The organism is Paenibacillus sp. FSL R7-0297 (assembly GCF_038009025.1).
Taxonomy (GTDB): domain Bacteria; phylum Bacillota; class Bacilli; order Paenibacillales; family Paenibacillaceae; genus Paenibacillus_AQ.
Genome location: NZ_JBBPAQ010000001.1, coordinates 1,897,572 through 2,820,317, shown reverse-complemented (window position 1 = coordinate 2,820,317; position 922,746 = coordinate 1,897,572). Strand labels below are relative to the sequence as shown.

The 922,746-nt window shown below is 50.7% G+C and carries 748 protein-coding genes, 25 tRNA genes, 8 rRNA genes, 13 pseudogenes, 5 riboswitches and 4 other annotated features (2 of these 803 running past the window's edge); of the genes and pseudogenes, 194 read left to right on the top strand and 600 right to left on the bottom strand.

The genetic code is table 11. The features are described from left to right. The 4 genes from MKZ24_RS12390 to MKZ24_RS12375 form a co-directional block, all read right to left on the bottom strand. A protein-coding gene (locus MKZ24_RS12390; RefSeq protein WP_340790152.1) for a glycoside hydrolase family 48 protein crosses the window boundary here: on the bottom strand, positions 1 to 2,329 show its 5' portion. The gene continues 557 nt to the left of window position 1, outside the view; 2,329 of the gene's 2,886 nt are visible here — the first part of the coding sequence; its start codon is at positions 2,327 to 2,329; its stop codon lies off the left edge, out of view. A gap of 30 nt (positions 2,330 to 2,359) precedes the next feature. Further along, complete coding sequence (locus tag MKZ24_RS12385) at positions 2,360 to 5,050, bottom strand: glycoside hydrolase family 9 protein (protein ID WP_340790150.1); 2,691 nt, start codon at positions 5,048 to 5,050, stop codon at positions 2,360 to 2,362. Between the two features lie 454 nt (positions 5,051 to 5,504). Beyond that, positions 5,505 to 6,815 (bottom strand): replication-associated recombination protein A, encoded by a 1,311-nt coding sequence (locus MKZ24_RS12380; RefSeq protein WP_042238687.1) that lies wholly within the window; start codon positions 6,813 to 6,815, stop codon positions 5,505 to 5,507. Positions 6,816 to 7,002: 187 nt separating this feature from the next. Next, the gene (locus tag MKZ24_RS12375) at positions 7,003 to 7,284 is read right to left on the bottom strand and encodes a CD3324 family protein (RefSeq protein ID WP_039294537.1); all 282 of its coding nucleotides are present in this window, start codon (positions 7,282 to 7,284) and stop codon (positions 7,003 to 7,005) included. 601 nt (positions 7,285 to 7,885) lie between these two features. Here MKZ24_RS12375 and MKZ24_RS12370 point away from each other — a divergent pair. Both MKZ24_RS12370 and MKZ24_RS12365 read left to right on the top strand, forming a co-directional pair. Beyond that, on the top strand, positions 7,886 to 9,901 hold the full coding sequence (locus tag MKZ24_RS12370; protein ID WP_340783343.1) for a methyl-accepting chemotaxis protein: 2,016 nt from the start codon (positions 7,886 to 7,888) through the stop codon (positions 9,899 to 9,901). A gap of 852 nt (positions 9,902 to 10,753) precedes the next feature. Then, positions 10,754 to 11,898 (top strand): IS3 family transposase gene (locus MKZ24_RS12365; protein ID WP_156123389.1). Its coding sequence is split into 2 segments (ribosomal slippage): positions 10,754 to 11,027 and positions 11,027 to 11,898, totalling 1,146 coding nucleotides; the frame shifts between segments, so codons are not numbered across the junction. Positions 11,899 to 12,209: 311 nt separating this feature from the next. Here MKZ24_RS12365 and MKZ24_RS12360 read toward each other — a convergent pair. The 10 genes from MKZ24_RS12360 to MKZ24_RS12315 form a co-directional block, all read right to left on the bottom strand. Continuing rightward, complete coding sequence (locus MKZ24_RS12360; protein WP_340783341.1) at positions 12,210 to 14,411, bottom strand: HelD family protein; 2,202 nt, start codon at positions 14,409 to 14,411, stop codon at positions 12,210 to 12,212. A 116-nt stretch (positions 14,412 to 14,527) separates the two neighbouring features. Next, positions 14,528 to 15,829 carry an NCS2 family permease gene (locus MKZ24_RS12355; RefSeq protein WP_340783339.1) on the bottom strand — a complete coding sequence of 434 codons (1,302 nt, stop codon included), beginning with the start codon at positions 15,827 to 15,829 and terminating at the stop codon, positions 14,528 to 14,530. A gap of 253 nt (positions 15,830 to 16,082) precedes the next feature. Beyond that, positions 16,083 to 16,841, bottom strand: a complete 759-nt coding sequence (locus tag MKZ24_RS12350; RefSeq protein WP_042238698.1) for a tRNA threonylcarbamoyladenosine dehydratase — start codon at positions 16,839 to 16,841, stop codon at positions 16,083 to 16,085. 76 nt (positions 16,842 to 16,917) lie between these two features. After that, positions 16,918 to 18,696, bottom strand: coding sequence for an aspartate--tRNA ligase (aspS, locus tag MKZ24_RS12345; protein WP_042238700.1), 1,779 nt, complete (start codon positions 18,694 to 18,696; stop codon positions 16,918 to 16,920). 78 nt (positions 18,697 to 18,774) lie between these two features. Further along, positions 18,775 to 20,028: a histidine--tRNA ligase gene (hisS, locus tag MKZ24_RS12340; protein ID WP_340783334.1), complete on the bottom strand. Its 1,254-nt coding sequence runs from the start codon at positions 20,026 to 20,028 to the stop codon at positions 18,775 to 18,777. A gap of 1,040 nt (positions 20,029 to 21,068) precedes the next feature. After that, complete coding sequence (locus MKZ24_RS12335) at positions 21,069 to 21,515, bottom strand: hypothetical protein (protein WP_042238703.1); 447 nt, start codon at positions 21,513 to 21,515, stop codon at positions 21,069 to 21,071. Positions 21,516 to 21,548: 33 nt separating this feature from the next. Then, positions 21,549 to 22,055, bottom strand: a complete 507-nt coding sequence (locus MKZ24_RS12330) for a type 1 glutamine amidotransferase domain-containing protein (RefSeq protein ID WP_042238705.1) — start codon at positions 22,053 to 22,055, stop codon at positions 21,549 to 21,551. A 162-nt stretch (positions 22,056 to 22,217) separates the two neighbouring features. Next, entirely contained in the window at positions 22,218 to 22,373 is a 156-nt protein-coding gene (locus MKZ24_RS12325) for a hypothetical protein (RefSeq protein ID WP_156123324.1), read from the bottom strand. A 169-nt stretch (positions 22,374 to 22,542) separates the two neighbouring features. Further along, the gene (gene dtd, locus MKZ24_RS12320) at positions 22,543 to 22,986 is read right to left on the bottom strand and encodes a D-aminoacyl-tRNA deacylase (protein ID WP_042238708.1); all 444 of its coding nucleotides are present in this window, start codon (positions 22,984 to 22,986) and stop codon (positions 22,543 to 22,545) included. 43 nt (positions 22,987 to 23,029) lie between these two features. Continuing rightward, complete coding sequence (locus MKZ24_RS12315; RefSeq protein WP_039294505.1) at positions 23,030 to 25,210, bottom strand: RelA/SpoT family protein; 2,181 nt, start codon at positions 25,208 to 25,210, stop codon at positions 23,030 to 23,032. Between the two features lie 308 nt (positions 25,211 to 25,518). Here MKZ24_RS12315 and uraA point away from each other — a divergent pair, with 308 nt between their 5' ends. Then, positions 25,519 to 26,829, top strand: coding sequence for a uracil permease (gene uraA, locus MKZ24_RS12310; RefSeq protein WP_042238712.1), 1,311 nt, complete (start codon positions 25,519 to 25,521; stop codon positions 26,827 to 26,829). A 163-nt stretch (positions 26,830 to 26,992) separates the two neighbouring features. Here uraA and MKZ24_RS12305 read toward each other — a convergent pair whose 3' ends face one another. The 6 genes from MKZ24_RS12305 to MKZ24_RS12280 all read right to left on the bottom strand — a co-directional run bounded on the left by MKZ24_RS12305 (position 26,993) and on the right by MKZ24_RS12280 (position 33,744). Beyond that, positions 26,993 to 27,511 carry an adenine phosphoribosyltransferase gene (locus MKZ24_RS12305; RefSeq protein ID WP_039294499.1) on the bottom strand — a complete coding sequence of 173 codons (519 nt, stop codon included), beginning with the start codon at positions 27,509 to 27,511 and terminating at the stop codon, positions 26,993 to 26,995. A gap of 88 nt (positions 27,512 to 27,599) precedes the next feature. After that, positions 27,600 to 30,002 carry a single-stranded-DNA-specific exonuclease RecJ gene (gene recJ, locus MKZ24_RS12300; RefSeq protein WP_340783323.1) on the bottom strand — a complete coding sequence of 801 codons (2,403 nt, stop codon included), beginning with the start codon at positions 30,000 to 30,002 and terminating at the stop codon, positions 27,600 to 27,602. A 29-nt stretch (positions 30,003 to 30,031) separates the two neighbouring features. Beyond that, positions 30,032 to 30,994: a cation diffusion facilitator family transporter gene (locus MKZ24_RS12295; RefSeq protein ID WP_340783321.1), complete on the bottom strand. Its 963-nt coding sequence runs from the start codon at positions 30,992 to 30,994 to the stop codon at positions 30,032 to 30,034. Positions 30,995 to 31,114: 120 nt separating this feature from the next. Beyond that, positions 31,115 to 32,017, bottom strand: coding sequence for a protein translocase subunit SecF (gene secF, locus MKZ24_RS12290; protein ID WP_340783319.1), 903 nt, complete (start codon positions 32,015 to 32,017; stop codon positions 31,115 to 31,117). After that, complete coding sequence (secD, locus tag MKZ24_RS12285) at positions 32,007 to 33,260, bottom strand: protein translocase subunit SecD (protein ID WP_340783317.1); 1,254 nt, start codon at positions 33,258 to 33,260, stop codon at positions 32,007 to 32,009. Before secD ends, secF begins: the two co-directional genes overlap by 11 nt. 232 nt (positions 33,261 to 33,492) lie before the next feature. Beyond that, positions 33,493 to 33,744 (bottom strand): post-transcriptional regulator, encoded by a 252-nt coding sequence (locus MKZ24_RS12280; protein WP_042238721.1) that lies wholly within the window; start codon positions 33,742 to 33,744, stop codon positions 33,493 to 33,495. A 211-nt stretch (positions 33,745 to 33,955) separates the two neighbouring features. Between MKZ24_RS12280 and spoVB the strand changes: the two genes are divergently transcribed. Continuing rightward, entirely contained in the window at positions 33,956 to 35,557 is a 1,602-nt protein-coding gene (spoVB, locus tag MKZ24_RS12275; RefSeq protein ID WP_340783314.1) for a stage V sporulation protein B, read from the top strand. A gap of 11 nt (positions 35,558 to 35,568) precedes the next feature. Here the strand turns inward: spoVB and MKZ24_RS12270 are convergent, their stop codons facing one another. Beyond that, positions 35,569 to 36,360: a DUF421 domain-containing protein gene (locus MKZ24_RS12270; protein ID WP_042238725.1), complete on the bottom strand. Its 792-nt coding sequence runs from the start codon at positions 36,358 to 36,360 to the stop codon at positions 35,569 to 35,571. A 317-nt stretch (positions 36,361 to 36,677) separates the two neighbouring features. Here MKZ24_RS12270 and MKZ24_RS12265 point away from each other — a divergent pair, with 317 nt between their 5' ends. Next, positions 36,678 to 37,070 carry a TIGR04086 family membrane protein gene (locus MKZ24_RS12265; RefSeq protein ID WP_042238727.1) on the top strand — a complete coding sequence of 131 codons (393 nt, stop codon included), beginning with the start codon at positions 36,678 to 36,680 and terminating at the stop codon, positions 37,068 to 37,070. 90 nt (positions 37,071 to 37,160) lie between these two features. Next, on the top strand, positions 37,161 to 38,009 hold the full coding sequence (locus tag MKZ24_RS12260; RefSeq protein WP_340783306.1) for a phosphatase PAP2 family protein: 849 nt from the start codon (positions 37,161 to 37,163) through the stop codon (positions 38,007 to 38,009). An 86-nt stretch (positions 38,010 to 38,095) separates the two neighbouring features. On the opposite strand, the gene yajC is transcribed toward MKZ24_RS12260, so the two are convergent. The 12 genes from yajC to MKZ24_RS12200 form a co-directional block, all read right to left on the bottom strand. Continuing rightward, on the bottom strand, positions 38,096 to 38,410 hold the full coding sequence (gene yajC, locus MKZ24_RS12255; RefSeq protein WP_042238731.1) for a preprotein translocase subunit YajC: 315 nt from the start codon (positions 38,408 to 38,410) through the stop codon (positions 38,096 to 38,098). Positions 38,411 to 38,455: 45 nt separating this feature from the next. Next, entirely contained in the window at positions 38,456 to 39,592 is a 1,137-nt protein-coding gene (tgt, locus tag MKZ24_RS12250) for a tRNA guanosine(34) transglycosylase Tgt (RefSeq protein WP_042139546.1), read from the bottom strand. A 21-nt stretch (positions 39,593 to 39,613) separates the two neighbouring features. Then, positions 39,614 to 40,642: a tRNA preQ1(34) S-adenosylmethionine ribosyltransferase-isomerase QueA gene (gene queA, locus MKZ24_RS12245; RefSeq protein ID WP_042238733.1), complete on the bottom strand. Its 1,029-nt coding sequence runs from the start codon at positions 40,640 to 40,642 to the stop codon at positions 39,614 to 39,616. Positions 40,643 to 40,652: 10 nt separating this feature from the next. Continuing rightward, complete coding sequence (locus MKZ24_RS12240) at positions 40,653 to 42,755, bottom strand: SpoIID/LytB domain-containing protein (protein ID WP_042238735.1); 2,103 nt, start codon at positions 42,753 to 42,755, stop codon at positions 40,653 to 40,655. 378 nt (positions 42,756 to 43,133) lie between these two features. Then, a complete protein-coding gene (gene ruvB, locus MKZ24_RS12235; protein WP_039294462.1) occupies positions 43,134 to 44,141 on the bottom strand; it encodes a Holliday junction branch migration DNA helicase RuvB in 1,008 nt (335 codons plus the stop codon). 26 nt (positions 44,142 to 44,167) lie between these two features. Next, entirely contained in the window at positions 44,168 to 44,791 is a 624-nt protein-coding gene (gene ruvA, locus MKZ24_RS12230) for a Holliday junction branch migration protein RuvA (protein ID WP_042238736.1), read from the bottom strand. After that, positions 44,788 to 45,291: a crossover junction endodeoxyribonuclease RuvC gene (gene ruvC, locus MKZ24_RS12225; protein WP_039294456.1), complete on the bottom strand. Its 504-nt coding sequence runs from the start codon at positions 45,289 to 45,291 to the stop codon at positions 44,788 to 44,790. The genes ruvA and ruvC overlap by 4 nt, the downstream gene beginning before the upstream one ends. A gap of 224 nt (positions 45,292 to 45,515) precedes the next feature. Continuing rightward, complete coding sequence (locus tag MKZ24_RS12220) at positions 45,516 to 46,211, bottom strand: BofC C-terminal domain-containing protein (protein ID WP_052416682.1); 696 nt, start codon at positions 46,209 to 46,211, stop codon at positions 45,516 to 45,518. Positions 46,212 to 46,364: 153 nt separating this feature from the next. Further along, complete coding sequence (locus MKZ24_RS12215; protein ID WP_340783289.1) at positions 46,365 to 46,508, bottom strand: serpin family protein; 144 nt, start codon at positions 46,506 to 46,508, stop codon at positions 46,365 to 46,367. Positions 46,509 to 46,531: 23 nt separating this feature from the next. Next, a complete protein-coding gene (locus MKZ24_RS12210) occupies positions 46,532 to 48,661 on the bottom strand; it encodes a CocE/NonD family hydrolase (RefSeq protein ID WP_340783286.1) in 2,130 nt (709 codons plus the stop codon). A gap of 13 nt (positions 48,662 to 48,674) precedes the next feature. Beyond that, the gene (locus MKZ24_RS12205) at positions 48,675 to 49,841 is read right to left on the bottom strand and encodes a dipeptidase (RefSeq protein WP_340783284.1); all 1,167 of its coding nucleotides are present in this window, start codon (positions 49,839 to 49,841) and stop codon (positions 48,675 to 48,677) included. Between the two features lie 647 nt (positions 49,842 to 50,488). Continuing rightward, the gene (locus tag MKZ24_RS12200) at positions 50,489 to 51,457 is read right to left on the bottom strand and encodes an ornithine cyclodeaminase family protein (protein ID WP_340790148.1); all 969 of its coding nucleotides are present in this window, start codon (positions 51,455 to 51,457) and stop codon (positions 50,489 to 50,491) included. A 150-nt stretch (positions 51,458 to 51,607) separates the two neighbouring features. Here MKZ24_RS12200 and fabV point away from each other — a divergent pair, with 150 nt between their 5' ends. The 4 genes from fabV to MKZ24_RS12180 all read left to right on the top strand — a co-directional run bounded on the left by fabV (position 51,608) and on the right by MKZ24_RS12180 (position 54,829). Next, positions 51,608 to 52,798, top strand: coding sequence for an enoyl-ACP reductase FabV (fabV, locus tag MKZ24_RS12195; protein ID WP_042238745.1), 1,191 nt, complete (start codon positions 51,608 to 51,610; stop codon positions 52,796 to 52,798). Positions 52,799 to 52,996: 198 nt separating this feature from the next. After that, complete coding sequence (locus MKZ24_RS12190) at positions 52,997 to 53,587, top strand: PadR family transcriptional regulator (RefSeq protein ID WP_042238746.1); 591 nt, start codon at positions 52,997 to 52,999, stop codon at positions 53,585 to 53,587. Next, entirely contained in the window at positions 53,580 to 54,356 is a 777-nt protein-coding gene (locus MKZ24_RS12185; RefSeq protein WP_340783279.1) for an EFR1 family ferrodoxin, read from the top strand. Before MKZ24_RS12190 ends, MKZ24_RS12185 begins: the two co-directional genes overlap by 8 nt. Positions 54,357 to 54,370: 14 nt before the next feature. After that, positions 54,371 to 54,829 carry a hypothetical protein gene (locus MKZ24_RS12180; protein WP_340783276.1) on the top strand — a complete coding sequence of 153 codons (459 nt, stop codon included), beginning with the start codon at positions 54,371 to 54,373 and terminating at the stop codon, positions 54,827 to 54,829. Between the two features lie 120 nt (positions 54,830 to 54,949). Here MKZ24_RS12180 and MKZ24_RS12175 read toward each other — a convergent pair whose 3' ends face one another. Beyond that, positions 54,950 to 55,708 (bottom strand): SDR family oxidoreductase, encoded by a 759-nt coding sequence (locus MKZ24_RS12175; RefSeq protein WP_340783274.1) that lies wholly within the window; start codon positions 55,706 to 55,708, stop codon positions 54,950 to 54,952. A gap of 296 nt (positions 55,709 to 56,004) precedes the next feature. On the opposite strand from MKZ24_RS12175, the gene MKZ24_RS12170 reads away from it, so the two are divergent. The 3 genes from MKZ24_RS12170 to yidC all read left to right on the top strand — a co-directional run bounded on the left by MKZ24_RS12170 (position 56,005) and on the right by yidC (position 59,777). Next, on the top strand, positions 56,005 to 57,138 hold the full coding sequence (locus MKZ24_RS12170) for a glycoside hydrolase family 88 protein (protein WP_042238752.1): 1,134 nt from the start codon (positions 56,005 to 56,007) through the stop codon (positions 57,136 to 57,138). A 514-nt stretch (positions 57,139 to 57,652) separates the two neighbouring features. Further along, positions 57,653 to 58,519 (top strand): AraC family transcriptional regulator, encoded by an 867-nt coding sequence (locus tag MKZ24_RS12165; RefSeq protein ID WP_197072980.1) that lies wholly within the window; start codon positions 57,653 to 57,655, stop codon positions 58,517 to 58,519. Positions 58,520 to 58,931: 412 nt separating this feature from the next. Next, on the top strand, positions 58,932 to 59,777 hold the full coding sequence (gene yidC, locus MKZ24_RS12160; protein WP_340783269.1) for a membrane protein insertase YidC: 846 nt from the start codon (positions 58,932 to 58,934) through the stop codon (positions 59,775 to 59,777). 147 nt (positions 59,778 to 59,924) lie between these two features. Here the strand turns inward: yidC and MKZ24_RS12155 are convergent, their stop codons facing one another. The 7 genes from MKZ24_RS12155 to MKZ24_RS12125 form a co-directional block, all read right to left on the bottom strand. Then, positions 59,925 to 63,698: an Ig-like domain-containing protein gene (locus MKZ24_RS12155; protein WP_340783267.1), complete on the bottom strand. Its 3,774-nt coding sequence runs from the start codon at positions 63,696 to 63,698 to the stop codon at positions 59,925 to 59,927. Between the two features lie 126 nt (positions 63,699 to 63,824). Further along, positions 63,825 to 65,375 carry an ABC transporter substrate-binding protein gene (locus MKZ24_RS12150; protein WP_340783264.1) on the bottom strand — a complete coding sequence of 517 codons (1,551 nt, stop codon included), beginning with the start codon at positions 65,373 to 65,375 and terminating at the stop codon, positions 63,825 to 63,827. 38 nt (positions 65,376 to 65,413) lie between these two features. Beyond that, positions 65,414 to 66,298, bottom strand: a complete 885-nt coding sequence (locus MKZ24_RS12145; RefSeq protein WP_042238760.1) for a carbohydrate ABC transporter permease — start codon at positions 66,296 to 66,298, stop codon at positions 65,414 to 65,416. Positions 66,299 to 66,314: 16 nt separating this feature from the next. Then, entirely contained in the window at positions 66,315 to 67,301 is a 987-nt protein-coding gene (locus MKZ24_RS12140) for an ABC transporter permease (protein WP_340783262.1), read from the bottom strand. A gap of 258 nt (positions 67,302 to 67,559) precedes the next feature. Next, positions 67,560 to 69,869, bottom strand: coding sequence for an AraC family transcriptional regulator (locus MKZ24_RS12135; RefSeq protein ID WP_340783260.1), 2,310 nt, complete (start codon positions 69,867 to 69,869; stop codon positions 67,560 to 67,562). Between the two features lie 58 nt (positions 69,870 to 69,927). Next, on the bottom strand, positions 69,928 to 70,704 hold the full coding sequence (locus MKZ24_RS12130; protein ID WP_340783258.1) for an SGNH/GDSL hydrolase family protein: 777 nt from the start codon (positions 70,702 to 70,704) through the stop codon (positions 69,928 to 69,930). Positions 70,705 to 70,938: 234 nt separating this feature from the next. Continuing rightward, on the bottom strand, positions 70,939 to 71,847 hold the full coding sequence (locus tag MKZ24_RS12125; protein ID WP_340783255.1) for an AraC family transcriptional regulator: 909 nt from the start codon (positions 71,845 to 71,847) through the stop codon (positions 70,939 to 70,941). Between the two features lie 132 nt (positions 71,848 to 71,979). Between MKZ24_RS12125 and MKZ24_RS12120 the strand changes: the two genes are divergently transcribed. The 3 genes from MKZ24_RS12120 (at position 71,980) to MKZ24_RS12110 (ending at position 75,396) form a co-directional block, all read left to right on the top strand. After that, entirely contained in the window at positions 71,980 to 73,968 is a 1,989-nt protein-coding gene (locus tag MKZ24_RS12120) for an alpha-amylase family protein (RefSeq protein ID WP_340783253.1), read from the top strand. A gap of 232 nt (positions 73,969 to 74,200) precedes the next feature. Further along, positions 74,201 to 74,518, top strand: a complete 318-nt coding sequence (locus tag MKZ24_RS12115) for a transposase (RefSeq protein ID WP_042238769.1) — start codon at positions 74,201 to 74,203, stop codon at positions 74,516 to 74,518. 11 nt (positions 74,519 to 74,529) lie between these two features. Beyond that, the gene (locus tag MKZ24_RS12110) at positions 74,530 to 75,396 is read left to right on the top strand and encodes an IS3 family transposase (RefSeq protein WP_081956649.1); all 867 of its coding nucleotides are present in this window, start codon (positions 74,530 to 74,532) and stop codon (positions 75,394 to 75,396) included. 419 nt (positions 75,397 to 75,815) lie between these two features. On the opposite strand, the gene MKZ24_RS12105 is transcribed toward MKZ24_RS12110, so the two are convergent. From MKZ24_RS12105 to MKZ24_RS12070, 8 genes are all read right to left on the bottom strand, one after another. Continuing rightward, a tRNA-Leu gene (locus tag MKZ24_RS12105) sits at positions 75,816 to 75,894 on the bottom strand. 53 nt (positions 75,895 to 75,947) lie between these two features. Continuing rightward, positions 75,948 to 76,024: transfer RNA gene (locus MKZ24_RS12100), tRNA-Arg, on the bottom strand. 6 nt (positions 76,025 to 76,030) lie between these two features. After that, positions 76,031 to 76,105 (bottom strand) — tRNA-Gly (locus MKZ24_RS12095). 36 nt (positions 76,106 to 76,141) lie between these two features. Continuing rightward, positions 76,142 to 76,219: transfer RNA gene (locus MKZ24_RS12090), tRNA-Asp, on the bottom strand. Between the two features lie 7 nt (positions 76,220 to 76,226). After that, positions 76,227 to 76,300: transfer RNA gene (locus MKZ24_RS12085), tRNA-Met, on the bottom strand. Between the two features lie 40 nt (positions 76,301 to 76,340). Then, positions 76,341 to 76,416: transfer RNA gene (locus tag MKZ24_RS12080), tRNA-Val, on the bottom strand. 87 nt (positions 76,417 to 76,503) lie between these two features. Further along, positions 76,504 to 76,578, bottom strand: a tRNA-Glu gene (locus MKZ24_RS12075). 142 nt (positions 76,579 to 76,720) lie between these two features. Next, positions 76,721 to 77,101, bottom strand: a complete 381-nt coding sequence (locus MKZ24_RS12070) for a hypothetical protein (RefSeq protein ID WP_052416695.1) — start codon at positions 77,099 to 77,101, stop codon at positions 76,721 to 76,723. Between the two features lie 393 nt (positions 77,102 to 77,494). Here MKZ24_RS12070 and MKZ24_RS12065 point away from each other — a divergent pair, with 393 nt between their 5' ends. Beyond that, positions 77,495 to 78,625: an IS4 family transposase gene (locus tag MKZ24_RS12065; RefSeq protein ID WP_340782749.1), complete on the top strand. Its 1,131-nt coding sequence runs from the start codon at positions 77,495 to 77,497 to the stop codon at positions 78,623 to 78,625. Between the two features lie 318 nt (positions 78,626 to 78,943). On the opposite strand, the gene rrf (MKZ24_RS12060) is transcribed toward MKZ24_RS12065, so the two are convergent. From rrf (MKZ24_RS12060) to MKZ24_RS11875, 38 genes are all read right to left on the bottom strand, one after another. Next, positions 78,944 to 79,060 (bottom strand): 5S ribosomal RNA (rrf, locus tag MKZ24_RS12060). Positions 79,061 to 79,208: 148 nt separating this feature from the next. Continuing rightward, positions 79,209 to 82,137 (bottom strand): 23S ribosomal RNA (locus tag MKZ24_RS12055). A 386-nt stretch (positions 82,138 to 82,523) separates the two neighbouring features. Beyond that, positions 82,524 to 84,081 (bottom strand): 16S ribosomal RNA (locus MKZ24_RS12050). Together the 16S, 23S and 5S rRNA genes form the textbook arrangement of a ribosomal RNA operon. Before the next feature lie 453 nt (positions 84,082 to 84,534). Continuing rightward, positions 84,535 to 86,067 carry a LysM peptidoglycan-binding domain-containing protein gene (locus tag MKZ24_RS12045; protein WP_340783244.1) on the bottom strand — a complete coding sequence of 511 codons (1,533 nt, stop codon included), beginning with the start codon at positions 86,065 to 86,067 and terminating at the stop codon, positions 84,535 to 84,537. Positions 86,068 to 86,290: 223 nt separating this feature from the next. Further along, on the bottom strand, positions 86,291 to 87,172 hold the full coding sequence (gene ilvE / locus MKZ24_RS12040) for a branched-chain-amino-acid transaminase (RefSeq protein ID WP_340783242.1): 882 nt from the start codon (positions 87,170 to 87,172) through the stop codon (positions 86,291 to 86,293). A 4-nt stretch (positions 87,173 to 87,176) separates the two neighbouring features. Next, positions 87,177 to 88,064 carry a prephenate dehydratase gene (gene pheA, locus MKZ24_RS12035; RefSeq protein WP_340783241.1) on the bottom strand — a complete coding sequence of 296 codons (888 nt, stop codon included), beginning with the start codon at positions 88,062 to 88,064 and terminating at the stop codon, positions 87,177 to 87,179. Next, positions 88,061 to 89,041 (bottom strand): homoserine kinase, encoded by a 981-nt coding sequence (thrB, locus tag MKZ24_RS12030; protein WP_042238832.1) that lies wholly within the window; start codon positions 89,039 to 89,041, stop codon positions 88,061 to 88,063. Before thrB ends, pheA begins: the two co-directional genes overlap by 4 nt. A 60-nt stretch (positions 89,042 to 89,101) precedes the next feature. Further along, on the bottom strand, positions 89,102 to 90,388 hold the full coding sequence (locus MKZ24_RS12025; RefSeq protein WP_042238834.1) for a homoserine dehydrogenase: 1,287 nt from the start codon (positions 90,386 to 90,388) through the stop codon (positions 89,102 to 89,104). Between the two features lie 97 nt (positions 90,389 to 90,485). Beyond that, on the bottom strand, positions 90,486 to 90,923 hold the full coding sequence (locus MKZ24_RS12020; protein WP_039300484.1) for an ACT domain-containing protein: 438 nt from the start codon (positions 90,921 to 90,923) through the stop codon (positions 90,486 to 90,488). A 153-nt stretch (positions 90,924 to 91,076) separates the two neighbouring features. Then, complete coding sequence (locus MKZ24_RS12015) at positions 91,077 to 91,832, bottom strand: hypothetical protein (RefSeq protein WP_042238837.1); 756 nt, start codon at positions 91,830 to 91,832, stop codon at positions 91,077 to 91,079. Between the two features lie 15 nt (positions 91,833 to 91,847). Further along, on the bottom strand, positions 91,848 to 92,594 hold the full coding sequence (locus MKZ24_RS12010) for a hypothetical protein (protein ID WP_340783233.1): 747 nt from the start codon (positions 92,592 to 92,594) through the stop codon (positions 91,848 to 91,850). Between the two features lie 5 nt (positions 92,595 to 92,599). Beyond that, the gene (locus MKZ24_RS12005; protein WP_340783230.1) at positions 92,600 to 93,772 is read right to left on the bottom strand and encodes an SPFH domain-containing protein; all 1,173 of its coding nucleotides are present in this window, start codon (positions 93,770 to 93,772) and stop codon (positions 92,600 to 92,602) included. Positions 93,773 to 94,004: 232 nt separating this feature from the next. After that, positions 94,005 to 95,315, bottom strand: a complete 1,311-nt coding sequence (gene obgE, locus MKZ24_RS12000) for a GTPase ObgE (RefSeq protein WP_042139579.1) — start codon at positions 95,313 to 95,315, stop codon at positions 94,005 to 94,007. 15 nt (positions 95,316 to 95,330) lie between these two features. After that, positions 95,331 to 96,071 (bottom strand): Spo0B domain-containing protein, encoded by a 741-nt coding sequence (locus MKZ24_RS11995; RefSeq protein ID WP_340783227.1) that lies wholly within the window; start codon positions 96,069 to 96,071, stop codon positions 95,331 to 95,333. A 216-nt stretch (positions 96,072 to 96,287) separates the two neighbouring features. Continuing rightward, positions 96,288 to 96,599 (bottom strand): 50S ribosomal protein L27, encoded by a 312-nt coding sequence (gene rpmA, locus MKZ24_RS11990; protein ID WP_020429282.1) that lies wholly within the window; start codon positions 96,597 to 96,599, stop codon positions 96,288 to 96,290. 17 nt (positions 96,600 to 96,616) lie between these two features. Next, entirely contained in the window at positions 96,617 to 96,952 is a 336-nt protein-coding gene (locus MKZ24_RS11985) for a ribosomal-processing cysteine protease Prp (protein ID WP_042139581.1), read from the bottom strand. Between the two features lie 12 nt (positions 96,953 to 96,964). After that, positions 96,965 to 97,276, bottom strand: a complete 312-nt coding sequence (gene rplU, locus MKZ24_RS11980) for a 50S ribosomal protein L21 (RefSeq protein ID WP_036698983.1) — start codon at positions 97,274 to 97,276, stop codon at positions 96,965 to 96,967. Positions 97,277 to 97,290: 14 nt separating this feature from the next. Beyond that, positions 97,291 to 97,376, bottom strand: a sequence feature (ribosomal protein L21 leader region). A gap of 121 nt (positions 97,377 to 97,497) precedes the next feature. Continuing rightward, positions 97,498 to 98,739, bottom strand: coding sequence for an Rne/Rng family ribonuclease (locus MKZ24_RS11975; RefSeq protein ID WP_340783224.1), 1,242 nt, complete (start codon positions 98,737 to 98,739; stop codon positions 97,498 to 97,500). Positions 98,740 to 98,770: 31 nt separating this feature from the next. Further along, a complete protein-coding gene (locus tag MKZ24_RS11970) occupies positions 98,771 to 99,613 on the bottom strand; it encodes a M50 family metallopeptidase (RefSeq protein ID WP_042238848.1) in 843 nt (280 codons plus the stop codon). Next, positions 99,606 to 100,460, bottom strand: coding sequence for a M23 family metallopeptidase (locus MKZ24_RS11965; RefSeq protein WP_340783222.1), 855 nt, complete (start codon positions 100,458 to 100,460; stop codon positions 99,606 to 99,608). The genes MKZ24_RS11970 and MKZ24_RS11965 overlap by 8 nt, the downstream gene beginning before the upstream one ends. Before the next feature lie 204 nt (positions 100,461 to 100,664). After that, positions 100,665 to 101,459, bottom strand: coding sequence for a septum site-determining protein MinD (gene minD / locus MKZ24_RS11960; RefSeq protein WP_042139584.1), 795 nt, complete (start codon positions 101,457 to 101,459; stop codon positions 100,665 to 100,667). Between the two features lie 5 nt (positions 101,460 to 101,464). Further along, a complete protein-coding gene (gene minC, locus MKZ24_RS11955; protein WP_039300519.1) occupies positions 101,465 to 102,124 on the bottom strand; it encodes a septum site-determining protein MinC in 660 nt (219 codons plus the stop codon). Between the two features lie 81 nt (positions 102,125 to 102,205). Continuing rightward, complete coding sequence (mreD, locus tag MKZ24_RS11950) at positions 102,206 to 102,736, bottom strand: rod shape-determining protein MreD (RefSeq protein WP_081956655.1); 531 nt, start codon at positions 102,734 to 102,736, stop codon at positions 102,206 to 102,208. Further along, positions 102,736 to 103,614, bottom strand: coding sequence for a rod shape-determining protein MreC (gene mreC / locus MKZ24_RS11945; protein WP_042238852.1), 879 nt, complete (start codon positions 103,612 to 103,614; stop codon positions 102,736 to 102,738). The genes mreD and mreC overlap by 1 nt, the downstream gene beginning before the upstream one ends. Positions 103,615 to 103,672: 58 nt before the next feature. Beyond that, on the bottom strand, positions 103,673 to 104,707 hold the full coding sequence (locus tag MKZ24_RS11940; protein WP_039300524.1) for a rod shape-determining protein: 1,035 nt from the start codon (positions 104,705 to 104,707) through the stop codon (positions 103,673 to 103,675). A gap of 39 nt (positions 104,708 to 104,746) precedes the next feature. Beyond that, positions 104,747 to 105,436: a RadC family protein gene (radC, locus tag MKZ24_RS11935; protein ID WP_042238855.1), complete on the bottom strand. Its 690-nt coding sequence runs from the start codon at positions 105,434 to 105,436 to the stop codon at positions 104,747 to 104,749. A gap of 20 nt (positions 105,437 to 105,456) precedes the next feature. Continuing rightward, entirely contained in the window at positions 105,457 to 106,065 is a 609-nt protein-coding gene (locus MKZ24_RS11930; RefSeq protein WP_340783210.1) for a Maf family protein, read from the bottom strand. 37 nt (positions 106,066 to 106,102) lie between these two features. Next, positions 106,103 to 106,348, bottom strand: coding sequence for a DUF4321 domain-containing protein (locus MKZ24_RS11925; RefSeq protein ID WP_042238860.1), 246 nt, complete (start codon positions 106,346 to 106,348; stop codon positions 106,103 to 106,105). Positions 106,349 to 106,632: 284 nt separating this feature from the next. Next, complete coding sequence (locus MKZ24_RS11920; protein ID WP_197072983.1) at positions 106,633 to 107,955, bottom strand: hypothetical protein; 1,323 nt, start codon at positions 107,953 to 107,955, stop codon at positions 106,633 to 106,635. Between the two features lie 76 nt (positions 107,956 to 108,031). Continuing rightward, complete coding sequence (locus MKZ24_RS11915) at positions 108,032 to 109,219, bottom strand: glycosyltransferase (protein ID WP_340783207.1); 1,188 nt, start codon at positions 109,217 to 109,219, stop codon at positions 108,032 to 108,034. A 177-nt stretch (positions 109,220 to 109,396) separates the two neighbouring features. Continuing rightward, complete coding sequence (locus MKZ24_RS11910) at positions 109,397 to 110,569, bottom strand: glycosyltransferase family 4 protein (protein ID WP_340783205.1); 1,173 nt, start codon at positions 110,567 to 110,569, stop codon at positions 109,397 to 109,399. A 283-nt stretch (positions 110,570 to 110,852) separates the two neighbouring features. Beyond that, complete coding sequence (locus MKZ24_RS11905) at positions 110,853 to 112,040, bottom strand: GGDEF domain-containing protein (RefSeq protein WP_052416698.1); 1,188 nt, start codon at positions 112,038 to 112,040, stop codon at positions 110,853 to 110,855. Between the two features lie 58 nt (positions 112,041 to 112,098). Beyond that, a complete protein-coding gene (locus tag MKZ24_RS11900; protein ID WP_042238867.1) occupies positions 112,099 to 113,256 on the bottom strand; it encodes a GGDEF domain-containing protein in 1,158 nt (385 codons plus the stop codon). A gap of 204 nt (positions 113,257 to 113,460) precedes the next feature. Beyond that, positions 113,461 to 114,837: a UDP-N-acetylmuramate--L-alanine ligase gene (gene murC / locus MKZ24_RS11895; protein WP_042238869.1), complete on the bottom strand. Its 1,377-nt coding sequence runs from the start codon at positions 114,835 to 114,837 to the stop codon at positions 113,461 to 113,463. 7 nt (positions 114,838 to 114,844) lie between these two features. Next, positions 114,845 to 116,221: a bifunctional folylpolyglutamate synthase/dihydrofolate synthase gene (locus MKZ24_RS11890; RefSeq protein ID WP_340783200.1), complete on the bottom strand. Its 1,377-nt coding sequence runs from the start codon at positions 116,219 to 116,221 to the stop codon at positions 114,845 to 114,847. Positions 116,222 to 116,226: 5 nt separating this feature from the next. Beyond that, the gene (locus MKZ24_RS11885) at positions 116,227 to 118,863 is read right to left on the bottom strand and encodes a valine--tRNA ligase (RefSeq protein WP_340790146.1); all 2,637 of its coding nucleotides are present in this window, start codon (positions 118,861 to 118,863) and stop codon (positions 116,227 to 116,229) included. 906 nt (positions 118,864 to 119,769) lie between these two features. Next, positions 119,770 to 121,170 (bottom strand): LysM peptidoglycan-binding domain-containing protein, encoded by a 1,401-nt coding sequence (locus MKZ24_RS11880; RefSeq protein WP_042238871.1) that lies wholly within the window; start codon positions 121,168 to 121,170, stop codon positions 119,770 to 119,772. Between the two features lie 138 nt (positions 121,171 to 121,308). Continuing rightward, a complete protein-coding gene (locus MKZ24_RS11875; protein ID WP_340783196.1) occupies positions 121,309 to 122,730 on the bottom strand; it encodes a glycosyltransferase family 4 protein in 1,422 nt (473 codons plus the stop codon). A 197-nt stretch (positions 122,731 to 122,927) separates the two neighbouring features. Here MKZ24_RS11875 and MKZ24_RS11870 point away from each other — a divergent pair, with 197 nt between their 5' ends. Further along, positions 122,928 to 124,169 carry a GGDEF domain-containing protein gene (locus MKZ24_RS11870; protein WP_340783194.1) on the top strand — a complete coding sequence of 414 codons (1,242 nt, stop codon included), beginning with the start codon at positions 122,928 to 122,930 and terminating at the stop codon, positions 124,167 to 124,169. A gap of 187 nt (positions 124,170 to 124,356) precedes the next feature. Here the strand turns inward: MKZ24_RS11870 and ypfJ are convergent, their stop codons facing one another. The 13 genes and pseudogenes from ypfJ to hemA all read right to left on the bottom strand — a co-directional run bounded on the left by ypfJ (position 124,357) and on the right by hemA (position 137,735). Further along, positions 124,357 to 125,214: a KPN_02809 family neutral zinc metallopeptidase gene (ypfJ, locus tag MKZ24_RS11865; protein ID WP_042238879.1), complete on the bottom strand. Its 858-nt coding sequence runs from the start codon at positions 125,212 to 125,214 to the stop codon at positions 124,357 to 124,359. Between the two features lie 172 nt (positions 125,215 to 125,386). Beyond that, positions 125,387 to 125,941, bottom strand: coding sequence for a hypothetical protein (locus MKZ24_RS11860; protein WP_042238882.1), 555 nt, complete (start codon positions 125,939 to 125,941; stop codon positions 125,387 to 125,389). A gap of 195 nt (positions 125,942 to 126,136) precedes the next feature. Then, positions 126,137 to 126,574, bottom strand: coding sequence for a hypothetical protein (locus MKZ24_RS11855; protein WP_340783189.1), 438 nt, complete (start codon positions 126,572 to 126,574; stop codon positions 126,137 to 126,139). Between the two features lie 769 nt (positions 126,575 to 127,343). Continuing rightward, a pseudogene (locus MKZ24_RS11850) lies at positions 127,344 to 128,105 on the bottom strand (RluA family pseudouridine synthase); the annotation flags it as partial. Between the two features lie 86 nt (positions 128,106 to 128,191). Then, a complete protein-coding gene (hemL, locus tag MKZ24_RS11845) occupies positions 128,192 to 129,493 on the bottom strand; it encodes a glutamate-1-semialdehyde 2,1-aminomutase (protein ID WP_042238888.1) in 1,302 nt (433 codons plus the stop codon). 45 nt (positions 129,494 to 129,538) lie between these two features. Beyond that, positions 129,539 to 130,537 (bottom strand): porphobilinogen synthase, encoded by a 999-nt coding sequence (hemB, locus tag MKZ24_RS11840; protein WP_340783186.1) that lies wholly within the window; start codon positions 130,535 to 130,537, stop codon positions 129,539 to 129,541. A gap of 151 nt (positions 130,538 to 130,688) precedes the next feature. Then, positions 130,689 to 132,236, bottom strand: coding sequence for a uroporphyrinogen-III C-methyltransferase (gene cobA / locus MKZ24_RS11835; protein WP_340790144.1), 1,548 nt, complete (start codon positions 132,234 to 132,236; stop codon positions 130,689 to 130,691). A 29-nt stretch (positions 132,237 to 132,265) separates the two neighbouring features. Beyond that, a complete protein-coding gene (gene hemC / locus MKZ24_RS11830) occupies positions 132,266 to 133,273 on the bottom strand; it encodes a hydroxymethylbilane synthase (protein ID WP_042238893.1) in 1,008 nt (335 codons plus the stop codon). Then, the gene (locus MKZ24_RS11825; protein ID WP_340783182.1) at positions 133,228 to 133,599 is read right to left on the bottom strand and encodes a hypothetical protein; all 372 of its coding nucleotides are present in this window, start codon (positions 133,597 to 133,599) and stop codon (positions 133,228 to 133,230) included. Before MKZ24_RS11825 ends, hemC begins: the two co-directional genes overlap by 46 nt. Before the next feature lie 578 nt (positions 133,600 to 134,177). After that, entirely contained in the window at positions 134,178 to 134,825 is a 648-nt protein-coding gene (locus MKZ24_RS11820) for a precorrin-2 dehydrogenase/sirohydrochlorin ferrochelatase family protein (protein WP_042238897.1), read from the bottom strand. Positions 134,826 to 135,171: 346 nt separating this feature from the next. Beyond that, positions 135,172 to 135,321 carry a hypothetical protein gene (locus MKZ24_RS11815; protein WP_340783177.1) on the bottom strand — a complete coding sequence of 50 codons (150 nt, stop codon included), beginning with the start codon at positions 135,319 to 135,321 and terminating at the stop codon, positions 135,172 to 135,174. A gap of 192 nt (positions 135,322 to 135,513) precedes the next feature. Further along, the gene (gene ccsA / locus MKZ24_RS11810) at positions 135,514 to 136,338 is read right to left on the bottom strand and encodes a cytochrome c biogenesis protein CcsA (RefSeq protein ID WP_340783174.1); all 825 of its coding nucleotides are present in this window, start codon (positions 136,336 to 136,338) and stop codon (positions 135,514 to 135,516) included. Between the two features lie 5 nt (positions 136,339 to 136,343). Continuing rightward, positions 136,344 to 137,735, bottom strand: a complete 1,392-nt coding sequence (gene hemA / locus MKZ24_RS11805) for a glutamyl-tRNA reductase (RefSeq protein ID WP_340783172.1) — start codon at positions 137,733 to 137,735, stop codon at positions 136,344 to 136,346. A gap of 411 nt (positions 137,736 to 138,146) precedes the next feature. Further along, a riboswitch (purine riboswitch) is annotated at positions 138,147 to 138,249 on the top strand. 131 nt (positions 138,250 to 138,380) lie between these two features. Between hemA and MKZ24_RS11800 the strand changes: the two genes are divergently transcribed. Genes MKZ24_RS11800 through hpt form a run of 3 tightly spaced genes read left to right on the top strand, consistent with a single transcriptional unit; the run spans position 138,381 to position 141,071 of the window. Then, positions 138,381 to 138,941 (top strand): phosphoribosyltransferase, encoded by a 561-nt coding sequence (locus MKZ24_RS11800; RefSeq protein WP_340783169.1) that lies wholly within the window; start codon positions 138,381 to 138,383, stop codon positions 138,939 to 138,941. A 57-nt stretch (positions 138,942 to 138,998) separates the two neighbouring features. Next, a complete protein-coding gene (locus MKZ24_RS11795; RefSeq protein ID WP_340783166.1) occupies positions 138,999 to 140,513 on the top strand; it encodes an IMP dehydrogenase in 1,515 nt (504 codons plus the stop codon). Positions 140,514 to 140,543: 30 nt separating this feature from the next. Then, positions 140,544 to 141,071 carry a hypoxanthine phosphoribosyltransferase gene (gene hpt, locus MKZ24_RS11790; RefSeq protein WP_042238903.1) on the top strand — a complete coding sequence of 176 codons (528 nt, stop codon included), beginning with the start codon at positions 140,544 to 140,546 and terminating at the stop codon, positions 141,069 to 141,071. A gap of 57 nt (positions 141,072 to 141,128) precedes the next feature. Here the strand turns inward: hpt and MKZ24_RS11785 are convergent, their stop codons facing one another. Further along, on the bottom strand, positions 141,129 to 142,163 hold the full coding sequence (locus MKZ24_RS11785; RefSeq protein ID WP_340783164.1) for a LacI family DNA-binding transcriptional regulator: 1,035 nt from the start codon (positions 142,161 to 142,163) through the stop codon (positions 141,129 to 141,131). Positions 142,164 to 142,313: 150 nt separating this feature from the next. On the opposite strand from MKZ24_RS11785, the gene MKZ24_RS11780 reads away from it, so the two are divergent. Beyond that, complete coding sequence (locus MKZ24_RS11780) at positions 142,314 to 143,639, top strand: FAD-dependent oxidoreductase (protein WP_340783161.1); 1,326 nt, start codon at positions 142,314 to 142,316, stop codon at positions 143,637 to 143,639. A gap of 4 nt (positions 143,640 to 143,643) precedes the next feature. On the opposite strand, the gene MKZ24_RS11775 is transcribed toward MKZ24_RS11780, so the two are convergent. Then, positions 143,644 to 144,582: a helix-turn-helix transcriptional regulator gene (locus MKZ24_RS11775; protein WP_340783159.1), complete on the bottom strand. Its 939-nt coding sequence runs from the start codon at positions 144,580 to 144,582 to the stop codon at positions 143,644 to 143,646. Between the two features lie 139 nt (positions 144,583 to 144,721). Between MKZ24_RS11775 and MKZ24_RS11770 the strand changes: the two genes are divergently transcribed. Next, positions 144,722 to 145,768 (top strand): glycoside hydrolase family 88/105 protein, encoded by a 1,047-nt coding sequence (locus MKZ24_RS11770; protein ID WP_042238912.1) that lies wholly within the window; start codon positions 144,722 to 144,724, stop codon positions 145,766 to 145,768. Between the two features lie 159 nt (positions 145,769 to 145,927). Here MKZ24_RS11770 and MKZ24_RS11765 read toward each other — a convergent pair whose 3' ends face one another. The 16 genes from MKZ24_RS11765 to MKZ24_RS11690 form a co-directional block, all read right to left on the bottom strand. Beyond that, positions 145,928 to 147,664, bottom strand: coding sequence for a hypothetical protein (locus MKZ24_RS11765; RefSeq protein ID WP_197072986.1), 1,737 nt, complete (start codon positions 147,662 to 147,664; stop codon positions 145,928 to 145,930). A gap of 62 nt (positions 147,665 to 147,726) precedes the next feature. Next, complete coding sequence (locus MKZ24_RS11760) at positions 147,727 to 150,033, bottom strand: helix-turn-helix domain-containing protein (protein ID WP_340783156.1); 2,307 nt, start codon at positions 150,031 to 150,033, stop codon at positions 147,727 to 147,729. Between the two features lie 37 nt (positions 150,034 to 150,070). Beyond that, a complete protein-coding gene (locus MKZ24_RS11755) occupies positions 150,071 to 151,672 on the bottom strand; it encodes an extracellular solute-binding protein (protein ID WP_156123340.1) in 1,602 nt (533 codons plus the stop codon). 60 nt (positions 151,673 to 151,732) lie between these two features. Next, the gene (locus MKZ24_RS11750; RefSeq protein WP_042238915.1) at positions 151,733 to 152,611 is read right to left on the bottom strand and encodes a carbohydrate ABC transporter permease; all 879 of its coding nucleotides are present in this window, start codon (positions 152,609 to 152,611) and stop codon (positions 151,733 to 151,735) included. A 37-nt stretch (positions 152,612 to 152,648) separates the two neighbouring features. Next, positions 152,649 to 153,620, bottom strand: coding sequence for an ABC transporter permease (locus tag MKZ24_RS11745; protein ID WP_340783153.1), 972 nt, complete (start codon positions 153,618 to 153,620; stop codon positions 152,649 to 152,651). A gap of 260 nt (positions 153,621 to 153,880) precedes the next feature. Then, on the bottom strand, positions 153,881 to 158,314 hold the full coding sequence (locus MKZ24_RS11740) for a beta-galactosidase (RefSeq protein WP_340783151.1): 4,434 nt from the start codon (positions 158,312 to 158,314) through the stop codon (positions 153,881 to 153,883). A gap of 322 nt (positions 158,315 to 158,636) precedes the next feature. Continuing rightward, positions 158,637 to 158,903: a hypothetical protein gene (locus tag MKZ24_RS11735; protein ID WP_042238919.1), complete on the bottom strand. Its 267-nt coding sequence runs from the start codon at positions 158,901 to 158,903 to the stop codon at positions 158,637 to 158,639. Positions 158,904 to 159,042: 139 nt separating this feature from the next. Further along, positions 159,043 to 159,426 carry a DUF3139 domain-containing protein gene (locus tag MKZ24_RS11730; RefSeq protein ID WP_081956659.1) on the bottom strand — a complete coding sequence of 128 codons (384 nt, stop codon included), beginning with the start codon at positions 159,424 to 159,426 and terminating at the stop codon, positions 159,043 to 159,045. Positions 159,427 to 159,521: 95 nt separating this feature from the next. Then, the gene (locus tag MKZ24_RS11725) at positions 159,522 to 160,301 is read right to left on the bottom strand and encodes an SDR family NAD(P)-dependent oxidoreductase (protein ID WP_340783148.1); all 780 of its coding nucleotides are present in this window, start codon (positions 160,299 to 160,301) and stop codon (positions 159,522 to 159,524) included. Positions 160,302 to 160,489: 188 nt separating this feature from the next. Continuing rightward, positions 160,490 to 161,269, bottom strand: coding sequence for a tetratricopeptide repeat protein (locus MKZ24_RS11720; RefSeq protein ID WP_340783146.1), 780 nt, complete (start codon positions 161,267 to 161,269; stop codon positions 160,490 to 160,492). Positions 161,270 to 161,464: 195 nt separating this feature from the next. Then, positions 161,465 to 162,655: a hypothetical protein gene (locus MKZ24_RS11715; protein ID WP_340783145.1), complete on the bottom strand. Its 1,191-nt coding sequence runs from the start codon at positions 162,653 to 162,655 to the stop codon at positions 161,465 to 161,467. An 821-nt stretch (positions 162,656 to 163,476) separates the two neighbouring features. After that, positions 163,477 to 164,355 carry a sugar phosphate isomerase/epimerase family protein gene (locus tag MKZ24_RS11710; protein WP_340783142.1) on the bottom strand — a complete coding sequence of 293 codons (879 nt, stop codon included), beginning with the start codon at positions 164,353 to 164,355 and terminating at the stop codon, positions 163,477 to 163,479. A gap of 55 nt (positions 164,356 to 164,410) precedes the next feature. After that, positions 164,411 to 165,433: a LacI family DNA-binding transcriptional regulator gene (locus MKZ24_RS11705; RefSeq protein ID WP_042238927.1), complete on the bottom strand. Its 1,023-nt coding sequence runs from the start codon at positions 165,431 to 165,433 to the stop codon at positions 164,411 to 164,413. Between the two features lie 64 nt (positions 165,434 to 165,497). Further along, complete coding sequence (locus MKZ24_RS11700) at positions 165,498 to 167,072, bottom strand: DUF3502 domain-containing protein (RefSeq protein ID WP_340783139.1); 1,575 nt, start codon at positions 167,070 to 167,072, stop codon at positions 165,498 to 165,500. Between the two features lie 79 nt (positions 167,073 to 167,151). Beyond that, entirely contained in the window at positions 167,152 to 168,039 is an 888-nt protein-coding gene (locus MKZ24_RS11695) for a carbohydrate ABC transporter permease (RefSeq protein WP_042243324.1), read from the bottom strand. A gap of 43 nt (positions 168,040 to 168,082) precedes the next feature. Then, the gene (locus tag MKZ24_RS11690; RefSeq protein ID WP_231637716.1) at positions 168,083 to 169,018 is read right to left on the bottom strand and encodes an ABC transporter permease; all 936 of its coding nucleotides are present in this window, start codon (positions 169,016 to 169,018) and stop codon (positions 168,083 to 168,085) included. A gap of 429 nt (positions 169,019 to 169,447) precedes the next feature. On the opposite strand from MKZ24_RS11690, the gene MKZ24_RS11685 reads away from it, so the two are divergent. Together MKZ24_RS11685 and bglX are read left to right on the top strand one after the other, a co-directional pair. After that, on the top strand, positions 169,448 to 172,798 hold the full coding sequence (locus MKZ24_RS11685) for a GH36-type glycosyl hydrolase domain-containing protein (protein ID WP_340783135.1): 3,351 nt from the start codon (positions 169,448 to 169,450) through the stop codon (positions 172,796 to 172,798). 46 nt (positions 172,799 to 172,844) lie between these two features. Then, complete coding sequence (gene bglX / locus MKZ24_RS11680) at positions 172,845 to 175,010, top strand: beta-glucosidase BglX (protein WP_340783133.1); 2,166 nt, start codon at positions 172,845 to 172,847, stop codon at positions 175,008 to 175,010. A gap of 251 nt (positions 175,011 to 175,261) precedes the next feature. On the opposite strand, the gene MKZ24_RS11675 is transcribed toward bglX, so the two are convergent. After that, the gene (locus tag MKZ24_RS11675; protein ID WP_042238934.1) at positions 175,262 to 176,032 is read right to left on the bottom strand and encodes a DeoR/GlpR family DNA-binding transcription regulator; all 771 of its coding nucleotides are present in this window, start codon (positions 176,030 to 176,032) and stop codon (positions 175,262 to 175,264) included. Between the two features lie 923 nt (positions 176,033 to 176,955). Here MKZ24_RS11675 and MKZ24_RS11670 point away from each other — a divergent pair. From MKZ24_RS11670 to MKZ24_RS11660, 3 genes are read left to right on the top strand one after another with little or no spacing between them, the layout of a single operon-like run. Next, complete coding sequence (locus MKZ24_RS11670) at positions 176,956 to 177,924, top strand: metallophosphoesterase family protein (protein ID WP_340783129.1); 969 nt, start codon at positions 176,956 to 176,958, stop codon at positions 177,922 to 177,924. 26 nt (positions 177,925 to 177,950) lie between these two features. Further along, positions 177,951 to 178,832, top strand: a complete 882-nt coding sequence (locus MKZ24_RS11665) for a DMT family transporter (protein ID WP_340783127.1) — start codon at positions 177,951 to 177,953, stop codon at positions 178,830 to 178,832. Between the two features lie 40 nt (positions 178,833 to 178,872). Further along, positions 178,873 to 182,097 carry an ATP-binding protein gene (locus MKZ24_RS11660; protein WP_340783125.1) on the top strand — a complete coding sequence of 1,075 codons (3,225 nt, stop codon included), beginning with the start codon at positions 178,873 to 178,875 and terminating at the stop codon, positions 182,095 to 182,097. A gap of 64 nt (positions 182,098 to 182,161) precedes the next feature. On the opposite strand, the gene MKZ24_RS11655 is transcribed toward MKZ24_RS11660, so the two are convergent. After that, positions 182,162 to 183,442, bottom strand: coding sequence for a J domain-containing protein (locus MKZ24_RS11655; protein WP_340783123.1), 1,281 nt, complete (start codon positions 183,440 to 183,442; stop codon positions 182,162 to 182,164). 299 nt (positions 183,443 to 183,741) lie between these two features. Between MKZ24_RS11655 and MKZ24_RS11650 the strand changes: the two genes are divergently transcribed. Continuing rightward, positions 183,742 to 184,860 (top strand): acyltransferase family protein, encoded by a 1,119-nt coding sequence (locus MKZ24_RS11650; RefSeq protein ID WP_340783121.1) that lies wholly within the window; start codon positions 183,742 to 183,744, stop codon positions 184,858 to 184,860. An 86-nt stretch (positions 184,861 to 184,946) separates the two neighbouring features. On the opposite strand, the gene MKZ24_RS11645 is transcribed toward MKZ24_RS11650, so the two are convergent. The 29 genes from MKZ24_RS11645 to lonB all read right to left on the bottom strand — a co-directional run bounded on the left by MKZ24_RS11645 (position 184,947) and on the right by lonB (position 220,560). After that, on the bottom strand, positions 184,947 to 185,678 hold the full coding sequence (locus MKZ24_RS11645; protein ID WP_340783119.1) for a transposase: 732 nt from the start codon (positions 185,676 to 185,678) through the stop codon (positions 184,947 to 184,949). Between the two features lie 133 nt (positions 185,679 to 185,811). Then, complete coding sequence (locus MKZ24_RS11640; protein ID WP_340783117.1) at positions 185,812 to 191,094, bottom strand: S-layer homology domain-containing protein; 5,283 nt, start codon at positions 191,092 to 191,094, stop codon at positions 185,812 to 185,814. A 296-nt stretch (positions 191,095 to 191,390) separates the two neighbouring features. Next, positions 191,391 to 191,951, bottom strand: coding sequence for a hypothetical protein (locus MKZ24_RS11635; RefSeq protein WP_340783115.1), 561 nt, complete (start codon positions 191,949 to 191,951; stop codon positions 191,391 to 191,393). 8 nt (positions 191,952 to 191,959) lie between these two features. After that, positions 191,960 to 192,319 carry a hypothetical protein gene (locus MKZ24_RS11630; RefSeq protein WP_340783113.1) on the bottom strand — a complete coding sequence of 120 codons (360 nt, stop codon included), beginning with the start codon at positions 192,317 to 192,319 and terminating at the stop codon, positions 191,960 to 191,962. Between the two features lie 537 nt (positions 192,320 to 192,856). Further along, a complete protein-coding gene (locus MKZ24_RS11625; protein WP_340783111.1) occupies positions 192,857 to 194,254 on the bottom strand; it encodes a helix-turn-helix domain-containing protein in 1,398 nt (465 codons plus the stop codon). Positions 194,255 to 194,453: 199 nt separating this feature from the next. Then, on the bottom strand, positions 194,454 to 194,618 hold the full coding sequence (locus tag MKZ24_RS11620) for a hypothetical protein (protein ID WP_340783109.1): 165 nt from the start codon (positions 194,616 to 194,618) through the stop codon (positions 194,454 to 194,456). Between the two features lie 152 nt (positions 194,619 to 194,770). After that, complete coding sequence (gene galE, locus MKZ24_RS11615) at positions 194,771 to 195,775, bottom strand: UDP-glucose 4-epimerase GalE (protein ID WP_340783106.1); 1,005 nt, start codon at positions 195,773 to 195,775, stop codon at positions 194,771 to 194,773. A 15-nt stretch (positions 195,776 to 195,790) separates the two neighbouring features. Continuing rightward, on the bottom strand, positions 195,791 to 197,305 hold the full coding sequence (gene murJ, locus MKZ24_RS11610; RefSeq protein ID WP_340783104.1) for a murein biosynthesis integral membrane protein MurJ: 1,515 nt from the start codon (positions 197,303 to 197,305) through the stop codon (positions 195,791 to 195,793). Between the two features lie 51 nt (positions 197,306 to 197,356). Continuing rightward, positions 197,357 to 198,007, bottom strand: coding sequence for a xenobiotic acyltransferase family protein (locus MKZ24_RS11605; RefSeq protein ID WP_340783102.1), 651 nt, complete (start codon positions 198,005 to 198,007; stop codon positions 197,357 to 197,359). A gap of 34 nt (positions 198,008 to 198,041) precedes the next feature. Further along, on the bottom strand, positions 198,042 to 198,761 hold the full coding sequence (locus tag MKZ24_RS11600) for a glycosyltransferase family 32 protein (protein ID WP_340783101.1): 720 nt from the start codon (positions 198,759 to 198,761) through the stop codon (positions 198,042 to 198,044). A gap of 61 nt (positions 198,762 to 198,822) precedes the next feature. Next, on the bottom strand, positions 198,823 to 199,665 hold the full coding sequence (locus MKZ24_RS11595; RefSeq protein WP_340783098.1) for a glycosyltransferase family 2 protein: 843 nt from the start codon (positions 199,663 to 199,665) through the stop codon (positions 198,823 to 198,825). Between the two features lie 4 nt (positions 199,666 to 199,669). After that, on the bottom strand, positions 199,670 to 200,719 hold the full coding sequence (locus MKZ24_RS11590; protein WP_445324163.1) for a hypothetical protein: 1,050 nt from the start codon (positions 200,717 to 200,719) through the stop codon (positions 199,670 to 199,672). 397 nt (positions 200,720 to 201,116) lie between these two features. Next, entirely contained in the window at positions 201,117 to 202,247 is a 1,131-nt protein-coding gene (locus MKZ24_RS11585; protein ID WP_340783096.1) for a glycosyltransferase family 4 protein, read from the bottom strand. A 52-nt stretch (positions 202,248 to 202,299) separates the two neighbouring features. Beyond that, positions 202,300 to 203,442, bottom strand: coding sequence for a DegT/DnrJ/EryC1/StrS family aminotransferase (locus tag MKZ24_RS11580; protein ID WP_340783094.1), 1,143 nt, complete (start codon positions 203,440 to 203,442; stop codon positions 202,300 to 202,302). Further along, entirely contained in the window at positions 203,442 to 204,080 is a 639-nt protein-coding gene (locus MKZ24_RS11575; RefSeq protein WP_340783092.1) for an acetyltransferase, read from the bottom strand. The genes MKZ24_RS11580 and MKZ24_RS11575 overlap by 1 nt, the downstream gene beginning before the upstream one ends. Before the next feature lie 23 nt (positions 204,081 to 204,103). After that, positions 204,104 to 204,724, bottom strand: a complete 621-nt coding sequence (locus MKZ24_RS11570) for a sugar transferase (RefSeq protein ID WP_340783090.1) — start codon at positions 204,722 to 204,724, stop codon at positions 204,104 to 204,106. A 41-nt stretch (positions 204,725 to 204,765) separates the two neighbouring features. After that, positions 204,766 to 205,764, bottom strand: coding sequence for a copper amine oxidase N-terminal domain-containing protein (locus MKZ24_RS11565; protein ID WP_340783088.1), 999 nt, complete (start codon positions 205,762 to 205,764; stop codon positions 204,766 to 204,768). A gap of 2 nt (positions 205,765 to 205,766) precedes the next feature. Next, positions 205,767 to 206,474, bottom strand: coding sequence for a hypothetical protein (locus MKZ24_RS11560; RefSeq protein WP_340783086.1), 708 nt, complete (start codon positions 206,472 to 206,474; stop codon positions 205,767 to 205,769). 22 nt (positions 206,475 to 206,496) lie between these two features. Then, positions 206,497 to 208,329: a polysaccharide biosynthesis protein gene (locus MKZ24_RS11555; RefSeq protein ID WP_340783084.1), complete on the bottom strand. Its 1,833-nt coding sequence runs from the start codon at positions 208,327 to 208,329 to the stop codon at positions 206,497 to 206,499. 41 nt (positions 208,330 to 208,370) lie between these two features. Continuing rightward, positions 208,371 to 209,057: a CpsD/CapB family tyrosine-protein kinase gene (locus tag MKZ24_RS11550; protein ID WP_042139654.1), complete on the bottom strand. Its 687-nt coding sequence runs from the start codon at positions 209,055 to 209,057 to the stop codon at positions 208,371 to 208,373. Continuing rightward, positions 209,038 to 209,814, bottom strand: coding sequence for a YveK family protein (locus MKZ24_RS11545; protein ID WP_081956666.1), 777 nt, complete (start codon positions 209,812 to 209,814; stop codon positions 209,038 to 209,040). The genes MKZ24_RS11550 and MKZ24_RS11545 overlap by 20 nt, the downstream gene beginning before the upstream one ends. 100 nt (positions 209,815 to 209,914) lie before the next feature. Further along, entirely contained in the window at positions 209,915 to 211,915 is a 2,001-nt protein-coding gene (locus tag MKZ24_RS11540; protein WP_340783079.1) for an S-layer homology domain-containing protein, read from the bottom strand. An 86-nt stretch (positions 211,916 to 212,001) separates the two neighbouring features. Then, positions 212,002 to 212,784, bottom strand: coding sequence for a tyrosine-protein phosphatase (locus MKZ24_RS11535; RefSeq protein WP_340783076.1), 783 nt, complete (start codon positions 212,782 to 212,784; stop codon positions 212,002 to 212,004). A 100-nt stretch (positions 212,785 to 212,884) separates the two neighbouring features. Next, complete coding sequence (locus tag MKZ24_RS11530; protein WP_042238991.1) at positions 212,885 to 213,472, bottom strand: hypothetical protein; 588 nt, start codon at positions 213,470 to 213,472, stop codon at positions 212,885 to 212,887. Between the two features lie 28 nt (positions 213,473 to 213,500). Further along, positions 213,501 to 214,166: a ribosome biogenesis GTP-binding protein YihA/YsxC gene (gene yihA / locus MKZ24_RS11525; RefSeq protein ID WP_340783072.1), complete on the bottom strand. Its 666-nt coding sequence runs from the start codon at positions 214,164 to 214,166 to the stop codon at positions 213,501 to 213,503. 12 nt (positions 214,167 to 214,178) lie between these two features. Next, positions 214,179 to 216,572 carry an endopeptidase La gene (gene lon / locus MKZ24_RS11520; protein ID WP_042238996.1) on the bottom strand — a complete coding sequence of 798 codons (2,394 nt, stop codon included), beginning with the start codon at positions 216,570 to 216,572 and terminating at the stop codon, positions 214,179 to 214,181. A gap of 251 nt (positions 216,573 to 216,823) precedes the next feature. After that, on the bottom strand, positions 216,824 to 216,964 hold the full coding sequence (locus tag MKZ24_RS11515) for a hypothetical protein (RefSeq protein ID WP_340783068.1): 141 nt from the start codon (positions 216,962 to 216,964) through the stop codon (positions 216,824 to 216,826). Between the two features lie 169 nt (positions 216,965 to 217,133). Continuing rightward, positions 217,134 to 218,255, bottom strand: a complete 1,122-nt coding sequence (tnpB, locus tag MKZ24_RS11510) for an IS200/IS605 family element RNA-guided endonuclease TnpB (RefSeq protein WP_340783065.1) — start codon at positions 218,253 to 218,255, stop codon at positions 217,134 to 217,136. A 595-nt stretch (positions 218,256 to 218,850) separates the two neighbouring features. Beyond that, entirely contained in the window at positions 218,851 to 220,560 is a 1,710-nt protein-coding gene (gene lonB / locus MKZ24_RS11505) for an ATP-dependent protease LonB (RefSeq protein ID WP_340783062.1), read from the bottom strand. A 174-nt stretch (positions 220,561 to 220,734) separates the two neighbouring features. Here lonB and MKZ24_RS11500 point away from each other — a divergent pair, with 174 nt between their 5' ends. From MKZ24_RS11500 to MKZ24_RS11485, 4 genes are read left to right on the top strand one after another with little or no spacing between them, the layout of a single operon-like run. Further along, the gene (locus MKZ24_RS11500; protein WP_340783060.1) at positions 220,735 to 222,198 is read left to right on the top strand and encodes a spore germination protein; all 1,464 of its coding nucleotides are present in this window, start codon (positions 220,735 to 220,737) and stop codon (positions 222,196 to 222,198) included. Between the two features lie 42 nt (positions 222,199 to 222,240). Next, positions 222,241 to 223,449: a Ger(x)C family spore germination protein gene (locus tag MKZ24_RS11495; RefSeq protein WP_340783058.1), complete on the top strand. Its 1,209-nt coding sequence runs from the start codon at positions 222,241 to 222,243 to the stop codon at positions 223,447 to 223,449. Beyond that, positions 223,446 to 223,655 (top strand): hypothetical protein, encoded by a 210-nt coding sequence (locus MKZ24_RS11490; RefSeq protein ID WP_340783055.1) that lies wholly within the window; start codon positions 223,446 to 223,448, stop codon positions 223,653 to 223,655. Before MKZ24_RS11495 ends, MKZ24_RS11490 begins: the two co-directional genes overlap by 4 nt. Before the next feature lie 32 nt (positions 223,656 to 223,687). After that, on the top strand, positions 223,688 to 224,785 hold the full coding sequence (locus tag MKZ24_RS11485) for a GerAB/ArcD/ProY family transporter (protein ID WP_340783053.1): 1,098 nt from the start codon (positions 223,688 to 223,690) through the stop codon (positions 224,783 to 224,785). 107 nt (positions 224,786 to 224,892) lie between these two features. Here the strand turns inward: MKZ24_RS11485 and ispG are convergent, their stop codons facing one another. The 5 genes from ispG to MKZ24_RS11460 all read right to left on the bottom strand — a co-directional run bounded on the left by ispG (position 224,893) and on the right by MKZ24_RS11460 (position 230,711). After that, positions 224,893 to 226,038 (bottom strand): flavodoxin-dependent (E)-4-hydroxy-3-methylbut-2-enyl-diphosphate synthase, encoded by a 1,146-nt coding sequence (gene ispG / locus MKZ24_RS11480; protein ID WP_042243347.1) that lies wholly within the window; start codon positions 226,036 to 226,038, stop codon positions 224,893 to 224,895. 128 nt (positions 226,039 to 226,166) lie between these two features. After that, a complete protein-coding gene (gene clpX, locus MKZ24_RS11475) occupies positions 226,167 to 227,423 on the bottom strand; it encodes an ATP-dependent protease ATP-binding subunit ClpX (protein ID WP_042217131.1) in 1,257 nt (418 codons plus the stop codon). A gap of 12 nt (positions 227,424 to 227,435) precedes the next feature. Beyond that, entirely contained in the window at positions 227,436 to 228,026 is a 591-nt protein-coding gene (gene clpP / locus MKZ24_RS11470; protein ID WP_042139667.1) for an ATP-dependent Clp endopeptidase proteolytic subunit ClpP, read from the bottom strand. 303 nt (positions 228,027 to 228,329) lie between these two features. Next, a complete protein-coding gene (tig, locus tag MKZ24_RS11465; protein WP_042239007.1) occupies positions 228,330 to 229,685 on the bottom strand; it encodes a trigger factor in 1,356 nt (451 codons plus the stop codon). Positions 229,686 to 229,781: 96 nt separating this feature from the next. After that, positions 229,782 to 230,711: a hypothetical protein gene (locus MKZ24_RS11460; protein ID WP_042239009.1), complete on the bottom strand. Its 930-nt coding sequence runs from the start codon at positions 230,709 to 230,711 to the stop codon at positions 229,782 to 229,784. A 150-nt stretch (positions 230,712 to 230,861) separates the two neighbouring features. Here MKZ24_RS11460 and MKZ24_RS11455 point away from each other — a divergent pair. After that, a tRNA-Arg gene (locus MKZ24_RS11455) sits at positions 230,862 to 230,935 on the top strand. Between the two features lie 644 nt (positions 230,936 to 231,579). Here MKZ24_RS11455 and MKZ24_RS11450 read toward each other — a convergent pair. The 9 genes and pseudogenes from MKZ24_RS11450 to MKZ24_RS11410 form a co-directional block, all read right to left on the bottom strand. Beyond that, entirely contained in the window at positions 231,580 to 232,806 is a 1,227-nt protein-coding gene (locus tag MKZ24_RS11450) for a HEAT repeat domain-containing protein (RefSeq protein WP_340783041.1), read from the bottom strand. A gap of 67 nt (positions 232,807 to 232,873) precedes the next feature. Beyond that, positions 232,874 to 232,996 (bottom strand): hypothetical protein, encoded by a 123-nt coding sequence (locus tag MKZ24_RS11445; protein WP_340783039.1) that lies wholly within the window; start codon positions 232,994 to 232,996, stop codon positions 232,874 to 232,876. Beyond that, positions 232,989 to 233,381 (bottom strand): annotated as a pseudogene (locus tag MKZ24_RS11440) (RQC-minor-1 family DNA-binding protein); the annotation flags it as partial. The gene MKZ24_RS11445 and the pseudogene MKZ24_RS11440, both read right to left, overlap by 8 nt. A gap of 541 nt (positions 233,382 to 233,922) precedes the next feature. Continuing rightward, a complete protein-coding gene (locus tag MKZ24_RS11435) occupies positions 233,923 to 235,806 on the bottom strand; it encodes a FapA family protein (RefSeq protein ID WP_340783036.1) in 1,884 nt (627 codons plus the stop codon). 206 nt (positions 235,807 to 236,012) lie between these two features. Continuing rightward, positions 236,013 to 236,894, bottom strand: coding sequence for a phosphate ABC transporter permease PstA (gene pstA / locus MKZ24_RS11430; protein WP_340783034.1), 882 nt, complete (start codon positions 236,892 to 236,894; stop codon positions 236,013 to 236,015). Continuing rightward, positions 236,894 to 237,838: a phosphate ABC transporter permease subunit PstC gene (gene pstC, locus MKZ24_RS11425; RefSeq protein ID WP_340783031.1), complete on the bottom strand. Its 945-nt coding sequence runs from the start codon at positions 237,836 to 237,838 to the stop codon at positions 236,894 to 236,896. Before pstC ends, pstA begins: the two co-directional genes overlap by 1 nt. Positions 237,839 to 237,929: 91 nt before the next feature. Then, a complete protein-coding gene (locus tag MKZ24_RS11420) occupies positions 237,930 to 238,793 on the bottom strand; it encodes a phosphate ABC transporter substrate-binding protein (RefSeq protein ID WP_340783027.1) in 864 nt (287 codons plus the stop codon). Between the two features lie 71 nt (positions 238,794 to 238,864). After that, on the bottom strand, positions 238,865 to 240,283 hold the full coding sequence (locus MKZ24_RS11415; protein ID WP_156123348.1) for a stalk domain-containing protein: 1,419 nt from the start codon (positions 240,281 to 240,283) through the stop codon (positions 238,865 to 238,867). Between the two features lie 418 nt (positions 240,284 to 240,701). Beyond that, the gene (locus MKZ24_RS11410) at positions 240,702 to 241,148 is read right to left on the bottom strand and encodes a hypothetical protein (protein ID WP_042239022.1); all 447 of its coding nucleotides are present in this window, start codon (positions 241,146 to 241,148) and stop codon (positions 240,702 to 240,704) included. A gap of 422 nt (positions 241,149 to 241,570) precedes the next feature. Between MKZ24_RS11410 and MKZ24_RS11405 the strand changes: the two genes are divergently transcribed. The 4 genes from MKZ24_RS11405 to MKZ24_RS11390 all read left to right on the top strand — a co-directional run bounded on the left by MKZ24_RS11405 (position 241,571) and on the right by MKZ24_RS11390 (position 247,620). Further along, positions 241,571 to 242,302, top strand: coding sequence for an ABC transporter ATP-binding protein (locus MKZ24_RS11405; protein WP_042239025.1), 732 nt, complete (start codon positions 241,571 to 241,573; stop codon positions 242,300 to 242,302). Beyond that, complete coding sequence (locus MKZ24_RS11400; RefSeq protein WP_042239027.1) at positions 242,299 to 243,336, top strand: ABC transporter permease; 1,038 nt, start codon at positions 242,299 to 242,301, stop codon at positions 243,334 to 243,336. Before MKZ24_RS11405 ends, MKZ24_RS11400 begins: the two co-directional genes overlap by 4 nt. Positions 243,337 to 243,402: 66 nt before the next feature. After that, positions 243,403 to 244,083, top strand: coding sequence for a TetR/AcrR family transcriptional regulator (locus MKZ24_RS11395; protein WP_340783021.1), 681 nt, complete (start codon positions 243,403 to 243,405; stop codon positions 244,081 to 244,083). Positions 244,084 to 244,269: 186 nt separating this feature from the next. Continuing rightward, complete coding sequence (locus tag MKZ24_RS11390; protein ID WP_340783018.1) at positions 244,270 to 247,620, top strand: DEAD/DEAH box helicase; 3,351 nt, start codon at positions 244,270 to 244,272, stop codon at positions 247,618 to 247,620. Between the two features lie 316 nt (positions 247,621 to 247,936). Here the strand turns inward: MKZ24_RS11390 and MKZ24_RS11385 are convergent, their stop codons facing one another. Further along, positions 247,937 to 248,071: a hypothetical protein gene (locus MKZ24_RS11385; protein ID WP_269322081.1), complete on the bottom strand. Its 135-nt coding sequence runs from the start codon at positions 248,069 to 248,071 to the stop codon at positions 247,937 to 247,939. Between the two features lie 220 nt (positions 248,072 to 248,291). Here MKZ24_RS11385 and MKZ24_RS11380 point away from each other — a divergent pair, with 220 nt between their 5' ends. Next, positions 248,292 to 248,597, top strand: coding sequence for a hypothetical protein (locus MKZ24_RS11380; RefSeq protein WP_042239034.1), 306 nt, complete (start codon positions 248,292 to 248,294; stop codon positions 248,595 to 248,597). Between the two features lie 408 nt (positions 248,598 to 249,005). Here MKZ24_RS11380 and MKZ24_RS11375 read toward each other — a convergent pair whose 3' ends face one another. Then, positions 249,006 to 249,833, bottom strand: a complete 828-nt coding sequence (locus tag MKZ24_RS11375; RefSeq protein WP_340783012.1) for a hypothetical protein — start codon at positions 249,831 to 249,833, stop codon at positions 249,006 to 249,008. Between the two features lie 194 nt (positions 249,834 to 250,027). Next, positions 250,028 to 250,248, top strand: a binding site (T-box leader). A gap of 115 nt (positions 250,249 to 250,363) precedes the next feature. On the opposite strand from MKZ24_RS11375, the gene MKZ24_RS11370 reads away from it, so the two are divergent. Beyond that, a complete protein-coding gene (locus MKZ24_RS11370) occupies positions 250,364 to 252,478 on the top strand; it encodes an arginine--tRNA ligase (protein WP_340790139.1) in 2,115 nt (704 codons plus the stop codon). A gap of 939 nt (positions 252,479 to 253,417) precedes the next feature. Here the strand turns inward: MKZ24_RS11370 and MKZ24_RS11365 are convergent. After that, positions 253,418 to 253,491: transfer RNA gene (locus tag MKZ24_RS11365), tRNA-Arg, on the bottom strand. A gap of 292 nt (positions 253,492 to 253,783) precedes the next feature. Beyond that, entirely contained in the window at positions 253,784 to 254,140 is a 357-nt protein-coding gene (locus tag MKZ24_RS11360; RefSeq protein ID WP_042239036.1) for a hypothetical protein, read from the bottom strand. A gap of 149 nt (positions 254,141 to 254,289) precedes the next feature. On the opposite strand from MKZ24_RS11360, the gene asnB reads away from it, so the two are divergent. Beyond that, the gene (gene asnB / locus MKZ24_RS11355; RefSeq protein WP_340783009.1) at positions 254,290 to 256,134 is read left to right on the top strand and encodes an asparagine synthase (glutamine-hydrolyzing); all 1,845 of its coding nucleotides are present in this window, start codon (positions 254,290 to 254,292) and stop codon (positions 256,132 to 256,134) included. 130 nt (positions 256,135 to 256,264) lie between these two features. Continuing rightward, a complete protein-coding gene (locus MKZ24_RS11350) occupies positions 256,265 to 257,077 on the top strand; it encodes a CPBP family intramembrane glutamic endopeptidase (protein ID WP_340783006.1) in 813 nt (270 codons plus the stop codon). A gap of 212 nt (positions 257,078 to 257,289) precedes the next feature. On the opposite strand, the gene MKZ24_RS11345 is transcribed toward MKZ24_RS11350, so the two are convergent. The 11 genes from MKZ24_RS11345 to MKZ24_RS11295 form a co-directional block, all read right to left on the bottom strand. Continuing rightward, the gene (locus MKZ24_RS11345) at positions 257,290 to 258,288 is read right to left on the bottom strand and encodes a glycosyltransferase (protein WP_340783004.1); all 999 of its coding nucleotides are present in this window, start codon (positions 258,286 to 258,288) and stop codon (positions 257,290 to 257,292) included. Positions 258,289 to 258,618: 330 nt separating this feature from the next. Then, the gene (locus MKZ24_RS11340; RefSeq protein WP_340783002.1) at positions 258,619 to 259,812 is read right to left on the bottom strand and encodes a glycosyltransferase family 4 protein; all 1,194 of its coding nucleotides are present in this window, start codon (positions 259,810 to 259,812) and stop codon (positions 258,619 to 258,621) included. Positions 259,813 to 259,915: 103 nt separating this feature from the next. Then, positions 259,916 to 261,388 carry a serine hydrolase domain-containing protein gene (locus tag MKZ24_RS11335; protein WP_340783000.1) on the bottom strand — a complete coding sequence of 491 codons (1,473 nt, stop codon included), beginning with the start codon at positions 261,386 to 261,388 and terminating at the stop codon, positions 259,916 to 259,918. 424 nt (positions 261,389 to 261,812) lie between these two features. Next, entirely contained in the window at positions 261,813 to 262,649 is an 837-nt protein-coding gene (locus MKZ24_RS11330) for an aldo/keto reductase (RefSeq protein WP_042239048.1), read from the bottom strand. A gap of 207 nt (positions 262,650 to 262,856) precedes the next feature. Then, the gene (locus MKZ24_RS11325) at positions 262,857 to 263,315 is read right to left on the bottom strand and encodes a cupin domain-containing protein (RefSeq protein WP_042239052.1); all 459 of its coding nucleotides are present in this window, start codon (positions 263,313 to 263,315) and stop codon (positions 262,857 to 262,859) included. A gap of 143 nt (positions 263,316 to 263,458) precedes the next feature. Further along, the gene (locus MKZ24_RS11320; protein ID WP_152679743.1) at positions 263,459 to 264,394 is read right to left on the bottom strand and encodes an SPFH domain-containing protein; all 936 of its coding nucleotides are present in this window, start codon (positions 264,392 to 264,394) and stop codon (positions 263,459 to 263,461) included. Further along, complete coding sequence (locus MKZ24_RS11315; protein ID WP_042239055.1) at positions 264,394 to 264,828, bottom strand: NfeD family protein; 435 nt, start codon at positions 264,826 to 264,828, stop codon at positions 264,394 to 264,396. The genes MKZ24_RS11320 and MKZ24_RS11315 overlap by 1 nt, the downstream gene beginning before the upstream one ends. 302 nt (positions 264,829 to 265,130) lie before the next feature. Beyond that, complete coding sequence (locus MKZ24_RS11310) at positions 265,131 to 267,056, bottom strand: glycosyl hydrolase family 18 protein (RefSeq protein WP_340782992.1); 1,926 nt, start codon at positions 267,054 to 267,056, stop codon at positions 265,131 to 265,133. A gap of 462 nt (positions 267,057 to 267,518) precedes the next feature. After that, a complete protein-coding gene (locus tag MKZ24_RS11305) occupies positions 267,519 to 268,160 on the bottom strand; it encodes an XTP/dITP diphosphatase (protein ID WP_076248390.1) in 642 nt (213 codons plus the stop codon). A 1-nt stretch (position 268,161) separates the two neighbouring features. Beyond that, the gene (gene rph / locus MKZ24_RS11300; RefSeq protein ID WP_042239062.1) at positions 268,162 to 268,920 is read right to left on the bottom strand and encodes a ribonuclease PH; all 759 of its coding nucleotides are present in this window, start codon (positions 268,918 to 268,920) and stop codon (positions 268,162 to 268,164) included. Positions 268,921 to 269,112: 192 nt separating this feature from the next. Further along, positions 269,113 to 270,225: a GerMN domain-containing protein gene (locus tag MKZ24_RS11295; protein ID WP_340790137.1), complete on the bottom strand. Its 1,113-nt coding sequence runs from the start codon at positions 270,223 to 270,225 to the stop codon at positions 269,113 to 269,115. A gap of 261 nt (positions 270,226 to 270,486) precedes the next feature. Here MKZ24_RS11295 and MKZ24_RS11290 point away from each other — a divergent pair, with 261 nt between their 5' ends. Further along, positions 270,487 to 271,086: a phosphatidylglycerophosphatase A family protein gene (locus MKZ24_RS11290; RefSeq protein WP_042239065.1), complete on the top strand. Its 600-nt coding sequence runs from the start codon at positions 270,487 to 270,489 to the stop codon at positions 271,084 to 271,086. A gap of 43 nt (positions 271,087 to 271,129) precedes the next feature. After that, on the top strand, positions 271,130 to 271,954 hold the full coding sequence (locus MKZ24_RS11285; protein WP_340782989.1) for a hypothetical protein: 825 nt from the start codon (positions 271,130 to 271,132) through the stop codon (positions 271,952 to 271,954). A gap of 138 nt (positions 271,955 to 272,092) precedes the next feature. Here MKZ24_RS11285 and MKZ24_RS11280 read toward each other — a convergent pair whose 3' ends face one another. The 17 genes from MKZ24_RS11280 to nifB all read right to left on the bottom strand — a co-directional run bounded on the left by MKZ24_RS11280 (position 272,093) and on the right by nifB (position 291,269). Beyond that, positions 272,093 to 272,665, bottom strand: coding sequence for a TetR/AcrR family transcriptional regulator (locus MKZ24_RS11280; protein ID WP_340782988.1), 573 nt, complete (start codon positions 272,663 to 272,665; stop codon positions 272,093 to 272,095). Between the two features lie 573 nt (positions 272,666 to 273,238). Continuing rightward, on the bottom strand, positions 273,239 to 274,240 hold the full coding sequence (locus tag MKZ24_RS11275) for an MBL fold metallo-hydrolase (RefSeq protein WP_340782987.1): 1,002 nt from the start codon (positions 274,238 to 274,240) through the stop codon (positions 273,239 to 273,241). A 39-nt stretch (positions 274,241 to 274,279) separates the two neighbouring features. After that, on the bottom strand, positions 274,280 to 275,014 hold the full coding sequence (locus MKZ24_RS11270; RefSeq protein WP_042239074.1) for a class I SAM-dependent methyltransferase: 735 nt from the start codon (positions 275,012 to 275,014) through the stop codon (positions 274,280 to 274,282). A 231-nt stretch (positions 275,015 to 275,245) separates the two neighbouring features. Further along, positions 275,246 to 276,949: a glycoside hydrolase family 13 protein gene (locus MKZ24_RS11265; RefSeq protein ID WP_042239076.1), complete on the bottom strand. Its 1,704-nt coding sequence runs from the start codon at positions 276,947 to 276,949 to the stop codon at positions 275,246 to 275,248. Positions 276,950 to 276,995: 46 nt separating this feature from the next. Then, positions 276,996 to 277,145, bottom strand: coding sequence for a hypothetical protein (locus MKZ24_RS11260; RefSeq protein ID WP_340782985.1), 150 nt, complete (start codon positions 277,143 to 277,145; stop codon positions 276,996 to 276,998). A gap of 242 nt (positions 277,146 to 277,387) precedes the next feature. Next, complete coding sequence (locus tag MKZ24_RS11255; protein WP_340782983.1) at positions 277,388 to 278,632, bottom strand: BclA C-terminal domain-containing protein; 1,245 nt, start codon at positions 278,630 to 278,632, stop codon at positions 277,388 to 277,390. 333 nt (positions 278,633 to 278,965) lie between these two features. Continuing rightward, positions 278,966 to 279,742, bottom strand: coding sequence for a Cof-type HAD-IIB family hydrolase (locus tag MKZ24_RS11250; RefSeq protein ID WP_340782981.1), 777 nt, complete (start codon positions 279,740 to 279,742; stop codon positions 278,966 to 278,968). Between the two features lie 307 nt (positions 279,743 to 280,049). Further along, positions 280,050 to 281,192: a homocitrate synthase/isopropylmalate synthase family protein gene (locus MKZ24_RS11245; RefSeq protein ID WP_042239085.1), complete on the bottom strand. Its 1,143-nt coding sequence runs from the start codon at positions 281,190 to 281,192 to the stop codon at positions 280,050 to 280,052. Next, complete coding sequence (locus MKZ24_RS11240; protein ID WP_042239088.1) at positions 281,189 to 281,941, bottom strand: HesA/MoeB/ThiF family protein; 753 nt, start codon at positions 281,939 to 281,941, stop codon at positions 281,189 to 281,191. The genes MKZ24_RS11245 and MKZ24_RS11240 overlap by 4 nt, the downstream gene beginning before the upstream one ends. 36 nt (positions 281,942 to 281,977) lie before the next feature. Beyond that, positions 281,978 to 282,544 (bottom strand): DUF269 domain-containing protein, encoded by a 567-nt coding sequence (locus tag MKZ24_RS11235; RefSeq protein WP_340782974.1) that lies wholly within the window; start codon positions 282,542 to 282,544, stop codon positions 281,978 to 281,980. Beyond that, positions 282,528 to 282,938: a nitrogen fixation protein NifX gene (gene nifX, locus MKZ24_RS11230; RefSeq protein WP_042239092.1), complete on the bottom strand. Its 411-nt coding sequence runs from the start codon at positions 282,936 to 282,938 to the stop codon at positions 282,528 to 282,530. Before nifX ends, MKZ24_RS11235 begins: the two co-directional genes overlap by 17 nt. Further along, positions 282,913 to 284,241: a nitrogenase iron-molybdenum cofactor biosynthesis protein NifN gene (gene nifN / locus MKZ24_RS11225; protein WP_340782969.1), complete on the bottom strand. Its 1,329-nt coding sequence runs from the start codon at positions 284,239 to 284,241 to the stop codon at positions 282,913 to 282,915. Before nifN ends, nifX begins: the two co-directional genes overlap by 26 nt. Continuing rightward, positions 284,231 to 285,634 carry a nitrogenase iron-molybdenum cofactor biosynthesis protein NifE gene (gene nifE, locus MKZ24_RS11220; RefSeq protein ID WP_231637719.1) on the bottom strand — a complete coding sequence of 468 codons (1,404 nt, stop codon included), beginning with the start codon at positions 285,632 to 285,634 and terminating at the stop codon, positions 284,231 to 284,233. The genes nifN and nifE overlap by 11 nt, the downstream gene beginning before the upstream one ends. 247 nt (positions 285,635 to 285,881) lie before the next feature. Next, positions 285,882 to 287,441: a nitrogenase molybdenum-iron protein subunit beta gene (gene nifK, locus MKZ24_RS11215; RefSeq protein WP_340782965.1), complete on the bottom strand. Its 1,560-nt coding sequence runs from the start codon at positions 287,439 to 287,441 to the stop codon at positions 285,882 to 285,884. Beyond that, positions 287,438 to 288,895, bottom strand: coding sequence for a nitrogenase molybdenum-iron protein alpha chain (nifD, locus tag MKZ24_RS11210; protein WP_340782963.1), 1,458 nt, complete (start codon positions 288,893 to 288,895; stop codon positions 287,438 to 287,440). Before nifD ends, nifK begins: the two co-directional genes overlap by 4 nt. A 133-nt stretch (positions 288,896 to 289,028) precedes the next feature. Then, positions 289,029 to 289,895, bottom strand: coding sequence for a nitrogenase iron protein (gene nifH, locus MKZ24_RS11205; protein ID WP_039297719.1), 867 nt, complete (start codon positions 289,893 to 289,895; stop codon positions 289,029 to 289,031). 6 nt (positions 289,896 to 289,901) lie between these two features. Then, positions 289,902 to 291,269, bottom strand: coding sequence for a nitrogenase cofactor biosynthesis protein NifB (gene nifB / locus MKZ24_RS11200; protein ID WP_340782959.1), 1,368 nt, complete (start codon positions 291,267 to 291,269; stop codon positions 289,902 to 289,904). A 728-nt stretch (positions 291,270 to 291,997) separates the two neighbouring features. On the opposite strand from nifB, the gene MKZ24_RS11195 reads away from it, so the two are divergent. Next, positions 291,998 to 292,825: a TerC family protein gene (locus tag MKZ24_RS11195; RefSeq protein ID WP_340782958.1), complete on the top strand. Its 828-nt coding sequence runs from the start codon at positions 291,998 to 292,000 to the stop codon at positions 292,823 to 292,825. Between the two features lie 79 nt (positions 292,826 to 292,904). On the opposite strand, the gene MKZ24_RS11190 is transcribed toward MKZ24_RS11195, so the two are convergent. The 7 genes from MKZ24_RS11190 to MKZ24_RS11160 all read right to left on the bottom strand — a co-directional run bounded on the left by MKZ24_RS11190 (position 292,905) and on the right by MKZ24_RS11160 (position 301,935). Next, positions 292,905 to 295,244, bottom strand: coding sequence for an S-layer homology domain-containing protein (locus MKZ24_RS11190; protein ID WP_340782955.1), 2,340 nt, complete (start codon positions 295,242 to 295,244; stop codon positions 292,905 to 292,907). Between the two features lie 252 nt (positions 295,245 to 295,496). After that, a complete protein-coding gene (locus MKZ24_RS11185) occupies positions 295,497 to 296,249 on the bottom strand; it encodes an ABC transporter permease (protein WP_042239117.1) in 753 nt (250 codons plus the stop codon). Then, positions 296,243 to 297,025: an ABC transporter ATP-binding protein gene (locus MKZ24_RS11180; protein ID WP_340782951.1), complete on the bottom strand. Its 783-nt coding sequence runs from the start codon at positions 297,023 to 297,025 to the stop codon at positions 296,243 to 296,245. The genes MKZ24_RS11185 and MKZ24_RS11180 overlap by 7 nt, the downstream gene beginning before the upstream one ends. Beyond that, the gene (locus MKZ24_RS11175; protein WP_340782948.1) at positions 297,006 to 297,977 is read right to left on the bottom strand and encodes an ABC transporter substrate-binding protein; all 972 of its coding nucleotides are present in this window, start codon (positions 297,975 to 297,977) and stop codon (positions 297,006 to 297,008) included. Before MKZ24_RS11175 ends, MKZ24_RS11180 begins: the two co-directional genes overlap by 20 nt. 325 nt (positions 297,978 to 298,302) lie before the next feature. Further along, entirely contained in the window at positions 298,303 to 299,427 is a 1,125-nt protein-coding gene (locus tag MKZ24_RS11170; protein WP_340782945.1) for a Ger(x)C family spore germination protein, read from the bottom strand. After that, positions 299,420 to 300,502 (bottom strand): GerAB/ArcD/ProY family transporter, encoded by a 1,083-nt coding sequence (locus MKZ24_RS11165; protein WP_340782943.1) that lies wholly within the window; start codon positions 300,500 to 300,502, stop codon positions 299,420 to 299,422. Before MKZ24_RS11165 ends, MKZ24_RS11170 begins: the two co-directional genes overlap by 8 nt. A gap of 11 nt (positions 300,503 to 300,513) precedes the next feature. Further along, positions 300,514 to 301,935 (bottom strand): spore germination protein, encoded by a 1,422-nt coding sequence (locus MKZ24_RS11160; protein WP_042239128.1) that lies wholly within the window; start codon positions 301,933 to 301,935, stop codon positions 300,514 to 300,516. Positions 301,936 to 302,226: 291 nt separating this feature from the next. Between MKZ24_RS11160 and MKZ24_RS11155 the strand changes: the two genes are divergently transcribed. Continuing rightward, on the top strand, positions 302,227 to 302,442 hold the full coding sequence (locus tag MKZ24_RS11155) for a hypothetical protein (RefSeq protein ID WP_042239132.1): 216 nt from the start codon (positions 302,227 to 302,229) through the stop codon (positions 302,440 to 302,442). 351 nt (positions 302,443 to 302,793) lie between these two features. Beyond that, complete coding sequence (locus MKZ24_RS11150) at positions 302,794 to 302,979, top strand: hypothetical protein (RefSeq protein WP_039297739.1); 186 nt, start codon at positions 302,794 to 302,796, stop codon at positions 302,977 to 302,979. A 181-nt stretch (positions 302,980 to 303,160) separates the two neighbouring features. Here MKZ24_RS11150 and MKZ24_RS11145 read toward each other — a convergent pair whose 3' ends face one another. The 3 genes from MKZ24_RS11145 to MKZ24_RS11135 all read right to left on the bottom strand — a co-directional run bounded on the left by MKZ24_RS11145 (position 303,161) and on the right by MKZ24_RS11135 (position 304,894). After that, positions 303,161 to 303,985: an alpha/beta fold hydrolase gene (locus MKZ24_RS11145; protein WP_042239135.1), complete on the bottom strand. Its 825-nt coding sequence runs from the start codon at positions 303,983 to 303,985 to the stop codon at positions 303,161 to 303,163. Between the two features lie 54 nt (positions 303,986 to 304,039). After that, positions 304,040 to 304,447: a MarR family winged helix-turn-helix transcriptional regulator gene (locus MKZ24_RS11140; RefSeq protein WP_340782931.1), complete on the bottom strand. Its 408-nt coding sequence runs from the start codon at positions 304,445 to 304,447 to the stop codon at positions 304,040 to 304,042. A gap of 87 nt (positions 304,448 to 304,534) precedes the next feature. Continuing rightward, positions 304,535 to 304,894, bottom strand: a complete 360-nt coding sequence (locus tag MKZ24_RS11135) for a winged helix-turn-helix transcriptional regulator (RefSeq protein WP_042239142.1) — start codon at positions 304,892 to 304,894, stop codon at positions 304,535 to 304,537. Positions 304,895 to 305,092: 198 nt separating this feature from the next. On the opposite strand from MKZ24_RS11135, the gene MKZ24_RS11130 reads away from it, so the two are divergent. After that, the gene (locus tag MKZ24_RS11130; RefSeq protein ID WP_340782926.1) at positions 305,093 to 305,623 is read left to right on the top strand and encodes an NAD(P)H-dependent oxidoreductase; all 531 of its coding nucleotides are present in this window, start codon (positions 305,093 to 305,095) and stop codon (positions 305,621 to 305,623) included. Between the two features lie 194 nt (positions 305,624 to 305,817). Here MKZ24_RS11130 and MKZ24_RS11125 read toward each other — a convergent pair whose 3' ends face one another. The 14 genes and pseudogenes from MKZ24_RS11125 to MKZ24_RS11060 form a co-directional block, all read right to left on the bottom strand. Continuing rightward, positions 305,818 to 306,225 carry a hypothetical protein gene (locus MKZ24_RS11125; protein WP_340782923.1) on the bottom strand — a complete coding sequence of 136 codons (408 nt, stop codon included), beginning with the start codon at positions 306,223 to 306,225 and terminating at the stop codon, positions 305,818 to 305,820. A 138-nt stretch (positions 306,226 to 306,363) separates the two neighbouring features. Further along, positions 306,364 to 307,125, bottom strand: coding sequence for a SagB/ThcOx family dehydrogenase (locus tag MKZ24_RS11120; RefSeq protein WP_340782921.1), 762 nt, complete (start codon positions 307,123 to 307,125; stop codon positions 306,364 to 306,366). 253 nt (positions 307,126 to 307,378) lie between these two features. Further along, the gene (locus MKZ24_RS11115) at positions 307,379 to 309,097 is read right to left on the bottom strand and encodes a beta-N-acetylhexosaminidase family protein (RefSeq protein WP_340782918.1); all 1,719 of its coding nucleotides are present in this window, start codon (positions 309,095 to 309,097) and stop codon (positions 307,379 to 307,381) included. Positions 309,098 to 309,160: 63 nt separating this feature from the next. Beyond that, complete coding sequence (locus tag MKZ24_RS11110; RefSeq protein ID WP_340782915.1) at positions 309,161 to 310,900, bottom strand: glycoside hydrolase family 10 protein; 1,740 nt, start codon at positions 310,898 to 310,900, stop codon at positions 309,161 to 309,163. A gap of 44 nt (positions 310,901 to 310,944) precedes the next feature. Next, positions 310,945 to 312,579, bottom strand: coding sequence for an extracellular solute-binding protein (locus MKZ24_RS11105; protein ID WP_042239159.1), 1,635 nt, complete (start codon positions 312,577 to 312,579; stop codon positions 310,945 to 310,947). Positions 312,580 to 312,613: 34 nt separating this feature from the next. After that, positions 312,614 to 313,477, bottom strand: a complete 864-nt coding sequence (locus tag MKZ24_RS11100) for a carbohydrate ABC transporter permease (protein ID WP_340790135.1) — start codon at positions 313,475 to 313,477, stop codon at positions 312,614 to 312,616. Positions 313,478 to 313,596: 119 nt separating this feature from the next. Continuing rightward, on the bottom strand, positions 313,597 to 314,523 hold the full coding sequence (locus MKZ24_RS11095; protein ID WP_042239162.1) for an ABC transporter permease: 927 nt from the start codon (positions 314,521 to 314,523) through the stop codon (positions 313,597 to 313,599). A 24-nt stretch (positions 314,524 to 314,547) separates the two neighbouring features. Continuing rightward, positions 314,548 to 315,846 (bottom strand): 6-phospho-beta-glucosidase, encoded by a 1,299-nt coding sequence (locus MKZ24_RS11090; RefSeq protein ID WP_340782911.1) that lies wholly within the window; start codon positions 315,844 to 315,846, stop codon positions 314,548 to 314,550. Then, complete coding sequence (locus tag MKZ24_RS11085) at positions 315,831 to 316,820, bottom strand: N-acetylglucosamine kinase (RefSeq protein ID WP_042239167.1); 990 nt, start codon at positions 316,818 to 316,820, stop codon at positions 315,831 to 315,833. Before MKZ24_RS11085 ends, MKZ24_RS11090 begins: the two co-directional genes overlap by 16 nt. A gap of 20 nt (positions 316,821 to 316,840) precedes the next feature. After that, complete coding sequence (locus MKZ24_RS11080; protein ID WP_042239170.1) at positions 316,841 to 317,830, bottom strand: LacI family DNA-binding transcriptional regulator; 990 nt, start codon at positions 317,828 to 317,830, stop codon at positions 316,841 to 316,843. A 337-nt stretch (positions 317,831 to 318,167) separates the two neighbouring features. Then, positions 318,168 to 318,261: pseudogene (locus tag MKZ24_RS11075) on the bottom strand (LuxR C-terminal-related transcriptional regulator); the annotation flags it as partial. Positions 318,262 to 318,276: 15 nt separating this feature from the next. Further along, positions 318,277 to 321,231, bottom strand: a complete 2,955-nt coding sequence (locus MKZ24_RS11070) for an SMC family ATPase (RefSeq protein WP_340782908.1) — start codon at positions 321,229 to 321,231, stop codon at positions 318,277 to 318,279. Continuing rightward, positions 321,221 to 321,844, bottom strand: coding sequence for an ABC-three component system middle component 1 (locus MKZ24_RS11065; RefSeq protein WP_340782906.1), 624 nt, complete (start codon positions 321,842 to 321,844; stop codon positions 321,221 to 321,223). The genes MKZ24_RS11070 and MKZ24_RS11065 overlap by 11 nt, the downstream gene beginning before the upstream one ends. An 11-nt stretch (positions 321,845 to 321,855) precedes the next feature. Next, positions 321,856 to 323,562 (bottom strand): dsDNA nuclease domain-containing protein, encoded by a 1,707-nt coding sequence (locus MKZ24_RS11060; protein ID WP_340782904.1) that lies wholly within the window; start codon positions 323,560 to 323,562, stop codon positions 321,856 to 321,858. A 300-nt stretch (positions 323,563 to 323,862) separates the two neighbouring features. On the opposite strand from MKZ24_RS11060, the gene MKZ24_RS11055 reads away from it, so the two are divergent. Further along, positions 323,863 to 324,144, top strand: a complete 282-nt coding sequence (locus tag MKZ24_RS11055) for a hypothetical protein (protein WP_340782902.1) — start codon at positions 323,863 to 323,865, stop codon at positions 324,142 to 324,144. A gap of 54 nt (positions 324,145 to 324,198) precedes the next feature. Beyond that, complete coding sequence (locus tag MKZ24_RS11050) at positions 324,199 to 325,281, top strand: hypothetical protein (RefSeq protein WP_340782901.1); 1,083 nt, start codon at positions 324,199 to 324,201, stop codon at positions 325,279 to 325,281. A gap of 54 nt (positions 325,282 to 325,335) precedes the next feature. Here MKZ24_RS11050 and MKZ24_RS11045 read toward each other — a convergent pair whose 3' ends face one another. The 5 genes from MKZ24_RS11045 to MKZ24_RS11025 all read right to left on the bottom strand — a co-directional run bounded on the left by MKZ24_RS11045 (position 325,336) and on the right by MKZ24_RS11025 (position 329,222). After that, complete coding sequence (locus MKZ24_RS11045; RefSeq protein ID WP_340782899.1) at positions 325,336 to 325,512, bottom strand: helix-turn-helix transcriptional regulator; 177 nt, start codon at positions 325,510 to 325,512, stop codon at positions 325,336 to 325,338. Between the two features lie 152 nt (positions 325,513 to 325,664). After that, entirely contained in the window at positions 325,665 to 326,996 is a 1,332-nt protein-coding gene (locus MKZ24_RS11040) for a hypothetical protein (RefSeq protein WP_340782896.1), read from the bottom strand. Positions 326,997 to 327,520: 524 nt separating this feature from the next. After that, the gene (locus tag MKZ24_RS11035; protein ID WP_340782894.1) at positions 327,521 to 327,697 is read right to left on the bottom strand and encodes a DUF4275 family protein; all 177 of its coding nucleotides are present in this window, start codon (positions 327,695 to 327,697) and stop codon (positions 327,521 to 327,523) included. Then, positions 327,657 to 328,571 (bottom strand): phosphotransferase, encoded by a 915-nt coding sequence (locus MKZ24_RS11030; protein WP_340782892.1) that lies wholly within the window; start codon positions 328,569 to 328,571, stop codon positions 327,657 to 327,659. The genes MKZ24_RS11035 and MKZ24_RS11030 overlap by 41 nt, the downstream gene beginning before the upstream one ends. Positions 328,572 to 328,997: 426 nt before the next feature. Beyond that, complete coding sequence (locus MKZ24_RS11025; RefSeq protein ID WP_019908812.1) at positions 328,998 to 329,222, bottom strand: helix-turn-helix domain-containing protein; 225 nt, start codon at positions 329,220 to 329,222, stop codon at positions 328,998 to 329,000. A 478-nt stretch (positions 329,223 to 329,700) separates the two neighbouring features. Between MKZ24_RS11025 and MKZ24_RS11020 the strand changes: the two genes are divergently transcribed. From MKZ24_RS11020 to MKZ24_RS11005, 4 genes are all read left to right on the top strand, one after another. Beyond that, the gene (locus MKZ24_RS11020; RefSeq protein WP_340782890.1) at positions 329,701 to 330,678 is read left to right on the top strand and encodes a LacI family DNA-binding transcriptional regulator; all 978 of its coding nucleotides are present in this window, start codon (positions 329,701 to 329,703) and stop codon (positions 330,676 to 330,678) included. A 750-nt stretch (positions 330,679 to 331,428) separates the two neighbouring features. Further along, the gene (gene efeO, locus MKZ24_RS11015) at positions 331,429 to 332,352 is read left to right on the top strand and encodes an iron uptake system protein EfeO (protein WP_340782888.1); all 924 of its coding nucleotides are present in this window, start codon (positions 331,429 to 331,431) and stop codon (positions 332,350 to 332,352) included. Positions 332,353 to 332,357: 5 nt separating this feature from the next. Then, positions 332,358 to 333,707 carry an iron uptake transporter deferrochelatase/peroxidase subunit gene (gene efeB, locus MKZ24_RS11010; RefSeq protein ID WP_340782886.1) on the top strand — a complete coding sequence of 450 codons (1,350 nt, stop codon included), beginning with the start codon at positions 332,358 to 332,360 and terminating at the stop codon, positions 333,705 to 333,707. A 451-nt stretch (positions 333,708 to 334,158) separates the two neighbouring features. Then, positions 334,159 to 335,289 (top strand): IS4 family transposase, encoded by a 1,131-nt coding sequence (locus tag MKZ24_RS11005; protein WP_042237049.1) that lies wholly within the window; start codon positions 334,159 to 334,161, stop codon positions 335,287 to 335,289. On the opposite strand, the gene MKZ24_RS11000 is transcribed toward MKZ24_RS11005, so the two are convergent. Then, complete coding sequence (locus tag MKZ24_RS11000) at positions 335,273 to 335,512, bottom strand: hypothetical protein (RefSeq protein WP_340782879.1); 240 nt, start codon at positions 335,510 to 335,512, stop codon at positions 335,273 to 335,275. The genes MKZ24_RS11005 and MKZ24_RS11000 overlap by 17 nt on opposite strands. Positions 335,513 to 335,528: 16 nt before the next feature. Next, positions 335,529 to 335,810 carry a hypothetical protein gene (locus MKZ24_RS10995; protein ID WP_340782877.1) on the bottom strand — a complete coding sequence of 94 codons (282 nt, stop codon included), beginning with the start codon at positions 335,808 to 335,810 and terminating at the stop codon, positions 335,529 to 335,531. A 123-nt stretch (positions 335,811 to 335,933) separates the two neighbouring features. On the opposite strand from MKZ24_RS10995, the gene MKZ24_RS10990 reads away from it, so the two are divergent. From MKZ24_RS10990 to nagA, 4 genes are all read left to right on the top strand, one after another. Next, positions 335,934 to 337,394, top strand: a complete 1,461-nt coding sequence (locus MKZ24_RS10990; RefSeq protein WP_340782875.1) for an FTR1 family iron permease — start codon at positions 335,934 to 335,936, stop codon at positions 337,392 to 337,394. 1,046 nt (positions 337,395 to 338,440) lie between these two features. Next, entirely contained in the window at positions 338,441 to 339,319 is an 879-nt protein-coding gene (locus MKZ24_RS10985) for a MurR/RpiR family transcriptional regulator (RefSeq protein WP_042217199.1), read from the top strand. Next, a complete protein-coding gene (gene nagB / locus MKZ24_RS10980; RefSeq protein WP_042239218.1) occupies positions 339,319 to 340,047 on the top strand; it encodes a glucosamine-6-phosphate deaminase in 729 nt (242 codons plus the stop codon). Before MKZ24_RS10985 ends, nagB begins: the two co-directional genes overlap by 1 nt. Continuing rightward, positions 340,035 to 341,246, top strand: coding sequence for an N-acetylglucosamine-6-phosphate deacetylase (gene nagA / locus MKZ24_RS10975; RefSeq protein ID WP_340782871.1), 1,212 nt, complete (start codon positions 340,035 to 340,037; stop codon positions 341,244 to 341,246). The genes nagB and nagA overlap by 13 nt, the downstream gene beginning before the upstream one ends. Positions 341,247 to 341,471: 225 nt before the next feature. Here nagA and MKZ24_RS10970 read toward each other — a convergent pair whose 3' ends face one another. Beyond that, complete coding sequence (locus tag MKZ24_RS10970; RefSeq protein WP_042239224.1) at positions 341,472 to 342,428, bottom strand: YhcN/YlaJ family sporulation lipoprotein; 957 nt, start codon at positions 342,426 to 342,428, stop codon at positions 341,472 to 341,474. Between the two features lie 187 nt (positions 342,429 to 342,615). On the opposite strand from MKZ24_RS10970, the gene MKZ24_RS10965 reads away from it, so the two are divergent. After that, a complete protein-coding gene (locus tag MKZ24_RS10965; protein WP_231637722.1) occupies positions 342,616 to 343,686 on the top strand; it encodes a glycosyltransferase family 4 protein in 1,071 nt (356 codons plus the stop codon). Positions 343,687 to 343,748: 62 nt separating this feature from the next. Here the strand turns inward: MKZ24_RS10965 and MKZ24_RS10960 are convergent, their stop codons facing one another. From MKZ24_RS10960 to MKZ24_RS10910, 11 genes are all read right to left on the bottom strand, one after another. Beyond that, the gene (locus tag MKZ24_RS10960) at positions 343,749 to 344,792 is read right to left on the bottom strand and encodes a glycosyltransferase family 4 protein (RefSeq protein ID WP_340782867.1); all 1,044 of its coding nucleotides are present in this window, start codon (positions 344,790 to 344,792) and stop codon (positions 343,749 to 343,751) included. Then, positions 344,789 to 345,511: a glycosyltransferase family 2 protein gene (locus MKZ24_RS10955; RefSeq protein ID WP_340782864.1), complete on the bottom strand. Its 723-nt coding sequence runs from the start codon at positions 345,509 to 345,511 to the stop codon at positions 344,789 to 344,791. The genes MKZ24_RS10960 and MKZ24_RS10955 overlap by 4 nt, the downstream gene beginning before the upstream one ends. Positions 345,512 to 345,536: 25 nt before the next feature. Further along, the gene (locus MKZ24_RS10950) at positions 345,537 to 346,112 is read right to left on the bottom strand and encodes a class I SAM-dependent methyltransferase (RefSeq protein WP_039309731.1); all 576 of its coding nucleotides are present in this window, start codon (positions 346,110 to 346,112) and stop codon (positions 345,537 to 345,539) included. 159 nt (positions 346,113 to 346,271) lie between these two features. After that, complete coding sequence (locus MKZ24_RS10945; protein WP_340790133.1) at positions 346,272 to 346,988, bottom strand: glycosyltransferase; 717 nt, start codon at positions 346,986 to 346,988, stop codon at positions 346,272 to 346,274. Continuing rightward, the gene (locus tag MKZ24_RS10940; protein ID WP_340782861.1) at positions 346,988 to 347,989 is read right to left on the bottom strand and encodes an NAD-dependent epimerase/dehydratase family protein; all 1,002 of its coding nucleotides are present in this window, start codon (positions 347,987 to 347,989) and stop codon (positions 346,988 to 346,990) included. The genes MKZ24_RS10945 and MKZ24_RS10940 overlap by 1 nt, the downstream gene beginning before the upstream one ends. Then, positions 347,986 to 348,825, bottom strand: coding sequence for a dTDP-4-dehydrorhamnose reductase family protein (locus MKZ24_RS10935; RefSeq protein WP_042239242.1), 840 nt, complete (start codon positions 348,823 to 348,825; stop codon positions 347,986 to 347,988). The genes MKZ24_RS10940 and MKZ24_RS10935 overlap by 4 nt, the downstream gene beginning before the upstream one ends. Continuing rightward, on the bottom strand, positions 348,822 to 349,808 hold the full coding sequence (locus MKZ24_RS10930) for a polysaccharide biosynthesis protein (protein ID WP_042239245.1): 987 nt from the start codon (positions 349,806 to 349,808) through the stop codon (positions 348,822 to 348,824). Before MKZ24_RS10930 ends, MKZ24_RS10935 begins: the two co-directional genes overlap by 4 nt. Continuing rightward, on the bottom strand, positions 349,798 to 350,892 hold the full coding sequence (gene wecB, locus MKZ24_RS10925) for a non-hydrolyzing UDP-N-acetylglucosamine 2-epimerase (RefSeq protein WP_340782856.1): 1,095 nt from the start codon (positions 350,890 to 350,892) through the stop codon (positions 349,798 to 349,800). Before wecB ends, MKZ24_RS10930 begins: the two co-directional genes overlap by 11 nt. Positions 350,893 to 351,759: 867 nt before the next feature. Then, complete coding sequence (locus MKZ24_RS10920) at positions 351,760 to 353,253, bottom strand: glycosyltransferase (RefSeq protein ID WP_052416715.1); 1,494 nt, start codon at positions 353,251 to 353,253, stop codon at positions 351,760 to 351,762. Positions 353,254 to 353,677: 424 nt separating this feature from the next. Next, positions 353,678 to 354,811 (bottom strand): CgeB family protein, encoded by a 1,134-nt coding sequence (locus MKZ24_RS10915; RefSeq protein WP_052416716.1) that lies wholly within the window; start codon positions 354,809 to 354,811, stop codon positions 353,678 to 353,680. 32 nt (positions 354,812 to 354,843) lie between these two features. Further along, positions 354,844 to 355,941, bottom strand: coding sequence for a CgeB family protein (locus MKZ24_RS10910; protein ID WP_442950494.1), 1,098 nt, complete (start codon positions 355,939 to 355,941; stop codon positions 354,844 to 354,846). Positions 355,942 to 356,213: 272 nt separating this feature from the next. Between MKZ24_RS10910 and MKZ24_RS10905 the strand changes: the two genes are divergently transcribed. Beyond that, positions 356,214 to 357,008 (top strand): AAA family ATPase, encoded by a 795-nt coding sequence (locus MKZ24_RS10905; RefSeq protein WP_042239257.1) that lies wholly within the window; start codon positions 356,214 to 356,216, stop codon positions 357,006 to 357,008. Positions 357,009 to 357,134: 126 nt separating this feature from the next. Here the strand turns inward: MKZ24_RS10905 and MKZ24_RS10900 are convergent, their stop codons facing one another. The 11 genes from MKZ24_RS10900 to MKZ24_RS10850 all read right to left on the bottom strand — a co-directional run bounded on the left by MKZ24_RS10900 (position 357,135) and on the right by MKZ24_RS10850 (position 366,835). Then, entirely contained in the window at positions 357,135 to 357,308 is a 174-nt protein-coding gene (locus MKZ24_RS10900) for an aspartyl-phosphate phosphatase Spo0E family protein (protein ID WP_081956676.1), read from the bottom strand. Between the two features lie 96 nt (positions 357,309 to 357,404). Further along, a complete protein-coding gene (gene wsfD / locus MKZ24_RS10895) occupies positions 357,405 to 358,838 on the bottom strand; it encodes a glycan biosynthesis hexose transferase WsfD (protein ID WP_042239260.1) in 1,434 nt (477 codons plus the stop codon). 8 nt (positions 358,839 to 358,846) lie between these two features. After that, positions 358,847 to 360,745: an LTA synthase family protein gene (locus MKZ24_RS10890; protein ID WP_340782837.1), complete on the bottom strand. Its 1,899-nt coding sequence runs from the start codon at positions 360,743 to 360,745 to the stop codon at positions 358,847 to 358,849. Positions 360,746 to 360,973: 228 nt separating this feature from the next. Next, a complete protein-coding gene (locus tag MKZ24_RS10885; RefSeq protein WP_340782836.1) occupies positions 360,974 to 362,206 on the bottom strand; it encodes a hypothetical protein in 1,233 nt (410 codons plus the stop codon). After that, positions 362,206 to 362,844 carry an RNA polymerase sigma factor gene (locus MKZ24_RS10880; protein ID WP_340782833.1) on the bottom strand — a complete coding sequence of 213 codons (639 nt, stop codon included), beginning with the start codon at positions 362,842 to 362,844 and terminating at the stop codon, positions 362,206 to 362,208. Before MKZ24_RS10880 ends, MKZ24_RS10885 begins: the two co-directional genes overlap by 1 nt. Positions 362,845 to 363,108: 264 nt before the next feature. Next, positions 363,109 to 364,446: a 5'-deoxyadenosine deaminase gene (locus tag MKZ24_RS10875; RefSeq protein WP_042239267.1), complete on the bottom strand. Its 1,338-nt coding sequence runs from the start codon at positions 364,444 to 364,446 to the stop codon at positions 363,109 to 363,111. Between the two features lie 62 nt (positions 364,447 to 364,508). Further along, positions 364,509 to 364,607: riboswitch (purine riboswitch) on the bottom strand. A gap of 139 nt (positions 364,608 to 364,746) precedes the next feature. After that, positions 364,747 to 365,271, bottom strand: a complete 525-nt coding sequence (locus MKZ24_RS10870; RefSeq protein WP_042239269.1) for a GNAT family N-acetyltransferase — start codon at positions 365,269 to 365,271, stop codon at positions 364,747 to 364,749. Positions 365,272 to 365,460: 189 nt separating this feature from the next. Beyond that, entirely contained in the window at positions 365,461 to 365,865 is a 405-nt protein-coding gene (locus MKZ24_RS10865) for a hypothetical protein (RefSeq protein ID WP_216626658.1), read from the bottom strand. 20 nt (positions 365,866 to 365,885) lie between these two features. Then, complete coding sequence (locus tag MKZ24_RS10860; protein WP_042139766.1) at positions 365,886 to 366,176, bottom strand: hypothetical protein; 291 nt, start codon at positions 366,174 to 366,176, stop codon at positions 365,886 to 365,888. Next, a complete protein-coding gene (locus MKZ24_RS10855; RefSeq protein ID WP_042239271.1) occupies positions 366,173 to 366,514 on the bottom strand; it encodes a hypothetical protein in 342 nt (113 codons plus the stop codon). The genes MKZ24_RS10860 and MKZ24_RS10855 overlap by 4 nt, the downstream gene beginning before the upstream one ends. Positions 366,515 to 366,541: 27 nt before the next feature. Next, complete coding sequence (locus MKZ24_RS10850) at positions 366,542 to 366,835, bottom strand: nucleoside-diphosphate sugar epimerase (protein WP_081751236.1); 294 nt, start codon at positions 366,833 to 366,835, stop codon at positions 366,542 to 366,544. Between the two features lie 536 nt (positions 366,836 to 367,371). On the opposite strand from MKZ24_RS10850, the gene MKZ24_RS10845 reads away from it, so the two are divergent. After that, the gene (locus MKZ24_RS10845) at positions 367,372 to 367,944 is read left to right on the top strand and encodes a GNAT family N-acetyltransferase (RefSeq protein WP_042239278.1); all 573 of its coding nucleotides are present in this window, start codon (positions 367,372 to 367,374) and stop codon (positions 367,942 to 367,944) included. Between the two features lie 29 nt (positions 367,945 to 367,973). On the opposite strand, the gene MKZ24_RS10840 is transcribed toward MKZ24_RS10845, so the two are convergent. The 5 genes from MKZ24_RS10840 to MKZ24_RS10820 all read right to left on the bottom strand — a co-directional run bounded on the left by MKZ24_RS10840 (position 367,974) and on the right by MKZ24_RS10820 (position 376,668). Continuing rightward, positions 367,974 to 368,705: a sugar phosphate nucleotidyltransferase gene (locus MKZ24_RS10840; protein ID WP_042239281.1), complete on the bottom strand. Its 732-nt coding sequence runs from the start codon at positions 368,703 to 368,705 to the stop codon at positions 367,974 to 367,976. A 47-nt stretch (positions 368,706 to 368,752) separates the two neighbouring features. Continuing rightward, on the bottom strand, positions 368,753 to 369,490 hold the full coding sequence (locus tag MKZ24_RS10835) for a glycosyltransferase family 2 protein (protein ID WP_042239283.1): 738 nt from the start codon (positions 369,488 to 369,490) through the stop codon (positions 368,753 to 368,755). Then, entirely contained in the window at positions 369,487 to 370,542 is a 1,056-nt protein-coding gene (locus MKZ24_RS10830; protein WP_081956678.1) for a glycosyltransferase family 2 protein, read from the bottom strand. The genes MKZ24_RS10835 and MKZ24_RS10830 overlap by 4 nt, the downstream gene beginning before the upstream one ends. Beyond that, the gene (locus tag MKZ24_RS10825) at positions 370,539 to 371,384 is read right to left on the bottom strand and encodes a glycosyltransferase family 2 protein (protein WP_042239285.1); all 846 of its coding nucleotides are present in this window, start codon (positions 371,382 to 371,384) and stop codon (positions 370,539 to 370,541) included. Before MKZ24_RS10825 ends, MKZ24_RS10830 begins: the two co-directional genes overlap by 4 nt. Positions 371,385 to 371,598: 214 nt before the next feature. Next, positions 371,599 to 376,668, bottom strand: coding sequence for a WIAG-tail domain (locus MKZ24_RS10820; protein ID WP_340782816.1), 5,070 nt, complete (start codon positions 376,666 to 376,668; stop codon positions 371,599 to 371,601). A 252-nt stretch (positions 376,669 to 376,920) separates the two neighbouring features. Between MKZ24_RS10820 and MKZ24_RS10815 the strand changes: the two genes are divergently transcribed. From MKZ24_RS10815 to MKZ24_RS10805, 3 genes are all read left to right on the top strand, one after another. Next, positions 376,921 to 378,018, top strand: coding sequence for a YheC/YheD family endospore coat-associated protein (locus MKZ24_RS10815; RefSeq protein WP_042239291.1), 1,098 nt, complete (start codon positions 376,921 to 376,923; stop codon positions 378,016 to 378,018). A 91-nt stretch (positions 378,019 to 378,109) separates the two neighbouring features. Further along, on the top strand, positions 378,110 to 378,901 hold the full coding sequence (gene asd, locus MKZ24_RS10810) for an archaetidylserine decarboxylase (RefSeq protein WP_042141610.1): 792 nt from the start codon (positions 378,110 to 378,112) through the stop codon (positions 378,899 to 378,901). 338 nt (positions 378,902 to 379,239) lie between these two features. Further along, the gene (locus tag MKZ24_RS10805) at positions 379,240 to 379,629 is read left to right on the top strand and encodes a hypothetical protein (protein WP_340782814.1); all 390 of its coding nucleotides are present in this window, start codon (positions 379,240 to 379,242) and stop codon (positions 379,627 to 379,629) included. 201 nt (positions 379,630 to 379,830) lie between these two features. Here MKZ24_RS10805 and gpmA read toward each other — a convergent pair whose 3' ends face one another. After that, on the bottom strand, positions 379,831 to 380,580 hold the full coding sequence (gene gpmA, locus MKZ24_RS10800; RefSeq protein WP_340782809.1) for a 2,3-diphosphoglycerate-dependent phosphoglycerate mutase: 750 nt from the start codon (positions 380,578 to 380,580) through the stop codon (positions 379,831 to 379,833). Between the two features lie 332 nt (positions 380,581 to 380,912). Further along, on the bottom strand, positions 380,913 to 381,698 hold the full coding sequence (locus MKZ24_RS10795; RefSeq protein WP_039306903.1) for a helix-turn-helix domain-containing protein: 786 nt from the start codon (positions 381,696 to 381,698) through the stop codon (positions 380,913 to 380,915). Between the two features lie 200 nt (positions 381,699 to 381,898). Between MKZ24_RS10795 and MKZ24_RS10790 the strand changes: the two genes are divergently transcribed. The 3 genes from MKZ24_RS10790 to MKZ24_RS10780 all read left to right on the top strand — a co-directional run bounded on the left by MKZ24_RS10790 (position 381,899) and on the right by MKZ24_RS10780 (position 384,113). Continuing rightward, positions 381,899 to 382,441, top strand: a complete 543-nt coding sequence (locus tag MKZ24_RS10790) for a hypothetical protein (RefSeq protein ID WP_340782806.1) — start codon at positions 381,899 to 381,901, stop codon at positions 382,439 to 382,441. Between the two features lie 99 nt (positions 382,442 to 382,540). Next, entirely contained in the window at positions 382,541 to 383,842 is a 1,302-nt protein-coding gene (locus MKZ24_RS10785; RefSeq protein ID WP_042239300.1) for an aminotransferase class I/II-fold pyridoxal phosphate-dependent enzyme, read from the top strand. A gap of 154 nt (positions 383,843 to 383,996) precedes the next feature. Beyond that, positions 383,997 to 384,113: a YjcZ family sporulation protein gene (locus MKZ24_RS10780; RefSeq protein ID WP_209994562.1), complete on the top strand. Its 117-nt coding sequence runs from the start codon at positions 383,997 to 383,999 to the stop codon at positions 384,111 to 384,113. Positions 384,114 to 384,392: 279 nt separating this feature from the next. Here MKZ24_RS10780 and MKZ24_RS10775 read toward each other — a convergent pair whose 3' ends face one another. The 5 genes from MKZ24_RS10775 to MKZ24_RS10755 all read right to left on the bottom strand — a co-directional run bounded on the left by MKZ24_RS10775 (position 384,393) and on the right by MKZ24_RS10755 (position 389,270). After that, the gene (locus tag MKZ24_RS10775) at positions 384,393 to 385,613 is read right to left on the bottom strand and encodes an ABC transporter permease (RefSeq protein WP_042239302.1); all 1,221 of its coding nucleotides are present in this window, start codon (positions 385,611 to 385,613) and stop codon (positions 384,393 to 384,395) included. A gap of 1 nt (position 385,614) precedes the next feature. After that, on the bottom strand, positions 385,615 to 386,361 hold the full coding sequence (locus MKZ24_RS10770) for an ABC transporter ATP-binding protein (RefSeq protein ID WP_042139777.1): 747 nt from the start codon (positions 386,359 to 386,361) through the stop codon (positions 385,615 to 385,617). Beyond that, the gene (locus MKZ24_RS10765) at positions 386,358 to 387,845 is read right to left on the bottom strand and encodes a DEAD/DEAH box helicase (RefSeq protein WP_340782797.1); all 1,488 of its coding nucleotides are present in this window, start codon (positions 387,843 to 387,845) and stop codon (positions 386,358 to 386,360) included. The genes MKZ24_RS10770 and MKZ24_RS10765 overlap by 4 nt, the downstream gene beginning before the upstream one ends. A 164-nt stretch (positions 387,846 to 388,009) precedes the next feature. After that, on the bottom strand, positions 388,010 to 388,786 hold the full coding sequence (locus MKZ24_RS10760; RefSeq protein WP_340782796.1) for an SDR family NAD(P)-dependent oxidoreductase: 777 nt from the start codon (positions 388,784 to 388,786) through the stop codon (positions 388,010 to 388,012). Between the two features lie 28 nt (positions 388,787 to 388,814). Continuing rightward, a complete protein-coding gene (locus tag MKZ24_RS10755; protein WP_042239310.1) occupies positions 388,815 to 389,270 on the bottom strand; it encodes a chemotaxis protein CheX in 456 nt (151 codons plus the stop codon). A 399-nt stretch (positions 389,271 to 389,669) separates the two neighbouring features. Between MKZ24_RS10755 and MKZ24_RS10750 the strand changes: the two genes are divergently transcribed. Both MKZ24_RS10750 and MKZ24_RS10745 read left to right on the top strand, forming a co-directional pair. Then, complete coding sequence (locus MKZ24_RS10750) at positions 389,670 to 390,572, top strand: LysR family transcriptional regulator (RefSeq protein ID WP_042239313.1); 903 nt, start codon at positions 389,670 to 389,672, stop codon at positions 390,570 to 390,572. Positions 390,573 to 390,631: 59 nt separating this feature from the next. Beyond that, the gene (locus tag MKZ24_RS10745; protein WP_042239316.1) at positions 390,632 to 391,441 is read left to right on the top strand and encodes a histidinol-phosphatase; all 810 of its coding nucleotides are present in this window, start codon (positions 390,632 to 390,634) and stop codon (positions 391,439 to 391,441) included. A 116-nt stretch (positions 391,442 to 391,557) separates the two neighbouring features. Here MKZ24_RS10745 and MKZ24_RS10740 read toward each other — a convergent pair whose 3' ends face one another. From MKZ24_RS10740 to MKZ24_RS10700, 9 genes are all read right to left on the bottom strand, one after another. After that, complete coding sequence (locus tag MKZ24_RS10740; RefSeq protein WP_445324162.1) at positions 391,558 to 392,313, bottom strand: NADPH-dependent oxidoreductase; 756 nt, start codon at positions 392,311 to 392,313, stop codon at positions 391,558 to 391,560. Between the two features lie 297 nt (positions 392,314 to 392,610). Further along, a complete protein-coding gene (locus MKZ24_RS10735; protein WP_340790126.1) occupies positions 392,611 to 393,693 on the bottom strand; it encodes an RNA-guided endonuclease InsQ/TnpB family protein in 1,083 nt (360 codons plus the stop codon). A gap of 9 nt (positions 393,694 to 393,702) precedes the next feature. Beyond that, complete coding sequence (locus tag MKZ24_RS10730) at positions 393,703 to 394,263, bottom strand: GNAT family N-acetyltransferase (RefSeq protein WP_052416717.1); 561 nt, start codon at positions 394,261 to 394,263, stop codon at positions 393,703 to 393,705. A 55-nt stretch (positions 394,264 to 394,318) separates the two neighbouring features. Then, positions 394,319 to 395,251 (bottom strand): metallophosphoesterase, encoded by a 933-nt coding sequence (locus MKZ24_RS10725; protein ID WP_340782789.1) that lies wholly within the window; start codon positions 395,249 to 395,251, stop codon positions 394,319 to 394,321. Between the two features lie 143 nt (positions 395,252 to 395,394). After that, the gene (locus MKZ24_RS10720; RefSeq protein ID WP_340782787.1) at positions 395,395 to 396,180 is read right to left on the bottom strand and encodes a potassium channel family protein; all 786 of its coding nucleotides are present in this window, start codon (positions 396,178 to 396,180) and stop codon (positions 395,395 to 395,397) included. 110 nt (positions 396,181 to 396,290) lie between these two features. Continuing rightward, positions 396,291 to 397,124 (bottom strand): DUF3891 family protein, encoded by an 834-nt coding sequence (locus MKZ24_RS10715; protein WP_340782785.1) that lies wholly within the window; start codon positions 397,122 to 397,124, stop codon positions 396,291 to 396,293. Between the two features lie 334 nt (positions 397,125 to 397,458). Beyond that, positions 397,459 to 398,223, bottom strand: coding sequence for a succinate dehydrogenase iron-sulfur subunit (sdhB, locus tag MKZ24_RS10710; RefSeq protein WP_042139785.1), 765 nt, complete (start codon positions 398,221 to 398,223; stop codon positions 397,459 to 397,461). Positions 398,224 to 398,586: 363 nt separating this feature from the next. Then, positions 398,587 to 400,329: a succinate dehydrogenase flavoprotein subunit gene (sdhA, locus tag MKZ24_RS10705; protein ID WP_042239322.1), complete on the bottom strand. Its 1,743-nt coding sequence runs from the start codon at positions 400,327 to 400,329 to the stop codon at positions 398,587 to 398,589. 42 nt (positions 400,330 to 400,371) lie between these two features. Next, on the bottom strand, positions 400,372 to 401,037 hold the full coding sequence (locus MKZ24_RS10700) for a succinate dehydrogenase cytochrome b558 subunit (protein WP_042239323.1): 666 nt from the start codon (positions 401,035 to 401,037) through the stop codon (positions 400,372 to 400,374). 454 nt (positions 401,038 to 401,491) lie between these two features. Here MKZ24_RS10700 and MKZ24_RS10695 point away from each other — a divergent pair, with 454 nt between their 5' ends. Beyond that, positions 401,492 to 402,391, top strand: coding sequence for a LysR family transcriptional regulator (locus MKZ24_RS10695; protein WP_039306940.1), 900 nt, complete (start codon positions 401,492 to 401,494; stop codon positions 402,389 to 402,391). Between the two features lie 81 nt (positions 402,392 to 402,472). Here the strand turns inward: MKZ24_RS10695 and MKZ24_RS10690 are convergent, their stop codons facing one another. The 4 genes from MKZ24_RS10690 to MKZ24_RS10675 form a co-directional block, all read right to left on the bottom strand. After that, positions 402,473 to 404,128 carry an ABC transporter substrate-binding protein gene (locus tag MKZ24_RS10690; protein ID WP_042239325.1) on the bottom strand — a complete coding sequence of 552 codons (1,656 nt, stop codon included), beginning with the start codon at positions 404,126 to 404,128 and terminating at the stop codon, positions 402,473 to 402,475. 61 nt (positions 404,129 to 404,189) lie between these two features. Then, on the bottom strand, positions 404,190 to 405,089 hold the full coding sequence (locus MKZ24_RS10685) for a carbohydrate ABC transporter permease (RefSeq protein WP_340782775.1): 900 nt from the start codon (positions 405,087 to 405,089) through the stop codon (positions 404,190 to 404,192). Positions 405,090 to 405,103: 14 nt separating this feature from the next. Further along, entirely contained in the window at positions 405,104 to 406,060 is a 957-nt protein-coding gene (locus MKZ24_RS10680; RefSeq protein ID WP_042239326.1) for an ABC transporter permease, read from the bottom strand. Between the two features lie 241 nt (positions 406,061 to 406,301). After that, entirely contained in the window at positions 406,302 to 408,569 is a 2,268-nt protein-coding gene (locus tag MKZ24_RS10675; protein WP_042239330.1) for a helix-turn-helix domain-containing protein, read from the bottom strand. Positions 408,570 to 408,943: 374 nt separating this feature from the next. Between MKZ24_RS10675 and MKZ24_RS10670 the strand changes: the two genes are divergently transcribed. Genes MKZ24_RS10670 through MKZ24_RS10660 form a run of 3 tightly spaced genes read left to right on the top strand, consistent with a single transcriptional unit; the run spans position 408,944 to position 410,942 of the window. Continuing rightward, positions 408,944 to 409,315: a GntR family transcriptional regulator gene (locus MKZ24_RS10670; RefSeq protein WP_156123362.1), complete on the top strand. Its 372-nt coding sequence runs from the start codon at positions 408,944 to 408,946 to the stop codon at positions 409,313 to 409,315. Beyond that, the gene (locus tag MKZ24_RS10665; protein WP_340782768.1) at positions 409,312 to 410,253 is read left to right on the top strand and encodes an ABC transporter ATP-binding protein; all 942 of its coding nucleotides are present in this window, start codon (positions 409,312 to 409,314) and stop codon (positions 410,251 to 410,253) included. The genes MKZ24_RS10670 and MKZ24_RS10665 overlap by 4 nt, the downstream gene beginning before the upstream one ends. Next, positions 410,250 to 410,942, top strand: a complete 693-nt coding sequence (locus tag MKZ24_RS10660; RefSeq protein ID WP_042239338.1) for a hypothetical protein — start codon at positions 410,250 to 410,252, stop codon at positions 410,940 to 410,942. Before MKZ24_RS10665 ends, MKZ24_RS10660 begins: the two co-directional genes overlap by 4 nt. A gap of 94 nt (positions 410,943 to 411,036) precedes the next feature. Here MKZ24_RS10660 and MKZ24_RS10655 read toward each other — a convergent pair whose 3' ends face one another. Continuing rightward, positions 411,037 to 411,705, bottom strand: a complete 669-nt coding sequence (locus MKZ24_RS10655) for a potassium channel family protein (RefSeq protein ID WP_042239349.1) — start codon at positions 411,703 to 411,705, stop codon at positions 411,037 to 411,039. Between the two features lie 14 nt (positions 411,706 to 411,719). Next, the gene (locus MKZ24_RS10650) at positions 411,720 to 413,087 is read right to left on the bottom strand and encodes a TrkH family potassium uptake protein (protein WP_042239351.1); all 1,368 of its coding nucleotides are present in this window, start codon (positions 413,085 to 413,087) and stop codon (positions 411,720 to 411,722) included. Positions 413,088 to 413,373: 286 nt separating this feature from the next. On the opposite strand from MKZ24_RS10650, the gene MKZ24_RS10645 reads away from it, so the two are divergent. After that, positions 413,374 to 415,080 (top strand): CPBP family intramembrane glutamic endopeptidase, encoded by a 1,707-nt coding sequence (locus MKZ24_RS10645; RefSeq protein ID WP_042239353.1) that lies wholly within the window; start codon positions 413,374 to 413,376, stop codon positions 415,078 to 415,080. 114 nt (positions 415,081 to 415,194) lie between these two features. On the opposite strand, the gene MKZ24_RS10640 is transcribed toward MKZ24_RS10645, so the two are convergent. The 10 genes from MKZ24_RS10640 to MKZ24_RS10595 all read right to left on the bottom strand — a co-directional run bounded on the left by MKZ24_RS10640 (position 415,195) and on the right by MKZ24_RS10595 (position 430,465). Next, positions 415,195 to 416,955 (bottom strand): sensor histidine kinase, encoded by a 1,761-nt coding sequence (locus MKZ24_RS10640; protein WP_042239355.1) that lies wholly within the window; start codon positions 416,953 to 416,955, stop codon positions 415,195 to 415,197. A 6-nt stretch (positions 416,956 to 416,961) separates the two neighbouring features. Continuing rightward, positions 416,962 to 418,518: a response regulator gene (locus tag MKZ24_RS10635; RefSeq protein WP_042239356.1), complete on the bottom strand. Its 1,557-nt coding sequence runs from the start codon at positions 418,516 to 418,518 to the stop codon at positions 416,962 to 416,964. Positions 418,519 to 418,582: 64 nt separating this feature from the next. Next, positions 418,583 to 420,313: an extracellular solute-binding protein gene (locus MKZ24_RS10630; RefSeq protein ID WP_340782759.1), complete on the bottom strand. Its 1,731-nt coding sequence runs from the start codon at positions 420,311 to 420,313 to the stop codon at positions 418,583 to 418,585. Positions 420,314 to 420,456: 143 nt separating this feature from the next. Further along, positions 420,457 to 425,025 (bottom strand): galactose-binding domain-containing protein, encoded by a 4,569-nt coding sequence (locus MKZ24_RS10625; RefSeq protein ID WP_042239358.1) that lies wholly within the window; start codon positions 425,023 to 425,025, stop codon positions 420,457 to 420,459. 452 nt (positions 425,026 to 425,477) lie between these two features. Then, positions 425,478 to 426,263 carry an IS3 family transposase gene (locus tag MKZ24_RS10620; protein WP_339841004.1) on the bottom strand — a complete coding sequence of 262 codons (786 nt, stop codon included), beginning with the start codon at positions 426,261 to 426,263 and terminating at the stop codon, positions 425,478 to 425,480. Further along, positions 426,260 to 426,409, bottom strand: coding sequence for a hypothetical protein (locus tag MKZ24_RS10615; protein ID WP_340782756.1), 150 nt, complete (start codon positions 426,407 to 426,409; stop codon positions 426,260 to 426,262). The genes MKZ24_RS10620 and MKZ24_RS10615 overlap by 4 nt, the downstream gene beginning before the upstream one ends. A 5-nt stretch (positions 426,410 to 426,414) precedes the next feature. Continuing rightward, the gene (locus MKZ24_RS10610; RefSeq protein ID WP_052416721.1) at positions 426,415 to 426,729 is read right to left on the bottom strand and encodes a helix-turn-helix domain-containing protein; all 315 of its coding nucleotides are present in this window, start codon (positions 426,727 to 426,729) and stop codon (positions 426,415 to 426,417) included. Positions 426,730 to 427,219: 490 nt separating this feature from the next. Then, the gene (uvrC, locus tag MKZ24_RS10605; RefSeq protein WP_042239361.1) at positions 427,220 to 429,211 is read right to left on the bottom strand and encodes an excinuclease ABC subunit UvrC; all 1,992 of its coding nucleotides are present in this window, start codon (positions 429,209 to 429,211) and stop codon (positions 427,220 to 427,222) included. Positions 429,212 to 429,391: 180 nt separating this feature from the next. After that, positions 429,392 to 429,709 (bottom strand): thioredoxin, encoded by a 318-nt coding sequence (gene trxA / locus MKZ24_RS10600; RefSeq protein WP_042239365.1) that lies wholly within the window; start codon positions 429,707 to 429,709, stop codon positions 429,392 to 429,394. Positions 429,710 to 429,976: 267 nt separating this feature from the next. Then, positions 429,977 to 430,465: a GNAT family N-acetyltransferase gene (locus MKZ24_RS10595; protein ID WP_042239368.1), complete on the bottom strand. Its 489-nt coding sequence runs from the start codon at positions 430,463 to 430,465 to the stop codon at positions 429,977 to 429,979. 168 nt (positions 430,466 to 430,633) lie between these two features. Between MKZ24_RS10595 and MKZ24_RS10590 the strand changes: the two genes are divergently transcribed. Beyond that, entirely contained in the window at positions 430,634 to 430,792 is a 159-nt protein-coding gene (locus MKZ24_RS10590; RefSeq protein ID WP_144026185.1) for a YqzM family protein, read from the top strand. 350 nt (positions 430,793 to 431,142) lie between these two features. On the opposite strand, the gene MKZ24_RS10585 is transcribed toward MKZ24_RS10590, so the two are convergent. The 4 genes from MKZ24_RS10585 to MKZ24_RS10570 form a co-directional block, all read right to left on the bottom strand. Next, entirely contained in the window at positions 431,143 to 432,273 is a 1,131-nt protein-coding gene (locus tag MKZ24_RS10585) for an IS4 family transposase (RefSeq protein ID WP_340782749.1), read from the bottom strand. Between the two features lie 214 nt (positions 432,274 to 432,487). Further along, a complete protein-coding gene (gene dnaI, locus MKZ24_RS10580) occupies positions 432,488 to 433,444 on the bottom strand; it encodes a primosomal protein DnaI (protein WP_340782747.1) in 957 nt (318 codons plus the stop codon). Positions 433,445 to 433,462: 18 nt separating this feature from the next. Next, positions 433,463 to 435,013 (bottom strand): helicase DnaB, encoded by a 1,551-nt coding sequence (locus MKZ24_RS10575; RefSeq protein ID WP_042239373.1) that lies wholly within the window; start codon positions 435,011 to 435,013, stop codon positions 433,463 to 433,465. A 226-nt stretch (positions 435,014 to 435,239) separates the two neighbouring features. After that, positions 435,240 to 435,536, bottom strand: a complete 297-nt coding sequence (locus MKZ24_RS10570) for a YuiB family protein (RefSeq protein ID WP_042239374.1) — start codon at positions 435,534 to 435,536, stop codon at positions 435,240 to 435,242. 279 nt (positions 435,537 to 435,815) lie between these two features. On the opposite strand from MKZ24_RS10570, the gene hemQ reads away from it, so the two are divergent. Continuing rightward, positions 435,816 to 436,574, top strand: a complete 759-nt coding sequence (gene hemQ / locus MKZ24_RS10565) for a hydrogen peroxide-dependent heme synthase (protein ID WP_042239377.1) — start codon at positions 435,816 to 435,818, stop codon at positions 436,572 to 436,574. A gap of 197 nt (positions 436,575 to 436,771) precedes the next feature. Here hemQ and MKZ24_RS10560 read toward each other — a convergent pair whose 3' ends face one another. Both MKZ24_RS10560 and MKZ24_RS10555 read right to left on the bottom strand, forming a co-directional pair. Next, complete coding sequence (locus MKZ24_RS10560; protein WP_042239380.1) at positions 436,772 to 437,047, bottom strand: hypothetical protein; 276 nt, start codon at positions 437,045 to 437,047, stop codon at positions 436,772 to 436,774. Between the two features lies 1 nt (position 437,048). Continuing rightward, the gene (locus MKZ24_RS10555) at positions 437,049 to 438,242 is read right to left on the bottom strand and encodes an NAD(P)/FAD-dependent oxidoreductase (RefSeq protein ID WP_042239383.1); all 1,194 of its coding nucleotides are present in this window, start codon (positions 438,240 to 438,242) and stop codon (positions 437,049 to 437,051) included. 324 nt (positions 438,243 to 438,566) lie between these two features. Between MKZ24_RS10555 and MKZ24_RS10550 the strand changes: the two genes are divergently transcribed. Beyond that, on the top strand, positions 438,567 to 439,541 hold the full coding sequence (locus MKZ24_RS10550; RefSeq protein WP_340790124.1) for an NAD(P)/FAD-dependent oxidoreductase: 975 nt from the start codon (positions 438,567 to 438,569) through the stop codon (positions 439,539 to 439,541). A 135-nt stretch (positions 439,542 to 439,676) separates the two neighbouring features. Here MKZ24_RS10550 and MKZ24_RS10545 read toward each other — a convergent pair whose 3' ends face one another. Both MKZ24_RS10545 and MKZ24_RS10540 read right to left on the bottom strand, forming a co-directional pair. After that, the gene (locus tag MKZ24_RS10545; RefSeq protein ID WP_042217282.1) at positions 439,677 to 439,820 is read right to left on the bottom strand and encodes a sporulation histidine kinase inhibitor Sda; all 144 of its coding nucleotides are present in this window, start codon (positions 439,818 to 439,820) and stop codon (positions 439,677 to 439,679) included. A gap of 338 nt (positions 439,821 to 440,158) precedes the next feature. Beyond that, positions 440,159 to 440,821: a YheC/YheD family protein gene (locus MKZ24_RS10540; RefSeq protein ID WP_042239388.1), complete on the bottom strand. Its 663-nt coding sequence runs from the start codon at positions 440,819 to 440,821 to the stop codon at positions 440,159 to 440,161. Positions 440,822 to 441,031: 210 nt separating this feature from the next. Between MKZ24_RS10540 and MKZ24_RS10535 the strand changes: the two genes are divergently transcribed. The 7 genes from MKZ24_RS10535 (at position 441,032) to MKZ24_RS10505 (ending at position 449,475) form a co-directional block, all read left to right on the top strand. Next, positions 441,032 to 441,241 (top strand): hypothetical protein, encoded by a 210-nt coding sequence (locus MKZ24_RS10535; protein ID WP_042239391.1) that lies wholly within the window; start codon positions 441,032 to 441,034, stop codon positions 441,239 to 441,241. A gap of 390 nt (positions 441,242 to 441,631) precedes the next feature. Continuing rightward, on the top strand, positions 441,632 to 444,454 hold the full coding sequence (locus tag MKZ24_RS10530; RefSeq protein ID WP_340782735.1) for an O-antigen ligase family protein: 2,823 nt from the start codon (positions 441,632 to 441,634) through the stop codon (positions 444,452 to 444,454). A gap of 201 nt (positions 444,455 to 444,655) precedes the next feature. After that, positions 444,656 to 445,351 carry a response regulator transcription factor gene (locus MKZ24_RS10525; RefSeq protein WP_042239397.1) on the top strand — a complete coding sequence of 232 codons (696 nt, stop codon included), beginning with the start codon at positions 444,656 to 444,658 and terminating at the stop codon, positions 445,349 to 445,351. A 1-nt stretch (position 445,352) separates the two neighbouring features. Then, complete coding sequence (locus tag MKZ24_RS10520; RefSeq protein ID WP_042239400.1) at positions 445,353 to 446,408, top strand: HAMP domain-containing sensor histidine kinase; 1,056 nt, start codon at positions 445,353 to 445,355, stop codon at positions 446,406 to 446,408. Positions 446,409 to 446,621: 213 nt separating this feature from the next. After that, positions 446,622 to 447,803, top strand: a complete 1,182-nt coding sequence (locus MKZ24_RS10515; protein ID WP_340782731.1) for an alpha/beta fold hydrolase — start codon at positions 446,622 to 446,624, stop codon at positions 447,801 to 447,803. A gap of 5 nt (positions 447,804 to 447,808) precedes the next feature. Next, positions 447,809 to 448,759 carry an ABC transporter ATP-binding protein gene (locus MKZ24_RS10510; RefSeq protein WP_042239404.1) on the top strand — a complete coding sequence of 317 codons (951 nt, stop codon included), beginning with the start codon at positions 447,809 to 447,811 and terminating at the stop codon, positions 448,757 to 448,759. Beyond that, positions 448,759 to 449,475, top strand: coding sequence for an ABC transporter permease (locus MKZ24_RS10505; protein WP_042239408.1), 717 nt, complete (start codon positions 448,759 to 448,761; stop codon positions 449,473 to 449,475). The genes MKZ24_RS10510 and MKZ24_RS10505 overlap by 1 nt, the downstream gene beginning before the upstream one ends. Positions 449,476 to 449,612: 137 nt before the next feature. Here the strand turns inward: MKZ24_RS10505 and MKZ24_RS10500 are convergent, their stop codons facing one another. From MKZ24_RS10500 to MKZ24_RS10480, 5 genes are all read right to left on the bottom strand, one after another. Next, positions 449,613 to 450,152, bottom strand: coding sequence for a GNAT family N-acetyltransferase (locus MKZ24_RS10500; protein WP_340782726.1), 540 nt, complete (start codon positions 450,150 to 450,152; stop codon positions 449,613 to 449,615). 44 nt (positions 450,153 to 450,196) lie between these two features. Beyond that, positions 450,197 to 450,943, bottom strand: coding sequence for a hypothetical protein (locus MKZ24_RS10495; protein ID WP_340782722.1), 747 nt, complete (start codon positions 450,941 to 450,943; stop codon positions 450,197 to 450,199). Further along, positions 450,944 to 451,420 carry a DinB family protein gene (locus tag MKZ24_RS10490; RefSeq protein ID WP_042239417.1) on the bottom strand — a complete coding sequence of 159 codons (477 nt, stop codon included), beginning with the start codon at positions 451,418 to 451,420 and terminating at the stop codon, positions 450,944 to 450,946. 279 nt (positions 451,421 to 451,699) lie between these two features. Beyond that, positions 451,700 to 452,089, bottom strand: coding sequence for a rhodanese-like domain-containing protein (locus MKZ24_RS10485; RefSeq protein ID WP_042239419.1), 390 nt, complete (start codon positions 452,087 to 452,089; stop codon positions 451,700 to 451,702). Positions 452,090 to 452,196: 107 nt separating this feature from the next. Then, entirely contained in the window at positions 452,197 to 452,514 is a 318-nt protein-coding gene (locus tag MKZ24_RS10480) for a rhodanese-like domain-containing protein (RefSeq protein WP_042239422.1), read from the bottom strand. Between the two features lie 236 nt (positions 452,515 to 452,750). On the opposite strand from MKZ24_RS10480, the gene MKZ24_RS10475 reads away from it, so the two are divergent. Together MKZ24_RS10475 and MKZ24_RS10470 are read left to right on the top strand one after the other, a co-directional pair. Beyond that, the gene (locus tag MKZ24_RS10475; RefSeq protein WP_042239425.1) at positions 452,751 to 453,032 is read left to right on the top strand and encodes an ArsR/SmtB family transcription factor; all 282 of its coding nucleotides are present in this window, start codon (positions 452,751 to 452,753) and stop codon (positions 453,030 to 453,032) included. 2 nt (positions 453,033 to 453,034) lie between these two features. Beyond that, positions 453,035 to 454,687 (top strand): annotated as a pseudogene (locus MKZ24_RS10470) (FAD-dependent oxidoreductase); the annotation flags it as partial. Positions 454,688 to 454,863: 176 nt separating this feature from the next. Here MKZ24_RS10470 and MKZ24_RS10465 read toward each other — a convergent pair. From MKZ24_RS10465 to MKZ24_RS10425, 9 genes are all read right to left on the bottom strand, one after another. Then, positions 454,864 to 455,628 carry a VOC family protein gene (locus tag MKZ24_RS10465; protein WP_340782717.1) on the bottom strand — a complete coding sequence of 255 codons (765 nt, stop codon included), beginning with the start codon at positions 455,626 to 455,628 and terminating at the stop codon, positions 454,864 to 454,866. After that, complete coding sequence (proC, locus tag MKZ24_RS10460; protein WP_340782714.1) at positions 455,628 to 456,437, bottom strand: pyrroline-5-carboxylate reductase; 810 nt, start codon at positions 456,435 to 456,437, stop codon at positions 455,628 to 455,630. The genes MKZ24_RS10465 and proC overlap by 1 nt, the downstream gene beginning before the upstream one ends. A 17-nt stretch (positions 456,438 to 456,454) precedes the next feature. Continuing rightward, entirely contained in the window at positions 456,455 to 457,288 is an 834-nt protein-coding gene (locus MKZ24_RS10455; RefSeq protein WP_340782712.1) for a MetQ/NlpA family ABC transporter substrate-binding protein, read from the bottom strand. A gap of 12 nt (positions 457,289 to 457,300) precedes the next feature. Further along, positions 457,301 to 458,320 (bottom strand): uroporphyrinogen decarboxylase family protein, encoded by a 1,020-nt coding sequence (locus tag MKZ24_RS10450; protein WP_340782710.1) that lies wholly within the window; start codon positions 458,318 to 458,320, stop codon positions 457,301 to 457,303. A gap of 29 nt (positions 458,321 to 458,349) precedes the next feature. Continuing rightward, complete coding sequence (locus MKZ24_RS10445) at positions 458,350 to 459,009, bottom strand: methionine ABC transporter permease (RefSeq protein ID WP_340782708.1); 660 nt, start codon at positions 459,007 to 459,009, stop codon at positions 458,350 to 458,352. Next, positions 458,984 to 460,027, bottom strand: coding sequence for a methionine ABC transporter ATP-binding protein (locus MKZ24_RS10440; protein ID WP_340782705.1), 1,044 nt, complete (start codon positions 460,025 to 460,027; stop codon positions 458,984 to 458,986). The genes MKZ24_RS10445 and MKZ24_RS10440 overlap by 26 nt, the downstream gene beginning before the upstream one ends. Before the next feature lie 11 nt (positions 460,028 to 460,038). After that, a complete protein-coding gene (locus tag MKZ24_RS10435; protein ID WP_042239444.1) occupies positions 460,039 to 461,229 on the bottom strand; it encodes an amidohydrolase in 1,191 nt (396 codons plus the stop codon). Positions 461,230 to 461,250: 21 nt separating this feature from the next. Next, entirely contained in the window at positions 461,251 to 461,913 is a 663-nt protein-coding gene (locus MKZ24_RS10430) for a GntR family transcriptional regulator (protein WP_340782703.1), read from the bottom strand. Positions 461,914 to 462,816: 903 nt separating this feature from the next. After that, on the bottom strand, positions 462,817 to 463,176 hold the full coding sequence (locus tag MKZ24_RS10425; RefSeq protein ID WP_042239447.1) for a HesB/IscA family protein: 360 nt from the start codon (positions 463,174 to 463,176) through the stop codon (positions 462,817 to 462,819). A 407-nt stretch (positions 463,177 to 463,583) separates the two neighbouring features. Between MKZ24_RS10425 and mqnE the strand changes: the two genes are divergently transcribed. Beyond that, positions 463,584 to 464,690, top strand: a complete 1,107-nt coding sequence (mqnE, locus tag MKZ24_RS10420; protein WP_042239448.1) for an aminofutalosine synthase MqnE — start codon at positions 463,584 to 463,586, stop codon at positions 464,688 to 464,690. A 79-nt stretch (positions 464,691 to 464,769) separates the two neighbouring features. Next, complete coding sequence (locus tag MKZ24_RS10415; protein WP_042239450.1) at positions 464,770 to 465,831, top strand: NAD(P)/FAD-dependent oxidoreductase; 1,062 nt, start codon at positions 464,770 to 464,772, stop codon at positions 465,829 to 465,831. 16 nt (positions 465,832 to 465,847) lie between these two features. On the opposite strand, the gene MKZ24_RS10410 is transcribed toward MKZ24_RS10415, so the two are convergent. After that, entirely contained in the window at positions 465,848 to 466,102 is a 255-nt protein-coding gene (locus tag MKZ24_RS10410) for a YuzB family protein (RefSeq protein ID WP_039307242.1), read from the bottom strand. An 82-nt stretch (positions 466,103 to 466,184) separates the two neighbouring features. Here MKZ24_RS10410 and MKZ24_RS10405 point away from each other — a divergent pair, with 82 nt between their 5' ends. Then, entirely contained in the window at positions 466,185 to 466,433 is a 249-nt protein-coding gene (locus tag MKZ24_RS10405; RefSeq protein ID WP_039307240.1) for a NifU family protein, read from the top strand. A gap of 218 nt (positions 466,434 to 466,651) precedes the next feature. On the opposite strand, the gene MKZ24_RS10400 is transcribed toward MKZ24_RS10405, so the two are convergent. The 14 genes from MKZ24_RS10400 to MKZ24_RS10335 form a co-directional block, all read right to left on the bottom strand. Further along, entirely contained in the window at positions 466,652 to 467,527 is an 876-nt protein-coding gene (locus MKZ24_RS10400) for a MetQ/NlpA family ABC transporter substrate-binding protein (protein WP_340782691.1), read from the bottom strand. A gap of 57 nt (positions 467,528 to 467,584) precedes the next feature. Next, complete coding sequence (locus MKZ24_RS10395) at positions 467,585 to 468,253, bottom strand: methionine ABC transporter permease (protein ID WP_340782689.1); 669 nt, start codon at positions 468,251 to 468,253, stop codon at positions 467,585 to 467,587. Beyond that, on the bottom strand, positions 468,253 to 469,269 hold the full coding sequence (locus MKZ24_RS10390) for a methionine ABC transporter ATP-binding protein (protein ID WP_042239458.1): 1,017 nt from the start codon (positions 469,267 to 469,269) through the stop codon (positions 468,253 to 468,255). The genes MKZ24_RS10395 and MKZ24_RS10390 overlap by 1 nt, the downstream gene beginning before the upstream one ends. Before the next feature lie 97 nt (positions 469,270 to 469,366). Then, positions 469,367 to 469,502: riboswitch (SAM riboswitch) on the bottom strand. 91 nt (positions 469,503 to 469,593) lie between these two features. Then, positions 469,594 to 470,340, bottom strand: a complete 747-nt coding sequence (locus MKZ24_RS10385) for a Cthe_2314 family HEPN domain-containing protein (RefSeq protein WP_340782686.1) — start codon at positions 470,338 to 470,340, stop codon at positions 469,594 to 469,596. 27 nt (positions 470,341 to 470,367) lie between these two features. Further along, positions 470,368 to 472,140 carry a UbiD family decarboxylase gene (locus tag MKZ24_RS10380; protein ID WP_042239461.1) on the bottom strand — a complete coding sequence of 591 codons (1,773 nt, stop codon included), beginning with the start codon at positions 472,138 to 472,140 and terminating at the stop codon, positions 470,368 to 470,370. Positions 472,141 to 472,195: 55 nt separating this feature from the next. Next, positions 472,196 to 473,128, bottom strand: a complete 933-nt coding sequence (locus MKZ24_RS10375; RefSeq protein ID WP_340782681.1) for a COX15/CtaA family protein — start codon at positions 473,126 to 473,128, stop codon at positions 472,196 to 472,198. A 112-nt stretch (positions 473,129 to 473,240) separates the two neighbouring features. Continuing rightward, complete coding sequence (locus tag MKZ24_RS10370; protein ID WP_042239463.1) at positions 473,241 to 473,585, bottom strand: thioredoxin family protein; 345 nt, start codon at positions 473,583 to 473,585, stop codon at positions 473,241 to 473,243. 111 nt (positions 473,586 to 473,696) lie between these two features. Next, the gene (locus MKZ24_RS10365) at positions 473,697 to 475,325 is read right to left on the bottom strand and encodes a putative polysaccharide biosynthesis protein (RefSeq protein ID WP_042239464.1); all 1,629 of its coding nucleotides are present in this window, start codon (positions 475,323 to 475,325) and stop codon (positions 473,697 to 473,699) included. Positions 475,326 to 475,351: 26 nt separating this feature from the next. After that, entirely contained in the window at positions 475,352 to 475,837 is a 486-nt protein-coding gene (locus MKZ24_RS10360; protein ID WP_042239465.1) for a DUF456 domain-containing protein, read from the bottom strand. A gap of 262 nt (positions 475,838 to 476,099) precedes the next feature. After that, complete coding sequence (locus MKZ24_RS10355; protein WP_042239467.1) at positions 476,100 to 476,879, bottom strand: Cof-type HAD-IIB family hydrolase; 780 nt, start codon at positions 476,877 to 476,879, stop codon at positions 476,100 to 476,102. Positions 476,880 to 476,951: 72 nt separating this feature from the next. Then, positions 476,952 to 479,042 carry a peptidoglycan D,D-transpeptidase FtsI family protein gene (locus MKZ24_RS10350; protein ID WP_340782673.1) on the bottom strand — a complete coding sequence of 697 codons (2,091 nt, stop codon included), beginning with the start codon at positions 479,040 to 479,042 and terminating at the stop codon, positions 476,952 to 476,954. Positions 479,043 to 479,134: 92 nt separating this feature from the next. Continuing rightward, positions 479,135 to 481,216, bottom strand: a complete 2,082-nt coding sequence (locus MKZ24_RS10345) for a peptidoglycan D,D-transpeptidase FtsI family protein (RefSeq protein ID WP_340782670.1) — start codon at positions 481,214 to 481,216, stop codon at positions 479,135 to 479,137. A gap of 111 nt (positions 481,217 to 481,327) precedes the next feature. Continuing rightward, a complete protein-coding gene (locus tag MKZ24_RS10340; protein ID WP_340782666.1) occupies positions 481,328 to 482,470 on the bottom strand; it encodes a transglutaminase domain-containing protein in 1,143 nt (380 codons plus the stop codon). 51 nt (positions 482,471 to 482,521) lie between these two features. Continuing rightward, positions 482,522 to 482,965: a hypothetical protein gene (locus tag MKZ24_RS10335; protein ID WP_042239475.1), complete on the bottom strand. Its 444-nt coding sequence runs from the start codon at positions 482,963 to 482,965 to the stop codon at positions 482,522 to 482,524. Between the two features lie 256 nt (positions 482,966 to 483,221). Between MKZ24_RS10335 and MKZ24_RS10330 the strand changes: the two genes are divergently transcribed. Continuing rightward, positions 483,222 to 484,397 carry an MFS transporter gene (locus MKZ24_RS10330; RefSeq protein WP_340782663.1) on the top strand — a complete coding sequence of 392 codons (1,176 nt, stop codon included), beginning with the start codon at positions 483,222 to 483,224 and terminating at the stop codon, positions 484,395 to 484,397. Positions 484,398 to 484,578: 181 nt separating this feature from the next. Beyond that, the gene (locus MKZ24_RS10325; protein ID WP_042239479.1) at positions 484,579 to 484,929 is read left to right on the top strand and encodes a DNA primase; all 351 of its coding nucleotides are present in this window, start codon (positions 484,579 to 484,581) and stop codon (positions 484,927 to 484,929) included. Positions 484,930 to 485,027: 98 nt separating this feature from the next. Here MKZ24_RS10325 and MKZ24_RS10320 read toward each other — a convergent pair whose 3' ends face one another. Next, positions 485,028 to 485,645 (bottom strand): SCO family protein, encoded by a 618-nt coding sequence (locus MKZ24_RS10320; protein ID WP_340782658.1) that lies wholly within the window; start codon positions 485,643 to 485,645, stop codon positions 485,028 to 485,030. A gap of 56 nt (positions 485,646 to 485,701) precedes the next feature. Next, positions 485,702 to 486,634 carry a heme o synthase gene (gene cyoE, locus MKZ24_RS10315; RefSeq protein ID WP_042239481.1) on the bottom strand — a complete coding sequence of 311 codons (933 nt, stop codon included), beginning with the start codon at positions 486,632 to 486,634 and terminating at the stop codon, positions 485,702 to 485,704. Positions 486,635 to 486,893: 259 nt separating this feature from the next. Here cyoE and MKZ24_RS10310 point away from each other — a divergent pair, with 259 nt between their 5' ends. Continuing rightward, positions 486,894 to 487,898, top strand: a complete 1,005-nt coding sequence (locus MKZ24_RS10310) for a metal-dependent hydrolase (RefSeq protein ID WP_042239483.1) — start codon at positions 486,894 to 486,896, stop codon at positions 487,896 to 487,898. 211 nt (positions 487,899 to 488,109) lie between these two features. Here the strand turns inward: MKZ24_RS10310 and MKZ24_RS10305 are convergent, their stop codons facing one another. Further along, positions 488,110 to 489,240: an IS4 family transposase gene (locus MKZ24_RS10305; protein ID WP_340782655.1), complete on the bottom strand. Its 1,131-nt coding sequence runs from the start codon at positions 489,238 to 489,240 to the stop codon at positions 488,110 to 488,112. Positions 489,241 to 489,688: 448 nt separating this feature from the next. Here MKZ24_RS10305 and MKZ24_RS10300 point away from each other — a divergent pair, with 448 nt between their 5' ends. Beyond that, on the top strand, positions 489,689 to 489,880 hold the full coding sequence (locus MKZ24_RS10300) for a hypothetical protein (protein WP_042239485.1): 192 nt from the start codon (positions 489,689 to 489,691) through the stop codon (positions 489,878 to 489,880). Here the strand turns inward: MKZ24_RS10300 and trpS are convergent. Continuing rightward, the gene (gene trpS / locus MKZ24_RS10295) at positions 489,877 to 490,866 is read right to left on the bottom strand and encodes a tryptophan--tRNA ligase (protein ID WP_340782647.1); all 990 of its coding nucleotides are present in this window, start codon (positions 490,864 to 490,866) and stop codon (positions 489,877 to 489,879) included. The genes MKZ24_RS10300 and trpS overlap by 4 nt on opposite strands. 63 nt (positions 490,867 to 490,929) lie before the next feature. Then, positions 490,930 to 491,174, bottom strand: a binding site (T-box leader). A gap of 134 nt (positions 491,175 to 491,308) precedes the next feature. Between trpS and MKZ24_RS10290 the strand changes: the two genes are divergently transcribed. Further along, positions 491,309 to 492,274 carry an aldose 1-epimerase gene (locus MKZ24_RS10290; protein ID WP_340782644.1) on the top strand — a complete coding sequence of 322 codons (966 nt, stop codon included), beginning with the start codon at positions 491,309 to 491,311 and terminating at the stop codon, positions 492,272 to 492,274. A gap of 107 nt (positions 492,275 to 492,381) precedes the next feature. Next, positions 492,382 to 492,615, top strand: a complete 234-nt coding sequence (locus tag MKZ24_RS10285) for an alpha/beta-type small acid-soluble spore protein (protein ID WP_039307200.1) — start codon at positions 492,382 to 492,384, stop codon at positions 492,613 to 492,615. A 132-nt stretch (positions 492,616 to 492,747) separates the two neighbouring features. On the opposite strand, the gene MKZ24_RS10280 is transcribed toward MKZ24_RS10285, so the two are convergent. After that, positions 492,748 to 493,158 (bottom strand): hypothetical protein, encoded by a 411-nt coding sequence (locus MKZ24_RS10280; RefSeq protein WP_042239489.1) that lies wholly within the window; start codon positions 493,156 to 493,158, stop codon positions 492,748 to 492,750. A gap of 385 nt (positions 493,159 to 493,543) precedes the next feature. Then, positions 493,544 to 495,343 carry a M3 family oligoendopeptidase gene (locus tag MKZ24_RS10275; RefSeq protein ID WP_042239492.1) on the bottom strand — a complete coding sequence of 600 codons (1,800 nt, stop codon included), beginning with the start codon at positions 495,341 to 495,343 and terminating at the stop codon, positions 493,544 to 493,546. Between the two features lie 104 nt (positions 495,344 to 495,447). Here MKZ24_RS10275 and MKZ24_RS10270 point away from each other — a divergent pair, with 104 nt between their 5' ends. Beyond that, positions 495,448 to 495,603 (top strand): YycC family protein, encoded by a 156-nt coding sequence (locus MKZ24_RS10270; protein ID WP_081956685.1) that lies wholly within the window; start codon positions 495,448 to 495,450, stop codon positions 495,601 to 495,603. Then, positions 495,600 to 495,830, top strand: a complete 231-nt coding sequence (locus MKZ24_RS10265; protein WP_039307194.1) for a hypothetical protein — start codon at positions 495,600 to 495,602, stop codon at positions 495,828 to 495,830. Before MKZ24_RS10270 ends, MKZ24_RS10265 begins: the two co-directional genes overlap by 4 nt. A 129-nt stretch (positions 495,831 to 495,959) precedes the next feature. Here MKZ24_RS10265 and MKZ24_RS10260 read toward each other — a convergent pair whose 3' ends face one another. Both MKZ24_RS10260 and MKZ24_RS10255 read right to left on the bottom strand, forming a co-directional pair. Beyond that, complete coding sequence (locus tag MKZ24_RS10260; RefSeq protein ID WP_042239494.1) at positions 495,960 to 496,664, bottom strand: DUF2225 domain-containing protein; 705 nt, start codon at positions 496,662 to 496,664, stop codon at positions 495,960 to 495,962. Positions 496,665 to 496,691: 27 nt separating this feature from the next. Next, the gene (locus MKZ24_RS10255) at positions 496,692 to 497,075 is read right to left on the bottom strand and encodes a globin domain-containing protein (RefSeq protein WP_042139845.1); all 384 of its coding nucleotides are present in this window, start codon (positions 497,073 to 497,075) and stop codon (positions 496,692 to 496,694) included. A 430-nt stretch (positions 497,076 to 497,505) separates the two neighbouring features. Between MKZ24_RS10255 and ylbJ the strand changes: the two genes are divergently transcribed. From ylbJ to MKZ24_RS10235, 4 genes are all read left to right on the top strand, one after another. After that, positions 497,506 to 498,756 carry a sporulation integral membrane protein YlbJ gene (ylbJ, locus tag MKZ24_RS10250; protein ID WP_042239495.1) on the top strand — a complete coding sequence of 417 codons (1,251 nt, stop codon included), beginning with the start codon at positions 497,506 to 497,508 and terminating at the stop codon, positions 498,754 to 498,756. An 80-nt stretch (positions 498,757 to 498,836) separates the two neighbouring features. Beyond that, on the top strand, positions 498,837 to 499,634 hold the full coding sequence (locus tag MKZ24_RS10245) for an NAD kinase (protein WP_042239496.1): 798 nt from the start codon (positions 498,837 to 498,839) through the stop codon (positions 499,632 to 499,634). Positions 499,635 to 499,851: 217 nt separating this feature from the next. Further along, positions 499,852 to 501,033, top strand: a complete 1,182-nt coding sequence (locus MKZ24_RS10240; protein WP_081956686.1) for a copper amine oxidase N-terminal domain-containing protein — start codon at positions 499,852 to 499,854, stop codon at positions 501,031 to 501,033. A gap of 35 nt (positions 501,034 to 501,068) precedes the next feature. Then, complete coding sequence (locus MKZ24_RS10235) at positions 501,069 to 502,520, top strand: S41 family peptidase (protein ID WP_052416724.1); 1,452 nt, start codon at positions 501,069 to 501,071, stop codon at positions 502,518 to 502,520. A gap of 166 nt (positions 502,521 to 502,686) precedes the next feature. Here MKZ24_RS10235 and MKZ24_RS10230 read toward each other — a convergent pair whose 3' ends face one another. Further along, positions 502,687 to 503,415 carry a YutD family protein gene (locus tag MKZ24_RS10230; RefSeq protein WP_340782627.1) on the bottom strand — a complete coding sequence of 243 codons (729 nt, stop codon included), beginning with the start codon at positions 503,413 to 503,415 and terminating at the stop codon, positions 502,687 to 502,689. Positions 503,416 to 503,841: 426 nt separating this feature from the next. Then, positions 503,842 to 504,747, bottom strand: coding sequence for a lipoyl synthase (lipA, locus tag MKZ24_RS10225; RefSeq protein ID WP_340782624.1), 906 nt, complete (start codon positions 504,745 to 504,747; stop codon positions 503,842 to 503,844). 225 nt (positions 504,748 to 504,972) lie between these two features. Here lipA and MKZ24_RS10220 point away from each other — a divergent pair, with 225 nt between their 5' ends. Beyond that, complete coding sequence (locus tag MKZ24_RS10220) at positions 504,973 to 506,088, top strand: M23 family metallopeptidase (protein WP_340782622.1); 1,116 nt, start codon at positions 504,973 to 504,975, stop codon at positions 506,086 to 506,088. A 25-nt stretch (positions 506,089 to 506,113) separates the two neighbouring features. Here the strand turns inward: MKZ24_RS10220 and MKZ24_RS10215 are convergent, their stop codons facing one another. Beyond that, positions 506,114 to 507,814, bottom strand: a complete 1,701-nt coding sequence (locus tag MKZ24_RS10215; RefSeq protein WP_042239503.1) for an alpha amylase N-terminal ig-like domain-containing protein — start codon at positions 507,812 to 507,814, stop codon at positions 506,114 to 506,116. A 118-nt stretch (positions 507,815 to 507,932) separates the two neighbouring features. Here MKZ24_RS10215 and MKZ24_RS10210 point away from each other — a divergent pair, with 118 nt between their 5' ends. Then, complete coding sequence (locus tag MKZ24_RS10210; protein ID WP_042239505.1) at positions 507,933 to 508,949, top strand: LacI family DNA-binding transcriptional regulator; 1,017 nt, start codon at positions 507,933 to 507,935, stop codon at positions 508,947 to 508,949. Positions 508,950 to 509,180: 231 nt separating this feature from the next. Here the strand turns inward: MKZ24_RS10210 and MKZ24_RS10205 are convergent, their stop codons facing one another. From MKZ24_RS10205 to MKZ24_RS10150, 12 genes are all read right to left on the bottom strand, one after another. After that, on the bottom strand, positions 509,181 to 509,849 hold the full coding sequence (locus MKZ24_RS10205; protein WP_340782618.1) for an alpha/beta hydrolase: 669 nt from the start codon (positions 509,847 to 509,849) through the stop codon (positions 509,181 to 509,183). A 21-nt stretch (positions 509,850 to 509,870) separates the two neighbouring features. Next, positions 509,871 to 510,173, bottom strand: coding sequence for a hypothetical protein (locus MKZ24_RS10200; RefSeq protein WP_197072994.1), 303 nt, complete (start codon positions 510,171 to 510,173; stop codon positions 509,871 to 509,873). A 105-nt stretch (positions 510,174 to 510,278) separates the two neighbouring features. After that, positions 510,279 to 510,956, bottom strand: coding sequence for a hypothetical protein (locus tag MKZ24_RS10195; RefSeq protein ID WP_340782615.1), 678 nt, complete (start codon positions 510,954 to 510,956; stop codon positions 510,279 to 510,281). Next, positions 510,953 to 511,288 (bottom strand): hypothetical protein, encoded by a 336-nt coding sequence (locus MKZ24_RS10190; protein ID WP_340782613.1) that lies wholly within the window; start codon positions 511,286 to 511,288, stop codon positions 510,953 to 510,955. The genes MKZ24_RS10195 and MKZ24_RS10190 overlap by 4 nt, the downstream gene beginning before the upstream one ends. 135 nt (positions 511,289 to 511,423) lie before the next feature. Continuing rightward, positions 511,424 to 512,314 carry a glycoside hydrolase family 43 protein gene (locus MKZ24_RS10185; RefSeq protein ID WP_340782609.1) on the bottom strand — a complete coding sequence of 297 codons (891 nt, stop codon included), beginning with the start codon at positions 512,312 to 512,314 and terminating at the stop codon, positions 511,424 to 511,426. Between the two features lie 33 nt (positions 512,315 to 512,347). Further along, positions 512,348 to 514,189 carry a glycoside hydrolase family 127 protein gene (locus MKZ24_RS10180; RefSeq protein ID WP_340782607.1) on the bottom strand — a complete coding sequence of 614 codons (1,842 nt, stop codon included), beginning with the start codon at positions 514,187 to 514,189 and terminating at the stop codon, positions 512,348 to 512,350. Positions 514,190 to 514,597: 408 nt separating this feature from the next. After that, a complete protein-coding gene (locus tag MKZ24_RS10175) occupies positions 514,598 to 515,893 on the bottom strand; it encodes an IS110 family transposase (protein WP_042234001.1) in 1,296 nt (431 codons plus the stop codon). A 109-nt stretch (positions 515,894 to 516,002) separates the two neighbouring features. Further along, the gene (locus tag MKZ24_RS10170; RefSeq protein WP_442950495.1) at positions 516,003 to 516,833 is read right to left on the bottom strand and encodes a carbohydrate ABC transporter permease; all 831 of its coding nucleotides are present in this window, start codon (positions 516,831 to 516,833) and stop codon (positions 516,003 to 516,005) included. After that, positions 516,830 to 517,717, bottom strand: coding sequence for a carbohydrate ABC transporter permease (locus tag MKZ24_RS10165; protein WP_042239518.1), 888 nt, complete (start codon positions 517,715 to 517,717; stop codon positions 516,830 to 516,832). Before MKZ24_RS10165 ends, MKZ24_RS10170 begins: the two co-directional genes overlap by 4 nt. A 182-nt stretch (positions 517,718 to 517,899) precedes the next feature. After that, the gene (locus MKZ24_RS10160) at positions 517,900 to 519,303 is read right to left on the bottom strand and encodes an ABC transporter substrate-binding protein (RefSeq protein ID WP_052416725.1); all 1,404 of its coding nucleotides are present in this window, start codon (positions 519,301 to 519,303) and stop codon (positions 517,900 to 517,902) included. Positions 519,304 to 519,431: 128 nt separating this feature from the next. Beyond that, positions 519,432 to 521,198 (bottom strand): sensor histidine kinase, encoded by a 1,767-nt coding sequence (locus MKZ24_RS10155; RefSeq protein ID WP_042239520.1) that lies wholly within the window; start codon positions 521,196 to 521,198, stop codon positions 519,432 to 519,434. Next, positions 521,195 to 522,826 carry a response regulator gene (locus MKZ24_RS10150; RefSeq protein ID WP_340782601.1) on the bottom strand — a complete coding sequence of 544 codons (1,632 nt, stop codon included), beginning with the start codon at positions 522,824 to 522,826 and terminating at the stop codon, positions 521,195 to 521,197. The genes MKZ24_RS10155 and MKZ24_RS10150 overlap by 4 nt, the downstream gene beginning before the upstream one ends. Before the next feature lie 522 nt (positions 522,827 to 523,348). Here MKZ24_RS10150 and MKZ24_RS10145 point away from each other — a divergent pair. Together MKZ24_RS10145 and MKZ24_RS10140 are read left to right on the top strand one after the other, a co-directional pair. Next, positions 523,349 to 523,672, top strand: a complete 324-nt coding sequence (locus MKZ24_RS10145) for a transposase (protein WP_042236251.1) — start codon at positions 523,349 to 523,351, stop codon at positions 523,670 to 523,672. Between the two features lie 35 nt (positions 523,673 to 523,707). After that, on the top strand, positions 523,708 to 524,607 hold the full coding sequence (locus MKZ24_RS10140) for an IS3 family transposase (protein ID WP_052416376.1): 900 nt from the start codon (positions 523,708 to 523,710) through the stop codon (positions 524,605 to 524,607). Between the two features lie 263 nt (positions 524,608 to 524,870). Here the strand turns inward: MKZ24_RS10140 and yunB are convergent, their stop codons facing one another. The 5 genes from yunB to MKZ24_RS10115 all read right to left on the bottom strand — a co-directional run bounded on the left by yunB (position 524,871) and on the right by MKZ24_RS10115 (position 530,668). Then, positions 524,871 to 526,130 (bottom strand): sporulation protein YunB, encoded by a 1,260-nt coding sequence (yunB, locus tag MKZ24_RS10135; protein ID WP_081956692.1) that lies wholly within the window; start codon positions 526,128 to 526,130, stop codon positions 524,871 to 524,873. A 626-nt stretch (positions 526,131 to 526,756) separates the two neighbouring features. Next, entirely contained in the window at positions 526,757 to 527,371 is a 615-nt protein-coding gene (locus MKZ24_RS10130; RefSeq protein WP_042220053.1) for a TVP38/TMEM64 family protein, read from the bottom strand. A gap of 360 nt (positions 527,372 to 527,731) precedes the next feature. Continuing rightward, positions 527,732 to 528,616 (bottom strand): glycine betaine ABC transporter substrate-binding protein, encoded by an 885-nt coding sequence (locus MKZ24_RS10125; RefSeq protein WP_231637725.1) that lies wholly within the window; start codon positions 528,614 to 528,616, stop codon positions 527,732 to 527,734. Between the two features lie 19 nt (positions 528,617 to 528,635). Continuing rightward, on the bottom strand, positions 528,636 to 529,472 hold the full coding sequence (locus MKZ24_RS10120) for an ABC transporter permease (protein ID WP_039305343.1): 837 nt from the start codon (positions 529,470 to 529,472) through the stop codon (positions 528,636 to 528,638). Beyond that, a complete protein-coding gene (locus tag MKZ24_RS10115) occupies positions 529,469 to 530,668 on the bottom strand; it encodes a quaternary amine ABC transporter ATP-binding protein (protein WP_042239526.1) in 1,200 nt (399 codons plus the stop codon). The genes MKZ24_RS10120 and MKZ24_RS10115 overlap by 4 nt, the downstream gene beginning before the upstream one ends. Before the next feature lie 256 nt (positions 530,669 to 530,924). On the opposite strand from MKZ24_RS10115, the gene MKZ24_RS10110 reads away from it, so the two are divergent. Further along, positions 530,925 to 531,479, top strand: a complete 555-nt coding sequence (locus MKZ24_RS10110; RefSeq protein ID WP_042239527.1) for a GbsR/MarR family transcriptional regulator — start codon at positions 530,925 to 530,927, stop codon at positions 531,477 to 531,479. A 100-nt stretch (positions 531,480 to 531,579) separates the two neighbouring features. Here MKZ24_RS10110 and MKZ24_RS10105 read toward each other — a convergent pair whose 3' ends face one another. After that, positions 531,580 to 536,550 carry a carbohydrate binding domain-containing protein gene (locus tag MKZ24_RS10105; protein WP_340782578.1) on the bottom strand — a complete coding sequence of 1,657 codons (4,971 nt, stop codon included), beginning with the start codon at positions 536,548 to 536,550 and terminating at the stop codon, positions 531,580 to 531,582. Positions 536,551 to 536,829: 279 nt separating this feature from the next. Between MKZ24_RS10105 and MKZ24_RS10100 the strand changes: the two genes are divergently transcribed. The 3 genes from MKZ24_RS10100 to MKZ24_RS10090 all read left to right on the top strand — a co-directional run bounded on the left by MKZ24_RS10100 (position 536,830) and on the right by MKZ24_RS10090 (position 539,224). Continuing rightward, the gene (locus MKZ24_RS10100; RefSeq protein WP_042243464.1) at positions 536,830 to 537,846 is read left to right on the top strand and encodes a LacI family DNA-binding transcriptional regulator; all 1,017 of its coding nucleotides are present in this window, start codon (positions 536,830 to 536,832) and stop codon (positions 537,844 to 537,846) included. A gap of 232 nt (positions 537,847 to 538,078) precedes the next feature. After that, on the top strand, positions 538,079 to 538,513 hold the full coding sequence (locus MKZ24_RS10095) for a hypothetical protein (RefSeq protein ID WP_340782577.1): 435 nt from the start codon (positions 538,079 to 538,081) through the stop codon (positions 538,511 to 538,513). 120 nt (positions 538,514 to 538,633) lie between these two features. Next, a complete protein-coding gene (locus tag MKZ24_RS10090) occupies positions 538,634 to 539,224 on the top strand; it encodes a chloramphenicol phosphotransferase CPT family protein (protein WP_340782576.1) in 591 nt (196 codons plus the stop codon). A gap of 328 nt (positions 539,225 to 539,552) precedes the next feature. On the opposite strand, the gene MKZ24_RS10085 is transcribed toward MKZ24_RS10090, so the two are convergent. Then, positions 539,553 to 540,563 carry a ketoacyl-ACP synthase III gene (locus tag MKZ24_RS10085; protein WP_042239529.1) on the bottom strand — a complete coding sequence of 337 codons (1,011 nt, stop codon included), beginning with the start codon at positions 540,561 to 540,563 and terminating at the stop codon, positions 539,553 to 539,555. Positions 540,564 to 540,762: 199 nt separating this feature from the next. Here MKZ24_RS10085 and MKZ24_RS10080 point away from each other — a divergent pair, with 199 nt between their 5' ends. Then, positions 540,763 to 541,341, top strand: a complete 579-nt coding sequence (locus tag MKZ24_RS10080) for a TetR/AcrR family transcriptional regulator (protein WP_340782573.1) — start codon at positions 540,763 to 540,765, stop codon at positions 541,339 to 541,341. Positions 541,342 to 541,344: 3 nt separating this feature from the next. Continuing rightward, on the top strand, positions 541,345 to 541,584 hold the full coding sequence (locus MKZ24_RS10075; protein ID WP_052416726.1) for a hypothetical protein: 240 nt from the start codon (positions 541,345 to 541,347) through the stop codon (positions 541,582 to 541,584). Between the two features lie 229 nt (positions 541,585 to 541,813). Here MKZ24_RS10075 and MKZ24_RS10070 read toward each other — a convergent pair whose 3' ends face one another. The 14 genes from MKZ24_RS10070 to MKZ24_RS10005 all read right to left on the bottom strand — a co-directional run bounded on the left by MKZ24_RS10070 (position 541,814) and on the right by MKZ24_RS10005 (position 556,218). Beyond that, a complete protein-coding gene (locus tag MKZ24_RS10070) occupies positions 541,814 to 542,593 on the bottom strand; it encodes a hypothetical protein (protein ID WP_340782570.1) in 780 nt (259 codons plus the stop codon). Between the two features lie 8 nt (positions 542,594 to 542,601). Beyond that, a complete protein-coding gene (locus MKZ24_RS10065; protein ID WP_340782566.1) occupies positions 542,602 to 543,069 on the bottom strand; it encodes a hypothetical protein in 468 nt (155 codons plus the stop codon). Then, positions 543,066 to 543,710 (bottom strand): ATP-binding cassette domain-containing protein, encoded by a 645-nt coding sequence (locus MKZ24_RS10060; RefSeq protein WP_340782564.1) that lies wholly within the window; start codon positions 543,708 to 543,710, stop codon positions 543,066 to 543,068. The genes MKZ24_RS10065 and MKZ24_RS10060 overlap by 4 nt, the downstream gene beginning before the upstream one ends. Continuing rightward, positions 543,653 to 543,865, bottom strand: coding sequence for an ATP-binding cassette domain-containing protein (locus MKZ24_RS10055; RefSeq protein WP_340782562.1), 213 nt, complete (start codon positions 543,863 to 543,865; stop codon positions 543,653 to 543,655). Before MKZ24_RS10055 ends, MKZ24_RS10060 begins: the two co-directional genes overlap by 58 nt. Positions 543,866 to 544,120: 255 nt before the next feature. Next, positions 544,121 to 544,666, bottom strand: coding sequence for a VanZ family protein (locus MKZ24_RS10050; RefSeq protein ID WP_340782559.1), 546 nt, complete (start codon positions 544,664 to 544,666; stop codon positions 544,121 to 544,123). Next, on the bottom strand, positions 544,659 to 545,759 hold the full coding sequence (locus MKZ24_RS10045) for a sensor histidine kinase (protein WP_052416860.1): 1,101 nt from the start codon (positions 545,757 to 545,759) through the stop codon (positions 544,659 to 544,661). The genes MKZ24_RS10050 and MKZ24_RS10045 overlap by 8 nt, the downstream gene beginning before the upstream one ends. A 34-nt stretch (positions 545,760 to 545,793) precedes the next feature. Beyond that, positions 545,794 to 546,489, bottom strand: coding sequence for a VanR-ABDEGLN family response regulator transcription factor (gene vanR / locus MKZ24_RS10040; protein WP_340782556.1), 696 nt, complete (start codon positions 546,487 to 546,489; stop codon positions 545,794 to 545,796). Between the two features lie 459 nt (positions 546,490 to 546,948). After that, on the bottom strand, positions 546,949 to 548,289 hold the full coding sequence (locus tag MKZ24_RS10035; protein WP_340782553.1) for a glycoside hydrolase family 28 protein: 1,341 nt from the start codon (positions 548,287 to 548,289) through the stop codon (positions 546,949 to 546,951). Between the two features lie 125 nt (positions 548,290 to 548,414). Continuing rightward, positions 548,415 to 549,530 carry a glycoside hydrolase family 88/105 protein gene (locus MKZ24_RS10030; RefSeq protein ID WP_042139870.1) on the bottom strand — a complete coding sequence of 372 codons (1,116 nt, stop codon included), beginning with the start codon at positions 549,528 to 549,530 and terminating at the stop codon, positions 548,415 to 548,417. A gap of 46 nt (positions 549,531 to 549,576) precedes the next feature. Then, on the bottom strand, positions 549,577 to 550,452 hold the full coding sequence (locus tag MKZ24_RS10025; protein WP_039305372.1) for a carbohydrate ABC transporter permease: 876 nt from the start codon (positions 550,450 to 550,452) through the stop codon (positions 549,577 to 549,579). 21 nt (positions 550,453 to 550,473) lie between these two features. Next, complete coding sequence (locus MKZ24_RS10020; RefSeq protein ID WP_042139871.1) at positions 550,474 to 551,442, bottom strand: ABC transporter permease; 969 nt, start codon at positions 551,440 to 551,442, stop codon at positions 550,474 to 550,476. 117 nt (positions 551,443 to 551,559) lie between these two features. Next, on the bottom strand, positions 551,560 to 553,119 hold the full coding sequence (locus tag MKZ24_RS10015) for an extracellular solute-binding protein (protein WP_340782545.1): 1,560 nt from the start codon (positions 553,117 to 553,119) through the stop codon (positions 551,560 to 551,562). 680 nt (positions 553,120 to 553,799) lie between these two features. Beyond that, positions 553,800 to 554,198: a hypothetical protein gene (locus MKZ24_RS10010; RefSeq protein WP_052416729.1), complete on the bottom strand. Its 399-nt coding sequence runs from the start codon at positions 554,196 to 554,198 to the stop codon at positions 553,800 to 553,802. A gap of 490 nt (positions 554,199 to 554,688) precedes the next feature. Then, the gene (locus MKZ24_RS10005) at positions 554,689 to 556,218 is read right to left on the bottom strand and encodes an extracellular solute-binding protein (protein ID WP_340782541.1); all 1,530 of its coding nucleotides are present in this window, start codon (positions 556,216 to 556,218) and stop codon (positions 554,689 to 554,691) included. 186 nt (positions 556,219 to 556,404) lie between these two features. On the opposite strand from MKZ24_RS10005, the gene MKZ24_RS10000 reads away from it, so the two are divergent. Then, positions 556,405 to 558,744, top strand: coding sequence for an AraC family transcriptional regulator (locus MKZ24_RS10000; RefSeq protein ID WP_340782539.1), 2,340 nt, complete (start codon positions 556,405 to 556,407; stop codon positions 558,742 to 558,744). Here MKZ24_RS10000 and MKZ24_RS09995 read toward each other — a convergent pair. The 7 genes from MKZ24_RS09995 to MKZ24_RS09965 all read right to left on the bottom strand — a co-directional run bounded on the left by MKZ24_RS09995 (position 558,719) and on the right by MKZ24_RS09965 (position 567,574). Further along, entirely contained in the window at positions 558,719 to 559,483 is a 765-nt protein-coding gene (locus tag MKZ24_RS09995; RefSeq protein ID WP_340782537.1) for a hypothetical protein, read from the bottom strand. The two genes, MKZ24_RS10000 and MKZ24_RS09995, sit on opposite strands and share 26 nt — an antisense overlap. A gap of 196 nt (positions 559,484 to 559,679) precedes the next feature. Further along, on the bottom strand, positions 559,680 to 561,509 hold the full coding sequence (locus MKZ24_RS09990; protein ID WP_042239546.1) for an APC family permease: 1,830 nt from the start codon (positions 561,507 to 561,509) through the stop codon (positions 559,680 to 559,682). Positions 561,510 to 561,664: 155 nt separating this feature from the next. After that, positions 561,665 to 561,937: a hypothetical protein gene (locus MKZ24_RS09985; RefSeq protein ID WP_340782534.1), complete on the bottom strand. Its 273-nt coding sequence runs from the start codon at positions 561,935 to 561,937 to the stop codon at positions 561,665 to 561,667. A 180-nt stretch (positions 561,938 to 562,117) separates the two neighbouring features. Further along, a complete protein-coding gene (locus MKZ24_RS09980) occupies positions 562,118 to 562,471 on the bottom strand; it encodes a hypothetical protein (RefSeq protein WP_042239547.1) in 354 nt (117 codons plus the stop codon). A 3-nt stretch (positions 562,472 to 562,474) separates the two neighbouring features. Beyond that, entirely contained in the window at positions 562,475 to 565,486 is a 3,012-nt protein-coding gene (locus tag MKZ24_RS09975) for an efflux RND transporter permease subunit (RefSeq protein WP_340782532.1), read from the bottom strand. A 41-nt stretch (positions 565,487 to 565,527) separates the two neighbouring features. Beyond that, the gene (locus tag MKZ24_RS09970) at positions 565,528 to 566,901 is read right to left on the bottom strand and encodes a sensor histidine kinase (RefSeq protein WP_340782530.1); all 1,374 of its coding nucleotides are present in this window, start codon (positions 566,899 to 566,901) and stop codon (positions 565,528 to 565,530) included. Then, positions 566,894 to 567,574, bottom strand: a complete 681-nt coding sequence (locus MKZ24_RS09965) for a response regulator transcription factor (protein ID WP_340782528.1) — start codon at positions 567,572 to 567,574, stop codon at positions 566,894 to 566,896. Before MKZ24_RS09965 ends, MKZ24_RS09970 begins: the two co-directional genes overlap by 8 nt. Positions 567,575 to 567,778: 204 nt before the next feature. Between MKZ24_RS09965 and MKZ24_RS09960 the strand changes: the two genes are divergently transcribed. Then, positions 567,779 to 568,477 (top strand): DUF6710 family protein, encoded by a 699-nt coding sequence (locus MKZ24_RS09960; protein WP_340782525.1) that lies wholly within the window; start codon positions 567,779 to 567,781, stop codon positions 568,475 to 568,477. A 930-nt stretch (positions 568,478 to 569,407) separates the two neighbouring features. Here the strand turns inward: MKZ24_RS09960 and MKZ24_RS09955 are convergent. Beyond that, complete coding sequence (locus tag MKZ24_RS09955) at positions 569,408 to 570,379, bottom strand: LacI family DNA-binding transcriptional regulator (protein WP_340782522.1); 972 nt, start codon at positions 570,377 to 570,379, stop codon at positions 569,408 to 569,410. A 140-nt stretch (positions 570,380 to 570,519) separates the two neighbouring features. Here MKZ24_RS09955 and MKZ24_RS09950 point away from each other — a divergent pair, with 140 nt between their 5' ends. From MKZ24_RS09950 to MKZ24_RS09935, 4 genes are all read left to right on the top strand, one after another. Beyond that, positions 570,520 to 571,935, top strand: coding sequence for a glycoside hydrolase family 1 protein (locus tag MKZ24_RS09950; protein WP_340782520.1), 1,416 nt, complete (start codon positions 570,520 to 570,522; stop codon positions 571,933 to 571,935). A gap of 545 nt (positions 571,936 to 572,480) precedes the next feature. Further along, positions 572,481 to 573,956 carry an FG-GAP repeat domain-containing protein gene (locus tag MKZ24_RS09945; RefSeq protein WP_340782517.1) on the top strand — a complete coding sequence of 492 codons (1,476 nt, stop codon included), beginning with the start codon at positions 572,481 to 572,483 and terminating at the stop codon, positions 573,954 to 573,956. Between the two features lie 14 nt (positions 573,957 to 573,970). After that, the gene (locus tag MKZ24_RS09940) at positions 573,971 to 574,657 is read left to right on the top strand and encodes a response regulator transcription factor (RefSeq protein ID WP_340782515.1); all 687 of its coding nucleotides are present in this window, start codon (positions 573,971 to 573,973) and stop codon (positions 574,655 to 574,657) included. A 2-nt stretch (positions 574,658 to 574,659) separates the two neighbouring features. Next, entirely contained in the window at positions 574,660 to 576,084 is a 1,425-nt protein-coding gene (locus tag MKZ24_RS09935) for a sensor histidine kinase (RefSeq protein ID WP_339840941.1), read from the top strand. A gap of 49 nt (positions 576,085 to 576,133) precedes the next feature. On the opposite strand, the gene MKZ24_RS09930 is transcribed toward MKZ24_RS09935, so the two are convergent. The 14 genes from MKZ24_RS09930 to MKZ24_RS09865 form a co-directional block, all read right to left on the bottom strand. Next, positions 576,134 to 576,589, bottom strand: coding sequence for an OsmC family protein (locus MKZ24_RS09930; RefSeq protein WP_340782511.1), 456 nt, complete (start codon positions 576,587 to 576,589; stop codon positions 576,134 to 576,136). A 132-nt stretch (positions 576,590 to 576,721) separates the two neighbouring features. Next, positions 576,722 to 577,519, bottom strand: coding sequence for a dihydrodipicolinate synthase family protein (locus MKZ24_RS09925; RefSeq protein WP_042239564.1), 798 nt, complete (start codon positions 577,517 to 577,519; stop codon positions 576,722 to 576,724). Positions 577,520 to 577,549: 30 nt separating this feature from the next. Continuing rightward, positions 577,550 to 578,257, bottom strand: a complete 708-nt coding sequence (locus MKZ24_RS09920) for a type 1 glutamine amidotransferase (protein ID WP_042239566.1) — start codon at positions 578,255 to 578,257, stop codon at positions 577,550 to 577,552. 211 nt (positions 578,258 to 578,468) lie between these two features. Continuing rightward, a complete protein-coding gene (locus MKZ24_RS09915) occupies positions 578,469 to 579,551 on the bottom strand; it encodes a hypothetical protein (protein ID WP_340782505.1) in 1,083 nt (360 codons plus the stop codon). Positions 579,552 to 579,624: 73 nt separating this feature from the next. Next, positions 579,625 to 580,902 (bottom strand): sensor histidine kinase, encoded by a 1,278-nt coding sequence (locus tag MKZ24_RS09910; RefSeq protein ID WP_231637726.1) that lies wholly within the window; start codon positions 580,900 to 580,902, stop codon positions 579,625 to 579,627. Positions 580,903 to 580,982: 80 nt separating this feature from the next. Further along, a complete protein-coding gene (locus tag MKZ24_RS09905; RefSeq protein WP_042239571.1) occupies positions 580,983 to 581,642 on the bottom strand; it encodes a response regulator transcription factor in 660 nt (219 codons plus the stop codon). Positions 581,643 to 581,823: 181 nt separating this feature from the next. Beyond that, positions 581,824 to 581,940, bottom strand: a 5S ribosomal RNA gene (gene rrf / locus MKZ24_RS09900). Positions 581,941 to 582,017: 77 nt separating this feature from the next. Further along, positions 582,018 to 584,946: ribosomal RNA gene (locus MKZ24_RS09895) — 23S ribosomal RNA — on the bottom strand. Between the two features lie 384 nt (positions 584,947 to 585,330). After that, positions 585,331 to 586,888: ribosomal RNA gene (locus MKZ24_RS09890) — 16S ribosomal RNA — on the bottom strand. Between the two features lie 550 nt (positions 586,889 to 587,438). Beyond that, positions 587,439 to 588,323, bottom strand: a complete 885-nt coding sequence (locus MKZ24_RS09885) for a hypothetical protein (RefSeq protein ID WP_042239572.1) — start codon at positions 588,321 to 588,323, stop codon at positions 587,439 to 587,441. Positions 588,324 to 588,744: 421 nt separating this feature from the next. Further along, positions 588,745 to 589,107: a hypothetical protein gene (locus tag MKZ24_RS09880; RefSeq protein ID WP_063840084.1), complete on the bottom strand. Its 363-nt coding sequence runs from the start codon at positions 589,105 to 589,107 to the stop codon at positions 588,745 to 588,747. After that, complete coding sequence (locus MKZ24_RS09875) at positions 589,086 to 589,373, bottom strand: hypothetical protein (protein WP_063840085.1); 288 nt, start codon at positions 589,371 to 589,373, stop codon at positions 589,086 to 589,088. Before MKZ24_RS09875 ends, MKZ24_RS09880 begins: the two co-directional genes overlap by 22 nt. A 246-nt stretch (positions 589,374 to 589,619) precedes the next feature. Beyond that, a complete protein-coding gene (locus tag MKZ24_RS09870) occupies positions 589,620 to 590,417 on the bottom strand; it encodes a TrmH family RNA methyltransferase (protein ID WP_042239574.1) in 798 nt (265 codons plus the stop codon). 224 nt (positions 590,418 to 590,641) lie between these two features. Next, positions 590,642 to 591,331: a potassium channel family protein gene (locus MKZ24_RS09865; protein ID WP_156123503.1), complete on the bottom strand. Its 690-nt coding sequence runs from the start codon at positions 591,329 to 591,331 to the stop codon at positions 590,642 to 590,644. Between the two features lie 159 nt (positions 591,332 to 591,490). Between MKZ24_RS09865 and MKZ24_RS09860 the strand changes: the two genes are divergently transcribed. Further along, positions 591,491 to 591,727: a small acid-soluble spore protein SspI gene (locus MKZ24_RS09860; RefSeq protein ID WP_042139923.1), complete on the top strand. Its 237-nt coding sequence runs from the start codon at positions 591,491 to 591,493 to the stop codon at positions 591,725 to 591,727. Positions 591,728 to 591,846: 119 nt separating this feature from the next. On the opposite strand, the gene MKZ24_RS09855 is transcribed toward MKZ24_RS09860, so the two are convergent. The 3 genes from MKZ24_RS09855 to MKZ24_RS09845 all read right to left on the bottom strand — a co-directional run bounded on the left by MKZ24_RS09855 (position 591,847) and on the right by MKZ24_RS09845 (position 596,513). Continuing rightward, positions 591,847 to 593,433 carry a peptide chain release factor 3 gene (locus MKZ24_RS09855; RefSeq protein ID WP_042243479.1) on the bottom strand — a complete coding sequence of 529 codons (1,587 nt, stop codon included), beginning with the start codon at positions 593,431 to 593,433 and terminating at the stop codon, positions 591,847 to 591,849. Between the two features lie 380 nt (positions 593,434 to 593,813). Continuing rightward, positions 593,814 to 595,364, bottom strand: coding sequence for a glucose-6-phosphate dehydrogenase (gene zwf / locus MKZ24_RS09850; RefSeq protein WP_039307355.1), 1,551 nt, complete (start codon positions 595,362 to 595,364; stop codon positions 593,814 to 593,816). A 270-nt stretch (positions 595,365 to 595,634) separates the two neighbouring features. Further along, positions 595,635 to 596,513, bottom strand: coding sequence for a YwmB family TATA-box binding protein (locus MKZ24_RS09845; protein WP_042239579.1), 879 nt, complete (start codon positions 596,511 to 596,513; stop codon positions 595,635 to 595,637). A gap of 226 nt (positions 596,514 to 596,739) precedes the next feature. Here MKZ24_RS09845 and MKZ24_RS09840 point away from each other — a divergent pair, with 226 nt between their 5' ends. Further along, the gene (locus tag MKZ24_RS09840; RefSeq protein WP_042239580.1) at positions 596,740 to 598,074 is read left to right on the top strand and encodes an MATE family efflux transporter; all 1,335 of its coding nucleotides are present in this window, start codon (positions 596,740 to 596,742) and stop codon (positions 598,072 to 598,074) included. Positions 598,075 to 598,143: 69 nt separating this feature from the next. Here MKZ24_RS09840 and MKZ24_RS09835 read toward each other — a convergent pair whose 3' ends face one another. From MKZ24_RS09835 to MKZ24_RS09805, 7 genes are all read right to left on the bottom strand, one after another. Further along, complete coding sequence (locus MKZ24_RS09835; protein WP_042243482.1) at positions 598,144 to 598,797, bottom strand: response regulator; 654 nt, start codon at positions 598,795 to 598,797, stop codon at positions 598,144 to 598,146. Positions 598,798 to 598,818: 21 nt separating this feature from the next. Further along, positions 598,819 to 599,853 carry a sensor histidine kinase gene (locus tag MKZ24_RS09830; protein WP_340782474.1) on the bottom strand — a complete coding sequence of 345 codons (1,035 nt, stop codon included), beginning with the start codon at positions 599,851 to 599,853 and terminating at the stop codon, positions 598,819 to 598,821. A 46-nt stretch (positions 599,854 to 599,899) separates the two neighbouring features. Then, a complete protein-coding gene (gene liaF / locus MKZ24_RS09825) occupies positions 599,900 to 600,547 on the bottom strand; it encodes a cell wall-active antibiotics response protein LiaF (protein WP_042239586.1) in 648 nt (215 codons plus the stop codon). A gap of 121 nt (positions 600,548 to 600,668) precedes the next feature. Then, positions 600,669 to 601,376, bottom strand: coding sequence for a PspA/IM30 family protein (locus tag MKZ24_RS09820; RefSeq protein WP_039307345.1), 708 nt, complete (start codon positions 601,374 to 601,376; stop codon positions 600,669 to 600,671). A 3-nt stretch (positions 601,377 to 601,379) separates the two neighbouring features. Further along, the gene (locus MKZ24_RS09815; protein ID WP_042239587.1) at positions 601,380 to 601,847 is read right to left on the bottom strand and encodes a PspC domain-containing protein; all 468 of its coding nucleotides are present in this window, start codon (positions 601,845 to 601,847) and stop codon (positions 601,380 to 601,382) included. Positions 601,848 to 601,851: 4 nt separating this feature from the next. Further along, positions 601,852 to 602,529, bottom strand: a complete 678-nt coding sequence (locus MKZ24_RS09810) for a PspA/IM30 family protein (protein WP_042239590.1) — start codon at positions 602,527 to 602,529, stop codon at positions 601,852 to 601,854. 47 nt (positions 602,530 to 602,576) lie between these two features. Continuing rightward, on the bottom strand, positions 602,577 to 602,876 hold the full coding sequence (locus MKZ24_RS09805; protein ID WP_042239592.1) for a LiaF transmembrane domain-containing protein: 300 nt from the start codon (positions 602,874 to 602,876) through the stop codon (positions 602,577 to 602,579). 274 nt (positions 602,877 to 603,150) lie between these two features. Between MKZ24_RS09805 and MKZ24_RS09800 the strand changes: the two genes are divergently transcribed. The 5 genes and pseudogenes from MKZ24_RS09800 to MKZ24_RS09775 form a co-directional block, all read left to right on the top strand. Then, a complete protein-coding gene (locus tag MKZ24_RS09800) occupies positions 603,151 to 603,837 on the top strand; it encodes a response regulator transcription factor (protein ID WP_340782464.1) in 687 nt (228 codons plus the stop codon). After that, positions 603,834 to 604,868, top strand: a complete 1,035-nt coding sequence (locus tag MKZ24_RS09795) for a sensor histidine kinase (RefSeq protein ID WP_340782463.1) — start codon at positions 603,834 to 603,836, stop codon at positions 604,866 to 604,868. Before MKZ24_RS09800 ends, MKZ24_RS09795 begins: the two co-directional genes overlap by 4 nt. Before the next feature lie 96 nt (positions 604,869 to 604,964). Beyond that, positions 604,965 to 605,663 carry an ABC transporter ATP-binding protein gene (locus MKZ24_RS09790; RefSeq protein ID WP_340782461.1) on the top strand — a complete coding sequence of 233 codons (699 nt, stop codon included), beginning with the start codon at positions 604,965 to 604,967 and terminating at the stop codon, positions 605,661 to 605,663. Continuing rightward, positions 605,660 to 608,164 (top strand): ABC transporter permease, encoded by a 2,505-nt coding sequence (locus MKZ24_RS09785; protein ID WP_340782459.1) that lies wholly within the window; start codon positions 605,660 to 605,662, stop codon positions 608,162 to 608,164. The genes MKZ24_RS09790 and MKZ24_RS09785 overlap by 4 nt, the downstream gene beginning before the upstream one ends. A gap of 386 nt (positions 608,165 to 608,550) precedes the next feature. Next, positions 608,551 to 609,111, top strand: a pseudogene (locus MKZ24_RS09775) (transposase); the annotation flags it as partial. A gap of 195 nt (positions 609,112 to 609,306) precedes the next feature. Here MKZ24_RS09775 and MKZ24_RS09770 read toward each other — a convergent pair. The 4 genes from MKZ24_RS09770 to MKZ24_RS09755 all read right to left on the bottom strand — a co-directional run bounded on the left by MKZ24_RS09770 (position 609,307) and on the right by MKZ24_RS09755 (position 612,984). Continuing rightward, positions 609,307 to 610,176 (bottom strand): helix-turn-helix domain-containing protein, encoded by an 870-nt coding sequence (locus MKZ24_RS09770; RefSeq protein ID WP_052416734.1) that lies wholly within the window; start codon positions 610,174 to 610,176, stop codon positions 609,307 to 609,309. A gap of 27 nt (positions 610,177 to 610,203) precedes the next feature. Continuing rightward, positions 610,204 to 611,175 carry a drug/metabolite exporter YedA gene (gene yedA / locus MKZ24_RS09765; protein ID WP_340782456.1) on the bottom strand — a complete coding sequence of 324 codons (972 nt, stop codon included), beginning with the start codon at positions 611,173 to 611,175 and terminating at the stop codon, positions 610,204 to 610,206. Positions 611,176 to 611,179: 4 nt separating this feature from the next. Continuing rightward, positions 611,180 to 611,632, bottom strand: coding sequence for an Lrp/AsnC family transcriptional regulator (locus MKZ24_RS09760; RefSeq protein ID WP_042239606.1), 453 nt, complete (start codon positions 611,630 to 611,632; stop codon positions 611,180 to 611,182). A 788-nt stretch (positions 611,633 to 612,420) separates the two neighbouring features. Then, on the bottom strand, positions 612,421 to 612,984 hold the full coding sequence (locus MKZ24_RS09755) for a GbsR/MarR family transcriptional regulator (RefSeq protein WP_042239608.1): 564 nt from the start codon (positions 612,982 to 612,984) through the stop codon (positions 612,421 to 612,423). Between the two features lie 223 nt (positions 612,985 to 613,207). Here MKZ24_RS09755 and MKZ24_RS09750 point away from each other — a divergent pair, with 223 nt between their 5' ends. The 8 genes from MKZ24_RS09750 (at position 613,208) to MKZ24_RS09715 (ending at position 620,094) form a co-directional block, all read left to right on the top strand. Further along, positions 613,208 to 614,089, top strand: coding sequence for a carbohydrate ABC transporter permease (locus MKZ24_RS09750; RefSeq protein ID WP_042243491.1), 882 nt, complete (start codon positions 613,208 to 613,210; stop codon positions 614,087 to 614,089). Positions 614,090 to 614,137: 48 nt separating this feature from the next. After that, the gene (locus tag MKZ24_RS09745) at positions 614,138 to 614,974 is read left to right on the top strand and encodes a carbohydrate ABC transporter permease (RefSeq protein ID WP_039307391.1); all 837 of its coding nucleotides are present in this window, start codon (positions 614,138 to 614,140) and stop codon (positions 614,972 to 614,974) included. 34 nt (positions 614,975 to 615,008) lie between these two features. Further along, positions 615,009 to 616,373, top strand: a complete 1,365-nt coding sequence (locus tag MKZ24_RS09740; protein WP_340790117.1) for an ABC transporter substrate-binding protein — start codon at positions 615,009 to 615,011, stop codon at positions 616,371 to 616,373. Between the two features lie 61 nt (positions 616,374 to 616,434). After that, on the top strand, positions 616,435 to 617,334 hold the full coding sequence (locus MKZ24_RS09735; protein WP_340782452.1) for an HAD family hydrolase: 900 nt from the start codon (positions 616,435 to 616,437) through the stop codon (positions 617,332 to 617,334). Further along, complete coding sequence (locus tag MKZ24_RS09730; protein ID WP_039307319.1) at positions 617,331 to 617,672, top strand: DMT family transporter; 342 nt, start codon at positions 617,331 to 617,333, stop codon at positions 617,670 to 617,672. The genes MKZ24_RS09735 and MKZ24_RS09730 overlap by 4 nt, the downstream gene beginning before the upstream one ends. Positions 617,673 to 617,712: 40 nt before the next feature. Beyond that, the gene (locus MKZ24_RS09725; protein ID WP_340782449.1) at positions 617,713 to 618,639 is read left to right on the top strand and encodes a metallophosphoesterase family protein; all 927 of its coding nucleotides are present in this window, start codon (positions 617,713 to 617,715) and stop codon (positions 618,637 to 618,639) included. A gap of 613 nt (positions 618,640 to 619,252) precedes the next feature. Then, complete coding sequence (locus tag MKZ24_RS09720) at positions 619,253 to 619,681, top strand: hypothetical protein (protein ID WP_340782446.1); 429 nt, start codon at positions 619,253 to 619,255, stop codon at positions 619,679 to 619,681. A gap of 11 nt (positions 619,682 to 619,692) precedes the next feature. Continuing rightward, on the top strand, positions 619,693 to 620,094 hold the full coding sequence (locus MKZ24_RS09715) for a hypothetical protein (protein WP_340782444.1): 402 nt from the start codon (positions 619,693 to 619,695) through the stop codon (positions 620,092 to 620,094). Between the two features lie 441 nt (positions 620,095 to 620,535). On the opposite strand, the gene MKZ24_RS09710 is transcribed toward MKZ24_RS09715, so the two are convergent. The 9 genes from MKZ24_RS09710 to MKZ24_RS09670 all read right to left on the bottom strand — a co-directional run bounded on the left by MKZ24_RS09710 (position 620,536) and on the right by MKZ24_RS09670 (position 632,088). Next, complete coding sequence (locus MKZ24_RS09710; RefSeq protein WP_340790115.1) at positions 620,536 to 621,360, bottom strand: MetQ/NlpA family ABC transporter substrate-binding protein; 825 nt, start codon at positions 621,358 to 621,360, stop codon at positions 620,536 to 620,538. Between the two features lie 87 nt (positions 621,361 to 621,447). After that, positions 621,448 to 622,110: a methionine ABC transporter permease gene (locus MKZ24_RS09705; RefSeq protein ID WP_042239616.1), complete on the bottom strand. Its 663-nt coding sequence runs from the start codon at positions 622,108 to 622,110 to the stop codon at positions 621,448 to 621,450. Further along, positions 622,103 to 622,864 (bottom strand): methionine ABC transporter ATP-binding protein, encoded by a 762-nt coding sequence (locus tag MKZ24_RS09700; RefSeq protein WP_340790112.1) that lies wholly within the window; start codon positions 622,862 to 622,864, stop codon positions 622,103 to 622,105. The genes MKZ24_RS09705 and MKZ24_RS09700 overlap by 8 nt, the downstream gene beginning before the upstream one ends. 376 nt (positions 622,865 to 623,240) lie before the next feature. Next, positions 623,241 to 624,200, bottom strand: a complete 960-nt coding sequence (locus MKZ24_RS09695; protein WP_081956826.1) for a carbohydrate ABC transporter permease — start codon at positions 624,198 to 624,200, stop codon at positions 623,241 to 623,243. A 2-nt stretch (positions 624,201 to 624,202) separates the two neighbouring features. Further along, on the bottom strand, positions 624,203 to 625,177 hold the full coding sequence (locus MKZ24_RS09690; RefSeq protein WP_042239620.1) for an ABC transporter permease: 975 nt from the start codon (positions 625,175 to 625,177) through the stop codon (positions 624,203 to 624,205). Positions 625,178 to 625,266: 89 nt separating this feature from the next. Next, the gene (locus MKZ24_RS09685) at positions 625,267 to 626,958 is read right to left on the bottom strand and encodes a sugar ABC transporter substrate-binding protein (protein ID WP_042239621.1); all 1,692 of its coding nucleotides are present in this window, start codon (positions 626,956 to 626,958) and stop codon (positions 625,267 to 625,269) included. A gap of 114 nt (positions 626,959 to 627,072) precedes the next feature. Next, positions 627,073 to 628,617 carry a response regulator gene (locus MKZ24_RS09680; protein ID WP_340782442.1) on the bottom strand — a complete coding sequence of 515 codons (1,545 nt, stop codon included), beginning with the start codon at positions 628,615 to 628,617 and terminating at the stop codon, positions 627,073 to 627,075. Between the two features lie 3 nt (positions 628,618 to 628,620). Then, on the bottom strand, positions 628,621 to 630,438 hold the full coding sequence (locus MKZ24_RS09675; RefSeq protein ID WP_042239624.1) for a sensor histidine kinase: 1,818 nt from the start codon (positions 630,436 to 630,438) through the stop codon (positions 628,621 to 628,623). A gap of 108 nt (positions 630,439 to 630,546) precedes the next feature. Beyond that, positions 630,547 to 632,088: a response regulator gene (locus tag MKZ24_RS09670; RefSeq protein WP_340782437.1), complete on the bottom strand. Its 1,542-nt coding sequence runs from the start codon at positions 632,086 to 632,088 to the stop codon at positions 630,547 to 630,549. A 211-nt stretch (positions 632,089 to 632,299) separates the two neighbouring features. On the opposite strand from MKZ24_RS09670, the gene MKZ24_RS09665 reads away from it, so the two are divergent. Together MKZ24_RS09665 and MKZ24_RS09660 are read left to right on the top strand one after the other, a co-directional pair. Further along, on the top strand, positions 632,300 to 632,650 hold the full coding sequence (locus MKZ24_RS09665; protein WP_042239628.1) for a hypothetical protein: 351 nt from the start codon (positions 632,300 to 632,302) through the stop codon (positions 632,648 to 632,650). 207 nt (positions 632,651 to 632,857) lie between these two features. Next, a complete protein-coding gene (locus MKZ24_RS09660) occupies positions 632,858 to 633,412 on the top strand; it encodes a UbiX family flavin prenyltransferase (protein WP_042239629.1) in 555 nt (184 codons plus the stop codon). Between the two features lie 104 nt (positions 633,413 to 633,516). On the opposite strand, the gene MKZ24_RS09655 is transcribed toward MKZ24_RS09660, so the two are convergent. From MKZ24_RS09655 to MKZ24_RS09630, 6 genes are all read right to left on the bottom strand, one after another. Then, on the bottom strand, positions 633,517 to 634,908 hold the full coding sequence (locus MKZ24_RS09655; RefSeq protein WP_340782434.1) for an ADP-ribosylglycohydrolase family protein: 1,392 nt from the start codon (positions 634,906 to 634,908) through the stop codon (positions 633,517 to 633,519). 3 nt (positions 634,909 to 634,911) lie between these two features. Then, positions 634,912 to 635,868, bottom strand: a complete 957-nt coding sequence (locus MKZ24_RS09650; protein WP_042239632.1) for a nucleoside hydrolase — start codon at positions 635,866 to 635,868, stop codon at positions 634,912 to 634,914. 97 nt (positions 635,869 to 635,965) lie between these two features. Continuing rightward, a complete protein-coding gene (locus tag MKZ24_RS09645) occupies positions 635,966 to 636,904 on the bottom strand; it encodes an ABC transporter permease (RefSeq protein WP_042239634.1) in 939 nt (312 codons plus the stop codon). After that, positions 636,901 to 637,947, bottom strand: coding sequence for an ABC transporter permease (locus MKZ24_RS09640; protein ID WP_042239635.1), 1,047 nt, complete (start codon positions 637,945 to 637,947; stop codon positions 636,901 to 636,903). Before MKZ24_RS09640 ends, MKZ24_RS09645 begins: the two co-directional genes overlap by 4 nt. After that, positions 637,940 to 639,502, bottom strand: coding sequence for an ABC transporter ATP-binding protein (locus MKZ24_RS09635; protein ID WP_042239637.1), 1,563 nt, complete (start codon positions 639,500 to 639,502; stop codon positions 637,940 to 637,942). The genes MKZ24_RS09640 and MKZ24_RS09635 overlap by 8 nt, the downstream gene beginning before the upstream one ends. A gap of 132 nt (positions 639,503 to 639,634) precedes the next feature. Beyond that, on the bottom strand, positions 639,635 to 640,771 hold the full coding sequence (locus MKZ24_RS09630) for a BMP family ABC transporter substrate-binding protein (protein WP_042239639.1): 1,137 nt from the start codon (positions 640,769 to 640,771) through the stop codon (positions 639,635 to 639,637). 326 nt (positions 640,772 to 641,097) lie between these two features. On the opposite strand from MKZ24_RS09630, the gene MKZ24_RS09625 reads away from it, so the two are divergent. From MKZ24_RS09625 to MKZ24_RS09570, 12 genes are all read left to right on the top strand, one after another. Next, positions 641,098 to 641,853, top strand: a complete 756-nt coding sequence (locus MKZ24_RS09625) for a helix-turn-helix domain-containing protein (RefSeq protein WP_042239640.1) — start codon at positions 641,098 to 641,100, stop codon at positions 641,851 to 641,853. 294 nt (positions 641,854 to 642,147) lie between these two features. Further along, entirely contained in the window at positions 642,148 to 643,491 is a 1,344-nt protein-coding gene (locus MKZ24_RS09620; protein WP_340782426.1) for a UbiD family decarboxylase, read from the top strand. 52 nt (positions 643,492 to 643,543) lie between these two features. After that, positions 643,544 to 643,810, top strand: a complete 267-nt coding sequence (locus MKZ24_RS09615) for a BMC domain-containing protein (RefSeq protein WP_042139963.1) — start codon at positions 643,544 to 643,546, stop codon at positions 643,808 to 643,810. Positions 643,811 to 644,479: 669 nt separating this feature from the next. After that, positions 644,480 to 645,835 carry a hypothetical protein gene (locus MKZ24_RS09610; RefSeq protein WP_340782422.1) on the top strand — a complete coding sequence of 452 codons (1,356 nt, stop codon included), beginning with the start codon at positions 644,480 to 644,482 and terminating at the stop codon, positions 645,833 to 645,835. A gap of 84 nt (positions 645,836 to 645,919) precedes the next feature. Next, positions 645,920 to 646,366 (top strand): BMC domain-containing protein, encoded by a 447-nt coding sequence (locus tag MKZ24_RS09605; protein WP_340782419.1) that lies wholly within the window; start codon positions 645,920 to 645,922, stop codon positions 646,364 to 646,366. A 167-nt stretch (positions 646,367 to 646,533) separates the two neighbouring features. Beyond that, positions 646,534 to 646,815: a BMC domain-containing protein gene (locus MKZ24_RS09600; RefSeq protein WP_019908484.1), complete on the top strand. Its 282-nt coding sequence runs from the start codon at positions 646,534 to 646,536 to the stop codon at positions 646,813 to 646,815. 8 nt (positions 646,816 to 646,823) lie between these two features. Beyond that, positions 646,824 to 647,576, top strand: coding sequence for a hypothetical protein (locus MKZ24_RS09595; protein ID WP_042239646.1), 753 nt, complete (start codon positions 646,824 to 646,826; stop codon positions 647,574 to 647,576). A gap of 16 nt (positions 647,577 to 647,592) precedes the next feature. Further along, on the top strand, positions 647,593 to 647,874 hold the full coding sequence (locus MKZ24_RS09590) for a EutN/CcmL family microcompartment protein (RefSeq protein ID WP_042239647.1): 282 nt from the start codon (positions 647,593 to 647,595) through the stop codon (positions 647,872 to 647,874). Then, positions 647,875 to 649,692, top strand: a complete 1,818-nt coding sequence (gene ade / locus MKZ24_RS09585; protein WP_340782397.1) for an adenine deaminase — start codon at positions 647,875 to 647,877, stop codon at positions 649,690 to 649,692. A 139-nt stretch (positions 649,693 to 649,831) separates the two neighbouring features. Continuing rightward, positions 649,832 to 650,515 carry a cyclase family protein gene (locus MKZ24_RS09580; RefSeq protein ID WP_340782393.1) on the top strand — a complete coding sequence of 228 codons (684 nt, stop codon included), beginning with the start codon at positions 649,832 to 649,834 and terminating at the stop codon, positions 650,513 to 650,515. 24 nt (positions 650,516 to 650,539) lie between these two features. Next, the gene (locus MKZ24_RS09575) at positions 650,540 to 651,190 is read left to right on the top strand and encodes an urea carboxylase-associated family protein (RefSeq protein WP_340782390.1); all 651 of its coding nucleotides are present in this window, start codon (positions 650,540 to 650,542) and stop codon (positions 651,188 to 651,190) included. Between the two features lie 186 nt (positions 651,191 to 651,376). Then, positions 651,377 to 653,608: an AraC family transcriptional regulator gene (locus tag MKZ24_RS09570; RefSeq protein WP_042239653.1), complete on the top strand. Its 2,232-nt coding sequence runs from the start codon at positions 651,377 to 651,379 to the stop codon at positions 653,606 to 653,608. A gap of 765 nt (positions 653,609 to 654,373) precedes the next feature. On the opposite strand, the gene MKZ24_RS09565 is transcribed toward MKZ24_RS09570, so the two are convergent. The 4 genes from MKZ24_RS09565 to MKZ24_RS09550 form a co-directional block, all read right to left on the bottom strand. After that, positions 654,374 to 655,978 (bottom strand): extracellular solute-binding protein, encoded by a 1,605-nt coding sequence (locus MKZ24_RS09565; RefSeq protein WP_042239655.1) that lies wholly within the window; start codon positions 655,976 to 655,978, stop codon positions 654,374 to 654,376. A gap of 227 nt (positions 655,979 to 656,205) precedes the next feature. Then, positions 656,206 to 657,099: a carbohydrate ABC transporter permease gene (locus MKZ24_RS09560; protein WP_042239657.1), complete on the bottom strand. Its 894-nt coding sequence runs from the start codon at positions 657,097 to 657,099 to the stop codon at positions 656,206 to 656,208. Positions 657,100 to 657,135: 36 nt separating this feature from the next. Continuing rightward, complete coding sequence (locus tag MKZ24_RS09555; protein ID WP_231637928.1) at positions 657,136 to 658,002, bottom strand: ABC transporter permease; 867 nt, start codon at positions 658,000 to 658,002, stop codon at positions 657,136 to 657,138. A 460-nt stretch (positions 658,003 to 658,462) separates the two neighbouring features. Then, on the bottom strand, positions 658,463 to 659,860 hold the full coding sequence (locus tag MKZ24_RS09550; RefSeq protein WP_340782386.1) for an MATE family efflux transporter: 1,398 nt from the start codon (positions 659,858 to 659,860) through the stop codon (positions 658,463 to 658,465). 164 nt (positions 659,861 to 660,024) lie between these two features. Here MKZ24_RS09550 and MKZ24_RS09545 point away from each other — a divergent pair, with 164 nt between their 5' ends. Then, positions 660,025 to 660,906: a helix-turn-helix transcriptional regulator gene (locus tag MKZ24_RS09545; protein WP_042239660.1), complete on the top strand. Its 882-nt coding sequence runs from the start codon at positions 660,025 to 660,027 to the stop codon at positions 660,904 to 660,906. 136 nt (positions 660,907 to 661,042) lie between these two features. On the opposite strand, the gene MKZ24_RS09540 is transcribed toward MKZ24_RS09545, so the two are convergent. From MKZ24_RS09540 to MKZ24_RS09525, 4 genes are all read right to left on the bottom strand, one after another. Next, on the bottom strand, positions 661,043 to 664,111 hold the full coding sequence (locus MKZ24_RS09540) for a glycoside hydrolase family 2 TIM barrel-domain containing protein (protein ID WP_340782383.1): 3,069 nt from the start codon (positions 664,109 to 664,111) through the stop codon (positions 661,043 to 661,045). Between the two features lie 379 nt (positions 664,112 to 664,490). Beyond that, a complete protein-coding gene (locus MKZ24_RS09535) occupies positions 664,491 to 665,051 on the bottom strand; it encodes a cysteine hydrolase family protein (RefSeq protein WP_042239665.1) in 561 nt (186 codons plus the stop codon). Positions 665,052 to 665,133: 82 nt separating this feature from the next. Continuing rightward, positions 665,134 to 666,546: an allantoinase AllB gene (allB, locus tag MKZ24_RS09530; protein ID WP_340782377.1), complete on the bottom strand. Its 1,413-nt coding sequence runs from the start codon at positions 666,544 to 666,546 to the stop codon at positions 665,134 to 665,136. Between the two features lie 160 nt (positions 666,547 to 666,706). Next, positions 666,707 to 666,810, bottom strand: a riboswitch (purine riboswitch). Positions 666,811 to 667,227: 417 nt separating this feature from the next. After that, positions 667,228 to 667,608, bottom strand: coding sequence for a MerR family transcriptional regulator (locus tag MKZ24_RS09525; protein WP_042239667.1), 381 nt, complete (start codon positions 667,606 to 667,608; stop codon positions 667,228 to 667,230). A gap of 155 nt (positions 667,609 to 667,763) precedes the next feature. Here MKZ24_RS09525 and MKZ24_RS09520 point away from each other — a divergent pair, with 155 nt between their 5' ends. After that, positions 667,764 to 668,684, top strand: a complete 921-nt coding sequence (locus MKZ24_RS09520) for an aldo/keto reductase (protein WP_042239669.1) — start codon at positions 667,764 to 667,766, stop codon at positions 668,682 to 668,684. 72 nt (positions 668,685 to 668,756) lie between these two features. On the opposite strand, the gene MKZ24_RS09515 is transcribed toward MKZ24_RS09520, so the two are convergent. After that, on the bottom strand, positions 668,757 to 669,716 hold the full coding sequence (locus MKZ24_RS09515; RefSeq protein WP_042239674.1) for a carotenoid biosynthesis protein: 960 nt from the start codon (positions 669,714 to 669,716) through the stop codon (positions 668,757 to 668,759). A gap of 156 nt (positions 669,717 to 669,872) precedes the next feature. On the opposite strand from MKZ24_RS09515, the gene MKZ24_RS09510 reads away from it, so the two are divergent. The 3 genes and pseudogenes from MKZ24_RS09510 to MKZ24_RS09505 all read left to right on the top strand — a co-directional run. Continuing rightward, complete coding sequence (locus MKZ24_RS09510; protein ID WP_197072998.1) at positions 669,873 to 670,451, top strand: TetR/AcrR family transcriptional regulator; 579 nt, start codon at positions 669,873 to 669,875, stop codon at positions 670,449 to 670,451. A 168-nt stretch (positions 670,452 to 670,619) separates the two neighbouring features. Next, the gene (locus tag MKZ24_RS33080) at positions 670,620 to 670,847 is read left to right on the top strand and encodes a hypothetical protein (protein ID WP_042239677.1); all 228 of its coding nucleotides are present in this window, start codon (positions 670,620 to 670,622) and stop codon (positions 670,845 to 670,847) included. Beyond that, positions 670,768 to 671,058, top strand: a pseudogene (locus MKZ24_RS09505) (MFS transporter); the annotation flags it as partial. The gene MKZ24_RS33080 and the pseudogene MKZ24_RS09505, both read left to right, overlap by 80 nt. A 154-nt stretch (positions 671,059 to 671,212) precedes the next feature. Here MKZ24_RS09505 and MKZ24_RS09500 read toward each other — a convergent pair. The 19 genes from MKZ24_RS09500 to MKZ24_RS09410 all read right to left on the bottom strand — a co-directional run bounded on the left by MKZ24_RS09500 (position 671,213) and on the right by MKZ24_RS09410 (position 679,074). Next, a tRNA-Leu gene (locus MKZ24_RS09500) sits at positions 671,213 to 671,291 on the bottom strand. Between the two features lie 36 nt (positions 671,292 to 671,327). Continuing rightward, a tRNA-Cys gene (locus tag MKZ24_RS09495) sits at positions 671,328 to 671,401 on the bottom strand. Between the two features lie 6 nt (positions 671,402 to 671,407). Then, positions 671,408 to 671,482, bottom strand: a tRNA-Gly gene (locus MKZ24_RS09490). A gap of 6 nt (positions 671,483 to 671,488) precedes the next feature. Continuing rightward, positions 671,489 to 671,563 (bottom strand) — tRNA-Gln (locus tag MKZ24_RS09485). A gap of 18 nt (positions 671,564 to 671,581) precedes the next feature. Beyond that, positions 671,582 to 671,657, bottom strand: a tRNA-His gene (locus MKZ24_RS09480). A gap of 49 nt (positions 671,658 to 671,706) precedes the next feature. Beyond that, positions 671,707 to 671,782 (bottom strand) — tRNA-His (locus MKZ24_RS09475). Positions 671,783 to 671,808: 26 nt separating this feature from the next. Then, positions 671,809 to 671,882, bottom strand: a tRNA-Trp gene (locus MKZ24_RS09470). A 5-nt stretch (positions 671,883 to 671,887) separates the two neighbouring features. Then, positions 671,888 to 671,973 (bottom strand) — tRNA-Tyr (locus tag MKZ24_RS09465). 5 nt (positions 671,974 to 671,978) lie between these two features. Beyond that, positions 671,979 to 672,054: transfer RNA gene (locus MKZ24_RS09460), tRNA-Thr, on the bottom strand. 20 nt (positions 672,055 to 672,074) lie between these two features. Then, positions 672,075 to 672,150: transfer RNA gene (locus MKZ24_RS09455), tRNA-Phe, on the bottom strand. Between the two features lie 19 nt (positions 672,151 to 672,169). After that, positions 672,170 to 672,247 (bottom strand) — tRNA-Asp (locus MKZ24_RS09450). 4 nt (positions 672,248 to 672,251) lie between these two features. Next, positions 672,252 to 672,328 (bottom strand) — tRNA-Met (locus MKZ24_RS09445). A gap of 34 nt (positions 672,329 to 672,362) precedes the next feature. After that, a tRNA-Val gene (locus MKZ24_RS09440) sits at positions 672,363 to 672,438 on the bottom strand. Between the two features lie 116 nt (positions 672,439 to 672,554). After that, positions 672,555 to 672,629, bottom strand: a tRNA-Glu gene (locus tag MKZ24_RS09435). A 30-nt stretch (positions 672,630 to 672,659) separates the two neighbouring features. Then, positions 672,660 to 672,749, bottom strand: a tRNA-Ser gene (locus tag MKZ24_RS09430). 3 nt (positions 672,750 to 672,752) lie between these two features. Continuing rightward, positions 672,753 to 672,828, bottom strand: a tRNA-Asn gene (locus MKZ24_RS09425). 63 nt (positions 672,829 to 672,891) lie between these two features. Continuing rightward, a 23S ribosomal RNA gene (locus MKZ24_RS09420) occupies positions 672,892 to 675,820 on the bottom strand. A gap of 388 nt (positions 675,821 to 676,208) precedes the next feature. Further along, positions 676,209 to 677,766: ribosomal RNA gene (locus MKZ24_RS09415) — 16S ribosomal RNA — on the bottom strand. Between the two features lie 432 nt (positions 677,767 to 678,198). Continuing rightward, on the bottom strand, positions 678,199 to 679,074 hold the full coding sequence (locus MKZ24_RS09410; RefSeq protein ID WP_042239683.1) for a nucleotidyltransferase-like protein: 876 nt from the start codon (positions 679,072 to 679,074) through the stop codon (positions 678,199 to 678,201). A 131-nt stretch (positions 679,075 to 679,205) separates the two neighbouring features. Between MKZ24_RS09410 and MKZ24_RS09405 the strand changes: the two genes are divergently transcribed. After that, complete coding sequence (locus MKZ24_RS09405; RefSeq protein WP_039310396.1) at positions 679,206 to 679,571, top strand: DUF2614 family zinc ribbon-containing protein; 366 nt, start codon at positions 679,206 to 679,208, stop codon at positions 679,569 to 679,571. Positions 679,572 to 679,677: 106 nt separating this feature from the next. On the opposite strand, the gene MKZ24_RS09400 is transcribed toward MKZ24_RS09405, so the two are convergent. From MKZ24_RS09400 to MKZ24_RS09315, 18 genes are all read right to left on the bottom strand, one after another. Next, a complete protein-coding gene (locus tag MKZ24_RS09400) occupies positions 679,678 to 681,399 on the bottom strand; it encodes a glycosyl hydrolase family 18 protein (protein WP_042239685.1) in 1,722 nt (573 codons plus the stop codon). Between the two features lie 179 nt (positions 681,400 to 681,578). Beyond that, on the bottom strand, positions 681,579 to 682,010 hold the full coding sequence (locus MKZ24_RS09395) for a Fur family transcriptional regulator (RefSeq protein ID WP_039310392.1): 432 nt from the start codon (positions 682,008 to 682,010) through the stop codon (positions 681,579 to 681,581). Positions 682,011 to 682,135: 125 nt separating this feature from the next. Beyond that, positions 682,136 to 684,061: a DUF4097 family beta strand repeat-containing protein gene (locus tag MKZ24_RS09390; protein ID WP_340782364.1), complete on the bottom strand. Its 1,926-nt coding sequence runs from the start codon at positions 684,059 to 684,061 to the stop codon at positions 682,136 to 682,138. 37 nt (positions 684,062 to 684,098) lie between these two features. Next, the gene (locus MKZ24_RS09385; RefSeq protein WP_042239687.1) at positions 684,099 to 684,572 is read right to left on the bottom strand and encodes a GNAT family N-acetyltransferase; all 474 of its coding nucleotides are present in this window, start codon (positions 684,570 to 684,572) and stop codon (positions 684,099 to 684,101) included. Between the two features lie 103 nt (positions 684,573 to 684,675). Further along, positions 684,676 to 686,121 carry an Asp-tRNA(Asn)/Glu-tRNA(Gln) amidotransferase subunit GatB gene (gatB, locus tag MKZ24_RS09380; RefSeq protein ID WP_042239689.1) on the bottom strand — a complete coding sequence of 482 codons (1,446 nt, stop codon included), beginning with the start codon at positions 686,119 to 686,121 and terminating at the stop codon, positions 684,676 to 684,678. A 39-nt stretch (positions 686,122 to 686,160) separates the two neighbouring features. Beyond that, positions 686,161 to 687,618, bottom strand: coding sequence for an Asp-tRNA(Asn)/Glu-tRNA(Gln) amidotransferase subunit GatA (gene gatA / locus MKZ24_RS09375; protein WP_042239691.1), 1,458 nt, complete (start codon positions 687,616 to 687,618; stop codon positions 686,161 to 686,163). A 25-nt stretch (positions 687,619 to 687,643) separates the two neighbouring features. Beyond that, a complete protein-coding gene (gene gatC, locus MKZ24_RS09370; RefSeq protein ID WP_042239693.1) occupies positions 687,644 to 687,931 on the bottom strand; it encodes an Asp-tRNA(Asn)/Glu-tRNA(Gln) amidotransferase subunit GatC in 288 nt (95 codons plus the stop codon). Positions 687,932 to 688,342: 411 nt separating this feature from the next. Further along, a complete protein-coding gene (locus MKZ24_RS09365; RefSeq protein WP_039303101.1) occupies positions 688,343 to 688,726 on the bottom strand; it encodes a hypothetical protein in 384 nt (127 codons plus the stop codon). Positions 688,727 to 688,883: 157 nt separating this feature from the next. Further along, a complete protein-coding gene (locus tag MKZ24_RS09360; RefSeq protein ID WP_042239695.1) occupies positions 688,884 to 689,651 on the bottom strand; it encodes an ABC transporter permease subunit in 768 nt (255 codons plus the stop codon). Beyond that, a complete protein-coding gene (locus MKZ24_RS09355; protein WP_340782353.1) occupies positions 689,648 to 690,562 on the bottom strand; it encodes an ABC transporter ATP-binding protein in 915 nt (304 codons plus the stop codon). Before MKZ24_RS09355 ends, MKZ24_RS09360 begins: the two co-directional genes overlap by 4 nt. Next, positions 690,562 to 690,753 carry a PLD nuclease N-terminal domain-containing protein gene (locus MKZ24_RS09350; protein WP_340782351.1) on the bottom strand — a complete coding sequence of 64 codons (192 nt, stop codon included), beginning with the start codon at positions 690,751 to 690,753 and terminating at the stop codon, positions 690,562 to 690,564. Before MKZ24_RS09350 ends, MKZ24_RS09355 begins: the two co-directional genes overlap by 1 nt. A 56-nt stretch (positions 690,754 to 690,809) precedes the next feature. Continuing rightward, positions 690,810 to 691,031, bottom strand: coding sequence for a hypothetical protein (locus MKZ24_RS09345; RefSeq protein ID WP_039303111.1), 222 nt, complete (start codon positions 691,029 to 691,031; stop codon positions 690,810 to 690,812). After that, entirely contained in the window at positions 691,028 to 691,354 is a 327-nt protein-coding gene (locus MKZ24_RS09340) for a YxlC family protein (RefSeq protein ID WP_042239699.1), read from the bottom strand. Before MKZ24_RS09340 ends, MKZ24_RS09345 begins: the two co-directional genes overlap by 4 nt. Beyond that, positions 691,344 to 691,886 carry an RNA polymerase sigma factor SigY gene (gene sigY / locus MKZ24_RS09335; RefSeq protein ID WP_042239700.1) on the bottom strand — a complete coding sequence of 181 codons (543 nt, stop codon included), beginning with the start codon at positions 691,884 to 691,886 and terminating at the stop codon, positions 691,344 to 691,346. The genes MKZ24_RS09340 and sigY overlap by 11 nt, the downstream gene beginning before the upstream one ends. A 56-nt stretch (positions 691,887 to 691,942) precedes the next feature. Continuing rightward, entirely contained in the window at positions 691,943 to 692,149 is a 207-nt protein-coding gene (locus MKZ24_RS09330) for a hypothetical protein (protein WP_042239701.1), read from the bottom strand. A 183-nt stretch (positions 692,150 to 692,332) separates the two neighbouring features. After that, the gene (locus MKZ24_RS09325; RefSeq protein WP_042243516.1) at positions 692,333 to 692,962 is read right to left on the bottom strand and encodes an MBL fold metallo-hydrolase; all 630 of its coding nucleotides are present in this window, start codon (positions 692,960 to 692,962) and stop codon (positions 692,333 to 692,335) included. Positions 692,963 to 692,967: 5 nt separating this feature from the next. Next, positions 692,968 to 693,534 carry a thioredoxin family protein gene (locus MKZ24_RS09320; protein WP_039303121.1) on the bottom strand — a complete coding sequence of 189 codons (567 nt, stop codon included), beginning with the start codon at positions 693,532 to 693,534 and terminating at the stop codon, positions 692,968 to 692,970. Next, on the bottom strand, positions 693,531 to 694,145 hold the full coding sequence (locus tag MKZ24_RS09315) for a DedA family protein (RefSeq protein WP_042239702.1): 615 nt from the start codon (positions 694,143 to 694,145) through the stop codon (positions 693,531 to 693,533). The genes MKZ24_RS09320 and MKZ24_RS09315 overlap by 4 nt, the downstream gene beginning before the upstream one ends. A gap of 253 nt (positions 694,146 to 694,398) precedes the next feature. Here MKZ24_RS09315 and MKZ24_RS09310 point away from each other — a divergent pair. Together MKZ24_RS09310 and MKZ24_RS09305 are read left to right on the top strand one after the other, a co-directional pair. Beyond that, positions 694,399 to 694,665: pseudogene (locus tag MKZ24_RS09310) on the top strand (autorepressor SdpR family transcription factor); the annotation flags it as partial. 116 nt (positions 694,666 to 694,781) lie between these two features. Beyond that, a complete protein-coding gene (locus tag MKZ24_RS09305; RefSeq protein ID WP_042239703.1) occupies positions 694,782 to 695,435 on the top strand; it encodes an SdpI family protein in 654 nt (217 codons plus the stop codon). Positions 695,436 to 695,533: 98 nt separating this feature from the next. Here MKZ24_RS09305 and MKZ24_RS09300 read toward each other — a convergent pair whose 3' ends face one another. The 3 genes from MKZ24_RS09300 to MKZ24_RS09290 form a co-directional block, all read right to left on the bottom strand. Continuing rightward, positions 695,534 to 697,615, bottom strand: a complete 2,082-nt coding sequence (locus MKZ24_RS09300) for an O-antigen ligase family protein (RefSeq protein ID WP_340782337.1) — start codon at positions 697,613 to 697,615, stop codon at positions 695,534 to 695,536. 1,166 nt (positions 697,616 to 698,781) lie between these two features. Next, entirely contained in the window at positions 698,782 to 699,975 is a 1,194-nt protein-coding gene (locus MKZ24_RS09295) for a class I SAM-dependent methyltransferase (protein WP_340782334.1), read from the bottom strand. Positions 699,976 to 700,021: 46 nt separating this feature from the next. Further along, on the bottom strand, positions 700,022 to 700,684 hold the full coding sequence (locus MKZ24_RS09290; RefSeq protein WP_042239709.1) for a DUF6483 family protein: 663 nt from the start codon (positions 700,682 to 700,684) through the stop codon (positions 700,022 to 700,024). Between the two features lie 205 nt (positions 700,685 to 700,889). On the opposite strand from MKZ24_RS09290, the gene MKZ24_RS09285 reads away from it, so the two are divergent. Together MKZ24_RS09285 and MKZ24_RS09280 are read left to right on the top strand one after the other, a co-directional pair. Then, positions 700,890 to 701,456 (top strand): ArsR/SmtB family transcription factor, encoded by a 567-nt coding sequence (locus MKZ24_RS09285; RefSeq protein WP_340782331.1) that lies wholly within the window; start codon positions 700,890 to 700,892, stop codon positions 701,454 to 701,456. After that, positions 701,457 to 702,764: an MFS transporter gene (locus MKZ24_RS09280; RefSeq protein ID WP_052416743.1), complete on the top strand. Its 1,308-nt coding sequence runs from the start codon at positions 701,457 to 701,459 to the stop codon at positions 702,762 to 702,764. A 76-nt stretch (positions 702,765 to 702,840) separates the two neighbouring features. Here MKZ24_RS09280 and MKZ24_RS09275 read toward each other — a convergent pair whose 3' ends face one another. Together MKZ24_RS09275 and yyaC are read right to left on the bottom strand one after the other, a co-directional pair. Next, complete coding sequence (locus MKZ24_RS09275) at positions 702,841 to 703,626, bottom strand: alpha/beta fold hydrolase (protein ID WP_042239710.1); 786 nt, start codon at positions 703,624 to 703,626, stop codon at positions 702,841 to 702,843. An 88-nt stretch (positions 703,627 to 703,714) separates the two neighbouring features. Next, a complete protein-coding gene (gene yyaC, locus MKZ24_RS09270; protein ID WP_039309245.1) occupies positions 703,715 to 704,242 on the bottom strand; it encodes a spore protease YyaC in 528 nt (175 codons plus the stop codon). Positions 704,243 to 704,439: 197 nt separating this feature from the next. On the opposite strand from yyaC, the gene MKZ24_RS09265 reads away from it, so the two are divergent. Next, the gene (locus MKZ24_RS09265) at positions 704,440 to 704,664 is read left to right on the top strand and encodes a DUF1128 domain-containing protein (RefSeq protein WP_042239711.1); all 225 of its coding nucleotides are present in this window, start codon (positions 704,440 to 704,442) and stop codon (positions 704,662 to 704,664) included. A 116-nt stretch (positions 704,665 to 704,780) separates the two neighbouring features. On the opposite strand, the gene MKZ24_RS09260 is transcribed toward MKZ24_RS09265, so the two are convergent. After that, positions 704,781 to 705,500: a pirin family protein gene (locus MKZ24_RS09260; protein WP_340782323.1), complete on the bottom strand. Its 720-nt coding sequence runs from the start codon at positions 705,498 to 705,500 to the stop codon at positions 704,781 to 704,783. Between the two features lie 359 nt (positions 705,501 to 705,859). Here MKZ24_RS09260 and MKZ24_RS09255 point away from each other — a divergent pair, with 359 nt between their 5' ends. Both MKZ24_RS09255 and MKZ24_RS09250 read left to right on the top strand, forming a co-directional pair. Continuing rightward, complete coding sequence (locus MKZ24_RS09255) at positions 705,860 to 706,363, top strand: YtxH domain-containing protein (protein WP_340782321.1); 504 nt, start codon at positions 705,860 to 705,862, stop codon at positions 706,361 to 706,363. Between the two features lie 181 nt (positions 706,364 to 706,544). Then, positions 706,545 to 706,877, top strand: a complete 333-nt coding sequence (locus MKZ24_RS09250) for a DUF5665 domain-containing protein (protein WP_042239714.1) — start codon at positions 706,545 to 706,547, stop codon at positions 706,875 to 706,877. A gap of 169 nt (positions 706,878 to 707,046) precedes the next feature. Here the strand turns inward: MKZ24_RS09250 and MKZ24_RS09245 are convergent, their stop codons facing one another. The 10 genes from MKZ24_RS09245 to MKZ24_RS09200 all read right to left on the bottom strand — a co-directional run bounded on the left by MKZ24_RS09245 (position 707,047) and on the right by MKZ24_RS09200 (position 717,959). Then, positions 707,047 to 707,817 (bottom strand): sigma-70 family RNA polymerase sigma factor, encoded by a 771-nt coding sequence (locus tag MKZ24_RS09245; protein WP_039309251.1) that lies wholly within the window; start codon positions 707,815 to 707,817, stop codon positions 707,047 to 707,049. Next, complete coding sequence (rsbW, locus tag MKZ24_RS09240) at positions 707,814 to 708,266, bottom strand: anti-sigma B factor RsbW (RefSeq protein ID WP_042239715.1); 453 nt, start codon at positions 708,264 to 708,266, stop codon at positions 707,814 to 707,816. The genes MKZ24_RS09245 and rsbW overlap by 4 nt, the downstream gene beginning before the upstream one ends. A gap of 18 nt (positions 708,267 to 708,284) precedes the next feature. Further along, entirely contained in the window at positions 708,285 to 708,623 is a 339-nt protein-coding gene (locus MKZ24_RS09235) for an STAS domain-containing protein (RefSeq protein WP_039309255.1), read from the bottom strand. A 72-nt stretch (positions 708,624 to 708,695) separates the two neighbouring features. Beyond that, entirely contained in the window at positions 708,696 to 710,390 is a 1,695-nt protein-coding gene (locus tag MKZ24_RS09230; RefSeq protein WP_340782314.1) for a response regulator, read from the bottom strand. Positions 710,391 to 710,406: 16 nt separating this feature from the next. Then, positions 710,407 to 711,276, bottom strand: coding sequence for a CheR family methyltransferase (locus MKZ24_RS09225; RefSeq protein ID WP_039309260.1), 870 nt, complete (start codon positions 711,274 to 711,276; stop codon positions 710,407 to 710,409). A gap of 82 nt (positions 711,277 to 711,358) precedes the next feature. Further along, positions 711,359 to 715,027 (bottom strand): response regulator, encoded by a 3,669-nt coding sequence (locus MKZ24_RS09220; protein WP_042239717.1) that lies wholly within the window; start codon positions 715,025 to 715,027, stop codon positions 711,359 to 711,361. Then, the gene (locus tag MKZ24_RS09215) at positions 715,024 to 716,196 is read right to left on the bottom strand and encodes a SpoIIE family protein phosphatase (protein WP_042239718.1); all 1,173 of its coding nucleotides are present in this window, start codon (positions 716,194 to 716,196) and stop codon (positions 715,024 to 715,026) included. The genes MKZ24_RS09220 and MKZ24_RS09215 overlap by 4 nt, the downstream gene beginning before the upstream one ends. 214 nt (positions 716,197 to 716,410) lie before the next feature. Further along, positions 716,411 to 716,758 (bottom strand): general stress protein, encoded by a 348-nt coding sequence (locus MKZ24_RS09210; RefSeq protein WP_042239719.1) that lies wholly within the window; start codon positions 716,756 to 716,758, stop codon positions 716,411 to 716,413. A gap of 91 nt (positions 716,759 to 716,849) precedes the next feature. Continuing rightward, a complete protein-coding gene (locus tag MKZ24_RS09205) occupies positions 716,850 to 717,389 on the bottom strand; it encodes a hypothetical protein (RefSeq protein WP_052416744.1) in 540 nt (179 codons plus the stop codon). Positions 717,390 to 717,452: 63 nt separating this feature from the next. Further along, positions 717,453 to 717,959 (bottom strand): DUF948 domain-containing protein, encoded by a 507-nt coding sequence (locus MKZ24_RS09200; protein WP_039309267.1) that lies wholly within the window; start codon positions 717,957 to 717,959, stop codon positions 717,453 to 717,455. Positions 717,960 to 718,146: 187 nt separating this feature from the next. Between MKZ24_RS09200 and MKZ24_RS09195 the strand changes: the two genes are divergently transcribed. Then, positions 718,147 to 718,314 (top strand): DUF1328 domain-containing protein, encoded by a 168-nt coding sequence (locus MKZ24_RS09195; RefSeq protein ID WP_039309270.1) that lies wholly within the window; start codon positions 718,147 to 718,149, stop codon positions 718,312 to 718,314. A 311-nt stretch (positions 718,315 to 718,625) separates the two neighbouring features. Then, on the top strand, positions 718,626 to 719,021 hold the full coding sequence (locus MKZ24_RS09190) for a hypothetical protein (RefSeq protein ID WP_042239720.1): 396 nt from the start codon (positions 718,626 to 718,628) through the stop codon (positions 719,019 to 719,021). A 251-nt stretch (positions 719,022 to 719,272) separates the two neighbouring features. Here the strand turns inward: MKZ24_RS09190 and MKZ24_RS09185 are convergent, their stop codons facing one another. After that, positions 719,273 to 720,340, bottom strand: coding sequence for a C40 family peptidase (locus tag MKZ24_RS09185; RefSeq protein WP_042239721.1), 1,068 nt, complete (start codon positions 720,338 to 720,340; stop codon positions 719,273 to 719,275). Between the two features lie 211 nt (positions 720,341 to 720,551). Next, on the bottom strand, positions 720,552 to 721,421 hold the full coding sequence (locus MKZ24_RS09180) for a cation diffusion facilitator family transporter (RefSeq protein WP_042239722.1): 870 nt from the start codon (positions 721,419 to 721,421) through the stop codon (positions 720,552 to 720,554). A 138-nt stretch (positions 721,422 to 721,559) separates the two neighbouring features. Here MKZ24_RS09180 and MKZ24_RS09175 point away from each other — a divergent pair, with 138 nt between their 5' ends. Next, positions 721,560 to 721,745, top strand: coding sequence for a hypothetical protein (locus MKZ24_RS09175; RefSeq protein ID WP_039309279.1), 186 nt, complete (start codon positions 721,560 to 721,562; stop codon positions 721,743 to 721,745). 109 nt (positions 721,746 to 721,854) lie between these two features. Here MKZ24_RS09175 and MKZ24_RS09170 read toward each other — a convergent pair whose 3' ends face one another. Both MKZ24_RS09170 and MKZ24_RS09165 read right to left on the bottom strand, forming a co-directional pair. After that, the gene (locus tag MKZ24_RS09170; RefSeq protein ID WP_039309280.1) at positions 721,855 to 723,480 is read right to left on the bottom strand and encodes an ABC-F family ATP-binding cassette domain-containing protein; all 1,626 of its coding nucleotides are present in this window, start codon (positions 723,478 to 723,480) and stop codon (positions 721,855 to 721,857) included. 266 nt (positions 723,481 to 723,746) lie between these two features. Next, positions 723,747 to 724,745, bottom strand: coding sequence for an MBL fold metallo-hydrolase (locus tag MKZ24_RS09165; protein ID WP_042239725.1), 999 nt, complete (start codon positions 724,743 to 724,745; stop codon positions 723,747 to 723,749). Between the two features lie 452 nt (positions 724,746 to 725,197). On the opposite strand from MKZ24_RS09165, the gene MKZ24_RS09160 reads away from it, so the two are divergent. Together MKZ24_RS09160 and MKZ24_RS09155 are read left to right on the top strand one after the other, a co-directional pair. Beyond that, positions 725,198 to 726,331 carry a conserved virulence factor C family protein gene (locus tag MKZ24_RS09160; protein WP_042239726.1) on the top strand — a complete coding sequence of 378 codons (1,134 nt, stop codon included), beginning with the start codon at positions 725,198 to 725,200 and terminating at the stop codon, positions 726,329 to 726,331. Positions 726,332 to 726,428: 97 nt separating this feature from the next. Next, a riboswitch (Lysine riboswitch) is annotated at positions 726,429 to 726,645 on the top strand. A 154-nt stretch (positions 726,646 to 726,799) separates the two neighbouring features. Continuing rightward, positions 726,800 to 728,287 carry an amino acid permease gene (locus tag MKZ24_RS09155; RefSeq protein ID WP_340782302.1) on the top strand — a complete coding sequence of 496 codons (1,488 nt, stop codon included), beginning with the start codon at positions 726,800 to 726,802 and terminating at the stop codon, positions 728,285 to 728,287. A gap of 483 nt (positions 728,288 to 728,770) precedes the next feature. Here the strand turns inward: MKZ24_RS09155 and MKZ24_RS09150 are convergent, their stop codons facing one another. Beyond that, the gene (locus MKZ24_RS09150) at positions 728,771 to 729,421 is read right to left on the bottom strand and encodes a nitroreductase family protein (RefSeq protein ID WP_340782297.1); all 651 of its coding nucleotides are present in this window, start codon (positions 729,419 to 729,421) and stop codon (positions 728,771 to 728,773) included. Between the two features lie 99 nt (positions 729,422 to 729,520). On the opposite strand from MKZ24_RS09150, the gene MKZ24_RS09145 reads away from it, so the two are divergent. Beyond that, positions 729,521 to 729,889, top strand: coding sequence for a helix-turn-helix domain-containing protein (locus MKZ24_RS09145; RefSeq protein WP_042239735.1), 369 nt, complete (start codon positions 729,521 to 729,523; stop codon positions 729,887 to 729,889). Between the two features lie 154 nt (positions 729,890 to 730,043). Beyond that, positions 730,044 to 730,361, top strand: a complete 318-nt coding sequence (locus tag MKZ24_RS09140) for a DUF3889 domain-containing protein (protein WP_042239737.1) — start codon at positions 730,044 to 730,046, stop codon at positions 730,359 to 730,361. Between the two features lie 27 nt (positions 730,362 to 730,388). Here the strand turns inward: MKZ24_RS09140 and MKZ24_RS09135 are convergent, their stop codons facing one another. The 9 genes from MKZ24_RS09135 to xylA form a co-directional block, all read right to left on the bottom strand. Continuing rightward, positions 730,389 to 731,528: a transglutaminase domain-containing protein gene (locus MKZ24_RS09135; RefSeq protein ID WP_340782293.1), complete on the bottom strand. Its 1,140-nt coding sequence runs from the start codon at positions 731,526 to 731,528 to the stop codon at positions 730,389 to 730,391. Positions 731,529 to 731,956: 428 nt separating this feature from the next. After that, the gene (locus tag MKZ24_RS09130) at positions 731,957 to 734,335 is read right to left on the bottom strand and encodes a glycoside hydrolase family 95 protein (protein WP_340782290.1); all 2,379 of its coding nucleotides are present in this window, start codon (positions 734,333 to 734,335) and stop codon (positions 731,957 to 731,959) included. A 97-nt stretch (positions 734,336 to 734,432) separates the two neighbouring features. Beyond that, complete coding sequence (locus tag MKZ24_RS09125; RefSeq protein ID WP_042239741.1) at positions 734,433 to 736,178, bottom strand: ABC transporter substrate-binding protein; 1,746 nt, start codon at positions 736,176 to 736,178, stop codon at positions 734,433 to 734,435. A 185-nt stretch (positions 736,179 to 736,363) separates the two neighbouring features. Continuing rightward, a complete protein-coding gene (locus MKZ24_RS09120; protein WP_042239743.1) occupies positions 736,364 to 737,263 on the bottom strand; it encodes a carbohydrate ABC transporter permease in 900 nt (299 codons plus the stop codon). Positions 737,264 to 737,277: 14 nt separating this feature from the next. Further along, positions 737,278 to 738,264: an ABC transporter permease gene (locus tag MKZ24_RS09115; protein ID WP_081956700.1), complete on the bottom strand. Its 987-nt coding sequence runs from the start codon at positions 738,262 to 738,264 to the stop codon at positions 737,278 to 737,280. Positions 738,265 to 738,377: 113 nt separating this feature from the next. After that, complete coding sequence (locus MKZ24_RS09110) at positions 738,378 to 740,168, bottom strand: sensor histidine kinase (protein ID WP_042239745.1); 1,791 nt, start codon at positions 740,166 to 740,168, stop codon at positions 738,378 to 738,380. A gap of 174 nt (positions 740,169 to 740,342) precedes the next feature. Further along, complete coding sequence (locus MKZ24_RS09105) at positions 740,343 to 741,899, bottom strand: response regulator transcription factor (RefSeq protein WP_042239747.1); 1,557 nt, start codon at positions 741,897 to 741,899, stop codon at positions 740,343 to 740,345. A 220-nt stretch (positions 741,900 to 742,119) separates the two neighbouring features. Beyond that, positions 742,120 to 743,616: a xylulokinase gene (gene xylB / locus MKZ24_RS09100; protein WP_042239748.1), complete on the bottom strand. Its 1,497-nt coding sequence runs from the start codon at positions 743,614 to 743,616 to the stop codon at positions 742,120 to 742,122. Between the two features lie 339 nt (positions 743,617 to 743,955). Next, positions 743,956 to 745,275, bottom strand: coding sequence for a xylose isomerase (xylA, locus tag MKZ24_RS09095; protein WP_042239750.1), 1,320 nt, complete (start codon positions 745,273 to 745,275; stop codon positions 743,956 to 743,958). Between the two features lie 455 nt (positions 745,276 to 745,730). Between xylA and MKZ24_RS09090 the strand changes: the two genes are divergently transcribed. Next, the gene (locus MKZ24_RS09090) at positions 745,731 to 746,891 is read left to right on the top strand and encodes an ROK family transcriptional regulator (protein ID WP_042239752.1); all 1,161 of its coding nucleotides are present in this window, start codon (positions 745,731 to 745,733) and stop codon (positions 746,889 to 746,891) included. 163 nt (positions 746,892 to 747,054) lie between these two features. Further along, positions 747,055 to 747,255, top strand: a complete 201-nt coding sequence (locus tag MKZ24_RS09085; protein ID WP_042239753.1) for a hypothetical protein — start codon at positions 747,055 to 747,057, stop codon at positions 747,253 to 747,255. A gap of 100 nt (positions 747,256 to 747,355) precedes the next feature. Here MKZ24_RS09085 and MKZ24_RS09080 read toward each other — a convergent pair whose 3' ends face one another. From MKZ24_RS09080 to MKZ24_RS09050, 7 genes are all read right to left on the bottom strand, one after another. Further along, positions 747,356 to 747,745 carry a GNAT family N-acetyltransferase gene (locus MKZ24_RS09080; RefSeq protein ID WP_340782268.1) on the bottom strand — a complete coding sequence of 130 codons (390 nt, stop codon included), beginning with the start codon at positions 747,743 to 747,745 and terminating at the stop codon, positions 747,356 to 747,358. A gap of 90 nt (positions 747,746 to 747,835) precedes the next feature. Then, the gene (locus tag MKZ24_RS09075) at positions 747,836 to 748,069 is read right to left on the bottom strand and encodes a glutaredoxin family protein (RefSeq protein ID WP_039308604.1); all 234 of its coding nucleotides are present in this window, start codon (positions 748,067 to 748,069) and stop codon (positions 747,836 to 747,838) included. Positions 748,070 to 748,151: 82 nt separating this feature from the next. Further along, on the bottom strand, positions 748,152 to 749,093 hold the full coding sequence (gene trxB, locus MKZ24_RS09070) for a thioredoxin-disulfide reductase (protein ID WP_042217706.1): 942 nt from the start codon (positions 749,091 to 749,093) through the stop codon (positions 748,152 to 748,154). A 198-nt stretch (positions 749,094 to 749,291) separates the two neighbouring features. Then, positions 749,292 to 751,259, bottom strand: a complete 1,968-nt coding sequence (locus tag MKZ24_RS09065) for a heavy metal translocating P-type ATPase (protein ID WP_042239758.1) — start codon at positions 751,257 to 751,259, stop codon at positions 749,292 to 749,294. Positions 751,260 to 752,270: 1,011 nt separating this feature from the next. Continuing rightward, positions 752,271 to 754,745 carry a GH36-type glycosyl hydrolase domain-containing protein gene (locus MKZ24_RS09060; protein ID WP_340782258.1) on the bottom strand — a complete coding sequence of 825 codons (2,475 nt, stop codon included), beginning with the start codon at positions 754,743 to 754,745 and terminating at the stop codon, positions 752,271 to 752,273. Between the two features lie 49 nt (positions 754,746 to 754,794). Further along, complete coding sequence (locus tag MKZ24_RS09055; protein WP_340782255.1) at positions 754,795 to 758,970, bottom strand: glycoside hydrolase family 2 TIM barrel-domain containing protein; 4,176 nt, start codon at positions 758,968 to 758,970, stop codon at positions 754,795 to 754,797. After that, entirely contained in the window at positions 758,967 to 759,632 is a 666-nt protein-coding gene (locus MKZ24_RS09050; protein ID WP_042239761.1) for a hypothetical protein, read from the bottom strand. The genes MKZ24_RS09055 and MKZ24_RS09050 overlap by 4 nt, the downstream gene beginning before the upstream one ends. Positions 759,633 to 759,729: 97 nt before the next feature. Here MKZ24_RS09050 and MKZ24_RS09045 point away from each other — a divergent pair, with 97 nt between their 5' ends. Further along, positions 759,730 to 760,596 (top strand): helix-turn-helix domain-containing protein, encoded by an 867-nt coding sequence (locus tag MKZ24_RS09045; protein ID WP_052416748.1) that lies wholly within the window; start codon positions 759,730 to 759,732, stop codon positions 760,594 to 760,596. Positions 760,597 to 761,008: 412 nt separating this feature from the next. Here the strand turns inward: MKZ24_RS09045 and MKZ24_RS09040 are convergent, their stop codons facing one another. The 8 genes from MKZ24_RS09040 to bglB form a co-directional block, all read right to left on the bottom strand. Further along, a complete protein-coding gene (locus tag MKZ24_RS09040; protein ID WP_340782249.1) occupies positions 761,009 to 763,279 on the bottom strand; it encodes a helix-turn-helix domain-containing protein in 2,271 nt (756 codons plus the stop codon). Positions 763,280 to 763,361: 82 nt separating this feature from the next. Beyond that, positions 763,362 to 767,438, bottom strand: a complete 4,077-nt coding sequence (locus MKZ24_RS09035) for an Ig-like domain-containing protein (RefSeq protein WP_340782247.1) — start codon at positions 767,436 to 767,438, stop codon at positions 763,362 to 763,364. 365 nt (positions 767,439 to 767,803) lie between these two features. Further along, positions 767,804 to 769,579, bottom strand: coding sequence for a hypothetical protein (locus MKZ24_RS09030; RefSeq protein ID WP_340782244.1), 1,776 nt, complete (start codon positions 769,577 to 769,579; stop codon positions 767,804 to 767,806). Positions 769,580 to 769,610: 31 nt separating this feature from the next. Next, positions 769,611 to 771,275 carry an extracellular solute-binding protein gene (locus MKZ24_RS09025; protein WP_340782242.1) on the bottom strand — a complete coding sequence of 555 codons (1,665 nt, stop codon included), beginning with the start codon at positions 771,273 to 771,275 and terminating at the stop codon, positions 769,611 to 769,613. A gap of 57 nt (positions 771,276 to 771,332) precedes the next feature. Further along, entirely contained in the window at positions 771,333 to 772,208 is an 876-nt protein-coding gene (locus MKZ24_RS09020) for a carbohydrate ABC transporter permease (RefSeq protein WP_042239768.1), read from the bottom strand. Between the two features lie 12 nt (positions 772,209 to 772,220). Further along, on the bottom strand, positions 772,221 to 773,150 hold the full coding sequence (locus MKZ24_RS09015) for an ABC transporter permease (protein WP_042243556.1): 930 nt from the start codon (positions 773,148 to 773,150) through the stop codon (positions 772,221 to 772,223). Positions 773,151 to 773,341: 191 nt separating this feature from the next. After that, a complete protein-coding gene (locus MKZ24_RS09010; protein ID WP_042239770.1) occupies positions 773,342 to 774,373 on the bottom strand; it encodes an SGNH/GDSL hydrolase family protein in 1,032 nt (343 codons plus the stop codon). Beyond that, complete coding sequence (gene bglB / locus MKZ24_RS09005; protein ID WP_042239771.1) at positions 774,366 to 775,430, bottom strand: beta-galactosidase BglB; 1,065 nt, start codon at positions 775,428 to 775,430, stop codon at positions 774,366 to 774,368. The genes MKZ24_RS09010 and bglB overlap by 8 nt, the downstream gene beginning before the upstream one ends. Positions 775,431 to 775,891: 461 nt before the next feature. On the opposite strand from bglB, the gene MKZ24_RS09000 reads away from it, so the two are divergent. After that, positions 775,892 to 776,692 (top strand): polysaccharide deacetylase family protein, encoded by an 801-nt coding sequence (locus MKZ24_RS09000; protein WP_042239773.1) that lies wholly within the window; start codon positions 775,892 to 775,894, stop codon positions 776,690 to 776,692. A gap of 272 nt (positions 776,693 to 776,964) precedes the next feature. Here MKZ24_RS09000 and MKZ24_RS33075 read toward each other — a convergent pair. The 8 genes and pseudogenes from MKZ24_RS33075 to MKZ24_RS08965 form a co-directional block, all read right to left on the bottom strand. Further along, positions 776,965 to 777,216: pseudogene (locus tag MKZ24_RS33075) on the bottom strand (transposase); the annotation flags it as partial. A gap of 475 nt (positions 777,217 to 777,691) precedes the next feature. Continuing rightward, positions 777,692 to 778,753 (bottom strand): hypothetical protein, encoded by a 1,062-nt coding sequence (locus tag MKZ24_RS08995; protein ID WP_156123395.1) that lies wholly within the window; start codon positions 778,751 to 778,753, stop codon positions 777,692 to 777,694. Between the two features lie 639 nt (positions 778,754 to 779,392). Further along, complete coding sequence (locus MKZ24_RS08990; RefSeq protein WP_340782234.1) at positions 779,393 to 780,688, bottom strand: homocysteine synthase; 1,296 nt, start codon at positions 780,686 to 780,688, stop codon at positions 779,393 to 779,395. A gap of 227 nt (positions 780,689 to 780,915) precedes the next feature. Then, on the bottom strand, positions 780,916 to 781,650 hold the full coding sequence (locus tag MKZ24_RS08985) for a GntR family transcriptional regulator (protein ID WP_197072999.1): 735 nt from the start codon (positions 781,648 to 781,650) through the stop codon (positions 780,916 to 780,918). Then, positions 781,650 to 782,663, bottom strand: coding sequence for a sugar kinase (locus MKZ24_RS08980; protein WP_042239782.1), 1,014 nt, complete (start codon positions 782,661 to 782,663; stop codon positions 781,650 to 781,652). The genes MKZ24_RS08985 and MKZ24_RS08980 overlap by 1 nt, the downstream gene beginning before the upstream one ends. Continuing rightward, positions 782,656 to 783,411, bottom strand: coding sequence for a 2-dehydro-3-deoxy-phosphogluconate aldolase (gene dagF / locus MKZ24_RS08975; RefSeq protein WP_340782230.1), 756 nt, complete (start codon positions 783,409 to 783,411; stop codon positions 782,656 to 782,658). The genes MKZ24_RS08980 and dagF overlap by 8 nt, the downstream gene beginning before the upstream one ends. Further along, complete coding sequence (locus tag MKZ24_RS08970; RefSeq protein WP_340782228.1) at positions 783,411 to 784,517, bottom strand: DgaE family pyridoxal phosphate-dependent ammonia lyase; 1,107 nt, start codon at positions 784,515 to 784,517, stop codon at positions 783,411 to 783,413. Before MKZ24_RS08970 ends, dagF begins: the two co-directional genes overlap by 1 nt. Further along, positions 784,495 to 785,547, bottom strand: a complete 1,053-nt coding sequence (locus tag MKZ24_RS08965; protein WP_042243558.1) for an amidohydrolase/deacetylase family metallohydrolase — start codon at positions 785,545 to 785,547, stop codon at positions 784,495 to 784,497. Before MKZ24_RS08965 ends, MKZ24_RS08970 begins: the two co-directional genes overlap by 23 nt. 497 nt (positions 785,548 to 786,044) lie before the next feature. Here MKZ24_RS08965 and MKZ24_RS08960 point away from each other — a divergent pair, with 497 nt between their 5' ends. Beyond that, positions 786,045 to 788,378 (top strand): helix-turn-helix domain-containing protein, encoded by a 2,334-nt coding sequence (locus MKZ24_RS08960; protein WP_340782226.1) that lies wholly within the window; start codon positions 786,045 to 786,047, stop codon positions 788,376 to 788,378. A gap of 556 nt (positions 788,379 to 788,934) precedes the next feature. After that, a complete protein-coding gene (locus tag MKZ24_RS08955) occupies positions 788,935 to 789,462 on the top strand; it encodes a hypothetical protein (protein ID WP_340782223.1) in 528 nt (175 codons plus the stop codon). Between the two features lie 71 nt (positions 789,463 to 789,533). Here the strand turns inward: MKZ24_RS08955 and MKZ24_RS08950 are convergent, their stop codons facing one another. From MKZ24_RS08950 to MKZ24_RS08925, 6 genes are all read right to left on the bottom strand, one after another. Then, positions 789,534 to 790,550, bottom strand: a complete 1,017-nt coding sequence (locus MKZ24_RS08950) for a glycoside hydrolase family 130 protein (protein ID WP_042239790.1) — start codon at positions 790,548 to 790,550, stop codon at positions 789,534 to 789,536. A 2-nt stretch (positions 790,551 to 790,552) separates the two neighbouring features. Further along, a complete protein-coding gene (locus MKZ24_RS08945) occupies positions 790,553 to 793,768 on the bottom strand; it encodes an alpha-mannosidase (protein WP_340782218.1) in 3,216 nt (1,071 codons plus the stop codon). Positions 793,769 to 793,771: 3 nt separating this feature from the next. Then, on the bottom strand, positions 793,772 to 796,075 hold the full coding sequence (locus tag MKZ24_RS08940; RefSeq protein WP_340782215.1) for a glycoside hydrolase family 3 N-terminal domain-containing protein: 2,304 nt from the start codon (positions 796,073 to 796,075) through the stop codon (positions 793,772 to 793,774). Positions 796,076 to 796,141: 66 nt separating this feature from the next. Beyond that, entirely contained in the window at positions 796,142 to 797,752 is a 1,611-nt protein-coding gene (locus MKZ24_RS08935; protein WP_340782213.1) for an extracellular solute-binding protein, read from the bottom strand. Positions 797,753 to 797,790: 38 nt separating this feature from the next. Then, positions 797,791 to 798,702 carry a carbohydrate ABC transporter permease gene (locus MKZ24_RS08930; protein WP_042239795.1) on the bottom strand — a complete coding sequence of 304 codons (912 nt, stop codon included), beginning with the start codon at positions 798,700 to 798,702 and terminating at the stop codon, positions 797,791 to 797,793. 16 nt (positions 798,703 to 798,718) lie between these two features. Further along, a complete protein-coding gene (locus MKZ24_RS08925; RefSeq protein ID WP_042239798.1) occupies positions 798,719 to 799,669 on the bottom strand; it encodes an ABC transporter permease in 951 nt (316 codons plus the stop codon). Between the two features lie 358 nt (positions 799,670 to 800,027). On the opposite strand from MKZ24_RS08925, the gene MKZ24_RS08920 reads away from it, so the two are divergent. Together MKZ24_RS08920 and MKZ24_RS08915 are read left to right on the top strand one after the other, a co-directional pair. Then, positions 800,028 to 802,793, top strand: coding sequence for an alpha-mannosidase (locus MKZ24_RS08920; protein ID WP_340782208.1), 2,766 nt, complete (start codon positions 800,028 to 800,030; stop codon positions 802,791 to 802,793). 28 nt (positions 802,794 to 802,821) lie between these two features. Further along, positions 802,822 to 804,102 (top strand): glycoside hydrolase family 125 protein, encoded by a 1,281-nt coding sequence (locus tag MKZ24_RS08915; protein ID WP_340782206.1) that lies wholly within the window; start codon positions 802,822 to 802,824, stop codon positions 804,100 to 804,102. A gap of 830 nt (positions 804,103 to 804,932) precedes the next feature. Here MKZ24_RS08915 and deoC read toward each other — a convergent pair. The 8 genes and pseudogenes from deoC to MKZ24_RS08875 all read right to left on the bottom strand — a co-directional run. Further along, on the bottom strand, positions 804,933 to 805,610 hold the full coding sequence (gene deoC / locus MKZ24_RS08910; protein WP_340782204.1) for a deoxyribose-phosphate aldolase: 678 nt from the start codon (positions 805,608 to 805,610) through the stop codon (positions 804,933 to 804,935). 127 nt (positions 805,611 to 805,737) lie between these two features. Next, a complete protein-coding gene (locus MKZ24_RS08905) occupies positions 805,738 to 807,495 on the bottom strand; it encodes a methyl-accepting chemotaxis protein (RefSeq protein ID WP_340782202.1) in 1,758 nt (585 codons plus the stop codon). A 201-nt stretch (positions 807,496 to 807,696) separates the two neighbouring features. After that, positions 807,697 to 809,151: a SulP family inorganic anion transporter gene (locus tag MKZ24_RS08900; RefSeq protein ID WP_042239808.1), complete on the bottom strand. Its 1,455-nt coding sequence runs from the start codon at positions 809,149 to 809,151 to the stop codon at positions 807,697 to 807,699. A 198-nt stretch (positions 809,152 to 809,349) separates the two neighbouring features. Further along, positions 809,350 to 810,426 (bottom strand): bifunctional 3-deoxy-7-phosphoheptulonate synthase/chorismate mutase, encoded by a 1,077-nt coding sequence (locus MKZ24_RS08895; RefSeq protein WP_042239809.1) that lies wholly within the window; start codon positions 810,424 to 810,426, stop codon positions 809,350 to 809,352. A gap of 496 nt (positions 810,427 to 810,922) precedes the next feature. Next, entirely contained in the window at positions 810,923 to 813,199 is a 2,277-nt protein-coding gene (locus MKZ24_RS08890) for a PAS domain S-box protein (protein WP_340782197.1), read from the bottom strand. 188 nt (positions 813,200 to 813,387) lie between these two features. Further along, positions 813,388 to 813,777, bottom strand: coding sequence for a response regulator (locus MKZ24_RS08885; RefSeq protein WP_042239810.1), 390 nt, complete (start codon positions 813,775 to 813,777; stop codon positions 813,388 to 813,390). Positions 813,778 to 813,926: 149 nt separating this feature from the next. Next, on the bottom strand, positions 813,927 to 814,445 hold the full coding sequence (locus MKZ24_RS08880) for a Na-translocating system protein MpsC family protein (protein ID WP_339843000.1): 519 nt from the start codon (positions 814,443 to 814,445) through the stop codon (positions 813,927 to 813,929). 66 nt (positions 814,446 to 814,511) lie between these two features. Next, positions 814,512 to 814,601 (bottom strand): annotated as a pseudogene (locus MKZ24_RS08875) (Na-translocating system protein MpsC family protein); the annotation flags it as partial. A gap of 346 nt (positions 814,602 to 814,947) precedes the next feature. Here MKZ24_RS08875 and MKZ24_RS08870 point away from each other — a divergent pair. Next, positions 814,948 to 816,060 carry an LLM class flavin-dependent oxidoreductase gene (locus MKZ24_RS08870; RefSeq protein WP_042239814.1) on the top strand — a complete coding sequence of 371 codons (1,113 nt, stop codon included), beginning with the start codon at positions 814,948 to 814,950 and terminating at the stop codon, positions 816,058 to 816,060. Between the two features lie 75 nt (positions 816,061 to 816,135). Here MKZ24_RS08870 and MKZ24_RS08865 read toward each other — a convergent pair whose 3' ends face one another. Continuing rightward, the gene (locus MKZ24_RS08865) at positions 816,136 to 817,002 is read right to left on the bottom strand and encodes a helix-turn-helix domain-containing protein (RefSeq protein ID WP_340782194.1); all 867 of its coding nucleotides are present in this window, start codon (positions 817,000 to 817,002) and stop codon (positions 816,136 to 816,138) included. A gap of 113 nt (positions 817,003 to 817,115) precedes the next feature. Here MKZ24_RS08865 and MKZ24_RS08860 point away from each other — a divergent pair, with 113 nt between their 5' ends. Continuing rightward, positions 817,116 to 818,366 (top strand): MFS transporter, encoded by a 1,251-nt coding sequence (locus tag MKZ24_RS08860; RefSeq protein WP_340782190.1) that lies wholly within the window; start codon positions 817,116 to 817,118, stop codon positions 818,364 to 818,366. A gap of 15 nt (positions 818,367 to 818,381) precedes the next feature. On the opposite strand, the gene MKZ24_RS08855 is transcribed toward MKZ24_RS08860, so the two are convergent. The 4 genes from MKZ24_RS08855 to MKZ24_RS08840 are packed head-to-tail and all read right to left on the bottom strand — an operon-like array spanning position 818,382 to position 823,626. Then, a complete protein-coding gene (locus tag MKZ24_RS08855; RefSeq protein ID WP_340782187.1) occupies positions 818,382 to 819,479 on the bottom strand; it encodes a protein-glutamate methylesterase/protein-glutamine glutaminase in 1,098 nt (365 codons plus the stop codon). A gap of 38 nt (positions 819,480 to 819,517) precedes the next feature. Then, complete coding sequence (locus MKZ24_RS08850; RefSeq protein ID WP_042239823.1) at positions 819,518 to 819,952, bottom strand: chemotaxis protein CheW; 435 nt, start codon at positions 819,950 to 819,952, stop codon at positions 819,518 to 819,520. Positions 819,953 to 819,976: 24 nt separating this feature from the next. Continuing rightward, positions 819,977 to 821,584: a methyl-accepting chemotaxis protein gene (locus MKZ24_RS08845; RefSeq protein WP_052416750.1), complete on the bottom strand. Its 1,608-nt coding sequence runs from the start codon at positions 821,582 to 821,584 to the stop codon at positions 819,977 to 819,979. Positions 821,585 to 821,604: 20 nt separating this feature from the next. Further along, the gene (locus MKZ24_RS08840; protein WP_340790105.1) at positions 821,605 to 823,626 is read right to left on the bottom strand and encodes a chemotaxis protein CheA; all 2,022 of its coding nucleotides are present in this window, start codon (positions 823,624 to 823,626) and stop codon (positions 821,605 to 821,607) included. A gap of 164 nt (positions 823,627 to 823,790) precedes the next feature. Here MKZ24_RS08840 and MKZ24_RS08835 point away from each other — a divergent pair, with 164 nt between their 5' ends. Then, the gene (locus MKZ24_RS08835) at positions 823,791 to 824,477 is read left to right on the top strand and encodes a response regulator transcription factor (RefSeq protein WP_042239825.1); all 687 of its coding nucleotides are present in this window, start codon (positions 823,791 to 823,793) and stop codon (positions 824,475 to 824,477) included. Positions 824,478 to 824,542: 65 nt separating this feature from the next. Here the strand turns inward: MKZ24_RS08835 and MKZ24_RS08830 are convergent, their stop codons facing one another. The 8 genes from MKZ24_RS08830 to MKZ24_RS08795 form a co-directional block, all read right to left on the bottom strand. Next, positions 824,543 to 825,616, bottom strand: coding sequence for an HD domain-containing phosphohydrolase (locus MKZ24_RS08830; protein WP_042239827.1), 1,074 nt, complete (start codon positions 825,614 to 825,616; stop codon positions 824,543 to 824,545). 32 nt (positions 825,617 to 825,648) lie between these two features. Continuing rightward, positions 825,649 to 828,159 carry a sensor histidine kinase gene (locus MKZ24_RS08825; protein WP_340782180.1) on the bottom strand — a complete coding sequence of 837 codons (2,511 nt, stop codon included), beginning with the start codon at positions 828,157 to 828,159 and terminating at the stop codon, positions 825,649 to 825,651. 15 nt (positions 828,160 to 828,174) lie between these two features. Beyond that, positions 828,175 to 828,492, bottom strand: coding sequence for an Hpt domain-containing protein (locus tag MKZ24_RS08820; RefSeq protein WP_042239830.1), 318 nt, complete (start codon positions 828,490 to 828,492; stop codon positions 828,175 to 828,177). Beyond that, positions 828,473 to 830,887 (bottom strand): ATP-binding protein, encoded by a 2,415-nt coding sequence (locus MKZ24_RS08815; RefSeq protein WP_340782176.1) that lies wholly within the window; start codon positions 830,885 to 830,887, stop codon positions 828,473 to 828,475. The genes MKZ24_RS08820 and MKZ24_RS08815 overlap by 20 nt, the downstream gene beginning before the upstream one ends. Before the next feature lie 41 nt (positions 830,888 to 830,928). Then, positions 830,929 to 831,387 (bottom strand): chemotaxis protein CheX, encoded by a 459-nt coding sequence (locus MKZ24_RS08810; RefSeq protein WP_052416751.1) that lies wholly within the window; start codon positions 831,385 to 831,387, stop codon positions 830,929 to 830,931. Between the two features lie 24 nt (positions 831,388 to 831,411). Continuing rightward, positions 831,412 to 831,768 carry a response regulator gene (locus tag MKZ24_RS08805; RefSeq protein ID WP_042239834.1) on the bottom strand — a complete coding sequence of 119 codons (357 nt, stop codon included), beginning with the start codon at positions 831,766 to 831,768 and terminating at the stop codon, positions 831,412 to 831,414. 128 nt (positions 831,769 to 831,896) lie between these two features. Further along, positions 831,897 to 832,124 (bottom strand): hypothetical protein, encoded by a 228-nt coding sequence (locus tag MKZ24_RS08800; RefSeq protein ID WP_052416752.1) that lies wholly within the window; start codon positions 832,122 to 832,124, stop codon positions 831,897 to 831,899. A 4-nt stretch (positions 832,125 to 832,128) separates the two neighbouring features. Then, on the bottom strand, positions 832,129 to 833,130 hold the full coding sequence (locus MKZ24_RS08795; protein WP_042239835.1) for a TIR domain-containing protein: 1,002 nt from the start codon (positions 833,128 to 833,130) through the stop codon (positions 832,129 to 832,131). A gap of 224 nt (positions 833,131 to 833,354) precedes the next feature. Here MKZ24_RS08795 and MKZ24_RS08790 point away from each other — a divergent pair, with 224 nt between their 5' ends. After that, a complete protein-coding gene (locus tag MKZ24_RS08790) occupies positions 833,355 to 834,500 on the top strand; it encodes an N-acetylmuramoyl-L-alanine amidase (protein ID WP_042239837.1) in 1,146 nt (381 codons plus the stop codon). 17 nt (positions 834,501 to 834,517) lie between these two features. On the opposite strand, the gene MKZ24_RS08785 is transcribed toward MKZ24_RS08790, so the two are convergent. The 3 genes from MKZ24_RS08785 to MKZ24_RS08775 form a co-directional block, all read right to left on the bottom strand. Further along, positions 834,518 to 835,522, bottom strand: a complete 1,005-nt coding sequence (locus tag MKZ24_RS08785; RefSeq protein ID WP_340782166.1) for an HD-GYP domain-containing protein — start codon at positions 835,520 to 835,522, stop codon at positions 834,518 to 834,520. Between the two features lie 101 nt (positions 835,523 to 835,623). Then, the gene (locus MKZ24_RS08780) at positions 835,624 to 837,204 is read right to left on the bottom strand and encodes a response regulator (protein WP_340782163.1); all 1,581 of its coding nucleotides are present in this window, start codon (positions 837,202 to 837,204) and stop codon (positions 835,624 to 835,626) included. A 112-nt stretch (positions 837,205 to 837,316) separates the two neighbouring features. Further along, positions 837,317 to 839,140 carry a sensor histidine kinase gene (locus tag MKZ24_RS08775; RefSeq protein WP_340782160.1) on the bottom strand — a complete coding sequence of 608 codons (1,824 nt, stop codon included), beginning with the start codon at positions 839,138 to 839,140 and terminating at the stop codon, positions 837,317 to 837,319. A gap of 191 nt (positions 839,141 to 839,331) precedes the next feature. On the opposite strand from MKZ24_RS08775, the gene MKZ24_RS08770 reads away from it, so the two are divergent. The 3 genes from MKZ24_RS08770 (at position 839,332) to MKZ24_RS08760 (ending at position 842,490) form a co-directional block, all read left to right on the top strand. Beyond that, positions 839,332 to 840,222, top strand: a complete 891-nt coding sequence (locus tag MKZ24_RS08770) for a carbohydrate ABC transporter permease (RefSeq protein ID WP_039300685.1) — start codon at positions 839,332 to 839,334, stop codon at positions 840,220 to 840,222. Then, a complete protein-coding gene (locus tag MKZ24_RS08765) occupies positions 840,222 to 841,058 on the top strand; it encodes a carbohydrate ABC transporter permease (RefSeq protein ID WP_042239845.1) in 837 nt (278 codons plus the stop codon). The genes MKZ24_RS08770 and MKZ24_RS08765 overlap by 1 nt, the downstream gene beginning before the upstream one ends. Positions 841,059 to 841,173: 115 nt before the next feature. Next, positions 841,174 to 842,490, top strand: coding sequence for an ABC transporter substrate-binding protein (locus tag MKZ24_RS08760; protein WP_042239846.1), 1,317 nt, complete (start codon positions 841,174 to 841,176; stop codon positions 842,488 to 842,490). A gap of 253 nt (positions 842,491 to 842,743) precedes the next feature. On the opposite strand, the gene MKZ24_RS08755 is transcribed toward MKZ24_RS08760, so the two are convergent. The 5 genes from MKZ24_RS08755 to MKZ24_RS08735 form a co-directional block, all read right to left on the bottom strand. Further along, positions 842,744 to 842,947 (bottom strand): hypothetical protein, encoded by a 204-nt coding sequence (locus MKZ24_RS08755; protein ID WP_042239847.1) that lies wholly within the window; start codon positions 842,945 to 842,947, stop codon positions 842,744 to 842,746. Positions 842,948 to 843,035: 88 nt separating this feature from the next. Next, complete coding sequence (locus MKZ24_RS08750; protein WP_042243574.1) at positions 843,036 to 844,331, bottom strand: Nramp family divalent metal transporter; 1,296 nt, start codon at positions 844,329 to 844,331, stop codon at positions 843,036 to 843,038. A gap of 356 nt (positions 844,332 to 844,687) precedes the next feature. Beyond that, complete coding sequence (locus MKZ24_RS08745) at positions 844,688 to 844,891, bottom strand: hypothetical protein (RefSeq protein ID WP_340782153.1); 204 nt, start codon at positions 844,889 to 844,891, stop codon at positions 844,688 to 844,690. 73 nt (positions 844,892 to 844,964) lie between these two features. Continuing rightward, a complete protein-coding gene (locus MKZ24_RS08740; RefSeq protein WP_340782150.1) occupies positions 844,965 to 846,668 on the bottom strand; it encodes a glutamine--tRNA ligase/YqeY domain fusion protein in 1,704 nt (567 codons plus the stop codon). 77 nt (positions 846,669 to 846,745) lie between these two features. Continuing rightward, positions 846,746 to 847,007 (bottom strand) — a binding site (T-box leader). An 82-nt stretch (positions 847,008 to 847,089) separates the two neighbouring features. Further along, on the bottom strand, positions 847,090 to 848,646 hold the full coding sequence (locus MKZ24_RS08735; RefSeq protein WP_340782148.1) for a tetratricopeptide repeat protein: 1,557 nt from the start codon (positions 848,644 to 848,646) through the stop codon (positions 847,090 to 847,092). 150 nt (positions 848,647 to 848,796) lie between these two features. Here MKZ24_RS08735 and MKZ24_RS08730 point away from each other — a divergent pair, with 150 nt between their 5' ends. Beyond that, positions 848,797 to 850,038, top strand: a complete 1,242-nt coding sequence (locus MKZ24_RS08730; protein ID WP_340782145.1) for an oxalate decarboxylase family bicupin — start codon at positions 848,797 to 848,799, stop codon at positions 850,036 to 850,038. Positions 850,039 to 850,369: 331 nt separating this feature from the next. Here the strand turns inward: MKZ24_RS08730 and MKZ24_RS08725 are convergent, their stop codons facing one another. Beyond that, positions 850,370 to 851,659: an arsenic transporter gene (locus MKZ24_RS08725; protein WP_340782142.1), complete on the bottom strand. Its 1,290-nt coding sequence runs from the start codon at positions 851,657 to 851,659 to the stop codon at positions 850,370 to 850,372. Positions 851,660 to 851,779: 120 nt separating this feature from the next. Then, positions 851,780 to 852,106, bottom strand: coding sequence for an ArsR/SmtB family transcription factor (locus tag MKZ24_RS08720; protein ID WP_042239857.1), 327 nt, complete (start codon positions 852,104 to 852,106; stop codon positions 851,780 to 851,782). Positions 852,107 to 852,355: 249 nt separating this feature from the next. Between MKZ24_RS08720 and tnpA the strand changes: the two genes are divergently transcribed. From tnpA to MKZ24_RS08705, 3 genes are all read left to right on the top strand, one after another. After that, a complete protein-coding gene (gene tnpA, locus MKZ24_RS08715) occupies positions 852,356 to 852,754 on the top strand; it encodes an IS200/IS605 family transposase (protein ID WP_156123401.1) in 399 nt (132 codons plus the stop codon). A gap of 9 nt (positions 852,755 to 852,763) precedes the next feature. Then, a complete protein-coding gene (gene tnpB / locus MKZ24_RS08710; RefSeq protein WP_042239860.1) occupies positions 852,764 to 853,837 on the top strand; it encodes an IS200/IS605 family element RNA-guided endonuclease TnpB in 1,074 nt (357 codons plus the stop codon). Between the two features lie 591 nt (positions 853,838 to 854,428). Then, positions 854,429 to 855,475 carry an LLM class flavin-dependent oxidoreductase gene (locus MKZ24_RS08705; RefSeq protein ID WP_042243579.1) on the top strand — a complete coding sequence of 349 codons (1,047 nt, stop codon included), beginning with the start codon at positions 854,429 to 854,431 and terminating at the stop codon, positions 855,473 to 855,475. Positions 855,476 to 855,582: 107 nt separating this feature from the next. Here MKZ24_RS08705 and MKZ24_RS08700 read toward each other — a convergent pair whose 3' ends face one another. The 6 genes from MKZ24_RS08700 to MKZ24_RS08675 all read right to left on the bottom strand — a co-directional run bounded on the left by MKZ24_RS08700 (position 855,583) and on the right by MKZ24_RS08675 (position 861,185). Continuing rightward, positions 855,583 to 856,368 carry an alpha/beta fold hydrolase gene (locus MKZ24_RS08700; protein ID WP_340782135.1) on the bottom strand — a complete coding sequence of 262 codons (786 nt, stop codon included), beginning with the start codon at positions 856,366 to 856,368 and terminating at the stop codon, positions 855,583 to 855,585. Positions 856,369 to 856,397: 29 nt separating this feature from the next. Further along, positions 856,398 to 856,883, bottom strand: a complete 486-nt coding sequence (locus tag MKZ24_RS08695) for a cysteine hydrolase family protein (protein ID WP_340782134.1) — start codon at positions 856,881 to 856,883, stop codon at positions 856,398 to 856,400. A 444-nt stretch (positions 856,884 to 857,327) separates the two neighbouring features. Further along, complete coding sequence (locus MKZ24_RS08690; protein ID WP_340782132.1) at positions 857,328 to 858,182, bottom strand: carbohydrate ABC transporter permease; 855 nt, start codon at positions 858,180 to 858,182, stop codon at positions 857,328 to 857,330. Next, the gene (locus MKZ24_RS08685; RefSeq protein WP_042239867.1) at positions 858,172 to 859,155 is read right to left on the bottom strand and encodes a carbohydrate ABC transporter permease; all 984 of its coding nucleotides are present in this window, start codon (positions 859,153 to 859,155) and stop codon (positions 858,172 to 858,174) included. Before MKZ24_RS08685 ends, MKZ24_RS08690 begins: the two co-directional genes overlap by 11 nt. Positions 859,156 to 859,217: 62 nt before the next feature. Beyond that, positions 859,218 to 860,636, bottom strand: coding sequence for an ABC transporter substrate-binding protein (locus MKZ24_RS08680; RefSeq protein WP_081956711.1), 1,419 nt, complete (start codon positions 860,634 to 860,636; stop codon positions 859,218 to 859,220). A 198-nt stretch (positions 860,637 to 860,834) separates the two neighbouring features. Then, a complete protein-coding gene (locus MKZ24_RS08675) occupies positions 860,835 to 861,185 on the bottom strand; it encodes a hypothetical protein (RefSeq protein ID WP_340782129.1) in 351 nt (116 codons plus the stop codon). Positions 861,186 to 861,407: 222 nt separating this feature from the next. On the opposite strand from MKZ24_RS08675, the gene MKZ24_RS08670 reads away from it, so the two are divergent. After that, the gene (locus tag MKZ24_RS08670) at positions 861,408 to 862,229 is read left to right on the top strand and encodes a DUF2785 domain-containing protein (RefSeq protein WP_340782127.1); all 822 of its coding nucleotides are present in this window, start codon (positions 861,408 to 861,410) and stop codon (positions 862,227 to 862,229) included. A gap of 231 nt (positions 862,230 to 862,460) precedes the next feature. Here the strand turns inward: MKZ24_RS08670 and MKZ24_RS08665 are convergent, their stop codons facing one another. The 3 genes and pseudogenes from MKZ24_RS08665 to MKZ24_RS08655 form a co-directional block, all read right to left on the bottom strand. After that, positions 862,461 to 862,925, bottom strand: a complete 465-nt coding sequence (locus tag MKZ24_RS08665) for a DUF5071 domain-containing protein (RefSeq protein WP_340782124.1) — start codon at positions 862,923 to 862,925, stop codon at positions 862,461 to 862,463. 31 nt (positions 862,926 to 862,956) lie between these two features. Continuing rightward, positions 862,957 to 863,091, bottom strand: a complete 135-nt coding sequence (locus MKZ24_RS08660; RefSeq protein WP_340782122.1) for a macro domain-containing protein — start codon at positions 863,089 to 863,091, stop codon at positions 862,957 to 862,959. 47 nt (positions 863,092 to 863,138) lie between these two features. Next, positions 863,139 to 863,402: pseudogene (locus MKZ24_RS08655) on the bottom strand (MerR family transcriptional regulator); the annotation flags it as partial. Positions 863,403 to 863,465: 63 nt separating this feature from the next. Here MKZ24_RS08655 and MKZ24_RS08650 point away from each other — a divergent pair. Continuing rightward, positions 863,466 to 864,316, top strand: a pseudogene (locus MKZ24_RS08650) (aldo/keto reductase). A gap of 241 nt (positions 864,317 to 864,557) precedes the next feature. Here the strand turns inward: MKZ24_RS08650 and MKZ24_RS08645 are convergent. Beyond that, a pseudogene (locus tag MKZ24_RS08645) lies at positions 864,558 to 865,133 on the bottom strand (dihydrofolate reductase family protein). 203 nt (positions 865,134 to 865,336) lie between these two features. Between MKZ24_RS08645 and MKZ24_RS08640 the strand changes: the two are divergent. From MKZ24_RS08640 to MKZ24_RS08630, 3 genes are all read left to right on the top strand, one after another. Beyond that, the gene (locus MKZ24_RS08640) at positions 865,337 to 865,957 is read left to right on the top strand and encodes a hypothetical protein (protein WP_340782120.1); all 621 of its coding nucleotides are present in this window, start codon (positions 865,337 to 865,339) and stop codon (positions 865,955 to 865,957) included. Further along, positions 865,938 to 866,561: a hypothetical protein gene (locus tag MKZ24_RS08635; RefSeq protein WP_340782118.1), complete on the top strand. Its 624-nt coding sequence runs from the start codon at positions 865,938 to 865,940 to the stop codon at positions 866,559 to 866,561. Before MKZ24_RS08640 ends, MKZ24_RS08635 begins: the two co-directional genes overlap by 20 nt. A 166-nt stretch (positions 866,562 to 866,727) precedes the next feature. Next, the gene (locus tag MKZ24_RS08630) at positions 866,728 to 867,195 is read left to right on the top strand and encodes a GyrI-like domain-containing protein (RefSeq protein ID WP_340782116.1); all 468 of its coding nucleotides are present in this window, start codon (positions 866,728 to 866,730) and stop codon (positions 867,193 to 867,195) included. Positions 867,196 to 867,554: 359 nt separating this feature from the next. On the opposite strand, the gene MKZ24_RS08625 is transcribed toward MKZ24_RS08630, so the two are convergent. The 17 genes from MKZ24_RS08625 to MKZ24_RS08545 all read right to left on the bottom strand — a co-directional run bounded on the left by MKZ24_RS08625 (position 867,555) and on the right by MKZ24_RS08545 (position 896,882). Beyond that, positions 867,555 to 868,445 (bottom strand): alpha/beta hydrolase family protein, encoded by an 891-nt coding sequence (locus MKZ24_RS08625; RefSeq protein ID WP_340782114.1) that lies wholly within the window; start codon positions 868,443 to 868,445, stop codon positions 867,555 to 867,557. Between the two features lie 33 nt (positions 868,446 to 868,478). Beyond that, positions 868,479 to 869,354, bottom strand: a complete 876-nt coding sequence (locus MKZ24_RS08620) for a GyrI-like domain-containing protein (RefSeq protein ID WP_042239881.1) — start codon at positions 869,352 to 869,354, stop codon at positions 868,479 to 868,481. 750 nt (positions 869,355 to 870,104) lie between these two features. After that, on the bottom strand, positions 870,105 to 871,412 hold the full coding sequence (locus MKZ24_RS08615) for a hypothetical protein (protein WP_235218419.1): 1,308 nt from the start codon (positions 871,410 to 871,412) through the stop codon (positions 870,105 to 870,107). Between the two features lie 93 nt (positions 871,413 to 871,505). After that, positions 871,506 to 872,093: a hypothetical protein gene (locus MKZ24_RS08610; RefSeq protein ID WP_036694846.1), complete on the bottom strand. Its 588-nt coding sequence runs from the start codon at positions 872,091 to 872,093 to the stop codon at positions 871,506 to 871,508. Between the two features lie 359 nt (positions 872,094 to 872,452). Then, entirely contained in the window at positions 872,453 to 872,749 is a 297-nt protein-coding gene (locus MKZ24_RS08605) for a hypothetical protein (RefSeq protein ID WP_340782111.1), read from the bottom strand. Positions 872,750 to 873,092: 343 nt separating this feature from the next. Next, the gene (gene ltrA / locus MKZ24_RS08600; protein WP_340782110.1) at positions 873,093 to 874,259 is read right to left on the bottom strand and encodes a group II intron reverse transcriptase/maturase; all 1,167 of its coding nucleotides are present in this window, start codon (positions 874,257 to 874,259) and stop codon (positions 873,093 to 873,095) included. 1,085 nt (positions 874,260 to 875,344) lie between these two features. Then, positions 875,345 to 876,040, bottom strand: a complete 696-nt coding sequence (locus MKZ24_RS08595) for an RNA ligase family protein (RefSeq protein WP_036694845.1) — start codon at positions 876,038 to 876,040, stop codon at positions 875,345 to 875,347. Continuing rightward, on the bottom strand, positions 876,037 to 876,546 hold the full coding sequence (locus MKZ24_RS08590) for a hypothetical protein (protein WP_340782105.1): 510 nt from the start codon (positions 876,544 to 876,546) through the stop codon (positions 876,037 to 876,039). Before MKZ24_RS08590 ends, MKZ24_RS08595 begins: the two co-directional genes overlap by 4 nt. 3 nt (positions 876,547 to 876,549) lie before the next feature. Continuing rightward, positions 876,550 to 877,920 carry an AAA family ATPase gene (locus MKZ24_RS08585; RefSeq protein WP_051493436.1) on the bottom strand — a complete coding sequence of 457 codons (1,371 nt, stop codon included), beginning with the start codon at positions 877,918 to 877,920 and terminating at the stop codon, positions 876,550 to 876,552. 224 nt (positions 877,921 to 878,144) lie between these two features. Beyond that, positions 878,145 to 878,873 (bottom strand): hypothetical protein, encoded by a 729-nt coding sequence (locus MKZ24_RS08580; RefSeq protein WP_156949622.1) that lies wholly within the window; start codon positions 878,871 to 878,873, stop codon positions 878,145 to 878,147. Next, positions 878,770 to 885,075: an ATP-binding protein gene (locus MKZ24_RS08575; protein ID WP_340782102.1), complete on the bottom strand. Its 6,306-nt coding sequence runs from the start codon at positions 885,073 to 885,075 to the stop codon at positions 878,770 to 878,772. The genes MKZ24_RS08580 and MKZ24_RS08575 overlap by 104 nt, the downstream gene beginning before the upstream one ends. Before the next feature lie 362 nt (positions 885,076 to 885,437). Beyond that, positions 885,438 to 887,099: a hypothetical protein gene (locus MKZ24_RS08570; protein ID WP_036694839.1), complete on the bottom strand. Its 1,662-nt coding sequence runs from the start codon at positions 887,097 to 887,099 to the stop codon at positions 885,438 to 885,440. 546 nt (positions 887,100 to 887,645) lie between these two features. Beyond that, entirely contained in the window at positions 887,646 to 892,136 is a 4,491-nt protein-coding gene (locus MKZ24_RS08565; RefSeq protein WP_340782099.1) for a hypothetical protein, read from the bottom strand. Beyond that, the gene (locus tag MKZ24_RS08560) at positions 892,123 to 892,866 is read right to left on the bottom strand and encodes a DUF6063 family protein (RefSeq protein ID WP_036694834.1); all 744 of its coding nucleotides are present in this window, start codon (positions 892,864 to 892,866) and stop codon (positions 892,123 to 892,125) included. The genes MKZ24_RS08565 and MKZ24_RS08560 overlap by 14 nt, the downstream gene beginning before the upstream one ends. A gap of 2 nt (positions 892,867 to 892,868) precedes the next feature. Continuing rightward, on the bottom strand, positions 892,869 to 894,335 hold the full coding sequence (locus MKZ24_RS08555) for a hypothetical protein (protein ID WP_340782093.1): 1,467 nt from the start codon (positions 894,333 to 894,335) through the stop codon (positions 892,869 to 892,871). Then, positions 894,325 to 895,386, bottom strand: a complete 1,062-nt coding sequence (locus MKZ24_RS08550) for a Wadjet anti-phage system protein JetD domain-containing protein (protein ID WP_340782090.1) — start codon at positions 895,384 to 895,386, stop codon at positions 894,325 to 894,327. The genes MKZ24_RS08555 and MKZ24_RS08550 overlap by 11 nt, the downstream gene beginning before the upstream one ends. 206 nt (positions 895,387 to 895,592) lie before the next feature. Further along, complete coding sequence (locus MKZ24_RS08545) at positions 895,593 to 896,882, bottom strand: TnsD family Tn7-like transposition protein (RefSeq protein WP_084648913.1); 1,290 nt, start codon at positions 896,880 to 896,882, stop codon at positions 895,593 to 895,595. Positions 896,883 to 897,040: 158 nt separating this feature from the next. Between MKZ24_RS08545 and MKZ24_RS08540 the strand changes: the two genes are divergently transcribed. Then, entirely contained in the window at positions 897,041 to 898,114 is a 1,074-nt protein-coding gene (locus MKZ24_RS08540; protein ID WP_340782085.1) for a transposase, read from the top strand. Next, the gene (locus tag MKZ24_RS08535; protein ID WP_235218417.1) at positions 898,102 to 898,467 is read left to right on the top strand and encodes a hypothetical protein; all 366 of its coding nucleotides are present in this window, start codon (positions 898,102 to 898,104) and stop codon (positions 898,465 to 898,467) included. Before MKZ24_RS08540 ends, MKZ24_RS08535 begins: the two co-directional genes overlap by 13 nt. A gap of 294 nt (positions 898,468 to 898,761) precedes the next feature. Here MKZ24_RS08535 and MKZ24_RS08530 read toward each other — a convergent pair whose 3' ends face one another. From MKZ24_RS08530 to MKZ24_RS08490, 11 genes are all read right to left on the bottom strand, one after another. Further along, on the bottom strand, positions 898,762 to 900,336 hold the full coding sequence (locus MKZ24_RS08530) for an HNH endonuclease (RefSeq protein WP_340782083.1): 1,575 nt from the start codon (positions 900,334 to 900,336) through the stop codon (positions 898,762 to 898,764). A gap of 791 nt (positions 900,337 to 901,127) precedes the next feature. Next, complete coding sequence (locus MKZ24_RS08525; RefSeq protein WP_340782081.1) at positions 901,128 to 902,927, bottom strand: J domain-containing protein; 1,800 nt, start codon at positions 902,925 to 902,927, stop codon at positions 901,128 to 901,130. Next, positions 902,924 to 903,796 carry a restriction endonuclease gene (locus MKZ24_RS08520; RefSeq protein ID WP_340782079.1) on the bottom strand — a complete coding sequence of 291 codons (873 nt, stop codon included), beginning with the start codon at positions 903,794 to 903,796 and terminating at the stop codon, positions 902,924 to 902,926. Before MKZ24_RS08520 ends, MKZ24_RS08525 begins: the two co-directional genes overlap by 4 nt. A 933-nt stretch (positions 903,797 to 904,729) precedes the next feature. Then, positions 904,730 to 904,885 carry an AbrB/MazE/SpoVT family DNA-binding domain-containing protein gene (locus MKZ24_RS33070; RefSeq protein ID WP_156949655.1) on the bottom strand — a complete coding sequence of 52 codons (156 nt, stop codon included), beginning with the start codon at positions 904,883 to 904,885 and terminating at the stop codon, positions 904,730 to 904,732. 33 nt (positions 904,886 to 904,918) lie between these two features. Continuing rightward, on the bottom strand, positions 904,919 to 906,268 hold the full coding sequence (locus MKZ24_RS08515; RefSeq protein ID WP_036696267.1) for a TnsD family Tn7-like transposition protein: 1,350 nt from the start codon (positions 906,266 to 906,268) through the stop codon (positions 904,919 to 904,921). Next, positions 906,259 to 906,825 (bottom strand): TniQ family protein, encoded by a 567-nt coding sequence (locus MKZ24_RS33065; RefSeq protein WP_445324156.1) that lies wholly within the window; start codon positions 906,823 to 906,825, stop codon positions 906,259 to 906,261. Before MKZ24_RS33065 ends, MKZ24_RS08515 begins: the two co-directional genes overlap by 10 nt. Before the next feature lie 26 nt (positions 906,826 to 906,851). Beyond that, on the bottom strand, positions 906,852 to 908,582 hold the full coding sequence (locus tag MKZ24_RS08510; protein WP_340782076.1) for a TnsD family Tn7-like transposition protein: 1,731 nt from the start codon (positions 908,580 to 908,582) through the stop codon (positions 906,852 to 906,854). 62 nt (positions 908,583 to 908,644) lie between these two features. Then, complete coding sequence (locus MKZ24_RS08505; RefSeq protein ID WP_340782074.1) at positions 908,645 to 910,393, bottom strand: ATP-binding protein; 1,749 nt, start codon at positions 910,391 to 910,393, stop codon at positions 908,645 to 908,647. Continuing rightward, complete coding sequence (locus MKZ24_RS08500; protein WP_340782070.1) at positions 910,386 to 912,566, bottom strand: Mu transposase C-terminal domain-containing protein; 2,181 nt, start codon at positions 912,564 to 912,566, stop codon at positions 910,386 to 910,388. Before MKZ24_RS08500 ends, MKZ24_RS08505 begins: the two co-directional genes overlap by 8 nt. Beyond that, positions 912,563 to 912,763 (bottom strand): hypothetical protein, encoded by a 201-nt coding sequence (locus MKZ24_RS08495; protein WP_340782068.1) that lies wholly within the window; start codon positions 912,761 to 912,763, stop codon positions 912,563 to 912,565. The genes MKZ24_RS08500 and MKZ24_RS08495 overlap by 4 nt, the downstream gene beginning before the upstream one ends. Beyond that, positions 912,747 to 913,595, bottom strand: a complete 849-nt coding sequence (locus tag MKZ24_RS08490) for a TnsA endonuclease N-terminal domain-containing protein (RefSeq protein ID WP_340782066.1) — start codon at positions 913,593 to 913,595, stop codon at positions 912,747 to 912,749. The genes MKZ24_RS08495 and MKZ24_RS08490 overlap by 17 nt, the downstream gene beginning before the upstream one ends. A gap of 181 nt (positions 913,596 to 913,776) precedes the next feature. On the opposite strand from MKZ24_RS08490, the gene MKZ24_RS08485 reads away from it, so the two are divergent. Beyond that, a complete protein-coding gene (locus tag MKZ24_RS08485) occupies positions 913,777 to 914,256 on the top strand; it encodes a helix-turn-helix domain-containing protein (RefSeq protein WP_340782063.1) in 480 nt (159 codons plus the stop codon). Between the two features lie 10 nt (positions 914,257 to 914,266). Here the strand turns inward: MKZ24_RS08485 and MKZ24_RS08480 are convergent, their stop codons facing one another. After that, positions 914,267 to 914,452, bottom strand: coding sequence for a hypothetical protein (locus MKZ24_RS08480; protein ID WP_340782060.1), 186 nt, complete (start codon positions 914,450 to 914,452; stop codon positions 914,267 to 914,269). 287 nt (positions 914,453 to 914,739) lie between these two features. On the opposite strand from MKZ24_RS08480, the gene MKZ24_RS08475 reads away from it, so the two are divergent. After that, a protein-coding gene (locus tag MKZ24_RS08475) for an IS3 family transposase (protein WP_156123389.1) occupies positions 914,740 to 915,884 on the top strand; the annotation gives its coding sequence in 2 pieces (ribosomal slippage) (positions 914,740 to 915,013 and positions 915,013 to 915,884; 1,146 coding nt in all). A 774-nt stretch (positions 915,885 to 916,658) separates the two neighbouring features. On the opposite strand, the pseudogene MKZ24_RS08470 reads toward MKZ24_RS08475, so the two are convergent. The 7 genes and pseudogenes from MKZ24_RS08470 to MKZ24_RS08440 form a co-directional block, all read right to left on the bottom strand. Continuing rightward, positions 916,659 to 916,952, bottom strand: a pseudogene (locus MKZ24_RS08470) (L-rhamnose isomerase). Between the two features lie 394 nt (positions 916,953 to 917,346). Then, a complete protein-coding gene (locus MKZ24_RS08465; RefSeq protein ID WP_036696257.1) occupies positions 917,347 to 918,189 on the bottom strand; it encodes a hypothetical protein in 843 nt (280 codons plus the stop codon). Positions 918,190 to 918,292: 103 nt separating this feature from the next. Then, positions 918,293 to 919,063: a hypothetical protein gene (locus tag MKZ24_RS08460; protein WP_340782056.1), complete on the bottom strand. Its 771-nt coding sequence runs from the start codon at positions 919,061 to 919,063 to the stop codon at positions 918,293 to 918,295. A gap of 370 nt (positions 919,064 to 919,433) precedes the next feature. Then, the gene (locus MKZ24_RS08455) at positions 919,434 to 919,601 is read right to left on the bottom strand and encodes a tyrosine-type recombinase/integrase (RefSeq protein ID WP_327196387.1); all 168 of its coding nucleotides are present in this window, start codon (positions 919,599 to 919,601) and stop codon (positions 919,434 to 919,436) included. 35 nt (positions 919,602 to 919,636) lie between these two features. Continuing rightward, complete coding sequence (locus MKZ24_RS08450) at positions 919,637 to 920,113, bottom strand: tyrosine-type recombinase/integrase (protein ID WP_327196386.1); 477 nt, start codon at positions 920,111 to 920,113, stop codon at positions 919,637 to 919,639. Between the two features lie 601 nt (positions 920,114 to 920,714). Next, positions 920,715 to 921,143 (bottom strand): hypothetical protein, encoded by a 429-nt coding sequence (locus tag MKZ24_RS08445; protein ID WP_036696254.1) that lies wholly within the window; start codon positions 921,141 to 921,143, stop codon positions 920,715 to 920,717. Between the two features lie 423 nt (positions 921,144 to 921,566). Next, positions 921,567 to 922,746: the 3' portion of an IS110 family transposase gene (locus MKZ24_RS08440; protein WP_340782051.1), read on the bottom strand. The gene runs 92 nt beyond the window's last position; the window shows 1,180 of its 1,272 coding nt (coding positions 93–1,272); its start codon lies beyond the right edge, outside the window; its stop codon occupies positions 921,567 to 921,569.

Below are 922,746 nucleotides of genomic sequence, written 5' to 3'. Positions count from 1 at the left end.
TAGCTGTCGGTGTAGCCGTTGGCGTTGCTGCCGGTGTGGCCGTTGGCGTTGCTGTTGGCGTGGCCGTTGGCGTTGTAGTCGGTGTAGCTGTCGGTATTGGACCGCTGCCGTTATTGATTAGCCGGTCGTATTCCGCATAGGCTGTAGCGATGTCCACCTGTGACCAGAAGCGGTGGTAGGTGAACTCAGGTGCGCCATTATCCCATGTTTTGGTTGTTTTGTTGTACGAGCTATTGTACTTGCCTTCCAGGTAACTCCACTTGGGATCATTTGTAATATCGGGAAGCACATCGGTATAGCTCGCATAAACTCCGTTTCCGCCTTTGGCCGGATCAGAAGGTACTGTCGCACTGCCCGGTATAGTGTTTCCTTGGCCGAAGGTCCCCGTCCAACCCGCAGGGAAATAGACCTCTTTGGTGAAGAACCGGAAATAATCTGCACGCTTCTCCAGTGTGGTAATGCCCACTCCGTCATTATAGCCCCAGGCCGTATCCAGCAAGGACTTGGCTAATTGTGAAGCGGTTCCGCCGAGCGCAGTATTGCTGCCATGCTCCGCTTTATTCCCTGCGGCAAAGAAAGTGAGCGCTTTAATGTAACTGCCCAGCACGCCGCTATCCTGTCCCGGATCTTTGGTCACTGCCTTCAGGCCGCTGTTGCCGTTAAACGAGCTGAATCCGCTCCAGGTATCGGGTTGTCCGTGCCACTCCACATTGCCCGGAATCCAGAACTCGCCGGGTGCGGATACGGTGGCAACCTGCGGATCATCTCCGCCCAGAATCCGGTTTCCCTGCTGATCCAGATAATAACCGGCGGCATCGGATACCGGACGGCTGCCCACGAAGGCATAATCTGTAGACCAGTCAATCCAGTTCTCAATGGCCCGTTTGGCCATTGAGAAATTAGCCGAGGTGGTATCCCCGCTGGAAGCCAGGATATAATACAGCTCTGCTACCCGTTCCATGCTCCAGGACTGCATCCCGAACCAGTTGTTGGATGGCGGGTCATGATAGACAGGAGCCTCGTCGTAGGCCATGCCGTAGAAGGTGCTTGTGCCGGCTGGATAAGCGCTGTAGGAGCCGCCATAGCTATTGGTCGCTCCGCCCGCAATGGCCCCTTCAGAGGATTGCAGCCAGTTGTAGAATTCCAGCTGGCGGGTCAGCGATTTGCCCCAGTCCGTTCCGGCTGTTGCCGAAGACGGAATCAGCCCTCCGGCTGCGGTCGACAGCGCATAGGCTGCAACTACATTCTGATACCCCTGGTGCGCATGGCTGGCGCCGATTCTCCAGGCCCAGTCTCCTCCGGTTCCCAGGCCGCCGCCCCAAGCCGTATACCAGGCCAGCAAATACTGGCTGGAATCCTTGCCCGTTCCCGCTTCAGGTGTGCCGTCAGCAGCACTGCCGACCTTCTGGAAGTACTTATCGTACATGCCGTAACGCAGGAAGTCGCCCATTTTCTTAGCTTTGTTCAGATAGACCGTATTGGTGTATCCAAGGTCCTTGGCCCAGTACATCGCTTGAACAGCGCGTGCATCCGCGTCTGTAGCATTCGTATAACGCCACTGGGCGGAAGGTGTACTATTTTCCTTGGTGAACAGGCTCATGAAGCCTTCATTCGTCTTGCCGAACGATTTGTCATCCTGTGAAGGATGCGCCACCGCTTCCCAGACGGATTCCTGCACTCCGCGCTGGAAGGTATTCACATAGGCAGCGGTATGCGCAGGATTCAGCAGATTACCGAAGCCATACCAGTTGTCCACATCCACCAGCCAGTGCATCAGATAGGTCTGGTTATTGCCGTAGGTGGACTTCAGCTCCGCATCCAGCGGGTCCTTGCCCGGGGTGTACTTGCCGTTCAGCGCACTTGGATACAGATCCGGCTGGGCATGCTCCGAGGCGTAGGTTGCCGGACTGTTCGGGTTGTAGCTGCTCATTGTCGGCTGCTCCTGCACACCGTCGCCTTCATTAACCGGGATGATGTATTTCTCCATATTATCCCAGGCGGCTTCAAGCTTGCTCCAGTCTCCGGTATTATAGCCATACAGCACTTCAAGCCACATCCAGTAGCTGTAGGCCTCGGAGGTGGTCATATGCCCATAGTTGGGCGCCTCGCTAAGCAGGGTCTCCACCGCGTGATACGGGATACCTTCAGCCGAGAAATAGCCGCTTGCCGGGTTTTTCAGCTGGTCATATAATTGCAGAAATCTTGTCTTCTCCACCGATGCCGCCTTGGCTGTCCCCGGGTTGAAATTGAAGATCCCGCTGGTGAGGGAAAGGGTCAGAATGGCCGTCATAACTATGGAGGCCGGTTTCTTGAATGAACTTAACTTCATCATTTCCGCATACTTCCTCTCTGGAATGATTTAGGGTTCCAAGCCCCATACGAGCGTTCCTGCACGGTAAAGTGTAACTTTCTCCCAATCCGCGAAGGTCTGCTGGGTTCCTCCATAGGAATAGTCGTTGCTCTCATTGTAGGCCGTCCAGTCTGCCTTGTTGAACCGCACCTGGATCTCCCCGCTATCCGCCCCCGGAGCCAGGCTTCCTGCTCCTGCGGCAAAGGAAATCTCAACATAAGAATCAGCCAGGGACACCGGCGCGTCCAGCTTCACAAAGCTTCCGCTCAGGTTCCCGCTGCCGATGGCAGCATAGTCACAGTGGAATTCCTGCGGCTTGTCCCCGTCCACGGTGTAATAATAGCGCAGCTTCAGACCGCTGAGCGCAATGCTCTCGGTTCCTGTATTGACAATCCGGAACTGGCTGCGGACCTGCGAATCGCCAGGACTTGTGTCATTGGTGCGATACTGCACACGCAAGGCTCCTGTCGTCGGCGTGGTGGCCTCGCGCGGCCGGGCCGTGGCCTGTGCAGACGCCGTACTCTCCCCCACACTGTTCGATGCGGTCACCACGTAATAGTAGTCCACTCCGTTCGTCAGCCCGCTGTCGCTGTAGACTGCTCCGTTTGCCGTGCCAATCACCGTGTACGGTCCGCCGCTCACCAGAGAGCGCTTAATCGTATATTGTGAGGCGCCGCTGACCGCATTCCAGCTCAAGGCCACGCTGGCATTGCCGGGTACCGCCTGCAAGCCGGACGGACGGCCCGGAACCTGGGGTTCGCCGGGTGTTCCGCCGCCAGTGGGCAGCTCCCCGTATACTTTGACACCCGCATCAAATACAGGTATATACGGATTCTTTGTCGCCGAGGAAGCACCTGGTGCCACTCCCTTGAACGAGAAGTCGTTGCTGTTATCCCAGAAGGTGGTGTTCAGCGGCCCGGCAATCCGGAACTGGACCTCCTTGCGGTAAGCGGATTGTCCGCCTGGATAAATCGGTGTGCCGGAGAAATCTACTTTGGTGTAATAGATATGATTGGCTTCATCGTAAGGCAGCAGCTGCGAGACGGTTGCACCCTGGTTGTAGCCTCCCGCCTTGACGGTGATATCTGCTGGCCCATACCCTGCAGCCACAGCCTCACTTATGTCCATATAGTAGTTGAAGGACATTTGACTGCTGGAGCGGGCAGGCCATCCCGAGCGGTTATTAAGTATGGCCCGGATTTCCACAAAATTGCTGCCGCTGGCGTTCACAGAAGTCTCAGTGAACATTTCATCCTCACGCGTTTCGGCGGGAGGGAAGCTCGCAAGCGGCTGCTGGCCCTGTCCGTGGAGCAGCATCATTTTGGCCAACGCGCCGGTAAAGGCTGAATTGTAATCAGTCGCAACCTCATTGGAGACATAATCGCTGATCGTATCGGTGTAGCTGTCTGTCTTGGAAGGTCCTCCGACCAGTGCGCCGTACAGCACATGCCGGTGGTTCGCAGGAGTGGTCTGGCTGTCACTCCAGGAGCCGTGCGAGGTGCGGTGATGAGGATGCTCAGGCGAATTTGCGCCGAAGCCGATCACATAGCTGCTATTGCGCGGATTATCACCCAGCATATAGGTAATCTGCCGCTCCGCAAAGGTCTGGGCTGTGCTCTTCTTCACCGGGTCAGTAACCCAGTCCGCATAGACAAAAGCCATAAATGCCTGGTTGGCCGCATACCGCAGCGCCCCCCATTGGTCCAGATGGGCCAGCCCCCCGGGAGTGTAAGCTACCCGGTCAGAGGTACCGTTCACCCCGGTAGTCCAAAACTGCATATTCCGTTCAGTGGATTGAATGAATTTGGGATCACCCGTAATGCGGGACAGCAGGAGCTGCGCACCGTAATGCTTGTCATCCCAGGATTGGGTCCATTGGTAACCCCAGTCTCCGGCTTGGTTGGTGCCCCACAGATCACTTGCGGCAATCGCCTTGTCCAGATAGGTCTGCTCGTCGGTCGCTAAGTATAGCCAGATACCGCCCCAGCTTAATTCATCGGCGTAGCTGCTCCACGAATTGTAATACTGCTTGGCGTCAGTGATTGTATCGGAGTAAGCTCCGCGGTACGTATCGGCAAAATTGTATAATTGCTTGGCATGGAGCAGCAGCTTGTCCGCATATGCGGCATCCGAATCCCTAAAAATAATGGAAGCTGAGGCAAGTGCGGCAGCGGTCTCCGCAGCCAGATCAGAGCCTGGATGCGCGGCATCAATCTTATAGGAAGGACGTGCCATCTGCATGACCTCCGCCGGTCCCCACCAGTTATGATCCGCCGTGCCGTTGCCGACCTGTCCCCATAGCTCATTAGGAGCGGTATGCGCTTTCACAAAATAGTCTGTTGCCCAGCGGATATTGTCCAGAATCTCATCCAGCTGCCCCGATTGCACGTAGCCATCCTTGTATTCATAGACCGACCATGCCAGCATAGTGGAGGTGTACGCCATAGGAAAACCGAATTTAACATGATCCCCTGCGTCATACCAGCCTCCCGTCAGATCGTGGCCGACATCCGCACCGTCCTGCAGCCCCGAATCTCCCCGCCATTCCACACGATTGTTCGCCGGCAGATCACCCGACCGCTGGGTCTCATAGAAATAAATAGATTTCTGCAGTGCCTCTGCATAATTAATCCCGGCGGTTGCGGCTTTGCTGACTTGCGGATGAATAACAGTCCCTGAAGCAACAGTGCAGGTTAGCATTAAGCTCAGTGCTGCGATACAGCCTGTCTTCCGTCTCGTTTGCTTCACCTTAACTCATCTCCCTTCGATTTTTACATTTCAGCCCGATCGGGTGACTCACGCGCAGATACCTCCCCAGCGTCCATTGAAGACATTTCATAAGACATTCTATTCAGTACGTTCCATCCCCACCCCCACTTACAAATTAAGGAAATAATCTTCCTATCTACACATATACCACATATAGTAATTTAATTCTATATATTTACAATTAATTTCACCGAAAACAAACTCATTTTGTCAAATAATTTCCATTTTTATCATATTTACCGTGCCCTCATCCGAAAAATACGCTAATGTATTTCAGATGCACAAGCGGATACGCAAATAAAAGACCACCGCCATGGAGTGCAATGCAGTGGTCTCCCTTTACTTCTCTTCATTTATTGGTCTTCCCATGCATCTGAGTGAGGCACTATTGCCCGCGCCGCAGCTGCTGGTTATGGCGGATCTTCGCCTCGTTGCCCTGCTCGGTCGCCTGATAGAACACCCTCCGGGAGATCGCCTTCGGAAGATAGTCCTGCTTCACATAGTGACCAGGGAAATTATGGGGATACTGGTATCCCTCATGCCCCAGCTGGGCTGCGCCTTTATAATGTGTATCCCGCAAATGCAGCGGCACCTCAGCCGACTTCAGATCCTCCAGGCTATCCATGACGTTCGCGATTGCCATCACCACGCCGTTTGATTTCGGGCTCTCCACCGCAAACAGGATCGCCTGCGCAATATTCAGCTTCGCCTCCGGCCAGCCGTTGTTGCGGTAGGCATCCAGCGCACTGACAGCCTGGACCATCGCCTGCGGGTTAGCCAGGCCAATATCCTCGCTGCTCGCGGCGATCAGACGGCGGATGAAGGTCATCGGGTCCATGCCGAGCTTCTCCACGGCGTAGAGGAACCAGAACAGGGCAGCGTCGCTGGAGCCGCGGATGCTTTTGTGAAAAGCGGACACCACATCATACTGCGTAGACTCGTCCGCTTTGACAATCGGCCGGCGGATGGACTCCTCCGCCACCTCCAGTGTGATATGCACGCTGCCGTTGCTCTCCGGGGCAGTGGTCATCGCCGCCAGCTCCAGCGCGTTCAAGGCGCGCCGGATATCGCCGTTAGCCATCGTGGCAATATGCTGCAGCGCGTCCTCATCCGCCTTCAGATCCATGAACCCCAGGCCCCGCTGCTCATCGGCGAGCGCCCGCTTCATGGCAATCAGGCTGTGCTCGCTGGTCAGAGACTCCAGCTGGAACAGCGTGGAGCGGCTCATAAGCGCCCCGTTCACATAATGGAACGGATTCTCCGTCGTTGCGCCTATGAAGGTAATCGTTCCCTTCTCCACCGCCGGCAGCAGCGCATCCTGCCGGGAGCTGTTGAAACGGTGTACCTCGTCCAGAAACAGAATCGTCTTCGATCCATACAGCGCCTTGTTGCTCTGGGCGCGTTCAATAACCTCGCGGACATCCTTCACCGAGGCTTCCACCGCGTTCAGCCGGACAAATTCACCTTGGGTATGATGCGATATGATATGAGCCAAGGTTGTTTTGCCGCAGCCCGGAGGCCCATACAGCAAGATGGAAGACACCTGGTCAGCCTCTATGGCTCTGCGCAGCAGCTTGCCGCGGCCTACAATATGCTCCTGTCCAATATATTCATCGAGATTCACGGGCCGCATCCGGTCTGCAAGCAGCCTTCCGCTCCCATTCCCGTTATCTTCACCCAGCGAGAATAAATCCATAACTCCACTTCCTTGCTAGTAATCTGGTATTTTGCTATTTCTTCGATAGAAATAACTGGCTGCCTTCTATCATACCATACCCGCAGCTTTCATTAAAAAGAGCATGACCTCGCCATCACCGGCGGGAGCATGCTCTTTGTTCTATTCTTAGAACTTATATGTTGTGGGGTTGTTTCAAATATTCAGGCTAGCTGTTCAGCGCCAGCCGCATTTTTGAAATGATTTTGCGGATGCTTTCTTCGGATAAATGATATCTCTTCTGCAGCTCGTTCACCGAGCAGCCACTGCTGTGACTACAGAAGATCTCTTCATTGCGGTTCGCAATTTCTTGCCGGGAGCCGCTGTTCTCGCCCCATCGTACCCGCTCTTCCGTCTTCTTCGGGATGTATAGCAATTCACCCTGGATGTAGCCCTGTAGCTCTTCGAGCAATCCCGGGGGGAGCACATCCTTTCCATTTACGTAACTCACGTTCTGGTTCCTCCTTCAACAGGTGTGTTCCGTTAAGTCCGATCACTGCGCTGTTCTTGATAATCATGCCACCTGCCTCCTTTCTTCTCCTCAAATTTGGTAAATAACCTAAATTCATTATATTAAACCCTGCGGTTAGCGTCTACATTCATTGTTTATCAGTACCCTATCAGTGGTTTGTCAGTGTACTTCTATATATTTTAGCTAAGCCTGAAATATATAGCCGCTATCTATACATAAGGAGGCCTCGCGGCCTCCCCTTAAACAGGCTTCCGTCTTAGACGGAAACCACCTCGTATTCTGAAAACATTGCCATCAGCCTCCTTCCAGAAGTAATCTTGCCCGGCCGGACACTTATTATTAAGCCACAGGTATCCGCAGGTTACAAGTTCAAGAATAGTTATAATCGTTCTCCACCTTGAGCTCACGTTAATCATAACTTTCAGGAGGAAGGCATAGCGTTAATTTCAGTCAAAAAAATTTTGACGAAAAACTAATTTTTAGTCGATTAATGTCGAAATATATATTAAATTATCTATTTACTTCGAGATATGGAACTTAATTTAACCCCATCCATTCAGAAATTCAGGAGGAACCTTCTATGACAACCCCACGGAATCCCTTAAAGCGTGTATTTCACATCACCAAGCTGAGAACTGAATTGATGCTGCTAATCATCATAGCTATTGTGCTGCCCTCACTTGCCCTGGTTGTCATATCCACGGAAACCTCAGAGTCGGCATTGCGCTCCAAAATGGAAGAAACCACAAACTCAAGCATCCATATTCTCGATAAAACCCTCACGCAATTAATTCAGCTGGAGAGCGCAGGCGTCAACGAGCTCGCCTACCAGATTAGCAGCACTGATCTCACGGGCAACCCTGCAAAAGCACGCAGTCTGCTCGACAAATTCAAGCTGGAGCATCCGGAAGTGGATATCATAGCTCTGGGCAACGACCAGGGTAAATACATGTTCGCTCCGGATTCACAACCGGAGGATTATGATCCCCGTACGCGCGACTGGTACATAGATGCACTAAAGACACCGGAGAGCACATCGGTTATTGACCCTATTTTCTCCAAAGTGACAAACAGCTATATCCTGCCGGTTTCCCGGGCTTTGCCGGACGGTAAGGGGGCCGTTACAATCAGCATCAGCATGAACGAGCTCATGGAGCTGACCAAGAACGTCAGTCTGGGTGACAGCGGCTATGTATATATTCTAGACGGCAATAACAAGGTAATCTATCACCCCACCATGGAGGTGGCCTCTGAAGCAACAAGCCAGATGCTGGCTGAAATGGGCAAAGGCCCAGCAGGCAAAATCTCCTACAAGGACGATACAGCCAATACACAAATGGACGGCTTCTACATTACGAACGAGCTGACCGGATTCAAAATGGCCGGCGTGCTGCCGGAGAATGAATACACCAAGGCTGTATATCCGATTCTGTACAAATCAGGTATCGTCCTTGTCGTCTCTCTGCTGCTTGCTTCGATCGTAACGTTCCTTATCATCCGCCGCATTACCGGCGCTGTGGAACGCTTGAACCGTTCAGCCAAACGGGTAAGCGAAGGTTATCTGGATGAGTCTGTGGAGACAAACCGCAAAGATGAGATCGGTCAGCTGGCCGGCAATTATAATGAAATGGTGTCTTCGCTCCGCAAAATGGTTCAGGAGGTCGCTGAAACGTCTGGCCACCTGGCGGCAGCCAGTGAACAGCTGACAGCCAGCACCGGCGAGAACAGCAAAGCGGTCGAATACGTGACCGAGCTGGTCGAGGAATCCACCCGTGGTGTGGAAACCCAGGCTTATGCTTCCGCCGAGGTGGCCATAACGATGGATGAAATGTCAACCGGCATTCAAAAAATCGCCTCCGCCTCAGAGATGATTGTCAGCGCCGCAGTACAGACGGAACAGGATGTCTCCACCGGCAGTGCCAAGATGCAGCATGTCGGAGAACAGATGAAGACGATCCGCGAATCCGTACACCAGTCCGGTACGCTGATTGCTGAGCTTAACGGATTAAGTGCCAAGGTGGCGGAGACCAGCACGGCCATCTCTGCCATTGCCAAGCAGACCAATCTCTTGTCGCTGAATGCGGGCATTGAAGCTGCACGGGCCGGAGAACACGGCAGAGGCTTCGCTGTAGTCGCCGGTGAAGTGCGCAAGCTGTCCGAAGCTTCCAATGTCAGTGCAGGACAAATCCAGGAGACGATCTCTGAGATGGTGGACCTGATTGCCAGTGCCTATGATGTGATGCGGTATAAAGTGGTTGGGGATGTGGAGCAAGGAATGGAGCTTACACAGGAAGCCAGCGAGGCCTTCCGCCAGATCGAGCAGTCCACCCGGCATGTAGGCGAGCAAATTCATGAAGTATCCGCGATCACCGAGCAAATGTCAGCCAGCAGCGCAGAAGTAGCAGCGTCTGTTCAGGAGATGGCCAAGATCGCCCAGGCGGCGCTCGAATCCTTCCAAAGTGTCACAGCAGCGACGGAAGAGCAGCTTGCTTCCATGGAGGAGATCACTTCATCTTCCGCTGCGCTCTCCGCCATGGCATCGGATATGCAGGGACAGGTGGAACGGTTTCACTTCGAGCCGAAGGGCAAGGCTTAAGGGCATACGGCGTAATGAGGGGCACTTATGCCCCTCATTTGCTCATTCGGCACCCGTCCAGTGAATTCAGGGGCACTAATGCCCCTCGTTTGCTCATTTGGCCTGCTTCCAATGAATTCAGGGGCACTTATGCCCCTCATTTGCTCATTTTGCCCGCATCCAGTGATTTCTGGGGCACTTATGCCCCTCATTTGCTCATTTTGCCCGCATCCAGTGATTTCTGGGGCACTTATGCCCCCCATTTGCTCATTTGGCCTGCTTCCAATGAATTCAGGGGCACTAATGCTCCTCATTTGCTCATTTGGCACCAGTCCAGTGAATTCAGGGGCACTTATGCCCCTCATTTGCTCATTTTGCCCGCATCCAGTGATTTCAGGGGCACTTATGCCCCCCATTTGCTCATTTGGCCCGCTTCCAGTGAATTCAGGGGCACTTATGCTCCTCATTTGCTCATTTGGCACCCGTCCAGTGAATTCAGGGGCACTTATGCTCCTCATTTGCTCATTTGGCACCCGTCCAGTGAATTCAGGGGCACTTATGCCCCTCGTTTGCTCATTCGGCACCCGTCCAGTAAATTCAGGGGCATTAATGCTCTTCATTACTCTCCTTCAGCCACACTCGGCAAAATCAGAAGGATTGATCCCTTTGATCTTACCGTGTGCCGACTCCCGGCGGCTTCCGAATAATTGATGGAGTGAAACAAATAAATCCTTATATATGTACAAAAAAACCTCTCCTTTGAAATGGTTGATCTTAAGGGACTGACCCCATAACGTGAGACAAATCAAAACACCTACAAGAAAATGAAACCCTGTCGTAAGATAGGGAGATAATCTTGGAGGTGTTTTTGCGTTGGCAACGAGAGTGAGTTACCCGGTAGAAATCAAAATGAAAGCCATTGAGATGAGGTTGGCAGGAGTTCCGGTCAGAGAGGTTATGGAGGAGCTAGGGATACGGAATAACACACAGTTAAAGACATGGATGAGGTGGTATCGAAAAGGCGAAGTGCATCGTCTGGAGCAGCCCGTGGGCAAACAGTACAGCTACGGAAAAGGTCCAGAACACTCTACGGAGCTGGAAAGAGTAAAGGCGGAGAATCGTTTCTTAAAGCAGCAACTAGACGTGCTAAAAAAGTACAGGGAACTGGAAAGGAGGTGGAACCGCAAGTCGTTATTACCTGGATCGAGTCCATTCGAGAAGAAGTAACGGTGAAAGAGGCTTGCGCATGGCTTGGGATTGCAAGAGCCACATACTACCGCTGGAAAGCCGCAGTAGAAACCGAGCCTTCAGAGTCTATAGCGGAGAAGATAAGGCAGCTTTGCGTACAGCATAAATTCCGATATGGGTACCGGAAAATCACCGCACTCCTTCGGGCAGAAGAACCCATAAACCACAAACGAGTTCAACAGATTATGCAGCGTGAAGGGCTACAATGCCGTGTAAGGAGGAAGAAACGTAAGGCCCCGGGGCAGCCAGCACATCCAGCAGAAAATCTGCTGAAGCGGCAATTTCATGCAGAGGGGCATCTGCAAAAGCTCGTCACGGACATTACCTATTTACCGTTTGGAGGGAAGATGTTGTATCTCTCGAGCATTCTGGACCTATACAATGGGGAGATTGTAGCTTACAGTATAGCGGACAAGCAAGACACATCTTTAGTGTTGCATACACTGAATCAACTTCCAAAACGGGCAAATATGCTGCTTCATAGCGACCAGGGCAGTGTATATACGTCTCAGATGTACCAGACTGCAGTCAAAGGAAAAGGCATTACCATGAGCATGTCCCGCAAGGGAACGCCCGCCGATAATGCCCCCATCGAATCGTTTCATTCCACCCTAAAGTCTGAAACGTTCTACCTCGAAGATCTCATGTGTACAACGACGGCAATCGTTGAACAGACCGTTCGAGACTACATCACTTACTATAACTCAATTCGGATTCAGGCGAAACTAAATAACCAGTCACCGGTGGATTTCCGGCGACTGGCTGCTTGAACTTGCAGGGTGTTTTGATCCCTGTCTCACGAACGGGGGGCAGTCCCTAACACATTTCACCAAAGAGAGGTTTCTTTTTTGCGTTTATTAAGATTGCACACGTTTCCCGCTTAAACAGTGGATCGGACAGGACGACCCGCGGAAAAGCGTTAGCGGTCGCCTTGTGTATGGATTTTCACCGCTAAGGGAATTTAAAAATCTGGACCAGGGATCGACTGGAATAACGTTCCGTTTGCCGAGTGTTCTCACCAAGCGCAACCCTCTATCCCATTCCAAAACAGGGGCTGCCCTTACCCAAGATAATGTAAACCTTAATTCCCTTCGGGTACCGGCCAGCCGGAGACCGTCTCGTCTCCAAGCAGCTGCACGTAAGCCGGAAGCCCGCCATTATGCAGCAGCCACAGCTCATGCAGGGCACGTGTACAGCCTACATACATCAGCTTGGCGTCCCAGGCCGCCCCTCCATAATGCGCGCTATCCGCGTCCGCCAGGATGACGGCATCGAACTCCAGTCCCTTGGACAAATATACAGGCAGTATGGACAAGCCGCCGCGGTATTCGGTGATGCTGCCGTCAATGAGATGAATATCCTCGAACTGTCCGGCAAGCTCAGCGTACAGCTCAGCGGCTTCCCGTAGGCTACGGGTCAATACAGCCACAGTGCGGTATTCGCGCCCGGAGAGCGATGACAGGGCGCTTCTGACAGCGCTGAGCCGCTGGCTGCCGCCTGCAGCCGGTTCCGGCTGCGCATCCTCATAGGAAATCAGCCGCACAGGATTACCGCTGCGGAAGACCGGCACGGCCAGCAGGGCGCTGCCGACGCCGGCGGACAGAATCCCGTTGGCGAATTCAATAATCTCCATCGTTGAACGGTAGCTGCGGGTAAGCGCATGATACGCTGTATACTCCCCGGCAAACAGCGACTGCATCTCATTCCACTCATGTACCCCTTTGTAGGCATGAATCCCCTGGGATAAGTCACCCAGAATGGTGAAGGAATGGCCCTTCACATACAGATCCAGTACGGCAATCTGGAACGGGGAGAAATCCTGCGCTTCGTCAATAACAATATGATCGAAGCGTTCGGTTCCCTCATTGCCGTTCAAAAGATAATGGATATAGAGCAGCGGCGGAAGATCCTCTTCGCGCAAAATGCCTTTCTTCAGCTCTTTCACCGTTTCCTTCAGTACAGCCTGCGGAATTTCTTCCGGCGCCTCAGCCGGCCAGTCCTCCGGAGTCTTCGCCGCGCGGAATATCTGCTTGTAGATAGCCAGCGGATCATATTTCGGCCACTTGGCGCTGTACGCCTTCTCGCGGGCCGCGCCTTTTTTCTTGCGGTCCTTCAGCGCAGCGGCCGACGGGCTCTTCTTCAGCTCCATCTCGATCCAGCGGTGAATCCGCGCCATCACACGTTCCTTGCGTTTGGCTGGCGGATACGGAGCGTATTCTTCATTATGCCAGCGCAGAATCATCGAGCGGCGCAGCACAGCCCCGTCCCACGGGCTGAAATCCCCTTCAGGCACGGCGCTGGTCTCCAGCAGCTTAATGCTGGATTCAATGACACTCATCAGCACCGTGGAGCCTTTGAAGCGCCCCGGAGTCTCTTCCGTAATAACAGGCATCGCCCCCGCTGTTTCGAACCAGCGGCTCACCGCTTCCGAAGCATCCTGCTCCGGCAAGGTCACACCCAGAACATCCGCAGCCCAGTCCGGGAAGGTGCTCTGGGCAATATTGCCGACACCGAGCTCCGGCAGCACATCTGAAATATAATCCAGGAACATCCGGTTCGGAGCGAAAATAATCATTTTCTCCGCCGAGACCTGATCCTTGTATTGGTACAATAAAAAAGCCAGCCGGTGCAGCGCGACGGTAGTTTTACCGCTTCCCGCTACCCCTTGAATAATCAGCGCCGTGTTCTTCGCTGCCCGGATAATCTTGTCCTGCTCCTCCTGGATCGTCGAGACGATATCACGCAGCCGGTTGTCCTTGTTCTCACCGAGCCGGTACACCAGGAATTCATCCGACACCGCCGGTGCATCACTGTCGCGGTTATACGTATCCGCAACCCGCTCCAGAATCTGCTTGCGGATGACCACGTTGCGTTTGAGGTAGACGAGCCCTTCAATCAGCCCTTCCGGTGCTTCATAGGAGGCCGCTTCTGTCCCTCCTGTAAACGAATAGAACAGGCTTGCCACCGGTGCCCGCCAGTCAATGACCAGCGGACGGTCGCTTACCTGCTCACGGTCTACGCCGATTTTACCAATATAAAGTGCCTTGCGTTCTTCCTCGTCATTGCCCTGAAAATCAAGCCGTCCGAAATAAGGCTCCTGCCTAAGCTTGGCAAGATCTTTGCGCTTCTGTTCCCTGGAGTCCTCCAGCACTTGCTCCGTATACTCATGTCCCGTGTACACCGGAGTGCTGCGCAACCGCTCAAGGGTAGAGTCAATCTCTATAAGCGCGTGGTTCAGCCTGTCTTCTTCCTCTTGATAGGCACTTTGAAAGTTGTCTTCCAATTTCAGTTACCTCCTAAAAGTGATGTGAGCAGTACATCATATCACAAGAGGACAGGGAAAGCCATATATTTCAAACTGCCGTATAGAACGGCTCACCTGCCCTTTATGATGCGTATTTAGCCCATTAGCGCATGGAGCACAAAGTTCGCTACGAACAGCCCGGCAATCCCGTACAGCGCCGGCGGGACGTCCTTGCCTTTGCCTGTAGCCAGCTTCACAACCGGGTAAGTGATGAACCCAAACGCCATCCCGTCCACGATGCTGTAGGTGAATGGAATCATCACCATAATCAGAAATGCGGGGAACAGCTCCGTCATGTCGCTGAGATCCATCTCGCGCACACTCTGGACCATAAGTCCGCCGATCACGATCAGAATCGGCGCAATTGCGCTGTCCGGCACATAAGCCAGCAGCGGAATGAACAGGAATGTCGCCCCGAACAAGAGACCGGTGACGAGCGAGGTTAAGCCGGTGCGTCCGCCGGCAGCGATGCCGGCTGTAGATTCGGCAGCGGCTACTACGGGACTGCTGCCGAACAGGCCTGCCGCGATGTTAGCGATGGATAGCGCCCGCAGACTGCTTTTGAAGCGTTCCGGACGGCCTATCATCAGCGTCTGCGAGGAGATCAGGCCGATGTTCTCGAAGACAACGATCAGCAGCAGCAGGAATACGGCGATCCAGAAGACCAGGCTGATGAATCCGCTCCATTGCATACTGGCGAACACATCGCCATATCCGCTGAACACATGTCCGGATTCGGTATTCTCAGGCGCATGAGCCGCTCCCAGCAGGTAGGCCAGGCCTGTCCCCGCCAGCATGCTGATCAGCAGGCCGCCGCGCGTGCCGCGGATGAACAGGACCAGGGCGAGCAACAGCGTCACCACCGAGGTAATGACCGCAGGATCGCTGAAATGCCCGATGGCGACAAATGTCGTGGCATGGGCAATGACAATCCCGCTTTTTTGCAGGCCGATAAACGTCAGAAACAGACCGATTCCGACAGTTATCGCATGCTGCAGATTATGGGGTATGGCATCACTCAGTATGCGGTAGAGCGAAGTGAACGCTACAATAGCGAACAGCACACCCGTCACTACAACAACGGCAAGCGCCTCACGCCAATCCAGCTTCATGGAATGCACCAATGTATAGGTGAAAAAGGCATTGATGCCCATGCCCGGGACGACGATAATCGGCGTTTTCCCGCCAAAAGCCATCAGCAGACAGCCTGTAATCGCTGTCAGCAGTGTGGCCACCATCCCCGCCCGCAGCGGCATGCCTGCATCATGCAGAATCGCCGCATTGACCATAACAATATATACCGAAGCGAAATACGATAGGATGCCTGCCGCCCACTCCCGTTTCCAGTTGTCGCCCGGCGTAAGTCCCACGCTATTCCGCCAAAAATTCGATTTCATCTAAAAACCTCCACTATAGAACCTGAACTTAAGAATGTTATACAGATGCTTCAATAATGCCTTAAGATCAGGTATTAATTGCAGCCCCACTGCTCCATTCTTAAGTTTTCTTATTATGATGTTAAGTTCCGCTGGCTATTACCCCCGTTTGTCTGATCTGTAATCAGCCATCTCACGAGTATGCTGCTCCAGGCAGCAATAAAAGGGCATGCAGCGGGGAATCAGCTGCACGCCCTTGAATCCTGTCAAACCCTTATTCAAACGTGATACCGCCGGTTTCCAGCAAATCACGTACCGTAACACTAACCATAATCAGACCGACTACCGGAGGCACGAAGGACGTACTGGCCGGAGGCTGCTTCGCTTTGCGCCGGTCCGGCGCATTGGCAGGAACAATCTGCTCGGTGACATCCTCGCGCGGCTTCACAGGCTTTTCGGTCGAGAATACAACCTTAACGCCTTTCTTGATCCCTTCCTTGCGCAGCTTTGTGCGGATCACCCGCGCAATCGGGTCCATACTCGTCTTGGAAATATCGGCTACCTGGAAACGGGTAGGGTCCATCTTATTCGCCGCTCCCATGCTGGAGATCAACGGGATCTTCCGGGTCAGACATTCCTTGATCAGATGAATTTTGTAGATAATCGTATCCGAAGCATCAATGACATAATCCAGCTTGTATTTGAACAGCTCCTCATAGGTCTCTTCGGTATAGAACATGTTTAGGGCAATCGCTTCGCAGTCCGGGTTAATCAGCTTGACGCGGTCCACCATCAGATCGGTTTTGTTCTGGCCGATGGTCGTCGTCAGCGCATGGATCTGGCGGTTGATATTGGTGATATCGACCGAATCCTTATCAATCAGGATGATACGTCCGATACCAGTACGGGCGAGGGCCTCTACTGCCATCGCTCCCACTCCGCCAATCCCCAGCACAGCCACTGTGCTGTTCTTCATGATCTCGAGACCTTCCGGTCCGATCGCCAGTTCCGTACGCGAGAACTGATTCAGCATGATGTCAGCCTCCTTTAACAAGCCTGCGGGGCATAGCCGCTTAAGTCCGCTCTATGCCCCGTCAGCCATTTATGTTTTATTTCTTTTCTTTTTCCGGTTTTGGCGCCAATTTGATATGCAGCTGCTCGAGCTGTATAGCATCTACCGGGGACGGAGCGTCCATCAGCAGGTCGGTTGCACTTGCGGTCTTAGGGAAGGCAATGGTTTCACGCAGGTTCGTGCGTCCGGCCAGCAGCATGATCAGACGGTCGAAGCCGAAGGCAATCCCGCCGTGCGGAGGCGTGCCGTATTCGAAGGCATCCATCAGGTAGCCGAATTTCTCATACGCGAGTTCCTGTGTGAAGCCGAGAGCTTCGAACATTTTCTCCTGAACCTCACGTTTGTAGATACGCTGGGAGCCGCCGCCCACCTCGTAGCCGTTAAGCACGATGTCATAAGCCTGTGCGCGGATCGCGCCCGGATCCGTATCGAAGAGATGGAGGTCTTCATCCATCGGGCGTGTGAACGGATGATGCTCCGCCATGTAGCGCTTCTGGTCTTCGTCATAGCTGAGCAGCGGGAACTCTGTAACCCAGGCGAATTTGAACACACTGTCGTCGATCAGGCCAAGCTGACGGCCGATCTTCAGGCGGAGTGCGCCGAGTACATCGGCAACGACCTTCTTAGTGTCGGCGGAGAAGAGCAGCAGGTCGCCTTCTTCAGCACCCGTGCGTTCCTTCACGGCGGCAATTTCTTCTTCGGAGAAGAACTTCACAATCGGTCCTTTGAACTCGCCGTCTTTCACTTGAATCCAGGCCAGGCCTTTGGCGCCGTAACGTGCAGCGTAAGGTCCGAGATCATCAATTTCCTTACGGGTCCAAGTGCCGCAGCCCTTGGCGTTAAGGCATTTCACTTCTCCGCCTTTTTCGATCACGGAAGCGAACACCTTCACACCGCTGGCAGCAACGATATCGTTCATCTCTACCAGTTCCAGGCCAAACCGCAGGTCAGGCTTGTCCGAGCCGTATTTGCCGATAGCTTCAGCATAGGTCAGCCGCTGGAACGGAGTAGCAACCTCGACACCAATGGTTTCCTTCAGCAGTCGCTGCATCAGGGTTTCCATCATGGACAGCAATTCATCCTGCGGCATGAAGGAGGTCTCGATGTCGAACTGGGTGAATTCAGGCTGGCGGTCTGCGCGCAGATCCTCATCGCGGAAACAGCGGGCCATCTGGTAATAACGCTCGATGCCGCCGACCATCAGCAGCTGCTTATAGATCTGCGGAGACTGCGGAAGCGCGAAGAATTCCCCTTCATGCACACGGCTTGGCACGAGATAATCACGTGCGCCTTCCGGTGAGCTTTTGGTCAGAATCGGCGTTTCCACATCGATGAAGCCTTCGCTGTCCAGGAAGTCGCGGAAGATCTTGGCCGCTTTTGAACGGAGCAGCAGCGTCTTGTGCATTTCCGGACGGCGCAGATCCAGGTAACGGTATTTCATTCGCAGCGATTCATCCACTTCCACACCGTCTTCGATGAAGAACGGAGGCGTCTTGGCAGCATTCAATACTTCAATATCTGTAATCTGCACTTCAATCTCGCCGGTCGGCAGGTTGCGGTTGATGGTTTCATCATCCCGTTTAACCACTTTACCCGTTACGGCAAGCACGTATTCACTGCGCACCTTATCGGCAATCTGCAGCGCTTCTCCGGAATAGTCGGGGTTGAATACAATCTGTACAATCCCTGTGCGGTCGCGCAGGTCAATAAACAGCACGCCCCCAAGGTCACGGCGGGTCTGCACCCAACCGTTCAGTGTTACTGTCTCGCCGATGCTCGCCGTTGTTAATTGTCCACAGTTATGGCTTCTGGTCATCTTTTATCCTACCCCTTCATGGTTAAAATTACATGTAACTGACTGCCGCTTGCTCGCGGATATATCCATACTTAAATTCTATTTCAGCGCCTGCGCCAGCTCTTCCAGCTTGACGGTCCGCTGCTCGCCGGTTTCCATCGACTTCAGGGCGATCACGCCGCTGTTCAGCTCGTCTTCGCCAAGAATCGCCGTATACCGGGCCGACATGCGGTCCGCCGACTTCATCTGTGCCTTCATCTTCCGCCCCAGATAATCGCGTTCTGCGGAGAAGCCCAGGCTGCGCAGATGGAACAGCTGCTTCGTGATCTCCAGATCTGCGGCTTCACCAAGTGCGACAAAGTACACATCCAGCGGCTTCACTGCTTCCAGCTCAACCCCCTGATTCTCCAGAATCAGCAGAATACGCTCAAGGCCGATCCCGAAACCGATACCCGGCTGATCCGGTCCGCCGATCTCTTCCACCAGGCCGTTATACCGGCCGCCGCCGCCCACCGTGTCGATGGAGCCGATGCCTGCCGCTTTATACTCAAACGCTGTATGCGTGTAATAATCCAGGCCGCGTACCAGACGGGGGTTAATGCTGTACTCCACGCCCATCACGTCCAAATGGCCTTTCACCTTGGCAAAATGCTCTGTGCACTCCTCATCCAGACTGTCCAGAATTGACGGGGCACCGCCGAATTTATCCTGATCGACCTTGCAGTCCAGCACGCGCAGCGGATTACGCTCCATCCGGCGCTGGCAGTCGCTGCACAGGCTCTCTCTCATCGGTCTCAGGAAATCCAGCAGCTTCTCCCGGTACGCCGCGCGGCTAGGCGCGTTGCCCACGGAATTCAGCTCCACTCTCACATCCTTCAGCCCCAGATCAAGATAGAACTGGTACCCGAGCGAAATCACTTCCGCATCGATTGCCGGGTCCACTGCACCGAAGGCTTCGATGCCGAATTGGTGGAACTGGCGGTATCTGCCTGCCTGCGGACGTTCGTAGCGGAACATCGGGCCGATATAATACAGCTTGCTGACATCCGGCTCACCATAGAGCTTGTTCTGCACGTACGCCCGTACGACACCTGCTGTCCCTTCGGGACGCAGTGCCAGATCGCGGTCGCCTTTGTCCTTGAAGGTATACATTTCCCCTTCTACAATATCCGTTGTCTCGCCTACACCACGCTCAAACAGCCCGGTGTGCTCGAACAGCGGTGTGCGGATCTCCCGGTAGTTGAAGCGGCGGCAGAGATCTCTTGCTTTGCCCTCAGCGTACTGCCATTTCTCTACTGCACCCGGAAGCACATCCTGCGTACCGGTTGGTTTCTCGAATCTTTCTTTAGCCACAGCCTATCCCTCCTGAAAATAACCCCTCTTGTTCCTCATGGAACCCATTGTCTCTGCTTCTAAAAACAACAAAAAATCCCCCGCCCTGTTTAATTACAAACAGGGACGAGGGATTATCATAACCAATAATTCACCCGTGGTACCACCCACATTCCGGACTTAAGCAGCTATGCTGTTCCAAATCCGCTCTAAGCGGTTAACGCCCGCCTACGCGCAATCGGCTACTGACTCTAGGCAACCTGCTGCTGCCTGCTTTCGCCGTGCGTTCTCGGGGAGGTCATTCATCCGTTCATCAACAGAATCCTTACAGCCGTGCGGATCAGGTGTTGCCGTCCATCACTTGGACAGCCGCCGGATCAGCGGGATTCCTCTCTGGGGTTGTGGGTTACGGATTACTTGGTCCCGTCATCAAAACAATATAACATACCGTATATTGTTAGATTCTACTGAACCACTGCGCTAAAGTCAAGGAATGAATTGAATTCAGTTTGTATCCCGGCTCGCAGCCAGGGTGAGTCAGCTGGAGCAGCGCAAGCGCACATGGCCTGCGCAAGTACTGGGCGCAGCTCCTCAGGTTACTGCCCGACAGGAGGAATGAGATTCCGCTATTTGAACAAATCCGGCGAATTCGCGGGGCAAGCGGACTCAGATTCCGTTATGCGTCCAGAGATGCCTCATTTCGAGCTATTTATAGCGCGAAGCATGTAAATTCTTAGATTTCAAAAAAAATGACCTGCAGCCGATTGCTGCAGGTCCATCACCATATATTATAAAAAAGGGGGTCATGCTTCTATTATAAACACGCTATATTAAGGAATCATGAATGTAATATTACAGTTGCATTACAGAAAAGAAAGCGTTTTATTGAGTCGTACATGCCTGTGCCTGAACTCTACAAATTAGGTTACACTACAACCCTATTCCCTGTCTAGAGAATTCATGCCCTTCCCGCTTCCCTGCGGGCAAATAAATAGCTCCAGCCCCTCCTTAGGGGAGGACTGGAGCTGAATTGGTTACCCGGATTAAGCAGAGCCTTCTGCTTAATCAAAAATCTCCACATAGGCCTGCTTGCCGCGCAGAACCTCCACAACCTCATTGTAATGATTCTCAGCCACTTTGAGATCCATGACGTAATGCAGGTTCTCCAGATCACTGTTTGTCAAATCAGAGTCCCTGTGAACCTCACCCGCCGTTCGTTCATCATCTGTCCGGCCCAGATCATCATCAACAGTAACTCCAGGCACAATGGCTGCTCCTGTAAGCGGCCCTGTCGCGCCCCCTGCTGCGTAGACCCCTCCGGCAGCTGTAGCCGAAGTATTATAGGGAGCCAGCGGCATCAGAATATTGCGGCGGTTGTTTCCGCCGGTATCCAGAGGATCCGTCAGTGCCGACACTTCAATTCCTTCCACACCGTATGGAATCAGTGCAGTCTTGGCACCTTCCGCTGCATCTTCCGTGCTGAAATAGGCTTGGATTCTTTTAGTCATTGTAAATCCCTCCCAGTGGTTTGTTTAAATGTATTACAACACCTTAAGCAGCTCACGCACAAATGCGGGCTCATCCTTGGGTGTGCGTGAAGTAATATAATTGCCGTCCACGACGACCTCTTCATCCTTGAATTCCGCACCAGCATTGATGAGATCATCCTTCAGCGGAGGGTAGGAGGTAAGCGTACGGCCTTGTACCAGACCGGCACTGATCAGAATCTGCGGCCCGTGACAGATAGCAGCTATAGGCTTGCCGGCATTGTCCGCATCTTTTACAAATTGCAGGATATCCTGGTCAAGACGAAGGTTCTCCGGCGAAGATCCGCCCGGGATGACTACAGCATCATAATCTCCGGCTTTCACCTCGCTGACCGCTTTATCGGCGGCATAAGACACGCTGCCTTTTTTACCGAGCAGAGTCTCATTTTTCTTCAGACCAATAATCTCTGCCTGATGTCCTGCCTGCAGCACTTCTTCATAAGGCACCTTCATTTCGGAATCTTCAAAACCATTAGCGAGCAGAAATGCTACTTTACTCATTGAGATTAATTTCTCCTCTCTACGCTATTCTGTTCTCGTCATTCTATTACCCGCATTCCCCGGCTTTCTAACGAGCCCTCACAGGTTTCGCAAATTCCCGCCGGCTAAACACCATTTGTACGCTCCAAAAAACAGATAAATAAGCCGCCTTCCCTGCACTCATTACGTTCGCGGCAGAAGATTGCGGCTTGTTCCCTTAAGCACCGGCAGATCCCTCTGATCCCCGGCTCCTCTTGCCGTTACAGAAGCTTCCGTCATCGACCCCGCCGTATGGCCCTGTATACTGTTCCATATCCATGCTTTCTGTGATTGTCTCATGCTACTGACTCCCCGCAACTTGTGAATATTATTGGTTCATCACTAGTTTATCCAGCAGGGGAGACCGTTATCCTATATCAAAAAAGACCCCACAACGTGGAGTCCTCACATCTAGCTGTAAAATTAGACCGGCATATCATGTCCGTTCTGCTGCCGCCTCTTTCAATGCCTAGCCCCGGCTGTCCAGCAGCAGGGTAACCGGTCCCCAGTTCGTCAGGGAGACGTCCATCATCGCTCCAAAAATACCGGTCTCCACCTGAAGCCCGCCTCTGCGCAGCTCCTGGTTGAAGTAGTCATAGAGCCGCTCTGCCTCCGCCGGAGCCGCCGCAGCCATGAAGTTGGGCCGCCGGCCTTTGCGGCAGTCCCCGTACAGGGTGAACTGGGACACGGACAGGACACTGCCTCCGGCATCCGTTACGCTGAAGTTCATTTTACCGGCGTCATCCTCAAAAATCCGCAGTCCGGCTACCTTGTCAGCCAAATACTTGGCATCCTTCTCCGTATCTCCATGGGTTACGCCGACCAGCAGCATCAGGCCCTCTCCAATCGCTCCGGTCACTGTTCCGTCTACCGTCACACTGGAATTCTTGCAGCGCTGCACAACCACTCTCATAACATCCTTCAGCTCCTTGCCTGGTTACCTTCATGCCTTAGCCTTATTGCATAATGCGGTTAACCGTATATACATCCTTCACGCGCTTGACCTTATCCACCACAGACTGCAGATGATCGGTGTTGCGGATCAGAATCGTCATATGAATCATTGCCATCTTGTTCTTGTCGGAGCGTCCGGTAACCGCCGAGATATTGGTCTTGCTCTCCGATACGGCCTGCAGCACTTCATTCAGCAGTCCGTTGCGGTCATGACCCGTAATCTCAATATCGACGCTATAGTTAGCCTCCATGCTGCCTTCCCACTCCACTTCGATGACGCGGGCTGATTCCTCGCCGTCCCCTTCACCCGGAATGTTCGGACAATCCTCACGGTGTACGGATACACCGCGTCCGCGGGTTACATAACCGATAATATCGTCGCCCGGCACGGGATTACAACATCGCGCGAAGCGTACAAGCAGATTATCTATCCCCTTAACGCGCACGCCGTTGGTCGGCTGATTGCGCTTCTCTCCGCTGGATTTGATCTCCTTCATCTCAGAAGTAAGCTCCAGATGACCGGCAGCTTCTTCCTGGTCCTTACGCAGCTTCTCGGTCAGCTTGGAGGCAATCTGCGCGGCTGTAATCCCGCCAAAACCTACTGCGGACAGCATATCCTCTACATCATTAAAGGCAAATTTCTTCGCCGCTTCTGACAATTTATCTTCCGTCAGCCAGTCAGAGATCTCCACGTTGAGGCGCTTCAGCTCGCGTTCGATCGCTTCGCGGCCTTTTTCAACGTTCTCTTCCCGCTTCTCCTTCTTGAACCATTGCTTGATCTTGCTGCGTGCATGTGAAGACTGGGCAATCTTCAGCCAGTCCCGGCTCGGCCCGTACGAGTTCTTCGAGGTCAGAATCTCCACGATATCCCCGGTCTTCAGCTTATGGTCAAGCGGTACGATGCGCCCGTTGACCTTGGAGCCGATCGTCCGGTTGCCGACCTCTGTATGGATACGGAACGCGAAATCAAGCGGCACAGAGCCTGCAGGCAGCTCTACAACCTCACCCTTAGGCGTGAACACGAAGACGAGGTCGGAGAAAAAGTCCATTTTGAGCGATTCCACGAATTCTTCGGCATCCTTGGCTTCATGCTGCAGCTCCAGAATCTCGCGGAAGAATGGCATCCGGTTCTCCGGATTCACATTGTTGCTGCTGCCTTCCTTATACGCCCAATGCGCGGCAATCCCGAATTCAGCAGTACGGTGCATCTCCCAGGTGCGGATCTGCACTTCTGTAGGCTCCCCGCCCGGACCCACTACCGTTGTATGCAAAGACTGATACATATTCGCCTTGGGCATGGCAATATAATCCTTGAACCGGCCAGGCATCGGCTTCCAAAGAGTATGGATAATTCCTAACGTAGCATAACAATCCTTAATATTGTCGACGATAATGCGGATGGCCAGCAGATCATAGATTTCGTTGAACTGCTTGTTCTTGGTGCTCATCTTGTTATAGACACTGTAAATATGCTTCGGGCGTCCCGAAAGATCGCCTTCGATGCCCATTTCATCCAGCTTGGCGCGGATTCGCCCGATAACGCTGTCGATAAACTGCTCACGTTCTGCCCGTTTCTTGTGTACAAGATTGGCAATCCGGTAGTATTGCTGCGGATTCAGATAACGGAGGGCAATATCCTCCATCTCCCATTTAATCGCAGAGATCCCCAAGCGGTCTGCAATGGGACAAAAAATCTCCAGAGTCTCATAGGAAATACGGCGCTGGCTCTCTTCCGACTGGTACTTGAGCGTGCGCATATTATGCAGACGGTCCGCCAGCTTGATCACAATGACCCGGATATCCTGAGCCATAGCGATGAACATTTTGCGGTAATTCTCGTTCTGCTGCTCTTCCTTGGAGCGGAACCGGATGCGTTCCAGCTTGGTCAGACCATCCACCAGCATTGCGCAGGTATCGCCAAATTTCGCGCGGATCTGGTCCAGTGACACCGTCGTATCTTCTACAACATCATGTAACAGCGCTGCAATAATAGATATAACATCCATTTGCATATTGACGACAATATCTGCGACCGCCAGCGGATGCAGAATGTATGGCTCCCCCGATTTCCGAACCTGCCCGTGATGAGCCTGATCGGCAAACTCATAAGCTTCCCGGATGCGGAGAAGATCTTTTTCTTTTATATAGGCGCCGGCCTTTTCGGTTAATTGCTCTATGCCCATTCTCGTCGTATCCGTTTCCCTTCTATAATAAAATGAACCCGCAAGCCGTGCAGAATTTGCAGGTTCCATATGTTCCAAACTGCACTACGCACAGATTAAAGTTGTCTATAATTATGACGCTTACGGAGGATTACGTCAACACTTGCCATAGCGTGGTATTCCTGTAAGGGAAAGGGACAAGAAAAGACAATTTTGTGGCGCGCGCAAAAATGTTGTTGTAAAAAGGCGCCGATCTATTTAATCTAGTAAAGGCGGTTTTTTAGCGCCAGGCTTACATCAAATTAGATCAGAAAGAGAAGTGAACTCCATTGCAACGCGAAATTCAAGTTAACGAAAGACTCCCTTGGGGCCCGGGTTTCCTCCTGAGTCTTCAGCATTTGTTCGCCATGTTCGGCAGCACAGTGCTTGTTCCCAACCTGTTCGGGGTAGATCCCGGCATGATCCTGCTGATGAATGGTATCGGCACATTGCTTTACATTTGGATCTGCCGCGGCAAAATCCCCGCATATCTTGGCTCAAGCTTTGCTTTTATTTCGCCGGTACTTATGGTCCTGGCTAAACACACAGACGATCATGAGCATGGATATTCGCTTGCACTTGGCGCATTTATTGTTACCGGTGTTATTTTTATTCTAGTCGCTTTGATCGTGCGTTATGCGGGCACCGGCTGGATTAATGTCGTATTTCCTCCGGCAGTTATGGGCGCTATCGTAGCCACCATCGGACTGGAGCTCGTTCCTGTTGCAGCACGCATGGCCGGACTGATTGCTCCTGAAGGTGTGGCCGTCACAGACTGGATTCCGGATGGCAAAGCTATTACCTTGTCAATGGTCACGCTTGGCGTTACCGTACTCGGCTCCGTGTTATTCCGCGGCTTCCCCAAAATCATTCACATCCTCATCGGTATCGTTACCGGTTATGTACTCGCTTATATCCTGGGTCAGGTAAATACTGGTGCTATCTCTGAAGCCCATTTCCTGTCCCACCCAACGATTATCACCCCATCCTTCGACTGGCAGGTTATCTTGACGATCATCCCTGTATCGCTTGTTGTTATCGTTGAGCATATCGGCCACCTGCTGGTTACCAGCAACATTGTCGGTAAAGACCTGACCAAAGATCCCGGACTGGACCGCTCACTGATGGGTAACGGGATTTCCACGGTACTCTCCGGATTCCTGGGGTCCACCCCGAATACCACTTATGGTGAAAATATCGGCGTTATGGCGCTGACCAAGGTGTACTCGGTATATGTAATCGGCGGCGCTGCAGTGATTGCCATCCTGCTCTCGTTCTCCGGTACGTTCTCGTCCGTCATTGCCAATATCCCGCAGCCGGTCATGGGCGGTGTATCCCTACTGCTGTTCGGTGTAATTGCCGCATCGGGTCTGCGTATTTTCGTAGAGCAGAAGGTCGATTTCTCCAAAGCCACCAACATGATTCTGGCTACTCTGGTACTGGTGGTGGGTATCAGCGGCATCACATTAACGGTTGGCGGTGTACAGCTGAAAGGTATGGCATTGGCAACTATCGTCGGTATGCTCCTCTCCCTGCTCTTCAAGCTGTTTGAAGTTCTCGGCTTGTCCAATGAACAGGAAGCAGATAAATCCGCTCATTAAGCCCTGAATACTTATATATAGAAGAAACTTGATTATACAGTACTTTTGCAGCTCTGCAAATGCAATATAAATGGCTTCTCATATTTAATCTAAAAAGCGGACTGCTGTCCTTAAATCGACAGCAGTCCGCTTTTTATTTCCCGGGAAAAGTTATCCGGGTGAATTAATCCTCGTAAGTCAACAGGGTAACCACTTCAATATCCGACAGCTTATTGCGTCCGGCCAGAGCGGTTAGTTCAATCAGGAAGGCAGCGCCGACAACTTGTCCGCCAAGCTGTTCCACGAGGCTTACTGAAGTAGCGATAGTACCGCCGGTAGCGAGCAGATCATCGGCAATCAGAACCTTCTGCCCCGGCTGGATAGCATCCGTGTGTACAGCAAGGGTATCTTTGCCGTATTCCAAATCGTATCCCACTTCAATCGTCTCGTAAGGAAGCTTGCCGCTTTTGCGGATAGGCACGAAGCCAACACCCAGTGCATACGCCAGCGGTGCGCCTACTACAAAGCCGCGCGCTTCCGGTCCTGCAATGACATCAATCTCCAGATGGGCAACGAGAGCCTTAAGCTCATCAATAGCCGCACGGTACTTGGCGCCGTCTTTAAGCAGGGTAGTAATATCCTTAAAGCTGATTCCCGGCTGCGGGAAATCCGGAATCACACGAATACTGTCTTTGAAATCCAAAAGTATCATCTCCTAAAAGTTATGAGGATAGGATATCCTCACCTGAATTCTCTGTAAAAGCTCTTACTCCGAAAGCACGCTACACCCTTTACGAGGCGCCTAGCCGGCGTGACAGCATGAATTCCTGAAGTTCGCCGCGGCTGCCTTCCATGAAATACTGCTCCATTTCAGCAGTCTTGCCCAGCCTGACGAAGTGCTCTGACGCCGTCAGGCTCTTGGCGGCAGGCTTCTTGACAAAGGTAATGCTTCCTCCGCTGCGTTCAATGAAATCAAGCTCAGCGAACACATCAAGCATCCTGCCCAGCATACGCACACCCAGTGCAGACTGGCGGCTGAGCCGCAGCAGCACTTCATGCTCGGGGGTTGCGGTTATTGCGATCGAGGCGATCAATTTATATAACGACTTGAAATGATCCCGCGTAGGAACCTGCAGCCGGTCACGGCCGTCGCGGATCGAATGCAGCAGGGCAATATTCTCTGTGCGGGGAAACGCAGTGAACAGTGCTTCCAGCTGCTCCGGCGTTTCCGGCATATCCAGCAGACAGAGCAGTGTTATCTCTGCTTCGTCATTCCCCGGCTCACCCTGATGCACCTGTGAAATTCCGGCATCCTCATCGTAGACCCACAGCGACATGCCCTTCAGCTCGCGCAGTGGAGACCTGCGGCTGTTCTGAAAGACCGCTGCTGTCTTAACCGGGCTGCTGCCGCTGTACGAACGGAGCAGCTCCTGAATATGCGCCGCCTGCTTAACCGCGTCAGCAGCACCGCGCAGGTCGAACAGCTGCGTGGCAGGCACTGCAAGATCCTGCAGCATCAGCTGAGGCTTGCGTGAGCCGTTCCATTCATTGACCGACAGCTCAGCCAGTACATCAATGACTGTACCATCAGGCAGCAGATCAGCCAGGGAACCCTTACCGAAGGCAACCGCTTCGATCGTCACCTTATCCTGCTGCAGGACAAGCTTCAGATGTTTGCCGTCCTGGCCCATCTTGCGGGTCTCCTTCACTGCAGCTCCGCGCAGAATGAATCTCGGCAGCGGGTTAGCCATCCCGAAGGGGGCAAGCCGCTCCAGTTCAAGCGCAGCCTGCAGTGACAAATCAGCAATCGAGACCTCACCGTCTGCAGCCGTCACGGCTACAAAGTCCTCTGGTGTCAGGATAGATGCAGCATATGCATTAAGCGCTGCATCAAAGTCTTCCAGCTTGTCCTGCGGCAGGCTCATTCCGGCCGCAGCCGGATGCCCGCCGAAATGGTCCATTAATCCGGCACATGAGGATAACGCCGCATAGATATCCAGTCCGGGGATCGAGCGGGCAGAGCCTTTGCACATCCCTGTATCCGGGTAAATGTCCAGAATAATAACCGGACGATAATATTTTTCCAGCAGCTTAGAAGCCACAATCCCAACAACGCCGACATTCCAGCCCTGCTCAGCCAACACAATAATATCTGGAAGCCCGGTTTGACTGATTCTCTGCTCCAGCTTCTCCGTAGCTTCCCCTACAATTCTCTCGACGACCAGTTGACGTTCCTTATTCAGGAGGTCAAGCTCTCCGGCAAATTGTTCTGCCTCTTCAGCATCTGCGGTAGTGAGCAGTGTAACCGCCCGCCCGGCATGGTCCAGCCTTCCGCTGGCATTAATGCGCGGAGCCATGCCGAAGGCAATATTAACAGCACTCACCGTACTCATCGTAATTCCGCAGACGGAGAGCAGCGCCCGAATTCCCGGAAACGGCGAATTCCGCATGCTGGTTAGCCCCCGGCGTACTAGACTCCGGTTCTCCCCAAGCAGCGGCATCAGATCCGCAACGGTACCGATAGCGGCAATCTCACACCATTCTTCAGGAACTCCGCTGCCCAGAAGGGCCTCCGCCAGCTTGTAAGCTACACCCACTCCGGCCAGCCCCTTGAAAGGATACGGGCAGTCCGGCAGTTTCGGATTAATGAGTGCATAAGCCTCAGGCAACAGCTCCGGCGGCTCATGATGATCCGTGACTATGACATCAATGCCCAGCTCTGAAGCGTAAGCAATCTGATGGTAGGCACTAATACCAGTATCCACAGTAATAACGAGAGATACTCCCTGCTGCAGCGCCCAATCGAGCGCATGATTATGCAGACCGTAGCCTTCATTGGAACGATGCGGGATATAAATGTCAAAAGAAGCACCCAGATGACGCAGAAGAAAGATCATCAGCGCAGTACTGGACACCCCGTCTGCATCATAATCGCCATACACCAGAATATGTTCTTCATCTTGCAATGCCTTTCGAATCCGCGGCACAGCCTCGGCCATTCCTTTGAGCAGGAATGGATCATGACTATCCTCCACTCCGCCATCCATGAATACCAGCGCCTTATCGGCAGTATCCATGCCTCTTTGCACGAGCAGTGAGGACAGAAGCGGAGAAATAGAAAGGCTCCGGGCCAGTTCCCGGTTTTTCTCGGGATCGGCTGCCGGAGATTGCCATCTTGTTTTTGAATGAAGCAATACAGCTCACCTTTCTCTCACCTTGCAGACTACTGAAGCAGCGTGGGAATATCATTATCCACGAGCTCATGGTTGCTTTTATAGGGATAACCCGGGTCATACGGCACAACATCCATTTGAACCTCGCCAACATGAACGAACCGGTGCTGCAGCAGCTTCCGGGCGCATTCCGAGATATCCTGAGCTTCCAGCACGCTAATCCGCGGATTTACGCTGATCGTGACATGAAGATTCACATAACTGCCTTCCTCCATTGCCTTAAGCTGCTCCACCCGGATGACTCCATGCACACGCTGGACGGTCTCAATGAAGCTGGCGGCTTCCTCGGAAGGAAGCTCCTGAATCTTTTTGCTGTAGACAGAGGAAGTAATTAGAGAATAGCCTTTGCGGATAACCAGACATCCGGTCAGCAGTGCGGCAATCGGGTCCATATAAAGCATTGGATGCCAATTGAAATACCCGCCCGTCATGGCCAGAGCAATACCAATAAATACGGTTATGGAAGTATATAGACTGAAACGGTGGGTATCCGCATACGCGGCATGACTGCCATCGTTCTTTTTTTTATAATAACGGTATTGATATTGAAAGATAGCCTCTTTGAACACAATGCAAATCAAGACGGTTACAAGTGCCGACTGCCCAGGTGCCGATAAATGTCCTCGGGTTAAATCACGAATGGCCGAGAAAGCAATCTGCAGCCCGCCCATAAGAATAAGCACAGAAAAAAGAATGGCCGCCATCGGCTCTTTATTTCGTTGACCGGCCCGGCTGCCCGATGATCCTGCATACTTGTGACTCTGCTTCGAATTCCACGGAATAACCCCTGCCAGTTTGGCGGCGGCATCTGCTCCGGAATAGATGGCGTCCCCCATCAATGCTTTGCTGCCTGAAAGATAGCCGAAGGCGCCTTTGGCCAGAGCCAGCATAATATCACTGAGTATTCCGGTCCAGGCAACGGTGTCTCTTGCAGCTAATTGTTTGTCATTCATAACGAGGCCCTCCTTACCACTAGCAAGTAATCTCATGATGATGAAACCGGCTTAAGATGCTGATCCAAAGATTCCGAAAAGCCGCGTCGCTTGTGACGCGGCTTTCCTGAAACTTAAGTTTTAGGCTTTGGCCGGATTGCTCTTTACCGGCGTCTTCTGGCGTTTTTTGAGCAGCAGCCAGAGCGGACTTGCAATAAAGATCGAGGAATAGGCTCCGAAGAGCAAGCCGATTACCATGGCAAGCGAGAACATTTTGATCGACTCTCCGCCCATAATCAGCAGGAAGAATGCGGCAATAAATACCGTAAAGGCTGTATACAGGGAGCGCATAAGGGTCTGGGTCACACTCTTATTGACCAGGGACTTAAGATCCTCATACGACTTCTGTTTACCGAACCGCAAGTTCTCGCGGATCCGGTCGAAGATAACGATCGTATCATTAATGGAATAACCGATTATGGTCAGCACCGCGACAATGAAGGTTATGTCTACCTCCAGACGGAAGATGGAGAAGATCGCTACAACCATAAATGCATCATGGAGCAGCGCCACGATGGATGCCATTGCGAACCGCCATTCAAAACGGATACTCACATAAATAATAATCCCGATACTGGCCAGAAGCACTGAATAGATTGCATTGCGGGCCAGTTCCTTAGCCATTTCTGTATCTACTGTGTTGATCTCAAAGGATGCCTTATCATCAATCTTGTTGATTGACTTCTTAAGGGTTTCACTTTGTACATCATCCAGTTCTTCATCGTAGCGGATGTTGACACGCTGATCCCCGATGGTAATTGTCGGATCATGCCCAATCCCAGCTTCATCCAATACAGGCTGTAGCTGAGCCAGGGTGATGCTCTTGGAGAGGGCAACGTCCACGTTGGACCCGGCCTTGAAATCAACGCTGTAATTCAGGCCGAAGGTTGCCAGAAAGACCAGACCCGCCACTGTAATGGCGATTGAGAAGATATAGAAAAACTTGCTTAAATGTACGAAATCAAGCTCTTTCTTAAAGCGCACTGATGTCACTCTCCTTTACCCCAAATTGCTTCGGCTTTTTGAGTGCGCCGGCTTTAACCAGCACTGTCAGCAGCCAGTGGGCAAAATAAAGGTTTGTTACAATACTAAGTACAATTTCCACGATCAGAATCAGCGCGAAGCCTTTAACGGCACCTGTACCGAAGGCGAACATGACAGCCGCTACAATGATCGTAGTGACATTCGCGTCCATAACGGTACGGAATGAAGTCTTGTTACCTGCTTTGACGGAAGATAAAATACTCTTACCGCTGCGCATTTCTTCTCTAATCCGTTCATTGGTAATGATATTGGCATCGACTGCCATCCCTATACCGAGAATGAACGCGGCAATACCGGGAAGGGTCAAGGTGAAATCAGCTATAACGAACACCAGAATCAGCAGCCAGGTATGAAGAATCAGCGCGAAGCTGGCCAGTACACCCGGAAGACGATACATGAACATCATGAAGACCAGAATGATCAGGGAACCTACAATACCTGCTTTAACCGTTTGGTCAAGAGACTGTTTACCAAGTGTTGCCCCTACGCTCTGGGAATATTTCTCCGTTAGCTTCAGCGGCAATGCACCGAGATTGATCGTATCTGCAATCTCTCGGGCTTCATCTAGTGTATATCCTCCGGAAATAGAAGCTTTACCATCGGTCAGGACTGCCCTAACATAAGGAGGATCGGACAACAATGTCTCATCCAGATAAATGGCGAGCTGCTTACCCAGCAGACGCTCGGTAATTTCCGCAAATTTATCCTTGTCCTTAATAGAGATGCTGATCTCCGGACGGTTGAGGTTATCGCGTTGCACGTCTGCCGCGCCTTCAACAAAATCACTGCCTACCAGTTCAATCTTGCTGAAGACTCCGGGTGCATCACCATCAGCGGCACTGCGGAAGGTTAGAACTGCAGGTTCTTTCATTTTTTTGCGGACCTCGGCTTCGTCAGTAACGCCCGCAATCTTCAGACGGATGCGGTCCGTACCTTCGGTTGTAACCTCAGGCTCGCTTGTTCCGAGTGCATTCGCCCGTTTCTCCAGGCTCTCCGCTGTTTTTTGCAGCGAAGCACGGGTCAGGGTTCCTCCCGTATCCATGGGCTCGGCGTGGTACAGAATCTCAAATCCGCCCTTCAGGTCAAGACCTAGACGGACCTTGTCCAGCAGCCCGGGAGTTGTAAATCCCATGACGCCGGTTAGAACGACCACGGTGATGATAAAGCTCAACATTCTCTTCATGCTCTAGCTAGTTCCCCTTTCATTACTCAATATTCCTATTATAGCTACGTGCGAAATCACCGTCAATTCAAGAGGAATGACGGTGCCGGATCCACACAAAGAAACGGCCGGTTCTGCTTCTGGGCGCAAACCATCCGTTTGAATAGGAACTGTTGAATTACTCTTCTCTTACTTTACTGCTTCCTGTAGCCGTTTGCAAAAGAAAATCGTTCCTTTTGGGCAAATTAGGCCGTCAGTTCAACCCCCGGTAGGCTGCAATGGTCAGATAATTCATGTAACTGCCCGATTTCAGCGAATAAATATCATTGACCAGTTTATGCAGAGGAGGTCTTCCTTCCTTAACATAATTACGGCTGACGCAATCCCAAATATCCTTACCGGTTACATATTCATAGCCGAGGAGCCGGAATTCCTCCGCTTTGCTGATGCACATGGCTTCGATTTCTTCACTAAGCTCGTCATATCTCCATTGTTCCGATTCCACGTGTTGACACCTCCAAAGATTCCCCGTTACGTATGCTCAGAGATTAATATTCGCCCCCTCTGCCACTCTTTCCTTCTTTCGGCCAAAAACTTGTCATATGGAAAGCTTGTCATGGAGTTGACCTGTAGCAGCATATCCTTATACAAGCCTGCTTGGGAGAGGAACAAATTCACCGGAAGTTTTCATCTAATTTGGGAAGAAGGAGTGCCCTTTGAGGAAACAGACCTTTATACAAGGAACATTAATCCTGTTATTTGCAGGCATCATTAACCGGATGCTTGGTTTTATTCCCCGGATTGCTTTGCCGCGAATCATCGGCGCCGAAGGAGTAGGACTATATCAGCTTGGATATCCGTTCTTTATCGTATTGGTAACCGTCATTACCGGCGGGCTGCCGCTGGCAATTGCCAAAATGGTTGCTGAAGCAGAAGGAGAGAACCGGCCGGAGCAGTCCCGCAAAATCCTGCATACGGGCCTGGCAATCAGTCTGACACTAGGAATTTTTTTCACCATTGTAGCTCTGCTCAGCGCCTCTTGGGTATCAAGCGTTATTCTGACCGACCAGCGGGTATATTACACCTTTGTCAGCATGACTCCAATGATTGCAATCGTGGCCGTTTCGTCCATCTACCGCGGATATTTCCAGGGCAGGCAGAATATGCTTCCCTCGGCGTTCTCCTCTGTGCTGGAATCAGTCATCCGGATCTTCTTCATGCTTTGGTTTTCCTGGTTGCTGCTCCCAAAAGGAATTGCTTTTGCGGCGGCAGGTGCGATGCTGGGCGTTACTGTAGGTGAAATAGGCGGAATGCTGGCCCTGCTGCTGCAATATTATTATATCGTCAAAAAGGACAAGAATGAGGCTCCGCCTCCTGCCGGCACGGCTGTTCCGGGTAGTTCTGCAGAGTCCGGAGATGAACCGCAGAGACCACCCGGGGGTGTGTTTAAGCGGCTGGTCGCCATCTCTGTACCTGTAACCGCCGGACGCCTGATCGGCTCCTTCTCGTATCTGCTGGAATCCATTATTACCGTGCGCAGCCTGGCGCTTGCCGGAATAGCCGCCGCAGCCGCAACTGCACAATACGGTTCTCTGCAGGGAATGGTTATCCCGCTGCTGCTGCTGCCGGGTGTGCTCAGCTCCTCGCTGGCCGTTTCCCTCGTCCCTTCCTTATCCGAGGCAGCTGCCCGAAATGACCTGCCCACGATTCATAAAAGAATGCATCAGGCTCTGCGGCTGGCTATGGTAACAGGCGCTCCGTTTGCTGCTGTTATGTACGTTCTTGCCGTACCTTTATGTACACTGATGTACGGCAATGCAGCGGATACGGCACCTATGCTGAGGATGATGGCACCGTTCGCATTATTCCTCTATGTCCAGGCCCCGCTGCAGGCTGCACTTCAGGCAATGGACCGCCCCGGCAAGGCACTGATTAATACACTGATTGGTGCGGTCGTCAAAATTTTGCTGATTCTGCTGCTCGCCTCCAGGCCGGAATACGGGATTCAAGGAGCCATCATCGCCATTATTGTCAATAGCCTCCTCGTGACAATACTGCATGGATACAGTGTTATCCGGCTGACAGCCATGTCCTTAAGATGGTCGGATCCGGTCAAAATTATAGCGGCTACGATCATCATGGCTGCCGGAATGTCTTACGTCTATACCTCAGTTCAAATCTCCTACTCACAGTGGATACAGTTTCTGGCTGCCGCTGCCTGCGGGATGGGCGTATACTTTAGCATTTGCCTGTTATCGGGCCTGATTTCCGGGCGTGATCTGGAGCGTGTGCCCTTCTTCAGACGCTGGCGGAACTAGACCTCACTTCCTTATCGGGGGCTGATCGGGTCAATATAAATCTGCCCTTTATGATCAATCGAGCATAGAAAGACATCACGGAAATCGGAGACACCCTTCTGGCGGATCTGGGTTCTAAGCCAGAAGCGGTTCTTGCCGATCATCTCCAAATTGTCGTCCTGCACCTTTCCGTCCATAATCAGCGGAATCGGGAGACCTTCGTAGCGGATTTTATGCTTAGGAAGCTTAACCGTACTGGAGCTGTCAGATTTATCTGAACTGCGGGAGCTTTGCGGGTCTCCGCTGTTCTGTTCTTTCTGCTCAGCGCTTGAGCTGCTGTTGCCTGTTTGGTTGGACGAGGATACTCCTTTGTTCTTCTCAATTACAGTAAGCTGCCCGCTGGTTTCAAGAATGGCGAACTCCACATCTGCCGGACTGTCGATGTTCTGCCCCCGGAGCTGCAGCAGAAGATCATCTATATTATATCTCTGTTTACGCATCTCGCCCCGGTGCAGCTTACCATCCGAGATTAGAATACTCGGCTTGCCGTCCACCAGCAGGCGCAGCTTCCGGCTCTTCAGACTGAGCTGTGCAACCAATACCTGAATCAGCACCAGGGTCGCCATGGGCACGAACCCGTCATAGATGGGACGCTCGATATCTTCAATCACAAAAACAGCGATCTCGGCAATCATAATGGAAATTGTGAGATCAAAAACCGACAGCTTACCGATTTCCCGTTTGCCCATGATCCGCATACTTAGGAAAATGAAGATATACATCAGCACGGTCAGAAAGATGTGGGTAGTAATATGCTGGAACATATTCTCTTCGCTCCCCTTCCGCTTCTCACCCGGCAGCTGAGAGCCGTAACGGGTGGATTAATGTACCCCTATTCTGACCTGCCTGCCAAGGGAACATTCGGAGGCCTGCTGATTAATTACTGGTAAAAGTCCAGTCTGCCATTCTTGTACTATTGGGGCAAGCCTTCCCATACAATGATTAGTACCAGCTCAGGCAGGACACTTTTTCAAAGCCCAGCCCGAAAGTATCGCAAACAAACTTAGCGTATGCTTTCCAAGCCCGTTTGTAAGGAGTCCGTCCAGGAAGTAACGCAAACAAACTTTTAGGAGGTTTTACCATGTCGTTAATTAGGCGTCTATTCTCATGGAAAATATCTAGTCCTGTATTGTCGGGTTTATGCCGGTCGTTCCTGTGGATGCTGCTGGGCGCATTCGTTCTCTCCCTGCTGCTCTGGGGCAGCGGACTGCAGGAACAGGATCTTACCATGTATACCTATATTGTACACGGCATAGCTGCCGCTTTCGGAGGCTTGACCGCAGGCGGCAGAGCTACAAGCAAAGGCTGGTATCAAGGAGCACTGACCGGCGCATTCTATGGATTGATTGTTCTGCTGATCGGATTCCTGGCTCTGGACAGCGCACCGGCAGGGATTGATTTCCTTTGGGTACTGGCTGCAGCAGGCATTGGTGCACTCGGGGGAATATTTGGGGTTAATTTACAAAAATCCTAATTAATATAATTTCGAAATTTGAAACCTATCCTTGAAAATATGTTACACTAAATGCATCTGACTTCATATGAGGGATTTATCAAGGAGGCTTTGAATGCTTTGCTTTACCAGTCCATAAATCTTGTAGTTGTATACACCGTTGCCATTGTAGTGGTTTTGATTTGGATCGGCGCCCGGCGCAATCCGCTAATGGCCCTAGTTGAAATCGGTAGAGAGCTCCTGCGGTCCTATAAATTCACTCTGATTATTATAGGAATGTTCAGCGTGCTTGCTGTGAATAAATATGAGCTGCAGATCGAGCAGAAGATGCACCTGACTTCGGATTACACTGCCTTTGTCTTTGGTCTTGAAGGCCACTTTGTCAGACATGTGCAAGAGCTGTTCTATACGCCTTGGCTGACCCCAATTATCGTCTTCTTCTATATCTTCATGCTGCAAGCAGTGCTTGCCGCCTCGCTCGGTATCTATCTGCTGGCTAAGAACCGCGTGATGCTCTATGCGACCTGCTACACGATCATGATAACCTATGCCGTTGCTATTCCATTCTATCTGTATTTCCCGGTAAATGAAGTGTGGTCCTATCTGCCCGCAGGGGTGCGATTTACCATGCTGGATGTTTTTCCGAAGTTTGAAGAGGAGTACCGGCCGCTATCGGGCCTTAACAACTGCTTCCCTAGCCTGCATACTGCCATTTCCGTATCCATGGCGCTGCTGGCCTACCGTTCCGGCAACCGCCGCTGGATGGTGATTAGTACAATCTCGGCCGTTGCTATCGTCTTCGGAATATTCTATCTCGGTATCCACTGGCTGACCGATATGCTCGGCGGCACTTTGCTAGCCGTTCTGTCCACAACTGTCGCAGTGCAGCTTGCCAAATTTACCCTTCGTAGCGGGGAAGAACGGCTGAGAGTACGAAGCCGGGCAACGGATGTGCGATAATATCAACCTTTGAACTGTATAATGTAAAAAAACCGGCGTTTCTCTCACGAGAGACGCCGGTTTTTATGTAATTTAATGCAGACAAATCAATCTTTGTCTTCTACTTCCACGACAGAGTGACTGATCGAACCCCGGTCAAAGGTCAATCGGGTCACGTCATTAACCCGCAATACAACGATGTCATCAGAAATCTCCATAATTGTTCCGTGAAGACCGCCGATAGTAACTACCTTATCGCCTTTTTTCAAAGACTTGAGCATTCCGTTACGTGCTTTGGTTTTCTTCTGCTGCGGACGAATCAGCAGGAAGTAGAAGACAACAAACATAAGTACAAATGGACCTACCAGGCCAAGAATATTGCCTCCGCCGCCTGAAGCTGCTGCCAGTTGAAAATGTGACATATCATTCCCCCCTTTCCAAAAAATTTAACATATCACTCAGTACTTTTAGAAGCCTTTTAGATTATCATATAATCCGTATTGTGCAAAAAACTCATCGCGAAAATCAAGCAGCCGATCTTCCATGATGGCTTCACGCACTTTACGCATCAATTCCAGCAGGAAGTGTAAATTATGGTATGTCGTTAACCGCAAGCCGAAGGTTTCGTCGGCTTTGATCAGATGGCGCAAATAAGCGCGGGAATAATTCCGGCAGGTGTAGCAATCACACTCCGGATCAAGCGGCCCGAAATCACGGGCATACTGCGCGTTGCGTACAACGAGTCTTCCCTGACTGGTCATCGTCGTTCCATTGCGGGCAATACGGGTAGGCAGAACACAATCGAACATGTCTATTCCGCGGATTGACCCTTCCAGCAGCGCATCCGGTGAACCTACGCCCATTAAATAGCGCGGTTTCCCTTGCGGCAGCAGTGGAACTGTATAATCCAGCACTTCATACATTAGCTGCTTGGACTCTCCGACGCTGAGCCCTCCAATAGCATACCCCGGGAAATCCATGGAAGTCAAATCTGCCGCGCTCTGACGGCGCAGATCCTCATGCATGCCCCCCTGTACGATTGCGAACAGCCCCTGATCATTAGGACGTGCATGGCTCTTGAGGCATCTTTCTGCCCAGCGGGTGGTGCGTTCAAGTGACTTTTTGACGTATTCATATTCTGCCGGATAAGGCGGGCATTCATCGAAGGCCATCATAATATCGGAACCGAGTGCATTCTGAACTTCCATCGCTACTTCCGGCGAGAGAAACTTCTTGTCCCCGTTTAAATGGGAGCGGAAATGAACGCCTTCTTCGGTAATCTTACGCATGTCGCTCAGAGAGAATACCTGGAAGCCGCCGCTGTCAGTCAGGATGGGCCGGTCCCAGTTCATGAATTTGTGCAGACCGCCGGCTTCGCCGATGATCTCATGGCCCGGGCGAAGGAACAAATGGTAGGTATTACTCAGAATAATCTGCGCATTCATTTGCTTAAGCTCTTCGGGGCTCATTGTTTTGACGGTGGCTTGTGTGCCTACCGGCATGAAGGTCGGTGTTTCAATAATTCCGTGTGGAGTATGCACTCTTCCAAGCCGTGCTCCGGACTGCTTGCAGGTCTTAATGTGTTCATAAGTGATTGCTGCCATAGGTTTAACCCTTCCTCTTGCTTAATAAATGAACATTGCATCGCCAAAGCTGAAGAACCGGTACTGCTGCTTAATCGCTTCTTCGTAGGCGGCGAGAATATGCTCCCGACCGGCCAAAGCGCTCACCAGCATGACCAAAGTTGACTTTGGCAGATGGAAATTGGTAATCAATGCATTGACGACAGTGAATTCGTAGCCGGGATAGATGAAAATATCCGTCCAGCCGCTTGATGCCTTCAGCGGTCCGCCCGCCGCTTGTCTCCCGGCCGTCTCAAGGGTCCGGCAGGAGGTTGTGCCGACAGCTATAATTCTTCCGCCTCTGGCTCTCGCGGAGTTCAGCATCTCTGCCGTCTCTTGGGATAATTCGTAATATTCGGCATGCATCACATGTTCTTCCACGGTTTCTACCGACATCGGACGGAATGTGCCAAGACCTACATGCAGGGTAATATAAGCGATATTCACGCCGGCCGCTGCAATCTGCTCCAGCAGCTCTTGGGTGAAGTGCAGCCCCGCCGTCGGCGCAGCCGCCGACCCTTCGTGCCGCGCGTAGACGGTCTGATAACGTTCGCGGTCATCCAGAGTTTCCTTAATGTACGGAGGAAGCGGCATCGATCCGAGCCTGTCCAGTATTTCCTGGAAGATTCCCTGATAGATAAAGCGCAGCGTCCGGCCGCCCATATCCGCTTGGTCCTCTATTACGGCGCTAAGCTCTTCGCTGAAGATAATCACCGCTCCGGTCTTCAGCTTTTTGCCGGGCTTAACCAGCGCTTCCCAGCGGTCTTCACCGAGATTCTTCAGCAGCAGAACCTCTGCCTTCGCCCCGGTATCTTCCTTGACACCGAACAGTCTGGCCGGAATAACTCTCGTATCATTCAACACCAATGTATCTCCCGGACGGAATTGCTGCAGTATATCTGTGAAATGCCCGTGTTCCAGTTGACCATTCTCCTTGTTTACGAGCAGCAGTCTGGAAGAGCTGCGGTCAGCAAGCGGAGTCTGGGCAATCAGTTCCTCCGGCAAATTAAAATCATAATTATCTACATTCATGATGGGATCTTCATTCCTTAACTATAGTAACGTTATTAAAATAGTGTTGCAATATTTGACGATAATCATACCCGCTATCCGCCATGCCTTTTACGCCCCATTGGGACATGCCCAGGCCGTGCCCGTTGCCCCAGCCGATGAAATAGAATCCTGGACTGCTGGTGACCACTCTGGAAGATTGATCAGCACCCATGACTACGGTTCCGCTGCCATTTGCAGTTACTTTGCCGGTTGCAGAGAGCACTCCGGCGCTTGCCACACTGCCTATAGTGGCTGTAGTGCCGTCAGCGCCTAGTACAGTATAACTGCCTGCCGGGACAATATCAAACAAAGTACTGGGCAATCCGCCAAAGGAAGAACGGAACAGATCCGGGTATTTCACCTGCAGAATTTGGCCGTTAGCCTTGACTTCCACCGCTCTCCCCGAAGGGCCGCGCTTAGTCACCTGGAGACTGGTTATGGAAGACGGAAGAGCGTTGCTTGTTTTGCCGGACAGGCTTTTGAGCAGCTCTGCCGAGGTATACGGCCCTTTGATCCAGCTGTAGCTGCCGGATTCGTAGACCTGGCCCAGCACTACTGCGGTATCGCCGGGATTCAGCTTGCCTGCCGGATTGGCACTGTTATCAATAATAGGCAAAGGCCGGATATTCACATCCTTGGTGGTTGCCGTAGCCAGCGGAAGTCCGGCTGCCGTTGTGTTCCCGGTTAATTTGATATTGTCTTCACGGGCATATCCGGAAATACCGCTGTTCAGCAGCACATAATACCACTTTTTAGATGAAGCAACTGCCGCAGCATCCTCGCTGCTGACTACACTGACGAAGGTATCGCCGCCGTTGTTCCACACCTCAGACGGGTCTGCGGTAACGCCGCCGCCGTTGGAGGAGAACACGGCTTCTACTATTTTGCCGCCGCTCATCAGCACTTCGCCTGCGGTAGCATCCACTGCCTTGGTAATGACTGGAGCCTCAGCGCCTATGCCGTTATACACCTGGCTCAGCGTGGTATCGACAACATTGGCTACATCGAAGCGGTTGCCCTGGGCCAGCGCATAGCTGCGCGCCGCAACGGCCTGGGCTTTGAGCGCCTCTTGCGGCCAGCCGGATGAAACTTCTCCGCCGACAACCGCATACAGATATTGCTCCAGCGGCACTACGTTGATTACAGACAATGAACCGTTCAGATTGCCCAGCTCCAGATTGCCGCGGTAAGTACGCTTGGATCTCTCCGTAAGCAGAATCCCCTTCTCATTGCCGGCGGCTGTGAACTTCGCGTCGCTTCCGGATAACAGATAATGAAAGGCCTGCACTTCACTGCTGAAATCAAGTCCTGCGTCCATCCGGATAATTAGTCCCGCTGTACCTGCCGCCACCGGCGACAGAACAAGCTGCGGGAGCAATCCAGCTGCCGCAGCAGAGACTGTTGCAAGATCGCTGTCGTTCGCCGCTTCGCCTACCCAAACTTCAGTCCGTGCACTGCCGCCTTCTCCGGACACGAATACCGGCCAGGCATCGAACCCGGCAGCAGTAAGGCTGCCGACAACCGCCTGCGCTTCCTCCAGCGTCGCGTAGGAACCTGCGGACAGATGTTTGGTCCCGGCAACCGCCGGTGTCTGTCCTTCCGGAAGGCTTACTCCGGCTTTCATCACGGAGGTCAGCCCCGATTGGGCGGCAGCTACACTGGCATAGCTTCCAGTGTAGAGCTGATACACCTTGGCTCCGCCCCGTGATGCCATAAACAGCTGGGGTTTATCGGAGGTAGCCTGCAGCTTCTTGGCTGCATCCGCTGCCACCTGCCAGGTTGGCGTTTCCAGCACCTTCACCCGGTAGCCGTCCAGACTGACACGTACTTTGTTCTGGGGAGGAACCGACAGCAGAGGTGTTCCGGCCTGCGAGAGCAGGCTGAAGCCCAAATCGGACTGCAGTGTGACCAGCGGTACGGTAGATTTATATTTGCTGCCAATATCGGCATACAGTGCAACCCGGATCGCCCCGCCGGTATCGGCGTGAGTGGTACCCGCAAAGGTCAGAAGGCTGCCTGCTACCAGTGATGCGGCCAATACTCCGCGGCCCAGCAGCCCTAACCCTGTTTCTTTCCACCTGGCAAGATTCATTGTAGGCCTCCTAAAAATTTTGAGAGTATCTGCTGCCTGACTAGGCTTCGTTCCAAACCCGCTTGGGAAGCATACTCTTAATTGTGTTATATAAAACGAACTTTAGAATGCACTTATGTGACGAGTGGTTTATTCAACTTCTCGCATCTAATCCATTGCAAAGAGCATTCAAATTCTTAAGTTTCTCACCTGTATAGGCTTAATTGTTGTACGTATTGCAACTTGATCCCCTAGATATCTGGCGGTTGGGACAGATTGTTGTATGAAATACAAGATTTGTCCCGCCAAACCGCTTGGAGGAGAAGGAATGCTGCCTTTTATACAACAATTCGGGAATATAGCCGGGAACATACGAAAAATGTTGTATTATGGGCAGCATCAGTTCTGCTGCGGAGGGAGCGGGAGTCCCAGATGATGATAGGCGGCCGGGGTCACTATGCGCCCGCGCGGCGTGCGCTGCAGGAAACCGATCTGCAGCAGATAGGGTTCGTATACGTCCTCAATAGTCTGGCTCTCTTCTCCTATCGTAGCAGCGATGGTATCGAGCCCGACCGGTCCGCCGCGGAAGGAGCTGATCATCGACTGCAGCATCTTGTGGTCGATGCTGTCCAGTCCGCGCGGATCTACCTGAAGCATCTTCAGCGATTCAGCGGCAATCTCCGGCGTAATAATACCGTCGCCGCGGACCTGCGCATAATCGCGCACCCGCTTCAGGAGACGGTTGGCAATCCGCGGAGTCCCACGGGCCCGCAGGGCAATCTCTTCCGCAGCATCGCCCAGAATCTCGATGCTGAGCAGCTCGGCGTTACGGGCTACTATGAAGCTCAGCTCATCGATCGTGTAGTACTCCAGCCGGCTGACTACGCCGAAGCGGTCGCGCAGCGGAGCGGATAGCAGCCCCGCGCGTGTCGTCGCTCCAATGAGCGTGAAGGGCGGCAGGTCGAGCCGCACCGAGCGGGCGCTTGGACCTTTGCCGATCATAATATCCAGCGCGAAATCCTCCATCGCCGGATACATGACCTCTTCCACCGTGCGGTGCAGGCGGTGGATCTCGTCAATGAACAGCACATCGCCTTCCTGCAGGTTGGTCAGCAGCGCCGCCAGATCGCCGGGCCGCTCAATCGCCGGACCGGAAGTGGTCCGCAGATTCACACCCAGCTCATTGGCGATAATATTCGCCAGCGTTGTTTTGCCGAGACCCGGAGGCCCGTACAGCAAGACATGATCCAACGCTTCGCTGCGCATCTTGGCTGCTTCAATATATATTTTCAGGTTTTCTTTCACCTGGTTCTGGCCGATATATTCACCCAGATAACGAGGCCGCAGACTTAATTCAACCGCCTGCTCGTCCATCATCAGATTTGCTGATATAATCCGGTCATCCATTATTCCTCACTCCGTTCTTCAGGGACCTATTTGGCAATATACAACAGCCCCAACGCCTTCTTCATCAGCACGTCAACCGGTCCGGTATCCGTACCTTCCTGCTTCATCTTCAGCCACACGCGGTCCAGCTCTGCATCGGTATAACCCAGTGCCTTCAGGCCGTCACGAGCCTCTTCCCATGGAAGGGCCTCCACCTTAGCCTGGGCCTCAGCCGCCACTGCGAACAGCCCGGTCTGCAGGGCAGCTCCGCCGAAGCCGTCCAGCTTGTCCTTCAGATCCAGAATCATCCGCTGCGCCGTCTTCTTGCCGATGCCCGGCAGCTTCGTCAGGAAGGTGATGTTCTCCTGATAGATCGCCGAGATCAGCTGATCCGGCGTTCCGCCGGTCAGAATGCCCAGCGCCACACGCGGGCCGATGCCTGACACCTCGATCAGCTTGCGGAACAGCTTCTGCTCCTCACGGGTCGGGAATCCGAACAGCAGCGTCGCATCCTCACGGGTCTGATAATGAATGAAGATGGTCACCGGACCCTCCACCTTGGCAAAAGCATACGGATTCGGGCAGAAGACCCGGTATCCTACGCCTTGAACATCCAGTACTACATATTCTGACTCCAAATGTACAACCGGTCCTCTTAGGAAATCTATCATTTTCGCAATACCTCATTTAATTTGGAATTAAGACTCACGGAATGGGCGTGGCATACCGCCACCGCCAGTGCATCCGCCACATCATCGGGCTTCGGTACAGCCGACAGCTTAAGAAGCAGCTTGACCATCTCCTGAACCTGTTTCTTCTCCGCCTTGCCGTACCCTACTACTGCCTGCTTCACCATCATAGGGGTGTACTCCGCCACCGGCAGCCCGCGCTGCACGGCCGCCAGAATCAGCACTCCGCGCGCCTGCGCCACCGGCAGGGCCGTTGTCACATTGCGGCTGAAGAATAGCTTCTCTACCGCAACCGCATCCGGTTTATATTTGTCAATCAGCTGCACCATGCCTTCATAGACATGCAGCAGACGTTCTTCTTCCGGAGTATGTGCCTCAGTCTGGATGCAGCCGTACTGGACCGGAGTCAATTTGTTTCCAACCTTATCTACAAAACCAAAGCCGACAATCGCCAGACCCGGATCAATCCCTAAGATGCGCAAGATCCTTCTCTCTCCTCTATGCCAGGGTAGAATACCCCCTGCTGGTTCATCCATGAATCCGCCCTAAAGCGAACATATGTATTCCTTCTACCCATTATAGCAAAAAAAAATCCCCGGGGAGACAAAATCTTTGTCCAGGGGAAATTAAAATCAAGCGGCTATTTCAAACAAAAAAACCCGTGAGCCTCCTGCCCACGAGTCTTCAAACAGTTATGTCCTTCACTTCATTCCGCATGCATCACCTGTTCCGCCGAGTCCCGCGCATAGTCGCTGAAGGTAGACAGTACACTGTTGTACTCCTCCATGTCTTGTACCCGGATGCCCTGATGAAGCTGCTCCCAGATCCCCTCCGGTAAAGAGGATTTCATTGAGCCCATATCCAGCTGAAAGAAGGTCTTCATCACCTTTTCCGACGTCGGCGGTCCTTTGAACAGCGTCAGATTCCCCTGCTCATCCACTCCGAAGTAGGCCTCTTTTTTGGTGAGCGGCGACAGATCATTGACTCTCTGCTCCAGCCACAAGTCGCCTTCCCTGCTGAGCCAGCCGTTCCAATCGGAATGCTGTCCGATCATCATCTTCAGCTGGGCCGGTGTCTGCTTGCCGGGCAATGTCTGAACCTCTTCACCGGCTACATAAATTATCTTCAGGTGCACCGTTCTGCTGACCGCATCCCGGCTGACTGCTTCAAGCAGCTCTTTGCTGTCCATCACAGCAGCTTCATCTTCTGCTTCAATCCCTGTATGGTTATAAACGGCTGCCACAGCCGGAATACTGCTGCCGGGTTCCCGGTTCTGCTCCTCTGTTCCGCTTAATGTTCCAGGCAATGTCCAGGCCGTATGCTCCAACAGCAGACTGATCTCTTCCGGAACCTTCATGCCACGCCAGGCCAACAGCGTAAGCGCAATGCATGCAGCCCCCACCCAGGGAGCCTTTTTCCAACGTCTCCACCGCCGCCACAGTTGTTTTTTCAAGCGAAAAGCATTCACGTTAATCCCTTCATTCTGGTTTTTCCCTATTGTGACCTGTGAAGGGAGCATTTATGCGTATTTGCTTGAAATTCATTCCAAGCGGAATTAATCTGTGTCCAGCGGATTCTCAATGGCTCCGAGGAACAGGACCACCTGAGTCTGCACCTCCTTGATCATGAACAAAAACGCCCGGTTGACCGTCATTTGAAAAGGCGTATCAGCAGGAGCCCCAATTGGGAAAAGTTGCAAATTACCAGCTGATTAAGTCCCCTCTAATAGAAATTAGGAATCACCGGCAGCTTAATATGGCTCGGATACTCCTGGTTATGGTAGATCGTCTGCTGCACAATGACCGCTTCCGTATCTTCATACGGATTGTTTCCGGTGTTTGTGTTAGGAAAGGCCACGAATTTGCTGGAAGAAGTGACTGTGAAGCGGACCCGGTGTCCTGCGGCAAACGAGTGGGCAATGTTCTGCAGGAAAATATCATACCGCTCCACCTGGCCTGGCACCAGCAGCTGAGGCTGCTCCAGCCCATGCCGGTATTTCGCCCGCACGATGTAATTGGACAGGCGGATGGAATCGCCTTGTTCATTCACATCACTCAGCGTCACGACCCAGTCCGTATCCAGCCCCGAGCTTGCCGCATAGATGACCGCAGACAGCTCTCCGGCAATGGTCAGCCGCTCTGCCAGCGGCTCACTGGTATAGACGACAATGTCGCTGCGCAGCTCATGCTTCCGCATGTTCTCCGGCTCCCGCTCTCCGCTGTCGGCAACCGGGTCAGCCGGATTATAGATGTAAGTGTCTGCTGCTGAATGTTCCTCCGGCTCCATAACCAGCCGTCCATCGCCCAGGGATGAATTCGCCCGGCCGTCTCCACCCAGATAGAACGGAGTTACCTTTGCTTCTGCCGGTGTCCAGTCCTCCGAGGTTCTCCAGCGGTTCTCGCCCACCACATAATAGGAAGCCCGCGGCTCCTGGTCGATGCCGTTCGGAATATCCTTCAGGAACCGGTCGAACCAGCGCAGCACAGATATATCATAATCGTACACCACTGCATCATTGCCGAAGGATACGCCAAGCAGATCCCGCGCCCGGTTCGGTCCGTGCTCCCAGGCGCCGAGACGGATTTTGCGGCTCTTTACATCATGCTCCGTCAGCATCCGCCAGGTCTCCGATACCCCTGGACTGTCACCGTCATACCAGCCGGAGATCACATACATTGGAACCTTGACCTGATCCCCGCGCTCAGTGAAGGTGCAGTTTCTCCAGAAATCATCATACTCAGGATGCTGGCTCCACAGCTCCCACGGCCCGGAAGTGCAGCCGATCATCTGCTGCGGAATATCCCTGATCGGTCTGGCATCGACCGCCGCTTCAGGGTCCACTGTAATGCCGCCAAAAATATCAAAGTCCGTCCGCGTCCCCACCGACTGCGCAAGCGTCCAGGACAGCAGCGGCCAGGAGCAGAGCGTCCCGCCTTTGCGCGCGGTGTCCACGAACGGCGATCCTACATTAACCTCATCCACAACCGCCAGCAGGTTCGGGTGGCCGCTGGTAGCTGCTGCTACAACGACATAGCCGAGATAGGAGGCGCCCCACATCCCAACTTTGCCGTCAGACCATTCCTGGGCGATAATCCAGTCAATGGTATCGTAGCCGTCATCGCGTTCATTATAGAAGGGAATCAGCTCCCCTTCCGAGTCCGCACGGCCGCGTACATCCTGGGAGACCACGGCGTAGCCTTTGTTCGCCCAGCGCATGAAGATTTCTTTTTTACCATTCCGGTCGTAACAGGTTCGTACCAGAATAGTCGGCACCTTCGTTCCCGGCTCAAGCCCTTCAGGAAGAAACACATCCGTAGCCAGCTTCACGCCCTCCCGCATCGGCACTAGGTACGTACCCAGATCATTCACCCCGTATTCCGGCTGCGACAGCAGCGGTTCAGCATAGAGGGCGAGCGGGGTCAGCTCCTCATATCCTGCCTTAACGATCAGCTCAATGCCATAGCGGTTAGGGGTCAGAAAAGCGACTACCTCCCCGTCCAGCGTTACAATATCCAGCGCCGTGCCCCCGCGGTAAGCCCATACCTGTGAGGTCCGCATGATACCGGCAATCTCCGCCTGATAGGTAATATGCTTCTGATATTTGTCCCCGTTCCTCAGGATAACCTCGTCCCCGGCCCATTCCGCATCGGTGTACACATGAAGCTGCCCCGCGATCCGCGCCAGAGGAAGAACATATTTCGCGCCAGCATCCAGCACATTCTCCTGCATCTGTGTGCGTCTGCGGGTGTCAACCTTGGCATGCATAACCTCCTTGTCCGTGAAACGGATTGTTCCGCTATATATTCCCGAGCAATAGAAGTTGAAGCTTGTCTGCTGTAAGTACGTATTCATCAATATGAGTCCCCTATCCACAAATTTGTTCGAACACACGCAGCCAGTTGCCGCCCATAATCTTAGCGATCTCTTCATCGCTGTACCCGCGCGCCACCAGTCCCCGCGTGAAATTGCTGAAATAACTGTATTTCTCAAGCCCTGCTACGGTTTCCGTGGAGGGACCATCCCCTTTGACGAACCCCAGCTTAGGTGCAATCTGCTCCTTAAAAAAGACCAGTGACCACTCCAGGTCACTCATAGGCCAGTCCGTTCCGATGCCCACATGCTCTACGCCTACCAGCCTGATCACATATTCAATATGATCCAATACATGCTCAATCGTGGTATGGTCCGGATCTTCATGCACAAACCACGGCATCGCAAAAATACCAATCACCCCGCCGGTGGCAGCAATTGCACGGATCTCCTCGTCACTTTTGCAGCGCATATGCGGGTAGAGGGCTTCCACACCGGTATGCGAGGCGATAACCGGTGCTTTCGAGGCTGCACAGGCATCCAGGGTGGTCTGTCTGCCGCAATGTCCGGTATCGACGATAATTCCCAGCGCATTCAACCGCTCCACAAACCGCAGACCGTATTTGGACAGCCCGCCATTGCCCGGCTCCGCACAGCCGGAACCTATCAGATTCTGGTTGTTGTACGTTAACTGCAGAATCCTTAGACCAAAGCCATGCAGCGCGTCAAGCAGCTCCAGATTCTTCCCAAGCGCATCCGTTTCCTGTGCCGTTACAATACCGGCCTTCCTGCCCTCACGCTTAGCCCTGCGGATATCCTCTGCCGTCAGTGCCTTCACCAGCCAGTCCGCGGAATCGAACTGCAGCTGAACCTCGCCCATGCTGGTAATCATACTCTCTATATCATTCAGGTGCAGTTCGCGGTTGCCCGCCGTAATGCCTGACTTGTACCATTCCTCTTTGTACTCCGCAATCTCACCGCCGGCCGACAGCCGGGTAATGATCTGCGCCGGCAAGGCGCTGTAGACCATCGGTTCATCCTTGTACGGCTCGCACAACTCCTTCACCTTAAGCGAGACGCTCTCCGGGATAGCGCTTGGGGACAGCGGCCCCTGGAACAGCAGATCAATATTGATATTCTCCTCATGCAGGCGTTTCGCCCGCTCCTCCTGTTCAGCACTCAGTCCGAACTCATACCAGCCTTCCCGTTCCTGTAAGCTCACTTGATCCAGCCCCTCCTCTATTAACAATAGATATCAACTTGATATCTGTCCGTTATCGTTTTTGCAATGTTCATATATTCCATAGTTAATATATTGTCAGATTTAAACTAGATAGATTGAACTTGTATTTTTTCTATTCTGGGATTGCCGTAACTCCAAAGAATGTTTGGCCCTCCGGCCGCTGTTGTCTACAGATTTCTTGATTTGTACCGTTATTCGCGGTGGAAATCCGCAGACAAAGTCGGACGCTGTCGCTTGCTGAAAGTTCGCAGTGACCCGATTACTGTAAGCTTAACTGCACTTTGTACAACTAAACCGTATGATTTTCAACCGATTATTTGTTTAGTTGTATTCCGTGCAATTAAACTGACTTATTGTAGAAGGTTCCTCACCCATTCGGGCAGATTTAGTTGTACAGACTACAGTTATAAGCGGCAAGCAGCCCTTTTCGCTGTTTTTAATTGTACATTCTACAACTATCACTGAAGTTTCACTTGGAGCTGAATACATCCATTGCCACTTGCTGCATTATTGAATCAACTCACTTCTTTATTTCTGATGCTGGACTAGTTACTCTTAACGTTACTCCTAATATGACTTGTACACGCCGTGCTCTGCGGAGCCGGTCAGCGTCAGGTTCGGTCTGGTTACAATACAACTTCCACACCCTTATGCAGAGCAACCGCCTGTTTATAAATATAGAAGGCTGCGGCAAGATCCTGAACGGCAAGCCCTAGTCCCTTAAAAAGCGTAATTTCACTGCTGCTTCCCCTGCCCGGAACATGCCCCTTCAGCAGACCGCCAATTTCGCCAATGATATGGTCCGCAGTGATCGCCCCTTCGCTGAGCGGGATCAGATAATCCCCCGCTTCATGGACCGCCGACTCCAGCCGGTCCACATAGAGCCTCGCCCCGGCTACAAGCGCCGTGTCCAGCTCCCGTTCATGCGCCCTGCATGCGCCGATCGCATTGATATGCGCGCCTGGCTTCACCCAGGCGCCTTGCAGCACCGGCTCCCCCGCAGCCGTTGCCGTACAGATAATGTCCGCGTCCACCACCGCGTCCGCTACAGACAGCGCTGCCGTGATCTCTGCGTTCCACCGGCTGCTCATGGCATCGGCGAACGCCTGGGCCTTGCCCGGCGTTCGGCTCCAGACTTTGGCGCGCTTGATCCCGCGCACCTGCAGCATGGCCTCCAGATGGCTCCGGGCCTGCTCCCCGGTGCCAAGAACCGCCAGGGACTCCGCCTCTTCCCTGGCGAGCAGCTTCGTCGCTGCCGCACTGACCGCCGCCGTGCGGATGGCTGTAATCGACTGGCCGTCTACCATGGCCAGCGGCACGCCGTTGGCGGCGTCGAACAAAGACACCATCCCCTGATGCGACGGCAGGCCGCTCCCGTGATTGCCAGGGAATACACTGATGATCTTAGCACCAGCGACCCCTTCACGCCGCAGATACCCGGGCATCAGCCCCAGCACATTCCGCTCCTCCAGCGGCAGGACCTGGCGGAGACTCTGCACGGCCTCCCCCTCCGACAGGTCAGCGAGGACGGTCTCCATCACAGCGATGCAGGACTCCATGGTTAGAATCTCCGCAACTTCCTTCCCGTTTATCATCAGCACATTTAGAACCTCCCAGATTCTTGATAACGCATGTACATTCTTATCTTTTCAAAAAAAGATTCTAGCTTATCTTTCTATGCCATCATTTGCTATACTCTATATTAGCGAAAAAAGTTAAAAACTAAAACAAAGGGGATATCCTTGATGATTATTCAGCCAAAAACACGCGGCTTTATCTGCACGACTGCTCACCCGGAGGGATGTGCCGGACAAATACAGGAACAGATTGACTATGTACGGGCACAAAAGAAACTTACCGGCCCGGCCAACGTGCTGGTTATCGGCGCTTCTACCGGCTACGGACTGGCTTCCCGAATTGCGGCTGCATTTGGCGCAGGTGCCAATACCATCGGTGTATTCTTCGACAAAGCTGCTGAAGGTGCCCGCACAGCATCCGCAGGCTGGTACAATTCCGCTGCTTTTGAGCAGGAAGCGGCCAAGCAGGGGCTGAAATCGTTCAGCATCGTTGGCGATGCCTTCTCGGATGCCATTAAGACTAAGACCATCGACTTGATCAAGGCTGAACTCGGCACCGTTGACCTGGTTGTGTACAGCGTAGCTTCCCCGCGCCGCACCCATCCCGTTACAGGAGAAGTCTTCTCCTCGGTTATTAAGCCAGTGGGGGATGCTTATACGAACAAGACGATGAACTTCCACACCGGGGAAGTATCCACGGTTACTATTGAGCCGGCAACGGATGACGAAGTCCGCCAGACAATCGCTGTTATGGGTGGAGAAGATTGGGGCATGTGGATCAATCAGCTGCTGGAAGCAGGCGTGCTTGCAGTTGGTGCAACAACCGTGGCCTATTCCTATATCGGACCTAAGATCACCCACCCCATCTACCGGGACGGAACCATCGGCCAGGCGAAGAACCATCTGGAACAGACGGCGATCGCGCTGAACGAGCAGCTCTCTGCTACAGGCGGACGGGCCTACGTATCCGTGAACAAGGCTCTGGTTACCCAGTCCAGCTCCGCCATCCCTGTGGTGCCGCTGTATATTTCCGCACTCTATAGAGTAATGAAGGAAAAAGAACTGCACGAGAACTGCATTCAGCAGATGTACCGCCTGTTCGCAGACCACCTGTATAACGGCGGCGAAGCGGCAGCAGATGGCAGCCACCTGATCCGGATTGATGATTGGGAGATGCGCGAGGATGTGCAGATCGAGGTCATGAGACGCTGGAACGAGCTTGAAACGGATAATGTTCCTGAACTTGCAGACCTTAAGGGCTACCAGGATGACTTCTTCCATCTGTTCGGCTTCCGTACCGAAGGCGTGGATTACGAAGCAGAGACTGATCCTGCTGTCGCTATTCCCAATATGGTATAAGCGTTCCGTCTAATACATGAAGCCGTTCCCTCACCGGGAGCGGCTTTTTGGCGTGCAGATTCCAGGTTATCGCTCCAATTCGGGCATAAGCGCATAAGCTCCCCCAACAGTTCATTTCATTAAATAAGCTTTGACTTTATGTGATCCTTGCAGTATTTTATATCTAAAAGATATATCTTACAGATTGGATGCGTGCATATGGCTGCTAACAGGAGCAAGACAGGATATGTGTTACTGGGACTATTAAACGAAGAGAACTTAACGGGGTATGAGATCAAAAAGATTGTAGATACCCGGCTTTCCTTTTTTTGGAGTGAGAGCTTTGGCCAGATCTATCCGGAACTGAAGCGGCTGGCTGTGGGGGGCTTGATCGCTGTGTGTGAAGAACCTGTTTCTGCAGAGGGCAAGAACAGCAAACCAAGCATCAAGTATCAGATAACCGCATCCGGTAGGTACGAATTACAGGAATGGCTCAAGACACCGGTGGAAAAAGAAACCGTACGCTACGAGCTGCTGCTCAAGCTGTACTTCTCCAATTCCTCCTCTTCCGCCACCATGCTGGAGCATGTCCGGGAGTTTGAAATCAACCACCGGCGGCAGCAGCAGCTGTTCGACAAATTCGAGGCGCAGCTGAAGCAGAATCTGGATGTCCATAGTAATCACAGCCGCATTCTGATGGTCCTGTCCTTTGGCCAGAAGCTGTGGGAGTCTTATGCAGACTGGTGCGGGCAGACCATAGCTTTGCTGGAACAGGAAGTTTCAGAACAGGGGACTCCGCAGAATGAATAAGACCGTGGATTTGTATTACTTTTCAGGCACGGGCAATACGAAAGCTATCGTAGACTTCGTGGTCAGAACCCTTAAGACCTATAACATCCGCACCTCCCTGAATCTGATCGGCAGCGGATCTATGCCAAGCAGTCCGGTTAATGACCTGTGGCTGGCCTTCCCGGTCAATTCGCAGTCCGTATCCCCGTTCATCTGGAGATTCCTACGGCGGCTCCCGAAGAGCCAGGGAACCAATGTATATGTGATCGCTACGCTCAATAACTCAGCCCATATTCTGGAGCCGCTCTATACCCTGCTGAAGAATAAGGGCTATATCCCTGTCTCCGCCTGCGAGATCAGTATGCCTAACAATATGCTGGATGCCGTAGCCCATCCGGAGGATGATCAGGCCCGGCTGAGCGCGGCCTATCAGAAAGCTGAGACTTTTGTCCATCAGGCACTTGCCGGTGAATCCGCCTGGAAGTCAGAGTACCCGGGGTCGAAGGCCGTCTCCGTTCTTTCCAGAAAAACTGTGCTGCCCTGGATGTCAATGCGGCTGATGCTCAGATTGCGGACGGTCCCCTCCAAATGCATCAGTTGTGAATTATGCGTTCTGCAATGTCCCACCGGTAATATAGTAGTGGTCGATGATCTGCCTTACCACGGGTACAAATGTGATTTCTGTATGAAATGTGCGGCGAACTGTCCGCGGAACGCAATCGTAGTATCGGGCAAAGACAAACTTCATTTCCGCAATGCCAGAATGCATCAATCTACTTTGGAACTATAGGATGGAGAGTTCACATGGGTCTGCACATTAAAGGATTCATCATACCCTTATTAGTATTGCTGCCGAATCTGATCTTCATTTTCTTCCCGCCCCGGAATGCTCCTGATTCTTTGGCCTCTCCCCCCCTGATCTTCACGATCTTGGAGCGGGCAGGCCAGATCACTTGCTTCATGATGCCTATTGTCCTGGGCCGCAAGCTTGCAGAACAGCCCCTTGGCCTGTCTGCCGGACTGATGGCTGTCTGCCTGCTGATTTATTATATATGCTGGGCCCGCTTTTACTGGAATGAGAGAGAATTCACCGTGTTATTCACGCCTTGGCTTGGAATTCCTATTCCTATGGCCGTCTTTCCGGCAATCTACTTCATGCTGCTTGGATTCTGGCTTGAGTCCTGGCTGCTCCTGATCCCCGCTTTTCTGTTTGCCGTGGGTCATTTGGTGAACAGCTGGAAGGTTTATGCTCAGATCCGCTAGAAGCCCGCTGGTACCCGCTTCACAACATATCGATCCTGTCTTTCATAAAAAAACCGCCATTCCCATCAGGCTGAAGTTTTTGCAAACTTGCCCGGAGGATGGCGGTTTCTTGCAGATCTATTATGCTTCTGATACGGAAGCTGCAAGCCAGTCCGTTAACCGTGTCGGCGCAATTCGCGGATGGTTCCCGGCCGGAACAAGCGAGTGATCCTGCAGCTCTGTTCCGAAATAACGCGCCTCCGTATCGCCGACCACCTGACGCACATCCCCCTTAGCCTTCAGCGCTTGCCGGACGAATTCATCCAGAGGCAGCTTATCCGGTCCGGCCAGCTCGGCTATCCCTTTCACTGGGGCTTCAAGGGTATAATCAACCAGCGCAGCTGCTACATCCTCAGAGGCTATGGGCTGTACCCAGGCTGAAGGCAGGCGGACGACATCCCCTTCTGTAGCGGTATAGGCAATGCCCTCGGCGAAGTCGAAGAACTGAGTCGCACGCACGATGGTGTAAGGAATGGGGGAAGCCTGGATCAGCTCCTCCTGAGCCATTTTTCCGCGGAAATAACCGCTCTGCAGCAAGCCGTCAGTACCCACTACAGATAATGCCACATGATGCTTCACTCCTGCCTCAATTTCAGCTGCTAACAGATTGCGGGTCGTTGTCGCGAAGAATTCCAGCACAGCATCGTCTGCGAACGAAGGTGAATTTGCTACATCAACAACGGCATCAGCGCCTTTAAGCGCTTCTGCCAGACCCTCACCAGTCCTAGCATTGATGCCCAGAGAAGGGGATGCAGCCACAGTCTCATGACCCAGCCCCTGCAGCCGGCTCACCAATTGCTTTCCAATAAGTCCGCTCCCGCCAACCACTACAATTTTCATGTCTATTTCCTCCTGGTTTATAGCCTATATCCATAGGCCGGTATTTGGTAAACGCTTTGCAACAGACACAAACCGCCCTGCCACGGGCGCTCTGCCTCCGTCCTATTTTCTTTGCTGTACATCCTGTAGACAAACTGGGACGAAGTTCTGTGACAAACTCCACTCTCCCCGCGTAACAGGCTCCGGACCCCATTCTTTCTAAACCGCAATTCACCTATGAATTTGCGCAACAAACCAACATATCAGTAGGATTATAATGAACATAAGAACAATATAGCGATATTATGGAGGTTATTATGAACTGGAAAAATGCGATTGAGCACACGCTCTCAACCACCCGCCTTAACATCAAGCGCTTTGGTGACAGTTCTCCAATTGTCAGCCTGGGCGACGGCAAATATCATCTGACGGACCATACCAGCTGGACGGAAGGCTTCTGGTCCGGTATCCTGTGGCTGAGCTATGAATACAGCCAAGATCCTGAGATTCACGCCGCAGCCATCCGGACGGTTGAGTCCTTCAACAATCGCATGATTGCCGGGAAAGAGCTCGATCATCATGATATCGGCTTCCTATATTCACTGTCTGCCAAGGCACGCTGGATCACCGATAAGGATGAGGCTTCGCGTCTGCTGGCCTTGCAGGCAGCCGATGTACTGATGAAGCGCTGGCGCTCTGCCCCACAGCTCTTTCAGGCCTGGGGACCGGAAGGTGATGCAGACAACGGGGGCCGGATTATTATCGACTGCCTGATGAATCTTCCGCTGCTCTGCTGGGCCACCGAACAGACCGGAGATCCCAGCTACGCCGAGCATGCCCGGATTCACGCCGAGAAAAGCCGCCGCTTCCTGGTGAGGGGAGATGACTCCTCCTACCATACTTTTTATTTTGACCAGCAGACGGGAAATGCCCTGCGCGGAGGAACCGCACAAGGTTATCAGGACGGCTCCACCTGGACGCGGGGACAGGCTTGGGGGGTCTACGGTTTTGCCTTAGCATACCGCTATTTTAAAGAGCCTCATTATCTGGAAGTCTCCCGAAGAATGGCCCGCTATTTCCTGGAGCATCTTCCCGCCGACCATGTCGCGTATTGGGATTTCGATGCCCCGCAGGAGGAGTCCACTCCACGCGACAGTTCAGCTTCCGCCATCGTTGTATGCGGTCTTCTTGAGCTGCTGGAGCACCTGCCTGAGGAAGATCCGGACCGGGCATGGTTTGAAGAATCCATCAACAAGTCGATGGATTCCCTGCTGAACCGCTACTTTACCGCCGGCAGCCCGTCGGAAGAAGGCTTTCTGCGCCATGGCTCCTATTCAGTCAGAGGGAATTCATCTCCGGATGATTTCATGATCTGGGGGGATTACTTCTTCCTGGAGGCGCTGCTGCGTCTGCAGCAGGGTGTTCCGGGGTATTGGTACGAACGAGGATAGCAGGTACTGCATCTTCATTGACTAGATTCTGATCTACTGGTGCACAGCATCAACTGTGGCACCCGGTTGATACCCTTTATACCGGCAGGCTCTATTACAGAGTCCTGCCGGTTTTTGCTGCACGAAATACAACATTTTCCTCATCAAATCGTCCCATCATACAACAATTCTCCCGAACACCCAGGTATCTGGGAACCAAAGCTGTATTACTTACAACATTTTGGAATAGAGGATGGGATTTTCACAATTGCCCTGGTGTCAGAGCCATTGATCGGATCGGCTGGATGTTTGCTTTGTTGGTTCGTTCGTTGTTTAGTTAGTTGCATACTTGCTTGGTTCGTTTGTTGCTTGGTTGGTTCGTTGGTATTCGTTCGTTGCTTGGTTGGCGATTGTAGTCTTATAATTGTGGCCGAAGTCGCAGTTTTATTTTTAGCAGCCTTCTATTTATACTGAAGTTAGCAGTAATGGAATTAATAGCAGTGAACTATGGTTGATAAGGGAGCGTCGCATGAGCATGGACAGAAATAGGAACAATCATCCGACCCAGCGAATGGAACCCGGATTGTTTATGTACAAATATAAATATATTGACGGCGAATCCCTCTATTTTCATGCGCATAGGGGAATTGAAATCCTGTACATTTACAGCGGCTGTGGTGAGATTATGGTGGAGAATCAGACCTACCCTATTGAGGATCATACACTGGTCTTGTTTCAGCCTTATCAGCTGCACCGTGTAATGGTTCCTCCGGCAGAAGGCCGTTCCTATATCCGGACCAATCTGACCTTTGATCCTGGTTTCATGGACCATTATCTTTCCGCGTTTCCTATCCTGGGGCAATTCTTCCGGAACCTGTGGAGGGGCAGTCTGCGGCAGCCGGTATTCTATGGCATGAATGACACCCGGATTCCCGAGGTGCTGAAAGAGCTGCATCAGTGTACCGAGCACGCTGCTGCCGGACAGGAAGAGAACACAGGACTGCTCATCCTCCAGCTTATCCGGCTGTTTCATACCCGGCTGCCTGATGTCCTGTCCGAAGACAATCTCCTTCATTCACGCGGCAGCTCACATGTCCAGCGGATTACCGAATGGCTGGATGAACATTACAAGGAGCCCTTCAGCCTTGAGGCGCTGGCTGCCAGCCTGCATCTGTCTCCCTACCATATTTCGCATGTATTCAAACAATATGCCGGCATCACGCTGTCCGAATATCTGATGCAGCGGCGTGTCAGAGAAGCCTGTATCCTGCTCGCCAACACCAGCCAATCCATCGGAGAAATTGCGGTAGAAGTAGGCAATCTGTCCCCGTCTTATTTCAGCCAGATGTTCAAGAAGAATAAAGGAATCTCCCCGGAGAAATACAGGAACAGCATCCATTGAATCTATAACGCGGTGAACCGCTTTAAGGGGTTTTAAGCTAACAGGCAGGTTAATGAAACCTCACCGTTCTTCGAATCGTATAACCATTATTCAAATTTTCCCAATACGGCTCATACGGAGGTGAACTTGACTGGAGCATTTTTATGACTTGGTTCAATTGGCTTTCTCAATTGCTCTCATCTCTTCCTTAGTGTTAATTCCATTCGCCCATTTTTCTTTACAAGAGGTACACTGGGGTCATGAAACACTTGCTGCAGCCGGTTCAACCTGGTATGTGGCTGTCAGACTGTCTCAACCGAACAGCATTCAGAAGTGGATAGTTCGTACCGTCAGACGAAGAGAAGCACCTGATGATGAAGACCATAGTCCTTCCCCACATTGAATTCCATACTTTCAATTAGGGAGGACAACGATGAAAAAGATTATGTTGCTACAAAAATGGGCCAAGCCCATTCTCGTCATCTTGATTGGAGTTATTCCGGTCATTATGCTCAGCGGGTGTTCGGCAGCATCCCAATCCAACCCGATTAATGCCGGTTCACCAGGGATATTTAACCATTTTTTTATTTATCCATTTTCGCTCTTAATCAAATTCTTTGCGGATACCTTTCATGGAGACTACGGGTTAGCGATCGTGCTCATGACCTTCATCATCAGACTTGCGATCCTGCCGCTCATGATGAATCAAACCAAGAAACAAATAGTTATGAAAGAAAAGATGGCCGTCCTCCAGCCGGAATTAACTGCGCTTAAGGAGAAGTATAAGAACGACGTCGGTGCGGATGCCAAAAAACAAGAGCAAACCGAGATGATGCAGCTCTACCAGAAGCATCAATTCAATCCCTTAAACATGGGTTGTTTACCGATGCTTCTCCAATGGCCGATCACCCTCGCATTTTACTATGCCATTCGCCGTACCCCGGAGATTGCCGCTCATGATTTTCTGTGGTTTAACTTGGGGACAACAGATCTGATTTTGCCGCTGATTGCCGCTGCGGTGTATTACGTTCAGTTCCGCGTATCTCAATCCGTTTCAGCGCAGGTTCAGCAAAAGCAAAATAACCAAATGGCTTTTATCGGGTTGTTATCACCGGTCATGATAGGTGTATTTTCATTTCAGATGCCCGCCGCATTGCCGTTATATTGGGTGGTGGGCGGTATATTCATTATCGTGCAAACGATCATACTCAATAAAATGTACACAAAGCCAAATGTAGCGGGTAAAAACATACCCTCCGGTGTAGAAGACCAGTCATAGAACAATACTAAATACAAGGCATCTGAGGCGCAGCCTCGGATGCTCTTTTTTTACCTTGGTGGCTCGTTAACATAAACGCTCCTCTTAGATTCCCAGCCTGCTCAACTGTAAAAGCGCCCTTCCCGCAGGAAGAGCGCCTTTTACCATTTACGGCAATACCGAGAAGATAATATCGTCGAACAGCATATAAGCGAAGCCGCTGGTATAGAAGCCGACCTTGCCGGACGGGCGGTGACCCGGATCACTGCCGGAGAGCCTTGGCGAGCCGTCCACAGATACGGCAATATCTCCGTCCCGGGCCGTCACCTTCACGTCATACTCCGTATCCGGCAGCAGGTCATGTCCAGGCAGGACCGTCTCGGTCAGCTTCTGCCAGGCTGTGTCGTACAGTATCCAGCCGGAAGATCCGTCTGCCCGGGTACGGTAGCCGATCCGGGTGGAGCCAGTGCTGTCCTGGCGGTCGAAGATGTACAGGATGCCGTTATCGGGCATCACGGATGGCGTCTTCAGCTTGAACTCCAGCTGATAAGAAGTGAAGCTGCGGTCGAGCAGGCCGGTAGCACCGTTCAGCAGCTTATAGCGGCGGTTGCCGTCCGGATCAGCGGCGATGCTGCGGTTAGGGTCCACCGGCCAGCCGTTGCCCCCGTTCTCGAAGTCCGTCTCATGCATGATACTTGAGACGGTTACTGTAATGTCCGCCTTAATGAGCGGATTTACCGTAGACACGGCAGAGATGAGGGTCTCGCCTTCGTATACGGCGTGGACCACTCCCGCGCTATCCACCGTAGCCACCGCCGGGTTGGCCGACTGCCAGGATACGCCTGTATCCGGCGTTTCCGCAGGGTCGAAGGCCACCTGCAATTGCCGCTGTTCCCCGGCGGCTAGACGCACCTTGCTCTCCGCCGGAATGATTCCGGCCAGTGTAGTCGTAAGTGCCTTGAACTGAATGTCATCGAAATGCATCTGGCTGACATTGCTGACATAGAAGCCGACCTTGCCCTCTGTGTTATGCCCCGGATCATTGCCCTTCAGGCGGAAGGCTCCATCCAGGTAGACGCTGATGTCGCCGCCTTTAACAAGCATTTTGACTGCATACTCCGTATTCGGCTGCAGGTCATGTCCCGGCAGCTTCACCTCCTTCAGCACCGTCCAGGCTGAATTGTACAGCAGCCAGGCGGAGCTTCCATCCGCCCGGGTTTTGTAGCCAATCCGGCTGGAGCCGCTGCCGGCCTGGCGGTCGAAGATATACAGGGTCGCATTATCCCCTATAACCTCCGGTGTCTTCAGCTTGAAGCTCAGCTCGTAATCGGAGAAGGTCTTGGGACTGAGCGCTGAGGCTCCGTTCAGAATCTTGTACCAGCGGTTTGGCCCAATCTTCTCAATGCTGCGGTTCGCATCCTGCAGCCAGCCGTTCGCGCCGGATTCGAAATCCGTGAAGTCCATCACGCCGTCCCCTGCCTCCACGTTCACCGTAACCGTGGCAGTCAGCAGCGGATTCTCCGCCGAAGCCACCGTGATGACTGTGCTGCCGACCGCCTGACCGGTAACTACGCCAGCAACATCCACAGACGCGATGCCGGGATCGGCCGAAGTAAAGGTCAGGACGGGATGATCCGCATTCCACGGAAGCACCGCCGTGCGCAGCTTCAGCGTTTTCCAGCGGTCCACGGTAACTTCGCTGTCATAGACGGCTACCCCCTGCACAGGATAGCTGTCTGTTCCTGCCGTTGTACCGGCTTTCCCTGCTATACCGATCTCTGCAAACGGGATGTCAGGAAACCCGGGAATGATATCGAAGACATCCGCATCCGGCCGCAGCGACAGATCGCCTCCCGCTAGGTCGGTGAAGCCGGGATCTGCTGCGCTCACCCAGTTATTGGCGTACTGCACAAGCCCAAATTTGTCGTATGCCCCGTACACATTGGTCGTTACGCTGCGCGGAACCGACGGATTGTAGACCACATTCCCCTGGAACGTATTCGTGTCGGGATAATACCGGTTCTCCGTGAAGAAATCCGCCAGCTCGGGGTACTTCGTCAGATAAGGGGTTCCGGTGAAATTATTGTTCGCCGTGAACAGCGCCTGCCACTTCGGCATGTAGTTCAGCGGTACCTGATCATCTGGCTCATCGCCCAGGAACATATCCGCATAATCATAAGGAATTTTGCTGTCGATAAAAATATTGTTGCGGGTCAGGATATGTGCACCGCCATTGTTTTTAATGGCCGAATTGCCCATCTTGTAAAAAATATTCTCGTCGATAGTCAATCCCATCGTGAAATTGTCGGGATATATGCCCTCCACTCCGGCTTTGCTCTCGCCGATGTTATGAAAGTAATTGCGCCTGATGAACGTTCCGCGCTCATGGGGCTGCTCGCCGGCATTCATGTAGATCGCCCCGAGATCCGAGAAGGTGGTGCATACATCATAGATCTCGTTATACTCCACGGTATGATCATTCCCGAAGATCAGCACGCCCGGATGGGGCGCATCATGCAGCTCATTGTGCGACATGCGGTTGCCGACGCCGGACAGCAGCACCCCGGGATTGTAGGCTTTGTGATAGTAGGCAAAATCGTGAATATGCGAATTCGCCACCACATTGTTCCCTGGCGCAAGCGTCGTTTTGTTGCCGCCTGTCAGCGTGACGGCGGTGCCGCCGATATGGTGAATATGGGTGCTGATGATGGCGTGGTCCGTTCCCGGTGCCCCTTCAAAGTTGTTGTAATAGAACCGGCTCTGTGTGTTAACCAGTACCCCGCTGTTGGTGAAATTGCGGATCTCGCTGTTCAGAATACGCATATGGCTGCCGCCCATGAACACTGCAGCAGAATCGCGGCCATTCTCAAGCACAAGCTCGGAGAAGTCAATGTACGAAGCATTGAGCGCGTTAATCATCGGACTCTTCAGCATCGTCACTTCAATATCCGGGTTATCCGCTGCAAACTCAGCGTTCGGCAGGAAATACAGCTTGCCCGCCTGGCGGTCGATGTAATATTCGCCCGGCATATCGATTTCCTCCAGCAGATTTTGCGCAAAATGGAAATCAGGGTACCAGTTTTTGAAGATGCCGCTCATTTCCCCGTAACGGAGGGTGATGCTTCGGGCAGCCGTGTCAATGGAAGCAATCTTGTTATACGACCATTCCCAGCTGTAGCCGAAGATCCCGTCCAGCCAGATATCGTCTGCCTGCGTCCAGTACTGGGGCCGGTCATACGTATAGGTGAAGGTGCCGCCGCGCGTATGCACCTCCCCGTTCGGGTCCTTCCTTGTCGGACCGGGATCAAGGATTTCATCCATCTGGACAGTGCTTTCATTGGGCCAGCGGGCCAGCGTCATGCCCTGTCCGGCCACATACAACTCCATTGGCGGCACCCCGCTCAGATCATTGGCCAGATAATAGCCATGACGGCTGAGCTGGCCGTAATCGGTGATCCCGAGCGCTGCCAGATCCGCCTCCAGCACTTTGGTTCTAGCCTCTGTACTTATAATACGGCTGAGCACCGATGTGTCCGTAACCGGAACGAACGCTGACTTGGCCAGCTGCTCCGAACCTGACAAAGTCACGGACTCACCCGGATAAGCCGTGTAAGTGACTGGCTTGCCGGCTTCGCCTGAATCCTGCTGCCGAAGCTCGAAGCTGGACGTCCGTTCATACCTTCCTTCGCGCAAATACACAGTGACGCCGCCCTCCGGCAAGCCATCCTCCGCTTTCAGCGTCCGGATGGTATCACGGGCTTTTTCCAAAGTCAGAAACGGGGCATTCTGCGTCCCACTATTGGAATCGCTTCCATTTATGGCGACATAAATAACCGCCCCTGGAGACCCTCCCTCCGCCGATATAGTACCCGCAATCGGCGGGGCAGGATTGATCGTGAACAACATACTGGCGGCAAGGGCTGCAAGCAAACGTTTTTTCACCAAGGCTCCTCTTCCTTTCCGGTTGGAATGATAACGGCTCCGCCGGTATTATATCTTGGCGAAGCCGTCCATGAGCAGCAGGTTCCTGTGATCTCCTCCAAAGGTGCAGTATATTCTCTATGAGGCTTATTTCTTCAGGCCTTTATCCTTAAGGAATTGCTCGAATTGTTTGGTTACCTCTGCTACATACTTCTCTTCGCCCGCTTCCTTCAGCTTGCCGTATAATGCAGGCCAGGTCTCTTCGAAGTCGAGTGTTCCGGTAACCAGTCCCCGTTTATATTCACCCCAGACCGCATTCAGGTTGGCGATCTCCGTATTCACCGGTTCGGAATTGAACTTGAAGGCACCTACAGGATTGACCTCTGAATTGGAATTGATCTTTTTGGTCTCTTCCCAGACATTCTCCGGCTGACCTTCTTTCAGATAGGAGTTGAATACGCTGCCAAAAACCCAGTCCATATTCGGCAGATAACGGGAATCCGCCTTTGCCTTGATGTAATCCCCATTGGTTGTGTCATAGTGTTCACCGACAACACCATTGCAGAGCAGATTGTACAGCTCTTTGTCGGTATTCACCAGATTAAGGAACATCATCGCACGTTCCGGATTAGGGGCCGTACGGCTGATCGACTGGTTAGTCGTAGCCGAATAGCCGTTGGAGAACCAGTCGCTAAGCGGTACAGTAATAACATCGTTGCCGCCGTTTTTGGCCTTCACCTCAGCCTCCACACCCGGCTTGAGAGTAACGTTGAAATCGACTGCAATTTGGCCTTTGGCCAGGTAATCATTCGCTTTTTCGGTAGCGGCATCCTTGTAAATATAGCCTTCCTTATACCATTTGCTGGCCAGCCGGAAATTGTCCAGCTCTTCTTCCGGATAACGCTGCAGCGTATACGTAGGATCATCCGTTTTGATATAGAAATGGTCATCCAGCCCCGGAACTACCCAATATTTGTCGTCATGGGACTGCGGATTGATGAAGGAAGTGCCGAATACGCCAAACGGAATGATGTCCGGTTCATTTTGCTTGATTTGAGCCAGGAACGGTTCGATATCCGCTATCTTCTTGATGGAAGCGGTATCAAGATTGTACTTGTCAGCGAAACGTTTCTGGATAATAAATCCGTAACGGGAGCCGTTAATCTGCTGGTTCGGGATACCGTAAATTTCCCCGTCGACCGACAGACCGTCCCACATCACCTGCGGCACATCCGCCTTCAGCTCCGGTGCGTATTCATCCAGCAGGGCATCCATCGGCTGGATGGCTCCTTTGCGCACCAGCTCTTCGGGCTTCAGCATGTAGCCGGTCCAGAGAATGTCGAACTTCTCGCCCGCTGCAAGCACCGTGTTCATCTTCTGCACATAGTCCCCAATCGCAACAGGCATCAGCTTCACTGTGGCATTAATCTTCGCCTTCACAAGCTTGTTGACTTCCTCCTGCACCTTCTCCTGATCGGCCTGCAGCTGCGACAGCGGATAATACCAGGTCAGTTCGACCGGCTTCAGCTCGCCTGCGTTTCCTGATTCCGGAGCCGCGCTTTGCGTGCTTTCCGCTCCGCTTCCTTCCGCGCCCTTCCCGGCATTGCTATTGCCGCCGTTATTGTTGCCTCCGCAGCCGGATAGCACCGATCCAACAAGCAATACAGATGCCAGAACTCCAAACAGCTTCTTTTTCATGTAAGTGACCTCCTGTACTTTGTACATGTAATTGTATGTTAACCCTTTAGGGAGCCAACCGTAAGCCCTTTGACGAAAAACCGCTGAAAAAACGGGAAGATCACCAGCATCGGTCCGCCTGCCAGTACGGCAATCGCCATCCGCGCCGAGCTGTTGGGGAAACTCGATAGATCGATGCCCAGCTGTCCGGTAAATTCAGAGTTCGTAGTTAGAAATTCGATGCTGTTAAGCGTACGCACCAGCAGCAGCTGCAGCGGCACTTTGTTCGGATCGTCGATGTAGAGCATCGCATTGAACCATTCGTTCCAATACGTAAAGGAAATCAGAAGACCCAGAGTAGCCAGCGCAGGCGTCGACAGCGGCAGGATAATCTTGAAGAAAATGCGGAATTCCCGCGCCCCGTCAATTTTCGCCGATTCAATGATCTCCAGCGGAATTTTGGACATGAAGCCTTTCATGACCATGATGTTGAACGGCGACAGCAGAATGGGCAGAATCAGCGCCAACAGGCTGTCTTTCAGATGCAGATATTGCGTAATGAGAATGTAGGAAGGAACGAGTCCCCCGCTGAACAGCATGGTGAAAAATACATAGAACGTCGTCGCCCGGTTATACCGGTAATCCTGCCGAGAGATCACGTATGCAGTCATCGCGGTCAGCAGCAAGCCGGCCAGCGCACCAATAATGGTCACCGTGAAGGTCACTCCATAGGCGCGGAGCAGAATGTCAGGAGCATCCAGCAGATAGCGGTAGGCATCCAGACTGAAATTTTTGGGGATAAACTGATACCCGTTTTCGGTCAGCGACTTCTCATCTGTCAGCGACACGGCGATGACCAGCAGAAACGGCAGGACGACCACAATCGACAGCACCGTAAACAGCAGATTAATGAACAGCTTGGAAAATTCGAATTTCTTGCCCACGCTTAAGGGCACCTCCTTACCACAGGGAATTATCAGAATCAATTTTGCGTACGATTCCGTTTGCCGTCAGCACCAGCACCAGACCCACAACCGACTGGTAAAAGCCTGTAGCCGCAGACATGCTTACATTGCCGACTTCACGCAGCGCACGGTACACATAGGTATCGATGATATCCGTAGAGCCGTAGAGAAAACCTGAGTTGTTCGGAATAAAATAATGCAGGCCGAAGTCGCCGCGGAACATGTTGCCGATAGACAGGATCAGCATAATGATGATGATCGGGGCCATCAGGGGGATTGTGATTTTGAACGCCATCTGCCGTTTGGTCGCCCCGTCGATCCGCGCTGCCTCGTAATATTCACTGTTAATGCCAATAATGCCGGCAAAATAAATCAGCGTGTTGAACCCCACCACTTTCCATAATTGAACCAGAATGAGAATCACCGGCCATGGCCCCGCATTCTGGTACCAGCTCACCGGATTCAGCCCGAAGGATTCCAGGGTGCGGTTGATAAAACCATCTGAATGGTTCAAGAAGGCATAGGCCACATAACCCACAAGTACCCAGGAAAGGAAGTGTGGCAGAAACAAGGCTGTCTGGTAGAACTTGCTCCACTTGGCCTTGATTTCGTTCATCAGAATCGCCAACAGCAGCGCTGCCGAGGTACCTACCACAATGTAGGCGGTATTATATAGAACCGTATTACGGGTTATCCGCCACGCCGTATCCGTAGTGAATAAATAACGGAAATTATCCAGTCCCACCCACTTACTGCCGAAGATGCCGAGATCGTACCGGTAATTTTTGAAGGCGATAATCAGGCCGATCATTGGAATATAGGCAAAAATCAATTTGTACAAGAGTCCCGGCAGTGAGAGCAGAAACAGCTCCCGGTTGTTCCGGAAATGGTGAAGCTCTCTTCCAATCCACGTTCTTCTGCGCGTTCCTGGCGGCGCACCTGAACTTCCTCTTTGTTCCGCTAGTGGAACCTTATTCAACATAACCAAAGCCCCTTCCTTTCCTTCCTTAGCTGCAGCTGCTTGCCTGTGTATCAGGCTTTGCATGACTAACAATAGCGTGAATCAGGCTTCGTCGTTACTGTACAATTGCAAGATTGCTGTAAAGAGGGGCTGTATTGTTGCCAGTTTCCTGTTCCGGCCGGGCGGAGCCATATGTGGCGCAGCAAAAAGCCCGCTATAGGAACAATGTCCATTAGCGGGCCCGGCTTAAGGCTGAAAAAACTTGTTTATTTTCTTTTTTTATTTGCTGCGCTCAATGGCAGACTTCAGGCGGTATTCCTTCGGTGTCGTTCCGTAGCGGCGTTTGAACAGGCGGTAGAAATAGCTTTCGTTGCCGAAGCCGACCTTTTCCATAATCTCTGTAACGGTCAGGTCCTTCTGCTCCAGGTACTCTTTGGCATAGGCCAGGCGGGCTGAGTTGATCTGATCCACCACTGTCGTGCCTTCCTGCGCTTTGAACACCTGGCCCAGATAGACCGGGTTCATCTTGAGCATATCAGCAATCCGCTGTACATTCAGATCCGGATCGGCGTAATGCTTATCAATAATTTCCTTCACTGTTTCTGCCAGCAGCCGGTTCTTATCCTCCCGTCCGCTGCGCCGCTGCTCTGCCACCTCGCGCACAACCTCCAGAAGTACGGCCTCAATCTCATCCAGCGTCTCTTTTTCCAGAATACGCCGGTTAATGGCCTGCAGGTTGACCGATACCGGGTTGACGTTGCGGTTATTCATCTCGCCAAGCGTATTGCTTAAGGTAACCGCAAGATGAAGAACCGCCGAGAACATATTCTCGTAGCTGAAGCTGCCGAGCAATTCCCTCCATTTGCGGATCGTCTGCTCCGTTTCTGCCAGATCCCCGCCCTTCAGTCCTTCTGTCAGCTGCCGTTCCAGCTCCTGCGGGATACGCAGCGATTCATTCCGCTCATTCTCCCGCAGCATTTCAGGCTCAATCACGGCTCCCTTGCCGAAGACCATCCGGTAGTTCGAGTGACGCATGGCCAGATTGTAATGCCGGGAGATACAGCGGTAATCCGTGAACACTTCGCTCAGTGTAACCGTAAAGGTAATATGGTAGTAGTCAAAAATCGTCTGCTGAAGCTCCCGGAAGCGCTCTTCCAGCTTCGCAAGTGTCCCGGCTCCGCTGCCGGTGATGAAGACCAGATGGCCGCTTTTCATATCTGCCGCTTCACAAGTGCCTTCCAGCCGCAGCTGCTCCTGGCCGATATTGGCAATGGCAAAGTACAGCAGGGATTCCATCGGCAGCCCCGGATCTGCCGCAAGCCCCTGCAGATTGTCGATCTGCACCAGCGCCAGCCGCAGCGGCGACGGATAAGCGATGTCTATTCCGTGCTGCTCCCTGATCTGCAGGAATGCCTGTTCATCGAGGCTCTGGCTTGACCCGATCAGGCTGCGCAGCTGGTAGAGCTTCGCAATATTGGACTGCGAGGCCCGTTCCAGCTCCAGCCCCTTCAGCTTGCTGATCATCTCGGTTACATTCGCCGCAATCAGCGACAGCTCATCCTTCGCCTGCGGAGCACCGCGTACATCCTGCGGCACCAGCGTCAGCAGCTGGCCCACCGGCTTATACAGCCGCAAGGCAAAGAACACGGATAGCAGGATAGCGAGCAAAGCAACAGACAGCGTGACCGCTATCTCCGTCCATTTCATCTGCCGGACGCTGCCCAGCACAACATCATAATCCTGCATGCTGACAATCTGCCAGTTATTCAGCGCTTTGCTCAGATAAGTGACCTTGTATTTCCTGTCTCCAAACGTTTCGTTAAAAGAATTAAGCGGCGCAGACGAAGAAGCAATCCGCGGCAGCAGGTCCGCCTTGATATTAAGACCCGCAGGAAGCAGCCCGTCGGTTGAAATAAGCACCTCACCGTCACTGTCCGTAATGAAGAGTACATCCTCTTCCCGCTCCGCCACATGATTAAGCGCTTTCATGTTGTCCAGCATCCATCCCGGCTTCACTGTCAGAATCAGCACATTGCCATTAATAGAACCGAGGGTGTCCCCGTCATATATAAAGATCGCAAATACATCTATCCCCTCATCCTTTCCGTCAAGGTCCAGCGGAATCAGCTGCAGCTTCGGCAGATCCGCCCGGGAGGCCATGTAGTCCTTAAGGGAATCGTAAAGCAGACTATTATTAATTTCATGATTGAGCGACGAGAAGAACCGGTGCTGGGCCCCGTTGTAAAAAACGGCAGCATGCAGATACGGGGAAGCTGCCACCGTATGGTTGAGGCGCTCAATCTTGAGAATGCTCTGCCTGTAATCCGCACCGGACTTCAGCGCGAGCAGCTCTTCGTCATTGTACAGGGAAACGGCCAAATCCTTCACGATACCATTCATGTTCTCTATATTGTAATTGATTTGGGTCAGCAGCTTGCGGTCGGCTTCGTTCTGCAGGCTGAGCACCTTGCCGCGCGCATTCGAATTCACAAATAGCGAAGCCACAGCCAGCGTGGCGACAACAAGCATAAAGCTGAGTATAATCCGCTGTAAATATTTCCGCGAGCGGATCGTCTGCAATACATTCATAGGTGATCTCTCCCGGCTCATAGGGTGACCTTAATATAATCCCGCGCCATTTTGATTGTCAATCCGCTTGTCTGGGGGCCGCCTCCCCGAGTTCCTCCGCACCCAGCAGCGTATCCAGCTCTGCTGCGAATACATTCCGAAGAAGTGTCTGTGCGATTACCCCGTGTCCCGCTGCGTCCGGATGGATTCCGTCGCCATATCTATACGAGGCATGGAGTGACCGCTCCTGCCGGATATGCTCCAGCAGCGGTGTGCGCACATCGATGATGCCCTCCGCAGGACATTCACCGGACAGAAGCCAGCCCGCATAACGTTCCAGTACTTCATCGTAATTCTGGTAAGGAGCCAGATAGCTGAAATCAGCCGCATCCGCCGACTGCAGCTGGCCGTTCATTGACGGGGCATCGAATGGCGGCGGTGTCATCAGCACAACTGCGGCGCCGGCTTCACGGATTTGTGTGCTCAGCTGCTGCATCCCCGCCTGATAGGCTGCGAAACGCTCTTCCGACAAGGGATGATAAATCCCGTCATTCATCCCGTAGCAGGCTACGACCACACCCGGTGACGCTGCCGCAAGCTCTCTTGCCAGCCGTTCATGGATGCAGGGACGCGGAAACGGATGCGCCGCTTCACTCAGGCCCGAGGCCGTCTCGCTGGGGACACCGCATGGGATGAGCTCCACCGCCAGATCCGGACGGTGCTGCTTCAGCCATTCCCGGATTAAGCGGATATACAGGCCATCCGCCGTAATGCTGTCCCCGAGGAACAGAATCTTGAGATTCGCAGATTTTTTTGTCACGCTATCGATAATCGTATTAATATTTAAAGGCAGCATATCTTCCCTCCTGATCATTGCGCTATTTCCCCGGCTTAGCCTATGCCAAGCGGTTCTCCTGCAATCTAATGGTAGCGCCCCCTGCCCTTTCCCGCCTTAACGATCCCGACTTTCTTTAGCATGATATCGACATGACCGTGTTAATAATAACGCAGCGCATTCGACTTGAGCCTATTTGCTCCAATCTAGTACTGCTATCAAATGCAGCGCTCTTGGCAGCACCCGAAGCGGCCCTTAGATTTCCTCCGTTTCGGTAGAGACAGCCGTATCTTGCCTCTGACGCAGCCGCCGGCGGTACGCTCCGGGAGTCAGCCCAAACCTCGAACTGAACAGGCGTGTCAGATAGTTCGGATCTTGAATGCCTACCCGTTCGGCAATTTCCGAAATACCCAGCACCGTACCTCCCAGCAGCTTTTTGGCTTCTTCCAGGCGCAGATGGAGTACATACTGCAGCGGCGTGGTGCCGATATGCTGTTTCATGCACCTCGTAATATAATCCGCCTGGAAATGCAGCTCCTCTTCAAGTCCTGCAAGATTGAACGGCTGTCTCCAGTGGACATCCAGGTAGCCTGCCGCCGCCCGGGCCAGCCGGACCGCCGGCTCCGGCTGTGCAGTCCGTATGCATTCCGTCTGAAGTGCCTCCAGCAGCCCGGCCAGCAGCAGGTGGAGACGCAGCGCATTTTCTGCACTCAGCCGGTTGTGTATCTCGTTCATCTCATGTAGAATCGGCTCCAACGCCCCTACATCGACAGTGGCGTATTTCGGCATGTACAGGCGCTGCTGTGCAGAGGGCTCCTCATCCTCCACCGTTCCCTTGGCCAGCAGGGATGACCAGGGAATATCCTCCCGCCGGATATACGCCGGCTTAGATTCATGGATGAAGTGCACCCAGTATATTTCTGTATCCTCCTCACACGCCCGGTAACCTTCATGTGACAGTCCCGCCTCCAGCACCAGTAGCTTACCCGGACCCACCGCATACTCCTTGTCCTCTTCTCTCATATAGAGCGTTCCGCGCTTCACCAGCAGCAGATCATACACACCGAAGGTGCGGGCGAAATGCCGGTCCCCCGGAGGCCAGACGGCATGTCCCACCGTTACAAATTGCGGCAGCGGCGGAATCGCTAATTCCAGACACAGCACTGGCTATCTCTCCTGTCCAAGTCGATTTTGTGCTATTCAAAGTCTATAATATCACTGGCTGCCCCGGCATAAAAGAGGTACATTGACTGGGAATCCGCTTTTCATCCAAATCGTATAAGGGGTTGTGTATCCATGCGTTTTCGTCAGGTTCACCTGGACTTCCATACTTCTGAATTCATTCCCGGCATCGGCAAAGATTTCTCCAAATCCCAATTTCAGTCCATGCTGCGCGCCGGTCATGTTGACTCTGTTACGGTATTCTCCAAATGCCATCACGGCTGGGCCTATCATCCCAGTGAAGCCAATGAAATCCATCCGCAGCTCTCCTTCGACCTTTTGGGGGACATGATCAGTGCAGCTCACGAAATCGGAGTCAAGACGCCGGTATATCTGTCCGCTGGCCTTGATGAGAAGCTGGCCCGCCGCCATCCCGAGTGGCTGATCCGTGATGCAGAGGACCGCACACGCTGGGTGAAGGACTTCATGACGCCGGGTTATCATGAGTTTTGCATGAATACACCTTATCTGGACGTTTTGCTGGCGCAAATCCATGAAGTAGTCTCCCGTTATGATGCTGACGGTATCTTCCTCGATATCGTCGGCGGCCGTAAATGCCGTTGCCAGTACTGCGTCTCGGCAATGCAGGCAGCCGGCCAGGATCCCCGCGATGAAGCAGCCGTCACGGCCCTCGGTGAACAGACTTATCTGAATTATGCACGCCGTGTCCGGGAGACGATTGACGCGGTAAAGCCAGGCCTTCCGGTCTATCATAACAATGGTCATCAGCAGCGGGGCCGCCGTGATCTTGTCCAGGTTAACAGCCACCTCGAGCTGGAGTCACTTCCGACCGGAGGCTGGGGCTATGATCACTTCCCGCTGTCAGCACGGTACGCCCAGACCCTGGGCATGGAATTTCTCGGCATGACCGGCAAATTCCATACCTCCTGGGGCGAATTCGGCGGCTACAAGCACCCGAACGCGCTGCGGTATGAGGCCGCGCTCAGCCTTGCCCACGGTGCAAAATGCTCCATCGGTGATCAGCTTCACCCTTCGGGCTTCATGGATGAAGCGACCTATGCCCTAATCGGCGCTGCCTATGCCGAGGTAGAGGCGAAGGAGCAGTGGTGCAGCGGAGTGAAGTCCGTTGCGGACATCGCTGTCCTGTCCCTGGAGGCGGCACGTGAAGCCTGCCCAGACGGACAGGCGCTGAAGGGACAGCGGAATCTGGCTGATGCAGGAGCAGTGCGTATACTGAGTGAAGGACATTACCTGTATGATATCGTGGATACGCTCAGTGATTTCGCCGCGTACAAAGTGCTGATTCTGCCGGATGAAGTGCCCGTATGGCCGGAACTGGCTTCCGCTATCGAAGCCTTTACCGCTGAAGGCGGCAAAGTGTTGGCCACTGGCCGTTCAGGACTCAATACGGCAGGTGATGCTTTTGCGCTGAATCTGGGAATAAGCTGGCTGGGAGCCAATGCCTACCGGCCTTCTTACTTTAAGCCGTATTTCACTCCCGGCGCCCTCCTGCCTGCTTCCTATGTAATGTATGGTGAAGGTCAGCTGGTAGAATTGCGGGAAGGACAATTGCTGGGTCACCTGGAGAACCCGTATTTCAACCGCGATGTCTTTACTTTCTGTTCGCACCAGCATACACCAGGTACCAGAGAAGATAATGGACCGGCCATGGTTGAGAGCAGTAGCGGAATCTACATCGCCTGGGATGTGTTCAGTGACTATGCGGAAGGCGGCCACCTTATCCTCAAAGAAATGGTGCTGCATGCACTGTCCCGGCTGCTGCCGCGTCCCACCCTGCGCACTTGTCTGCCGGCCCGGGGAATAACGACCCTGCAGTACCAGCCGGCGGAGAAGCGCTATGTGCACCATCTGCTCTATACCGCCCCTGCACTGAAAGGCCGTATCGAAGTCATCGAGGACATCGTGCCGCTGCGGGACATTTCTGTCAGCCTGAATCTTCCGTCTTCCGCCTTGGTCCAGCGGGTCTATCTGGCCCCTTCTATGTCTGAATTGCCGTTTACGGTAAGTCCGGAGGGTGAAATCTCATACACAATTCCTTACTTGGAGAATCACCAGATGGCAGTGATAGAGCTGGCCCGTTAAAAAACAAAATTCACCCTACAGGTGAATCCAGATCATACTTATTGAGTGTGTATCGCCTCCCCTGAATTTTACCGGGCTCTAGATGAATTATCCGCTCATCATGCGGACTGAGATTCCGTTACTTGAACAGATCTGGCGAAATCGCGGAGTATCCGGACTGAGTGCAGTTAGAATAAAAGGTGGACGCCCGTTAACAGACTGGCCGATAATGAGACTAACGGAGGTGTGTTCAATGGGAGAACATCGGCAACGCTATAACGAAGAGTTCAAAAAGCAGACCGTGCAGTTCATTCAAGAGCAAACGAAAACGGTGGCGGATTTGGCGGAAGAACTGAATATCCCCAAAAGCACGCTGCATCAGTGGATGAGCCAATACCGGGAACTGAAGCATGAACCGGCAGCCAGCATGGATCGGGTCCGGGAACTCGAAGCCCAGTTGAAAGAAGTGAACCGGTTACTGCAAGAGAAAGAGAGCAAGCTATCCGATGTAGAGGAAGAACTCGCAATCGTAAAAAAAGCAGTGCACATCTTCAGCAAACCAAGGAACTGAAATTCCAGTTCATGGAGAACCATCGCTCCGAGTTCCGCTTGGAGAAGATGTGCAAAATCCTACAGGTGTCCAGGAGCGGATACTATAAGTGGCGGACAGGATCCCCTTCAACGGCGTATAAGCTTCGAAAAGCGGCGATCCTGAAGCGAATAAACTATCACTTCAAGGATCAGAAGGGGCGATATGGGAGTCCCAAGATCACCCGGCTGCTGCACCAAGAGGGCTTTACCATTACGGAACGTACCGTAAGTGTGTATATGCGGCAAATGAAGCTCCGCTCCATTGTATCCAAGACGTATCGTGTCCAGACTACCAGCTCCAACCCTAACCATCCGATTGCCCCGAATACCTTGAACCAGCAGTTTAAAGTCCTTACACCCAATACAGTATGGGTGACAGACATTACGTATATTCCATGCCGTGGGGGCCGGCTGTACCTGGCGAGCGTCATGGATCTGTGTACGCGTGAAATTGTAGGATGGCGTTTATACGACCATATGGAAACCCGTCTGGTCCTGGATGCCTTACAGGATGCCTACACTGCTAAACGGCCGGGAAAAGGACTCTTGCACCACTCGGACCGGGGTTCCCAGTACACCTCTCACGAGTACCGTGACCAATTGAAGGCTTACCACATGGAAGCAAGCATGAGCCGCAAAGGGAACTGCTACGATAACGCCTGTATGGAGTCCTGGCATAGCCTTTTAAAGAAAGAACTCATCTACTGCAATCCGCGTTTCAAAAACAAGGAGCAGGCGTACACGGCTCTTTTTCAATATATTGAGTTTTACTACAACCGCAAGCGAATCCACAGTGCACTAGGGTATCTTTCGCCTGCCCGTTTTGCCGAGCAATTTAACAGAAAATCGGTCGCGTGAACGTCCACTTTGTTGACAGAGGTCCAGAGATTCCGTTAAGTGTTCTGATATGCCACATTTTAAGCCCAAATGAACAACATAGCGGATTCTCAGTCCTCTTTCACCTTAGGAGGCAAGTTTTCGGCAAAATAACGACTTCCAAGTCCGCTTCAGCAAGGAATTCCGTGGGTTGCATAAGTAGTCACAGTCACCGGGCTCTTATTAGTTACTGAGGGTCGTCATAACCGAGTAGTCATAACAATGAAGAAAACCGGCGGCGGATGCCGGAAGAATCTGAGGATTGTACCGCTTGGAATAACTGGCTTATTTGGAGCCAAGTTAAAGGTAATCGACAATAGCTCAACCTGTATAATTACCTTAAAGAAAAAACAGGCTTACAAATTTGCCCGAAAGCAAATCTGTAAGCCTATTTATGATGATACCGGCGAGAGGACTCGAACCTCCACGGTTTCCCTCTCGATTTTGAGTCGAGCGCGTCTGCCATTCCGCCACGCCGGCAAATTATAAGTATAAATCCATTACGGACACTTTGATTATTCAATAAGTAAATATGGCGCGCCCTGAGAGATTCGAACTCCCGACCTTTTGATTCGTAGTCAAACGCTCTATCCAGCTGAGCTAAGGGCGCAAAATATGGAGCGGACGACGGGAATCGAACCCGCGACCCTCGCCTTGGCAAGGCGATGCTCTACCGCTGAGCCACGTCCGCACACGGTATGTATTCAATATGTTAATTAAGTAATAATGGCGGAACCGACGGGATTCGAACCCGCGATCTCCTGCGTGACAGGCAGGCATGTTAGGCCAACTACACCACGGTTCCAAATTAATTGCGGGGGCAGGATTTGAACCTGCGGCCTTCGGGTTATGAGCCCGACGAGCTACCGGGCTGCTCCACCCCGCGTCAGTAATAAATGTATTCTCTTCTATCTTGCAAGTCTCCATGGTGGAGGCTGAGGGGTTCGAACCCCCGACCCTCTGCTTGTAAGGCAGATGCTCTCCCAGCTGAGCTAAGCCTCCATCGAAGAAGCAACTTAATGATCATAACACATTCTCATGAGATATACAATCATTATTTATTTCAACCTTAGAGATTGAAGAAGAATATGGTGACTCGTATGGGATTCGAACCCATGTTACCTCCGTGAAAGGGAGGTGTCTTAACCCCTTGACCAACGAGCCATATCAACAAACAATGTTTCGACAACAAAAAATATTATATCAAATATATTAGTATAGTGCAATAGAAAACACAATAATTATTAAAATCTATTATCCTTCCACTTCAACACTAATCTGAACCGCCATTGCAGATCCCCCTTTTCTATTCCCCGGTCTCCAACAGAGACATAATAATTCCAGCTACCCCTGGAATGGATATCTGCTCAGTGTCCACATAACACTCAAAGACCTTGTTCTCCAGCCCTGTAAGACATCTCTCCATCTGTACAGCAGCCCAGGATCCCCTGCCTTCACCACGGCCCTTCAGTCTGCTATGCAGGGCCTCAGGGGAAGCAGTCAACGTAAAATGACGAACTACTATCCCCTCGTTTCTTAGTCTGCCCACAATCTGCATAAAGTAGTCTGGATCTACTAGGGTCATAGGTACAATAATCGTTCCATTATACTCTGAATCTATGTATCTAAGCATTGAATACGTGAGCTCACGCCAGAGCGGATGGCTCTGAAAATCGTTTTTTGACATGCCTGCTGGAAGGTTCTCACGGATATAAAAGCCTGCATTCTCCGGATCGAAAATATACGAATGTGGAATACTCTGGTGGAGCTCAATTGCCGTTTGCGTTTATCCTGAACCAAAGGCTCCATTCAGCCAGATAATCACATAGATACCTCCCTGTTATATATCCCAACTATAGTCTATACACAAAAAACTATATAACCCTGAGCTCATAAGTTTCGTTTTTGTTTAGGCTAAACTGTTGTACATATTACAACTTCACTTCTTGGATTCATAGGAGATCGTACAGATTGTTGTATGAAATATAGGCGTGTTGATTTCCCAAAAAAAGGGACGAAAAAGGCCGCCATTTCGGGTAATGGTAAGTACGACCAAACCAAACCGAAATGAGGCGACCTCATGAATAAATATACCCCATTTTTAGCCGTTTTCAAACAAGTGTTAACACCGGAAGAAGTCCAAATGGTGACCGGACAAACCGAGGACTACGTGGATAGAGGAACCAAAATGACCGTCGGGTTGCTGCTCGATTACTTTGTCCAAGCCTGCTACCACAAATGGGACGGATTCCGGCAGAGTGCCCGCTTAGGCCCAAGCTTTGACTTGCCAGAAATTCATTACTCCACCCTTTCCGGCAAGGCCGGTGAAGTCCCTTACGAAATCTTCAAACGTATCTTTCAACTGCTCGTCACGAAATGTAACCGCCAAACCCGGCGGCATTTGAACCTTCCTAAAGATCTTTTGCTGATTGACTCGACTACGGTCACGGCAGCGAACTCTCGAATGCCTTGGGCCTCGTACAAAAAATTCAGAGGGGGTATTAAGCTGCATGTTGCTCTTTCGCATGGCCAGCGTTCACCCCTGAACGTGAAGGAATCGATCGCGAAGCGCAATGACGCTCCGTTTGGAGAAGTCTTGGCCGATACGGACTACATTTTGGTACAGGATCGGGCGTATGGAAAAATCAGCAGATTGGATCAATATGTGCTCCAGGGCCAGTCGTTTGTGATTCGGCTCAAAGACAATCTCCATTTGGTGAAGCCAAGAGAACTCCAGCGACCCGCAGAGGGAGAAACGAAAATTGTTCGTGATATTACTTGTTATATCGGTCAAGGGAAGTGCCAATCTGCTCAGCGCCACCGGGTCGTAGAATTTGAAAATGACCGGGGTGAAGTCGTACGGGTCGTGACCGATTTGAGAAAAGAGTCCGCTCATGTGATCGCTGAAATCTACAAGGCACGCTGGGAAATTGAAGTCTTTTTCCGCTGGATTAAACAGCATCTGAACGTGCCATGTCTATTTGGAACCACCGAAAATGCGGTATACAGCCAATTGTTTGTGGCCCTTGCTGTCTATGTGCTTCTGAAACGCGTTTATGATGAAATCCACCCCAACGTGCCTGCCTTTGCTCAACTGACCCTTTGGGAATTTATGCAGCATTGGCGTATATTTAGTCTTCCGCTGGAGTGGCAGGTTCAACTTAGTCTGCTCAGGAACAAAGGGGTTTTGGGAATTATATCCATCCCATAATATGGGGAATCAACAGGCCTGTATGAAATACAACAATTGTTACGTTGAAGGTGCTTAGAGGAGGGAATATGCTGTTTTTCATACAACAATTTTGGATTATAGCTGAAATCATGAGGAGAATGTTGTATTATGTGCAGGATTATTGAAAGGCAATCAGATTTTCACCTTAAGACGCAAGCTAAAATCGTGAGCTTCTTGCATTCTCAACAGAAAAAAGTCCACTATTTACCGTGATGAACGTTAAGTTTTATGTGAATCTTTTTGTTCGGCATATCTAAAACAAAAAACCACCGTTGCTAATCAACAGTGGTCTTAAGTGCTTGGCGGCGTCCTACTCTCCCAGGACCCTTCGGTCCAAGTACCATCGGCGCTGGAGGGCTTAACGGTCGTGTTCGGGATGGGTACGTGTGGAACCCCTCCGCTATCGCCACCAAACGGGCATTTGATATACAAATGCTATGATTCAGGTGTCAGCATCGCCAAATGCTGAAAACAAATTTTCTCTATAGAACTGCTTGAGCTCTATAAATTACAATTTGATTCCTGAAAACTGAATCCGAAACGAATCTGCGCTCTAAGAAATTTGGATAAGCCCTCGACCGATTAGTATTGGTCAGCTCCATGCATTGCTGCACTTCCACCTCCAACCTATCTACCTCGTCGTCTTCAAGGGGTCTTACTAGTTGGGAAATCTCATCTTGAGGGGGGCTTCACGCTTAGATGCTTTCAGCGCTTATCCCGTCCGTACGTAGCTACTCAGCCATGCTCCTGGCGGAACAACTGATGCACCAGCGGTACGTCCATCCCGGTCCTCTCGTACTAAGGACAGCTCCTCTCAAATTTCCTGCGCCCACGACAGATAGGGACCGAACTGTCTCACGACGTTCTGAACCCAGCTCGCGTACCGCTTTAATGGGCGAACAGCCCAACCCTTGGGACCTACTTCAGCCCCAGGATGCGATGAGCCGACATCGAGGTGCCAAACCTCCCCGTCGATGTGGACTCTTGGGGGAGATAAGCCTGTTATCCCCAGGGTAGCTTTTATCCGTTGAGCGATGGCCCTTCCATGCGGTACCACCGGATCACTAAGTCCGACTTTCGTCCCTGCTCGACTTGTAGGTCTCGCAGTCAAGCTCCCTTATGCCTTTGCACTCTGCGAATGATTTCCAACCATTCTGAGGGAACCTTTGAACGCCTCCGTTACTCTTTAGGAGGCGACCGCCCCAGTCAAACTGCCCGCCTGACACGGTCCCCGTACCCGCTTAGGGTACTAGGTTAGAACCTAGATACGATCAGGGTGGTATCCCAACGGCGCCTCCGCAGAAGCTTGCGCTCCTGCCTCAACGGCTCCCACCTATCCTGTACAGATCGTACCCAAATTCAATATCAAGCTGCAGTAAAGCTCCATGGGGTCTTTCCGTCTTGTCGCGGGTAACCTGCATCTTCACAGGTATTAAAATTTCACCGGATCTCTCGTTGAGACAGCGCCCAAGTCGTTACGCCATTCGTGCGGGTCAGAATTTACCTGACAAGGAATTTCGCTACCTTAGGACCGTTATAGTTACGGCCGCCGTTTACTGGGGCTTCGGTTCACAGCTTCGGGTTGCCCCTAACCACTCCCCTTAACCTTCCAGCACCGGGCAGGCGTCAGCCCGTATACTTCGCCTTGCGGCTTCGCACAGACCTGTGTTTTTGCTAAACAGTCGCTTGGGCCTTTTCACTGCGGCCCCCTCGGGCTATTCACCCTACCGAGGCACCTCTTCTCCCGAAGTTACGAGGTCATTTTGCCGAGTTCCTTAACGAGAGTTCTTCCGCGCGCCTTAGAATTCTCTTCTCGCCTACCTGTGTCGGTTTGCGGTACGGGCACCTTCTCCTGGCTAGAGGCTTTTCTTGGCAGTGTGAGATCATGACCTTCGCTACTACAATTTTCGCTCCCCATCACAGCCCAGCCTTATTGATGTGCGGATTTGCCTACACATCAGCCTCACTGCTTAGACGGACATATCCATCAGTCCGCGTCACTACCCTCCTGCGTCACCCCATCGCTCATAGCGGATTACGGTGGTACAGTAATTTCAAACTGTTGTCCTTCGACTACGCCTTTCGGCCTCGCCTTAGGTCCCGACTTACCCTGAGCGGACGAGCCTTCCTCAGGAAACCTTGGGCTTTCGGCGGATCAGATTCTCACTGATCTTTTCGTTACTCATACCGGCATTCTCACTTGTATGCTGTCCAGCGCTCCTTACGGTACACCTTCAACCCACATACAACGCTCCCCTACCCCAGATACAAAGTATCTAGCCATAGCTTCGGTGGTGTGTTTAGCCCCGTTACATTTTCGGCGCAGAGTCACTCGACCAGTGAGCTATTACGCACTCTTTCAATGGTGGCTGCTTCTAAGCCAACATCCTGGTTGTCTGTGCAACTCCACATCCTTTCCCACTTAACACACACTTGGGGACCTTAGCTGATGGTCTGGGCTGTTTCCCTTTTGACAATGGATCTTAGCACTCACTGTCTGACTCCCGGCAAGAAGTTAATGGCATTCGGAGTTTGACTGAGCTTGGTAACCCTTGCGGGCCCCGCACCCAATCAGTGCTCTACCTCCACCACTCCATTCACCGAGGCTAGCCCTAAAGCTATTTCGGGGAGAACCAGCTATCTCCGAGTTCGATTGGAATTTCTCCGCTACCCCCACCTCATCCCCGCATTTTTCAACATGCGTGGGTTCGGGCCTCCAGTGCGTGTTACCGCACCTTCACCCTGGACAGGGGTAGATCACACGGTTTCGGGTCTACGTCCACATACTCATTCGCCCTATTCAGACTCGCTTTCGCTGCGGCTCCGTCTTCTCGACTTAACCTTGCATGTTAAACGTAACTCGCCGGTTCATTCTACAAAAGGCACGCCATCACCCAGTAATAGGGCTCTGACTTTTTGTAAGCACACGGTTTCAGGTTCTATTTCACTCCCCTTCCGGGGTGCTTTTCACCTTTCCCTCACGGTACTGTTTCACTATCGGTCGCCAGGTAGTATTTAGCCTTAGCAGATGGTCCTGCTGGATTCATACGGGGTTTCACGTGCCCCGCACTACTCGGGATCCGTCTCGGAGAGAACACAGTTTAGGCTACAGGGCTTTTACCTCTATCGCGGGCCTTTCCAGACCTCTTCACCTACCATATTCCTTTGTAACTCCATGTGAGACGTCCCACAACCCCAAGGGGCAAGCCCCTTGGTTTAGGCTGTTCCGCGTTCGCTCGCCGCTACTGACGGAATCACTATTGTTTTCTCTTCCTCAGGGTACTTAGATGTTTCAGTTCCCCTGGTCTGCCTCTGCGTATCCTATGTATTCAGATACGAGTAACTGCGAATTACCACAGCTGGGTTTCCCCATTCGGACACCCCCGGATCAAAGCTTGCTTACAGCTCCCCGAGGCAGTTTCGTTGTTCGCCACGTCCTTCGTCGGCTCCTGGCGCCTAGGCATCCTCCGTGTGCTCTTATTAGCTTAACCGTCACTCCGGTGTTTCGCTTGCTTGCTCATCTTGTTTTGAATACTGCTCATGGATTGCTCCATTCACCAACACATTCAAAGCCAAAGGTCGCTGCACAATCGAAAACCTTCGTTCTGCACTAATAACTATTTCAACTTGCTTACACAAGTTTCAGCTAAAAGATGTTCTAAAACGCAAATTCGTTTCGGTATCCAGTTTTCAAGGATCAAGGTGCTGAAATTTCGGGACAATCACGACTGTGATGTTCGAAAATTCAGACAGTTTAAAGATGAGAGCTTAAACTCTCAAAACTGACCAACGAGTGAGTGTTTGAACCCTAAGGTTCGTTGTGGAAGCTTTAGCTTCCGATTTGAATGTTTCCGTTGCAGGAAACGATTCTCCATAGAAAGGAGGTGATCCAGCCGCACCTTCCGATACGGCTACCTTGTTACGACTTCACCCCAATCATCTACCCCACCTTCGGCGGCTGGCTCCCTTGCGGGTTACCCCACCGACTTCGGGTGTTGTAAACTCTCGTGGTGTGACGGGCGGTGTGTACAAGACCCGGGAACGTATTCACCGCGGCATGCTGATCCGCGATTACTAGCAATTCCGACTTCATGCAGGCGAGTTGCAGCCTGCAATCCGAACTGAGACCGGCTTTGCTGGGATTGGCTCCACCTCGCGGTTTCGCTTCCCGTTGTACCGGCCATTGTAGTACGTGTGTAGCCCAGGTCATAAGGGGCATGATGATTTGACGTCATCCCCACCTTCCTCCGGTTTGTCACCGGCAGTCACTCTAGAGTGCCCAGCCTTACCTGCTGGCAACTAAAGTCAAGGGTTGCGCTCGTTGCGGGACTTAACCCAACATCTCACGACACGAGCTGACGACAACCATGCACCACCTGTCTCCGATGCTCCGAAGAGGGGCACTATCTCTAATGCTTTCATCGGGATGTCAAGACCTGGTAAGGTTCTTCGCGTTGCTTCGAATTAAACCACATACTCCACTGCTTGTGCGGGTCCCCGTCAATTCCTTTGAGTTTCAGTCTTGCGACCGTACTCCCCAGGCGGAGTGCTTACTGTGTTAACTTCGGCACCAAGGGTATCGAAACCCCTAACACCTAGCACTCATCGTTTACGGCGTGGACTACCAGGGTATCTAATCCTGTTTGCTCCCCACGCTTTCGCGCCTCAGCGTCAGTTACAGCCCAGAAAGTCGCCTTCGCCACTGGTGTTCCTCCACATATCTACGCATTTCACCGCTACACGTGGAATTCCACTTTCCTCTTCTGTACTCAAGTCACCCAGTTTCCAGTGCGACCCCAGGTTGAGCCCAAGGTTTAAACACCAGACTTAAATGACCGCCTGCGCGCGCTTTACGCCCAATAATTCCGGACAACGCTTGCCCCCTACGTATTACCGCGGCTGCTGGCACGTAGTTAGCCGGGGCTTTCTTCTCAGGTACCGTCACTCCGGTAGCAGTTACTCTACCGGACGTTCTTCCCTGGCAACAGAGCTTTACGATCCGAAAACCTTCATCACTCACGCGGCATTGCTCCGTCAGGCTTTCGCCCATTGCGGAAGATTCCCTACTGCTGCCTCCCGTAGGAGTCTGGGCCGTGTCTCAGTCCCAGTGTGGCCGTTCACCCTCTCAGGTCGGCTACGCATCGTCGCCTTGGTGAGCCGTTACCCCACCAACTAGCTAATGCGCCGCAGGCCCATCCCCAAGTGGCAGATTGCTCCGCCTTTCATTCTCTCTTCAGGAGAGGAAAGAAATTATCCGGTATTAGCTACCGTTTCCGGTAGTTATCCCAGTCTTGAGGGCAGGTTGCCTACGTGTTACTCACCCGTCCGCCGCTAAATTCATTTGAAAGCAAGCTTTCAAATGAACTCCGCTCGACTTGCATGTATTAGGCATGCCGCCAGCGTTCGTCCTGAGCCAGGATCAAACTCTCCAAATTGGTTTTAGAAAGAGCGATTGCTCATTTTGAAACATCTGACGAGAATTTTCATTCTCTATTTCGGATCTCGCCGAAGCGATCTCCCACTCACTCGTTGTTCAGTTTTCAAAGATCAAGCTCGTTGTCAGCGACGACTACCGCGTCACCAGCAACTCTTATAATATATCATATTCATCATCTGGATGCAACACTTATTTTTCAGAAGCTGTTTGCATACTCTTGAGAGAAATATGTCCAATCTTGTGAAAGGGCTTTCGCCCTGTGACTGGATTTATAATATACCACGCATTCATTACTAAAGACAACCCTCAATATTTACCATTTTGATGATGGTTCTATAGAACTCCATAGTTATACTATACGAGTCTTTGTACCTGCAAAACTCTAAAAAAGTGCAGCAAGCCCGCATCCTATGCGTGACCTGCATGCACTCCATAATCGATCGTTTCAGACTTAGTTAGATATCCATGGATTCTTTTTCTTTTTGGCTGTACTTGAACGTTCATTTGAGCTTGAACCTGTTTTGGAAGAAGTCTTAGCTTTGGCTGTGGTTGTCTGGCTGGAAGTTTTCACTTTTCCCCCTGCCGCTTTGGAAGCTCCGCCCTTGGAATTCTTAACCGACTGTGCTTCGGCGCGTCCTGCTTCAGGAGCCTCTGCCGCTTCCTGTCCTGCAAGCTCCGGCACCTGGATTTCCGGCACACGATTATGGGCATAGTTCTCCATACCAGGGTAGGACGGATAAGGTGGGATATTCGATACCATCGGCTGATCGTACATCGGCGACACTGCATTAGGCATTGAATTCATTCCCGCTGAATACGGTGAACCCATCATTCCCGGCTGCGGCATGCCATACATCGGATACATATTGTACATTGGCTGCATCGCCTGTTCATACGAATATGGCTGAATGGACATTCCGCCGCAGCCGCAGGAAGGCCAAGGAAGATTGACCGGCTGGCCGCTATACTGCGGAGATACAAATGAGTTATCGCTCATAGGGCTCACTGCGGACATTGCCGCATTATTATAGTCTGGCGCAGCATTAGGGTACCAGCCTCCGGGATATTCATTCGCAGGATAGATACTGGCAGGATAAGCATAGGACGGCGGGCAATCCGGCATAAAAGCCGCAGGCTGAATGTAGTTAGGTGCAGCGTTTATATCCATCATCCCCATTGGCTCATACACAGGATACACTGGCGGACAATTCATGAAATACGGGTTCTCATTCAGACCGGGATAACCTTCGGTCTGGTCGCAGGGAGAGACTTTACCATCGTTCCATGCCGCTGGCTGAACCTCAGTTTTATGTGCTTCTTTGGGCATCTCATATGTGATGGCTTCTTGTGCAGGAACTGAGATCTGTACATATAAGCTTTGTTTCTCATGAACGATTTCCTGAATCGGCATCACTTCGGGGGCTTTATTGGGTGCAGGATTAGGTGCCGGTACATGAGCAGCAATGGGAACCGGGACTGCTTCTGCGGCAGGGGACACGACAGGAGCCGGCTTTTCTATGGGCCCAGTATAGGTTTTTCCGCCAATAGCTGTTTTGTCTACGACTGCAGGTGCTGTAGATTGTGCCTGAATGGGAGTAGTATTAGCTTTTGCCGGAGAGACAGACTGAGCCTGAATAGGAGAAGCAGCATTAGCTTTCTTAGGGATATTTACAACTTCCCCAGTCATCAGAACATTGGGATTCTTAAGCTGGGGGTTGGCATCAATCATGTCCTTCAGCGTAATTCCCCATGCTTTGGAGAGCTTCCACAAGGTGTCGCCTTGCTTGACGGTATGCTTGTAGTAGACCTCACTGTTATCTGGTACAGGTATCGGGGCTGCCGGTATTTTGACTTTATCTCCGACAGCAAGCACATCTGGATTCGTGATTTGCGGATTGGCCTCGATTATTTTTTGCAGCGGCACTCCATACTTCTGCGATAACGCAAACAGCGAATCGCCTTGCTTAACAATGTGTATTTTCACGCAGCATTTACCTCCTAATAATTATCTGTTATCGACGTTGCCCCTAGTTCAGGGATTACTGCACTCCAGCATGGTATATGCGGTACAGCCGCCTCCTTCGTTACTACATCTTATGCAGCCCATGGGCGAATGACATCCCTAATACAAAAAAAATCCTCCCATGACTCCATGGGAGGATTGCTGCTTTATTTATTCATTGGTTTGCGTAATAACTATTAAGGAACTATTCCCACACCTTATAACCGTCTTTATCCACAACATTGCGGAATTCTTCAAGCAGCTGCAGGGTAATCGGACCGGCATGACCAGAACCGATAATCCGTCCGTCGATTTCACGGGCTGCAATAACTTCGGCTGCAGTACCGGTGAAGAAAACTTCATCGGCAATATATACATCATGCATTGTGAACGGCTCTTCCTTCAGCGGCAAGCCCAATTTCTCACATAGCTCAATAATCGCCAGACGGGTAATTCCTTCAAGCGCGCCCAAATAGCAGGGAGGTGTGTAGACTACTCCTCTTTTGATAATGAAGATGTTGTCGCCTGATCCTTCGGTTACATATCCTTGCGCATTCATCATAATCGCTTCATCGGCTTCCGCCAGATTAGACTGGATCTTCACCAGAATGTTGTTGAGATAGTTCAGCGATTTGATCTTCGGATTCAGCGCATCCGGGATGTTACGGCGCTGGGATACCGATACGGCACGGAGTCCGTTCAGATAAGCCTGTTCCGGGTAGATCGCCAGCTGCTCTACAATAATAATGACACTCGCTTTGGGACAGCGGCGCGGATCAAGCCCCAGGTTACCAGGACCGCGCGAAACGATCAGACGGATATACCCGTTGCGCATTTCATTAAGACGGATTGTCTCAGCCATAGCCGCCAGCATCTCATCATAGGTCAGCGGAATCTCCAGCATAATCGATTTGGCCGAATCATACAGCCTGTCCAGATGCTCTTTGCATTTGAAAATGTTGCCGTTATATATACGGATTCCTTCGAAAATACCGTCTCCATATAAAAAGCCGTGATCAAATACCGATACCTTAGCATTGTCCTTCGTTACATGTTGTCCATCCAGATAGATCCATTGTTCAGCCATGAACTTACTGCACCTCCGCTTTCTCTTCCTCATAGGTGTATGTGGGATAGGACCCCAGAATCCGTACCTGACAGCCCAAGGCCTTGATCTCTTCAATTGCCCCCGGGAGCAGTACCGACTCTATCGGTTCCAGCACATCAATATAGAAATAATAAGTACCCAGTTTCTTCTTGGTCGGCCGTGATTCAATCCGCGACAGATTCAGCTTCCGCCAGGAAAATGCAGCCAGCACCTGATGCAGCGCACCAGGGAAATCCTCAGGCAGCGTCACAAGAATACTCGTCTTGTCTCCACTGCTCTCTAGCGGGAGCTCCAGCTTCTCCTGGCCAACAAGTACAAAACGCGTGTAATTGTTGTTATGGTCTGTAACCTGCCGCTCCACAATCTCCAGCCCGTGCGTTGCTGCCCCCAGTGACGTACCGATGGCGGCCCAGCCCTTGCCGGGATTATTCTTTACAATTTCAACAGCTTCGGAAGTGCTGCCCACCGATTCCAGCTCCGCCCACGGTGCGGCTTTGCGGATGAACTGCAGACATTGTGCCATAGCAACCGGATGGGACAGGATTTTGACAATCTTCGCATAATCCTTATGCCCGCTCCCATCCGTGAATTCCTGCGGATTACCGATCAGGTTCTGCACCGACGGAAAAATCCACTCCGCCTGCATCGGCAGATTCACCTCATTAATGAGCCAGTCAATATGCAGGCTGACGGAGCCTTCAATCGTATTCTCAATCGGAATCACACTGTAATCCGTAACTCCGTTCGCCGTAGACAGAAAGACATCGGATATCAGCTTATGATGCTCAATATTTACCGGGTTACCCCCAAATAAATGCAGCAGCGCTTCATGTGACACCGAGCCCTGCGGCAATACCGCTATTGATTTCATGACTGTAATTCTCCTTTTATCATATCCAAAAATGATCCGTTTTGCATCCCGTTTCTTTCAAGCAGCTCCGTAGTAACACCTGAAGTACATGGCGACAGCCATACAGTCCGGGAAGGAATCCCATTCTCCTGCATCGTCTCTGTCAGGAAATGCTCCAGCTCCTGCTTCTTATCGCTGCTGCGGTCCACCATACATAACAATGTAGGGCCTGCGCCGCTTAGCGCAATCCCCAGAGCACCACGCCCGGGCGCCTCAGCAAGCAGCTTCTCCATCCCAGGCACCATGGGTGCACGGTACGGCTGATGCAGGCGGTCCTGCATCGCTCTGCCAATCATATCGAGCCGGCCGGCGGATAGTGCTGCAGTTAACAGCGAGGTACGGCTGATATTATGGACTGCATCGCCCATTGTAACTTCGGCAGGCAGTAGTCCCCTTGCTTTGACTGTCTCCAGCTCAAATTCAGGAATAACCACCAGCACTTCCAGCGCCTGTGGAGGCTCTATCCGGATATAATCGGCATGTTGCCCATCCCATGCTGCTGTGATAATCCCCCCGAAGATGGAGGCTCCAACATTATCTGGATGCTTCTCAAGCGCTGTAGCCATATCAAACAGCTTCGCAGACCCGAGCGGTGAACCAATCATAGCATTCGCTGCGGCCAATGCGCCAACAATCGCGGAAGCACTGCTGCCGAGACCCCGGGTAAGCGGAATTTCTGAATACATCGAGATGGATAGTTCGGGGACCGAAACCCCGGCTTCTGCAAACACCATCTGGGCTACCTTGTACAGCAGATTGCTTTTGTCACAGGCGATACCCTTCATCTCATCACCATAAAGGTGAAAAACCGTTTCTGCCGCCTCTTCCATCTCAATCCAGGCATACAGTGACAGTGCCATGCCCAGTGTATCGAATCCCGGACCGAGATTGGCGGTGCTGGCAGGGACTTTTACTCTAGACCTTCCGTAAATACTCATGGCGTGGGAAATCTCCTTCGTTATATTTGCGCGCAGCCGATGAATCTCGGAATGCGGTACTCAGCCTTCTACACGATAATGGCTTTTGATGCGGTGAATGACATTCAATTGCTCTAAATGCCGCAATACTTTATTCATACTCGCCTTGCTGGCATTGTGCGTTACAATAATGATTTCTGCATCCGGGTTATTGGCATTAGCCTGCTGTACAACGGAATCCAGACTGACATCATATTCGGCAAACACTTGAGTAATCTTCGCCAGCACACCCGCTTTGTCATCTACGTGCAGGAGGAGGAAGTTCTTGTAGAAGATATCTTCATCGCTCTTCAGCTTCTTCTGCTTATAGGGGACAATCTGCTTGAGTCCGTTCACACCCAGCTTCAGATTCTTGATCACAGCTACAAGATCTGCCACAATCGAGGTTGCGGTAGGCATCGCGCCTGCTCCGGCACCATAAAACATCGTTTCCCCTACGGCTTGACCATACACATATACCGCATTATACACTCCGTTCACGGATGCAATCGGATGGCTCGCACGGATCATCGTAGGCTGCACACTGATGCTGAATTCTTCATCCTGCCGTTCAGCAATGCCGAGCAGCTTCATCTCGTATCCCAGCCGTTTGGCAAAAGCAATATCTTCTTTGCTCACGCCGGAAATGCCACTCACACTGACATCGCTCAGTTCAACGTTGGTCCGGAAGCCAAGGGTACCCAGGATAGCCATCTTACGTGCTGCATCCAGCCCCTCCACGTCTGAAGTAGGATCCGATTCAGCATACCCGAGTTCCTGCGCTTCCTTCAGCACATCCAGATAAGACGCGCCTTCCTGGCTCATTTTGCTAAGTATGTAGTTAGTTGTCCCGTTAACGATACCCATAATCTTCATAATCTTGTCGGAGGAGAATCCTTCAATCAGTGTACGGATAATCGGAATGCCTCCCGCCACGCTGGCCTCATAGAACACATCGCACTGCTTCTCCTGAGCTTTGGCGAGAATCTCCGAGCCATGCAGGGCCATCAGGTCCTTGTTGGCTGTAACAATATGTTTGCCGCGCTCCAGTGCCTCTAGAATGTACTCTTTCGTTCCCGCAATACCGCCCATGACCTCGACAATGACATCAATTTCCGGGTCGCGGATAACCTCCCAAGGGTCATCGGTGATCTTGGATGGATCGACTTCAATTTCCCGCGGCTTCTCCGTATTCTTCACGGCTATACGTTCAATCAGGATCGGCGAGCCTACCTGGCTGCTCAAATCCTCCTGATTCCCTTCAACGATACGGACTACACCCGTACCTACTGTACCTAAACCCAGTAATCCCACTTTAACCGGCTTCATTTGCATCCTCCTAAAAGTTTTGCGAGCGTCTGCTCCTTATATTCACTTCAAGCAAAACTCACTTCGTAAGCATAGGCTTAAGTTTTATGAAGCAATACTAGCCCTGTCCGATAATTAACGCCCGTTTCACACCCGAGATTGCCTTTAGACTATCCAGTAAATCGCCTAATTCTTCATTTAAATGAGAAATTTCGACAGAGATGACCACGTTGGCCCGCCCCTGCAGCGGAATACTCTGGTGAATCGTCAGCACGTTGGCCCCGTGGACAGCTACAGAACCCAACACTTTAGAGAGCATACCTGATTCGTGCTCCAGATCTATCGAGATGGTTACTATACGCTCACGTTCCAGCTGATGAATTAAATGAATTCCATCTTTGTATTTATAAAAAGCGCTGCGGCTAAGTCCAACCTGCTCCACGCCCTCGTGTACCGTTTTGGCATCTCCTGCTTCCAGCAGCTGCTTGACCTGCATGGTCTTCAGTACAGCATCGGGCAATATGTCCTCCCGGACCAAATAATAGCGTTCTTTCACGAACGTCCTCACCCCAAAGACTTTTGTATGTACATAGTGGACATTATACGGGATTGAAGACTTAAATTGCAACACTTTTTCCTCTGAAGGCAAGTGACCTTCAATTTTCAAAAAAGGCTATTCCGCCCGTTAATCAGGAGGAACAGCCTTATCTTAACTGTAAGAGACGGTCGTACCGCAGTAGTCACAGCTCTTGGACTGGAGAGGGGAGACGGTATTCTGCGCACCACAGCCAGGGCAGCGTATGGCCTTCGGCTGCTGCTGCGGTCTTGGCGGCTGATACACCGTTTGTCCGCCCGGGGAAGAAAAGGGCGATGAGTCCGCTTGATTAACCGGAGCATCAGGCTCAGTATCCGCGCCCTCACTGAAGAGCAGCCCGGAGTCCAGCACCCCATACTTCTTGAGGTAGATCAGATCCCTAGTCACATCCCCCTCACTTTGCCCGGTACGGTCAGCCAGATTTCCAATATAACGCACTCTGCCGGCAGTGATTAGCTGCACATATTGATTGGCGAGCTGGGAGAAACGGAATCTGGCTTTGGCCGCCCTTTTGGCAAAAGCTGACGCGGGCAGGAGCAGAACAACAGCAAAGAGGATTAACAGTATAATTAGCGTCATGACATCGATCCCGTCGTCACTATATATCGAATAAAGGATAAAGCCCATCATCTGCACAAATCCCCCTACAAAAACATGATACAGCAGGCTGTAGTTGACGGGTTTGCGGTAATTTTTGTAATGTGTTCCAAAGAAGCGGATCAAAGCCAGCACAAGCCCGAGCGGCATCACAAGGTAGCCCACTCCGATAGTTACATAGTCAAATGTTGTCCGCTCATATTTGGGCAGACCGTCAGACGGCTGGCCTTCCCGGCCCGGCAGCAGTCCCTCTAGCTCATTCACGATACCCATTCCGTAATTTTCCTCCTATTTAAGTGCCGCCAGCTCCCGGTTACGCCGCTGGAGCGTGCCGGCAATACTATCCGCCAATTCCTGTGTTTCCGCTTCCCAGCCGGCTGGCAGCTCCTTCAGTACAAGCAATAAGGCAACATGATCATGAAGCAGAGAAATCTGCTGGCTTATCATATCCTCGGTTGCGGCCAATTCCGGATTCGAAACCGGATCACTGTACTGGAACTTATCCTCCAGGGAACCCACCAGTTCAGTCAAACGAATGGATTCCGGATGCTTCCAGCTCCCCGCAAGCGCTCTAATCTCACGCAGCTCCTGCCGGTAACTCCGCAGATTCCTTGAGGCATCGGCATCCCTCTGTTCCTGCGACGCTGCATTCCGGCCATATAACCTTATCGCTTCAAGAACAGACACAGCAGTAACTAACATGATTAGCTGCACTCCCGCATACCAGAGCGGGCTCAGTTCCAGAATCCAGTCAAGCAGCACAGCTAACGCAATTACCACAGATACATATAGGGCAATAATCCAAGCCCCGCTCAGGAGTAGCGGTGAAGTCCTGCTGACATCAGGAGCGGAACGCAGCCAAAATACGCAATAGCCATATACGGCAGTCTCAGCAATGCATACGGCAAGCAGGGTCACTATGAAACGCACCAGCGACTCAGAGAATCCAAGCATGAAGAAGGAGAAAACAGTGACCGCCAGAACAGCAACATAAATGACAGTGATAAGCCCTGTGTAAGACCTCTGTTTATTCATCCGGCTCACCCATTAGCCGCCCTTGTTCCGCATTCCGCGCAGAATTTCTGGCCGGGCTGCAGTTCATGCCCGCAACCCGTGCATTTGATGATCAGACTCTCCCCGCAATGCGGACAGAATTTGGCGCCGGGAATTACCGGCTTCCCGCAGCTGTGGCAAGTACTGCTAGCTGCTGCCGGCACCGGCTGCAGGCTCTGACCACAGCCGATACAGAACCGCGCATCTGCCGGGTTAAGCGTTCCACAGCCTGCACAGGATTTGGAACTTGCTCCCGGTGCTGCCGCCGTACCGCCGTCCAGTGACATGCCGCGTGTCATCCTGTTCATCATATCAGTCGCAGGTCCGGCAAGGCCAAAGCCCATACCGAGCCCCAGGCCGGTGTTCATCATCCCGGCGCCTAAATTACCCGGATTTCCTGCGGCTTCCTCCATGGTATTGAAGCTGCGTTCCTGCTGATAAGTGAAGCCGATGATGTCCATCTCTGCTTTTTTGGCTAAAGCCTCTTTCAAGCGGAGTATGGCCGGATCATTATCAGGTATGTTAATGGAATCAATAAAGAAGTTATTCAGCTCGATCCCGCTATCCAGGAAGGACGACGCCAGACGGCCTTGGATATGCTTCGAAATTTCTACGACATAGGCATTGATCTCCAGAATGCTGATTTTTTTGTGCACCAGATAAGAAGAGATCAGTTCATTAATATTGGACATCAGCAGCCCGCGGAAATAACTCACCATAGTGTCCTGATCAAATAGCGGCAGCGTCCCTACCAGCTTCAGCAGGAATTTGCGGGGATCCTCAATCTTGACTCCGAATTGGCCGAAGGCGCGGACAGAGATCATGATTTGGTATTTGGGATCCTGTAGCTGCAGCGGCGAACTTGTCCCCCACTTGACGTTCATAGAGTTCATCTTGTTCACGAACCATACTTCCGCTGTAAACGGTGATTTGCCGCCGAACGGCAGATTCACTACATTCGACAGAATCGGGATGTTCGCCGTGCTGAGCGTGTGACGTCCTGCTGCGAAGGAATCGAGTGCCTCACCGCCTTTGAACAGAATCGCCTCCTGGGATTCATTCACAATCAGCTGTGTCCATGTCCCCAGCTCCTGATTAGGATATTTCCAGGCGAAGACGCCTGCAGGCCCGTCATATTTGACTACTTCAATAATTGCCATCTGCCTATTCCCTCTTTCATGACAGGTATGTATTTATATTATCGGTTGGTTCAGCTGGAAATTAGTGCACACATATGATTGTAGTAAATTTAGCCAAATATTTAAAGCAGACTTTATACAAAGCCGTTCTTTTATGCCCTGTCTATTAAAAAAGCCGGCTGTGTCCCCTCACGGGAAACACAGCCGGCATATTCGAAGCTGCTTGACAACGCTCAGCAGCAAGCGCAGATATTTAATAGTAGCTGCTGTTCTCAACAAACTCGAATTCAAAATCAGCAATGCGCACAATGGTGCCTTCTACAGCACCGCGCTTGCGCAGTTCGGCATCCACACCCATGTGACGCAAGGTACGGGCCAGCTTGAGGATAGCATCATGTGTACTGAGCTGCATCCGCTTCAGCATCCGCTCAATACGCGGACTGGTGACCACAAATGCTTCATTGTCGCGGGTAATGGTGAAGGAATTATCTTCTTCCGCTTCCAGCTTATACACCTTGCGCTCAGTAGTTTCAGCCACTTCTTCAACGACCGGTGCGACAGGAATACTATCCAGTACGTCCGTTGCCCGGTAGAGCAGTTCCTGCACTCCCTGACGGGTAAGCGAGGAGATCGGCATGATTTCAAGATCCGGACGAAGCTCCGCCACACGCTCACGGAAGGCCGCAAGATTCTCTTCGGAATCAGGCATGTCCATCTTGTTCGCCGCAACAATCTGCGGACGGTCAATCAGGGCAGCGTTGTATTGCCTCAGCTCGTCATTAATCATCACCCAATCCTCGAAGGGATCACGGCCTTCAGAACCGGACATATCCACGACATGAATGATGATACGTGTACGTTCAACGTGGCGCAGGAACTCATGTCCAAGCCCCACACCTTCACTCGCACCTTCAATCAGGCCCGGCAGATCCGCCATAACAAAGCTGCGGCCATCCCCAACGTCAACTACACCAAGGTTTGGTGTAATTGTTGTGAAGTGATAGGCACCAATCTTCGGCTGGGCAGCAGATACTACCGACAGCAATGTAGATTTACCCACACTCGGGAATCCTACCAGACCTACGTCTGCCATTACCTTCAGTTCCATTACGATATAACGCTCCTGGCCTTCTTCGCCGTTCTCGGCTAGCTCTGGCGCAGTATTGTTTGCCGTCGCAAACCGGGTATTCCCCCGGCCGCCACGACCGCCGCGTGCCACAACGACCTGTTGTCCATGACGGGTCATATCGGCAATGATCTCCTGGGTATCATCATCGATCAGCACAGTTCCCGGAGGAATGCGCACGATCATGTGATCGGCGTTAGCCCCGTGCTGGCTCTTATTGCGTCCCTTAATTCCCTTATCGGCCTTGAAATGTCGCTGATAACGGAAATCCATCAGTGTACGCAAGCCTTCATCTACCCGGAAAATCACATCTCCGCCGCGGCCGCCATCTCCGCCGGCAGGACCGCCCTCCGGCACATACTTCTCACGGCGAAACGCCACGAGACCATCTCCGCCGTCGCCGCCCTTAACATAAATCTTAGCTTTATCTACGAACATTAATGTTCACCTTCCTTACATCTCCAGCGGTAAACGCAGTTCTACAGAGCTTGTGCTCGGCTGAAACTGCTCCGCCTTCATGATTTTTCCTTGTACTATATTATAAATTTGCCCCTGCAGCAGTTCAGGATTGCCATGATCTCCTTCACCTTCGAAAGAGATAAGAATGTCTCTTCCCTCCTGTGAAAATCCGAGCCGAAGCTTCCGCGCTTCTCCTTGCGGAACAAGTCCGCTGTACTGATACGCCCTTATGATCTGCATAATCACAGATGTCAGCTCATCACCTGTTTCGGGAGTCAGCTTGTCCTCCAGCTGCAGCCCTTCCTCCACTTCGATCTCCAGCTCCAGGCTGCTTCTGTAGGTACGGAAGGATTGCAGGTAGAATACCAGTGAAGGAACCCCCAGCTTGGCGATACGGCTGTCCAGCGCGATACGCTCCTTTATTCTTTCCACACATAACACGGATTTATCAGGCTTGCCCAGCTGGATATATCCGTAAAGTACTTGCAGATCGTTCATCCAATCATGACGATGGTGATTCAGTGTCCGGTTTGCCGCCTGCTGCAGAGTCTTCTCCTGTATACGCAGTTCCTCTTCATAATGACGCCGGTTGTAAAGAAAGCTGAATGCAAGCACTGCCGCTACCCATACACCGAGCAGCAGGCATGTGAAAAGGGAGGGTTGCCAATACACGAGACCTAAAGGAAGCACTGCGGATAACATGACAGCCCAGACGATACTTTTCCAGGATTTCATTCTTTCTCCCCGTCCCTCGGTTCGCAAAATTGATTCCAATGTCGCTATTGCTCATCTTGCTCGATATTTTCCATTTTACAGTATAACACAGGCTTTCTCTGCAATCACCAGCATTCCTGCCGGGCGTTTGACTTGAATTCTATAGGTGCGAATATTTTCAAAAAAAGCCCCCGGCACTCATGCCGGAGGCTTCTCATCTAAATAGGTTCCGAAAGCTTACGCTTCCAGTGCCGCTGCTACCGGAGCGACATCAACCGGGTACACGCTCACTTTTTTGCGATCGCGGCCCCAACGTTCGAACTTCACTACGCCGTCCACAAGTGCGAACAGTGTATCATCCTTACCGATGCCCACGTTAGTGCCCGGGTGGATTTTTGTTCCGCGTTGACGAACCAAGATGTTGCCGCCGGTTACTGCTTGACCGTCAGCACGTTTCACGCCAAGACGTTTAGAGTGGGAATCACGTCCGTTCTTTGTGGAACCTACACCTTTTTTCGATGCGAATAATTGAAGATCCAATTTCAACATGTTGTCAACCTCCTTCTTCAAATAATGACTTCCTGTATCTGAACAAATTTTCTGTAAGATTTAGCGATATCTTTGAGCATCAGCACCATGGATTCCAGCAGAAGCTGCACCTTGGCGGAGACTTCAGGATCATTCACGGGAACCAGGGTTCCACTCAGAAATCCATCCTTCATCGAAGTATCCAGGACTACACCGGTCAGGCTTTCAATCGCATTCACTGTTCCAACCGTAACGGTCGAAACGCCCGCGCAGACGATGTCTTTACCATTCCTTGCGTATTCCGCATGCCCTTTGACGGCAAAACCGACAATGACACCTTGAGCAGAAGCCCGTGTAATCCGCACGTTAATCATTAACGCACCTTCTTACGCCTGAATCTTCTCGATAGTTACTTTGGTGTACGGTTGACGATGGCCTTGTTTCTTGTGGTAGTTCTTCTTAGGTTTGTATTTGTAAACTACAACCTTATGACCTTTACCATGTTTCTCGACTTTGGCTGTTACAGACGCGCCGCTTACCAGCGGAGTTCCTGCAGTCAAACCACCTTCGTTAGAAACAGCCAAGACACGGTCAAACGTTACGCTTGCGCCGTCTTCAGCTTCCAGCTTCTCAATGAACAACACGTCGCCCTCTTGGACTTTGTATTGTTTACCGCCAGTTTCGATAATTGCATACATTGTACTTGCACCTCCTCATGTCTCAGACTCGCCTAGTCTAGGTGGCAACCCCCGGAGGAATTACACTTGATATACCCGATCGGAGCGGTTACAGCATGTGCAGGAATATAATAACCAAACACATACTTGAAGATATTATCATACTTATTAGTCCAAGTCAAGTAGAAAGCGGCTTTATCATCCTTTTAACAGACGGTACCCTCTTAGCGTGAAAAACTGGCCTACTCCAGCCATGTCCCTACTTTGCCAGTCCCGCCGCAGCATTGACAGATCACCGGAGCAAATCCGGCCGAATCATGCCTTGCCTTCTTGCGGGTCATTTCCAGCAGGCCCAGATGGGTCCAGCCGAGAATATGCGTCTTGGTGCGGTCACGGCTGATGATGCTCTCCAGCTTCGCGATGACCTGCTTCCGGTGTTCCTCCCGCTCCATGTCAATGAAATCAACGATAATAATGCCGCCCGTATCCCGCAGACGGACAAGCCGCCCGATCTCTTCCGCCGCCAGCAGATTGGTCCGTGTTACCGTATCCTCGAGGTTTGTCCCGCCGGTGTACTGAGCCGTATTCACATCAATAACGGTGAGCGCCTCTGTCTCATCCCAAATGAGCGTAGCCCCGCCTTCAAGGATGATTTTGCGGCTGAAGCTCTTATGGAGCTGATCCCCTACACCATATGCCGAGAAGATGGACTCTTGTCCACGGTAGAATCCTACAGGCTTGTACCCTTCGGGAGCCATATCTGTAAGGAATGCTTCCGCCTCTTTAACCGCCTTGCCCGAATCAATCATCAGCTCATCACGCTGCGGGTTGAAGGCATCCCGGATAAACCGCTGAACGATGCTCAGATCACAATGCAGCAACGCCGGCGCTTCCAGTTCCTTGGCCCGCCGGGTAATTACTTCCCACTGGGCCCGCAAAAAGGCCAGATCCCCTTCAACAGCCTCCACAGGCTCGTCCTCGGAGACTGTACGCATAATGATTCCTTCTTCACCCTGACGCAACCGTTCGCCGATTCCTTTAAGCCGGCTGCGCTCGGATTCGCGGCTGATTTTTTTGGAAACCCCGACATACTCGGCAAAAGGCATATACACCATCCAGCGTCCGGGCAAGGTATAATGAGTAGTCACCCGCGCTCCCTTGCCGCCACGCGGCTCTTTTCTCACCTGGACAACGATCTCCTGGCCGGGCTGCAGCAGCGTCTCAATAGAGGGCTTCACCTCCGGCTGCTTCTCCAGATGGGGATGCAGTACATCGTCTACATATAGAAAGGCATTCTTTTTCTGTCCGATATCTACAAAAGCCGCCTGCATACCCGGCAGCACATTCATAACCCGACCTTTATAATAACTCCCGACCAGACCTTGCTGCTGATCGCGTTCAGCCGCATATTCCACCAGCCTCCCGTTCTCCAGAAGTGCCATACGAGTAATATGTTGTGTGCAGTGAACGATCATTTGTTTCATGGCTTCACCTCTGGTTTGAATCATTCTAGCTTTATATTCCGAAATAAGAAGAAATCAGACGCTGCTCAGGGAGAACAGCCACTATATCCCTGTCATCGTTCATTACATAGATAAAATGATAATGGTTACGTTTAAATAGACGCAATATATCATCCAAAGGTTTCGCAGAGAACGCAACTATTGGCCGGGCAGCGCCCTCTGAATGCAGATACCGCTCATAGATCTGTTCCCTGTTCATCAAAAAAGCAACAAACCGGTAAGGCAGGTTGCGCTGGTCCGTTATATTGGAATAGAGCAGAAAGGCACCAATCATCAGCAGGTTAAGACGGAGTCCGCCGCCGGTTCCCAGCGGAAGCAGGGCGAACACCACAACAAGCAGACTGGCTGCAATACTGACTCTGCCGATCCACAGCAGGGTGTAATAATACGGAAGCAGCAGGCTTAGAGCGGCCTGCAGGATTTTGCCTCCGTCGAGCGGAAGCACCGGCAGCAGATTGAACAGCGCGATCATGGCATTGGCCCCGATGAAATAATCCAGATAAGCGCTGCTGCCATACTCCGCTTGCTTGAGGGCCAGCGCCATCAGGATCATAATTCCGTTCTGAAGCGGTCCGGCCAGGGCAATCCCCATTTCACGTCCGGCTGTCAGCCGCCCATGATCCTCAATGACCGCAACTCCCCCGAACGGCAGCAGTTGCACGGACTTGACGGTAACCCCGGTCAATAGTGCCGCACATACATGTCCGAGTTCATGGATAAATACAATCGAAAACAGAGTAATAATTTCAAGGAACTGTCCGGTAAGCACGGAGAGAAAAAGAATCAGCACGAAGAGCGGATGCAGTGACAGTTCAACACCGAAGATCCTAATCAAACGATACCACTTCAGCAGGATCAATATAAGACTTGTCTTTCATAATCGCAAAAAAAAGCATCGGAATCTGTGCATCCTCTGTCCCCTGAATCCAGCCCACCGTATCTCCGCTCTGTACCCAGTCATCCACCGCGAGCCGCGTCCCGCTCAAATGACCGTATTCCGCCGTTATATTTCCGGTATGGCGGACGGTGATCCGGATGCCTCCCTGGGCTTCTTTGGACACGGACAATACCCGGCCCGTATCTACACTATCCACCGTGACACTTGAGCCTGAATCATCTGCCGGTATTATTTCTACCCCCTTAAGGGATTCGGCAAAGGGACGCGCAATGCTTCCCTCCAAGGGGGCGCTCAGTTCATGAACGGCTGTCACTTTCTCTGCCGGCACCTCTTTATCTCCGAAGATCGGAATGAACGAAGGGGCTCCATTGAAATGCTCCTCATACCATACCTGCACTGCGGCGAAATCCATATCATTACTAAGGGCGCCAGTAATGAAATACTGCGACTTCACTGCCCATGGCTCACTCACTGCGAAGATTCCCCACACCGCTCCAAAGACAAGCAGGCTGGCTACGGTCCGCCGCATGAAGCCTGCGCCAAAGCGCGGCCCATCCCCGCCTTCGTCCTCCCAGCTGCTGCGCTGCTTCTTCCACATTACCTCAGGGTCAGGTTCCGTTGAAGCAGTGAATTCATTTCGGGAACTAGCCCCCCATTCCCTGAATGGAATATTGTTGTCAGGCAGCGTGAAAAGCGCTGGCGCTGATCCAGCTTCGGTCTGATCCTCTAATAAGCTCTGTATACGTTTCTTACGGCGATTTTTGATATCTCTCTCGTATTCCATATTGATCCCTCCGGGCGGGCTTGTTTTACTTCCATTTTATGAGTAGCGGAAGGTGCTTTAGAACAAGCCCTGTGGGGAGATAGCTATCAAGCAGAAGTGGTGTACCGGCCTTATTTCGTATATTCGCACAAAAAAACCCGCCAAGCATTTCTCAGCAGGCGGGTCAAAACGAAAGATCGCTATAAATAAGTGCCTGGCCACGGTTCAGCCCATTCCAAAAAATTTCTTGAACTTCTTAAAAGCACCCGGTTTCTGGTCCAGCTGCATGAGCGGCACCGCATCGCCAAGAATACGCCGGGCAATATTGCGGTAAGCAATTGCTGCTGAAGAATTCGGATTCATCACGGTAGGTTCACCGCTGTTCGCCGCCTTGATGACCAGCTCATCATCAGGTACAATCCCGATCAGATCAATATTGAGCACCTGCAGAATATCCTCGATATCCAGCATATCGCCGGATCTCACCATTCCCGGACGGATACGGTTGACCACCAGCTTCGGTGATTCCACATGTGACTGCTCCAGCAGACCGATGATCCGGTCCGCATCCCGCACCGCAGCATGCTCCGGAGTAGTGACCACAATAGCTTTGTCGGCCCCTGCAATGGCATTGCGGAAGCCGTGTTCAATCCCGGCCGGACAATCGATCAGAATATATTCGTATTCCTTCTTGAGTTCAAGAATAATATCCTTGACCTGCTCCGGTGTGACTGAGGTTTTGTCTTTGGTCTGGGCTGCAGGCAGCATATACAGCTCTTCAAAACGCTTGTCTTTGACCAGCGCCTGATTTAGACGGCAGCGGCCTTCCGCCACATCCACAAGATCGTAAATGATCCGGTTCTCCAGCCCCATGACTACATCCAAATTCCGCAGTCCAATGTCAGTATCTACTAGACATACTTTTTTGCCCTGCAATGCAAGTGCGGTCCCAATGTTGGCTGTTGTGGTTGTTTTGCCAACTCCGCCTTTGCCCGAGGTTACGACAATCGCTTCTCCCATGGAGGCTACACCCCTTTAAACACATTTAAATCCTGACGTAATTTGACTATATTATGAATTTTGTCGATTTGCATAGCACCACCTGATAAATAGGCAAATTCCATGCTGCTCTCCCGCGTTCCCCATTCATCCGGCGGCCTGCTGATAATATCAGCAATCCGGAGCTGGGTAGGAGCCAGCAGCGAAGCCGCAATAATCGCTTCCTGATTGCCGTTGATTCCGGCGTGTGCCATCCCTTTAAGCGCTCCAAGAATATAGATATCCCCCGAGCAGGTAATGGTTCCTCCCGGATTCACATCGCCGAGAAACAGCAGATTGCCCTCATGATGCAGCACCTGGCCGGAACGGAGCATTCCGCTCATCATAAATAATGCTTCCGTATCCTTCTCTTCAGGGTCCTCCAAGGCTTCAACGGAACGGATTAATAAGTTTCCCTGGCTTTTGAGAATCTCCAGAACTGCCTCTTTATCTTCTTCGGTAACAGGACGGTTGCCCAGCTTGATGTCCACATGCACAATCGGTCCGGTCAGGATATTTTGATGGCTGTGCTCCAGCTTATAGCGAAGCTCGCTTAAGAGATCTTCAAAGGGACACTTGTCGTCTAGCAGGAATACCAGGCCATCCTTGATGCCCTTAATCCTTACATGCTTGGATTTAACTGTCATATGCCTGTCCCCCCATCCTCATTCATTCGTGCCGGGCCGGGCAAATTCCTTCTTTATAGGATAAGAAAATGCAGCAGCGGCTTAAGCAGCTTCTTCTTTGCGGGTCTCTTTCTTCAGCAGCTCCAGCTGGCGCCGGAGCGGGATGTAGAGAAGCAAGCCGATAGCAAAATGAAACAGCATAGTAGGCAGCATATGGTGCAGAAGCGCCCAGTTATAGGGTTCTTTACTCAGATTAAAGACGCTGTAGATGGCAAAAAGCATGCTGTCCTCCAGCAGACTGCCCAGCAGTACCACCGTCATCATCAGCGGCAGCGGTGCACGCGGAATCTGGAATATCAGACCAATCAGATATGCGGATAATCCCATTGCAAAAGAATGTGCCCCAAGAATGCGGCCATAGAACACCACATCATGCAGCATTCCGAAGGATAAACCAAGAATAAGTGCCGTATGCCGGTGATGGTATACCGTCACAAACAGGATTACGATGAACACGAGATCAGGGATAATCCGCATCTCCCAGGCATTCGGAATCAGCCAGGGGAGAATAGTGTCTTCAAGGATAAATAAGAGTAACAGCAATAAAACAAGCACGGATCTGCGCATATTCACTATTCTCCACGCTCCTCCGTAAAGACAACGAAGAGTTCCTTCCAGTCCTGGAATCCTGCCGCCGGCTTGATGATCGCTGTAGAAGTCAACCCAAACTCCCCGGTCTTCACTTCTTCAACCGTACCGATAGTCATTCCACGCGGATACAGTCCTCCAATGCCGGACGAGATGATGAGATCTTCCTTGGCAATCGGATTACCCGCGGGAATTTTATTCATCATGAGCATTCCGGTCTGCTGGTCGTAACTCTCTATCATCCCAAAGGTCTCACCTTCCTTATTGAAAGCAGTAGCCGAAATCGGCGGCTGGGAGTTGGGATCATTGATATCCATCATCGTCATCAGCTTAACGGTAGAGGTGAAATTACTCACATTACTAATTACCCCGACGAGCCCTTCGACAGAAGTTACAGACATGTTCAGCTTAATTCCATCCTTCGCTCCGAGATCAATAACAAGCGTGTTGTTACCCGGCTCTGTCGTCAGACTGACTACATTAGCGATATGATATTCATAGTTATATAGATTCGTTTGTGCCTTAGTAAATTCAAGATCTTTTTTATAGCCTTCATTCTCGGACTTGATAAAATTATACTGCGCCTTATCCCGGGCGTATTGCGCTGCCAGGATTTTGAGCTGCTTATTCTCTTCAGCCAAATCATGCAGGTTCCCGATATCTTGGAACAAGCCCGCTACGTATCCAGCGGGCTTGTAGAACAAATTCTGCACGAAACCGGTCGTATCTCTGAGGAAGTTCTCCGGCCAGGACAAGTTTTTCCTTTGTCCCAGGCTGAAGCCCATCACCACGATAAACATAACCAGTGTAATCAGCAATATAAATAAACGTTTATTATTAAACAGCTTAAACAGTTTCAACACCCTCTAACAACCGAATTTCTCCCACATCAGGGGTTGACGTTCACAGGTCAGAATTGTCTTAGCGTTTGGAACGGAGACTCGAACTGCTGCGGCTCTTGAACAAATGAATATTCTCGAGTGCCTTACCTGTACCAATAGCTACACAGTCCAGCGGATTCTCGGCAACGATAACCGGCATTCCGGTCTCACGCGCCAGCAGCTTGTCCAGGTTACGCAAAAGCGCACCGCCGCCTGTAAGCACAATACCGCGGTCCATAATGTCGGCAGCAAGCTCAGGCGGACATTTCTCCAGCGTTACTTTTACAGCTTCAACAATAGCATTCACTGTATCCGACAAAGCTTCACAGATCTCATCAGAGGTGATAGTCAGCGTCTTCGGAAGTCCCGTTACCAGATCGCGGCCGCGGATTTCCATCGTTTCGGCTTTCTCGAGCGGCAGAGCAGAACCCACATCCATCTTCAGCTGCTCCGAAGTGCGTTCCCCGATCATGAGATTATACTGGCGTTTGATATATTGGATGATGGACTCATCCGCTTCATCGCCGGCTACACGGACAGAACGGCTTGTTACGATACCGCCGAGTGAGATGACCGCCACTTCGGTAGTTCCGCCGCCGATATCCACAACCATGCTTCCTGTAGGTTCCCATACCGGGAGATCCGCTCCGATGGCAGCGGCAAAAGGCTCTTCAATGATATAGGCCTCACGCGCTCCCGCCTGCTTCGTTGCATCTTCAACGGCGCGTTGTTCAACAGCCGTAATTCCGGATGGTACACAGACCATGACATTCGGGTGGCGCTGGAACATCGAGCGCTGCTTCTGTGCCTGGCGGATAAAATATTTAATCATTGTTGCCGTAGTATCAAAATCGGCAATGACCCCGTCCTTCATCGGACGAATGGCACGAATGTTGCCCGGTGTGCGTCCGATCATTTTTTTGGCGGACTCCCCTACAGCTTCAATCGTCTTAGTATCAGTGTTAATGGCTACCACGGAAGGCTCTCTTACAACAATCCCTTTACCGCGCACGTAGACAAGCGTATTCGCTGTCCCCAAGTCAATTCCTAAATCTTTCGTAAAACCACCTAACATCTTGTATGCTCCTTTTCCTTGTGGATCTAGACAATTGTATTACATATAACCTTTTTCTTTCAAACTTACAAAGCTGCTGTCACCAATAACCAGGTGATCCAGCACGTCGATGCCGACGATTTCACCTGCCTGCATCAGCCTTGAGGTCAAGGAGATGTCTTCAGGACTCGGTGTCGGATCACCGCTCGGATGATTATGTGCGCATATAATAGCTGCGCTGCTGCATTTCATGGCTGCCCGGAACACCTCGCGGGGATGCACAATGGAGGCGTTAAGGCTGCCCATGGACAATGTTTCCTGCGCAATAACATGATTCTTCGTATTCAGAAACAAGCAGATAAAATGCTCCTTCTGCAAATAACGCAGCTGCTCGGTCAGAATCTCCGCCGCGTCCTGGGGACTGCGGATGATAACCGGTTCTGTAAGCCGGGAGTTCGCCATGCGTCTTCCCAGCTCTATGCCTGCTTTCAGTTGCACGGCCTTGGCAGGGCCAATGCCTTTGATTGTTGTCAGTTCTTCAATGCTCAGGTCCGCCAGCCCGCGGAGGCCGCCTGTAATCCCCAGCAACCGCTGGGCGATATGAATAGCCGATTCATTCTGCGCACCTGTGCGCAGCAGAATAGCCAGCAGCTCCGCCTGACTTAATGATTCCGCCCCATAATGCATCATGCGCTCTCGTGGTCGTTCTTCATGGGGGAGGTCACGCAGCATAAATGATTGCGACTCCATCCCTAACCCTCTTTCTTCCGCTATCCTTGCCGGTTCAGTACAGAAATGCCGAACCCGGACAACATGCCGCTTAGCAGCGACAACGGCAGACCAACCACGTTAAAATAACAGCCTTCAATTTCGTCCACCAGGGTGGCACCAAGCCCTTGTATTGCATAAGAGCCGGCTTTGTCGGCAGGCTCCCCGGTCGCGATGTAGGCGCAGATTTCATCTTCGCTCATTGCTCTCATAGTTACAGAGGTTACCCTGTGATCTACCAGGGTCCGACCCTCTGCAAGACCGATACAGGCCACCCCGGTATATACCTGATGTGTTCTTCCTTGCAGCATGGCCAGCATCTTAGCGCTGTCCTGCTCGTCCACCGGCTTGCCGAGCACCTTATCATCAAGCACGACAATCGTGTCGCTGCCGACAATAACAGCATCCCGGTCTCCGGCTGCAGGGATTACTGCCTCCGCTTTGCGCACGGCCAGATTACGCACGATGGTCTCAGGCGTCCATTCCGGCGGCGTAGTCTCATCAGCTTCACTGACCAGAACCTCGAAAGGCAGGCCAAGCGAGGCTAACAGTTCACGCCGCCGCGGCGAACCCGAAGCAAGAATAATGTATCGCGTGTTGTCATGCTCCACTGTAATAAACGTCCCTTCTAGATGCCGGCAGCGAACGCTACAGTCTGCGGTACAGCCATACAGCTGTTATCATTCCGGCAAGACTGAGCAGGCACAATTTCAAATGGATAGTGATGTCATAGGTTATGATGTCCAAATCAGCTTGCGGCGACCACTTGAGTACAGTCGAGGTTGTAAGAAAAGACAGAGCTTGCACAGGTTCCAGCAGCTTGGCAATCCAGGCTCCGGCCAGCCAGCCCAGAATTAGAAATAACAGCAGTGTTCCTACATTTTTCTTCTTCATTTTGGTCTTCCCTCGCCATTTTTTGACACCCTAATTATTATACGGTGAAACGGAGTTCAATACAAACGCAAAATCCGTTCAGGGAATGTTTACCACAGCCTTGCCGCATAAAGCCCGATTTCACCGTCTCCGCCGGGTGTGGTCCACTAACATTATCCGACTCCGGCACAATAGGCAACTGATTTATCATGAAGCAGCTATACTGGCGAGCCACACAGCAATCCCCCGTCCGGCAAACAGCCGGTACGGGGGATGGGCAACACCTTATACAATTGGGTGGATGTTCAGCTTATCGCAGACAGCAGACTTTTCTGGCCGGTCAAAAAGCTCATCATAGCCTCCTGCACTTCCCAGAGCAAGCCCTCTGCCTTATTCTTGCCGTACTCGTTCAGTGCGGATATTCCCCGGCTCATGGATTTCTCCAGCCCGGCGGCAAAATTCTTCCCTTCCGTCGACAGCCCCGACTCCAGCTGCTTGACGGCTTGGGTCCACTGCATATGAAGATCACTTACCGCTGAGCTGTCGGTACTGCTGGCCGCACCGCTCAGCAGCGAAGCAGACAGGCCGCTCAGCTCACTCAACAACTGGCTGCTGACCGCAAAATAGCTGTCCACCACTTCCGCCGTTCCGTTAAAGCTGACCTGATCTACAGCGGGTAAGGCCACTTCCCTTACATACAGCTCGATCCCCTGATTCTTCAGACCGCTGCTGAGCAGCTTGGCCTGCTCACGCTCAGGCGACATCCCGGCGTACACCCGGTTGCCGTCCGCCGGGTCCAGACCTGCGGCAAGCCCTGCGGCCAGCAGCTCCTGCTGAGCCTGCGCAGCACCAGCCGGTGTGCTGAATACGCCGTATTGGAGCAGATAATAGCTTTGCGCCGCAATCTGTACCGGAACATGCGCTGCGACCGCCTCACTGGTTCCTTCAACCGGCACGCCGGTGATATCTGCTTCCACTCCACCGCCAGTATCATTCTGGCTCTGAACGGCCCCCGTCTGAACAGCAGAACTGCCGCTTCCATTCCCGGTGCCCGTCCCTCCGCCACTGATGAAGGACAGCGCTGCATAGCCGAGCAGGATTCCCGTGCCTAATGCTCCCGCTACTGACAAAGCAAACTTCCACCAATAAGATGGGCGGCGGGTATGGTAGGAGCCTCCATACAGATTCCCGTGCGTGCTGAACTGCCCAAACCGCTCCTGCTCAGCGCCCCGCTCATCCTCAAACAGCGGGTAGTTCTCACCTGGCGGTGCATTATCATCGTCCCTGTAAACCTCCGCATAAACTGGAATTGTGCGTGTTCTTGAGTCTGGAAGATATGGATACTGTCCAGTATCATACTCTCCATCTGAATCATCCCAGTTCCGGCGGCGCGGACCAGAGGATTTCATATAAGATACTTCAGCTGCACGGGGGATTTCCACCCGCTCCAGATCAACGATGTATTCAGCTGCACGGAGATCGAGGGCCGCTCTGATCTCCTCACGCTGTTCCCTGTCCTCAACTTCCAGAGTTCTAACAGGTTCTCTTACTATACGGCGGTCTGCCATTTCTGCCTTACGTTCTGCCGTCTCCTCATCAAACCGGAATGTCATTCTTCCGCTATTCAATGCTCACACCTCGCTATCTTCAGTTCTATACTGAAACATATGATAGAGGTGAGATAGATATGCTATATTAATATATTTATACCAGACTAAGTACTTTCTCCCTAACCCCTTCCGCCGCGTAGTGCTTGAGCAGTGTCCGGTAAGCCTGATCCGCAATAATGTAGCCGAGCTCCGGCGTTGTCAGCAGCTTCACCAGCTGGCCCGCAAAGACTGCACTCGTGCCTGCGAGCAGAATATCCCGTCCCGTCTCACAGATTAATTCCTCCGAACCGCTCAGGCTGCAGACGACCGGCGTCCGCAGCGCCCAGGCTTCCAGGATCTTAATCTGCCCCCCGCAGCCTTCGCGCAAAAAAGCTGCCACAGCGCTGGCCCGCCGGATGTAATCGGCTGTATGTTCATATTCCCTGACAATTTCCATAGAAGCATCATTAAGGGCTAAGGCGGCAACCTCCGGATGGACTTCCTCACTGATCAGATAACACCGGAAATCCGGCACCTCGGCTTTGACCAGAGGGTATATCTTCTTTAAGAACAATAAGGCCACATTCTTGCCCTGGCTGGTATTCATATTCCAATGAAGGACAATGGATTTCTCTTTGTTTACTGTCTCACCGGAGGCATAAGCAGGCTCCTTCAGGTCAATATAAGGCGGAATTACATGAACCTTGCCTGCATCCGCAAAGGATAACGCCTTAAAGGAAAGGGCATCCCATTCTGTAGCGGTCAGCAGCAGACTGGTCTTGTTCATTAATCTCCGCTCTTCCCGGCGGATCAGTGCAGCATTCAGCTTATGATAGCTTTTGCTAATTCCGCGTTTGCCGGCCGCCCTATTCTCCAGCATTCCGCTCCCGAAACGGTGGGCATCTGTAATAATGACTGCCTCCGGAAGCAATGAGGATACAATATCCAGGCAATTACTCAGCATATAATAGGAAATAAACACATGACTGTATGTATTCAAGCGGCACATCTCCGTGATTTCAGACCGCAAAGACTTATCATTACCGATCAGCGGAGAGTGTGAGCGCAGCTTGCTCAGCGGGTGCAGCAGTGACCTCTGTGAAGCAGAAGACCTCTTCACCTGGTGCACCGTAAGTGCAGGCCCAGGCTCTACCGCCAGCTCACGGCGGCAATGACAATATTCGAGCAGATCAATATCAAACCGCTCCAGCAGAATATCAAGAAAATTCTCTGTTCTTATTTCTCCTTCTAAATCTTCGGGATAACGACTCTGGGCTGATAGGAACAGCATTTTCTCTCTCATGGCTATAGCTCCTTGGTTCTATGTAAATGGTTATTGTTGTATACAAAGAAAAATAGGCCGGATTACATCCAGCCTTCATTTATGAATCTTTAGATGTAGATCAATAGTAACGCAGTTCCCGGAAAAAGATTGTCGATTTATGGGATGAAATAATTTTTTTTTGTATTCCCCTTACAATTAGACAAGACTTAGCAGCTTTTCCCGGACACTTTCCGCCTCATAGTTAGCCAGCAGGGTCTGGTAGGCACGGTCCGCAAGCACTACTCCCTTTTCGTGATCCTGAAGTAATTGAGTCACGCTTTCGGCAAACGTAACCGGATCATCGGCAATCATAATATTCGCGGAATGCTCATACAGCAGCCCTTCTGCTCCTTTGGTGGTTGAAACGACAGGAGTCTTGAGCGCCCAGGCCTCCAGTATCTTCAGGCGTGTTCCGCTGCCCTCCTGCAGAGGGGCGATCACAACCTGCGCCTTCCGTATATAGTCCGCCACACTGTCGACATATCCGGTGATGATGATGGAAGGGTCCTGGTCCGCCAGAGCAGCAACTTCCGGATGCACATCCCGGCCGACGATATACCATTTGATGCCCGGAATCTTGGCTTTGATGAGCGGATAGATCTGACGGTAGAAATAGGTAGCTGCATTAATGTTCGGGAAGTAGTTCATATTGCCCGGGAGGATAATCCACGGCTCTTTCGGAAAAAGCGTATTTGTCCGATAATCGCCCATCCGGATGAAGTTAGGGATTACGTGGACCTTGATAGAATTTGTAAAAGAAAGTGCCTTAAAGCTCAGCCCATCCTGTTCGGATGTTGTAAGCAGCAGATTGGTCTTGTCCATCAGCTTAAGCTCATCTCTGCGCGTCCATACCGCATTAAGGGAATAAAAGAGTTTGGCGATCCCCCTCTTCCTGCGGGCAAGCTGTGCAGATAATCCGCTCTCAAAGTTATGCGCGTCTGTAATAATAACTGTGCCAGGCAGGGAACGGCGCACAATGTCAATGCAGCAGCCGAGCAGACTATGGGAAATAAAGACATGGCTGTATGCATGCTGTCCGCAGAGCTCTGTAATCTTCTCTTTCATATCCACATCTACATGGCTCATATAAGAGCAATTGCGCCATTTGTACAAGGAGCGAAGCATCGCCTTGCGGTAATTCATTGTGCGCTTCACCTCATGCACGGTAAGGGACGGTATGGCCTCCGTATCTTTGGAACCTGAATACGTTAAGAGATCCACATCGTATTTGGCGAGTAAAATATTCAGAATATTGCCCGTTCTCAGCTTGCCACCGCTATCCTGCGGAAATGGATTCTCTGCAGATATGAACAGCAATTTTTCCCTCATGGCTTCTTCTCCTACTCTCCATTTATCTATCTGTCTCTGGCAATGCCAGGTATCTAGCATATATTACCCCAAAGTTCTAAGAAGTTTTGTCGTTTCTTGGCTAATGCAAAAATAATTTCAAAAAACTGTAATTTTACGAAGCCCGGACGCAAAACAGCGCTGCTCCAATAACAGGAGAAGCGCTGCGCTGCTTAGATATGTTGTTCTATATAAAACGCATTTTAGATGACAACTAATCAAAAATGTTGTAACAGCGGGTTGAACCCGTGAAACCCTTGCACATTCAGGAATGTGCTTCAAACTCCCTCGCTGCATAGCCATGGCTACGGACCACACAATTGCGTCCGCGCTGCTTCGCCTGGTACAGGGCGGTATCGCTCAGCTTGTACAAAGTATTGAGCGGGACGCGCTCGCCCGAGACAATCGTAATCAGACCGATGCTCACGGTATAAGAGAGTGTTATGCCATCAATGGTGGCGTCCAGCACGGACCGGCGCAGCCGCTCAGCCACCTCCTCACTGGCTTCCTCATCCGACCGGTGCAGCAGCACAGCGAATTCTTCGCCGCCGAACCGTCCGAACAGGTCCCCGTTGCCGAGCTGACGCTCAATTCTGCGGGCAAAGTCGCGCAGCACCTTGTCGCCTGTATCATGGCCATAAGTATCATTCACCTGTTTGAAATGGTCCACATCCAGCAGCAGGAAAGAGAAGGGCGCCATCTCCTTGGCAGCCGCAGCAATCAGAGGCCGGACACGCAGCACGAATGCTCTGCGGTTAAGGATGCCGGTGAGTTCATCGTATGTGGCTGCACGCTCCAGTTCCGCATAGGACTGCTCCCTGGAGAGCAGCATGAAGCCGGCAGTTCCGAGAAACATCAGCAGGTATATTCCAATATAGAAAAAGACTTGAATCCACTCACCAACGGGTGAGCCCTCAGGCGGAAGATATACCAGTCTGCTTGCATAGCAGAGCATCGAGAGAATAACAATTCCGTATAGCAGGCCCATAATTTCCTGAAGCGGTGTTTTTTTCATTTTCCAGCATAGTATATACGCAGGATAACTCAGCAGCAGTGCCCCAGCAAGCGAGGCAGACGCAATTAGCCGCGGCTCGTCCGGAGACAGCAGATACTGTAGAAGCAGACCAAGCGCGGCACATCCGGTTAGTGTATAATAAATCCGTTTTATCCGTTCGGAATAGTCCTCCAGCATCTTGAGCAGCGCGAAGATTTCTGCGGTTCCTCCGGCCAGATTCAAGAGAAGAATGCAGGGGAGCACAGTCATAAATACACGATATTCCCTTAACAACAGAAGGATCATAATCACCAGCTGCAGAATTTTGGCGGTCAGGAACAGCAGGGATGTACCATCTTTCGGAGAATGCGACCGGTAAGCCAGAGTAAGCATAACCGTAAAGAAATTACCAAAAAAGAGACACGCCAGCAGTGTCTTGAAATCCAAACTGGCAACCATAGCGTCGCACCCCCATGCTCATCGATGTCATATGTATGATGTGTATAATCCCATTCTTTTACCCGGCTCTGACCACACGGTCCCGTCCGTCCTGCTTCGCCTGATACAGGGCTCTGTCACTAAGCTTGTACAGAGTATTCAAGGCGGTCTGCTGTTCAGGAAGTATTGTAATCATTCCGATGCTTACGGTATACCCGCCGGCAAGACTGTCTCCCGAAGCTGCCTTGACGGCTTGGCGCAGTTCTTCCGCCTTGCGGCTGCTGTTCTCCACATCCTGCCCATAGAGCATAATGGCAAATTCTTCGCCGCCAACCCGGCCGAACAAGTCACCGATTCCCAGCTGGCTCTCAATGGTAAGCGCGAAATCCTGGAGTACTACATCGCCCTTGTCATGTCCATATGTATCATTCACTATTTTGAAATGGTCCAGATCCAGCAGCAGCATTGAGCAGTATTCACGCTTTCTTGCTGCCATTGCCAGCTTCAGCTCAGCTTCTATCAGGAAAGCCCTGCGGCCAAGGATTCCGGTAAGGCTGTCATAAGCGGCTATGCGCTTCAGCTTCTCATAAGAATGCTCATTGGAGAGCAGGATGAACGCTGCAATTCCCACGATCAGCATCAAAAACATCCCCAGGTAATACAAGTACTGTGCCGGATTACCTGTCAGCGGTCCCATCTCCGGCTCCAGAATCAGCGCGACAAAGGACCGCAACAGCATCACGGCAGCAATGGTATAAAATACGCTTCCCATTATTCGCTGGAGCGGAGAACGTTCTTTACCCGCTGTCAAACGGTAACCAGGGTAGATCACAAACAGCATTACCCATAGCGAGGTCGTGGCCACCCTCAGGTTCGCATGGTTGAAGAATAGCGCGACGATAGAAAAGCTCAGAACACTGCCCACAACCAGCCCCCAATAATAGAGCTTCGCCTTACGGTCCATCATCCCCATCATCATCAGCAGGGCCGAAATTTCCAGACCTCCTCCAGCCAGAATGAGTGCATTGCTCACAGGTATGACGATCCAATGGGGAATATAATCCCATAGCAGAATAGAGCCCCAGAACACGACCTGAAGCCACTTTGCAGTAATAAACAGGACCGAGGCGGTATCCTTGGCGAAATGGTAGCGGTAAAAGGTAATCAGCAGACCGGAAAACAAGTTTCCCAAGATGAACAAGTACAACAGTGTATTAATATCAAGCTGAAAGCTCATGAGTACACCACCAAATATACGGGAATACCTTCTCTTTTATGGAGGAACATATCATTCACAAGCTATATCGGCAAAATGGCGGTTAATTTTCACTTCTAATTTTCCAGACGGGCCAGATGCCTCCAGACATAAAAAGAAGAAACGGCTTCGCTGTCCTTATTCAAGGAACGGAAACCGTTTCTGTTAAAATACCTACCTATCCTATTAACGATTCTTCAGATCATCCGCCAGAGCATACCCGACCTTCCAGATATCACCCGCACCCATTGTAATCACCAGATCACCGGGAGCAATGCGGTTCTGCAGGTCAGCCAGCACAGCTTCCTTCGTCGGCAGATGCCGTGCACCGGCGTTGCTGTTCTGCACAATCAGCTCTACCAGCTTCGCAGAGGTGACTCCCTCGATCTGTTTCTCTCCGGCAGGCGAGTAGATATCGGTAATAATCACTTCATCCGCTTCGCTGAACGCACGGCTGAACGCATCCAGCAGGAAGAAGGTACGCGTGTAGCGCTGCGGCTGGAACACGGCGATAATCCGTTTGCCTGTAGCCTTGGCAGCACTAATGGTAGCCTGAATCTCCGTTGGATGATGCGCATAATCATCAATGACGAGAATCTCGTTGATCTCTCCCAGCACCTGGAAGCGCCGCTTGGCACCGTGGAATTTCACGATTGCTGCAGCGATCGCTTCAAAGGCAATGCCGGATTTCAGACAGGAAATTACCGCCGCCATTGAATTATACAGATTGTACTGCCCCGGAATAGAAAGCTCAATACGGCCCAGAACCTCTGTACCGCGATTCATCGTGTACGACACCTGGCGGTCGCCCAGAACGATGTCGGTCGCCGTGTAATCTGCAGTCTCCGAATGAATTCCGTAGGTGATAACCGTACCTTTTACTTGAGGCAGCAGAGATTTCACATTCTCATCATCCGCACACACAATAGCCGTTCCGTCCTCACGCAGCTGGTTCATAAACTGCACATAAGCTTTCTTCAGTTGGCCGAAATCACCGCCGTAGTTCTCCAAATGGTCGGCTTCAATATTCGTTACAATCCCCAGCCAAGGATGATACTGCAGGAATGAGCCATCACTCTCATCCGCTTCGGCTACAACGAATTCCCCTTGTCCTGCCTTGGCATTCGTACCGACGTTCATGATCTCCCCGCCAATAATATACGTAGGGTCCACTCCACAGTCTTCCATAACCAGAGCAATCATCGACGAGGTAGTCGTCTTGCCGTGCGCACCCGCAACAGCTACACCCTTGCGCTCATTCAGCAGGCGGGCAAGCATCTGCGAACGGTGAAGAATCGGTATTTTGAGACGCTCCGCTTCTACCCATTCTACGTTATCCGACGCAAGCGCCGTAGAATATACGACCAGATCCGCGCCTTTGACCTGTTCGGCCGTATGTCCGATGTAGACCTTGGCACCCTTAGCAATCAATTTCTCCGTTAACTCTTGGGCAGCTACGTCAGAACCCGTAACTGTATATCCCATCTCCAGCATCACCCGGGCAATCGCGCTCATACCGTAGCCGCCGATCCCTATAAAATGCACACGTTCAGTAGTATCCAACAGTTCGTCACCAGCCTTTTTCAGAATCGGGTTGCCGTAAAAGCGTACTGCGTACATCAGAAATCAAATACAGCGTTCCGGACACGACCGCAAGGTCATCGTCCGCTGTGATCGTCTGCAGCAGATGCAGCGCTTGGCCCCAATTACGTTCTACTATGATTTCCAAGTTTTCCTTGGCATATTTATTCCGCAGACTTTCTGCGATGGCCTGCAGATCTTCCGCGTCCATTTTCTTCCGGAAATCCGGTTCGGTCAGGATGAGCGTATCCACTATAGGCAGTATATGCTTGAGATACGACTCGTGATGCTTATTTGCCAGCATCCCCATGAGCAAATTTAATTTACCGTATGGCCCAAACTGCGGAAGACTCTTGGCCAGGCTCTCTGCACCTTCCGGATTATGCGCTCCGTCCAGAATAATTCTGGGCGAAGTGCCTACTTCCTCCAGCCTGCCGGCCCAGAATGTACCGCGGAATCCCTCCAGCACATCCTCGTCCTCCAGCATGAAGGCCATATACTGCCGCAGCACCTCAAGGACCATCATAGCTCCCGCTGCATTCTCCAGCTGATGTTCGCCTTTCATAGCGATTTCCAGTTCAAGCGAGCGGAATGGACCCACGAAGGTGAAATGCTGGTGGCCGTCCCTGAGCTCTACGCCACTATAGCTGAAATCTTCTCCAGCCAAATATAGAGTAGAACGGGTAGACGCCGCTTTAGCCTTCAATACAGCAATGGCTTCCGGCTGGCTCACGCAGCTGACTGCAGGAACGCCCGGCTTAATGATTCCGGCCTTCTCACCGGCGATCAGCTCCAGTGTATCCCCGAGTACATCGGTATGATCATGTCCGACATTCGTGATTACAGACACTACCGGAGTAACAATATTCGTTACATCCAGCCTTCCCCCAAGACCTGTCTCCCATACGACTACATCCGGATAACAGACTTCGCCATAATAGAGAATGGCCAGTGCCGTCGACACCTCGAACATGGTCGGCGAACCCAGTTCGCCGCCTGCGATCTCCTGAACCAGCGGACGCAGTTTATTAACGAGTTCCAGCAAAGTCTCTTCAGGTATATCGATCCCGTTGTACTGGAAACGGTTGGTGAATTTCGTGATATAAGGAGACGTAAAGGTCCCCACCGTGTACCCGCTCTGAATCAGTACATGGGTCAGAAATGCACAGGTAGAGCCTTTGCCGTTCGTCCCCGCCACGTGAATGAACTTGAGCTTGCGGTGCGGATGACCCAGCTTCTCCATCAGAAGCTCTATCCGCTCCAGCCCTGGCCGGATACCGAAAGGAATCAGGCTGTTGATCCAGTCTACCGCTTCTGTATAAGAACTTAAGGGAGCGGTACTTCCGCTCCGGGTGATCTCTTCCATATCCCTTATCCTCTCAGCTCTGCGATACGGGCGAGCACTTTCTCGCGTCTATCCGAATAGTCCGCCTGCTTCGCCCGCTCCTCTTCGATGACTTTCGCTGGCGCCTTGGCTACAAAGCCCTGATTGCCGAGCTTTTTCTCCACGCGTTCAACTTCGCTGTTCAGTGTCTGGACTTCTTTTTCCAGACGGGCAATTTCCTGTTCAATGTCGATCAGTCCTGACAACGGCAGAAGTAGCTCGGCTCCTGTAACCACAGCGGACATCACTTTATCCGGTGTCTGCGGCGCAAGGCCTGCTTCGAAGGAAGAGGTGTTGCAGAAGCGCCCGATGTAATTGTCGTTGCGGGAAATAATGTCCAGGGTTTCTTGACCCCCGGCTTTGATAATCAGTTCTACCTTCTTGCTCATTGGCACGTTCACTTCCGCACGGATATTACGAACGGCACGGATAACATCCATCAGGAGATTCATCTCTGCCACTGCCTGCGGATTCTCAAGCGCAGGTTCATACTTCGGCCATTCGGCCAGCGTGATTGTGTCGCCCTGATGCGGCAGATGCTGCCAGATCTCTTCCGTAATGAACGGCATGAACGGATGAATCAGGCGCAGCGTGCGGTCCAGTACATAGGCCAGAACCGATTGTGTCTTGGCCTTGGCAGCCGCATCCGCTCCGTACAGCGAGAGCTTGGCGAATTCGATATACCAGTCGCACAGATCATCCCAGATGAAGTTGTACAGCAGCCGGCCGGTCTCGCCGAACTCGTACGAGTCAATTAGACGCGTAATATCGCGGGAAGTTTCGTTCAGGCGGTGTAGAATCCAGTGATCTGCCGTGCTGAGCTCACCGGTAATGTCGATATCCTCAAAAGAAACACCTTCGAGATTCATCAGTGCAAACCGTGAAGCATTCCAGATCTTGTTGGCAAAATTGCGCGCCTGCTCTACCTTTTCCATCCGGAACCGCAGATCCTGGCCGGCCGTGCTGCCTGTAGAAATCATGTAGCGCATGGCGTCCGCACCATACTGTTCAATAACATCCAGCGGGTCGATCCCGTTGCCGAGCGATTTGGACATTTTGCGTCCTTCCGCATCGCGTACGAGACCATGCATCAGCACATCAGAGAATGGCTTCTCCCCGGTGAATTCCAGCGCCGAGAAGATCATGCGGGCTACCCAGAAGTAGATGATATCGTAGCCGGTAACCAGCACATTGTTCGGATAGTAACGCTGATAGTCGCTGCTGCTCTCATCAGGCCAGCCCAGCGTGGCGAACGGCCAGAGGTTCGAGCTGAACCAGGTATCCAGAACATCCTCATCCTGCTTCAGGTCCGTTAGACCGCTGATTCTGCGCGCTTCTTCTTCATCATTCGCAACAACGATCTCACCGGTAGATTCGGAGTACCAGGCCGGGATGCGGTGGCCCCACCACAATTGGCGGGAAATACACCAGTCGCGTACGTTCTCGATCCAGTTCAGGTAAGTCTTCTCAAAGCGGTCCGGTACGAAGTTAACACCGCTGCCATCCTTCTGCGCTGCGATGGCCGCTTCTGCCAGCGGCTGCATCTTTACGAACCACTGGGTGGACAGGTAAGGCTCAACTACGGCTCCCGAACGCTCGCTGTGTCCAACCTGATGTACGTGGTCCTCAATGGATACAAGTACGCCCTGCTCTTTCAGGTCAGCAATGATCGCCTTGCGGCAGTCGCTGCGGTCCAGTCCCTGGTATTTGCCTGCTTCCGCATTCATAATTCCGCCTTCATCCATCACATTAATCTGCGGAAGATTATGGCGCACGCCCATCTCAAAGTCGTTCGGATCATGTGCCGGGGTAATCTTCACCGCGCCGCTGCCGAAGTCCTTATCTACATAGTCATCAGCGATAACCGGAATTTCCCGCAAGGTAATCGGCAGGATCAGCGTTTTGCCGATAAGATCCTTGTAACGGTCATCCTCCGGATGTACTGCAACCGCTGTATCGCCCAGCATCGTTTCCGGGCGGGTTGTAGCTACCGTAAGGTAACCGCTGCCGTCCTTAAGCGGATAGCGCAGATGATACAGATGACCGTTCACTTCTTTATATTCAACCTCGATGTCCGACAGAGCCGTGCGTGCAGCCGGATCCCAGTTAATGATGCGTTTGCCGCGGTAGATCAAACCTTTCTTATACAGCTGAATGAATACCTGGCGGACGCCGCTGGACATTCCCTCATCCAGGGTGAACCGTTCACGCGAGTAGTCCAGCGACAAGCCCATCTTGGCCCATTGCCCGTGAATCGTCTCCGCATATTGCTCCTTCCAGGCCCATACCTGCTCCAGGAACTTCTCGCGTCCCAGATCATGGCGGGAGATGCCCTGCTGGCGCAGCTTCTGCTCTACCTTGGTCTGCGTGGCGATACCCGCATGGTCCGTTCCCGGCAGCCACAGCGTGTCAAAGCCCTGCATCCGTTTGGTACGGATCAGAACATCCTGCAGTGTGAAATCCAGCGCATGACCGATATGCAGCATTCCTGTTACATTCGGCGGAGGAATAACAATGCTGTAAGGCTGCGCATCCGGACGTTTGCCTGCTTCGAAGAAGCCGTTCTCCATCCAGTAAGCATACCATTTCTTCTCCGCTGACCCCGGATCATAGGTAGTCGGCATATCGCTTTGCTTGTGATGCGCAGTAGCGGTGTCTTCTGCCGCTTCCAGCTGGTTCGTCAGCTCTGCTGCTGTATTGTTGTTATCAGCCATTGTGAACCCTCCATTAGAGAAAATGATGAGAAGCTTTTTGTATTCTGTAACGATCTGACAAGAGGAAACGGCTTTGCCGTCCTTACTACAGACGGTACCGTTTCAGCGAGAAATATAAGGATGATTGATCGAGTGAAACATACAAATCCTTATATTTAAATACAAAAAGACCCTTCGTCTCAAAGGACGAAAGGCCATTCTTTCGCGGTACCACCTTTGTTTCGCGCTAATCAGGTGTAAACGGCTGCGCCGTCCTTCATGGGACGGTATCCGTTTCAGAGGAAATACAAGGATAATGTATAATGTAAAACCTATACTTTCTTGTATTTCAAAAATAACCCCCTGCCTCAGGGCCCTTTTACAGGTCCGGAAGCTTAGCGCGACACTCATGCAGATAACGGCTGCGTCCGGCCACATCCTAACCTGGTCTCCATAAATGTGGAGGCAAGCTCAGAAGGGCGACTCCGGGGCGACTTCGGGGGCTGCATCCTGCGGAAATTCACAGCAACTACAATTCCGCTCTCTGAAGGGCTGACCGCCTACTCTTCCCGTTCCCAGTCTTTATGCTAGTTATTACTTATTTCAATAATACATTCAGTCCTAATCCTAGTCAACCAGCATACACACAAAGGGCAGAGTTTATACCACCCGGTTCAAAAAACTGTCTAAAGGAGTTGTAGGCTTCCAGCTTAACGGAGAATGTGCTTTCTTGGCATCGATAATACCCTATGTAAAAATAAGGCTGCCCCAAACAGCCATGTACATGGCTTGTGGGACAGCCCCCCGCAACTTCCTGCTAGCATCCCCCGGTCCATCTTAGGGAATATACAAAACCTGGCCTTCTTCTACATTCTGTCCGGAGAGCCGGTTGTACATGGACAGCTCTCTGGTACTAAGCTGATATTTCTCGGCAATCGTATCCAGTGTTTCTTCCCGCTGAACGATACAGAGCCGAACTTTGCGGAACAGCTCTGTACCGCCAAGGCCGCCGATGAACCGGCTTTTCCATTCGGTATCATTCCCTGCCTCAGGAATAACCGCCGCTTTGGAGGCCACCTCCTCGGAATGGAGAATCTCCTGCTCTTTGCGCGCGCGGCTGGAGCTGAGCAGCGAAGAGAAGGTCAATGGCTCCTGTTCGGCAATTGCCGGATCTTTTTTGCTGCCCAGCGCAATCTTGAGATCCTGCTTCTCCTCCTGTGGAGGTAAGAATTCCTCGGACACGAAGCTCTCATTGTCTATAGCCTGAACCTCTTCAGGCACTTCTTCATTCTCGGCCAGCACCGCAGCATCGTCACTGGCTGCGGATGTGAATACCGGCTCTGCCTGATTGGCTGCATGAAGATTGGCAGTACCCCAATGATCAACGGTATTCAAGGCGGTTGTCCCTGCCGGGAGCCCTGCCTCCTCCGTACCTGCCTTGAACGAATCATTCACCGCAGCAGGCTCTTCTGTCTTCTCGCGGGTAGGAAGAAAGTGACTGGAGACCGGTTCAGCCGCAGATTTGCTGTGATTCTCCCCGGAATCCGCTATTCCGGATAGAGCGGTTGCGGGCGAGGAATCCAGGCTATGCGTCCTTACCTTGGCTTCCTTGTCCTTCAACTGGGCGGATACTGAGGCCGAAGGCTGAGTGTACAAAGAGCCTTCCAGGAATAGCGGATTACCTGCAGCTTCCACGGATTCCGCATATTCCTGATCCTCCACAGAAACCTCCGCTACACCTTCCCCGTAGGTCCAGAGCGAATTTTCATATAGCGCATCATTCTCCGGCCCGCGGTTACCCTCTTCCGCCTTGTGGTCTTCAGCCTCAGGGGAATAGGCTACTGTATACTCCTCCTGCTGCCAGGCCGGCTGGGTATCCGCGTTTCCGATTCCGCGCAGCGAGAGCACCCCTGTTATGTTGACGGTTCGCATCGTAAGCAGGTCAATATCGAAATTCTCGATCTCAACCCCTATGTCTTCAAGTGAGCTGACCCGGGTCAGCGGGACTGTAATTTCAACAGGAATCGCGTGCTCCAGACGCTGTGTACGATCATCTTCCCCCCGGTAGAGTCCGGTGAGCAGCAGTTGCCCGTGCAATTCCGCCCGGTCCTCCCGCTGGATTACCTGGATGTCGGGAATCAGCTCGACTTCCTCCAGTTCAGCTATTCCCGGAAGCTCTTCCGAAAGGTGAATGCGTTCATAAATATCAAACCGCAAGCCGTGTGACTGGTCAAACACGGGAAATGTCCTCCTTCTTGGCATAATCTATCCCTGAGACAAGCCCAGAGCATAAGCCCAAAATGTTACTCCACTCATGTATATGCTTCAATCAGGAAGGCATGACAAACTTTGCCGCCTACTTCGGCGGACAGGAGATTATTTCGGATCGGTGAGTACTGTAAGAGGGTCCGGAATGGAATAATCGTGCGGGAGCCTAGCCCGCATGCTCGCTGCCAGCGGAATGCCGGGATACATCGCATTCAGCACATCGGCTGGATGGAAGGCTCCGGGAACCGGTCCGGCCGCCGGCTCTGCTCCCAAGATTGAACGGACAGCCGGGCTTTGTACGCTCTCACGCATACTTATGGCTTTACGGTATACATTCAGCGTTCCGGCCGCCATGACATCCAGTGAACGGCTACGCTGCGCCCACTCCCTTGCCTGGAAGCCGGTACGTACTCTCAGCTCCTCATTATCCAGCAGCTGCTCCAGCAGCCGGGCCAGCAGGGTGGCATCACCGGGAGGAACGATCCAGCCGGTCTCCCCGTGGCGGACCATTTCCGGCATACCTGAAGTGCCGGCAACAATTGGGGCAATGCCGGCAAGCTGAGCCTCGGTGACCGAGAACGGCTGTGTATCCTGCAGCGAAGGCTGCACATAAATATCAGCCTCGCTTAAGGTTGTCGGAATATTATCCAGCTTACCGGCAAAGCGGATATGCTCCAGAATCCCAAGCTGGCGCGCCTGTTCCCTGAGTTCTTCCAGCAGGCTGCCTATGCCGGCCACTACACAGGTCCAGTCTGTACGGTGCTTCTGCAGCATTCCTAGAGCCTCGATCAGCACATGCACGCCTTTGATATATTCGAGGCGTCCGGCATACATGATTACTTTGGTTCCCCCTCCGATCTTAAGCGGTGAAGGCTTCGCCGCCCTGGCCGCATACTGCTCCAGATTCACTCCATACGGCAAAGTATGAATCCGTTCCCTGCTTACACCGAGCTCCTGGGTCAGCTGACCCATCCAATTCGAAGAGACCATAATCAAGTCGGCCGACCGGGCCGCGAGCGCCTCCATCCGCCGGAAATACCGCCAGATCGGCCGCTGCTCATATTCCTCGCGGGTAAGTCCAGGCACAAGCCCTTTGTATTCATAATAAGCCTCCCGGGACAGTGCCCCGTGCACACTGGAGACGAGCGGAACCGGACGGCGCATAATCCGCCGCAGCGCATAGGAGGCAATGGGGTCCTGGGCATGAATGACATCGTAATTCTCCAGCCCCAGAACCGCCGCTCCACCCTCAAATACATAACGCCCCAGCTCAAAGCTGAATATGCCATGCTCCAGATGCAGATGCGGGAATAAAGTAATATCGAGGTGCGGGAGCAGCAGGGTATAGAAGGCTTTTTTATCAAAAGAAGCATTCTGCCCCAGCAAGTACAAGGTGTTGTTCTCCACATGGCTTCCCATGAGTGTAACGGAGTGTCCCTGTTCGCTCAGCTTATCGGCAAGCTGTCTCATATACGTCCAGATCCCGCCCATATTGGTAAGGCCCCAGTAGGTAACCAGCAATATTCTCATAACTTCCTCTCCCCGACTAATAGATTCACTTCTGCACGAGAGCAGACGGCTCCACTTTAACAAAGTATTATATGAGCGCTGCCGGATATAGGACATGGGTGTATGGTTCAATCTATAATAATTTCAAAATAACTTTATAATCAAAAAACGTCTTTTCGGTTATAATCGGTATACATCCTGAAAGGAAAACTTCTGTCATGTCTAAAGCACGGGTATTTGACCTTTCCCTGTTTGCCGCTTCCGTTGCTATAGCTTTCATTCCCAAACATGCTATAGTTCTGGACGATACATATATCAAGGCGCTGGTGCTCTATACGATCTTCTCCAGCTTCTACTTTCAACTGCGCATCGTGACCCGGAGCGGGAATTCTACGATAGATTATGCTATAAGCTATACCTCTTCGTTCGGAATTTTTGCCGGACCGCTAGGCACCCTTCTGTTCGAAACCGTATACCGCTTCATTGTATTTTTCTATAAAAAGTTGACAAAAACCGCCGATCCGGGCGAATTTCTGGATACGTTCTACAACATTGGGTCCTTTACACTGGGCGGTTCGGCCGCGTATTATCTGTACACTGTGCTTCACCCTTTTGCGGAGAGATTTCCGCTCGGATACTGGCTCCTGTTTCTCCTGGTCGTCTGTGTCACCACATTGCTGTCCTCCACTTTCCTGATCATAACCTTCGCGCTCTCAGGAGACATCAAGACACGTAAGGAAGCCCGTCACCTGCTGTTCCGGAGCCGTAACCTGCTTGATTTCAGCAAGGTAGCTCTGACCAATGCACTGCTCCTGCGCCTGCTGCAAATGGAGAAATGGGAAATGCTGATTGCCCTCTTCCTGCTCAATTACATCGTCAGCCTCTCCTTCTATTCCAAATCGCAGAGCGCCCAGCACAAATATGAACGCGACAAGTTCGAGCAGATGGCTTACCGTGACTTCCTGACAGGAACTTATAACCGGGCTCACATGGATAAGATGATGAAGGAGCTGAACCAGAGCGGGGAATATATCGGAATTGTAGTGGCGGATATCGACCGTTTCAAAAAAATCAATGACTCCTTCAACCACGCCGTCGGTGACCGCGTCATTATTGATTTTGCCGATACACTGAAGCAATTTCTGCAGGAGGAAGACATCCTGTTCCGCAGCGGCGGGGAAGAATTCACTGTGTTTCTCAGGAACCGAACCTTTGAGGATTGCCAGTTACAGATTCAGGCAATCCTGGACAGCCTTCACGGACACTGCGTAACCGCAGAATTCGAGGAACAGATGATCCGCGTGCCATATTCCGCCTCGTTCGGACTATATTATTACAAGGCAGACCCCGGCCAGAAGACTTCTATGGAAAAAGGGTATGTCTACGCCGATCAGCTTCTGCTTGAATCCAAAAAACTCGGCCGGAACCGGCTCTCGTACCGCAATGACCTTCGTCCGTAGCCGGACTTTAGAACGGTGAAGATCAGGTACGGGAGCGCTGTGCATTGCAACAAAAGAACAAAAACGCAAAGCAGCGATCCTCCAATAATAAGAGAATCGCTGCTTTATTGACATTTAAAGCTTTTGAGAGGATAAAGGGCCTGTCTTCGCCAGTATAAACCAACATCGGGACGGATACCGCTTGCCTCTACAGCTCAGTGGCATTAAAGGTATCTCCGCCTTCAATAGTGCCGGAGTTGAACCCTTTGTAGAACCAGCGTTTGCGCTGCTCGGAGGTACCGTGAGTGAAGCTGTCGGGCACCACATAGCCTTGTGCCCGTTTCTGGATCGTGTCGTCACCCACCGCGCTCGCCGCGGTTAAGGCTTCCTCCAGATCCCCTTCCTCCAGCAGGTTCATTCCTTGGGCATGCTTCGCCCATACCCCGGCATAATAATCGGCCTGCAGCTCAAATCGGACCTGATATTTGTTAAATTCGGTCTCGCTCAGGCTCTGGCGCAGCGAATTTAGCTGCTCGGAAGCCCCCAGCAGTGTCTGCACATGATGACCCACCTCATGGGCAATTACATAAGCCATGGCGAAATCGCCCGGCGCATTGAATTGCTGCTGCAGCTCGTCGTAGAAGCTGAGATCGATATACAGCTTGGCGTCCCCGGGGCAATAGAACGGCCCGACTGCCGAACTGGCGGTTCCGCAGGCAGAGTCCACACTGCCGCTATAGAGTACCAGCGTAGGATCCTGGTACGTTTTTCCCTGCTCCTGGAAGACCTCAGACCAGACATCCTCGGTATCGGCCAATACTACGGAGACAAATTCCGACAACTCCTTCTCCTGTGCGGTCTGCTCGTAAGGAACATTAGAGCTGGTACTGGAGCCTGTGGAAGTCAGATTGCCCATAATGTCACCGATATTCCCGCCGCTCAGCAGCGTAACAATCACCACAATAATAATCCCGCTAATTCCGCCGCCAATCAGCTTGCCGCCTCCGCCTCTGCTTCCTCTGCGGTCTTCTACATTCGAGCTGCCTCTTCTGCCCTGCCATTTCATGGCCCAACCCCCAGTTATGAATTCCGGTTTACAGGATGTATTTCATCTTAATACTGTTATACCCATAAACGCAGGGGTCCCACTCGCCGGGGTATAAATTGCTTGAAAAAAAAGACCCCTCCGCAGCCGCAGCCGTGAAGAAGTCTTCTAATCGGATTATTAAAAAGGCAGCCTATTTCGCAGCTTTAGCAGCTTCCAAAATGGCTTTCAGGTAACCTTGGGTATCCACCAGAGTAGCACCGCTTACAGCATCAACTACTTGCTCAGCGGTCTTGTGTGTAAGAGTCATTTCAAGAGACTTGATAGTTTTGCCTGTAGCGAATTTCTCAACGGCAGCCAGGTTCTTGTCATAAGAAACTGTGGAGCCTGCGGCTTCAGCCATATGCTCGCTGTAGTATTTAGTGTTAGCTTTCTTGGAAGCCAGAACCACGTTAGGGTCTTTGTAGCCGTTCAGACCAAATTCTTTATCCGAGTTAGGAACGCCAGTTGCTACATCTGTACCCAGGAATTGATAATCATCCAGCGAAGCTGCAACGATTACGCCGTTCTGTACTACAGCAACAGCTACTGTGAAGCATTTGGTACCATGGGCAGCCGCTTCCACCCGGCCTACCTTAAGTGGTGCGCTCGCTGCAGATGTTACACTGTTCAGGGCGCCGCTGTTGCCTACCCCTACAAGTGCCAAAGAGATGCCAGCTACGAGCATTAGTTTTGTTACTTTTTTCACAAATATTCCCCCAGTTAATGTTATGAGATACGCTTACATACTATATTTATCAATATATTGGATACACGTCTATTACAAATGTTACTAGTTAACTGCAAATAATTGGGATATGTATTTTTAACAGGGAAATGAAGGGATAAATGGAGGTGAAACGCAATAAAAGACAAATTCCCCTCCATCAAATCAGCAACAATGTCAGCTGCAATTCTCTTTCACAGTCACTTTATTATTTGTTATCGTAACTTTGGAATATCCGGATAAAGATTCGGTGTAGGAGCATACCCCTATGGTCTGAAGGACATCCGGCGCTCTGGGATCTGTATATTTCAGATAAATGCCCCCTTCACCGCTTAAGCTAAGCCGGGGTCTAATTTTGATTGTTTTTCCGCTGCTGAGCGTTTTCCCGAGTTCATCTGTGGAAGCGCCGGCAGCTGCGCCCGTAACCACACCAGTCTCAAGGATGCTCAGATCAAAATCGGACTCATTGTTTACTGTCACCCTGAAGCTCTGGAACTGGGCAGCCATACTCAAAATGCCGTATTTGCTGTTCACCTGTGCGGCCAGTATAAATACGGCGGCAATAACCGCTGTACCCAGTGCTGTTGCCAGGACTACTCTGCGATTGCTTCTCATAAACTCATCTCCTTTACAGTAAGACGAACTGCATCGCGGAAATGTATCAGCCGCCCTGCGCTCCGCAAGAATATTTACAGCCGGATAGGCCTGGGTAACAGAACAGCAAGAGCTTGAAAAGAAATAGCAGCGTTGGCCTTATTCAGCCAATCTCTGTCGCTTCTATCAAACTGTTCTGCAGAAAGCAAAAAAAGCAGCGCCCCTCCTATGAGAGAATCGCTGCTTTGCTTAATTTACATAGCTTAGCGGATGGAGATTAGCTGCTATATGAAATTCCATTTCAAATGGAAACTCGGAAACCTTCTATAACCGGCAGTTTAATTGCACGAAATACAACTAAAAGGGTAACCAGTTGCTAATTAGACGATTTAGTTGTACAAAGTACAATTAAGCCATACTGCGTACCTTAGGCATTATACTAGTTCAGCGGCTCCCCGCCTAATTGCACGCGAAGCTTCCGCATATCCTCCGGCCACGGATCAGATACTTCGACCCTGCTCCGGGTCCAGGGGTGAGCAAAAATAAGCTTCTCGCCATGCAGCGCCTGCCGGTCTGCACCTTCCGGCTTCGCCTTAGCCTTAAGCTTAACCTCCGGCCTGCCCGGACCAGCCAGCTTACCTGGCTCCAACAGTCCCGGTGTAATGCCCGCCTTCTCCTGCTCTTCGAACCAGGCTGTAATGGCCGACTTCACCTTACCCGGCTCTGTACGCAGCGGCAGCTTATCGTTCTTGCTGCCACCCGCACGGACACTGGCCGTATGCCAGCCGGGTCCGCCGTAGAGGTCATCCCCGTACAGCGGATGGCCCGCATGACTGAGGTGGACACGGATCTGGTGCGTGCGCCCCGTCTCCAGTTGCACCTTCAGCACAGTTCCGCCAGGCAGCGCTTCCCGCCCTATGATTCGCGTGACCGCCGCCTGTCCTCCCGGCGAGACCCGCCGGCGCGCCGCATGATGGCGGTCACGGCCGATCGGGGCATCAATCACGGTAAGCTCAGGCGGCACACTGCCTTCCACAATCGCCGCGTAAAGGCGGGATACGGTTTTGTCGCGCATATCCTCGTCCAGTACAAGCTGGGCGTATTCGTTCTTCGCATAGAGCACAGGTCCTGTTGTATCCTTATCCAGCCGGTGAATATGGCGGACGGCTACCCCTCCACCGGAAGCGGCATAATGTGCTGCGACGATATGATCCAGCGTTACGCCTGCTCCGCTGCCATCCGGATGAACCGCCATGCCCGCCGGTTTATGGACCACGAGGCAGAAGTCATCTTCGTACAGTACTACAAGCTCCTGCCATACCGGCTCAATACCCGCTTCCCGGTAAGGGAACAGGGATAGCATCAGCCGGTCGCCCTTCCACTGGATGCCGCCTTCGCGGCGCAGCCGCGCATGCAGCTTCTCCGGCATCCCGGCCGTGCCGAGCAGCCAGGCGTCAATGGCTGCCTGCCTGTCGGCCGCAGCCGTAATCACCCGGCCGGGCATGACTTGAAGCCACTCTCCGCGCCGGATCCATTTGCCGCCGCCGGTGATGTTCCTGATGACCGCGCCAGTATTCCCTGTATCTGCAGCCGCTCCACCAGGGATATTTGTGCCGGACAACTCCTCCGGCCCGCCTGTCATAGCGACTTCAGGGCATTATAATGGCCCTCAATCGTATCATCAATATCCTGCTCGCTGTGCACAGCGGATACGAACATGCCTTCAAACTGGGATGGCGGAACGCTGATGCCCTGATCAAGCATTTTGCCGAAATAACGTTTGAACAGATCCAGGTTGCTGGTCTTGGCCGTCTCGAAGTTGACCACCGGTCCTTCAGTGAAGAACGGGCAGACCATAGAGCCCACACGGTTAATGGTGAGGGGGATGCCAGTTTCCTGCGCGTTACGCTTAAGGCCGGCTTCCAGACGTGCACCCAGCACCTCCAGACGGGTATACACTTCAGGTGTCAGCAGCTTCAGCGTGCTGTAACCCGCCGCCATGGCCAGCGGATTCCCGCTGAGTGTGCCTGCCTGGTAGATCGGACCAGAGGGGGCGATTTGCTCCATAATCTCTCTTTTACCGCCATAAGCACCCACCGGGAGACCGCCGCCGATAACCTTGCCGAAGCAGGTCAGATCAGGGTCCAGCCCGAAGAGCCCTTGCGCACAGCCGCGGTCCACCCGGAAACCGGTCATCACTTCATCAAAAATCAGCAGCGCGCCGTACCCCGTCGTCACCTTGCGCAGACCCTCCAGAAAGCCCGGAAGCGGAGGCACTACACCCATATTCCCGGCAATCGGCTCAACAATCACAGCGGCAATCTCATTGCCGTAACGTTCGAACGCGATTTTGACCCCTTCCAGATCATTGTATGGCACCGTAATGGTGTTAATGGCTACGCCCTCCGGCACACCGGGGCTATCCGGCAGACCCAAAGTAGCTACCCCGGAACCGGCTTTGATCAGCAGGCTGTCGGCGTGGCCGTGGTAGGAGCCCTCGAACTTGAGGATTTTGCTGCGTCCTGTATATCCGCGGGCCAGCCTGATGGCGCTCATCGTAGCTTCCGTTCCCGAGTTCACCATGCGCACAATGTCCACCGATGCTACACGTTCCACCACGGTTTTGGCCATTTCCGTCTCCAGCAGTGTGGGTGCGCCGAAGCTTGTCCCTTTAACCGCAGTCTCCTGCAGCGCCTTCACCACTTCCGGATGGGCATGGCCCATAATCAGCGGTCCCCACGAGCAGACGTAGTCGATGAAGCTGTTGCCGTCGATATCGTAGATGCGTGAGCCTTCGCCTCTGTCTACATAAACCGGGGTCAATCCTACGGATTTGAATGCCCGGACCGGGCTGTTCACTCCTCCCGGGATATACTGTTTTGCTTCTTCAAAAGCTATGCGGGAAGCCTCTTCCCTGCGTGTAAGCGGCACATTGCCCATACTTCTTCACTCCTGCTCTGCTGAATTTATACAGCTGAATATAGTCTAGCCGCGCAGCCAGCGCGCTGCATCCTTGGCGAAATACGTAATAATAATATCTGCTCCGGCGCGCTTCATGCCGGTCAGCATTTCCAGGACAACTGCCTGCTCATCGATCCAGCCCTGCTGTGCGGCCGCTTTTACCATTGAATATTCACCACTCACGTTGTACGCCACCAGCGGCAGATCGAACTGGTCGCGGATCGTCCGGATGACATCCAGATAAGCCAGCGCCGGCTTAACCATCAGCATATCAGCGCCTTCCAGCACATCTGAATCGGCCTCACGGATCGCTTCACGCAGATTGGCCGGGTCCATCTGGTATGTCTTGCGGTTACCGAACTGCGGCGCAGAATCCGCTGCTTCCCGGAAGGGGCCGTAGAAGGCGGATGCGTATTTTACCGAATAGGACATAATCGGCACATGCTCAAATCCATTCTCGTCAAGGCCGCTGCGGATCGCCTGCACGAACCCGTCCATCATATTGGAAGGCGCGATAATATCCGCACCGGCCCGGGCCTGGGATACCGCCGTGCGGGTCAGCAGCTCCAGCGAAGCATCGTTGATCACATCGCCATGTACTACGCCGTCAACTGTATGGGTATGTACCATACCGCAGTGGCCGTGGTCGGTGAATTCACACAGACAGGTGTCGGCGACAACCAGCAGCTCGGGGTACCACTGCTTAATCAGCCGGGTAGCCTCCTGCACAATGCCATCCTCAGCGAAACCGGAGGAGCCGATGGCGTCCTTCGTTTCGGGAATGCCGAACAGCAATACGGCCGGAATTCCCAGGGAGACAATCTCATCCACTTCCGACTTCAGAGTATCCAGCGAGAAGTGGTACACGCCGGGCATGGAGCCAATCTCATTCTTCACACCCGTACCGTAGGTCACAAATATCGGCTGGATAAAGTCCAGCACGTTCAGGACGGTCTCCCGCACCATTCCGCGGATTCCGGCTGTACCGCGCAAGCGGCGGTGTCTAGTCATTGGAAAGCTCATTGCTGTTTCCTCCTGTACAGTAAGTATTTAAACACATCTATCTGTCTCAAGCATTATTCGAATATGAAGTCACAAAATGCAGCGTTAAAATGATGCGCTCAATTGCAGTGCTCAGATTGCATTAACGGAATAGCGGAAACCAGGCTGCAGGTTATCTGAGCCTCGTTGTTTCATTCCAGCGGCAGAGCTCCTGCACCAGCCCTTCGATCGTTGCTTCATCCGGGAGCAATCCCGGAGTCAACCCGGCCTCCACAGCAGTCTGTTCGGTTACCGGACCTATGCAGGCGATTTTGACCCCCGCCAGCAGCGTCAGCGGATCTCCCAGGCCCATCCGTTTCAGGATAGAGATGAAGTTGCGCACCGTGGAAGAGCTGGTGAAGGTGACCGCATGAATCCGTTTCTCTTCGAGCAGCTTCACCAGTTCCATATCATCTTCACCAGTAACCACAGTCTCATACGTATCCACTTCAGTCACTTCCAGCTCCAGCTCCCTCAGCTTGCCGGGCAGCCACTCGCGCGCCAGATCGCCGCGCGGCAGCAGCACCTTCTGCCCCGGCTGCAGCTGATCGCCGAAGGCTTCAATCAGCCCTTCTGCCTGGAACCGTCCAGGCAGCTCTTCGGCGAGCAGCCCGCGCGCGGCAAGCGCCTCAGCCGTAGCCGGTCCCACCGCGCAGATCCGCGCGCGGTGCAGACCGCGCAGATCCGTCTTCAGCTGCGTCAGATGCCGCATGAAGTAGTCCACGCCGTTCGGACTGGTGAAGAACACCCAGTCGTACTCTGGAAGCCGGCCAAGCGCTGAAGCAATCTCTGCCTGCTTGTCCGCATCACGCTGCATAACCGTCTCAATGACAGGGAACTCATACGGTTCGCCGCCAAGCTCCTCGATCCGGTCTACCAGTTCGCTGGCCTGGCTGCGGGCCCGCGTCACAACAATCCGCTTGCCGAACAGCGGCATCGCTTCAACCCACATGAGATGCTCCCGCTGGAGCACTACATCGCCGACAACGATAACGGCCGGCGGCTGGAAATCGGCCGCCTTGACCTTCGCTTCAATGTCGGCAAGCGTGCCGGTCAGTGTCTCCTGATCGGCACGTGTCCCCCAGCGCACCAGCGCCACCGGCGTTTCCGGCGGACGCCCGTGCTTCATCAGCTGGGCGCTGATATATCCGATTTTGGCGACGCCCATCAGGAACACCAGGGTTCCTGTGGCGTTCGTCACCTTATCCCAATGAATGGAATGATCCAGCTTATCCGGGCTCTCATGTCCGGTAATGATCGACAGGGAAGACGCAGCCTCCCGGTGGGTTACCGGAATACCGGCGTACGCCGGGACGCTGATAGCCGAGGTAATACCCGGCACAATCTCGTAGTAGACGCCATGCCGGCGCAGCAGCTCCGCTTCTTCACCTACCCGGCCAAAAATCACCGGGTCCCCGCCCTTCAGACGCACTACCGTTTTGCCCTCCAGAGCGAGATCAACCAGCAGCTGATTAATGTCCTCCTGCTTCATCGTATGGCGGTCCGGCAGCTTGCCTACGTATATTTTCTCCCCGCCCGGCTTCATCCACTTCAACAGCCTTGGACTCGCCAGCCGGTCATAGACCACCACATCTGCCTTCTGGATACACTCCAGACCTTTGACCGTAATCAGCTTGGCATCCCCCGGACCTGCACCTACAAGATAAACCTTCCCCGCCATCTCCGTCATCCCCTTATCCCCTTATCCCCTTATCCCTGAACATCCTGTCCCTTTACATCCGCCAAAATCTTCTCTGCGCCCCTGGCAATCAGCTTGCGTGCAACCTCCGCACCGAGCTGCACCGGATCCTTCCCGGTACAGGTTTCTTTAAGGATTACCGACCCGTCCGGTGTTCCCACCATTCCGGTTAAAGTGATTAACAGGCCGCGGTCTTCAGAAGTCCCGCCGGAATGAATAGTCCCGATTGTTCCCGTTGTCCCGGCCTTCTCCGTCTCCAGCACAGCGTAGGCGCCGATCGGCACCTGACAGCCGCCGTTCAGGGCGCCGAGGAATGTGCGCTCCGCCGTCACCGTAAGAGCGGTGCGCTCATCATTGTAGAGCGCGAGCAGCTTGCGCAGCTCCTCATCGTCCTCACGGCATTCGATGCCGAGAGCTCCCTGGCCCACAGCGGGCAGACAGATTTCCGGCGGCAGATACGCCGTTGCCCTGTCCTGCCAGCCCATCCGCGACAAGCCAGCCGCTGCCAGCAGAATCGCGTCGTATTCGCCGCTCTCCAGCTTCTTCAGCCGCGAGTCAATATTGCCGCGTACCGGCTCAATAACCAGATCCGGCCGGAGCGCCGCCAGCTGGCTGGAGCGCCGCAGGCTGCTTGTGCCTACTCGTGCGCCCTGCGGCAGATCCTCAAGGCCGGCTCCGCTGCTTGAGATCAGGCAGTCACGTGGATCGACACGCTTCGGCACTGCACCGTTAATCAAGCCTTCCGGCAATTCGGAAGGCATATCCTTCATACTATGTACTGCCATATCGATTTCTTTGACCAGCATGGCCTGCTCAATTTCCTTCACAAAAAGACCCTTACCGCCCACCTTGGACAGGGTGACATCAAGAATCCGGTCGCCTTTGGTAACAATCTTATGCACCTCAAAAGTAAAATCAAAGCCATGCTCCCCGCTAAGCCGCTCCAGATCGGCAATTACATGCCCTGTCTGCGTCAGCGCCAGCGCACTCTGTCTGCTGCCCACAATAATCTTCCGCATGAACCATTCCCCCTGTTCAAGTTACCTGCACCTGCACCTGCCCGCCCTGTTTCCTGCACCATACCTCTCATTCGCTCATCCACGCCAATTTTGCCGAAATCAAGGGCACTTTTGCCCTTCATTTGCTCATCTGAGCCAATTTTTCTGGAATCAAGGGCACTTTTGCCCTTCATTTGCTCATCTGAGCCAATTTTGCTGAAATCAAGGGCACTTTTGCCCTTCATTTGCTCATCTGAGCCACTATTGCTGGAATCAAGGGCACTTTTGCCCTTCATTTGCTCATCTGAGCCACTATTGCTGGAATCAAGGGCACTTTTGCCCTTCATTTGCTCATTCGCGCCAATTTTGCTGAAATCAAGGGGATTTATACCACTAATTTGCTCATTTCGGCGGATTTGACCGACTCAAAGGGATATATACCTTTAATTCACTGCACAACAGTAGGCTTTTGCCATTCCAGTCACATTCCAGCGAATCCGTCCTGTTCAACGTTATAAACACATTCAATTAGTCCACTTATTCGTCCATAAGTTTTATCATTCGGCCGTTCGTCCATTCAATCGTCGATTCGATATGTGGGCTGTCAGCATCGACATTTCGTTAGGGAACACTTCAGTAGCACGATTCAATCGACAACTTGAGTCAATTTCTGCCGCTGCTTATGTCTTTGCAGACTTAGTTTGAAGCAGTCTTAATGATTGCCGAATTCGTTTTAAAGCAGCCAGAGCAGATGCAAACTAATCCGAAATCGCAGCAGTTATACTTGTTGCCTGCTCCATCTGCTGGTTTGATCTACGCCGTTTACTACTCCATCCGCTCGTTCCATCTACGCCTCCCGATGAACTGCTCCACCCACTCACTCCATCTACACTTCCCAATGGCCGACTCCACCTGATCATTCCGCCTACTTCTCCCGGTTACACTCAATCCAGGCTTCGACCTCTCCAGCTGTCCATGGTATAAAGGTGCCCTGCCGCATCTCATCCAACACATCAAGCTTCCCCAGCCTCCGCAGCAGCCGGGCGCGAATCTCAGCTACAGGCTCCAGCCGCTTGATTTCGGTGCGCAGCTCGTGCAGGAAATCCAGATAAGGCTCGTATTCCTCGCCCAGCAGTCCAGCGATCTGCGCCGTGATCTGCGCAGTAGCGGACGGTCCCGCCCCGGAGGTCGAGACCGCAACCGTCAACCGCCCCCGCCGAAGGATACCGGGCGTGATGAAGCTGCCCGCCTCGGCGTGGCTGGCCACATTGACCGGCAAGCCCAGCACCCGGGCCTCCCCGGCCACCGCTTCATTCACCGCCCTGTCGCTGCTGGCGGCATAGACCAAGACAGCTCCCGAGAGATCTCCGGGAGCATAGGGGCGGCTGACCCATTGCAGCCGCCCCTCCGCAGCCGCTGCGGACAACGTCCCGCTAAGCGCAGGACTGACAATCACGAGCTCCGCTCCTGCCTCCAGCAGCGGAGCCGCTTTACGTTCAGCCACAGCTCCGCCGCCGATCATTACCACCATTCTGCCCTGAACATCCAGCATAATGGGCAAATATCTGCTCATCCCGCCTCACTCCAGCATCTGAATATCAACTATACTCCACACCACAATAATCCAGCTTGCTCAACTAAGAAATCCGTCCCAGGTTGCCACTAATGCAGGACAGCAGTCCGGCGCGCATTAGATTAACTTACTCATTAACCGCCCATTATCACTTCAGCACAGTTGCTCGCTTCGTTATCCACCATAACACTTTAGTTCAATCACTGGCTCCATAGCCACTATAGTACTCCATGCAATCGCCTGCGCTCCTTAGCTGCCACAACATGCCCGCATAACTTCCCGTTTCTTGCCTGTACATTCCAGCATAACCTCTTGCTTCTCATCCACCTGTGCTCTCGAGCACAATTCAGCCGCCTCTACACTTCAGCACACCAACGCCTCTGCACGTCAGCACACCAGCCGCCTCTACACTCCAGCATACCAGCCGCCTCCAGCACTCCAGCACACCAGCCGCCTCCAGCACTCCAGCACACCAGCCGCCTCTACACTTCAGCACACCAACCGCCTCTGCACGTCAGTACACCAGCCGCCTCTGCACGTCAGTACACCAGCCGCCTCTACACTCCAGCACACCAGCCGCCTCTACACTCCAGCACACCAGCCGCCTCTACACTTCAGCACACCAGCCGTCTCCGCACTTCAGCACACCGGGCGCCTCCGCACTCCAGCACCCGGCTCGCCAACTTTACTACCCGCCCCAGCCATGGAACTCAGACCATGAATTCAGCAGGAAATTAAGAATAATAAAACCATAGCCGGTGATGGCCCAGCGTGCCATCGCAGTGCCGCTTCTGCGGCCGGAAACCTTCAGTACTATATAGAGTATGTAGACTCCGAGGCCGGTAAGCGTAGTCAGCACTTTCAGATCCTGAAACAGCGGCGTCCGCCCTTCTGCAATAATCGATAAGCCAGCCAGAATAAGCGAGGCCAGCAGCAGCGGCACACCGGCAAGGATAGCGGTATACGAATATTTGTCCATTGTCTCCAGACTTGGGAACCTGCGGACACGGTCATCCCACTTCTTATTCTTAAGCTTGGTATGCAGAAACAAATACATTATCGCAAATACGGTCCCCAGTGTCAGTGCGGCAAAGCTCAAATTGGCCAAAATCACATGCATCGCCAGCCAGCCGTGCACCGCACTCCAGCTCTGCAAGGCATGATCCTCTGCGGTCAGCCATACCCGGTTCAGCAGAAACACGCTGAACCCTGCCATGCTGAGCAGCAGAATCGTAAACTCGCCGCCCCGCGTGTACGCAACGGCAAGCGAGATCACCACCATACTGAAGGAGAACCAGAACAGAAAGTCATACGGTGTGAAGATCGGCAGACCGCCCTCCTGGGAGAAGCGGATCGCCAGCCCCGTGAGCTGCAGCAGGCCCACAACAGCAAGAAGCCCTGTGCCCAGCCGCTTTCCGCCCGGATTGCGCCGAAGGCAATCCGAGAAAACAAACAGCAGGCTCAGGGCATATAGCAGCAGAGCGGCATCATATATTCCGTTCAGCAGTTGCATGTCGCTCACCCGCCCAGCAGGCCGGCCGGAGCAAACACGTTCCCCGGCACCGCGAACTTTCCGCCGGAGGATACTTCAGCAGGCGCCTCCTCAACCGGTACAGCACTGCGGTCATCCGGACTCGGGTCCAGCTGCTCCTGCAGTGCAAAAATCTGGGTGAAGTACTCCAGAGCTTCATTCCCCTGCTTCCCGCCGGACAACTCCTTAATGACATTAATCGGATCATGCATCATCTGGTTCACAATACTTTTGGTCAAGCGGCGGATAACCTTGCGCTGATGCTCATCCAGTTCAGGCAGCTTGTTGAACAGGCTGTCCATCGTTTCTTCATATATCCCGTTCGACTTGTCCTGCAGCGCACGGATCACCGGTCTGACACCGAGCGTCTTCAGCCACAGCTGGAATTCATCCATTGCCTCACTAATCATCACTTCAATCTTGGCCGCTTCACTGCGGCGCATTTCCAGATTACTCTCCACAATGCCTTCCAGATCATCTATATCATAGAGGAAGACATCTGGCACACTTGCCGCAGCCGGATCAATATCGCGGGGCACGGCAATGTCGATCATGAACAGCGGCCGGGACGGGCGGCGCTTCATCCCCTCAGCTACTTGGGCAGCCGTCAGCACATAACCGTCCGCTCCCGTGGAGCTGATGACTATATCCACTTCATCCAGACGCTTCAGTGCCTCTTCAATCGTGGTTGGCTTGCCGAGGAACTTCTCGGCCAGCTCTACGGCCCGTGACAACGTACGGTTGGCGACAATCACTTCCGCCGCGCCGCTGCTGTACAGATGCTTGACCGTCAGCTCGCTCATTTTGCCGGCGCCGAGAATAAGCACTCTTTTGCCGGTAAACATGCCAAAAATCCGCTTGCCAAGCTCCACCGCCGCGTAGCTGACCGAAACCGCGCTTTCACCGATAGAAGTCTCGCTATGCGCACGTTTGCCGAGCGTCACCGCCTGTTTGAACAGCCGGTTGAACCACGTTCCGGTTACGCCCTCCGCCTGGGCAGTCAAAAAAGCACTGCGTACCTGTCCCAGGATCTGCGTCTCGCCGATCACCATGGAATCCAGGCCGCAGGTTACACGCAGCAGGTGGGCAATCGCCTGCTCGTCTTCATATATATACATATGCTGTGCAAATACATCACTTTTTACACCGAACCACTGCTCCATGTAGCTGCGGATGAAATATCCGCACATATGAAGGCGGTCCACGACCACATAAATTTCCGTCCGGTTACAGGTGGCGACTACGACCCCTTCCAGAACGCTCTTCGTCTGCATCAGCTGATGAAGCGCAGCAGGCAGATCCTTCTCGGCAAAAGCGAACTGTTCTCTCACCTCTACGGGAGCCGTACGGTAATTCAGGCCAACGACGACAATATGCATCGCTTGTTCACCATCCTAATCTCTATTCATTGGTGTAGGCACTGTTACTGCTTATTAGCATGTATTAGTATCAATTTCACAAGATCTCAAATCGCTGTGTTAAGTATATCACATCAAAATACGGCTTTTTGCAAAACCTTTGAACTATTTATGAATTACAGATAATAATTATTATAAATAAAAATCCGCCAAAGCACCATGCTTTAGAATGGGTTATTTAGAGTTTTTTTATGAATCCGCTGGTTATCTGTATAACTCAAATACTTTAATGTCACCGTATATAACATAGAAACAAAATATTGACACACATTATTGCGAATGATAGCATATAACAAATCACATGCGTAATATTATATAACACGAACATTGAAAAAAATCATTCAGAAACCATCCGAGTCACTAATATGTAAGATTCACTAATTAAACCTCTCTTGTATAAGCTCGTTAATTTGGAATGAGCGTATCTACAGGCAACCGTAAATTGCCCCAGGCTACAAGAGGCCAGATAAGACACTGGAGCAACCAGTGAAGGGAACACGGCTAAGCCGGTCTTCTCCTCCTGACGTACCTGTCTTGTCCTGCGCCTCTTGGTCCTGGGGTTTTTGGCATTTATATTTGGCATTTATAATAGAAGGAGTGAGGGCAATGAGTGCATCCTACGCACGGTTAAGTGAATCGATCAGTCAAGCCAAGAATGTGAGGATCTACAAGAATAAAGATACCGCCTATGACTTTAAGCTGTACCCTTTCGGAGAACGAGGAACCTACATTGCCCCTGAGCTGATCAGTGAGATTACCGATAGTCTGGCAGAGGCCGTTACGGAACAATTCCCGGATTTCGATTACATCGTATCGCCTGAACCGGGCGGGCATACCTGGGGCATGCTTGCGGCCTACAAGCTGATGAAGCCGATGAACATTCTGCGCCTCAGTACAGAGCTGTATGAGAATTACGAGGTCAGCATCAAACGCGAGACGGCGTATAACGAGAATTATATTTATTTTGACGGCTTCTCTTCCGGTGACCGGGTGCTGCTGCTGGATGATGTGATTAGTTCAGGCGCTACCATCTGCTGCATCGCTGAGCAAATGTCCGTTATGGGCGTTGAGCTTGTAGGTGTGCAGGCGATTCTGGCTAAAGGTGAACACTACAAGCAGCTGGAAACGGACATTGGAGTGCCGGTAAGGTTTCTATCCCAGGTATGAAGTCTATAGAACTGCAATCGCAGAATTGATGAAATTATAACAGGGGAGTGACAAGCCATGGCTTATTATTATGAGCAGCCTTCAAGAACCTTCAGTGAGTTCCTGCTGGTGCCCAGCCTGACCACCAAAGAATGCATCCCGGGGAATGTCGATCTCCGGACGCCAGTAACCAAATTCCGCAAGGGTGAGACTCCGGCGCTGACGATGAATCTGCCTGTTACCTCTGCGGTAATGCAGGCGGTATCCGACCATAACATGGCGATTGCCCTGGCCAAAAGCGGCGGCATCTCCTTCATCTATGGCTCGCAGTCTATCGAGCAGCAGGTTGAGATGGTCCGCCGGGTCAAAAAGTTCAAAGCCGGCTTCGTCCTCAGCGACTCCAATCTGAAGCCGGAGGATACACTGCAGGATGTACTGGCGCTGAAAGCGCGCAGCGGCCACTCCACCATTGCCATTACGGACAACGGGGAACCGACAGGCAAGCTGATGGGCATTGTCACAAGCCGCGATTACCGCGAGAACCGTCTGCCGCCGGAGTGCCTAATTACTGAATTTATGACGCCGTTATCTTCACTAATCTATGCCGAAGAAGGCATCACCTTAACTGAAGCCAACGATATGATCTGGGATCATAAGCTGAACTGCCTGCCGATTGTTAATGCCAGCGGTCATCTCGTTCACCTTGTGTTCCGCAAGGATTATGACAGCCATCAGGAGTACCCGCTGGAGCTGCATGATGACAACAAACAGCTCATTGTCGGCGCAGGTATCAACTCCCGGGATTACAAAGAGCGCGTACCGGCGCTGGTGGAAGCCGGCGCAGATGTCCTGTGCATTGATTCCTCTGACGGTTATTCCGAATGGCAGGCCGAAACCATCCATTATATTAAGGATACTTTCGGGGAGAAAGTGAAGGTCGGGGCGGGCAATGTCGTCGATAAGGAAGGTTTCCTGTACCTCGTGGAAGCCGGGGCGGATTTCGTCAAAGTCGGCATCGGCGGTGGTTCCATCTGTATTACCCGGGAGCAAAAAGGGATCGGACGCGGCCAGGCCTCCTCCGTCATTGAAGTCGCAGCCGCCCGCCAGGAATATTACGAGCAGACCGGCATCTATGTCCCGATCTGTTCCGATGGCGGGATTGTCCATGATTACCATATTGTGCTGGCGCTGGCGATGGGAGCTGACTTCGTGATGCTGGGCCGCTATTTTGCCAGATTCGATGAAAGCCCCGGACGCAAGCTGCTGGTCGGCGGGAACTTCGTCAAGGAATATTGGGGTGAGGGGTCGAGCCGCGCCCGCAACTGGCAGCGTTATGACTTCGGCAATGCTGACAAAGAGAGCAAGCTGGAGTTCGAGGAAGGCGTGGATTCCTTCATTCCTTACGCCGGACGGCTCAAGGATAATCTGGATCTCAGTATCAGCAAAATCAAATCAACCATGTGCAACTGCGGCTCGCTGACCATCCCGGCACTGCAGAAGCATGCGAAGATAACACTGGTTTCCTCCACAACCATCTTTGAAGGAGGCGCACATGATGTTATGCTGAAGGAAAAGGACAGATCATCCTCCTGATCACATCCTAATCCATAAGGAGCGTCAACCATGACACAAATTACCAAAGTTCTGGTCAGCAAGAACCAGCTGCAGCAAAGAGTTCAAGAACTGGGCGCTGAAATATCGCGCGACTATGAAGGCAAAGAGCTTGTACTTATCGGCATTCTCAAGGGCGGCGCTGTATTCATGTCCGACCTGATGCGCGAAATCACTTTCCCGGTCGGCATCGACTATATGTCAGTGTCCAGCTACGGTGCAAGCTCCACCTCCTCCGGTGTCATCACGATCAAGAAGGATATCGACATGGATATCCGCGGCAAGCATGTCCTGCTCGTCGAGGATCTGATCGACACCGGCCTGACTCTGCAGCATCTGAGGCAGCTGTTCGCCCTGCGCGAAGCTGCAAGCGTCCGTATCTGTACTATTCTAAGCAAACCTTCCCGCCGCCTGGTCGAAGTTCCGGTCGAATACTGCGGCATTGACATTCCCGATGAATTCGTTGTCGGCTATGGTCTGGATTACGCCGAGCAGTTCCGCAATCTTCCTGAGGTATGGATTGTGGAGACGGGCGATTAGACTAGGATTAAGAAACCGTCAATTCTCCTATAGCTGGAGAATTGACGGTTTCTTTGTTCAGCAGAGAGATGGTTCCGCAACTGTCTCCCCTGTCAGAAACGGTCCCAGCAGCCGGATTTGCTCATAAGGTGCCAGCGGATTGGCAATCCGCCGCAGCATCAGCTCTGCCGCCCGCTCCCCTGCCTCCTGGACCAGCAGCGCCGGGCGCGACAAGCCGGGACAAGCCTCCAGTTCCCCATGCTCCATCGCAACAATTGATATCTGCTCCGGAATATTAAGTCCCCATTCCTGCACCTTCCGCAGAATGGGCCAGGCTTGTCCATGATTCGCCGAGAGAATAGCCGTAGGGCTTCCTGTCTGAAGAATGGCCGATAAGTCAGCAAGCCATTGAGGATCAGCGGGGTTCACATGATACATCTGTTCAGCAGCGGAAATTCCCCGGCTTGCGCAGGCGGCCCTGAAGCTCTGATAGCGCAAGCGGAATCCCCTCTGTCCGTCCGGCTCACCCACGTACAGAATTCGGCGATGACCGCTGCGGCAGAGCGCATTTACCGCAAGAATGATCGCATGCTGGACATCCCAGATTACACTGTCCACCTCGGCCCCTTCGGGCGGGAAATTGATCATTACCTTCGGAAGACCAAGCTGCAGCAGAATGGTCTCCGCCCAGACGGGCAGCAGCGGCGATAGAAACAGTCCGTCGCAGTATAGAATGCCGCTCTCCTCCAGCCAGTCCGCCAGCTTGTCCGGCTGGTGTCCCTCAAACGGCAGCAATACGGATTGTACCTGATGGCCCAGCTCATCCATGCGCTGATGCAGACCATGGAACTGCAGATTCAGAAGAGAGTGGTCTGCAGGCATCAGCATGACGAACCGGCGGGGCTTGCCCGCCGCATAGGCAATGGATTCAGCGGCAAGCCCCGCTTCCTGCGCTTTGGTCGCATAATTCATTGCCCGGGCAGTAGCGAATACCAGCCTGCGGGTCGGTTCCGACATGCCCGGCAGCCCGCGCAGCGCTTTGGATACTGTGTACACGCTCAGCCCCAGGCGGTCCGCCAGATCCCGCAGCGTGACCGTTTTTCTCTTTGACACACGACTTCCCCCTTTTACTTGGCCATTCCATTCTTCCATAGCTCTCCTGCAATGCAACCCCACAATCCCCTAAGTACAACTAAAATCAAGCTATAATCCCTTGTTCCATATATCTATTATAAAGGTAAGCTCTATATAGAAAGGATGAATATGGTGAAAAAAGAACAGATAAATCTGCAGGTGGCCGCAGAGATATATGAGGAGGCCGATGTCATAGTGATCGGGGGCGGTCCGGCCGGGACAGCGGCGGCGATCTCCGCCGCCCGCTGCGGACAGAAGGTAATACTGCTGGAGCAATCAGGGCAGCTTGGAGGGATGGGAACACTGGCTAATGTCAGCATCTATATGAGTGTCGGCAACGTGACCGGCATCTACCGTGAAATGCTTGAAGAGACAACTCCCGAAGCCGTTCCCGGCTCCCACCTGATATCGCTGCACTCCCGGAAGGACCAGTATTCCCCCTTTGCAGTGCGCCATTATCTGAACGGAAAACTGCACCGGGAGAAGGTTAAGGTCTTCTACCACACCGTCTATGTCCAGCCCGTCATGGAGGGGCAGCGGGTACGCGGAGTACTAGCCCGGACCCGCGAAGGGCTGAAGGCCTTCATGGGCGGGATTGTGCTGGACTGCTCAGGGGACGCCGCTGTGGCCAGGGATGCCGGAGTGCCTATGCGCTACGGCCGGGAAAAGGACGGATTAACACAGCCTATGACCCTTATGTTCACCATGCAGAATACCGGCAAGCCAGTTGTCCCTTATCTTCCTGAGGACTGTGAGATATATGAGTCCGTAGACGATCTGCCGCAGGGACGCCACCTGTACTGGGAAAAAAATGATGACGGCAGGCTTCTGGTCAATATGACCCGCGTTAAGGGCAACGGTGCCCGTATTGAAGACGTCAACTTCGCGGAGCGCGAGGCTCTGCGCCAGGTTTTCTCAACGGCCCATTATTTACAGCGCAACGGCTTTGAGAATTACATTATTGCCCATATTCCCGGCCAGACCGGTGTGAGGGAAACCGGGCAAATCGTTGGCCTGTACACCTTGACCGAACAGGATTTGCTTGAAGCCCGCAGGTTCGGGGATGTCGTGGCGCAGACCAATTATGAAATCGATATTCACAGCCCTGACGGGCAAAGAACGACGGAGGAGCGCCAGCTGGGAAGCTACGATATTCCGTACCGCTGTATGGTACCTGCCGGTGTACAGGGGCTATTGGTAGCGGGACGAAGCATTTCGGCAACTCATGTAGCCATGTCCTCCATGCGCGTGCAGGCCACCTGCTATGCGCTGGGTCAGGCGGCCGGAGTTGCAGCAGCTGTCGCCAAGGAAGAGGGCACCGTCCATATGGCGGATATTTCAATACTGCGGCTGCATCAGCTGCTGGCTGAGCATGGCGTACAGTTTCATGGAACTGTGCTGTCTGCCGGGAACAACGGCCAGCGGGTGGCCCCTGAATGTTCCGGGAAATTATAAGCCTTTAACCACCGCCCTGCCGGAGCAGCTTACGGTAACGGCCCGGCGGTACACCTGTCAGGCGTTTGAAGCTGCGGCAAAAATAAGACAGATCTTGAAATCCGGCTGTCACCGCAACCTCGATCAGCGGTATACTCTCAGCTTCCAGCAGCTCCTTGGCACGGTTGATCCGGTAATGTGTTAAATATTCCAGAATCGTAATGCCGGTCTCCTGCTTAAAGATCCGGTGCAAATAGGAGCGGGAGAAATGAAAATAACGGACCATCTCTTCTATCCGGAAGGGGAGCTCGTAGTGGTCGGCAATGTAGCCGGTCATCTGCACCGTGAGCAGCTTCCTGCGCTCCTCCGCTTGCCGGGAAGGCGGACCAGCCTTCTCCCGTGTCAACACAGCGAACAGCCGGAGCAGAAGGCTTTGCACTTCTAGGGTATACGCTTCCCTCTTGCCTGTAAGCTCGCTCTCCAGCTCGAACAAAATAGCCCGGACGCTCTCCAGCTGTCCGGTGTTTAGCTGCCAGAGCACAGAAGCAGACGCTCCATCGGGCAGCCATTCGCAGACCTGCTCCGCCGTGAAACGGTCTACGCCGCAAAGCCTGTCCAGATATCTCTCGTCTACTGAAAGAATCTGCCGGTGCAGCAGCTGGCCATTGGCCGGTCTGGGCATATGCAGCACGGACGGCCTCACAATAATCAGGCTGCCCGCGAAGATCCTGTAGGCTTGATCGCCTGCAATGAATTCCCCGCTTCCTGCCAGGCAGAAGTACCATTCATAACCGTGATGCGAGTGCAGTTCCGCCTGCTGAATGCCATTAATGCGCTGTACACATTGAACCGGGTAATCTACAAGCGCCCTGTTCGTCATATCATCGATCATATAGGAATTCTGCTTCTTCAATCCCGCTGAAGAAGCAGAATTCAACTCATTTACAGATCTCATTCCAGACATGCCAAGCTTCCTTTCCTCATCAGTATAAGTGTACAATCCTCCAATACATTGGGCAGGATCACCCAAGAATTCATACAGGCAAGCCACTTATACTGCTTAATATAAGTTCAACTCTAGATCACAGGAGGACTAGTAGATTATGACAACCTTACCTTCATCACAAACACTTGAGCATGCAGCAAGCAAGGTATATTCATATATGCTCCTGGAACATTCCGGCAATTGGGGAATGGACATGGCGCATTGGGATTGGGTTCCCGGCGTAGGTGCTGCCTCTATCCTGGAATATTATCAGCAGGACGGCGGCGATGAGATTATAAGCCGGCTGTCAGAATGGGCCCTTGTGCATTTGCACCAATCCGGGCATGCAAAGGTTATTAACTCCATGGCTCCGTTTGCCATCTTTCCCGCACTGTACAGCGTCACAGGGAATCCTGTCTTCAAGGAGAGCGCGGTCCGTACCGGTCAATACATGCTGCATGAAGCGCCAAGAACCCGGGAAGGCGCTTTCGAGCATACGGTGACCGAACAGGCAAGCTTTCCGGAGCAGGTCTGGGCGGATACCGTGTTTATGGCTGTGCTGTTCCTGGCCCGTCTGGCCCGGCTGACCGGAGAAACCGGGTATGCCCGGGAAGCCCTCAGCCAGCTGGAGCTTCACCTGAGACTGCTTGAGGATAAACAGAGCGGCGTGCTGTTTCACGGCTGGAACTGTATCACCGGTGACCATATGTCTGCAGCCAGATGGACAAGAGCCAACGCCTGGATTGCCCTTGCAGCGCCCATGATTCTGCAGGAGGTGGATGGCCTGCTGCCTGTGCCTGCCTCCATTCCGGAGAGATACCGCCGCTTGATGGCGGCCTTAATCGGTTATCAGAGTCCATCCGGACTCTGGCATACAGTCATGGACCGGACAGACTTCTATCTTGAAACCTCCGGGAGCGCCGGCATCGCAGCCGGGATATTCAAGGCTGTACGGATGGGCCTGCTCGGCGAAGCAGCTCTGGGACCTGCCAGAGCTGCACTTGAAGCGGTGCTGGGCACGATCAAGGCCGATGGGGAGGTCAGCGGCGTCTCCGGCGGCACTCCGGTTATGCCCACTGTGGAGGACTATAATGAAATCTCCTGCATACCCACTCTCTACGGTCAAGGACTGGTGCTCATTCTTCTGGCCGAAGCCATGAAGTGAAGGCTGACTCCGTTCACAAGACCCTGCCTATGCGGGGGGGAAGCCAGACCAAAGGCACCGCAATCCTGCGGTGCCTTTGGTCTGTGCCGGGCTTGTATACCGCAGCACTAAATGTTCAGATACCGAAGATCAGTCTCCGGGCCTCCTTGAGCCTACCCCTTAGTCCTGTCCTCTGAGTGCTTCCACCATGTCCGGCTTCAGCCGCAGGTTAAGCACCAGTTCCCCATCCTCCGTACTCCAGCTTGCAGCAACTTCTTCCCCGTTGCCTGCGGCCGACATGGTTACGCAGAAGGAGTCCGGGCTGCTGTCCCGTCCCTCATCCTCGCGTACCGACAAGGTAAAGACGACCATTGCCTCGTCCAGAGCCGTAAAATCAATTCTCCGGCGTTCACCGCTGTACAGCACCAGATCAAGGCAGAGGGTATCGCCGCTGTGGACAACTTCCCATTCCGGATTCTGGACCAGCGAAGTTGCCCCTCCGGCAAACCGGGTATACAAACCGCGAAGGGAAAGCTTCACCCCGCCTATGGATACCACCGCCCCTCCGTCCACGGCATTGGCGGTTACACCGTCAAGACTGCCGCCGATTTCCAGTCGCAGGCGCAGATCCTCTGCCTGGATGCCGCCGTCGATCCGGTCCAGACCGATATGCGTATCCCCGCCGTTCAGCGAGAGCTGAAGACCGCACAGCACGTTCCCCTTGCGCTGCTCGGCGGAAAAGACGGGTGCGGAAAAATCATAGCCGTCATGCAGCATCCGCAGCGCCGCATAGACCGTTCCGCCAGGACCGTCTACATAGGCCAGCAGATTGCGCCGCTGATTCCACATGACTTCCTTGCTGGCCGAACCAAGCGCATAGCGCGTAGTCATGTAAGTAACAGCGGTTTTTTCATAGCCGTCTTTACTGCGGTAATACACCTCGCGTACTTCCCTTTCAGCGGCTTCCCTGAACAAGGCGCGGTAGGGTTCGGGACAGGAAATACCAAGGTTGTACCATTCCAGATCGTAGAACATATCCGCTGGAGCACAAAAATCCAGTTCTCCCTCCAGCGCCAGCTGCAGGAACGCCCTGGCTGCATCCGGCAGCAAGGTGGAATAACAGCGGCTATGCGGTCCCGCCCATTGCCCTGTGGATGCGTGAAAATGCCGTGCCACCCCCTCCCAGGCCAAATTCAGCATATCCTCGCATATTTCCAGCGCCCGGCTAACCTTGGTCGCGGAGCGGATGCGTGATAATTCAATAATCGCCACCTTGGTGTACGTCGGACTGTTGTATTCCTGAAACGTCCGGGTTCGGCTGGCATATTGATGGAAGGCCTCGAATTTCTGCAAGCCATAATCCAGATAGCGCGGATTCTGAAAGACTTCTCCCGCGAGCAGCGTCACAAACGATCCCATAATGGCAATATTCGTATAATGCGGACCCATGTTGCGCCGGATGATGGATTCGCAGGCGTGAAATACCGATTCCCGCACCTTCTCCAGCAGCTCCGCAGGCATCCGGTGTTTATGCCGGATTACTGTTGTTAGAAGTACTTTTCCGATAAAATCCGCCCAGTTCCAATCCGGGGGCCTCATGCTGGACAAGGGCTCTTCCAGATAATACGACCAGATGCCATAAGTCACGCTGGCCGGATCATGGTCCTGAAGTGAAACGATTTGCCGGATCACGGCAAAAGCCCTATCCTCAGCATCCGTAAGCCCGGTATCCAAAAGCCCTTGGGCATATTCAATGGAAGAACGTATGGAATGCACCTGTTCCACATTCTGAAGTGCGGTGTGATAGCCGTTGGTTGTATATTTCTCTTTGATCATCGAATGCAACGGGCTGAATTGATTCTCCAATTGTTCAAGCCTCCACCGCAGGAGAGCCTGTTCTTCAAGCATATTGTTCATTGTGATCCTACCCTTCATATAGGAAGGAGAAGCCGTCAATGCCCAGCTCCTCCCGCTCCCTGTTACTTGCGCCGCTGCTCCCGGTATTCGGAAGGCGTCAGCGCGGTGAACTTTTTGAAAATGCGGACGAAGCTGTTGACATTGCCGTAGCCGACCGCTTCGGCAATACCCATAATTTTGCCGTCCGTCTCCTCCAGCAGCCGTTTGGCCTCAGCCATGCGCAGCGCCATCAGATAGTCGATGAAGTTGCCCTCGGTCTGCTCCTTGAACAGCTTGCTCAGATGGGACACGCTGACCCGGAATTCCTCAGCCAGCAAGTTCAGCGACAGTTCGGTTCGGCTGTAATTGTCATGAATATAATCCAGCACCTTAAGAATCAGGCCGTTTTTCTCCCTGCTGCTCCGTTTCTCTTTGATGGCTTCCATATGCCCCTGCAGGGTCTTCATTAGAAATTCCTTGATCTCTTCCAGGCTTTTGTGCAGATTCAGCGACTCCTGCAGCTCCTGGGGCATTTGGATATTCTTGTGGCCGATGCCAACATCCTCGGCGATCTCCGCCGCCTTCATCAGGCATTGAAGGCTGAGCTGCCGGATGATCTGGGGCGGCACGCCATATTCGGCGAAGGCTTCGAACCATCGTTCCACCTGCTCGCGCAGCTTCGTGCCGTCCAGCAGCTTCAGCGAATCCATCATATCCTCCGTCATCGCCACCAAACGGTAGAAGCGGGGAGAAAGATCGCTGTGAATATCCTCACGGGTAATGATCGAGTTCGCGCCGAAGACAAGGCGGTAGGACAAGGCCTCTTTGGACTGCTTAAAGGACTTGTGAAGCTCTGTCATGGACTCCACCAGCCCCCCCACCCCAATGGAGATGGTGCGCCGGAAATTCTCTTCCACATACGATTTGATCAGTTCCGCCACAGCCACCGCCCGCAGCTCGGCATCGGCATCATCGTCGGCAAAGCTGATGATGATCGCACAGGTGCCATTCTCCAGCTCAATGGCAGCGCCCTTTCCCTCAGCCAGAATCAGCTCCTCGGCCAAATTGCAGAGCGCATAATTGTACAGGTGCACATCCCGGATCGCGGCAATCTCCTCCCGCCGGTCCAGCTCCGCATTTAGCACGACAAAACGGTTCGGATGAAACTGGATTCCGAGCATTTCCATATACTGCACAACGTTGGAGATATTGATCTTATAGTTGGAGAGCAGCTCCATCAGCAGCTGCCACTTCAGCATGGGGCGGGTCTCCTGCATCTGCTTGTGCAGCTGGTCGCTCTGGACCAGAATCCCTTCAAAAGCGGACTCCAGAAATTGCAGATCATCTGCCCGGTCTGTCTCCTTCACCTGCGGAGAATATTCGTTCAATTTGACGGAGAGTGTGTGCAAAAACCGGTTCAGCGGTCTAAAGGTCCACTTGCCGAGCGCCAGGCCCATGGCGGCAGCGGCAATGAGGATCATCGCCGAAATCACGGCCAACGTATTGCGGAGTGCAATAAGCGGCTGGTTGAGCTTAAGATCGGAAACGGTGCGGATCAGCGTCCATCCGGTGTAGGGAGAGTCCGTATAGAAGACCATCGACGGCTTCTGATCCACCTGTGAGTGAAAATTCCCCGTTCTGCTCTTGCGGCTCAGCGCCTCATGAATGTATGAGGACTGGCCGATGTTCTGCCCCAGCTTGTTCTCGGCGGGATGAAGCACGATCTGCCCTGTCGCATCCACAATAAAGGTCTCCCCAAGATCCTCATCCTCATTGTGAATCAGCGAAAGCAGCATTTCCGTCTTCAGATTCAGTGCCATCGCCCCTTTGCGGGCACCCACGGAATGAAGCAGCGGATAGGTGCGGACCAGCGTGACCACATTTCTGTAGATCGGCGAGGTGGACCGGTTAATGACCAGCTGGCGGCTCGGCAGCCACTCAAAATAGCCATCGAACGTCTCGAACGTATTGATCCAGCCGTAATCGTCCAGCTTGCGCTCCTCAGTCAGCACATCTCCGGAAACCAGCCTGCTCTGGCTGTAAGAATACATATCGATGGAGAAGATGTAATCGTCGCTGCGAATGAGCCTGTCGATCTGTCCGCCCAGCCGGAAATCATTGCCCGCCGCTTCCTCACTGGGAAGCTTTTCATCAAAAAACTTCCGGACCTCATCATACTGAACGAGCTGCACGGACTCATTGTCCACACTTTTCAGCACCAGCTCCAGCTTCTGGTTCATATGCTCAAGCAGCTCCATATTCGTCCGCGTCAGGCGGTCCTTAAGATCGCCGGTGAAGATGAAATAAAACAACAGCCCCGATATGCACACAATCAGGAACAAAAGAATCAGCAAGCCCGCCATCAGTTTTTTTGCCCATTTATTCTGCAAAGCTCCCCATCCTTTAGTTCCCGACTGATCTCAGCCGTTACTTAAAACTGGCCTTGTTCTGCTCGTACCATTCCTGCGCCTGGATCTCTACCTGCTCTCCGCCGAGCCGTTTCCATTCCTTGCGGATTTCCTCAAGCGCCCAGACACCGGTATACTTGCTTCCCTGTGTGGTAACCTTGGCGCGGATCTCATTGATATAAGGCGTCATAGATGTCTGGATTTCATTGAATTCCACAAAGCTTGGCTGATATGGAATATCCCGTCTGAATTCATTCTTCATCGCCAGCTCAAGCCCCTGCTGGCTGAGCGCGGCGAGGCGCTGGGAAACTTCGTCCGAAGCGGCCTTTACCAGCAAATCTTCCGGTTTGAACGTATTGTTGCGCAGGATGGCGTATTCTGCGGCGTATCCTACTTCTTTCTTGAATTTGTCAGCGTCGATCACCTTGGCGACTCCGTTCACATCGGTGTAGTGCTCGCCCTCAATGCCGTTGTTAAGTGCCTTCCAGCCTTCATCCACCATCCAGTCCAGATAATTCACAGCCGCTTCGGGATCGGCCATATCCTTGTTGAAGGCAACATAAATGAACGGGGAAGTCTCCTGATACAGGCCGAATTTCCCGTATTTCGTGGATACCGGCTCCAGCGGCACAGGCTGCGCATCCGGCACATTGGCCAGCATATCCTTCAGTTGAGATTCCATTGTTCCGCCGCCCCAGTTGGCGATATAGATGCCTGCCTTGCCGGTGGTCCAGAGCTGGATGGCCCGCTGATTGTTCTTGTCGGTCAAATATTCCTTATCGACCAGCCCCTGCTCGTATACCTGCTTCTCTAGGGACATGACATCGCCGAACCGGTCAAGCAGGGCACCATACGCCATCTTGCCGTCTTCCAGATACCACTGGTTGTTCATATCCGCATAAATGGCCGAATAGAAGTCAAAGGTGGTTGAGCCTACGATCGGCGTCGTATCCGCGGCGCCGTTGCCGTCCGGGTCTCCATCCTTGAAGGCCTGGGCGACCTGAAGCAATTCGTCAATGGTGGTCGGCATGGCCAGTCCAAGCTTATCCAGCCAGTCCTGGCGAATCCAGGCGCCGTGATTGGCAACAGAATTCATGGTCCGCTCCGTGGCGACTGCATACATTTTTCCGTCGAACGTCAGGTACGGCTTAAGTTCTGGATGCGCTTCCAGATAGGCTTTGTAAGAGGTGCTGTACTTCTCGATATATTCATCAATCGGCTGGATCGCCCCTTGAGTAACCAGCTTTCCGATATAACTGCGGTCATATTCCCAAATCAGGTCCGGCGCCTGGTTGGAAGCGATCAGCACATTTAATTTATCCTGGGCCTGTGCCCGGGGAACCGGAATAATCTTCACGTCTATCCCGCTCTGCTCCTTGATCCATTTCACCCAGCGGTTGTCCTCATACGTACCCTCATCACTGGAAACGCCGCCGCGGTCGAACATTGAAACGCTTACAGCCTTGGGCTTGCTGTTTGTCGCCTCGGGGCTGGTGGTTGCCGACGAATCTGTCTTGGTATTCGCCGTGTCCGTGTTGTTCGCGCACCCGCTCAGCAGCGTGGCCGCCGCTATCCCCAGCGTCAACGCTGAGGACAGCCATTTGGTTTTGTGCATTTTCATTTTTAAATAACCTCCCTTATTAATCTAGCATATCTTCAAGCTTGTGGTAAGCTCGTGATATCAGCCTTTGACCGAACCCAGCATAACGCCTTTGACAAAATGCTTTTGCAGGAACGGGTAGACACAGAGAATCGGCGTGATTGAGAAAACAATAGATGCCGCGCGTATTCCCTCCGGTGTAATGGAAATCTGCCCTACGCCTTCCCCGCTCTTCAGCAGTTCGGGACTGACCATTTCGATCATCTGATACAATCTGACCATCAGGGACATTTTGTCGGTGCTCTGGATATAAATCAGCACATTCATATAAGAGTTCCACCAGCCCACTGCATAGAACAGGGTCAGAGCCGCAATGACCGGCATGGACAAGGGAAGGATAATTCTCCAGAGTATGGTCAACTCATTGGCTCCATCGATAGCGGCGGATTCTTCCACCTCTTCCGGGAGTCCCTCGAAAAAGGATTTCATGACAAACATGTTATAGACGCTGATTAATGCAGGCAGCCAGAGCGCCCAATACGTGTTGACCAGCCCCAGAGCGTTAATTAACAGAAAATGGGGAATCATCCCGCCGCCAAACAGCATGGTGAACAATACAGCCATCAGAATAGCGTTTCTTCCCCGCAGCCTGCTTTTGGACAAGGGATAGGCGCACAGCACGGTGAACAGCATGTTAAAAGCAGTCCCCGCAACGGTGATGAACACCGTATTTTTCATGGCTACTACCAGTTGCCCGTCGTCAAACAGATTGCGGTAGGCGTCCAGATTAAAATCAACCGGCCAGAGGAAAACCTCCCCGCCGCTGATCGCCCGGCTGCCGCTGAAGGATGTGGCGATAATATTGATAAAGGGAAACACTGTCGCCGCGGCAAACAAGGCAAGCGCGATATAATTCAGCCACCGGAAAAATACGGATGAGAACTCGGCTTTGGCTTTCATAAATGTAATCGACCTCTTTCTGTAAGCATGATTCCTCCTACCACAGGCCCCGCTCTCCCATAGTCTTGATTAACCGGTTGACCGAAATGACCAAGATAAAGGCGATAAGTGACTGGAACAGCCCCAGGGCCGTTGTATAGCTGTATTGAAGATTTTCGATCCCGCGGGTATAGACATAAGTGCTGATAACCTCGGCAACCTGGCTGACGGCGCTGTTCTTCATGGCGTAGACCTGCTCAAAGCCGACGTCCATCATTTGGCCTACCCGGAGAATCAGCAGAATTGCGGCGGTACCGCGGATACCCGGCAAGGTGACATGCCAGATTTGTCTGAATTTACTGGCTCCGTCGATTTTGGCCGCCTCGTACAGGGTAGGGTCAATGCCGCTTATAGCCGCCAGATACAGAATCGTTCCGAATCCCGCCTCTTTCCATATGCTTGAAGCAATGAAGGATACCGGCCACCAGAAGGTGTCTGCCATGAAATAAATCGGCTCCAGACCAACCATTTGCAGCAGCTGATTCACGATCCCGGTGGATGGGGACAGGATGGCGATGACGATGCTCCCCAGAACCACCCAGGAGATGAAATGCGGGATGTACAGCAGATTTTGCAACACACGCTTGTAGCTGCTCCGGGTCACCTCGTTGAGCAGTATAGCCAGAATAATCGGCACCGGGAAAGCAAACACGAGACTGTACAAATTAAGCAGCAGCGTATTGCGCAATACTGTATAAAATTCCGGGCTGACAAACAGTTTCCTGAACTGCTCCAGACCTACCCATTCGCTCCCCCATATTCCATCCGCCAGCCTGTAATTTTTAAATGCAATAATTTCTCCGAATAATGGGGCGTATTTGAACAGCACAAAAAATACAGCAACCGGAATAAGCATGAAATACAAATATTTATCCCGCTTCAGCTGTTTCCGGAATCGGCTTTTGGATACTGCGGCTCCGGAGCCTTTCTGCATCGCCGGTGGAATATAGGGCTCTGCGGATTGTGACAAGTTAATCTCTCCTTTCTTGTTTCTTGCTAAAGGCTCGTTCAGTAAGCGCATCCCCTATCTGAACGGCTGCCCTCAAATTAGCATGAAAGGAGGAGCTTTCGAAACCTTCACTTTCCCGTTTTCTACACCATTTCCCGATCCGGCACCCTTCATCATTTGTTCCAACCTTCATTTTTTAAGCCGGCAGTACATTTGGTTCCTTTTTTGGAAGTTTATATAGCACAAATAGCGGCATTCCCGAAGGAATGCCGCCCATGCAATCATTGTAAAGATTCCCCGCCCTCTACGGTTCCCAAGTCAAGCAGCAGCGGTGAGAAGGCATCAAGTGTTACGGCCGATGCTCCAAGACTCTTGCCCTGGATCAATTCCTGTATGCTTTCCGGCGCCTGTCCATTGAGAAGTATATTTACCTGTTTGGCCTGCCAGCTGTAATTGGCGATATTCAGCAGCAGTCTGCCTTCGTATACACTGGTTCTCCACTCCACATTGGAGACTGTTTCTCCGGTTTGAGCATCCGTCAATTCCACCTGAAGCAAATTTTGCTGTCTGAGCAACGGAATAAGCTGCGCTTGCAATGCCGGGAGAGTCGGCGAAGTTAACGCGGTTGCAGTTCCTGTTACAGGAATAACTGCAGCATGCGCCATAATGTAGCTTCTGGCCGCTTCCGGATGCGTCTGGTTATGAACATCCCGGATAAAGGAATCCTGGCCCAGCACAACCGCCTGGCCCCCTTGCTCAATATAGGCTTTGACGGCTTCTATAGTCTCTGCGTCCACATTCCGGGCATCCGGAATAATCAGCAGCTTGACGGAAGACAGCTTGCCTTCCCCGATCTGCTTCTCACTGACAAAGCCGACCTTCTGCCCGGAGAGGGACAGAGCGGAATAGGCCCGGTCCACCGCCTCCAGATAAGCCGGACGGTACAGGTTGGACGCCTTAGAATACAGAACGGCCGTTTCTGCGGGAGCGTTCTGGAAGGAGGTCACCTCACGGGCCAGACGGTTCAGGTCCATGCCTGTTGTGCCGATAGCCGAAACGACATCCGGACGGTACAATACACTGCCCTCGAAATCGCTGGCGGGATCAGTGGTTCTTTCCCATACCCAAATGGTGGAAGCGCTTCGTCCATGGATAGCTCCCTGCCATATATCGTTGCGCACATGGGACGCCTGTTCAGGCACATAGCGGCTGTCGCGGTCGGGAATGATGTGGTCTTCCGAATTGAACACAGGTGCCGTTTTAAAGGAGGACAGCAGATCATAATATTTAAGCTTCTCTATAATCGTCGCTCCCTCGTCATGCAGATAATTCCAGGCATCCAGACCATTCAGATCACTGAGGCCGGATATCTGCTCCGGATCTATCCCCCAAGATAACGGGGACTTGGCCAACTGGGACTTGGCCAGCACTCCACCCATGATTTTTACACTTACAGGAATATCCGGCGCCATTTCATGGATAATATCTGCCATCCATTCATGCCACTCAGCAAACAGCTGGTCATTAAAGCTGATCCAGTCATAATAAAGTGCTGTCCGTTCCTCCGCCTGCGGCATCGCAACCTGCTCAAAGGATTCATAGGCGGTATTGTACACGGCATTTAGCTGTCCAATATCCGAATACATCTGCTTCAGATAAAACTGCCATGCGGGCTTTTGCGCAGGATCTTTATAAGAGATGAACACCGGCTCATTGGACAATACGATATTCTGGAGAGCAGGATAATCCTTGACCATGGGAATCAGGGTGCGCAGATAATCCTCAATCGCCTCCCTTGCTTTCGGATGATTAAAGTTGAATTTGATGAAGCCGCTGTTAGTAGAACGGATTTCAGGGTACTTTTGCAGCAGGAATTCCGGGAAATAATGCGGTGACAGCAGCAGGCTCACCGCCTGATTATGTTCACCGGCACTTTGCAGCGCCTGCTGGATATCATTGCGGATGGTGGCCGTAGAGATGAGATAATCCTCTTTCACTACAGTACCGTCATCCTCAAATCCGGGATACGCCGCCAGATTGGCGGTGGTCCCGCTTTCCACAATGCCAATACTGTCGATCAGCAGAGAATCGGTTATATTCTCGGACACGATGCGGAAATCGAGTGAGGTCTCGGCACTGCCCGTGCGATAGGTTTTGGTAATTTTCTGCCAATCATAGGTTCCTGCCGGGATACCCAGCCGGGTTGCGAAGGTCCCGAACCAGACGTTGTTTACATTGGCTCCTTTGACCCACATGCTGAATTCATAATTGGTGTTTGGCTTGACGGCTATTTTCTGCCATACCGTTCCGTACACATTTGCAGCCTTGGGCGTAAGGTTGACTATCTTCAAGGCCCGGCTTCCTTCGTGAACCACTTCTGTCCCGTAAGAAAAGCTCGCCTTGGCTCCCCCCCTGATTTCCGTGCTCCACCCAAGTATCGTATTGGGCGATTTGAGGATACGGTTAGGTCCGGTCTCCATCTGGATCATGTTCGACCCAAGCTGGGACAGAACAGGAATATCCTTTTTCACCTGGGCAAAATGCCCGTAACCGGTAAAGAAGATCGGTCTTGACTCCTCTGCCCCTGTCTGCGAATTGATCGTGTTGCCAATGAAAGATTGCCGGTCGATAGTCACATCGCCGGTAACATAATGCGGAACCGGGAAACTGGTCTGTGTCCCAGCCAAATAAGCCTCAAGGCGTTCCTCGGTCTGCTGGTACAACAGCAACAGCTGGTCCCTGACATATTGCGCCCGTTCCAGTTTATATTGGGCAATATCTTCCTTGCCGTAAGGAATAAATTTATCGATGACCGCGATATCCAGCTTTTCATAATCCACTGCGATCCCCTGCGCCTCCACCTGCTCCAGCAGCGCTTTCAATTCACCCATATCTTCTTCAAGCTGCTCTATATCCTGTTCAATCTGAGTGCCGGAAGGAAGAATGTCGAGCTCCCAATGCAGTGTCCTCTCCTCGCCCGTTCCCGTTTCCCTGACCTCTGCCGTGAGCGATTGCTCTCCGGTTCCGGCAAAGGAGGCCGTAATCGGATACTGCAATACGGAATGCGCAGGTACTGTAATATTCCTCCATGCCGGGTCCACTTGAGCTATCTTTGTCTGGAATTGCTTCGCCTGATCTGTGGAATTCACCAGCTTCAGCTGAAAGTCCAGCGGCTCATTCTGCTCCGCTGTGTAGCGGTTCTCTTCCGGCTGCATATAATCACGGTCCAGCCATGCCGCCCACGTACTGTTTTGCGGGATGAAGAACAGATTCCCGAAGCTGTACTGGTCCTTCAGTTTCCCTATGCCCGGCGTCCATTCCACCCAATTCTTCCGTCCGGCTCCGTCATTGTCATTCAGCACAAAATTGAAAGGCATGGATGCCCCCGGTTCATCCGCATGGAGCGCACTCCAGGGAATTTCAGCCTCATAGATGGTTTCGGAGCCAACCCGTTTGGTCTGCAACCGGATAGGCTGCTTATCGGCGGGCGTATCTCCCTGATTCCATGTCCATACCTCAGGCGCTCCGTTCACCTGGGCGAATCCATACTCTGGACCATACAACACACTTGTTCCCGAAGCGAACTGGATACTGTCCCCTGACCACATCGCTGCTCCGGCCACACCGGATTGCACATCATCACGCACCTTCGCGGCAAAATAGAGGTGATCCTGATTATAAGCAAAATATACTCTTCCTAATAAATCGTCAGGTCCCTGCCAGCTGGCCAAATTGGCCTGGCCGCTTCCGGGCAGCGGCAATTCGATGTAGGAGGCTTCGTCCCATTCACTTAAATCACCGTCCAGGATGATCCCGTCCGCATAATAGACAGGCACCGCCTTTCCTTCCGCCAGACTTCCAAGGAAAGTCTGTTCATCCATCACCGTGCCTGCCCCGGCTCCGTTTACGCTATAGCTGAAGGTTGAGACAGGACTGTCTGCATATCCTAGGCTTTTTGCATACGCTTTCAAAACTAATGAACGATCGATGGCGACCGGCCCGGTGTACCATTGCTTTGTCGGAGACAAAACAGGGTCCGTGCTATCTGTTGTGTAATAAACGGCAGCAGAGACGGTTGCTGTAGCCAAGCTGACAGTTGTGCCTGATTCCACGGGTCCAGAAGGAGGATCGGCGCTGACGGCCGCAGCTTGCGGCACAGTCTCAAAGTCCCCGTTCTGCAGCAGATTGGTATCCGTTCCTGCCTCCACCATCGTCAAATCATCAAGCCAAAGCGCCCCTGTTACGCCCTCGGAGAGAACGGTGAACGGGTAAGAGGTGGCGGAGGCATCTGTTGTAATATTAAACACCATAGACTGCCAATCGAAGGTTCCCGTCGGCAGAGCCTTTTTTAGCGACCAGCCGGCATTTAGTGCGATACTTGAGTACGAGGCTTGAGTCCCCTTGACCTTCAGGCTCACCTGATAGGTGGTATTGGGCTTCACCGGAACATGCTGCCGGATCGCCAGAAACACATTGCTGGCCTTGGGCGTCCGGTTGACTATTTTTAACGAGGCCTGACCCGCACTGAATACGGTTTGGTCGATGTAGACTTCCCCGTCCACCCCATTGTTATTGTAGCTTGTTGGCCAGTCTGGAATATTGGCGATCGGCGCAGATGCGGCATATGCAGGAGGGATGTTAATCCCGCTGCCCACGATCAGCAGCACACTGAGCAGTACGGCAGCAACTCTTGCGGAGTACCTTTGGGTTCTCAAAATCGAATGCCTCCTTTGTAGCTATTATTGGCTTCGCTTATTCTCGCTCTCCGTCCGGAGCTCCGGATGCTCCTCCTTTCTTTCAGGGTCTAAAGCACCTATAACCTACCATCTGGCATCGTTTTGTGTTATCTGCACCTTTTGTGACGGTCTGCTTTATTTGTGATTTTGAGGTTTCTATTTTTGTGCTTCTCTCTATCTAATGCTAAAGATGCGGGATGACTATTCAACTGAGCCCCATTAATCCATAGAAAATAACACCCGCAGCAGGAGATCTATCGCATCTCCATTCTGCGGGTGTTATCGTATATCTTGCTTATAGCTAGTAGCTGCGGCTGTCCTGAACATGAATATAATTAACGCCTTGCGCAGTCAGTTTAGAGCCGCTTATATTTGCGACTCGGACCGCCTTCTTGCCTTTACCGCTGAGGGAGAAACTGATATTACTCGCCAGCTTGTTCTCTGCGATCTGCTCCAATGCGCTGTGAAAGCCCCCGATTGTCACTCCCTCCAGGTTCTCCAGCACCGGTTCTTTGCCCTCTTCAATCGTCTTGAGAATCTGATAGATCAACGACTTGCTTCCGTCCATCTTCCATTCGCCTCCCGGGTCTATTGTGAGCGTTTACATTTCTTTCAGCCGCGTACACAAAGTGAATACTTTTGTATATGTATGTCTTATTCGACAATGTATACCCATTCCCTCTTATTGGAAAAGCGAAAAAGGTTGTTCAATAGAATGTTTCGTCCATATGTTTGCCGTACAGGCTGGAGGTTCCGACAAGTCTGAATTCCCCATTTACTTTGGCATACGTATAGTTCACATCTGGCTCATCTTTGAACAGTACGTCCGCATCATAGTCGCCCGATTTGAAGCTGTAACCTCCCCGGATTTCCTGAATATTGGCAACCGGGTACAATCTTGTATGAACCAGATATTTTTTCACTTCACTAGCCATCTGACTTTTTTTATGAGGAAATCCGGTAAGCGATATATATATCCCTCCGGCCAATATAGTCATTACCACTAACACAATAATTGAAGTCCTGTTTTTAAACCCCAAAGGAGAGCCTCCGTTCCACACTGGAATTTCAAATATGCGATAGAATAACATATTTTTACATCCACTTTCATTTTAGCATAATGGCTCTTGTGAGGCTAACATCAAAAAAAAGCACCGGTTAAGGTGCTTCTCACATTACAACGCGCTTATGCGTTCTGCTGGTAAACCGGTGCACCCAGGGGAGAGCTGCCCGCTCCGCCGTCTACAGCGATATCGGCACCTTGGATATACGAGGAATCATCCGAGGCCAGGAACAGCGCCACCTTGGCAATCTCTTCCGGATCACCCGCACGGCCCAGCGGAATCGAACGCGACATGCCTGCCTCCACCTGGCTCCAGTTATCCATCGCGGATTGTCCCCAGATAGGTGTGCGCGTCACGCCAGGGGCAATGTTGTTAACCCGGATGCCCAGCGGGGAGAGCTCCGAAGCCAGCACTTTGGTCATGCTGCTGACCGCCCCTTTACTGGCGGCATATGCAGAGTTGCCGGGTCTGCCAGCCTTAGCCAGCACGGAGCCGGTCAGAATGACTGATGCACCGGCCTTCAGATGAGGCAGTGCGGCCTGAACAGTGAAGAAGACACCGGTCACATTAATCTTGAGCACTTCCTCGAAAGTCGCCAAGTCTGTGCTGCCGAGCGGTGTTGAAGCCGCTATGCCTGCATTGGCATAGACAACATCCAATCTGCCGAAGGCCTCAATCGCTGCGTTCACAGCCGACACAGCGCTCTGCGGATCTGTCGCATCCGCCTGAACCGCAATGGCATGCTCCGCACCCAGTTCTTCTACCGCCGCCTGCAAAGATCCCGGATTGCGGCCGGTAATAACGACTTTGGCACCTTCAGCAACAAACAGTTTGGCGGCAGACAACCCGATTCCGCTATTCCCTCCTGTAATCAAAGCAACCTTACCCTCAAGCTTTCCCATTCTGAACACTCCTTAAGTTATAAGTTTATTTGTTGTTACTGTGTAATCAAGCTTCTGGCTGATGTTTTGAGACCGAACGTTCTATTATTATCAAAAAAATTTATCCGTCTCACATTTGCAATCTTAGCATATTGAGAACGAACGGTAAAGTATTATTTTTACCGGTCGTTCTCAATAATTCCCCTTGGTTAACTCTCTCTATGAATTTGCCTGGCCACTGAGACTTCCAGCTTCTCAATAAAGCGCAAAGCCTGATTGTTGCCGGGTTCAAGCTCCCGCAGTTTACGGGCTATCCTTAATGCCGTCTCGTAGTCTTTCAGTTTAGCATGGCAATAGATGATGCTGGTCATGCACTCCGTTTCATCCGGCTGAATTTTGGCCGCCAGCCCGAATGCATCCAGCGCCGCCTTAAATTCACGCATTTCAAGAAGAACAAGACCTTTATTACGCACAGCATCATAACAGGACGGATCCAGTTCATAGGCTCTCTCAAACTCCTTGAGGGCTGACTTAGAATCAGACACCCTTGCGTAACACATTCCCAGGTTCAGATGGGCTTCAGACTGCGCTTCATTGAGCTTCAAGGATTGCTCATAACATTGCCGCGCCTGTGCATAGTCCTCCATCTCATAATAATAGGTACCCATATAATAAAGAGCATCCTCACTGGCCGGATTCATTCTCAGAGCTGTCTCATAGTAACGGAAGGCTTTGTCCAGCTCCCCCAGTCTGAAATACACCCGGCCGAGATTAAACACAGGTCTTTCCCACTCCGGACTCTTCTGCTGAAGACGTTCAAAACAGGAAACCGCCGCCCGATACTCTCCCAGTGACAAGTGGCAGCAACCCATATAATTCAGACAGTCACCGGAATGCCCTAACTCCCACTCCTCCGTGAACAGCGCAAGCGCGCGAACGAAATCCCCGCTGGCATACGCTTCTTCACCCTGATCGTAAAGACTATCCACTTCCATACCCCCTCCCCTGTATCCAGCCCCTCTATATAGCCAGCCGTGCAATAAAGAACAGATAGCCCGCGATCCACAGCAACGCAGCAATAATAATTAAGGCCCTATGTACCCCACCCAGCTGGCCGGTTTCCAGTTAAAAAACGGGTCCGCCCCTCGCCAGGACGACACCCGTTCCTTCATTTATTAGAAACCTTACCGCCCCGTAGTCTCAAAGGAAAACTTGGACGTCCAGGTGGCACCTGCATCCTTCGTCACATAAAGTGCCGAGCTGTTCAGGTCTCTCACCGCTAGCCAGCCTTGATTATGATCGGTGAAGGAGATCGTCCCTTCGAAACCGTGAACCGTCATCCGGTTACTCCAGGCCTGCCCGTTATTCTTGGTGACCCCGATCCCCACTTGTTCCGCTGCAGGCTGGAATCCCACCAGGAAAGCGGTTGTTGTACCGATCACCACCAGATTGCCGGGGCTGCCCGAAGCCGGCCCCTTCTTCACCTTGGCCGCACCGCTTCCCGGAGCCGGACCGCCTCCGGCCGTCTCTTGAGCAATCACCCGGGTCCAGCTGCCGCCGGAGTTAGCGCTGCCGTAGAGCGAATACGAAGTCTGCGACATTCCGTAACCGCCGTACAGTACGGCATACACCTGACTGCCGTTCGCATAGACTTGTCCGTATGAGGGTTCTGCGTAGGAAGATTTCAGCATCAGCTTCCAGTTCGTTCCGCCGTCTGCCGTCCGCATCACCCGGTACCCGCTGCCCGGTACAACGACCACGGCCCATCCGCTGCTCAGGCTGGTGAAATAAGCTCCGCGTGTATTCGCTGGTGTCTTAATCAGGCTCCAGCTCTCTCCGCCGTCATTCGTATAATAGGTGGACGCACGGTTGTAGCCGAATCCCTTGCTGCTGTCCAGGAACTCTACCCTTTCAAAGGTCACGGCTTTATTCGACAGCCTTGTCCAGGTAGAGCCTCCATCCGTGGTCCGGATCAGATATTTAGCCTGACCGTCATTGACCGCGGCAAGCGCCCAGCCATGAACATTATCAGGGAAGTCGATCTGCTGAAAGCTCCACTGCCCTTCATAAATCTTCTGGAAATGGCATCCGCTGTCCGAGGTTCCAATCAGGAATCCGTTCCCGGCTGCCCGCCCTGTATCAGCACTCAGAAACTCTACATCAGAGAAGCTAAGCGGGATCGCATCTGCTCCGCTGTGTGCTGCCTGCAATTCCTGAAGCAGTCCATGATCTCCCGTGCCGCAGGACGAAGCCGGGGTTGGTGCCGGTGCCGCTGCCTGCACCGGAGAAGCCGAGGTCCCCCAGCCCAGTAGAGTAATTAGACTAGCGGTAAGGAGAGTTAATGTGATCTTCTGCAATCTGGTTGTCCCATTCATTGGTGACACCTCCTAGAATATATATACCCTGTATGCGGACTGCTACTTCGCGCTATGTAATTGCTTGTCCGCCACTTTTATGAGTATATTAAGCGTAGAACTCCTGACAATTCAATGTAATATAATAAATGGTACAAAACTGTAACCAATTGAACTGTTACGTTATTCCTCTATGGTTTAAATAATAAGTACAGAAGCTTTCTAACATACAGCAACTAGTAGCAACTAAGGGAAGTGAACGAGTATGATAAAAAAGGACATTCAACATGCGCTCCTCTCCAATCTGTGCCAACGCGTTCACTTGATCAGCGGAGAAACTTACACCGGAGTATGTAAAATAGATCACTCATCAGACGCACTGCACATCGCAACGAACAAAGGCACCTTCACTGTTCCTTACTGGACAATCAAGCGTTTCGTTTAAGGACCAGCTTCCGGGAACTGTCATCATAATAAAGGATCTGCCTCTGTTTCCTTCGCCGGACACACTTTTGGTTTTGGCGGATGAATCAGGGGTATTTACGCTTCTGATTGCCGCGCCGGACTCATTATGAGCCGAATCCGATGTCCATGTTCCCTCCGTACGCCGAAATTTCTGACGGTTGGGCAGCTTGAAGTCCTGTATTGTTGTATTTTCTGCAAGATTCCTGGCGGTGACCTATACTCCCCTCCTTCCCTCGTCATTCCCGCCTCACTCCCGCGCTGGCGTGTCCTGCTCCCGGCCAGCCCGCTTTCACTCCCCTACAGGGGGAGTAGTTCCAAATACAACAAAGACCCCATCCTCCACATGCGTGGATAACGAGGTCTTGTTGTCGTCAAAGTCAAATCACCGGATTCGGCACAAAGCTGCCTCCGCGGCAATTCTTCAAATAATTCAGGGCATGCACCTGGCCGGTCATCTCCAGCTCATCACGGTAGACCGGATCATGCCAGCCTTCGATGTCGATCGTGCCCTTGTAGCCGCCCTGGCGGAGAATAGTGATAATATCCGTCCAGTTGGTATCGCCGAAGCCTGGCGTGCGGTCCCATACATAAGGCTTCGGACCATGAATCCCGTATTCCTTAACGATATCCCAGGCAATTGTGGCATCCTTGCCGTGCACATGGAATACCTTATCCACCCATTTGCGCAGCTGCGGAACCGGATCAATCAGCGCGGTCAACTGGTGGGCAGGCTCCCATTCCAGTCCCAGATTGTCCGCATTTACTGCATTGAACATCTTCTCCCAAGCTGTAGGGTTATGCGCGATATTCCAGTCGCCCTTCTGCCAGCTGCCGCCCATCGCACAGTTCTCAAAAGCAATCCGCAGACCCTTGTCCGCGGCCCGCTTCGACAATCCTCCGAATACCTCTGCGAATCTAGGAAGAGACTCGTCAATCGAGGAGCCCGGCAGCCGCCCGGTAAATCCGCCTATAATGTCCGTGCCGAACAAGTGGGCATGTTCAATCAACTGCTCCCAGCCGGCAAGGGTATCCCCACTCTCGGGGTTGCCGCCAAGCGGATTACCATAGATCCCGACAGCAGAGATCACGAAGTGATGCTTAAGCGCCAGCTCCTGAATCCGGGCCGCTGTCTCCGCCAGATCGGTATCACCAATCGTCTGCCAGAAATTCAGTTGGAAGGATTCGAAGCCATGCTTCACCATCTGCGGAATGACCTGGACGGCTTCACCGCCCCGGACCAAAGTGCCTATTCTCAAAGATTCTTGCATCCTGGATATCAACTCCAATACGTTTATAGTCAGCGCCCTGCTGTTATCGGCTCTTGATCATTTTGCAAGAGCCCCGTTTGAGCAATACCGCATCATAGACAATATGCTGATGGTTCGTGCGATTCGAAATAAGGTCAAATAATACCCCTACACTGGATAGAGCCATTTCCGTACCCGGCTGGCTGATCGTATCCAGCGCAGGATGATAATATTCTGCCATCTCAATGCCGTCAAAGCCGATAATCGAAATATCATCAGGGATGGACAAGCCGGCGGTAAGCACAGCCTTGGCCGCACCGATGGCAATGGTATCGGAAGCAGCAAATATTGCGGTCACCGCTCTGTCCCGGTTAAGCAGTCTGCGTGCAGCGTTGAAGCCCGAGCTCGGACTGTATTCACAATCCTCTACAAGTCCGGCATTGTAAGGCAGATTATTTTCTTCTAATGCCAGCTTATATCCCAGAAGCCGCCGGCTGCCCGTAGTTTCATCCAATAAAGGTGATTTGGCCAGGAAGCCAATGTTCTTGTGTCCAAGTGAGATTAAATAACTGGTCGCCTTATAGGCCTCTTTCGATTCATTGATGGTTACGCTGGAGAATATGGCCGGGTCCACTTCCTGGGATGTAGTAATCGTCGTCAGTACAAACGGAACCGTCAGCTGCTTAAACTTCTCTTCGGAATGATTATACGTACCGCCCATGAAAATAATCCCGCTTAAGTTCTTCTCCTTCACCAATTGAATCGCCGCATTGATCTCATCGGTTCCATCCTCTACCTGATGGATGAGAAACGGATAGCCGCGCAGATTGACCTGCCGTTCAATTTCCTTGATCATGATGGCGAAGAACGGATTGGTAATTCCCTTGACCATGAGTGCAATGTTCTTGGATTGCGTGGTTTTTAAATTCCGTGCGTTGGAATTCGGAATATAATTGTATTCCTTCACGACACTCAGAACCTTCTCGCGGGTCGCATCACTCACCAGTCCCTTATTATTAATAACCCTGGATACAGTCGAGATGCCGACTCCGGATATCCGCGCGATATCCTTAATATTAACGTCCACACTACTCCCCCATTTATAGGTAAGGGAGCTATAGACTATAGCTCCCAGGTACCTCTACATTCCTTTAGTTGACGGGTACAAATTCTGCCAATTGTTTCTCTACTTCGGCAATGACCTTGTCAATTCCTGCTTTTGTCAGCTGGTCACGGTATTCTGCAACGGCTGCTTTTGGATCTTTGCTTGTTTTACCCAGCATCAGCTGAATACCGAGCTGTGCATTGACGTTCGAGATCGAAGCAATTTCAGTTGTTACATTCGAAGGATCGAAGCTGAAGCCGTTGTAAGGATCATCGATTGCTTCTTTATCCCATTCAGCAAACAGGTCTTTACGGATCGGGTTCTCAGTATCACTCGGAATCACGAACTTGTCGTTTCTGAGGGACCAGGCCGAGAAGCCTCCGCCATCTGTTTTTTCATTGAAGCCTTCCGGCTGCTTCTTCACGCCATCTTCAATGACGTAGTGCTTGCCTTCGATACCGTATTGCATCAGGTTGTAGTAGCTTTCATCGGTCATGAATTTCTCAATTACCATCAGAGAGCGCTCCGGATTAGAGGAATTCGCGCTGATTACTGTCGAGTTGTCTACACCCATTTTACGCTTGATTTTCTTATTCGCTTCAGCAAAAGTATAGAAGCTTGTAGGAGAGTCAGGCAGTGCCTTGATATCTCCGCCGTACTGCCCGATCCAGTCCTGGGCATGAGTCAGATAACCCGCAGAGTTCGCTGCTCTGAAGTTGTCCTTGCTGCCGAGGGAAGCGGACAGAACGTCTTTGCCCCAATAGCCCTTGTCGCCCCACTCACGCATTTTCACAGCCCAATCCTCGAATTCCTGGGTGAAGGCTGGATGCAATACGGTCTTGTAATCCTCCGGGCTCTTGGTGACCAGATTCAATTCATTCAACGAGATACCAGGTGCGTTCAGCCACATGTCTGTAGTATCTACGAGCATTCTGTACATGTTCTGTGCATCCTCAGCCTTACCGTTAATTGGCGGGAAGGATTCGTTGGCAACCACATTATCCATGTATTTAACCATATCATCGATTGTCTTAATTTCGGTCATGCCGTATTTCTTCAGCAGATCCGTACGGTATGCATAACCGGCAGGCGTGTATTCACTGAACAGACTCGGTACGCCGTAGATTTTGCCATTGACCTTGGTGTTCTGCCAGGAGGCTTCAGGAATCTCCGCCTTCAGCTTAGGCGCCACCTTGTCCAGCATGTCGGTAATGTCAGTCAGCGCCCCTTCAGTAGCCAGGGTGTAGTAAGACACAGCGGCACCCGGAGAAGCATGCGACAGATCGAACGATTCGCCGGAAGCGAACAGCAGAGGATACTTGGTAGCTACGTCCGGCCAGTCAATATACTTGATTTCAAGTGTAGTATTCAGATCAGCCTTAAGCTTCTTATTGATCTCAGCCAGAATTTCTTTATTGGTAACTCCTTCACTGCCCCACAGGTAGTACACCAGCTTTGCTTCCTTAGAGGTGTCTACTCCTCCAGCATTGGTGGAAGTGGATGGAGTGTTCGACGAACCTGAATTATTTCCATTTGCATTATTGCTTGACGAACAAGCGGATAGCACTCCAGTAAGCATGAGGACAGCAGCTAGAGAAGAAGCAATCTTTTTACCTTTCATTCGGTAAGCCTCCCTTTTCTTTTCTATATTATGGATATTGCATCTATAACAAACACCCTTCTATTGAAGCAGGCGTCCATTAACCTTTAACAGCACCGACGGTAAGACCGGTTACGAAGTAACGCTGAATGAATGGATACAGGAGAATGATCGGGCCTGTGGCCAGTACGGCTGTAGCCATTTTAATGGATTGGGTAGGCAGATCGGCTGTATTAATGACCGCTCCCGAGTTGATGAGACTGCCCATATTCGCCTGGTTGATCATGCGCTGCAGGAAGTACTGGAGCGGGAACTTGGTCGGAGAGTCCATGTACAGCATCCCGTTGTACCACTCATTCCAGAAGCCCAGCGCCGAGAACAGCCCGATAGTCGCCAGTGAAGGAACCGCCAGCGGCATGAAGATCCGCCAGTAGATGCGGAAATCGCCCGCGCCGTCAATCGTGGCTGATTCATACAGGGAATCCGGGATCGCCTTCATGAAGTTACGCATCAGGAAGATCGACCACGCCCCTACCACAGCCGGCAGAATCATGGCGAACAGGTTGTCCTTCATATGCAGATGCTTGACCATCAGAATATAAGTCGGAATCAATCCTCCGCTGAACAAGGTTGTGAAATAGATCAGGAAGGAGAAGAAGTTACGGTATTTGAAATCCTTGCGGTTCAGGACAAATCCGGCCATGGACATCATGAACAGCCCGAGCACCGTACCTACGACTGTGATAAAAATCGTAACCTGATAAGCATCCACCAGCTTGGAGGAGTTACTGAGCAACAATTCGTAGGCCTTGAAGGAAACTTCATTCGGAATCAGCTTATATCCCTCGCGGACAATCTCCTGCTCATTCATGAAGGAGGAGGAGATCATCAGCGCAAAAGGAAACACACAGAACAGTGCAAAGATCGAGATGCAGATGTAACTGATCACTTTTATGAAAACACTGCCGGAATCCTGTTTGATTTTAATAGATGTACTTGCCATTTTCATCACCCCTGTTTCGTGTCATGTCTTAGAACAACGCGCTGTCCGGTTCAACCTTGCGTACAATAAAGTTAACCACAAGCACCAGGACCAGGCCGAATAAGGATTGGTAGAATCCTACTGCAGCACCCATCGAGAAGTTAAATTGTCCCACCAGGGAGCGGAAGACATACGTATCTATGATATCCGTCTGCGGATACAGCACGGAGTTTGTGCCAATGAGATTGTAGAACAGGTCGAAGGAGCCTTTGAGAATCCCGCCCATACCGAACAGCAGGAGCAGTATAAAGGTCGGCTTCAGAATAGGTAGGGTCATGTAGCGGATCCGCTGCCAGGTAGTAGCACCATCCATGTAGGCAGCCTCGTACAGATCATGGTTGATCCCTGTGATCGCAGCCAGATAGACAATCATACCGTAGCCGGTACCAGCCCAGATCTTGAAGGCCACAATAATGTATTTCCAGATGCCCGGATCATTATAGAACTCATAACGGTCCAGCCCTGCCCCCGAGATCATCGTATTGATGAATCCGGAGTTGAAGTTGAAGAGATTGTAAGCAAACACACCAACGATAACCATCGAAATGAAGTTTGGCAGGAGAATAACGGACTGGGAGATCTTCTTGAACCATTTTCCGGTAATCTCCGACAACATGATGGCAAACACAATCTGAATAATATTGCCTAAAGCAAGGAATACCAGATTGTAGAGCAGCGTATTCTTGGTGATATTCCAGAGTTCTCCGGTCTGCACCAGGAATTCAAAGTTCTTCAGACCGATGAAATCACTTCCAAAGATGCCTTTGTTGAGCTTGTAATCCACGAATGCAACATAAGCGCCGGGCATTACCGCATAGTGAAAGACCGCGAAATACACAATGACAGGCAGCAGCATGAGATACAGCACTTTGTTCTTAAATAGTTCCCGGACGATATTTCCGCCCGCATGTACAAATCTTGCCAATGAGCCCACCTCCAAATTGAACGATGCATTCTTACCGCATGCATATCTTTGTTTCACTTCTTGTCCCTGCAGCTGAATGACAACTGCGTGCATACCTTTAATATTTAACCGTATTGGACAGTATAGAAACGTTTCCATTATTTCTTTGTGTTTCCCCTTGCTCAGAGCATACTCCCAAGTTGTATACGCTGTCAAACATTTTTTATTTTCGAATTACAAGTAAAAAAATTACATTCTGCATCGCAAAGATGATAATTAGGTCGTTTTTTCGTAGATAATTGACTTTTTTTCGTCTTCAGACTAATATCGAGATGTATCACTTATGGAAACGTTTCTATTTATTCTTTACACGGACATGTCACCATCTAATGATGAATTCCCCCTAACCTAATTCATGTCCCAATCACGTACTGGAAAGAGAGGGTTATTATGATTTTCAAACAACAATCAAACATGATTACCTTAACCCGGGATGACCTTAGTTATACGTTCCTGCCAACAGGAGACATCTTCGAGTTCACCCATGAGTCTACTCTCATTAATCAGTTCCAAGGCAATCCTGTAGATGGTTCAGCTAATAATATCTATCTGCGCGTGCATACGGAGCAAGGAATCAGCAGCTATCCTTTACTCGGAATCCGCTCGGGCTCCAAGCTGTCCCATAGTCAAGACCAACTGATTTTTGAAGGTTCTATAGAAGCAATTAGCTACCGTGTCACCTTCGCGCCGGCCCGGGACGGAATCTGGTTCTGGCATATTCAGCTCTCCGGCAGCGGTGAGACCGTGGATGTGGTCTACGGACAGGATATCGGTGTCGCAGGCAAAGGCGGCGTGCTGGCCAATGAGCTGTACATGAGCCAATATCTAGATCACAGCATCTGGGAAGGCACGAACGGCTACGCCGTGTGCTCCCGCCAGAACCAGCCGCAGGGAATGGCCTTCCCTTATCTGCAGCAGGGTGTAGTGGGTACCCGTGCAGTAGGCTATTCTACTGACGGTATGCAGTTCTTCGGCGTGTCCTACAAAGGCAGCTATGTGCCCGAGGTGCTTAGCGGCAATCTGCAGAATAGCAATTATCAATACGAGCTGGCCTATACCGCGCTGCAGACAGAGCTTATGACGCTGTCCGCTCCAGCTGAATTCGCCTTCTACGGGCTCTTCCGCCCTACTCATCCGGCTGCTGTTACAGAGCTTGAGTTCCAAGCCGAGCTGCAGGCAGCTTACGATGAAATCGACTGGAGCGCGGGTGAGGCTGTGCCGAGCAGAGATGTGCCTGTGCTAAGTACTGATATTGGCGCACCTTATGTCTCTGCACAGTGGACCCAGGCTGAGATTGATGCGGCTTACCCTAACCGGAAGCTTGAAGAAATCGAGAACGGGGAACTGCTCTCCTTCTTCACGGATGAGCATGTCCATGTTGTACTGCAGCCCAAAGAGCTGTTGGTCGAGCGTCCGCACGGCCATATCATCACTACGCTGCTTGATAAAAGCCAAGTCGATAACAACCTAATTTCTTCCACTAACTATATGTACGGAATCTTCAACGGCCAGACGGTTGTCGGCAATACCTCTTTCCATAAACTGCTCTCCACACCACGCGGCCTGCTGAATATTCAGCGGAACAGCGGACAGCGGATCTATATCCGCCTGGATGGGGTCTACCGGATTCTTACGCTGCCGGCAGCTTACGAAATGGGCGTTAACTTTGCCAGATGGCATTACCAGGTTGAGGATGATCTGCTCACGATTACCGTCTTTGCCGCAGCAGCTCAGCCGGATGTTGCCCTGCAGGTTCAGTCGAAGCTCGGCAAATCCTATGATTATCTGATCACGAACCAGCTTGTTATGGGTGAGCATGAATTCCAGCATCCGGTAAGAGTTGAAGCCAGGGACGGTATTCTGCAGGTTCTTCCTGACGAAGCGTCCGTGCAGCAGCTTCCTTATCCGGGTCTGCATTTCGATATCCAGCTTCCGGGAACTGCCTATACGTACAGCGATGACCGGATGTTCTATACGGACAGACAGCCGCGCAACGGAACGCTGCTGACGATTTCCGTCACGCAGTCGGCAAGCTTCCAGCTTGTAATCCAAGGCCGGCTCACACAGGCCGACAGTCTTCCCCTGGTCTCTCCTTACACTCCGGAAACCGAGGAAGCGCTGTTTAAAGGCTTCTATGAAACATTTACTTCGGGCTTCCACCTCCAGCTTGATGGAGAAGAGCAGTCACGGATTGATATTCTGAACGAAACGGTATGGTGGTACACCCATAATGCGATGACCCATTTCATTATGCCGCATGGCCTTGAACAGCCGGGCGGAGCCGCATGGGGCACACGCGATGTATGCCAGGGACCGATGGAGTATTTCCTGATGACCCAGCATTATGAGCTGGCCAGAAATGTAATGCTGAAGATCTACTCCCATCAGCTGTGGGAGAGCAAGGAATGGCCGCAATGGTTCATGTTCGACCAGCATCCGGTACAAGCCCATGAATGGCATGGCGATGTCGTACTCTGGCCGCTGAAATGCATCAGCGATTATATTACGGCTACCGGAGACTATTCGATTCTTGAGGAACAGGTTGGCTATCATCACCTGGCAGATGCTCTGCCAAGCCAGCGGACTGAAACCGTGCTTGAGCATGTCAAAGCTGCTGTAGAGACGATCCGTGAACGCTTCGTACCGGGCACGTCCCTGATCAATTATGCCGGGGGCGACTGGGATGATACCCTGCAGCCTGCTGATGAAGCCTTGAAGACCAAGCTCGTGAGTGCCTGGACCGTCGCTTTGGCCTTCCAGGTCATCCGCAACCTGTCGCAGGTCACTACAGCCGATGCCGAATTCTCCGCCAGCCTTGCTGTAATGGCCGAAGAGATGAAGGAATCCTTCCAGACGCTGCTGATCAAGGATGGCGTCATCGCCGGCTTCGCCTACTTCCAGGAGGACGGCAGCATTGATTATATGCTTCACCCGCTGGATCAGCAGACCGGCATCCATTACCGCCTGCTGCCAATGACACGCAGCATTATTGCTGAGCTGGTGACCCCGGAACAGGCGGTTGCCAATTTCCGCCTGATTGACGAGCATCTGAATCACCCGGATGGCGTCCGTCTGATGGATCGTCCCGCCCGCTATGAAGGCGGCGTAAGTACGATCTTCCGCCGTGCCGAGCAAGCCGCCAGTGTCGGCCGCGAGATCAGCCTGCAGTATGTGCATGCCCATATCCGCTATCTCGAAGCTTCCGCCAAGCTTGGCGAAGCTGACCGCGCCTGGGAAGGCCTGTTCCAGATCAATCCGATCAACATCCGGCAGAGCGTCCCGAATGCCCAGCTGCGCCAGAGCAATATGTACTTCAGCAGCTCGGACGGGAATTTCCCTGACCGTTACAGCTATCAGCAGAACTTCGATCAGCTGCGCGATGGCAGCGTAGAGGTTAAAGGCGGCTGGCGCCTGTATTCCAGCGGCCCCGGAATCTATCTCAATCAGCTCATCTCAGCTATTCTGGGTATCCGCTTCAGCGATGAAGAGCTGATCATTGATCCGGTGCTGCCGGCCAGCCTTGACGGACTGCGCTTCACTTATGAGTGCTTCGGCCGTCCGTTAACCTTTGTCTATCACATCGGCTCAGGCCCGGCCCGTACTCCGGAGCTGCATGCAGCAGGAGTTGCGGTTACCGGCCAGGTCCTGTCCAATCCGTACCGCCCGGGTGCCGTAAGCATTGCCAAGAACAACCTGCTTACGCTGCCCGGCAATGAACTGCATATCTATTTGGCACAATAATATATACAGACGATAACTTTCAGTACGCTTAACGAAGGAGTTAGCTATGACTAAACCGTTTATCCAAGATCTCGTGAACGATATGACACTAGACGAAAAGATGGCCCAGCTAACCCAGCTCGGTCCTTACTATTGGGGTCTGGATGATACCGTGGATTTAACGGGTCCATTCAAAGAATTGAATATCAAGCCGCAGGTAATGGAGAACATCGGAAGCGTTCTGAACGGCATTGGCGCACGGAATGTTATTGAGCTGCAGACCCGGCATCTGGAATCCAGCCGCCAGAAGATTCCCCTGCTCTTCATGGCGGATGTCATTCACGGCTACCGGACTATCCTGCCGATTCCGCTGGCGATGGGCAGCAGCTTCGACCTTGAAGCCATCGAACGCTTCGCTGAAATTGCAGCCAGAGAGAGCGCCGCTGCCGGTATTCATGTCACCTTCTCCCCCATGACTGACCTCGTGCGCGATCCGCGCTGGGGCCGGGTGATGGAGACCTCCGGTGAGGACCCTTACCTGAACGCCCGCGTGACCGAGAGCATGGTCCGGGGCTATCAGGGGACAGACCTGAAGGAGCCGGGGCGGATCGCAGCCTGCGTGAAGCATTTCGCCGGCTACGGCGCGCCTGAAGGCGGCCGTGAATACAACACGGTGGATATGTCCACCGGTGTACTCCGCGAATTCTATCTGCCAGCTTATAAAGCTGCAGTAGATGCCGGTGTCGCAATGGTCATGGCCGCGTTCAATACCATTGACCGTATTCCGGCCAGCGGCAACAGCAAGCTGCTCCGCGGTATTCTGCGGGAGGAATGGGGCTTCGGCGGCGTCACCATCGCCGACTTCAACTCTGTCAATGAGCTGGTGCCCCATGGCGCTGCGCAGGATGGCCGCGAAGCTGCCCACAAAAGCCTGGCCGCAGGCCTGGATATCGAGATGATGTCCACCCACTATCTGAACCACGGGGCCGCACTGGTTGAAGAAGGGCTGCTCGATATCAGTCTGATCGACGAAGCGGTCACCCGGGTACTGGAGCTGAAGGATGCCCTCGGGTTGTTCGACAACCCGTTCAAGGATGCCGATCCGGTGGCAGACGAAGCGGATAAGCCCAGCGCTGAGCATCTGCAGGCTGCACGGGAACTCGGTGCAAGCTCGGTAGTACTGCTGAAGAACGAGAATGAAGTGCTGCCGCTGAAGCGGGGAATGAAGCTCGGTCTGGCCGGTCCTTTCGCCACCTCCATACATGTACTGGGCGGCTGGGCCGGAACTGAGAAAGATCCGGCAGTCTCCCTCTACACCGGCATCACCGGCAAAATCCCGGCAGCAGATATTATTACTGCAATGACCGGCGAGCTGGGAAGCATGCTGGAGGGTGTCTTCGATGTGGAAGACCACGCTGAGGAAGCCTTCGAACAGCTGAAGGATTGCGATGTCATTCTTGCCGCTGTCGGCGAGAATCAGCAGGATACCGGGGAAGGCGGCAGCAAAGCCAGCCTGCGGCTGTCCGCGAACCAGGAGAAGCTGATCCGGCGTCTGAAGGATACCGGCAAGCCTGTTATCACTATCATATTCAGCGGCCGTCCGCTGGAGCTTGCCCCTGTACTTGATGCCAGCGACGCGCTTGTACAAGCCTGGTTCCTGGGCAGCGAGTCGGGGAATTCCATTGCAGATGTACTGTTCGGCGATTATAATCCGTCCGGACGCCTGTCCATGAGCTTCCCCTACTCTGTAGGACAGATTCCTGTGTATTATAATGCTTATCAGACGGGACGCCCTTATGATCCCCAGTATCCGAATGTACGTTACGTAACCCGGTATCTGGATATCCCGAATGATCCGCTGTTCTGCTTCGGCTATGGGCTAAGCTACTCCAGCTTTGCTTACAGCAGCTTCAACGTTGAAGCTGCTGCTGATGCCCCGGTGCTCGCCTCCATTGAGGTAGAGAACACTTCGGAGGTTACAGGCAAGGAGACCGTCCAGCTCTATATCCGCGATGTTACAGCAAGTGTGGTCCGTCCGGTGAAGGAACTGAAGGGCTTCAAGCAGGTTACCCTCGCCGCGCATGAGAAGCAGGTTGTAACCTTCGAGATCACCCGCGAGATGCTGATGTTCTACGGCCAGAACGATGAGCTTGTGTTCGAGCCTGGAGAGTTCGATATAATGATCGGCCGTAACTCCGGCGATCACGCTACGCAGCGGATCTGGATCGGCTGAGGTGCTGATTTGGGCTGTGTATAGCTGCATTTAGCTGCATTTAGCTGCGTCTAGATGCGTCTAGATGTGTATGCTTCAGACAGGTGAGCACTGCTTCAGGCAGCTGCCTATAGCCAGCTAGCTGTACACCAGAAAGCCGCATATAGCTGGCGGCACACCAGAAAGCGCCAATCTTCCTCACCTTAGGGTGTAAGAGGATTGGCGCTTTTTTGATTTTTCTATGCGGCTTCTGTAAGTTATGCTCCTGTATGTTATGACCCTGTCAGCAGCTCTATATCCAGCCGGGCAAAGGTATCCTTCCATTCACTTGAGCAGCCGCTGTCGGTCAGGACCATGGAGATATGTTCCAGCGGAGCAATCTGGGCAAAGGTAGTCACTCCGAATTTGGAATGGTCCGCAACCAGAATCGATTCCTCGGCCCGTTCCATCATTTTACGGGAGATTAGCGCTTCTTCAAGATGATAATCGGTAATTCCTTCCGAGAGTGACAGACCCCCGGCAGAGATAAAAGCCTTGTTCACCTTGAACTGGTCCAGCAGCTCATGAGCGGTGATGCCCACAGCCGCCTGATAAACGGCATTCACCTCGCCCCCGGCAAAAATAATCTTCCCCTGAAACTGTTCCAGCGCGCAGTTCAGGACCGGGACTGCGTTGGTAATGACCGTCACATGGGCGCGGTCTTTGAGCTGCCGCATAATCTCAAGCGTGGTCGTCCCGTTGTCGAGGATTACCGTCTCGCCATCCTGAATAAGCGAAGCCGCTAGCCTGCCAATGGCCTGCTTGTCCAACAGATTCATCTGGGAACGCTTCATGAAGGTGGGTTCATTATTCCCGGAACGAATCCGCACGGCCCCGCCGTACACCTTACGCAGACGCCCTTCCTTCTCCAGACGGTCGAGATCACGCCGGATTGTCTCTGTGGTTACAGCGAACCGCTCAGCCAAAAAATGCACCTGCACTTTCCCCTCCAGATCCAGCTGGGAGAGGATGGTATGCCTGCGTTCTTCATAGGTCAGGGACATGTATGATTCCTCCAGTTATAGTCTGCTCGTCAATGCTAATTGCATCATTTAATACAGGTGTCTATGTATATGTAATGTTGTTTTGAGTGTATTGATGTTGATTTCCTCAGTATATGGAGCCGAATTCCACTTGTCAATGCAGCTGTTTCTATCAAAAGATTGCTCTAGTGGACAAGTGTATCTCCTTACGCTTACGTACCACAACCTTAATTCCTTAATTCCTTAATTGTCTTGCTCCACCACCGCTCCCTTGTACTTAGCATCATTATCTTCTGTTCACACATATGCCTGCGGTTTGCGTGCGTATCGAAGCTGGCGAATAATTGAATAGTTGTATTTCGTACAATTAAAAGTTAGCTAAAGCGTGAATTTATTGCGATAACTGTATTCTGTACAACTAACCATAGCGTATAGCGACCCATTCAGGGAATGGCGGCGGTCTATTTAATTGTATAGAGTGCAGTTAAAATGATCTGGCGCACCGTATCCGGCAACTTTAGTGGTACAAAATACAGTTAAAGCCTGCGAAGCGAGAAAATACTCTGCTTCAAGCAGGAGTAAGGTTTCGCACCGGTTGCAGTTCCAATTATAGTTCAATTGCACTTTCCTGCAGCAGATAACCCCTAAATCCGCCGAAAAATAGAATCTATTGCACTCTGTACACTAGAATTTTGTAAAAGGAGTCTTTTAGGGTGAAATTGGAGGAATCAGTTGTATGAAATACAGCAGAATGAGATTTCATGCCGGTTTGAGCGAATTCTATTGCAGAAAGTGCAATCCATCCAATTATAGATTGACAGAAACGGATTATGATCCTAAAATCAACATGAAACAACATAAAGAAATATAAAACAACATGAATGCACTTGAATACCCAATGAACTACATTCATAACTTTATTCAGGCAGAGAGGGGATTTTCACATGAAGCACAATTTATCATTCCGCCAGGATGGAACCTTTACCATCGTACAGTTCACCGATCTTCACTGGATGGATGGAAGAGCTGAGGATCAGCGGACGCGGGAGCTTATGGAACGCGTGATGGAAGCGGAGCAGCCGGACCTCGTTATTTTCACAGGAGATCTGATCTATACCGGACCTGTCCCGGAAGGAGAACAGGCATGCGAGCAGCCCAAGCAGGCGTTCCGGGAGGCCGTGGCCGCTGTAGAGAAGAGCGGTACTCCCTGGGCCTTCGTCTTCGGCAATCATGATACCGAGCAAGGTGTCTCCTACAGTGAGCTGATGGACATTGCACTAGAGCATCCCCACTGCCTGGCTGAAGCAGGTCCGGCAGAGCTGGCCGGTTCTGGTAATTATACGCTTGAGATTGCGGGCACCGGCACCAGGGCGGGCGCCGTTCTCTATATGCTGGACACTGGTGCCTATTCCGGGCTTGCGCAGATTCCCGGCTATAACTGGGTCCGGCAGAGCCAAATCCGCTGGTTGACAGAGCAATCGGCCCGGCTGAATCCCCTGACAGGTGAAACCAAGCTGCCTGCGCTGGCATTCTTCCATATCCCGTTGCCGGAATATGCCGAGATGTGGTCCACGCAGACCTGCTACGGCCATAAATTCGAGCAGGTCTGTGCTCCGGTGCTTAATTCGGGACTCTTCACAGCTATGGTGGAAATGGGCGATGTGGCAGGTACTTTTTGCGGACATGATCATGTGAACGACTTCACCGGCAGCCTGCATGGCATCCGGCTCAGCTATGGCCGGGCCACCGGCTACAATACATACGGGCGGGAAGGCTTCATGCGGGGAGCGCGTGTCATCCGGCTGACTGAGGGCGATAAGCAGTTCGAGACTTGGCTCCGGCTTGAGGATGGCTCGGCTCTGCTGGAACAACCCTCCCATCCCCCTGTACCTGCCGCTGATTCAGAATACTAATGATTTCCTTGAGGGGTTGAAATTTAATGCTGCTGCCAATTCTTTTGGTTCTGGCTTCCGGGATGTGTCACGCGGTGTGGAGCATGTTCACCAAAAGAAGCCGGGACAAAAGCATCTTCCTGTGGTCGATCATGATGATCTCTACTATTCTGCTGCTCCCTATCCTAATAACCGAGCTGTGGACTCACCCGCTTGCAGCCGGAGCTTATGCCCTGCTGCTGCTGTCTGTGGCGCTGCAGGCCTTATATTCCTGGCTTTTATCCAGAACCTATGAGATGGGTGACTTATCACAGATATATCCGGTGATGCGGGGGACGAGCACGCTGCTTATCCCGCTGATCGGTGTTCTTTTTCTGGGCGAATCGCTGTCTGTCTATGGATGGGCCGGTATTGCCCTCATGCTCGGCGGATTCGCAGTGCTCAGCGGACTGGGCTCCAGAAGCTCAACCACATCCCTATCTGCTTCCGCATCCACCGCCTCCCGGAAGTCCGGGTATACACCGATTCTTATGGCACTCTGCGTGGGACTCTGCACAACCTGCTATGTATTCGTCGATAAGCTGAATCTCCAGCACATGTCTCCGCTGGCGCTGCTTGAGGTCACCAATATCGGTTTTGTCGCCGGTCTGACTCCGGCGGTTCTGAAATCGCGCAAGCTGCTGGAGGAGTGGAAGAGCAACAAGTTCACCATCCTGCTGGGAAGTGTGCTGAATCCGGGCTCGTATCTGCTGTTCCTCTTCGCACTGCAGCAGGCGCCGCTCGCCCATATCAGCCCGTTGCGGGAGATTGGGACCATATTCGCTACGTTCCTGGGTATCCTCCTGCTCAAAGAACAGCAGGGCTTGCGGCGCATTCTGTGCTCTGTAGTCATCTTTGGAGGCATTCTGCTTGTCGGGGTATGGGGGTAGAGCAGGAACCCGCCATTTCCCGGCAGGATAACATCGAAACATGTCGAATAGAGAACGTATGATGAAGACTAACTTACCGAAGCAAACCATGATCAATACCACAAGCATATTGAATCTCAAGCACGCTCTGTTGCTGCTGTTATATCTGACCCTCCTGATTAGCATACGTTATCTGTGGTTCAACGCGTATGAGGCGCCTGAGCATCAGGAAGCGAAGCAGGGCGTCCTCGATATGAGGGGCTGGGACTTCGAGAACTCCCGGTCTGTGCGGCTGGATGGTGAATGGGAATTCTATCCCGGCCAGTTCCTCACCTATGAGAGCTTCGCGGGGCAGCCCCCGGCTGCGCAGCAGGTTGTGCAGGTTCCCGGCGACTGGAGCAGCGGTTTCCCTGAGGAGGGGCACTCCTCCTTCGGCTACGGTACTTACAGGCTACGTATACTGGTAGACCCGGGGCTGCAGGAGCCTTACGGCTTCTGGATTCAGCGTATCCAGGCGGCCTCCAGCATTGAGGTTAACGGGCAGACCGAAGGCAGCTTCGGGCAGCTGGCCGCAAACCGTCAGGACTATACACCTAAGGCAGTCTCCTACACAGCAGCCTATAATGCGGCAGGGCAGCAGGAGATCACGCTGCTGGTCCGTGCGGCCAATTACGACCACCCGATTGAAGGCGGGATTGTCCGATCCATCCGTTTCGGCTCCCAGGCAGCGGTAGATACGGAAAGGATGTATTCTATCGGCTTCCAGCTGGTCACTTTTGTGATCATGCTGCTGCATGCGATGTATGCGGGAATTCTATTCTTTTTCAATCGGCAAAAAGCGTTTCTGGTGTTCTGCCTGCTGCTGCTGGCGGTAGCCGCTTCTATAGTGACCGATAACGATACCCTGCTGCTGCTCTGGCTGCCGATCAATTATACCTGGGCGCTGAAGCTCAAAATGCTGGCTTATCTTGCGGTCTCCCTGTTCATGCTGCTGCTGACCCGAAGCTTCTCCGCGCAGAAGCGGCCTGTCCGCTTACTCAGAGGGTACCTGCTTCTCCTGTCCCTCTATACCGTCTATATCCTGGTGATGCCTGCGCAGTACGCCCTGTATGCAAGGCCCTTCTTCACAGTGCTCTACCTGCTTCCGATCGCAGGCGTCGTATACTCCATTGGCCGCATGGTTGTCCGGCAGGAGCAGGACTCCGTATTTCTGCTGTTTGCTGCCTCAGCTATCGGCTCCAGTGTCATTGGCGGATCCTTCGAATCGAGAAGCCAAGCAAGTATTCTGTATTATCCGGTAGATGTCATCGCAGCCATCATCTGTTTCTCCGCATACTGGTTCAAGCGGTATTTCCGCAATGCAGAGGAGAACCGGCTGCTTAACCAGCAGCTGAAGGAAAGCGATCATCTGAAGGATCAGTTCCTGGCGAATACGGCACATGAACTCAGAACGCCGCTGCATGGCATCATCAGCATCGCCCAAACTGTAACAGCGAAGGAGAATTCCCTCCAGGATCATCAAAGCTACCAGGATCTGGAGCTGCTCATTACCATCAGCCGCCGGATGTCCCATATGCTGAATGATCTGCTCGATGTGACCCGTCTGCAGGAGAAGCGGATTGTATTACAGCGTGAACCGCTGGCCATCGGGCCGCTGGTAACCGGAATTCTGAATATGTTTGAATTCATGACAGACAGCAAACAGCTGCAGCTGCGTAACGAATTACCCGCTTCCCTGCCGCCCGTCTGGGGCGATGAGAAGCGGATTGTGCAGATTCTCTATAACCTGCTGCGCAATGCCATCAAATACACGCAGGCCGGAACAGTCACCGTCTCTGCCGGGATTACCGGCAAGACTGCAAGGATTAGCGTGTCCGATACCGGTATAGGGATCGACACGGAGACACAAGCGAGGATCTTCTCGCCTTATGAGCGAGGCAGTAAGGGCATCAATGATGGAGGCGGAATCGGGCTGGGCTTAAGCATCAGCAAGCAGCTGGCAAAGCTTCACGGCGGAGACCTTACTGTGGAATCCGAACCCGGGAAGGGGTCCGTGTTCACCTTCACCCTTCCCCTCGCATCAGCTTCTGAGGTCCGGTATGTGCCGGAAGAGGCCGCTGCTGCAAGGATGAATAGCAGCCTGAACATGGAAGACCTGCTGCTTGAACAGGGGGGACTGTTATTCCCGCAGCCTGATACCAGCGGTATCTCTGCAGCTGCATCACAGAAGATCCCTTCTCTCCCTCAGATGCAGCTGCAGGAGACCTCCATGACGGCCAAGACTCTAATTCTCGCCGTGGATGATGATCCGGTCAATCTCAAGGTACTCGCCAGCATACTCTCGGATGAACAGCATCAGCTGGTCACTGTCACCAGCGCCCAGGAAGCTCTGGATCTGCTGGGCACCGAACCCTGGGACCTGCTGATCGCCGATGTCATGATGCCCCACATGTCCGGCTACGAGCTAACGCGGATCGCCCGGCAGCGCTTCTCTGTCTCAGAGCTGCCGATCCTGCTGCTCACTGCCCGCAATCAGCCGGTGGATATCTATACGGGATTCTTATCCGGAGCCAATGATTATGTCGCGAAGCCTGTGGACGCCCTGGAGCTGAAATACCGGGTCCGCTCCCTGACCGGACTGAAGCAGTCCATTAATCAGAGCCTGCGGCTGGAGGCCGCTTACCTGCAGGCGCAAATTCAGCCGCACTTTCTATTCAACACGCTGAACGCACTGCTGGCCTTAAGTGAATTCGACCTCCCGAAGATGCGTGATCTCGGAGAGGCGTTCTCCTCCTATCTGCGAATCAGCTTCGACTATATGAACTCACAGCAGCGGGTCGGACTGTCCCATGAGCTGGAGCTGGTAGAGTCCTATCTGTTTATTGAGAAGGCCAGGTTTGACGAACGCCTGCAGATCGAATGGGAGGTCGAACCAGGGATTGAGCTGCTCCTCCCGCCGCTTACCCTCCAGCCGCTGGTCGAGAATGCGGTCAGACACGGCCTGCTGAGCCGGAAGGCCGGTGGGAGGCTGCATATCCGCATTCACCGCCGGCAGGGGTACACATCGTTTGAAGTAGAGGATAACGGCAAAGGGATGCCTGATGAGCAGGTTCGTCATCTGCTGGACGACAGCGGACTCGGCTTGCCTTCCCGCGGCATCGGACTGCTGAATACCAACCGGCGGCTGACACAGCTGTATGGCCAGGGACTGGTCATTCGCAGCCAGCTTGGAGCCGGCACCACCGTTTCTTTTGTAATTCCGGAGCGGGTGAATCTGAATTCTTAGAATTCAATTCACCAGAACGTATAAGGGCCGTGGATCAGCATTGATCCGCGGCCCTTTTATGCTTTTAGGACATCAGCTTGTCCCATAGCTGCTGATGAGACTTATACACGTGCGGGTACTTACGCTTCATGATCCGGATGCCTTCAGTCATGAAATAGTCACCGTGTTCTGCCCCGCCGGACGGCCACATCCCATCTGGAGGAGCCTGATCCAGCCTCTCTGCCGGATGCCTATACCCTTCCGAGGTGAAGAAATCATTGGCTTTGGCCTGTACGCCCGGATACATGCTTTTGTCTTTGATGAGCCGGTCGGTTTCCAGGAGCAGCTTATTTCCCCCTTGAGCCAGCGTGCGTTGCTGCTGCACAGCCGGATTGCCGGGATCTATATAGTGGGCAAGCTCGGCGAAGAGCAGCGCTTCTTTGTAGGCTCTGTTCTCTGCCAGCTCACGGCTCTCTTCCAGCAGACGTTCCACCGCTGATTCTCTCTCTGCCCCCTCAGGCAAGGAGCGCAGATAAGCCCTTATTTCCTGCTTAACCTTATGCCAGAACTGCATTTTATTCGTGTAGACCATGATTTTGATCCAATAAAAATAGAACTGTAAAGTATCTCCCTTCAGTTCAACATCATTATTCTCATTCAGGTCCTCATCCAGGCCCTCCTTCAGTTCTCCAGCCATCTCTTCATATATTCCCCAGGCTTCATCTCCCAGCTGATTCATCATCAGCACATCGGTATAGTCCGTCAGATAGACTCTCCGCCAGGCACGGTGCTTCTTATCCAGCGCACGCGCAACACTTAGAGCCTTCTCATATCGCTCGTACTGCAGCAGAACACGGATTTGCAGCATCGTACCAATAACACTTGACCGCGTGCTGGGACTGAGCGCCTCTACCTTCTTCCATACTTCATCGAACATGCTCAGCTTATCCTCGGCAAGATACACTCCGGATAATGCAATGCTTGCCCCGGAGTGATCCGGCTTGAGTTCCAGTACCTTGCGGTACAGCTCCTCCGCCAGCCGGAAGTCCCCTGCAGCGAAGGCATCCGTGCCTTTATCAATGAGGGTATCCAGTTTCTGTGTGCTGCCGTTCTTGCGGGTGAAATCATATTCGTCACGCCGGATTGGATCACTCAAGTTATCATAAGCCTCGCGGATCTTACGGAACTCCTCCGGATACTGCTCTTGAGGAAATTCCTTAATCTTGGCCTCATAACCCGCTTCAATCGATTTCGGCGTAGCATTCACCCGTACACCCAGCTGCTTGTAGTAATTCACTGTCTCAACCACAACCGGCTTGCTGCTCGTCCGGGTACCGGATGGTTGCTGATTTGCTGTTGCTTTCATCTTCCAGCCTCCCTATAGTTCAGCATTAATCCATAATAGAATTCTTATAATCAGAACCTCACCAACACTATGTTAACTTTATTATATACAAAATTGGCTGGGGGCTCGAGCTATTTAGGGGGGACAACGGCTGCAAATCCTGTTCCTCACTGCCCCGAGCAGGACGGATATCCATCAATAAAGAATATACAACCAGCTGAGGTAGTATATTGAAATAACTATTTTGTACCATTGTCCCTGCCACTCATATCCGATATCGTAGGCTATAACACACCTATGGAAGGGGCAGATGTCACCCCATGCAAGCATCACAACCATCATTATCCGCAGGAAATAGCAGTACGCCGAAGGCCACACGGTTGAAGGTTATCGATATGGTCCGCGGCATCACCATCCTGCTGGTCGTCGTTGGACATGCCGGCCTGACTCCAGCTGTACTGAACGATATGTTCAGAGACTTCCGTCTTCCGCTATTCTTCATCGTCTCCGGTTACTTATTCAGCGCCTCCAGGTATTTTGACAATCTTAAGCTATTACTGCGGACCAAGCTCCTGACTCTCGTCCTCCCCTACTTCACAGCCGGGCTGCTGACTTACTGCCTCTGGGCACTCCTGCGGATGCTCGCCAGCGACCATAGTCCGGATATTGGATGGGTCCAGCCGCTGGTCGCCCTCCTCTACGGCAACTATTCCAACGGATTGCTGCTGAACATCCCCATCTGGTTCCTGACCTGCCTGTTCGTCACACAGATCGTCTTCTGCATCACCATGCGCTACATACACACACGCTCCTGGCAGCTCCAGCTCGGGATCATGCTTACCTTAAGCCTGACCGGCTATGGCCTGGGACGGGTCATCTTCCTGCCCTGGAACATCGATGTGGCCCTAGTGGCCCAGCTCTATGTGTTCATTGGCTATAAGCTGAAGCAGCATCAGGTACTGAGCAATATCCGCATTTTCAACCTCAATACCCTAATCCTGCTGTTCATCTTCCTGGCTGCCGCTTACTTCAACTCCTATGTCGACATGAACAACCGGGTGTACGGCAACCTGCTCCTCTTCTACCTCGCCGGCATCGCCGGAAGCCTGCTGGCCATCAAAGGCACCCAATTGCTGTCCAAGTCCAAATTATTCGCGGCCCTCCTGACCTACATCGGCCAAGAGTCCCTGGTCATCCTGATCTTCCATTACGGCGTCTTCATCCTGCTGCTGAACTTCCTCGAACATTATGTGCTGGGGACCTATCTGGGCTGGTTGCCGACCACTATAATTGCGGTAGCCGGGTCGCTCGCCTTGAACCTGGTGATTCAGAAGGTCCCGGTGCTTAGCTTGCTGATTAGCGGGAGGAGGGGGAAGGGTAGTAGACCATCGTCCTCTGAGCCTGATGGCAGAAATGCTATTACACTAACGGGTGGATAAAAGTAATGATTTTCCTATACAACGAAAAGAAGACCTTGAGTACCAAGGTCTTCTTTAGATTATTGTAGGTATATAACTATCCAGAATTACATCAGCTTCTTAATCTCATCCAGTGGTAACTCAACGGCTTTGGATACAGCTTCCGGAGTAAATCCATGAAGCAACAATTTACGGATAATCTCCGCTTGGGCTTCTTCTTTTCCTTCAGCTTTTCCTTCTTCGTATCCCCAACGTTTCCAGTGTGGCATCAACTCCATTATTGCTTCACCCTCCTCCGGGTATTGTTTCATTAATTCTCTTAGAATCTCTTCATCCTGTGCACGATCCTGCTTGAAATACAAATCTGCCACGGACATAATGAGCGCCAGCCGTCCCTGATCCAATCGTGCTTTTAGCTGCATGAACATTCGCAGGAACTCCCCGCGTACTTCTCTCGCTTCTCTTGTAGTATAACCCATTTTGGCTAGCAACGCAGCAGCCACTGCATTATCCGAATTAATAAATTGGCGCCAGTTCTGCTTACGGAGCTCCACCTTTAGAAACTGGAAGCGCAGGATTTGGTGCTCCGGAATACTCATTTCCAAAATGTCCTGCTCCTCCCTGATCTCGTCTGAAGTAAAAATCGCAATTGGAATAATCAACTTATGCTCTTTCCGGTAGCGCTCGAATAGACGGCTGAAGTAAATAAACATCCGTTCGTGAAACTGTGTGTCTCTATACGATTGCGGCTCCAGCAGCTTCTTAAAAGCTTCATCATGCGGTATGGATATTTCTGTCGCCTCCCGTTTCGAGAAATCCAGCTTATTCCATGCGATCATATTCCATTTTACTGGATTCGTATATTATAAAAAGAACAAACGTTCGATTTGACAATAAGCCCAAAGAAACCGACTTCACCTCAACGGCGGGTCAGTTTCTTCGGGCTCTACTTATAATTCGACTTGCAAGTTACTATTTCAGCTGATACAAACGATAGATTAAGGCCGCGGCTTCTGCTTTGCTGGCGGTTTGAGCAGGACGGAAGCTCTGATCCTCGAAGCCTTCGAATAAATGAATGCTCTTAGTCAACGCCACGCTTGAAGCAGCCCATTTCGATATCTTGGCTGCATCCTTAAAGGCTGCATTCACTGCTGCCGGCTGGGCAACAGCCGATTTACCGTTATACGTTGTAATTGCCCGTGCAAGCATCGTTGCAATCTCTTCACGCGTGATGGTTGCCTCAGGGTCAAAAGCAACCGCCGATTTGCCGTTAATGATCCCCGCTGCATAAGCAGCCGCAATCTCATCCGCATATGGATTCGTTGGCTTAATATCCTTGAAAGGCAAGGCTACGCCTTCCCCATTCAATCCATAGGCTCTGGATATCATTGCCGCAAACTGCTGGCGGGTAATCTTGTCGGATGGAGCAAACACTCCGCCCTCATCCAGGACGCCCTTGGTCAACAAATAATTGATCTCTTTAACTGCCCAGTGAGTAGCAGGAACATCCGAGAAGGCAGCGGATCCGAGCATCACTGTGTACTTACTGAAATGTCCTCTCGGAGCAGTTACAGTTTGAGTAACAGGATCATATTTACCTCCAACGGCTTCCCAAGTAAGACTCTCCTCATTAAGGACATACACGGTCAGATTCTCAAGATTAGCCTCTGAGTATTTCGAAGTATCAATAGAGGATACATCAAAAGTCACGTCTATCGGCTTGGCGAAACTTTTAACCGGTTGACCTCCAACAGATGCACTGAATTCCATCACAGGGATGTTTGCCAGCGGTTCTGCCTGACGAGGTTTGTTAATAACAGCATTCTCTACAACTTCTGCTGCCAGATTAATCTTCTGGCCTGCCTCAATTTTACCGAAGGTATCAGGCTCGATGGTGAATGCCGTTTGGTCCATTTGGATCTTCAATCCGGCAATATCATTCTCCTTCACCAGTGTAAGAATCTCTGATGGAAGTGTGGTATTCAGCTTATGAATCCCTTCACTCACCGGAGGTACTTTAACCGTTAGGCTCAGCTTCAGATCAGCAGCGGTCCCGGCTCCAAGCTTGCTTGTCAAATCTCCAGAGACAGAGACCAACGCCAGCTTCGCCGTTTCAATCTGTGCACTGATTAATCCCGAATCCAGCTGTGAAGAGACGGCGTTCCCTTCCACGGTTACATTTTCTTTGGCGATCGTGACCTCACCAGCTTTGTTAAGTGCAGCCTGACTGGAAGAAATGACAGCGTCTTTTAACTTCTGAACTTCTTCCGCCGTGATGCCCTGTGCATGATTCAGCACTGCAGCCGCATTCTCAATAAGTGCATGGGCGACTTCAACTGCCTTGTCAGAGCTGTCCAGTTTGTTCAGTAAATACGGAGCACTGCCTACCAACTCTGTAATAGAACTTACAATCTTCTGTTTCTCTGCAGGATCCTGAATGGTTTCCAGGAGTTGTGCTGCCGTATCCATAGCCAGAGACAGACTCTTACTGTTCTGTTCAGCTTGTGCAGGAGTGTTAACCGATTTGAGTGACTCCGCAATGCTCGACAGCGCATTCTGTGCTGCCGAAGCCTTCTCGGCTGCTGAACCTGAAGTATTCTTCAACAGGTCTTGCAGCTTGTCATTCTGCTGCTGTACATTCCCATTACCCCCTGCTGTTGCTGCAGGAGAGGAAGCAGCCGGAGTGGCAGCAGAACCGGAAGTTCCTGACCCGGATCCCCCTGGAGCTGGTGTCGGCGTTGGCGTTGGCGTTGGAGTAGTACCGGCGTTTCCACCACCTCCAATATCTGTTCCCGGCGGATTCTGACCTGGATCAACCACAGTGCCTGTAGCCGTCTCCAGAGTTACTTTTTTGTCCAGTGTATAGATTTGTCCGTCAATGGTCAGGGAAGCTTTGATCAAGTACGTACCGTCAGTCAAATATCTGCCATCTGCATAATTATAAGTAATTGCCGTTAGCGGGTAGCTTAGTGAGATCTGTGAGGACAGCACTTCCCCCGCTTCGTTCTGGAGTTCATAAGAAGCATGTTCAGGATACAGACTCTTGCTTCCACTGCTCCAGCCCCCATTGGCAACCAGAATTTGCGGCTTCTTAATTTGTGCAATCTGATTGCCTGCCGCATCGACCAGTCCAATCTCCAGCGAGGTCGCACCGGCCGGGCGTATCAATTTGCCGTTCTGCAGTCCTACAATATCTATTCCTTGCAAGGCTTGTGGTGCAAGCTGAGTGAGCGTACCTGCCTGCAAAGTTCCAGGTGCGAAATGAATATTATACTGGTATTCTATAGCACCCATGATTTGGTCTACATACACCGTTACATCTCCTGGTGTCACTTGTACCTGATTGGCATTGTACGCATAGCCTTGAAGTTTCGATTTGTTGGCTGTGGTATATTCAACAGCATAGATGGTTCCGGATTCTGGTGACACCAAGGAAGCCAGCCCGGAAGCAGAATCATCCATGGTTAAGCTATTGTCTCCTGCATTGATTACAACGTTATCACGGTATACAAAAGTGCCCGATTGGGTCTGTGCCATCATACTGTAAGTTCCTTGCGTAGCGTAGAAATAATTCTCATCTACAGCGTTGCTGTCGATAACATGGGGAACATAACTAGCCCCGGCTAAATCCCTCCGCACCACATACAGTTCTTCTGTCGGCTTATCCAGAATAACCTTGCTGACTTCCTGAAGTTCTTGTCTTGCGTCCAGCACCAGCGAATAATCCTTGCCGGGTTCTGTGCTAATGGAACCATACATGTAGTAACCATATTTGGCCTCTACTCCGGTATAGCTTCTGTCGTAGCGCATGAAGTCAACGCCTACCACTGAAGGAGAATCCACCACCAGAAACCCCTGTGATTCAGAAGTGCTAAGGTAATCAGATGTAACTGAATAAGATCCGTCACTTCTTCTAACTGTAGCCTGGATGTTGGCATAATCCAGTGGAACCCCGCCCTCATAGCCAGTACCTTCAGCTTTATCCAAGCCCCGCACACGGATTACAGCTTGAGATTCCGGATTAATGATCGCTACATATACCTTTTTAGTTAAATAATCAGTCTTGTTGAAGTACAGTTCACCAATATAATAAGCCTTGTCATCAGGAATCGTGAACGTTCCCTGCTCATCGGTGGTACCGAGCACTTCATCATAACGGCTGATCTTTACTCCAGCCACCGGTTGTCCCTGTGCACCAGTATCATGCTGGCGTACTGTAATCGTTACCTTCTGCGCCTGGTCAACGGTCAGGTATGGCTTGTCTACCAGGTCAACCAGTTTGCCGTCTGCGCCTCTAATTTCGATATCAAGCTCGTTCTTCGGCAGAACCTTCAGTTCAGCCTCGCCCAACAGCGCCCCAAATACATATCCGCCATCTTTGTATACATACGGGAATAATTGAACCTTATAAGTTCCCGATTTAGCAGGCTTCCAATCCCGCTTGTTTATGCGCTGCAGATTACCTTCCTGTTCTTCACTAGTCCAGCTCAGGTATTCGTTCGAAATGACAGTGCCACTCTCATCCGTAATTACCAGCCTATAATTACTGCTCACATCAAGACTATTGCCATGCTCATCTGTCACTTTAACCAAAGCTTCTACACTCTCGCCCAGGACAATCTGACTCCGCATTTCGGCTTCGCTGTAATAATAACTAGTATCCTGCACCCTGAAGCTAATCTGAGTCTTATAAGTGCTGCCGCCATGGAAGGCATAAGCATCAGCAGTCGGAGTGAAATACGAATCCAGTGCAACGGCATTCGTATTAGTGTCGCTGGCATAAGAACTTCCCGAAGCAACGTTTGTGGTCAGGCGGTGAATTTGTTCACCTTTAGGTACGTATACATCGCTGCCAGCCGCAGGAGCATACATACTGATCTGGTTGTAGTTGAATCTTCCATTCAGATAAGATACTTGAACTTTTGCCTGAGTTCCATCCATAACAGGTGCTTGAATATTCAGCTTACTGAAATCACTGGATTTCGCAGCAAGCGCTACCTCATGGCTGGCTTCCACCGGCTTGAATTTGTTCCGGAACACAATCTTACCTTCCACACCGGCGACTCTTCCAAGCGTTGTAAATTCATATTCTTTGTTCTTCTTCAGGTAGACTGTGTTTCCATAGAAAGTTGGAGCACCACTTGTACTATTAATCTGTTTGTACAGACTGTTATCAATTAAGGAGTAATAGTCCACAATCACAGGTTTATCATCCCAGGTGTACTGGAGATTCACACGGCTGAACTCGCTCGCATCCTCAATAACTTCTTTATGAACCCCGTCTACTGACGAGTACAATGAAGAAACAGGTGTCTGGAACAAATACGTTTCATTATTATTAAGTACATAAGAGCTGTAATTCCCTGATACCTCTCCAGTTCTGAGTACCAGCATAGCATACCCCGGGACAGCACTCTGATCGTCGAGTCCGCTTAACCCGTAGATATTTCTGCTCTGATCGCGGAACAATCTTCCCTTGGCATCAAGATAACGAATAGCTACAGTATAAGTACCTGCTTTTTGAAGATCGGTTATATAGATAGGCTTAGCTTCGTACTGCTCGCTTCCCTGCTTCAGTAATACAAACATAACCGATTTATTGAGCACCAGTTTCGTATTATCCTTAAGCTGGATCTGCCCGCTCGCATCCGTAGTATAATAGTACGAACTATAATTACTCCACACTGCAACAGATTCACCCGCAAGCGGAACACCATTATTCAGGATGGTAAGTCTTACATTCTTATCATCACTGCGGATTTCCGAAGTAGAGGAACTTTCATATGTATTAGAATCTTTGGTCATTCGTTCCAGCGAAATATCAATTCCTGTAGCAGAAGGTACACGGATGCTCTGGGATGGTGTCACAATCGTCCCTTTCTCGCCTGCATATTCTGCATGCAGGAAGTATTCCTCACCGGCTGCCAGACCTTCAAAAGAAAGATTGTTGTACGTCATAGATGTATAAACTGAATCCAGCACAGTAAGCTGGGCTACATTCCTCGCCTTCGCCAGACTGGCTATCTCGATGTCGTCCTTCTTAAGTACGAACTTAACCCCCGTTAGAACCTTAAGATCGCTATAAGTCACGTCTACCACACTGTTGACCGTAATCTTTTGTTTGCCGTCCGGCAACCGTTCATTTGAGACTACCCCCGCTTTAAACGAGGCTGCAGATACCTCAAGTACACTCATAAATGATAACAATAGTACTAACATCAGCGAAACCGTAGTTCTTAATTTTTTCGAGATCATACGTTGTCTCCTTCTCCCTAGTTCATTCATCATAACCTTTAATCAGAACTACAATATCCCTCCATTCCCAAGTAATTCTATTAAAAAGTTTCATAACAAAGATGTTACATTTTTCTAACGAATATGTCTATTAATTCCTTAATAAGGTGTCGAAAAACATCCTTACTACTACGGTTTTGTCACATTTTGTCTGCAATTCACACCATGAGTACGCAAAAAAACGACGAAGACCTCTCAAGTCCCCATCGTTTCTATACTATAACAGAGCAATTCCGCTTAAACTTAGCAAAAAGCAATCAAGCCCGCTCCCGCACAACCTCCTTCAGTGCTGCCTCCCGCCGCGCCGATGTACTTGCCGACATCAGGCTGGAGAGCTGCTTATAATTCATAGCGAACAGCATACCCAGCGCCGCCTCCATCAGGATGATGAGGTCTCTGTTCGGGATCACGAGCGGAATGGCAATCACACTAATGACGATGATCCCCCAAGGCAGGAGGTGTTCCAAATACGGCGCTATGAAGCGGTTAAGCCACAGCAGGATATGCATGCCAACATAGGTGCAGATCAGCACCAGCCCCCATATCAGCACAATGTGCAGACGACCCAGACCCAGCCGGTCAAACGCGAGGATCAGGAACAGATGGGTAAACAGAAACAGCAGCGAATGCCTGCCGACATACAGCAGCGGACTTGCGGGAGCATAGCTGTTGATACTTCGGAAGAGAGAGAACGCCCCGAACAGCACAGTCATAGACAACAGCAGATAGGGCATGGACATATTATATTTCACGTAATCTGCCTCACTCACGCCACCGTAACTTACAATCCCCAGCAGTGCGGCGGCAACCAAAGTCATGATGAGGTTCACCCGGTTACTGGCCCGGTACGCAAAGACTCCCGCCAAGAAAGCAAACAGCCAAGGAAAATACGTAAAGCAAACACAGCCAGCGACAGCAGCAGATACAGATAGAGCGGGGGCTTAAGATATTTTTCCAGCAAATAGACACTGAGGACGCCAAGCGCGATGATCTGGGGAACATCCATGATGCGAAAAGCCTGTACATCCGGTCTCCACATCAGATTGTAGGCGAACCCGATGACCGCGAACAGCACATAGAAGCCGAGCAGGGAACTGAAGCTGCGCCGCTTCACCTGCAACGTAGTAGTCACACCTGAGACCGCGAAGAACAGGACAGGGGCCACACCCGCAACAATCTGGAACACCCGTTCAAGCCTTCCATAATATTTTTGCGTATATGTGTAAGGTACAGGGAATGATATTGCACTTGAAACCAAAAAAATAGAGACCCCTCAGGTCTCGTTAGGTCTCCGTCGTTTCGATATCCCGTTTGCGAAGCAGCTGCCTCCGCTGTTTCCCCCGTTTAATCCACATCCGATTCGCATCATCGCGGTAAAACCGGATCTGTATCCATCGCAAAGGTGTCCATATTTCCCTAAAATGATAATTAGGCATGGTCCATCTCTCCCAGACTATAAATAGATTTGCTACTAATTATAGACCGGGATACCTAGTTTGTTTGTCGGTTTGTGGATGGTGAGGCTAGAATATTAATTTCTGTATAAAAGAACAACGTTCCCAGTATTCCGGGAACGTTGCTTAGTCTGCGGATTAAATTATTGCTGCCCGGTAAGCATCAACCGCCACCATAACCATGATTCATAATTTGAATAAGACTTTGAGTACTGATGTTTGCTACAGGCTCAGCAGTACCAACAGTTATAATAATTGCAATAGCCAGACTACAGGAAGCAAGTAGCTTGAACAATTTTCTTTTCATGTGAATCCTGCACCTCCCTAATTAGATGTTTGTATTGCTCTTTCTCTTCTTCATCTGCCAGATGCCGATGCTGCTCGAACAGATCAACACATTTGAGAATATTGCTCTCATTATTGATTCTAGCAGATGATTCCAAACTTTGCAGGATGAATCTAATACCTTCTTTACGCTCATTATGTAAACAATATGCTGCCATTTCAGCAAGGAATTGAGTGTGTTGTTCCAACATAACCTGCCTATTATAATCGCCAAATTCTGTAGAATACGTCCGGTAAGGAATATAGGCAGCAAACCGCTCCAGAATAGAATCAACATTCCAGTCATAACGGTTAGCCGACAAGATAATATTGTATAACCCTATGAATATCTCATCTGGTCGGTGGGAGATATATTCGACATATGCTGAGAGTACTTCGAATTGTCCTCCCAGCACCCGATAGAGCAGTCTGTTCGCGGTACCCCACTCCTGGAACTGAGCCATAGTCCGCTTCACTTCTTCATTGTCCTCTTGTATCCAGCTCCCATCCATATAGAGGGACACCCAATCTAATGCCGAATTGAAATCTCCTAATTCCTTACACACAGCTGAACGAATAAGCTGCGCGTACAGGATATAGAAGTACAGAGGTTTCTCAGTTTTTTTCTCGTTACTCTCACTACGGTTCGACTGCTGCTGGAGATTATAACGAAGAGTTGCTAATTGCAGCATCTTCTTCGCCAGTTCATCCACCTTATGCCACCGATTCATTGAACCGTAGACATGACCCAAATGATTCAACCCGTCCAATTGATCCGCTTCATCCAGACGTTCCAGGTAACCTTCGAAGAGATGCGCCGCCTGCAAATTCCGCATCTGGTCGTCACCAATGGCGATTCGGAATAGACGATATTGGCATACCGCGAGTCTCTCGGAATTCTGATACTTCTCACTGGCACTCACATTCTTATACAACAATTCGGCAGCTTGCCACAGCCCCTCTTGAAACAGTCCTTCAGCTACTTCGAACAGCATGGGAGCATAGACCAGATTCTCTAGCAGATTCTGAACCACCTGTTCAATACAATCCAGACGGCCTAGTGCAGCCGACCGCACAAGAAAGGGCCTTAGACGCCGCCAGGTTGGTGACGAGTAATAGAAACATTCATCCACGTATAAGCTGTAGAAATAGTCCTCCGGCAGATCCATCGCCTTAGTGATTCGCTCCAGATGGTCCATAGCAATCGGCTGCTGACCGCTAAGTATCCGGCTGAGCGTTCCTGAATTAATTCCGGATTGTCCGGAGAATTGATTAATGGACATTCCCTTCTGCGACAGATACATCGCCAGTGCATCGCGAATCATAGTTGTAGTAGGGACCACGCAAACACCACCTAACTGGAATCCAAATATTATACATTTGTTTATAGATGTAATAATATGTCACATTATTCCAATGGTCAATAGTCTAGAATATTGCAGATTAGTCGAATCCGTGAACTGCTGGCAACCTAATTGCCATTCTCACTGGATTTACTGTGAATAGATTGCCATTCCCGGCTATAGCAAAAAAATAGAGACCCTAATGGTCTCGTAAGGTCTCTGTCGTGTCGATATCCCGTTTGCGAAGCAGCTGCCTCCGCTGCTTACCCCGCTTCACCCACAGCCGATCCGCATCATCCCGGTAGAACCGGATCTGTATCCATCGCAAAGGTGTCCATATTTCCCTAAAATGATAATTAGGCATGGTCCATCTCTCCTTGACTATAAATAGATTTGCTTCTAAGTATAGACCGGGATGCACTATTTGTTTGTCATTTTGTGGATATGTGGACTGGAATAATTTTGCTATCTAACAACTGTAAACCATAAAATATACTTATCAAATACTTATTATTGTTAATAACCAAATGGATTTAACACTTGCCATTTCCATGAATCCCTGCACATATCGTCCAAATTACGTTCGGATTTCCAGCCTAATTTTTCATAAGCACTTGTTGAATCTGCATAACAAATAGCTACATCTCCTGGTCTCCTGTTGCAGACTGTATATGGTATATCAATACCTGTAGATTCAGTGAATTGATATATTATATCCAAAACACTATAACCCTTACCTGTGCCTAAGTTATAAACTTCACATTGGTTTTTGTTTAAAATTTCATCGAGAGCCTTTAGATGCCCTTTAGCAATATCTACAACATGAACGTAATCCCTAATCCCAGTACCATCATATGTATTATAATCATCACCAAAAATATTTAACTGCTTTCTTTTACCTATTGCAACTTGTGTTATATAAGGCATCAAATTATTTGGAGTATCTACCGAATCTTCACCAATTAAGCCACTCTCATGAGCTCCTACAGGATTAAAGTATCTTAAAAGGGTTATGCCCCATGAGTTATTTGACATATATATATCTCTTAATATTTGCTCAATCATTAGTTTTGTATTACCATACGGATTAGTAGCCCCAAGTTCTGAATCTTCAGTTAGGGGAGAATCACTTCCTTTATAAACAGTTGCTGATGAACTGAAAACCATTTTTTTCACGTTATATCTATTCATTACTTCACAAAGAACCAATGTCCCAACAATGTTATTATTATAATACATAAGCGGCTTAGCAACTGATTCCCCTACAGATTTAAGACTAGCAAAATGAATAACAGCTTCAATAGAATTCTTTTTAAAAATTTCTTCTAAAGCTTCTCTACAAAGGATATCAACTTCGTAAAACTTAAAATCTTTTTTCGTTATCTGTTTAATCTTATGCAATACTTCTATTTTACTATTGCTTAAATTATCAACAATTACAACATCATATCCTTCATTGAGCAATTCGACAATTGTATGACTACCAATATAACCAGTTCCTCCCGTTACCAATATTGCCATATACTTTCACACCTTTCAAATATTGAATTTAGATTTCCAATCTTTAACTAAATTCGTTACAATATCAATTTTCAATATATATATTAAAAATGAATAGATTAAAACTCCAGAAAGAATTGATATAACCAAGGATATGTTTGAACTAAACCTAGACGAAAAATATAAAAATAGTTGTTGCGATCCTAGTGCCATTATTACAGATGAAATAAGCACTTTCGTAAAATCACCCATTATTTTCTTAAAACTAAAATCACCAACTTTTATAGTCAGACTTATAAATAACAAAATTGTAGTAAAAATTGCTGAGATGCTGGTTGCTAATGCCAATCCACCAATGCCTAAAAATTTTGAAAGTATAATATTTAAAATAATATTTAAAACTAATCCAATAGCTGCGTTTAACATAGGTGTCTTAGTATCTTGCATTGAATAGAAGACCCTAGATAAAACTTCTCTCAATCCAAATCCAATCATACCAATAGAAAAATATATTAATACTTCTGAAGTCATTTCAATTGCTAAGCTATTAAAAGCTCCCCTGCCGAATAATAAGGTGATTATTTGTTTAGAAAAAATTAAAATCCCCATTGTTATTGGCAATATTATTATTATTATTATATTTATTGTCTCTATGGCTGATTTTTTCAATTCCTCAAAATTTTTCTCAGCCGCTAATTTTGAAATTTTAGGATATAGCATTGTAACTACTGACATTACAAAAATAGTGTTAACTGATAAATTGATTTTGTTTGCATAATTAAGAGCAGAGATCCCGCCTGCAACTAAATTCGATGCTATCATTTGATCTACTAGGGAATTTATCTGATTTACCGAAACCCCTAGTATGACAGGTAAAGATAAATTCAACATTTTTTTAAAATATTCATCATCTTTATTTAGTATGAGTTCATATCTGAACCCTTGCTTCTTTGCAAAGTAAAGTAAAAATAAGAATTGAACTGCAACTGAAGCAATACTACCCAATGAAAGAAGCATAATATTGAACTTATGCCCTAAAAATATAAAAAGTATTCCAATTATATTAAAAGGCAATCCCATTGCAACCGTAATAATAAACTTATTTTTCATTTGTAAATAGCCATTTAAAATATATATTAACCCAGAGAAATAAATTCCAAATACACTAATCCTAGTAAAAGAAACAGCTAACCTCAGCGTCTCCCCTTTAAAACCAGAGGCAAATAGCTTTACACTTTCTTCAGCAAACACCAGACCTATTATAGCGATAAAACTACATGCTATTAACAAAAAGTTTATAGTATTATTCATAAATTTATCTGCTGAAATTTGATTTTTTTCACTCAATGCACTACTATATACAGGTATAAATATAGTACTCAGCCCTACACCTATAAAAGTAAAAATGATACCTGGAATAGTTAAAGATATTAAATAGGCATCACTTACACCTGTAGTTCCATAAAAATATGAAAGAACAATATCTCGTAAAAAACCAAGTGCATTTGAAACTACTGTTATTAATATAATAAATATTGCAGTTTTTCTCATATTATACCTACCTACCATTAAATCATCAGTATTCACACTAAATAAAAGCTTTTAATTTATATTAGAGTACCAATTATCTCTATTGAGAAAAGAATGCTTATATTCTTTTAGTTTCTCCTTATCCATATCCCACCATTTAAGATTCATTAAAGTATCAACTTTTTCTTGATTAAATCTCATTTTTATATATTTACTAGGAACACCAGCAACTACACTAAAAGGTATAACATCTTTAGTAACTACTGAACCTGCTCCTACGATAGACCCATCCCCTATTTTTACACCCTGCATAATGACAACATTGCTTCCTATCCAACAATCATTTCCGATCATTGTTTTTGACTGAAATTCTTCATAAAAACGCGGCACATTAAAAATATTATTATTTCCGTATGTAAACGGAGAAGTGCTAATGTAATCACTAGGGTGAATCGGAACTCCTATTTGACAATTACACCCGATAGAACTAAATTTCCCAATTTCAACGTATCCTAAAACGGTATTCGCATTAATATAGCTGTAATCAGATATTTTACAATTATCATGAATAACAGTGTTATTCATAATAATAACCGATTCTCCTAAGTATACATTTTTTGCTATCCTAAAAGAATGAATCTCACAATTGCGAAATTTTATTTTCAGTTTAGTTAAATGAATATATTCTTTCAAAAAATCTGGAATTAAAATATTATAAAGCATACTTTATATCACCTTCTTACTAAGAATCTTTCACTCATTTGTTTAATAATACTTTTTTGAATTTCTCATACATTCTTGCTCCAATAATTCCTCTTATTTTCAATTTTACTTTTTCTTTTGTCGGTAACCATGATCCTGCGAAATGATGAATTGCATATGTGTTTTCAGTTACACATAATCTATTAGTTACATAATCTTTAGCACAAAAATATTCTATTGGATAAACTGCCAATCCACTTGTTAAAATTTGAAAATCATTCCCTCTTTTAAATCCCATTTTTTTAGATATATTCGTTATTGCTAATACGTTAGCGGTCATATCAAAAGTTCCATCACTCTTGATGAATTTTTTATCTTTGTACACATCAAAATTTTCTTTTACCCAGTTATCCCCTGGTTTCGCTGCAATTAGACCTGTAAGGAGCTCATCAACAGTTTGAAAACCTGTAAATGCTTCATGTTCTAAGAATCTATCTAATGGTTTTATAATTTCAACATCCGTATCCATATATATACCGCCTTCATTTAACAAAGCATAAAGTCTTACGTAATCTGCAACAAAGGCGTATTTTTTTGCAGTGTACGCTTCTTTTACATATATATTGGATTGAATATCAAAATTGTCCTCACTCCACATTTTTATTTCGTAATCTGGTAAATTTTCTTTCCAACTCTTAATGCATTTTTCAGTTAACTCAGGCATCTCTCCTCTCCCAAACCAACAATAATGCACCACTTTTGGTATATTGTCCATCCTAATCAATACCCCTTTTCAATTCACATGATAGTTTAATATTTAGTTATTAACAAAGTAATTAAATATCGTTATTTTTAGAAATGTTGTTAAGGATTCTCAAATTCTCACTTGATTTATTAATATGATGTTTTCTTAATATTCCTTTAGGTAAGAACATAATTAGTAACGGCTTAAAAGCACCAACTCTTTTTAAATATGGAATATTTAATCTCTTACATGCTTCAAGCCTAGCTTTAGTCTCAGTAAGTCTGAATATTCTTTTTTTTCGATTATATGAATTCCTATCTTCCCTAAAGTAAATTAGTGGTTCTTGTATATTACGAAGAATATACTCTTTTTCAAATAATTTTATCCAAAGATCATAATCTTCCAATCGTTTTCTTGTTAATTCATTATCTGAATATCCCCCTACATCATTCAACACACTTCTTTTGACTATAACTGTAGGATGAATAAAAGGAGCTTTTTGTATCATACAGTATTTATTCTGCAACTCTGTAGGCTGTCTTAATCCCCATACTCCAGATTCATCAAAAATAAATGCTCCCGATCCACAAGCATCACATTTATATCGATTCATATAAGAAACTTGTTTTTCAATTCTATCCCTTACCATTAAATCATCTGAATCATGTCTCATTATGAAATCACCTGTTGCCCACTTAAGGCAATCATTAAGAGACTTAGCTAATCCATAATTATTTTCATGAACAATTAATTTAATTTTATTCTCTTTATCAGAGTATTTTTTAGCTATTTTAATAGTTTTATCAATCGAACCATCATCACACATAATTAGTTCCCAATTGTCATATGATTGATTAATAATTGAATCTATGGTATCTGTCAACGTTTTCTCACAATTATATATCCCCATAATTATTGAAACTTTTTTCAGCACTAGGTTAACTCCCTTTTATAATATCTCTTTTATTCAAGACTATTAATGTTAGTACAACCGGTAGATAAATAACAATTATATTATAAAATGTATAACCAGACAGCAACAATGAAATTAACGGAATGCAAGAACTAAGATATTTATATTTCACAACCATAAGATCCAGTTTTCGTAATATATATCCAGTAATTACACTAAAAATAATTCCTCCTAAATACCCTGCATTTATAAAGCCTTCGCTAAGTCCACTTAAAGTGATGCCCCAATTAATATCTGAGAGGGAAGCTACGCCCCATTCATAAAACACGTTATTTCCCATAAAATAAACGAACCATGTTTCTGTGGAATAACCTTTCGAATCTATTAAACTTCTAGGTATAAAAGTAAGTAGGGTATATAAATATCCTGAGAAGGATTCATTCATTATATTATTTGAAACGAATTGAGAATGCTGCACACTCATCCAATAAGTCCAGTTCCTATCCAGGTCTCCAGTAAATACTCCTTTTATAGCATCCCCAATGTTCAATCCCAAACTATTTGTAGTTACTTTAAAAAAAATCGCATAAACAGAAGACAACACTATAAGTCCAATAAAACTAAATATGAGAATAGATATTTTTCTCTTTTTATAAAAATAATAAAGCAGAGGCAACAATATAATTAATATAATATCAGTTCTTTGTCCTCTAAAAAATGCTACAACAAATGCCATCAGGGAAAATGTTACTGAACTGCATTTGGTACTAATCGCTCTATCACCATTGATTAATCTTATCCAATAATAAGTGGAAACTCCTAATGGGAACATAAGAATAATAGCAAATGGTCCAAGTGTAGATAATTGAATTCTTAAAATCATATTATTAGTAATATTCGACAATCCGACTTTTAAAATATTTGTAATTGCAAAATAAAATGAAAAAAAAGAAAATATATATACAATAAAAATAATACTTTTATTCATAATATTGTTATAACGAATTACGTAGTTTTTTTCTTTTCGTAAATCAAATTTATAAACAAGAAATATAATAAGATCTGACAAAATCATTATTACAAATCCAAGAAGTTCTACGTTCTTAGCTTGATTGTTTAATCTAAACTCTAAGTCCAGTAATTTTATCATTGTATATGGAAATAAAATAAACAATGCCTGGCCCAATAAATACCAATGAAAATTATTCAGCATTTTTTTTGATTGAATAACTTTATAAAAGTAAATAATACACAAAACAATACAGCATATATATAAATATAGGATAATCCATACCCCCAGTAATACAATTCAAATTTTAATCTATATAGATTGTAATCAAGAATCTAGCTTGCCGCATGAACGAAATCTTTACCCCTCACTGTGATTCCCTATTGGTTAGCCATCCTTCTTAAGTTCTGCTTATATGGTATTTCGCTAATTTATACTAAAATAAATTACCTTATTACTTGACCTAATTTTTCAATAAAGACTGATAAATTAAATTCATCTCTAATATTACGTTGTTTAAAGAATATTTTTGTATATCAATTAGATTATTTCGGGAAAATTCTTTTCTTATCTTATTAGATTCCATCAATTCAATTACTGCCTCTGCAAATCTATTAGCATCATCTACACCTATAATAAATCCATTTATGTTATTTTTCACAAGATCACGTTGTCCTCTACAATCGGTAACAATAAGTGGGAGTCCAGTTGCCATAGCCTCCATAATATTTACTGGTAAACCTTCTCTTTTAGATGAAGCTACTACTACATCGGAAATTTTTAACAACTGGGAAATATCATTTCTATATCCTAAAAGTTCGATATTTTCACATAATCCCAATTTACTGATTTTTTCTTCATATTTCCCTTTCAATGGCCCTTCACCAGCAAGCATTAATCTTATATTGGGATATTTATCCTTTAATAAATACATTGTATTAATTAGAAGCTCTTGATTTTTATTATCATTTAATTCGGCTGCATAAAATAAAATAAAATCATTGTTCCCATACTTAAATTCCTCACGCAATTTGCGCTTTTCCTCAGAATTAGCAATGGAATATTTATTTAAATCTAGGCCTACACCAGATGTTTTATATACAGCATTCGTTCTTCTTAATTTTAATTTCTGCACAATAGAATAATCTTCTTCATTAATTGTAATAATTCCATCAGTCCATTTACTAGCCAAAAATTCAATAGTATAGTATATTATCCAATTCTTAATTGGAGCTCCTTTATAAAAATGAAACCCATGTGCAGTATATAATACCTTCACCTCTTTGTTATTTCTACATGCAAATCTAGTTAAAAAAGAAGCAACTGGAGTATGCAAGTGAATCATTTCATATTTACCTTTTAAAACTATATTTTTAATCATACACAATGCAGTATAATTATCCCTTTTAATTGGAGATCGATGAAAAGGAATATTATGAACTTTACAACCAAGATCTATTAAATTAGAGTCGACATTTTTCTTTATATTACAAGCTATATCCACTTCATGACCTTGTGCAATCAACATCTTAATGTGTGGCACTAAAAAAGCATTAATCGTATTAGATATTGTTGTTACATACAATATTTTCATATATTTTCCCCTTACATTTTACATAAACAAGTTAAAATTATGGTGTATTATATTAGTTTAAGGGAGAGAGCATCTCTTGAATTGTTTTAACAATTAAGTTTTGTTGTGATTCATTCATTGAAGATCCTGAAGGTAAACACAAGCCATATCTAAATAAGCGATCTCCAACTGCCTCCATATCGAAATGACTAAAAAATGGATACTCACTAAATAGTTCTTGCATATGCATTGGTTTCCACAAAGGCCGCGACTCAATATTTTCCGTTTCTAAATCTTCAATAATATCTTCAGGGGTGTATTTTACCCCTTCATCAATAATAAATACTGATAACCAAAAATTAGGGGTACCACATGCATTAATAGGCATTGAAACTAACGGCAATGTACTTAATTGAATTTTATATTGTTCAAAAATATATTTTCTATTATCAATAAATTTATTTAAATTTTGTAGCTGAGCCCTTCCGATTCCAGCACAAATATTTGACATCCGATAATTGTAGCCCACTTCTTTATGTTCATAATGCTTAGCTATTTCTCTAGATTGTGTAGCCCAAAAACGCATTTTCTTAATTGCAGCCTCATCATTTGAGACAACCATCCCTCCACCAGAGGTAGTAATGATCTTGTTTCCATTAAATGAAAAAATACTAATATCACCAAATGTGCCACACTTTTTCCCTTTATAGGATGCACCTAAAGCTTCTGCAGCATCCTCAATGACTGGAACACCGTATTTTTTGCAAATAGGGAGAAGTTGATCATAGTCGGCACTTTGTCCATAAAGATCAACAATAATAACAGCTTTAGGTAGCTTATGCTCTTTTAAAGCCCACTCAAATGCTTTTTCAAGAGCAACCGGAGACATATTCCAAGTTTCTGGTTCCGAGTCAATAAATACTGGATTCGCATACTGATATAAGATGGGGTTACAGCTACCAGCAAAAGTTAAATCAGAACAAAACACGTAGTCTCCTGGACCAACGCCGTAGTACTTCAAAGCCAAATGTATCCCAGCTGTACCTGAAGATATTGCTAATGCATGATCTACTCCAACATACTCACAAATTTCCTCTTCGAACTTGTCTACATTTGGTCCTAATGGTGCTATCCAATTCGTATCAAATGCTTCTTGTATATATTTCATTTCATTCCCACTCATATGAGGAGGGGATAAATAAATCCGTTCTTGCATTATTGTTCATCTCCAAAGTACTTTTTTATTTTCGAGGGAACCCCCGCAACCATTACATTATCTGGTATATCCTTTATTATTACGGCACCTGCAGCGACTATGACATTCCTACCAATGGAAATATTATTGATAACCTTCGAACCTACGCCTAGCCAAGTGTAATCCTTTATTATCACAGAACCACTAATATTAACTCCTGGAGAAATATGAATTCCGTCTCCTAATACACAATCATGGTCAATTGTGCTGGATGTATTAAGTATGTTTCCTTTACCAATAGATGAATTAGCATTTACTATTACACCAGCTTGAGCTACACTACCTTTGCCTAAGCTACTGAAACTACTAATAACACTATATGGATGAATAATTGTCGCTACACTACAGCCTTCTTCTTCCAACCTCTCTAACCAGTACATCCGCAATTTATTATTACCTATAGCAACGAACACAGCTGAATATTCTTTAAGATGACTTTTATAGCTTTCAAAATCACCTAAAACCCGGAAGCCTTGTACATTAAGCAGGTTAATATTATTATCTAAAAATGCTACATCGCTCCATTTCCCAGTAGCGATTGCTGTATCTGCCACTACTTTTCCATGACCACCAGCACCAAATATCAATAGTCTTGACAATATAGCACCTTCTATTTATAGATTCATTTACTTTCCATTTGATTACCATTAAAAACAGGCATTGTAGCATTTTGCGAATTGTTTATACCATCTCTAATGAGAACATTTTTAATTGTTTTGAAAATTATCTTCAGATCCATACTTAAACATATATTATCTACATACCAAACATCATATTCAAACTTCTCCTCCCAGCTAATCGTATTCCTACCATTAACTTGAGCCCATCCAGAAATGCCAGGTGTAACCTCATGCCTGCGGGCCTGTTCAGGAGTATAAACTGTGAGATATTGAACTAATAAAGGACGCGGACCAATAAAACTCATTTCTCCTCTTAGCACATTTACTAACTGAGGTAACTCGTCAATACTACTTTTTCTTAAAAAAGATCCTATCCGTGTCATTCTCTCTATGTCAGGTAATAAATCACCATGCAAATCTCTTTCTAATGACATCGTTCTAAACTTTAGCACCGTAAAAATATTGGCATGTTTTCCGGGACGCTTTTGACTAAAGAGAATAGGACCATTAGAACTGACTTTAATAGCTATTGCCGCTATTAGCATAATAGGAGAAGTAATGATGAGTAGTATGCAAGCAAACAAACAATCGAGTATTCTTTTTACAATTAAATACGGCTTCATTTTACCCTCAACCTCTTCTATGTAAGAATAAGAGGCGGAGATTAGTCCGCCATACCTGCAACTGCCTGTAAGCCATTCTGAAGCTCTGACTCAAAAACACTTCTATATTGAGCAATTATATCTGTACTGTATCCATTTGCTTTGAGTTGTACTTCGGCATCTGCAACGATACTATTAAAACTTGCTGTGAAGGATGCCAATTGCTGCTTCCCTTTTGCAATAATGTTCTGCTTACTAGCATCGTCCTGAGCAGCAAGATATTCCATAGCGGTACCAAATAACGTTGACTCACTTTGCGATTTCAGGGTATTAAGTCTGGCTTCTGTTGCACTGGTTATAGATTCATAAGAAACTTTCTCAGGTTTTTCTTTTGAAGTATCCGTCTGTGATGGCGTGGAAGTAGCTGAAGGTACTGTTTCTTTATTACCTTCTCCAATTTGTGCTTGATATGCCTTAGAGGTAGCCGTAATGACTTTTGCCTTCTGATCCCACTTAATCGAATTCCCTGCCGACTCTGAAAGGAATCGAAGTGGCACATATAGAGTTCCATTTATTATATAACTGGACTGGCTGTTAGGAATTGTTTTGGCAGCTCCATTAAAAACATAGCTAGCCTTCACCTCAGATAATGTAACACTCTTGGATGTATCCAAAGTTCTTTGGATATTCGCTGCATTCATTAAATACTCTTTAATTATGACTAACTCCGTACTGTTTGGTTCGTTTACTGAGACCTTAAGATTATTAGCATCCCATGTTACGCTCTTTTGAAGAGCGTAAGACATGAATCTTACGGGTACATAGGTTGTATTCTTATGGATAAATACTAATTGTCCTGACGGCGGAACCATACCTACACCATCAAATATCATCTTAACATCCATATTTCGAACTTTAATTAAGTCAGTTTTCACAGATGGAGTTGTTACTGCCGCTACTGATGCAGCTGAGGCAGATAAAGGCGCTGATGCTGTTAATGGAGCGGCCCCTATTAATAAAAGCAACAGCAAAACTGTTGCCGGGATTTTAATTTTGTTCATTGCTATTCACTTCCTTCTTCCACAGCTTTTTCTTCTGCTATAACCTGTTCTTGTGTCTTTCCTTCACTCACTCCGTACTTCTTTGCAATTGACGAAAGTTCATTATATTGATCCGCCGAGACATTATCAAGAATGATCTTGCGTGCTTCGCGTTTCTCTTCAATGGTTAATCCACCAGAGGCCAATTCCTGTAATCGTTTGATATCCGATACACTTAATTGACCCATTACAATCGAAGCAACATCCGCTTTTTCTTTCACAGTAACATTTTCTTGAATCTGCTTAGCTTTATCAGTTGAGACCTGCGCAGAGTATCCTCCGGTTTCTGTCACTTTCTCAGAAGATGGAGTACTAGCAGGTTGAGTAGTTGAAGCGGGAGTAGCCGTTTTCACACTCCCCCCTGAAGTATTAGGAGAACTTATAGGCATATTCTCCTCATTTGTAACCGATGATGCTGAGGGTACAATCTTTTCAATATCATTCTTCCCAATAGTAGCTGTATTTGCCGGTTCAGTAGTAGGTTCCACAATAGGTTCAATAACTACACTCTCGCTATCGGAAGTGTTATCCTGTTCTAAATCCAATCCACCAGCCATTGAGGTCATTAATTTATCAACCGCATAGTTTGCAGCGAACAATCCACCAATCACTATTACTAAAACTACGGACAGAGACCACACTAGCACTTTCTTCCATCTCTTGTTGAACATCGTTATCCTCCGTTAATGTTAGTTAACTAATGGCGGCTTGGGCAACCGGCTGCATTGGAACAATCTGATTAATTACCTCACGAATTGCACTTGGCTCTTCAGTAAGAACTCGTTCCAATCGCTTGAATTCCAGTTCTAATTGATTCTGACTTATAACGTTAGGTCTGCCAATGAATATACGATCATGCTGAGTGGAGCCAAGATTCTCTTCGTCCGTCAGTAGCTCCTCGTACAGTTTCTCACCTTCACGAATACCTGAGAAAGTAATATCGATATCTGTATAAGGCTCATAACCGGATAAAGTAATCAAATCTTCTGCTAGATTCAATATTTTTACCGGTTCACCCATATCCAGTACAAATACTTCGCCACCCTTGGCAAAAGAACCCGATTGAATCACCAGTTGAACTGCTTCCGGTATCGTCATGAAATAACGGACCATCTCGGGATGTGTAACGGTTACTGGACCTCCGGCTGCGATCTGCTTCTTAAAAGCTGGAATTACACTGCCGCGACTACCGAGCACGTTACCGAATCGCACTGCTGAGAACTTCGTATGGCTTGATGCATTTAAACTCTGCACGTACATCTCAGCAATTCGTTTCGTTGCTCCCATAACACTGGTTGGGTTAACCGCCTTATCCGAAGATATCATTACAAAGCGTTCTGTTCCATACTTATCAGCACAGTCCGCTACATTACGTGTACCGAAGACATTATTCTTGATCGCCTCAGAAGGATTGCGCTCCATCAGAGGAACGTGCTTATGTGCTGCCGCATGAAAGACAACCTGCGGTTTGTAACTCTGAAAAACATCCATCAATCTAGTACGATCCTGAACATCAGCAATAATTGTAACAATGTTCAGATAAGGAAAGCTCTTGCGTAGTTCCATCTCTATGGTATAGATGCTATTCTCTCCATGTCCAAGGATTAACAGCTTATCAGGTGCAAAGGGAGAAATCTGACGGCATAGCTCTGAACCGATTGAACCGCCTGCTCCAGTAACTAACACAGTCTTATTATGAACATATCCAAGGATACTGTTCATATCAGCTACTATCGGCTCACGGCCTAGTAAATCTTCCACACTAACATCACGAAGCTTCTTAACAGAAATCTTCCCAGCGATTAGATCATTCAAGGCAGGAATAATCTTCAGCTTAGCGCCGGTTGTCTTAGCTAAGTTGATTATCTCCGATATTTCAGTTCTGGAGACTGAAGGCATCGCAATAATAATCTCATGAATATTCTTCTCTTTCACCAGACGAGGCAAATCATATCTGTTCCCTAACACAGGCAGTCCCAAGATAGACATATGATGTTTATTCGGGCTGTCATCGATGAAGCCTACTAACTTCGTATGCGCAAATGAAGGTCCCATCATTTCCTTGGCAATCAACATTCCGCAATCCCCAGCTCCAACAATTAATGCATGTGTCTCTGTATCTTTATCATTCATTCGTTCCTTCCGAAGAAATCTCCAGAGAAAACGAATACCGCCAACAAGAACCAGAGTTGTCTCCATAACCCGGACTTCAACTCCAAACGGTACCCGTGCCGGTAGAATTATCAAAGATATACCATAAGCAATGATAGCCCCGAAGACAATAGCTTTAAGTATGGATACTATTTCTCCAATACTGGCATATTGCCACATCCGGCGATACAGCCCAAAATAGATCAAGGTCCCCCCGATAGCAACCGTCGAAATTGATCCAAATTGCAGCATTTGAACAACATACTCATGAGGAATACCATCGAAGAAGCGAAACATGTAGGAAGTGACTACACTGAACCAAATAATCGCAATATCGATCATAAATAACATTAACACTCTAGTTTTCGCTGTCATTTTTAGTGCCTCCAAAAATAACAATTTTCTCTATGAACAAGTCAATTACCATAATAGTAATAGTAGTAGCCTTCACTGGCTTTACGCTTAACATTGTTCAGAACTACGCCTAGCATTCTTGCCCCTACCCGGTCCAGACCTGCCTTTGCCTTAGCGGCAATATCCCGTTTAACCTTGCCATAACTAACGACCATAATAACTCCATCGCTCTTAGAGGCCACAATCTGTGCATCTGTAACTGCTAGTAGTGGCGGTGTATCAATCAGAATAACATCGAACAGCTGGCGCAGCTCCTGCAGAACAGCACTCATGCGGTTGGAAGCCATCATCTCGGCCGGATTTGGAGGTATTGGCCCAGACGTCATTAGGGAAAGATTATTTACACCGGATTCTTGAATGACTTCAGACAAATCCGCCTGCTGGGATAGTAATGAAGATAAGCCATAACGGTTACTAAGAGAAAAGGTCTTGTGTGCGGTAGGCTTACGCAAGTCACCGTCAATGAGCAGCACCTTCTTATCCGCTTGAGCATAGGCAGCGGCAAGGTTAGCTGTCACTGTAGACTTTCCTTCCTCTGGTCCGGAGGAAGTGACCATAATAATCTGTATCCGTTCATCTACCGAAGAGAAATCAATATTCGTGCGCAGTGCCCGAAAGGCTTCAGATACAGGTGAGCGCGGGTTCGTCACTGTAATCAGATGGCGTTGTTTATTTGGCTGCTGTGACATGTTCGAGTTCCCCCGCCTTTCTGGTCTGCGTCTGTACTTGCTGTTCTGTGGTCTTCGTTTCTTCTTGTCCAAGCCGTGTAATCATTGCGATCGTTGGCAGTCCAAGGTATTTCTTAATGTCATCTTCGGTCTTCAGCGTATCATCTAAGTATTCCAGCAAGAAGGCAATTCCCAGACCGATCATCAAGGATACAATGAAGGCAATCGCGAGGTTCATCACCACGTTCGGTTCTACCGGTCCTGGAGCAACCGGGGGATTAAGCTTAGCTTCATTGAGGATGGACACATTCTGCACATTGAACAGGGAAGGAATCTCCTGCTTGAACACAAGTGATATGGCATTCACGATTTCTGCGGCTCTCTGGTATGAATTATCTCGAACGACAAGTGTCATCACCTGCGTATTATTTACGGAACTCACGTTAACTTTCTTCAGCATCTCCTCTGCAGTAATAGCGAATTGCGGATAGTCCTTGGCCACAACATCGAGGATTGCCGGTGTCTTAATAATTTCCTTGTACGTATTAATAAGCTGAATATTCGTATTAATCTGGTTAAGATCCAGCTGCCCTACTGTAGATTGAGTAGGTGTCTGATTAACAATAATCTTCGTTGAAGCCTCATACACCGGATTCTTGATGTATAAGCTGTAGACCCCTGCAAGAACACATGCCACGATAACAATACTAACAATCATCCACAGTCTCTTCCTGACAATCTGGAAATAATCGCGCAGATCCAATTCTTGTGCTGACAAGTGAATTTCCCTCCAAGCTGTTTCTGTAATATTTCGTCCCACTTAAAAAAGCGCCCCCTCTCTAATAGACGAGAGGAGGCTCTCCACACTTACTATTTACTTACTTGAAGTTGATTGTACGGTAGATAATAACTGCTGCTTCTGCACGTGTAGCAGTGTTGTTAGGATTGAACTTACCGGCGTTACCGATAACTAGGTTGTTGCTGGCAGCGAAGGCAACTCCGTCTCTCAGCGATGCACTGATCTTAGCAGCATCAGAGAATTTGCTAAGTGCACTTGCGCTTGTAGTTGCAGCAGGGTTAACCGACTTAATCGCACGGGAGATCATAGTCGCCATTTCTGCACGGGTAATCGTTGCATTAGGATCGAACTTAGCCGCGCTGCGTCCGGTAATGATCCCCTTCTCAGCAGCTACAGCTACGTATGGAGCATACCAGGAAGTGGAGCTCACATCGCCGAAGCTCTGCTTAGCGGAGTTGTTCTCCAGGTTCAGTGCACGAATCAGCATCTTGGCGAATTCAGCACGGGTCACATTGCTCTTCGGAGCAAAGTTTCCGTTACCGACACCTTCGATTGCGCCCTTGGCAGCTACAACGGCAATTTGTCTTCCAGCCCAAGCCTGTACACTTGCAATGTCTTTGAAGCTTACTTTGTTCTCAACTACTGCGTAGGAAGAGAAAGTGTCGCGTGGTTCTACGATATAGTCACCGTCTACAACACCGCCCTGGAACTGCAGCGCGCCGTATACAACCTTAGCCACGGAGAGCAATTCTTTGTCAAGGCCAGTTGCATTCTTCAGTGGCAGCTTAATAGTGATTGGCTGCTGGAAGGTTGTTGTTGCAACGCCGCCTACCGTCAGATCAAATTCATATACGCTGGATGCCAGCTTCAGGCTGGAAATCGAAGTCACTGTAGAATCAGCAATTGTGGATGCTGTAAGTGTAATAGCTTCACTGAATTGACCTACTGGAATCGTTACGGTCAAGCCGTTGAAAGTAATTGCGATATTAGCAATACCTTTAGCCTTGGCAGCTTCGATGATTGCTTTGGACAATGGAACTTCCACTGTTGCAGCATTCACTGTACCCAGGTTCAGGGTGAGTGTAAGACCTGTCTTACCGGCATTAGCAGCAACTAAGGCATCAAATGCCTTCAATACATCTGCATCAGCCAGCTTCAAAGTAGCTTTATCTCCAACAATAGTGACCAGCTTGGATACATCATACAGGCCTGGTGTCGCTGTAGGGTTGGTAACCGGAGTTGTTACTACAGTTCCACCGCCACCACTCCCGCCGCTTCCACCATCACTGCCACTGAAGCCGTAAGCTTTGATATAAGCAGTAGCAAGGGCTTTCACTGCAGGCTTCGCTGTTGGGAGTGTAGCATTCAGGTTCTTCAGACTGAGCTTCACATCAGCAGGAGTAATATTAAGATTGTATACTACTTGGCTAACTGTAAGGGCTCCTGCACCTGTTCTGTGGTTAAGCACAGTTGTAATAGCATCGTCCAGCAAAGCGTCCTGGCTTGTAGAATTAGCGATAATCTCCAGCAATTGGGCACTTGTCTTGCTGCTGACCAGTTTGCGGAGTTCTGCTTCCACACCATTGTCACCCAGCAGGAATTCAATCAGATCGTCAAATGTAAGCTCAGCCACGCCAGCTTTGGCTGCGATTCTGTTGAGCAGGTCCACATTGTCTACATCATAGCGGATAGCCTTGATCTCAGCAAAATCGTTAGCATATACATCATAAACTACACTGGATACGCTCTTGAATGCTTTATGGGCAGTTGCAACATCAGCTTCATTCAAAGCAAGCTTGTCCAGTACTGGCTTAAAGATATCTCCGAAAGTCGAAAGACTAATATTTCCTGCTTCTAATTCATAAGCCAGAAGCTTTTGCTTGTCTGCTGGAGTGAGTTGAGCATAAATCTTCTCCACTTTTGTCTTCGCGTCTGCGTGGGTAACCGCTGCCGCAGAAGCCGTTCCTACGATCCCCAGATGCTGGGCCAGGCCTTTACTGCTGAACGGGAATCCGGCAACGGATGCCGCCGCCATGCTTACTGCTAATGTAGATACTGCTAATTTTTTCTTCAAAGTCACTTGTCATCCACCTCTTTGTATGTAGTTTTATAAAATTTATAGCTTTAATCCAGTAATACCCATTCTACCATTAAAAACTAGGAAGGTCATCCCTTACGAGAAAAAAATCCGAACAATCTATGAAGTTTGCTGTTGGATTGAACAGGATTAACTCGAATGATCTCCTCATTAGCAACAATTCTACGCGCATTTTGTAGAAAAAAGTCGAATGTCTCATTTCCCAAATGTTTCTTCACGACTTCGTAAGCCTCGCTTAAACCAAACGGACGATTACTAGAATCATGCGCATCTGATGCAATCACATGTATAGTCCCCCGCCGGCACAAGTCTAGTGACAGCTTCTGCAGCTTACTTCCGAACGTTCCGGCAAGACTCTGCGCCGTCAGCTGTCCGAGTGCCCCCAATTCGGTTAGCCGCTCCAGCTTGGACGGATTCTCGGCGACCTCGGCATTACGCTCCGGATGGGCAATCACCGGTACATAACCTTGGATAATCAGCTCATGGCAGGTCTCTTCCATATTACGCGGCACCCGCGAAGAGGGCATCTCCAGCAGAATGTATCTGGAACCGGCAAGCGTCAGCAGTTGTCCCTTCTCGAGATCATCCAGCAGATCCCCGTAGATACGAATCTCCTGTCCGGGCAGTACCTGAAGCGGATTGCCAGTCTCCTGGAGCTTCATGTTCAGCAGCCGCACGGCTGCTTCAATATCCGGAGCCGGATTCATATAGACTCCGTTCGCATGATGTGGCGTAGCAACTACAGTTGTAATACCATCGTTATGGGCGTCTTGCGCCATGGCGAGAGCGGCGTCAACATCAGCGGCTCCGTCATCTATGAAGGGTAGAATGTGGCTATGGATATCTATCATATGTAGTTTATCGGTCCTTTCGTAAAGGATATGTATAGTTTTCGCAAAAAAATACAACCATTTCACTAGGAAATGATTGCTAATTTAATACTAGTTATCACTAAGCTTCTAACTGAAACAGCCGATAAGTTGCCCTCTTAAGCTGTTCATCTACTTCACGGATGTCCGCTACCTGCTGATAAGTATTGCGGAGATCCAGCAACCTATTAATCTTCCGGCGCTCCTGCTCTATCTCCTGCTCTACCGTCTGCAGCTTGTAAATAGACATCATCTCTACCAATGAATATTTATGCTGATAGATCAGCTTGGTGCCGCCGGGTCTCACTTCCGAGATCCGGCGCACCGAGCCACCCTCATAGTAATACATCATGGTTAATTCCTTATAAATCCGGTTCACGGTTCCCGTGCCCTTATACATGAAGAAGAGCTTACGGACCGCATTGATCAGATGAGGATTCACTACCCTGCAGGACAAGGAACCAATATAGATGCCGCCTTTGCGTTCAAAAGACAGATGTACCTCCTCGCCCCCGGCCTCTTCCAGTACAATCTCCTGTTCACCTGCGCCAAGGATCTTCACGCGGTGACTGATATAGCTGGTATCGGCGGTAAGCAAAAACTGGTTCAGCTGAAATTCGGTCATTTGCATTGTTGCATTCACATATTCCATAGCCAGACGCTGAGCCATAACCATCCCTCAATTCTATGACAAACCCTTAAGTCTCAGAAGAGTCTTCGTGCTGTGGTTCATCCCCGGAATCCTGATCGTCCGGTTCTGCCGGAGGTTCTTCTTCGGTAGGAAGAGTATGTCTATCGATAAGTTCCCATAGTTCGTCTTTGCCAAGTCCAATCTCTGAAGAATAGGCAATGAAGTTATCACCCGGCAGCACACCAAGCTCCTGCTTCATCACTTTGATATGCTTCGGCCAGCGGGTCTTCGGAATCTTATCCGCCTTGGTTGCCACTACACAGAGCGGCAGATCATAATGCTTCAGCCAGTCGAACATCATCTTGTCATTACCGGTTGGCGGATGACGAAGGTCTACAACGAGCAGGACCATCTTCAGCGTTTCACGCTCGGACATATATTTCTCAACCATTTTGCCCCAGGAGGCGCGCTGTGTCTTGGAGACCTTGGCGTAGCCGTAACCCGGAAAGTCGACGAAATACATACTTTCATTAATACGATAATAGTTCATATGCTGCGTCTTACCCGGTGTAGAACTGGTGCGGGCGAGATTCTTGCGGTTAATCATTCGGTTAATCAGAGAGGACTTCCCTACATTGGAGCGCCCTGCCAGAGCAATCTCCGGCAAGGTATCCTCAGGGTACTGATCAGGGCCCACGGCACTGATCACAAATTCGGCATTGTTAACTTTCATAGGACTTCCTTTCTAATGCACACTACTAGGCGCTTCAATACTTATTTCTGTATCCTTATCTGTGTCTCTGCCGCTGACGGCGCCGTGATCCACAAGTGCATGCTTCAGCACCTGATCCATATGGGATACCGGCACAAACTCCACATCGTTCAGGACACTCTCGGGAATATCCTTAAGGTCACGCTCGTTGTCCTTAGGGATGAGGATCTTCTTATAGCCTGCACGGTGGGCAGCCAGCGACTTCTCCTTGAGGCCCCCGATCGGCAGCACACGCCCGCGCAGCGTAATCTCGCCGGTCATCGCCACAGTTTTCGAGACATAACGTTTCGTCAGGGCGGAGATCAGGGCTGTTGCAATCGTAATCCCTGCGGACGGACCGTCTTTGGGGATCGCACCTTCGGGAATATGGATATGAATATCGTTCTTCTCATGGAAATCCGGTGCCAGTCCCAGCTCCTCCGCCTTAGAGCGGGTATAGCTGAAGGCGGCCTGCGCCGACTCCTTCATGACATCGCCCAGCTGTCCGGTCAGCGTCAGCTTGCCCGTACCTTGCACAACCGTTACTTCGATCAGCAGCGTATCGCCGCCAACCTCGGTCCAGGCCAGCCCGGTCACGGTACCAATCTGATCCTCCAGCTCCGCCATTCCATAGCGATACTTGGAGGCGCCCAGATAATCCTTGATCTCTTCCGGAAGAATGCTTACGCGTTCCTTCTCTTCCGAGACAATCTGCTTAGCGGCTTTGCGGCATAGGGCAGCAATCTGCTGTTCCAGGTTCCGCACCCCAGATTCCCGGGTGTACTCGCGCACAATCTTCAGCAGCGTATCGTCCTCAATGGACAGCTGTTCCTCTTCCAGCCCATGATTCTTGCGCTGCTTCGGCAGCAGATAGCGGCTGGCAATCTGCAGCTTCTCCAGCTCCGTATAGCCCGGAATGAACAGCATCTCCATCCGGTCCAGTAATGGACGCGGAATATTATGCACGGCATTCGCTGTCGTTACGAACATGACATTCGAGAGATCGAACGGCAGCTCTACGAAGTGATCGCTGAACGTATTGTTCTGTTCAGGGTCAAGCACCTCCAGCAGAGCCGCCGACGGATCGCCGCGGAAGTCCGCTGCCATCTTGTCGATCTCATCCAGCAGGAAGACCGGGTTGATGCTGCCCGCAGTCTTCATCCCCTGGATAATGCGCCCCGGCATCGCCCCGACATAGGTACGGCGGTGACCCCGGATCTCCGCTTCATCCCGAACGCCGCCCAGCGAGATACGGACGAACTTACGGTTCAGCGAGCGGGCGATGGAGCGGGCGAGCGATGTTTTACCAACGCCCGGAGGACCTACCAGACACAGAATCGGCCCCTTCAGACTCTTGACCAGCTTCTGTACAGCCAGGTATTCCAGTACGCGTTCCTTCGGCTTCTCCAGACCGTAGTGGTCTGCATCCAGCACCTGCTCCGCCTTCTTGATATCCAGATCGTCTTCGGTCGATTCGCTCCACGGCAGACCCAGCAGCCAATCCACATAGTTGCGGATGACGCTGCCTTCAGCCGAGCTTGCCGGCATCTTCTCCAGGCGGTCGATTTCTTTCTCGATCTTCTCCTGCACACGCTCCGGCAGCTTCTTCTCTTCCATCTGGGCGCGCAGCTCATCTGCTTCGCCTGCCCGGCCTTCCTTCTCGCCAAGCTCCTTCTGGATCGCTTTCATCTGTTCGCGGAGGTAATACTCCTTCTGGGTCTTCTCCATCTGCTTCTTCACGCGCTGGCTGATCTTGCGTTCCAGCTCCAGTACTTCACGCTCATTATTGAGGATATCGAGCAGCTTCTCCAGACGTTTGCTGACGTCAATGGTCTCCAGAATCTCCTGCTTCTCCTTAATCTTAAGCGCCAAATGACTGGTGATCACATCGGCCAGCCGGCCCGGCTCCTCAATATCGGAGACAGCGGCCAGCGTCTCGGGGGTCACCTTTTTGGACAAGGTGATATAATGCTCGAACTGGCTCAGCACGGAACGCATCAGAGCATCGCTCTCTTGATCGACATCCTCCTGCTCCGGCAGCTCACGCGCCATCACCTCGTAGTACTCCTCGTTGTCTGTATAATGAATAATCTCTGCCCGCTCCACGCCTTCGACCAGCACACGGATCGTGCCGTTGGGAAGCTTCAGCATCTGCCGTACATTCGCAACTGTACCCACCCGGTAAATATCTTCCCGACCCGGCTCCTCTATATTCACTTCCGACTGGGAGCAGAGAAGAATCAGGTTATCTTCAACCATAGCTTTTTCCAGTGCCCGGACGGACTTCTCGCGGCCTACATCTAAATGCAGAACCATGCTGGGATATACAAGAAGACCTCGGAGCGGTAATAAAGGAAAACGACGACCTTTGGATTTGCTTTGTATCATCGCTTTCGCACCTCCCATGGTTCATAAGTAGTGTCATATGCATTCATTCTAACAAAAGCGGCATGAAAACACCAACAAGCCTTGTGCCGCGGCAAATGCTGTGGCGCAGTCGTCTTTTAGTATTCGCTAAACTTAAGTGTACTATGCCGTTGCCCTTACTTAAAGGGTGCCTGGTTAATTAAAAGAAAAGAAAAGAACGCCCGGCATGGACGTTCCCCGAATGTATTGTTATTTTGCACGATTAGCCCTAATTACGCATTTACACTTTGTGCCTTACGGTCCTGCCTTGCATGCAATGTCTTCAATGTCTTCATTGCCAATCTTGCGATCGGCTGCGCAATCAGCTGTTCAATCCAGAAGGCTATCCAATAACCGACAGTGAAACCGATCATACGGTAGCATTCATTGAATTCTCCCCCACTTAGCTAACGCTTGAAGTGGCGGATTCTTGCGAACAGAAGAGTACCCTCTTCTTATGGAGCAAGCGATCCCTGCGTTCCCGCAGTTTTACATTTTTGACGCTAGGGAAATCTTGAATTCTATTGTTTGGTTAGGTGGGGGTTAAACCGCTACTTGTTTAATATTATGAGCGGCGTTTTCGTCACGGTCATGGATCGTCCCGCAGGCCGTACACGTCCATTCCCGAATGGACAGGTTCTTCACCTCGGGGTGGATTGTGCCGCACACATGGCAACGCTGACTGGTCGGCTCAAACGTGTCGGCGATCCGAAGATTTCGTCCATACCATTTCGCTTTATACGTCAGCTGTCGCACCCACTCGCCCCAAGACGCATCAGCAATGGATTTTGAAAGCTTGGGGTTCTGAATCATATTCGCCACACGCAGATGTTCGATACTAATCGTTTGGTTTTCACGAATCAGTCTCGTGGTCAGCTTGTGGAGGAAGTCATTTCGTTTATTGGCAATGCGTTCGTGAATACGAGCGATATGCTGCCTTGCTTTCTTCCAGTTGGAGCCGCCCGGAGTACGCCGAGCCATCCGCCGCTGCCAAAGCGCCAGCTTGTTCTCGTATTGACGGTAAAAGCGAGGATTGGCGATATGTTCGCCGTTTGAGCATACTGCATATTCTTTCAAGCCTAAGTCGATGCCAATAGGTGTATCCACTTGGGGCAGAGGGTTCTTTTGAACTTCGCAAACGAGCGAGACGAAAAATTTCCCGCTGGCGTTTTTACGAACGGTAGCGGACAATATCCGGCCTTCCAGCTTCCGGGAGTTTGCAAAACGTATCCAGCCGAGTTTGGGGAGCTTCAAGCGACTGCCCTCCATGGCGATATTCCCGTTGGTGAATTTGGTCGTGTAACTTTGAATCGGATGCTTTCGGCTCTTGAAGCGTGGCGCTTGATTTTGCTTCTTGAAAAAACGATCAAAGCTATCCGCCACATGACGAGCAGCCGACTGCAAAGCGATGCTATCGACTTCTTTCAGCCAGTCGTATTGTGCTTTTAAACCGGGGAGTTGTGTTGCACAAGCGTGATAAGACAAGCCTTTTCCCGTTTCCGCATAGCTTTGATTCCAAGCTCCCAAGAAGTAATTGAACACAAAACGGCAGCAGCCAAACATTCGACGAATGAGTTGCTGTTGCTCTGTATTGGGGTAGATCCGATATTTATAGGCTTGATGAACCAGGTGTTTCGAAGAAACCTCCTGCGCAGACACGAGCATGTGCAACACCTCCTTTTAGTGATCTCATCCATATTATAGCACATACGTTCGTCTTGAAATCGAAAACTACTGATTCATCCCCACCCTATCGAGGGTGGAGTATTCTCAGCTTTTTTAGATAAAATATTCAGGAGAACCCTGGCATTAAATCCGTCGGCCACATGAATGGAAGGATCTTTGCTTGGACGGTGAATCAAGTACTTTACGGGGGGGCCCCCAAGAGCTACATTCTGCGGACAAAAGGGGAGATGCCGCAGGGATACCAGCTGATGCCACAAGCAAGTGGATAAAGGTATCTTAATTTGTTGATTTCGGCGGATCGGGAGCAAGCAAGTGGAAAAACAACATTTAATTCGGATGATTTCTGCTACTTGGGTGAAATGCGATGATTTAAGTGCTGTTTATCCAACTGCTGTTCTCGCCGGGTTCATTCGTTCCTTAGCAAGTGTAGAAAATCCATCTATTTCCGTAATACATAACGAACAAGCTGAAACAGCTCCGCCATTCTCCAAAGGACGGCACCGTTCCAGCAAGTTTCGCAAAAAAAGGTCCCCCAGTATATGATCTGAGGGACCTCCTTCATAATAGAATGCTGCTATCCCGGCATACTCTCCCCCGAAGCATCCGCCTTCAGCAGCGAAGGCGCCGAAGAGAAGGTCTCGCCCGACACGGCAGGCATTCGCACGTCTGCCGTCTCCGCACCGAACAGGTGGCGGAAGACTTCTTCGACGGTGTCCATCGGGATGACCCGCAGGGGGCCGAGGTCGGCGAACAGCGACTGCCAGTTCTCCTTAGGAATCAGCACGGTGGTTGCCCCGGCCTGGAACGCGGCCTCGACCTTGGCGACCACGCCGCCAACCGGCTTCACACGGCCATGGATGCCGATCTCCCCGGTAATCGCTACCGTGTTATCCACCGGCAGCTGCCGGATGGCGGAGACGATAGCGACCGCCATGGCCACTCCGGCGGACGGGCCGTCAATCGGCGTGCCGCCGGGGAAGTTAATGTGCAGGTCGTAGTGGTCCGGCTCCAGCTTCATCGTACGCAGTACGGTCAGCACATTCTCGATGGAGCCTCTGGCCATACTCTTGCGCCGGGTTGTCCGTGAGCCGCCGCGCAGCTCCTCTTCATCAACCACACCGGTTATATTCAGTCTGCCTTGTCCATGGGCAGCAGGGGCAGCGGAGACCTCGATCTCCAGCAGCGTACCCATGCCCGGCCCGTAGACGGCAAGGCCGTTAACCAGCCCGATCTGCGGAGACGTCGGAATCTTCCGCTCCGTCCGCAGCGGCAGCTGGCTGCTGCTGGCTACCCATTCGACCTCTGCTGCGCTGAGGGTATCCCGCCCTTCCGTCAAGGCCAGTCCGGCGGCCAGCTGGATCATATTCACGGCCTCACGGCCGTTCGTGGCGTATTGCTGCACTACTTCTACAGCTTCGGGACTCGGCTTCAGCCCGATCTTCTGGACGGCATCCCTTCCGATCACCGCTATCTCCTCCGGCAGCAGGGGCCGGAAATAGATCTCCATACAGCGCGAACGCAGCGCAGGCGAGATTTCGTCCGGCGAACGTGTCGTTGCGCCCACCAGCCGGAAATCGGCGGGCAGGCCATTCTGGAAGATATCATGGATATACGCAGGCGTGTTGCTGTCCTCTGAATTATAGTAGGCACTCTCCAGCAGCACCTTGCGGTCCTCCAGCACCTTCAGCAGCTTGTTCATCTGAATCGGATGCAGCTCTCCGATCTCATCCAGGAACAGAATCCCGCCATGCGCCTTGGTTACCGCTCCGGGCTTAGGCTGCGGAACTCCGGCCACCCCCATGGCCCCCGCACCCTGATAGATTGGATCATGCACCGAGCCGATGAGCGGATCGGCAATTCCGCGCTCATCGAAGCGTGCGGTAGTGGCATCGATCTCCGTGAATTTGGCCTCACGCTTGAACGGGGACAGCGCGTTCTTCTTCGCTTCCTCCATAACCACACGCGCAGCGGCTGTCTTGCCCACACCGGGCGGGCCGTAGATAATGACATGCTGCGGATTGGCACTGCAGAGCGCGGCCTTGAGCGCGCGCAGCCCGTCCTTCTGTCCGACGATATCATCGATGGAGGCCGGACGTGTTTTTTCTGAGAGCGGCTTGGTCAGTGAGATCATCCGCATCTTGCGCAGCTTATCCAGCTCCTTGCGTGATTCCCGGTCTACCGCCGTCTTGTTGGTCTTCTGTCCCCGCAGCAGATTCCAAAAATAAACGCCGATGACCAGCGCGAAAAAGAGCTGCACGATCATCAGCAATATACTTAGTTGCATAGCACACCCTCCTATTTCCTTCCGTCTGCCTGTCCAGTATTTAACTACTACTAGGTAGTATAGCCGTTTCAATCATTCGTAAACGCTTGTGCCAAAAAAACAGAAGAGGTCCGCAGATTGCATACGATTTCCATTAAGGGAAACACTATACCGGATGAAAGGAGGCTGGCCCATATGACACAGCTGGAGCATGCAGGAGCACCACAGGAGAAGCTGCCGGAATCGTTGTCTCTTTTCCAGGAAGGGTTACAAGTCCGCCTGGGCAAAAGTACAGATATCATCTACCGGTTCATCAAGCTTGGCCCTTTGTCCGCTGTACTTGTATACATTGAGGGAATGGCTGATCCGCAGTGTCTCATCCAAGGGATTCACGAGGATGCCAGCCTATTCCTTGAGTTGGAGGAGTTTACGCCGTTGACATGCCTCAAGCTGCTACAGGAACGGACGCTTACCTTGAGCAAGGTTGGAGAGATCAGCAACTATACAGAGGTTGAAACGGAAATTCTGGCGGGCAACACGATTCTCTTCATTGAAGGCAGCGTTACGGCGCTGTCTGCCGGTACAGAGGCTCTCAAGCAGCGTGCGGTGGAGGATGCGGTCTCCCAGTCGGTAGTCCGCGGGCCCCGAGAAGGCTTCACCGAATCCTTACGGGACAATACCGCTCTGATCCGCAGGCGTATTCAGAACCCGAAGCTTCGAATCGAATCACGTAAGCTGGGGGAGCAGACCCAGACGAATATCGCGGTAATGTACATTGAAGGCAATGCTGATCCCGCAGTGCTTCAGGAGCTGCGCAGACGGCTGGATGATGCCAGGCTTGACAGCGTACTGGAGAGCAATTACATCGAGGAGATAATTCAAGACAAGCGGTATAGTCCTTTCCCTACCGTCTATAATACAGAGCGTCCGGATGTCACCGCATCGGCACTGCTGGAAGGGCGGATCGCCATTCTGGTGGAAGGGACCCCGTTCGTGCTCGTGGTTCCCGCGCTGCTGGTGCAATTCTTCCAGTCCAGCGAAGATTATTATCAGCGGAGCGACTTCGCCAGTCTGGTGCGGCTGCTCCGGTTCTGTTGTTTCGCTATTGCTCTGCTGACCCCTTCCTTCTACATCGCCATCACTACTTTTCATCAGGAGATGATCCCTACTACACTTCTGATCAGTCTGATCGGCCAGCGTGAGGGGATTCCTTTTCCGGCATTCCTTGAAGCGTTCATTATGGAGATTACCTTCGAGATTCTGCGCGAGGCCGGCATCCGGCTGCCCAAATCCATCGGCCAGTCCGTATCCATCGTCGGAACCCTGGTTATCGGTCAAGCTGCGGTTGATGCCGGACTGGTCTCGGCTGCCATGGTTATTGTAGTGTCCATAACAGCGATTGCCAATTTCGCACTGCCTGCCTTCAATGTCGGAATCTCTGTACGGATGCTGCGGTTTGTGCTGATGGCAATCGCCGCTTCCTTCGGCTTATACGGGATGATTATTGCGTTGATTATCCTGGGGCTGCATTTATGCAGCCTGGAATCTATGGGCGTTCCTTACATGACCTCGTTTGCGCCTTTCCGCTGGCAGAGCCAGAAGGATACCTTCATCCGCTTCTCGCGGCGCAGCATGAAGAAGTATTTCGGACGAAACTAGGATTTGCCGCCCGTGAATCTATAACGAAAGGAATGCTGCCTGATGCGGGGAAGACGCGCCTTAACCCTCCTCCTAATTCTATGTCTTACCTCTCTTACCGGATGCTGGAGCCGCAAAGAGTTAAATGATCTGGCGCTCGTCATGGCGCTCGGCGTTGATCTGCACCCGGAAGGGTATGAGGTATCTGTCCAGATTATGAATCCCAGCGAGACTGGCACCCAGAAGGGTGCCTCCTCCGGAAGTCTTCCCGTCGTCACCTACAAATCGGTGGGCCGAACGATCCCCGACGCGCTGCAGCGGATGCTTAGCATGACTCCCCGTATGCCGTATCTGGCCCATATTCGCATACTTGTGTTCGGGGAAGCGCTGGCCCGTGAAGGGGTCAGCGATGCACTGGACTTCATCTCACGGGATCATCAGCTGCGCAACGATTTCTATCTGCTGGTAGCCAAGAATATGAAAGCTTCGGATATCCTGGAGATCATCACACCCTTCGAGCATATTCCGGCGAATTCCTTGTATTCTTCAATTCTGGTCTCCCATAAGAACTGGGCAGCTACCGGAAAAGTCACACTCCAGCAATTCATTACCGAGCTTGAGCGCGGCGGATCGAATCCCATAATGTCAGGGGTCCAGCTGCTAGGAGATGTGAAGGATGGGGGTACGCCAGGGAATGTGCAGGGCATCCGTCCGAAGACCTTGATTCAGCATGCCGGGATCGCCATGTTCAAAAAGGACAAGCTTGTCGGGTGGCTGGATGAAGCGCTTAGCAAGAGTGTAAATTATGTGCTGGCTGACGTGAATACAACCGCCGGAAGTGTAACCATCCCCGGCGGAGGTACCGTAGGCTTCACCGTGTCACGGGCAGATAGCTCAGTGGACATCAGGCTTGATGATCAGGGCAGACCTGAATTCCTCATTAAGCTCAAAATCGAAGCCGATCTGACAACGGTGGAGGGTTCGCTTGATCTCAATAAGCCGTCCAGTATCCAGGCTATCGAGGAGGCTCTGGTGAACAAATATAACATAAAGATGTCCAGTGATATCCGGACAATCCAGCAGCAATATAATACGGATATCTTCGGCTTCGGGGAAGCGCTGCACCGGCAGTATCCCCATCTCTGGAACGAATACCGCAGGCATTGGGAAGACAGCTTCAAAACCGTCAAAATCGATGTTCACTCCAAGGTTACAGTCCGGCGTATCGGCTCTATCATACAGCCACTCAAAGGGGAGCTTGATGAGAAATGAACTGGAATCTGCTGTTACTCTTCTTCCTGCTGTTTGTACTATTCCTGAAGACACCCGGCATTCTTAAGCTGCACTCTGTGCGCGATGCCGCTGCATTCTATGGAACCTGGACGCTATCCGTCATAGTTACTCTCGCGGATTGGGCAGATTGGCCTCAGCTTAGGCCGCTAGACTGGGTGCGCAGCGTTATGGAGCTGATGTCCTGAACATTTTACCCGGGAAAGGAAGTGAGACAGAGGTGAAGAGCCGCACTGGCATTGCTCCAAGGCAGTTCTATATTATGACATTTGGTTTAACCATCGGAACCTCGATTCTGGTCATCCCGAGCGGACTTGCGAGTACAGCCAGGGAGGATGCCTGGATTGCCTCGTTATTCAGCCTGGCGGTCAATCTGGTTATGGCGTTGCTGTATATCTTCATCGCCCGGCTTCATCCCGGAAAGAATATCTTCGAGATTCATGAAGCTGCCTGCGGCAAATGGCCGGGTAAAATAATCTCGCTGCTGTATCTGTTCTACTTCATGATTCTCACTGGTACTTTGCTGGGTGACCTTGGTTTCTTCATGTCCAGTGAGATCATGCCGGAAACGCCGATTGAGGCGATCCAGATTATATTCCTGATTGCCGCCGTCATGAGTGCCAGTATGGGGATTATCGCACTCGCGAGAGTGGGGGAACTGATGTTTCCCTGGGTGCTGTTCCTGTTTCTGCTTCTGGTTCTGACGCTGAGCCCGCAAATTGAATGGAATCATATCAAGCCTATACTGGAGGACGGCTTCGGTCCTGTCCTTCGAGCCGGCCTTCATTCCGCCATGTACCAGGAGCTCATTGTACTCATGACCTTCCTGCCCTTGGTGGGCAAGCGAAAAGGCGGGGAAAAAGCATTACTGTGGGGAGCGGTCACAGGCGGTATCGTGCTTTCTCTTATCGTGCTGCTCAGCATCCTTGTCCTGGGCATTGAACAGACGGAGAACAATACCTTCCCGGCATACGCACTGGCCAAAACGATTAATATCGGGAACACTCTGCAGCGCGTCGAGGGAATACTGATCACCCTCTGGATATTAACCTTTTTCATCAAAATCTCACTGCTCTACCTTTCCATCCTGAGAGGTATCCAAATCGTCTTCAAGCTCAAAGCACCGAATTACCTGATCTATCCGCTGGCCGTATTGTTCATTCTCATCGCCTGGAATACATATATCAACACCGTCTATGTCAACGAGATTATTGCCAAGGTATGGGGGAAATTCTCCTTTATCTTCCAGGTATTGATTCCGTTCCTGATCTTTTCGATAACCCTGCTGAAAAGGGCTCTCCGCCAGGGACGCACTTAAAAAGCGCCCCGCTGCAGAATGTCTGATTGAACAGACCGCTGCAGCGGGGCGCTTCATGTATATAAACATTGTTGCTAATTGAATAGGATACGATAGAATCAGTTCAGTTACTTGCTACCCTCAGGATTACCAACAACTACCGCAGGAGCCAGTCCCGCATGCTTGCGGCCGGGAATCTCGCCGGTTTCTTCAAAATGGGCTACAATGATGTCAATTTCCTTCTTCAGCTCGGAGACCAGCTCCGCCTCAGGAACCTTACGGATCATCTTGCCGTAACGGAACAGCAGACCTTCCCCGCGTGCGCCGGCGATGCCGATATCGGCTTCCCTGGCTTCACCCGGTCCGTTCACTGCGCAGCCCAGTACAGATACCTTAATCGGCACCTTCAGCTTGGAGATGTACTCTTCTACTTCATTGGCAATAGAGAAGAGATCAATGTCCAGGCGTCCGCAGGTCGGGCAGGAGATCAGCGTAGGGGCGTTCGAGATCAGACCGAAGGTCTTGAGCAGCTCACGTGCCACCTTCACCTCTTCTACCGGATCAGCACTCAGGGAGATACGTACCGTGCTGCCAATCCCCATAGAGAGCAGCGCGCCGATCCCGGCCGAGCTCTTCACTGTTCCGGCGAACAGCGTGCCGGATTCTGTGATGCCCAGATGCAGCGGGTAAGGAATAACCTCCGCCGCCTTACGGTAAGCCTCAATAGCCATCGGCACATCCGAAGCCTTCAGCGACACGATGATATCGTGGAAGTCCAGCTCCTCCAGAATGCCGATATGGTACAGTGCACTCTCGACCATAGCTTCCGGTGTAGGATAGCCGTATTTCTCCAGCAAATGCGTCTCCAGAGAACCGGCGTTGACTCCGATACGGATTGGAATCCCTTTGTCCTTGCAGGCCTTAACTACTGCTTCCACCTTATCGCGGCGTCCAATATTGCCGGGATTGATCCGCACCTTGTCGATGCCGTTCTCAATCGCCAGCAGGGCCAGCTTATAGTTGAAATGAATATCCGCTACCAGCGGGATATGAATCCGCGCCTTGATCTCCTTAATTGCCGCCGCCGCTTCTTCATTATTGACCGTCACGCGCACGAGCTGGCATCCCGCTTCCTCCAGCCGCAGAATTTCGGCTACGGTCGCTTCCACATCGGCGGTTTTGGTCGTGCACATGCTTTGGATAGCAACCTCGTTGTTTCCCCCAATAATAACCCCGCCGACATTGACGGGACGGGTCTGGTGTCTCAAGAACATGGTTTTCTCCCCCATAACGATCAAAGCTCCACCCTCTCCGCTCCCGCAGGTACTGCGGGGTGTGCGGGAGAAAGTGGAGACCCTGAATTGTATTGTTAAGCTGCACTGAGCAGATGATTACTCATTGCTTAGGCACTTTCTTCTTTTTTCTTGTCTTTCTTGAGACTAAGCTCCGGCAGGGACTTCTCCTGGACTACCTTCTCGGTAATGACACAATCCTTGATGTCATCACGCGAAGGCACCTCATACATCACGTCGAGCATAATGCTCTCGATGATTGCACGCAGTCCGCGGGCACCGGTGTTCCGTTTGATCGCTTCCTTGGCAATAGCTTCCAGGGCAAGCGGTTCAAACTTCAGCGCCACATTATCCATCTCGAGCAGCTTAACGTACTGCTTCACGAGCGCGTTCTTCGGCTCGGAGAGGATACGTACCAGGGTGTTCTCATCAAGCGGCTCCAAGGTCGAGATGACCGGCAGACGGCCGACAAACTCAGGAATGAGGCCGAACTTGAGCAGATCCTCAGGCAATACCATGGAGAGGTATTCGCCGGCTTTGAGATCCTTCTGGCCTTCAACCGCTGCGTTGAAGCCGATGACTTTTTTGCCGATACGGCGTTTGATCATTTGCTCCAGGCCGTCAAAAGCACCGCCTACGATGAACAGAATGTTCGTAGTATCGATCTGGATGAATTCCTGATGAGGATGCTTACGTCCGCCTTGCGGTGGAACAGAAGCCACTGTACCTTCCAGGATCTTCAGCAGAGCCTGCTGTACACCTTCACCGGAAACGTCGCGTGTAATGGACGGGTTCTCGGATTTACGTGCTACCTTGTCAATTTCGTCTATATAGATAATGCCGCGTTCGGCCTTCTCCACATCATAATCCGCCGCTTGAATCAGCTTCAGGAGGATGTTCTCAACGTCTTCACCGACATAACCTGCTTCCGTAAGGGAAGTGGCATCTGCAATGGCAAAAGGCACGTTGATGATCTTCGCCATCGTCTGCGCCAAGAGGGTCTTACCGGAGCCTGTAGGTCCGAGCAGCAGAATGTTGCTCTTCGTCAGCTCCACATCTTCAATCTTGCTCTGGCTGTTCACACGCTTGTAGTGATTGTATACGGCAACGGAGAGCGATTTCTTCGCTTGCTCCTGGCCGATTACGTATTGATCCAGAATATCGCGGATTTCCTTCGGTTTCGGAATATCCTTCATATCCAATTCTTCTTCGTGACCGAGCTCCTCTTCCACGATTTCCGTGCACAGCTCGATGCATTCGTCACATATATAAACGCCAGGTCCCGCTACCAGCTTACGAACCTGCTCTTGCGATTTGCCGCAAAAAGAACATTTCAATTGCCCTTTTTCATCATTAAATTTAAACATCTTACCACCCCTTTAAGATATGATCGGTGAAGAGAGTACCTGGTCAATGAGCCCGTATTCCTTCGCTTCTTCCGCGCTCATGAAGTTATCGCGGTCCGTATCCCGTTCGATTTTGTCAAGGGGCTGACCTGTGCGCTCTACATAAATCTGATTCAGCTTCGCCTTCGTCTTCAGAATCCAGTCGGTATGGATCCAGATATCGGATGCCTGCCCCTGAACGCCGCCAAGCGGTTGATGAATCATAACTTCGCTGTTGGTCAGCGCAAATCTCTTGCCAGGCGCTCCAGCTGTAAGGAGCAATGATCCCATACTGGCAGCCATCCCTACACAAATCGTTGAAACATCCGGTTTGATATATTGCATCGTATCATATATACCCATGCCGGCTGTGACAGAACCACCGGGCGAGTTGAGGTACAAGTGAATGTCTTTTTCGGGGTCATCTGCTGCCAGGAACAACAACTGTGCAATAACCAGATTGGCGACATCATCGTCAATCGCACTGCTTAGGAAGATGATGCGATCCTTGAGCAATCTGGAATAGATATCGTATGAGCGTTCTCCCCGACTTGTCGTTTCCACAACCATTGGTACCAGACTCATGCCACCAACCTCTTTTCTCTATACAGATTAGTCTTTCCGTTTCAGAAATATTTTAACACGTTCAAAGCGGGATGTCATTTATTCACTGCTGCTCTCACAGCCGCACTGCTCATGTGCATGCCATTATATCGCAATTCCGCGGGCAATGCCAATTCCTGATTCGTGGTATGTACTCACATAACGTCCGCCCCGATAAAAATAAGGCACGTAACAAAAACTTACGTGCCTTATCTGCTCTTATGGAGGCCTAATGGAAATGGCCGTACTAGGTAAAATTTCTAAAGAAGACTACTCAGCAGAAAACTACTCAGCGCTTGCTTCTTCTGCAGCCGCTTCTTCAACAGGTGCTTCCACAGCAGGAGCCGGAGCATCAACTTCTACGCTATTGCTAACGAGGAAATCAATAGTCTTGCGCAGCGAAATTTCGTCATTCAGGCTGCTCAGGGAACCATTGGCCGCCAGAATGCTGCGGATTTCATCAGGAGTACGTTTGTAAGCTTCTGCCATAGTAGCAAGCTCTTGCGTAACTTCCTCTTCGGAAACTTCGATCTTCTCTTCCTTAGCGATGACTTCCAGAACAAGGTTGTTGCGAACGCGCTTCTCGGCATCGCCCTTCATTTGTTCCTGCAGGTCTTCACGTGTCTGGCCGGAGAAGCTGAGGAACATATCCATGTTCATGCCCTGCTGGCGAAGACGGGTGTCGAAATCACGAACCATGTTCTCTACTTCACTGGCGATCATAGCTTGAGGAATTTCAACTTCAGCATTAGCAGCAGCTGCATCAACTACTGCAGTTTCGCGAACGCCTTTGAGTTCTTCCTGCTTGCGGGACTCCAGCTGTGCCTTCAGATCTGCCTTGTATTCTTCCAGAGTGTCGAATTCACTTACATCCTTAGCGAATTCATCATCCAGTGCAGGAAGCTGTTTGCGTTTGATTTCGTGCAGCTTCACTTTGAATACAGCTACTTTGCCGGCAAGCTCAGCAGCATGGTAAGCCTCAGGGAAAGTAACTTCAACATCTTTGAAGTCTCCGGTGGACATGCCAACTACTTGCTCTTCGAAGCCTGGAATGAAGGAGTTGCTTCCCAGTTCAAGGGAATGACGCTCAGCCTGTCCGCCTTCAAAAGGAACGCCGTCAACGGAACCGTCGAAATCAATTACAGTGATGTCGCCGTTAACTGCTGCTTCATCTTCAACAACAACAAGCTCAGCATGACGCTCTTGCAGACGTGTCAGTTCAGCGTCCAGCTCTTCATCAGTTACTTCAGCCTTCTGTACAGGAACTTCCAGACCTTTGTACTCGCCCAGCTTCACTTCTGGCTTAACGGTGATCTTCGCTTTGAAGATGAACGGCTGGCCTTTGGCGAATTGCTCGATGTCTACTTCAGGACGGTCTACAGGGAAGATGTCGGTTTGTTCAACGGCTTCGCCATAAGCTTCAGGAAGAAGAATGTCGATGGCATCCTGGTACAGGCTTTCCACGCCAAAACGGGATTCGAAAATCGGCCGCGGCACTTTACCTTTACGGAATCCAGGTACGTTTGCTTTCTTAACCACTTTATTAAAAGCTTTGTCGAGTGCTGCAGCTACACGGTCTGCTTCTACTTCGACTTCAAGAACTCCAAGGTTCTTCTCTATTTTTTCCCAGGTTGCTTTCATAATATACTTTTCCCTCCAAAATTGATTACATGTTTACTTAAAAAAAGTCATACAATTCACGCACAGAATAACCATTATATTATATACAACATTACTTTATTTATCAAGTAGAGAACTCTTTACAAATCCTTTGAGCGAACGGTAGGCCCCTTCGAATTGAAAGCGCATGCTGTCCGTGATCCCGTACATACTCCGTGTTTCCTCTTCATTCCGGTTTCCGTTCAGGCTCTCCGACACCATCTGGTGCAAGGCTCCGGCCCAAATATCCAGCAGCGAATACTCTCCGTCCAGCAGCTCGCGGTATTCCTTCGTTCCATAAATCGACATGATGAACTGCCCCCATAGCTCCTGGGCAAAATAGTACAGCGTCGGCTCATGCACCTCGGCCTGCTCCGCCACCCGCTCCAGCACCTGGCTTACCTGCGGCGGGAACTCGTCATTGTGCAGCGGCACTGCCTCGATCTCCACCTCTGCAGCTTCGTAGCCGCGGCTCAGCCTGACCGCCCCCTGGGCCCCACGGCGGCGGAGCGTCTGCAGCGTGCGAAACTGCAGCAGCGGATGCACCTCAGCCTGCTGCAGCCAGCCGGTCAGCGCTTCATCTACATGGCTTCCCTCCAGGTAGGAGAGCTGCTCCAGCGCTAGCACGGTCGCTTCGGACAGCGGCTCATTCATGATCCGCTTCAGCAGCTTATCGGGATAATCCGCATCCTCCTCCAGCTTGGATTTGGCCAGAATCCGGGCCATATCCTCTTCCTTCAGATCCTTCTCTTCTGCAGAGGGGGCACCATCCGCATCCCCGCCCTGTGCGGCGTAGGGAAAAGCCGCTTCCAGCCAATCCAGCAGCGACTGCCACTCCTCGTAGTGCCGCTCTTCCTGTCCTTGGCACTGCAGCAGAAAACGCAGCAGTTCCATCGCTTCCCCGTAACGTTCACTTTCCAGCATTACCGTAAGCTGGATCTGGTAATAATCCAGCGTCTTCGGGAACAGCACGATATTCTCTTTGGCAGGGGAATTGAATTGATTCATGAGGGCACCTCCTTTTCTCCGTTCCTCTTCATCCGAACCCTAATCAATTGTAGATTATAGCATATCCCCGTACGGTTTCAAAAAAACAAGTTGAAAAAATAATCTATGTATGATAACATAATTTTTGCTTGCTTTTCAGTCAGGCACCATGTCCCGGTAGCTCAGCCGGATAGAGCATGCGCCTTCTAAGCGCACGGTCGGGGGTTCGAATCCCTTCCGGGACGTCATAGAACAGCCTCCCTTCGGGGAGGCTGTTTGTGCGTCCGGGGGATGAGAATCCTTGGCGCCAGCCGGGGTCGTTGGAGCATAATCTTCGTTAGCATTTACTTCGCAATCAGCCGAATTTTGGCTGCATCCCTTCCGGGACGTCATAGAACAGCCTCCCTTCGGGGAGGCTGTTTGTGCGTCCGGGGGATGAGAATCCTTGGCGACAGCCGGGGTCGTTGGAGCATAATCTTCGTTAGCATTTACTTCGCAATCAGCCGAATTTTGGCTGCATCCCTTCCGGGACGTCTGTGCCAGCACATAGCGTAACCCTTGCGGACTGGAGAGCCCTTATTTGGGCGGATCACGCCATTCCGCAGGCCATGCGGACTCAGATTCCGTTAAGTAACCAATTCCACCTCATTATGAGCTCCAAAATACAATTTAAGCGCTCCTGAGTCCGCATCGGACAGATAAGCAGCCTTTTTCGCCAAATAAGGTCATCTGTGTCCGCATAGTTCTGCCGCCTCCCCCCACTTCTCCCACCCTGCTTCTATATCACTCACAGCAATACTCCGCGCAGATCCTAACAAACTCTCACTACTCGTATCCCACCGTGGAACTCACAATAATATTTCCCGCTCCCGGCACGATTATGTTCCCACTAAGCACCGCAGCATTTCTTATGCTTCTTCCCGCTTCCGCAAGGACAAGGATCGTTGCGGCCTACTTTTTCCGGGCTTATATATGTTTTTTCAGTTCCGTTTAATCTGTTATAAGTTCCTATGGGGGCTTTAGTTCTAAACATCCGGTCCGCTTCTGCCTTACGCTTGGCCAGCCTAGCCTCCTCCTGATCAAGCTGCTTCTTCCAATCCTGTAATGAAGGATGTAGTGTGTCCGAGATTACGCAGTAAGCATATATCGACTCCGTGAGATTCAATAATCCGCGGTCGTAGTCTCCTTCCAGCATAGCCTGGACTATAGGAAGCCCCTTATTTGAACCAAGTTCACAAAGACCTTCAGCCAATATAGTCGCGTTGGTGAGATCTCGTTCTCCCGGCAACAATCTGAGCACTGCCTCCTCTGAATCGGGCAGCTTGATTTTACCGAACACACCAGAGGCATACAGCCGGTAGCTCTCCCCTTCAGCAATAGAATATTGCTCAGTGAGCGTCGTAACCACACCGGCTGTCCCGATACGAACGAGCGCCTCTTTGGCATTCTCCAGAAGCAAGTCATCCTGAGAACCGAAAAAACCGCACAGCACAGGAATAGCCGCCTCCAGCTTCATTAGGCCTGCCAGCTGGATAAGATAAGGCACTTCATAGCTTGGGTCGTGAGGATCATTGTCGCGCAGCCTCTGCAGCACAGCCTCGGTATCCATACATCTGCGGCGGGACAGCTCATTTATGATTTCGTCCCCGTAAGCCGTATCAAACTCACCCCAACTTTTCCCTGTGCTTTGTTCAATAAACACTTTGAAGACATCCAACAGTTCCTGGTCATCCATGTTCGCAAGATTACTCTTTTGAACCAGCAGCTTTTGCCAGCTCGGATCTTGCTCGACTAACTCCATAAAGGGGATGGACTGCTCAGGACTGCAATGACGCAAGATGATCTGCAAATGAAATTTCGTATTCTTATCGATAGTAGGCGACTGGTATAAAGCCAGCAGCTCGCGGATCGCTTCTTCAGTTAGCGGGAATTTATAGGTATGGGGCAGGTGAACCGTCCCGGCATCCCCGGATTGCTTCATCCTTTCTAGCACAAGCGGCATTAGAGTAGTATCGTTCTCATATAAAAAGCTGTCAGCAAAGTATTGCAGGGCAGTATTACTTACAATTGGCTCCGGATGGAGGATGAAACCTTTTACTTGTTCAGTTGTAAACATCAGCATGTCCCTCTCTTATTATGATTCTTCCGGCTTCTTCAGCACATAATGGGTAGCGTAGCTTGTTTCAATATTGTAATCCCCGGAACCCGAGCCTTAAGAATACATCCAGCGGACTGACAACGCCCTTCTCCGAAATGAGGTCATTGACTATTCCGTGTACTTTCTTGCGCAGCTCTAGCCTATTCACACCGATTCCCTCTCCTCCTGCCTGCAATAAGAACATTTCTCCGGAAAATGAAGCCCATCCTCCTTGTAACAGCGTTGAAGTCAATGGGTTCCCACTGCTGCAAATACGGTATGTACTTCTTATCACCTGAACATAAAATTTTAAACAAGAGTATGAAGATCATGCCACGGTTTCGTTCCTTCAAATATTCCATGCTGACCGGCGTAATCCCGTTATCTAGCCATTGATCCCATTCCCGCAGAAATTCTTCCGCCCGCCGTTCCCGCTCAACCGCCCACCCGCGCGGAGTGAACACGATCATCGGGAACTTGCCGGAGTACTCGGTTCGCAGATAATCGGCAGCAATCAGTTCATCTACTTTCTCCACAATCTGCTCATGCGTGCTATCACGGTAAAATCAATTTTCACATAAGATTATAGCATATCCAGACAAGTGAATCGTCACGATCCGGATGCCTCCTTGCGAACTGGAAGGCCCTTATGTGGGGCGGATCACGCCATTTCGCAGGTCATGCGGACTCAGATTCCGTTAAGTAACCCGTTCCCCCGCATATTGAGCTCCAAAAGACAATATAAGCGCTCCTGAGTCCGCATAGGTCCGCGGAACCCTCTGTTTCCTCGCATACTATCACAGAGCACTTCTCATTGCTATCAGTCCCCTCCTCATTCCTCTCAGCTCACTCCTCACTGCTTCCACCTCAACCCCTCACCGCTTCTTCTATCTTGCCTGTTACTCCCTGCAACCTATATCTATCATCCTGCCGCTTACCCTCACTTCCCGCCACTTCCCCTCACTTACCTTCATCCCTGCCACCCGCACCCGCATCCCCGCACTCTGACGTTCTCCTTCACGTGGCACCTTGCGCACACTGCTCCACAACAAAGAGCGCCCACGCAGCCACAAGGCATACGGGACGCTCCCTTTATTATACTAACCCTCTCCCGGACTCCGCTGACAGCTTCATGCTACGCAGGCTCTCGGCGTCGAAGACCAGGTTCTCCACCGGCTCGGTGATGTCTGCGGTATAGCGGTCAATGGTGACTTTACCCAGGTACATTTTGCGCACAGAGATACTTTGTTTGGCCTTGAGGTAGGATTGTGCGCCGCTCTCCCCGCCGACATAAAAGGCAGCAATGCTGCCCCCGGCCTCCAGCTTGGAGCCGCGGCAGACGGAGAATGTTTGGAGAAACGTAATATTGCCCGAAGAGAACAGCTCACTCTGCACGATCCCGTCCCGGTGGATGATGATGTCGCCGTTGGATTTCAGCGTGCTGTTCTGGCATTTGCCAATGTTAACCTCGACCTTGGTCTCCTGCATCCGGGCCACCCCCCTATGCAGCTCTTCCAGCATACTGATCACTCCGCTTAGCGAAGCTTCACTCATATAATCCACCAACTGGGCCGGCTTCAGGAACAGATTCAGGAAATGCAGCGTCTGTTCCAGATCCTGATGGTAAGAGGCCTGAACGGTTGCCAGCACCGAGAGCAGCTCCTTGATCAGCTGCGGGATCTTCTGGAACTTGCTCTCCAGCAGCAGCAGCACAGCCTGTCCGTACTTCACGCTCTGCTTCCGGCCTTGAACGGCCTGGACCAGCATCCGGACCGCTGTCTGTAGGATCTTTGTCTCTTCAATCAGCAGCTTGGAGCAGTTGTAGATCCGGTTATACATCACGCCGAAATACCCCGAGTACAGATTGCTGTTGACCACATTGCCTTTGACTAGAATGCCGCCGGTGGCTGTGATGGTGGAGTTATAGATGCTGCCGGCAATATAGACATTGCCCAGCGATTCAATGATCATATTGTCCTCGACATCGCCCCGTATAATGACATCGCCCGAGAATACAATATTGCCGGATTTAATGTTCACATTGCCGGGAACAATGTAGGACGTGCAGATGTCGAAATATTTGATCCGGTCACCGGTCACCCGGGGCCGGCCTTCACGCAGGGCGCGGATTTCATTGCCGATCAGCAGGACTGTATTATTTTTGGCGAGAATCGAAAGGTCTGCAGGTGGCGGCGGATATAGAATCTCTCCATACACGTCATAGCCGGGAATCCCCTCGATAACCGGAATTTTGCGCGCCAGCACTTCACCGCGGATCGCGGAAGGAATACGCAGATGGCTGCGGTAATCCACCTGGCCTTCAATCTCGCTGAATTCATTCTCAATCGTCTCGGAGAAAAACAGTTCCAGATGCGCATTCTCCCCCGGCACAGCCGCTCTGCCCCGGGCAGCGGGAATTGGCTGATAAGTCGGATTCTGCAGTTCAGCATGAATTCCGGAGATATTCAGGTTCTGAATGATTCCCCGACGCTCAAAGTCGGAAATAATCTGGTTCAGGCCCAGAATTCCGACAACATTCTCCGTATTCATCACGGCGTCTACTTCCACCATGCCGGCGGAGTAATGATCATTCAGCTTCCAGGAGAATTTCTTCGTGGAATGAAGGGTGAAAAAAGCCAGCAGACGATCCTCCGACACGGTAATCGAGTACAGCGGCGGCTCCGAGATTTCCCACTCTATAGTATCCTCCGAAGTCACCTCGGCCGGGCCGGAAAGCGGCTCGCCGTTGATATATAGTTTAACCGGAAGAACTCCCATAATCACTGCGGGCGAACCGCCGGGCAGCGGGTCCTGTACGAAGATTTTGTCAGCCCGGACCAGCAACCGCCCCCCGTGGTCATGATCCGGGTCATCGGATACCATAAATGAAATATCAAACTCTATATCACCGTCACCTTGTGACAGCTCCAGCATATTAATCAGCTTATTCAGTTCCTGCTCGGACATACGGTCAGGCATTCGGCATACCCCCTGTTCCTATAACCGCTTTCATTCTAGTATTATTATAATTTTAAGCAATGGAAATAGATAGGCTCCGCCGTGAAAAAAGCCCCCGGCGGCTGCGATTCTCTCCGCTGCTTGTCACGTCAAACAAACTGCCCTGCCGTGGACCCTCCACAGCAAGGCAGCCTGTTATTCAGATATTCAGGCTTCAAGTCTAAGTCTCAGCGCCCCCGGCGGCGGTTCCCCAGCCACAGCGGAAAGCGGAAAATAAAGTTAATTAGCAGGACTATGAACACCAGCACCGCAGCGGATTTGTCCGCGATCTGCTGCGCATCCTCGACAATCGCCTCGGACTGCACGTACCACAGATGTACCGCCAGCGTCTCACCCGGCGAGAACAGATTGAAATCCCACATCTCACCGGAGGTGCTGAGTCCGGCGGTCAGGATAATAACCGCCGATTCCCCGAAGGCGCGTCCGGCCACAAGGCAGACGCCGGTAACAATTGCCGGAAGGGCTACCGGCAGGACGACCTTGCGGATGACATGGAACTTCGTCATGCCGAGGGCATAGCCGGCTTCACGGATCTCGCCGGGTACCGCACGGATGGACTCTTCGGTAACGCGGGCCAGTGTCGGAAGATTCAGCAGCGCCAGGCTGACGCCTCCGCCGAGAATCGTCAGGCCGACACCGAAGTACTCGGCGAAGATCGCCAGGCCCAGGAGGCCGAACACGATGGACGGAACGGAGGCCAGGGATTCTACACAGATGCGCAATGCGCCTGTGAAGGCATTATCCGGCGCATATTCCGCCATATAGATGCCTGCCCCGATCCCGATCGGAACGGAGATCAGCAGCGAGATGATCAGAATATAGAAGGAGTTGAAGAGCACGGGGCCAATCCCCCCGCCGGCATCCATCTCTTCCGGCTGCTTGATCAGGAACTCCGGCCGCAGCGCGGGCAGTCCCTTGCCAAGAATGGTGAACAGCAGCCAGAAAATCAGCAGCATCACCAGAACTCCCAGCGTATAGAAAGCGATAGTAGCTATCTTGTTATTGCGTTGCGACCTTGCCGAATGGCGGGTACGGGTAAATCCGTTCATCAGGCATCCCTCCGTTTGCGGCCCAGCACGCGGATAATTAGTATCAGCACAAAGGAAATCAGCAGCAGCAGGAAGGCCATCATATGCAGGGAGTAGTTCCAGGTAGACTCAAACTCAACATTGGAGATCTGCATTACGATGTTGCTGGTCAGCACAGAGGTCGGCGTGAACAGGGTCTTCGCCAGCTGCGGCGTATTGCCGATCACCATAACCACCGCCATGGTCTCGCCGATCGCACGGGTCATACCGAGAATAACAGCCGAGATAATCCCCCGGCTCGCTGCCGGCAGCACAACACGCATAATGACCTGAAGACGGGTCGAGCCCAGCGCATACGCGGCGTCACGGTATTTGCGCGGAACGGACACAATCGCATCATCGCTGATCCGGCAAATGGTCGGCAGGACCATCAGCGCCAGCACGAGGGCTGAAGCGAGCAGTCCGTCCCCCAGCCCTTCTCCGCTCACTCTACGCAGGAAGGGAAGCAGTACGGTCAAGCCCAGATAGCCGTATACAATAGAAGGTATGCCGACCAGCAGATCCAGTACCGGACGGATGAAGCTTGTCATCCATTTGGGGGCGATCTCCGCACAAAGCACGGCCATGCCTACCGAGATCGGTACAGCAATGACCAGGGTCAGTGCCGTCAGCGATAATGTATTTACAATAAAGGCAGCGGCGCCGAAGGCCTCCTCTTCCGGTGTCCAGTTGAACGAGAAGAAGAAATCGAGCGGCGAGATGCTCCCGAAGAGCAGCAGTGCCGTTTTGCCGATGAATACAATAACTAGTCCAAGCACCAGACACAGCGCAAGGATACTGAATAAGAAATAATAACGGGATATCGTATTGCCTAGCAGATGTCTCTTATGTCTTCTGGTATTTACTTTAACTTCCTCAAGGCTCTTCTGTGTCTGTGCTGTCAGTCTATGAACCGGTGCCCCCATACTTTCCCTCCTGTAAGAGGCCAACCCCGCATGAAGCTCCGGAGCTGGCCGCTGTTACCTATCAGTCTGTTACCTTGTACTAGGATTGATCCTAGGATTGCATGGCGGCAATCGGAATGAATTTAAGCTTTTTAAGTGAACCCTGCTGGAACTTCTTGCTCTGCACGTACTCGATGAATTCTTTAGTAGCGCCGGTAGGCTGGCCTTTGGTCATGTAGTAGCCGTAAGCCCAAATCTTGTACGAACCGTTGATAACATTGTCCGTAGTCGCTTCCACTCCGTTGAACTTCACGGCTTTGATGTCACTGCCGGTCACGTAGACAAGGTCGATGTATCCGATAGCGTTCGGAGTAGTGCCCACAGCTGTTTTCATATCGCCACTGGAGCCGGCTTCCTTGTAATTCTTCTCTTTCTTCACAATATCTCCGCCGGCAAGTGCCTTCGCCTGATAGTTGACCCGGGTACCGGAACCGAAGGCACGGGTGATAACCACGATATTGGCATCTTCACCGCCGACTTCCTTCCAGTTCGTGATTTTGCCGGAGTAGATTCCTTTAAGCTGTTCTGTAGTCAAGTTGTCTACACCTACGTTTTTGTTCACGATGGTTGCAAAAGGAATGACCGCCACCTTGTTCGCTACCTGTCCTTCAAAGGCTTTGAAGCCCGGAACATCCATACTGGCATCCCAGTCGCAGGCGCCGATGTCCGCAATGCCTTTCTTCACGGCTTGGGGGCCGGTTACGGAGCCTTTGCCTGAAGCTGCGATTTTCACTTTAGGGTGAAGCTTCTGGAATTCTTTGGCGGCTTGCAGCGTCAATGGAAGCAGTGCGGTCGAACCGTTAACGGTGATTTTACCCTTGAGACTGTCCGCAGCAGCGGCAACCCCTGCAAAAGCTGCGGTAACCGCGATAACCGCGGTGAGCGCTGTTACTGTTAATTTTCTGAAAACCTTCATGTCTAAAATCTCCTCCCGGCGGCCAGCGCCGATAAATGTTGTTATGAATCATTGTTACTCAGTATTAGTTATTAGTTGGACAGCTGTACTGCTTTGCCGTTCTGAATGACAAGGATTTTGCCGTCGCTCACAATTGCCACTTTGCTGCCGTCATTCGATACAGACACCTCGGACACATCCTCTGCCGTACGGAATACTTCAACCGGAGCCGCTCCGCCCGCAATAGAGTAGATTACTGTGCTGCCGTCCGCTGCCAAGCCTGCAACCACCAAGCCTGTACTCACTCCAGCAGCCCAGTTGGCTTCAGCACTCAAGGTGATATCTGTGCTGGTACCGTCTGCTGTAATCGACTTCAGGGTATTGGCGGCAGTGCCCTCCGGATCTGCACTCAGGTACACTACGCTGCCGCCCGCAAGAATCTCCGGATACAGCTTGTTGTCGAGCGCTGTAGTCAGGGCTGCCGGCTTCGCGCCTTTGGTGGCCAGATCCAGCTTGTACAGCTGTTCTCCGGCTTTGCTGAAGTCTACAGTCAGTGAATCTTCAGTACTGTCGGCATCATTCTTGGCTGTGCCTGTTACATTGACAATGTACACAGCAGTTTTGCCGTCCGCCGATACGCGAAGCTCCGATTTATTCTCCACTTTATCCTCAAGCAGCGCTTTGACCTCTCCGGTCTCTACAGAAATCTGCGCCAGCTTCTCCTGCTTGTCGCCTTGAATGAAGTAGATCGTCTTGCCGTCGCTGGACCATACGAGGTCCGTCTTCACGCTGGTGTCTTTGCCAAGGGTAGTGATCACTCCGCTGGACAGGTTGATCAGTTGCATAATGCCTGTCTCATTGCTGAACGCGCCCCACTTCTGATCAGGAGATACTGCATAATCCATTACACTGCTGTTGGAAGAGAACAAGTCATAATTGCCTGGCACCAGGCTAAATTTGTAGATCATTGTCGATTCAGCATCGCCTTGGTTCGCGATCAGTGCGCCGTCGGCATTCCAATGAAGGGTGTCAAATTGACCTGTCGGCCGGGCGAAGCTCAGGATGCTGCTGGTATCCGCCTGCAGCTCACCGCCAAGTGCGGTAACCAGCTTCGTGAGTTCTACATAGGTTTTGTTGTTATGAACGACAGGTGCTACTGTAAATTCCTGTGCTTCACCATCAACCTGATAGCTTTTTACACCCGCCTGAATCTGTACATTATGTAGGCCCTTGCTGTCATTTAATAGAAATCCGCTGCTGCCGAGCACAAGTCCTGCTCCAAGCTCCCCTGCCACCTGGCTTAACGAATAGAGTTTATATCCACCGCTGTTGATTGTGCTGAGCGCAACCGGCGTACCATTGATACTCCATGTAGTACTTCCCTCTTGAACTGCGGCTGTCTTGACGGCGGCGGCGCTCACACTGCTGCTTGTAGCCAAAACACTTACTGATCCCCCTGTTACGAGAAGTGCTGAAGCCAATGCTGCACCGATCCATTTACTGTTTGTCAATTAGATTCACCCTTTTCCTATAGGTAACTGCTAATGTTATTTTCATCTACGAATGTCAATTCTGTTGCAGAGGAATGTTATGGAAATATTAATTGTAAAAGTAATCACATTTTCGCTCTCCTAAATGGATTGAACTTTAACCTTTTCGAGAAAAAACCAGTCGCCACTGCGGTGAATATTTGGACTTCCAGCCGCTGTTGTTCCCTGATTTCTTGATTGTTACCGCTATACGCGGTGGAAATCCGGGGACAAAGGCGGTCGCTCCCGCTCCTACAGTTCCAAAATTCCCCTCCGTCACTCCTTTTCTTTCTCAACTTGTCCATCCAATCTATTAAAAAAAGCAAAAATGTTTATGGGGAGGAAAATACAACGGCGGACCCCGGAATAACTCCAGGACCCGCCGTTTGTAAAAGTTATGTTAATTCAGTATCCACGTCACGATAATCTCATTACCGCCGGACTTAGAGTCCGAGCTGCTGCCAATAATAGAATATGAATAAGAACCGCTTACCTTGCCATTAATTAGAATGTTGTTGCTGTCGACAATCTCTGTTCCGCGTTCCAGATCCTTGTCCCTTACATATTTCTGATATGTACTTCCAAGAGCGGTCATACTTTCCTCTGTCTCGTAGATCAGCATAGAGGATTTCTTCCCTTCTGCCACCTCACCTTGAGTAAAAGTGATGCCCGCGCCTTCCGGTATTGGCAGATCGTCAGGCAAATACTGCTGCGCGTCCGCATTCTCTTCCGCCAGGGTATGAAAAGCTCCGCTGTCCGCTTCTGCACCGTCTGAACTGCTGCAGCCGCTAAGTCCGGCCGCTGCGAGAAGCACTCCCAGAGTAAGGAGCAGCTTATGTCCTGCCATGATTCGCACCACCTTCTAATGGAATGGGTTCAAGTAGCCGGTAATCTCCAGTATTCTCCTTATTACCCTGATAACCGGCAGGTGGAAACGGGGAATACCTAAAATTTAATATGATTTATGCGGCGGCAGGCGGAGACGGGTCCGCGTCCTTAAGACATTGTGCATGTGGTGCATGTGCCCTGCGGGAGCCTGACACAGCTTTTTCATAATCTGTCCGCCGGTCAGGCGGACTGACAATCAGCTATTGCGGGCAAAACATCAGATTCCCAAGCTAACCGCAGTCTTGTCCGCAATAGAGGATATCATTCGCACGTCAGATTTATATTTTTGTGTACTTGGAAAAGAGATTTACTTTTACCAAGAGAATCATTATGATAATGAGTGAGTACTCACTCATAATGCTAAGAATTGAGGAGATCACAATGAAGCAAGCCCCCCCAGTGATTACAGTAACCCATGTTGACCGGGCTTTCGGCAGCAAGAAGGTATTGAAGGATATTACGCTGCAGGTGGAGCAGGCGGAAACCTTCGGAATTCTGGGCCCGTCCGGCTCCGGCAAAACCACGCTGGTCAAGCTGCTCACGGGCATAGACGAAGTTACCTCCGGCGAGATTAACGTCCTTGGGGTACGGATGCCGAAGCTTGCCATGCTGCAGCAGATCGGCTATATGGCCCAGTCCGATGCACTATACACTGAACTGAGCGCCAAGGAGAATCTGGAGTTCTTCGCTTCCCTCTACGGTCTGAAGGGCGGCAACCGGACACGGCGGATCAGAGATGTAATGGAGCTGGTGAACCTGCAGGAGCATTTGCGCAAAAGAGTAGACCAATACTCCGGAGGCATGAAACGCCGGCTGTCCCTGGCTATCGCGCTGCTGCATGAGCCGCCGCTGCTGCTGCTGGATGAACCCACAGTCGGGATTGATCCAGTGCTGCGCCAGTCGATCTGGAAGGAACTTAAGGCGTTGAACCGTAAAGGCACCACGATTGTACTCACCACACATGTTATGGATGAAGCGGAGAAATGCGGCCGGCTGGCTATGATCCGGGATGGCGTTCTGCTCGCTGTAGACACGCCCGCCGGACTGCTGCAGGCAACCGGCTCCGCTACCATTGAAGAAGCCTTCCTGTACTATGGAGGTGTGCGCTCATGAGAATCCGTGCGATTACCCTGAGAATTCTGCAGCAATTCATCCATGATAAAAGAACCATGGCGCTGATGTTCATCGCCCCCCTGCTGGTGCTCAGCTTGATGAGCCTGGTCTTTAACAGCGACGCTTATAAGCCGAAGATTGGCGTAGCCTCCGGTGCTGCAGTGTTCAGTACCGCGCTGGAAGCCCAGAAGGCTGAAGTTACCAGCTATGATAATGATGAATCCGGCAACGCCGCCCTTCAGTCCGGGGACATTGATGCTTATATTACAATGAAGGGAACCACTCCTGAGATCATGCTGGAAGGCAGCAACCCGACCGCTAACCGTGCCGTGATGATGGCCATGCAGGAAGCTATGCAGAGCCTGCAGCCGTCAGCGGCTGGCAGCGTACAGCATCAGCCGCAGATCAGCTATCTGTACGGCGCCGAGGATATGAAGACGATCGACCGTTTCGGCCCGATTATGATCGGGGTATTTGTATTCTTTTTCGTCTTCCTGATCGCGGGCGTCTCCTTCCTGCGCGAGCGGACCACAGGAACACTGGAACGCCTGCTCTCCACTCCGCTGAAACGCTGGGAAATCGTGCTAGGATATGTCTGCGGCTTCGGTATCTTCACCGTCTTTCAGGCGTTGCTGATCTCCTGGTTCTCGATCCAGGTGCTTGGCATTATGATGGCCGGAAGCTTCGGCTACGTTCTGCTGATAACCTTGCTGCTCTCGATGTCGGCACTGACACTCGGCACCCTGCTCTCGGCATTTGCCGCTAATGAGCTCCAGATGATCCAGTTCATTCCCCTGGTCATTGTGCCGCAGATTTTCCTGAGCGGATTATTTCCGATGGATACCCTTCCGCTCTGGCTGCAGCGCGTAGGATTGGCAACCCCCATCTACTACGGCGCCCAGGCACTGATGGATATCATGATCCGCGGCAAGGGATGGAATGATATCGCTCTTGATGTATTCGTGCTGATCGGCTTCTCCCTGCTGTTCATGCTGCTGAATGTGCTGGCCTTGCGCAAGCACCGCAGAATGTAACTTCGAATTCGCAGTATGGGCTGTGGTACACTTGAAGGTAAGAGCAAGAGAGTTGGAGGGTCCATTATGGAGAAAGACAAGGCTGCAGAGCAGCAGGGGCAGGAGCAGTGGATTCAAGAGCTGCTGGCCCTCAGTGAAAAGGAAAAAATGACCCCCAAGCAGAGGTCCATTCTGCAGGCGGCCATTGATACATTCTCGGAGAAGGGGTTCTCAGCAGCCGCCACCAGTGAGATCGCCCAGAAGGCGGGCGTGGCTGAGGGAACGATCTTCCGCTACTACAAAACCAAAAAAGATCTGCTGCTGGCCATCGTAGTCCCCACCATGAGCCGGATGATCGCTCCGTTTGTGATGCGTAATTTCAGCGGTGTGCTGGATGTACCCTTTGAGAGCTATGATGCCTTCCTTAAGGCATTCATGGTGAACCGGCTCGATTTCGCCCGTAAGAATCTCAAAATTATCAGAATCCTTATCCAGGAGATCCCCTTCCAGCCCGCGCTCAGAGAACAGCTGGTCGAGAATATTCTGAGCCAGGTGCTGGAGCGTGTCACTGTAATCACGGATCATTTCAAGGAGCAGGGCCAGCTTACGGATGCTCCCACTCCTGCGATCATCCGCTTCACCATTTCCTCGGTCATCGGCTATCTGCTGGCCCGCCTGCTGCTGATGCCGGACCATGACTGGAATGACGAGGAAGAGATTGAGCAGACCGTCAGCTTCATCATGCACGGAATTGGCGGGGCAAGGTAAAAGCGCAGGCCATATGTAACCCGGCGGGGCAATATACAATCCCCGCCGGGTTTTTGCTTTGTTTTTTACCCATTCCCCTTTTGAAGGCGTACGCCTGTTCTGTTATTATGGGTACTATAACGATTGTCCAACGGGACAAAACAGGTCTTAGCTTGAGAGCAAGTTAGCCATCAGGAATAGAAGGAAGTGAGGATTACATTGGGTTTCCAGGTACCGGAACGGGTAATCAAGCTGCTGTGCGGCAGAGCCGCTTTTGATCAGGGGGTAGCTTATTATCACGCTCATAAGGTTGATCTTATCTATTCTGAGCACAACGATGACGGGGAATATTCGAAATACCGCGCTGCGGTTCATGGACTGGAGAGCCATGAAGTAGTGCTAACCATAGATAGTGACGGTGATGTTAACGGGGAGTGTACCTGCCCGGCTTACTACCGTGGCGGACCTTTTTGCAAACATATTGCAGCTGCACTGGTTAGTGTCCTTTATCTCGGCAAAGATAGGGACATGGACCAGACTCCCGATTCGGATGGGCAAGTGCCGGAGGCGTTCACGGGAGAGACCGGTATACTTACGCCCCGCCATTCCGGCTCTGCCGGAGACGGATACACCGGACGCAGCGGTGACCGGCAGTTGGTGAGCAGCATGCTCGGGATGTTCACCGGAGTGCGGCAGCGGCCGAGTGGAGCCGGAACTTATATGGATCTGCGGACACCGCTTCAGGTAGAGTTCATCTGCAAACCTTTCTCTTACAGCTTCGGCAGCACAATGCTGGGCATAGAACTGAAGGTTGGTCCTAAGCGCCTCTATATCGTGCCCAAAATCCGGGGGTTTCTGGAACGTGTTCACCGGGGTGAACCTTTTGAATTCTCCAGACATTTCAGTTATGATCCCGCCCTGCACAGCTTCTCGAAGGAAGATAATGAGGTGCTCATGAAGCTGATTGAAATCATGCTGAATGAAAAAATATACCGCAGCAGCATCAGCACTTACACTCCGCATACCGGCACCTCGGGAAATGAGCGGCTGCTGGCTATTCCCCCCTTCTTCTGGGAGGGCCTGCTGCCAGCACTCACGGCCGCCCCTGCAGCCCGTCTGCAGCACGGCCAGATCCTGCACGAACGCTTGTCTCTCTCCGCCGAGGCTCTTCCGCTGAGCTTCCAGTTCGATCAGGCGCAAGGAGAGGGGTACCGGCTGGATGTCCAGGGGCTTCAGCAGCTTACGATTCTGGAAGATTACGGGCTGGTATTGTCAGAAGGCAAGCTACTGAAGCTGCCGGTGCAGGAATGCGGGCGTCTCGCTGAGCTGAAAAAGCTGCTGAACCCCTCGCGGCAGGATGGAATTGCCATTGCCCCGGAGCAGATGGAGCCATTCATGGAGGGCGTCATTCCCGGACTCAAAAAATTGGGCCAGGTGTTTATTGCCGATGCCATCGCGGACAGAATCGTTCAGGCCCAGCTTCACGCCAGACTCTATCTCGACCGGGTCAGAGACCGGCTGCTCGCCGGACTTGAATTCCAATATGGCGGGATTGTCATCAATCCGCTGGAGGAGAAGGCGCATGAGCGGAGCAATGAGGTGATTCTGATGCGGGACGGGGAGGCCGAACGGCGGATTCTCGACCTGATGGCCCATGAGTCGTTCGCGCGGACGGAGAGCGGATATATCATGCGGGATGAGGACGGGGAATTCGATTTCCTCCACCATACCATTCCGCTGCTGGAGCCGCTGCTTCAGGTCTATGCCACTACTGCCGTCAAGGAAAGAGTGCTTACGGAGCATGCCATGCCCAAGGTCAGCCTGAGCTGGAATGAGAAGACCGACTGGCTGGACTTCAAGTTCAGCATGGATGGTATTCCGGAGAAGGATATTGTGCTGGTGCTGAAATCCCTGCAGGAAAAGCGTAAATATTACCGGCTGCCGGATGGTGCGCTGCTGCCGCTGGAAACTGCAGAATTCCTGGAAATTATCGCCCTGATGAATGAGCTTGGCGTTCAGAACGGAGAGTTCAATCACGCAGAGTTCTCCCTGCCGCTGGTCCGGGGTCTTCGCCTGCATGCGGATACCGGCAAAGGCGATTCCGTCCAGATCGGCCGGTCGTTCCGGCGGCTGCTGGCCAATCTGGCAAGTCCCGAGAACCTGGACTTCCCTGTGCCGGAGAGTCTGGCTCCTGTACTCCGCGACTATCAGCAGTACGGCTTCCAATGGATGAAGACGCTGGCCCACTACCGCTTCGGCGGCATTCTGGCCGATGACATGGGTCTCGGCAAAACGCTGCAGAGTATCACCTTCCTGCTCTCCGAGCTTGCGGATATCCGTCAGGGCGGAGTCCCTGCGCTCATTGTCAGCCCGGCTTCGCTGCTCTACAACTGGCATAATGAGCTGAAGCGTTTCGCGCCGGATATCAAGGCAGCCATTGCCGACGGCAGTGCGGACGAACGCAACCGGACGCTGCGGAATTCAGCCGGCCATGATGTCATCATTACCTCTTATCCGCTGCTGCGCAGAGATGCCGTGGAATACGCAAAGCGGTCTTTCCATACCCTCATCCTGGATGAAGCGCAGATGATTAAGAACCATGAGACGCAGACTGCCCAGGCCGTTAAGCTCCTGCAAGCCCGGTACCGCTTCGCGCTTACGGGAACGCCGGTGGAGAACGCGCTGGAGGACCTGTGGTCAATCTTCGGCGTGGTATTTCCCGGGCTGTTCCCCGGCAAGAAGGCCTTCCATGACCTTCCCCGGGAGACTGTGGCCAAGCGTACCCGCCCCTTCCTGCTGCGCCGCCTCAAAAGCGATGTCCTGAAGGAACTGCCGGACAAAATCGAATCACTGCAGGCCTCTGAGCTGCTGCCGGAGCAGAAAAGGCTCTACGTCGCTTATTTGGCCAGACTGCGCAAGGAAGCGCTCAAGCATCTGGACAGCGACAGCTTCGGCAACGGCCGGATCAAAGTCCTCGCCGGTCTCACCCGGCTGCGCCAGCTGTGCTGCCACCCTTCCCTGTTCGTGGAAGGATACACTGGTGGATCGGGCAAATTCGAGCAGCTGCTGGAGATTATCGATGAATGCCGCAGCTCCGGCAAACGGATGCTGATCTTCTCACAGTTCACGCAAATGCTGGGGATGATCGGGCGCGAATTGGCCCTGCTGGGTATCCCGCACTTCTATCTGGACGGACAAACACCGGCTTCCCAGCGTACCCAGCTATGCACCCGTTTCAATGAAGGGGAACGCGATCTTTTTCTGATCTCGCTGAAGGCGGGCGGCACCGGTCTTAATCTGACCGGTGCCGACACGGTCATTCTCTATGATCTGTGGTGGAATCCGGCTGTCGAGCAGCAGGCTGCCGACCGTGCCCACCGGATCGGACAGAAGAAGGTCGTGCAGGTCATCCGCCTGGTTGCGCAGGGAACCGTAGAAGACAAGATGTACGCGCTGCAGCAGAAGAAGAAGAATCTGATTGATGAAGTGATACAGCCGGGACAGGAAGCCCTGTCCAGCCTGAGCGAGCAGGATATCCGCGAGATACTTGCGATATGACCGGAGGCGAAGCGTGAGTTGTGGGCGAATGGAGCGGAGGCTGACTGCGGGGTAGGACGTTTTGCCGCGGGCAGGTACGGGTTAGGCGTTTTAAACTGCGGGCAAGCTGCGAGCAAGGTATGCCAAGCGTCTACGTTCTTAGAGCCTCCGTTCTAATTGCACTTGATACAGCAGAATTCAGTGAAACTGGTGGTTTTCAGTGAAAATATGCTGAAGATCCTATCCTCTACGCCAAAAATAAAACAGGTATGCTCCTGAGCCTATAGGCTTGGGAGGTCCCTGTTTTATTTATTTCTATTGGCTTGCAGTGCTGGGTTTAGACAATTGTAATTCCGCCGCTGGCATAACGGTCAACCGTTGTCGCTACATCAATTCCGGCTGATACCGTTGCCGAGAAGACCAGCAGCAGACCTCGATAGGTCCTGTTGATAAAATCGGCATCCCGTCTCATTCCTCCTTCCATATCTAGCATTTACGGCGTGAAACTCAGTTACTAGCGACGGTTGATCATTAATCGCACAATATAATAATATTCGTGCGTCCTCTAGTCAGTGTGTACATAAGACAGGTTCCATTCACCAATATCTGTTGGGACGCATATCTTTTTATTAAGGAGAGACCGCACTTGCTGCCGCTTTCCCGAAGAATGCCCAACGGAAGAAGGGAGTCCTATGCCCCCTCCTGGAAGAGGAAAAAGACCTGCCGCCAAAAAACCACCGGCCAGCTCCAAAACACAAACTCCAAAAGGGCTTGAGTTCGCGGTAGCTGCTCTTCTTTTGACCGGCAAGCTGAAAGTAGACTCCATCCAGATGTACACGGACGCATCGATGTTCGTCAGTCTGGTAGGCAAATATAAAACCTTAAGTGATCTTAGCAACGACAACGTCGATAAGCTGGTCAGCTTCCTTGATGACAACAGCAGTCTCACCCTGAACGAGATTATGACCGCTTTGAAAAAGAAAGCTGAAAACTCCTGACCACCTAATTAGAAAGTGAAAGTGAGGCGCGGGGATATGGACAGTTTTGACGGAGAGGGTTTCGCTGGCGGTCTGCTGCTGGTAATTGTAATTGCCCTGCTGATTTATGGTTCTACGGACATCAAGAATCTGACCGGTGCGCCTACTGCGGACTAGGCATTTCCTCTGTCAGAGATTCTGAAGAGGTCTGCTTGCCGAGCTGGCTTTGTAGTCCATTGCCAGGCGGCATCTATGTGATTACTTATGATAAATAAAGCTGCCCTAACTATACTGGGGACAGCACCCTGTTTGTGAGGCAGGGATCAAAATGCCTGGCAAGTTTAAGCAGCCCGTCACCGAAAATCCATCGGTGACGGGCTATTTAGCTTCACTGGAATCCGAATTTATCTGAATTCTACTCTGCCAAGCTTAGTTTATTTTTTGAATCAGGATTGAGGCATTGGCATTGACTTGTGTTCCGCCTGACAGCGTCTGCAGCGAAATTGCCGCTGAACTGGAATGATTGCGCAGAGTCAGGGAATCTCCCGCTGCCGCTACAACAATCACCATTCCGGGATTGGCCTGAGTTCCGGCGCAAGAACCATATATGCCGCCTGCAACAGAAGTACCATTTTGAAAAAGTGAAAATTGATTGGGCTCAACTCCCGTTGCGTTGAACCAAACTGCATAATCTCCAGCAGTACCTATAGGAATCACAGAACTTCCTGCCGTGTATGTAATTGCCCCAATTATAGGAGCATTATTACTAAAAGTAACATCGGCCTCCAAAGGAACCGTTTGGGCAGCCGAATTATAAATATACGCATACTCGGAAAGACCAGCCGGACTGGTCCCTGTCGCTCCCGTCGCTCCCGTAACCCCAGTCGCGCCTCCTTCGCCTGTGGTAGTTCCCAGAAGTTCAGCAGAAACCAGTCGGTGTGGCGTTACTAAGCCGCCTGAGCTATTTTTTCCCCAGACTGAGACTTGCACCTGTTCATCAATGGTTCCCGAAGTGACAAAAATAAACTCAAATGCATCCAAATCCGCATAATACGTGGTTGTCACTACCTGATTGGGCAGTACATTCAACGTTTCACTGACATATAGCGTGCGGGTTCCATCCAGATAGTAACCCTCTACCGTCACCAAGGAAGACATGGTATCACTTCGGTTATCGATTTTGACCGTGACCTGCTGGGTAGGTCTAAGCCCGCCTACCGCATTATTTTCAATCGGTCCTGTAGATAAAAAGCTCATCTTGAGTTCTCCTCTCCGAATATTTTAATTGTGACAACAACTTACTATATTCGAGCCATCACTGGAGGTGTGGACAAAGCCGGATATCTATTGCAAATACCGGATGTTATGGGTAGCATTTTACGGAAACAAGGTTCAGCTTGACATTCCGCTATTGCTTTCTTCCAGAAATTCGCTATACTGATAAAAATCATATTGAATCAATGACCGGGAGAGTAATGGCCCTGAACCCTAGTCCCCAGCGAGCCGGGAGAGTGTAAGCCGGTACAGATCAGGATTATGAAGCGCACCCGTGAGATGGACTTCTGAACTAAGAGTAGGAAGCCCCGGCCAAGGACCGTTAACCTGTAAGGTGGCTGAACTGCAGGTTCGGCAACGAGAGTGGTACCGCGAGCGCATAAGCCTCGTCTCTTTTGAGACGAAGGCTTTTTTTGTCGTCTATTCTTTGTTCATTAGAATTCTGCACTAACCTACGGGCTTTAGCCGCCGCTTACACTTTTCACAACTATAGGAGGTATTTACTCATGTTAATGCTAAGCCAGCTTATCAAGAATAGTCTGGAACAATGTATTCACAAAGTATCTGAAGACCTGGGAGTTCCCGGCAGCACTCCGGTAAAGGCGGCTCTGGAGCAGCCGGCCAATGCGGAGCATGGTGATTATTCCAGCAATATTGCCATGCAGTTGGCCCGTACTCTGCGCAAAGCCCCGATTGCTATCGCTGAACTAATTATCGCTGAGCTTAAACAGTCTGGTTCTGTAAACGGCCTGCTGCAGAGAATCGAGGTTGCCGCACCGGGGTTCATTAATATGTACATCGATTGGCAGGTATGGGCCACGACTGAGTTCAAGCTGCCACTGGCAGCTGGCGAGAAGGTTATTGTGGAGCATACTTCGGTGAACCCGAACAAATCCATGCATATCGGGCACCTGAGAAACTCCTGTATCGGGGATGCGCTGGTTAGAATTCTGAGAAAAACCGGCTACACGGTCGAGGTACATAACTACGTGGATGATCTGGGCAATCAGCTTGCAGATACTGTAGTCGGCCTCTTGAATGTCCCGCTGGCCGGAGAGCATGTCCGTTTCGGAGATTACTGCTGGGATATTTACGCTGAGATCAACAAGGAGTACGCGGAGCATCCGGAGTCTGTACATAAGCGGACTGAAATACTTCACGCGCTGGAACAAGGTGACGGCAACACCGCATGGATCGGCAACCTTGTCGCCGGTCAAATTGTGAAAGAGCATGTGGAGGAAATGCGCAACTTCGGGATTAACTATGACCTGCTGGTCTGGGAGAGCAGTATTCTGAAAGGAGGCTTTTGGTCTTCCGCCTTCGGTCTTTTGTCGCAGACAGATGTGTTCGTTCAGGAGAGTGAAGGCAAGCTGGCCGGCTGCTGGATTCTGAAGCAATCCGCTGGCACTGGCGCACAGGATGCACTGGAGACACCGGAGACAGAAGAGGAGCATCAGAAGGATAAGGTGCTGGTGCGCTCGAACGGGATTTTGACCTATACGGCCAAGGATATCGCTTATCATCTGTGGAAATTCGGCCTCTTAGATAAGGACTTCGCCTACCTCGAATTTAGCAGTGGGCTGTGGACGACTGGCTTGAGCGGTGAGGTGCTGCCTTTTGGACATGCAGATAAGGTCGTTAACGTGATCGATTACAGACAAGAATATCCGCAGGCGATGGTGAAGCAGGCGTTTCAGGCACTGGGATACCACGAGCAGGCGGAGCGGCTGCATCATGTAAGTTATGGTGTGGTTTCGCTAAGTCCGGCTTCCGCTGCCGGGCTCGGTCTGGATACATCCTCCGGTAAAAGCTCCTATGCCATGTCCGGACGCCAGGGCATCGGCATCAAGGTCACTGAGCTAGTCCGGCTTATGGAGGATTCCATCGAGGCTACCCGTTCCGACAAAAACGGCCTGTCCAGCCGGCTCATCGCCACCGCTGCCATCCGCTACTATCTGCTGCGCTTCAATCTGGGTACTGAGATTGTGTTTGACTTCAAACAAGCCATGGAGATTTCCGGCAACACTGGCGTTTATCTGATGTATGCCTTTGCCCGGGCAAGCCGTGTGCTCAGTAAAGGCAGCGCCCTGGCGGAGAGCGGTACCGGGAATAGCGAAGGTAACGAGCTTGACGGGAGCCGGGAGTATGGGGGGCACGGGAATATCGGGGATAGCGGGAGCAGCGCGCATGGCTCGAGCAGCGGGCTTGACGGGAGCAGCGCGTATGCCTCGAGCAGCGGGCTTGGCGGGAGCAGCGCACATGGCTCGAGCAGCGGGCTTGACGAGAGCAGCGCGTATGCCTCGAGCAGCGGGCTTGGCGGGAGCAGCGCACATGGTGGGCTTCCGCTCTTTCCGCCGCACCTTGAAGCAGCCGAGCTCGCCCTGCTGAGACAGCTCAGCCTCTGGCAAGACACCCTATATACGGCAAGCCGGGAGCTTACGCCGAATACGATCTGTAACTACGCGTACAGTCTGGCGTCGCTGTTCAGCAACTTCTACTCCGCCTGCCCGATCCTCAAAGGAGAGGCCTCCAGCATCGCCTTCCGTCTCTGGCTGACCCAGAGCTTCACCGATACTTTAGGAGAGGCGCTGGATGTACTCGGGCTGCCTAAGCCGGAGCGGATGTAAGCTGGGGCGAAGAAGCTGTACAGAGTCCCGCATAGTTCAAGTAGGGCTTATAGTAGATAACTGTACTCATTGGGTGAAAATGATGTTGGTTACTTGGGGATCGCTGTAGGCGAGCGGGGGTTTGGGTTTGAGTAACAATAGTCTAGCGGATCGCTCTACAAAGAGTGACTTGAATGCTCAGACAGCAGGGATTTCCAGGATAATTGTCTGCATTGTACAGACGAAATATTCTGCTAAGCTATGCGGACTCAGATGACGCTATTTGGTGAAAAATCCTGTTTTTTTGACCGATACGGACTCAGGGGCCCTTATATTGTACTTTGGAGCTCAAAATGAGGGGAAACGGGTTAGTTAACGGCATCTGAGTCCGCATGGATTGCGAAATGATGTGATCCGCCGAAATAAGAGCACCTCAGTCCGCAACGCTGCTTCTATACGTGATGTTCTCGCTTCAAAGTAATCCTCCGGACGACAAAACAGCCTTCCCGAAGGAAGGCTGTTACTTGACGTCCCGGAAGGGATGCAGCCATACTTCGGCTGATTGCGAAGCGTATGCTCACGAAGCTTAACCTCCAACGTCCCCGGCTGGCGCCTAGGCTTCTCATCCTCCGGACGACAAAACAGCCTTCCCGAAGGAAGGCTGTTACTTGACGTCCCGGAAGGGATGCAGCCATACTTCGGCTGATTGCGAAACGAATGCTCACGAAGCGTATGCTCCAACGTCCCCGGCTGGCGCCTAGGGTTCTCATCCTCCGGACGACAAAACAGCCTTCCCGAAGGAAGGCTGTTACTTGACGTCCCGGAAGGGATGCAGCCAAACTTCGGCTGATTGCGAAGCGTATGCTCACGAAGCTTAACCTCCAACGTCCCCGGCTGGCGCCTAGGCTTCTCATCCTCCGGACGACAAAACAGCCTTCCCGAAGGAAGGCTGTTACTTGACGTCCCGGAAGGGATTCGAACCCCCGACCGTGCGCTTAGAAGGCGCATGCTCTATCCAACTGAGCTACCGGGACAAATGAAGAAACATGCTATAAAGATCATATGTATTAATGCAACGTTACTTATTATACCTGATTCACAGAATTTATCAAGACTAAACTCTCCCAGCCGGCAAATGAGCTCCCCTACACCCCACCGTTGAGGCCACTTCTGAGCGATCCAGTGGATGTCCTGATATACGAACCCCAATAAAAAAGAAGCCTCCCGCATCCTGAATGCGGCAAGCTTCCTGCTCTATGGTCCATCCTATAGGTTATTGGTTGGTGATCGTGCAGTGAATCTTCGTTGCAAGAGGTCCCGCCGGAATCAAGAGTACTGCCTGAAATGTTCGCCCAGCTGCTTCTTCAGCTCTCCGAAGATCAGCAGCTCGCGCTGAAATTTGGACCGTTCATCTTCCGGACTCATTACGGTGCTGCCGGTGAAGCCGCTGACCGTCACGTCCTTAAAAGCATCATGCAGATTGTTATCGAACCAATCGGTGGCGGTGTCCGCGTCGTTCGTCAATATCCGGACAATTTCGTATCCCTCCTCGCGCTGGTCCTCAACAATATACACCAAAAGTGCGGAATCGCCCACAGCTCCAGGCAATACGCCAACCTCTGCACAAGGTGCTCCGTCATACTCGGTCATTCTGCGGATTTTGGCGTCTTTAATGTAATACACTTGTCATCCATCCCTCCTGGCAAATTTCCCTCTCCCCTAGTGTTCGGATAAGGACATACATTTTATCCCTTCAATCGGCATATATCTGTATTACTTGGCAAAAAAGAAAGGACAGACAACAATCGCACAAAAGAGAGGATGAACCAGACATGTGCGGAATAACCGGATTTGTCCAGTGGCGCGGTGATCTTACAGGGCACTCGCAACTGCTTGTCAGAATGACTGAAACTTTAGCGAACCGCGGACCGGATGCAGCCGGAACCTGGATTTCAGGACCCATTGCCTTCGGACACCGCAGACTCAGCGTCATTGATCCTGAGAACGGCGCACAGCCGATGATTGCCCGCCATGACGATAAGGTGTATGCAATTGTGTATAACGGCGAGCTATATAATGCCCCTGAGCTCAAAAAAGAGCTGAAGCAGCGCGGCCATCATTTCCTCACAGAATGCGATACTGAGGTACTCCTGCATGCCTATATCGAATGGGGACCGGACTGCACGGAGAAGCTGAATGGTATCTTCGCTTTTGCCGTCTGGGACAGCTTGCGCGATCAGGTATTCCTCGCCCGTGACCGCCTGGGCGTGAAGCCTTTGTTTTACAGCCAAGTGGACGATGTCTTCGTATTCGGATCTGAACCCAAGGCGCTGCTCCAGCATCCCAAAGTCCAGCCGAAGGTTGGACCGGAAGGCCTTGCGGAGGTTTTCATCATCGGTCCGGCCCGTACACCGGGACATGGTGTATACAAAGATATATTCGAGCTTCGTCCAGGTCATGCCATGATTTACAGCCGCAGCGGCATCCGCACTTATGCGTATTGGAAGCTGGAGAGCGACCAGCACACGGATAACGTGGATGAAACTGCAGCCCGGGTGCGGGAATTGCTCCAGGATACGCTGGAGCGCCAGCTGGTATCCGATGTTCCAGTCTGCTCCCTGCTCTCCGGCGGACTCGATTCCAGTGCCTTGACTGCGCTCGCCGTAGATTATTACAACCGGACCGGCCAGGGCCGGATCGATACCTTCTCTGTAGATTACGTAGACAACGATAAGCATTTCAAGAGCCATGCCTTCCAGCCCGGAGCAGACGGCCCCTGGATTCAGCGGATGATTGATGAGCTGAACACGAACCATCACTTTGTTGCTTTTGACACTCCAGAATTGGTAACAGCACTCGACAACGCCCTCTACTCCCGCGATTTGCCGGGGATGACCGATGTGGATTCCTCACTTTATTTATTCTGCCAGGAGATTAAAAAGAAGGCGACTGTCGCTATCTCCGGCGAAGCTGCGGATGAAATTTTCGGCGGCTACCCCTGGTTCCACCGTGAGGAGATGCTGTCTTCCGGCACCTTCCCCTGGTCGGTAGCACCCAAGATGCGTGCAGGTCTATTGTCACCGGAAATGAATGAGTGGATACGTCCGCTGGAGTATTTGGGCGACAGATACAGCGATGCTGTGGCCGAGGTGCCGAAGCTTGACGGCGAGACCGGCAAACAGGCGCAGATGCGCGTGATGTCCTATCTCAACATTACCCGCTTCATGCCTACGCTGCTGGACCGCAAGGACCGGATGAGTATGGGCGTGGGCCTGGAGGTCCGTGTTCCTTATTGTGATCACCGCCTGGTGCAGTATGTATTCAATATTCCCTGGGAGATCAAGACCGTAGGCAACCGTGAAAAAGGCATTCTGCGCAAAGCGCTCGAAGGCGTGCTGCCGGATGATGTCCTCTACCGCAAAAAAAGCCCGTATCCCAAAACGCATAATCCCGCTTACCTGAATCAGGTGCGTTCGCAGATGCTGGGCATCCTGGATGATCCTTCTTCTCCAATCCTGCCGCTGATTGATCCGGCCAAAATCCGGGAAATCGCCGCCTCGCCGGAGTCCTCCAGCAACCTGCCGTGGTTCGGCCAGCTGATGTCCGGCCCGCAATTATTTGCTTATCTGGCCCAGGTGAATCTGTGGCTGCGGACCTATAATGTCTCCATCAGCTGATACAGTTTCAGGACAACGTCAAATTATGGGGATTCCGTCTGGAATATTGTGATCCTTGCCACAGACCAAATGGAGCATAACCTCTACAACTATAGGTGAAGTATATCCTACAACTTAGGGGTTTTATCCAATGCATTCCTTAGTCAAATCCGATTCTTCCTCTACAAGAAAACTGATTGTTTTTATCCTCGTGACCTTCGGCTTCACCTGGCTCTGCTGGCTGCCGCTCCTGCTTAATAAGCAGTTCGAAGCCGGCTTGCCGGTATTGCCCGGACAATTCTATCTGGGATCCTTCGGACCGCTGCTTGGTACATTGGCCAGCTTAAAGCAGCCTGGAGAAGAGGGTTTTCCCTCCTGGTGCAGAACTGCATTTTCGCTGTCTTTCCCAAAGAAATGGCTGATATTGGCTGCAGGACTGCCGCTTGCATATGGAGCGGTAGCCATTCTGGTGCATACCTTAATTACCGGCCATCCGCCGGATATGCGACAGTTCGGGCTCACCTCCGATCTTCCTCCGCAGTTTGGCATCTGGATGACCTCGCTCGTGTGGATGCTCACCTTCGGGATCGGGGAAGAGAGCGGCTGGCGCGGCTACCTGCTTCCGCAGCTGCACCAGCGCTACTCGCTATTCACCTCCGCCCTGCTGGTTGCTGTGATCTGGATGGCTTGGCATCTTCCGGCCTTCTGGTTCAATGAGAGCTACCTGGGTATGGGCTTCGGTGTGCTGGGCTGGGCGATCAGCCTCACCTACGGCTCGGTCGTTCTGGCCTGGATCTGCGCCGGAAGCCGCTGGAGCATTGTTCCGGTGATTGTGTGGCATGGCATCTTTGATCTGCTGACAGCCAGCGACCAGGCAGCCGAGATTATGGCTATGGTCTGCAGCATGCTGGTCATTATCCACGGTATTCTGCTGATGAAGATACTGGGCAAACGCAGAGCATAGCAAACTGCCGTGGTTCGGCGAGCTGATGTCCGGCCCGCAAAGATTTGCTTATCCGGTCCAGGCGGATCTCTGGCTGCGGAAGCAAATGTCACCACCACCTGATCATGCTTATTCTGTATCCCGCCCGGGCCGAGTGCTTCACTGCTTATAAACAAAGCCGCCCAGACCCGGATCTATTAGGGTCTGAGCGGCTTTTCGAGCATGACATAATATTAGAGCAATTCCTGTTCATATATAGCCTGCAGCCTGCTGCCGATCACCTTTAGATCGTTATCCAGCACCACTTGATGGCCGTTCTCTGTCAGACTGGGTAATCTCCGTTCTGCGATTGCCGCAATTTTATTCCGGAATTCTTCGTTCGTCCTGCCCTTATAGACCGTTTCATCCGCTGTCAGCCACTCTGAATAGATGGGAATATCCCGGATCAGGATGGGAATTCGGCTGGCCAGAGCCTCAAGCAGCACAATCCCCTCTGTCTCCTCATGACTTAAGAACAGAAACAGATCGCTTCCGTTATAAGCATCCTTTAATTCCTGCCTGTCCACATATCCGGGAAAATGGAGGTTCGGCAGTTTGCGGAAAATCGCCTTCTTTACCTCCCTCGGTATAATGTTCAGGTTGGTATAGCCGAACCAGTAGAACTGGTATTCCGGCATCTGCTCCGCAAGTGCCACGAAATCCAGAATTCCTTTGCGCTTAATATAATGCCCTACGGAGATAACGGCTTTCTCGTCAGGCCTCAGCTTGTATTTACTGCGGAATCTGGAGCGCGACGCCTCATCCGGCTTGAAGAACTCCGTATCTATACCGTTGGACAGGCTGTAGATAGGACGCTTCAAGGCATAGCCCTCCAGCAGTTTTTCCGAATAACCCGTCGGTGTAATGATGATGTCACCGCTGTTGTAACAGAGCTTAATCCACAGTTTAAACAACGGTGCTACCAGGTTGGAGCCGCGGAAAGAGTTGCGGAAATCCTCCATCGTGGAATGTGCATAATACACTACCTTTTTGCCTTTCCGCTTCGCCCGTCTGCTCATGAGCAAGGAGTCCGGGAAAATCGTGTTCAAGTGAACCACATCATAGCTTTCCTTGGCATTCATTGTGCTGGGGATATTCATCATTTCCAGAGTTTTTTGCTGATGGCGTATGGCTTGTCCGATACCGCTTGCTGCTACCAGCTTCAGCAGCCCCGAATAGATTAGAACCTTCATGATCGTATCCCTCACCCGTGCAGCAGTGCCATGATATTGTGGGATAGCAGACTTAGCCCAAAGCTGTAGAGTGCAATGGCTATAGGTTTCCCGAATATGATAACTGCCGTGGATTTTTGTAAAGTCATCTTGGTTGTTCCTGCCATGTAGCATAAGAAATCATCCGGTGCGACGGGCAGAAAAATAGCGATCGTGACATTTTATCAAAGTTCTTATTGTTCTCCGTCCAACTCATATATTTACGGTACAGTTGGCGCCGAAACGGGCGAAGAAGCCCTGCAGCGCAGTTTCTCAGTAAAAAATTCTGGCCTGCACCTCGGGAGACTGGATTTAGCGGACTGGGGTCATGACAAAACAGGGTTCAAGCTCCTGTGGTGCTTCGGTTACAAGCTTCGTGTAGGTTTCCTCTATCTTGGCCGCAAAGGCTGCGGAGGAATAGTTGTTTACAGCATGAGTTCTGGCATTTGCAGATAATTCCCTGTACCTTTCCTCACTCTCAAAAATAGCATCCAGCTTCTCGCAAAACTGTTCGAAGGACGTATATTGCCAGCCGTTCACACCATCGAGTATGACTTTGTCCAGACAAGCGTCCTTCCTGCACAGCGCCGGCACACCGCTGGCCAGGGCTTCGACATAAGTAAGCCCCTGGGTCTCGCTCTGGGAGGCACTTACAAAGATATCGCCCATGCGGTAGTAGGCAGCCACTTCCCCCGGTGGAACCATTCCGGTAAAAATAACCTTGTGTGCCACGTTCCTTGCCTGGGCAAGGCTCTCCAGATTCGCGCGGTCGGGTCCGTCCCCAACAACGAGGAGCGTAATCCTGCTGTTATTCATTCTAGCCACAAAATCTATGATTTCTCCCAAATTCTTCTCTTGTGCCAATCTTCCTACAAACAGAAGTACCTTATCTGTAACGGGAATGCCAAGTCTTCGTCTGGCCGCTTCTGTCTCAGCCTGCTGCACAGGCAAGTCAAAACACCCTAGATCTATGCCTGTAGGTACGACCCTGATATCTTGGGTTACCCCATACTCCTTGAGCAAGGTGAATACCTTCCCGGTCGGTGCAATCACACACTGTGTCCGCTTCAGGATGTTCCTGGAGAATGCTGCGACCAGTGCCTTGCCCCACTTCTCATTCAGCAGGAAATAATGAGTGTAGTCTGCATACACCGTATGATACGTATGGACAATGGGAATATTCAGCTTTTTGGCGATTCTGCGTGCCATGACAAACGTACTAAATTCACATTGGGAGTGAATGATCTCCGGCTTCCACCCCGTCAATTCCTCCAAATATTTACTTGCCAGGGCTGTTCTGAACCGTGCTCCAGGATAGATCATTCCAGCCCCGAGCGAGCCGATATAGGTGATGCCATTCTTGCAGTAGGATAATCCATTCTCAGAAAGTGTTAATACCCGTACCTCATGACCCAATTTCATAAGCTCTCTGCGCAGGTTTACTACTGAGGTTACAACTCCATTTACAACAGGCTCATACCAATCAGTCGTTATAAGAATTCTCACAGGTAGCTCTCCTCTGCCTTCACTGCATGTGAAACCTAATTACAGGGACAACTTTTCCTTTTTTTGGCTATTTATATTGTATAATAGTTTTATTAATTTTCTCTTAACAGTTTATAAACGGGGTATTAACATCTCTGTTTCCCGCTGCACTATATTCTGAAATGTTAAGCGAGACGTTGATATTGAATCTGACAAGGAGCTGGTCGTCTGTAAATCCTATTATGTATGTGACCATGTACGGGGTTTCGATGTAGAACAGCGTAAGCTTAAGGGTCTCCTCTGCCAGCCAGCTAGCGTAAGTGATTACCTGTTGCCGGTGCAAAGCGAGGTCTTTATAGAACACATCCTCAGCGCATACCGGCTTGGTGAGATCGAAGGGCAGCACATTGTCCCGTTCATCCCCGTATACCATTTGAAGCGTGATCTTCAGCTTGTTCTTTACAGTAAAAGTAATCCTCTTCAGCCCATGGGGGTTATCGCTGATCAGATATATGCCGCCGAAACCGGTAACCGGCCATTTCCCGGGAAACGCCGGCTGCAGCACAGGTAAGGCTGAAGTGCTCCAATCGGACAGCAGCTTCTGCAGGCTGGCTTGATGCCCGGAATCCGGCAGCAGGGCCGGGCCAAGCGCATCGAAAATATACTCAAAGACCAGATCCAACAATACCTGCAGGCGGCTCATATTCCCGAAGCCGGCGGTTGCTGCAATGACAATATTCTGCTCCGGAGCCACCAGGCATAACTGGCCAAAAGAGCCGTCCCCCCGGTAGCAGCCTCTCCGGCACAGATGGAACTGGTAACCATAGCCCTGCGCAGAGTCGATCCTTTCCACTCCTGCACGGTTATCGCTCTGCTCACTGGCCGCCCGTTCTATGTACTGCGCTGATACGATTCTACGCCCGTTATATATTCCTTTGTCCAATAGCATCTGGCCGAATTTGGCTATACTCTCTGTGGACAGACTGAGTCCCATCCCGCCTGCCGTAATGCCCAGTGGACAAGTCTCCCACGAAGGCCGCGGGATATCCAAGGGTTCAAACAGGCGCGGCATCAGATAATCGGTCATCTTCTGCCCGGTGACCCGTTCGATAATGGCCGCCAGCATATAGCTGGAGGGGGTGCTGTAGCGGTAATAGCTGCCGGGCTCATGCTCTACCTGCTGTGCGAGAAAGGCGGTGATCCAGTCCTGCTCCTTCACCACAGCCGGATAAATATCGCAATGGTGGCCCGCATTCATCGAGAGCAGATGGTGCACAGTCATGTGCACCAGATTAGGCGTCACAACCTCCGGCAGCTTGTCCGGGAAAAAGGAAATCACCGAATCCTCCAGCTTCAGCAGCCCTTCGTCCCAGGCAATGCCAGCCGCTATGGAGGTAAAGCTCTTGCTTAGCGAATACAGCAGCTGCGGGGTTCCCAGGCGGTAAGGCATCCGGGTAAATTCAGCGGTGACCTTGCCGCCCTGCAGCAGCATGAAGCTGTTAACCTCAAGCCCCTGTTCCCTGACCTCCATGAAAAAACGACTTAATGCCTGCGAAGATAATCCGTGATTCTCCGGTAGATCTCTTGTCAATTCCAACAGTTGTGCCCTCCCATTGCTTCCTTCTATTCTCATCATAAAAGCCGGGGCTGCGGATGTCGATGCGCTTTAAGCGCCTAGTAACTTGGCGGATTATCGCCAAACGCAAAGAGCAGATCACCCGAAAGGATCTGCTCTTTGCGTTTATGGCTTTACGCCTCCACCTATATAGATTGCACTGAGAATAAGACAATACAAGATGAAAGTACGGAGGGGAATTTTGGAACTGTAGGAGCGTCAGCGACCGCCTGAAAGCTTTCCGAAGGAAAGCTCGCAACGGAAGCATAAGCTGTCCCCGGATTTCCACCGCTTATAGCGGTAACAATCAAGAAATCCGGGAACAACAGCGGCCGGAAGTCCAAATATTCTCCGCAGTTACGACTACCATCTAAATTGGAAACTGCTCTTGTTCAATCTATCATCCTCAGAAATTGAAATTATCCGGGTCCGGGCCAAAACGGTGATTCTGATTCAGGTCCTCAATAGCCTTGACATCGTCATCGCTGAGGGTGAAATCGAAGAAGCCGGCATTCTCGATGATCCGCTCAGCATGCACCGATTTCGGAATCGTGATGACACCCTGCTGCAGATCCCAGCGCAGGACAATCTGCGCCACGGTTTTGCCATACCGCTCCGCCAGCTCCTTCAGCAGCGGCACATCCAGGTTCCCCTGCATCAGCGGGCTCCAGGCTTCCAGCTGAATGTCATGCTCCCGTGAATATTTAAGCAATTCACGCTGGGTCAGCAGCGGGTGGAACTCGATCTGGTCTACGACAGGCACAACTCCGGTATCATCGATGATATCCTGCAGATGATGGGTCTGGAAGTTACTGACGCCGATCGATTTGACCAGGCCTTCCTTTTGCAGATGAATCAGCGCTTTCCAGGTCTCTTTATATTTGCCGGCCACCGGCCAGTGAATCAGATACAAATCGATCTGCTCCAGACCCAGCTTCTTCCGGCTGACTTCAAAAGCCTTCAGCGTAGATTCATAGCCCTGATCAGGATTGCGCACTTTAGTGGTAATAAACAGCTCTTCACGGGGTACCCCGCATTCACGAATGGCTTGTCCAACGCCTTCTTCATTGTTGTACCCGGCTGCCGTATCAATGCTGCGGTAACCGGTCTCCACGGCAGCTTTCACTGCCTGGATAACTTCATCGCCATCCTGGGTCTGCCATACGCCAAGACCCAGCCAGGGCATGGTCACTCCGTCGTTCAAGGTAGGCCCGCCTGTAAATGGTGCGTTCAATTGACTCATATGTTTACCCTCCAAGCCTAATTTGAGTTCATCAAGCATCCTTAACCTTAAAAGCGCCTTCATAATCATCCAAAATCAGAATCAGTATAGAAGATCGGTGAGAAGCCGCCAAAAGTGACAGAAGAATGTCTGATCATCGTTGGCTGCTTCGGATACAAAAATGGAGTACAGCCTATCCTACGGCTGTACTCCATTTCATTCCTGCCCTTATTTCTTGTCAATCAGCTTGAAATCATCAAAGTGGAACTCCGGTGACACGATGCAGGAGACCAGCACCGGCTCTTCACCGAGCGGACGGGCTGCCTGCCATACTCCTGCAGGGATGACTACCTGCGGCTGCTGGCCTGCGGCGATGTCCAGCCCCAGAATCACTTCCGTCACGTTCTCCGGCTGTTCACCGCTGCCCCCCAGGCTAAGCACAATCGGACTGCCGGAATGATACAGCCAGATTTCGGAGGACAGCACAGTGTGCCAATCCGAAGTCTCGTCAGCATGAAGCAGGAAATAAATCGAGGAAGCTGAAGCACGCGGCCCCGAATAGCTTCCGCCCAGAGTCTCCTTAGGAATCTCGAAGGATGAATTCCAAAGTCTCTTGTACCATCCGCCCTCAACATGCGGCTGCAGCCCCAGCGTTTCTACGAGCGGTGAAATCTCTTTTTGCGTCACAGTATCTTCTCCTTAAAGTTTTGCGTAGCAAAACTGTCTTCGTAAGCATAGGCTTAGTTTTGCGTAGCATGCTTCGTAAGCATAGGCTTAGTTTTGCTTTTAACTTTAACGGAATGTGCCGCAATTGTAAAATAGCCCTGCGCTTATTTGCCGTCCTTGCTTGCCTTGAATACTTCTGCAATAGCTCCGAGACTGCCAAGCGTTTCAACTGCACTGGTCGGCAGGAACACTTTGTTTGCAGGTCCCTTGGAGATTTCAGTCAATGCTTCGAAGGACTGATAAGCCAGGACTCTTTCATCCAGTCCTGCACTGGCGATCAGGGCAATCCGCATCTTCTCGGCTTGCGCGACTGCCTCGATCGCCTTGGCCTGGCCGAGGGCTTCCAGCTCCTGCGCCTGCCCGAGACCTTCCGCCTGACGGATACGCGCTTCCTTATCCCCCTCAGCCTTCAGGATCTTACTCTGCTTATCCCCTTCAGCGCGGAGGATCATATCCTGTTTGGCGGCTTCCGCCTCCAGTACAATCGCACGCTTGCTGCGCTCAGCCTTCATTTGTTTGTCCATCGCTTCCTGGATATCCAGCGGCGGCTTGATGTCGATAACTTCTACACGCTCAATCCGCACGCCCCATTTCTCAGTAGCTTCATCCAGCGCGAGACGGATATCCGAGGAGATTTTTTCACGGCCGGACAAGGTTTCATCCAGCTCCAGCTTACCGATAATCTGCCGCATGGTTGCTGTAGAGATATTACGTACACCATAGACATAATCGGAAATTCCGTAAGTTGCTTCTTCCGGTCCTACCACTTGATAGAAAATAATCGTGTCGATCTGTACCTGCACGTTATCCTTCGTGATTACCGTCTGCGGCGGTACATTCGCCTGTTGAATCCGCAGGTCATGATAGACCCGCACCTGATCAATTACCGGAATCAGAATATTCAGACCCGGTGTAAGCAGGCGGTTAAATTTACCGAGACGCTCCACGACCCCCACTCGTTGCTGCGGAACAATCTTGATAGTCAGTGCGATAAATACTACGACAACAACAACAATAATTCCGATAATAGCTAACTCCATCAGTACATATCCCCCCATCGTTCTACTTCGATAATTGTGGTGCCTCTTCTAACGACTATCACCTGTTGATCCTTGCCCAGCGCTACTGTAGATGTTGCACTCCATGTATCGCCGCCAACCTTGACCTGCCCGTAACGGCCCGGCTCAATCGGTTCGACAACCAGACCCTTTCTGCCGACAATATCGGTACCGGTATCCTTGAAGCCCCTGGAATTGCGTAATCTTTCTGCCAAGGGTTTGGTGAAAATTGTCAATATCAAGGCCACCAGTGAACCGGCCACCACTTGCAAGAGCAATGCATCCGGGAGCAGAAGCGCGACCCCGCCGGCAACCAAAGCTCCAAGACTAAGCCATAATAAGTAGAATGTGAACGTAAACATTTCTACAACAAACAAGACGCCAGCGGCAATCAACCATAATACCCAAACAACCATCGGTGAATCCACCACCTTCCGCTATATACTACTATAACGAAATAAACGGCATCACGTTTCATAAATAAAATGAAACAGGGACAGCAGCCTGCCTCTTCATTATATTTCAGCTTATGGAAGCTTATGAACGCTGGCAGTACTTCTATGTATTACAACGCATAATATCCGCCTAAGTATATGTAAACATTTAATTATTCAAACGAAGCAGCGTTGCCGGATCTTGCATGAAGGGGCAGTGCCAGCCTTAAGCCGGCACCGCCCCTTCACGTGAGTTTGCTATTGCTGCCAATACCTGTTCAGGTTCAGTTCAGCTTCCAAAGAGCCGGTGTAGTAGAGGGCTCCCAGCTTACCAGCGAGGTGTGTGCCTGCAGACAGGTGTACGATTTCCCGCTGTAGGTTACAACATCACCCGCTTTATAAGCAATTCCGGCAGCCCAGGCTGAGGCACCCGGGGTTGCCGTCACCACAGGTGTGGCGGTTGGTGCCGCTGTCGGCGTAGCCGAAGGACTTACAGTAGGAGTGGCTGTAGCAGAAGGCTGCGGCGTAGTGTTGCCGCAAGTGCCGATAACCCTCCAGACTCCGAAGGCACCGCTGAGATCCGGCCGGTCGCCCTGCGTCCACCACTGGGCTTGATAGAGCAGTCCGCCGTAGGAGGCCTGCTGTCCTTGAGTGTAGACAGCGGTTGAATTCCAAGCCGCTGCCGTACATTGGCCTGGCGTTGCAGTAGGTGCAACTGTTGCAGTCGGTGTGGCACTCGGCTTGACCGTTGCCGTAGGTGTAGGCGATGGGGTTGCACTCGGTGTTGCCGATGGTTTCACTGTAGCTGTTGGCGTAGGGCTTGGCGTTGCCGATGGCGTTGGTGAAGGAGTCACCACTCCGCCGCCAAGATCAGCGCTTAGCTTCGTCTGCAGTGTCCGGTTACGATCGCCGCTGGTCTCCCAGAACATGGCTCCGGCAAGGCCTTTGGATTTCAGATAAGTTGTTTTGTAGCCGATGGATTCTACATCATCATAGCTTATAAATGTCTGGTTTGAAGGATTATAAAGATAAGGAACCTTGGAAGTATTGTTCCAGTAGCGGGTATAGCCGTTCTTATTGATATAGTTGGCTTCCAGATCACTGAAATCATAATTTCCCTTCTCCCAGGTGCCTGTGGAGGAGATTCCCGCCGAGACCTGGTACTGGCCATTCCCCGCAGCCGGAGCACCGCCCCAGCCTCTGCCGTAGAACGGCATGCCAAGCACCAGTTTGTTTGCCGGCACGCCGGCACTCAGATAGCTGGTAACCGCTTTGTCGATATTGTAATTCGCCGGTTCGGTCAGCCCCGAGGAGGCTGCAGCCGGATCATAGTAGAGCGGCGCGTTATGGCCGGTAGTCGTGTTCCAGCTTCCGTTGAAGTCATAGGTCATGATATTAATCCAGTCCACCACTGCTGCGATTCCGCTAAGGTTATTGTTCTGGATATAAGCTGGTCCTGCGCCGGAAGCGATGGTGAGAAGATACGTTTTGCCATCGGCAGTTCCTGCAGCATTCAGCTTCTCGCGGATCTTCTGCAGCAGCAGAACATAGTTCTGTTTATCCTCTGCACGGTAGCTGTTGCCCGCCAATCCTCCGCTAACCGGGTATTCCCAGTCCAGATCGACGCCGTCCATCTTGTATTTGCGGATGAAATCTACGGCGGAATTGGCGAATACCTCACGGGTCGCTGCAGTCGCAGCTACATCCGAGAAGCGGTTCGACCATGTCCAGCCGCCGACGGAGATGACTGTCTTCAGGTTCGGATTCTTCTCCTTCAGCTTCCAGAGCTGCTTCAGGTTACCCTTGATCGGGTCATCCCATTTATCATCGCCGAAGCTTTTCTGGGCATCGATCCAGGGATCACCCAGCACAATGGTGCCGTTCGGGACGCTAATTGTCTGGCCTTGCTCGTTCTGACAGGACCAGGTTACCGGATTCGGACCGGTTGGGTCTGGATTGCCATGTATCCCGTTCCAGCAAATATCCGCAAACGCATAGTTGATTACATTCATTTTATTAGGATCAATATCCGTTACATTATACGCCCGCCCGTAAGCGGCCCAGGAAGCATAGTACCCGACAAGCTTGTAATCCGAAGCTGCATTAGCCGTTCTGGTATTTGTACCGAAAGCCGAAAAAAGAGCAAGGAAAAGAACTGCCGCCAAGCCAAGTACAAAGGGTTTACGAGATTTACTTTTGATAAAGACCATTTCGTTATTACCTCCCCGGTTCAATGCGTTACCCAACACAAAGCTTCAGCACTCACCTCCCGGACCCTATTGACCCACACCCTGTTAATCTATTAAATACATAACTAGCAGGCTGAAAGCTATACTCCAGCCCAAAAAAAACGCAGCTAAGCTGCATACCTGCGGATCTCGTGCTCTCTTGAAGGGTGCGTACCTGTAACTATGGCTTATGCTTGTGTAGTAAGTTTTGCGTCATTCAGCTAGGCTGCCTCTGTTTGCAAAACTTGTGAAAGGAATGGGGTAGCGGAAGAATGCAGAATGTTCGAAAGGGGTGAAGTCAACTCTTATTCTCATACAAAGCACGCCGCTGCGCCAGGGGGAAATTTCCATACTGAGGGGGATTATCATCTAATTTCCATAAAAAAATCCGGAAGCCCCGTGCATGTTACGCATGCATGGAGGCTTCCGGATAAGTTGCAGCTTCTATTTCACGTCCCGCTGCGCGGCAGCAAGCTTCTCCGTCAGCAGGCGCAGTGCCGCGCCCCGGTGGCTGACCGCCTGCTTGTCTTCCAGGGTCAGCTCCGCCATCGTCTTCTCAAACTGCGGAAGATAGAAGAGCGGATCATAGCCGAAACCGCCGCCGCCCGCAGGCTCCGAGGTAATCCAGCCTTCCACTGTTCCTTCCGCCGTCAGCTCGCGCCCGTCCGCCGGATCATACAGTGACAGCGCACAGACGAAACGGGCCGGACTGAGCAGCGGCTGGCCGGTATCCTCACCCTGCTTCAGCCTCTCCAGCTCGCTCAGCAGCTTCAGGTTGTTCGCTTCATCATCTGCAGGCTCCCCGGCGTAGCGGGCCGAGTATACTCCCGGACTGCCGTCCAGCGCTTCCACGCATAGACCGGAATCATCCGCGAGCACCGGAAATCCGAGTGCATCCCCTACCGCCCGGGATTTTTTGAAGGCATTCTCGGCAAAAGTCACCCCGTCCTCCACCACATCCGGCAGATCCGGGTAATCGAACATGCTTTTGACGGTGAGTCCAAGGGGAGCAAAAGCGTGCTGGAACTCCCGCACCTTGCCTTTATTCTTCGTCGCGACAATCAGAATCCCGCTGCCGGACTTCATATTACACCTCTTGGCCAGACTGGCCGGAAGGAATTTTGAGCGCAATCGGGCCCAGCACTTCTTGTTGAACGGCGATCAGCTCGTAGATCCCCTTCTCGCCCAGACCCAGCAGCTGGTCAAGCTCCTGGCGTGTAAACGGCCGCTCTTCGCCGGTACCCTGCACTTCAACAAACGCACCGCCGCCGGTCATAACCACATTCATATCAACCTTCGCCTTGGAATCCTCTTCATAGTTCAGATCGAGCAGCGTTCTGTCGCCGACGACACCGACGCTGATCGCCGCCAAGTAATCCGTAATCGGAAATACCGCCAGCTTGTGCTGCAGCGCAAGCTTATTAATGGCAAAGGCCATCGCTACAAAAGCGCCCGTAATCGAAGCTGTCCGTGTCCCCCCGTCTGCCTGAATCACATCGCAATCCAGCGTAATACTGCGTTCGCCCAGCGCCTGCAGATTCACTACGGAACGCAGTGCCCGTCCGATCAGACGCTGAATTTCCATCGTCCGCCCGGTAAGCTTGCCGCGTGCTGCTTCGCGCTGGTTACGGGTCTGGGTGGCCCGGGGAAGCATGGAATATTCGGCAGTGACCCAGCCTTTGCCTTGTCCTTTCAGAAACGGCGGAACTTTCTCATCCACGGTTGCCGTGCAGATGACTTTGGTATCTCCCATCTCAATAATGACAGAGCCCTCTGCATATTTATTGGTCCCAGTGGTTATCGTCAGCGGCCGGAGCTGGTCTTCTTGGCGCCCGTTTGATCTCATCTTTTCTGCCTCCTACATCGTATAGCCCTAAGTTTGTGTACACGAATCCATCCCTTATCTTTTACGCAGAAACGGGTGCCGTCCTCTGCTTCAGAGAACGGCACCGCTATTCCTGTCAAGATATCCGGATCAATGAACCTTTATTCTATCAAAGAGTAGGCACAAAAGCATCTTTTAAGCATGCATATCCTTCTACAGCGGCAGCTCGTTCACATATTCCGGTGCCGAGACCGGCTGGCCGTAATCGACATTATTGGTTCCCGTAACTGTTTCTTTACCGTTCAGGCGGATCTGCACCAGGGCATCGTCCGTATTCTGTGCAACCGTCAGCACGACCGATTCGAGCATTTCCTCAGGTACGCTTGTGCTGCCTTCGAACATCTCATCCTTCAGGGAAACGGTAACTACCCCATTCTGGCCTGCTTCCACGGAATCAACCACCGTGCCCTGCGTCATGACCATCTCCAGGCCATTCTCGGACTGTGGACCGGCAATCAGCTCGTTCAGAGCTGCCTTCACCGAATCTCCCCCTGCGGGTACAAAGCGCGTAACCGGAACATAATACTGGTGAATGCCATCCGGCGAAGCAGCAGAGAAGTAGACGGTCACTGCGCTGGAGTTCATCATGAGCGCACTCTGCTTCGGCAGATTAATGCCCATGGCGCGGGACAGCGGCCGATCCAACGGAGTACCCTGCAGCGGCATTTCGGTAAGCTTTTTGCCATCGACCCAGAGCTGTACGCCCTGGATGTCTTCCTGACCCGTCAGGGTCCAAGTGACTGCCTCCAGAATTTTGCGTTCATCCGCCGGATCATAGTCATTGAATGCCGAGTTGAATTCAACGATGGCCACCTTATCCTGGCCGATAGATACATTGTTCACTTCCGTCCCTGCGGGCAGTACACCCTGGAAGCCTTCAGGCAGTACAGATTTGTATGCCCCCTTGCTGACTAGCGCAGTAAGAGAATCCTCCAGCATTGCTGTGCCCCCCCCTTGCGGAAGGGCCAGAGACACCGGTGCCAGCAGGCCGTGCTGATCCTCCAGGAATACGGTTGTCCGTTCTCCAGCCGCAGCGGAGGCTGCCGCATCTTTAACCCCTGCTGCGAGATCACTCTCATCCAGCGAGACCGGTCCCAGCACCCCGGTGTCGAGTGTGCCCTCTCCGCTGACCTGCAGCATTTGTGCTTCAACTTCACCCGGAGGCGGGTCTACCGCTGCCGATTCCGAACCGAACAGACTGCAGCCGGAGAGTATAATCGGAACGGCCAGCAGGCAAGCCGCGGAAACCCCGCGGATGTGTTTCATAGGCTTATTCAATCTTCATTACCCCTTTCAACGCTAAGATCAGTTTGTACTGCTATGTATACGAGCCCTTAGTCCAAAAAATAACAACAGCTTATCCTAAATTGCAGAAGTTCTGTCCGGGTGGACAGATGCAGCCAAAGTCCGGACCGATACGGCCAGACACAGCTCACGAATCCGCTCGGTTCTGGACATCAGCCTGCCGCTTGCGTACAATTTAGTACAAACAGCTATCCTAATTGACTTACGAATGGAGGATTTCTCATGACTGATGCCAAAATCCCTTACAGCCTCAACAGCAAAGCTGTCGCCGAAGCCACCCGGTACTGGCTGCAGAAACGCGGGGTAACCATACTTGAGATTGCCGAGCTTGTCATGCTGCTGCAAAAGAAGTATTATCCGAACCTGACCATGGAGGAATGCGTTCATAATGTGGAGATGGTACTGAGCAAAAGGGAGGTGCAGAATGCGGTCCTGACCGGTATCCAGCTTGATGTACTGGCTGAGGAAGGCAAGCTGTTCGCTCCCCTGCAGGATATGATTGAGAATGATGAAGGGCTGTACGGGGTAGATGAGATTCTGGCGTTCTCCATCGTGAATGTATATGGCAGCATCGGCTTCACCAACTACGGCTATGTGGACAAGCTTAAGCCCGGAGTGCTGGAGCGGCTGAATGACAAGACGACCGGCCAAATCCACACGTATCTGGATGACATCGTAGGTGCCGTGGCCGCAGCTGCCAGCAGCCGCATTGCCCACCGGAAGCAGGCAGAACGTGAACAGGAGCTTGGGCTGCCCCATGCGCCGGAGGATGTTGAAGAAGCCGCGCGGAGAAAGGTTCAGGAGAGTGAGGAGCCGGAGTAAGACGATATTATATTGATTTTATTTTGAAAGGTGCGAAGTATGAATGACCTATTCGTTTGTAGTTGAGCCTGTGTCTGTTCTTGACTTTGACAGTGAAGATGAACTGATTGACCGGTGTAAGGAATGGAATCTCCTGCCCGCTACAGCCACCCGGGTCAAAACTTATCAGTATAAAAGAAACGGCCTGACATTGCCCGTAGAAATTGTAGGGTACGTGGACAGTCAGACCGTGGTGATACAGTTTGAGAATAAACAGCAGCACTGCATTCATCCAGCCTACTTGAAAGAAATGCAGACCGCTGCCTTCGGACAACGCGCTGCGGCGGCTGAAGCAGCCAAGGCGGATGATTCCGCAGAGGTAACGGAAGAGACTCTTCCAGCCGTGAACGTTCTGGAGGAGCAGGAAAGTCAGGAAGTACCAGAGGCAGAAACAGCAAGCGGGGAGATTCTGTCTGCTCCGGAAAGCGCAGATTCAGATTCACCAAAGCAAGCGATACCGGAAATTCCGCAGAAAAAAGCAGCCTCCTCCAAAAAGAAAGCCGCTGTCCAGCTGCCTGAAGACAAGCTCGCGATTACCGCTAGGGTCAAAGAGTTCACGACCGTCCCCAACCATTTCTCAGACAACGATGATGAAGTTATTATATATGAAGCCGTTTCGGTAGAAGGCCATGATCTGGCGATTGAGGAGGTCTGGTCCAGCCACAGCGCTACGCTGAAGAAGCTGGAGCTTAATCCCGGTGATAAAGTATCCTTCGAAGCCAAAATCGTTGCCAAGAAGCTCACGCAGCATCCGGTTAAATACAAGGTCAACAATCCGTCCAAAATAAAAAAAATCGATCCGGATTCGCTTACTGAGGATTTGCAGTGACCCGATATCCGAATTAGTCGGTATGCTTAATTGCAACTATCACTGAATTCCACTCGGAGCTACTATATCAATTGCTGCATATAAACAGCGTGAGTATTTTTTTCGGAATAATATTGCAACCTACCAGCTTCTACAGATCTATTGCACAGTATCCAGCGGCCGTGGTGCCATTTGATTGCGCTCCATCAGAGCCAGAATGTCTTCGATCATTTCTTTGGCCGGGTATGGCATCGAATGAGTGATCCACCACTCCATAACACCTACTACAGCCGATGCCAGGAATTGGATCAGCATCTCTTTGTTCATCCCTCGGTTCAGTCCGTTCATGTCGATCTGCTCACTCAGACCCTGCAGCAGAATTGCATGCAGACGGGTCCGGAAGGCCGGAACGCCTTTATTGTTAAGCAGTGTAGTGAAGACCCTTGCGTGCCGTTCCAGATATTCGGCGGTGCGCAGCAGCGCACCGCCGGAGGCGATATGGGCGTTCTCCCCGCCGGCCAGGCAGCTCTCGCACAGCTGCTCCATTTGTGTCTCGATACACTGATCCAGCAGATCGTACTTGTCTACGTAATGGAGATAGATTGTACCTCTGCTTACATTGGCACGCGCTGCGATCTCATTTACCGTAATCTGCTCAAAGTTCTTCTCGGCCATCAGGCTGATAAAAGCCTCAAAAATAGCTTCCCGCGTTTTGCCTATACGTCTGTCCATATGCTTCTCCTTTTCATCTGTCGTCCAGTTGCTTAGTTGCACTTATTATATTTAACAGATGTCAATAAATCAACAAGTGTGCATGTGACACCGTGCTATGCCCTACCACCATACTGCGCTATTGGCGCACAGCGGTTCAGCACAACGGGATACATTGGGCCTGGATACCTTCGCGGTAGCCTAATGTATTCGATTTTTCGCATACATTTGGCCCAAATGCCCACTTCCGGCGGATTTAGAGGGATTTATACCTTTCACTTTCTCCTATCACCCGCTTCCGGTGGATTCAGAGGTACTTCTTGTTCCCACCACTCAGAGTAACTTGGTACTTTTCTAACTAACACCTAAAAACGGGTACCCTCCTTGGCGGATGGTGCCCGTTTCTCTTAAGTATGCTGTATTCTGGTCGTTCTTTGGTATTGGAAGTAGTCGTAATAGTAATAGTAATTGTAGTGGTAGAAGTAGTGGTAACAGGAAAGGGTAAGGTTCCCGCGACTGTTGTAAGAACCGCTTCAAGAGAGTCGGCAACGTACACAGATGGACTTATGTCTGCAACAAGCATCCTATTGCAGCTTATCCGGACACCGCCGCCGTGAACAATATACTCCCGCCGGGGCCGTCCTCCGTCTCGGCCGCCCGCTCCCGGCGCACCAGCTCGGCCAGATGGGCCAGCGCCTCGCTCATCGCGAACCGCATCTGATGCGCGGTCGCGATCCGGCTGCGGAACAGCCCCTCACAGACGGCGAATCCGCTCAGCGGTCCGCCGGCAAGCAATGCGGCTGTTGTATCCAGCCGCTCCTCATGATGCCGGAGCAGGCTGTCCGCCCGCGCCGTGAACCCGCTGAACGGTTCCCGGTGGCCCGGGAACGCCAGCTCCACCTCAAGGCTGCGCAGCTCCCGCAGCCCCTGCAGATACGTCCGCAGCGGCTGCGGATCGCTGCCCGGCTGCAGCCCGACATTGGGCGAAATCTGCGGCAGCACTGCATCGCCGCAGAAGAGTTGCCCGCTGCCGCCGTGGTAGAGCGACACATGACCCGGCGCATGCCCGCCGGTCATTAGTACCTGCCATTTGCGGCTGCCCATCACAAACGGCTCCGCCTCATTGATATAGGTGACCTCCGGCTGCGGGGTCACCTCCGGCCGGAAGCTCTCCAGATGCTCCCGGACGCCCTGAATCCAGACCTCCGGCATGCCGTGCCGCAGGAAAAACAGCGGCAAAGCCTCATCCAGAATCGCCCCGCTGCCCCAGGCCAGGCCGGCTTCAGCATGAGCCCGCTCCGACATCCAGACCCGCGCCCCGCTGCGCGACTGCATCCAGCCGGCAAGACCATAATGGTCGGGATGATGGTGGGTAACGACGATATCCCTCACCTTGGACCAGTACAAATTCAGTTCCTCCAGCACACCCTGCCAGGCAAGCTCTGCATCCGGGGTGTGAGGGCCCGGGTCAATCACCGTAACCCTGCCATCCCGGTCAGGCAGAATGTAGCTGTTCACCTGACGGAGCGGCAGCCCCATCGGTACAGATACCTGCAGAACTCCGCCATCCCAAGATTGAATATCCGCCTTGTGCAAAATCCTCTCTCCTCCTCCGGCTCTTCTTCCCGCCGCCATCTAAGGTCTAGCTCCTGTGAAGATCATCCGTGTTGAGGACTCAGCATCATATTTTTCTTCATCGTAGCTGCCATGCACAGCTTCAAGCCGCAGCCCGGCAGCAGCAATCATCTCGCGGAAATTGTCTACCGAATAGAGCTTCACCCGTTCATGATATTTCCGGGGCGGCCCCCCGGCCTTCGAGATCAGAAGGATATCCTTCTTCACGTAACCCTCCTCAATCCGGCGTGATTCATCGATCAGAGTATCCCCATCCTCACGGACAGAGTGGGGCACCAGATGGCGGATGACATAAGCCGGATTCAGAAAATCAATAATAAATTTGCCCTCCGGCTTCAGCATCCGGCAGATTTCCTTCAGCACCTTGATCTGCTCCTCGTCTTCTTCGAAATATCCGAAGGAAGTAAACAAATTGACCACTGCATCGAATCCGCCCTCCAGGGAAAGCTCACGCATATCAGACCGCAGCCAGGTTACGGCTTCCGCACCCACCTGCGAACGTGCTTCACGCAGCAGCGCCTCGGATAGATCAACCCCGGTCACCTCATAACCGGCCTCCGACAAAGCCAGTGAATGGCGGCCCATACCGCAGCAGAGATCAAGCACCCTGGCACCTCTGGGCAAGTCCAGCCAGCCGATCATCGTCTCCACCTCATGGCGTGCACCGCCGAAGTCCCTGTGTCTATAAACGATTAAATAGTCCTCGCCAAAGCTAGTTTCGTACCACTCACTCATCTCTCTATTACTCCCTCCACAGCCTTTTTCCCAGTACAGTCTTATGCCTCTCTTTAATAACGCTTATTGTACCGTCTTTTACTGTGGAAACAAAGCGTCAGGATCACAATTCAGCCGGAACATAGATTGAATAATTATTTATTTTCGTTAAAAAAAACAGCAGTCCCTGGAGAGCGCTCCCGGACTGCTGTTTGTGTTCTTCAGCCTGCCGACTGCGGAATCCAGTCCAGCCTACGGTTTGCCGCTTAAGCGCTGCAGATATACACGCGCTTCAAACGGACGCAGCTTCAGATTGCGCAGATCATCCTCTTTGGCTGCAGGATAATTAGAGATCAGCAGCTCCTCCTTCTCCGCCGCCTGAAATTCCTCCGGAAGCTCAAATACCGGCTCGCGTTCATAGAAATTCAGAATGACCAGCAGACGCTGGTCCGCAAGCGTCCGGGTATAGGCATAGATCTCCGGATGCTCCTCCAGCAGCAGACCATATTCGCCATAGACGATCACCTGATGTTGTTTTCTAAGATGAATCAGCTTCTTGTAGTAATTGTAGATGGAGTCCGGGTCTTTGACTGCATTAGCCACATTAATCTCCCGGGAGTTCGAGTTCACCCTGATCCAGGGAACGCCCGTCGTAAATCCGCCATCCTCACTATCATCCCATTGCATCGGTGTGCGGGCATTGTCACGGCTTTTCGTATGAATAGCGGCCATAATGTCGGCTTCGGGAACGCCGGCGGTCCGCTTTTCCTCGTAGAAGTTCAACGTCTCTACATCCCGGTAATCATCAATCGACTCGAAGGCAACATTAGTCATCCCAATTTCTTCACCCTGATAAATGTAGGGGGTGCCTTCCAGCATGTGGATGAAGGTTGCCAGCATTTTGGCTGACGGGATGCGGTAGAACAGATCATTGCCGAACCGCGACACCGAGCGTGGCTGATCATGGTTGCACAGATAGTTGGCGTTCCAGCCCCGGTTATGCAGAACGGTCTGCCAGTTGCTGATGATCTTCTTCAGCTCGCTCAGCTTCCACGGCACGACATCCCATTTCCCGCTGCCCGGTGAGGCGGCATCCAGATTCATATGCTCAAACTGGAAGGTCATGTTCAGTTCACGGCGGCCGTCGCCGACATAATCCAGCGCCTGCTCCGGCCCGAGGCCCGAGGTTTCTCCCACCGTCATAATGTCGTAGTAATAGAGCACCTGATCATGCAGATTCTGCAGCAGCGTATGCACATGCTCCAGGTTCGAGAACATATCATACGCGCGCACGGTCGGCGTGCCGCCGGGATTCAGGGCATCCGGATAACCCTCGGCCTTCACAATATGGGCAATCGCATCAAACCTGAAGCCGTCAACCCCCTTCTTCAGCCACCACTCCACCATCTCATGCAGCTTGTCGATCACTGCGGGATTCTCCCAGTTGAGATCGGGCTGAAAACGGGAGTACAAATGCAGATAATATTCATCCGTACGGGGATCGAGCTCCCACACCGAACCGCTGAAATAGGATTCCCAGTTATTCGGCGGACCGCCGTTTTTCCCTTTTCTCCATATATAATAGTCTCGTTTGGGATTATCCTTCGAGCTTCTGGATTCGACGAACCACGGATGCTCATGCGAAGTATGATTCAGCACCAGGTCCATCATCAGCTTCATCCCGCGGGTATGCATCTCGCGCAGCAGCAGGTCAAAATCATCCATCGTGCCGAATTCCTTCATAATGTCGCAATAGTCGCTGATATCATAGCCGTTGTCATGGTTCGGTGATTTATAAATCGGGCAGATCCAGATCACATCTACGCCGAGGTCCTGCAAATAATCGAGCTTCGATAACACTCCGCGCAGATCGCCCTTCCCGTCACCACTAGCGTCCATGAAGCTGATCGGATAAATCTGGTAGGCCACGCTCTCTTTCCACCATTTGGGGTTCAATTTAGCTTCCCTCCGCTTCTATTGGTTCCTGCCTCTGTAAGACATATTAATATATCTTAACCAGACCGAAGGAAGAGGATAACAATTTAATCAAAAAGCATGTGCCTACTCCGCCGCATTCATTCCCCGTATGGCTGTCTTCAGCCCGCTCTTCTGCTGAAGCGAAGAAATATAGCGACAGCTCCACTTCGTCCATGGAATATACCTGCGGTTGACGCCCGTTCAATTGCAGCTGAAAATTGCTCTATTGCACTATTCCTGCATCATGCCTTTACGGAACCTCTCTAACTAACGGAGCCTTAGGGTTATAGCTTGCGGCGATACCCTATATTTTGTAATTCCCTGCACAACAAAAAGACAGGATACCCTAGAACCGGTACCCCGCCTCCCTCCAAACCTGTTCTGTAACCCTTCAATTCACTCTGCTTCCTGTTACTGCTAGGCCAGCTGCTTAATTACAATCGACGCATTGACATTCGCTTGTGTTCCGCCGGCCAGTGTCTGCAGTGTGACTGCAGCAGCCGAGCTGTGATTTCTCAGCGTCAGCACATCTCCTGAGGATAGGGCAAAAATGGCCTGCCCGGTATTTTGCTGAGTGCCTGCACCCGAACCGTATACCGTCCCTGGAACCTCTGCGCCGTTCACGAATAAAGCAAACTGGCTTGGCTCCACGCCGGATACCGAGAAATTAACCTCGTATATACCCGCATTGGTTACCGAAATGGTTGTTGTCCCCGGAGCATGCGTAATCCCCGGCGTAAGAAAACCATTCGTATCAAACGACACATCCGCCTCAATCGGCACAACCTGCGCGCCGAGGTTATATACATAACCGAACTCTGCGATTCCGCCAGCCGCCCCCGTGGCTCCGGTTGCACCTGTTGCACCAGCCGGACCGACGGCGCCCGTCGCTCCGGTTGGACCAGCTGCCCCTGTGGCACCTGTGGCTCCAGCTGCGCCTGCTGCTCCCGCTGGTCCTACTGCTCCGGCTGCTCCTGCCGGTCCTACAGGTCCCACTGCTCCGGCTGCGCCTGCTGGTCCCGCTGGTCCCACTGCTCCGGCTGCGCCTGCCGGTCCTACAGGTCCCGCAGGTCCTGCCGGCCCTGCTGGGCCGACCAGTCCGGCAATTCCCGCCGGACCGATCCCGCCCAGCGCTCCCGCTGCACCGGCGGCACCCAAGGCGCCAGCGACTCCCGCAGCGCCGAGTGCGCCTGTGGCTCCAACTGCGCCTAGCGCTCCAGCGGCTCCGGCCGCTCCCAGCAGCCCGGCGGCTCCTACGGCGCCCAATGTGCCGGTTGCTCCACGGGCACCCAAGGCACCCGCTGCGCCTACAGCGCCCAGCGCTCCGGCCGCGCCGACTGCGCCGAGTGTTCCGGCGGCGCCCGGTGCACCGAGCGCTCCGCCTGCACCTGCTGCGCCAAGCGCACCTGCCGCACCTGCAGCGCCAGCCGCTCCCAGCGCTTCTACAGCTCCGGCAGCACCCAGGGCACCTGCTGCCCCGGCTGCTCCCAGTGCCCCTAATGGAATATTAACGCGTACGATCTGCTTTTTAACAATAATCTTCTTGCAGCTGCATTTGTTGTTATGCAGTTTTCTTTTCGGACGTTTAATTTTTGGCAGCGGGCACTCCAATACATCGTCTTTGCAAATACGTTTTTTTCTCTTAAGTTCCGGACGACCCATAATTAGCACCTCCAATAGACTTTATGTATCCTACTCCGTTTACCCAGATAGGGCATGGACATTCATCCCGTAGGCAAATATTTATTTTAGGAAAAACGGGTTGTTTGTACCGGCCGGACAACCTGATTTCAACCCGGGAGGGCCAAAATTGTTCACCCGCCTTATCACACCCCGTCCACCAAAAACATATACTAATGGCGGACAACCTGCCCTTTGGAAGTCGGGCGCACACAAAAAAGAGCATCCTACTGCACTGTCTGCATTAGAATACTCCTCAGGTACCGCTCTCAGGCCAGGTAACGCCCGGCTTCCGCTTACATCATCATCCCTGCCTTACAGCAGTCCAACCATCTTCAAGCCTTCGTAAATCCCGTCCTCGCTGACATGCTTCGTTACGTAAGCGGCAGCAGCCTTTGCCTCAGCCTCCCCGTTGCCCATGGCAATGCCATAACCGACAAAACCCAGCATCTCCACATCATTCAGACCATCGCCAAAAGCATACACATCTTCCTTCTCCACGCCGATTACCTTCAGCATTTCCGCGATCCCGTTAGCCTTAGAGCCATTGCCCGGCAGCACATCCATACACAGCGGATGCCAGCGGATGAAATTCAGCTCCGGATACCGCTCGGTATATGTAACCTGACTCTCCTGCGGACAGAATATCATCGCCTGGTAAGTCTCATTCTTCAGGAAGTATTCGGCATCATGCGTCGGAAACACCAGCTTCAGCGAACCGATGCTCGTCTTGATATACTCATGATCCGCTACGTTCACTTTCATCCCTACAGTATCTGTGTAAGCTACCGGATGATCCAGCTTCTCTGCGAACAAGGTAATATCCTTCAGAGTAGACTTGTCAATCGGATTGCTGTATACCAGCTTTCCTTCATAGACTACATATTGCCCGTTGAGCGAAACATACGAGTTAATTCCCAGCTCCTCGCGCAGCTCCTCGAACATATAGTCCGCTCTGCCGGTAGCAATCGCCACATTATGGCCGCGTCTTTTCAGTTCGGCTATCGCTTCTCTGGTGGAGGCGGGGATGTTCTTGTCATCATCATAGATCGTGCCGTCAATATCAAAAAAAATCGTTTTCTTCAAAGTCATAGCTGCCCATTCTCCTTGCTTTCTTCCGAAGTAACATCCTGCTCAGATTGTAGATGCTTCCTGCAAACGATGCAAGCTTCTTTTCAGAAAATTCCATTTGCACTGTAAAAATTCACACAAGCAGAAACGGCTTTGCTGTCCTTTTAAGGACGGTACCGTTTCAGCGAGAAATAGAAGGATAAGTTATCGTGTGAAACATATAAATTCTTATATTTTCAAAAAAGCGGCGCCAGCCTTCCGCAAGGAAAACCGCCGCCGCTTCTATAATCATCAGCCTTATCAGCATCTGCAGCCCCGTAATGCTCTCTTAGACAGCATTCTGAGCCCGCTGCTGCTCTTCCATCAGCCACTGCACCAGCATATATTCCGGCACAGTGCCTTTGCGGGCTTCCGCGTATTCACGGACCTTCTCCAGCAGCCGCCCGGCCGTGTCCGCGCTGACCTCAAGTCCCCGCTGCTCCAGCACATGCGTGACACCGCCGCTGCCGGAATGCTTGCCGAGCACGAAGCGGTGGGCCCGGCCCACCTCCGCAGGATCGAAGGACTGATACGTGGACTTCTCCTTCATCAGCCCGTCCACATGAATTCCCGATTCATGGGTGAAGGCAAGCTGCCCCACAATCGGCTTCGCGTCACCGACACTGCGGCCGGAAGCGGCAATCACCTTGTCAGCCAAGCCTTTGAGCAAATCCAGCCGGACCGCACATTCCCCGCCGTACAAATAGCGCCAGGCCATGGCAACTTCCTCCATGGCCGCATTGCCGGTCCGTTCGCCGATGCCTGCCACTGTCGTGCTGGCCCATAACGCCCCTGCAGCTATGCCGCTGAGCGTGTTGGCACAGGCCAGCCCGAAATCATTATGGCAGTGCACCTCCAGCTCCACATCACCAGGCACTGCACCCAGCAGCCGGCTCACCCGGTCTGCCATCTGCCCCGGATGATGTGCGGAGACGGTATCCGCATAACGGAACCTGCGGATGCCTTCCCGGTACAAGGTATTCACTACTTCGACCAGATAATCCATATTCGCCCTGGAGGAATCCTCCATGCCTACCGACACCGTCATTCCCTGCCGCAGCCCATATTCTACTGTACGAAGCAGCTTGTTCAGACCTTCCCGTTGCGACAGCCCCAGCTTGCCCTGCAGCTGAATCTCCGAGACCGGAATGGAGATATGGCTCCAGCCCACTCCGGTAGCCCTTGCCTTGTCAATGTCACCGGGGACCGAGCGGTTCCACGTCATCAGCTTCATGGGCAGACCCAATTCAGCGATGGCCGCAATATCCTCCTGCTCCCGTTTGCCCATGGCAGGAATCCCAACCTCTGCTTGCTCTACTCCGCACTCCGACAGCAACTTTGCGATTTCCAGCTTTTCCGCCCTCGTGAATGAAACTCCAGCCGCTTGTTCACCATCCCTCAGTGTCGTGTCACATAGCTTGAGACTTTTCACGGTGTACCTCCTTCTCCGCAGCAAGCGCAATTCGGATTACGGGTAATATGGACGCTGTAACAGGCGAAGTCGAGTGAGCTGAAGCGATGCATTACGCCCGCATAAGTTGTCCCTACCCCTGTAATCCATTTTACGGCTTCCAGCGCTGCCAGACAACCCGCAATCCCGGAAGTCGCACCCAGAACAGGAAACCCAAACGGCTCCCACTGCGGCTGCACATCCGGATACAGGCATTCGAGGCAAGGCGTTAATCCTGGAATCACAGTAGTCAGTGATATTTCAAAGCCATACATTGCAGCTTCTACCATAGGTGTATTCGTATCCACACACAGACGGTTCAGCGCATACCGTTCAGGGAAATCATACCGGGCATCAATTACAATATCGGCATCCTCCACCCAAGGTCTGGCCGCGTGATATTCAATTTTGGAATTATAGCCTTCAAGCTCCACATGCGGATTCAGCCGCTTCAGCTGAGCGATTGCCGTACTCATCCGCTCCTGCCCCAGATGATCGCTGTCCATCAGAATTTGCCGGTTAAGATCCGGTGCAAGAATGATTCCCTCATGGGCCAAAATAAGCTTACCCACGCCTGCCGCTGCCAGATAGAGCGCAGCTGTTCCTCCAAGGCCGCCGATTCCGGCCACCATGACCGTCGCATCCTTCAGCGCCTTCTGCCCGTCTTCCCCGAGCAGCTTCAGCTGCCGGGCATACCGTTCCAGCTCCAAACCTCCGGCAAGCTGCTCCATCCCTGAATCCCCCTGTGACTGTGAATTGATTCTGCTTCAGCCCTCCAGGCTGAGCAGGCCGTGCTCTGAAGTCATTTCATTATATTTCTCAAGAAAAGCCAGCCCCTCTTCTATGCACTCCACCCCGTAACGGATCGTCTTCTCCGTGGAAGTGAACGGGAAGGGAAAGCCGGCCCGCAGGCTTTTGAGCACCAGAATAACCCTGCCGCTGTAGAGCAGTCCCCTTCCGAAGCCCTCGCCGTTAATCTCGGCGGTGCTCTGGATCATGAGGCCGGTTCTTTCTTCCATCACTCCCGCCATTGCCTGAAACAGCAGCGGCACCTGCTGGCGTACCTTAGGCGACACCGCACAATTGAATTCAGATTGATCCTTATCCTCGGCGGAAGCCAGGAACAGCTTCCCGATCTTCTCCTGCGGCGGAAGCAGGGCGCTACGCCCGAAGAAATCTCCGGCGTCCAGCAGATGGCATAACCGGCGGACCAGAGCATCCGCTGTCTCCTGATTCAGCTCCTTACGCGCTTTCCGGCCGCGCAGTCTCGTTGCCGCAGCCTCCGGAATTCCTGTATCCTGCAGCTCAGCATTCTCATTAGCCATGGGTTCCATCTGCTTCTCCCCCTTCGCTCTCGCCGGTTTCCTCCGCCCGCAGAACCTTAGCCAGCCACATAGGCGGCTTGCCCTGAAGCATCTCCACCAGCCGTTTCAGCTGTTCCTCTATAGGACTACCGAAAGGGACCTTGACCGGCATAATCTTGCGGCGCGTCACCCGCGCAGCCGCTGATGCGCCGATCTGCATAATGAAGATCAATGTACAATCGCTTACCGCATCCAGACGGCTGTCGATTCTGCCTGCTTCATCCTGGTTCAGCACCGCCGTTAGCTTACGCAGCTCAACCAGTGATGCCCCGGATTTCGTTACATTATATACAGCAAACATCGGACTTTGTCCGAAATGGGCATTCACACGGTTTCCATCATCTGTGGCGAACGCTACTTTCACGGTGTCCTGCCTCCCTTTGCATTAACAAATTCCCTGCTTTATTACTCCATTCCATAGCGCCCCGGTACCCGACCGAGACAGACATATAAGCACCCAGCTCATTCCAGACCGGGAATCCGGCCGGCATAAATGCTGCCTCGATCCGCTGCGCACCTGCGAGCCCGTGGGAATTGCTGATCCACAAATCCGCTCCCTGGCCCAATATCTCGGCATCATCCAGATCCCCCACCCATACCTCGCGTTCCATTCCGGCAACGAGCGGAGTTTCGTATGAGGTTATCAGCGCCTTCTGCTCTACCCCCAGCTCCTCCAGCCATCCCGAGACGGAATACAGATGATCCGGTTCCAGTGCAGTCAGAGCCGACATGCCGGCGAACTGAAAATGGGCATCCAGCATACTATCGAGCAGATTCTCCCTCTGCCAGCAATAACGCAGCGGCACCGGCTCTCCGCTGATCTGATGCAGGAAATGCAGCAGTTCATCCGAGGCTTTGAGTCCCATTGCGCCTTCGAATACCTTATACGGTGTGCCCAGCGCATTATGCAGCCGTCTGGCCGGACGCTCCATGCTGCCGCCGACCGCAATCGTCAGCCCGGACTGCAGGCTCTGCAGCATGGAATCCAGCGGCACTCCGCCCCGCGTCAGCGGCGAGAAGCCGGTGAGCAGATGGCCGGACAAGGAGGTCGAGATATCCGGCAGTGCAATCACTTCGAACCCGAACGAGGAGATAATCTCCTTCAGTTCCATTACATCGGCCGGGGTTAAGAAAGATCCGGGCAGCAGGGTGATCTGCCGGGTATTCACGCTTCTTGAGCCCCGGTGTCCAACCTGCTGGATCATTTCGTCAATCATCGCTTCTACCGTAGAGCTGAAGCCCGACTCCAGTGATCCGCGAAAATCGGGCAGCACGACGGAGAACGCAAGACCCCCGCGCATATTCCGCTCTCTTTTATACGTCTTCAGCATGTTCTGATAATCCACTCCGGCCACATCGGTCAATTCGGTTCCAATAATGCCGATGATATCCGGACGATGCTTACTGAGCACCAGATTCAGCGCCTCTTCGAGATTGCGGTTGGCATCGAAGATGACATCCATCTCCTGGAGCGCCGAGGTCTGTACGGCAATCGGTTCCCGGAAATGCCGGGTCAGCAGCGCCTTCGGAAAAGCGGAGCAGCCCTGGGAGCCGTGAATCAGCGGCATGGCCCGGTAACAGCCCTGCAGTGCCAGCACGGCACCCAGCGACTGCCCGATCTTCATCGGGTTGACCGATGCCGGCTTTTTTCTCCGGTTAACGGTCATACGGCGGAGCCTCCTTATCCCATGGGGCCGGGCTTGCGGCCAGCTTCCAGATTGGATTGGCCAGGGAATAAGTCAGTTCTTTGGCCAGCCTCAGCAGTCCCTCATACCCCGCATAAGCCTTGTGCCGCTCCTGGTTAATATCTATAAAAGGAATCTGCTCTTTCATCGCCACGTACATATTTCGTCCGCCGGCAATCATAATATCCGCCTTACGTTCCCTTACGGTCTTAATAATCCGGCTTGCTCCGCCTTCGGGAATGTATTCCGTATCATCGCCCACCCGGTCGGCAATCCGCCGCACATCATCCTCAGTGCTTTTGTTCGTACCTACCCCGACTACCTGGACGCCAAGCTCCTTCAGCGCCGAGATCACCGACCAGCTTTTGACGCCGCCGGTATAGAGCACTGCCCGTTTCCCTTTCAGCAGCTTGCGGTACGGCCGCAGATCCTGGCTTAACCTGGCTTCTTCCCGTTCGGTGAGCCGGTCCACCCGCCGCTCCATCTCACGGTCATTCATCAGAAATGCCATTTGCCGCAGCGAGTAGGTCGTTTCCTTAGCACCATAGAACGAACCTTCGAAATAAGGAATGCTGTATCTGGATTCCATTTCCTTGGCAAGGCCCAGCAGCGCCCGGCTGCAGACCACCATATTCACTTTGGCGCGGTGCGCATAGGTAATCTCCTTGTAACGGGCGTCGCCCGTTATCCGCGAGGTTACCGTGATCCCGGCGCTGTTCATCAGCTTCTCGATATCCCACATCTCACCGGCGATATTATACTCACCGATCAGATTCACACCCAGAGGCGACATCGGCTCCGGTTCTCCTGTACCGATAACGTACTGCAGCAGGGCATCTCCGGCCAGACGGTTGCCGAGATTCTTGCTGCCGACGAAGCCGGGACTGTTCACGGGGATCACAGGGATCCCGATCCGCTCAGCCGCCGCCCGGCAGACAGCATCCATATCCTCGCCAATCAGCGCTGTCACACAGGTTGAATATACAAATATTGCCGGAGGCGCAAAGCGCTCGGCAATATAGTCGATACTGTCCTTCAGTTTCTTCTCGCCGCCAAAAATAATATCGGAATCCGTAAGATCCGTAGCGAAGCCGTATTGGGACAGGGAGGGGCCGCTTGACAGCGTTCCTCTGCTCTCCCAGCTATTTCCGGCACAGGCAATCGGTCCATGGACAAGATGTGCAGCGTCCATAATCGGCAGAAGCGTAATTTGGGCTCCGTCGAAGGAGCAGCCTCCAGCTGCTTCACCCGGTTTGGGCCGTGGACAGGGCTTTGCTTTTGGGGCTATGCTCCCGCAAGCCTCGGAATCAAATTCGTTTTTTCGAACAGGGTCCATCGGCTCTTCATCTCCTTCGCTTAAGATGCTGTATTTCACGCAAATCTTGCGCTGCTCCTGAGGCGGCATTTGCACCTGATGGCAAGAATCCCGGCCCTCCGCCGTCCCCGGATGCCGGTTACAATAACCGTTGCCGAATATTCCGGGGACTTGAGAGACCAGGCGAGGTATTTTTTACATTTATTCAAATGGTTGTATTTATATAATAAATTTCATTTCAGAAAGTTTCAGTAATTCTCATCACTTCGCGTGATCAAATTACCTTAGATAGCTGATAAATATGCGTTTAGCGCACCAGTTCGAAATTAAATCCGGAATTATTATCATCGAGCTGCTGGAGAATCGTGTTCACAATTAAGCTAAGCAGATTCAACGTTCCCTGGTACCCGATAATCGGATAACGATGCATATGATGACGGTCAAAGATCGGGAATCCGACCCGGATCAGCGGCACATCGGCATCCTTGGCGGCGAATTTCAGATGCGAGCTGCCAATTGCCAGATCAACCGTATCATTCAGCAGCAGCGAGCGCATATGCCACAGGTCTTTACCCACATGCACAGTTGCTTCGGAACCGTACGGACTTGCCGCCAGAAGCGCCTCGGCTTCATCCTTGAACTTCACTTCATTGTAATCAACATCACCGTTCGAGCAGACGATATGCACCGGCTCCATCCCGGTTTCCAGACAGAACCCGATCAGGCCGATCAGCAGATCCGGATCACCTACAAGCGCAACACGCTTGCCGTGGAGGTAAGGATGACTGTCCATGAGCGCGTCTACTACGCGGCCGCGTTCTTCGGTAAGTGAGGCGGGAATGGGCAGACCCGTCAGTTCACTGATTGCTTCAAGCAATTTATCGGTACCTTTAATGCCAAGCGGCGTCGATAATGCGGAGATTTGCTGGTTCCAGGTTCCGCTGATATATTCCTGAGTCTTCTTCAGCGTATACTTTTGCAGGGACAGAGTCCCCAGCGCATTGGCTGCCTGCGGAACATCCTCAAGCTTCGTGCCGCCATAATAATATTCGTATTCTCCCGTGGCCGGTGAGTCATAGTTCCCGCTGTGATCCCCCAGGATCGTGTACTTGGTATCAAACGCAGCAAGAATCTTGCGCAGTTCCGCGAAGTTACCGGTGTAAGGCTCGAAACCAAGCATTACATTCAGCTTCTCCCCGCTTTCTGCACCGCTTCCCGGCTTACTCTCGATTCCTGAACGGGTGTAGAGGTAGCTCAGAATGCCTTTGATCATGGCATCATAGCCTGTAATATGCGAACCGACGAAGCTCGGTGTATTGCAGTAAGCTACTGGATATTCTTCACTGATAACCCCTTTAATCCGGGCGTTGCCGATAAAAGAGTTCAGGTCATCCCCGATAACCTCAGCCATGCAGGTGGTACAGATCGCAACCATCTCCGGTTTGTAGAGCGCGACACTGTTCTCCAGACCATCAATCAGGTTGTTCATCCCGCCGAATACGGCAGCATCCTCAGTCATTGAAGTGGAAACAGAAGGTGTAGGCTCTTTAAAGTGACGGCTGAGATGGCTGCGGAAGTAGGCATTGCAGCCCTGCGAGCCGTGAACAAACGGCAATGTTTTCTCAAATCCGAGTGCGGCCATCACTGAGCCGAGCGGCTGACAGGCTTTATGCGGATTAATGACAACATTCTGGCGGTTAAAATTCTTTTCCATATATTCAGCAGATTTGGAGTATGCGAGCGCTTCGGCAGTCTCCTGCTCGCTGCAAGGCGCTTCGAACTGCTTCTTGTTCTCCCGCTGCTGAACATAGCGTTCTTCCTTAAACAAGCTGGTATTATCTTTAATGTTCAGTTCATCCTTGCTCATATGCTCGCCTCCTCTGGCTCCATTTTCTCTTTTCGGGTCACCAGATCCCACACCGGACTGTTCACCGTCATATCCATGTCCTTGGCAAATACCTTGAAGCCGTCGAAGCCATGATACGGACCGCTGTAATCCCATGAGTGCATCTGACGGAACGGAACACCCATTTTGTGATACACATACTTCTCTTTCACACCGGAACCTACCAGATCAATGTTCATTTTCCGGGTGAGCTCTTCCAGCTCGTAGGCGGTAGGATCATCCATCACGATCGTTCCTTCTTCCAGCATCGGAAGCATCTTCTCATAGTCATCCTTATGGGCGAATTCGTAACCGGAAGCCACGATATCCATACCCAGATCTTCATATGCTCCGATAGTATGGCGTGAACGCAGGCCACCGATCATCAGCATGACGGTTTTGTTCTCCAGGCGGGGTCTGTATTTATTGATAATGGCATCCATTACCGGCTTATATTTGGCGATCATCTTCTCGCAGTTCTCCTGAATCGTAGTGTCGAAGAGGGCTGCAATCGCCCGCAGGCTCTCATAAGTCTTGGTGGGTCCGAAGAAATTGTATTCGAGCCATGGAATGCCGTATGCCTTCTCCATATGATCCACCATGTAGTTCATCGAACGATGACAGTGAATCAGGTTCAGCTTCGCCTTGTGAGCCACTTCCAGCTCATTGAGGGAACCGTCGCCGGACCACTGGGCAATTACGCGCAGGCCCATTTCTTCCAGCAGAATACGGGAGGCCCAGGCGTCACCGCCAATATTATAGTCGCCGATAATGTTGACATCGTACGGACCGGTCTCCGCCAGTTCCGCACGGCCCATGACGAAATCGCGGATCGCATCGTTTGCGATATGGTGACCCAGCGATTGGCTGACCCCCCGGAACCCTTCGCAGCGTACCGGAACAATCGGCATATCCAGCTCTTTGGACATCTTCTTGGATACCGCTTCAATATCATCACCGATCAGACCGACCGGACACTCGGATTGAACCGAGATCCCTTTGGCAAGCGGGAACATTTCGGTAATTTCACGCATGATTACGGCCAGCTTCTTATCTCCGCCGAAGACAATATCCGTTTCCTGAAAATCACTGGTGATCTGCATAGCCGTAAAGTTGTCGATCCCCAGCGTACCGTTGGCAAAGTTACGGCGCGAACCCCAGCTGTATTGTCCGCAGCCTACAGGGCCGTGACTAATATGGACCATATCCTTGATCGGGCCCCATACCACCCCTTTGGACCCTGCATAAGCGCATCCGCGCGGCGTCATCACACCCGGACGGGATTTGATGTTAGACTTCACTGCACAAGTTCCGCAATCTATGGCATTATCTGTAGCCACCTGAAAATGCTTCTCGCGGTCTTTCTTCGCTTTTTTCGGGTAGGCTTCAAGAACTTCTTCTATCAGTTTTTTATTGTCTTCGATATTCAGTCCCATGTATTGACCCTCCTTATTCTTGATGCAGGACGCCCAGGCCGCCTGCGTGGCTAATGCCACTGGAGATGAACCGGTGAAGGCCGTCTCTCCACTCCCGTTCACCGGTTCACTCTATAGATTACGGCATAGAGCCTTATTGACCGGAAGCCTGCAGTTTCTTGATCGCAGCTTCTTCATCTTCAATGATCCCGAATTCCATCAGCAGCTCTTCCAGCTCTTCCATGGAAATCGGAGTAGGGATGGTCAGCATTTTGTTATTGAGGATTTTCTCAGCCAGTGTTTCATATTCTTTCGCCTGCTGATGGGTAGGGTTATATTGGGCAACAGTCATTCTGCGCAGCTCGGCATGCTGAACGATATTATCGCGTGGTACAAAGTGAATCATCTGTGTGTTCAGGCGGCGGGCCAATTCCATGATCAGCTCATCTTCACGGTCTGTGTTACGGCTGTTGCAGATCAGGCCGCCCAGTCTTACACCGCCGCTGGTGGCATATTTCAGGATACCGCGGGCGATATTGTTCGCCGCATACATCGCCATCATCTCACCGGAACAGACGATGTAGATCTCTTGGGCCTTGCCTTCACGGATTGGCATTGCGAAACCGCCGCATACAACGTCACCAAGGACGTCATAGGATACGAAGTCCAGATCCTGATAGGCGCCTTCCTGTTCCAGGAAGTTGATGGCGGTGATGATCCCGCGTCCCGCGCAGCCTACACCTGGTTCTGGTCCGCCGCATTCTACATTGATAATGTCGCCGAACCCTGTCTGCAGTACATCTTCAAGCTCCAGATCCTCTACCGAACCCAGTTCAGCTGCCAGTTCAAGCACCGAGTTCTGGGCTTTCGTGTTCAGGATAAGACGGGTAGAGTCTGCCTTAGGGTCACAACCTACGATCATTATTCTTTGTCCGAATTTTGTAGCCAGCTGAGCCAGGGTGTTTTGTGAAGTTGTCGATTTACCGATACCGCCTTTACCGTAGAAAGCTATTTGTCTCATTGTTCATCATCCCTTCGAAATGTTTATATTTTCAAAATAAGAGCTGTACTTGACGCTTTCGAGAATGGCTTCCTGAATTCCGCCTTTGCGGACTAGTGGCAGGACTCCGATTTTGTTCAGGCTGGCCCTCGGGGCATCGCCGATACCGGAGCAGAGAAGAATACGGCAATCACTTAAAATAGATATGATTTCTTGCAGCGTGGCGGCTTTATCGCCGTTGCAGTCTGCTTTGCCATGACAATAAGCTTGTATCTTGCGGACACCGAGCAGCTGTACATCAACTCCGTCGGTATCATAAACAAGGAACTCTGTGGCATGCCCGAAATGCTGGTTGACCTTATCGCCGCCTCTTGTAGCAACCGCAACCCGTGTCTTCGGTCCGCCCTCCACTATACGTCTCGCCTGTTTGGCTTTGACGCGCTCGCGGATTTTGGTATCCAGTTCACTCTGGAACATTGCCCTGGCTTCTTCATTAATGACCGGTTCAGCTTCCATCGCTTCAAGCGGGAAATCCTGATTACGGTCCTGGCCCAGCAGCCCGATGGCATCAGCCCGGCATTGCCGGCAATGGCGCATGACCTTCATGCCGTCACGGCCAAGAAGCTCCTGCAGATTAAGCAATTCCTTCGGACGGGGCGCCTTGCGTCCATCCGCTTCGTACTGGCTGCCCGGTGCGATAATCAGCGGTGTTACATTATGCAGCGTGGCCCCGAGTTCTTTTACTCGTTTGGACACTGCGGGCAGATGATGATCGTTGACCCCCGGAATCATAATGGAATTCACTTTAACCAGAATCCCCAGCTTTGCCAGCTTTTCAAGTCCCTGCAACTGACGGCTGATCAGCAGCTCGGCTGCTTCTCTTCCTTCGTACCGGACACCTTCATCGAATACCCAGGGATAAATTGCCTGGCCGACATCAGGATCGATGGCATTGATGGTGATGGTGACATGACGGATGCCAAGCTCGATGATCTCATCCACATGCCGGTAAAGTGTAAGTCCGTTGGTGCTGAGGCAAAGGGAAACGTCTGGCACATACTTCTTGACCCGGGCAAAGGTATCAAACGTCTGCTCCGGATTCGCCAGAGGATCTCCGGGTCCGGCCACACCCACTACCGAGAGCTGCATCAGCTGAGCGGCAACGCCTCTCACCTTGCGTTCCGCCTGCTCCGGAGTAAGCACTTCACTGACCACGCCCGGCCTGCTCTCATTCACACAGTCGAACTTGCGGTTGCAGTAATTGCACTGGATGTTACAGGCGGGAGCAACCGGGATGTGCATCCGGGCATAAAACCGGTGGGCCTCCTCGCTGTAGCAAGGGTGGCGGCTAATCTCCTCCTCCGCTTCACTTGATATACATGACGGCTGCATCATTTCCCACCTCCTAAAAGTTTTGTGAGCTTAGCTTCCTGTACAATCTGCGTACAAAACTCGCTTCGGAAGCATCCGCTTTGTTTTACGGAGCATTACTACTCCTTCGAAACCACTTCGCAGTAAAACTCGCTTCGGAAGCATCTGCTTAAGTTTTGTGAGCTAAGCTTCCCTGACATTCCATCAGCGACAGTCAATTGGATATTCGCTTAGTTGTGTTATGTTTAATAACGTCAACCTCGCTTGGCTGCTTTAATTAGTCTCATCATATTTTCATAACAGGGTATCGTCAATTAGGTTAAAGCTTAATTCGCCCTTTATTTCCTTAAGTTTGCAGATTCGCCATATCAGATGTTAAGTAATATAACCCATACATTCCATGGTTCCGTTTTCAAAACAATCATTTCCTGATGATATTTATTCTCATAAACATTGACAACGCCTCTCAACTCATATATGATACTTTTAGTTAGATACGTAAATCCTAAAATTTCATATATCCCGTAAAGGGGAGTAGCTGTTAGATAAAATCGTCAATACGAGAATATGAGGATATTCTCCGGTTTTATCGGCAATTCATTTTGTTAGCGAGACCTTTACCAATCAGGTTACCTTTATTCCAAAGGCTAATCTGTTTGGTAAAGGTCTTTTTTATATAGTTTTGGTTACAATAATGGTAATAAGGGTATTTTTATGAAAAGTACCCAGAGCCACATGAGGAGGAAACAGCAATGGATTGGGGATTATTATTAGAATACGGATGGGTATTGCTCGTTCTTGTCGCACTGGAAGGGCTGCTTGCCGCAGACAACGCACTTGTATTGGCAATCATGGTTAAACATCTTCCTGATGAGGAACGTAAGAAGGCGCTCTTTTACGGATTGGCAGGAGCGTTTGTGTTCCGGTTTGGATCACTTTTCGTCATCTCTTATCTGGTCGACATCTGGCAGGTACAAGCCATCGGCGCAATTTATCTATTATTTATCGCGGGGAATCACATCTTCCGAAAATTGCTGTTCAAGAAACCAGTCACGGATGAAGCAGCTGAAAGCGGCACTTCCGGGGCTGTCAACAAGAAGAAATCCAGCTTCTGGTTCACCGTATTTAAGGTTGAGATTGCAGATATTGCCTTTGCAGTAGACTCCATCCTCGCAGCTGTTGCCCTCGCCGTTGCTCTTCCGCCAAGCGGAATCGGCCACATTGGCGGACTTGACGGCGGACAGTTCCTGGTAATCTTTGCGGGCGGATTCATCGGCCTGGTCATTATGCGGTTTGCCGCTTCTTTCTTCGTCAAATTGCTCCACACACGTCCAGGTCTCGAAATTGCCGCCTTCTTCATTGTCGGCTGGGTAGGGATTAAGCTTGCCGTCATCACTCTTGCACATCCTTCGCTGGGTGTATTGTCTGAAGACTTCGCGCATAGCACCTGGTGGAAACTGACCTTCTACGTGGTTCTGATTATTATTGCGGCTACAGGCTGGTTCATGAGCAGCATCAAGACCGAAGAAAATGTCGGCGAGAATCCCGTCAAGGAAGTCGACAAACAGCTCGGCAAATAAGCTTCTTCACTCCATATGAGACGTCAAAAAGCCCGTTTCTGCCATAGTGGCGGAAACGGGCTTTGCTGTGCTTCATTCTCTATTGGCCGATCACCTGATCGGTTCTGCCCTGCAGCTCTACAAGCTTCATGATTACATTAGCTGCCTGCGCCTTGGTTACAATCTGCTGTGGATTGAACTTTCCGCTCTCTCCCTGCAGCAATCCCAGCTTCACAGCCAGCGCCACTGCCCCTTTATCCTGAATGGCCGCATTGTCACTGAAGCTGGTTATGACAGAATCATTACCCAGAAAAGCTGAAAGCTTATCGTACTTCAGGAAGGAGGCAAGCAGAACAGCAAGCTGTTCGCGGCTTAACTTACTCTCAGGCTGCAGCGCAGCCTCTCTGCTGATCCATTCACGCTCTGCCGCATAGCTGACAGCTTCATAATAAGGACTGTCCGGACTCACTCCAGCCACGGCTTTAGGTTCAGAACCATTCGAATATCCTGCATAATACGGTGTTGAGGATCTGGCAATCAGGGTAAACCAGTCTCCGGCCGTTATCTCCTGGTCCGGATTCACCTTCTTGTCCGCATCTGTGCTCAGCACGCCGTATTTCAGCAGCTCGGTCAACGCCTGCTCTGCTGCATGCCCCTTAAGATCAACTGCCTCCGCTCCACTCCGTGACTGCAACGGGCTCTCGTAGGTCGTGACCCATTCCTTAGTTTGCGCATCCAGTACCTTATAGGTATCCTGAGAATCTGCCGGAGTCGGAGCATATACCAGCTTAACTACCTGTTCAACATACTTATTATTTATGTTATATCCGCCTATACTGCTGTACTGCAGTTTAAGATCGTATCTAGCGAGATAGCTCTGAAGTGCTTCCGCCCCGGAAACTGCCGGAACAGGCTTATCTTTGAGCGCTTCATAACCGGTGTTGCCTGTATTCGTGTAGCTTTGCAGTCTGCCGTAAACATCCATAGTCATGACTATATTACTGTCACTAACCGGAATACCCTGATAATAGCGCAAGAACTGGTAACGGTACCCCTTCCCATCTTCAAGGATACTCCACTTCCCTCCATGCTCAACCAGCTTAAGACTTCCGCTAGCCTTAGGATACAGACGGTTGATAAGCTCTATCGCCCTCTCCTTGGCTTGTGCCTGCGTCAGTTTGGTTCCGCCTGCAGGTGCAGGCTGTTCCTTCAATGCCTGGCCTCCATACTGATCCAGCTGGAATTGAATGATTTCTCCGGTGCTGGAGTCTACTTCAGCGTACGTACGCTCCGGCATTGCCATATTAGCAGCCGTGCGGCTTGCTTCCCAGGATAATCTCCAGAGCTTTTGCTTATCATTCTGGGAATTCACGCCAGAGTTCTGGCCTGACAGCTTGCGTTCTGCAGGAATCGCGGCGACCTGCTGTACCAGCTTCGCCGCTGCAGCTGCGGTTAGCCCGGCGGCGCTTGACGGCTGGAAAGCATTCTTCCGCTCTGGAACCGCCTCATAAGTAACAGCTGCCGTAATTGCCTCGCCTTCGTTATCTATGCTTTTGCCAGTCTGGGCATCTACAAGGAACAGGGACTCACTCTCAGGGCGCCAGCCCAGAATCCAGCGCACTGCCGCGCCGTCTTTATATAGAGGAATATAATAGAGCCCAATCTTAAAGTTCCCGGCAAATTGCTTGGTTGCTGATTCCAGGGAGACCGCCGGCTTCGCTGACGGATACACTAAGTCTGTAGCCGGTTTGCTGAATTGAACGATATTCCCGTTTCCATCTACGGCGATGTTCAGCATATCCGCTGCTGAGGGAAGCCCGTTTCTCATGATTCTGAAATGAAACCTATATTCAAATATACCAAAGAGCGCGTCTCTGCCCATATAAGTCGGGTCGTTATCATCCAGTACAAGGTCCGTCGCTGCCAGGGATGGTGCGGCCATGGCAATAAAGCTGCGGGCTTTCGCCAGCGCCTCCTCCCGGGAGAATTCCGGAGGGTAAAAAGCATTCTCCCTCAACATAGGATAAGAAATATACGTATTCACCAGATCACCTGTCATCGCATCAACCAAACTGGAGAACCCGTAACCTGAGCTGCCCAGCTGATACTGCCACTGGACATTCCACACCATCTGGTTCCCGGAAGGAGGGTAAGAATCCGTGCCAAGCCGTACATTGGATACCGTCGCTTCCTTCAGAACGGGAAACCACTCTCTTAGCTTGGCAATGGCCTGCTCCTGTGTGATTTTGGCCTTGGCCGGGTCCGGGGCTGCGGAATTGGCGGCCTGTCCGGCAGCTGCTGTAGAGAGAGGCGGCGTCACCGAAGTGTAGCTGGAATCCGCAGCAGCCAGCCCGCCAGGCAGCAGTAATGCAAGCGTTACCGAAGTAATCAGGGCTGTCCGGGCGGTTTGCTGAATAAATTGATTACGTTTACTGTTCAAAACATTTCATCCTCCTCAAATAAGCAACATGGATATTCTAATTATAATTATATTTAGATATATTTACCATCTTATATTTGCGACAGGAAATTACAGCATTCTCAAACAAGTAGAAACGGCTTTGCCGTCCTTTTAAGGGACGGTGTTGTTTCAGCGAGAAATAGAAGGATAAGTTATCGTGTGAAACATATAAATTCTTATATTTCAAAAGAAACGGGCACCGTCCTTATGCGGACAATACCCGTGTACAGACTACCTCCGCCACTTCATAAACCGGTAATCCAGCAGATCCACCAGCAGGAAAAGGACAAAGCCTACCAGACTGAACAGCATAATTCCCGCATACATCTCCGGATAATCCAGCCGCAGCCAGGCATCCATAATGAAGAAGCCCATGCCATGCTCTGTACCGTAAATTTCGGTGAAGAACAGCACCGATATTGCCGTTCCAAGAGAGATACGAATGGTGCTGAGAATGACCGACAGTGCGCCGGGGAGCGTCACATTCCAGAACTTCTGCATGGAGCTGGCGCCGATGCTCGTCAGAACATCATATGTACTCTCAGGGATTGCCTTCACACCATCACGTACGGATATGATTATCTGGAACAGCAGGATCAGCATGATCATCAGCACTTTGGAGATCTCCCCGAGGCCGAAGAACAGCATCACTACAGGCAATAGCGCAATCTTGGGAATCGGATAGGTCAGATACACCACCGGATCCAGCAGCCTGTTCCAGAGCGGAGAGCGGCCCATCAGCAGGCCTACCATCAGTCCGAGCAGCAGTGCCAGCAGCACACCCTCGAAAATCCGGAGCAGGCTGTAGCCGACGTTCAGCGCCACATCACGCGCCCCGAGATGAAACATAGCTTCATAGACTGCACCCGGACTTGGCAGAATGGAATGATTCATCAGCAGATAGGCTATATACCAGATTACATTCATGCCTGCAAAAACGAACAGCAGCCGCAGCAGGTGAGGGAGATGCCGTTTTTTCACCATTTCTCCATCATTACCCTTCTGATTCTCTTACTCTGCTCGAAATACTCATCGCTCTCCCGCTTGTCCACATGCTTCATTGCAAACACAGCAGAGTTATCGAGAATCTCAGGAGGCTCCTGTTGCCCGGGCAGCATCACGATAATCTTCTGTCCCAGGAGAATCGCTTCTTCTATGTCATGGGTGACGAACAGCGTAGTTGCCGGATGAGCCTGCCAGTTGTCGATAAAAATCTGCTGCAGCCCTTCCCGCGTAATGGCATCCAGCGCTGAGAACGGCTCATCGAGCAGCAGAAGGGTCGGCAGAATGGCGAACGCGCGGGCAATAGCCACCCGCTGCTGCTGCCCGCCGCTCAGCGAGAGCGGAAACCGGCCGGCCAGTCCGGCTATACCCATGGACTCAAGCCAATGCATGATTTGCCCGTCCTGCTCCTGCTTATTTTGGCTCACGCCGCCGGGGCGGGCAATTTTCATGGCAATCCGGATGTTGTTACGGACTGTCTTCCAGGGGAGCAGCCCATAATTCTGCGGCACCAGCCCGATCAGCGTGTCCTTGTCATGGACGGATCTGCCGTTGAAGAGCATTTCCCCCTCATACCCCGGCAGCAGGCCGGCAATCGCCCGCAGCAGCGTGGATTTGCCGCTGCCCGAAGGACCTATTACTGTATATATCCCATGCTCCGGCAGGGTTAGATTCATATCCCCGAGCGCGAGCTGCCCATTGGTGTAAGCTACATGCAGGTTATGAATCCGCAGTCCGTTATTCTTTAAACTGGACATCGGAGATCACTTCTTCAGCCGATATATTTTTGGTGAGCAATCCTTTTTCACGCGCCCAGGCGAAGGCAGCCTCCACTTCCTTCACATCCACCTGGTAAGCAGGCAGGTATTCCGGCACTTGAATCTCATTCTTCAGGGTGTCCGGATAACCCACTTCCTTGATAATCAGATCGATATATTCCGACTGGTCATGCGTTTTCATATAATCTACAGCTTCATCATAAGCGGCATACATATCACGGATTGCTTGTCCCTTGGCATCAATCGCACTCTGCGGGAAAGCCAGCACGAACGGGTTAATCCCTGCACTATGGGTCGAGCTGAGAACGCGCAGGCCTGCAGTTTTGCCCATCGTCACGAACGGCTCCGGAAGGACGGCTGCATCAGCCTTATTACTTTTCAGCAGCTCCAGACGGGTTGGAATCTGTGGCACTTCGGTTACCGTAATATCGTCTTCGGTCAAGCCGGCCTGCTTCAGCATCATCGCCACGGTATATTGGGTCGAGGTATTCTTGGACAGTATGACCGTCTTGCCCTTCAGATCCTTAACCTCTTTGACTTCATCATTTCCGGTCAGCAGATCAAATTCACCCGTTGTAGTGCTGGTGATTTTGACATCCAGTCCAGCTTCATTATAGATCGAAATTGCTACGAGATCTGCGCTGAGGCCATCCACTTTGCCGGCTTGAAAAGCTACATCGCGGTCCTTGGCGCTCTTGAAGGTCTGGATATCGAGGTTAACCTTATGCTGTTTATCGAAGCCTTGCTCATGTGCAATAATAAACGGAATGGCATCAATCGAAGGCAGCAGTCCAAGCGATATGGTAACCGGCTCAGCTGGAGCTTCCGCAGCATTTCCGGAGCTTGCATTTTTGGCATTGCCTGCATTATTCGAATTTCCGCAGCCAGCCGCTACCAGACCAACCGCAGCAGTCAACATTACTATTTTCATAAGGTTCTTCCAGTTTTTTCTCTCCATGAATCTTAATTCCTCCGTCTCTTTTCGCTTCATCATTTTGCTGTTGCTTCGCTTCTGCTTCCGGGAACAGGATCATCCAGTGGTGTAGTGCGGCATTGCCTCTCAGGCCAGAGGTCCATGCGCATTTATTCACATATAGGCATACAAGTAGAAACGTTGAAGCCGCCCTTCCAAGGGCGGCACTCGTTTCTGGTGTACATCTATTCAAGTCGTATGCTCCGGGAAGACCTAAGTAATGCAATTTTACACCCATTGCCCTATTTTGTATATTTATAAATTGAAATAATTAGGGTAGTGCCTACATGTATTTCCCGTAATCCTTGATTGTCACCTTGGCCTTGCACGCTATCTCCACCTGCGGATAAACCTCCCGCCAATTCATTTGATTCCACTCTTTATAACTCAAAGAGTTCCTTACCTGTATCCCGATTCCGAGACTATCCACGTTATGCTGCTGCATTTGCAGCACCATTTCTTTGGCTTTGGCCATAATCACGTCTGCGATATCCCGCTCCAGCTGTTGCCTTATCCCGGCCTTATTCAGAGAATGGTGTCCGGTATATTCAAGCACAGAGCCCTGGATGTTCGCCAGAAGCTCGACTTTGAACCGGTCTGCCCCCAGACGATGAACCTTCACCTTGCGTGAATTCAATAATGAACTGAACATCACTACCGCCGGCCGTCCGGCCTCTTCGCCCAAATGGAGAGCAACCTCTCCCTGTCTTAGATCATCACGGAACAGTCCGAAGAATATCCCGTCTTGAGCCGGAATCTTCATTCTGTAACGGTCCTCCTGAAATAAGGCAATACCGTCAATAACGGCTTTGTCCCCGCTATCCCTTACTATCGGTGCCACCGGATCTATGCCATCGTCATTATAGTCGCGGGAGAATTCATACAGTGTGGTATTGGGAATGCTGTTGCCGGCCGCCTCTTTCTCCAGCAGGTGATTGATATATCTTCCGGTATCCGTATGCGGCTTGTACTCCTTGGCCAGAATTTCACCGGCATCCCCGTTAATAATCGTAACCTTGACGCCAAGGGCTATAGAGGGGTCCCGCAGCAGGGTATCAATGTAATCCCCGAGTCCGGCTTTGGCCAGCTTCAGGCCAAACAATGCATCTCTGAGCTGCCCGCTGACAACCGTCAAATCTGTCTGTCTGGAGAACATGATTCCCGCTTCCTTAATGCTATCCGAGACAGTAGACAGCAACTCGCGGCGTACGGAGGAATTCGGGTCAATGACCGGGACGCAGGAGGTAACTTTGATCCTGTTATTCTCTGCAAGATCATAGCTCGCCGTCTGCACCAGGCCCAGCTTCTCAAGGATTCTCTCGTCGCTTTTGCATCCGGTCAGCAGCAGAGGAGGCAGAAGCAATAGAATCAGGAACAACCTTGCCATGCTATAGTTCTGTCTATGCACGGACCTCTCCCCCTTTCCGCTGAATCAGCAGCAATAGAAGCAATAGTACCGGAAATCCGAAAGCAATCCCGGTCACCGCATACCCCAGATTAGTGATCCAGACCCCCACTGCATCCAGTGTCTTCGGAATAAAAGAGATGCTGTAGGAAATCGCAATCAGCAGGAAGGTGAGCAAGGATAGTTTTATCCTGGGAAGTATTCTTCGCACCGACTCTTGTGCCGCCCACCAGTACATTACAACAGTGACCAGAACCGGGAACAGAAACAGACCGTACAGCAGATTCTCCAGCCTCTCTATAAACGGGAATTGGATATACGCCAGCAAATCAAGCAAGGGATAGAGCAGTTTTTTCAATTGCCCCAGACTGAAGAACCCGAAGCAGATGATCGCCAGCGAGATATATAGCACAGCTAAATAGAGATTTCCCGCATGGACACCCGCCATAGCCTTTTTGTTCTTGTTCACGTAAGGAAACAGCAGTATCGATAATTCGTAACCGAGAAAAGCGGAATAGATCTCCATGGCTCCTTTAAGCTGATCATGCCCGCCTTTAAGAATAAACGGAGTCAGGCGTTCCCAGCGGAACGACGGAAAAAACCACAGCATGAGCAGATACATCCAGGCGGACAGCCAGAAGAACAGCGTAGCCGCTTTGGAGATGGAATAGATTCCTTTGGTAATCATCAGAAAGGCCAGAATGTCCACAGCCAGCTTGAACACCATGGGATTCGTTGTCGGGAAGGACAGCATTTGGAAGATTAGCACGTATTTCTTGCCGATCATGCAGCCAAAAACAAGCCAGACCGCAGCCAGACCGCCATAAAAAGGATACAGCACCGCCCTTGGAATCGACTGCTCCATAATTTCAAATACAGACCTCCCTTGACCAAGCCGGAAGACCAGTGAAATTAAATAGATATTGAAGGTAGAGACTACGATACATGGCACCAGAAAAAGCCATCCGTTGGTACCGAAATAGTCAGCCAGATTGCGGGGCAATGTGAAGATTACAATTCCGGATTGGGTCAAATGCATTAGAACGGCAATATGAAAGGGGCGCAGCTTTTCGGGCATAACGTATACTCCTACTTTTTGTTTTTTTGCCTGATAGAATTCATGGTCTTACTCTGGGACGGACGGCTGTTCAGCTTCGAGAAAGGAGCACGGATAAATACATCCTTCCAGTCCCCCGTCTTCATAGGAGCAATAGGGGTCAGATAGGACGAGCCCAGACTCGTCAGGTTGGATAAATGAATTACGATCAGGGCTATACCCATTACAAGTCCAATATTGCCCCATATTCCGGTGAGTATTATGATTCCGAAGCGGATCAGGCGGATGGAGGCGCTCATCATATAGCTGGGAATTACAAAAGAGGCAATGGCAGATGAGGCTACTGCGATAATAAGCACATTACTTGTCAGACCAGCCTGTACAGCCGCTTGACCAATCACAATCCCGCCTACGATCCCGATCGTCTGGCCAATTTTGGTTGGCAGACGCGCTCCGGCTTCCCGCAGCAGCTCGATCATGATTTCCATCAGCAGCGCTTCATAAACAGGAGGAAACGGCACCCTGTTCCGTGATTCGGCCAACGTTCGGAGCAGTGCTTCCGGAATCATCTCATAATGAAAGGTAGTTACCGACACATACATCGCTGTGAATGAAATCGTTATTACAAGAGCCAGAAACCGGAGCAGCCGCAGTCCCGTTCCCAGTGCCCAGCGCTGGTAGTAATCATCCGGTGATGAGAAGAATTCAAAAAAAGAGGATGGCGCACTGATCGCTGTGGGACTATTGTCAACGATGGTGATGATCCGTCCGGCGGCCAGCTTCGACACAGCCACATCAGGTCTTTCCGTAGTCAGAAACTGCGGGAAGACCGAATTCGGCATATCCTCAATGAATTGGGTCAGCGTCCCCCCGTCATTAATCGCATCTGTCTCAATCCGGTTGATCCGGTTCTGCAGATCCCGGACATATTTAAGATTGGCAATATCCTTGATATAAAGGATGTACACAGTTGTTTTGGAAATTTCTCCGATCTCACACTGGATAATTTTCAGATGCGAGCTTTTGATCCGGCGGCGGATTAAGCTCAGGTTCGTAGGAGCGGATTCTACAAAAGCATCGTGAGGGCCGGCAATTACCGTCTCCGTTTCCGACTGCTGTACACTGCGGCCTTCCTGGCCGTAGGCGTCCAGTAAGTAGACAGCTTCCCCGTGGAAGACAGCTACACAGCCCTCCAGTATGCCGACCACCACAGCTTTGGACTCCCTTGTCTCAACAAATTGGGACTGGAGGAACAACTTATCCAGCCCATCCGCTTGAAGCCGGTCAAAGGGCCGCAATATTTCCTGGATTAGCAGATTGTTATCCACCGTATGCGGGAAATACACAATATCGGCGGAGAGTTCAGGAAAGCGCCGGTGGCTGAGATCCGCACACTGATCGAATTCATTAAGAATATGCCGCAGGGTAGGAATATTCTGTGTGTCCGGTTCCATAGATGCCCTCCTTCCCCGTTCGTTTGGTATAGTATACCCAAGATTTTCTTGGATATTTAAGGCTGCCGCAATAAAAAACCCTCTTTCATCCCGCAGGATAAAAGAAGGCTCTTAGACATCCTCTGGTTAAAACATTCATTATTAGAGATTTTCTTTGCTCCAGGCAGGGTTGCCGCGCTTCAGCTAGTTTGCTCTTTTTCCTCGGCCTGTCCCCCCGGCTTATGCTATAATAATTAAACATAATCCAAAAAGTCCGCTTCTGATGTAATCCATATTTGAGGAGCTGTGACGATGAGCGATCCGATTTTGCAACAGATTCTTACGGAATTACAGGGAATGAAATCTGATCTGAGCGAGGTTAAGTCCGATCTGGGCACAATGAAGGCTGATATTGACAGCATCAAAGAAGACACGAAGCTGATCCCGCTGATCCAGCAGGCTGTATCCGAAGTCAATGCTGAAGTCATTGCAACCAGGGACACTCTCGAGCGGTTAGACAAACATTAACCATACATGATTCTACACTGGACATGCTGGCCAGACGTTCTATTGATGAGGAAGCCGCATTGAAACGTATAAAATAAGCTTGCCATACAGGAATTTGCTGCAAGCGACCGCCATTTCCGGCAGTCGCTTGTTCTTTTACCATTCCTCATTGCCTATTGTCTCCCCCACAAGGACATAACTCCTTTCACAAAGCACAAACCCTCTCCAATTCACACTTTGTACTCTTTTGTTGTCTATTTCACACGGACACACCTTTGATTTTCAACTGATCCGTGTTATAATGAAAGCGTAAACAAAAGTGATCGAAACCCTATTAACCATCGGATTTCATCGCCAAGGAGGATGAATGCAATGCTGGCAGGAATTAAGGAACTGAAGAATTGGGTAACCGGAATGTGGCAGCCTGGGATGGCTTCTGGGGAAGAAGACTACCGGAAAATGGAATACAGCGTAGAGCGCCATTTGCACACACCGCAAACGCCAAGCCCGCTTACTTACGAACAGGAATCACGGATCAAGACTGTCAAATTCCATTAATCTAACCGGATGTATATAGATTGAACTATTTTTCAACTTGAAAATCCACACTCAAACAAGGCCGCAAGCAACCGGATCATCCGGTTCATGCGGCTTTTTATTTACTCTGCTCAATTCATTCCTTTTCGGAGAATTAAGCACTCCTGAGTCCGTATAGGAGGTCTTCCGTTCTTCCTCCGCTCTAAAATAATCTTCTCAGCCACTCCAGAACAGTCTCCACTGCTTCCAGATACCGCTGCCCTACGAGCAGACCGGTATGGGTGGTGTTCCACAGGCCTTTATATTCTGCATGAAAATGCTCTGCGTTTACTTTGCCCCTGCGGTCGTCCTCCGCACTGTTAACAGCATGGATAACCAGACAAGGGCAAGTAATGGACCGGCTGTCTACCGGAATTCCGTCCGCACCGTAATGATAAGAAAAAGCGCTAAACGCCTTGGCAGACTCCATGGTCAGGTACTTCCTTTGGAAAGCTATATCCTCTGCCGATTCATCTATGCTTGTAAGCTCCTCACGAACCGGGGCAGGCACTACGAGGCCAGGTTGTGTCCGGACGATGTCCCGGTAAGGCACCCGGTCATGAACCTCCTTACAAATACTTGAGTCGATCAGCATAAGCCCAGCTAGAACTGCCGTTTCCGCCAGCTTTTGGCTCAGAATCCCGCCCATGCTGAACCCGATCACAATAGGCGGAGCCCCGCACTCAGCGATAACCTCGCTGATATCCTCCAGATAGTCCCCGAAGGTTATCTCCGTCATATCCAGCACTCTGCTTCTGTAATGGCTTCTCAGATTCATGACATAACAGGTCCAGCCTTCACGGATAAAATGAGGAATGTATTTGCTCCACATCCAGCTTCCGGTAAAGGCACCATGCACGAATAGTAAAGGTGGCCTGCGGTCAGCGTCTTCCGGGAGGTTCCTTCCTGCAAATATCTGCAGATACAGATCGTTCTCTCCGATGTATTTCTCTGTATGCGGCGGCAATTCTGTCGTGTAATCTCTCACAAGTATTTCCTCCTTTGAATTTTAGTTTGATATCAAACTATATAATATATTTTTTTAGAAGTTGTTATTGATTTTAATTAAAATGCTCAGCAGCGCCTCCTTCTCCTGTTCGGTGACATTGAGGTAAAACTGCTCCAGCATGTCTGCGGATATCGCCTCAAAAACCGTTTCCAGCCCCCTCCCCTTCCCCGTCAGAGCAACGTACACAAACCTGGTGTCCTCCTTCTCCCTTTCTTTCGTCACCATACCAAGCCGGACCAGCTTATCCACCAGTGCCGTGACGGTCGATTTGTCTTTATTAATTTTGGCGGAGATCTCTGCCATAGTAAGCCTCGGCTTCTGCAGCAGCGCATAAATAATGTCCCCGTGCGAAGTGCCTATCCCCTCTATGCCCTGCTTCACCATCTCTTGGGCAATGAACCGGTTAACCTTCTCTCTGATCTTGGAGATCAGCGAAATCACATCTCTAGTTTCCATACATGGATTATAGTTTGATGTCAAACTATTGTCAATGGCGGTCATTTTATATAGTGAGGGAACGCAGGTTTACTAATCGTTCGGAATATTTTCCAGCAACATCACTTCTTCACCCTGCTGCTGTCGAATTGCAATGTTGGCTCTGCCCCATGAACACATTACGTCAATAATTCCATTGGCTGTTGTTCCATATTCCGTTATATAATATTCAACTTTGGGCGGCATTTGATGATAGACCTGTCTGCCGATCATTCCGTCCCTTTCGAGTTCGCGGAGCTGCTGGATCAGAACCTTTTGCGAGATGCCCGGGATAATGCGCTGTAATTCACTTGTCCGTTTCTTACCCGACATTAGATTACATATGATTAACGCTTTCCACTTTCCTCCGAGAATTTCAAGCGTTGCTTCTATGCCTAAATGATATTCTTTCATTCCTGCCACCTCATCACACCCTAATTAATTTAGCCTAACTTATCTTATGATTTCTATCATGCCATATAACGAACCTTAGTCCAATGCACACTTTGAGGTAACCCTGTTACTTTATTGTGTGTATTTACATTTTTACTGGCTTCCAAAATAATATAAACAGCTGCATAAAGCAAATCCCCGCCGGAAAGGTGACTGATTATGAAAACCCTTGTGATCCTAGCACATCCAAATATCGAAGCTTCAAGAGTAAACAAAAGATGGAAACAAGAGCTGCTGCAGCATCCAGAGGAAGTTACGGTCCATGAGCTTTACAAGGAGTACCCGGACTGGAGCATTGATGTTCCGAAAGAGCAAAGTTTACTCGAAGCACACAGCCATATTATTTTTCAATTTCCTTTATATTGGTATAGTTACCCGCCTCTACTGAAAAAGTGGCTGGATGACGTCTTCACCCACGGCTGGGCGTATGGTTCAAACGGGAATAAGCTGAGTGGAAAGAAGCTGGGAATAGCTATGTCAATCGGTGATAAGCAGGAAAATTACCAGACAGCCGGTTCCGTTTCTTTTACAGTAGATGAGGTTATAGCCCCGTTTAAAGCCAGTGCCGCGCATGTGGGTGCGATCGCATTACCCTATTTCGCCGTCTTCGGAGCCTCCTTTCAGGCTAGTGATGAAGAAATCAATCAGAGCGCAGCGGACTACTTCCAATATATTATTGAGTATAGATAATACTCACAGGCCTCACTTGTTCCTTTTGTGAAAATCCTACCCAAAATACAACATTCCCCTACTCATCTCGGCCATAATCCAATCCTAGCGAATACACGGATATCTAGGCCTCAGAGTTGCAATATGTACAACATTAATGCAAGTAGGGTGTGATTAACATATATGCATTACCCAGATTGCCTTTATGATAACATCTAGCCGATAATCCAATCGATTTCCTCAATAGCAATGACTTCAATGTCATTACAATAGAAGTTAAACCGGTCCTCATTCTCAAAATCCCTGACAAGATATTTAACCGATTCCCAGCCCCTATCCGAAATATTCAAAATCTCAAACAAGCTTAATTGGATTACTGCTCCTCCAGCAGCTAGTTGAAGACTCCCTACTTTTTTGAAATGAATGGTGACCTTATATGTTCGTTTATCCCCTTTAGACAATAAAATAAAGTTGATCAGCAGCATGGGAATATTGTATTCATCAAACAGCTGCACCGTATCCACTTCAACCCAATATCTGAAATCCGTAATTAACTTCAGATCATTAACTGTAAAATCATTTACTTTGGCGGTGATCCAATCCGGTTTTTTAATATCCGGCATAGTTTATCAGCTCCAATATCACTTAATAAATGGCTTATATTCATTTTGAAAAAAACCTTCCCTCACCCCAAAGGGTAAAGGAAGGTTTAACGCATCGCCCCAGAAGACGGCAGCTATACTTTCAATTCGCCAAGGCAGCTATTCCCGTTTCTTCCCCACTGCGCCAAGATAGATAACAAACTCCTCATCACCGTCTAACTCCAATACCTCATCAATCAGCTTCTGATCATAGATGCCAATGGCGCAGGCGCCTGCACCGATGGATTCACTGGCTAAATACAGGTTCTGGCAGACATGTCCTATATCGATGAGGATTTTTTTGTGGGCGGAAATATCATATTTCCATTCGGAGCGGTAGGGTGTGGTACTCCAGGCAAACAGCACGGAAGCTTTGCGGGCAAAGTTAGGGACAAAGGGCTGATCCAAAGTGATCGCATCAATCTTCTGTTCCAGCTGATCTAATTCAAACATGAACAAGAGCTTATGCTCCACCGGAAGGTATCTGTAGATCCCTTGAGGAATGCCCTCTACCCGCATAATCATTAAATAGGTTTCAAAGGTGTGTGTTGCCCCACTGCAGGGCACGGTCCGCAGCGTAAGCCCGTTCTTGCTCATGCCGGTAATCCCTTGGGTAGCCCATAATAAATAGGACAATTCCTCCAGACTCAAAGTGTCGGCAGAATAGAAGCGTGTACTTCTTCTTTGCCCGATACAATCAAAGATATTCTCTTCACTCACTACATCTCTGCTGACCTTCGGCAGATCAATAATTAGTGATTCCGGATCAAACGGCTTAACCATTGGCGACTGGGCCATTCCTTTGATCTTGTCTGTTTTAATATGTTTGAATTCATGAAAATTGGATTTCAGAAAATTTCTTTGTTGTTCATATCTGCTCATAACAAATCCTCCCGGATTAACTTGATAGCTTTAATTTACCACTCCGGCAAAAATAGATTGTGATTTCATTCACTTTTCACATTACAAAAATACAAATACCAAAAAAACTCCCCTTCCCCGAAGGGTAAGGGAAGGCTTAAACGTGTCGTCCGAAGCACGGCCGTTATATTTCCAGCTTCACCAAGCATGATGAGTCAGGGGAGACGTTTACGCTTGGCTTATTACTTTACTGCTTGGCACTGTGCTCTGCCGATTATATTCCAGCCTCCGCATCCACCGTCAGCCGGTATCCGTCCTTTCCTTCCCTGACAGCAAATCCCCAGGCTTCGGCGGCTTTCCAGGCGGGATCACTTCCCAGCCGGACCTCAAAGGCCTGACAGGCTTCAGCCCGCTTGCGCAATTCTTCATCGGCTCCGGGCAGAGGCGTGCCGGCAACCTTCTGCCGCAAGGCTCTCCACAGCTCTACATCCGCCAGCGCTCTTTGCAGCCAGGGCCCTGCCTCTTCCTTAAACTTGGAATTCTCCATTTCAAGTAACCGGTAGGAGACGCTCTCCAGGCGGTCGAAATACAAATCAAGCCTCGGGATATCCTTGCTCTGCAAGGCCTCTTTCAGTTCCTCATATCCACCGCTATAGAGCTGGCTATTTAGATTCTGGCTGCAGAAGAACATCATATCGTCTGCCAGCTCTCCGGCGAACTCCCGGACCGACAGCTCCCAGGAAAGCTCCGGCATATAACGCTCACTGTTCCACATGTAGTGGGCCATTGTGTTCAGTGTAATCTTGGAGCATTCCCATTGAACCATCGGATTCGCTACCACTGCCTGGTGTCCGGTCTGATCAAGCTGCGAATAACGTCCGCGAACCGGGTCCAGAAACAGCCGGTCGTAGTCGGCATCATTGACGGGTATGTTGTCCCACAGCCACAGCTCATGTCCGTAATAGCTGTAATTATTCCGTGCATCCCTGCTTCCGACTTGCCGGGCAAAGACGGCAGAGCCGGTCCAGAATACCTTGATGTCCGTATGCAGCTTCTCGCGGATATCCCGCTTATATTCGGTATCCCAGGAGGACCAGTACTCAGAGGGGCACATCACCAGAGTAACCTTCTGCAACTGACGGCTCAAATAGTCATAGACACGGTTGGCCACATAGGCGTGCGCCAGTCCGGAGCGCTCCAGGTAATGGAGGTTCTCCCCAGACAATGCGTAGTCGATGTCGTCCATGAGCAGAGCGAAATGCCGGACACCGATGGCGATCATCGCTCTCAGCTTCGCTTCCAGACTGGCAAAATCATCTTCACTGCGAAACTGCAGATCGTTCCCCGGACTAATGCAATAATAGAAGTCTACCAGTTGGACGTCACATTCCTGCTTCAGCTCACGTATCTGGGCAAACATAGCCTCAGGATAAGGCTCACGCCACAGCTCACGGTGATAGGGATCATCCTTGGGAGCATGCATGAAGGCGTTCATGCGGTGAGCCGCCATATAGCGCACAGCATCCATCCGGTCATCAAAGCTCCACGGCGTGCCATAGAAGCCCTCAATAATGCCGCGGACCGGAAAAGAAGGCTCATCGTGAAGGGTAGCCACGGGCAACCGGCACTTCCCTTCATCTACGCGCAGCAGCCGGTGCAGAGCATCCATCCCATACCTTAGTCCCCGCTTATTGGAGGCTGCAATTGTAATTTTTCCGTCCTTACGGATGTCCAGCCGGTAGCCATCCGCCTTAAGCGATCCCTCATATTCAAGCTCCAGCGTGGCATTGCCCGGTGCGGGTGCCTCTCCTTCTTGTAGCGGTTCAATAATTACAATCTGGCCATCCGCAGCAAGCGGCCACTCCCACTTCTCGATCATCGAGAACTTTGAAGTCAGCCCGATTCTCAGCTGCTGCCCTTCCAGCACCAGCTCCTCACCCTGATCGTAGTAGTCCCGGAAGTAATACTGCCGTTCCCGTAGCGGCATAGTCATATTCACGCCTCCTTCGGCCTCACTATATAGCTCATATTGGTTCTGCGGCTCTTATGCTTAGGCTTAGTCCGTAACCTTCACATTTCCAAACACGGCCTTGCCCCGCGAATCATTCCCCGGATTGCTGAGCGCTATGCTGATATACACCTTACGTTTCATGGGGATCTGAACCGTTCCGACCGTCTGCCAGCTGCTCCCGCTTGCCGAAATCGACCCTTTGAACGTATTTCCGGTTCTGGTCAGCTTCAGCCATTTCGGAGCCGAGGCGGCCGCCGTATGGTCGGTCATATCGCCTGCGGTTTCAGCACGATACTGGAAGGTCGCCCCATTCCCGGGGGTAAGCATCATATCCGCGTGCTTCGAATTATGGACCAGGGACTCCCGGATCATAATGCCAGCCTTGGCCCAGCCGTCCAGCCAGCTGGTGGACTGCACCTTAACAACAATCTCCGCATTGCCGCTCACGGGCTGGTATATATAATTCAGCTGATCCGCATTCCCCCAAATATCCGTCGAGCTGCTGCTGAGTGTAAATTGCTTATTGGAAGCATTGTAGGTGGCGTTCCCCGGCATGGAACCGATATTCCGCGCCTTCCACACAGCGGGCAGCTGGGCCGGATAGTCTTGCTCTACCGGAGCCGTCCAGCCTGGTGTCGGCCAGGTCTCACGTTCATGGATGTTCGCCAGCTCATCTTCCGGCCAGGCCCCGTAGGCAAAGAACGCCAGGCGCTTCACGTCCGGATAATTCTCGCGGATGCCTTTGTAGACCTCCTGATATTGATCATCGGTCCAGTCATTATCCAAGGTGGCTACGATGTCCGCAGCACTGCCGCTGATCCGGTCGCTCGTATCCTTCAGGATGCCGTAGGAAGTGCTGTATACCCAATCACTGTTGAACTCCCAGTCATCGAAGTACGCCATTGGTGCGACAAAGTCGATCTCGTCCTTGAACTTGGCTACATTCTGTCCAACCTCTGTAAATTCCGGCGGCAAAATATACACACCAAGCTGCACATCCGGATTCGGGGATGCAGCAATATCCTCACGGATATCGCCTACATACTGTCCAATTTGTTCCGTTCTCCATTCGTTCCACTGCTGACGCTGCGGCGAATCCGTATCAAAGTCAATGCTGAGCGGCGAATACCCGAACTCCGCCTGATACTTCGCAACCGTGTAATCACTAACGTCCATGTTGTAATTGTCGAAGCGGATCCAGTCCAACACAACCCCGTCCACATCATAATTCTCAATCACTTCCTGAATGATGGAACGCTCATACTGCTGCACTTCATGATGAATTGGATTGACGAAATATTCGTTGCCGTTAGAGCCTGTAAACGGAGTCTGAACCCCGTCCACCAGCGCCTGCATCTGCCATTCATCGTGAGCCAGGAAGGCCTGCTGGTCATGGAACTGGGGAATCCAGGCATGAACCTTGATGCCTGCAGCATGGGCTGCCGTAATGACAGCCTGCAGGGCATCGAAATTCTGGTAGCCCTGGGCAATGGGCGCGATATTACTCTGATAAAATACACTGCCGGACGGAACCTCATCATCTTCATCCTGCTTCACGTTCATGCTGATGACATCGACCCCGTAGCTTGTGGACAGCCCGATGAAATTCTGCACATCCGCCATGTTCTTGAACTGGTTCACGGTCCGTACAATCACTTCCGTCTCGAAAGGGGGATTGCTCTGGTCCTCGGCCTGGGCCGGAAGGGGAAGGGAACCACCCGCTACCGAAGAAACCAACACGATACCCAGCACTGCCTTGAACCCCGATCTCCGTGCAAATGTCATAATCTCGCCTCCACATCATAGTCTTATTGAACTTCTAACAAGAGTTATTTCGTAGCGTTGATTTTCTTAACATTTTCCTGCCATTTTTCAGTTCTGAACTCAAGCAGCTTATCCAGCCCTGCCTTTGCGGTGTTCTTCTTAGCCGTCTCCAGTGCCGCCAGCACCTCTTCATCCGACTTCGCCTGAACCATCTGCGCGTAAGCAAGGGTATAGATATCCGCGACATTCTGTGCGATGATGCCGGTCTCCGTATCGGGAAGCGGGTCGGTATTTACGAATTCCGTAATGTCGAGCGCGGTTTTCCAGGTCACCGTAGACTGCGCCACGGTCTCCCATGATTTCTGGTTCGCCGAGAGCAGCGCCTCGAGGCTCATTTTCGCCGTATCAATGAAGGTCGTATTTCCCGCCCAGTTAAAGTCCTCGAATTTTCTCATCGTATCCGTACGCTCGTTAGCAGGGGTGGTCTTGTATTTCTCATTCGGAATAGGCGCTCCATCTGCGTCCTCTTCATCCCAGTATAAGCCCTTAGGGCCGAAGAACAGCACCTTTTGTCCCTCTGGACCCGTAATCCAGTCAAAGTAAGCGAAGATAGCCTCCGGGTCCTTGGCTTGTTTGGTAATGACACTGACGTTCCAGCCCAGCGTCTCAAAGCCGCTTACAAATACTTTGGTCTTGTCTATTCCTGCTTTGTGGACAGGCCAGATAATTTCATAACCGCTGTCCGGATTGTTCGCCGTCAATGCCCGGTGTCCCTCGGCTCCATACGTAGTGATATTGGATTCGACCATGACCGCTACCCGGCCGGTATTGACCTTTTCCTTGACCGCATCCTGGGTCTGCTGCAGCGCGTCCTGTGTAATCAGCCGCTCGCGGTACAGCTTATTGATGTACAGCACCATCTCCTCGTAAGCGGGATCGTCCAGGATAGATGTCAGCTTGTCGCCTTGCGGATGCCCCATGAGTGTAACGAACTTGCTGGTGGAGTTCTCCCTGAAACCGCCATACATAATTTCCAGACCTGCCCCCTTCTCCCCAACCTCCAGAGGGACTACATCCGGGTACTTGTCTTGCACCATGAGCAAATACTGATATAAGTCATCAAAGGTCTCCAGCACCGGTCTGCCGAGTGCGTTATAAATATCCTTATTCACCATCCACCCGCCGTTTCCGAATTGCCCGGAGGTATACCAGTTCGGAATTTGATAGATTTGCCCGTCATCTGAACGGAGCAGATTCAGGGTCGATTCCTTCACATATTTCTTGAAGTTCGGATATTTCTCATAATATTCATCCAGTGCAACGAGCTGCCCTGCCTGCACCAGCCGTTCTACTGAGGACCCCCGGTCCGTAAAAATAACATCCGGCAAATCACCGCCGACGATCATCGTGTTGAGCTTTTCTCCGGCTGCTCCTCCGGATTGTATCGGTTCAACCGTAACCTTGCGGTTCTCCTGAATCCACTTGGTCGCCTCGTTCTCCCCCCAAGGTGAGGTCGTAAGCCAGTCGTAGTTGCCATAGAAGCTGAAGGTGACAGGCTTGATCCCGCTGCCGTCATCTGTGGCGGCCCCAGAATTCAGATTGTTCTGCGAAGTGTCAGAATTTCCCCCTCCGCTGCAAGCAGCAAGCAGAAGCACCAGCGAAGTCAGCAAAAGAGCTACCCATTTTAGGCGTTTGCGCATTCTTTTTCCTTCTTTCTACGTAAGATGGGGAGTGCTATTCTTTCAATGAACCGACCATTACACCCTTAACAAAGTACTTCTGGAGAAAAGGGTAGGTCAGGATAATCGGAATGGTAGCGATCATCATCGTAGCCATAGTCAGTGACTTCGTGGTAATCGTCCGGTTCCGGTTCATATGATCCAGCGCGATCGCATTCGAGGAGCCAATCTGGGTTATAATGTTGGAGTTCATCACCTGCCGCAGCAGCGTCTGTATAGGAAGCAAGTGATCCTTGGTAATATAGATCGCTCCCGTAAACCAGTCGTTCCAGTAACTTACTGCGGTGAATAAAGATATCGTGGCCAGCACCGGGCCGGAGACGGGAATCACGATCCGGAAGAAAATACCGTAGTTGCTGCTGCCATCGATTTTGGCGGATTCCTCCAGTCCCTCAGGTAAAGCGCTGAAGAAGGTGCGGATGACAATCATGTTCCAGACGCTGATGATGCCGGGAATAATCAGAACCCAAAAGGTGTCCAGCAGGCCCAAAGAGCGAATGAGTAAGTAACTGGGGATGAGCCCTCCGCTGAAGAACATTGTAATCATGAAGAACACCATATATGGTTTGCGGAAAAGCAAGGTCTTCTTGGACATGCCGTAGGCTAACAGGGCCGTGAAGAAGACGGATAATGCCGTGCCGCTTAGCGTTCTAAGAATAGTGATCAGAAACGAATTCAACAGGCGGTCATCCTGAAACACAATATAATAATTTTCCAGGGTAAATGCTCTTGGCAACAGGGTTACACCGCCGAGCGCCGTATCGCTCCCCAGATTAAAGGAAATGACGAGCGCATTCCAAAACGGGTACAGCATGAGTAGCGCCAGCAGTGTCAAAAGGATATAAATAGTCCGCTGCATCACTTTATCGCCCAGGCTTAGTCTCAATGTTCACCCCTCCTAAAAGGTTTATGGAGCATTACTTACAGTCGATACATCGCAATAAAACTTGCACCCGGAAGCATTCGCTATAGTAGTACCTACCAGAGACTAACATCTGCCCGGCGGGCGATTGTGTTGGCTGTCACCAGCAGAATGACACTGATCACCGCTTTGAACAGCCCTACCGCTGTCGCATAAGAGAATCTGGCATTTAATATCCCGACGCGGTACACATAGGTGTCGATAACATCGGAGTAGGGTCGCAGGATTGGATTGGTTGCCAGCAGCAGAATATCCTCGAAGCCCGCACTGAGCAGACCGCCGATGGCAAGAATCATAAAGATGACGATAATGGGGGTAATGCTGGGGAGTGTAATCAGGTGAATTTGCTTAAACCGGCTTGCTCCGTCTATGGATGCAGCCTCATACAGGGTCGGATCAATGCCGGCAATCGCAGCCAGATAGACGATGCTTCCAAACCCGACTTCCTTCCACACATTCACACTTACCAGAATGGACCAGAAATACTTGGGTACCGCCAGGAAGTTAATGGGCTCCCCGGCCAGATTGAACCGCTCCAGCACGTAGTTCACCGTTCCGTTATCTACGGATAGCAGCGAAAATACGAAACCGGATACAATAACCCAGGACAGGAAATAAGGTAAATAGCTGACGGTCTGGATCACGCGTTTGAAGCCCATATGCCCGACTTCATTCAGCATCAGCGCAAGCAGTATCGGGGCAGGAAAAGAAATAATCAATTTAAGCAGGCTAATCACAAGGGTGTTTCGCATCACATTCCAGAACTCCGGCGCCTCGAAGAACATTCTGAATTGCATAAAACCAACCCAGGGGCTATTCATCATGCCGCCGAAAATATCGTATTGCTGGAACGCCATCACCACGCCATACATCGGAATGTAGCTAAAAATGAATACAAAGATAATGCCCGGCCAAACCATGGACTGCAAATCCAACTGACTGGTAAATCTCTTCCACCTGCTCGCTTTTCCGGCCGTGTTCATCCGCTTTACCTCCTCTGGACGATTCTAGTGAAACAACGGTAAAAACGGTTTGTTCTTCTCCAGCATTTCATCCAGCAGCTGTTCAGCTACGGTGACTGATGGCATGAGCGGATGATGGACCATAGCCTGCAGAGCCACATCCCGGTCTCCGTGAACAGCCGCCTCGATGGTGAGGCTCTCATATTGCTTGACCGCAGCCAGCAGGCCTCTGACGGACTGGGGAACTCTGCGCAGCGGAATCGGCAGCGGACCCTGCTTGGTGACAATACAGTTCACTTCAATCGAGGCATCGTCCGGCAGGAAATCAATAATTCCGTTATTCCTTACATTCAGCGTCTGGATATCGCGGGAATCATTATGAATGGAGCGCATCAGCAGCACTGCCGCCTCCGAGTAATAGGCTCCGCCGCGCTGTTCCAGCTGCTTCGGCTTCTCCTTCAGCTCTATGTTCCGGTACAGCTCGAACAACTCTTCCTCCACCTTCTTCACGACTTCAGCGCGTGATCCGGTCGTTGCTGCTGCTTCCTTCTGTTCCGCCAGCATCTCGTCTGTCATATAGTAATAGCTCAAGTAGTAAGAGGGAATGGCCTGCAAACTGTTCAGAAACCGGTGGTCCCAGGCATCAAACGGCACATTACTTGCCTTATAGCTCTCGGGGTAATCAATAAGCTCTTGCAGCTTGCTCTTCCCGTCAATCACGACATCGGATACCCAGTGCAGATGGTTAATGCCGACAAACTCCGCATAGATTTTCTCCATAGGAAGTCCGAAGAACCCCGAGAGCCACTTTTGGAAACCGATCGGTGAGTTGCACAGGCCTACGCTTTTGACCGATGAATATTTGTGGACAGCCTCAGTCACCATCCCGGCCGGATTCGTGAAATTCAGCAGCCAGGCATCCGGAGCCAGCTCCTCGATATCCTTGCAAATATCCAGAATGACCGGGATGGTCCGCAGGCCCTTCATCATTCCTCCGGGACCGGTCGTCTCCTGACCGATGACACCGTACTCAAGCGGAATCAATTCGTCCCATTTGCGTGCTTCCAGCATCCCTACCCGGATTTGCGTGCAGACGAAGTCCGCTCCGGCAATGGCCTCCCGGCGTTCAAGCGTCTGGGTTACGGTAATCGGCAGTCCGGACGCTGCAATCATGCGCTTGCTCAGCTCCGCAATCGTATGTAGCTTCTCTCTTCCCTCTTCAATATCCACCAGCCAGATTTCGCGGACAGGAAGCTCCTGATGATGCAGGATGATCCCTTCAATTAATTCAGGCGTATACGATGACCCCGCTCCGATAACAACCAGCTTCAATGTTTCCTCCATGATAATTGCTCCTCCTTACCCTGTGATAGATGATCAAGAACCTCATGATTCACATGCATACCGCTGCTTTCCATCGCCAGAATGACCGACCCTACAACCGGCTCCCGGGTTAGAATCCTTAATGTGCCATTCGGAGCCGCCTGCTTCACTCTTCGCTCAATGGCCCGCCGGATGATGCCCGAGCGGTCTCCCTTGGTCAGCAGGCTGCCTGCAAGCACGATATCGAAGATGTCCTCCTCCATGGCCAACCGGCGGATTGCCGAAGCCGCAGCCAGACCCAGCTCATCCCCTTGCTTGACCAGCAGCCCGGTGGCCACCGGGTCTCCTTCCTCTGCGGCCTGAAACAACAGCTCCGCAATTTGGGGAGGCAAGTCTCTGAAATGATCGAGGTAATCCTCTCTTAACTCTGAAACGGTGGTATAGCCCAGCAATTGAGTTAAGCGTTTGCTTAACACTGTCTCCATTTCTCTTCCGTCATCCGCCCTGAGGACGCTGCGGAACACTTCCATACTCAGATCATAGCCGCCGCCGAAATCCCCGAACCGGTAACCGAAGCCGCCGCATTGGTAGGTAGCACCAGCCGGATTTTGTCCACTGCAGTTCACGCCCGATCCGCAAATCAACACGATCCCATAGTTCTTCTCTGTACCTGACCGCAACGCATTCCAGGTATCGCAGGAAATCTCCGTCCGGGGAAGGCCAAGGCTGCCGATGATGGGCCGCAAAATTCTAAAATCAGCTTCTCTGTCTGCTCCCGCCAGGCCGAACCAGGAGTAATCCAGCTGATCCCTGGTCAGCCCTGAGGCCATAATGGCTTCCGATACAGCCTGCTTCAAGCTGTTCTCCGCCTGCTCACGGTTCAGCTGATGATTCCCGTTCCCGCCCTTGCCCGCACCAAGAATCTTCCCCTGTTCATCTGCAATCATTGCGTAGGTCTTACTGCCCCCTGCATCCACTCCCAAAAAATACTTCACAGATAGTTCACTCCTAAATTTCAAGTTAATCGAACAGAAGCGGTAGATTCACGAATGAGAAGCTGAGGCGCAAGCTTCGTTACCGCAGGCGGCATCACCTCCCCATGGATCAGCTTCAGCAGGATGTCAACACCGATATTGCCCATCTGCGCCTCGGGCTGCCTGACTGTCGTGAGCCGCGGGTAGAATTCACCGACAAACTGCTGATCATCAAAGCCAACCACTGAGATATCCTGAGGCACCCGAATCCCTTCCTCCCGCAGAGCTTGAACAACCCCAAGCGCAATAAAGTCGTCTCCGCAAAAAATGGCTGTCGGCAGCTTATCTTCACGAATCCATCTCTGGGCCACCTCATACCCGCTGCTTACCGTAAATCCGCAATATTCCGTGCCGAAGGGCGTTAACCCCGCTTCATTCAACGCCTGGACATACCCCCGTTTGCGCTCCGTTACACTGAGGAACTCCGGCGGGCCGCCGATATAGGCGATCTTTGTGTGTCCAAGGCTGATCAGGTGCCCGGCAGCTTCATATCCTCCTTGATAGTTATCAACGAGCACACTTGGAACATCTTCATGCTCGTACTGGTTATCCAGCAGGACCACCGGAATGTTCTTTCGCTTCAGCTCCTCCACATATTCCTTCTCCTCCAGCGGAGACAACAGGATAATCCCGTCCACGCGGTCCTTCTGGAACAGGAAGTTGACCCCATCATCGTCATTCTCAGCGATAGACAAGGCCAGGAAGTACCCTTGCTCTGCCAGCTTCCGGTTCACCACGCGGATCACGCGGTCATAGAAAGAGTCGTTAAAGTTGGTAATCGACATCCCAATGACTCCTGTCTTGCCACGAACGAGACTCCGCGCTGCTGAATTGGGCTGATAATTCAACTCCTCAATAGCACTCAGCACTTTCTGGCGGTTGCCCTCACGTACAGAGGGTGAATTGTTTAGAACTCTGGATACGGTCACTACAGAGAGCCCTGACTTTTTGGCTACATCATGAATGTTCATCTAAGCATCTATGCCTCCAAATTTAAAAGTTTAATCGATTTAACTTTCAGAGAAAATAAAAAAGTGTAACTCATCTCGCAGAAACTGCGTCCTAACTGGAAATCGAACATTAGATGTGAGTTTTCTCTTTATCGAAATCATCAAAACCGTCCTTAAAGTTTAAAGGTTTATACTTTAATACGAATATACAACCATTCCCAATATCCGTCAATCTATAAAATGCAGCCAATCTTAATATTTTTGAATTTGGATCGCCGGGAATAGCAACAACAAAAAACCTCCCCTCACCCCGAAGGATAAGAGAAGGCTTAAACGCGTCACCTCTGAAGTACGGCAGCTATATTTTCAGCTCCCCAAGCTTGATCAGCCAGGGCAACCGCTTGCGAACGGCCTTTTACGTTTAATTTTTGCATGACGTTGGAGATATGGTTTGAAAACATGTAGTACTACTCACAATTAGTTTCTAAAAGCACTGCTTGATCACTGTAGCTAATAAAATTTACATACCCCAATTCTTTATCATCAATTCCCATTTTTAATTTCATTAGATTAGCAAAATTCTCATCATGGGTACTAATGAATACTTGTTTGTCTTCTTCAAGGACAATCCTGTTTAATACATCAATAAATGAATAAACATTAATATCATCCAAATTTTGAAATGGATCATCTATCCCCAATAATTTTAGTTTCGACCAATCTTGTGACAAATTAAGAGCAAGAAAAATACATAAGGCCAACACATTTGACTGCGCAGAGCTGAAATTCAAACTCGCATTAAATTCTCTTTTCAGTTCATTTATTTCTAGTCCAGATAGCCTAATATCTTTTGCACTTTTCTCCTTCATAACAATAAATAAATCTCCATTTTTCGGTATCAGGTGAACATGACGATAAAGAGCATGAGGACATATCTGCATAAATAAATGGTCAATTAATTCACTATAATTAATTAAATAATCACTCATCAAATTACTTTGTATCTTGCTGTGTTGTGTTTTCAGTTCTTCTAGTCCTTCTATAACTTTGGTTTGGAAATTGATTTTTTGTTGAATTTCTTTTATTGATAATTCAAGAAATTCCTTTTTATTTCTCAATTCAAAAATGGGTATAATCGAAAAATAACTTTCGATTTCTTCTAGAGATTTTATAATTAATCTACTGATATTATTTAATCTTTTTTTCACACTTAAATTTGACTCCCATAACTCCGCTCTGAATTTTGGTTCATCTATGTATTGAGGATTGTATTTTTTTATAATATCAATATTTTTATTCTGCACTATTAACTGCTTTTCCTTTTCTTTCAACACATTTTGAGAGGTAGCTATTTCTTTATTAATTTCACTTAGTTTCTCATATATTTTTGTTCTTAATATGCTTAATCGAAGAATTTTATTTTCCGCACCAGATATCAAAAATTTAGCTTGTGAGCCTGACATTGATACTAATTTATTTAGAAAATCTTGTGATAAGGTTAGGTGTTGGTTTATCAAAGCTTTTTCTTGTTTGAGTGAATCTAGAGAATTAAATAGTTCATATATTATCTTATTTTCATTCAAAAAGTGGGAAACTTGAAAATACTCACTCTCCAAATTCATTTCACTAATTTCTTCAATTTGCTTTTTAGATTCATCATCAAGAGAAAAAAATAGCTTTTCTATTTTAAATTCTAAATCATTTTTTTCATTTTCTAATTGTTTCATACTGTCTTTAATACTGGTAATCGAATTTGATATTTGTTCTATTTCAATTTGGTTCAATGTTTTATTTGTTGTTAATTCTTGTAATTTCCTTTCCAAATCAGTCATTAAGACACTTGATAGTTCCCATTGTTTTTTTATTTCGTCTTGAAGTTCTTGGCTTGTACTAAAATGAGAACCGCAAATAGAACATTTGTTCCTTTTTTCTTTAACTAAAAAGTGTTGAACATCATGAATCATTTGATTAATAGTGGAATCTTTATATTTATTCAGATCATTAGAATACGTTCCTATTTCTGTATTTATTTTATCTACATTATGTCTTTTGTTTTCAATTATTGCTTCATTGTAAAGCAAATCCTTCTCTAAAACAGCAAATCCCTTTACTAGTTCATTAACTTTGCTCTCATTGTCAAGTTTTTCAATTCTTATCTCATAAAAAATTTTTTTCTTCTCAATATTCTCAAAAAATTCCGTAAAGTTTTTTTGATTATGGAATTCATCAAGCACTTGAATTATTCGTTGATCACTAAGTAGTTTATTTATTTTACTTTCTACTTGTTGAATGGATTCTTCAAAAGAGGAGACTTTCTCCATTTCTGAATTATAATCTTTTCCTCTTTCTTTGATTACTTCCATTGAAGAAATTTTTGTATCAATATTATCTAATAATTTTATTGCTTTGATATTTAATTTTGTTTTCAATTCAAAAGTTTCTTTGTTTTCACTAATTTCTTTCTCTATGTCTTGTATTGAAATATTTGATATCTGAATTTCTTTTAATGTTTGATCTTGAATTTCAAGAATCTCTAATTTACTTTTAACCTCATTAATTATATTAAGAAGTTTATCTTTTACGTCCTCGTTAAGTGAAGTGAAATGTAAAGGTTCTTGAAAAATGCCTAATGCAACTAATTCACCTGAAGTGACATTAATATTCTTTAATAAAGTATCTTCGCTTAATTGACCTGTTCTTAATAATAAGTTTTCTTTCTCATCAAGTCTTGTTAATATGTCTAAATATTCTCTTTCTAAGGGTTTTCTCTTACTCTCTAGCTTATCAAGTTCTTCTTTAGTTAATTTTTTCACAGTGTTTAGATACTCGATAAAATTCACACCAAACTTTTTAAGTCCTAACACATTCTCCAATAATCTGAATCTCTCATTTGGTTTATTAGAATGAATAAAATCTTGTAGTGAATCTTGAGATAAAATCTGAGTATTCGAAAAAAAGTTAGATATATTTACATCAGCTGTTTCTTTATTTTCCTCTTTTGATACCATCGTTTTTGATATTAATTTTTCAATCATCTCTTCGCCCTCTTTTAATGAGGACCAAGTCATTCCATTTATAATTATTTTATGAACCAGGGCACTATTTTCTGTATATCTCGATAAACTTCTGGAAATAGTTATTATTTCTTTATTACTTGTCTCAAAATGAATTTCAACACTCATAAATAATTGAGAAGCTAAGTTAGCTTTCTCGTTAATTAAATAATTAAATAGCATCCTTTCTTTAGAAGAGTAGAATCGTGGTATTTTACCAGTAAGGCACCATTGAATTGAATCAAAGATTGAAGTTTTCCCATTTCCATTTGGACCACAAAACAAAACCATTTTCTTATCACTGAAATCAAAATTGTATATACCATTAAAAACTCTGAAATTCTCAATTATTAATCTTTTAATCTTCATTTTGGACTCCTTGGTCAAGAGAATTAATACTAACTTCAATATTTTCTTTTATTTTCTCGGAAATTTCTTCCTCATTGCCATCTACTATTTCAAGACTATTAGAATTCTTAAAATAATAATTAATTACTTTTGATAAATATTGGTTTATCGAATCGTCTTGAGTATCAATGATAATTTTTTTTCTGAATTCACTTTCATAGGCAAATGATATAGATTCTTTTAAGTTATTCGTTTGTAAAAAAGGAACTCTTTCTATATCTGTTTCATCATAAATTGTATATTTCCTAGATAGTCTCTGATCTTTTTCAATTATAGTTGTTTCAATAACCAATTCTGAGAAATTTTCAATTGACCAATTTAGAACTAATAAAAAATATAGATTATTTTTATACTTCCTCGTTAGCTCATCATATAGAAAAGAAATTTGTAATTGGTCTTCCTTCCAATTTAATAAATGATGGTAACTGGTATATTCCTTTAAAACCATAACTCTATTATCATTAGACCATACTTCTAAATTATTCGCGGATAATTTATTGAATATATTCTCACTTAATTCATAATAATGAAAATTCTTTTCCTCTAATCTTGATCTTACAGCATTAATATTCATTATTGTTCTCCTTATTCGCATTGTTCTTTAAGAGATTGATTCCAGGCATTTAGTATAAGATCATTATTGAAAGATTCAATTTCACTTTGTTGATCACAAATAGATGATGATAATTCTTCTAGGGTAGCAATACGCTGAAATATAACTGGTTTTGAAATGTCAGTTATACTGGAGTTACTTTCATCACTAGAATCAATTACTGATGAGTTAGTAAATTTATATCGATTTGCAATATCATATTTAGAATGGCTAATAAAACAAATATACTCATTTTTAATACTTTGAGAATATGAACAACTCTCAATAGTTCCAACTAAAAATCTAATCATCTTATTAAAGTCACCTTGATGTCTAGAGTTATAAAAGGCAAATGTAGTCCAATCCGAATCTTTGTTTTTCCCCTGTTTAAATAATAATTTCCCGTTATTTAAAGGTGTGTTTTTCTGGTTATATAATGTTAAACAGAAATTGATATGTTTTAAAGATTCTAATAGATAAACTGAGTCCCTAGGATTATTGTTGCGTATATGAATTTCTGAATTTCTCATAAAAAATAATCGATTTAAAAATCTTTCATATACATAGATATCTTTTTTCTCCCGATACTGTTCATGAAGTTGCTCTTCTAACCAATACGTTGTCTCGATTAGTTCTTTCCTTAATTGAGGCTGAGTCCAATCATTTTTTATTTCTTGTCTTAATTGATTAAACTGTAGATTAAACTCCTCTTTTAGAACCTCACTATTTATTGCTTGATGTATTGAATATCTTGACTCTTGTTCCCAATGTTTTATCAAATCACTCATTTCTTCACGAGTGAATACTAAACTATTTTTCTTATCTTCTGTTAAATCATCTCGATGTGTTCTCATTATTACTTCCAGAATTAACTGATCAAATATATATTCTGCAACTGCTTCTTGAATCACTTTATTTTTAGTATCAATAATATCTGATAATTTACCAACTATTTGTCTATGTAACTCTTCAAAGCTTCCAAAATGTTTAATACAAAACCGTTTCATGCACCATTCCACATTTTTACCAACTAATTCTTCAAAGTCAACCTGATATTCAACATCCTTGTCTTCAATCTTTTTTCTTTTTTTCAATGGTTCGTTTAGTTTTTCTTTAAATGAATCATCTTTATGAAGTTCTTCTTCCGATAAATTAAACTTTTCATTTTTTGAATAAGCCTTCAACACTGTGTTATCATATTGTGCATTTGTTGCAATTTCAAATTGAAAATCAAACTCTGGGACTACATTTAGTTTGTTTAAATCTTTAAGTCTAACTTCAAAATCAGAAAAATTCGAAAACAAAGTATGTAACCAACTTAATCCGCCTTTTCTGTTATATAAATCATATGGAGTTAGATGATTATCTTCCCCCATTTGTTTTACTGTTTTTACTTGAACAAACCTTATTTTTGAACTGCTAAATAAGGTTATATCATCTAATAATTCAAAAATGACTTCATTCCACCATGCTTCCTTAGAGTGAATCATTTCAACAACATAGTATGCTGTAACATAATATTGATAGATAAAACCTCTTAATGCGGTTAATCCGCCTAGATTTCTTGGTTCTCTCTTTAAAATACATTCTAAAAATGCACTTCTATCTTCTTTTGAAATAGTTTCATTATTTTCAGCGCAATATATATCTAATTTATGATTCAAATATTGTTCTACGGTATTTTCAGTTTCAACTGTCAATTCGATCGTCACCTCGTCATAAGTCAATATTTTGTATGATTATTTACCATAACAGATGGAAAATAATCATCTTTCGATTTGATTCAATCTGCTTTTGAATGTATTTCAATTGATCATCACTTTGTATATTGTTATTTTTAATCGATCCTATATGTTTCTGGACAGTGAAAAGTTCTTGTCGAAAAATTGACGCAAAGAAAAATAACCCAATTGAGCGAATTATGGTATCCTTTAGTTCTCACACGAAAGGAATAATCGCCAAATGGGTTACAACAAGCAGTTTACCCTATTTGCAGGCGATTGAACATACCTATGCTCAAATATATGAACAACCTTTTACAGCCTTTCCGTTCCTGTTTTTCCAGACAAGCGACGTTCGAGTGGTTTGTCGTTATCGTTGTGGGTTTTATGCTGCGCTCCGACCATCTGGGCGTAACTTCGGTCATTCGGGATCTCTCGCTGAATGGCCGCTGTTACGAGACACTGATTCACTTCTTCCGTTCTTCTGCTTGGTCCACCTCATCGATGCGGCAGAGGTGGATTCAAGTGGTGCGCCAGTATGCGCCTTTGCTGGTGATTTAGAATCGTGTGGTCCTCGTCGGCGATGGCATGAAACAAGCCAAGGAAGGTCGCCGAATGCCGGGGGTCAAGAAGCTTCATCAGGAATCCGAAAATGTCGCCAAAGGTGAGTATATCTTTGGTCATTTATTCGGCGCCATCGGCATTCTGGCTGGCGATTCCCGGAAGTGGTTCTGCTTGCCCTTGTTCATGAATCTACAAGACGGTGTCCAAACCGTTCTGGGCTGGAAGAAGTCTGCAAGCGAATCGCAGACGCCTTCCAATGTCGTTCAGATGATTGAGCAGGGCTTCGAGGTCGCGAAAAGTTTCGGTCAAGCGCTGCTGCTTTTGAATCGATACTTCTTGTCGGTTCCGGCCTTGGAGCGGCTGAATGCGTGCCACCTCGCTTCCGAAACCCGCATGCACCTGGTGACCAAAGCCAAATCGAACGTGGTCGCCTACGAACGTCCCCCTGCGAAGAAGCCAGGACTGGGCCAACCGCCGAAAAGAGGCCAGGCGGTCAAACTGAAGGAGCTGTTCGCGACTCGCGCTGCCGATTTTCAAACCACAACCCTTGCGCTGTACGGCAAAGAAGAGACGATTCAATTCCTGTGCCTGGATCTGCTTTGGGGCCAGGGCTTGTATCAGGAGTTGCGCTTTGTGCTGGTGGTGCATGAGGGATGCTGCTCCATTTTGGTCAGTACGGATTTGAGTCTGGCAGCCACCGACATCATCCGATTGTACAGTTATCGCTTCAAGATCGAGTGCACGTTTCAAGAAATGAAACAGGTCACCCACGCCTTCGGCTACCGTTTTTGGAGCAAGTCCATGCCAAAACTGAACCGGTTTTTGAGAAAAGAGGAAGTACATCCCCTTGAAACCGTAACAAACGAGCACGACCGGCAGCGCATCCAGAAAACGATCCAGGCCATCGAGGGATTCGTGACGTGCCAGTGCATTGCGATGGGACTTCTGCAACTCGTCGACTTGCAGTTTTCAGGCCGAACCTCGGGGCTGTTTTTCAGCTATCTGCGAACGCCCTCCCATACCGTGGTCTCAGAGGCCAGCGTTGCCGCTTATTTACGCAAGTCTATTTTTCGCCTGTTTGCCCAAAATCCTCACTTATCTATAACGAAAATAATTAAAGCAGGAAAACGCTGATGTGGGCGTGATTCGCTGGTTTCTTAGCGTTGTAGAACTTTTGACTGTCCAGATCTACTTCAAGTGCATTTCAAACCACATCTCCTTGGAGATGTGATTGCGGACAGTTTTTTCGCTAATGAATAACAGTCCTGCAATATCCCGTGTAGTTTTGTCCTGCACTAGAAGCTCGAATACTTCGCGCTCACGATGCGTCAACAGAAATTTGCTATGATGTTCGTTCCCTTTCAATGGTAATATAATCCTATCCTTGACTGTGTGTTATGATCCCCTTTCTTCCCTTGAAATAGGAGTCAGTACAATGTTTATCAGCTTTTTGTTCCTTTTGCGTTTTTTGTACTACTACATGTATTTTCTCGTTTAGCACCAGGATTAACACCAATTTAAAGCCCGTTATTTTCGTCCCTTAGTTCTATAAATTCTTTCCAGTCTGTGTACAATTCGAACTTTCCATTTGTTGCAAATATCCTTTCGATTAATTGCTCTCTATTATCCGGATTTTTCTGTACATCAATGTAAGCTCCTAATAATTGTAGTGTGTTTATCAAAGCATGTTCTCTTCGTTCAGAATAAACTAGCATTTGATTAGGGAATGTATCCTCTGTTCTTTCAAGTAAAGGTTGCTTGCAGAAAGAATTTACAATAAGAACCCCTTTGGGTATAATCCCAAACTTTTCTATATATCCGCTTACCCACTTTTCTAACTGCGCTGCATGCTTTTCAGCTGAACTCTTACCTACCCCTTTCACTTCTACGACTGCAACTTTATCGTTATATTTTAAAATTAAATCATCTCTACCAGGCAAGCCTTCAGTCACTTCAAAACCGAGTTCAATTAACAATTGTTTCACTATTTGTTCAAGGGGTTTTCCTGTACCAGTAAATAATACTTTATATTTTTCAAGCGCTTTGATTAATTTGACTTGTTCATCATTCTGAGCATTTAATAATTCTATTTGCTTTTGAATTTCGAAGAGCCTGGCGTATTCATCACGTTCATTTGGCAAAATGTAATTTCGACTCCAGTCTGGGAGCTCATCAACTTCAATATCCTTAGTAAGATCTTCATTGATCCGATAAATCGAATTGATAAATAGACTTTCAGCATAATTCCTGTCATGATCATGCATTCTTCCGTACGCATCTATTATATTTGGGATAAAAACAATTTTTCCATTTAAATAATTTGTATATGTACCTACGACTGCATCAGTGTCTTTTATGTATAAAAAAGGTCTGCCTTCAGGTAAACGAATGTTAGCGTAATATTTCATATAATTCTTATTAAGTTCAACAAAAGGTTTAAATACCTCATCCCCTTTAAATTCAAAATTGTAGCCTTCCGTATGCTCAAGTTCTACCCCTATTGGTAAAGCATCCAATACTTTTAATTCATATAGTTCATCTGCAAAACGACGAATATAACAACTATTTGGTATGGGTGCAATTATAAAAATATTTTTTCCTTTGTCTAGCAATGCTAACATTTCTCTTTTTCTTCTTTCAATATCTTGCTGTAGTTTTGTAGACGCAAAAACATCAAGAATAGGATATCCATTATGATATTGAAGTTCATCATCATCATTATCATAATAACGTGAAAAGAGAGTGCTAGGTCTCCAAATCACTGTTTCATATCCCAACAAAGAGTATCCACTTTCATATGAGATTTCAGTAACTCCATCCAAATAATCTTCGAATTCGATATCTAACAAACATATCTCTGCCATAGTAAATTCAGTCCACCAATCTCTGTTATTTATTATTTACAGAATAACACAATAATATATTTTTTTTCTTAATAATTAACAAGAAAAGCAGGGGTTAATTACCCCTGCTTTTCTGCACTCTCTCCAAGAAACCATTTCATAAACGGCTCACACGGTATCTATATTGATCTTCTTATTTTGACTACATCGAACTGTCCAGGGTTTCATAAATCATTAAGCCTGGTTTCTGCCGATAGTTAAGAACTTGAGTATATCCTACATTTTAAAACCAGCGTAAGTTCGTCTGTACTCAGTGAACTCATACCATCACCTTAATCTGTGAAATGTGTTCCACGGCCGAAACCGGGGAGTGTACTATATTACAACATTACAACGACAGATCGTCTACATTGCTCGTCCATTGGCAGACGGTCTTTTTATAAACAAAAAACCTCACCTCACCTATCGTTCCCCGTTACTTCAATGACGTTTCACTTTTTCGGCCAAAGTAAGGCCCACATCATCCAGTCTCATGAGTTTTTACATATGTCATCAACTGTAAACATAAATGCCTTCTCGAAAATTAATGCATAATCTGAATGTTGATAAAAAACAAAACAAGAATCCTTTGGTTCATTATTAAACACTATATTAAGATAACTTCTATTAATCAGCGAGCGCTCGTATAATATTCGCTTTTGCTTCATCAGCTACTCTTTCATCTTTGTCGTCAATTGCTTGCATTAATATTAACATCGGAATATACACAGCAATCAAACGAGCTAATAACTTCGTCTCTTCATCCACTTCCCCATATTCTCTGAAAAACTCAGTACGAGCATGATAAGGCAAAAAGCTATAAACAACATTCAAATCACAGGCAGGGTGACCAATATTCATATCTCCCCAGTCAATAATTCCTGAAACTTTTCCATTCTCGTCCACCAACATATTTTTAAAATGAAGATCACCATGAAGGAATACGTTCCTTTGTTTTACTTGGTCTGTTTTAAGCTGCACCAAATAATCAGCAATTGCAGAATGTTCTTCCTCCTTAATATGAATTTTCAGATCGGACAAGAATTTTAGCATTTTTTCCTTTCGTAATGCTATATCTGTGAGATTCCTGTGGTCATGTTGAATACCGTGTTCTTGAGCCACCTGTACTGGAAATGCATGCAATCTTTTTAAAAAATGCGCGAGTGTTGCTACCGATAATGTGCGTTGCTCATCAGTTAATCCAATTGGAAACATTCCCGATAAATATGGATAACCAAGAAATGGTGCAGGATAGTCACTATTCCCTTCACCTAAAAAAAGTGGTTTCGAGTAAGGGATAGAAATAAAATCCTCAAGCTTCGGTAGTATCTTCACTTCCATTTTTAACGAATCAATAGCAACTTTTCTTCTTGGAAAACGAAAAACATATTCGTCTCCAGCAAGGAAAACTGTATTATCCCAACCATAACCTAGTCTTTTGATTTCTTTAGACGATAACTGTGGAAACTGACTACTTATTAATCTTTTGGCCAATTCCTCTGAAATTTCCCAATCTGCATCCCATAAATTCGAACTTCCCATATACCTTCCCCTAACAGTTGGCGTTTTAATTTTGACATGCAAACATGAAACAGTATTATTTTACCACTAAAATTTCATTGCGGTTGGTATTCAACAGTTATAGGAATTAACTCTCGAAACTGCCCTATAGTACATTTAAGAAACCTGTATCCACCACGCTATTCTGCCCGTTAGCGGAACAACTAACTTTTGTAAATTCAGCTCATTTCTCAATTATCCAATTAGCCCACACTAAACTCCGATATTTTGCTAATGAATACTTAAAGCTAATCTAGCCTGCCACTAATTTTATGTAAATCAGATCTTGCCATATAAAAAGGAATACGCCATCGATATCACGTGTCACCCTTCCTCCACAACAAAAAACCTCCCCTCACCCAGAAGGATAAGAGAAGGCTTAAACGCGTCACCTCTGAAGCACGGCAGCTATATTTTCAGCTCCCCAAGCTTGATCAGCTCGACAACCGCTTGCGAACGGCCTTTTACGTTTAATTTTTGCATGACGTTGGAGATGTGGTTGCGGACAGTTTTTTCGCTAATGAATAACAGTCCGGCAATATCCCGTGTAGTTTTGTCCTGCACTAGAAGCTCGAATACTTCGCGCTCACGATGCGTCAACAGAAATTTGCTATGATGTTCGTTCCCTTTCAATGGTGTCACCCCTCCTTGCTCTGGGTTTGTTTGGTATAACAAGGTAAAGGGATACAGTCAAACCATACTATGTGGGGGGGCAGTTAATGGTGCTGTTGCAGCATTAATTTGGGCGGGGACAGACGCGGATCATGGACAACCAAAGCGTTCTTGACCAAAATGCATAATAAAAACGGCTTCAGCTCCTATCGTTAAGGGCGTCATCCGTCGGGGCAAAGTCTATAGAAAGCACGCTGTTAAGTAATGATTAGGCAGAAAATGCTGCTGGAAATCCGTCCGCCCGCAGCGTTAAGCCGCAAACTTTACCGGTCCGTCACGCCCTTTCGGTCACGCCGGCTTAATCCGGTAAGGCTGCTAACAACCCCAGTGTAATTTATGAAATGGATTCCATAGCAAGCTTTTTTATATGCGAAAATGTGAAAATTTCTATGGTAAAATAAAACCATTCTTATCCTGACTCGGGGGGGCAGCATACGCCATGGCTAATATCAAAGAAATCGCCCGGATTGCCGGAGTTTCCGTAACGACCGTCTCGCGGGTGCTGAATAATCATCCTTATGTCAGCAAAGACAAAAGAGCCGCCGTCCTGGATACGATTGAGCAGTTAAACTATACCCGCAATATGAATGCCGTCCACCTGATTACCGGACGTACCGGTGCAGTGGCGGTGATCCTTCCGTATATTAATGCTTTTTATTTCTCGATTATTATGAATGGTCTTGCCCACGAGGCGCTGCTCGCGCAATACCGGCTGATCCTGTGCCAGAGCAATTATTTGGCAGAAGAAGAGATTAAAGTGCTGGAGATGCTGCGCAATAAAGAAATCGATGGTGTGATCATTGTATCGACTGCGCTGAAGCCCGAAACGATTGAGGAGTATACCGCGTACGGTCCGGTTGTAACCTGCCAGGACAGCGGGCAGCGCCGTTATTCCTCTGTATATATTGAGCATTATGCGGCTTTCCGGCAGGGGCTGCAGTATTTGAAGGGCAAAGGGTACCGCACCATCGGCTATTGTGAAGGCAGGCAGAATGGCAGCAGCGCCTCTATCCGGCAGACCGCTTTTCGCGAATTCATTGCTGAGCACAAGCTGGTTTTTCAGGAGGAATGGATGATCTATGACTGTACGACGGAAGAAGACGGTGCGGCCGTGGCACGATTGCTGCTGGAGATGCCGGAGCGGCCTGAAGCTATGATCATCACTGGTGATCATGTTGCAGCCGGACTGATGATTGAGGCGCGCAAAGCGGGGCTCAGCATCCCCGGAGACCTCGCGGTTATGGGCTTCGATAACCAGCCGATCGGCCGTCTGCTCGGGATCACCACCATAGATAACCACCTGTATGAGATGGGTGCATCCGCCTTCCGTATTATTCATGAGCAGATTAGCTCAGACAACCCTGACCCGGTCTACCGCAAGCTGGATTACCGGATTATTGAGCGGTCCACGGTGTAGAATAAGTAATCTGCGATCACTGCTTGTTGCCGCAATAGTTGTGATAGGCATATCCAACACGCGCTCAAAGTTATACTCGTCCTAGCCAAGCGGTCAATTGCCGGTGGGTAGGCGGAATAATTCGTGCTGAGTTAATCCAGCGTTGTCACGAATGCTTTAAACTTCAATGTGCGGAAAGTTTAAAAAAATTGCGTATACCACGCCGGGGATTACGCTGTTGTCTCTGGGACACCCGGCAGCAGAGCGAGCTTAGAGTAAGATAATTAAGTTTTGCTTCAGCCTGTAAAAGCATAATGTTGTACGTAATGCAACTCCGGTTCATGAATGCCCGGGTGTCCGGGAGGAATGTTGTACGGAATACAGGAATTCCCCCGATCTTCTGCTGGAACAAGAGGAATTGTTGCCTTTTCTACAACAATTCTTGAGTTCGGCCGTTGTTATGAGTAAATTGTTGTATTTCGTGCAGGAATCAAGTAGAAACAGTAACGCTGTCCGTTTAGAGGACGGTACCGTTTCAACGAGAAATAGAAGGATAAGTTATCCGGTGAAACATATACACTCTTTTGTTTCAAATAAACAAGCTGCGTCTTCCGCCTGTCGGGAGGCGTTTTTCGTGTTTTATTTGTGCGAATCCGCATGAATATGATAATTATCACATTTTTATTGACAGGTACGGTATAGAGATTTATGATAGGTCCATCATTGATAACGATTATCATTTACATAAAGAATAAGGGGTGTTCCAACAGAATGAAGATTGGTTATGCAGTACCCGCGGGTTTGCTTGCGGCTTCCCTCCTGTTTGCCGGCTGTGCAGCCAAAGATAACAATAATAATGGCAACAACGGCAATAACAGCAATACCTCCGGGAATAATGCTGCTGCCCAGAAGGGCAATGGGTCAACCGGCGCACCGGCCGCAACTGCAGCTTCAACTGCTGCCGCTACGGCGGATTTCACCACGGCTATCGACGAGTACCGGAAATATGTAATTGAACAATGCGACGAATTCGTGAAACAGACTGAAGGCTTCACCGATGCGGTGAAAGCAGGCAAGCTTGAAGAAGCCAAAGCACAGTATGCTCCGGCACGCATGTATTATGAACGGATTGAGCCCATTGCTGAAGCGCTCGGAGATCTGGATCCCAATATTGATGCCCGCGAGAACGATGTTGACGCTGCGGACTGGCGCGGCTTCCATAAGATTGAACAGGCCCTCTGGCAGAACAATACCACAGATGGAATGACTGATGTTGCGGACCGTTTGCTGAAAGATGCGCAACTGCTGCGCGCCAAGGTGGAAACCGCTGAGATTGATGCCAATCTGCTCGTTACCGGAGCCGTAGAGCTGCTGAATGAAGTATCCTCCTCCAAAGTAACCGGTGAAGAGGAACGTTACTCCCATACGGATTTGTATGATTTTGTCGCCAATGTGGAAGGTGCCCAGAAGATCTATGAGCTGCTGAAACCCGAGCTGGCCAAAAAAGACCCTGCGCTGGAGCAAACGATTGGCGAACGGTTCACCGCACTACTGAATGAGCTGGCGCCGTTCAAATCAGGTGATGGTTACGTTTCCTACGAAACGCTGAAAGAAGATGAGGTTCGGAGGTTAAGCCAGAATCTGGATGCCTTAGCTGAGCCTCTATCCAACATGGGAACTATTCTGGGAGTGTGACCGTTATGATAAAGAAAGATAAGACTTCCAGGGAAACTCCCGCTACAGAGAGCGGTCTCTCCAAGGATGCTTCTAAAGATCAGCTATTATTCGATAAAAAACTGAGCCGCCGCGATATGCTGCGGCTTACTGGCGCCTCCGGCCTCGGCCTGCTGCTGGGCGGCGGCGGGGTAGGCGGCATTCTGGCGGCACGCAAAGCAGCCGGGCAGCCGGGACAAGCAGTCTCTTCCCCGCAATACGCGGGAGCGGACATTATTCCATTCCACGGGAATCATCAGGCGGGAATCATTACGCCTGCGCAGAATTTCCTGTGCTTCGCTTCATTTGATCTGACAACAACCAAGCTCAGCGAAGTCAAAAAACTGCTGGAGGCCTGGACTACCGCCGCCGCTGCCCTTACTTCCGGTACGCTGATCGGCAGCGTGAATGACAATCCCAATCTTCCGCCTGCCGACACAGGCGAGGCAGATGGCCTTACCCCCTCCAAATGTACACTTACCTTCGGGGCGGGTCCTGCCTTCTTTGACAGCCGGTTCGGGCTGGCTCCGAAACGGCCAGCCTCCTTCACCGATCTCCCGGCATTCACGGGAGACAGCCTGGAGCCGCAGTGGTGCGGCGGCGATCTCTGTGTGCAGGCCTGCGCCGATGATCTGCAGGTGGCGTTCCATGCCATCCGTAATCTGGCCCGCATCGCCCGGGGCACAGCCGTACTGCGCTGGACGCAGGAGGGCTTCCAGCGCACCGGCAGCGCCGACCCGGCAGGCGGCACACCGCGTAATCTGCTCGGCTTCAAGGACGGCACGGGCAATCCCGACGTCACCGATGACTCCGAGATGCGGAGTGTCGTCTGGAGCGGAAGCGGCGATGGCCCCGCCTGGATGAATGGCGGCACGTACCTCGCACTGCGCCGTGTTCGCTTTCGCATTGAGGTCTGGGACCGCTCTACGCTGAGCGATCAGGAAGCAACGTTCGGGCGTCACCGGCAGAGCGGCGCTCCGATTGGAGCCCGGGATGAATTCGCCGAGCTGAATCTGAAGGCGGCGGATGCCAGCGGCAAGCCTGTCATCCCCCCGGATTCCCATTCGGCCCTCGCCCATGGGGATGGTTCGGTCAAAATGCTGCGCCGCTCCTACTCCTATTCCAGCGGAATGGATCTCAAGACTGGACAGCTGGATGCAGGACTGGTATTCATCAGCTTCCAGAAGGATCTGGTGAAGCAGTTCGTGAGCATTCAGCAGCGCCTCTCGAAGAATGACCGGCTGAATGAATATATGGTCCATACCGGCAGCGCCGTATTCGCCTGCTTCCCCGGTGTACGGGAAGGCGGGTATATCGGGGAGTCGCTGCTGGGGTGAGGTACATTGGAAGCACTGCCCGGATTCAGTATGTGGGATAAACGCTGAATTTTGGTGCTGGATATATCCGGGTGCGTAAGGTTGCGCAGTGTGACCAGAAACAGCGGGATGAACGATGAGGGACGGACGTTCAGGGACGGATGTTCAGGGACAAATAATGCAGGGCAGACTGGAGATTTGAGAACAGGATGTGTGACGGGGAAATTGCGGAAAGAAACGGAGCAGCGGCGGGATTGAGTACATGGAGGGGCGGCTGGCAGCTGGCACGGCGGCAAACGGAATCAGGCAAAATGTTGCACTGGGTACAACTCGAATACCGAGTTTCCTGCCAATTTGGACGGATTGTTGCATGAAATATAGGCGTGTTGATTTCCCAAAAAAAGGGACGAAAAAGGCCGCCATTTCGGGTAATGGTAAGTACGACCAAACCAAACCGAAATGAGGCGACCTCATGAATAAATATACCCCATTTTTAGCCGTTTTCAAACAAGTGTTAACACCGGAAGAAGTCCAAATGGTGACCGGACAAACCGAGGACTACGTGGATAGAGGAACCAAAATGACCGTCGGGTTGCTGCTCGATTACTTTGTCCAAGCCTGCTACCACAAATGGGACGGATTCCGGCAGAGTGCCCGCTTAGGCCCACGCTTTGACTTGCCAGAAATTCATTACTCCACCCTTTCCGGCAAGGCCGGTGAAGTCCCTTACGAAATCTTCAAACGTATCTTTCAACTGCTCGTCACGAAATGTAACCGCCAAACCCGGCGGCATTTGAACCTTCCTAAAGATCTTTTGCTGATTGACTCGACTACGGTCACGGCAGCGAACTCTCGAATGCCTTGGGCCTCGTACAAAAAATTCAGAGGGGGTATTAAGCTGCATGTTGCTCTTTCGCATGGCCAGCGTTCACCCCTGAACGTGAAGGAATCGATCGCGAAGCGCAATGACGCTCCGTTTGGAGAAGTCTTGGCAGATACGGACTACATTTTGGTACAGGATCGGGCGTATGGAAAAATCAGCAGATTGGATCAATATGTGCTCCAGGGCCAGTCGTTTGTGATTCGGCTCAAAGACAATCTCCATTTGGTGAAGCCAAGAGAACTCCAGCGACCCGCAGAGGGAGAAACGAAAATTGTTCGTGATATTACTTGTTATATCGGTCAAGGGAAGTGCCAATCTGCTCAGCGCCACCGGGTCGTAGAATTTGAAAATGACCGGGGTGAAGTCGTACGGGTCGTGACCGATTTGAGAAAAGAGTCCGCTCATGTGATCGCTGAAATCTACAAGGCACGCTGGGAAATTGAAGTCTTTTTCCGCTGGATTAAACAGCATCTGAACGTGCCATGTCTATTTGGAACCACCGAAAATGCGGTATACAGCCAATTGTTTGTGGCCCTTGCTGTCTATGTGCTTCTGAAACGCGTTTATGATGAAATCCACCCCAACGTGCCTGCCTTTGCTCAACTGACCCTTTGGGAATTTATGCAGCATTGGCGTATATTTAGTCTTCCGCTGGAGTGGCAGGTTCAACTTAGTCTGCTCAGGAACAAAGGGGTTTTGGGGATTATATCCATCCCATAATATGGGGAATCAACAGGCCTGCATGAAATACAACAATCGCTTCGTTTACCAGCCTGGAACCGGTGGAATGCTGCATTTCATACAACAATTTTAGCTTAGGGGCAATATTTGAAAAGAAATGTTGTATTTGGTGCAGGATTGTTAGCGGAGAATCAGGTACAACAGCTGCTGCCGCCCCGAAGTCCCACTGTTCACTGCAGTAACAACCACGCTTCAGGTTCAACTCTTAAGTCCGCCTTCTATAGAGGAAAGATAATAGCATGCTTATTCGCGAAGGGAATGATCCCGATGATCATAACGGTTAAAATCAGTCCATGGCGGCAGATCCGGGCAGCGCTGCTGCTGATCTGCCTGCTTCTGCTGCTGACCGGCGCGCCGGCTTCTGCGTCAGGCGCGCCGCTCGATGAGCTGCTGCCGCCTGTAGGCAGCGCGCTGGTGGAAGCCGGCCAGAGCCGCTGGGACGCGGCGGCGGCCGATGTGGAATCGTTCGCGGCGCTGTGGCGCAGCGCGAACGAAGGCACGCCGGACCCGGCACTCGCCGGTCCGGCAGCTGAAGTCGACGCCGCGCTGGCAGCCGCGGCGCAGGCCTTGCGGCCGGCGGCGGAGCGCCCGCCAAGGCCGCCTTGTCCACGCTCGCCAGAAGCGTGGACGCGTACGTCACCGCCGCCCCAGGCGGGGGCGGCGGTGACACGGGCGCCGCCGGCCGCGCAGCGGCGGCGAAGCTGCTGCCCGCGGCGGAGCGCACGCGGGATGCGGCGCGCAGCGCCGACTGGACGGCGGCGGCGGAAGCCTACCGCGCCGTCGTGAACGGCTGGACGCCGGCGGAGCGCGGCATCCGCGGGGACAATCCCGCCGTCTACGGTCTGCTGGAGACGAAGATGAGCCTACTGCGCATTGCGCTGCAGGCTGAGCCGCTCCGCGAAGAAGCCGCGCTTGCGGAATCTGAGGCGCTGGTTGCGCTGCTGTCCGGCTACAGCGAGGGCAAGGCGGTCGATACCGGTGGTGCGGCAGCGGAGCCCGCCTCCATTGAAGGGCTGATCAGCTACCTGAACCAAGCTTCAGCCTCAGCCAAAGCCGGAGACAGTCCGGCAGCAGCCGCGGTAATGGAGCAGTTCATCACGGCTTGGCCTTCAGCAGAAGGTGCCGTACAACTCGCCTCACCCAAGGTCTATGCCAATATAGAGAATGAGAGCACCGCCGTCACCGGCTATCTGCTCTCCGATCCTCCGAAGCTTGCCGGTGCGCTGGAGATCATGGACAATATGCTCGCCGAGCTGACTCCGCTGGCCGGAGAACAGACGTATACCGCGTGGGATGCGGCACTCATTCTGCTGCGTGAGGGGCTCGAAGCGATTCTTGTGCTCGCCGCACTCCTTGCTTATCTGCGCAGGGAAGCAGAGCCCGCAGCCCGGCGCTGGGTCTGGTCCGGGGCTGCTGTGGGGCTGGCCGGAAGCATCGGCATCGCCGTGTTGTTGACCTATACCATCTCGCAGGCAGCCTCCGGGGGAGCACGTGAGCTGATCGAAGGCATTGCCGGGCTGGTTGCCGTGGTCATGATGCTCACCGTCGGCCGCTGGCTGCACGGTAAATCCAATACGGCTGCCTGGAATAAGTATGTGGACCGCCAGATGCAGGGTGCGCTCGCCAAAGGCAATCTATGGTACCTGTTCTTCATCGCTGCGCTGGCCATCCTGCGCGAAGGAGCGGAAACAACGATTTTCTACGCAGGCATGGCCCCGGCCATTGCCACATCCCAGCTGCTGCTCGGGATTGGCGGCGCACTTGCGGTACTGATCGTTCTGGGCTATGCCATCATTGCCCTGAGCGCCAAACTGCCGATAGCCGCCTTCTTCCGTACCGCCACAGCGCTGATCTATTATCTCGTGTTCCGCTTCCTGGGTGAGAGTATCCATGCGCTCCAGGTAGCCGGCAAAATACCCGCACATGCAGAGAGCAGCCTGCCTTCCATCGGCTGGCTCGGCCTGTACCCGACCTGGGAGACCTTTGTGCCGCAAATGCTCATTCTCGCTTTCATCCTCTGGGAGCTGCTTCGCGGCAGACAAGCTTCCCGCAGAATGCGCACACCAAACCGGCTAACCAAATAAACAAACGAATTAAAAAGCCGCAAACTGCTTGAGTGACCTCAAACACAAACACGCAGTTTGCGGCTTTTGATTCTCCGGTTTGCCCTATCAGATTATCCCGCGAACCAAGCACAGAAGCACCGGGGCTTGCCGTTCCTAATTTTCCAGTCCGGCACATTACATTCCCCCTCTAATCTCTAACCGGCTCTCTGTTCTCTGCTTCTACCCTCTTTCTCTCTGCCCTGCCCTCTTTTCTCTGCCCTACCCTCTTTTCTCTGCCCCTGCCCTCTGCCACGCTCTGCTTACTTTCTGCCTATCCTTCCTCCGCAATTGTTTACTCTAACGTACATTCAGCCCTCCCTCCTGTTGTACCCTGCCTGCAAAGGAGAATTAAGTGGAAAAACGTCATCTAATAATGGAAGCAACCCTGTTTGCAGTATCATAGTTGGAATAACAACACTTAATTTCACTCAAATAGGAAACAACGAAGATATGAGTAGAATTAAGTAACATAAATCCACTTAAATTCAAAAAAAAGCAGAATATAACTGGTTTAGATAACGAAAATCCAACTAATTTCCCGGCGGGCGGTCGTGTCTCCAGCAGATGCATTATCGGCACATTTCCAGCAAACGCCCTCTTCGGAGAGCCGTCCCCAGACAAGCGCATCTCCGGCGGACATATCTCCAGCAGACACGCTTACATCAGACGACCTCCGGCAGGCAGGTCTACGACTAGGTGCGTCCCGGCATACGCGTCTACGCCAGATACATTTCCAACTGGCTCCCCTCCGGCGGACATATCTCCAGCCCGGCATGGCTCCCGCGCACTTAGGGCAAACTCACTATTGCATCCTTGAGCGATTTGTTTTATTCTGATTATGAAAATAATTTTCTTTATTATTTGTATATTTGTTAAAATAATTTCAGATATCATTTCAGCTTCACTGCTCATCTATTCCGCAACACACAGAAATCAGCGTCAGCTTTAGCGCAACATAAGTACAAACAAACTACAGGATTACAAAGGAAAGAAAAGAAAGAAAAGAAAGAAAAGAAGGTGAGTACTTGTCTCCAATTCTGCATGCCCTGGAGCATGACAAGCCCAAGCTGTCGCAAATGGAACGCAAGCTGGCAGAGCGCATACTGGCTTCTCCTGGGGAAATTGTTCATATGGGGATTACGGATCTGGCCGAAGAGTGCGGCATCAGCCCGGCAACCATTACGCGGTTCTGCAAGGTGCTGCATTTCAAAGGGTTCCCTGATTTCAAAGTCAAGCTGGCGGCTGAGCTCGCCCATAGCGACGCTTCGCCGCAGGATGGCGGCTCCTCTTACCAGGATATCGTGGCCGGCAATCCGCTGCCGTTCATTGTGGAGGCGATGCAGGCCAATCATCTGGCCTCCATCCGGGATACCACCTCACTGCTTGATCTCGGACGGCTGCAGAGCGTGATCGATCTGCTCTGCCGGGCACGGCGGGTGGATCTGTACGGAATGGCGACCTCATCCATTGTCGCCCAGGATTTCTATCAGAAGCTGATCCGCATCGGCGTGAACTGCACGGCTTTTGCCGATTCGCATATGCAGATTACTTCCGCTTCCTCGCTCGCGGCCGGTGATGTCGCGTTTGCGGTTTCTTATTCGGGTGAAACCCCGGAGACGATCGATGCGTTAACCTGTGCTGCGGCAAGCGGCGCGGCGACTGTCTCATTAACCTCATACGGAAGCAGCACACTGGCAACACTTGCCGATATCCCACTGTTCTCTTCCTCGCTGGAGCAGGGAATGCGGCGCGGCGACATGGCATCAAGAATTGCCCAGCTGCATATCATCGATATTCTGTTCACCGGCATGGTCAGCACCCGGTTCGGGGATTTCATTCCCAAGCTGGAGCAGTCGTATCTGAATGTACAACACTACCGTCATAAACGGGGAGGACAATCTTAATGAATATTTTGAAATTCCAGAACGAAGAAGATTTAGCAGTAACCGGGGCGAACCTGATTGCCAGCCTGCTGCAGAGCAATCCCAAGGCCGTGCTGGGTCTGGCTACCGGAAGCTCTCCGGTGGGCGTATACGCGAAGCTGGTGGAGATGCACCGCAAGGGCATTGTGAGCTTCGCCAAAGCCTCCTCCTATAACCTTGATGAATACGTCGGTCTGCCCGTAGATCATCCGCAGAGCTACAGAAGCTTCATGAACGAGCATCTGTTCAATCATATCGATATTGACCTGGCCCGCACCCATGTCCCTAACGGAAATTCGCCGGATCTGGATGCCGAATGTCTGGCTTATGACCGGATGCTGGAAGATAACGGTCCTGTGGACCTGCAGATTCTCGGCATCGGCAGCAACGGCCATATCGGCTTCAATGAGCCGGATGCCAGCCTAAGCAGCGGCACGCATGTCGTTGACCTGCTGGAGGAAACACTGGAAGCGAATGCCCGTTTCTTCGATAAGCTGGAGGATGTGCCCCGGCAGGCCGTAACGATGGGGATCGGCGGTATTCTCAAGGCCAAGCAGATTGTACTGCTGGTGCGCGGAGAAGAGAAGGCGGAAGCGGTAAAAAATGCGCTGGAGGGTCCAATCACTACCCAATGCCCCGCCTCGCTGCTGCAGAGTCATCCGAATGTAGTGGTCCTGCTTGATAAGGGAGCAGCAAAATGGCTGAAATAAACGTTTCATCCGCTGAACTGCTGTACGGCAAAGTACTTACTCCTGACGGAGTCATCCAAAAGGGCGTAATCGCCGTCTCCGAAGGCCTGATCCAATATGCCGGGGAGGCCGCCTGGCTTCCGGCAGCCTATGCTAACTGGCAGAAGGGGACTTCACCTGAGCCTGAAGGACTGCTAATTCCCGGATTTGTTGATGTACATGTGCATGGGGGAGCCGGTCATGACTTCATGTACAGCGATGCGGATTCACTGGATACCATTACACGCTTCCATGCTTCGCAAGGCACAACATCTATGCTGGCTACAACTATGACTGCCGCCAAGGATGACATTGACCGCGTGCTGTCTGAAGTGAATGCTTATCGTTCCGCTGAAGGCGGCATGCCTTATGCCCAGCTGGCAGGCGTACATCTGGAAGGTCCGTTCATCAGCCCGAAATGGCCCGGGGCTCAGAATCCCGGGCATATTGTTCCGGCCAATACGTTATGGCTGGAGGAATGGGAAGCCCGGTATCCGGGGATGATTCGCCAAGTTACACTGGCCCCGGAACGTGAGGGCGCTCTGGAAGCTATCCAGTGGCTGCGGAAGCATGGAATTACGGCAGCGCTCGGCCATACGGATGCCTCGTTCGAAGAGGTTATCGCCGCTGCAGATGCCGGCCTAAACCAGGCTGTGCACATGTTCAACGCCATGACGCCGCTGCATCACAGGAAGCCGGGAACTGCAGGTGCCGTCCTGTTCGATCCGCGCATCCGCGCGGAGGTTATTGCCGACGGCATACATGTTCATCCGGCAACGATCAGTATTATCGCCCGGCTTAAGCACGAACATAACCTGCTGCTGATCACAGACGCCATGTCGGCGACCGGACTCAGCGACGGGGAATACGCCATCGGCGATTTGCCCGTTATTGTCAGCGGCGGGATTGCCACGCTGAAGGAGCATCCTGAGTCGCTCGCCGGCAGTACACTGACCATGATCCGCGGCTTCCGCTATCTGGTTCAGGAGATCGGCCTAAGCCTGCAGGAGGCCTCACAGGCAGCAAGCCTTACCCCTGCGGTGTCGCTCGGCATGCAGCGGTCTATCGGCTCGCTGGAGGCAGGCAAACGCGGCGATATCCTGCTGCTGGATGATGAGCTGAATCTGCGCGGAGTGTGGATTGGCGGACGCAAGCTGGAGGCTGAGGCTGAAATCGGGTAAGCTGCGAGCTGTTTCTGCTGTTGCCCTGATCCATTCTATATATGTATAAGCAAGCCAAGCAGAACATCGGTCCCGGATTCGGAAGCGGTGGCTGCTTGGCTGTTTGTTTTCTGTGCTATGCTATGCCCTCATGCTGAATAAGCATCATATTCCTCTGGAATACTAGCCTAATTGAGACAGGGCAGTTTACTTAATGCTTAACGCTTCACCCTTAATGTTTAATACTTAATACCCGCTGCGTGTAGGGAAAATCCGTTCGACCATCGTGCGGAATTCCTGCGCAAAGCCTTTAAGCGGATGCCCTGCACGGAATTCCTGCGCGTAATAATCTGCCCGCTCAACGAAATCGGGGTTGGCCGAGACATACACATTGTTAAGGTCTGTCTTCCCCTTTTTAACTTCTGCGGCGATTTTATCCTTCATGTCCTGGGTAAGCGTGTCTTTATCCGTAATCGCGGTTCCGTTACCCGGCGCCACATTGCGGATTCCGATGGTATTGCCCAGGCTTTCATCGATGTCGCGTTTCATTTGGCGTCCATCGACCATATTGCTGCGGGACATGATACCGTTGTTGCCGTTCCCCAGATAATTCTCCGGATCTGCAATGCCCGTACCACCTACAGTACCCGTACCTGTCATGCTTCCCGGAATTCCGGCAATAGAACCGCCTGTTCCTGTCATGCCCGGATTACCGGCTGCAGTTCCTCTACCGGTACGCATACTGTTATCCATTCCACCCATTCCGGCGCCTATCCCTGTTTCCAGTCCGCCTGCCGGTCTGCCCGTACCGCTCAGCATCCCGGATGTGCCGCTGCCGCCGGTACTGCCATAGCTGTACGACTGGATTCCCCGGGTATTCTTGGCATGGACTCCTCCGGACGCATCTTCCAGCATTACGGCTACATAGGCGCTTTTGCCTACCAGCATTACATTAGCTGAACGGACTTCCGGCATGGCCGCCACACGGTTCGCCAGTTCCTCGCTCATCTCCATACTGTCAAAGGAATTCGCACGCATTCCGTTCTGAGCAGCGTTGACGTGAATACGTCCGTCCGTCCCCCGTACATTTTTCGTTTCCACCGTATTGCCTGTTGCAGAGTTATTCGCACCGCATCCTGTAATACTCACCGCGCCCAGCAGCAGCGCAGCAGAAACCGTTAAACCGAATTTCGATCGTAACATCCGTTCATCCCCCGTCATAGAAAGTTAAGTGCAGCGTAACAAGCTTTAGCATGGCCTCTGCCCTGCCAAGCTATCCTGAAAGGATTTGGCACATCGCTCTTTAACCGTCACGTGTAAGTGAAACTTGGCGTATCTTATAAACAGCAGACTGTGTTTCTCCGCAGGGTTAATGTCAGGAGGGGTAATCTTGAAGGTTTTATTCACGTTTTATGTACCAAGCGGCGGGGTAGAGACACTGAACAAGCTGCGGTGTGAGAATCTTCAGAAAAGCGGCATCGAATGCCATGTGCTCTACCTCATGCCGGGATCCGGGAGCCACAACCAGGGGAACTTCCCGGTGTTTATCACATCAGAGGATGCAGGAATCAAAGCGGTGCTGGATACGCATAATTATGATGCCATTATTGTAACCTCAGACTATTTACTGCTGGAACGTCTGCGCCGGCTGGGGTATGACCGTATTCTGATATATGAATCTCAGGGACTTGGCAAGCGCAGTGATGCGAGGAATCTGATTATTGATGCTGTACCTTTTCTCCGCTCCTACTGCAATGCCGTACTGATTCCCCCCACAGATCATTTACTGGAGCTGTTTATCGAGATCTGTCCCTGGCTGCACCGGTATGTCATTCCCAACATTGTGGATGTGCAGTCCTTCCAGCATATCCCCGGTGAACCGCCCCGGGATCCGGTCATCGCCTGGGTAGGGCGGCTGGAAACCAATAAAAACTGGAGTGAATATCTGAAGGTCGCCCATCAGATCCGGCTCCACAAGCCTGATCTTCATCTCTGGATGTTCCACGATCCCGATCTCGCTGCAGATGACCAGAAGGAGCAATTTAACAGAGAGCTGCAATCCCTGGGTCTGAAAGGCCGCCTTAGTGTGTTCACAAACATTCCCAATCATATTATGCCGGTCTATTACTCATCTATCGCCGGTTCAGGAGGCTTCCTGCTGTCGAGCTCCATCACAGAAGGCTTTGGATATGCTGTAGCCGAGGCCATCTGCTGCACCTGCCCTGTACTCAGCACAGATTCTGACGGGGTCAGATCGTTCATTACCCATAACATTACAGGCAAATTCTATCCGATCGGCAATGTGGAAGCGGCTGTAAACGAAGGGCTGGAGCTGATGAACAACCTACCGCTGCGTGAAGCCATCCGCAGGCAGGGCCGGGAGCATATGGTATCCCGTTTTGGATTCGAACAGTATGCCCGATCCTTCCGTGAAATGTTGAATTCCTTCTCCATCTTCTGAAGGTAACGTGAAAAAGAACCCTCAACCCCGTACCGCTTCCGGGTTTTGAAGGTTCTTTTGGGTTATCCGCCCTGTTTAGATACAATCTCAAACAGCTCTGTCTGAAAGATCTGCATGCTTCTCTCCCAGGTGAAGCGCCCCGAGTCGAGCTCCCCTCTCGCGGACAGACGCTGACGGAGCTTTTTATTGTTAACAAGTGAAGAGACATCCTCGGCCAACCGGTTCTCGTAACGGTACGACATCAGGCAGTTATGCCCGTGTACACAGTATTCGAGATTGCCCCCGGAATATACGGTGACCAGCGCGGCACCGCAGCGCATAGCTTCCAGCCCCGGCAATGAGCCGGTGTCGTGGGTGCTGGAGCTGACAAATATGTCGCTCTCATTGTAATGATACGACAGCTCAGAATCATTGCCCGGAGTACGTATTTGAAACCGTCCATCCCCGAGCAGCGCCTGCAGCGTCTCTGAGGAAGCATATTCCGACGGGGGCGTAATAATATATATCTCCACTTCAGGATGTCGCTGTCTCACTATGTCCAGCTGCTGAAGCAGATAATCCTGTTCCCGGTGACTGGAGAACCCGCCCTCGGGACGGCGCATAATGGCCGAGACGACAATCTTGTTCCCGCCGCTGCCGCGTAAATGGGTATTTGTGAAAACAGGGCTTAGACCGATTGGAACAATTCTGCCCTTAATGCCATGATTAATCCGGATGATCTCCTGCTGCCAGCGCGAGAGTACAAGCAGGTTGCGGGTGATATTATAAGAGGCGAACGACAGATTGTTATTGGGTAAAAAAGTCGGCTCATAGCATAAGGCCAGCCGGATATGCAGCCCCTTGCCCTGTTCACTGGCCCGCTCTGCAACCGGCACCGTTGTATAGTAGTTGGAGATGATCACATCCCCGTATGGAAAATCATCTTCAGTCAGCATCGTTGCCGGTGCTGTAATAATGGGACATTTCATATCATATTCCACAATGCCGTGACTGGGTATAAGCACAACCACCTCATGGCCGATTTCCGCCAGACGGTTGGCCAGCTCGGCCAGCATCCGTTGTGCACCGCCTCTGGACAACGTCAGAACCGGGAATGTCAGTCTCATTTCCCTCTCTCCTTTCTCAGCAGCTGCGTCAGAATGCCCTGATGTCTGCTCTGCACCAGAGCAATCTCCCGGTTCTGCGCTTCACTGTGTATGACAGAGCCCATTTCTTTGTGCACACGGTAATCCAGGAGCGGCTCCTCGATATAGGACCATTCATAATGCGGCAGGATACGCAGCCACAGATCATAATCCTGTGTATACAGGAATTTCTCGTTAAACCGTCCTACCTTATTGAAAATCTCCATGTCGAGCAGAACCGAGCTGCCGTTTACCGGACAGCCCGACATCATGGTCTCAATGAGATCGCCCCTGTTACGAAACGGCTTGCTCGTGACTCCTGCGAACCGCTCTCCGAGCTCATTGATATAGTAATAGGCCGTATGGCTGAAGGAGGTTCCAGAGCTGCGGATGGCTTCCATTTGCCTTTTGATTTTATCCGGGTGGAACAGGTCGTCAGCACTTAACCAGGCAAAATAAGCTCCGCTGGCCGCCTGGATTCCCATGTTGAGCGCCGAGGCCGTGCCGCCGTTGGTTTTGCGGATATACATTATATTGTCCTTGTAAGCCTCAAGCTTCTCCAAATAGCGTGTAGAACCGTCATCGACAACGATCAGCTCAATGTCCGTGTAGCTCTGAGCCAGTACACTCTTCACCGCCAGATCCACATAAGGGCAATTGTAGAAGGGAATCACCACCGAAACCTTGGTTTTTGGAATCATGTGCTTACCTCCTTCCCGATTCGTTTTATACTGTTTTGCAGGCCAGCAGAGCATCCAGCGGTGCGTGATTCTCGCCAAACGCTTCACGGAATGAAGGATTCTCCGCATGATGGTAGCCTTTCAGAACGGTTACAGCGTAGCCCAGCTTCAGGAAATCCTCAGGCTCCCAGCCGCTCCAGTGCTTCTGGTAAACCTCTCCGTGCAGGTTGAAATGATCCGTTCCCTCCTGCGGGAAGAACCCCCGCGGCGTAAATACGACTACCCGGTTCGAAGCAATGATCTCCGCTTTCCGCAGCAGCTCCATGCCCTCTCTCATCGAGAAATGCTCCAGGGAATCAATCAGCGTGACCGCAGAGAATGTTCCCGGCAGAAACAGCTTATCAATATGGCTGGCATCGGCATGTACCGGAATGATATGCGGGGACTTGTATTTGCGGTGCAGCAGATAAGGTCTGTGGATATCCAGCCCCAGCACAACAGCCGCCTCATATCGTTCCAGCAGCGTACCGGTACCGCTGCCGATATCCAGGATACTCTCGGAGAATTTCAGCTGCTCCAGCAGGACCGGCAGGAAGTCTTTCACTTCTATTTCCCGGTACATATGCTTTCCCTCCTAAAAGTTCTGTGAGCCCGGCTTCCTGTGAATTTGCTTCTAAGTGGAGAAACGGCTACGTCGTCCTTAATAGGCCGGTATCCGTTTCAATTCACTTCCGGAGCATGGGCTTAATTCGTTGCACCCGCTTCTTTCTTCTACCCCTGCTTAACCGCCCATGGAAGCAATCAAGCGACTCAGCGGGGCATGATAGCGGGCATTGGTCGCAGCGGCTTCAGCCATGACGACATCATAATGTTTGATCGTCCCCATACCGTCATGCCGGCGGTAAGCCGTTAATGACTGATTAAGCATGACCGGAGCGTAACCGTTCAGGATAGCCCGGTACCACAGATCGTAGTCATGGGTATACGGAAGACCTTCATTGAACAGGCCTATGGCTCCGAATATTTCCCGCTTGAACATCACGGTGCAGCCGTTGATGGGATTACCCTGCAGGAAACAGCGCAAGTAGTCCAGCTGGTTATGAAACACGGCTGCTGCATTCAGCTGGGTCAGCTGCGAATCCCCGTTGATGAAGTTGAAATTGGTGTATGTGATCAGCAAACGGTTCTGCTCCATGAAAAGAACCTGGTTGTTGATCTTGTCACGATAGAACATATCATCCGAGCTAAGCCACACCACATAATCCCCTGTAGAATGGGCAATACCGTGATTCAGTGCGGAGGCAGTACCACCATTGGCTTTGCCCAGGTAGTGAATATGCTGCAAATATGGGGTAATGCGCTCTGCATGCATGAATGATCCGTCATCAACCACGATAATCTCATAAGGCTGCCAGGATTGAGCCAAGGCGCTTTGCAGCGCCTGCTCAATATAAGGGCAATTATAAAAGGGAATGATTACCGATACTCTGGGCTTCATCATATTCTTCCTTCCTTGCCGGCCCTTGTATAGCCGATAATGTCCGCAAGTGACCGGTCCAGACCGATCCCCGGCTTCCAGCCGAGAACGGCGGCATTGTCCTCAGGTTCTTCCTGCAGTACTTCTCTATCAGCAGATGCAGAGGAAGGCTGCACTGGAACGGCAGATGCTGGGGAACCAGCAGCCTGACCTTCCTCTGCATGCTGCGGTCCCCAGTCCATCTCCACCGGAACCGCCGCATGAGCCAGCAGCTTCCCGGCAATCTCCCCAAGCTCCCGCTGCGCCCCGGAGTCGATCCGGTAGATCTTCCCGGTCTCTCCTTGATCCAGAATATAGCCATAAGCTCTAACGGCATCACGCACATCCAGAAAGTCGCGCAGGACATGCCGCGAGGACAGCCTGAATGCTGCAGGCCGGGCTTCCCCCTTAGCGGCCGCCTCTTCACTGCGCACAATATGCCGTGCCAGTAAGGAACAGAAGCCGGTGGACGGTCCGGGACCAATCAGATTGGAGGGCTCCGCCATCAGAACAGGCTGTTTGAACAGCGTCCCCCAGGCCAGCGACACCAGTTCCTCCAGCGTCTTGCTGAGACTGTAGGGATGTGGCGGACCTGCCGCGGAATCCGGTCTGTATTTAAGCCGGGAGCCGGCCACCAGGATACGGCTGGCCGGCTGGAAACGCAGCGCCTCAAGCAAATACAATGTAGCCATTACATTAGTCTCCATATAGAGCAGCGGGTCTTGCCAAGACTCCGGAACCGAGTTCTTGCCTGCCAGGTGCAGCACCTGATCCGGCATGACCTCTCCAATCATCCCGGCGACAGCCTTACGGTCGCCGAGATCACAGATATATTGCTGAACGCCTGCCGGGAAGACGGAAGCTTCCGCTGCGCAGCGGCGTACCACAGCGGTCACTTCAGCTCCCTCAGCCGCAAAATAAGCTACGGCATGCCTGCCGGTAAAGCCGGCGGCTCCGGTTATCAGCAGCCTCCGGCCCTTCATGTCGGCATCTCTGAGCCGTGCATAAAGTCTGCGAGCTCCGCAAGCATCTCGGGATAAGACGGTAATTCGAAGTTCACGTCGCTCCTGGTGTTGACCAGCGTCCGGTCCTGAACATGTATCCGTTCGGGGATGATCTCGACATCCTCCTTATGAAATGCAGACTGCATCATCTGCAGCAGTTCATATTTGCTCACCGGCCGGGGATGGGCCAGATGGATCAGCCCGGACAGATCAGCGTCCAGCAGGGAACTGATCACTTTGGCCAGCTCCAGTGTGGTGACTCCGTTCCACATCACACGTTCATAGCCGGTTACCCGGCCCTTCTGGGCCAGGAACCATTCCATGAGCCCGATGCCGCCGGAGCGGATTTCGGGACCAATAATGGAGGTGCGGATCGTCAGGTGGCCGGGGTCACGCACTTCTCCAAGGCTTTTGGTGATGGCATAAACGGATGTGCCGTCAGTGGCATCCTCTTCCGTGTACCCGCCGCGTGTTCCTTCGAACACGCAGTCGGTACTGATGTGGATGAGCCGGGCATGGACGCTGTCCGCTGCCCGCCGCAGACGGTGGGGAAGGAATCCGTTGACATGGTAAGCGCCGATTACGTCACGTTCGGCGAATTGATTCAGTACACCCATTGCATTAATCATGCAATGGGGAGAGACGATTTCGACCAGTTTCTCTACGCCGGCAATATCATCGGCATCCACATACAGCCCGCCAAGATCGTTCTTATCCCGGGTTGTATGGAAGACGTGATGTTTGCCCTGGCGGCGAAAAAAATCCGCCAGCATGTGACCCGCCATACCGTTTCCGCCGAGGATAAGCAGCTTCACTTGAGGAACCCTCCCCGGATCAGAATGTCCTTGATCTCTGCCTGATCCATCAGATTGTTCTCCGAGCTGAAGCTGTTGAAGGACACATGCGGATATTTGCGGTAGTGCTCCTTCAGCTCCGGCATATCCAGAGTAGGAAGAATAACCAGATACTGCTCATCGTAGACAACGGTAGTTAAGCTCTCGAAATCACTCATGAGGATCTCATGGATTTTTTCCCCCGGGCGGATTCCAGCCTCGATCATACTGACATCTCTTCTGCCCGAAGCTTCGATTAGTACCTCCGCCAAATCCACAATCCGGCAGGTTGGCATGGTCATGACGAAGATCTCGCCGCCGATGCTGACCTCAGAGGCTTTGAACAGCAGCGTGATGGCATCGCGCAGGGTGAAGAAGAAGCGGGTCATATTCATATCTGTGATCCGCACTTGTCCCTTGTCCTTGATCTGCTTCATGAATAAGTGAACGACACTGCCGTTCGTACCCAGAACATTGCCGCCGCGCACCGTTACAAAGCGGGTGCCTGAACCGATCAGGTTGGCGTATACGAACAGCTTCTCACCGATCGCTTTGGTCATGCCGTAGAAGTTAGACGGATTCGCTGCTTTGTCGGTGGAGATGTAGATCGCTTTTTCCACATTATTGGCAATCGCTGCTTCGATTACATTCTGCGTGCCGACCACATTGGTCTTCAGCGCCTCGTACGGCTGGTCTTCACAGACAGGAACATGCTTGAGCGCCGCCAGATGGAACACATAATCCACTCCACGGCATGCAGCCACGAGGGCATCCTTGTCACGAATATCGCCGATGACGAAGCTGAGGCGCTTATCCTCATATTCACGGCTCATGGCTACCTGTGCAGACTCGCTGCGGGAGAATACGATGATTTCTTTGGGATGCTGCGGCAGCAGTTGCCGGATAAGCTCATGCCCCCAGGAACCGGTACCGCCTGTGACCAGAATCCGTTTATTATTGAACATGCAGGTTCCCTCCAAGCAGAAATTTAACTACTTTAACCGAGACATCGGGGGTCAGGTACCCTTCCGGCGCCTCCCAAGCAGGCTTAAGCGACGTCATCAGCCGGGTGCAGCGCAGAATGCTGTTGTGATCTATGCCGGACACTACATTACTTCCGCAATCGACCGTCTCCGGACGTTCTGTGGTCCGGCGGATGGTCACTGTCGGCACCCCCATCAGGCAGCATTCCTCTTGAACGGTGCCGCTGTCCGTAATGGCGCACAGCGCATAACGCTCCAGATGGACAAAATCAAAAAATCCGAAGGGCTCATGGAATTCCACCAGCGGGTTCATCGTCAGCGGGAACTGCTCCGTAAGCTTGGAGCGTGTACGGGGATGGATGCTGCAGATCAGGCGGAGTCCATAATGTTCAGCCACAAGGTTAAGTCCCGACATAATATGGAGCAGGGATTCAGGATCATCGACATTCTCGGCCCGGTGGGCAGTCACCAGCAAATACCGGCCTGCTTCAAGGTTCAGCCGGGATAAAATATCACTGGACCCGATTTGCTCCTCATAATGCGTAATCACCTCATGGATCGGATTGCCGGTTAACACGATACGCTGGCTGGGAAATCCTTCGCTGAGCAGATGTCTTTTACTCTGCTGGGTATAAGGCATATTTATGGTCGAGACGGCATCTATGACACGGCGGTTTTTCTCCTCCGGCACTTTCAAATCGTAGCAGCGGTTGCCTGCTTCCATGTGTACGACAGGAATACCCATCCGCTCGGCAAGGATTGCACACAGTGCACTGTTGGTATCGCCGAGCAGCAGAATCCGGTCCGGCTTCTCCTGAAGCAGGATACTCTCCAGGCTCCCGAACATGGCGGCCAGCTGGCCCCCGAGTCCGGCCTGCTTATCCTGCAGCACATAGTCGGGTGCGCGGAGTCCCAGCTCGGCGAAGAAAATCCCGCTGAGGCTGGCCGTGAAATTCTGTCCCGTATGCACCAGCACATGCCGCTCCGCATGCTCATCGAGCAGCGGAATGATGACGCTGAGGCGGATGATCTCGGGCCGTGTGCCCAAAATCGTCATGATCTTCATGGGTTCACTCCCCTTTGATTATGGCCTGCCCTTAAGGAAGGGCAGGCGGTTCTGTCAGAGCTGGCGCCGGTCCGGCGCAGCGGCGGTGCCGGCTCGCCGCCAGGAGCGGTGGATTCAGGGGCATTTGTGCCCCTGATTGGCGCGATTCCGGCGGGTGGAGCGGATTCAGGGGCATTTATGCCCCTGTTTAGGGCGATTCCGGCGGGTGGAGCGGATTCAGGGGCATTTATGCCCCTGTTTAGGGCGATTCCGGCGGGTGGAGCGGATTCGGGGGCATTTATGCCCCTGATTGGCGCGGTTCCGGCGGGTTGGGCGGATTCAGGGGCATTTATGCCCCTGATTGGCGCGGTTCCGGCGGGTTGGGCGGATTCAGGGGCATTTGTGCCCCTGATTGGCGCGGTTCCGGCGGGTTGGGCGGATTCAGGGGCATTTGTGCCCCTGATTGGCGCGGTTCCGGCGGGTGGAGCGGATTCAGGGGCATTTATGCCCCTGATTAGGGCGATTCCGGCGGGTGGAGCGGATTCAGGGGCATTTATGCCCCTGATTAGGGCGATTCCGGCGGGTGGAGCGGATTCGGGGGCATTTGTGCCCCTGATTGGCGCGGTTCCGGCGGGTTGGGCGGATTCAGGGGCATTTGTGCCCCTGATTGGCGCCGTTCCGGCGGGTGGAGCGGATTCAGGGGCATTTGTGCACCTGGTTGGCGCGGTTCCGGCGGGTTGGGCGGATTCAGGGGCATTTGTGCCCCTGATTGGCGCGGTTCCGGCGGGTTGGGCGGATTCAGGGGCATTTGTGCCCCTGATTGGCGCGATTCCGGCGGAGGCTGGCGCAGCGCCGGCAAAGTGCCGGTCCGCGGACTCCCCGCGGACCTCAGGCCGCCTTGCGCCGCCGTCTTCCCCGGCGGCGCGCATGGCCCGCGCGGCGGTGCTTGCCGCCGCCGCTGGACTTCCGGCGCGCGGAGCCTGCCGCGCGCTTCTTACGGCGCGGGCGCGTTCCCGCCGCGCGCGCCCGGGCTTTGGCGCGGCGGAGCCTGCCGCGCCGGAGCCTCGCGCCCCGCAGCCGTGCGGCGCGGCGCGAGGGGCGTACCCGCGGCGCCTCTGCCGCGGGGGCGTCCTCCCCGCCCGCCGGCGGAGCTGCGGGCGGGGCTTCTTCGGCGCCGCTGACTTGCGGCGGCGCGAGGCAGTAGCGGAGATGCCACCTCTCCGCTAAGCCGTGCAGGCGGGCGCGGTAAGCCGCCGGGCCGTAGACGGCCTCGATGCGTTCCCGCGCCAGGCTGCCAATGGCCGCCGCCATGGCCGGAGCGGCCAGCAGCGTGTTCACCCGCTCGGCCAGCGCACCGATGTTGGCCGCAGGCACAAGCAGCTCACCGCAGCCCGCAGCGTTCAGAATCTCCCGCAAGCCGCCGGAATCATAAGCGACCACCGGCTTGCCGAAGGCATAGCCTTCGAGCGCCGTCATGCCGAAGCCTTCACGGATCAGGCTGGGAACGACCAGCAGATCCATGGCGCAGTAGGCTGCGGGCAGACATTCTTCATATCCGACAAATCTGAACCGGGAGGTTAGCCCCTCCAGCTTCACTTTGCGGACACAGCGCTCATAATAGCTTTTGTCTCCAGGGGAGCCCACTACAATGTAACGGGCTGCCGGATGCTGCTCATGCACAAGGACAGCCATTTTGACGAAATGCTCCAGACCTTTTTCTTTATTAATGAAGGAAGAGACATAACCGATCAGCGGTTCCTCCGGTGCTATCTTCAGTTCATTCCGCCGTTCTCCCCGGAGCTTGCTCCAGGCCTCAAACATCATTTCCGTTTCATTCCAGGAAGGGGGAAGCTGGGTTACCTTGCCTTCACGGATATCCTCGGGGAAGCAAGCCGCAGCCGTCTGCGAGATAGCCAGAATCTCATCGCTGTAGTTATGGATCAGCTCCACGCTGATCGGAGTGAACTCGTTATCCGTAATAGTCTCGGAGATCTTCCAAACCACCGGAATACCCAGCGATTTCGCGGCCATCGGCGGCAGCGCGTGCACACAGGTACTGGAAATAATGAACGACGGGCGCACACCTGCAAGCCAGTCACTCAGCTCCTGATACTCCCGGCTCTCCTGAAGCTTGCGGATGTCTGCCGGAAGGCCGGCATATGGAGTGTACATTCCATAGACAAGCGGAATAGATAACAGCTGGACATCGATTCCGTAGCTCCGGGCCAGGCGCGTCAGCTTCCCGTCCTGCGGGGCTACGAGGATACAATTAAAGTAAGGAGACAGCTCCCGGCTGAAGAATAACAGCAGCTTCTCCGCACCCGTAATACTGCGTGTATTGGAGACATGGGAAAAGAGGACGATTGTAGCTTTGTCGGCCATGGTGTCTCGGCGCTCCCCTGCGAGGGGCTGTGGAGCAGCCATTCACCTCCCTAAAAGTTTTACGAAGCTTAGCATCAGGCATTCTCATCGCAGTAAAACTCGCTTCGGAAGCATAAACTTAAGTTTTACGAGCATTCACTGCAGAGCATTTCTTCGAGTAAAACTCGCTTCGGAAGCATAAACTTAAGTTTTACGAGCATTCACCGCAGAGCATTTCTTCGTGTAAAACTCGCTCCGTAAGCATCCGCTAACGTTCACGAATCATCACTGCGTCTTACTTACTTTCTTTCATCCGGAGGATATCCGCCGCAAGCAGGCTAACATCATAACCCGGTACTCCATCCAGTATATTGAGGGGGCACAGATGCCGGCACGACACCTGTCCCCTGTGATGCGCACATTTTTGAAGCATTCTGCGGGAGATTTAGCCGTAAATGACCGCCAGCAGCTGGTTCAGGCGTATGGTGTAGGTGTGGTCCTTCAGGGTCCGTTCAAAAGCGCGCAGCGCCATATCCCGGCGTTCCTCCTCATGCGTCAGGTAGAAACGGATTTTGTCCATCATTTCCTGCGGGCTTGAGAAGGTGTCAATCTCTTCCCCGACCTTATAAAAGGAACCCATGTCATCCCGGGCGTCGCTGAGCTGCAGCGTGCCGCTGGCGGCGATTTCGAAGGTACGGGGATTCGGCGATGCAGCCGGAATATACAGCGTATTGTTATTGGCTACTTCATCAATGTGGGAACGGTGCAGGTTGATGACAATCTTCGAACCGCTGTAGGTGACTGCCGTTTCCTGCGGAGACATCCATTTGCCGATCTCAATCCGGTCACCATAGATAGGCGCTTCCGGCAGACGGTCCCACCAGATTCCGTTAATTACCGTGTTGTAGCTCATCAGCTCCGGCATGATATCGCGGAAGAAATTGATCCGGTTCCAGTAAGCAGACCCGATGAAGCTGACATCGCGGCTGACCGGCGAACGTCCGGTAGTCGGGCGGTAATGCTCGCGGTGGGCGGCAAAAGGCAGATAATGAACTTCCGCGCAGCCAAGGCCGCGGTAGATTTCTATGCAGTTACGCTCCAGGGTGAATACATAGTCATAGTGTGCAACGATTTTCATAGTGAAGTCCGTGTAGTAAGGATCATCTGTAAGCCATATCGCCGTCTTGATTCCTGAGCTGCGTAGAATAGCAACCTGCTCCAGCGGTAAATCCAGACCGTCCAGAACCAGGACCAGGTCCGGACGCTGAGCCGAAGCCAGCTCTACCAGATTCTGACGGACATCGGTAATCGTCACTTGGGTGGTCAGTCTTTGCAGTGCGAAGAGTACCGCATCATCAAGTGGGGAATACGGATACCCTTTGCCTGAAGCCACGTACATGACATGGATATTGCGCACCGGAAGCGGTTCTTCCGGCCGGCCATCCAGAATCGCCAGGCGTCCGCGCAGGTAACCTTCGTCGTATCCAACCTTGAAGCCGGTCAGGCGGCCACTCAGTTTCTGCTCTTCTGCAGGAGTCCGCGGCAGAGGCGGCGCAGGCATTATAAATTGATTATTCATGTTTATTCGCTCCTTCTATCCCATAATGGATTTCACCCTTGTGCAGCAAGAACTCCCAGCAAATGAGGCAGACGCGCGGTAAACGTGTGGTGGCGCAGTGTCGTCTGCAGTCCCCGCAGCGCATACTGGCGGCGCTCCTTCTCATGCTTCAGGTAATAGTCAATTTTGCGCTTCAGCTCGTCGGCAGAGGCAAAGGTCTCCAGATCATGACCCGGACGGTAGTGGCTGCCCAGATCCTCACGGATATCAGTCAGCTGCATCGTTCCGCAGGCACTGATCTCATAGGTCCGGGGATTAATGGAGAGAGACGGCAGCTGGAAGGTATTCCGGTTGTCCTGCCCGCCTTCCCACGGACGGTGAATATTAATGACAAGCTTGGCACCGCTGTAATAGTTGGCCGTTTCCTCGGGAGGGATGAAGCCGCTTTTGATGAATGGAGACAGTTCTTCGAAGGTGTTCAGCCGTTCCCAGAAGCCGCCGGCGATCATCACCTTCTTGCCGCGGAGGAACGGGGCCAGCTCATCGAACAGCTCCGTCCGGTTGCGGAAGGCATTGCCGATAAACACAACATCGTATTGATACTGCGGTCCGGTACGGCGCGGGTAGAACATCTGCGGGTTGACACACAGCGGAAGGTAATGCACTGAAGTCACACCCAGCGAACGGTAGAATTCCACGCAGCCCAGTTCGTGGGTAAACACGTAATCATAGTGCCGGCAAATGACAGATGTGTCCTCGGTAAAATAAGGGTCATCCACAAACCAGATTGCTGCCGGAATACCCAATTTTCTTATTTCCGTGATTTGTTCCAGATGATTCTCGGGAAACACATGCAGCCCGTTCATCACAAGCACCGCTCCCGGCGACTCACGCGATGCCACCTCCAGCATGGTTTCCGGAGAACAGATAATTAGCTCACTGACCAGCTGCCGCAGCGCTTCTGCTACTCCCGTGTCTATCGCCTGAAACCCTTGGGGAACATACATCAGCTTAAACGGCCGGCATGCACCTACTACAGGAGTATTCAGACGCTTCACGGCTTCGCACAAGCCGAGATGGTACCCTTGCGTGTAACCGTCTCGGTAATCCCGCGGACGCACGTTTCTCTTTTTTGCTTTCACGGCCTTCACCCTGCCCCGTCATATTCTCAAGACAGTGTACTATATGCGGAGTCAGCATCCGCCTCATGGACATCTGTCTGTATCGCGGCGAAATTGGCACATGCCCCCTGTCTTTCGCCCGCATGGCCCGAACCTTTGCAGATTTCATCCACTCCAGTTCCCTGCAAAGTGAGGGGTTAGCGCCGAAGCCTTCAGTCGGGTACTTTGCGGGCACCCCAAAATTCATATAGAATCAAAAGATCAACCTTTCCATCTATCCGGCTAAGAGGAGGGATTTAGAAATGAGTTCGATGTATGACCCGATGCTCTATCTCCGCCATGTAGACCTGCTTCGTGAACAGGTGCCTTCCTTTGATACCTATCCGTTTAATCTGCCGGTGGTGCGGGCTTTGGAGCGGATTGCTTTTCAGAAGCAGGTTACATTCCTTGTAGGGGAGAACGGAACAGGGAAATCGACTGTACTGGAGGGAATCGCAGCCGCCTGGGGGTTCAATCCGGAAGGCGGAACGCTGAACTTCTCATTTAACACCCGAGCCTCGCATTCGAGTCTCTATGAATATCTGCGGATTGCCAAAGGGGTCAAGCGGCCGAAGGACGGCTTCTTCCTGCGTGCGGAGAGTTACTACAATGTGGCTACTTACATCGATGAGCTGGACGAGGAGCCCGTGGCGGGCTCGGAACGTTTTATCAAAGACTCCTACGGAGGTAATTCTCTGCATGAGCAGTCCCACGGAGAATCCTTCTTCTCCACTTTCGTCCACCGCTTCGGCGGACAGGGCATCTATATTCTGGACGAGCCGGAGGCCGCCTTGTCCCCCTTGCGGCAGATGTCGCTGCTGGTGCGGATGCATGAGCTGGCAGCACAGAACTCCCAGTTCATCATCGCCACTCACTCCCCGATTCTGATGTCCTACCCGGGTGCGGATATATTCCTGCTGGAGGGAGAGAATATCACGCCTGTGGCTCTGGAAGACACGGACCACTATGCGGTGACACGGGCCTTCATGACCGACCGGCAGAGAATGCTCCGTGAGCTGTTGGGTGATGATTATGCTTCGGATGCTTTGGACACATAATAGAAAACCTGCTCCAATGTCCAAAGAAGCTTATCCACAACAGACGAATATCTTATTTTCCTATACACTCAAAAAAGACACTTTAGCGGCACATCTGCCGTTAAAGTGTCTTTTGAATTTGATTCTCTAATAAAGCTGGTCGTCCTTCTCTGTATTGCAATCACTGTATTCATTTAGGAGCGCATCCAGCTTCACCGATTGGCGAAGCACCCTTACATCCTGCATCCCGTGTTCCAGGGCTAGTTTGTTCAGTTCCTGCCTTGCCTGTTCAATTCTGTCCTTGTAATCATCATTACGCATAGCGGCCCCCTTGTAGGATGAGGCTGTTCCAAGCCATTTTCCACTCTTTTACTAAAGTTCCAAACACATTGTATTCTATATTCTCAAAAGGGTCAATTAGAGGTTTTCAGCGCAAATAGGTTTCAGAAACATGACCAGCTTGTGCACCACCCAGCCAAACATAGCCACAGCCATCATATCGAAACAAACATTGAACAAAAACAGATGCTTGCCGATATCCGCCCGGCCGTCGCCGAGGATTGGCACCAGGAACGAGAATAGTCCAATCAGCCCCAGCAGCAGCAGCAGCTCTCCGGCGATCCGCCCCGCCGGTTCTTGTGCCCGGAAATAATGGTACAGCACTCCCGCGTAATAAACGAGATAGAACAAGACCAGGAAACCTAGCGAATTCGGAACATGATTATTTTTGAATTCACTCCACCCGCTGTATGCATAGGCTACGGCCCCTGCCGTCTTGCCCTCACTCTTCTCATAGCTTCCGAGATAATAGGGACGGATGGACATGCTGTTCCTGGCAGCATATTTCATGTTATCTATCAACCGGTTAGGATGCTTCATATAGAAGAAAAGTACATCTTTATGGGATACCCGGTCATAGAAGTCTGTTGTAAGCGAAGGATCATCCTGCTTGATCGCTGTATCTCCCTGAAAATAATTTGTACCCGCCAGCACTTCCAGCCGCTCCGGCAGCCCCAGATCGCGCAGATCCCCGCGTACATCCGGCGACTCGTTCAGAATTCCGAAGAAAACCGTCTGATAGAGGTTGATATGCTTGAGTTCCTTCGGCGCAGCCACATACATGATTACGGACACGAGCGCCGTTGCCACCGCGAACCGCAGCGCCAGCTTGCGCCAGCTGCCTGTTCCATTCAGTGTCCGCAGACGGAGGAAGATCAGCGCAAACGCCAGGCCGACGGGTGCATTCTGAATTTTGGAGCAGATCAGGAACAGCACGGCGATGAAGAAGAGCGTCAGTTCTTTGGGTGTCGGCCGTTCCTGCCCCGTCAGTCTCAGACCCAGCGCAAAGGTAAGCAGCATGAATACCATGGATACCGGTTCGCCGAATAAGGAGTTGAAATAGGCCAAATATCCGATATCATAAAAGACAAACAAAATGCCCGCACCCAGCAGCAGACCCGTAATATTGGAGCCTTTGGCCACCAGCTTCACAATCAGCCAAGTCGCGGTAAGCAGCAGCAGCCCATATACGCTGCCCAGCAGGCGGATATCAAAATAACTCCCGTGAACCAGCCCGGCGAGCAGTCTCGGAATCAGCACAATTAGAATCTGCGAGGAAGGATAAAAGCCCGTGAACAGATTTTCATAGGAAAACCTGGAATGACTGAAGCTGAAAAAGCGGTCGGCATAGCTCTCCGCAGCATCATAATAATTCAGTCCGATCGTATTCATCATCCGCAGGAAATCGCCGTTGTCCGCAACTCCAATGAATGGCCTTATGAACAGCAGGTAGATGATCAATATGGAGCCGGCCAGGGTTATGAGATATTCCGGTTTTAATAGTCTTTTCATAATTCCTCCTAGCGCTGCGGAAGCAGCTTCACATATTCATCGGACAAGCCCATCAGCTTCAGGATATAGTCATAATCGGTCTGATATTTACTGAAATCCTCCACCGGCTCATACGTATCCAGCGAGATGGCCTCTCCGTCCGCGAAGCTTTTCCCGGGCACGAACATCACCTCATCATTAAAAAAGGAGCCTGTAGGCAAATAATAGCGCATCCCTACCACATTGCTGTCAATGTTCAGCAGATCATGCCCAAAAGCGGTAAAGCCTTCATCCTTCAGCGATACCCCCAGCAGGTTGGCCACAGTAGGAAGCACATCCAGCTGTCCGCCGGTCCGCTCCACGGCCTGCCCCTCCTTCATGCCAGGCACATGAATGATGAGCGGAATATTGAAGCGGCTGATCCGGTCATCATACGGGATTCCTAGCGCTTCCTCCACCTGCTCCGCCGGGACATCCTTCGGCTGCAGGCCGAAATGGTCGCCGTACAGCACCAGCACAGTATTCTCCCACATGCCCTGCTGCTTCAGCCCGTCAATTAAAGTACCAACCGCATAATCCGTATAATTCACTGCAGTCAGGTAATCGCCCAGCATCGTGCCCTGCAGATCCTCCGGAACCTTAATCTTCTTGAAGCTGTCCGGAATCTGGAACGGATGATGGCTGGAGGCTGTTACAAGCTGGGCATAAAAAGGCGTACCCTTCTTCTGCACCGCTGCCAGCTTCTCCACGGCAGTAGCATACAGCTGCTCATCGGAAGCTCCGAAGGCGTTAAGGTGGTCATTCTTGAAATATCCCTTGTCATAATAGCCGTTGAAGCCTAGCGCCGGATACAGCTGATTGCGGTTCCAGAAGCCAACCTTGTTCACATGGAAAGTGTACGACTCATACCCTTTATCCCGCAGCAGACGCGGCAGGCCCGGCAGCTCCCGGTCTCCGAAGCCCGTTGACATCGCAAGTGTTGCAATCGGATAGATTGAGGTGTTGCTCATGAATTCCGCATCCGAGGTATTGCCCGGACCGACCTGCTGGAAGACATGCGGGAAATAAAAGCCCTCTCCGGCCAAGCCGTTCAGCACCGGTGTCAGCTCCTGCCCATCCAGTGACTGATGCAGCGGGAAATTCTGAAAAGCTTCCATTTGGATTACAATTACATTTTTACCCTTTTGCGATCCAAAATAATCCGGCAGTCCCCCTGCGATATCCTTATATGGATAACCAGCTTCCAGCGCCTCCACCTTGGCTATCGTTTCATTGATATCCCCGGTACCGGTGAGGCCGTTATCCTCCTGGGCCTTGATCGCCGCAACCACCTCATAGTTCAGAAATCCGGCGCTTTCCGCCTGAACCAGCTCATTCGTAATTCCGCGTGCAGAATCAATGGAATAGGCCGACAACGAACCGCCGCCGATAATAGCCACCAGCAGGGCGACCAGATAGACTCTCCGGGCTCTGCGTGAAGGCTGACTGCCACGCTGCTGCTGTACCGAACCATTCTTCCATCTGCGGAACAGCAAGTAGCTCATCATGATCACCAGATCGGCAAAAAACAGATAATCAATTAGCTCAATTGTAGATTCTACGCTTTCTTTCACCTGGAACACCTGATTTAGCTCATAGAGCGCCAGATAGGTCGGCACCGAGCCGAAGTGGTTGAAGTACACACTGGCCCCGAACAGCAGCAGCGACAATAAGCCATTTAAGCTCCAGTAGACAGCCTTCTTCATCCGCCCGGGCGTAATGACTGCGAGCACACCCATAATCAGCAGCACTGGTGCAATATCCGCAGCAATCCATTCCCACGCGATCCGGTCAAAAAACAAACCTCTCAGCAGCAGCAGCTTCAGCCAGACCAGTCCGATAACGATATAGAAATGAGCCTGCACCGGCGCATGTTTCTTGTCGTTCATAATAATACGATCCCCTCTTACTCTCTTTATTGAAAGTCTGTGTAAACTCTATTGCACTTTTCTGTAAAAGTTCAGATTTCTCTAGTATAGCAATACTTGAAATAGTTATCAAAACTGGAGATTCTATTAAAGTAAAAAGACGCCGCCCTGGCGGGGCATGCGTCCTGGTTAAAGCACTAATAATTCATTTGAAAATCAGGAATTCTATTCAGGGCTCATATTAAAAGATTATTCGACAGCGTCAGTCTGCTGCATCATGTAAAAGACTCCGTCCAGATTATATGAACCGGTAATCACAGTTGCTCCGTCCGGGCTTTTGAAGGCAATCGTACCTATGCCCGACATCTCTTTGACAAATGTATAATCCTCCAGCCGGATGCCGAACAATTCATCGGCGATGGCAGCAGCCGCAAGCTGAAGCTTGGCCTTATCCATATCCAGCATATCCATCAGATTCGTATTTGGATCGGCGGAGCTGAATGACTTCTCATCGTAGAGTGAAATATCGAGTACTTGAATTATTTCTTGTGTAGCATAGTCCATAAGTACTGTAGTAGCCCCATGTTCACTTTCTCCATAGGTTAGAACGAGTATATCCCACTTCGTGGCCACGGTGCGGCTGATTGAGTATAAGTGCTCTGTTCCCTGCTCTCTAAGCAGCTTTATCGATTTAAGACCCGCCTGCTTCACTTCCGCAGTCACCTCATCCTCGCCCATTCTGAACGTCGAGCTGCGGTAGACGCCGTTCTCGTAATCAATCTGCCCTTCCTCTGCTATGAGACCGTCATCGGTCTGTATGCCCTGCTCATCAGCGTTTGTCCCGTAGTGGACGGAATGGTGAAGCGCGGTAACTGTGAATTCCCCCTTGTAACCAGCTTTCCGCAGCTGATCCATCGCTTGATCAATGAATTTAGAATCGATTTCTTCAGGAGTGAAAAAGGTATCCATATACGTCCGCACTACCTTGCCAGTCTCTGTTTCAAACCAGATTTTAGCAAAACTATCGCCATCTTTAAATTCAGCCAGGGTTTCTTCTTCCCCCTCGAGCTGCTCTAGGTTCACAAAGGGAAGCTTCTTTCCCAGCTGCTCAAGCATTACCTGTTCAGCGGTCGCCCTGAGCCCTTCATCCGTAAGATCAACCTGGCCCGCAACCGGCGGATCGATTATTCCGGTGCTGCTTACCTGTAACGGATTAAAGCCGCCAGACCGCCCAAACCCATCGCCTCCCAGAACCAGCGCCCCGGCTCCGAACAACAACAGGAGGATGACGGCGGCGGAAAGTATCCGCAGGCGGATCACCCTGCGCTGCCGGCCGGATGACAGCACCTGGTGTAGTGAGGAACCGTCCATTCCAATCTGCCGTGCCACTCTATCGGCAGCTTCTTCCGTAAATTTCATTTCCGGAAACGGGCCTTTACGGGCCAGTTCATACCACTGCGGCTCCTGCTCACGCTTATCCATTACTCCATCCTCCTTAGTTTGTCCTGGATTTTATGACGCGCGCGGTGCAGCCTCGATTTGACGGTGCCGGGGGATATCCGGATCAGCTCAGCGATTTCCCGGACCGACAGCTCTGCCTTAAGATCAAGCACCAGCACCTCACGCAGCTTATCCGGCAGCTTCATTATCATGCTCCAGATCTCATCCACCTGCCGGTTACCGAGATATTCCATCTCCGCCGAACGGGCAACAGCCGCCTGCCCCGCAGCATCCTGCCGCTCCTGAGGCGCAGCAGGTAACGGCTGCATCCCGCCCCACAGCCCAGAGCGGAAAAACCGCGATTTGCGGTAGGAGAATACCGTATTGCGGGCAATCGTGAACAGCCAGGTTTTGAGCGAGGAAGCTCCCCGGAAGGTTCCGATCCGGTAATAGCATTTGATGAACACCTCCTGCGTGAGCTCGTCCGCCTGATCACTGTTTTTAGTCAGAAAATAAATATAATTCCACACATCTTCCCCATAAAGCTTCATTATCTGCCGCAGCTGCTCTTCACTGATAGCCTCCGCCTGCTCCAATCCATCCAGTTCCAATGGGTTCACCTCACTATATTTGACCTCAAGAGTGGAGGGTGGGTTCACTTTTTCTAATAAAAATTTCATTCATCCTATCATCCAGCCTGCCTATAATACAATATTTCCGCCGATACAGCGTGTATTTTACCAAGTAGAAACGGCTACACCGTCCTTTTAAAGGACGGCTTCCGTTTCAGCGAGAAAGATAAGGAATATTTATTGCGCGAAGCATATAAATTCTTATCTCTTCAAAAAAAACAGAGGACCGGGGTCCCCTGCATCGTATTTAGCTTGAACTAGAGCTTTGCCCAGTGTTCGCCTAGACTTGTAGCTGCGTTAAAATGCCAGCCGCTACCCCAGCGGGGTGTTCACCAGCAGTCTTTTGATGGAACGGTTAGCTTCATGGAGCACGGTTTCCTTATCGACGGTCTTCAGCAAGCCCTTATGCATCAGGATTTGTCCGTCCACAATCGTCGTTTCCACATCCGCACGGGTGGCCGAATAGACAATCCGCGAGATTGGATCTACATCATAGGAAGGGAAGGTATGGAAATTGTACAGGTTGAGGATTGCCAGATCCGCTTTTTTGCCAACCTCGATACTGCCGATTTGATCCTCCATGCCCACCGCCTTCGCGCCGCCGATCGTTGCCATCCGGAACACACTTCTGGCGTCCATCGTGGTCGGCCCATGCTGCGGCTTCTGGATCACCGCCGCCAGACGCATTTCATTGAACATATCCAGGTTGTTGTTGCATGGAGCACCATCCGCGCCAAGGCTAAGATGGATGTGATCATGCAGCATTCCCGGAGTGTCGGCGATGCCGGAGGCCAGCTTCAGGTTGGAGCCCGGGCAGTGGCTGACATGAACTCCGCGGTCCCGCAGAATCCGCTTCTCCTCCTCATCAAGCCAGACGCAGTGGGCCAGAATCAGGCGCTCATTAGCCAATCCCAGATGATCCAGATACACCACGTTACGCATACCGGTCATCGCCTGTACAATCTCAATCTCCCCCAGATTCTCGGAAGCATGGGTGTGCACCTTGACCCCGTAATATTCCGAGAGATTACGTACCTCTTTCAGCAGCGGCTCGGTGCAGGAAATGACAAAACGCGGGGAAAACGCATATTGAATCCGCCCGTTGCCATATCCATTCCACTTCTCCAGCAGATCCACGCTCTCCTGAAGAGAAGCTGCGGTATCCTCCTGCAGCGCCGCCGGTGCATCCGCATTCTTCTGATCCATCATCACCTTGCCGGACAAGGCGCGGATGCCGCTTTTTGCGATTGCCTGGAAGGCAAAGTCTGTATGATTCACCGTCTCCATATCCACAATGGTCGTTGTGCCGCTTGTAATTAACTCCCCAATGCCGAGCATAGCGGAATAATACAGCGACTCCTCATCATGCGCCGCCTCCAGCGGCCAGATCCGCTTGCGCAGCCAGTCCATCAGCTCCAGATCATCGCCTTTGCCGCGGAACAATGTCTGGCACAGATGAATATGGGTCTGCACAAAGCCTGGAATCACCGTGCGGTTCTTGGCATCAATTACCGTCTCTTCCCCCTGCGCCTCCAGGCCGCTGCCGATCTCCACAATCAGATTATCCTTGATGCGGATATCCCCGTATATAATCTCCTCTTGCTTGTTCATTGTAATAATCTCCGCATGCTTGATCAGGATGTTCGCCATAACCCATTCCCCCTTGTTCTGTTGATGTCCAGCTGATGACTAACACAAAAAGGCCACAAAAATATGCCTCAGCATATTTTCGTAGCCAGAAATTTACGGTTCCCGGTAGAGACCCTTAAACCAATTATTAAGGATATACGAAAAGGACTATTCAATTGCTTCTGAATAATCCCATCATAAAGTAAAGACAACTTTTCTGTCAACACAAGTTATAAATATTAACATAAAACTATTTCGAACAGATTAAAATGAAATATTCGCAATTATTATCCTTATATATGTAATATAACATTACATAAACTACCCAGTAATCTCCTTCAGCACCTTCTCAAATACAGGAAAAGCCGCTACCCGGCCGGGAAAATGAATCTCGCCTCTCTGCACATAGCCAAGTGAAGGATAAATCTTCAGTGCCCTCTCGTTCTTCGCATAAGTGTCCAGCCGGATGCTGCTGTACCCGCTGCTGCGGGCGAGCTCTTCGGCGAATGCAATCAGCTGGCGGGCAATCCCTTTGCCCTGAATCTCAGGATGCACTGCAAGCCGGTGCATCATCAGATGCTGGCCTGTCTGCTGCGTCCATTCCACAGCTTCATATTGCTCAGCCTGATTCTCATCCAATACAAGAATACCGGCAATGGCCCCGTTGTCTATACAGACAAATAATGTACCTGCATCCATATCCCCCATAAGGACTTCGTGGTTCGGGTAGCTCTCATCCCACTGATCGCTTCCGCCTGCCTGCATAACTTGTACACATTTAGAAATCAGATCCATAATCTCCCCGATTTCGCTACTCTGTGCTCTACGTATCTCATTCAGAGTCATGTATAGCCCCCGCTTTCCTACCCGGCATTTGAACCCGGTAAAGTTCTGTTAAGAAGTCTACCATATCCGGGCGAAAATTCCGATAGGCCGCCATTTCCAGTCTCGTCCATAGGCTATAGAGGCGGCAGGAGAACTTGCCAACCTCTATAGCCGTTCACCTTCTACTTCTAGGCCACGGCCGCTGCTCTCTCAGCCCAGCTCCAGCTTATGCCCGTCCTCGAAGCCCTTGGCGAAACCTGCGTCGAACCCCACGTTGTATGCTTCGGTGTAGCCCTGCTGAAAGGCGTCTCCCGGCGGCAGCTCCGGAGGGACGCCCAGATCCGGGGGGAGCGGGACTACCTGCGCTACCGGCGGCGCTTCGACTGCCGGAACAACCTGTACCGGCGGCTGAACCACATGCACCCTGCGGACAAGCCGGCGGCGGAGTCTTCTTTTCTTACGCAGCAGCGGCGCTCTCTTGCCCGTCTTGCGGATCAGTCCTCTGCGCGTTTTGCGTCCAAGGCCTCTGCGCACCCTGGTCTTCCGTGACAACAGCAGTGTGCGTCTGCGGCCCTTGCTGCCTGAGCGCAGCTTGCCAAGTCTCTTTCTCTTCATCTGTCTACTCCTCCTGTACTTCATCTACTTCTTGCAGCGGTACCCTCTGAGCAATCCTTGCTCAGCCATGGCGCAGCAGGAACTCCCTGTTTGGGCTCATGCAGTGAAATACCGGATATCATCCGGCACATTGAACTCTGGTACCCGCTCAGAATCCTGATATTGTCGCTCAGCTTGCGGGCTGTCAGCTCCGATTGCCCTGTAACTTCGGCAATGCTCTCGAGGATGGCTGCGAGCGCGGCTTGACTGCGGGCGATCGAGCGGATCATCTCCAGCTTGACGGCATGTTCGGAGAGAAGCCCGCCGCTCATTTGCTATCGTCTCCGAAGCTGAAGCCATCCCCGCCGTCTCCGCCGAAGTCACCGCCGCCCTCATCTTCACCGCTGCCCAGTACTGCTTTCAGATTACTGTACAGCCCGTTCTCCAGCTTCGTCAGCCCCTCCACCATCTCTACGATCACTTCGTGGATGGAGAGTGATTCCTTCAACTGGTCATCATGGGAGTCGAATGCTCTAGCGTGGATATGATGATGGGTCCACTGCTTCACTTTTTCCGCTTCCACCGCTTTGGCCTCGAGAATCATCGCGATGTTCCACTGGATTACAGCGGTCGACTCCAGCATTTGCAGATAAGCCTTTTCTCTGCTCATCTTCCGCCTCCTTGCGCAGGTTACGCTTTACTCTTCTTCCTGACCGTTTAGTTCCTTGATCACTCTGCCTACTCCCTCTGCCATCGCTTCTTCAAGATCGGCAAGTGCATTCAAGTAAGCAATAATGTTCTTGTTAACCTGACCTGAGCTTTCTACCAGCCCACTGAATCCGCCGAAATCAGGGTCCGCATCCGGCAGATCGTGAACTATTTGCGACATACGGACGGCTACGTGGCGTTCGGCGTCGAGAATCCGAGCCATCTGTTCGTGCGTATGGGCCATGTGCTGCAGGACTTTTGTAATTTTACTCTGCACCTTCATGTCTCCTTTGCTCAAACGCCCTGCTACAGCATATGCGGCATCAGCCGTGACGGTGCCGGAGATACTCCGCAAGTTATGAAGGACCGCGTATTTCAAGACAGCTTAGAGCTGCGGCTCCAGAGGCTGCGGCTATTAAGTGGAAAAACGTCACCTAAATTAATCGAATGACCGGGAATCAGAGCAACAAGTGGAAAAAGAGCAACTATTTCTATATTGGCTGGGCAAAAAAGTACATTAGGGAAGAATTAAATGCCTTTTTTCCACTTAGGGTGGATACAAAAGACAAAACGGGATTATTAAGTGGAGAAAATCCAACTGCTTCCTTCGAGACGGACTGGAGGGGCAGTGGCGGAGAACTCGTGGGGCAATAGCGGGGAACTCGTGGGGACTGGAGCGGATAAGGCCACGGCTAACGGAAAGGTTACCGGCTGGAGGATATTGACAATCAGCTCAACAGCAGACTATGCTTGGTTGATATTGTAGCTTTATTATTGTTGTCCGGATCTATGTATCCGGCGTGGAACTGGAGGTAATCTATGAGACTTACAGACAACCGTCTGAATCTGCGGCCCCTGACTGCAGCTGAACTGGCGCTGGCCTTGGACAATTACGCGGCGGCGGAGCAGTCGCTGAGCTTGAACGTAACCGCATCCCCAACTCTGCTGGACGACGAAGAAATGCGTTATGCCATGCGGGTACGGCACACCAAGGTTCTGCAGGATGAGCAGAACTATCCGTGGCTGACCAATTGGGCTATTATTCATCAGGAGGAGCAGCGGATTATCGGCTTCCTAATCCTCAAAGGCGGGCCGAATGAACAAGGCGAGGTCATCCTTGGTTATGTCATCGATGAGAGGTACTGGGGGCAAGGCTACGCTACGGAAGCAGTGCGGCACATCACGGCCTGGATCTTCAACCATTCGGATGCACGCTGGGTTATTGCGGATACCGAGAAGGATAACACTGCCTCGCACCGCGTGCTGCAGCATCTGGATGCAGAGCTGTACCGGGAGACCGAAGACCTGCTCTGGTGGAGAATCCCCCGGCCCGCCATCGGCTTTAGCTCCGCTGAGAATACAGGTACTTTGCAGGGACCCCAAAGCATATAAATTCTAATCTATACTAAAAAAGCTGCCCCTCAGGGCAGCGTATCTCTCAGCTTTTCTCCGGCTTCGCGCAAGGACTGGAACGTTCCCGCGTCACTCCACCAGCCCTTGAGCACATCATAACTAAGCTTGCGCTCTGCGGCATAAATATTGTTCACGTCGGTAATTTCCAGCTCCCCCCTGTTGGAAGGGGATACGCGGCGGATAATATCGAATACCGCTTCGTCGTACATATAAATGCCTGTCACACAGAATTTAGTCTTCGGACGCTCGGGCTTCTCTTCGATATAAGCAATCAGGGACGAATCTCCGCTGTCAAACACCGGAACCCCGTATCTCCGCGCATCATCGACCGGTTTCAATAACACCTTCGCCGACCCCTGCGGCTGCTGCAGATAACTCTCCACATAAGGCTTCAGATCATCCATAAAAAGATTGTCACCAAGCAGCACAACAAACCGTTCCCCCGGCAAAATAAATCCTTCTGCCAGCTCGAGCGCTTCCGCGATGCCTCCTGCAGCTTCCTGGATTTTGTAAGTCAGGGATACTCCGAATTCCGCGCCGCTGCCCAAGAAGTCGGTGTACTGTCCTGCAGACTGTTTGCTGATCACCAGGAGAATATCGGTTATCCCCCCCCGGCGCAGCCGGTCAATGCCGTAACACACCATAGGATATTTGCCGACCGGAAGCAAATGTTTGTTCATAAGCCGGGTCAATGGGTAAAGCCTTGTTCCTGTTCCGCCCGCCAGTATGACTCCTTTCACTTACTTTCCTCCTCTTTATCTATGTCTTAAGCCTTTGGCCTGGCTCCTCAGATGAATTGTGCGGGATCTACATGCCATTTCTCCATAAATAATCTGCGGTTACGCTCTACCAGCTCCTGAAGTGAGGACGAGTAGACTTCCTTGAAGCTGGCGCTGCCTTCATGATGTACCAGACAATCTCCCGCGATCAGCAGCCGGTACCCCCTAATTCTGGCGCGGTAACAGTAATCATCATCCTCGTAATGTCCCGGTGAAAAGCGTTCATCCAGCAGGCCGATGATATCCATGAGCTCTCTTTTAAATAATAAGCACAGCCCTACAAGCCTTCTGGTCTCCAGCCGTTTCGCCGCATCCGGAGCATTCGCCAGACGGGCTTCAGCATGATAACCTGCAATATCCGTATAACCCGTCTCCACCTGCTGCCGTCCGCTGGCATAATTGGTCACCGGACCGACCATCCCGATATCCGGGGCGCAGTACAAGGCGCTCTTCAGATTCGCCAGCCAGCCCTGCGACACAATAACATCATTGTTCAGCAGCAAAAGCTCATCTCCCGCAGCCAGCTGCAACCCCAGATTGCAGGCCAGCGGAAAGCCGCGGTTCTCCGGAAGGGAAACAAAAGTCAGCTTATTCGTGCGGCAGTAAGCATCCGTTCCGTCACTTGAAGCATTGTCGACTACAATAATTTCATAGGGTGAATCCGTATACGCCCTAATTGATTCAACACAGGAACGCAGCAAGCCGAGCCTGTTATACGTTGGAATAATAATGCTGGTCAGTGTCATAGGGCATTCCTCCACGCGGCCATCTGCCGGCGTTGCTCCTGCAGATGGCCCTCGGACAACTGCCCGCTTGCCTGCTGCTCTCCAAGAACCTGGGCCAGCGCCTCGGCATGATCACCGGCGATCAGCTGTTCCATCGCATTTCCGGCTCCTGTGTTGCTCTGGCGCAGCCGGTTATGCTTGATCACATTCACCGTGCCTGCCTTCTCCACCCGCAGCTGCCGCATAATCGAGAGCGCATGCGCTTTCGGCGGCACCATAAGCTCACGATAGCCGATAAGCTCCAGCGCCTTCCTTGACAAGCCATGGGGAACAGCTGTCATCGAGCTGACGCCCAGATCACTACGGCCCAGTACGGCATTCAGATACATTTTGCAGCGGGTAACCGCATCACTGAGGGCAAAGGGCGGCAGCAGATGATCAAGATCATTCAAGGCTACATCAACACCGCCATCCACCGCCTCCGCAAAAAGAGACATCTTCCGGGCGGGAATCACCATATCCCCGTCCAAGAACAGCAGAATATCCCCCCGGCTGAGCTTGGCACCAAGCGACCGCCCCACATCATGTCCGGCAGATTCCGGAATATGCACAATTGTCGCCTGGGGGCACAGCCGGGTATGCTGGAAGCTGCGGTCGCTGCAGCCGTTAAGCACGACAATAATTTCCAGCGGCTTAAGCCGGGTTACCTGATCAAGCAGCTTCAACAATGTCTGCTCCTCATTCCTGGCCGAGATAACCACGGACAATGAACCGTGCAGAGCCGGCAGCTGCTGTCCTGCTCTGCTGCCGGCAGCATTGCGGGAGGTAGAAGCCCCTGCGGCCGTGCGGCGGGAACCCGCTTTACCGGCCGCCGGCCGCCGGACAGCTGCGGCTTTGGCGGCGATGCTCCGGCGGGGTGAAGTACCGGCTGATTTGGCCGCCTTACTCCGGGAGGCGGAGCTGCCCAGCCGGGTGCGCCGGGCAGAAGCCCTGCCGCTGCCCGATGCTTTTACACGGGAAGATACGTGAAGCTCCTGCCGATGTCCGGGTGAAGGCTCCAGTGCTGCTGTCATCTCACCATCCCCCTTCGCCGGTTGCCGTCAATGAAGCCTGCTCGTTCGCCTCTGCGCTGAAGGACCAGACCTGCCGCATCCAGATGATCTGTGAGAATAACCTCACGCAAGGGATCCGTTCCCGCCCGCTTGGGCCGTACGGCATTCAGCCTGCCGACCGGCACCTTATGCACGGCCTTCACCTGCAGGCCCTCAAGCACCGCAAGCGCGTGTGCCAGAGGCGGCCGTGACAACACGCTCCCCAGAGAGGCAAGAGCTCTGCGGCTGAGTGCATGAGGCACCGCCGTCAGCGAACAGCCCTTCAGGTCCGGACGGCCAAGCATAATGTTGAGCACATGCTTGGAGAGTACCACCGGATGCGGGAATTCCTGGCGGACCGGACCGGAGTAATCATTCAGAGCCACATCTGTTCCACGACTGACTGCGGCCACAAAGGGACGCAGCTGTGAAGCGTTAAGCACAAAATCCCCGTCAATGAAGAGCAGGACCTCTCCCTTGGCCGCCTCTGCTCCAACACTGCGGCCCACATCATGACCGAGCGGCTGCTCGAAGTGAATGACATGTGCCCCCAGGGACAATGCAATCTCTGCCGTATTATCGGCAGAACCGTTAACCACAACAATAACCTCACAGCGGGGATGGACTTCCCTGGCTCCGGCAATCACCTTGCCAATCGTTCCGGCTTCATTCATAGCCGGAATGATCACCGACACATAGGGAGCGGGGTGATTGGCCGCAGGGAACGGCACGGCAGGGCGCACCGGCCGGGAAATCCGCCGCTTGGGTTGCAAAGCCCGCCGCCCCGTGCGGCGGGCAGATGTACGTGTGTGCTTCAAGCTCATCCACCTTCCTTGCAGGGCATGGTCTCCGGGCTGAGGGTTACATCACAGTCTATGTAATCCGCTGTCCCGGGTAACGGCAAGTGTCTCCCTTCGTGCAGAAATTTGGACAAATGCCCTCCCGCTGCCGGAGTCCGGTTGAACCCGGATTTCGCAGGCCTTATCAACACAAAGAGCGCAGCCGGGGGCTGCGCTCTCGCATTGTTTATCTTCCGCTCTAATCAAACACACGATGATCTGCAGCCGGCTTCACCAGAGGCGAACCGAGGGCGATCCAGGACAGCACTCCATAGAAGTGAGGTGTTTCGCGCAGGCGCACTACTTCAATCGTCGCGTCCCCGCCCGATCTGTTCTTCAGCGAAGCATGGAAATACGGCTGGTTGGTCATGGCGACCAGCACATAGCCGGTATGGCCGAAGCTTTCATCAAAAGAGACAGTAACATCAACGCTCTGTGCGTCTCCATTAAACATGAAGGCCGTCATCCCGAACTGCTGCAGAACCTCCCGGTTCCCGGCACTCTGTACCGGACTGAATGACAGATGCTCGGCATTAATTGATCCGGGCGCCAGATGGTCTCCGGTCACCACTCCTTGAGCAATATGATAGCTCTGCACACTGTCTTCTTCCAGATGGCGGGATTGAATGGCAAATGAAGTGATTTTGGAAGCATCCACCGCTTCATCCTGAAGCTCAGCATTCCCTACTGTGCCTTCTGCCAGATGTTTGGTTCCGATGCTGCCAAGTGCAAGCTTCTCACCGGTAACGCTGCCGTCTGCCAGCTGCACTGCACTGCGCGTTTCCGCTGCGAGATGTTCAAGCTTCTTCACAATGCCGCTGCTCAAATGACGCTCTTCCAGTGCCCCGTCTGCCAGATGTCCGCTCTGGATGCTCTGCTCCTGCAGATGCTGAGCACCTACAGCGCCTACCGCCAGCTTGCTGCCGGTGATGCTGCCGTCTGCTATCTGCCCTGCATTGCGAGTCTCCGCTGCGAGATGCTCCAGCTTCTTCACAATGCCGCTGCTCAAATGACGCTCTTCCAGTGCACCGTCTGTCAGATGTCCGCTCTGGATGCTCTGCTCCTGCAGATGCTGAGCACCTACTGCGCCTACCGCCAGCTTGCTGCCGGTGATGCTGCCGTCTGTCAGATGTCCGCTCTGGATGCTCTGCTCCTGCAGATGCTGAGCACCTACTGCGCCTACCGCCAGCTTGCTGCCGGTGATGCTGCCGTCTGTCAGATGTCCGCTCTGGATGCTCTGCTCCTGCAGATGCTGGGCACCTACTGCACCTGCCGCCAGCTTGCTGCCAGTGATGCTGCCGTCTGCCAGCTGACCTGCATTGCGCGCTTCCGCTGCGAGATGCTCCAGCTTCGTCACAATCCCGCTGCTTAAATGACGTTCTTCCAGCGCACCGTCTGCCAGATGTCCGCCCTGAATGCTCTGCGCCTGCAGATGCTGGGCACCTACTGCGCCTGCCGCCAGCTTGCTGCCGGTAATGCTGCCGTCTGCCAGCTGACCTGCATTGCGCGCTTCCGCTGCGAGATGCTCCAGCTTCGTCACAATCCCGCTGCTTAAATGACGTTCTTCCAGCGCACCGTCTGCCAGATGTCCGCCCTGAATGCTCTGCGCCTGCAGATGCTGGGCACCTACTGCGCCTGCCGTCAGCTTGCTGCCGGTAATGCTGCCGTCTGCCAGCAGCTCGGAGCTCAGCGTATCTTCAGCCAGATGCTCACGCTTGATGCTGCCCGCGCGCAGGTGGCAGCTGTCCACTGCTTCCGGTGCCAGGTGACCGCCATAGATGCTGCCGGAAGCCAGATGAACAGAGCCCACTGCGCCTGCCGCCAGCTTGCTTCCTCTGATACTGCCGTCCGGCAGCAGCTCAGAGCTGCGGACTTCCTGCGCCAGATGTTCCAGCAGGATGCTGCCGGAGGCCAAGTGATTCCCTTCCAGCGACCCATCCGCGACATGCTCTCCGTGGACGCTCTGCGGCTTCAGATGCTGCGGCCCCACTGCCTCTGCCGCCAGCTTGCTGCTTCCAATACTGCCGTCAGGCAACAGCTCAGCACTTCGTACTTCGTCTGCCAGATGCTCCAGCTTAATGATACCCGAACTTAAATGCCGCTCCTCAAGCGATTCACCCGCAAGATGCTCGCCGTGGATGCTCTCCAGCTGCAGATGCTGTGAATGTACAGCTCCTACAGCCAGCTTACTTTCGTCAATGCTGCCATCCGGCAGCAGCTCGGCGCTCAGCGTCTCGGAGGCCAGATGTGCGAGCTGGATGCTGCCGGTGCGGATATGGCGGCTGTCCACTGCATCTGGAGCCAGATGACCGCCATAGATGCTGCCCGCAGCCAGATGGAAGGAGCCCACCGCACCTGCCGCCAGCTTGCTTCCGCCAATACTGCCGTCCGGCAGCAGCTCCGCACTCCGGGTTTCATCTGCCAGATGCTCAAGCTTGATCAGGCCGGAATGCAAATGCCGTTCCTGCAGTATACCGTCAACCAGATGCTCGCCATAGATGCTCTCCTGCTGCAGATTCAGCGAGCTTACCGCACCTGCGGCCAGCTTCTCGCTGCTAATGCTGCCATCCGGCAGCAGATCTGAGGTCAGTGTATCCTGGGACAGATGTGCCAGCTGGATGCTGCCGGGCCGGATATGACGGCTGTCTACCGCACCTACAGCCAGATGCCCGCTGTATACACTGCCTGCTGCCAAATGGAAGGCCCCGACAGCACCTGCTCCCAGCTTGCTGCCTACGATGCTGCCATCCGGCAGAAGATCTGCACTGCGCGTTTCTTGTGCCAGATGCGCCAGCGTGATCTCGCCAGCACGAATGTGCTGCCCTTCTACGGCTTCCGGCGTCAAATGGATAGTCTGCACACTGTCCGGGGCCAGATGGACGGATTCCACAGCCCCCTGGGCCAGCTTCTCCCCGCTGATACTGCCGTCTGGCAGAAGCTCGCCGCTGCGGACTTCTGCCGCCAGATGAGTCAGGCTGATGCTGCCGCCGACTATATGCTGTCCTTCTACCGAGGATTCAGCCAAGTGGCTGCCAGCTACACTTCCGGCCGCGAGATGGCGGGAGGCTACAGCACCCTCCGCCAGCTTGGCCGCACCGATGCTGCCATCCTGAATCTGGATAGAGGATACAGAGCTGGGAATGATATGTCCGTTACCGACGGACATCGGACGGATATGCGCTCCGCCTACACTTCCCGGCGCGAGATGTCTGCCCTGCACCGATGTATCGCTGATGGAATCCGGTCCAACGGCACCTGCTGCTAAATGTTCGCTCTGCACGGCTAAAGCTGCCAGCTTTGAAGCACTCACACTGCCGTCAGCCAGCTTGATCGAGGTAACCGATAGATCGCCAAGTTTGTCTGTCGAAACACTCTCCGGCGATAATTTCAATGAAGTTACCGCATGGTCGGCCAAATGATGCGGCTGTACAATACTCGCAGCGAGGTGTGCTTCCTTCACTGCTCCCGAAGCCAGCTTATCTCCCGATACCGAACCGGACTGCAGGGCGGATGAAGTTACACTATTTTCCCCGAGATGCCTGCGTTCTACAGCTCCCGGAGCCAGATGTTCAGCGTGAACCGCTTCCTCCTGCAGCACGCGGCTGCTGATGCTGCCATCGGCCAGATGCTTCTCTTCAACGGCACAGACGGCGATATGTTCTCCGCTTACCGCTTCTCTGGCGAGGGCATTTCCGCCAACCGCACCGCTGGCCAGCTTGGCGGAAATGACACTCCCGTCCGCCAGCTTGGTTGAGCTGACACTCTGGGGACTAAGATGTTCTCCCGTAACAGAGTCATACGCCAGCTGCTCTTCCGTAACGGCCCCGGGAGCCAAATGCCCAGCAAGAACGGCATGCTGCTGGAGCTGCGCAGATCCGACGGATTCCATAGCCAGGTGGGAATTGTCTACGGCTTCGCGCTGCAGATGAGCCGAGGTGATGGCCTGCAGGGCAATTTGCGGTCCGCGTACTGCGGATTTAGCGATATGGCGTGTGGTTACCGCTTCATCAGCCAGCTTATGCGGCAGGATGCTCTGGTCCGCGATCTTGGAGGAAGTCACCGCCTGCTCGATCAGCTGTGTTGTACCCACTGCACCCTCTGCCAGCTTCACGAATGAAATACTGCGGTCCGCCAGATGCCTACTTCCAATTTCCCCGTCAGCGATATGCTCCGCATTTACGCTCTCCGGGCTTAAGTGCTGGCTGCGGACAGCCTTCTCCTTGATCTGCCGTGATCCAACTGCTGCGTCCGCCAGATGCCCGCCGTCAATGATGCCCGCCTGAAGCTGCTCTTTCCCAATCAGCCGGGTAGCTAGCTGCTCCCGTCCAATTGCGCCAGGAGCCAGATGCTTCGATGTAATGACGCCTTCACCTACGTGGCGGCCTTCAATCACAGCGTCGCCCAGCTTGACGCCGCTGATCTCTCCATCGGCGATTTTGTCACCGGTTATCGCTTCATCTGCCAATTTCGAGCGGTCAATGCTGCCGTTGCCGATGTGGCGGCTGACAATACTGCTGCTGAGAATTTTCTCTCCGGTAACCGCACCGTCATCCAGCAGCTCCGCCGTGATGATGAACTCACTGAGATGCCGGCTGCTGATGGCTCCGTCGGCAATCTGCCCTCCGCCAATAATCCGGTCCGCCAGCTTCTCCGGACCGATGCTGCCATTCTTCAGCTTTTCTCCGCCAATGGAATGATCCAGCAGCTTCCCCCCGCTGATACTGCCTTCCGCCAGATGCTCACCGGCAATGGATTCCGGAGCAATCTTAGAGGAAGTAACCGCCTTGTCCGCGATGTTAATGTTCTGCACGGCATAGTCCTGCAGCCATGGTGTACCAATGATGCCGAACTTCAGCTTGGACCCGTCAATCGTGCGCGGAGCAATCTTGGCACCGGTGACTGCCGCATCGGACAGATCATCGGTATAGACGGGCTGCAGGCGCTCTTTTTCCACGGGTACAAGGACAGCCGGCTCCACCAGAGATTCAACATCCTCATGCTGCTCCTGATCCTCTTCCACTACCGGTTCCTGTATAGCCTCTGGTTCAAGCAACATCTGCCGGACCGCCTCCGGTGCTTCCAGGGTTTCCACCCCGCTGACCTGCAGCGTCCGGTCCACTGTATCCACCGCTTCTACAGCAGCAGATTCTTTGCCTTCTAGTATTTTGGGACTGCTTTTCAACATGCTAAGTTCAGTCTTATTGGGATCATCTACATAATAGAGCCGTTTTTTTGAACTGCGAGGCTGATTTCTTTTGGAACTCTTCACAAGCAGTCTCCTCCTTCCATCTGTTGTTTCTCCTAGGCATCATATGCAGTAGTATGGGCTGATGACACCATTCCTCCGGCTAAGCTTTCTTAAGAAAAAGATGAGCGTATAAAGGAATTCCATTCTCGCCTTTCAAAAAAGGGCATCTGCCGCCGCGCATCCGTCCAACCCTGACGGGCACGTACACACATACAATGACAGGAGACGAAAAATCAGCCGGGAAGCTACTTCAAGATAACGGGAGGAACGAACATGGGGCAAAAGCTCGTTGGGATACTGCTAAATGCCGCTGTGCACGGGGGCGTTCCCCGGTTAAAAACCGGACAGGAATCTCTGGCCAATTACGAGGAGGCCGCCGCCGCATACGGATTAACCCCTTGCTTTCTGAAGCTGTCCGGCATCGATACGCAGACCGGCTTCAGCAGGGCATATATAAAGGGTCCGCACGGCTACCGGAGTCAAGTCATTCCGACGCCGGAGATCATCCATAACCGGGCGATCTATGACCCGGGCAGCAGCGGCGTCCAGCGGCTGCTCCGGCAGGGTATTCAGGTATACAATACATGCAACCGCTACGGCAAGGATCAGATTCATGCCCTACTGGAGCAAAACCAGGAACTGCAGACGGTCCTGCCAGTCACATCCGCCGGAATGTCCGGCCTGAAGGAAATGATGGACAGTTATCCGGATCTCATTCTCAAGCCTTGCCGGGGAAGTGTAGGCAACGGGGTTATGCGTCTTACAAGGATCAGCGGGGCCGGGCGGTGGAAATGGAGCTACTCTCCTACCGGCTCAAGACGCTGGTACAGTGTGCCTCTGAATCAGGGCGCCATCCCCCGGGCACTCCGCGCCAGACTCTCTTCGGTACCGTACCTGGTGCAGGAGCGGATACCACTGGCTGAGATAAACGGCCGCCCCTTTGATCTGCGCATTACTGTACAGCGCGGCTGGGGCGGAGACTGGCAGGTGACCGGCATGTTCGCCAAGCTGGCGGCACCGGGCGGCTTCGTATCCAACATCGCCAGGGGAGGCGAAGCACTGAGTTCATCCTTCGCTCTGGAGAAGGCTTTCCCCGGCGAAGCAGCCGCTCGGATCCGCATGTCGGTCCTCTCCCTCAGTCTCGCCATTGCCCGTGAGCTGGAGCAGAGCCTCCCGGGCCTTGCCGATATCGGTCTGGACATCGGCGTTACGGGGAGCGGACGCTTATATTTCATCGAATGCAACGGGCGCGACCAGCGTTACGGCTTCAAGAAAGCCGGGCTCGGCCCCATCTGGAAAGAAAGCTACCGCCGCCCGATGGGCTATGCCAGATACCTGTATGAAGAGGCTGCACGGCATAACTCTTATTGATTTGTCTTCTATTCTATGTCAATATAATGCAGAGCGGGTGAGGTCCTTGGCTACCGGGACCTTGCTGCTGCATGATGGAAGGGAGATGGGCATGGTTAAACAATTGCTGCGGCTGATGACCGAGCTATCCTCACACAGATGGCTTTCCCGGGTAATGGGCGCTTTTTCCCATAGCAGACTCAGCCGCTTTATGATTCCGGTATTTATTCGTTCCTATCATATTCCTGCCGCCGAGGCGGAGAAGACTGCCGGAGAATACCGTACACTTAATGAATTCTTCAGCAGACGCCTGAAGCCGGGAATGCGGCCGGTGGCAAGCGGTGAACAGGCTGTGGCCAGTCCTGTGGATGCCATGATTACGGCAATGGGCGACATTAACTGCGGAACAATAATGAATGTGAAGGGTCAGGATTATACGCTGGAGGATTTGCTTAATCATTCTCCACACCTCGAATTGTATAAAAAAGGCTACTATTTCGTCCTCTACCTGAGCCCCACCGATTATCACCGGATTCATTCCCCGTTAACCGGACAGCTGCGGGAGAGCGATTATATCCGTGGGCGGGCTTATCCCGTGAATGATTTCGGCATGCGGCATATGAAGAGTGTCCTGAGCCGTAACGAACGGCTGATTACTTATATAGCCGGCAGCTATGGCGAAACCGCCGTGGTCAAGGTAGGCGCAATGAATGTGAGCAGTATCCGCTACACGGATGAATCCGCTACTGAATGGCAAATAGGCGATGATCTGGCCTATTTCGAATTCGGCTCTACCGTAGTTCTTCTGCTGGAGAGCGGCACCTTCACCCCGCGCCATGGGCTTACCGTAGACACGAAGGTGAAGATGGGCGAGCTGCTGGGTGAGATGCAGCGGGCTACTTAGCTGCCGGGCAGAGTCCGGCTTGAATGAAACAGCTCAAGATGAAACCAAGTAGAGCTTTCTGAACAGACAAAGCCCCGCACAAAGATACGTAAGTGTATCTTGTGCGGGGCTTATTTGGGGTTGAAGAAACCCTTCGCAGAATCCCGGATGGTTCCTGCGTTTATCGTATAATTTATCGTATAAAAGTGTTTTTACCTGCTTCGCTCTGTGAATCAGTATACCCCGGCTTACATTTGGCTCATCTACCCAGTTGCTGGTGCATTGTACTCGGTTTTTCTGTGAAAATACGTCTGGCACTGCGATAAACGCACGGCCTACGCGGCGCACCCAGTCCAATTGTGTTCGGTTTTTCGATTACATTTGGCCTACGCGGCGCACCCAGTCCAATTGTGTTCGGTTTTTCGATTACATTTGGCCTACGCGGCGCACCCAGTCCAATTGTGTTCGGTTTTTCGATTACATTTGGCCTACGCGGCGCACCCAGTCCAATTGTGTTCGGTTTTTCGATTACATTTGGCCTACGCGGCGCACCCAGTCCAATTGTGTTCGGTTTTTCGATTACATTTGGCCTACGCGGTGCACCCAGTCCAATTGTGTTCGGTTTTTCGATTACATTTGGCCTACGCGGTGCACCCAGTCCAATTGTGTTCGGTTTTTCGATTACATTTGGCTTACGTGGCTTACCCAGTCCAATTGTGTTCGGTTTTCCGTTAAAATATGTTAAATAAATGAAAAGACGATGTTCTGTTTTTTAGCCACGCTGCTCATTTTCATGCTGGAGTTGTGCCTTGAAAGACATGTTTGTTTTCGCATACATTGGGCCTGTTTACCCTATCGTTGGTGCATTGTACTCGGTTTTTCACATACAATCGGCTCGTCTAGCCTACTTCCAGCGTAATCAAAGGAATTTATCCCTCTAACTATCCGGATCACTCCGTAACCTTACTCTGATTAGCCACCTCGCGCGCTTTCTCCTGCACCTCTTCCGGCTCGCCGAGATAGAAGCGGCTGATCGGCTTCACATCATCATCCAGCTTGTAGACCAGCGGGACGCCGGTTGGAATATTTAGATCCAGCAGCGCCGTCTCATCAATATCCTCCATGTATTTGATCAGGGCCCGCAGCGTATTACCATGCGCCGAGATCAGGACGCGTTCCTTCTTGCGGATCAGCGGTACAATCCGGTTGCCCCAGAAATCGCCAACCCGGTGCACGGTATCCTCCAGGCTCTCACCGCGCGGAATATCGCCGGGACGCACTTCCTTGTAGCGGATATCATTTCTGGCATAACGCGGATCATCCGGCTCCAGCATCGGAGGCCGGACCGAGAGACTGCGCCGCCAGATATGGAGCTGCTCCTCGCCGTATTTCAGTGCAGTTTCACTTTTGCTGAGGCCCTGCAGCGCTCCGTAATGGCGCTCATTCAGCTTCCACGATTTCTGCACGGGAATCCACAGCAGGTCCATCTCATCCAGCACATAGTTTAGTGTCTTAATTGAACGCTTCAGCACCGAGGCGAAAGCAAGATCGAACGTGTATCCCGCATCCTTCAGCAGCTTGCCTGCTGCCTTGGCCTCTTCCACACCCTTCTCCGTCAGATCGGGATCACTCCAGCCCGTAAACAGGTTCTGCCGGTTGTATTCGCTCTCTCCATGCCGTATCAGTACTATTTCGTACATAAGTCCTCTCCTTCTCCCGTGTGTTTATTCAGCTGCTCTTAGCGCCAGCTTCTCAGGTCTTATGCGGTTCATCCTAATATTCTGTCACAGACGGATGCTCTCTTCAACTTTACGCCCCCGGCTTCCCTGTAGCCATTGTAATAGAAGAAACGGCCCCGCCTTGAATGGGCGGGCCGTTCCGTAAGAACTCTATACTATCTATTCCCCAAAAAGCCCTGCCGGTAATCCGGCAGGACTGGCCTTCTCCTGCCTGGAAGAGAAGGGCTTACTTACTATTGCTGCTGTACTCCAGGGCCACCAGGCAGTTCAGCAGCATTAGAGCACGCTGGTTGTCAGCGTATTTCCGACGGGCTTTTCCCGGTGTGCTGCTTGAACTGGCGGCTGAAGAAGAATATATCGCGGTAGCCCAGCGCATCCGCCACCTCAGTCACATTCATACCGGCGTACAGCAAGAGATGCTGGGCCCGTTCAATCCGGGTGCGGATCACATAAGACTGAACCGAGGAGCCTGTGATCTCTTTGAACTTGATCGAGAAGTAACGCGGAGACAGCCCTGCCCGTGCGGCCAGATCCTCTACCCGGTGCGCAGCCCCTGGATGCTGGCTGACATAGTTAGCCACCTCGTGGATCACCTCAGCCAGCTGGTTGCTGACATGGCGCTCGATCGGCACGACCTGGTCCTGCCGCAGCAGATGAATCATCAGCTGCTTCAGGATCAGGCGGCCTTCTTCCTCTGCAGCGTAGGTCTGCACCAGGAATAGTCGGACGTAACGGGCCAGCAGATGCTCGAACTCCACCGTCTCCGTCAGCTCATGGTAAGGCGCAGGAATCTCCGTCACCTCTTCGGCAACATCGAAATGTATATATGTAAGCACAAGCGGTTTTTGCGGATTATGCGTAGCACTGGTGTGATCCCCCGGGCGGAACAGGAAGCAGCTTCCCTTCCCCACCTGATAGGGCACCCCGCTGCGCACAACGGTTCCTTCCCCGCTCCAGACATAGAACAAATCATAATTTTGCAGCGGCTTCTCTCTTTTTTGCCACTTCCAGCCCGGTTCACAGACGATCTTCGCCAGGGCCGGGAGGATTACAAAAGAGGATGGCGATGCATGCAACATATTGGTCCCTCCTAAAGTTTTGTGAGCATGCCTTCCCTGTATTCCTTCGAACAAAACCCGCTTCGAAAGCGTAAGCTTACTTTTCATAATACCTTGTCCGGTTCCCTTTTGTACATCTTCCCCTACCTGCAGGACTGTCCCTATCCCCCCTCTATCTGTTAAAATATAGTAATCATCCTCTATAGATCGGCGGGAAGTATATGGACTACCACTATCTCTTTCACTATTATGATGAATCCACCGGCCCCTTCCGGAATCTGTCTGACCTTTCGCCTGAATTAGCGGAGACGGTGCTGCAGGATATCCGGGAGCAGAGTAAGGGCTTTGCCAGCCAGCGTTCCGCCGATTATCTGCAGATCCGCAGCAGCCTTGAACAAAGGGCGAGAGAGCAATTTATCGCCAAAGGAGGCCAGCCGGTCCGCCGGCATCCGCATTACATGACTTTGGGGCGATGCCCCTGGCTGCAGCAGTGGTATCCGGAGGGGATGGAGCTGAAGATCCCGGTTGCGGCCTTCAACCCTGAGCGGATCAGCTTCACCTACGGCGATTTATTTCCCACAATGCGCTATGCGGACGGCAAACCTTACCGTGGGCAGGTCTACACACTGATAGAAATCCTTGAGGTAGTCCGCGAATACGGCCTGCCGCAGAAATGGAACGCAGCAGGAGACTCTGGCCCTGAGCGTTACGTCGAAGTCCAGCTCTGGGAGGATCCGCCCGGCTTATTCCAAAAGTATTTATGAAAACGCGGCATTCCTCAGTGACGGCGGCAATTCACGGTGATATAATGTTAGGCAATGTTAGCGTATATATCCCAGAAGAATACCGGAAGGATGAAACTGATGAATCCACTGGCTGGACAATTGAATGACAGCATCAAGGCAGGCAATGAACATGTGTACGATATGCTCTCGAATCTCGGCAAAGCAATCTATTTCCCCAAAGAGGGAATCCTGAGCCAGTCTGCAGAAGCGACGGCTCATGCTAAGAAGTATAATGCCACCATCGGTATTGCTACCGAGAACGGGATGCCGATGCACCTTGGTGTGATCCAGGATAAGCTCTCCGCCTACAGCCCCAAAGACCTGTACGGCTACGCGCCTCCTGCAGGCAAGCCGGAGCTGCGCACGGTATGGCGGGAGAAGATGCTGCGGGAGAATCCGTCGCTGGAAGGCAAGTCCTTCAGCAACCCGGTCGTTACGAACGCCCTGACACACGGGCTTAGCATAGTTGCCGATCTGTTCGCAGAGCAAGGGGATGCCGTCATCTATCCGGACAAAAACTGGGAGAACTACGAGCTGACCTTCGGCATCCGCCGTCTGACCGAAACCGTTAACTATCCGCTGTTCACCGAAGATATGAGCTTCAATAGCGAAGGACTGCTGGATGCACTGCTGGCCCAGAAGGACCGCGGCAAAGCCATCGTCCTGCTCAATTTCCCTAATAACCCGACAGGGTATACACCAGGCGTTAAAGAAGGCGAAGCCATCGTTGCCGCAATCCTGCGTGCCGCTGAAGAAGGCGTTAATGTCGTAGTCGTCAGCGATGATGCTTATTTCGGACTCTTTTTCGAGGATTCACTGAAGGAATCGCTGTTTGGCAAGCTCGCGAACCTGCACCCCCGTGTGCTGGCAATTAAGATTGACGGAGCCACTAAAGAAGAATTTGTCTGGGGCTTCCGCGTTGGCTTCATCACTTACGCTTCCGAGAACAAAGAGCTGCTGGCTGCCCTGGAGCAGAAGACACTCGGTATTATCCGGGCCACCATCTCCAGCGGAGCACATCCGTCCCAGACCTTTGTACTGGATGCGCTGAAGGCGCCGGAATTCGCTTCCCAGAAGGAAGAGAAGTTCCAGATCATGAAGGGCCGGGCCAATAAAGTGAAAGCACTGCTGGACAGTGGCAAATACGGCGACGATGTATGGACTTATTATCCGTTCAACTCCGGGTACTTCATGTGCCTGAAGCTGCTCACCGTGCCGGCTGAAACCTTACGGCTCCACCTGATCCACAATTACGGGCTGGGCACCATCGCCCTCGGCGAAAGTGATCTGCGCATTGCCTTCTCCTGCATCGAAGAGAATCAGCTTGAGGATCTGTTCGATCTGGTCTATGCAGGCATCCGCGATTTGGAGAAAGCCTGATTCCCAGCCTTTGCATACGTAAGTCAGCTCCGGATTTCCGGGGCTGACTTTTTTTTGCCCTGCCCTATGGCATTGGCCTATACACGTTCTTCCCTCCGCACATACAATACGATGTACTCAAGTACAACAACTCAAACGCGAAAGGGGAATGAACATGAGCGAAGAAGTTAGAGGCGGATACGGATACGGACACGGTGCATTCACAAGCACAGGCGCAATTCTGGTTCTCTTTATCCTGCTGGTTATCATCAGCCGTTCACTCTTTGTCTAACCGGGAATAAATCCCTGGAGGGGGCCCTGCGCTCTCTCCGCTCCCCGTGTTGCAGCATTCCCTGTTCCAGCCAAGTAGAAACGGCTTTGCTGTCCTTTTAAGGGACGGTGTTGTTTCAGCGAGAAATAGAAGGATAAGTCATCGTGTGAACATATAAATTCATATATTTTGAAATAAAGAGGAGAACCCCCTCTATTTAAAAATGGCCTCACGCTCCGCGTTAGCAGAGTATGAGGTCATTTTTCATGTGCATATTTTTGTTGATAAAAAGAGTCTGTTCTACAAGTCATCCTCATCCGTCCGGGCTTCCTTACGGGTGGAATAGGCCTTGAACAGATAGGCCAGCAGCGCTCCGCACGCCAATGTTCCCAGAACCGGCAGCGGACGCGCTCCCGCCTGAAGCAGAAGAGGCAGTCCGGTCAGCAGGGCCAGCACCAGATGCGCCCGGAATACAAACTGGATGGTTCCCTTGCCCTTGCTGCCTTCCGGCAGCGGATACACGGTCAGCCAGAACGACTCGCTGTGCAGCTTGCGCAGCGCCGTCAGCTGAATCCCCATCAGGAAGAGGAAGAAGATATAAATGCCGCTGCCGGTGTAGCTGTCCTGATTCATCCAGACCAGGAACAGGTCCAGTACGGCAATCCGCAGGACGATTCCGAAGATATCGCCTCTGGCGAAGCTTTTGGTCAAGAGGAACCGGTAGGCGGAAGACCGCTGCCAGGTTATGCCGCCGCCCCACCGGGACAAATAGCGCCGGGCATAGACCCGCTGCTCACGTCCTGGGACATCAACGAACCAGCCGAGGACCATAAGCGCCCGGGTTCCCTGATTCTTCTCCATCGTAATCAGGCGCTCCCACGGAACAGAGTGCCGGCCGGGTACGGCCAGCGCGGCCGCGTAGGCTGCGGCCAGAATCACGATAAAGATCAGCGCGCGGACGGAAGGCTGCCATACCCAGGCAGCAACCATTAGGATGCCCACTGCCCAGCGCAGCAGGTTGTAGCCTATGGCGGCCGGACGGGAGAGCATAGCAGTCTCCCGCCATAACCCGTAGCTGGCGAGCAGCTTCACCAGGATCAGGACCAGAAGCGTAACCAGCAGTCCCTTATGGGATGTATCCGTGCGTATGTACAGCGGCCATAACGTAATCAGTACAAAAGCCAGGCGCAGGATCTTCCACACATTCCCGCTGACCCATGAAGGGGCGAAATACTCCTTCATCCGGTGGCCCTGCGGCAGCAGGAAGATCGTATCCGGAGTCTGCAGATAGGTCCGGAAGCTGCTGTGCACCGCCGCAGGCACCAGCAGGACCAGCATAATCCAGCGGATGGGAATGCCTGCCGGAATATCGCGCAGCAGTGCAGTATACCAGGCCGAGAAGATAATCAGGACCAGCAGAAACACCATGGCTACACCGCTCTGAATGATATAACCCATATAGGGGATCAGGCTTCCTGTGAACCGGCTGCGCCGCTGCCGGCGCAGCTCCTTCAAATCCATATCATTTCCCTCCCTGAACCAGCTCGTAGAACAGCTGCTCCAAATTCAAGCCCTGCAGCCCGGCCTTCGCCGTCATCTCGGCAAGTGTTCCCTCGGCGATGACCATCCCGCGGTGCAGCACAATGAACCGGTCACAATAGTTCTCTATGGTGGAGAGAATATGCGAGCTAAGCAGAATCGACGCCCCGGATTTCTTCAGATCCAGCATGAAATCCAGCAGCGAGCGGATGCCCAGCGGATCAAGGCCGAGAAACGGCTCATCGATGACATAGAGTGCCGGACGCGCTACGAAAGCGCACATAATCATTACCTTTTGCTTCATGCCTTTGGATAGATGGGAGGACAGGGTATCCATCTTGTCCTCCATATTAAAGAGTGCGGCCAGCTGGCTGGTGCGCGATTCGTAATCACTGCGCTCCACGCCATAAGCTCTGGCAGTGAATTCAACATGCTCGCGGACTGTCATTTCCTCATAGAGCAGAGGGGATTCCGGTACAAAGGACAGTGCGCTGTGATAGCTCTCGGGGTCGCTGCTGCGCGTCTTGCCCTGTACGGTAATCTCACCTTTATGCGGGGACATCAGACCAAGAATATGCTTCATGGTTGTACTTTTGCCCGCACCGTTCAGACCGATAAGCCCGACCATTTCACCGGGCTGCACCTGCAAGCCGATATCATGAAGCACCGGCTTGTTCAGGCTGTAACCTCCGCTTAAACCCGTAATTTGCAATACGGGGGCTGTGTTCATTGACCGTCACCTCTCGGGGTTTTGTTCTTGAGCCACTTCGGGGCTCCCTTATTCTTGCGGTTCTTGTCCCGCTCCGCATTGCTGCGTGCCTTGCCCGCAGGTGTCGCCGCGCTGCGCGTGCCCGCGGCAATCCCCGGCCGGTGCTGCTCACGCCGCACCGTAACACCGCTGCCAGCCGCTGCGCCCGGCTGCCCTGCCGGCGCTTCGCCGCCCGTCCCTCCGGCTGTGCCAGCCGCCGAGGTCCGCACCTGCGGCTTGCCGGCGCGCGGCGCAGCTTCGCCGCCGCGCGGTTCAACCCCCATGCGGCGGGCTGTCCCGCCCCCGCCGCTGCGGAATTCGGCGCGCTCGCCCTCCGTCAGCGCCTTGCCGAAGGCCATTTCCCGCTCGTCCAGCTGGATATCCAGCTCGCGGGCGAATTTGCGCATGATGAACGTCTGCTGCTCCGTAACAATCGTTACGGACAATCCGCGCTTGCCCATGCGCCCCGTGCGTCCGGCACGGTGGACATAGTGCTCGGAGTCAAAGGCCGGATCGAAGCTGACGACCAGCGTCAGATTCTCAATGTCCAGGCCTCTGGCCGCCACGTCGCTGGCAACCAGCACCTTGAGCTTGCCGTCACGGAAGCGGGCCAGCACGTTTGCGCGCGTAACCTTGTCGGCATCCCCGTACAGCGCTGCGGCAGGAAGCCCCAGATGGTTCAGCTTCGCGGTCACTTCAGCAATATCATCGGTAGCATTGACGAACACAATCGCCCGCTCCGGCTTGTAGTGGCGGATCACCCGGCGCAGCATATCCACCTTGTTCCGCTCCTCGGACACCACGTAGTGATGTTCAAGACTCTGGGCCGTCATCATGCCGGGATCAATCCCCACCTCTGCGATGTTCTTCATTTCCTTGTTAGCCAAGAGCTTGGTCTCCGGTCCGATGGTCGCGGACAGCATAACCAACTGGCGTGTGCGCAGCGCGCTGCTGACGATCTTCGTCACTTCGCCCGCGCCGCTGAGCTGGAACATCTGGTCCGCCTCATCGAGAATAATCGTCGTCACCTCATGCATCTTCAGCTTGCGCAGCCCGATCAGCTCCCGCACGCGTCCCGGAGTACCCACAACCAGCTGGGGATGCTCGCGCAGCTTGTCAATCTGGCGTTTGATTGCCGCTCCGCCAATCAGCCCCATCGCCCGGATGCCCCGGTGGGCCCCATAGCGCTCTGCTTCGCGGAGGATCTGCATCGCCAGCTCCTGGGTTGGTGCCAGCACCAGCTTCTGCACCGATTTCTGGTCCGGATTAATCCCTTGCAGCAGCGGCAGCAGGTAAGCCAGAGTTTTGCCTGTCCCTGTCTGGGAAGCGGCCAGCACATCTCTTCCTTCCAGCAGAAGCGGAATCGTCTGCTCCTGTACCGGGGATGGTTCGGTGATGCCGAATTCAGACAATCGGGCAACGAGGTCTTCCTGAATGCCGATGGCTGCAAAAGAAGCTTTATTCATAATAGATATTCATCCTTTTCGCTTAAGATAATATGTTCATTATATGCCAAAAAGGCCTCTCCACCAAATGGAAGGCCACAAGTTCCAATCTACGCCATATTTTATTTATGTAATTCCATCCTGCATGCAAAAGGGGACAAGCCGTTTGCTTCATAGCTGAGTAATCATTTTCTGTTCATAGCGTTATAGGTCAGCTTATCCGCCAGCCGCGGGAATAAGCCGTATAGACGAATTCCGAAGGCTGCCAGACCGGGCAGATCCACTTCTTCCTTGCCTTTCTCCATCAGCTTCACAATCTTCGCAGACACATGCTGCGGAGTCATCATGATCCGGCTTACGCTTTTCTCATAATTGCCTGAAGGGTCGGCGGTCTTGAAGAATTCGGTGGCGATGGGTCCGGGGTTCACGGCCGAGACAATAATGCCGCTCTTGCGGAGCTCCTGGCGGAGCGCATTGGTGAAGCCGAGAACAGCATGTTTGGTAGCCGTATAGGCAACCGCACGGGCTGTACCGATTTTGCCGGCCATAGAGGCCACATTCACGATCTGACCGCTGCCGCGCTCCAGCATATGAGGCACTACCGCCTTGGTGCAGCGGACAATCCCCATATAGTTCACGTCCATCATGGCATCGAACTCGCCGGGCTCCATCTCCGTAAAAGCCGCAAACTTGCCATAACCCGCATTGTTGAGAAGAATGTCGATTCTGCCGTACTGGCTGAGGATTTCCCCGAAGGTACGCTCTACCGCAGACTCATCGGTCACATCACAGACGAACAGTCCAAAAACGCCCGGTATTCCGGCCGCGGTTTCTTTCAGCTTGTCTTCCGAACGGGCCAGCAGAATGGGAACGGCCCCACGCTGGCTGAGCATCTGTGCCGTAAGCGCACCGATGCCGCTCGAAGCTCCTGTAATAACAACAACCTTGCCTTGTAATGCCATGGAATGTGTTCAGCTCCCGATTATCCGCCTAAGAGATCATAACCTGAATATCAAGCTCCCCGATGCCCTCCATCAGAAGCGGAATACTAAGCGCTCTGCGCGGCAGGATGGACATGCTCTCCGACTTCATCAGCTTCGGCGGGGTAATGTCTACAGATACCCCTTGATTGGAAAGAATAGTACTGGCATTGCCGCTGATCATGTTGCCAAGCTCCGAAATGGCACTCTGGCCCATCTCGTCCATTTCCGTAATCACATAGCCGCCCATCATGGCCGACACCATCTTAAGCGCCACATGCTCGGCGATTCCGAAGATAATATTCCCGCTGAGCTGACCTGTCATTCCCACTTGAATCCATATATGATTATCGATCAGTTCAATGTCCTTAATACCCAGAATACCGGTAGACGGCGAGACTTGTATCACCTGTTCAATAACAATTCGTGCAGACTCTAGAAACGGATTGATTACTTCTGCTTTCATGAAAGTGCTGTCCCCCCTCGACCAGGCTTTAGTCATATACCAAAAGTCCTAAGCAATAATGATTTATTATACTTCATATATCGGCATTATTCACCAAAAATTAATGGTCTTGTCGAATGATTTCACAAGATAGTTTGGACAGCGACATTGCCCTGCCGGGTGTAATCTCCTATAATTTAATCAAATGCCAACACTGAACGTAAGATTTGCGGCGCAATTCCTTCCGGGTGCAGCACTCACTGCGTATTTCCCCCCACATTTTCTGGCAGACAATCCGCAGCATGCAGACCCTGGCCCATCAAGCTGTTAACGGCGCAAACGTCCTCTGGAAAGTAGTCACTTTCCCACAGCGATACAATATACGGCGGCACCAATCCGGTAGCCATTAGGGGGCAGTCCATGAATATCAGCCAGCTTGAAACACTGATTACCATTTCCAAAACGATGAGCTTCCGCAAGGCGGGAGAACTACTCAATTTGACCCAACCGGCGGTTTCAGCACAGATCAAAAGTCTCGAAGAAGAATTCAAAACCCAGCTTGTGGACCGGAATCAGCCTGTAACCCTGACAGACCGGGGCCAAGTATTCCTCACGCATGCGGAGCAGATTGTAGGTATCGTTGAAGAACTTAAGCAGCGTCTTGCGGATCTCGAGGAGAATCCCCAGGGGCACATTATTCTCGGAACGACCACCTCCATTGCCATTCAGATTTTGCCGCGGATTCTGTCCTATTTCCAGGACCAGTTCCCGCATATCAAAACCTCGATCTCGTCCATGTCCTCTTCACAAATCTATCAGCATGTCGAGAATGGTCTTGTTGATGTCGGAATCGGCTATCTGATCGGCCGCAGTCCCGGAATGACAACTTCCGTCCTGTATTATGATACCTTTGAACTGGTCGTCTCGCCCCGCCATCCTCTGGCCCAGGTCAAATCGGCCGGTATTGAGGCGCTTGGCAAAACACCGCTTATCCTGCTGTCCCCGGACACCGTCGGCCGGAAATTCGCCGATGAAGTACTGGCCAAACACGGTATCCAGCCCCAGGTCATCATGGAGCTGACCAGCAGCGAAGAGGTGAAACGGATGGTGGAGCTGGATCTCGGGGCAGCCGTTATTTCCAAACAGTCTGTAACCGCCGAGGTCCGAAACGGCACGCTCAAAATCGTCCCGATCATCGAGCTCGAGGTCACCCACCCTGTAGGCGTCATCACCAAATCCGGCAAGTACGTCAATTCGGCCATGAGGCAGTTTCTGAGCGATCTTAAGGGAATGCCCGAAACCCAATTCATCGGCTCAGAGTAACTAATAATCACCAACCTGCAACCTATTCTGCCACTTTGGCCTAAGGAGATGTTACCTCTATGAATTTCGACCTGCATACCCATCATTTCCGCTGCGGTCATGCTGACGGAAGCATCAGGGATTATATTGAAGCAGGGATAACCGCGGGTCTTGATGTGATCGGGATTTCCGATCACACGCCCTATTTCGGAAGTCCGTCCGAGCAGGCTTTTCCGCGTATCGCGATGGCCAAATCGGAGCTTGTCCACTACGTGGAGGAGGTACTGGCTCTGCAAAAGGAGTACGAAGGCCGTATTGATGTCCTGCTCGGCATTGAGTCCGACTATTTCCCCGAGCATGCAGAGCTGTACCGGAAGACGCTTGCCGCCTATCCGTTTGACTATGTGATCGGTTCGGTGCACAGCGTGGACGGCAACAGCATCTTTAATAAAAGCCGCTGGAAGGGTCTGGGCCCTAAGCAGAAGCTGGAAGCCAAAGCGGAGTACTACCGGCTGATCGCCGAATCCGCGCGCAGCGGCATGTTCCAGATCCTCGGACACATTGATGCGATGAAGGGCAATTATCCGCAGTTCTCGGAGATCTCCGCTCCCCGGGAGATTGATGAAGCCTTAAGCGCAATCAGCGAATGCGGGCTGGCCATCGAGATCAACACCTCGGGCGGCACCAAGCTGTGCGGCGGCTGGTATCCGTCGGATGAGATTCTGGAGCGGGCGCTGCATTTCGGCGTGGAGGTCAGCTTCGGCTCCGATGCCCATAAGCCTTCCCGGGTGGCTGATCAGCGCAATAACGTTGCCGTGCGGCTTAAGGAGATCGGATTTAAGCACTGGGTCTACTACAAACGGCGTGAGAAGATTACAGTAGGACTATAGCTGTAGGATATTGGGGCGGCTTAATCCCCGGCTGGACAAAAATAAATGCACCGCATGCGGTTACGCTGTTGACGATGATTGCCATCGTCCGCCGTTACCGCTGCGGTGCATTTTTGCTATGGTTGTTCCTTATTGAGATTATCACAGGTGAAGCCCTGCTGCTTCAGCGTCCGCCCCGCGTCTCCGTACTGCGGATTCAGGGCATAGAAGCGGGCAATCGTACTGCTCCAATCCCTCCCGGTCAGCCCTTGAGCCCTAAGCGACTCACGGTGGGTCTCATTGTACTCCTGGATCAGGGCCTTCTGATCAGGGTTATAGGTTTCTTCATGATACACAGCCGCCATAGGAAGACGCGGCTTCTTCGGCAGCTCTTCGCCCGGATAGCCGATACACAGGCCGGCTACCGGGAATACATATTCGGGCAGCTGCAGCAGCTCGATCACTTCGGCTGTGCGGCGGCGCACGCCGCCGATCGGAATAATCCCAAGTCCCAGCGACTCCGCAGCAGCCACCGCATTCGCTAACGCAATGCCGACATCGGTTGCACCGACCAGCAGCGCATCCACATCCCCTGCCGCTTCAAACGGCTGTTCTTCCAGCTCTGCCGCCAGCCGGGCCCGGTGAAAGTCCATGCAGAACACCAGGAATACCGGCGCTTCGGCCACATGCTTCTGGTTCCCGCTCAATACCGACAGCTGCTGCTTCCGTTCTTCGCTGCGTACCGCAATGACCGATACCTGCTGGCCATTCACCCAGGATGGAGCGGCCTGGGCTGCCTCAATTATGGTCTTCAGCTTCTCTGGTTCTACCGCCTGCCTTGTATATTGCCGGAAAGAGCGGTGGTTCGTAAGTAGTCTAATCACTTCGTTCAAGAGCTATGTCCTCCTCGCCAAATGCTGTTTCTGTATATCCATCATAGCCTAATGACTCCGGCTACCGCCAGCAGAAACAAGCGAAACCGGATTCCGGCATAGTGCTCGCCACAAAAAAATGGACCCGAATCATCGGGTCCCAACAGCAGTTATATTTTCAAAAGGGGGTCATGTACTTAGTTTAACCGGAGACTGTTAGAGTTTGATAACGGCATTATTTCATTTGTGTAACAATATCAGCCTACCCACAGCTAAACAGTGGGATTGTAAGTAATACCTGAGTACTCCTACGTTCGGCTAGCTGACAATAGCCCTTCTCTTAATATTAAGAGAAGCATTGTAGTCGGCGTTAGCAACGAATCCGCACGACACACATTCAAACTGGTCTTGAGTTTTTCGGTTTTCTTTGTCTGTATGACCACAGGAAGAACATTCTTGGCTTGTGTACTTCGGGTCAACGAACACAACAGGAACGCCATTCATTCGAGCCTTATATTCTATGAATTGACGTAACTGGAAGAATGACCATCTGCTTAATCGTTGTCGTTGCGACTTCATAACCGTCTTACTCTTCTGCTTGTTTTTTGAGATACCATTAAGGTTTTCTAATGCAATGACAGAAGAGTGCCTTTGAGCCTTTTCAACGATATTCTTAGAGATGCAATGGTTTATATCACGGGCCATACGACGCTCTTTTCTAGCACGCTGTTGTAACCTTCTTTTAGCAGCCTTAGTTCCTTTGGATTGCAGTTTGGTGCGCAGACGGGAATATCGCTTGCGAAGGTTATTGATCTTTGCACCACTAAAAAATTCACCTTTACTATCTGTTGCAATATTAACAATACCTAAATCAATACCTAATACTTCAGATGTATTGATTCTTTCACCTTCAGGAATTTCTAAAACTAATAAAAGGTAGAAAACACCATTTACAAAAACAAGATCCGCTTGACCTCGAATACGTCTATCTTGCATGACGGAAATATGGTAGCCACTAATAAACATAGGAACTTTAATACGACCTTCAACGGTAGCTAAAGAGACATTTTCCAATCCTTTTAAAGATAGGATACGTTGGTCATACACAATGGCACCGTCTAATTTGAATTGACATTTTGTTTTTTTATTTAACTTGTATGCTTCACAAACCTTGGCGATTGCACGAATAATCAATTGAGAAGAAAGATTTTCAAATTCTATACGAATTGGGTAATAACACAATTGCTGAAGTTTTACTTTAGAAAAGCAATTACTCTCGTAAGCAATTATACTAATTCGATTACATGCCTGGTTAAACTGTTCCATTGTACGTTTAAGTGCTTGATATTGTTCTTGTTTCGGCAATAATTTTATTTTTGTTGTAATAAGGATTCCATTCACCTTCTCCAATTAAAAAGAATGAGCTTCTTTGCGATTTGAGTTTGTGAATACTTTCATTACATCGCCTGAGCCGTCCGCCATCGGCAGTGTCCGCTCCAGGGTCAGACCATTCTTGAGCATCACCTGCTCTGATCTGAGGTTGTCCCCGCGGCAACGTCCCTCCACCTTCAGCAGTTCCAGTTCGCGGAACCCGTAGGCCAGCAGCAGCCCCAATGCTTCAGTGGCGAAGCCGCGCCCCCACCATGTTGGATTAAGCATATACCCCAGCACCGCCTTCCCCTCATGCCGGTTCCAGTTCTGCAGGGAGACCGACCCGATCAGCTCCGGCTGTCCTTTGAGATAGATGCCTGCATGCAATGCGCAAGGGTCATAACCATGCAGCATCCGGTTCACCAGCTTATCCAGAACGCCCTGCTGGGAGGATGAGCCCTGGCGCAGCTGAATATGCGGCTGCACCTCCGGATGGGAGAGCAGCGCCCGCAGCACTGCGCCGTCAGCGGATGTCATACTTTTCAGTTCTACCGCCGCTCCCTGCAGCGCCATACCCATAATCGCTTCATAAGTGCTCATGAACTTCACCCTCTTCTGCTGCTCTCGTTAAGCCGCATCCTCAAGCTCTGCCATCTTACTCCCGGCGCAGAGTCAGTACAGTAAGCTCCGGCCGGCACATGAAGCGCAGCGGCATCATGGTTTCGCCGAATCCCCTGTTCACATACACCGGCATCGCCTTATTCTCTGTGTAATACAGGCCGTCTATGTATTTCTGCGAGCCGTAAGGCGTGAACGGCGCACCCAGCAGCGGCAGACGGATCTGACCGCCGTGGCTGTGCCCTGAGAGCTGCAGGTGAAACGGATACCCTTCCGCCGTATCGGCGTAATCCGGCTCATGCATCATCAGCACCGTGAACGTGCCGTCCGGGATGCCCTGGATTGCGGCCTCCGGGTCCGGCTTGCCATGCAGCATATCGTCCAGTCCTGCCACCGCCATCACGGCGCCGCCCTGCTTGATCAGGTAGGACTGGTTCCGCAGCACACGGAAGCCGGATTCGTTCAGCAGGCGGGTAAGCAGCTCCGTATTCTTGTAATCATGGTTGCCTAGGATGGCATACTTGCCCAGCGGAGCTTCAAGCTCTGCCAGAATAGCGACCGAGTCTGTCAAATCCTCGGCATAGCTGTCCACAATATCCCCGGTGAAGCAGATCAGATCCGGCTTCTCCTCCTTGATGTGCTTAGTCAGCCGGGCCAGATCATGCGCATCCTTGTTGAAGCCCAGATGCACATCGCTGAAATGAACGAGCCGGGTTCCGGCAAAAGCTGAAGGGAGGTCCTTCAGAGGCAGCTCCCTCCGCGTAATCTCCAGCCAGTTAGGCTCGCCCTGCCAGGCATAGCCGCCGGTAAGCAGGCCGGCGCCAACTACGGTTGCCGCCCCCCGGGCGAGGAACTGGCGGCGGGTCATTTTGCGGCTGCCAGCCCCCTCTTTCTGCGGAGGGGGATAACCGCCGGTACCTGCCGCCGGCAGGTCAGACCTGGGAGAGCCCCCGGACGATTTTGTACTCATAGGGAGATTCTCCTTTCTATCCTCAAATCTATTCGGTTAATGCCGTTTATGTTCGTATACTGAGCATGCTGCGCTTATTGGCAACACTTCCAGTTCATCCGTCAGCGCCTGAGATACGGCTAATCGTCAGGCTAATCTGCGGGTTAATCTGACCCCTTATCGCTTCCAGGCCGCTTCGGCGGAATTCCGGCATCCTGTGCTTCCTGTTCATCCTGTGCTTCCTGTTCTTCCTGCTCCCTCTCCTCATGCTTATCTGTTACAGCTTCTTCCACTTTGTCATCAATGTCCACTTCTATAGCCGCTTCAATCTCTTCTTCAGTGGTGCCGGGTCCGAGAATTTTGCGGAACAAGCCCAGCATGGACAGGGCATAGGCAACGGTTATGAAGCTGAAGCAGATCTGCATGACTACAACAAGCCGCGAAGTGTTATCTATGGGAGCCACATCCCCGTACCCGACTGTCGTAAATGTAGCTACGCTGAAGTACAGGAAGGTGATCAGCTGGCTGAGCAGATCCTGGCCTATCCCCTCGCCCTGGAAGGAAGACTGGCCAAACAGCTTATATATGGATGTATATACAACTGTAAAAAAAATAATGCAGCTAAACGCAGCGATGCTGATCCGGACCAGTGTATGCTGCAGCCTGACTTCCTTGCTGTTGGAGTCCTTGATCTCATGAAAAATAAACAGAATATAAAACAGGACCGAAGCCAGGACAAAAATCAGAATCAGACCGCGCAATCCCTTGTTGCCGGGCACAATGGTGCCTAGATCGATCAGGTCCAGCAGATCCTCAACCGAAATCAGGGCATAGATCAGAATGGGGGCCAGCAGAACTCCTTTGCCCATCCAGCTCAGCTTGATCCGGAGAGACCACAGCGCCAGCAATATGATTACAGCAAAATTGAAAATCCATATCCACCACGCCATGGCCTTTACTCTCCTGTTCTCTGCATCCGGCAAGCTTTTATCGGGAAAAGTTACCGGTATTCCGCTGATAATGCCTCACCGCTCATAACCGCTTATATTCCCCACTTCCATTAGCCCGTTGTGTGCCCGCCAGCACCGGACTTCACCTTCGGCTCTTCTCCGGGTCTGCTGGTTACAGTAATCCGGCACTCTTCCTCAGGTGTCTCCCTGTAAGCTGCAGCGATGCCCTTAAGCTTAATGTCCTTCCGGCTAACCCGGCGCTGCTTAAAACATATCCCGACATCCTTGGTGAATGGGAACGGGTCCAGAATCAGCGTGGACTTATCCTGCCACTCTGCCTGAATAGCCTTGCCTGAGGTGAAGCTGAAATCCTCGCTGCCTGAGAAGCCGCCAGCAAACCACGGATGCTTCTCGGACTCGGGGCTTCCCGGTTCACTCAGTGCCAGAAACAGCGACAGATCATCACAGAACTGCAGCAGCCTCGCGTCGTAATACAGTTCGCCTTCGCCGATCGGCCGGCTCTGTTCCAGCTCACGGTGGATACGGGCTCTGCGGTCCGCTTCATCCTGCAGATACTGTGTCAGCTCCGGGCATTCCTCACCGGATACTTCGATCAGCCGTTCGAAATGCGAGCTGCACAGCAGCGCCCCATAAGGTGTATCTGCTTCAACCTCGTCGATGCCCCGTCTATAGAAGGTCAGCTTAGGCACAACGGGGAAGTCGATGAAGCTGTATGGCGCCCCCTCTGCATCGTTCCAGAACGGCGTCTCGTCGAGATCAATCCAGCCCCGGTCATGATTGCTCACCGCCCGCAGCACTTCAGCCCGGCGGCCTTCCGCAGGCGTATGCTCTTCCTTGAACCACTTCGCAAATTCCCCGGCCAGCAGGCCGTGCTCATGCTGCTTCACCATCACAAACGCTCCGTCCTGTTCACGACAAATCACTGTAATTCCTCCCCGTTGTCCACTGCTTGAATACTGCATATAACTATCTGGATTATAACATAATTACCTATATTGATTAGAATCCGGGTGATCGCAGCCACTCTATGTATGATCATGACCCAGTAAGAAGACTGTCTAAAAATGTACCCTTTTTCCACCCTGAAAGAAACATATTCTGCTGCAATAGCCCTTTCCAGTTCCAACCGGAACAGGAAATGAACTCCTGACGCAAACAGGCCGTTCAGGAAATACTCCTGAACGGCCTGTGATTTAAGGACAGCAGCTGATTACACTGCCGCAGATATAAATCGTAAAGAAAATGCAAGCTGTATAGTTACACGCCCAGCCAGCGCTTGAACATATGCTTAGTCGTCTGCTTATTGATCTCGGCAATGGAGGTGGTCAGCGGAATTCCCTTCGGGCAGGCGCGCACGCAGTTCTGCGAGTTGCCGCAGCCGTCGATGCCGCCGTCTTCCATCAGCGCTTCCAGACGTTCGTCAGAGTTCATCTCGCCCGTAGGGTGGGCGTTGAACAGGCGCACCTGCGAAATAGCCGCAGGACCGATGAAATTGGTCTTCTCATTGACATTCGGGCATGCCTCCAGGCAGACACCGCAGGTCATGCACTTGGATAACTCATAAGCCCACTGACGCTTCTTCTCCGGCATCCGGGGTCCCGGACCCAGGTCATACGTGCCGTCGATCGGAATCCAGGCCTTAACCCGCTTCAGGGCATTGAACATCCGGCTGCGGTCAATCACCAGGTCACGGACCACGGGGAAGGTCTTCATCGGCTCAATGCGCACCGGCTGCTCCAGGTTATCGATCAGCGCTGCGCAGGCCTGCCGCGGCTTGCCGTTGATCACCATGGAACAGGCGCCGCATACTTCCTCCAGACAGTTCGATTCCCAGCACACCGGGACTGTATTGTCACCCTTCGCGTTCACCGGATTGCGCTGGATTTCCATAAGCGCGCTGATCACATTCATTCCCGGACGGTAGGCAAGCTCGAACTCCTCCGTATACGGGTTCGTTTCCGGCTCGTCTTGGCGGGTAATGATAAATTTTACGTTTTTGGGAGCTGCTGCAGTTTCCGCCATGTCAGTTACCTCCTAAAAGTTTTGTGAGCATAAACCTCATCGCATGATTTCGTACAAAACTAGCTTCGCAAGCATAAACTTAGCTCCGGGTATATTACTTCTATGCAATCAGTCTTGGTCAGTTCGTTGCAATTGGAGATGGACTTAGTATGGATGCGAGTTCTATTGTATTTCATACAATCAAATCAGGTATTTCCGGCCTTAAATTGCATTCTATTGCAGTTTGTACATTTGAATTTTGCAATTAGCCCCTTTTGAGCTCCTGCAGCCAAATTCTGTTGCACAGAATACATTAGATTGCCTTTTAAAACGCTCAACCGGGCGATTCTGCTGTACAAAATACAATAGAATGCTACAACCCTGTTAGTCCTTCGAGTAATCCCGCACCCGCGGAGGAATCAGTGACACATCCACTTCCTCATATGAGATCTGCGGGCCGTCAGCCGTCCAGGCGGCTTTGGTCGTCTTGAGGAATTCCTCATCATTGCGGGTAGGGAACTCCGGCTTGTAATGCGCGCCCCGGCTCTCGTTGCGCAGCAGCGCTCCGAGGGTCATGGCTTCTGACAGCTCCAGCATATTCCACAGCTGGCGGGTGAAGGCTACGCCCTGGTTGCTCCAGCGTGAAGTATCGCTCATGTTGATGCGGCCGTAGCGTTCCTTTAGCTCTTTGATTTTGCCGATGGTCGCTTCCAGCTTCTTGTTCTCACGCACCACGGTCATGTTGGCCGTCATCCATTCGCCAAGCTCCTTGTGGATTACGTAAGCATTCTCCGTGCCTGTCATCCCCAGCAGAGACTCATATTTGTCTTCTTGCGTCTTGTGGAAGCTGTCAAACACCGTGGAGGAGATATCCTGAACCGACTTCTTGAGCCCCTTGATATATTCCACAGCCTTCGGCCCCGATACCATGCCGCCATAGATCGCCGATACCAGCGAATTTGCTCCAAGGCGGTTCGCCCCGTGATATTGATATTCACATTCCCCTGCGGCGAAGAGACCGGGAATATTCGTCATCTGGTTATAGTCGACCCACATGCCGCCCATCGAATAATGCACAGCGGGGAAGATTTTCATCGGAATTTTGCGGGGATCATCCCCCATGAACTTCTCGTAGATCTCGATAATGCCGCCCAGCTTGACGTCGAGCTCCTTCGGGTCCTTATGCGAAAGATCCAGGTACACCATGTTCTCGCCGTTAATGCCCAGCCCCTGATCCACACACACATTGAAAATCTCACGTGTTGCGATATCGCGCGGCACCAGATTGCCGTAAGAGGGATATTTCTCTTCGAGGAAATACCACGGTTTACCGTCCTTATAGGTCCAGATACGTCCGCCTTCTCCGCGCGCTGATTCCGACATCAGCCGCAGCTTGTCATCGCCCGGGATGGCTGTCGGGTGGATCTGGATGAATTCCCCGTTCGCATAATGCACACCCTGCTGATATACAGCGCTTGCAGCGGTTCCTGTGTTGATGACCGAATTCGTCGTTTTGCCGAAAATAATCCCCGGACCGCCGCTGGCCAGAATGACCGCATCCGCCGGGAAGGTCTGAATTTCCATCGTCTTCAGATTCTGGGCGCTGATGCCGCGGCATACGCGTTCGTCATCGAGAATGACGGAGAGGAACTCCCAGTTCTCGCTTTTGGTCACCAGGCCTTCGGCTTCCCAGCGGCGCACCTGCTCATCCAGCGCATACAGCAGCTGCTGGCCGGTTGTCGCTCCGGCGAACGCTGTCCGGTGGCGCTTCGTCCCGCCGAACCGGCGGAAATCAAGCAACCCCTCCGGCGTGCGGTTGAACATAACGCCCATCCGGTCCATCAGGTGAATAATGCCCGGTGCGGCTTCGCACATCGCTTTGACCGGAGGCTGGTTGGCCAGGAAGTCGCCGCCGTAGACGGTATCGTCGAAATGCTCCCAGGGCGAGTCGCCCTCGCCCTTTGTATTCACAGCGCCGTTGATGCCGCCTTGCGCGCAGACCGAATGCGATCTTTTGACAGGGACCAGTGAGAATAGATGTACATGCGCGCCGGATTCGGCGGCTTTGATGGTAGCCATCAGGCCGGCCAGACCGCCGCCCACGATGATAATATCGGCTGATGCCATGATTGTTCCCTCCTAAATTACGCTTAAGTTGCTCCTGTATTCCTAAATAACGCTGCTGAGCGACTGCATCGCGGTGGCTGCGGTTTGAAATTCATCGTCACGGAACGTCACCAGTGACAGTACGAACATGAAGGTAACCAGTACGAATACACCGAGACAGAGGATAGAGGACACCCGCTGTGAACGCGGCCCCACAGTGATACCCCAGCTGATGAGGAAGGACCATAGACCATTGGAGAAATGGAAGCAGGCTGCTACGATACCGATGATGTAGAAGGTCATCAGCAGCGGCTGGGTTACAATGTTATGCATAACTCCGCCCAGCTCATCATGCTCTACATTGCCAAGCGCCACCTGGACACGGGTATCGTACAGATGCCAGACAATGAAGATGAAGGTGACGATTCCGCTGATACGTTGCAGCGTATAACGCCAGTTTCTTTCCAGATTGTAGCGGTTCAGGTTCGGCTTCGACTGATAAGCGATGTACAGACCGTACACTCCATGGTACAGCAGCGGCAGCCAGATGCCGAACAATTCCAGGAAGAAGACCAGCGGCAGGCTGTTCAGCCAGAGCACACTGTCTGTGAAACCGGAAGCGCCACCCTCTACTGCTGCGAAGTTCGTCAGCATGTGCTCAAGGAAAAAGGCCCCAAGCGGGATAACGCCGAGCAAGGAATGAATCTTTCTGGAATAAAATCCTCTCATAAAGTGTCCCCTTTCCAATTAAAACAGCGTTTTCACAAGTGTCTTTTTAAAGAGCATACACCGCCGGGAGTACAGTTGAAACAGGGCAGCGGCAGGCTGCAGCAAGCAGCAAAATGTCTATTTGCACCACTTTTCATTGTTTTCCCGGACTTTGCTTTATTATTCACAATATGTGAATATCTTGTGTCACTTTTCATGTTACTCTTTTTTCGCTTATAAGGGAATTGCAATCTAATTATTAATCGTTATACAATAAACGCATAAGAATATTTTTAATATGATAATAATTCTCATTTAGACTGCGTATTCACTTCAGATTCAGCCGAATTCTCATATAAATCAACGATCTCCCGGCTCCCGGCTATGCTTTTTATCACTCATTCATTGGAATTCTTAACCAGCAATTACCTAATACAATCCGCTGTTTACAGATTGGGACAAAGGAGTGCTTGTAATGTACGATGATTTAGACGCTTTTGCTGCAGTTGTGGAGCATTCCAGCCTGAACCGGGCCTCCCGCCAGCTCAACCTGTCCCAGCCAGCCCTATCCCGCAAAATATCCAAGCTGGAGGAACGGCTCGGGGTCGCCCTGTTTCACCGTTTCGGCAAGCGGCTGGAGCTTACGGAGGTAGGACGGCTTACTTATACCTATGCGCTGGAGCAGCGGCAGCAGCGCTCCAAGTTTCTGGAAGCGTTGTCCAAGTTCAAGGAAGGCGAACCGCAGCTCGTCACGCTGGGAGCCAGCCTGACCACACTGCAAACCACGCTGCCTCCGCTGGTGAATGCCTACATGGAGAAATACCCGGCGGCTGAGCTGAAGCTGATCACCGGGAAGACGCATGAGATGGTTACCGCAGTCAGCGAGGGCAAATGCGATGTCGGCATCATCGCCTCCCAGGTTCAGGAGCCGGGGCTGCGCTGTATCCCGCTGTTCGAGGACCAGCTCCGGCTGGTCGTTGCCGAGCACCATCCGCTGGCCCAGTCTCCGCGGCTCACGATGGAGCATCTCTCCCGGCTGCCGATGATTCTCTTCTCCAAGGGCACCTGGTACCGCCGGACGACTGATGATCTGTTCCAGCGCTGCGGCGTTGATCCCGATGTGCGGATGGAGATCGACTCCTTCGAAGCGATTGTCCGGCTGCTGCCGACCATCAAGGCCGCTGCGCTGCTGCCGAAGTCTTACCTCCGCCCGGAGCTGCTGAACGGCGGGGGACTTGTCTCCCTGCACATCAAGGAGCTCGAACAGACGCAGCGGACCACTTGCCTGATCTACCAGGGCAGCGGCGGACTTAGCACTGCAGCACGCTGCCTCGTGCAGGTGACTGAAGAAGTATTCCTGTCCGGACGCGAATAACAGAAATCACCCGGCAAGCTTCCATATTGCTACGGATTAGCTTGCCGGGTGAATGTGTTACAGAGATTTTATGACATAGAATTAGCGGAACTTACCTGCATCAATGGCAGCTTGCTTCTCATCGAGAACTTCCTGGTAGCCTGCTTCAAGGTAAGTCTTCTTGGCTGCTTCATAGGTGGCGTCGAATTCAGCTTCCGGGGAGAGCACGACCTTCACGTACAGCTCCTGGAACAGCGTGTTCAGGTCCGCCTTATACTCGTTTACCTTTTCAAGCACTACATTGAACAGCGCATCCGGCGTGCGGAATTCCGCAACCTCGTCGTAATATTTCACTAAATCATCAGCAAGCGTCTCGTACCCGGCTGGCGCCCAGTTACGCAGGTTAGCCGTACGGGTTTTGGCCGCATCAGGATACTGTGCAATTTCAGTCACAAGGCCCCAGTAGTCCTTGTTATTGTTCTGTGCCAGGACAGATTCGCCTTTGAAATCAGGATTCTTCAGAGCGATGCCATCTGCGTCAAGTGTGTAGTTCTCCCCTTCGATACCGTTCTGGAACTTGAACAGGTTCTCCGGCTGGCTCAGCCATTCGAGATACATCCATACCGCAGCACGTTCCTCAGGTGTCGATTCATAGTTAATTCCCATGATGAAGCCGAACGGCCAGTAAGCGCGTCCTTGAGGCTTGTTACCTTCCGGAACACCTGCGTAAGGAGGCACTACGGCAAATTCAGCTTCCGGGTTGTTCTGCAGGGTAGCTGCAAATACATCCGTATTGTTTGCCAGGTAGAACGCGAAGTTCCCTGTTTTGCCGGAAACAAATTCAGCTTTGACTTTAGGCTCGTCGTTACGCAGATAGAATTCCTTATCAAGCAGACCGTTATTATACTGATAGTTCAGGTTTCGTAGGTAAGCCTCTGTATCAGCCGTGGTAAGGTCAGCTACGCTAAGGTCGGAATACAGCGCACGATATTTCGCGTCAACCGGCCATTCACGGAAAGCATAGTTAAAGTTGTAGAAGTTCTGCAGCAGGTTGCCGCCGGTCACACCGAGTCCGGCCTCTTTCCATTTCGCCAGCATCTCGTTGTACTTCTCCAGCGAAGTCAAATCCTCAACCTTCATGCCAACCTTTTCAACCCAGTCCTTGCGGATAATGTTGACGAAGTTGTCGGCTTCAGGGCGGGCAGCGAAGAAGAAGGTTTTCTGATCATCCACTGTACCATACTGCTCAATAGTAGGACCCATGTTTTTCCAATACGTTGGTGCGTAATTTTCGATTTCAGCATGGTCCAGCGGCTGCATAACATCCTCACCATAATAAGTAAGCGCTTGCGGCATATCGTAATGGAAGATGATATCAGGGGCTTTATGCGATGCCAGCAGCTGCTCGTAATCTGTTACCTCTTTGGCGCGGGTAATCGGCACGTAATTGACTTCGATATTGTACTTGTCGCCAAATTCCGCTTGTACCCAGCGGGTATAATAGTTATCGGACACATTCCAGCCCTCATACGCCCGTTCGTAGACCGGAATATCCAGCGAGACCTTCTTCTCGAAGCCCTTGGAGTAATCAGGGAAGCTGCCTTCAGTCTGGTTCGTGGCTGCTGCTGATTCTGCCGGGGCTGTGGTAGGATCAGTGTTTGCATTTTTAGCGTTGTTATTTCCCCCGGAGCATCCGGCCAGCATGCCAGCCGTCATGACTGATGCCATCATTAACGAATACATTTTTCTTTTATTCATCAAAATTCCCCCATTCTAATTTTCGGATTCAAATAGAATTACTATATACTGGAGCCCCAGATTACTCCTTGACCGCTCCGAGCATAACACCTTGAACGAAGTATTTCTGGACGAACGGATACACACAGAGAATAGGCAGAGTAGCAAATACTACAACGGATGCCTTAAGGACCTCCGGATTACTAAGCTGGACCTGGGTGGCTTCCAGCTGGAAGCTTTCACTCGCCTGGATAACCAGATAATAGAGCTTGAGCTGCAGCGGCCGCAGGGAGATCTCATGCTTAATATAGAACAGGGCATCCTGGTAAGCATTCCAGCGGCCGACTGCGTAGAAGAGCGCCAGTGTCGCCATAATCGGCTTGGACAGCGGCAGGACAATGCTGAACAGGATCCGGAAATGCCCGGCACCGTCGATCCGCGCTGATTCTTCCAGACTTACCGGTATACCGTGTGTTAGCGAAGTCTTCATAATCAGCAGATTGAAGGCACTGAACGACAAGGGCAGAACCAGTGACCAGATCGTATCCATCAGTCCCAGATTGTTAATGTTCATATAGTCTGGGATGATGCCTCCACTGAAGTACATCGTGAACAGGAAGATGAAGGTGATGACCCGGCGGCCCTTGAACTGGGCTCTCGACAGCGGGTAAGCGGCGCAGATGGTCAGAATCATCCCCAGAATGGTGAACAGTACAGTCACGATAACCGTGATATACAGTGAACGGAGGATACTGGCATCCGCGAAGATTTTACGGTACGCTTCGATGGTGAAGCCCTGCGGCCACAGAAAGACCTTATTGGCAATGACAAAGGAGTCAGAGCTCAGGGATTTCGATACGACATGAATAAACGGCAGCAGGCATATGAGCGAGACTACGATGATTGCGAAGCGGATCAGAAATTCCCAGGTATCTATACGTGCTTTATGGGGTGCGGCAGAGCCCCCGGCTGTTGCTTTCATGGTTCCTCTCCTTTCTACAATATTCCATCCTCGCCAAGTTTCTTGGCTACACGGTCCGCGGAGATGACCAGAATAATACCGATAACGGACTGGAATAATCCGATGGCTGTCGCCCGGCTGAAGTTGCCGCTCTCGATCCCCCAGCGGTATACCAGCACCGGAATGGTCGTTGTGAACTCTGTGGTGGCTTTATTCTGCAGAGCGTAAATACGCTCGAAGGAGCCGTCCATCACTTTCCCCAGAGCCATGATCAGCAAGGTCACAATAGTCGCACGGATGGAAGGCAGCGTGATATTCCACACTTTTCTCCAGCGTCCTGCTCCATCGACCGTAGCCGCTTCATACATCTCAGGGTTAATCCCGCTCATCGCCGCCAGGTAGATAATGGTACCCCAGCCCATACTCTGCCACACGCCGATGGCCAGATAGCTGATCAGCCAGTTATTGTCCTCCTGCAGGAACGGAATACGGGTACCGCCCATGAGTTCAATCAGATTGTTGACCACACCGCCTCCCTCACTGAGAAGCTGGTAAGCGATAGCCCCGATAATGACCCAGGACAGGAAGTGAGGCAAGTACAGTATCGTCTGATTAATGCGCTTGAAGCGTATGCTTTTGACCTCATTCAGCAGCAGCGCCAGTACAATCGGCATCGTGAAGCTGAAGCAGAGATCAAGCACATTGAGCAGCAGCGTATTCCGGACGGCCTTAATGAAATCAGCCTTGGCGAAAAGCTCCTGGAAAACCTCCATTCCGGCCCAGTCACTGCCCCAGAAGCCCCGAGCAATTTTGTAATCCTTAAAAGCGATTACAAGTCCGGTCATCGGCAAATATTTGAATACGATTACAAATGCCAGCGGAAGCATAACGAGCAGGTAGAGCTGCCAGTCACGCTGCAAATAATATCCGAATCCCTGTTTCTTTTTTAGTAAAGGACTGTGATTTGTTTGTGAAGCGCTCGCAACTTTCAAAATTGTCACCTCCTGCCTCCAATGTTCTTCTTGCCGGCCAATGTCCTCCGGCTCGATTTCTATGCTAGCCCCTTTGCCTGATATTGAAAATCATGAGTATTGATGATCACCATCAAATTTGATTGAAGTGCGCTCTCAAAGGCCTCTGCAGCATTATAATGATCAAATATGATAGGCATTCCCAAAATTAAAGCGCTTTCAAGAAGTAAAGAAAGCAGCCCCTCCGGCCAGGAAAAGGCTCCTAGGAGCTCTTACTCTTGGCCGATTTGTAGCTGCTTGGCGGCATGCCTTCATATTTACGGAAAAAGCGGTTGAAGCTCTGAACATTATAATAGCCAACCTCTGCTGCGATTTGCTTGATTGAGCATTCTGTATCGAGCAGCAGCTCTTTGGCCTTCTCGATCCGCAGCTGATTCACAAAATCAATCATGCTATTGCCGGTTTGCTCATAGACGATCTTGCGCATATAAGAATAGCTGATGCCGATTTCCTTGGCCATATCCTCGAACACAATCTCTTCACGGAAATTTTTCTTCAAATAATGAATGATTCGTTCCGCATGATTGGTTTCACACGTGCTGCGGTCCAGGCTCTGTACGATTTCAGTGAAGAAACCATGCAGATATTCCTCCAGCTCATCCAGTGTATCCATTGCAGCAAGAATGGAGTACACATTCCCTCTGCCCATAACCATCCGGCCTGTGCTGATATGATTCTCGCGGAGGTGCTTGATCGTTGCCCCCATCAGCTGATAGTAGATGAACATAATATTATCGTAGGAAATATTCTCTTCCGAAGCGATCTGGCTGCGGATGCTCTGAAGCTCTTTGAATATCCCCGCCAGATCACCGGCATCCAGGAAGTTGAGAATCCTCCGCTCACTGCTCTCGGAATCGAGATATTTGCGGCTGCCCTCCTCTTCATCGTGCCAGTACATAATGCTTCCCGCCCCGTTGATCATCCGGTGTTTGATGACTTCCATCGCTTCAAACAGCCGCAGGGCAACCCTCTCGGGTGCATCAGCCAAATCACTTACCCCGATCGTGACTGAATGCTCCAGCATTTCGAGGGATTGATCCCGGATCTGCTCCAGCGCCTGACGGAGCAGCTCCTCCTTCTCCCCGGACTCATCTGGAGCAAAGTTCAGCACAATCACTATACAGCCATCGTTATGATATACACTGCGGGCGAGTATCCCCTCCGGGAAGAAGCTCTCATACTTCGCATTGAGCAGATACCGGTGATAGCTGCGTGTCTCCACATTGGTATTGCCTACATACCGCCGGTACTGGTCGATAGACACCACAACAACTCTGTAGCATACTTCCGGAAAAGCCTCCGTGATCCGAGGCGGAATCTCACCCCGCAAAAGACGGTGAACAGCAAGACTCCGGGTATCCTGCTCACGCTCCTGCAGCAGCTGGAACAGGCTTTCCTCTTCCTCCTGCATGCGTTTGAACGCCATATTCAGGAAGGCCAGCTCATTCTTATTGACCACACCCAGGTCGCTCTTCGAGCGGATCGTCCGTACCAGCTGCCGGAGGGGCCTGGACAGCCAGGTTGCAAGAAAGATGGCAAGCAGCGTCCCGAGCAATATGATAGCTCCGGTAAGCAGAATGATATTCCCCTTCATATCCCGTGATCTGATCATCAGCTCATCCATGGAGCTCCAGCTTACATTCCACCATCCGGACAATGCCGAGCGGCTCCAGGCGTACACCATCCGCTTGCCGTCCAGTTCGCGGAAAGTGTAGCCTTCACTAGCTCCCTGGTTCAGTATTTCCTGAAGGAAAGGCAGCTTTAGGCCGTCGGAGAGCAGCAGGGACTGGTCATTGAAGGAAATGACTTTGCCGTCCGAGTCCAGCAGCAGATAGTTGCTGTCTCCGCTCTCTGTTGCATGCAGATATTTGCCGATCTGGCTCTCTTTCAGGTTGACTACGATAATTCCGCGGGTTGTGGATGACAGACGATTGAGGGGATACACATACGATACAACATTTTCTCCCGACTCCAGCTTACGGGGAACCCAAACCCCGCTGATACCTCTGCGTCCTTCAAGCGCTTCATTGATCCAATCGATGGACTCGTACCGTTCCAGCGTCGTGATGCTGTTGTCAGTAGAGAACACATAATCCGAATCATTCAGATAAAAGTACGAAGAGTACACACCGTCTACCCGGCGGTTCAAGTTCAGCAGTTCTTTCGTTACGGAGAGTGCCAGGCTCACGTTGTTGTAATTTGCGTTAATTTCATCGTAGGTCTCAAAGCTGCGGATACGGTCAAAAATATTCGTCGCCGCCAGACGCGACGTGTCCTGAGCCAGATTGGCAAGCGCGTTCTCATTTAACTTGCGGCTCGCATTCAGCCCGGCAAGCGTGGATTCTCCAATGGCTACCTCTGAGTTCTGTATAATCTGTGACCCGCTGTACCATGTCAGAATCGCTGTCGGAATTGCCATGATGCAGAATAGAATCAGTGCCAGCTGCAGGATCATCGGTGTTTTTTTCATATTTGTATCCCCCTAAGGATGTCTCTATATGTAGCTGCCTTGAAATTATCTTATGTCCATATCTCAGCTGGCCGTATCGATATGTTACCGCTTACATTTAAATTTTCCAACCCCCTGATACAATTATTCTGTGCCTCGCGGCAAATCTCTCCGTCCGGATCACTTCAATGTTTTTAGTTTAACATTTCAAATTACTTTTTACATATGTGCATAGGAAATTTTTTCAAACAATTTCGAAATATTAGCAAGCCACCTGCCACTTATTCCTTAGCCGAAGCCCATTTCCGTCTTTGCAGGGGATTGTCACTTGACACCGGACCGATTTCCAACTAAGGTTAGTTACATAAGTAATTAACCAGTTAGGTGGTGAAGCGGTGGGTATCCAGATGGATGACAACCGGCCGATTTTCGTGCAGATTGCGGAGCTGATTGAGAATGACATTATCGATGGAACCGTGCCTGAGGAGACACAGGTGCCTTCCACAAACCAGTTCGCAGCCTTTTACAGCATCAATCCAGCAACGGCGGCCAAAGGTGTGAATCTGCTCGTAGAGCAGGGAATCTTGTATAAAAAGCGGGGGATCGGAATGTTTGTTGCAGCGGGAGCACGCTCCGAGTTGACGAATAAGCGCAAACAGCAGTTCTATGAGCAATATGTGGTGGCAATGATCCGTGAGGCCGCGAAGCTGGGCATTACTACGGAGCAATTGTCTGAAATGATCCGTAAGGGGGATGAGAACCGATGACGGGTACGGAGAAGAAGCATGAAGCAGCGGTAATTCCATCCGGCGCAAAGCTCGATTTGAGCCATGTGAGCAAGATTTTCCGCGGAGGCCAGGGCGTACATGATATCTCGCTGAGCCTGGAGCCGGGGATGATTCATGGACTGATCGGAGCCAACGGCAGCGGCAAAAGCACCCTGCTCTCCCTCATTGCCGGCCAGAGGTTCGCAGACAGCGGACTGGTCACGTATGGCGGCGTTCACGTGAATGAGCATGCAGCGGCACTAAGTCAGATCTGTCTGGTCAAGACCTATGAACGCTCCTGGGAGAACTACTCCTTGAAGGAAATCTTCAAGTTCGCCTCGATCTTCTACCCCTATTGGGATGAGCCGCTGGCCAGAGAGCTGATGGACAAATTCCAGCTTAAAGGCAGCAAGAATTACCAGCAGCTGTCACGCGGTGGCCAATCCATGGCAGGGATCATTAAGGGGCTGGCCAGCCGTGCTCCGCTGACGCTGCTGGATGAACCGGTAATCGGCCTGGATGCCTCGATGCGCGAAATCTTTTACCGGACCCTGCTTGAGGATTACAGCAATTATCCACGCACCTTTGTAATGACTACACACCTGATCGAAGAAGCGGAGAACCTGTTTGAACGGATGGTTTATCTCAAAAGAGGTCGTATCGCCTTCCAAGGTCCTGTAGAGGATTTTGCCGCCAACGCCGTCTATGCTTCCGGGCCCGCTACCGTGCTGGAGAAGCTGCTGGGGGATGTCCGCGTACTGCACAGTGAACGCCTGGGAGGCAAGCTGCTGCTTGCGCTTGAGAATCTCTCCGGCCCCGCCGAACACAGAATGCTCCAGGATCAGGGCATTGAGCTGTCTCCGGTTCCGCTGCAGAAGCTGTTCGTATATCTGACGCTGCGCGATGCAGAGAATTCGCAAGGAGGCGGAAACCGATGAGCTACCGTAGTTTAATGATGTTTCACCTGAAGGATTACCGCAGAGGCGCCTTGATTCTGCTGAGTATATTCATTTGTGTGGACACCGCCCTGGTACTGATGATGAAGTTTCTGCCCGCCTGGGATATGGGAACGGCGGACAATATCTTCAGCGTGAACCGGAATATTATGTCTATCTTCATGATCGTCAGCATGATCGTTACAGTGGCTATTACCTTTCCGCTGATGAGCAGCTTCAGTGTGACCCGCCGCAATTTCTACGTCAGCTCGCTGTTTGCCCTGCTGGCCTTCTGCATAACGGCTGCGCTGGCGGAGACTGCCGTGTATCTGATCGGCCGGGCTGTTCTTCCTTCGATTGGACTCCCGGTTGATGTGGACCGGCCGCTCCTGCTCTCCGCGTACATGTTCATGCTGACGCTGCTCGATGTCTCGGTAGCCACCTTCCTGATCGGCGCCTGTTTTTACAGATTCAGAGTAATCATTGGAACCCTCCTGGCCATCGTGTATTTCGGATCTGTCGCCCTCATTTCCCAAATGTTCCCCTCTATGGAGTACATGGAGAACTTCGCATTATTCTCGACAGATCCCGCAATGTTCGAGCCTGGAACCACTCTCCTCCTGTGGGGGATCATCGCCCTATGCGCGGGGGCTGGGTGGATGGTATACCGCCGGACTGACATCCGGATGTAGCCGTCTTTCTGAAGAGCAAAAAACGCCCGGCTGCACGTCAGCCTGGCGTTTTTTTGCATTCTTTTATAGAGATACGCAGACTGGAATTCTGCACCTAATCCGCATTCACCGCTTCATCCTCGAACTCCCCGATGCTGTCATTGGAGCCGATCACCACCATGATATCCCCCTGATGCACATAGTCGTGTGCGGTCGGGGCAACGATAATGCCGTCCTCGCGGTTCAGGGCAATAATGCTGCAGCCGTATTTGCCCCGTGTGTTCAGCTCTGCGAGGCTTTTGCCGTCCATGCAGGCAGGCACCGTCAGCTCAACGATCTTGTAGTCCTTGGAGATCTCAATATAGTCCAGTAAGTTTGGTGTCACCAGCTGGTGGGCCACACGGATTCCCATATCACGCTCCGGAAAAATCACCCGGTCCACGCCCAGCTTCGACAATGCGCGTCCATGCAGAATCGAGATGGCTTTGCCGACCACCTGCTTGACGCCGAGCTCCTTGAGCAGAATTGCAGCCAGAATGCTCCGCTCCATATTATCCCCGATCGCCACAACTCCGCAGTCGAAATTACGCACCCCGAGGGAGCGCATAATCCCTTCATCCGTAGCATCCGCCATCACCGCATGGGTCAGCTTGCCGGTCATCTCCTCCACCCGCTCCTCCTGGTGGTCAATCCCAAGCACCTCATAGCCCATGGACATCAGCTCAAGCGCCAGACTTGAACCGAAGCGGCCCAGGCCGATTACAACAAATTGCTGTGCTTTCATGTCTCGATTTCCCCTTATCCAATTATCATTTTGCCTTCCGGATACTTATACAAAGGTTTACCCTGTTTTGGCCCTAGTGCATAGGCCAGCGTCAGGAGTCCAAGCCGTCCGGCGAACATGGTCAGGCAGATCAGGATTTTGCCGACCTGAGTAAGCTCCGGCGTCAGTCCCAGACTCAGCCCCACGGTGGCAAACGCCGAGGTTGTCTCGAATAGAATCATCAGAAAAGCGCGGTCCTCCGTGGTGGAGAGCACCATCGAGACCGCAACGATCAGCAGCAGGGCCAGCAGCGTAATGGTCAGCGCCTTGAACACACGCTCCTGGGCCAGCCGGTAACGGAATAGTACGATATCCTCCCGCCCGCGCAGCATAGAGATTACAGCTCCGACCATCAGCGTGAAGGTCGTCGTCTTGATTCCGCCGCCGGTTGAACCTGGAGAGGCACCGATAAACATCAGAATGATAATGAAAAACTGCGTTGCCTGCCGCAGCCCCGTGATATCAAGCGTATTGGCCCCGGCCGTCCGGGGAGTGACCGATTGGAACAGGGCAGCCCACAGCTTGCCCCCGAAATTCAGCGGCCCAAGAGTGCGGGTATTGGTGAACTCGAAGATGAAGATGACGACCATCCCCGTAAAAATAAGTCCCCCGGTCATCGACAGCACCACCTTGCTGTGCAAAGACAGCCTGCGCGTACGGCGGAATTCCACGAGATCCGACATGACAATGAAGCCGATACCGCCGGATACAATCAGGAATATCGTTGCAAGATTTACCGCAGGATCAGCTACATATCCGGTCAAGCTGCGATAGCCGCCAAAAAGATCAAACCCGGCATTATTAAACAATGATACTGCATGAAACAGACCATAATATAGCGCACGGCTCAGCGGCATATCAACGGCCCAGCGGATGGTCAGCACGGCTGCTCCGGCAGCTTCAATCACCAGGGAATATACCAGCACCTTGCGGATCAGCCGCACGATTCCCTCCATCGAGCTCTGATTCATAGCCTCCTGAAGAATCAGCCGGTCGCGCAGCGAGATTCTGCGTTTCAGCAGCAGCGCAAACAGAGTGGCCATGGTCATGAAGCCCAGTCCGCCAATTTGAATGAGTACAAGAATGACAGCTTGTCCGAATCCGGTGAAATAGGTTCCCGTATCCACAACGACCAGTCCGGTCACACAGGCTGCAGAGGTAGCCGTAAACAGCGCGTCGATGAAGCCCAGTGGATGCCCGGTTACACTGGACAACGGGAGCATAAGGAGCAGGGTACCTATGCTAATCATAGCAGCAAACCCAATCACCAGAATTTGCGGCGGAGAGAGCTTCAGAAATTTGAATCCTTTAATCTTTGAGAATGGTGAAGCCAAACCTCTCATCCTTTCACAGTATCCATATTAGCTATTACGAATTCATCAATATCAAATAAACATACAAAATTATATACGTTATTGCCTGACTTCACAAAGATTCATTTTCGATACAAGCAGAAGCGGCTTGTGAAGCATATAAATCCTTCTCTTTCTTATAATACGCTTTGAAAATAAACAAGCATAAGTCTGGACCTCTCCACGTAAAACGATAATACGGCATTTTTTTGTAACTGCCCGGCAAGTAATACTATAATGGAAATTACAAGAGTACTTCATTTCAAGGAGGCGTTTCATGAATTCCGTCGGCCAGCCCCTACAGCAGCGGCCCCTCACCACCAAACTTATCCTTGCTGGAATTCTTGGACTTATTGTGTTTGTCATGTTCCAGGTCGCCCCCCAGCTCATCCAGGGCTCCGGTGAGGACACAGCAATGATCAGCAAAAGCGAAGTTCAAGACAAAGCCGCCGCATTCGCAGCACAGCAGCTCGGCCACGAAGCTGGGGTCAAGGATGAATGGATTGTCCTATACAAGACAGATGCCTCTTTCTACGGCTATATGTCCCGGGAGAAGCTGCTTGAGGATTACACCAAGAACAAGCTGGATCAGCGGTACCCGTATGATGTCTACCATGCGGCTCTCTATACTGCAGGGGAGGCGGATGCCCTGCTCTCGGTGGATGTCAATATGTATACAGGAGAGGTAGTGGCTTTTGCCCGGGGAGCCGATGCCGATGCTGCTGCAGGACTAGATTACGGGGAAGTGCCTGCAAAAGTTGTAACTAACCCTGCTTCAACAGCAAACACTGTAAGCAGTGAAGCGGATCTTCCCCTTGAGCGAAAAGAGAATCTGGCCCGCCCATGGCTGCAGTTATGGGGAGCAAACCCCGCCAAGCTGCAGATAGAAGCTAACAGTGCTGAATACGGGCTTGTCTATACGGAGAGCTCGGTGAAGGTCGGAGAATCTACGTTGCACTATAACTTCAACTTCTCCGGCGGAGAGGTCTCCTATTTCCGTGCCGGATTCTCTGCTCCCGCCTGGCATGATGCTTACGTAGACGAACAGACCTCTCTGGCCAACAAGCTCACCTTATTCGGCTATGGTCTGCCTACATTGCTTCTGGGGATTCTGGCGCTGATCTACAGCATTCTACGCCGGGAACATACCTCTTGGAGGCGCGGGATCTTCCTGAGCTCCGCCCACTTCCTGATTATGATGGTCAGCAGCTACAATGTACTTCCTGAATCAGGTGGAGACAGTGCCACAGCGCGTATCACTGCCGCTCTGATGTTCATCATCTTTGTTCTCTACAGCCTGCTGATGTCATCGCTGCTCTACTTCTCACTGGTCGGAGGCGATGGGCTGTGGCGCAAGGAGGGTCTTAATCCCTGGCCCCGCGCCAAAGAGCCCGGTTACGGCCAGTATGTACTGGACAGCATCCGTGCCGGCTATGTATGGGCATTCATCCTGCTCGGCGTGCAGACGTTCATGTTCATCATTCTGTCTTTCGCCTTGGATAACTGGTCCACCACGGATGCCAGCCAGTCTCCCTACAATATGAAATACGCCTGGCTGCTGCCGATTGTCGCCTGGCTTGCCGGTCTCTCTGAAGAGGCTGTGTACCGGTTGTTCGGTATCCGGATGCTCAAGAAGCTCGTGAAGAATACCTTCATCGCTGCACTGATCACTACGCTGATCTGGGCGCTCGGACATACACTCTACCCGATCTATCCGGTCAGCTCACGGCCGATTGAGCTTACGGTAATAGGTTTGCTGTTCAGCTATATCTTCCTGCGCTATGGCTTCATCGCCGTGATGTTCAGCCATGTGGTGTTTGACAGCATCCTGATGGGGGCTACGCTGATCTTCATGCAGGATAAGGTGAACATCGGCGCCGGTATTGTCACGATCATCCTGCCGTTCATCGTCGGCTACATCGTGTACCGCTTCAACCCTCCGCGCAATACGGAGCAGGCAGAGCCGGTCCAGCCTCTGACTTAGACTTAGACGGAACCCGTTGATCCGCCCTGCATATCCTAATGGGGCTGTCCCAAAGCCATGAAATGGCTGCTTGGGACAGCCCCTTCTGCTCATAATCCGGTAGGCACACCGTTTCTAGGCCTCGTCCTGCACAGATTGATACGGGCGGCAGGGAAACCGGAGCCGGATCAATGTCCCTTCACCAAGCGAGCTGTGAATGGCTACGCCATACTGCTTGCCGTACTGCAGCTGAATCCGCTGATCCACATTGCGGATGCCATAGCCGATTCCTTGGCCCGCAGGCTCCAGAATCTGCCCGATTAGCTCTTCCTTCATCCCGAGCCCGTTATCCTCCACCTCGAAGATCATATCCGCACCTTCCCGGTAAGCCCGGATGATCAGCGAAATCTCATCATCGTACCAGGCATGCTCCAGCGCATTCTCCACAAACGGCTGCAGAATAAACTTCACGCTCTCGCTCTCCAGAACCTCCGGTGCAATATCATAAGCCACCTGGATACGGTCCACATTCTTAATCCGCTGAATATCCAGATAAGACTCGGCAATCTGCAGTTCCTGCTCCACGGGAATAATCATCTCCCCGCGGTGCAGCGTCAGCCGGTAGAACCTGGCCAGCGAACGGATGACCTCATGCAGCTTATCGATCTCCCCCAGCTTGGCCATCCGGCTGATCGAAGAGAAGGTGTTATACAGGAAATGCGGATTCATCTGGGAATGCAGTACCTGCAGCTCGGTCTCTTTCTTCTCCAGGTTGACGACATAGACCTCGTCGATTAACCGCTGTATAGTTGAAGCCATGTCGTTAAAAGCACTGCCGATTTCCGCAAACTCATCATTGCCCTGCACCGGCATCCGCTTGTGGAAATCCCCTTCCTTAAAAGACTTCAGGGAAGCGATCAGCTTCTGGAAGCTCCGTGCAAAATACTGGGACATCACCAGACTGATCAGAAAGAGCAGGATCAGAGTGATCAGACAGATGCCGATGGTCACATTTCGGACCTGCTGTGAATTCTTCTGCAGTGAAGAATAGGGAATCCAAGCCACCACGCTGGCGGGCATATTCGTAACGGGCTGTCTAATTTGCATATAGGATTCCGGCTGCTGAATATAGCCTGAAGCGGCTGAGGGCAGCAAATCCGGTTTAACCTTGTTGCGGGAGCTTATGAAGAGCAGACGGTTGTCATTATCCACGATGAACAGGATGCTGTCCTCGCCCAGCTGCCCGGAGCCGGCATCAGAGAAGATATACTTCATATTCGCCGTCATCTTGATCAGGCCGTTCAGCTGCAGTGTATCGTAATTGATCAGGGGACGCAGGTAGGAGATGCTCGCGTCCATCCTGTCATTGCCCACCTGCCGCCATTCATAGGAGCCGTAATGCAGCTTTAGCCCTCTATACCAGTCTTCATTCTTAATACGGTCCATGTGAAATAGAGAGTACTTACGGACATCGCCCGCTGCACTCTCGTTGTAATAGAATTCTCCGACATTAGGGTTGCTGACATATACGGACAGCTTGACCTCCGGGTCCGGCAGATTCGCAGCATTCTCCAGCCTGGGAAGAATATACTGCGACATGATGCTATATTTCTCCCAGCCGGAATGATAACCTGTCAAATAACGCGAGAGGGTCTGATCCGCGTACAGCTCGTCGGTGCTGCGGACAACATCCTTCAGCCGGTAATCGACGTTGCTGGCAATTTGCCTGACAGCCACCTCCAGATTGCTTCTGGTGTGCTCCTCAGTGGAACGCACGGAGGAGACATAGGCGTAGCTTCCGATGCCGATAACCGGTGTCAGCACCAGCAGCAGATAGGAAATAAGCAGCTTGTAGGCCAAGGGCATGTATACGGGTTTCGCACGCTTCTTCTGCATGCCGGATCAGCTCTGCTTTCTGTAATCGGCTGCGGTAATATTGAAATATTCACGAAATTGCCTGCTGAAATAAGCAATATTCTTGTAGCCCACCTTATCAGCCACTTCGTAGATTTTGTATTGATGCTGATCAAGCAGGAGAATCGCTTTCTCCATCCGAATCCGCACAAGGTACTCATTGAAGCTCTCGCCGGTGTGCTCCTTGAACAGGACCCCGAGATGGTTCGGTGAATAGGCGAAATGGCTGGCCACCAGCCGTAAGGTAAGATTCTCCGTCAGCCGCTCCTGAATATAGACCTCAATTTGCTCCATCAGCCGGCGGTTCTTATGCTGCTTCTTCATGAACAGGATCTCGGAAATCTGGAACAGCGTATACCGCAGCCAGCGCTTAATATCATCCACCGTCTCCAGATGATGAATGGCGTCCATTTGCTCCAGACTCTCATAGGTTTCGTTCAGCGTCCCCAGATAGGCTTCAAGCCGGGTGACAATATGAATGGAGAAATGATAGACCTTCACCGGATGCTCAAACAGGGCCGCCATCGCGAACAGCTCATCGATGCAGTCGCAAATATCAGCCAGCCTGTAGCCTGCCATAGCCCCGAACATTCCCTCCAGCACAACGCTCAGCTCTTTAATATCCTGGGTCATTCCCGGCTTGTTCATTACGGGGGGAATCACTCTGTTCTTGCCGAGGAACATTTTGCCGTTCATATATGCCTTGGCCTGGGAAAAAGATGAGGTCAGCGCCTCCAGAGCACACACCTCAGCTCCATAACTCACAGTAATAGTGTAAGCAGTGTGCCCGCGAACCTTCAGCACCAGCTGCTGAAGCCACTCCTCCAGCTCCAGACGCTGCCCGGTATACACGAAACCAAGCTGCGAACGGTTCAGCCGGCACCATTTCCCGGCACCGGCGGATTCGATCTCTGTCCCAATATATTGGAACAGCCTGTCCAGACCGGCATAGACCTCCTCCGGATGCTCCTGCACCCGCCGGAGGACATCATCTGCCTCAATCAGCACCGCGGAGGCGCTGGAGAAGGCCAGATCCAGCGGATACCGGGCCAGAAAGGCCCCCAGTGTCGCACCGTCAATACTGCCCTCCAGCAAGTGCTGCAGCACATCATTTTTGATGAAATCAAAGGACGCCATCACGCCGCCGTCTTCCGGACCTTTGCTCCGCTCAAGATTCAGTTCAGCCGTCGCAGTGCGCAGCACGCCGATGAGCTCCTCATCATCAACCGGTTTCAGAATATAGGCATGCGCCTTTAAATCAAGCGCCTGCTTCGCATAGTGAAATTCCTGGTATCCGCTGATGAACACGATCTTCAGCACCGGATTCAGCTCCAGCGCCAGGCGGGACAGCTCCATGCCGGAAACCACGGGCATCCTGATGTCCGTAATCAGCAGGTCAATCTCATGATTCTCGATATATTGAAGAGCGGCAAGCGGATTGCTCTCGCTGCAGACCACTTCAATGCCAAGCTCACTCCAGGGAATCAGGCAGCGCAGACCCTCCAAGTCATAATTTTCATCGTCCACCAAGACGGCTCTGTACATCGCAATCAGCACTCCTTCATGCGGAAAAGAGGGTACGTATCGTATCCCTCTTCTTTCCAAACGTTTAGTATTCCGGGGAATAGGCCTTGATCTTCTTAAGATTGTTCCGCCATACACCGGTTTTCCAGGCGAGCAGCCTGTCATACCCCAAACCCGCTGCTTCCCTGTCTGCTTCCTCCATCAGCTGCCTGACCTCTTCCCCGCTTGCCGCAAAAATCATCCGGGGGATTACCTGCGCATACTGATCTTTCAGTCTTTGCAGAATAATCCCCTCTTCGGAGGCAGGCGCCGGATCGAGATTGGAGAATTCGGTGATGTTCATCGCCGTCCTGAACGTTACATTCGCTTGCCCGAGTGTTGTCCAGTCCCGGGCCTCCGCAGGCAGCAGCTTCTCGCGTCTGGCTTTGGCTGAATCAATATATGAGGTATTACCGTACCAGTTGAATTCTCCAATCTTCAGATCATCGTACTGCTTCAAATCACGGCCAATATAGGAATTATTTGGAACAGGAACTCCATCCTCCACTTTATCATAAAACATACCCTGCGGCCCGAAGAAAATAATGCGCTGTCCCTCCGGGCTCGTCGCCCAGTTCATATAGGAGAAAATGGCTTCCGGATCTCTGGCACCGGTTGTAATCACATTGACATTCCAGCCCAGTGTATTGTATCCGGAAGGGTACACCTTATCTGGATCAACGCCTGTCCGGTGCACCGGCCAGATGATATCGTATCCGTCTTGCGGATCTTTGGCCGAGAGCTGATTATCCGCCTCACGGCCGATCCCTTCCACGATGGCGTCATACGCGCCGAATACAGCGATCCGGCCGGTTTTGAGCTTCTCCAGTACCTGATCCCGGGTTTCGGTTAATAGATCCGGAGACGTCAGCCCTTGACGGACGAGCCGGTTAGCCAGCAGCAGCGTCTCCAGGAATGCCGGATCCCGGTACACAGAAGTCAATCGGAACCCGGTGGGCACGCCGAAGATTTGTCCTGAACCTGGAGAGATGAAGCTTGGTGTCCGGTTATCCCCCGCACCGCTGTACAGCATGCCGATCATCTGTATATCCGCTCCGTCCCGGGTCTCCCCGAAGTCAATCGGGACGAGTTCAGGATACTTTTGCTGCACCCGCTTCAGATAAGCCTCCAGATCATCCCATGTCTCCAGCTTAGGAGAGCCAAGCGCCCGGTAGATCTTCTTCTCAACCAGGAAACCGGCGTTACCGCTGCCGTTGCTGCCGTTAATATACCAGTTCGGAATCTGGTACAGCTTGCCGTCTTCACTGCGCAGCATGTTCAATGTATCCTCGCCTATGGTCTGGACAAATTCAGGATATTCCGTCAGATAAGGGTCGAGTGCCACCAGCTTGCCTGCTTTTTGCAGCCGCTCCACTTCCTTGCCCCGGTCCATGACCAGCACATCGGGAAGCTGATCCGAGACAATCATCGCGTTCAGCTTCTGGGCGGCAGCCCCGCTGGATTGTACCGGAGTGAGCGTAACCTTCAGATTATCGGTGATCCACCGGCTATGCGGCCTGCCCTCCCAGGTCGGCGCCGTATACCAGTCATAGTTCACAAATACGGTGAACTGGACCGGCTTCACCTTGGCAGCCAATGCTGAAAGGGCGGTAGCCGGATGAAGTGCAAGCAGCGTATTGCCGGGATCACCGGAACTGCCGGAATTGCTGCGATTAGCGTTATCAGCATTACCAGTCCTGTCAATAGAATTGGCGTTACCAGTGCTACCGTTTGAGCAGGCAGCAAGACCACCCAGAACCAGCATGACTAACAGCAATTGCAGCAATTTGCCTCCTTTCACCCCATTGCAGGCAGGCCGGTTCTGCCCCTCCTGCAAGAACCGCAATAACATTGACCTATGCATAATCCTCACCATTTCTTTACGTTGATGCCTCTATTCTATCGCCAATGCCGCCCTGATTAATAGACCGACATTTCCCATAAAGAATAGCCGTACTGTGTGCCCCGCTCCGTACCGTTCACCTTCACATACCGCGCGCTGACCGGGGTGAAGCTGATATCGTCCAGTTCCCCGTCCCCGGTTGTCGCCGAATAGGCCGTTGTCCAGTCCGTGCCATCTGCCGAAGTCTCAATGGTATAGGATTTGGCATACGCTCCCTCCCAGTTCAGCAGGACGCGGCTGACCGTCTGAGCAGAGCCGAGGTCGACCTGAATCCACTGCGGATCACTGAAGGCCGATTCCCAGCGGGTGCCAAGGTCCCCGTCCACTGCACCTGCTGCCGGCTGTTTCGGATTCTCCGAAGCGGTAACTGCCTTATTCAAGGCGAGATTCACGGATGGTGTTCCACCGGTAATTACCTGCTGCACGGAAGCATCCGCATAGCCTGCTGCCGTTACAATAATTGTGTAAGTCTTCGCAGCAGGGAACAGTGCGGTGTTCAGCGTAATTTTACCGGCTGTCACAGTATAATCCGCTGCCGCCGCTGTAGTTCCATCCACCTTCACCGCGCTGATTGCGCCCCTCCAGGCTGCATTATCCGTGAATGTCAGCTCAACCGGCTGGCCGGCTGCATTCTGCGTTGTATCCGCTGCAAGGGCAGGAGGAGCAAGCGGCGTCACGGTGCCGCCGCTGCCGTACACCTCCAGTTCCCACAAGGAGTACCCGTACTGTGTGCCGCGTTCCGTGCCGTTCACCTTTACATAACGCGCGCTGACCGGCGCGAAGCTGACATCATCGATGGCCCCATCTCCGGTTGTCGTAGAGTAGGCTGGTGCCCAGTTCGCACCATCTGCTGAAGTCTCGATCGTATACGACTTGGCATACGCTCCCTCCCAGTTCAGCAGGATACGACTGACCGTCTGATTAGAACCGAGGTCGACCTGAATCCACTGCGGATCGCTGAAGGCCGATTCCCAGCGGGTACCCGGATCTCCGTCCACTGCACCCGCAGCAGGCTGTTTCGGATTCTCCGAGGCGGTAACCGCCTTGTTCAGGGCCAGGTTCGCGGAGGTTGCTCCGCCAGTGACCACTTGCTGCACTGAAGCATCGTTATAGCCCGTTGCCGAAACTGTAATCGTGTAGGTCTTCGCCGCAGGGAACAGCGCGGTATTCAGCATGATTGTACCGGCTGCCACGGTATAATTCGCTGCCGCCGCTGAGGTTCCATCCACCTTCACCGCACTGGCCGCGCTTCTCCAGGCCGCATTATCCGTGAATGTCAGCTCAATCGGCTGGCCAGCTGCATTCTGCGTTGTATCCGCTATCAGGGCAGGCGGAGTAAGCAGCGTCCCCGAATTCACCTTCGTCGGGTCAACCTTCACCAGCTTCTTGGCTTCAACTACAGCTGAGCCCGTAATTCCTCCTGCATTGCGGAATGTAACGGTAATTGCCGCATTCGTCGGATTCCAGACCAGTGCACTATATGCCGATCCTTTCTTATACACAGTTGCACTATACCCGTTCGCTGCCCAAATGTCTTTGGTGCGTGATCCAAGAGTTGCCATGTTATGCACGAACCAGTACGTATTGAACAATTCATTCTGCTGCGGAAGTGCCGGATTCCATTTATTCAGAACAGCTTGCGGATCGCTCAGCGCTTGAATCGGCCAGACGATATGGTACCAGTCCGTTTCCGGACCGCTGTTATCGGCTACGAAGCCGCTGTATAATCCGGCAGCCTTAGCTGTGTCGAACCCGTAGCTGGTTAAATATTCAGCCGTTGGCAGCCAGTGAATACCATAGACATACACCGGATTGCCGTTGAAAAAGGTTCCGAAGAAGTTCGAGCTTCCGTAAATCTGCCCGACAGATTTATGCGTATAGCCCGGCAGCCAGTTATCCTGGTCGTAGTTGAACCAGTACTGCTGCACTGCTCTAAGCTCCGTCGTGAAGCCCATAATGGACGCATCCCGGAACGCTGTGTTGCCGGTCAGTGTGCTCCACATATACTGGCCTACCCAGCCGAACAGGGATTCCCCTGCAGCTTCCTGGTTATTGCCGCTGTCATTGTCGGCATAACCGCCAGCCCATGAATGTCCTTCATACGGGTCGAAGTTGCGGAAGTACGGATATTTCGGATCGGTCTTCGAGGGATTGGCATAGTCACGGATCAGCTCATCAACCATCCCGCTGAATTTGTTTCTGAAGTCAGTATCGTAGGTGGCCAGTACAGCGGAAGCAAAGACATAATAGCCATACGTGAAATGATGGTCCGTTATACCGGAGTTCGCGCCGAACTCGCTGTTCTTATAGATCAGGGTTCCCCAGTCGGAGTTGTAATCGAAATAGTAGTTAGCTTCTCCTGAAGTGTACGTGTACCAGTCTGTAAGTACCGTCTTCATCCGGGAGAGGAACAGATTCTTATAGCTCTCGCTGCCGATTTGATCGGCGATCAGCACACCCATTGCCAGCGGATGCAGCTTCTTGCCCTGCCAGTAAGCATCGGCTTGCATCAGATTGGTGGCGGTGTCCGTATCCAGCAGCGCCAGATAATTAAGCAGATCCTGACGGGAGTAGCCGGAATCACCCGGCTCGGTGAACTGCGGTACAATGCCGTAGAATTTATCGGCAGTGGCAAAGGAATTACCCTCCGTAACCTTCATCGTTCCGCGTATGGACGGGAAGGAGACAGCAGTCAGCGGCGTAGTAGTAACCTTCCACTGGTGGGGAAGCTGCGCCATCAGCGCCACATTCGGAAAGCCTGAACGCTTGAGTTCTGTAGTCGCATTGAAGGTGGTAGTGACATCCGAAGTGGTCTCATTGAAGGTATAAGCCACCTTCGTATCCGTCACGAATGCATATCCGTGCTGGTAGAAGTAATTCAGATTTGCGGGTGCCGGAAGAGCCGATAAGCTCAGGTAGTTCTGGCCTCCGCCCAGCTGGATTTTGAGCTTGGCGCCGACTTTCTTGAAGGTTGTACCGGCCGGTGCATACAGCCCATAGTTTCTGGTAACCATTACGGGCGTTGGGGCGCCATTGGAATTCGTGACCGCAATGCCGATATGGTCTGCAGTAACCGTGGCACCGTCAGCCGCCAGAATCGCATTATTGCTGTCATCGAAGAAGCGGGCCGTTGCCGGCAGGTACAGTTCAGGACTGGCCGGATCGCTGAATTGTGAATAGAGATAAGGCGAGCCTTTGACGAAGGTCGTCTTCATCTTCTCAGCAGTACCATCGCTTAATACGGCAGTTGCGGACCAATCACCGTAAGCGGTTATCCGGTTCGACATCCCTGAAGTATTAATATTACTGGCCATCAGGAACAGATCCGGGCTGCCTGCGGCTTCCTGCGCCTTGCCATCGGCGCTTAAGTAGCCTGCGCCCGGGTTCAGAACGCTTAGTCCCTGCTTGGTATATTTCGATTTGAGCGGAAGGGTAATAATGCCGTTGCCGAGCTGATTGATCATGATCGACTGCCACCAGTCGTTGGAAGGCAGCGGCGCAGTCAGTGCATCCGATTTATACAGCGGATATTTGGGCTGGGGAACCGAGAGGTCATTCGCGGCATAGCTGCCTTGACCTACGGCCACTGTTGTCAGCGCCGGCAGTGCCGGAATGTTATAGACCGGCTTGGGGTCGCCTGTCACATAATCATACGCCTGGAATTCAAAGATCGAGTAACCGAAGGAGGTCGCTCTGCTGATGCCGTTCATCCGCAGATAGCGGCCGCTGGCATAGACCGGAAGGTTAAGCGTGCCTCCGTCGCCGTGAAGCTCCCGGTAGATTGTAGTCCATGAACTGCCGTTATTTGAAACCTGGATATCATAGGTCCGTCCGGCGGCAGCCTCCCAATTGATGATGACCCGGCCAAGTGTCCGTACGCTGCCAAGGTCTACGCTAAGCCATTCATTATCGGTGGCGTTAGAGGACCAGCGTGTAGCCAAGTTTCCGTCCACTGCCAGTGCCGGCAATGTGGAGCCAGCAGGGAGATAGTCAGCCACCTGATAAGACGACGCCGTCGCCGGCTTGTTCAAGGCCATATTCGGCCCCAGCACTACCGGAGGAGGATTAACGCCGCCCGTGCCGTAAACCTCGAACTCGAAGAGGGAGATGCCGTATTGCGTCAGGCTGCGCGCGGTTGCCAATACCCGCACATAACGGCCGGTGCCGCTGAGTGTGAGATCATCCACACTGCCATCTCCCGTAGTTGTGGAATAGACATCACTCCAGTTCAATTCATCCGGAGATACCTGAATTTTGTAGGACTTGGCATATGCCCCTTCCCAGCGCAGGACAACGCGGTCTACTGCGGCAGATGCCCCGAGATCAACATAAATCCAGTTCGGATCTGCCCCCCATGCACTGCTCCAGCGGGAACCCGTATTGCCGTCCACCGCCAGATCCGGGGTATTGTTGCCCTCTGTGCCCGACGCATAAGCAGGCCGGTCCTGGGAGAGCAGATAAGAGCCAGCGGCATGCGCACGGCCGGGCGGAATGACCATTACGACACTTAGCAGCATGAGTATGCTCAGAAACAAAGCGGTGCCGTTTATGCCTTTCTTGCGTTTTAACCTTTTGGAATATGTCATTACCCTTAATCCTCCTCATGTCTATTGGTATACAGCCATCCAGCCCATAAACAAAATCTTTCCCGGTGTGATCATCAGCCTCCTTTACCTGGGTTTAAGCAGTCTACATCACTACATATATAAGCGCTTTCATAGATTCAAGATAAGCGTACCTTTTACCGAAACCGGTTGCAATTATACAAATCAACGATTTTATGCAGAAAGTAAGGATTAACTTATTTTCGCAGCAAAGATATCCCGGAACCTTCATCATCTATGTACAAAATCACCCACAGTTACTCATTGTGTTCGATTCTCCACATACATCTGGCCTGATACCCCTCACAGTAGCTCATTGTATTCGGTTTTTCGCCTACATTTGGCCTGATGACCCTCACAGTAGCTCATTGCGGTGCGACCCCCTTATCCCGGAGTCCTCCGTATAAAATCAGTACTTGTCGTAGACATGCTCTTTATTTCGCTTTTTCTCTCGGCCAGAAGAAGCTGGAGCGGTCTTCTAGAGTCAGGACCCACTCCGCAAAGGTAGCTGGCGGCATGTTACGAAGGCTCGTATGCATTCTGCGATTGTTGTAAAAGTCCATGTACCGGTCCACCGCTTCATAGGCCTCTTCGAACGTGTCGAATGCCTCTTTGCGGAACAAATCCCGATCGATATTACTGTGGAACGATTCAATAAAAGCATTTAAATCCGGCGTTCGAGGCGGAATGCGTTCATGGGTCATTTCCCAGCTTTCACACATGTCGCCAAACAGGTGGCTGACGAACTGTGGTCCGTTGTCGGTGCGAATCACCGGACGTGCGCTGTCAGGGGCGCAGTGTTGCTCCATGGCGCGTCCCAGCGTCTGGCAGGCATGCTTCGCCTCACACGACGATCCCCGGTGGTAGCCGACGATGACACGGGTAAACACATCGATAATGCTCAGGACAAAGAAGTGCCTGTCACGGCCCACCACGTAACCGTACTTAATGTCCATCTGCCAGAGTTGGCCCGCTCCGGTAATGAACCGGTTCTCCGGCAGCTTCCGGGGATGCTTAAAGCGCTTCTGACGCTGGGGCTGCAGGATATCCAGCGCCTGACACAGCCGGTAGCTTTTCTTGTGATTGAGCTTCAACCGGTGCTGGTTCCACAAGCACTTGGCCAGCAGTTTGTACCCGTACACGTGCTCTTCTCCAGCGATTAATTCCAGCAGCCATTCCTGGATTTCCTCGTCGCTAATCTTCTCGCCAGACTCGTTCAAGGAGTAGCCTGGCTGGGGCCTTCCACGCCCCCTTGAACGGCTGTTGGGGACAGTGACCTGCGTTTCTTACGGTCGTAGTACGTAGACTCTGCTAGCCCCACGAGACGGAGCACCAAGGCTGCGGTATTCCCCTGCTTAATGAACATATCGGCTACCTCGATTTTTTCGGATAAGCAGGGGTTGGCTTTTTTAGCAGTTCACGCAGAATCTCAATCTCTAACTCCTTTTCACCGAGCATCTTGACGGCCTTCTCATATTTCTGCTCGACGTCCAGCAGGCGCTTCCGTTCCTCCACCTGGTCCTGGGGATACGGATGATCTTGCTCCCCATGGGCTTCCCGGTAATCCCTCACCCACTGATTCACCGTTGATGGAGTCACCCCATACTTTCGAGCAACCACCTCCGCCTTAATGCCAGACAACACCTCTTGCGCTGCCTTCTCTCTTGTTCCTGTTAAGTGTCCCATTCCGTTCATCCTCCTCCTGTATCTAGTCTACATTTTTGTGGGGGAGGACTCCAACTTCTTTAGGGGGCTGTGGAGATTGCATTGTATTCGGTTTTTCGCCTACATTTGGCCTGATGACCCTCACACTAGCTTATTGTATTCGGTTTTTCGCCTACATTTGGCCTGATGACCCTCATGGAAGCTTATTGTATTCGGTTTTTCGCCTACATTTGGCCTGATGACCCTCACAGTATTGCATTGTATTCGGTTTTTCGCCTACATTTGGCCTGATGACCCTCACACTAGCTTATTGTATTCGGTTTTTCGCCTACATTTGGCCTGATGACCCTCACAGTAGCTCATTGTATTCGGTTTTTCGCCTACACTCCCCCTCCTTTGGCCCGTCTTCAGGGGGAATCAGTGGAATTTCCGATGATACTATCAGTCCCCAACCAACCAAAAAACCGGCCCCCATGGGGCCGGCCTATGTTTCGTTACCGTTTGAGCTTATTTATAATGACGGTTCCTCATCCTTGAGCGCATCCAGAATCTGCCGGGCCAGCTTCTCGCCAATAGACAGAACACGGAAATCTTCCACGGAAGCTTCCTTGATCTTCTTCAGCGAGCCGAAATGCTTCAGCAGCGACTTCCGGCGCTTCTCCCCGATTCCCGGAACCGAATCCAGCTTCGAGGTGACCATCGATTTGCCGCGCTGTTCGCGGTGGAACGTAATTGCGAACCGGTGAACCTCATCCTGAATCCGCTGCAGGAGATAGAACTCCTGGCTGTCCCGGGCCAGCGACACCGGTTCGGCGGAATCCCCGACCAGCAGCTGCGCCGTTCTGTGCTTATCATCCTTGACGATACCGCAGACCGGAATGAACAGACCCAGCTCATTCTGCAGAATATCGATGGCCGAGGAGATCTGGCCTTTGCCTCCATCGACCACGATCAGGTCAGGCTGCGGCAGATTCTCCTTAAGCACCCGTTCATACCGGCGGCGGATGACCTCACGCATCGTCTCATAATCATCCGGCCCCTGCACAGTGCGGACCTTATATTTACGGTACTCTTTGCGGGCCGGCTTGCCGTCAATGAACACAACCATCGCCGAGACCGGATTCGTTCCTTGGATATTCGAGTTATCGAAAGCTTCAATCCGGTTCAGCGAAGCAAGTCCCAGACTCTGCCCCAGACTGCTCGCCGCACCGGAGGTGCGCTCCTCATCCCGCTCAATCAGGCGGAACTTCTCATCCAGCGCCACCCGGCTATTCTGGCAGGCCATGCCGACCATCTGCTTCTTGAGCCCGCGCTGCGGCACAAGTACCTTGATGCCCAGCCATTCCTGCAGGGCTGCCGCCCCTCCGGCCGCATCCACAGTTCCTTCAGCAGCCGTCTCCTGTTCCGCCGGATACTGCGGCTCCGCTGCAACCTCCGCCCTATCCTCCGCTTCCAGCGCTGCCTGCATCTCCTTACTGCCCAGCATGCCTGCAGCAGTCTGCAAGCCCGTTACCGCAGCACCTGTACCGGTCTCTGGCGTGAGCGCTTTGACAGCTCCGTCACTCAGCATATCCGGCAGCAGGATCTCCTGCGGCAATGCTGGATTATCGCTGTAATACTGCGTCACATAGGACATGAAATCACTGTACGCTTCCCCGTAGAACGGAAAAGCCGACGAGTGGCGCTGAATCATTTTACCCTGCCGCATATACAGGATTTGCACACACATCCAGCCCTTATCGACTGCATAGCCGAAGACGTCCCGGTCCTTGGTATCAACCGTGTTGATCTTCTGCTTCTCCATCAGGGCATCGATGTGAATAATCTGGTCCCGCAGCTCCTTGGCCCGCTCGAAATACAGCTCTTCTGCGGCCTCCTGCATCTTCTTCTGCAGATCCTTCTTCACCGCATCATGCCCCCCGTTCAGGAAGGACGAGATACTCTGCGTAATCTCCTCGTAAGCCGACTTCGGCACTTCCTTCTCGCAGGGAGCCAGACACTGGCCCATGTGATAATACAGGCAGACTTCCTTCGGCATCACCCCGCACTTGCGCAGCGGATACATCCGGTCCAGCAGCTTCTTGGTCTGCTGGGCCGCATAGCTATTCGGATACGGGCCGAAATATTTAGCTTTATCCTTCAGCACCCGCCGCGTGACCTCAAGGCGCGGATGCGCTTCATTCGTTATTTTCAAATACGGAAAAGTCTTATCATCCTTCAGCAGCACGTTGTAACGCGGCATATGCTTCTTGATCAGATTGCACTCCAGAATGAGTGCTTCCATATTGCTCGATGTGACGATATATTCGAAATCAACAATATTGGCGACAAGCCGCTGCGTCTTGCCGTTGTGGCTGCCGGTGAAATAAGAGCGCACGCGGTTCTTCAGCACCTTGGCCTTGCCCACATAAATAATCGTACCCTCATCATTCTTCATCAGATAGCAGCCGGGCAGATCAGGCAGCAGCGCCAGTTTGTTGCGGATATTATCCATATAATCCATGAGTTCTCCCCCACCTGTTACTACACTGTTATAAGGTAAGTTTAGAATAGAATGTACTACAGATTCAAGCCTTACTATAGAACACCCGTTTCTATTTGACAGACAAAGCGCCTTCGGAGAAACCGAAGGCGCTTTGTCTGAAGGAGCCGCGAGGCTCCGGATACCGCAGATTATAATCAATTATTGATGCTTAGCTACAATATTCTTAAGGGAATCCTTGGAGTTCAGTCCTACGACTTTGTCCACGGGTTGACCGTCTTTGAAGAAGATCAGAGTAGGAATACTCATTACTCCAAAGCGGGAAGCCGTTTCCGGATTCTCATCCACATTCAATTTGGCGATTTTTACGCTGTCTCCCAGCTCGGTGGACAATTCCTCCAGAATAGGGGCAAGCATTTTGCAAGGGCCGCACCAAGGTGCCCAGAAGTCAACTACTACAGTACCTTGACCTTCTACTTCATTACCGAAGGATTGGTCAGACACGTTCACGATAGCCATGATATTGTTCCTCCTCAAAAGTTTTGTGAGCATCCGCTTCCTGAAACAGGATCGTGCAAAGCTACTTCGGAAGCATGCGCTTAAGTTGTACGAAATAAGATCCGCTTCTATAGCCTGAGCCAAGTCCGCGAAAATTACTCCGAGAATATAGCGAAATAAAATGCTGCATGTAATATGATAACCAGATTACCTATTACCGACACATTAACAGTATAACATAATTGCAATGCATTTGTTATATATTTTATAAAATTATATTGTATAAAATCAATTTAGCCTAAGGTTTAACTTCATTGTCCGGGAGGTTCCGGATATCCCGAAATATTCGAATCCAAGCTTGTCATATAAGCGGACGGCCGCCTGATTCTCCGGATCTACACTAAGAGAAACCGATGGGTATCCATCGGATACGGCTTGCTGGATGATGGCCTCCATAAGTCTGATTCCCAAGCCCCGCTTTCTATAGCCGGGCCGTATAGCGACACCTAATTCCGGGGTTTCAGCATCCACGAATCCATAGCCTTGGTTCGTCTCTTCAAACAGTCTGTACCAGGCTGCACCTGCGGGCTGATTGTCAATCAGAGCGATTAGTGCCCTATCACCTTCTTTTCCCCAATTCTCGTTGTACTTCACGATATCCGGTGAACTCAGCAGCTCACTCCTGGAGGGCTTTCCTTGGACTATATTGATTGACTCATAATGCATATCCATTAGAAAATCGTATTCCTGCGGTTCCATAGGTCTAATACTTATCATCGAATCACCTCTTTGCATCTCATACAAGGCTAGGCGCCGATCTTATCTTTACATCTTCCCGGCAACTTCGTATACTTGAAGAAAGCGCATTAATTGTCAATGACTTCTCTCACATGTATAACTGTAACTCAACTCACACAGTCATGCAACAGCAAGGAGGAAGAAGCGATGGATGTCAACGCGCAAGTCCGTGACCCGCGGGAGCATGTCAACGAAGAGCCCCGTAACGACCTTGGCGACCTAATGGCCGGTTTTTTTGGAATGACAGGATTTATGACCGTAGTTTTCTTCGGGATGGTTATCATCAAGTTTATTATGTCCGAATAAAGCTGCAGGCAGCAGAGCAACACCGAAGTTTACGCAAAAAGCTAGATGCATACAGAGAACTCATACCAAACAGCGGCGGGGCCAGGGACTTCAATGTCCGGGGTTCCCGCTGTTTGTGTGCCGGCGAGCGGCACGGATTTGAATCGTTGAGTAACGCAAAATCCTGCACCAAATACAACATTTCCTTCGCTAAAGCGGTCCAAATCGGGAATTGTTGTATGAAAAGCAGCATTTCCCCCCACCGAGCAGTTAAGCACGACAATTGCTGTATTTTGTACAACATTCCCCACAAACACCCCGTTTCTTATGCTTCCAAGTTGCATTCCTTACAGGCCTGTTGATTCCCCATATTATGGGATGGATATAATCCCCAAAACCCCTTTGTTCCTGAGCAGACTAAGTTGAACCTGCCACTCCAGCGGAAGACTAAATATACGCCAATGCTGCATAAATTCCCAAAGGGTCAGTTGAGCAAAGGCAGGCACGTTGGGGTGGATTTCATCATAAACGCGTTTCAGAAGCACATAGACAGCAAGGGCCACAAACAATTGGCTGTATACCGCATTTTCGGTGGTTCCAAATAGACATGGCACGTTCAGATGCTGTTTAATCCAGCGGAAAAAGACTTCAATTTCCCAGCGTGCCTTGTAGATTTCAGCGATCACATGAGCGGACTCTTTTCTCAAATCGGTCACGACCCGTACGACTTCACCCCGGTCATTTTCAAATTCTACGACCCGGTGGCGCTGAGCAGATTGGCACTTCCCTTGACCGATATAACAAGTAATATCACGAACAATTTTCGTTTCTCCCTCTGCGGGTCGCTGGAGTTCTCTTGGCTTCACCAAATGGAGATTGTCTTTGAGCCGAATCACAAACGACTGGCCCTGGAGCACATATTGATCCAATCTGCTGATTTTTCCATACGCCCGATCCTGTACCAAAATGTAGTCCGTATCGGCCAAGACTTCTCCAAACGGAGCGTCATTGCGCTTCGCGATCGATTCCTTCACGTTCAGGGGTGAACGCTGGCCATGCGAAAGAGCAACATGCAGCTTAATACCCCCTCTGAATTTTTTGTACGAGGCCCAAGGCATTCGAGAGTTCGCTGCCGTGACCGTAGTCGAGTCAATCAGCAAAAGATCTTTAGGAAGGTTCAAATGCCGCCGGGTTTGGCGGTTACATTTCGTGACGAGCAGTTGAAAGATACGTTTGAAGATTTCGTAAGGGACTTCACCGGCCTTGCCGGAAAGGGTGGAGTAATGAATTTCTGGCAAGTCAAAGCTTGGGCCTAAGCGGGCACTCTGCCGGAATCCGTCCCATTTGTGGTAGCAGGCTTGGACAAAGTAATCGAGCAGCAACCCGACGGTCATTTTGGTTCCTCTATCCACGTAGTCCTCGGTTTGTCCGGTCACCATTTGGACTTCTTCCGGTGTTAACACTTGTTTGAAAACGGCTAAAAATGGGGTATATTTATTCATGAGGTCGCCTCATTTCGGTTTGGTTTGGTCGTACTTACCATTACCCGAAATGGCGGCCTTTTTCGTCCCTTTTTTTGGGAAATCAACACGCCTACATTCCTTACAACATTTAGGCCTCTTAAGCAACAAAAGACAGACCACTCATAACCTCCGCAGCCCGTAAGCGGCGGGATTATAAATGATCCGTCCAGTAATATATATCAAGCAGCGGAATTTATCTTACCGTACCCCGCTGATTGTCCCCATGGAGTGGAATGACATCCACAAACGGGGCGATCCGGTCCATCAGCCGCTGGCCCTTGTAGACCTCTTCGCCGTCCTTGCTGGTGATGCTGAGATGCTTCTCCAGACCGTCGAGCGGATAATTCGAGGTATAGAAGGTTGGCTTGCGGTTCATCCGGTAGTTAAGAATCGCTCCCAGCACATGATCACGGGCCCAGGGATTCAGGTTCTCGGCACCAATATCGTCAAAAATGAGCAGATCGCAGTTTTTCATCGTATCTACCATTTCCTTAAGCTTCTGGTTATCCATCATGATTAGCTTCAATTCTTCAATAAAGTCCGGCATGTACACAATCACGCCGCTGTGGCCGGCAATCGCTAGCTCATGGAGCAGATAGCACATCAGGAAGGTCTTGCCTGTCCCGAAGCTCCCCTGCAGGTAGATTCCCCGGGAAGTCAGGCCCTCTGCCCGCACAGTCGCAATATAATCAAATATTTTATTCACGGCACTGGCCCGCCGGGGGTCCTTGCCCATAATGTCCATCTCGTCATATCCGCCGTTCAGCACCCGCTCATCCACATAGAAGCTGCGGATCCGCTTGCGGATGTTATCCTGATTATCCTGCGCGATCTTCAGCTTGCAGGGTGTCTTGCGCTCATACAAATCCGGTATTCCGTTAACAGTCTCCACCGTGAGCTTGCTGTAATGTCCCTGGAAATCATTCGGACAGTTCTCAAGGCCCGGACAGTTCTTGCAGTGGCGGTCCTCCTCGACATACTGGTAGAGCCGGCTTAAGTGCAGCCGCAGCCGTGACTCATCCAGCTCGGGATGATCAGCCTGAAGCTGCTTGACCAGGGGATTATTAAACAGTCCCTGCTCCAGATCACGGGAGCGCTGGCGCAGAGCGGAATTGTTCATCGAACGCAGCACTTCGCCCATAGACTCCATCGCCGCACCTCTCTTTCTTTAGGGCGTTCTCAGGACGCCCTTTTTCTTACTTGCCTTAATCTCGGCCGCTTTCTTCATCATCGCCGCGAATTCCTCATCCGATACGGTCCCGGCACTGCCGTCATCCAGCACAATCGGGATCTCCGGCTTGCCGGAACGTCCGGTGTTCTTCGTATATGAACGCTGGCGTGTCCCCGCCGCAGCCGTGCCGGCAGAGCCGGAAGCCGCCCCCTTGCCCTTCACCTTGGACTGGTCGCGGATATAATGCACAGCCTTCTCATAAGTATTCACCTGCTTAACCAGCATGTTGGAGGCAATGGCCTCCACGAAATTGCGGTTCATCCGCTGGTCGCCGCCGGAGGCCACCATTGTCATCAAATAATGAATCAGTACATTGATAACTTCACCATTGAGCTTGTAGTTCAAATCGATCTTCTCGAAGATATCCATCAGCTGGCCAGGAACAGCCCCGGGGAAAAACGTCTGCAGCAGACGTGTATAAGGTTCGTTACGCAGCATCATATTATATTGGTGAATGTCGCATTTGGACATAAATTGCGGAGGCACTTCTACATAGAACTCCATTTCGACAGACTGCTCCACCGGCGCACCGGAAGGATCACTCTCATCAGCGGCAGCAGAGCGCAGCGATACCACCTTGGCAGCGGCGATCTCACGTTTCTCCTGGCGCTTCATATCCTGACGGAAATGCTGGCTGGCCTTGTACTGCAGTGTATCCAGAATCACCTCGCCATCCGGCGTGAAGACATCATCCTCGTCCAGCAGGCGGCATAGATCCTGCGGGCCAAGCTCGTACTTGCGGGCCACATAATTAATAACACCCATCTGGTTATGATCGAAACGCAGCTTCTCCACATGCGCACGGTTGAGCGACTCACGCGGGAACCGCAGAATGATGTCGCTGTAGCCGATACTCGGCTCGCCGCCGTCAACTGTTCCCGGCTGACGCACGGTAGCTACCTCGGCCAGCGCCTGCTCCAGTTCGTAATCAATTACGTGGGTATTCAGCTCGAAAATATCATAAAAGGGCAGCGAAATATTCTCTTTACCGATCGACCGCCGGCTCCATTCTTCCGGTTCCCGGTTCCAGAACTGCTCGCGCAGCGACAATACAGCAAATTTGCCGATTTTATCCCTTAGCAGCAGCGTTAAATGCTGGGTCGCAAAAAATTCCGACGGCGACAACGGCGGCATTAATTCGTACTCATACATATAGTCATCGTTCTCCGCGGCATAAATCCGGCAGGTCTGCAGCAGCCCCACCGCTTCCAGCCGTGAAGCCTGGTCAACTAAATATTTGCGGCCCTTCTCATTAGGCTCTACGCCCAGAGTCATAAAGAGCCTGCGCTGCTGCTCCACACCGGAGTAGCCGATGGATTCAGCCGGTATATGCTCGAACAGCAGTCTGTACAGGCTGATGGCAAAAGCGCCGACCATCGGCTGATAGACCGAACCGAGCATTCGTCCATCCACATGGCTTAGACCGAATTCGCGGGAAACGCAGTACCGATGATGTTCGGTGAAATGATGCAGGTTGCTCATACGCATCTGCGGAAACCTCCCCCTCTTCTATACGAAATCATATAGATTTCTATTCTATCACAAAACACCCGGCCGGAAATGTAAAAAAAGGCCCAAAAAAGCTGCTTTTCCCCCTATTATCGACAGCTTGGTAACAGTTGCTGATTCTAGCGGAAAAGATAAGAAAAAAACGGCTTCCCCTTAGTTTTGAAGGAGATCAGCCGTTTGTTGTCTTGCCTGCTCTGCACTTTCCTCAGAACATTTTGTATCCGCCCAGCCGCAGCTTCTGAATGGTCCAGCCGCTCAGCACAGCACCGGCAAGGCCGGCTATACCGGTCAGATAGTCGACTACATGAAAGGTTGAGAGATGCTCCCATAACGACATGGAGCTCCGGTCCCAGATGGAGTAGACCACTACGGGAAGAATAACGATTATGAACAGGTATGCGGGAAACCACGTAGTCTTCATTAACATGTTAAGGATAAAGCCAATGCCAAACATCATGACAAAGAACAAAACGGCCAGAACAAACACTGGAATAAATCCCATCGTACCGCCATCCCCTCTCTCTATAAAGAACCGCACACCAAACCTTATATAATAGTAAGTTTACTAGAAAAAATGTAGCGAAGCAATGAACATTATCGTCCAGTGGTTTGTGATCAGCGCAAACGGCGGCTGCAGAGTTTGCTCTTGGCCGTTCGCATGCGATACAATGCAAATAGCAAATGGAAACGGCTGCAGCGTCTTCATAAGAACGGTGCACGTTTCTTTTCGAAAATATGTTTATACATATTAAACGTATGCAAACTTTAAAGGAGTGAGAACATGAACGAAGCCGCTTTGACACTGGAAGGCTGGTATGCCCTGCATGACTTCCGCTCTCTCAATTGGACTGCCTGGACGGCAGCCGATGATGAAGAACGCGCTGTGGCCCTGGAGGAGCTGCATGCTTTCATGCAGGAGTGGGGGGCCGTGGAAGAAGCCAAGGAAGGCAGCTCCACCGTGTATTCCATCGTTGGCCAGAAAGCTGATTTCGTGATGATGTTTCTGCGGGAAAGCCTGGAAGCATTGAATGCACTTGAGACTGCTTATAACAAAATCGCCTTTGCCCAATATACTACCAAAGCCTATTCATATGTAAGTATTGTTGAACTCAGCAACTACGCCGCAGGAGGAACTGCGGGAGACGGCAGCGATCCGATGCTGAATCCGCATGTTGCCGCCCGGCTGAAGCCTATTCTGCCGCAAGCGAAGCATATCTGCTTCTATCCGATGAATAAGAAACGCGAGCTTGCGGACAACTGGTACATGCTCGACATGGACAAACGCCGTGAGCTGATGCATTCGCATGGCCTGATCGGCCGCGGATATGCCGGCAAGGTGAAGCAGATCATCTCCGGCTCCGTCGGATTCGATGACTGGGAGTGGGGCGTGACCCTGTTCGCTGAAGATGCCCTGCAGTTCAAGAAGCTGGTCTATGAGATGCGCTTTGATGAAGTGAGTGCCCGCTACGGCGAGTTCGGTCCCTTCTATGTCGGCAATCTGCTGACTGAGGAATCATTCGAAGAGATGCTGAAGCTCTAAAAGCGGGAAATAGCCACAATTATGTAAAGGTAAGGTTTCCTCGATGGAAGCCTTATTTTTATTTGGTCTTTCCAAGTGGCCGCCCTATTAACTTTTGGTTCGCTTATGGCAGCGCTGCTGTCCAATAAACGCAAATAGACCGCCCCTTCGCAGAGGTATGCGGTCTGTTTGTCGTGTTTACAAATTATTAAAATCACTTATGCCGAAGGTTCTTTACCGTCCTCATCGTCCTCATCGTCATCATCCCGCAGACTCTCCAGATATTCAGCCGTCGCCCGGTCACGTGCGCGGCCTTTATCCTTCAGACGCTCTATCGCCGGGAGAATGAGAATGTCGATTTCCTTCTGGATGTTGTAAGCCAGATCATACCGTGTCTGATCCTCAAGATAGGAACCCACCTCAATCAGAGCATTATACCGGTCCAGCTCCTCACGCGTGAGCAGTCCGCGAACTTGTACGCTGCAATGGCGCATCTTAGAGGAATCTTCCTTTTTTGAGTACCAGCGGAATGCCGCCGATAATGAGCAGGTAGCGCATGTCTACAACCTTCTTCAGCTGCGCCGCTGTCCAGCCCTTATAGGTCTTGTCGCCCACTACTGCAATCCCCTGACCTTTGCCCAGCGAGGCTACGGTGCCTTTGTTGCTGAATGTAAACTTCTTCGGCTGCTGGCTGCGGATGGCCGCTACAAGATTATGCGCACAGCATTCTCCCTGCTGCATAGCAATCTGTGCCGTTGGAGGGTAAGGACGTCCTTCCGGATTAATCATGAGGGAACCGTCACCAATGATGAAGATATTCTCATGTCCTGGAGCACGCAGGTATTCGTCTACCTTCACACGCCCGCGCATGGCTTCGAAGCCGGCAGCTTCAATCAGACGGTTGCCGCGGATACCACCGGTCCACACGATAGTGGAAGCCTTGATTTCTTCACCGGTTGCAAGAATAACACCGCCAGGCAGGCATTCCTTGATCGCCACGCCGAACTTGAAGGTTACCCCCTTCTTCGTAAGCACTGTCATCGCATGCTCGACAAGCTCCGGAGCGAACCCCGGCAGCGCAGTAGGGGCAGCCTCAATATTGTAGATGTTAACCATGCTTGGATCGACATCATATTCTTTGCACAGCGCCGGAATCCGGTCTGCCAGTTCGGCCACAAACTCAATGCCGCTGAAGCCCGCGCCGCCCACAACAAAGTTAATATGCTCCTGTGCATTATTCTCATTCTTGTATTTGGCAAATTGATACTGGGTATGTTCACGGATCAGCCGCACGGAGTTAATGCTGCGGATAGTCAGCGCATATTTGTCGAGTCCCGGAATTCCGAAGGTTTCAGGCTCGCCGCCAAGTGCGATTACGAGATAATCATACGAGAGGGTTCCATCTTCCAGAATAACCTTCTTCTGCTGGGTGCGGATCTCCTGTACGGAAGATTTAACAAGATCGATTTTGAATTCATCGATAAGCTTGGAGATGGATACGCGTGTATGCTCGACGCTGTCCGTTCCTGCTGCTGGCATATGCAGATGGGTCGTGAAATAATGATATTCATGGCGGTTGACCAGAGTTACATCCGCTTCATTATAGTTCAAAGCTTTCTGCAGCCGCTGGGCGGTCAAAATACCTCCATATCCCGCGCCTAGGATAACGATTTTGGGAATACTGCTCATGTTCCGGCTCCTTCCAACAGGTGAATCTGTCTATGTGTTATTTTTTGTAAAAAAATCAGGTTTCTTTTGTGAATTTATACACTTAAATTCAGAAGAATTTCCAATAAAACTTAAAGGATTTCTAAAATAACCATATCCATTGTAAACCTTAGTATCGTTTTAATCAAATACAATCATACAACAAAATGTCACATTTTTCAGCGAAATCAAAGCCTTTGCAGCAGGGTCCTACAATGTTTATAATGAGTAGGTACGCTAGTATGGCAATTTGAAACTATCAACTCGGAGGTGTAATATTACGTGACACTAGAGCAATCCGTTCCTATGAGCGATCTGATCATCATAGGCGGGGGACCAGCCGGTATGTTTGCCGCTTTTTACGGCGGTATGCGCCAGGCTTCGGTAACACTTATTGAAAGTATGCCCCAATTGGGGGGGCAGCTTGCTGCTCTTTATCCCGAAAAATATATTTACGACGTGGCCGGTTTTCCTAAGATCACCGGACAGGAGCTGGTGGATAACCTTTCACGGCAAATGGAGCTCTTCCAGTCTGATATCCGTCTGGAGGAGAAGGTAGTATCTGTTGTGAAGCAGGACGAGCGCCACTTCGTCGTCACCACCGATAAAGCTGAATATCACAGCAAAGCTATTATTATCACAGCAGGTGTAGGGGCATTCGAGCCGCGGCGCCTAGAAGTGCCTGATGCGCAGCGTTTCGAGAAAGCCAACCTGAATTATTTTGTAAGCGATCTGAATGCATATAAAGGCAAGAAGGTGCTGATCAGCGGCGGCGGCGATTCTGCCGTGGACTGGGCGCTTATGCTTGAGCCTATCGCGGAGCAGGTAACCCTGATTCACCGCCGGGATAAATTCCGCGCACATGAACACAGTGTAGAGAATCTGATGGCCTCCAAGGTTAATGTAATTACGCCATCTGAGATCACTGAGCTGCACGGTGATGAGTTTATAACCAAGGTAACCTTGTCCCATATTAAGACCAAAGAAACTCAGGAAATCGAAGTAGACAGTGTAATTGTCAATTTCGGCTTTGTCTCCTCACTGGGACCGATTGCGGAATGGGGAATTGAGATTGACGGCAACTCCATTGTGGTAGACTCACGCATGGAGACCTGCATTCCGGGTATCTTTGCCGCAGGCGATATCACTACCTATCCAGGCAAGCTGAAGCTGATTGCTGTTGGATTCGGAGAAGCGCCGACTGCTGTGAATAACGCCAAGGTATATATTGATCCGGAAGCGAAGCTGTCCCCGGGACACAGCAGTAATCTCAAACTCTAGAATTGCGTATAACCTAAAACCTACAATAAAAGGGTATCCTTTCAGGTTGATTCCACCTCAACTTGAAAAGATACCCTATTCTGTGTTACTTGCGGTTTGATTAATTCTGGGTGCTGTAAAAGTTTGCTCTGATCTTTAGTGAAGAACCGCATGAACTGGAGAGTGTAAGTTCCGTTTGCGAATTTCAGCGAGTAACAGAGCGATGAAATCATGCTCCAATTGCAGCTCTATCGCTCTATGATAAGAGTCCAGCAGCATCTCATCCGACAATTCAACCATAACGTTCACCTACCTTTCCTTTATTTGGATCTGAATCTATCATAGCAAACTATCATTATTCGAACAAGCGTTCTCATTATCCACAAGCTACTGTGGAGATCCTGTGCATAATATGTTAGTAAGGGTTGCAATGTCAGGTGCTGCACGGTGGACTATGGGGATAATAGTTATGCACAGGGGAAGAGCTCCCGCTTATCCTTAAAAATAATTTTTAGAATGTTCATAATTGGCTGGGATTTTTATGTTCATATTACCTCGGATTTGACATGACTAAACGCAATATTATCTCATTACTATATTTATCGTCAATTATTAAAATTTCCTTAATTAATTTTTGGTTATTTTGGTCTTGTATTTACTTCCAGAATCCATATTTTTCCCCGATGATCTACAGCATAATCGAAACCAAGCTCGCCGATACCAGGGAAATGCCGTTCCAGCAGTTCAATGCAGACTAAAGTCAGCCGGCGCATCTCCGCTTTCTTCGCAGAGGTCCGGATTCCGGGGAGCGACCTTCTCAGTCCATGGCGGCAGCTGAGCATTGTTCCCCCTTTACAGAGGTTAGTTACGAACAATCCCGGCCGGGCTACCCTGCCTACCATGGAGCGGAATTCCCAATGATCGCCGTTCTTCACCACTTTGACCCGGTAATCAATCGGACGCCCCGAAATCCGGGCAAGTGAAATGCCTTGCTGGATCAAATATCTCCGCTTTACCTTGAACCGGTCCAGCGCGTACCTCATCGAAGCGAAATCACGATATATACGTGTATTATGCATATAAGTGAAGCCATAACCCCGGTGATCCCGGAACACCTTGATCACCCCGTAGCCTCCGCCACCGACAACCGGCTTAATTACAACATTCCCGTATCTTCCCAGCATCGCCAACAATCCGGCAGCACTATATTCCCGGGTTCTCGGAATGTAACCGGCAACCCGTGAATCGCTAAGCAACGCCGCGGTCTTCAGCAACTTGCTTGCCAGTTCTCTCCCCGCCATTTTTTCGCCCTCTCCTTTCGAATTCCCAGCCTACCCTATAGATTACTCACAAAAGACCGCACCCTCCTGTATGATTGTCCGTGGTAATGGAGTTCACAGCAAAAAAGGGCATATAGCCCCAAGGGCCGTATGTCCCGGTGTTCCGTTTATTCCAGAGCTGGAATATTCTTAAAATTCGTTGTATTATAGCCTGGAGGGGAGGGTTTCCTAATGGCACAGTTTTTTGAAATCCTATATTGGTTTGCGATGATTGGCATGTCTGTTGTACTGGCAGGAACCACAATACTCGTCTTCGCGCTGGGCTTCAAATTCATCAAAGACCGCCGCAGAGTTCTGGGCGCCGGCTGTATTGCCTTTTCCCTGGGGGCCGCTGCCCTGATCGTGTTCATGATTAATTTCAAATTCATACTTCCGGCCTGAACCAAAGCTCCCGGCAGCTATGGCAAAAGACATCCGTAGTGCAGACTGCCTTTTATCATTGCTGCCTTTGAGCGGAATCTCACGTATACATGCTTCATAGATTTGCCTGAGATACTATATTCTATGAAACCGTGAAGGGTTGGCCTGTGCCGATGGACAGCTTCATTAGCTGAATCTTATCCTGCCCTTAACACCCGGCTGCTCTCCAAATACTAAATCCATCCCCAGACCCGCTATGAATATGCCTCGCGGCTCCAACCCTGCTTATCCCATTCTGGCTTTTTAAATTTTCATCCATAATTTCACATTATCATCATTTTACACAATATACCTTAAATGGATCTATGTTAAGATTAGTAGCGTGGATATTCGAAAAAAGGAGAATTTAACGTGTCGAAACCTGTATACGGCAAACAAGCGGCTCCTTCCAAAATGACCGAAAAGAATTCCGGACCCGCATGGGCGCTCTGCATTGCCTTCATCCTGTTCCTGGGCTGGACCCCCTTCCAGGTTGGATTGTTCAACGGAATGAGAGTGGAATTTGAGAAGCCCATTTATATGGCTGCCTTGCTGAGCGGTCTGCTCCTGCTGGTCTGTGCTGTCCTGTACTTCAAGACCTTCAGGCTGGACGGGCAGCGCGATCTGCTTACCTTAGCCGCAATTCTGCTCCCGTTAACTTACGCCTTATCCCTGTGGGGGGCCGCTTCGCATTATATGGCGATGAACATGCTGTTCACCCAATTCACTTATGTGGCGGTCTTCATTACCAGTGTGTATCTGCTCCGCCAGAGGCAGCTCAATAATGTTATTCAGCTGGGTACCCTCGCAATCGCTTATCTGATCGTCGGTTTCGGTCTATTGAACTGGCTCGGAAGCTGGAAGCTTGCCGGCAGTCTTGTAGGCTGGTTCTCGGATACTGTGGTCAACGGCAAGTACACTGAAGCGGTGATGACCGATTCGAACGGGCTTCGCCTGACTTCCATTTTCCAGTATGCCAATACATATGCAGCGTTCCTGATGGCTTTTCTGTTCGTCGCTTTATTCGCGCTGATCCGCTCCCGGAAATGGTACGGACAGCTGATGCACGGATTTATGCTGGTTCCCTTCATCGTCTCCCTGCTGCTTACCTTGTCCCGCGGCGGTCTGGTCCTGCTGCCTGTGGTACTCATTATCCTGCTGCTTTTCCTGAAGCCTGTGCAGCAGATACTCTGGATTATCAATCTTGCCATTGCCGGCGTATTGTCTCTGCTGATCACGAATCCGGTGACCGGACTGGGCCTGGAGCTGAATACCTCCTTCACTTCCACGGCTGCCCTGCATGGCTGGAGTTATCTGCTGGGGGCGTCCGCTTCTACTGCCACGCTCTGCTGGGTTGTCCAGCATTACTTAGCACCTTGGCTGGGCCGCAAGCTCGGCAGCATAGAATCACGCCGCTGGAGCGGAGCATGGATTCCTGTGGTGTCTGTCGCCGGTGTGTTGATTCTCGCCTTCCTGTTCATCGGGACCAGCGCGCGCAATATTCTGCCGGCGAATATCAGTACCCGGCTGGAGAATATCAACTTCAAGCAGCACAGTGTGCTCGAACGTTTCACATTCTATAAAGATGCCATGAAGGTGGTCAAAGATTATCCGGTACTTGGCACCGGAGGCGGGGGCTGGGCATCACTCTATGAGCATTACCAGAACAACCCTTACCTGAGCCGCCAGGTCCACAACTTTTTCCTGCAGTACCTGATTGAAGTGGGCATCCTCGGCTTTATCGTGTTCATGGGCTTCATCCTGTTCATTTTCTACAAATATATCAGGGGATACCTGAAGCGCGACAAAGACGATTATAACAACGGGTTTTTCTATCTCATCATCGCGTTGTCGATTCTTGTTCACAGCCTGCTTGATTTCAATATGAGCTATGCGTTCATGGGGATTCTGGTCTTCCTCGCTCTGGGAGGGATGACCGTTGTCATGGAGAGCAGACCGCTCCGTCTCAAGTGGAACAAGCTCTGGATCAGAGCCGGGTATTTCGGGCTGCTGGGAATCGGCACCGGGTATCTGCTGTTCCTGTCTCTGGGGTATATCAGTTCCAGCTCTGAAGCCTATGCAGCCAAGAAGCTGGTCAACGTCAGCCAATCTTATGATGAGATCAAAGCCCCTCTGGTAAAAGCACTCAAAACCCGCCCGAATCATCCCGAATCGGCGGCATATCTGTCCATGCTGGATCAGCAGGTATTTACACAAACACAGAATGAACAGTTTCTGGACGAATCCTATGCTGTGTTAACCCGCGCACTTGAAGGTGAGCCTTATAACAAAGATCTGCTGTCCCAGCTGGCGAAATATTATGATCTGAAGGGCCAGAGTGAAGAGTCTTACCGGGTGTATCTCGATAATGCGGACAAGTTCATGTGGGATATTAACTGGTATGATCATCTGATCAGCCGTGCCTCCCTCCTTGGGCTGCAGGCATATGCCAAGCAAGATGAGGCAGGGAAACAGAAGTACTTCAATAGTGCCCTGGCTTCCTACAAGCATGTAACGGACGGCATTGAGCATTTGAAGACTCTTCCACCCGAGCAGCTTCAGGGCCGTGAATTCTTCGTTACCTCAACGATTGCCCTGAATGCAGGCCGAATCCAATCCCTGACCGGAGACGGGGAAGCTGCTGGGGCAACGGTGAAGCAAGGCTTCATCAATGGTTACGAAGATTTGACGGATACCAGTACACTCTGGACTACGGATTGGTACAACGGAGTGATCAGCCGTTCCCAGGAGTTAGGAGCCGCAGCTCTGAAGCGGGCACTGGATGCTTATGCACTGGGCCAGACGGATCTGGGGGATCAGGAGACGGTTAATAAGGAAAGGTATTTCAAAACCGGACTGGATGCTTATGCCCATGCGGCTGCGGATGAAGAATGGTTCAGCACCCTTCCGGCTGAAGATCAGCAGGGACGGGGATCGATGATTACTTCAGTTATGCTGCTGAACGCCGGTAAGATCCAATATTTATCGAAACAATGGCAAGCCGCCGCAGCCACACTGCAGCAAGGGCTGAATGAGGATTATAACGATGCCGTCAACCGGGAAACGGCCCGCTGGTATCTCGCTGTACAGCAGAGAACACAGAGTGCCCAGGATCAGGCAGTGTATGACAAGCTGATTGCAGCTGATCCCGAAGAGGCAGTCAAGATTAACGAAGTTGCCGGTATGCCGCTCTAACTATACTATTCCCAGACTAGAGAACAGCAAAAAGAGGCTGTCCCAAAGCCGTAAATGGCTTCTGGGATGCCTTCTTTTTTGTGTAAAGATTAACGTGTACACTTGAATGGACGCTCATCGGCGTTCCTGTGGAAGATTGCATCAACCAGATTAACGAATTATTATTTATATCAGGTCTGGTTGTGTCTGGGAGGTAGTCAAATGTCAAAAACGATATTAGTAGTAGACGATGATGAAGAAATCGTAAAACTCATCACCAAAAGTTTAAGGTACGAGCAATTTGCAGTAATCACAGCCCGTTCCGGGGAAGAAGCCTTATCTGCAGTGGATGATAATCACATTGACTTCATCGTTCTGGATATAGTGATGCCTGATATGAATGGACTTGATGTCTGCAGAAATATCCGGACATCCTATAATGTTCCCATCCTTTTTTTAAGTGCGCGTGATCAGGACATTGATAAAATTGTCGGTCTCGAAATAGGAGCAGACGATTACATGACCAAACCTTTCAGTATTCAGGAGCTGGCCTCCAGGATAAAGGCCCATTTCCGGAAAGTGGACAGGCTGCATAAAGAGTGGGATGAGCTTAGTCCCGGGAAAGAAAAGGCGGATGCTCCGCTTATTTTGAACGATAAAACGTTTGAAGCCTTCCTGCATAGCCGGAAGCTCGACTTATCCACGAAAGAATTTCAAATTCTGTCTATCCTTATGCGTCATCCCAATCAGGTACTCAGCCGTGAGCAGATCTATGAGAAGGTCTGGGGAGACGAGTACGGAGAAATCAATACCGTAACGGTTCATATCAAGAATATCCGTAAGAAGCTGGGGCCTGAACATAACTTCATTAAAACCATTTGGGGTATAGGCTATAAATATACGGAAAGAGAGCAATAGGATGAAACTGAAAATAAAACTTCCCCTCTTATTCCTGCTGATGCTTCTCATTCTTATGTTTTCCATTGGAATCTACCTGAAGTTTATCTTTGCAGTGTATTCTCCTATACGCACCACATTGCTGGACTCACGATATATAGCATTGCTGCTGCCCATATTTGCCATCGCGGGTTGCATATTTTTCATTCTGATCATCTATATTTATAGAAGCATAGAGAAGCCCATCCGGCGGCTGAATACCCGGCTGGGGGAAGTCAATGTGGTCCATCCCCTGCCTCCGCTGGCTTCGAGGAGTAACGACGAGATCGGAGAACTTTATAAGCACTTCAATAAGATGGAGCACAGGCTTCAGCTCGCCCACAGAGAACAGACTGATATGATTGCAGCCATCGCCCACGATTTGAAGACACCCCTGACCTCTATTAACGGCTTCACCGAACTGCTGGCTACACATAAGGACTTACCCGACACTGAAAAGCAGGAATATTATGAACTGATTCAAAAGAAGTCAGCCTATATGGTTGAGCTCCTCAATGATTTCTCCCGCTTCACCAAAGAAACACTGGAGCTGGAATCCATGGTGACCACACGTGTAAAGGCAACAGAATTATTTGCAGACATCGCCTTTGAATATGAGTACGAGCTGGCGGGACTTGATATTGAACTGACTTGCCGCCATTCCTTCACGGACAGCATCGGGCTGACGGTCAATGAACCGATGATCCGCCGGGTGTTCGGCAACCTCTTCAGCAATGCTGTAAGGTATGGAGGGAAGCCTGATCTGAAGGTGTACATGACCGGATATTTGCGGGAGCATCATGCCTATTTCCAGATTGAGGATAACGGAATCGGCGTACCGGATAAGGATCTCTCTTCTCTGTTCCTTAAATTTTTCACGGTGGATAAATCGCGGCAAATCCAAAAGGGCGGACTTGGGCTGGGCCTGGCAAGCTGTAAATCTATTATTGAGCATCACGGGGGAGAGATTATGGCCTTCCCTTCCGAATATGGCGGTTTGGGAATAAGATTCAGCCTCCCCCTGGCTTCACTTCACTGATTGTATTTACGCACTTCTTCTTCAACAACAAAAGATTAAAGGCTGTTGTCGGGTGTGACACCCAGGCGACAGCCTTTTTGTTTTTTTAGCAGTTTATAGTTTTTTATATTCTCTTTATAAACATTTATTTTTCTTTTACCGAAGCTTCATCTTCGAATGTAAAAATAACTTCTAGTAAGATAATCACCGGTACCCGACAAGGAGGATGTTAAAATGTCAATTGAGTTCAGCCGCTGGCCCAATAATTACATGATGTCATACCAGGTTACCAAAGCTTTGGGTATGGCAAGCCTCGGCGCTACGGATGTCACCGAAATCTACGAGGCCTGCAAAAAAATCGACCCCGATGACAAAGCTACGTGGCACAGGGAGTGGCTCATCACCGCTCAGGCATTGGAAAAACACGGCAAGGAGGCCGAAACGGCCGGAAACTGGTATACCGCGCGGAACTGCTACATTCGTGCCTGCAATTACTACAGAATCGCAGAGTATGCGGTGATGGATGAGGATGCCAAGAAAATCTGTATCTTTAAAAAGGTTAATGAACTCTTCGAAGCCGCCGGACAGTACTTCGATGTCCCCCCGGAGAAGATTGAGGTTGATTACGAGGATGTCAAGCTGGATGGATACTTCTTCTCCCCTTCCTGGATCGAAGGCCCAAAACCGACCGTATTTGCGCTTAACGGTGGTGACGAGTGGTCCATTGAGAATTATTTCTGGCTGGGTCCTGCCTTCCTTTCGTGCGGATATAACTTTTTGGTCTATGACCAGCCCGGCACCGGTCTATCGATGTACGAGAAGGGAAAGGGGCGACGGGCGGACAGCGAGGCTTTTCATTCCCGGGCCATCGACTTCCTTCTCACACGGCAGGAAGTTGATCCTGATAAGATTATCGTGCACGGGGAGAGTTTTGCAGCCTACGACTCCTTGCGGTTCGCTTCGTTCGATCACAGGATTGCTGCCGTGATCTCCGACGGCGGTACGCATGCCTTCGACTGGAAAGCCATGCTGTCATGGATGCCGCCAAGTCTGGCCGCACACGGCATGAGAATTCTGGGGGCGGAAAGCCTGGAGGATTTTGCGGAGAATCCGCGTTTTGCCTATGATCTTGAAGGCGTACTCCACCAGATCGAATGTCCGCTGCTTGTCATGCATGGAGCGGAGGAGATATTGGTTCAGCCCAATCCGCTGACACAGGCCATGAAGAATTACGAGCAGGCCGGTTCGACAAACAAGACATTCTTCGCGATAGAGGATAGACGGCTTGGCGGATTAGAACACTGTCAGGTGGATAACATCAACGTGCTGCATGAGGTAGCGCTGAATTGGCTCTGTTCTATTGGGCTTGGGCCAGCCGCCCCCGCCAATCTTAGGAATTGTCATAGGAGGAGTTAGGAGCTATGCAAATTTTATCAAAGAAAAAAAGCAGCAGCACGCCCGCTATACAAATTGACGGTGTGCACAAAAAGTTTGGCGACTATACCATATTAAACAATCTTTCGCTGGAGGTGAGCCGCGGTGAGATTTTCGGATTCCTGGGACTGAATGGCGCCGGGAAGACAACGACCATCAAGATGCTCCTAGCGATGCTGAAGCCAAACTCCGGCAAGCTCTATATGTTAGGTGAAAAGGTCGATGCCGGAAACTATAAATTATGGAGTAAGGTTGGATATTTGGAGGAGGCTACTTTTTACCCTGATCTGACTGTAGTTGAGAATCTTGACATCGCAAGGCGCATGCAAGGGGTACCTGACAAGGATGCCGTACATCAGGTGATCTATAAGCTGGGACTTGAGCCGCACCAAAAGAAAAAAGCAAAACATCTCTCTTTGGGTAACAAACAGCGCCTGGGACTCGCCAAAGCGATGATTCACAATCCGGAAATTCTAATCTTGGACGAGCCGATCAACGGTCTTGATCCCGCAGGCGTGGCGGAGATACGGAATATGTTATATAATTTGGCAACAAATTTCGGAATAACTATTTTTATATCCAGCCATCTGTTAGAGGAGCTCTCGAAAGTGTCCACACGCATTGGGATTATTCACGGAGGCCAGCTTGTTAAAGAAGTCGCAATGGATAAGCTGGAGCAATCCTTACAGAAAAGCCTGGTCGTGAACGGACTGAACAAACCTGCCTTAAAGAAGGTGCTGGAAGAGCATGGCTATGCCTTTGAGGATACCCCGGACGGCTCTATTAAACTAACCAACGAACATGCGGCAGATCATCCTGAACGGCTGGCCGAACTGCTGGTTCAGCGCAATCAGCCGCCAACATCGCTCCGGGTGATTACGGAGGATTTGGAAGGTTATTTTCTCCGCACCATTGGTATGACCAGGGGGTTTAAATAATGAATATTTTATCTGTTTTACATTGTGAGATTCGCAAGATTATCCGCTCTAATGTGTTCTGGATCATGTTTCTTGTGTTAGGCTTCGGGCCCATCATGATGGGCGTCGGAAATGTATTATCCAGTGACGCCGGCGGTGTCAACTGGGAGCAGTATTTAACCGGATTGCTGGATACACTTGCCCCGCTGGGACTTATCGGATATACCTTTGTTGCGGCATGGGTATTCGGACGGGAGTTTGCGGATAGAACCATTAAAGATTTGCTGGCAAAGCCCGTGTCCAGAGCGAAAATTGTATTGTCCAAATTCCTTGTCATTTTAGCATGGTGCCTGTTACTTTCCGTCTATATGTTTGCCGTAGGTTTTGCCGTAGGGGCGATTATGGGAGTTGAGGGCGGGTCCGCTTCCTTCATTTCGAGCTTGTTCTTTAAGTTCCTAATCACCTCTCTATTGTTCATTTTTGTGACCGCACCAACCATTCTTTTGGCTAACGTGACCAAGGGCTATCTGGCACCCCTGGGGCTCATCCTGATCATCGTCATTCTTTCCAATGTGCTCTCCTCTTTTGGATTTGCACCCTATTTCCCATGGACCATCCCGTCGGTATTTCAAAGCACCGGTTCTTTACAGCTCAGCAGTATATTGATACTTGCGTATACAGGAATAGTCGGAATAGCCGGAACATTTGCCTGGTGGAGATATGCGGAGCAGCCATAAACAATCCAGTGCAGCAAGCAAAGCAAAAAGAAGCTGTCCCCAAAGCCATAAAATGGCGTCAGGGACGTCTTCTTTTTTTGCGTAAGATCAACGTATGCACATGAATGGACGCTCCGCGAACGGGCTGTTGTTCCAATTCAGCCGCGTGCCGCCATATACTCGTCCTTCAGGATAGAGTATTGGTAAGAGTCCAGCCACTTCCCCTTATGGCGCATATGTTCTCTCAGATGCCCTTCGTATACCATTCCTATTCGTTGCATGACTCTGGCAGAGCCGGTATTCTCCGGGCGGCAGGTCGCGTAGATCCGGTGAAGATTAAGGTCATTGAAGCCCCATTCCAGCAGCACGGCGGCAGCCTCACTTGCAATACCCTGACCCCAATAGGAGCGGTTATAGCAGTAGCCGATCTCCCCCTGGCCTTCTCCGCTGATATGTATCCCGCAGCCGCCTATCAGTACATTCCCCTGCTTCAGAACTACTGCGTACTCGAACCCCTGGCGCGATTCCTGCTGTTGCATATCCAAGGTCAGCCGGATATAGCTCCGGGTATCCTCCAGGGAATTGGGTCCCCAGATCATATACTTGGCCACTGCCGGATCGGAGGCATATTCATGTACCCGCTGGACATCCTCAGACCTGAATTCCCGGATCAGCAGCCGGTTTGTTTCAAATTGCATGCTTGGTCACATCCTTATGCTTACTGTTGTAATCCGGGCTGGCTTCATGGCTTAGCAAGTTCAATTCTTGCATATTGCTCTGCGAAATCTTCCCCTTGGTTCAACGCTTGGATTAACTTGAGGAGCCCCTCTTCTCCTGCACTAGAGAACCACCGCGTAACTTCATAACAAGCCAAATTGTAATTCTTCCATGCTTCCGTAGTTCCATAACTGAAGGCATCATACGAGTCTAAAAGGCCGTAATCCACAGGCTTCTTCCCTTTATCGGTTACCTGTTCCCATACTGCTGTGCTATTAGACAATCTCCCGTCTACCATCGAAGCCAGACCTTCATCAAACCATACGGGCACTACCTTGCGGTTGCGCAGTCTTTCCCTCAATTCAGCGTGGGTGAATTCATGCGAAATCACATTTTCATTAAACCCGTCCGGGCCGATCACAATATAGTTATTCCAGGGCAGGTAATAGGTTTGTCCGGTCGGATTCTCAGTGTATTTTCCCAGACTCCTGGAAGTTAACGCCACAATTAAATTCGGAGTTGAAGTTCGCTCACCCAAAATAGCCGCGACCTTCTCTTGTGCAAGCGCAACGTAATATAGCAGCTGATCCTGCAGATCCTTTGACATATCCGGCTCTATATAAACATCCGGTGCCACTTCAACCATGTTAGAGTAATTGACCAAGGCCGCATGCATCGGCTTGGCATAGACTCCCCAAGAGATCATCAGCAGTGCTATGAACAATATACTCGACGCAGCTATTACCTTCATTTTTCGGGTCAATTTCAGCATTTAGTTAAACAGTCCTCTGCCAATAAAGTTAGCCGTAACCGGCGGCTTCCCGATCTCCCGTGACCATACAGACAATTGACCGGCGTGATGGATCTCGTGGGCAATCAGATGCCGCATAACTTCGCCGTATCTGTGGAGTTCGCGTTCCCCTTCATCCGTGATATCAATCATGATCCGGTCTTCCATGCTGTCATTCCAGCCGTACACGAATGGAGCCAGCTCCTCATGACACCGCGCGGATAAATCCTTGACCTGCTGCAAGCTGGCTACTTCCTCGAATGAAGGAATCTCAATCTCTTTTTCTTGTATTCCGCCACAGATCCAGCCATACTCCACTGCCACGATGTGATATAACGTGGGGAGGATATAGCCTATACCGCCGGTGCGTAATTTCATCAGCTCTCCCCCGTCAACCGTACCGCACCAGTCGAACCAGTCTTTGCGCACTTGCCAATTATACTGAAATAGCTTCAACATGCCGTTGCCTCCAATACTCGTAAATTTCATTACGCCTACTATTCATGATTCGCGATATCTCCCCCCACTCCTGCCGGTGATTAACGTCAACCAAGTGTCCATGTGACGAAGCCGCCATGCTGATGTACCAGATTCTTATGCGAAAATAAAAGGAGAACCCCAAAACCCTAGTGGTTTTTGGGGTTCTCTATATGGTATCTAGAGACTGCAGAGCTTTCGGTTCACATATTCAGCTAAGTCATCCACCAAATCAAGTTGGGCTTTCATCCAATACTCCCCTTATCCTTGCTTCAGTTTACCGCTCCATGCGTTTAGTCCGCCTTGCAGGTGGACTAGTCCTGAATAACCGTTTTTCTGCAGAATTCTGGCTGCGTTCTTGCTTCGCATTCCACTTTGGCAGTATAGAAAAACCGTTTTATCCTTGGTTATTTCCCCTAGGCGACCGGATAACTGGGATAATGGGATATTCTTCGCACCGTTCATATACCCGGTCTTATATTCTCCCGGCTCCCTGACATCTACGAGGAAGCGTTGATCCGTGCTCTCCATCATGTTTTGGAAATCCTGTGGACCCAGTGCCTTTAAACCTTTAGCCGGTCTTATACGGGAATAGACAAACCAGAGCAGCAATACGATCAATACAATATTAATGATTGAACCTGTGTTCACAATATCTCTCTCCTTTTGCTGGTGCAATGTGTACTTTTCTGCAGTACTTTCAAAAGTGCTGCAGCAGCTGATCGTACCCAGGCGCTGCAGCGCGGAGTTGTGCGGGGTTAGTCACGCACCAATTCATCCGTCCATGCACTAAGTCCACCTGTCATGTTCACAACAGTAAACCCCTTTTCGCCCAGCAGTTCGCAAGCCAGGCCGCTCCGGCTCCCGCTTCGGCACATAACAATGATTTCTTGTGCAGGATCCAGTTCATGTTGCCGTTCCATAAGCAGTCCAAGAGGAATATGCTTAGCACCGGCGATGTGTCCCTCCGCCCATTCTCCAAGCTCGCGAACATCAAGCATATTAAGAGGCGCCCCCTTCTTGAGCTGCGCTGCTACTTGCCGGGGTGTAATTTCTTTTGAAATTTTGAATGCCATGTTAATCTCTCCTTAATTGTATATAGTTGAAATTCGTTATAACCTGCACTCCAAATCATAGTTATTTGGATCATGCATTGACTTTAACATTATACCCCTAGGGGTATACGAATAATAATAGATCGGTTGCTCTATGTTGTCAACAGTATTACACGTATCTTATGATTGCATTATATATCTATATATCGTAATATTACGTTATAACGATTTAACGAATCGAGGTGATTGCTCATCCTATGGACAAACAATTTAAAGCTTATGCTCAGGCGGCTGAGTTACTAAAGGCTCTAGCCCATCCGGTTAGATTATGTATTGTAAAAGGAATTATTGATAAAGGAAGCTGCAATGTAACCTACATGCAGGAATGTCTGGAGCTTCCACAATCAACGGTTTCACAGCATCTCCAGAAGCTCAGAGCATTCGGTATTGTAGAGACTGAGAGAAACGGTCTTGAGATTATTTATTCTATTAAAGACGAAAGAACCAGACAACTGATACAAATATTAATGGAGGAATAGACATGAATAAAAAAGTACTGATTGTCGGCGGAGTTGCCGGAGGCGCATCCGCAGCAGCCCGATTACGCAGATTGGATGAAGAAGCACATATTGTGATGTTTGAGCGTGACCCGTATATTTCTTTTGCTAACTGCGGTCTGCCCTACTATATCGGAGGCTCTATTCAGGATCGTGCAAAATTGCTGGTACAAACACCTGAAGCCATGCATAAGCGATTCAATATTGATGTGCGCATCCAGAGTGAAGTAATCTCCATTGACCCGGCTGCAAAAAAAGTCGTTGTGCAAAGCAAGGAGCTTGGCTCATATGAGGAGAACTATGATGCTCTCATTCTGTCACCGGGTGCGAAACCCATCCGTCCTTCCCTGCCAGGAATAGAGAGTTCTAAAATTCATACGCTGCGGAATATTCCGGATACAGACAAAATCAAAACGAAGGTAAGTGAAGAGGGCACACGTTCGGCGGTAGTCATCGGCGGCGGCTTTATCGGCGTGGAAATGGCAGAAAATCTGAAGGAAGCCGGTCTGGAAGTCACATTAATTGAGGCAGGACCTCAGCTGCTGGCCCCCTTCGACTCCGAAATGTCTGCCATGTTGTCCAAAGAGCTGGAGGCTCACGGGGTAAAGCTTGTTTTTTCAGACATGGTGCAGAGCTTTGAGGAGGCCGGTGAGCAAATTCAGGTACACCTGGCAAGCGGCACAGTTCTGCGGAGTGAACTAGTCCTGCTGGCCATCGGCGTTTCACCGGACACCTCCTTCCTGAAGGATAGCGGCCTTGAATTCGGACCCAGAGGACATATTCTGGTCAACGAGAGAATGGAAACGAATCTGCAGGATGTTTATGCCGTAGGGGATGCTGTAGAGATCGTGGATTTGGTTAACGGCCATAAGACAGCTGTTCCTTTGGCTGGACCTGCCAACAAACAAGGACGCATTGCTGCGGATAATGTCAGCGGATTAGGTACCACTTACAAAGGGACTCAAGGCACATCCATCATTAAGGTCTTCGGCCTGACTGGTGCATCCACCGGGAATAATGAAAAGACCTTGCAGCGGCTTAGCATCCCGTATCGTGTTGTCTATGTTCATCCAAGCTCCCATGCTTCCTATTATCCCGGGGCTACTCCGCTATCCTTAAAACTTCTTTTTAATGAAGCTGGCCGGGTTTTGGGTGCGCAAGCTGTCGGCTACGACGGGGTGGATAAACGAATCGACGATATTGCCACAGTAATCCGGTTTAAGGGGTCGGTTACGGATTTAACTGAACTGGAACTCTCGTATGCTCCCCCCTATTCCTCAGCCAAAGATCCGGTTAACATGGCCGGATATACAGCCGAGAATGTAATTAACGGATTGACTGAAGTCTTTGTACCCGGGGATTTATCCGGCCGGAACATGGACACCACAATACTGGTGGATGTACGTAGTGAACTAGAGCATGCGAATGGACATATTGAGGGTTCTATTAACCTTCCTGTTGATGAGCTGCGTGCCCGTCTGGACGAACTAGACCTCAGCAAGGAGATATGGGTCTATTGCCAGGTCGGCTTGAGAGGCTACACAGCATCCCGGATTCTAATGCAAAAGGGCTTCAAGGTTAAGAATCTGACAGGTGGGTTCAAGACGTATCAGATAAGCAAATATGCTGCGAGCAAGCAAGCAGAAACGGCTTTGCCGTCCTTTTAAGGATGGTACCGTTTCAGCGAGAAATAGAAGGATAAGTTATCGTATGAAACATATAAATTCTTATATTTTTAAAAAAACCTCTTGAAACGTGTAGCACCTACACAAATCAAGAGGTTTTATCTGTCCATCATTACTCTGGCAATCGTCTATTCAAACACATATTCCCCTTCACCCACATGCAGGGTCTTTCCCTTAAGCAGAGGCGAATCGGTCCGGAGAATGACCTGGCTGAATTGATTCTCCGCGCCCTGCACGAATTCAAAGGTCTGATCTCCCGCCTTAAGGCTGAAGCTGCCGCCCACAGGTCCGGTAACGGGAAGGCTGAACAGCTCACTCCAATGCTTGGCTGCAGCAGCGGGATCGCTGACACGGAATACCGCGCTCACGATGTCCACATTACCCGCAGGATGGGGCTGGTTGATTCCGGCGGCGGTCAGACTCTCCAGCCGCTCTTCATCTGTTCCGTTCCACTGGATAATGAACGGATAGACCAGTCCCTGGAAGTCACCGTCAATGGTCATCATCCGCCACTCGATTAATCTGCCTTTGTTATCGAGACGCCGGCCGTCAATGATGGGCGATAATATCAACCCCGCTGTTTTCAATCTGGCCTCAACGGCTTCAATGTCATCCGTCCGCAGGACCACTCTGCTTAAGACCTCATGCTCCGGCAGAACGGTAACCGCATCCCGCACGACAACATTATGTTCAGTCGCCCGTGCGAGCTCCAGGTTCTCGATTCCGAGGAACTCCAGATAGGTCAGCCCGAAGTAGCTTAAGGCGTTATAGGTCCCCCAAGCCTTATGCGAGCCGCCCCGGAAGGCCACCAGCCCATGCTCCGAGAAGAGCTGCACCGGCTGATCCAGATCATTCACATAGTGTACCAGGTGATCCCATTTCAGCACCGCCATTATTTCCTCACTCCCAGCTCTGTGGTCCGCTTCACGGCTGCCAGCACACTCCGCTGCAGTCCGGCCGCGAAATCACTGTTATTCAGCTCGTATAACCCGTGCATGCCGACCCCGCCAGGCGAATTGTTGATATCCAGCAGCTGCCGCGGATGCAGTCCGGTCTGCTGCAGCATCGCCACCGCTCCCAGCATATTCTCCAGCGCTACCTTCCAGGCCTGTTCCCTCGGCAATCCGGCAAGAACGCCGGCATCTGTGAACGACTCTATGAAATAATAGATGTAGTTGGGTCCGGCTACCCCGAATCCGGTGAAGATATCAATGTAGGACTCCTCCAGAACCTGCACCTTGCCGAAGCCAAGCAGGAATTCCTCCACCTGCTCCAGGGAAGCGGCTGTATTCAGAGCTACACCGCTATATCCGTAGCCTGTATCGGTCAAAGTATTCGGAATGACCCGGACAATCGGGCGTTCCGCTCCGAAATAATCTCCCAGCCGGGCAATCGTTACCCCCGCCACAATCGATATGATAGCGGCAGCAGGGGATGCGGATTGCCGGACCTGGGCTCCAAGAGCGGTCAGGTCATCCTGCGGACGAACCGCAATGATGATCAGCTCTGCTGCCTGGAGTCCTTGTTCCTGCGTACTCTCCGTGTCTACACTGTATTTAGACTTCAAGTGCTGAAGCCGTCCCTCGTTGATGTCCGATACACTGATTTGATCCCCAGCCAGCGTACCGCCTGCGATGCAGGCGCGGATGATCGCTTCCGCCATCTGCCCGCCGCCAATGAAATGAATCTTTCCTTTAATCACTTCGGCTCACTCCCTGATTAATTATTTGCCCAGGCTTCCGGCAGAATGAACCCGGCATATTTCTCTTGCCCCAGGATGTATTCCTCGAATTCTTTGGATTCATACGCAGCCTTCAGATCCTTGGCCCACTGGGTATCCGCATCCTTTTTGTTAACCGATACGATGATTCTGTGCTGCATGGGCGTATTCTCAATTTTAAGGGCATCTGTAATCTTCCGGTCCGGAGCATTGGCAATGTAGTTCCCGTTAACCACGCCGTAATCCACATCCTGCAGCGAGACCAGAATCTGCGCCGGGTCCAGCACTTTAATGTCAATGTTGAACTTATCCGGCTCAATGCTGTTAATATTGAAGTCCGCTACGCCGGCTCCCTCTTTGATTTTGACCCAGCCCAGCTCCTCCAGGATCCGCAGCGCACGCTCCTGATTGACTGGATCGTTCGGAACAGCAACGGTAGTGCCGTCTTTCACATCATCAAGCGTTGTATGATTTACGGAATATAGACCCTGAGGCGCACCCGGAACATAGGCAATCCCCACCATATCTGCACCGATTTCTTCATTGATAGCTTCCATATAGGCTGTACTCTGGAAAATACTCGCGTCAATCGAGCCCTCCTTCATCGCCGGGTTAACCTGCATATTCTGCGAGAAGGTTTTGATGTCTACTTTATAGCCCTTCTCCTCCAGAATCGGCAGAATCGATTGACGGAATTGCTCTTCATAAGTACCTACACCGAATCCGACCTTAATCTCTTTCTTGTCCCCGGAGCCTTCCGCTTCCTTATTATTGCCGCAGGCAGCCAGCACCGCCATCGCACTAATCAGCATCACTACCAGTAATTTTTTCATTGTCTTCATCTCCTATTTGAGTACTGTGTTTTTAAAATGCACTAACGCCTCGTCTGTTACAGTTAACGGAATAGCACAGTTGGGCGAAAGAATAAACGGCTGATCCTTCATCTGCTTCAGGGCTTCCTCAGCCTGCAGTCCAATCTGTTCCAGATGGTTCCCTGCAAACAGCCCGTGATCCACTCCGCCCACCTTCGTGGCCTTGAGGTTCGCTTCCAGTCCGGGATTTCCTTCGGCTATCGTATCCCAGCTAATCCCGTCGATACGGTAATCATTGAATTTCTCCGGCTGGGAATAGGCACCGCAGGTATGCAGAATATTCTTGCCGTCGCCGGCAGCCTCCAGGACGATGGAATCATAGGGTCTGGACAGCTCGTCGAACATCGCTTCATCGAATAATCCGGGATGTGCTGTACCTGTCACAGCGTAGAACAAGCCGTCTGAACCCGCGTGCTTAAGCTCCTGGACATAATCCGCTAAGGTTAAGGCAATGGCATGCAGGGCGTGGTGCGCAGCTGCCCGGTGTTCCTTGAAGAGCGATTCCAGCGTTACCGGCTGCTCAATGCCGAATACGGTTGTCGTAACATAAGCGGAACGCCCCACGATGAACAGCAATACCGTGAGCGGTGAGAATACCGTCTGGATCAGCGGGGTACCCGGCAAGCCCTGGCGGATCTTCCGGACGGCCTCCAGATGCTCCAGCAGCGAAGCGGTCCGGGTTGCTTTTTTCACATCCAGATCCCAGAGATTCTTGGCTTCCGGGATAACCGTAGTCAGCTGTCTCGGAAATACAGTCCTATAGTCTGCGAAGTCGTACTGATTCCCCCAGGCTTCCGCCAGATAGGTCGCCCGCGGATTGATCTTCACCCAGTCCCAATCATATTTCTCCGTAAAAGAAATCGTGGACTCTGCCAAATCCTCTGCATTCTGTTCCTTGTCAATAAAGTGACGCCATCCGCTGACAATCGGACGATCCGCAAGCTCTCCGGATAATATCGCTTGAAAACGGTCCTGCTTACTCCATACACTCATCTGCCAGTCTCCTTTTCTATATGTAACATCTAGTAACGGCGAATTTTACGGGCCAATGTGTTGCCCAAGGATTGAATGCCCTGCACCAGAATGATGAGAATAATTACCGTCGCGAACATGACAAACTTGTCGAACCGTTGATACCCGTATACGATGGCCAAATCACCGACGCCGCCGCCGCCGACCGTTCCGGCCATAGCCGTGGCCCCGATCAATCCGATCGTTGCAGTGGTCAGGGAGAGGATCAATGATCCGATCGCTTCCGGCAGCAGGAAATACCATATCACTTGCAGCGGAGTAGCTCCCATCGCTTCAGCTGCTTCAAGAATACCCGGATTCACTTCCAGCAGCGAATTCTCTACCAGCCGTGCGATATAAGGTGCGATGTAGATGATCAGCGGAACAATGGCTGCACTGGTTCCTATGGATGTATTAACAATTGCCCTTGTTAACGGAATAATAGCTACCAGCAAAATGATGAACGGAAGCGAACGGATGATGTTGATCACCGGATTAAGCCCAGTATAGAGCGCTTTGTTCTCCAGTACTCCGCCCGGACGGGTAATGACCAGAAGGATGCCCAGGGGAACGCCCAGGAGCGAGCCTACAAAAAGGGATACGCCTACCATCTGGATCGTTTCGATAATGGCTTTAAGAAATTGCTCACTTGTGATCGATGTCGAGAACATGGGATTTCACCTCCTCTATCCGCACTTCATGCTGCTTCATGTAATCCAGAGCAGCCTCAATCAGGGACGGATCACCCTGCAGCTGAACGATAATCGTACCCAGCGTCGTTTCTTGAATCTCCGTCGTATTCGCAAACAGAATATTGACCTTGACTCCATAGGCCCGGATGATCTCATACAGAACAGGCTCAGATGCGCTGTCTCCGGCAAAATTCAGTTTATAGAGCCGGCTTCCATGCTCTGCTCTGAGTGTTCTATGGACGCTGGAAGTCATGCTGTTCTGAATGACGGTCTTCACGAAATTCTGCGTGGTCTCATGCTTGGGCTGACCGAATACATCCAGTACGCTGCCCTGCTCGATAATCCGTCCCTCTTCCATAACGGCTACCTTGTTGCAGATCTCCTGAATCACCGACATCTCATGCGTGATGATCATTACTGTAATGTTGTATTCCGCATTGATTCGTTTGAGCAGCTGCAGAATAGATCTGGTAGTCTGCGGGTCCAGTGCAGAAGTAGCTTCGTCGCAGAGCAGAATAGAGGGATTCGAGGCAAGCGCCCGGGCAATCCCGACCCGCTGCTTCTGTCCGCCTGACAGCTCACTCGGATAGCTTCCGGCCTTGTCGCTCAAACCAACAAATTCAAGCAGCTCCTCGACCCGCTTGCGGATTTCGGTTTTGTTCTTTTTCAGCAGCACGAGCGGAATGGCCACATTGTCGAACACTTTTTTGGACTCCAGAAGGTTAAAATGCTGAAAAATCATGCCGATGTTTTTCTTGGCAGCCCGCAGCTCTTTGTCGCTGTACGCGCCCAGATCATGCCCGTCCACCAGCACCTGTCCCTCAGACGGTCTTTCCAGGTAATTGACCAGGCGGATCAATGTGCTTTTACCTGCACCGCTGTAGCCGATGACACCGAAGATATCCCCTTTGTCTACCTTCAGGCTGATCCCCTTCAGAGCTTCAATCTTCACCTCTTTGCGGGTGAAGGTCTTGTACACATCCCGTAATTCAATCATGGTTGTTCCCCTCAATCATCTGTTAATTTAGGATTCAGGCTTCGGGCTTGTACCTGCAGCTTCGCAAGGGCCTGTTCCGCAAGTGTAGCAAAATACTTAGCAGCCGGCAGGATGGCCGCCTCATCTACATCAAACCCGGGATGATGCAGCGCATGGTTCGGGCCGGCTCCGATGTTCACAAAAGCACCCGGTATCTTCTGCAAATAATAGGCGAAGTCCTCCCCGCCCATTTGCGGCGGAATATCATGAACATCATAGCCTGCATGGGCCGCGACCTCTTTGGTGAAGTCTGTCCATTCCCCGTGATTGATCGTAGCCGGCGGCCCGGGATACCAATGCAGCTTCGCCTCTGCTCCGGCAGCTGCCGCAATTCCCTCAATGATCCGGGTCATCTGGTTCGGAATGCTGCTGCGGATTTCTTCATTGTAGGTGCGTACCGTACCCTCAAGCTCAACCTTCTCCGGCAATACATTCCAGGTGAAGCCCCCGTTGATTCGGGTCACACTGAGCACTACAGGCTCCAGGGGATTATTTTGACGGCTGACTACAGTTTGCAGCATGGTAATGATCTGCGCAGCCGTGACTATGGTATCTACCCCCTTTTCCGGAGTAGCGGCATGAGCACCGACACCTTTCACCGTAATTTCAAAGCGGTCTACCCCTGCCGTCAAGGCTCCCGTTCTTGTACCGAACGCTCCCGTAGGCAGCTCCGGTGAATTATGTATGCCGAATATAGCTTCTACCTCGTCCAGTCCCCCTGAGGCCAGCACGCCTTCTGCACCGTGACCTGTCTCTTCTGCGGGCTGGAACAGAATTTTAACCTTACCCGGCAGTTCATGCTCATGCTGCTTCAGCAGGATGGCGGCTCCCAGGATGACTGCGGTATGAAAGTCATGACCGCAGGCGTGCATCTTTCCGGGAATCTCTGAGGCGAACGGCAGCCCCGTCTGCTCCTCAATCGGCAGCGCATCTATATCACAGCGGATCGCCACAACGCTCCCTTCCCCTTGTCCGACCTCCGCTATAAGTCCGGTCTCCAAGGGAAGGTCCAGGATATGTATTCCCTCTTCGGTCAGCCATTTGCGCAGCTTCTCTGTGGTTCTGAATTCCTGATAGCTAAGCTCCGGTTCGCGGTGGAGGTTCCTCCGCACTTCCGTTAGCCGGGCTGCCAAAGCCTCTTCCCTCTCGTGCTGTGGTTTCATAAGTCTGCTACTCTCCCTTCGTTACATTTGCTCAATTCCTCTAATCCGCTCAAGGGCAGCAGACAGGCTGCTTAAGATATGCTCCCGCATGGCTTGCTCTGCACCGTCTTCATCCCGGGCTATGATCATTTGCAGAATCGCAAGATGCTCTTCATCCGCCTGTGTGTTCCAGTCCCCATGAAGCGAGACATAACGGCAATAACGGAGTGAACGGTCTCTTAATTGGTTCAGCACCTTCTCAAAGGTCTTCAGAGCACTTATTTCCGATAAATAATCATGGAATTCAAAACCATAGGAAACAACATCCTGATTGTCACCCATCTGAAAGGAGTGCTTCAGCTTCTCCAGAATCAGCGTTAATCGCTGAATATCCTTAGCCGTAGCGTTCCTGGCTGCATTTCTGGCAATATGGCCTTCAAGCATGCTGCGGATCTGGAAGATTTCTTCAACCTCTGTAATCGTTAACGGAGCTACCCGAAGCCTTCCGTTTGGCTGGCGCACCAGGAAATCCTCATTCTCCAGCCGCTGGATGGCTTCTCTTAGCGGTGTACGGCTGATCCCGAGGAGTGCCGCCAGACTCTCTTCGTTAACCGCCTGGTCCGGCTCCAGCTCGCTTTCTATTATTTTTTGCTTGAGTGCGTAGTAGGTATTATCCTTAGACAATCTTCGTGAGCGCATTTCCATAAGGTTCATTGCTCCTCGCCATTCATTTTGCGGGTCGCCCGGACAATTGTATAATTGTATACAATTATTATGTAATCACTTCACATCTAGCGATGTGATAGGTGATCGGTGTGGAGTGATCCGTTTGATGTGATCCATGCGGGATGAAATGAAAGATTTCTGTGGAAATCTTTCTTTGTTTAGCAAGCTTTTTTCATACTATAATCCCATTATACCCACTAGTCAAGTATGTTTTATGAGAGAATAGGATATAGTCACTAATCTGACAATTTCGGGTGCTCAGGAGGAGTCCTGGAGCATAAAAAAAGCCCCTGCAATGATTACAGGAGCTTGCTTGTACCCTCGCCCGGGGCCAAATATAAATCACCCTGACGGGTGAACGATGTTGGTGCCTTATGCCTCTCTTAAGCGATACCTCACTTTTCTCCCTCCGCCTGCTTTCTGACGGCTTCCCGCGTTAGTCATGAGGAGTATGAATGTTCCCCAGTCTATTGTGTGTGGTTTTTCGCATACATTGGGCCCGATGAGCTTCGCGCCAGCACATTGTATTCGGTTTTTCCCTTAAGCGTCCGCAACAGTATGTTGGCGTTGTATCGGATAGCCCGACCGCTGATTTTCTTCGGAAACTCCTTTAGCGTGCGGGCTCCTTTGGGAACGCGCCGCGTACGTTTATTTAACGTTACAAAAACGACCTCCAATACGCATTAGTCCGCGACTAATAACGTGGTAGAGGTCGTAATCCACAACCCACAAACGGCATTTTCCGGGTTGTTAACTCCGGGCCTTCGGGGTCGTTAACGTTCAATTTCACCGCTCAATCCGCAATTCCAAACATGTTCGCGGGTGGCTGGCGCATCGGCTGCCGTACAGATCAGCGTTGTAAAAACGTTGATGCAGCGCCGTTTAGCAAGGCTCCGCCGCCGGATTCCCTGCTTCTTCCTTCGTGCGGAAGGATGAACCACATCCACAGGTAGCGCTGGCATTCGGGTTGTTGATGGTGAAGCCTCCGGTCATGCCGGATTCCTCGAAGTCGATCTCCAGACCGTCGAGGTAGCGGATATCGTCTTTGCTTACGACCACCTTTAGACCCTCAATGTCCATATACACATCCTGGTCGCTTTCGTTATCATCGAAGCCCATAGCGTAAGAGAAACCGCTGCAGCCTCCGGGTGTTACGCCCAGACGGAGAAACATATTAGGTATTTCCTGCTCAGCAAGCATGGTCTTCAATTGGCCAGCTGCTGTTTCACTTATGTTAATCATTACTTTAACCTCCCCAAAGTTTTGTTAGCTTCTGCTTCCTTGCATTACTTCGTACGAAACTCGCTTTGGAAGCTTAAGCTTTTTTATCAACCAGCCTTCAGGCCTTAAGGAATGAGCAAAATACGAGTAATATAAGGTAAAACAATATGATGAAAATCATTTTACTGCTTATATAAAATCAAGTATACTCCACTATTCCTCTGCCCTCAAGTCGTAAGCACTCCGCAAAGATGCAATTTCTACCGTATGGCCTGCGTTTTTCGGCGGTTGCTCACCCTCCGGGAGAGGTTTATAATAGGAAAAGCGATATACGTAAAAATTCGGAAATTTGTCACGAGGTTGTCTCTGACCCCAATTCACACGATTCTGCGATGCAACTGCCTCGCCAACCTTCAGGAGGAAATTATATGTCTACCCTTATAACACCCCACATGGATGCCCGGATGGCGAACATCATTGAGAAGGTCCGCGGCGGAGAAAGATTAAATTTGGAAGATGGCGTTTATTTATATGAGAGCAATGATTTATTAACGATTGGGCAATTAGCCAATGAGGTTAACCAGCGAAAAAACGGGAATAAAGTATATTTTATCGAAAACATGAGTCTATATTTCACCAATGTCTGCGAATCCCGCTGCGCATTCTGCAATTTCCGCAAGGATGAGGGAGAAGACGGCGCTTATACCCTTTCCGGCGAGGAAATGGTGCAATATGTGCAGCAGCATATCCATCCCGGCGTACGCGAGTTCCACATTGTCGGAGGCCATAATGATAACGTGCCCTTCCAGTACTATGTTGATTCGCTTCGGGCCTTGAACGAGCACTTCCCTGACGTCACTCTCAAGGCCTACACCGCAGCAGAGATCGACTTCTTCACCCGCATCAGCGGCCTTAGCATCCGTGAAGTGCTGGAGCAGCTGCGCGCCGCCGGACTGAAGACACTTACCGGGGGAGGGGCGGAGATTCTATCCGACCAGTACCGCAAAAAAATGCGTGTGGACAAAGCCAATGTCGAGGAATATCTGGAGGTTCACCGCACTGCTCATAATATAGGTATGAGAACACATACGACTATGCTGTACGGCTCCATTGAGTCCCGCGAGGACCGCATCCGCCATATGCTGCAAATCCGCGACCTGCAGGACGAAACGGGCGGATTCATGGTGTTCATACCGCTCTCCATGCAGCCTAAGAATAAGAATGCAGGCATTATGCGCCGGAACTCTGCTTATGAGGATCTTAAGACGATTGCAGTAAGCCGTCTGATGCTGGACAACTTTGACCATATCAAAGCCTACTTCATTAATATCGGGGCACAGCTGACCCAGGTCGCCCTCAGCTTCGGAGCTTCAGATGTGCATGGCACGATTCTCAAAGAACGGATCAGCCATGCCGCGGGCGCATTGACCCCTGAAGGTCTGACACGTGAAGAGCTGATTTGGCTCGTCAAAGGGGCCGGTCGGATTCCGGTTGAACGGGATACTTTCTACAACGAGATTAAAGTATACGAGTAACAACTAACCGCACCAGCCTATACCCCTGCGGAACTGCCTTGCCCATCTCGCACCATACCTGAAAGGAAGATCGGTTCGCATGAGAACTCTACTTGTCCTGGGCGGCGGCTACGGCGGTCTTGCCCTCATTCAGCAACTTCTTAACAACCATCTCCCCCATGATGTGGAAATCGTCCTGGTTGACCGGATGCCGTATCAGGGAATCAAGACGGAATATTATGCACTGGCCGCAGGAACTGTAACGGATTATCATCTGCGGATTCAATTCCCGGTTCATCCCCGCTTAACGATCCGCTATGGTCAGGTGGGCTCCATCGATTTGGAGAGCCGGGTGATATTCCTCGATACCGGGGAGCCGATATCTTATGATATTCTGGCGATAGCGCTCGGCTGCACCGATAATTTCCATAACATCCCCGGAGCCGAGCACTATGCCTGCAGTATTCAGAGCTTTGCCGGGACCCGCGAAACCTACCGCCGGCTGAACGATGTGAAGCCTTACGGAACGGTCAACATTGTAGGCGGAGGACTGAGCGGCGTTGAGATTGCCTCAGAACTGCGGGAGAGCCGGCCTGATCTGAACATCTCCATTCTGGACCGCGGGGAACGGGTATTGTCTTCTTTCCCGGCCAAGCTGTCACAGTATGTGGAGGAGTGGTTCAATGAGCATCATGTGGAGACCATGGGACGGGTATCCGTCTCCCATGTAGAAAAGGATGCCATCTTCAATGGCACCCAGGCAATTCCTGCTGATGTTACGGTCTGGACTGCCGGCATTCAGCCGGTGCAGGTGGTCCAGCAGCTTGAACTCCCCAAAGACCGTGGAGGACGGATCATTGTGGGTGATTATTACAATGTGGCCGACTATCCGGAGGTGTACGTGATTGGAGATTGCGCCAGTCTCCCCTTCGCACCGAGCGCACAGGCGGCAGGTGCACAAGGAGAACAGGTCGCACAGATTATTCAGGCCCTATGGCGTGGTGAGACCCCGAAGCTGCATAAGATCAAGCTTAAGGGCACTCTCGGCTCACTGGGTAAAAATGCCGGCTTTGGCCTGATGGGCCGCCGCTCCGTCATGGGCCGTGTTCCACGCCTGCTCAAAAGCGGCGTTCTCTGGATGTCTAAGCGTCATTTCGGGTAGGACAAACGGCTGCGGTTTAATCGATCTCAAGGCTATCCCATGCCTCAGCCTCTTTAATGGCTGCTTCAATCGCCTCTTCAAGTCCGTCGGCGGATTCGGCTTCAATAATCTCCCCGTCGACCATGGCGAAGGGCTGCAGATAACATTGTCCGCAGTTGTTCAGACAGCCGTACTCCACCACATCGTATTCGGGGTTTTGCTCCAGCTTATTTTTGAGCTTTTCTGTACCATGTCCGATATTACTGGCACAAAATTCTATAATTGGTCTCATGATAATCTCCCTATTCTGCGCTAACCATTTTATTTTTTAACTTTTTGTACTATAATAAACATACGAAAGGAGTGATTGAGAAATGAGTGAGAATGTACAAAGTGCAACCATGTACGATGAAGTATTGGAAGTGCTCGATAAACTTCGTCCGTTCCTGCAGCGCGATGGCGGTGACGTCGAACTGATCGATGTAGAAGACGGCATCGTGAAGTTGAAGCTTATGGGTGCCTGCGGCAGTTGCCCAAGCTCCACGATCACGCTGAAAGCCGGGATCGAACGCGCTCTTGTTGAAGAAGTAGAAGGCGTGGAAGAAGTTATTCAAGTATTCTAATCCCGTATCATAGATCATCCCGGCCTCCGATGAGAAGGCCGGGATTTTTTTTATTATAGAGGATTTCTCATGTAGGTTCAACCTCTAGGCAGAGAATAGATGTATTAACAGTTTCTGCTATACGGCTTGCAAAAAGACCAGAAGCTGCTCCGCAGCCATTTCTGGCTTACGGGCGTCCTCTGGTCTTCACTTATTAGATATTCAGCTAAGATTCAAGCTTAGAATGCAGGGATAATTGCACCTTCATATTTCTCATCGATGAAGGCTTTGGCTTCTGCAGAGTTCAGGGCTGCAGCCAGCTTCTGGATCGCATCGGAATCTTTGTTGTCCGGACGGGCTACCAGCAGGTTGGCATAAGGGGAATCCGTTCCTTCGATGAACAAAGCATCCTTCGTTGGAACCAGACCCGCTTCCAGCGCGAAGTTGGTGTTGATCAGCGACAGATCTACTTCGTCCAGCTGACGCGGCAGCATCGCTGCATCCAGCTCAATGATTTCAAGCTTCTTAGGGTTCTCGGTGATATCGGCTTTGGTGGAAGCGATATTGGTATCATCCTTTAGTGTAATCAGGCCATTCTTGGCCAGCAGGATCAATGCGCGTCCGCCGTTAGTAGCATCATTCGGGATGGCAACCTTGGCACCATCAGCCAGTTCGTCGATCGATTTGATCTTCTTAGAGTAAGCGCCGAAAGGTTCAACATGAACCGCGGTTACAGATACAAGCTCCGTGCCGTTCTTGGCATTCTGGTCATCCAGGTAAGGCTTGTGCTGGAAGAAGTTCGCATCCAGCCCCTTCTCGGCAAGCTGTGTATTCGGAAGGACATAATCCGTGAATTCTTTGATCTCAAGCGTAATGCCTTGTGCTTCAAGAAGCGGGGCAATAGCTTTCAGAATTTCCGCATGCGGTACAGGAGAAGCTCCAATGACCAGGGTTACCGGTTCTGCAGCAGGTTCAGTGGACGGTTCTGCAGCAGCTTCCGTTGGCGCCGTTGTAGCCGCAGAGTTTGCCGCATTATTCGCAGTGTTATTGTTGCCGCAAGCCGCGAGCACCAATATCATGGTCAGGCTGAAGAATGTGAGCAGTACTTTTTTCATTTGTAAATCCCCCTCTAATCCGTATGTTTTGTATGAATAAGGCTATATGGACGTACCTTATTTCCGTGTAAAATGTCTTACCAGACGGTCGCCTGCCATTTGCAGCAGCTGCACCAGAATGACCATCAGGGCCACCGAGATAATCATGACTTCCTTCTCATAACGGTAATAGCCGTAGCGGATCGCCAGGTCACCCAGACCCCCGCCGCCTATCATCCCTGACATTGCGGTATAAGAGACAAGCGTAACAACGGTTATGGTTACTCCGGCCAGCAGGCCCGGACGGGCCTCCGGCAGCAATACGCGCATAACGATCTGTTGCGTGGATGCTCCCATACCCTGCGCCGCTTCGATGATCCCCCGGTCAACCTCCCGCAGTGCGGTCTCTACCAGTCTGGCGAAGAATGGAGCCGCGCCAATCACCAGCGCCGGAATCGTTCCAAGTACACCTATCGAGGTACCCATAATAGACTTGCTGAACGGAATCAGGGCAACCATCAGAATAATAAAGGGAACTGAACGCAGAATATTTACGACGAACGATAATACCGAGTAAACAGCCCTGATAATAGTGTTTTTAGATCTGCCCCATAAATATAACACAATGCCGAGCGGTAAACCAAGGATAATTGTGAATATTCCTGAAAAAGCTAACATTTTCATTGTTGCAACCGTGGCATCAAGCATTTCTTCCCAGTTAATCGCGCTAAAATCCAGTCCGCCCATTAAGAAATCACCTCCACATCAAGGCCTTGAGCCGCAAGTTCGGTAAGTGTTGCTTCCACGGCACCGGATGGCCCTTCAAACCGCACAATCAGCTGACCATAAGGGACATCCTTAATAGTAGAAATGGTTCCCTGGAGAATGGCGAAATTAACTCCGGTTCCCTGCGCCACATGCGAAAGGGTCGATTCGTACGTCTTTTGCCCAAGAAAAGTAATTTTGACCGCCTTAGTATATCCGGCATGTACAGCATCAATCGCTTGCCGCAGCGGTCCGTCTGCCTGAGTTTCACTGCGGATGAATTCTTTCGTAACCTCATGCCTTGGTTTCAGAAAAACCTGGGAAACGTCGCCCTGCTCCACAATCCCCCCCCCATGAATGACAGCCACCCGGTCACAAATGCTCTGAATGACATGCATCTCATGCGTAATTAGCACAATGGTCAAGTGAAATTTCCGGTTAATATCCAGCAGCAGGCGCAGAATTGAATCCGTTGTCTGCGGGTCCAGCGCTGAAGTCGCTTCATCGCATAGCAGAACATCAGGATCGCTCGCCAGAGCACGGGCGATCCCGACCCGCTGTTTCTGGCCTCCGGACAGCTGAGCCGGATATTTGTTCCGGTGCTCCTCAAGTCCGACTAGAGCCAGCAGATCCCGAACCTTCCGCTCAATCTCCGTCTTGGAGGTTCCGGCCAGCCGCAGCGGAAAGGCGATATTGTTATATACAGTTGCCGAGGAGAGCAGATTGAAATGCTGAAAGATCATCCCGATCTTGCGCCGCTGCTCCTGCAGCTGTCCTTGGCTGAGTGCCGTCAACTCCACCCCATCTACCCATACTTCACCCTCGCTCGGACGCTCCAGCAGATTAATGCAGCGGATCAGCGTGCTTTTGCCGGCACCGGAGTGGCCGATTACACCGAATATCTCCCCCTTCTTAATCGACAGGCTTAGTCCGGAAAGCGCCGTCGCGGCCTTGCTTCCTTTACCGTATACTTTCGTCAAATCTTTCAGCTCTATCAATCGCCCCGTCCTCCTTCTCCCTGAAATTTATAACAAAAAAGACCTCTTACGATCCGTGCAGATCGGAAGAGGCCATGTGTGTGAAGTAAACAATGCCGTCTCATCTGCCAAGACCGCAAACTCAGCGGCATTGTAGGAATTAGCACCATGACATTTGCAGAACAGCAGCTATGCTGTGACAAATCGGTTGCCGGGCTTCATCGGGCCTATCCCTCCGCCGCTCTCGATAAGATTATAGTATGAAGTTATATATGCCGTTTCATGTTAGAAGTAAATACTTGCATAAGTATATTAAGTTTCCGGTTCTTTGTCAAAGGTAAGTTTTTACGGCTGTACGTGCTCTGAACGCTTGCTGGATGCAGCTTTATTCTTGTGCCACTGCTCATTGCTGTACCTGAAGGCAGCCGACAAAGATTTGCACACCATCTCCAGGCTCTGCTTCAAATCCTCCAGATGGCTGTCAAGATCCTCCAGTTGGATTTTGTCATGCAGCCCCTGATGGCGCTGCCAGAGATCATCCGTCATCTCAGCGTTCATGTAGTGAATCTCGGCATTGCGCCGTTTGCGCAGATTCTCTACCGGTTCGCGGTAAGAGTTCCTGATCCTCTCCAGCTCATTGGCCAGCGGGTTGTGCGCCTGAAGCAGCTGAAATTGGCGAAGCACAGTGAAGTATGAGAAATGTGCTTTGACTTTCCCTGTATTCAGATCATACAGACTGTTCAGGACCGTACCCAGCTTGTCCAGCAGGGAGAACACCCGGATGAAGCCGTCCTTATAAAAATACACATACCTGGCGTACTCCCCCTGCTCCGTGGGCGACATATCATCCATATAACCGGCAACTACCGACCTCCGGTAAAAGGCGGCGGCGAACCAGCTCTGTTCCAGCTCGTCCAGCGATGAGATCAGACCGCGTGTCCATATTTCCAGCTTGCGGTATTCATGGTCACGGTCTTCATGTGCGTTCATCTCCTTGCGCAGTATGGAGGCGACCTTCGCCATGTTGTCCATGGCTTCGGCCAGTACCCCGCTATTCTCGCGGGGCGGCTCTCCCAGTAATGTCCGCAGCATATTTGTCCTCCTCAGAATACTTAAGATCTAAAAATGAGGGAAATAACGGTTCCAGTTCCGGTTCACCAGTTCAACCGTGTCCTCATGAGGAACCAGCTCCTCCGGGTATCCCGGCTTCATCCGGGCATCTATTACAATAGGCAGCGAATAGCTGATTGCGTTACGCAATACATGGGTCTCCGCATAAATATCATCCGCCGGATTAAACCGGCTGAACACTGTCCACAGGAAGGACGTTTGTGTGCGCACCGCTTCTGCAGCATCGTCCACCAGAACAATCAGCGGCCAGGCTGTGCCCTTCTCCTGGAAGGAAGCGGCCAGCCTGACGGGAAGCTCAGGGTCTTCTATATAGGATGCTCCGGAAACGGCTAAACATCCGCCGCAATAGGGCACGGCGTCGGTGATTGCTGGAAGGTGACCCTCCGTATAGGTTCTGGGCAGTTCACGCACCGGGTTGCCGGTGCCCATCATCACAGCCTTACTGCCATGATTCAGCTTGCGGCCGGTATAGTCAAGGGTATCCATGGAGGTGTTAGCGAAGATCACCAGATCTGATGCCGGATTAAAGCGTTCAAGCACGGTTTCCAGCAGTTTGGGGAAATCCGTAAGCTCAACCGCTTCATTCGTCAGGAGCAGGAATTTCGTTAAAGAGAGCTGGCCTTCCCCCAGGATACGGAAGGCCGAAGCCAGTCCCTCACGCGGATAGCTCTCTCTCATCACCGCAGACGCCAAGGCGTTCGAGCCGGATTCCGAGTACGCCCACAGTGCTTTTACAGAAGGCATCATTAACGGATAGGCCGGAGCCAGCAGCCGCTGCAGATAATCCTTCAGATAATAATCCTCCTGTCGGGGTTTGCCGGTAATCGTGGCCGGAAAAATCGCATCCTTGCGGTGCCACATCCGCTGCACATGCATTACGGGAAAATCATGCTGCAGCGAATAATAGCCGGATTGACTGCCATACGGGCCTTCCGGTCTACGCTCAAACGGAGACACCCGCCCGCGGATGGAGAATTCGGCTTCTGATGGAATACGGTGACCGCCTAGGGGGTCCTGCACCATAGGAAGCTTCCCGCCCTGCATAAGGGATGCCAGCATCAATTCCGGAAGGCGCTCTGACACCGGGGCAACAGCGGCCGCAATCAGGGCAGGCGGCCCGCCGATAAAGACAGAGACCGGAATCGTCTCCCCCAGCAGCTCAGCCTGACGGTGATGGAAGCCCCCTCCTTTATGGATTTGCCAATGAATGCCGGTGGTGCTGTCATCATAAATCTGGACCCGGTACATCCCGAGATTATGGTCTTTGGGGTTGGTTATACTCTCTGTATAGACCACAGGAAGGGTGATGAACGGCCCTCCATCCTTAGGCCAGCTGGTAATTCGGGGCAATTCCTGTAGCGGATTACTGCTGCGGCAGATGCCTAGTACCGGTGCTTCACCTTGCGGTATATTTTTGGTTCCTGCTCGGATCAGGTCAAGCAGCAAGCCCTTTTCTCTCCAAAGTCCGGCAGCTGATGGCGGAATCATCGTCTCCATAGCTGCCGTCATGGATTTCACTAACTGCTCCGGGCGGGTCCCGAAGGCCTTATTCACCCGGCGGACAGTACCGAACAGATTGGTTGCAACCGGGAACGGCGTTCCTTGTACATTTGTAAACAGCAGCGCCGGGCCTTCCTCAGCGGCTACCCGGCGGTGAATCTCGGCCAGCTCCAGATTCGGATCAACCGGAGCATCAATCACGGCAAGATCCTTGTCCCTGCGGAGCTGTTCGATCCATTGTCGCAAATTACCGTATCCCACTAAACGTTCCTCCTCGAACCGGGCCCGAACCTTACCCATGCCCTTAACGGTAATCTTATCGTTTCTTGCCTGTTCCGCTTAACTGCCAGACACGGACACTCATATAACATAGAACCCCAAACAAGCCGGCAATCAGCAAAATATGCGACAACGCGGTAAAGATGTACAGTCGTTCATTATACAGCGTATGAACCACAGCAGCTCCACTGAATACCTGCATCAGGCAGAGCAGTACTGCGGCAACACTCAGAGCCCTCAGCTCCGTCAGCTCTTTGTATTTCCAGAAAGCCAGATGTCCCAGAATAGCAGTCAGCAGGAACAGCAGCGCCGCTGCAAGCCGGTGTATGAATACAATGCCCACCCCGCCAGACAGCTCCGGAATCCATTCCCCATTGCACAGCGGCCAGCCTGAACAGCCCCCCTGCGAATCGGTATGGCTTACATAAGCCCCAATATACACGACCATATAAGAATATAACGCAGTAAACCAGGTTAAGTTACGGAAGCCCCTGCTTACTTTCGGTTCTGCAGTGCTATTTTCTTCCCCCGAAAGGTAGATCCGCCCTGCTCCAAGCGCAAGCATCAGGGAGCTGGCGAACGCAATCAGCGAGAATCCCATATGTAAAGCCATCACTCCAGCAGACTGCGACTTGATTACCGCAAGCGCTCCCATTCCGCCTTGCACCACTACGAATATAAGGGTTAACAAGGCATAGGTAAGCAGATCCCTGCGCTTACGGGCATAACGCCAGAATGCAAACATGGAAGCCAGTGACATTAGGCCCGCAAGTCCGCTGAACAGACGATGGGTATATTCAATCAGGGAGCCTACGGTATAAGCCGGAATCAGCTTTCCGTGACACAGCGGCCATTCATTACCGCATTCCAGCCCCGAACCCGTCTTAGTAACCACCGCTCCGCCGAGCAGCGCCAGAAACATAACGAGGCAGGTTATATAGCTAAGCCATTTTAATTGAAGGGTCGTCAATGTTATCACCCGCATTTTATAGGAATGAATTAGTATAATGATAGCGCCCGCAGACAATTCTAGAAAAAAAACACCGCTTCTGCTCGGGTAGGGCGAAAGCGGTGCTGCTTCATTACTTATGGATGCTAAGGTATACATCCAGCGCCGTATTCAGGAAATTCTCAATTTCCTCACGGGACTTACGAAGCTTATTCACGAATCTGACCAGTTCCCGTCCATCGGTATACGCGACAAAGCTCGGAATGCCCAGAATATTCTGTTCCTGGCTGACGTCGCCTACGGCATCGACATCCACTTCAACGAGTGTGAGGCGGTCACTATATTTCAGTTCCACATCCGGCATAAACGGATCCATGAATTTGCAATCCGAGCACCAATCCGCCTTGAATACCGCCACCGTTAAGCGCGGAGATTGTATTGACACCTGAAACTCAGCAGGAGAACTAATTTTGTCCATCTATTAACCATCCTTTCTCATTTAACCGTTACCCATGACTCTTCTCTAAGTGAAGCAAAATGTACGGAATAAGTCAAATAAAAAAGACAAAATAAGACAATGATCACAGCTTTATTCGTTTGCACGCACATGCGCCGGCTGCAGCTTCATTAGAGGATTCAGCAGTTTGCGCAGCGGACGCGGGTAACCTGCGATTTCCTGGCTGCTCAGTACGCCCAGAACAATCAACAGTACCAGATAAATGATAACCACGGCAGTTCCAACCACCAGACATGTAATCAGGAATGCCAGTCTTGCCGGCATCAGATGAGTCAGCATAATCCCCGCTTCATTGAGGCCATAGCCGATCCCGGCCGATGCGAGTACAGCGATTGAGAATCCGCCCCAGCGTTTGCCGAGAATTTCGAAGGGAATGATCTTTTTGAGCATCCGCAGATTAAGCAGCGTAATGACAATGAAGCACAGGGCCGTAGAGCCGATGATGCCATAGATGCCGAATAGCTGGCTGAACAGGAAGTTGGAAGCGAACTTCACGATAATCCCGATAAGCACGTAATACATCGAAATCCGCGACTTACCCATCCCAAGCAGAATAGAGTTCGTAGTCATCATAGTGATTTGAAAAATAGTCCCCAGCGTCAGCATCGCTACAATCCCGCTGCCGTCCAGACTGCTGAAGATCAGTCCATTGACTGAATATGCCGCCACAACGAGAGAGAGTACAATTGGTGTGCCGGTAAGAATGGAAATACGCATAGCCAGGGTAACCTGGCGTTTCAGATGCTGTTCATCTTTGCGGGCGTACGCCGCTGAAATAATCGGAATGAGCGACGTACTAAGCGCGATAGACAACACCGGCGGGATACCCGCTATACTCTGTGCACGGCTGCCGAATATCCCCAGGGCCCGGGTAGCTTCCTCCATTCCGATCCGGCCGCTGAGCAGCGGTACAATAAAGGAAGTATCGATAAAGTTCACAACAGGTACTGTGATCGAAGATAATACAATTGGAATGGACAGTTTGAAAATATCTTTATATATTCCAAGTAACGGAAGGCGTGCCTCATTCGATTCATAAAGAGCAATCTGCTCCTCGCTGCGGCGCATCTTCATCGCGTAATACAGCATAACACCGAAAGCGCCGACACTCCCGAGCACACTGCCGAAAGAAGCGCCTGCAGCCATCCATGTGTTGCTGTAGCCTTGGCGCAGCAGAATAAAAGCCAGCAGAATTGCCGTCGATACCCGGGCAATCTGCTCAATAATCTGTGAGATACCTCCGGCCATCATATTATTGCGCCCCTGGAAATAACCGCGCATCATCGCGATTGCGGGGAACAGCAGCAGCGCCGGGGCAATCGCCCGGATGGCCAGCGTACTCTCAGGAACTTTGGTGTACTCCGCATAATACGGAGCGGCTATGTACAGTATTGTACTCATTACAACACCTACAACAGCTGCAAAGATAAGGGCGGCACGGTATACCTGCTGTGCTTCATGCGGACGGTTCAGAGCATAACGCTCTGATACCATTTTGCTCAGCGTGCTGGGTATTCCTGCGGTCGCCAGCGGAAGGAGCAGCAGATACACATTGTTAGCCTGAGTAAAGGATGCATTCCCTATATCATTGAATAGATGTTCCAGCGGCACCCGCTGGGCAAGTCCAAGGATGCGGGCCACAAGTGCGGCCGCAGCCAGAATAAGCGTGCCTTTAACAAAAGATTCTTTCTTATTGGACAAGCTGTTTCGCCTTCTTCACAATAAATTTAATACCGTCCGATCCAGATAAAGAAGAGGACGACCATAACAATTTGCAGAATAATTTTGACTACGGTACTGCTGAATAGCCCCAGCAAGGAGCCGAAGCTGACCTTGACCGCCTTACCCGGCTTAGAGCCTGCAATCAGTTCACCGACAAAGGCCCCGAGGAACGGGCCGATCAGCAGACCAAAGGCCGGAATAAGAAAGGGGCCAATAATCAAGCCGATCGTGCTGCCGATGACGGACGCCCGTGAGCCGCCGAACTTTTTGACACCCCAGGCCCCGACTACATAATCGGCAACGAACAGAACCACCACAATCAATGTCTGGGCAATCCAGAACCAGGGACCGAAGGGGTCGAAGGAAAAGAACCAGCCGTATACGAAGAAGGCCAGATAAATCGCCAGCGCGCCCGGCAGGATTGGATATACCGCTCCTGCCAGCCCTACTGCAAACAAAGCAATGATCAGAATCCAACCCAGGATCGTCAATTCCTTCAACTCCTCAAGTTTTGATAGCAATAAAAGAACTCCAAAAGGTGTCGCTCGTAACTGCGGTGAATGTTTGAACTTCCGGCCGCTGTTGTCCCCAGATTTCTTGATTAATACCGCTCTGCGCGGTGGAAATCCGGTGACAAAGGCGGACGCTACCGCTCCTACAGTTTCAAACTTCCCCTCCGTTACTCCCACCAATTGTTGTCTTTCAGATCAAGCTATAAAAAATTTGATAATCCCAAACTCATTACTACATCTACTAAGCCTGCTTAGAAATTCTACCAGCCGAGGTTCCGGCCTCCGACAGAATATACTTCTCGATCACTTCCGCGATCCCGTCATTATTATTCGTAGCCACAACAGCATCGGCTTCCTGCTTAACGGTCTCCTGGGCATTGCCCATCGCTACGCCGAATCCGGCCTGCTGGATGGCCGCCAGATCATTCAGACTGTCGCCGACGGCCACAACCTGGGACATGTTAATGCCGAGAAGCTTGCAGACTTCCAGAATGCCGGATGCCTTGTTAACGCCAAGCGGATTAATCTCCAGATTGAACGGCGAGGAATTCGTGATCTCCAGCCCGCCCAGCTCCTGCAGACGCATCAGCAGCTTATGGCGGATATTATTATCCTCGGTAGAATAACCGAACTTCAGCCATTCCCTGCTGTCAATTTCGCCGTCCCAGGTGTCGCGGTTGTATACTTCATCCACCGAATATGCCCAGAACCAGATATCGAACTCTTCGGCAATCTTATGCATCTGTTTGACCAGTTCCACATCCATCAGGGACCGGCGGTACAGCTCCCCCGGTGCGCGCCATACTTCACTTCCGTTTACCATAATCATCGGGGTCTCCAGGCCAAGCTGTACGGCATAAGGCATCGCACTCCGGGACGAACGTCCGGTAGACAGGCAGACATGTACGCCGGCATTCATCGCTTTTTTGATCCATTCCACCGTTTTGGGGGTAATTTTCTGTTCATCATTCAGTAGGGTTCCATCCATATCCAATGCAAGCAGGCGGTATTTGGCAGTCATTTGCCACCCCTCCATTCTTGTATGTCTCCCGTTCGGGAGCTGTGTATTTGTCAATCAGGCTACGGCGGTTCGTCAGTTTGTGTGTACGGCCTCTCCATTGGCCGGATCTGCAGTCTTCACATTTTTCTTCGGGTTGCCATCCAGCCCGTACTCCCAGTCATACGCATCGAATATTTTACGCGCGACCGGCGCGGCACTGTTGGAGCCGAACCCGCCTTCAGGGATGACCACGGCAACTGCTAACTTAGGATTATTACGCGGGGCAAAAGCAATAAATACCCCGTTATCACGTAGTTCCCCTTTACCCAGCTGTTGGGAGGTACCTGTCTTACGGGCAAAATCATAAGGGAAATCCGTAAATGCAGTAACCTTACTGTTCATGCCCTGTTTGATTTCTTTCCAGAAGGACGGGTCAAAGGTCGTTACCTCATCCAGCACCTCGCGCTCAAACTTTTTGACCACATTGCCTTCAGAGTCGGTGATCTTGCTGACCAGCTGCGGCTTGATGCGCACACCTTCATTGGCAAGCGTGGAAGCGTACTGTGCCAGCTGCAGCACCGTATAACGGCCCTGCTGCCCGAAGGAGGCATAGACCAGTGCGGCTTGCGCACTGCCCGCTGCCTTGATATCGGTATAGTTAATCTGTCCCAGATACTCATTCGGAAGCCCGCTCTGTGTGGAGACGCCGAGGCCGAACTCCTTCATATACTTATCCCAAACTTCAATCCCCTCGCCCTTATATTGCTCATAAAGCTTCTTGCCGACCATATCCACCATGAATACGTTGGAGGAATCCTCAATCGCTTTGGCCGGGTCCATTGGACCGTAGACATGTCCGGAGGAATTGCGTACGGAGGATTTGTCATCCTTACCGAAATAAGCGATCCCTTTATCATTATACCGGTAAGAGGTGCTGAAGAATCCTTCGTTCAAGCCCACAAGCACACTCAGCGGCTTAATGGTTGACCCCAGTAATACGGTAGAACCGAATCCATGGCCGGACATCCCCGAAGAATACGGAGTAATCGTCCCATTCTGATAGTTACCCATAATTTTATTCCAAGTATCGGAATCCAGCTTCTCCGCCGTCCAGACATTGGTATCATAATCCGGCATACTGGCCATGGCAACAATATTGCCTGTATCCACTTCCATGGCTACGGCATAACCCGTCAGTGCATCGGGGTGGGTTTTGCCCTGTACAGCATGACTGTGCAGCCAGCTGATCTGCTCCGTAATGGCCTCTTCCGTCTTGAGCTGGACGTTCTTATTAATCGACATCCAGACATCATTACCCTTGACCGGCGGCACAACCTCTTCAACCTTCTCGGCCATATTCTGCGGATTCACTGAAATGACCTGATAACCATTCTTGCCGCGCAGCTCCCGCTGATATTGCAGCTCCAGACCGTCAAAGCCGACAAACTCATCATCTTTATAGTTCAGGCCGGGATCGGCATCGATCTTCTTCATTGCGTTCTGTATGTTCTTATAGATATTAAGTGTACTGGACGATTTGAAGGGCTTGATATACCCGACTGTCTGCACAGCAACCGTGTCCTTGTCATAATGCCGCACGCCTTCTTCAACAATCTCAAGACCTGGGAACTCGCTTTTATGCTCCATGAAATAAGCAACTTCCTGGGTGGTAAGACCGGATTTAATCTTGCGTGCCATATAACCCGAATATTTTTTGAAATATAAATCCAATGAAGTAATCACATTATTCACCGTCAGCTTCTCGCCATCCGGATCACCATGTTTATCGAATTCCTCGACCAGCCGGGTTGCCAGCGCATAGGCGTTTGCTCTCGATTCCGGCTTCAGTGCACTGATTCCGGTCTCCTTATCCACGGCTTTGGCCGTATATTCCTTTGTCAGGGTGATATACAGCGATTGAACGGAGGTCGAATAGGCAATTTCTTCTCCTCCGGCTGCGCGAATTGCACCACGGATGGACGCGAGCGGTACACTTTTGGTATCCCGGCTGGTCTCCACCTCAGTCAGCTTAGGTCCTTCCACAAACTGCACCACAGCCAGACGGATAATAATTACGCAAAAAATTACAAACGTGCTGAAGAAAAACACGTTGAGCCGCAGGCCAAGCGAACTCTTGCTGTCCTTCTCATCCGGGGGAGAGGCCTGCTTTCGGAAAACACTCACAGTTTTTCACTCCTCTACATCTCAAGTGGAAACGGCTTGGCCGTCCTTACTAAGGACAGCACCGTTTCAGCGGGAAAAATAATATAAATCTCTTAGTTGACAGTCGATTCTTGTTCCTGCGCTACTGGCGGAAGATTTTTTTTGGGAACTCCATCGAGCCCGTATTCTGAGTCATAGGCTTCAAATATTTTACGGGCCACCGGTGCAGCACTGTTCGATCCAAAGCCGCCTTCCGGAATAATCACCGCTACAGCAAGCTTGGGATGCTCACGCGGAGCATAAGCAATGAAGACTCCGTTGTCACGGACCGCACCGTACGCATCCATTTCAGAGGTCCCTGTCTTGCGGGCGAAGTCATACGGGAATCCGTCAAACACCTTAACTGTCGTGTTCATCCCCTGCTTGATCTCCTTCCAGTACGAAGGATCAAACGTAATTTTGTCCAGAACTTCCCGTCCGAATTCCTTAACCGTATGGCCCTCGGCATCTGTAATCCTGCTGACCAGCTGCGGCTTGATCCGTTCCCCTTCATTGGCAAGCGTTGCTGTATACTGGGCAAGCTGCAGTGCGGTATACTTGCCTTTTTGACCGAAGGAAGCAAAGACTAACGCCGCCTGGACAGAGCCCGCTTGCTCCGTATTGATATAATCGGCAACTCCGGCACTCTCACCCGGCAGTCCGCTTTGTGTCGACACCCCAAGTCCGAAGGCCTTCATATACTTGTCCCACACTGCGATTCCTTCACCCTGATACTTCTTATAGAGTGCATTGCCGACCAAGTCTACCATAAAAGCATTGGATGACTCCTGGATCGCCTTAGCGGGATCAAGCGGCCCCAGGACGTGGCCGGAGGAATTGCTTACGGAGGAACTGTCATCCTTGCCGAAATACGCGATTCCCTTGTCTATATAAGTGTCAGTCGTGTTGAATAAACCTTCATTGAGACCAATTAACACACTTAACGGTTTGATTGTGGAACCCAGGAAAATCAGTGACTTCAGGCCATTCCCTGAGACACCGGAGGTATTCTGGTTAATCGTGCCGTTCTGGTTATTATTCTTAATCTTCTCATACACTTCCGGCAGCAGCTTCTCGGCGTTCCAGACATTTGTATCATAGTCCGGCATACTGGCCATTGCGACTACATTGCCTGTATCGACTTCCATCGCAACCGCATACCCGGTCAGGGCATCCGGATGATATTTGCCTTGGACCGGATTGGTATGCAGCCAGCTGATCTGATCCATAATGGCCTGCTCTGTCTTCATTTGCACGCTTTTATTGATCGTCATCCAGATATCATTGCCCTTGACAGGCGGAACGGATGCAATGACTTCCTCAGCCATGTTCTGCGGATTAACGGAGAGGGTCTGATAACCATTCTTGCCCCTAAGTTCTCGCTGATATTGTTGCTCGAGACCATAGATACCGACAAATTCATCTTCCCTGTAAGCCAGGCCGGGATCAGCGCCCGTTTGTTTCATGGCATTACGAATATTCTTGTATATATCATAGTCCTCTGTCGAACGGAACAGCTTCATATAGCCTACCGTCTGAACTGCCACTGTATCCTTGTCATAATGGCGGACGCTTTCTTCCACAACAGCTAATCCAGGATAGCGTTCCTTGTTCTCCATGAGATGAGCGACTTCCTTCACCGTCAGGCCCGTCTTGATTTTGCGCGGGACATAGCCGAGTGATTTCTTATAATCAAGATCCAGCAGAGCAAGGATATCCTCCTGCGAGAGCTTTTTGGCGGAAGGATCACCATATTCATTAAAAACTGACGTGAGCCGCGCCACCAGTGAATTCGTACTTGCCTTGGCTTCAGCAGTGAAGTCATATACTCCGGTGTCCTTGTTCTTGGCTTTGGCTGTATATTCCTTGGTTAAAGTGATATATAACGACTGTATGGATGTGGAATAGGCAAGTTTCTCGCCGCCGGCAGCATGAATAATTCCCCGGATCGCCGCAAGCGGCACATCCTTGGTCTCCCGGCTGGCCTCGACCTCAGTAAGCTCAGGACTCTCCACAAACTGCAGCCCTGCAAGGCGGATAATAATGATGCAAAAAATAAAAAAAGTGCCGAAGAAAAACAGATTTATGCGTAAACTCAGGTAGTTTCGGGCAGAACCTCCATCCGGGCGGGAGCCCGGCTTACCGAACCATCTCACAGCATGTCCTCTCCTTGTATGTTATGCAAAACCGTATATCCGGTAGTCCAAAGGCAGAGCTCTTCTTACACGCTGTTATTGTACCATAGATGGAGGAGCTCCCGCTTCTTGTCAGAGGATGTTTTCCTTGATATGCGTTGAATCGAAATCCTTGGTATTGAACCAGTTCCCGCTGCTGGCCCAGGTAGAATCCAGCGGAATCCAGGCTTCCCTGCTGCTGATATAGACCTCATTCCAGGCATGGGGACCATAACCGCCCTGCCCGTCATAGCCCCTGCCGGTTACAACCCGCACCTGAAGGCCCTGCGAACGGGCCATCATGGCATAGAGGCGGGCATAATCTATACATACCCCCAGCCGGGTATCAAAGGTATCCTGCGGGGTCTGCTCATGCCAGATCCGTTTCTGCTCATAGTTCTCTGCCTTGGTATAGTCATAGGTGATGCGTGAGCCGATCCAATCATAGAGCAGCTTAGCCTTCGCTTCATCCCCGTCAGCCTGTCCGGCAATATCTGCGGCTGCACCAGCGATGTCCGCGGAAATATCATGGTCGATCACTTCATATTTGCGCCGCAAAATATCATTCATCTCGGCGGCTACCGCCTTGGTCAGCACCGGAAGCTTCCCCCGGACCTGTTCACCGGCCAGCGGCTCAAATACCGCCGCCGCACTCTGGCTGTAGATCGGCGAGGATTCCACGTAGCGGCTGAAGCCGCTGTCCGGATTTAGGCCTACGCCGATATAAAGCGCGAAGACCAGGACAAGCGCGCGGGCGAGCCCGGCGGCAAAGCCTAGAACGGCTCCGCTTAAGTGGCTGGCCCCCGTGATCTTCCCTCCCGGCCTTGACGAAAACCGCGGCAGGCGGAAAGGCAGCAGCAGGAACAGCAGACCCAGTATTAGGCGGATCAGACTGTAGGACAGGAGGAGGAGGAGGAGGAACCGCACAAGCGGCGAGTTCGCCAGCACCGATACAGCTGTATAATACACCTGCTGCCACTGGCTCATCCGGATGTCAGGCAGAACAACGCCTGATGCCCACTCCCCGGCTAGTGGCGAGAGGTATACAGCGGCCGGAACAGCCATAATCAGGGCCGCGATCGCCATTATTCCGGAGCCGAGCAGTCCGAACAGCCCTCCGGCCGCTCTTTTGAAGCCCCGGCCCCATCCCTGCAGTACGGAGAACAGCACGACCACCAGCAGGACGATCGAGATGATATTGGCCTCACTAAGACTATCTATCCAGCTGTTCAGCATCTCTCTCGCTCCTCCTTCTGTGGCTATTTAGCCTTTGGTTCAACTGCACTATTATTTGCCGGCCTGTTTCCGGGCTTCGTCAATAAATGTTTTGGTAGTATCTGTTACACTCCACTTTCCAAGACTGACCCCGCGGAAGATCACTTCAACCTTATCCTCTGCGGCGGAGCCCTTCACTTCGAGATTCGGAGTCGTAATTGTAAAAGTACCGTCACCGCCGGAGGTATACACCGCCTCCTGCGCTTCCTTAAGCATAACTTCCTGCGCTTCCTTCTTCAGCGTGCTGACCGTCCCGTCCGCCACTTTGTTAACAGCATTACCTATCTGATCCATGGTCACCCCGCTGTAGATGAACAGGCCTGCAACGATAATGATAACAATTGCCCATTTCAGTACAGTCTTAACGAGATTAATTACTGCAAACAGCAGGACAAGCGCAATAACGATAACAAGCCAATTCTCTCTGATAAATTGTGACCACACTGCCGGATCCATCAATTTCACAACACCCCTATCGCAAATTTCGCCACGCCGGGACTCCTGTCCCGTCTGACATATCCTTAATAATAATGATTATACATGAATGCCTCTTATAATTCATGGTTCCCGGGCTGCAGAAGCGCATACTGGGATTGGCCAAGAAAATGGTATAAGCCCCCTCCGGCGCACGTAAAGTACAAGTAGGCCGTTTCTTCCAAGTGAATCCCTTCCCATTACTCATCGGCTGGCCACCAACCTGGAGGTGTTACCCGTGAAAACCGCGCTGTGGCTGTATCTGTTTCTGTTTCTGGCATTCTTTGATTTGCACGCCCAGTATCCCATTCTGACGCCGTTTGCCATGTCTTTGGGAGCAGGCCCTGCCTTCATAGGCTGGATGATGGGGATGTATTCGCTGACCCACCTCCCCGGCAACCTGCTGGCCGGTGTACTGGTTGACCGCAACGGCAGCCGCCGTTACATCGTCTTTGCTCTTACAGCAGCCGGACTAATTCTGCTGCTGCAGGCCCATGCCCAGCTGCCCTGGCATCTGCTGCTGCTGCGCGCAGCAAGCGGCTTCGCGCTGGCCTTCCTCTCGCCTGCCTGCATGACCCTGCTGGCCTCTCTCTCCTCTGACCCGGCTACCCAGGGCAAGTACATGTCAGGCCATGGGATCATCCACACGCTGGCTTCTGTGGTCTCACCGGCGGCCGGTGCATTCATTGTTCTCAAGGCCGGCTATTCCGGCACCTTCAGTACCCTGGGCTGGCTGCTGATCTTAACAGGCGTGATGGCTTACTTCAGCGTGCCGAAGCATTCTCCTGCGCTGGCTTCACACGCACACGCTGTGCCGCTGCCGCAGGAGAAAGCGGCGATTCCACTGACAGCTGACATTCCAGTCTCTAAGCGCTACTATCTGCTGCCTTTTTTCGTATCCTGTTCCCAAGGGGTACTCTTCTTTGAACTTCCGCTGTCTCAAGGAAGAGACGGAATGATTTCAACCGGAATTCTACTGTCGCTGCTCAGCCTGGGGGCACTCCTGACCCTCAGCCTGTTCTTCCTGAACCGGCTGGCCCCTGGCATCCGCATTGCTGCTGCACTGCTGGGAATGGCAATCTGCTTCTTCAGTCTGGCCGCCTTCCGCAGCATACCGGCCGGAATCGTTCTATTCATGCTTGGCGCAGCCAAAGGCGTGTTATTCCCGGCGATGGCCTCCCTGTTCATCAGTCTGGGCGGTGCAGGCCGGATGGGACGTACCTTCTCGCTGCAATCCATCGCCATGTCGCTCGGGGCATTTGCCGGGCCGGTAGCCGCCGGACAGCTGAGGGACTATGTCTCCCCTTACTTCATTGCCTTCGTGCTGCTGATGACAGCCCTTCTGCTGCTTCCTCCCGGAAGATCCGGCAGTCCCGCTGCTTATTCTCCGGGCTTGAACAGCCACACCGCCTGATTCCAGCCGCATTCGCCAGCAATCACCCGCATTTTCCCTGCCGGGTGATTGTTTGTTTGATGACGTTTGTTTTTACGACATTTCCCGGGGAATGAATACATATTGCTCTTTGAACTGTTAAAATTGGCGAAGCTTAGGTACAATATCGTCATAACCAACTACGATCCGGGAGTGAGCACCTATGTCCATCACCATTATTGTCGAAGGCAAGAATGACCGCAGCCGGCTGAGACGGCTGCTCGCGCCGGAGGTCGACATTCTGTGCACTTTCGGCACCTTGAACACACTCAAGCTTGAATCCCTGCGCCGCACCGTCGGTGATGGAGAAGTATACCTGTATCTGGACAATGACAGCTCCGGCAAAAAAATCCGCGGCGTACTGCGCGACGCCTTTCCAGATGCGGTGCATATGTATACCCGGCGGGGTTACGCCGGTGTCGAAGGCACTCCTGACGAATACAGTATCACACAGCTCGAAAAAGCCGGCCTTGAGGAATATATTCTCTATCCGCAGCCGTTCAGTAACAGCTAGCTGCTCCTCCGGTCTGTAGTTCAACACCAAAAAACGCCTTGCTGGTCCCTCCTTAAATGGAGGGAGTCCGGCAAGGCGTTTGGTTTATTCCGGCAAATCTATTCACGGGCCAGCTTCTTAACCGATTCAGCCAGAAACTCCGGAGTCACATTCTCCGTATCCCCGGCATCATATAATGCCCTGAGGCGGTTGGTCCGATCTACCAGACCAATAAGGTTGGCATGGGCGAAATCATCCTTACTGTTGCCGTAGATCAGAACCTTGAATGATTCAGCCGCCAGCTTACGTACCTGCTCCTGATCCCCGCGCAGGAAATACCAGCCGTTATAATCGGCATGAAACTTGTCGCCAAATGCCTTGATCGCTTCACGTGTGTCGTTCTCCGGGTCAAAGGAAATGGAGACAAATTCAATATCCTTGCCAAAGCTGCCATCCTTCACCAGCAGATCCTGCGTCTGTGACAGCATGTAGGTAGTAATAGGGCACACATCCGGGCATTCGGTGAAAAAGAAATAGACCAGCCTTGCTTTGCCTGCCGTATCCGCCAGGCTCACCTGCTGTCCATCCACATTCTCCAGAGAGAAGTCCTGTACCTCCCCGATGACCGGCAGCTTCTTGTCTCCGAAGCTGAGCGAATTCACTGCCAGATAGATGGCCATAATTACCGCTGCAAGCAGCATCAGCCAGGTCCATTTATAGCGTTTCAAGGTCTGCACAGGACCCCTCCCCATTCATCATAAGAATCCGCACTTCCACCGTGTGTATCTAAAAATTAACCGTGGACCGTATTCAATACAAGCACAATCAGACTTATGGTCAGATAGTTAATGGAGAAGAAGAAATTTTTCTTGGCCCAGGCATCATCATCCTTCGCCTTAAATCCGATTAAGGTTAAATAGAGCCAGGCCAGCGACAAAGCTGACGACACAATGAGATAAAATATCCCTGCATAGTCATACATGTACATCAGTACAGGAATGGGCAGCAGCAGTGCCACATAAGGGATCATCTGGAACTTGGTACGGCGTGTCCCTTTGACCACTGGAAGCAGGGGGAACCCTGCCGCCCTGTATTCCTCTTTGCGGCGGATACCAAGTGCCCAGAAGTGGGGCGGCTGCCACAGGAAGAGCATGGCGAACAGCAGCCAGGCACCAAGGTCTACGGTTCCGGTAACAGCAACATAACCGATTACAGGCGGCATGGCACCGGAAATGGCTCCCACGGAAGTGCTCCAGGTAGATGTTCTTTTGAGCCAAAGGGTATACACTACAACATATACGAACATCCCGACGATGCCAAACAGTCCGGCCAGTACTCCGCAGAAAGCAAACAGCACAGCCAGGCCGGCAATACCCAGCCCAATGCCGTACAGCAGCACTGTCTGAGGCTTCAGCCTACCTGTAGGCAAGCCCCGCTCACGGGTTCTTTCCATCTTCATATCCAGATCCCGGTCGAAATAATTATTGAAAACACAGGCAGAGGCCATAACCAGCATTGTGCCAAGCAGGGTAAGGATTAATCGTCCATACTGTACATCCCAGCCTGAAGCCACCCAGTAGCCTGCAAAAGCAGCGATCAGATTGGAACGGATAATACCGGGTTTCGTCACCGTAATGAAGTCGCGCCAGCTTGCACCTTCCGGTGGAGACTTGGCAGACATTGATGCGGAATCGGAAGAAGCTTGATATCTCAATTGATTGTCCACGTATGGTGTTCCTCCTTCTAAGGGACTTCTTAACGTTCCGCCGGAGCCTGAGTAACTGTTCGGCTGTACCCTGGATAATATTACTCGCTCCGCTATTAACTTTATCATAGCAAACTGGGAAAGACTTTGACAATCATTGACCATGATGTTCATCAATTCGACAATTACGTGACAATATTTATTTCCTCCCCCTAAATAACTTGGCGCTAAATTGGGTAGTTATTAATAGGGAACTTCCGTATAAAGGAGATCTGGCCAAATGGATACCGCTACACATTTTGTTATGGGACTGGGACTCGCCGGTCTGTCGTTCGTTGATCCTTCTGTCGCCTCGAATGGGACACTTGCCGGTGCCGTGATGGTTGCTACTGTACTCGCTTCTCAGGCACCGGATGCCGATACTGCGCTGCGGCTGAAGGACAACGCGGTTTATATCCGCAATCACAGGGGAATCACCCATTCCCTGCCCTTTTTACTGTTATGGCCGGCTCTGATCACAGTGGTCATAGGTCCGGTCTTCGGATTAACGGATCTCCATGCCTTAAGCCATATTGCGCTTTGGAGCTTCATCGGCGTTGCCATCCATGTGTTCTCGGATCTGTTCAACACTTATGGGACCCAGGCGGCACGCCCGTTCACCGAGAAATGGATTGCCTGGAATATTATCCACATCTTCGACCCGTTCATCTTCGGCAGCCATGCGGCAGCGATCATTCTCTGGATCAGCGGGATTGTGCCTCCGGCACCCTTGTTCATTACCCTATATGCAAGCATCGTCTTGTATTACATCTGGCGGACGCTCGTACATGCGCGTATCACACGTAACATCAAGAACAAGGATGTGCACCATAATGCTGGTGACCGGTACTATGTCATCCCTACGATTTCGCCTACACGCTGGAACGTGGTCAAAGCCAAGCCGGATGGCAGCTACAACGTCGGACTGCTGAACAACGGCAAGCTGGAATGGTTCAGGCATGCGGTGTGCTCCACTCACCCCGCTGTGGAACATTCGAAGTCCCATCCGGATATTCAGGCTTTTCTGTACTTTACCTCTTACGCTGTCGCCGAGGTCGAAGAGCTGCCCTCCGGTTATATTGTACGCTGGGGGGATGTTCGTTATTTACACCGTAAGCAATTCCCGTTTGTTGCAGTACTGGTCATGGACAACCAGTATCACCCGCTGAATACTTATGTAGGCTGGCTCAGCAGTGAGAAGCTGGATGAACGCTTCGCCATCGATCCGGGAACAGTTAAGACCTAGCAGCGTAACAATGCATATCCTGAAGATGGCTGGCATCCGCCCATGCGGATGCCAGCTTTTTAGTTTATGTGGCAATGAGTTGAAGTTCACCCTGTATTGTCCGGCCGGGATGTTGAGAATGTTGTATATAATGTAATGCAACTCTGAGCCTTAGATATTGGGATTACTTTAAGAATTGTTGTATGAAATACAGGCCTGTTGATTCCCCATATTATGGGATGGATATAATCCCCAAAACCCCTTTGTTCCTGAGCAGACTAAGTTGAACCTGCCACTCCAGCGGAAGACTAAATATACGCCAATGCTGCATAAATTCCCAAAGGGTCAGTTGAGCAAAGGCAGGCACGTTGGGGTGGATTTCATCATAAACGCGTTTCAGAAGCACATAGACAGCAAGGGCCACAAACAATTGGCTGTATACCGCATTTTCAGTGGTTCCAAATAGACATGGCACGTTCAGATGCTGTTTAATCCAGCGGAAAAAGACTTCAATTTCCCAGCGTGCCTTGTAGATTTCAGCGATCACATGAGCGGACTCTTTTCTCAAATCGGTCACGACCCGTACGACTTCACCCCGGTCATTTTCAAATTCTACGACCCGGTGGCGCTGAGCAGATTGGCACTTCCCTTGACCGATATAACAAGTAATATCACGAACAATTTTCGTTTCTCCCTCTGCGGGTCGCTGGAGTTCTCTTGGCTTCACCAAATGGAGATTGTCTTTGAGCCGAATCACAAACGACTGGCCCTGGAGCACATATTGATCCAATCTGCTGATTTTTCCATACGCCCGATCCTGTACCAAAATGTAGTCCGTATCGGCCAAGACTTCTCCAAACGGAGCGTCATTGCGCTTCGCGATCGATTCCTTCACGTTCAGGGGTGAACGCTGGCCATGCGAAAGAGCAACATGCAGCTTAATACCCCCTCTGAATTTTTTGTACGAGGCCCAAGGCATTCTAGAGTTCGCCGCCGTGACCGTAGTCGAGTCAATCAGCAAAAGATCTTTAGGAAGATTCAAATGCCGCCGGGTTTGGCGGTTACATTTCGTGACGAGCATTTGAAAGATACGTTTGAAGATTTCGTAAGGGACTTCACCGGCCTTGCCGGAAAGGGTGGAGTAATGAATTTCTGGCAAGTCAAAGCTTGGGCCTAATCGGGCACTCTGCCGGAATCCGTCCCATTTGTGGTAGCAGGCTTGGACAAAGTAATCGAGCAGCAACCCGACGGTCATTTTGGTTCCTCTATCCACGTAGTCCTTGGTTTGTCCGGTCACCATTTGGACTTCTTCCGGTGTTAACACTTGTTTGAAAACGGCTAAAAATGGGGTATATTTATTCATGAGGTCGCCTCATTTCGGTTTGGTTTGGTCGTACTTACCATTACCCGAAATGGCGGCCTTTTTCGTCCCTTTTTTTGGGAAATCAACACGCCTATATGAAATACAGCTATCCCCCCGCTTAGCGGCTATGAAGGAGAAGAATGTTGCCTTTTGTGCAACAATTTTCAATTAGGGCGATTTAATAAAGGAAATGTTGTATTCTGTCCAGGATTCCGTCATTGGACCTTTACATAAACATTCCTATCTCTAGCTAAGCTTAACCAGCAGGTTAAATCTTCCTGAGGTCTATTTCTCTTGCCGCCTCTTGACGCCCCGGACCGCATAAGGCACAATCACAATAAAGCGGTTACAGTTAATAGTTCATGATATGAATTGAAAATCCCGGGGTGCAGAAAGCACTCCGGGACTCACTCCACCGCTATTGCAGCAGAAAGGAAGGCTGGAACATATGGGTAAAGGTCTGTCACTGTGGTTCGCCTGCTCTTCAATTCTCATACTTACGGCAGCTTCCATTTCAATCAGCTATAACATTTGGCTGGCGCTGCTGCTCGGTACCCTGTGCGTGCTCAACATTGGCTGGGGCTTCATCATCAAAGCCCGGCTGAGACGCAAGGCCGAGCGCAAGCTGCCCTCCTCTTAACGGTAAGGCAGGAAGCCCATCCGTTCCTTCACGCCTTCCAGTGTCCGGGCAGCACTGCTGCGCGCGCTTTCGGCACCTTGAGCCAGAATACCGCCCAGTGTGCCTGAGCTGCGGATCTCATGGTATCTCTGCTGGATGGGTTCAAGCAGGGCAACGATTACTTCGCCAAGATCTTTTTTGAAGCCGCCGTACATTTGCCCTTCATACTTGTCCGCTATCTGCTGGAGGCTCATTCCCGAGCATTCGGCATAGATACTCATCAGGTTGCTGATCTCAGGCTTATTGGCCGGATCAAATACCACTTCGCGTCCTGAATCCGTGGTTGCGCGGCTGATCTTTTTACGGATGATATCCGGCGGATCCAGCAGACCGATTCTGCTGCCGGCATTAGGGTCGCTTTTGCTCATTTTTTTGGTCCCGTCATCCAGAGACATAATCCGCGCTCCGACTTCAGGAATATACGGCTCAGGAATAGTGAAGAAATCACCGAACCGGTGATTGAAGCGCCCCGCCAAGTCGCGGGTCAGCTCCAGATGCTGCTTCTGGTCTTCACCCACCGGTACCAGATCGGCGTTGTAGACCAGGATATCTGCAGCCATCAGCGATGGATACACGAATAATCCGGCTCCTACGGATTCTTTGCCTGCCGATTTATCCTTAAACTGCGTCATCCGTTCCAGCTCACCCATAGCAGTCAGTGTCGTCAGAATCCATCCCAGCTCAGCATGCTGAGGCACGTGGGACTGCATGTAGACATGGGAGATGGCAGGATCAATGCCTGCAGCCAGATACAATGCAGCTACCGATTCCGAATTCTCACGAAGGGCAGCGGGATCTTGGGCAACCGTAATGGCATGCAGATCCACCACCATAAAGTAACATTCATATTCCCTTTGAAGCTTGACGAAATTCTTGATCGCTCCGATGTAATTTCCGAGTGTGAGCGAACCGCTGGGCTGAATCCCCGATAATACCTTTTTAGCCATGATCTTTATCCTCCATCATCTGTATATTCCGTGTGCGCCAGGACGCAAAAAGGCCCCACATCCGCAAGGGACGTGAGACCGTGGTACCACCCTTATTCGCTGCTCCTAAGTCATCCCTGGGGGACAGGCAAGCAGCCTTAGCTTCCGTTAACGGGGAAGAGCCGGCCGGTCTACTGAAGGCTTATTCAGCCCGTTCGATCGCGGCGCTCAAGGGTCCATTCGGTCAGAGGTGCACCACCGGTTCACATCAGCCACCGGCTTTCTGAAGGTACAGTCCTTTGCTTACTTGTCCCTGTCATCACGTTGTTATCATTCATTGTTGCCTTCATCATAGTGCGTGCCGGAGAAGTTGTCAAATCTCTAACCACCGTCACTTAAATCTGGTATGATAAGGATATTCGTGTATGATCTGATTACAGTTTATCAAAGGAGCATATCTCTTATGAAACAGGTGACCAAAGGGCAGTGGAACGGTTATGATACGTACATTTTGCATAGCCGTGAGCTGGAAGTCACGCTTTTGCCCCGGCTGGGGAACAATGTAATTTCCTTATGGGACCGCAAGGAGGAGCGGCAAATCCTGCGCCAGCCTGATGAAAGCGACTTGGCTTTTTATATTCAGAAACCTTATCACTTTGGCATTCCGCTTCTGGTACCGCCCGGCCGTATCCGAAACGGGCAGTTCGCGTTCGATGGCACCAGCTACCAGTTCGACCGGAATTCAGGCGATCATCATATTCACGGCCTGCACCGTACCCAAGCCTGGTGTGTCAGCGATATTGAAGAAGACGAGGAAGGCTGCGCGGTAACAACCGAATTCACAACTACGGATGATCCGGAGTGGATCAGGCAATTTCCCGAGCCGCTGAAGCTTGAGATGACATTCCGCCTGCAGGGGCCTGACCTGGTGCAGACACTTAAGGTTACCCATCTGGGCGGCAGTCGCATTCCATTTGGTATCGGCTATCATACATGGTTTATGCTGGACGGCGCCCCTGAGCGCTGGAGCATAACACTCCCTGTGCAAAGCGTTTATGAGCTAAATAACGAACTCCTGCCCAGCGGACATTTATTACCGCTCGGTGAACTCGATAGTCTTAACAGCCATATGAACCTCCAAGGCAAGAATCTGGATACGGCCCTGAGGATGGATGATCATCAGCCTGCCGAAGCGTTACTCATGCGCGATGACGGCTACGGACTGCGTTATTCGGTGGACAAGGAACATTTCCGCCACTGGGTCCTCTATACCAAAGGAGAGGCTAACCAGTTCCTCTGCATTGAACCGCTCACCTGGCTTCCGGATGCGCCGAATCTTCAGCAGGACGATTCCTTCACAGGAATGCTTACGCTTGAACCGGGCCAGACACTGGTGCTTGGCAGCAGCTTGCAGATGATTTATCCCTGAGGGTAAATTTCATATAATTACCAGCCTCTAAACCTTCGAAATTCGTGCATGAATTCTCTCCCTAGCGCTCATACTATCTTCACAACGGGCGAAGGAGGTGAACAAACATGGGTCAAGCAGGTCAACAAGGTCGTGGTAGCCGTTCTAACAACCTGGTCGTTCCTCAAGCGAATGCAGCGCTGCAGCAGTTGAAATATGAAGCAGCACAAGAGCTTGGAGTAACTATCCCGGCTGACGGTTATTATGGGAACTACACTTCCCGCGAAACCGGTTCTTTGGGAGGATATATCACCAAACGTCTGGTGCAACTGGCAGAGCAACAACTGTCCGGTCGTTCGTAGTAACAGCCTTATCATAAGTATCCGGCCAAGCCTCATAGCTTAGGCCGAGCAGCTTCGCAGCCCTCCCGCGCTTCTCGTCGAAGCGCAGGGGGGCTTTTTATATGGGTATGCAAGATATATATAATCGGGTAATCAGCCAAAGGACTGGTCGGAGACATCTCCATGGTTACTGCGGGGATAGCGGATCATCAGGTTGGCCATATTGTAATTAGACTCCAGTGTCGCATCCACCACCACCATCCCCTGGCGGACGGCAAATTCATAGCTGATCTCGCCATGAGTCCAGCGCTTCTTATACTTCAGGCTCTCCAGAGCCATCACCCGGAAAGAAGATTGCTGACCCTTCGTTAATCCTTCCTGCTCCGCTGCATAGCTCCCGCTGCGCCCGGCAAGCGGATTATGACGGATGCCGAACTTGCCGATGATGTTATTTCTGATTTGTACAAATACGATACCGGAAGTCAATCCTGACAATTCTTCCTGCAGTTCCTTAAACACCAGATCGATTTGTCTTGCCAGCGATAGTTGTTCCGTTCTCAACATACATATCCTCCTAGAAGTTTTGTGGGTGATACAAGTTCCATGATTCAGCTTCACAAAAGCCGCTTCAATAACCTATGGCTTAAGTTTTGTGTGTAAAAATACAGAGTAGTAAAGTATCAGTCTAACAGCCCTTATATAAGGCTTTAGGCACATTATAGGTCACTAATTAAATGCATACAACATTATTCAACATAATTGGGTTATTATCCCTATGAATGCGCAAATTTCTTAATATCATTAGCTAAATCCATCCTTTTATCGCCTTTTTTCGACAAAAACACAACTAAAAAAGTCCCTGTATCCAGGGACTTTGCGTATTCGTACCATATTCTATAGCTATTGTTTTACTGCAAAAAAATCAATTCGCCTTATTTCCGACAAATTCTTAGGCCAGATGTGCTGTCATTTCCAGGAATTCATTAATATCTGCAGCAATCAAATCTGCGGCCCCCTGCCAGAAATCCGGCTTGGACAAATCCACGCCAAGATGCTTCGACACCAGATTCTCCAGTGTCATGACTCCGGTATCCTTCAGCAGGCTGTCATATTTATCAGCAAAGGATGCACCTTCCTGCAACGCAAGCCGGTACAGTCCGGTACTGAACATATATCCGACGGTGTAAGGGAAGTTGTAGAACGGCACATCCGTGATATAGAAATGAAGCTTGGAGGCCCAGAAATGCGGGTGGTACTCCGAGAGCACACCGCAGAAGGCTTCTTTCTGCGCTTCTTCCATCAGGGCAGACAGTTCTTCCGCATTCACCAGACCCTCTTTGCGTTTCTCGTAGAAGCGGGTCTCAAACAGGAAGCGGGCGTGAATATTCATGAAGAACGCTACGCTGTTCTGAATCTTCGCTTCAAGCAGCGCCAGCTTCTCCTCAGCATTGCCTGCGGATTTCACCTGCGCATCAGCCACAATGACTTCGGCGAAGGTTGAGGCCGTCTCAGCCACATTCATGGCATAGTTCTGATTGAACAGCGGCTGGTCATCCAGCAGGAACGAATGATAGGCGTGACCGAGCTCATGCGCAAGCGTCGATACATTGGACGGAGTACCGCTGTAGGTCATAAAAATGCGCGATTCTTTGCTCTCCGGGAATGATACGCAGAATCCCCCGGGACGTTTGGCTGCACGGTCTTCGACCTCAATCCAGTCATTGTCGAAAGCTTGTTCGGCGAAGTCCGCCAGCTTCGGACTGAATTTGCGGAACTGGGTGACGATGTCGGCTGCCGCTTGTTCATAAGGGATTTTGCCGGAGGACTTGCCTACAGGCGCTTCCACATCAACCCAAGCCAGAGATTCCAGACCAAGAAGCTTCGCCTTGCGCTGCAGATAGGACACAATTGCAGGCTTGTTCTTCGTAATAACCTCCCACATCACATCGAGCGATTCCCGAGTCATACGGTTAATGCCAAGCGGCTCATTCAGCACATCCTCCCAGCCCCGGCCTTTGTAGAGCTTCAGGCGGAATCCGGCCAGATGGTTAAGGGTGTCGGCACAATAATCAGCAGCGCCGGCCCAGGCCTCTTCCCATTTGCGGAACATGGCGCTGCGGACCTCAGGGTCCTCGTCATCCAGCTTGTTGAAGGCTTGACCGGCAGATAGCAGCTTCATGCCCTCTTCATCCTCAAAAGGAATCTGGACCCGGCTCACGATCGTTTCGTAATGCTCGCTCCACCCATGGTATCCATCAACTGCCAGTTCAAGCGCAAGGCTCTCAAGCTCCGGGCTCATCTTCTCACGGGCCAGATCACGGCTCTCACTTAGTACGAAGTTCAGCGGGGCAATCTCCGGCCGGTCCATCCATTCAGCCCACACCCCATCCGGAGTCTGGCGCAGCACATTATCGAATGCAGAGCTGACGCCCTCAAAACCGGCCCGCATGCCAGTTACCTTGGACGACAGCCTTACAGCCCCTTTGTCCTGCTGGTTCTGGGCTCCCAGACAGCCGGTGAATTCTGAAGCCTGCGTGAGCCGTCCGGCACAGCTCTGCAGCAGTTCGATCACACCGTCCAGCGACTCCGTGGACGCAGCATCGGTTGGCGCAACTGCCGCAGCGACCTGCCGGCGCAAGCTTTCAATGTCTTCTTCCAGATGGTTCAAAAAACTCTCAAACTGGGGGGAAGCCGAACCTCCAGGGAAAATGGAATCCAGTTCCCATGTCAATGATAAAGGCTGTTTCATGTATTCTCACCGTTCCTTTGTTCATATTGGTTTTCTTTGTATTTGTGCTGCAGCCATGGTAAAGTGAATTACGATAGTCCACCAATGTTAAGGAGGCCACCCTTGTGAAGCCACTGCAAATTTCGCCGGAAACGGCCATTACGTTATCCAAACAACTCGGCGTTCCGCTGGAACACCTGATGCATATGCCTCAACATATCCTGCTGCAAAAAATCGCCGAATTATCCAAGAAAGCAAGTTCAGAGCAGGACAAGCAATGATTCCCTTCAGCCATACCTGGCCTTATGATATTATTCTGGGAGACATGTACGTACAATATTGCCCGTTCTGCGACCAGGAGAATGTTCTTCTGCCTATGAAGCCCAAAGAGCTGCAAATCGTGCGTGACGGCAAAAAAAAGCTGCTGGTCTTCCCCTGCTGCAGTGCCAGCCCCACGGTCATCGACAATGACGGGGACTATCTGCTGTTCGATCGGGCTGTCCGCTAAGCAGCGGAAGACAGTTCCCCCCGGCTTCAGTCACCAAATACCAGGCGTATGAGGAGTTTTCTCTTCTACGCCTTTTCGGGGTCCGGATGACTCCGGACCGACCGACATTCATAATCCAAGTGCGGTTCTCTATGTAGCCGACGGAAGGCCGTCCGGATCAATCTCTTCTCCGCGCATCTGCTCCCGCAGAATGGCCCACTGTTCACGTGAAGCGCGGATCATAGCCGCATCCACAATTCTCTGGTCATTAATCACACGGGAGAACCACCTCACAGCCATAGCGAAATCGCCGACACGGCGGTTAAGCTCCCCGATCAGATACATCAGACGGGCATCATTTCCTCCCGAGGAATCATTCTCGAACACCTTCACATACTCATCAAGCGAGTAACGCAAGAAACGCTGCTCCTGTACCATATCCCCTTGATAGCGGTATAGCCAGGCAATATGGTGCAGCAGACTTGCAATGATCCGTTCCTTGTCCTTGATGCTTTGTGCGCAGATCAGGGCCAGCTTGTAAGTCTCCAGAGCGACCTCCCAGCTGCGCTTGTCCCCAAAGTCACGGGTTACCCAGCGTCTGCCCACCTGCGCTTCGAAAGATTTGCGCTGCCATTCCACCAGTTTGTCTGCTGAATTCTCCGTGGATGCGAACCCGCACTTCGGACAGACACGTACAACATAATAGTCAGGATTCTCATCCTTGTAATACGAGCAGAAATCAGCATCACGGCGGATGGCTTTTTTGAGACTGGGACGTACTCTGGATGTTGAAAATTCATGTTCGCAGTTGCAGCATACAACCTTAATTGAATACAGGGGGATTAATTCCGGCAAAACGCCCTCATCCTTTCACAGCAGCTCTTATTCATGGGGCATATTGACAAAATGATGCGCAGGACCCGCCAGCCGGCTTAGTACGAACGAACGCAGCGGCTCTTCCACACCGGTCTCTTCAAGTGCGGCCTTCATGCAGTTCAGCCAGTCATCCGCCCGTTCCGGAGTGATGGGAATATGCATATGCCTGGCTCTCATCATGGGATGGCCGTGCTGCTCCGAATAAAGGGCAGGACCACCAAAAAACTGGCTTAGAAACTGATATTGCTTCTCCAGTACAGGAGTAATATCTTCGGGAAATAACGGACTTAGCTGCGGGTGGAGCTGTACCTTGGAGTAGAACACTTCCACCAGACGGTGAACTCCCTCGGCACCTCCCAGGTTGTCAAATAGACTCTCATTCGAATTCATTGGAGGCTTCAGCCTTCTTCCCTTTTAATCTGATAAGCAGTTATTTTATTATACCAAAAAATAAGCTCGACAGTTATCCCTGCCTTAAGACATGCACCCTAAGGGAAAAAACACAAAAAAAGGCGCCAAACCTAAGTTCAGCGCTCGTTAACTACTGTAGTCAGTAAGTTCTAAATTCTTCATCACCAGGCGGGACAAGAGAGACCCGGATTACATATACAAAAGCACAAACAAGAACTCCGGCAACTACACTCATCACCATCACTCCATCCCTTAAATCATTCTTGATCAAATGTGCATTATTTAGTTTTTATAGTATCATAATTCCGGTGAAAAAGCACCGGTAAATGTAACCGCTTTCCGTGTTATTTTTGTGCTGTTTGTCCCACTTCCGGCATACAACTAAGCATAGAATTGGAGGTGCCACCCGATGACACTGAACAAAATTGCCGGTCCGCTGCTCGGTATCGTGCTGGCGGCCTGCATGCTGCTGATGCTGATCCATCCGTCCAGCTCTCTGGATGCGGCACTTCGCGGGCTAGCCGTCTGGTGGGACGTGCTGTTTCCTTCATTGTTCCCCTTCTTCGTCATTTCCGAAATCATGCTGGGCTTTGGCATCGTCCATCTCTTCGGGGCGCTGCTTGATCCGCTTATGCGCCCCCTCTTCAATATACCCGGCAGCGGCGGGTTCGTGGCTGCCATGGGATATGTGTCAGGATATCCCGTCGGGGCCAAATTAACCGCCAAGCTGCGGGAGCAGGGAATGATCAGCAAGGTGGAAGGGGAACGGCTGGTGGCCTTCACCACTTCCTCAGACCCTATTTTCCTGCTTGGCGCCGTATCCGTCGGATTCTTCCATGATGCCTCCCTCGGGCTTATCCTCGCCCTTGCCCATTACGGAGGCGGATTCATCGTCGGCCTGCTGATGTCATTTCATGGCCGCAGCAGGACCGGGGACTCCGGGACAGCTCCCGCTACGCCCGCAGCACCCTCATCTGCAGCCCCGTCAGGACCAAGTTACGGCAGACTGCGCACCGCGATGAATGCCATGGCTGAAGCCCGCCGTAAAGACGGCCGAAGTCTCGGCGAACTGCTTAGGAACGCCATCCAGTCCTCGCTGCAGCTTATTATTGTCGTTGGAGGGCTGGTAGTATTCTTCAATGTGCTGATGGAGCTGCTTGCCCGCGCCGGAATTATGTCCATGCTGTTCAGTACCACCGGACAGCTGCTGTCCCTGGCCGGATTACCGCCGGGGCTCTCAGCCGCTCTGGTCAGCGGGTTATTCGAGGTGACACTCGGTGCCCGCTCGGCCGGAGAAGCGGCTGCAGGAATTCCGCTGCAGTTCAAGGTAACCGCTGCAGCATTTATCCTCTCCTGGGGCGGATTATCCGTTCACGCCCAGGTAGCCAGTATACTGAATGGCACCGGACTGCGTTACCTTCCCTTTATGATCGCACGGTTAGTGCATGCCCTCCTCTCTGCCGGACTTGTTCTTCTGCTCTGGAAGCCGGTGGTCAGCTCAGGACTGGCCGGACAGTGGGGTGCGCTGCCCGTTGCCTCCGGACTGGCTTCACCGGATTCGGCTCTGTTCAGCAGCATCAGCCTGCTCTGCCTGCTGCTGGCCTGTATGCTTGTGCTGTCGCTGCTGATGCTGTTGGCGGGCAGGCTGCGGCGTTTTTAACTTGATTCAAATATTGTGTTCCGGGTCAAGATTGATTATGATCGGTGTATGACTGAATCATACAAAGGAGCCTGTACATCTTGAGATATTATGTTCTGGACCGCGGAGATGAATTGTCCATCCAACTAGCGGAGCAATTTCACAAGCTGGCGGCGGAGCGGGATTTGGAGCTGGATGCCAAGTCACCGGAAATTGTGATATCGATCGGCGGGGACGGCACCATGCTGCATGCTTTCCATACGTTTATCGACCAGATTCCAGATTTGGCTTTTGTCGGTGTGCATACCGGGCATCTGGGCTTCTATGCGGACTGGCAAGCTGAAGAGCTGCCGACCCTGATTGATTATATGTGCGGAGATATTGGGCCGCATAACCCACGTATGGTGCAGTATCCGCTCCTTGAACTGGAAATTCACAAGAAGTCCGGTTCAAGCTCGCATATTGCCCTGAACGAATTCACACTTAAAGGCGTAGACGGAACGGTTGTCATCCAGATTGATATTAACGATGTAACCTTCGAAATGTTCCGCGGTGACGGCATTTGCATCTCTACCCCCTCCGGCAGTACCGCTTATAACAAAAGTCTGGGAGGCGCCATGGTGCATCCCACGATTGAGGCGCTGCAGATTTCGGAGATTGCTTCGATTAATAACCGGGTATTCCGCACGATGGGTTCACCTCTGCTGCTGCCCAAGCATCATCACTGCGATATTTTCTCGCGCAAGGATCAGCGTCTGCTGCTGACCGTGGACCATAACAATATTCCTGTGGATGACCTGATCTCTGTACGTTGTCAGGTGTCCGACAAAAAAATCAGTTTTGCCCGGTACCGCCCTTTCCCTTTCTGGAACCGTGTCCGTGAAGCGTTTCTAGTGTAGAATTTCTGGGGAATAGAAGGATATCCGAACCAAATGATACGTCTGCTATCCATTGCTCTTACAGCCGGAGATGCCCCGCCTCTCCGGCTTTATCATGCCGCCTGTCCGGAGTCCTACTACCTCCGGAGCATCGTTCACAAGAAATGGACAGAGGGAATTTTCAGATGGTATAATGAACCTATTTTACAAAGTTTTCTAATTAAAAGGAGAGAATCTATTGAAAAAACTACTATCCCTCATTGGCGTGAGCCTGCTGGCCCTCGTACTGGCCGTTCCCGCCTTTGCAGCAGAGAAACCTATCAAAGTCTACATAAACAACAGCAATCTTACCTTCACCGCCGGAACCCCTTATCTGAAGGATAATACGGTGCTGGTGCCTTTCCGGGTTATATTCGAGAAGCTCGGGCTGCAGGTGCTATGGGATTCCAAGACTGGAACTGTTACAGGGACAGGGACAGGCCTGAATATCAGCCTTAAGGTCGGCAGCAAACGTGCTACTGTCAACGGTACCGTCAAGCAGCTTACGGTTGCTCCGGTTTCTTCGGCAGGTACAACTTACATACCGCTGCGTTTCATAGCTGAAGCCACCGGCGGAACAGCCGTCTGGGATTCAGCCAGCCGGAGCGTGAAAATTACCGTACCGCAATCCTCCTCCAGCGATGAGAAGGATATTACAGCACTCATTCAATTATCCAATAAATATTATAATGAAGAAAAAGCCATCAGCTTCTACTCCCTGGTAGATTCCGAATCCGACAATATGGAATCTGTAACGGATATGAATTCCCTGTTCGAGCTGTACGACCTCAAGAATACTATTAAAAGCCTTAAGATTCTGAGTCTTGCCGGAGACGAGGCTACTGTCTACACTGTCGAAAGCTCGGTTAGAACTGGCGGATATTATATCCCGGATGAGCAGTTCGAATATTTGTACACACTGGTCCGTAAGGACGGGTCCTGGAAAATCTCCGGAATGGAGGTACAGGAATCCACAGTGCTGCTTACACGTGAACAAGGCATGAAGCAGGCGGTGCTTCCACAGAATGACGCCACAGTAATCAAGGATAATCTCAGCAAATATTATCAGAATATGACTACCCAGAATGTTGATGGAACCCAGGCACTAATGACCTCTTACGGTGAGGAATATGACGCTGCCAGTGCAGCCGATCTGCAGGATCTGTTCGATTCCTATGATCTCAGCTACTCGCTGACGAATGCGAATATCTACTATTATGGGGCCGACGAAGCTGCCGTCTACACGGAAGTCTCTATTAAAGACGGTGAATCGGGAGAGAGCTACACCCAGTCCCTCATCTTCATTCTGAGCAAATCGGAAAGCGGCGCATGGACCATTGACGACACTTATCACATCAGCTTTGATAGTGCGCAATCCTAGCATTTCAAAAATATATCAAAAGGATGTATGAACTTATGAAATCAGCCAGAATCCTTACTGCAGCCCTCAGCGGCTGCTTGGCTTTATCCATCGCCTGGGCTCCTGCCGCTTCGGCCGCAGACGCTGCTGCTTCCACTGAAGCTGTGCAATCCTCCAAAACGGATATCATCAATGAAATTATGGAGTATCTTGAGTACTACAATGTGGAGGGTATTGATCAGGATACGCTTATCCGTGGTGCGATTGACGGCATGGTAAGTACGCTGGATGATCCCTACAGCCAATATTTCGATCAGGCGGAAGCTGCGGACTTCGGCCATGCGGTTGATCTGGAATATGTCGGCATCGGCGTCCGGCTCGTATATACGCCCAAAGAACTCTACATTGAAGAGGTGATGAGCGGTTCCCCCGCAGAGAAAGCCGGTTTGAAACGCGGGGATACCATTCTTAAGATCAACGGTGTACGGGTAGATGATACGGCAGGCGATGAGCTTGCCGGCGCGTCTGGCACGAAGGTCTCTCTGCTGATCCAGCGGAACGGCGTTAGCAAATCCTACAGCGTTACCCGCAGTGAAATTACCACAACATCCGTTACCGGCACAATTATCGGGTCCAAGGTTGCCTATATTGCCATCAACGGCTTCACACAGACCGCTGACGAAGAGTTCTCCACAGCGCTGGATAAAATGCGGGCAGCCGGAATGAAGTCACTGGTGCTCGATCTGCGTGACAATACAGGCGGCTACATGGATAGCGCCCAGAACATTGCCGCCAAGTTTATGGATGCCGGTATTATGATGTACACCTCCGATCAGAGCGGCGTACTGACACCTGTAACGATCACAAGCGGCAGCAAAATCGGTGTTCCCGTTGTTGTACTGACCAATGAATACACCGCCAGTGCTTCCGAAGCTTTGACCGGGGCACTCCGCGACAACAAACTGGCTACAATCGTCGGTACCCGTTCGTACGGCAAGGCGCGGATTCAGAGTCTGATTCCTATGTCGGACGGCGGCGAGCTGAAGCTGACAACGATGAAGTATCTGACTCCAAGCAAAGAGGATTTCAATCACATCGGACTCGCTCCTGATATTGAGATCAAGGGCAAAACGGCCCAGCTGATCACCGCTCTGCAAATCGCCGGACTGACCGGAATCACAGCCTCCGGTGACAATCATATTCTCGATATCGACGGTGCTGCTTTTGCCGGAAATGTCGGTCTGATCAAGCAGGGGGATAAAGTCTATGCCTCCTCCCGCGTACTGTCCGCGCTTGTAGAGAGTGAAGTAACCTGGGACGCGAAGAACAAGAAGGTGCTGATTACGACTGGAGCCGGCAAAAGCTCCGGATTCACCCTGGCCGCCAAAGAGGCGCTATACCAGGACGGCGAAACCTTCATCGAGCTGGGTGCCTTCAAGAAGAAGTTCCCGCTGCTTACGTGGAGCTACAACGCTGCCCAGAATCAGCTGAAATTATCGGTTAAATAATTGGATTTCATAGCTAAAATACAGCACTAACATCGAAAGAGTCCCTCCAGCCATATGGCTGAAGGGACTCTTTCAGTTATCAGTAGCGTCTAAGCGACACTGCCGGGAAATGCACCGAAACAACGGAGAAAACCTGGAGAATACCCGCACCGGGAACAAGCGTTGCCTACCCTTGGCTGTTATTCGGATTCTGGCTGCTCTGGTGATCCTGTTTGTTTTGATTGTTTTGATTATTCTGGTTATCCTGCTTGCTCTGGTTGTTCTGTCTGTTGGGACTGTTCTCTCTGTTTTCTTTGTTCTGCTTATTTGAGTTACCTTGATTGCCACCCTGATTCCCCTGCTGCTGGCCTCTGCCCTGGAACTCTTTATGGTTCTTCTTGCCTTGCTCCTTGTTGCGGTGATTCCGGCTCTGGTGCTCACGCACAGGTCTGTCTTTGGCAGCATGCTCCCGGCCTGAACCGCCTGCGTTATCCTTATCCCGGTTCCCTGCCTTAGACGGGGATTCGCGGTGATCTTTCACATTCCCTGCCGGCTCGGCAGCCTCCTGCTCCAGTTCTTCCTCCGTTCCCGGTTCAGGAACTTCCTTTATCAGAATATCCTTGAAGGTTCCCTCCTGCGGAGCCTCCTTCAGCTTGTGCAGTACAAAATACGCACAGCCAAAATTACAGTATTCATTAATATAATCCACCATGCCTGAAATAGCCGTATCCCGGTTCACCTTGGGGTGATTATCCCGGTAGAAGCCTTTCAGACGCAATTGGCTGTACCCCCAGTCGCCGATAATATAATCGTAGCGATCCAGCACCTCGCTGTATCTACCGCGAAATGCTTCCGGGTTCCAGCCGTCCTTATGATCGAGCATGAGCTCGTAACCTTTTCCACCTATAACGATCAAGCGTGTGTCGCCTGCCTTTCTATGAGAGGGTTGAGGCGTTGATAAGCCGTCATTCCGCGGGATTTTGAATTTCCGGCCGCTGTTGTTGTCTGATTTCTTCATTTCAAACCGCTGGGCGGTTGAAATCAGCCAACAAAGGCGGACGCTATCGCTCCTACAATTTCAAAATCCCTCTCCATGACTCCATCAACGTGAGGGGGTGGGTAACCGCAAACCCCAGAACCTCGTCGCTATCGCAACATCGGTTCTTTGCCCCTTTATTACAACACTAAACTAAAAAATAAAAGGCTTAAAGCTTAGACCTTAAAACAAAAACCTATCCCCTGTGACTCCGTCACGAGGCAAATTTGCACAGCAAATTTTGGTAAAGACTAAACATTATAGAAAGCACACAAGATAAAGCACGAGATAAACCAAAGGCCCCACTTAACCCTGGGAAACCGAACGCGCCTCACGCGCAACCGCAGCAGACTTCACCTGATCATGCGCATGATAGGAGCTGCGCACCAGCGGACCCGCCTCCACATGGCTGAAGCCGCGCTTCATTCCCTCTTCCTTCAGCATAGCGAATTCTTCCGGCGGGTAATACTTCTCCACATTCAGATGTTTCGGTGAAGGCTGAAGGTATTGTCCTAATGTCAATATATCACAATCTACTGCTCTCAGGTCATCCATCGCCTGCAGAATTTCGTCCCACTCCTCGCCGACACCAAGCATAATGCTCGATTTCGTTGGAATATCCGGCTTAATCTCCTTCGCACGGCGCAGCAGCTCCAGGGAACGGCGGTATTTGGCTCTGGCCCGGACACGGTCCGACATGCGTTCCACGGTCTCGATGTTGTGATTCAGAATATCCGGATTACTGTTCATCACGATCTCCAGACTCCCGCGGTCTCCCAGGAAATCGGGAATCAGCACCTCTACGCTGCACAGAGGAAGACGCTTACGAATCGCGGCCACCGTCTCGGCAAAAATCTGCGCCCCCCCATCCTTAAGGTCATCGCGGGCTACACTGGTAACCACACAATGCTTAAGCATCATCCCTTCTGCAGCTTCAGCCACACGTTCGGGTTCGAGCAGATCGAGTTCAGTCGGTAATCCTGTATTTACAGCGCAGAAACGGCAAGCCCGTGTGCAAATATCACCCAGAATCATGAAGGTTGCCGTACGGTTAGCCCAGCAATCATAAATATTAGGACAGCGCGCTTCTTCACATACGGTATGTAACGTCTTGGAACGCATCATGCCCTTAATTTCCTGATAATCTTCACCGGTGGTTAACTTGATTTTGATCCAGTCTGGCTTGGGCTGTTTGGCTGTTCTATTAGTCAAAATGATGAAACCCCGCTTTCGATCTGAATGTCATTTTTCATAGTTAAAAGTTGCTGCCTCATATTATAGCATGTGGAATAGTCGTTTGCCTGTTTTTGTGAACCTTTGGGAGGTAACGGATAAAAATAACGCTTTTGCTTCAATCTAAAGAAAAGCACCTGCAAGGTGCCATTTCATGAGGATGTTATAGATGACTAAGCGTCCGGAACACAGGAGGTTGAGATTATGCCTGCCCTATTCAGAAGTTATAACACCCGGAGAACCCTTATATGCATGTCGGCAGCCGCCTTGCTCTGGGGCAGCAGCCCTGCTATGAGTACCCCCGCCCACGCTGCCCGTTATCATAAGCTGCCGGAGCTGACGTCTAGCGGTCCCGTAGCCGGAGACAGCAAAGAAGCCGCCGCTGCTGCCCGCAAAGTGCTCTATGAACAGATGAGTGCTGCAACCGGAATTCCCTGGTTCCGGTTCGCTGCGATTGATCAATATGAACGCTCTGTCGCCAAAAAGAATAAAAGCCCTGCGGTGTCAGAAGCAGACCCCGCAGCAGCTCCGGCCCGGCTCACCGGGATCTCCATCCCTGCACCCGTATGGTCCGGCCCCCTGAACCCTAATCAGGAGGATAAGTTCCCGGAATCCATCACCTTCTTCGGCGGCTTCGGCCGTGACGGCACGGGAGATGGCATTGCCGATCCCGGGAATGATATTGATGTACTCTATAGCATGGCAGAGCATCTGCTTAAGTACGGCAGATCGGCCAGCGACTTCAGCATCGGTGTCTGGGAGTACTACCATAACGGCCGTGCGGCTCAGCGGATAGCCCAGTTCGCCAAGCTGTATGAGCATTTCGGGCGGCTTGACTTGTCAGGCAGCGCCTTCCCGCTGCCGATAGGTACGAACTACGCCTACCGCAGCACCTGGGGAACTGGACGGAGCTGGGGCGGGGCGCGCATCCACGAAGGAACGGATTTGTTCGCACCGCATGGCTTGACCGTCCGCAGCACCTGCTTCGGAGTGGTGGAGACCAAGGGCTGGAACCGTTACGGTGGCTGGCGGATCGGCATCAGGGATATCGAGAACCGCTACCATTATTACGCTCATTTGATGGGTTATGAGAAGTCCTTATCCCGGGGAGATATTGTGATTCCGGGCCAGACCATCGGCTGGGTAGGCAGCTCCGGATACGGCAGTCCAGGCACCCAGGGCAAATTCCCGCCCCATCTGCATTACGGGATCTACCGTGACCGCGGAATAACCGAATGGGCCTTCGATCCCTATCCGCTGCTCAAACAGTGGGAGAATCAGGAATTCCGGCAGCTCAAAAAAAGCAAAAATAAGAAATGAGCCTCTGCTTCATACAGATCTTCATTTAGTACAGCATCAGACAGCCAAACGGCTCAATCTCCACCAGTATCCGCTTATCGGTGCGGATGGTGAGTCCACTCAACAGATCAACCAGCACGGTTTTGTCCGAGCGGTAATTACACAGCTCAAGCTGGTACGCATTTGGAGAATTATTGATTATAAGGCCCATCCGGTCCTGTTCACTGCGCCGCACATAACCTAGAACATTGCGGGGTTCGTCTGTAAACCACGGGCGGAATCCGCCTGTCCGCAGCACTTCATGTTCTTTTCGCAAAGAGATCAGCTGTTTGTACCATTCCTGCAGCAGGATATTCTGATCCTGAGCTTCCCAGACCATCGGCTGCCGGCAGTGGGGATCCGTAGCCCCTTCCATTCCAACTTCATCGCCGTAATAAATCATAGGCAGACCGATATAGGTCATCTGGAAAAATACAGCCAGCTTCATCCGGCTTAAGCTTGTGGATTCCCGGTCCCAGCCCCTGCCTCCCTGCTTGCAGGCAGTCAGAAAACGTAAGGTGTCATGACTGCCCAGCAGCTGGAACATGGCTGAATTAGCCTGATCATTGTAGAGAGCTTCCTGGTGCAGCACCTGCTCCATAAAGCGGACCGGGCCCGCAGATTGTCCGGCAAAAAACTCCAGCACCGCATCCCGCAGCACGTAGTTCATCCCGCCGTCGAACTGGTCTCCCCGGAGCCATGGTCCGGAAGCATGCATAATCTCACCAATCAGCAGGAGCTCGGGGAACTCGGCCTTCAATTCCCGGCGGAACCTCGGCCAGAAGGCCGGGGTCACTTCATTGGCCACATCCAGCCTCCAGCCGTCGATTCCCGCCTCCCGTACCCAATACTTGGCTACCTCTATCATATAGTCGGCTACATCCGGATGATCCATATTCAGCTTCGGCATGCTGGCTTCCGCTTTGGCGAAGGTCTCGTAGCTAGGAACCGGCGCCTGGCGTACAGGGAAAGAACGGATATAGAACCAGTCTTTATACGGGGATGCCTCTCCACGCTCCAACACATCCCTGAAGGCAAAGAACGTATCCCCGGCATGATTGAATACCGCATCGAGCAGAACCTTCATCCCGTGTCGGTGTGCTGTATCAACCAGCATTATCAGATCCTCCATCGTACCAAAGCCCGGGTCCACCTTGTAATAATCCGATGTATTGTATTTATGCTCAGAAGGCGATTCGAAGATCGGTGTCATATAAATGGCGGTCACACCCAGCCCGTGCAAATAGGGGATTTTGTCCGCAATGCCTTGTAATGTCCCCTGGTTGAAGCTGCTGGGATAAATCTGATAAACAATCGCATCTGCTGTCCAGGAAGGCAGCAGGGTTGCCTGCGGACGGTGAATATATGCATATTGAAAAGCCCCTGCCTGCTCACGGTTCTCAGATATTCCCCTCTCTCCATACCATACATTTTCCCCTGTGGAATTCTTGATATGGAACTGATACCGGCATTTGCCGGTCTCCGTCCGGAGTACCGCCTCATGAATGTCATATGCCCCGGCAGAACCGGTCCGCTCCATCTCCTGCGGAAGCTCGCTGCCAGGTGAATCGTAGCGGTCGGAATGGATAACGGTACAATTGAGCGACTGTCCGCTCTGCACAAATAAACGCAATTTAAGGGTGCCAGGACCTACAGGGAAAGCGAAAGGGTCTTCGGCTGTATGGTAAAGAAATAAATGCTTGGACATTAGGTTCATTCTCCTTTGGTACTGCATAGAGTAGCTTGCACAATCTGTGTTATTATGGCAGGTAGAACGAGTTCACTGTCATGGATTACAAATACCGTTATGACCGAGAGGGATCGCTATGAAAGTTACGATTAAGGATATCGCCCAGGCGGCAGGGGTTGCCAAATCCACCGTATCCAAGGTAATGAATGACTCTCCCAAAATATCCGAGGAAACGAAAACCCGGGTCAGGGATATTATTAAACAGATGAACTATACTCCCAGCAGTATTGCCACCGGACTTGCCAGACAAAGCAGTAATACGGTCGCAATATTGATCGATATGTCTAAGGAAAGCGAATTTCTGAATCAATTCTTCTATAACATTATCGGCGGGGTGGAGAGCGTCATCGGACCTCTGAAATATGAGCTGACCATTGCCAATATTCAGCATGATCAGGCTGAGGGGCATTTCCTGCATAGACTGGTGCTGAATAAGCGGGTGGACGGTATCATTGCCAACACTTCAGTCCTGACTCCTGAGCTATGCGCAGAGCTTAACAGGCTGGAGTTCCCCTATATCTCGATCGGTGAGATTAATCCTCCCGGGACATGGGTCGATTGTGACAATGAGCTTGGAGGAACTGTGCTGACTGGGCATCTGCTGGAGCAGGGGTATTCCTCTGTTGCCTTTATTGGCGGAGAACAGAACGAGCCTCTGTTCCTCCGCCGTATTGCCGGTTATAGGGCCACACTCCGGCAGGCGGGACTTCCGGTGCGCAGCGACAGGATTATCAATGGCAGAGCGGCTGAGGAGGATGGCTATGACGCGGCTATGCAGCTGCTGCAAAGCGCAGAACCGCCCGATGCTATTGTCTGCATGAGTAACTTTTCTGCTTTTGGAGTGCTTCAGGCTGCCAGGGAATTGAATGTTCAGATTCCGGCGCAGCTGGGTATTGCCACATTCGATGAATATCCGCTGTCACCCTATACCACACCTCCGCTAACTTCACTCAATATGGATACCTTCCAGCTGGGGGTCTCTGCAGGACGGTTATTAATGGACAAGCTTGGCACCCAGATCACTACCGTGAGCGGACAGCTGCTGGAGCCAGTGCTGCTTCCCAGGTTGTCTTCCCTGCGAAGCAGTAAGTAGTCTGCGGACTGAATAGATTAAATGAGGCAATTCGTCCGAATGAATAACCCGGACTGGACTTGGTGGACTATCCCGGCCCCACTCACGGGAAACCGGTTTCCTTAAATTGAAATTAACACGCGCTACAGGCAATGTCAATGTGAAATCATACAATAGAAACTGCATGCCGAAGAGCCCCTACCACTGAATTGTGAAAGGGGCTCTTCAGCTTGTCCGTTTATCATCCCTGAATTAATGACCGGAGCTGCGGATGAACTGCAGCACTTCCCTCATCATCGCCGGGCTCTCCTCGCTGTGGCAGACCATATGCCCGCTCTTTTCCATAATCAGCACCTGCTTGCGGCCGGAGGGGATGGTCTGCTCCAGATAACCTGCACTTTTGAATTTCACCAGATGATCCCGCTTGCCCTGCACAATCAGGGTTGGCAGATCCATCTGCGGATAGATCTCAAAGCTCTCGCGGACCAGACGCTGAAATTCTCTTGTGGCCTTCGCGGGAGTGGAGCCCCATTTACGGATGTAATTCCTGATCATCACCGGCTGCCCCAGCGTCCGCAGGATCTGGACCGGATTCAGCGGAAACACAGGGGTGGACAGCAAAGTCAGTGATTTGATTCTGGCCTTATATTGAACCGATAGGTGGGAAGCAATCAGAGCGCCAGTAGAAAAACCTATCAGATGTACGCCCTCTGTCCGGGTAAGCAATGTACTCAGCTCATCCTCGGCGCTTTGCCGCCAACCCTGGCGGTCCGACTGGAGCAGATCACTCCGGCTGCCCCCGTGTCCTTGTAACGTAAACGTTCTGGACAGGCAATCATGTGCTCCGAGAAACTGGGACAGTGGAGCAATCTCATATTCGCCTCCGGTGAAGCCGTGTATAAACAAGCAGCTATTCATCATTTTTCCTCATTTCACACCTTATCAATATCCATTTATAGAAAAATAAACCTTAATTGAACTGAAGTCAAGGTTTACTCCCTGTTCTGCTATTTTTGGATTTTGGCCGGTATCCTGAGAGAAATGCGGAAGAAGCCCTCCAGCTGCATAGTCCGCACTGACTACAATATCCGCCTGGCTATGCTGCAGGACTTCCACCAGCTTCTCGATGTAACGGCTGTCATATGCCGCAGAAGCAGATAAGTAGACAATGACTTCGCTGCCATAGAGAGCCGAGATATTCTCCAGCGCGTGCAGCCAGGGCTTCTCGCCATGCACAGTAATCACAGCGTCACGCTCATGAACCGGGAATTCGGGAAAAGACTGGCTCCAGCTGTCCCGGACCCACACCCAGCGGATATTGCTGTAGCTCTGGCCTTCCTGCAGCGTCTGCTACCGCTCACGCGAATCCGCTGCCGTCCAGTTTTCTTCGAAAAAGACAACAGTGGTCACAAGCGGCGTCTCCGCCGTATGCCGAGCCAGCGGAATTGCCGGCTCCGGCAGACAAGCAGACAGATCACCGGGAATCTGGAGCAGATCCGCATCAGCAGGATTGCCCTGCAGATTCCATTTCCGGCGGTATGCCCGCTCCCCCGGTGCAAAGGACGCATTGCCTGCGTTAATCACAGTTCCTTCCTCAAGCGGGTGAAGGACATGCACATATACCGGATCACTGAGTGCAAGACTTGCCCCCTGCATCCGGGCCCGCAGACACCAGTCGGCAATGATCAGCCTGCGCTCCACCAGTGATGAATCGAAGCCTCCTACCCTCAGCAGCAGCTCTCTTGCTATAAGCAGACAGGACCCGCCCAGTACCTCCGCATACCTCCATTCCCCTTGCCTTTTGTCCAGGATGTGGGCTGCATAAGCTGACAGTTCAGAGTATCCGGCAAAATGCAGCTGTTCCTGCCCCTCTCCCCGTTCACTGGAGGAACGCGGAGCCACCACGCCCACCGCTGGATCATCAATAGGCGGCCATAGCAGATTCCCAAGCCAGCCGGGGGACACCATCACACGGTCCTCCAGCAGAACGACAAAAGAGGTCTCAGCATAAGCCAAGGCCTCATTCACCCTATAATTCCCGGCGGTAAAGGGGAGAAATACCAGATTCGCCTCCCCGAGAACTGCTCTGACAACCATTGCAGCGGAAACTCAGCAGTCATCGGAACGGCAATCAGCCGGACAGAAGAACCGGAGTGCCGAAGCAGCAGCCGTAGACACTCCGCCGACCACTGCGCATGCCGCAGCTCCACTACAAGCGTAACCCCTCCCTGCACCGGCAGCGGAAGCAGCCCTTCCCGTTCCAGATAGCTGTATCTTCCGGCCAGACGTTCCGTGCTGACAGCTTTTACAGTATTCATGGTTTTAATTGTGTTGATTGCATCCATCGCTTCATAGGACAACCAGACTCACACTCCATTAGTCATAACTGCGCTGTCTGTAGTGTATGAGCGGGATAGGGCAGGTATCCCTGTTTATGCCGTATTCGGCAGATAGTCCGCAAAGCGGATACCCACGTCAAGCTGCAGCGGTCGCACTTACCACCTGTCTGTCATCACTACCGGCTTGATTCCATCGGCATCGAATTCCATTCTGTCGACGCATAACATACGGTTGCCCGGCTCCGGGTCTCCGATAAGCCTCCGGTGATAGACGATCAGCCATTCATCGCGGTCAGGAAGATGTAAATATCCGTGATGGCCGGGACCTTCCGCTAGAGGCTCCTGCCTCTCCAGTATGGTCCCTTTGTTATCGAATGGTCCCAGCGGATTATCGCTTACGCCGTAAGCTACCCGGTAGGTCCCGTTGGTCCACCCGCCCATCGACCACATCAGATAATATAGACCGTCCTTCTTGATCATGCACGGTCCTTCCACATAACCCGGCGGGGTAATAGAGCAGATCATTTGTCCGTCCGGGAAAGGGACAAAGCCCGTCATTTGCTCATTCATCCGGGCCATGTTGCAATGTCCCCAGCCCCCGTAATACAGATAGATTGCACCGTCATCATCCTTGAACAGATGAGCGTCAATGGGCTGGGCACCGTGAATAAACTTGCCGATCAGCGGCCTGTGGAGGTACCCCCTGTAGGGGCCTTCGGGAGCATCCGCAACGGCAATCTCCAGCCCGCCGGCTTCACCGTCCTTCTGGATATCGTTCGAGGCAAAGACAAGATAATACCGGCCGTTATGCTCAATCTGGGTCGGAGCCCATACCGCCCTCCAGATCCAGGGGAAATCATCCATTTCAATAATGCTCTCATGGACCTTCCAATGGATCAGGTCCCCGGAGCTGAAGGCATCCAGATTCATCTGAAGGGTATATTCCGTAAATGATCTGGTGGCATAAATATAATGCCTGCCTTGATAGGTCCTGGCTTCGGGGTCTGCATACCAGCCCGGCACGATCGGGTTCGTAATTCCTCGCAAGCGAACCTCCCTCCTTTCTCCGCAACCTGCATATTAACAGCTGTATAGTCCGTTCTCTTCCTGTTCCCGGATCCAGACCTGCATGAAGCCGGACGCTCTGTTGTCCCAGGCGTAATAGGGAATGAACCGGAGCGGTCTGCCCTCTTCATCCCGGCTCTGCAGCACCGTCACCCCGCCCAGCAGCTCCGGCAGGTGTTCCACCCGGAATTTCGCACGGGGCGGAATGGAGCAGGCATCATAGAACAATCCGGGATGATCCGTCTGCTCCAGACAATACACAATGGGTCCCCGCTGAACGGCAACCCTCCCTTTGTCCGCCTCCACTTCCGGCCTGGCCCGCACAAGATTCACCGGCATATCCAGCTCAAGCACAACCGTATCTCCCGGCGACCAATGCCGGTTAAGCACCAGATACCCTTGATCCGTCAGGGCTCCGGCCCCGCTGATGCTGACGCCGCCAGCCTCCAGCCGGTATCCCCTGCACCATTCCGGCACACGCAGCCGGATGCTGAAGTCAGCAATTGCTGCAGGGTTCACCTCAAGCTCGATCCGGCCTTCCCAGGGATACTGTGTGCTTTGCTTCAGCCTGACGCCCAGTCCGCTGCCCAGCACAAGCTCTGCCTCGCTGTTCATGTACTGATTGACCACCAAGCCTTCTTCTGCAGTAGCATAGACGTATTGGCCCAGCGAAGGCAGAAAACGGGCCAGATTGGTTGGACAGCAGGAGGTTTCGAACCAGGGCACACGATGATGCCCGCCCTGCGAAGCAAGCGGATTGACATAGAAATACTTATCCCCGGACAGGGATATTCCCGACAAGGCGCCGTTGTACATTTCACGCTCTACCACATCGGCGTATTTGCCGTCTCCGAACGTCAGGTTCATCCGGTGATTCCAGAACACCATGGCAATGGCGGCACAGGTCTCGCAATAGGCGCTTTCATTGGGCAGGTCATAATCGAAGGTGAAGCCTTCGTTATGCCTGGACGGCCCAATGCCGCCCGTTACGTACATGTTGCGCTCTACGGTATGGGCCCAGACCCGGTGCAGCGCCTCCGCATAAGCGGAATCCCCTGAAGCATGGACAATATCCGCCATGGCCGTGTACATATACATGGCACGGACAGCATGCCCGGTCACCTGCTTAATCTCACGGACAGGAACATCATCCTGACAATAGGCCGGCCCCCATTCCGGATTGTCCCAGATCGCGCCCGCGCCATATCCATGGCCGCGCTCCTCCAGCAGCCACAGCGCAAGCTTCCAGTAGCGCTCGGCCCTGGTCACGCGGTAGAGCTTCACCAGCGCCAGCTCAATCTCCTGATGCCCTTCCACCCAGTGCCGCTTGCCGGGGCCGAACACCTCATCATAATGATCGGCCAGACGGCAGGCCACCTCCAGCAGCCCGCGCTTGCCGGTCGCTTCATAATAGGCAACCGCCGCCTCAATCAAATGGCCGCCGTTATACATCTCGTGCTTCTCCATGTCCGTCCATTTGCCCTGCGGATGCTCCAGTGTGAAGTAAGCACTAAGGTATCCATCCGCTTCCTGCGCTGCCGAGATCAGCCCGATAATCCGGTCGGCTTCAGCTTCCAGCGCCGCATCCCGCCCCGACATCAGCGCATAGGCTATGCCTTCAAGCACCTTGTAGACATCCGAGTCATTATAATATTTGCCTTCGTAATGCCCCTCCATTAAGCCCCCGGCCTTGGCGAAGTTATCGATGCGCCCGGTATCCTCACATTTGGACAAGCAGTCCGGCAGAGTGATCTGCCGGAGTACGTCCAGGCGCGGCTTCCAGAACTTGTCATTGATTGTTATGCTCGTAAAAGACACACCCTGCCAGGCGTGCAGCTTCGCTTGTTGCTCTGCCATTTCCGTTACCCGCCTCCCACTATAAATTAATATTTTCTCTTGTTTGCTCACTCGTTCTTAGGTTTTCAGCCATGGACAGGTTGAGAGTTGGAGAAGTCATGTAAGGATGACATTATTTTCTTGCAGAGCCGGTGGCGGGAATAGAGGTTGGGGGGATTGTCCCCAGCCCATGGATCGTTCCTGTGATCGCACTTTGGATATCCACACCTGTCTCTTGACGGCTTACCCTCCCATGTCACGCGGGGTCTTTGCCCTTACATTCCTTCGTTCTGCCTCTCAAGAGGTGGACGCCGTTTCTTGCTCCTTTACAGGGTCGTTGCCCTTATGGAATTAGTTCCTGCGGCTGCTCCGTGCTTCTTTTGTCTTTGGTGAAACCTACTTCAATGAGCAAAATGAGTTTGGTTTTTCTTAGGCTGCCATCTGTAGCTGGGCCTGACGGACCGGCCCTAACACGCTGTTTGCATCGTATGGAATGTGCTTCGTCCCGAGCGTATGAAGCACGCGAATAAGTTTCCCGCACAACGCCACAAGGGATTGCTTTTTCTTCAGTGGATTCTGACTTCGTGTCGTAAAATACTGGTGCAGTGCCTTGAATTCGGCGTTCTTTGCTACCATGGGCATGACCGCCCGGAACAGCAGGGCCCTCAGCTTTGCACGTCCACGTTTGGTAATACTGGACTTGCCCTTTTTCTTTCCCGAACTATTCTCTTTGAGATTCAGTCCGGCCAGCCGAATAATCTGCTGTCCATGCTCGTAACCACTCAGATCGCCCACTTCCGCCAGGAATCCCGCTAACGTCACTACAGCCACACCGGGCACGGTAAGCATCTCTTTCGTGCCTGGAATTTGCCCTAGTAGACGTTCTACTTCGGACAGAATCTCTTCAAGCTGTCTGGCGAACATGTCATACTGCTCCAGAAGTGTTTTAATCTCGATCTTTGCTGCAGGAAGACCTTCGGTCAGACCGATAGAGCCTCTCGCCGTTTCGACCAGCAATTGGGCTCGCTTCGTTCCCACCGCTCGTTTCACGTCTTTCTTCCACCGCTGAGCGATGGCTTCTGCACCGAGTCCTACGATCTCACCTGGCGTCGGAAACTCGTCTAGAGTAATAAGCGAGGCTTTTCCTTCCCAGTCTTTAAACACCTCAGTGTATTCCGGGAAAAAGCGATCCTGCCAGTTCTGCACCCGCCTTTGCACCTGCCCGAGGTTCACCATGATCTTCTCCCGAAGATTCATGAGAATTCGCAGATCTGCGTAGATACGCGTTGGCAATTTAGGTTCGCTGTATTTCCCATTCCGCACTAAATCGGCAATGACTTTAGCGTCTTTATAGTCGTTTTTCGTGGGTGAGTTATCTTCCAGTTCTTTGCTTTTGTGTACATGATGCGGATTGACAATGACCAAAGGAATGCCGTGCTGTCCCAAATACTCGGCCAGGTTAAACCAATAGTGTCCGGTAGGCTCAATGCCAAAGAGGACGTCGCTCTTGGCATGCTCCCGCTGAAGCTCCTTCATCCACTGAACCAGTTGCTCCAGTCCGGTACGGGTATTTGAGAACACACAATCCTTTCCGAGTTCAATCCCCCGGTAGTCGATAGCGCGAGCCACATGGGTTTCTTTCGCAATGTCTGCGCCTACGACAAGGGTCTTGTCGGAAATTCGTGTAATCCGTTGATTCTGCTTCTTCGATTGTTTATACTTCATGTTGAGTGCCTCCTGTGCTGGAATTGTTCTTTGGCGGAACGTTTCCCAGTATACAGTTGGCGCTTTTTTCATTCAAACCTCAAATTAATTCATTACAGGAATGGCTCCTTTATCCTTTTAATCCCGTTAAGGTAATACCCTCCAGAAAGTAACGCTGCCCGGCCAGAAACACAATGACGCAGGGCAGAACGACGGTGGCCGAGGCCGCCATCAACAGATCCCACTGCGCGGTGTAGGTGCCCTGGAACATTTGCAGGCCCAGGGCAAGGGTGAAGAGACTGTCGCTTTTCAGGTAAATCAGCGGGCCCATGAAATCGTTCCAGGAGGCCAGGAAGCTGAATAAGGCAACCACGATGATCGCGGAACGGCTTAAGGGAAAGATGAGCCGGGTATAGATTTGCCAGTAATTCGCCCCGTCCACAAAGGCCGCTTCATCAAAATCGCGTGGAATCGTCAGATAGAATTGCCGCAGCAGGAAGATATTGAAGATTCCGCCGCCGAAATAAGCGGGTACAATCAGCGGATACAGCGTATCGTAGAAGCCCAGCGCCTGCCAGCCGAGAAAGCTCGGGATAATCGTTACCGCTGCCGGCAGCATCATGCTGGTCATCAGGATGGCAAACACCGTATCCCGGCCCTTCCACTGAATCCGTGAGAATCCGAAGGCTCCGATGCTGCTGGTAATTACGGTCCCTACAAGCACCGTAACCACGATGATCAGTGTGTTCTTGAAGAAAACATCGAACGGCAGCACCGTAAGCGCCTTATGAAAATTACTCCATTGAAACGGCTTCGGTATCCATTCGGGAGGCATGGTAAATATCTGCGATAAATTCATCAGAGAGCTCCGGATCAGCCAGACAAACGGAATGACGAACATGGCAGAGATCAGGATAAGCGCTCCGTAGCTTGCGGTAAGGGAAAGCTTCGATGGCCTCAAGCACGGTCCCCCCCTTCGTAATACACCCATGACTTCGAGGTTCTGAAGACAATAAAGGTAAAGAACAGAATAATGATGAACAAGATCCAGGCCAGCGCGGACGCATATCCCATCTCGGCATCCCGGAAGCCTGTTCTCCACAAATAAAATACATAGAAAAGACTCCGGTTGTTCGGTCCGCCCTGCGTCAGAATATAAGCTTCGTTGAAGACCTGAAAGGAGCCGATTATGGTCATGATTGTATTGAAAAAGATCGTAGGGGTGACCATAGGAACTGTCACGTGGCTCAGCTTGCGGAACCAGCCGCCTCCATCCACCTCAATCGCTTCGTAATACTGCCGGGGGATGCCGGAAAGTCCGGCGAGAAAAATAATCACCGTGCTGCCGATGCCCCATAGCGTGGTAAGAACCACTGACGGGATGACACTGCTCTCCCCATACAGCCAGTCGCTGGTCGGCAGATGCAGCCGGCTGAGCAGCGAATTGATGAGGCCCAGATCGGGATTGAGCAGCCACATCCAGATCATGGCCGAGGCCACCGCAGGAACGATGCTCGGAAGGTAGATGATCGTACGGAAGATGGCTCTTCCCTTTACATTGAGATTGAGCAGAAGCGCGATGCCGAAAGAAATAAGAATAACTGCAGGCACACGCAGCACGACGAAATAAAAGGTAATCCCCAGCGATTTATAGAACAGCTCATCCTTACCTGAGAACAGCCGCACGAAATTATCCAGACCGACAAAAGACGTCTGATCCTGGAACACATTATAGTTGGTCAGGCTGAGCACCAGGCTGGCGATCATGGGACCCAGCGTAAAAATGGCAAACCCAAGTATGGCGGGGGCGGTGAACAGCAGCCCATAGAACATTCCCTTTCGCATACCGGCCTCCAGTCTCGAATTTCGCAAGTAGAAACGGCTTTGCCGTCCTTTAGACGGACGGTACCGTTTCAGCGTGAAATAGAAGGATAATTTAAAGCGTAAGCATATAAATTCTTATATTTGCAAAAAGAACGGCGAACGAGGGTTCGGACGCCGCTCCCTGCTACTAGTTTCGCAGTTGTTTATTCCTTGATATCACGGCGTCCCTTAATTTGGGCCTGAGCCTTTACGGCGATTGAGTCCATCGCTGCCTGGGCGGTTTGCTGGCCGAGCCATACCTTATCCAGGGCGGGATTAACCAGATCCATAATATTGTTGAAATTCTTCACATAGCCGGTCGGCGTCTGGTGCCCTTTGGTCAAGATTACATCGACAATGGCTTCTTTATAGCCGGAGGGTCTGGCATCCAGATTCTCTGTCCATTTGGCCAGCAGCACCGGATCGGTGTACCAGTCCTTGGGAGAAGGCATCCAAGTTCCGGCTGTAAGCATATCAATGGAAGCTTCAGGATCGAGCAGCGCCTTCAGCAGCTCCCAGGTCTCCTGTGGATGCTTGGTGGATTTGAAGATGGAGAACATGCCGCAGACCACGGTGGTTACCGGCTCTTTCATTACAGGCATGACCCCGACGTTAAAGTTGAACTTCGACTGGGCGAGGCCTGCGCTTGCCCATTGCCCGTCCACCGTCATCGCTACCTTCTTGGTCTGGAGGGCTACATTCGTTGCCGGAATATTCTTCGACTGCACGGGTGAAGGGGATACGTGGTGCACATTCATCAGATCGGCTATTTTCTGGAGGGCTTCAACAGCTTCCGGCTGGTTAAGCGCGAAGGTCTTGCCATCCGCCGAGATGAAATCCCCGCCGTTGGAATAGATAAAGTTGCTGTATACCCCCCACCAGGTGGAGAGATTTGCGCCATATTGCTTAATTTTTTTGGGATCGAAGTCCGGGTCGGCTGCTGTTTTGCCATTGGTGTCCACAGTCAGCTTCTTGGCGACCTCGACGAATTCATCCCAGGTCCAGGCATCCGCCACATTCGACGGGGGAGGCTCTATTCCAGCTTCCTTGAAGATATCCTCATTGTAGAACAGTCCGAAGGATTCCGGCCCTGGTCCGATTCCAATTACATTGCCCGGCTCCAGTGAATAGGTAATATTGGGAACCAGCGTATCCGGACTGATATCGGCATCCGTATCGAGAAATTCCTGGAGATTATAGAATTTGCCCTGCTCCGCCATCGGAAAGGCAATCGTACCCGATTCCATCATGGCAATATCCGGAACATCATTTCCGGCGACCATTGTCGTCAGCTTGGTATCATAATCAGCGGCAATATGCTGAAGCTCAACCTTGACATTTGAATGCTTGGCCTCGAAGTTCTGGATGGCTTTTTTGTAAGGAGCCACTTCTTCCGGTGATCCCCATACAGTCATCCGCAGCGTAATGTTCTCCTTCGATCCGGCATTTCCGGAAGGCGCGGAAGTCTCAGGGCTTGCTGTACCCGACTTCGAACACGCAGACAGCACAGCGGCTAGCATCAGAATCAGAGCCAATGTAATGAAGACCGATTTTCTTGGTAGCAACATATTCCGAGCCCCTCTCGATTTCTAAGTTCAACGGGTTCATAGCTGCAGTCTATGATGCCTTTATTATAAATTACAGGATAGCGCTTACATAACCCTAATCTCTTTGGATTGGTGGACTGTGATTGGGTTTACAGCGGCAGTGTAATGGCCACCTTTGTGCCTTTTCCCGGAGTAGAGAAGATGGAGATTCCGTACTCGCCGCCATAGGTCATCTGAATGCGGTCAATGGTATTCTTAATGCCCACGGAAGATGCTTTCTGGTGCAAAATCGCATTTACAGTCGCCTGGCTCATGCCACGGCCGTTGTCGGCCACCTCGTAATGCCGGGTTCTGCCGTTAATCCAGCCGCGGATCCCGATGATGCCGCCCGATTCGGTCTGATCGAAGCCATGAAGAATCGCATTCTCCACAAAAGGCTGGAACAGCAGCCGTGGCACCTCGTATTCGAAGAGCCGCGGGTCCATATCAACCTCTACAGTAAACTTGTCCTCGAACCGGATCGACATAATATAGAAATAGTTATTCATCCAGTTCATTTCTTCGGACAAAGGAACGGCGCCCCATGTCTTCCTCGAGGTATAATGCAGCATATTGGACAGGCAGACAAGCATTTTGCTGAGCTCCTGCTGATCATTCTCAATCGCCGTCCAGTTCATCACATTCAGGGTATTGTACAGGAAATGGGGATGCATCTGCATGTTCAGCGCCTGAATCTCGGCTTCCTTTTCCTTCAGCTTGGTCTCGTAATTCTCTGTCACCAGCAGATGGATCCGGTCATTCATCCGGTTAAAGCGCTGCGTCAGAACGCCGAACTCATCATTGCTTACCACATCCACGCGGGTCTGGAAATCTCCTTCGCCCACCGATCTCATCGCGCTTAACAGCCGCTTGATCGGTTTGGTAATTTTGCCGGCAATGAAAAAAGCGAGGATAAGCGCCACTATCCCCATCACAACGGCCATGACAGTAATGGAAGCGCGGATCACCGGCACAAAGCTGCTCACCAACCCTGCCTCCGGAATCCACACGACAGACATCCAGCCGGTAACCTCCGAGCGGTCAAAGCAGACGATCACCGCTTTACCGTCCAGCGTCATTCTCCGCGCCCCGCTTTTCTCCTGCTGCAGCTCGTCCAGCCACGCCTCCTTATAGGTCTGCGCAACAGCCCCCGGCTCACTGCTGGCAACCACCTTATCATGCGGATCGAGCACCATATAGCGCGAGCTTCCCGGTATGCTGTCCTCATACAAGGATTTAAGCACCTCGGATTTGAAGCTAATGGCAAGTACAGGGCGTTCCACCCCGGCATCCATTTTCTCCAGCTTCGTATTGCTGAGATACGTGAAATCAAGCAGGCGCGCGGCCGAGAACAAATAACGGAACTCCAGATTCCCGTCCTGCAGATAAGGCTGGTTGAACATGGATACGAAATCATAGGTAGGAATCCACACCAGCTTCCCCCCTGCCTGCCGGGCCAGATCGTATATATCCGATTGAACCGGGTCTCCTTGCGGCAGCGTTTGTCCGAAGGTAAAGTAGGAGGTCCATAGCTGGTAGGCATAGATATCCTGGTTCTGGGAAAAGGTTTTGCTGAGCACTGCCGTCACCTGCCGGTCCGCTGCAAAAAGCTCCACTTGGTTCGCGGGGTCCAACTGGCTAAAAATGCGGAACAGATCCTTATCGAGAAATAAGGACATGCTGTTCTGGTCCACGATCCGCAGCTTCGTGTCCATGACTTCGTTATTTTTTTTGACAATCTCATACACATTCTTCTGCGCCTGCTCCGTGATAATCTTCAGGCTGGTCCGATAGAACAATGCCCCCAGTACGAGCAGGGGAACCGCGATCAGCAAGATGTAGCTTGCCAGCAGCCGGTAACGGAAGGTAATCTTCATGCCTCCCGTTTCCTTTGCGAAAGTACGTGCTTATACGCTTTTGGCGACATGCCATGATACTTCTTGAATACACGGCAAAAATATTTCGTATCCTGAAATCCGCATTCCAAGGAAATTTCATATACTCTGAACCGCTCCGCTGCAAGCAGCTCTTTGGCCCGCTTCATACGGACCGCCGTCACATGCTCGGAGAAGGTCTTTCCCGTCCTGCTCTTTATCAGCGTACTGAAATAGGAGGGGTTAAAGTGAAAATGCTCCGCTGCCCTTTCCAGTGTAAGGTTCTCTTTCGTATGCCCCTGTATCCAGCCGAGGCATTCCGCGATGACCACCTCACTCTTATCCTGTCTGGATAAGGACAGGGCTAGATGCGCTTCCCGGAGAGCATGGTTAAGTTTGGTCATTAATTCCTGATATGAACGGCATGAACGGATCAGCATCGTGGCCGTATCGGTCAGCATCTGCCCCGTCTTTTTGTCCAGAATATCCTGATGGTCACTCCGGATCTGCAGCAGCATCAGCGAGGCTTGCTCCTTCAGCAGCATGGGACTGGCCTGTCCGGCGTCCGCGAGCTGATAGACGGTCTCGGCGCAGACTTCCTGAACAAGGGCTGCATCGTCCATTTTCAAAGCATCGTACAGCCTGCCCCAATCGGTAGTCCCAGTCCCGGGGGTTACGATCAGCTCATCCGCAAAGAGCAGCCCCTGCCGGAAATCGTAGAAATTGTAGCTGTTGGCCGTCCTGGCTGCAAGATACGACCGCGGCGCTTCGGTAAGCAGGGAATGGCTTTGCGGCCCAATCCCGTGGACAAGCTGTCCCGCATGCGCCCACTCCGCCTCCAAAGACTGTGCGATGTAGCGGGCCTCCTCCCGCTTGCATTTGGTAAGTTCTTCCAGCGTAATCAAGGTCACGGCCGCCTGAACGCCGTCCTCCATCATCCCGCTTAAGGGAACGGTTATAGCCTCCCCCCACTCAGACCAGGCCTGCTCCAGAGAGCGGGCGAAGGAGCTGCTGTCCTGCTGCTCTCTGCTGTCCTGCTGCTCTCCGCTGTCCTGCTGCTCTCCGCTGTCCTGGCGGTGCTGCAGCTCCGAATACACAGCCACACCGCTCTCCCGCAGCCATTCATATCGATTCAGCTCCTCCAGCTCCTCCGGGGCCGCACTGCCGTTCAGCCAGGACAGTATCAACCGGCTCAGGTAGGCGGAAGAAGCCAGCTTCAGGCGTTGCTGCAGCTCTTCTTCTTCGCGGTACTGCTGCTGTTCCGCTGTCAGCTGAAGGTCAATCCGGCTTAAGACATCCACAATTTTCTCAATCTCCACCGGCTTCAGCAGGTAATCAAAAGCGCCGTGACGAACCGCCTTCTGCGCATACTCGAACAGATTGTAAGCGGATACCATTACAACCCTGGTTTTAATGCCATCTACCTTAAGCCGTTCCAGAAATTCAAGTCCATCCATGCCAGGCATGCGGATATCCGTCAATATGGCTTCCGGGCCATGGGCTTTCACCAATTCCATGGCCGACAAGCCATCCTTCGCCACCACCACCTGGTCCTCCGGCCGCAGCCGCCCAATCAGATTGACCATCCCTCTGAGATGTCTGGGCTCATCATCCACGATCAATATTCTCACTATGCTCAGCCCCCCGAATTGGTGTGAATTACATATCAGCCGCATCTTTGCCCTAATTATAAAAGCCGTTCCGGCTTATTCATAGTGCATTAATATTGGTTTGGTGGAATATTATTGGGAGCGTGCGCGGAGTCCTGGAGAGAAGCTGTTTCTAAGCTACGTTGAGAGAGGCTAACGTTCCAGATACGTAAACAGCAATCTGGTACGATGGTTTCACGTTTCTATGCCACGTTAAGAGAGGCTAACGTTCCAGACACGTAAACAGCAATCGGTACGATGGTTTCACGTTTCTATGCCACGTCAAGAGAAGCTAACGTTCCTGTATTTGCGGATTATAGTCTTTTTCATTTTCGCTTCAACGGCCCGCAGGCCCGCATTATCGTTGTCCCTGACCCTTCAAGGTACAGCAGTTGGATTTTCTCCACTTAATCATTCCGGTTTGCTTGCTTTCTCTTAAGCCCCCTAATCGAATTGGAGTCCTAAAGATGCATAAGGTACACTAATAGAGAAGGGGATGAGGACATGAAAAGTAACAAGTTGTACGATGAACAACGGATTAAAGTTGCCCAGGAAGCGATTAATGGGACGAAGCTCTCTTTCCTCGCCCGTAAATATTCAGTTTCTCCCAGCACGATTACGAACTGGGTGAAGTTCTACAAAGAACGATTTGGTGAGCAAGCGACACCTTCAGTTAACGAACGTATTGAAGATGCCAAACGTGTCCAAGAGTTAGAGACCAAAATGGACACTGCGATTAAACTGCTGGGCGAAAAGGATTTGGAGATCGAACTCCTGCGTGAACTGCTAAAAAAGACCAACCCCGCTTACAAGACAGACTTGAAATAGCCGATGAAAGCATTAAGCGGGGCTATGCGGTATCGGTGGTACTTCGGCTGGTGGGTGTGCTGGAATCGACCTACTATGCCCGCAAACAGCGTCAAAAGGAGAACACCAAATCTACGGTAAGCTTAGGGACAGCCGGAAGACCGATCCCAGCGTATTCGTTGACGAAAGACGGCCAGAAGGTCAGCGACGAGCAGATCGAAGAATGGCTTAGCGAACTCGTTGCAGGCGAGGAACACGGCTACGGTTACCGTAACTTAGCGCATGCCCTCTACATCCAGCATGACTTAATTCTGAACCACAAGAAGGCCTACCGGCTTTGTAAAAAGCTAGGGCTGCTCCAAAAGAAACCTGACAAGAAAGTGAGATATCCAAGACGGCTTGCCCAAAACCGCGTGGTTACCGGAGCCAACCAACTTTGGCAAATAGATATTAAGTACGGATACATTCATGGCTACGACCGCTTCTTTTTTATCTTTGACATGATTGATGTGTTTGACCGCTGTATTGTCGGCTACCACTTGGGTGCAAGTTGCAGTGCAAAGGAGATCTGCACGACCATTAAGCAGGCGTTGAAGGCCCGTATACAGCCTGGAGGGGCTAGGCCTATTCTTCGCTCAGACAATGGTCCTCAATTTCTCAGTCATGCTTTTGCAGAGATGTGTATGGACCCGGATGAACCTTTGATTCATGAACGGATTCCGCCTAAAACGCCGAATATGAATGCATATATTGAGTCCTTCCACAGCATTTTAGAACGAGATCTCTACAGCAAAATGTACTTTGAAACCTTTGAAGAAGCCTACGAGACTGTCACGGAGTACATTGAATTTTACAACGAACGCCGCTTTCACGGCAGTTTAAACCGATTGAGTCCTAACCAATACCATGCGGCATGGAGAGCAGGCCAAGTGGCAGAGGTAAACATCTCACTTTAAGAAACTGCAAGAACCAGAGATTTCAAGAGAATGACTCCATAATTAAGGGGCCGAACCGCTTTACAGAAATTAATTGGATTTATGACACTTAATCCTGCCTATAACCCCGCCGTCAGCGAATCCCGCTGAAATTAAGTGCCGTTTTTCCAACTAAGTCCCCGGAATCAGAGATTCTACCAACAGCAGATGGAGTTTTTCCACTTATATGTCCTACCCACTTATATGTTCTACTCATTTATATGTTCTACCCGTCAAATATCCCATTACTCTCCTCCCGCATTGGCCCCGGCATTCCCCGCATTTGTGCTGGGCGCAGAGTTGCCGCTCCCGGCCGGTGTGTTATTCTCTCCGCTGTTCGTATTCCCCGCCCCCCCGCTTCCCTCAACAGCTGTACCGTCCGTGCCAGTGCCGCTCTTCTCTGTGTTCAGTGAAGGTGCGGGAATAGCGATTCCCGGCGCGCTGCTGCCGTTCTCGCCGACAGGCTGGCCCTGATTGTCGTAATAGTACATCGGGACATCGCCGACAACCATCAGGTAGGAGACAGGAATTTCTGTATCCACGATCTGCGGCTCCATATCAAACGGAATGACGACCGCAACCTCGGTCACAATATGAATAAAGACTTCAACGAGAATCATGTTGATGCCGGCATTTTGCTGCCGCGTGTTCAGCTCCACCTTTACCGCGCCCTGCGGTTCGATTTTGATCGGAATATCCGGCCCAAATGAAGCAATCAGCGGACTGCCCAGCGCCTGGCCCAGCGGAATATGCTCCGTCTGGTTATGCAGCTCCTGCAACGTGGACTGAATGACCTCGGCCGCCTGTGAAGTAATCCGCATATGCTCCTTATAGTTGAGCATGAACCCGGATATTTTGCCGTTCTTATCTGTCTTCCAGTCAATCAGCGCCTCCGCGTTCCCCCCGTCCGCAACCTGGGAAGTAATCGCCTTGTTAATGGATTCCGTAGCGATTTGCTTCACCCGGATCTGCGCCAGATGGAGGATCGGCGGCTTCATATGCTGCTCCACATAACGCAGCCCCTGAAGCACAGCCAGAATCAGCAGCAGGCTCAGGATGATCCAGAATCTGCCCCGGCGGCGCGGCTTCCGGCCTTTCCCGGCCACGGCCTCCTGCTTCTTCCGCTCCCGGCCGCGGAACAGGCTGAATCCCCCGCTCCGGCTGGCTTTACGCCAGACACGGTAGCCCGGAGCGCCTGCTCCTGCACCGGGCGAAGCCGTCTCATAACCCGCTTCCTTCCTGTCCGGCCGGATTCCCGACCTCGAAGGCTTCGCCACGAATACACCGCCCCGGCTTGATGCCCCTGCCCCGGACCTGGACGGCTTCGCCGCGAATCTTGCTCCCGAACCCGGCGGCCGGAAGACTGCCTTCGACGGTTTGGCCTTGAACGCCGGGCTGCGTCCGGCCGGTCTCGGCAACCCGCTCCAGCTGAACCTCGGCAGCCGCAGACGGCTGAAGAGTGATGCGCCTGCCCGCCGGTTCCCCCATTTTCTGATTCTGCCCATGCCTTGCAGTCCCTCCCGACATTCCTGCGGTCAAGCCGCCCATGTACTATAGGCTATTCGGGACGAACGCAAAAAAGAAGAACATCCCTGCGGCAGAACACCGCAGAAACATTCCTCTTTGGAGAAGTAGATACGGCTTTACCGCCCTTGTATAAGGATGTTACCGTTTCAGCGAGAAATAGAAGGATAAGTTATCGTGTGAAACCTATAAATTCTTATTTTTGAACAAAAATCACCCTTACGGGTGAATTCAGCCGGAGTTTATGCGCTTATATTGATCTACTCAGACTACTTCTGGGAAGCCCCCGGGGAAATCAAGCACAATAATAATAATGCCCTCATTCCTGCTTGCCATCCACTTTCAGCGGATTCAAGGGCACTTTTGCCCCTCATTTCCTCCTACCGCCCACTTTTGGCGAATTCAGGGGCACTTTTGCCCCTCATTCCTGCTTGCCATCCACTTTCAGCGGATTCAAGGGCACTTTTGCCCCTCATTCCCGCCTGCCACCCGCTTCCGGCGGCTTCAGCGGGATTACCCATACATAATTTACCAGCCAACAAGTTGAAACGGCTTCTCCGTCCTTCTAGAGGAGGAGAAGCCGTTTCAGCATATTTTAAAGATAAACCTAATGCCCCATCCGCTTGCGCTTATCCTCCTGCAGATGCCCCCAATGACGGCGGACAAAAATAGCGATCAGAATCACCATAAACACCGCATACCACGTAAGGAATCCGTTCCATTCCTCCCGGGGGACAATCAGCGAGGAGCTGATCGTTCCAAACAGCCAGATATAAGACAGGTTTCCAAGCACCGTCCCCCAGATAAATGCAGCAGGCTTAATCGGAGAAACAGCCGACATCAGATTGATTATATTGCTCGGCACAATCGGAATCGTGCGCAGCAGCACCAGGGTCCAGATGCCATAGCGGTCCAGGTACATCTGCCATTTGTCATAACGCTTCAGCTTATATCCCCATTTCCGGTCAAACCACTCAAAGAGATAACGCCGGAACAGGAAGTAGACGAGCACCGCACCAATATTACAGGCCAGCCAGCTGACAATCATCCCGCCAATAACATTAAATACAGAGACATGAAGCACAATCAGGATCGCTAGTGGGAAAAATCCGAACAAACTTTGCAGTACCGCCAGTGGAACGGTAGCGAATAGAATGGAAGGGCCGCTCAGTCCAAGACTCTGCAGCAGCCAATCGATCCAGGCATTAATGGTCTCAGTCACGGAGTTCTCCCCTTTCCTGACTCCTTGCAGCAGCTGTCTCCTGATTTCATACTGAACATAAGGGAATCGCTCATTAACGTTTGTTTCGTGAATCTCAAGTGGAAACGGCGTTGCCGTCCTTTAAAAAGGACGGTACCGTTTCAGCGAGAAAGATAAGGAACATTTATTACGCGAAGCATATACATTCTTATCTTTTCAAGAAAAACACCCCTCTCGGGGTGTTTGTTGAATGAGTTTGCTTATGATATGTACATCTAAAGAACAGTCGTTAGCGTACAAGTTACAGAATTGTAGCCTAGTTCTTTCAATCATAGCACACATCGTTCTTCTCTGCCAAATCACTGATTAACGGAACAATCTCTACAAATTCACTCCGGTAATCCACTCATTCACCTTGGCTTCATTGTTATCGACCCAATCTTTGGCCGCTTCCTCCGGCGATTGTCCGCCTTGAATCTTGACCATAACCTGAGCCATATCGTCTGCGGTCCACTTGAATTGACTTAAGAACAGATAAACATCAGGCATATCATCCTTCAGACTTTTCCGTACCATAGTATGGATCTGTTCAGCACCGCCGTATACTTTCTTGGGGTCATCCAGATATTTCAGATCCATATTCGCGAACATCCAGTGCGGAGTCCAGCCGGTAACTACAATCGGTTCATTGTTGTCAAAAGCCTTCTGCAGCTCCTGTGCCATCGCCGCCGAAGAGCTCTCAAGCAGCGTATAATCGCTTAATCCGTACGCTTCAATTGCGGCTTCGGTAGCCGTCATAATTCCGGCCCCCGGTTCGATTCCGATAATCATGTTATCCAGCGAAGCTGCAACTTCTGCATTGTTCAGATCTTCAATGGAATTGATATCCATATATGCAGGAACGGCAAGTCCAGTCTTCGTTCCATCCAGATTCACACCGGCATCTACGATATCATTGCCGTATTTCTCCAGATAGGAAGCATGGGTACCCGGCAGCCAGGCGGCTACCATCGCATCCGCACTTCCATCAGCAATCCCTGCCCACATTGGACCGGCATCGACCTGGAGCATTTCTACCGTAACGCCAAGCTTCGATTCCAGTACTTCCTTAACCACGTTTGTGCTGGCAATTTCCGAATCCCAGGCTACATAAGCCAGCTTCACCGAAGAATTATCCTTGGACGAGCATCCGGAAATAACAACAACCATCATCAATAGCATAATCAAGCCGAGCTGGCTCAGTTTCATCGATTTAAATTTACTCATATGAATTTTAAACACTCCTCTATCCTTGTTGTTTGGGCTTGAACAGCTTCTGGGTCAGACGGTCCAGCAATATCGCAATAATAACAATGGCAATTCCCGCTTCAAAGCCAGCCCCTGTCTTGGCCTGTGATACCGCACGGTACACATAGGCTCCGACACCCTGGGCGCCGATCATAGACGAGATTACAACCATCGACAGCGATAGCATAATGGTCTGGTTAATGCCGGCCATAATCGTAGGCAGGGCAATCGGCAGCTGCAGCTTGAACAGCTTCTGTCCTGCTGTCGATCCGAACGCATCCGCAGCCTCCACAAGCTCCGGCGATACCTGCCGGATACCCAGGTTCGTTAGACGGATGGTTGGCGGGATAGCAAATATAATAGAAGCAATCACCCCGGGCACTACACCCAGAGAGAAGAACGATACCGCAGGCAGCAGATATACGAACGCCGGCATCGTCTGCATAAAGTCAAGTATAGGCGTAGCAATGTTCTGGAAGGTCTTGCTCTGTGCACAGAGCACACCCAGCGGAACCCCGATAATTACAGCCAGCAAGGAAGCCGTCAGCACAAGGGCCAGCGACTGCATTGAGGGGTCCCATAATCCGAGATTATCAATCAGCAGCAGCCCGATCACTGCGAACAATGCCATCCGCCATTTGCCGATCCAATAAGCCAAAGCGGCGATAAGTATGGTCAGCACAATCGCGGGCAGGAATGTTAGCGCCGCATCAATGCCGCTTACCATTCCGCCGATCACAGCATGAATGAGATCGAAGAAGGGGCCGAAATAAGTCGTCAGCCAGTCTTCGAGCCATTCTACGCCCTTTCCGAGCGGTATTTTGGGTAAATTCATAAACCAAGTCCTCCTTCCGGAACCGCATTACCGGCAAGTGCGGACAGCACGGCTCCCTTGATGACAATGCCCTTCAGCTTGTCACCCTCGTCTACTACCGCAACCGGCAGATGCGTCTCCGACATCATCTCGAACAGGTCATTCAGCAGGGTATCCGGCCGTACACGGGGAATCTCCCGCTGCATGACTTCCAGAATGCTGCGGTTCTCTTTCAGTGCCTGTGCCGCATTCTCCGCTGTAATTACACCTTGGAGCTTCATTTCATTATCTGCCACATACAGGCTGGATACTCCGCTGTCCCGCATAAGCTGCAGGGCTACCCGGGGTCCGCGTTCCGGACGGATCATCTCCGGCTGGCGCATGACATGAGCGGCGGTCAGCACCTTAGACAAGTCGACGTCCTCAACGAATCGTTCTACATATTTATTTGCAGGCTGAATGAGGATTTCTTCCGGCGAACCGATCTGGACAATGACGCCGTCCTTCATCAGTGCAATCCGGTCACCGATCCGCAGCGCCTCATCGAGATCATGCGTGATGAATACAATGGTCTTCTTCACCCGGGCCTGCAGCTCCAGCAGCTCCTGCTGCATATCCTTGCGGATCAGCGGATCAAGCGCACTGAAGGCCTCATCCATCAGCAGAATATCCGGATCATTGGCCAGCCCTCTGGCCAGACCGACACGCTGCTGCATGCCGCCGCTCAGTTGATCCGGGCGGTGATGCTCCCAGCCCTTAAGGCCGACCAGCTCAAGTGCTTCCATGGCAAGACGGGTTCGCTTGCTTTTCTCCACACCTTGCACTTCCAGTCCGTATTCCGCATTGGCCAGCACACTACGGTGCGGGAACAACGCGAACTTTTGAAAGACCATGCCGATATTCTTGCGACGGAACTCTCTTAGCTGCTCCGGATTCATCTGGACAACGTCCTTGCCCTTGAACAATACTTGGCCCCCAGTGGGCTCAATCAGCCGGTTCAATAACCGGACGAGCGTGGACTTACCGCTGCCCGACAATCCCATAATGACAAATATTTCTCCTTCTTCAATGCTGAATTCGGCTTTGTTCACGCCAACCGTCAGCTTGGCTTCCCGGGCAATCTTCTCTTTGGACCAGCCTTGTTCTAATAATGGAAGTGCCCGTACCGCATCATGACCGAATACTTTGGTAAGCTGTTTCACCTCTATAATTGCCATGGTGACCTCCTTCTCTCCCCTTAATATTTCAGGTTAGTTCTCCTGACCTAGTGTAACGGACTTGTGAAAAGAGACGCAAAGCGCATATTCGCTTAAAATTTAGTGTACAGTTTTAACTTTACGAACTTTACGTATAGAATACTCTGTTTAACGCCATATTCCGCTCCAGATGAATTCTTTACTTATAGCAGCGGATTTGATTACAATACATTGGAGAGGTTTGTTGCCTGTCAGCCTATTCCTCAGGAGGGACATCATGAATGATTTAGAGGGGCTTCTGCCCGAACAAATAGAGCGAATCAGCAAAGTCCGGGAGCGGGTCATCGATTCCATCGGTAAAAATATGGATTTGTACGGGATTACCCTGTCCATTGGACATTTATACGGCTACATGTATTTCAATCAGGGTCCGGTTACACTGGACGAACTGAGCAGCACTATGGGGATGAGCAAGACTTCGATGAGTACCGGCGTGCGCACGCTGCTGGATCTGAAGATGATCGATAAAGTCTGGGGAAAAGGCACCCGCAAGGATCTGTTCGAGGTGGTCCCGGACTGGCATCAGAACTTCAGCGACTACTTCTCCATTAAATGGAGAAAAGCAGTCGAGGGTAATATGACTGCACTTAACAAATCATTGTCCGAGATCCAGCAGATGAAGCAAGAATATGCGGACGAGCCTGACATCCTGCGCCTGCTTTTGACCGATGAGGCCAAAATTGAGGAAGCGATCAAATATTACCGCTGGCTGCTGAAGCTGATCGAAGCGCTGGAGACCGGCAAGATTTTTGAATTAATCCCTAAAGAATAATATCAGCCATATACGTTAATCCTATTCCGCACAAATGAAAACGGCCGCGATCCTTATATTCAAGGATCGCGGCCGTTTATCATTGTCTGTTAATGTACCGTTACGGAATCTCCACCAGGCTGACATCATCGATATAAATATGGTTGCCTGCCTGGATAGCCGTGTTGGTCTCTGTGCTATTTCCGTCAATGAGCCCCATAAGGAATACCAGATGTGCACCCGCATCGGTGCTGTCATTCATAGTGAAGGTGTAGCTGAAGGGCTGCATTTCTCCCGTTAACGCTACAGCGGTTGCCGGCAGATATTTCGTGTAATCTCCACCGAAATGTTCAAGCGCCACTTCAATCAGACGGTTCACATCCGAGCGGACCTTGAAGCTCAAGGTGTAGCTCTTGCCCTGCACCAGCTTCAGATCCCTGTAATCGGCCTGGGCGGCGTAGTTCGCTGATCCTGTGAAGTTCAGCAAGACTTCCAGCTCTCCGTCCCTGACTGCGGCATTTCCTGCACCTTCAAAGTACTGGGTCCAGCCCTTCATGCCTTCAGCATCGAAGGTCCCGTTATCCAGCGTGCCGCTGGCGGGTTCAATGACCGGACCGCCTGTAACCTCCCGGACCGCAATGTCGTCCAGAGAGATCGTATGCGCTGTGCTGTTGGCCGTTCCGTCTTCGCCCAGCGTTTTGCCGATCAGATAGTTCAGCTTCAGCGGATTGTTGTTGGTAACCGTGAACTGTGCACTGTAGGTCGCCCAGGTTGCCGTGACATCGAACTTCCCTTGGGCTGGCTGGGCAGAGGTGCCGCTATACTCCACGATCATCTGCCGCGGAACCGTAGATTTGGCTTTGAAGCTCAGTTCATAGGTTTTGCCTGCTTCAAGCCGGATATCCTCCTGATAGAGCTGCGTATGCCAGACTTCTGATCCGGCAGCGTTAATCTGCACATCCGCTATACCGCCAGCCACTTGAAAGGACGACATGCCCTTGTCCGGGGACCAGGTTGACCAGCCTGCATCGCCTGCGCCGAATGAACCGTTGAATACCAGATTATCGCCGCTTGCCAGAATGTACTGGACCACCGACGCTGCGACATATCCATCGGCTTCTACAGAGATGATGTAGCGGTCCTCTGCCGGAAAAACCGCCGCATCGATCCGAAGGGTGCCGGATTGAACCGCGTACTGCTCCTTCCCGAGCATTGTTCCGTTTACCTTCACTGCCTTAATCTTACTTGACCAATCCTCTTTCTCTGCAAAGGTAAGCTCAACCGGCTGCAGCACCCGGTTATTGGTGCTGTCCGCAACCAGCTCCTGCGGCTTGGCCGGAGCATCCTTAACCTCGAATTTCACGTTGTTGATCATAATATCATGAGCCTGCGCAATGCTTACACCCTCCACTTTGCCGAGCAGGAACTTCAGCGACAATGTATCCTTGGTCAGTTGCGTAAATTCCAGTGCGTAATGCTTCTTTTCCGGTGACAGCTTCACAATCTTGCTATGCGAAGGGGAATTTTGTCCATTCTCTGCCCTTACGCTGATCTCGCGGGCTACACTGGAACGGGCATCAAATTCGATGATATATTTCATTCCGGCAGCAGCCTTCAGGCCATTCTGGAACAGCATGACCGAATAGGCCTGATTGCCGGTATTCGTAATGCTGAATTTCGCTACTCCGTCTGCAACCGCCGCGGTACTCTGGCCGCCGTCTTCCGCAAGCAACCGCTCCCAGCCATTAAAACCATTGCTGAAATCGCCGTTCTTAAGCGGGAAGTAGTCAATGTCGGGATCGTAATAGAAACTCGTGCGCAGCAGCAGGAACTGATCCAGCACCACGGTTCCGGCATCGCTGCCAAGCCGCAGCACGAACTGGCCCAGATGATCCGTTGCTCCCGCGAGATCAGTGAACACGGCTTCGACCTTGTGCTTGCCTGCAATAAGCTGCACCGGCTGTGAAGCATATACTGAGCCGTCATGGCCCCGCAATTCAACTGTGGCCGTCCGGGCGGAGGAGCTGTCGGCCTCGAAGGTCAGCTTGTAATCATGCCCCTGCACCAGGAAGATTCCTTTCTGCAGCAGGGTAACATCGGCCTCCGCGCCTCCGTTGCCTGCAATCTCCAGCTTCAGCCGGCTATCCTTAACAACCGGGCTGACCTCTGCACCTCCCGTACCTTCGATATGCCAATAGCTGCGTCCGTTCACTTCGCCCAGATCAAAGCTGCCGTTGTAGAGATGGTTGCCGCTGCCCAGCGGCGTTTTGGCACTGTCATGATCGAACGGAATATGATCAATCTCTTCGAGCCGGGCATTGCCGAGCCATACCGGTGAAGCATTGGTGCCCATATTGAACTCGATCCGCGCTGCGTTATCCGAGCTCTCCTTCATTTGGAACATCGTCTCGAAATGCTGAATCTCCGGTGTCAGATCAGCTTTGAACGCCGGTGAATACGCCGGGAATCCCCGCGGCGCCCCGCCTGTCAGCCGGACGCTTATATCACGCGCCGTATCCGTCTTGGCATCGAAGCTCAGCTTGTAGTATCTTCCCTTCGCCAGGGAGACAATGGCCTGCGGCTGGATGGAGTAGGTATTGCCCCCGGGCTTGCTGATGTTTACCTTAAGGAAATTCTGCCCGCCTATCGGCTCAACCGATAGAGCTGCATCCGCTCCTTCATCCTTGTACAATACCCAGTGCGCTGTATTCGGAATGCCCATTCCGGCATCGCCATCCACTTGTTCGGTGAAGCCGTTGTTATGAATGAAGTTGCCGTCCTCAAGCGGCAGCTTAGCTCCCTCCAGATAAGGCTCCTTCTCAAACTCAACCGGTACCGGTTCCCGGTACTCGCGCCCGGTCAGCTCGTATATTCGTACATAGTCAATTTCCATGGAACTCGGAAATACAGTATCTTCCGTAGGGTTACCGTCAAAATTGCCGCCTACCGCCAGGTTCATCAGAAGGTGGAATCTCTGGTTGAACGGTGCCGGATACGCATTCATTGCCGGCTGGCCGCTGCTCTTGCTGTACCAGTCATTCTTCGTGGAGTATAATACGCCATCCACATACCAGCGGATTTCCCCAGGCTCCCACTCGATCGAGTAGGTGTGATAATCTTCAATCGTGGAATTGCCCGGCAGCACATATTCCTTGCCGGAATAGACATTATCCGGCCACTGGGAACCATAGTGAATGGTTCCGGCAACCACATTCGGCCGGCTGCCCCAGCCTTCCATAATATCCAGTTCTCCGGAGGCAGCCCAATTGCCGTAGGTGTAATCTTCCGGCAGCATCCAGATCGCCGGCCAGAGCCCCTTGCCTGTTGGCGCCTTCGCCCGGATCTCGAATTTTCCGTACATTTTGCTGTATAGTCCGTTTGTCTTGATTCGGGTGGAAGTGTATGGCTTGCCGCCCACGGCTTCCTTGCGCGCGGTGATGATCAGCTTACCATCCTCCTCCTTCACATTCTTCCCGTCATTGGTGTAATACTCCAGCTCATTGTTACCCCAGCCGGGATTGCCGACGGTGGTTCCGTCTCCAAGGTCATAGGTCCATTTGGCCGGATCAATGACATTATCATCGAATTCATCATTCCACACGAGACTCCACGGATCGCTGGTCGGTGCCGGAGTTGGTGTGACTTCCGGTGCCGGCGTCACAGCCGGTGTAGCCGTAGCGGCAGTCTCTCCGCCGCTGGCGGCAGCAGGAGGCTGGCTGGCCTGCGGTGCAGCCGGATTCAGATTCGTGCTGCTGCCCTGCTTGAGGGCAAATCCGCCTACAGTAACATCATCCGCCTGATTCAGTACGGTACCGAAGCTGCCGCTGCCCGTGAGTGCCAAGCCTTTAGCCCCGGCTTTAATGAGCAACTCGGCCACCTGCGCTTTGTCCATCAGCACAATTGTACCGGAGGCCCCCCATACCAGCTTAGTGAGCTTGCCGGAGATGTTCAGTGCAATGCGGCTTCCTGCAGGATCTGCGGTGGACACCACTCCATAATTCCCTTTAAGGGTGACCGTCTTCTCCCCGGCTGACAATTCAACATTGGTGAATCCTTCTCCGGTGAGATTGCCTTCTTCAAGGACGCCACCAGAGTTCAGCTGTACGGTTCCCGCTGTTGTAGTCCCGCTGGCAACAATGCGGACTGTGCCGCGGGGCTTCGCAACCTGAATAGTGCCGAGGCTGCTGTCCGCAAGGGTCACGCTGTGTTCACCGCCTCCGCGGATATAGGTTGTGCCTTTAACCTGCACACCTTGAATCCGGATATCGCCTTCTCCGATACCCTCGGTAAGATAGAGATTGCCTTCAATTACGCTTTCCTTGAGCGTAGCTCCTTCATGGTTCAGCACCACATTCCCCTGTACCGTTCCCAGCTTCACTTCCCCGCCGGAGGACTGGAGCTCCTGCACCAGCGTATCGGCCATCTTGGCCAGCTCGGCGCGGGTAATGTTTCCGTCCGGCTTGAACAAGCCTCCCGGATAGCCCTGAATATAGCCGGCTGCAGTTAATGCATCCGCTGCTGAAATGACCTCGCTTCCTGCCCCGGCCAGATCGCTATACACCGACCCTGCATGATTGACAGTCTCCAGCCGGAAAATCCTCTGCAGCGCCACAACCGCTTCCCCGCGCTTCAGCTTAGCCGCAGGCTGGATATGGTTATCTGCTCCTGCATTTAGATAACCTGCCGCTACCGCCTTGGCGATATCGTTCTTGTACCAGGCTCCCGCAGGTATATCCTCCGGGAGTGCGGCTGCCGCTTCCTTGTAGCCAAATATGCGGTTGATGATGGCCGCGAATTCTGCCCGCGTCACCTGATGATCCGGCCGGAAGCTGCCGTCCCCGTAACCGGAGATCACACCACTGCGGCTCCAGCGCTGTATGGCATCCGCCGCCCAATTGTCCGTGCTCACATCAGTAAACGCTTTCATATCAGCGGCAGCCAAATTTCCGTTCTGCACCGCAGCTGTTGCATTCCCCGCAGCTGCCAGCTTACTCTTCACAGGCAAGGCGCCTGCCGCTCCGCCTCCCAGCGGTGACAAAAGACCGGTAATGATCACAGCGGCCGCTAACACCGCAGATACATTTCTTTTCATATCCTTTAGGCCTCCTCTAGTTTCCAGTCTCACCCGTTCACAATTGCATGGCCGGGTATTTCTCAGCTGTAATCGAAATCGGTTTCGATAATATCTATACTTATCCCTTGAGCGCAATAAACCTTTGACTTGTTTCGGCAAGTTGAATAGACTCTAGAAAGAACTATTGCTTAGCAGCAGCCGAGTGTCCGATGAACGGCCCTATAGCCTGAGAAACCCTGGCATACCCGTCTTTTGGCCCTGTTACAACTATTAAACGGGGGTGACTTTAGCATGCAGATGAATATCAAAAAAATTGCCGAAATGGCCGGGGTCTCTGTATCCACGGTTTCGAAAATAATGAATAATTACAGCGATGTTTCCGAAAAAACGAAGCAAAGAGTGCTGGAGATTATCGAACAAACCGGATATACCCCCTCAAGCTCCGCTAAGACACTGGCTACCAAGAAGTCCAATCTGATCGGGGTTATTTTTGCCGGTGAGCTGAATGTGGAGTTTACCCATCCTTTTTTTGTAGAGGTACTGAATTCCTTCAAGAAGCAGATGGGCGTGCTGGGTTACGACCTGATCTTCTTTTCCAATGAGAAATTCATCAGCAGCGGCGATTATTTCTCGCGTTGCCTGCATTTCCATGTGGATGGCTGCGTCATTATCTCCGGACAACAGATGGAGCCTGCCATACAGGATCTGGATAGGAGCAATATTCCCTGCATCGGCGTTGACCTGGAGCTGACTGGCAAGAAATCCGGCTATGTGATGTCAGATAATTACCAGATTGCCTCCAAAGTGGTGGAGCACTTCTATCTGCTCGGCCACAGGGAGCTCGGCTTCATCGGCAGTACGGCCGATTCGGATATCTCCAACCGCCGGGAAGCGGGCTATGTCAAAGCCATTGCCGGTTTCGGTCTGACGATGAATCCCAATTGGTTCGTGCATGGTGACGATTTCTTCGAGCCCAGCGGCTACACGGCCATGAAGCAGCTGATCCAGACCGGCAGTCTGCCGCAAGCCATCTTCGCCGCCTCCGATCTGCTCGCCCTTGGAGCGGTCCGCGCCTTGAAGGAGCATGGCCTCCGTGTACCGGAGGATGTCGCCATCATCGGCTGTGATGATATCGAGGCCTGCCAGTATACCAGTCCGACACTGACTACAATCCGCCAGAACAAGGAACGGCTGGGTGTACTCGCGGCCCATATGCTGTTCGATCTCATTAACAATCAGTCGGAAGGCGGCTCCTTCGTGGTTGAGCCGGCGCTGATCATCCGTGAATCCTGCGGAAGCGGGTTGAACCGCTGAGCTGCGCCTTCTTCCGGGTGCAGATTACTACCTCCCCTCTGTTTCTTCATTCCGCTTACCTGAAGCATACTGAAACCGCTTTCGATACTATAATCTCTCATTTGATGGGATGGTTCAAGGTACCGTTTTTCTGGTTATGGGGACCATTTTTCGGCTTGGTCCCCATTATTTGTGTTTAAAAGAGAGCAGGCCGGACCAAGTTGCAGAGATGGTCAATACCGGTGAGGTGGAGATGGAAGAGCTTGTAGAGTTAGCGCCGTTTGAAAAAGCAAGCGCTCTGCATAAGGTTACAGAACGAGTAGACAGCAGCAGCCTTACCTTAGAGGTGATCATGCGGCTGGCTCCGTTCCTTGGAACAGGTATACTGGATGAACTGGTTCATCAAGATGAAGGCAGCGTGAGCTGGAATTCCGTTCAAGGGCTGGCACCCTTTATTAGCAGAGAAACGACGTTAAGCCGCTTGGTAGACCGGGCTACAGATGGTACCATCGATGCGAATCGGATCATAAGCCTCGCAGCTTTTTTGGACAGGGAGAATCTCGAGAAGTTGATTATTGGAGTCGAAGCTGAGCAGCTTAGCCCAGATCTGCTGGCAAGCCTTGCTCCTTTTGTCGATCAAGGGACATTGAGCAGAATGGTGACAATCTTATTGAATAAAGTAAAGTAGACACGTATAGCGGAGACCGGAGAATGGTGATGCCTCCCTGCAGAGCCTTATTTTTTCATGAACTTTGTGAATATGACGTTATCTAAAAGTGCGCAAAACTTATATGTGAGGGTGATTCGTTTGAAACAAGGACTTATTGTATTCTTGAACGGAACTTCAAGTTCAGGAAAAACCAGTATTTCTATGGAATTGAAAAAGCAGAAAGAGATTCCTTTTCATCATTTATCCATAGATGATTTCTTTGGTAATTATAATGATTTTATTGATAATAAATTTCCAAATATTGAACCTACAAGAGAAGTGGATAATGTCGGACAAATTCTTTTTGATCCCATAATCTCAGTGTACTATGCAACAATTAAATTGTTTTCAGAAATGGGTTTGAATGTAATCGTGGATACCGTAATCGACAATGACAAGCGGTTTAATGATTACCTTGATCTATTGTTCGATCATCCTACATTTTTTGTATGCGTATTATGCTCGAAAGAAGAACTTACAAGTAGAGAGCAAATCAGAGGAGATCGAGAAATTGGGCTAGCGAATTCCCAGTACGACACAATATATTCCTTTGATGAATATGACCTTGAAGTAAATACGGAAGAGTTGAGTCCCGCAAAATGCGCGGATAAAATATTAAGTTATATTAAATCCGATCAGGATTACTCTGCATTTAAGAAATTAAGTAAAAGAGAGATTAGCGTTTCATAGAAGGCGAATCTATCAGATAACAACATATTTAGCAGCATTGGTGCTATTGCCCCCCTCGGTCTGCCCGAGGGATTTCGGAATTAAGCTCTAACAGGAAACCATATCTCATTAAAACAGCGGCAGGCTGGGACTTTGTTTTCTCGTCCACGGCTGCCGCTGTCTTCCATAGTTGTGGCTATTCTAATACATATCTCACGATATCTGACGATTTAATAATTCGGTAACCGCCTTGATATAGAGTGCACTCTAGTTGATATGCTTTAAACTAATTTCATGAGAAAGGAGAAATGTCCGATGTGGATCTTCTTATGAGTATTTTCTGCTGACATTAAAGAGCTGTTGGAGCACCTACCTGCGGGTCCAGTGACAGGCTGACCAATTGGCCCGCGTGGGTGAGGCCTGCACCGAATCCGTACAGCAATATCCGCTGGCCATCCCGCACTTTCCCTTCGCGGATGCCAAGATCGAGGGCAAGCGGAATACTGGCCGCCGAGGTGTTTCCGAAATATTCCAGACTGTATAGCGCTTGTTCGAGCGGATAATTCAGCCGTTCACAAATCGGTTCAATCATCCGCAGATTGGCGCTGTGCGGGATGAACCAGTCCACTTCCGCAAGATCAACTCCTGCGTTCTGCAGCACCTGCTGCACCCCCTGCGGAACTGTCCGGACCGCCCACTTGAAGACCTCACGCCCGTTCTGTACCAGCATGCCAGTAGCGGCAAGCTCCACTCCGTTCACCTTGTCCGCCAGCCCCGTGCGGTAGACATGCTGCGCTCCGCTCCCGTCGCTGCCGAGATTGAACCCTAAGAAGTGATCTGTATCCCCGCCGCTCTCCACAAGCACGGCCCCTGCACCATCGCCGAACAGAATACTGGTACTGCGGTCCGTGTAATCCGTGATCTTGGACAGAGTGTCAGCGCCGATGACCAGCACTTTATGATGCAGTCCGGAAGCAACCAGCGCATGGGCGGTGTGCAGCGCGTAGACAAACCCGGCACAGGCGGCGCTCATATCTATCGCTCCCGAAGTAAGCGGAATACCAAGACGGTTCTGCACAATGGCTGCCACGGACGGAAAAGAGAAATCGGGCGTACTGGTAGCCACGAGGATCATATCGACATCCTGTACACTTTTGCCATAACGTTTCATCAGATCCTGCACGGCGGCCGCACATAAATCACTGGTATATTCATCCTCGCGGCTGATTCGGCGTTCCCGGATGCCTGTCCGCTGAACAATCCATTCGTCATTGGTATCGACCATTTGCTCCAGATCATGATTCGTAAGTCTCCGGGACGGCACATAAGAGCCGATCGCTGTAATTCTTGCACCCTTCATGAATATCACCTCATTATTTATTTTAGTATCTGATATTAGTACTTGGTACTAATAATAACTTAAACCAAATGACTATGCAAAAAATTACAGGTGAGAATGATTTCCAGACCGCCTGGTGTGATCAATGTATCTTACCATCGTAAAGCTTCGATGTTACAATCTTTACAGTGTAAAGATACGGAAAGGAAGGCTGCAGGAAGTGACGGATAAACCCTACCACCACGGCAATTTACGGAGCCAGCTTATAGAAGCAGGCATTAAGCTTATTAACACAGACGGCATCAACAGCTTTTCCCTGCGCAAGGTCGCAGCCGAATGCAAGGTCAGCCACACTGCCCCCTACAGCCATTTCAAAAATATAGATGAGCTGGTATCCGCCATGGGTGAGCATGTCACAGAGCAATTCATGGAGTCCCTGCGTGCATCCGTTCAAGGCCAGGAGGACCGCCAGGAAGCGATGTTCCAGCTGGGGCAGGCTTACATTGATTTTTTCATGGAACATCCGCAATATTTCCAGTTTTTATTCTACCACTCCGGCTTAGTCATTGATTTAGACAACTATAATTCCGACAGTTATCCGCCATTCGTTCTATTCCGGACCACTACCTATCAGTTGTTCACAAGCATCGGACTGCCGGAAGCAGAGTTCTCCCGTCAGTTGATATCACACTGGGCGATGGTGCACGGTATTGCTTCACTGCTTACCAATAACGGGGTGCGTTATTCGGGGAACTGGCGTGATTTGTTAGCGCTTGAATCTGTAGTTAAGGAGACATGAACCATGAGAACGATTGTGCACGATCTGCAGGAGCAGGAATTCGCAGGATGGGCAGAGGGCGGGCAAGGAGAGCTGACTGTTATCTCGGACAATGGCACCATCCGGCAGTGTATGGGCTGCTTCGGCTGCTGGACCCGGACGCCCGGCGCATGCGTGATACGGGATGGCTATAACCATCTGGGTGAGCTGTTCTCCAAAAGCGATGAACTGATTATCATCAGCAAATGTATGTACGGCAGCTAATATCCAATCCAGAAGCGCAGATGAATCCCTGCTGTTCAGCCCGAACTTCCCGCGCTTCGCCTGGAAATTCGCCGCGACCCACTCCTTCTGGAATGCTACTGCCAAGAAGAACGGTTTGAAGAAAAAAGATATATTGAGAAGGTTGAGCAAATAAAAGGCTCCGTCATTGTACAAACAGCTTTCAGGCTACCGGCAAAAAACGGAATGGCTTGCCATCACCGGACTAAACCTACTGGACCTGATGACGCTTAAATGCACGCCCGATAAAAGGAAGACTTACTAAACATATCACCACATAAAACACAATCCTCATGGTGATAATGTCTACCGTCTGTCCGGGAAACGGATAAGAAAAATACGAAGTATACTCGGCGAGAAATGCGGGCTGAACCGCCATGTACGGAAACAGCATCAGAATATGATTCAGTACGCCGTTCGACCCGCTAAGTCCCAAAAAGACAGGAAGCAAAATAATCAGCACATCTATTACAAGCACTACAAACGCTGTTTTCATTTTGGCGGACAGCAGGAGGGTTACCGAGACCATCCCAATCAGTACCGAATAAAGAACCGCTAGGCATATCAATGCTGCTTCCAGCAGGGAGAACGGGTAGGGAATCGTAACATTCAAAATTTGCAGCGGCAGGTTCCAGCCTCCCGTTCCAAACGCAACAAGCTGAATTCCGACAGCCAACAAAAGATTAACGGTAAAGACCAGCAAGGCAAACAAGAACGCCGCTGCAATCTTCGCCTTTATTAATTTGGATTTTCCGTATCGGGTGGACAGAATGACGCTGTCCGCACCTGTTTGATATTCTCCTGCGAAAACAGGAGCAATACAAATGCAGATAGCTATAATGGAAACAATCAGCAACTCGAAACACTGGAACAAGCTTTTCCAGCCGGCATGGTAGCCGTATACATAAGGAGCTTCCACTTGGCTGTTCTTGGCATTCCAGAATTCCTTCTCTTGTGAGGAATAGTTCCAGTCGGAAAAATCAATATTCAAATAATTCTTCACCTTGTCCGCACGAGCCTGGTAGAACCCTGCGGGATCCCGAGCTTCATATCCCGGAGCACCGTAAGTCCATTATCTGTAACCTGCGGCTCCAAAAAAGCATCGTCAATCATTTTGTAATAAGAGTAATACGGCAACACATAACGGGCATAAATGTCATCCTTCAGATTCACCTGATTCCCGTCTTTGAGCACATGCTCAGGCTTGGAGAATAATGTTTGATAGGCTGCTATGTCCTTTGCTACCCGCTCTTCAGTGAGCGTACCTGCAAGCTCTTGGCCGTACTCCTTCTCAAGCCGGATGGCGGCAAGGCCATTGATCTGACGTCCATCCCGCTCCAGGGAAATGTAACTTTTGACAGGTAAGATAAATAGGAACAGGGTTAAGCACAAACTGACCAGAACCACGATCAGATTCATTCTCTTTTTGGCAATTTTCATAAACTCGTATTTGAATAAATTGTTCATTTGATCCCCCTGTATTCAGCAATGTCATTTTGAAAATGATACAAGTACAAATCCTCAAGCGTAGGTGCCTCATTCACGGCTCCCTCAAGCGGAATCTCATCGCTGAGCACACGGAGTATAACCGTATTGTCATCTCCGTGATGCAGATTGGCCACACAGAATAAACGGCTGACCTCTTCGGTCTTCTCCTTCTGCACCACACATCTCCATACCTTGCCGACCATTTCGTGAGCGATATGGTCGGCCGGACGGTTAATAATCAGCTTTCCATCCTTAATCATTAGAACCGTGTCGGAAATATATTCGATATCGGATACAAGATGAGTAGATAGTATAACGATCTTGTCTTTGGAGAAATTCGCAATTAATTTACGGAAATGCACCCGCTCCTTCGGGTCAAGTCCGGCTGTGGGTTCGTCCAGCACCAAGATGCGCGGGTCGTTAAGAACTGCTTGAGCAATTCCCAATCTTTGCTTCATCCCACCGGAAAAAGTGCGAATTTTTTTAGCTGAGACTTCAGTTAGTCCAACCAGTGCCAACAGCTCTTTGCTGCGGCCCCTGGCCTTCTGCGGGGGAATTCCCTTCAGCGCGGCAACATAGAGCATAAAATCCTCGGCGGTGAAATCCGAGATAATATCCAAAATCCTGCGGAAGGTATCCGAGGAGATTGCGATAATCCTCCCCTAGATCCTCCACAGCCCTTCCATCCAAAAAAAACAGTGCCCCGAGTAGGTTTCAGCACACCGCAGATCATGCGCATCAAGATTGTTTTGCCAGCCCCGTTCGCTCCCAGCATGCCGTACACTCCGGGCTTCATTCGAATCGTCACTTGATCAACTGCGGTTTTACGTCCAAATTATTTGGTCAGCTTATCCAGCACCAATTCCATATTCCGTCCTCCCTGGAAATCTTGTATAATTGCCATTACAAACAAAAATCTGCTTACCCGGTATTTATTCTACCGCAGGCAAGCAGATTGAACTTTAAGATTGCATCGTCATTTAATATAGAGAATCCTAAGAAAATATTAATTTTCGCTGTTATCGGATGATTACTGCCGACCTTTGAGAGTACGCTTATGGTGCTGAAGGTAACGGGAGAACCCCGCAAACAAGGCATAGCCGAGTATTCCTCCCAAAAAGTTCAGGATAATATCATCGATGTCTGCAGCTGCCCCAAGAAAATATTGCAAAAATTCAATAGAGGAGCTTGCGGCAAATACTATTAATGCCGTTCGGCCGAAGGACCGCAGCCGTAAAAAGACCGAGGGCAGAAAAAAACCACAGGGCAGAAACATAATGATATTGGCAACGGCCTGCACAATCATTTTATCCTCTGACATTCCTTCCGAGGCTTCTAACCCGCTTAAGGGAATGAGATTCAAATGATAGTGCTCCGGGTGAAAGGCGTCTTCCCCCCAGGCCGAAAAGATAGTAGCGTACAGCACAACAAGACAGGACCCGGCAAAAAACAAAATGCATAGTTGCCGGACTGAACTTACCCGCCCCTTCAGCAAGAAAAATACCGGCAGATAGAGTACCATGACCGCGACGATCAGAATACCTCCTATGATAAAATAACCCATTAAATCAACCATCTTGACCTCCTTGTGAAATAAGCGGCAGCCTTACACGAAATACCGTTTTCCTGTTTTCGCTCTGCATATCGATCTGTCCCCCATGACGGGTTACAATTTCCTTAGCTATGGCGAGTCCAAGCCCCGAGCCTCCGGTATTCGTTGAACGGGCATCATTCAGGCGGTAGAATTTCTCAAATATTTTATCCTGCTTATCAAGCGGGATCATCGCTCCGGTGTTCAGACAGGTAATCGTTGCCATCCCCTCATGAACCTTCGCTGATACCTCAATCGTGCTGTTATCATCGCTGTAGGCAATGGCATTCTTCAGAATATTGTTGAATGCCCGTGCCAATTTCTCAGAATCCCCATGGACCGTTATAGTATCTTCTACATCAACAATCATCTTTTTACCGGCAGGCGTGAGAGAAGGGTAAAATTCATCCGGCATTTGGATCAGCATATAAGAGATATCGACAATCTGCTTATTCAGCTGGATCGTTTGCTGGTTATACCGTTCAACTTCAAAAAAATCGTTGATTAAACTCTCCAAATGATAGGTTTTATCCAAAGCTATTTTCATATAATGTCGTTGCTGCTCATCCGGCATTTCCGGGGCTTCATTCAGCAAACTTAAATATCCCAGGACTGAAGTCAGCGGTGTTTTGATATCGTGGGCCAGGTACATCACCAGATCTCGTTTATTTTGCTCTGCCACCTGTACTTCCAGCGCACGGTTTTGAAGAGTTTGCTTAACAAATATCAGCTTTTCTTCCATTGAAGACATCTCCGGCGACAGCTTAATCTCGGCATCATCCTGAATTAAGGCATCAATTCCTGTATTGACTTCATTAAAATATTTAGTAAACCATGATAAAGAAAAATAGAAAAATAGTAGAAAAAAAGCCGATATGGCTATCAGCATAATAATTTCCCAATGTTCACGAAGTACACTTTCATAAATGGAAAGCGCGTGTTTATATTCGTAGCCAGTGACGTATTGCAACAGCCGGATGCCACCCTCTCCCAGCCGTCCCCGCACTAATAGATACAGTCCGTCCACTGCCACAAGAGCAAGGAGAATCAGCATAAGCATCCGAATAAATACTTTCATTCTTAGTTTTGCATAATTCACAGTCAATTGTTTTTTACTTTTCAATTTTATACCCCACCCCCCATATCGTCCGAATCCATTTCGGATGATCCACGGAATCACTCATTTTTTCCCGCAGATGCCTGATATGCACAGTGATGGTATTGTTGTTTTTATTGTAATATTCATTGCCCCATATCGCATGAAATAATTGTTCAGAGCTGACCACTTTACCTTTATTCTCACACAGCATCCTCAAGATTGAAAATTCCGTGGGCGTAAGGGACAACGTTTCTTCGTTAAGCCAACACTCATGCGTGTTCACATTCATAACTAATCCCGAATACGATATGATGCCTTCGTCCGGCTTTGACATGGGCTGATATTTTTTGTATCTGCGCAATTGTGCCTTTACCCTTGCAACCATTTCAAGCGGACGAAACGGCTTTGTCATATAATCATCCGCCCCCAGAGTAAGACCCGTAATCTTGTCCGTTTCTTCATCCTTGGCCGTAAGCATAATGACAGGAAAATGATGATTTTCCCGGATACGCTGGCACACAGTAAACCCGTTCATATCCGGGAGCATAACATCCAGAATAGCGAGGTCAACCTTTTCGCGCTCAATATATCTCAGGGCATCTTGCCCAGTATAAAATTTAGTAACGTTGTAATTTTCATTTTTCAAGTAGATTTCGATAAGATCGGTGATAGCTTGCTCATCATCCACCACCAGTATATTTTCAATCATTTGGGTATCGCCGCCTTCACTGCATGAAATACAGCCATTGTATCAGAAAATCCCAGAAGCTTTTGTGGTATTTTTCTTATTATCTTCTTAAGATTATCCTAATATCGTGGACAAGCTTCCATCCGGCAAACCTTCATCAACTACAATAGAAGTTTCTTCTCCCATGTCGAGTCAGGCCGATAATTGCTCCAAAACTTGCTCGCAGGATACTGTATCTAGAATTGTACAATATTCCTGTTGTGCATATACGGGTTCGTTATATAAGGCAAACGATATTAGTTCTTTCATAACTAAGTCTCGTGTGAGTGCGCTTGGTGACATTTGGCTGATATAGGTTTTCATCGGCTGCGCTGCCTTGATCATACAATAAGAGCCCGGTCCCTCAACAGGACCAGGCTCTTATTGTTCAGCTTGCTTGCTAAATCCGGAAGATTTCATCCCCGGGATTGCTGAAATTCATCACCCCGCTGGTTCCACCGTAACCTGCTCCACCAGCTTTTCCGGCTTCGCCGTGTTCCGCGACCGGCAGTTCAGAAACTCCACATCTTCCCCATTCTCAACGTAAAAGGCCGGTCCTTCGTGGTTCTCAATACTGACCTGCTGAAATTGCACATCGCGGACATTGCCCAGGTAGAATCCCCGGCGCTGCATGTTCTCGATGCCTGTCATCATATCAGGATGGCCGGGCACTGCATCCTTCGCCATCGAAATATCAATATTAGTGAAAGTAATTTCCGATACATACTGCTCGGCAAGCCCGTACAGGAATCCCGCCGCAGCGTGAACATTGCGGGCTGTAATATTGGCATAATGAATCCGCCGGAACTGCGGGGTCTCCTCCGTTACCGGATATGGGTTCTTGTCCCAAACATACTTCTCCTTGCCCCGCGGCCCGCAGAAATAATACAGGTTAAGCGTGAAGGGACAGATCACATCCTCCATCACAATGTTGCTGACACGGATATCTTCAATGATCCCGCCGCGCCCTCTCCGCGATTTCATGCGGATGCCGCGGTCCGTCTGCTTAAACACACAATTGCTGATCGTCACGCCCCGGATATCGCCGCTCATCTCACTGCCCAGCACCACCGCACCGTGGCCGTGGACCATCACGCAGTTCGTAATCGTGATATTCTCGCAGGGAATCCGCTCCTTGGTGTCCTCGGTGCCTGCCTTAATGGCAATGCAGTCATCGCCCACATCGATATGGCAGTTGCTGATGCGGACATCACGGCAGGACTCAGGATTAATGCCATCCGTGTTCGGCGAATCTGCCGGATTCAGGATCGACAGATTATCGATCATCACATTGCTGCAGCCGATCGGATTCACGGTCCAGCTGGGAGAATTAATCAGCGTCAGATCCCGGAGGGTCACCCGGCTGCAATTATCCAGGCCGATCAATCTCGGGCGGGGATACTCCAGCTCTCCCGGGTGATTCCGGTGCTTCTCCCACCAGGGTGCACCGTTTCCATTAATCGTCCCGCTGCCTGTGATCGAGACGTTCACCAGTTCCGCCCCATAAATGCAGGCCACGTGCACCTCCTGCTTCACTCCTTCCCACCGTGATACCACGACCGGGTAATCCGCCGGATCGGTACTGAAGGACAATACCGCTCCGGGACTTAGATGGAGCTCTATGTTGCTGCGCAAACGCACGGCACCTGTCAGGAAGGTGCCCGCCGGAACATACACCGTACCTCCGCCAGCCTGATGCGCCGCTTCAATCGCGTCCGCAATCGCTGCCGTTGCCGGAACCCCGCTATCCCGGAGCGCTCCGTAATCCGCAATATTAAACACTGCGCGCCTCCTTTCTACTAATCCACTGCTGGTCCAGGCAGCCTCAAGCTTTGCTGCGCTTTCCGCCGGATACAGCCACTTCAAACTCCACTACGATTCTGCCGAACCGCCAGCCTCAGGCTCTGCTACACTTTGGCCGGGTACAACGCCTGCATCTCCACACAGGCCATCACCAGCGCCCCTACTCCGTGCAGGTCATTGCTGACCTTCGGGCGGGTTACATAGTTGCGGTAATCTCCCGCCGAGGTCCCGATGCAGATATCCGGCAGAATCAGCCGGTCCTGCTCATCCCATTCCAGCACCTGAATTAAGCCCTCGTAGCCTTTCCGTGCCGCCGCTGCCGCTGCAGCTTCAGCCTCCGCCGGTAGAATGCCCAGCTTCACCGCTTTGGCAATCGTGTAGACGAACAGGCAGGAGCCGGAGGTCTCCAGCCAGTTATCCGGCTCATTTCCCTTATCGACCACCTGATACCAGAGACCGCTCTGCGGGTCCTGATAGCGGATCAGCGCCTGCACGAAGCCGCTCAGCTCGGCGGCCAGCTCGGCCCGCCCCGGATCCTTCTCCGGCAGCTCATCCATGAACTGCGAGAGCGCCAGCCCGTACCAGCCGAGCGACCGGCTCCAGAACTCCGGCGAGCAGCCGGTTTGCGGATTCGCCCATGGCATACGGCGGCTCTCATCCCAGGCATGGTAGAGCAGGCCGGTAGCCTCGTCTTTCATATATTTGCGCATCAGCCGCTCCTGGTGCAGCACCGCTGCGCGCAAGTCTTCTTCCCCGTAAGCATTCGCGTACTTCAGGGAGAAGACCCCGGCCATATACAGCCCGTCGAGCCACATTTGATTCGCATATTTGTCCTTATGCCAATAGCCGCCTTCGGAGGTTCTGTTCAGCGTCCGCAGCAGATTCCTGAGCTTAGCCGCAGCCTCCCGGTACTTCAGCTTGCCGGTCCGTTCATGCAGCGTGAAGAGCAACAGCCCCGCTTGTACGGCATCCAGCTCATCCCGGGCAAAATAGAAATTGCCGTATTCATCTACCAGATCATCCACATACTGCTGGATGTATTCGATATAGCGGTCCTCTTGGACAGCCTCCCACAGCAGCTCCATCCCGCATAGAAACACGCCTTGGTGATAATGCCAGCGGTGCGCAGGCGGAAGCTCCCCCGCTTGATACGTATCCATCAAAGAATCACAGGCTTTTTGCGCCCATTCTAAAGGTGTTTGCGGCAGACTGCCTATCATTGTTATACCCCTTTCATATTTCAGAATACCCGGCCTGCCCTCAGCATCAGCCCTTCATCGAGCCCAGCATCGCGCCTTTGGCGAAATGCTTCTGCAGGAATGGATACACCATCAGAATCGGCAGCGTTGCTACCACAATTACAGCCATTTTGATCGTCTGATCCGGCGGCGGCACCGTGCCATCGAGCGTTGCACTGTGATCCATCCCGCTGGCCAGCACGACAATCTGTCTCAGCAGGACCTGAATCGGCCACTTGGCGCTGTTATCCAGATACAGAATGGCGCTCATATAAGTGTTCCAGTACGTCACCGCATAGAACAGGGAGATCGTGGCAATCGCCGGCAGCGATAAAGGCAATACGATCTTGAACAGAATGCCGAAGTCGTTGCAGCCGTCGATTTTGGCCGATTCCTCCAGTCCTTCAGGAATGTTCTGAAAGAAGTTCTTCAGGATAATCATATTGAAGGCACTGATCGCCGACGGGAGAATTAATGCTGAATACGAGTCAATCAGGCCCAGCTCTTTGACCACCAGGAACGTTGGAATCATTCCGCCGTGGAACAGCATCGTGAATACTACCAGGAAGTTAAATACCCGGCGTCCGTCCAGATCCCTGCGGGAGAGACCGTAAGCCATCAGCGACGTAATGAACATACTGAACAAAGTCCCTATAAGTGTTACCCCGATCGACACACCCAGGGCTCTGAAGATTGTATTCGTTGAGAAAATAAATTTGTAGGCCTCCAGACTCCACACTTTCGGAATCAGTACAAATTTGTTGGCCGCCAGCTCTGCGCTGGTTGTGAAGGACCCTGCTACTACATGGACAAAGGGAAGCACCGTTACCAGCGCGATGATGGCAAGCAGTGTAAAGTTGACAGCGGAGAATATTCTACCGCTAATCGTACGGTCTTCTACCATTTCAATTCCTCCTGCGGCATTTTAATATACGCCTTCTTCTCCTATTTTCTTGGATACCTTGTTGACGGTCACCACCATGATCAGACCCACGATCGACTTGAAGAAGCCGATGGCTGTACTATAGCTGAACTGCCCTTGCCGCAGCCCGGCGGTGTAGACATACGTATCGATAATTTCCGCAACTTCCCGGTTCATGGAATTGAGCAGCAGGTAGACATGTTCGAATCCAAGATCGAGTACGGAACCGATTTTCAGAATAAACAGGGTAATGATGACTCCGCGGATCGCCGGCAGTGTAATATGCCAGACTTGTCTGAGCCTTCCGGCTCCGTCCATACGCGAAGCTTCATAGAGCCCGGGATCGATCGCAGCGATGGAAGCCAGATAAATAATCGTACCCCAGCCCGCTTCCCGCCAGATGACCTGAATGATGTACATGGGTCTGAACCAGCCGGGACTCAGCAGGAAATTGATTTTGGAGAATCCGAAGTAGGCCAGCAGTTCGTTGATAATCCCCCCGTCCATCGTCACCATGACGAAGGAAATCGAGACGACGATAACCCAGGACATGAAGTGGGGCAGGTAGACCAGGGTCTGGAAGAATCTTTTGAAAAAAGTGCCTCTGAGTTCATTGAGCATCAGGGCGAGGATAATCGGAATCGGAAAATAAATCAGAATATTCATCCCGAACAGGATCAGGGTATTCCCCAGAATATTCAGGAAATCAGGTTCGGTAAACAGGCGGCTGAAATGCTTCATTCCAACCCACTCGCTCCCTGTAATCCCTTGGTAAGGCTTGTAATCCTGGAAGGAGATAATCAGTCCGTACATCGGCAAATATTTAAATACAATGAAATACAGCACTCCGGGGATCAGCATCACATAGAGTAATTTGTTTCTCCACAGCCGTTTTTTAAGCTCGCTGCTGCTCTTATAGCTCTTAGGCTTCGGTTCGGGAACTACACGGGGCTGGGCGGTAACTTCCTGCATGATTCTCTTCCTTTCTCTGTAAATTCTTCTATATTTGAAAAAAAGGCTGCCGAAGCGCTAACCCGGGGCAGCCTTCTTTCATGTGGTCAGCCCGCAGTCAAAGCTGCTGCGTTCTGCTTATTTTTTGTACACGGCATTGTATTCTTCGATGATTTGGGCCCCGCCCCGGCTCTTCCAGTTCTCGACTTCTTTCTCGAAACCGGCTTTATCGAGCTGGCCGTACATGTATTTATAAGTGGCATCTGTAATGATCTGCTGCAGTTCAACACCCTTGGAAGTGTAGGTTGACGAATCGAGCGCTGCCGTAGGATCGGCAACCCCTACCTTCACATTCTCCAGCACCAGCTCTTCTGCATGAATCCGGCCCGGCAGTACGTTAAGACTCTGGTACATGCCGTTCGTTTCGTATTCGCCGATTACGCTGTCTTTGAAGCCTTTGACTTCACGTTCAATCAGCTCTTTATTATCTGTTGCTTTGGCTTTGCCGTCTTCCACGGTATAGTGTGTACCTTCAATCCCCCAGTACATCAGGTTGGCCACTTCAGGGGTCATCATTTTGTCAAAGAAGGCCAGGATCTTCTTCAGCTCTGCTTCATCCTTAACCGCTGATTTCGGGAACAGCACTACGTTGTTATAGCCGGGAATCATCCACTGGGCGAACTTGCCGTCAGGTCCGGCCACCATACTGTGTGTGTCCAGCACGGCATCCGGCACGTTCTTGATCAAGTCCTTGTTCAGGGAATCGATATCCTGCATGGAACCGCCGATATACAGTCCTGCTTTACCGCTGGTGAACGTATTTACCGCATCCGTTTTACTGGTTGCTGCAAAGTCCTGATTCATGTATCCACCGTCACGCAGGTTTTTGAAGAAATCCATTGTGTCGAAGTACTGCGGGAAGGTAAATTCCGGAGCCAGCTGGCCGTCCTTTTCCGCCCAGTTGTTCGGTGTGCCGAACCAGGAAGAGACGGTTTTGAACGCCCCGTACACCAGCTCATTCCGGTCAACCACCCCGATCGTATCCTTTTTCCCGTTGCCGTCAGGGTCCTGCTCCGTGAAGGCTTTAGCCATTGCGAACAGTTCCTCGGTATTGGCTGGTGCTGCGAGTCCCAGCTTATCCGCCCAGTCCTTACGGTAGATAATCCCTTGGCGGGCCAGCGGACGGCCGATATACAGGGTATACAGCTTGCCGTCTACCTTGGTGTTATTGAGGATTTCCGGCTTCAGCTTGTTCAGGTTGGGGAATTCGCTGAGGAGCGGCCCGATCTCCCAGAACTGTCCGTCCTTGATCGCTTCCTTCATCTGCAGGAAGGTCGTCTGATTCTTCAGATACGTAACCTGCGGCAGTGAGCCCGTGGCGAAGGAGGAGTTCAGCTTCTCTTCATAGGTATCTGCCGGGAAAAACTGATAGGTCAGCTTCGTATTCGTCAATTTCTCCACTTCCGTCTTGATCGTGTCCGGTGGAGTATCTGTCGTGTTCAGCGGGAGCATGATTTTGATCTCTGTCGGCTTTTCCGGTTCTGCTGCTGGCTCTGTAGCCGCTGCCGTGTTGGTTCCGGTGCTTGCACCTGGATCTTTGGTTGCCGCCGCCTCATTATTGTTGTTGCCGCCGCATGCGGACAGCATGCTGAGTGTCAGCAGCGAGCTGAGGAGCAGGGTGAAGGATTTTTTTGTCATTCCTTTTTGACCTCCGTTTAACTTGTATTGGTTACAAGCCTCACATTACAGTCCACGGAGGATTACGAATACAATCATTTACTCATAAAGGCGCGCTGGGGCTGGGGGTGTGGGTTAATGATTATCGTGTGATTGGGGGGATATACATTGAAAGGAGCTTAGTTGGAACGGTGAAGCTGAGGGGTAACCAGTGGAGCTGAGAGTACGGCAGGACTTGGGAGCGGCGGCGGGCGGGACTGCGTGAGCTTTGGACTTCCGGCCGCTGTTAGGTTTGGATTTCTTGATTCGGACCGCTGCTTGCGGTAGAAATCCATACCTAAAGGCGGACGCTATCGCTCCTACAGCTCCAAACCTCCCTCCGTCCCTTTCTGCCGCTCTAAGGGGTGCACTTCACTCCACGGATGGGGCCTTTCAATGTATATCCTTGAAAGGGGAGGCAAAGGAAAGCCCCGCCGCTGCCAGTATGCAGAGGGTTTGATTTAATTTGCGTTCGCGGTGGAAATCCGCAGACAGCTTATGCGTCCAATGCTAACCTAATCTCCATTTGTTTCAACTCTCAACATTAAAAAAGCAGTTCTTTGCACGCCAAAAAAACGGATACCCATTCGTTTTCGCAATTGGATAACCGTATTGGTATTGTTCACTCATCATAAAATATCTCTAAATTGAAAACCCGGTTATTATTTGCTGTTTTGCTCCACAAACGATTTGAGAAGACTTTCTTTATCCGCATTTTCCTTTTTCCAGTTTGTAAAATCATCTTGAGATTCATTATCAGTAAGATAATCCAATGCAGGAGCTAATTCTTTTTGTCCTTCTTCAATTTTTTGTGATATATAGGGAATTGCAGGTGTTCCCAAATCCTTTAATTTATTGACTTTTTCATTGTCACTAATGCCTTCATTTGATATTGAGTCTACTTTATCAGGAATCTCCTTTACATGGGCTGTATACTTTGCTGAAAAATCCTTCGCAGTTTCCCAATTCACTTCTTTTCTAAGATCAATTTTAGATATCTTCTCAATAGCAATTGCGTAAATATATTCAATTAAACCGCTCTGTTGCGAATTGTCCAACATGTTTTTGAGATAATCCCAGGAATTGAGTAAACATATCCAAAAGGACTACCTGAGTAACCCATTTGACTTAAGTAAGTATCCACTTGGGACTGCGTTGCAGTTTCACTGTTCCATGGCCAGACCCGTGGAGAGGATCTATGCTCTTCCGCCGTATCAAACAGCAGGGGAGCGTACATCAGGTTCTCCATAATATGGCGGGCAATTCTCTGAATGCAGTCCAGCTTGTCCAGATCTGCACAGCGGAGCAGCAGCGGACCAATTCTACGCCAGTGAAGAACCTTCGATAATGTAATTATCTATACACAAATCATAGAAGAAGCCTTCCTCCTGCCCTATAGCCTGAGTGATCCGGTCAAGCTGCTGCATCGCAATGAGCTGGTGCCCATGAACGATATTACTGAGTGTCCCGGAATGAAGCTGGGAGCGCTTGGCGAAATTGGGTTATCGTCAAAGCTTCTGGGTGGACAAGCTAAATATGTACATTTATCAATTAATCCTCGCTAGCCCGCGCCTTAGCCTCCGCCTCCATATATTCCTGGATAATCATACTGCCGCCGCTGGTCTGCCATTTCTCGACCTCTCCGGCGAAGCCGTCCGCATCGATCTTGCCCAGAATATAATTATAGGTAGCATCCACGATAATGGCTGATAGCTCGGCGTTCTTCTCATCATAGGTAGCGGAGGTTAAACGTACTGTCGGGTCATCGACCAGGAACTGCTCATTATCCTGGCTGAGCTGATCGGCAAGGGCCGTCAGCTGTTCCTTCTGCGCGACCTCCATAATGTTCTTGTTGCCGATATCGGCAATCATCAGGGAATAGAGCGGATTCACCTCAAATACACGCAGTTGGGAGGTTTCCTCCGGAAGTATCACCTTGCCATCCCCATCCAGCAGGTAATGCCGGCCCTCGAAGCCGTACACCATCAGATTGGCAACATCCTTATCCATGGTGCGGTCAAAGAATCCGAGTACCTGCTTCAATTCCTGCTCTGTGGCAATGGCTTTTTTGGAGAAAAGATATAATCCGTTGTACTTGGGAATCGACCATACCTTGTACCCGTCCGGCCCCTTGATCCGGTTAATGAGGGTAAGCTCCGCCTTGGGGTTAATGGCCTTGGCCTCAATGGAGAGCCGCTGCACATCCGTCATGCTCCCAATGAAAATCCCCGCTGTCCCGCGAATGAACTTATCCCGCTGCACCTCCTTGCTCGTCAGGGCAAAATCCTGGTTGATAATATGCTCATTATATAATTTGCGCATGAAATTCATCGTGTCCATATATTCAGAGGTTGCGAATTCCGGAATGAACCGATTGTTCTCAATCTTCCAGTTATTCGGCGTGCCGAAATAGGAGCTCAGCGTCTTAAATACCCCATATACCAGATCATTGCGGTCTACCAGTCCGAGGGTGTCTGATTTGCCGTTTCCGTCCGGATCATTATAAGTGAACTTCTTCATCACCTCGTACAGCTCATCCAGCGTGCCGGGCGGACTGAGGTGCAGATTCTCCAGCCAGTCCTTGCGGATAATGATGCCCTGCCTGGAAGCAGGTCTTTCCGTGTAGAGGCCATAAATCCCCCCGTCCACCGTAGTCTGCTTGAGGATAGAGGCATCCAGCTGCCCCAGATTCGGAAATTCTTCTAAGTACGGGCCAATCTCCCAAAAAGCACCGGAGCGGATCATATTTTTGACCGGATTATAATCTGTGAATTTGACAAACGTAACTTTGCCGAGGGAGCTGGTGGTCAGCGCCGTATTCATTTTGTCCGTGTATACGCCCTCCGGCACCCAGGTAATATTCAGCTGCGTTCCGGTTAATTTCTCAATCTCGGCGATAAGATCCTTGGAAGGCGTCTGCGGGAAATGCAGCGGTGCCAGAATCGAGATAGACGGTTTCTCCCCGGAAGTATCTGAAGGGGTAGAGTTATCCTCACTGCAAGCGCTTAACAAACTGAACGAGAGTAATAGACTTAAGCAGCATACAAGAGTCACCTTCCTGCCCGCCATTCCTTTGAACATTTCATAACCTCCCAAAATCGAAATATTTATATACATTAAGGCCCTATTTATTGAATAATTTAGTATGTAGAGAGATTATTAGAGAAAATGATTATTGCGGCACCAGATGATTATTGTTATTATCCTTCGTGATGCATACACTTAAAGCAGCGATTACGACTACTTCATGCAAAGGTGCTGAACCCGGTGAAACATTTAAGCTTTCTGAGTAAATTAACGATGTTCGCTTTTGCCATCAGCATCCTGCCGGTGCTGTTCATTGGTTCTTTCTCTTATTTCACATCCTCCAAGGAAATTCAAAAAAATGTTAACGAAAGCAAAATGGAACTTATTTTACAAATTACCTCAAATGTAGAACATAAGCTTACCACTGTCAACCAGACCTTGAACCAGGTAGTGAACTCCTCTGTGCTGAAAAAAGCGCTCAATAACCCGCTAAATGTAACCGATTTCATTTTATATAATGACATAAGAAATGAAATCCGCAACATGCAATCTTTCGATACGAAGCTGGAGGATGTCATTCTATTAAATCAGCGGCAGAACTGGATGATCAAGAATTCCGGACTCTACCGCCTGAATGAATACCAGAATTACGAGCAGCTCACGAACCTGATGAATATTCAAGGCACATCGTCCTGGGTGCTGAATCCCTCCTCCCTGTTCTACAGCGAAGAGAGTATTAACGTTACCGGCTGCAATTACAGCATCAGCCTGATTAAGAAGCTCCCGACCACCAAGCTCCAGAAATACGGGCTCGCCATGGCCAATATTCCCGCCTGCAGTCTCCAGGATTTCATCAACTCCGATGTGCAGCCGCTGGACAGCATTATTATGCTGGACGAATCCGGTCGGATTCTGCTCCATCCTGATCGGAACCTGATCGGCCAGCCCGCCGAAGCAGGGGGATTCACGGGCTTCCAGCGGATTGCCGCAGCAGCCGAGCCCTCAGGGCAATTCAAAACCGAAATCAACAAAGAAGATTATTCCATAACCTATATGCGCTCCCCGCTCAACGGATGGATCTACCTGTCGGTAACTTCCATTGAGAGTCTGACCCGTGAATCCGGCAAAATCGGCACCTATACGGTAGTTGTCTGTACGTTCATGCTGCTGCTGTCTGTGCTGCTGGCGTGGCTGGGCTCCCGGCGTATGTACACTCCGATCGAACGGCTGCTGAATCAGATGGGACAGCGCCGTCCGGGCCTGCGGGCAAGGCATACGGATGAATTCCAGCTCATCGGCGAGCAGGTGCATTCCCTGTTCCAATCCAAATCACAGCTGGAGAAAGAGGTCAGCCAGTACATCGGGCAGGTGCGGACCTTCTTCCTGATTCAGGCCTTTCAGGGCAATCTGAGGAAACGTGAGCTGCTGGAGGAACTGGAGCAATACGGGTACCGCAAGCAGGTGGAGGAATGGAAGACGATGGCTGTCATTACGCTGAGCATCGACTTCTCCGAGGAGAGCAGCTATGAGAAAAAGGATCTCAATCTGCTGTTATTCGCGGCGCATAATATGACCCAGGAATTGGTATCGGAGGATAACAGGCTAACCCCTGTGATGATGGGGCATGCCCTGGCGACCGTAATTGGCAGCAGTGACGGCAATACGGAATCTTTTCACCGTACGCTCTATGCCTTGACGGAGAAGCTGCAGCAGGAGATTAATAATTACCTGAAGCTGCAGGTCAGCATCGGGCTTAGTCTGCCGTTCCACTCTTTTGATAAAATGTCCATTGCCTACAGGGAAGGCCTGGAAGCCTTGAAGCACCGGATCACGCTCGGCAAAGGCATCATCATCCAGTACGAGAACATTAACTCCGGCAAACATTATCTCAATCTGAACTACCCTACCCATACCGAAAATGACCTGATGGATGCCATCAAGCTGGCGGACAGCGATAAGGCGAAGGAATTGCTGCATAAGCTGTTCAAGTGTATATTCGCGCTGGGGCTCTCACCGCAGGAATACCAGATTCCGCTGACGCGGCTGCTGAACAATACGCTCATTATGATGCAGGAATCGGGGATTACGCTGAATCAGATCTATCATGCCAACGGTTCATTGTTCGAAGAGCTGACGGATCTGCATATTGTTGCGGAGATTGAAGACTGGTTCTGGACCATCGTCATCCAGCCGGTCATCGCCATCTTCCACAGCAGGCAGAATGCCCAGTATCATAACATCTCCGAGAAGCTGATCGACATCGTCCAGCATGAGTATGACAAGGATCTAACGCTGGAGGAATGTGCTTCCCGGCTGCATTATAACGCCAACTATATCAGCAGTGTGTTCCGTAAGGAGACCCAGTATTACTTCAGTGACTACCTTACAATGTACCGCTTCAAAATGGCGAAGAAATGGCTGGAGGAAACCGATATGCCGGTGAAGGATATCGCCTCACGCCTCAGATACAACAATTCGCAGAACTTCATCCGCTCCTTCCGCAAGCAGGAGGGGATGACTCCCGGCCAATACCGCGACAACTTCAGCTCGAAGCCTAAGGCTGTGCCCGATGATTATTAAAGGCAGGGCCCCCAGGCGCGGATTTGGGCTTACGTGATTTTTTTGACCGGATAAAGAACGTAATAAGTATGCCCAGAATCAGCAGGAGGCCGCCGCCAGCGATCGCAATATTCCTGATATCCGGCACGTATACAGCCAGACGCAGCGGCTCGGAATCCGCAAGTGAAATATGCCACGTCAAGGTATTGCCGTCTTGTTCCGCCGCATTATTAGGCCCGTACAGATCATAGGGAATCGTTAATTTGAAATCCACGGAAAAGGTCCCCATCAGCAGCCGCACAAGAGATTTAGGCACGCTTAAGCTGCCGATGCCATCAATAATTTCATCCGAATAGGCGTTCAGCTTAGGCTGGGCCACTACATCGTAACGGGTATACAGCCATCTGTCCGTCTGCCCGACCTCCGCCTCCACTATATCGAGACTGCTGCCGCTGGACTGCAGCTCCTCGATCGAAGCATAGGATTTCAGAAACTGATATTCTGTAGATTTACCGCTTGCCGTTTTGTTCAGCTCAATCCCAGCGGCCGCGAGCCTTGTGGTCAGGAGCTCCTCTATTTTACCGCTGACCAGCTTCTCCGCCCGGGAATCCAGCAGCAGACTGAAGGCCAGATCGAGAGAACCGTTCTTCTTCACCGTCATATGGGCCGTTCCCTGCGCGCAGCCTGTGAGCAGCAGCACAAGCATCATCATCATTAGTACAGTCTTAACTTTGAATCCGTTCAAACCCTGTTCTTTCAACCACTATCCCTCCATCCGCTGCCTGTTGCTATTGCTTAACCGAACCGGCTAGAGGCGAATCTCCTATCATCCGGAAGGTCACAGTTTAGCTTACCATATGCTCCTGTTGGGAGAAAAGCAAGATTAGCCTCAAGCTTATAAAAGCCCCCGGCCTGTGGTCATCCGTGGCTGGGGGCTTTTTGCGTGCAACAAGCAGTTATTTTTTCAAATGATAAGGCACAGTAGTGATAATTACATTTCTGCGGTACAGCAGGTGCGCGCGGATCAGGAGGCTGGATTGGTTATGCAGGATGTTATGCCAGCCTTTCTTCGGAATGAATTGCGGAACGATTACAGTAACCTGATAATTCGATTCGCTTGCTTTGCGCTGGACGGTATCGATGAACTTGGTCAGCGGATGAATGATACTGCGGTAAGGCGAATACAGCGTCACCAGCCGCACCTCGGGATGGAATTTCTTCCACTTCTCCTCGAATATCACGTCATCCTCCCGTTCAAACGGAATGTGTACCGCAATAATCTGTTCAGCGCCCAGTGATTTGGCATACCGCAGGGAATTCTCCACTACATGCGTAATTCCGGCCACCGGCAGAATAATGATATTCCCTTCAATTGCGAGCGGTGGCTCACCGCAGGTTGTAATCCGAAGCTGATCAGCCACCGATTCATAATGCTTGTGGATGCGGTAGAAGAACAGGATAATCAGCGGCAGGAAGACCAGCACCGGCCAGATTTGCGGGAATTTGGTCAAGAAGAACATAATAGTAACAATGAAGCTGATGAGTGCCCCGGTTGTGTTGATGATCAGCTTGGGCAGCCAGCCCTCCGGCTTCTGCCGGATCCATTTAACCATCATGCCGGTCTGTGAGAGCGTGAAGGGGATGAACACCCCTACCGCATACAGAGGAATCAGATGCTCGGTCCGCCCCTTAAAAGCAATGATCAGAATAATCGACAGGACACCGAGGCTGAGAATTCCGTTAGAGTAGCCCAGCCGGTCGCCGCGGACCGTGAACATCCGGGGAATGAATTTATCCTTGGCCAGATTCACGGCCAGCAGCGGAAACGCTGAATATCCGGTATTGGCGGCCAGGATCAGAATCAGTGCCGTGGTCCCCTGAACGAAGAAATACATGAAGTTCCGTCCGAAGACCTGCTCGGCAATATCGGAAACCACCGTAACCTCTTCCCGTGGAGCAATTCCGTAATAATAAGCCAGGAAGACAATCCCTGAGAATAACAGCGCCAGAAGTATGCCCATCGAAGCCAGTGTCTTGGCCGCATTGTTCGGAGCCGGCGCCTTGAAGTTAGGAATGGCATTCGATATGGCCTCCACACCTGTCAGCGCGGAGCTCCCTGAAGAGAATGCCTTTAGGAGGAGGAACAAGCTGACTCCGGCCACCGGTGTACCCAGGGAGGTATGAAGTTCAGCCGGTACATTGCCGGTCACAATGTTGAACAAGCCAAGCCCGATCATAATGAATAGTGCTAGGACGAACAGATAGACCGGATAAGCCAGGAAAGAGGCCGATTCCGTAACGCCCCGCAAATTCAGTGTCGTAATCAGGAGAACAAAGATGATGGCAATAATCACATTATAAGAATGAAGACTGGGAAAAGCAGAAGTAATGGCATCCGTTCCGGCCGATACACTTACTGCCACGGTCAATATGTAGTCCACCAGCAGGGAGCCGCCAGCCACAAGCCCCGGATATTTGCCTAGGTTCTCCTTGGATACCATATACGCTCCGCCGCCTTGGGGATAGGCAAAAATAATCTGCCTGTAGGAGAGAATCAGCGCCGTCAGCAGTACAAGTACTCCTGCTGCAATAGGAATCGAATACCAGAATGCGGCTGTACTGATCGTAATCAGAACCAGCAGAATCTGCTCGGGACCGTAAGCAACCGAAGACAAGGCATCCGAGGATAGAATGGCAAGAGCTTTGGTTTTGTTTAATTTCTGTTCACCCAGTTGCTCCGACTTCAGCGGCCGTCCAATCAGGAATCTTTTTACCGAAGACTTCATCAGCTCACCCGACTTTTTTTAGGTTTATATTACCCACAGAAAATAAAAAATAATCTGCGTCCCTTATTATACGCTTCTGCGGCAAAAACGGATGATTTTCTTATCACGCTTCCTCTTAGGCTTTCTCTTGGGCTTTCTCTTGAAGCTTTCCTTCGCTACAGCCAGTCCTCTTTAAGCAGCATTCGCAGCGTTTCTGCGTGGTCTTTGCCAATTTTGGCTGCAATCTCCGCTTCAATGCTTTGCTTGATCTTCTGCATACTCCTGCAGACCTTAGCGCCACGCGGAGTGAGTACAATCTGCTTGTCACGGCTGTTCCCTTCCTTGGAAGCAGTGTCTACATAGCCCTCAGTGAGCAAATTGTTGATCGTTTTTTGCGTCCCCTGGCGGGAAATGCTGATCAGTCTGCTAATCTCCGAAATGGACAGCATGCTATGCAGCTCAAGCAGGGTGTTCAGCAGGCCATCTCCTCATGGCTTTGCCGAACACCCTTTTCCGGGATTAACGCTATGAATTATTTATTAGGTGCCTGCCCCGCAGCTGTACACTGCCGCCAGTAGAATAGAAGGTTGTGCATCCAGAAGGATACGCAGGTTCTTCAGGCTGCTGATTCACCCGGTACTGCCTTTGTCGGAGCCCTGCTCTATGAGATCAGCCGGCTTGCCCAGCGGTACAAACATGCCAAGGCCTCCTAATACCTTAATCCGCTTGCCCTTAAATTCCGTCTCAAACACCCTGACAATTCCATAATCGGATACCACAGTTCCTTCATTGATCATCCGTTCACCAAACAGTGATAGACCGAGCCCCATTAACGGATTGGCCCCGCTTGCTCTTTCCGATACCTTGTCCAGCACCCAGCTCTTATATCTTTCCTCGGAGGGCTTGGTTGCAGACATTACTCCGCACAGCACCAGAATCGCTGCTGCAGCATACACCAGCATCTTCTTCGCCTGCTTCTTCATAAGCTACAACCTCCGCCACTTTCCTAGCAGACTGTAGACTACCGGAATGAACACCAGAGTCAGCAGCGTCGAGGTACTGAGCCCGCCGATCACAGATATAGCCAGACCTTTGGAGATTACGCCTGAGCCTGACTGGGACAGGGCCAGCGGAATAAGGGCACACACCGTGGCCAGTGCCGTCATTACGATCGGACGAACGCGAACTACGCAGGCTTCCATCACAGCTTCAGTAATCGCCATGCCTGAACGGCGGTTGGTCTCAATTCTCTCCAGCATGACTACGGCATTGGTAACCACAATCCCGATGAGCATGAGCATGCCGATCATTCCGCTCATGGACAGAGATTCTCCTGCCAGATACAGCGCACCAAGTGAGCCAAATGGAACAAACAGCAGCGAAGACAGGATGACCACCGGAGTGATACATCCGCCGAACGTAATGAACAGAACTATAAATACCAGTACAACCGCAAGAAGCATTGCCGTTCCCAGGTCCTTGAAGCCGTCCTGCATCAGCTTCTGGCCGCCTCCGACTTCCCAGCTTACGCCGTCCGGCAGGGACAGGGCTGCCATATCTCCTTTCAGTTCCTTGGTCACAGTTCCGATTTCCTCACCGCTGCTCATGGCTGTCAGCTTCACAGCCAGTTTACCATTCTGATGCTGAATGGTAGCAGGAACCTCTATCACCTCAGCCTCCGCAAGATCTCCCAGCAACGCCGGACCGGACGCGGTAGCAACCTTTATACCCATCAGCGCTTCAGCACCCGCGACATCCTGATTGTAACGAAGAGTGGTCTGATAATTCTGATCCTCCAGATTCAATATGCCTATGGATACCGGCTGCAGCCGGTCTTTGATCTGCTGATAGATTAGCCCGGGACTTACACCTTTTTGCCGGGCGGTATCCTTAAGTGTCAATGTATACTCGTTCTGAAGCTGCGCTGCCGAGGTCGACTGATTCTTCAAATCAGACTTCTGCTCCATCATATCGTAAGCCTGCGCCGAGGCAGCAAGCAGATCGGTCATACTCTCTCCGGACAGAACCACCTCCACATTGCTGCCCGAAGGCGGTCCATCCTTCACAAGCTCATCTATGGTTACACTGGCTGAGGGATACCCGGTTTGCACCAGTGCCGGAAGGCTCTGCTCCAGTTCTTCACGGATACTCTGCATTTCACTTTCACTGCTAAGTCCTACTTGTAATTCAGCGGTATAATCTCCTGTTTTATTCTGCTGCAGCCTTTGAACATTTCCTGATGAGCCTACGAAGGCCTGGACGTATTCCACCTGCTCCATCTTCGTTAACTGATCCTCCACTTTCCGGGTCATAGCATCAGTCTGCTCCAGGGATGCAGTCACCGGGAGATCCAGCCGGATCTTAAGTGCCTGTGAAGCTTCAGAGGGTAAAAAGGATTTGCTTATCGACGACGCAAAAAAGACAGAACCGGCGAGCATTGCCAAGGCTACCAGTAGTACCATTGCCTTGTGAGCTACCGCCTGCTGCAGGATCCGGGTATATCCTTTGCTGAGGCGGGTGGATTCGCTGTGCTCCGGCAGCTTCTTGAACAGGAGCGCTGCCAGGACAGGAATCAATACGAAGGCAATCAGGAGTGACAGCAGAATGGACACAACGACAGCCAGAGAGAAGGGACGGAAGAATTCCCCGACAATACCCTTCACAAAAGCCAGCGGCACAAATACTACAACGGTTGCTACAGTGGAGGCTGTAACCGCGCCGGCCACCTCTTTGACGGCATGCACCAGAATCTCCGTCCGGCTCTTGTCCGGTTCCTTGCGCAGCCAGCGGAAGATATTCTCTATGACCACTATGCTGTCATCGACAATACGGCCGACAGCCACAGCCATACCGCCCATCGTCATAATATTAAGCGAATAGCCCATACTGTTCAGCACGATAATTGTCCCCATAATGGACAGCGGTAAGGAAATTACCGCAATCAGCGTCGCTCTGATATTGCGGAGGAACAGGAGAATGACCACGATGGTAAACAGGGCACCAAATGCGCCTTCATGCAGAAGGGATTGGACCGATTCCGTCACATCCGCTCCCTGATCGACGATCGTATTGGATTCGAAGGAGACTGTGCTATGGAACGCTTCCAGCTGCTCCTTCACCTGATCCACTACTTCAGCTGTATTGCTGTCCTGGGTTTTGTATACATCCAGCAGTACGGCAGGCTGCCCGTTGTATCGGGCAATATTGGCCGCCAGCTCCGTTTCGGTAATTGTGGCAATATCCCGCAGGCGCAGACCCGGTGTAGTTTTTGAGGGAAGCGGCGTATTTTGCAGCGCAGCAAGATCCGCCACCCGGCCCTCCAGATTCACCACAGCTTTGCCGTTCTGCTCGGCAAGAGTGCCCAGCGGCAGGATATATTCCGACTGCTTCAAGGCGGTGCTGATATCGGACAGCATAATTCCATTGGCGGCAGTCTTGGCCTCATCAACGCTGATGACAAGCTGCCGTTCCGACAAGCCGCTGGCATCCACCGAACTGACCCCATCCACCCGGCCAAGCTCCGGCAGAAGGGAAGCAGTAATCTGCTGCTGCAGTCCGGCAGCATCGGCAGAAGCCAGTGCTACCTGGTACACCGGTCTGGCATCAGTGGATATCCGCTTGTATGCCACTGATGCACCTTCAGGAAGTCCCAGCTTCGCTACGGCGCTTTCCACCTCCTGCTCCAGCTTATTCATATCGGTTCCAAATTCATAGGAAGCCTGAATAATGACACCGCCCGCAGACGTTTGGCTGGTTAAGGCATCATAGGGCTGCAAATTTCCTATTGTACTCTCAACAGGCATAGTAATATCACGTTCTATTTCTTCTGCTGAATGATTAAGATACTTGACCTGTATCACTAGGGCTGGCATCTCCACATTCGGATATTTCTCCTGCTGTATGCCAAAGGCCGACAACACACCGGATACGACCAATGCCAGAGTGAGCATAATTACGGAAGAACGGTTTCTCAATATAAATCGCCACAAGCTATTCATGAAGATTTCTCTCCTTTCGGTTTGAAATCTATCTTAGAATGCTATTGTGTCCTGAGAATGTCCTGCTGCAGCATAACTGTCACAATCGTTCCTTCACCTGAGCGGCTCTGAACAGCAATGGTGCCTCCATGCAGCTCCACGATCTTGCGTACAATTGACAATCCCAGCCCGCTGCTCTTCACTGATCGGTCTCTGGACTTGTCCCCCATGTAGAACCGGTCAAAGATGCGGGGCAGATCCTCCTCACTGATCCCCTGTCCGTTATCGCGGAAGACTAGGGTTACTTGTCCCGCCGCTTCCTCTGCGCTGACGGATATCTCCCCGCCGGACGGCGTATATTTCACGCTGTTGGACAGGAGATTATGCCAGACCTGCTCCAGCTGATGCTCATCACCAGCAATTCGTACGGGCTGCAGGTCAGAGAGATTAATCTCCAGGGATTTGCCCAGCCACTGGGGCTGCAAAGAAAGGAATACCTTGCGTATCTGCTGGTCCAGCTCGTACTCCCGGACATTCAGCGGACTCTGCATACTCTCTAGTGCAGACAGATGCAGCAGCTTGCTGCTTAACTGGGCCAGCCTGCCGCTCTCCTCTTCAATAATATTCAAATAACGGCGGTTCTGTTCTTCAGGCAGCCGGTTATCGCGGATGGCCGCCGCGAAGCCTTTGATTGAAGTCAGCGGAGACTGAATTTCATGGGATACATTGGAGACAAACTCCTTGCGCAGCTGCTCCACCTGGCTGAGCTCAGCGCTCATCCTGTTGAAGCTCCGGGCCAGCTCCCCGATCTCGTCCTGCCGCTTGTCCGGCACCCGCTCCTCGAAATGACCCTCCGCAATGCGTGTAGTCATTACCGTCAGCCTTTTAATAGGCTTCACCAGCCAGTGAATGGCAATTACATACAGCATGCTGCCGATGAACAGCGCCAGGGCCAACGCCAGAATAAGTGAATTCTTAAGCCGCAGCAGCGCCCCTTTGTACAGGGGTTTCAGAAACAGGGCATATCTATGGCCGTTCATTTCAAAAGGCAGCCCAATGGTCCGTGTACTCTGGATACCCCGTTTGGAGAAATCAAACCGGTGAACGCCCCCGTTCAGCACCTTCTCCACATCTTCCGGGCTGGCAAAGCTCTCCGCCTTGGCTGTACCCAGGAATCTCTCCGACCCGTCGCTCCCAAAAAGCACACCCTGTGAGCGCATCGTATAGATTTGCGGCAGCAGTTCATTCCAGTCACCAGTCCGGTTGGACTTATACAGCTCAATCATGGATTTGCCGGACTGGATCAGATCATCCTCCAGCTCATGAAATATCCGGTCTTCATTCACGTTATAGCTGACCACAAAGGCCACAGACAGGCTCACAGCCACCACAACGATAAAGGTTACGATTACGCGGACGTATAGCGTCTTAATCATCGGCGGCTCCTGTCAGCCTGTAGCCCAGGCCGCGGATCGAAGCAATTTCGAACGGCGGCGGGTCGCCTGCGAATTTTTTGCGGAGCTTCTTCACATGTGTATCAATCGTCCGGTCGCTGCCATCAAATTCAAGCCCCCATATATCACTGATCAGCTGCTCTCTGGAAAAGACTTGGCCCGGGCTGCTGGCCAGCTTGAACAACAGTTGAAATTCCTTAAGCGGCAGCGTGACGTTTACACCGTTCCAGACTGCTTCCATAGTCCGTATATCCAGTTTTACGCCGCCAACAGAGGCCAGACCTGTCTCGTTGACCTTGGATCTGCGCAGAATGACCTTGACCCGCAGGATCAGCTCTCTAAGATCAAACGGCTTTACTACGTAATCATCCGTGCCCAGCTGAAATCCTTTCACCCGGTCCTCGCTTTCCCCCTTGGCCGTCACCATCAGCACCGGCATATCGTAACGCTCACGGATTTCCCTGCACAGCTCCCAGCCGTCTTTACCGGGCATCATAATATCGATAATGGCAAGCTGGAAGGAATGCCTCTCCATAAGGCCGGAGGCTTCGTTGCCGTCTGCTGCCTGAACTACTTTGTAACCCTCCATCGATAAATACAGCTCAATCAGTTCCCTGATATGGGCATCATCGTCAACAACCAGAATTGAAATCATCCGCTGCCCCTCTCCGCCTCTGCCTCTGCCTCTGCCTCCAGAAGCTAATCATTCACAATATTATAGTGGATTCCCGTTGTAGAATGCACCTAAGATATTATATTTGAACAATCCAGTCATTCCCTGCTGTATTCATCACAGACATATGGGTATAGTGCATAATATGATAAGCAAATATCATACGACTGAAGGAGCAGCTTTTGCATGAACACGAAACAAGAATTCGATAATCTCATGGCATTTGCCAAGGATTTAATCAATGAGAATCTCGGTTTTTATTACGATATCAATTACGGCTACTTCCAGCCGGAGACTCATCCGATTGTGGACTTCATAAGGCTCATAGGCAGACGGATTCAGAGCCAGCTGATGCTGATGCCCGCGCTCTACGGTGAGATCGACCAGATGGAGCGGATTTTCTCGGACAACCTGTTCTTTGATGAGTGGGCAGAGGTTACAGAGGACAGACAGAGCTTCCACTTCCTGATGAGGCAGATCGACAACAGCAGCAGGATCATTAACCTGGCGCGTGACCTCGTCTTCCCCTCCCCCTGGATTCCCCGGAAATTACGCGACAGTCTGATCCGCATAGGGGAAGGCACCCTGAACGGCAGCTGGAGACAAGATATAGGCCATGAAGTCACACTGTGGCTTCCAATGGGCATCTGCTTCGTAGAAGGCTCCGGACATCATTCGGTGGCTGCGGGAATCATCAAGGGCGAAGGGGAGCTCTACCCCACTTCGGTATATGACATCAGTCCAATCTATGATCATGTGTATACCGACGGCAAGTATTACTACAGAACGCATGATCATTCCGTGATCTCCGAGGTTCACTTCGCAGAGTGTGCCGCTATCTTTGAAATCGGCCGGATTATGGCGGCGCAGAAGATTATTTTCTGAGGCCTGCGGCAAGTTACAAGGGCTGTGTTAAGCGCCAGGATTGGCTGCTTGTCACGGCCCTTTGTTTGTACGGGACGCCCCGCTTCCGGCGGATTCAAGAGCACTTCTGCTCCTTATTTGCCGCACACTTTTGAGACTACCCTCTTGCGGGAACACAAGGAACGATTGCGGGCATAGATAGCTGGACCGGGTGCTGCAGCGCAACTAGTCACTGATAATTCTCGAAGCCACTCAGGTGCGGTACCCGCCGGACGCGCCGTTGCGGACTCAGAAGCGCTTATTTCCCGTAAAAGGGCCTTTTCGCTCGGCTTGCGGACTCCTGAGTCCGCTGGCCCGAAGCAATGTGCCGAATCCGGAGGATAAGCGCACTGGAGTCCGCAACTTCCCACTCCTCCTCTTATCCTCCTACCTACCCAACCCTTCATCCGCGCACGGCTTAGACGCAAAAAAGCAGCCGCATTTGATCCACGGCTGCTTCAGAGCTCAACTTTACTCCTTACTCCTTACTCCCTACTCTTGCTCATACTCTTACTCTTACTCTTACTTCCTACTTACTTCTTACTCATACTCCTTACTCTTACTCTTACTCTCGCTCTTGCTCTTACTGTCCACCCCGCAGAGACAAAATGTTGTATAAACTACAGCTTCGAGTCAGTGAAACCCGGGTGCACAGGCGGATTGTTGTATGAAATACAGGAATTTTCCCGCTAATCCGTTTAATAGACGGGGATTGCTGCATTTCATACAACAATTTTCGATTATAGTCGATATGACGCGGGAAATGTTGTATTTGATGCAGGAATAAAGTTACCTTGTCACTTTGTCACTTTGTCACTTTATCAATTGTCACTTGCCCCTTGTCACTTCGTTCTGCGCCGCCCCTACATCTCCCGGCCCAGCGCCGCCGGCCAGGACCGCAGCCGCTTCCCCTTACGTAGTAGCCCGCTTCACCAGCTGAAACTCCAGCTGCTGCTGCTCCGCTTCCGTGCCTTTGAGCCTGCCGAATATCAGCTGAAAGGCATTCTGCGCCTGTGCGGCAATCGGATTATAGATCGAGGTAATCCCCAGCGTATGAGCCAGCTCGGTATTATCGAATCCGACAACCGCCAGCTCCTCCGGCACCTTCACACCCATCCTCCGGGCCTCGTTCAGCACACCTGCCGCTACCAGATCATTGGCGCACAGAATGACATTCGGTCGCTCGCCCGGATTCAGCAGCAGCTCGCGGGCCAGCTGTTCTCCCTGGCGGATAGAATAGATGCCGGTAGGCGACCAGTCGGGATTAACCGGCAGCGCGTATTTGCGGGCAATGTCTTGATACGCCTGCATCCGCCCGGAGGTATTCATGCTGGTCGGCCTGCCAAAAGCATTGGCGATCCGCGTATATCCCTGCTTAATCACATGCTCCAGCCCCAGCATATATCCGTCATATTGGTTCATGGCGACGCTCTGAATTTCCGCCCGCTCCATCCGCTGCCAGGACACCATCGGCCCGTATTTGCCATAGGAGCTGAGAAGCTCCAGATCGTTGACACAGGTGCTGATGACCAGCGCATCAACTCTTTTCCGCCGCATATCCTCGAAGGCCTGCAGCTCTTTGGCCGGATCACCTCCGGAAGTATAAATGATCGTCTGGTAGCCATACTGGCTGGCGGTCTCAACGAAGCTGTTCAGAAACGGCAGCATCACTTCGTTGATCCCTTCCGTAACCATACCGATCTGTTCCGTCTGCCCTTTGGATAAGGAAATAGCATTGCCGTTCGGCACGTAATCCAGCTCATCCATGATCTTCATGATGGTATCCCGCGTCGCCTGGCTCACATGGGGGGAATGATTCAGCACACGCGACACGGTGGCTTTGGAGAATCCCGACAGCTTGGCAATTTGATCAAGATTCGACATGAGGCTTCTCCTTATATAAATTGTTATCTCCCAAAAAAACACTTGACATGTAACGCGTTTCAACATTTAGCATTCCATTATAGGACATATTATTAGCTTACCATATCTGAATCCATAACTATAAAAAGGCGGGATATTGCATGAGTATTAAGTTTCCTGAAGGCTTTCTGTGGGGCGGCGCTGTAGCTGCCAACCAGCTTGAAGGCGCATATAATGAGGACGGCAAAGGCTGGTCGACCCAGGACGTCGCTCCGCAAGGGATCAAAGGTCCGATTACTGAAGTTCCGACTGAGGATAATATGAAGCTGGTCGGGATCGACTTTTACCACCGGTACAAAGAGGATGTGAAGCTTTTTGCCGAAATGGGCTTCAAAGTCTTCCGTACCTCCATTGCCTGGTCGCGGATTTTCCCGAACGGTGATGAGCTGGAGCCTAATGAGCAAGGCCTGCAGTTCTATGATGATCTGTTCGACGAACTGCATAAATACGGCATCGAGCCGCTCGTTACCCTCTCCCACTATGAAACTCCGCTGCATTTGTCCAAGCACTATAACGGCTGGGTTAACCGCGATTTAGTCGGCTTCTACGAAAGGTATGCGAGAACGGTATTCACCCGCTACAAGAACAAAGTGAAATATTGGCTGACCTTTAACGAGATCAACTCCATTCTGCATGAACCGTTCATGAGCGGTGGTATTTACACGCCGAAGGAGCAGCTCAGCAAGCAGGATCTGTATCAGGCAATCCATCACGAACTGGTAGCCAGTGCGCTGGCCGTGAAGCTCAGTCACGAGATTAACCCGCAGGCCCAGATCGGCTGTATGATCCTTAGTATGCCGACTTATCCGCTCACTCCGAACCCGGATGATGTAATCGCAGCGATGAAGTCGGAGCATATGAACTATTTCTTCGGAGATGTTCATGCGAGAGGCGTATATCCGGGCTATATGAAGCGTTACTTCAGAGAGAACGGTATTGAAATCCATATGGAGCCTGGCGATGCCGAGATTCTGAAGCACACGGTAGACTTCATCTCCTTCAGCTATTATGTGAGCATCTGCGAAACGGGAGACAACAATAAGCGCAATCAGAACGAAGCTAACCTGTTCAGCGGTGCAGCCAATCCCTACCTGAAGGCTTCCGAATGGGGCTGGCAGATTGACCCGCAAGGTCTGCGTTATGTACTGAACATGTTCCATGACCGTTACCAGAAGCCATTGTTTATTGTAGAAAATGGTCTCGGCGCCAAGGACGAGCTGATCACCGGCGAAGACGGTGTGCCGACCGTCAATGACGACTACCGGATTGGGTATTTGAATGACCACCTGGTGCAGGTGGGTGAAGCAATCGAGGACGGCGTAGATGTCATGGGCTACACCTCATGGGGCTGTATTGACCTGGTCAGCGCTTCAACCGCACAGCTCAGCAAACGTTACGGCTTCATTTATGTTGACCGCCACGACGACAATACCGGCACACTTGAGCGCTACCGCAAAAAATCCTTCCACTGGTATAAGGACGTTATTGCGTCCAATGGAGAGAGTTTGCTGCGTTAAGCTCTTTCTCCCCAAAAAAGGCAGCCATTCCGGCTGTCTTTTTGGTTGGAATAGGCTACTTCATGGTAATTTCCATAAGGTTAGTCCATTCTCATTGTTGAGCATAATCGCCTCCGGCCTTCTTTCGGGTTCATATGAACATGATAGTGGTCCACACAGTCCGCTTCATAGGGCACGCAACTGAGACGCTTCCCGCTGTCCCTTCCTGTCCCTCCCCTCCGGAGCTAAGCTGAAAGTATATATTTCAGAGGAACAAAGGTTATAACCAGAAGCGGAAGGACCGGAGGGGAAATTTGGAACTGTAGGAGCGATAGCGTCCGCCTTTGTTTCCCGATTTCAACTGCAAACTGCAGTCTAGATCAAGAAATCAGGAAACAACAGCGGCCGGAAGTCCAAATGTTCACCGCAGAGACGCCGCAGCTTCCCGTTAGCACCTTAGCTTCAACGCCTATAGATATTCAGATAGCTCCTTTACCATTTTGCAACTAATTGCCAGAAAGGTTGGGATATACTAGCCACAGATGAATCATAAGGAGAGTAACTGGATGAACAAATTCATACCCGGCCTGAGCGGCCTTCTATTCTTAAGTATAATCACCTCCGGCTGCGGCACCCTGAAGACGCCAAGCGATCTGCTTCAGGCCCCGGCACAGGGCAATGCCGATGGCACATTAACCGGGATCGTGAAATTATATCTTCCCGCCAATTCGCATTTAACAGTGCCTGTCCATTCCGAATCCGGCAGCGCCATTCAATTGCAGGATCTCGACAAGGACGGACAGGATGAGCTGCTGGCCTTCTATAAGACAGACCAGACCGATTATGAAATCAATACCCTCCTGCTCTCGCACAAGGACGGGAAGTGGAGTAAACTCGCCACTCTGACCGGGGTAGGCAGTGAGCTGGATTACGTGGCGTTCACCGATGTTACCGCAGATGGAGCGGAGGATCTGCTGCTTGGTTATAGCGGCGGGGAAGGACTAAGTAAAGAGTTATCTGTCCACAGTCTGAACAGCGGCAAATTATCCGAGATTCTCAAGCAGCCCTATGATCAGGTAGTGGTTGGGGATCTGACCGGGGAAGGGCAAACCGACATTGCTGTACTCCAGGGAACCTATATCACAGATGCACAACCCGAGACGCACCTTCAGCTGCTCCGGCTCCAGGGCGGTACGCTGCAGACCTTATCCGATCAGAAGCTTGACGGGAACGTGATAGGCGCCCAGTTCGCCAAGGCATCTCCTACCCGCAGTGCCTTATTCATCGATGCCGCAGTGGGTGCGCACTCCTCTTACACTTCGCTGCTGACTTGGGAAAATAGCAAATTTACTGATATACTGGCATCAGATGATTATCAGCGTACTGCGCTGGCCGGGAGCAAGGATCTTGTACTCAAGCCGCTGGCACCGGCGCCTGACGGAATGCTCGGCAGCAATAACATGGCCATCAAGGATTACCCTCTGGACAGCACAGATATTAACGGTGACGGGATTGTCGAGATCGGCTTTCTCGTACCGCCTGCGGGCACAGAGAGTTACGCCCCGCTGGCCACTCCGTTCATCACCAAGTACTATCAATGGGATGGCGGAACCGGCCTGAAGTTCGTGGAAGAACAGTTTGACCGCTGGGGCTTCAACTTCCATATTCCTAAGGGCTGGGCTGGCCGTACCCTTCTGGAGACACCGGGAGAGTCACCGGCGCCATGGGAGAATATCCGCTTCAGCTACAAGAATGCCGAATCTGCCCTGCAGGCTCCGCTTCTCGAGCTTAGACTGCTGGCTAAGAAGGATTGGGCTGCAGCAGAGACTAAGCTGAAGTCAGAGAATAGAGAATATAAGCTGCTGTATGAGCTGCACAATACCAATGATGATACGGCGCCAACGGTGTTCGTTGCTGTCATGCCCGCTGCCGGTGCAGCAGCCAAGCTGCAGGGCGCTTCCCTTCAGGAGTATAATCAGCTGAAGCTGACCCTTGAGGAAGCAGTGCAGCTGGCCGGCACACCGCAGAAGCCCCGGCAATAATAAGGAGGCTGTTCATGAAAGTGCTGATACTGGAAGATGAGAAGCCAATCCGGGATCTTCTGTGTGTGAATCTGAAACGTGCAGGCTTCGAAGTCGCTGAGGCTTCTACCGGTGAAGAGGCTCTGCGAAGCGCAGGGGAACGGAAGGATTTTGACATCGCCATTCTGGATCTGATGCTTCCCGGCATGAGCGGCTTCGAGGTATGCACCCGCCTCCGGGGACAGTTCCCCCGCCTCGGAATCATTATGCTCACAGCCAAAAGCCAGGAAGTAGACAAGGTCATGGGCCTTGAAGCCGGCGCAGACGACTACGTGGTCAAGCCGTTCAGTCCGGTTGAGCTGGTCGCCCGGGTGCGCTCCCTGTACCGCCGGATGTATCCGGGAGAAGTTCTGCCGCAGGAGAACAACCTGGAGCTTCCGCCTTTTACCCTTCTGCTCGATGAACGGAAGTTACTGAAGAACGGGCAGGATATCCCGCTAACCCCGACCGAATTCATGATCGTCAAGCTGCTGATGGAGCAGCCGAACAAGGCGATGAACCGGGACGATATTCTGACAGCCGTGTGGGGGCAATATTTCATGGGGGATCTAAAGATTGTAGATGTGAATATCAGCCGAATCCGCCAAAAAATCGGGCAGGAGTCCTCCGGGCCGCAGTTCCTCGAAACGGTGTGGGGATTCGGCTATATATGGAGGGGCTAACTTTGCTGAAGGGAATCAGGTCCAGGCTTATCGTCTATATTACCCTTATGCTGCTCCTGATCGTCCTGCTGCTGGAGGGGGTTTTTATTGCTGCCGTCCACTATTATTATCTGGGCAGCGCGATGGAAACGTTGAATTCCCGGGCCGCTACTTCAGCGACTTTTTTCAACAAGTATCTGGAGGGTTATACCCTGAATGAACGGGCACGTTATATTCTGGAGAATCTCTCTCCTGAAGAGAGCAGTAAGGTGGAAGTGCTGAGTCCGGCCGGGAACGTCATTATTAATTCCTTCGGCTTCTCAAGTCAGGAGAAGGTGAATACCCCTGATGTAAGAGCAGCGCTGACCAGCGGTAAAGGAAGCTTCCAGAGTCTTAAGCCGTTACAGGGTGAGCGGATTATAGCCGTCTCGATTGCACTCAAGGAGTCCGGAAGTACGATTGGTGTGCTGCGTTACTCTGTTTCTGCAGAGCCTTTATATGCCGTTATTATGAGAATTGTGCTGAATGCAGCCGTAGTCGGCCTGCTTGTGATTGGATTCGGATTCGTGATGAGTCTGCTGATCGCCAAAAGAATCGTGGGTCCGATCCAGCAACTGACCGGGGTTGCGAAGGATATGGCCACCGGCAATTTCACCGTACGGGCGGCCAAACAATATGATGATGAGGTTGGTACGCTCGCGGTAACACTGAATTATATGTCCGAGGAAATTCTCAAAAGCGAGAAGATCAAATATGATTTCATCTCCTCTGTCACTCATGAGCTACGCACTCCGCTTACTTCGATCAAAGGCTGGGGCGAAACGCTGCTGGTGGGTGATTTGTCGGATAAACAAGAGACCCTGCAGGGTCTTGAGGTCATGACCGGGGAGACCGACAGGCTCATCGGACTGGTCGAGGATCTGCTGGACTTCTCCAAATTCCAGGCTGGTGAGATCAAGATCGTACGCCAGCCTTATGATCTCAGGGGACTGCTTGAGGATCTGCTGCTGCAGTTCAGATACCGGGGGCAGACCAAACAGATCCGCCTCTATCCCGAACTTCCTGATCAACCCCTGCCGGTAGACGGTGATTTCAACCGCCTGAAGCAGGTTTTTGTCAATTTGCTGGACAACGCCTTCAAATTCACTCCTGCCCAGGGAGCCATCCGCCTTACAGCAGTGTTACACGGGGAGCTCATCATCATCACCGTAGCCGACAACGGCGAAGGCATCGAGGCCGCAGACCTGGCACAGCTCGGTACCAAGTTCTTCAAAGGACGGTCCCGCCAGTCCGGAAGCGGCCTGGGCCTGGCCATCTGCAAGGAGATCATAGAGCTGCATGACGGGCGGCTGCGGATCGAGAGTGAATTCACCAAAGGTACCTCCGTGATCGTGGAGCTGCCGCTTTACCGGCTGGAGCAGCATCTTCCTCCGCCGGTGTATCTGTGAGCTTAGACCTCCCCGTGCGCAGGAATGCCAGTTGGAGGATTTTCGGGCATCATTTTCCTGCCCCGGCTATTTCAATTACAGGCTGCGTCTCAATCGAGACATTCCCTGCTACAGCTCTGGAGATCATACAGGACTCTTCTGCCATATGTGCCAGCCGCTCTGCCTTCTTCAGCTGGGCCGCTGTCGCATCTGCCTGGAGCACCAACCGCGGCTTGTGCACGATCCGTTCGTACGTAAATACATTATTCGTGACATCTACCGTTGCCTCTGACTCCAGTGTCAGTTCCTGTGGTACAATATCTGAACGCTCGAGCATCGCTGCCAGCGTAATCAAATAACAGGTCGAGGCTGCCCCCAGCAGCATTTCGTCAGGATTCGTTCCGGTTCCCGGACCGCCCATCTCCTGCGGAATCGAGATGACCGTCCGGAGTCCGCCTGCTTCGATATGCCCCTCACTGTTACGTCCGCCATTCCATACTGCCTTCAGGTGAAAAGGATGCTTCATCTCCCTCAATCCTCTCTTGTTCATTGTAGCTGCTGAATCCAGTCTACCTCATTAACAGATATAATGCATGGGTCAGAGCTATCCCCAACACAATAAGTAAGGAGATTAATATTTATATCGCTTAATTATTAATTAGATGAGCGGAGCGCGGCAGACTCCTGCATTAATCCCCAAGCTGTTATAGTGCTGTTTGATGTTAATAATCGCATGCCCGCTTATGACCCGTGATACCAGATCCTCGACCGGTTTAGCGTCAACCTGTTTATGCTGAAGCAGCTGTTCGACGGTATGTTTAATTTCCTTCGGATATATATTACCAGCCACACTTGAGAGACCATTACATCCGCCTGTGACGAAATTGTCCACCAGCTTAACATCTCCTGCAGCAAACATGATGAAATCGTCCGGGTAAATTAGCGGCAGATGACGCTGCAAATCCCCTGTTTCTTTATAGCCTACAATGTTGGGGTATCGGTTAATTAACGAATGAAGCGAGTCTGGAGTCAAATCGAACCCGGTCCGGCCGGGATTATTGTACAGGGCCACCTGCTTGGTTGTATGGCTGAGCAGCTCCTCCACATAAGCAACTGCCTGCTGCTGCGTGGGCCGGATATACGGAGGGAACCCGATCAGAATTATATCAATTACAGAGGCCTCCAGCACCTTTACCAGACGTACAGCATCCCGTGTTCTTATAGCGGAAGCCCCGAAGACAAGCTCAATATCCTGAAAGCGCTGCTGGTCAAAATATTCAATGATCTGCAGTCTCTCCTCTATGCTCATGGAATGCTGCTCACCCGTACTTCCAGAGACAAGCAGTGATTCTATACCGTTCTGCTTCTGATACTCTACAATGGCTCTAAATCCGTCAACATTTAAGCTTTCATCCTCCCGGAAAGGAGTCGGTATAGCGACATTTATATTTTTCATGCATATTCCTTTCTGTGGCGAGCCAGACAGCTATGATCTGGACAGGAATTTGTCTTCCATTGCATCGAGGAGCGTGAACATCAGTTCATTGGAAGCTTTTACTTTCTCAAGCTGATTCACCATCTCAGACTGCGCTTGAACATACTCCTCCCGCTCCAGCTGCTCGGCGCAGTTCCCGATGATTTTCCGGATGCTGAGGTCATTAACCTCCAGATGAAACTGCAGGCCGGCTACATAATCCTCATATTCAAAACACTGATTGGCACAGCCCAAGCTGAACCCTAGCCTCTTGGCTCCGGCGGGCAGGCTGAAGGTATCCCCATGCCAGTGAAACGGTATAAACTGCTCCGGGAACGCTTTGAAGAAGGTAGACGTCTTGGCATCCCCGGTCAATCTCACTGGGAACCAGCCGATCTCGTTCCACTTGTTTTTATAGACTTCACCGCCGATTTGTTCGGCAATCAGCTGGGCTCCCAGGCAGATTCCAAGCGTCAGCTTACGCGAGCGGATGGCTGCATTAATAAAAGCTTTCTCCCCCTTCAACCAGGGGATCATTTCCTCATCATTGACTCCCATCGGTCCGCCCATGATTACGAGCATATCAAACTCATCAATAGACGGCAGAGCCTGCGCTTCATACAATAAGGTTGTTGTAAGCTCATACCCTCTGTTCCCGGCCCAAACTGCAATTTCCTCCGGCGCTTCAAAAGGGACATGCTGCAGGCAATGAATTCTCATCTCTCCACCTCATTCAATAAATTTTCTATTCCCTACACTCACACCATCTTCCTCTAATGTAAGTATGTTCTGCGTTGCTTGGTGGAGTCCTCCCTTAATAATAAACAATCCAATGTTTTTTCCTGCCCCAAAGTACCAAAAAGTCCTGACGAATCAAGGGCTGCTTGATCATCAGGACTGTCTTTCTTGTAGCAAAAGGTATGGCTTTCTTTTATTTTTCTTTTACGGCAGGTTCATAGATCAGACAGCGCAGCATCTTACTCGGATAGCGGAACTCAGCATTATATTTGCTGCCGTCTTCTAATAACACATCCACTGCTACCATCCCGCGTTTGTTGTTCACCTCAGTATCGGTCAGATAAGCTTTGACTATCTTTCTTTTCTCTCCCTGCTTGTCCTTCACGACCTGAGTAGCTTTATTGATCCAGCTGTTATCCTTTTTGAGGACAGCTGCGGCTGCTGCGTCGATAGGCGTTCTTTTCAACGTCCCATTAATGGCTGTCGTATCTACTACAACCCCGGTTTCCGGATCGATCCGCACATCGTATTCCCAATATTCCTGGCCTTGTCCGCGCAAGGTACTAGACTTGTACGGAGCAGAGTGAACCGCCCAGGTGGAACGTATGCCATATCCCGGTTCCACTAATATAACCGTCGTTTTTAGCTTAGATACATCGGCATCGAACAATTTACGTACACTTTCAGCCGCCAGCGCCTCTACTTCAGACTTACTATATTTCTGCGGAAGGGAAGGCGCAGTCACATATCGTTTGGATAATACATAATTCATCCGGGCGTACCAGTCGATCAGTTGCAGATGCTCTTCATCGGTCCAGGTCTGCTCTGGATAGTAGTACGTATTGGTATCCATATCCAGATACAATGCCCCTTGCCCCGGCTCTAGGGGCATTGGCTTATGTGGCCGCACGCCATCATACACATACTGATCTTGCAGCACCAGATTGCGTTTGATTTCCGAATCAGTCATTTGCCGGCCTGAAACATTGGGATCACCGGGCTTCTCTATATAGTCATAGATCTGCTGCATTTGCGTCTCGGACATCTGCTCAAGCAGATTATCATTCACGGTAGATACCGGCACAGGCGCCTCTACTTTCAACACAGGAACAGTACTTCCTGTCAGACTTAGCCGGACATTGTCCTGTGTTGCCGTGCTGTTCTTAGAGACGACTGCAGAGTTCACCAGGCTGGGGACGAGAAATGCACTAGCTGCGAATACACCTCCAGAGACTAAGATGACAGCCACCGTAGCCGACCATTTCTTTGTTTTCAATTGTATTACCTCCATCGGATTAAGATATTAACTCTGTCTATACCTTAATCCCGGGATGTTATAGAGTAGAGGGTCAGTTGTTATGGAGTTGTAAAAAGATACGGATGCTTGTCCCCTGACCAACGACAGATTGCAGCTCAACCCTGGCCTCATGCGCCTCGGCAATCTGCCGGCACAAGGAGAGGCCGAGGCCAGCATTGCCGTAGGTCCGCGAACGTGCCGGGTCTGCGCGGTAAAACGGCTCGAACGCACGCTTACTCTGCTCTTCCGTCATGCCGCCTCCACTGTCTTGCACTTCCAGCACCCCTTCCCCGTTCTGCTGAAAAGCCAGCAGGCGGATGGTGCTCCTTGGCTGGGATGCAGGAATGGCATTCTCAATCAGATTTACCAGAAAGGATGCCAGAAGATCCGCATCTCCCCACACGGCGGGAATATAGCTGTCCATCTGCAGCAGTAATCCGTGCTCTGCTGCCTTCTGCTGCTCGGTCTGCGCTACCGCCTGGAACAGGGCTGCCACATTCACCTCTGCCTGCACCAGTGGCTGATGCCGCAGAACGGACAAATCAAGCAGCTTGAAGGCCAGATTCTTAAGACGGACAGTCTCAGTTAAAATATAGTGACCGGCCTTGATCTGATCCTCCTGGCCAATGTTCGCCGAGGTGAGAAGTTCAGCAAATCCCTGCATGCTGGTCAGCGGCGTCCGCAGTTCATGGGCAAGATTATCGACCATCCGCTGTTTATCCTCGGCCATGCCTGCGAGGTCCGTCATCCGCTGCTCCACCACAGCAGCCATCCGGTTAAAGTTGAAGGCCAGCTCCCCGAATTCATCCCTGCTGTTCAGCTCCACACGGTTAGAATAGTTACCTTCGGCAATCGTTTTGGTCGTCTCGGACAGCAGCTTGAGAGGCCTGGTCAGGTGCCGGATCAGAAGGTAGAGCAGCAGCACCAGCAATGGACCAGCGATCCAGTTAATCATCACGAAAAAGCGGTTAAGCTCCTGCTGCTGGGCATACAGCCCGCTAATGTCGCGCTTGTAAGTCAGCTCCAGATGCTGATAAGGAGCAGGGAGCGGCATAGCCAGCGTCATGACATGCTCTTCCTGCACAGCGCTCTTCCCTGCCTGATTGGGGTAGATAAGCTGTCCGTCCTCCCGCAACTCCAGTCCTATTCCCTGTTTGCGGTAGTGTTCCCCATACGACTTAGCCACACTGACCATAAGTGCAGGGGTGAGGGTTAGGCCACGTGTCCGGATCGAATCCAGATTCTCGTATATATTGTTGGTGATCAGCAGCTGTTCACTGGCCGCGCGCCTGGTTTCGCTATCCATATTCAGCTGCCAGCTTTTTTTCATCACCATTATCACACTTACATCAAGAGCGGCTATGAAGAGAACCAGGACAGCGAGGAGGATCTTATGCCAGAACCGCATGGCTAGACCTGAACTTCCAGCCGGTAGCCCAGCTTGAATACAGTTTTGATCCGTTCTTCCCAGCCGAGCTTTTTGCGCAGCTGGCGGATATGAACATCCACGGTGCGGGTGTCTCCGGCAAAGTTATAACCCCAGGCCAGCTCCAGCAGCTTTTCTCTCGAAAGGGCGATATTCCGGTTACGTATCAGTACTTCGAGCAGCTCAAATTCTCTGGTGGTCAAATCAACCTGCTGCTGATCTACCCGGACCTGCCGTTCCGGAAACCTGACTTCCACCGCATCGCAAATAAAGGCAGGGGCAGCTTGTTCATTCCTGCGCAGCACAACGTTAATCCGGGCCAGCAGCTCCAGGATTTCAAACGGTTTTATTATATAATCCTCCGCACCCAGCTCGAAGCCTCTGATGCGGTCGGAGAGTGCATTTTTGGCCGTAATCAGAATGACCGGAATCCGCAAATGAGCGATCTGCTGCATTACTTCAAACCCGTCAAGACCGGGAAGCATCACATCGAGCAGGATAAGATCCGTACGCTCCTGTTCCAGCATTCCGGCAACCTCTGAGCCGGTATACACTTTGGAATACGTGTGTCCAACCAGCTTAAGATTCATAGTTATCAAGTCGCTGATCGGCTGTTCATCTTCAACTACTAGTATATGAGCCATCTACTGAATATCCTCCTGATTCCTGTAATAGCAAAATGTTCCGTTAACTATTTAACCTTTATCATATCAGATTTCAGAGTGTACATGACATTTCACGGTGTACTATGGATTCTATTGTTATAAAAGTGGCGCCAAACACAACAAAAAAACCATTGTCGATTGCTCAACAATGGCTTCATGTGCTTGGCGGCGTCCTACTCTCCCAGGACCCTTCGGTCCAAGTACCATCGGCGCTGGAGGGCTTAACGGTCGTGTTCGGGATGGGTACGCGTGGAACCCCTCCGCTATCGCCACCAAACGGGCATTTACAGCGTAAATGCTTCAGGAATTGATTCCTGAAAACTGAATCCGAAACGAATCTGCGCTCTAAGAAATTTGGATAAGCCCTCGACCGATTAGTATTGGTCAGCTCCATGCATTGCTGCACTTCCACCTCCAACCTATCTACCTCGTCGTCTTCAAGGGGTCTTACTAGTTGGGAAATCTCATCTTGAGGGGGGCTTCACGCTTAGATGCTTTCAGCGCTTATCCCGTCCGTACGTAGCTACTCAGCCATGCTCCTGGCGGAACAACTGATGCACCAGCGGTACGTCCATCCCGGTCCTCTCGTACTAAGGACAGCTCCTCTCAAATTTCCTGCGCCCACGACAGATAGGGACCGAACTGTCTCACGACGTTCTGAACCCAGCTCGCGTACCGCTTTAATGGGCGAACAGCCCAACCCTTGGGACCTACTTCAGCCCCAGGATGCGATGAGCCGACATCGAGGTGCCAAACCTCCCCGTCGATGTGGACTCTTGGGGGAGATAAGCCTGTTATCCCCAGGGTAGCTTTTATCCGTTGAGCGATGGCCCTTCCATGCGGTACCACCGGATCACTAAGTCCGACTTTCGTCCCTGCTCGACTTGTAGGTCTCGCAGTCAAGCTCCCTTATGCCTTTGCACTCTGCGAATGATTTCCAACCATTCTGAGGGAACCTTTGAACGCCTCCGTTACTCTTTAGGAGGCGACCGCCCCAGTCAAACTGCCCGCCTGACACGGTCCCCGTACCCGCTTAGGGTACTAGGTTAGAACCTAGATACGATCAGGGTGGTATCCCAACGGCGCCTCCGCAGAAGCTTGCGCTCCTGCCTCAACGGCTCCCACCTATCCTGTACAGATCGTACCCAAATTCAATATCAAGCTGCAGTAAAGCTCCATGGGGTCTTTCCGTCTTGTCGCGGGTAACCTGCATCTTCACAGGTATTAAAATTTCACCGGATCTCTCGTTGAGACAGCGCCCAAGTCGTTACGCCATTCGTGCGGGTCAGAATTTACCTGACAAGGAATTTCGCTACCTTAGGACCGTTATAGTTACGGCCGCCGTTTACTGGGGCTTCGGTTCACAGCTTCGGGTTGCCCCTAACCACTCCCCTTAACCTTCCAGCACCGGGCAGGCGTCAGCCCGTATACTTCGCCTTGCGGCTTCGCACAGACCTGTGTTTTTGCTAAACAGTCGCTTGGGCCTTTTCACTGCGGCCCCCTCGGGCTATTCACCCTACCGAGGCACCTCTTCTCCCGAAGTTACGAGGTCATTTTGCCGAGTTCCTTAACGAGAGTTCTTCCGCGCGCCTTAGAATTCTCTTCTCGCCTACCTGTGTCGGTTTGCGGTACGGGCACCTTCTCCTGGCTAGAGGCTTTTCTTGGCAGTGTGAGATCATGACCTTCGCTACTACAATTTTCGCTCCCCATCACAGCCCAGCCTTAATGATGTGCGGATTTGCCTACACATCAGCCTCACTGCTTAGACGGACACATCCATCAGTCCGCGTCACTACCCTCCTGCGTCACCCCATCGCTCATAGCGGATTACGGTGGTACAGTAATTTCAAACTGTTGTCCTTCGACTACGCCTTTCGGCCTCGCCTTAGGTCCCGACTTACCCTGAGCGGACGAGCCTTCCTCAGGAAACCTTGGGCTTTCGGCGGATCAGATTCTCACTGATCTTTTCGTTACTCATACCGGCATTCTCACTTGTATGCTGTCCAGCGCTCCTTACGGTACACCTTCAACCTACATACAACGCTCCCCTACCCCAGATACAAAGTATCTAGCCATAGCTTCGGTGGTGTGTTTAGCCCCGTTACATTTTCGGCGCAGAGTCACTCGACCAGTGAGCTATTACGCACTCTTTCAATGGTGGCTGCTTCTAAGCCAACATCCTGGTTGTCTGTGCAACTCCACATCCTTTCCCACTTAACACACACTTGGGGACCTTAGCTGATGGTCTGGGCTGTTTCCCTTTTGACAATGGATCTTAGCACTCACTGTCTGACTCCCGGCAAGAAGTTAATGGCATTCGGAGTTTGACTGAGCTTGGTAACCCTTGCGGGCCCCGCACCCAATCAGTGCTCTACCTCCACCACTCCATTCACCGAGGCTAGCCCTAAAGCTATTTCGGGGAGAACCAGCTATCTCCGAGTTCGATTGGAATTTCTCCGCTACCCCCACCTCATCCCCGCATTTTTCAACATGCGTGGGTTCGGGCCTCCAGTGCGTGTTACCGCACCTTCACCCTGGACAGGGGTAGATCACACGGTTTCGGGTCTACGTCCACATACTCATTCGCCCTATTCAGACTCGCTTTCGCTGCGGCTCCGTCTTCTCGACTTAACCTTGCATGTTAAACGTAACTCGCCGGTTCATTCTACAAAAGGCACGCCATCACCCAGTAATAGGGCTCTGACTTTTTGTAAGCACACGGTTTCAGGTTCTATTTCACTCCCCTTCCGGGGTGCTTTTCACCTTTCCCTCACGGTACTGTTTCACTATCGGTCGCCAGGTAGTATTTAGCCTTAGCAGATGGTCCTGCTGGATTCATACGGGGTTTCACGTGCCCCGCACTACTCGGGATCCGTCTCGGAGAGAACACAGTTTAGGTTACAGGGCTTTTACCTCTATCGCGGGCCTTTCCAGACCTCTTCGCCTACCATATTCCTTTGTAACTCCATGTGAGACGTCCCACAACCCCAAGGGGCAAGCCCCTTGGTTTAGGCTGTTCCGCGTTCGCTCGCCGCTACTGACGGAATCACTATTGTTTTCTCTTCCTCAGGGTACTTAGATGTTTCAGTTCCCCTGGTCTGCCTCTGCGTATCCTATGTATTCAGATACGAGTAACTGCGAATTACCACAGCTGGGTTTCCCCATTCGGACACCCCCGGATCAAAGCTTGCTTACAGCTCCCCGAGGCAGTTTCGTTGTTCGCCACGTCCTTCGTCGGCTCCTGGCGCCTAGGCATCCTCCGTGTGCTCTTATTAGCTTAACCGTCACTCCGGTGTTTCGCTTGCCTGCTCCTCTTGTTTTGAATGCTGCTCATGGATTACTCCATTCACCAACACATTCAAAGCCAAAGGTCGCTGCACAATCGAAAACCTTCGTTCTGCACTAATAACTATTTCAACTTGCTTACACAAGTTTCAGCTAAAAGATGTTCTAAAACGCAAATTCGTTTCGGTATCCAGTTTTCAAGGATCAAGGTGCTGAAATTTCGGGACAATCACGACTGTGATGTTCGAAAATTCAGACAGTTTAAAGATGAGAGCTTAAACTCTCAAAACTGACCAACGAGTGAGTAACAGGCCTAAACCTGAGTTTTGGAAGTAATACTTCCGATTTGAATGTTTCCGTTGCAGGAAACGATTCTCCATAGAAAGGAGGTGATCCAGCCGCACCTTCCGATACGGCTACCTTGTTACGACTTCACCCCAATCATCTACCCCACCTTCGGCGGCTGGCTCCCTTGCGGGTTACCCCACCGACTTCGGGTGTTGTAAACTCTCGTGGTGTGACGGGCGGTGTGTACAAGACCCGGGAACGTATTCACCGCGGCATGCTGATCCGCGATTACTAGCAATTCCGACTTCATGCAGGCGAGTTGCAGCCTGCAATCCGAACTGAGACCGGCTTTGCTGGGATTGGCTCCACCTCGCGGTTTCGCTTCCCGTTGTACCGGCCATTGTAGTACGTGTGTAGCCCAGGTCATAAGGGGCATGATGATTTGACGTCATCCCCACCTTCCTCCGGTTTGTCACCGGCAGTCACTCTAGAGTGCCCAGCCTTACCTGCTGGCAACTAAAGTCAAGGGTTGCGCTCGTTGCGGGACTTAACCCAACATCTCACGACACGAGCTGACGACAACCATGCACCACCTGTCTCCGATGCTCCGAAGAGGGGCACTATCTCTAATGCTTTCATCGGGATGTCAAGACCTGGTAAGGTTCTTCGCGTTGCTTCGAATTAAACCACATACTCCACTGCTTGTGCGGGTCCCCGTCAATTCCTTTGAGTTTCAGTCTTGCGACCGTACTCCCCAGGCGGAGTGCTTACTGTGTTAACTTCGGCACCAAGGGTATCGAAACCCCTAACACCTAGCACTCATCGTTTACGGCGTGGACTACCAGGGTATCTAATCCTGTTTGCTCCCCACGCTTTCGCGCCTCAGCGTCAGTTACAGCCCAGAAAGTCGCCTTCGCCACTGGTGTTCCTCCACATATCTACGCATTTCACCGCTACACGTGGAATTCCACTTTCCTCTTCTGTACTCAAGTCACCCAGTTTCCAGTGCGACCCCAGGTTGAGCCCAAGGTTTAAACACCAGACTTAAATGACCGCCTGCGCGCGCTTTACGCCCAATAATTCCGGACAACGCTTGCCCCCTACGTATTACCGCGGCTGCTGGCACGTAGTTAGCCGGGGCTTTCTTCTCAGGTACCGTCACTCCGGTAGCAGTTACTCTACCGGACGTTCTTCCCTGGCAACAGAGCTTTACGATCCGAAAACCTTCATCACTCACGCGGCATTGCTCCGTCAGGCTTTCGCCCATTGCGGAAGATTCCCTACTGCTGCCTCCCGTAGGAGTCTGGGCCGTGTCTCAGTCCCAGTGTGGCCGTTCACCCTCTCAGGTCGGCTACGCATCGTCGCCTTGGTGAGCCGTTACCCCACCAACTAGCTAATGCGCCGCAGGCCCATCCCCAAGTGGCAGATTGCTCCGCCTTTCATTCTCTCTTCAGGAGAGGAAAGAAATTATCCGGTATTAGCTACCGTTTCCGGTAGTTATCCCAGTCTTGAGGGCAGGTTGCCTACGTGTTACTCACCCGTCCGCCGCTAAATTCATTTGAAAGCAAGCTTTCAAATGAACTCCGCTCGACTTGCATGTATTAGGCATGCCGCCAGCGTTCGTCCTGAGCCAGGATCAAACTCTCCAAATTGGTTTTAGAAAGAGCGATTGCTCATTTTGAAACATCTGACGAGAATTTTCATTCTCTTTTTTGGATCTCGCCGAAGCGATCTCCAGGTACTCACTCGTTGTTCAGTTTTCAAAGATCAAGCTCGTTGTCAGCGACGACTACCGCGTCACCAGCAACTCTTATAATATATCACATCCAACCGATCAATGCAAGCTCTTTTTTCAACTTCTTTTCGAGCTCGGCGTTGATGTTTCGCGGCCAGAAATAGAATATATCATGTATAGATTCTTTTTGCAAGCAGTATTTTAAAGGGACATTCATATGTCGAGTGACTCCTACAATAGCAACTCTCTTTATAGTTCATATATTTATCGAATAGCTGAGATTGAAGCCTGAAAGATCCTGCAGTAAGCATATCTATTATATCTGTATCAAACTTTAACCCTACTATCCATCGAGCTTTGCCCCTGAAACAGGAACAGACCCTGTTCATCCCGGCATCTGCCGCTAGAACAAGGTCTGTTGCATAATGCGGAAGAACCCCCTGTATAATTACACCTGTGTATATACCCTAATCTAAACTCAACTTCTGTTGGAGTAATACAACCAGATCCTCCGCTGTATCCCAGACGAGTGGACGGATCTCTTGCAGGTGTACCTGAAGGTTGTTGGCGTCACAGCTCTTAACAGCCCAGATCACCGGAATGCCCCTCCCAAGCGCGTATCCCGCTGTATAATACACTTCAGGAGATTGACCCGTTATATCTGCGATAATCAGCTTGCTGTCCGCAACGGACTCCAAAGAATACGTTTCGCTGCTATATGCTATCAATCGGGGAAGATAACCGTACTGCTCGATTTTGGGCAAAAGCTTCTCCTGCCATTCCTTGCGCAATTCCTCTTCTTCCGGCAGGAGAACGACGCATGGCTTTAATTTCTTACCTCCGCTTGTTGCAGCGGCTTCGCTCCATCCTTGTGCGGTTAATTTAAAGGTTAAGCCTTCTCTTATAAGCAGCTGGTCGCTTCCAAGCTTATCGATGATATAGACCAGCTCTTGCAGGTTGGGAGAGTATGTCAGGTTATAGCTGCTGGAAAGGGGTTGAATAACCACAGGCTCCAACGGCCCTTCGGAATGTCTATACAAATGTTGCAGCAGCCTGTTTCCTTTATCCTCAATAGTCACAGGGATGGCCGGAGAATTCACAATAGAATCCAAATCTCCGGCATTAACACTGACCTTCTCTCCACGGTCTGTCATTTCCCGGATATACGCTGATACCAAATGGAGCATGTCGCGTTTCTGTTGGTGTGATAACGAAAGTATCGACTCATAGCTGTCTCTCAGCAGCTTATAGAACCCCCCGGGTGAACAGGAGCAGTCTTCATACCGATCATAATCGCGTTCAGCTGTAATCGGGACAATCTGATCGCAGAACAAACAGTGTTTTTTGAGCATGACAATTTACCACCTCTTATGAATAGCAATTCTTCTAACCTTACCAAGATTGCCTGGAAAAGTAGACAAGCAGATATTTCCTTTAGGCCGGGAATAACATTACAGGCTTCTGCTAAATCCTCCTAAAGTATAATAATCGGCCTTTGATTCCGTACCTTCTCCAGCACTTGATAAGACTTGCGTATAAGCATTATCTTTCCGAATCTCCTCTATTACAGGTGCTAGAATTACACAAAAAAATCCTGATAATCAAGGTTATCTTGACTATCAGGACTGAAATTTGCGTGCGTATCCAAGAGGCAAACGACGCCAAAGAATCTGCTTCCTAGCTACTGCCAATTACCTCCCCGAATTCACCTCTAACTCCGACCGGATGGGAATACCCATTGCGTGAATATGGTGCTATCGAAAGTTAGTTCTTCTATGTGTTACCTTCAATCAATTCAGTTTGCGGAAAGTGATCCTTCCAGTATTCTTTCATGGTTAAAAGTACTTCAAATTTCATTTTTAAAGTTATACCATAATCAATAAAATCAGTCTTCTTCCAGTATGAATAATTCATAAAAATATATTTCCAGAATTCTTTGATTTCACAATAGAAATCCATTGAGTTGTAGTCCAATATTTCTTTCCAAATAACGAATTGTTGTGTTGGATTCTTATCTTCAAAAATGGTTGATTCAGGGGTAAGCCCTCTATAGTCATAGCCATAAAACACATTGACTAACTTAATCTGACCATCAATATTATTGTTAAGTTCGTCTATATCTTCAGCAGGATCCATAACTCATTATGATTTCTTGATCCTACAATTTGTTCTCCATATCTATCAATAAAAGGGCTGGCAACAATAAACTCTGTTACGAATCCAACGTTGCCTGAGAATTTATCCTTAACATTCCATTCCGCTGCAATCTGGTCTGCATAGGTTTGATTTAAAACTGGATAGAAAATTGGCTGCTCAGGTAACCTTGGAGGAAATCCCCTTAGGTTTAGATCTAGGATCAATTTCATTTCCGCAAGACCGACAGGTCGAAATAGAGTCTTCATATTTATTATCCCCTCAGCTGATTTTCCGATAACCAAAAGTTATGCCATGAGTTTCCTAATCCAAAATCAGTTTTGACATTAGAGCCCATTTGATAATACTAAAAAAAAATTTAAAAAGTCCTGATAAATCAAGGGTTTCTTGACCATCAGGACTAAAATGTTTGTGCCGAATATCGTTACAAATCTATACCAAACTACGATCCAAACGGTGACAAGATGACTTACAACTCACAACATGAGCTGAGTCTACTTCCCGTGACTCCCCCGCTGCCGCATCCCCTCAAACAACAAAATCGTCGCCGCCATCGCTGCATTCAGCGATTCGGCGCGGCCGGCCATCGGGATGATAATGCTCTTGTCGACGAGGGCTGCCGTCTCCGGCGAGATTCCTTTGCCCTCGCTGCCGATCAGCAGCCACTGGCTGCCATGGAAGTCATGGGTGTAGCAGGAATCTTCACCTGTCAGCGAAGTGCTGACCAGCAGCGCTCCGCGTTCCCGCGCCTGAGGCAGAATCGTGCCGAGATCTCCCTCCACCACCGGGAGATGGAACATGGAGCCCATCGTGGAACGGATGGTCTTGGGATTGAAGAGATCGGCGCAGCCTTGGCCGAGGATGACTCCATCCGCACCTGCCGCATCGGCACTGCGGATGATGGTGCCCACGTTACCGGGGTCCTGGACCCCGTCCAGCACAACAACCAGACTATCCGGCTTCGCCAGAATAATCTCCACGCCTTGCTGCTCCTTGCGCACAACGGCAAATACCGGCTGCGGTGTATTCGTGCTGCTGCACTTCGCAATCACCGCTGCCGACACGCCAATTACCTCCATGCCCTGCACGGCTTGAAGCAGAGGCTTCAGTTCGGAAGGCATGCCCTTTTCCAGATCAAAGGCCAGGCATTCCACATCCGCTTCCGCCTGCAGCGCCTCCTGCACCAGATGAATGCCCTCCACAATATATTTCCCGGATTTGTCGCGGTGTTTCTTCTCCTGCAGCCCTGCCCATTCCTTCACCCGCGTATTCTGCGGCGACATAATTTCCATGAGGTCCTACCTTTCTGGTGCTTGCAGATTCCTGATCTTAAGTATGCTAAACCAATCGAGTGTTTTAACTGTAGTTAGTACAACTAAAATTAGCGGTTGGAGTAAGATTCCGCTATTTACGTGATTTTAGTTGTACCCTATTTGCATATAACGGATTAATTCAATTAAAATAACTGCCCAAAATACAATTAACCTTGCCTGTACCTGCACTCAACCATACAGCCCTATTGATAAGCCATTTCCAGCTTCGTCAGGTTGTCCTTGCGTCCGACAATGACGAGTACATCACCTTCAGTCAGACGGTCCTCCGCTCTGGGGGAAATATTCATTTCCTCACCCCGGCGGATGGCCATCACGTTACAGCCGTATTTAGCACGAATATTAAGCTCCTGCAGATTCTTACCGAGCATCGGCCCGGAGACCTTCATGTCCAGGATGCTGTAGTCCGGCGACAGCTCTATATAATCAAGGATGTTCGGCGAGGCCAGATGATGCGCCACCCGCATGCCCATATCCCGTTCGGGGTAAATTACCTTATCCGCTCCGATTTTACTTAATACCTTGCCGTGCAGCTCGCTTTTGGCCTTAACCAGAATTGCAGGCACGCCCAGATCCTTCAGGATCAGCGTGGTTAGAATACTGGCCTGAATATCCTCGCCAATCGCGACAACTACCACATCGAAGTTACGGATTCCGAGTGCACGCAGTGCCTCTTCATCGGTCGAATCCGCGGATACGGCATGAGTAACAATATTCGAAATTTCCTGGGTGCGTTGCTCATCCGTATCAATGGCCAGTACATCAAAGCCCATACCACTGAGCGCCTTGGCTACACTTGAGCCGAAACGTCCCATTCCGATGACGGCATATTGTTTTTTTGCCATAATTGTTGTACCTCCCGCCGCATTTTGCATCTCAAACAGTATAGCATACGTTGTCATAAACTTGAATTTTCAGCGCGGCCGCAGGGCACCTTATAACAAGGCTGCTCACAAACCAAAGCCCACGCTCCCGAAGCCAGTTTTGCAATGCCGACCCAGGGAGCGAATGCTAACAAACTTAAGGAGGCCGATATGCCAGTCACCATTGATTTGCGCCAGGCTATTGTACACAAGATTCACGGACAGACCGAAGAAGGCCTGCGGGAAGTGATCGAGAATTCCGTGGACGGACCGGAAGCCGCGCTTCCAGGACTCGGCGTTGTCTTCGAGATGATCTGGAAGGATCTCGATCCCGCCAAGCAGGACCGGGTGCTCTCCATGCTGCACAGACATCTGGAGAAGCTCACACCAGGATCCATCACCTCCTAAAGAGCTTCACTCCGCCAAAAACCTCCGCAATCCACTGTGCAGCTGCACTATGGAGGCGGAGGTTTTTTATAACAAACAATTGAATAAGCGGTCAGCTTATCCTACTTCAACTGTACATTTCAAGGCGCGGTTTCGAGGAACTTGGCCGTTGGATTCTTCTCCATTGCGGTCCGCATGGCGTATTCATTCTCGAACAGCACCACAAAATTGCCCTTCTTATCAGTAACCAGGGTGGAGTTAATCCGGAATTTGCTTGCGTCCGGCTTGTTGTCATCCACAATCCAGCGCGCGAACTGGTAGCTCATCCGCTGCAGCTGGACATCTACACCATACTCGCCCTTCATCCGGTACTCGAACACCTCGAACTGCAGCTGTCCGACGACACCCAGCAGGATATCATCGAAGTTCACGGTGCGGAACACCTGGATCATCCCCTCTTCGGTCAGCTGGTCAATACCCTTCTGGAACTGCTTCGATTTCAGCGCATTCTTAATGCTCACTTTGGAGAAAATCTCCGGCGAGAAGGTCGGCAGCTCATCGAATTCAATATCCCCTGCCTGACTCAGCGTGTCGCCAATCCGGAAGATACCCGGGTCAAACAGACCGATAATATCACCCGGATACGCCTCTTCAACAATATCTCTATCCTGGGCGAGGAACTGCTGCGGCTGGGACAGCTTGATGTCTTTACCAGCCCGCACATGCTTCACGCTCATCCCGCGCTCGAACTTGCCGGACACAATGCGCAGGAAGGCAATGCGGTCACGGTGAGCCGGGTTCATGTTAGCCTGGATTTTGAAGACATAGCCGGTAAATTTCTCATTTGTCGGTTCAACAGAGCCAGCTGTACTGCGGCGTGGTTCAGGCTTCGGTGCAAGATCAAGGAAATTATCCAGGAAGGTCTGCACGCCGAAGTTGTTGATCGCACTGCCGAAGAATACCGGGGTAATCTCGCCGCGGAGTACTTTCTCATAGTCAAAAGGATCGCCCGCTACATCCAGCAGCTCCAGATCTGCGCACAACTGGTCATGCAGGTACTCTCCGGCCATCTCGCGGATAATCGGGTCACGGTAGCTTTCCACTTTTTGTACTCTGATCACGGAATGATCGTCGCCCTGGAACAGCTCGACCTGATTCTTCATCCGGTCATATACGCCGCACAGCTCACGGCCCATGCCAATCGGCCAGTTCATTGGCACAGAGCGGATACCCAGTACATTCTCCAGCTCTTCCATCAGCTCAAATGGATTGCGGCCTTCACGGTCCAGCTTGTTGATGAAGGTGAAGATCGGAATGCCGCGTTTCGCACAAACCTGGAACAGCTTGATCGTCTGTGTTTCCACGCCCTTGGCAACGTCAATCAGCATGACCGCACTGTCAGCCGCAGTAAGCGTACGGTAAGTGTCTTCACTGAAATCCTGGTGACCCGGGGTATCCAGGATATTCACCCGGTGGTCCAGATAATCAAACTGCATGACGGAAGAAGTGACGGAGATCCCGCGCTGCTTCTCAATTTCCATCCAGTCACTTGTCGCATGCTTGCTTGCCTTACGGGCTTTGACTGTACCTGCTAAGCGGATAGCGCCCCCGAAGAGGAGCAGTTTCTCGGTCAGCGTTGTTTTACCCGCATCGGGGTGGGAAATAATCGCAAAGGTTCTGCGTTTGTCTACTTCACTCTGAAGCTTGTGGTCCGGTGCCTTATTCATTACACATATCCCTTCATATATATATTCATCCATGCTTCTGCTTCAATTACCGGATTTCATCAAATCGGTGCACTACTCATTCGTCCAGATCCTTTCACGTAGAATTCATCGTTACATCGTTGAAGTACGGTTTATAGGATATTTTATGGCGCCTTGCCTAGAAATTCTTTATTTTGAAAGCATCCTTTTTAGTATAGCAAAATCCGGCAAACATTATCTACAAAAAAGCTCCGCAAGTCAAATATCTTGCAATATTATGTACAGAAACTCCGGCTTTGGTGGATATTCGGCTGACTGGTCCGCCGGAAATCCGTTATTCCGCAAAAAGATCCCCCTGCAACGTATGCAGAGGGATCTCCAACAGTTCTCTTATTCAGGGCTTAGCGGTTAACCTGCCAAACCACATTGTCTTCATCCTGGCCGTTGACCGGCCACCAGTGGAAGCCTTCGCCAGCCAGCAGCTGATCGGCTTCGACCGGCCCCCAGGAGCCGGCAGGATAGGAAGCGAGATCGTTACTCTCTTCCTTCCATGCCTTGGCGATACGGTCCACGAAGGACCAAGCCGAGGACACTTCATCCCAGCGGGTGAAGTAAGTGGAATCGCCGCGCGCAGCATCATGCAGCAGGCGCTCATAAGCTTCCGGCGAGTTGATGCCGATCATGCAGCTCTGGCAGAAATCCATCGCCAGCGGCTGAATTTCCGATTCCGAGCCCGGCTTCTTGGCATTGATCTTCACGTAGATGCCTTCCATCGGATTCACACGGATGACGAGCAGGTTCGGCTCCAGATTATGCTTCTGGCCCAGATAAACGTTGGTCGGCATTCCCTTGAACTCGACAACCACTTCCGTGGTCTTCACAGGCAGACGTTTGCCGGTACGAATGTAGAAGGGAACCCCTGCCCAGCGGAAGTTGTCTACAAATACACGGGCTGCGAAATACGTCTCTGTATTCGATTCCGGGTCCACCTTGTCTTCCTGGCGGTAAGCCGGAAGGGTCTTGCCCTTGTAGAGCCCTTGCGTGTATTGACCGCGCACCACGTTCTCGCGAACCTCTTCCGCCGTAGCGTAAGGACGCAGCGAACGAAGCACCTTCACTTTCTCATCACGGATATCTTCAGCCAGCAGACGGCTTGGCGGTTCCATAGCGATCATTGTCAGCAGCTGAAGAATATGGTTCTGGCCCATATCACGCAGTGCTCCGGCATGATCGTAATACCCACCGCGCTCTTCAACACCCACGGTTTCCCCGAGTGTGATCTGAATGTTGGCGATATGCTTGTTGTTCCACAGCGGCTCGAAGAAAGCATTAGCGAACCGGATCACTTCAATATTCTGCACCATTTCCTTACCCAGGTAATGGTCAATCCGGTAAATCTCTTCTTCCTTGAACACCTGGCGGATTTGCTCATTCAGCTGTTCAGCGGACTCCAGATTGTAGCCGAATGGTTTCTCGATCACCAGACGGTTCCAGCCCCGGGTCTGCAGCATTCCGCCAGCCTTAAGGTTGAAGGAGACACTGCCGAACAGTTCAGGTGCGAGCGCCAGATAGAACAGGCGGTTGCCCGGAATATGGAACTTCTCTTCGAGCGCTTCCGTCTGGGCATTCAGCTCACGGAAACCGTCAATATTGTTGATGTCCAGAGACTTGTATTCAAAATGCTGTACGAACTCGTTCCATTCCGCAGCATCTCCTGCCTGGTAGCGGCAGAACTCGCGGATGGACTCCTTCACATCTTCCCGGAATTCATCCTGGGTACGGGGACGCCGAGCCACGCCAATTACCGCAAAATCATGTGTCAGCTTGCCTTCACGGTACAAACTGTAAATCGCCGGGAAAAGCTTACGCCGGGCTAGATCTCCGGTTGCCCCGAAGATAAAGAATACAGCACCGGGTGTATGCAGTGCATCAAGGGTTTGATTTTCAGCCATGGCTCCTCATCTCTCTGTATGTAATATAGTTGACATTCATTCTCAGCGGCGGTCATGATATAAAATACGCATGACGGCGTGATGTCATTTTATCATAATTGCACTAAGGATGCTATCACATTCCTGACAGTTTTTCTCGGGATTTCGTAATTTTCTATTACTCTTTCTTATGCTTTCACATGCTCCCGCTTATACTACCGATATTATACCGCCCCGCCAAAGGCTCCGCAACGTGGAGCCGCTGCGGAGTAAGCCTGGAAATCCCCGGCTTCAGTATTCGATCGTGATCAGCGGGAGTCCAAGGGTCATGCGGTTTCTATCCTCATTCCCGTCTCTGTGCACCGCCAGCTGGAGCGCGAGCTCATGTCCGCCGCTGCTGACGGTGCGCTGCAGGCCGGGCACACTATATGAACGGCTGGATGTAGTCGCATCTGCGTAATTCTCCTCCGCGTGAATGCCGGGGAGCTGCGCTGCAAGGTTCTGCTCTGTGGCCAGCAGCGCAGCCTGCGGTCCGCTCTGTTCCTTGGCCGGAGCCTGGAGCGAGATATTCCACGCTGCAGCGATACCCGCCTGAATCATCGCCTTTCCCGCGTCTCCGGCTGCTGCCGGAAGCTCGGGCGAGCCCAGAAGATCCGCCGTCTCGAAGGTAACGATGCAATAACTCCGTCCGCCGCCGAGCTCGCTCCAGAACAGGGAGATCTTCGTGCCTCCACTGAGTTCCCGATAGGCGCGGGAGGTCATATGGCCATCCTCATCCGTACGGCTGATTTCACCGAGTCCGAGCTTGGCAGCCAGCTTCTGTACCGCAGCTTCAGCCGGCAATCCGCTGCTGTATTCCCCCTGCCACTTCAGCACGAGCCGGAGCGGAGCTCCAGCAGCGGAAGCCTTACTGCCGAGAGAGGCCAGCAGAGCAAGGGAATCCTGAAGTTCCCCGGAAGCCGCTGATCCGGCACCGGCAACCTGGTTCAGACTGCTGCCGGAGAATCCGGCGTCCCCCCCGGCGTTGACCGTAGCTGATACTGTAGCGGATGCGCCAGCAGCACTACCTCCCAGGGCAGTTCCCGCGCTGCGGAAACCGCTGAGCAGCATCGCCACCACACATAACCCGGCCAGCAGCAGCATTCCCTTGCCTTGTCCTCTGTTCCCCATTCCGCATCTCCCTCTCAATCCGTTCTAGTAATCTACTAGACAGGATACCCAGCTTCAGAGAAAGATATACCCCGCTGAGAGAGACTCTCTGAGACTCCCGATCCGGTAGCTGCATAGTTCACTTGGAATGCAATGAGATTCCAATCACTTCCACAGGAGTATTTATTAGTTTATATTTCCATTAATAGAATTCGCATAATATAGATAGAAGAGGTACTCATACAGCATGCTTAAAAAATGGTATCACCGAAACAGCGCTGACTTCCGTCTTGTCAACGATCTGGTTGTCCCCATGCTTTTCCTCCAGATCCTCCAGCTTCTCTTTCAACTCGGCGACCAGGCGATTATCGGCAGGCTTGGCGTTGAAGAATTTGCCGCAGTGGGCATCGCCTCATCTTTTATTTTTCTAATCACCGGAACGATCGGCATTCTATGCGCGGCCTTCAACATCATCGGCGGAAGATTCTTCGGCAACAATGAGATCCCTAAGTTTGGCCAAGCTTTTAATACAAGCATGACAATGTCCATCATTATCGGCATCCTGTTCGAACTGCTGCTGTTAGGGACTGGCAAATGGATATTGGGCACGGTCTATGATCTGAATTTCTTACCTGCCACTCATTATTTGTATATCAGCGGAATGACTATGGGCATGAATATGGTTCTGTTTAATTTCTCAGCCTATTTCAAGAACATCAACCAAGCCAAGCTGTTAACCTTCAGTTTCGTGGCAGCAGGCATCGTTAATATATTCTTCGATTATGTGCTCGTCTTCAGCAAATGGGGCTTTCCTGAGCTGGGCATGAGCGGTGCCGCTGTTGGCTCTGTCGCAGGCTATGGTGCGAGCATTATAGTCTGCATCTATTTTTTCCGCAAAAGCAGGTTATTCAGCTTCTCCCTTCAGATCAGCCGCCCCATCGCCAAGCAGCTGCTGAAGCTCTATTTCCCGATGGCCCTTCAGGACCTTATTGAATACACTTTGTTTGCAATGGGCATCATGGCGATCATCTCCAGAATGGAGTCTGAATTCATCGCGTCATACACCGTTGTGACCACTTTGCTTGAGATCATTATGATTCCGATGTACTGCTTCGCAGGCAGCTGTATGACAATTACTGCCCAGGCCTACGGCAAGCAGCAAGAAGGGTACACCAAATACTCGCATTTGTCGCTCCAGCTAATGTTAATGATCAGCATTCCGCTAACCTTGATCCTGATCTCATTCTCCTATCCGCTGATCACCATCATCACAGACAATGCTATTGTCATCTCCTTTGTCCAGCATGTTCTTCCCCTGGCGCTTGCTCTTAATCTATTGAATGGTTTACAGATGATTATGCGCTCCACCCTGCAGGCGATTGATCTGGAGAAGTGGGTGCTTGTTTACTCGGGGGTGGTGTATGCAGTATCCCTGGTAATCATATATATATTTATCTCGAAGCTTGATTTAACCTGTGTTTATCTCGGGTTTGGGGTAAGTTATCTGCTCTTATCCTTAGGTTATGTATACAAACTGCAAGGACGCGAGCCTTACGCGCACGCAAAAACACTTTCAAGATAATCCCCCGTCCTTCCCAGGCCAGGGCTAATTTCTCTTGAAAGTGCGTAATAGCTTCTATGGTCTATGGCTTTATTCCGCCAGTCCATTCTTATATGCGTAAATAGCTGCCTGGGTCCGGTCTTCGACGCCCAGCTTGGCAAGAACATTCGTGACATGGAATTTCACTGTCTTGATTCCAATAATTAATTGATCGGCAATATCCTGATTGGACTTTCCCTGGGCCAGCAGCTTCAGCACTTCCATCTCGCGTTCGGTAAGCTCCTTGTAGGCCGGAGACTCACCTCTGGCATTCGAGCGGAACCGGTTCATCATTTTGGAAGCCACTTGTGATTCCAGCACGGACTGTCCTCTTGCGGCAGCCCGGATTGCATCCGCGACTTCACTGGCCCGCGAGGTTTTGAGCAGATAGCTGAACGCGCCGGCTTCAATGACCGGGTACATTTTCTCATCATCCAAATAACTGGTCAGCACTATAACTTTGCAGTCCGGGTACAGCTTCAGCAGCTGTCTTGTTGTTTCGATCCCGTCCATGCCGTCCATCACCAGATCCATGAGCACCACATCCGGATTATATTCCTGTGCCAGCCGGATTCCTTCTTCGCCGCTTCCGGCTTCACCTACAACTTCAATCCCATCCTCGGTGCCAAGCACCGCAGCAAGTCCGATCCGGACCATTTCGTGATCGTCCACCAGCAGGACCTTGATCGCTTCCGCTTCCTCCATCTCCATGGTTACCCTTGCCCCCTATTCATTGACTACCGGTACGGTAATATCAATCCGCATTCCTTTGCCGGGAGCGGTGATGAACTGGATCGAGCCTCCGATCTCTGTTATCCGCTCCTGCATATTCGAAAGTCCGTAGGATGTCTGCTTGCCCTCATCCAGCTCAAAACCGATCCCGTCATCGCGCAGCGTCAAACGGACGGTATCACCGCGGCGGTGCAGGCGGATCTCCATCTTCTCCGCTTTGGCATGACGCAGCGTGTTCGAAATCGCCTCCTGCACAATGCGGAACAAATGATTCTCGACGCCTTTGAGCAGCTGCACGCCCTGATCCATCTCGAACACAATATCGATCGGAACCTTGATCTTCAGTTCCTTGATCAGCTCCTGCAGCCCTTGCTCCAGCCCCTTACCTTCCAGATATACCGGCCGCAGGTGCAGCAGCAGTGCCCGCATCTCCGACTGGGCTACGGCAGACATCTCCTCAATCAGCGCAATTTGCCGCTGCGCCTTGTCGAAATCCTTCTCCAGCGTCCGGCCTACAGCCGTTGCCGTCATCGAGATCGCGAACAGCTGCTGGGATACGGCATCATGCAGCTCGCGTGCCAGCCGCTGACGCTCCTCGATAATTGCCGTCACCCGGGCTTGCTCGGCAAGCTTGGCATTATTGGTGGAGAGCCGCTGCAGCGTATTCACCTGATTCTCCCATTTGCCGCCGATCCGTCCGAGCTGTTCCCCTAGCCGGCCCAGCTCATCATGGCCCAGATCCGGCATCACCGGGGTGAGATTGCCCTTCTCCCAGGCTACCAGCGTCGCCCGCAGCAGCTCCAGCTTGCGCTTGCTGCGGAAGCCCTGATAGAACCCGTACCCGATGCCGAAGGCCATTGGCAGCAGAATCAGCGTCATTGCCGTTCTCACGCCGACCTTCCAGTCCTCAAACGGCTGTAATAATCCATATGTATACATAATGTATGTAATAACAAGCAGCATGATCAAAGAGAACAGAGCCCCCTCGCCCATACTGCGCGTTACCATGTTACTGCTTTTTTTGCCCATGCCCGGGAGCCCTCCCTTCCATCTCTCTGCTCATATGCTGTATGCATCAGGGAAACCGTATGTCCAGATCGCCCATCAGATATGAGATATTGAATTTCACTTTATGCTCGCTGCTGTCGTAGTTGGGTGACTTCCAGTTCAGCCGGTTCAGCATCCCCGTGTCCCGGTGACTGCCGGATTCGATAGAGCCGAACAGCACGAAGGCTTCGATCTCTACCCCGTAATCCTCGGACATCAGAATGTCTACATCGCCAAAAATGCCCTGGAACAGCATAATCGTCTCTTGTTCTTCCGCCATTGCCAGCGAAAGATCCACGTCCGCCTCACCCAGCACATGCCAGGCGCTGAGGCTGCGCATGACCCACGGCGAGAGATCCCAGTCGAATCTGGAAGAGAAGCTTTGCTTCTGCATAAACCCGGCCTTACGCTGCATTCTTTTGGATTTCACAAAGAACATGCCCAGCGAAATCAGGCAGATTCCAAGCACCAGCAGCAGATGGTCCAGCAGCAGCAGCACCGCGCCGATCCCCAGAAGCTTATACCCTTGCTTCACCTTGCCTGACGTTGTCCGGTAGATCCCCAGCAGCAGGAACAGGAGTGCGACCATGGAGAAGAAGCCGATCCATTTGCCAAAAATCATTAAGCAGCCGACACCAATCAGTCCGATGGCAATCAAACGGTTCCGTTTATCCATTCCGCACCTCCTCATCTATAACCGCTTCCCGCTACAAAAGCCATACCGGTATGGAGAATCCATACCGTATGGCTTTACCTTGTTCAGCATATCATACCTGCCTATTCTTTAGGAACAGGCATTATTCTTCTTTTTTATCAAGTGAAGGAGCTGCCGGAGCAGAATTCAGCTTGCTCTTGAGTGCTGCGAGCTGTTCTTCCACTTTGAGCTGCTTCTCAGGATCTACCGGCTTAGCATATGCGGTTGCCGAAGGGCTGTACGGAGCGCGCATAACATCTGCTTCCGCTTCTAGCTGCATGATCTTTTCTTCCATGCGGTGGAATCCAAGGGATGCACTTCCGCTTTCAATGGAATGTACACTGCTGATCTGGGACATTTGCTTCTTGGCTTTAGCCATTTGAGCGCGGGAGACCAGTTCATTACGTTTGTTGCGCAGCTTGTAGAACTCATCCTTCATATCATGAAGCTGCTGCACCAGTTCCTTGGCTTGAACTTCAGCCTGGGCGTGAAGCTCGCTGTATTCAACATGCTTTTGGTCGAAATAAATCTTCTCTTCCAGCAGCTTGCGGGTAACTTCCTCCTGGCCGTTCTTAAGCGCAAGTTCCGCTTGTGCCGCACGTTGTCCGGATACCTTAGCGGCTTCGTCCACACGCTGCTTCATACGGCGTTCATTGGCCATCTGCTTTGCTACCGTTACTTCAGCCTCATGAATCTCAGCCTCCATATCGCGCAGATATTGATTCAGCATTACGATTGGGTCCTCTACCTTATCCAACATGTCGTTTACCGACGCTTTAGTCATATCTTTAATCCGTTTGAATACTCCCATGATTTACACTTCTCCCTTCTCGTATTTAGACAGTTTTTGTTTGAGCTCTTCTACTTCTTTTTGCAGTGCCTTCTTCTCAATATCCTTCATCATGGCATCCAGACCGGAATCGGGAGCCGTGTAAGCGCCCGCTTTGTCATAGCCGGGATTATAGCCCGGCTGTCCGCCGTAAGGGCCATATCCTTGCTGTCCCTGCGGTCCGCGGCCATGCTCAGGTCTTCCTGAGTAAGGACCGCCATACGGGCCGCCCGGCGCACCGGGTCCAGGTCCGAAGGGATTGTACTGGGTAGGCTCCTTGGGAATTACCATTGCTGCGATAAGGTACACCAGGATAGTAGCTCCTCCGCTAAAAGGAATGCTGACCACCAGCAGAATTCTGAACAGTGTGGAGTCGATGCCGAGTGTCTCGGACAATCCGCCTGCCAGCCCTGTCATTACCCTGTCTCTGGTTGAACGGTACAATCGGGTCATAGTACTACTCCTTTCTGCCATCATTGTTCAGCTTCTCCTTCAGGCGGGCCATTTCTCTTTCGAGCACGGTCGCCACCGTCTCACCGGCCTGCACTGCATATTCCTGTCCCATCCGGCGCAAATCGCTCAGGCTTTTGGCTTCCAGCTCCCAATCGGTCATCTTGTCTTCCAGACGGCCGAACATTTTGGGGACATCACCGCCGCCATAAGCACTCGCTCTTTGATTCATTCGCTGCTGCAGCCGAAGTGATTCCATCCGTGCTGCATAGAATTGGCGTTTGCTGTATACCGTCTGATACTCAATTTTGAGTTCATTCAACTGGCTTTCAAGCTCAAAGAGTGATTGCTGGCTGGTTTCCAGCAGCCCGCTGTATTGCTCCAGCTTTTCCTCGTGGATAATTTTCTCCTGTAGTGCCAGTTTGGCGAGATGATCTTCACCGGCCTTGAGCGCGAGGAGTGCCTGCTCTTCACGTTTGTTTCTCATGGCGGTTGCCTGATTCACCTGCTGCTGCAATTGCTTCGTATGGGAAGCGTACTGCTGATACAGCCGCTCTGCCTCCCCTATTTCTTCACGGGTTGAATGTAGAAATTGATCAATCAGCTTCACGGGATCCTGACTCTGCTCCAGGCGTTCATTCAAGTTGGCTACGGTGATATCCCTCATTCTGCGAAAAACACTCATGATTTCCTGTTCCCTCCCTGCTTCTTATTAAGTAATTGTTCTACCTCTTAGTATGTTCTGCTCCGTTTACCCCGGAGTACCGAGATGCCCCACACTACCAGCGCTACACCGAGCAGCGGTCCGATAATCCAGGAAAGCTTGGAGATCAGGGACATGATACCGATGAACAATACTACCCAGCCGATAATTTTGTGTCCGCTCTTAATTCCGTAGTATCCGAGAGCAACCAGCAATACCGGGAACAGGATGCCAAAGATGCCGTGAATCAAATTAGGCAAAATCCCTAACAGCATTACCGCTCCAATTGCAATCAGCACAATCGCAAGTCCGTTACCTTTTCTTTGCATTTTTTCTCACCGCCTTTCGTTGATCTCTTTCTTATATCCTTATTCTAGGGTAAACCGCAGATTTTCAAAACAGACTGTGGACGGTTTTATGTACTGGACCTTAGTCGGGGACTTATGCACGACCGCAGACCGCGGGGTCTTAGCAGATATTCTGCTGGGGATCAGCTTTTGTACTGTCTCTTCCAAATATGCGGCATCATACTCCCTTGCAGGATCTCCCAGTGATGGCCATAATATTGAGATAACGCTTCATCCACACAAAGGAGTTACGCCCATGAAGACACTGCTGATCGTTGAAGATGACCGAAGCCTGAACAAGGGGATCGCCCTGTCCTTGGCTCAAAACGACTTAATTATAGAGCAGGCCTATACTGTGGCGATGGCTGATCAGATGATCTCGTCAACCCAGATAGATCTCATTCTGCTGGATGTGAATCTTCCGGACGGAAGCGGACTCGATTACTGCGAGAGAATCCGCAGAACCTCACAAGTGCCGATTATATTTCTGACTGCCAACGACATGGAGCCGGATATTGTTACCGGCTTTGCGCTGGGAGCTGATGACTATATTACGAAGCCATTCAGTCTGATGGTTCTGCGGGCCCGGGTAATGGCCGTCCTGAGAAGGAGCGATGCGCCTGCCAGTGACAGGATCGTTATCGGACCGCTGGAATTTGATTTTGGCAAAATGGAATATTCCAAGAACAGCCGCCCCCTGCTGCTGAGCAAATCCGAACAGAAGCTGCTGCGCATACTGGTAGCGAATAGAGGCAACATTCTGACCCGAGAGCAGCTGATCGACAAAACGTGGAGCCAGGAGGCTGTCTTCGTGGATGAGAATGCATTGACTGTAGCGATCAAAAGATTACGGGCCAAAATTGAAGATGAACCCTCCTCACCCCAATATATTAAGACCGTTTATGGTTTAGGGTATACATGGACAGAAGGGCCGACTCTATGAAGGGACAAGAACGACTGCCGCATACCCGGCTGGTAAATCTGGGGTTTGCTGCGGCTTTTATCATTCTGGTACTGGCTTATGTGACTTGTATTCTATTACTGGATACCACTGGCTCATCCCTCCTCGGACTCTCCCTTCTGTTTATACTCTGCATGCTGATCCTTGGAGGGGCCTGGTCCTGGTCGCTCAGATATCTGGTCATTTCTTTTATGGAAAAGGTAGAAACATTGGTAGACAACGCTACTCTCGGGCGTGAGCCATACTATAATTATGAAGAAACCCTTCTCTCCTCCATAGAACATAAATTAATGCGGTACATAGAGATTGCCAGAGTGAACGGACAGAATATGGAAACGGAAAAGAACAAAATTAAAGAACTGATCTCCGATATCTCTCATCAGACCAAAACACCGTTATCCAATATTATGATTTACAGCCAGCTGCTTGAGGAGAATCTGGTGCATGATGAGCATGCGCTCCCGCTTGTTCTCCAAGTTAAAAAGCAGTCGGAAAAGCTCGACTGGCTGATCCAATCCCTGGTCAAGCTGTCCCGACTGGAGACGGGCATGATTTCTTTGCACATGGAGTCTTCTCCTGTGATCCGCGCCGTTTCTGAAGCAGTTTCGCAGATTTTCATCCAGGCAGAGAGCAGCTGTATCACTATCAGTATAAGCTGTGAAGCTCACATCACCGCGTACCATGACTCCAAGTGGACAACCGAGGTGTTATTCAATCTGCTGGAGAACGCCGTGAAATATACAGAGCCGGGGGGCAGCATCCATATCACCGCTGAAGCGAATGAGATGTTTGTACGCCTGGATATCGCAGATACCGGCCGGGGAATCTCCCAGGAAGAGCTGCCCCGAATCTTCAAGCGGTTCTACCGGGGAAATAATGTGCGCGATATAGATGGCGTGGGAATAGGACTATTCCTGGCGCGGGAGATTATCACTGCACAAGGCGGACATATGAAGGCTGCATCTGTGCCCGGGCAAGGCACTGTGTTCTCGATCTACCTGCCGCTATGCTGAATATGTCCATTCCGTCAGATTTCAGACACTCTCCTGTTAGATTTGTCTGATACCTTGAAGATGTGAATAAGAACATACGCACAGGAGGAATCTAACATGCCTATTCTGCGAATAGAGAATCTCAAGAAATATTATGGAAAAGGAGCGCAGACGGTCAAGGCTCTGGATAACGTATCTATGAATGTCGAGAAAGGGGAGTTCGTGGCAATCGTCGGCACGAGCGGCAGCGGAAAAAGTACACTGCTGCATATGCTCGGGGGTCTGGACCGCGCCACCGAAGGCAAGGTGTATGTCAACGGGCATGATATTTTTCAGATGAGTGATGAGAAGTTAACCATTTTCAGGCGCCGCTCTGTCGGATTCGTCTTCCAGAGCTATAATCTGGTGCCGATCCTGAATGTGCTCGCGAATATCGTCCTGCCCATTGAGCTTGACGGAGGCCAGATCGACCAGGAGTATCTGAACCTGATTATCACGAGTCTGGGACTGCAGGAGAAGATTCGCTATCTGCCTGCTGCACTCTCCGGCGGCCAGCAGCAGCGCGTGGCCATCGCAAGAGCGCTTGCGACCAAACCTTCCATTATCCTTGCTGATGAACCCACCGGCAACCTGGACAGCAAGACCAGCCAGGAGGTGCTTATCCTGCTGAAACAGCTCAGTGTCAAATTCGACCAGACTATTGTTATGATTACGCATAACGAAGCCATCGCCCAGATGGCGGACCGGATCATCCGCATTGAGGACGGCAGGATCGCCTCAGGATTAATGCAGGCACCCGGGGAGAGCCGGTTATGATCGCTACGAACAACCGGAAGACCGTATTCAACCTGGCGATGGCCAGCCTGCGGGCCAACCGGTTGCGAAATTTGGCGGCCATCTGCGCTATTGTGCTGACTACACTGCTTATTACTTCCATTTTCACTATGGCGCTGAGTATCAACCAATCTATGCAATATGCACAGATGAAAACAGCCGGAAGTGACTTCCACGGTGGCTTCAAATACCTTACTCCGGAAGAAGCCGCTACGCTGCGCAAGCATCCTTCAATTAAATTATATGACTACTCGCTTAGTTCCGGCAGGTTGGGGAATACAGAATTTAAGCATGATCCCGTTGAGGTGCTGCAGATTGATCAGGTCTATGCGGATCACAGCTTTATCGTGTTCACAGAGGGAGGATTGCCTACTGGAGAGAATGAGGTTGCCCTGAACACCTGGATTCTGGACAAGCTGGGGGTTCAGCCGGTGCTCGGCAAGGAAATCACGCTGCAGATAGATATTGGTGAGCGGATAATCAGCCAGAAGTTCACTCTGTCAGGCTATTATGAAGCGGACAAGGAGCTTGCGATGGCGGGACTGGCCTTTGTCTCGAAAGCTTTTACCGATAAAAACCTCTCAGACATCGATCCCGTACAATCAAGGGACAGCGGCTCCTACGTTAACACCTCAAATCTGAGTGTCATGTTCAGCAATTCCTTTCATATTGAGAGCAAGCTCAACAAGGTCCTGGCAGACACGGGAATTACGGCTCCTATCGGAATCAATTGGGCTTATTCCAGTGTATCTTTGGCGGAAAATGCAGTGAATATCATTCCATACGCCGCAGTTATCTTCATCATTATGCTTAGCGGCTACCTGCTTATTTATAATATTTTTTATATATCGGTGGTCCGTGATGTGAAGTTCTATGGCCTGCTGAAAATGATTGGCACCACCCCGAGACAACTGCGGAGAATCATCGCTATTCAAGCCAGGCTGCTATACCTCATTGCCCTGCCGTTCGGCCTTGGCTTCGGCTATCTAATCGGCAGATGGGTTACACCTCTGACCACTTCACTATCGGGGGAATTTAAAGGAAGTTCGCTTTCGTCCAGTCCATGGATTTTTGCAGGCGCAGCCCTCTTCTCCTTCCTGACCGTGTGGATCGCAGCGCATAAGCCTGGACGGCTGGCAGCGGACATCGCTCCCGTGGAAGCCGTTAAATTCTCAGGCGTTCAGAATGGCGGAGTGAAGACTCTAAGGTCCTCAAACCACGGGGCCAAGCTGCACCGGATGGCGTTCTCCAATCTGTTCCGGAGTAAAAAGAAGCTGAGCCTGATGTTATCTTCCCTCTTCTTAAGCATTCTGCTGTTTAACACGATATTCACCGTGATCTCCTCCATGGATGTCAATAAGTACCTCAGCGCCTATATTCATGGAGATTATATGATTCACAACAAGGGCATTATCCAGCCGGAGGGGGAACGCTCCGTCAATGAAACAGAGCTGTCCGAGGAACTGTGCGGTCAGCTGAGTCATATAGACGGGGTGAACAGTATCGATAAAGTCTATTATAGCCTGCTCACCGTTCCTCCGGATGATATCATCAGCGCTTCACTGAAGTCGTCATCCAATCCCCAGGGCATCCCTTCCCGGGTCCACACTCAGCTCTTCGGACTGGATTCAGGCTGGTACGATCTCGCAGAACAGGATGTGCTCGAAGGGGAATTCAACCGGGAGCAATTTGATTCCGGGGACTTCATACTGGTGACCCAGACTCTTACAGAGCCAGGCGCCTATGCAAGCTACTATCATCCCGGAGATAGGATCAGCTACCCCGGATTGAAGCAGAGCTACGAAGTGATGGCCGTGCTGAAATATGACGCTTTCTTCGCGGCAACCACCCAAACGTATTTCGGCAACGGCTACAATGCCTTCCTGCCTGCAGCCAAGCTCCGCCAAGCCACTTTGGAGAGCGGGACTCCAGCAGACATCCTCTCGCTTACCCTGCATGCAGATCCCGCCAAGCTTGATGAAACGGGACAATTGCTCAGGGAGGCTATCCGCCCGCTGGATGCTCTGCAGCTGAAATCCAGAGAGGATTACAGGCAGGAGTTAAGCGATAATATCCGTATCTTTGAGATTATCGGCTATGGCCTGAGTCTCGTAATCGCCCTTATAGGTCTGCTGAATTACATTAATTCTGTCCTTACCGGGGTGATCGCCCGCAGGCATGAATTTGCCGTGCTCGAGAGCATCGGGATGACTAAGAAACAGCTCAAACGGATGCTTGTTTACGAAGGCTTGTATACTGTACTGCTCACCGCTCTGCTTACCTCTACTATAGGCGTGCTGCTGACTTACGGGATCGCCAGGAATATTGCCGCGGGCATGGCCTATATGGAATTCCGCATGATGTGGCTGCCGTTCATTCTGGTCATCCCGGTACTGGCTGTCTTGTCTTATCTCATCACAATAAGTGCCTACAGACCGCTCGCACGCAGCCCGATCGTCGAACGGCTGCGTGAAATGGAATAAAGGCATGCTAAACGGGGCTGTCCCATAAGCCATGAAATGGCTGCTTGGGACGCCCCTTGTCTTTGGAGTCAGTTAAACGGTTGTGCTTGTGAGGACGCTCCGCGAACGGACCGTTGCTCCAATCGCTGTTGTGTCCAGATTTTTTGAATTCCCCTAAGCGGTGAAAATCCGGACACAAAGGCGACCGCTACCGCTTTTCCGCAATCAGTCCGTCCTCTCCGCTGGTTTCAGCGGAAAAACCATACTCGAAATCTTCATTGAAATCACAAAAAGAAATCGCCCTTTGGTAAAATGGAAGTACCAGCAACCATTTCAAAGGAGCGATTTCTTTGTACATTCAATATACCATGGACCAACTTTGCCTACCAATGGATTAAGAAGAAGATATCCCGAGCCATCACCTTGTTCGTGTCGTCAATACCGCCGTCAACCGCCTAGACGACGCTATCTTTGCCGCAGCGTACTGTGCGGGAGAACATCCCCTTCATGTGGCTGGCGGGTCGGCAGCATCCAGATTTCCGAACCCTCAACCGGTTCTGTTCCCACACATGAAAGAGATTCTCGAAACCGTGTTTACTGCCGTGTTGCAGTTCTTGGCCGAGGAAAAGCACGTCTCCCTAGATCATTATTTTGTAGACGGGACGAAGATTGAAGCGAATGCCAATCGGTACACCTTTGTTTTGGGGAAAGCCGTTGTTAAGCACAAAGCCAAATTGCAAGAGAAGGTGCATACCCTTTTTGCTACCATTGAGGCTGACGAACAGCGGGAAGAGCAAATTCAACAAGGCAGTGACCTAGCTGAACTCGGCGAAGGAACCGAATGGACCGGCGAGAAGTTAGAAACTGCCATTCAAAAGCTGGAAGCTCAGCTCCAGGAGAAATCGAAAGATAAACCACTGAAGAATAACCGGGGATTCCGGCGTTTCCTGCTTCGAGGGTTGTCAAAAGTGACGCTCGAAATCGGGTGGCTTTTGCTTGCCCATAACCTGCTAAAGCAGGCCACTACGGATCAAAAACGAAAACGAGTCAGTCTCCAATAACCCGGAGACTGACTCGTTTTTTTTCTTTTGCAGCTTTGAAGTGTCAAAAAACCGTCTCATACGTGAACAATATCTTCTTTTGGGATAGCCCCGTTTCAGCAGTTATTTGGCGAAGGCCCTCGACACCCAATCGCCCAGAATATCCTCATCGAGGAAGGGAGCCAGCGGCAGGAGTGCTGCCGCACCTTCTTTTTGGAAGATACGCTCAGCCAGTCCGTTCAGCGCCTCTTCACTGAGGAACGGAGCCAAGGGGAGCAGCGCTCCCGAGCCTTCCTGCTCAAAGACTGCCTCTGCCAGTTCATCCAGTAGCTCTTCTTCGAGGAACGGAGCCAGCGGGGGTAGCGCTCCCGGACCTTCTTTGGTAAAAGCGAGCTTGGCGCATTCCTCCAGCCCCTCCTCACTTACAAACGGGGCAAGCGCCACAAGTGCATGTTTTCCTCCTGCGGCATAAGCTTGCTTGGCAAGCTCGTCCAGCGTTTCCTCGCTCATAAACGGGGCCAGCTTCAGCAGCGGCTGAATCCCCTCCCGCTCAAACACCTCCACGGCGCATTTATCCAGCGTCTCTTCGCTTAAGAATGGCGCCAGTGCCAACAGATCGTCTACTGCCGCACCCACCTTCACATGCTCAAACGCTTCGCCGATCTGTTCATTTTGCAGCAGCGGGGCAAGGTCCGAAAGGTCTTGTGCCGTGCCTTCCCCCCGCTGGAAATAATCCCCCGTGGTCTGATCCAGCACACTTTCGATAATCCGGGAGCTGTGCCCCTGTCCTTCACCGAGGATCTCTCCGATCCCTACGCCAAAGATTTCTGCTAGCTCCGGAAGCTTGGAGATATCCGGCATACTTGCGCCTCTCTCCCAGTTGCTGACTGCCTGATAGCTGATCCCCAGCTTATCTGCGAGCCCCATTTGCGTAAGCCCGGCAGCTCCTCTCAATCTAACGATATTCCTGCCCACCTTCAACATGTCAAACATGCTTCCACCCCTTCGGCTAAGATGACCTCAGTGTACCGACCGCTGCTGTTTTTGTATATCAAGCGCTGCTTGAGTTGCCGCCCGCTGGGGCCTGCCACGGTAAATAGTTACCAGAACGACCGCTGCAATAATGATCACGGCTGCAATCAGTGTATTCAAGGTAAGCTGTTCACCGACCAGCAGCCAGCCAAGCAGTACCGCCACCACCGGATTGACGAAGGCATAGGTTGAGACGAGAGACGCGTCGGCATTCTTAAGCAGCCAGATGTAGGCCGTGTAGCCGATGATGGAGCCGAAGACGACCAGATAACCGAGTGCCAGATACGAGCGCATAGAAATGCCGGAGACATCAAGCCGGGACCAGTCCCCGGTGAAATAGGAGAAAATCATCAACAGCGCCCCTCCCGTCAGCATCTGTGCTGCCGTTGACATCAGCGGGGAATCCGGCATTGCAGCACTGCGTGAATACATCGACCCGACTGCCCAGCTTATGGAGGCTATTAATAAGGTAATAATACCGATCAGATCGGTGGCGGTCCCCGTATCTCCCTTCCCCGGCTGGAAGACCAGCACGGCAATACCCAGCAGCCCCAGTACAATCCCGGCGATGACACCGGTATTCGGACGTTTGCCGCCGCGGCCAAACCAGCCCATCAGCATCATCCAGACGGGAACCGCTGCAACGATCAGTGAAGCGATGGATGAAGATACTCTTTGCTCGGACCAGGCCACCACACCGTTGCCTCCAAGCAGCAGCAAGGCGCCGACAATCGCCGAAGACCGCCACTCGCGCCCGGCCGGACGCTTCGCTCCGCTTAATCTGGCAATACTATAGAGCACTGCACCGGCTGCAAAAAATCTCACTCCAGCCATCAGAAAAGGCGGCATCGTCTCAATCGCAATCTTCATGCCGACATAGGTGCCTCCCCAAAACAAATAAACGCACAATAGTGCAATACCAACCACGTACACCGGATTCACTTTCTTCTTCTGCGGCATACCGCTACACCCCCTTCAATCCGTCCTCATATATAGTAGATAAAATAAAAGTGGTCGAGGTTTCCTTAACGTCAGGAATACGGAGAATCTCGTCAAGCAGGAGCGTAAGCTCCTCCGGCGAGGTCACCCTTACCTTGAGCAGCATGCACCACTCTCCCGCCAGCCGCTGGCATTCGATGATGCTCACACCGGGGATTTGGATGCGGATAATCTGTTCTGCCGCCTCCTTAAAGCCCTGGCTGACCACCTTCACGGAGATCATGACCTTAATCTTCTGGTCCAGCTTGCTCCAGTCCACAATTCCCCTATATCCCTTGATCACTCCGCTTTTCTCCAGCTTGCCGACCCTTTGATGCACAGACGGCCGGGAGATATGCAGCAGCTTGCCGATCTCTTCATGAGACAGTCTCCCGTTCTCTTCCAGCAGCTTTAGAATTCTGACATCGAGTTCATCCACAAGACCGCCTCCTGGGCAAAATTATAGCATGATTTATATGAATAATGACTAATCGTTAGTGTTCATCAGTAGATTCAAACGTTTCGTAAGAAAAACAGGCAATAATATCGTTAATCGTTATAATAACGTCTCAAATCTATCAGGAGAATAACGAATCGTAGGTACGTTGGAACACGCCAAAAGCTCAAGCCATGGACCCTCAGCCGGAGAAGCCTGCTTAGGCCGCTGCTTGAGCGGGATGATGCTCGAGGATATTTGCTGCGGAGCTCCAGATTGGGGCGAAGGCGGAGAGAGCGTACAATAACCAACTGGCTGCATGAGTAAAACAAACGAGTTTGAAAAGGCTGGGTTGTATTGAATTGGGCTGAATCGAACCCAGTTTTCAACCCCAAACTATACTTAACCGGACTGACAGGACCCTATTTTACGAAAAGGACTGCTTTGTCCGGGCAAACGGACTCAGAATCCTCTATTTACTTCCGGGCACGCCAAAACAAGGGTCTTTGAGACATTTAGCGGAATCTGAGTCCGCGTAGGCTAAATAACAGGGTATTTTCGCTAAATAGGGGATTGTCAGTCCGGTTCCCGCAGGATATCGGTCTCCCCACAGTTGTGTACCCATGTCACAGATGAACTGGAGACGCAGACCTTCATTGCTCCGTCCGCAGTGACAGTGATCAGCAGTGACAGTGATCAGCAGCTACTTCTGTCCAGCGTCGGCGGCTTACGCATCCCCCGAACTACTTCTGTCCGGGCGCCAGCGGCAACTTTTTAACCGAGCACAGCAGCTACTCCCTGCCCGGCAAGCCGCCGCCGAATACCGTTCCTTCCGCAAGCCCCGACACGAACTGCTGCAGCCAGACATAATATTCAGCCGCATGCTTCAGCTTGTCCAGATCCTTGAGGCAGGCCAGCCGTTCCTCCTCCGGAGTGTCCTCCGCATCGATTAGCGCCTGCAGTTCAGGCACCACCGTCCCCATCGCCTCCTGCATCACATCAATCTCCCGCTGAAGCTTCAGCGTGAAGAAGTTCCGGAAGGCCTGGAAGAAATCAGTCTCCGCCGCATACAGCTCCTTCCGCTCACGCTTCTCCTCCAGCTTCGTAACCATCCGCGAAGCGATCAGGGAGCGGACACCGTAGCTCATATTGCTTTTGCTCATATTCATGACCTGCTTCATTTCCTCCAGCGTCATCGGCTTGTCCTCAAAGAACATAATTCCGTACAGCTGCCCGAAGGAATAATTCGCTCCATACAAATCCATCGTCTGCGCTATCGCATCAATCATCGGGCCGAGCAGCTGCTCCCGTGGCGAACGATGCGGGTTGTCCTCGCCAAATGCGGCCTGCTTCATCAGGGTAGCACCTCATTTTCGCATAGAATCTTCTCTCTACATTACACAAAACTGAAGCTTTGCGGCAGACTTACTACAAATTTTACACAAATTCCGAAGTATGTTTACTCCCGCTTGACCACAAGCCTCGCTCATGAGTGTACAATTTTTTTTGAACAGAGGAGCTGTCCTCTGCATTATACCGCACCAAACAATGTAGATGGAATGGGGTATTGGAACGAAAATGACACGTTCAAAGCTTATTAGCGGCCTTAAGCCCGTGCTATTCACGCTGCCGGCAATGGTCCCGTTCGCCCTGTTCTGGCTGGCACCGCTGCTGTATGTACTGTATCTCAGCTTCACGGAATGGGATTTCATGAGCCCGGAGAAAACCTTTGTCGGCCTGCAAAATTATACCGACCTGCTCAGCAATCCGGCTTTTTACCAAGCACTAAGAGTAACTGCGCTCTTCTGCGCGGGCAGTGTGCTGCCGATCATCCTGCTCGGACTGGGGCTTGCCCTGCTGATGAACCGCAAGCTGAAAGGCTCCGCACTCTATCAGGTGCTGCTGTTCTCGCCATGGGTCACACCTACAGTAGCCGTCTCTATCGTCTGGTCCTGGATTTATGAGCCTGATGTCGGCCTCGCCAATACGGTGCTGAGGTTCCTCGGCCTGGAGCCCATCGGCTGGCTGCAGGATCCCAAGTGGGCGCTGATTGGCGTGCTGCTCGTAACGATCTGGAAATCAGTAGGCTGGGCGATGATCTTCTATCTGGTGGCGCTGCGGAATGTGCCTTCCGATCTGCTGGAAGCCGGGGAGCTTGACGGGGCAAGTCCGGTGCAGAAGTTCCTCCGCATCACGCTGCCGCTGATCTCGCCGACCACACTGTTTCTGTTCGTGGTACAGCTCATCTCGGCGCTTCAGGCCTACGATCAGATTAATGTGCTGACGCAGGGAGGCCCGTCCGGCTCTACCCGCACCTTACTGTATCTGTATTATCAGTCCGCCTTCGAATCGTTCCAGATCGGAGAGGCTTCCACTGTAGCTGTCGTTCTGGTCTTCCTCTGCATGCTGCTGTCGGTGTTCTCCTTCAGCATCAGCAAGCGGACCACCCATTATCAATAGTAGTTATCTTTTCTTATCTTTCGTACAAGGAGGTCTCACCGCTTGCGTATGCTCACACGGCTCAGCGGACCGGCCCGCCAGATTTTTTTCGCCGCGCTTGCTCTGCTGATGGCCTTTCCGTTCTACTGGATGGTTACCAGCGCACTCAAAACCAATGATGAAATCTGGCGTTCCCCGCCCACGCTCTGGCCAGAGGTACCACTCTGGGGGAATTTCGCTGCAGCCTGGAATGAGGCCCCCTTCGCCAGATATATGGGCAACAGCATCTTCGTGGCTGTCTCCATCGTCATCCTGCAGACGATCAATTCCGGGATGATGGCGTATGCGCTGACGCATATGAAGTTCCGCCTGAAGGGTGTTTTTGCCGGAGTTATTCTGTTCGGTTACATGGTTCCGGCTACAGCCGTCTATCTGCCCGGATATCTGGTATTGTCCGAGCTGCATCTGCTGAACTCCTATGCCGGCCTGATTCTCTCTAATTGTGTAAGTATCTTCTCCATCTTCCTGATCAGACAAGCCTTCCTGCAGGTGTCGCATGAGCTGGTGGAGGCAGGTGAAGTGGATGGCGCTTCGCATATGCGGATTCTCTGGACGGTGCTGGTCCCGGTCACTCGGTCATCCTTCGCCGTACTGGCGCTGATTACCTTCATTGATCAGTACAACAATTATTTCTGGCCGATGCTGATTACGAAGGACCCGAGCCTGCAGCTGGTATCAGCCGGTCTGCGCAGCTTCTTCGTGGAAGGAGGTGCGTACGGACTGAAATGGCCGCTCATCATGGCCGCCAGCGCCTTCACAATTGCCCCGCTGCTGCTTGTCTTCCTGCTGGCGCAGAAAACGATTATGCAAAGTGTCAACATGACCGCAGGCTCCAGTAAAGGCTGAAATCTAACACTTCCAAACAAAGAGGAGAATGATGATGAACGTATTCAAAAGGTTGTCTGCAGTATCCATGATCGCCGGACTTTCCATACTCACCGCCTGTGGCGGTAATTCTGCTTCGGGAAATGCTACGGCGGCTAACGGTGCAGCTACAGTACCTGCTGCCAATGCTGCTCCAGCCTCAAGCGCTGCTCCGGTCTCAAACGAACCGGTAACCATTGAATTCTGGTATGGACTCGGCGGCAAGCTAGGTGAAAATATGGAATCGCTCATTCAGAAATTCAATGCCTCCCAGCAGGAGGTCATCGTCAAGGGCATTGTGCAGGCAGATTATACAGAAACCGAACAGAAGCTTCAGGCAGCGATCGCTACCGGGCAGGTTCCGGCAGCCGTGCTCTCCTCCAATATAGACTGGGCCCGCAAAGGCTACTTCGCAGCGATGGATGAGCTGATTGCCGGGCAGCCGGATTTCAATCAGGCGGATTTCGTCCAGACCTTCCTGAGCCAGGGCCAGGTTGACGGCAAGCAGTACTTCCTTCCGATGTATGGAACGACACAGGTGATGTACTACCGTAAGGATGCTTTTGAGAAAGCCGGCATTGATGCCAGCCAGATTAAGACCTGGGAAGACCTCGCTGCAGCTGCCAAGAAAATGACAGTCACAGAAGGCGGCAAAACCAGCTTCTACGGCTGGGAGCCAATGTGGGGCTCCGGCAATATGATTGACGCTGTCCTCAGTAAGGGCGGCAATATTCTCAGTGAGGATGGCAAGACAGTGACGATCGACTCTCCTGAATGGATCGAGACCTGGGACTTCTTCCGCCAGTCGATTCATGAAGACAAGACTATGCGTATTCACTCCGGTGGACAAGGCTGGGAGTACTGGTACAAGACGATTGACGATGTAATGAAAGGCCAGGCGGCCGGATACACCGGCTCCAGCGGCGACCAGGGCGATCTCGACTTCAGCATCGTCTCCGCGATGGAGCAGCCGGGCTGGGCCGGAGTCGGCGAAGGCAAACCTGTAGCCCAGGCGATCATGGCTGGTATTCCTGCCAAGGCCGGAGATGCCGAGCAGCAGGCCGCTATGAAGTGGCTGGCCTACTTCACAAACTCCGAGAATACCGCCTTCTGGTCAATTAATACCGGATATATTTCCGTACGCCAGTCCGCACTCGAAGATCCGGCATTCGTCACCTTCAGTGAGACTAATCCGCAGATCAAAATCCCGTTACAGCAGGCATCCCACGCCTCCGCTCCTTTCCAGGACCCTACCGGCGGCAAAATCAACGATGCCCTGACGATCGCTGCGGACAAGGTGCAGATTGAGAATATTTCGGCGGCTGAAGCTCTTAAAGAAGCGCAGCAAACCGCCCAGGCGGCGCTGGATAAACTGAAATAACCGGCAATTCAGGCTCTAAACACTTCAGGCAATGAACTATCAGATACAGGAGGACAGCAGCATGCCTACGCTCATCACCCCGCACGGGGAGCATTCCATATCCGCCATCCTGTTCGACAAGGATGGCACCCTCCTGGAGTTCGTCTCCCTCTGGGGCAGCTGGGGCGAGTGTTTCCTCGCCCGGTTCTCCCGGCAGCTCCAGCAGCGCGGCCTTGAATTTCCGGCGCAGCACCTGGCCTCGCTGCTCGGGACTGTTCACGATGTTAACGGCAGAATTATTGATTATGACCGTAACGGCCCCTTGGCCATGGGCACCATGAGCGATCTCTATGCCATTCTGTCCTGGCAGGGTTATCTGCTTGGCTTATCCTGGGCAGAGTCGATGGAACTGACTGACCGCTGCCGCCAGGAGGCGGATGCATTAATGGAGCAGAGCAAGCCAGTGCTCCCGCTCCCCGGCCTGCTGCATTTCCTTGACGAGTGCGCAGCCGAAGGAATTCCGCTGGCCGTAGTCACTGCCGATGAAACCGCAGCGGCGGAGAATCATCTCCGCTGGCTCGGCATCCGCGGGTATTTCAGCGCCGTGATCGGCACAGACCAGGTGGAGCGCGGCAAGCCCTTCCCCGACATGGCGCTGCTGGCCTGCGAACGGCTGGGGATACAGCCGGCCGAAGCTGCCGTGATCGGCGACACGAACGGCGATATGCGGATGGCCAAGGCTGCCGGGGCAGCTGTGGCCATCGGGATTGCCGGCAATGCGGCAGCCGGGACGGCAGCTGCTGCAGCTACGGCCAGAGTAGGTGCAGCCACCAGCCCGGCTGGCGCGAATGCAGCGGCAATAGAACGGGCTGCTGGCAGTAGCCGTGCGGCAGATACACGGCCTGTACGCAATCTTTTGCCGGATGCGGATTGTTTAGTGCAGTCTTATGCGGAGCTTGGTATAGGAAGGATCGCACGATGAGGGCCGAGGGGGCCTTAGCCTGGGTGTTTCTCGCAATGGCAATTGTGTTCGAGCTCTCCGGAACCCTCTCCATGAAACTATCCCACGGCTTCACCCGGCCCTGGCCCTCCGTGCTGATGTTCCTGTTCTACGGGATCAGCTTCACCTCGCTCAATGTTGCCCTTACCTCCATCAAAGTTGGAGTGGCTTATGCGGTATGGTCGGGGGCAGGCATCATCCTGATCTCCGTGGCGGGCGCGCTTTTTTTTGAAGAACGGCTGACCTTCTCCTCACTCTTGTGGGTGACCGTAATCGTAGCCGGCATTGTGGGCCTAAACATCAGTGCCAAAGGGCATTAGGAAGATATTCACACATCATCAAAGGAGGCTCACCCTGCGAATGAACACAAGCGGACATGGCGGACAACCGCCGCTGTTAACCTTCCAGATTATTACCGACACCCACGTCACGGCCGATCCGGCACATGAATACAATCTGAATTTCCAACGGGCACTGCAGGATTTGGCCGTACATGCGCAGGGCAGCAGCGGAATTATGCATATCGGGGATATCACGGATCATGGTTTCGTGGAGGAATATGCAGAGGTCCACCGTATTCTTCAGCTGCATCAGGCATCGCTGTCGGAGATCCGCTACACCTTGGGCAATCATGATGTGGGCCTCGGCCACTGGGAATCCCGCCTGGCGATGTACACCTCCCGTATGGGTATGCCTGGTCCCTATCATGACCATTGGACCGGCGGGTATCATTTCATCTTCCTTGGAACGGAGGAGGGTCTGCCCACGTTCTGTAATCTGTCGGACGAACAGCTTAAGTGGCTGGACCGTAAACTCGGAGAACGGGCACCGGACAATCAGCAGCCTGACGGGCAGATGGAGCTGGAGCTCGGTGCAGCCGCGCCGCCGGATCAGCCGGTCTTTCTCTTCCTGCATCAGCCGCTGAAGGATACGGTGGCCGGTTCACTGGAGTCACAGGAGTGGTATGGCGTTACTCAAGACAAAGAGCTGCGCTCCATTCTGGCGAAGTATCCACAGACGCTGCTCTTCACCGGACATACCCACTGGGAGCTGGAGGCCGGCAATACGATGTACCCCGGCAACGGGGAGATAGCTACCATGTTCAACGCCGCTTCTGTCGCCTACCTCTGGACGAATGCGGATGAGCACAAGACGGGCAGCCAGGGCTTCTATGTGGAGGTCTACGCTGACAAGGTGCTTGTACGGGGACGCGACTTCACTACGGGAACCTGGGTGGAAGCGGCGCAGTATGAGGTTGTTACTGAGAGAAATATGACCAAACAGTAGTTCAAGCCTAACCAAATCACAACATAACAAGCATAACAAATCAGCGATTCTCTGCAAGTAGTAGAATCGCTGATTTGTTATGCCTTAGTTCAGCTTCGCAAATCAGTACATTCGAGGCACAGGATAGGTAAAAATATCTCATAATTTCAATTTATAGTTATATAAATGGTATTAATATCCATTTCATTGATTATGGTTTTTACTTGTTGTTCTAATAGTTCTCCGTAGCTAGCAGGAATCGGCGACTAAAAAGTGAAAGTTTATTGACAGCTGACATCTCTTCTATCCTCGTATAGTTTCCCGCCCAATTCGAAGAAAACTTTAATGCAGAATTATTAACTGTATAAACTGACTCTTCTAATTTGCAAGATACTCTATGTGCTGCTAAAAAATTTGATATTAAATAATTTTTCCATCTATTTTCCCAAACCAGAAATGGCCTATTGATTCGAAGGCAATTTTAATGCTTTAAAAACTTCAAAACATTCGATATAACTATCATTTCATAAACAATACTGAACAAATAGATAGTGAATGCTCTAAAACAATTGACACACTATATCGGATGGAAGATAATACTATTAATTGAACTCTATAAGGAGTAAAGAGATTTATGACATATCGCATAATTGTTGGTATTGTTGCTGATTATTTAGGGATACTATCATTTGGAGTTTCATTAATTGTTTTAGGATTCTCTAAAAGTATTAAACAAAAAGTACAGGAGTTCAATGAGTTTTACAACTTCTCTATTGACAAAAGTGTACTAAAAGAAGAGTTTGAGTCATTGATAAACTATGATGGGAAGAATGGAATTTATAGAGTAGACTCTAAAACCTTATCTCAAATTAACAAATCACTTAGAAAACTTGAAAATTACGAGCAATTTATGTCTGCGTCGGATAAACAGGCTGTCAGTAAAATACAGACACTAATTGCTTCACCTCCTTTAACAGATGTACAAAAAGATGAGTTGATCAATACATTACATAAAATAATAGGTTTCCTAGAATTAGATCATAGAACACAGTATAACAAATAAGAGGTGAGCGAATGTCTCCGAAAAAGTTCTTTAAAGCCCTTGTTAATGGCACAAATACAAATAACCTGAAGTGGCATGTAGCACCAAAATCTTCCTACCGATTATTTACAAATATTTCGTCGGGTATTGTTGATGCTTACTTCACAGAATATAGAAAGGATACACTAATTGTTGTTTACCAATACAAGACTGAAAATGATAATGGTGAAGAAGAAGTTAGTTATTACATAAGTATTTGTGATTCCAATTTTAAATTCAAATATGAATTTACTCAGAAAGAATTAAATGCTTATGGAACGGAAATGTTCCAATTCTACAAAAGTCTTCAACGTTCAGCGAATAACATTAACATTTTCATGGAAGAATTCGTTAAAGACTTTGGTTCTGATGACGATGATGATTTACCATTTTGATGAAAAACACCTGTTATTATTAATGGTACTTATATTTGTTCATAATAAGTAGTAGCATTTCTTTGCAATAGACGAAGTGCTTTTTTTGTCATGGTAGCTGCGATACCCAAATAGTTTAGTTGTATTTAAATATCTGTTACAGTCTCATTTAATATAATCATATGGTTCTTCCCTTTTTAGCCACTCAACGTTTAAGCTAATTGTCTTACTCTAATAATTCTATTAATATTTTATTCAGCATCTCAGCAGAAACTTCCTTAGAATCCCGTACGGATGTCTGGATACTCTATATTCACTCACCCTTGTAGTAAATGGAATATACTCAAAAGATGCTATCAATAAGGTAGGATAATATTCCTAACATAAAGTTGAATTCGCATAAAAAGACGACCTTCTTTCCCTGGAGAAGGTCGTCTTTTTGTTTTCAATAATTGACTACAATCAAAAAGCAGGCAGCGCAATATCCGCATAATTATCCTCAAGGAACTTCTTCACTTCCGGGCCGCTGATCGCTTTGGCCAGCTTCTGGATCGCCTCGGAATCCTTGTTGTCCTCACGGGCAACAAGCGTGATCGTAAATGCGGAATCCTCACCTTCGGTGATCAGCGCATCCTTCTTGGGGGTCAGGCCGAGCGGGCTGGCATACGCCGGAGTCATCGCCACCAGGTCCGCATCATCCAGCATCCGGGCCAGCATCAGCAGATCGACCTCCTCGAACTTATAGTTCTTGGTATTGGCGGTAATGTCCGCCTGGGTCGCCTGAATGCCTACACCTTCCTTCAGCGTAATCAGTCCGGCATCCGCGAACATTTGCAGGGAGCGTCCGATATTCGAAGGATCATTCGCCATTACGAGGGTTGCTCCATCAGGCAGTTCATCAATGCTCTTATAGCGTTTGGAGTAACCGCCATAGATGGCATCATATACTGGCTGAACCGCAACGAGCTTCGCATCTTTGCTGGCATTGAACTGCTCCATGTATGGCACATGCTGGAAGAAGTTCGCGTCCACCTCTTTGTTCGCCAGCGCTTCGTTCGGCTGCACATTATCGGACAGCACCACAACCTCCATGTCCACGCCTTCTTCCTTCAGGATCGGCTTCACGATATCAAGGATATCCGTCATTGGCGGAATCAGCGAGGCTACCTTGATCTTCACAGATTCAGTGCTGGTGGCAGCCGGTGTCTCTTCTGCTTCCTTGTTGTTTCCGCAGCCCGCAAGGGCAAGTACCAATACGAGCAGTGTTAATCCGAAGGCAGCTTTCATTCTTGTTGCGGCTCTCTTAACCGTCCCGTTCCCTGCAATTATCGACTTCTTCATTATTATCTCCAGCCCCCATTGTTATATAGTTACTCAGCGTTTATCTAGCAGTCTTGCCAGTGTACTTCCTGTGAACTGAATCAATTGCACCAGCACAATCATGACGAGTATGGCGTAGATCATCACTTCTGTCTCGAACCGCTGATACCCGTAGCGGATAGCGAAATCGCCAACCCCGCCGCCGCCGACCACACCCATTACTGTTGAAAAAGAAATGAAGCTGATCGTAGAGGCAGTCAATCCCAGCACCAGTCCGGAACGGGCCTCCACATACAGAAACTTAAAGATCACTCCCAGTCTGGATGCCCCCATGGATAACGCCGCTTCTATCGTTCCTCTGGGAACCTCCAGCAGAGACTGCTCCACCAGCCGTGAATAATAGGCAATAGCGACGATAGACAGCGGCACCGTTGCCGCCAGCGTGCCAATCGCCGTTCCCACTACCAGGCGGGTGAACGGAATCAGAGCCACTACCAGCAGCAGGAACGGAAACGAACGCACCACATTTACGATGCTGTTCAGTATGAGCGACAAGCTTCTATTCTCATACAATTGGCCTTTACGGCAAAAATACAGCAGTGTCCCCAGCGGAAGCCCCAGCAGCAGCGCAGACCCCACGGAGATTCCGACCATCACAAAGGTCTCTCCGATCGACTGCCACATCTGATCCTGATACTTCAGCATGCTCTCAAACATAGGGTTCCCCCGTTCTTCCCGTAATTCTCTCCCGGTAGGAGCCCAAATGGCTCCCCGGCGGAAGAAAGCCGACCTCCTCCCGGGAAAAGAAATCAACCATCCGCCCGCTCTCCATTACAGATACCTCTGAGCAGATGCTCCGGACGACATCCAGCTCATGGGTAACTATAACGACAGTAACACCGAGCGAATCATTGATGTGGCGGAGTACACCCAGGATATCCGCCGTGGTGCCCGGATCAAGCGCGGAGGTCGGCTCATCGCACAGCAGCAGCTTCGGATTGTTCGCCAGCGCCCGGGCAATCGCTACCCGCTGGAGCTGGCCGCCGCTGAGCTGTGCCGGATACTGATTAGCTTTGTCTGCAAGCCCGACAAACTGCAGACATTCCAGCGCCCGCTTCATCCGTCCGGCACGCGGCACTCCGGCAAGCTCCAGCGGAATCGCCACATTGCGGCTGACGGTGGCATTGCCGACAAGATTGAACTGCTGAAAGATCATGCCGATTCTTTGCCGCTGCCGCCGCAGCTCCTTGTCCGGCAGCTCTGTAAGCAGCTTGCCGTCTACAGTAACCGTTCCCCTATCGGGCCGCTCCAGCAGATTAATCAGCCGCAGAAGTGTAGATTTGCCGGCACCGCTTGCCCCGATAATGCCGTGTATAGCACCCGTCTTCACTTCAAGCGATACATTGTCCACAGCAGTATAAGGGCCGGCCTTCAGAGCGAAGCTTTTGCTAACCTGACTCAGTGATAAAATATGAAGCCCTCCTCAATAGACTGCCTGAACTACAGCTCTCCACCTTCGGCTGTATTGTACTATAATTATTTAAAATCTGTTTTGTTAAAAATCTCTTTAAATAATAAGGCATTTCTTCCGCTGTGTCATCATTTTTCTCAAAATGATTGTTAAGCGCTCCGGAAGAGAAACCCATTATAAGGATGCCCCTGGTCCGTTTGGGATTATTCTTATATATAGCAAAAAAGGATGCGGCCCTAATAGGACCACATCCTTTTTTGCTATTTTACAAGTAAAATCTCCTCCGCTCAGCCAGAAACACGGCTTCATAGCGCTCTGCCTGCAGCTCAAGCAGTTCCGGTAGTCGGATCAGGTAGAGCAGCGCCGTTCTGTCCGCCTATTCCTTCACACTGCCGACATTCAAGCCCACTACAAAGTACTTCTGCATAAACGGATACACCAGCAGGATAGGCACAGAGGCCACGACTGTGATAGCTGCCCGTATAGAGAGTGGTGTCACCATCGCTCTTGCCGAATTCTGATCCATCCCCACCCCATTCTGTACGGTTGGGTTACCGTTGGAATTCATCGTTGAGGACAGCAGCTTCATCAGCTCATATTGCAGCGTACTGAGATTCTGTCTGGATGAGGTATAGATAAAGGCATCGAACCAGGAGTTCCACGCGCCGACAGCCACGAACAGGGCGATGGTCGCCAGCACCGGCTTGCAGAGCGGAAACACCACCCGCATGAATATTCTGAAATCCCCGGCGCCGTCTATCTTCGCCGATTCCAAGAGGCTCTCCGGAATGGTTCCGATATAGGTACGGATGACGATCATATTGAATGCGCTGATCATCGAAGGGAAAATATACACCCAGAAGCTGTTTAACAGGTGCAGATCCTTGATCAGGAAATAGTTCGGGATCAGACCGGCGCTGAAATACATCGTAAGCACAAAGATAACAGTAATCGGCTGACGGAATACATATTCCCTGCGGCTTAAGGTGTATGCAAGCATGGTGGTCAGAAAAATATTGAGTATCGTAGAAATCACTGTACGGGCTACTGAAACCAGGAAAGCGTCAAAAATAGTTCCCGTGGCAAAAATTGCCCTGTAATTCTGAAAAGTCCATTCTCTCGGCCATAAGTAAATACCGCCGCGGATTGTATCGTTCCCTTCATTAAACGAAACAGCTATCGTGTTGATGAATGGATATAATGTCACAACCACCAGACAGACCATAAAGAGCGTATTGAAGGAAGTGAACAGAATCGGCTCAAGCCTTCCGGTACCTAGACTCCTTTTCACCGTATAGCCTGCATTTGGCCCAGGGCTAATGTGTCGGTTATCCATCATTATAACAACCTCTCTTCCCCAAGCCGCTTGGAAATCCCATTAGCCATAAGCAGCAAGGTTACACTGACAACTGTTTTGAAAATCCCGCCCGCAGTGGCGAGTGAATAATTCCCTTGGGCAAGCCCGTATTTAAGCACGAAGATATCTATCGTCTCCGCCCAGTCCACTACCAGCCCGTTGCCGAGCAGATACTGCACTTCAAAGCCTGCTTCCAGGACATGTCCTATGGACATAATCATCAGAATTACAATCGTTGCTTTGATACCAGGCAGGGTTACAAACATCATCTTCTTGTAACGGTTCGCACCGTCAATTTCGGCAGCTTCATAAAGGGCAGGGTCAATGGAGGCAATGGCCGCCAGATAAATAATGGTATTCCATCCTACTTCCTTCCACACATGCGAAGCCCCTACGATTCCCCAGAAATACTTTCCTTCACTAAGCCATAGAATCGGCTCTTTAATCAGATGCAGCTTCATCAGAACGATATTTACAATCCCATCGTTAATGGAGAGCGAGGTGGCCACAATGCCGGTAACGATAATCCATGACAGGAAGTGGGGCAGATAAGAGATTGTCTGCACAGTCCTTTTCCAGAAGACCTTCTTGATTTCATTCAGCAGCAGCGCAAGCACTATGGCTGTAACAAAACCGAGGATCAGATTGATAAGCCCCATCGCCAGCGTGTTGCGCAGTACACGAATAAAGTTATCATCTGTAAACAGAAACCTGAATTGCTTGAGTCCCACCCATTCCTGTTCACCGAAGGACTTCGCCGGCTTGTAATTCTGAAAGGCCATGGTCCAGCCCCAAACGGGAACATAGGCAAAAAGAATAATGTAGAGCATCAAGGGCACAGACATCCAAATAAGCTGATTCTGGTTTCTGATCAAGCGCCAGGTAATCGGCTGTTTTTTCTTCTTTCGGTTCTTCGGATGCCGGACGACAGTATCTATTTCTAGGGTCTCATCCATATTCGTTGTCTCCTACTCCATGAAATTAATTTAGCAAGTGGAAGGCCCTGATCGGCCCTCCACCTTCTGATCCCGGAAACAGCGTTCCGTTATTTACTCCAGTTCTCAATTCTCCACTTAATCTGCTCATTGATCTTGTCTTCATATGCCTTCACATTAGCCTTTTCGATCTGTCCGGTGTAATCGGTCCATACGGAATCGAAATCTGCCGGGTCGGCAAGGATGGCTTTAGGCAGGAACTTGGTCTGCAGTTCATTCAGCTTGGTACTGGCTATTTTGGCATCCGATCCTTCAATTAAGTCGATGGACCAGGCAGGATAATAGACCGGATTGGCAGGAGGCTCACTGAAGAAGTCCACGTAAGAGTCAAAGCCATAGGCATCAAGCACTTCCTTGTCGAAAGGCTTCAGACCTGCTTTGTATTCTTCCGGCTGTGCAGCAGCATCCGTTGAGTTGCCGTCACTGAAGCTTCCTTCTGTTTTGGGCAGGTAATCAAACATCGCTTTGGCTTTGTTGGCCAGCTGCCAGGTGGCATCGGCTGCATTGTCACGCTGTTCCTGGGTTCTCATAAATCTGCCGTTCTCCACGATATAATCTTCGCCTTCCACACCCCAGGAGAACATTTTCTGCCAGTCTTCCTGGATCAGAGTGTCGAGCAGCTTGATGATCTGCACGGCATTTTTGGCATTGATACTGATACCGAAGCCGTTGTTAAGGTTAAGAACGGCAAGATCGCGGTAGTAGTCTTTGGTCGCCTCTTCGTATACGAGCGGAAGACCAACATAGGTGCGTTCAATTTTACCTTGGGTCGTCAGAGAATCCTCAGCAGCGTTGAAGTTCCAGTGCTGGTCGAACATCCCCAGTACGGTACCACTGGATATTTTCGCCATATACTGGTCATAGTTCTGTACAAAGGTCTCTTTATCGATCAGACCCTTCTGGTTGATTTCATTCAGCTTCTGGTAGTATTGCTTCGCATAATCTTTATTTGCAAACACTTCAGCTACGCCGTCATTGACAACCACACCGCCATCATTTGGATGGCCGATCAGATGCTGCGGCGCATTGAACAGACCCCAGTTTTTCCAGTCATAGTTCAGAATTTCGAACCCGATCGTCGGGCTTCCGTCGATTTTAGGATATTTCGCCTTATACTGCTCAATCAGGTCAAAGTATTGATCCAGTGTCTTCACCTGCGGATAATTGAATTCCTTGAGGACAGCTTTTTGAATCCAGAAGGCAGGTCCCGAATACCAGGAGCTGTTGACCTTACCATTGTATACACCGTAGTTAGGCAGGATATAAATATGGCCGTCGTTCGGGTCCTTCATCATGTTCCAGTATTCGGCATAATGCGCTTTCAAATTTGGCGCATGCTCCTCAATCAGGTCTTCCAGCGGAATATATGCCCCTGCTGCTGTAAGCTTGGTATTCCCGGTCATGAGGTCCGGGTAATCCTGGCCGGCAATCATGACGCCCAGCTTCTGGTTAATGTCACCTGCCAGGAATTCCATATCGAAGCTGGCTCCGGTTTCTTCCTTGATCTTCTTGTAAATCTTATTGTCCGGTGTCGGCTGTTGTCCAGCTGCGCCGATAAATACGCTTACCTTAAATGGTTCTATCTTTCCTCCTGTGTTAGCTGAAGCCGTTCCTGCCGCAGTTGTCTCTTCAGCTTTGCCCGCAGTATTGTTGTTGTTGCCCCCGCAGCCGGATAGCGTAAAGCTTAGGGATAACAGAACAATCAGGGAAAACTTGTACATCGCTTTCGACTTGCCCCCCATAAAGCACCTCCATAATGTGTTGGTCTTTAATTTGTAAGCACTTACATGTATGAATTATAGAGGTGATCCGCCGGCTAAAATACGACCGAATTAAAGGTATACCCCCATAAAAGTTTAGAACTTTGCATGGCGGTATTCATTCGGGCCCATGTGCATCTCCTTTTCAAACCGTTTCAAAAACTGACCGTAATTGACATAACCCACACGTTCAGCTATCTCCGAGAGCTTCAGCTTGCTGCCGCGCAGCAGAACCGCCGCCTCCTGAATCCGCAGATGATGCAGCTGCTCATTGAAGGTCATGCCGTTCTTCTTAATCAGCAATTGCCCCAGATAGACGGGATGCAGGAAGAAGACCTCTGCCAGCTTCTGAATGCTCAGACTCTCCTGAAAATGCGCACCGATATACTCATTAATCTCCTGCACAATGCCATGCGACTTTTGATTCTGCTCACGCATCAGGAGATCAATTGCCATTTCACCGCACATTAATAAGCGGCTGAGCAATTCATCCAGCGGGATCATGGCCTGCTGGATCTCCGCGATTCCAGACCCAGCCGTCACCTGCTCCCCGCCTCCGTCCTCCGCCCCGGGCGCGAGCTCGGTGATCCGGTACATGAGATGAATCACAATTTTCCGAACCACCTCCGGCGCCACCTGCTGTGCACGGAAGCTGCAGTCCGCTTCCTCCAGCGCTCTGCGGTAACCGTCCGCATCGAGCAGATTAACAGAATCAAGCAGGGCATCCATTAGCCGGATATGATCATAATGATAGCTGAAGGGATGGCCCTGTATCCCGCGGTAAGCCAGAATCCCGGCATACTCAGGATTATAGAAAAAATGCTGCAAAGCCTCTTTGGCACTGCGGTAACTCTCCGCGATCCCCGGCAGGGAGTCCTCAGGGGCTCCAATGGCCATATAGATCTGTCTGCTGCCGTATTCCTGCCGGAGGAAATTCAGCCCCTCTTCTATTGCTCCGCCTTCAGGGCTATCTGCCGGCATACCGTATACAATCCCGAGAATGCCCGCTTCCAGATCCATCATCACCATGGCCGGATAGGCAGCCAACTGGGTAGCCGCCCTTCCCCGCAGCTCTGTATACAGCTCCGGGACAGTCTGAATCAGACAAAGATTCCAGAGCCCGACCCCCTGAAAGCCAGGCAGACGATCCAGCAGCTCCTGAAGCGCCGGGTCTGCTTTTTTCCCGTACAGCAGTCCTCTAATCAAGGCCACCGCCTCTTCTTCAGAGGCAATCTCATGAATCATTCTGCGGTTCGCTTCCTGTTCCAGCTCCTGATGAATTTCCCGCAATTCCTCAGCGGCCTCCTCCGGAAAGACCGGCTTCAGCAGATAATGGCTGATTCCGTAGCTGATGGCCGTACGGGCATATTCAAATTCACTGTAGCCGCTCAGAATCACGAACTTGGGTCTGCCGGCATCCTGCTCTTGCCAGGCCTCTATCATCTCCAAACCATTCATGAGCGGCATGTTCACATCTGTAATCACCAGGTCCGGCTCCAGCAGCTTCATCAGCCGCAGCCCCTCGCGGCCGTTGCCGCAGGTTCCGCACAGCTCGAAGCCGAGTTCCTCCCAATCGATCCACAGCTGCATGCCTTCGAGGGCGCTCGGCTCATCATCAACTAATAATACTTTGTATTTCACAGGTTACACCTCGCCTTCCAAGGGATGATTCAACTCCAGCAGCCTGAGCGGAATGCCGAAGGTGACCAAGGTCCCCAGACCCGGTGTGCTGGATATCTCGAAGCGCACCTGATCGGCATAATATAGTTCAAGCCTGCGGTAGACGTTGCGGATTCCGATATTGGTCCCGGAGGAGTCCTCCTTGCGGATGGCATACAGCAGCTCTTTAAGCTTATCCGGCTCTATGCCTTTGCCGTTATCCGATACGCTAATCTGCAGCCGGTTATCCAGCACTGCCGTGCTCACCCGGATAATGCCAAGCCCTTCAATCGTCTGCAATCCATGCTTACAGGAGTTCTCGACCAGCGGCTGCATGCTCAGCTTCGGAATTTTATATTTCAGTGACTGCTCATCAATCTCAAACACATAGTCGAATTTATCCCTGAACCTGAATTTCTCAATTTTGAGATACATCTCGATGAATGTGATCTCCTCCTGCACCGACACCAGGTCTTCCTTCCAGCTGAGCAGCCTGCGCAGCAGCTTCGACAGGCTTTTCACAATATCCGTAACATCGGAATATTTATTCTTGGTGCAGACCACCAGAATCGCATTCAGCGTATTGAACAGAAAATGGGGGTTCATCTGGCTCTGCAGGAAGTTCAGCTCCGCCCTGACGCGCTCCATCTCCAGATTCTTGCTCTGAATCTCCAGCTTATACACATCGTTGATCAGCGAGTGGATTCTGGAGGTCATCCGGTTGAAATTGTGAATTAAGCCGCCAATCTCATCCCGCCCCTCATCGATGGTGATCAGCTCAAACTTCTCGTTAGACACCTTTTGCATATGGCGGGACAGGCGTTTCACCCGGTAATTGTAAGAGCGCAGCATAATATAGATGAACCCGCTGGTCAGCAGCGTAAGCGTTGTTGCCAGCACAGCCGCGTACAGACGTATATCCAGAATCGCTTTAGAAATCCGCTCACCCTGGGTGATCCCGGCAATTCTCCACCCTTTGAGATAGTTAGCCGTGCCTACAGGTACTATCTGAACATCCTCCTCTTGACCGCTACCCAGCTGATTGAATACAGGATAGGGCTCTTTGGTGAGCCGCTGATAGCCGCTGTCCGCTGACATGACAATCTTGTTCTGCTCATTGATGAGGTAGAGACTTAAGTAATCCTTCTCCCGGACAATAATGTCGTAGATCTCATTAAGATCCAGATCAATGCGCAGCACTTTCTCATACTTATTCAAGTTTCTGTAATTATCCATCGTTTGAACTACACTTAGCGTAGGGATTGACGATGCCAGATTCTTATTCTCACTCGTCCGGTAGGCGGTAACAAACACCTGGGTACTCGCATTCTTCGCCTGTCTATACCAATCGCTGGCCCACACCTTGTCATTCATGACCTGATAATTCCCGCCGGATACAATGGTGCGGTTGTCCGTGTAAATGCTAATCCGCTCCAGCTGGTTGTTAACAGGCATGTAGCTGTTCATCCGGTCCCTCAGCTGTTCGTCGAACATACTATAGAATTCTATGGAGTCCGTGTAGGTGCGTTCCAGCATCTCGTACAGATTCTTATCCGTAGACAATGCATAACCGACGGAGACCCCCCCTTCGATGAAATCAAGAATATCCTTACGCGCCCGTTCCAGAGAAATCTCCAGGTTCTGCTGTTCTCTGGATTTGATAAGATCCGTAATGCGGTCCAGAAATACAAGATTAAGCACCATGATAGGCAGGAGTACACCGACAATATAAATCAGGTAGAACTTGTAATTGAGCGGGATATCGTTAACAATCGTCGTGAATTTGAATCTTTTTCTCCACATGCCTTATGCACCCGGCTTTCTTATCATTATAAAATTTATAAGATCTCGGGGTCCCCGCAAAGTACCTGAGTAACCTTCGAAGCCAAAGCCCCACTTTGTGGGGTTATCTCATAGCTGCTTGTTCTTATTGGCATTCTTGTAGACTGAAGGTGAAGACCCAACCCTCCCCTTGAACTTGTCGATAAAATAATCCGTATTCGAAAAGCCCACCTGCAGTGCGATATCCGATATCTTGAGCTGGGTGCGCTTAAGCAGGCTCTTGGCCGCTTCAATTCGTTTCTCATTCAGATAATCGCTGAAGCTCCGGCCCGTTTCCTTACGGAACAGTTGGCCCAAATAAGCCGAATTCATATGAAACTGTTTGGCAATATCCTGAAGCTGCAGCTTACTCCGGAATTCAAGATCCACGTACTGAATAACATTATAGATCGTATCCCCCTCATTATCCGCCCGTAATTCAGCCAGATAAGCCGCTGCCTGCAGGCAGAGCTTGTCCACATACAGACTCAGCCTGTAATAATCGGCGAGTCCGCCCAGATCGCCATACTCCGTCCGCATCGCATTCATGATTCGGTCGGGATCTCCCTGCATTTCTGCGATGCTCCGGCATAAGGTCATCTCCAGATGGGCCACCTCGGCCTGGGCTGCATCAATCCTCAGCGGCTTGGCCGTAATGGCAGCGAATGCTTCCCTGACACAACTCTGAATCTGCCCAGTCTCGCCTGCCTTGACCTTCTCCAGCACACAGGTGAAGTGCCCTTCAGCTAATTCCAGGGACTGGCCCTTTGCTCCCAGGTCATTATAGTAGAAGATCCCCCCCTTCTCCCGGCGGCACTTCAATCCCCAGACCTCAAGGCTCTGTGTGTACAGTTCCTGGATAGAGCCCGCCCCTCTCCGCTTGCCGCTGATCAGTACGGCCACAGGTACGCCAAGCTTCTCCGACTGTGCCCTCTGTACCTGGGCGGCGGCTGCCTCAATGGCTTCGGAGGACATCCCCGCACACCGCACAATAAGACCCGGCCTGCCCGCTGGGTCCTGAAAGACATAGCCAAGCTCACCCGGGAATCCTTCCCCATCCCCTTCATTCAGGCTTATTGTGCTTGATACAGCAGCAGTAAGGATACACTGCAGCTCTGTCTCAGGCTGAAGATCCATCAGCCTATCCGCTGCGCACCCCAGCTCTTCGCTCCATTCCCCCTGAATGAACCGGTTGATCAGATTATGGACCAGGAAGCTTTGCTTCTTGCGGCCCTCATTCTTGGAAGCGATTTCATTTCGGATGATGGCTCTGATCTTCAAGAGCAGCGCCCCGATCTCTTCATCATCGACCGGCTTCAGCAGATAACCATCCACCTTTTGGCGCAGCGCAATGCGGGCATAGTTGAAATCGTCGTATCCGCTCAGAATAACGAATCTGGGCGGGTGGTCCATCACTTCCTTCACGGCAGCAATCAGCTCGAGTCCGTTCATTACGGGAAGGTTGATATCCGTAAGCAGCAGGTCCGGCTTATGCTCCTGAATTAACCGGAGGGCCTCCACAGCGCTAAGCGCTTCGGCGCATACTTCGTAACCGGATTTCTCCCAGTCGACCATCGTCCTAAGTCCTTCAAGCACCCACGGTTCATCGTCAACAATCATGACTTTCAGCATGAGCCTCGCTCCAATCCCCGAATCTAAATTTTGTCAGTAAATGAATTACAAATAATGCTAACATACAAGTTCAATGATGTGAATTACAACTTAATCAGATACCGGAGTCATATAAAGTAACATTGATCATTTACTTTTTGCGGATATTCTCTATAATTAGGGTTAATTTTATTGATTATCCGGCATTATCTCACACAGGGAAGTGATATGCTTGACGGTAAACAGTCTTCTATCCTCCAATGAATTCAAGAAGCGCCTCTCCCGCTGCTACAATGAAGTGCATAGGGAACTGTATGGGGTAGGTGTCACACAGCTGAGAATAGATGCCGCCGGCGAATCGATGATCCTCTTTCTGGTGAAGCATCAGCGGGTAACTGCGCTGCGGGCACTGGAAGAGAACTATCCCGAGCTGAAGCAGTCGGTGGATGCTGCGCTCCATCAGGAGTTCAAGCGGATCTTCCGGAAGAAGCTAGCCGATGAGCTGGATTTGCCTGTCACCGGTGTACTCCGGGATTATGATCCGGGCACAGGGTGGGCCAGCACGATCATTATCAGTGAATAACAAGATCCCCCCACAAAGCGGGGCTTTGGCTTCGATGAAGCGAAGCATGTACCTTCTTATCTTATAACCGGCTGCATCCGGATTGTATCCTGATGCGCTGACTACGCCTATGGCTCGCCAGATTTCTGTTTACAGACTGAAGGAAGCCGTTGATTAGAGGATCCCTCTATTTCAGCGGCTTCTTTTCATTTCAAAGGAGCATACGCCATGAAAATTATTGTCGGCATTACCGGAGCCAGCGGCTCCATTTACGCCTACTCCCTGATCCGCAGCCTGCACCGGCTTGGGATCGAAACCTATGTCATCGCCACAGGTGCCGGAGAGAATGTGATGAAATACGAGTGTGGTGCGGATATGCAGGAATTGGCCGGATATGCCACTGTGCTGTCCAATACAGATCTGTTCGCTCCTGTAGCCAGCGGCTCCTTCAAGACAGATGGGATGGTGATTATTCCCTGTTCAATGAATACGCTGGGAGCTATCGCTAACGGCATGGGGGATACACTCCTTAGCCGGGCAGCCAGTGTGGTGCTCAAGGAGAAGCGGCGGCTGCTTATCGTTCCGCGCGAAACCCCGCTCCATCTGATTCATCTGGAGAATATGGTGCGGATTGCCCGGGCGGGAGCGGATATCATGCCCGCTTCGCCGGGCTTTTACAATCATCCGACCGAGATCTGGGAGCTGGTGAACTTCATGAATGCCCGTGTTCTAGACGCGCTGGGGATTGATCATCAGCTGATGAAGCGCTGGGGGGAAGCTTAGGAGGGCTGTGCCGGCCTTCTGCCGAAACAGGGAAGCCCGCAGCCTGTGTGGCATGGCTGCGGGCTTCCCTGTTTTTTTGAGATACAATATTGTAAGAAATAATCCTATTCTCCCAGCTCTGCCCGGATCTTCAGGAACACCTGATAGCTCCGCTCGGCAACCTCCGAAATCGCAATCGGGTGGAAGCCCGGCAGATCCGCGTACAGCAGATCATTCAGCGGTGCGGTCCAACTGGCGGGAAGCCGGGCTGCGCCCAGCTTCGCTCCCATAATGGAGCCGACTGTGGCACCATTGCAGTCTGTATCCATCCCGGCAGAGACAGAGGTAACCACGGCTTTCTCGAAGTCATTGCCGCCGTATATAAGCGAAGCTGCAACGATAGCGGCGTTGTTATTGGTATGCACCGGGTCATAATGGCTGAACTCGTTCCATAGTGTGCTAACCAGCTCGCGCTCACTGCCTGCCTGCTGTGCGATCTCCATACCCCGCCGCACATCCCGGGTCAGCCTGCTGGTCTGCGGTATCTCGCTCAGCCCAATCTCTACAATCTCTTCATTATCCAGGCCCGCGAATGCAGCAGAGATCATTGCAGCATTGAACATTTCGCCGTAGATCCCGTTCTTCACATGGGAGAAGGAGGCATCCCGCCAGCCCAGCTCCGCCGCAAGCTCGGGGTTCCCGGCCGCGCCATAGGCCAAGGCGTCCGCACGGATGGCCGCCCCGATCCATTCCCGGTACGGATTCAGATGCATGCGCACCCGCTCCTGCCGCAGCGGCCAATCCTCCGGCTTCTCACCGTGCAGATGGGAGGTTTCGCCGGCAAAGTTCATATAGGCCTGTGTTTCTGCTGTACATACCTGGCTGTAGGTCAGATGCCCGTGCCACAGCTTGCCGATATCCCAGGAGTCCCAGTCCAGCCCCTTTTGCTCCAGCAGCATCAGGCCAAGGACGGTATAACGGATATCGTCGTCACTCTCCATGTAGGTGATCTTCTCGCGTGTACTGGTGAAGGACCAGTCGCTCAAGCCCAGGCCGTATTCAGCCTGTGCCGTAGAGTACTCAGGTGTATACCCTGTAATCGGCCAGGCATCGGCACCGCGGAACCACAGCTCGATGTTCTCCCAGCCGGTACGGCCGTCCTTTCCGTACAGATAATCCCAATACTCCAGCGGCTTGCCCAGCGCACAGCCTACACTCCGGCCAAGCCAGGCTCCATAGAACCTGTCCCTCCACTCTTCCGGTGTCCAATTCACCGCAAGCTTACGCAGACCTCCGGGGCGCAGCCGTCTGATCGATGCCAGATCCGAAGGCTCCTCGTAAGGAAAGTCGGCGCCCACCGGAAGGGCCATCAGCTCCCGGTATACCTCCATGAGCTTGCCCTCATCACTTCCGGCAGCAGCCAGCTTCTCTGCCAGACTCCCTGGCTGGCAGCCTTCCTCTATCCGCTGCTGCAGCTCCAGCCGCACCGTCTCCTGCAGGCGTTCCCAGCCTGCCATCCGCTACAATTCTCCCGCCGCAGGCAGGGACCCGCGGTCTAACCGCTCCAGTGAATCAAACAGCAGCTTGATAAAAGCTTCACGGTCTACACCGAGCAGCACCTCTGTATTGGCAGGCTGCTCCGGCTTCTTGCGCCGGTCAGCTACAGTCATCCCCCGGGTCAGCTTCCCTTCGGTTTCCACTGTTACATGCAGATGCTCCGATTCGAAGAGCTCCGGATGCAGCAGCCAGGCAATCGCGCACGGGTCATGCAGCGCATTGCCGATATAACCCATCTTTTTGCCGTAGATCGAATAGAAATCCAGCAGCTCTCCGACCATTACGGATACGGGTCCACGGGTTTTCAGCTCCTGAATCTCCTCTTCAAATATCGCCGCCTTATCCGTTACATCCAGTCCGCTCATTACAATGGGAATTCCGGATTCAAAGACAATCCGTGCCGCCTCCGGGTCGACATATATGTTGAACTCCGCCGTCCGGGTCACATTGCCATAGGCGAGCCCGCCTCCCATCAGGGAGATCTTCTCAATTCTGTCCTTCACTTCCGGATAAGCAGTAATCAGGAGGGCGATGTTCGTCAGCGGGGCTGTAGGCACCAGGGTAATCTTCTCTTCAGAAGACCGTATAATATCCAGCATGAATTCTACCGCTCCCTGTTCCACCGGCTTGAAGCGGCTCGCCGGAAGCGCGGGGCCATCCATGCCGGACTCCCCATGTGCTGCTTCTCCGGTTACCAGCTTGCCGAGCAGCGGTGCCGCCGCTCCTTTGGCAACGGGAATATCGGCATTTACAAAGCTGAGCACCTTGAGTGCATTATCGGTGATTTTATCCAGAACCTGGTTGCCACCAACCGTGGTAATGCCCCGGATCTCCAGCTGCCCGGGATGAGCCAGCGCAAGCAGAATGGCAATCGCGTCATCATGCCCCGGATCGCAGTCGATTATGATAGGTGTTGGCATCGTTGTCGCTCCCTTGTAAGTTGATTTCTAATCTAAAACGAAATTGAAACTGCTCCTATTGTGGTTGATAGTAACTAGGCTGCCCTCATAGCCTCAACTATTTGGTCGTAGTAGTCTTAAGCTTCTTGTTCTTCTTCCGGGTCTCCGAGACCGCGTATATAATCAGCCCCACTACCGTCGCCACGTAAGGAAGCGTAGCGATCAGCTCCGCCGGAATCTTCAGCACCTGCAGGGCATTGGAGAGCGCATCGGCGGCGCCGAAGAGCAGCGAGGTCAGCGCTGTTCCTACGGTGGTGCTCCGGCCCATGGATTCTGCAGCAATCGCAATCCAGCCCCGGCCGGCCACCATATCACGGGTAAACAGCGACAAATAGCCCATCGACATGTAGGCTCCGCCCAGACTGGCGAAGAAGCCGCTGAGCAGCAGCGCCGTGTACTGGATCCGGACCACGCTGACTCCAACCGACTGGGCCGCATGCGGATTCTCGCCTACCGAGCGGATACGCAGCCCCAGCGGGGTGCGGTTCAGCAGATAATAGACCACAAGCACAGACAGAATCGAGAAGTAGGTCAGAATGTGGTGTCCCGACAGAATCGGACCTAGCACCGGAATATCCTTCAGCAGCGGAATCTGCACACTCGGCAGCACTTTACTCGCAAGGGAGGTCGATGAACCCTTGTCCCCGCTGAGCAGATACAGAATAAACACCGTTCCGCCTGAGGCGAACATATTAATCGCCACACCGCCTAGAATGATATGCGTCTTGAATTTCAAGGTGAAAAAGGCCAAAATCCCGGCAATCAGCGTTCCCGACAATACCGCACCCAGCAGCCCGACCCAGGCGCTATGCGTATAGGCGCTGACAATAACACCGGCCAGAGCCGAGACCAGCATAATCCCTTCCATCCCGATGTTGATGATTCCGGCACGGTTCGAGATGAGTGCTCCCAGTGCAGCGAACAGGATAGGTGTGGTCACACGCAGTACAGAGAAGGCAAAATCCGTCGTCAGAATGACATCCAGCAGACTGTTCATGCTTCCTTCGCCTCCTTCAGCAGCATGCGGTTCTTCCAGAACTTGAGGAACTGCTCAGCCGAAATCAGCAGGATAATCACAGCCTGAATGATCGAGATCATCTCGGAGGGTACGTCGGACAGCCGCGCCATCAGATCGGCTCCAATACGGATATAGGCCAGGAAGAGCGCAGAGACAATGACAGACAGCGGATTGTTCTTGGCCAGCATCGCCACCAGGGCACCATCGAGGCCGTAGCCCGGCAAAGACGTCCACTGAAAGCGGCTGTACATCCCGAGTACTTCCACCGAGCCGCCCATCCCGGCAATAAACCCGGCGATCAGATGCACGAGAATGATAACCTTGGCAGTCTTCATGCCAGAGTACCGGGCAAACTCCCGGTTGACGCCTGTCATCCGCAGCTCATAGCCCCATTTGGTCCGGTAGAGGAACAGATGGGCCAGTACAATCAGCACCAATACAATAATAAGTCCGGTATGAATCCGTGTGCCTGCAAAAAGCTTGCTCAGCTGCGCAGTTTTCTCGAATTTAAACGAGACGTTGGCGAAGGCCTTGGCATCCCGCAGATGATAGTTCAGCAGGTATAGCCCCACTCCGAACAGGATATTATTGAACATCAGCGAAGTCACCAGTTCATTGGCGTTCCACTTCGCTTTGAGAATTCCGGGAATGGCTGACAGCAGCGCCCCTGTGATAGAACCTGCTAATATCGCCACCAACGGATGCAGCCAACTGTTCAGGCTGAGATGAATCGCTAGTACAGAGGCCACGACACCGGAGAAATAAAAGATTCCCTCTGCCCCCAGGTTGAACATATTGGCCCGGAACAGCAGCGAGACGGCAAGGCCGGTGAACATCAGCGGAATGGCCATCTCAATGACATTGCCGATATGCCCCTTGGTGGAGAACGGCTCCAGCAGGAAAATGCCAATCGTCTTGAGCGGCTGGTCACTGACCAGCGAGATGATCAGGAATGCGATAATCAGCGCAATGACAATAACCGCTGCCGTCCGGACCGCCTCAAAGTATTTTGCTCTAAACATGATTTAATGCCCTCCCGGTCTGCTCTTTGTCCTGCCGGTTAATGCCCAGCATATAGAGTCCCAGCTCTTCCTCACTCACGGCAGAAGGATTATCGAAATACGCAACGATCTGCCCCTCGTACATCACAAGGAGACTGTCGCTCAGCTCCAGAATTTCATTCAGATCGGCAGATACCAGAACTATGGCGCATTTGTCCGAGCGCAGCTCCAGCAGCTTCTGATGGATGAATTGTGCAGCACCGATATCGACACCCCGTGTCGGCTGCTCGGCGATCAGCAGCTGCGGATTCGTAGAGCACTCTCTTGCAACGACTACCTTCTGCATATTCCCGCCCGACAGCATGCCGATCGGCTGCTGAGGACCGGAGCAGCGCACTTTGAATTCTTCCACCAGCGAAGACGCCAGAGCAGCAATTCTGGAGCTGTGGAGAAAAAGCCCCTTATTCATGTCCTTCGAACGGTACCGCGTAGAGATCAGGTTGTCGGCAATACTGGCTTCTCCGGCGGAGCCCTGCCGCATCCGGTCCTCCGGGATATAAGATACGCCCAGGCTGCGGATGCCCAGAATATCCAGCCCGCGGATATCCGTCCCTTTTACACTTACCGCCCCACTGCCGGAGACGCCGCGCAGACCGCCGGTCAGCGCTTCAATCAGCTGCGTCTGTCCGTTCCCCTCAACACCGGCAATGCCGACAATCTGTCCTTCACGGACCGAGAAGCTAATCTCTGCGAGGAGTGCTTTGCCCAGACTGTCGGATACACTCAGCCCATCCACCGTAAGCACCGGCTTGCCATGTGGGATAGTGCTCTTGTCGTACTTCAGTACAACATCCCGGCCGACCATCAGCCGTGATATTTCCTGCTCTGTCACCTCGCGGGTCTCGAAGACCCCTTCGCTTCTGCCGCCTCGCATGATGGTGATCCGGTCACATATTGCTTTGACCTCCTTCAGTTTGTGCGAGATGAACACAATCGTGTGCCCCTGCTCCTTCAGCTGCTGAAGCTCGCGGAACAGCTCCTCTGTCTCCTGCGGAGTCAGCACAGCGGTCGGCTCGTCGAGGATGAGGATTTTGGCCCCGCGAACCAGCGCCTTCAGAATTTCCACCTTCTGCTTCATGCCGACCGACAGATCCTCCACCTTAGCCCTGGCGTTTACCGAGAGGTTATATTTGCGCGCCGTTTCCTCCGTCAGACGCACCGCTTCGCCAGCATTGAAGCCCACACCTTTTCGCGGCTCCATGCCCAGCACCATATTTTCGGCCACAGTAAAAGAAGGCACCAGCATGAAATGCTGATGAACCATGCCGATGCCGCGGTCAATTGCGTCCTGCGGGGACTGCAGCTTCACTTGTTCTCCCCGGATATAGACCGCGCCTTCACTCGGCTCCTCCATGCCGAACATGATCTTCATCAGAGTCGATTTCCCGGCTCCGTTCTCACCCGCAATCGCATGGATTTCGCCCTCCCGCAGGGAGAATTCGACATCCTTATTGGCAACAACGCCGTTCGGGTATACTTTGGTGATTCCCCGCATTTCCAGCAGAGCATTTGCCATGGGTCATCAACGCCTTTCAACTTGGGTGGTCTGCAAAAATAGGCAGCTGGAGTTCTCCCCAAGGGAAGAGCCTCCAACTGCAGAGCTGCATAAGCCAATTTCATTATATAAAGCTATCTTTGATCAATCGTCTTAAGGCTTCACGGCATTGCGGATCGCTTCGACTTCAGAGGTTTCCATGCCCATTGCATTGTCGACCGTAATTTCCTTGTTAATCAGCTTCTGCTTCACTTCTTCCACCTTGGCCTGCAGATCTGCCGGGAATACGTCTTTGTATATGTCATTCTCTGCAATCCCTACGCCGTCTTCAACGAAACCGAGCACATCGCGTTTGCCCATCTCAAGCGTCCCGTCCTGCAGTTTTTTCACTGCGCCGAGGATAGCCATATCGATCTTTTTAATCGCGGAAGTGACAATCAGGTTTGCCTTCTCACTATCGGTATCTTTCAGCAGCATCGCCTGGTCGGAATCGACACCGATGGCATACTTTGTCTTTTCCTTGGCTGCATCAAAGATTCCCAGTCCCGTACCGCCGGCTACGTTGAAAATAATATCCACACCAGAATTGTACTGGATCAGCGATAATTCCTTGCCTTTGGCAGGGTTCACGAAATCTCCGGCATAGGATACCGCTACCTTCACATCAGGATCAACATACTGCGCCCCCTGGATGTAACCCACCAGAAAGGCATTAATGCCGGGAATATCCATCCCGCCCAGGAAGCCGATTACGTTCTCCGGGTTGGCGTTTGGCATATCAGACTGGGTAGCAAGTGCCGCTGCCGCCCCTGCCAGGAATGAGACCTCATTGGTCGAATAGGACATGTTGTACATATTTTCAGGTGCTTCCTCGATGTCCGTATCATAGTTGATGAATTTTTTATCCGGATTCGCCTCTGCTGTTGCATTGAACATTTCCGTGATTTCCGAGCCGCCCGAGATGACAACATCCCAATCTTCGGCAGCGATATCATTAAAAGTTGGTTCCCACTTCGTCTTGTCGGCGCCCATTTCAACCACTTTCGTTTCCGCGCCGAGCTCGTCCTTCACTTTTTGCAGGCCGCTGTTCGCCGCATCAAAAAACGACTTGTCGCCTAGCGTTCCCGGAATAAGCAGCACAACCTTGAGCTTGTCCCCTGCAGCCGCCTCTCCGCCTTCAGCATTCGTTCCGGAGTTGACCGTATTTCCATTACCTGACGTGTTGTTTCCGCATGCAGTGACCAGTACCATAACCGTCATCAGTAATAAAGCGAGTATATTCTTTTTCATTTTCTAAGTTCACACCCCTGTTTGTAATAGATCAACGCTCATAAAATAGCATAAAGTTCCAATTACACGTTTTGTCTGACGGATAGCATCGGGCAGCATGAATAAAAGACTGTTGAAATTCTGAAAACAAGCAATTTACTTTGAAAAACAAACATTACATGTTACATTTCTCAAAAAAACCGCATAAATCCGAACAAGATGGCCAGTCCAGTTGAGAATCTTCGGTTTAATTGATAAGATCATAACAAAAGAAAAGATAAATATTTATATATTTTCGGTCATCTTTTTGTACGATTCGGCTAAATGACGATAAATGGAGGCTCATCATGGACCGTGTTCTATATATTGTAAATGCAGAGCATGAAGCAAATACGTATATCCCCCCGCATCAGCATGAATGTTTCGAGCTTGTGTATTATATCCATGGTCATGGGACCTGCAGCATTGGACCGCGCAGCTATCATTTCCGGCCCTTCACCTTTGGCCTGATTCCGGCGGGTTTCAAGCATGACGAGAATCATCAGCCCAGCCCGGAGGTGCTGTTCGTCGGCTTCCACTGCGGCAATCCGATTATCAATACGCTATCCGGCGTTTTTGACGATGATAAGGAACATACCGTACTGCAGACCCTGCAGCGGATGAATGCAGAATTCAAGCGCAAGCGTGACGGGTTCGCCGAGCTGCTGAATCTGCAAATGAGCGAAATTACCGTGTATCTGCAGCGGCTGCTCGCCGCCTCGGATTTCCATTCCCCGGCAGAGGATCAGATGCAGTATGTGCTGAATTATATGAATGAGCATTACCGCCATAAGCTCTCCGTGTCCTCTCTGGCAGAAATGTCCGGTTATAGCTACGACCGCTTCCGGCATCTGTTCAAGGAAAGATTTGGACATTCCCCGCACCGTTATCTTGTACTGAAGCGCCTGGATTATGCCAAATCTCTGCTGCTGCATACCCAAATGCATATTTCCGAGGTCTCTTCCGCTGCCGGATTCGTCAATGATGCCCAATTCTGCAATATGTTCAAAAGAGAGAGCGGACTCTCCCCGCGAACCTTCCGCATCAGAAGTAAGGTCATGTAATATAACATTAGTCATTTACTTTTTGCTTTTTTTCACTATAATGGAACTTAAGCTTACGTGATGATGACTTATACCGGCTGATCCCGATTATATCCAGATCCGCTGCCCCAATATAAGGTTTGCCCCATTTCTGTTCACAGAATGAAGGAAGCCGCGATTTAGAGAATCTTTTTTCTCTATGTCTGCGGCTTCTTTTTTTATTCCCTTTTTTGGAAGGTGCGCGAGTCAAGGCCCGCTGAAGCTTACAACGGCGAGCAGTTCAACAATGAACGAGGTGAAGGAGGTGCAGCCTGGATGGCATTCATGAATATGCGGCAATTGCTGGAGCACTGGGAACGCAGCGGCAGACTGCTGAAGGTCCGCAAGGAGGTGGACCCCAAGTTTGAGCTTGGGGCCGTGATTAAGGCCGTGAAGGGCAGGCAGCCTATGGTCTTCCAGAAGGTAAAAGGCTATTCCGTCCCGATGGCAGCCGGTCTTGGAGGCTCCAAAGAGCTGCTCGCCGAGAGTATGGGCATTCAGCCGGAAGACTTGCTGCCACGGCTGATCGAGGCCGTTGTTCATCCGTTGCCTACGAAGAACCAGGAGCAGGCTCCGGTACACGACAACGTCATTACGAGCCGGATTAATCTGCGGGAGCTGTTTCCGGTCTGCACCTATAACGCCTTGGACAGCGGAGCTTATTATGTCTCCGGGGTGATGGTCGTCAAAGGCGCGGACGGGCAGAAGCGCTACACCTCCATCCGGCGGATGCAGCTGCTGGACGGCAACCGGACCAGCATCCTGATCTCCTCCCCTGAATTATTCCAGCAGTACAGGGAATTCGAGGAACGCGGCGAGCCGATGGAGGCGGCATTCATGTTCGGCATCGTCCCGGCCGTCGTGCTGGCTTCCCAGGTCAGCACCCACCTGTTCCATGCCGATAAGCTGGAGGTCGCCTCTGCCCTGCTCGGCCAGCCGCTTGCGGTCGTCCGCTGCAAGTCGATCGATCTTGAAGTCCTGGCAGAAGCCGAGGTTGTGTTCGAGGGCCGGATTCTTCCCCGGGTCCGCGAACCGGAGGGTCCGTTCGGCGAACTCGGCGGTTACTACGGCCCGCGCACCGAGCAGCCGGTCGTCGAATTCTCCGCTGTCACCTACCGGAACAATCCGGTCTGGCAGACCATCCTCCCGGCCAGCTACGAAGAGAAGCTGCCGATGGCCATTGCACGCGAGATTGCCCTGCTGGGCTCCGTCCGCCAGGTCGTCCCCGGTGTTACAGACGTTCATATCACTATGGGCGGCGTCGGGCGCTACCATGCGGTCATCCGTATCCGAAAGGTACAGGAGGGCGACGGCAAAACCGCCCTGCTCGCCGCCTTCGCCAGCGACAAGGACCTCAAGCATGTGGTCGTTGTCGACGAGGACGTCAACCTGCTGGACCCGCTTGATGTGGAGTGGGCGATCGCCACCCGTGTCCAGGCTGACCTGGACACCTTCATTGTCACTGGAGCAAAGGGTTCTCCGCTTGAGCCCTCGCACAACCTGCGCGGCGTCACCGCCAAAATGGGCATCGACGCCACCTTCCCGCTGGCTGAAGCGGAGCATTACCGGCGGACCTCCATCCCCGGCCAGGAGGAAATTGAACTGGCGAGTTATTTATAGACGATGAAGCCGGATCCATGGATACACAATTTAGCTTAGCAGGAGGTGGATTATGCAAGCGATCGGATTGATCGAGACCCGGGGACTAACTCCGGCCCTTGAAGCACTGGATGCGATGTGCAAGGCAGCAAATGTGAAGCTGGTCGATTTCAAGCGTGTCGGCTCCGGACTTATAACGGTTATCGTCGAAGGCGATGTCGCCGCAGTCCAGGCGGCCGTGGAGGCCGGTATCGCCGCTTATCCCCGGACGGGGGGACAGCTGATTTCCTCCAACGTTATCCCCCGGCCGCACCCGGATCTGGCGCGGATGCTGCTGTAGATGGATTGAATTATAGAACTATATGCATGCACCTAGACTATAGCTAAAAGTCAGCAAATCAGCGGTGACCGGAGCAAGCCTTGGTTATACGGACGGGTAGCAAGGACTGCAAGAAACGGTTCTGCCGCTGTATGTATACAGCCATGAGATACGCTGGCTATACAACTACACGTGGCACTCCACCCAAGGACTAACGCGTTACTCTGCGGCCCGCGGCCCGGCAGCGAAGCGAGCTAACTTAAGTACATCTGTGAGTACTATCTCCTAGCAGCTACTGTAAGCACATCTGTAAGTACTGGCCAAAAAGTTGTACGTTTTACAACTTAGATACCCCGATACTAGGGAACTTGTAAGGATTGTTGTATGAAATACAACAATTCCCCGCTTAGCAGCTTGAATACGGGAGGAATGTTGCCTTTTATACAACAATTCCGGATTACGCTCGATTTCACGAGGAGAATGTTGTATTTCGTGTAGGATTTTCGTTAGTGTCTTTAAAGTTTAGCTTGTACTGCACGCTATTTAGGACTCTTCCTATGATTAGTGGACGTTTTTCCGTTTGGCAGCACTTCTCTGCGTGTGAACAACACGATCCCAAGTTGTCTGAAAAGTTGTCTGAAGGAAACCTATACTGCGCGCATTAATACCTAGTTTAGGAGGTGATTTCCCTTGTCCAATTTCATGAAGAGCATTGTTGCCGAGGTTTTGGAGCGAAATCACCCTGCTGCTGCTCTCACTTCCGTTACTTCACCCGTTACCGTTACTTCACCTGTTCCCGTCCTTGCTGAAGCTCCGGCACCGGCACCTTCTTCTGCTCCCATTCCCGTTCCGGCTTCGACTTCTGCTTCAGTCGGCCCTTCCTGTTCAGCGGGCAACTGGTCGGACTGCCTGGACACTTGCAGCAGTCCCGTGGATTGCCCGAAACCACCGGGCGGGATCAAGCGGATCAATTACCAGAAGGAGCAGGCCGGGAAGCGGCTCGCATTGTTTGGTCTGCCCGGTGATCCCGGCTCGACAGGGTCACCGGGGTCACCGGGGTCACCGGGATCACGAGAATCACTAGGATCACACCAATCACACGGATTGCCCGGCGCATCCCCTACTCCAGCCCGGTTGCCGGCTGCGGATGCGGCTGCACAGCTCCGCACCTCGCACCTTTTTCAAGAGCAGCAGGCAGCATACCCAAATACGGCACGATCCCCGGCAGTCAATGTGCCTGGGGATCATCGGAGCTTTGCCGAACGGTATCTGTCCCCTCTGCTCTTGCGCACCCTGCCTGCCGGGAGCAGGCAATCTTCCGGGAGCGGGCAGGCTTCGATTCCAGCCGGTACTCAGCATTCGGGCAAGAATTCAACCGGAGATATTCCCTGCCGGTCCGGCGGTATCCCGGGGGCTGGCCCCACCCGGACGATGGATTCACTGGCAGTGTCATATGACCGGAACACTGCTTCACCAGACATTCCAGTCCCCCTCATCCGGGATGGAACTATGGATGCCTGGCTATTCCCGGTAATCAGCAGCAGGCTCCGCACGCTGCTAGGCACTGCCGGCCGCAGCTACAGCTCGGCAGGCATACTAAGCGTTCCTCTCTGCCATCCGGGCCAGCTGTTCGCCGCAGAAGAACTGCTGGGCAGTGACCCTGCTCTGGAAGCAGATATCCAGTGGGGCGCCAGCGGCGGGAGCTTTGAGCTGAGGCTGTTCAGCAACGATTCCTTCAAACTGGACCGCTTGCTGATAGAGCTCACCGGAATCCTGCAGCGGGATTCCACCCGCCGGGTTCGGGTATACACGAGCCTGCAGCCCGGTCCGCTGCTTCGGCGGCATCTGGCTGCAGGCCAGCAGGAGGCCATTGCCGTAATCGATGCCGCCTCGCGCTGGAGCAGCATCGGCCTCGCGGAACAGCTGCTCGGCAGCTGCCCGGATGCAGGCCTCAGCCTCCGCGCCGAGCGCAGCTACTGCATAATCAGCGGAACCCCCGCTCAGATGGCAAGCGTGCTGCCAGGGTTCACACGCTTTGCTGACTAGCAGCAACTCTGAAAAAGCAATCCTGCCCTGTCGCCCAAGCATCCCTAAAGACTAAGCCCATTAATAACAAAGGAGGTGCCGGTGATGCAGGCACTCGGATTAATTGAGACTCTTGGATATACCACCGCCGTCTCCGCCGCAGATGCAGCCTTGAAAGCGGCGGATGTGCAGCTGATTGCGGTTGAGAAGGTTATCGGTGTCGGCGGTTCACTCGGCGTAACCATTCATTTAAGCGGTGATGTCGCTGCAATCGGCGCTGCGGTGGATGCTGGCAAAGCGGCAGCCCAGCGGATAGGCACAGTCATTTCCGCCCATGTCATCGCCAAGACCCATGAAGATGTAAACAGCAAAATACTGGCCAGATTCCTTCCGGGCCTGCCCGCAGACTCCAAGACGACAGACGCCGGAACTACATCAGACGGAGCCAAATCTGCCGCATCTGCCATACTTGCCGAAGCTGATCAAACCGACCAAACCGGAACTGCCGGAAGTGCCAGTACCACTGCTCCGGATCTGCCAGAAATTGAATAAGCATTAACAATCAACCTATCTATCTGTCTACCAATCTACCTACCTAACTAACTATCTGTTCGTCTATCTATCCGTCCGCCTGTCTATCTGTCTTATCCACTTACTGCGTGTCTCGTTTCCGGCAGGGCATTTTTGAATTACAACTAAATTATTGGAGGTTTTTTAGAATGGGAGAATCACTTGGATTAATCGAAACTAAAGGTCTGGTAGGCGCAATTGAAGCAGCCGATGCCATGGTGAAGGCAGCAAACGTGGAAATCTGCGGGTATGAAAAAATAGGCTTTGGTCTGGTCACGGTTATGGTACGCGGGGACGTAGGCGCCGTAAAAGCCGCTACGGATGCGGGAGCCGCCGCTGCCAAACGGGTCGGTGAACTGGTATCCGTTCATGTCATTCCCCGTCCGCACAGTGAAGTAGAACGTGCCTTGCTCTCTAAGGGTATTGAATAAATACTCCCATGGACAGCCGGCATAGTACAGTTGCAGAGAATGCCCTGCTGGGATTGTCATACCGCTCCAGAACGGCAGCGCTGAATGAGGAATATCCCCGGGTGTTGGTGCTGCTGGCCGGCCATTTCATTGGTATGGAGGAAGGTTACGCTGCGCTGCGGAGCTTAAGTACGGAGAAACTCAGGCTACGCTTATGGGCAGAAGATCAGCTGCTCGGGACAAATAACGCCGGAGAACTTGCACGCCAAACCGGAGTAGATGACCTGATCCACCCGGGGCAGGCCGATAAACTCTCCCCTGCCGATGCCGACGCCTTGTTGATCCCTGTTCTGTCGCTGTCATTCCTGTCCCGGCTCGTTCAGTTGGATACCGGGCATCCCTTCGTGAGACTGATTGTTGAGAACCTGTGTGCCGGCAAGCCCGTGGGCGCGCTTACTCTTGGAGCGGAGCCGGAGCATTACCGCTGGAGCGAGCAGGGTTTATCTCAGGCCAGTCCGCTGCTGAAAGAGAAAATGCGCAGCATGGTGACCGCAATATCCGGCTATGGGATCAGACTACTGGCACCGTCCGATGCCTTAAGCTGGCTGTCTGCAGGTTCTGCCCCGCTGAGGAGGCAGGTACTGACCGAGGAGGATATCATCGCAGCAGCCAAGCTGGGCAGAACCTCCATCACTCTGAACAGCCCGGCAGTAATTACTCCCCTGGCCAGGGACACCGCCCGGCAATATGGAATTGAGCTTAATCATGCAGGATTTGAATAGAAGAGGTGACCATCACATGAAGCTGGGAATCATTACTGGACACGTTGTGGCTACGCGAAAAGATGAGAATCTCGTCGGAGCCAAGCTGCTGATCGTACAGCCCATTCTCCCTGACGGGACGCCTGCCGGACAGCTGATTATTGCTGTCGACACCGTTGGCGCAGGCATCGGGGAGACCATTATCTATGCAGTGGGCAGCGTGGCTTCGAGGGCGTCAACGCATCCAAATGCCCCTATAGATGCCGCAATTGTCGGAATCGTAGATAGTGTGGATTGTCCCAGAGCAGGAGGATTGTAGATGATGCTGACTACCGATATCAAAGATGCGATTCAGCGGCGACGGATGATTGATGTGCTGCTATCCGGCCAGCTCCATGCCGACCTGGTGCTGAAGGGCGGCTATATTATCAACGTAATCACCCGGGAGATCTACCCCGGGGATGTAGCAATTAAAGGTGACCGGATTCTGCTTGTCGGCGAGGCTGATAAACTGATCGGCCCCTCCACAGTAGTAGAGGATATGCGCGGCAAATTCATCAGTCCGGGCTTCATCGATTCACATATGCATTTTGAAAGTGCAATGCTGACGGTTACTGAGTTCTCCAAGCTGTCGATTCCAACCGGAACAACCACGCTGGTGGCTGATCCCCATGAGATTGGCAATGTACTGGGCGTTCCCGGAATGAAGGCCATGATTGAAGAAGCGAAGACCTTGCCGAACCGCGTGCTGTTCACCGTCCCGTGCCTTACACCCGATGTGCCCGGCCTCGAGACCGCAGGCGCAGATATCGGCTCCAAGGATATGCAGGAACTGCTGAATGACGACCATGTTCAGGGAATCGGTGAACTGCAGGGGTTCAGCAATGTCCATCCCGTATACCGCAACGCTCCTTACCTGATCGATGATCTGCTCGCTTCCGTCTCCTATGCCAAGGCTATCGGCAAAAGCATTGAGGGCAACGCCCCCGGCCTGTTCGGCCAGGAGCTGGCTGCCCATATCATCTGCGGCGGAGGCCATATCTCCTGCCACGAGACAACAACCAAGGAAGAAATGATGGAGAAGCTGCGCTACGGGGTCAGTGTATTCATGCGCGAAGGCTCCTCGCAGCGCAATATGGCGGAGTGCATCCGGGCAATCACCGAGGAAGGTATGGATTCCCGGCGGGCCATTCTGGTCTCCGACGACATGGTGCCGGAGGATCTGCTGAAGCACGGCCATATGAATGATATCATCCGCCGGACGATTGCCGTCGGTATTGATCCGGTTGAGGCGATTCAGATGGCCACGATCAATCCGGCCACCCATTTCGGCTTCCAGGATATCGGCGTGCTGGCCCCAGGCAAGAAGGCCGATATCGCGGTCATCAGCGACCTGACGAACATGACCATTGCCGAAGTCTATATCAGCGGAGCCAAGGTTGCCAGTGATGGCGAGCTGACGCGCGAGATCCCCTCCTATATCTATCCAGACTCTGTCAAAAAGTCTGTGAAGCGCAAGCCGGTTAAGCTTGCTGACCTTCAGCTCTCCGCTGAAGGTGCCCAAGGAACCGTCCGGGTCCGCGTCATCGAGGTCATCCCCGACCAGAATCTGACCGGCTCCGGCATCTACACCGCTGCCGTGAAGGATGGCGTTGTGCAGCCCTCTGTCGAGAACGATCTGCTGCCCTTGGTTGTCGTAGAACGGCATGGCCGCAGCGGTAAGATCGGCAAAACCTTCGTCCGCGGCATGAAGCTGAAGGCCGGGGCCATTGCAGAGAGCGTGGCCCATGACACCCATAATATTATCGTCACCGGCACCAATTACGCCGATATGGTGACTGCGGTCAACCGGGTTATCGCGATGGACGGCGGCATCGCCATGATTGAAGGCGGCAAGGTGGTCGGCGATCTGCCGCTGCGCATCGGCGGACTGATGACCGATGAGCTGACCGGCAAAGAGATGAGCGCAAGAATTGCCGAGCTGCACCGGCTGGCCCGCGAGGAGCTGGGCTGTACACTGCATGTGCCGTTCATGCATCTCTCCTTCCTGTCGCTGGTCACCAGCCCGGCCTGGAAAATCACCGACGTTGGCCTGATCGACGCCGATGCCTTCACCGTGCTGCCGCCGCTCGCCTGAGCCCGCAGCCCTTGCGTCTGCCGTCAGGCTGAGTCTGCATCCTGCCGCTGCGCACGTCAGCCTCGCCTAACATCCGGAGCCGGTCAGCCGGTCATCAGTTACGCAACTAACTAATTCCCCTGTGAAAGGAGCACCTCTTATGGGCATTCAAGTGATAGATCTTTCCCAGGAAATCTACCAGGGAATGCCGGTCTTTCCGCCGCATCAGAAGACGATGATCTTCCCCAATATGAGTCACGAAGAGAGCCGCCGCAGGCTCGGCTTCGAGTTTGCCACGAACAATCTGCTGATTAACGAGCACGGCCCTACCCACAGCGATGCGATTTACGAATATGATCCGCATGGGCCGACGATTGATGAGATGCCGCTGGAGTATTTTTACGGACCGGCTGTCTGCCTGGACCTCTCCCATATTTCACCGGACGCCTACATTACCCGGCCTGATCTGGAACAGGCACTGCGCAAAGACCACCTCCATCTGGATAAAGGCGATATCGTCCTGCTGTACACTGGGCATTATAACCGTGCCTACGGCACTGAAGAATGGCTGACCCGCTATACCGGCCTGGATTATGAAGCGGCGGGATGGCTGGCGAAGCAGGGGATCATTAACATCGGCATTGATGCACCCTCCATCGACAATCCGCTGGACCCGCTATTTTCCGGCCACCTGATCTGCCGTGAGTACCGGATGACCAATACCGAGAATCTCTGCAATCTGCATCTGATCGCCCAGAAGCGTTTCCTGTATTTCGGACTTCCGCTCCGGATCCGCCGAGGCACCGGCTCCCCTGTCCGTGCAGTCGCGGTATTCATAGAATAAGTAAATGAGGCAGGTGAATGTACCATGACCACCGACAAGGTAATTGAAGAAATTCTCGTCCCCGCCTACGAGGGAAGAAGTGCACACGTACGCAAAGGCCAGACGCTCTACATCATCGATACCGAGGGCAAGCAGGTGGGCGATTTCGTCTGCTATAATGCTGAGGACCCTGACGAGCATGTCTCCCCTGTGCATATGAGATCATCGCTCAGCAGTATAAGGCTCAAGCCCGGCGACGGCCTCTACAGCAACCGCCGCAGACCGCTGATGCAGCTTACGAAGGATACCGTAGGGAAGCATGATTTCTTTTTCCCGGCGTGCGACTATTACCGTTATAAGATCGACTTCGGGCTGGAGGAGCATCCGAATTGCCATGACAACCTGCAGAAGGCGCTGCACAAATATCAGCTGGGTCACAAGGAGCTGCCCGATCCCATTAACTGGTTCATGAACAATGCGCTGGATGAGAATCTCGACTACGTAATCGAAGAGCCGCTCTCCCGGCCCGGCGATTACGTTGCGCTCCTGGCGCTGACCGATGTGATCGTCGCCCTCTCCTCCTGCTCGCAGGATCTGGCCCCGGTCAACGGCTTCAAGGTAACCCCGCTGATGATGCAGATTACCGAACCTGCTGCAGCCGTATATCCGCCGCACCGTGAGGCTCCCTACCGCTGACCATCCGCTTTCCCGGGTAGCTTTTGTACACAAATCTTGCATTTGTTCACTGCAGGATTATCAAGCCTGTTCACTGTTGTAATCTTGTTCCACTGTCCCGTTCATGCTATGAAGCTTATAATTGTTCTATGAACAATATAGACAGGACGGTATCGCCAGAGTACACAGTGAGACAGGGGGCTTTATATGAGACTGAACAAGATTGGTAATAAAAGAGCACTGTACAGCAGATTATTAGCCAGCATTACGCTTTGCGTCTCCTTAACTTTTCTTGTCTCCACCATCATCTATTACAACTATTATATCGGCGTGGAAAAGAAGCAGGCTTTCCAGTCGGACCTCGGTAACCTCACGCAGACCAGCAGGGAAGTCGTTAACATGACCGATGCTGCGCAATCGCTTTCTTTTCAAATATACCGCAACAGTACGATCTCCAAAATCGTTTTCTACGATAAGCCTGATATCTATGATGTCACGGCAGCCATGTCCGAGCTGGGCAATTATTTAAGCTCCATGCCTTATATTGAGTCCATATATGTCTATAATCCCAAAAGCGGACAGCTGTATATTGCCTCTTCCCACGGGCAGAACGGTGTCTTTACTGAGCAAGAGCTGGTAGACACCTCTATTCTTAATATCCTGGGCCATTATCAGGACTACAAGGCCTTCACACCGATTCCCAGAGTGTATTCCAATGGTGCGCGGGAGAATGACCAGGTTCGTGCTTATACTTTTTTGTGTCTGGATGCCATCGGCTGGGACCGGGCCATCAACTCTGCGGTAATCGTTAACATCTCTGCCCCCTGGATCAATAAGGAGATTACCAGTCCGATTAATTCTGCCAGCGCCACTTACATTCTGGACGATCAGGGGGCTTTCCTGTCCGGCAACAGCCTGCAGCAGCAGGAGCTCTCCCCTGAGGAAGCCGGATGGATCGAACAACGGATCAAAGGCCAGGAGGCGGGTTATTTCATCGGGTCATTCGGAGGCGTGAACTCGCTGATTTCTTATACTGCACCGGATGACTTAAGCTGGCAGTATGTACGGATTACGCCCTACGACATCATTACAGAGCAGACCAACAACATCCGCAACACCACCCTGCTCATTGCAGCACTTGTTCTGGTGGCCGGCATAGGCCTCTCCTGGATCATGTCCAGAAGCCTCTATCTGCCGATTGACCGGATTGTCAGCGAGATGAACATTCTTGAAACGGAGAAACGTGACAGCATGTTCATGATCCGGCAAAATACACTGCGTGATCTCATTCTCGGCCTCAAGCCGTTGCAGTCTATTCAGCAGGTAGAGAAGCTGCGCCAGCTTGGAATTCATTTCACCTTCAATGATGATTTCCGCCTGATCCTGCTAAGGATTGATCACTACAAAGAGTTCAGGGAAGCCCGCTCTTCCTACCTGCTGGCCTCGAAGTTTGCCATTATGAATATCGCTTCGGAAATTTGTGGCCAGACGTACCGCGTCGAGACTGTTGATATGAACGATGACGGCATCCTTGTGCTGCTGAACATTATCGATCCCGTGGAGTATACGGATACCGGGCTGATTGAGGCGCTGCTCCGGCAGATCCAGCAGGCTTGCTCCGATTATCTGAAGCTAAGTCTTACGCTTACCTACAGTCATATTGACCGTAACGCTGGCCAGCTGCACCAGCTCTACAAGCAAGTCCGGGAAGCGTCGAATCACCGCCTGTTCTACGGACATGGCTGTATTATTAACGCCCAGCACATATGCGCTCTTGAGTCCAGCACTTATCACTATCCCACCGACAAGGAAAAGAAACTGGCCGACGCGCTGCTCAGCGGTAAACTGGAGGACGCCGCCGAGCAGTTCAACAGCATTATCCGGGAGACGGAAGCCTTCCCCTTCCAGACGGTGCAGTTAACAGTATCCAGACTCAGCGTGACGGTCAGGGAAATCGCGAATACTGTGCAGAAACGTAACCGTTTACAAAATGACGGAATCAGCGGACTGCCTTGCCTGGAATCCATTGAGACCATTGAGGAGCTGGAGGAAGCCTTCTCCACTCTCTTCACTGCATTGCGCGAACAGCTGGACGAGAAGAAGAACTCCAAGCAGCATGATCTGATCTGCCAGATTAATAACAAGATTAACGAGAATTACATGAAGCCGAACCTAAGCCTCAACCAGATTGCCGATGAGCTCGATATGTCGCCGATCTATATCAGCCGCCTTTACAAGCAGCAGACCATGAACAGTATCGTCGATGTCATGCTGGAGGTGCGGATGCGCGAGGTATGCGCCCTGCTGGAGAATACCGACCTGCCGGTAACTACCATTGCCGAGCGCTGCGGTTTCACCAGCAGCTCTTATCTGCACCGGATGTTCAAGCGCAGCTTCGGTACGACGCCTACGGATTACCGGCGTTCGAAGAATGCTTAGATAGTTGACTCATTAATGTTCCGGGAGTTCGGGGGGTTCGGGTTATGCTGGCATTTACGGCAGTTCTGCTGTAGCAGTACTATTTCCAGCTCCTGTTCCTGTTCCCGCTTCCCTCGCGATTAGCCGCTAGAATGAAGCAAAATGCTGCATTTCATACAACAATCCCCGCTTAGCTGGCGCATATTGAGCTGGAATGTTGTATTTTGTACAAGATTAGTCTCCAGTACACGAAGACCCCTCCCGCTTTGGTGGTTGTTCTCACGCTTTGGTGGTTGTTCTCAGCTTTGGTGGATGTTCTCACGCTTTGGTGGAACACCAAGCCAGTCTCTAGCTACGCAGAGAACTCCCTCCGCTTTGGCCAGTCTCCATATACACGGAGACTGGCTTTTCTGCTCTCCTCCCCCATGGAAGACGGTGTCTAACGCGGCTTTTGCTCTTTGAGTGCTGTGTGCAGGTCTGGCTACCGCTTAAACAGCGGAGAAAACGGAATGAATGTGGAGAAGCGGCAGCGTTCGCCTTTGTGTCCGGATTTTCACCGCTAAGGTAAAAATAATAAAATCCGGACACAACAGCGATCGGAACATCATTCCGTTTTCGGAGCGTTCACCTGGCGCGCCTCCGTTGCACCTGCACCAGCCCCCTGCACTCGCACCTGCACCAGCCCTGCACTCGCACCTGCACCAGCCCTGCACTCGCACCTGTACCCTCACCTACCATCTGCACAACAAAAAGCCCCAAAAGCCGTTAGGCTTCCAGGGCACTCCTCTACTTGATTCCTTTTTCAGCAGTATAAGCATTCCACTGCTTCGTCCACTCCGCCTGAATCTTTTCAAGACCCGCCTGTTTGGCCTTCTGCATGAAGGTTTCCAGCCCTTTGTCTACATCATCCACGAGCCCGGCTTCCAGCGGGAACAGATATTGCTTCTCCACCTGCTCAAGTGCGGCTTTCTCCGCCTGATAGGAGGTGTAATCCTCTGCAAAGCCCAGGAACAGGTCTGGCTTCTGGATCTTGTCTAGCTCGTCAAAGATCGCCTTGACCCCGTCGAAGCCCTTGTCGAACAGCATGAATTCCGGATTTCTCCACGCCCAGCCGTTCATACCCTCACGAGTGAAGCCATTGGAAGTGCTGGTACCGACCAGCTTATAGTAACCGTCTTCTACAGTGTAGTTTTTGCCTTCAATGCCGTATTGCGTCAGCTGGTTATACCGTTTGTCCAGGACCATCTTCTGATAGAAGGCCAGCGCTCTTTCCGGGTTTTTGCTGCTCTTTGGAATGGCAAATCCATTATGAATCGGATGTACCGGTGTAGCGTAGCCTGTAGTTAAGCCGAATGGAGAATAAGCCAGCTCCCAATCCGGATGTGTGGTGCTGATCTTCATTTTCATATCATTGAACCGGTTAGGGTTGTCTCCGAACATGGTGGCCGCTTTACCGGAAGTAACCGGGTCCTGCATCGTATCCTTAATATTTAGCACGTTCTTCGGAATGAAGCCTTTGTCGGCCCAGCGCTTCATCGTTTTAAGCTCTTCTTTTTGCTCATCGGAGCCCCAGTAGGAGTAGACCGTTGTAGGAGATTCATATTTCACGCCCATACCGTAAGGCAGAGCGCCGATCATCTTGTTCAGCTCCGTATAAATGTAGTGCAGGTTATTGCCCACATCACTGTTTAGGGACATTGGCATCATATCCGGCTCATTTTTGGTGATGCCGTCCATATAGGCCTCATAGCTGGCCAAGTCCTTCGGCTCCGGAAGATTATATTTCTTGCGCAGATCCTCGCGGTAGACGAAACCGTTGGTTACATATTCTTTAAAAGTGGCAGGAACCGTATAGATTTTACCGTCTACCTTAACATCCCCCCACATGCTTTCAGGAACGAATTTCTGCAGCTCGGGAGCCGCCTTAGGCAGAAGGTCATCCAATGCCAGGAAGGCACCGCGCTTCGCATAGGATTGATACTGGGTCCAGTCCGCAGTGAAAATCAGATCAATGGCCTGGCCGGAGGACAGCAGCAGCTTGTATTTCTGATCCCAGTCCGTCCAGCTTGTATAATTGAACTTCACGGTTGCATTCAGCTCTTCCTCAGCCATCTTGTTGATCTCGGCCTGGATTGCCGGAAGATCCTTCGGAGCGTCGCCCAGCATGTAGAATTGCAGCTCCACCTTCTTCGAGGTGTCAATGCCGGTATCTGCTGCGGCTGTGGCTGCAGCACCGTCTGTTGCATCCGCAGTGTTGGTTGTATTTCCGTCTGTTCCAGCGCTGTTGGTATTGCCATTGCTATTGCCCCCGCCGCATCCCGCAAGAAGCGATAGAGCGAGCACACCAGTCGTAAGCGTTACCAGAGATTTTCTGCCTACTTTCTTTCTCATTAATGAACCCTCCTAAAAGTTTGGTAAGCGGTACAACTACGCTTCAGCTTCAAGTACAGCTGCTTCGGAAGCGTACACTTGATTGTGTAAGCTACTCTTTCCGTTGGCTTCACAACACTTACTGCGAAGGCATAATCCCGGGCCGGGTAAGCTTACTTCCATCCGTTTTGACTCTATGTTAGCCGAAATAACAGACTCATGATAATGGTACGTTCTGTCAAACGGTTCTAACCTTTTACAGCTCCGATCGTCAGGCCTTTCACGAAATAGCGCTGAATGAACGGATACAGGAACAGAATCGGTCCGGTAACGACAATGGCCATGGCCATCTTGGTAGATTCCGTAGGCAAGTCGCTGCCCAGGCTGACACCGGTACCTGCGCCCATGTTGGCGATGAAGGACGCCGAGTTAATTACATTGTACAAATGGAACTGCAGCTGATACTTATGCGGATCATTGATGAACAGCGAAGAGGAGAACCAGTCATTCCAGTAGGCCAGGGCGAGAAACAGACCGACTGTAGCGATGCCTGGCATCGACAGCTGAAGCACAATTCTCCAGTAGATTTTGAAATCTCCGGCACCGTCAATCTTGGCCGATTCGAACAGCTCCTCCGGAACGGCGGAACGGATAAAGTTCTTCATCAGGATAATCAGGAACGGGGTCATCAGCCCCGGAAAAATCAGCGCACCATAGGAATCGGTCAGATGCAGATATTTAGTGATCATAATATACCAAGGCACCAGCCCTCCTCCGAACAGGGTCGTGAAGTAAATATAGAATGAAAAGGTATTGCGGTATCTGAAATCCTTGCGGGCAAGTACATAACCGGCCATTGTCATAAAAAATAATCCCAGCGTGGTCCCTGTCACCGTAGTGAACAGTGTCACCCCATACGCACGCAGCACCTCATCGGGAAATGTAAACACCGTCTTGTACCCTTCCAGCGAGAACTGCGCCGGTATCAAATGATAGCCATCCTTGATGATCGATTCATTGGCCGTCAGGGAGGCGGAAATAATCAGCAGGAACGGAATCAGACAGGCTAGGGAGCCCAATATGATAACTGTGTAGGCTACTCCCTGCAGCAGCCTGGTATAGTGATCGTCTTTGATTTGCATGTTCGTTTTCTCCTTCCGCATCATGTTCAGCACATTCTAGAACAAGGCATATTCGTCATTTATTTTACGGATAATGTAGTTTACCGTCATAATTAGGAAGAACCCGAACAAGGATTGGTACAGACCGGCCGCCGTTGCCATCCCGACATCAAAGGTAACCTTGAGCGAACGGAACACGTACGTATCCAGAATATCTGTCGTATTGTAGAGCACCCCGTTGTTGCCGATCAGCTGGTAAAAGAGGTCAAACTGCCCCTTCATGATGCTTCCGAGCGAGAACAGCAGCAGCACGACAAAGGTGGATTTCAGCATCGGCACCGTGATATACCAGATGCGCTGAAAAATATGCGCTCCGTCAATTTTAGCTGCTTCATAATATTCATCGCTGATCCCTGTGATGGCCGCCAGGTAGATGACCATGCTGTAGCCGAGATTTTTCCACAGATAGAACAGGATAATCAGGAAGATCCAGATCACCGGATTATTGTAGACATCTACCGGATTGGCTCCGAATTGCGATAGCAGCGTATTCAGGAAACCGTTATCATAATTGAACACGTTATAGACAATAACGCTCAAAATAACGAAGGATACGAAATACGGCAGGAACATAATCGATTGGGTCAGCTTCTTGAACCATTTCACCCGCAGCTCGCTGAGCAGTATGGCACACACAATGGCCAGTATGTTGCCGAGCAGGATGAAAGCCAGATTGTAGCCGATCGTATTGAGCGTCAACTTCACCAGCGTGCCGGACTTCCACAGAAATTCAAAGTTCTTCAGGCCCACAAAGGGAGCATTGAACAGCCCCGAATTGAAATCAAATTGGGTAAATGCATAATACACCCCGACCATCGGAAAATACGAATTGACCAGGAAGAACAGCAGCGTCGGCAGCAGCATCAGAAAAAGAACACGATTATGAACCAGCTCATGCAGAAATCCCTTTTTTCTTTTCTTCCGGGCGCCGGATTCAGTGTGTGGTGACAGCAGTCCGCCCTGTTCCTTCACAGGAAGCTCAATGGCGAGCAGCATACTATTCTTGCGCTTGCGGTGTCTCAAAGTCTTCACTCTCCTATGCCTATATATAAGTTGCGGCGTCACTAACCCCCGAAGCCCTCCTTCCGGAAGGCCTGTTGGCTTCGTCCAATGTATGACCTGAGTATAGAAGACACCTCCAGAAGTTGAACAGTGAACCTTACAGCTATTCCTGTATTTTATTGCGGGCCCCAGGGTGTACATTTCATACTTTTGTGCAGTAACCGCAGCTTGAACGCAAATAAGCCCCCGGATTACTCTCCTTCAGGAGAAGAATCCGGGGGAATGGTGTGCGTACTCCCTCGCTTATATCATCAGATAACCCTTAAAGCTCTACCGAACATGCCACGCCCGGCTTCTCCTTCACTCCCTGCCGGCGCCCGGCAAACTGCGATTCGGCCTGACTCAGCACCTTCCGTTTCCGCCAGCGCAGCAGCACCAGTCCTCCTCTTGCCGCTTCATCGGCAATCATACAGCAGTAGATCCCCAGCAGCCCCCAGCCGGACGAAATTCCGAGCCAGTAGGAGCCGCCTACGCCAATCAGCGTCATGGAGATCATCGAGACCACCATGGTATAGCGGGTGTCGCCAATCGCATTAAGCGAGTTGCCTATGGCCATATTCAGCATTTTGCACGGCTGCAGCAGCAGATTAAGCGCCAGCAAGGATACGCCGATAGCGACAATCTCCGGATCGGCAGTGAAGAACCCGAGCAGCGACCGGCCGAACAAATACAATAGCAGCACATTGGCGCTGACGATGGCCAGCCCGATGTATAGTGTCCGGTATGCAGCACGATAGGCCTCCTGCGTCTGCTTGGCACCGAAGAGATAGGCGATCTGAATCTGCCCGGCCATGGCGATGGCATAACCCAGCGTGAAGCAGAAGGACTCCAGCGTGTTCAGATAGGTACGCGCAGCCAGCTCCTTGGCACCCAGCAGGGCGAGAAAAGAATAAATCACCAGCTGCGACAATACCCAGGAGGAGGAGTTCAGTCCCAGCGGCCAGCTGATCCTGACGATCTCCGCGAATAATTTGCGGTGGAAGGTCCGGAAATCCGGCAGCCTGATTCTGCGCTCAAAAGCGCTGCTGAACATATACAGCAGTACAGCCACACCGATCAGCCTGCTGATCATCGTGGAGACCGCAATGCCGCTTAGCCCCATCTCCGGCAGGCCGAACATGCCGAAGATCAGAATATAATTGAGCAGGATATGAATAACATTCACAGCCACTCCCGTATACATCGGCCCGCGCGTATTGCCTGTATTGCGGATTGCAGAGCCTAGAGAGGCAGTCATTCCAACCATGAACAATCCGCCGCCCACATAAGTGAGATAGACATGAGATAGCGGAATCAAATCTCCTGAAATGTGAAGCATCCGGGCAACCGGATCGGCATACAGAAACAAGCTGACACTGAAGGCAACCCCCAGGATAGTGCTTACGGTAACTCCCATGATCGCAATCGTACGCGCCTCTTCATTGCGGCCGGAGCCGAGCCGCTGCGCAATCAGTATACCTGCACCTCCGGCGAACGTGGTAAACAGTGTTATCAAAGCGCCAAATAACTGATTCGAAATGCCTACCACGGCAACGGCATCATCAGAGATCCGGCTGACCATGATAGTGTCCACTGTCCCGAGCAGCGTTTGCAGAAATATTTCAATAAATATTGGCCAGGCCAGCATCCACAGTCCGCTCTTCCCACCCATGGGTTTCATGGAATAAACCCTCCTCTGCCAATATGCGGCTGCTATAACCTGTGTAATCAAGCCTTGCAATTCAAGCTTGCTCGAAATAAATTATAGATGATATACTCTGGAAAATGTACCATATCTCAAACCTAAACTTTCAATAATCAAACCATCCTGCTGGAGGCTACCTAATGAATCCGCTCCTATTCCGCATTCCTCCCCTGCCGCATTATATTGCAAGCGGCTTCAATCACTACCCGCCCGGCTATCAGCATCCGAACCGCCAGCATATCAAAGTATTCGATCTGCTCGTCGTCCGGCAAGGCTGCCTGTACATCGGTGAAGAGGAGCGGCGGTTTACGGTGAAGGCAGGAGATGCCTTAATCCTTCGCCCGGACTGCCACCACTTCGGAACCGAGGGCTGCCGGGAGGAGACAGCCTATTATTGGCTTCATTTCCAAACCTTCCATGACTGGCCCGCACTACCCGGTTCCGCGCTGGATTACGGCAGCCCGAATGAGCCGGTTGGCGGCCTGCCCGCTTCGTTCTTCAATATCAGCTTCTTTAACCTCGCGCTGTCGCAATTCGTCACTCTGCTGCAGGCGGCCAAGGTAGAAGAACTGTTAGCCCAGCTGGGGCAGCTGCAAGCCACTGCCCACCTGGAATCGGTCCGCTTCCGGCAGCAGACTCTCTTCCAGGACATTCTGCAGCTGCTTGCTGCTTCCGTGAAGCCGGAGCAGCACAGCTCCCAGTCCACTGTATGCGCCGAACAGGCCGCCTCCTTTCTCCGCGCCCATTACCGCGAAGAGATCACTACGGCGATGCTCGGAGACAGCCTTAACTTTCATCCGGTCTATATTGCCCGCTGCATGAACAAGGCGTATGGCTATTCACCGATGGAATATCTGCTCCGTTACCGGATCGAGCAGAGTAAGCTGCTGCTGATGCAGACCAGCTTCCCTATCGCCCGAATTGCCGAAGAGGTCGGCTTCAACCAGGCGCCTTACTTCAGCTCCACCTTCATGAAGCTGGAGGGACTGTCACCGCGGGAGTACCGCCAGCGCTTCTCATGAGAACAGGCCATCAGCGGTTTCCTCCGCTGATGGCCTGTTTCACTAGATAAGAAGGTTTATATTTCGGAGTCCAAGTAAAGCACCTGAGTAATCATCGAAGCCAAAGTCCCATTTTGCGGGGTTATTTTACTAGTGCTTACTCCGTCTCCGGCACCGCCGCAGTCATCCAGAACTCCCATTCCAGCTGCTGATCCGCAGGTATCCGGTATTCCGGATGCACCGGCGCGCCCCAGCTGTCATCACCGCCGACACCCATTTGCTGCGCGGCAATGGTGACAACCGTGTAGTGCACCTTGGGCAGCTCATAAGGATGCGCTGCCTGCTCCAGCTCGAACGCTGTGTATGGCGACAGCGTACATTCCAGCGGCTCTCCCGCAGCCGCCTGAATCTGCAGCCCACGGCCGCGCTCGTCCGTAATGCGTACCTGGCGTACGCCGGTACGGTTGCCGGACTCCTGCGGAACCAGATAAGGTGACGGCAGCTCCGTCACCTTACGCCGGAAACGTCCCAGACGCGCTCCAGACGCGCGGTCACTGTAATTCTCTTCCGGCCCGCGGGCATACCAGTCCGACTCTCCATAATCGGCGGACATCCGGAAGGACACGGCCACAACCGGAACATCCGGCAAGCCGGCTGTTCCGGTATAGACCATACGGACCCGCAGTTTGCCGTCTGCGTAGACCGTATATTCAATACGGGTCTTCAGCTCCCGGCTGATGCTGAATTCATAGTCAAAGCTCACCGTGGCCCGGTCCTTCCCGGTCTCAAGCCTTACCGCCACACAGCTGCGGGCAAGACTGGCCGCGAGCCAGCCGCCTGCGTGGTAAGCAAGCGCAGTTCCCTTATCATTGTCCGTGGTTGCCCGCCAGAACAGCGGAGCAGGCGGAGTAGCAATCATCTCGCGCCCCCCGTAGCAGAGCGACACCAGCGAACCTGCCTGCTTGGAGAACAGGGCAGTGAATCCGCGGCCGGTTACGCCAATATTCACGTCTCCTTCGATCACCCTGAACGCTCCGGCCGCAGGCAGCATCACATCCTCCTGATCCGCTGTAGATTCAGCCGCTTCAACCCGGAAGATGTATTCCCCGAAAGCTGTCTCGAATCCCGCCTCAGCCCACAGCTCCGCTTCCTTCAGCAGCAGGCTTGCCGCCAGCGTGTACTCTCCCGGAGCTCCTGACACCTGCGGCAGCGCAAGCGGAATCCGCGCCTCTGCCTGCGGCGCAACTGCAATCTCCTGCTGCCCCTTGAAGATCTGCCGCCCTTCCCGGTACAGCCGGAACTCCAGCCGTAGCCGCTCCGTCCCCTCGAACAGATTACCGTTGATGATCTTCACTGCATCCCGTTCAGGCATAATCCGGATGTTCTGGTAGAGGAACTTCACCTCCTGCATCTTCGGCGTCACGGTCCGGTCGGCGTAGACAATCCCGTTGCCGCAGAAGCTGTAATCCGTCGGCCGGTCATCAAAGTCACCGCCATAGGCCAGATATTCTTCTCCGTATCTGTCTTTGGCCACCAGCGCCTGGTCGATATAATCCCAGATGAAACCGCCCTGATACTGCGGATACCGGCTCTCCAGCTCGATGTATTTATGGAGCCCTCCTACCGAGTTGCCCATAGCATGCATATACTCGCAGCTGATGTATGGCTTATCCGGCTGACCTTCCAGGTATTCTGCAATATCCGCAGGCTTGGCGTACATCCGGCTCTCCATATCACTGGTGTCATTGTATTTACGGTTATGGAACACCCCTTCATAGTGCACCAGCCGCCCCGGATCGGTCTTGCGGAAATAATGGGACACATTCAGAATCACCTCACCTGCATACGATTCATTGCCGCAGGACCAGATGAGGATGGACGGATGGTTCTTATCGCGCTCCAGCATCGACATTGCACGGTCCATTACAATATCCTGCCACTCCGGCTGATCACCGGGAATGTTCCAGGACGGCTCAACCGCGCCCATCTTTTGCCACGAGCCATGGGATTCCAGATTCATCTCGTCAATCACATAGACACCGTACTCATCGCACAGCTCATACCAGAGCGTCTGATTCGGATAATGGGAGGTCCGCACAGCATTGATATTATTCTGCTTCAGGATGATGATGTCCTTAATCATGTCCTCTCTGGAGATGTTCCGTCCTCTGCGGCTGTTGAACTCATGACGGTTGACCCCTTTGAATATAATCCGTTTACCGTTCAGCAGCATCAGCTTGTCCTTCAGTTCGAACACGCGGAACCCCGCCCGCTGCACAATCGCCTCCACCAGTTCTCCGCGGCCATCGAATACAGAGATACAGACGCTATAGAGATACGGATTCTCTGCGCTCCACGGCGATACCGTACCTGCCTCCAGGGTAAACGCCGCCTTACCAGCCGCAACCTGCCCCCCGGTTTCCGCCACAACGACTCCGGCCGCATCCTTCAACCCGATTTTCACAAAAGCGTCCGCCGCCGTTGCCATGCTAAGCTCAGCAGTTAACGTTCCCTCCTGGAAGGCTGCATCCAGCCCCGCGTGAATCCGCAGATCCTGCACATGGAGCTCCGGCACCGTATACAGATACACCTCGCGGAAGATACCCGAGAACCGCCAGAAATCCTGATCCTCCAGCCAGCTGCCCGTGCAGCGCTGATAGACCTCAACGGCCAGCTTGTTCACCCCCTCCTGCAAATAAGAGGTCAACTCAAACTCTGCAGGTGTGAAGCTATCTTCACTGTAGCCGACGAATTGTCCATTAAGCCAGACATAACAAGCCGCCTCTACGCCCTGAAAAGAAATAAAGACCGGTCCGTTCTCCATATTCGCCGGAACTTCAAAATACTTCACATAACTCCCCACCGTATTGCTCTCCTCCGGAATCGCCGGCGGCCGCACAGCATCAAGCCCGTCCCAGGGATACATCGTATTGGCATATTGCGGCTTGCCGTACCCCTGAAGCTGGATATGACCGGGCACCTGAATGTCCCCCCAGCCTCTGGTATCATAATCCGCCTTATAGAAATCCTGAATCCGGCTGGCCGCATTCACCGCGCAGCTGAATTTCCAGTCTCCGTTCAGGGAATGACGCAGCTCCATCGGGGCTTGTCGCTCCGCTTCCTCCATGGTCTTGTAATAACGATGGTCCGAATGCGCTTCCAATCGGTTCACCTTAAAAACCGAAACATCGCATAACCACTCCAGACTGGGCTCGTTGCTGAACATTATATTTTCCTCCTTATTGGTCTCTCACAATGATTTTGTTCTCTTCCATGATTCCCTTACCGTCTGCGTCAGCAGTTCCAGCTTCATTTTACCCAAGACCTTCGCAGGTTCATAGTGCAGGATCACAACTAAGGTGCACATAGCTGACTTTGAGGCATTTGACCCTGGCCTCTTACTGCATCTTAAGCTTTTAGCAGCCGCTAATGGAATAGCATATTTACCGTTTTTACTGGATTATTTATCTGTGTATTAAGAGGAACACCCTCCCATCCGCCTTCACGCAAAAAGCCCCAGCTGAGCGGCACCGCCGTACAGCATGGAGCTTTTATAGTATCAGGTTCAGTCTTTCAGTCTTTCAGTCTTTTAGCCTTTTATCCTTTTAGCCTTTTACAACAGCATTAACCTCTTTATACTCGGCCAGGGTCAGCACTTCTCCAAAAATCCCGATATCCCGCAGACCGGAAATATGCATCTCCTCATCCTTGGAGGCGCAGCAGTCGCTGATACACTTGACCTTGTAAGTGTGGTACATCGCGTCGGATGCCGTAGAGCGGACACAGACGTTGGTCCATACCCCAGTAACTACAACCGTATCAATCCCCTCCTCACGGAGAAAAAGATCCATATCCGTATAGCTGAAGGCGCTGTGTCTTCTTTTCTGCACGATATAATCGCCCTTATCCGGCTGCGGAGTCAGCTCGGCAATGAAATCCGATCCCCAGGTACCTTTGATCGCGTGCACCGGTCTTACCCTGAAGTCAGCATCATTCTGCCGGTGCGCCTCCTGCACGAAGATCACCTGAATATCATTCTCGTGGCTGAATTCGATCAGCTCTTGAATTGCTGGCACGATTCCCGCACCGTTCGGACAAGTCAGCGCTCCATCCGGATGGATGAAGTCATTCAGCATATCAATAATTACTACCGCGTGTTTAGCCATTATGCTCACTTCCCTCTCTTGATTTCCACTTCGTATCCCATCAGCCTTCTGCGCATTCCCCAGCCTCTCCGATGCTACCGCCCTAGTATTTAAGCAAACGCGGAAGCTCGCTGATCGTCTGCCGTTTAACGAACTCGCCATAGCCCGGTTTACCGACCACACCAAGCTCGTCATCGTAGACTAATGTGCCTCTGACAATGGTTTTATCCACCTTGCCTTTCAGCTTCATTCCGTGGAACGGGGTGTATTTCGGTTTGCAGTGCATTTTATCTTTGTCGAGCGTCCATTCCTTCTCCAGATCGACAATCGTGAAGTCGGCATCGGTGCCGATTTCAAGGGCGCCCTTCTTCGGATACAGGCCATAATGGATGGCCGGATTCGTACACAGCAGCTCCACCAGGCGGGACAGGCTGAGTCTGCCTTTGTTGTAGCCTTCACTGATCATAATCGGCACCAGCGTTTCTACACCCGGAATCCCCGGGAAGGAAGTCCAGACATCCATGCCCGGCGCATCCTTTTCCGTAGCAATCTCATAAGGAGCATGGTCGGTAGCCATGAAGTCAATCGTTCCGTCCACCAGCCCCTGCCATAGCGCTTCATTATCTTCCGGACGGCGCAGCGGAGGTGCTATTTTGGCAAAAGTCCCAAACTCCGTCATCGCATCCACCGCATTCAGTGTAAGGTAATGCGGACAGGACTCCGCGGTCACCTTCACCCCTTTAAGCTTCGCTTCCTTGATCAGCTGATTGCCTGCCGCCGTACTCATATGCACGATATGCAGGCGGGCTCCTGTTTCCTCCGAGAAGCTGATGCCCAGCTGGATCGCCGCTTTTTCCGCCAGAATCTTGCGCGCTTCAGCCCATGCCGGATAATCCATCCGTCCTTCCTTCTTCAGCTTCTGGGTATAGTAATCGCAGATGGCATAGTTCTCAGCGTGAATTCCGATTGGCATTCCAGTTTCGGCTACAGCATAGAAGGCTTCGAGCATCTCAGGGTCCGTCACACGCGGGTAAGATGGTACAGACGGTGTCATATATACTTTAAAAGCAACCACGCCCTCAGCAGCCTGCTCCTTCACAATATCCAGCACATCATTGCGTACATCCTCGCCGGTAATCCCGCCCCACATGGCGTAGTCGACGATTCCTTTGCCTTCGAGCGCATTCAGCTTGTTATGCAGGTTCTCCACCGAACGTACAGACGGTACGCTGCAGCAAGGCATATCGACTATCATCGTTACCCCGCCGGCCGCAGCGCTGCTGGTCCCTGTAACGAAGTCCTCACGGTGTGTGAACCCCGGATCATTAAAGTGGGTATGCGAATCAATGACCCCAGGCAGCACCAGTTTGCCCTGTGCATCAATAATCGTATCGGCCTCCGCGTCAATATCCTTGGCAAACCCCACGATAACGCCATTGTTCACCAGAATGTCCGTCAGCACCTGTCTGTCGCCTTGCGGAATACTCGCATTTTTAATGATCAGTTCATAACTCATCAGTACACACCTCTTCTTTATGATTTGGTTGAATCCTCACTCTGGCCGGACGGGACAAGATCAGCTCTACGCTTCTGTACACAACAAAAAACCCAGGGTACAAAAGGCACATAATAGTAAACACTGCCTCACACGGATTCCTCCGCACAGTGAAAAGCAATTCCTATCACGTACCTCCTGTAGCCTGGGGCAATTTACGGTCGCCTGGTCGAAACGCTCAAACCAAATTATTGAGCTTATACAAGAGCAAGAGCTTATTTGATTAGTCCATCTGATAAGCAAGCAGCCCCGGCATTATCATGTTAATTAATATAACGTAATATCCGGAATCGGCATCCTTAAGTACCTTTATCATATCATCAAGAGGCTTCCCGTCAAGATTATAAACCGCATTGTCAAGAAATAGTCAATTTATATGTCACTTAACATTACATTAGCAGTCTTTGCATTCCATTTTCCTGGATATCCCGTTCTTTCTGCTGCCCTTCTATCTACTGTATAAGCAACTAAGGATAACCCGGGAACCCGGTCTCCGCAAGGATTTCAACCCAGTATAAGGCCTTACTCTATTTATAATTCATCTCATTCTTATACCGGCTTTGCTACAGTTTTAAGTACTGGCTGCAGCATTTCCAATCCTTCATTGCAGCGACAATAATCATACGGCCCTACGGCTCAAGATTAGGGTCTGGCTGCTTTCGCTTCATTCTCCAGGGAGGCAAAATAAGCAATTTTGTGGTCCACCTTTTGCGCAAAGCTCTGAAAGAATTTAATCTTCTCATCAATATGCACTTTATGCTCCTGCAGCAGTCTGCGCTGATCGGGCAAAGCACTTACCCCTTCTTTGGAAAGCGCAATGAATTGTTTGATATCGGCAATCGCCATCCCTGTATCCTTAAGACAGCAGATTAACGAAATTAACTCCAGATCCTCATCGTCAAAACACCGGTTTCCGTTAGCATCTCTTGCCACAACCGGCAATACGCCCTCCCGTTCGTAGTAACGCAGCGTATATTGGCTTAGTCCGCTTTTTTGTGCTATGGTTTTGATGCTGTATCCCATTATTGCAGCTCCCTTCTGTCAGCTGGTATCGGTTTCACCTCTTAAGGTAACACCATTTGGTTTCTATGAAAAGCCGCTCTATAAATCTATTGACTTACACCTAACTCTAAGGTCTAAGCTTAACACTGTACCTTCATTTAAGGAGTGAATAATTAATGGTAAAAAGAATTAACGTTGCTAATGGTGCGCTTGAGGTTGCTGAAATCTCCCTGGGCTGTATGCGGATTGCAGATCTGTCGCCACAAGAGGCCGATATACATATTCACAGCGCCCTGGAGGCTGGTATAGACTTCTTCGACCATGCTGATATTTATGCCGGGGGTAAAGCTGAAGAAGTGTTCGGCAACGTTCTGACCGCCAATCCCGGCATGCGGGATCGTATGATGATTCAGGCCAAATGCGGTATCCGCAACGGCTTCTTCGACTTCTCCAAAGAGCATATTGTAACTTCGGTTGAGAACAGCTTGAAGCGGTTACAGACCGATTATGTCGATGTACTTCTCCTCCACCGCCCTGACACGCTGATGGAGCCTGAAGAAGTAGCCGAAGCCTTCGATGAGCTGGAAAGCAGAGGTTTGGTTAAACACTTTGGCGTTAGTAACCAGAATCCCCTGCAGATTGAATTGCTCAAAAAGAACGTCAAGCAGCCCCTGCTGTTCAACCAGCTTCAGCTTAGCATTATGGTTACCGGCATGATTGACTCCGGCTTCAATGTCAACATGACCAACGCCGGTTCTGTAGTCCATGACGGAGGCATCCTGGAATACAGCCGTCTGCATGACATGACCATCCAGCCTTGGTCCCCGTTCCAATACGGTTTCTTTGAAGGCGTATTCCTCGGCAATGAGAAGTTCCCGGAGGTGAATGAAGTCATTAACCGTCTGGCTGCGGAAAAAGGTGTAGCAGATACCGCCATCGCAATCGCCTGGCTACTGAGACATCCGGCTAAGATGCAGCCGATTGTCGGTACCACCAACACTAAGCGTCTGCTGGATATCGCCAAAGCTTCCGATATAACCCTCAGCCGCCAGGAATGGTATGAGATCTACCGCGCGGCAGGGAATGTGCTTCCTTAACCAAGAAGGCAAAAAGAAAACACCGCCAGCTTTAGACGAAAGAGGTCTAGAGCCAGGCGGTGTTTTCTTTAACTACCTCGCAATTGGGCTTGCCTTTTTACCCATCATATAAATTCCAATCCAGGCAAACATTAATACTATCTGAGCTAGAACGACCAACCACAGTACTTCCGTGTAGCCTCCTATAAGGCAAAATATAGTATTAACCAGGGGGAACCCCAAGAACGTAAACATGATCGGAAAATCTTTTTTGGGAGTGATTGAATAATTAACCTTCCGGTCCCAGAACTTTAGGAAAGCTAATGCTAAAACTCCGATTGTAATTACAGAAAGTGCAATCAAATTCACCCATTGCATATTAGAGGTTCTTTCGAAGAATGGCCCCATATAATTAAAGAAGTTAGATAAAGGTGAGAACATACAAGCCAATGACGCAATTGCCGCCAGAAACGGATAAATGTAACCAACGGATTTACTGTAGCCTTTCTTTTTATGCCACCATTCACCAATTAGAATAAAGACTGTCCAATATCCCGCTATATAAATCCATCCTGTAAAATTCATCACAGGTTCCCCATAGATTTGAGGTTCACCGGCCAGCGGATAATACGTCCATCTTGCAATGCTTCCTTCCATGGTCTGAAATATCTGTTTAACGGCCACCGGATCCAATGAAAAGTCAAACACCATAGCGCTTAATCCCGTAATAAAGGGTTTAGTCCAGGACGGTATATTTACAGACTTTAGAACACGCAAAGTTGAATAAATGATCAGAAACTCAATTATAGGGACAGTAATAGGTATATTAAATAACATTAAAATACTCCGCCCATAGGCGTAGAAACCTTCCCCAAGAGATGACGCAGTAATTTCAAAAACAGCTGCGTAAAAAAACACAAAACCTATAAATTGCATTAGAACCGTTTTAGGATGTTCTTCCTTATCAAGGATATAGAAAACCATTAGAACAGCAGCAATTAATACCATAATATCTTGAATAATCCATACAGGGACTACAGTTATATCTCCCATATTTTACCTCCATTTAATTTAATTTGAATCGAACGTTCAAATAAATTATAATATCACCATGTTAGTAAAACAACAGGCTGTTCGTTTGAATTATGTTAGTTATCATACAAATCACATTAGTTTTGTTCATTTTTTATTTTATATGGGGAGGATATTATGGCAGACAAAAAAGCAGATCACAGAGTGAGATATACAAAAATGGTTATAAAAGAAAGCTTGTTGAAGCTTTTGACAGAACGGTCTATCAATAAAGTTACAGTGACCGACATTTGCAGCGAAGCAAACATTAATCGCAACACCTTTTATTCACACTATGCTAATCAGTTTGAGCTTCTTTCAACGATCGAGAATGATCTTTACGAAGAAATTAAGCAACTTGGGATTAATTCTTCTGACGTTAAAACTCCTGAAAAGCTATCTTATGAATTATGTAAATATATAAAAGCGAATAAAACGATTTGTGAGGTTCTGTTCTCAGAGCATGGCGATAAAGAATTATTAGAAAGAATCCTTTATATCAGTCACGATTTAACCATTGAGCGATGGAAGCAGGAATTAAAATATTTTGATCCACAATTATTTGAGTCTTGGTATACGTTTGCCGCTCATGGCAGTATAGCCATTATAAAAAAGTGGGTGAGTAGTGGTTTGAAGGAAAGCCCCAGTAAAGTTGCAGCTTTTATTGATAAAGCCACAGAGGCAGTATCCAAAGCATTTTATTCCGAAGAATTATAAATTATTTAAAATGAAGCGGACGCTCATTTTTGAGGGCCGCTTCTCTGCTCTTCTGCTGAAGACCAGGCAAGGGGATGGGACTTATGTCTGCTCCTCCAGTATTTTGGGGTCAGTAATAAGAAAAGTGATTCAGCATACCGATAAGTTCGAGAGCCTGGAGGTCAGAACATGGTTTTGGAAACGAAGCAAAGATGCGGCTTTTATCTCGACTCCTATGACCTGATTTATCAAGCCATTGCCAATCAGGATGGTCATAAAGCTGAGGAAGCTGTCCGTCTCCAGAACCGGTATTCGCAAGCAAGCGACACTCTGGTTCATGATCGTAGGAATTATTTTTATCGCAGCGAATTTGCGTGCTCCCCTCACATCGGTGGGACCATTGCTGTTCAGTCGTAATCGGGAGGAGTGACCTTGTATGTTGGAACTGCAATTCTGAGGTTTGCTATTCCCCTATGTAATGTATTACTTCCGAGCCTGATCAAACGGGAGTTTCCGCAGCAAATGGGTACTATGGACAGTGGGATATTCTGTTTCCCTGAATCTATGCGGGGCGGTAGCTTCCGGTATTAGTGTTCCCTTAGCTGTGGGGGCAGGCATGAGGTATCGTTGGTCTAGGTGCGGCTAGAAATCAATTTGTTGGTTCTGATAAAGATTGCCTGGATCTTGATAGTTCTACGCATAACTGGAGTAAGAGAATACAGCTCAAATAAAAAGAAAAAAGAGCCCACCAGAGAATATCTCTGATGAACTCTTTTAGCAGATACCGGCGAGAGGACTCGAACCTCCACGGTTTCCCACTCGATTTTGAGTCGAGCGCGTCTGCCATTCCGCCACGCCGGCATATACATATTATTTACAATTGATTCTAAAATAAAATGGAGGTGCCACCCAGATTTGAACTGGGGATAAAGCTTTTGCAGAGCTTTGCCTTACCACTTGGCTATGGCACCAAAAAATGGAGCGGACGACGGGAATCGAACCCGCGACCCTCGCCTTGGCAAGGCGATGCTCTACCGCTGAGCCACGTCCGCATATAATGGCTGGGGATATAGGAATCGAACCTATGAATGACGGAGTCAAAGTCCGTTGCCTTACCGCTTGGCTAATCCCCAACATTTGATTTAATAAAATGGGGCGACTGATGGGTCTCGAACCCACGAATGCCGGAACCACAATCCGGTGCGTTAACCCCTTCGCCACAGTCGCCATATGAAGCTTATTTAATTGCAATGCCTTATAACTCTTATAAAAGAAATGGGGCGACCGATGGGTCTCGAACCCACGAATGCCGGAACCACAATCCGGTGCGTTAACCACTTCGCCACGATCGCCATATTAAATTTTATAGGATATTACTTGGCAGGGGCAGCAGGAATTGAACCCACACCAACGGTTTTGGAGACCGTTGTTCTACCTTTAAACTATGCCCCTAAAAATGGTGGAGGCTGATGGATTCGAACCACCGAACACGTACGTGAGCAGATTTACAGTCTGATGCGTTTGGCCACTTCGCTAAGCCTCCGAGGATGGTGCCGGCGAGAGGACTTGAACCCCCAACCTACTGATTACAAGTCAGTTGCTCTACCAATTGAGCTACACCGGCGTATTAAGTTGTAAGAAATATGGTGGCGCGGGAGGGAATCGAACCCCCGACACAAGGATTTTCAGTCCTTTGCTCTACCGACTGAGCTACCGAGCCGAACATTTTTTCATAAAGATGGCGGAACCGACGGGATTCGAACCCGCGATCTCCTGCGTGACAGGCAGGCATGTTAGGCCAACTACACCACGGTTCCAAATTGGTTGCGGGGGCAGGATTTGAACCTGCGGCCTTCGGGTTATGAGCCCGACGAGCTACCGGGCTGCTCCACCCCGCGTCAATGTTAAAGATCTATTCTATTAAAAGATAGATGGTGGAGGCTGAGGGGTTCGAACCCCCGACCCTCTGCTTGTAAGGCAGATGCTCTCCCAGCTGAGCTAAGCCTCCATATATGACTCGTATGAGATACTCTCCACTCCGTTACGAGATTGCGATGTATTCCTTACGATGCCTATGCTTCAACGAACCCAGGGAATTCTCATCCCATTAATCGAAGAAGAAATTGGTGACTCGTATGGGATTCGAACCCATGTTACCTCCGTGAAAGGGAGGTGTCTTAACCCCTTGACCAACGAGCCATGCTGTTAACTACTTGTAAAGTAAAGCTACGGAGAGAGAGGGATTCGAACCCTCGAGACGCTTGTGGCGCCTACACGATTTCCAATCGTGCTCCTTCGGCCAAACTCGGACACCTCTCCAAATGGCTCCCCGAACAGGACTCGAACCTGTGACAACTCGATTAACAGTCGAGTGCTCTACCAACTGAGCTATCAGGGAATATACATATCAAGCTTGATCGCCTGAAAACTGAATCCGAAACGAATCTGCGCTCTAAGAAATTTGGATAAGCCCTCGACCGATTAGTATTGGTCAGCTCCGTGCATTGCTGCACTTCCACCTCCAACCTATCTACCTCGTCGTCTTCAAGGGGTCTTACTAGTTGGGAAATCTCATCTTGAGGGGGGCTTCACGCTTAGATGCTTTCAGCGCTTATCCCGTCCGTACGTAGCTACTCAGCCATGCTCCTGGCGGAACAACTGATGCACCAGCGGTACGTCCATCCCGGTCCTCTCGTACTAAGGACAGCTCCTCTCAAATTTCCTGCGCCCACGACAGATAGGGACCGAACTGTCTCACGACGTTCTGAACCCAGCTCGCGTACCGCTTTAATGGGCGAACAGCCCAACCCTTGGGACCTACTTCAGCCCCAGGATGCGATGAGCCGACATCGAGGTGCCAAACCTCCCCGTCGATGTGGACTCTTGGGGGAGATAAGCCTGTTATCCCCAGGGTAGCTTTTATCCGTTGAGCGATGGCCCTTCCATGCGGTACCACCGGATCACTAAGTCCGACTTTCGTCCCTGCTCGACTTGTAGGTCTCGCAGTCAAGCTCCCTTATGCCTTTGCACTCTGCGAATGATTTCCAACCATTCTGAGGGAACCTTTGAACGCCTCCGTTACTCTTTAGGAGGCGACCGCCCCAGTCAAACTGCCCGCCTGACACGGTCCCCGTACCCGCTTAGGGTACTAGGTTAGAACCTAGATACGATCAGGGTGGTATCCCAACGGCGCCTCCGCAGAAGCTTGCGCTCCTGCCTCTACGGCTCCCACCTATCCTGTACAGATCGTACCCAAATTCAATATCAAGCTGCAGTAAAGCTCCATGGGGTCTTTCCGTCTTGTCGCGGGTAACCTGCATCTTCACAGGTATTAAAATTTCACCGGATCTCTCGTTGAGACAGCGCCCAAGTCGTTACGCCATTCGTGCGGGTCAGAATTTACCTGACAAGGAATTTCGCTACCTTAGGACCGTTATAGTTACGGCCGCCGTTTACTGGGGCTTCGGTTCACAGCTTCGGGTTGCCCCTAACCACTCCCCTTAACCTTCCAGCACCGGGCAGGCGTCAGCCCGTATACTTCGCCTTGCGGCTTCGCACAGACCTGTGTTTTTGCTAAACAGTCGCTTGGGCCTTTTCACTGCGGCCCCCTCGGGCTATTCACCCTACCGAGGCACCTCTTCTCCCGAAGTTACGAGGTCATTTTGCCGAGTTCCTTAACGAGAGTTCTTCCGCGCGCCTTAGAATTCTCTTCTCGCCTACCTGTGTCGGTTTGCGGTACGGGCACCTTCTCCTGGCTAGAGGCTTTTCTTGGCAGTGTGAGATCATGACCTTCGCTACTACAATTTTCGCTCCCCATCACAGCCCAGCCTTAATGATGTGCGGATTTGCCTACACATCAGCCTCACTGCTTAGACGGACACATCCATCAGTCCGCGTCACTACCCTCCTGCGTCACCCCATCGCTCATAGCGGATTACGGTGGTACAGTAATTTCAAACTGTTGTCCTTCGACTACGCCTTTCGGCCTCGCCTTAGGTCCCGACTTACCCTGAGCGGACGAGCCTTCCTCAGGAAACCTTGGGCTTTCGGCGGATCAGATTCTCACTGATCTTTTCGTTACTCATACCGGCATTCTCACTTGTATGCTGTCCAGCGCTCCTTACGGTACACCTTCAACCCACATACAACGCTCCCCTACCCCAGATACAAAGTATCTAGCCATAGCTTCGGTGGTGTGTTTAGCCCCGTTACATTTTCGGCGCAGAGTCACTCGACCAGTGAGCTATTACGCACTCTTTCAATGGTGGCTGCTTCTAAGCCAACATCCTGGTTGTCTGTGCAACTCCACATCCTTTCCCACTTAACACACACTTGGGGACCTTAGCTGATGGTCTGGGCTGTTTCCCTTTTGACAATGGATCTTAGCACTCACTGTCTGACTCCCGGCAAGAAGTTAATGGCATTCGGAGTTTGACTGAGCTTGGTAACCCTTGCGGGCCCCGCACCCAATCAGTGCTCTACCTCCACCACTCCATTCACCGAGGCTAGCCCTAAAGCTATTTCGGGGAGAACCAGCTATCTCCGAGTTCGATTGGAATTTCTCCGCTACCCCCACCTCATCCCCGCATTTTTCAACATGCGTGGGTTCGGGCCTCCAGTGCGTGTTACCGCACCTTCACCCTGGACAGGGGTAGATCACACGGTTTCGGGTCTACGTCCACATACTCATTCGCCCTATTCAGACTCGCTTTCGCTGCGGCTCCGTCTTCTCGACTTAACCTTGCATGTTAAACGTAACTCGCCGGTTCATTCTACAAAAGGCACGCCATCACCCAGTAATAGGGCTCTGACTTTTTGTAAGCACACGGTTTCAGGTTCTATTTCACTCCCCTTCCGGGGTGCTTTTCACCTTTCCCTCACGGTACTGTTTCACTATCGGTCGCCAGGTAGTATTTAGCCTTAGCAGATGGTCCTGCTGGATTCATACGGGGTTTCACGTGCCCCGCACTACTCGGGATCCGTCTCGGAGAGAACACAGTTTAGGCTACAGGGCTTTTACCTCTATCGCGGGCCTTTCCAGACCTCTTCGCCTACCATATTCCTTTGTAACTCCATGTGAGACGTCCCACAACCCCAAGGGGCAAGCCCCTTGGTTTAGGCTGTTCCGCGTTCGCTCGCCGCTACTGACGGAATCACTATTGTTTTCTCTTCCTCAGGGTACTTAGATGTTTCAGTTCCCCTGGTCTGCCTCTGCGTATCCTATGTATTCAGATACGAGTAACTGCGAATTACCACAGCTGGGTTTCCCCATTCGGACACCCCCGGATCAAAGCTTGCTTACAGCTCCCCGAGGCAGTTTCGTTGTTCGCCACGTCCTTCGTCGGCTCCTGGCGCCTAGGCATCCTCCGTGTGCTCTTATTAGCTTAACCAATCGCTCCGGTATTGGCTCATTCGCTCATCTTGTTTTAAACAGCGCTTCCGGATGAATCCGTCCGCTAGTCTGTTTAAAGCCAAAAGTCGCTCATAATCCAAAACCATCGCTCAGCATGACTAATAACTATTTCAACTTGCTTACACAAGTTTCAGCTAAAAGATGTTCTAAAACGCAAATTCGTTTCGGTATCCAGTTTTCAAGGATCAAGGTGCTGAAATTTCGGGACAATCACGACTGTGATGTTCGAAAATTCAGACAGTTTAAAGATGAGAGCTTAAACTCTCAAAACTGACCAACGAGTGAGTGTTTGAACCCTAAGGTTCGTTGTGGAAGCTTTAGCTTCCGATTTGAATGTTTCCGTTGCAGGAAACGATTCTCCATAGAAAGGAGGTGATCCAGCCGCACCTTCCGATACGGCTACCTTGTTACGACTTCACCCCAATCATCTACCCCACCTTCGGCGGCTGGCTCCCTTGCGGGTTACCCCACCGACTTCGGGTGTTGTAAACTCTCGTGGTGTGACGGGCGGTGTGTACAAGACCCGGGAACGTATTCACCGCGGCATGCTGATCCGCGATTACTAGCAATTCCGACTTCATGCAGGCGAGTTGCAGCCTGCAATCCGAACTGAGACCGGCTTTGCTGGGATTGGCTCCACCTCGCGGTTTCGCTTCCCGTTGTACCGGCCATTGTAGTACGTGTGTAGCCCAGGTCATAAGGGGCATGATGATTTGACGTCATCCCCACCTTCCTCCGGTTTGTCACCGGCAGTCACTCTAGAGTGCCCAGCCTTACCTGCTGGCAACTAAAGTCAAGGGTTGCGCTCGTTGCGGGACTTAACCCAACATCTCACGACACGAGCTGACGACAACCATGCACCACCTGTCTCCGATGCTCCGAAGAGGGGCACTATCTCTAATGCTTTCATCGGGATGTCAAGACCTGGTAAGGTTCTTCGCGTTGCTTCGAATTAAACCACATACTCCACTGCTTGTGCGGGTCCCCGTCAATTCCTTTGAGTTTCAGTCTTGCGACCGTACTCCCCAGGCGGAGTGCTTACTGTGTTAACTTCGGCACCAAGGGTATCGAAACCCCTAACACCTAGCACTCATCGTTTACGGCGTGGACTACCAGGGTATCTAATCCTGTTTGCTCCCCACGCTTTCGCGCCTCAGCGTCAGTTACAGCCCAGAAAGTCGCCTTCGCCACTGGTGTTCCTCCACATATCTACGCATTTCACCGCTACACGTGGAATTCCACTTTCCTCTTCTGTACTCAAGTCACCCAGTTTCCAGTGCGACCCCAGGTTGAGCCCAAGGTTTAAACACCAGACTTAAATGACCGCCTGCGCGCGCTTTACGCCCAATAATTCCGGACAACGCTTGCCCCCTACGTATTACCGCGGCTGCTGGCACGTAGTTAGCCGGGGCTTTCTTCTCAGGTACCGTCACTCCGGTAGCAGTTACTCTACCGGACGTTCTTCCCTGGCAACAGAGCTTTACGATCCGAAAACCTTCATCACTCACGCGGCATTGCTCCGTCAGGCTTTCGCCCATTGCGGAAGATTCCCTACTGCTGCCTCCCGTAGGAGTCTGGGCCGTGTCTCAGTCCCAGTGTGGCCGTTCACCCTCTCAGGTCGGCTACGCATCGTCGCCTTGGTGAGCCGTTACCCCACCAACTAGCTAATGCGCCGCAGGCCCATCCCCAAGTGGCAGATTGCTCCGCCTTTCATTCTCTCTTCAGGAGAGGAAAGAAATTATCCGGTATTAGCTACCGTTTCCGGTAGTTATCCCAGTCTTGAGGGCAGGTTGCCTACGTGTTACTCACCCGTCCGCCGCTAAATTCATTTGAAAGCAAGCTTTCAAATGAACTCCGCTCGACTTGCATGTATTAGGCATGCCGCCAGCGTTCGTCCTGAGCCAGGATCAAACTCTCCAAATTGGTTTTAGAAAGAGCGATTGCTCATTTTGAAACATCTGACGAGAATTTTCATTCTCTTTTTTGGATCTCGCCGAAGCGATCTCCCACTCACTCGTTGTTCAGTTTTCAAAGATCAATGTCTCATCTTTTGTCGCCGTTATTTGTTTCAGCAGCGACCTTTATAATATATCACAGCGCCCTCGTTTTAGTCAACCTTTTTTTTGATTTCTTTTTTTGGCTGATTTACGACTGCTTTGCAGCGCATCGTTATGTCAGAGGGACGAGTTATAATTTATCACATAAGTTGCGTCCTAGTCAACCCTAAATATTCCCCTCATTATCTGCGCTCATGCAGCAAGGAACAAATAAAAAAAGAGAGTACACTACCTCTCTCCATCCTCCTGCTTACTTTTTCTATTATAGGTCTATTCATGTCCGTGGACAGCCACCTAACTAAAGGGTATACCGAATTGCATGTCCGTCCCCGGCCTCTACAGCCCAAGAAGTAATTTCTCTAATTAATGAACGCGATACAAGCTTGCGCAGAACAAGCGGTAGCTCTGCCTGGAGCTGGCTCAGTCCTGAATGCTGCAGAAGTTCCTTGATACTCCAAGCCTCCTTGCGGCTGCTCAGGATATGGAGCAGCATGGCGCAACAATCCGCCATTTTTGACATTAACGCAAACTCGCAGGCCAGCAAAATCAGTTCGACTCTCTGCTCCAGCGTTTCTGTACTTACTGTCAGTTCTTCATATAACTTATGAACCGGAGAATTCAAATTTTTGACCTGTCCCCACACTGCGGGCTCCGGAAAATATCCGGCCTCGCTCACTTCAATACGTGCCCAATGATACAGAGCGATCAGCACGCAGTTATAAGCATCCATAGTACAGCCTGCTTCAAGGTAACGTTTCGACTTCACATACATATGTAGGAACCGGGAGAATTCCATAAACAATACCCGCTCTTTCAGCGGACCTTGGAACTGAATGAGTTCCTTCCGCATCTCCGCCAATATTCCCTTAGGGTCCCAGATCACCTCACCGGACATTAAACTGGTAAGGAGTTCATTATTGTCCCCTGCCATCACAGCGCGTTCCAAAGCAGATAGACCCACATGCACGGATTGCGTCCGCCGGTCCCCGGCAATGGTGTGGGTTATAATTCGCTCTGTCTCCTGTTCCTCATGCAGCATGAGCACCATCATATCAAAGTCATGCAGCAGCGCGCTCTGAAATGTATCATTGCCTCTTTGCCGCAAAGCAACGGCTCCAAGAACATTCTCATCAAATGTCTCCCCACTTAATAGGGTCAAATTGGACAGTTCCATACTTCCCTCCATCAAATTTGGCGATTTTGCATCCAGTCAGTTATAATTCTCTTTACATAAATGATATTCTACATATTCATGTCAGTTCCTCCTGGATAACCGAACTATATTTCAGTTAGGAGATAATACTCATGAAATTTAAATCGGCCAAAATCAACGCTTTTCGTACATGGGGACTGCTTCTTACGATGCTGGGTATGGGCCTTATGATTATGGGAACCGCAGGCATTGTATTCTGGGGGTCTGCAGGCAAGGTTGTCGCTGCTATCGGTCTCGTCATTGGTCTAATCTCCATGATGGCCAGTCTGGCCATCTACTTCTGGGCGGGCATGCTCTCAACCAGTGCTGTCCAGGTGGAATGTCCCGAATGCCATAAGCTGACCAAAATGCTTGGCAAAACGGACCGCTGTATGTTCTGTCACACCATCCTCACGATGGACCCTGCACAAGCCACAATTACCGCTGAAGAACTTGAAGTCCAGCAATTGAAGCAATAATCGAATTCATATGTCTTTACAGAAATAATCTCCTGCCGGATACAAACAAAAACGGGTGTCGTCCTCTACTGGACGACACCCGTTTTATATTTAATCCCCCTAAGCATTATTCAACAATCGCTTTGAGTGCTTCCCACGCTTCCGGATTGGCAAAGCTCCGATTCCATGAGGCTACCCCGCCAAGGCCGAAGGACTGCGCCAGATCGACTCTGGCTGCCAGCGAAACTTTATCCTCAATCCATATTTTGCGCAGAGCACCCTCTTCTTTGTATTCCACATAATTCTGTCCTGCTTCCTTATCAAGAACCGGTGTCAGCTTCTTCTCGGCAAGTATCTCCTGAACCGCATTCATACTGACGGCCTTGGAACTTACTTTGTTTTCACCTTTCTCGGTCTTCTCGGTCCAGATACGAGTGTACAATGGCACCCCCAGAATCAGCTTCTCGGCAGGCACTTCATCCTCTTCAATAATCCGGCTTATAGAATTCCTCACCCACGGCAGGGAAGCTACAGAACCGGCAACCGGACTGGCCGCCCAATGCTCATCGTAAGCCATCACGATCAGGAAATCCGACACGGCTCCAAGCGCCCGGCGATCCAGGAACAAGGACCACATTTCACTGTTTGATTTCGGTGTTACATCAATAGAGACAATCAGATTCCGGCTCTGTGCCATGGGCTTCAGTTCCCGCATGAACTGGGTTACATTAGGTCCGTCCTTGGTGTATACATTCTCAAAGTCGATATTAATACCGTCCAGGTTGTACAGATCCGCATACTTCAGCATTTGCACAATTGTATTCATCCGTCTGTCATACGTGGATAGTGCCTCCGTAGTCAGGTCTGCCTCAAAGCTGTTGCTGAGCAGTCCCCATACCTCCATGCCCTGGGTGTGAGCCCACTCTACATAGGCGCTGTCAGCCTGGCTGCGTACATTACCATTAACATCGATAATGCTGAACCAGGTTGGACTAACCACATTAATTCCTGGCAAATCAGCAAATTTCGCAGGATTCGGCTTGCGTTCGTAGACTGCCTCCCAGAACATATTAACGGGCTTTCCTTTCCAGCTGCGTTCGGCACGGGTAGGAGCCACAGGCTGCTGCACTACTGTCCTATTCCCGTCTGCTAGAATATCGTCCGCCTTGACGAAGCCTGTATATCCGCTCTCCAGCTGCACATACAGCCAGCCTTTGATGTCTGAATTCCAGATTCTCACTGTGGCTCCCGGCGGCATATCAGCAAGGATTGGCGCATGTACGGAGTCTCCGCTGCGGAGCGCTTTGGTCCGTCCGCCTTCCTTACCCTTCACTTTGCCTAACGGCACCGTTTCGCCGGCAGTCATTAACAGAACGGCACCGGTACTGCTATCCTCGTCTACCTCAAAGCCATATAAGTCCTCCAGTGTATCTGCCGGAAGATATGTCACCCCATCCTTCTCTTCAGGCGCAAGACGAAGCTGCAGGGGCTCATTGTTCAAACTTGCTGCTGTTGAATCCTCCTGCATATATAAAAGACTGCTGTCTGTCGACAGAATCACAGACTTGCTCTTTTCCTCGTAACGGATAGATGAATCTACGTATTCCTGTAATAGCGGCAGTGGTAATAGCAGGCTGTCCCCTGTACCTGAGGCTGAGTATCCGGTAAGCTCTCCCTTAACAAAAACAGGCTTCTCCAGCCCCTTCCAATCCGGATCCAGATGCTGACGGTTCGGTAATACATAATAAACAACCCAAAAGGCTGCGGCAGCTATAATGACAAGTCCCAATAAGCGGCGAAAAAGACTTCCACGCTTTTTGACGCGTCTTTGTCTCTGTCTTCTGTCCAAAATATATCCTCCAAACAGTATGATAAATTTATAATCAGATAGCACTTCTGTTAAGTATACGACATCGCGGCCCTATTGGTTGCGCCAAACTGCTGGAAGCTTTGTATTTTTGTAACAGCTCCATAGAAAAAAGCGTGTACAATCCGCATTCGGATTCTACACGCCTGCAATTCCATATCTTAGTGCTGCTTCTCGTTGCAGCATTTGCAAACACCATACAGTTCCATACGTAATCCATGAATCTTAAAGCCTGTAGCCAATTCGGCACGCTCCTCTACCTCATGGAGAGAAGAATAGCTGAAATCCTCAATCTTACCGCATTCCTGGCAGATGACATGATAATGATCAGACACATTGGCATCGAAACGGCTGGAATTATCACCGTAGGTCAGCTCGCGGACCATACCCGCTTCTATAAACATCTTAAGATTGTTATACACCGTTGCCACACTCATACTGGGAAACTGAGGCTCAAGCGCTCGGTAAATATCGTCTGCCGTAGGATGATTCATCGCTTCCATCAGGTACGTAAGAATCGCATGACGCTGAGGCGTAATACGGACACCGGTTGTCTTCAGTTGCTCCAATGCATGCTGTACGCCACTACCCATCCATGCCACCGCCTTTAATTATACAACTTAATAATAACTCTAATGTAATTGTAAGACCGGGCTTTCAATGTTGTCAACGAAGTCCTTACATTATATTTATTATTATATAATAAAAATTACTTAATTCAATATTTGCTCACATTTAGATTGCTGTTTCCATCCACACGAAGCTTGAACTCACCCGTTCCGATCTGGCCGGAGAGGTTTTTTTTGTCGATTACAAGTCCCGGCAGGTCCGTTACAATATCCCCGTACCCGCTTGAGCCCTCCACCGTATAATTACCCGTAAGCGGCAAGTAGAGATCGATATCTCCGACAGCACTGTAGATATCCCAGTCTCCGCCGAAGTCGTTCGAACGAATGTTGATTCTGCCATTCAAAGATTCGGCATGCAGCTTCGATCTGGCTCCGGCTACCTCCACATTGCCGTTCTTCGTGGACAGATCCAGCGCATCTCCGCTATCCGTTGCCGATATATTACCAACTGCCGATGAGAGCTTCAGAGCCCCGCTAACCTCCCAGGCCCCCATATCACCACCGCTTGTAGTCAGTTCAACACTCCCCTGTACGTTTCTGGCGCGTACTGCTCCATTGAGGGTTTTACCTTTTACATTGCCGTAAATACGGTGCAGAATAAGTTCCCCGTTCCCTGTCTCCAGAGAAATATCTGAAATAGCCTCCACGTTCTGCAGAGTAATACCGCCGTTCATCGTACGGACCCCCAGATCAAACCGGCGGTCCTCGGGGAGGGAAATGTCCAGATCTATCCGCGGCTGGCGTTTGCCGGATTCACCGTACACCTTCCCCTGGGGAGTGATCTTGATCGTCGTGTCTTCTGTCACATCGACAAAAGACTGATCCGCTATGGATTCGGCAAGTACGCCGTCCAACTGATCCACCCAGACTGTTGCTGTAATCTCAATATCCTCCACTGGAGCCCGGTGGATCAGAATATCTCCGTTAATCGCATCAATGTTGATTCCAGACGTATTCAGTTCAACTGGAACAATAAGCGGAGCCTTCTCATAACGGCTTCCTTCAGCTTCTCCATAATCAACTGCCGCTACAGTCAAATTAAGACTAACCCGGTTCCACAGATGCAGATAATGCTCCTGCTCCGTTACGATAAATACGCATGCCGAGAGCAGGATAGCCGAGAACAGTCCGCGCAGGTCCATACGGGCTCTGGCAATAGTAGCGTTCTGGCTGCGGCGGCGGGAAAAGAAGTGAATTAACAAATACTCCGCTCCCCATAATACCGGAATGACAGGCCACCATTTCAGCAGCATCATCATATAATCTGTTCCTTCACGCCAATCCACGAGCAACAGAACTCCGACAGCAATCAGTACTGCGGATGCAGTGTATCTGCCCACACGCCGGCTCCGCCGTTCCTTGCTCAGACGTGCGCCTGAGTCCTTAGCAATCTCCCGTACACCCAGCAGCAGGCCCAGAATCATCAGCAGAACCGCTACGGTTGCACCAGCGGAGTTCTCAATGAACACTTGAAGCCAGGGCGGCTTCTGGCGGAAGAGGAAGAGCAGCGTCCCGCCAAAGAGCAGCAGCAGACCAAAGGAAACCCCCGGCTCGCTGATTCTCACCCGGCGCCCTGCATTCTTCGCAGAATCCTTCATATCCGATAGTTCAGGGTCATGCTCTTCAGGGAAGCGCAATATCCGGTCTGCAGACTGGAGCACATCGAACACATTATAGAAGTACAATGCCGGGATCAGGAGCGCCAGCAAAATTAGAAGCGGTACATTGATCTGCATCCCGATAGAGGAGAAGTACAGTAGCGCTACAATATCCAGCAGAATAAGAAAAATAAACGAAATTCCTTTACGGAGCAGCCCGAGATACAGATGTCCCGTGCCGGGAATAACTGCAGCCAGCAGGCCGGCTATAAATTTGCGTTTGCGGGGACGCCGCTTTTGGCGGGGAGGGATATAAGGGGCCTTAGGTTCTCCGCCAGCTTCAGCTTCCTGCAAATCAGCTTCCTTCTCTTCATCCTGCACGGGATTATTCTCATGATCATGTTGACCTGAATTCATCTCGGCACTCCTCCTTTCAGAACGTTTGCTCCGCTTCTCATTCAATCCTGCCGCTCCGGTGAAATTCTATCAGCTCCACACCCGGAGCTACCTCTTCAACACCTGCAGGAATAAACCCGTGTTTGGTGTAGAGCGTTACTGCCGGAATATTCAGCTTCCCCGTTGATACGATAAACTGTTCCATTTCCCCATAACGGGCAAAGATAAATTCTAACATTCTGCCCGCCACCCCTTGGCGAAAATGATCCGGACTTACCATCATGCGTGTAACGGTCAGCTTACCGGGAGCCTCTTCCATCACTGCAACAGCCCCCATGAGCTCCTCATTGTCGTCGAGACAGCCGTAGAAGTCCTCTTTAACCCGGCTCAGCATGTCTCTCGTCTCCAGCAGCGGCGGAATATCACGGAACCCTATGATCTCCGCTTCCAGGCGGTACGCCTTATGCTGAAGACTCCAGAGCTCATCCAGCGTTATCTCATCCTGCAGATCCAGCTTCACTATTGTATCCATCCGTACAGTCCCCTTATATACTGCAGAGGGCCTGCCGTTGCCGACAAGCCCTGTGCTCATGATTCTATGACTTATTACCCAATCTATTACCCAAAAGCAGTCCCTAGCTGTTCAATACGTCAGCGAGCAGTGTGTTAACAAGACCGGGGTTTGCTTTTCCTTTGCTTTCTTTCATAACCTGGCCCACGAGGAAGCCGATCGCTTGTTTCTTGCCGGCCTTGTAGTCTTCGACAGATTGCGGATTAGCAGCGATCACATCCTGGACAATTTTTTTGATTGCCCCTTCATCACTGATCTGGACCAGCCCCTGCTCTTCAACAATAACTGTCGGCAGCTTACCGCTTTCCAGCATTTCTTTGAAGACGGTCTTGGCAATTTTGCTGCTGATGGTTCCGCCTGCGATCAGGCCGATCATCTCACCCAGCCCCTGCGGCGTAATCTTCACCTGGGATAATTCCAGATTATTGCTGTTTAAATATCCCAGAAGGTCTCCCATCATCCAGTTAGCGACAGCCTTGGCATCCTGGGTGTAGGCCAGACTGCCCTCAAAGAAATCAGCGAGCGGTTTGGATGAGGTAAGCACTCCGGCATCATAGGGAGTCAGGCCAAATTCTTCACTGTAACGGGCCTGCCGGGCATCCGGAAGCTCCGGAATGGTGGCACGGATCTGTTCCTTCCAAGACTCGCTAATATGCAGCACGATAAGATCCGGATCCGGGAAATAACGGTAGTCATGCGCTTCTTCTTTACCGCGCATAGACAAGGTCTTGCCTCCAGCTTCATCCCAGCGGCGGGTCTCCTGCACAACGATCCCCCCGTCGTCCAGAATCTCGCCTTGACGGAACTGCTCATACTCCAAACCTCGGAGTACGCCGCGGAAGGAGTTCATGTTCTTCAGCTCTGCCCGGATGCCGAATTCCTCCTGGCCTTCCGGCCGCAGGCTGATATTGGCATCGCAGCGCATCGAGCCCTCTTCCATCTTCACATCGGATACATCGCAGTACTGCATAATGGCGCGGATTTTCTCCAGATAAGCACGCGCCTCTTCGGGCGAACGCAGATCAGGCTCTGAGACAATCTCAATAAGCGGAGTACCCACCCGGTTGAAGTCAACCAATGAAGCAAATCCACCGTCCACATGAGTCAGCTTACCGGCATCTTCCTCCAGATGAAGACGGGTGATCCCGATCCGTTTGGTCTCTCCATTCACTTCAATATCAATCCAGCCGTTCAGGCCGATAGGCTGGTCAAATTGCGAAATCTGGTAGGCCTTCGGGGAATCGGGGTAAAAATAGTTTTTGCGGTCGAATTTGCTGACATCGCCAATCGTACAGTTAAGCGCCATTGCGGCTTTCATCGCGTACTCTACGGCCTGGCGGTTAAGAACCGGCAATACACCGGGGTGGCCGAGACAGACCGGACAGGTATGTGTATTGGGCGGAGCGCCGAATTCTGTGGAGCACCCGCAGAAGATTTTGGACTTGGTATGAAGCTCCACATGAACTTCCAGCCCGATGACCGTTTCATATTTAGACATAGATAATCTCATCCCTTAAAAGTTTTGTGGGCATATACTTCAAACTGGCAGCTACAATTGGGGGCGGGCCTTGTGATGCTCTGTATGCTGTTCAAAGGCATGCGCAACGCGCAGTACCGTACTCTCGTCAAACTCCTTGCCGATAATCTGCAAGCCGACAGGCAGGCCTTCCGCGAAGCCGCAAGGTATGCTGATGGCAGGAATACCGGCCAGACTGACAGGAATGGTAAGGATATCATTCAGATACATGGTTAGCGGATCTTCAGTCTGCGAGCCCAGCTTAAAGGCTGTCGTAGGCGCAGTCGGACCGATTACGACATCATATTTCTTGAACACTTCATCAAAATCCTGCTTAATCAGCGTGCGGACCTTCTGTGCCTTCAAATAGTAAGCATCATAATATCCGGAGCTCAGTGCATAGGTACCCAGCATAATCCGCCGCTTGACTTCAGGGCCGAAGCCTTGACTGCGGGAGTTATGGTACAGGTCAAGCAAACCTCCGCCATTGTCTACACGAACCCCATAGCGGACGCCGTCAAAACGGGCCAGGTTAGAGGAAGCCTCCGAAGAGGAGAGCAGATAATAAGCGGCTACGGCATATTCAGTATGCGGAAGAGAAACTTCTTCCCACACGGCGCCAAGACCTTCAAGTACTTTAAGCGCTGACAGCACAGATTCGCGGACCGATGCATCTACGCCTTCGCCGATGTATTCCTTCGGTACTGCAATACGCAAACCGGAGATATCGCCGGTCAGCGAGCTCAGGTAATCCGGAATGCTGACCTTGGCCGAGGTGGAATCCTGGGCGTCATAGCCTGCAATCGCCTGCAGTACATACGCGGAATCCTCAACGGTCCGGGTAATCGGGCCAATCTGATCCAGTGAGGAAGCAAATGCCACCAGACCGTAACGCGACACTAACCCGTACGTTGGCTTAAGGCCGACCACTCCGCAATAGGAAGCCGGCTGGCGGATCGAGCCCCCGGTGTCGGAGCCGAGGGTGAAGAACACTTCTCCGGCCGCAACCGCCGCTGCCGAACCACCGCTCGAACCGCCGGGAACACGCTCCAAATCCCATGGATTACGCACAGCGCCGAAGCTGGAATTCTCATTCGAGCCGCCCATGGCGAACTCGTCCATGTTCAGCTTGCCGATCGTTACCGCATCGGCCTGGCGCAGCTTGGAAACTACCGTGGCATCGTAAACCGGCTGGAAATTGGTCAGGAACTGGCTGGCACAGGTGGTGCGCAGACCTTTGGTGACAATATTATCCTTGATTCCGGCAGGAAGTCCGAACAGCAGACCGCGCGCGGCTCCGGTAACCATCTTGTCGTCTAGTGCACGTGCTTGATCACGGGCACCCTCTTCATTCAGTGTCAAAAAAGCATGAACCTTACTGTCATGCTCCGCAATGGCAGAAAGCGACGCTTCCGTCAGCTCACTGACCGAGACCGCTTTACTGTGCAGCATGTTATGTACTTCAGGTAATCGATATTGAAACAGGCTCAACTTGCTTCCTCCTCTCAGGCTTTAGTTATTCCAGAACAGCGGGAACCTTGAAATGTCCTTCTTCATCTTCCGGCGCGTTAAGCAGTGCTGCCTCCTGGGACAGGCTCTCCTTCACCACATCGTCACGCATCACATTGCTGACCTGTAGCACATGAGTGGTCGGCTCTACATTCTCCGTGTCAAGCTCATTCAATTTCTCGGCATATTGTAAAATAGCATTCATTTGTTCGGTGAAGGTAGCCTCTTCTTCCGGGCTTAATTGCAGGCGGGCCAGCTTGGCCACATGCTGCACATCTTTGACGGTGATGCTCATAATGAATATCCCTCCTGTTTAAAGGGCTAAAGCGCCCGGATAACGTTTTTAATTATATTGTAGACGGCCTTACAATTCAATGCGCTTGTCGATGGAGGGCGATATATGAGGTGCAGGCCGGGTGGCGGTGGGTGCGAATAAGGCGGGAACGGTGTGCTGGGACGGTGCGGCGGAGCAGAGTGCCGAATAGCGGGATCGCGGGGAACATTGGAGTTGAAAAAGTATGGATCCGGGGATATGAGGGGCACTAATGCTCCTCATTTGCCTCCTACGGGTAACGCACAGGATAATCAGTGGGATTTTCCCCTTTGATTTTCCCGCAACGCTAACTATCAGCGGAATCAGTGGGGTTCCTGGAATATCATAATTTCCTAAATAACAAAACAAAAAGCCGGCTTTCGCCGGCTCTACTTAAATCCAAGCGCGAAGATTCACCTGTTTGATGAAATCCGCCTGGGACAAACTTTCTTTGGATGTTGTCTCCAGCTCTTCCGCTTCAACTTCCTCACCGTTCATCAGATGATGGAACAGCTTCTCGTTGTACGTCGATAGAGCATAATCTATCAAAGCTTCGTGCGTGGCTCTTTCAGCTTCTAGTACCAGCAATTGCTCTTCGGCCTCAATATCCTCTGCCGTAACATAGAAATTTCTATTGGCCTCGGGAACACGAATGACATAATCAAACGCATTATCTGGATTGCGGTCGTAAGCAATTAGGTAGCCGTAGTCTCCGATAGGAAGACTCTGCTCAAAAGCGTCCGCGACAATGACAATCTTCTCTCCTAAACGCAGCATCGTCCTACCTCCTGACCAAAATCTATCATGGTTCTGCTTGTTTCAACAGTCTACTAAAAAAAGATAGAGCTGTCCAGCCGCAGGAGAGTAGTCCGATGATTTTTCGCAGAAAATACTCTGAAAATTCTTGAAAACGTGCTATTCTATTGCAATTTTATCAATTCGGCAATTTATTCCTACGAATGAGCAGCGAAGCTCCTGCAATACAAGCAACAATTAACAGCACTGCTGAGATCATCGGCCCGCCGGTTACGCTGCCTTCTGCAAGCAAGCCAGCAGACATTCCGGGCAGAGCGGCAGGCAACCAGGCAGTCCTGGAAGGCAGCAGGCTGTGGGCGAGACTCATCCCCGCAGCCAGCAGGAGAGCAAACCCGGCAGCAGCAGGTCCGCGCAGCCAGGCGCTGAAGAGCAGCGTAAGTGACACCGCACACAGCAGCCAGAGTGCATAGAGTCCGGAAGCCGCCGCAACTGTGCCCCAGGCCAAGCTCCCCATAAGCTGCACTGTATAATAAGCCGCCCCCGCTACCCCCAGTACCAGTGCAATTACCAGCACTGTAAAATTTGCCGCCCATTTGGCAACAACGATCGATACCGGTGAAACAGGTCTGGCCATCAGCAGCTCGGCTGTCCCGCTGCTCCGCTCGCCGGCCAGGCTGTTCATTGTCCCCAGCGTCAGAATCAGGATGCCAATCGTGCCGTATTGGCCCAGAGCCTGGGCCATTACCGCAGCAGCACCAGGCATCTCGTAGCTGTCCATAAACCCTGCCGGGACATTTGATGAGGCTGCCAGTATATCAGCCATATAAAAGGTGACTAGCGGCTGCATGATGCCTAGAATAATGAACACTACAGGTATCCAGATCAGCTTATAGCTGCGCACTGCCTCCAGCATCTCTCTCGAATACAGGGCCCAGAGCTTGCTCATGTTCCCACCACTTTCATAAACAGATCCTCCAGCGTTGAAGAACCTGCTTCAAATTGCAGCAGCGGAATATCCAGCCCTGCTGCTTCCTGCAGAATCATCCGGCGCGCGAGCCCGACATCGCTTACGTTAAAGACTGCCCTGCCGTCCGAAATACTTGCTTCTTCAATAAAGGCTTTGTGCCTAAGCTCCTCCAGCCACCGGACAGCCTTGTCTTCCTTCGCTATGGTTATTCTGATAACCGGAAGACTGTACTCCGCCCGGAGACGGGCCAAGGTCCCCTGCACAGCTATAGCTCCCCGGTTCATTAATATGACGTCATCACATATCTCTTCCGCATCATGCAGCACATGGGTGGAGAAAATCACAGTTGTCTCTTCCCGGATGTCCCGCAGCAGCTCCATCACTTCCCGGCGCCCTATAGGATCAAGCGCGGAGACAGGCTCATCAAGCAATAGCAGACGCGGGCGGTGCACTAAGGCCTGGGCCAGCCCCAGGCGCTGCTTCATACCGCCGGAATATCCGCCGATCCGGCGGAGCGCTGCAGAACTAAGCCCCACGCGCTCCAGCACTGCGCCCGACACCGCCGCAGCTTCTTTGGCGGCCATGCCGCTAAGCTTGGCGGCAAAGATCATATATTCGAGACCGCTCATCCAGCTGTAAAAAGCCGGAGACTGCGGCAGATAACCAAGCTGCCGGCGGTAATCCGTTCCGGGAGGAGCGCCGCCAAAGGAGATGCTCCCGCCGGTAGGCGGCAGAAGACCGGCAAGCATGCGCAGTGTAGTGGTTTTGCCGGCTCCATTGGGTCCCAGTAAAGCGACACAACGCCCGGCTTCGGCCCCGAAGCTGATGCCGTCCACGGAGGGATGTCCGCCAAAGCTTTTGCGGAGATTCGTAACTTCAAGCAGCGGCATCAGAGTTCTTTCCTTCCCAGTGTGAAATAAGCTATACTTCCTAGCAGGTTGCCAAATACCAGGAGCAGCACCCACATCCATTTGGGCCCGCGAACCTTATCTGTCCTGGCCAGCGAGATCAGACCCACAACCGCCAGCAGAACCTGCAGCGCCAGCAGCGGCGCAATCAACCCCCAATTCACTTTATCCATCTGTACACCCTCCATACTCCAGTTTGCTATTCTGAGACCGCCTTCCCTGTCCGCCTTCAGCGCTTCTGCCCGGCCTTCCGCCTGCCCGGGAGAACTACAAACAGCAGATAACACAAAGCCGGTGACGGGAAACCGGTAAGGCCCCAAATTCCCCAGAACCAGGCCATTCTGCCCTTCCCTCTGCCCTGAGCATTACGGAACAGCCAAGTCCCCTGCAGCATCAGTACAGCAGCTATACAAAGCCACAGCCACAAAGGCGCCTTCTGCAATTCACTCACTCTTCAGCATCCTCCCGTCCCAGCCTGATCCGTGCTACTCCCAGACTGCCAAGTGCTGCCAGCGGAAATAGCGCCTGCAAGCCCCAAAACAGTGCCGGGGCAGAGTTTAGAATAGACAGCACTACGCTGAGCAGGAGTAGAGCCACCAGAGAGAATATCAGCAGTTCCTTGCGCTGCCGCTTCACTCGGCGGATTGCTTCTGCCGCAATAAGCTGCTCCAGCTCCGGCAAGGAGGGAGGCGCCACATCGTCGTAATGCTGATCCAGAATCTCCAGTTCTGCTGACAGCTTATTCAGCAGCTCTTCATCACTGTTAAACCTCATCCTCGTCCAGCTCCTTTCGCAGTTGATTCAATCCGGCTGCTACCCTTGATTTGGCCGTGCCGGAAGGGATCTGCAGCATCTGGCCGATTTCATCATAGCCGTATCCGTAATAATGCTTCAGCAGTACAGCCATTCTGTGGGCAGTAGACAGGCGGGATAAGGCATCAAGCACTTCACTCCACTCCATATTCCGGCTCTCAAACCTCCAGCGGATACTGCGGCTCCCCTGCTCCTCAGTCTGCTCCTTCTGCCACTTCAACTCACGCTTCCACCGCCGCTTGCGGTCGATGTAGAGCCGGCTGGCAATCGTTATCAGCCATGAAGAAAATGCAGAGGTTCCATTGTAACTCCCCATCTTCTCCAAGCATCTGACCATTGTATCCTGAGCCAGCTCTTCCGCAAGTGAAGGGTCCATTGTAGCTTTAATCAGATACTTGTACAGGAAGGGATAATGCTCCCGCAGCAGCATAGCTGTTGCCTTGGCATCCCCCTGCTGCGCCAGTCTGATCTTCTCCAGCGTCCCGTCGCCCATAGTCCCTCCTCTTTCTCTTCCTCACCTCTGTAATACGATTATGTATTGTAGATCGTTCATTCAGGGTCAGAATTATTCTGCAATTCCCACAGCCTGCGCCTCCATGGCTGGACGGCTCCCTTGCCTCTGGGGAAGCGCCAGAATAGAGAGATCTTATTATCCCCATTCTCTGCAGCATACTCTACGGAATTCTGCTCCGCCACACCTTCCCCGTCTAGTCTCAATTCCCCATAGTCCAGTTGGTGATGCATATCTTCCTTCATCTGCTTCCTCCCATGAAATTAAAGACATATAGACAAAAAAAAGAACGCAAACCGGGATTATTCCACAGTCTGCGTGCTTCGCGAGGTAAATGTTACATTTAATTAACATTATTGTAGCAACTCTGTATCTTTTTGTCCATGTCTAATTTCCCGAATTATGTCATAACCGGCATAAACACGTCGTTACATAGGAACGTATGGGTTATTTAGCTTCTCAAACCCGATAGAGGTGCGCGGACCATGTCCTGGAAATACCCTCACTTCTTCATCCAGCCGGTACAGCTTACCGCGGATCGAATCAAACAGATCACGTTCTCTGCCGCCGGGAAGATCGGTGCGTCCTACTCCCATTTTGAACAATACATCACCGGAGAACAGATCATTTCCGCACAGGAAGCTGACACTCCCCGGAGAGTGTCCAGGCGTATGCAGCACCCGGAAGGTTAAACCGAGCAGCTTCAGAATCTGGCCTTCCGCCAAATCGTATTCAGCCGGATCTGTACTGACCGGAGGAGATGATTCGGGCCACATCAGCGAGCCGTTCAGCTTGGGACTGCCCAGCCACTCACTCTCCAGAGCATGTATATACACTGGGGATTTCTTGGCCTTACGGACCTCATCCAGTCCGGCAATATGATCAAAGTGGGCGTGAGTCAGCAGGATAGCCTCTATTTCCATACCTTCAGCAGCACGGAGAAGGGCAGCCGGATTGGCACCGGGATCAATAATCACACCTTTGGCAGGGTCGGCTCCTGTCAGCAGATAAGCGTTCGTCTGAAGTGGTCCAAGATTATAAGACCTTATATTAAGCATCGGCATTAGAATCCGGAGATCAGACTGCGCAGCTCTTTGGCAATAACCGCGTGTGATTCCGTTCCTTCTCCGTAGGCTTGGCCCATGGCTTTGCGCACTTCGGTGATTTTGCCCTCATAATCCGCAGCCTCGCGGTCCGGGTTCTCCTGTTTGAACTCTCTCATCAGTGACTGTACATGCTCCGGACGCGGTCCCCAATGGCCCAGCACATAGCCGCCGGTATCGGCAAAAATCACGATTGGAACCGAACGTCCACCCATGGTCAGGAAGTTATCCATAACATCCTGATTCTCTTCCAGAATCAGCACTTCAGTCTTAATGCCTGCCGTCTCCAGGATGCGGAACACCACAGGGACATTACGAACCACATCTCCGCACCAGTCAGCAGCCAGAATCAGTACCCGCAGATCATCCCGGTGATTCAGGCTCTCGAAATATTCCCGGTCACTCTCATCTGCCCAGGCAAACTTCTCATACCAGGATTCAAAAGCCTGCTGGTTCTTCGTCATGCCTTCCACGAACTGGCGGGGCGTCAATCCCTGACCAAATTTAGAAGCAACATTCTGTTTCATACTGCACTACCCTTCTTCTTGGATTTGTACCACTTGAACAGGAAATACAGAACAATAACCGCAAGTGCGGCAAGAATGATTTCATGCGTATACTTAGCTGCGACTTCATCAATAGTCTGCCATTTATCGCCGAGAGTATATCCGAGATATACAAACAGTGCACTCCATGGAATAACAGCCAGCGTGGTCAGCATAGTGAACTTACCCAGCGGCATGCGCGAAATACCAGCGGGAACAGAGATCGCATGACGGACAACCGGGATAAAACGGGCGGTGAAGATTACGCCGGTCCCGTATTTCTGGAACCATTCTTCAGAATGGTCAATATGCTTCTTTTTGATAAAAATATACTTGCCGTACTTCTCCAGCACCGGTCTGCCGCCATAACGGCCGATCCAATACACAAAAATCTGGGCGACTACCCCGCCAATTGTACCAAACAAAACCGCGCCAAAAAAATTAATATCTCCCTGCGAGACCAGATAGCCGCCAAAAGCCAATACAATCTCACTTGGTATGACTTCAATCATCAGGCCAATCATTATTCCGAAGTAACCCAAACTCTGAATCCATTCAAATAATTGCGAAATCAGTTCAGATATAAAATGCAACTGCAGCTCTCCTTCCGTGTGTTGCGTAATCAGCCTGGCATTCTGCAGGCAGAATCCTAAGCCTCGTCCGCTCTATGTATCCAGCTTCTCTTAGCCTATTCTAGCATATGCGGGCTTACGACTTCTACTTATGGAAAATGGACATTCGGTTCTCTGCTATAGAAAAGCAGGTATTCCAGCATTGACAAAGTGTGGAATAAAGATCTATTATGCATTTAGATAATTACCTAAATATTGAAAGGGGGCTGCGGAGTTGAATGAATCCTTCAAGGCGCTGGCCGATCCGACCCGGAGGCAGATTCTCCGCCTGCTGCGGGAAAAGGATAGGACGGCCGGGGAAATTGCCGATTTTTTCAATATGTCCAAACCCAGCATCTCCCATCATCTAAATGCATTGAAGCATGCGGGACTGGTGCAGGACGAACGGAAAGGCCAGTTTATTCTCTATTCGCTGGACTCCACCGTGCTCGAAGAGGTGCTGGGCTGGTTCCTGGAATTGACGGGTACGGGTAAGGCCGGTACGGAGAGTAAAGCAGTTGCGGATGAACCGGCTGAAGATTCGTTAGGCTTAAAAGGCGCAGGTTCAAAGGGGACCAGGGGACGGGAGCGATATTTTGACACGGAGGGTGAATCAAGATGAAGGATTTCCAATGGAAATGGCAGGACACACTGATTGTAATTCTGGGATTGTTCTCGCTCGGCTATGCACTGTTGAATTACGGCAAGCTGCCGGATCAGCTTCCTGCCCAGTTCAGCATTACAGGCAAGGTTAACACTTACTGGAGCAAGGGCTCCCTCATTGCTTTTTTCTCCTTCATGGGACTGATCTTCCCAATAGCCATGCAGTTTATGCGTACAATTGATCCCAAAAGAGAGAACTACACTAAGTTTCAAAGCGCTTATAAAATGATCCGCCTGGCAGTGGGCATCATATGCGATGCTGCACTTGTGCTGTCGGTCACACAAGGTCTGGATGAGCAATTTGCCGCCGGGAAGTGGGCTACTGTGAGTATTGGGCTGCTGTTTATAGTGATTGGAAACTTCATGCCGCAGATCAGGGATAATTATTTCACGGGTGTCCGAACACCCTGGACGCTGGCTAACCCTGCGGTGTGGCGGAAGACCCACCGTCTGTCCGGAATGATGTGGGTGATTGGCGGACTGCTGATTGCACTGGGGGCTTTTATGCCAAAAGTGCTGTCGGTCAGCATGATCATCACTGCCCTGGTTATCGCCATTATCGTGCCTTATGTGTATTCGTGGCTGATCTCGCGGAAGATCAAGGTCTGAAGCTGGCCGCCGCACTGCACCGAGATTCGGAAGAACGCTACTGGAGATGCACATCTAATGAATTCAGCCGACTGAGTGCCTGCTTAGTGCTTCAGTGTTCAGCCGGTCACTAACTTCTTCGGCTCATCCTGTATGGCTAGCGCCTGCAGAGCTCTCAGCCGAAGGTAAACCCCTTCGGCTTGTTCATTGATCCCGAAGCCGCGGTCATTATGCCGCCGGCCTGCGCTATGCTCCCTGCCGGCAAGCAGGCTGTATTGCCGCAGCAGTTCCAGTCCGGCAGCTGCGCTGTCTGCAGCCCTCTGCCTGTTCCCTTCCGCCAATCCGCGTTCGGCCATTTTAAGCATCCCTTCAATCGCCGCCAGTCTTTTGGCGGCGTTAAATATGTCGGCCTTCAGGCTGAGGCGGACCCAGTACAAGGCCTCTCCCGGATCGCGGCCTTGCAGATAACGCTCTGCAAGTTCCCAGTGCAGAGCAGCATCTCCGGGGGAGAATTGCATACTGCTCTGCAGCAGGTCCATTCCCTGCTCCTCTGGAAGCAGCCGTGATAATGCGGCCGCCGTCTGCGGCTCTCTTGGATTCCACGCCAGCGATTGCCGCAGCAGCACAGTTTGTGCGGCAGGATCAGTGCTTGTACGGGCAGCCTGCTTATACAAAGCAGCCCCCCTCATCGCCTGATAGGATAGGATGCTTAGCATGAAGGTCAAGGCGCAGAGAACAGCGATTCCTGCATACGGCCATGATCGACGCAGCCGTGTAAGGATGGCGGTACCCTCCGCAACTGGCCGAGCTATGGTTTCTGCAAGAGCCCATGCAGGCAGCAGCAGGAGCAGCATCCATATCAATCCGTAGCTCCAGTCAAAATCAACTGCGCTATGCAGGATGATGACAAGCAGAGGCGGAAGCAGCCTAGGTGACGCCTTGAAGACGAGCCAGCCTGCGGCCAGCAGCAGCAGGAGGACAGCAGCCAGACCGGCTGTCCCCAGATTGAGCAGGATGTCGAGATAACCGCTGTGCACCTGGCTGCCTACATAGGGGCGGGACTGGGCGGCGAGGTACGAATGCCGCCAGGTCTCGCCCCCGCGCCCCAGCCAGGGCGCCTCTGCCGCGAGCTTCCAGGCATCGCGGTAGAAGAGTCCGCGCGCGGCGGCCGTCGGGGACGGCCCCGTGATCCGCGCGCGTACCTGCAGCAGGACGGCGCTGGCTGCCGCCGTCCAGGCCACCGCCGCCAGCGCCAGCATGGCGGCGCGGTGCCAGCCCGCCGCGCGGCAGCTGCGGCGGTGCAGCCATAGGCCGGCCAGCAGCGCGCCGGCCCAGAGCCCGGCCAGCAGCAGCAGGCCGGGCAAGGGCTCTGCCGCCAGCCCGGTACGGGCCAGCTGGCGGTACAGGAGCGCCGCGGCGGCCACAGGCGCGGCGCCGGCAAGCAGAAGCAGCGCGGACAGCTGCCGCTTCCAGAGCAGGGCTGCGGCGCCGGCGGAGGCCGCAGCCAGCCATGCGCCGCGCGACTCGCTGAGCAGCAGCGCGGCGGCGTACGGGAACAGCGGCAGCAGGCGCGCCGCTGTCCGCCGTAGCTCTGCGGACCAGCCCAGTGCACGGCCCACTCTGCCAGCTATAGCGGTCTCACCCGCTCTGCTTCCCGCTCCACCCTCCGCTTCACCGCTGGCTATGTTCTCCTGCTCCGCTCTGCTTACCGCTCCACCCCCCCCTTCACCACTAGCTATGTTCTCCTGCTCCGCTCTGCTTATCGCTCCACCCCCCCCTTCACCGCTGGCTATGTTCTCCTGCTCAGCCCGGTTTACTGCTCCACGGGATGCTTCCACCTCTCCCTCTGCGCAATCTTCTCCACTCACGGTTCCCGAAGGACCGGTCAGCCTGAAGCCATAAGCAGCAGCAAATAGCCGCTCCAGCAGAAACACAGCCATCACCGCGCCAAAGGCATTCGGATACTGAAGCAGTCCGGCCAGCCGGGCACCGGTAGCACTGACCTCAGGTGACTGGCTGTAGGCTACCGCGTAAGGAACCGGCAGGCCACCGCATACCGCCAATAAGGCAGACAGGCTGATCACTAGACCCAGTAGATGCCAGACCGCTGCAAGAAGAGTTCCTCCCCGGCGGTTTCCCGCCACAAGTACAGCGAAGAGAGCAAAACTGGTGTAAAATCCCCAGCGCAGCAATTCATTCAATGTTCCCTGCGAGGATAGGGGGCCACGGAATGCATGAATAGCGTAAAGAATACAGATAACAATGCAGCAGCCCGGCAACAACCATACAATCGCCCTCAACCTCGTAACTCTACTCATACTGCCATCCAACATACGGCCACTCCCGGACACTGCCTCATCTGCAGCCTGCGTTACAGCAATCTTCCCGGCATTATCTGTCACCAACTGCCCACTTCCGGCTAATCTCTCAGTTTTAGCTATATCTCCCTTTACGTCCCCTCCAGGTAGCGCCCGCACGGTCTCCGTTTTCCCCGCCGGCACCCCCTGCGGCTTTAGCCGCTTTTCCCATCCGGAGGCGGCATACAGGACAACTCCTCCTAGGGTGAGAACTCCGCACAGCGCAAACCATACGGTCAGGAAGAGATACATTTCCTTGGCAAAAAAGAATCCTCGCAGCACACAGGCCGCACCGCCCGCTGCTATCAACGCCAAACTGCAAGCCAGAGTGACCGCCATTCCTCTGTACTGCTGAAACCGATTTATCCGCATTTCTAAATCCCCTATTCCTATTGTTGCTTACAGTCTTCCCATATCTATAGCAATGCAAAAGAAAGTCGCTATATGAACCACACTTAAGTCTAAGATTGGGGAAATAAACGCTTAAGAGCTGGTAGTCAAGCGGGATTATTCGAAATGTTGTAAGTATTACAACTTTGATTCAGGTATAGCTGGGAGTTTGTACAACAATTCCCGATTAGAGGCGGCATAATGAAAGAATTGTTGTATTTGATGCAAGATTCTAATTCAGGGCATCACAGATGGCCCTACAAAAGTACGAAAACAGCACTAAAATAGCACTAACAATACGAATTCACTACAGATGCGCTACAGCAGCATCACAATATCACAGTTAGCACTACATCAGCACTACATCAGCACTCCATCAGCGTCTACAGCAGCACCACAGCTGCACTCCATTAACACCACAGCAGCACCTTAATAGCGGCCGAAGCTTCCAATAGCAATCCCAAGTGGAAACGGCTTTGCTGTCTTTTGAACGGTAACGGTTCAGCGAGAAATAGAAGGATAAGTTATCAAGTGCAACTTATAATTTCTTATATTTGCACAAAAATAGCCGCCCCCCGCAGGAAGCAGCCGTTCTGTCACACTTTGAACTATTAAGCTGATTAATTAAGCTCCGCATTTCCCACGGGCAGCAGATCAGAGCAGACGCGCTCCAGATAAGGCTTGGCACCGAGAAAATCGCGGAACGCGGTGTACTCGCGCCATTTGGCGGCGTTGTCGCCGCTGTCGCTCCGCACGGCACGGATTAGAATGTTCTTCGGTGTATGCTCCATGTCGATGAATTCCAGCAGTTGGCTGCGGTAACCCATCAGATCGAGCAGCTTGGCCCGGATTGCATCCGTGGCCAGTGCCGAGAAGCGTTCCTTCAGGATTCCGTGTGACAGCAGCGGACTCAGCACATCGCTCTGCACCTGGGCGAACAGCTCATGCTGGCAGCAAGGCACCGAGAGGATGACCGATGCGCCCCAGCGTACTGCCTTCTCGAGAGCGGCATCTGTCGCTGTATCACAGGCATGCAGGGTAACAACCATATCCACCTGGTCCAGTTCATTATAGTCAGCGATATCACCGACCAGGAACCGGAGGCGGTCGTAGCCCAGTTTGGCAGCGAGGGCACCACAGTGCGCAATGACATCCGCCTTCAGATCAAGACCGACTATTTTCAGCTCCCGCTGCTCACGGACGGCCAGATAGTGGTACAACGCAAAGGTCAAATAGGATTTGCCGCAGCCAAAATCAACAATCGTCAGCGGACGGCCTGCCGGAAGATCACTGAGCACATCCTGGACCATCTCCAGGAACCGGTTGATCTGGCGGAACTTATCATATTTCTTAGCCAGCACTTTGCCTTCGCTGTTCATGATGCCAAGCTCCACGAGAAACGGCACCGGTTCTCCTTCGTCCAGAACATATTGCTTCCGGCGGTTATGCGCCAGGTCCGGTGCCTCCTGTTTGCTGGCAGACTTGGTCAGAATGGACACCTTGTATTTTTTGCTGATCAGCACCTGGTAGTCGGCACTGGCGGTACAGAGCAGGCCTTGGCGGAAGGTCTCTCTCAGCAGAGTCAGCATTTCTTCAGCGGCATCCTCTGCCGGAATATTGCGGTGTATGGCCTTGGGGCCGATATAGTAGGCGAACTGATAGTGCAGCTTGCCCTTTAATTCAACAGGTTTGATCTGCACTTTGCTGTAGGTGACCCCACCCTTGCTGCGCAGCTGGCTTAGCGTAGCCATAATCAGCGTACGGCCGGTAATCACTTGATCGATCAATGCTTTCAAAGATTCCACTGGGTACATCTCACTTTCGAATTTATAAATGGAGCACGCTGTCTCCTGAATATCGTTATATTATAGCATTAACCGTAAGCTTGCTCCATTCTTCCCCGCCTTGCTGCACTTCCTCCAGAGGAAGCCCCCCCTGGGCCAACAGCTCCGGACTTAACAGCAGCAGCCGTCCGTACAGCTCCCTGCCCTCCGCCGCAACATCCTCCCCTTGCTCCCATAGCCGGTACAGGCTGTTCTCCGCTTTGGCGTAATGTCCCAGGGATTCCTGGTAGGCCATCAGCAGCCGCTCTGTTTTGGCCGGGAGGCGGTAAGGCTCTACTTCCTCTAATAGCTCCTTGATATCGCCCGTCATGTTCAGCAGCTCACGGTCGGCACCATGCAGATCCGCATACAAAAACAGATGCAAGGACCGCATCTCCCTGAAGAGGGCTTGATCCTGATCCCCTTTTGCCGCGTAAATACCGCCTTCCTCCTTCAGCAGCCGGGCTACCCCTTGCAGCTTATCGGACTCCAGCACACCGCCGAGACGAAACATATCAATAATGTCCTCTACGGACAGCGAATTGAGCAGACGGGAATTTATGCGGAAATGCCGCATCAGCAGCTCGTCCACTTCCCACAGGGCTTCTGTTGTTTTTTTATCCTGCTTCAAGGTCATTACCTTGGCAACCATTGCCGTCATATCCTCGATCATGCGTACGATATAATCTCTCCGGAACATGCTTGCTCACCCTTTCGCCTTTGAAATCATCTTAAACCATTCCACCCGCCTGCGCCACCTGGCATAACCCCTGTCCTTCAGCCAACACTTGTTATCACTGCTACTGATTGTTCTTGACATAAAACTGGGGCTCAAATACAATACAAACAACTAATCTGGAATCCAGATCATACTGTTACACAGATCGATTATAGGAGGAAACGTGATGTCACAACCCGCCGACCCCGGGCAAAGCCCGCCGGAAGCAGCTGCTTCAAGCTATTCTCAACTGGAAGAAAACGTGCAGCCTTTGAAGGTCACCCCGGAACAGGATAAGCTGCTGGAAAGCGCCTTGCGGATTAAGATCATGCATACGCTGGCGGGGGAACCCCTCACGTCCAAGCAGGTTGCAAGGAAGCTGAACAAGACACCGGGGAACATCCACTACCACATCGTCAAGCTCTATGAGGGCGGGCTTCTGGAGCTTGTCCGCACCGAAGTGGCGGGAGGTATCATCCAGAAATTCTACCGCTCCAAGGGGACGATGTTCCGCTCGGAACAGCTTAGCGGCTTCCACTTCCGCAAAGAAGACCAGGTGGAGCATTTCATCACCAGACTTACCCTCTCTCCTCCGGAGCTTGCGAAATTCCATCAGGAGATGCTGAAGCTGATCACTGCCTGGGAATCTAAGGTTACTGCCGGCGACGAGTATGGTGTTGAAATCGTGATGGGCCGCCTGCAGTCTGCAGAGCCTGTTCCGGAGCCGAATACAGATGCGGAGGTACAGGAGTAGATGAATACCGCCGCTCCTTCCGGACAGGAAAGGCGCAATCCGCTGCAGGGTTTCGCTGCTCCTTTTGTCCGTTCACGCGCCTTTCCCTATCTGTGGCTGGGACATTTAATTTCATTCCTCGGCAGCTCGGTGACGATGGTCATCCTGCCCGTCCTCGTCTATTCACTGACCGGATCAACCACCACGATGGGTCTGGTCATGGCTGCTTACATGCTGCCGAATGTGATCATGCTTCCGGTATCCGGACATATCGTGGACCGTTACGACCGTGTGCGGATTATGATGCTGGCGGATATTGCCCGCTTTGCCGTGATGATGATCACGGCAGTCTTGGCCCTGACCGGAATACTCAGTATCCCGCTGCTCTATATCCTGGTAGCCTTCTATGGTCTGCTCGATGGTCTATTCCAGCCTGCCTATGCTGCAGTCCGGGCCACAGTATTCACTCCGGACATACGCGTGGCTGCGAATTCTCTGACCCAAATCACTACCCAGTCCGTACGCCTGATCGGCCCCGCACTGGGCGGTCTGCTGATCACTCACCTGTCCGCAGGTGTCGGCTTCGGACTGGATGCATTCACTTATCTGATCTCCCTAGTATGCCTTGTCTACCTGCGCAGGGTGCTGATTGTCAAATTGCAGCCCGGACCCGCCGCAGATTCCGCGGCCTCTGTTCTGCCGGATACTGAAGCCCCGGATACTCCTAACTGGAAAGAGGATTTCATCGAGGGAATCTCCGTTCTGCGCAGCCACCCTTGGCTGTGGATTACGATTCTGGCCTTCTGCTTCATCAACATCTGCTACGCGGGGATCAGCAGCGTCCTTCTTCCCTGGCTCTTCAAGGTCCATCACGGCTGGCCTCCTTATGTCTACGGGCTTGCCGTTACCTTCTCCGGAGTAGGCGCAATTATCGCCGGCTTGCTGTTCGGACTGCGGCCGAAATGGAAGAACCGCGGCATTATGGCTTATGGCGGTGCTATGCTGGGGGGTGTGGCTCTGCTGCTCATGCCGTTTGCGGGTACTCCGGCTGCAGCCATCGGTTTCTTTGCCCTTGAAGGCTTCGGGCTGATGATCTTCGGACTGATCTGGGAGATCAGCCTGCAGGAGCTGGTCCCGAAGGAAGCCTTCGGACGGGTAGCCAGTCTCGATTTATTCGGTTCCTTCGCCCTGCTGCCGGTCGGTTACATCTTTGTCGGCTGGCTGGCCGACCTGATTGGCGGGGTTCCGACCATAATTATTTTCTCTACTCTGGGACTGACCTGTGTCGCTCTCGTGCTCAGTGTTCCGGCTATCCGTAAATTTCAATAAAAGCCGCTGCGCGGCCAATACAAAGAGGCAGCACTCCGCCATCCGGCGGGTGCTGCCTCTTTGTATGCTATAAGAATTACTTCTGCACAGGCGTGTGTACGAAATCCTTAATGATCTGCGACAAATGCTCCGGGGCCTCAAACATGCTCATATGGCCCACTCCTGATATTGTCACCTTGGTAATATTCGGATTGTCCGAGGTGAAGGTCCGTTCTGGAGTCACCTTCGAATCCTCCGCTCCGGCTACCAGCAGCACCGGCAGCGCGGTTGCCGAGATGACATCCCTGCGGTCTGGACGCTCACGCATGGCCATGGCTGCCCCTGCGGCACCTTGCGGAGGGGTCTTATAGCCTATCTCCTTGGCGCGTTCCAGAAGCTGCGGTGCTGCACCAGGAGCAAAGAGCCCAGGCACCAGTTGGTCTACAAAAGCAAAGATGCCTTCATTCTGGATAGTACTCACGCTTTTCAGCCGGTTCTCCCTCGCTTCCTCACTGTCCGGATAGCCGGAGGAATGAATCAATCCGAAGCCCTTCAGCCTGGAGGCATGGCGCTGGGCAAACGACAAAGTAATGTAGCCTCCCAGGGAATGTCCAAGCAAATAACACTCAGGAATCTCCAGGGCATTCAGCAGTGAAAGAACATCATCGGCCATCTGTTCGATCGTGTAGGCTCCGAGCGGAGCATCTGAAGATCCGTGCCCGCGCAAATCAGGGGCAATGACCCGGTAATTGGCGATTAAGCCAGGAATCACCTTCTCAAAGTATTCCGAGCTCCCGCAGAATCCATGCAGCAGAACAATGACATCACCTTTACCTTGATCACTGTAACAAATGTTGCTTCCTTCGCATCGAACATTTTCCATGGCTGCTTCCTTCTTTCTATGTAGTATCCGGTTGAAGACCGCGGCTTGTCTTTATTATTAAGCTAGATCAGGTACCTTTGAAACGCTCTCAGCCCGTGAGCCCGAAACCCTGGGCGGCAGCACGGGCAATCTGGTCGGCCATAACGATTACCCGGTGAAGCGGTGTGGTCTGCAGCGTACGATAAGGCCGGGGACTGTTCACATCGACAATCGCTGCCAGACTGTAGTTTCCGACTGCGGGCAGCAGCAGTCCGACAGACTGTGCCGGACGAAGCGGCTCCGCAGCCGCAAAGTAATACCCTAGAGCAGCAGGCGGCCCCAGGCAGGCATCCACAGCGATAATAATCTGCCCTTCCGGAATCTCTGCTATCCGCTGGATCAGATTATCTGCATCGCAGGGTGCCGGCAGCGTACCGGTAACATGGGGGAACCCATATTCCAGCAGACGGCTGCCTGTCAGCGGCCCCAGAGCATCACCAGTGGAGCGGTCCGTTCCGATGCACAGAAAGGTCAGCTGCTCTGCCGGATGCAAGGCGGCGATCTCCCGGAAGAAAGAAGCCAGCCCGTCAGCATCCATTTTGCGGCGTTTCCTACTCTCTTCTTCTCTGATTGCCAAAGACTTCTCTCCCCCTCTTTCTATTGCCTGCGAATTATTCCCTCTAATTTAACATGTTTTCTGTGATCCAGACAAAAAAATGGTCTTTCCCTATCCAAACATGATAAAATACTTGAACTGTGCAAGATGGACTTAAGAATGCAATGGAGCATACCTTAAGTTCATTCTATATCACTTAGAGAGGACTGTTATACCCCATGGATTTATCGAAACCAAGCCAGGAAAATGTTGAGTATATGATCGAGGGTATCAAGAACAAGCTGAAAATGGCCAGCGCTGCGGCTATGCAGGCCTCGGCTTTTTCGGTGGAGCATTATGAGGATATTCAGGATATTTATGAGGTTGCCATGGGCAGCGACAGGCTCAGCATCTCACAGGTGGAGGCGATTGTCTCCGAACTTGGACGCTTACGCAAGAAATAAACCGGCCAGCCGGCATGATAAAAGCCCTTCTCTCCGACCCGTCCGTAGGAATGGACCGGGAAGCTGAAGGGCTTTTGTGCGTTGATGCTCGGTTTAGGAAGGTCTGCACCTGTCATTTACGGCAGATCAATTAGGATGAACTCTGCATCTCCGCCATTGCTTGTCCCTTTAATGGTCAGATCACAGCTCTTGCGGATACGCGCCGCATCTCCCTGCTGAAGCTGAAACACGCCGTCTGAGCAGCTAATCTCCAGATTCCCGGAAATCAGATAAATATGAGTGCGCCGCTCCTCTTGCTGCGGGTAATGCAGCTCCCGGTTCGTCTGCAGAAGGGACAAATAGACCGTAACATCCTCGCCCAGCTTAAGCGCTCCCTTGTCCGCTGATCCGGAAGCAACCGGAAGCAGGTTGTTCAGCTTAAGCTCGTCCGGAAAGAATCTCGCGTCCCACCTCGGCGTCATTCCCGGACGGTCCGGCAGCAGCCAGATTTGCAAGAAACGCACATTCGAGCTTAGGGACGGGTTCGTCTCCGAATGATTGATGCCTGTACCCGCGCTCATCATCTGCACACTGCCGGCCTGCAGATCCGCATGATTTCCAAGATCATCCTGATGCTTCAGGACTCCGGAAACTACATAAGTAATAATCTCCAGATCATGATGCGGATGCTCATGCATGCCTTGCTCCGGCTTCAATTCATTGTCGTTATGGGCCAGCAGTGCGCCAAAGTGGGCATTGCTGGGGTCATCGTAATCTCCAAATGAAAAGCTGAATTCACTGTGTATCCATTCTCTAGTCGAAGTATGACGCTCTGCTGATGTGACTACTTTAATCATAAACTTTGCACCTCCATAGATGTTGGAACCTTCTCCATATCTTAACCAGGGGATAAATGCTCCTTATATGAGATGTGTATAGGCACTGTGATTTAGTATCTCTTACCCCCTTCCTTTCTTCATCAATCAAGCGTTTGTAAAGCCGTAAATATAGCCGTTTATATATAGAAAAGATCCTCTATTGCCTGGATTCTTCCCTATACTCCGTCAATCTTTCCCATGCTCACCAACTGTTTCAGTATATACCCCTACGTTTATATACGAAGTAAGATACTTCAGGCTATCCTGAATTTGAATGACGGCAGGCAGCATAGCTGCCGGAGTTCAAATCATAATAATCTAATGAGGAGTGATTGGTGATGAACAAGGCAGAAACGGAATATCCAGTAGAAAGCGGCGGCACATTTTTCAAGGGAATTTTCATAGGTGGTCTGCTTGGGGCTGCGGCGGCACTGTTGTTCGCACCGAAACCGGGCCGTGAAATGCGCAGTGATTTGTCGGACAAGCTCTCGATTGCCACTGACAAAACCAAAGAGGTTGCAGGAGCCGTAACAGACAAGACCAAAACACTGGCAACTACAGTCAGCGAAAAAGCGACTGATCTGGCAGGTACAGTATCTGCTAAAGCCTCCGACATCTTCACAACGGTCAGCGACAGCAAACAACAAATTGCTGCTACATTGTCGGAAACAGGCAAGAAGATTGGTGAAACCGTAAGCGAAGCCTCGAAGGATGTGGCCGGTGATGTTAAAGACGCTTCCAAGGATGTCTCGAATGAAGCTAAAGATGCTTCCAAAGACATAGCTGATGAAGCTAAGGATGCTAAAGAGGAAGTTAAATCCTCTTACAAGTCCACTTATTAAAAAACGGCGATATACGGCCTATTTGAGGCAGTACAAGAGAGCAGCCAGCTCGCCGTAGCTGGCTGCTCTCTATTTATGCATGCCTTTTTTGGGCGTATAAGTCCACACTAAGCCCGAAATGAATTATACCCTCATACACTCAATAAAGCCTGTTCCAGGCTATAGAAAGCAGGTACGCCTTATGGGAGAAGCGGACAGCAGAACTAATGCTTATGAGGTTGATGAGCATCCCTTCGAGCTGCGGCATGAGGTCAAACGCTTGAATGCACGGCTCGACAAAATCGCAGATTCACTCGAAAAATCCGAATTCAAGGATATCCTGGAAAATTATACGGACCCCAAGAAGCGGATCATTACCAATCTGATGGCTGGCGTATCCAGAGGCCTGGGGCTTTCCCTTGGTACGTTCGTGATCCTCGGTTTACTGGGCTATATTCTTAGTTTGTTTCTTGATGTGCCAGTTATCGGGGAATATCTTGGAGAAATCAAAAAATATATTGATGCCAACAGCTAGATAGATCTCCCGCTCACCCCTCCTGCAGCCTACTCCCGCCAGAATAGCCTGCAGGAGGGGTGTTGCACGTTGAACCGCGGGGAATTAATCCTGCCCATAGCAAAACAAGCCCTATCCCCGGCGGGGAAGGGCTTGTCCTGCTATTCAATATATTGGCATACCACTTAGCTTAATAAGAAGAATTAGCCATAATCTGCTTCAGCTTCTCGGTAGCACGCTTCTGTATGCGGGAAACACTCATCTGCGATACCCCGAGCTTCTGGGCGATGGCACGCTGTGACTGGCCATCCTGGAATGCCAGCAGCAGTACCTGCTGCTCCTGCTCCTTCAGCTGTCCCAGAGCCTGCTGGAGATCCATGCGTTTCTCCACAGTTTCATAGTCATTGGCGTCAGAGCTGATCAATTCGCCGAGTGTAGCACCCGTCTCTTCCTGTGAGAGCGGTGAATCGAGCGAGACATAATGATAACATTCCCTGCCGGCCAGTACTTCCACAGTTTCTTCCACAGTAAGATCCAGATAATGGGCAATTTCTTCCACCGCAGGGGAACGTTCCAATCGAATGGTAAGTTCATCAATGGCCTGCTGCACAAGTGCGCCTTTTTCTTTGATCCGTCTTGGAACCTGTATGTACCAGGATTTATCACGCAGGAAATTCTTCATATGTCCGATCATGCTTTTCATCGCATAGGGCTCAAAAGGTATACCCAGGCTAATATCATATTGCTGCAACAGCCGGATTAGCGCCATTTGTCCCACTTGATACAGATCTTCATAGAGATCTGGACGGTTACGGGCAATTTTGCCGGCTGCCATCTTCACCATAGGCTCGTATTTACGGATGAGCACTGTAGCTATTTCATTGTCTTTCGTCTGCTGGTATTCCCAGATCAGGCTTACTGCTTCATTCATGGACTCTGGGGGAGTCACTTTGTCGTTCATACTTTCTCCTCGCTGTAATTAAGCCGCTTAGTCAGGGTAACGACTGTCCCTTTCCCTGCTTCGCTGACGACGCTAACGTCATCCATAAGCGCCTGCATTAAATAAAATCCCAGTCCGCCCACCTGAACATCATTCAGCTCCTTGTCATGCAGCGTCATACGTTCATCAGACGAATCCAACCCGTCAAAGCTCTCCCCCTCATCTTTGACAGTAATGGACAAAGCACTTGATCCTACTTCAAAGATTACATCAACCAAACCGTCTTCCTGCCCGTAAGCATAAAGCACGGAGTTGTTACAGGCTTCCGAGACTGCTACCTTCATATCCTCAATATCTTCATAAGTGAAACCCATCTTAGAGGCAATGCCATATAAATTAAGTCTGACGATATCGACATATTCTGCACTGGCGGGTAACTGAAGAACTACTTTTTGCACGTCATCACTCATCCTTAGTTCGATCCTTTCCTAGTGGGAATTCTCTTGGGGGGCAAAAAACTTGGAAATGCCGGTCATATCAAACAACTTCTGTATTTGTGGAGGAACTTCCTCAACGGCAAATTTAACTTCCATTCCGTGTCTTGCTTTGAGAATCGACAACAAAATCCCGATGCCTGTGCTGTCAATATATCTCAAGTCCTTAAGATTAATCACGAGATCAAGCCCTGTATCTCCCACCAGCGGTTCCATGACCAGACGGAAATCAGGAGCTACAGACAAATCGAGCTCTCCAATCAGATAAACGGTGCATACTGTGCCTTCTGTTTCGGTTTTTGCGTGGAACTTTTCACTTTTATGTGTATTCATAGACAACTCTCCTGATAAATGTTTTCTTTACCAATAACCCTAATGGTACTCTGTTGAAACAACTATTGGGACTTAACGGCTGTGGTAATTACTGGATCTTGCATTAAAAAGTGAGGTGTTCCGCTGGGCAGCGGGGTTATCCTTGACAGAATACCTGGAAATAATCTGCTTGATGCTGCTAAGCTTGAGCGGTTTGCTGATATAGCCATCCATTCCGGCAGCGGTACACCGATTCTGGATGCCCTCCATGACATTCGCAGTCATGGCAATAATAATGGTCTTGTCCGGGGAACCGCCGCTGTCCTCGCGAATCCTGGAGGTCGCTGTAAGCCCGTCCATCACCGGCATCTGCAGATCCATGAATATAAAATCGTAAGCAGAGTTCCGGGCCATCTCTACAGCCTGGCTCCCATCCTCGGCAACCTCGGCATTATAGCCCAGCTTGTCCAGCATGCTTACCATCAGGCGTTGGTTGATCGGATGGTCATCCACGACAAGCACCTTGCTGCGCCAATGCCGGTCAACCACTTTCCCCGCACTCTGCTCCTCCTGGCAGTTGTCTGCCAGTTCATCCTCCGGGACAGCTGCCTGTATCGTGAATACGAATGTAGCTCCCTTCTCTTCCATCGATTCCACACGGATATCTCCGCCCATCATCCCAACAAGCGACTTACAGATAGCGAGCCCCAGGCCCGTCCCTCCGTATTTGCGGGTCATGGATGAATCAAGCTGAGAGAAGGGCTGGAACAGCCGGTCACATTTCTCCGGTGAAATTCCAATGCCTGTATCTTTCACTGTAAATTCCACTACCAATTTATTATCCGCTGTAGGCACGCTGGACGCAACCAAATATACGCCGCCCTGGTTGGTAAACTTGACCGCATTGGCCACCAGATTAATTAATACCTGGCGCAAACGGGCCATATCCCCGTAAATAAGCTTGGGCAGCTTCTGATCGATGAAATAGGCCAGCTCCAGATTCTTTTTGCCTGCTTCCGCAGAAAATAAGCTGAACACCTCCTGGATGGTGGTTTGTAGCTCAAACAACTGCTCTTCCATTTCCATTTTGCCTGATTCCATCTTGGTGAAATCAAGGATATCGTTAATGACTGTAATCAGGGTATCTGCACTTTTGCGGATGATCTCCGTATATTCCTTCTGCTCAGGAGCAAGCTCCGTCTCCATCAGAAGATCGATCATACCCACTACCCCGTTCATTGGCGTACGGATCTCATGGCTCATCATCGCGAGGAATTCGGTCTTGGCATTAGCGGCAATCTCCGCCTCTTCCTTGGCTTTGACCAGCTCCCCGTTAATCCGCTCGAGTTCCTGCGTCTTCTGCTGCAGCAGCATAGACTGAAGCTGCTGCTTCTTGCTGGTCAGATACATGTTAACAAAGCCTTCGATCTTGGACTTGAGAATCTGTGGAATAAATGGTTTGACCATATAATCAATGGCACCGGCAGAATAACCCGCGAACAGATGCTCCGCCTCCTTGCTGTTGGCAGAGATAAAAATGATCGGAATATCCTTGGTTTTCTCTCTGGCTTTGATTAATTTGGCGGTTTCGATTCCGTCCATACCCGGCATCTGAACGTCCAGTACGATAACTGCAAATTCATATCTTAATAAGCACCGCAGTGCTTCTTCACCAGAATTGGCTTTGACAAGCTTGTAATGCTGACTCTCAAGCACTGCTTCCAGTGCCAGCAGATTCTCGGGACGGTCGTCAACCAGCAGTATATGAATCGGTTCCTGAACCCCCATAGGCCCTCCTTACCCGCTACTTATTCTTGCGGTATATTTTTTCCACCCTGTCCAAAGCTTCGTAGCTGTCACTGTATTTCGTGAAATGAATGGATTCCTTGGAACCAAGGACCAGGACTCCGAACCGGCTGAGACTTTCGTGGAATAAGCCATGAACATGATCGCGGAGCTCATCGTTGAAATAGATCATTACGTTGCGGCAGAAAATAACATTAAATTCATTAAATGAAGTATCTGTCGCCAGATTATGCTCGGCAAAAATAATATTCTTGCGCAAGTAAGGCTGCAGAATCACTGAATTATACTTCGCAGTGTAGTATTCCGAGAACGCGCGTGTACCGCCCGCCTCCAGATAATTCTTGGTATATTGCTTCATCTTCCCGATCTCATACACGCCTTCTTTGGCCTGCTGCAGGGAACGGGCGTTCATATCCGTTGCATAAATCCGCGCCTTGTCGTAAAGCCCTTCCTCATGCAGCATAATAGCCATGGAATATACCTCTTCGCCTGTGGAACAGCCGGCATGCCAGATCCGGATATACGGATAGGTCCGCAGCAGGGGGACCACCTTCTGCCGGAAGGTCAGGAAGAGTCCCGGATCGCGGAACATTTCCGTTACAGGGATCGAAAGACTGTATACAAACCGTTCAAAGCAGGCACGGTCATGCAGCACTTTCTCCTGCAGGGCGGATATGCTGGGCACATTCTCGGCATGGACATGATGCCAGATGCGCCGTTTCAATGAAGGCAGCGCATAATTCCTGAAGTCATATCCATATAGACGGTGTACCCCGCTAAGAAGCAGCTCAATTTCAATCTGTTCAAGCTCCTGTTTGCTCCCTGCCTGAATAGCCTGCTCCTCATATCCGCGTTCCATAGCTGTCATTGTTATCAATACTCCCTTGCCTAAGCCTTATTTACGGACTCGTTCCAAATGGTACTGTATAGCTATTACCCCGAAATCGCCCTTACGAATACAACCAGACACGCATTAATGAAAGAAGCTGATCTGTACTGATCGGTTTCTTCATATAATCGGAGGCTCCGGCCTCAATACACTTCGCCCGGTCCTCCTTCATCGCCTTGGCCGTAAGTGCAATAATCGGCAATTTCTGGTACTGCGGCATTTGCCGGATACGCCGCATCGCTTCGTAGCCGTCCATTTCCGGCATCATCATATCCATCAGCACCAGATCAAAATCCGTATGCTCCACCAGCATATCAATGGCCTCCCGCCCATTCTCGGCGAACTTCACTTCCATATGATATCCTTCAAGAACACTGGAGAGGGCAAAGACGTTTCGGATGTCATCATCGACGAGCAATATTTTTTTGCCGTCGAACAATTCTTCTTTATTGTGCAGCTTTTGCAGAATTTTACGCTTATCCTCCGGAAGATTAGCCTCTACCCGGTGCAGGAACAGCGTAGTTTCATCCAGCAGCCGTTCCGGCGAGCGGACATCCTTGATAATGATCGATTCCGCATATTTACGCAGCTGCGTCTCTTCTTTGCTGTCCAGATCTTTACCCGTATAAATAATGATCGGCAGATCATTCAACTCTTCATCATCCCGGATCTGATCCAGCAGCTCGAATCCGGTCATATCCTCCAGCATAAGATCGAGGACCATACAGTCATACCTCTGCTTGCGCAGCTCGCCCAGGGCTTCATGGCCGGTGGAAACCGCAGTAATGGCTACATCATCATGCCCGATAAGCTCCATGATGGACCGGCGCTGGATATCATCATCTTCTACAATGAGCAGATGCTTAAGCGTGCTGGCGGTGTAGTTCTCAATTTGCGAGAATGCCCGGTCCAGCGCTTCGCGAGAAGAAGGCTTTCTTAAGTAGGCCATCGCGCCCATCATGAGGCCCTGCTTAATCTCGTCGTTCACGGAGATCACGTGCACAGGAATATGCCGGGTCTGGGAAGCACCCTTGAGTTCCCTGAGTATTGACCAGCCGTCCATGACCGGCAGCTGGATATCGAGAATAATCGCGTCAGGCAGATAGGTCTTGGCCATCTGCAGGCCGGTATCTCCCTGAAGAGCCACCAGTCCCTTGAAGCCGCGGCCGCGGGCCATGCCGAGCAGTATTTTGGCAAAGCTCTCGTCATCTTCGATAATGAGCAGAACCTTGTCGCCGGCAGTAAGCGATTCGCGGTCGTCTTCAACAATAACCGGCACGAGGGGCGTAGGTGCCACATTGCCGGTTTCATTCCATGTACGTTCGTCCCGGTACTCTTCAAGCGTCGCCGCATCCCGTGCGGCGGCGGCTTCTGCCACTCCCGGCAGCAGGCTGTAATTCCCTTTGACCGGCAGATACAAGGTGAAGATGCTTCCTTGTCCTTCGCGCGATTCCAGTCCAATTGCCCCGCCCATCAGACGGGCAAGCTCGCGGCTGATCGACAGCCCGAGACCTGTGCCCCCATACTTGCGGCTAGTTGTCCCGTCGACCTGCTGGAAGGCCTCAAAGACTATATCCATCTTGTCGGACGGGATGCCGATTCCGCTGTCCTTGACAGACATTGCAATGTATTCATATTCATGCGGCAGATAGGAAGGCAGCTGCTTGGTATCCGCCCGGCTGACAGAGAACTCCACATGTCCTTCACTGGTGAATTTGAACGCATTAGACAAGAGATTGCGGAGCACCTGCTTCAGTCTGTGGCTGTCCGTGAACACATGGTCCGGCAGTGGCTCCTCGAAGGATAAGCGCAGCGACAGCCCCTTCTGACTGGCCAGCGGCGCAAAGTTCTGCTTCACGAAGATCTTTAGCTCTGTAAGCGGAATCTCTTCGTAATTAAGCTCCATTTTGCCGGCATCCACCTTGGACAGATCGAGAATCTCATCTATCATCTTGAGCAGGTCCGCACCTGACATATAGATGGTATGGGCGAATTCCACCTGCTTGTCGCTCAGATTCCCTTCTTTATTCTCCGTAAGAAGCTGGGACAGGATTAACAGGCTGTTCAGCGGCGTCCGCAGCTCATGAGACATATTCGCCAGGAACTCGGATTTGTATTTGCTGGTCACCGCAAGCTGCATCGCCTGCTTCTCAAGCTGGACGCGGGCATGCTCAATCTCATCCTTCTTCTCTTCAACCTCCTGCACCTGCTCCTGCAGAGCACTGGTCTTGGCGAGCAGCTCCGTATTATAATGCTCCAGTTCTCCCTGCTGCCGCTGCAGCAGCTCCTCGGAACGCTTCAGCGCATCCGTCTGTTCCTCCAGATTCTCGTTGGAACGGCGGAGTTCTTCCTGCTGGGTCTGCAGTTCCTCTGACTGGCATTGCAGCTCTTCGGTAAGCGCCTGCGATTCCCGCAGCAGCTCTTCAACGTCAAGCCTGCGGCTGATATTATTCAGAATGATGCCCAGATTATTCGAAAGCTGATGAAGCAGCTCATTCTGCAGCACCGAGAAAGGAGTAAAGGAAGCGAATTCCACTACCCCCATTAGCTCATCTTCAAATAAAAGCGGATGAATAGAAATGTAACTCGGATGTGATTCCCCGAATCCGGAGGAGACGGAAATATAGTTATCCGGCGCCTCTGTCAGATTGATCGGCAGCTTGTCCAAGGCGCTTTGTCCGACCAGCCCCTGACCGATTTCGAAGCTCTCCTTCGGTGTGACGCCTTCCTCACCGGCATAGAAAGCGCTGCTGACCAGCAGGTTCGGATTGTTCTGATCCTTCAAATATACAGCACCGTACTGGGCTCCCAGCACAGGCGTGAACTCACTGATAAAGGTCTGTGACACCTGTTCCAGTGAGCTGACGCCACGCAGCAGCTCCGTTACCCGGGCTATGTTCGCGTTCAGCCAAGCCTGGTCACTCTGCGCCTGGGCATAGGACTTTTCAAGCTGCTGCTTCTGCTCAATATCCTCAGCCATCTCCTGGAACACGCGGGCTACATCACCAATCTCATCTTTGGATTTGACCTTGATCCGCCGGATCGCCCGCATCTTGCCGTTGCCGAAGCTGGTAATCATCATGGATACTACACTTAGACCGCGCGTAATACTCGGGATGACCCATAGGATCACCCCGAGCCCCAGCAGCAGTCCCACAATCATAATCAGGGTCACTATCTGAATCGAACGTTCGGATGCCTCCTTGGCTATGGCGGTCTCATCAGTCATCCGGAAGGCATTATAATCGGAAAGTGCATTCAGACTGTTCAGTACCTCGTTCTGGATATCTTGTCCTTCTGCATTACGGTAAGTATTAGCATTCTGGAAGTAGCCGGCAGTCAGCATCTCCAGCACTTTACTCTGATAATTCTTATACGCAGAATAAGAAGCCTCAATCTGCGATAACAGCTGCAATTCTTCTGTGGTATTCATGGAGTCCTGCATATTCTTCAGATGCTCCTCAGCTTTGAGCACCTTGCTGTTAATTTCCGCCTTCTGGGCATCCACAGAAAGTGTGTCCGCGTTAAGCATCGAGGTGGTTAAGATCCGCGCCATATCATTCACTTCACCGCGAAGCCCTGAAGAGGAGCGGCCTTTGCTGTACCTCTCCTGGAAGCTGTCAAGCTGTCCGCTCATATAATGAAGCCGGTCATACCCGATCATGGTAAGAGCCAGCATAATGGCCAGCATGGCACTGAAGCCGATTAGCAGTTTTGCCTTTATTTTCATTCCCTATCTTTTCCTTTCTTCAGCGAAATCCATACCAGACACTTATCGTCATCGCGTTCCTGATTCACAGGCTCATTCAGGAAAGCAGTGCGCATAACCTCTTCCTGCCAGTCGTGGCCTGCATTCAAATGCCCGACCATGAATTCGAGCTGCTCGGCCTGCTCTCCCTGGGCCATCTCCAGCAAGCCGTCTGTAAACAGCACCAGATGGCCTTCTTCCTCATAGCTGAGGCTCTGCGGCTGGATATCAATCCGGTCAAACAGCCCGACCGGGTGGCAGTTGCTCTCCAGCAGAACGGGAGTTTTAGCCTCTCCTTCGAAGAGCAGCGCCGGCGGGTGCCCGGCATTCACATAATCAATCCGCTTCATCCGTGTATCAATAACGAGATAAATTGCCGTGAAGTAATACTGGACCAGCTGCTTCTCAATGTAGAGCTGATTGAAGCGTCTGTTAAGTTCTTGAATAACCTTCTCCGGCTCAACATAGGTAGTCACGGTATCCTTCAATACCGAGGCCAGGAACATACAGAACAGCGATGAAGAGATCCCGTGTCCCATCATATCCAGCAGAATGACAGCATAACGCCCGTCACCCAGCGGATACCAGGCGTATAAATCACCGGCCAGCTCAAAGGACGGCTGAAAAATGGCATGCACCTCAAACGTTTCATCGGTAAGCGGCAAGCTGAGTACTGCATTCTGCACTAAAGCAGCAAGCTTCAACTCATCCTGGATGCGCTGATCCCGCTCCTTATGCCAATCTTTCTCGCGTTTCAGCCGCAGGGCCAGACGGATGCGGGCCATCAGCTCTACCTTATTAATCGGTTTCGTAACATAATCTACGGCACCTGCATCCAGTGCTTCTGCAAGCTTCTTGGAATCTCCCACAGCGGTGACCATAATAATGGGAATGTCCTTCAGATGCTCATATTGCTGAACCACACGGCAGGCCTCAATCCCGTCCATCTCCGGCATCATCATATCCAGCAGTATCAAATCCACATCCGACTGCTTAGGTTGCTTCTCATCCGCGCCAGAACCCACGCCAAGCAGCTTCAACATATCTTTAGCGGACGAAGCCGTTATAAAATTCCGGTAATCTTCTTTTTTCAGGATTTCACGGATAATGATTACATTGGTCGGATTATCATCTACAATTAAAATTCTCAAGCTTCCTCACCTCACACGAATAGTATTAGGACCGTAAATCCTGTAATTCTATCACTCTATCATACGATATTTGAACAGCCTGTTTCCATATAGCAAGATATTGGAAGAGAATCAGGCCCTCGTCTTCAACAAAGTAACCTCCAGTCCCACTGCTTGCAGTGGGGCTGGAGGTTACGCTATTGGACTATAGAGGTCACAGAAGGCTGACCGGCAATTATTTCGGATTTCTTTTGGCGATAACGAGAACTTTGCCTAAATCGAGCTCCTTCTCGTAAAAAGCCGCTTCCGCGCTACTAAAGCCGAGCGAAGTAATCTTAAACCGGAGAGCATCGCCGCGTGAACGGAAAAGGTTAGCAATCGCACCAAATAACCCTTCTTCGCTGAGCCCGACCTCATTCACGTCTGCAGCATCCACGATACGGCCTTCACGGTTTTCATCGTGACTGATCACGTAGAGGTCATCTCTTGTATAGCCGGTGCTACGCAGCCGATTCACTTCTTCTATCGCCTGAACACCATTCTCCAGCAACTTGGCATATGCCTGTGTACCGATTGAATCCATGAAATCACTCTCCTTGTATTGTTTAAGAGGGCAACGCAGGTAAAAGATGACTGAGCATTCATTAACCTTAATTGCCGCTCTTGAAACAGCCTCAGAAAGAATTTCCGTCAAATAAATCAATACCCTCCCATTCTCCGGTGTTCATATTACGGTAGACTTTGAGCGCTGCACTTCCTCTAATATATACATCGCCGTCCTCGGCTTCAAAATCCGGTGCCCCCAATGTCTCCTGCAGGCTGGCAGTCACCGGATTCAGTTCCTGACCGTTAAGATTCAGGCCGAACTGTTCTGCCTGGGAAGGTGAAGCATGCACATAGAGGACAAAGCCCTCACAAACACCGGCGGAGACGTCAGCGTATTGATATTCCAGGCAATCTCCCCAAGGGTCCGGAGTAATCTGAGGCGGGATACCTTTGGTCTGCAGCAGCGCTTCCTCCGGCATATACAGGGTGACCCCGGCCAGAGACTCGAAACTGCTTATGTAGGGAACTGTATTGACACTATGCTCAAAGGCGAGCATTACCGGCGGTTGTTGCACGGTTGCCGAAGAAGCGGCAGGGACAGTCTCAGCTTGCGGCGGAATGGTGATAAAGGGAGAAAGCAGACTAAGCAAAAGAATAACGATTTTCATGTAAACTCCCGCCTCTCATAAGCTGAATTGCCCTTGGCCTGAACCCTGCGCTACTTAACCTGATTAATGGCGGAACTTCTGCCAGATGGCGGCTGCAGCATCCACGCCCTTAAGCGCTGTTGCTATTTTACCCTTGGACTTGCTTTCGTTTACCGCTTCATAGGATTGAATAGTTCTTTCTTCGGACGGAGTAAGCGGAACTTCTGCAATAGATACGGATTTGGCCTTATCCTTCAGTTCACGTGATTTGCGGAATTTCTCAATGACGGTTACCGATACCTGCTTCACGGTCAGTGTCAGTTCATTCATCACATCACCGAGGTTCTTCACAGAATCGACAATAGGATCAATCTTCTGAATTTTGCCCTGAACATCGGCAGTGATATCATTGGCATGTCTGACCGTTGTTTTCACTTCATACGTAAGCTCATCAATGGTCTTTTGTACTTCCTGCAGAGTCTGACTGACCTTGTCGAGGGATTCCTTCGCTGATTTCAAGGTTTTAATTAAGAAGAATACGAGGACTGCGAATGCAACAGCAACTAGTGCTACGCTAAGTTCAATGATCATTTCCATAACCCCTTCCGAATGTCTTATAATGTCGTTTGGCTCTGTCTGATACTGCATAGTTACCCTTACGGAATTAGGCCGAAACAAATTGTCAAGCGCCTTAAAGACCATCCCCTTCTGTTTGTTTCAAAATGATAGGCACCGTTTAAACAATGACTACATCACCACACAGAAAGGATGACATCTCATGTTAAGATGGTCAGTAATTCTGCTGGTAGTTGCTCTGATTGCCGGTATCTTCGGTTTCTTCAATATCGTGGCGGCCGCTGTAGGCATTGCCAAAGTATTGTTCTACATCTTCCTTATTCTCTTCGTTGTTTCGCTCTTTATGGGACGAAGAGGACGATCAATGTAGTCATTCATTCCGCTAACCCCAACCCAAGCAATGCTGTAGAGCCCGAGGCTTCCACGAGAAGCCCGGGCTTATTTCCATATCTGCACATTATTCCCCTTGATATATCCTATTCACCCTTCAGAAAGTATAGGCCTTTCCTCTCAGGATGTCACTTGTCCTCAGAATCAGAAATACAAGGCTCCCTGGAATAAAACAAAAAATATTTAATCCCGATGTTTGGTTCATTACATACACTTTATGTTTACATGCTTATTAGCACAGCACGAACATGTTAAAGTACACTACTAAACCAAAATCAGGAGGAATCATCGATGAAAAAATTAGCCAGCTTAACAGTAGCAATGGGTCTTATGGCTTCCATAGCAGCAACCGCTTCAGCTGCTGAAGTAACAGGTACCACTACCACTACTCCTACTTCTGATGCAGCAGTGTCTGTAACCGGAAGTACATACATGGAGCCATTCGACACTGTAATCACACCAGCAGACATCAAACTAGCGACTCCTCAGATTATCCTAACCAAGATCACTGCTTTCCACCTTTCCGTGGGCAGCATGGCTCCTATCGGCTGGCTGGGTGCGCAGACTGTCGACACTACAGGTGTAATCATGACCGATACTTGGGGCAATGAGTGGAGAGAAGTATATACTTGGCTGGGCAAAGCTTGGCTCAAGGTTCCTGCATCCGCTTATATAATTACTCCATAAATACTTAACGATAAGCGAAGTCATAACAGCTGATGTGCTACCTTTGCTATGACTTCGCAGTTGGTTATACTCAAGAGGCCCATGGACCTTAGTCCTGACGGCCTTTTTGCTGTGTTTAAACGGAAAAGGGGTTATCCTTTCAGTAGAAGAATCTACTGAAAGGATAACCCCACAAAACATCCGCCCTAGTTCGTTTACCCGTCACAAACTTGTACTACTGCCGCTTCATGCTCTCTATATCTATTGTTATATTAGCGGATGACCGAGCCTCCATAAAGGAAACGATTCATCCAAGAAGCGCTTAATTTGTCTACTCTTACACCGCCGGAAGATACGGAATACGTCTGTAATAACTGCCCGTCCCCCAAATACATCGCTACATGCGTAATTCTTGCTGCAGACTTGTCGATCCCCGCATAGGCGGAAGCCGAGCTTCCTTTATAATCCATGAAGAACATCAAATCACCGCGTTTCAACCCAGAAATGTCCGTTACTACATTACTATTCTGCTTCACCCAGTCTCCCTGCTGACGGGAGTCGGCAGGCAGCTTCAGATTTGCTGCATCCATGAAGATCTGGCGGATGAAATCCGAGCAGTCGAACGTGCTGGTATCACTCCGGCTGGACCCGTACTCATACGGTGTACCGAGGTAGCCCATGCCTGCCGCAATTACACTTTCAATCACAGCAGCCTGCGGCGGAGCCGTAGGTACTGGCGTTGGCGTAGGTGTTGGCACCGGTGTCGGTATAGGTGTCGGAGCAGGTGCCGCCGTTGCTTCAATGTATTGATCCGCAGAGCTTGTATATCCGGTTGTACCGTTAGCTGTTCTTACTTTGTACCAATAGCTATTGGTTTCTTCCATGATTGTTACCTGGTCATTCTTGTATAGGTATCCCAGCACTTTACCGCTTGTGGAAGGTGTCTCCCGAAGACGGACTGTGGACTGGATGACTGCTGTTTGTACTGCAGGTGTAGCCACCGGAGCCGTAATCACACTGATGTATTGGTCTCCCGCACTGGTATAACCGATCTCGCCGTCTGAAGTTCTGACTTTGTACCAATAGCTGTTAGTCTCTTCCAGGATCGTTACCTGTTCTCCCTTACTGAGGTACTTCAATACCTTACCGCTGGTAGAAGGAGTCGTGCGCAGGCGGACCGAGGATTGAATTACACCTGTCTGTACCGCTGGCGCAGCCAAAGACGAAATGTCAGAAGCCGATGCAGCGAAGGACTGCTGAGGACTTAACACTCCCAAGGATAATGCCAGTGTTGCTGAGACCAATAACGATGCTGCCAGTTTCTTATGTGATACGATCATAGCGTTCCCCCGCTTAGCGTATTGAGAATTCAACAACGGCGCGCGCTACGTTTGTTGCTTTCTGCCCTCATTATAGGCTTACCCGGGATTTGGAACATGCTCCAAATTTCACAAATAACCTTTCCATCTTATGGTAACATCCAGGTCTATAGTCTCGATTTCTCCTTGGATTTGGTGGAAATTACAGCTAACTAGGAGAAATTAAGGAATGTTAATCTTTGGGTTCAACGTGAACCTGCACATTCATGATGTTATGCAGCTTGCTCATCCGCTCTTCGATGGAGTCACTGATGGCATGGCCCTCCATTACCGTCATCTGTGCATTCACTTGTACCACTACATCAACCAGCACATGATTGCCATGAACCCGGGCTTTCAAATCCTTAATGCCCTCCACACCCGGTGTCCGGGCAATGGTGCTGCGCAGATCAAGCAGTTTATCTTCGTCAAAGCCGTCAGTCAGCCGGTAAGTGGAGTCGCGGAATATATCCCAGGCCGTCTTGGAGATCAGCAGTCCTACCGCAACAGCAGCAGCTGAATCGATCCAAGGAAGGCCGAACTGGGCTCCGACAATTCCTACAGCAGCTCCGATACTAACCATGGCATCCGAGAAATTATCCTTGGCTGCAGCCATCAGCGCGTTGTTATTAATCTGCTTCGCCAAACGCTTGTTATATATATATACCCCCATCATGGCTACGGCACACACCAGGGCAACTCCCGCCGACCAGAGCTGCGGCGTTGCCTTCGCCCCTTCAAACAAGGATCGCACTGCTTCCACAATAACCTGGATGCCGACCATCGCCATGATAAAAGAAGCCATCAGCGCAGCAACCGTCTCGGCCCGGAAATGCCCGTAGGTATGATCTGAATCCGGCGGCTTCCGTGAGATGCGCAGACCAATCAGCACGGCCAGTGAAGCAACAATATCGGTCAGATTGTTAAAGCCGTCTGCCAGGAGAGCGCTGGAAGCGAACAAGTAGCCGCAGACCAGCTTGAAAGCAGACAAGACCAGATAAGCGACAATACTGACCAGTGCGCCTTTTTCTCCTTTGCGTATATCTTCATAAATATCGGCCATCCCTGCTACCCCCTGTCAATCTCCATCCTTGTCACATAAATACAGGAAAACTTTCTTTGAGTTATTCTTGCCCTTGTGGCAGCATTTAAAAACAATTAGAATAAGGAAAAGGACTTGCTGCCTAAGGGGGTTAACATAATGAGCGAGAACAATGATAAACCAAAAATTAATTTGGCCGAGGCGATCCGCCAGAAGCTTGAACAGAAGAAACAGCATGCTTCAGGTAAACCGGGTTCAACTTTTCAAGCCGGTTCCGCGAAACCGCTGAAAAGCCAGAACAATAAGAAGCCAAACAATCAGCGCCGTCGTACAGGCGGATCCTAGGCTTCTTACACTCTTATATGTGAACATAAACGGCTGCGTTATCCCTTCCGGGACGACGCAGCCGTTTTCGTATGAACTCATTACCGTTCATCCTACCACTATCTAGTTCTTAAGCCTCTACAGGATACATGCGTGCACGCATTTCCTTAATTTCCGGATTCTCCAGATATTCATCATAGCTCATCGAGCGGTCGATGACACCAGCCGGTGTAATTTCAATAATGCGGTTGGCGATTGTCTGGATAAACTGATGGTCATGGGAAGTGAACAGGATAGTGCCGTCAAAGTCGATCAGGCCGTTATTGAGCGCTGTGATCGATTCCAGATCCAAGTGGTTGGTTGGCTCATCGAACACGAGCACATTCGCCCCGTTCAGCATCATCTTGGCCAGCATGCAGCGGACCTTCTCGCCCCCGGACAGTACGCTCGCCTTCTTCAGCGCTTCTTCACCGGCAAATAGCATCCGGCCCAGGAATCCGCGCAGGAAAGTTTCATCCTGATCCTTGGAATACTGACGCAGCCATTCTACCAGATTCATGTTCACACCGTCGAAATAACTCGAGTTATCCTTAGGGAAATAAGCCTGGGTTGTTGTAACGCCCCAGGTATATTCACCGGCATCCGCTTCCTTCTCGCCCATTAGGACATCGAACAGCAGTGATTTCGGCTGGGAGTATGGACCTACAAAAGCAATTTTATCGCCCTTGTTCACGACAAAGCTGACTTCATCCAGCAGCTGCTCACCGTCAACCGACTTGCTCAGTCCGCTGACCGTAAGCAGCTGTTTGCCGGCTTCACGTTCAGGCTTGAAGTTCAGGAACGGATATTTACGGTTGGAGGGACGGATATCGTCCAGTGTAATCTTCTCCAGCTGCTTCTTACGGGAAGTAGCCTGTTTCGATTTGGAAGCATTAGCCGAGAAGCGCTGGATAAAAGCTTGCAGCTCCTTCATCTTGTCTTCCTTCTTCTTGTTCGAGTCGCGCTGCAGGGCCTGGGCCAGTTGGCTGGACTCGTACCAGAAGTCATAGTTGCCGACGTACATCTGGATTTTGCCGAAATCGATATCTGCAATATGCGTGCAGACCTTGTTCAGGAAGTGACGGTCATGGGATACCACGATAACGGTGCCTTCGTAGTCCATAAGGAAGTTCTCCAGCCAGCCGATGGATTCAAGATCCAAATGGTTGGTAGGCTCATCGAGCAGCAGGTTGTTCGGACGTCCGAACAGGGCTTGCGCCAGGAGTACCCGGACCTTTTCGTTGCCGCTGAGTTCGGCCATTTTCTTGTCATGCATTTCGCGCATAATACCAAGTCCGATCAGCATCGCAGCAGCATCCGGCTCTGCATCCCAGCCGTTCAGTTCAGCGAATTCGCCTTCCAGCTCACCGGCGCGAAGTCCGTCAGCTTCCGTGAAGTCGCTCTTGGCATACAGGGAATCCTTCTCCTTCATGATCTCATAAAGGCGGGTATGGCCCATAATTACCGTTTCCAGTACCAGGAATTCGTCATACTCGAAATGGTTCTGTTTCAGTATAGCCAGACGTTCACCGGGTGTAATATGCACATCGCCGATGTTGGCTTCGATCTCTCCGGACAGGATCTTTAGAAAGGTCGATTTGCCGGCGCCGTTCGCGCCAATCAGACCATAGCAGTTGCCGGGTGTGAATTTTATGTTTACGTCCTCAAATAGTGCGCGTTTTCCGTAGCGGAGTGTTACGCCGCTTGTGCTAATCATTAAGCATTACCATCCTTTTCACTTAGGGTTCCGGCTCATTATAGCATAAAATCAAGGCAAATGGCCCGTAATTGTAGCCCTTTAAGGGGCATCTTTGCCCTTTTCCAGGCAAATATCTTATCAAGTGGAAACAACTTTGCCGTCCTTTTAAGGAAGGCACCGTTTCAGCGAGAAATAGAAGAATAAGTTATTGTGTGAAACATATAATTTCTTATATTTTTAAGTAGAAGGGTTATGCGGGCCTCCTACCGGTCAGCCGCCGGCAGTTATTGTCCGGGCGGGCGCTCTTCGGGATGCACTACCAGTGTTTCCCCATAACCTAATGTACGGATACGTTCCTCGCTGATCCCTTGTGCAACACGTGCCAGCTCCATTCGGTCCAGCGCTTCGCGCGCGGTGTCATCAGCCAGCCGGAACGTCCCGAAATGCATCGGAATCATGATCTCTGCCCCTACATCCAGAAATGCCTGCACAGCCTCCTCGGGATTCACATGCTGGGAGTTCATGAACCACTCCGGCTCATAGGCCCCGATGGGCATCAGTGCGACATGCAGCTTAAAGCGGCTGCCAATCTCCTTGAAGCCCGGGAAGAAGCCGCTGTCTCCGGCAAAATACAGATTCGGCGGAAGCTTGCGCTGCCCCTTGCCCTCATCACCCTCCGGATGCTTCCGCGGGTCCGCCGGCTGCAGCACATAACCGCCCCAATGCGAAGAATTCGTATCAAACGGTGTCCGCCGGGTCCAGTGCTGGGTCGGGACAAAGGTCAGCTTGACGGCACCGAGCGTAAGCTCCTGCCACCACTGCATCTCCAGGCAGTCCGTGAATCCTTTGCGGAGCATTTTGCGCTTGAGTCCTTCCGGGACCACAAGGGTCGTCGTACCTGCCCGGTACAATTTGCGGATGGAAGCGATGTGCAGATGATCATAATGCGAATGGGAAATCAGAATAAGGTCTATCGGCGGCATATCGCCAAGGGGTATGCCCGGCTGCCCGATCCGCTTCTCAAACCCCAGTCTGCGCGCCCAGATCGGGTCCGTAATGATATTAAGCCCTTCATATTGCAGAAAAAAAGTGGAGTGCCCGATCCACGTAATCGTTGTTTCCAGCCGGTTCCCGGCCAGATAACTCAGCTGCGGCGGATGATTCGGCACCTTATAGGTGTAATCCTTCTTCTTCCTGCGGCGTTCCTCGCGCCATTGACGGAATTCCTTAAGCGTTTTATCGGTACTTACATTATCGATGTTGTTGTAGCGTATTTTAGCCATGGTTGAAACCACTCCTTATAACCGCTCTGCCGGATCTCTCTGGTGCGGCAAATCAGATACTCTTAACTATAGGGTTCCACAGAGCTATTTGCAAAATCACAGAGGTGTGCAGGTGTGCGTACATGAGTGTACCGATGTGTAATGCCACCCCTTACAAATGTTACCCATTTGGCCCAAACGGAAACGTCAGTGTGAAATAGAGGAGTAACAAATCTGCCGCTGACAGCGGTTCTGAATCAGGAAATCTGGAGGCAACAGCGGCCACAAGTCCAAATGTACACCGCAGTAATGACTGGGCTGGAAGTTATTAACTTATGTATATCTTATCTATTCTAATATTTTAAATTTTAGCGGGTTTAGACCTATGCCCTTTTGTGTTCCACCGCTGAAATGATGTAAAATGCGGGTAAAGCGCACGGTGCTTATGCCACTTATCAAAGAGGAGCTGACGTATGAAGATTACCTTTATTGAACCGACTCCGAGTCCAAATACGATGAAGCTTCACCTGGACGAAACCCTTACACCCGGCATCCGCCGGACCTACACGCCGGAAAGCCGGCGCTCTGCCCCTTCCTGGGCGCAGGATATGCTGGAAATTCCGGGCGTCACCAGTATCTATCACGCTGCCGATTTCGCCGCCCTGGAACGCAAGGGCAGTGCTGATTGGGCCGCTATTCTCCGCGAGGTCCAGAACCGCTTCGGCGCGGATGGCCTCGCCGCCGATTTCAGCCTGGAGGATGAGAACGCCGGCGCCCATTTCGGGGAAGCCCAGGTGTTCGTGCAGATGTTCCGCGCGATCCCGATTCAGATCCGCGTCAAGACCGGCGCGAAGGAGGAGCGCATCGCGTTGTCGAGCCGATTCACGCAGGCGGTGACCGATGTGGCCAGCGCCGTGCTGATCAAGGAGCGCAAGCTCACCGATTACGGCGTACGCTACGGCGAGCCGCCGGACATTGCGCGCGAGGTCGAGCAGGAGCTGGAGGCGGCGTATCCGCAGGAACGCCTCGACTCCCTCGTGCAGCAGGCGATCGCGCACGGGGCTGCCGGCGAGTTCGTCGAGCAGCGGCACAAGAAGGAGCAGGCCGAGCTGCTGCGAGACCTGCATGATGAGGACTGGCGCGTACGCTACGCCGCGCTGGAGGATCTGGCGCCGAGCGAGCAGCTCCTGCCGGAGCTGCGCACGGCGCTGCATGACCCCAAGCTGCATATCCGCAGATTGGCGGTCGTGTACCTTGGCGACATCCGCACGCCAGGGGCGATGGAGCTGCTCTATGAGGCGATGCAGGACAGCGCCCCCGCCGTCCGGCGCACCGCCGGCGACACGCTGTCCGACATCGGCGACCCGGCAGCGACGCCGGTGATGACGGCGTCGCTGAGTGACGCCAGCAAGCTGGTGCGCTGGCGGGCGGCACGCTTCCTGTATGAGGTAGGGACAGCCGAAGCCCAGGAGGCGCTGACGGTTGCAGCCGATGATCCTGAATTCGAGGTAGGGCTGCAGGCTAAGATGGCGCTGGAGCGGATTCTGTCCGGCGAAGAGGCCGCGGGCACCGTCTGGCAGCAGATGTCGGAGCGCCGGCGGACCTGACGTCAACCTGCCGTATTTTGTCATTGCCTGCGAGGCAAAGTTGCATTATACTGATTCCTGTTGTTCATATCGTTACAAGATAGCCTCATCATACCTAGGATGAGGTAGAGGTCGCGGATATAAAGAGTACGCGCGTGGAGATGCCTAAGAGCCATCTACGATACGCGCCGAAAGGAATATCCGCCGAAATCCGGGCTGCTGCTCTTAGTTTAGCAGCACGGATTGGGGCCGTCAGCCGAAAGGCGCGGAACTGTCACCGTGTACATGCCTGCCAGGAAACTGCAGGAATTGCACCGTGTTGCGCTATCTTAACAGGGAGTATGATGCGGAGCCTATAATCAGGAAACCGCAGCGTCCGTCTGCGGTTTTTTTGTGTGCATAACGCTAAGCTGAAGACACAGGGCCAAGCAGGCTGCAGCAACTCCCCGCTGTGAACCGAACCAACAACTTAAAGGGAGTGTCCTATTCATGCAAGCGAAGCAAGAGAAGCAGCCGGCTGCACAGGCGGGTAACGCCAGTACTCCGGGCCTGCGCAAAACATTCAAAGCAAGACATCTGACCATGATCGCCCTGGGCGGTTCCATCGGAACCGGGCTGTTCTTGGCCAGCGGCGGTGCGATCGCCTCCTCCGGTCCGGGCGGAGCACTGCTTGCCTATACCGCAGTCGGCATTATGGTCTATTTCCTGATGACCAGCCTCGGTGAGCTGGCTACCTATTTGCCGGATTCCGGTTCTTTCAGCACGTACGGAACCCGGTTTGTCAGCCCCGCCTTCGGCTTCGCCATCGGCTGGAACTTCTGGTACAACTGGGCGGTAACGATAGCAGCGGAACTATCGGCTGCTACCGTCATTATTAAATACTGGTTCCCGGACAGCCCTTCCATGCTCTGGAGCCTGTTGTTCCTGCTGATCATGTTCGGCCTGAACTTCCTCTCCTCGCGCGGTTATGGCGAGTCGGAATATTGGTTTGCCATCATTAAGATCATCACCGTCATTGTCTTCCTCGTTGTCGGTGTCCTTATGATCTTCGGTATTATGGGCGGTAAAGCGGTGGGATTCAGCAACTTCCAGCTGGGAGGCAGCTCGTTCCATGGCGGCTTCTTCGCCTTCGTCGGCGTCTTCATGGCCGCCGGATTCTCCTTCCAGGGGACAGAGCTGGTCGGGGTCGCTGCGGGAGAGAGTGAGAATCCCCGCAAGAATGTACCGGTGGCCATCCGCCAGGTATTCTGGCGCATCCTTATCTTCTATATTTTCGCCATTCTCGTAATCGGTCTGCTCATTCCTTATACCAATCCCGATCTGCTCCGCGGCGGGATCGATGATATCGGTGTCAGCCCGTTCACGATCGTCTTTAACAAAGCCGGACTGGCAATTGCGGCTTCCGTAATGAACGCCGTCATCCTCAGCTCCGTGCTGTCTGCCGGTAATTCCGGGATGTACGCCTCTACACGTGTCCTGTACGCCATGGCGAAGGACGGCATGGCTCCTCGTGCCCTTGGCAAGCTGAACCGCAGAGGCGTGCCTGTAGGCGCACTGCTCGTGACCACAGCTGTCGGCATGCTGGCCTTCCTCGCCTCCTTCTTCGGAGACGGCGCGGTTTACAACTGGCTGCTGAACGCCTCCGGGATGTGCGGCTTCATCAACTGGCTCGGGATCGCCGTCTGTCATTACCGCTTCCGCCGCGCCTTCGTCAAGCAGGGGCATTCGCTGGATGAACTGCCTTACCGGGCGAAATGGTTCCCGTTTGGTCCGCTGTTTGCCTTCGCCCTCTGCATGGTGGCCGTATTCGGCCAGAACATGGGCGCCTTCACCGGATCCAAGATCGACTGGTACGGCATTCTGGTCTCTTATGTCAGCGTACCTCTGTTCCTCCTGATCTGGCTGGGCTACGGCTGGTTCCGCAAGAGCAGCATTGTCCCGCTGGACAAATGTGATCTGAGCACTCACGCAGAGTAACTCTTTGCAGGTCATATATTCAAGCGCCAAGCCTATATACAACAATTGGAAACGGCTACGCCGTCCTTTAAAGGACGGCGTATTTCAGCGAGAAATAGAAGGTTAAGTTAACATGTGAGCCATATAATTTCTTATATTTTGAACAAAATCACCTTACGGGTGAAGCAAGCTGAGGGCTTGTGCGGCTTATGCGACCTGTCTCGCATCCGGGGAAATCAAGGGCACTAATGCTCCTCATTCCCTCCTTTGGCCAACGTGTGGCAGAATTGGTGGGATTTATCCCTTTGGTTTCTTCATACCGCCGACTTTCGGCGGAATTAGTGGGATTTATCCCTTTTAATTTTCACCAGACTACTTCTAGCGGATTCAGTACAAAGACCGGTTTCGGCCACATTATCGTGGCCTGAACCGGTCTTTTTTTGCGTCAGTAGATTAAGTTTAAGTATGCTTTTGTACTAAAGAACGTCCCCTTGGAGCTGTTGATTATGCCCAGGTTGTGATTGTCTCAACCGGCAGGCGGTAGGAAGGGTAACCTTCTTTGGCTGCTTTCCCTATCGAGATCAGCATGACCGGCTGGAACCGGTCTTTGTCCAGGCCAAAAGCTTCAGCAATCTTGTCCTTCTCATAACCGGCCATCGGGTTGGTGTCATATCCATGGGCCCGGGCAACAAGCATCAGCTGCATCGAAATAAGCCCCGAGTCAATCAGATTCACATCACGCAGCTCGGATGCAGATATTCCCGCATAATAAGGCTTCACTTGTTGCAGCTGTATATCCTTGACGTCGCTCGGCATGTAACCAAGCTCCACCGATTTTCCGAAAATCTCGTCTATATATTCAACATTCTTTGCATCGTAAAATACCGCAATAACTGCCGAGGAAGTCAGAGCTTGCGTCTGGTTGAAGGAGGCCAGCGGTGCAAGTTTTTCTTTGCCTTCCGCGCTGTCAATAACAAGGAAACGCCATGGCTGCATGTTAATGGCAGACGGTGCACGGGAGGCTTTCGCCAGAATCTCGGTCATTTCCTCCCGGCTGATTTTCACTTCAGGATCATAGGCCTTCACGGAACGGCGCTCCAGAACGATTTCATTGAAATCGTTGGTTGTATGGTATTTCCCGGTCATTGTACTCATGTTGATTTCTCTCCTTTATTTATAGGTTTATCTTCACTACAAGAATTCTAAACTATGAAGTATACTTTATAGCAAGAGGGAAAAACGGGGGGATTTAACATGAAGATTAGTGAAGTCGCAAAAATTGTTGACCTGCCTATATCAACCATCCGGTACTATGAGAAAATGGGCATTATCACGGATGAATATATCCTCAGGGAAGAGAACAATTACCGGAATTATGATGTAGAGATCATTCGTCACTTGGGTGTTGTGAAAAATTGTTTAGCTGTCGGTTTTTCAATTAATGATATCAGATCCATGATCTCTAAAAATGGAATCTCCAAAGAAGAACAAACACGTATTATCAAAGCTAAAATAGCAGATATTGAAGCTGCCAAAAAAAACCTTGAGGATTCCAAGCAATCTCTTTATGACCTTCTTGAACAGGATATAACGTGCGAGGACGGGTTCGGAAAGTACTCTTGAGCGCTTCCGGCGTTTATCCGGAATTACAACAAGCAGGGATGTCCCGCAGCCTATCGGCGCGGCAGACATCCCTGTTTGTTTGCTGTCCTGATGTAATTTTTATTTTGGGGGCAAGCTAACACATATTCACAATCTATAATCTAAGGAGACAGCCATGAAAAAAATTTGGATCACCGCTCTGCTGGCGCTTCTCTTCACCCTTAACAGCCCGGTGAGTTCAGCCGCTCCTGAGTATGCTAAATGGGGTATCGTAGCTGTGAAAGCAGCGCAGCAGAAATACAATGCCGAGGTTATTGATTATAAGCATGTAGGCCGTACTCAAATAAAGCCAACGCTTGCGGAGGAGAAATTCAAGCTGTGGATCCGGAGCAAAGACGGCCGGGAATTCGGCATATTCGTTATGGTCCGCTTTGACCCGTCAGACGATCAGCTTCAAACCATTCTTTTCTCGGAGACGGATCAATGGAGATAAAGCTATACTGTATCCCTTTCAGTACTCTTATTTCCAAGTCACATACACCTTAAGGTCCCCTGTATTCTCAAAAGGTGAACTGTTGAATGCCAGATTATCCAGCCCTATTTCATAGAGGACCTGCAGGTCCTGCCTCAGCAGCTTCTCACTGCCCCGGTATCGGAATAGCAGTGAGAACTGGCCTGAATCCGCCGCCTGCTGCGCAAGCTTTTTCAAGTCTGCCGCCGAAGCGATCACTTGATCCTCCTCATACAGCCTGTAATCCAGAACCTCCTGCAGCTTCTTGTATCCGTCTGTCCCCTGTCCGCCCCGGCTGACCAGCTGTGACAGTGTCTGGGCATAACCGGTTGAAGCAGCCGGATACGTCTTGGTCCAGCTGTGGTCACGGCGCATCTGGGCATCCGTTCTCATGTAATACACCGTACTGATCCCGCCCTCCGGACTAGGCTCCGGATCATCCCAGGTCGTATCGAGATGATACCAGAGTCCATCCAGCTGCACGAGATTCCAGGCATGCGACTGGGCAACGCCCCCCTCGGGCCTCGCCGTACCCTCCACAATTCTATTCGGGATACCCGCTCCCAGCAGCAGCTTATAGGTCAGCAGGGAATACCCCTGACATACCGCACTGCCCGTCTGAAGTCCTTCATACGCCGTATATTTACGGTATGAATTATCATATTGCAAATGCAGCACCACCCAGTCGTGGATGACTTTGACTTTCTGATGGCTGCTCATCCCCGGTGTAATTAATTCCTGCAGAACAGCCTTCACCTGCTTGTTAACATATGCTGTCTGCTGCAGCGTCTCCCGGTACTCCACCTGAACCGTCACATTGGCAGAGCGTGTGCTCCCCCGGTAAGAAAACGCATAGCTGTCAATAATATAATAGAGGTACGGATCGCTCCCCATCGCCTGATCGATGGCCGTCTGCACCTGGCTCTTCAGCTTATTGGTCTTGCCCTGATAAGTGAAGGTAATTGTCTCCCTGCGGTTGCTCATCGCCCCGGTCAGCTTCTGTGTCATCTCATTGACAGAATGCAGCACCACAGAATCAGCAGCAGCATAGGCATGCTCATACCCCCAGTATGTTGCGGGAGGGATAGCAGCAAAAACCAGCATGCCGCAAATCACGGTCTTCATCAGCGATATACGTCTCTTCCCCATAGCCTTCAAGTGCCTCCTGCAATCTATATAATGGATGATTAGCCGTTTACTCTATAGTAAATGCCGGAAATCCCCTGTATACAACTCCAACCCCCGAAACCTTTGAACCTGAACCTGAGATACCTGCTATATTCCTTATTATCGGCCCGGCACACCCGGCGCATAAGTACCCGCCCCATAAATATTATCATGACAAGCACTGGTGGGCGGGTGAGTGGGCGGGTGAGTGGGTGGGGGGCTGGCGGCGGAGTGTGCCGGGGCAGGCAGAATGCTCAGGAGGTATGCGGGCGTGAAAATGGATCATTAAAAAGCCGCTGCCTCCCGGTCCATCTCCGGGAAGCAGCGGCTTCGTCTGCACTTATCTATGAATTGTATCCGGCGGCAAAAGCCTACACTTAAGCGTTCGCGTCACGTTCACTGCTTACAGCCTAGATCGTCACAAGATATGTCACGCCTGCCTTAACCTCAATGGCGGTATCTACTATCTGCGCGCTGCCGTCAGGAAGCAGCAGCTTCAGCGATTGCGCATAGCTGAGACGCAGCCTCCCATCGTACTTCGCTGTGATCCGGGCGGATATCAGCATTCCATCCTGCCAGTCCATGTCAACCACATAGCCGCCGCGTGCCTTCAGGCCGCTAATCCGGCCGTTCTTCCAGGCTCCGGGCAGCGCCGGAAGCAGCGCAAGGTCACCCAGATGACTCTGCAGCAGCATTTCCGCAATCCCCGCGGCAGCGCCGAAATTACCGTCAATCTGAAACGGCGGATGCGCGTCGAACAGATTCGGATAGACCGAACGGGTTAACAGCGTACGGACAAAGCCATAAGCCGACTCGCCGTCCTCCAGCCGGGCATACAGATTAATCAGCCAGGCGCAGCTCCAGCCGGTGTGACCGCCGCCGGAAGCGATCCGCTTCTGAAGCGATATACGGCTCGCCTCCAGCAGCTCCGGTGTATCCCGTTTGTTGATCCGGTTGCCCGGATAGAGACTGTATAAGTGCGACACATGACGGTGTCCCGGCTCGGATTCAGTGAAGTCATAGATCCACTCCTGCAACCGCCCGTCCTCAGCAATCTTCAGCGGTGACAGACGGGAGAGCGTCTTCTCCAATTCAGCCTGGAACTCCGGGTCCACGCCGAGAATCCGTGCAGCCTGCAGGCAGTGCTGCATTAATTCATTGATCAGGCTCATATCCATAGCCGAGCCCATGGATATGCTGCTGGCTCTGCCGTCTTCTGTTACAAAACGGTTCTCCGGTGAAGTAGACGGGCTAGTCACCAGTTGGCCGTCCGGCCCTTCCACCAGCCAGTCCAGGCAGAATAGCGCCGCTCCCTTCATCAACGGATATGCCGTCGTCTCCAGATAAACGGCATCCGGCGTAAATTCGTAATGCTCCCACAGGTGGCGGGATAACCAGACGCCGCCCATTGGCCAGAAGGCCCAGCTAGCATCTCCGCCGGAAGGGTTAGATGCTTTCCACAAATCGACATTGTGATGCGCTACCCACCCGCGTGCCCCGTAATGAATGGCAGCCGTTCTGGCCCCTGTCTCACTGAGCTCCTTGATCAGCTCAATTAACGGCTCATGAAATTCACTGAGATTACAGACCTCTGCCAGCCAGTAATTCATCTGCGTATTAATATTGGTCGTATAATTGCTGTTCCATGGCGGCTGTACATGATTATTCCAGATGCCCTGCAGATTGGCGGCCTGCGTTCCGGCCCGCGAGCTGCCCATCAGCAGATAGCGGCCATATTGGAACAGCAGCGCCTCCAGTGCCGGGTCCTCCTGGCCGTTCTTATAGGCGGCCAGACGTTCATCGGTCGGCAGGTTGTCCGCTTCATGACCGCCCAGATCCAGATCCATGCGGCGGAATACCGCCTGATGATCTGCTGTATGCCGTCTCCGCAGCTCCTCATAGGACTTGTCCGCAGCAGCGGTCAGCCTGCTTGCACACACCTCCGCAGGGCTTACAATAACTGCGGCCCCCTTCGCCGCTCCGGCTTTCTTATGGCTTGCTCTGGAACGCACCTCTTCATAATCTGTGCCGGCCGCAAGCAGCAGCAGTACACGATCAGCGCCGGATATGACAAGCCTGCCATCCGAATGCCGGATGCTTCCCCCGGTTACCTGCACCTGCAAGTGCAGCTCGAAGGCAATTCCGAGACCATCCTCATAGCGAACCGCCACCGGATGATCCTGATGATAATTGTCGGAAATATGCGACGGGGAGCGGCCTTGGAGCACCAGCTCTTGCGCGCCTCCCGGGCTGACCGTATGCTTCAGCTGGCTGCTGAGAGCAAGCTCAAGATGAAGTCCGCCCGGCTGCTCACTTGTGAGGTGAACGACACCTACCTTGTCCGGAGCACTGATAAAGACTTCCCGGGTAAATGCCCCCTGCTCATTCTGATACCTCACCTTGGCAATCCCGCTGTCCAGATCCAGTTCACGTTCATATGACGTGCAGTTCTCTACGCCAGCCTGCTCCAGCAGCAGATCACCCAGCGGCATATACGCCTGGGCATTCACTCCAAGCATATGCGCGTTGACCATATCCTCAGCTTCACCATATTTGCCGGAGGATACCAGCTCCCGTACCTTCTTCAGATACCGCAGGGCTTCATAGTTGTTCGTATCCCGCGGAAATCCCGACCACAGGGTATCTTCATTCCACTGGATCTGTTCTTTGGAGGTTCCGCCAAACACCATGGCGCCCAAGTTCCCGTTCCCGAGCGGCAGCGCTTCTTCCCAGACTGCCGCCGGCTGGCCGTACTTTAATTTCCACGGGTGATGCCTGTTGTTATCCATTCTATTCTCGCCCTCCGTCATAGTATCTGAGTACGGCAAAAGGCCCTGACCTAAGTCGGGCCTTCGCTGTATGGAATGACCTACATCCAATTATTGATTAGAATGTTTTACCAGTCCACAGGGTTACTCTCTTTTTCACGAGCTCTGTGAATTCTTTTTCCATATCCTGAGCGCCTGCTTTGTCCAGCTCTGCCAGGAAGGCGTCATACACTTTATCGAAGTCTGCCGGTTTCGACAGGATGGCTTCAGGAATACGTTTGCGGATGATATCCTGTGTCTTCTTGAAGATTACCTGATATTTGCCGTCAGTTGGAACCGGCAGGTTGTACAGGGCGCCTGTTTCTTTGATCGGGAATTCATCTTCTTTAGGGAACAGATCTTTCCATGTAGTAGCCTTGTATCCTGCAAGTGATTCCTTCTCAGCATCGGAGTAAGAAGCTACGATCTGTTCCGGGAAGCTTGTAGTGTAGTAGTTGTCAGTGGAATCCTTCACACCATCACCGTAACGTGCACCAAAGATAAGGTACTGGCCAATCCCGGTTTTTTTCTGGGTGTTTGCGGTATCGTTAGCTAATCCGTCGCTGATTTCAGGAAGAACTTCGCGTTTACCATCTGCATTTACAGTGTAGTGCGTGCCTTCAATACCCCAGGCTCTAAGAATCTGACCCTCATCGGAAGACATCCAGTCCAGCCATTTGATGATCCGGACAGGGTCTTTGGCTGCAGTAGTGATCGCAAGGCCGTAGCCGTCGATACCTGTCTGCATGAAGGAATGATCTTTATACTCATCGGACAGGGTTACAGGGAAGTGACCGTAAGTATATTCGTCTTTACCGGCTGCTTTCAGAGCATTCTCACCATCGGAATATTCCCATTCCTGCGAGATCAGGCCGAGTACACGGCCGCTGGCGACTTTAGCTTTGTATTGATCGTCTTTTTGTACGAAGGTATCCTTATCAAGCAGACCCTGAGCGTACATTCCGTTCAACCAGCGGAAATATTCTTTTTCAGCCGGACGTTTGTAGTGCAGCTGTGCTTCATAGGTTTCAGGATCTACATAATACTCGCCATCATCCGGTGCACCTGTTGTAGTGAAAGCCGGGTTTGTAACTGTGATCATGATTTTCCAGTCATCAGCGTTCAGCGTCAGCGGAATGGTAGGCTGACCGTCGGTTTCCGGATGCAGAGCCACATAATCCTTAAGCACTTTCTCATAATCTGCCAGTGTTTTGACTTCAGGATAGCCTAGCTCCTTCAATACGCGGTGTTGAATTTCAAATCCGCCTGTAGCATCGAAGGCTTGTTGGCCTACACCCATATTCGTAGGAATCTGATAGATCGCTTGGTCATCCAGGCTATATTTCAGACGGCCCATGTTTTCGCCGTAGACCTTCTTGAGGTTCGGAGCATATTTATCAATCAGTTCCGTCATATCAATAACCAGGCCGGCATCCACCAGGGTGCTCAGATTTCCTTTGGCGAAGATCAGATCAGGTACGTCGCCGCTGGCAGCCATCATCGGGATTTTTTGGTCGCCGCCGCCGCTGCCTACATCAAATTCAGCGTCAATAGTTACACCTGTTTTTTCAGTAATGGCTTTACCGACTTCATCCTGCATTTTGTTCCAGTTCGGACTGGCGTCACCGCCGAAGAATGAGATCGTAAACGGAGAGGTATCTAATGCGGTATCATCTGCTGCTGTATTAGTTGCTGCAGGTGTATTTCCTGTGTTGTTAGAAGTCGTGTTGTTGGCCGCATTATTGTTATTGCCTCCACAACCGGCGATCAGCATAGAGCTCATAAGCATGAGTGTAAAGATTGTTTTGGTACTCTTGCGATTCATTGTATATCCCCCTTATTAGTATGTTTCATCTATGCATATCAGGACAGACCTGAATATACCATTGTTAACGCTTGCAAAACTACTATAAATATAAATTCCACTATTTAACAATAACCCTGGAGTTGGATAGCCGCCTGATCCTGCACTGAACCAGGCAGCTGTTCCATTTCAATCTATTAGCAGGCTTACGCTTTAACTGCACCCAGCGTCATACCGCCAACGAAGTACTTTTGCAGGAACGGATATACAACCAGAATAGGTACAGTTACGACAATCGTAATCGCCATCTTGATCGATTCAGGTGAAATCTGCGCCATCTGCCGCGCCATATCGTTGGCATTCACCATGCCGCTGCCCTGATTGGTAGACGACAATACCTTCATAAGTTCATACTGCAGTGTAGTCAAATGCGGCTTGTTACCGTTATACAGATACGTTGTGAACCATTCATTCCATTGGCCAACGGCCAGGAACAGCGCGATGGTTGCCAGTACCGGTTTACAAAGCGGCAGGATGATCTTATAGAAAATCATAAAGTCATTCGCCCCGTCCAGCTTGGCAGATTCCTGAAGAGCAAAGGGCAGCCCATCCATAAAGGAACGGATAATGAAGACGTTAAATGCAGAAACCATACCCGGAAGGATGTAAATCCAGAACGTTCCGATCAGATTCAAATCTTTCATCAGAATGTACATAGGCACCATACCGCCGGAGAAATACATCGTCATGGCCAGGAAAGTCGAGATGAATTTTCTCGCTCTGAATTCCGGGCGGCTGAGCGTAAAGGCCAGCATGGAAGCACTGATCAGACCCAGAAGTGTACCTGAAAGGGTACGCAGAATGGATATCTTGAAGCCCTGAATCAGGCCGGTATAGCTGAAGATCCGCTGGTAATTCTCAAGCGTCCAGGCTCTCGGGAAGATATAGATGCCGCCCCGAACGGTATCTGTAGATTCATTGAAAGAAATCGCCAGTACGTTCAGGAAGGGATACAACGTTACAATCATGATTAAGGTAAGAGCTGTGTACAGGAAGATGTCGAATGCACGCTCACCTTTCGTCATTTGAAATGCTTTGCCACCCATTTATGGTCCCCTCCTTACATAATGCTTTCTTTAGTGAATTTCTTCATCAGACCGTTAGCCGTGAACAGCAGGATTACACTGACTACTGAGGTGAACATGCTTATTGCAGTACCATAAGAGAACCGCATGATCTGAATACCATACTTAAGCGCATACAAATCCAGCACTTCCGAATAATCGGTGACCAGGTTGTTCTGCAGCTGGAACTGTTTCTCGAAGCCGATACCGATCAGGTGGCCGATATTCATAATGAGCAGCACCATCACGGTTGAACGGATACCCGGCAAAGTAATATTGAACACTTGCTTAATTCTTCCCGCACCATCCACTTTTGCCGCTTCGTACAGCTCTTTATCAATCCCTGTAATCGCTGCCAAATAGATGATTGCACCCCAGCCTGTTTCTTTCCATATATCGGATGCAGTTAAAATCCCCCAGAAATATTTACCTTGGGCCATAAACTGGATCGGCTCATCAGTGATATGAAGCCACATCAGCAAATCGTTCACGATTCCGCCGTCGATTGCGAGTGTCTTGTAGACAATCCCGCCTACAACGACCCAGGAGACAAAGTGAGGCAGATAAGATACCGTTTGAACCGTTCTCTTGAAAATACTCCCCCGCAGCTCATTGAGCATAACGGCAAACGTAATTGGAACCACGAAGCCAAAGATCAGTCCGAGTACGCTCATTGACAGGGTATTTCTTAATACGAGATAGAAACGTTCGTCATGGAACAACTCCTTGAAGTTATCCAGTCCGACCCACTTCTGTTCGCCGAATGACTTAGCCGGCTTATAATTTTGGAATGCCATCAACCATCCCCATATGGGCACATAGCTGAAAATAAATACCCAGATCACGAATGGAAGAGACATCAGATATAAGTACTTTTGCTGCAGTACGCTTTTCCAAAATCCACTATTCCGTTTCGCAGGTGGGCGGGGGGTTACGCTTTCATTTGCTGTAACACCGTTTTCAGTGAGCGCTTTCACGATCATTATTCCCCCTTCGTTCTTATAGTCTTATCTTACCGCAGCACTCCGGGAGAGAATACCCAACAGATTTCACGTAAAATCCTGTCTAAATTAGAGATTCTCCCAGGCCGCGCTGCTTAAGACTTGAACTCGCTTTCAACGGGAATAGAAAACGCTATCTCGGTACCTTCACCTGATCGGCTTGTAATTCTCAGCCCATGCTCCTCTCCGTAATATAGAGTCAGCCTCTGATGCACATTGCGCAGGCCGATCCGTCCCCGTTCCTCTTCCTCCACTTTGCTAATCACATCTACGATCTCGGACAGCCTTTCCTCTATCATGCCGATGCCGTCATCTGTCACAAGCACCTGAACCTCCTGATTCTCATCCAGGGTTATACTGACGCTGACATGAACGGTACCTTGCTTATTCTCCAGCCCGTGGACTACGGAATTCTCTACGAGCGGCTGGATAATGAGCGGCGGGATCATAACTTCAGCTGTTCTAGGGTCAAACTTAATCTCATACTCCAGCCTGTCCTCATACCGGAATTTCTGGATCTCCAGATAAGAACGGATCATCTCTACTTCTTCCTTGATCGGTGCCCGTTCGCGGCCAACTTCGAGGTTCTTGCGCATAAGCTTACCAAGCAGTCTGACGATGTTCGCAATCTCCTTCTCGCCCTTAAGATGCGCATTCATGCGGATCGATTCCAGTGCGTTGAATAGGAAATGCGGATGGATCTGGCTCGCCATCATCTTTAATTTGATCTCCCGCTGGGCGATCTCCAGAGCGCTGTTCTTCTCGTTGCTCTCAATAACCTGGGTGATCAGCCGGTTAATACTTGCCACCATGTAATTGAATTGCCGCGACAGCTGGCCGATCTCATCCGTGCCGTCAATCCGGGAGACGATATTCAGATTGCCAAGGGCTACCTGATTCAGCTGGCGGCTCAGGCGCAGCAGACGGTTGGTGGTCAGCAGGGAGATGGTGTATACAAACACAAGGGCAACCAGCAACACCCCAATAACGATCAGGAGGCCCAGCTTACTGACATTATTGGCATCGCTCAGAATGCTTTTCGTTTCAAATATAGAGATAATCTTCAGCTTGCTGCTGCTCAGCTCAGGAGACATTTCATCAATAATGACGTAAGAATCCTTGCCCTTCACCCTGGTTTTGAGCACACCCTTGGACTGCAATTGCACATCGACGCCAATGTCAAAATCATCGACTGTGCTGCCTACAAGCTGCGGATCATTGGCCGACACAATATAACCCTGCTCATCGATGATTAACGTATCAAACGGCTCCTGGTAGAGCATCTGATTCAGTTCGTCCTGAGAAACCTGTACCATCAGTATTCCGGATTTACCGGATTCCCGGTAGTATACCTGACGGATCAGGCTGAGCTTGTTGATCGTTCCTTTGGGGCTGTTGAAATATTTTTCCTTGTCGGAAATGTACATCCAGTAAATCTCTCCGCTCTGCATGGCCTTCTTGTACCAGGCTCTGGACTCCAGCTCCGGAGTCAATGGTGCAATCGACATATCATCCACCAGGCTCGGATTATCAATGAAAAAACGGATATTGGAAATTTCCCGGTACCGCAGAACAAATACTCGGATATCCGTGTAACTCAAATAAGCCTTTGTAAGCGCCAGTGCATCCGGGTAATGCGTAGTGACCAGCCGCTCAAGCTCCTCGTCAAAATAGAGCAGATTAGAAATATCCGTAGGAACACGCAGCTTGCTGGACAATTGGCTTTTGATCTTCTCCACGTTGTTGGTGGCCTGATCAATCGCTCTGTTCAAGGCTCCCTCACGAAAATAGCTTGTAAGAATAATACCAACAATCAGCACAGGTATCATGACGACAATAATGTAGAAAAAAATCAGCTTATATTTCAGCTTCATATTATTGATCATTCGCACCAGCTTCTTAATAACACTTCCCCCTTCCGTTCAATGGAAAACAGGCTGCTCCCTTATCCTCTGCAGATAGGGAACAGCCTGTATATCATAAGCCTCACGCTGAACGTTCGGCAAGTTCACAGTTCTAACCGCCCATACTGCTCGCGGGCCTGCCCGGCAGCCGGGGTATTAATTCTCTTTGCGGTAGGCCGACGGAGACACTCCGACATATTTGCGGAACTTGGCATTAAAATAATCGGAGTTCATATAACCGACCCGTTCTGCAACCTCATAGACCTTCATGCCTTGGGTCAGGAACTGCTTGGCTTTCTCAATTCTGACTTTATCCAGATACGTGTTGAAGTGTTCTCCCACCTGATTCTTGAACATCTTGCCCAGATACGCGCTATTATAGTTGAAAATTTCGGAAAGCGAGCCCAGCTTCAAATTCTCATTATAGCGGCGCTGGATCAGGTCCGTGATCCGCTTGATTTCATCTCCGCGCCCGCCGCTGCCGATCAGCCCGGAAATTTGCTCCATATAAGCTGATACCAGCTGCTCCACATCATGCAGGTTAGCGCTGCTGTACATTTCACCCATAGGCGAGGCTTGACCGGCAATCAGTGCACGGATGTCCGGATTCGCTGCCTCCAGGCGGGCAATGGTACTGCTGACAATCCGCATCAGGTTATCCTTGATATAAGCTTCTTCGCGCCGGGCATGAACCAGCTGGCGGACAATTTGCCCTATAAGCCCGCGGGCCACCTCACCGCTTCCGGCCTCAACAGCAAGCAGCAGCTGTACCTCCACATCCCGCTCCGGGTCCGGCTCCTCCTCGAATTCTCCCGTCCTCTTCACGGGTTCATTCCAGTTATCCGGCTTCCCGCTTAGCAGCGTGTCCTTCTGCCCGAAAAAAGACTCGTCCAGCCGGCTACGTGCTGTGGCGAACGACAGGAACGCCTCTTCCGGGCTGCCTGCTGCACCGCCTGCTGCCGCCTGAAACTCCAGTCCTTCCTTCGCTGTAATCGAATGCAGCTCCTGCCATAGCGACTCCCGGGCACTGTCATTTGCAAGCGGTTCCTTCAAAAGAATCCCCATATACGGGGGAAGCGTGAAGAATAAGCCGCGCTCTTCCTCTTCCAGCCAATGCCGCTCCATCAGGCTCTTCACCTGTTCCTCACGGCTGTCTCCTCCTTTGTTAAGCCCTTTCAATTCCAGCAATATCACTTCGCAGCTGCATCCTTCGAGACCCAGCTGAGCCGCAGCCTCTGCGGGGGCCTCTCCGCCTTCCTTCGGCTGCAGCAGCTCGCGCAGCAGCACTTCGGTGGTCTTTGCCGGCTCCCCTGACTGCCATTCGATTATCTGTTCTTCCAGGCTTATCTTCTCACGCAGCTCCTGCAGGTAGGTGATCAATTCCTCCTCATCGACCGGCTTAAGCAAATAACCGTCGATATGGTAGGCAATCGCCCGTTTGGCATATTCAAAGTCAGCATAGCCGCTAAGAATCAGCACATGGCAGTTAGGGCTCTCTTTGCGGAGCTCGGAGATCAGTTCCAGACCGTCCATCCCGGGCATGCGGATATCTGCAATCACAAGGCCGGGCGCGAGCGCCTTGAACTTATCCAGTGCTTCGTATCCGTTCGCCGCCGTCGCCACTACGGTATAGCCCTCTTCTTCCCAGGGAATCAGCGTCCGCATCCCTTCTCTTAGCTTGGGCTCATCATCTACAATCAGTACTTTGATCAATATGGGTTCACCCCCTTATTTAAAAAGAAAACAGCTGCCACCCTGAAAGGAATGGCAGACATTAAGTGCTGGATATAAAACTTTATTAATTGAATAGAGCTATCTCCAATGGAGATTCCGGCGTAACTGCACACTCTCATCTTCTTATTGTCTTTAAATACTCAAAATTATACAGGTGGTTATTTAACTCTTTATGTGATTGTTTATATTTTACACTAAATTATTTACGATACAAAGCCAGCTTCTCATTCAGCCCGCGGGTCTGGCTGTACACTTCCTGGTACAAGGCGAAGATGCCGTCGTAGATTGCAGCCTGCTCTGCATTAGGAGTGTAGGTTTCAGCCGGACGGATGAAGGCTTCCGCGCACGCTCCCAGCGATTCAAACCAGCCGGCACCGTAAGCAGCCAGCATCGCCGCGCCCATCGCCGGACCTTGCTCGCTCTCCAGCTTGATGATCGAAGCGCCGAAGATATCAGCCTGCATCTGCAGCCAGGCTTCATTCTTGGCGCCGCCGCCGATTGCCACCACCTCGGTGATCTCTTTGCCGGATTCGCGTACAATCTCAATCGATTCACGCAGCGAGAAGGTGATGCCTTCCAGCACAGCGCGTGTAAAGTAGGGCAGTGTATGGCCGGAATCCATGCCGATGAAGCTGCCGCGGATGTTCGCATCCGGATGCGGTGTACGTTCTCCGCTGATATACGGTGTGAACAAGAGGCCGCTGCTGCCGGCCGGGATATCATTAACGCCGTGAAGCAATTCGTCGAAGCTCTTCTCGGCGGCAAAGGTCTCCTTGAACCAGGTCAGACTGTGGCCCGCCGCCAGGGTAACGCCCATGATATAGAAGGCATCCTGCTCACTGTGATTGAAGAAATGGACTTTGCCTTCGAGGTTAAGATCCTTGTTGCTCTCATAAGACAACACGACTCCGGAAGTCCCGATGCTGCACATCGTCCGGCCTTCACCCAGAATTCCGGCACCGAGTGCGCCGCAGGCATTGTCTGCACCACCGGCGAACACCTTGGTAGAAGGCAGCAATCCGGAAGCTTCGGCAATCTCCGGAAGCAGCGTTCCGGTCTGCTCGAAGGATTCCACAAGTCTAGGGCAGATAGAGAGCGGCAGACCGAAGGCTTCGGCAATCTCCGGGCTCCACTCCTTGGAGCCTACGTCGAGCAGCAGGGTTCCGGCTGCGTCTGAATAATCCATAGCATAGTCACCGGTCAGGCGGTAACGCACATAATCCTTCGGCAGCAGGAACAGCTCAGCCTGCGACATTACCTCTGGCTCGTTCTCTTGAACCCATAGAATCTTCGGAAGCGTGAAGCCTTCCAGCGCGCGGTTTCTGGCAATTTCGATCAGCTTGCCGCCAAGCGTCTTCTCAATCTTGCGGCACTGGGCTGTTGTGCGTGTATCGTTCCACAGGATCGCCGGACGCAGAGCCTTGCCTTCGCCGTCAACCAGCACCAGTCCATGCATTTGACCGGAGAAGCTGATTCCATCGACTTGCGAAGAATCTACACCGGATACCTCCATCAGCCGTTTCAGGCTGACGATCGTTCCTTTAACCCAGTCCTCGGGATTCTGCTCACTCCAGTTCGGCTGGGGTCTGCTAAGCGGGTAAGCCTCAGAGTGCTCGAACGCTACTTTGCCCTGGGGATCTACCAGTACAGTCTTCACTGCGCTGGTTCCGAGATCGACACCGATTACATATTTCATAGTTATCCTCCTAAAAGTTATATGAAGCATTACTTCTATTGGAACATCTCCGCAATATAACTCGCCTCGTAAGCATAATCTTAAGTTTTGCGAGCTTCTGCTTCCTGAATTCACTTCAAGCAAAACTCGCTTCGTAAGCATCTGCTTAATTATATGAAGCATTAACCCTCTTACTGAAGCCTGTGCATTGCACAAAATACATCCATACAGCCATTCTCCGCCGTGCACATCTTTTCTCCACCAATAAAAGGGGGCTGCCGAAGAATGCTCTCTTCAGCAACCCCCGTTGCGTTTATCCTCTGATGAATCTGCGGCAGTCACCGCAGACCCGGTACAGTCTTATTCAGCAGTCAGGATGTACTGGTTAAGTGTAGCTCTCAGCAATTCCTGGCGTCCGGACTTGTTCGGACGCGGGTTCTCGTTGTTCAGCGCATAGTCAGCAAGCGAAGCAAGTGTCGCTTTGCCGGATACGATGTCAGCGCCAATGCCTTCATTGAAGCTGCTGTAACGCTCAGCAATGAAGTTCTCGAATACGCCGTCTTCCAGCAGCTTCGCAGCTACCTTCAGGCCCTTAGCGTAGATGTCCATACCGGAGATGTGTGCCAGGAACAGATCCTCAGGCTCGAAGGAAGGACGGCGTACTTTGGAGTCAAAGTTGATTCCGCCTTTGCCCAGACCATCGTTCTTTAGTACTTCGTACAGAGTCAGAGTAGAATCGTAGATGCTTGCAGGGAATTCATCGGTATCCCAGCCGAGCAATGGATCGCCCTGGTTCGCATCAAGCGATCCCAGCATGCCGTTGATACGTGCTACGTGCAGCTCATGCTCGAAGGTATGGCCGGCCAGTGTAGCATGGTTAGCTTCAAGGTTCAGCTTGAAGTGCTTATCCAGGTTGTACTTCTGCAGGAATGCGATACAGGTTGCTGCATCGAAGTCATATTGGTGTTTGGTAGGCTCTTTCGGTTTAGGCTCGATCAGGAACTGGCCTTCGAAGCCGATTTCCTTAGCATAATCAACAGCCATGCTGAACAGACGGGCAATGTTGTCTTGCTCAAGGCTCATATTTGTATTCAGCAGTGTTTCGTAGCCTTCACGGCCGCCCCAGAATACATAGTTGTCAGCGCCCAGACGTTTACCCACTTCCAGACCTTTCTTCACCTGTGCAGCAGCGTGTGCGAACACATCAGCGTTGCAAGTGGAGCCTGCACCGTGCATGTAGCGCGGGTTGGTGAACATATTGGCCGTGTTCCACAGCAATTTTTTGCCGGAAGCCTTCATGCCTTGTTCAAGGATATCTACGATTGTATCGATGTTGCTGTAGAACTCACGCAGGGACGCGCCTTCTGGAGCGATGTCCACATCATGGAAGCAGTAGTACTGCAGATCCATCTTCTCCATGAACTCAAATGCTGCTTCTGCACGGGCCTTGGCCTTGTCCAGTGTGCTCAGCTTGTCCCAAGCGCGGACTGCTGTTTCAGCGCCGAACGGATCGGAACCGCCAGCGGTTAATGTATGCCAATATGCCATTGCAAATTTCAAGTGCTCTTCCATAGTTTTGCCGGCAACGATTTCTTTAGGGTTGTAGAATTTGAATGCGTAAGGGTTAGTGGAACGGCTTCCCTCGTAAGAGATCTTGCTCACTGTTTCAAAATAAGCCATTTGTAAAATCCTCCTCGATATTTTGCTTCGCCCGCAAGCGTTTACAGCAACATCTTAACACATCTTTCGGACTTTGTATATTGGTTAAACAAAGTTTTTGAGAACTTTTATTTTGTCTGTTTTTTATCCTGTCCCGGCAGAGCAGCTACTCTCTTCTCCCTTTATTTTCACTATATGATGCTGAACATAAAGTACCCTCCGGCAGTGCAGCCTATGCGTATAACTGTAATTCCCCCGCCTCCCCCGGACGTTAATCTAGTTGCTTTTTGCCGCTCTTCATTCTAGACTAAATGGCATACCTTCTCCGCGTAAACGCTGCCTCAAGGCTTATTGCATTACGTATGCGGGAAAACCGAAACCTATAAGCTCTGCCCTGATTGAGTGCCTTCCTCATTGTTATGTGCCGTACTCAGCAGGCCGGATCGTCTTATATTTCAAAAAAGGAAGTGTGCTTCTTGAAAGTTACCGGTGATCAGGCGCTGGTCAAAAAAATTAACAAATCGATTATTTTACATACGATCCGCATGCAGTCCCCCGTCTCCCGGGCCAAGGTGTCCGAGATGACAGGTCTTAACAAAGCTACGGTCTCCAATCTAGTCGCCGAGCTCTGCGGGCAGGAGCTGGTTACCGAAGCCGGTCCCGGAGAATCCAGCGGGGGACGCAAACCGCTCATGCTGCATTTCAACGAAATGGCCGGAAGCGTTATCGGGATCGAACTGCGTGTTAAACAGCTTAAGGCCGTGCTCTGCAATCTGGGAGGCGGCATTCTTCATGAACGGGATTGTGCGCTGGCAGCCCACGACTTCCCTTATGTACTGGGGCAGATGCAGCAGATGATCTCGGAGCTGATTGCCGAGGCGCCTCCTTCACCCTATGGCCTCGTCGGCATCGGAGTCGGCGTGCCGGGAATGGTGGATGAACACGGAGTCGTGCTGTTTGCGCCCAACCTTGGCTGGGAAATGGTCGATCTGCGGTCGATTCTGGAAAGCGCCTTCGCGGTTCCGGTCACCATTGACAATGAAGCCAATGCCGGGGCACAAGGGGAGCTGAACTTCGGGGCGGCGCGGGATGTGCGCCATCTGCTGTACATCAGTGCAGGCTCGGGGATCGGGTCCGGAATCATCATCGGCGGAGAGTTGTATAAGGGCGCACGCGGATACGCCGGGGAGACCGGGCATATGACGATTGAGGCGGAAGGCAAGCCCTGCAGCTGCGGCAGCCGGGGCTGCTGGGAGCTCTATGCTTCGGAGAAAACGTACGATAATCCCGGCCTTTCCCTGCCTGCCCGTACCACGACCGAACTGGTGGCGTATGCGCTGGAGGGGCAGCCGGATACCCTGCAGCACTTTAGCTCCATCGGGGAATATCTGGGCATCGGGGTCACTAATCTGATCAACAGCTTCAATCCGGAGCTGATTGTCATTGGGGGAGCTCTGTCTGAAGCTGAACCGTGGCTGGGCGAGCCGCTGCGCCGGGTAGTAGCCGAGCGTACGCTTCCTTACCACAAGCAGCAGCTTGAGATCACCTTCTCCAGGCTGGGCAGCCGCGGAACGATGATTGGCGCAGGCTTTTCTGCAGTCATGCACTTTCTCGGCAACATCCGGGTAACCCTATAGAAGGATCATTTCAACGTAAAACATATAAGCTCTTATATTTTCGTAAAATTGCCGCATTTGCAGCAGCATTTCCTGCACTAAAAGGAATAGCAATCCTATATAATAAGGATATACGTGTGACATTTGTCACCATACCCCTTTTTCTGAAATGGAGAGAGCGTCTATGACCTATGTTGATACGTCAGATATTTCAGCGAAGATGTTCATCACCGTGCTGCTGCTGCTGCTTGTTATCGCCCCACTCATCAGCCTTGGCGTCCTGCGCCTGTTCCAATCGAGGAAGAAATCCGGATTCATGCTTATTAGCAGCGGTATTGCCGTATATGCTGTTTTTCAAATTGTCATGTCGTTTACTCATACTTAGCCTAGCGGCCTCCAAACGGGGTTCATGCTTGCAAGACAGCGGTATCCTGTATCCCCTTCATGTATCTGTTTTAGCAGGAAATACAAAAAGCAGCCTGGATTCAATGACTGCTTTTTGATATATCCGTTGTTCCCCGGGTGCGCAGAACACACTCAAACCGCTCAATCCCCGGATATTTTTCTCCCAGACTGTGAATCTCAAACCCTGCCTTGCTATAAAAGCCCACCGCATCCTGATCCGTATCTGCCCTGATCAGCTCTACCTGCTCCCATCCGGCAATTTCTGCGATCATATTGCTGCCAAGTGTCCGTCCGCGCCAACTCTTCTGTACAGCCAGATGTCTGATCTCCACCTCATGTGCAGCAGCGCAGCTGATTCCGGTGATTCCGGCCAGCTCCCCGTTAACTCTCTGGTCATCCGGCCACATACATTCTGCAAGCAGGCTCTTCACCGCATCGCTGTCCCAGTAATTCTTTAAGCTGATTAACAATTTCCCTTCTCCTCTAAGTTCAGGACAACGAAAAACCGCCTCCGGAGGGAAGCGGCTAATATATTCTCCTTAAGTCCGGCCAGCTATTCCTTAAATCGTAGCCAAAGCCTTGTCGAACTTGGTTTTGTTCATGCCGACGATTTTGAACTCACCGATAACCGTAATAGGAACAGCTCTCATGCCCATATCCCATACCTGCTGCGCATAATCATCGTTCTGCTCGATGTTGCGCTCTTCGTAGGCTACACCTTTATCGTTCAGGAAGCTCTTCACCTGACGGCAATGCGGACAATTGGTTGAAGTGTACACAATTACATTCTCCATAGTATGATCTCCTCCTAATTTGTAAGTATAAGAATCTGTGATCTATTGTAGCACCGGAGTGCCTTCTATTCCAAATGGAATCTTACAGAATAACCGCGCTGTGCTCCAGGCTCTCGATATATTTCTCGGCATCCATCGCCGCCATACAGCCGCTGCCTGCAGCCGTAATCGCTTGTCTGTAACGGGTATCCTGCACGTCACCGCAAGCAAACACGCCGGGAATATTCGTCTCAGAGGTTCCGGGATTCGACACAATGTAGCCGTTAGCATCCGTAGTGATTTGTCCGCCCAGGAAAGAAGTATTGGGATGATGGCCGACAGCTACGAATACACCGCTGGCTTCAATGAATTCTTCTTCACCGGTCTCATTGTTAATCACCTTCAGGCCAGTCACACCTTTGTCTCCGGCAATAACTTCAACAGGCGTACGGTTGAGTCCCCAGGTAACTTTGGCATTGTCGCGTACACGATCCTGCATAATCTTGGAGGCCCGCAGCTCTTCGCGACGGTGCACCAGGGTTACTTTTGACGCGAATCTTGTCAGGAAGCCCGCTTCCTCCAGCGCCGAATCACCGCCGCCGACAACCACGATTTCTTTGCCGCGGAAGAAGAATCCGTCACAGGTTGCGCAAGTGCTGACACCGCGTCCGATATTATCCTGCTCCCCGGGAATCCCGAGATATTTCGCTGTAGCGCCGGTGGAAATAATCAATGTATCTGTAACCAGTGTGCCCATGCCTTCAACATTCAGCTTGAACGGACGTTCGCCCAGCTCTACACTGTTCACCCAGCCGGTAACGAACTGTGCTCCGAAACGTTCAGCCTGCTTGCGCATATTGTCCATCAGATCCGGACCCAAAATGCCTTCCGGGAATCCTGGGAAGTTCTCGATCTCTGTTGTAGTTGTAAGCTGTCCGCCTGGCTGCGGACCTTCGATAACGAGCGGGTTCAGGTTCGCCCGGGCCAAGTATATGGCAGCCGTCAATCCGGCCGGTCCAGTACCTACAATAATTGATTTGTACATGATTATATCCTCCTTGAGATGGACGGCAAAGACGCCATTTCTTAATTAAAATTATTATAATGTAGTATTTATTATGATCATCTCAAGGGAAGTTGTCAATATGCCAGACACGGTGAAAACGCACCTATTTTGTGAACAATTCAATTTTAAGCAATTAAATATTTGGCAGGGCCGGATAAACGGTCTTTCCGGCTTTTTTTAGCGCAACAGACGCAGTCCGTTAAGGATTACAAGAATGGTGCTGCCCTCATGGCCCACCACGCCAAACGGCAACGCAATCCCCTGTACAAAGTTGCTGATCATCAGTGTGGCGATTACGGCCACAGCAAAAATCATATTCTGCTTCACAATCCGCTGCGTACGGCGGGCCAGGGCAATCGTAGAAGCAATCTCCTCGATATTATCGTTCATCAGCACCACATCGGCAATCTCCAGCGCGGCTCCGCTGCCTTTCATGCCCATTCCCATACCTACTGTTGCTGTAGCCAGCGCAGGCGCATCATTAACACCGTCACCCACCATAATCACATGGCCGTATTGTTCACGAAGCGCTTTGATATGCGATACCTTATCTTCTGGCAAAAGACCGGCGAATACCAGGTCCACTCCGGTCTTCCCGGCAATCACCTGTGCGGTGGCCTCACGGTCCCCGGTAAGCATCGCTACCTTAATGCCCAGCTCCTGCAGCTTACGTACGGCTGTCTCCGCCTGGGAACGTACGGTATCCTGCAGCGCAATCATTCCGGCAATGGTATCACCGGCGAGAATCAGCGATACTGTCTTCCCTTCCTGCTCCAGCTCGCTGCGCAACGCTCTCCAGTATTCCGAATCCCCCTGCGGTGCAGTACCGTGCACTTCATCCAGCAGATTGGACTTGCCGATCCGCCACAGGCGGCCGTTAATGGTCCCCTCAATGCCCCAGCCGGTAACCGATTTGCTCTCTTCGATGGTGAGCAGCTCTACCTGCTCGGCTTCAGCAAGCGCAACAATGGCTTCCGCGAGCGGATGGCCGGACAGCTTCTCAATCGAAGCACTGACGGCCAGCAGCTCTTCACGTCCATACCCTTCTCCGGCGATGAAATCCGTGACCTGCGGAACCCCTTCCGTCAATGTGCCTGTTTTGTCAAAAGCAACTACAGAGGTGCGTGCCATATTTTCCAGATGGACACCGCCTTTGAAGAGAATCCCTTTGCGCGCACTCTTCGAGATGGCCGACAGCATGGCCGGCATAATGGAGGATACGAGTGCACACGGAGAAGCCACTACCAGGAAGACCATTGCTTTATAGAAGGTATTACTCCAGCTCCAGTCCAGCAGAAACGGCGGCAAAGTGATCAACAAGGCCGTTGCGGCTACTACTACGCGGGCATAGACGGATTCCAGCCGTTTGATAAAACGCTGCGAATCCGGCACCTCATTCTCTGCTTCTTCAACCATCCGGATGATCTTGGCGAACAAGGTATTCTCTGCCGATTTGGTAACTTCAATATATAGCGGGCCTTCGCCATTGACTGTACCGGCGAACACTTCACTTCCGGCTGCCTTATCTACGGGAAGCGATTCTCCAGTAATGGACGCCTGATTGACGGAGGATTCCCCACGGCATACCTTGCCGTCAGCTGGGATAAGCTCCCCGGGACGGACCAGCAGCAGATCTCCGATGGCCAGCAGATCAATCGCCACCTCATTCATTGCCCCCTGCTCAATGCGTACTGCCGTGGCAGGTTTGAGCGCCAGCAGCGAGGAGATATCCTTCTTACTGCGCTCCATCGTGTAACTCTCCAGCGCGCCGCTCAGCGCGAAGATGAAGATTAGCATCGCGCCTTCATTCCAGTAACCGATGGAAGCTGCGCCGAGAGCCGCGGCAATCATCAGCAGATTGACATCCAGATCGCGTTCCTTGACCAGCGTCTCCACGCCTTCCTTCGCCTTGATCCAGCCGCCTATTGAATAGGAGATCACATAGAGAATAACGGATATCGTCTCAGACCAGCCGCTGGCGGCCCAGGCGATCAGCATCATCAGCCCGCTTCCGAGCGCTGCCTGCATTTCGGCATTTGAGATCATAGCCAGCGGATCGAAGCGGCGCGGCTCCGGCGTCCGCGGCTGCTTAGCGCCTCCTTGACGCGCGATCGATTTAGGCATTTCTTTCGAGGTTGAATGCATGATAAATCACCTTCCTGATTGTATTTGTATAAGAGCACACTTGAGAATGAGAGCCATAATGAGAACCATTATGACTCGACTGAGAATGAGTGCAGAATGAGAACCATTATGACCCGACTGAGAATGAGATCAGAATGAGAACCATTATGACCCGACTGAGAATGAGATCAGAATGAGAACCATTATGACTCGACTGAGAATGAGAGCCATTATTAAGACCCTTAAAATGACACATGCTGCCCCGGCTTAGCCGGGACAGCATGTTAAATGAGAATGATAATCATTGTTGCGATAATGCAACTATATTTCCTCTGTGCAACTTATAGCTATACTATATCACGCCCGGCGGAAAAGTAAACCCACAAACAAGCCTGTTATTTCGGGAGGGTTGGCCTCCACCTTGGGCAAAGCCCGCACGCCTGTTGGGGGATGTTAGAGAAGTTGAGAGAAGTTGAGAGAGGTTGGGAGGAGTTTGCGGAAATTATGGAGGCTGCAGAGAATGGCGTTGGTAGTGCGAGCGAAAGGTGTGTGGAGTTTGCATAAGCCGGCTGCTGTGTTCTGTTATGAGAGTCCGCCCATATGATGCTATATAGAGTGAACTTAAGTATCTGACTTGCTGCATGGGCGGAACCTTCGGGTAACAAGGGGTTCATCCATCGGCTGGCCATCACTCTTAGGTTCAGCTTATATAAGTGGAAAAACGTATCTTAATTCGGACGAATGGAGTGATTTCAAGCAAGCAATTGGAAAAAAGGCATTTAATTCGGTTCATTTACCTTCATGTAGCTCATACGCAGCGATTTAAGTGCTGTTTATCCAACTGCTGTTTTAGCAGACGCTCTTCGTTCATCAGCAAGTGGAGAAAATCCAACTTTTTCCGGCCGCCGCAGCATCCCGTGACGGAGAATTTGAGGATAATTGCTTTTTCGAGGGATATAAAAATGCCCCGCCATAATTCTGCTGGTGCAGCTGGCGGGACACTTTTGAGTATGCATTAAGCTCTGCCTACAACTATAGTAGAACCTCCACTTTCACCGAGCTACGATCCGGATAGACAGGCACTACCGTACCTGCCAGCAATTCACCGTCAACACGGATTTCCTTGACGCCTGTGCAGACACTGCTCTCGTTCTTCACGGTAATCTCATACAAGCAGCCGCGGAATCTCCGGGAAACAGAGAAGCCCTCCCAGGAAGACGGGATGCACGGGTTAACCGACAGTCCGCCAATAACGGGCTTAATGCCCATAATATACTGCGTAGCGGCTATATACATCCACGCAGCAGTTCCGGTCAGCCAGGATACATTCGCCAGCCCGAATCTGTCGGATTCCGGTCCGAACAGGTTGGAGGCATAGACATAAGGTTCCGCTTTATAGCGCCATAATCCGGCTTGTTCCATCGCAATATTAGGAATCAGCTGGCGGTAATATTTGTAGGCTTGATCTCCTCTGCCCAGCATGCATTCTGCAATAATCGCCCAGGTGTTGGCGTGGCAAAAGACGGCCCCGTTCTCTCCTGTCCCCTTGTTGTAATTGGTCAGCGGATCTGCGGGATCGGGGAAGTTGGTAATGGACGGGTGCAGCTTCTTAATGCCAAGCTGCGTATCCAGAATGTCGCGAACACTGTCCATGGCCTGGAGCGCTTTATCAGGCTCTCCCATGCCGGACAGGGTCGCCCAGGTCTGGGCGTTAAGCCAAATCTGGGCTTCGTCATGCTCAGCGGTGCCCAGATAACGCCCGTCATCCATGACTGCCCGCCGGAACCATTGGCCGTCCCAGCCGAGCGTGTTCACCAGCCGCTTCTGCTCCTCGTACAGCCTGTCATAGTCCGCCGCATGCTCCAGATGACCGGCTGCTGCCGCCAGATCCTTCATACGAAGCAGCACGGTTCCGAACTGCATCGCCGTCCAGATGCTCTCTCCTCTGCCCTCGCGGCATACGCGGAACAGCTGGTCATTCCAGTCCGAGCGGAGCATCAGCGGGAAGCCGTTCGGCCCCAGCCGGGAGACGGTGAAGTCTACCGCACGCTTCAAATGATCATACAGCGGCGCTTCACCGCCATCATAGAAAGGCAGACTCTCCTGCAGGAATCCGGTATCGCCGGTCTCTGCGAGAATATCCCATACAGCCAGCGCCGTCCACAGGTGGTCATCCGAGTGAATACTGGTCACCGGGTCCCAGCCCTCATTCGGGAAAAAGTAATGATTCACATGCCCGTCCTGATACTGCTGCCCAAGCAGCAGGCGGACCTTGTCTTTGGCCGCCTCCGGATCTAATGGAGCTACGGCCAATATATCCTGAGCTGTGTCCCGGTAGCCTACTCCCCGGAATGTTCCCGTAGCATAGAACGAAATATTGCGCGAGAAAAGAAAGTTCCGCTGCGACTGATACGGATTCCAGATGTTGATCATGCGCTGTGCATCTTTATCCGGCAATTCACAGTTCCAGGCCCCCAGATAGCTGTCCCAGTTCTCCTTAAGCGCCGCAAAGGAACGGGTGACGAAATCCGCCTCCCGGGAATGGCCGATGGCCTGTTCGATCTCAGCCTCAGTCATCGCCGTCCCCAGGAAGAAGTTCAGGGTACGGGTCTCGCCGGGCTGCAGCCTCACTTGAACCTGAAGCGCTCCGCAAGGATCTCCGCCCAGTATTGTCGAGCCGGTGCATCCACCCTGCTCAATCGCAGCCGGATTGGATTCGCTGCGGTAGCTGCCGATAAACTCTTCACGATCCCCGTCATAACCGGCCAGCGGCGCATCCGACATCATATAGACCAGCGGCGTCTCATCCGGCTTGGGCTGATTCTCAACTCCGTACTTGTAGATAAGAGCTTCCTTGGCATGATACTGCACCGACACCTGATGTTTGTTGTAGCATTGCCATTGCAGCTCGCGCATGAATTCCATCATGCCAAACTCGGCGTAGGCATACACATTCAGTTCTTTGACCTCGGTACTATTATTAGTCAGCGTCAAATTCCAGATCAGCGAGTTCTCGTAAGGTCCGACAAAGTAAACGGTCTTTGCCGAAACTTCATCCTGCGCGGCTTCAAAGCGGGTATACCCCATGCCGTGGCTGCTCTTCCATTCCTGCGGCTTCTGAAAAGCCGGCTCATAGGTAGGGCACCAGTAGCTGCCCGTTCCGGCATCCTGCAGGTAAATATAAGGGCCGGAGCGGTCGGTCGGCAGATGAAAGAAACGGTAGCGTGTAATCCGCCAGATCTGCGGAGATTTATAAAAGGCTAATCCGCCGCCCGCATGGGACAGCATGGTATGGAAGGTGCCGTTGGATAAATAGTTCAGCCATGGGGTCGGCATATCATGGCGCTTGAACTCTACCTCCTTCGCGTCATCGCGGAAGGTGAAATACTGGTCCAGCTCCTGCTCGCGGGCAAACGCGCTGCCCCCGGCTGCCGGTTTTGCAGCCTTGTTACTCTGTGTGCGGCCGGAGTCGCCTGGCGGAGTGATTGTTCCCGGTTGGTTCGTCATTAGTCTGGCTCCTCTTCATATAGGATTACTTATTGCTTAATCTTATTCCTCACTTAGGCTCAACCTCATCCATCGTCATGCGGAACTCCAAATCATTCATATACGTGCCATCCGGGTTCAGGAAAACCATGCCAAAAGAGATATCCTCCCGGTCTCCCCGGACGATGGCAACCAGCCGGTTGACTCCTCTTCTCAAAATGATCTCCCGCTCCGGCTGAGTCACATGCTGACCGTTCATATAGATCTCGTAAGCACATTCTGAGTTCACCCGCAGCCTGCCGGTTCGGATATCCGCAGGTTCCCCGCTTCCGGAGACGGGCGCAGGCAGATGCACGAAACAGCTCAGAAACAGCGGACGGCCCTCAGGTGCCGGGATCAGCAGCGTTCCGTCTTCGCGCCGTTCTTTTTTCTTCATCCAGCCATACAGGCCTTCACCCAGATTGTTCAGGGAGAATTCCGGGTCGGTATAGTAATCCTTCATGGCCTGATAATCGGTATACGGCGGACAGAACAGCGTCATCGCGGCTTCCACCGCCCACTGCGCATCTCCTTTATCCAGCTGCAGCAGCTCATCCGCGAAGTCGGCCCCCAGATTGCCCAGCAGGCGGGTGTACAGCCTCAGGCTTTTGTCACTGCCCGGGTCGGTGAGCAACTGCGAGCAGATAATCTCACCCTCGCCGACTGCCTGGCGGATCACAAAAGCCCCGGGAGCACAGGCCTTGCTGCGGTTCAGCTCGACCAGCGCCAGCCTGCTGTATTCCGCCGTATGCTGTCCGGCGAAGTAATCCTTCCAGGCTGTGCCTTCCACGCTGGTGCACAGCACCTCCGCGCCTTGCACCTCCAGCCTGTGACCGGCCAGCTCCCGGTTGACCACGTCCCGGGGCGAGAGATGCACCTTGTCGAACCCGAACAGGTCGACAGGGCTGATCCCGCGGACGGCGGCGTGCGTATAGTCCGCCGCCAGATGATAGGTCCCGTGCGGCGCAATACGCACGGGGCGGTCCAGCAGGCGGGCAATCGCCTCCTGCCCGCCGGGTTCTGCCGGCAGCACCAGCACTGTGCTGCCTGCACTTGCCGCCTGCCGGACGGCTTCCGCCGCGCCCGGTCCGTGCAGCAATCCGGCCTCCACCACCAGGAGGCCGGGGTTCAGGCTGGACAAGCCTGCGGCGCTGTCCAGCCTCTGGCCCTTCAGGCGGAGCTTGCAGAGCAAGGCTTCCGCCGCCCCGCCGCTGCGGACCCACACCGCAGCGGGCTCCGGTACAGCGGCCGCGTGGACTGCGCGGCCCGCATACTGGAGCAGGCTCCGCAGCAGCAGGCAGGCTTGGGGAATTCGTTGGAGATGATCCATGATCTCCAGCTGATTCGCCAGGAACATGCCCGCTCCGCTCCGGTACTCCAGCAGCGGCGACCACAGATCGCCGCCATCTCCAAAGTCACCCGCGCTGCATTCCAGCAGCAGGGTGAAATCGCCGGTCACCGGCTTCTCGAACGCTGCCCGGATAATCGGCAGCGGCCCGTCCTCGCGCAGCCCCTCATGCCAGTACATGAGGTCCTCTGCTCCAAGGCCCCGGAGCACCGGATGCCCATAGTCGCCTGCATGGGCACGGATGAATTCCCTGCGGCTGAGCGTCAGGCTGCCGGGAGAGAGGTGAAGCTGTTCCAGCAGCAGCAATCTGCCGCCCCGCTGCACGTAGCTTCTCAGCTTCCGGTCCAGCGCCCCGTCCTTGTCCTGCATGCGGCTGCCGACAATCAGCAGCGTCCCGCCCCGAAGCTGCTCTACCGCTTCCGCTTCTGACCGGACCAGGCCGGGCACCAGGGTGCGGATCGCCTCATAGTCCCGGTCAGAGCCTAGATAAGCAGCGGGAAGCGCTACTTCTACCGGCTCAGTCTTGCAGCTCCCGGACAACAGCCGGTAGCTTAACAGAAGCTCATGCTTCAGCTCCATGCCATGGAACAGCCGGGCAGACAGCACCGCTTCCGCTTCTGCTACTCCTGCTGATGCTCCTTCCCCATCTCCTACTCTTACTTCTGCCCCATCTCCTGCTCTTGCTCCTACGCCTACGCCTTCATCCCCTCCCACTCCTGCTCCTTCACCATTGACCGGTTCCGGCATCCATTCCAGCCGGATGCTCCGGCGGGCGGCAGGCTCGTGGCGGAAACGGAACGTCTCGCTATGAACCACATGTCCGCTTTGCCGGACCGTGCATTCAATAGTTACTTCCTGTTCTGCCAGCGTATCGTTGTAGACATCGAAGCTGCGGCGGACCGGCGCATCATCGAAGAAGCAGCGGTTATATTCGGCGGCAATCAATGTTACCGGCTTGAAGGCTTCAGCCATAATGGCAAAAGCGGGATTGGCCTTGAATGCCGGATATTCCCCCGGCAGCAGCCCGTTGTTCAGGGAAAGGGAGTAAGCCGGAATTACCGCAGGCTTAGGGCCTGGTGTGTTCAGGTCGGCAGGCGGCAGCTGAATATTCCGTTCCGGCATCGCCCGCATGAAATAATGGGCGAAGTTGAAGGTAGAGATGCCAGAGACCCCTTGGCGGCGTGCATACTCCACGAACAGCCTTTCCTTCTGGGCTAAGCCGGCAGCACTTGCATCTGAGTCACGGTATGCGTCCAGTCCGATATACATGCTGCTGTTCTGCGGGCAGATGTACCACCAGCCGCCATGCTCGCCGAAGGTGAGCGGAACGCTGCGGTCCCACTGCGCGATCGTGCCGTCAATGTTGTAATGGCGGCTCTCCACCTCTGTCCCTTGCTTGGTGACCAACCGGTTATCCCCTTCCACCATAATCGGGCGGGTGGAATCAAGGGCTCTCATCAGCTCCATCAGACCCGGGATATGCTGTTGGTAGGTATCCCGGCCGTCCACCCAGCGCATCTCGTTCTGCACGCTCCACAGAATGACGGATGGGTGATTCTTATCCCGCTGTACCAGCCGCTGCACATGCGCCCGGGAATTGGAGATGAAATCGGGGTGGGCCGCATCCATAGTTTTACCGGACCCGTAGATGGCTGTCTCATCGACAATCAGCATTCCTTCCTCATCGGCAATCCGCAGATAATCAGCCGGATACGGCTCGGCATGCAGCCGGATGCTGTTGATGCCCGCCTGTCTGCACATTCGGTACCAATTGCGGATATAGTCTTCTGTCTGCTGCGCCGCACCCTGGAAATGCCAGGAATCGCCCCGCAGGTTAACAGGAATCCCGTTCAGCATGAACTGCGGGCCTTCGCACCAGAACTCCCGGAAGCCGAATACATCGGTCCGCCGGTCAAGGACCTCCCCATCTGCCTGAAGCTCCAGCTCCAGTTCATATAGGAACGGATGCTCCGGACTCCACAGCTCGGCACCCTGCCAAGGCAGTGCAAATGATGCTCCGCCCCACTCCCGGCTGCCGGTGTTCCAGCATAATTGCCGTCCTTCTACGGCCTGCGCAGGCAGAACATTTACTCCTGCTTCCGCTTCAAGCACCGGCAGCGGCTCTGCACCCTTCGCAGTCAGGGTACCGGATTTCCGTTCCCTGACTTTCAGGAACACCTGCAGCGCTTCCATCGCAGGACCACCCGGCTCTGTGCTCATTAGTGCCTCCACTTCCAGCATGCCCTGCCGGACAGAGGTACGGATTGTGAGATCCTCCAGCGATATTGGCGGGTAGCCTTGGAGGAAGATATCCTGCCATATTCCCCTTGCGATCCTGCCGAACCACGAACCGGCAAGTCCGGTGATTCTCTCCTCCCCGGACGGAATTACCGCCATGTCGAAGCTTCCGCATACTACATGTAACTGCTGCTCCCGGCCGGGCTTCACCATCCGGGTGATATCCAGCCGCAAAGGCAGATACCCGTCCTCCCAGACGGCAATCCGCTCGCGGTCCAGATACACCGCTGCCTTCTGCAAGATTCCATCGAAGCGCAGCACAATCCGCTGCCCCAGCATAGTCTCCGGCACCTGAAAAGAACGGTGCAGCACCCCAGCCTCGGCCGCATCCCATTCTCCCGGGTAGCCGTACACATCAAACGGCACGAAGTTATGGTCCGGTACTTCTCCAAATTTGCTGCCCGAAGGCGTCTTATAGCTGTGGCGCCAGCTCGAAGGCACCTGTATCTTGCGCGCCTCATATTGCAGCCTCTCAGGAAGACTGCGGCAGCGCGGCTGATCGTAGAGCGGCATGAAATCCCATTCGCCGTTCAGGCATATGGATGTGCGCAGCATATTCATTCTCCTTTTCCCCTTTGCGGGAGCGTGATCGTTAGGACAGGCGTAAGCTTTTTCCAGATGTCCTGATCCGGCCCTACATTCTTCCACTTGATAAAATGCGGCTCCATAACCTCTCCCCACTGCTCCGGACGCAGATTCGTTGTGAGTTTCCCCGTATAGGGAGCGGGCTCCACGGTTGCGGGCAGCTCGGAATAAAAGAACAGCAGGTTCTCATGAAGACCGATGATCCCGTATTTGTCACCGTCTCCCGGGCGCTCCTCCTGATATTGATAATGGTAATAGACATAGCTTGAGACCTGCTCCGGCTTGAGTACTGCCAGCCTGCCGTAGGGAGCCCCCGGAGTTTGATTACGCTTCCAATGCTGCCCGGACACCGGCTGCTGATAATGAAAAATGTCCATCATCGGCACCCACAGCCGCGGGTAATCCCCGCCCGGCCAGACCTTGAGCATCTCCACTGCGGGCGGGAACAGCTGCTCCGGCTGAGCCTCTTTGCCGCTGCATTCGTAATATAGAAATAGCCACTGGCCGTCTTGAAAGATGCTTAGCCAAGAAATACCCAGCCAGTCCATACGTTCATTAAGCCATTCCACCTGTGAGCCCAAAAAAGCAGCCGGGTCGCAGCCCTCTCTGCATTCGGCTCTATATAAATATCGCTGCATAGATTCCCTCCAACCGTGTGTCATCTTCCTCTTAAGATTAACGCAAACGGCGGAACAGTTCCTTGACGATCATGCCCTTCTTTAGCATAATAACGACATGACAAATAAACTCTATGCACGGGATTTAGGACTCGAGCCTGGCTTCACTTTCCGCATTCAGAAATGCCCGCTGACTCAGGATTATTATGTTCACTGCCATGATTTCTCGGAGCTGGTGGTCATCCTGGAGGGAAGCGCGATTCATATTATCGAAGGAAAGGAGTACCCCGTATCGGCGGGTCAGGTGTTTTTTATCCACAGCGATATTTCACATGGGTACAAAAATGTGCAGAATATTGAGTACATCAATGTGATGTTCCATCCCGATCAGCTGCTGCAGCTGCCTGAGCTGAAGCTCCTGCCGGGGTTTCAGGCGCTGTTCTATCTGGAGCCGTTCTTCCGCAAAGAGATGTACTTCAAAGGCATGCTCTCCTTGCAGCCCGCGCAGCTGGAAGAGGCTACTGTTCTGCTGGACCGGATTCTGGAGGAGTATGACCGGCAGTCTGACGGCTACCGGCTGATGATCCGCACGTATTTCACCGCACTTGTCGGCACACTATCACGATATTACCGGCAGAATGGCGGCGGAACGGAGAACAGGGCGCTGCAGATCGGTGAGGCGGTTACCTATATTGAAGAGCATTTCCTCCAGCCTATTTCACTTCAGTCTCTGGCAGATCTGGCTTATATGTCGAAGCGCCAATTTCTCCGCGTGTTCACCCGGAATTACCATACGACACCTATGGATTATGTCATCCGCAAACGGCTGGAGTATTCCTGCACACTGCTGCGCAATGCCGGATTAACCATCTCACAGGTGGCCATGGACAGCGGGTTCCGGGATCATAATTATTATTCCAGACAATTCAAAAAAGTGTTCCTGTGCACGCCCTCCGAGTACCGGATGCATAAGGCCGGAATGTAGCGGCAGACAAGCGGGAACCTGCTGTTTTCTCCATATTGGCAACCGGGGGATTGTTGCGGGTTTGGCTGATTGTACTTTGTGCAATAGAACTCCTTTAGAATTGTGAAAAATGATATTCTATTGCATTTCATACAGTTGATTATGGGAAAAGGGGCAAAAAACAGCGAAAACCTGAAATTCTGCTGTACAATGTACAATAGATTCAATTTCCAGGCTGATTTAATGTTCTTCTATTGTACAAAGTGCAATAGAACCTCCATTTCCCTTCCATGGGGACAAGTACAAAGAAAGGCGGCAAGGGGAAACTCCCCTGCCGCCTTTTAAAGCTATATGCCCGCCCATTGGCCTGTGAAATATACATCTTATCCGCCCTTGATCCCCCGGCAAGAGCCGCCCGGGCCCGGGTCCGGGCCTAACCCTGCCGCTCGCCATGCGGAGGGCCGCTCCGCTCCTTGCGGTATTCTCCCGGGGTTACGCCCTCCAGCTTCTTGAAGACGCGGATGAAGGACATCGGATACAAATACCCCACCCGCTCGGCGATATTCTGGACTGGCTCGGAGGTCTCTGTCAGCAGGCGTTTGGCCTCGTCCATCCGCAGCCGGGCCAGATAATCGACGAAATTCTCGCCGATTTCTTCCTTGAATATCCGGCTCAGCGCTTTGGTATTCATCGCGAAGCTGTCAGCGGCATGGGTCAGGGAGAAATCGGGATCGGCGTAATGCAGGGCAATATACTCACGCACCTTGTTGGCCAGCGTATACTGCTCCCGGTTCATCCGCAGGCCGCGGAGCGCCTCCTCTATCTCCTCCAGTGAAGCCAGGAGCTCCCCGCGTAGCTCCTCTATCCATTCGAAGGATTCCGGAGATTGCGGAATTCCGCGCAGCCGCCCGTTATTCCATATCCCCTTCATCTCTGGCGGCAGCTCCTGCATCTCCCTGGAGAGGCCAGCCTCCAGCAGCTGCAGCAGGCGGACAATGTCCTCCTTGGAGTAATTGCCGCCTGCCAGCAGCCCGAAGATCCGCTCCATCAGCGGCCTCCACTCGTCGTTCCCCAGCCGGTACAGCTGGGGAACGACACTGATAGACTGCACCAGCACATCCATTCCTTCCGCCTGGGGCGGGAGACTGCCTTCTGCCGGTGCAGCATAGACGCGGTCGGGACCGCCAGTGAGTTTGCGTTCCAGCGCACCTGCGGCCTTGCGGTAAGCATCCGATAAGCCGCTGAGACCGGCCGCCGGCCCGCTGATGCCAAAGGTTGCCGTGAATTTGAGATGCTGCTTCACCCAGGAGCGGGCACTCTCTGCAATCATCAGCGGCTTCTCGGCACCATCAGCCGTTGCTCCGGCGGCGGAACGGCGGAAGAGCAGCCCGAGACGCCCCGGTCCAATCCACTCTGTCCAGAGCGGTTCCCCTTCTTTCTCGGCGATCTCCTGAATCACACTGCGGAGGGTGAATTTGAACAACGCCTGATCACGAGCAGAGTAGTCTGCAGCAAAGGCCTCATAGAAATCAATCTCAGCAATTCCCACAACCGCGCCGGCAAATTCACCTTTCATTCCAATCCGCTCCGATTCTCGGCTCCATATTTCTGCCGACACCTGGCCGCTGTGCTCCAGCAGCTCTTTGAACAACTGATTCCGCCTGTGCAGGATTCCCTCCGCCTGCTGCTTCTCATAGCTGTTCGTCTGCTCAATCAGACTCTCCAGCGCATGGCCGATGAAGGAAAATTCATCATCCCCCTTGCTCTGCGGCTTCCAGCCGGAGGAACGGTCCGCACCGAACGTGTAAATCCGGCTCATCACCTGTTCAATCGGACGGTAATTCCGATGGCTGATATACGTCATGGCCGCAATCCCGCCGAAGATCGCCGCAAAGCCCAGAATCGCCCAGACATTAGAGAAGGCTGACAGCAGCGAGAAGGCTTCTGCACGCGCCAATCCAACCTTAATTGTCCAGCCTGTATAGGAAGACATGCGGTTTACCGCCTGATCCTGAGCCTGTGGGTCTGAGCAGGTATCAGCCCCTGCAAAAGCGCGCCCACCGGCGTCCTTCAGGCAGATCTCCGTATTCGCCATGTTCATATCCTGAATCAGCGCCTGCAGAGACTGCTTCCGCACGTTAATGACAATCAATCCCTGCTCACCGGAGAAATAAGGCACCTGCTCCACCAGCGAAATGACTGATTTCGGCTGATCCTCGCCGGAGAAAAGCTGCAGGTCACGGATTCCGCTCCAGGCATAGCTGCCTGCCCCCCTCATCGCTGTCTCAATAAAGCTGCGGTCCCCGAAATCCGGCAGACTGGACGAGAAATGCTGCATCAGCACTTTGCCGTCGGCCGCACGGTATAAATAGACCGAATCGATCATCGGCAGCGGCGACATGAAATCCAGCAGCACCTCCGTTACCCCGTAATCATGATAAGGATCAAGCTGCCCCGGGCGGTCAAAATAACTGCTCACCTGATCATCCAGCAGCAGGCTTTTGATCGTTGTAGTCTCCAGGTTGCGGAGAGTGGTGTCCACGATCTGCAGTACATTTTCTGCGTATACACCGTTTGCCTTGGCCGTCTGCCTCTCCATCGCTTCATTTAGGGTCAGGAAAAACAGGATAATCAAGCAAAATACCACGGCAAACAGGATCGGCAGGTAGGAAAGAATCAGTCGGTACAGCCATTTCTTATGCATCGGTGTCATCCCCTGTAAGTCCAGATGTGGGCTATCGCTTAAGTGATATTGGCTACGGGGCCGGATTCATAATTGTAGTCTGTCAGTAACCCAGTTCCGTGCTTGCATTGCGGGAGATCAGCCCGAAGTACCCCGCTTCTCCAATCGCCCCTGCTGCGGTATCCAGATAACTAAATACCTGTACTCCGTCAGCCTTCAGGATCAGGCGCACACCCCCGGATTCTTGAAAAGCGCCAAGCTGAACGCGGCTCTGCTCCCCGAAGGTTATCGCTATATTCGGGATAGCCGGCCCGCCCAGACTGGTCAGGCCGTCAATCTTGCCGTAGATCACGGTCCGCACCCCTTCGTTGAAGCGGTGCAGCTCAATACCCGATGCCCCTATAACCACCAGGTACATACTACCGGTACTATAGCTCAGTTCCTTGCTCTGATTATTCAGCATCAGGGCATACCAATTGGACGAGACCGCGCTGTCATTGATCTTCATATTGAAATCCAGCAGCTCATTCTGGTATTTGCGGTTCTGGTAAATGACATGGCCTCCGGGAGCCCGCAGAGTAAGTTTGCTTGCTCCGGTCTCCTTCAGCCCGTTGGCGGTGGCCGATACATACCAGCCCTCCGGGTCCTGCACCTCGGTCTGCAGGGTATGATCGTAGGTGCTGGTCTCATTCCATACCTTAACCTCATATTGTCCCTGCGTCACGGTGCCAAGATAACCGGCCGAAAGCGTCAGGGTTGCCGATCCGGTCTGATGCGCCGTTAACAGGCCGTTTCCGCTGACACTGACGATAGAAGGATCGCTGCTTGTATAAGTGACCTCCTCCAGCTCCTCACGGTTGCCGAACAGCGTCTCGCCGTAAGGCTGCAGCTGCATGTCCGCGCCTTCATGAACATACGCCACATTGCCGTCATGCCCTTCCAGGCGGACCGCGGCTAAGGTGTCTCCTACGAATATATCCGTGGTAATTGTCCGCAGGATGGAGCCGTTAAGGATGCTTACGATAAGCTTCGTCTGCCCCTGGCTGAGTCCGGTCACCTCGCCCGCTGCATTAACGGAGGCCACGGCAGGATCAAGGATATTGTAATAGAAGCGGCTGGTTGCCTTGCCCAGCGGTCTGTCTTTGCCGTCCAGCGCTTGAATGGGTGCAAGTTCGCCCCCTCCAATAGCCAGCTTCAGCGGATCCAGCTTCCAGCGGCTGACCTGCCCTTCTGCTGCCCAGGCATATTCCGGCTCCAGCCCGGCCTGGTCAATGATCGTCATTGCCGCCTGAGGCCACTCTGCATCCGGCTGGACCGTATTGTTCTCAAACAGAACCTTGCGGCCGTTGTTGGTATACCCGTCCGTGGTTGTATAGTTGTTCACGAAATCCACATCATGGATCGTCGGCACATAGGCCATCGCCCAGCGGAGCGGTGAATGCCACAGCGGCGTATCCTTCAGGTCGATCACATTATGCTCAAATTTCCAGTAGGCGGAGCCTTCATCCGTGTATAAGGCGGAGTTGCCGTCCATCTGGTTGCGGATGTAGTTGCCGGTGACCAGATTTTTCTCACCCGCTGTGGCCCCGGTAGGTCCAAGACTGTAGATGGCTCCTCCGTCACGCAAGCCCATTCCCATGAGATCATAGATCAGATTATTCTGAATCTTCACGTTCCGGGTAGCGGCATCGAACAGCTTATCCCAGCCATAGCCGATATGTGTTCCGCTGTAGGGCAGATTGTACATTTCATTATGGCTGATGTCCATATCTACCGGATACCCCGCAGATACAGCGGAAGCAGATTTGTAGTCGATGCCGATGTCATGAATCACATTGTTCAGCACATCATTATTCTTCATCAGCAGCCTGTGGTCAGCCGGGTGGTAGATCATGCGGTCCGAGGAATCCGGCTGGCCCACGTTGAGCGCGCTGCCTGAGATATCATAGAAGCGGTTGCCTTCAATTAAGCTGTTCTGAACACCGTTCTGCATCCGCACCGCCGTAATGCCGAGCTTGGTGAACTCATTGTTGCGGAAATTTACAGTATTGGCCAGCTCCAGCATCACCGCCGCATCGGTCAGCTCATCGGGGATGGACGGATAACGCAGATGGTTATTCTGTGAATCGGAATGTCCCGCTGCCGTACTCGGGTGGTTCCAGGTGGTGTACATAAATTTCAGGCCTTCAAAATTCAGATTGCGCACCGGTTCATCAGCCGATATCCCGTAGACGGTAGCAAGCTGCTCCAGCACCGGAACTACAACGTCAGCTGTCGACAGATCCTCCCAGGCGCGAGGCTTGTAGTACAGCATGCCTTCTACCCGGTTGTAGTACCATTCTCCAGGCTCATCCAGCAGCTCAAACGCATTCTCGTAGTACACGGGTACCGTTGCCGAAGTTAATCCCCGGTTGAAGACTGCGCTCCGGCCTGGCTCCTGGAGGCCGATCTGTGCTTTGCCGCCGGATGAAGCTATAGACTCCACCTTGATCCGGGAATTCGTCCACAGCTCATTGAATACCATTTCCATATCGCTAGTATTGCCCCATCCGGCCAGTTCCGTATTATCGGAGGTATAGCCTGTTGCTGTCCTGAGCGGATTCACCAGTCCCGCTGCGCTCCGTGCCCGGACCGCCCGGATGCCATCCACGAACAGCTGGCGTGTCGTAAGGCCGGTTCCGGCATTCGCCCGGTAGATGCCCTTGGCGCTGTCAAACATTGTCCAGCCCGTAATAGTCCGTCCGCCGCTGATGGCCGCCTGCTCTCCGGGATAGCTGCGGTAAGTGACAAAATACCCGTTCGTCCCTGAATCCTCCGGTGTGAATTCCAGCGGCTCTGACAGAGTATAGGTCCCTTCCCGCAGATTGACGATGATGTCAGAGTCCATATCCTCATTCAGCAGGCGGACCGCTTCCTGTGCCCGGGCAACCGTCCGGAAGGGAGCAGCTTCCGTGCCGTTATTGCTGTCGTCCCCGCCAGGGGCGACATACAGCTCTTGGCCGGTTGTACGTCCAGTCACAATAACGGAAGTCTCAGCGCGCACGCTGCCCGTCTCATCCGTGACGAACACGGTAGTTGTTCCGGCGCTTACCCCCGTCAGCTCTCCGTAGCGGTCCACCGCAGCAATACTCCCGTCCTCCGTTCCCCACCGGATGCCTGTATCGGTATTGTCCTGTGGGGTTACCGAGGCATGTAACAGCACACGGGAGCCTGCGGGCACCGTCCGCTCCAGCGGAGCCAGCATGATGGCCGTGATCGGATCTTCATACACAGCTACCGTAGCCGTTACCGCCGGAAGCCCCTCATTCGGCTGTGCCGTCACCGTAGTGACTCCCTGACGGATGCCTGTCACAATACCGTTGCCATCCACCGCTGCCACCTCTGCATTGCCGGTAGACCAGACAGCGCTCTGATCCGTAGCATCCGCAGGTGTGAACTGGAGCGGCAATGGCAGCTTGGCGCCTCTGCGCAGCTCGTAAGCCGCCTGGGAGAAGGCTGCACTTATCGCCTGCTTGTATCCGCTTACAAGAAAATTGTCAAAGCCTATCTTGCCGATGCTGTCCTTGTAAAATCCCATATAGAAGGAGGTTAATGCTCCTCCCTCGGCCATCGGCTCATTCGTTAGTAGACGGCTGCCGTCAATGGACAGATCGAAGCTGTGGCTGCCGCCGTCGAGCGCCAGGCGCACATCATACCATACGCCGGCCGAAATTGGCAGCACTGAGGTCCATGATCCGGCACCTTTCTTCATATAGCTGAATGCGCCATTGTTAATTGCGAATTTCACGAGCGGAACAGAACCGCGCTGCGGGGTAGGCAGGTAGATCACCGCTCCCGTCTGCTCTGCTCGGAACGAATAACTTAACATGCTTCTGTACGTAACATCCGTAACGGATCTGCTTATATTGTAGCTGCTTGCCGTTTTGGCTGCCTGATGAAGCTCCAGCAGCTTGCCGGCATAGCCTTCCCAGGCCTGCACAGCCACGCTCACCCCCTGCGGCGGCGTCTTGATCGACCAGCCGGCCGGCTTCGCACCGGGACTATAAGATTCAAAGGTCTCCTCCAGCTTATAATTACTATCCGCCCGGGCCACAGAACCAAGGTCTGCCGGGAGCAGGCCCATCAGCAGAATCATAATGATAGCGTATACAAAATATGATTTTGGACTTGATTTTCTCATAATAGCCACCTTTCCGTATGGAAGCAAGTATAGCGGTTTAGTACAACATTAGAGCTACAGAAGTGAATTCATTCAACCATGCAGCAATTTATGAAGTTTAATTTGAAGTCAACATTCAGTGATATCAATGATAGTTGTATAATGTGCAATTAAAAACAGTCAAAAGGAAGGCTTGCCCTCTTATAGCTGTAGTCTGTACAACTAAATCTGCCCGAATGGGTGAAGCCAAGGTGCAAATGGCAGTTTAATTGTATGAAATACAACTAAACAGATATTCGGTGATACATCAGACGATTTAGTTGTACAAAGTGCAATTAAGAGTAAGCATACGTCAGTCATTACATTAATCGGCTTGAACTGCGTTGTTACGGTGCGTAAGGATCAACGCTGAGCTGAACCGGCGGCTGATTGCCCGCCGCCAGCACAATGTCCCGCGCCCGGGCCCAAGGCTCCCGCGGCACCTCACGGTCATCCGTCTCGAAGTCATCGATCCGCACCGTATCCAGCAGCCTGCGGACATCACCAGCTTCCGCTGCTTCGTCCAGACATACCACCGCCCAGCCCGCTTCCAGGCGGGGCTGCGCCAGAAGGGTGCTGTCCCCGGAGTAGAGGACCTGGCGGAGCCTGATCCTCCCTTCCTCCCGCACCACCGTAACAGGCAGCCCGGCGCGCGCCTCCGCCCCGGCACAAATACCCCTCAGCGCTGTGATCGCCACCGCACAGCCCGGATAATGCAGCACCAGCCATTCCTTGTCCCCGGCTGTATTCATTACACGCGCTATTTCTCCGTCATAGCGGTGGATGACCCATTCATCCGCAATCTCGGCTGCCCGGTTATGCAGCCGGGTCATGCTGCGGACCACCAGCAGGGCATTGCCCTGCTGGGCCGAACGTGTCTCCACCTCCGGGTACAGCGGTTCCGCAAACAGCGCAGGCATCAGATAGGCCGTGCGGTAATCCTCCGCCGGATGTGTCCGCACCGATGCGGAATCATCCACATACCAGCGCAGATAGGACACCTGCTGATCCTTCACGCTGAAGCTGACCGGGAAGCTCTGCCAGCCCAGCCCCCAGGTGGGATGCTGGTAGCTTCCGGACATGACCGGGAAGCGGTTGATGCTGCCCAGACGGGTATGCTGTCCGATCCAGGTATAGGAACGGGCAGCATCGAAGATCCGCTCCTCAAGAACCCTGGGCACAGGCTGCGCAGACGGAGAGTCTACTCCCTGAAGGAAATCATCTTCGAACAGGAGCAGCGTTGCCACATCATTGAGTGAAAACTTCTCTTCTACCAGACGGCCCAGCCCCGTCACACCGGCAATCGGCCACAGCAGGCTCTGCCGCTTCGTCTCTCCCCGGAAGTTGTAGCTGCGGATGGACGGAACCAGTTCCCCGCCGTCATGGAAGACAAGAATGTTCTTCAGTGCCTCCATCCGCTCTGACAGCCGTCCGGCGAGCTCCCGGTCATGCTCCTGCAGAACAGAACCGGCAATCCTCAGCGCATTCATCATCACCCCTTGATAGACCAGGCTGATGTTCTCCCCCCAGCCCCAGCCCCGGCGGACCGTATATTCTTCCCATCTGCGGAAGTAAGCGATTGCGGTCTGCAGAGACTCAGGCTCACCTAGGAAGTGTGCGATGGCCAGCAGCATGGCGCCGTCGCTCATCGTCTTGTTCGGGTAGAACAGCTCCGGCGTCCGGCATTCCTGAGAGAACCAGGCCGCCGCATGGCTGAACATCCGCTGGATCACCTCCAGGTGACTGTCCGGGAATACACCGGGATCACAGAGACGTACAACGACAAGCGGCATGAGGATAAAAAACGCCGCATTGGAATCCTGAATCATGCTCTCCTCCCGGTACCAGAGGAACCCTCCGTAATCCGGATGCTCCGGGTCTGTAAACTGCAGCCCGGCAATCGCTTCAAGCATCTCCAGTCCGGCCTGTTCATCCAGCCGACCCAGCAATGTGCCGTAAGCATAATACCCAGCCGAGAACCGGGCTTCGTGGCAGTACGGCAGCTTGGAGACCTGCCGGGTATGACCCGGCCAGTCGTAGCGGACCAGCCCCTCCTCGACCACAATATCCTCCGAGGCAGCCGCATAGCTCTGCTCCAGAATCTCTCTGACCTGATTATTCAACTCCGTCCGCCCCCTATGCTGGAATTCACATTTATTCAGCCGCGCTTAGCTGCTTGCCCATCTCATAAATATCCTTCAGCATGATGGCATCCGCTTTATTATCCTGATACCAGGTTGCATAGAACTCATCGACCTTGGTTCCGCCGGCCTTCTCCCAGACTCCCTTGGCTTCCTCAATGAACTGGTCCACCGAAGCCGGATCGGAGCTGACGATGGCCTGCATGGCCCGGTCGAGGATTGTTTTATTCGCATTGGTGTTGATCTGGGTCAGATCCTGCGGCAGCAGCGGCAGGAAGGCCTTTTGCGTAATACCGACGATCGGACGGTCCGGGTTCATGTACAGCTTCTCGGCCATTTCATAGATTGCGATGAAATCCTGCTCAGCCGTTGTAGGGTTCACCTTGTTCTTCAGCCCATAATTCTTGCCGATCAGCGGAGTGAGCATGCCCATATCGCGGTTGTACTCCAGCTCCTTTTTGTTCTTCTCCGGATCGATCACCTCAGCGCGGCCGTCGGCTGTCTTGTTGTAATGCACGCCCTCGATACCGTTCTGAATCGTAGTGGTGTATTCACTTGTAACCATGAAATCAATCATCTTCATGACGGATTCCGGATCTTTGGCCGCGGCATTCACCATGCCGGTCATCTGAATCGGAGTGGTCAGCGTCGGGCTGAACTGCCCGAATTCCGTTGTCGGCAGGGCAATCGGAATGACCTCGGCTTCAGGGACATTCTTTTTCAGCGTCTCATACGTACTGACATCGGCCCCGTTGCCCCCGTATATCCCCAGCTTGCCGGAGATCCAGTCCTGCTTCTGCTTCTCGCCGTTCTTGTCGGTGACGAAATCCTTATCCGCCACACCCGCCGCATACAGCTCCTTCTGGAAGGAGATCGCCGCCTTGATCCGGTCCCAGTCATGCACAACCTTGTCATTCTCCAGTACCCAAGGGTATTGATCCTCGCCGAACAGCGTAAACCCGGTGCCGAACATGTTGTTCAGAATAATTCCGGCTACGAAGCTGAGCCCGGTCCCCTGCGTATCCGCTTTGCCGTTGCCGTCCGGGTCCTGTTCAGTGAACGCTTTCGCCACCTTCAGCAGCTCCTCCGGGGTAGTGGGAACCTGCAGGTCCAGCTTTTTCAGCCAGTCATTGCGGATAAACAGGTAATGCTGCGGACCGAACTGGATCGGACGTCCCACCGTGTACAGCTTGCCGTCCGCCATCGTGCCTGCCTTGCGGAGCGCCGGATACTTCTCCAGCATCGCCTTATATTCCGTACTGCTACCCGCAATCAGGTCATCCAGCGGAAGGAGCTGCTTCTGGTTGTAGAGCTGTCCCTGGTAAGCGGTATCAAATTCAAAGATCAGGTCGGGGGCCGACTTCGATGCGAACAGCACATTGAACTTCTGCAGGGATTCGAAACGCGGCACCGTAACGTATTTCACATTAACCGGCCCGTTCTCATTGACCCATTTTGTCCAGCGGTTGTCGCTCATCGTCCCCTCTTCTGCAGGTACCGTGCCGCGGTCATACAAAGAGACGGTGATCGACCCGCGTTTCTCAGGTGTTCCTTCCTTGTTCGAGTCTTCGCCCTGGGAAGCAGCATTATTGCCGCCGCAGCCTGTGACAGCGATAGCGAGCATCAGGGATGCTGCACCGGCAGCAGTTGTTTTTCTAAGCCAAATGGGTTTGGACATATGGATGTGACCCTCCTATAATGATGTTCTTGTACTTACGGATATGAGCAGCGATGATCAGCCTTTGATGGCACCGATGGTTACGCCTTTGACAAAATACCGCTGCAACAGCGGATACACAATCAGCATCGGAATGACCATAACCATAATCCCGGCGGCCTTGATGCCCTCCGGTGTAATATTGACGACCTCCTGCGAGTTCATGGTATTCAGCTCCTGCAGGACGGCCTGGCTCTTCACCATCTGCTGGATCAGAACCGTCAGATTGATTTTCTCCGGACTGTTCATGTAGATCATTACGTTGAAGAACGAGTTCCAGTAATACACGCCGTAAAAGAGTCCGATCGTCGCCAGCACAGGCAGGGACAGCGGAAGAATAATCCCCGCCAGCAGCCGCCATTCACCGGAGCCGTCAATTCTGGCCGCTTCCACCAGCTCCTCCGGAATGTTCTCGAAAAAGGAACGCATGATCATCATATTATAAGTGCTTACCAGAGCCGGCAGCCAAAGTGCCGCGTAAGAATCGACCAGTCCGAGACTGCTGACCACGAGATAGGTCGGGATCAGGCCGCCCGTAAACAGCATCGTGAACACAATCGCCAGGGTCAGCGTGCGTCTTCCGTAGAAATCACGGCGGGACAAGGGATAGGCGGCAAAGATAGTGAACAGCATGCTGGCCGCCACACCAACCAGGGTAATCAGGAGACTGTTGCCAAAGGCACGCACTACCGGCGTTCCCTCGAAGAGCATGGTATAAGAGCTAAGTGTGAACTCCACCGGCCATAGGGTGACAAAACCGGAGAGCACCGCGTCCTTGCCGCTGAGGGACAGGGAGGCGAGATGGAGCAGCGGCAGCAGACAGAGAATGCCTGCGAGCGTCAGCAGCAGATAATTGAAGCCGTAGAATACTTTTTCACCTTTTGTACTTTGCATAGTGTCCTCCTGTTACCACAAGCCTTTATTGAAGCGCCGGGCAATGGCGTTGGATATCAGCACCAGGGTCAGCGCTACGAGGGAATCGAACATTCCCAGTGCAGCCGTCAGGCTGAACTGCCCTCCCTGTAGTCCAATCGCGTAGATGTACGTACTTATAACCTCGGAGATCCCCGATACAATCGAGTTCTGGAGCACATATACATGGTCGAAGCCTACCTCCATCACCCGTCCCATGGCGAGAATCAGCATAATGACAATGGTCGGGCTGATCCCGGGCAGTGTGATGTTGCGGATCTGCTTCCATTTGCCCGCTCCGTCCATGCTCGCCGCTTCATAGAGGCTGGGGTCAATGGAAGTCAGTGCAGCCAGATAGATAATCGCATTGAAGCCCGCATCCTTCCAGATTCCCGAGCCGAGGAAGATGGATACCCAGGACCACTCTTTGAAGAGGAACGGAAACGGCTTGCCGGACAGCTTCTCGACCAGCACATTGGCCACCCCGGTCTGGGCAAAGATCGTCACTACCAGTCCGCCGACAATGACCCAGGAGAAGAAATAGGGCAGATACACCAGCGTCTGGACTGATTTTTTGAAAAACTTGTTCCGGACTTCATTCAGCATAATCGCCAGGGCAATCGGAAACGGAAAGCTGACCAGCACTGACAATATACTGAGCACAAGCGTATTGCGGATAATCTGCACCGATTGCGCCTGGGTGAACAGATTGGTGAAATTGTCCATGCCGACCCACTGGCTGCCCCATACCCCCTCATAGAAGGTATAATTTTTGAAGGCAATGACCAGTCCCAGCATGGGCGTGTATTTGAAAATGATATAGAACGCGATGACCGGAACGAACATGACCCACAGCGGCAGATTGTTCTTGAACCGGCGGGTCTGCCAGAAGCGCTTGCTTCCCGTCTTCCGCAGAGTATCCATCCGCAGCACCGCTTCGCTTGCTCTATTCGCTTTCATCTCGGTGCCTCCTTTCGCTTGCCTGTTTTTGCTTCTGAACATGTTGCTGTTGAGCTGAAATGGCCGTTTCATGTCCTCACCATAGCCGCTTCGGCAGGTTACGGCAATATTCAGTTTACCTGTTAATCGCCGCTGAACCCTTATGCAGCCTGGAGTTACAGGATTCCGCCCAGCTCCCGGGCCAAATTCTCCCCCATCCGGATATGTCCGTCATCCCCGGGATGAATCAGATCACAGGACAACCCGCTAAGGTCATCCAGCACCCGGCTTCCTTCAATCAGGCTCAGCTTAGGGTGTGACAGGCGCTGTACGTGACTGCGCAGAATCCCGTTAAACCGGATATCCTTGTCCGCAATCCCGCTGGCCGGGAAATTCGCAAAGTTGGGATAAATCGTAATAACCGCCACCGGCTTCTCCGGATGCCTGCTAACCAGCCGGTCCAGCAGATAGCCGCTCCGCTCACGGAATTCGTCCGCCGGCATATGATCGCGCATATTTACGCCCAGCTCCAGCGTCATGAAAGACCAGTCCTGCTGCTCTGCAAGAAAATCACTCATCTCCCGTTCGCACTGGCAGGAGCCGCTCATGCCCAGATTCAGCACATCGGCAGCCAGCCTTCTTGCCGCTTGGCCGATGTACGGCAGGCTGCTGTTCTCACCATTGGTAATGGATGAGCCGTAAGCAATCCAGCGCTTCCGGGGAGTCTCTCCTTCCTCCGGCGGGCGGAGCGGATGGCCGAAGGTCTCAATGCCGCAGACCACGCAGGCATACCGTCCGAAGCATATGCGCCACACCTCCGGTGCAAAGCCCGTTCCCATCAGCAGCTTGCGGTCAGCCATCGCCAGCCGCGGCGGCTCGCTTAACTGAAGCGTGCGGATGGTCCCTGCCTGAAGCTCATGCCTGGAATGGAACAGTCCGCCCTTGAATACGGTCACACAGCCATCCGCCTCCGGCAAAGACAGGGTTACCCGGATGTTCGGGGCGGCTGTAACGAAACGAAGCTCACAGCCGCCCGCTTCCCCGGCGATGAACCGGCCCCGCTCATTCAGCTGCTCTCTGACGCTGCGGGGAATACGGCGCAGATACACGCCGTACCCGCCGGCCTCCTCCAGTTCAGCAACGTTATGGAAGGCAATCCGGTCCAGTCCCGGCAACCCTATGACCTTGCGCTTGGCGGAATCAACCATGCTTCATCGCCTCCACCAGCAGCAGTAGCGTCATGGATTGCCCGTAGGGCATCGGACAGACCGGAATCTCGCGGTAGTCCTGAAGCGTAGCTCCCATACCCGTTCCGTACGATACTCCCTGTACTATCCCTTCTTCATCAATCTGGCCCAGCACATAGTGAAGAGCTGCCAGGGCAGGCTTGCGGCAGCTCTCATCCAGCAGCCCCTGCCGCACTGCCTTCAGCATGCCGTAAGCAAAAGCGGCGGTAGCCGAGGTCTCCAGATAGGAGCCGCTGTCGTCCAGCAAGGTATGCCACGCGCCTTCCGGCGTCTGCAGCTCAAGCAGCTTGCGTACCTGCCGCTCCAGCGAGGACAGCAGGAAGCTGCTCACACCCGGCGGCAGCTCCACCATCTCCAGATAATCCACCAGCCCCGCCGTATACCAGGAGTTGCCGCGTGCCCACAAGGCCCGGGCAAAGTGATGGCCCCCCTCGAAGGTCCACCCGTGGAAGAATAGCCCTGTTGCTGGATCGGTCAGGTATTTGAGATGGACGAGAAACTGGCGGATACTCTCCTGTATGCACTCCTCCTCCTTCAGTACAATCCCCATCCGGGCTACGAACAGCACCGTCATATACAGCGTGTCGTCCCAGAGCTGTCCGGTATTCGGGCTGCCCGTAACCTCGTGCTGAATGCCTGCTTCCTCTGTGCGGGGCATGTCATTCAGCACATAATCCAGCCATTCCCGGCACAGCTTCAGATAATCTGCGCGTCCGGTCTCCTCCGCCAGATAGCTTAAGGTAAGCATCGGGCACATCGTATTGACGTTTTTTACGGGAATGCCCCCGTCAAGCTTGCTGTCGAACCATCCGGTCAGATAATGCAGAATCTCTTCATCTGCGGTTTCCCGGTAATAGCTGTATAAGGCGAAGAGCCCCACTCCCTGCGGCCATTCCCAATTGTCCATAGAGATAATGCCGATGGGAGCGGTCTCCTGAATGGAGCCTTTCATATCCTTCATCCGCTCAATCACACGGGCGATCTGCTTTTCGAGTGTTGTACGTGATACTGCTTCCATAATGCTCCTCCTTCTTAATGTCCTGCCTAGAGCCTAGAGCCTGTGGCCGGCTGATTAGCCCTGTTCGCAACCTCAGTGTAGTCAAGCGCCGGAATGCCGTCCATTAACAAGAATCTTGCTAATCGCTTTCACTTCTGGCATTGTTCATAATGGAGCTGTATTCGTCATTCGGAGGAACACATGCTCACGACCAAATTCTTTATAGATTGAACCTAGAGATTTAATAATGGGGGAAGCGGATCAAGTAGAAACGGATGCCGTCTTTTTAAAGAACGGCATCCGTTTCCGCGGGAAAGATAAGGAATATTTATTATGCGAAGCATATGATTCTTAACTTTTAAGAGATCCGCAGACTGGCAACGTCCCGAAGGCCAAGTCCTTCACGGATTCAGTAACAAATTCCAAATTATAAATTTCCAGTTCAATCTACATAGAGAGAAATCAGGGGAGGCTAACAGGTAATGAAAATCAAGTTTGATCTTTTTCCGGGCGGTGTTACTAAAGCGCTAACATTAAGCTGGGATGATGGAAGAATCCACGACAGGCGGCTTGTGGAGATTCATAACCGGCACGGGCTGAAGGGCTCATTCCATTTGAATTCAGGATTCTTCGGCAATGAGGGCTACATCACGGAAGAGGAAGTGGCTTCCCTCTATGAGGGGCATGAGATTTCAGCACATACGAGCACTCATCCCTTTCTCTCCATGACCCCGCGTGAGGGCATCGCCGAAGAGATTCTACAAGACCGCAGACATCTGGAAGCCCTCGCCGGCTATCCCGTAAGGGGCATGTCCTATCCGTTCGGGGATTACAGTGATCAGGTGCTGAGCGTTCTGCCGGCGCTGGGGATCGAATATTCACGTACTGTAAAGTCCCATGGCAGCTTCAGCCTGCCGGACAACCTGCTGGCTTGGCATCCCACCTGCCATCACCGCGATATGCTGGCGCTGGGCAAACAGTTCCTGGAGGAGCAGCCCCGGTTCTCCCATATGCAACTGCTATATGTATGGGGACACAGCTATGAATTCAACGACAATGATAACTGGGAGGAGCTTGAGCAGTTCGCCGCCATGATGGGCGGCCATGAAGAGATCTGGTACGCCACCAATATCGAGATTGCCGACTACTTGTCCGCTGTACAAGGACTGCGCTTCTCCGCTTCCCGGGAGATGGTCTATAATCCGTCGGCAGTGGATGTATGGATCACCGCCGGGGACGAGGCATGCCGGATATCCGGAGGAGCTACTGTGCGTCTGGGTTAGGAATTGCTGTGGGTTTGTTAGGGGGCTGTGAATGGCTCATAATCATTCGACCGGTGGCGCTCCGGGGGGCGGGCACAGACACGGTTGCAGGCGCGGTAAGGAGAAATGTTGTACAAATTGCAACTTTGATTCATGAATCCCTGGGTGTTTGAGAGGATTGTTGTACGAAATACAAGAATTCTCTCGCTGAGCGGCTTTGGGGATGAGAAATGCTGTATTTCATACAACAATCCATAGTTTTAGCTCATATAATATGGATAATGTTGTATTCAGTACAGGACAAATAGCTCCGTCTGAAACTGGCCTTGCCGATCCCGTGGGACCTGTAAATCCGGGATGCGCCCGTGATGCGTTTCCCACGTCCGTGCTGTAATATCCGTTGCGAGAGTTTGCTTCTTCTGGATATTCGACACTCAGGTGATTTTTGATTTCTTCACAGAGCATGAGTCTATTTTTTCTTTCAGAAAACGTTGGAGACTATTTTCGAGTAGATCACTGAACGGGTTTTGTTGTATACTGGTCATTGAGTAGGGCTTCTTTTTCTTGGTGACTTCGCAATCCCAAGGATACCCTACTTTTTTGTCGTTTACTAGACTCCCCGATCCTTACACATACTATTTCACGCCATCGTTTGGACTGAAGCAGAAGCTGATTTGAGCTTAATTCTCAGGAAAGCGAGATTCCTTTATTACCTAAGTGACCTTTATCCCCTTCTATCTGTGAGCATAATAAAACCCGATTCCAACACAGCCTGGATGGCTGGTGGAATCGGGTTATTATTATAGTAGATGCGCTTAGGCACTGAGGGTCTGCGGTAATTGTATTGATGTCGGCTGGCGGCAAGCAGTATGAATATAGTGAGATGCACCGTTGGGATTGAGGCGCAAGCAGCAGAGGCCTGATTATAGGCGCGTTACAGTGGCGGTGCTTATGGCGTTAGCAGCAGTTTGAGTAAGGTGACAGCATGGATGGATTGGGATCAACCGGTCTAACCGGCTGCTACTGCCATCCTCCGGCGGCAGCATCTATATTGTCCTGCCGGGCGATCCACGTCAGGCAGGCCGCCCGGAGCAGCGCTTCGGTCCGCTGGGCCGCGCTGCAGAAGATCCCGCTCAGGCCGATCTGATACAGATCGGCCAGCGCGTACGCCGCCGGTGCCCCCGCGGCGAGCACCGCCGCCGCCGGCTTCACCCGGCGCACGGCGGCTAACACCTCAGCCGCCGCCTTGGCGAAGCCCTCGGCGGCGCTCTCCTTCAGCGCGGCTTCACCGGCCGCGCCGTCCAGCACCAGGAAATCGGCGATGCGCGCGATTTCCCCCGCGGCAGCGCGCCCCACCTCGGGGAGCAGGAGCGCCCCGATGCGGCACGCTGCCGCGTAAGCGTGGCCGAGGGTCTGCTCGGCCACGCCCTCAATGAATTCGCGCTGTGCTGCGAATTCGGCTGCGCTGGCGGGGTACGGCGCCAGCAGGTCCACGCGGCTGTCGCCGCCCAGCCGCTGGCTCTCCGCCACCGCGGCGAACAGCGCTTCAAGCTGCGCATCCTGCAGCGCGGCCAGTCTTGCCGGGCGGGCGGCAAGCTCCGGCGCATAGGGCAGAGCAACTGCGGCCCAGACACCGTCCGCCGACTCCAGAAGCGCGGCAGCGGCAGCCCGCAGCCGATAATAAATCCGCTGCAGGATACGCTCAGCCTGCCCCTCATCCCCGCAGGACATCCAGCTCGAATAGAGTGCCGCAAGCTCCGGCTCCAGCAACCATTCCTCGCTGCGGATCAGACAGGGACCCGCAGGGTAAATGCCGGGCTCCTCCCGAAGAAGGGACCGGTCACCCAGTCCGTCGCGCAGCACCAGAAAAGCTGGGCGTTCGCCCGGACGGCGGAAATAGGTCCGGCTCATGTTCCCATTACTCTTACGCCGCTCCCCGTCGGGAAGAAATTCCGCTGCAGCGGAAGCAACAGATGCAGACTGGCTCATCTCCATGCCAATAGTCCGGTCGCCGGGATTATACTTGAACGGGCGCTCCTCATTATTTTGATTCTGATCCTGCAGACGTTCACCTTTCATCATCGCACCCACCTTTTTAACTTTGGATTGCTGCCGGCTCTGCTCCCCTTAAGGCGATGCCCCCGGCATTTTACGATGCTTCAATCTATAAATACTGGCAAAGGCCCTGAAATATGCAAACGGTATCAAATGATTACGGCGGCGAAGGATGAGCTTGGGGATACGCGCAACTTGAACTCTTCAGCATGGGTATCCTATAGTTATTAACTATCCGGTATTTAGAAGTCGGATATTTGTTCAGCAAATGCACTTTCTACAACAGATTTCGCAATATTAATGCGCTAAAATTGGTTCTAATGTATTTCATACAATGGATTTCCGGCTCATGCCGCAGAAACGCCATTCTCAAGGGATTCTACTGTACGAACTGCAACAGATGCCTTTTTCCGGGTGATCCAGCCGATATCTGCTGTAAAAAATGCAATAGAAGCCCCACTTCTCCCGCTTCTCCCACTCTCACCTTCTCCCCCAGACTCAATCCATCCCCACTTCTAAAAAAACCACCATCTCATGCAAGTGTTCTGCATAAAACAGTGGTCTATAATTTTATTCCTTTACCATACAATGCTGCCAGGCATATGCCTGCTAGATCCCGCCAGAGGCGCCTGGCTCGCAACAATCCGCTGCTTCTGCCTATCCGTGTTACGACTGCTGGCTGGCAGCGATCGCCTGCTCCAGATCGTAGAGGATATCGTCGATCGACTCCGTACCGATGGACAAGCGCAGCAGCTCCGGAGTAACCCCGGCCGTAATCTGCTCTTCGTCTGACAGCTGCTGATGTGTAGTGCTTGCCGGATGGATGATCAGCGACTTGGAATCGCCCACATTAGCCAGATGGGAGAACAGCTTCACATTCTCAATCAGCTTGACACCTGCCGCCGCTCCGCCCTTGATCCCAAAGGTAAGGATGGCACCCTGGCCTTTGGGCAGGTATTTCTGTGCCAACTCATACGAAGGGTGACTCTGCAATCCGGAATAGCTTACCCACTCGACAGAATCATGTGCCTCCAGATACTGGGCCACCTTAAGCGCATTCTGGCTATGGCGTTCCAGACGCAAATGCAGCGTTTCAAGTCCCTGCAGCAGCAACCACGAATTGAAAGGCGAGATCGCCGCGCCCAGATCACGAAGGAGCTGTACGCGCGCTTTGATGATATAAGCAATAGGTCCTACAGCTTCAGTGTAGACTACCCCATGATAGCTTGGGTCGGGTTCAGTAAGGCCGGGGAATCTGCCGCTGGCCTTCCAGTCAAACTTGCCGCCGTCCACGATAATTCCGCCGATCGAGGTGCCGTGGCCGCCGATGAATTTGGTCGCGGAGTGCACTACAATATCCGCCCCGTGTTCAATCGGACGCAGCAGATACGGGCTTGGGAAGGTATTGTCAACAATCAGCGGAATTCCATGCTCATGGGCGATGGCTGCTACAGCTTCAATATCAAGCACATTCCCTTGCGGATTACCAATGGTTTCGGCGTAGAGCGCTTTGGTTTTGTCCGTTATCGCTGCCCGGAAGTTCTCCGGATTATCCGAATCGACAAAATGCACCTTAATTCCCAGCTTGGGCAGCGTCGTCGAGAACAGATTATAGGTCCCGCCATACAGGCTGGCGGCGGATACAATTTCATCCCCTGCGCCGGCGATATTTAGAATAGAGAAGGAAATAGCCGCTGCTCCGGAAGCCGTCGCAAGCGCACCGGCCCCGCCCTCCAGCGCGGCAAGACGCTGTTCAAACACATCGGTGGTCGGGTTCATCAGCCGGGTGTATATATTGCCGAATTCCTTGAGCGCGAACAGATTGGCAGCATGCTCTGCATCACGGAATCCGTAGGATGTGGTCTGATACAACGGTACAGCACGGGCTAAAGTTGTTGGATCAATCTCCTGGCCTGCATGAACGGTTAAGGTTTCGAATGACAGCTTGCGTTCTTCTGACATGGGTATTTCCTCCTCTAAATAGATAATGGCAAACGTTAACAATCAAGAATTGTACCTATTCTCTCACAAACCATGTCATTTGAAAAGTTAAAATTCTCATTAATTCACTATGTTTTATTAAGTTTCCATCTTTCAAAAAAAAGACCCGCTGCATGCAGAAGGCGCGGGTGTCGAATATAAAGAAATCTATGTCCATGGTGTAGGAGATACTCATATCCTAAGCAGCTTCAAGTGTCGTAGCTGACCAGATAATGATGGAGCTCCGTATTATAGCAGCCGATGCTGTGTTCAATCAGTCTGCCTTCCCCATCGTAGGAGTTACGCAGTCGCTTGAGGACATGCGTTCCCGGCGGAAGCTCCAGCAGCAGGCAGACCTCAGGAGGTGCAGGTTCGACAAAGAAGCGGTCCTTGAAGTTCTCCAGCACGATGTCGTTCTCTTCCAGCGAGTCATACAGGGATTGGATATCGGTATCCATTCCTCTGGCTCCTCCGCCGGGAAGTGCGGCTGCCGTCAGGAAATGCATCAGATGAATATAAGGCTGTCCATTCAGAATATATAGACGTTCAATCCGCTGGCAATACGGCCCGTAGCGGGCGTATTCTTCCGTTCCGGCCTCGTTTGCGATGCGTTCGGAAGCCAGCAGCCTTTTTTCCAGCTTATGACCCTCTTCTACGAGCAGCTCCGTGAACCGTTTACCCTTGGAGAGCTTCTGATAGGAGGTATTGCGCGTCACAATCGTTCCGATGCCGCTTTTCTTCTGCACATAGCCTTCCTGGGACAGCTCCTGGACTGCGCCGCGGATCGTCATTTTGCTGACGCCGAATTCCTTTTCCAGCTGCGGCTCGGAGGGGATGATACTCCCCAGAGGATATACCCCGTGCAGAATCCGGTCTTTGAGGATTTTTTGAATCTGCTGATATAAGGGGCCTTGCTTGCGTTTCAGAGACACGCTTGGGTTCACTACCTTTCAACATCTAAGGTATGGCCACACAGCGCCCGGAGCACCTCACTCTCGGTAAAAAGCGCTGTATCGCCTTGGGTGGTATGGGCCAGCATCGCCGCCGCCGCTGCCATATCCACCGTCTGCTGCTGCGGGTACTGCTGCAATTCACCGTGGATGACACCACTGGTAAAGGCATCGCCGGCACCGATCCGGTCATACACTGGGAAGGTAAGCTTGCGGGAGAACCGGAACATCCCTTGATGATAGATATAGCCTGTCAGAGAATGCGTATTGTCAGCGTTAATCTCACGGTGGGTTCCCGCTGCCGTTCCGATTCCGAAGCGCTCCGCCACTTCGGGAATCGCTTGCTTTAACTGTGTTATTCTATCATATTCTCCCGTTCCGATGCCAAGGATAAACTGCGCATCCTTCTCATTCATCATCACCGTATCGGCCAGCGTAAGCAGTTCCTCATAGTGCGGGCGGGCCTTAGCATATCCATCCGCTCCCCATAGCGCCGGACGGTAATTGCAGTCGAAGACCACCTTGCCTCCGGCCCTCTTCACTTCCGCAGCCAGCTGCTTCATCTGCCGGCGCACGCCTTCATTCATCGCCAGCGTAATGCCGCATAAATGCAGGACGTCCACACGGGAGGCAAGCGCCGCCATATCATAATGGTCTGCCTCCGCAGTATTAAAGCTGCTGCCCAGCCGGTCTGTGTAGGTCACTCTGCCGGGGCGTGCTCCAAACCCATTCTCCAGAAAATACATCCCCAGGTGCTTGCCGCCCCGGCTGATCAGCGACGTGTCCACCCCAAGCTTGCGGAGATAGGCGATCGCCGCTTCACCTACCGGAGTTTCCGGCAGGGTGGTAATGAGTGCACCGTTGTGGCCGTATCTGGAGAGGGCCGCCGTTACATTCACCCCGCTGCCGGAAAAAGAATACTCCAGCCTGCTGCCCTGGGCCAGCGTCTCAACCCCCGGGACCTGCAGCCGCATCATCACTTCGCCAAAGGCTGCAATTCTAGGCATACTGGTCCACCAGCGATTTCATCGTACCCAGCAGTCTGCGGACATCCTGTACGTTCGTACTCCCGGTCTGCGGATCAATAATCGAGGAATAGACATGCGGGATCACCTGCGGCACGCCTGCCTGAAGCGCAATCTCCAGGATAGGTCCAAAGTTATCCAGGTCGATTCCGCCCGTTGGCTCCAGGGCAAATCCCGCTTCCCCGCAGGCCTTGGCCACCGCGCGGTATTCCTCCTCCAGCTTCAGTCCCTGCATCGGATAATATTTGAGCGCATTGCCGCCCATGTCACGCACCAGCGCAATGGCAGCATGAACAGGAACAATAGCATGCTGCACGACCCCCGAACTGACGGGACCGGTCGATATATTTACATATCCCGGCTGCCCGCAGGGAGAGACCAGACTGTTAATCCAGCTATCCTTCGCTCCCAGGTTGGCGCGGGTTGCCCCCACTGCCGGAAACACCTGATTGATATGGCTGCCCGCATAGCTCAAGGCAATCTCCGCCACAACGGACGCCTGGCGGTTGTCTCCAGCCCCGAGTCCGATCGATACGGCATCCTCAATAGATTGGCCATATTCCGTCATGGCAGCGGCCGCTTCCTGTGCGGTGGCATAGTTTTTGGAGAGCACGCCCACCAGCACATGCCCGTCCGCTGCTTCATACACATCCTTAGCATTGCCGATGCTGCCGGCCAGCACATTAAGTGCGGCTCTATTCTTATAGAAGCGCTGCTCAATCTTGCCCATTATTGTTTACCTCCCATAATTTCATTGATTCTGCTGACGATGACCTGAAGATCATCCCCTTGCAGCGGCCTTGGATCGATATCGAAATAGCCCTGCTTCACGCCATAGTCCCGGGTATACACCGCAATCGTGCCTTCACGCAGCCGGTCATTGACCGTCTTCGCATCCATTCCCGCCGCAGAGGCATCAATCTGGACCCGTCCACGAAAAATCGCTCTGCCCGCTTCATCCTGCACGATGCGGACGAAAACTCCGGGAAGGGCGGCCAGCGGCTGAAGAGCCTCCAGCGCCTGCTTTTCCAGCCCGCTGTTGTCAGCTTTATCCTGGTATTCCTCCAGTGCCTGCAGCAGTCCGAAGATGGTCTCCTTGCCGACCTTCATGCTGCGGCCGATGCCGTGCAGTTGTACCTTCAGCCATTCGATATACTTTGTTTTGCCGGCGACAATGCCTGAGGTCGGGCCTTCCACCGCCTTCGAGCCGCTGTAAATGGCCAAATCGGAATACCGGACATATTTGGACAGGTCCTCTTCCGCTGCCGCATCCACAATCAGCGGCACCCCTCTGCGCTGTGCAACCTCCCAGGCTTCCTCCACGGAGATCATATTCTTCTGGACGGCGTGATGGGATTTGACGTAGAGAATGGCTGCGGTACGCTCACCGATCGCCTGTTCGATATGCTCCTTGCGCCCTTCGTTGGCATATCCTGCTTCCACCACCCGGCCCCCGCCGAGGAATACCATGGTTTCGACCGGCGCTCCATATTGCACATTATGGCCCTTGAGTATAATGATCTCATTCTTCAGCACCGGCTCCTGGTGCAGGCGGAGGCTAAGCCTCGGGTCTCCGGTCGTCACAATAGCTGCTACCGACAACGCAATGCCGCTGGATGCCGAGTTTACGACAACCGCCCCTTCCGCCCCAAGCAGCCGGGCAATGTACGCCCCGGATTTGTCCACAAGGTCCGCAATTTCCGCGTACTGCTGCCCGCCCTGCTTCATTGCCTCCATGACTGAATCCGTCGGCGCGGAGACCCCAAGAATGCTCATTCTTCCGCTGGCATTAATTACACGCTTCAATCCATATCTAGCCTGTAATGAGTGATCCATTGACATAGACTCCTTTAGCCTCAATATAGTGGTGTGCGGCCCGGACATCGCCTTCCGAGTCCGTAAGCTGCTTCTCGCCTGCTTGCAGGGCAAATAAGGTCAGGTTCGCCTGCTGCCCAACTCTGATCCGGGCGAGCTCCGGCTTGCCCAGCCATTCCGCTGCGCTGGTAGTGACCGCACGGATGACCTCCTCCAGACTGTAGCCGAGATAGAGGAATTTCGTCAGCAGGTTCGACATGCTGTATACCGGCCCGTTCAGACGGTTGCCCCGGTAAATATCCGTACTGATCGTATTCAGCGCGATGCCTGCCGCCTTCGCCTGTTCAGCCACCCGGAAGGAGAAGCTCGCCGTGCCATGCCCCACATCCAGATGAACGCCCCGGGCAACTGCATCCAGCAGCCCTTGCAGCGGCGCACCGTCTTCCTCAAACAGATTATTGGGTTTGCCGTTAAGATAATGAGTGATCACATCACCCCGCTGCAGCAGCTCCAGCACTCCGGAGACCGCCGGCGGAGCGGAGCCGATATGCACCATCAGCGGAAGCCCCGTCTCCTCCGACAGTGTGCGTGCCAGCTTAAGCGGCTGTATGCCGCTGTCCTTGACGACACTCTGGCTGATGCGGGCTTTCAGACCGACAATGAATCCGGGATAGGCGGCTGCCGCCTCCAGAACCTTGGTCCGGTCGATCCATTCCAGCTGCGACAGCTCATCGGTCCGCTCCAGCCCGATTCTCGAGATATTCAGCAAAGCGAACACCTGGGTGGCCGCCTCCAGACTCCGGGTATAGAAGTCTCCGATCCGGTCTGCACCGCAGCTTCCGGCATCCACCAGAGCAGTTACCCCCTGCTTCACTCCAATTTCGTCAATCTCATCGCCGTAAGGATGCAGCTCCGGTACAGCATGCACATGCAGATCAATCCATCCGCTTGATACAAATAACCCGGAACCGTCCAGCAGGGTTTCTCCTTCAGCCTGGCCTGGCGGTGTAATGGCGGTGATGATCCCGTCACGGATGGAAATATCAACCATCTGCCCGTCAACAAGCTGCAAATTGCGCAGCACATTCTCTGTGCCCACTCCTCCATCTCCTTCTCTAACCTGGATATACAAGCGCCCTCTAAAAAATGGTTAATGACATGAAACCTTTACATCCTTATATTTAACAAGTAGAAACGGCTTTGCCGTCCTTATAAAGGATGGCACCGTTTCAGCGAGAAATAGAAGGATCATTTATAACGTGAAGATATAAATTCTTATATTTCAAGTAGAAACGGCTTTGCCGTCCTGAAGAAGACGGTGCCGGTTCTGGCGGAAATATAAGGATGCTAGGTCCAGGGAAAAGTATCGACCCTTTTATTTTAAGAAACCTGAGACGCTACTCCATTCTAAAGATTATAATGTTATAATGTTTATACTAGCATAGATGCAATCCGGAAGAGAACAGTGATTTATAATTCAAAGATTTCTATAAAGATTTCTGTAAAGATTTCTAATCTGAATATTTTTAACACTGGAGGGTCCGCTTCATGGTAAATCAAGCAATCAAGCCATCCTTACTCAACCGCTTCCGGCTCAGCTGGAATCATTTCAAATCAAGGCTGCTGCTGAAATATGCATTTTCCTACATTCTCATGTTCCTGGTTCCTCTGACAGGTGTAACTATCTTTGTCTATGAAAACGCCGTCAAGGGCCTGCGTATGGAAATTGAACAATCCAATGTCAATCAGCTGAATCAGGTGAAGAGCACGATAGACGACCGTATGAATGAGCTTCAGGAAATAGCGGGAAGAATCGCCTATGACAAGCATCTGACTCCTTATATGGTGCGGCATCCCTACTACAGCCTGGAGGCCATTCAGGCACTGGCAAATTATAAGGCCAGCAGCAGCATTGCAGAGGATTTGTTTCTCTATTTCCATGAAGATTCCAACATTTATTCTTACCGGGGCCTGGCTGATCTTCATGTCACCTTCAGTACCCTCTATCAGTTCGAGCGCTGGAGCCCGGAAGACTTGCGGCAGGACTTGAATGAGGCCCGGCAGCCGATGGTCCGTCCCGCCGAGAATGTGACGGTTAATTCCCGCATGGAGCCGATGCTCGCCATGCTTGTACCCGTGAAACCGAATGACCCGTTCCCTTACGGGACAGTCGTCTATTTGATGAAGGAATCCAATCTTACGGGAGTTATGGATTCGATTCTGAGCGATTTCTCGGGAAGCAGCTATATTTTCGGCCCCTCCGGCGAGGTGCTGACCGCGAACAGTCACGGCGCCAGCCTTCCCCAGAACGAGCTTAAGAATATATCCGCACTTGAGCCGGGGATTCATAATCTGGTGCTGGACGGGGAACAGTACTCCGTCGTTTCTGTACAGTCGGAAGAAAATGGCTGGACCTACGTGACCACGATGCCCAGCTTCCAATTCTTCAGCCGTGTCGCCCATGTCCAGACCCTGATCCTGATCGTCTTCTGTATTGCAGTCATTACCGGCATAGCTGCCGCACTGCTGCTGGCCAAACGGCAGTATCATCCGATCCGGGACCTGATGGAATTCGCCAAGCTGCGAGGCAGCGGCAATGACACTTCCAAGCTCCGGAATGAATGGGAGTCGATCCGGCAGACACTTCATGATTACAGTGCCAGAATTGATCTTCAGGAGCCGTTCGTCCGCAATCAGTGCATGTTGCTGCTGCTCAAGCACGGCAAGCCGGATGATCCCGAAATTGAGCAGATGATCCTCAGTGCAGGCTTCAGGCATCCGCAGGGACAAGGCCTCTATTTCTCGGCCATTCTGTCTTGGGATGACGCCCCTGGCGGCAATTCCTGGCAGGAGCGCCATGTGCTGCAGGAGATGCTCAGCAATATCTGTCTGCCGGGACCGGGTGCTCAGATCTTCGGGATTGAATTCTCGGTCAAGGACCAGTTCGCCCTGATTATTTCACTCCCCGGCGATGAAGACCTGCCGGTTCAGAGCCGGATGGAGCAGGTTATTGAAGCGGTTCAAGCCGTGATCCGCGAGCATTCGCAGCTCTCTCTGAGTATCGGTGTCGGCATGGCCTACCGAGATTTGGCCCGGCTTAACCAGTCCTTCATCGAAGCTGCCGCAGCTCTGGAGCACCGGATGATCCGGCGCAGTGGACAGGTCACCTACTTCGAGCAACTGGCCGAGCTGAGTCTGCCTGCTGCCGAGAGCTTCTGGATTCCGCGCAAATCCATGCTGAAGCTGGAGCAGAGCCTGAAGCAGGGCAACGAATCCGTAGCCGTCCAGATGATTGCCGACACCATTGACACGATTAAGGATGAACCGCTTCAGGTTCACCTGCTGCGCTGTATCTGCTTTGATCTGCTGAACGCTTTTCTGCGCACCGCCTCCGAGCTTGGCATGGACGAGGTGTTCGCCAATATGCCGGAGCTGACCTCCTTCGAGACGCTGGAGGAGCTGGAGAGCCGCCTGCTCGCTCTCGCCGCTGCCATCTGCGCGCAGGTCGAGCGGAATACGGAGACCAACGAGTCTTCTTTAATGGACGATATTCTGGCTTATGTGGACCAGCAGTTCGCAGACTACACCCTCAGCCTGGAGCATGTGGCACTCAAATTTGCCATTTCAACCTCTTATTTAAGCCGGAGCTTCAAAGAGAAGACCGGCAGCAATTTCTCACAATATATCTGGCAGCGGCGTGTGGATGAGGTCATCCGGCTGTTGGTGAATACCAGCGCTCCGCTCAAGGAAATCATTGAGCAGGTGGGCTATCTGGATGCACCGAATTTCATCCGCAAGTTCAAAAAAGAAACCGGTCTGACGCCGGGGCAGTACCGCAAGGAACATACCTTGAAGGGGACTGCTGCGAAAAGACCGGTTTAAGCGGGCGGAGCTTCCGCCCGACCTGTCTGAATAGACTAAGCTTAAAGATTGTGGCATACAGCCAATCCTTCACCCTGTGAATAGTCGCACTTCCGGGCGGAGCTTCTTTGACCCCTGTGAACAGCAGACTTCCGGGCAGCGGCTGCTGCGCAGGAATTCCCTGGTGTCATCCACTTTTCGCGGCAGAAATCGGGTAACTTTGTATAAAATCCTGCACATAATGCAACATTGCCCTCATCCTATCCACCCGAACCCGGAATTGTTGCACAAAACGCAGGATTGTACCTATCTTAGACGGTTTAGCAGGGATATTCTTGCATTCTGTGTAACAATCCGCCCGTCCACCTGGCTATCTATGAACCGAAGCTGCAAAACGTGCAACATTTATGTCCATAGTGCCTATGATGTCTATGACGCCTATTAAGCAGTTCCATTCTGCCGGGAACGAGTCATGCGCCCGCTTCGCGCCAGCACATTATGTTCGGTTTTTCTGTGAAAATACTTCTGGCACAACCTGCGATAAACGCACGGCCTACGCGGCGCTCCCAGTCCAATTGTGTTCGGTTTTTCGATTACATTCGGCCTACGTGGCGCACCCAGTCCAATTGTGTTCGGTTTTTCGATTACATTCGGCCTACGCGGCGCTCCCAGTCCAATTGTGTTCGGTTTTTCGATTACATTCGGCCTACGCGGCGCTCCCAGTCCAATTGTGTTCGGTTTTTCGATTACATTTGGCTTACGTGGCGTACCCAGTCCAATTGTGTTCGGTTTTCCGATTACATTCGGCCTACGCGGGGCGTCCAGTCCAATTGTGTTCGGTTTTTCGATTACATTCGGCCTACGCGGCGCTCCCAGTCCAATTGTGTTCGGTTTTCCAATTACATTTGGCTTACGTGGCGTACCCAGTCCAATTGTGTTCGGTTTTTCGATTACATTTGGCTTACGTGGCGTACCCAGTCCAATTGTGTTCGGTTTTTCGATTACATTTGGCCTACGCGGTGCACCCAGTCCAATTGTGTTCGGTTTTCCGATTACATTTGGCTTACGTGGCGTACCAGTCCAATTGTGTTCGGTTTTCCGTTAAAATATGTTAAATAAATAAAAGGACGATGTTCTGTTTTTCCATTCCACTTTTTTAAATCTGACGCTGAACAGTTACTTAGCTTCCTTAAGAATATGCTCTACCAGCTCATCCAGCGGAACGGTCGCGAGCGCAATCGCCGTGTCCGTTACCCCGTAATAAATGTAGAGCAGCCCGTCCTTGACCACGTTGCCGGTCGGGAAGATGACATTCGGAATCTGGAACCCGAATTTCTCATAGTAGGTCTCCGGCTCCATAATGAAATTATGCGTGCGGGCAATGATCTTCTCCGGCTGCTCCAGATCTAGCAGCATCGCTCCCACACGGTAGACAATATCCTCATCGACGCCGTGATAGAGCACCAGCCAGCCCTTGTCTGTACGGATTGGAGGCGTGGAGCCGCCGATCTTCCGCGACTCCCAAGACAGATTCCCGGCGGTGGCGAGCAGCTTGGGCTCCTCCCAGTTCACCAGATCCTCGGAGTAGGTAATCCACATGGCCGCCTTCTCGGTTCCGTAGGCTTCGCCCACATATTCCTCAGGACGGCGCAGCAGCACGAATTTTCCATTTATTTTCTCAGGAAACAGAATGTTGTCCCGGTCATTGATATCCAGTGGCGTCGTGTCCGCCACAAACTCCCAGTCCAGCAGATTGTCCGACTTCAGGATGGAGGAACGGGTCAGCCAGTGGCCCTCCTCTTCTCCCCAGCCATCCGGGTAGGTTGGAATAGAGCGCTCCGGGACGCCTGCCCCGGTAGGATAATAGCTCATGGCGCAGGGGCGCAGGGCGTAGTTCAAATAGAAGGTCCCGTCGATTTTGACAATCCGCGGGTCCTGCACGCTACCATACGGGAAACCGAGCATATCGGGCGTCACAATCGGCTCATCCTTCACATGGGTAAAGTTCACCCCGTCCTCGCTCGTAAGGAGGCCCAGGTAATTCTTGCACGGGGTCAGGGAACCGGCGGTGCGCTCAATCATATAGAATTTGCCGTTGTCGATGATGACCGCAGGATTGAAGACCGTAACCTTGCGCCATTCATAGCCGCCCGGGACGACTATAGGATTATTCGGATGTCTAGTAATTTGCATGTCTATTCCTCCTGCGAATAAGTTTCGTGATATAGTTTGACCGTCTGGACCTCATAGGGCCGGAAGGAGAGCGAAATCACGCCGCCGGAAGTCACCACGGAGCCTGCATCGCTCTCCAGCAGATTAACCTGCGAAGCGCGGATGTCTCCGTCCCTCCAGTCCAGTTCAGCCGTCTCTCTGCTGCCTGCGGATTCATACAGCCGGACAATAACTCCGCTGCCGTCCTCTGCACGCTTGATCGTATCCAGCATGACATGACGGCTCTGGAAAGCGAGCCAGGCATGAGTGCTTGGATAACGGCCTGCATGCGGCTCCTCGCTGACCACCTGCAAGGGGGCATTCAGCTCTGCCGCTTCGCGCACAACCCCAGCCTGACGCCATTCCCCGCCGTGCGGATACAGGGAATACGTAAATTCATGCTCACCCTGGTCCGCATAGCGGTCAGGCCAGCGCGGGGAGCGCAGCAGCGACAGGCGCAGCACCCTGTCATGAATGTCATAGCCGTATTTGCAGTCGTTCAGCAGACTGACGCCATAGCCGCCCTCGGACAGATCCGCCCAGCGATGGCCGCAGACCTCGAATTGCGCCTGCTCCCAACTGGTGTTGCGGTGCGTCGGACGCTCCAGTGACCCGAACGGAATTTCATACGTAGCCTTCGCGGCCACAATGTCGACCGGAAAAGCGACCTTCAGCAGCTTATGCTCCTCCCTCCAGCTGACCCGGGTCTGGAAGTCCACCCTGCGGCCTTGCATGGGCAGCGTAATCTCCTGCTCAATCAGGGATTCATTCAGCTGCCAGCGGAATTTCAGCACCGTCAGCACAGGGCCGCTGGTGACAACCTGCCGGTCCAGCAGCTTCGCCTTGCCCGCAGGCTGCTGTTCATAACGCGGGTCAAGATCCCAGGCATCCCACAACGGGGGAGTGTCATGATAGAACTGTAGCTGATTGCCGGTCTGGCCGGGCTGCAGCAGCTCCCGGCCTGCGCTTTTGTCAACCCAGCGGCTGATTTCACCGTCTTCGTTAAAGGTAAGAATGTAATGGTCCGTCTCCCATTGTTCGGGGAAACTATCTCGCGCAGTTAAGGGAGCAGCCTCCTGCCCGTGCCACCCGCCGACAGCATCTGCCTCCAGATCAGGGCGTATACCGGCAGGCGCAGCAGCCTCCCGCAGCCAGAAGGTCCGGCAGCCGAAGGCAGGGACCCTGCGGACCCGAACAGCCAGGATATAGCCGGCTCCGGCTCCGGCTGTGTTCCAGCATTCGCTCTCCAGCAGGCCGTCCTCATCGAACGCTTGCAGTGCCATCAGGCTGCAGCCTCCCTCCAGCCGGATCACCTCCGTCCGTTCCCAGCCCAGACTGTTGAAGACCACATAGGGACGGCCCTCACCCGCAGTATTCACTTCTCCTGCCAAGGCACGGAGCGAGGTATCCAGCACCTGCTGGCCCAGGCGGAAGATCTCCGCGTACTCCTCCCGCGAGGTGGTGTACACCTCGGGAATGGAGGTGCCGGGAATGATGTCATGGAACTGGTTGAGCAGCAGCAGCTTCCAGCCTTCGGCCAGCTCCTCCTGCGGCTTCACCAACTGCTTCCGCTCCTGCGCCGGTTGTACAGGCTCCGGATGACTATTCTTCTGCGCGAGCACACTCCAGATCTCCGCTTGACGGTATAAGACCTCCGCCTTGCGGTTGCTGCGCTTATTGAACGCATGGGTCGTGAAGGTGCCCCGGTGAAGCTCCAGATAGAGGTCGCCATGCCATGCCGGAAGCTCCGGCTGGCGCGAGCCGACTCCTGAGAAGAATGCCTCCGCCGTAGAGAATCGGCTGACCGGCTGGCCCGGCGCGAGACCGGTGCGGGCCACATATTCCAGCATCTCGTGGGTAACCCCGCCTCCGCCGTCGCCGTGGCCGTAGAGCAGCATCAGCTCCTCATGCTCTTCCTTCAGGTCATAGGCCTGCCAGTGCTCCTGAACATCCTTCGGATGGGTATGCTCGTTCACCCCGTGGTTCTGATAGGCCACGATCTTCGTTCCGTCAATGCCGACCCAGTGGAACAGCGTATGCGGGAACGGGTTGGTATCATTCCAGCCGAGCTTGGTCGTCATGAAGTACTCAATTCCGGCCTGCTTCAAGAGCTGCGGCAGAGAAGCACAATAGCCGAAGGTATCCGGAAGCCATTCAATCGTGGAATGCTTGCCGAATTCCTCCATATAGAAGCCCTGGCCGTAGAGCATCTGCCGTACCAGTGATTCTCCGCCGGGGATGTTCAGATCCGGCTCCACCCACATGCCGCCGACCAGCTCCCAGCGCCCTTCGGCAATCCGTTCCTTAATCCGCCCGTACAGCTGCGGATAGTGCTCCTTGGCGAAGGCATACAGCTGGGGCTGGCTCTGGGAGTAACGGAACTCCGGATATTTATCCATCAAAGCGCAGACCGTGGAGAAGGTCCGGCTGACCTTGCGGACCGTCTCCCGGACCGGCCACAGCCAGGCGATATCGATATGCGACTGGCCCACCATGTGCATCGTCCCCGGGTGCAGCCCCGCAGAGCGTTCCGCCGCCGCTTCCGTCCGCAACTGCTGCTCCGCTGCAGTGACGGCATCGCCGTCAAGAAGCAGCTCCTCCTTCATATAGAGCGTGTCCATCACCCGCTCCAACGCCTTCAGGCTGCGGATGCGGCGCATATCCCCCTCCGGCAGCAGCAGGGCTGCTTCATGCACGATTTTCACTGTATGCAGCAGGCTGAACACCGACGGGTTCACCCGCACCAGCGTGATTTCAATCTCTGTAAGCGGCGGCTTGATCACCGCCTGGCGGTTCAGCGGGTCCTCCGGCTCAGGCACCGGATCATACAGCTCAATCTCCAGCTGAAGCTCTCCTCCCGCAGTACCGGGCGGCAGCGGAATGAACCAGTGATTGCTGTCCAGGCCATGGTAGGGTGCTCCATTAATCTTCAAAAGGCCTTCCCCGCGCCCCAGATAGAGCAGCGCGGCTTCTTCCGGCGCCCAGTCTCCCGGAACCGTGATCTCCCGCTGAAGGAAATACGTGGTTCCATAACCGCCGTCCAGCCGTGAAATGCTGTAATTCAGGTGAAGCTCCTCTTCATGTTCATAGTTCCCCGGAGTAAGATAGCGGGACCTCTGCATACTCCATTCCGCAAGCTCTATCTTCTCTGCCCACTGCCGCTTGGCCAGCCACAAGGTGAACCGGTTCATACGCTTCATGGCTCAGCTCTCCTCCCTCACATGGAGCGGTGCCGTCAAGTACTCTACGGAGTGCGGACCTGCCATCACCGCGAATTCTCCCGCTTCCACGATCCGCGTTAAATCCGCAGATACATACTCCAGCTGCTCCCGGCCCACGCTGAACGTCACCGTCTGCGTGTCTCCCGGCTGGAGGCTGATCTTGCGGAAGCCCTTGAGCTGCTTCTCGGGACGGGTAATGGAGGAGGCCAGATCGGAAATATACAGCTGGACCACCTCGCTCCCCGCCCGGTCTCCGGAATTGGTCACATCCACGGAGACAAGCGCCTGCCCGTCCGCAGATATCACGGAAGGCTCCACCTTCAGGTTACTGTATGCAAATTCGCTGTAGCTGAGGCCGTAGCCGAACGGATACTCGGCATGGAAGTCCGTCTCCAGATACCGTTTGCCTCTGGTCCGCCGTTTATAGTAATAGACCGGAAGCTGACCCACATGCTTCGGAATACTGATCGTCAGCCGCCCGGAAGGGTTCACCTCGCCGAAGAGAATATCGGCAATGGCATGCCCGCCTTCCTGGCCCGGATACCAGGCCTCCAGAATGGCATCAGCATGCTCTACAATCCATGGCTCGGCAATCGGACGCCCGTTGATGTAGACCACAATCAGCGGCTTGCCCAGCTTATGAATCTCCTGTGCCAGCTCAAGCTGTACGCCCATCAGATTCAGCGTGGCCCGGTCGATGCCCTCGCCGCATTCCATATCGCTCCAGGAATGCTCAGTCACGACTGAAGCACCGGTAAGCAGATCGATTGTGCCTTCCCCGAAATCTCTGGCACTGGAGCCGCCAATCGCCAGCACAACGGCATCAGCCTCTGCGGCACAGGCCAGCGCATGGGCGAAGCCTTCCCGGGAATCGCCCTTAATCCGGCAGCCGGGTGCATACAGCACCTTGTCCGCACTGCCGCCCAACGCCTGCCGGATTCCCTCAAGCACAGTGACAATCGCGCCTTTGGGCTGCGGCGAGGTATAGTCGCCCAGCTGGTTATACGGCGCATCCGCATTGGGTCCGATTACCGCAAGCTTCGGAATCTGCTTGCTCAGCGGCAGCGTTCCGTTCTCGTTCTTCAGTAGAATGATGCTCTCTCCGGCGATCCGCCGCGCCAGCTCCCGGTGCTCCGGCTTGCCGATCGTCTGCCCGGCCTGCTCAGGATCGGCGTAGGGACGGTCGAACAGCCCGAGCTTGAACTTCAGCTCCAGAATCCGGGCGGCCGCGCGGTCCAGATCGGACTCCTGCAGCCGTCCATGCTCGATAGCGGCCGCGATGTGCTTCTCGAACATTTCGCCCGACATCTCCATATCGATGCCGGCGAGGAGCGCCTGGGCCACTGCCGTCTCCCCGCTACCCGCGGTGTTATGCCCGCTTGTCAGCATCCCCAGCGCTCCGCAATCCGTGATCACGAAGCCCTCGAAGCCCCACTGCTCTCGCAGCACATCCTGCAGCAGATAACGATTCGTCGTGCAGGGCACGCCGTCAATCTCGTTATAGGCTGTCATAATGGACAGCGCTCCGGCCTCCACCGCTTTGCGGAAGGGCAGCAGATCGACTTCATGCAGCTCCCGGAGTCCCATATGCACAGGCGCTGAATTCCGCCCGCCTTCCGAGCTGCCATAGGCGGCGAAATGCTTCAGGGTCGCCATCACGGAATCCTCCGCATCCAGCCGTTCTCCCTGCAATCCCTTCACCGCCTCCACGCCCATCACGGCGATGAGATAAGGATCTTCACCAAACGTCTCCTCCGTACGCCCCCAGCGCGGATCACGCACTACATCCAGCACCGGCGAATAGGTGGCCGCTCCGCCCTGGCTGCGGGTCTCCAGTGCCACTGCCCGGCACATCTCCCGGTACAGCTCCGGATTCCACATGCTGCCCAGAGCCAGCGGAACCGGAAATACGGTCGCGCCGATCGCCATATGTCCGTGTGAGCACTCCTCCCCGAACAGAATGGGAATCCCCAGCCGGCTCTCCTTCATCGCGTAGGCCTGAATGGCATTCACCGCCTCTGCTCCTTGCTTCGGGGACAGGCCCGTCTCCAGGGTAACGCCGGTCCACGGGTCTGCACGCAGCGTTCCATACAAGGAACCGACACCTCCGGCTGCAACCTGGCGCTTGAAAGCTTCTGTCATACCTGTAGTTCCGTCAGGGTGCTTCTCATAGCACTGCCAGCCGAAAGGCTGGACTAATTGTCCAGCCTTCTCTCCAAGGGTCATGCGCTGCAGCAGGTCCTGTACCCGATCGGTCACAGGGCGCGCTTTATCCTTATAGATCATTTTTACAGCACCTTTCTGCATTTAGACATTCATACCGCTCTTTAGCGGCACAACAGCGGATGAAATTTAGTTGGTTTTCCAGCGGTCATAAGCAGCCTGGTTGATCTCGGCTACACGCTCTCCGCCCATTTTCTTAACCGTCGCCACATAATTATCCCACCCCGTAAGCGGCTCGGCTCCGGTAATGAACTTCGCTTCCATCTGCTTCACATACGTGCTCAGATCCGAATTCAGGCTGCTGATCTCGGTCTGTTCTTCCACGGTGAGGAACAGGGCCGGGAACGGAATCCGTGCGCCTTTATCCAGTAGCTTCTGCTTGGTCTCCTGTTCTACCCAGAGGTCAAAGTCTGTCTTCAGTCCCTTGTTGATATCATCCATGGACAGAGTTGGCGCAGGAATACCGTAGTTAGGCGTCAGCGTGGCCCGGTAATCTTCCATTTCCTTGCCGTCTGGTACAGGCAGGTATTGCTTGACCCGGTTGTCTTTGTCGGTGTATTCCCAGAGAACACCCTCCGGCCCTTTATTGAAGAACAAGGCACCTTCATAGGAGTAGAGATAATCTACCCAGCGCAGTGAGGCCTCCGGCTCCGGATTGCTGTTCGTAATGGCAAAAGCGCCGGTTGTAATCCCTCTGTTCTTGGCAATCGCCGGCGCATCCACCGATTCGCTGCGGACTGGCGCAAACATCGGATCAGACGTCGAAGGCTCTCCGCCCTTGGTCATATAAGCATGCCAGTCGGAGAAGAGAGCGACGCGGTTGTTCTGCGCTTTGGCCTTCTTCTGCTCCGCTGTCTGCGAGAAGCTCTCGTGATCCAGCAGCTCCTCGGACCACAGACGGTTCATATAAGTCAGATACTCCTTGTAGCCTTCTTCCAGCGGTGTATAATGCACCTTATCCGCATCGTCTACATAAATTTCCTCCTCATAGATCCCGAAGGCTCCCAGCAGCCAGGTACGGATATCGCGGAGGTTCGCAGCGGCTGTCGTAACTGAGGAAATCGGAAGTTCATCAGCAATGCCATTGCCGTTCGGATCTTCCTCCTTCACACGCTTCAGATAGGTATACAGCTCCTCTGTTGTTTCGGGAAGCTTGTCAATATTGAGCGCCTTCAGGAAATCCCCGTTATACCACATCGGGTTGCGGTACCAGTGCTGGCTGAATTCCACCACCGGCAAGGAATAGATATGCCCGTCCGGGGCTGTGATCGATTTGCGGACATCCGGGTACTCCTCCAGCAGCGCTTTGAAGTTCGGGGCATACTCTTCGATCAGGTCCTCCAGAGGGATCAGGATACCCTGCTCTCCATAATTCATCTGTTCTGCAGTCGTCAGACCCGCTGCGTAGAAGATATCCGGGTAATCCCCGCTGGCAAACACCAGGTTCTTCTTCGTCTCGAAGCTGTCCTTCGGCGCGTTCTTATATTCCATAGTAATGCCGGACATCTCCTGCATCTGCTGGAGCACCGCCATATTCTCCCAGTTCTGAATTCCTACATCCGGCGCTGTGAGCGTCAGTGTTACGGGCTGATTCACAATCGGAAAGCCTTCCTTGTTCACAGTAACTTCGCCGCTGCTGTTATTCTTGGCCCCTTCGTTTGAATTGCCGCAGCCTGCCAGCAACGTCAGGATCATAGCCGAAGACAGCAGAAGCTTCCATGGTTTACGTGTGGTTTGCATTGATAATTCCTCCCCTATGTTCATTACATTTTAACCGCTTAGCCTTTAACTGAGCCAATCATGACGCCTTGAACAAAATAACGCTGCAGGAACGGATAGACAGCCACGATGGGTAGCGTAGAGACGACAATAACTCCATATTTGATCAGCGATGCCGTTTCTGCCTTATTATTCATGGCGATCGCCACCTCGCCGTTGATCGCAGCGCCCGTGGTTTCGGCCGACATTTCCTGAAGGACAAGGATCTGGCGCAGCACCATCTGCAGCGGATACTTGGCTTCATCATTCAAATAGATCAGGGACGGGAAATAGCTGTTCCAGTGGCCTACCCCGTAGAACAGGGCCATAACGGCAATAATCGGTGCGGACAGCGGCAAAATAATACGGATGAACAGCCCCAGGTTCGTAGAGCCGTCAATGTGCGCCGCCTCCTGCAATTCCTTCGGGATGGTCGTCTGGAAAAAGGTGCGGGCCACGACGATGTTCCAGACCGAAGCGGCCACCGGCAGAATCAATGCGCCCATACTATTGATGAGGCCCAGGTTCTTGACCAGCAGATACGTCGGCACGAGTCCGCCGCTGAAGAACATCGTGAACAGAATGATACCCATAAACAGCTGGCGTCCGACAAAGTCAGATCTGCTGAGCGCATAGGAGGCCGGCAGCGTAACCGCGAGATTGAGCAGGGTGCCCGCCACCGTGTAAATAATGGTATTCAAGTAACCATTCCATATCTTAGGGTTCTCAAAAACAAGCTTGTAGCCGTCCAGTGTCACATTCTTCGGAAACAGCCACATGGCTCCCGAATTGACATCCTGCGGCGAACTGATCGAAGCGCTGAGAATATAGACCAGCGGATAGAGAACAACCAGCAGGGCAAGGCACAGATAAATATAGGTGCTGATCAGAAACAGCTTGTCTCCCCTTGACTCTTTCATAGCAGTAACCAAAGACTTCAACTCCTTTCTACCAGAGACTGTTCTCACTGGTGCGTTTGGCGATCCGGTTGACGGTAACCAGCAGAATTACGTTGACCACCGAGTTGAACAATCCGACAGCCGTAGAGAAGCTGTATTGGGCGTTCACTAGCCCGGCGCGGTATACATAGGTGGATATGACATCGGAAGCTTCCATATTGAGCGAATTCTGCAGCAGCAGAATTTTCTCGAAGCCAAGGCCCAGAATATTCCCCATATTCAGGATCAGCATGATCGTAATTGTGGGGATAATCGTCGGCAGGTTGATATGCAGCACCCGTTTGATCCGGCTTGCTCCATCCACAATGGCCGCTTCATGCAGCTGGGGATCTACGCCCGACAGAGCCGCGAGATAAATAATCGTTCCCCACCCGGTGCTCTGCCAGACGCCCGAGAAGACATACACGGTCTTGAACCAGGCCGGATCGGTCAGAAACTGCGCAGGCTCGAAGCCCAGGAATTCAATGGCCCGGACAATCATTCCGCTGGAGGGCGACAGGAAGGTAATAATCATCCCTGCCATAACAACGACGGAAATGAAATGCGGCGCATAGGTTACCGTCTGGACTGATTTTTTGAACGGGCCGTTGCGGACCTCATTGAAGGCCAGCGCCAGAATGATCGGCAGCGGAAACCCGATGGCCAGTTCATAAAAGCTGATACTGAACGTGTTCCAGAGCAGATCCCAGAAGAAATAGGAATTGAAGAACCGTTCAAAGTGGTCAAAGCCTACCCATTCGCTGCCCGTAATTCCCTTTGAGGGTACGAAATTCTTAAACGCGATCTGAATGCCGTACATCGGACCGTAATGAAAAACGAGGAAATACAGTAATGCGGGAAGCATGAACAGATAGAGCTCCCAGTTTTGCCAGATTCTTTTGCCAAGGGACTTGTTCTTCAATGAAGGACTTCCGGATACTTCAGCATTACTCCCCTTCATTCTCCCACTCCTCTCTATGTTAGTTTTCATGACATTAAATCATGCAGCCGCTTCGCATTCTCGCTAATCACCTTCCTGCTAACGCTTACAACACCAAGTGTAGTGAAACTAAGCTAACATCGTAAATATGTAGGATGTGCATTGTCATGTTACGGGAGTGTAAAACCGCGCCGCTGCAGGACTTTCCGGAATTACCTGCTGTAGTTGCCCACGGTTAGCCTGCTGCCGCAAATATGTGAATTATGAACCTCTCTCCCCCCTGCAAAAGTTACATATTGTGATCCCCGGGCAGGTGTGCAAACATTTGCTACGAATGCCAAGACTAAATATCCGACTGATGATATAGGAGGTTACTGTCATGACCCGTACAACCGCACACCTGATCTCCCACACCCACTGGGACCGGGAATGGTACATGCCTTACGAGCGTCACCACGTTCTGCTGGCGAAGCTGATGAATGAGCTCCTGGAAACTCTGGAGAAGGATGAACGCTACCGTTATTTCCACCTGGACGGACAGACCATTATTATTGAAGACTATCTTCAGATTCATCCGGAGAAAAGAGAGCAGCTGGAGAGATTCATCCGCGAAGGCCGTATTGTCATCGGCCCCTGGTATGTGCTCCAGGATGAATTCCTGACCAGCTCGGAGGCCAATGTCCGCAATCTGCTGATCGGCCATCAGGACGCGGCCAAATATGGCGTCATCTCCAAGCTGGGTTATTTCCCGGATTCCTTCGGCAATATGGGACAAGCCCCGCAGCTGCTCCGGCAGGCAGACATTGAGACTGCGGTGTTCGGGCGCGGAGTGAAGCCGACGGGCTTCGACAATATGGTCGGCGAGCTGAACAGCTCAAGCTATGAATCGCCTTACTCCGAGATGTTCTGGGAATCACCCGACGGCTCAAGCGTGCTGGGGCTGCTGTTTGCGAACTGGTACAGCAACGGCAACGAGGTGCCGGTAGATGCGGGTGAAGCCAAGGCCTTCTGGGACAAAAAAATCGCCGATGCCGGCAAATATGCCTCCACCCCCGAGCTGCTGTTCATGAACGGCTGTGATCATCAGCCGGTGCAGCGTGATCTCGCCGATGCGCTGGAGACCGCGAGGAAGCTCTACCCGGACACGGATTTCGTCCATTCCAGCTTCGAGCAGTACCTGGAGGCGCTGGGGTCTTCGCTGCCTGAAGATCTGGTCACCGTGCACGGCGAGCTGCGCAGCCAGCATACGGACGGCTGGGGGACGCTGGTGAACACCGCTTCCGCCCGCGTCTATCTGAAGCAGCTGAATCATCAGGGCCAGACCCTGCTGGAGAAGGGCGCCGAGCCGCTGGCTGCCCTGGCTTATCTGCTCAGCGGGCAGGCTTATCCCCACGCCCTGCTGACCTACGCCTGGAAGACGCTGATGCAGAATCATCCGCATGACAGCATCTGCGGCTGTAGCGTGGATGAGGTTCACCGCGAGATGGTTACACGCTTCGAGAAGAGCAGACATGTCGGCGAGGCTATTGTGGAGGAGAGCCTGAAGGCGATCTCCGGTCAGATTGGAACTATGGGCGTAGCCGCCTGGGGAGAATCTGCCATTCCCGTGACGGTCTTCAATACAACCGGCTGGGAACGCAGTGGTACGGTTAGTGTGGAGGTAGCGGTAGCCAAACGGTACTTCAAGGAAGGCCCGAATCCTGCGGCGATTGCCGAAGCGCTGGATCAGTTACCGCTTAAGCTTGCGCGCGGGCGGCTGCTGGGTGCGGACGGACGGGTCCTGGCCTGCAAGGCCGAGGATCTCGGCACCCGGTTCGGCTATGAGCTGCCGGACGATCAGTTCCGCAAGCCTTATATGGCGCGTATGGTCCGGCTGACCTTCGAAGCTGTGCAGATTCCGCCGCTTGGCTATACCACTTATGCCTGGGTGGAGTCACCGGGTAGCGCATCCGCTGGAGCTGCCGGGGCTGCTGCCAGCCCGCTTAGGCTCACCGAGACGGGGATGGAGAACGGATTCCTGGCCATCCAGATCCGGGAAGACGGCTCGTATGATGTGAAGGACAAGCACACCGGCAAAGTCTTCGCCGGACTAGGGGTTTACGAGAATTGCGGGGATATCGGAAATGAGTATGTGTTCCGCCAGCCGGAGGGCGATGCTGCTCTGACTACCAAGGGACTGGACGCCCGCATCACGCTTGCCGAGCACGAGCCTTACCGCATCACCTATGAAATCGTGCATGAATGGACCGTTCCGGCTTCCGCCGATGCCTCCTTCGAGGAGGAGAAGCGCCGGATGGTTCCGTTCCGCCAGCGCAAGGCGGGACGCTCTTCAGCCCAGGTCCCGCTGCGGATCGTAACCCGGATCAGTCTGGAGGCTAACGGGACCGGCATTCAGGTCTCTGCCACGTTCAATAACCAGGCCAAGGACCACAGGCTGCGCGTCCTCTTCCCTACGGATCTTGCCGCCTCCACACTCTTGGCGGATTCCATCTTCGAAGCGGCGGAGCGCGCCATTGAACCGGCTGCCGACTGGATCAATCCGAGCAATGCCCAGCACCAGCAGGCTTACGTCAGTGTGTCGGACGGCAGCGCGGGTCTTGTGGTCGCCAACAAAGGGCTGAACGAATACGAGGTCCTGCGTGACGGAAGCAATACCATTGCCGTAACCCTGCTACGCAGTGTGTCGGAGCTGGGGGACTGGGGCGTGTTCCCTACGCCGGAAGCCCAGTGCCTGGGGGAGCAGACCGCTCAATTCGCGGTTCGCCCTTATGCCGGAGATGCCGGGTGGCCGGAGGCCTTCGCCTGGGCCTACCAGTATCAGGTGCCTTGGTTCACTGTACAGACCGGCTGGCAGCAGGGCTCCCTGCCTGCCGAGTATCAGCCGCTGGAGTGGCAGGGCCGCACAATGGCCCTCTCCGCCTTCAAGCTGTCGGAAGAACATGAGGATATTATCCTGCGGTGGTACAATCTGGCGCATCAGGAGCAGGATTTTGCGCTCGTGCCGCATTTTCCCGTAGAGGCTGTACATGCCAGTGATATTCTGGAGCGGCGGAAACAGACAGCCATATTAGATGAAGGAATTCTGCGCAGCACCGCCGGCAAAGCCCAAATTGTAACTTATGCCCTGCAAACGGTACAACCCTAAATTCACTATGCCTGAGGAGGAATTAACGATGAACCTGCCAGCTTCCATTACCACCTATCTGAATGAGGCCGACGAACGGCTCAAGCATCACCCGAAACTGCAGCAATTGTTCCGCAATTGCTTCCCGAATACGCTGGAGACGACCACCAAGCTGCTGGAGGACGGCACCACCTTCGTGTTCACCGGGGATATTCCGGCCATGTGGCTGCGCGATTCGACGGAGCAGGTGCGCCACTACATTCCTTTTGCCAAAAACGATCCGGAATTGCAGCGCATTCTCCGCGGCCTGATCGCCCGCCAGATGTTCTATGTCAATATTGATCCGTACACCAACGCCTTCAACGAAACGGCCAGCGACAAGCATTACCGGGATACGGACGACTGCAATCTGAATCCGTGGATGTGGGAGCGTAAGTATGAGCTGGACTCCCTCTGCTTCGTTGTACAGCTGGCGTATATGTACTGGAAGGAAGCGGAGCAGAGCGATATCTTCGATGCTGCCTGCTACCAGGCGCTGACCTCCATTGTGAATGTTATCGAAACCGAGCAATATCACGGGGAGAAGTCGCCATACCATTTCATCCGGCAGACGCTTCAGGATACGGAAACTTTGCACAATAACGGACGCGGCATGCCTGTCAACTATACCGGCATGAGCTGGTCCGGCTTCCGGCCAAGCGATGACAGCTGCGAATTCGGCTACAACATTCCCTCCAATATGTTCGCCGTAGTCATTCTGGGTTATATCCGCGAGATTGCAAGCGAGGTCTACATGGACGAAAGACTGGCGGCACGGGCGGCGAAGCTGCGCAAGGAGATCGACTTCGGCATCCGTACCTACGGAATCGTGACTCACCCAAAATACGGCAGAATCTACGCCTATGAAACGGACGGTTTCGGCAATTATTCCCTGATGGACGATGCGGGCACACCTGGACTGATGTCCATTCCTTATATTGGTTATGTTGGCGTAGAGGATGAGATTTATCAGAACACACGCCGTTTCGCCCTCAGCTTCGACAATCCCTTCTACTTCGAGGGCAAGCACGCCAAGGGCATTGGCAGCCCGCATACGCCGGGCGGTTATGTGTGGCACATGGCACTGTCCATGCAGGCGCTGACGGCAGACAACGATGAGGAGATCAAGGAGCTGATCGACATGCTGATCCGCACTGATGCGGATACCGGCTACATGCACGAAGGCTTCCACCCGGATGATCCAGCCGACTTCTCCCGCGAGTGGTTCGCCTGGTCCAACAGCCTGTTCGCCACGCTGATCGGCAAAGCGATGGATAAAGGGCTGGTCTAGGAAAGATGAATCGGCTTTGCCGTCCTTTTATGAGAGGCGGGTAGGCGGGTAGGCTTCTGTACAGCCGACTTCCGGAGATCCATTTCTCATATTTAGCTGATCTGCCAGACCACTAATGTATTTGCTTCGCAGAACCGGCAGCAGCCTCCTTGAATTCAAGGGGGCTGCTGCCGGTTTGTTGAGATGAAAATGAAGTGGAAGCAAGGCACGGAGCTGGTGAAACCTGGTGCACTAACGGCTAATGCGCCTCATTCACGCCTATCGGCTACTTTCAGCTAATTCAGGTGCACTAGTGCTCCTCAGTTCCGCCTGCCGGGTACTTCGCCCCCCCTCATTTTACCCGTACTCGCTATTCCCTGAACAAAATCACCCCGAGGGGTGATTCAGGCTGGAGCCTATCATTGGAGCATTTCCGTAATTGGAACTTGGCGGATTCTTCCTGACGCCTCTGCCCGTAAGGTGGACTGAGATTCCGTTATGTTGGCAAATCCGAGAAATTTGCAAGACGATCGGACTGAGATTCCGTTAAGCATCCGGATATCCGTCATTTTGGCCTCAAATGAACGATATAAGCGATTCTCAGTCCGTCTCATCCTTATTTATGGGTTTTTGGGCGAAATAACGACTTCTCAGTCCGCTTCACTCACCGGGTCCAATGATTTACGCATCCGGTGAATTCAGATGTACTTGTGCTCCCCATTCCCTCATCCCACCCGCTTTCGGCGGACTCTGAGGGATGTATCTCTTTCCGAATTATATTTGTACAAAAACGGCAGCGCCCCTTGAAATCAAGGAGGGCGCTGCCGTATGTAGAGCGTTTCTTATTCTATTTAGTAGCTGCTCTGACTTTGGTCACCTTTGGCAATGGCTACGCCGCCGCTTGTCCCGATCCGGGTAGCGCCTGCTCCGACCATTACGAGGGCATCTTCCGCACTGCGCACACCGCCGGATGCCTTAACGCCGATATCAGGGCCGACAGTCGCCCGCATGAGTGCGATATCTTCCTTCGTTGCGCCTCCCGTGGAGAAGCCGGTCGAAGTCTTCACAAAGTCGGCTCCCGCTTCTACAGCGAGCTTACAGGCGCGGACCTTCTCTCCATCGGACAGCAGGCAGGTTTCAATGATGACTTTGGTCAGTGCTTTACCGCGGGCAGCTTCAACCACTGCGGCGATATCACGTTTCACCAGCTCGTCATTGCCGTCTTTCAATGCGCCGATATTAATAACCATATCTACTTCGCCAGCACCGTTAGCAATCGCATCGGTGGTTTCAAAGGCTTTGGTTTCCGGTGTGGACGATCCCAGCGGGAACCCGATTACTGTACATACTTTTACTTCCGGCGTATCCTTCAGCACGGCATAGGCCGTGGACACCCAGGCCGGGTTCACACAGACCGAAGCGAATTTGTATGCTTTGGCTTCCTCAGCCAGCTTGATAATATCGTCTTTACGGGCATCCGCCTTCAGCAGCGTATGATCAATAATCCCGGATATTGTAGTTTCACTCATTATTAATTCCTCCATGTAATCGGTAGTAGATGTTCGCATTCCTTGTAATCATACCAATAGTCGAACACTTTGGAAAGCCGGAGAGCGAGCACCTGCTACTGCGCCCGATCAACACTCGAATCGCCGCCTATACCTTCACCTGCCGGATAGCCTCCCGCAAGTCGCCCGTGTTCGCGCTGATCATCATCGAAGCCTCGTACACTTCTTTGATCTTCTCCAGTTGAAGACCTGTAAGCTCACGGATCTGCCTTGTCTGCTCCGAGACACCTCCGGCAATGGAGGCCATGCTGCCCACCGTTGCAGCAACCTCCTCCGAGCCTGCAGACAGCTGCTCTGCCGTCGCGGAGACATCGATGATCTGTCCGGCCACCTCACGAAAAGCGGCCGAGGCTTCCAGCAGCGCAGCTTCTGCTTCAGCAGACATCCGCACACCTTCACTGACTTCATGGGAAGCGTCCGTCATTTGCGTACCGATGCTTGCCGAGGCATTGCCGATATGAATCAGTAAATCGGCTACCCGCTCGACAGAAGCCGCAGAGCCCTCTGCCAGCTTGCGTACCTCTCCGGCTACGACAGTGAAGCCCCGCCCGTGTTCTCCCGCGCGCGCTGCCTCAATCGAGGCATTCAGCGCAAGCAGCTTCGTCTGATCGGCGAACTGCCTGATCGAAGCCAGCGCCCCCTCAATTTCATTCGTATAGCCTTGCAGCAACAGCACGATATCCAGAGTATCGCTGGTAGATACGGAAATCGACTTCATCTGCTGATTTGTGTAGTTCATGGCGTTCTGGGAGGACTCCACCATATCCAGAGCCTTGACCGCGAATTCGGAGACAGCGGCCGAAGCGGCCGAAATACGCGAAATGCCCTGCGCCATCTCATCCATTGCCATAGCGCTGCTCTGCGCCCCTTCCGTCTGTGAATGGGCACCGGCGTAGATGTCGCCTATTCTCCCATTGACAGCCTCACTCATCTTCAGCACATCATCGGCATTCCTGGCGAATGTCTTGGAGGAGCCGTAGAGAGAATCGGATGCCGTGGACACACCAGACACCATCCCTCTCACTCTGGAATTCAAATCTCCTGACATCTGAAGCATCGCCAGATAAGCCGTTCCAATCTCATCCCGGGACTTGACCGGACGGCCATTCAGAATCCGCGCGGCCTCAGCCAAGTCGCCCCTGGCCATGGTGCCCGCACTCTCCGTGATCGTCCCCAGAGGACGCAAGGACCGGGACACAAACCAGGCCAGCACCGCCAAAGCGGCCAGGGATAAGGCGAGAATAATACCATAGAGAGGCAGACTTTGGATCAGGACATCACGGGTCAGGCTGCTAAGGACAGCGACATCGGTATCAATGCCCAGCGCCCCGATCAGAGTCCCGTCAGCCCCTTTCACCGGCACAAATGCCGAGATATAATCCCCATATTGAGGATTCATGATCAGCGGCGTACTCGCATTCTCTCCGGCAAGGACCGCCTGAACTGCAGCCGCCGGCATATCTGTACTTTCATTAATCTGTGAAGCCAGCGGGTCCCCCTCCGGTCTGCCGTCAATCATCAGCTGCGGCTGATTAGCTTCATCGATCCTGACAAAGTATACATAACGGGCACCGATCGACACCCGGAACTGATCCAGTTCATTGCGGAGCGACCAATACAGGTCCGATTCCCGGGGATCGGCCAGGAACTCGCTGTAACGGCCGGCATCCATCTGCGTAACATAATGGCTGGCAATACTCATGTTGTAACTGCTGATCGTCCCTTTCACCGCTGTTCCGGTGTTCGCCCGCTGAATGGCAATGTTCCCTGCTGTGATACATAGAATGACTACAGTCATGATGCAGAGGATACGAGCAATAAGTCTTGTTCGGATAAAAGAAAACATGAAGGCCTTCCCTTTCGCGCACGGCAATTGCGTTGTTAAAGTAGGGTCATTCCTGAACATGCAATGACAAATGTCCCTCTACCGGAAAATTTCGACAACTTTTTCGAAAATCCTTTTTCCTGCCGCAAAAGATACTACATAAAAAGAGACCGCCTTTGAAGCCATAAACAGCTCCAAAGACAGCCTCAATACATTTACCCTTCAATGCCCGCCCGACAAGCTCAGGCCGATCCGCTTCACCAGCCGGGCACTTTCTTCATTTAATCCGGTAATCGTTACCTTTTTGCCGAGTGCCGCGTATTTGTCCAGCGTTTTGGCAATAGCCCCCACCGCCGACTGATCCCACACATGAGAATGGGAGAAGTCGATAATCACCTGCTGCGGATCACTCTCATACATAAATTCATGCACGAAATGACTGGTTGTACCGAAGAACAGCTGGCCGGATACTTTGTAGGTAGTTACAGATGCTGCCGTATGGACACTGAGCTTTATTGAAGCCATTTTCCAGGCAAAAGACAAAGCGCTCAGCAGAACACCGAACAGTACACCGATCGACAGATTATCTGTCACTACCACAGTAACTACCGTAACGATCATGACCAGTGCGTCGCTGAGCGGCACCTTGGCTAATGTCTTCAACGAACCCCACTCGAAGGTGCTGATGCAGACCATGATCATAACACCGACCAAGGCGCCCATCGGAATCTGCTTAACCACATCGCCCAGAACGAGAATCAGGAACAAAAGAAAGATCCCCGATACAAAAGTAGACAGCCGTGTACGTCCGCCCGATTTCATATTAACCATCGACTGGCCGATCATTGCACAGCCTGCCATCCCGCCGAAGAAGCCGGTAACGATATTGGCCAGGCCTTGTCCCTTCGCTTCCCGGTTCTTGTTACTGCCGGTGCCGGTAATATCATCAATCAGCGTTGCGGTCATCAGGGATTCCAGCAATCCGACAACAGCTAGCGATAGTGAATAGGGCAGAATGATCAGCAGTGTATCCAGCGTGAAGGGAAGATCCGGCAGATGGAACACCGGCAGAGCCGAAGTAATGGTGCCCATATCGCCTACGGTCCTCACATCCAGATTAAGAACAATACTGAGTATGGAAACTGCGATAATCGCTACAAGTGCCGAAGGGACAGCCTTCGTGATCCGCGGAACCGTATAAATGATAATCAGTGTAAGTGCCACCAGTGCATACATCATCCAGCCCTGTCCTTCAAAATGCACAAGCTGGGCCATGAAAATAAGAATGGCTAATGCGTTGACGAAGCCGGTCATTACCGGCTGCGGCAGGAACGTGATGAATCTGCCAAGCTTCAGCATCCCCATTAGAATCTGAAAGATTCCCGCCAGTACGGTAGCCGCGAACAGGTACTCAATTCCGTGTGAAATCACCAGGCTGCCGACCAATAGTGCCATCGCCCCGGTTGCCGCGGAGATCATGCCCGGTCTTCCGCCGGCAAATGCCGTCACAATAGCAATACAGAAAGATGCGTACAATCCAACCATCGGGCTTACGCCGGCGAGGATGGAGAAAGCAATCGCTTCAGGGATTAAGGCAATCGCCACGGTCATACCCGATAGAATGTCGCTCCGTGTGTTGGAGAACCAACCGTTGTTGTATAAGCTTAACTGCTTCAAATTGTGCTGCTCCTCCTGTGTCTTGTTATAAGGTTATAGGCTCTAACCATAGAGCCTGGGTCAGGTGCAACGCCAATACTTGTTATTGTACCTGACCCTCCTTAACCTCCACAAAAGTGCAAACTATTCTTGTAAGCGCTAATTACAGCGTCATTCTCATTAATTCTTCTATTTCCGCATAAATTCTAGATATTTAGATTAACGGTACAGTCCGGAGGCTTTCACTTCATTGAAGAAGGTGTTGAACTCTTCAATATTAAGCTGCTGCGCCGCATCCGATAAGGCGGTTGCCGGATCGGGATGCACTTCCACCATGATGCCGTCGGCTCCGGCGGCAAGTGCAGCTTTGGCACATGGGATCAGGATATCCTTGCGTCCGGTGGAATGGGTCACATCGACCAGCACCGGCAGATGGCATTCCTGCTTGAGAATCGGTACTGCCGAAATATCCAGCGTATTGCGGGTCGCTTTCTCATAGGTACGGATGCCGCGTTCAATCAGTATGATCTCCATGTTACCCCGGGACATAATGTATTCTGCCGCATGGACGAATTCGTCCAGTGTCGCCGACAAACCGCGCTTCAGCAATACCGGCTTGTTCACTTCCCCTACCGCTTTGAGCAGTTCGAAGTTATGCATATTCCGTGCACCGACCTGAATAACATCGACATAATCAAGAGCCTCCTCAATATGACGAGGGTCTACAATTTCACTGATGGTCAGAAGCCCGTATTCATTCGCCGCTTCACGCAGAATTCTCAGGCCATCCATCCCGAGTCCCTGGAAATCATACGGGGAGGTACGGGGCTTGAAGGCTCCGCCGCGCATCACCTTCACGCCTGCCTTCTGCAGGGCAGCGGCAACTGTACGGGTCTGCAGCTCACTCTCCACCGAGCAGGGTCCGGCAACCATCAGCGAAGATAATCCGCCGACGGTTACATTACCCGGAAGGGTAATTACTGTATCTTCAGCGTGATTTTTGCGGGCTACCAGCAGGGATTTCTTATGCTCCGTGCTTTGCAGATCCAGTGAAGCAGAGAAAATCTGCTTGAACAGGGTACGGATCGTGCCGCTGGTGAACGGTCCCTTGTTGCTTGCGACCAGCTTATCCAGCATGGCTTTCTCGCGTTCAGGATCGAACTTCGGCACGCCCTGCTTCTCTTTGAGTGCTCCAATTTCCTGCACGATTCCCGCACGCTCCGAGATCAGCTCCAGCAGTTGTCCGTTAATTTCATCAAGCCTTGCTCTCAGCTTATCCAATTCCACATTACTCATTTCCTGACACTCCCTTTTGTAGTTAATAGTTAATCCTATGAACGAACGCAAAAAGGCCCCCCGTCGCAAGGGACGAGGAGCCGTGGTACCACCCTTATTTAGAGATGAATCCTGCTGACGCGTCAGCATCCGGTAAGCTGTTACCTCATCCCGGACCGGATTAACTCTGTCTTACACCCGTTAACGCTGGAAGCGGGCCTCCCTACTCATACCTGCTGCAGCAGTGTACTTCAGGAGCCGACTCGGAAGTGAACTTCGGCACTAAGCGTCAAATGAGGGTGCTCTCAGTCTCCGGCACACCTTCCCTGTTAAGATCCGCTATAAAGTGCTTACTCTCTTCGTCATTGTCATTTAATGGTATATCGATGCGTCTTATGCACCGGTTTCTGCTATCTTAATCAAAATGACTTCCACATGCAAGATGTCGGAGTGACGTATTGCAGCTTTAACGCAAAAATGTGAATGGGTGATGAACAAACGGAAGACTGCCTGCAAATTAAAAGAATTTCCCGATAACATTCACTATAGTCTCGCTTCTCAGCGGCTTGCTGATATACTCGTCCATTCCCGCTTCAATGCATAATTCCCGGTCGCCTTTCAGCGCATTAGCCGTTACGGCAATAATGACCGGCTGCGAGTCTGCCGGCTGCGTCTGCCTGATTCTCAATGTGGCCTCCAGGCCGTTCATGCCGGGCATCTGCACATCCATGAAGATCAGGTCATAGCTGCGCTGAGAGACCATCTCGACTACCTGCAGCCCGTCTTCCGCAACATCGACGGCGAACCCGCGCTTCTCCAGAATTTTGCGCAGCACAATCTGATTAATAACATTGTCTTCAGCCACCAGGATGCGCAAAGAACGGCTGAGCTGCTGCGGACTCAGCAGGCCCGGCTCCGCCCCCTCAGCAGTCAGAGCCTGCTTCTCGGTCCGGAGCACCACTGTAAATACAAAAGTTGCCCCCTGCCCGGTCTGCGGCTCCAGCTGAATCCTGCCTCCCATCATTTCAACCAGCTGCTTGCTGATCGCCAGCCCCAGGCCACTTCCTTCATGTTTGCGGCTCATGGAATGATCCAGCTGGTAGAACGGCTCGAACAATTGGCTGCGGGCATCCTCCGGAATGCCTATTCCTGTATCCGCCACTGTAAATTGCAGCGTTACCCCATCAGCAGCCTCTTCTCTCCTTATCCTTTGCACGCCTACCTTTATCCCGCCCGTGTAAGTGAACTTCACTGCATTGCCGACCAGATTGATCAGGATCTGCTTCAAGCGTTCTCCGTCCCCGATCAGATCAGCGGGCACCTCCGGTCCCACCTCCACCTGGATGGTTAGGCCCTTATTCTCCGCTTTAAGCTGCAGCAGCTCCAGAGCAGACTCTATGCAGTGCTGAAGGACAAACGGTTCTTCATGCAATGAGGTTTTGCCCGCCTCTATCTTGGATAGATCCAGAATATCGTTAATGATATTCAGCAGGGATTCCCCGCTCTGGCGGATGATTTCCAGGTACTCCCGTTGCTGAGAATCCGGATCACTGAGGTCCAGCAGCAGATCGGTCATCCCGATCACCCCGTTCATCGGCGTGCGGATTTCATGGCTCATCATAGCCAGGAACTCGCTTTTGGCCCGGTTCGTATTCTCGGCGGTTTCTTTGGCGATCAGCAGCTTCTTCTGCTCGGTAATATCCTTGACGATTATATAAAAACCCACCGTCTCCTTGTTGATTATGATAGGGGCAAGGGTTGTCAGCACCTCCACGGAATGCCCGTCCTTATGCCAGATGAGGTCGATGCTCCGTTCCATGGAACCCTTCTTCTGGCAGAAGCTGATCACGTCGTGAAGATGGTGGTTCCCGATAATCCGGCCGACACTCATTCCCACCAGCTCAGGAATGGTGTAGCCTGCCAGCTGTACGGCCTTCTCATTCCCATTGATGATGTTCCCTTCCAGATCCAGGGAAATAATCGCATCATGGTTATATTTCTTCAGCGAGGTATACCGCTCTACCGATTCCTGCAGCTTCTGCTCCATAATCTTACGCTGTGTCACATCACGGCCTACGGCAAGCACGCTCCAGCTCCCGCTGTCTTCCACAATCCGCAGCGTGAATTCAATCCAGAGATACCGCCCGTCCTTATGAAGAATCCGCAGCTGCACACTCTGAAGCTCAGCCGCCTGCGGAGCGCTCATAAATTCCATATCCTCGGGGTAAACCAGTCCGCGGATATCACAGCCGATCAATTCCTCAGGCTTATACCCGAGTACTTCTACAATCGAAGGAGAACAGTATCTGCAGATACCATCCGGGGTTGCATAATATACAATGTCTCGAATATTGGCTGCGATCAGGCGGTACAGCTCATCTGGCGGTGCAGGAAGTTCATCCATGGACTTAGCTTCCGGGTGCCGCAATCCGGCCAGATGAACGATATAATACAAGCCCATTCCCGTAGAGGGCTCGCTAATCAGAGAAACATGCAGCAGTACTGCAACTACAGAGCCGTCTGCATGCCGGAAATTCAGCTCACATTCAAAAAAGGGAGCCTCTCCCGCTTTTAGGGTGCCCATCTTTTGCCTATGTATCTCCAGGGAATCTTCATACAGAAACTCCGTGAGGCCATGTCCCAGCAATCGTTCTTCCGTGTATCCAAGTAACAGGGTTACCGCCGGATTCACACTAGTCCATTCTTCGGAAATGGAGAGAAATGCAACTCCGGCAGTCCCCTTTTTGAATGCCTGTTCGAATGGAGAAGAGATCTCCGTATGTTGTCTTAGCATAAATTCCACCGCCCGTTCGTGGAGTAATACATGCATTATTAGTTCAAATCTGTAATATAAATATCTTGCATATCCGGGCGAAAGTCAAATGATTCTGTCGGATTATATTAACCCGCGAACCAGCCTTCAGACAGAGTTCTCCCCAGTTCCCGCCTTTGTTCAATCCATTCCTGCATTACATTATCCTTTTAGAGCCCACCGTCCAGCAGCCTCTTCACCGTTTCAGTGAAGGCTTTTACCTGAAAAGGTTTGGTAATGTATGAAGCAAAACCCTTGTTCCTGGCTTTTTCAATATCCGATAATTGAGCAAACGCACTGGTTCCCAGTACCGGAATGTGGCAAGTAGCCTCATCCTGCTGCAATATTTCCAGAGCTTCATATCCGTTAAGGCCGGGCAGCCCGATATCCAGGATGATCAGATCCGGCAGTTCTTCACGGGCCATACTTAGCCCGAGTTCTGCCGTTTCGGCTTTCAGCAGCAATATGGAGGGCAGGTTTCTTTTGAAGATATGATGCATTAGGGCCATGTTGAGTTGATTATCTTCCACATATAATACTGTCTGCTTGTACTCCTCCATTCGGCATATCCTCCTAAAAAGTCCCAGCACAACAGCCCCTAAACAGGCAGAAAATAAAAAAGCCGAAGAAAGGGACGATTCCCCCTTCTCCGGCTCATGTTCGGCTCATTCGCATGTCCGACTCATTTCCGCCTTATTTATAGTTAAACTTAATGAAAAGTATAAGCTATCACACTGGTATCCTTGTCGAAATCCCAATCCACGTATATATCCGACAGTTCCTTGCCAAGCATCGGGGCAATCGTGGTGGTATCCTCCAAATATCGTTTTTCCATCTTACGTTTGGTAGTCTTAAGCGTATTCTCATAACCAAGGCTAATCAGTTCCTTCTCCAGCGGGATCAGGATACCCTCACGTTTGATAATCAGGACGCGCGGGCCAAGCCACCAGGAGTCGGTATAGACCGGTTCCTTCTGAACCTTTCTGCTAACTTCATTTATCTGGGCATGGACTTCTTGACGCCCGGCATAATCGTCAATGACCATAACGTCATTCTTAATGAGCGCAACGATCATTCCAGACGCATTATGTATACCCCAGTCATAGAAAATCTCGCCAACCTCCATAGCCGTCATTTCCTTCAGGTAGGCCGCAAGCTCGGGCAGCAGAGACTTCATCAGAAGCTCTCTCGTATAGCGAAACGCCTGTTCTTCTTCCTTATTTAACAAAAATTTCTCCACAGGTCCGATAAAATTACGAATATGCAGCGCTATACATTGCTTTCCGATAGAGGCGTGTATGGATTCAGGCCCTTTCCCAAAGCGTTCCCGCAGTAATCTTCCTGTGAAACTGGAAAGTTGGCTAGTAAGTTCTGTAGTGCTCATTCAATTTCCTCCAGCATAATATTCTTGTGTCTGTGTTATAGGTATGGGGAGACGCTCCGCCTGCTGAAAAAACGGTTCGTCACTTTAGTATAATCTCAACCGGGGGACTTCGTATATATATAAATACATAAAAGTTAGAAAGGGCAACCAGTGCCCCCGGTATATGGTATGCAGGGCACAACATTAGTATTGCTGCTTATCTGCTTATCTCCTCATATCACAAACTTACACTCATATACTTACATTTTGTAAGTCGTTATGGTATAGTAGAGTATATCCTTGCTGTAACGGACAAGCTTAAGCTTTAAACATACTAAATATTCTGGATAATAAGGGGTCTGTACCAATGAACAATCAAGGGAATGATCAAGCGAAGCAAGCGGCTGAACCGGAGTTCGAGTTCGGTATTTATACACTCGGGGATATCGTAACCGATTGCCAAACGGGGCAGCGGATTAGCCCCCGCCAGCGGCTCCATGAAGTGATTGCTGCCGCGAAGCTTGCCGATGAAGCGGGTCTGGATGTATTCGGCGTAGGTGAACATCACCGGCTGGATTTCGTCATCTCCTCAGTACCGGTTGTGCTGGCAGCTATTGCCCAGGTTACAGAGCGGATTAAGCTTACCAGTGCAACCACTGTACTGAGTACGATTGATCCGGTTCGTGTCTTCGAGGATTTCGCCACTCTGGATCTGCTGTCGGACGGCCGGGCGGAGATTATCGCCGGGCGCGGCGCATTCCTGGAATCCTTCCCGCTGTTCGGTTATGAGCTGGAGGATTACAAACAGCTGTTCAGCGAGAATCTCGACCTGCTGCTCACGCTGAACCAGCATGAGGTCATGAACTGGGAAGGCAAGTTCCGCTCCCCGCTGCATAACGCCGAGATTGCCCCGCGTCCGCTGCAGCAGAAGCTTCCGCTCTGGGTGGGCATCGGCGGTTCGGCCGAAAGTGCCCAGAAGGCCGGAGAGCTGGGTGTAGGTATGGCCATCGCTATTCTGAGCGGCAGCCCGGAGCCTTTCCAGAATCTGGCCCACACCTACCGCCGCTCCGGCGCAGCAGCAGGGCACAGACCGGAAGACTTGAAGATTGCCATCACAAGCCACGGTTACATAGCCAAGACCTCCCGGCAGGCATTGGATGAGTACTATCCTTATTACTACAGCTACCGCAATGCGATTAGCCCGAAGCCCGGCCAGGAATACCGTGTCTCACGCGAAGAATTCGGCCGGTTCACCTCTCCGGACAATACCTTGGCCGTGGGTAGCCCGCAGCAGATTATTGAGAAGATCCTCTATCAGCATGAGCTGTTCGGCCATCACCGCTTCATGACCCAGCTGGATATCGGCGGCCTTCCCTATGCCAAGGTGGCAGAAGCCATTGAGCTGCTGGCAACAGAAGTAGCTCCGGTTGTGCGGCGCGAGCTCGCCAAGAAGCGCAGCGGCATCTCTTCCCCCCAATAATAAACAGAACCAAAAAGGTTGCCGCCCGGTGATAGAGTGGCAACCTTTTTGTGCGGAAAATAAAAAGTATATGTATCAGAATATATCCGGCAGATGTATCCGGCACACCTGCTGCAGCGCTTCATAACTGTCATTGAACTCAAGCTGCCGAAGAATATCCAGGTAACCCAATAACTGCTGGGTATCGTCTTTATGCTTCAGACAGAGCAGCGTGATCTCATGGTACACCAATGTGACAATTTTATCGTACAGCAGATTCGTCTTATCCGCTAAGGGCAGCGCTTTTTTAAGGAAGAACAGGCTTTGCTCGTAATTATGCTCTTTCAGGCAAATTTTCGCGATATTCTGCATCAGATGCTGCTGGATGGTCCGGCTCTCGGCAAAGTCATGGTATTTATCAAACTCATCTGCAGCCCTTAGTCCAAAAAAGATCGCGTCTCCGCTGCTTAGCGTAAACAGGAAATTATTCAGCAGCTTGAACTCATACAGATACCATATATCCGCACCCATCAGATAAGGCTTGATCTCCCCGGCTAATTCGCTTAACTGCCTGATCTCATCCTCCCGCTGATATTGAATCAGAAAACCCTGGCCCAGCAGATACAAATGATAATAAGCCTCCGTGCGCGTCACCCCGTACAAGAAACGGCATTCATGGCTGATCGTTCTAACTTTGTCGAATTCATAACGGTTCGCCGCCTCCACCAGACTTAAGTGAAGCGTACGTTTCTCCGGCTGTGCATAGCCATTCTGCAGGAACAGCAGCTCTTCAAGGGACATTTCCAGCTTGTCCAGCAGGAGGATCAGCTTGTCATATCCGGGATAATATTTACCGCCCTCAAAGCGTGACAAGTTGGAACGGCTCATAATCCCATCCGCCAGAATCGACTGGTTGATTCCTTTGGAGGAACGGATTTGCCTGATTGTAGTGCCCAGAAACATGATTTCACTCCTCCGCTCTGCCGTGTGAGTATACAGCACAATTTTCCGGTCTGATTTTCATTGTATGCTACACTCGGCACAAATCAAAATATAAAAAGCAGGGAAGGATTATCATGGGCTTTCATTTGTCACGGAAACTAAACCGTAGAGTATGGAACATTCTGGCCGGCACCTTTTTCACGAGAACTGCACTATTTATGAGCGTCCCTTATCTGGCCATCTTTCTGACGAGCCAAAAACATCTCTCCATCTTCCTGGCCGGCTGTGTTCTCAGTATCAATCCGCTGGTGAATGTGCTCTTCAGCGGCTTCGGAGGGGCGCTTGCGGACCGGCTGCCTCTGCACAAAATCATCGCCGTTGTCCCCATAATCTGGGGAAGCCTATTTATTCTGTTCTATTATGCGGACGGCTTCCCGGCCTTCCTGCTGCTTAACGGCCTTAACGGATTATGCTACTCCATCTTCGAGCCTGCCAGTAAAAAAGTACTGTCCACCGAAACGCTCCCGGAGAACCGGCTGCTCGTCTTCAATCTGCGGTATACGGCGATAAATCTGGGCTGTTTTCTCGGCCCGCTGTTAAGCCTGATGTTCAATATGAAGCTGACTCTCTTTCCTTATGTTATTCTGGGCGTGCTTTATATTCTGTATGGCGTCTCCACACAATTCTTCTTCCGGCACGGGGGCCGCATCCACGCTTCTATTGCATCCCGGGGTATCGGCAGCCTTAAGAATCTTGGTGCAATTCGCAAGGACTATGTATTCCTCCTCCTGCTGGCTGGAATGAGCTTCTCCTTCTTCGGGTATTCTCAGCTGAACGGAACCGTATCCCAATATTTAAACGCCACTTCTGCCTTGGCCGACGGTGCCCGGATGTATTCGGTGATCCTGTCGCTCAATGCGGTTGTTATTCTGGCTGCGCAATTTGCCGTGCTGCGCTGGATCTCGAAGTGGAATCCTTTCCACGTGGTACTCGCCAGTAATCTGCTGATTGCCGCAAGCTTTCTGTTCTTTGTGTTGCCCGTCTCCCCGTTGATGCCGCTGCTGTTCATTATAGTGTTCAGTCTGGGGGAGCTGCTGATTGGTGCGCGGTTCGATGCCTTAGTGGATGAGCTGTCTCCGGAGAGTAATAAGGGACTCTATTTCGGCTGCTCGGAGTTTGTTAAGATCGGAACCACTTTCGGCCCTATGCTCGGGGCGGGTCTGCTAGGGCTGTACGGGGTAGAATCGCCTGTTCCGGTGTTCGGACTGATCGGCGGGATTACTGCTGCCGGGGCTGCTCTGATCGGAGGCGCAAGGCTCCAGCATCTGCGGAAGACCCGCTCACCAGAATTAATGGATGAAGAACCGGCTGCCCTAATCCGTTAATAATTATCTGAAATATTATGAAATATTATGAAATATACTTATTATCTTTCCGGCGATTTGTGGAAGGGGCAAAATATGATCAATACACTTCAGCTCTACCGCAGCTCTGGGCATGCCATACACCACGCAGGTAGCCTCTGATTCGGCTATCGTGACGGACTGGAACGCAGCCTGTTTGGCCCGCTGCATCGCCTGTGCACCATCAGCTCCCATACCGGTCATAATGACGTAACCCTTTTTCAGCCCCTTCAGCCGTGTGACAGAATCGAACATAACCTCTACAGAGGGGCGGTGCCCATTCACCGTATTGTGCTCACTAATCACAATACGGTACGATCCGGCGCCGGTATTCTCTATTTCCATATGCTTGCCTCCGGGTGCAATATAGACATTTCCGGGCTCCAGGATTTGATGATGCGTTGCCTCCACCACATGCAGAGCGGCATGCTGATCCAGCCGCTGAGCAAGTGAAGCCGTGAATTTAACCGGCATATGTTGAACGACAACAACGGGAACCGCAAGATCCTCCGGCAAGGAGGTAAGCAGCGTCTCAAGCGCCTTAGGTCCTCCGGTTGAGGTGCCCACTGCGCATATCCCGCTGATCATTGGGGATGTTCGTTTTCTTTCACGCTGAACCGAAGCCGCAGGCGCCGCCGTTTGGGCCGGCAGAGCACGCCGTTTGGGCGGCTCCCCTCCCCACTTTGTGACCGATTGATGAGAGGATGCCGCCGCCTGCAGCATCACCAGCAGTTCGTTCTGCTTGTTCCCGAGTTCTGCCAAGATGGAACCGGAGGGTTTAGCAATAAAGTCAACTGCCCCCAGCATCAAAGCCTGAATGGTAGCGTCGGCACCTTCCCGGGTGAGCGAGCTAACCATAATCACCGGAGTAGGCCTAAGCTTCATTATTTCCCCCAGCGCTTTCAGCCCGTCCATGATGGGCATCTCAACATCCATAGTCACCACATCCGGCTGAAGGGCCAGCACCTGCTGTACGGCCTCTACTCCGTTTCTGGCAACGCCGGCCACTTCAAAACCGGGAAACTCCTTAATCATTTCCGTCAGAAGCCTTCTCATAAAGGCAGAATCATCTACGATCAGTACGCGCTTATTCATTTCTTCGCCTCCTTGCTCCCTAATCCTGTAAATGAAACCTAACTGCCCGCTTCTTCAAATAAGTGCTCCAGTTTCAGCACACTGACAAGTCCATTGTCCGATTTGCCAATCCCCTCGAAGAACGTGCCGTTCAGTGTTCCCAGCCGTTCCGGCGGTGCTTGCATATCATGGATGCGCACCACCTTATTCACGTGATCCACGAGCACACCCACCTTCTCATCCTGGCGGTTGATTACTATTATCCGTGTACGTTTGGTCAACGGAATGTCTTCGAATCCAAAGCGTTTGCGTAAACTGATCACCGGTACGATCTTGCCCCTCAGGTTAATGACCCCTTCAACAAAAGCAGGAGTATGTGGAAGACGGGTGATTTCCTGCACACGGATAATTTCATGAATATCCTGGATCGGAATGGCATACTGTTCCTGGCCCATCCCAAATTCGACATATTGATTTGCTGTATCCAGCGTCATCTAGCTTCACCTGTCTTTCTCGGATTAAGACATCCGAAACGCTGCCAGCGACTCGTTCAGCTGAGCTGTGGAATCCACCAGATCATGCGAGGAGGCCGCAGTCTCTTCTGCACAGGCACAGACTTCCTGGCTGGCAGCCGCAATGCTCTGTACTGACCGTAGCACGTCGTCCGCCTGGGCTGCCTGTTCTTCGCTGGCCGCAGCAATTTCGGTGATTAACTGGGCCGTTTCACCCACAATCCCTTTAATCTTGTCAAAGGCGGCTGCCGCATCCAAGGAGGATTGCACTCCCAAACCTACTGCCGATACACTTTTTACCGTATTTTCCTGCATAGTCTCAATAATCTGAGAGATTTGCCGGGTAGCTTCCCCGCTCCGTTCCGCCAGCTTACGGACTTCGTCGGCCACTACTGCAAAACCTCTGCCGTGTTCACCGGCTCTGGCTGCTTCAATCGCAGCATTCAGTGCCAGCAGATTGGTCTGCTCCGCAATATCATCAATCAGATCGAGGATATTCCCGATTTTCTTGGAATCTTCCTGCAGCTTGTTCATCTGTTCGCTTGCCGCATTCATCTCATTGATCGAGGCATCGACTATACGCATATTCTCTGTAGAAATACCTACAGTCTGTTGATACATCGTGGATGCCCTTTCCGCATTCTGCGCTACTGAAGTAACGGCCATCGACAGTTCAGACACCAGCATCGTCATCGTCTGGGCATCATTAGCCTGATGTGTACTGCTTCTTACTACTTCTTCTGTGTTCATCGAAATTTCCCGCGAGGCTGTAGAGACTGTATGTGACAGAGTTACCGACTTTTCGATCAGTCCCTTAATTTTGCCAGTCATATTATTAATTGCGAGTGCCACCTGTCCAATTTCATCCTTGCTCTTGAGGTTAAGCGGTTCAACTGTAAGGTCGCCTGCAGTCAATCTTTCCATAACTATCTGAATCATCTTAAAAGCCGAACCAATTTTCCGGATATAGAGGAAACCCATGATGAAGGAAGCCATTAGCAGGGCTACGCTGACTGCAGCTACCTTTATGAAGGAAAGGTGAATTGATTCTTCAGAGCCCTTAACCTCGTTCACCATAAATGCCTCGACGATGCCTGATGCCGAATCGAGCTTGTCGCGTGCTTCCGTAAACTGATCCACCCGCAGCAGCTCATTTGTTACCTTTCTTTCCCCGGGAGACTGCAGCAGCTGGTCAATGATTCCAGTCCACTCCACGAACAGCATTCTGGCCTCTCCAAGCTCCCTCAAGATATCACTTCCGGCTTCACTTCTCAGGTCAAGAATCCGCCGGTCATTATAGGTCTTCAGGATATCTTCAGCCCTTCCTATTCTTTCGGCTACCTGGGCAATGTTCTCCCGGTAATCCGCAACGGCCTTCTCGTCTCCGGTAGCCAGATGTAGCTGTACCGCAGAATAAGCCTGATACATATCCCTGTCGGCATTGAGCATATATGAGGTCAAATTATAGCCGTGATCGTAGAATACGCGTTTCAAATTATTATCGGATGAAATTACCAGGTTAAGCGATAAATACGAAGTTAGAGCCATAGCTAGAATCGGAATCAGCAGGATGGACAGCAGCTTGGTTTTCACAGACATCTTCAGCTTTTTCATTTTTGTTCCCCGCATTCGATTTAGAATAATGAACCGATATCAAAAATCAATGCAACTCTGCCGTCTCCCAGAATAGTTGCTCCCGTAACGCATTTGGTTCTTCCCATGTATTTGCCGATGGACTTTACCACAATATCCGCATTCCCGTTCAACTCATCCACTAATAAGGCGATGCGTTTCTCGGCCATGCCGATAATGACAACCTGGTGATACACTTTTTCCTGATAGGGTTTGTCCCAGCCCAGCACATCCTGCATACTTGTCAACGGAAGGACTTCCCCCCGCAGGTTGATAATCGGCTGTCTCCGGATGTAACCGATCTCCTCCGGCTTCAGCCGGATAATCCCCAGAATATTAGACATAGGCAGAATAAAACTTGTGCCGTTGACTTTGATCTGCAGCCCCGGAATAATTGCCAGCGTCAGCGGCAGACGGATCAGAAACTCCGTTCCCTTGCCCACCTCACTCCGGATGTCGATTACACCATTCAATTTCTCAATATGATCGCGGACGATATCCATTCCGACACCACGCCCGGAGATGTCACTGACTACAGCCGCCATAGAGAATCCAGGCTTGAAAATTAAATGAACAGCCTCGCGCTCTGTTAGTACAGCTGCTTCCTCTTCACTAAGGATCTGCTTCTTCACTGCGCTCCGCCTGATCACCTCAGGATCAATTCCGCCTCCGTCATCCTTCACCCGGATTACCACCTGATTACCCTCGTGGCAAGCTTGTACGGTTAATATCCCTTTCGGGGGTTTCCCGTTGCGTAACCGTTCTTCTTCGGATTCGATTCCATGATCCACTCCGTTTCGGAGCAAATGTATAAGCGGATCCGTTATTTCTTCAATGACGGTCCGGTCCATTTCTGTCTCTCCGCCAAGCAGCTGCAGATCAACCTCTTTCCCCAACTGCTTCGATAAGTCCCTTACGATCCGGGGCAGACGGCTGAACAATTGCTCTGCAGGCAGCATTCGGATCTTCATTACCTGCTCCTGCAATTCATGTATAACCCGCCCCAGGTGATCGGTCTGCCCAACCAGCTTCGGGAGAGCCTCGTCGGTACGGTAACGCTGATTCAGATTCTGGCCGGCCTGCTTGATCCCAACCTGGTCAATCAGAAGTTCTCCCACTAGATTCATCAGATGCTCAAGGCGTTCTACATCTACCCGGATGGAACGGGCTCTTTTACGATCCTGCGTCTGAGCACTATCGGGAACCTGTGAATTTGCGGTCAGCTGCACTGTAGCGGTAGCACCAGACGATTCATCCTCCTGCTCCATCAGAACAGCCTGTATATGGACATACGCTACCTCAACCAGAGAGGCAATCTTCCTGTGAAGCTCCTCAACCTGCAGATGCGTAATGAGGAGGAATTCCAGCTTGGCGAAGGAGGTCTCATCCGCTTCCGCAGCACTGTCATCTATCGGAGGATTCTGCTTCACAATCTCTGCAAGATCGGCAATGCGCTGTTGGATGATTGAAGCCCGGGCCGCCCTCATCAGACAATCCTGTTCCAGAATGACCTCTACAGCCAGTATCGATTTCCCTTGTTCTTTGCCCTCAAGACAATGATAACGTTCATCCAGATTCAGAGCGGATTGCAGCGGCTTCTCCTGAATCTCGCTATATGCAGGGTCCGCTGATACAGGTAGCTGTGCCACCGGGCCGTTATTGCGGAAATGAACGATACGCCCGATAATCCCCGAAATCTCCGTCCCGGCAGAGCCAGAAGCAATGTCATCTTTTAATTGTCTGATCGTATCCAAACTATCAATGAGGAGAACAACTAATTCATTTTCCAGCTTCAACTGCCCGTTACGGATTAAATCCAGCAGAGATTCCATCTCATGTGTTACATTTTTAACCGGATCAAAGCCCATGGCCGCAGAAGAACCCTTCAAAGTATGTGCTGCGCGGAATAAGGACTGGATGGTTCCACTGTCGCAATCACCCTGTTCAAGAAGAAGTAGTTTTTCCTCCATAATCTGAATTTGTTCGTCTGCTTCCTCCATAAAAACATCCATAAACTGGTTCATATCCAAACAAGACCACCACATTCCCAGGGAAACCATCCCTTATTTCCTTTACAATCTAGTTTTATCAAACAAATCTAGACATAATGTGATGTAAATATAATAAAATCTGAATAAGTTATGATAGAATCATAGATATGAGTCCTTTTCTTGGAGGTAATCCAACTATGGTAAAGCCTAAAATCCTTGTGGTAGACGATGACCGCGATATATTAATTCTTCTGAAAAAACGTCTGGAGATTGAGGGCTACGAGGTAGTTACTGTTTCCGAGGGACAGGAAGTGCTTAGGCAGGTCAAACTGTATGATTTCGCATTAATTGTTCTTGATATTATCATGCCTTCCATGAATGGACTTGATATCTGTAAGGCCATCCGTGATCATGTTAACGCTCCCATTCTGCTGCTCAGCGCAAAAGACCGGGAGATTGACAAAGTGGTCGGACTGGAGCTTGGTGCAGATGATTACATTACCAAACCCTTCAGCATTGATGAGTTAACGGCACGGATTAAGTCCCATCTCCGGAGGGAAATGCGGCTAGCCAAGCCTGCCGTTTCGAACCAGAGGGTATTCCAGTTTGAGGATCTAACCATTAACGGTGAAACGTATGAGGTATCTATAAAGGGTGAACCCGTTCATTTATCGGGCAAAGAACTGGAGATTCTGCTCCACCTGGTCCGCAATAAGAATCTTGTACTAAGCAGAGAGCAGATTTATACTGCAGTATGGGGTTATGAAGACAATGGGGATATCAACACAGTAACCGTCTATCTTAAAAACATCCGTAAAAAAATCGATCCCGATCACCGTCTGATCAAGACGATTTGGGGGATCGGGTATAAATTTGTCGTCTGAATTACCGCACTATCCACACCTAAGGGCTGGCCCTCTGTTCTTTCTACCGAGGCCGGCCCTTTTCACTAATCTATCCACGTTTCCCGGATTTCCAGAATTTCATTGTATACCTCACTGAAAGCCTGAACCACTGCCGGATCGAAATGCATCCCGCTTTGCCACAGGATCTCTGCAAAAGCCTCCTCCTTGCTCCACGCCTCTTTATAGACCCGTTTGGAGGTGAGTGCATCAAAAACGTCGCAAACTGCTGTAATCCGCCCTTCTACAGGAATTTCTTCCCCGCGTAAGGCCTGCGGATATCCGCTGCCGTCCCACTTCTCATGATGAGTCAGCGCTATTCTCTCAGCCAGCAGCAGAATCTCATTCCGGCTGCCTGACAGCAACTCCGCTCCCTTAGTTGTGTGTTCTTTCATGATCTCAAATTCTTCCGGAGTTAATCGTCCAGGCTTATGCAGAATACGGTCAGGAATCGCCAGCTTGCCTATATCATGCAGAGCGGCTGCCAGCTTAAGCTTGTGGCAATAGCTTTCTTCGTACTCCAACTTCTTGGCAAGCACAAAGACATAATTGCTGATTCTGAGTAAATGCCGACCTGTTTCATTGTCCTTCTGCTTCATAGCCTGAAGCAGCCGCTGAACATACTCCTGCTGAAGCTCCTCAAGCTGAAATACATGCTGCTGCAGCAGTTCCTCTATTTGAAAAGTTTGTTCCGCCTGCATCCTGCGCTGAAGGTTCTCCTGAAGCACATGCTGCACCTTAAGCACGACTTCCACTGGATCAAACGGCTTAGTCAAAAAATCACGCACGCCAAGCCGCAGGCTGCGGTGAAGATACTCTGAATCCTGATAGGCCGTAATGACAATTACGGAAGAGATCAACGGCGAATGTCTTGCCTCCAGCAGTTCCAAAATATCAAAACCGCTGATGACCGGCATATTCAAATCAAGCAGCAGTACATCCGGATCCTCCTGCTCAATAACCTGAAGAGCCTGCGCAGGATCATGAATGACAAAAATATTCTGATATCCTTCGATCGTGAACAATTTTTCTAGTAATAATGTATTAGTCCTGACATCGTCAATGATCATAATTTTTCCGTGCTTGTAGATCTCCCGTTGGTTCTTATCTGCCACCAGCATTGACAACCCTCCGCTCTCTCGCAACCATTTCGTTAGCCTTCCTCCCCCAGAGGAATCAAAATCTTAAACACACTGCCTTCACCGAATACACTGGTGACCTGAATCTCGCCATCCATCATTCCCAGCAGCCTGCGGGATACCGTAAGACCGATACCCGTACCTTCAATTTGCTTCCCTTGGGGGATCCTGTGAAACGGCTCGAATATATGGATCAGATCCTCTTCGCGTATTCCGACACCTGTATCTTTAACCACAATCACAAGCTTACGGGCTTCCGCATGATGCACACTGACGGTGACCATGCCGTTCGGGTTATTATATTTAATTGAATTAGACAATATATTTAGCAGCACCTGCTTCATACGGATACGGTCACAGCGTATAAGCTCTTCATACATGGATAACGCCTCATTGCGGAAGCCGATACTATGCTGACTGCAGATCGGTTGCATCCAGGTGAAGCATTCCTCCAGAACATCACCTAAACGAAGGTCCTCTATAGACAACGCCATCCGTCCGGATTCGATCCGGGTCAAATCGAGGATTTCACTGATCAGCTGCAGCAGATGTTTGCCGGCCTTAATAATTTCTCTCACGTTCTCCTGCTGGGATGCGGACAGCGGATCGGAAGACTCATATTCAAGCAGCTGTGCAAATCCAAGAATCGCATTCATTGGTGTGCGCAGTTCATGACTCATGCTGGACAGAAACTCGGATTTCGCCTTATTGGCCGTCTCTGCAAGCTCCTTCGAGCTGAATAAGGACTCCTCCATATACTTCCTTTCCGTGATATCACGGGAGATTACACAGACTTTACGCACGGGCTCGTTCTTCCGCTTGATAGGGGTAATCAGTGCCTGCATCCAAACGGTACCCCTGCTGCTAGCCATCTCATACTCCATACCGACCGTTTCCTGGGTTGCCAGCACTTCGCTTAATATGCTCATGAACCGGAGAGTGGTCTGCGGGTCTAGAAGCGCATCAATATGCTTCCCTTCAAAGCTTTTGGCCATCGCATAATCATACCTTCTGTCGATGGACCAGACCTTCTCGATTACACCTGTCTCGTTAATCTCTGCAATCATATCGTCTATGGATTGAATCATAGCATTCATGTTAGCTTCGCGGTCTTCAAGCGCATCCTTCGCTTCCGAGCTTGACTTATAGGCTTCCCCAAGCCTGCTGCCAACCTGGGACAATATTTCAGCGGTTTCCCTGATCTCAGTGACATGGATCTCCGGAATCTCTTGATGATACCGCCCTTGTCCAATCTCCATGGCTATTCGATTGATTTCCATGAGAGGCTCTGATATTCTTCCGCTCATGACCCGGCTCCGCCAGTTCAGGATGGCAAAATAAATAATATAGAACAAAAACAGCCCCAGAATCATATACATTCCGATCTCAAACAGCTCATGATTCAGGTGGTTGGTTACAGCAAATATATTCGTTTCAGCGGCCAGAATTATGAATTTCCATCCGGTGTTCTCCATGGTTGACCAGGCAAGCATCTGCTTCTGCCCGTCTATTCTCACTTCGCTTAAACCCTGCTTATCTGCCGCAATATCAACGGCTATCGCCTGAAGGTCTTTATGGGCAAACAGATTGAATTCATCCGGCTTGAAGGTATCCTGCTTGACCGCCTCCTGGTAATTATGTGAAGTAAGCTCCTGAATGCCAAACAATTGTTCCGCCCGGTCCGGCATAGCAAGAATGGTTCCGTTATTGCTCACCAGCAAGCCGAGCCCCTTCCAGGGGATATCCATAGTCTGAATTTCTTCCCTGAATGTGTTAATCGTAACATCGATACCCGCTACCCCCTCGAGCACATTTCCCCTGTATACAGGAGCAATCGAGGAGGCCATCCAGCCGTTTCCTGCAGGATCCAGATAGGCATCTGTCCAGACCGCCTTCCGTTCCGGATTATGCTCAGCGTCCGCTTCATAATAGAAATTAAACTCAGAAATATTCATTTGGGATTGATATTGAGTCATCACATCGAAATAGGGATAGATGATATTTAAGGAGTCATAGGTGTTAAAATATACAGCGGCCGCAAGGGGCTCCCTGGCAATGATAGACTTCATAAACGGCTGCAGCGGCAGCAGCCGTTTCACCTTGTTTTTTTGCTGAGCCCCAACCTTGTTTATTCCGCTGTAAAAAATGGCCGCTCCGCCGCTAGTAGTGTCTGCCTTGGAATAATAGGCCCCCTCCGGGCTCATTACCAGCCGCTCCAGGTTTTCTTCCGAAGCCGGAATCTCCTGATTCAGCGCATGGGCGATAGAATCGCTGTATAACACTGTAAGAGATGAAATTCTCCGGGTCTCACTATCAATAATTGCAGATTCCTGTGAAGCCACAATCCGAATTTCGTTTAACACTTCATTCTTCATACTGAGTGTCTGTCGTTCCCTTGACCATTCATTCGTCACAAAGTAGATTCCGATAAAAACTAATTCCACCAGCACTAACGGAATAACTGAAGTTCTAATATAAGATTTCCATATCCATTGAAATAAGGAGATCGGTTTCTCTCTCTTCATGCTGTACCCCGTTTCCTAGCGCTCGCTTGGTTTCACCAAAATATCCAGATGCCTTATATAATATTCAAGCAGATCCCGGCACAAGATAATGCCCTCTGCATTTTTCAGCACTACATGCCCTTCCAGCTCCCGCCCAATTTCTGAGATGAAGGGAAAGCCATAGCCTCCTCCACTGCCTTTCATAGAATGGCCGATTACCATTATTTTCTCAAAATCCTCAACCTGCAATGCCTCGGAGATCATAACCAGATCCACCCTGCGGCGTTCCATATAACCGGGAATCAGTTCGGCAATATCCTCGTCGACCCATACCTTAATCGGTGTCTGATCCATAGAGATGACCTGCCCCCCCCGTTAACTCTTCTTCTCCATACCGCCGGATCATTTGAAATAATGGCTCTATAAAAATCGGTTTCTCCAGGAAATCTGTACATCCGGCCTCTGAAGAGGCTCTGCGGTGCTCCTCAAAGGCATGAGCGGTCAGAGCAATAACCGGCGTGGGCTTGAGCTGTTCGTCCGCTTCCCAATTCCGGATTGCCCGGGTCGCTTCGTAACCGTCCATCACAGGCATTTGAATATCCATGAAGACTATATGGTAATAACCTTCAGTAAACATCTTCACTGCTTCTGCACCATTCACAGCCACATCTACGCTACAGTTGTTTTTTCTCATAAATGCCAAGAATAGATTCTGGTTGTCGATATTGTCTTCCGCCAGCAGCAACCGCAGATTCCGCCCAAAGAGTGCAGTGGAATCCTCAGCAGATTCCAGTTTCAGAGGAAGCCTCACTTCAAAGGATGTTCCTTCTCCCGGCTTGCTCTGATACGATATCCTTCCACCCAGCAGTTCTGTCAGCTTACGCGAGTAGGCCAGCCCAATCCCGAGTCCTCCATATTTCCGGGTAGAGGAGGGATCGATCTGGAAGAACGGCTGGAAGATCTCTTCTGCGGCCTCCTCGGGAATCCCAATTCCTGTATCTGTAATACGGATCATAAGCAGCACCTTGGACGGCTCCCGGAGCGGACGGACAACCACTGATATTTCCACGGATCCCTGCGGCGTAAACTTCACGGCATTATCCAGAAGCGTTCTAATGATTTGCACAGCCCTCCGGGAATCCCCGATCACCGGCACATTGGGCAGCAGTCCTGTTTTCAAATGGAATTCCAGTGATTTGTGCTTCATATTTTCCCGGTAATTCTCAGATAGAGTAATTATCAGTTCATGGAGGTTGAAAGGCCGCTCCTCAATATGCACTTCACCATTCTCCATAGCGGAATAGTCCAGTACACGTTCAATTAGGAATAAAAGATGCTCTGAAGAGTGTCTTAAGGTTTGAACCTCTTCCCGGCCAAGCCCGTTCTCATCCTGTAATTGCACGATCCCGAGAATTGAATTCAGCGGAGTGCGGAACTCATGGCTGATCAACGCCAGGAATTGATCCTTTGCATCATTGGTAGATTCCAGCACCTCTTTGTTCAGGAGCAGCTGGCGCTCATTATCCTTTTGAGCCGTGATGTTAGTTAAAGTTAGCATCACCAGCTCCTTAAGCCTGCTGATCACAATTCGGTAACTGCGCTTCTCTTCGTTAATTTGAAGCTCTACTTCCAGCTCTTTGGCATGATCTCCTGACATGATTCCAAGAATAATTTCTTTGTAGGCATCCAGATGTGAAATGAAGGAACGGTCTACATTCTCATAAATTTCGCGTGCTGCTTCGTTCATCATCACAGGCTGCAGCTCAAGCTGCTCAGTACGCAATACCATCACTGCGTCTTTTAATGACCTAAGCACCTGTTCCAGCATGGTCCTTGCCTGCTGCTCACTCTGCATTAACTGCTGCCTTTCGGTCACATCCGTCTGAATTCCGATGAAATGGGTTACTTTCCCGCCCTCGTCCTTAAGTGGGGTAATGACAAGCTCATTCCAGAAAGGTTCGTGATTCTTGCGGTAATTCAGAATCTCGAGCTGTACCCGCGAGTGCTGATTCAGGGCATTGCGGATGTCCGCAATATGCTCAAGACTCGTATCCTTACCCTGCAAAAAGTTACAGTTGCGGCCCAACACTTCCTCCAGCGTGTAACCGGTGATCTGTGTAAATGCCTGGTTCACATAAATAATCGGCCGGTGGGGCAAGGCCTCTGCAATAATAACTCCAGTTCCCACATCATGCACGGCCCGTTCATAGAGATTCTTCTCTGCAACAGAATGGCGTAAGGCTATTTCAGTCTCCTGATACTCCTTGATCAATTGCAAGCGCTTTCCTGTGGACAGATAGATTGCGATGCTAGCTACAAGAAAGAGCATAATAGCAAAACTCGTCTGCTTCGGGTCTCCAGTAAAGAACAAAAACAATATCAGCTCAGACAAGATCAAGGCCATATAGACTCTTAACCTGCCGAGGGAAGTGATGGTCTGACTGATAACAAAATACATCATCAGGATCGTAATCAGAAGCATGGAATCGTAATGATACTGCATCAAGGAAATAAAGGCGGCTGAAGATATAAACCAAAGGTAGGCAAATAACAGCGGTTCAGAAGTCGCCTTGATTCTCTTCGAGAGGAAAGAACCCGCCATCAGCAGGGTTCCGATTATCAAAACAGTCACTTCAACGGCATCCGGGCTGGGGTCAGCCGGATTCATCCAGTGTGCCAGCCGTCCCATGACCAGGACACATATTAATGACAAGCCGGTGTACAAGCGCAACATCTTCAATTGATTCATGAACAGCTCTCCCCACCAGTTAACCGCCTTGTGCGCACTCATTATTCACCCAGACTGATATGCGCCATAATCGTCAATTCACTTGCAAATATCGGAATGCTGATAAAGGTACTGCTAGTGCGCAGGCTGCCTTTTCCTTCATGGAGGACCGGAGGCGTGATATTCGTATTCATATGTAGCTCATTGAACGCCGAACAGCAGGAAGCGCCTACCCAGTTGCCGAACTCTGCAAACGCACTCCAACCCATGTCATCAATGACCTCTATAGGAAAACCGCACATAGTGCTCACAATGCTCCTCAGGACCTCATCGTCCATGCTGAGTATGATCTCACCACGGACATCGCCTGTCATCCCTACCATAACCGATACTTTATCCGTATTTACAAAAGCCAGCTGTTCAGAAGGCGAACCTGCACGAAACACATAACCCAAGTGGGTGACCAGCACTTTTTGTATCCCTGCAATAACGATGTCTAGATATCCGGACTGTATATGCATATTATCGGCATCTCCTCTCTCTTTTTACAATTGATTTTCTACGGCCTGTAATAACCGGTCTGCCTGAAACGGTTTGACCACAAAATCCTTCGCCCCGGCCTTCATGGCCTCCATAACCATAACGGTCTGTCCCATGGCACTGCACATAATAATCTTGGCCTTGGGATCAATCGCGATAATATTTTTTACGGCCGTTACCCCATCCATATCCGGCATAGTAATATCCATAGTTACTACATCCGGCCTCGTCTGCTGGTACACTCTGATGGCTTCCGTTCCATTAACTGCTTCTCCCACAATTTCATGGCCCTTGGACTCCAGTGCTGAGCGCACCATCAGCCGCATGAAGGCCGCATCATCGGTAATCAATATTTTCGCCATATCAGCACTCCCTATCTGTTTTAGTTTCTATAGGGATGATTCTATATTGCATTCCTAATAGGAACATGACGAAATTATGAAAAAAAAATAAAAAAAAGCCTCAGCGAAAGCTGAGGCCCTCTGTCTATTTATGCGAATGATGGCTTGTTATTATCAACTTTGCCGCTGACCAGCTTCTTGTACTCGTCGTCTCCGCCCTCCAGAGAAGGCGCTAAATATACATTAAGCGCGGATGGAGAGAGCTTGGTGCCGGATTTGCGTCTGGAACGGCCTTTGCCTCCCGCACTGTTACCGTTACCGCCCGCAGACCGGCGGACGCTACTAGAGACACTAACTGCATTCTTCATATTCTTCATCCTGTCAGTCCCCTTCCACTAGATGATTGACGGTACGGAACAAATCACGGTTATAGGCAACCACTGCTGTAAGATCCTCTGCCGATAATCCCCCGCTTCCGGAGAAATGTACAGAAATCACGTGGTTCTCCCCTAAAGGATAGCATAGGATATATACCTCCGCAACTTCCGTACGCTGTAAGAAAGTCCATTCCTTAGCCAAATAAGCATCCAGCACACCCGGTTTTCCGCTTCCGTCTTCGGAGGTCGAGAACGGATAGATATGCCCGCGGCCTACATTGCCGCCCACCTGTTTCAGGCCTTCCCCCTCTTCGGCCCGCCACATGGCGGCTCCGATCACCCGGCAATCCTCCGGAGGTATGAATGAATTACGGACGGCTTCGCTAAGCGCCTGATAGTTCTCACCCGGCTGGGGAGGCGTCACATTATTATTATATTGCCAAAAGAAGTGAAGGATACTTTCTTTTCGCCTAAGCTCTGCTCTAAGTTGCTGGAGCTCAACAGCCGGATCATGGTACATCCCCTGTCCCTGAATGCTGTCGATAATCTTGCCGCAGCTGACATCCACCGCCGCTGTAACATTCTCATGCTGCCACTCGTATTCCAGCGGCGTCAGCCCCGACAGATCGGACAACAGGTGGTACTCTTCCACGTTCTCCCCCGGAATCAGATCGCTGCGCGAAGGTACCTGATCCGGCAGCAGGCAGAAGACCCGGCCACGCCGTAATCTGGACCAGAACAAACCCATTTCAAACTGGGTGTTATCACGGGTTACATAATAATATTTACCCCTGATCCGGGCCACATCATCAGGCGAGAACACGAATACGGCAAAGTCACTGATATCCAGATTCCGCTCCAGCGCCTCCATCGTATATTCATTCGGCCGGAAAGCAGCAGCATACCAAGGATGAACTTCTGCAGTCCGCTTCAGCTGCTCGTGGATGGCCCTGGCGTAGCGGATGGATTCTCTGGAGGATCCAATGAATAATCTAGGTCTGATCACGGCGGCACTCCTTTATCTGTTTCCCCAATATGTAATAATTATACAGACATTTCCCCCTAAGGAATAGGGCTGCCAGTTATATTAAACAGCGAGATCCCGTAGTGTGAATTGTCGTTGTTATATGTATAAACGAATCATAATTATTCTTAATTTTAATTAATTATTGTTCTCCGGCCGATGAAACGGGTAATAGAAATTTATCTATCCGGGAAAAGAGGCTTTATATGAAAAGAATATTACATACCGCCGTACTGGCAGCCTGTCTGTTGACACCATATGCGCTGCCGTCTTCTGCTGCCCACGCTGCAGATACCTACACAGCCAAAGTATACGCGAACTCCCTGAATGTTCGCAGTGAGCCTGCCGCAAGCGCAGCCATTACCGGCTCTCTGGCGGGAGGAGACGTCGTTACAGTCACGGAGGAGCAGCATGGCTGGCTCAAAGTGAGGGCCGGATCTGTATCCGGATGGGTCGCCGGGTATTATCTGAAGCGGACCAGCAGAGCTGCCTCTGCTGGAACCTCATCCGCCTCATCCGCCAGCACCTCCGTTAAGACCTCCTCCACCTCCAGCGGAACGGCTGTTGTCACCGCCTCTTCCCTGCGTATCCGGGGAGGCCCGGGAATCAGCTATGAGGTAGTCGGTTCTTTGCAGTCCGGGAATGCCGTTACCATTCTGCTCCGCCAGGACGGATGGTCAAGAATCCGTACAGCCGGAGGAGCTACCGGCTGGGTATCCACCCAGTACCTTGCCGGGGGAAGCGTCCCGAACTTAAGCACTGCCAGTTCAAATGCCCAGAACACCAGTGTAATAAGGAAATCCGGCAGCATCCGCGGCAAGCTGATTGTCGTCGATCCCGGTCATGGGGGCAGTGACCCCGGTATGCTCGGCACGACCTATGACACGATGGAGAAGGATCTTACCCTGCAGACCTCCCTATATCTCCGGGATTACCTGACCGCCAAAGGGGCCCGGGTAGAGCTGACCCGTACCCGTGGAGACCAGAAGCCAACGCTCTCCCGGCGGGTACAGCTCGGGCAGCAGCTAGGGGCGGATGCTTTTGTAAGCATCCATTATAATTCCTCCCCGAAGAATGTCTCCGGCACGCTGACCTTCTTCTATTCGGAGCAGAATGATCTCCGGCTGGCCCGGGCGATTGAAACCCGGCTTGGCGCAGGAATCGGCCTCCGGAGCAACGGCCTCTCCTTCGGCAACTATCATATTCTGAGGGAAAATCCGCTTCCCGCAGCCCTTATAGAGCTTGGGTTCCTCAGCAATCCATACGACGAGTCGATTGTCCGCAAAGCCGCTTATCAGCGGAAGGCTGCACAGGCTATCGCCGAGGGGCTGGCTGATTATTATCAATACTGAAAGGAAGTCATCTGAAATTAGATAGTGATTTCCCGGATATTGAGTTCTTTTATTTTGCTGAGGTCGATATATTCATCGTTAATGCGGATGAGCGGAGTTTCGATATCATGCGGATTCAGATAGACGATCTCACCGACCCGGCCATCGGTTAATACTACCTCACGGCCAACAGTCCGCTTCACAATGTTCTCCAGAAAAACCGAAACAATATGCGGGTCCAGTGCGCCAAAGCTGCCTCTTCTCATCTGATCAACAATCATATGGAACGGCATAGCCTCATGATAGGGGCGTTTACTGGACATAGCATGAAAAATATCGGCAACGGCTATTATTTTGCTGTAGGAATCAATCTGTTCATCCTTAAGTCCCAGCGGATATCCCTTGCCGTCGTTTCTCTCATGATGCTGCAGAGCCGCCAGGGTGATGCGCGAATTGGCTCCGGTGGTTTCTTTCAGCATCTCATAGCCGTAAATCGTGTGTTTCTTCACCAGACTGAATTCTTCTTCCGTCAGCTTGCCGGGCTTGTTCAGGATCTCGTTAGGAATCTTCAGCTTGCCGACATCATGCAGGGTAGCTGCCGTGGACAGCACGGACAGATCCGCTTCATTCATATGTAACCATCTGCCGATCAGGGTGGACAGTACACCGACTCCAACGTTGTGCTGGTATGTATAATCATCCTTGCCTTGAACCGAACTGAACAAAGCAAAAATATCAGGATTACGGGAAATTTCCTGAATAACCGGAACGACATCCTTCCGGATATCCGCTAACTGGATTTTCCGTGAAATTCTGTAAGATTCAAACAGTTCTTTCGAGCTATCCACTACACTATTTACCATTTGCTGATAAGGGGGCGCCTGCTCGGCTTCATCCATAAATATAATGTCAATTACATCAATTCTTTGTTTGCGGATGAGCTCCAGGTGTTCAACATTCAATTTGCTCTTGGCAGGAATAACTGTAACTCCGTACGCATTGATCAGATCATTCTTAATTGTTCTTCCCAGATAGTTGTCCATACCTTCCAGCCCTCCCAGATAACCGAAACAATATATAAATTGCCCATATAGCTATTATCGGTTTAACGCTGGAAAATGTTGAAAGGTAATTGGGCCTTCCATTAGCCCTCCTCCTCTTGCTTGCGGTACTCCCGCGGAGTCATTCCGGTGGACTTTTTGAAGACACGGCTGAAATATTTCTCATCTTCATAGCCCACCAGCCCCGCGATCTGTGATAGCCGCAAATTCGTATTCTGCAGCAGCGTCTTCGCTTTATCCACTCTGAGACTGGTTAAATAATCCGACAGATTCTCCCCGGTGATCTGCTTGAATTTGCGGGAGACATTCTCCCTGCTGATGAAAAAGCGTTCCGCAATATGCTGCAGCGTCATCTCCTGCGTATAGTTCTGGTTCAGGTACTCTCTGATCTCCAGCACAAGTCTGCTGCCCTGAGCCTGCGAGTTGCCTTTGGACAGGCGCTGCAGCAGAGCCTTAAGCTGACTCTCCCAGTTCTCCACCGAGAACAGCCCCTGCGAGTCATAACATAGTTCTAGGCTGATCTCCTCCTCCGGCCGCCAGCGCTTCAGAACAGCACAGATCTCCTCCTGCTGATGGAGGAAGCTGCTCTCAGTAAGCAGCGGTAACCCGGCAAGCTCCCGCGCCCATTCCTCCACAACCCGCTCCATCCGCTCCAGATCACCCGACAATACCGCGATTCTAAGCTTGTCGAGCTCCATATCCAGGGCGTAGTCTTCTTCAGGCCCACTCTCCTCCCCATCTGCTCTACAGAGATGTATCCGTCCATCACGCTGAAGAAGATTCCGTTCCTCCAGCCCTTGGCGTGCCTGGGCAAAAGCAGGCTGCAGCCCCTCCGGCAACGGGTTCAGCAGGCTGAGCCCGATATCCACCTGGACGCCATACGCCTTACGGATCGATTCATTCACTCCGTTCAGTACCGTCTCCGCCTGTTGAACAGCATTCCACAACAGAATCACAAGCTCCCCCCCGCTCTGCCAGCTGCGGAAGGCATAGCCGCTGTAGTCTGGTGCCATAACCTCATTGCAGACATTGGCCAGCACAAAAGCCGTCAGCGCCACATCGCCATGAAATCTCTGCAGCAGACGGCAGTCTGCACCTTGCATCGAGATGACAGCCACTCTGCAGGAGGCTGCTCCAATCGGCATCCCCAGCTCTTCGCTGAGCGCCAGCTTCAGCTCCTGAAAGGAGGCATGCCCGTAGACCAGATCGGACAGCACCTTGTCCCAGTAGAGCGGACGCAGCACGTTCAGCTGCATATTCTGGCGCTGCGACTGCTTCCGCACCGCCTCCTCCTCCATCCACAGCTTAAAGGCATGCTCCGCCGAGGCAATCAGCTGCTTGCTGTTCAGCGGCTTCAGCAGATAATCAGTCCCGCCGTAGACAATGGCCGGCTTCACATAATTGAAATCCTGATACCCGCTGATGACAATGGTCTTCGTATTCGGATAATGCTTATGCAGCCATTCCAGCAGCTCGGCTCCGTCCATCAGCGGCATCCGCATATCCGTGAATACGATCGCCGGCTGATGCTCCTGCATCACCCGGGTCGCTTCCTGACCATTGGTAGCCTCATATATCGCGGAGATATTATATTTGTCCCAAGGAACAAAATAACGGATGGCCTCCCGCACATGCTTCTCATCATCTACAATCAGCACCTTCATTTCCAGCCGCTCCTTTCGGTTATGTTTGCACCCTTCTTCATTTATCACTCTATAATCAATAATTCATCGCGTTAAACATTCATACTGTAACTGTCTCTCCGGGAAGATGGCTTTATTCGCCTGGCCCCTCCAGCGGAATAATCAGGGTAACCGTAACCCCTTGACCCTCTTCATTATGCAGCTGCATCTCCGCCCCGCTGCCGAACTGCAGCCGCAGGCGGGCCAGCACATTATACAGGCCGATCTCTTCGTTCTCAGGCCGGCCGCTGCTTCTAAGTCCGGCTGTAATCTCCTCCAGCCGTTCCGGGCTAATCCCCTTGCCGTTATCCTTGACGGCAAGAACCAGCCGGGACTGCCCTTCCAGCTTGCAGTCTATCCGGATGACGGCTTCGCGGATTCCGTCCGCGAAGCCGTGCTTGAAGATATTCTCCACGATCGGCTGGAGAATCATCTTGGGCAGGACCGTCTCCAGCGCTGCTTCCGCCGCATGAATCTCCAGGCGCAGATTCTCTTCGCCGAACCGCTCCGTCTGCAGAATCACATAATTCTGCACATGCTCGATTTCATCGCGCAGCGGCACCTGCGTCCGCTCCGTATTCATGGAATAGCGCATCATGCTGCCCAGGGAATAGATGAGATCATACACCTTCGGCGCATTATAGCGCAAGGACAAGCTGGCGATGGACTGCAGGGCATTGTAGAGAAAATGCGGATTGACCTGAGCCTGCAGCGCCTTCAGCTGATTCGTCTTGTTCGCCAGCTCCAGGCGGTATTCCTTAACGATCAGGTCATTGATGGTCCGGGTCATGCCGGTGATCTTGCGGGTCAGCAGGCCGAATTCATCCTCCCGTTCGGCATCCATATGCGCATCCAGCTGGCCGATCTGCACCTTCTGGGTGAAGTTGATCAGCTTCTTAATCGGCCGGGTAAAGCCGATGGAGATGAGGACCGCGCTGATTCCCCCGATCAGGAGAAACAGCAGCCCGATCCCCATATTGAACCGGGTGATGATCCTCGCATCACCATACAGATCCTCGTAAGGCACCAGCTTGATGATGCTGCCGCTGAAGAGTGGGTCCTTGATATGCTTGTACATGACAATACCCTGGAAGCCGTCCTTTTTCCAGGTGAAATGCCCGCTGTCACTGTCTTCGGGAAGACGGCTCCATCCGGTCTCAACCGTTTTACCCACCCAGTCCGGATCAGAAGTGAACAAGGCCTTTCCCTGCTCATTCAGCACATACAGACGCTCCGTGTCCGAATTGTACATCGATTTGACGATGCCCTCCAGCTCTTCAAGGCTGTAATCAATCGACAGATCGGCCAATACACTGTCGCTGGGCGTGCGGTAGATGGGAAAATGCGCAGTGAAGACCGGAACGCTCCCCGGCTTCAGATTGGGGAAGCCGGACTTCACGCCGTATTGATGATCCATATGCGTCACTTCGATGTATGGCCGGTAGGTCCCCTCAGGATGCTCCGCCTTGGCATAATCCGCATTATCTTCCCGGCGGAACAGTCCGCCCAGCAGCAGATTGGACTGCCGGGCCGCTCTGACGTAGAGATGGATCTGGAAGGTATTCCGGTCGGAGAGGAACAGATTGTACAGCTGGGTGGAGATCACGGCGCGGGTATCCGGCACAATCGTTCCATCAGGTACATGTTCATTGCTTTTGGCGGTAAGTAGTAGGGTATAGAAAGAACTGGGAACATTAATCCCGCTGTACAGCGACATCGCCTGCTGATTCATCCCGCTGAAGTAACTGCTGAGATTCGCTTCCCCCAGCGTCAGCAGCTTCGTATTCTGCTTCACGGACTGCTCCGTAACTGACTGCTTGGTATAGAGATAGGAGAAGGTAACGGATATGCCTGACGGAATCACTGACGCCAGCAGCACTAAGGCCATCAGCCGCGTCCGGATACTGTTTCTGAACATGGGGGAACCTCCTGTAAGTTTTGCGGAAGAACCGCTTCTCTGATATAACCTTGCAGCAAAACTCGCTCCGGAAGCAACACGGCTGCAATATAATCCACTTTTCTCATCATCAAATTGAGTGTTGGCGATGGCCCGGGCTTTCTATAATGAAGCTGTGAACACGTAGAAATATTATACAAAGGAGATTCCATATGAGAAAAGCTCTGCGCTTGCAACGAGGCTGGGGACAGCAAATCGTATTTCTCGGCCCCTGTCTGCTCTTTTTCCTGACCATTGTAGTCACTCCATTCTTCCTCGGCTTCTACTACTCTTCCACCGACTGGAACGGGCTCGATCTGGACAAAGCGGTCTGGACCGGCGCGGCCAACTGGAGACGGATTTTTACGAACGACGATAAGTTCTGGGAGTCTCTGCTCTTTACGCTCCGCTTCACCGTAATCTCCGTAGTGGCCGCCAATGTACTGGCGCTGCTGCTTGCCTTCATTCTGATGACGACGCTGAAGACGAAGAAGCTGCTGCGCACCATCTTTTTCATGCCCAATGTGATCGGCGGTATTCTGCTCGGCTACATCTGGCAGTTCATCTTCACCAAAGGCTTCGCCACGATCGGCGAGCTTACCGGGATTTCGTTCTTCCAGCTGCCTTGGCTGGGTACGCCCAGCACTGGATTCTGGGGTCTGGTCATTGTATTCGTCTGGCAGACTGCCGGGTATATGATGGTCATTTATATCGCGGCGCTGGCAGGTATCCCGAAGGATCTGGTCGAAGCGGCCAAAATTGACGGCGCCCGTGCCCCGCAGCTGTTCAAGAGTGTCTATGTCCCGCTGATTATGCCGGCGATTACGATCTGCCTGTTCCTGACAACCTCTAACGCGTTCAAGATGTTCGATCTCAACCTGTCATTGACCAAAGGCGGACCGGGGACCTCGACCCAGTCACTGGCCTATAACATTTATGCGGAAGCGCTGATCAACAACCGTTATGGCCTCGGTACGGCCAAAGCGCTGCTCTTCTTCGCGGCTGTTTCACTGATCACGGTCACACAGGTCTGGCTTACCAAAAGAAAAGAGGTGTCGGCGTAATGAACAGCAGCAGATACCGGCCCAGAAACTTCGTTCTAGAGATCATCTCCATACTTCTGGCTATTATATTCTTATCCCCCTTCTACCTGGTGCTAAGCAATTCGGTTAAAGGGCTTAAGGACATCCTGATCGACGCCGCTTCCTGGCCGCAGGTGTTCCACTGGGATAATTACTCGAAGGTCTGGAATGCCATTGACTTCCCGCAAGCCTTCTTCAGCTCCCTGCAAATCACTGTCTTAAGCGTAATCTTCATTGTCCTGTTCAGTTCGATGGCCGCTTATCAGATTGTACGGAAGCCGACACGCTTCAATTCCTTCGTCTTCCTGCTGCTGGTCTCGGCGATGATCATTCCGTTCCAGTCGCTGATGTTGCAATTAGTCCGTGTGACCAGTATTCTGGAACTTCGCGGAGAATTATACGGGATCGTGGCCTGCTATCTCGGCTTCGGAATGCCGCTGTCGGTGTTTCTGTTCCACGGATTCATTAAGACAGTGCCTTTTGAGCTGGAGGAAGCGGCGCGGGTGGACGGCTCCAATCCGTACGGCGTATTCTTCAAAATTGTGTTCCCGCTGCTCATGCCGATTATTGTAACGGTCATTATCCTTAACACGCTGTGGATCTGGAATGACTATCTGCTGCCGGTGCTCGTCATCGGGGGAAATAAGGATCTGACGACCCTGCCGGTTGCAGTGACCAAGTTCTTCGGGCAGTACACCAAGAAGTGGGATCTGGCCCTTGCGGGTCTCGTGATGGCGATTACGCCTATCCTCATATTCTTCCTGTCCCTGCAGCGTTATATTGTCGAAGGTGTAACCACAGGCTCCATTAAGGGATGATCGCGAGATCCCCTTGCAACAATATCCACTTTTTCGAGCAAAATATTAAGTGTAAGTCCACTCTCATTTGGATTACGATCTAGTTGCAGGAAACACAGACCAGGGAGGTTATTCTATGAAAAGAAAGTTCGCGTTCGTTATCGCAACCGTTTGCACACTTATTATCGCAGGTTGCGGGAATAGCGGCAATACGAATTCCGCAGGCAATGGAAACGCAACCAATGCTCCTAATGCGTCAACCGAAACCACAGCACCGGAAGCAACCAAGGCACCTGCCAAGGATGTTACGATCAAAATGTTCCAGTTCAAGGTTGAAATTGCCGAGCAGCTGAACGCACTCGCCGAAGAATATGAGAAAGAAACCGGTGTGAAGGTCGAAGTGGAAACGCATGGCGGCGGTGAAGACTACGGCGCGTTGCTCAAAGCGGAGATTGCTTCCGGCTCTGAACCGGAAATTTTCAATAACGGCGGTTATACTGCCCTCGTACCTTATATGGACCGCGCCACTGATTTGAGCAATGAGCCTTGGGCCGCCAATCTGATCCCAACCGCCAAAACGCCGGCAACCGTGGACGGCAAGCTCTATGGTATGCCAATGAACGTAGAAGGCTATGGACTAATCTACAACAAGGATCTGTTCGCCAAAGCCGGCATTACGGAAGAGCCTAAGACCCTCCCGCAATTGAAAGATGCGGCAGCCAAGCTGAAATCCGCCGGCATCACACCGTTTGAAGCCACTAATGAGTGGTGGTCGATGGGGATTCACCTTGTGAACGTAGGTCTGGCCCACCAGCCTGATCCGAAGCAGTTCATTGATGATGTCAAAGCCGGTACGCAGACGATCAAAGGCAACGCCGTATTCGAGCAGTGGCTGGATCTGGTGGATGTGATCTTCGACAATGCCCAGGATAACAAGATGACTACCGACTATGCTACCCAGGTTGCGGAATTCGCATCCGGCAAAGCCGCGATGATGCTACAGGGTAACTGGACGCAAGGCGATATCGACAAAATCGATCCTGCCCTGAATCTGGGCCTCCTCCCGCTTCCGATCAGCGACGAAGAAGGCACTATCCTTGTAGGCGTACCTAACAACTATGTGGTGAACAGCAAATCCGAGCATCCGGAAGAAGCTAAAGCCTTCCTGAACTGGCTCGTCTCTTCCGAAACCGGCCAGAAGTATCTGACCAAGGAATTCAAGTTCATCCCGGCTGAAACTAACGTTGCTGCCGACGCAGCAGATATCGGCCAGGTTGCCGTTGCCGTGCAGGAGAAATCCGCTACCGCCCTCGGCTGGAACTGGGATATGTTCCCTGACGGTGTAACCCAGGGCTTCGGCGCTGCGATGCAGGAATATCTCGGCGGACAGCTTGACCGTGATAAGCTGCTGGAGAGTCTGGATAAGGCTGTGCAGGATATTGTGAAGCAATAGGAACTAATAAAAAGCAAGAGGTGCCTCAAAGCCAAAATGGCTTGGGTGCCTCTTTTTTATATTTGTTTTAGAGCAGGATTTACGTTGGCACTTTAGAGCACGCTCCGCAAACGGAACGTTGTTCCAATCGCTCTTGTATCCAGATTTTATTTATTCCCCTTTACGGTGAAAATCCGGATACAAAGGCGACCGCTCCGCTTTTCCACAATCATTCCGTCCGCTCCGCTGTTTAAGAGGGGGAGTTTCTACAATCTTAAAGACCACTTCCATCGAAATGAAAGGGATTTATCCCCTTCATTTCCCTCAAATACCCGCCCACAGCGAATTCAAAGGGATTTATCCCCTTCATTTCCTCCAAATACCCGCCTACAGCGAATTCAAAGGGATTTATCCCTTTCATTTCCTCATCCCTCGCCACTTCCCCGAATTCAGTAGCACTTCTACGCAAAAATAACAAAAGGCCCTCCCAAGCCATCGTTCATGGCTTTGGGACGACCCTTTTGAAGGAAGATTCACAGCGTAAAACATTAATGACCTTACAGCAGTTACACAAACATCTCAACAATCAGGAACAAATTTAGTGACACTACCAGAGCCGAGATAATCCAGCCGAGGAGGGTGGTGATCCGGTGGTTCACCAGCCCCTTCATGATTGTGCGGTCGCTTGTGAAGATCACGAGCGGAATGAGGGCAAAGGCAATCCCGAAGGACAAGACGACCTGGCTCATCACCAGTGCACTAGTAGCGTTAATCCCGAAGGCGATGATGGTCAGCGGTGGAATGATTGTAATCGCCCGCCGCAGGTAGAGATTGATCTTTTTATTAATGAAGCCTTGCATGACCACATCACCAGCCATTGTACCGACCGACGAGCTCGACAGACCTGCGATCAGGAGGCCGAGGCCGAAGGAGATGGCGGTAACCGGTCCTGCCAGATTGCGGAACTGCTCGAAGGCGACATCCAAATCCTCAACGACCAGACCATTCTTGAAGAACAACGCCGCAGCTACAACCACCATGGCCATATTCACGGCACCGGCAATCAGCATGGCAATCAGAATATCGATGAATTCCAGCCGGAAGATCTGTTTCTTCTCCCGCTCATCGATCCCGACGACCCGGCTCTGGGTCAGCGAGGAATGCAGATAAATCGCATGCGGCATAACCGTCGCGCCGAGAATTCCGGCAGCCAGCAGGATGCTGTCCACACCTTCGAATCTTGGAGTGAACATTCCGGCAACTACACTGCCCGCATCGGGCTTCGCCATAATGACCTGGAATGCAAAAGCCAGAACAACAATCATCACCATCCCGGCAATTCCGGCCTCCAGGGTACGGTAGCCGCGCCGCTGGAGCTCCAGAATAGCGAAAGATCCTACTGCGGTAATCAGCGCAGCGGGCAGCATCGGTATACCGAACAGCAAGTATAGTCCAAGGGCTGCCCCGATAAATTCCGCCAGGTCAGTAGCGATAATAACCAGTTCACTCTGAATCCACAGGAAGATGGACACGCCCCTCGGGAATTTCTCCCGGGCTACCTCAGGCAGATTCTTACCGGTGGCAATGCCAAGCTTGGCGGATAAGGATTGAATAAGGACAGCCATCAGATTCGAGGCAAAGATAACCCATAATAACAAATATCCGTATTTCGAGCCTGCAGTAATATTAGTGGCGAAATTGCCGGGGTCCAGATACGCTACAGAAGCGATAAAAGCCGGGCCCAAGAAAGGAAGGAGTCTCTTCAGTCCTTTGACATCTCCATTCAGCACCGATTGTGCCGAATGTTTATTAGTATGTCCTTTTAGTATAGGGGATGATTCTACTGCTGTATTTTGCTCCATCATTTTCTATCCCTCCTCTTGCCCGGAAAAAGTTGTCTATATACACGAAAGTTTCCCTGATGCAACATTTGATTTGTTTTCATTATAATCTGCTAATTGAGAAATGTAAATGTATTTTCATTGGATTTTTCATCCGGAATGGCATCCTGATTAATACACACGATATCCGCCCAGATGCTCAAAAATATATTATGTGCAAACCTGCGGCAAAGTGATGCTCCAGCCTAAGAAGTCATTACCCCGCCCGCTGCTTCGCAAACTAAAATGCATCTGTCACAGCGTACAAAAAAACGGACGAGCTTCAGGAGTTAATCCTGACTCTCGCCCGCCGGGCATTCCAGTGTGATCCACACTGCTTAAGAGGTAATACTTTGGATATCAGCGCGCATCTGTTCATTCAGCAGCTTCAGTTCATTCAGCTCTTGCTGCAGCTTCTCCACATCCGACTGCTTCCGCGAGTGGCCTCCATGTCCATGTTTGCCGCGCATGCCGGGCATTCCGAACATCATGAGAATCATCATCAGCGGACAGATCAATGTAACCAGCCAGGACCAATTCATGGTTATTCCTCCTCCGGGATTCAAGGTACTGCCATCAGTATAGCCGCCGTTTGTGGAGAAACTGTGTTGAAGCTTATTTTTCTGCTTTCCCTTTCCAGGTGTCCTTCAGCGGAACAATTCTGTTGAATACCAGCCTGTGATCAGAACTGTGCTTGCTGTCGATACAGAAATAACCGTGACGCAGGAATTGAAATTTGTCCCCGGGCTGTGGTTTATCCGCAAGCGGCTCCAGCAAGCAATCCTTTAGCAAAGTGGCAGAATCCGGGTTGATGTACGCTTCCCAGGTCTCCCCTTCCTCCTTCGGCCCTTCATTGTCTACAAGCAACTTCTCGTACAGATACACATCACTTTTGACCGCATGCTCAGCGGACACCCAATGGATGGTTCCTTTTACCTTCCGCCCGTCAAAACCGCTCCCGCTTCTCGTATCCGGATCATAGGTGCAGCGCAGCTCGACAATCTCACCAGTTTCCTTATCCTTAATCACTTCATTGCAGCGGATGAAATACCCACCCTTCAGCCGTACTTCACCGCCAAGCGTCAGTCTGCGGAAGCCCTTGGAAGGTATCTCCATGAAGTCCTCCCGCTCGATATAGAGTGTGCCGGAGAATGGAACGTCTCTTGTGCCGAGCGCGGGATTCTCACTGTTGTACTCAATGTTAAGAGATTCAGAAGCCCCGGCTTCGTAATTGGCAAGCACAACCTTCAGCGGATTCAGCACGGCCATGATAGCCGGCACCTTCGCTTTAAGATCCTGTCTTACGCAGTGCTCCAGCAGCGAGAAATCGACCATTGCCGTATTGCGGACCATCCCGATCTCCCGGACAAAATCCTTGATGCTCTCCGGCGTGAATCCGCGTCTACGCAGTCCACGGAGCGTAGGCAGACGCGGATCATCCCAGCCGTCCACATACTTCCCGGCAACCAGCGCCCGGAGATACCGTTTGCTCGTGACCACTCCCGTCAGATTCACCCGGCCGAATTCCCTTTGCTTAGGGGGTTCAGGAATATTCAGCTCCTTAAGCACCCACTCATACAGCGGCCGGTGATCCTTGAACTCAATGGAGCAGAGTGAATGCGTTACCCCTTCAATGGCATCCTGAATCGGATGAGCAAAATCATACATCGGATAGATGCACCAGTCCTCCCCCGTGCGGTAGTGCTCTGCATGAATGATCCGGTAGAGTACCGGGTCGCGCAGATTGATGTTGGGCGAAGACATGTCGATTCTGGCCCGCAGCACCTTTGCACCGTTAGGATATTCTCCATTACGCATCCCCCGGAACAGCCGCAGATTCTCGTCCCGCGACCGGTCCCGGTACGGACTGTCCTTACCAGGTTCGGTTAATGTCCCCCTGTAGGACGTTACTTCCTCCGGAGTCAGGTCGCAGACATAAGCTTTCCCCTTAAGAATCAGTTCCTCTGCGCTGCGGCAGATTTCCTCCGAATAATCAGAGCCATAATAGATATGCTCTCCCGGGCTGCAGCCCAGCCATTCCATGTCCTCGGTAATAGCTTTTACATACTCCATATCCTCCTTCAGCGGGTTGGTATCATCGAAGCGCAGATGGAATCTGCCGCCATTCTTACGGGCAATCTCAACATTCGTGTGGATGGCAAAAGCACTGCCGATATGCAGATACCCATTGGGCTCCGGCGGAAATCTTGTGCAGATCTCCCTGCTGTAGACTCCGCCCTCCACGTCTTCTCTGATCAGCTTATCCATATAATTCTCCGGCACGGCCGGTTCACTCTCATTCACATTAACGTCAGTCATTCTGATCTCCTCCTGTATATTGGTGATACCTGCCCTCACGGGACAACAAAAAAGAACCTCACCTCCAAGACTGTAGTCTTGGGGACGAGATTCTCGCGGTACCACCCCAGGTTTATTAATATGTCGCCATATTAATCTCATCAAGTACGGCACTGCCGGCAGGCAGGACTTATACTCTAGCTCTGTAACAGGAGCTCCTGTTGTACCATCCCCGGCCATAGCCGGTTCCGGTGCACCGCTCAGAGGCTTGTTTCGGTCCAGCCTTCCCTGCTCCTTCGCACCACCCGGAGCTCTCTGTGAGGGAATGAATAGACGTACTCTTCTCGTCATCGCGTTTGATCATTTGATCCAGAATAACAAATCACAGGCTGGGTGTAAAGTGTAGCAATGTCCGTTGGCGGCAGCAGCCTGCGGGACAACCTTACCCCTGGCTTAGCGCCGCCAAAAGCTCCAAGGCTTCCTCATGCTCCGGCTCAATCAGAAGTGATCTGCGCGTGTAATCCAGCGCCGCTTCGTCATCCTCCTGCTCGTAGCTGCAAATAGCCAGGCAGTACAATACAGTAATTACCGGCTCCTCCTCACTGGATGCAAGCGAATGTTCCAGGAAGCGGCGGGACTCCCCGTACTGCTCCATCTCGAACAGCAGCAGACCGCAGTCGAGCGCCAGATCATATTTCTGCGGCATCGGATAGAAGCCTTTCCACATCAGATTAATCCCGCGCTGCAGGTCCAGCAGCTCATCATCACTGGCATCCGGCAGCAGAGCAGAGATACGCTCCGCACTCTGGATGAACAGCTCGGCATCATAGCCGCCCAGCCGCCAGAAGGCCAGGATCTGCTGCATGCCGATCGTATCGTAATTTTTGTCGATCCACACCTTCAGGCTGAAGAAATCATCCGGGCCGAACCGCTCTACAAACCGCCGGTAGGCCAGACGGGTATGGGGATGGAGCATCGGCTCTTCAAGCATCAGAATGCAGCCGACATTCAGATTCTTATAATGATGCTGTGTGAACTGGGACTTGGCGCCCTTCCGTTCAAAATAATGCACCAGCGCATGATAATTTGCCGTGAGTGAAATGCTGCCGTGATGAATCAGCTTCGGCGGCTCGGCGAATTCCCAGTTCTCCAGCCGGTGGTCGCCCTTGTCTGCGGTAAGCAGCAGGAAGCTCCCCTGGGAGAGTGCCCCGAGACGTTCCATACAGGAAATGGCCGCCGCCGGGAACAGGATATGCGAATCCTCCAGCTTGTCCAGATAGAATGAAATCACTTCATGGTACTTGTATGAAGGGTCCTCATAGCCTTCGGCCCGCTTGTAATGATATTCCGGCACCAGATCCCGCAGTACTTCGGACGTGCTCATCGAGCCGGCCTGCTCGGGATATTTTAACGAAACCTCACATTCATAAATCTTGCCTTCATCAATATAGAGCAGTTCCTGCTGAATACTATCGAAGAAGTAGTTGGCGATCACCATCAGCGGCTGCTGCAGTCCGCCGGGCTTAATCACTATTCCGCTCTGCGTCAGGGACATCTCTGTATCCTGCACCGCATCAAAGCGGGCGAAATCAAGAATCCCCTGCTCCACAAAAGGCTTCAGACCTTCATGCTTCTGCCAGCCCTCAATATTCTTCCAGGGCAGATCGCTCATGACGTAGCGGAAAGGAGGCAGCAGCACTCCGGCATACTGGATCAGCTCACATAGCTGCTGCAGAACATGGAACGCCAGGCGTCCGACACCTGCGCCAAGCTCCAGAATAATAACCGGTTCTGTAGTATGCCCCTTCTCCGCACGGTCCTGCAGAAATCCGAAGATCATCTCCGCATACGCTGTTCCGATCATCGGATTGCTTGTAATGTACTGTGGGACCTGGTCATTCGCCCAAGCCTGCAGCCCCAGCTGCTCATAATACCTGCGCTGCAGTTCCCATATTGGCGCTTCACTGAAGCGGTATCGTTCTTGTCCGTCTATTGTCATTAGTTCAAACCCTGCTCTCTGATTATCGTACGGAAATTTGTCCGGTAGTCAAATATTATCACATTTCGCTCAGCCCTTCACAACTCATAAGTGGCATACTGGCGCATATATTTCTTGGAGTGCTGTACGATCCAGAAAGGAGCTTAAGCCATGAACCCTGCCGAACCCGGTTCTTCTAGCAAGCCCGTTATCCCCCAGCCTATCCGCAGTGACGGTGCAGGCAATGTTGACCTCGGCCCCCGCGATATTCTGCGCGACCGGGAGAATCCCGATATGTTCGTCCCGCCCTCTACAGATAACGGGCTGATCCCCAATCTGAAGTTCTCCTTCTCCGACGCCCATATGCAGCTGAACTTCGGCGGCTGGTCCCGGGAGGTTACCGTCAGAGAGCTGCCAATTGCCACCACCCTTGCCGGGGTGAATATGAGCCTGACGCCGGGCGGAGTACGCGAGCTGCACTGGCACCAGCAGGCGGAATGGTCCTATATGCTGCTCGGCAGCGCCCGGATTACCGCCGTGGATCAGAATGGCCGGAACTTCATTGCCGATGTCGGCCCGGGCGATCTGTGGTATTTCCCTCCGGGCATCCCGCATTCAATCCAGGGGCTGGCGGAGGGATGTGAATTCCTGCTTGTTTTTGACGATGGAGGCTTCTCAGATCTGAACACCCTGTCGATCTCCGACTGGTTTGCCCATACGCCGCCAGAGGTCCTGTCCGCCAACTTCGGCGTACCTGAATCTGCATTTGAGTGTATTCCGAAGGAACAAGTGTATATTTATCAGGATCAGGTGCCCGGCCCCCTTGAGAGTCAGAGAGTCGAGTCGCCTTACGGGGAAATTCCGCTGAGCTTCAAGCATCAGCTGCTGGCCCAGCCGCCGCTTCGGACGCCCGGAGGCAGTGTGCGGATTGTCGACTCCAGCAACTTCCCCATCTCCCGGAACATTGCCGCCGCGCTGGTGGAGATTGAGCCCGGCGGCATGCGGGAGCTGCACTGGCATCCGAATAATGACGAGTGGCAGTATTATCTGACCGGGCAAGGCCGGATGACGGTCTTTGGCGGGGACGGCGCAGCGCGTACATTTAACGTCAGAGCCGGAGATGTCGGCTATGTGCCTTTTGCCCAGGGACATTATATACAGAATACCGGGACAGACACGCTCTGGTTCCTGGAAATGTTCCGGAGCGACCGGTTCGCCGATGTCTCCCTGAACCAGTGGATGGCGCTTACCCCCCATGAACTGGTCAGCAGCAATCTGAATGTGGGGCCGGAGCTGATGGATGCCCTGCGCAAAGTGAAATGGCCTGTCGTGAAATACCCGGATCAGGATCAGGATCAGGATCAGGGGCACAAGCATGGGCATGAGCATGGGCTTGGGAAGCAGAAGGAGTAGCGCGTGGTTTTGCTCAGTTTGAGACTGGATTGGGCAGGTCAGTCTGCCCTATGGCCTTATCTTTACCCCAACCAGGCGGCTGAAGTGATAATCTTTAAGGTCAGCTGTATAGATCGGCCTTAATGTTGTACATTCTGCAATATCTTAATGATCATCCTATAATTAATGGGTAACTCCAATTGTTCGAACTGTATCTCTTTCTAGAACAACATAAAAAGCGGTCAGACACCCCGTCTGCACCGCTTTTTGTACTTAATTCGTTTGTATTTCGTTCCCGTATAGGAAATAGATTGTCTTTTTGCTAATGTCTGACTTCTCCTTCAGGACTAGATTAGAACAGCTTCAGTTGCAGATACAAACCTAACAATGTGATAAATAGCGTCGGAATTGTCAGAATAATTCCTGTTTTGAAATAAGTGCCCCAAGAGATCTTTACACCTTTGCCTGATAGCACATGCAGCCACAGCAGAGTAGCGAGCGAGCCGATCGGCGTAATCTTCGGACCCAAATCGGAACCGATGACATTCGCGTAGATCAGAGCCTCTTTAATGAGACCTGTCGCCTGTGCGTTATCAATGGCCAGCGCCCCAATCAGCACAGTCGGCAGATTATTCATCACTGAGGAGAGGATCGCGGCGAGGAAGCCCATCCCCATCGTTGCTGCGAACAATCCGTGTTCCGCAACCTCACTGATCATCTCTGCAAGCACATCGGTCAGTCCGGCATTGCGCAAGCCATACACCACGACATACATACCAATGGAGAAAAAGACAATCGCCCACGGCGCGCCCTTGACCACTTCCATCGTCTTGACGTAAGGACTCCGGCGGGCCATGAGCAGGAAGCAAACCGCGATTACACCTGCCACGACAGAAACCGGAATGTTCAGAAATTCACTGACAAAATATCCGGCCAGCAGAAGCGCCAGCACGCCCCAGGATAACCGGAACATCCGCTTGTCCTTAATCGCCTCCTCCGGGAGCTTCATCCCGGCAGTGTCGTACACTTTGGGTATACTTCTGCGGAAGAACAAGTATAAGACCAGAATACTGGCGGCGAGCGAGAAGAGCGTAGGCAGCAGCATACGTCCTGCATATTCCGTGAAGCTGATGCCGAAGAAATCGGCCGATACAATATTGACCAGATTGCTGACGATCAGCGGCAGCGAAGTCGTGTCGGCGATAAACCCGCTGGCGATAATGAAGGGAAACACTTTTTTCTCATCAAAATTCAGCGCCCGGACCATCGCCAGTACAATCGGTGTCAGGATCAGCGCTGCCCCGTCATTGGCAAACAACGCAGCTACCACTGCACCCAGCAAGATAACATAGATGAACATCAGTGTACCGTTGCCGCGTGCCGCCGCTGCCATATGCAGTGCCGCCCATTCGAAGAATCCAACACGGTCGAGTATCAAAGAAATCAGAATAATAGCTACAAAGGCCAGCGTGGCATTCCACACAATCAGCGTCACATCGCGGACATCCCCCAAGCTGACCACGCCTGCCGCCAGGGCCAGCAGCGCTCCGCCGCAGGCTGACCAGCCAATGGATAACTTCCGTGGCTGCCAGATCACAAACATTAAAGTAATAACAAAAATAAGGCTGGCTAGGACAACCATAATCCCGCCCTCCGTTTGACCCGCAGCAACATTTCCCGCAGCACTCCCCAATCCGATATATTTATATATAAGAGTAACGCCAGCCTATCCTCCAGACGTTCTCATCGATCTAGTGTTGTATCAGTCGCAGCAGGCAGTAACCTCTGTCTTATTCAGTGACGCCAGCAGAGTATGTGAATCCGGCAGTCCATGCAGGACGGCCGTGATATGCGGCTTGCCCTCCACATTCAGGGAGTAATGCACCCACTGCCCGCGTTTGCTCTCCTTCACCATCCCCTTATCCTTCAGTTTACGCAGATGCTGGCTGATTGCCGGCTGCGAGATCTCAAAGAGTTCGACGAACTCACAGACACACCATTCCCGCTCCTGCAGCAGTCCAAGCATCATCAGGCGGGTCTTGTCTCCCAGAAGCTTCAGGTCATCAGCCACCTCGTTAAGCTTATCCATCGCGGTTCAGCCTCCTCATTATATAAGCCAATTCTTATATACTAAAACAGTCCTATCAAAAGGACAAGAGGTAATATTTCAATTCTATAGTTACCCTGTTTTCAGGAATTTTTTAACAGTTAGCTGTCAGAATTCCCCCACTTCTCTAAGTGGCGGGATGAGTGTCAGCGGTCTTTCTCATAGACAAATACAACCTAAAATATTACAATAAAAGTATTCAGTAGTATTATGAAATAGGTTGTGATATCCGTGGAATTAGACACAAATAATCATTCAGTATTCTCTCTTCATTATCATCTTATTCTAGTCGTGAAGTACCGCAGAAAAGTAATAGACGATGACATTTCGAATCGGTTACAAGAGATATTTGAGTCCATTCAGCCTAATTACAATATCACCCTGCAGGAATGGAAGCATGACAAGGATCATGTTCACATTCTAATGAAAGCTCACCCCAATAGCGATATTTCTAAATTTCTGAACGCTTATAAGAGTGCATCCTCCCGTCTAATTAAGAAAGAATTTCCTGTAATTCGTCAACAGCTGTGGAAGGAATATTTCTGGTCCAGAAGTTATTGTCTCCTGACGACTGGCGGTGCGCCGATTGAAGTCATCCGGAAGTACATCGAATCTCAAGGTCAGAAATGAGGTGGGCAGGTGTTAAAGGCTTATAAGTATCGAATCCATCCCACCTATGAGCAAGAGCAGTACTTCACTAAAGTATTCGGCGCTGTTCGCTTCATCTACAATCGAATGCTTGCAGATAAGATTGAACATTACAAGCAAACGGAAACGATGCTCCAAACGACACCTGCGCCCTACAAAAAGGATTTTGCCTGGCTGAAAGAAGTGGATAGTCTAGCCTTAGCCAATGCCCAGCTTCACTTAGAGAAGGCGTATCAGAATTTCTTCCGTGAACCGAACGCGGGATTTCCAAAATTCAAGAGCAAGAAGAAGAATAGCCATAGCTTCACAACCAATAACCAGAAGGGAACCATTGCCATTACAGAGGGAAGGATCAAAATCCCCAAACTAAAAACGAAAATCAAAATCAAGCTGCACCGTCCATTCGAGGGACGTATTAAATCATGCACCATTTCCAAAACACCCACGGGAAAATATTACGCTTCCGTATTGGTGGAAACGGATATCATCCCATTGCCCCCACTCGAGACGAAGATCGGTGTGGATCTGGGGTTGAAAGACTTTGCGATTCCTTCACATGGCGAAATCATACCGAATCCGAAGTACTTGCGGAAGTCTGAACAACGATTAGCCAAGCTGCAAAAGGACTTGTCACGAAAGAAGAAAGGGAGCCGTAACCGGTATAAAGCAAGGCTGAAGGTCGCCAGACTGCATGAAAAAATAGCGAATCAACGGAAAGACTTTTTGCACAAAACGTCCACCCAAATGATAAACGAAAACCAAGTGATCGTGATGGAGGACTTGCGTGTAAAGAACATGATGCAGAATCATAAGTTAGCCAAAGCCATATCCGAAGTGTCTTGGAGCCTGTTCAGAGACATGCTGACCTACAAAGCGAAATGGTACGGCAGAGAATTAATCATTGCTCCCAAACACTTTGCAAGCAGTCAATTGTGTTCCTGCTGTGGCTACAAAAATGCAGAAGTAAAGAACCTAGCCGTACGGGAGTGGTCCTGTCCTGCCTGTCATACAGAGCATGACAGAGACCGGAATGCGGCACTGAATCTTCTACAACTAGCCATGTAAATGGCCCTTAGCGGGTTAGGAACTAGCCTATAAGCTTGGGTAAACTTGGAGCAGTAGCTCTATTGACCAAGAAGCACCCACCTCTTAGGTGGTGTGTAGTTCACTACGCTTAAGTACTAACCTTCTCTGCCGGTTCATATGCTAGATTATGGGGAACGCAGCAGCTTCTTGGAGAGGAGATGCAGGTCCGAAGAGCCATCCTTGCCAGTGGATTGGAGGCCGGACCACCATGAGTACAGATCAGCTCATCGCATTGCTCGTTCTCATCATTATGATCGTACAGCTTGCTGTCAAAAAGGATAAATCCTGAGGACAGCAAACAGCCAAGCGGATCCGGGTTCATCCCGGTCCGCTTGGCTTTGTTTGGCTGGGCCGCTGATCCGGCCGGTTATTTCACATAAATGCGAATCTGACGCCATCCGTACGCTACCCCGTACCCGGTATCCGCTGCCGCTGCCATTCCGTTATCATCCAAGCGGCAGTAGCTTCCGGAATAAATTTCACTTACTAAAGTTGAGAAACATTATAAAGTATAGTAGAATGGGTACATGAAGAAGGGGGCGGATTAATATGTCCGAAGAGAAACAATTGATGGAAATAGGAATAAGCACGTTTTTGGAGACTACGCCTGATCCGGTAACCGGCAAGGCCATTAGCCATGCGGAGAGACTGCGCGAAGCCGTAGAAGAAATTGTGCTCGCTGACCAGGTGGGCCTGGACGTATATGGCATAGGTGAGCATCACCGGGCCGATTATGCAGGCAGTGCTCCGGCTGTGGTTCTTGCCGCAGCGGCAGCTACGACCAAGCGAATCAGACTGACCAGCGCTGTCAGCGTCTTGTCTTCAGATGATCCGGTCCGGGTGTACCAGGATTTTGCCACTCTGGATGGACTTTCGAATGGCCGGGCAGAGATTATGGCGGGCCGTGGCTCATTCATTGAGTCCTTCCCGCTGTTTGGCTATAGCCTGGATGATTATGATGAATTGTTCGAGGAGAATCTGGAACTGCTGCTGGCGATCCGCGCTTCCGAGAAGGTCACCTGGCGCGGCGGCCATCGCCCGGCGATTAATAACCTTGCCGTCTATCCCCGCGCCGTCCAGGATCCGCTTCCCGTCTGGGTCGCCAGCGGCGGCAATCCTGAATCCGCCGTGCGGGCCGGAACGCTTGGTCTTCCGATCGCTTTCGCGATCATTGGCGGCATGCCGGAACGCTTTGCTCCTCTCGTCGCCTTATACAAGGAGGCGGCTGTCCGCGCCGGACATAATCCAGACAAGCTGCAGATTGCCACGCACTCCCACGGCTTCGTAGGTGAAACTAACGAACAGGCAGCCGCCTTGTTCTACCCGTCCACCGCAGCCCAGATGAATGTCATCGGACGCGAACGGGGCTGGGGCGGAACCTATAACCGTGCGGCCTTTGACGATGCCCGCAGCCTGCGCGGCGCACTCTATGTCGGCGACGCTGAATATGTAGCCGAGAAGATCCTCCTGCTGCGCAAGAATCTTGGCGTGACCCGCTTCTTCCTGCATGTGAATGTAGGCACCATGCCGCACCGCGAGGTGCTGCGCGCCATTGAGCTATTGGGCACCAAGGTTGCCCCTATCGTGCATGAGGAATTAGCCCGTACCGGGGGTTAAATAACTGATATTGTGACCCTAATACGCCAAAAACACTTCAGTCCTCAAACGGCTCTTGAAGTGTTTTTGGCATATTCTTATGCCCTGTTAAATTAAAAGATGCGGTACTACAGCGGACTTAGCAATTCATGCATCGCCGCTGCCACATCTGCCGCATTCGTAATCGGCAGGAAGTGATAGCCGTTGCCGATTATTTTCACATCCGCATCAGGGTGGGCAACCTTGAAAAGCTGCATTTTCTCCAGACTAAATTCATCCATACTCTCTTCTGCCAACAGCAATATCAAAGGAATATCAGCCGCTTGCTTCAGGCAATAATCGGTGGCAGTTACTTCCTTGCTCAGACGATTTAAGGCCTGTTCGCGGCTATGGTGCATATAGGAATCACCCTGCAGGTAGAAGTTATTCATTAAATAGTCCTTGAATACTTGTCGTTCAGATTCAGCAAGCTTGTCCATCGCCAGGATGGTTTCATCCACTGCCTGCTCAAGCTCCTCCAGACTATCAATGACGGGTAACAGAATCTCCCCCTCATCTTCTTCCCTGTCCGCAAGGAAATAATATCCGCCATCGAGCAAGGTAAGTGACTTCACATAAGCAGGATACTCCGCATAAAAGGCCTCACCTATCCATGCACCGATAGAATTGCCTACGAGATGCGCCTCCGAAATCTGTAACTCATCCAAGATCCCCTTAATCTCCCGCACAAAAGCTCCAATATCAGCATCTGCCCGATCCTCACGGTTATGACCCGGCAGGTCAATGGCGATGATCCGAACAGTCTCCATTTGTGCAGCCAGAGGAGCATATATTTCCTTTCGTTCACCAAGCGCCGGAAGCACCACAACCGTTCTATCGTTGTTCTCCGCATTGTAGACAATATACCGTTCCATTGTTCTTCCTCCAGCCCTACGATACTCCCTTACTGCACTAACGCCTCAATCACAGGATACGAGATCAGTTTACGGTCCCTGTAGGTTGCAGGAATCACGTCACTCTTCGAGCTTAGAATCCCATCTTGCAGAAGTACAGCCTTGAACCCTCTCTCCATAGCCCCGTTATAGGTGAACAGTACACAGTGCTCAGCGGCATATCCCGAGAGAATCAGCAGATCAATGCCCTGCTCCAGCACAATCTGCTCCAGGTCCGTCTTCCAAAAAGCATTCGAATATTCCTTCGTCACTCTAAGATCTGTCTCCTTAATTTCGATTCCGGGAATGATATTGAACTTCGCTTCCTCTGAAGGCTGCATACCCTCAATGTCCTGAACATGAATCACGGTATGATCTTTGGAACGCAGCAGTTCTGCAGCATAGTTAATATACTCGCAGGCCTTATCGATTACTTTCTGTTCCACCTTGCCCAAATGCACCTCTTGCAGATCAATAATCAGCAAACCGATTTTCATCCATTCTTCCTCCCTGTGAGCTAAATAAAAGAAACTTCACATCATCCTTTCAATTGTACAATATGCTCTGACTCATCCGATATTTATTTTTTGACAGCTCCAGTTGCCATCACCATGAACGGACAGCGGAAGCCGCACCACCGATACGCTTACGCCCTGCGAAGCCATTGCAAGCGCCGTTTCAGCGAGAGATAGAAGGATAACTTATCATGTGAAACATAAAATTTGTATATTTACAAAAAAACTCCCGATAATGTTATCCATTATCAGGAGTACGCCTGTTGATTAGCCAAAATAAGTAGCAAAGAAATCGCTCATTCCGTAAATCTTCTACACCTCTGCAGATCTCCGCAATGTGGCGGCCTCAAGAAAAAGTCTACTACGTTTCCATAACCATAATTTAGCTAATCAACAGAACTTAATTTGGGATGAATCTGAGTGGGTTTATTCTTTGACGCCGCCAAGCGCTACGCCCGCGATAATGTAACGGGACAACAGGAAGTAGACTACGAACAGCGGTAAAGCTGTCAGCGCCAGCCCCATATAGATCGAGCCGAACGACGTCTTGTATATATCCCCGCGCAGCAAGCTGACCATAATCGGCATCGTATACTTCTCTTTCTGGGTAAGCAGGATGAGCGGCATGAACAGGTTGTTCCAGTTGCCCACGAAGGCGAAGATCGCCTGTGTCGCCACAGCCGGAGCCATCAGCGGCAGGATAATCCGGTTAAAGGTTTTGAACTCACTCGAGCCGTCTACCCGCGCGGCTTCAACGATCTCTATCGACAGCGTGGCCAGCAGATACTGGCGCATAAAGAATACCACCGCCGGTGCGGCAATTGCCGGAAGAATTAGCGGAAGGAAGCTATTGGTCCAATGAATTTTATACATGAACTGATAGAATCCGATGGCGCTGGCCTGGGAAGGAATCATCATTACACACAAAATAAAGGTAAAGAATGCCCCGCGCAGCTTCCAGCTATAAGTCACAAGACCATAAGCCGTCAGGGAGGAGAAATAGACCGTTAAGAGAGTAGCTGAAGAAGAGATAACAAATGAGTTGATAAACCCCTGAATCGGATCGAAGCTCTTTTCAAGCAGCACCTTCAGATTGTCCATCATATGGGATGAAGGAAACAATGAGATACCGCTTTGAATTTCTGCTGAAGAACGGGTGGCGTTTACAAACATGATCCAAAACGGAAGGACGCTGAGCACCGCCAGACAGATACAGACGATATAGATAATCGTCTTGTTTATCTTCCGGGTGACGTTTCCGCCTTTTTGATTATTGTCCATGTGCTACGCCCCCCTTTTGGCTGCTCTTGGTGGATTTCCGGTGCATTTTTTCGATTTTTTTAAGTCTTGCCGCGTCACGGTCACGCATTAGATAGAACACAAATGCAGACAATATCCCTGAAATCAAGAACATAATCATGCTCGCAGCAGCAGCACGATTGTACAAATAGCTTCCCTTAAAGGCTTGCCCATAAATGAACATGGACGTGGTAAGCGTAGAGTCATCCGGTCCGCCCGCAAGGAAGAGCTGTGGAATATCAAACATGGTCAAACCACCGACCATCGATGTAATCAGTGTGAATAGTAGAATTGTACGTAAACTTGGCAGCGTGATCTTGAAGAACGTCTGAACTCCGTTTGCACCGTCAATCGATGCAGACTCGAAGAGCGCGGGATTGATACCCATAACACCTGCGATCAGAATGATCATGGTGTTCCCGTACCACATCCAGAACTGGATGAACGCCACAATGCCCCGCGCTGTCGTCTTATCCTGAAGGAAGTAGATCGGAGCGTCGGACCAACCCATCATTTCAAAGAAACTGTTTACTGGACCCATTGGATAGCCAAACAGAGTACTGAAAAGCAAGGCGATTGTACCCGCAGTAATAATATTAGGCATATACAGCAGAACCTTGAAGAAACCTTGTCCTTTTATTTTGAGACGCTGGTTCGTAAACCATGCAGTAAGCAAGAGTGCAAGAAGAATTTGGGGAACGAAGTTGACAATCCAGAGTATCCCGGTGTTAATCAGAGATTTTCGGAAAGAGGCGTTACTAAGGATCAAATCTTTGAAATTCTGAAAAGGATTATCCAAAATATGTATTGGTTTTGGTATTAATCCCTGCAAATCGGTGAACCCGATGAATGCGGTGTATAAAATAGGATACAGCGAGAAGATCAGAAATGCCAAAACAAACGGAAACGTAAAAATATAGCCAAATTTAGAGTAGTTCACACCATTGCGGCGCATGCTCTCACCCCTTTAGTTGATATGAAGGGGCGGGATGACTCCCCCGCCCCTTCGATTGCTTTTTATTCGCTATCGATATTCAGTTGATCTTTGACTTGCTGTTTGAAGGTTTCGATCGCTTTAGCACGGTCTTTGTTGCCTGCAGTATATTCGCGTACTTGATCACGCCAGAGCTTGTTGATCGTTTCGTCGAATGCAGTCAAGTTCTTACCGGAAGCGTTGGCATTAGCTGGAACAAAGATATCGAAAATGTTCTGTCCGCCAACCAATTCCAAATCACCTTTAGATTTATCCATAACAACGGAGGAAGCAACACTGTCCTTCGCACCTTGCTCGCCAGCTTTCATTGTTCCGTTAGCCCAGGAGTACTGGAGTCCGGTTTCAGAGGTGTCGAGTGTTACCCACTTGATAAAGTCGGCAACGGCTTGTTTCTTGGCTTCGTCCTTGACTACATCTTTGTTAGCGATCAACCAAGTGCCTCCCCAGAAGAAGCCTGTTGGTGATTCAGTAACTGCCCAGTCACCCTTTGTTTCTACTGCATGTTCGCTTAACGTATAGTTAATGAGCCACGCAGGACCGAAGAAGCCGAAGACCGGTTTTGCACCAGTACCGTTCATATCAGCGAACCAGGCTTCTTGCCAGTCTGTCGTATCGTTGTAATAGTCATTGTCTTTCAGCTTCTTGGAAAGATCGAGGAACTCTTCGCGCTTCGGATCAATATGCAGCTTGCCATCGACAATCCAGCCTTTATCAGAACTGTTCTCGACCGCGTGCCAGAGATCCCCATCTCCAGAAACTGCGGCATATCCTTTAGCTTTCAGCTTTTCTGCTGCACTGAAGAACTTATCCCAGCCTGGACCAATTTCATTCTTGATCGTAGCCGGGTCATCTGTTCCAAATACATCCTTGGCAAGCGAGCGGCGATAGATAAAGGCTCCGCCTGTCGCCTGATAGCCAAGACCTTTCAGCTGGCCGTCTTTGCTGCCGATATCAACAGAATATTGAGCGATACCTGCGTCCTTAACCATTTGATCAGTAAGGCCCAGGTCAGCATAATTGGCGGCAAAAGTGGATGCATCGCCTTGTGTATATTTGAGTACGAATGCCCCTTCAGTAGCGTAAATATCTGGTGCATCTTTTCCGCCAGCGGCCAGCGCCTGGTCAAGAGCAGGCTGATAGGCTCCATCTGTAGTTGCAACAATCGTAGTTTTGAATTCCACATTCGCTTCAGGATGTAGCTCCATGTACTTCTTGGTCATGTTTGGAATCTCGTCCGTGAAGCTCCAGAGATTGATAGTAACTTTCTCACCAGATCCTGCTGCTGGAGCAGTTGTAGCCTCTGTAGCAGTATTAGCTGCTGGAGCAGTTGTTGCGTTTGCGCCGGATGAGCTTGAATTATTATTGCCTCCACACGCTGCCAGAGCAGATGACATCAAAACCAGTGTAGAGATCCCCGCTAGAACACGCTTCATACTTTTCATACTTTGCCTCCCCTTTTATATTCAATCCTCGGTTTTATGTAACCGCATTCATATTATATTGCCAGACGCTCTCAGACATAAGGACCCCTCATTGGGAAAAATACCACTATTTTTGGGTCCTGTCCCAAAAAGACATAAAAAAAGACACCCGGGCATTGCTGCCTTAGTGTCCCGATTATAAAAATCTTAATTGAAGGACTACAGCCTGTTGTCCGGAGATACCTTCATCTGTAGTATTCTTTTCAAAAGCAATCCGTCACTAGGGTAATACACTCCATAACGCGCAAAGATTCTTGGATATAAATTAACTATTATTGTTCTCAGATTTATAATCATAAATAGCAACGGAAGATAATAATTACCTTCACTGCCAATTCCAAGCGTCAAGTAGATAATCCCCATTACAACAATCTGTAACATTACTCCGCCTAGAGCAAAAATATAAATATTGTTCCCAGGATATTCACACTCCAAATCTGTCTCCAGTCTCCTATGAGCGCTACCAGTACCCCCGCTTTGATTGACGGCTCGATCATGGATAATATTCAAAAGCATGCGTCTCCCTCTTTGCTCACAGTTCTATTTCCATGACCGCTTTATTTAGAGTATTCACCCTATATATTTGAACTACGTACCTGCTTCATCTATCCGGTTAACCACCTCGATTACTTCTTCCTCCAGAGCAAGTTTAATATGCACTTCTTCATTTAGAAACGAATTTTCGCTTATAATAAGAGAAGAAGGAATACCGAAAAAGCAGGAGCGTGTACAATGAATTTAAAAGAAAAGTTGATAGCAATCACAGAAAATGGCTACCAGGCACCTCCCGATACTTTCCAGTTGGCACAAGAAATGATACATAACATCGGTTCTGTGGATGCTGAGCTGCGTGATGATCTGATTTATACGACCTTATCCCATTGGATTCCCGGTCATTCTCTAACTGCATACGAGCTGGAACAACTTCTGCCTGTTATTTTGGATACACAGCACTTGCACTTTAAGCTTGGCGAAAATAATACAGACTCGGTCTTCACCCGTTCTTTCTCAATGCTGGTCATACCGCTCATCCTTATGAGACACCGTGAATCCCCCTTTCTCTCAAGTGAACAAATTCATCAGATCAAAGAGAAAGTATTGTACAGTATACAAGAAGAACGGGATTACCGCGGGTATGACGAGGAAAAAGGCTGGGCTCATGCCATCGCTCATGGGGCAGATGCCTTGGACGATCTGGCTCAATGTTCCGAACTGGATAACAAAGACCTCTTAACCATCCTCAAATTGGTTTACGACAAGATCACCATCACAGACCGGATTTACTCCGATGGTGAGGATGAGCGAATGGTAAGATCCGTCATTAGTATTCTAAACAGAAAAATACTTAGTCAGACTTATGTAGAGCAATGGATTCAAAGTTTTGCTGATATAGAGAAAAATCCGGAATTCCTTCCTGCCTTTAAGCAAAAAAATAATATAAAAAACTTTTTGAAAAGTTTATACTTCCGTGTTAAATTTTACAAAACAGATGCCAATCTATGCCCGACTATTGAGCAAACCTTATATAAAATAGAAACCGTGTATTATTCTTAATTAAAATCGCAGATCAATGAAACTGTATGGCCTGTAGCGCGATTAAGTTAGACGAAGTACGACACCTCAGTGGCTAAATCTTCAATTTCATTTAAATAATTCTGTAAGTAAGATTTATAGTTACAAAACGAAAATCCCGCCTTGTTTTGCTCATAAAACGGTCTGGATAATTCCGGCTTAAAGATCACCTCACTAAATTCTTTTTGAAGTTGTTCACAATCCATTCCGGGATTAGATTTTTCCAGTTCGATACTTCACATCATTAACTCTTCCTTTAGAAAGCTGAATTAATTCTTTCTGGATTTGAGATATCTGTTCCGTATTCCATTGATCAATGATGCGTTCAAATATCCACCAAATCCATTCTCTATCGTCACTATTATGTATAAATACATTTTTTATATATGGAATAAGCGGATCGCCAATTTCTCTTAACAACCGCGAGACCTTGTTAGCACCCGGCCAATTCAAATCCTGGATCCAAATAAGCAGTTCCGGCAATATACTCTTCACACGGGGATATCCTATATTTAGGATTACTTCAGCAGCTCCATCCCAATGCCCTTTCGAGAGAGGCTGTAATAATAGATGGAGTTCATCATCATTAACATACTGCAGCTTTTTTATTGCATTCTCTCTCCCTTCCACAGGTGTATCCCAATCCAGCTTTTGAATTAAAATATTTATGTCCTCCAAGTAACGTCACCCACTTTGCATTTATCATATCTCAAACGGAAACCGCAGTATGGACTACAAGACGACTCTTCAAGTTCCCTCCTGTTGTAACTACGGCTTCTCCAACCGCACAATCCCCTTGCTCACTGCGGATCTTGATGCACTCTTCCAAATTGCTTTTCCCCACTCCTAATCCAGTATTTACTTCATAACGATTTGTCTCACGTACATCTCTCACGCCTTCCGAGCAGTGGGCGAGTAAAATACGTCACTATGCATATGCTGAATTTTGTCCCAGTTACCAGGATTGGTCGTGTCTGGAGAGCGGTGCTCCAGGATGGCTTGATATAGTACGGTTTTCTCTTCCAAATGGGCAACATGCTGTTTGGCTTCTTCGAGCTTAGCGAGCGCCGCTTCTTTATGCTTCATCATGAGTGCGGCGCGTTGCGGAATGGTCGAATCTCCTTCGAGACAGAGATCTACGTACATTTTTATGACTAAGTCGCCTTGACTTCGTGTAACACGAAGGCTATTATCATTTGAACATTAGGAGGAATTACAATGCAAACCGTAACCTTAAACAATGGTGTGAAATGCCGGTCATCGGCTTTGGTGTCTACCAAGTTCCGAATGCTGAAGAATGTGAGAATGCGGTATATGAAGCCCTGATGGCCGGTTACCGCCTGATCGACACTGCCGCCGGTTATCTGAACGAGGAAGCGGTCGGACGCGCGCTCAAGCGCAGCGGTGTGCCGCGTGAGGAGCTGTTCATCACGACCAAGCTTTGGGTTCAGGATGCCGGTTACGAGAGTGCCAAGCTGGCGTTTGCCAAATCCTTAAAAAAGCTGCAGCTCGACTATCTCGATCTATACCTTATTCACCAGCCGTTCGGCGATTATTACGGCGCTTGGCGTGCAATGGAAGACCTGTACCGCGAAGGCAAGATCAAGGCGATCGGTGTCAGCAATTTCCTGCCCGACCGTCTGATGGACCTCATCGTGCATAACGAAATTGTGCCCGCGGTCAACCAGGTTGAAACACATCCGTTCTACCATCAAATTGAGAGTGCCGCTTTTATGAAAGAGCAGGGAGTACAGCACCAGTCGTGGGCCCCGTTTGCTGAAGGACTTAACAACCTGTTCGGCAATGAAATACTGACCTCCATCGCAGACAAACATAACAAGTCCGTAGCCCAGGTCGTGCTTCGCTGGCTTGTTCAGCGTGGAGTTGTGGCTATTCCAAAATCGGTGCGCAAAGAGCGGATCGCCGAAAACTTCAACATTTTTGATTTTGAACTGAGCGCCGACGATATCGAACAAATTTCCACTCTCGATACGCAGCAAAGTCTTTTCTTATCGTACCGCGATCCGGAAGTCGCCAAGATGATGGGCAACTGGAGAGTCGATCTGTAATAAGCAATATAACGTTAGGGCTCGGAAAATAATATTTAACTAGCCACAGTTATTAAAACAGCGGCAGCCATGGACGAGAAATAAAGTCCTAGACTACCGCTGTTTTCGGTCCTTGACGCCGCACCCAAGGAGGCGGCCGCCTCCTGCGTTGATCGAACTCGATCTCGCTTCCTTGCAAAGTGTTGGCGTCATGGCAACGGAAACTCAAATAAAATTATGCTCGAACTGTAGGAGTCAACGGTCATCTGACCGTTTGGTAAACGAGACCTATGGCTCCAGAATCAAATGTCTTATTTTCGATAAGGTTGAGATTGATTTTTTCCTTTAGACCTTGGAATAACGGTAACCCGCTGCCGATCAGGACGGGAGAAACTGTGATTTTATACTCATCGATCAAATCAAGCTGCATTAGGTGATGGGCTAACCTAGGACTGCCGAGAATGACCATATCCTTGCCGGCCTGTTACTTAAGGTTCCTGATCTCTTCCTCGACATTTTCTTTCACCAATCTGGAATTGTTCCATTCGACTTTCTCCAAGGTCGTAGAAAAAACGATTTTGGTTGTCTTTTCGATCCACACGGCATGGTTCAGCTCATATTGCGAAGAGGATGGATCCGAAGGCACTGATGGCCAATAACTGTACATCATCTGATAAGTCCCCCGCCCCCAAATAACAGTGTCGGCAGTACTGAGAATTTCTTTTGCGTGGTTCTCCAAATCAGCATCGTAGGAAATCCAGCCAATATCCATTTCCCCCTTCGGTCCTTCCACAAAACCGTCAAGCGATGCGTGTAGAAATAGAACAAGTTTTCTCATTTTCAATTCTCCTTTGTTCATCAGGGATATCTGCATTATTAATCAACTACATTTTAGCTTTTAAAATTAACTACATTTTAGCATAATTTAACTCGTGTTGTTTTTCTTATGGATTGTTGACTTTGAGTCGGCTTCCCCTTATATTATGATTAACTCAAGTTAATTTATTTACTACGGTAAATCTAATTTCCGGAGGTCTTCTCATGATCAATAGGCTGGCTAAGGGTCTTGATACTGTAACGTTTAAGCTTTGGTTGCTCTTTCTATTAATGTCTCAATCTATTTATGCCATTATGCAGAGCTATTCGATTCCACGAATATGCCAAGAGGCTGGCGGTCTCCAGATCTTTGATATGAATCCTTTGGGGTATACTTATGAATATGCGCATAAATTTCTATTACAGTTATCTGAAGAAGGTTATACCCTCTATCTGCATGTGCAGTTACCCCTCGATATTTTGTTTCCTCTCCTAAATGGCTTGACTGGATTATCTACTTTCATTTTGCTGCTTCGTCTATATAATAAGGTGAAGAATACATCTGCATCATCTATATATTCCTCTTTTTCAAAAGCCGCATTAGCCCTTCCGCTGGTTGCCATGTTATTTGATTACCTGGAGAACATCATGATCTTCATGATGCTTTCGTACAAAGCGGCAGTTCCAATAATCCTTGTCTATGTGGCAAGTACTTTTACAATTATCAAAAGCATATCAACTTTAGTATTTTATATTGTGGTTATCGCTATCTTACTAGTAAACGGTGCAGCCTGGATTAGAAGCAGGTCCAAGAAGGAGCAAACGGATGGAGAATTTCGGAATTAGAGAAAAAAAGGCGGCTCTTCTGAGGGTTTCTATTCTGGAGGAGATGCTTCGTCTGCTGACAATGAAAAGTATTAATGATTTAACCCTGGAAGAACTGTGTTCTAACATTAATACAACTAAAGTAACTTTTTTCAAAAACTTTAGCTACAAAGAGCAGGTACTAGATTACTTCATATGTAAGTGGCTTTATGATAGAAGCTTTGATATCCACCGCAAAAGGCATCCGGGTGAAGCAGGATTGTATAAAGTATTTCAATCGATTTGTGATGATACGGTTCCCGGCAAAAAAATCATGATATCACTCATTCAATATTATAGTAAGCTTACCGAAAAACCACCCGCTATCGAGCCTTCACCTTACGAGTATTATCTGTTTAATAAGGAAGCATTTGACCAACAGGTAGAGCCGCTGAGCCTGCAGCAGGTTTTTAACTACCATCTTTCGGAGATAAAAACGATACCTCCTTCTCAGTACAATGAATCAGTAGGTCAATTATTCGCTTTAATGTATGGAGTGCCCATTCAAACGCACATTATGGAACTTGATAATATGTACCCCTTCTATGAGGCAGGTATCAAGAGGATTATCGGGGAATCGTCTTAAAAACAAAGACCGCTGGCTTGGCTGTCACAGGTTTTTTAACATTCCGAACGGATATGAGTGATGGATTCCAACCTATAAAACTCACTTGTGATGCATATCATCTCCAAATTTATTCATTACACTTATGCTCTTGGTTAAGTACTTCTATTCAGGAGGTTTTGTGAATATGGAGAATATCCGTGTAATTGAGATTCCACCTCTGACAGTCGTTAATTCGGGAAGCATATCAGATACGGAGGATTTCGAAGCGTTTGACCAATGGTGGTCTTCTGTCGATGTGAAGCATTACATTACGCCCCGTGACTTTATGTGGTATAACATCAAAAAGGGTTACTTGGAATGGTTTTTTGCGCTTCCGGTAGGATACAAAGATACAGGTGGATACGAAGTAGTCGATTTCCCTGGGGGATTATATGCAGTTGCAACTTCGAAAGACGCAGAGGAAGCGGCCATCCAGGAAACTAAAGCATCCATTCGCTCGTGGGTTGAGACAAGCCAGTGCTTCGAAATATCAACAAGTGACAATGATTCAGCTGAACGTTACGTTATGACCCATGTTGTTACACCCAAAGTATTCAAAGAGAAGATGGGCTATCATCTATCTGATATATTCGTGCCGATTGTAGCGAAATGACAACACAGGCCACGTATTGCTTTCACTAAACGTCTGGTAACCTTCGTTCCCATGATCTCAACCAATCGCAAAAAAAGTCCCGATGATTTAAGATATCATCGGGACTTTTTGGTGGGTATTCAATGGGCCTATTCAACTTCTAGGACCAACTATTTTGTAAAGACACTAACTTTATAGTCTGAGTTCTTACATTATTGTTCAGGTACCAACTTTAATTGTTGTTCGTTGAACATAAAGTTCTAGACTGCCGCTGCTGTTTCAGCCTGTTATTGAACTAACATTCTCCAGTTAGCGTAACGGTTAGTTAATCGAACTCTCAGGTAACATTTGATTTCGACGGAAAGTGATTGTTCCTAATGTTAAATCAACAGAAACTCTACTACTTCAGCCTTCAGCGTTTCGTGAAATTGCACGCGATCAAAGCCAGGCGGGTCTTGCGAGGGGGGGAAAGCTGGTGAAATCATCTCAGCCGGGAAAGGAGTCAGGAAGGAATAATGTCCGGCATTCTCCACCGTCCGATAGCGAATCATTTGCGGTTCAGCAACACTATTCATGATGATCTGTGCGTGAAAAGGAGGTGTGTAAGGGTCTTGCTCGGCATCCAACATGAGAATGGGGAGCCGAACGTTGCTTAATGCTCCCTCATTACGGAACCAAACGGACGCCGGGGCTAGCAAAATCAGGGACCGGATGCGTGAATCATAAGGAACATCGATCTGCTGCGGCTTCCCATCCGGGCTCTCAGTAGGGAAGGAGGTCGGGATGCCGCCAGCTGCTGCAAGCGCGGTGTCCCCCCCCATGGAATGCCCGATGACCGAATGGCCTCCCGGCTGGAGAAGCCCCTTAAACCTCTCATCTTCAAAAAACCAGTCGGCTGCCATGCGAAGGTGCCGGGGGCGATAGGTGAGGTTTTGGACAGTACCTTCCAAACTATTATCGTTGCGGTTATTGAATGGATGTTCGAGCAGGCCAACGATAAAGCCGCTGCGCGCCAAATGCCGAGCGAGCGACCGGTACACAAGCGGTGAACCGCCTGTACCGTGTGAAATGAGGACCATCCTAAATTCCCCATCCAACGGCGCTGCATCTCTGGCCACCTCCAACGAGTACGGTCCCATCCTATCAGTCTGTTCCGGTGCATCTGTCGGATACATCACGATCATGGGAACGGTCACCCTCAATGCGTTGTCGGTAATTTGTACCTCGCAGCAACCTGCATATACTTCAACAATGTCTTCTATTTTGTTCATCCTGATCTCTTCCTCTCCTTGAGCTACATACTCCTAATATGGCGAGCCAACGGGAATATATATGTCTACTACCGAATCCTCGTTCATCGGTCCTAGATATCGATGGTCATAACGCACAAACTCCGGGTATTTCGTACGAACGCTGCCTGACTGGGGTAACCATGTTTCATAAATGTACTGGACCGTATCGTTGAGTCTCGATAATGTCCCCTTATGAGTAAAAACCGCATAAGTTACCACTGGGAGCAGCTTAGCGACCATTCCCAAGGGAACTGCACTCTCCTCGCTAGCCACCTCGACACAAGCGATATACGTGATTTCCCATTGCCTACCTGTAAGTTCAATGACCGCATAAAATATGTCTTCCGTATCCGGCTTTCGCTCAATTTCAAACAAACGCTGCCTAAAGCTCCGCCATAGCTTTCCGACCTCGTCCGAATTGACACCCGGTATTGACATGCCGACCAGATTCAGCTTATTCAGGCAAACAAAAGCTGGCACTAGGGAAACGCTCTTATTCAAATGCTGTAGCCCCACTTCATCCAAAGGAAGCTTCTCCATTGCCCGGAACAGCGTGTCTTTCATGTCCCTTTGCTTTCGAAATTGTCCAGGCGAGATGGAGAACATTTTCCAAAAGGCTCGGGCGAAGGATTCCTGAGACTCGAATTGGTACAGGATGGCAATATCTATGATCCTTTGATTGGTATAAAATAAATCGTATGCTGCTTGTGTCAATCTCCGCTTGCGTATGTACTCCGAGACGGAGTTTCTCGTAACCGATAGGAAGATCCGGTGAAAATGGTACGGCGAATAGCCCGCAGCCTCCATAACCTTGTTGCTTAAGCTCTCTTCGGTCAGATGATCCTCAATATAGGTAATGGCCTTGATTACCAAATCCTTATAATCCACTTGAATACCTCCATATCGATATACTCACTTTACGACAGATGGAACGCTCTGTTTTGATATTTTTTGCGGAATTTCACTTTACTCAACAGCTAACACTACTTTCCAAGCATAGATAGTTTCCTGTTCAGTCACACTCTTCGGTTCGCAAAAAGAGCGACCTCTGGCAATTGCTCAGTCTCGCTGGTTTTACACAAATTTGCCCGTCCCTCGGTTAATGATGCATCGTTAGTCTAAAACTTTATTTTTTAGTCTATCATTAAATATTCCCACTAATATATTTACTAGAATTAGTATTTACAAAATAGTTTTTTATAGAACAAAAAAAGCGGCACAAAAAGAGGGATGCACCTTTCGTACACCTTGCTCTTCTTGTGCCGCATGGCTAGAAGCGATACCGTTACCGTCCATAATGGTTGACGACCGTAACTACTCCCATTTGAAATTTTCATAAAACCAGTTACTAACATTAATGTTCAGTTACTAACATTAATGTCTCTGAACAATCACCTGTTGGGTGAAATAAATCTGTGGAACTATTTCTGTTGATTTTATTGGGTTTACAGCAACACGTGATAAACACGAAAAAAAGAAAGTGTGGAACCACTAGAAATTATCATGGAAAGAATGTTGGAAACTATTACTAACTGAAAATTAGCAGTGAAAATCTTTAACTCCCTCATCTGTTATTCTCTCTTATCTTGAAAACAGATCAAAAATTTTGTGAGGTTTAGCCCATTCAAAGAATGCAATTTAGAAAGGCAGGGTCTTTAGTTCTTCCATGCACTTATCCTCTGTATATCCCATGTTTTCAAGGATCTTATTCTCTGCGATTTTTCGAAGTCCACCCACATATCTGCACAATACCATTTCCTGACGAGATGACACATCGATATTAAGAAAGCACTCTTTGACGATTTTCAGCTTTGTAACTGCATCATTATCATTTACACACCCGACAAAATTCCATGTTGCACTGGTAATATTACTATCTCTAAATGCATTTCTATATGGTTCATTTTTGTACCTATCGTCCTTATCTAGGATGTTAGCAAGAATTCTATCAGCTAAAATGGACTCTTCAACCAACATGGTTCTAGCAGGTCTTTCCTCCCAATGATGGTTTCCAACACCTAACCCACGATCTGTTCTAACGCTATTTGTCAGTTTTTTATGCACATACTTGATGATAATCTGCTGCCATTCTTCTGGATATTCATCAGCCGTAAAAGATGAAAAGTAATCATCCAATATATTACTTTCTAGAGAATAAGCAGAATCCAGATCATTTCGGAGTCTGTAATTGTCTTTTGTCATGACTCTATCATGCTGTTCCGCAATTACCTGCTCGACAGTATATTTCTTTTCTCCTGCACCAACTCCGTGCACATGAATATTCCTCATGATACTCAGCACGAATTTTTCTGCCTGGTCCCCCAGTTCTGAAACTATTTTTTTGAACTCCTCTTCTCTGTTGCTTTCATCCTCCGGTTTAAATGCTTCAAGCAATTTGACTTCTATATCTTCAAGAAACAGTTCTTCCGAAAGAATAATTTCATCGTCATCCATTGTGGGAAAAAGGATGCAGTGACTTGATGGATCTAAAACATCTAATTCTGTAGAAATAATGTTTCCTTTAAGATCATCAAACAATTTGCTGTACGCAGCCATATCTTTACGTATTGCTATTCGTGCGGCCTCAAATTTCTTCTTTGTATTAAGAATTCCTTCTTTCTTATACAAAAAGACTGCTTTACTAGTTGCAACGTCTGCTTTAATTTTTGTCACAATTCTCTTAATCGTCTCTGATTCAATACCATTATCTGGTTTTACTAAAAAAAAATAAATATCAGATTTAGCAATTATGGATGCCTCTACATTACCAGAAACGCCTGGTGTATCGATAATCTCAATGCTCCCGAGGCCACACTCTCTAAGAATCTCTTTACAAAAAAGACTCGGTTTTTGAAAAGTGTCAATATATGTGTTACTGTTTTTTCGATTCGGATATTTATTTTCTACTGTTCTTATTTCTCTTATGACACCCTCAATTTCAATCATTCTTTCAATATTATCCTGCCAATATGGTTGATCAACGAGGTCCGCAGCTTGAATATTATTCTATAGGATGTACATGCCTTCTTGTATTTGCTATCAAAAAATGTTCAAACAATGTACCTCTATATGACTATATTGTGCTGTAATATCGTTTCTATTAACGTCTTTAATTGTCCATGTTTGATACTTACCTATTTTAATATTGGGCGAATAAAAGAAAACAAATTGTTTAGGTGGTGAAGAAGAATTTATGCTTAAAGCTTCTTTATGTACTTTGATAATATCTTTTTTAAGTTTACTATTACCAGAAGGTTTTGTAGCTGTAAAAACCTCTGCTACTAACTGATTGCTTGTTGTCTTTAAATCAACGCCAGATTTACTTCCAATATTCACATCAAATGTATCAGTTGGTAAAACAATATTGCTTTCATAAAGAAATACTATAGCTTTAAATGTAATAATATATGTATAGGTTTGGTTAATTGTTTCAATAAAATTCTGTGGTTTTTTCGATATTGGATCCTTAAATATTTTCTTAAATCTAAGCTGATGTAATAGGGATGATGCCTTAATTTCTGATTTATTGTCGGAAGCTATGTTCCAAAGTGTTGCGTGTACTTGAAGTAAACTCTTTTCTAATTCAGTTATTTCATTAATTGCATTTTGTTTAGTAATGTTTTGCATATTATTCTCCCATCAGCACTTTGCATGTATTTCCTATAACGTTCCCGTGTTCACGACGTCCCACCACCCTAAAGGAACGAATTGACTGGCCGCGATGCGGTTGGGTGGTGCGGATGTGTCCCGGCAATTGCCTCCTCGACTTTCCTTCCGGAAACGAGGGGCGTATGCCCCGATGCGTGAACATATTGTTATAGGATGTTGCCTGCGTCTTAGAGCTACTCTAGTGATGTGTCCTTATTAATTTATTAATTTTATCTTTTATTAGTTTTTCCATTTCAATTACCATCTTCATTAGGGTTCATTATCTCAATAACATATCTCGCGAAACCTACTGTCCAAATATACTCCAGTTGATTTAATCATGCGTTCGAGTTACAACAAGGTGTTGTTATGGATATATCTTTGAAATTACTCAAACTGCAGAGTTCCATTTGATCAGACCACCATTCAGTTTCTAATTCCTTTAGGCAAAAATTACACTTAATCCCTTCAAAATTAGATCCAGAATCTATGAATGTTACTTCATCATACAGATGATCAATTAGTTCTTTGTTGGAAGTAACCATTCTTAAATAATTTTCAAGTTCAGTCCGCTCTTTAATTAGAGGTATACTTTTCTCATGGTTTGGTATTATTTTCATGATATAATCTGACATCGTGGACTCTCCTATTCTCCTTTTAGGCAATTTCCTATAACGTCAAATTTACGAACTTCATAAATTACTCTATATGCAGAATATTCGCGAGATTATTTAGCTATCCCTGCCCCATAGAAAAATAAAGAAGCTGTTCCACCCAATAATATATCCTGTGAAGTTCCTACTACCTTCAGAAAGAATATTCATGCTATATGGTAGGGTAAGACGAGGGATTACTCCCTCGGACTCCCCGTCAAACCGTGCATGCGGATTTCCCGCACACGGCTTTCCTTCGTCAGTTCCCCATCTTCAGGAGTGAGTTTCCTTCATCCGTCGCCGGATTGCCTATTTCACTCCTGAATTAGGAACGCGTGGTGAGTAAGCTTGTTAGAAATACCATTCCCGCTGATTCCAATACCTTGTTTGGAATCAACCGGTTTGACACCGTAGATTTCTTGTGGCGCATAAAGCCTCGCACCCTCATTCGCATCCATTTATCCAGACGTTCAAACTTTTTCTTTACATCTCCTATCCCAAAATAGTTTCCAAATCCTCGGATGATTTCGTTTAGTTTCTTGAGCATTCCCTCCAGGTTGGTTCCTTGTTGCCTTCGGGTTGCGTTTCGGATTTTGTCCTTATATTTCTTCATTTTCGCTTCCGGCAAGCCCACATAGTTCCTCCTGAAGTCAAATCCCAGAAAACGAAATCCTTCTTTAAAATTCACCACTTTGGTTTTCTCCGGGTGCATCCGTAATCGCAGGTCTTCTTCCAGGATCTTCTTTGCTACCAGATACGCCTCTTTCGCCTGCTCCTTGCTCTTGCACAGGATCACGGCATCGTCCGCGTACCTAACCACTGCAAATCCCTGCTTTTTCATGCCCCAGTCAAACGTATTCAGATAGATGTTTGCCAAGAGCGGCGAGATGACCCCGCCCTGGGGAGAACCGATTTCCGTTTCATGGAACTGATCATCTTCCATGATTCCAGCGGTTAGCCATCCGCGAATGAGCGTCAGCACTTTTCCGTCTGTGATTCTCTCCTGCACCTTTTCCATGAGTCCTTCGTGCGGGATTTCATCGAAGAAAGATACAATGTCTAGGTCTACTACATGTTCATATCCGTTACGTTTAGCCCGCCGGATGGTCCGTATGGCCTGATGCGCCGAGTATCCTGCCCGAAAGCCAAAGCTATAATAGTAAAAATCCTCTTGGAAAATAGGCTCAATGATTTGACGGACGGCTTGCTGACATACCCGGTCCCGGATCGTGGGAATGCCTAACGGCCTTAACTTCCCATTCTCCTTCTCGATGTAGTGTCGCCTCACGGGACTTGGAACGTAGCGCCCCTGCTGCAATAACCTCTGGAGTTCCCTTAGGTTCGTGCCCACATTCTTCTCGTACATTTCAATGCTGACGCCATCTACACCGCCACTTCCTTGATTCTTCTTCACCGACAGCCAGGCTTCGTACAGATTGTTCATTTGATAAACCTTATCGATTAAGGAATAATAACGTCTTTTCGGTTTCATTGGTGTTTCACCACCTTTACCGCTACTCACCAAGCTGGTCTTGTTTCCGCTACAAAGATCGATTCCTTACTTGTTCCATCCCGGCAACTGCGTGTTAGAAAAAAAAAAAATTCAATCGCTCCTGCTGCCTTGGATGTACTCAGGTCGCCAGTTTGCCTCATCCCCAAACGCTCTTTCGCTCTCGGCGGGACGTACCCTCTCGGTCAAACCCTCGCTGGTTTAAGACGTTTACGATCTCCACTCACGAACACTCACAGGCTTTGACGAAGCACGTTCCCTTCGCCTCTGTCTCTCCTCTTTTGGAGTGAGAGCAGGGTATGCGACACCACTTCTTTTTTTTTTTTTCTTCCTGGCTGCTCGCCTTCAAAAAAAAAAATTTTCCAGGCGCATACTCATCCGGGTTTTCTCCTCCAGTCTGTTACCAGCTTTCATCGGCCCGGATTTACTCACTACTACGAAACGATCCGCCATCTCGCAGCCCATCGATTCGGCTTTCCCTTTAAGGTTATACCTCCCCTACCTTGTCCGCGTTTACGTCAAGGAGACTACGAGACTTCCCTCAGTTATCTGCACCTTCTATTCCATCCATCCTGACCCTAATCACGTCGATGAGTCCTACAGGTCATTTCCCTTTGGTTGTTTTCCTGTAAGATATACGTTCTCGTATAGGCTTCCCCGTTTTGCGGGCGGGTCGCCCGACATCGCCGCCACCTCTGGTTCACTGCATTCCGGGCTGGACTTTGCCTGCAGGCCCTTCGGATTCTTCCTCACGGAAGACACCCTGCCTATCCGTGCAACCTTCGATTGCCGGATATCTGCTTCGGCTACGGCACTTTAAAGGGTAAAGTTACCGGGTGGATTTGAACCACCTAGATGATGCGACTGTGAGGCGCACCGCAAAAATAAGCCGTCCTCAAATGCAGGACGGCTCATGATGTTTAATATGTTTTTACACTTTAAACATTGGTTCTATACTTTCTTTGCTGGTTCCAAACTTTTTAATACCAAAAACTGTTCACAGAAAATAAAGTATTAGACTGAAAGTTTAGTCAATTACTTTGAGTGTCAGATCTGTAAACTAACGCTCATAAAAGTGTTTCATTGATGCAATTATTTAAAATTAATGATTGCTTAGTCCAATGTTCCTCAATGCTTTGTATGAAACCCGGACGGACAATTTTCGCTCTTTCAGATAAATATCCATTAGAATTATCCACTCTTAAATAAATCCCTTCTACCGGACCATCATATAATTTGGATTTTGTTCTAAGGAGAAGACCTTCAAGTACAGTCGGTGTTACAACAAAATCCCCGACAAAAGGAACTTCTGAAATTCCTGCTAAATTTAATTCTAAATGCCTCCGTTGCCTGCTTAAAAATTTATTTTCATTAATATCCCACATGTCAAATGCTAGAAACCAATCTGGTAATCGATCATAGTTTATGGTGTGTTTCGCATAGCACCATTCACCATATAGTATAAACCCCTTAACAAGAATATCAAATAAAGCATCTTCATGCTGCTGAATCCATCTATCTAAAATTTTAAACTGTGGATGGCTATTTGCCGTAATATAATTCCCTCTATTTTGAACTAATATTTCCCCCTCTTGAGATAATGAGAATCCAATATTAGCTCCGTCAACTTTTTCCTCTAGCACTATTGGTTGACCAAAGAAGAGTTCTCTTTTATTAGGAGAAACTAACTTATCAGTTCTTGAAAGATGACCACCATAATCAAATAAGTGATTAGTAGAAGTAAACTTAATGAAGTTATTCATATATGATTTCCTGTCAATAGTTGATGAACTCTAATTTTATTGGCAATTAAATCTTCTCTAGCATTTTCCCAGTCACTATCACAAGCATTAAATATAGGATTTGAAGGACAATTCAGATAAAGTGCTATCCATTTACGATCATTAGGTTCAAAAGGAACAACTCCACCACCTGCGAATCTTTGAAATATTTGAATACCTCCAGGTATAACAGCGCCTTCTGAATCATAGTTTAATTCTATCAATTCAAAGCGAAATTCATTTAAAATATATTTATTAAAAAGATCATGAGCATAACTTCCTTCTACCAAGTTACGTTTTAGTTCATAGTATACTGAGTTTCCTGGGACATTAGTATCAAAACTCGCTTGATCCATCACAACTTTTGCTGCGGAATTTTGTTTAATTGATTCGAGAAATTGCCTACAGATATCCATTGTCTCAGCGGAAAAATCACCTTCTTCTGAAGCAACCATCCATACATTTGTATCTATAATATAATTATTCATCGATTATTCCCTTTCAGCATTACTTTTGTTTTCAGAGGAAGCTAATTGTTTCTTTTTCCGAATAATCGCCTTCATAATTGCTTCTCTGTCAGAGGTTGTATCTCCAAAAAAATTAGTCGGCCAATTTGTTATTTTGCCTGTATCGTCTATCTTTAAATTATCAATCGATGATTTTCCTTGTGAATATTTCGAGAAATACAACTGAACATCTTTCTCTGTTAAATCATCTGGACCCCTTTCTGCAACTTTTCTTTGGAGACGTGTCAATAAATGCTCACTATGTGTCTCAACTATAAATTGTATATTTCTCTCACTAGAAACTTCAAAAAAGAACTCTCCTAATTTAGCCTGTACTGAAGGATGTAAATGTAACTCAGGTTGTTCTAAAATAATTATGCTTCCTTCAGGAACAAAGTAAGCAAGTACAACAATAGGCAGTACTTGAGACACTCCAATTCCAACATCAGCCACATTAACCTTAGTTAAACTACCTGGCACTGTTACAACTGCTTTATACTGTCTACCTCCTACATTTTTTATTTCAAAAGAATCTATAAGTCCCATCCTCTTTAACCATTCTCCTGTAGAATCTGATAAACTCATCGTCTTTTCTTTCTCAGCTTTCCTCCAAGAGCGTCGCTCAATTATATTAGCCAGGATTGCCTGTATTGCATTTTCTCCACTTCTTCCAACTCCGTCAGGTGAAGAGCCAGACCAAGCATATTCTCTTTTGGCTATTTGTCTTAGCGGCCCAATATAATGAATATCGCTTGCCAGTTTATCAACAGAATAACTTAAAGTATTTAATCCTGGAAACATTGAAGTTGCCTTAGATGGGAATCCATAAAACTTTACAGGAGCTAGTTCTCTAGTTACCCCAAGTTGTTCTATTTTCTTCCCCTCTATCTCAAGTTCATATCCGCCTTTAGTTGATCTCGTTAATTTTGCATTCTCTATAAGTTCTGGGTCCACAGTTTTAATATGAGGATCAACTAAAAATTCAAATTGTAGTTTAGTTACTCTTATCATATCTGTGATATATTTAAACTCTACATCAAGCTTCATTTCTTCATCTAATTGCTCATAGTTGTCTGGAGTCCACTCTAAATGCAACTTCAATGGATTTTTAACAACTTGGTGCTCATATACAATATCATCAAACAATCCTAATTCTACTAATGATTCAGCAGATCCAAGATGAAGAGGTTGAGCTCGATCAAAGCTTTCAGCAGTTTGTTTTATTAAAAGTAACATTTGGATAATAGAGGATTTCCCTGAACTATTTTCTCCAAAAAGAAGAGTTACTCTCCCTAACCTTATTGGTTTAAGTTCTTTCCAAGATTTAAAATTATCCATCCCAAGTGCTTTTATCAAACTATATTCACTCCTTAAATAGGTAAATTTTAATGTATTATTACTAACCTAATATTTATTATTTCCAACTATTATAAGGCTAAGCATTGTGAATTTTTGTATTATATTGAGCTTTTAAGAAAAAATGATTCAATAAAATCTTGCAACTCAGTAATAAATAATCAGCGTCTACTTGTTCAAATCAATTGCAAACTATCTTAGTGAATAATAATCTCTTTAATGGTTTATTCACAATACTCATACTTTTTAAGTTCATCCCTATTTTCCTTCAGCAACAATTGATTTAATTCTGCAAAAGACTCCAGTTTTTCAATCTTCTTAATTAAAGATTTCCGTTTTTTCTCATTTTCATTTTGAGTCTCTCCCCAAATATCATCAATGTACAAATCTTGAAGTATGAATGAATAAGGATCATCCTCTTGAAGTGCTGCAGAATTCTCCAGCCAATCCAATGTATCTGTGTCTGTTGCTGCTGATGCCGCCTGCTTGAAAACATATTTAAGCCAAACGCGTGCTGCTTCATCGATTCCATTTGCTATATCTAGCCACTTTTGAACTTCTTCAGGTACATTGTCTTTTGTTTTCTTTCTATTTCTAAAAAAGAAATGATGCTCATTTTCAGGATCAAGACGTTTTAAAGTTTGAAGAATCGGTTCAAAATTCATTAATGGTTTATTCTCTCCGGGCATGCCCGATCTGTGGTTCCATAATTTTAGTATAGTTGCAAAACAGCGTTCTTCTGCTTCCTTTTTTTCAATTCCGCTGGAGTTTTCAACGATGGTTATTTGATCAGCAATATAATGGGCCATCCATCGAGCAAGAGTATCTACTCCTGGGTCTAAATTCAGCTCATTGACTAACGCCTTTCCTAAGTTCATAGTACGTTTCTGTATCTCTGAGTCTTCCATCGGCTGAGAAGATAAATACTTTGCTACGCGGTGGTTTATATACATTTGCCTCTCCCCTCCTCATATATGACCTTTCTTTATGCTGCCTTCTAATTTGAACTTCAATTATTAATTCACTTTGAAATTCCTGACAGAGTCTTTTCAGAAAAGAAATTGAAGCGTTTAATCGATTCCCTTGGCGCATCGGCTCATCATCAAGACTATCACGAGTTAACGCCCAGATTTGGCATTTTACTGATGGTTTACTCTCATTGGCCCGAGTCCATTCTCGTTTCTCATAGTCTGCAGAAATCATCATTTTCTCTGCGATTGAATTACCGATTGTATATGGAGGGAAATCTACATTTGAAGAGTATGGATCAAACTCATCTAGATGCTTATACGCTTCTTCTTGTTCTATCCATCCCTTTAGTCTAAAAGGCTCTAAATCCACTTCCATTCTATCTTCTTCGTAATCTGGCAGCTTAAAGTCATGAGGATTTGAACATGTACTCAATGCGTTTAGTAGTGATTGGGCACCTTCTGTTGTTACGAGGGAACTTGTTATATAGAAACTTTCAACGCTCTCACTATCGCTATCTTCCCAGGATCCAAACACATTGAACCATATCTCTTCATCTCGTTGTTCACACAAGATACCATCGAGAAAATCATCATTTGTTACCTGCTCATGCCAATGAGGGTCTCTTGTGTTTACAAAGTTCCGTTTGTACAAAGGAATTGGATCTCTTCGGTCATATAACCAATAACCGTCATTTCGTGTAAGCGAGTGCCGATGTAACCACTCATTCCACACATCTTCCTCTTCATAGCTATCCGAATTATTAACAACAGGCATTGTCTCCAGCAATTTAGAAGCTACAGTAAGCATAGCGTGATATGACAGATAGAATTTGTAATCGTATACCCGTGGATATCCCCCTTGATGATAATAGGTGTTTTCCTGATCACTCGAAGATCTCCACATAGTATGGCGTGGGTCTTTTATATGGCCGCCGTCAAGTCCAATTTTCCATTGATTGATAACTACATCCGTTGCAAGATCCTCGACTTGCTTGCTTGAAATACCGAACACTCTTCCCAATGGTTCAAACCAGTAGCTATCGAAATCGTACCCATGATAAAAATCTAAATTTGTATCGATCTTCTTATTAGCATGCCAATAACTATCCCTTGTTTCTCCAAACCTTTCTAATTCCAGTTTGTTTAGCAGACTCTTTCCTACTTTATGAAATGATTCGATCACTTCTTTCGGATAAGTCCCCGGAAATGCATTCTCAATATTGAGGCCAATATCAGCTGCAGTTTTTTGAATAAGAATATGCAAAGAAAATTGTAAGGCGTGCTTATAGAAAATATTACTATAGGGTAATAATATTTTGGGATTATCGATTGATATTCGTACCAGTGAAATTAATAAATATTGTCTTGCATTTAAATTGTAAAATGGAAATGTATGCGATCCAAAAGAATCAACACTATCTTTTTCCATCCATTCTATTAATGAATCAATTTCTTCAATACACTGAGCATCTGCAAGTCTTCGAACACTATGGGCAGCGCGCCAGCGAATTGAAGCTTTTGGAGAACCTAAAGAAGACCAAATAAAACCTGTAAATGAACTTTTCATATCAACCGGCGGCATCAACCATTGGGACCACGGTCCATCACCATAATCTGGATCAATATGCAATTCAAATCTTGATAGTGCGAATTCAAGTAAATTGTTCGCTTCTTCTGTTGTAATAAATTCTGATGCTATTGTTACAAAGCCAAACAATGTTGTTGCATGAACTAAATCTCCATGACTTGTTAATCCCCCTATGATCCCCTTTTTTATATGAGGTATATTTTCATTCCCTAAATATAATCTTTCAGTAAAAAAGGATATTGACCCTCTTTGCAATAGATCTTCGGCAAATCTATTTCCCACTAATTGCATTATTTTAGGCCACTCTACTTGAATACTTATCTTGTGAAACCATTTTATTGGAATTAATGAAAGAGCATTATTAAGATCATATATATTTAATTCTTCTACCTTTATAAGCTCATTTAAAAACCTCTTCGCTTCATGATCAGAAATTCGATTATATACTTCACACCACAAAGATCCTTTATTTCGCAGTCTTTGAGGAATTCTATTATAACGAAGAGAAGCTTCATTTAGTCCATTTGAAGTTAACAAATCTAAATCATACAGTATCTCATTCCAGTCAGTAGTACTCTCATCTGAGCCAAAGTTTACCTGATGAGCGTCCTCAGTATTGACCGGTTTCTCTTCTCTATCAATTGTATATTGAGTATAGTTATTTACTTCGTCCAGTTGATTATTTTGTAAAGAATGCTTCTGGGCTATCGTATTAATCTTATTCCAAACCTCTCCACTGGCTCCATTTAGCCTAAGTTCTTTAATAACTGAGTTGATGATATACCTGCGAGAATCAACTGATGTTTCCTTATCAATACATTTCAATGAAAAATCCACAAGTTCAAACTCAGTCATAAAGGCTGACAATGACCATCCGATGCTAGGTGCAACATAACCCATTTCCACAATTTCTTCTGCCACCGCAACTAATTGACGATTAAAACGACCAATTTCTCGGTCTTGCCACCTGCTCAGTGCTGCAACTCCCATCTCAGGAGACATCCGAATGCATGTTCTAATCGCTTCATTTCTATTCCAGTGTTTTTCACGATACACATTCTCTCCTACAAGCTCAGCGCAACGTATAAATCTGTAAGCTAACTCAGAGGAAGTAAATTCATTAGCTTTTCTTCGATTTGCCAGGGAAATGACTGTCTCCCATCGTTCAACAATTTCATCTCCAAATTTTGAAACCGAATCAATGGCGAGATTGAAGTAAACCGCAGCATCATCCTTATTAACATTAATGATTGAACGCGCAAGATCAATATAATGCTTTGCTTTTTCCTCAGGACCAATATCTGTTGCAGAACAAATTGCACTGTAAGAGTATTGTTCAATATCCCTTTTCAGTTCATTCAAATGATCCAATCGAAATGCCGAACGAACTAATTTCAAATAATCAGGAAGAAACATACCCCTATTCTTTATATAGGTTTCATAGAATGTTTTGATAGACATCTGTCCAGAAAAGGTGTGAAACATTAAAATATCACAACATACTCTAGTTATATCCATAGGTAAACTATCATGGTCTCTATATCGACTGGAAGTCGCTGATCCTGATCTCTTACTAACTTCTCCTATTTCTTTTTCAAATTCTAAAACATTCTTAGCTATAATACGTGCCCTTAATAAATGCCATGGTAACAGCCCACCAATAACCTGATCTATCTCCTTTATCTTTTGTTCGTTTTCATAATTCCTATCCTGAACTTGAAGTTCTTTTGGGAGCCATTCATTTATTCTAAATTCAAATTCTGAAAGTAAAACTTTTTTCAATGCCCAAGCACGCATTAAAACTGCGCGATCTTTATTGTTAAAGTCGCTTGTAATAGAGCTTGAAGCTGTTTGAGGATAATAATGATTAAGAACCCTAATAATGTTCTCTTTAGGTAATTTATTTGCAGCACAAGATTCAAGGAAAGAGATAAGAGATTGAAGCGTTGTATCTTGGAAAGAACTTTGTTTTATTCTAATCCTAGCTCGCTTGGTCGTAAGTAAATCGAGGCAAGTTGAGAGCACACTAGAGTCAGGAATATGTCCGATGCTTAAGAACTCATGAGCAAATGCAATGACTAGATATTGGTTGCGTGTCCCTAGCTTTGCAAATTGTGTTGCAGTAGATAGTTCTCCCAGATCTACTAGCCTTTTAAACAGATGCCGGGAAACATCATAAATAATTTCAGGAGGGCTCCAACCAACAAGATATTTAAAGGCTTTTTTAACCCCGTGTACATTAAGATGTGTGAAAACTAGTTCCATAATCTCTTCGTTCTTTAATAGTTCATGATGAAAAGGTGCTTCCTTTTGTTGTTCTTCTCTATCTTGAAAGTATAAATTCAGCCAGTTTTCTGCGGCTCTGAGAAAGCTTCTGGCTTCGCCTTTAAAGTTTTTCACAGTGGATAGCAGCGCTGCAGAGTAAACACTTTCTGAACCTCTCCAGGAACCACCAAACAAACGACGAAATGCAAATTCTTGTACACGCTGTTCATCTTGTAGCGGCGCAATTAAATCAACATTATTTGTTAGAAGTTCCATTTGTCGTTTGTCGCCCGCTACCTCCTCACCAGCTCTTAAAGCTAGCTTTATTGCTTCTACATAGTTTCCTTGTTTCAATGCAGCCTTAAAGGCAAATTGGAGACGGTAAACCCGCACATTACGCTTATCAATAAGATTGTCAGGAAGATAATTATCTGACAATGCCAAATCGATAAGATCAGCATTTTTCTCCGCTTGTAGTAAGAGAGAAGGCAGTGCAGAAGCTACATATGAGTTCTCGCTAGCTAATGCTTTAATTTGATTAATAAAGAACTCTATCTGCTCTTTATTTGCTGCGTAATTCTGCCTAAACCACGTTTCGGCAGGCTCATCTCTAAACTGAACTGCGTCTTCAGAAAGCCATAAAGGACGTCCTATATCAGCGACAAAACTTCTTATAGTGGATTCCTCAACATCAGCGGCCCTTGATAACACATGCAATGGAATAAACGGTGGTAAAGTTGCAAGCCCGATACAGATGGAATCAATTTGTTTTCTGTAATTATCGTAGAGTTTATCTTTAATTAGATCAACTGCTGACATTAGTTGTCTCTCTATCTGTTCATCAACAGTAGCTCCAATATTACCAAGACTAGCGAACATTTCAGTAATGTTACCTGCATCGATACTTAATGCATTTGATTGTACACGAGGATTTCCACTGGTAAGCCTATGGAATTCACTCCCATCCTCTACAGAAGATTGCGGATAATTTGTTCGTAGATAATGAAGAGATTCCTCCTCTGAAAATGGTTTCAACTCAATCTGTTTAATGTTGCTTTGTGGTTGGAGCAAAGGAATTCGCTCAGTCCTACAAAGGGCAACTATTTTAACACACTCGATTATATGTTCACGAAGGAGTTCATGGACAAAGCAATTATCATTAAACTCTGCCGCGGCCATTTCAGCATTATCAGCTGCATCAATCAGAATTACTAGAGTTGCATCACTATTTGTTTTTTTCAGGGAAGTTACTGCAGTTTCTAATCGCTCAAGAAACTTTCTTAATATATCTGTTTCTGATGCTCCTGAATTCACAAGTAATGGATCACACAGGCCATTTGTAGCCAATTCATTGACAACTTGAACAAATGCCTGGCGATGGTGATATCTTAATTCACTTCGATTACGATAGCGCCCCCCGCCAAAGCAATCATAAATAACACCAAAAGAACCAGCGGGTAATGCATGGATCACTTCACGAGCAAATGCTGTTTTGCCAACACCCCCTGAAGCATGGATAATCAAAGGTTCAACTGAAAATAAAATAATATTCCGAAGGGTAATGTATTGTTCTCTTTGCACAACGTTTTTTAATGTTTCAAACTCTGGAGGGGCTGGAAAAAGGTCTCTTTCAGAGGTAACGCCAAATTTTGCAAGTAACTCCTCCCGAAAAATCACACCATCCGAATCAGGTAAAGCCTTATCTCGGACCAAGGCAGTAATATTCTCTAACTCTGGGTTATCAATGCTGCCGGCAATCAATTGTGATACTTCTATATGAAGTTGATGCTTCTGAGCATTATAATCCCCTTCACCATCTGCAAATCTAAGACATACACAAAACTTTTTTAAATCCTCATCAAATAACTGTGTATATTTCGAAAGCGTATTTGTATACGGAGATTTGACCTGTTTGCCTGTTGATAAAGAGTTTACGATATCTTTTAAATTTTGATTTATGGGCCTATTCGTAACAACAGTAAAGGTGACTTTATCAGCTGTTGTTGTGTTCGTAGTGAATTCCTTGAATCTTGCTGAAAAGCCCTCAAAAGTTTCCTTGAGATCACTCAGGTTAAATGGATTATTCTTATGTACAGTAGTATGTTTTAATTGATAATAAGCCACATCCCGGAATCCTTCTTTTGTTAGAGAATCCGAGTACTCAGCAACATCAATTACATACTCCCCCGCCATTTTTCTTTCTCTAGATCCTTCAATCACAACATACATCATTTGAGTTTTAGGATGAATTAAACGAAGACAGCGCCGAGCTGCCCACCGATAGTGAAAAGTATCACCAGCTCTTGAATATCTAACAAGTTCATTTTCCATGAGTCATTCCCTCCTGAACTAAGATCAATTCAGTTCATCGTTGCGTCCGATATTTATGCGGAATATCTTTTCTCTCGCGCATTCACGAGCGCTAGCTCAAAGTTATATCTTCGTTACGGAAGCCAAATTCATCAACCTTATATCTGAGGGTATCAAATTAACTGAAGCCTATGATTAAGTGTCCAACTATTTCCGATTTTGGTGGCAGTGCCAATTAAAAAAAATCCGCACCTACTTATTCATCCATTCCATAAACACTATTTCTGGACAATGCCACTCATTAATTACCTGTTATATATAAATCATCCCCAATTATCGTACCTGGTGATTCTGTTGTTGTTGCTACAACAATCTCTTAGTCTCTACTGAGCATCTTGCATTTTCAAACTATCATGTAATTCATTCCAGGTGACAAATTCCACCCCTACGTCCTCATAAAAACAATAGTAATTTGATCTAATAGTTACAAGAACTGATTTCACTGTATAGTTTATATCTTGATCACCACCAATAAAGGCAATAACAGCATCAAGATTTTCTTCTACTGCATCCTGTCTATTCATCATTTTTCTAACAATTTCATCATTAACTAATTTCCTCTTATCACTGTATAGCATCTCTTTAAATGAAACTGCAGGTTTGAAAAATTTCAGCTCATATAGTATTACTTCGTGATTTTCAAGATTTATTGCCATTGCATCTATATCTCCTAAATTCATACCATCTTTTTTCTTTAGAATATTCTTTTTATCGTACCCCAAAATATTATTTATTTCGGCTCGAACAATCTGTTTGCCATTTTTCATTTCAGTCGGAACTATATACTTTGATTGACTTAATGATTCTGTTAATTTAAAAGCAAACAAACTACTCAGTTTAGTCTGCGATTTTTTGAAAGCAGAAGTCAAACTTGCTTTATCATTGTACATGGTTAAAAAATGCCCTGAAATCACTAACTTTTCGAATATTGAAATATTTTGAATTAAGTCAATTTCGCCAAATACAATAAAATCACCCACTTCATAAATACTTCTTAATTCATAGTGACTATCCGAAGGAGAAGATATATACTTAGGTATTTTGTTTATTGAAAAAAGATCAATGGATGCTTCAATAAAATTCCCATCTCTTTTTTGATTTATAAGTTTATCTTTTCTAGTTATTTTTACGGGTAATATGTTATCGCTTTTTCCTAGCATCAAGGCTTTTGTATTAAAAACTTCTTTAAGGTCTTTGAATGTTACTCCGAATTGTTTTTTCACTTCTTCCACTATATCTTCTCTAATTTCTTCATATATAATTCCTCGGTTAGTCAGTTCCATTTTTAATTCTATATTTTGAATAAATAAGTCTTCCGGCTTTTCACTGATTCCATCATTTAAATATCTATCAAAATATTTATTCATTGATTCATCTTCATAAAATGTAAAAGCCATTTCCATCAAACTATCAGTATGCTTTAAAAATTTATATTTATCATAGTTATCCCTTAGCATCATTAAAACTCTTGCATACACCAAAGCAGTTATAAAACCATAATATCCATGATCTAATGTTTCAATAGGCGCTCCCATAAAAGATTCATCATCAATTAACATAATCTCGCGTTGCAAAAGAACAGCCATGGAATATTCGTTTTGTATACTCCAATGGTCAGAATCCTTCGGGTTTAACATACTGGTCCGGCATGCTTCTTTAATAGACAAAGTCGCTACAACTAAATCATCTTTATGGTAGAAGGATAATACTAAATTAATTTCATCGAGAATTGACTGATCCAGGATCTCTACTTGTTCCGAAAAATCCTTTGCAGGAAAATTTTCCTGTATAACTTTAATCATTTGGGCAACCCTAATCTTAACATTTCTCCAGGTATAGTTATCAAAATTCACTTCGAGTGATTTTACCCATTGCATATATCCAAAATTGCTAGCACGCGCAAGAAATGATCCCTCTTCGCACTTTTTGCAAACGAGTCCATTGGGAGTAGACCGAATCTTCTTCCCACAAAATTCACACTGCATATAAGCATCCTCCTTAGTTAAAAACTTCAAAAATTCAGCTTTTTAAATATAAATAGTTCTAACATCCATATTAATATTTCCCCGTTTTGTAGCATGGTCTGAAATGCTTATGAAAAATCAGGGTTAAAATTTACAGTCATATGAATACCTGGGCAGTCTTCACCCAAATTTTTATTTATTCCTTTTTATTTCCACGGATTTAAACTTCTTTCTGTTATATTCGACACGTTCCATTATTTCCCTACATAATATCTGTGCGTGCTATAAACTTTCAACCGTTAGACTCGTATGTGGCTCTAATAAGCACTCGTTCAAGCATTTAACGTAAACTTACAAACAACAGAAAAAAGCCGCCTCGAGTCTTGAGACGGCACTAAATTTGCTAAGCGGCTTTAAACCTCTCGTTTTCCTCATTTTACTGAGGTAATAACTCCTGCATTTTCTTTTTCTGTTTGTACGTTAGATGACTCATACAATTTTGAGTAACTTATTAGTAAAACATATGATATAGTTTGATAACATTTCTACTAAATCGGGATTTTTCAATTAAATCAGCCGCGGGGCTTGCTCGATTTGGCGGAATCCATGATAGACGTGGTGGATGACCACGTCTTTTCCACTTACTTGCTTCTCAAGCTCCAATGCACAATAGACCGGGAACTTTTGTGAGATTTCCAGCTTGACCAACTCGGTAGGAGTAAACACCACCCATTGGAACTGCAGCACATCAGCAATCGCAAATATCGGATCTATGACATGAGGGGAAATGGCGTTGGCAAAAGGATTGTCGGAGATGAGTACCGACCGATGCTTGTCACTAGACTGGCGTTTAAACGTCATTAGCATCATCGCAATGAGAGTTCTAGCGGCAACTAGCTGACCTCCGCTGCCAGCCGTTTTTGTAAAAGATCCGTTATTGATTGTCTCCCATGTATCAAAATCATTGGGTCGCATAGGCTCGGTTAAAAAGGTATTATCCGTGTTCAGGTTATACATTTCAAGGATGGGATACGAGTAGTTGAGCGCCGCATAGACCATATCGCTGGCGTTTACACGTTTAATTACAGCCTTCAGTTCTACACGCTCCATGGATTCATGAACAGCCAACAGGTCGATCAACGTCTTATCAAAAAACTCTTGAACCGGAGTTTCAATATCTTCGATGGCTTGCGGCAGTCGCTCGGCTCTTTTTAATCGAACCAGTTCAAACTTATACCCGCCCCGGTTGCTTTTGATCGTCATTTGCTGGGTCATGGTTTTTATATTGCCTATGACTTGGATACAGAACCGGGCCGCATGTTTGCTCCAATCACTGCGGGCTTTCTCCGATAAGTTCTTTTCTTCTTGTTGCTTCTCTAATTCAAACTGTACATAGTCCCGGAGAGCAGCCACTACTTCCAACGATTCCTCCACTTTGTCCCTGGTGGCTTCGCAACTCCGGAACTCGCTTAACACCGCTTGTTTTAAGACTTCGTCCCACGTAGATTGCTCTGTTTTACCTTTATACCGATTCAGTGTACTCTGCGCTCGCCGTTGGGCTTCATCCGCCTTGGCTACCTTTGCTTTTCGCTGGTTAATCCATTCTTCCACGACCTGTTGAGCACGATTTCGTAATGATTCTATTAAACCTGTTTCGTATGGCAAGCAATTTCCCTCAGTATCTACCATTCGCAAAGAACCCGATACCTTCTCTAATTCCCGTATGAGGCCATCCGTAGCATTAAGTTGCGCTACTATGTCATCTGATTGTCGTTTTTGGCTCTCCAAGTTGAAATGGATTTCCCTCTCTTTTTTGTCGAGGTCTTGTTCTTCCTCCCACGGATTCGGACTCTTGACTCGACTTTCTTGCCGGATACGAAGATTTCTGGCGTGCTCGACGTCTTTTTCTGCTCTCGTTTTTGCCATATCTTGCTCTCGCTCCAAAGCGTGGGCTTTGGTTAACTCCATCTCACAATCGGTCACCTTACGTTCCAACACGCTTTGTGAGCTCGTAGGAGAAGGTTGATCCTCCCAAGATGAGTCGAAGTCTACCAAATTCTTTTGTGCTGCTTGTCCTTTATCAATAGTCTCTACTCGTTTGCTTCGCAGGATGCCCAATTGCATATGGTTTTGATCGATCTCATCCCGAAGCGATTTCAAAACGGCAATATCCTCTTCTAATAACGACGTGTTGCACTGCAAGACGGGCTCCACTGACGAGATTGCAGAAGCTGTCGGCCTCGGTAGAAGGGCTGAAGGGATAAAAAGTTGTACCTTTTCGAGGATACGGTTCATCTTTGTATCCCATTCCCAATACGCAGTTTCCCATTCCCTAGATAAGAGACTCGAACGTTTAAGTTGTTCGTCTCCTTGCCTATCCTTAACCTCCAGTTCTTTCACTTTTTGCTCCTCCGAGTAGTGGTCATGGCGCCATTGATCCTGCTCCAAGAACAACTCGGCATAGTCTATAAGCTCCTGCAACATTTGGGCTTGTTGGTCCTGCACCTGCCGTGTCGCATCGACGGTTTCCAGGCATTCTTTCAGTTCTTTCTGACATACTATTATTTCGTTCTGAATGTTTTGGAGCTGATGATCCATTTCCTTTTGAGTAAGATCCAATTGCTCGAATTCCGCAAGAAGTCGAACAGAGGTTGTCGTGTAGAGCAGGTTTTTAATAGACTGGGCCACTTCCCGATGTTCCTCTTCAAAATCCACACTTTTTCCAATTTGTTCAATCAATAACTGACGCTCGGATTCCAACTGTTCTTTCTTTCTCTTCCAAGCCTCGGGATCCTTTGCTAGTTGATAGGCACGGTTTGAAGCAATGTGAAACAAATTGTGCTCCTGCTCACCCAGTAACTCCGCCGCATATAACGGAACCGGAGATGTATGAATGTCGTCTGCAAATAGGTTCGAGGAACAAATAGAACCGATGTCGTTTTGCATGACAATAAGACTATATGGAAGGAGAGGGAAAGATTGAAGCAACGACTCTTGTTGTGATTCGTTTTTATCTTGTAAATATTCAGTTCCGCTTACTATGCGAAATCCTTTGCTCTCTAACTTACTTTTGGTTTCTGCCATCGTTTTATTCGGAATCCACGTATCAGAACCGCCCAGTTCAGCGTCTACGCTCAACACCTGCTCAATATCCCACTGCTGTTTGCGCAGCTCGGTGATCCGTTTATTCCAATAGTCCTGTCGTTCCTCCAAAACGGATCGTCGAGAGAGCAAAAATTCGGGCAGAGGCACATGCTCTTCTCGGTCCACACGCAGTAGCCGGCACACTTGTGCGGCCAGATTATGCTCCGCTTGGATTTGTTCCTCATATTGGGTATACCGCTGGTGCGTATCTTGAGTAACTCGGTTTAACTCGGATTTTAGTCTCGTTTCACCATTCTCGAGAGATCGGTGCTGTTGATCCAGTGATTTTGCTTTATTCTCCCATTGGATCAGCTTCTGCTTTGTTTTTTCTTGCTCTATCTGTTCATGCTCAACAAAAGGAACAGGATCAAACCGCACGCCATGTCCATACTGGTCCACAATCGTGTTGGTTCGAGCTTCGAACCGATCCAGCCAATCTCGAGTGCGACGAACCTCAATATGAGCGTTTACCAACTCCTGTTGGGCTTGACGGCTTTTGGATCTGCCCTCCTCCGCTTCTTGTTCGAGATACTTCTGGTACTGAGTATAAGCATTCATGACTTCAAGCATTTCTTTTTGCACCGCAGACCACTGGTTTTCAACTTTACGTGTCAATTCTTCGAGTTTTTGTTGATTTCCCCTATACTCGGCCGAGTGCTCAATAGCCTTGATTTCCTTATCCAACCGAACGAGCTCCGACAAAAAATCGTCATGAATTCGCCTCAGCACATTCCGTTTCGCCTTAAATGTTTCCACTTCTTTTTCACGAACGTTCACGCAGGCATCATCATGAGTTTTGAAGGCTTCTTGTAGGGTATGCTCCTTTTGTCGCTCGTCCCTCAGTGAGCGGACGTACTCCAAATTGCTAACCTGCCAATCAAGTTCCTTTTTCCATTCGGATACTTTGCCCTGTTCCACTGTCCAGTGTTCATGGTCTTGTTGCGTTTGATCTAGAAGTGCCTCCACGCAATGTCTTAACTGTCGGCCATGGCGTTCCGTACCCTTTAGATCGCTTTGAGCCGTCTGGTATTGAAGCAAGTCTTGCTCGATCACATCCATCCATTCAATCAGCATACGGTAGGCATCTTCACGGTTGCGAAGCAAAGGAAGGCGTTCGGCGATGACCGCTGCATCTTTAAACAACTGGGCCAAATTGCCTTGTCCTACGGTCTCTTGCAGTACTTGCTCGGCAATGGTTGGGATGATCATATCCTTAAACAAGCCCGTATTGGTTCGAGAATTCGGATGTATGCGCTCAAAATAGTCTTGAATACCGGCTTCGTTCCGGTTCATCTTGACCATTTCATTCCAATCGTCGTCATGAATGCCATAGGAAGCCAATGTATCTTTGTACTTCTTTTTGTCCTTAGACGAATTAGAAAACATCTTGAAGTCTTCTATTATTTCTAACTCTTCGAGCATCTTCTCCCATTCTTTAAAAGGGAGAACAGTCTGATTTGCATCGTCGAACAAAGGTAGCTTGAAGATAGAATACAACTCATGCTCTGCATACTCTTTGGTGTACGTCACATAATCGATTTCCACCGGGTCTTCTTGTTCGACCGAATTGTCTTTCTTTTGGCCCAACCGAGCCGTTATAGCAATGCCTGTTAACAAATGGCGCCTCGGGAAAGTATCCAGAGTCCATTCCAACACCACGTGAAAGGTGTAGGGTTTAAACCTACCTTTATCATCGTAAAAGAAATGCCGGACGTGGTTCTTTCCTTCTTTGCCCCACGAAACTAGCGGCAACACAACTTGAAAGATACATTGAAGGGCTACCCCCTTCCCGCCGGTGTTAATCATCGACATCAAGGCGTGACTAGAGCGTAAGTCAAACGTACGATCTTTATACATCTTTTGTTGCTGATTGTACCGCACCCCGACAATGCGAAGATGTTCAATGGCTGGCATAGTTGGGCCTCCTGAGAGCCAGTATTTCTTTTACCTGTTTAAATCGTTCCTGGTCATGATATAAAAGATCCAATCGTTCATAGAGATCGTCCGTTGGATAGACGATCGTTTGTTCCCGATCATCCAAAAGGCGTACCAACTTTTCTTCCTCTAGCAGTTTCGCGGCTAACATACAAAAGTGAAATTTGGTTTTTGTACCTGCTGATATTTTCCCATCCCCGTCGTGCATATGTTTGCCATTCCAAATGTCCATAACCGTTGTAATGGCGATTCCCCACTGGTCTTCAAGCTCTGGTCGTTCTGTCAAATCTTTAGTCCATTTAGCAAAGGTTTGGTCCATCAATTCAACCCACTTGTAAAAGCCGACTCCGCTCAATTCTCGTTCATTTCGAATGGTCATGTCTCCATCGATCTCACTCAGCAACACCATGAGCAAAAGGTGAGCCATGTACATTTCAGGGATGGATTTGATCCTTCCGTGGTTCTCTTTTAAGTGACTGAAATTGCTGGCATATAAGCTTCCCTGGGCCTCCACTACCAAGTGGAGTTTAGTAAATGTCTCCAGTACAAGCGTACCGGATTGTTTCGCAAAAATATGAACAGCTTCCTGAATAGCTGGATCCGCAAAATAAGGGTTAAGCGCGTCATGTTTTTTATCTACCATATGGTTTTTAAGCAAATGAAAATAAACGGCAGAGGCTTGGTGCAGCTGCTCGGATGTTGTAGTCACGGTTATCCCTCCTGGGGTTCGATAAAAATTGTAATAGGGGAGATGCGGACACCCATAAATTGCAGCGGTGCTTCATTAGTGAAGACAGCCCGAATAGTTTTTCCTGCGATCTCCTTAAATGCAGGGTCTAACAAAATCAATTGTCGGATTAATTCCATCCGTTCATCGGGATAGGGTTTGGCCTCTCCCAAAGAGAGGGGAACGTGCATTGGTTCCGTCTTAAAGATCATCCACATTTCCAGTGCTTCCAGAGTCCATTCAGATACCGGACGGGAACCTAATCTAACAGAGCTATCCCGTAACAATTCTTTAAATACGGGACCCCACAACCTACACAACAGAGACCAATCCCGTTTCGGTTTTTCTACCGCCTGCTCCATCTGCACTTGCTCCGCTTCGAGTTCATCTTCAGACTGTTTAGTGTTTTGTTCCTCCCAAATCCAACCCAATGGATAAATGAAAGGAGGACGTGGGGAAAATAGAGGTGAGAGAAGTAGCTCCATCGTATCGGGCGCCCCTATGCCTTTGGCCAGCAACTCATTCTCCCATACATCTGTTTTAAATGATGTGGTTCTCTTCTTCATAAAGGCAGACGGGCGATTCTTTCTCGTTGAGGTTTCCAGTTCGATATTTTCGTACATATGGGTGTGCAGGCTCGTCGTTAATTCCGAGCTTTTACGAACCTTTAATTCCATCTCCATGATTTGACCTCTTGCCTCGAGGGTGGCCAAATCCGATTTTTGCAACATTCGTAGCATACTTTCAAACCGGTCATCGGCTTCTTTAATTTGGCGTTCAATTTCTTTGCGCTTTTCGTACCTGACTTCTTTATCCGGTCCCATCATAATCTTGGGGTTGCGCAAAAATTGACGGCGGTATTCCATCTCTTGAGAAATTAGATAACGAAGTTTCGTTATCAACATATCGAGAGACTGAAGGGCTGATTTGAAGTTCTTGTTTCGAATGAGTTTAAGAGTATACAACTGCTCAAATTCAATGGAAAATTCCAAAATAACTTCTCGACTTAAGAAAATCATATTTTGGGAGATTTGAGTTAACTTATATACCGCCTCTCGTTTTTTGCTATAGGCTGTGTCAATCGTAAGATAAAAGAACGGCTTCTCTACAAACTCCCCGGTGTTAGGATCAAAAACTTTACCCGGGAACGATTGGCGGCTTTGGGGTGGACCAAAAGATACCAATCCGTTTGCTATACGCTCCACGTGATCTTCGGTTGCTTCCAACCCTTGCTCCTCGATCACATGATTTACGATTTCCTTTATATCATAAAAATGTCTGTGATCGTCATCTTTGATTTCTCGATAAAACACCTCGAGGAGGACTGCCAAACAGATTTGAAACAGATAAGGATTTAATGCGACGCCTAGATCCATTCCTTTACCCAACATCGAAATAGGATTTAGAATGGACACCCGTTCCCGAAATCCATCCCAGACTTCAGTGTTCATGAGGAACCTCTCCTTTTAAAACTTCATAAGATAATGCCTCCTGGGGCAAACGGTGACGCTCCTTCCAGGACCGCCTTGCCGCCAGTTCCACATCTTGATAGCCTGAGCAGTCCTCAAAAAATATTTGTACATCGTCTTCCCCCTTAGGTTGGCCTGGTTTGACTTCCACAGGAACACGGGCGTGATACGCAATACTTGCATAAAGAGAAAGAGCTAGATGGATTGGGTAGTCTGGATATGTCCTTCTAAGTTTGCTGTAAATCCAAAAGCCACTTGGATCAAAATCGCCTGAATAAAAAATAGTGCAGAGGCCAACGGGTACGCCGAGTTCCATCAAATAAGGAAGAGAAGTATGGATATGGTTTCCTTCTCCATAGATCAGCATGTCCGGGCGAAAGCCGCATACTGGCAACCCCTCACGCATGATGCGAAGACAGGTATGATAGATTGCTCGGTTTTCTACAATCAGAATTTCCCGGGTGTCCTCCAGCAACTTGCCGGGCTTATGCCAATGAACAAATGGCTCCGGACTTACTTGAACGTAAAGGTCTGAAAGGGAAAGTTTTAATCTTCTCAAAAATTCCGCACTTTTCTCTTTCAGCCATTTTTCATCGTGAAAAAGCTGATAACTTCGTTCTTCCCGTTCCACCCATGATTTTGGAGCCAGGTCCATAAAAAAAGCGGCTACGGATTCAATCCGTCGCCACGTCTCTTCGGTTTGGCATTCCGGATGAGATTGATAAAATGATAAATCGATCACTGCCGCGAGTTGAACCATTTTCCGCATATCCCACCGCGGCTCCTCTTTCATTCTCAAGACACGCCAGTAGATAGGAAGGACTGGGAATCTTCCGTTTTGATGATTCTTCATTTTGCTTTTAACAGGTTCAATGACTCCGTCTCGTTCTAGAGCTTTAATATCGTTTGCGAAAGAAGCATACTCAAATGCCTTCATACCAATATGGTTTTGAACCGTTTTTTCTAGAGAAAAAATATCAAACGTTTGCCGCTTTAGGCTTTCTAAATAAGTTTTTATCCACTTTGTACTCATAGGCACCTACCTAATGCAGTTATGTATAAAGAACTGTTGATATATGTTAAAATTCGACACCTATCAATAAAATCCTACTTTTTTAACAATAATCATCAAAAAAGCAATAGTAACAAACTATAAAAGGATGAACATACGCGACTATATATCGCTGTGCTCATCCTTTTCACTTTCATTTATTTTAATTATCTTGTTCAGAAATCAACTCAAAATGAACATATTTCATGTACTTTCGCTTGTATTTTAGTCCGTGTACTTTCTGGAAGATTACGATAAGACCTTCGAAAAGCAACAATGCTTTGGAATGTAGGATTACGGTATCCTGACGCTTTTAGTTGAGACACAATGCTAGGAACATGCCTTAGCAAGTAAGCCTCCTTTGATTCAATGTATTTCTCAATCATACTTTTTGTTTTAGGAAGACTCAATTCGTGGTTAAGTATTCGAGAACGGTCTGATGGAACTAAAGCATTCAATATCGAGTACTTCTTTATTTGCGTAGAGGGGTTACTATAATGGAATCTTTGTGCTACTTCTTGAACTATAAGACTTAAATCTTGATCAACAAGTTCATAATTTAATTTATTGGGGTTTTTCTTCTTAATTGGTAAAATATCATTAAGCCATTCACGATCATATTTCATTAATATCGTATAACTTCTTCCAGCTAATCTGTCGATTTGAATACGAGACATGTGTGGGTTCACTTCAATAATATTGAGTATTTTCTCTCGACATTTTCTTATCAATTCTTCTTCATGGCATGTCACGGCAACACTTTTTCGTGCATCCATTATCTGATCAATAACAATCTTGTGTTCTTCAAGGAACTTGTCACCATTGTAGTTGTGTCCTAATAGCCTTTTTAAAGTAACTTTTATGAGATGTGGGGATGAATACACTTCAGCAGCGATTTCTTTATTGTTTAAACCCAGTAAGTAGAGTTCAAGAACTTTACTTTCCCACATTTCCCCTCTATATTCGATCGTCATATCCATGTTTTTCTTTTCCCTCCAGTCCCAACGGACTGTAAATCTCATCTTGCACTCAGGACAAGTAAATTGGACATAATGAATACTGTTCATTATTTTCGAACGATTAATTTTCAAAAAAGAGCTGTCCTGATAATTTCCACAAAGTTTATTCATACATCTCCATGGTCCACAACCGTATGGAAGAGGATTGCTTATGCAAACATTCTCTCTCTTAAGAAACTCTTCAACACTTGGAGAAAACATTCGCATCGTTAAAATATATATACCAGCACTTCTTAAGCGATCATTTTCCCAGAGCATTTCTCTCCAAAATTTAGTTGATAAAATTCTGTTTTTAGAAAAACCAAACTTGGATAGCACCTCTGTAGGATATCTCAATAAAATGTCATTCCCTAACTTCGTAGTTAGACGACCGGAATATGTATAGTATCCATGCTCCCAGCAAGCTTCGCGCAGTTTTCCTATAACCATTTCTCGATCTATTTTTAAGGAGTTATTCATAATACTGGACAGTCAAAAGTTCTTGTCGATAAAATGTGCATAGAAAAATAACCCAATCGAGCGAATTATGGTATCCTTTAGTTCTCACACGAAAGGAATAATTGCCGAATGGGTTACGACAAAAAGTGTACCCCATTTCCGAGCGATTGACTATACCTATGCTAAAATACTTGAATGAACTTTTACTCCCCTTCCGTACCTGTTTCTCCAGACAAGCCACGTTTGAGTGGCTTGTCGTTATCGTTATCGGCTTTATGCTGCGCTCCGACCATCTGGGGGTGACTTCCATCATTCGGGATCTCTCCCTCCCGAGCCAACGTTACGAGACTCTGATTCACTTCTTCCGTTCTTCGGCCTGGTCGTTGTCCTCCTTGCAGCAAACGTGGCTTCGTGTCGTTCGCCGCTCTGCGCCTCTACTGCTCGTTGACCATCGGGTGGTTCTTGTGGGTGACGGGATAAAACAAACGAAGGAAGCTCGGCGCATGCCAGGCGTCAAGAAACTGCATCAAGAATCCGAGAATGTCTCCAAGGGCGAATATATTTTCGGCCATCTGTTTGGAGCCATTGGCATTTTGGCCGGTACGCCCCGGAAATGGTTCTGCTTGCCCCTATTCATTAATCTGCAAGACGGCATCCAAACCATCCTAAACTGGAAGAAAACAGAGGACGAAACACAGACGCCTTCCCATGTCGTTCAGATGATTGAACAAGGGTTTGAGGCGGCAAAAGCCTTTGGCCAAGCGCTGCTGCTCCTCGATCGCTACTTCTTGTCCGTTCCGGCCTTGCAGCAGTTGCAGGCGTGTCATCTGAACTCCGAAGTCCAGATGTATCTGGTGACCAAAGCTAAATCTAACGTGGTGGCCTACGAACGTCCGCCTGCCAAGAAGCCTCCCCCGAAAAAAGGCGAATCCGTCAAACTGAAGGAGCTCTTCTCGAATCGTGCTGCCGATTTTCAAACGGCCAGCGTTTCCCTGTACGGTAAAGAGAAGAGGATTGAATTTTTCTGCCTGAATTTGCTTTGGGGGCAGGGGTGGTATCAGGAATTACGGTTTGTACTCGTCGTCCATGAGGGCCGTCACTCGATTCTGGTCAGTACAGATCTTACTCTGGCTGCCACCGATATCATTCGTTTGTACGGCTATCGCTTCAAGAACGAGCCTATGTTCCGGGAAATGAAGCAGGTCATTGGTGCGTTTGCTACCGATTTTGGAGCAAGTCTATGCCGAAGTTGAACCGCTTTCTGAAGAAAGAGGAAGCCCACCCGCTCGAAGCGGTACAGGACGAACAAGACCGGCGGCGAATTGAACAAACGGTTCAAGCGATCGAAGGTTTTGTCATGTGCCAGTGCATCGCCATGGGACTGCTACAGCTCATGGCTTTACGTTTTTCAGACCGGACACCGGGACTCTTTTTCCGCTATCTGCGGACACCTTCCCACGCGGTGGTATCCGAGGCTACGGTTGCTGCCTATTTACGCAAATCTATTTTTCGGCTGTTTACTCAAAATCCGCACTTATCCATAACCAAAATAATTAAATCCAAGCAGGCTACGTCTACTATTGACGAGGATTCGTGGGTTTCTTAGAGTTGTAGAACTTTTCACTGTCCAGTTAATATAATGCCTAAATTTATTTTCCATCTTAACAAGTTGATTTTCATATACTGCAATCTCAAGTGAGATTAGCGGATGATTAACCGATTCTTTTTCCTCATCTTACTGAGGTAATAACTCCTCAATTTCCCTTTCTGTTGTACGTTTAATGACTCATATATTTTTGAGTACTATTAATAAATCATATAATATAGGAAACACAGCCATCACTATAAACCTCAGCTCAATAGAAAGCATTTAGATAGTATCTATATTACAATGAGATTCTTAATTTTCCTTTATATGAAAGCTTATGTGCTTGTTTATTTGTATAGGTAACTTCTCCCCCAGAGTCGAAAGAAGGAAAATCTGGTTTCCATCCAAGCTGATTTGAAAGGCTCCTCCTTGATGATAATGAACATAAGAATGATGGAAAGAGCACAAACAAATTGCATTTGAATAATGGTCCAACGTCTCAATGTCAGAAGCCGCCTCCGCAGTTCCAAGCGGGGTCACGTGATGGACTTCGCAATAATATGTGCCATCATCTTTTTCGATACGAGGAACCAGAGGATTATCCATTCCACAAATCTGACAATGATAGTCATACAATTTTTTGAGTAAAGTCACCATTTTTTTATTTCTCATAATCCGTGCAGTTGGATTAATCTCATATTGGGGAGTCGATTGCAACTCTTTTAATTTATCTAAAATCGCGCCTGTAATCCCAAAACGAGATTGGTATTCATCTTTATCCAGTCGTTCAAGGCCAATTCTTTCTAAAAATATATGAAGCGTTTCATTTCTGCCTCGTAAAAAGGAGTATAAGGAACGATATAGTCCCTCCTCAGATGGCAAATAAACAAATCCTTCAAAAGATTGCTCCTTTACCAGTCTCTCATAACGTAACATACGCTTTTCATGCTCGGAAGCAAAATCACGCTGTCTCCATTGAAACCCAAGCATTTCAGCGTATTCTTGCCCACTCATGCCTAACACCTTGGCACGCCGCGCCAAGCCTGATTGAACACCCGACTGGTGAGGCACACGAAGTACACCGTCGCTTTCTACGTAGGGTAAAAGTCTATCGAACCAGTCTTCATCTGTTAATACTCTTCCATCAATTGTGGGATGGATACCAAGGTTTCTTAAATACTCTCCATAATCAAGTCCACGGGCGCTACAGTATTGTTTTATATTTAGACTGCTTTTACCTGATTTTTCCCGGAAAACCATCTGGCCTCCGACATTCACTTTTTCAAAAGTATGGCTATGTACATAATTCACTTCACTGAAACGATCCCGATTTTTGGAAGCAAGCAATTGTAGCGTTTCTAAATCAAAATCAAAATGAATCCTGATAGAGTCGGTATTTCGAAGTATAAATACAGGGCCTATTTGTGCCGCAGTCAATATAGCAATGCTATTATCGTCATATTCAAAGACAAAAAGTTCTTCATCAACCATACTCTTCACAATGATACGCTCTTCATCCGTAAATAAAGATACCCTCCAGTCTCTTCCTCCCTGGGTCGCTTCATTTAGACGCTGGGAAACTCGTTGCCGAGAAATACCTAAGAGCTGGGCGATTACAGTTTGGTTTATATCCTCATAATGTCCAATTAAATAATGCATCGAACGAAAATCAAATTCCCCCAACACGTTATAGCTTGTAGTCTTACCTATGTATTCAAAACCAAGAGATCGAATATACTCTCCTATACTAACCTCCGGATACTTTTCCTTGAGATATCCATATATAACACTGTAAAAAGGCCTATCCTTCAAGCTTAACGCTTGTACGATTTTATTAGGATACAAATATGTGAGTCGATCCCTTATGATTTGTGAATCACGATCCATAGTTTCCTCCAATTAAACAAAAAATATATTTTTGTTTTCTGCATATCACCGAACTAAACAGCACAGCCTGGACCCTGTACGGGGTAATTAGACCAACTGAAGGTGCAGATGTTCCTTTAAAATAATTTCACCTCTGAGGTTTCAGCAGTTATCCAGAATTAAGTTCCCCCCCACTTTAATATGCCAACGTAAGATCCTGAAGAAATCAAATAACTCTGTGATATCTTGAGGGGCTCCTTCTCTATTGAGTAGATATCCGGTTTCAAAGTTAATAGCACCGAACAATTTATCTCCTTCATGTTTTTCGTACCTCGCCGCTCAAGGCTGTTACCATGAGGAACTAATGTATTGCAAGGCTTAATACGAGCGAATTATCGATTCAGCTTCAAAGAGCCAATATTTGACGTCGTCCATCTGTACTACTTTCGGCGAAGGAGTATTTTTGGCAGAAGAGCTTTGTGTCCTTCGATCGTATTAGCAAGGGAGTAACTGGCACCAGTCTCAACAAGGCACTATTTTCGCGTACGCTCTTCATTAAATCAAACTCCTGTTTGATAAACTCGGCACTAGCGAAAAAACTAAGGTAGCATGTATCAAAACAGACAACGGCAAGTTTTTACTGCTCTAGCATGGAGTCTAACGGACGACGCGGTCCCTTTATGAGTTAAGTGGGTGGTCCAGAAAATATCCTTAGTGGGACTCAAGCTTTATAAGCCTGCCAATACCGGTTGATGGTATGGCATTCACAGCATCACTTTATCGAAGCGATAGATTTCTTGGAAATGCATCAGCTATTGTATACGAAGGTTACTACTAATGTTTGAATAAGAAGCGACAACTCCGTCTTTGAACGTAATAGATGAGAAATCATAACTCCAACTACTACCATTAACTGAAGTTGGTGTCCCCATGGCTTTGATAACATCGCTTTTTGTTGAACCGATCGAGAAACTTTTATTAGCCTCTTGGTTTCCTAACCAAACTTTTAAATTATCACTAATATCACTATAGCCCTCTACCTTACCTTCTCTATTGAAATCGACACTTGAGAAATCATAACTCCAATTACTACCGTTAACTGAAGTTGGTGTCCCCATGGCTTTGATGACATCATTTTTTGTGGAACCGATCGAAAAGTTTGTATTAGCCTCTTGGTTTCCTAACCAAACTTTCAAATTATCACTAATATCACTATAGCCCTCTACCTCACTTTCTCTATTGAAATCGACACTTGAGAAATCATAACTCCAATTACTACCGTTAACTGAAGTTGGTGTCCCCATGGCTTTGATGACATCACTTTTTGTGGAACCGATCGAGAAGCTTGTATTAGCCTCTTGGTTTCCTAACCAAACTTTTAAATTATCACTAATATCACTATAGCCTTCTACCTTACCTTCTCTATCAAAAGTAATTCTTGAGAAATCATAACTCCAATCTCTCCCATTTATTGATGTTGGCTTACCCATGATTTTCTCAACATCTTTCATGCTTGCACCAAGCCCAAATTCTTTATTAGCTTCGGATTTCGGCTTTTCAGTTGCCGAGGCCACTTTTGATTGATCTAGCTGGTCGAAATGCTCTGTTGATAACTCTTCACTTTTGTTGAATTTGGAATCTACTTGTGCCGTTTCTACATTAGACTCCTCTTTTGTTAACGTTCTATTTGTTGTCAAACTCTCTTCTTTGCCTTTATCTAATTGCTTTATAGGATCTTTTATTGAAGTAACTTGCTGATATTCGTCGTATTGAATAGTAACGCTCTCGAAAACCCATATTTCATCAAGAATGCTCTTAGGAGTACCTAGTAGATCAAGAACTTGGATCTTAGAGTAACCCTTTCGCACTTCCCCGTTTTTAGTTTTATTTTTTAATAACACTTTTAACTCCCCGTTATTCTCATAGCCAACTACAAAGTCATTTTCATCGAAGAATATGATTGAATTACCATACTTCCACTTTTTATCGGTCATTGTTGCAGGTTTTCCCATGATCTTAATAACGAACTTGGAACTGGAACCTAAAGTAAAGTAACTAGGAAGTTCCTCAGAATTCGTATCTGTTTTTATTGATGAAGCAGAACTTGTTTGAGATGCACTCGTCCTACTTGAAGAAGATATATCATTCGTAAACACTGGAATGCCCTTACTATAAAGAGAATTAGCAGTAATCAGAAAGATACCTACAGTGGTAAGTAGTATGCCCCCGATTTTTAAAAGTCCAAACCAGTATGGAGGTGAAAATACGGCCACTTCTATCTTCTTTTGAGGAGCTATATGGACATCCCTTTTACGAGATTGCTTTTCCGGATCTGAATATCGGGTTTGATTTTTTTCATTGTTCTGATTTTGATTTAGATTCTCGTTGGTTATCTTTGAGAAGTACAACCTATATAAACGATCATAATTTTCTCTAGATTTGGGATCTGATAATATCTCATAGGCCTTCCGTAGCCTTTGAAAAACCTCAGAGTCCCCTCCCACGTCTGGATGCAATACTTTTGCTTTCGCCCTAAATGAATCTTTTATAGCATTACTTGAGGCCCCGAAAGGAACACTTAAGACAGTATAATAATCAGTAAATTGATTCAAATGTCTATCCCCATCCCACACTTGCCACACTTGGCAATTTTAACTTTTATAAAATCTACTCGATTTAGAACCCCGCATTCATAACAGGTAATGACCTCCCAATGCTCAAATTGTTTTTTTTGCTGTTTTGCCAAAAGAGTTTTCAATTTATATCTATCAATCAATTGGATCTTTGCTTTCTCAGCCAACTGCACGGCTGCATCCGTGAAAGTCGATGTTGTAATTACCCAGCCTTCATTCAGATCGTAAAAAACAACACCACTTATAATTTCTTGAACAGCCTTATTTCCTACACGATTTTTCTCACTATAGCGCTTAGCCTGTAAGCCAATTCGCTTGTTTTCTTTCTCAATTATTAAATCTACTCCTTGGTCGCCAGAGACAGTGGTAGTACGTACCCTATACCCTATATTTTCAAACAAATATTTGAGTATGTTCTCGAATTCAATTCCGTTCATCTTATCAATGTAGTCAATATTACTTCTTTGAATGTGCTCACGCCAAAGACGATCCGCATGCGCCCTTTTTTTACGTATCTCATCTTGATGTCGTTGGAGCCGCTCTTCTCTCTTTACTCTAGCCATTGTAATTTCAATATTCTCTTCATCTAACTTGTGCTGTTCCATTATAGCTTGTTTAAACTTATAGTTTACCTTTAAAGTTAGAGCAATACTGCTAGCTATTGATATTAATCCTAAATAAAGTAAAATAAAGCCTGTGTAAAAAGTCTCCCCCATTTTAACGCTAGTGAAAAAGGGGAACCCTGCAATTATTGCAATAAGAGTAACAGTTAGCACTATCTTTATTATTGCAAAATAAACTTTAGCTTTATCCGAAAAAATCTCTCTTATAGCTATTGATTTTGTCATAATTTCCTTGCATTTAGAACATAAAGAGGGTACATACGCAGAATAACTCTCCTGGTTCTCATCGTATCTGTATTTAATACTTATGGTTTCTTTACACTTCAGACAACTGTACAAAACTCAAGCACCTTCTTATAAATCGATTAAAATCTACTAGGCAGAATCAAAGAAAACCAAGCTTAATTTCTATAACATAAAACACGTTATTTATTCCCCCTGGAAGAAAATACGTTGAACTCTACTCTACTTCTTATATCTATTAATTTCGACTTTTTTCTAAATAACCCCTTTATTTTCTAAGTGTTTATGGAATGGAATAGAATAAATTATTTCGGAAGATAATATTACACTTGTAACGCAACTGTCCACTTGCCTATTTTATCTATTTAATTTCTTCGCATTTATCAGGGAGTTGACTTTAATTGAACTTTGGTAAGTATTTTGTATTTTTACTATTAATGATACAATCAAATTTTGATGAAAAATGGCAGTCGTTATGTCGATTTCCCTTTTTAAAATTTCTGAGATTCTATTCTCTTTAACGTAATTGTTTATAAATAATCGAATTTAGAATAAGGGTAAAATGGCTATATTCCGCTGTTCATCCCTTTACTCATTTGATTTAGCATTATTACCAGATATTACTTTTGAGAGTTTCTTCATGCTATAAAAAACCTGCCAGCAAATAACCACCACAAACATCAAGAAACAATTCGAATATAGCAGAAATAACTGCTCCCTTTTGAAAATCTATACACTTCCAATTCTTGTGCTTTTTCTTTCACTTGACGAGCCAATAATAATTACAGACAACGCCCCTTGCAACCTTCTATTTTCAAGCTAAAAATAAAAGAATGAGCACTGCGGTTATATTCCGCTATGCTCATTCTTTGGCATTGAGATTGTTTAACCAGGCAGTTATGATGTAGTTCTCTGTTAATCTTGTTTGATAATTGCTTCAAAGAGCTTTTGATCAAGTCGTTTAATGAGAATGCCATTATCAGTCTCAACAAACATGACTTTCCCTTCAATATCTAGTTCCAGTCTCTCTCTAACTTCTTTTGGCAGGGTTACTTGATGCTTTGGAAGTATCTTCTATTGACTTACTGCTGTCGTTCACAATAATTATGAAAGCTCATTTAGCTGGAGTTTTATCTTATCATCTAGCTCTTTTGTACTCCTCCTATACATTGGGCTAAATGTTTTTATATCATCAAGAGAATCTATCCGCTTACTGTATCTTGTCATCTGACTAATAATCACAGGAAGATGCCTTATCAGATAATGTTCATCTGTTTCAACTTTACTTTCTAATAATTTAATTGTTTTAGGAAGTTTTTCACATACCTGTTCTAAATGCTTGGTAATTGTCCTAGGAGCATAAGATAATATCGTATACTTTTTAATCTGTTCTGGTGGATCTTGCTTATATACTTTTTCAGCTGCTAAAGTTACATCTTTACAATATTGATCATCAATACGTCCCCAATCAAGTCGGGTCCTATTTTTTTTGCTTGGAGGTAATACACTCTCTAACCATTCATTATCTTCAATTTTCATTTTATTATATAAATAGCTATACTTTTTACTCATTTCCGTTCTTGAAATACCCTCATTCTCTTTTAGTATTTTAAGAATCCTAACACGATTTTCATTAAAATTATTTGTTGACTCTAAAGTGGAAGCAACTTCCTTATCACTGCCCAACGAACTCCATAATTGATTAAGCGGTTGAAGTATTCTTTTGTCCAATCCTGAAGTGCTATTTTTTGATAGTAAGCCTCTTTTCACTTGTGTTGCAGTAGTGTTTAACCTCTTTGCAATTTGAGTATTACTTAATCCCGTTTCATGTAGTTCCGTTAAGAGGGCATACCACAAAGGCCCCATGGTCAGGACTACATAGTTCCCATCATTTTCTTGATTCGTGTTTCTCCATCTTTTCACAAAACTGAATCCACATAAGGGGCACCCAAACAACCCAGAGATGAATTTCCCTTGTCGATCTACTCGAACACATTTCCGAATAACTTCTAGATTAAAACCTTGGCAAACTGAGTTATGACAAAGCCATGGACCATTTCCAAATGGAATAGGTACGGTAAATGCCGAATTATCCTTAAGAAATTTCTCTACTGAACCAGACAAGAACATAATGAATAAAATGTAAAACAAAATACTTTTCACTCGGTTTCCAGTAAGGATAGTAGTTGTTATGTTCAATTGATCATCTACATCTATAGGTAGAAACTTATTGAAGCTATTGGCTATAAGATATTTATTGAAGTCTTCAATGAGTTTTTTTTGCTCTACATTACCAGAATATTTTAGATATCCCTTTAGTCCTATGATGTTTCGAAATTTCATTTGAATTTGTTCAAGTTGTAGATCATTTGAGTTTTCAATCAACTGTTCGAGATTATTCAGCACTTCCCGCTCTGAGTTAAGACTATCTGAATCAAGCACTGTTATATCCATTTCAGAAAAATCAAATCCACATTTACATTGAGGGGAGAAAATATTTTTTTAAAATTTGCTTTACAATTCGGGCAGCAAGTAATTAATTCAGTATAGTGTTCAGGACAACATGTCAAAAAAGAGAATTGATGCTTTCTGTGGAGGTATGTTTCTCCGTATAGATTATAATCATTTGTAATGCAAATGGGGCAATAACGATAGGTATCAGTTAAAAGTTTAGCACTCCCTTTACCTAACATACTAACGATATTTGATTCGGCTTTACCAAACATCATTTCATTCATGAGGGTATCCAATCGGTGTGCCGGAATAAATGGCTTGGCCCAGAAAAAATAGGTGTGATTATATAGAAATTTCTCCACAGAAATACTTTTGGATGGTAATTGTTCCATTAGATGATTTAGGTTACGGGGAAATAAATTATTCTCATAAGTGCTTCTATTAAAAAGGTCAATATTGGTCTCTCTTAGATCTTTATTTCTTGATAACACATGATATCTATACACGATAGATCTAAAATCTTCATCTGAATACAAATATGGAAAATGAGTAAGCATAATTTTATTCCTTTCTGAGATGAAAATTAAATATTATATGGTCTTGTTAAATAATTGAACATATCTTCAACTCGACTTTTTAAAGGAAAATTCAGCCCCGCTAGTTTTAATAGTTTCCATTCTGCTAGGCTGCCTTCCAGCTCAAATAATATATCGGCAGCCCAAAGCATTCGTCGAATTTGATAAGATTCTGTTGTATCCAATTTACTTTGGGTAAAGTTTTTAGTCTTTGGGAGATTATTTATATTTTTTAAGAATAATGAAAAGTTTTTTGCTGCGGAAGTTCTTGCTATTGATGCTAATGTGATTCTATGAGGTTCCGACATGCCTTCTATTTCCTCAACCGCTCTCCGAACCACCTCAAACATTAATATGTCTCTTTCACTCCAATTCACCCTTGATATTTGCTTTTTATCGGATAAATTCTTCGTCGTTATGATGGGCTTGCTCTTTTTCACTAACGTTCGTTCCTTTTTATAAGAAACTTTCAGATCACCACTTAATAACATTGCTGTCTGTTTTTTAATAGTTCCAGGGTCAACTCCTAAAATCTTTGCTTTCTTACGAAGCGAACTGTCTGTTGCATTAACTTCCTTCAACTTTTCATACCATTCATACCCGAATTCCTTTATCCTCCCAATCCGGTATTTATCCTCATAAGATTGATCTGGACCGGTACGTGAATATACAAATCCACATGAGCACTGAAAAGTTCCAACCGGTCGCCCCGTTTTACTGCATCGTGATATTGCGCATTCTTCAATGACATTAAGCAGATAATGTCCTACAGCCTTATTTAAACACGGCCACGGCGCATCACCGAACGGTGAATAACTACGTTTTTCTTCCCGGTTGGTATTGTCTCCAAGGAATTTCATAATCAATAAATGCCTTAACGGATGTACGATTTCTTCAGGTGTTCTAATAATCTTGTGTAACCAAGTTTCGCAAACTCCTGTCACTTCGCAATTTAGATACCTTAGCAACTCGTCGCTATAAAACAACCGAAAATTATTAATTAGTCGCTCGAACTTCACCCTCCCTTTGGGTGTTAAATATCCTTGTTCATACAATAAACTTTTGTACTCTGAGTGATCATTTATTCTTAAACATGAAGATAACAACAGAAATGAAGATTGCTCAGCAAGATAAATTAGATGCTCAATCCAGTCATTATCTATCTCTACTTCTACAAAATGTTCTTCTTTGATCTTCGACAGAGCCACAAACTCAAATTTGTGGTTTTCTGTGCTACACTCAACATCACTTAAGATAAGAGGTTGCTTATGCAACGGACAAATACTGACACCTGGTAGTTGGTGAGACCTATGCCAGTAGGGTTCGCATATCTCAGATTCAGCTTTAAAACATTCCCGGCAGAACCTAAGATATTTCGGAGTTTTTATTTTTGTGGCCGCTAAACCTAAGTTAGCATAAATAGCTCCTTGATCAGTAATACCCTTCATTAACATTTCAACCTGCATAATCCTGCTCTTACTCATAAAATGCGTGTAATAAGGAAACAACGTATGGTCTCTTATCAGTTGTTCAGAAGAATATAAATCATCTATTTTCGAGACTAAAGCACCTATATGACTTGGAAAATCTGCAGATGCACAAACCCATACATCACCAAAAAGATCCTCAATGGTTTGTTTTTGAGTCTTATTACCAGAGTTCATATGGTATCTTGCAATACCGCTATATAGTAATTCATCTTCATAAAGAGTCGGAAAATAAGCTAGCAATAGAATCATCCTCTCAGATATCCTATTACTAGAGTTCCCCTTTTTATATATTCTTAGTACTCAATATTTGATTAGATAATAAGTTTTAACAGTTCATCTTCCCTTGGTATACTGCCAATATCCAATAGTTTTTCGCACATAGCCTCAGTATCCTTCTCATTACCTACTACTGCATTTCTAAGGTCATCTTCATCAAGTACTTGCTTTTGTTTTTTTGCACCCTTTTGTCTACTTTGATCCTCATTTTCAGCAACATATATGTTATCTGACTCTTCAGTTACAGCATCACTTGTAATTTCAATGACAAGCTGTTTACGTAGTGTTGCAATATCTTTATCTGCTTCATTCGACTGAAGAATCTTATTCGAGAGTTCCTGAGCTATATCTGAAGATACTCCGAAATCAATAGCTGTTTGAATGAGTTCATTGTATTTCTCTTCATCTCGCTCTATTTTTTCATCCCGTAACGCCTTCGTTCTGATCTTACCTTGCACATTTACTTTTTCAGCAGACTTTTTTAAATATTCATCAAATATATCCCACTTAGGGTACAAATCATCTATTTTCGTTAAGATATCAGGGTCATTCCGTTTTAAGAGTTTTAGCATAGGCTGGACAAGCTGTAAATGATGTTTCGCAACCGCCTCTAAGAGGCTAAGCGTAATTCTTTCTTTACCGTCCCCATCCTCAATAGCCTGCCACTGGGATAACATATACAATTTTACGGCTATATCAATAATTCCTTGTGAAAGTTCATACATCTTATTACTGAGTTTAGAATTAAGCGTTGTTTTTGTAGCAGTCCATTGGTATTTCCACAGACTCTTCAAAAAAAAGTTCCATTCTTCGCCTTGAACCAAACGGTCCAATATCATATCTCCTTGACCTGTGCTTCTACGAGCTTGGCTAAAACAAGTTGAAAGTAGACTCATCGCCTTGAATGTTCCCATTAATACTACCGGGACACCTATAGTATTAATTAATTGAGTAAAATAATTCAGCACTCTCTCTGCCCCACCGCTTTTCATGGAGCTTAGGTTCTGGACTTCATCAATGACCAACACGCCTATACCGTGCAGTGAAGCAATATGAGCCATTATTGGAATTAACATATCGACAGAAGTACCTTTAGTTTTGTTTGCGAACTTCTGAAAGTAATCGGTACCCAGAATAGAATCTACAGCTTGCAAAAAGTTAAAACACAAGCCCTTCACGGAACCATCAAAGGGACAATTCAGTTTCAGCCATACTATTTGCTTCCGTATGAAAGGTTGCCCTTTATACGTCGAATGATGAATGACTTGTGGATATAATAATAGTGAGCTCTCGATCGACGTCGTTTTCCCCTGACCGCTTACACCTAATATCGTAAACGCTGCAGCAGTAGATCTTACACCGGCAATATTACTCCCTGTCTGATCAACCCCTCCATCAAGTACATCTTTAAAACCGATGTGGAACTGTCTAATATATTCTGGAAAGAAAGGGTTACGAGCTTTATAAGCATGTCGCATTAGCCTTGAGAGTCTTTGTTCCACAAGAAAATGTTGTGGCAATGGCTCAACATAGTCAGAGATTTGTTGTACTAAATGTAATCTTGTTTGTTTTCCTAACTTGCGCTGATCATCCTGGTAATCAGGATATTTCCTAATTTGTAAGGCCACCTCTTCTTCTTCAAAGATCGGCGGCAACGCTTCTATGAATGGATTATCCTTATACGCTGAAATATGCTGTTCGGAATAATGCGCTTCTTCTTGTTTGCCAATAAGACTTGGTGAAAACTGATAAATGGTAGAGAGCTGAGTTTTTTTCTTATCCATGATTTTTATCTCCTTCTGTTTTCAATTTTTCAAGCATACCTAATTTAGATTTGGGCTTGTACACTTCTATTGGAATTACGTTATCAACCGGTTCAGATTCATCATCATGATCCACTTCTCCCAGCTCGAAGGCCTGCTCCTTTCGCAGGTTATCTCTTTCAACTGCCCTGTTTCCCCGAATATTGGATTTACGTTCACTTTTCGTCAGGCTGCTGTCCTCGTTCTCTTCACTTCGTTCCGTTGCTTTTTCTGCTATTGTCTGTAATTTTTTACTCAGAGCTACCTCTGAATTAAGTTCTGGTGTTTTATACAAACTTCTTGACAGCTTTTCTTCATATCTAGCTAATTTAACTTCTTCAAGGCTCATATTATTAAAGCGTGAAGACTTGGATAATAGAGTACATTTAATCATTCCTTTCCCCTGTTCAGTCTTCACGTACACATGATTCATGCATCTTCTATCATAAGCAATTGTCACTTTTGGTGATTTCCCCTTAATAAACCCTCCCTGGAGAATTATCTCATCTGAACCGTAATACATGCCTTCAAAATAAATCCCCTCTCGGTTTACTGTTACTATTGCTTCAGGCAATATATTTAAACGGACAATCTCAGGATCAATGACCTTTAAAAAATGATTATGAGCTACCCCCCAATTCCACAAGTCTCTAGGGACTGGACGAACATTATCCAATGCTTGATCTTTATCCAATGGATAATACTCCATATAGTGGTGATTATTTCTGTGAAGAATCATTTCAATCATCATTGCTGTAAATTCCTTAAGCGTAAGCTTTGCATCCAGCACATAATCAGGTCCTCCACGTTTCTGATACTCCTTTTTCACAGCGCCTGGAGTCCATGGTTGCAGTGTCAGGTTTAACGTGCGAAATTGTTGTTCCACGATTCCTTTTAAATCCGCACGATATGGGGGGGTATTCTTCACTTTTATCCCGAGTGCATTTGCGAGGGAATCGGCACTTTTACTTTCCATTTCTCCTCGATCAGCAAAGAAAATTTCGGGCATATGCTGACATGGCCATTCTTCTTCTGAGATTGTAATATCAAATTGCTTGCAAAATCCAACTTTATCCTCAGCAGTATTTTCTATAGCCATCATTAAACCAAGCCATGAGGGCCCTTCGAAACCAACGTATACTCCCACAGTCATATGGGTGTAAACATCAACTACAATGTAGACAACAGGTCTGCCGATGATTCGATTTGAATCCTCAGAACTGACCAAATATACATCTGCAACCGTTGCATCCACCTCAAAAATCTGGCCTGGCCCAGTTGCTCTTCTTGTTTCAGAACCTAGTAGGGGTCTAAAATCACGATTAAACGTAACTTCTCCTTCACGCTCAATTAATTGTTTCCGTTTAGTATAATTTTTCCGTATGTGATATCTGAATTGGGCAATACTTGGTAGCTCATGCTCTGGTGGTATAACGGGAATTTCATAATTCCCCTTTTTAATAGTACCGACCTGATAATACGTTTTTAGCATTTCGATATACGCAAAGCGGACAGAGTCTCTTCTATTACTCCTCAGATAGACTTTTCTAATAACAGCATCAAATATTTTACGAGTCCCCTCAGTGACTATGACACCTTTTAATTTAGGATCTATAGCAATACTTGTTTCCCTAGGTCTACCCATTTTTCGAGTTGGATTTTTCTTTTTACCTCTTCCTCCACACTTTCTGAATCTTGGCAGTAAAGCATTCACCATCTTGCCACCAGCCCAATAATAACGTAAATACTTATAGTAAAATTTCTTCCCTTTTCCCTCCCCTTTTTTTGTTTTATCTATTTCTCCCTTAATGATTTGATATCGTTCTTTTGGATCGTATATATTGGGCTCCAATTCGACAATTTCTTTGATACAATTCCATGCATTATCTCTGATTGTAATTTCCTTAGAATTCAGCTTTTCATTCGGAACTTTAAATCTCGCATACGGGTCACTTTCACGTTTAATCATAGTGCCGTCCACCAGTTCCTGTTCTAATGATGAAATTAGCTTGAATTCCGGGAGTGCATTTTCTCGGATAATAGAGATTGTTACAGCACAATCCTTTAACTGATCTAGCCACAATACTCTTTCACAATCAACAAGCTTTAATTCAGCGTCTCTCTTATCGAGTAAAGTGTTGATAAAGAGGTTCATATAGTCCCTCCAGTCTCAAGTGACACCAGTACAGGCCTTCCACTTTCCTCAGGGGTATCCGGATTAACTACCCTGACATCCATTAGTGTAGCGTCAAATATCACTGACTGATTTAATTGGTATGCTTTCATCCATTCATCAGACTTAAAATATGATGCTAATGCCTCACTACTAAGATTGTTAACAATATACATCATGATTTAACCTCCAATTTTCAAAATGGTTTATTTGAATTTCTAATCGATTTTGTGTAGGCAAGATACGGCGCTTCATATCAACTTCCCATAACCGATTAGCAATTAGATAGCGCACAGCATGCATGCTTGTTCCCATCGGCAAATCTTTTTTTTGGTCGATGCTTAAAGTAATCTTTGCTAACGGCTTGTTTTCAGTTCTTATACATTCATAAAGTACCGGCTCCAGGTCGTACAACAGGTCATTGTCGAGATAAGAGATCTCTTCCAATGATTTGGACGAATGTAACCATTCAACATTTTTGACTAAGTCATAGTTGATTTGCTTTTCCGTAATCAATCTCCACTCAATGCCTAAATCTTCAAAGTAATACTTCTCAATTTGAAGTTTCTCTAATACCCTTTGATTTAATTTATTTGAAGGCTTGATCGAATGAACGATAAACCCAGCTTCATTTTCTGACCTTACCGTTAACATCATGTCTGTAGTCATTACAATAGGATATTTGGTTTTTGGATCAATTGGGTGTTTTATACCTAATTTTTGCGCAATGAAAAGGGTCTTCTCTACGGAAAGCAATGGATATTGTTCCCTTATATCGATAACACCTCTGGCCCATTCCATTTGATAATGGTGTGCAAGCTCGAAATGCTCTGAGAAGTAATGATGCAAGCGTCCACTCTTCCAACCTGGAACCCTCGTCACAATTCCAAGTGAAGGAAAATCATGAATCGTTAACCAAGGTTTATAATCCTTAAAATGTCCTTGCCCCCTCCCTTCTTTGATCCGCCTTGCAATTGTTGCTGCAGTGGTACGTTGACGTCTTTTGGCCATGAATTATTATCCCCTTATTTAGTTAATTATTAATTAACAATAATAAGAATTAAGGTATTTATATTTGATTTTGATCATAATCGATTATTAATCAACTTGTCAATGATTAAAGTTGATTTTTTGACATCTCCAAACTGATATGATATTTTAGAATTAGGAAGTACTGTTAAGGGGGATTTTTGTGTTAGTACTAGGAGAACGAATTAAAAATATGCGAAATTCAAAAGAGTGGACTCAAGAAGAACTAGCAAATAAAATAGGTACAACTAAACATGTAATTTCTAACTGGGAACGTAGCAAAGCTAATCCCGATCCTAGACAAATAATTGGATTAGCTAACACCTTTGAAGTTTCAAGTGACTACCTACTAGGATTAACTAATTTTCCAGAGCCACACTTCCGAGATCCATTCGGTCAGCTATCAATATTTCCGCAAATAGATTACGCTTTTGTAAAAGGAACTTCATGGGACTTACCAAAATTAATTAATTCTGGAATTCCACTTTTTGTAGAAAATAAAGAAATCAGTTACAAAGATAAGCAGATGCTTAATTCAGTTATTGAAGTTATCATGAAAAGAATGAAAGAAGTCGAGGATGAAATCAAAGATGAACTGCTTATTGATATTCCATTCTCGGGTGAGGATTCTTCTATTCTCTAGAAGCTTTAATTCAAATCAAAAAATCTTCTGTCAAGTCTAATGTTCGTTTACATATATCGCATTTCACCTGGATAACCAATCCTAGCCCCGTAGGAATAAAGGTGTAGGAAAATTTTGCTCCTGTAACATCAACGGGATTACATGAATCCCAGTTTTGAATTTTTCGCTGCATTTCTTCTGTAATTTGAAATATCATCTCTATTCTCCTTTGGATATGGATTCATTATTAAAGATATTTTTGTTCTATAAACTTTTTAATTACATCTTCAATTATTAGCTGTTAATATTTTTATCTGTTTTTAGATATTTTATACTAAAAATAAAAATTCAAATAATTTAAAATAATTAATAACAAAAAAGACCCACATATGATAGGCTAACCACCAGCGGGACTGACCCCATAACGTGAGACAAATCAAAACACCTACAAGAAAATGAAACCCTGTCGTAAGATAGGGAGATAATCTTGGAGGTGTTTTTGCGTTGGCAACGAGAGTGAGTTACCCGGTAGAAATCAAAATGAAAGCCATTGAGATGAGGTTGGCAGGAGTTCCGGTCAGAGAGGTTATGGAGGAGCTAGGGATACGGAATAACACACAGTTAAAGACATGGATGAGGTGGTATCGAAAAGGCGAAGTGCATCGTCTGGAGCAGCCCGTGGGCAAACAGTACAGCTACGGAAAAGGTCCAGAACACTCTACGGAGCTGGAAAGAGTAAAGGCGGAGAATCGTTTCTTAAAGCAGCAACTAGACGTGCTAAAAAAGTACAGGGAACTGGAAAGGAGGTGGAACCGCAAGTCGTTATTACCTGGATCGAGTCCATTCGAGAAGAAGTAACGGTGAAAGAGGCTTGCGCATGGCTTGGGATTGCAAGAGCCACATACTACCGCTGGAAAGCCGCAGTAGAAACCGAGCCTTCAGAGTCTATAGCGGAGAAGATAAGGCAGCTTTGCGTACAGCATAAATTCCGATATGGGTACCGGAAAATCACCGCACTCCTTCGGGCAGAAGAACCCATAAACCACAAACGAGTTCAACAGATTATGCAGCGTGAAGGGCTACAATGCCGTGTAAGGAGGAAGAAACGTAAGGCCCCGGGGCAGCCAGCACATCCAGCAGAAAATCTGCTGAAGCGGCAATTTCATGCAGAGGGGCATCTGCAAAAGCTCGTCACGGACATTACCTATTTACCGTTTGGAGGGAAGATGTTGTATCTCTCGAGCATTCTGGACCTATACAATGGGGAGATTGTAGCTTACAGTATAGCGGACAAGCAAGACACATCTTTAGTGTTGCATACACTGAATCAACTTCCAAAACGGGCAAATATGCTGCTTCATAGCGACCAGGGCAGTGTATATACGTCTCAGATGTACCAGACTGCAGTCAAAGGAAAAGGCATTACCATGAGCATGTCCCGCAAGGGAACGCCCGCCGATAATGCCCCCATCGAATCGTTTCATTCCACCCTAAAGTCTGAAACGTTCTACCTCGAAGATCTCATGTGTACAACGACGGCAATCGTTGAACAGACCGTTCGAGACTACATCACTTACTATAACTCAATTCGGATTCAGGCGAAACTAAATAACCAGTCACCGGTGGATTTCCGGCGACTGGCTGCTTGAACTTGCAGGGTGTTTTGATCCCTGTCTCACGAACGGGGGGCAGTCCCAGCCCCATTATGTGAGTCTTTTTGAATTTCTGTTGGTGGAAAGTATGTTTCTGAACACCACCTAATCATATTCTCTCGCTCTTTCTCATGTATCTTTACTAATTGATTTAAGACAAATATTCTTTGCACTATATCCTCAGCGAAGCGCAATTGGTTCCTATAGTAATTTATCTCCCTTTGATATGGCGATTCCCCCTTTCTTTTATGCGAAGCATAGCCTTTAAGCAGTTGAATGTGTAGCTCATAGATTTGGGAGTAGTTCATTCGGACAAAGAGTCCTCCTTTAAATTGTTTGAATGCATCATTCTCAGAATTCAGAACAATTATACCTTCAACTCCAAATGTACTATCATCCTTTTAGCATTAATATATATTTCGAATTAGCTATCATACGTAATTGTGTTACTCTCCGGTTTAGAGAAGTTTGGTTTCCCAACCTTATATTCGAATTTTATCGGCTTAAAATTAAAAAAACACTAAGCCGAATGCATCGGGAGACTTAGCGTTTTTCACTTTAAATGTTGGCGGAACCCCATAAACTGCTTTATATCAGTAAAAGCCTAATCCGTTACCATCAATGTCTTTTCAGTATAACAGCTTCTTCATATGCTTTGACTTCATCTAACCAGCTTAACCCCACACCCGCAATTTCTGTAGCACATTAGTGATTCCAAACGAGAGAGAAGTGTCCCGCTTTAAATTCTTTTTTATACGCGAGGATTGCTTTTCAAGTATTTCTCAAGCCGGTAACCCAAGCCGTAATCCGGTTGATAGATGCATCAAAGAAGTCGGCAGCGATGGATGTTAGTAGAATCTAACTTATTCAAATGGCCATAATCACCTTGGTTTCGTCATCCAAGCTTACAACGTGGTAGGAATCCCATCGGATTGAACGGGAAACAAGCAATAATATATGATCCGTGAACTCAAAGATGGATGCAAGCTTGGAAGAAACGACTTCGTTCGGATGGTAATGGCCGGTATCAAGCGTCATAATTCGGCTCTCATCACATCCCCCCATGCATAATTCCTGTTAGCCTACAGTAAAGCTTTCAAGACCTATGCCGAAAGCTTAGTTTCATTGCCGTCAACTACATCTATAACGTCTTTAGTTGCCGAGAAAAATTTGATCGAAGCTCTCCTTCAGACATAGTCTTGGGACAAACGTATCGATCAGTATTTCCTTATTTCCACGGTGGGGCCAGTGATTGATAACAAACGCCTTTCCGGTCCATTCGTAGAAATATTGCCGATTCTGCTGCTGCGGATCGCGTGTTCAATCCAGAACTTGTGAAGCTCTTCATCCGCTGCTCCAGTTGAGATTAATTTCGCAGAGAAATATATGATGCGTCCTTTCGCATAAAACAAGCAGGCTAAGCCTCTATGAAGAGCTTAGCCTGCTTGTTTGGATAAAATCAAGCGATTTTTTCTCCCAGCCGCTTCATAATTTTGCTGCAATGCTTGAGCAGGATATATTCCTCTTTAAGGTTCTTTTTGCACAAGCTGTCATAGGCTTCATCGATGGTGACAATTGAGATTCCCGTTTCCGGCTCTAAATTAGCCAGCTTTTTTACGGATTTCTTCAAGCCCATATCCTCGAAGGTGCCAGGGTACTGCACAAAAATGCTGTAGATATCCTGAATCAAGGCCGCTGCATTCGCACAGGCATTTCCGCGATCCTCTTGCGTCTCCAGATGCCATTCCACAAGATCAAAGAGCCGGCCACGGTTCTGTTCAAAATCTGAAATGATTGCTTTTCCTTGACGCTGCAGCTGAAGAACAGAACTTCTTAGCTGCTCTATCGTTTCACCGGGAATTTCCGGTGGCGCCCAGGCTAGAGCAAATCCTTCGATGTCCTTCATCCCCCAGATACCGGTTGAAATTCCATGTTCGCCATCCAATGTGGTGATAAGGTCCATGATATCAGAAGGGATACCCTTCCGATCAGATTTTAACACAAACATCCATTGAGTGATTGCTGGCCAGGTACCCGCTTCTTTGAGTTCGATGAAACCTTCATAATCAGACTTCAATTTGTTTAAGACTTTGGTGACGTTGAAATTTTCAGGGGCATGTACAGCGTAGATCGTTTTATTATCCAGATGGACCGCGTCCGCTTTCAAATCCCCTTTATTCCCACGTGTCTGAGTTTTTTGGAACCGATCGTTGTAAATTTTCTTCATGATTTCGCTGAATATGGTCTCAAATTCGGTTCCGGTCGCATCCTTTAGCTGGTTTAACATTTCTTTCATTGGCATTGGGTTCCCCTCCACTTTAATTTCCTCTTTCGTATGGCTTAATTCTATCATGGTTAGAGGGGAAAACCTTGGACAACTCAGGATGAGTTTTGTCCACTTCACGTTATTGAAGAATCTCTTCAATAGTCATGTTTAATTTGGTTTCAATATGCTCCTTAATAAGCGGGTTCTGTTCAAGGAACATAAGAACGTCTCGATCCCGTTGTCTATATTCTTTCGCGGTGTCACTTTCAAGTTCGTCACCATAATTCATGTGTTTTTCCCCAGTAACTATCTTATAGTCTTTTATGTATTCGGCTAATTCAGTAGTTTGTAGGGTAATTGTTACGATTGAGTGGGCGAAATCTTTTTCTAGTTTTTTTCTGAACTCTGACAGAAGATATACCTGTTGCGAATAAAGCATAGGGTTAGTGTTAGCGAAAAGCGCATCAATTAACGCATGCATCTGATGGCATTCTAATAAGGCGGAATAACTCAAATTGCGGTTCAAATCAACCATGTAAAAATCTCGATCTGTATCGCTGATCTTACCGTTCATATGCTGGTACATATTATTCATAAAGCCGGAAAGATCCTCAAAGGTCGCTGGGTTGAGATCCGTTATTTCATCGGTATAAAGGAGCTTGTACAAAAATCCATTCTTATCAATCGATTCTGTCAGGATCCCTTTAACAAACACGGATTCAGTTTGGCTCAAATAAATCGCGTTTTTTTCATCTTTAAGAAAGGTGATATCTATATTGAATGATTGGATAAATTGTTTGAATCTCCTTTCGACAGTCTTGTAAGAAAGCAAAACTTCGCCACATTCCGACTTGTTGAAGTATTCCTTTTCAATCTCTTTTGCTATGGCATGGAGAGACATTCTTGACACAACGGATCCTCCTCATTTTAAGGTGGTTGTACATTGTGATTATGATATCACGACCAGCATTATCATTTTCCTTTCTTTTATTACAAATTAGAATCGAAATGTATGCGAGTTTAACAGTCACTGATACCGCTGTTGATATCGTTCCAAATGGAGCACTAAAAAATAATAAACGAAAATGGCCCCATTGGGGAGCCTATAAAATCCAGATAGTCCTAGGGTTCTTTATAGCAGCAGCACGAACAGCCAGCCTAATATGCGTGCAATATAAGGAATTAGATGCCGCAGAGTCTTTCCCCCGGCTAAAGTTGCGTTAAACTGCCCTTTAGTTGAATGGCGACGGATTCTAAAGCTGATCCGTCGCCATTACAAACTAAAAGTAACGTCGATAAAGTTCCCTCCGACGTTCGCCTCGGAGTTGTGCGTAGATTTGAGTGGTCGATGCCTTCTCATGACCGAGCATTCCTTGAATGAAATCTAATGGAGCACCATTATCAAGGAGCTGGCAAGCATAAGTATGTCGAAAGCGATGCGGATACACGTTCACTTGAAGTTCTCCCCGATCTGCAAGCCGTTTTATTGCCTACCTAATCGTAGGGATAGCCATTCGTTTGGTTGGATGCGTATCGGTAACAAATAAGGCTTTGCAGGAATCCGCACGGCTGGACAAGTACTTTTTAACCATACTTTGCACTCTGTCGTAAAATAAATTTCTCTTTGCTTCGACCCCTTGCCATTAACGATTGCTGAGCAGTTCTCCCAGTTTATATCTTCGGCATTAATCTTTTCTACCTCCCCAATCCGGCAGCCGGTGCTGTAGAGAAACTCGAGCAGTGCTCTTTCCCTGAGTGACTGACATGAGATTTTTAAGTGTATGACGTCTTCCTCAATCAAAAACTTAGGAATGCGCTTATCTAATTTGGGTTCTCTCAATTTTAGAGAAGGGTTTGAAGTCCGATAAGTCTCTTCATAAGCATAGCGAAAAAGTGAACGAACAAAACGAATTCGATGGCCAAGACTGTTTGGCTTCAAACGAACTGCTTGTTTTGCCAAGTATTCCTTCAGTGTGGTTAACGTCACCTCTGTGACATCGAGATTGCCTAGCTCCAGCACTAACATCTTGTGCTGTAAAGCGTATGCTTTTAATGTTTTTGGACTGAATCTTTAATGCGTTTGTCAGCCTCATACAAACTCCACAACTCATTTAAGTTCATAACAAAACCTCCCTTTAGAAACTATTAAATCTAGTTTGCTTCTAAAGAGAGGTTTTAATCGCCTGCTGTATCAAACTAGTGTTCCCCGTCAGCGCTACTTTTTATATGGTCGTGGAGTTAATTCAGGTTTCTCTTTTCTCCACCATTGTGACTCATGTCCAAAATAAATAATACACGCCCAGTCTTTCGGATGCTCATGATATCTTAAATCATAATTCTCGGATTCGATATCATCATTCCAGTTGACTCCTTCCCACATATCATTTATCCTGTCGACAGCCCCTTCCTCCGAGATACCAAACTCCTCAATCATGTAGCAGACTATTTCCAAACAGAAACTTTCTGATTCTTGGGTTGTCTTAAAATAAAATCGAACCAACGCATATCTCTCCCCAAAGTGACGTTGCCATCAAGTCGTGGTGCTCTCGTTTCCCTTTAGGTTAATGCACCTTTAGAAGAAGTATTGCTTCATGCTTATAATTCTCGAGATCATTTTCTTCATTCAACCAGGTAACTTCCTCCGGTCTTAGCTGATAAAAACGAGCAACAGCTTCTTTACCATCAGGTTCACAAGTAACTACAATATTAAATTCTTCCCCTGCGAAGTTACGACGGAGTGTCTTTTCCCATACGTCAATTAATTCTAATGCTATAGAGAGGTTCTCCAAGTGCAAGTGGTTTATCGATGTCTCGCAGTCTGTACGGTCTGAGTAAGTTGTTTTATCGAAACTACTCGGTAAATCTCTTGCAAAACAACTAATTAAAATACAGCCATCCCATTCAACAAAATGGGCGTATTCATCATTATTACTAGCCCCTGAAGGTTTGGTTTTAAGCAATAGTGTAGACATCGCTTCATTAGTTATCATGGTAACCTCCAAGGTAATTGAATGAATAAATGTATTGAACTCCCTCAGTACGATTCAGTTTTCTCACGAATGCTCACTTATTCGCAGGATTTCACCCTTTTCGGATTTACCGAAAGATTGTTAGAGCAACCCGGTTGAGAACCAGGACAACATGAAGGCGTGAGGAAATAGAGGGGGATGCTGAAACCCCATATCCTTCCATATACTGCACGCTTCTCCACGCCGCCCCTGGAGGTTTTCACTCCCATGTCTCAACGGGTCATTGCCCTCTCATTCCTTCGTTACGCCTTTCCAAGGGTGGAGGCCGGTCATGCTAACGTTACGGGTCGGTGCCCTTTGGTTCAATATATCCGGTACTCCGTGCTTTCTTTTGAAATCCCGCGAATAAGCCAAAATTCGTACGACGAAACGGTGAGAAATCGCTTAAGCTGCTAGCTGAAGTGGCATCGTTTTATGTGGATTGTAGGCTTCACTGCTGCGAGCCATCCCCACGAGAATGCGAGCTAGTTTACCGCACAGTTTCATTAGTGACCTCATTTTCTTCATCTTTTTTACCTGAACATTGTACGCATGTATCGCCTTGAATTCCGGATTATTCGCGGTTAAGCTCAGGGTCATCATGAAGATGAAACGTCGGAGGCGAGATCGTCCGCGTTTACTAATCTTCATCTGTCCGGTCCATTTGCCCGAGCTTGCTTCCGCAAGGTTGAGGCCAGCATGACGCAGCAAAGCATTGCCATGTACAAAGCCGCTTAAATCCCCAGCCTCTCCAAGAATACCAGCTAGTGAGATTGCATTAATCCCTTTTACAGCAAGCATCGACTTAGCAAAAGGTATACGGTCTAAAACTGCTATAATCTCTGCCTCCACGACTCGCAGTTGCTCACAAGCGAGATCATATTCTGCGAGAAGCTGCATTAAATGGAGCTTGTACGCATGCGTTGCCTGCTTAGAGCCAACAGAATGGCTAGCAAGAGCGATTAGGGCTTGAGCCTTTTTGTCCCCAGGTTGCCGTTGCATAATGGATTTCCAGCCCCTTACCACGTCTTGAGGTGTTAACTTACTCAGTTCATCAGGCGTCGAGAAAAGACGTAGTGTCGCCAATGAGCCTTTGCACATCATATTCTTAAATACTTGCCTCAGCTCGGGGAACACGACGTCAACCCAACGATGAATCTGGTTCTTTGCACTAACGAGTCTCGTTACGACGGAGTCTCGATTGGAGAGAAAGACACGAAGCTCTTCAAAGGCTTCAGGTGTGTTGCGAATGAATGAGTAGTAGCCGTTCTTCACCATGTCTGCGATGACGAGAGCATCCTTTTTGTCGCTCTTCGATGGCGTATTGTCGCGGTTTTCCTTGTTCTTTTTCACGAGATGAGGATTAACAAGAACAACTTCAAACTGCTTCTCAGATAGCCATTTGGAGACGCTTAACCAGTAATGCCCCGTTGGTTCCATACCGATGATTGCGGAGTCTAGGTTATGGGTTGATTGCAACGATTGGATCCAGCGATGAAGGATCTGAAACCCTTCTTCGTCATTTGAGAAAGATAGTGGATTGCCAACGACGATCCCGCGGAAATTCACCGCACGAGCGACGTGA

Excerpts from the sequence above, each read along its gene's own strand:
- MKZ24_RS12385 (WP_340790150.1), bottom strand. The coding sequence starts at position 5,050 with ATGCTAACCTGCACTGTTGCTTCAGGGACTGTTATTCATCCGCAAGTC.
- MKZ24_RS12380 (WP_042238687.1), bottom strand. The coding sequence starts at position 6,815 with ATGGATTTATTCTCGCTGGGTGAAGATAACGGGAATGGGAGCGGAAGG.
- MKZ24_RS12370 (WP_340783343.1), top strand. The coding sequence starts at position 7,886 with ATGACAACCCCACGGAATCCCTTAAAGCGTGTATTTCACATCACCAAG.
- MKZ24_RS12355 (WP_340783339.1), bottom strand. The coding sequence starts at position 15,829 with ATGAAATCGAATTTTTGGCGGAATAGCGTGGGACTTACGCCGGGCGAC.
- MKZ24_RS12350 (WP_042238698.1), bottom strand. The coding sequence starts at position 16,841 with ATGCTGAATCAGTTCTCGCGTACGGAACTGGCGATCGGACCGGAAGGT.
- aspS (WP_042238700.1), bottom strand. The coding sequence starts at position 18,696 with ATGACCAGAAGCCATAACTGTGGACAATTAACAACGGCGAGCATCGGC.
- MKZ24_RS12335 (WP_042238703.1), bottom strand. The coding sequence starts at position 21,515 with ATGACTAAAAGAATCCAAGCCTATTTCAGCACGGAAGATGCAGCGGAA.
- MKZ24_RS12330 (WP_042238705.1), bottom strand. The coding sequence starts at position 22,055 with ATGAGTAAAGTAGCATTTCTGCTCGCTAATGGTTTTGAAGATTCCGAA.
- MKZ24_RS12325 (WP_156123324.1), bottom strand. The coding sequence starts at position 22,373 with ATGAGACAATCACAGAAAGCATGGATATGGAACAGTATACAGGGCCAT.
- dtd (WP_042238708.1), bottom strand. The coding sequence starts at position 22,986 with ATGAGAGTGGTTGTGCAGCGCTGCAAGAATTCCAGTGTGACGGTAGAC.
- MKZ24_RS12315 (WP_039294505.1), bottom strand. The coding sequence starts at position 25,210 with ATGGGCATAGAGCAATTAACCGAAAAGGCCGGCGCCTATATAAAAGAA.
- MKZ24_RS12295 (WP_340783321.1), bottom strand. The coding sequence starts at position 30,994 with ATGAATGACAAACAATTAGCTGCAAGAGACACCGTTGCCTGGACCGGA.
- secD (WP_340783317.1), bottom strand. The coding sequence starts at position 33,260 with ATGAAGAGAATGTTGAGCTTTATCATCACCGTGGTCGTTCTAACCGGC.
- MKZ24_RS12270 (WP_042238725.1), bottom strand. The coding sequence starts at position 36,360 with ATGTTCCAGCATATTACTACCCACATCTTTCTGACCGTGCTGATGTAT.
- MKZ24_RS12265 (WP_042238727.1), top strand. The coding sequence starts at position 36,678 with ATGTCGTTAATTAGGCGTCTATTCTCATGGAAAATATCTAGTCCTGTA.
- yajC (WP_042238731.1), bottom strand. The coding sequence starts at position 38,410 with ATGTCACATTTTCAACTGGCAGCAGCTTCAGGCGGCGGAGGCAATATT.
- tgt (WP_042139546.1), bottom strand. The coding sequence starts at position 39,592 with ATGGCAGCAATCACTTATGAACACATTAAGACCTGCAAGCAGTCCGGA.
- queA (WP_042238733.1), bottom strand. The coding sequence starts at position 40,642 with ATGAATGTAGATAATTATGATTTTAATTTGCCGGAGGAACTGATTGCC.
- MKZ24_RS12240 (WP_042238735.1), bottom strand. The coding sequence starts at position 42,755 with ATGAATCTTGCCAGGTGGAAAGAAACAGGGTTAGGGCTGCTGGGCCGC.
- ruvB (WP_039294462.1), bottom strand. The coding sequence starts at position 44,141 with ATGGATGACCGGATTATATCAGCAAATCTGATGATGGACGAGCAGGCG.
- ruvA (WP_042238736.1), bottom strand. The coding sequence starts at position 44,791 with ATGATAGATTTCCTAAGAGGACCGGTTGTACATTTGGAGTCAGAATAT.
- MKZ24_RS12210 (WP_340783286.1), bottom strand. The coding sequence starts at position 48,661 with ATGAATACGTACTTACAGCAGACAAGCTTCAACTTCTATTGCTCGGGA.
- MKZ24_RS12200 (WP_340790148.1), bottom strand. The coding sequence starts at position 51,457 with ATGATAAACGGGAAGGAAGTTGCGGAGATTCTAACCATGGAGTCCTGC.
- fabV (WP_042238745.1), top strand. The coding sequence starts at position 51,608 with ATGATTATTCAGCCAAAAACACGCGGCTTTATCTGCACGACTGCTCAC.
- MKZ24_RS12190 (WP_042238746.1), top strand. The coding sequence starts at position 52,997 with ATGGCTGCTAACAGGAGCAAGACAGGATATGTGTTACTGGGACTATTA.
- MKZ24_RS12185 (WP_340783279.1), top strand. The coding sequence starts at position 53,580 with ATGAATAAGACCGTGGATTTGTATTACTTTTCAGGCACGGGCAATACG.
- MKZ24_RS12180 (WP_340783276.1), top strand. The coding sequence starts at position 54,371 with ATGGGTCTGCACATTAAAGGATTCATCATACCCTTATTAGTATTGCTG.
- MKZ24_RS12175 (WP_340783274.1), bottom strand. The coding sequence starts at position 55,708 with ATGAAAATTGTAGTGGTTGGCGGGAGCGGACTTATTGGAAAGCAATTG.
- MKZ24_RS12170 (WP_042238752.1), top strand. The coding sequence starts at position 56,005 with ATGAACTGGAAAAATGCGATTGAGCACACGCTCTCAACCACCCGCCTT.
- MKZ24_RS12165 (WP_197072980.1), top strand. The coding sequence starts at position 57,653 with ATGGACAGAAATAGGAACAATCATCCGACCCAGCGAATGGAACCCGGA.
- yidC (WP_340783269.1), top strand. The coding sequence starts at position 58,932 with ATGAAAAAGATTATGTTGCTACAAAAATGGGCCAAGCCCATTCTCGTC.
- MKZ24_RS12150 (WP_340783264.1), bottom strand. The coding sequence starts at position 65,375 with ATGAAAAAGAAGCTGTTTGGAGTTCTGGCATCTGTATTGCTTGTTGGA.
- MKZ24_RS12140 (WP_340783262.1), bottom strand. The coding sequence starts at position 67,301 with ATGTTGAATAAGGTTCCACTAGCGGAACAAAGAGGAAGTTCAGGTGCG.
- MKZ24_RS12135 (WP_340783260.1), bottom strand. The coding sequence starts at position 69,869 with ATGAATGTATTGCAGACGATCCGCTCGCGGAAATATTTACAGCGGATT.
- MKZ24_RS12130 (WP_340783258.1), bottom strand. The coding sequence starts at position 70,704 with ATGCTGCCTTTAAATATTAATACGATTATCGATAGCGTGACAAAAAAA.
- MKZ24_RS12120 (WP_340783253.1), top strand. The coding sequence starts at position 71,980 with ATGCGTTTTCGTCAGGTTCACCTGGACTTCCATACTTCTGAATTCATT.
- MKZ24_RS12115 (WP_042238769.1), top strand. The coding sequence starts at position 74,201 with ATGGGAGAACATCGGCAACGCTATAACGAAGAGTTCAAAAAGCAGACC.
- MKZ24_RS12110 (WP_081956649.1), top strand. The coding sequence starts at position 74,530 with ATGGAGAACCATCGCTCCGAGTTCCGCTTGGAGAAGATGTGCAAAATC.
- MKZ24_RS12070 (WP_052416695.1), bottom strand. The coding sequence starts at position 77,101 with ATGTCAAAAAACGATTTTCAGAGCCATCCGCTCTGGCGTGAGCTCACG.
- MKZ24_RS12065 (WP_340782749.1), top strand. The coding sequence starts at position 77,495 with ATGAATAAATATACCCCATTTTTAGCCGTTTTCAAACAAGTGTTAACA.
- ilvE (WP_340783242.1), bottom strand. The coding sequence starts at position 87,172 with ATGGCTGAACAATGGATCTATCTGGATGGACAACATGTAACGAAGGAC.
- pheA (WP_340783241.1), bottom strand. The coding sequence starts at position 88,064 with ATGAAATCAATAGCGGTATTGCCGCAGGGCTCGGTGTCACATGAAGCG.
- thrB (WP_042238832.1), bottom strand. The coding sequence starts at position 89,041 with ATGAGTATTTACGGAAGGTCTAGAGTAAAAGTCCCTGCCAGCACCGCC.
- MKZ24_RS12025 (WP_042238834.1), bottom strand. The coding sequence starts at position 90,388 with ATGAAGCCGGTTAAAGTGGGATTACTGGGTTTAGGTACAGTAGGTACG.
- MKZ24_RS12015 (WP_042238837.1), bottom strand. The coding sequence starts at position 91,832 with ATGGGTATCGTGAATGAGCTAGAGGGACTGCTGCCGGGCCGGGAAGGC.
- MKZ24_RS12010 (WP_340783233.1), bottom strand. The coding sequence starts at position 92,594 with ATGAATAAACAGAGGTCTTACACAGGGCTTATCACTGTCATTTATGTT.
- MKZ24_RS12005 (WP_340783230.1), bottom strand. The coding sequence starts at position 93,772 with ATGGCAATTATTGAAGTAGTCAAATATGACGGGCCTGCAGGCGTCTTC.
- obgE (WP_042139579.1), bottom strand. The coding sequence starts at position 95,315 with ATGTTCGTAGATAAAGCTAAGATTTATGTTAAGGGCGGCGACGGCGGA.
- MKZ24_RS11995 (WP_340783227.1), bottom strand. The coding sequence starts at position 96,071 with ATGAAATCCTGGAAAAGTATCGTCTGGGCTGTCATGTTATCCGCAGTG.
- rpmA (WP_020429282.1), bottom strand. The coding sequence starts at position 96,599 with ATGTTGAAATTGGATCTTCAATTATTCGCATCGAAAAAAGGTGTAGGT.
- MKZ24_RS11985 (WP_042139581.1), bottom strand. The coding sequence starts at position 96,952 with ATGATTAACGTGCGGATTACACGGGCTTCTGCTCAAGGTGTCATTGTC.
- rplU (WP_036698983.1), bottom strand. The coding sequence starts at position 97,276 with ATGTATGCAATTATCGAAACTGGCGGTAAACAATACAAAGTCCAAGAG.
- MKZ24_RS11975 (WP_340783224.1), bottom strand. The coding sequence starts at position 98,739 with ATGAAACAAATGATCGTTCACTGCACACAACATATTACTCGTATGGCA.
- MKZ24_RS11965 (WP_340783222.1), bottom strand. The coding sequence starts at position 100,460 with ATGGAATACGAGAGAGATATCAAAAATCGCCGTAAGAAACGTATACAG.
- minD (WP_042139584.1), bottom strand. The coding sequence starts at position 101,459 with ATGGGAGAAGCGATTGTCGTAACCTCGGGCAAAGGCGGAGTTGGCAAA.
- minC (WP_039300519.1), bottom strand. The coding sequence starts at position 102,124 with ATGACAGTTAAATCCAAGCATGTAAGGATTAAGGGCATCAAGGATGGC.
- MKZ24_RS11940 (WP_039300524.1), bottom strand. The coding sequence starts at position 104,707 with ATGTTAGGTGGTTTTACGAAAGATTTAGGAATTGACTTGGGGACAGCG.
- radC (WP_042238855.1), bottom strand. The coding sequence starts at position 105,436 with ATGGAGTCGCAATCATTTATGCTGCGTGACCTCCCCCATGAAGAACGA.
- MKZ24_RS11925 (WP_042238860.1), bottom strand. The coding sequence starts at position 106,348 with ATGAAGAAGAAAAATGTAGGAACACTGCTGTTATTTCTAATTCTGGGC.
- MKZ24_RS11915 (WP_340783207.1), bottom strand. The coding sequence starts at position 109,219 with ATGAGAGAGAAAATGCTGTTCCTATCAGCCCAGAGTCGTTATCCCGAA.
- MKZ24_RS11910 (WP_340783205.1), bottom strand. The coding sequence starts at position 110,569 with ATGAGGGAAAAATTGCTGTTCATATCTGCAGAGAATCCATTTCCGCAG.
- MKZ24_RS11905 (WP_052416698.1), bottom strand. The coding sequence starts at position 112,040 with ATGGTTGCCAGTTTGGATTTCAAGACACTGCTGGCGTGTCTCTTTTTT.
- MKZ24_RS11900 (WP_042238867.1), bottom strand. The coding sequence starts at position 113,256 with ATGAGCTTTCAGCTTGATATTAATACACTGTTGTACTTGTTCATCTTG.
- MKZ24_RS11890 (WP_340783200.1), bottom strand. The coding sequence starts at position 116,221 with ATGGAAGAGATCACCCGGAGCGGAAGTACCGCTCCCTTAAGTTCTTAT.
- MKZ24_RS11885 (WP_340790146.1), bottom strand. The coding sequence starts at position 118,863 with ATGCCGACTACCTATGATCCGGGGTCAGCGGAGAAGAAATGGTATGCT.
- MKZ24_RS11875 (WP_340783196.1), bottom strand. The coding sequence starts at position 122,730 with ATGAGAATATTGCTGGTTACCTACTGGGGCCTTACCAATATGGGCGGG.
- MKZ24_RS11870 (WP_340783194.1), top strand. The coding sequence starts at position 122,928 with ATGTCTAAAGCACGGGTATTTGACCTTTCCCTGTTTGCCGCTTCCGTT.
- ypfJ (WP_042238879.1), bottom strand. The coding sequence starts at position 125,214 with ATGAAATGGCAGGGCAGAAGAGGCAGCTCGAATGTAGAAGACCGCAGA.
- MKZ24_RS11855 (WP_340783189.1), bottom strand. The coding sequence starts at position 126,574 with ATGAGAAGCAATCGCAGAGTAGTCCTGGCAACAGCACTGGGTACAGCG.
- hemL (WP_042238888.1), bottom strand. The coding sequence starts at position 129,493 with ATGGGCAATGTGCCGCTTACACGCAGGGAAGAGGCTTCCCGCATAGCT.
- hemB (WP_340783186.1), bottom strand. The coding sequence starts at position 130,537 with ATGAGCTTTCCAATGACTAGACACCGCCGCTTGCGCGGTACAGCCGGA.
- cobA (WP_340790144.1), bottom strand. The coding sequence starts at position 132,236 with ATGGCGGGGAAGGTTTATCTTGTAGGTGCAGGTCCGGGGGATGCCAAG.
- hemC (WP_042238893.1), bottom strand. The coding sequence starts at position 133,273 with ATGCGGAAGATTATTGTGGGCAGCAGACAGAGTGCGCTGGCGCTGACG.
- MKZ24_RS11825 (WP_340783182.1), bottom strand. The coding sequence starts at position 133,599 with ATGAAGGGCAAAAGTGCCCTTGATTCCAGCAATAGTGGCTCAGATGAG.
- MKZ24_RS11820 (WP_042238897.1), bottom strand. The coding sequence starts at position 134,825 with ATGAGCAGATATTTGCCCATTATGCTGGATGTTCAGGGCAGAATGGTG.
- ccsA (WP_340783174.1), bottom strand. The coding sequence starts at position 136,338 with ATGCAACTGCTGAACGGAATATATGATGCCGCTCTGCTGCTATATGCC.
- hemA (WP_340783172.1), bottom strand. The coding sequence starts at position 137,735 with ATGCATATTGTCGTCGTTGGCCTGAATTACCGTACGGCTCCCGTAGAG.
- MKZ24_RS11800 (WP_340783169.1), top strand. The coding sequence starts at position 138,381 with ATGAGTGCATCCTACGCACGGTTAAGTGAATCGATCAGTCAAGCCAAG.
- MKZ24_RS11795 (WP_340783166.1), top strand. The coding sequence starts at position 138,999 with ATGGCTTATTATTATGAGCAGCCTTCAAGAACCTTCAGTGAGTTCCTG.
- hpt (WP_042238903.1), top strand. The coding sequence starts at position 140,544 with ATGACACAAATTACCAAAGTTCTGGTCAGCAAGAACCAGCTGCAGCAA.
- MKZ24_RS11780 (WP_340783161.1), top strand. The coding sequence starts at position 142,314 with ATGGTGAAAAAAGAACAGATAAATCTGCAGGTGGCCGCAGAGATATAT.
- MKZ24_RS11775 (WP_340783159.1), bottom strand. The coding sequence starts at position 144,582 with ATGTCTGGAATGAGATCTGTAAATGAGTTGAATTCTGCTTCTTCAGCG.
- MKZ24_RS11770 (WP_042238912.1), top strand. The coding sequence starts at position 144,722 with ATGACAACCTTACCTTCATCACAAACACTTGAGCATGCAGCAAGCAAG.
- MKZ24_RS11765 (WP_197072986.1), bottom strand. The coding sequence starts at position 147,664 with ATGAACAATATGCTTGAAGAACAGGCTCTCCTGCGGTGGAGGCTTGAA.
- MKZ24_RS11755 (WP_156123340.1), bottom strand. The coding sequence starts at position 151,672 with ATGAAAATGCACAAAACCAAATGGCTGTCCTCAGCGTTGACGCTGGGG.
- MKZ24_RS11750 (WP_042238915.1), bottom strand. The coding sequence starts at position 152,611 with ATGAAAGCCAAAGCCGAGTTCTCATCCGTATTTTTCCGGTGGCTGAAT.
- MKZ24_RS11735 (WP_042238919.1), bottom strand. The coding sequence starts at position 158,903 with ATGGACGGAAGCAAGTCGTTGATCTATCAGATTCTCAAGACGATTGAA.
- MKZ24_RS11730 (WP_081956659.1), bottom strand. The coding sequence starts at position 159,426 with ATGTTATTCTATCGCATATTTGAAATTCCAGTGTGGAACGGAGGCTCT.
- MKZ24_RS11725 (WP_340783148.1), bottom strand. The coding sequence starts at position 160,301 with ATGGGAAAGCTTGAGGGTAAGGTTGCTTTGATTACAGGAGGGAATAGC.
- MKZ24_RS11715 (WP_340783145.1), bottom strand. The coding sequence starts at position 162,655 with ATGAATGGGACAACCAGATTGCAGAAGATCACATTAACTCTCCTTACC.
- MKZ24_RS11700 (WP_340783139.1), bottom strand. The coding sequence starts at position 167,072 with ATGAAAGGTAAAAAGATTGCTTCTTCTCTAGCTGCTGTCCTCATGCTT.
- MKZ24_RS11685 (WP_340783135.1), top strand. The coding sequence starts at position 169,448 with ATGATTTTCAAACAACAATCAAACATGATTACCTTAACCCGGGATGAC.
- bglX (WP_340783133.1), top strand. The coding sequence starts at position 172,845 with ATGACTAAACCGTTTATCCAAGATCTCGTGAACGATATGACACTAGAC.
- MKZ24_RS11675 (WP_042238934.1), bottom strand. The coding sequence starts at position 176,032 with ATGTCCCTGACCTATGAAGAACGCAGGCATACCATCCTCTCCCAGCTG.
- MKZ24_RS11670 (WP_340783129.1), top strand. The coding sequence starts at position 176,956 with ATGAAGCACAATTTATCATTCCGCCAGGATGGAACCTTTACCATCGTA.
- MKZ24_RS11665 (WP_340783127.1), top strand. The coding sequence starts at position 177,951 with ATGCTGCTGCCAATTCTTTTGGTTCTGGCTTCCGGGATGTGTCACGCG.
- MKZ24_RS11660 (WP_340783125.1), top strand. The coding sequence starts at position 178,873 with ATGTCGAATAGAGAACGTATGATGAAGACTAACTTACCGAAGCAAACC.
- MKZ24_RS11655 (WP_340783123.1), bottom strand. The coding sequence starts at position 183,442 with ATGAAAGCAACAGCAAATCAGCAACCATCCGGTACCCGGACGAGCAGC.
- MKZ24_RS11650 (WP_340783121.1), top strand. The coding sequence starts at position 183,742 with ATGCAAGCATCACAACCATCATTATCCGCAGGAAATAGCAGTACGCCG.
- MKZ24_RS11645 (WP_340783119.1), bottom strand. The coding sequence starts at position 185,678 with ATGATCGCATGGAATAAGCTGGATTTCTCGAAACGGGAGGCGACAGAA.
- MKZ24_RS11640 (WP_340783117.1), bottom strand. The coding sequence starts at position 191,094 with ATGATCTCGAAAAAATTAAGAACTACGGTTTCGCTGATGTTAGTACTA.
- MKZ24_RS11635 (WP_340783115.1), bottom strand. The coding sequence starts at position 191,951 with ATGACTTTGGTTGCCGCCGCACTGCTGGGGATTGTAAGTTACGGTGGC.
- MKZ24_RS11620 (WP_340783109.1), bottom strand. The coding sequence starts at position 194,618 with ATGCCTAATTATCATTTTAGGGAAATATGGACACCTTTGCGATGGATA.
- galE (WP_340783106.1), bottom strand. The coding sequence starts at position 195,775 with ATGGCAATATTGGTAACGGGAGGAACTGGTTATATTGGTAGTCATACA.
- murJ (WP_340783104.1), bottom strand. The coding sequence starts at position 197,305 with ATGAGAAAAACTGCAATATTTATTATATTAATAACAGTAGTTTCAAAT.
- MKZ24_RS11605 (WP_340783102.1), bottom strand. The coding sequence starts at position 198,007 with ATGCTTTATAATATTTTAATTCCAGATTTTTTGAAAGAATATATTCAT.
- MKZ24_RS11600 (WP_340783101.1), bottom strand. The coding sequence starts at position 198,761 with ATGGACAATATACCAAAAGTGGTGCATTATTGTTGGTTTGGGAGAGGA.
- MKZ24_RS11590 (WP_445324163.1), bottom strand. The coding sequence starts at position 200,719 with ATGATTTTGTCAGATCTTATTATATTTCTTGTTTATAAATTTGATTTA.
- MKZ24_RS11585 (WP_340783096.1), bottom strand. The coding sequence starts at position 202,247 with ATGAAAATATTGTATGTAACAACAATATCTAATACGATTAATGCTTTT.
- MKZ24_RS11580 (WP_340783094.1), bottom strand. The coding sequence starts at position 203,442 with ATGCAAGAACGGATTTATTTATCCCCTCCTCATATGAGTGGGAATGAA.
- MKZ24_RS11570 (WP_340783090.1), bottom strand. The coding sequence starts at position 204,724 with ATGAAGCCGTATTTAATTGTAAAAAGAATACTCGATTGTTTGTTTGCT.
- MKZ24_RS11565 (WP_340783088.1), bottom strand. The coding sequence starts at position 205,764 with ATGAACAAAATTAAAATCCCGGCAACAGTTTTGCTGTTGCTTTTATTA.
- MKZ24_RS11560 (WP_340783086.1), bottom strand. The coding sequence starts at position 206,474 with ATGTTCAACAAGAGATGGAAGAAAGTGCTAGTGTGGTCTCTGTCCGTA.
- MKZ24_RS11555 (WP_340783084.1), bottom strand. The coding sequence starts at position 208,329 with ATGACAGCGAAAACTAGAGTGTTAATGTTATTTATGATCGATATTGCG.
- MKZ24_RS11550 (WP_042139654.1), bottom strand. The coding sequence starts at position 209,057 with ATGTCACAGCAGCCAAATAAACAACGCCATCTGATTACAGTGACGAAC.
- MKZ24_RS11535 (WP_340783076.1), bottom strand. The coding sequence starts at position 212,784 with ATGATAGATATCCATAGCCACATTCTACCCTTCATAGATGACGGAGCC.
- MKZ24_RS11530 (WP_042238991.1), bottom strand. The coding sequence starts at position 213,472 with ATGGCTCAGCGTCTGGCTATGGAATATGTGAATGCAACAATGCAAATG.
- yihA (WP_340783072.1), bottom strand. The coding sequence starts at position 214,166 with ATGAAAGTTAACAATGCCGAATTTGTGATCAGTGCCGTGGGCCCTGAT.
- lon (WP_042238996.1), bottom strand. The coding sequence starts at position 216,572 with ATGATACAAAGCAAATCCAAAGGTCGTCGTTTTCCTTTATTACCGCTC.
- MKZ24_RS11515 (WP_340783068.1), bottom strand. The coding sequence starts at position 216,964 with ATGATCGGTTTCACTGTCGGTTATTGGATAGCCTTCTGGATTGAACAG.
- tnpB (WP_340783065.1), bottom strand. The coding sequence starts at position 218,255 with ATGCTCGTGTCTGCGCAGGAGGTTTCTTCGAAACACCTGGTTCATCAA.
- lonB (WP_340783062.1), bottom strand. The coding sequence starts at position 220,560 with ATGCAACTAAGTATATTGCTGATGATCGTGCAGCTCTTTTTCGCGCTG.
- MKZ24_RS11500 (WP_340783060.1), top strand. The coding sequence starts at position 220,735 with ATGACACAGCTGGAGCATGCAGGAGCACCACAGGAGAAGCTGCCGGAA.
- MKZ24_RS11495 (WP_340783058.1), top strand. The coding sequence starts at position 222,241 with ATGCGGGGAAGACGCGCCTTAACCCTCCTCCTAATTCTATGTCTTACC.
- MKZ24_RS11490 (WP_340783055.1), top strand. The coding sequence starts at position 223,446 with ATGAACTGGAATCTGCTGTTACTCTTCTTCCTGCTGTTTGTACTATTC.
- ispG (WP_042243347.1), bottom strand. The coding sequence starts at position 226,038 with ATGTTCTTGAGACACCAGACCCGTCCCGTCAATGTCGGCGGGGTTATT.
- clpX (WP_042217131.1), bottom strand. The coding sequence starts at position 227,423 with ATGTTTAAATTTAATGATGAAAAAGGGCAATTGAAATGTTCTTTTTGC.
- clpP (WP_042139667.1), bottom strand. The coding sequence starts at position 228,026 with ATGAGTCTGGTACCAATGGTTGTGGAAACGACAAGTCGGGGAGAACGC.
- tig (WP_042239007.1), bottom strand. The coding sequence starts at position 229,685 with ATGAAAGCAACCTGGGAAAAAATAGAGAAGAACCTTGGAGTTCTTGAA.
- MKZ24_RS11460 (WP_042239009.1), bottom strand. The coding sequence starts at position 230,711 with ATGAATCAATTCAATTCCCCTGCCAAAGAGAATATCGTGCTGTTCCCG.
- MKZ24_RS11450 (WP_340783041.1), bottom strand. The coding sequence starts at position 232,806 with ATGTTTACAACTGAACAAGTAAAAGGTTTCATCCTCCATCCGGAGCCA.
- MKZ24_RS11435 (WP_340783036.1), bottom strand. The coding sequence starts at position 235,806 with ATGCCTGACCGTATGTCCGAGCAGGAACTGAATAAGCTGATTAATATG.
- pstA (WP_340783034.1), bottom strand. The coding sequence starts at position 236,894 with ATGAACGGATTTACCCGTACCCGCCATTCGGCAAGGTCGCAACGCAAT.
- pstC (WP_340783031.1), bottom strand. The coding sequence starts at position 237,838 with ATGGGGGCACCGGTTCATAGACTGACAGCACAGACACAGAAGAGCCTT.
- MKZ24_RS11420 (WP_340783027.1), bottom strand. The coding sequence starts at position 238,793 with ATGAAGGTTTTCAGAAAATTAACAGTAACAGCGCTCACCGCGGTTATC.
- MKZ24_RS11410 (WP_042239022.1), bottom strand. The coding sequence starts at position 241,148 with ATGGCAGGACATAAGCTGCTCCTTACTCTGGGAGTGCTTCTCGCAGCG.
- MKZ24_RS11405 (WP_042239025.1), top strand. The coding sequence starts at position 241,571 with ATGAAGCAAGCCCCCCCAGTGATTACAGTAACCCATGTTGACCGGGCT.
- MKZ24_RS11400 (WP_042239027.1), top strand. The coding sequence starts at position 242,299 with ATGAGAATCCGTGCGATTACCCTGAGAATTCTGCAGCAATTCATCCAT.
- MKZ24_RS11395 (WP_340783021.1), top strand. The coding sequence starts at position 243,403 with ATGGAGAAAGACAAGGCTGCAGAGCAGCAGGGGCAGGAGCAGTGGATT.
- MKZ24_RS11385 (WP_269322081.1), bottom strand. The coding sequence starts at position 248,071 with ATGAGACGGGATGCCGATTTTATCAACAGGACCTATCGAGGTCTGCTG.
- MKZ24_RS11380 (WP_042239034.1), top strand. The coding sequence starts at position 248,292 with ATGCCCCCTCCTGGAAGAGGAAAAAGACCTGCCGCCAAAAAACCACCG.
- MKZ24_RS11375 (WP_340783012.1), bottom strand. The coding sequence starts at position 249,833 with ATGAGCTTTTTATCTACAGGACCGATTGAAAATAATGCGGTAGGCGGG.
- MKZ24_RS11370 (WP_340790139.1), top strand. The coding sequence starts at position 250,364 with ATGCTAAGCCAGCTTATCAAGAATAGTCTGGAACAATGTATTCACAAA.
- asnB (WP_340783009.1), top strand. The coding sequence starts at position 254,290 with ATGTGCGGAATAACCGGATTTGTCCAGTGGCGCGGTGATCTTACAGGG.
- MKZ24_RS11350 (WP_340783006.1), top strand. The coding sequence starts at position 256,265 with ATGCATTCCTTAGTCAAATCCGATTCTTCCTCTACAAGAAAACTGATT.
- MKZ24_RS11345 (WP_340783004.1), bottom strand. The coding sequence starts at position 258,288 with ATGAAGGTTCTAATCTATTCGGGGCTGCTGAAGCTGGTAGCAGCAAGC.
- MKZ24_RS11330 (WP_042239048.1), bottom strand. The coding sequence starts at position 262,649 with ATGAGTCAATTGAACGCACCATTTACAGGCGGGCCTACCTTGAACGAC.
- MKZ24_RS11320 (WP_152679743.1), bottom strand. The coding sequence starts at position 264,394 with ATGGAGTTAGCTATTATCGGAATTATTGTTGTTGTTGTCGTAGTATTT.
- MKZ24_RS11315 (WP_042239055.1), bottom strand. The coding sequence starts at position 264,828 with ATGGTTGTTTGGGTATTATGGTTGATTGCCGCTGGCGTCTTGTTTGTT.
- MKZ24_RS11310 (WP_340782992.1), bottom strand. The coding sequence starts at position 267,056 with ATGGTCTTTATCAAAAGTAAATCTCGTAAACCCTTTGTACTTGGCTTG.
- MKZ24_RS11305 (WP_076248390.1), bottom strand. The coding sequence starts at position 268,160 with ATGAAGTCCGGCAGCGGGATTCTGATTGTCGCGACGAAGAATAAAGGC.
- rph (WP_042239062.1), bottom strand. The coding sequence starts at position 268,920 with ATGAGATCAAACGGGCGCCAAGAAGACCAGCTCCGGCCGCTGACGATA.
- MKZ24_RS11295 (WP_340790137.1), bottom strand. The coding sequence starts at position 270,225 with ATGAAACACATCCGCGGGGTTTCCGCGGCTTGCCTGCTGGCCGTTCCG.
- MKZ24_RS11290 (WP_042239065.1), top strand. The coding sequence starts at position 270,487 with ATGACTGATGCCAAAATCCCTTACAGCCTCAACAGCAAAGCTGTCGCC.
- MKZ24_RS11285 (WP_340782989.1), top strand. The coding sequence starts at position 271,130 with ATGACCTATTCGTTTGTAGTTGAGCCTGTGTCTGTTCTTGACTTTGAC.
- MKZ24_RS11280 (WP_340782988.1), bottom strand. The coding sequence starts at position 272,665 with ATGGACAGACGTATAGGCAAAACGCGGGAAGCTATTTTTGAGGCTTTT.
- MKZ24_RS11270 (WP_042239074.1), bottom strand. The coding sequence starts at position 275,014 with ATGAGTGAGTGGTACGAAACTAGCTTTGGCGAGGACTATTTAATCGTT.
- MKZ24_RS11260 (WP_340782985.1), bottom strand. The coding sequence starts at position 277,145 with ATGGACGAAGTGGAGCTGTCGCTATATTTCTTCGCTTCAGCAGAAGAG.
- MKZ24_RS11255 (WP_340782983.1), bottom strand. The coding sequence starts at position 278,632 with ATGGGTCGTCCGGAACTTAAGAGAAAAAAACGTATTTGCAAAGACGAT.
- MKZ24_RS11250 (WP_340782981.1), bottom strand. The coding sequence starts at position 279,742 with ATGACTTTGAAGAAAACGATTTTTTTTGATATTGACGGCACGATCTAT.
- MKZ24_RS11240 (WP_042239088.1), bottom strand. The coding sequence starts at position 281,941 with ATGGAGCAGCTTGCCGGAGGTTTGGAGCTGGAACGGTATGCCCGGCAG.
- MKZ24_RS11235 (WP_340782974.1), bottom strand. The coding sequence starts at position 282,544 with ATGGAACCCATGGCTAATGAGAATGCTGAGCTGCAGGATACAGGAATT.
- nifN (WP_340782969.1), bottom strand. The coding sequence starts at position 284,241 with ATGACCGTTAACCGGAGAAAAAAGCCGGCATCGGTCAACCCGATGAAG.
- nifK (WP_340782965.1), bottom strand. The coding sequence starts at position 287,441 with ATGAGCAAGGATGAACTGAACATTAAAGATAATACCAGCTTGTTTAAG.
- nifD (WP_340782963.1), bottom strand. The coding sequence starts at position 288,895 with ATGGGACTGAATATCGAAGACAATAAAAAACTGATAGAAGAAGTTCTT.
- nifH (WP_039297719.1), bottom strand. The coding sequence starts at position 289,895 with ATGAGACAAATAGCTTTCTACGGTAAAGGCGGTATCGGTAAATCGACA.
- nifB (WP_340782959.1), bottom strand. The coding sequence starts at position 291,269 with ATGATGCAGCCGTCATGTATATCAAGTGAAGCGGAGGAGGAGATTAGC.
- MKZ24_RS11195 (WP_340782958.1), top strand. The coding sequence starts at position 291,998 with ATGGATTGGGGATTATTATTAGAATACGGATGGGTATTGCTCGTTCTT.
- MKZ24_RS11185 (WP_042239117.1), bottom strand. The coding sequence starts at position 296,249 with ATGGTGAAAAAACGGCATCTCCCTCACCTGCTGCGGCTGCTGTTCGTT.
- MKZ24_RS11180 (WP_340782951.1), bottom strand. The coding sequence starts at position 297,025 with ATGTCCAGTTTAAAGAATAACGGACTGCGGATTCATAACCTGCATGTA.
- MKZ24_RS11175 (WP_340782948.1), bottom strand. The coding sequence starts at position 297,977 with ATGAAAATAGTAATGTTGACTGCTGCGGTTGGTCTGGTAGCGGCTGGC.
- MKZ24_RS11165 (WP_340782943.1), bottom strand. The coding sequence starts at position 300,502 with ATGCCCGAAAAGCTGCGCCCCTTTCATATTGCCGTTCTAATGCATTTG.
- MKZ24_RS11160 (WP_042239128.1), bottom strand. The coding sequence starts at position 301,935 with ATGGAACCGGACACACAGAATATTCCTACCCTGCGGCATATTCTTAAT.
- MKZ24_RS11155 (WP_042239132.1), top strand. The coding sequence starts at position 302,227 with ATGAGCGATCCGATTTTGCAACAGATTCTTACGGAATTACAGGGAATG.
- MKZ24_RS11150 (WP_039297739.1), top strand. The coding sequence starts at position 302,794 with ATGCTGGCAGGAATTAAGGAACTGAAGAATTGGGTAACCGGAATGTGG.
- MKZ24_RS11135 (WP_042239142.1), bottom strand. The coding sequence starts at position 304,894 with ATGAAAGAATATCATTTAGGCATAGAAGCAACGCTTGAAATTCTCGGA.
- MKZ24_RS11130 (WP_340782926.1), top strand. The coding sequence starts at position 305,093 with ATGAAAACCCTTGTGATCCTAGCACATCCAAATATCGAAGCTTCAAGA.
- MKZ24_RS11125 (WP_340782923.1), bottom strand. The coding sequence starts at position 306,225 with ATGCCGGATATTAAAAAACCGGATTGGATCACCGCCAAAGTAAATGAT.
- MKZ24_RS11120 (WP_340782921.1), bottom strand. The coding sequence starts at position 307,125 with ATGAGCAGATATGAACAACAAAGAAATTTTCTGAAATCCAATTTTCAT.
- MKZ24_RS11115 (WP_340782918.1), bottom strand. The coding sequence starts at position 309,097 with ATGACTATGCCGCTACGGGAACGGCAGTATTACTTCCGGGACTACTAC.
- MKZ24_RS11110 (WP_340782915.1), bottom strand. The coding sequence starts at position 310,900 with ATGACATTTGCACGGAGATCGGGGTTCAAGGCAGTGCTGGGTATCGTG.
- MKZ24_RS11105 (WP_042239159.1), bottom strand. The coding sequence starts at position 312,579 with ATGCGCAAACGCCTAAAATGGGTAGCTCTTTTGCTGACTTCGCTGGTG.
- MKZ24_RS11100 (WP_340790135.1), bottom strand. The coding sequence starts at position 313,477 with ATGCAGCGGACTATTTATATCCTTTTGACACTGCTGGCGCTACTCATG.
- MKZ24_RS11095 (WP_042239162.1), bottom strand. The coding sequence starts at position 314,523 with ATGAACACGGCCGGAAAAGCGAGCAGGTGGAAGAGATTTACCAGTCAG.
- MKZ24_RS11090 (WP_340782911.1), bottom strand. The coding sequence starts at position 315,846 with ATGGAGGAAACATTGAAGCTGGTTGTTATCGGAGCGGGGTCATCGTAT.
- MKZ24_RS11080 (WP_042239170.1), bottom strand. The coding sequence starts at position 317,830 with ATGAACATTCATGATGTAGCCAAAAAGTCAGGGCTCTCTGTAGTGACC.
- MKZ24_RS11070 (WP_340782908.1), bottom strand. The coding sequence starts at position 321,231 with ATGAAGATTAAAAGATTAATAATTGAGAATTTCAGAGTTTTTAATGGT.
- MKZ24_RS11065 (WP_340782906.1), bottom strand. The coding sequence starts at position 321,844 with ATGAATATTAATGCTGTAAGATCAAGATTAGAGGAAAAGAATTTTCAT.
- MKZ24_RS11050 (WP_340782901.1), top strand. The coding sequence starts at position 324,199 with ATGCCGGGGGTCAAGAAGCTTCATCAGGAATCCGAAAATGTCGCCAAA.
- MKZ24_RS11035 (WP_340782894.1), bottom strand. The coding sequence starts at position 327,697 with ATGAAGCAAAAGCGAATATTATACGAGCGCTCGCTGATTAATAGAAGT.
- MKZ24_RS11030 (WP_340782892.1), bottom strand. The coding sequence starts at position 328,571 with ATGGGAAGTTCGAATTTATGGGATGCAGATTGGGAAATTTCAGAGGAA.
- MKZ24_RS11020 (WP_340782890.1), top strand. The coding sequence starts at position 329,701 with ATGGCTAATATCAAAGAAATCGCCCGGATTGCCGGAGTTTCCGTAACG.
- efeO (WP_340782888.1), top strand. The coding sequence starts at position 331,429 with ATGAAGATTGGTTATGCAGTACCCGCGGGTTTGCTTGCGGCTTCCCTC.
- efeB (WP_340782886.1), top strand. The coding sequence starts at position 332,358 with ATGATAAAGAAAGATAAGACTTCCAGGGAAACTCCCGCTACAGAGAGC.
- MKZ24_RS11005 (WP_042237049.1), top strand. The coding sequence starts at position 334,159 with ATGAATAAATATACCCCATTTTTAGCCGTTTTCAAACAAGTGTTAACA.
- nagB (WP_042239218.1), top strand. The coding sequence starts at position 339,319 with ATGAATATTTTGAAATTCCAGAACGAAGAAGATTTAGCAGTAACCGGG.
- nagA (WP_340782871.1), top strand. The coding sequence starts at position 340,035 with ATGGCTGAAATAAACGTTTCATCCGCTGAACTGCTGTACGGCAAAGTA.
- MKZ24_RS10970 (WP_042239224.1), bottom strand. The coding sequence starts at position 342,428 with ATGTTACGATCGAAATTCGGTTTAACGGTTTCTGCTGCGCTGCTGCTG.
- MKZ24_RS10960 (WP_340782867.1), bottom strand. The coding sequence starts at position 344,792 with ATGAGACTGACATTCCCGGTTCTGACGTTGTCCAGAGGCGGTGCACAA.
- MKZ24_RS10955 (WP_340782864.1), bottom strand. The coding sequence starts at position 345,511 with ATGATTCCAAAAACCAAGGTTTCGGTGGTGATTCCCTTCTACAATTGC.
- MKZ24_RS10950 (WP_039309731.1), bottom strand. The coding sequence starts at position 346,112 with ATGTACCGGGAAATAGAAGTGAAAGACTTCCTGCCGGTCCTGCTGGAG.
- MKZ24_RS10945 (WP_340790133.1), bottom strand. The coding sequence starts at position 346,988 with ATGAAGCCCAGAGTATCGGTAATCATTCCCTTTTATAATTGCCCTTAT.
- MKZ24_RS10940 (WP_340782861.1), bottom strand. The coding sequence starts at position 347,989 with ATGAAGGGCCGGAGGCTGCTGATAACCGGAGCCGCCGGCTTTACCGGC.
- MKZ24_RS10930 (WP_042239245.1), bottom strand. The coding sequence starts at position 349,808 with ATGTTCAATAATAAACGGATTCTGGTCACAGGCGGTACCGGTTCCTGG.
- wecB (WP_340782856.1), bottom strand. The coding sequence starts at position 350,892 with ATGAAGATCATGACGATTTTGGGCACACGGCCCGAGATCATCCGCCTC.
- MKZ24_RS10920 (WP_052416715.1), bottom strand. The coding sequence starts at position 353,253 with ATGGCCGACAAAGCTACAATCGTCCTCTTTTCCCATGTCTCCAATACA.
- MKZ24_RS10915 (WP_052416716.1), bottom strand. The coding sequence starts at position 354,811 with ATGAATAATCAATTTATAATGCCTGCGCCGCCTCTGCCGCGGACTCCT.
- MKZ24_RS10905 (WP_042239257.1), top strand. The coding sequence starts at position 356,214 with ATGAGTTCGATGTATGACCCGATGCTCTATCTCCGCCATGTAGACCTG.
- MKZ24_RS10900 (WP_081956676.1), bottom strand. The coding sequence starts at position 357,308 with ATGCGTAATGATGATTACAAGGACAGAATTGAACAGGCAAGGCAGGAA.
- wsfD (WP_042239260.1), bottom strand. The coding sequence starts at position 358,838 with ATGAAAAGACTATTAAAACCGGAATATCTCATAACCCTGGCCGGCTCC.
- MKZ24_RS10890 (WP_340782837.1), bottom strand. The coding sequence starts at position 360,745 with ATGAACGACAAGAAACATGCGCCGGTGCAGGCTCATTTCTATATCGTT.
- MKZ24_RS10885 (WP_340782836.1), bottom strand. The coding sequence starts at position 362,206 with ATGGATAAGCGTGAGCAGGAGCCGCAGTGGTATGAACTGGCCCGTAAA.
- MKZ24_RS10880 (WP_340782833.1), bottom strand. The coding sequence starts at position 362,844 with ATGAAATTTTTATTAGAAAAAGTGAACCCACCCTCCACTCTTGAGGTC.
- MKZ24_RS10875 (WP_042239267.1), bottom strand. The coding sequence starts at position 364,446 with ATGGCGAACATCCTGATCAAGCATGCGGAGATTATTACAATGAACAAG.
- MKZ24_RS10870 (WP_042239269.1), bottom strand. The coding sequence starts at position 365,271 with ATGACTCTGAATGAGATACGTAGAGCACAGAGTAGCGAAATCGGGGAG.
- MKZ24_RS10865 (WP_216626658.1), bottom strand. The coding sequence starts at position 365,865 with ATGAAGAGAAAGAGACTTGGCAAGCTGCGCTCAGGCAGCAAGGGCCGC.
- MKZ24_RS10860 (WP_042139766.1), bottom strand. The coding sequence starts at position 366,176 with ATGAGCGGCGGGCTTCTCTCCGAACATGCCGTCAAGCTGGAGATGATC.
- MKZ24_RS10855 (WP_042239271.1), bottom strand. The coding sequence starts at position 366,514 with ATGAGCAGAGAAAAGGCTTATCTGCAAATGCTGGAGTCGACCGCTGTA.
- MKZ24_RS10850 (WP_081751236.1), bottom strand. The coding sequence starts at position 366,835 with ATGAAGGTGCAGAGTAAAATTACAAAAGTCCTGCAGCACATGGCCCAT.
- MKZ24_RS10845 (WP_042239278.1), top strand. The coding sequence starts at position 367,372 with ATGAGACTTACAGACAACCGTCTGAATCTGCGGCCCCTGACTGCAGCT.
- MKZ24_RS10835 (WP_042239283.1), bottom strand. The coding sequence starts at position 369,490 with ATGACACTGACCAGCATTATTATTCCAACGTATAACAGGCTCGGCTTG.
- MKZ24_RS10830 (WP_081956678.1), bottom strand. The coding sequence starts at position 370,542 with ATGACAGCAGCACTGGAGCCTTCACCCGGACATCGGCAGGAGCTTCAC.
- MKZ24_RS10825 (WP_042239285.1), bottom strand. The coding sequence starts at position 371,384 with ATGAGCTTGAAGCACACACGTACATCTGCCCGCCGCACGGGGCGGCGG.
- MKZ24_RS10815 (WP_042239291.1), top strand. The coding sequence starts at position 376,921 with ATGGGGCAAAAGCTCGTTGGGATACTGCTAAATGCCGCTGTGCACGGG.
- asd (WP_042141610.1), top strand. The coding sequence starts at position 378,110 with ATGGTTAAACAATTGCTGCGGCTGATGACCGAGCTATCCTCACACAGA.
- gpmA (WP_340782809.1), bottom strand. The coding sequence starts at position 380,580 with ATGTACGAAATAGTACTGATACGGCATGGAGAGAGCGAATACAACCGG.
- MKZ24_RS10795 (WP_039306903.1), bottom strand. The coding sequence starts at position 381,698 with ATGTTGCATGCATCGCCATCCTCTTTTGTAATCCTCCCGGCCCTGGCG.
- MKZ24_RS10790 (WP_340782806.1), top strand. The coding sequence starts at position 381,899 with ATGGACTACCACTATCTCTTTCACTATTATGATGAATCCACCGGCCCC.
- MKZ24_RS10785 (WP_042239300.1), top strand. The coding sequence starts at position 382,541 with ATGAATCCACTGGCTGGACAATTGAATGACAGCATCAAGGCAGGCAAT.
- MKZ24_RS10780 (WP_209994562.1), top strand. The coding sequence starts at position 383,997 with ATGAGCGAAGAAGTTAGAGGCGGATACGGATACGGACACGGTGCATTC.
- MKZ24_RS10775 (WP_042239302.1), bottom strand. The coding sequence starts at position 385,613 with ATGGATTTGAAGGAGCTGCGCCGGCAGCGGCGCAGCCGGTTCACAGGA.
- MKZ24_RS10770 (WP_042139777.1), bottom strand. The coding sequence starts at position 386,361 with ATGAACACAGCCCCCGTATTGCAAATTACGGGTTTAAGCGGAGGTTAC.
- MKZ24_RS10765 (WP_340782797.1), bottom strand. The coding sequence starts at position 387,845 with ATGAATAAAGCTTCTTTTGCAGCCATCGGCATTCAGGAAGACCTCGTT.
- MKZ24_RS10760 (WP_340782796.1), bottom strand. The coding sequence starts at position 388,786 with ATGGCATTACAAGGCAAGGTTGTTGTTATTACAGGAGCTTCGAGCGGC.
- MKZ24_RS10755 (WP_042239310.1), bottom strand. The coding sequence starts at position 389,270 with ATGAAAGCAGAAGTAATCAATCCGTTTCTAGAGTCTGCACGAATTGTT.
- MKZ24_RS10750 (WP_042239313.1), top strand. The coding sequence starts at position 389,670 with ATGAATATCAGCCAGCTTGAAACACTGATTACCATTTCCAAAACGATG.
- MKZ24_RS10745 (WP_042239316.1), top strand. The coding sequence starts at position 390,632 with ATGAATTTCGACCTGCATACCCATCATTTCCGCTGCGGTCATGCTGAC.
- MKZ24_RS10730 (WP_052416717.1), bottom strand. The coding sequence starts at position 394,263 with ATGAGCACTTATGAAGCGATTATGGGTATGGCGCTGCAGGGAGCGGCG.
- MKZ24_RS10725 (WP_340782789.1), bottom strand. The coding sequence starts at position 395,251 with ATGAGTACAAAATCGTCCGGGGGCTCTCCCAGGTCTGACCTGCCGGCG.
- MKZ24_RS10720 (WP_340782787.1), bottom strand. The coding sequence starts at position 396,180 with ATGGCGTGGTGGATATGGATTTTCAATTTTGCTGTAATCATATTGCTG.
- sdhB (WP_042139785.1), bottom strand. The coding sequence starts at position 398,223 with ATGGCGGAAACTGCAGCAGCTCCCAAAAACGTAAAATTTATCATTACC.
- sdhA (WP_042239322.1), bottom strand. The coding sequence starts at position 400,329 with ATGGCATCAGCCGATATTATCATCGTGGGCGGCGGTCTGGCCGGCCTG.
- MKZ24_RS10700 (WP_042239323.1), bottom strand. The coding sequence starts at position 401,037 with ATGAGAGGATTTTATTCCAGAAAGATTCATTCCTTGCTCGGCGTTATC.
- MKZ24_RS10695 (WP_039306940.1), top strand. The coding sequence starts at position 401,492 with ATGTACGATGATTTAGACGCTTTTGCTGCAGTTGTGGAGCATTCCAGC.
- MKZ24_RS10690 (WP_042239325.1), bottom strand. The coding sequence starts at position 404,128 with ATGAATAAAAGAAAAATGTATTCGTTAATGATGGCATCAGTCATGACG.
- MKZ24_RS10685 (WP_340782775.1), bottom strand. The coding sequence starts at position 405,089 with ATGAAAGCAACAGCCGGGGGCTCTGCCGCACCCCATAAAGCACGTATA.
- MKZ24_RS10675 (WP_042239330.1), bottom strand. The coding sequence starts at position 408,569 with ATGAAAAAAACACCGATGATCCTGCAGCTGGCACTGATTCTATTCTGC.
- MKZ24_RS10665 (WP_340782768.1), top strand. The coding sequence starts at position 409,312 with ATGACGGGTACGGAGAAGAAGCATGAAGCAGCGGTAATTCCATCCGGC.
- MKZ24_RS10660 (WP_042239338.1), top strand. The coding sequence starts at position 410,250 with ATGAGCTACCGTAGTTTAATGATGTTTCACCTGAAGGATTACCGCAGA.
- MKZ24_RS10655 (WP_042239349.1), bottom strand. The coding sequence starts at position 411,705 with ATGAAAGCACAGCAATTTGTTGTAATCGGCCTGGGCCGCTTCGGTTCA.
- MKZ24_RS10650 (WP_042239351.1), bottom strand. The coding sequence starts at position 413,087 with ATGAGAGGTTTGGCTTCACCATTCTCAAAGATTAAAGGATTCAAATTT.
- MKZ24_RS10645 (WP_042239353.1), top strand. The coding sequence starts at position 413,374 with ATGAATTCCGTCGGCCAGCCCCTACAGCAGCGGCCCCTCACCACCAAA.
- MKZ24_RS10640 (WP_042239355.1), bottom strand. The coding sequence starts at position 416,955 with ATGCAGAAGAAGCGTGCGAAACCCGTATACATGCCCTTGGCCTACAAG.
- MKZ24_RS10635 (WP_042239356.1), bottom strand. The coding sequence starts at position 418,518 with ATGTACAGAGCCGTCTTGGTGGACGATGAAAATTATGACTTGGAGGGT.
- MKZ24_RS10625 (WP_042239358.1), bottom strand. The coding sequence starts at position 425,025 with ATGACATATTCCAAAAGGTTAAAACGCAAGAAAGGCATAAACGGCACC.
- MKZ24_RS10615 (WP_340782756.1), bottom strand. The coding sequence starts at position 426,409 with ATGTTCATTAAGCAGGGGAATACCGCAGCCTTGGTGCTCCGTCTCGTG.
- MKZ24_RS10610 (WP_052416721.1), bottom strand. The coding sequence starts at position 426,729 with ATGGGACACTTAACAGGAACAAGAGAGAAGGCAGCGCAAGAGGTGTTG.
- uvrC (WP_042239361.1), bottom strand. The coding sequence starts at position 429,211 with ATGGATTATATGGATAATATCCGCAACAAACTGGCGCTGCTGCCTGAT.
- trxA (WP_042239365.1), bottom strand. The coding sequence starts at position 429,709 with ATGGCTATCGTGAACGTGTCTGACCAATCCTTCGGTAATGAAGTAGAA.
- MKZ24_RS10595 (WP_042239368.1), bottom strand. The coding sequence starts at position 430,465 with ATGATAAGTATTAGACCTATGGAACCGCAGGAATACGATTTTCTAATG.
- MKZ24_RS10590 (WP_144026185.1), top strand. The coding sequence starts at position 430,634 with ATGGATGTCAACGCGCAAGTCCGTGACCCGCGGGAGCATGTCAACGAA.
- MKZ24_RS10585 (WP_340782749.1), bottom strand. The coding sequence starts at position 432,273 with ATGAATAAATATACCCCATTTTTAGCCGTTTTCAAACAAGTGTTAACA.
- dnaI (WP_340782747.1), bottom strand. The coding sequence starts at position 433,444 with ATGGAGTCTATGGGCGAAGTGCTGCGTTCGATGAACAATTCCGCTCTG.
- MKZ24_RS10575 (WP_042239373.1), bottom strand. The coding sequence starts at position 435,013 with ATGCGTATGAGCAACCTGCATCATTTCACCGAACATCATCGGTACTGC.
- MKZ24_RS10570 (WP_042239374.1), bottom strand. The coding sequence starts at position 435,536 with ATGGGATTTATTCCAGTGTTTGTTCTGGCCGTTTTGTTCTTTGTCATG.
- hemQ (WP_042239377.1), top strand. The coding sequence starts at position 435,816 with ATGAACGAAGCCGCTTTGACACTGGAAGGCTGGTATGCCCTGCATGAC.
- MKZ24_RS10560 (WP_042239380.1), bottom strand. The coding sequence starts at position 437,047 with ATGCGCCATTGCAGCGTACAAGTTCGCGGACTGCTCACGCGTGAGGAG.
- MKZ24_RS10555 (WP_042239383.1), bottom strand. The coding sequence starts at position 438,242 with ATGAGCAGTATTCCCAAAATCGTTATCCTAGGCGCGGGATATGGAGGT.
- MKZ24_RS10550 (WP_340790124.1), top strand. The coding sequence starts at position 438,567 with ATGAGCGATCTGATCATCATAGGCGGGGGACCAGCCGGTATGTTTGCC.
- MKZ24_RS10545 (WP_042217282.1), bottom strand. The coding sequence starts at position 439,820 with ATGGTTGAATTGTCGGATGAGATGCTGCTGGACTCTTATCATAGAGCG.
- MKZ24_RS10540 (WP_042239388.1), bottom strand. The coding sequence starts at position 440,821 with ATGGCGGGGAGAGAACTGGCAAGCAAGTTGCTGAAGACCGCGGCGTTG.
- MKZ24_RS10535 (WP_042239391.1), top strand. The coding sequence starts at position 441,032 with ATGGCACAGTTTTTTGAAATCCTATATTGGTTTGCGATGATTGGCATG.
- MKZ24_RS10525 (WP_042239397.1), top strand. The coding sequence starts at position 444,656 with ATGTCAAAAACGATATTAGTAGTAGACGATGATGAAGAAATCGTAAAA.
- MKZ24_RS10520 (WP_042239400.1), top strand. The coding sequence starts at position 445,353 with ATGAAACTGAAAATAAAACTTCCCCTCTTATTCCTGCTGATGCTTCTC.
- MKZ24_RS10515 (WP_340782731.1), top strand. The coding sequence starts at position 446,622 with ATGTCAATTGAGTTCAGCCGCTGGCCCAATAATTACATGATGTCATAC.
- MKZ24_RS10510 (WP_042239404.1), top strand. The coding sequence starts at position 447,809 with ATGCAAATTTTATCAAAGAAAAAAAGCAGCAGCACGCCCGCTATACAA.
- MKZ24_RS10505 (WP_042239408.1), top strand. The coding sequence starts at position 448,759 with ATGAATATTTTATCTGTTTTACATTGTGAGATTCGCAAGATTATCCGC.
- MKZ24_RS10500 (WP_340782726.1), bottom strand. The coding sequence starts at position 450,152 with ATGCAATTTGAAACAAACCGGCTGCTGATCCGGGAATTCAGGTCTGAG.
- MKZ24_RS10495 (WP_340782722.1), bottom strand. The coding sequence starts at position 450,943 with ATGCTGAAATTGACCCGAAAAATGAAGGTAATAGCTGCGTCGAGTATA.
- MKZ24_RS10490 (WP_042239417.1), bottom strand. The coding sequence starts at position 451,420 with ATGTTGAAGCTATTTCAGTATAATTGGCAAGTGCGCAAAGACTGGTTC.
- MKZ24_RS10480 (WP_042239422.1), bottom strand. The coding sequence starts at position 452,514 with ATGGCATTCAAAATTTCAAAAGAAATTACACCCCGGCAAGTAGCAGCG.
- MKZ24_RS10475 (WP_042239425.1), top strand. The coding sequence starts at position 452,751 with ATGGACAAACAATTTAAAGCTTATGCTCAGGCGGCTGAGTTACTAAAG.
- MKZ24_RS10465 (WP_340782717.1), bottom strand. The coding sequence starts at position 455,628 with ATGGCGGTGCTGAAATGGGATCACCTGGTACACTATGTGAATGATCTG.
- MKZ24_RS10455 (WP_340782712.1), bottom strand. The coding sequence starts at position 457,288 with ATGAAAAAATTACTGGTAGTGATGCTGATTAGTGCGATGGCGGTGCTG.
- MKZ24_RS10450 (WP_340782710.1), bottom strand. The coding sequence starts at position 458,320 with ATGAGTGTATGGAGTAAGCAGGACCGTTTTCAAGCGATATTATCCGGA.
- MKZ24_RS10445 (WP_340782708.1), bottom strand. The coding sequence starts at position 459,009 with ATGTTCTCGACATCGATCACAAGTGAGCAATTTCTTAAAGCCATTATC.
- MKZ24_RS10440 (WP_340782705.1), bottom strand. The coding sequence starts at position 460,027 with ATGATTGAATTACGGGATGTGTACAAGACCTTCACCCGCAAAGAGGTG.
- MKZ24_RS10435 (WP_042239444.1), bottom strand. The coding sequence starts at position 461,229 with ATGAAACCACAGCACGAGAGGGAAGAGGCTTTGGCAGCCCGGCTAACG.
- MKZ24_RS10430 (WP_340782703.1), bottom strand. The coding sequence starts at position 461,913 with ATGGAAATGCGCTCACGAAGATTGTCTAAGGATAATACCTACTACGCA.
- MKZ24_RS10425 (WP_042239447.1), bottom strand. The coding sequence starts at position 463,176 with ATGATTAACATAAGTGAAACAGCAGCTGGCCAATTGAAGACCATGCTT.
- mqnE (WP_042239448.1), top strand. The coding sequence starts at position 463,584 with ATGTCTACCCTTATAACACCCCACATGGATGCCCGGATGGCGAACATC.
- MKZ24_RS10415 (WP_042239450.1), top strand. The coding sequence starts at position 464,770 with ATGAGAACTCTACTTGTCCTGGGCGGCGGCTACGGCGGTCTTGCCCTC.
- MKZ24_RS10410 (WP_039307242.1), bottom strand. The coding sequence starts at position 466,102 with ATGAGACCAATTATAGAATTTTGTGCCAGTAATATCGGACATGGTACA.
- MKZ24_RS10405 (WP_039307240.1), top strand. The coding sequence starts at position 466,185 with ATGAGTGAGAATGTACAAAGTGCAACCATGTACGATGAAGTATTGGAA.
- MKZ24_RS10400 (WP_340782691.1), bottom strand. The coding sequence starts at position 467,527 with ATGAAAAAAGTACTGCTCACATTCTTCAGCCTGACCATGATATTGGTG.
- MKZ24_RS10395 (WP_340782689.1), bottom strand. The coding sequence starts at position 468,253 with ATGGGCGGACTGGATTTTAGCGCGATTAACTGGGAAGAAATGCTTGAT.
- MKZ24_RS10385 (WP_340782686.1), bottom strand. The coding sequence starts at position 470,340 with ATGCTGCGGACATTACTGGGAGAGCCGCCCCGCGAGAATAGCGGGGTA.
- MKZ24_RS10370 (WP_042239463.1), bottom strand. The coding sequence starts at position 473,585 with ATGGACAAAATTAGTTCTCCTGCTGAGTTTCAGGTGTCAATACAATCT.
- MKZ24_RS10355 (WP_042239467.1), bottom strand. The coding sequence starts at position 476,879 with ATGACTGCCAAATACCGCCTGCTTGCATTGGATATGGATGGAACCCTA.
- MKZ24_RS10340 (WP_340782666.1), bottom strand. The coding sequence starts at position 482,470 with ATGCTGAACAGCTGGATAGATAGTCTTAGTGAGGCCAATATCATCTCG.
- MKZ24_RS10335 (WP_042239475.1), bottom strand. The coding sequence starts at position 482,965 with ATGGATCCGGCAGTGTGGTCACAATTTATCAGAGAGAATTGGCTTGTT.
- MKZ24_RS10325 (WP_042239479.1), top strand. The coding sequence starts at position 484,579 with ATGTCCATCACCATTATTGTCGAAGGCAAGAATGACCGCAGCCGGCTG.
- MKZ24_RS10310 (WP_042239483.1), top strand. The coding sequence starts at position 486,894 with ATGGATACCGCTACACATTTTGTTATGGGACTGGGACTCGCCGGTCTG.
- MKZ24_RS10305 (WP_340782655.1), bottom strand. The coding sequence starts at position 489,240 with ATGAATAAATATACCCCATTTTTAGCCGTTTTCAAACAAGTGTTAACA.
- MKZ24_RS10300 (WP_042239485.1), top strand. The coding sequence starts at position 489,689 with ATGGGTAAAGGTCTGTCACTGTGGTTCGCCTGCTCTTCAATTCTCATA.
- trpS (WP_340782647.1), bottom strand. The coding sequence starts at position 490,866 with ATGGCTAAAAAGGTATTATCGGGGATTCAGCCCAGCGGTTCGCTCACA.
- MKZ24_RS10290 (WP_340782644.1), top strand. The coding sequence starts at position 491,309 with ATGAAACAGGTGACCAAAGGGCAGTGGAACGGTTATGATACGTACATT.
- MKZ24_RS10285 (WP_039307200.1), top strand. The coding sequence starts at position 492,382 with ATGGGTCAAGCAGGTCAACAAGGTCGTGGTAGCCGTTCTAACAACCTG.
- MKZ24_RS10280 (WP_042239489.1), bottom strand. The coding sequence starts at position 493,158 with ATGTTGAGAACGGAACAACTATCGCTGGCAAGACAAATCGATCTGGTG.
- MKZ24_RS10275 (WP_042239492.1), bottom strand. The coding sequence starts at position 495,343 with ATGAAACAGCCTTTATCATTGACATGGGAACTGGATTCCATTTTCCCT.
- MKZ24_RS10265 (WP_039307194.1), top strand. The coding sequence starts at position 495,600 with ATGATTCCCTTCAGCCATACCTGGCCTTATGATATTATTCTGGGAGAC.
- MKZ24_RS10255 (WP_042139845.1), bottom strand. The coding sequence starts at position 497,075 with ATGAATTCGAATGAGAGTCTATTTGACAACCTGGGAGGTGCCGAGGGA.
- ylbJ (WP_042239495.1), top strand. The coding sequence starts at position 497,506 with ATGACACTGAACAAAATTGCCGGTCCGCTGCTCGGTATCGTGCTGGCG.
- MKZ24_RS10235 (WP_052416724.1), top strand. The coding sequence starts at position 501,069 with ATGAAATCAGCCAGAATCCTTACTGCAGCCCTCAGCGGCTGCTTGGCT.
- MKZ24_RS10220 (WP_340782622.1), top strand. The coding sequence starts at position 504,973 with ATGCCTGCCCTATTCAGAAGTTATAACACCCGGAGAACCCTTATATGC.
- MKZ24_RS10215 (WP_042239503.1), bottom strand. The coding sequence starts at position 507,814 with ATGTCCAAGCATTTATTTCTTTACCATACAGCCGAAGACCCTTTCGCT.
- MKZ24_RS10210 (WP_042239505.1), top strand. The coding sequence starts at position 507,933 with ATGAAAGTTACGATTAAGGATATCGCCCAGGCGGCAGGGGTTGCCAAA.
- MKZ24_RS10205 (WP_340782618.1), bottom strand. The coding sequence starts at position 509,849 with ATGATGAATAGCTGCTTGTTTATACACGGCTTCACCGGAGGCGAATAT.
- MKZ24_RS10180 (WP_340782607.1), bottom strand. The coding sequence starts at position 514,189 with ATGGCAGAGCAACAAGCGAAGCTGCACGCCTGGCAGGGTGTGTCTTTT.
- MKZ24_RS10175 (WP_042234001.1), bottom strand. The coding sequence starts at position 515,893 with ATGAAGTATAAACAATCGAAGAAGCAGAATCAACGGATTACACGAATT.
- MKZ24_RS10165 (WP_042239518.1), bottom strand. The coding sequence starts at position 517,717 with ATGCGAAAGGGAATGTTCTATGGGCTGCTGTTCACCGCCCCCGCCATA.
- MKZ24_RS10160 (WP_052416725.1), bottom strand. The coding sequence starts at position 519,303 with ATGTTGCTACCAAGAAAATCGGTCTTCATTACATTGGCTCTGATTCTG.
- MKZ24_RS10155 (WP_042239520.1), bottom strand. The coding sequence starts at position 521,198 with ATGAAGATTACCTTCCGTTACCGGCTGCTGGCAAGCTACATCTTGCTG.
- MKZ24_RS10145 (WP_042236251.1), top strand. The coding sequence starts at position 523,349 with ATGAAAAGTAACAAGTTGTACGATGAACAACGGATTAAAGTTGCCCAG.
- yunB (WP_081956692.1), bottom strand. The coding sequence starts at position 526,130 with ATGGGCAGAATCAGAAAATGGGGGAACCGGCGGGCAGGCGCATCACTC.
- MKZ24_RS10125 (WP_231637725.1), bottom strand. The coding sequence starts at position 528,616 with ATGAGTAAATTTAAATCGATGAAACTGAGCCAGCTCGGCTTGATTATG.
- MKZ24_RS10120 (WP_039305343.1), bottom strand. The coding sequence starts at position 529,472 with ATGAATTTACCCAAAATACCGCTCGGAAAGGGCGTAGAATGGCTCGAA.
- MKZ24_RS10115 (WP_042239526.1), bottom strand. The coding sequence starts at position 530,668 with ATGGCAATTATAGAGGTGAAACAGCTTACCAAAGTATTCGGTCATGAT.
- MKZ24_RS10110 (WP_042239527.1), top strand. The coding sequence starts at position 530,925 with ATGAATGATTTAGAGGGGCTTCTGCCCGAACAAATAGAGCGAATCAGC.
- MKZ24_RS10105 (WP_340782578.1), bottom strand. The coding sequence starts at position 536,550 with ATGAAAAGAAATGTATCTGCGGTGTTAGCGGCCGCTGTGATCATTACC.
- MKZ24_RS10100 (WP_042243464.1), top strand. The coding sequence starts at position 536,830 with ATGAATATCAAAAAAATTGCCGAAATGGCCGGGGTCTCTGTATCCACG.
- MKZ24_RS10095 (WP_340782577.1), top strand. The coding sequence starts at position 538,079 with ATGGAAGAGCTTGTAGAGTTAGCGCCGTTTGAAAAAGCAAGCGCTCTG.
- MKZ24_RS10085 (WP_042239529.1), bottom strand. The coding sequence starts at position 540,563 with ATGAAGGGTGCAAGAATTACAGCGATCGGCTCTTATGTGCCGTCCCGG.
- MKZ24_RS10075 (WP_052416726.1), top strand. The coding sequence starts at position 541,345 with ATGAGAACGATTGTGCACGATCTGCAGGAGCAGGAATTCGCAGGATGG.
- MKZ24_RS10065 (WP_340782566.1), bottom strand. The coding sequence starts at position 543,069 with ATGAACAATTTATTCAAATACGAGTTTATGAAAATTGCCAAAAAGAGA.
- MKZ24_RS10055 (WP_340782562.1), bottom strand. The coding sequence starts at position 543,865 with ATGCTGGGAGCGAACGGGGCTGGCAAAACAATCTTGATGCGCATGATC.
- MKZ24_RS10050 (WP_340782559.1), bottom strand. The coding sequence starts at position 544,666 with ATGGTTGATTTAATGGGTTATTTTATCATAGGAGGTATTCTGATCGTC.
- MKZ24_RS10045 (WP_052416860.1), bottom strand. The coding sequence starts at position 545,759 with ATGAAAGTATTTATTCGGATGCTTATGCTGATTCTCCTTGCTCTTGTG.
- vanR (WP_340782556.1), bottom strand. The coding sequence starts at position 546,489 with ATGATTGAAAATATACTGGTGGTGGATGATGAGCAAGCTATCACCGAT.
- MKZ24_RS10030 (WP_042139870.1), bottom strand. The coding sequence starts at position 549,530 with ATGATAGGCAGTCTGCCGCAAACACCTTTAGAATGGGCGCAAAAAGCC.
- MKZ24_RS10025 (WP_039305372.1), bottom strand. The coding sequence starts at position 550,452 with ATGGTAGAAGACCGTACGATTAGCGGTAGAATATTCTCCGCTGTCAAC.
- MKZ24_RS10020 (WP_042139871.1), bottom strand. The coding sequence starts at position 551,442 with ATGCAGGAAGTTACCGCCCAGCCCCGTGTAGTTCCCGAACCGAAGCCT.
- MKZ24_RS10015 (WP_340782545.1), bottom strand. The coding sequence starts at position 553,119 with ATGACAAAAAAATCCTTCACCCTGCTCCTCAGCTCGCTGCTGACACTC.
- MKZ24_RS10010 (WP_052416729.1), bottom strand. The coding sequence starts at position 554,198 with ATGTTGGACAATTCGCAACAGAGCGGTTTAATTGAATATATTTACGCA.
- MKZ24_RS10005 (WP_340782541.1), bottom strand. The coding sequence starts at position 556,218 with ATGTTCAAAGGAATGGCGGGCAGGAAGGTGACTCTTGTATGCTGCTTA.
- MKZ24_RS09990 (WP_042239546.1), bottom strand. The coding sequence starts at position 561,509 with ATGAAGTCTTCGGTAAAAAGATTCCTGATTGGACGGCCGCTGAAGTCG.
- MKZ24_RS09985 (WP_340782534.1), bottom strand. The coding sequence starts at position 561,937 with ATGCTGTCCATTTCGGAGATTAGCAGACTGATCAGCATTTCCCGCCAG.
- MKZ24_RS09980 (WP_042239547.1), bottom strand. The coding sequence starts at position 562,471 with ATGAAGAAGCAGGCGAAGAAGATGCTGGTGTATGCTGCAGCAGCGATT.
- MKZ24_RS09975 (WP_340782532.1), bottom strand. The coding sequence starts at position 565,486 with ATGAATAGCTTGTGGCGATTTATATTGAGAAACCGTTCTTCCGTAATT.
- MKZ24_RS09970 (WP_340782530.1), bottom strand. The coding sequence starts at position 566,901 with ATGATTAAGACGCTATACGTCCGCGTAATCGTAACCTTTATCGTTGTG.
- MKZ24_RS09965 (WP_340782528.1), bottom strand. The coding sequence starts at position 567,574 with ATGATTTCAATTCTGGTTGTTGACGATGATGCCCATATCAGGGAACTG.
- MKZ24_RS09960 (WP_340782525.1), top strand. The coding sequence starts at position 567,779 with ATGAACACGAAACAAGAATTCGATAATCTCATGGCATTTGCCAAGGAT.
- MKZ24_RS09955 (WP_340782522.1), bottom strand. The coding sequence starts at position 570,379 with ATGTCGAATCTTGATCAAATTGCCAAGCTGTCGGGATTCTCCAAAGCC.
- MKZ24_RS09950 (WP_340782520.1), top strand. The coding sequence starts at position 570,520 with ATGAGTATTAAGTTTCCTGAAGGCTTTCTGTGGGGCGGCGCTGTAGCT.
- MKZ24_RS09945 (WP_340782517.1), top strand. The coding sequence starts at position 572,481 with ATGAACAAATTCATACCCGGCCTGAGCGGCCTTCTATTCTTAAGTATA.
- MKZ24_RS09940 (WP_340782515.1), top strand. The coding sequence starts at position 573,971 with ATGAAAGTGCTGATACTGGAAGATGAGAAGCCAATCCGGGATCTTCTG.
- MKZ24_RS09930 (WP_340782511.1), bottom strand. The coding sequence starts at position 576,589 with ATGAAGCATCCTTTTCACCTGAAGGCAGTATGGAATGGCGGACGTAAC.
- MKZ24_RS09925 (WP_042239564.1), bottom strand. The coding sequence starts at position 577,519 with ATGAAAAATATAAATGTCGCTATACCGACTCCTTTCCGGGAGGATGAA.
- MKZ24_RS09920 (WP_042239566.1), bottom strand. The coding sequence starts at position 578,257 with ATGAGAATTCATTGCCTGCAGCATGTCCCTTTTGAAGCGCCGGAGGAA.
- MKZ24_RS09910 (WP_231637726.1), bottom strand. The coding sequence starts at position 580,902 with ATGAAAAAAAGCTGGCAGCTGAATATGGATAGCGAAACCAGGCGCGCG.
- MKZ24_RS09905 (WP_042239571.1), bottom strand. The coding sequence starts at position 581,642 with ATGGCTCATATACTAGTAGTTGAAGATGAACAGCCGATCAGCGACTTG.
- MKZ24_RS09885 (WP_042239572.1), bottom strand. The coding sequence starts at position 588,323 with ATGCTCAAAAAACACTGTTTGTTCTGCGATCAGATTGTCCCGATTACA.
- MKZ24_RS09880 (WP_063840084.1), bottom strand. The coding sequence starts at position 589,107 with ATGGATCCTGCTGAAGATATAGACGAACTTAACAATAATATTGATGGT.
- MKZ24_RS09875 (WP_063840085.1), bottom strand. The coding sequence starts at position 589,373 with ATGAAGACTCTATTTCGACCTGTCGGTCTTGCGGAAATGAAATTGATC.
- MKZ24_RS09870 (WP_042239574.1), bottom strand. The coding sequence starts at position 590,417 with ATGGAAATTATGTCGCCGCAGAATACGCGGGTGAAGGAATGGGCAGGG.
- MKZ24_RS09865 (WP_156123503.1), bottom strand. The coding sequence starts at position 591,331 with ATGCAAAATGCGGCGGGAGGTACAACAATTATGGCAAAAAAACAATAT.
- MKZ24_RS09860 (WP_042139923.1), top strand. The coding sequence starts at position 591,491 with ATGCCAGTCACCATTGATTTGCGCCAGGCTATTGTACACAAGATTCAC.
- MKZ24_RS09855 (WP_042243479.1), bottom strand. The coding sequence starts at position 593,433 with ATGAATAAGGCACCGGACCACAAGCTTCAGAGTGAAGTAGACAAACGC.
- zwf (WP_039307355.1), bottom strand. The coding sequence starts at position 595,364 with ATGGCTGAAAATCAAACCCTTGATGCACTGCATACACCCGGTGCTGTA.
- MKZ24_RS09845 (WP_042239579.1), bottom strand. The coding sequence starts at position 596,513 with ATGGGGAACAGAGGACAAGGCAAGGGAATGCTGCTGCTGGCCGGGTTA.
- MKZ24_RS09840 (WP_042239580.1), top strand. The coding sequence starts at position 596,740 with ATGCTTAAAAAATGGTATCACCGAAACAGCGCTGACTTCCGTCTTGTC.
- MKZ24_RS09835 (WP_042243482.1), bottom strand. The coding sequence starts at position 598,797 with ATGGAGGAAGCGGAAGCGATCAAGGTCCTGCTGGTGGACGATCACGAA.
- MKZ24_RS09830 (WP_340782474.1), bottom strand. The coding sequence starts at position 599,853 with ATGGGCAAAAAAAGCAGTAACATGGTAACGCGCAGTATGGGCGAGGGG.
- liaF (WP_042239586.1), bottom strand. The coding sequence starts at position 600,547 with ATGGATAAACGGAACCGTTTGATTGCCATCGGACTGATTGGTGTCGGC.
- MKZ24_RS09820 (WP_039307345.1), bottom strand. The coding sequence starts at position 601,376 with ATGGGAGTATTCAAACGGATTAAAGATATGACTAAAGCGTCGGTAAAC.
- MKZ24_RS09815 (WP_042239587.1), bottom strand. The coding sequence starts at position 601,847 with ATGACCCGATTGTACCGTTCAACCAGAGACAGGGTAATGACAGGGCTG.
- MKZ24_RS09810 (WP_042239590.1), bottom strand. The coding sequence starts at position 602,529 with ATGAGTGTTTTTCGCAGAATGAGGGATATCACCGTAGCCAACTTGAAT.
- MKZ24_RS09805 (WP_042239592.1), bottom strand. The coding sequence starts at position 602,876 with ATGCAAAGAAAAGGTAACGGACTTGCGATTGTGCTGATTGCAATTGGA.
- MKZ24_RS09800 (WP_340782464.1), top strand. The coding sequence starts at position 603,151 with ATGAAGACACTGCTGATCGTTGAAGATGACCGAAGCCTGAACAAGGGG.
- MKZ24_RS09795 (WP_340782463.1), top strand. The coding sequence starts at position 603,834 with ATGAAGGGACAAGAACGACTGCCGCATACCCGGCTGGTAAATCTGGGG.
- MKZ24_RS09790 (WP_340782461.1), top strand. The coding sequence starts at position 604,965 with ATGCCTATTCTGCGAATAGAGAATCTCAAGAAATATTATGGAAAAGGA.
- MKZ24_RS09785 (WP_340782459.1), top strand. The coding sequence starts at position 605,660 with ATGATCGCTACGAACAACCGGAAGACCGTATTCAACCTGGCGATGGCC.
- MKZ24_RS09770 (WP_052416734.1), bottom strand. The coding sequence starts at position 610,176 with ATGTTTGACATGTTGAAGGTGGGCAGGAATATCGTTAGATTGAGAGGA.
- yedA (WP_340782456.1), bottom strand. The coding sequence starts at position 611,175 with ATGCCGCAGAAGAAGAAAGTGAATCCGGTGTACGTGGTTGGTATTGCA.
- MKZ24_RS09755 (WP_042239608.1), bottom strand. The coding sequence starts at position 612,984 with ATGAAGCAGGCCGCATTTGGCGAGGACAACCCGCATCGTTCGCCACGG.
- MKZ24_RS09750 (WP_042243491.1), top strand. The coding sequence starts at position 613,208 with ATGACACGTTCAAAGCTTATTAGCGGCCTTAAGCCCGTGCTATTCACG.
- MKZ24_RS09745 (WP_039307391.1), top strand. The coding sequence starts at position 614,138 with ATGCTCACACGGCTCAGCGGACCGGCCCGCCAGATTTTTTTCGCCGCG.
- MKZ24_RS09740 (WP_340790117.1), top strand. The coding sequence starts at position 615,009 with ATGAACGTATTCAAAAGGTTGTCTGCAGTATCCATGATCGCCGGACTT.
- MKZ24_RS09735 (WP_340782452.1), top strand. The coding sequence starts at position 616,435 with ATGCCTACGCTCATCACCCCGCACGGGGAGCATTCCATATCCGCCATC.
- MKZ24_RS09730 (WP_039307319.1), top strand. The coding sequence starts at position 617,331 with ATGAGGGCCGAGGGGGCCTTAGCCTGGGTGTTTCTCGCAATGGCAATT.
- MKZ24_RS09725 (WP_340782449.1), top strand. The coding sequence starts at position 617,713 with ATGAACACAAGCGGACATGGCGGACAACCGCCGCTGTTAACCTTCCAG.
- MKZ24_RS09720 (WP_340782446.1), top strand. The coding sequence starts at position 619,253 with ATGACATATCGCATAATTGTTGGTATTGTTGCTGATTATTTAGGGATA.
- MKZ24_RS09715 (WP_340782444.1), top strand. The coding sequence starts at position 619,693 with ATGTCTCCGAAAAAGTTCTTTAAAGCCCTTGTTAATGGCACAAATACA.
- MKZ24_RS09710 (WP_340790115.1), bottom strand. The coding sequence starts at position 621,360 with ATGAAAGCTGCCTTCGGATTAACACTGCTCGTATTGGTACTTGCCCTT.
- MKZ24_RS09705 (WP_042239616.1), bottom strand. The coding sequence starts at position 622,110 with ATGTTTGAGAGCATGCTGAAGTATCAGGATCAGATGTGGCAGTCGATC.
- MKZ24_RS09695 (WP_081956826.1), bottom strand. The coding sequence starts at position 624,200 with ATGGATAACCGACACATTAGCCCTGGGCCAAATGCAGGCTATACGGTG.
- MKZ24_RS09690 (WP_042239620.1), bottom strand. The coding sequence starts at position 625,177 with ATGGATGAGACCCTAGAAATAGATACTGTCGTCCGGCATCCGAAGAAC.
- MKZ24_RS09685 (WP_042239621.1), bottom strand. The coding sequence starts at position 626,958 with ATGGGGGGCAAGTCGAAAGCGATGTACAAGTTTTCCCTGATTGTTCTG.
- MKZ24_RS09675 (WP_042239624.1), bottom strand. The coding sequence starts at position 630,438 with ATGTGGAGAAAAAGATTCAAATTCACGACGATTGTTAACGATATCCCG.
- MKZ24_RS09670 (WP_340782437.1), bottom strand. The coding sequence starts at position 632,088 with ATGCTGAAAGTCATGATTGTTGACGATGAACCGTGGGTGCTTGAAGGA.
- MKZ24_RS09660 (WP_042239629.1), top strand. The coding sequence starts at position 632,858 with ATGAAAATTATTGTCGGCATTACCGGAGCCAGCGGCTCCATTTACGCC.
- MKZ24_RS09655 (WP_340782434.1), bottom strand. The coding sequence starts at position 634,908 with ATGGCAGGCTGGGAACGCCTGCAGGAGACGGTGCGGCTGGAGCTGCAG.
- MKZ24_RS09650 (WP_042239632.1), bottom strand. The coding sequence starts at position 635,868 with ATGCCAACACCTATCATAATCGACTGCGATCCGGGGCATGATGACGCG.
- MKZ24_RS09645 (WP_042239634.1), bottom strand. The coding sequence starts at position 636,904 with ATGAACAGTCTGCTGGATGTCATTCTGACGACGGATTTTGCCTTCTCT.
- MKZ24_RS09640 (WP_042239635.1), bottom strand. The coding sequence starts at position 637,947 with ATGTTTAGAGCAAAATACTTTGAGGCGGTCCGGACGGCAGCGGTTATT.
- MKZ24_RS09635 (WP_042239637.1), bottom strand. The coding sequence starts at position 639,502 with ATGGCAAATGCTCTGCTGGAAATGCGGGGAATCACCAAAGTATACCCG.
- MKZ24_RS09630 (WP_042239639.1), bottom strand. The coding sequence starts at position 640,771 with ATGAAAAAGAATATACTCGCTTTATTACTGATGACGGTTATGGTACTG.
- MKZ24_RS09625 (WP_042239640.1), top strand. The coding sequence starts at position 641,098 with ATGGACCGTGTTCTATATATTGTAAATGCAGAGCATGAAGCAAATACG.
- MKZ24_RS09620 (WP_340782426.1), top strand. The coding sequence starts at position 642,148 with ATGGCATTCATGAATATGCGGCAATTGCTGGAGCACTGGGAACGCAGC.
- MKZ24_RS09615 (WP_042139963.1), top strand. The coding sequence starts at position 643,544 with ATGCAAGCGATCGGATTGATCGAGACCCGGGGACTAACTCCGGCCCTT.
- MKZ24_RS09605 (WP_340782419.1), top strand. The coding sequence starts at position 645,920 with ATGCAGGCACTCGGATTAATTGAGACTCTTGGATATACCACCGCCGTC.
- MKZ24_RS09600 (WP_019908484.1), top strand. The coding sequence starts at position 646,534 with ATGGGAGAATCACTTGGATTAATCGAAACTAAAGGTCTGGTAGGCGCA.
- MKZ24_RS09595 (WP_042239646.1), top strand. The coding sequence starts at position 646,824 with ATGGACAGCCGGCATAGTACAGTTGCAGAGAATGCCCTGCTGGGATTG.
- MKZ24_RS09590 (WP_042239647.1), top strand. The coding sequence starts at position 647,593 with ATGAAGCTGGGAATCATTACTGGACACGTTGTGGCTACGCGAAAAGAT.
- ade (WP_340782397.1), top strand. The coding sequence starts at position 647,875 with ATGATGCTGACTACCGATATCAAAGATGCGATTCAGCGGCGACGGATG.
- MKZ24_RS09580 (WP_340782393.1), top strand. The coding sequence starts at position 649,832 with ATGGGCATTCAAGTGATAGATCTTTCCCAGGAAATCTACCAGGGAATG.
- MKZ24_RS09575 (WP_340782390.1), top strand. The coding sequence starts at position 650,540 with ATGACCACCGACAAGGTAATTGAAGAAATTCTCGTCCCCGCCTACGAG.
- MKZ24_RS09570 (WP_042239653.1), top strand. The coding sequence starts at position 651,377 with ATGAGACTGAACAAGATTGGTAATAAAAGAGCACTGTACAGCAGATTA.
- MKZ24_RS09565 (WP_042239655.1), bottom strand. The coding sequence starts at position 655,978 with ATGAGAAAGAAAGTAGGCAGAAAATCTCTGGTAACGCTTACGACTGGT.
- MKZ24_RS09560 (WP_042239657.1), bottom strand. The coding sequence starts at position 657,099 with ATGCAAATCAAAGACGATCACTATACCAGGCTGCTGCAGGGAGTAGCC.
- MKZ24_RS09555 (WP_231637928.1), bottom strand. The coding sequence starts at position 658,002 with ATGCTGCTGCCGACGCTGCTGTTCTTCCTGGTCAATTCGTATTTTCCG.
- MKZ24_RS09550 (WP_340782386.1), bottom strand. The coding sequence starts at position 659,860 with ATGAAACCCATGGGTGGGAAGAGCGGACTGTGGATGCTGGCCTGGCCA.
- MKZ24_RS09545 (WP_042239660.1), top strand. The coding sequence starts at position 660,025 with ATGAATCCGCTCCTATTCCGCATTCCTCCCCTGCCGCATTATATTGCA.
- MKZ24_RS09540 (WP_340782383.1), bottom strand. The coding sequence starts at position 664,111 with ATGTTCAGCAACGAGCCCAGTCTGGAGTGGTTATGCGATGTTTCGGTT.
- MKZ24_RS09535 (WP_042239665.1), bottom strand. The coding sequence starts at position 665,051 with ATGGCTAAACACGCGGTAGTAATTATTGATATGCTGAATGACTTCATC.
- allB (WP_340782377.1), bottom strand. The coding sequence starts at position 666,546 with ATGAGTTATGAACTGATCATTAAAAATGCGAGTATTCCGCAAGGCGAC.
- MKZ24_RS09525 (WP_042239667.1), bottom strand. The coding sequence starts at position 667,608 with ATGGGATACAGCATCAAAACCATAGCACAAAAAAGCGGACTAAGCCAA.
- MKZ24_RS09520 (WP_042239669.1), top strand. The coding sequence starts at position 667,764 with ATGGTAAAAAGAATTAACGTTGCTAATGGTGCGCTTGAGGTTGCTGAA.
- MKZ24_RS09515 (WP_042239674.1), bottom strand. The coding sequence starts at position 669,716 with ATGGGAGATATAACTGTAGTCCCTGTATGGATTATTCAAGATATTATG.
- MKZ24_RS09510 (WP_197072998.1), top strand. The coding sequence starts at position 669,873 with ATGGCAGACAAAAAAGCAGATCACAGAGTGAGATATACAAAAATGGTT.
- MKZ24_RS33080 (WP_042239677.1), top strand. The coding sequence starts at position 670,620 with ATGGTTTTGGAAACGAAGCAAAGATGCGGCTTTTATCTCGACTCCTAT.
- MKZ24_RS09410 (WP_042239683.1), bottom strand. The coding sequence starts at position 679,074 with ATGGAACTGTCCAATTTGACCCTATTAAGTGGGGAGACATTTGATGAG.
- MKZ24_RS09405 (WP_039310396.1), top strand. The coding sequence starts at position 679,206 with ATGAAATTTAAATCGGCCAAAATCAACGCTTTTCGTACATGGGGACTG.
- MKZ24_RS09395 (WP_039310392.1), bottom strand. The coding sequence starts at position 682,010 with ATGGGTAGTGGCGTACAGCATGCATTGGAGCAACTGAAGACAACCGGT.
- MKZ24_RS09390 (WP_340782364.1), bottom strand. The coding sequence starts at position 684,061 with ATGAATTCAGGTCAACATGATCATGAGAATAATCCCGTGCAGGATGAA.
- MKZ24_RS09385 (WP_042239687.1), bottom strand. The coding sequence starts at position 684,572 with ATGGATACAATAGTGAAGCTGGATCTGCAGGATGAGATAACGCTGGAT.
- gatB (WP_042239689.1), bottom strand. The coding sequence starts at position 686,121 with ATGAGATTATCTATGTCTAAATATGAAACGGTCATCGGGCTGGAAGTT.
- gatC (WP_042239693.1), bottom strand. The coding sequence starts at position 687,931 with ATGAGCATCACCGTCAAAGATGTGCAGCATGTGGCCAAGCTGGCCCGC.
- MKZ24_RS09365 (WP_039303101.1), bottom strand. The coding sequence starts at position 688,726 with ATGCTGCGTTTAGGAGAGAAGATTGTCATTGTCGCGGACGCTTTTGAG.
- MKZ24_RS09360 (WP_042239695.1), bottom strand. The coding sequence starts at position 689,651 with ATGAGCAAGCTCTGGGCCCTGTATTCGAGAGAGATGCTGGAGGCAGTG.
- MKZ24_RS09355 (WP_340782353.1), bottom strand. The coding sequence starts at position 690,562 with ATGCCGCTGCTTGAAGTTACGAATCTCCGCAAAAGCTTTGGCGGACAT.
- MKZ24_RS09350 (WP_340782351.1), bottom strand. The coding sequence starts at position 690,753 with ATGGATAAAGTGAATTGGGGGTTGATTGCGCCGCTGCTGGCGCTGCAG.
- MKZ24_RS09340 (WP_042239699.1), bottom strand. The coding sequence starts at position 691,354 with ATGAGGTTTAACAGTGATGAAGAGCTGCTGAATAAGCTGTCAGCAGAA.
- sigY (WP_042239700.1), bottom strand. The coding sequence starts at position 691,886 with ATGGGCGACGGGACGCTGGAGAAGATCAGACTGGCGCAGCAGGGGGAT.
- MKZ24_RS09330 (WP_042239701.1), bottom strand. The coding sequence starts at position 692,149 with ATGAAGGAAGATATGCATCACCAACTGGACTATGGGGAATTGAGACTA.
- MKZ24_RS09325 (WP_042243516.1), bottom strand. The coding sequence starts at position 692,962 with ATGCTTAATATAAGGTCTTATAATCTTGGACCACTTCAGACGAACGCT.
- MKZ24_RS09320 (WP_039303121.1), bottom strand. The coding sequence starts at position 693,534 with ATGAAACAGAATGTTGCTTCTAAATTTGGTCAGGGATTGACGCCCCGC.
- MKZ24_RS09305 (WP_042239703.1), top strand. The coding sequence starts at position 694,782 with ATGAAGGATTTCCAATGGAAATGGCAGGACACACTGATTGTAATTCTG.
- MKZ24_RS09295 (WP_340782334.1), bottom strand. The coding sequence starts at position 699,975 with ATGTACCCAGTGGAATCTTTGAAAGCATTGATCGATCAAGTGATTACC.
- MKZ24_RS09290 (WP_042239709.1), bottom strand. The coding sequence starts at position 700,684 with ATGTTCCGGAGAGATTATATCGTACGCATGATCGAGGATATGACGGCA.
- MKZ24_RS09285 (WP_340782331.1), top strand. The coding sequence starts at position 700,890 with ATGTCACAACCCGCCGACCCCGGGCAAAGCCCGCCGGAAGCAGCTGCT.
- MKZ24_RS09280 (WP_052416743.1), top strand. The coding sequence starts at position 701,457 with ATGAATACCGCCGCTCCTTCCGGACAGGAAAGGCGCAATCCGCTGCAG.
- MKZ24_RS09275 (WP_042239710.1), bottom strand. The coding sequence starts at position 703,626 with ATGGAAAATGTTCGATGCGAAGGAAGCAACATTTGTTACAGTGATCAA.
- MKZ24_RS09265 (WP_042239711.1), top strand. The coding sequence starts at position 704,440 with ATGGATTTATCGAAACCAAGCCAGGAAAATGTTGAGTATATGATCGAG.
- MKZ24_RS09260 (WP_340782323.1), bottom strand. The coding sequence starts at position 705,500 with ATGATTAAAGTAGTCACATCAGCAGAGCGTCATACTTCGACTAGAGAA.
- MKZ24_RS09255 (WP_340782321.1), top strand. The coding sequence starts at position 705,860 with ATGAACAAGGCAGAAACGGAATATCCAGTAGAAAGCGGCGGCACATTT.
- MKZ24_RS09250 (WP_042239714.1), top strand. The coding sequence starts at position 706,545 with ATGGGAGAAGCGGACAGCAGAACTAATGCTTATGAGGTTGATGAGCAT.
- MKZ24_RS09245 (WP_039309251.1), bottom strand. The coding sequence starts at position 707,817 with ATGAACGACAAAGTGACTCCCCCAGAGTCCATGAATGAAGCAGTAAGC.
- rsbW (WP_042239715.1), bottom strand. The coding sequence starts at position 708,266 with ATGAGTGATGACGTGCAAAAAGTAGTTCTTCAGTTACCCGCCAGTGCA.
- MKZ24_RS09235 (WP_039309255.1), bottom strand. The coding sequence starts at position 708,623 with ATGAATACACATAAAAGTGAAAAGTTCCACGCAAAAACCGAAACAGAA.
- MKZ24_RS09230 (WP_340782314.1), bottom strand. The coding sequence starts at position 710,390 with ATGGGGGTTCAGGAACCGATTCATATACTGCTGGTTGACGACCGTCCC.
- MKZ24_RS09225 (WP_039309260.1), bottom strand. The coding sequence starts at position 711,276 with ATGACAGCTATGGAACGCGGATATGAGGAGCAGGCTATTCAGGCAGGG.
- MKZ24_RS09220 (WP_042239717.1), bottom strand. The coding sequence starts at position 715,027 with ATGAAAATAAAGGCAAAACTGCTAATCGGCTTCAGTGCCATGCTGGCC.
- MKZ24_RS09210 (WP_042239719.1), bottom strand. The coding sequence starts at position 716,758 with ATGGATTCAATCGGTACACAGGCATATGCCAAGTTGCTGGAGAATGGT.
- MKZ24_RS09205 (WP_052416744.1), bottom strand. The coding sequence starts at position 717,389 with ATGAAAATCGTTATTCTTTTGCTTAGTCTGCTTTCTCCCTTTATCACC.
- MKZ24_RS09200 (WP_039309267.1), bottom strand. The coding sequence starts at position 717,959 with ATGATCATTGAACTTAGCGTAGCACTAGTTGCTGTTGCATTCGCAGTC.
- MKZ24_RS09195 (WP_039309270.1), top strand. The coding sequence starts at position 718,147 with ATGTTAAGATGGTCAGTAATTCTGCTGGTAGTTGCTCTGATTGCCGGT.
- MKZ24_RS09190 (WP_042239720.1), top strand. The coding sequence starts at position 718,626 with ATGAAAAAATTAGCCAGCTTAACAGTAGCAATGGGTCTTATGGCTTCC.
- MKZ24_RS09185 (WP_042239721.1), bottom strand. The coding sequence starts at position 720,340 with ATGATCGTATCACATAAGAAACTGGCAGCATCGTTATTGGTCTCAGCA.
- MKZ24_RS09180 (WP_042239722.1), bottom strand. The coding sequence starts at position 721,421 with ATGGCCGATATTTATGAAGATATACGCAAAGGAGAAAAAGGCGCACTG.
- MKZ24_RS09175 (WP_039309279.1), top strand. The coding sequence starts at position 721,560 with ATGAGCGAGAACAATGATAAACCAAAAATTAATTTGGCCGAGGCGATC.
- MKZ24_RS09170 (WP_039309280.1), bottom strand. The coding sequence starts at position 723,480 with ATGATTAGCACAAGCGGCGTAACACTCCGCTACGGAAAACGCGCACTA.
- MKZ24_RS09165 (WP_042239725.1), bottom strand. The coding sequence starts at position 724,745 with ATGGCTAAAATACGCTACAACAACATCGATAATGTAAGTACCGATAAA.
- MKZ24_RS09160 (WP_042239726.1), top strand. The coding sequence starts at position 725,198 with ATGAAGATTACCTTTATTGAACCGACTCCGAGTCCAAATACGATGAAG.
- MKZ24_RS09155 (WP_340782302.1), top strand. The coding sequence starts at position 726,800 with ATGCAAGCGAAGCAAGAGAAGCAGCCGGCTGCACAGGCGGGTAACGCC.
- MKZ24_RS09150 (WP_340782297.1), bottom strand. The coding sequence starts at position 729,421 with ATGAGTACAATGACCGGGAAATACCATACAACCAACGATTTCAATGAA.
- MKZ24_RS09145 (WP_042239735.1), top strand. The coding sequence starts at position 729,521 with ATGAAGATTAGTGAAGTCGCAAAAATTGTTGACCTGCCTATATCAACC.
- MKZ24_RS09140 (WP_042239737.1), top strand. The coding sequence starts at position 730,044 with ATGAAAAAAATTTGGATCACCGCTCTGCTGGCGCTTCTCTTCACCCTT.
- MKZ24_RS09135 (WP_340782293.1), bottom strand. The coding sequence starts at position 731,528 with ATGGGGAAGAGACGTATATCGCTGATGAAGACCGTGATTTGCGGCATG.
- MKZ24_RS09130 (WP_340782290.1), bottom strand. The coding sequence starts at position 734,335 with ATGGATAACAACAGGCATCACCCGTGGAAATTAAAGTACGGCCAGCCG.
- MKZ24_RS09125 (WP_042239741.1), bottom strand. The coding sequence starts at position 736,178 with ATGAATCGCAAGAGTACCAAAACAATCTTTACACTCATGCTTATGAGC.
- MKZ24_RS09120 (WP_042239743.1), bottom strand. The coding sequence starts at position 737,263 with ATGGGTGGCAAAGCATTTCAAATGACGAAAGGTGAGCGTGCATTCGAC.
- MKZ24_RS09115 (WP_081956700.1), bottom strand. The coding sequence starts at position 738,264 with ATGATCGTGAAAGCGCTCACTGAAAACGGTGTTACAGCAAATGAAAGC.
- MKZ24_RS09110 (WP_042239745.1), bottom strand. The coding sequence starts at position 740,168 with ATGATCAATAATATGAAGCTGAAATATAAGCTGATTTTTTTCTACATT.
- xylB (WP_042239748.1), bottom strand. The coding sequence starts at position 743,616 with ATGAAATATGTAATCGGTGTCGATCTCGGAACCAGCGCAGTGAAGACT.
- xylA (WP_042239750.1), bottom strand. The coding sequence starts at position 745,275 with ATGGCTTATTTTGAAACAGTGAGCAAGATCTCTTACGAGGGAAGCCGT.
- MKZ24_RS09085 (WP_042239753.1), top strand. The coding sequence starts at position 747,055 with ATGACCTATGTTGATACGTCAGATATTTCAGCGAAGATGTTCATCACC.
- MKZ24_RS09075 (WP_039308604.1), bottom strand. The coding sequence starts at position 748,069 with ATGGAGAATGTAATTGTGTACACTTCAACCAATTGTCCGCATTGCCGT.
- trxB (WP_042217706.1), bottom strand. The coding sequence starts at position 749,093 with ATGTACAAATCAATTATTGTAGGTACTGGACCGGCCGGATTGACGGCT.
- MKZ24_RS09065 (WP_042239758.1), bottom strand. The coding sequence starts at position 751,259 with ATGCATTCAACCTCGAAAGAAATGCCTAAATCGATCGCGCGTCAAGGA.
- MKZ24_RS09060 (WP_340782258.1), bottom strand. The coding sequence starts at position 754,745 with ATGACGAACCAACCGGGAACAATCACTCCGCCAGGCGACTCCGGCCGC.
- MKZ24_RS09055 (WP_340782255.1), bottom strand. The coding sequence starts at position 758,970 with ATGAATATGCTGCGCACATCCATATGCCTGAACGGCGAATGGGATTTC.
- MKZ24_RS09050 (WP_042239761.1), bottom strand. The coding sequence starts at position 759,632 with ATGCAGCGATATTTATATAGAGCCGAATGCAGAGAGGGCTGCGACCCG.
- MKZ24_RS09045 (WP_052416748.1), top strand. The coding sequence starts at position 759,730 with ATGACAAATAAACTCTATGCACGGGATTTAGGACTCGAGCCTGGCTTC.
- MKZ24_RS09040 (WP_340782249.1), bottom strand. The coding sequence starts at position 763,279 with ATGCATAAGAAATGGCTGTACCGACTGATTCTTTCCTACCTGCCGATC.
- MKZ24_RS09035 (WP_340782247.1), bottom strand. The coding sequence starts at position 767,438 with ATGAGAAAATCAAGTCCAAAATCATATTTTGTATACGCTATCATTATG.
- MKZ24_RS09025 (WP_340782242.1), bottom strand. The coding sequence starts at position 771,275 with ATGTCCAAACCCATTTGGCTTAGAAAAACAACTGCTGCCGGTGCAGCA.
- MKZ24_RS09020 (WP_042239768.1), bottom strand. The coding sequence starts at position 772,208 with ATGCAAAGTACAAAAGGTGAAAAAGTATTCTACGGCTTCAATTATCTG.
- MKZ24_RS09015 (WP_042243556.1), bottom strand. The coding sequence starts at position 773,150 with ATGGATACTCTGCGGAAGACGGGAAGCAAGCGCTTCTGGCAGACCCGC.
- MKZ24_RS09010 (WP_042239770.1), bottom strand. The coding sequence starts at position 774,373 with ATGGTTGATTCCGCCAAGCGCAAGGTCATAGGGTTGCCGGGACTGGAC.
- bglB (WP_042239771.1), bottom strand. The coding sequence starts at position 775,430 with ATGGAAGCAGTATCACGTACAACACTCGAAAAGCAGATCGCCCGTGTG.
- MKZ24_RS09000 (WP_042239773.1), top strand. The coding sequence starts at position 775,892 with ATGAAAATCAAGTTTGATCTTTTTCCGGGCGGTGTTACTAAAGCGCTA.
- MKZ24_RS08995 (WP_156123395.1), bottom strand. The coding sequence starts at position 778,753 with ATGATGAAAGGTGAACGTCTGCAGGATCAGAATCAAAATAATGAGGAG.
- MKZ24_RS08990 (WP_340782234.1), bottom strand. The coding sequence starts at position 780,688 with ATGTCAGAAGAACGCAAGCTGTCATTCGAAACCTTAACCGTTCATGCA.
- MKZ24_RS08980 (WP_042239782.1), bottom strand. The coding sequence starts at position 782,663 with ATGCCTAGAATTGCAGCCTTTGGCGAAGTGATGATGCGGCTGCAGGTC.
- dagF (WP_340782230.1), bottom strand. The coding sequence starts at position 783,411 with ATGGGCAAGATTGAGCAGCGCTTCTATAAGAATAGAGCCGCACTTAAT.
- MKZ24_RS08970 (WP_340782228.1), bottom strand. The coding sequence starts at position 784,517 with ATGGATCACTCATTACAGGCTAGATATGGATTGAAGCGTGTAATTAAT.
- MKZ24_RS08965 (WP_042243558.1), bottom strand. The coding sequence starts at position 785,547 with ATGGTTGATATTTCCATCCGTGACGGGATCATCACCGCCATTACACCG.
- MKZ24_RS08960 (WP_340782226.1), top strand. The coding sequence starts at position 786,045 with ATGGTAAATCAAGCAATCAAGCCATCCTTACTCAACCGCTTCCGGCTC.
- MKZ24_RS08950 (WP_042239790.1), bottom strand. The coding sequence starts at position 790,550 with ATGCAAATTACTAGACATCCGAATAATCCTATAGTCGTCCCGGGCGGC.
- MKZ24_RS08945 (WP_340782218.1), bottom strand. The coding sequence starts at position 793,768 with ATGAAGCGTATGAACCGGTTCACCTTGTGGCTGGCCAAGCGGCAGTGG.
- MKZ24_RS08940 (WP_340782215.1), bottom strand. The coding sequence starts at position 796,075 with ATGATCTATAAGGATAAAGCGCGCCCTGTGACCGATCGGGTACAGGAC.
- MKZ24_RS08935 (WP_340782213.1), bottom strand. The coding sequence starts at position 797,752 with ATGCAAACCACACGTAAACCATGGAAGCTTCTGCTGTCTTCGGCTATG.
- MKZ24_RS08925 (WP_042239798.1), bottom strand. The coding sequence starts at position 799,669 with ATGAAGGGGAGTAATGCTGAAGTATCCGGAAGTCCTTCATTGAAGAAC.
- MKZ24_RS08920 (WP_340782208.1), top strand. The coding sequence starts at position 800,028 with ATGACCCGTACAACCGCACACCTGATCTCCCACACCCACTGGGACCGG.
- MKZ24_RS08915 (WP_340782206.1), top strand. The coding sequence starts at position 802,822 with ATGAACCTGCCAGCTTCCATTACCACCTATCTGAATGAGGCCGACGAA.
- deoC (WP_340782204.1), bottom strand. The coding sequence starts at position 805,610 with ATGAGTGAAACTACAATATCCGGGATTATTGATCATACGCTGCTGAAG.
- MKZ24_RS08905 (WP_340782202.1), bottom strand. The coding sequence starts at position 807,495 with ATGTTTTCTTTTATCCGAACAAGACTTATTGCTCGTATCCTCTGCATC.
- MKZ24_RS08895 (WP_042239809.1), bottom strand. The coding sequence starts at position 810,426 with ATGAGTAATGTGGAATTGGATAAGCTGAGAGCAAGGCTTGATGAAATT.
- MKZ24_RS08890 (WP_340782197.1), bottom strand. The coding sequence starts at position 813,199 with ATGCTAAGACAACATACGGAGATCTCTTCTCCATTCGAACAGGCATTC.
- MKZ24_RS08885 (WP_042239810.1), bottom strand. The coding sequence starts at position 813,777 with ATGGAGGAGTACAAGCAGACAGTATTATATGTGGAAGATAATCAACTC.
- MKZ24_RS08870 (WP_042239814.1), top strand. The coding sequence starts at position 814,948 with ATGAACAATCAAGGGAATGATCAAGCGAAGCAAGCGGCTGAACCGGAG.
- MKZ24_RS08865 (WP_340782194.1), bottom strand. The coding sequence starts at position 817,002 with ATGTTTCTGGGCACTACAATCAGGCAAATCCGTTCCTCCAAAGGAATC.
- MKZ24_RS08860 (WP_340782190.1), top strand. The coding sequence starts at position 817,116 with ATGGGCTTTCATTTGTCACGGAAACTAAACCGTAGAGTATGGAACATT.
- MKZ24_RS08855 (WP_340782187.1), bottom strand. The coding sequence starts at position 819,479 with ATGAATAAGCGCGTACTGATCGTAGATGATTCTGCCTTTATGAGAAGG.
- MKZ24_RS08850 (WP_042239823.1), bottom strand. The coding sequence starts at position 819,952 with ATGACGCTGGATACAGCAAATCAATATGTCGAATTTGGGATGGGCCAG.
- MKZ24_RS08845 (WP_052416750.1), bottom strand. The coding sequence starts at position 821,584 with ATGAAAAAGCTGAAGATGTCTGTGAAAACCAAGCTGCTGTCCATCCTG.
- MKZ24_RS08840 (WP_340790105.1), bottom strand. The coding sequence starts at position 823,626 with ATGAACCAGTTTATGGATGTTTTTATGGAGGAAGCAGACGAACAAATT.
- MKZ24_RS08835 (WP_042239825.1), top strand. The coding sequence starts at position 823,791 with ATGGTAAAGCCTAAAATCCTTGTGGTAGACGATGACCGCGATATATTA.
- MKZ24_RS08830 (WP_042239827.1), bottom strand. The coding sequence starts at position 825,616 with ATGCTGGTGGCAGATAAGAACCAACGGGAGATCTACAAGCACGGAAAA.
- MKZ24_RS08825 (WP_340782180.1), bottom strand. The coding sequence starts at position 828,159 with ATGAAGAGAGAGAAACCGATCTCCTTATTTCAATGGATATGGAAATCT.
- MKZ24_RS08820 (WP_042239830.1), bottom strand. The coding sequence starts at position 828,492 with ATGGATCAGACACCGATTAAGGTATGGGTCGACGAGGATATTGCCGAA.
- MKZ24_RS08815 (WP_340782176.1), bottom strand. The coding sequence starts at position 830,887 with ATGAATCAATTGAAGATGTTGCGCTTGTACACCGGCTTGTCATTAATA.
- MKZ24_RS08810 (WP_052416751.1), bottom strand. The coding sequence starts at position 831,387 with ATGCATATACAGTCCGGATATCTAGACATCGTTATTGCAGGGATACAA.
- MKZ24_RS08805 (WP_042239834.1), bottom strand. The coding sequence starts at position 831,768 with ATGGCGAAAATATTGATTACCGATGATGCGGCCTTCATGCGGCTGATG.
- MKZ24_RS08800 (WP_052416752.1), bottom strand. The coding sequence starts at position 832,124 with ATGAAGAATATGAAGAATGCAGTTAGTGTCTCTAGTAGCGTCCGCCGG.
- MKZ24_RS08790 (WP_042239837.1), top strand. The coding sequence starts at position 833,355 with ATGAAAAGAATATTACATACCGCCGTACTGGCAGCCTGTCTGTTGACA.
- MKZ24_RS08785 (WP_340782166.1), bottom strand. The coding sequence starts at position 835,522 with ATGGACAACTATCTGGGAAGAACAATTAAGAATGATCTGATCAATGCG.
- MKZ24_RS08780 (WP_340782163.1), bottom strand. The coding sequence starts at position 837,204 with ATGAAGGTGCTGATTGTAGATGATGAGAAGCATGTGCGGGAGGCCATC.
- MKZ24_RS08775 (WP_340782160.1), bottom strand. The coding sequence starts at position 839,140 with ATGTTCAGAAACAGTATCCGGACGCGGCTGATGGCCTTAGTGCTGCTG.
- MKZ24_RS08770 (WP_039300685.1), top strand. The coding sequence starts at position 839,332 with ATGAGAAAAGCTCTGCGCTTGCAACGAGGCTGGGGACAGCAAATCGTA.
- MKZ24_RS08765 (WP_042239845.1), top strand. The coding sequence starts at position 840,222 with ATGAACAGCAGCAGATACCGGCCCAGAAACTTCGTTCTAGAGATCATC.
- MKZ24_RS08760 (WP_042239846.1), top strand. The coding sequence starts at position 841,174 with ATGAAAAGAAAGTTCGCGTTCGTTATCGCAACCGTTTGCACACTTATT.
- MKZ24_RS08750 (WP_042243574.1), bottom strand. The coding sequence starts at position 844,331 with ATGGAGCAAAATACAGCAGTAGAATCATCCCCTATACTAAAAGGACAT.
- MKZ24_RS08745 (WP_340782153.1), bottom strand. The coding sequence starts at position 844,891 with ATGAATTGGTCCTGGCTGGTTACATTGATCTGTCCGCTGATGATGATT.
- MKZ24_RS08740 (WP_340782150.1), bottom strand. The coding sequence starts at position 846,668 with ATGACTGACGTTAATGTGAATGAGAGTGAACCGGCCGTGCCGGAGAAT.
- MKZ24_RS08735 (WP_340782148.1), bottom strand. The coding sequence starts at position 848,646 with ATGACAATAGACGGACAAGAACGATACCGCTTCAGTGAAGCGCCAATA.
- MKZ24_RS08730 (WP_340782145.1), top strand. The coding sequence starts at position 848,797 with ATGAACCCTGCCGAACCCGGTTCTTCTAGCAAGCCCGTTATCCCCCAG.
- MKZ24_RS08725 (WP_340782142.1), bottom strand. The coding sequence starts at position 851,659 with ATGGTTGTCCTAGCCAGCCTTATTTTTGTTATTACTTTAATGTTTGTG.
- MKZ24_RS08720 (WP_042239857.1), bottom strand. The coding sequence starts at position 852,106 with ATGGATAAGCTTAACGAGGTGGCTGATGACCTGAAGCTTCTGGGAGAC.
- MKZ24_RS08705 (WP_042243579.1), top strand. The coding sequence starts at position 854,429 with ATGGAAATAGGAATAAGCACGTTTTTGGAGACTACGCCTGATCCGGTA.
- MKZ24_RS08700 (WP_340782135.1), bottom strand. The coding sequence starts at position 856,368 with ATGGAACGGTATATTGTCTACAATGCGGAGAACAACGATAGAACGGTT.
- MKZ24_RS08695 (WP_340782134.1), bottom strand. The coding sequence starts at position 856,883 with ATGAAAATCGGTTTGCTGATTATTGATCTGCAAGAGGTGCATTTGGGC.
- MKZ24_RS08690 (WP_340782132.1), bottom strand. The coding sequence starts at position 858,182 with ATGGACAATAATCAAAAAGGCGGAAACGTCACCCGGAAGATAAACAAG.
- MKZ24_RS08685 (WP_042239867.1), bottom strand. The coding sequence starts at position 859,155 with ATGCGCCGCAATGGTGTGAACTACTCTAAATTTGGCTATATTTTTACG.
- MKZ24_RS08680 (WP_081956711.1), bottom strand. The coding sequence starts at position 860,636 with ATGAAAAGTATGAAGCGTGTTCTAGCGGGGATCTCTACACTGGTTTTG.
- MKZ24_RS08670 (WP_340782127.1), top strand. The coding sequence starts at position 861,408 with ATGAATTTAAAAGAAAAGTTGATAGCAATCACAGAAAATGGCTACCAG.
- MKZ24_RS08640 (WP_340782120.1), top strand. The coding sequence starts at position 865,337 with ATGATCAATAGGCTGGCTAAGGGTCTTGATACTGTAACGTTTAAGCTT.
- MKZ24_RS08635 (WP_340782118.1), top strand. The coding sequence starts at position 865,938 with ATGGAGAATTTCGGAATTAGAGAAAAAAAGGCGGCTCTTCTGAGGGTT.
- MKZ24_RS08630 (WP_340782116.1), top strand. The coding sequence starts at position 866,728 with ATGGAGAATATCCGTGTAATTGAGATTCCACCTCTGACAGTCGTTAAT.
- MKZ24_RS08625 (WP_340782114.1), bottom strand. The coding sequence starts at position 868,445 with ATGAACAAAATAGAAGACATTGTTGAAGTATATGCAGGTTGCTGCGAG.
- MKZ24_RS08615 (WP_235218419.1), bottom strand. The coding sequence starts at position 871,412 with ATGATTGAAATTGAGGGTGTCATAAGAGAAATAAGAACAGTAGAAAAT.
- MKZ24_RS08610 (WP_036694846.1), bottom strand. The coding sequence starts at position 872,093 with ATGCAAAACATTACTAAACAAAATGCAATTAATGAAATAACTGAATTA.
- MKZ24_RS08605 (WP_340782111.1), bottom strand. The coding sequence starts at position 872,749 with ATGTCAGATTATATCATGAAAATAATACCAAACCATGAGAAAAGTATA.
- ltrA (WP_340782110.1), bottom strand. The coding sequence starts at position 874,259 with ATGAAACCGAAAAGACGTTATTATTCCTTAATCGATAAGGTTTATCAA.
- MKZ24_RS08595 (WP_036694845.1), bottom strand. The coding sequence starts at position 876,040 with ATGAATAACTTCATTAAGTTTACTTCTACTAATCACTTATTTGATTAT.
- MKZ24_RS08590 (WP_340782105.1), bottom strand. The coding sequence starts at position 876,546 with ATGAATAATTATATTATAGATACAAATGTATGGATGGTTGCTTCAGAA.
- MKZ24_RS08580 (WP_156949622.1), bottom strand. The coding sequence starts at position 878,873 with ATGTATATAAACCACCGCGTAGCAAAGTATTTATCTTCTCAGCCGATG.
- MKZ24_RS08575 (WP_340782102.1), bottom strand. The coding sequence starts at position 885,075 with ATGGAAAATGAACTTGTTAGATATTCAAGAGCTGGTGATACTTTTCAC.
- MKZ24_RS08570 (WP_036694839.1), bottom strand. The coding sequence starts at position 887,099 with ATGCAGTGTGAATTTTGTGGGAAGAAGATTCGGTCTACTCCCAATGGA.
- MKZ24_RS08565 (WP_340782099.1), bottom strand. The coding sequence starts at position 892,136 with ATGCCAGCCATTGAACATCTTCGCATTGTCGGGGTGCGGTACAATCAG.
- MKZ24_RS08555 (WP_340782093.1), bottom strand. The coding sequence starts at position 894,335 with ATGAACACTGAAGTCTGGGATGGATTTCGGGAACGGGTGTCCATTCTA.
- MKZ24_RS08550 (WP_340782090.1), bottom strand. The coding sequence starts at position 895,386 with ATGAGTACAAAGTGGATAAAAACTTATTTAGAAAGCCTAAAGCGGCAA.
- MKZ24_RS08545 (WP_084648913.1), bottom strand. The coding sequence starts at position 896,882 with ATGAATAACTCCTTAAAAATAGATCGAGAAATGGTTATAGGAAAACTG.
- MKZ24_RS08540 (WP_340782085.1), top strand. The coding sequence starts at position 897,041 with ATGCTAAAATACTTGAATGAACTTTTACTCCCCTTCCGTACCTGTTTC.
- MKZ24_RS08535 (WP_235218417.1), top strand. The coding sequence starts at position 898,102 with ATGCCGAAGTTGAACCGCTTTCTGAAGAAAGAGGAAGCCCACCCGCTC.
- MKZ24_RS08530 (WP_340782083.1), bottom strand. The coding sequence starts at position 900,336 with ATGGATCGTGATTCACAAATCATAAGGGATCGACTCACATATTTGTAT.
- MKZ24_RS08520 (WP_340782079.1), bottom strand. The coding sequence starts at position 903,796 with ATGACAAAATCAATAGCTATAAGAGAGATTTTTTCGGATAAAGCTAAA.
- MKZ24_RS08515 (WP_036696267.1), bottom strand. The coding sequence starts at position 906,268 with ATGGATATAACAGTGCTTGATTCAGATAGTCTTAACTCAGAGCGGGAA.
- MKZ24_RS33065 (WP_445324156.1), bottom strand. The coding sequence starts at position 906,825 with ATGCTTACTCATTTTCCATATTTGTATTCAGATGAAGATTTTAGATCT.
- MKZ24_RS08510 (WP_340782076.1), bottom strand. The coding sequence starts at position 908,582 with ATGATTCTATTGCTAGCTTATTTTCCGACTCTTTATGAAGATGAATTA.
- MKZ24_RS08505 (WP_340782074.1), bottom strand. The coding sequence starts at position 910,393 with ATGGATAAGAAAAAAACTCAGCTCTCTACCATTTATCAGTTTTCACCA.
- MKZ24_RS08500 (WP_340782070.1), bottom strand. The coding sequence starts at position 912,566 with ATGAACCTCTTTATCAACACTTTACTCGATAAGAGAGACGCTGAATTA.
- MKZ24_RS08495 (WP_340782068.1), bottom strand. The coding sequence starts at position 912,763 with ATGATGTATATTGTTAACAATCTTAGTAGTGAGGCATTAGCATCATAT.
- MKZ24_RS08490 (WP_340782066.1), bottom strand. The coding sequence starts at position 913,595 with ATGGCCAAAAGACGTCAACGTACCACTGCAGCAACAATTGCAAGGCGG.
- MKZ24_RS08480 (WP_340782060.1), bottom strand. The coding sequence starts at position 914,452 with ATGATATTTCAAATTACAGAAGAAATGCAGCGAAAAATTCAAAACTGG.
- MKZ24_RS08465 (WP_036696257.1), bottom strand. The coding sequence starts at position 918,189 with ATGCCAATGAAAGAAATGTTAAACCAGCTAAAGGATGCGACCGGAACC.
- MKZ24_RS08445 (WP_036696254.1), bottom strand. The coding sequence starts at position 921,143 with ATGATAACTAATGAAGCGATGTCTACACTATTGCTTAAAACCAAACCT.